An 857,028-nucleotide genomic window follows, 5' to 3' on the forward strand; every position below is an offset into this window, starting at 1 on the left:
CTAACCCAACGCCCCAACAATAGCTGCTGATTATCATCCAATACCGCGACAAATGGACGACCATTCGCATTATTGGTTGCCAAAGCAATTCCTGAAACATTATCTAAACCTAAAGCACCCGTTTCGATTAAACGCAAAAAGGTTTCCAGCTCGTCAAGGCTTTCAATTACATGGTTATCACTAATCATTTTTATCCACTCTAATCTCAATTAATCGCGCAAGGATACCAGTTATCTGCAAGCGGATAAAACCAGACCGCTAATGCAATGGGCAAAGAGCCACATCTGAGTAAGTGCCATCCACTCCAACCGCCCTTTATTCTTATTTCTTACACATTATGACGACCTGTGACTTACATTCCTGAGTATAATTTGCGCCTAATCATTAAGCCTTGCTCTGCAACTTTATAGCATGACTTAACTCACCTCTTATACGGAAATAATATGGATAATCGGCCCAACCATTCAGGCATCTCTTCTACTGAATTTACCATCCTTGTCGCCTTGCTCATGTCGATCGTAGCCATCTCTATCGATGCTTTATTGCCTGCTTTGGGCATTATTGGTAGCGAATTGGGTGCAGTCACCGCCAATCAGCCACAGTTACTCATCAGTATGTTATTTCTTGGAATGGCGATTGGTCAGCTCATTTGCGGACCGCTATCCGACGCCTTAGGCAGACGCCCTATACTATTTTCAGGCTTTGCACTGTATCTGGTGGGCACCATCATGTGTCATCAAGCAGACTCCTTAGAAGCTTTGATGATAGGCCGTTTCATCCAAGGCCTTGGGGTTGCTGGGCCTTATATTTCCGCGATTTCTTTGGTTCGTGATTTATACCACGGAGCACAAATGGCACGGGTTATGTCAGTGGTTATGATGATCTTTGTGCTAGTGCCTGCCATCGCCCCTTCTCTAGGGCAAATCATTTTATTACTGACCGACTGGCGGGGCATTTTCGAAATGTATTTGCTCTATGCCGTGCTTCTCATTGGCTGGGTGGGCTTGCGTTTAAAAGAAACCTTACCTAAAGAAAATCGCATTCCTTTCACTCGAAAAGGTTTTATGGATGGCTTTAAAGAGGTGCTGACCAACCGCATTACCGCCAGCTATACCCTGTGTATGGGGCTGTTTTTTGGCAGCTTTATGGGGTACTTAAATTCCTCCCAGCAGATTTTCCAAGTGCAGTTTGAGACAGGCAACCTATTCTCTGTGTACTTTGGAGTTTTGGCGTTAGTTTTGGGTTTTTCCTCCCTTATTAACTCTCGTATTGTCGAAAAGCATGGCGCTAAGACCATAGCCTTTCGTGCGATTTCTACAGTGGTGGTCTCTTCAGCAATTTTTCTTGGCTTACATGCCTTTATGACCATCAGTTTATGGATGTTCCTCGTTTATGCGGCCATCTTATTTTTCTGCTTCGGTCTATTGTTTGGTAACTTTAATGCCCTAGCCATGGAGCCTATGGGTCATGTGGCGGGTATCGCTTCTGCTGTGATTGGCTCGGTTTCTTCCATCATGTCCATGAGCATTGGCGCGATCATAGGCCAGATGTACGACAACACCCTAGTGCCTTTATCGTCTGGCTTTATGCTGATGGGATTCATCTCAATGATGATTATTTATTGGGCGGAAAAAGGTCGTTCAGAGCCCAATTAGGTTCGTTACTAATCACCTAATAAAAAGCGTAGTTGTTATTAGCCTGCTCAGTCTTTACAATACGCTTTCGAAAATATGAACTTTAATTTTAAAGGAACTAAAATGAAAAAATTGTTAATTGCTTTGGTAGCATTTACTACTCTTATTTTATCTGGTTGTGCAACCGTAATGTCAGGTACGAATCAAACATTAACCTTTAACTCTGATGTTGAAGGCGTAAATGTTTATGTGGATGGTGCATTAATCGGTCAAACACCTGTAAGCGCTTCATTTAAGAAAAATAAAGCTCAAACAGTTATGTTTACCAAAGATGGTTATCAAACTGTTACCAGAGAAATTACAAAGTCGTTCGACCCTGTAGGTGTCCTTAATATCTTCTGGGATTTGTCTACTACTGACTTTATAACCGGCGCTGTTTACGAATATGCTCCTAACGCGATCTATGTAGAAATGCCTCCTAAACAGTAAAAGTAATGAAGCAAGGCTATCATTTCTTAAAAAATATTTTTATATTGGTAGCTTTGCTTTCTCCATATACTGTCTTTGCGAAAACGCCTAACTTTGACGTAAGTCTTTCTGAGTTTTTACTAAAAAACTCTTCAGCAATATTATCTCAAATTCATTCAGAGTCAGGCTTGGCATACGAAAGCTTAAGCTCTCAACTAAAAAATTTAGGCTGCTCCTCAGAGCAACTAACATCTCAAAAATTCAAAAATATCAATACCCCTTTTGAGCTAAGAAACAATATCACCGAGCTATTTACAAACTGTGCAAATGGAGAAATGCCAGCAAAAAATATTTTTGAGTCTCTTAAACACAAGGATGCCTATTTAGTATTAGCGGGTGAAAGCCTTAAGTCTCCCATGTCTTACTTTGGTCATTCGATGATACTCTTCCTAGATCCGAATGACTTTTATTTTTCACCAGTACTCTCTGTTCTAGCCAAAACCGACGAGCTCAGCCCGTTCGAAGAAATCATAAAAGGCGGTTTCTCTGAAATAGAGGCCCAAGTTAATTTCATCCCGTTTCATCAGATAATAGATCATTACAATAACCAAGAGTCTCGTGAACTCAAACTAATAAAACTAGATCCCGATGAATTTGATAAAGAAAGATTAATACAGCATTTTGAGAATTTATCCAACAGAGATATAGAATATAATTTTTTCACTAAAAACTGCTCGACGTATATTTATGAAGCTCTAGAGAACAGCTGCAATTGTCTAGATGAAGCGCCTTACATTATTACCCCTATATCTATTGAAAAGAAAATATACGAGCTTTCGAAAAATCAAAAACAATTTGAGCTGAATTCATTATTTTCTAGGTTTCACAAACACAACAATGAGCTATCAAATAAAGAAAAGACTATTGTTAAAGGCTACTATAGAGGTGATATTCGACCACAAAAATATAATGACAATGTAGAGCAATCAGCTATCTTAGCCTCTAGATTAAGCTTTAATACCTATGGAAAACCCAACAACAGCTATTCAGACATACTAAATACTTTTGGATATGACAGCTTTCTACTGCAATCCCCTCCTAGCCTTAGCAATCCAGTAGATTCAAGCTTAGACAGTACAAATATATCTTCTGCTAAATTGAGCCTGTTAGAGACAGGTGTCAGCCTTAAACTCTCTGCAGTAGACTTTAATCATTTTGAGCAAAGACAGCAGCACAGTATTTCATCAAAGCTCTCTGCGGCATCCATAGAGATTTACCAAGCATCCGATGAAACAAAAATTCACGCTATTGATGTCTTAGATATTAGAGCCATAAACCCAATAGATTTTGTATCTCAAAAAGCATCGTGGCGATTAAGAGTCGGTGCTGAAGAGAACCCTCAGCAGGAATTGAAGGGGTTAATTAGTTTTGCTATTGGCGCGGCAACTCAAATAAATAAAGCAAAACTTTACATTTTACCCAGTGTCGAAATTAGCGAATCCTCAAGCTTTCCAGTCTATGCCGGGATACAATACAAATCCCCTCTATTTTCAATAGACTACTCAAGCAAAGACTTTGAAGATCACTCCCTGTCGATTTACAGGCGTGAAAGCTCATCCATTGGTTACGAACTCAATGCTGCAAAAGAAAAGGGCTCTAGCACTAGCTTCAAAGCAACCTTGGCATTCTACTTTTGATTGAAGAATATTTTTAAACTGCTCTGCAACAAGCTGTTATCCAGTATTTCTTTTTTCAATAATGCGGGGGTTAACATCGCTTCTTTACTAATTGCCGTGAGGGTAAAAAATGCATTTTCTGGACCATGGGCTGTTTTTAACCATGCCTTTAGTTGGCTGTGCAGAACCTCTTCAAACTGAGTAAAAAGCGCCACAGTAGAGCTATGCATCTTATACTGCTCACCAAGCAGGATTCGATAGGTAGCTATCCTTTCTGGTTGAGCACACCATGTACGCCACAAGGATAGCCAACCACTCAATACATCTTGTTCTTTAGCCTGGGTTAGCTGAATTATTTCTGCAGCTAAATCTTGCTCTGCCCGCTGAATAATCTCCTCCAACACAGCTTCCCATAAGGTCAGCTTAGTGGCGAAATTACTGTACACGGTTGGCTTAGAGACCGCCGCGGCGGCAACCACTTGGTCGATACTGGTGCCTTGATAACCCTGTTTAATAAAGAGCTCGCAAGCGGCTTGGATTATCTGTGCTTTTTTACTGGGTCGACCTCTGGCCATAACCGCCTCATTTTAGTTTTTCTAATTACCCAAATTACTGGGTTTATAAAGTCTTTTTAGGGACGCTCCACACAGGGACTCTCCACACAGGGACTCTCCACACAGGCAAACTCCTAACCTTCATAGTTGGCTTTGGCCTTGGTGACTTTTTCTAAATACTTCTGAGATTCCGCTCTTGGGTGATCGTATCTAAGTTTTTGATAAACACTGCTGGCAGAGTTCTGGTTAATCTTATCCATAGCAACAGTTCGATCTGCATCAAAGGTTTTCAGTACATTTCCGGTTCCGCCATTGTAAGCAGAGATCATGGAATATTCTTGACTTAGTTTGTTGGTCACCTTAACTAAGTAGCGAGTCTGCAAAATGTACAAATAGGCACTACCGATATCGATATTATGCTCAGGGGTAAACAAGGTTTCTTTGGTTGGCTCATCCGAGCGTTTTTTGACGAGATTGTAAACATCTTTACCTGCTGTGGCGGGCACAACTTGCATCAAGCCATAAGCATTGGCTGGGCTAACCGCATAAGGGTTAAAAGAGCTTTCTGTTTCGATAATGCCATAAATCAGCGCAGGCTCTAGGTTGTAGCGGTTGGCGGCGGCTAACACATACTCGCTGTATTTTTCTTGGCGTAGGTGTTGGTGTTGCTCAACCAAATTGAACTCAACCCCATAAACCTGCTTGCCATCTTGAGTGTATTGCTGCAGTTTATTTTCCACCAAGTATTTAGCATAACGCTCAGCACGCCAGCGATAACGCACTAGGGTACCATCGTGATCCACCACTTGAGGGTATAAAAAAGGCACCCCTTCCACATTCGGGGCATCACTGGAGAATATATCGGTTTTACTCGGGTCCGATGTGGTGAGTAGTGTCGTGGTAACCGCTTCTTGAAGGCTCACCAAAGGGCTACTGCTTTCCAGGGTTTCAACACGCACTGTGCCTTGTTCAAAATCGACTAATGTACGAGCCTGATAATCATCTGTGTACTTAACGTACTTTTTCTTATCGGGCAATTCCGTATTATTTTCACCCCAGCGTTCATTTACCTTTTCATCCAGCTCAGCATACAAAGCTCTAATGGCTTTAATGTCCGCACGGAGCAATTCGTAACTTTCTTTGCTTTGCTCAGCAATGGCTTTGTAGTCTTCTACACTTTCGGCGGATTTAATCTTCTTAGACAATTCTTGTACTGACTCTGCCGAGTCAAAATTCAGAAATGACTGACAACCTGTCAGCAGCAAAATAACTGGGGAAAAAATCAACCAAATGGCTTTATGAAACGGCTTTTTTAACATTCAGGAAATACCCATCTTCGCGATTTCATGCGCTTAAATCGCCTTATATAACAATAAATTGTCAAGATAACGTATTCTTTGGCCGATGCCAACTGACAAAAGCCAAGCCAAGGCACTCATCAGGGCAATCGAAGTCACTAGAAAAGACTAGATGTCATTAAAACGAAACAGCTTAGCCAAAATAAAGAAATGGATTAAGTGTGATAACAGAGTATTTTCGGCGATGCAGCCACTACTCTACATAAGGGATAAAGCGGCCTAAAATTAGCACTAAACACCACAAAACTAATGATGCACCAGCAGACATTTTTAATGACAAAGGAAATTCCTGAGAAGACAAACCTCGCACCTTGGAAGAAAAATACCAAGCATTTAACAAGGCAAGCCACACACAAAGCATTTTCAAAACAAAGGAAGGATTCGAGAAATAACGGCTAGGGTCACCAAAGATAAAACCAATGCCCGTAATTAGGTTGACCATGAAACCGACAAGCGACACCAAGACAAACTTTTTTAGCGTATTAAAAGAGACTTTACCCGCAAGCCCTAACACAGATAAATCAATCACTAACATGGCGCCAAACAGTAAACTCAGGCCAATAAAGTGCAGGCTTTCTAAAGTAGGCCAAACATAACTATGGCTCACAATGTATTGATTCAGTGCAGATGATCCCAACCACGCGATAAGTGCTTCTAACCCGAACATACCCCAACCTTAAAAAATATAGGCAATTAACCGGCCTGCTATTAACGCCGCGAGCCAACAAACCATAGCGACAATGGCTTGCGCTTTGTGCTTCATAGTGGGTTGGGAGTCTTTGGCCGCAGCCTTTACGAGCCGATGAGTCATCAGCAAGCCAGCGCAAATCAGCAGCAACTTAATTCGTAACGGCCAGCTGTACCAAAAGCTACTAGCATTACCAATAAACAAGGTAGAGCCAGACACTAGGTTCACCACAAACCCTATTAAAGCCCATTTCCAAAATTGATTAATACGCTCTAGCGGAACGCCCTTGCCCATTCCTAAAACTCGTAGCGCAATCATGAGGGACAATCCGACCAAGGTCCCCATACCTAGGGTATGGAGTGTTAAAACGATCGGATAGCCCCACACAGAGGTGGAAACCCAAAGGCCGATAGATGACATTTCTAGCCATTCTAAAACTTCCACCTCCATTCTCCCGTTACTGAACCTTGTTAGTTAGATCTGCGCAATCATAAGGCTCATAAGGACTTTCGGTTAATTTCACCTCATCCTTACCAGAGAATTTCTCTGCCAAGTAAACAGGGTCTTCACCTTCGTATTCACGATAAAGGGTTAGACCATCGTCACTCAGATAAAAACGCTCTACTAGATGCAGCTGGTCGCTGTTCATAGCCGCACCGTTTTTAACTGGCGGCGCATGAATGTAACCGGGCTTAAAGCCCACTGTGTCGACCACTAAGACTTTACCCTGCCAGTGGCCGATAGAATGCCCGCTAATGCTCGGCTCAATATCTTCAGGATGCTCGTCTAGATCCAAATGAATGGTACGCTTGATGTCCATGAAACCATAGTCGATGACAATATCATCCTTGGTCTGCTCAATCTTGTTTACTAGCTGATCGAAGGTCCAATCGTCTATGACATTGGTCGCACTGCAATGCAAACGAGGCGATTCATCAAAGTCATAATCCGCTACGGCGGCTTTACCCGCTGCCGTTAAGACAAATTGATTTGGCCCATCCCCTCGTGGTGGACGGTCACCAGATGGCTTACCACCAGCAAATTGCGGCGCACCTTCCGGTGGTGGCCCAGGTGGTCTTCTCTCTCCTGCTCCACCTTTTGATGGCATACCTTCTGGCGGCATGCCTTCTGGTTTTTGACGTTGAGCCACCCAAGTACCAGATAGGTTTGGTGTTCCGTCTGCAAGAGTGGTTTTACGCGCTTCTTTTACCAGCTCACCGGCTTTATCAAAAATGGAATTACGATCTATGGTGACACCGTTTTCGAAAGTAATGGTATGCACATAACAAGCGTGCTCTTCATTACGAGCAGGAGAACCAATGACTTTTATCTGCTTGCCCTTAGCAAAGGTGCTAGCAGTCCAACCAGCGCGTTTTAGCACACTGCCTGTGCCCAATTCACAGCGCCATTCTTCAGGACTCCCTTGAGCATCTAAAACATTAAAGTAAATATATGCGTGTGGGTTTACCAAGCGGCTTTTTGTCACCACCCCTTCTACTTTAATGGTTTTGGATTCATCAAATTGGCCATTAACTCCATGATGCGCATAGCTTTTTCCCGCTATTAAGGAGGCACCGAATAACAGCACCAAAGAACTTTTGGAAAGCAACTGATTCATACTGATCTCATTTAAAATACATGACTAAGGTGGAAAAAATTTTACCTAAGGGGCTTGTCTTCCAACAAGCGAGGGAAGAGTAAAGCCATGTAAAGAAACCTCCTATAAAACGCACCTTAGGAGTAAATCTCGGCTTAAGAACACGAGTTCATTAAAACTGAGCAATTGCCTGTCAAATTTTGTACAGAGCAACCCCTTGACCTAACTCTTAAAAGCCATTAAATTAACTAAACGATATAGTTAAATTAATAGTAGGAGATCAGCATGAAAAGTAACAATGGTTTCTATGGTCAGTTTGGCGGTAGCTACATTCCCGAGATTCTTTATTCCAGCCAACAGCAAATTTTAAAAGCCTTTGAAGAAGCTAAAAACGACCCAGATTTTCTTGCTGATTTGCATACCCAATGGCAACAATTTTCAGGCCGCCCTACTCCATTAAGCATTTGTGCGAATTTGACGGAACATTTTGGTGGCGCTCAAATTTATCTTAAACGTGAAGATTTGAACCACAGCGGCGCGCACAAAATGAATAACGTTATTGGCCAAGGTTTACTGGTGAAGCGCATGGGTAAAAAGCGTGTCATTGCCGAAACAGGGGCTGGGCAACATGGTATCGCCACCGCGTTGGTAGCCGCTCGGCTTGGTCTGGAATGCACCATTTATATGGGCGCAAAAGACATCGCCAGACAATACCCCAATGTGTTTTGGATGAAACAACTTGGCGCCAAGGTTATTCCCGTAAAAACGGGTGCCCAGACCTTACGAGATGCCCTAGACGAAGCCCTGCGCGATTGGTCTTCTAGCCACGAGGACAGCCATTATTTAATCGGCACCTCTTGTGGCTGTGCGCCCTTCCCTGAAATGGTGGCGTTTTTTCAATCTGTCATTGGTGATGAAGTCCGCCAACAAAGCATGGCGCAATTTGGTCAGCTGCCTGACCGTCTATATGCCTGTGTGGGCGGTGGTTCTAATGCACTGGGTTTATTCCTACCTTTTGTGGAAGACGAAAACGTCTCTATGGTAGGCATTGAAGCGGGAGGCAAAGGCTTAGAACTTGGGGAGCACTCCATTCGGCTTTCCCACAATCTTGGCTCACCGGGCATTGCGCAAGGTTTTGCCACCATGTTTTTACAAGACCAAGCGGGTCAATTACAAGAGACGCACTCTATTGCTGCGGGTTTAGACTATGTTGGTGTCTCGCCTATTATCGCGCACCTAGCCGATACAGGCCGCATTGAGATGAGCTACGCCATGGACGATGAAGTAATAGACGCTTGCACCTTATTGCTCAAAAAAGAAGGCATTATTCCAGCATTGGAATCTTCCCACGCGTTAGCGGGCGCTTTTAAAGATGCGGCCAATTTGCCTAAGACTAGCCGTATCGTTATTAACCTTTCTGGTCGTGGCGATAAGGATATTTTCAACCTAGCCAAAGCCGTACAAGATGAAACCTTTCCAGAATTTTTAGGAGAATACCTAGCAACCTATAAAACCCCAGAGCAAACCACGGAGGAAATCGCATGAGCCGACTAACGCAGTTTATACATCAACAGCGCCAGCAAAAATCCATTTTAGCCATGACTCATGTGGTCTATGGCTACCCAAGCGTTGAAGAAAGTTTACAGTGGATGGCTCGACTCATGGCAGAAGGCGTTGACTTCATTGAAGTGCAATTTCCCTTCTCTGACCCAGTAGCAGACGGCCCAAGTATAGTCGCGGCTTGCCACCAAGCTTTACAACAAGAACTGGATGTCGAAACTTGCTTAGCGCAGCTAGGCGAACTTGCTAAGCAATATCCTCAAAGCCGCATTGTTCTCATGAGCTATCTCAATCCAATGTATCGATACGGCTTAGAGAAACTTGCTAAACGGGCTGCAGAGGAAAATATTCTTGGCATTATTTTACCCGACTTACCGATCGAACAGGCTGGTGTATTTCGAAAGGCTTGCCAGGAAAATAACATCGACCCTATCTGGCTTGTTACCCCAGCCACACCTAGTGACAGGCTCGCTATGTTGGCCAACCAAAGCCAAGGCTTTCTCTACTGTGTGGCACGCTCCGGCGTGACAGGCAACTCCGACTATAAAAGCCATAAAGAAGCCTCTTTAGAAGGTTACTTGGCAAGCATTAAGCAACACACAAACACACCGCTTGGAGTAGGTTTTGGGTTACGAGAGAGACAACACATTGAGCAGCTATCGGGGCAAGCTGACATAGCTATTATAGGCTCAGCCTTGTTGGACGCTTACAATGATGGGGGGCAGGAAAACGCGATTGAATTGATCAAAAAGCTCTTTCAATAACAAGCAAGACAGTGCGGCTAAGCACTTAAATGACAAGGCGTTAGAAGCCTCTTGCTCCTAACGCCTTTATTTTAGCTGTTCTGTCCGTCTTCGTTGTCACGCATTTCATTACGGCGGTCAGTCGACCAATTGTTATCCGTGATTTGGAAGCGATTAATGTTATCCATAATATTGTCTGCCAGCTTGATGACATCTTTACCCACTTTAGAAGAATGGCTCGTTTGCTCATTGATCTTCATAAAGCTTTGACGCATACCTTCGTAATGAGAGGTTACGTCTAGGAAGTTCTTCTGCTGGTTCTCGACTGCAAGATCAATATGGCCGACCTTATCGGAAATGGTTTCCATAGCTGCTTTAATTTTGGCCAACGACTCAGTCGCTTCGGTGGCATAACCAGAAGAGCGAGTCGCATTTTCTTTGCTCTTCTCCATGCGCTGAACCACTTTCTCGGTACCGTTTTGAATCGCTCCCACCATGTCCGCAACTTCATCGGTAGACTGACGAGTTTTCGATGCCAATGTTCGGACTTCATCCGCCACCACGGCAAAACCACGGCCAGCCTCCCCAGCACGGGCTGCCTCAATCGCGGCATTCAAGGCCAACAGATTTGTTTGTTCAGAGATACCATTGATCACATCTATGATGCCTGCAATTCTATCTGTATCGTCCTTCAAGGTAGATAAAGCTTCTACCGCAAGGGTGATTTCTTCGGACAATTCAGCCATCACATCCGCAACTTTAATGACCACCTGACCACTCTTATGAACGGTTTCATTGCCTTCAATCGTCGCCGAACCTATCAGTTTAAGCTCGTCTTCTACCTGCTTAGTTGAGTCATTGGTATCGGCTAAGCAAACATTCACAAGATCCGCCTGCTCTTTTTGTTGCTGAGTGGCGGCGGCTAACTCAAAGTTCACATCGGCCATATCGCCAGAAATAGGTTTAAGCCTTACCACCGAGGCCAAAACTGTAGAGAAGGTCGAATCAATATGATCAGTAAAGCTATTAATGCCCTTGGCAAGTTCGGTTAGCTCATCATTGCCTTTCTCTGGTAAACGCTGCGTCAAATCACCATTACCCTCGGCAATGTTATGCATAAGAGCAACCATGGTATCAATCGGCTTCACAATAACCTTAGCCAATAGCAAACCAAGTAGCGCCCCTATGATCAACGTAATAACAGACACAATCGCGAGATTTGTATGGATGACAGTTTGTAACTGGCTGACCGATTCTAGCGCTTCTTCTTCGTGTATTTCACTGATGATGATCCAATTCATCCCATATACTTTTAGGGGCCTAAAAGCACTTAAGGTTTTTTCACCAAAATAGTTGGAAGAAGCAACAATACCAGACTTACCATTAATTGCCTGTTTTACCGCATCGGTTTCGACTTTCAATAATTCTATGGTCGTGCCACGGGTATTGATTTTTTCTAATACTGAAGCGGAAATGTTTAGCTGTTCGCTCTTAGCATTAAAGGCTTGCTGATCTTCTAGCAAAGTACGGTCATTACTTCGCATCAACAAATCGTGGCCTACTATGTAGGTCTGGCCTGTTTTGCCTAAGCCACTTTCCTGCCATTTTTTATGGTGGGACATGACCCCTTCGATTTTATCGATTGGCATTTGGAAGATAAGTACACCCACCATTTTACCGTTTTCAAAAATACCGGATGAGGTAAAAGAGGCAGCGGAGTTGTAAGAAGGACCATAAGGAGAGAAATCCGTTAGGTAAGACGCGCCTTTTTTATTGTCTTTCACCGCCATATTAAAGGCCTTGGCAATACCAGTATCTTTATAAGGGCCGGTTAATAAAGAAGTACCGAAGTCCAACTCTTTGAACACACTGTAAATAATATGCCCTGTCTGAGCATCGGCAATAAACACATCATAATAGCCAAACTCTTGCTGGAAATTTCGGAAACTTGGATGAAATTTGCCATGCACTTGATCGTACATAGAGCCATTATTGGCAGTAGTTAGGCTATCTTTTTCGCCTAATGGTGCTGGGTTTTCACTGATGTAGGTTTGTTGCAAAGCCTTAGCCACAGGGCTGAGACCTGCGACCAGTTGGTTCGGGTTACTCGACTGACCGCTGTTTAACGCTTTAAACTGCTTATCAAATGCCCCAGTGTAATAGTCTTTGAGTTTTTGCTCTGTGCTAGAAGAAGTGGCTAAAGGGTATTCGCTAAAGGCTTTACGGAAACTTGTCGTTGCTTCAAGAGTGGCCGTATTTTGCGCCAAACTGCTGACCTGGCTTTCAATAAAGGAGAAATAGGTTTCAATAGATTGCGCCGTGAGCTCTCGTGACACGATGAGTTGTTTATTCGCACTGGCTTTAAGGGCGTCGCTGCCTTCTTTTAAAGCGTTCTCACTGAGAATCAAACCAACAATAATGGTTGGTACAAAAGCCAGAAGAGTCCCCATCAAAATCAAACGCGTTTTTATTGATAAAGCCATGATTCATTTCCCTTATAGTTATGCTAGTACGGTTTACAACTCTTAACTATCAACTATTAACTTTTACTAAAGTCACCTTGAAATAAGTATCGCAAGGCTTTTCGAAAAATAGAAGCCTGAGCCTATATTTTTATGCTAAATATTTGACCTAGCTTAATAATATTGAACTTTTTCTAGGATATTCGCGACTTATCGACGCTATAAACTCTGGGTCACAAGCATGAGACCCAGTGGGCTTTTAGTCCAATAGTGATGAAAGCCTCTTGTTTTTCAAACACACCCTTCCAAGCAAATTTCAACTCTTGAGGTCGCTCTTGGATTTTATCTAGACTGGTTACTTCCAGAAATTCTCAACGCTGATAGTTCCCTAGCACCGTCTCTATTCCAGCCAAATCCTTTAAAAAATCTGTGCGAAAAACCCGTTTTAAATACTTCACAGACAGCTTCTACTTAAAGGGAGCAGTAGAATCTATTTGCTTAATATCAAAACCTAACATAAACATTGCTTTATCAATTTTCCTAAAATTTTCTTGAGTGACTTCACCATACTCTAACTTACATAAGTACCTCAGAAACCACGATGCCACTTTATTTGCCTTGAAGTTACGCTCATTATTCTGGGGCTTAATATCAATACCAAGTAATGCCCGATATTCACTGTTCAAACACCGAATACGGGCTGCCACCCCGCGAAATGAAACAAGATATTTTGTTATCTCTGTTAAAGCATCCTTCTGTTCAGATTCTTCAAGCGAAGAATAGAAACAGGCGAAAATATAGTTAATATAAGCAGCAACTCTTGAGTCATAAATAGCAGTTCGATCAAACATAAGTGAGAAGACTTTAGTCCAGCCACTAGACCAGCTTTTACTTTCGATATCGACTGAGAGATCCTGATCATTTTCAAACCATGCTTTACACTCTGCAAGATAGGGTTTCAATTCGCTTTTACGATGAAGAGTGATGGCCTCTATAATATTTGAGGATTGAACTCCTCCCCAGTCAAAGATTTCTATACATTGCAAAATAAGCTCATTCTCTGACACTATTGCGGAGAAATTTATTTGCTGATCAATGTTAACCAAATACTCGCCAGACGGTTTATAGTTGTACGCTTCAGAAGCAGATCGAATGCAATCAAACTTAATATTACCTTTGCGCTCACCAAAGTTTACGACCGACGTAGCGTTACGAATCTTATTTTGATAGAAACGCCCAAAGTTCAATTCATCTAGGATCTGAGCAAGGTCATTATAAGAATTCATAGTTTTACTCTTCAAAGTGAAGGTCAGACTAGCTTAAAAGGAATCAAACATTAATGAGCTGTACCACAGCAACACCGATTTCATCATTTTCACAACTTACATAGGAATCATATGGATCAGGTGATATATCAATTCTGAGGCTTGAACCAGATGGCTCACAGTCAGCATTCAATTCAGCTTCAGTTTGTTTTTTGTGCCAACTCTAAATATTTAATGGTCGTTGCTTCATCTAAAGTGATCACGAGTTTTTGGCTCATAAATAAATCCTTATATTTTTTGTTTTCACCTAACTTATGGCTACCTACTTTAAGTTCATCAAAAATGATCAAAGAGCGCCTATGAACACCTAATATCCAGTTGTACTAGCTCACTAAATCTGATTTTTCACAAGTTGCTTTTGATGTGCCACAGTGAATATTAAAACGATATGTAATGTTATGGGGTGACGTGGCGACCGACTAATAAAGGGATGCCTCTTGACCCCCAAAAGTTAGGGGATATACATCCACTCGACATACCACCATGTCTGAAACGATCAACCATAAAGTATTCTTTATGACTAATACTATACCCTGTAGAAACTTTGTATTGCGCCTCGATTAATTCTTTAAGCGCTATCGGTGTACTGGGCATATCGACACTTTCGAAGCACTCCTTAAGCTCTCGCCATAAAAAACGATCTCCACGCAAGCCCCACTGGCGTGGCTCCTCAATAAATATCTCTGATACTTTCATAACCATCTCAAATTTAAATCCTTCGTATATTACGGAAAACTCATTCCCCACACTCTTTCGAGCACTTTTGCTATCGCTCGACCAAAGCTTCAAAGCGGGAAGAAAAATCCATGCCTTTCACTTGCTACACTTTCTTAAATTCGCCAATCACCTGTTGCAGCATTTGAGGAATTCGAGGTTTCCATGGTTATTTCTTTCTCCATTGGCAAGTAAGCAGTTTACTTGAAATTAATCCGTGTAAATGAATGTAACCATACTACTTGATAATCTTTATCGATGTGAGGCTTAACCTTACATCTTGCCGAGCTTTTTCAGCTTTGTATTAATCCATACTGACAAGGCCCCAAGGGCAACAAATGCCGGTTTATGAGTTGTATTCAGCCCTTGGCCTAGATAGTATATTTTGTATTATAAATACAAGTGTGATCTGTTCGAGAATCTATGAAAAAGCTATTTAAATCCCTGTACGACTCGCTAAATGCCAATCAATCTAAGGCCACCCAATGGAAGGCCTTTGTCACCACAGCCCATGAGTATCTTTCCAAGCGTCAAAAAAGCCTGATCAAAGAATACAAGATTGGTGAATACGAGCGTTTCGATTGGGACCAAGAAAATGGCACCTTGGTGTTTTCTAACAATGATAAGCCTGTGGTGATCGCCAAGGTTCAATTTGTTGGCTCGCTTTCTAACCAAACCAAAACTTGGTTGTGGTCTTGGGCAAATGGGGTGTTTCTTGAGAATGTTAAAAACCGTATGGATCTGGTAAAAGAATACGGTGAAGAGCATCGCTATAAAGAGCTGACCAAGGCAAAATGGTATGCCAACGAAGCCGAAGGCTGGGACATGACGTCCATTACCGCTTATTTGCTAAAAGCCAAAGGCGCCTATCGCACCAGTGCAGAAAACGGCTATACCTATATGGTCATTACCGATATACACTGGGCAAAAGACGGCAAATAACGATTCGCCTTCGCGCTTTTGCCACCAGCATTCAAGGACAGAAGCTATGTATAAATTAAAACACGCCCTATTTTTACCAAGCGTCATTATCAAGAGCACGGTGGTGCTTACCCTCCTGGCGCCCTACGCCCACGCAATGGATTTAGTGGCGTTTGGCAATGCTTGCCTAGCCGAAGAAGCCCAGCTAAAAACCACGAAAGACAAGTTGGATGATTTAAATGCTGGAACACGGCAGCAAGCCACACAAAACACCAGCCAATCCAGCCAGTTGGACAGTGTGGTCACTGAACTGGCTGACTTGCAAGATGTCATGGATGAATGCCAAGAGGTGGACAGAAACAGCAGCTATTGCCATCAAATTCGTATTCGCTATAACCGTTTAGTCGATTTAGAAACCGATTTACGCTTACAGCTTGCCCAGCAAGACAGTGCGGTATTTGATGAAGACTTAGCCACAGAGAAGAAGTTAAATACTGCAAAATACGAGAGCCAGCATGCAAGTTTTATCGCCCGTTGCCGCGATTCAGACACTCACTATCAACTGCTCAATGACCCTAACGCCTACGAAAGTGTTTGCCTCAAGCACAATGCCAAACAGAGCATTACCTGCTCACTCTTTTAAGTATTAAGGCTCGTTTTTCGGTGTGGGTATTTGTCCGTGACTGACCTGCACCAGCTTATCCATCGAAAACCCGAGGGACATGGCTTCTCTTAAGATGCGTTGCTGGTCTCCTGCTGGCATTTGAGGGCGACGAGATAATAGCCAGAAAAACTCTTTGTTGGGGCCGGCAATGGTGGCGTATTGAGGGTTGCGACTGTCGAGCTCAAAGATCACATAGGCGCCATAAAATGGCCCAAAGAAAGACACTTTTAAATGCCCTTCATTGGAAGAAGCAACATAGCTGGCTTCCCCCTGAGCTTCGCGCCAACCACGATCTAAAGCAGAATAACCTTTGTTGAGCACAGCTATGGTGCCGTCTTTTTGTAAGTGATAAGTGGCCGTAACGTTAGTGAGCCCCTCTTCAAAAGCGTGATCTTGGCGCACGATTTCGTACCAAGTTCCTAGAAAGGGTTGTATTTTTTGTTCCTGAATAGGGTCTAACCTATTGGATTGACTGGAGCAGGCGATCAACCCAAACGTCATTACGTACACTAGCCATTTCATGCCCTGCTCCCATCTTATTTTGGTGAGTAGAATGGTTAATGCCTCATGCTTTGGCATCCACTTCACCTTGAATGACTACATCCTAGTACATTTTAGCAAGCTAGGGATAGCCTTGTGGTTTGGGATAAATCAGCAGCACATCATCAATTTGTCATAAACGCCAAGCATCATGGGGGTTATTTCCCTGTGAAAGGTACTGTTTTGCTTATCCGCCAATTTAGACGTGTTGCAACCACTCCTCCAAGGCGACGCCTCACCAGCAAAAATGTCACCATCAATTTAAACAGCAAACAAGCCATTGGCAGTGTACACCCGCAATACTTATCTTTTTCGATTGATATCTCCGTCTTGGCGGGAGGCTTTTGGTGGGAAGGTGGCACTGGCAGTAAACGGGGTTTAGGCACAGAACGAGTACCGCCATTAGATTTAGATCAGGCGCCACTCGATAAGCTTGTCTCTGCTTTAGGCCCCGCCTTTGTTCGGGTTGGCGGCTCGGAAGCCGACAAGGTGGAATACTTTACTTCGGTATCTGAGCAAGACACCAAAGCCGATGCTCTGTATCTCAGCCAAGACATGTGGGACGGCTTACACAACTTCTGCCAACGCAATGCATTAGACCTGATGTTCACCTTTAAATACGGCTTGTTTTCACGCCTCAGCCATGGCCGTTGGCAGGACGATCAAGTTCGTGCTCTTTTAGAATACAGCCAACAACACCAGCAAAACATTGCAGTGTGTGAGCTGGGTAATGAGTTAAATGCCTATTGGGCCTTCCATGGTTTAACCGCCCAACCCAGCGCTTATAAATTGGCACAAGATTACGGCACTTTCATCAAGACGGTACGACAGCATTCACCGAACAGCCTAATTGCTGGGCCGGGTAGCGCCTTTTGGCCAAAAATTGGCGAGACCATTCGCCCCATTAGCAACCTAACCGCTCCCTTTTTGAGTCACTTGCCCGCACCCATCGATATTGTGAGCTGGCATTATTACCCTTTTCAAAGCAGCCGCTCGCCGGTGAAAACCCGAGCCGCCACCTTACGAAATTTGCTCAACCCTAAGTCCTTCTTGGACTATCAAAAATACAGTGGTGAGCTAAGCACCCAACGCAATAAATATTGGCCAAAAGCTCAATTGTGGACAGGTGAAACCGGCTCAGCCCAGTGCGGAGGGCAAGAAAAACTGTCCGACCGTTTTGTGTCGTCTTTCTGGTGGGCCGATCAATTAGGCCGCGGCGCTAAGCTGGGGCAACAGGTGATGGTGAGGCAAAGCCTAATTGGTGGCGACTATGCGCTTATCAACCGCCGTAACCTAAAGCCCAATCCAGATTATTGGGTAAGTTGGTTGTGGAACAAGCTTATGGGACAAGAGGTTTACGATGTGAGCAGCTCTGACCCGCAAGTCTTGGTGTATTGTCATAAGGCGAAGAAACTAGGCAAATGCACCCTGCTGATTATTAATATGTCGGCCAGCCCAAAGATCATTCAGGCTCAACACTTTGGTGCTAAAAAACGCCGCTACGAACTAACCGCAGACAGCTTGACCAGTAAGAAAGTGCGTATCAATGGTATTCGCCCCAAGTTCAAAAATGCCAAGGTAAAGCTTAAAGATTTCCCTAAGCTTTCCAAACTGAACATTGTCAGCCCCTATAGCATTAACTTTTGGTGCTTTGAAATGTGAGCCTTGCTTGGGGCTATCGCAAGCTGGCCCCTACTCGGGTGACAAGGTAAATACCAAAACACACCAGCAATAGAGCAATGAGATTTTTCCATTCTAGGAAAGCTTCTTGCAAAAACAGCCCAGAGAGTAAGGTGCCAAAAATCGGGATCAGGAAGTTAAAAATCGTGATCATGCCCACAGGGTTATATTTAAGCAGCAAGCTCCACACGGCAAAGGCGATCGACGAAAGTAACGCCAAGTACATAAGCAGCAGGGTTGCTGAAAATCCAAAATCGCCAGACTGCCCGCCCAATCCATAGCCGATAACCAAGAGAATCAGACCACCGATTGCAAGTTGCCAAGCCGTCATTTGCATGGCGTCCATATTTTGCGATACCCGCTTTCCATAAATTGAGCCTGCCGCCAGAATAAACGCCGCAAACACCACAGCACCCTCCCCCGCTAAGGTGAAATCTATAGATAACAATGAGTCACTAAAGTTGACCATGAAAACGCCAGCAAAACCCACTAAACAACCGACTAACTTACGCTGGTTGAGCTTATCGTTATGATACAAATAGTGGGCAAGGATAACGCTAAAAAAAGTGCCTGTGGCATTCATGATCGAGGCTTTGACACCCGTGGTGTTCGCCACGCCAATATAGAAGAAAACATATTGTAAACAGGTTTGTGTGGCGCCTAACAGGCTAAGTTGGCGGACGTTCTGCCAGTTCAAAGGTAAGCTGGGACGCTTAAGAAGCTTATTGATAAAAATGAGGAATAGGCCTGCCAACAAAAAGCGCATGCCCGCAAAAACCATTAGCGAAGGTATGTCTCCTCGGGGAATGTTGAGTAGCTCATAGCCTGTTTTAATGGCGGGGTATGAGCTGCCCCAAAGTATGGTGCACAGCACTGCACAGGCGAACACCACATATCGGCGAGTAAAGAATTCACTGTTCCCTTGCATACCTATCCCTATTAACCACAAAGCTATTTGAAGCAGGCATTATACTCAGCAAAGCAAAGGGGTAAAGGCTCTTCTTTTTAGTGCCTAATGCCCCAACCAGAAAGATTAGATAATAGCGATGCCTGGCTCTTCAACCAGACTTTTCGCATCGGTTCTTTCAAGGATTTTTACCAGTGCTGACTGAATAGATTCGTCTTCTTTGACATTCGCTCCGGTAAAGCTTTGCTCTTGAGCTTCTGCGCCTTCCTCTAGGGTAAAAGCAATGGTGACCTTGGTGGCGAATTCTGCCGTTTCACCATAGTAAGACAATGACAGTAACGGGTAGCCTTTAAACCCCATTTTGGCTTTTTTGGCCAAACGTTTTTTCGCTTTATCTAGATTCATAGTGATCCTTATCACTGGATGATGGTGCTAAAAATTGAACAGCTTATCGAAGGGTAAAAAGACAAGATTCGCCAAGGCTAATAAGAGAATATCAAACAAGGTAATCTGCATACCGAGTTTACGGTATTTAAGGGTATCGGAAAGTATGCCCTTGGCGTGAATAAAGCGGCCTAAAATAAGCGTCAAACCAAAGATGTTCAGTAGCCAAATTGGCCCACCGTTAAACTCTAAAGCAAACAATAATATTAGCGCGATAGGTATGGTTTCTGTGGCATTAGAATGGGCAGATCGCGCCAGAACTAATGCATCCACACCTCCATCCCCATGAGCCACTTGATTACGGATTCGGTTCTTAACGACATTAATCACCAACCAGCAAATCCAAATAGCCAGAATGGCTGCATATAAGGCTGTTATCATTTTTATTACCTCTCATCGTTCAATGACGCCGTTAGTCTTGGCATTCTAACCCAATAATACTAAAAGGTATCCAACTATAGACCGTTTGCTCAACTCCCTATTATGAAACTCTAGAATGCAAAAAGCCTTGCCATAAAACTATGGCAAGGCTTTTATTACATGGAAGCTTAGAACAAGAGTTCTAGCGCTTATTTAAGATCGAAACGATCCAGCTCCATGACTTTAGTCCAAGCTTTTACAAAGTCGATCACAAAGCGTTGTTGTGAATCTTGGCAAGCGTACACTTCAGCAAGAGCTCTTAGCTGTGAGTTAGAGCCGAATACTAGATCAGCACGGGTTGCTGTCCATTTCACTTCACCAGTTAGGCGATCACGGCCTTCAAACTCATTTTCTGCAGGAGAAGTCGCCTGCCATTGAGTTGCCATGTCTAGCAAGTTCACGAAGAAGTCATTGCTAAGCGTTTCAGGCTGATCCGTTAGCACACCGTGGTTAGAACCATCTGTGTTCGCGCCTAGTACACGTAAACCTGCGACTAGCACTGTCATTTCTGGTGCAGACAAGGTTAACAATTGCGCACGGTCTAACAACATTTCTTCAGTAGAAGTGGTGTACTGGCCTGCTTGGTAGTTACGGAAACCATCTGCAATAGGCTCAAGTACCGCAAATGACTCTACATCTGTTTGCTCTTGTGTGGCATCGCCACGACCCGGTGTGAAAGGTACTTCAAGCTCAATACCTGCCGCTTTCGCGCCTTTTTCAACACCAACGGAACCGGCAAGAACGATCAAGTCAGCCAAAGAAACCGTTTTGTCACTATCGCGGTTAAATTCCGCTTGAATAGCTTCAAGAGAGCTCAATACACTTGCTAGTTGCTCAGGCTGGTTAACGGCCCAATCTTTCTGTGGCGCAAGGCGAATACGTGCACCGTTGGCACCACCACGCATATCAGAACCACGGTAAGTAGAAGCTGAAGCCCAAGCTGTAGACACCAACTGAGATACAGATAAACCAGATGCCAAAATACGTGCTTTCAGGTCTGTAATTTCTTCCGCACCGATTTGCTCACCTGTTACCGCAGGAATCGGGTCTTGCCAAATTAGCTCTTCTTGTGGAACCAAAGGTCCTAAGTAACGAGCTAGTGGTCCCATGTCACGGTGAGTCAACTTGAACCAAGCGCGAGCAAAGGCATCCGCTAGGGCTTCAGGGTTCTCGTAGAAGTGACGAGAAATTGGTGCGTAAATTGGATCATCACGTAGTGCCAAATCCGATGTAAACATCATAGGTGCATGGCGTTTTGTTGCATCGTGGGCATCTGGCACACTGTTTGAACCTGCTGTACCTTTTGGCGACCACTGCCACGCGCCTGCAGGGCTCTTAGTCAATTCCCAATCGTAGTCGAATAGGTTTTCAAAGAAGCCGTTGTCCCATTTGATTGGATCTTTTGTCCAAGCACCTTCAAGTCCACTACTAATAGTGTCTGCACCATTACCCGTACCTTGTGAGTTGCTCCAACCAAAACCTTGCTCAGTAATACCCGCCGCTTCTGGGTCTGCGCCAACTTGTGCCGCATCGCCTGCACCGTGGGCTTTACCGAAGGTGTGACCACCAGCAATCAAGGCAACGGTTTCTTCGTCGTTCATCCCCATGCGACCAAAGGTATCACGGATATCACGAGCAGAAGCTAGAGTGTCAGGCTTACCATCTGGACCTTCTGGGTTTACGTAGATCAAGCCCATTTGTACTGCGGCTAGAGGATCTTCTAAGTCACGGTCGCCACTGTAACGGCTGTCTTTACCGCCACTTTCTTCTAGCCAAGTGCCTTCTTTACCCCAGTAGATGTCGTTTTCTGGTTCCCAAACGTCCACACGGCCACCAGCGAAACCAAAGGTTTTAAAGCCCATAGATTCCAATGCACAGTTACCCGCAAGAATCATTAAATCTGCCCATGAGATCTTACGGCCGTATTTTTGCTTGATCGGCCAAAGTAGACGACGCGCTTTATCAAGGTTGACGTTATCTGGCCAGCTATTTAATGGAGCAAAACGCTGAGTACCAGACGTCGCGCCACCACGACCATCTGCTGTACGGTAAGTACCAGCACTGTGCCATGCCATGCGAATCATAAATGGACCGTAGTGACCGTAATCGGCAGGCCACCAATCCTGTGAGTCTGTCATCAAGGCATACAGATCCTTACGCAATGCTTCAAGATCTAGGCTCTTGAATTCTTCTGCGTAGTCAAAGTCTTCGCCCATAGGGTTAGAGTTTGCTGAGTGCTGATGCAAAATGCTCACATCTAATTGGTTTGGCCACCAATCTTTGTTGGACATGCCACGACCAGCTGCTTGGTTATTGCCTTTACTGCCGTGGTTAAACGGACATTTACTTTCGCTAGACATTTGTATCTCTCCTGCTTGTGTAACTTTGTTAAGTCTGTAGTGATAGTTATAGCCGATAACATCTGGGTTTTCTAATAAATTTATCCTAATAAGACGATAGTCACTCTGCCCTTCCACAGTGCAAAGCAAAACTATTACTCCTCCAGTTGCTCAGTTATCTTCTTAGCATAGCCATTTCCAAGAACAAACATAGACGAGAGATTCACGGCTATCCACTTAGTGAAGCCATCACTTTGTATAGTTTGCATAAGGTTTTGCTGGAATGTTTGTACATCTGGCTACAAAGACTTTTGTTAGTCCACAAGACAAGGATTTGGTTCATTAGTTGCTAGAGGTTTAGGGTATCTTTTACATAACCTGCGAAGGAAAAAATAATGAAGCCATCAGACTTTCCATTAAGTGAAGTTCCAAAAAGCGAGCGCCAAGGCTTACTGCCTATGGCGGTCATCCTATTAGGTTTTACCTTTTTTACCGCCACCATGTGGGCAGGTGGAACATTGGGCAAAGCCTTTTCGTTTAGCGAATTATTGCTGGTGATCTTAATTGGTAATTTACTATTGGGTGTCTACGCTGCAGCACTGGCCTACATTGCCTTTAAAAGTGGTTTGAATAGTGTTTTGATGGCGCGCTTTAGCTTTGGTGAGTTAGGCAGTAAGTTATCCGATTTTATTTTAGGCTTCACCCAAATTGGCTGGTATGCCTGGGGAACAGCCACTTTAGCCATTGTATTGGTTAAAGTCACAGGGATCAGCGAAGCTTGGCAGACGCCACTCATGATCTTATTTGGTTTCGCTTTTTGTATCAGTGCGGTAATTGGTGTGCGCGGTATCGATATTATTTCCCGAGTGGCCGTACCCAGTATGCTTATTTTCATTTTGATCAGCCTGTTTACAGGCTTAGTAGACATTGGCGGTATTGGAGAGCTACTTAATTTAGAGCCAAGTGAAAGCATGAGCTTTGCCAGTGCCATCACTATTATTATCGGCACCTTTGTTAGTGGTGCGACGCAAGCCACCAACTGGAGCCGTTTCGCTAGCAGTGGCAAGATTGCCGTATGGGCGACTATGGCGGCGTTTTTTATTGGTAACGGTTTAATGGTTCTCACTGGCGCCCTAGGCACTTTAATTTACCAACAAGCGGACATTGTTGATGTTATGCTCGCTCAAGGTTTTATGGTGCTGGCGGTGTTAATGTTGTTCATGAACATCTGGACCACTCAAGACAACACCATTTATAACTTTTCAGCCGCAGGTTGTAACCTACTACGCACCGACAAACGCCGCCTGATCACACTCATCGGCGCGCTGATTGGTACCGTTATGGCGATCTTTGGCATGTATAATTTCTTGATCCCTTTCTTAATTTTGCTGGGCACTTTCATTCCACCTATTGGCGGTGTGATCATGGCAGACTTTTGGGTCAAGCATAAAGGCCAATACCCAAGCTTGAGTACAGCTCAAATTCCAGCCTTTAACTGGCTAGGATTAGCCTCTTATGTTTTAGCATCAGCGGCAGCTTATTTCTCGCCTGTGATGCCTCCTATCGTCGGAGTCCTAGTCGCTTTTGCTTGCTACAGCCTGTTAACATCAAAATTCTCAACCAACACAAAAGCGGTGCTTAATAATTAATGACCATTTGTTGTGCAGATATCCCTCGCCTACCCGGCTTGGAGAACATTACCTTTAGAGCCGGATTACAGGGAGGCCAGCGCATTGTGCGCTGGCCTTATGTGGCAGAAAACGACACCATCCAACCTTGGGTGAGCGGTGGCGAACTGGTGTTTGTCACCGGAATTAACCATAAAAGAAGTGAAGCGAACCTTTGCCAACTGGTCCGAGAAGCCATAGACAGCCATGTTGCTGGTCTGGTTATTCTCACCGGCCCCGAGTTCATTCGTAAGATTCCCAAACAAGTAATCACTCTGGCGAACCAGCACAACTTGCCGATTTTAGAACAACCCTATGATTTGAAAATGGTCTTAGTGACAGAAATCATCAGTAATGCCATTGTGCAGGATAACTTATTGGGTAAATCGGTGCGCTTGTTCTTAACCAAGCTGATTAATGGCCAAGCCCAAGCTCCAGAGCTCATTCATTTACGGGCAGGAGAGCTTGGTATTCATGACTCCCGTGCCTTTTCTACTTTAGCTATTCGTTTACGCGACACACCTACCGCAGACAGTGATCCGCAAGCCCTATTGAAGGCACGACAGGCCCTTGAGCAACAAATCAGTGAGCTGCTGAAACGCCGAGGCATTGATTGGCCCGTATTGAATTATCAGCAGGATTTCCTTGCTATTTGGCCCGTGGATGATGATCAAACCGCCGACCTTTACCATGAAGTTGAACGCATGCTGAGTCTTCTGCAAAAAAGCTTTAGCGATGTGGATGTTTGTATGGGCGTCAGTGATTTACAGCATGATTTACACACCCTATCTGTTGCCACGGACCAAGCTCGGCAGGCTTTACAATTTGCGGTAAAGCATCAACACAAAACCTTGTTTTTCTATGAGCAACTGGGCATTGCTAAACTCTTTGCCGCGGTGCCTCAAAGAAACCTGCTCGCGGATTTTTGTAAGCAATATCTTGGTGAGTTATGTTTTGAAAAAGACCCGGCCACCTTGGAAATGAAAGTCACCCTGAACCATTACTTTAACCATTTTGGTCATCAACAACAGACCGCCGATGCCATGGGCATTCACCGTAATACGTTAAGTTACCGCCTTAATAAAATTGAACAACGGCTTGGTTACTCTCTACAAGACCCTTTTTTACGTCTAAACCTACAGAACGCTCTATTAATGGAACAAGTCCTTTTCCATCACCATAGTATTGATGAGCAGAGCCTAGTTACCGATTATTCTAAGTGAGATTTTTATGCAAATTATTAACGCCCGTTTACGCCACTCTAATGATCTTCACACCCTAACCATTAAAGAGGGCAAATTTCATAGCATTGAGACTCAAGCCGAAGCGCTGCCGGAACAAAACGACCAAATCAATGCCCACGGCAATCTAGTCTGCGCCCCTTTTGTGGAGCCTCATATTCATCTTGATGCGGCACTGACCGCAGGTGAGCCTGAGTGGAACCAGAGCGGTACCTTGTTTGAAGGCATAGAAAGATGGCGCCAACGCAAGCCTATGTTGAACGAAGCGGACATTCGTAAACGCGCCCTTTCCACCATAGAGCTGCTGGTACAAAACGGTGTACAAGCCATTCGAACTCACGCCGACACGACCGATCCTTCGTTGATCGGCATTCGCACCTTATGTGCCCTACGTGACGAGCTTAAAGATAAGATTGACCTGCAAGTGGTGGCGTTCCCTCAAGACGGTATGCTCTCTTACCCAAATGGTTTGGCACTGATGGAAGAGTCCTTACAAATAGGTGCCGATGTGGTGGGTGGTATCCCGCACTTTGAATACACCCGCGAGCTGGGGGAAAAGTCGGTAAAAACATTATTAGAGCTGGCGAGAAAATACGATTGTTTAGTGGATGTGCATTGTGATGAAATCGATGATCCAAATTCGCGTTTCTTAGAATTCCTAGCGTGTGAGGCGCTGTTTCACGACATGGGGCCAAGAGTCACTGCCAGCCATACCACCGCCATGCACTCTTACGACAATGCCTATTGTTCCAAACTGTTCCGCCTGTTGAAGAACTCTAAAATTAACTTTATTTCCTGCCCTACCGAGAGCATTCACTTACAAGGCCGCTTTGATACTTACCCGAAACGCCGTGGTGTCACCCGAGTTAAAGAGCTTCGTGAAGCCAATATTAATGTCTGTTTGGGGCAAGATTCTATCTTTGACCCTTGGTATTCCTTGGGCAACGGCAAGCTGCTACGCACCTTAGATTACGCCATGCATATCTGCCAAATGATGGGTTACCAAGACTATGCTCGTGCGCTGGATATGATCACAGATAACAGCGCCAAGACTATGTGTTTAGAAGGCTATGGTATTGAGGTGGGTAATCCTGCAAACTTTATTATCCTAGAAGGCTTTGATGACTACAGTGTGTTGCGCAAGCAAGGGGAAGTCTTGCTATCGGTTCGCAAGGGGGAAATCATTGTTGAGCGCCAGCCAGCTAAAATTCTTAGCCAACCTTGGGTGAGCAACAGCCTCTAAAACATAACAAAGCTCATAAAAAAAGCCCCATGTTCAACTTCTGTGAACATGGGGCTTTGTTGTTATACAAGCGGGTTATCACTTGCTCGTTAGATGCGCTCAAACACGGTAGCGATACCCTGTCCCATACCAATACACATGGTAGCAAGACCTAGGGTGGCATCTTTCTCACGCATAACGTTTAGCAAGGTGGTAGAAATACGCGTACCAGAGCAGCCTAATGGATGACCAAGGGCAATGGCGCCACCGTTTAGGTTTACCTTTTGATCCACCACATCCAATAAGCCAAGGTCTTTCAGAACCGGAATAGATTGTGCGGCAAAGGCTTCGTTTAGCTCAGCAATTTCAATGTCTGCAATGGTCAAGCCAGCACGTTTCAGTGCTTTTTTCGACGCTGGTACTGGGCCGTACCCCATAATAGCAGGGTCACAACCGGCCACGCCCATACTGCGTACTCGAGCGATTGGCGTTAAGCCAAGGTCCTGAGCTTTTTGTGCCGACATCATCAGCATGGCTGATGCACCGTCAGACAAAGCAGAAGAGGTACCCGCGGTCACTGTGCCCACTTTTGGCATAAATACCGGCTTCAGCCCAGCCAAAGATTCCATAGAAGTCTCTGGGCGAATCACTTCGTCCACTTCAACCAAGATTTTGTTGCCCTCGGCATCATGGCCTTCTAGGGAAACAATCTCATTAGCAAAACGGCCTTCCATTGTGGCTTCATGGGCTAGGCGGTGGGAGCGTACGGCAAACTCGTCTTGCGCACTGCGGCTAACCCCATGCATTTTGCCGAGCATTTCCGCGGTTACGCCCATCATCATGGAAGCTTTCGCCATGTGTTTAGACAATGCTGGATTCACGTCTACCCCGTGCATCATGCTTACATGACCCATGTGCTCCACACCACCGACGACGAATACATCCCCTTGGCCGGTCATAATAGCCTGAGCTGCGGTATGCAAGGCCGACATAGAAGAACCACATAAGCGGTTAACAGTTTGCGCAGCACTGGTGATTGGCAAGCCACCTAACAGTGCCACAGCACGGGCCATGTTAAAGCCCTGCTCTAGGGTTTGGTTGACACAACCCCAGATCAAGTCTTCCACATCATTTGGGTCAACATTTGGGTTACGCTTAAACAAAGCTTTGACCAATTCTGCGGATAAGTTTTCGGCACGTACATGACGGAACACACCGTTTTTGGTTTTACCCATTGGCGAACGTACTGCGTCGATAATAACGACATCATTTGGATTCAATTTCATGAAAATACTCCTCTACCCTATGGGGAAATTATGCGCCGTAGTAAGTTTGTGCGTTTTTCGCCATGTCGCGCATTTTTGCGGTTGGCTCGTACAACTTACCTAGGTGACTGAATTTATCTGCAAGTTCACAAAAAGCTTGCAGCCCCATTTGATCTAGATAGTGCAGCGCACCACCAAGGTAAGGAGGGAAACCGATACCATAGATGAGTCCCATGTCCGCTTCTGATGCCGATGCTACGATGTTTTCTTCTAGGCAACGAACCGTCTCGATGCACAGTGGAATCATCATGCGGGCAATAATGTCTTCTTCACTCAGGTCTGTCTGGCTGGCCACCACTGGGGCTAACAGCTCATTGATTTCCGCGTTGAAGATCTTCTTCGGCTTACCCTTGCGGTCGGCTTCATATTGGTAAAAACCTTTACCGTTTTTCTGTCCAAAACGTTCCAATTCAAACAAGCGATCTACCGCATTAACACCTTCATGTTGCATGCGATCTGGGAAGCCTTCAGCCATCACTTGGTCCGCATGGTAAGCCGTATCAATACCCACCACATCCAGCAAGTAGGCAGGGCCCATTGGCCAGCCAAATTTCTCCATGGCTTTATCCACTTGTTGGAAATCTGCCCCTTCTTGCATCAGCAATGAGAAACCTGCGAAGTATGGGAACAAAACTCGGTTTACCAAGAAGCCCGGACAATCATTCACCACCACTGGGGTTTTGCCCATGGCTTGAGCGTAGGCAACCGTTTTAGCAATGGCCGCGTCACTGGTTTTTTCACCGCGAATAACTTCCACTAGCGGCATACGATGTACTGGGTTGAAGAAGTGCATGCCACAGAAGTTTTCTGGGCGCTTTAAGTCTTTCGCAAGTTCGGTGATGGAGATGGTCGAAGTGTTGGACGTTAAGATGGCATCTTCCGCTAAATGGCCTTCTACTTCCGCCAATACCGCTTTTTTCACCTTAACATTTTCAACTACGGCTTCGACCACGAGATCCACTTGACCAAACTCACCATAGGTCAATACTGGGGTAATACCGTTCATGGCTTTTAGGGCTTTTTCCGCTGTGCTGCGACCACGGCTGATTTGGCCATTGAAAAGCTTGTTGGCTTCATTCAGGCCAAGGTCTAAGGCTTCTTGACGAATGTCTTTCATGATAATCGGCGTTCCCTTGGATACCGATTGGTAGGCAACACCGCCACCCATGATGCCTGCACCCAATACCGCGGCTTGCTTAACCGGCGCTACACCTTTGGTTAACTTACCAGCGCTTTTCTTAATCGCTTGATCACTCAGGAATAGTGTCACTAATGACTTAGCCACAGGGCCTTTGGCAAGTTTAATAAAACCTTTAATCTCAGTTTCTGCGGCTTTCTCCATGGTTTGGCTGATGCCTTTTTCCATGGTCTTAATGGCCGCCATAGGCGCAGGATAATGCTTACCCGCTTTCGCACCTACTACACCTCGTACCGATTCAAACACCATCATTTTTTCAATGGGTGAGAATTGCAAAGGAGCACGATTTTGCTCTCTACGGGCTTGGAAGTCTAACTTGCCATCCAATACTTGCTGAACAAGATGACGGGCTGAATCATTGACTTTTTCAGCAGGAACAACTGCATCGACAGCACCGTCTTTAAGTGCATCTTCACTGCGTTTTTGGGCGCCGCCACAGATCCACTCACAAGCGTTATCTGCACCGATAAGGCGAGGTAAACGCACTGTGCCACCCCAACCTGGATAAATACCTAACTGGGTTTCCGGCAAGCCAATTTTTGCGCTGTCTGCCATCACTCGATAGTCACAGGCTAGACTTAGTTCCATACCACCACCAAGCGCAATACCATTGATCGCCGCCACTGTTGGGTAAGGCAGGTTGGAAATATCATCGAATAGGTCGTGTACAACACGTAATTTGTCGGTCAGTTCTTGGTCTTCCAATTTAAACCAAGAAATAAACTCTGTAATGTCTGCACCCACGACAAAAACGTCTTTGGCACTGCTAAAGATTAGCCCTTTCACATCGTCTGTATGCTTCAAAGCATCAATGGCTTGCCCTAGCTCACCGAGTGTGAGGCTATTAAATTTGTTTACCGACTCTCCGGCAAGATCTAGAGTGACTGTTGCCACTCCAACATCATCGATCGTTACTTTGATGGCTTGTCCTTCAAAGATCATTCTGGCCTCCACTTGTTTTTATTATGATTGCGGTGCTCGGCACCGCTACCAGTTTTCAATAGTTAAAATCTTATTTGGTCTTGTGTTCGTTCGCTGCTGCGCTTGCTTATTACAAGTTACAGACTTTTTTCTAGCTCTGGCACGGCCTCGAACAAATCTGCTACCAAGCCATAGTCTGCCACTTGGAAAATTGGCGCATCTTCGTCTTTGTTGATGGCAACAATAACCTTAGAGTCTTTCATACCTGCCAAGTGTTGAATCGCACCGGAAATACCCACTGCAATGTAGAGCTCAGGTGCCACAGTTTTACCGGTTTGGCCTACTTGAAGATCATTTGGCACAAAGCCCGCATCCACAGCAGCACGAGAAGCACCAATGGCCGCGCCAAGTTTGTCAGCAACCCCTTCCAAAATCTGGAAGTTCTCACCACTGCCCATACCTCGACCACCGGAAACAATTACCTTAGCCGCAGTCAGTTCTGGGCGATCAGATTGAGCCAATTGCTCACCCACAAAACGGCTACGATCCGCGTTAATTACTGTGCTAACCGCTTCAACCTGACCATTGCCACCTTCTGCAACGGCGGCATCAAAACCTGTGGAGCGAACCGTCATCACTTTCGTTGCATCCGTTGATTTCACCGTAGCGATAGCATTACCAGCGTAGATAGGTCGAACAAAGGTGTCCTCAGCTTCAACTTTAATCACATCGGAAAGCTGTGCTACATCTAGCAAAGCGGCGACACGTGGCAGTACGTTTTTGCCAGTAGTAGTCGCTGGCGCCAAGATATGGCTATAAGCTGGGGCTAACTCTACGACAAGCTTGGAAACATTTTCTGCCAGTTGATGCTCATAAGCAGCGTTATCTGCCACTAAGACTTTGCTAACACCTACAACGTTAGCGCCTTGCTCTGCTACTGAGGCACAATTCGCCCCTACAATAAGCAAATGAATATCACCACCTATTTGGCTTGCCGCTGTAATGGTATTTAGGGAAGCACCTTTAAGAGATTGATTGTCGTGTTCAGCAATTACTAAAATACTCATGACACCACCTTCGCTTCATTTTTCAATTTTTCGACAAGTTCGCTAACCGATCCAACTTTAATACCACCCGCTCTTTGTGCTGGAGGCGTTACTGAAACAACACTGACATTTGAGCTCACTTCAACCCCTAAGTCTGCTGCTGTTTTTACTTCTAGTGGCTTACGTTTAGCTTTCATAATGTTTGGCAGGGAAGCAAAACGTGGCTCGTTCAAACGTAAATCCGTTGTTACCACAGCCGGTAGTGTGACCATAAGCGTCTGTAGGCCACCGTCGATTTCGCGAGTGACTTTGCCTTCACCATTTTCAATAATTACTTCCGAAGCAAAGGTGGCTTGCGGGTAATCTAATAGTGCCGCCAGCATTTGGCCGGTTTGGTTGTTATCGGAGTCTATGGCTTGTTTACCCATGATGATCAGCTCTGGTTCTTCTTGTTCAGCGACTTTTGCTAACAGTTTCGCAACCACAAGGGAATCTAGGTGATCTTCTGTTTCCACTTGAATGGCGCGGTCTGCACCCAGGGCTAATGCGGTACGTAGGGTTTCTTGGCAAGCTTTGGAACCGACAGAAACCACCACGACTTCGCTGGCAACGCCTTTTTCTTTAAGGCGAATCGCTTCTTCTACTGCGATTTCGCAAAAAGGGTTCATGGACATTTTGGTGTTGGTTAGATCAACGGCCGTGTTATCGGCATTGACACGCACTTTGACGTTGTAATCAATAACGCGCTTTACGGATACTAAGATTTTCATAAGATCCTCATTATTATTCTTAAACGGGTCTTTAGTGAGTGAAGCACCTAATGCTAAAGACGATGAATGAAAATTTGTATAGGACTTATACTAGTTCTTCACGTTTTTTCATCAATAACAAAAAAACGCCAGTTAACTAACAAAACCAATCAATTGAAAAATCATCACGGCTTATTTTGCTATAAAAACGAAAAAGGCCCTTTCTTCTTAACAAAGAAAGGGCCTCTGGTTTTATTGCTTAGTTAGGCGGATTTACTGCGGGAAAGGAAGCTCATAAAGGACTGTCTGGCTTCGTCGGAACGTAGCCTGTCTTTAAAGATACGCCCTTCTCTCATGAGCGCCATTTGCACATCATCCTGAGCACGATATTTCAGCAAATCTTTACTCAGTGCCACCGCTTCGACTGGTAAAGTAGCGATCTTCTGGGCATAAGAAAAAGCCATTTCATAGGCTTCGCCCGCTTCACACAAGTGGTTCACCAAACGTAATTCATGTGCCTCGGTGGCGCTTATGACTTCACCTAAAGCCAAAATCTCAAACGCTTTTTGATGACCCACTAATTGCGGTAACAAATGGCTGGAGGCCGCTTCAGGCACCAAACCAAGCTGTACAAAAGGAAACTGCAAACGCGCTTCCCGGGAAGATAACACCATATCACAATGTAATAACATGGTGGCCCCAACCCCCACTGCGCGCCCTTCAACACCCGCTATCAATGGTTTTTTGTAAGTCGTTATGGCCTGCAGAAAAGCCATGGTATGTTCCATTTTCTCTGGGGTTTGAGCAATATGAATAAATTCATTGATATCATTGCCCGATGAGAAATCCCCTTCTGCCCCATGAATTAACGTGGCTTTAATTTCACAATTGGATTGTGCCCGATGCAAGGCATCAGCTAAAGCTTGGTACATCTCTAAGGTAATGGCATTTTTCTTAGCGGGTCGATTCAAGCACAATATCTGTACATTGGATTCAATCGTTTCAGTAACAAATTCACTCATGAGGATTATCTCCATCCGGCAAACGAATGACTTGTTCGTCCACCAATTTTTGTACCATTGGGCCGTCTTGCGCCCAACCATGACAAGTATTCACTAACTTATTTAACGCCTTTGGCACTTGGCTTGGGTATTTCTCCCCAAGTGGCGCCCACATGGTTTGAAAAGCCGTGGTTGCCGCAACGGGCAACAGCTCTAAAACATGGGTGCAGCCTTGTTGACCTGCAAAGTTCTCTTTTAACCAGCGATTCCACCCAGAGGTGATTCGCGAGCCAATTAGTTTACGAAAGTTAGGGGCTGCGTTACCGCAATTCGGAAAAGGGTAAGCAGACATAGTGACCGATACATCTTTGATCAAGAATGTATCGTCGAGGGTTAAGGTTAGGTGGATATCGTGAAAAGGGCTACCTTGGGGAAGCAAACGGTCATTAAACTCTCTGCGAACATCATGAGCTTTTAGGTCTTTCATGCTCGCTTCAATGTCCCACAATCCGTCTTCCCTAAGGTAACCTTGGGTTTCTATATTACGCTGGTGCAATAAGGTACGTTGGATCTTTGACACTTTCATCTCCTATGAGGAAAGTTAGGCTTAAGATCTTTCTTCCCGCAAAGCACGGCGTAACACTTTACCAACGTTGGTTTTAGGCAGTTCAGAACGCACTATAATGACTTTAGGAATTTTGTAAGCCGCCAATTTTTCCTTACAGAAACTTCTTACTTCATCTACGTTTATGCCTTCTGCCCCTTCTTTGAGCACCACAAAGGCTTTCACCGCTTCACCGGTTTTATCATCTTCTATGCCAATGGCAGCAGACTCTAAAACACTTGGGTGAGAAGACAAACAGTCCTCGATCTCGGTTGGATAAACGTTGAAGCCAGACACTATGATCATGTCTTTAGCGCGGTCCACTATTTCCAAATAGCCATCCGGATGCTGCATGGCAATATCACCTGTGATCAGGAAACCATCTTCCGTCATCACTTCATTGGTGGCGTCTTCACGCTGCCAGTAGCCTTTCATGACTTGTGGGCCACGAACGCACAACATGCCAGACTCCCCTTGTGGAAGGGTGTTGCCCTCTTGATCCTGAATTTTAATCTCTGTCATATCCACTGGGATACCAATGGTACCTATGCGCTCTTTGCCAATTGGATTAAACGACACCACAGGGGATGTTTCTGTTAATCCATAGCCTTCTACGACTTTGCATCCAGTGATTCTTTCCCACTCGTCGGCAGCAGCATGGGTGAGTGGCATGCCACCCGAACAAGTTAGCTTAAGATGCGAGAAATCTAGAGCACGAAACTCAGGCTTATTACACAAGCCAACGAATAAGGTGTTTAACCCCACAAAGCCGGTGAATTGCCACTTTTTCAACTCTTTAACAAAACCCGGTAAGTCTCTTGGGTTTGGAATAAGAATCGAGTGAGCACCACGCTCCAGCAGGGTTAATCCATGAATCAGGAAGGCATAGATATGATACAAGGGTAACGGCGCAATATAGGTTTCTGTGGCTTCATCAACAATGGATGTCAACCTAGAACCTAACTGATACATATTGGAAATTAAGTTAGCATGGGTAAGCATTGCCCCTTTGGCAACGCCTGTGGTGCCCCCCGTGTATTGCAATACAGCAATGTCGGAAGGTTTATTATCCGCACGCACAACGCTCTTACCTGCCCCTTTCGCCAAGGCATCGTTTAGAGAGATGGCTCTGGGGATATTAAAAGCAGGCACCATTTTCTTAACGTATTTAACAATACTGTTCACCAAAACTCGTTTCACTGGCGAGTGAAAGTCTGCAATTTCAGTGACAATGACATGCTTAATACCCGTTTTAGCAAGAATTTTTTCTACGTTGGCAGCCATGTTGGCAAACACCACGAGGGCCTTTGCGCCAGAATCATTAAACTGGTGTTCAAGCTCTTTAGGGGTATATAGAGGATTGGTGTTTACCACCACCATACCCGCTTTCATAGCACCAAATAGCACCACAGGGTATTGGATAACATTGGGCAGCTGAATGGCGATACGATCCCCAGGCACTAGATCCGTATGGTGCTGTAAATACGCCGCGAACTGGTCAGATTTTTCATTCAACTCGGCATAGGTGATGGTGCGGCCAACACTGGTAAAAGCTGGCAAGCTAGCGAATTTACCCTGAGCGCGATCAAGCACTTGAGTAACGCATTGATAGTTATTTGGATTTAGAGACTCAGGCACAAAACGCCCATGGTCTCGTTCTTTACCATCGGTCGTTGCTGAAATAGTCGTCATGTAAAAACTCCATTTGTTTTTGTTATTTAGGAGAACAAAACAATGATACAAAATGCCCAATAACCTAGGCTATTGGGCGGATAAAGCTTAAAAAATCTCGTTTTCTACAGCGGGAAAATTTGCGTTAACTTTGTTGCCAGCATGATATCGCCATCTGCGCGAATCTTACCTTGCATGAAAGCCGCCATGCCATCTAGGGAGCCATCCATCACAGCATTAAGCGTGTCTAGGTCCATTTCAAGGGTCACAGTTGGGTCATCATGTTCTCCTTCCCCCATTTCACACTTACCCTCGTCAATATTCAAGAAATATGTGCCGTTATCTTCAATTTCAAATTGAAAAACCGCTTCCATATCATCCGCTTCGCTTGCATCAAAACGGCCTAACATTGCTTCAAATACTGATTTTGCATCACTCATACTATTTCTCTCTTTGTTATTTTAGCTGGCACTCTACTGAGTGCCAAAATTGATCGTTAGATTAATAATTAAGCATTTAGGAAAAGAAAGTTATCTTCTTCCATCGCCAGCAGATTATCTGAACCGGATAACATTGCGGCTACATGGGCCTTGGTACGTGGCAACAGACGCTCATAGTAGAAAGTGGCCGTTTGTAACTTAGCGGTATAAAAGCCCACTTCGTCTGTACCTTGGTCGAGTTTTTGTTGTGCCGTAAGCGCCATACGAGCCCAGAAATAAGCCAATACCACATAGCCTGAGAACATCAGGTAATCGACAGAGGCCGCACCCACCTCTTCTTTGTTGCGCATGGCTTTCATACCGATCTTCATGGTGACATCACCCCATTCACCGTTCAGTTTGTCAAGGGCACTTAAATAAGGCTTCATGGCCTTATTACCTTTGTGCTCTTTACAGAACTTATGAATGATCTTGGTGAAACGACGCAAGGTCGCCCCTTGGGTCATCAGCACTTTACGACCTAGTAAGTCCAGGGCTTGGATGCCTGTGGTACCTTCGTACAACATGGAGATACGGCAATCTCGTACGTTTTGCTCCATACCCCACTCAGCGATAAAGCCGTGGCCACCAAACACTTGTAGGCCTTGGTTGGCGGATTCAAAGCCGGTTTCGGTTAAGAAAGCTTTGGCAATTGGCGTTAGTAATGACATGAGTTCATCGGCTTCGGTTTTTTCGTCCGCTGTGCCTTTTTTCATGGTGTCCACCAGCATTGAGCAATAGTGGATTAACGCTCGGCCACCTTCTGCAAAGGCTTTTTGTGTCAGCAGCATGCGACGCACATCTGGATGAACAATAATTGGATCTGCTGCTTTCTCTGGAGCTTTAGGGCCTGACAAAGCACGCATTTGTAAACGATCTTTGGCGTAGGCAACAGAGTTTTGTAACGCCCATTCTGCATGAGCAAGGCCTTGCATTGCGGTACCAATACGAGCCGTGTTCATGAAGGTAAACATGCAGTTTAAGCCACGGTTCGCCTCACCAATCAGATAGCCCTTGGCACCATCAAAGTTCATCACACAAGTAGCATTACCGTGAATACCCATTTTATGCTCGATGGAACCACAAGAAACTTGATTGCGATCTGCCACTTCTCCTGCACCATCCACGTTATGTTTTGGCACAATAAATAGAGAAATACCCTTGGTGCCAGCGGGTGCATCAGGAAGGCGAGCCAATACGATATGAACTATATTGTCAGCCATGTCATGTTCACCGGCTGAAATAAAGATCTTGGTACCAGTGATAGCATAGCTGCCGTCTTCTTGAGGCTCGGCTTTGGTTTTCAACATGCCAAGGTCCGTACCACAATGAGGCTCTGTTAGACACATGGTGCCCGTCCATTCCCCTGATACCAGCTTGGTCAGGTAGGTTTGTTTCTGTTCATCGGTACCATGTAGTTCGATGGTATTCATGGCTCCGTGGCTAAGGCCTGGGTACATGCCCCAAGACCAATTTGAGGTCGCGATCATTTCTGTGACCATCATGCCTAAAGATTCAGGCAAGCCTTGTCCACCAACTTCTTCAGGGTGCGACAAGGAAGGCCAGCCGCCTTCTACATACTGTTGATACGCTTCTTTAAAGCCTTCTGGAGTGGTTACGACGCCATCTTTGAATTGGCAGCCTTGTTCATCACCAACACGGTTTAGGGGGGACAATACTCGCTCTGCAAACTTTGCACCTTCTTCGAGTATGGCAGATACCATATCGGGAGTTGCCTCTTCAGCACCGGGTAGTTTTGCATAATGACCGTAGACATCTAGAACTTCTTCAGTCACAAATTTAATGTCTCGTAAGGGCGCTTTGTATTCAGGCATGACCTTGACCTCTTATTGTTTTTATCTCGACCGGTTTCAGTACAGAAACCCTCTTTGTGCTAGAAAGATTCGGTCAAAAGAGGTTTTTGCTCAATAACAAAACGAAGCAAGATTAGTGACAAAATTCACCAGTGGCGGATTTTGTCACTCCCTAGAGGGGAAATTAAAAGATATTAATAAGGCCAGAATGGCTAGTATTAGAGCGCGTTTATTTTGAGGCTCTGCTCCCATGGAGCCTGAGATAAGCCAATGATTTCAAGTCGACTTTCCATGGACCAAGTACCCACATGGGTTTGCAATTGTTCGTCTGAACCATTAACAAATAAAGCGTCACCGGTTTGCAAACAAAATACACCTTTGAGTCGATAGACGCCTTTTAAAGCCAAACTTTCGGTCAATAATTGGGTAAGAAATTCTTGTTCAAAGCTCGTTTGTGCTGGCCACTGCCAGCCCATTACCGCCATGCTATCCTGTTGTTTACGATAATGACGGACACCCCTATCTAATACAGCAGATTCAGTCCCTTGCTTAGAATGATGCCCATGATCATGATGATGGTGGGCACCATGATTGCCGTGGTCGTGGTCGTGGTCGTGGTCGTGGTCGTGGTCGTGGTCGTGGTCGTGGTCGTGGTCGTGGTCGTGGTCGTGGTCGTGGTCGTGGTCGTGGTCGTGGTCGTGGTCGTGGTTACTATGATTGCCGTGGTCGTTATGACCATCCGCTACAGCTAAACCAGTGGTTGGCGTATCTTCTAGCCCTATATCTAACCATTGATTAGCAGGCAACTGACGATCAACCCACTGGGTGGATTTTTCTGTATTTAAGTCCTCTAACAGTGCTTTAAGAGCTTGCTGATCAGCCGAGTTATAGGCCTCTTCATGACTGGAAATAATACCATCGGCGATGGCCAGTTGATCTCGAAATATTTCATGTTGTAGGTAACGATCGTCGGCTAATTTACGGGCATCCAACACACAAAATACCCCCGTTACCGCCAGCACTTGCTGGTAGTGTGTAGAGCGTAGTTTCGCCAAAATTTGTTTAGGGTGCCCTAGTCCTGAAGGCTCTATCAAAATGCGATCTGGGTTAACCTGACGGATTAACTGGTTCAAACCCTGTTCGAATGCTGCAGAGGTGACACAGCAGACACACCCGCCCGCCACCTCTTTAATGGCGACAGCAGAATTTTCACCTAATGCCGAGCCAAGTAATGCGCTATCCAAGCCAATATCACCAAATTCATTTAACAATACCGCCCATTTTTCATAGGGTGGCGCTTGTTCAATTAACTGGCGAATTAAGGTGGTTTTACCAGCTCCCAAGAAGCCTGTAATGATAGATACTTTGATGCCTTGATAACGCATGATGACCTTCCAAAATTATGACAATAGCCCCCATGAAATCCTAAAAGGAATAAGCCAGCGTTAGGCTGGTAACCGCGTCGGTTCTTTCAAAACCGTCTTCCACTTCACTATTGTGGGTGATGCTGTAGGCTGCTTTCATGGACAAATCGTCGCGTATATTAGCACTTAAAGCGGTTTCGGATTTAGATAATGTATTTTTATCTTTCTCTAATGCCGCGTCACTACTGATCGTTTGCGTAAACTTGGCACGTCGACTGAGTCGGTATTCATATTTGGCTTCCATACGAACAATAGCCGTGCGATCTTTCTCGCCATCATCCGTTCTATTAAAGGAAAAACCAGGACCTACACTGTAGTCTAAGAAAGACTTTTTATTGCCAAAAATACGCCCTGAGTAACCCACAGAAACGGTACTTTGGTAATCATAACCACTTAATCTATCGTCTGTGTAAGAGCCGTATACAAATAGAGAAGTGTGCTCTTCGCTGAGCTTGTAATCACTTTGTGCCGACACAAATAGCTTTTTAGCCGTGTCTTCACTCACACCGTTGTATTCACTTTCACGATAAAGAGTGTCTAGTAGATACTCGTTCTTCCACTCTTCTAGGTCTTGTTTAATGGTGGCTTTGGCTTTTAACGCTGTGCTGTCTGTATTACCAGAGGTGGCGATCACCCCTAACTCTAATTCTGTTCTCATTGGATCGAGCTTTTTATGAGGCTTTGCAAACGCCGCAAGCGGAATGGCGGAAATAAGGCAAACAATAGTAATCGTCTTAAAAAGGTACATTGAAATCGTTCCATTTGTCCGATGTATTTTTAGCTGACAAAAGGAAGACCTTGTTAAAAAAGGCGCCATAAAAAAATGGCATAAGATAGATTGTCTCCCTAAGCTGTCACCAGGCTAAGAAGACATTTTCACATTGTGAGCCGCTTATCACAGTCAACATTCAGTTTATGAACTGCAAACATAGTGATAAAAACGCGCACTCTCTATTAGCGCTTAGGAACCTTAACGTTATTGTTACCGTCTTTACTCTTTATAATCCATTCATCCCCTGCTAGAGCACGGCTAGACTTAGCTAAACGGTCGTAAAGCAACACATTGACCGATGCGGCGAGGTTCATACAGCCTACCGTTGGCACAAACACCACGTGATCGGATTGATTAACAACTTGCTGGGAAATGGTGCCATCTTCAGGGCCGAAGATATAAAGTGCTTTGTCTGGGTGCTCAAAGGCTGGCAAGGGTGTCGCCCCTTGAATAAGGTCCACACAAACAATGGCAACATCCTCTGCTACAGCATCAATAAAGCTTTCAGCGTCTAGACTGTCGATGTGCAACAAAGGGATATTGGTATGAGCCTTCTTGGTATCTGTGGCCATTTTCGCGGCCCTGTCATAGCGAGAGCCTGAATACAGCACTTGGTCAGCCTGATAGCAGCCAGCGGCTCGCATCACGGCCCCAACATTGGTGGTACTTTTGGGGTTGGTTAGGCCGATTATGACCTGCTCATTAGCAGAGGCTTCACTCATTTACTTTTCCAGATTTTTGCCACTGCACGGTCTGACCCTAGCCAACCGACAATCTCACAGACTAGACCTGTCACGAAAAAAACCGCAATAGGAATCAGTCCACCAAGCTCACCTGTGTTTAAGGTAAAGTATGCTGAAACACTGGCAATAAAAATACACAGCAAACCAAGCACTATGAGGATTTTGCGGTGGGATGGGCGATATACATAGTCACCTTGAGCCGATTCAAAAGGTTGTAAAATCGGCGCACATAGCTTTCTTAGTAAGGGTTTCATATAGACCTGCATTATTGATCAAAACGACCCATATAATACGTTATTACGCGCACCTAAAACAGTTCCCTTAAGCTTCTAGGGGCAAGGTCACTTTCACTAACAAGCCACCGAGTTCACTCGGGCTCGCCACTATAGTGCCATTGTGCTGGCGAATAGCACTTTCCGTAATGGCAAGACCTAAGCCTGTGCCACCACTGTTGCGATCACGAGCGGTCGAGACTCGATAGAAGGGTCTAAAAATCGCATCAAGCTCAGACTCAGGCACCCCTTCACCATTGTCTTCTACTAGCACTTCTAGTTTGTTCGCGACCACCTGCATGGTGACTTTAATTTGGTCCTTACCATAATAAATAGCGTTGCGAACTAAGTTGTCTAAAGCACTCATCAAGAGTTGCGGATGACAGGCAATTTTTCGATCCGGAATATCATTGTAGGTGAGGTTTTTACCCATTTGCTCAGCCTCAAACTGTGAGTCTTCCAACAAGGACTCCCAAAGGCTGCTTAGAGGCTGTACTTCATGATGAAGGTGGCTGTCTACCTGCATGCGAGACAGCTCCAAAAGCTTGCCTATCATTTGCTCAAGACGTTGGGCTTCGGTGTCGATGCGAATCAATTCCTGACTTTCACCTTGTTTTCTCGAGGCTAAAGACTGAGCCATTCTTAATCGAGTTAAGGGCGATCTTAGTTCATGGGAAATATCCGATAGCAGCCTTTGTTGGCGGCATATCATTTGATTCACCGCTTCAACCATCTGATTAAAGCTGGCTCCGGCTTGGCGAAATTCCGATGAACCCTTCTCTAGCATGGGGTCCATTTTAAACTCCCCTCGAGACACCCGTTGGGCCGCCAGCTCTAGACGTCGCGCTGGCTGACTAAGCGCCCAAGCCAACCAAAGCAATAAGGGCGTGCTGACCAGCATCACCAGCAACAGTAGCTGGAAGGGTTTTTCAAACAGCTGGATCAAGAAATAAAAAGTGCCGTGGTGCTTACGCCCCGCATAGAATAAGTAATCTTGGCCTGCCAAATGAATCGGCACTGGCCCCGCTAGCATAAACTTGCCATACAGCTTTTGCTGCGGGTGATCATGACTTTCAATGGTGGTGGCAAAGTTACGCATCGCTTTATAAGCCTGATCTTTGTCTCTTGGGGCACCTACAATGTCCCCTTCAAAATTTGTAATGAAAAAGCGGGGACGTTCGCTGTCGTAATTGCGTTTTTCCGAGCCATTGCGTTTCGATGGTTTGTTGAACCAATCGTGAATAGAAGCTAGATTGTTCTCGCCCTCAAAGCGACGCTCAATCTGGCCGCGCATACCTTCCAACTCATGCAGTTGACCTGGGGATATGTCCTTGGCTTTACGCGGGTCTATATGCGCCATAAGCATCACGGCCAATAGCACGAGAAAAATGGTAAACCAGAAGATGGCGAAAATCCGCCCATACAAACTGGTGATTTTAGGAAACCGCATTACTCACCCTCAACAAATAAATAACCACGGCCCCGTAAGGTTTTGATACGTGGTTTGCCATCTGGCCATTCTGGTAGTTTTTTTCTTAAATTTGAAACATGCATATCCACGGCGCGATCAAAGGCCGCTAAGCGTTTGCCCAGCACATCTAAGCTTAAGACTTCTTTTGTTATCACCTGCCCAACGTTTAATAAAAAGTGATGCAACAGCGCGAATTCGGTACTGGTAAGCTCCAATAAGGTGTCATTACAGTAGGCTTCCAATTTCCCTGGGTACAAACGTAGGTCTTGATAGGTTAGGCAATCGCCCTTGTCTGCAGGTTTTTCTTTCATAACTTCTTTTTGCAACTGGGAGCGGCGCAAGATGGCTCGAATTCTGGCAATCAGTTCCCGATCACTAAAGGGTTTCGGCAAATAGTCATCCGCGCCAAGCTCTAAACCAATCACCCTGTCTATCTCTTCACCCTTGGCCGTTAGCATCAGTACTGGTGACGCCCAAGATTCACGCAACTTCTTCAAGGTATCGAAACCATTAAGTTTCGGCATCATGACATCAAGCAAGATCAGATCAACAGTGTCATTCATCATGGCAAGACCCATTTCACCATCGCAAGCGGTAGAAACCTCGAAGCCCTCGAAGTCCAATACTTCCTTAAGCAAATCGGTTAATTCTGTATCGTCATCAATAATTAAAATGTGGGACATCTGCTACCTCGCGAGCTAAAAACCATGGTTTAACGCCATCTTTAGAAACATTTTACTAAGAAAAACTGAAGGCTGTCATAGCTTTACGTTACTTTACTTTGCGCAGACATCATTTTACCTAGCAATCGCTATTCTACTCCCATACCAAGTAAGCACAGATGTTTACTTTCTATCAATGCAACACAAACTCAATAGGAATATCAGTATGAAGATTTCAAAGAAAATTTTACTTGCAGCAGTCGTTCTTCCTTTAACCTTTGGATCCATGAGTGTTTTGGCAGATGGCGGTAAAGGACACAAGGGTCGTGACAACGGTCCAAAAATTGGTCTTGATATGCAACTTATAAAAAAGCTCGATTTGACAGAAGAACAAAAAATCGAGCTAAAAGAGCTTCGCAAAGCATCAGAAGAAGAGCGTAAAGAAGCTCGTGATACTCGTCATCAAGGCCCTAGCGAAGAAATGAAGCAACAGCGTAAAGCGGTTACCGACTTGTTATTAGCCGATACCTTTGACCAAGCGAAAGCTAATACCATCGCTCTAGAAATGGCTACGCATCAAGCGGAGCGCCAAGTTAAAATGTTAGAGAAACAACACCAGATTCTTAGCATCTTGACCCCAGAGCAAAAACAAAAATTGCTTGAGCTACAGCAAGAGCGTGCTGAAAAAAGCGCTGAAAGAATGCAAAAACACATGGAAGAATAAGCTCTTTAGCTTTCTCAATCCGTGTTATCTAGGCACTTCCTTTGGAAGTGCCTTTTTTATGCCAGTTTAAATTCACGGAAAACTTTCGTTATGTTTTAAAAAGTCGTTACAATGCCTGAATTTAGTTTTATTAACTTAGTAAGGTGAACCCTGTGTCTTTTAAAGAAAAACTCCAAGCCGCTCATGCTGAGCTTGAAGAGCGTAAAGTCTGGCGCTCAAACTATTTGCCTCCCATGTTCAGTTTATTGCGTGTCATTGGTATCAAGGTACCGCCACCATATTATTTAAACTTCCACCTCAACGTACTGATCGCTTTTATCTACCTCACCAGTATCATGCTAATCGTGTTCAGTTTAGGGCAGGATGCCACGATTCAAGCCGCGTTTGATAAATCTGTGGTATGGGGATTTGCTTACGGGGTGTTTATGGCGATTTTCTATAAAATCCGTAGCCGTAAGCTACAATTAACCCCTTGGTCTTCCTTGTAATCTTTCCAACAAAAAAAGCTACGCCTAGGCGTAGCTTTTTTAATCGAGCGAACGGACTAATCTAAGTCAGTTAGGCTATTTTCGTTAACCAATTGTGTTTATCTTCTGCTTTGCCCCATTGGATATCATTAAGTGCTTGACGCAACTTATCGGTAATCGGGCCAGGCTTACCACTGCCAACTTGATATTCTTTCCCTTCGTGGATAAAAGTTCCCACAGAAGTTAATACGGCAGCCGTACCGGAAAGGGCTGCTTCAACATTTGGTTTTGCAGCTCGCTCAAGTAACTCTGTTACGGTAAGGTCACGCTCTGTCACTGTCATGCCTAGATCCGCCGCAAGGGTCAAAATAGACGAACGGGTCACGCCGTGTAAGAAGCTAGTATCTAAACCTTTAGTGATAATTTCGTTGCCGTCAATCAACAAGAAGTTAGCCGCGCCAGTTTCTTGAACGTCGCCATTAGGGCAGAACAAAATTTGGTCTGCTTGCACATCTTCTTTCGCTTGAGTAATGGGACCAAGAGCACTGGCATAGTTACCACCACTTTTGATCATACCCATGTGCGGTGCACAGCGCATGCCTGTCTCATCCAATAGGATACGCAAAGCCTTTGCACCACCGGTGAAATAGTCGCCAACTGGTGACAACAAAACATACAACATAGAGCTAACAGAAGGTGTTGCAGCTTTACCAATAGCGGCTTCTGTACCAATGTGGGTAGGACGAATGTACATAGACCCAGGTGGCTCAGGCACATCGCTGGCATATTCAGCAACGGCTTGTTTGATCATTTCTTCCACTTGCTCTTCATCAACAGTTGGCAGTGACAACAAACGGCTACTTTGAGCGAAACGTTTAATGTTCTGATCCATACGGAACACATGGACACTTCCATCTGCGTGGCGAAACGCTTTCAAACCTTCAAAACAAGTGCTTGAGTAATGCAAGACGTGAGCACCAGGGTGCATCTGAATGCTATCAGCCGATACCAGCTCTGCTTTACTCCAAAGATTGTTTTCAAATGTTGCTAATGCCATCTTAGGCATAAACACGCTACCAAAAGCCGCCATTATTGTTCCCTTATCGTAAATTATTTTGAAATTAACCAGACCATTTAGCCCTGCAACGAACAGTGAAACTGTTCCGCACCAGACCATTATTCGACTTAAAAACGATCATTTGCTTGGACAAGCAAATTTGGAGAATTAGATCGAACACTGTCACCCAGATAAAAGGTGATTTAATAACAGATGATATTACCCGCTCCCTCTATTGTGCTCAATAACCTTGAGCTAAAAATCCCTAGAGGAAAACAAAACTACCCTGTCACCGCCGTTATTTTTCGCTAAATACATGGCTTGATCAGAATACTGCACTAGATCTAGCGGGTGATTCCCATGCTCTGGGTAGGAAGCAATGCCGATACTGGCAAACACCTGTAAACTTAGTCCGTCAATGTCGAAAGGCTTAGCAATGATTGTGCGTAGTTTTTCAGCTATGTTCTGCACATTTGTTGCGTTGTGAGTTTTGTTAAAGACCAGCAAAAATTCATCGCCACCTAAGCGCCCTACCGTGTCGGACTTGCGAACACTTTTCTTCAGGCGCTTGGCGATGTTTTGCAATAATTTATCACCAATACCATGACCCTGTTGATCATTGATTTCTTTAAAGCCATCGATATCTATGAACATCACTGCAAGGGAAGATTGCTCCCGCTCTGCAAGGCTCAAAGCAGACTGCAACCTATCTAGAATAAGGGTTCGATTAGGAAGATCCGTGAGGGCATCATGGCCTGCTGCATAAAGGAGTTTTTTCTCCATTTGCTTACGCTCAGTAATATCATGGGCCACCGCAATGCGTACTTGATGTTTCTCTGACCAACGGGCTGACCACAACACATCCACCACCTGTCCATCTTTACGCACCCAGCGATTTTCAAAGCGCGGCATTATCTCCCCATCAATAATAGTGCTGACTTTATTGAGGGTCTTTTCCACGTCTTTTGGATAAACCAGATTTACCATAGGTTTGCCAATAATTTCGTCTGGGCGGTAGCCAAACATTTTCTCAAAGGCAGCACTTACAAATACAAAGCGCCCTTGTCGATCAACGACACAAACCGCATCGAGCATGAGCTCTAACACATCAGCTAAATCAATGGTTACTTGTTTATTATCCATAACGTCCCCTGGCAGTGTTACTTATCAGCAACGGGAGGTACTTGCTGGTGTCTTATTATGAAGGCCCGGTGGTCAGTGAAAACACGGTTTTCAAAAGATAAAAACCACTGGCGCTGAGCAGAAGGTTGATGAAGATCATTAGATGATACAGCCTACGAAAGCGCTTTTTACTGACCTTATGACGAAACAACTTCTGGGAAAGCATAGCCCCCGGCCATCCGCCAAGTAAAGACAAAAGATGCAATTTGAACTCTGAAACCCGCCAACGGCCTCGCTTTGCCGCCATTTTATCTAGTCCATAGCACACCAAAGTATAGCTGTTTAGTAGGATCAAATAAGCGTAGAAATACACCATAGAATGTGGACCAATCCCCTAATGACAAGCCAATCATTGGCTTATTTACAAAGAAAAAGAGGGTGTGGCAATACACCAACACCCTCTTTAAATCAGAGACTTAGCGGCGTTTACTCACCGATGTGCCAGCCATTAGTAATTGGGTAACGGCGATCACGGCCAAAGCCACGGGCACTAATACGAACACCTGTGGGAGCTTGACGACGTTTATATTCGTTCACATCCACAAGGCGCAATACTCGATAAACGGTATCACGGTCGAATTTTTTACTCGCCAAAATTGCTTCCGCACTCATATCTTGCTCAATATACATATGTAATATTTCATCTAGGATATCGTAGCTAGGCAGAGAGTCTTCGTCTTTTTGATCTGGGGCCAATTCCGCTGAAGGCGGTCTAACTATTACGCGCTCAGGAATCACATAACCTAAACTGTTGCGGTAACGGCACAATCTGAAAACCAATGTTTTAAAGACATCTTTTAGTACGGAATAGCCGCCAACCATGTCACCGTATAAAGTGGCATACCCCACTGCCATTTCGCTTTTATTGCCTGTGGTCAGTACCATGTAGCCTTTTTTATTAGAAATGGCCATTAAGGTAACGCCTCGTGTACGGGCTTGTAAGTTTTCTTCCGTCGTGTCTTTAGCAAACCCTTCAAACTCTGGCGCTAACACATTACTAAAGGCAGTCACCATGGATTCAATAGGCAATACACTGTATTTCACCCCAAGCAGGTTGGCTTCTTCTTCCGCGTCTTCCAAGCTCATTGAAGAGGTATAGGTGTAGGGCATCATGACCGCTTGCACGCGATCAGCGCCAATAGCATCAACCGCTACTGCTAACGATAAGGCAGAATCAATACCACCACTTAGTCCTAACACTATGCCTTTGAAACGGTTTTTCTCAATGTAGTCACGAAGTCCTAAAACCATTGCTTGATAGACGCTTGCTTCCACATCAAGGGAAGGTGCAATTTCACCCGCTACGGGCTCTACCTTATTGTTTTGTTCTTCGCTGACTATCATGTCCACGCAATACAAACCGGCTTTAAACCAAGGGGCTTGACGTACTTTATGGCCTTTCGCGTTCACCACAAAGGAGCCGCCTTCATAGACCAATTCATCCTGAGCGCCCATGTAGTTAACATAGACAATAGGCAAATTGATCTCTGTGGCTCTTTTATGCAGCAAGGCTTCTCGCTCACCCATTTTTTCCACATGGAAAGGCGAAGCATTGAGATTAAGAATAAGCTCAGCCCCAGCTTGCTTGGCTTGAGCAGAAGGCTCTGGGTGCCAAATATCTTCACAGATACTTAAACCCACTTTGACCCCTTTTACCTCCACAATACAGGCTTGGTTACCCTCGCTGAAATAACGTTTATCATCAAAAACGAGGAAGTTAGGCAACTTCTGCTTGGCATATTCTCCAAGCATCTTACCTTGATGGATAACGCAGGCGCAGTTGAATAGCTCACCATCAATACGACGAGGGTAGCCCACCACAAGATAGATGTTTTTAACTTCTTCCAGCAAACGCTGTAACGCCGATTCAATTCGCGTGTCCAAACTTGGGCGCAGAAGTAAGTCTTCAGGTGGATAGCCGGTCAGGGTCAGCTCAGGGAAAACAATCACATCCGCGTGTTGCTCATCACGGGCTTTGATGGCCTCATCGATCACCGCTTGTGTGTTTTTGGTAATATCGCCAACTAGCATATCCAGTTGCGCCATAGCTATTCTTAATGTCATACGTTTGCTATCTCATAAACTCTGTTAGAATATGCCTTTATTGTCGTGGAATTACCCAACCAAGGTAAAGTGTATGATCGTACGTTTAATCGTTTTTATTGCTATTTTCTTCATTGGCTGGTGGTTATACCGCCAATTTGTCAACGCAAAAACCCATAACGCACCCTCTACACAGAAAAAATCCTCTGGGAAGGCTAAAAAAGACGATCAAGAAAATATGGTACGCTGCACTCAATGCCAAGCATTCACCCCCATCTCTCATGCTGTCCATGACCAAGACGCCAAGCCTTTTTGTTGTGCTGAGCACTTAAAGGATTACCATAAGCAATAAGTTACTCTTGCAGAGCGACCCAACCATGGCTCTGCAACACCTGCTCTCGCCACCACCAGCAATGAAAGGCTTGTTGGTTTAGACTGGCACATAAACGATGAAACTGCCCTCCTTGGGCATTTTGCCACTGGGACCATTGGTACCAAACTTGAAGCTTGTTGTTAGCCCAGCGTCTCAGATTCCCACTGTCTGCTTCAGTCAGTTCGCAAAAGCCAACACAAGGGCTCGATTGAGCGAGACTAAAATTCGGCTGTTGCACATATTGTACTTTAAAGGCATCGGGGATTTGGGAGGAAACTTGGGCTTGCTGCAAGGTTTTGCGCCATTGCCAATCGGCCAATAAATCCTGCTGAAAATAGACGGAGAAAGTCCCAGCCGCCAAGAGCAGGATTAAAATGGGCAGCGAAATCCAGCCCTGTTGCGCTTTATTTATGTCCCGCTGCATTGTCACCCTCCCTGAATCGGAATGATACGCTTACCCACATTCGTGCAGGGAGGTTGATAAGACCAGACTTCTCCCCTCATGGTTTGATAAGTGGCGTCCAATGGAAAATCATTCACACAATTTGGCAGCCGATACATAAACTCCACCCAAATAGCCTTTACCTGATTAAGAGCATATTCACCGTGACGAGTATCGATACTATCCACCAAACCATCTTGGCTGGTATCTAACAGGGGATATAGGGCCATGCGCTCAAGACCTGCCCATAATTCCAATGAACGCCCACTGATACTTGGAGTTCGCCACAAAGCCAACGCGCCATTTTTGCCATCAGCCAGATACCAGTAAAAAGCTTGCTCACTTTCTAGAATGCCACTTTGCCCAATGCCATCTTGGCTAGCCAAACTCACCACCATGCCTTGGGAATTAACACTGGTAATGCTGGCGGAATAACGCCCTTCACAGCTGGTAAGAGTCACTGGGTCACCAAGCTTCCAATCACAAGCATCAACAAGATGTGTTTGTTGGCCACGGGCAGTCATGGTGAAGCGACACAGGCCATAATCTATCCCCCCGAGCCAATCGGATGCGTTATCAAGAGCGCGACGTTTGAGTTTTAAAGGGATAACTTCGCTGGACTGAATAATGAGCGTTTGTGAAGGTAGCAAGCAGCCCGCAGGCAACAACCTAGACCACTGGGATTTAAGGTGGTCGATCAGAGCATTTTCCACCTCCTGTGCTAACAAATATTGACTGGTGCGCAGCTGCTGCTCATTTAATCGTGACACTGCACCGATCAAAAAAGGCATCACTAGACTGACCACGAAGCAGGCCACCAAAAGCTCCATTAAGATGCTGCCTTTCGATGATAGCCGCTGTTGCATCATGGCTTGTCCTCGATTCCTTTGCCAACACTTGTCGATTTCTGCGCCACGACAAACCAACGCTGAAAATCTGCTCCGCCACAGAGGTCACAATTTGGGTAAGAATTGGTCTTACTGCTAGAAGATGAAGATACACCAGACAGCCAGTTCGGTGAGTTCATCAAGGAATTTAAAAGCTCTATTTGCTCTTGTGCTTGCTCCTGATCATCATTGCTTTGCAGTTGTGCCAGGCTTTGCCATTGTATCTGTTGCTGCTTTTGCAGCATTACCAACACAAAAGATAACAGCGCTAAACAAAGCATGACTTCTAACAGCATCCAGCCCTGTTGATTGTGCTTGCCCCTTTGTAAGCTTGTCATCCGATCACTCCAGCTTTATTAGGAACAAGCCGTCACAGGCAAGGTTTCATCTAGATAAAAACGACCACTCTGATTGATGATAATACGTGCTTGCCACTGCCCTATACAAAGTACAAAACTGCCATTCTGATAAGCAGACAACCCGTTGGTTTTAAACTCTATAAAACTTTTTTGAGCAGGAAAGCCTTGCCAACGAACCAAGAGGTTATCTGGAAACCTGCCTTGCTGGATGGGTGAAGAAGATTGTTGTGTTTCAAAGATTTGATAACCATAGGACCAATCCCCTGAGCAATCTATCCCGCCACAAAGGAAGCTATTTTGCCCATTGGTTATGGCCAATTGGCGGGCTTGTAAAAGCCCTGCAGAAAGGTTTTTTAAGCTGACTTGCAAGGCACGTTTATCAGCCAGACTGGCACTATAGTCCCGCACATGAGCTGTGCCCATATAAGCCAGTATGCTCAAAATGGAGAGCACTACCATCACCTCAAAGAGCGTAAAGCCCCGTTGATACCTCATAAAACCTCCTTGTTTTATTTTGGCTTACTCTATTTTTCTTACCTAAGCTTTCGTATTTTAGAAAAAATAGGTAGCAAAAAGCTACCATCAAGGATAGAAAATCATTTTTCAGAAAACCAATTATTAATATGCTTTGCGATTTGACGCGGCTTTTGAAAAGGCAATGAATGGTCACAGGCACTCATGACCACATGCTGCCAACCCTCTATGGTTTCACTTAATCGATCATAATGTTGTTGCAAATCCTGATGGCTTAGCTGGCCAGAAAACAGCAATACTTGCTCTGCACAGGCAAGCATGTCCGCTCTTAGGGTCGGTTTTTCCTGCATTTTTTCAACATAGTTAGTCACTGCATCCAAAGCATAAGCAAAACCAAAGGCACGGTGGGCCAGTCGCGATTGTGTCGTCGCTTCGGCAACAGGGTGCTTGCGTCGGTTAGGTGACACGCCATCCATGAATTGCGCAACGCCCAATTCAACATCCCCGGTTTCTCGTATTAACTTTGAAGCTTCACGGTATTTTAATCTCACCGTCATCAGGGTTGATAAATCTTCTCTGTCTAATGAAGCTGGCTCTAACAACGCCATTTTTCGAGGCGACCTACCTTGTAATGTGAGGGTTTGATTCAAATGTAGGCCAACTAAGCCCCCAAGGGAATAGCCAACCATATCAAACGCTTGCCAATTCAAATGCTCTAACAAAGCCTTCACTTCGGCACTAAGTTCTTCAATCTGCACGGGCGCTTCTTCCCCATGTTCATGAAAACTCTCCCCCATTCCTTTTAAATCCGGCACCAGCATCCAGCGCCAAGGTGTCAAATAAGGCACCATATCGCCATAGGTGATCTCACCCGCTACGCCCGCACCATGAAGCAGCAAGCAGCAGCCTTCGCTGGTGGCATTAGGGTTTTCATAAAGACGATAAGCTAGACGCGCGCTCGGTAGAGAAAGAAAAAATACATCAGACACTTGTAATTATCCTGTGACAATCCCAATTAAGAGAATACAATCAATAGTTTTATATCGTCCGTAATGTTACTAGGTATTCATTCACAATGTCAGAAATTACCCTGATAAATTTCCCTTATCAGCCTTCACTGTTAAATTTTTTCTCCGCGTTACGGGATTTTCCCTATCCGGCATTACTCGACAGTAATCATCAAGATTTTTCTGATACCCGTTTTGATATCCTCGTAGCAGACCCTATTGCTCGCATTCATCCAGAGGTGTCTGCAAGTGCCATTACTTGGCATAAAGAACCGGCATTTTCGTTAACACCCACAACGAACCCCATGGAGTTGTTGGATGAATTAATGAATGAGCTTTGCCAGCAACATTGGGCATTATCCGCCCCCAAAGAATTACCTTTTTGTGGCGGTTTATTGGGCTACTATGGTTACGAAAGCGGCCATTATGTTGAGCAATTACCCGATACTGTCATTCATGACATTAGCTTGGACACTCTTAGTATGGGCTTATATGGCTGGGCGGTGATTACCGACCATAAGAGTAAAACAACCCAATTAGTTGTCAGCCCGCTGAGTGACGAAGAAGATATTGCGAAGGTGAAACAGCGCCTTGCGCAAGCCGACAACCACAGCAAGCCAAGCCAAGAATTTCGCTTAACCGCGCCTTTTCAGTCCAATATGACTGAAGAGGACTATGCGAAGAAATTCAAGCAAGTACAGGACTACATACATGCGGGTGACTGTTATCAGGTCAATCTAGCCCAGCGTTTTAGTAGCCAGTATCAGGGAGACACCTTCCGTGCTTATCAGGCCCTACGCAAGGTTTGCCCGACGCCTTTCTCGGCCTATTTAGAACTGGATGCTGGACAAAGCATTCTGAGCCATTCCCCTGAGCGCTTTTTATTGTGTGACAGCGGCCGCATTGAATCTAAGCCGATTAAGGGCACCATTGGCCGAGGCAAAACCCTAGAAGAAGACCAACATAACGCCCAAAGCCTGATGAACTCTGCCAAAGATCGTGCAGAAAACCTAATGATAGTGGATTTGTTACGCAATGATTTAGGGCGAACATGTGAAACGGGCAGCATTAAAGTCCCGGCCTTGTTTGCCTTAGAAAGTTACGCCAATGTTCACCACTTGGTGTCCACCGTGGAAGGTCGAATAGACTCACCAGAAAAAGCCTTACAAACCTTCCAGCAAAGCTTCCCCGGTGGCTCCATCACTGGGGCCCCGAAGATTCGCTCCATGGAGATTATTGATGAATTAGAACCTCATCAGCGTTCTGTTTATTGTGGTTCGGTTGTTTACTTTAGTGCTAACGGTCAGATGGACTCTAGCATCACTATTCGAACTCTGGTGGCCGATCGCGGCAAACTTCATTGTTGGGCGGGAGGTGGTCTGGTTGCAGACTCCACTTGTGAAAATGAATACCAAGAAACCTTTACCAAAGTGGGTAAATTAACACATACTCTAGAACAGGAATTTTTGAAGTAGGCTTTTTATATGTCTGACATAGCTCAGTTTTTAAACGCTCCACCAATTATCACAGGTTTAGATGAAATTCGTGACGCATTAGACAAAGCTCCCTATGATCAGCCCATTCACAATCCTGATGAAGACATGTTTCCCGCCGGTTACAACCAAGATTACCGCTCCGCAGCGGTATTAATTCCTATCTGGCAAGACCCTGAAGATCACGAACTTTATGTGCTACTCACCCAAAGAGCGTTGCACATGCGCAACCACCCAGGGCAAATCGCCTTCCCTGGAGGCAAACACGATTCGGATGATACCAGCATACAATACACTGCCCTGCGGGAAACCTTGGAAGAGGTAGGCCTTGCACCAGACTGCTTTGACTTACTAGGGGAGCTAGGAGAATACTGTACTATCTCAGGTTTTTGCATTAAACCTATCGTGGCAGAAATGACCCGCCGCAGCGAATTAAGCCTGTGTGAAGAAGAAGTTAAATCCGTCCATTGGGTGCCATTAAACTATTTATTAAACCCGCAGAATTATCGTTTTCGCACCAAACAATTGGATAAACGCTCACGGGGCTACTTTGAAATAAAGTACCAAGACATTCATATTTGGGGGGTTACCGCAGGGATTTTATTTGGTCTTTATCAAACCTTAGCCAACCACATAAAATCAAAACAATAATCACTCGCATCCATTGATTCTTCTAGCTTAGACAGATATTAGTTGCTTCCCTCCTGTCCCTATTTTCTATTATAAGGTTAGCGTGGATTCGTATTTTATTTCGGTGCCGCAACTTGCTATGGTAGCCATAATTTAATTAAGAATTTGGTTTAGAATCTTATGTCATCATTCGACCTAGCAGCCTTTATCGAAAGCAATAAAGCCGATGAAGCGCAAAAAATCATTCATAACGCCCTAAAACACTTCGATAATATCGCTATCTCTTTTAGTGGTGCTGAAGATGTGGTGCTAATTGATATGGCCATCAAGGCTAAAAAAGACCTAAAAGTCTTCTCTTTGGATACAGGTCGCCTGCACCCAGAAACCTATCAATTCATTGAAAAAGTGCGCAAGCACTACAAGATTGAAATCGATATCTTGTCCCCTGACCGAGAAGCACTAGAAGAGTTTACCCGCAAAAAGGGCTTGTTTAGCTTTTTTGAAGATGGTCACAAAGAATGCTGTGGCATCCGTAAAGTTCAGCCTTTGAAGCGCAAGCTTGCCACTCTGGATGCGTGGATAACAGGCCAGCGAAAAGACCAAAGCCCTGGCACACGAAACGTTCTTGCTTTTGCGGAAGAGGACACGGCATTTAGCCAAGAGGATAGCCCTCTGTTCAAATTTAACCCTCTTGCAGAGTGGTCATCTGAAGATGTTTGGAACTACATCAAGATGTTTGATGTGCCTTACAATGCACTGCATGCAAAAGGCTTTACCAGTATTGGTTGTGAGCCTTGCACACGTGCTGTATTACCGAATCAGCATGAGCGTGAAGGTCGTTGGTGGTGGGAAGAGTCTGAAAACAAAGAATGTGGCCTGCATATTGGCAACCTAATACCGACTGCACAGCAATAATACTGTTTAGTCAGTATCAAATAAGCAGGCTAGAGAGCCTGCCTTTTTTGATATTGACTTTGCTTATAACCGTCTAATGATACTAAAAACTTCGCATGGCAACGCTCAAGATTGACAACATGCTCAAGTAAAATCTGCCCTAACTCTGTAATCTCTACTCGCCGACCATGGCGCTGAAACAAAGTCCCTCCTACCGATTCTTCAAGTTTACGAATGTGCTGACTAATAGCAGGCTGAGTTAAGCCTAATTCCGTAGCCGTTTCTGTAAAGCTATTGGTTCTCACTAAAGCTTTGAAAGTTAACAAGTGTTGTACATTTAGCATAAATTTTTCCTTATCTAACACGCATTCTATCTGCTTAGTGAGTGACAAACATTGACCTATGTCGGCTTTTAATGAAGACTAAAGCTTTATAGGTGAAGCAGATACAACCATGACTAATGCGTATGATGACATGCTTCCTTGGCATGAAAGACAATCCGGAGCCCAGCAAGCTCGTGAGAATGATTACCGCACTCCTTATCAAAGAGATAGAGCGCGTATTATTCACAGCGCGGCCTTTCGCCGCCTCCAGTCAAAAACTCAAATACTTGCCATACGTCAGAATGATTATAGTCGAACACGACTCACCCACTCCCTTGAAGTGGCACAAATCGGCAACGGCATTGTCCACCAGCTAAAACACAGCCAGCCAAGCGATGCACCTTTTCAAAAATGGCTTGCTCAAGAAGCCCTCATCGAAACCGTTTGTTTAAGCCATGACATTGGCCACCCGCCTTTTGGTCATGGTGGTGAAATCGCTTTAAACTTTATGATGCTCGACCATGGTGGTTTTGAAGGTAACGCCCAGTCCTTGCGCATTTTGGGTAAGCGCGGCTCTTATTCCCAAACCTATGGCATGGATGTCACCCGCCGTGCTCTATTAGGGTTACTCAAGTATCCAGTCTTACACGATGATGTGGTCGGCGAGTACCCAAATAAACCCTCAAGCTTTCGCCAGTTCAAAGCCGCTCATTGGTCGCCACCAAAATGCCTGTATCAAGAAGAGTCGGACTTGCTTGACTGGATCACTGAACCATTCAGTGCACAAGACAAGCTTGCCTTACAGCAAACCCACCGCCACCAGCCCCAAGCCCATGCTAAAGCCTGTCATTCCAGCTTTGACACCAGCATCATGGACCTTGCTGACGATATTGCCTACGGCGTCCATGATTTAGAAGACGCTATAGTGCTTGGCATGGTCACCAAAGATATGTGGTTGGAGCATTTAGAACCAAAATTACAAGCGCTAGATTGCCCTTACCTCAGCACTAACTTAGAGAGCATTCGCCATCAGCTTTTTAGTAAACAAAGCCATTTACGTAAGGAGGCCATTGGTAGCTTAGTGAGCTGGTTTATCACCTCTTGTTTCATCTCAGAGAATGAAGCCTTTGAACACCCCTTGTTACGCTACCAAATCGCTTTACCTAGCCCTCAGCGACAAGCCCTTGATTGCTTAAAGCAATTTGAAATGCAGCACATTATCAAGCGCCCAGAAGTGCAAATGCTGGTCTATAAAGGCCAACAAATGCTGTTAGAAATGTTTGAAGCTTACAGTGCTGACCCAGAAAGACTCTTGCCCAGTGAAATTGCCAGAGAATGGCATAAAGCGTCACAAATCAACCCGCAAGCAGGCTTACGCATTATTTGTGACTACATGTCTTCCATGACGGACGATTACGCCAGCCGCATGTACAACAAGCTTTTTGTCCCCAGCCTAGGCTCGGTGTTTGAACCCATGTAACCATCTACTGATCTATTCTAAAAATTAAAAAGGCGATCCTTATGGATCGCCTTTTTAACGCATTCTTTTAAACAAGCAGCTTCATCACTGAATAACCAACAAAAACCTATAACATGATAGAACCGCGACCAATAGATTGAATTGGTCCTGTTGGTTTCCCTGTAGGTGAGCCACCCTCTTGCTCTAAGGTTAATTCAAATAATTGATTTTCGGTCAGCGGCGGTAGTTGATCCAGCGCTATATTTAACGTTTGACCTTTCTCCACCAATCCTAAAGATATTGGTGCCTCCCATCCATCTGCTTTCGTCCAGAACTGCAGTACTTTGCCTTCTGGTATTTCTACTGCGGCCAATGGAACAAGTTGTATTTGTGTCGCTTGGCTAGTTTGAATAACCCAACCTGGCGTTTTATTTTCAGGTGCCACCAATACGGCAATGTAGGTAGGATCACTCATTTTTGGCGTAACGAATTGCAACTGCACCGCAAAGAACACTGCAAAAGCAAAACCTGCCAGCGACAAACCTCGCCATAAAGCCAAACTTTGCCAGAAAGATGTCTGTTTAGTTGGAGCAGATTTGTTTGTTTGTGCAGACGACTCGAGTGCATCCAGACTTCGTTCAATGCGTACTGATAATGGCTGAGGTGCAGGCATTGGCTCTAAGCGATCGGTAATGGATGCAAAGTGCGCTTGCCATTTATTTACTTTGCTTTGTAACTCTGTGCTTCGAGCCAATCTTGTTTCAAAGGCGCTACGTTCATCTGCACTGAGTGTCCCCAGTACATACTGCCCAGCCAAGGTGTTGTCCGTTTCAGGAGTTTCATCTGTATACTGATTCATTGTAAACACTCCTTTAAAACTTTAAGGCTACGTTTAATCCACGACTTCACTGTGCCAAGAGGTTTATCCAATAATTGAGCTATTTCGCCTTGTGTATAGCCATCTACATAGGCGTGCAAAATACAGAGTTTACGATCGGGCTCTAACCTATCTATACAAAGATGAAGCTCATTTTGCGCTAAAGGATCTTTCGCCAGTTCAGATAAAGCATTAGCACTTTGATCCTCCTCAACCAACTTGTTATCACACAGGTCGAGTAGAAACTCAGGTTCAGAAAGCACTTGCCTTTGACTATATTTCAATGCGTTTAAGGCCAAATTTCGAGTCAATGTATAGACCCAGCCCCGAGCTGACCCTAACTCTGGGTGATAGCTCCCTGAATTTTTCCAAATCTTTATAAAAGCATCGTGTACGATATCTTCAGCAAGGGGACGGTTTTGTAGAATACGCATCACAACAGCAAGCAACCTTGGCGCTTCCTGTTCATAAAGCTGCCTTAAGGCTTGTCGATTTCCATCAGCACAGTGTTTCAGCACATTTTCATAATCAAAAGAGGTTGAGGGTGTCACACTGGTCTTCCTAATGAAAAAACCCAGTGTACAAAACTGGGCTTTTTAAGTCATTAAAGATGAGAAACAAGAGGCAAACACACAATATTCACCAAGTCTTATTTACTCAAATACTTACTTTGCTTTCCAGAATAAGTAATCACCAGAATAATTCACAACCACAGAATGGCCTACTTTGTCCGTGCTACAACCTTCCATTGGAGCGGCACCGCCTTGTAAATTAATACGTTGGATATAAGTCACCCCTTCCAGTGCGCCTGGTCGAGTCGACGCATTTGCTTTTACTAATTGCATTGGAATACTGCCTTTTGCAGAAGGCGAAACAGCAAGCTGCTTTCCTGTAATAGAGGAACCATCAAGAGATTCCCAAGTCGCTGGAGGCCCAAAATAAGATACTAAATGATTACCTTTGTTATCACTCAAAATGGCGCGGGGACCAGCAAATGACCAAGCGACCTTCTTGCTGTTTTTCTCATCGGCCTTACATACCCAAGTAATATTACCTTGTGCACTTGTATGCATAGCTAGAGTGTTACCCGCTGGCACTTTTATGGACTTTGGTAGATTATCCTGAGAGAAACTACCTGCATAAGATTGTGACGCTGCCACAACAAGAATTGATGCAACCGTAAGTTGTAGACCATTACGCATATTTAAATTTTTCATTTTTACTCTTCCTATTTTTGAGTGAATACCTGTTTCAAAACAGCCAATGTCTTACTGCTAATAGGTACTACAATCGAAAATGACATTTGGATGCAGGAAAAATAAAAAAATTTATGCCGCCTATGAGTGGCTATATTCTTTCCCTAGAATATATAGGTCTTGTTTAGCTTGCTGTGGGTTTGGTTGAGCGATGTTAGGCAGTTTGCCCCATAGGGTAAATTGGTGTTTTTCAAAGAAGTGACGGCTGTTTAGATTGCTACTGTAAATATGGGCAATCAGATGAGTAAAGCCAAAATGTTTGGCTCTTATTTCAATATGCCTAAGCAGATCATGCCCAAGGCCGCAGCCTTGGTGTTGGTTTTCAACGTATAGGCTTATTTCGAGAGCTTGATCGAATGCTGGTAAGCCATAGAAAGCCTGCAAGCTGCACCAAGCAACGACTTCTTGAAGGCTTTCTGCCACAAGGAAAGGTCGTTGTGGTGAGGTGTTTTCTAGCCACTCACAAATATCGAGTAAACCAAAGCAAGGCGTTTGGCCTTGCTGACTAAAAGCTTGGTTTAGAATGGTTAGAATAACCGGAGCGTCTTCTAACTTCGCTTCACGTATTCGCCATTCTTTGCGCATTTGCATACACCCGCTTACAGGTTATCTAGTCAAGGTTAGCCTTGTTCCAACAGGCGGCGCAAATCAATAATCGCTGCGTTAGCTCGAGAAATGTAGGAAGCCATTACCAAAGAATGGTTCGCCAGCATGCCGAAGCCACTGCCATTAAGTATCATAGGCGACCAGATAGCCGTTTGCGTCGCTTCCAACTCCCGAATAATTTGGCGTAAGCTCACCAGTGCATTTTTATCTTGTAGGGTAAAGACAAAGTCCACTTCTACGGCACGTAAGATATGAATCAAGGCCCAGCTGGTACCACGAGCTTCGTAAAACACATCGTCTATTTTCGACCACGGAGTTTTCACATATTGGTAGTCACCAGAGTTGCTTGACTGACGGGCACTGGTTTCACCTGCTAGATCGGTGTTTTCACGAACATTCGCCACACTTGCCGCCAAACGTTGTGACAAGCTACCTAGGCGAGTATTTACATCCGACAACCAGTCCGACAAGTTATCCGCACGAGCATAGAACTGCGCTTTATCGCTGGCCGTACTGTTTAAGCGGTCAAGGTAGTTCATCAATTCTTGGTTACCACGACGGTACTCACTTTCACTGGAAGGTAAGGCCCAGCTGCGAGTGTCGAAGTTAAACTGTGGCTCCGCAATTTTTAAATTCACATCTTCCGTGGATTGGGACTGTGAACGGCTAAACTCTTTACGCAAAGCGCGGGCTAAATCACGAGACTGTACCAGCACACCAAATTCCCAAGCAGGCATGTTATCCATAAACACTCCAGGTGGTGTCACATCATTGGTGATAAAGCCGCCCGGTTTGTCCAATAAGGTGCCAACCAAGGTATGCAAAGTGCTGGCGGTGGTGTAGCCCACCACAAGTTTCTTGCTGTTGTTTAAGTAGCCTTGCTGTTCAGCTTTTTCTTTCGCGGTGGCGACCACATCAAATTGGTCCGGCTCACTGCTCCAATACATGCCCAGAACAGACAAGAGGATAACCAGTACCGCAATCACCGCCACGATACCCTTCCACAAACCAGACAGGTCAATGCCTTCTTTTATAGAAGCAAATTTATTTGTTAACCACGACATGATGACACCCTCAATCTAGTTGTAATTCGATCGTGTGAGACGTGCGATGGAAAATCATCGCACGGACACGAAATTCTGTGACTCGGCTATTAACAATCTGATAAAGCAATCTGGCTTGTTTATCATTTGGCCAATTAATCTCAATAGCGGCTTGCGTTTCATCAACCTTATCTATGATAGGTTGCATTCTCTCAATTATCTCTTCGTCGCTCAAACTAAAGAGGTTTGCAGGCAAAGAATATTGCCCAACGGGCGGTGGGCTCTGTAGATTAGCAACGGACGGTTTAGTCGTTTTTTGTTGGGCGCGGGTGCGTTTTAAGTCCGCGATACGCCCTTCCACTTCAACAATCAATACATCTTCTGGATTAGCTAGACGAGCCAGCTGTATATAGCGATTGGCCGTCAAGTATTGTCCTCTTTGCGCGGCGGACCAAGCCCATTGAGTGTACTGCTCAACTATTTCTGAAATCCCTTGAATGGCGTCAAAGTTGCCTGGATCACGACCCAAGGCTGCCTGAAAATACAAGTTGGCGTTATCATCCTCTGGCGTCAGTAAGCGCTGCTCAGCCAGTGCAATACGACCATTAACGATCAATTGCTGAGTGATTTTTTCAGCCGCCGTTAATGTTTTTACTGGGGGAGTTTCGACCTGCTTAGGTTCGGTCTCGATTGTCTGCACATTGTTTGGTTCTGGCGCTGAAGTAGGCTCAGCAGCATGCTCTACCGTTTTCTCCAATTCTGTTTGTGCCTCAACCGCAGGCTCAGCCGTGTCAGTAGATCGTACAGTTTGTTGGCAACCTGCCAATATAAGAGCAGAACCTAGCAAAACAATCGTGCTTATCTTCAAATTAATTCCTTATCTTTGGCAACTTTTGAACAGACTGATAGTCTATAGCCCTAACTATATGGATGGAATGGTTAAAAACAAGATTCTTCCTCCATGAACTTATTTGTTTCGTTTAATTGAAGAGATTTATGCGTCTAATCATTCTACTACTAAGTCTGCTTGGCCTTTCTACTGTCCAGGCGTTTACCTTTGCCCCCAGCTCCAATACTCAAAATGCTTTTTTAACCGTCGATCAGGCTTTCCAACTCTCCACCACAGCACCAGAAAATGGCCGCATAAAAGCTAACTGGGTTATCAGCGATGGCTATTACCTGTATCAAAAACAATTCCGTTTAGGGGGAAAAGATGGCCAGCATTTGTACTTTGCGCCTTTCCCTGAAGGGGAGCACAACCATGATGCCTATTATGGTGATGTCACGGTTTATCGTGATCAGTTAGAGCTGGAAATTTATTATGATATTAATCTACCTGCTGGCACCCGCATTCAAGCGACATTGAGCTACCAAGGCTGTGCCGATTTAGGGTTATGCTATCCACCCGAAACGACTCCTATTAGTTTTGTAGTGCCGCAACTAGACACCACTCAACAAGGGGCCTTACCCCAACCGCAAGTCACCCCAGATGCGATTGAAATCGCCCCTTCTGCCGCCAGCAATATTCGTGAACTATTAGATTCTGCTGATCTGTGGCTGACTCTGGCGACAATTTTTGGCTTAGGGCTTTTGCTGTCATTCACCCCTTGCGTGTTGCCTATGGTGCCGATTGTGAGTGCCATTGTGGTGGGTACCAAGTCATCTAAACTTAATGCGTTTCTTTATACCATGATGTACGTGCTGGGCATGGCGTTAACCTATGCTGCCATTGGCTTCTTGGTGGCCGCTTTTGGCGCCTCATTGAATCTACAAGCTCAATTACAGAACCCTATACTATTAGGAGTTAGTGCGGTTATTTTTATCCTGCTGGCTCTGGTTATGCTGGGGGCATTTGAACTCAAGCTGCCCAGCTTCTTATCCAAACAGATCAACTTCAATCCGGCTGGTGGACAGTCCGTCACGAAAGCTAGCCTAGGCAGCTTTTTAGCCGGCATTTTCTCTACATTGGTTGTATCCCCATGCGTTTCAGCACCACTGGCGGGGATTCTGCTCTACATCAGTACCCAAAATGAAGCCTGGTATGGGGCGGCCATGTTATTTGTGATGGCCTTAGGTATGAGTACACCTTTGATTCTTGTGGGCTTGTTCGGCCCTCGTGTACTTCCTAAAAACGGAGAATGGCTAAACGAAGTCAAATCCCTAATGGGCTTTGGACTCTTGGCCGTAGCCATTTGGATGGTTACCTCTTGGTTGCCAGCCCTTTTCACTAACTTGTTGTGGGCGTCCCTTGCTTTGCTGGTCAGCAGTTATTTTTTCCATCGTATAGCCAGTGTTGCTTCCCATGTTATTCGCTGGTTTTTTGCACTGACAACCCTTCTAATTAGTGCTGGACTTATTTACAACGCCTTCATAGGTAACCCAACCACAAACCAATTTGCCAGCACAGCAAGCCATAGCGCCGTGACAGATAAAGGGTTATTTAGCCATCATATTGGCAGCCTTGCAGAGTTAGATGAAATACTGGCGCAATCCGATTCTCGACCGATTGTTTTAGACTTGTACGCGGACTGGTGCATCAGCTGTAAAATAATGGAAGATGAAATTTTCATGGACCCTGAGGTTCACCCATTGCTAGAACAAGTACGCCTTGTCAAGGTGGATGTAACTAAAAACTCAGCAGACAATAAAGCGTTTATGGCGCACTTTAATCTCTTTGGACCGCCCTCTTTGCTGTTTTACCAACAAGGCAATACACCTAACAGCGAGCTCTCTTTAATTGGCGAGCCAAACAAGGAACAAGTACTCACACGTTTACAGTATATTTTGCAATAGTCATACAAATATGACAGGTATACAGATGATCAAAAAATAAACTTAGCTGGCAGTTTAAGGTTTTTTTACGACATAACTGGACAAAATCACGCTTTTTACCGATAATTTCCGCATAGATTGCCTGCTGACTTGATTCTTACCCATAGAATCCTCCAAGACCTTATCTAGAGGTTCAATAATGAGTCAGCAAAGCACAAAGAATGAATAGTATTTAGTGAAGCTACCTTCACTAGTCAATTTACACCGACAGAGAGAGTAAAAATGGATATTCGTAAAATCAAAAAACTAATCGAGCTTTTAGAAGAATCAAACGTCTACGAGATTGAGATTAAAGAAGGCGAAGAAGCCGTTCGAATCAGCCGTGGTGGCGCTCCTGTTGCCGTTGCCCCAGTTGCTGCTGCACCAATAGCGGCCGCACCAGCTGCAGCCCCAGCAGCCCCAGCAGCTTCTACTGCGGCACCAGAAGCTCCTGCTGCGGTAGCGGGACATACTGTTAACTCTCCAATGGTAGGTACTTTCTACCAATCTTCAGCACCAGGTGCTAAAGCATTCGTTGAAGTTGGCCAAAAAGTAAATGCTGGCGACACCATCTGTATCGTTGAAGCGATGAAAATGATGAACCAAATTGAAGCTGACAAGTCTGGTACTATTGGCGCAATTCTTGTTGGTGACGGCGAGCCAGTTGAGTTCGATCAACCACTCGTTACTATCGTTTAATCTAAAACAAAGGCTTCACCATGCTAGATAAGGTATTGATTGCAAACCGAGGCGAAATTGCACTGCGTATTTTACGTGCCTGCAAAGAGCTCGGTATCAAAACCGTTGCGGTTCACTCAAAAATTGACCGTGACCTACTCCATGTACGCTTAGCTGATGAGTCCATTTGTATCGGACCTAACCCTTCGGCGCAAAGCTACCTAAACATTCCTGCCATTATCAGTGCAGCAGAGCTAACCGATACATCAGCCATTCACCCAGGCTATGGTTTCCTTGCTGAAAACGCAGATTTTGCAGAACAAGTTGAAAACTCTGGTTTTGCCTTCATTGGCCCTAAAGCAGAAACCATTCGTCTAATGGGCGATAAAGTCTCTGCAATTAAAGCCATGAAAGAAGCTGGCGTACCGACAGTACCAGGCTCTAACGGTCCTGTACCAACAGACCCGGATGAGTGTTTACGTATCGCTCGTGAAATTGGCTTCCCAGTGATTGTAAAAGCGGCTGCCGGTGGTGGTGGTCGTGGTATGCGCGTTGTTCACAACGAAGGCAGCCTACTAAAATCGATCAGCATTACTCAGTCTGAAGCAGGCTCTTACTTCGGTGACAGCACGGTTTACATGGAAAAATTCCTACAAAACCCACGTCACGTAGAAGTTCAAGTACTGGCGGATGGCCAAGGTAACGCAGTTCACCTATACGATCGTGACTGTTCTTTGCAACGTCGTCACCAGAAAGTATTGGAAGAAGCGCCAGCACCTATGCTAGATGAAGAATCTCGCCAAGCTTGTTTACAAGCCTGTGTTGATGCTTGTCTTAAGATCAACTACCGCGGTGCCGGTACGTTTGAATTCTTGTACGAAGACGGTGGCTTCTACTTCATCGAAATGAACACTCGTGTTCAGGTAGAACACCCAGTGACTGAAATGGTAACTGGCGTTGATATCGTAAAAGAGCAGCTGCGTATTGCCAGCGGCCTTCCTCTGTCCCTTAAGCAAGAAGACATCAAGCTTAACGGTCATGCAGTAGAAGCCCGTATCAATGCGGAAGATCCTAAGACCTTCATGCCTAGCCCAGGTAAAGTGGAATACTTCCACGCGCCAGGTGGCATGGGTGTTCGTGTTGACTCTCACCTATACAGTGGCTACTCAGTACCACCGACGTATGATTCCATGATTGCGAAAATCATTTGTCATGCACCGGATCGTACCGCTGCACTAAAACGCCTATCTGGTGCCCTAGATGAAACCTTCATCGATGGCATTAAGAGCAACATCGCTCTACAGAAAGACCTAGCCAATGACGCTCAGTTCATTGCTGGTGGCGTTAACATCCATTACTTAGAGAAAAAACTAGGTCTTTAAGTAAGCGGATTCGATCCCTAGTGTGTAAAATTCACTAGGGATCGCTATTTTCTACTCGCGTCCCTCTCTTAGCTTCGCTATTCTATTCCTGTTTTCATTTTGTTGGACTTACGTTATGCCTTGGCTTCAAATTTGTATTCATACTACTCCTGAACACGTTCCTACTTTCGAAGACACATTGTTAGAATGCGGTGCCATGGTAGTCACCTTTGAAGACGTATACGACAACCCAGTTTATGAACCCGATCTAAATACCACGCCGCTTTGGCAACACACCAAGGTCACTGGCCTATTTGAAGCGGATGCCGACATCGAAAGCATTCGACCTATCATCGAACACACGGCACAAACTCTGGGTCAACAAGAACTCAGCCTGAAGATCGAAATTCTAGAAGACAAAGATTGGGAAAGAGAATGGATGGACAGTTACCATCCAATTCAATTTGGTGAGCGCCTATGGGTTTGCCCAAGTTGGCGAGAAGTTCCTGATGAAAACGCGGTCACCTTAATGCTAGACCCAGGCCTAGCCTTTGGTACCGGCACTCACCCAACCACAGCTTTATGCCTACAATGGCTCGACAGTATTGATTGCCAAGATAAAAGTATTATCGATTATGGTTGTGGCTCTGGCATATTAGGGATTGCAGGCTTGCTACTAGGCGCTGACAAGATGGTCGGTATCGATATTGACCCACAAGCGGTACAAGCCACGCAAGCCAATGCCGAACGCAACAACATAGACCCAAGCCGTATTGAGGTGAAACTGCCTCCTTATGAATCTGAACTGCAAGCCGACATAGTGGTCGCAAATATTTTGGCCGGCCCACTTGCCCAGCTTGCTCCCACCATCTCAGCATTAGTGAAAACCGGTGGTCAACTTGCACTATCAGGTATTTTGGCGAACCAAGCCAAAGAAGTGGTTGAAGCTTACCAAGAGTGGTTCACCCTAGAATCCATTGTAGAGATTGAAGACTGGGTACGTATTGTTGGTACCAAGCACGCTTAATTTTACTTTATTCCGTTATTAAACAAGGACGACACTTTACCAATGAGTACCAGCTTAATCACCCGTTGCCCAAAATGTTCCACAGCATTTCGCGTCAGCGACGAAGTCTTGAGTATGGCAAAAGGTAAAGTGCGTTGTGGTCAATGTTTTCATATTTTTGATGCACAAAAACATCAGAAAAAAACCACGACTTCGGTATCGCCAAGCACTTCTCTAAGCCCTAAGCCAACATCGGAAACAGAGGTTAAACGCCCTGTTGAGACAACTGCAGAGCAAAGCCAACCGGTAGACAGCTTGGTCGAGAACGACACCTCACCAGAAGCGCCATCATCCACTCCAGCAAAAGCGCTTGAGTCAGAAATAGAGCTAGAAGATTTACCGGTCAACCCAGATTGGCTAAACACCCTGTTCGACGATGAAGATGACAACAAACCTTCTTCAACTGAGGCAGCCTCCCCTGCCCCCAGCAAACCAGCCGCCGCGCAAGTTTCTATTCTAGATAAAGTGCCAGCGGCCAAACAAGCCGCTAAAAGCGACTCTGAGCTTGCTCCATGGGAAGTAGAATTAGCAGAAGTAGAAGCGGCCTTGAGTGCAGCGCCAAAGCCTGTTCCAACGCCTCCTAAAAAGCCTCAACCTAGCCCAGAGGCATTGTTTCAACCTAGTGATTTAGATGTTCCCGTAAAGCAAGCCCAACCAGAGCCAGAGCCAGAACCCGATTACATGCAGGCTTTGCACACCCTTGCCCAAACAGCCTCCACCAAACAGGCAAAACCTGCAGATCAACACACTATTTTAGAGCAGCTTTCAGCACATCAAAACCTTGCGCCTCTGCTGGACGAAGAAGAAAGCGCTCAGAAAAAAAACAAGTCAGCCCTGGCTTGGTTATGGGTCATCGGCGTGTTAGTAGGCGGTTTATTACTGGCCGGGCAAGTGACCATGCATTTTTTTGAAGCAGGCAGTCATTCCACCACCTTCCGCTCTTTCTATCGCACCATTTGTACCTACACTGACTGCACCTTGCCAGCCTTTGAGGACACCAAGGCCATCAGCATTCAGCATGTGCGTATCCAAAGTCATCCGTCACAGGCAAATGTATTATTGGTCAACGCAATTTTGACCAATACCAGTCCATTTTCTCAAGCCATGCCAAAAGTGGCGTTAGAGTTCTTTGACTTAAACGGTGCACCGGTTGCCGCACGATTGTTCGCTCCTAACGACTACCTACACAAAGACTTTCTTGATATCACCTACATGCCACCGAGCACACCAATCCATGTGGTGATCCCGATTCAAGACCCGGGCGCCCGAGCAGTCACTCACCAGCTTAAGGCCTTACCTGCGGGAACTGGTTCTTTCTAGTTTGCCGTTTTTTGCCTGAGACTGAAAAAAAGCACAAAAAATAGTCAATTTTTACGCTGTCAAGACTTCAAAAACATTGATCGCATAGGTATTATTCACGCCCGCTCGACAGTGTCGACGATCTTTAACATTCGCTTCAGTATTCAGGAATATCATGGCATTTGCTATTGGCCCATATTGCGTTGACAACCCAGTTATTCTGGCCCCAATGGCCGGTGTTACTGATTTGCCATTTCGACGCCTTTGCCATGATCAAGGTGCCGGTTTAGTGGTCTCTGAAATGGTGACATCCGATGTACGACTTTGGCAATCCAGTAAAAGCCGTCATCGTTTAGTTCACGATAAAGAGGTTTCCCCTAGATCGATCCAAATTGCTGGAGGCGATGCAGCCATGATGGCGCAAGCAGCTCAACAGAATGTCGAACTTGGTGCTCAGATCATCGACATTAATATGGGTTGCCCTGCCAAAAAAGTGTGTAATAAAGCGGCAGGTTCCGCCCTGCTAAAAGATGAAGCACTGGTTCGTGCGATACTGGAGTCGGTTGTAAATAGTGTCGATGTTCCTGTCACACTGAAAATTCGTACAGGCTGGAGTCGTGACCAAAAAAACGGCTTAACCATTGCGAAGATGGCACAAGACATCGGCGTTCAAGCACTTGCTGTGCACGGAAGAACCCGAGAGTGTAAATTTCAGGGACAAGCGGAATACGATACGATCGCCGAAATCAAGCAACACTTATCAATCCCTGTGTTTGCGAATGGCGATATTAAAGATGCTCAGTCAGCCAAATTTGTTAAAGAATACACTAAAGCTGACGGCATCATGATTGGTCGAGCCGCCCAAGGTAGACCATGGATATTCCGCGAAATAAACCATTATTTACAAACTAATGAATTGTTAGCGCCTCCTTCTATTTCGGAGGTCAGCCAACTTGTCATTCAGCACGTTAAAGCCTTGCACCAATTTTATGGTGATTACCTAGGTGTGCGAATTGCACGTAAGCATGTGGGTTGGTACTTGCAAACGTTAGCGGATAAAACTCAATTTCGCAGCACGTATAATCGCATTGATAATGCGACACAACAGCTGGAAGAATTGGATAATTTTTTCATTAGCCAGACGGCTAGTGAAGCTTGTACATAGTGTTTAAACGCTGATGGAAGCTATTCTACATAGCCTAAGTCAGCTTCCCTAAGCACTTAAATAAATAGTTAGCTTTAAACTAGAAGGTCAATCTGTGGTAGAACAAACTCATACTCAAGCGTTTCAAACTGTTTCTTCAGAGCAGTCTCAAACACTACGTGATAATGTTGAAAAAGCATTGCAAAACTATTTCTCTCATCTAGATGGGCAACCTGTCTCCGACCTATACCAACTTGTTTTGGCAGAGGTTGAAGCACCGTTACTCGAATCGGTCATGAGTTATACCAAAGACAACCAAACTAAGGCGTCGACCATCCTTGGGTTAAACCGAGGCACTCTGCGCAAGAAGTTAAAGCAGTACGGCATGTTATAAAAAAATAAGGGGCGAATTTCGCCCTTTATTCGTTTTTACCCCTTGTTAATTTAGTGTTAAACAATTGCGAGAACCATGATGGCTAATCAAAAAACAGTGACTCCAATCAAACGAGCTCTAATCAGCGTTTCTGATAAAACCGGCATCGTCGACTTTGCCCGCGAATTGACTGCGCAAGGCGTTGAGATTCTTTCGACTGGCGGTACTTATAAATTGCTACTTGAGAATCAAGTCAGCGCAACTGAAGTATCAGACTACACTGGCTTCCCTGAGATGATGGATGGGCGAGTAAAAACCCTTCACCCGAAAGTACACGGAGGCATTCTAGGCCGTCGTGATATCGATGGTGCCATCATGCAAGAGCACGGCATTGACGAAATTGATATGGTCATTGTTAACCTATATCCTTTCGAAGCAACCATTGCCCGCCCAGATTGTGACTTACCAATGGCGATTGAAAACATCGACATCGGTGGACCAACCATGGTTCGTTCCGCAGCCAAAAACCACAAAGACGTAGCTATCGTTGTTTCCCCTAGCGACTATGATGGCATTTTAAGCGCTATCAAAACTGATGGCGGTTTGACCTTTGACGCCCGCTTCGACTTGGCGGTAAAAGCGTTTGAGCACACGTCTCATTACGACGGTGCGATTGCTAACTTCCTAGGCAAAAAAGTACCTGGTGGCAGCGAAGATTTCCCACGCACATTCAACCTGCAATTCGATAAGCAAGAAGAAATGCGCTACGGTGAGAACCCACACCAGAAAGCGGCTTTCTATGTTGAAAGCAACCCTCAAGAAGCTTCTATCAGTACTGCCAAACAGCTTCAAGGCAAGGCTTTGTCTTACAACAACATCGCAGACACAGATGCCGCCCTTGAATGTGTTAAATCTTTCCAAGAGCCTGCTTGTGTAATCGTTAAGCACGCCAACCCTTGTGGTGTGGCAACCGCTAGCAGCCAACTAGCAGCCTACGACCTAGCGTTCCAAACAGATCCTACTTCTGCCTTTGGCGGTATTATCGCCTTTAACCAAGAGTTGAACGCAGAAACAGCTCAAGCCATTGTTGATCGCCAGTTTGTAGAAGTCATCATCGCCCCTAGCGTGAGTGCAAAAGCGGCTGAAATCGTGGCGAGTAAACAAAACGTTCGCTTACTAGAGTGTGGTCAGTGGTCAGCAGACAAGCCTGCCGCACTAGACTACAAACGCGTCAATGGTGGCCTTCTGGTTCAAGACCGTGACGACGGTGCCATTACCCTAGATGACCTGAAAGTTGTGTCAAAACGCCAACCTACTGAGCAAGAACTAAACGATTTGTTGTTTGCTTGGAAGGTCGCAAAATTCGTTAAATCCAACGCCATCGTTTACGCTAAAGCAGGCCAAACTATCGGTGTTGGCGCAGGCCAAATGAGCCGCGTCTACAGTGCAAAAATTGCTGGTATTAAAGCCGCTGACGAAAATCTTGAGGTCATTGGCTCTGTTATGGCATCTGATGCCTTCTTCCCATTCCGTGATGGTATTGATGCTGCAGCCAAAGCCGGCATCTCAGCGGTTATTCAGCCAGGTGGCTCAATGCGTGATGAAGAAGTTATTGCTGCTGCAGACGAAGCTGGCATGGCCATGGTATTTACCGGCATGCGTCATTTCCGTCACTAATACGAATTTAGATTAACCAAAAGGATGAACAGATAATGAAAGTTCTTATTATTGGTAATGGTGGCCGCGAGCATGCCTTAGCATGGAAAACCGCTGAATCCACCGAGGTAGAAATTGTTTATGTTGCGCCAGGTAACGCAGGCTCTGCACTTGAAAACAAGGTAGAAAATGTTGATATCGGTGTGACGGATATTGATAAGCTAGTGGCGTTTGCGCAAGAAAAAGCCATTGATTTAACGATCGTTGGCCCAGAAGCACCTTTGGTTATTGGTGTGGTAGATGCTTTTGAAAAAGCAGGCTTAGCCATCTTTGGCCCAACCGCAGCGGCGGCTCAGCTAGAAGGCTCTAAAGCTTTCACGAAAGACTTTTTGGCTCGCCACAATATCCCAACGGCTTTTTACGGTAACTTCACTGAGATCGCTCCAGCGGTGGCTTACATTAAAGAGCATGGCGCACCTATCGTGGTAAAAGCAGATGGCTTAGCTGCAGGCAAAGGCGTTATCTTGGCGCAAACCGAAGAAGAAGCCATTGCTGCAGTAGAAGACATGCTACAAGGCAATGCCTTCGGCGATGCCGGACACCGTGTAGTGATCGAAGAGTTCTTGTTCGGTGAAGAAGCCAGCTTTATCTGTATGGTAGATGGCGAAAGTGTTTTGCCAATGGCCACCAGCCAAGACCATAAAGCACGTGATAACGGCGACAAGGGCCCTAACACTGGCGGTATGGGCGCTTACTCCCCTGCCCCTGTGGTTACCCCAGAAATTCATGATCGCATCATGAATGAAGTGATTATGCCAACCGTAAAAGGCATGAACGCAGAAGGTAATCGCTACCGTGGTTTCTTGTACGCTGGTGTTATGGTGGCTTCTGACGGCACACCTAAAGTACTTGAGTACAACTGCCGTTTCGGTGATCCAGAAACACAACCTATCATGATGCGCTTACGTTCTGATTTAGCGAAGATGTGTCTTGCAGCCATTCAAGGCGAGCTCGACAGCGTTGAAGCGGATTGGGACCCTCGTGCCAGCTTAGGGGTTGTGTTGGCCGCCGGTGGTTACCCTGCAGATTACGCCAAAGGCGACATCATCACAGGCTACGACGCCCCGCTACCAGCGCACCAAAAAGTCTTCCAAGCGGGTACCGCAGAGAAAGACGGCAATATCGTAACCAACGGTGGTCGTGTACTTTGTGCGGTTTCTTTGGGTGATACGGTTGCCCAAGCGCAAGCTGGCGCTTACAGCGTAGTGGACAAAATCTCTTGGGATAAAGTGTACTTCAGAACCGACATTGGCCACCGAGCCATTGCTCGCGAGAAGTAATCACTCCTAGCTAAGCCGTCTTCATGACACTAAAAAGGCCTCTGATTGAGGCCTTTTTTATGGGCAAATTATTGTTTAAGTTGCTGCTCTTTTTTATCAAGCCAAGCTTTAAATAATCGGCCTAGCTCAAGCACCAGCAAGCCAAAAATCACTCCAGCAACCCAATCTAAAGACAGCAAAAAACCTAACGCGACTACCATGCCATAGCCATAAAAAAGATTCGTTCTTAAGCTCGGTTTGGCCTGACGAGCAAACCAAGTGACACCTAATAACAATAAGCCGAAGTAAACATAGTACTCGACTAAAATTGGATATAGCATTCAATCCCCTATCTAGTTAATAATGGTAGCCATATGATTCGACACTTGGACTAGCAGTTTGTTTTCGCGAATAATTTTACTCTTTTTATTAGCTCTCTCCAACTTCGCATGGGGCACCAATGACCTGGCGATCATTGACGACACCAACAAAGCTTTTAACCTGGGATTAAGTGGTGAATATTTCATTGATGAAACGGCTAACCTAACCATCAAAGAAGTGTCTAATGAGCGTTACGATAATCGCTTCCGACCGCTAAATAAGGAGTTCCTGCAGTTCGGCCAAGTGAAAGGGAATATTTGGATCCGCTCCGATATTGCCATTCGCGCCACCACCAGAACCCCTATTCTTCTTGAAGTAAAATCCCATCGTCTACAATACCTTGATGCTTATTTTCCGCAGATCAATAATCTCGCTCGTTTGTCACGGCTAGGGGAAGTAACATCGCAAAACCAGCGACTTATTCAACGCCCCCACTATCTTTACCCTGTACCGCCTAATCCTCCAGCGGTTTTCACTGTGTATTTCAAGCTTGCCTCTCAACTGCCCATTAACGCTGAAATATCCATTCGAACCATGACCAGCATTGACTCGGAAGAGCACTCTAACTTTTTGATCTCAGGTTTTCTGATTGGCATTCTGGCATTGCTGCTAGTGAATAACATACTTTTCTATCTAAGAAGCCGCCACCCTATGTACCTTTGCTATGGGGTACTGTTAATTTCGGTAGCGTTTTTTCATTTATCACTACACGGTCTATTGGCCGACCTTTCCGACGAACCAGGTTTTCAAGAACGTATCTATAACCTCGCCTCGTTTGTGGGCACCAGCGCCATAGTGTTTTTCTCGCGGCTCTATTTAAACACCAAAAAGCATTTCCCGAATTTGGATAAGCTACTCAAAGTATGGGGAGGCATAACATTAGTTTTAGCGGGAATTTTCACCTTACAACCCAGCTTTTTTGACATTAAAGTGCTCTCTATCGTGGGCTTCACCACACTTATTTCGTTGTCGATTCATGCGGTTGTTGCTGTGGTGAAGGGCATACCTTTTTCCGGCTTTTATCTATTCGCCCGACTCATATTACTGCTCGGACATTTTTCATGGCTCACCACTGTCTATGGAATACTTGATAGTCCCACTATTCTCTACTGGGGACTGACTCTCGCTTGCATCGGCGAAGCGCTCGTTCACTATTTAGGTATGTTGATTCAAAAAGACCCGTTACGCCGCAACGACCATCGAGACAATGACAATTCACGAAGCCATACTTACGAGCTTCTCGCTGATTTATCTAGTCGCTTACGCCGTCAAACCAATATTATTGATGGCACTTTAAGCTGGGCGGGACAAACTTACCCCTCATCGGAAGCTAAGCAAATCATGGCGGATGGTCATGTGGCCAATGCTCATATTAAAGGCTTGATTGGCCGCATTGACCTTATCAACGCCATAAATGAGCAAGAAGCCGAAAAAAACACCCCCAGCGTGCTGTTAGAAACATTGATCAATAATGCCTACAACCAATTCCAAGAAATCGATCAAGACAATGCCAGCATTGAGTTAAATCTGAAAAAGCTTGAGCAGGTTGAAGTACTCCGCCAAGGGCCACTTATTCAACACCTTTTAGAAGTTGCCCTAATGGAGCTCAAGCATTTCACCGACCAAGTGCTCACTGTCGATATTGCTCTACAGGTCCTAGAAAGAAAGGGTCTTACTCATTTGGAAATGTCGTTTTTTCCTATTCCGACCCGAATTCAAAATAAGAGCCGTGGTTCAGACCTAGGGTTAAAATACATGGAACTTATTGCCCTACATTTGCAAGGGGACATGGGAATTACCAGCAAGGGGCAACATCAAGAGTTGAAAATCAGTTTCCCAATACAATTCCATAAGCGTCAAATTAGCCCTAAATCAGCCCCCCTTACCTCTTTCAATATTTTGGTGTTTGGTCAAGATGACAGGGAGCTACAGAAAGCTTTATCCGTATTACAACATCAGCAAAATATTATTGAGCAGCTAACGGCCTTGGACGATTTGCTCAATTATCTGGCCACACCAAAAATGAGAACCCGAGGCACAGTGATCATAGTGTTTGATAACGGCGGTCACATTCCGCATATCAGCCAACAGAAAGTACGTCCGTTAATGCGTTTGGAAGATCAATCAATTTTGATCACAGACAATGCTAAAATATCTCGGGACTATGCGAAAAAGCTCGGCTACGATGACCTATTACTATTCTCCGAGATAGAAGATCAACTGGAACCAAGACTGAATGCATTAATTTCAAAAGGGGATAAATTAAAACGCGCAAACTTGTCTCGGATCAATTCTTTACAGCAGATTGTGCCTTGATAGTAAGATACTTCCCCTGAATAATATAAGACTAAGGAAAAAATCATGGATTGCTTATTTTGTAAGTTAGTTAAGGGCGAGATCCCCGCGACTGTGTTGTACGAAGACGACGATGTGATTGCCTTTGAGGACATCATGCCGCAAGCACCAACACACTTCCTCGTCATTCCTAAGCGCCATATCAGCACCTTAAATGATCTAACCGATGAAGACGCACCAGTGATTGGCAAATTGCCCATCGTTGCCGCCAAAGTTGCTAAACAAAAAGGCATCAGTGAGGCCGGCTATCGGGTTGCCATGAACTGTAATGAAATGGGCGGACAAACGGTTTACCACATTCACATGCATGTGCTTGGTGGTCGAGCAATGACTTGGCCGCCAGGTTAATAAGGAACACTTTTATGTTCTCTCTCGCTGACAAAGCCATATTGCAACTGGATCGAGCATTACAAACCCTAGTGCCAAAAGTTGCCAAAGCCCAACGACCTTCCCCTGCGGGCGATCTGCCAAAGGTGGAATTAACCCACAGCCAGCGTCAACATGCGGCGGGGTTAATGCGCATCAATCATACCGGTGAAGTATGCGCTCAAGCCCTCTATGCAGGGCAAGCTACCACGGCAAAACTCGACAGTGTCCGTGAAGAAATGGAACACGCGGCGCAGGAAGAAGTTGACCATCTAGTGTGGTGCGAACAACGCTTGTATGACTTACAAAGCCGACCAAGTGTGTTGAATCCGCTTTTCTATGCCGCATCTTTTTCTATTGGTGCAGGGGCTGGATTAATCAGCGACAAACTTAGCCTAGGTTTTGTGGCTGCCACAGAAGATCAGGTTTGCTTACATTTGGAAAAACACTTAGACGCTTTACCTGCAGAAGATGAGCAAAGCAAAGCCATCTTGAGACAAATGCACATAGACGAAGCGCTCCATAAAGAAGCTGCGTTACAGTCCGGTGGCCTAGAATTTCCAAAACCTGTCATGGCCATCATGACGCAAGTCTCTAAAGTAATGACGTTAACCACTTATCGGATTTAATTATGAACCGCGATCTGCACTCTATTCGACGTGACTACCAATTCGAAGATTTGTTAGAAGACAATGTCGGTCTAGACCCGTATCTGTTATTTGATGATTGGCTAGAAAAAGCCATAGATAGCTGCCCAGATGACCCCACGGCCATGGTGCTAAGTACGGTAGATGAACAGCAACAACCCCACGCTCGCATCGTGCTATTGAAGCAAAGAGATGAACAAGGCTTTTCCTTTTTTACCAACTATGACAGTGACAAAGGCCAGCAAATCGCCCACAACAACAAGGCCTGCTTAACCTTCTTTTGGCCGGCCTTATCACGCCAAGTTCGCATTGAAGGACAGATCAGCAAGACCTCTCGCGACGTTTCTGAGAAGTACTTTGCTAGCCGTCCAAAAGGCAGCCAGCTAGCCGCCCGCGCTTCCCATCAAAGCCAGGTAGTTGCGGATAGAGATGCCTTGCAAGCCGCCTTTGAACAACAAGAACAGAGCTTACAAGACCTGCCTGTGCCTTGCCCTGAAAACTGGGGGGGTTACCTACTAAAAGCGGAGTTCATTGAATTCTGGCAAGGCCGTCCAAGCCGCCTTCACGACCGTTTATGCTACCAAAAACAAGGTAATTCTTGGGTTCGTAGCCGTAAAGCCCCTTAACCACAGCCTCATAGCAGGAGACGAAAGGTGAGACTTATCCTTTCCTCCTGCACATTCTTACGAACAGGTAATGAGTGCTGCCACAGTACCTGTGTATCCGCCTCCATAATTAGCCAGCTGTCCGTTTCTAACAAAAGTTTATGCTTCACTTTCGGCGCTTGCTTGAGCCGAAAAAGAAAATCTCTCGGTGCTCCCAAACTCAACATGGCCACCACAGGGGCAGGGCCCAATACTGCTTCGTCATCCGCATGCCAGCCCATGTAGTCTTGTCCATCTTGATACCAGTTAAGCAGAACACAGTTAAACGCTTGGCCTGCCAAATGCTCAGCCTCCGCCTTAATGGCTAATAACGCTTCAGGCCAGCCCGTTCCCCAATGGTCTTTACCAGAGTAGCGATAACACAAGCCCTTATCGGCCACAAAAGCCACTTGTCTTGGCACTTTCACTGGGCGACCAAACATCATTAAAGACTCTTGCTGCCATGGCAATAAGGTTTTTAACTTGGCCATTAAAGGGCCACCGCTTGAGCTAAAAAATGAGTATCGGTATGATGGCGCTACGGTCATTTCTTATACCTTGGATTCCTATGCAAACACCCCTTGCTAAGACACCTCGCAGCCTGCTGCTTGATGCCTATCGCGGTAGCGCCGTGCTGTTAATGATTGTGTTTCACTTTTGCTGGGACTTACGCAATTTCGGCTTCATAGAATACCACCTCTTCGACCCTTTCTGGGTTCACTTTCGCAGCCTGATCCTAACCCTATTCTTCACCGCCATTGGCTGGTCTGCCTATGTGAGTCATATGGCCCCTAGCAAAGGGCTTTCACGTACCAAGGCTTTTTGGCATCGAGATGGCAAGCTATTGGTGTGTGCTATAGGCATCTCAGTGGCGACTTATCTCGCGGCCCCTCAACAATGGATCTACTTTGGTATTCTGCATTTTATTTTTCTGGCCTCTATCTTAATTAGACCTTTTCTGAACACCCCAGTGGTCGCAAGCTTTATTGGTACTGGCATTATTATCTGTTATTACTATACCCCTTACTTGCATTTCCCCAATGCCTTTCACACCATCACACAATACATACCCCTACCCAGCAGAACACTGGACATAGTGTTTCCTTTTCCTTGGATTGGTGTGGTGTTACTTGGCCCTTTGCTAGGTTTTGTGAAATTGCACCAATGCACTGTTCCGGCTCATCCCATTATCCGTTTTATGGCGCTATTAGGACGTCACGCCTTACCTATCTATCTGCTACATCAGCTTTTTTTGTTTGCTTTGGTAGCAGGTGCTAAAACAGTGCTCGACTGGCTAATTTGATTAGTTTTCGTGCAGTCAGATTTACCATGTTTTTTTAAATAAAATTTGATAAAAATAGCTTATCTCATATTGCCAAATGAGAACTTTACGCATTTTAAGGCAGGCCAAGTAAGTGACCACTTAGGGTGTCATTTAGATCTTAAAAATCGGCCTTTTTCAAGTCTTGATTTTACATCCAATGACCTCTATTGTTCGTTACATCTTATGAATAATCACTACATCTAGTATGTAAGGAAACAAAAACACACTAGATACGGTAATTACCACATTTTCAACTTGCACTAATGGGAAGTTAAGGCATGAGCACTCTCACAGTTACTAAACGTAACGGGAAGACCGAAAAAATCAATCTCGAAAAGATTCACAAAGTCATCACTTGGGCCGCAGAAGGTTTGGATAACGTTTCCGTTTCCCAGGTAGAGTTAAAAGCTCAAATCCAGTTCTTCGAAGGCATACGTACCACAGACATTCATGAGACATTAATTAAGTCTGCCGCAGACTTAATCTCTGAAAACACTCCAGATTACCAATACCTTGCCGCCCGCCTTGCCATCTTCCATTTGCGCAAAAAAGCATTCGGTGATTTCGAACCACCGCATCTACACAAGCACGTTAGTAACCTAGTTGAACAAGGTCGTTACGATAAACACCTATTAGACGACTACACGGCGGAAGATTTTGACGCCCTAAACAACATGTTAGATCACTCTCGTGACATGAACTTCTCTTACGCTGCGGTAAAACAGCTAGAAGGTAAGTACTTAGTACAGAACCGTGTGACGGGTGATATTTATGAAAGCCCACAGTTTATCTACATTCTTGTAGCTGCTTGTCTATTCGCTGAATACGACAAATCAAGCCGTTTGGATTTGATTAAACGTTTCTACGATGCGGTTTCTCAGTTTAAGATTTCTCTACCTACGCCTATCATGTCGGGCATCCGTACCCCTACTCGTCAATTTAGTAGCTGTGTATTGATCGAATGTGGTGATTCACTAGATTCTATTAACGCGACTTCTAGTGCCATTGTTAAATATGTCAGCCAGCGTGCGGGGATCGGCGTCAATGCCGGTGCCATTCGCGCCCTAGGCAGCCCAATCCGTGGCGGTGAAGCTTTCCATACAGGTTGTATCCCATTCTACAAACACTTCCAAACAGCGGTTAAGAGCTGTTCTCAAGGGGGCGTTCGTGGTGGTGCCGCCACTGTTTTCTACCCAATTTGGCACTTAGAAGTCGAAAGCCTGTTGGTATTGAAAAATAACCGTGGTGTAGAAGAAAACCGTGTACGTCACCTAGACTACGGTGTGCAGTTCAACCGTTTGATGTATCAGCGTTTGATCAAGGGTGGCAACATCACGCTATTCAGCCCTTCAGATGTACCAGGCTTGTACGATGCTTTCTTCGCAGACCAAGAAGAGTTCGATCGTTTGTACACCATGTACGAGCAAGACGACAGTATTCGCAAACAAACCATCAAAGCGTCGGAGCTATTTACCTTGTTCGCCTCTGAGCGTGCGAGTACGGGTCGTATCTATCTTCAAAACGTTGACCACTGTAATACGCACAGCCCATTTGACCCAGCGGTTGCACCGGTTAAACAAAGTAACCTGTGTCTAGAGATTGCCTTGCCGACTAAGCCATTGAATCGTGTTGATGACCCAGAAGGTGAAATCGCCCTTTGTACGCTGTCGGCTTTCAACCTAGGTGCAATTGAAGATCTAAACGAGCTAGAAGAGTTAGCAGAGCTGATTGTTCGCGCTCTAGATGCCCTACTAGATTATCAAAATTACCCAATTCCAGCGGCCCAAAGAGCCACAGAACTTCGCCGCACCTTGGGTGTAGGTGTTATTAACTACGCATACTACCTTGCGAAGAATGGCGTTAAATACTCAGACGGCAGCGCTAACGAGTTAACCCATAAGACATTTGAAGCCATCCAATACTTCTTGTTAAAAGCATCTAACAAGCTGTCTAAAGAATTTGGCCCATGTTTGGCTTTCAACGAAACAACCTATGCCAAAGGTGTTTTGCCTATCGATAGCTACAAGAAAGAACTGGATGCGGTGTGTTCTCCTGAGTTGTACTACGACTGGGAAGCACTACGCAGTGAGATTGTCACTCATGGTCTACGTAACTCAACGCTAACCGCCCTAATGCCTTCTGAAACCTCTTCGCAAATTAGTAATGCGACCAACGGCATTGAGCCACCACGTGGGTTTGTTTCGGTTAAAGCCAGTAAAGACGGCATTCTGAAACAAGTTGTACCAGAGTTTGAACGCCTAAAAGACAACTACGAGTTGTTGTGGAGCATTCCTTCTAACGATGGTTACTTGCAACTAGTTGGCATTATGCAGAAGTTTGTCGACCAAGCTATCTCAGCTAATACCAACTATGACCCACAGAAATTTGAGTCACAAAAAGTGCCAATGAAGGTCATTTTGAAAGACCTACTTACCGCCTACAAACTGGGTGTGAAGACACTTTACTATCACAACACTCGTGATGGTGCAGACGACAAACAAGAAGATATGGACGATTGCGCAGGTGGCGCATGCAAGATCTAATCTTTTCTCACCTGTAATAGCAAAGCCTCATTTCGATGGGGCTTTGCCACGTTTAAACTTTTTTGAACATAACATCGTATTAATACAGCGGCCTTCATTTCAAAGGCCCTGATACTTTGAGGAAATATCTACGCAATGAGCTATTCGACTTTTAACCGTAAGCACTTCGATAGTACAAAAGAGCCCATGTTCTTTGGTGAAAATGTCAATGTTGCGCGTTATGACCAACAAAAGCATCCCATATTCGAAAAACTCATCGAGAAACAATTGTCATTCTTCTGGCGTCCTGAGGAAGTCGATCTTTCTACCGACCGTAAAGATTTCCAACGCCTAGAAGCCCACGAGCAGCATATATTCTTATCCAACCTCAAGTACCAAACCTTGTTGGACAGTGTGCAAGGCCGTTCTCCTAATGTTGCCTTATTACCTATCGTATCCTTGCCTGAACTGGAAACCTGGATCGAAACTTGGTCTTTCAGTGAGACAATTCACAGCCGCTCTTACACCCACATTATTCGTAACATTGTTAATGATCCCACTAAGATCTTTGACGATATCGTTACCAACGAAGAAATCACCAAACGCGCTGACAGTGTTTCCGTGTACTACGACCGTTTGATCGAAATGGTCAACCTGTACAACACCATGGGCCTTGGCACCTTTAACATTCCTGGCAAGGGCGATGTCGAAATCTCCATGCCTGAGCTGAAGAAAGCCCTTTACCTAACAGTCGCGTCTGTCAACGTACTTGAGGCCATTCGTTTCTATGTGAGCTTTGCTTGTAGCTTTGGTTTCGCTGAACGTACCCTAATGGAAGGCAACGCTAAGATCATTAAACTGATCGCCCGTGATGAAGCCCTGCACCTTACCGGTACTCAGCACATGCTAAACCTAATGGCATCGGGTAAAGACGACCCAGAAATGGCCATTATCGCTGCCGAGTGCCAAGATGAAATGCGCAATATTTTCATTGAAGCGGCAGAGCAGGAAAAAGAATGGGCGAGCTACCTGTTTAAAGACGGCTCTATGATTGGCTTAAACGCGCAAATCCTCGGTCAATACGTGGAGTACATCACTAACGTACGCATGCAGGCAGTGGGCCTTGAAGCGCATTTTGAGACCAAGCATAACCCTATCCCTTGGATCAACGCATGGTTGGTCAGCGACAATGTACAGGTTGCACCACAAGAAGCTGAAATCAGCTCCTACCTAGTTGGCCAAATTGACAACGACTTGGATGAATCGGACTTTGACGACTTCGACATTTAATCCAAGTACAGCAACAACAGATAAACCCGTTCATAGGGTTCTTCTTGGCAAGAAACAAATCTTGGTTACCGAGGAAGAGCCCTTACTGGTCCAGCTAGAGCGGGCGGGTATTCATGTAGAATACCAGTGCCGCGAAGGCTACTGCTCCTCTTGCTCCATTAAGCTATTGTGGGGGCAAGTCAGTTACCCTTTCGAGCCCTTAGCTTGGGTGCAAAGTGGCTATCTATTAGCCTGTTGCGCCATCGTAAAAAGCGACATTGAAATCGCCTTTTTCGATTAGACCGCCTTTCCTAAAAATCATTTCAGGGTTTGATAGCCTGCGTAAATACGTGTCACCGTCGTGATCCAACACACGCTGCCAAAGATGTAGGCAAGCAAGGTGAAGTGAGCGGGTAATGCACAGATCAGTAACAAGAAAATAATGGTCTCTGTGCCCTCCGCCAAACCGCCAATAAAGTAGAGCGACTTTTTACCGTACTCTAAACGTTCTATTTTGCGCTTTTCGGCCATAATGGCAAAAGCTAGAAAGCTGCTGCCTGTGCCCATAAAAGAGAAGATAACAAAACTTGCCGCGAGAGCATTCTGTTCTGTGTTGGCCAGAGCGAAGCCAAAAATCACCCCAGAATAGAAGATAAAATCCAGCGTAATGTCTAAGTAGCCACCCAAGTCCGTTGGCCCTTGCACCCTAGCGACCGCGCCATCTAAACCATCCATAAGGCGATTTAGCAAAATAAACACCATGGCTAGACCATACCATTCAAAACTCAGTGCGGGGATGGCTAATAAGCCCAGCAAAAAACCTGCAAAGGTAATCTGATTGGCCTTGATGCCTCTACGGTCAATCTGTTGGGCAAGGTTCGCCAAAGGCTGCTTTAAATGTTTAATAAAAAACTGGTCTAACATAACTGGATACACTCATTCTAAAGAGCCAACATGTAGCGGACTTGCTACAATACTGACTAAATATTCATACATAGGCTTTATATGATACACGCAAAGCAATATGGTTCCCTAGGACCTCACCTTATTGTCATCCATGGTTTATTTGGTAACGCTGATAACTGGCACTCTATCGCACAGAGCCTTTCCGAGCACTTTTGCGTGCATTGCATTGACCTACCTAATCACGGCAAATCCAGCCCTATGACAGAAGCCAGCTACCCAAATATGGCACAAGCTGTATTGGACTGGGCGGAACAACAAGGTTTGGACGGGTTCTATTTATTGGGCCACTCTATGGGCGGTAAGGTCGCCATGCAAATGGCCTCGCAAGCAGCTTACAAAATCCATAAGCTCATCGTGGCTGATATTGCCCCAGTGGATTACCCAGCCAGCCACACGGAAATTTTCAAAGGTCTTGAAGCCGTTGATAACGCAGAGCTAAGCAATCGCAAGCAGGCGGATACACTATTAAGTGAATTTGTTGAAAGCTTGCCAGTTCGTCAGTTCTTGCTAAAAAATCTGGTCAAGACAGAAACGGGCTTACAATTGGAAATGGCTCGGGGGAATATTGCAGACAACTATCCGACTATTCTTAAAAAACCTGAAATCAGTGAACCCATTGAGGTTCCGACCCTTTTTATTAAAGGTGAGAATTCAGATTATATTGTCAGTGCTTATCAAGACGCCATCACCTCTTTATTCAAGCAAGTGAGCTTTAAGATGATTCCGAACACGGGTCATTGGCTACATGCAGAAAAGCCTGTGCCCTTTACCAGTTTGGTGAAACGTTTTTTACAGTAGCGCAGAGGGATGCTAACAGTAGGATTCTGAACACAAATCGAAGTTCAGTTTTATAGAGGCAGGGGTTGGCAACACCATACCGTAAGCTTTGATCAAGTATGGGTTAAAGCTTACGCGTAATTCACTAGGGTAATTGGCTGGCAACATGACTTTTCCTGTTTGCCATGCGATCAACATACGCACCAAGCGCTTAAGTTTTTCATCGGTGCGTGAGTAAACCGCAAATAACGCCCCCGCTCTCACAAAGGGGTACGAGGGGCCAATCATCACATGATGAATATCGAACAGCAGCTTAATGACATCCTTGGCCACATCTTCCCGATATAAATTAGAATCTACTAAAGAAAAAATCACCTTAGAATTTTCCCCAAGATGGTTCACCGTTCTTAGCACAGACACCTTATCTGTGTGGGTTCGTTGAAATTGAAACTCAAAGCCGTATTCTGCCCCTAAACGGCTCATGGCCACTTCATCCACTTTTAGATAGTCACTGTACATTACCGAAATCGGCTTATTATCTAGCCAGATCCGTTGCAACAGCGCTAAGCGCCTTTCTAGGGGCGCCCCACTAAAGACAGCCGAGGTTTCTTTAGTGCAGTGGTCTTTTACATGCTCGTATTCTTCTTTCCCAATAAAACTTGCAAACAAGGGGTTTGGCAGGGGCAATTCGCAGACTTGCTGAAAAGAGTCCACATCGACGGTGATAAACACATCGTCTTCTTTAAAGTAGTCGGTATTGGCTAAAAAAATCGGCAAGCGCACTGGTACCACCGGCGCTTTCACCGGCAGCATATTGGATAAACGATAGGTTAACGATCGTATGGTACTTTCTTCTGTGTTATGTATGACATAGATATCCGCCCAGGCGGACCATGACATAAACACAAATAGTAATGAGCAAAAAATCCTTTTCACTGTCCCATCAACCAAGTTAGAAAGTCATATTGGCAAAAATATAGCCATAACTATCATCTAATAAGACGTTTCGGCCTGAAACTAACCAGTTATTATCAATGCGTTTCTCTGCGCCGATTCCCATATTTACTTTGTAGTAGCCACCTAAAGACAACCTATAAGTCAGCCAAGAGTTGACCAACTCATAATCACTGTCCGATAGTTTTTCAGCAAAAAGATAATAGCCTTGTAGCGACCATTTTTCACCTATTGGTAGGCTACCGAATAACGACACAATGACAGGTGTGGTGGCATTTTGCAAAGAGTGGTTATCCGATAAGGTATTCTGGTGGGCATAAGTGAAACGTGCGATGGCGCCATTACGACCACGCCAGTCAAGCTCTAGCTCAGCACCATTAATGTCCACATCAATGGTTTCCCCCTCTTCAATCACGTGATCTTGTAAGTCAGTCAGGCTAGATGGTGTTATAAATTGTTTGCTGCTGGTGACCAACCCCGTCACCACATCATGATAAAGCTTAACGTCCATGGTTAAGCCCAAGCGTGGCCAACGATGATAATAACCCACTTCATAAGAGGTTACTTTTTCTTCCTCTTCACCATTTAACGCATAGGTTGCGAAAGAGGTATCTCCGGTTTCTAGCGTGTAGGTCCAATGGAAGTTTTGATCAACGATATCAGGAGTACGCACGGCTTTCGAAACATTAAAACGCAAGGCCTCTTGCTCAGAAAGCTTGTAGGTTGCACCCGCTTTTGGGGAAAAATAGGTTTCGTTCATGGTGCTACTTTCTACCATGAAACCCGAGTTAAAAATCCAGCTTGGCGTTAATCGGTACTCTACGTTGCTGGATAAATGAGAGATTTCATCCATGACCTTCCCCGACAAGTACGTATCTGATTCCGCTTGGTCATTTCGATACCCCAAGGCCGTCACAATTCTGAGCTTTTCACTTTGCGTCCAGATACTTTGCACTTCGATATCGTGGCGTTGTTCTGCCATGTCCAGAGTGAAAGCAGACTCAATATTGGGAGAGCCTGACGTTAATGCCGCAATTTGCGCGGCAGTAGATTGATTGAATAAGCCATAGTAAAAGACTGGAGATAAGCTGACCTCATGCCTTTCACGAAATTCAGACTGGTCGTAGTAATACTTAAATTTTACCTCATGCTCTTTATTTAGCTGCTTACTGTAGCCAATTTTGATGTGTTCCCTATCCGCGTAATTCAGCGGTTTATTGGTGTCCATGGAGTCATTACCATAGTCCGCAACATCTATTTTGCTGACGACTTTTGAACCACCTATATCCAGATCAAAAAAGCTGTCTGAGGTTTCTTTTTGAATAAAGACATTTCCTACTTCTCGGCGATGACCGTCATGACGGGCTACCCCAGATGAGTCTTCATCAAACCCGCTCACCTTACTTTTTGATGCAGAAGCACGATAGCTCCAATCGCCGTTTAAACCGCTATGTTGGCCATACAGGCGATAATCACCGCGCTGGCCAGAATACGCTGAAATACTGTTACCTAGGGTTTCTAATGGTGATCGGGTAATGATGTTTACCACGGCAAAAAATGAATTCACGCCATAGGTGGCGGCATTCGGGCCACGGTTTACCTCAACACGGGAGACGTCTTCAATATTGATAGGCAAGGAGGCCCAATCCACTCGAGCAATACCCGTGCTGTAAACAGAGCGACCATTGATCAAGACTTGAATACGACGGTAGCGGTCTAATTGAGTACCATGGTATGAAGCGATAATGCCGCTGGTGTTGTGATAAGGGGCAACAATGAAACCCGGTACGAATTGCAACAAATCTTCCACATATTGCACATTAACCCGACGGATAAATTCTCCATCAAGGACGGATAATGTGGAAGATACATCAACTCTTGGTTGCGGGATTTGTGAAGGGGTTACGACTGAGGGTAAGGGAAATTCAAAGGCGTCATCACCTTGCCATTGATCATCGTCATAAAAAGATAACAAGGCGTTTTCTTCTGCGAGTACAGCTCCACTTACCAAACCTAATAAAACTGAAAATACTCTAACCATCATGAATTTTGCTTCAACCTGTAATCATCTGCCACATAGGTTCCTAATACACGAACCTCTTCGGAAAAAAATCTAAGTTCTTCTAACGCTGACTGTAGATCTGGAGATTGGAAATGCGCCTCCACATCCACATAAAACTGAGTCGCGGTGAAATGCCCATTCACCATATAACTTTCCAGTTTCAGCATATTAATGCCATAGGTGGCGAAACCGCCCATGGCCTTGTAGAGAGCGGCGGGAATGTTTCGCACGCGAAACATAAAGGAGGTGATGTAAACCTGAGCTGGGTCATAACTGGGCATTTTTTGCTGTTTTGAAAACACCAAGAAACGAGTGGTATTGCCTAACCTGTCGTTAAAGTTGGACTGTAGAACCTTTAAACCATACAGATTGGCCGCCAATTCGGAAGAGATAACCCCTAAGCCGGGCTCATCGACTTCCGCCAAATGCTTGGCCGCGCCTGCGGTATCGTACATGGCGACACTGGTGGCACCGATTTTTTTAATATTGCCATCACATTGAGCCAAGGCTTGTGGGTGACTTCCCACCTGCACTATGTCTTCAATGGTGACGCCCTCACGAGCAATCAAACAATGATTCACTGGCTCAAAGTGTTCTTTGACCACATAAAGTTGAGTGCGTCTTAACTCCCGATAAATCTCTTCCACCCGTCCGGCTGTGGAGTTTTCTACAGGAATCATGGCATAGTAAGCGTCGCCTTTTTCGACCATTTGCAAGGCATCTATAAAGCTGGCACAGTTGACGCTTTTCCAATTTGGGAAGGTATGATTACAAGCTAGATGTGAATAGGCACCCGGCTCTCCTTGATAGGCAACCACCTTGGTTGCATCAAGGGTAAGAGATAAATCTGGCATAAAATATGATTTCTTTGTTAGCTTGTCTTTACAATAACAAAAAGGGGGCTTTTTTTACATCGAAATGCCATCCATTCGACTAATAAAGCAGACAACAGAACACCATGTTAAAAAGAGTTTTTATAGCGTTAGTAAAAACCTACCAGTTTTTAATCAGCCCTTTATTGGGCAATAACTGCCGCTTCTACCCTAGCTGCTCCCATTACATGATAGAGGCAATAGAACGCTTTGGCATTTTTAAAGGTGTGTATTTGGGGACAAAGCGCTTGGCGAAATGCCACCCTTGGCATGAAGGAGGAATGGACCCAGTACCTGAGCGCAGTTGCGGTTGCTCATCTTCTAAAAAGAATGACCAAGCCTAAGGCTTAGCGCTGGGAAAGTTGTAGTTTTAAATCGCTGGCAATCAATACCGCTTGAGTACGATTGTTAATCTCCAGCTTACGAAAGATAGCCGTAATATGGGCTTTCACTGTGGCTTCAGAAATATCCAGTTCATAAGCAATCTGCTTATTCAGTAAACCTTCGTGTAAATAGCACAACACTTTAAATTGCTGAGGCGTAAGCTCGGCAACTTTGTGCTGCATATTCAAATCTGGTTTGGGTAATTGTTCAAGCTGTTGGCGAAGGGCATCTGGTAGCCAGATTTCACCCGCTAGAATGGCATCGATGGCGGCGACATAGGTCGCAGGTTCACTGGTTTTGGGAATAAAGCCTAGCGCGCCCGCTTCAATTACTCGGGCAACCACTTCACTGTCTTCACTGCCAGAAATAACCGCTACGGGTACTTCAGGAAAGTCTTTACGAATGCGGATTAAACCATACAGATCACCGCTGCCCGGCATGTTTAAATCCAGTAGAAGTAGGTCAAACTCGGTATCACTGTGCAAAAGATCAAGGGTTGAGTCGAGATCACCCGACTCAGCAATAACCAGATTATTAATTTTTGCCATTAACGCACTGGTTAATGCACTACGAAATAACGGATGATCATCTGCAACAATTAGTGATATCACGAGTTTGCCTTTTACAATGTATAATTAATCATACATTTAAACGGTTCTCGATTAAATCATCAACCACACTTGGATCAGATAAAGTACTCGTATCCCCTAGCTGATCATGTTCATTGGCGGCAATCTTACGCAAGATCCGGCGCATAATCTTACCCGAACGCGTTTTTGGCAGACCTTTGGTTGCCCACTGGATCAAATCTGGCGTCGCAATCGGGCCGATTTCTTGGCGCACAAAGAGCTTCAAATCTTTCATCAGTTCATCGCTTGGCTCCACGCCTGCGATCGTACTGACGTAAACGTAAATACCTTGACCTTTAATGTCATGGGGGTAGCCCACAATCGCCGCTTCAGCGATGGAAGGATGTGCCACCAAAGCACTTTCAATTTCTGCCGTACCCAAACGGTGACCAGAAACATTCAATACATCGTCCATACGACCCGTGATCCAGTAATCACCATCGGCGTCGCGTAATGCCCCATCACCCGTAAAGTACATGCCCTCAAAGGTGCTGAAATAAGTTTGCTCAAAACGTTCATGGTCCCCATAAACGGTTCGCGCTTGGCCTGGCCAAGAGTCTGTAATGACAAGACCACCTTCTACCTGCTCACCTTGGGCATCCTGTATTTCACCTTGAGCGTTAACCAAGGCAGGTTGAATACCAAATAAAGGCCCTGTACAAGCCCCTGGTTTCACCTGAGTTTGCACTACACGTGGTGACATCATCAAACCACCTGTTTCGGTTTGCCACCAAGTATCAACAATAGGACAGTTGCCGTTACCCATTTTCGAGTGGTACCAAGACCAAGCTTCGGGGTTAATCGGCTCACCCACACTGCCCAGCACTCGCAAGCTCTCACGAGAGCTATCACAAATCGCTTCATCACTTTTTGACATCAAGGCACGAATAGCGGTTGGTGCAGTATAAAGAATGGATACCTTGTATTTATCGACCACGCGACCAACTCGGCCGAAATTAGGGAAAGTCGGCACCCCTTCAAACAATACACTGGTGGCGCCATTAGCAAGAGGGCCATAGACCATGTAACTATGGCCTGTAATCCAGCCGACATCTGCTGCACACCAGTAAATATCGTCTTCTTTAAGATCGAAAACCACCTCATGGGTCAGGGCTGCATAGACCAGATAGCCACCAGTGGAATGCACCACACCTTTTGGTTTCCCGGTTGAACCGGAAGTGTAAAGGATAAATAACGGGTCTTCCGCTTGCATGGGCTCTGCAGGACATTCGCTGCTTTGAGTGTCAACGACTTCAGCCCAATCAAGGTCGCGGCCATCTGTCCAAGCCACGTCTTTTTGCGTGTAACGATACACCAATACATTTTGTACGGACGGGCAAGCATTGTTTTCTAAGGCTTTATCGACATTGTTTTTAAGTGGGACCTTGTTACCGGCACGACGGCCTTCGTCTGCGGTAATCACAAGTTTTACATCACAGTTTTGCAGACGATCGGCAATGGCGTTGGCTGAGAAGCCGCCAAAAATCACGGTGTGAATGGCGCCGATACGGGCACAGGCCAGCATACTGTAAACCGCTTGAGGAATCATCGGCATGTAAATGGCCACACGGTCGCCTTTATTGATGCCTTGAGCTTTCAGCGCATTGGCTAAGCGCCCCACTTCATCATGAAGCTGCTGATAGGTGATAGCTTGTTTAGCCTCGGACTCTTCATCACCTTCAAGGTAATAAGCCACTTTATCAGCCTTATCTTTCAGATGACGATCAATACAATTATAAGCCACGTTGAGCACACCATCTTCAAACCAGCGAATGTCCACACTACCGGGCGCAAATGAGGTGTTTTTAACTTTAGTGTAAGGCGTAAACCAGTCTAGTCGCTGGCCCTGCTCTGCCCAAAAAGCTTCAGGGTTATTCACCGACTGAAGGTATTTTTGTTCAAAATCTGCTTGGCTAACGTTTGCATTGTCAGCTGTCTTTTGTAACGCCTTGCTTATATTGGATTCCATGTCACGCTCCATTGTTAAATTTATTGTTAGGATGCTTAATTAAAACCACTATAACGAATCAATCGGGTCAGGCCATTCCACTTTAGTCTTATGGCGAAATTTTATGCAATGGCCAGCCCATAAAAAAAGCACCTCCTTTTTAGGAAGTGCTTTTCAAAGGTCGAAATTGGAGAATAGCTAGATTAATAACTGGAAATTGGCTCTCCATCGTATCGGGTAACCAAACAATCTTTTTGCTGTTGCTTAAGCATATTGCAAAAATCTGTTGCAAAAGGTTTGCTTTCGAACGGCCCAACTTTTAGCTGATTCATAGTACGGCCATTAATACTCTTGGTATTGACTCTTGGAGCAAGGTCTACATAGTTTTCCGGAGACTCTTTACTGAGAATTCGCCAGCCACGAGTAGCCTCTTCTTTGGTGCTGTAAGACGCCAATTGCACTCCATAAAAATTACTAGAGGAAGTGGCGACAACGGGCGCACTAACCACAGGAGCGGCCTTCGCCATCTCAGGGGCTTGCACAACAGGAGCAGTAACAGGTTCAGATGATGTGACAGGGGCCACTTCAGTTACTGAAGTAGGGGCTGCTAAGCTAGTAGACTCAATCGGTTGACTAAAGGATACGCCAGTGGAACTAACAGGGGTCGTATCAGCATCCATTTCAGGCGAAGCAGAGTTTGTCAGTGCCGCATTTTTTTCTTTTAACTCAGCCACTTCTAACTCTAACGCCTCTAAGCGCTCTAACTGTGGCTGAACTTGCTGCCATTTCTCATCATGATCTTTCACCATATCCTGTAGATCTTGATATGCCATAAAGGTGTTTTGACCATCACTAGAACAAGCCACTAAGCTCGCTCCCACCAGCACTACCATGCAACCCTTAAACAAGTTCATTTTATATCCCCAGTCTTCACTGTTATAAATTTATGACTCTGTTAATTCAGAAACAAATTTTGGCCATACAACACTATCGCATAACGTGCGCCTTTCCCTATGCAAACAAGAGGCAAAAAATAACGCATTTTCGTTCCTAACATTCCCGATACTAAGGCAATTCCATCTCCAACAACAGGCAACCAAGTGAATAATAACGACCAAAGCCCATAGCGTTGAAATACGCCCTGTGCTTTCAGTCTATGTGCCTGCTTGATAGGAAACCACCTTCTAGATTCATAGCCTATTAAAAATCGTCCTAAAAACCAATTAGTTAATCCTCCTAATGTGTTTCCAAGGGTTGCCCAAAACCATAAAAACAATAGGTTATTTGGTTCAAGATTTGCATAAAATAAGAGTACGGCTTCGGAGCCAAGAGGCAAAATGGTGGCAGAAAAGAAAGCCGTTATAAAAACTATGAAACTGTTCAATGAGTTCAGCCTGTTGCTTTGACATTATGGGTTGGGAGCAAATGGCCTAAAAATAGTCATTTAAGACAAAATTTTACCAGACAACCAAGAAGATCGAAATTTAATGTAAATGAAGCCGATTTACCCAGCTAAGCGCTTTGTGTGCCTATGATCGATTGGGTATAGTAGTTTTACGTTAACATAGCCTTAGTATCTTAAGTGCAATACTAACCATTGAAGCTATTTGTCTTCATAAGGGATCCTACATGTCGTTTGATACGCAAGAAAAATTAGATTCTCTTTATAAACACATCCAAGCGGTAATACTCTCACGACAACATCCGGTAACCGGATTATTCCCAGCCAGTACCAGCATTAACAATCATGGTAACTACACGGACGCTTGGGTACGAGACAACGTTTACAGTATTCAGGCGGTCTGGGCATTGCACCTCGCCTATAAGCGTGCCTCAAACCCGGACAAACGCACCCATGAATTGGAGTACGCCTGTATCAAAATGATGCGTGGCTTACTCTTCGCTATGATGCGCCAAGCCCATAAGGTCGAAAAGTTCAAATTCAGCCTCGATCCTAAGGACGCCCTGCATGCCAAATACGATACTAAGACAGGTTTAGAAGCGGTGGCCGATGATGCTTGGGGTCACTTACAAATTGACGCCACCAGTTTTTACCTTTTGATGATGGCACAAATGACCAAAGCCGGTTCCAAGGTCATTTTTACCCGCGACGAATACAATTTTATTCAGAACCTGATTTACTATATTTCACGTACTTACCGCACCCCAGATTACGGTATTTGGGAACGAGGCAATAAGGTCAATAATGGTAAAGCGGAAATTAATGCCAGCTCGGTAGGTATGGCAAAAGCCGCCATGGAAGCCCTAGATGGCCTAAATCTATTCGGTGAAGATGGTCCAGAATGGTCAGTTATCCATTCCTTCCCAGATGCGGTTGCCCGGGCAGGTTCCGTACTTGAGTCCCTATTGCCAAAAGAGTCCCGTTCTAAAGAAGTGGATGCTGCGGTATTAAGCATTATAAGTTACCCAGCTTTTGCCGTGAATAACGAGAAACTCACCCACCGTACTCGTAAAGAGATCATCAGCAAATTAGGCGGCGAATACGGCTGCAAACGCTTCTTGTTGGATGGCCACCAATCTGTGCTGGAAGATCAAAGCCGTATTTATTATGAATACGATGAACTCATCAACTTTGAGCACATAGAATCTGAATGGCCGTTATTCTTCACCTACCTCTACATTGACCGTTTATTCGCTCGAGATTGGGAGAACGCAAACTTTTATCGCCATAAATTAGAAACATTAATGGTGGAAAAAGACGGTGAGATGCTGCTACCAGAGCTTTATTATGTGCCTCAAGAAAGCATCTTGGCGGAGAAAGAAAACCCAGGCTCTCAAGCCCGCTTACCTAACGACAACTTGCCCCTTGTTTGGGCGCAAAGCTTGTATCTGGTCGGTAAAATGCTGGATGAAGAACTCATTCGCACGGATGATCTAGACCCTCTTGGTTTGCACAGAAATCAGCATAAAGCCCATAAAGTAACCACATCTATGGTGATCTTAGCGCAAAATGAAAAAGTTAAAGAAAAGCTCCTCGCGGCTGGCTGTCTGTGCCAAACCCTTGATGAAATTGCTCCTATTAAAGCCATCAGTGCTGAGCAACTTATTCATACTTATCGCCAGCTAGGCACCTCTGAGCCACTGGGCTTAACAGGTCGCCCAAATCGCGCCCTAAACAGCTTAGCCACCTGTCAGGCTTTTCGCATCAATGAAGAAAGCTATTTGTGTCTATCTTGGATTCAAAACGAAGACAAAGATTATCGCAAAATTGATCCGGCGTTATTCCAAGCCCATATTCGCAATGAACTTACGGCCATTGCTCAGGGTTGGTATTACCGAGCCAATGCGGTTTTCACCGTGCTAATCGATGAAGCCATTAGTGAAATGCGTGGTAGCGACGAGCTATTCGCCTTTATTCGCCAATTGCAAAAGCGTGAATTAGAAGAGTTCCGCGTTATTCCTCAGTCCGCTAAGAATGCCTTCAAGTCGGGTAACCGTCGTAGCATCAGTAACCCTATGGGGAATCTTACCAGCCAGTTGAGCCTTAACATTCCCCACCATGAAACGCGCTGGCCACTAGACCTTAACAAGCCATCGAGTTTAATCAATGTGGAACAGCTTGATGAAAGTACCCTACTATCACACCTTGCTCAACAACCTTGCCTAGATGATGCCTTAGCCAGCCTAATGGAACTGGGCAACAGAAAAGCCCTGATGAACGCTATTCCGGGCTCTGTACCCGTGATCACAGCCCAAAGGGTGCTCAATTCAGTTTACATACAGGCCCTCTTCCTTGAAGAATGGCGCACCGCTCGTTTGTTGTTTTCGCAAATCATTAGCCCTTCTACTGATCTTGCTACCTACATTGCCGACATTACCGTTCGACAACGCCAATTAGTCATTGGGGAAACGCCAGCAACCGAAGTCACCATTAGCTCCCCATTGCATCAAGATGAAATACTCAGCGTTCTCAAGAAGGCCTCGGGGTCGCCTCTGAGCTTGGTTATAGCCCATGAAGTCATCGCCATTGTTGGTACCTTGATCAAGGTGCAATCAGATTTCTTCTATGGGGTACGTACCATTCGCATACAAAACCTAATTTCTTTGTGTGCCCGTAAATTTGACCCAGAAGAGCATGAGTCCATGTTTGAAGTGCTTGCAAAAGTTTCACCAAGCCAACTTTATGAGACTCTCAAGCAAGTATTAGAAGATAAAAACGATGAGTTCAGCTATGTTACTAACCATGTGCATTACCACGACAGTTTAGACAGCAACAATAAGAGCCTTAAAGACGTGGATTGGTTCGACTGGCGCTCTGAGCAAGGCATGATTACCAAGTTGCCTGATGCTATGCTGGCGCAGTTATGGGAAAGCCTAAGTAACGTGGACACAATCGTATTTGGGGATTTTCAAAGTAATACCACCCTTGATTGTAAGCGGGCGATCAACTCCATGACGCCGGGTGAAGACAGCTTTGCCATTTTGATTGAATCGTTAACCTCTAACATACACCCTAGCTGGTATAAGAGTCTGATTTTTGAGGCTTTATATGCTTTCATTCAGTTCTGCCAACAACATAAGGATTGTCAGTTCCATCAGGAAGTTAACCTACCTGTGTTGGTGTCCAAAGCCGCTATGGATCACAGTGAACAGTATCAAGCCAGCCACCCTGAAGAAGGTTTGGCCGATGGTGCCCTTGATGAGTTTGCCCAGTTGACCCTAAGCAAGGTGAATCGCTATCTCAAATGGGCGGTGAGTAAATTACACAGTCAACAATACACACAAGACAAACAGCCATAATTATTAAAAGCAAGCTGGAGAAGTGAATGGATATACTAAAAAACACGCTGATCAACGACCTTACACAGGCTCGTTGCGCTGACCCCTTTGGCTGCTTAGGATTACGCAAGTCGACCAAAAAAGGGCTTGAGCTAACCGCATGGTACCCAGGCGCATTAACAATAGAAGTATTGGCGATAGACACTGATAGCAGTTTAGGCGTGATGGAAGTGCTGAGCGACCAAGGGATTTTCCATTGCCATTGGCCGACGAAAACCAAGCCCTTTCATTACCGCTTGAAGATTCAGTTTGCCCAACACACCCACACGATTGTTGACCCTTATCAGTTTGCTGACACCACTTTTAACGACCCAGAGCACCATCAGGCTAACCTCTACAAGAGCCAAGGAGCCATCCGAACTGGGGCAAAGATCAACGCAAACTTGACCATTAATGGCACCCGCTTTGCTGTCTATGCTCCCGCTGCCCGCTCCGTGGCGGTTGTTGGCGAGTTTAATGGTTGGGATGGTCGCATTCACTCCATGTCCAGTAACGGTGATGGTATTTGGCGTTTATTTATTCCAGATGTGAATCATGGCGCCCGCTACAAGTTTGAAATTCGCGCGAATAACGGTGACTTACTGCCCCATCGTAGCGACCCCTATGCCCAAAGCATTGAACAGTACCCATCCTTTGCCAGTGTCACCTGTTTTGATAACAAGCATTTATGGCAAGACGATAAATGGACCCAGCGCCCTGTCATAGACCTTTATGAAAACCCCATGAGCATCTACGAATTACATCTAGGTTCTTGGCGTCGTAAGGAAGACAACCAGCCACTAAGTTATGTGGAGCTGATCGATGAGTTAGTGCCCTATGTGAGCCGTATGGGTTACACCCATGTGGAACTTTTACCTGTCACCGAATACCCTTTTGACGGTTCTTGGGGGTATCAACCAGTTGGCCTGTATGCCGTAACGTCCCGCTTTGGAACGCCTGAAGAATTCAAAGCCTTAGTCGATGCCCTGCACCAAGCCAATATTGGCGTCATTATGGATTGGGTACCCGCCCACTTCCCAGCGGACAGCCATGGTTTAGCCAATTTCGATGGTTCAAAACAATACGAATATCCCGACCCCAAAAAAGGCTGGCACCCTGAATGGAACTCACTTATCTATGACTTTGGTAAAGAGCATGTGGTGAATTACCTGATCAGTAACGCTGTGTATTGGCTAGAAGAATTCCACATTGATGGCCTACGAGTCGATGCCGTGGCGTCTATGTTGTACCTAGATTACTCTCGTGAAGAAGGTGAATGGATCCCTAATAAAGATGGTGGCAATCACAATTATGAAGCCATCAGTTTCCTACGTCGCTTGAACGAAACCGTGTATCTAAACCACCCGCGTTGTTTTACCGTAGCAGAGGAGTCCACCGCTTTTCCTGGGGTATCCAAACCCACCTACATGGACGGCCTAGGTTTTGGCTTTAAGTGGAATATGGGCTGGATGAACGACTCTTTGGAATACATGAAAAAAGACCCAGTGCATCGCCAATACCATCAAGGTGAACTGAGCTTTAGTATGGTATATGCCTTTGACGAACAGTTTGTTCTGCCAATTTCCCATGACGAAGTGGTCCACGGTAAAGGCTCCATGATAGAAAAAATGCCCGGGGATGCCTGGCAGAAATTCGCCAACTTACGCGCATTTTCAAGCTACATGTATTTTCATCCGGGGAAAAAGCTGAATTTCATGGGCAATGAGTTTGCCCAAGGCCAAGAATGGAGCCACGAACGCTCGCTGGATTGGCACCTCTTAGAGATTGATTACCATCAAGGCCAGCATCAACTTAGCAAAGATTTAAACCATCTTTATCAAAATGAAGCCTCTTTGCATCTAGACCATTCCGGTCACGGTTTTGAATGGATCAGTTACGATGACAGTGCCAACAGTATTTTGGCCTTTGTACGTAAATCTAAATGCGGTCTTGAACACGCTATTGCTGTGGTGAATTTCACCCCTGTGCCACAGGGCAACTACCGTATTGGAGTGCCTCAAGCGGGACGTTATCAGGTGATTTTCAACTCAGACAGCCCAGAGTACGCAGGCAGTGGCTATGTAAAATCGGATGAATTTATCACCGCTAACATTGCCAGCCACGGCAAAAATCAGAGCATTGAGCTGCAAGTGCCACCTTTGGCAGGCATCTTGTTAAAATGGCTTGGCGACAAATAAACGACCTGAGGGTTTCGAATGAGCGACACTTACACAATTAATCTCGGCCAACCTTTTCCTTTAGGCGCTTCTGTGACCCCTCAAGGGGTTAATTTCGCCGTGGTTTCCGAAGACGCTCAAACCCTCTACCTGTGTTTATTTGATGAAGCGGAAAATGAACTAGAAAGGCTGCCTTTTGTTACTAAACAGAGGGGCATCTGGCACATGGAAGTAGTTGGCCTTAAAACCGGACAAAAATACGGCCTTAGAGCAGAAGGGCCGTTTGCACCTGAGCAAATGCAGGTCTTTAATGTTCATAAATTATTGATCGACCCTTACGCGAAAGTGTTAAGCAGCAAATTAACTTGGCATGAGGATCAAGTCGCGGTATCCGACGAGGGTCAAATCAACACCCAAGATTCCGCCTATTGTGTTCCCAAGTCGATTGTTCAGCCCATTGAGCCAAACAGCGACCGCCCAGAGCGAGTCAAAGTAGCCCCTGCTAGCCGGGTTTTATATGAGTTACACGTTAAAAGTTTTAGCCAACAAATGCCCATTGAGGAACACTTAAAAGGCACCTACCTTGGTGTTATCAGTGATCTAGGCATAGAGCACTTACAAAAACTTGGCGTCACCACCATCCAACTCATGCCCTGCTTTAGCTTTGCCCACGAGCGTCACCTACATGCCCTTGGCCTACATAATCACTGGGGCTACAATCCAATCAGTTTCTTTGCCGTCGAACCTTCCTACGCCTATCAAGACGCCACCTTAGAATTCCAACAAATGATAGATGGCTTACGAGCCGCAGGCTTCGAAGTGATTCTAGATGTGGTTTACAACCATACCGCAGAAAGCGATATGGACCAGTCGAGCGTGTGTTATCGAGGTTTAGACAATCGCCATTATTACCGCCACCAAGAAGGCAAATATTTAAACTACACAGGCTGTGGTAACTGTGTCGACACCTATAGCCCTGCTAGCATACGGCTCATCTGTGACAGTATGCGCTACTGGGTTGAAACCCTCGGGGTAGATGGTTTCCGCTTTGACCTTGGGGTGGACCTTGGCCGTACCGATCATGATTTCTCCCCAAAAGCCCCGCTCCTACAAGCGATTTTACAGGATCCAATACTGAGCAATATCTGCTTGGTCATGGAGCCTTGGGACATTGGCCCCAATGGCTACCAAGTCGGGCAGTTTCCTCGCGGATTTTTCGAATGCAATGATCAGTATCGAGATACCATGCGCCGCTTTTGGCGTGGTGATGAAGGGCTAGTACCACAATTTGCCACGCGCCTCATGGGCTCTCGGGATTACTTCCACAAAGGCCATCGCAGCGCCCTACACTCGGTAAACTACATCACCTATCACGATGGCTACACCATGAATGATCTGGTGTCTTACCACCGCCGTCATAACCTCGCAAACATGGAAAATAACCGTGATGGTCATGGGGACAATATCAGCCAGAACTTTGGAGTCGAAGGGGTTACAGATAACCCTGACATCCTACAAAAGCGCTTGAATCAGCAACTCTGTTTTCTGGCCACTTTACTGCTAAGCCAAGGTACGCCACACATTCTGGGTGGGGATGAGCTTTCCCATACTCAGCAAGGCAACAACAATGCCTATTGCCAAGACAATGAACTCACCTGGTTCAGCTGGCAGGACACACAAGCGCGTAGCGCGTTACAAGACACCATTAGTCAACTGACCCAGCTACGCAAAGAACACCCTATTTTGGCGGAAATTCACCTTGCGGACGATGCCCTATATCAATTTAAAACCGCCGATCAGATCACTTGGTTAAACGAGCAAGGTTTGCCCATGAGTGGCGACGACTGGAATGAAGCCGAGCGGGATTATGTCGCACTGACCCTAACCTCGGCGGATCACACGAGCCGATTGTGGCTAGTGTTTTATCGCGAAGACATTCCTCTTCAAGCCATGCCTCCTTGCCCTGTGCAGCAACTCAAAGTGCTTTATCATACCCCAGGCATGCAATTACACACTGACCATATTGAGTGCCAATATCGAGGCGTTATGCTTGCTCAATTTTAACCTATAAAAACTCTCCCCATTTTACCCGGGTCGACAATAGTGACTGGCTAAGATGGTGGGAGCTATGACCCTTTTCGATTCGATTTCGTTCCACCCTATTTAGAGCTCTTTCATCATGTCTACAGGCAATAACAAACTCACCCAGCCCTCCACCACCGAGCAAGATCACCCTTTTTCCATATTAGTGCCCGATGTGATTTTAGACGCGGTTGAGTCCACGGGATTATGGTGTGATTCGCGCATCTATCCACTCAACAGCTATGAAAACCGTGTCTATCAGGTTGGTGTGGAAGATGGCTCCCCTATTATTGCCAAGTTCTATCGCCCTGAACGCTGGAGTACGGCACAAATTCGAGAAGAACACGACACCTTACTTAAGCTAGAATCCGCTGGCATTCCAGTCGTCGCTCCCATGGTATTCAATGGCAAAAGCCTGCTAAAACACCAAGGACTGTATTTTTGCTTAAGCAAGCGCTTAGTGGGACAACACCCAGAAGCGGATAACCTTGATCAGCTTTTCCAACTGGGCGAGCTTATCGGTCAGGTTCATGAAGGCCTGTCCAGTCGACCGTTCCAGCACCGCATTAGTGTTTCTCCCTTAGAGCAAATACGTGCTGCCGCCACGCTGATTTTAGAAAACAAACACTTGCCCGCGTCCTTAAAAGATCGCTACAAGCAGCAAATCGAGCGACTTTATGAGCGCTGTGAAGCTCGTATCAAAGCCTATTGGCCTGCTCAATTACGTCCGATTCATGGGGACAGTCATCGCAGCAATCTTATGCTCCACGATGGACAGTTCCACTTATTGGATTTTGACGACTGCCAAAACGGCGTCGCAGTACAAGATATCTGGCTACACCTGACTCAAACCGAAAACCCACGTCAGCAGTTAAGTGAAATTATTGAAGGCTACGAAAGCTACTTGCCTTTTGACACTCGCGAGCTGGACCTTATCGATGTATTTAAGTCTGTTCGAGTCATTCATTATGCGGCTTGGCTACAAAGCCGTTGGCACGACCCCGCTTTTGTACGGGCTTTCCCTTGGTTTGGCAGTGAAGACTACTGGCTAAACCATTTGAACGAGCTGGCCAATTGCGAGAAGGAATGGGGGCACATCAGTCGATGATCCCTTTGCAAGAGACACTACAAAAACACTTTGGCTTTAATGAGTTTCGCCAAGGGCAACAGCAAACCATCAGTCAACTGTTAGACGGCCACTCTTCCTTAGCTGTGTTTCCCACGGGGTCGGGTAAGTCCTTATGTTATCAGTTTACGGCCACCCAATTACCCCATCTTACTCTGGTGATCTCCCCGCTTATTGCCCTCATGCACGACCAGCTGGCTTTTTTGCACAGCAAGGGCATTGCCGCGGCGAGTTTAGATTCCAGTCAAGACAAAGCCACCAGCCAAGACGTGATGGCGAGAGTTCAGTCTGGCGAAATAAAAATTTTAATGATTTCCGTGGAGCGTTTTAAAAACGAGCGCTTCCGCCGCTTTATTAACAACATTGCCATTTCAATGCTGGTGGTTGATGAAGCTCACTGTATCTCAGAATGGGGCCATAATTTTCGTCCTGATTACCTTAAATTGCCCCAGTATCAGCAACAACTGGCGATTCCTTTGGTGCTGTTACTGACGGCAACGGCGACCCGCCGTGTGCAAAAAGACATGGCTCAAAAATTTGCGATTCAGCCTCAACACATAGTGCAAACAGGCTTCTATCGAGCCAACCTAGACATTGAGTTAATGCCCACCCAAGTGACACAAAAGTACGCCCTACTCAAGCAAGTACTCAACCAAAGCCCAGGGCCGAGTATTGTTTATGTCACTCAGCAGAAAAATACTGAAGACATTGCTCAGCAACTAAAAGCCGATGGTTATTCTGCTGCTGCTTATCACGCGGGGTTGGGCAATGAGCTGCGCAGCCAAATTCAAGCACAATTCATGGCGGATGAAACTCAAATAATCGTGGCGACCATCGCCTTTGGGATGGGCATAGACAAGTCAGATATTCGTCTTGTGGTGCATTATGATCTTCCCAAATCCATTGAAAACTACAGCCAAGAAATTGGTCGTGCAGGTCGTGACAATCAAGCCAGTCGCTGCGTCTTGCTGGCCAGCTTAGAAGGCCTTAATACTTTGGAAAACTTTGTCTATGGGGATACTCCCGAGGCTCAAGACATAGAACAACTGCTTCACTTAATCGATCAACAGAGCACTCTGAGTCATGGGGGGAGAAGCTGGGAAACACAACTGCATAGTTTGTCGACTCAAACCAATATTCGCAGCCTGCCATTAAAGACCCTACTAGTGCAATTAGAGCTGCTGAACGTCCTAATCCCACAATACAGCTACTATGCCGATGTACGTATCAAGTGGCTTACAGATCTCGACAGCATAAGGAAGCAACTGCCCCAGAGTATGCGAGAGACCTTTATGGCCATCGCTAACGCCACTCATTTTAAGAAAATCTGGGGGACTCCGGACTTTACCCAGCTGTTTGATAAGGCGGGATTATCCCGAAACGATGTGTTGCAAGTTTTAGAATACGCAGCTGACCAAGAAGGATTAATACTAGAAAGCAAAGGACTAACTGAGGTCTATCAGGTTGCTTTAAACATGGAACAAATTGCCCAGCTGACACAGCAATTGCAAGAATATGTCGAAGACAAGCAAACAGCAGAAATTGAACGTATCGCCACCATGATTCGTTTTTTCCAGCTAGAGCGTTGCCTTAACCATAATCTAGCACGCTACTTTGGTGATCAAGACGCTCCATCACACTGTAACCATTGTTCCGTTTGTCGAGGCAAGCCTTTGGTGTTTAGCGCTCAACCCGCCCAGCACACCCTACCAGTGGATGAGATTCAGCCCCTTATGCAAGGACTTCAACGAGCATTAGAAGCTTACCAGCCAAACAAAGCCCCAAGCACCGTGCTCTATACAAGATTTTTAACGGGGTTAACCCAGCCGCTGTTTACGAAAATAAAAGCCCGACAATTGCCAGGCTTTGGAAACTATGAGGAATGGCGCTATCGCCAAGTATTGGAGACTGTGGAGAAGGTGTTACAGAGTCCTTAACCATCAATCATTTGTGTCTTGCGTTGTCGCAACAGGCACTCGAATTTCAATAAGATTGTTATCTGGATCATTTAGATAAACACAAGACATCACTCCGAGGGGGCCTTGTTTTTCCACTGGGCCTTCCAACACCACCACTTGGTGCTTTTGCAGGTGAGAAAGAATATCTTCCATCGGCCAATCTGAAATAAAGCCCACATTACCTGCGCCTTCCATAGCATGATGACGTACTTCATCCCCTAGACGTTGCAAATAGAGAGATTGCTCACCAAAGCGAACCGCACAGTGCTGCTCGCCAAAGGAGATCACTTGCATATTTAATACTTGCTGATAGAAGTTCGATGAACGCTCGATGTCGGAAACTGTAAAAACAATATGGTCTATGTGGCTAATCATAATACCCGTGTCTTTTCCTTTAATAGAGGTTTCATGCTACGAATCAGCACTCTAAAAAACAAGTATTATCCGCGTGAATCAAGTAAAGAATCTAAACTAAGCTGCCCCGCAATAATTTGTAACTTACGTTGCCGACTCAGTTGCTTAATACGGTACTCTAGCTTTAGCGCTCGGCTTTTGTCGCCCACCCTTTCATGCCACTTTAAGGTGAGTGGCCCTTTGCCTTTCAAGTATTTCGCACCAGAGCCAGAACGACCTTGGTGCTCCTTGAAGCGTCGCGTAACATCCGTAGTGATACCTGTGTATAGCGTATTTAAACGGGTCTGAATGATGTACACACTCCAAGTTTTTTCTTCTATCACCTGATCACTCATGACACTTTTTCTAAACCTAAGCCTGCTCGTTTGTCCTTCAACCACAAGTAAACCTGATAAAGAATACACGCCAACACACACACTGCCGCGAGAATGTTAGAACCTTGCCAGCCGATAGAACTCATTAACAAAGCAGGCGACATGGCCCCCAGCATGGCCAAAATTGCCATCCCTGTATCCCCCAAACCTTGCCAACGCTTGGCGTTTTCATTGCCTTCAAGAATCACTGAAATATAAGCGCTGCCGCCAACATAAGTGAAGTTCCAAGCCAAGCCTAGCAAGACTAAAGAAAGCACAATGGAAGGGTAACTGGCCGAAATCACATTCACCACAGAGGTGGCGATAAAGAGTAAGAAACCACAAGCAATTATTTTTTGGTGGCCAAAATAATTGATCAAATAACCAGAGACTAACGAAGGCGCAAACATGGCCACCACATGCCACTGTATGGCCATGGAGGAATGATCAAAATGCACCTGCATGTGATGCATCTGAATCGAAGACTGAATCATCAAAAGATTCATAATGCCAAAACCAACCGCAGCAGATAGCACGGCAAAAAGCAGCTTAGGGGGAATATCTTGTAGCATTTCGCGCACTTTTAGAGGTGCTTTGGCCTGCGTTTGTTTGCTGTTACCTAAAGTCTCTTTAGGTAGCCAGACGATCAATACAAGATTCACCAATGCTAAGACAGACAAGGCCGCGTAGCTTAAAGAAAACAGCGCAAAGCCATCAATATCATGTAACACACTGGTCAGTGTTGGGCCTAGGAAAGCCGCCACCAAGCCCCCTGCAATCACCAAGGACACAGCTCTTGATTTCACCTTGCCAGACAGTTTGTCTACTGCGGCAAAACGATAATAATTGGCACAGGCGGTAAAGCCTCCTAACAAGGCATGAGAAATCATGAGCAACGCAAAGGACTGATAGACCACGGCACAGTATCCCACACCACCGGCTGCGATCAGCAGCATTGCCCCTACCGTAAAACCTACTTTCCGCCCTTGCTTGGCCATCAGCATAGACACAGGGTAAGTGGCAAATAACAAGATGAGAAACTGCATACCGTAGGGCAAGGTCGCCAAACTTTCACTGGGTGCGATGAGGTTACCCACAGTTGCGGCCATAGAAACGGAAATCACTGCCGCGGTTAGATTGATCGACTGACAAAAAAAGTACAAATATAAATAGCCTGGCAAGCGCTCTAAACGCCCATCAGTAAGCTTTGTGTGATCCGTCATAATTTCCCTTAATTTTAAAATTCTTATCCCACTTCATGGTTTAACCGCTAATAACCAAGACAAGTGTGGACGCTGTAGCCGCCCCCATAATACGATTAAACCAACGTTGACGCTGAGCATCGGTTAGCCAGCGTCGAATACTTACCCCAAGCCAAGCCCATAGGGCGATTGTCGGGAAGTTCACACAAGCGAAAACTAGCATAATCCAAAAACCAGATTGTGCAAACAACTCGCCTTGAATCGTGAAGGTACTCACACTGCTGATCGCCATCATCCAAGCTTTAGGATTAACACACTGAAACAGCGCGGCTTGCCACCAGCGCATAGCCGTCTGCTGTTGCCGAGAGTCGTTAAATTCATTGGTGGGAGCCATAGCAATTTTCCAAGCCAACCATAACAAATAAGCCCCACCTAACCATTTGAGCACAACATACAAAGGCGGAAATAAGCTAAACAAGGTGCCAAGGCCAAGCAATGAGGACAATATCAATACCCCCATACCAACCCCTATCCCTATCATGTGAGGCAAGGTTCGACGAAAGCCAAAGCGCGCCCCAGATGCCAACAACATGATGTTATTTGGCCCAGGAGTGCCCGACATAACAAAGGCATATAATGCGAAGGTTAAAATAAAGGATAAATCCATCATAGCTTGTCACTCCTTTGCCTAGGCTGTGAGCACAACTCTCTAACCAAGGTAACAAGGTTAGATTTAGCCGCCTCTTGGCGGTGTTGCTCTGTAGACAAGCCCACATCTTTCACTTGTTGTGGAGACAATTGTTTTAAAGCCGCGCGAGTTTGGTATCGCACCAGGCAGGCTTGCAAATGAGCGAATAAACTAATGATCAACATAACAATTCCCCTTCTCTTACTAAAATGCGTTGTCTCAAACCCAACAACTGTATGAATAAATACTTTAAGAGAAAGTAAAACGACAATACAGATTCAAAAATCAACTTATATTTCCATACAGATAACAAAAACACCTTCTGTATGGATAAATATTCCATAATCTGTATGGTGATAAGTCATACAGACTCTATTTATAATGATCTTCTCCTGAAAACCGAACTAAGGATGACCATGGCCCTCTACATTGAGCTTGCGAACCGTCTACGTGATCACATTGAACACAACTTCTATAAACAAGGGGATAAACTGCCCTCTGTTAGACAGTTAGCCAAAGAGCATAACGTGAGCATTTCAACGGTACAGGAGGCCTATCGCAAATTAGAGCAAGAAGGGTTAGTAGAGGCATTAGCCAAGTCTGGCTACTTTGTGAACAAAGCTCGCCATACCCTAGACAAGCTGCCGCGAATTTCACGCCCACCACAACGACCCTTAGAAGTCTCTCAATGGGAGGAAGTGCTGGGCTTGTTAATGAACAATGGTCAACAAGCGGACATTCAGCTTCAACATGCTATGCCTTACATGAAGCTGGCTACCATGAAACCGCTGCTGAGAAACCTTGCGGACATCATCAAACAACAGCCCGAAGCAGGCTTGGGCTATAACGACATTAGAGGCTCCAATCTATTACGTGAGCAGTTGTGCCGTATTGCGGTGGCATCCGGCTGTCACTTTCATCCAGATGATTTAGTGGTCACCTCAGGCTGTCAGGAAGCTCTCTCCGTTTGTCTTCGAGCCGTCGCTTCACCTGGTGATATTATTGCCGTGGAGTCGCCAGGTTTTTATGGTTCTATGCAGGCGATCAAAACCGCCAACCTAAAAGCTATGGAAATCCCAACACACCCTGAGACGGGTCTTAGTTTAGAAGCCTTGGAACTCGCCCTCGATCAATGGCCGATTAAAGCTATTTTTATTACCCCTACTTGTAATAACCCCATGGGGTTCACCATGCCAGAGGAGAAAAAGCAGCAGCTTTATCGTTTGGCACAGAGCTATGACATCGCCATTATTGAAGACGATATCTACGGCGACATTGCTTACCAATTCCCTCGCCCTAGAAGCGTTAAATCCTACGATGAAGATGGCCGAGTGCTACTCTGCTCGTCTTTCTCTAAAAGCGTGTCACCGGGAATGCGAGTGGGTTGGATTGCACCGGGCAGATACCGAGACAAGGTCACTCACATCAAATATGTTAGCAGTTCTATGTGTCAGCTTTTTCCGCAATTGGCCGTCGCCAAGTTTATTCGTGAAGGAGGCTATGAGAAGCACCTGAGGCGAGTACGTCAAGCTTACGAAAAGCAAAGAGACCATCTACTAAACGCTATAAAAAACTTTTTCCCAAGCCATACTCGGGTGAGTTTTCCTGTGGGGGGTTTTGTTCTCTGGGTGGAGTTAGAGCCTCACATAGACACGATGAAGCTAGAGGTTTTATGCCGTGAAAAAGGTGTTAGCTTTGCACCGGGGTCACTGTTTTCAGCCACCGGAAAATTTCGTCATTGTATGCGAATTGGCTTTAGTGACAGCGATGTGGAGAAAACCAGTAAAGGTGTGGGTTTGATTGCTGAGGCGTATAAAGCAATGCTGATGGAAGAGGAATAGTTCCCTAGGGTTAGACAATAATGGCGATGATGCTGCCGATAGTACCTAGGGTTTTCATCACTTTTCCTGCCGTGTAGGCATCGTCTTTCTTTTCTTCTTCTACCACTTCACCTGGCTTATCTAAGCCAAAGAAACCGTGGGTAAAAGATTTAATACTGTTTTCTTCTGGCACTTCCTTTGCTTGCTCAACAGATTCTTCGGCTACTTGCACGACCATTTCTTCTTTATCCTCAGATGCAGAAGTTTGTTGGTATTGCTTAGTCGCCAATTGCGAAGAATAAAGGTTCGTCGCTGCTGAGTTAATAGGAGGTAATGCCATGAATTTTTCCAGTTACACCTTAGTGACAAATAGTATCGGCCAAAATTGCCATTTGTTGAGCTTTTTTTTTCAGTTTTTCTTTCTTAACAGACCCTTTATTTGACCACAATTTAGAATGTTTTTACAGCATGGGAAAAAATTCCAAATAGCCTTGAGAATCTATCAGAAAAACAATAAGTTGAATTGTAAAGAAACGCAAAGACGCTTAAACCTAGAAAAAAATCCAGTAATAATCGAACGGTATGATTACTGGATTTAGGCTTTTACGTCTGCAATAGACTCGGTATATAGATTCACTCCACCCTTGATAAGACTGGATAGACAAAATGGGATACAGAGCGATTAGCAACATAGGGCTACTCTGTTCATGCCTAATATTGACGGCATGTAGCAGCTCACAAAGTCGGGATAACTTTTCTGAGCTTGCCAACCAGGAATTTGAAAGCACAGTCTCCAATAAACCCTTTATTTGGAGTGAGCTTAACCAAGCAGGCGAAGTCAGCTATCTCAACGATTTGATTGAAGACGAGCAACTGAATCAACTGATTAACCAAGCCCTGAGCGCTAACCCAAGCTTACAAAAAACCATGCTGACCCTACAGGCCAGCTTATGGGAAATTAAAGGCGATCACGCTAATCAGTTACCAAGCGTTGAAGCGGGCTTTTCAGCGGGCAAATCAGAAGGCAGTGATGCCAGTTATAGCGCGGACATTACTGTCAGCTGGGAGCTGGATTTGTGGCGCAAACTGGCCACCTCCGAACAGGCGTCCGAAAAGTCGCTCGCCAGTGACGAAGCCCTTTATCAGGCCAGCCGCGATACCCTAGTGGCAAATGTTATTAAGTCTTGGCTAGCCATTATTGCGAAACAACGAGGCATCCTAATAGAACAAAAGCGTTTGGCATTATTAGAAGCCAACGAAGGGCTTATTTTAAAGAGATTCCGCAATGGTCTTGGGGATTTAGAAGCACTGGATGAAGCACGTACATCTACCTCTCAGTCCCGCAGTGATTTGGCACAATATACGGAAGAATTAGCCATCGCCAAACGTGACTTACAACTTTACCTTGGTAACAGTGAAGCACTTGAGCAAATACCAGAGGCACAATATCCAGCCGTAGACATAGGCTTTTTACAATTACCCAATCAAAGCTTACAACGTAGACCCGACCTAAAAGCCGCCTATTTAGCCATTGAAGCGGCCGATTTAAACACTTCGGTGGCCTACAAAGACATGCTGCCAAGCATCAGTTTAAGCGCCGCTTTAGCAGAAACCGCCAGCTCACCGAGCAAGGCGCTTTTTGGCTCCCCTATTTGGTCTTTGTTGGCACAGCTTACCCAACCTTTGTATCAAGGTGGCCAACTCAAGGCCGCAGCAGAAGTGGCGAAACTTGAAACCGCCCAAGCCTTTCAAGATTACCGAGACACCCTATTCAACGCGGTTTACGAGGTTGAAAACGCTTTAGGCCAAGAGAATGTTTTGGCCATTCAAACCACCTACACCCGAGATGCTTTAACCAGTTCACAAAACAATCTAAAGCAGTATGAGAAAAAATACCGTTCTGGCTTAGTTGAACTAAGCGACCTTATTGATGTGCAAACCACCACCTTTGATCTGGAAGCAGAACTCGACGACATCATTTATCAACACTTATCAAACCGAGTCGACCTAGGGCTCGCTTTAGGGCTTGGAGTAAAGCAGCAATGAAACGATTAGCGCAATGGATCGCTTTAATTCTCGCACTGGCAGTATTAGCTGGCGTATATTTCTACATTAGTGCAGCGGTAACAGAAAAAAATAATCAGGTTCGTAAACAACGACCCGAGGCCCCGGAAGAAGCCATCCAAATCTCAGTCATGGATGTAACTACAGGCACTTATGCGGCTAGCATCAAGGCTTCTGGACTGGTTGAACCACGCTATTCATTAACCCTTACCAGTCAAGTAAGTGGTGAAGTCAGTCAGCTTTCCGCTCAGTTTGAATCTGGCCAAGTGGTGAAAAAAGGGCAAGTATTAGCCAGCCTTAAAAACACTGAACTAGAAAGCGACGTGGCCAGTGCCAAAAATACTCTTGCCAGCGCTGTGTTAGCGCTAAAAGAAGAAGTTCGTCAGGGTGAACAAGCCAAAGCAGAATGGCAAGCTTCGGGCTTTAATACGGAACCGGACTCCGATCTCGTGCTAAGAGAGCCTCAGCTGGCTGCTGCTCAAGCAGAAGTTGATGCCGCCAAAGAAGCTTTGAAAGATGCTCAAGCAAACCTTGCCCACACACAAATTCGCGCGCCCTTTGATGCCCTAGTCATTGAACGTAATGTATCCCCTGGCAGTTACATCAGCTCAGGTGACGAAATCGCAAGTCTGTACAGTATTGATCGAGCAGAAATTCAAATTGACCTGTCCAATAGCGACTGGTTAAAGCTGCCCGATACCCAGACACTCTTAAACACTGACTGGCCTGTGAGCATTCACAGCGTAGACGACAACAGCCAGTGGCAAGGCAAGGTGCTCAGCGTTGGTTTACACATTGATGAAAGCACCCGTATGCGCAGTCTGGTTATCTCCCTAGACCAACCCTTGTCGCAACCATCACCTTTGTTGTTAGGCTCTTTTGTGACCATTAATCTTGCTGGCAAACAATTAGAAAACCTTTGGCGACTCCCCAGCACAGCGCTCAGTCAGAAAAGCGAAATCTGGTATTTGGATGAAGACAGCCGCTTAGCTGCATTTGAAACAACCCCTAGATTTGTCGACAGCCAATATGTCTACATTGATGTACCTGAAGCCATGCGCGAGCAAAGCTATCAAGTGCTTATTAAACCCTATAACAGCTATGTTAAAGGCAGTTTAGTGGCCCCACTTACCCAAGACACTGCACCAAAGAAGGGTAACCAGCCATGAGCCCGATCGATCAGCCAAAGGGTATTATCCCATGGTTTGCTAACAATCCCGTGGCAGCCAACCTATTATTGATCCTTGTTATCACCCTTGGAATAATGAATGTCGGCAGCCTTAACAAAGAGGCGTTTCCTAGCCTTTCTCCTAATAAAGTTGAAGTGTACGTAGGGAATGACAGTGGTTCAGCGAAGGAAAATGAAGAAGGCATTGCCATCCCCATTGAGCAAGCCCTACAAAGCACGCCTGGCATCAAAAATATCACCACCACAGCGACTGCGAGCTCAGGTGCCGCCTCCATTGAAATGATTGATGGCTATGATATCGACACCCTGATGGACGATATTGATGTAGAAATTAACCAGATCACCACCTTTCCAGACGATGCAGACCCAGCCCTTATTTCCAAGGATGTTCGTGAAGAGCACTCTATTTGGATACAGCTGTACGGTGAAGCCGATCGTCGCACCCTACAAAAGCTTACTCTTGAACTAGAGTCAGATTTACTGGCCAGCGAAGACATCAGCGCGACCTCTATCACTGGCTGGTTAGACCCCATGCTTAAGGTGGACGTAGATAAGAATAAGCTGGAATCCTATGAGCTTACCCTTAGCGATTTAGCCGATGCGATCAATGCCGAGTCGTCCACCTCGAAAGTGGCGACCCTGCGTAATGAAGATATCTACATGAGCATCAGTGCGGCAGAGCAGGCTTATTTTAAAAGTCAGTTTTCGAAAATTCCCTTGCTGACCAATGAAAACGGCGGCACCCTATTGCTCAGCGATGTTGCCAGCATTACCGACAGCTATGACAATGACGACTTCGTCCTCTCCCGCTTTAATCGTGAAAACAGTTTAGCCATTCAGGTGTTAACTAAGGGCACCAGTGACATTTCCAACTCAGTGGTCGCCGCAAAAGCCGTATTAGAAGAATGGTACGACAGTGGTCGTTTGCCTCCTAATGTTAAAATTGGCACCTGGTATGACCGCAGTGAATCCATCAACCAGCGCCTTGAGCTGATGGTGGAAAACGCCGTGACAGGGGTGTTTTTGGTGTTTGTACTGTTGGCAGTTTTCCTTAACATCACAGTGGCCTTTTGGGTGGCCATGGGCTTACCTTTTATTTTCTTTGGCACCTTGTTCTTCATGGGCACAGAAAGCATTGGTTTAACCCTTAACTTATTCACCACCTTTGGCTTTATCATGGCCCTTGGCATAGTGGTGGACGATGCTGTGGTGGTGGGTGAAAGTATCTATACAGTGCGCTCCAAAGAAGGAGACACCCTAGGTAGCACCATCAAAGGCACCATGATAGTAGCCGTGCCTACCCTGTTTGGTGTTTTTACCACAGTGGCCGCTTTCTGGGCCCTTTCCAATATCGAGGGGCGCTTGGGTCAACTCTACTCACAATTCGCCATAGTAGTCGCCATTTGTTTGGTGCTTTCGGTGATTGAGTCAAAAGTCATCCTGCCTGCTCATCTTGCCCACATTAACACTCGCAAATCAACGCGCACCAACCCGATTGCCCGCTTCTGGGCGCTCATTCAGCGCGGGGCGGACAATGGTCTAGAATGGTTCAGTGAGCGCCTTTATCGACCAGCCATCGAACTTGCACTCAATTACCGCTATGCGGTACTAACAGTCTTTATGGCGATTTTTATCTTGGTTATGTCCATGCCATTTACGGGCGCTATTCGTACCAGTTTCTTCCCGCAAATTCCGGGTGATACGGTACGCGGCAGTGTCACCATGCAAAATGATGTGAGCTATGGACAGACGCAAAAGGTATTACTGGCTTTGGAAGAAGCCGCCTATCAGGCTGACATTGCCCTACGTAACCCCACAGCTGGTGAACGTAGCGAACGCCGCGGGCCGCCATCAGGTGCACCTGCACAAGACTCGCCTCGACCCGAAAAACCAGCCCTTATCGACAAAGCGCCAACAGAAGTCGCCATAGAAAACATTCAGGTCACCGCCAGTGGTGATCAGTCGGGTAACATCCGTATTGAATTGATCACAGACCGACCTTATACCTCAGCGCAGTTTGCCAGTAAGTGGCAGCAACTAGCAGGCAGTCCAGAAGGCGTGAAAAACCTGCGTATCCGTAGTGCTCGTGAAACAGTCGACGCCCTAAGAGTGGAGTTGCGTGGTAACGACAGCAGTGTCTTAACCGGTGCCATGGCGGAGCTACTAAAACAGCTGGAAACCTTACCTGCCGTGACTGGTATTGAGCAGAACAGTGACCCAACCGAATCTCGCTTGGTATTGGAGCTGACCGATCAAGGACGCTTACTGGGGCTTTCCACCAGTGGTTTAGCATCGCAAATCTCAAACAACTTTGACGGCCAGGAAGTACAAAGCTTTCAACGTGAAAACAACGAAGTGGAAGTGCGCCTAGGTTATCCAGATGACCAACAAGAGTCACCGTCTGAGATCATGCAAACTAAGATCACTCTAGAAGATGGCTCGCGCATTCCACTGTCTGCTGTGGCCAAGTTGTCCTATCAACAAGCGGAAACTCGCATTATTCGCATTGATGGTAAGCGCTCTTTGTATTTGTCCTCAGAAGTCGATAAAGACACCATGTCGGCTACCGAGGTGGTGGAATACTTGCAAAAAGCCGTAGTGCCTCAGTTAGAGCGACAGTTTGTTGGGGTGTCTGTGTATTTTTCTGGTGAAGCGGAACAAAGAGCTGAAACCCAGTCGTCCATGTCCGAAATGTTTATGATCGCCCTATTGATCATTTATGGTTTGCTCGCCATTCCACTAAAATCCTACTCTCAGCCCTTGATCATCATGATGGCGATTCCATTTGGTATCATCGGCGCGCTGCTTGGACACTGGATGAACAGCTTAACCCTAGGCATTTTCTCCTTAAACGGCATCTTGGCGCTCAGTGGTGTAGTGGTCAACGACAGCTTGTTGTTGGTGTCACGCTTTAACGACCTGCGTCACGAAACCAGCCATGTGCGTAAGGCCATTAGCTTGGCTTGTCGTAGCCGATTGCGAGCGGTATTGCTAACATCCTTTACCACCTTTGCAGGACTGATCCCGATTCTTTGGGAAACCTCCCGCCAAGCGCAGATGCTCATTCCGGCTGCTGTATCTTTGGCCTACGGCATCATGTTCGCGACTGTGATAACGCTAATCTTGATCCCAGTACTCTTGATGATCAAGGAAGACGTACACAATATTTTGGCGCGTTTAAAAGCCGCTCCAGAAGAATCTAATAATCCCCCTGTTACAAACTAATGGTACTCAGCCCCTCTAGGAGAATCTTCCTAGAGGGGCTTTTTCACACAAAATTCGCCTTCTTCCTCTACTTTTTAAAGTTTTTTCCTAAAAAATTTCGACAATTTTCAAGCATGCCATTCCCCCTTTCAAAGCATTTTGAGAATAGGGTTGCCCAAAGCTCTTCCCTGACCAATAATGAGAAATAAATTCCTAATAAAACCCTACTAAAGAGTACAAAATGGACTTAGATGACGTTGATTTGCAACTGCTTGCCTTAATTCAAAGCAATGATAGTATCTCTACCGAAGTCATGGCACAGCAGGTAGGACTCTCTAAAACCCCCTGTTGGCGACGCATTCAGAAACTTGAAAAGTCGGGTTATATCAAGCGCAAAGTCGCCTTGTTAGATGCCGACAAATTGGGTTTAGGAGTGTCCGTCTTTGTGCAGGTTAAGACCAACCAACACATGGCGAACTGGGCTGAGGAGTTCACCAAGGTGGCTGCCAGCTTTCCCGAGGTCATGGAGTTTTATCGCATGGCTGGGGATTACGATTATTTATTGAGAGTGCTGGTGAAAGATATCCCAGCCTATGACCGATTTTATAAACGCTTAATCAGCGCGACTTCACTGTCCGATGTCACATCAAACTTCGCCATGGAACAAATTAAATGGACCACGGAGTTACCCTTACCCATTAAGGGCAAAGCAGACTCGAACTAGTTAAGGGGCGCTTTCTAGAGGTAAAGATGCCACAGTTAAAACCCCTTAATGCGCCCACTTCTGAACTGTCGTCAGCCGACATTTGGCTTGATAAAATCCGCCAAGGCTTGATCGGCAAAGAGCAGCAAATCCAGACACCTTTTGGCCTACGCAACTTGTGTTATGCCGATTACACCGCCTCTGGCCGCAGTCTGGACTTTATCGAGTCCAGTTTGCAGAACAGCGTCATGCCTTTCTACGCCAACACTCATACGGAAGCTAATGCCACCGGCCAACAGACCAGCGTTTTTCGTGAACAAGCAAGGCAACAAATACGCCAAGCGGTGAACGCCAATGACGATGACTTGGTGGTGTTTTGTGGTAGTGGTGCCACCAGCGCCATCAACACTCTGATCAGCCAACTGGGGTTACGAAATCTCAGCCCAGAGCAAGCTAAGTCCGTTTGTGTGCTGCTCGGGCCCTATGAGCACCACTCCAATGAACTACCTTGGCGAGAGCTCGGTGTGACAGTGCAACGTATTGCTGAAAGCGAGCAAGGTGGCGTTTGTTTGCAAGCTTTGGAAAAAGCATTACAGGCACACCAAGGTAAACGCATTATCGGCACCTTTAGCGCCGCCTCCAACGTGACGGGCATTTTGGAGAATCAAGAGGCAATCAGCCAACTGCTGCATCGTTATCAGGTCCTATCTTTCTGGGATTTCGCGGCAGCGGCGCCTTATGTCAACATTGATATGAACCCTGCAGGGAATAAAGTACTCAGCAAAGACGCCCTGTTCTTTTCTATGCATAAGTTTGTGGGTGGGCCGGGCACACCGGGTATTTTAGTGGTTAAAAAATCCCTTATTGCCAATGCCCAACCTAGCCATATTGGCGGTGGCACGGTTTCATTTGTTACCCCAGATGATCATCAGTTTTTACCTGTAGGGGAACGTCGTGAAGAAGGCGGCACACCAGCGATTCTAGAGTCCATTCGCGCAGGCTTAGTGATGCACCTTAAGCAACAAGTGGGTGAAGATGCTATTGAACAAAGAGAAAGTGAGCTGGTTGCCAAGATTGATCAACGCTTTGCCAATCACCCCAATATTGAACGTTTAGGGCATGCTCAAGCCAAACGCTTGTCGATTACCGCAGTGCGAATTAAGACACCTTATGGCTACCTTCACCATGGTTTCGTCACGGCCTTATTGAACGATCTATTTGGTTTGCAAGTAAGGGGCGGTTGTTCCTGCGCTGGTCCTTATGGTCACCAGCTGCTGAACATTGATGAAGCCAAATCCCAGCGTATTCAGCAAGCCTTAGCAGACCAAGAAAAACTGGTGAAACCTGGTTGGGTGCGTTTTAACCTTAACTATTTTATCAGTGATCAAGAAGCGGATTTTATCCTGCAAGCCATCGAGTTTGTGGCCAACCATGGGCTGGCATTTTTGCCCTATTATGCCTACGACACCCGTGGCGATGTGTGGCGTTTTCAAAACCACCAACCACAGCCGATGGAATTAGAACACTTGGCAGATCAATGGTTTGAGCCTAAGAGCCATGGAAATAAAGCCACCCCAGCTGCGGATTGTTGGCAAGTGGCTAATCAGCTGATGGCAGATTTTGCTGCGGGTAAGTACCCAGTTCAGTACCAGCCCTTTAATGAGCAATATGCAGACATAAAAGACTTTGTCTTGGTGCAGGACTTACCTGCCTAATACCATATATCCCAAAGGGGTTTGCTAGTTTGCCGCCTCTTTGGGCTCTAGCTCTAAGGTCATTTTGCGATACGCCACATCAGATTTATAAAAACGCTCCCCTTGCACTTGCATACCAAATCTTTGATAAAAGCCCATAGCGGTTTCTCTGGCATCACACCAAAACTGTGTCACCGCTTGCTGACTAAGCTCTGCCAATAGCCGAGTTAACATCATTTGCCCTATGCCTTGGCCTTGATAGGCTGACAAGGTAGCGAATTTTCGCAATCGTGCCTTTTTCTGGTCAATAAACACCGAGGCCACACAGACTAATTCTTGCTGATAATAGCCCCCAAAATGCCAACCGATGTCATCATCCGCTAGCCGACACTCTTCTAATGATGCGGCAGGCCAAAGTACTTGCTGCCGCAGTGGCAGAGTTTGCTCTGGGGTGATTTTTTGAATATTCAGTTGCGATAAACAAATATTGGCCATCTTGCTCATAGGTTTAGCCATTGCAGATCTTTATAGGGACGATGTTTGAGGGACGCTAGGCGAGAAGATAAGTCACCACTATGGAGTTCTAGCTTGTGCCCGTCTGGGTCTAGAATATACAAAGACGCACCCTCACTGGTGTTGCTCTGCCATACAGATACCTGTGAAAACGCTTTTTTTTCACGCACTGCTTGCAAGGCGTTAGCTCCAAAACTCAGGGCAAAGTGGCTGTAGTCTTGACTTGGCTGACTTTCTCCAAGAGCTAAACACAACCAGCAATTACCATAGCTAAGATAAGCCCCTTGCGCCCAGCGCACCTGCCCTGTAAAACCCAATAAACCTTGGTAAAAGGCTAAAGATTGGTCCAAGTCATTGACGCTTAAGGTGAGGTGATTAAAACCTTGCTGGTGAGCTGAACTTAACTCTGCGGATGTATCCATGGCAGCCACCATGGCGTGAATTTTCCGAGCCTTTTCAAAGTGGTTAAATTGGTTTTCTTCAATCCACCAGCGGGCAGCGCTCATCAATAATGCTGGATCATCATTTTTATTGGCAAAAAATGCGTAGAAGGACACCTGCACCGTCTCGCCTTTTTGTTGAATTTTTTGCTCACAAACTCGCAGAATCTTGTTTCTTAAATCTTCATTCATTCAGATTTTTCTCTTTTAAGTCAATTTCTTGCATGAGTCACGCGACCTCTATAGTGAGCTATTTTTCCTCTCTACGACTAAAGTCGGACTTCATCTTTGCTCAGCTACTGATAGATTGATCTAGCTCATAAAAATAATTATAAGGAGACCTATCGTGTCCGATCATAGCAAAAATGCAGAAAAATACTGGCAAGCAAACCTTAGGCTGATTTTAGGCAGCTTAGTGGTTTGGGCACTGGTATCTTATGGCTTTGCCATTCTCTTACGTCCCATGCTTTCAGGTATTCATGTTGGCGGCACAGACCTTGGGTTCTGGTTCGCACAGCAAGGTTCCATCATTGCTTTCATCATTTTGACATTTTTCTACGCATGGAAAATGAACAAATTAGATGAAGAATTTGGCCTACAGGAGTAATAAGCATGGATCAATTTACCATAAACCTACTCTTTGTAGGCGGCTCCTTCGCCCTCTACTTTGGTATCGCTTTTTGGGCACGTGCAGGCTCAACGAAAGAATTCTATGTTGCCGGTGGTGGGGTTCACCCAGTACTGAATGGTATGGCAACGGCAGCAGACTGGATGTCCGCGGCTTCTTTCATCTCTATGGCGGGCTTGATCGCCGCCGGTGGTTATGCAAACTCAACCTTCCTCATGGGTTGGACAGGTGGCTACGTGTTACTGGCCATGCTTCTCGCCCCTTACCTACGTAAATTCGGTAAGTTCACTGTGCCAGACTTTATCGGTGACCGCTTCTACAGCCGCACCGCGCGTTTGGTAGCTGTAGCTTGTTTGATCATCGCGTCGGTAACCTACGTAATCGGTCAAATGACAGGCGCTGGTGTTGCCTTCTCTCGCTTCCTTGAAGTAGATAAGAACACAGGTCTAACCATTGCCGCTGTCGTTGTTTTCTTCTACGCCGTATTAGGTGGTATGAAAGGGATTACCTACACTCAGGTCGCTCAGTATGTGGTGTTGATCATCGCTTACACGATTCCTGCTGTGTTCATCTCTTTGCAACTAACCGATACCTTCCTACCAGCAATTGGCTTGTTCTCTAACCATACAGAGTCTGGCATTCCTTTATTGCAAAAACTGGATGAAGTGGTGCGCGAGCTCGGTTTTAGGGATTACACCGCCGATGTAGACAACAAGCTAAACATGGTTCTGTTTACCTTGTCTCTAATGATTGGTACCGCAGGCTTGCCTCACGTTATCATTCGTTTCTTCACTGTACCTAAAGTAGCTGACGCACGTTGGTCTGCTGGCTGGGCATTGGTATTCATCGCACTATTGTACCTAACAGCACCTGCTGTAGCGTCTATGGCTCGTCTAAATCTATTGACGACTATTTACCCTTCTGGCCCAACTGAGCAACCGATCGAATACGCTGAGCGTCCTGACTGGGTACAAACTTGGGAAACCACAGGTCTTATCAAGTTTGAAGATAAAAACGGTGATGGCCGTGTGCAGTTCTACAACGACACGCCTGCTTTCCAAGAAGAAGCAACCGCTCGTGGCTGGGAAGGCAATGAGTTGGTGGTTAACCGTGACATCCTAGTATTGGCGAACCCAGAGATTGCTAACTTGCCTTCTTGGGTAATTGGTCTGATCGCAGCAGGCGGCTTAGCAGCAGCCTTATCTACGGCGGCAGGCTTACTGTTAGCCATATCCTCAGCCGTGAGCCACGATTTGATCAAGGGTTCTATCAACCCCAATATAAGCGATAAGGGGGAACTGCGAGCCGCACGGATATCCATGTTCTTAGCCATAGTGGTGGCCACCTACTTAGGTATGAATCCACCAGGCTTCGCGGCTCAAGTAGTAGCCTTAGCATTTGGTATCGCCGCAGCGTCTATCTTCCCTGCATTGATGATGGGTATCTTCTCGAAACGCATCAACAGTAAAGGCGCGATTGCCGGTATGTTGGCAGGTCTAGGCTGTACCTTGGTTTACATCTTTATGTTCCTAGGTTGGTTCTTTATCCCTGGCACAGCATCGTTCGCAAATACACCTGATAATTGGTTATTTGGGGTTTCTCCGCTATCATTCGGTGCCATTGGTGCAGTGATTAACTTCGTTGTTGCCTTCACGGTATCTTCAATGACAGAAGAGCCACCAAAAGAGATCCAAGATCTTGTGGAAAGTGTTCGTTACCCTCAAGGTGCAGGCGGTGCAGTAGATCACTAATCGCCAGCCCTAACATCGAGTAGACTTTTAACCTGCTCGAAATAATGATCAGGCCTTCCTAGGAAGGCCTGTTTCATTCACTAAACGATTTTTATAATAAAGAGAATATTTATGATTTGGGAACTCATTGCGACGATTTTCGCCGGTGTCGGTGGCGCGGGTATTGCCCTATTGATCAGAAAAATATCAAAACAACGTGCCCCTAAATGGTTAGTACCTGCCTTTGCTGGTATGGCTATGTTGGGCTTTCAGATTCAAGGTGAATACGACTGGTATCAACACCAAACCAGCCTATTGCCAGAAGGTGTCGTGGTCGTTAAAGCTGTACAAGAGAAAGCTCCTTGGCGTCCTTGGAGCTACCTATACCCTCAAACCCTGCGTTTCATTGCTGCGGATGTTGCCAATTCTGCGCAAAACAAAGTTGATCCAAACCTTATTCTGGTCGACCTATACTTTTTCGAGCGTCGCAGCCTTGCCAAACGTGTACCGCAAATTGTCGACTGTTCTCAAGGTGCCCGAACTGACTTTACACAAAGCTTTAGTACGGCAGATTCGAGCCCACAAAACTGGCATAAATTGGATAAACAAGACCCATTATTAACCTCTGTTTGCAGTTAATTCTTGCTCACTTAAGCCTACTTTTCATACCTTTAAAGGCAGCCATTCGGGTTGCCTTTTTTGCGTTTGAAACGGCCTAAAACCTCACCTTTATTGGCGGTTATTATTTTTTACCAATCGAGGTGAAAAAAATTAAATTGTTACTTACATATCACTCATTTAACCTGACTCTATGAAATTCTGCCCATCACTATGGAGTCTGTTTTTATGCAACACATTAATAATGCCTACATCAATGGCAACTGGCACCCACTGGCAGGGCTTGATCAATTTTCTCTTATCAACCCCGCTACTCAAGACTGTATCGCCAAGGTGACCATGGCCACTGCCGAGGATGTAAACCTCGCCGTAGAAGCCGCCAATAAGGCCCTACTCGACTGGTCAAACACCCCTAACAAGAAGCGTGCAGAGTACTTAAACGCCATTGCTGATGAGATGCAAAATCGCTATCAAGATTTGGTTCAAGCCCATGTACAAAGTATGGGTTGTCCCGTGGGGTTAACTGGTGCGTTTCACATCGATTGTGCCATCGAAGCCATGCGTTATTACGCTGAAATGGCGCCTATGATTGACAAGGTTGAGCAAAGAGAAAATAACCTTATCACCAAGCAACCGATTGGCGTTTGCGCCCTCATCAACCCTTGGAACTACCCGTTACATCAATTGGTTGGCAAGCTTGCACCGGCTTTAGCAACAGGTTGTACCGTGGTGGTTAAGCCTGCGGAGCAAACTCCTCTGGCCGATCACATCATGGCGCAAATCATTGATAAAGTGGGCTTGCCTGCCGGTGTCTTTAATCTAGTATTTGGCCGAGGTCATGAGATTGGTCCGGTGATGGCTGAGCATCCAAAAGTGAATATGATCTCTTTCACAGGCTCTACCCGTGCGGGAATTGAAGTGGCTAAAAATGCCGCCGCCAGCGTCAAACGTGTCTGCCAAGAATTGGGCGGAAAATCTGCCTACATCATTACGGAAGACGCTGACCTTGAAGCGGCAGTTCGTTATGGGGTAGAAGATGTGATGGGTAACACAGGCCAAACCTGTAATGCGCTAACCCGAATGCTGGTGCCGAAAAGCCGTTACCAAGAAATCGTTAAGATCGCAGCACAAGTCGCTAAAGAACAAGTAGTCGGTGACCCCAACCACCCAGACACTACTATGGGGCCCTTGGCTTCCGAACGACAGTTCAACATAGTACAGGACTACATTAAATTAGGTGTCGAAGAAGGCGCAGAACTCCTTATTGGTAGCTCAGATCGCCCAGCACACCTAGACAAGGGTTATTACATTGCGCCGACCATCTTCACTAAGGTGACTCGCCACATGCGCATCGCCCAAGAAGAAATTTTTGGCCCTGTGCTGTGCATCATAGAATACGATGACATAGAGCAAGCCATCGAAATTGCCAATGACAGCCAATACGGTTTGTCGTCTGCGGTATATGCGAAAGACCAAGCTTCGGCCTTGCCTATCGCTGCTCGCTTAGACGCTGGCCAATGTTATATTCAGGGCAGCTACTTTTCTATGTACGCCCCTTTTGGTGGGGTTAAGCAATCTGGTAATGGTCGTGAATGGGGTGAAGAAGCCATGCACGAGTACATTGAAACCAAAGCCATTATTTGCCCATAGTTTTTATGATTTAGTATTCGCAGGTACTTAAAAAGCCCCTTGGTCGACTGACCAAGGGGCTTTTTGTTGTCTTGTCGTGAAGCGACTAGAGTTTAGACATCACTACGAAATGGAATTTTCACTTCGTAACCTGGCTCTTCTGGCTCATCGTCTACCATTTGCGCTGGGAAACCTTTGCCCAATACTTTAACGCCACAGGCTTCTTCCATACGGCGAATAATGTTTGGCGAGAATTCGCGATCACCGTATCTTTGTTGACCATCTTTGAAAATATCAACGATCAGCGGAGCAACTTCTAGCGGCATGCCATGACGTTTCGCGACTTCGTTAAACAAGCCCACGTCCTTACAAACAAGATCCAGTGTAAAGCTGATATCACGACTACCGTTAAGGATAACTTGGGACTCAGTCTCATGAACAAAAGAGTTACCAGAGGAAGCTTTAATGCCCTCGTACGCCACGTTCATATCCAGTCCCATAACTTTTGCCGCCGTTAATGCTTCGGACAAAGCCACTAGGTGTACACTGCATAGGTAGTTGGTGATCAGTTTTAACACTGTCGCACTGCCAAGTGGGCCGGTGTGAATGACGCGACGACCCATTTTCGTCAAAATTGGCAATACGGTTTCAAAGGCTTGACGCTCACAGCCCGCAAAAATGGAAATGTTACCTGTACCCGCACGGTGACAACCACCAGACACAGGACAATCTACTGCCATGGCCTGCTTGCTCTGAACAATGGCAGCGATACGTTTGATTTCGGCTTCATCCGTGGTACTCATTTCCAACCAGATCTTGCCTTCACTCAGACCGGCAATAACGCCGTCTTCGGCTTCCATAACATGAGCACAAACAGCGGGGGATGGTAAACAGGTGATAATCACATCACAGGCTTGCGCTAGGGCTTTAGGGCTTGGTGCTGTGCTCGCGCCCTTTTCCTCAAACTGTGCCATGAGGGAATCATCAAGATCCCTTACCATGACGTCTAGGCCATTTCTTATTAAGCTTCCTGCTAATTGACCGCCGACATTTCCTAATCCAATAAAACCAACCTGCATCACAACACCTCATAAACTTAGTTAAACCTAAGCTAAGATTAACCATCACACTGGGTGTTAAAAATTGATTTTTTTTGAGGGCTTCGGTAAAAAAAACCTTCCAATCATTTAGACTTTGCCTCGTCTCATCCATTAGACTAATGCAGCCCTAGTCAAAAACGCTGGCCATTTACAGACTCATAACAGGTAATCAGATGAAAGACCTAGCTCAACCCCTTGAAGGAGGAGATGCCTCATTCGAGAAGATCGACTTACGCAAACTGCCGCCCCTCAAGTCGTTAAAAGGTTTTGAAGCCACGGCAAGATTGTCCAGCGTTCGAGGCGCAGCAGAAGAACTAAATCTGACTCACCCTGCCATCAGTCACCAAATACAGACTCTAGAAAACAGTTTGGCTTGTAAATTATTTGAACGTGAAGGCCGCCACATTCGACTCACCCCAGCTGGGGAACGTTATTATCAATTTGTGCGTAAAGCCTTAGAGATCTTAATTAATGGCTCCGAAGAAGTAAGGTGCCATACCAGCCAGCCGACCTTGCGAGTGCAAACCTACATCACTACCTCAATTCGTTGGTTAGCCCCGCGCCTGCCGAAATTCAAAAAACGGCACCCAGATGTGAATTTAGAAGTCTGTACCTACAATGCTGACTGGGAGTTTGACGAAAAGCACGCCGATGTAGCCATCATCTACAAAACCCAAGCCCTGCCCGACTATTTACATTGGCAGCCGATTTTTCAGTCCAAGGTTTTTCCGGTTTGTAGCCCAGACTTTTTGGCCAACCTTCCTAGCCCTCCTCAGCCACAGGACTTGCTAGATCAGCCGTTAATCTCAGTGTATACGGAGGAAAAATATTGGAACTGGCAGAACTGGTTTGAATCCGCCCAAGTGCCGTTACAAGATGCGGGGCACAGCCCCAAAGTGATGGATGTGGATACCCTAGCTGCAGCCTTGGAAATGGCCATCATTGGGGAAGGTATTGCATTGGTGAATGGTCCTTTCGCGGATCAAGATCTCGCCACTGGCCGCTTGGTCATTCCTGTGGATCACCATGCGACAGACACAGGTGAATGGGGGGTGGTATGTCATAAAAACATGCTCAACGACAGCCAAGTGAAAACTTTTAGCCAATGGCTATTAGAGCAGTAACGCCCCTCACCTAGGGGCTACACAGAGTCTACTTCCGCTAACAACCAGTTGATCACATTGCCCACGGCAAAGGTGCTGTCATAATTCGAGCAGATTAAATAGCCTCGACTGGTGGACTTTATTCTCGGCCCAAGAGCAATCAACTTACCCTCATCAATAAAGCTGTTTACCAAGCCTTCCCAGCCTAAGCAGACACCTTTACCCTGCACCGCAGCCTCAACCATCAAGGGATAATTGTTATAGCAAAATGTTACTGGGGTATTGGGAGGATTGAGACCTAACTTTGCCGCCCAGTTTTGCCAGTTAAACCATCTATCGTCGCTCTTATCCTTATGCAGTAAGGGTAAGTTATAGAGATTTTCCAGATAGTCCCCGGCCTTTAAATCAAACTTCTGTGCAAACTCAGGGGAACAAACAGGGTAGACTTCTTCTGGGATTAACAGCTTTTCAAAGCTGTATTTGCCATTAGGTGATGAGAAGTGAAAGACAATATCTGCCTGTGAAGCCAATACTTCTTTCAAACTGTTGGTGGGGGTAATTTCAAATAAATAGTCAGGGAAAGCCGCCTGCAATCGCTCCATTCTTGGCATCAGCCAATGGAAAGCAAAACCAAAATACACACTGATGGTAATCTTGGTTCGAGACTCCTGTAGAGCACTTTTAGCCTTAACAGAAGCATGGCGAATTGCCTCAAGGGGTCCTTGCAACTCATGGTAGTACTTCAAGCCTGCTGTCGTTGGCGCTAAAGGCTTGACGCTGCGATCAATGAGCACACCCCCTAAAACCTCTTCCAAACTGCGTATGCGTTGAGAAACTAATGGTTGGGTTATGCCCAACTCTTCTGCGGCAGCGGTCATGGATTGGTTGCGTACACTGGCCTCAAAGGCTTGCAGAGCACTTAACGTGGGGAGCTCAGATTCTTTCATCATTAGTATTTCGCATGCCATCCATAAGTAATTGCCTCTGTCACCATTAGGCTAATTCATCAATACTGCCGAGAAATACAGTAGGAGAGGTGTAAAATGCAACAAGTCGAATTTTCTGTCAATGAAGAACCCCCTTCAATTAGCGCCCACATTGCTGGTGCTCATTACCCTTTGCCGGCCTTGTGGCTAAGAGAACGCTGCCAAGACCCTCAACATTTGGATCAAATCACGCAACAAAGATTATTTGATCCGCACCAATTAGACGAGTCTCTAAGCCTTACCGAAGTGGAGCAACACAGTGCCTCGAAAGTACGTTTAAGCTTTAGCGATGGTTATCAGGGTGACTATGATCTAAGTGCCTTTTTCGCAGATTTTGATCCATGGGATGGTGGGCCAGCACCTCAAGCATGGCAAAGCACGACGGACAAATCTTGCTTTTACTTTTCCTCAGCCGAACTTGAGTCAGAAGCCGGACTGATGAAAGCTTTGCAGGCATTCCTCATTTATGGGGTGATTATTATCACAGATGTGCCCAATGAGGCCGAGGCCATTTTGCAAGTGGCAGAAAAATTTGGCCATGTGCGCAAGACCAATTTCGGTAAATACTTCGAAGTCTACACCCGCCCCAATTCAAATGACTTAGCCTATCGTTCTGTACCCCTTGGTGCCCATACGGATAACCCTTATCGTGACCCCACACCCGGCATTCAGTTGTTGCATTGCCTAGCGAATCAGACCTCAGGCGGTTTTTCTACGTTAGTGGACAGCTTATCTGTGGTCGAAAAACTCAAGCAAGAAGACCCAGAAGGTTATCAGTTACTCTGTGATATTCCCGTGCGTTATCGCTACAAAGATGACACAGTAGAATTAATTGAGCGTCGTCCCATTATCCAAACAGACACCAGTGGACGCGTTGAAGGGGTAAGTTACAGCCCACGTTTGGATTACCTACCTCTACTGAGCGAGCAGCAACTGGTGATTTTTCATCGTGCACGCAAGCGCTTAGGGCAGCTGTTTAGCGACCCGCAATTCGAATGGCGTTTTAAACTGGAACCAGGACAATTACAAATGTTCCATAACGCTCGTGTGTTACACGGCAGAACGGGCTTTGACAGCACAGAAGGCATACGCCATTTACAGGGGGCCTACATTGATTTAGACGAGCCGAAAGGCCGCTACAAAGCCCTCAAGCAAAGCCAAACGATTTAACCAAGGATTCACCATGAAAAATGTACAATTCCGCCAAATGAAAGACGGCACCAAAGAAGAATATTTGTTTTTGACCGAACACGAAGAAGCCTATGCAAGGGGGTTACCTGACCGCCTGCTGGCGACACTAAGAAACCTTGAAAACACCTTATCGGGTTATCAGGTATCTCGCCTTGAGCACTCCTTGCAATCTGCCACCCGAGCCGAAGCGGATGGTGCCGATGAAGAGATGATAGTGGCCGCACTGATCCATGATATTGGCGATGACCTAGCCCCCTATAATCACTCCCAGTATGCGGCGGCTATTCTGCGCCCATATGTGCGACCAGAAGTTACTTGGGTCATTAATCAGCATGGTTTATTCCAGAATTTTTACTATGCGCACCACCTAGGGGGCGATCCAAACGAAAGAGAATATTTAAAGGATCACCCTTGGTATCAGGCCTGCGTTGACTTTTGTGAGCGTTGGGACCAAAGCTCTTTTGACCCAGAATATCCGACCAAACCCTTAGAATACTTTGAGCCTATGCTGCGTAAAATATTTACCCGCCCAGCCTTCGACCCAAAATATGTGGGTGAGCAAACCATGGGCAAAAGCTTCCAAGACATTCCCCAGCCAAGCACAGCAAACTCGCCATAAAAAGGTGCCCACTAAGCATGAAGAGTCGCCTACATATGATCTTATCTAACGATAGCATTAGGCTTATTCATTCGCTTTCTTAGATGGGCCTCGGCATAATGGCCGCTGATTTTAGCACTGGATTTAAGTGGCCATTATGCAAATTACCCAGCAAGAAAGAGACGCTGTTTACAAAACCATCTTTGCCCGTCGTGACGTTCGTCGCGAGTTCATTAGCGATGCTATCCCTGATGAAGTAATAGAACGTATTTTATTAGCCGCTCATCACGCTCCAAGTGTTGGTTTTATGCAGCCTTGGGACTTTATTGTCGTTAAGAATCCAGCCACCAAAACGAAAATCAAACAAGGCTTTTTACAGGCCCATGAAGAAGCGGCAGAACTTTTTACTGGCGAGCGAAAGCGACAATATCAAGGGCTTAAACTCGAAGGTATTGAAGAGTCTCCTGTGGGTATTTGTGTGACCTGTGACCGTAAACGTACAGGCCCTGTGGTGCTTGGTCGAACTGCTAAACCAGAAATGGATCTGTTCAGTTCTGTGTGTGCAGTACAAAATTTGTGGTTGGCCGCACGCGCTGAGAATCTCGGCATGGGCTGGGTAAGCATAGTTCATGATGATGTGATTCGTGACGCCCTTAATATCCCCCAAGACATCGATATCATTGCCTATCTGTGTTTGGGTTATGTGAAGGCGTTTCACACCACCCCAGACTTACAACGAGCGGGCTGGCTACCTCGAAAATCTCTAGAATCGAGTGTGCATTTTGAAAGCTGGCCAGAAGTGGATGATCAAGTAAAATAAGGGCTAGTAAAGCATATAGTTGAGTTTAATTCACCTATCAGGGTATTTTTTATCGTTTGTCTTTGTGCCTCTACGCCCTTACCATTTAATTATTGAAAACACTTATTTCATTCATTAATAACTAGGAGCACAAGATGAAAAACTCAAAATCTTTAGTTGAACTGTTAGATTCAGCAGACATTACTTATATTTCTGAAACTGAAAAATACACTGCCATTGCGAATGCAGAACGCGCAGAATACATTGTTGAAGTTGTCGCATCAGCAACACAGTCTGTTAAAAACTTCTTCGCAAAAATCAAAGCAAACCTAAACCCACGTACTATGAAGCACGCTTAATTCTTAAGCCCTTCTTTATGCTATGAGTCCCCATCATTATGGGATACATGACTCACTGGACTGGTCGCAAGAATAAAAACACTAGCGTACCACCCAATCTTCTCTCTTCGTTATTCTTCTTTATTTTGATTTCTTAGCTGACAAGCTGTCTTAATCTGTTGTTGCCATGACTTCTTAAAGCCAAGCAAGAACAAAGCCTCAACCACTACAAATAATGGCCCAATAATTAAGCCTATAATATCGTCCACGAAGGCTGGTTTCTTTCCTTCAAAGTAATGGCCTACGAACTGAAAAATCCAACCTACCACAAATAGCCCAATACCAGAGGTTAACCAAATAAATGTCGTTTGAGCCGCGATATAGTGTGAGAACCAAACGGATAGCGCCAACAAAACGCTCATCAGCACGCCCATACTTCGATCTAGGCGTAGGTAAAACAATGAAGCCAGCAAGGCAGCTATCATCGCTGGGCTAATGACGACTATGGATAGATCAATTAAGGGCCGTGACAGCAAGATGGTAATCGCGACTAAAATCATCGGAATGCCCACAAAGTGGGTGGCAACATTGCTTGGGTTTTGGTGGTAATAGGCGTATTGGGATAAGTATTCTAATTGGCTTTTCATCGTCATCTCTTTTATTTTATTGTTGTTTTTACGACAAACTAGATATAACAAGTTCACATTAGCATTTCAAATACAAATTCATTATAGACATATCACGTCATGGACCGCCAATAATAAGGCTTTACTTAGCCCTGCCTTTTTGACCAAAATAACTCGCTTTGAAGCACTCGATTTTAGGACAAAAACATGGTCATCTGGCACAACCAAACTTTCAATGAATTAACCGTACATCGTTTATATGACTTACTAAAAATTCGCTGCGATGTATTTGTTGTTGAGCAGAACTGCCCTTACCCAGAATTGGATGGCATCGACACCCTAAAGGATACCCAACACCTCTACGCTCTAGCGGATAAAGACGCCGTTGCCTATGCCAGAATCATGGCACCAGATGTTTGTTATGAAGGTTATGTGGCCATTGGCCGAGTGCTGGTCACAGCAGAATATCGTCAAGCAAAGTTGGGGCATCAGCTTATCGAGCAAGCCATTGCCCAAGCCAATAAACTTTGGCCAAAACAAGCGATCAAAATCAGCGCCCAAGCCCACCTTGCAAACTTTTACCAGCGCCACGGTTTTGAGATTGTCTCTTCACCCTATTTGGAAGATGGTATCGAGCATGTGGCCATGGTTCGCCCTACTCAAGATTAACCTGCTTGGTAAATTTCCAGAGGTAAACCGTCTGGATCACTAAAGAAGGTGAACTTACGTTGGGTGTATTCATCCACACGAATCGGCTCTACTTCCACCCCTTTGCTTTGCAAATAGGCCACTGTGTCTTCCACCGAGTCCACATTGAATGCCAAGTGCCTTAGTCCTTGGGCTTCAGGCCTAGAAGGGCGTGGCGGCGCATCAGGAAAAGAAAATAGCTCGATTTGACCACCATCAGGCAAGGCTAAATCCAACTTGTACGAAGCACGGGCAGCGCGATAATTCTCGGCAATCACTTGCAAACCCAACACTTCCACATAAAACGCCTTGGACACTGCATAATCCGAACAAATAATGGCCACATGGTGAATGGATTTAAACAAAACTAACCCCTTGCTATGAGTGCACTAAAGACGCTGCATTATTTCAATAAAAAACCCCGGAGTATAGACAAGATACGCTGGGGTTTATCTGTAGATGAATCTCAATTCACGGCTTGGCAAGCTTGATCCCAATAGGGTTTATCGCCAAATTGTGCAGAGAAATAATCAATAAACACCCGCACTTTTGGTGCCAGTAAGCGAGAGCTTGGGTATACAGCCCAAATAGCGGTTTGTCGAGATAATGGGAAGTCTTTTAATACTTGAACCAGCTCACCAGACTGTAAATGCTGGTAAGCGCTCCAAGTGGAGTTTATTGCTAAGCCTAACCCAAGAGCACAGGCATCACGCATGGCTTCGCCATTGTCCGTTTGCAGGTTACCTTTGGTTTTAATTGCCAGCTCCCCTTGAGGCTGCTTGAAGCGCCATGTATCGAAATGCATTAAGTTAAGACATTGATGCGAGCTCAACTCTTCAGGGGTTTGCGGCTCGCCATGGGCTTTTAAGTAACTTGGGGCAGCGCAAATAATTCGCTTATCCACCGTTAATTTGCGGGCAATCAGACTGGAGTCTTTCAGCTCCGCATTGCGTATCGCCACATCAAATCCCCCTTCCACCATATCGACAATGGCGTCGGAAAGGCGCAAATCTACGGACAAATCTGGGTATTGTTGTAAAAAACCTTTCAGCGCTGGCACTAGATGCATACGACCAAAGGAAGCCGGTGCCGTGACCCGCAGCTTACCACTTGGCAAGGCGTTACCCGCCCCAACAGAGTTTCGTGCAGCTTCCATGCTCGATAACACATCGTGAGCATAAGGTAGAAAAGCTTCCCCTTCCTCAGTCAGAGAAATTTTCCGTGTGGTACGATGCAACAAGCGCACGCCTAAGCTTTGTTCCAATTTATTAATATGGTTACTGGCCACCGCCGGAGATAGCCCCAATTCACTGCCTGCTTGGCTAATGTTATGAGTCACCGCAAGGCGGATAAATAAACGTAAATGCTCAGCGTTCATTTTCAAATTTCACACTATAATTGCTAAAATTCTTATCAGATTATCAATATTTATTATCTATTTCATCTTCTATTAAGTGCATAAAAACCCCTTTTGAAGACAGCCACCTATCAGATACGCTGTAAATTACTTGGCAAACATGCCTAGAAACACATAGTCTTGATAGCCACCTCCTCTAGTATAGAGATTAAATGAATGTCCAAAGCCTCAAGCCTATTGCCAGAATCGAACTATATAAAGCTGTCTGAGTTAATGCTGTCATTAACGGTGGCGCTAGATATGACCGAGGGCCAACCACCAGAGCATTGCATTCGTTGCTGCTGGATAGGTATGCATATTGGGGAAAAAATTGGCTTGTCTGAGCCCGAGTTATACGACCTATATTTTACTCTGCTATTAAAAGACACTGGCTGCAGTAGTAATGCCGCGCGTATTTGTGAACTTTATCTCACTGATGATCAAGAGTTTAAACGCAGTTTTAAAACCGTAGGTACAAGTCTTTCTAGCGTGATCAATTTTGTGATGAATAACACGGGGAAAGATAAGAATTGGCTTACCCGCATTAGCGCAACCATAGATATTTTAAAAAACGGTTCAGATTATGCCCAAGAACTCATCGAGACTCGCTGCTCACGAGGAGCGGATATAGCTCGTGAATTAAGGTTTAGCGAAGCCGTGGCTCAAGGGGTGCATTCTCTGGATGAACACTGGGATGGTAAGGGTCGACCTGAAAACCTAGAGGGAACCGACATTCCCCTCAATTCTCGTATCGCCCTGCTGGCACAAGTGATCGATGTGTTTCAGATAGAAAATGATCTACCTGGCGCCGTGGCCGAAGCCAATCAACGTAGTGGCGACTGGTTTGACCCAGCCCTTGTGGAAGCCATGAATGAAATTGTGTTAGATAAAAGCTTCTGTGACACACTGGCTTCATCGAGCATTTCTAATGCCGTTATGGAGCTCGCCCCCGCCAAAGCAAATCTCTTGCTGGATGATAGCTATCTCGATTGTATCGTGTCTGCTTTTGGTAAAATCATAGATTCAAAGAGCCCTTACACATCGGGTCATAGTGAACGTGTGGCGCTCTTTACCGACCTCATCGCACAAGAAATGGGGATTGATGATGAGCTCAGAAAATGGCTTAGGCGAGCAGCACTGCTGCATGATGTAGGCAAGCTTGGGGTTAGCAATACCATCTTAGATAAACCCGGTAAGCTGGATCAGGATGAATGGCTAGCGGTGCAGAAACACGCACAATTTACCAAGGACATTCTCTCGAAAATCACCGCCTTTCAAAACTTATCTGAAATGGCTGGCAGCCACCATGAAAAACTGGATGGTACAGGCTATCCCAATAAACTCAATGCAGAACAAATCTCTTTGCCAACCCGAATCATCACCACCGCAGACATCTTTGATGCCATCACAGCTGAGCGTCCTTATCGAGGTGCGATGCCGGTTTCAAAAGCCCTCGACATCATGACTGAGAGCCTCAATACCGCCATAGACTCTACCTGTTTAGAAGCATTAAAACAGGCCTTAGATAAACTGCCGGACGAATTAAAGTTACTCATCAAAGCAGAAGAAACTGAACTCAGCATTTAAAGGCGATTGCCGATAATCTGCCAGTAAAGTTGAGCGTTTTTGCTATTTTTTTCTTACCCTCTGCTACGTATTCTTCTATCTCATTTCAGCGAAAATAAATATTAAAAGGAAGAATATTATGATCAGCAAGGTCAACATTAAAGTTCGTGGTTTCCATCTAGACATCTTTCAGCATGTGAACAATGCCCGTTATCTAGAGTTTTTGGAGGAAGGTCGCTGGGCGTTTTTTGATGACTTTGGCATGGGCACAGAATTAATGGAGCAAGGCATTGCCTGGGCCATTGTGAACATCAATATTAACTTTCGCGCCGAAGCAAGCTTTGGGGAAACTCTAGAGGTTCAAACCGCTTTTTCCAAAATAGGCAACCGCAGCATCAGTATGCAGCAGCGCATTATCAATGCTGAAACTCAAGCCTTAGTCGCCGACGCAGAAGTCACCTATGTTTGCTTCTCGAAAAAGTTAAAAGCTGCCATCGAGCTGCCCCAAGAGTATCGAGACAAGATTGTCAGCGCTATCACTCCTCTTAGCGATTAACAACGACGGACAAGTGTTTCAGCCTAAGTACTCGATAAGCCAATTAGTTTTGCTATTGCGCACCGTTGTCGGGTACTTTTAGGGTTTTACACGAGTTTAGTGACTATGCAGAGTGACGCCAAACTGCCCCGTAAACGCTTTCACGCCAATGCTTTGTATTACTTTGATATGGTTTATCGGCACGGTTCTATCCGAGAAGCCGCTCGGCACTTACATGTTGCCTCATCGGCGGTGAGTCGGCAGATTTTAAAGCTAGAAGACGAATTAGGCGTACCACTCTTTGAGCGCTTAGCCAATGGATTACGACTCACCAGTGCAGGGGAAATCTTTGCTCATCATGTGCGCACTGTGTTGCAAGATGCAGAGCGTATGCACAGTGAGTTAGAGGCTCTGCAAGGCTTGCATCGAGGTCATGTTGAAATCATTAGTGTTGAAGGACCTTCCATTGAATTAATCCCCAATTTATTGGAAAGCTTCAACCTAAAATACCCAAATATTACTGTGGGTTTAAGCCTTGCAGGGTCCGATGCGATAGCCCCTGCGATCATTTCAGGGCAAGCCGACATAGGTTTAGGGTTTGACTTAAGCCGCTCCGAAGAAATACAGCAATTAACATTAGCACGCTTTCCGCTTGGGGCCGTGGTCACCCCAGATCACCCTCTCGCAAAGCAAACCAAAGTGACACTGCAGCAATGCGCCCAGCACCCTCTCATCATGAGTAAACCAGGCACATCTACCTACCTACATATGGCGCCTTTACTGGCCCAACTAGGGGTTCCCCACGCCAGTATTGAATGCAACTCTTTTGAGTTTTCCCGTCGCATGGTGTTGCGTGGTGCAGGCATTGCCTTTCAAACCCGCATTGGTATTGAAGATGATCTTGCCAAGGGCGATCTAGTTCATATTCCTATCGCCCACCAGCAGCCCTTTTATTCCGACTTAGGGGTATATGTGCGGGGCGGACGACACTTGACCACAGCCATGGACTTTTTTGCCCGAGCCCTGTGCGACACTCTGGTCTCTCTAGCGGAAACTACCTAAGGTGATGCCGAAACAGCATCATGGTGAGCTAAAATAGATTCTTGTTAGCAACACATATTCACTCTAGGATGAAGCCTATACACTTTTTCTGGAGATGAAACATGGACAGCAACGCCCCAGCGCTACCCATTATTGACCTAACGAATTTAGCGCTTAATGACCCCACGGAAACCGCTAAAATTACGGAGAGTATTCGTCAGGCTTGCCAAGACAAAGGGTTTTTCTACATTACTGGCCATGGCATAGAAACTAGCTTACAAACCGAGGTATTTGACCAAGCCAAGCATTTTTTTGCCCAACCAGAATCGCAAAAATTAGCCATTAGCACCCAGCAATCTAAAGCCAATCGTGGTTATGAGCCTATTAAACATCAAACCCTTGAAGCCAATGGTTTACCGGATTTAAAAGAAGGCTTTTACATTGGGATTGATCACCCTGAAGACCACCCTATGGTAAAGGCTGGGCGCTTCAACTATGGTCCAAACCAGTGGCCTAAAAACATGCCAGCCTTCCAGCAAGCGTCTCGACAATACTTGCAACAACTCACCGAGTTAGCGACTAAAATAATGAGCCTTTTAGCTTTATCGCTGGAACTGGAAGAAGATTATTTCGCAGACTTCTGCCAAGACCCGCTGGTGACATTACGTTTGTTGCATTACCCACCTCAACCCGCCATGAGCCATCCAGATGAAAAAGGCTGTGGCGCTCATACTGACTTTGGCGGCATTACCCTATTGCTACAAGATGAGAATGGCGGCTTAGAAGTATGGGATCACGACAACCAGCAATGGTTAGCCGCGCCTCCTATCGCTGATAGCTATATCGTTAATCTAGGGGATATGATCGCCCGCTGGACGAATGACACCTATCAATCCACCCGTCATCGAGTGATCAATAAAAGCGGTAAAGAACGTTATTCGATTCCTTTCTTTTTTAGTGGCCACCCAGATCATAACGTCGCTTGTATCGAAAGCTGTTTAACACCCTCTGAGCAAGCTAAGTACCCACCTGTGACGGTGGAAGAACACATGCGTGAGATGTACCGACGCACTTACCTTTAAAGATGGGTACCCCTGTCATAATTTAAGAGTTTTACGATGAAACACATTATTTTAATCCACGGGGCTTGGGCCAGTGGCTGGGCGTGGCAAGATTTACTGCCTTATTTGTCAGGGTATCAACTTCATCCCATTAGCTTGCTAGGTAGTTTAGAAGACGACCCTGAGGACATGGGTGTAAGTCTTGAAGATTACTGCCAACAAGTCGTGAACAAAATTGCAGAGTTAACCGGCGATATTTATCTGGTTGCTCACTCCGGAGGAGGCCTAACGGCGACTGGAGTTGCGGAAGCTATCCCTGCGCGGATCAAGGCTATCGCTTATGTGGCGGGTATGATGCTTCCGAGTGGCCTTAGGTTTGATCAATTGTGCCAACAACTGAGCGCACAAGGCCATGATGTACGTGGTATAGGCCCCTATTTACAAGAAACCCATGGTGGGACACGAGTGCCAGCTGAGGCCGCACTAAAAATCTTCTTGCATGATATTGATCCTGATGATGCCCAGAAGGTGGCTCAGCGTCTGGTGAGCCAACCCAATTCGGCTCGCTACAGTACTAATGAGTGGACAGAACAAGGGGCGGGACAAGTTCCTCGCTTATATGTAGAGGCTAAGCAAGACCGCTCAGTCTTACCTATCGTCCAAACCACCATGCAAGCTTTAGTACCAGCCACAGAAGTCGCGAGTTTAGATTGTGGGCACTTTCCGCAGCTGGCCATGCCGCAAGCATTAGCGGACATTTTGCTGAGTTTTTTCCAGCGACATACTTAAAACTAAAGCGCAAAAAAAAGCGGCGATTGGAAACAATCGCCGCTTTTCGTTTGTCAGTTTTAAGGCCTAGTGGTGGTGGCCACCTTCGCCGTGTACATGACCATGCTCTTGCTCTTCAGCAGACGCTTCACGTACTTCAATGACTTCTACGTCGAAGTTCAACGTCTTACCTGCTAATGGATGGTTACCATCTAGCATGATGCCGTCTTCTTCTACGCCAATAACCGTTACAGGTTGTTGGCCACCTGGAGTTTGCGCCATGAATTGCATACCCACTTGAATTTCATCTACCCCTTGGAAGTTTTCATGAGGTACTTTTTGAATCAATTCTTGGTGTACAGCACCGTAAGCGTCTTCTGGTGCAACTTCAACGACCAGTTTTTCACCAGCGCTTTTGCCTTGAAGGGCTTTATCAAGGCCATCAATGATGTTTTGTGCGCCGCTTAAAAATACTAATGGCTCTTGGCCAACAGAAGAATCCAGCTCTTGTCCTTGGTCATCTGTTAATGTGTAGTGCATGCTTACAACGGTGTTTTCTGCAATTTGCATTGTCTTCTCCAACTTTTGAATGTATGGGGGAACGAGTGCTTGATACAAGCAAACAGTTTTTGCATAACACCGACACATCACGAACCCGAACGTTAGTTTGCGGCACTATGATAACGAGACATAGCACCAATAACTAGCGTATAGCCATGAAGTTTGGGATGATCGACGATTTTTCTAGGCTTGAACTAAAATTTATTTAGATAAATTTATCTGCGCCTTCATCCCTTACTTACTAGCTTCCCAACACTGGGTTAGAGGAAACAGCGGTTTCAAGGCCAAAATACAACTCCACCCCTGTTAGCACTGAGTTAACGGCAACCGCTGCTAAGATAAGCCCCATGACTCGACTGATCACACTGGCTCCAGCCACACCAATGATCTTTTGGATGTGAGTGGCCAGCAACATGAGAATAAAAGTGATCAAAAGAACACTAAGCATAACCCCTGTGGTGATGGCCTGATGCATCACCGAAAAGCGGTTATTATCCGTTAGCAACACAGCGGCCATCATGGCACCTGGTGAGGCAATAGACGGAATCGCTAAAGGATAGACAGCACTGTGTAAGCCTTTTTCTATCATGCCCATTTCTTCATCTGGCTTGCTTTCCCCGAAGATCATGGTCAAAGCAAACAGGAACAGCACCAAACCACCGGCTATTTGGAAGGCTTCTAGAGGTATGCCCATTTCATCAAGTAAGTATTCCCCTGCCACCACGAAGAACAACAAGACAGCAGCAGCAATCAATACCGCCTTTAAAGCCACCTTTCTCGCTAAAGCAGGTTGAGTAAAGCTCGCCGTCGCGGCCAGAAATACAGGGATGGTCCCTATTGGGTCTATCACAGACCATAAAATCACAAATTGCTTAAACCAGTCTTCCATACTATCCCCTTGGGTAAATGCAACCCTCTATATGGTGATAAATCTTGAAATATCAAGATCATAGGACTTTCCTAACCAAGCAATTCCTTGGCTATGATCACGGTAGTCATTCCCTGTAACCGGATGCAAAAACACATCTACGCCATTACGATTTAGCATCAACCAAGGGACGATATGCGCGAAGGTTTCTCTATCAAATGATAGCTGGCAGCTCCAAACCGGATGAGGCCCCACCGCTTTACAATGAAAACGCCCTACTTTAATCGGAAACAGCTGTTCTGCCTGATGAGCAACCTCTTGGGCCAACGCCAAACCCGCCTCATCTTGATAGTATAAATGAGCATGATAGGATTTGATGGTCTCACTGGGTACTAATGGCGACATTTTCTCTCCTTGCTTCACGTAACTGATTGCCGCCATTGTAGCATTTCACCAGAGTAAGTAAGACGGCCTGACATAATAAGCTGAATTTCCAAATTAGAAATAATCCGATCTTTAACCAGCCGCGACTTTAGTCTTAGAGGATTATCAGAGCGCCTGTGTTACATTGTTTGAGTCCCCATGGGGTTGCCTGTGGTAAGACTTTGACTGTTAAGGAAAACTAAGACTTTGGGTAGATGACGAAATGACGTTTTTGTGGATTGTATTAGCCATCTTGTATGTCCTAGGACTGTTTTGGGTTGCGCTTTGGGGTGACAACGACAGCCCAATGGCCAAGCGCCTGACTCGCCACCCTATTGTTTACAGTTTATCCCTTGCCATCTACTGTACCGCTTGGACCTTCTTTGGTTCCATTGGTGAGGCCGCCCGCTCTGGCTGGAGCTATTTGCCGATTTTATTAGGGCCTATTTTACTCTATACCTTCGCCTTCCCATTTTTGCGCAAGCTGATTAACGTCAGCCATAAACAAAACATCACGTCCATCGCTGACTTTATCTCATCTCGCTATGGCAAGCGCCCCATGACGGCCCCTTTGGTGATCCTTATCGCCATGTTGGCGGTGATCCCATATATTGCCTTGCAGTTAAAAGCCATCGCTTTTAACTTTTCCCTGTTTGTCAAACAAGAAGAGTCCTCAGCCAGCTTAGTCGTGCTGTGTGCAACCATATTAGTGGGCGTTTTTGCCATGCTTTTTGGTACGCGAAAAGTTGAAGTGACCGAGTATCGATCAGGCATGATGCTGGCCATAGGCACCGAATCTTTATTTAAACTCATCGCCATTGTCGCGGTTGGCGCAGTCGCGATAATGATGGTGAAAGATCTGGACTTTGACACCATTAGCCGACGCATAGACACCAGTGTTTGGCACGCCGACAGCATAGTATCTTTTGCTTTTATCATGCAGACCTTTATGTCTGCCGCTGCCGTGGTGTGCCTACCTCGCCAATTCCATGTCACCGTGGTGGACCATCAAAACCCCAAACAATCCTCCATGGCTCGCTGGTTATTCCCTGTGTATTTGCTGATCTTTGCGGTGATTATTCCGCCCATAGCCATTGCCGGACAAAGCCTTTTTGCCAATGACGTTAATGCCGACACTTATGTTATTCAGTTCGCCCTAGCGTCCGATAATTTAGCCCTGCAAATGTTGATCTTCCTTGGGGGCATTTCCGCCACCACGGCCATGATCATCATGGCGACCTTTGCCCTAAGCATAATGATCAGTAACGACGTTATCCTGCCTCTCATGTTGGCTCGTGCCAGTGCTCAGCAACAGGTATTACCCGTTTATCAAAGGCGGATTTTGATGATTCGTCGTTTGGCGATGATGGGCATCTTGATGTTGGCCTTCTTGTATTATCAGACCATGGCCAATTCTGAATCGCTGACCGGCACTGGCATCATTGCCTTCTCATTGGTGCTACAACTCATGCCCGCCGTGCTTGGCGGCTTGTACTGGAAGCGCGGCCACGCCTATGGGGTGTACACTGGCCTCACCTTGGGCTTCTTATGCTGGCTACTGTTCACCATGCTGCCCCTGACTGGCAACATGAATTGGGGCCTAGAAAGTGCCCAAAGCCGCAGCGATATGATCAGCTATGGCACCTTTATTAGCTTGGTGGCAAACGTTATTGGTTATGTGATTGGCTCGCTCTTGTCTACCGAACGTCTGATTGACCGTATTCAAGCGACCGCTTTTGTGAGCCCTACCACAGAACTTGAAAACGGCTTTTTCAAGGCCAAGAGTAAAGCCAAAAACAGTGACTTCTTTGTGTTACTAGAAACCTTTCTAGGCAAGCAAAAATGCCAGCAGGTTTTGTCCAGCTTCGAGCAAGACTACAATCAAAGCATTCCAGCAAATGCCACGCCGAACCGCTTATTTATCGACTATTGTGAGCGCATTCTTGGGGGCGTATTGGGGGGATCCTCCGCCCGAACCATCATCAACTCTATTTTGATCGACAAACAGATCAAGGTAGAAGAAATGGTAACCTACCTAGACGAAACCACCCAAGCCATACAGTTCAGCCAAAACCTACTCTTTGTTTCCATGGACAATCTCGACCAAGGCATCAGTGTGGTCGACAAAGACATGTGTATCGTGGCGTGGAATAAAACCTATTTGTCTCTCTACCCCTACCCTGAAGGCATGTTACGAGTTGGCTTACCAGTGGAAGAATTAATTCGCTATAACGCCCAACGCGGCGAATGTGGTGTGGGGCAAATTGAAGAGCTGGTCAGCAAACGACTAGAGCATTTACGCAAGGGTACTGCTCACCGTTTCTTGCGCCGTCGCGCCAGTGGCCGAGTGATTGAAATGGTGGGTAACCCACTTCCTAACGGCGGTTTTGTTACCAGTTACACCGACGTAACCGACCATATTGAAAGCCAACAGGCCTTAAAAGAAGCCAACATTGACCTTGAGAAACGTGTAGAAGCCCGTTCTGAAGAAGTACAAAGCATTAACCATGAACTGCTGCAAGAAATCGACCGCCGCAGCCAGGCAGAGCAAGCGCTAATCAAGGCCAAAGCAGAAGCCGAGCACGCAAATGCCTCGAAAACCGAGTTCTTAGCACTGGCCAGCCACGATATTTTACAACCTTTAAACGCCGCCAAACTTTACATGGGGGTGTTGCAATCGAGCGACATGCCCGCCGCCGCAGGACAAGTGGTGGATAAACTTGCTGACTCCCTTGAGTCCACCGAGATGCTCATTTCCACTCTGCTGGAAATCGCTCGTCTAGACCAAGGAGCGATTCAACCTAAGCTCACCGATTGCGATCTGCAAGATGTCTTGCAGCCTATTATTACCGAGTTTGGGGTTATCGCAGACAACAAAGGCTTACAGTTAAGAACCCACATTAGCCCTTGCCGAGTGCATTCCGATGCCATTTATCTGCGCCGCATCATTCAAAACTTTGTTTCTAACGCGGTGAAATACACCCAAACAGGAAGTGTTTTGCTTAGTACCCGCCGTCGTGAAGGCTATGTTTATTTACAGGTTTGGGACACAGGCGTGGGCATTCCTATGGCAGAGCAACAAAAAATCTTCGACGACTTTTATCGCTGGGAAAACAACCAAGAACCGGGCATGGGTTTAGGGTTAGGCTTGGTGCGACGCATGCAGAAGCAACTGAACCTCACCACAGAAGTCCTCTCTGTGCCAAATAAAGGCAGCCGTTTTGGTATCTATATTCCTCTAGCGAAGCAGTCACAAGCGCCAACCCCAGTGGCCACTGCCAGCCCTGTGGTGAACACCGATAAGAGCGCTCAATGTAAGGTTTGGTGTATCGATGACGACGTCAATAACCTAACGGCCATCAGCACCCTACTCAGCCACTGGCAATGTGAATGCCACACCTTTAATCGTTATGGTGAAGCGCTTGAGGCATCAGGTGAGGCCGAGCTGCTATTGGTCGATTACCACCTTGATAATAGTCAAGACGGCTTAGACTTAATTCAACGCTTAAGAGACAAAGCAGGCAAGACCATTCCTGCAGTATTGATCACCGCCCTTAGGGATGCAGACTTAGTAGAAGCCTGTAAGCAACAGGAAGTCACCTACATGGCGAAACCTGCCAAGCCCGCTAAACTTCGCGCCTTGATACAACACATCCACCAGCAGAAAAGCCGGCGTTAATCCAGCTCTCGAAACAGCGCTTGGCCTAAAGTGTGAAAATAGTTTTTAAACGTTTGGTTGATGCGCTCACGATCCGCCCCTTGGGGGTAAAGACCACTTTTCGCCTCTGGCGAATAACGTGTTCCTCGCACTAAGAAGTGACTGTGGGGAGCACAGTCCTCTACAAAGGCTTCAAATGCCCTAGCAGCTAATTCCTCTGGTTTCGCGTAATAGAGTATTTTATGAGTCCGATCTGCTTGGGTTGAGTGCTGAAATAACTCGCTGGTAGATTGACCATCAGGGCTTAACATAATCGCTTTAAAACAAGCTGCTAGAGAATCATTAAGAGGATGTGGATTCATCACTGCGCTGTTTATCCAACCAAATGAGGCGAACTCATCGCTCGCTAAGGTAGCAAACATTTTTGCCCCCACATAATGATCAAAGGCATGAAACCATTCATGGGCGAGACTTCCTGCACCAGCGTTTTTAGCCAAGGCCAGTTGCCGAGTCGCTGGCATATAATGAGCCGCTACACCACGCTGTCCGCCTTTTCCAAACTGAAGCCCAAGTGTTCCTCGTAGAGAAATAAGATGTTCAGGACCTTGTAAAGCGTCCATCAAGTCGTGCAAAGCTTGGTGGAAATTGACCGCCGCGCGATCTCTTTCTTCAGGCGTCACCCAACGGCCCATCTCGATACCACGAAAGTCGAACTGGCGACGAATCGTAACGAAACTAAAATTGGGTGATTCAGATAACATGTCAAGTCTCGGAGTGAATGACCGTTTCAGCCTCTATTTAAACTCAAGAGACGCTGAATTTTTGGTTAAATTCCGAAATTTTAGCACTTCGCATTTCTTTCAGCACGGCTATTTCTTGTTCTGCCCAATTCTTGGCGCTATGGATACGAGATTCATCGTTAGCCAAAATGGCAGATTCCAACTCGAATTCATAATGATCTAGCAAGGTGTCCAAATCATCTTGGTAAGCTTCTTCAATAAGAGTTAAAGCCAAATGATGCTGATGGCTCAAGGGCTTATCTTGATGTTTTTGAACATAAGCCAGTGTATTTTCAAGATACAAACGCTTTAATGGGTCTTCTTGAAAGTCTTGTTTTAAGGTGTTTCTGCGATCATCTGATAACACCCTTGCTTGAGCCACTTCGGATTCATAGCTAACACTAGCTTGGGCAACTCCAGCAGGCAATGTGTTCAACACTAAAATAGCGGTCAAAGATTGCAGATTTTTAAAGAAAGTTTTCTTCATAAGAATCCGTCTTATAAATTTATGTTTTTACCATTTTGCAGGCAAAACAGTAAAAAACATTCTTCTAGTAAGAACAAGGTTGAAAAGAAAGATCCATATTTAAACCTTATCTTGCTATTTATTTGCTCGTGACGAAATGAATGAGATCAAAGGCCATCTGATAGTTGCTACTCTGCCTTCTAACCATTGAGCTTCGTATAACAATCGCTTCCCTGATAAACTTACTGCCATAATTTTACCGTTATTTATAAGGCTTGATTAGAAATGAATCTAAAACAACTGCGCGCATTCAAAGAAATTATGGTGACAGGATCTGTTTCCAAAGCGGCTAGTAATTTGTTTAGAACTCAGCCAGCGGTAAGCTCACAACTAGCCAGTTTGGAAGAAGAAGTTGGTATGCCACTTTTTGAACGGCGCGAAGGTCGATTGCATCCCGTACCTGAAGCGGAATACATTCTGGCGGAAGCAACTGAGATATTGGAAAAAGTTGAGAACTTGCAAGACAGCTTAACACGTGTAAAGAACTTAAACGTAGGCCGAATAAATATGGTTGCTATGATCAGCCCTTCTATTTTCTTTTTGCCACAATTAATCAGTCGCTTTGTTCAAAACAAAGAGCATGTAGATGTATCTTTGTTTTCCCACAGCTCCTTTCAAGCTCAGCAACTTATGTCAGCACAAAGATACGATGTTGGCCTTGTCGATCACGTGGAAAGTGTAGCGCCCTCACTCATTCATCATGACCCTCTGGATTTTAAATGTGTCTGTGCGGTTCCCGCTTCTGACCCTTTGGCACAAAATACGACTATTTGTGCACAAGACTTAGACAATAAACCTCTGGCTATGTTGGATGGATCACATGCTATTCATGAGCAACTAGAGTCTATTTTTAAAACGAATGATTTAACATTGAATAAACGTTTTGAAACACAATACTTTCTTCCACAACTGTCATTTGTTGAAAATGGTTTGGCTTGTGCCATTGTCGATCCAATTACAGTCGCAAGTTATCAAGCGAATAGTCGTAACCAAGATCAAATTGTTTTTCTGCCTTTCACATCTCACGTCACTTTTTCCATCTCGATTGTCACGCCAGCACATCGACCTTTGTCTACTCTAGCGATGATGTTTGTAAAATATCTAAAAAGCGAATTACAAACACTACAGTGACTACATAAGAAAAATCTATACCTTCCTAAGAATTACTAATTTTCTTTAATGCGCTTCAGATCTTATGATCTAACTGGTTGGCGAGCTTAAAGCCTCACTGATTTAAAATTTTATTGATTTTAATATTAAGTACTCATACTCACCAGAAGAGGCGCACTACTTAACGTAGTTGTGATCATAACGTGTCTAAAGATAACGATTTTGCTCATGAAAACATTGCCGTAATCGGCGCAGGAATCATTGGCTTATCTTCTGCTTTGTGGCTACAAAAAGCAGGTTATAAGGTCACTATTATCGACCGCCAAAGCCCAGGTGAAGGCGCCTCTTTTGGCAATGCTGGCGTCATGGCTAACTTTTCATGCTTGCCATTCACACGCTTCAAAATGTTACCTAAAATTCCGAAACTACTCGCCAATGCAAGCAGCCCTTTATCTATTTCTAAGCATTACATTCCCGAAATGCTGCCTTATGGCTGGCATTACATGAAGTCATGTTTTCGCTATAAGCACTCTCGACAGGCGCTAACAAACTTACAGTCTAAAGCCTTTGAATCTGATCAAGTGCTTTTAAACATGACATCAGGCCAATCCTTGATTCATAAAGGCGGCTGCCTTGCTTTGTTTGCATCACAAGAGAGTATCGAAAAAGCCAAAACAGGTGACATGCTAGAAAGGCAAAATTTAGGAGTTAATTTGTCTTTTGTTGATCATCATCAGGTCAAAGAGTTAGAACCGGCATTACAACCATTTTATGCTGGTGGCGTGTATTACCCAGATACGCGTTTTACAGTGAGCCCTATTCAATTGAGCCGCTGTTATGCTAAGTATTTCGTCGAAAATGGCGGCAAAATTATTAAAGATCAAGTAAACCGCGTCAAATGTGAAAACAACGGAGTATCTGTTCAAACAACGACAGAAACACATTATTTCGATCGACTGGTGATTGCCGCAGGTAGCGCCTCTAAAAAGTTAATCGATCAATTAGGTTGCAAACTGCCTTTGGTCAGCGAAAGGGGTTATCACATTATGATTCGCTCAGACAACCCGACTTGCCTTACCCGCCCAGTCGCGTGGTTAGATAAGTCTGTGTTTTTGTCACCAATTGAAGAGTCAATGCGTTTGGCTGGAATGGCAGAATTTGCCCACATTGATGCACCAGCAACAAAGTTACGTATTGATAATTTAAAAGCACAAGCCAAAGAAATGCTCGGAGATGATATTGAATATTCGTCCGAGTGGTTTGGAAGCCGTCCTGCGACACCCGATACCATCCCTATTATTGGTCATTTACCGAGTAACGATAAAGTGACGCTCGCATTTGGCCATGGTCATATTGGTTTAACGCTCAGCGCGGTAACCGGTCGTTTGGTTAGTGAATTGGTACAAGGAGTCACAGCATGTGTGGATCCAACCCCCTTTTCACCTAAACGTTTTCTTTAAACATAAAAGTACCACTTAAAAAAAACAGTACTATTTCTTTTATTGTTAGGTGAAAACGTACAATTTATTTACCTTTTTCATTATTTATACTCGTCTATTAATGACATTTCATAACTCTAACGTCATGAAATAGACGAATGAATTACAAAACACAGGAGAGAAGATGAATAACAGAATCATAAAAGGTGGATTGAAAATTGATTCAGGTTTACATGACCTTATCGTCGATCACATTTTGCCTGAAACCGGTATTAATCCAGACCAAGTTTGGCTTGGCTTAGAGTCTATTGTTAATGACCTTGGTGGTCGTAACAAGGCGTTATTAGAAAAACGCCTTCAACTGCAAGCAAAATTAGACGAATGGCACCTTAACAACAAAGGAGCTGAAATTGATATGGTCGCTTATCAAGCCTTTTTGCTTGAAATTGGCTACCTTGCTCCTATTGATAACGAAGCATTTTCTATTTCACCAACGAACATCGATGATGAAATTGCCACGATCGCAGGCCCTCAGCTAGTTGTTCCTGTTAACAACGCACGTTTTGCTTTAAATGCGGCGAATGCCCGTTGGGGAAGTTTATACGATGCGCTTTACGGCACAAATGTTATCCCTTATGAAAATGGGAAAAAGCCAAAAGGTTTTGATCCTGTTCGTGCCAATAAAGTGATTCATTGGGTTTCTGAATTTTTGGATCAAGCCATTCCATTAACAACAGGTTCTCATACACAAGCGATTAACTATTCTCAAAAAGATGGGGGTCTTTTTGTTAAGTTGGCCGATGGCACAACAACCACACTCAAAGAACCTGAAAAATTCATTGGTTTTTCTGAGTCTAAAGATCTATTAACTCTGCTTCTTTGCAACAACGGTTTGCATATTGAACTGTTAGTCGACACAGCTAGATCAAGTGATGACGCGGTATTAAAAGACGTTACTATTGAATCTGCCATCAGCACTATTATTGACTGCGAAGATTCGGTAACAGCGGTTGATGCAGAAGACAAAGTCTTGGTTTACCGTAATTGGTTAGGCTTGATGAAAGGCACATTAGAAGAAAGCTTCGATAAAGGTGGTAAAACCGTTACTCGTCGTTTAAACGCTGACCGTATTTATACCAGAGTAAATGGTGAAGCATTAACCTTATCGGGTCGTAGTTTATTGTTGGTTCGCAATGTGGGTCACCTGATGACAACCGATGCGGTATTAGACAAAAATGGAGATGAAATCCCTGAAGGTTTCCTAGACGCGGTTGTAACCACGCTTTGCGCTCTACACGATCTGAAAGGCAACAGTCGCGTTAAAAACAGTCAAAAAGGCAGCATTTACATTGTTAAACCTAAAATGCATGGCCCTGAAGAAGCCGCTTTGACAAACGACCTGTTTGCACAAGTCGAAGACGCCTTGGGATTAGATCGTTACACACTAAAAGTCGGAGTAATGGATGAAGAACGTCGTACATCAGTAAACTTGAAAGCTTGTATTAAAGCAGTTAAAGAGCGCTTATTCTTTATCAATACTGGTTTCTTGGATCGCACTGGTGACGAAATTCATACCAGTATGGAAGCGGGTCCTGTGTTGCCAAAAGAAAGCATCAAAGAGCAACCTTGGATTACCGCTTACGAAGATCGTAACGTCAATATCGGTATTGAATGTGGCCTTCGCGGTTTCGCTCAAATCGGTAAAGGCATGTGGCCTAAACCCGACGAAATGCTAGAAATGATGGACACTAAAATTGCAGCCCCTCTATCTGGTGCAAATTGTGCTTGGGTGCCTTCTCCAACTGCAGCGACGCTTCACGCAACTCATTACCATCAAGTGAATGTATTTGATCAGCAAGCTGTATTAGCTAAACGAGAGCCTACAGAGTTGACTCCATTGTTGAATATTCCGTTATTGGGCGATATGGCTCTGTCAGCTGAACAAATTCAGTTCGAACTAGAAAATAACGCCCAAGGTATTTTGGGTTATGTGGTTCGTTGGGTTGAACAAGGTATTGGCTGTTCCAAAGTGCCTAACATAAATGATGTTGGCTTAATGGAAGATCGCGCAACATTGCGTATTTCAAGTCAGCACCTTGCCAATTGGATACATCATGGTATTTGCACTGAAGAACAAGCACGAGAAGCATTAGAGCGCATGGCGATTGTAGTCGATCAGCAAAACAGTACGGATGCGGATTACAAAAAAATGGCACCAGATTTTGCTTCCAGCATTTCCTTCCAAGCGGCTTGCGATTTGGTATTCAAAGGTTGCGAACAACCGAACGGTTATACCGAACCTTTACTTCATGCACGTCGTCGTGAAGTAAAAGAACAAGCTTAACGTTTCATTTATTATTTAGGAAAATATTATGTTAACGATTACTCGTTTGGATCAAAGTGACGCGCAATTATTAATCAAAGGTGCTCGTGAAAAAGCAATAGAAATTGGCATTCCTATGTGTATCGCAATTACTGATGAGTCAGGTAATTTGATTGCTTTTGAACGCATGGACGGTGGTAAGATCACCAGTATCACTGTTGCGCAAGATAAAGCATTCACTGCATCGGCTGCACGCAAGGCAACTCATGAATACAACCAAGCTTGCGTTCCTGGTAACTTGGTATTCGGTATTCATACCGCATTAGGCGGAAGGTTGTGTGTTGTGGGCGGCGGTTTGCCAATCACTGTAAACGGTGAAGTGGTTGGCGGTATTGGTCTTAGTTCTGGCACACCTCAACAAGACATGGATTGCGCAGCAGCAGGCATCGAATATTTTTTAAATAACCTTTCATAAAAAGGCATTATTTTAAACAATAATGATCACTTCAAAACTCAATGTGTCGCACCAAAACAACACATTGAGTTTTTTTATTTTATGCTTACTTTTTTCTTCTAGTTTCCCGCTTTTAAGACTTTCTATACGTCTGCTCGCTAAGCCCTTAAACGACTAGTCTTTTGTATTTTTTACATATGAACTGCTCATTAAATTTACAGCGAATCAAGATGCATTTTATGCGCACTTTTTTTGTCCACTACGCACTTTATCGTTACACTCTGTAACCATTAATATTTATATTTCTGTATCTTTTTTAGGTTCAGATGCTGCTTTATATTAAACATGCAATATTTACTATATCGAGTTTTTACTGCAATCAATTGAATGGAGAAAACGATGAAATTAGTTAAAACATTAAAAGTTGGAGTGGCAAGCCTAATTACTGCACTTGCACTTAATAGTACAGCTTATGCACAAACGACTTTGGAAGAAGTGATCGCATCAGGAAAATTGAGAATTGGTGGTGTGACAGATGCAGCACCAACTTTTAAGAAGGATCGTCGTTCTGGTGAGTGGGAAGGTATTTTTATCGACATTGCTGAGTCTCTAGCAAACGATTTAGGCGTTGAATTAGAAGTTGTTACAACAACTTGGGGCAATTCTGTTTTGGATTTGCAGGCAGATAAAATCGACATGATGTTTGGCCTGAACCCTACAGAAGCACGTAAAAAAGTCATTAATTTCTCAAGCCCTGTTTTCAATAATGCATTCACATTAGTGGCTCGTAAGAACGCGCAGTTTGAAACATGGGAAGATTACAATAAGCCAGAAATCCGTATCGCGGTTGATGCAGGTTCTGCCCATGATGCAACTGTAACAAGACTATTACCTAACGCCACGATTCTGCGCTTTGATAATGTCAGCGAAGCCTCCATTGCCTTGCAATCTGGCAAAGCAGACGCTCAATGTTTTGTCATGATGCTTAGCCTCCCAATTGTGAAAAAGAACCCTCAGTTAGGTACAGTTATTGCGCCATCTCCAGTGGCTTATACGACGTCTCACGCTGGTTTCCAAAAACGTGGTGATACGAGTCTTGAAGACTATGTAAACGCATGGTTAGCAAAAAACAGTGAAAGCGGTTTTATCGGTGAAGCTGTCATCCGCAATATGTCTTTGGTTGGCGTTACTCCAGCTGATTTCCCATCTAACTTAAAACTATAACTTATAGGATTTCACCATTATGTATGAATGGAATTTTTCATGGCTCGCGGAAAATTATGATTTCTTACTTAGTGGATTGATGGTCACGATTTTACTAGCAGTCGCGGTTGTGGCTGCTGGTTTGATCTTAGGAACTATTAATGCATTAGGTACCTTATCTAGGCACAAAATATTTCGAGTACTTTCAATTTCCTCAATTGAGTTATTTCGATGCACACCCGTTTTGGTGGCGTTAATTTGGTTTTACTACGCCCTTCCTATTTTAATTGGTGTTGAGATTTCAGCATTAACCGCAGCTTTTATAGCCCTAACGCTTTACGGCGGCTCTTTTTATGCAGAAATCATTCGCGGAGGGATTGAAGGAGTCGATCCAGGTCAACGTGAAGCAGGTGAAGCAATTGGTCTAATGCATGGTGACATTTTACGACGAATCATTCTTCCTCAAGCCGTGAGAAAAATGATTCCACCTTTGGTTAATCAGTCGGTTATTAACCTAAAAAATACGTCGCTGGTTTCAGTTTTAGCGATACCTGACTTGCTATATCAAGGGAAATTAATCGCTCTTGAAACCTTTAGACCTCTAGAAGTGTATACCGTTGTCGCATTATTTTATTTTGCACTTCTTTTTCCTTTAACTATGTTGGTACGTCACCTTGAATCCCGTAATGGCGTGAAACACTAAGAGGTTTAATCATGATTAGAATCGATGCAATTGAAAAACGCTTTGGGGATCTGACTGTATTACGCAACATCACATTGAAAATCAATAAAGGTGAAGTGGTTGCATTAATCGGCCCTTCTGGATCAGGTAAATCAACGTTATTACGTTGCTTAAATGTTTTGGTTCCACCTGATGCAGGTCGAATCGAGATAGGCAAAACACGAATGGTTTTTGGAGAAAGTCGCCTTCAATTAAAACCAAAAGAGCTGGCTCAATTCCGTCAACAAACAGGAATGGTGTTTCAACACTTTAACCTTTTCCCTCACATGACAGTGCTTCAAAATGTAATGGAAGGCCCTGTCACAGCCAAAAAAATGGATAAAGAAAAAGCCAAAACGCTTGCCATGGCTCAGCTTGAAAAAGTAGGCATGAGTATAAAAGCAAATGACTACCCTTCTTCTTTATCTGGTGGTCAAAAACAACGCATCGCGATTGCACGTGCTCTTGCCATGGAACCTGATGTCATGCTTTTTGATGAAGCAACCTCAGCGCTCGACCCTGAGCTAGTGGGTGAAGTATTAGGGGTTATGAAGCAATTAGCTTCCGAAGGTATGACTATGATTGTTGTGACTCATGAAATGGCTTTTGCTCGTGAAGTAGCTAATCGAGTGGTGTTTATGAGAGATGGAGTTGTTGTAGAAGATGGTCCTGCAAAACAAGTGATCGACCACCCAGAAGATGAACGTACAAAAGCGTTTTTATCTCATTTCCATGCAGGCACTCATTAAAGTGTTTAAGTCTAATAAAGGCCAAATGACAAGCAAAGCTAGTAGAACAAGGACTTAGAATGAATACAACGTCAACAGCACAATGGGTAGAGGATTTTGAAGGAAACCATGTTCCTGATACGATTATTTCCTCTGGCGTCGGTGGATGGGCCAAAATTGAAGGCAATGATTATGCATACGAAGCGGTTTCTGGGCATAGCTGTTTAAATTTAGGTCACGCTCATCCAGAGCTTATTGAAGCCGCAACTGAGGCGTTTAAAACCTTGTCCTATTGCTCTCCAGAGCATCAAAGCCATGCAAGTATTGAACTTGCAAATACTTTAAGTCGTTTGCTAGGTGACGCTTACAAAATTAAGTATGCTATTAGCGGTTCATCAGCAAATGAAATGGCACTTAATATTGCTCGTAGACGCTGGCAAGCATTAGGTTATTCAAACAAAACGGTTAGCCTGTCTCTTGATCGCAGTTATCACGGTAATCTCGGTTTAGCAAAACAAGTAACCGGGTTTGAACCTTTTAAAGTAGACACTCACATCACGTCTGATGATTTTGTTTATATTTCTAGCGCACGCAATGCGGTAACAGGCGAGATGTATTCCCTGAGCGAAATACAAGCGCAAATTGAAACCACCATTGAAAAGATAGGGCAAGACCGTATCGCTTGCCTATTTGTTGAGCCGGTTAATTTTGCTGGTGGCGTTATTGTTCCACCAAAAGGCTATTTGAAGCTATTAAGGCAACTTTGTGACGAACATCAAATCACCTTAATTGTCGATGAAGTCATTACCGGTTTTGGACGCACAGGCTCTTGGTTTGCTTTCCAACAAGAAGCAATACGACCTGATATGGTAACAATGGGTAAAGGCATCACTGCAGGTTATTTTCCGTTAGCGGCCGTGGCGGTAGAAAAGCACATCTATGAAGACTTAACTCATCTTAAAGTGCCTCTTAAAATGGTGATCACTATGGCCGGACATCCAACTGGATGCAGTATTGCATTAAAAGCCATTGAAATTATCGAGCGTGATAAACTGCGCCAACAATTAGTGAAACAAGCAAGCACAATTCGCGCTCTATTTGATCCGGCCAAACAAAGCCCTATTATTGAAGACATCCGAGGCTTTGGTTATATGTGGGGACTGGAATTCTGTGATTATAATGGTCTCGCTGCGCCAGCTATTGCCAATAAGGTCGCTCATAATTGTGAAAGAAATGGCTGCATTGTTGCCGCTGCAGATGGCATTATTCGCATTAACCCGCCTTTAAACATGAGCGCGGATGAATGCAACAGCATGGGGAAAGCCATTATTAATGCGATCCATCAGGTTACTATAGAATTAACGACATAAAGCACTCACTCTAAGGGGGTAATAATGGTAAGCGTTGAAGTGATAGCTCGCTATATTCAAATTAATCGCTCGTCTTCCACTCCCCTTTTTATACAAACTAAAATTGGTTTAGAAAAAGCCATCAGCGATGGGCATTTTCAAAGTATGAAACTGCCCTCCACTCGACATTTAGCTGATCAATTAAATGTGAGCCTTAATACTGTATTAATGGCCTACGAGGAATTAGAAGCTCAAGGAATGATTTACTCTAAGCCTCGTTCTGGTCGATATATCAATCCTGAAATTTCACTAGAACATTCGTTTAATCAAGTTGCCTTTCAGACCGAACCTCAAGAATGGATGCGTCGTGCAAAAAACACTTCGACGCCTGGCAAACCTATTGAAATAAAGCGCTCCTCAGACGACTCAGAATTCCCTTTCCCTTTCATTACCGCGTCGATCCCTAAAGAAAGTTTTCCTTATGCTTCATGGATAAAAGCCTCCCGTGAAGCTTTTATGGCCAAGAGCAAGCAATTTAGTTTGTATGATAATTTTGGTGTAGACGACCCATCTCTTATTGAAGCGATTTTGAATGAGGTCAATACATCCAGAGGCATAGAAGCGACGCCAGATAACATTATATTAACAGTAGGAACCCAACACGCTCTTTATTTGATATCTGAACTGCTGATACAAAAAGGGACGCCTGTGGTCGTTGAAGACCCTGGATACCCAGATGCGAGGCACACTTTCTTACGAGCTGGAGCAAGCTTAACGGCCGTTCCTATTGATGAAGGTGGCATAACTTTAGAAAAAATCCCGACTGGAACAGAAATCATCTACACCACCCCCAGTCATCAATTACCCAGTAACATAAGTATGTCAACGCCGAGAAAAACAGGGCTGCTACAATTAGCCAAACAACTTGGCAGCTGTATTATTGAAGATGACTATGATACTGAAATGCGCTTCATCGGGCGCTCTTCTCCACCAATCGCTTCTCAGGGACTGGATAACGTCATTTACATTAGTGGTTTTTCAAAACAATTAGGCGCGGTATGTAGGATTGCCTATATCATAGCTCATAAAGAAATTATCTCGTCGTTACGAGATATTCGTCGCTATCAACTCAGAAGTTTGTCTGGACATGAACAACGAACATTGGCTCACTTCATCCAAAATGGCGGCTATGAACAACAAATTCGTAATCTTAGACGAATCGCAAAAAAAAGATGGAAGCTTAGCCAAGAACTAATGAAAGAATTATTACCTGACTGGAAAATTACAACGTCAACAGGCGGTCTAAATCTTTGGGTAGAAGTGCCAACATCGATAAATACTAACTTGTTAGCCAGTGAATTACGTCAGCTAGGCATTGTCATCGAACCCGGCGCCCCTTTCTTTATAGATAATATGAACAAACATAACTTTATTAAACTTGGGTTTGTTTTACTTGATGAAGAAAAGCTTCGCGAAGGGTTTGAATTAATTGCTTCTTTCCTAAAAAAGAAACAATCCATTCAATAGCATGGCACTCTAACCTACCAATAACCCAAAACTTTCCACCAAAGCCCACCGACAACACCCCAAACGAGTAAGTTCACGACACTCATCTTACGCTGAGGCAAAAAACCAGAAGGGAAATTCGATAACCGAGAGGGAAAATTTCGTAATTGAAGCCATTCCGTAAAAAGCCAATGATCAGGGGGTAAATAAAAACAAAAACCAAAGGAGTTCATTATGAGCACGTTTTTTGACACTGTGCCGTTTGTAAAATACGAAGGACCACAGTCCACCAATCCATTTGCCTTTAAACACTATGATGCCAATAAGGTTCTCATGGGTAAAACCATGGCAGAACACTTACGCATGGCGGCTTGCTACTGGCATAACTTCTGCTGGCAAGGCAGTGATGTGTTTGGTGCCAATACTTTTGAACGCCCATGGTATCAAGCCGACAATGAAATGGCCGCCGCGAAATTAAAAGCCGATGCTGCATTTGAGTTTTTCTCTAAACTTGGTATTTCTTATTACAGTTTCCATGATGTGGATGTCAGCCCTGAAGGGAAATCTATCAAGGAATACATCAATAATTTCGCCGCCATGGTTGATGTCTTACAAGCCAAACAAGAAGAGACTGGATTACAGCTGCTTTGGGGCACGGCTAACGCATTTTCTAACCCTCGCTACATGTCTGGGGCAGCGTCTAACCCTAACCCAGAAATTTTCACCTATGCGGCAACACAAGTCTTTCATGCCATGAATGCTACCCACAAATTGGGTGGCCAGAATTATGTACTTTGGGGTGGCCGTGAGGGTTACGAAACACTGCTTAATACCGACCTTAAACGTGAGCGTGCCCAACTCGGCCGCTTTATGCAGATGGTGGTAGAGCACAAGTACAAAATTGGTTTCGAAGGTACTTTGTTGATCGAGCCTAAGCCTGCTGAGCCGACCAAACATCAGTACGATTACGATACCGCTACCGTGTATGGTTTCTTGAAAGAGTTTGGCCTAGAGAAAGAAATCAAGGTAAACATCGAGGCCAACCACGCCACGCTGGCGGGCCATAGTTTCCACCATGAAATCGCCACGGCTTGTTCACTAGGGATTCTAGGATCAGTAGATGCTAACCAAGGGGATCCTCAATTAGGTTGGGATACCGACCAATACCCTACCAGTGTAGAAGAGTACACCTTGGTGACTTATGAGATCCTTAAATCTGGTGGCTTCCAAAATGGTGGCTATATGTTTGATACCAAGCTGCGTCGTCAATCCACCAATTTAGAGGATTTGTTCCACGGCCATATTGGCGCTATGGATACTCTTGCTTTGTCTTTAGAAAAAGCCGTTAAAATGCTAGAAAGCGATATCCTCAACAAGCATCTTGATCAGCGCTACGGCAAATGGAATGAATCCCTAGGCCAAGATATTTTAACTGGCCAACATTCTTTGCAGAGCTTGGCAGACTTTGCTGAACAGCAAAACCTTAACCCTCAGCCAGTTTCGGGCCAGCAGGAAATGTTGGAAAACATCGTGAGCGGATTCATTTACCGCTAGACCTTGGCTAACCTGTGAGCGGAAAAAGCGCGTCATTCCCATGACGCGCTTTTTTATTGCATGAAATAAAGGATTTAAGGGTGTACTAAATTTCAGAGTGTACTAGGAGTCTTTATTTAATCGCGATGCGACACGGTATTCACCCGGAGTCATGCCCAGATTTTTACGGGTCACAGTGTACATATATTGCACGGAGGGATAACCACAGGTGCGAGCAATCTCATCAAAGGATAAGTCCGTAGCACTGATCAATTCACAGGCGCGATAAAACTTAGTCATGTGCAATTGCTCGTGCATAGAACAGCCGATTTCTTCGATAAAACGGGTTTCTAAATTTGTGCGGGAAATACCCACATAATCCACCACTTGCGCGACTTTTACCCCGCGACAAGCATTGTGACGAATGTAGTGCATCGCTTGCATCACATAAGGGTCTTCTAGGGCCCTAAAGTCCGACGACTGGCGAGCCTCAATGCCCACTGGGTCAACCACTACCAGCTTGTTTTCCAAGGGATAACCGAGCAACATACGATGCAGCATTTTGGCCGCTTGATAACCCATTTCCTTACTGCCTTGCTGCACGGAAGAAAGCGCTGTGCGGTTGAGATAACGCGCCATATTCTCGTTATCGATACCCACCACAGCCACCTCTTCGGGCACCAGAATATTAAGATGATCACAGGCTTGTAGAATATGTCGCGCTCGAGAGTCGGTCACGGCAATGAGGCCAATGGGCTTTGGTAGGTTAATCAGCCAAGCTTCTAAATCTTGTTGGGCGCTATCCCATTGCTCGGCACTGGTACTTAGCCCTTGGTAGATATGCGGCACAAAGCCATCGGCTTGCACCTGTTTTTCAAAGGCTTTTTCTCGCTCATAAGACCAACGGGTATAGGCCGTGCTGGGCACACCATAGAAGGAAAATTGACCTAGCCCCTTATTTTTTAAATGCTCGTAGGCTGTCCGTACGAGCGCTGAATTATCGGTCGCTACATAGGGTAAACGGGGATAGTCATCGAGGTGATGATAAGAGCCGCCAACGGCGACAGTAGGAATGCTGGTGTCCCGTAATAGGGATTCCACTTCGGGGTTGTCAAAGTCGGCAATAATGCCGTCCCCTTGCCAACTTTTTAGCCCATCCAGACGATAGCGAAAGTCGTCTTCGAAATACACATCCCAGTCACACTGGGCTGCTTGTAAATATTCGCCAATGCCTTCAATTACTTGTCTGTCATATACCTTGTTGGCATTAAACACTAAATTAAGTCGATAGCGTTTCTCAAACATACATTCTTCGCTGATTTTTATTTTAATAAGGAATGACTATTGTGAGGGCTTTAACCTCCCTGTTACAAGCCCTTGTCAACTTATTGGATGCCTTTCACACCTTGATACAAACTCAGATAACGCTCCCGCTGAGCTAATAAATACGCACTGCGCTGAGGGTTTGGCGCAAAACTTTGTATCAGCCCAGGGCGATAACAAATGCTATCAATTGCGGCCTCTCCTCGAACACCAATCGCCGCTAGACGAGCCGCTCCAAGGGAAGGGCCCACCTCTCCTCCTTCACGGTAATCCATAGTGATCGCAAACACATCGGCCAACAGTTGCAGCCAATAGGAACTGCGTGCACCGCCGCCAATGACATCAATTTGTTCACTGACTTCTTGCACCGAACGCACCGCATCTAAACCATCGAGCAAGGCAAAGCTGACCCCTTCGAGCACAGCCTGTAGTAAATCTAGCCCTGTGGTTTGATGATCCATACCCCAAAAAACACCTTTGGCATTCGGGTTATTATGAGGCGTACGCTCTCCGCTCAAGTAAGGCAGAAACACCAGATTCGTGGTTTCTTTACCACTGGCTTGGAGCGCTTCAAACGCTGCTGACACGCTAGCAAAGCCTGCCAGTTTCACCACCCAATCAATGCAACTGGCGGCGCTTAGAATCACCGACATAGTATGCCAAGTATTCGGCAACGCATGACCAAAGCTGTGCAGCGCAGACGCCGGGTTAGCGCTAAAGCCATCTCCTACTGAGAAAATAACCCCGGAGGTGCCTAACGACATCATGGTTTGGCCTTCTTTTATCACTCCCATTCCGACCGCACCAGCGGCATTATCACCGCCACCCGCGACCACAGGGACACAGCTTAGAGACCAGGATTTCGCAAGCTGCGGGTCTAGATAACCACTCACCTGACAACCTTCCAGCACCTTTGGCATATGTGTTTGGTCTAATCCTGTGGCGGCCAACATACGATCACTCCAACCACGACTTTGCATGTCGAGCCAGAGTGTTCCAGAGGCATCGGACACATCCGTGGCAAATTCTCCCGTCATCCGAAAGCGTAAATAGTCCTTCGGTAATAAGACTTTATCGACTTGTTGATAAACCCTTGGTTCATGCTCTTTTAACCAGAGTAATTTTGGCGCGGTAAAGCCTGGCATCACCAAGTTGCCAGTGATGGACTGCACTTCTGGGCACTGTAATTGCAAAGTTTTGCACGCTTCGAAGGAACGTCCATCGTTCCATAAAATAGCAGGCCTTAGCACTTTATGTTGCTTGTCGAGCAAGGTCGCCCCATGCATTTGACCAGATAAACCAATGGCTTTTACTGGGGTGAGATCCTGCCCTTTGGCCAACAATTTCATCGCCGCATCTGTGGCTTGCCACCAATCTTCTGGTTGCTGCTCCGACCACAAAGGCTGAGGGCGAGAAACTTGCAGCCCAGCAGTTTCACTTGCCACTACGTTGCCAGCTTCGTCCATCAAGATGACTTTCACACCCGAGGTGCCTAAATCAATGCCGATATACATAATCATTCTCCTTAAAGGTGGCGCTTAATGACTCAAGCGCCTTGCCATGATGTTTTATTGGGCTTTCTTGGTTTTTACGTCCAACCAAACCGCCAACAACAAAATGGCTCCCTTAACGATTAACTGCCAAAACGTCGGTACATCCAGCATACTCATGCCATTATCAAGGCTGGCCATGATTAACGCCCCCATGATGGCACCAAATACCGTACCCACACCGCCCGCTAAACTGGTGCCACCAATGACACAGGCCGCAATGGCGTCCAATTCAGCCATGTTACCGGCGGCAGGAGAGCCTGCCCCAAGGCGTGAAGTAAGGATCAAGGCGGCAACCGCTACCATCATGCCGTTAAAGCCAAACACCATCATTTTGGTACGTTCAACATTCACCCCAGACATGCGTGTCGCTTCAATATTGCCGCCAATAGCGTAAACACGACGGCCAAAGGCTGTGCGTTTGGCCACATAGGTTGCCAGTAAAATAAGTATGCCCATGATCAAAATCGGTGTTGGAATACCACGGTAATTGTCCAGCACAAAAAACAGCGTCAACAGGCAGACGACAGCAATGGTTGCCTGACCATATTCAAACTTAGCGGCTTTGTTAACGACTTTATGTTTACTGCGAGCTTGGCGGCGAGAGTACACTTTGGCGACTAGGCCTAGGCACAATAAACCGATGGCGCTCATGCCCCAACCAGAAGGCAGGTAGCTTTGCCCTACTACGGCTAAAGCACTGGAGGTCGGTGCAACAGTGACCCCTTCGGTTAACCCCACCAGGATGCCGCGAAAGGCTAACATGCCCGCTAGAGTAACGATAAAAGATGGCACTCTCTGGTAAGCGACCCACCAACCATTAAATAGACCAAGTACCAAGCCTGTGGCCACTGTGATCAGTATTGTTAGCGCAATGGGCAGATGGAACCAAACATCTAAAATGGCCGCGATGCCCCCCAACAGCCCCATCATAGAGCCTACCGACAAGTCGATTTCGGCACTGATGATGACAAATACCATACCGATAGCGAGCACGCCCACTATGGCGGTTTGACGCAATAGGTTAGAAATATTTCGCGGCGTAATAAATGCGCCTTCGGTAGCGATGGAGAAGAACACCACGATAAACAACATGGCGGCCAACATGGCTAAAAGTTGTAACTGACTGGTTTTTATTTTTTTAAACATTCTATGCGCCCTCTTTAATAGCACAATTCATGATGGTTTCTTGGGTTAAGCCTTGATGATCAAACTCGCCTTTCAGACGCCCTTCATGCATCACTAACACTCGGTCACTAATGCCTATGACTTCCGGTAACTCGGAAGACACCATAATGATGGACACCCCTTCTTTCACCAGCGCGTACATGAGTTTATAAATTTCGTACTTAGCCCCCACATCAATACCGCGGGTTGGTTCGTCGAGGATCAGGATTTTCGGCTTGCTTAGCAGACACTTAGCAATAATGGCTTTTTGCTGATTACCACCACTGAGGTTTTTGATGGCTAATTCTGCCGTGGCGGTTTTGACTTTTAAACGGGCGATGTACTCTTCAATATCTTGGTTTTCCCGCTCTTCGTCTATTTGCCCGAGCATTCCACAGTACTGACCCAACATAGACAGGGTAATATTGCGACCAACCCCCATGATGGGCACAATGCCATGACGCTTCCTATCCTCTGGCACCATAGCAATTCCCGCCTGCAATGCCACGCGCTGGGAGCGAATCAAGATATCCTTTCCTTCAAGTTCTATCTGGGCTTGGTATTGCCCTTCATAGCTTCCGTACAAACATTGCATTAGCTCGGTTCGACCAGAACCAATAAGCCCAGAAATTCCTAAAATCTCACCGCGTTTTAGCTCGAAACTGACATTATCTACCTGGGGACGAGATGCCCCATGCTGGCTGGCGGTGGCTTCTTTGACCCGTAATATCACTTCGCCAATGGGGTGGGATTCACGGGGGAATAATTCATCTAACTCACGCCCAACCATCATGCCAATAATGTCGTTTTGAGTGAGTTGGTCAGCGGCTTTGGTGGCAATATGGTCACCGTCACGGATCACCGCCACCCAGTTAGAAAGCGCTAACACTTCGTCCAACTTATGGGAAATATAGATACAAGCAATGCCCTGAGTTTTTAGCTGCTTAACAATATCCAGCAGTATTTCAATCTCTTTACTGGTTAGAGAAGAAGTTGGCTCATCTAGGATTAATAGCTTCACATCTTTGTTTAATGCTTTAGCAATTTCCACCAGCTGTTGTTGACCAACACCCAGTTCACGCACAGGGGTATCGGGTAGTACATCTAACTTTACTCGGCTTAAAAGCTCAGCCGTGCGCTGGTACATGGCTTCGTCATCCAAACGTGCTTGGGAGCCTAGTTCATTACCCAAAAAGATGTTTTCTAGCACACTAAGCTCTTTCACCAAGGCCAACTCTTGGTGAATAATAACGATACCTAACGCTTCCGTGTCTCGAATGCTACTCGCCTTAACCTGTTGTCCATCAAAGTGAATCTCACCTTCATAAGTACCGTAGGGCCAGACACCACTCAGCACTTTCATTAGGGTAGACTTACCCGATCCATTTTCGCCACACACGGACAATACTTCGCCCTTGTCGAGTTGGATGCTCACGCCATTTAAGGCACGCACACCCGAAAAACTTTTCACAATCCCACGCATATCCAATAAGGGCTGCTTCATAATGACACCTCTATGAAAAAGCAAAGGCACTCTTGCGAGTGCCATGATTCAGCTATCGAACAAACTAAGGGTTGTAAACGTCGTCACGAGAATGGAAGCCGTCGGCAATGACGGTTGCATCTAGGTTATCTTTGGTTACCGCGATAGGAGTAAGTAACACAGCATCAACGTCTTTTTGACCATTATTAACATGGCCATTTACGTCAATGCTTTCGCCACGAGCCAGCTTAACTGCCATTTCAGCACTGGTTTTTGCCAGTTTAGAAATAGGTTTATAAACTGTCATGGTTTGCGTGCCCGCGACAATACGACGCATTGCCGCTAAGTCAGCGTCTTGACCGGAAATCACCACCTTGCCACTTAAACCTTGCGCCGCTAATGCTTGAATCGCACCACCTGCGGTGGAGTCATTAGACGCCACGACGGCATCTACCTTGTTGGCGTTAGCCGTTAAGCCGTTTTCCATGATGTTCAAAGCGGCTTCAGCAGACCAACCCATGGCCCATTGGTCACCTACAACGTTGATTTTCTTGGCATCGATGGCAGGTTGGATAACGTTCATTTGTCCTTGGCGGAACATTTTGGCGTTATTGTCGGTTGGAGAACCGCCCAATAGGAAATAGTTACCGGTTGGTTTACGCTCTAGCAAAGCCTCTGCTTGCATCTCACCCACACGAATATTGTCGAAGGATACATAAAGATCAATGTCAGCAAACTTAATCAAACGGTCGTAGGCTAATACCTTAATACCTTCTGATTTCGCTTCCGCCAGCACATTGCCGAGTACTTCACCGTTTTCAGGTACAATCACCAGCACATCTACACCGCGGGAAATCATATTTTCCACTTGTGAAATTTGTGTATTCACATTGCCGTTGGCGGATTGGGTATAAACTTTAGCACCCATTGCTTCTGCGGCTTCAGTGAATAAGTCACGGTCTTTCTGCCAACGTTCTAGTCGTAAGTCCGACATTAGCAAACCAATTTTTTCACCGGCTGCCATGGCAGGGGCGGATGCTGCTACACACGCAGCGATCAAAGTCATTGATACAATTTTCTTCATCTTCTTTTCCTTTTATTTTATTTTTATTGATTGAAGCGCCTCCTAAAAGGAGTCATTACAATGTAAAGGCAGGCTCAAATTAGGTGTATTATCTTTTTTTGTTTCCCTTTAGCTTTATTTACAACCCCCCGAGAACTCAGTAACAAGCAAAATTGCGGGCACAAAAAAACCAGCCGTAGCTGGTTTATTTGCTTACTTTCAATTCACTGAGATTAAAATACTAACAAGCCAATTGAAATGATCGTGCCTGAGTCTAGATGCGGGGGTTATTTTATTATCCCAACTTCACGGTAATAGCGCTCTGCACCAGGGTGTAAAGGCATATTCAAATCCAATAAGGCCTTGTCTAGGGAAATGTTGCTTAACCAAGGGGCACTATCGTATTGAGCGGTAATTTTCTCCCAGAAGGTTTTTGTCATCTTGTAAATGGTCTCTTCAGGGATGTTTTTATTTGTACTGATACCAACTGTCACGCCTAAAGTGTACACATCATCAGAATTGACTTGGTTCTCTCCATAAGTGTTTTGTTTTAGTTGAGTTATACGAAACCCTGGATTTTTGGTTAATGCTGCCACACCTTCATTTCCTTCCAAGTCATCTTTAGGAATGCCTAGGAAACGAATTTTCTTGGTAAGAGCAATTTGGCTAATCGCAGGGCTAGGTGCGTTGGTTGGGTTAAAGTACACATCTAGATTTCCATCTTGAAAGGATTGAGCTGCAGCATCCCAACCTAATTTTACCGTTTTGTAATCTTCATCAGCTTTATAACCAGTCACGGCTTCTATCATCTGTACAACCGTGCGGCGTGTGGCACTACCTGGAGGGCCGACAAACACACGTTTTCCCTTGATGCCTTGCATGCTTTCAATGCCGGAATCTGCATAGACCACAGAGTGGTAGACTCCCATCGAAAAGTTAAAAATGGTGCGAAGGTCTTTAGACAGCTCTTTCACCCCTTTAATTTTCTTATACATGGCAAGCTGATTGCTCATTAATTGATGAAGTATGGGAGAACTCATGTAAAAGTCAGCTTTGCCTTTGGACACATCAAGTGCGTGCTTTGTGGCGGCCCCAGTAGCGTTAACCACAATGGAATATTCAGGCAAATTTTTGTTCACGGTATTGGCAAAGGTTGTCATCACCATATAAGGGCTTGTTCCTGGCCCTAATGTGGACATTCGGAAAGTCTCTTTGGCAGCAACATGGCCAGAATTTAGTGACAGAACAGCAGTGCTGATTAAGCAAGTAAGAGTGAGTCCGACTTTTTTAGAAAATAAGCATTTCATAATCTAGGTTCTCCATTTTTTATATTTATTTGGATCATTGGTTTAAGTTACGATTTTTTTCTTTTCTCGCTTTTATAAGAAGTACAAGTGCCGTTATTCCGCCCACACTTTGAATCCACCAGAAAGGAAGAATGGTCACAATACCTACTATGACAAGCAGCAAACGTAGCCATCCTTTCGATGCAAACCCAGAAGCAATCAACACAATGGCAGCGGAAGTAGTCAGCAATGCTATTACTAATCCGACGATACTAAAGCTATCAACGATGAGTAATAGAGAGGGTTGGTACACGAAAGCAAACGGAATTAAAAATCCGATTGTTGCCAAGCGAAGCGCTGTAACACTTAGTGCTAGGGGGTTGGCTTTTGCAATAGGCGCTGCCGCAAAGGCAGCTAATGCAACAGGCGGTGTGACGGAGGACAAAACAGCGTAATACACCACAAATAAGTGCGCAGCGATTGTATCCACACCCAGAGCTGTTACCGCCGGCCCCATAACCAATATGATGATCAAATAGGCTGGAACTGTCGGCATACCCATGCCTAACACAAGACAGCCAATGGCCATAAGAACAAGAGATAAGAAAAGGTTACCTTCTCCTACAACTTGAATGGCTTCAGCGAATCTTAAACCCAATCCTGTATTATTCATCACGGCAATAATAATGCCGACAGAAGCGACCGCGATGGTAATGGTTGCGCAGGATTTGGCACCGTTAACTACCATTCCTAATAAGCGCTTAGGCTGACGGAGTAAGTCGGGCTCAATAATAAGCCCTAGTAGTGTTGCACTAATCAATGCCCAGAAACCTGCCATGGCAGGACTACTGCCTTGCACCATTAAAACAATAATAAGTATTAAAGGTATTAAAAAAGGAAGGCACTTAAGCTTGTCTTTTAAGGTTAAAGTAATAACGGCGTCTTCTTTTTGAGGTCGCATGCCCAAGTGTTTTGCTTCCGTAGAAATGAAAGCAAATAAACTCCCATAATAGAAAAGCGCAGGAATCAACGCGGCAAGACAAATATTGAGATAAGAGATACCAGTAACGTCGGCCATGATAAAGGCAACAGCGCCCATAATGGGAGGCATTAGCTGGCCACCGCTGGAAGCCGCAGCTTCTACTGCCCCCGCAAATTTGGCAGAGAATCCACGCTTTTTAATCATGGGAATAGTAATAACGCCAGTCCCCACTACATTGGCAACAGCACTACCAGAAATAGTACCAAATAGACCACTTGCCAGAACGGCAGCGTGAGCATCGCCACCCGCAAAATGTCGTGTCACTTTAAAGGCGAATTTTAGTAAGACATCGCCAACACCCAGTGTTTCGAGCAAAGAGCCAAACAAAATAAAGATAAGAATGGTGGAGGTAACAACCGCAAGAGGACGGCCAAAAACACCATCAAAACTATACCAAACGGTCGTAAGAAGCTCGCTGAGATCAACGCCTGCGTGACCTATTACATCGGGGAAATAGTTTCCATATAAGGCATAAACGATAGAGGTCAAACACACGAGAACAAGAGGAAAGCCAACAACGCGCCTCATCATTTCGGCTAACACCAATAAGCCTGCTATAGCATACAGAATATCAATATTTTCCAGTTCGTATAAACCAGACTCAAGTTCTTCAGACACCCAGTAATAGCGATAAACTGCCGCTGATATGAGGCCTACTAGACATAAATCCACTAATTTACTTATCAGTGAACTTTTGTTTTTAATGAGTTTTGCCGCAATTAGAATGATCACGGACAGGCAAAAAGTGCCCACCCGAACGAGAGTGTCGTCATAAATACCCCAGCCAGCAGTATAAATAACGGAACCAACCATCAATAGAAATAATGGGGCGATGAGATATTGCCCTAGGGTTATTTTAGTTGGAGACGATGTTGATGAATTCATAACCTTTGCCTTTTATATTTATTATGCAAATGCTTAATAACAAAACTGAGAGTGAAGTCGTGTTTACCAATAGCCGAACAAATAGCCCTTTTTATGGGCACTATTGGTGACACTTGCCACAAACTCATTGCTGACAGTCGTACGGCTCTTTCGCTGCCTAAACCATTCGTGGAGTGCCGTTTGCATTTCCTGGCGGATGGTTTCGTACGCTGGATCTGTACCTAAATCTTTTTGTTCTAACGGGTCGTTTAGCAAGTCAAACAGTTGTGGTTTGAAATGTTCATAATGCACATATTTCCAACGCTGACTGGCAACCATGACAGCACGAGTTTGATCAGGTGCCATGTTCAGTGTTAGTCGTGCTTGTCGCCATGCGAAATCGGCTTCACTAAAGGCGTATTGGCGCCAACTATCAGCGGCGGGGTTATCTCCTCGTAGGATTGGGAGAAGAGATCGCCCTTCTAGTGTATGACTGCTTGAATTTGCGTCAATCAGGTCAAGAAAAGTAGGCAGCAGATCAATGGCTTCTACCAATCGCTTATCTTCTAAACCTCGTGTGATGTCGGCGCTTGGGCGAGGGTCATGAATAATCATGGGAATATGAGAGCTGGCTTCATGAAACAAATCTTTTTCACCAAGCCAGTGATCGCCAAGATAATCTCCATGATCAGATGTCAGGACGATTACAGTATTATCGTATTCTCCTGTGCTTTTCAGAAACTCAATAAGGCGCTTTAAATGCGTGTCTAGCTGAGTAATCAAGCCCATATAGGTTGGAACAACGCGCTCGCGGACTTCATCCCGAGAAAAAGCGACGGACTCTTTATGACCCATAAATGCGTCAATAACAGGGTGAAGGTTTTCTTTTTCGGCTTCAGTCGCATTGCGCGGCAGTATATCGCTGATGCTGTACATACTGTTATAAGGGGCAGGCGCGATGTAAGGCCAGTGAGGCTTAATGTAGCTCAGGTGCAAGCACCAAGGAGTGCCTTTTGATTCTTGAATAAAGTCCATGGCTCTATTCGTTGTGAAAGCCGTTTCAGAATGCTCCTCTTTCACCCTAGCGGACAAATGAGCATTGCGCATGTACCAGCCACTTTGTATTTCGCCCTGCTCATCTTCGCCTGAATTAGCGTACTCGTGCCATGGATTATGCCCTTCATAACCAAGCTTTCTAAGAAAATTATTATACCCAAGGTCAGGGGAGACACTTTGATCTGGGTGTAACCCGTCGTCTCTTTCGTAAGGCTCAAAGCCACATTCGCTGACCAACACGCCTCTAGAGGAATCAGGATCAACACCAAGACGCTCCATGCCCTCGACATCTTTTCGCATGTGAGTTTTACCAACCAGACCAACACGGTAGCCATGGGGACGTAAGTAATCGCCGATTGTCTTTTCTGAAATTTTTAATGGCACATTGTTGTAGGTTGCGCCATGTGAGAGTGCGTAACGGCCGGTGTAAAATGACATACGAGAAGGGCCGCAAACAGGCGCTTGGGTGTAGGCCCGTTTAAAATTGACGCTTTCTTTTGCCAAAGCATCAATAGTGGGCGTTTTAATACTAGGGTGTCCATTACAGCCAAGGTAATCGGCTCGTAATTGATCTGCCATGATAAATAGAATGTTCGGTTTTTCAGCCATGATGTTTCAGCCTCTTATTATTTTAATGAGTTTTCTTGTCTTCAGAACACAAGAAACAATGCTGCTGATGAAATCCAATGACTTAGATTGATCAGTAATAAGCTATTAGTGGCCATGGTATGGGTAATTTAGATAAATAAACTATGGGGTTTCACTAGGTGAAACAGAGTAATTTTAGAAGCCTTATGACGGCAAGCAGTCTGATATCTGTTTGGCTGCCAACTGTAAGCGAGGCAGAAAAAGGGAGCGTATCTTGGACGCTTCAACATTTCCTTCTGGCCAAGCAACCGTTAAAGAAGCAATGACTTTATCTTGATGAATAATAGGTACGGCAATCGCTTCTATGCGACGACCATCCGTTGAACCTACGCCCCAATAATTGGCTTCCCGCTCTCCAAAACCTTGCGCTTTGGTTTTTTTTAAAAGTTGCTCAAGCCAAACCGCGTCATGGGCTAGACGCCCTTCTTTGCCGCCAGTGGCTTTGATGCCTTTGATAATCTCGTCTTGCTCTGCTTTCGAGCAAAATGCCAAGTAAGCGCGCCCCAAAGCCGAAAAAAGCATCGCAGGCTTAATGCCTATTTGCTCTCTATTAAGAATAAAAGTGGCTTGTGGCCGGCTAGATTCAACGACTCGCATAGTTAAATTGTCTCGTACGGCAATGTCTGAGGGCCATTGCAGATCGCGCTGCAAGTCTTTGATGATAGGTGAGGCCAGTTCAGCTAACGCGACAGAAGTCTTCTGTATTTCTTTGACATGTTGCAGTGAGTAAGACAAGCGATATTGTGAATCGCCTAAAGACCGATAGACCCAGCCTGCTTCTTGTAGAGTTTTGAGTATACGTAAAAGAGTGGCTTTGCTAATACCCGTTTCGTGATGAAGATTAGCCAATGACATCGGAGACTTGTCTCTAAGCTTGTCTAAAACTTGAATACCTCTTGCTAGAGCTTCGATTGACTTCACCATACTATGTCCTTTTATTTATTTTTATTAGACGTCATTGAGTTTTCTCAACGTACTTTTCAATTTTAATTCATAAGATAACTGAAAGTTTCACCAAGTGAAATGCTAAAAACGTATTCCTATTTTGAGCTATAGAATCTTTCCCATTGTTAGAACGTAACCGTTACGTAAAGGAAAAATAATTATGACTCAACTTAACGAAACGCACGATCCAAGTCTTACGAGTTGGGTGCTCAGCGCCAACAAAGATGCCTGTGATTTCCCAATCCAAAATTTACCTTTTGCAGTATTTCGTCGACAAGAGAGTGACGAAGCCTTCCGCGGTGGCGTCGCCATTGGCGATCAAGTCGTTGACCTATCAGCAGCACTGACAAGCGGTGTCTTTTCTGGCTTGGCAGAGCGTGCGGCAAAAGCCTGCTCTCAGGCAACATTAAATGAGTTTATGGAAATGGGGACAGAAGCTTGGTCGGCTTTACGTCTTGCTCTGTCGAAAGCGTTACGTGAGGGTGCTAAAGCTCAGAAGATCCTCGAAAACTGCCTTATTCCACAGGCAGATGTAGAGTTCACCGTGCCTTGTAAAATCGGTGATTACACGGACTTTTACACTTCGATTCATCATGCCACAACCGTTGGCTCTTTATTTCGCCCCGATAATCCATTATTACCTAATTATAAATGGGTTCCTATTGGCTACCACGGTCGGGCGTCGTCTATTGGTGTGTCGGGGCAGAATTTCCACCGCCCAATGGGGCAAATTAAAGCACCTGATGCGTTAGAGCCCGTTCTCGCGCCTTGTAAACGTTTAGATTACGAGCTGGAAGTGGGGATTTATATTGGTTCTGGTAATGACATGGGAGAGCCTATTTCCATTGATAATGTGGATGAGCATGTTTTTGGATTATGTCTTTTTAATGATTGGTCAGCTCGTGATATTCAAGCCTGGGAATACCAGCCTTTAGGACCATTTCTTTCGAAGAGTTTTGCTTCCACGGTTTCTCCATGGATTATCACAACTGAAGCTCTGGCACCATTTAGAGCCGAGTGGACGCGAGACAATGAAGACCCTCAGCCACTCCCTTATTTGGACTCAGAACAAAACCGTGCGAAAGGTGCATACGATATTCAGCTAGAAGTGTTGCTTAATTCAGAAAAAATGCGATCTGAAAATACACCTGCCGTGAAATTGTCTGAGTCTAGCTTTATTTACTCCTATTGGACAGTTGGGCAAATGCTCGCTCATCACACTATCAATGGTTGTAACTTACAGCCGGGAGACTTCCTTGGTAGTGGAACACAATCTGGGCCGAACCATGAAGAAGCAGGCTCACTGCTTGAACTTTCTATGGGTGGAAAACAGCCCCTAGAGCTGAAAAACGGAGAAACGAGAACCTTCTTGCAAGATGGTGACTCCGTCATTATGCGAGGCCGTTGTGAAAAAGAAGGCGCTAAAGCGATTGGTTTTGGTGAAGTCGTTGCAACCGTTTTACCTGCTAAAGGTTAATTTGTTGTAAGAAGCGTTTATCAACAGATGAGCGCTTTGACTCGAAATGAAGTGTCATGATCAGCGCCTTGGCTGTCATGATTCAATTACAAAAATAAAATGACTGAAATTAAGAGAATATAATCATGATAAATATTAAGCAGATTCACCATGTTGCCTACCGCTGCCATGATGCCAAAGAAACCGTGGAGTTCTATCAAAAATACTTGAATATGGATTTTTTGGTGGCCATTGCTGAAGACCGTGTTCCTTCTACAAAAGCACCTGACCCTTATATGCACCTCTTTTTAGATGCAGGGCAAGGCAACATTCTGGCTTTTTTTGAGCTACCTAATTCCCCCAAAATGGGCCGTGACGAGAATACCCCTGAATGGGTTCAACATATCGCTTTTGAAGTGGCTGACCGTGAAGCACTTATTGCTGCCAAAGAAGAATTAGAAGCCAAAGGGCTTGATGTTCTTGGCGTGACCAATCATGGCATCATTCACTCAATCTACTTCTTTGACCCAAATGGGCACCGTTTAGAGTTAACGTATCGTTCAGGTACCCCAGAGCAAATGAAACAACTAGCAGACGTCGCGCCTCTTATGTTGGAAGAATGGTCGAAAACTAAGAAAGCACCGAAGCATGCAGCCTGGTTACACGAAGAAAATTAAACACCACTACATGCCATTTGGTGTCTTGTTGCGTCTTACCATTCTTGAATACACATTTTAGCCGGGGTTAAGCGGATGATTCTTTATGATTACTGTCGTTCATCGGCAGCTTACAGAGTGAGAATAGCATTAAATCTTAAAGGGTTAGCTTACCACCAGCTTCCCGTTAACTTGCTGAAAAATGAGCAACAAGGTGAGGCGCATTTGGCTCGTAATCCACAAGGGCTTGTCCCTGCGTTTGAAGATCAAGGAATGCTCTTTAATCAATCTCTTGCTATCTGTGAATATTTGGATGAGGCTTACCCAAATACTCACAGATTATTACCAGATAATATTATTGAAAAAGCCCATGTTCGTAGTCTTGCTCAAGTCATTGCGTGCGATATTCATCCGATAAACAATTTACGAATACTTAAGTACCTTGTTGGTGAATTTGGTGTGACGGAGGAGCAAAAAATTGCATGGTATCAACATTGGATTCATGAAGGCTTTCGAGCATTAGAGACTCAGCTTTCTGGGTCTCTAAAAGTAGGCGACTTTTGTTATGGGAACACGCCATCCTTGGCAGACTTATGTTTGGTACCACAGGTGTTTAATGCGATTCGCTTTAAAACAGACTTAAGCGCATACCCAACTATTGTCCGAATTTACGAAGCCTTAGAAGCGCTGCCAGCATTCAAAAATGCTCACCCATCTTGTCAGCCAGACGCTTAAACTTGCCATCGTTTCTGAAAAATAAATTAAGGGGTAGCCGCTCTGGTTAGCAGATGAATATGTAAAAAACAGCTCAGTTTGAGCTTTTACAATTTCTTTTTTTGTCTTTATTTCCCCCACCCCCAAGAACTCTGTAACAAGCGATATTACAGGCACAAAAAAACCAGCCGTAGCTGGTTTATTTGCTCACTCTCAATTTGCTGAGATTAAAATACTAACAAGCCAATTGAAATGATCACGCCTGAGCCTAGCAAGGCAAGAATACAGTAGCCCATGACATCTTTCGCGCCAAGACCTGCGATGGCTAACGCAGGTAATGCCCAGAAAGGTTGGATCATATTGGTCCACGCATCACCCCAAGCAATGGCCATCGCAGTTTTCGCGGCATCCACGCCCAAAGCGGCCCCTGCTGGCATCATAATAGGCGCCTGCACCGCCCATTGACCGCCACCAGATGGTACAAAGAAGTTCACAATACCTGCACTTAGGAAGGTAAATAGTGGGAAGGTCACTTCATTTGATACAGACACAAACGCCTCTGAGATAACCCCAGCTAAGGATGCGCCAGAATCACCGGTGGCTGTCATCATGCCCATAATGCCCGCATAGAAAGGAAACTGCAGTAGGATACCCGCACAGTTTTTTGCCCCTTGAGAAACAGAGTTCAATAAACTTTTTGGTGTGCCATGAAGCACAATTGCGGCAAACAAGAAGGTGAAGTTAACAATGTTTAGATTTAAGGCAAAGCCATTATTCACAAAGTAGTAAATAATGTAGGCGAAGCCCATGGCACCCAGTAGGTAAGATAACAGACGGCTGTTTTCCATACGTTCCGCTGGTGACATATCCGCTTTGGATTTTTGCTCTGGTTCGACTTCTTGCTCGTTTAGCAAATGCGCATCAATAGAAACCGTATCCTGAGGGGCTGGATGCATTAAACGATTCAATAGCGGAATGGTGATAAACATCACCCCAAGAATCGCCAAGTTCATGGTAGAGAAAATGGTCTCAGAGGTTGGGATAGCACCAACCACAGCACCATTAGTGATGACTTCATTATTACTGCCGCTGGCAATCGCTAATGGAATCGAGCCCGACAGACCCGCATGCCAGAATAAGAAACCACTGTAAGCAGAAGCGATGAGCAAACGGTAATCCACACCTTTCACACGAGCAGCGATTTCACGAGCGAAAATCGCCCCAACCACTAGGCCGAAACCCCAGTTAATCCAGCACGCTGCCGCACTAATAAAGGTAACCAAAACAATGGCTTGACCCGGTGTTTTAGCAATGCCCGCTAGCATGGCTAATTTACGTTTAAAGGCTGGCGCACTGGCCATCGCATGACCGGTGACGACCACCATTGCCATTTGCATGGCAAAGGTCAGAAGTTTCCAAAAGCCCCCTGCCCACGCATTCACCACCTGCATAGGCCCTTGTCCGGTACTGGGCATAACCAGTACGAATACCACTAGGGTCAGCACGATGGCAAAGATAAAAGGGTCTGGTAGGTAACGTTGTAACAGGGTAACAAAAAACTTACTTAGCCGTTGTAACAGGGTTAATTGGGCTACATTTGTGCTCATAGTTATCGTCCTAATATTATATTTATTATAGGAGCCTCGGATCGAGGCCTTTTTTATTTATGCTTTTGGCATAGTTTTGTTCGGGACATTACTCGCTGGTGACTAACGTGACACCAGCATAGCGACCCCCATTCCGCCGCCAATACAGAGTGTCGCCAAACCTTTGTTTAGGTCTTGACGCTGCATCTCGTGTATTAGACTGACTAGAATTCGACAGCCCGACGCACCAATAGGATGACCAAGTGCAATGGCGCCACCATTCACATTGACTTTATTGGTGTCTAGGGCAAGTTCTTTATTAACGCATAAGGCTTGTACTGCAAAGGCTTCGTTGGCCTCGATAAGATCAAGCTGTTGGCTGCTCCAACCTGCTTTACTTAGGGCTTTTTGAGTGGCAGAAATCGGCCCAGTTCCCATGATTTCAGGATCAACCCCAGCACTGGCAGAGGCTTCGATCACCGCAAGGATAGGTAAACCTAATTGCTGAGCTTTTTCTTCTGTGGTGACGATTACCATGGCGGCACCGTCGTTTAGTGTGGAAGCGTTACCTGCGGTTACGGTACCTTGTTTGGCAAAGGCAGGACGTAATTTAGCGAGGGTTTCTAAACTAGTATTGGCACGAATCTGTTCGTCTTGTGCGACGATTAAAGGCTCACCTTTACGCTGAGCTATGCTGATTGGCACTATTTCATCTTCAAAACGACCTTGGGCTTGCGCCTCGGCAGCTTTTTGTTGTGAATGTACAGCGAATGCATCTTGCTCTGCTCTTGAAAAGCCCCAACGCTCGGCAATGTTTTCCGCAGTTTGCCCCATGTGATAGTCATGAAAAGCATCCCATAAACCATCACTGATCATGGTGTCGACCATTTTCCAGTCGCCCATTTTTTTACCATTGCGGCTCTGTGGTAATACGTGGGCCGCTTGGCTCATGCTTTCTTGACCACCGGCGACCACCATTTCTGCATCGCCACTTAATACCGCTTGGGCCGCCAACTGCACAGCTTTTAAACCAGAACCACATACTTTATTAATGGTCATGGCACTCACGCTTTGATCCAAACCAGCATGGATAGCCGTTTGGCGCGCTGGATTTTGACCGCAACCTGCAGCCAGCACTTGGCCTAAAATGACTTCATCGATCTGTTCTTTTAAGTGAGGTTGCTTCGCCAACATGGCAGTAAGTAACTGAGTACCAATTTGCACGGCACTAAGAGCTGATAGACCACCATTAAAGGAGCCTATAGGTGTTCTGGCAGCACTGACAATAACAGCTTTCATATTGATCTCTCCGACAAGGTTTAATGTTAATTAAATTGCATCTCAGCAACATGATCCGGAATAATTAACTTGCCTTGAGTTTTCTGCTGAATTTCTTCCACGCTCACCCCAGGGGCGCGTTCTTTTAACACAAACGCACCGTCTTCGATCTCCAGCCAAGCTAAATCGGTCAATACTTTTTTGATACAGCCTTTACCGGTTAATGGCAACGAACAAGCGGATAATAATTTCGACTCACCAGATTTCGATGCATGAGTCATGGTGACAATAATGTTCTCAGCACCTGCAACAAGGTCCATGGCGCCGCCCATGCCTTTTACCAATTTATTGGGGATCATCCAAGATGCGATATTGCCCATCACGTCTACTTCGAAGGCGCCCAATACGGTTAGGTCGACATGGCCACCACGTATCATGGCAAAGGACTCTGCTGAAGAGAAAATCGATGCGCCTTTAACGGCGGTAACGGTTTGCTTGCCAGCGTTGATCATATCGGCGTCCATGGTTTCCTCAGTGGGAAATTCGCCCATGCCCAACAAACCATTTTCTGATTGCAGCATCACTTCCATTCCGTCTGGAACGAAGTTTGCCACGAGAGTTGGAATACCAATTCCCAGGTTTACGTAATAGCCATCACGTAATTCTTGGGCCACACGTTGTGCCATTTGTTCTCGAGAAAGTGCCATCTTTCACCTCTTGTTATTTTCAAATATTTGCTACGACGGACGGGACGCTACTGTGCGGCTTTAACAGTTTTTTGTTCGATGCGTTTTTCAAAACTGCCTTGAATAACACGATCTACATAAATTCCTGGGGTATGGATATGGGCTGGGTCTAGCTCGCCTACTTCCACAATTTCTTCCACCTCTACCACGGTAATCTTGCCTGCCGTGGCGGCGAGTGGATTGAAGTTTTGTGCGGTATGACGGTAAACAACATTGCCATAGCGATCCGCTTTCCAGCCCTTCACAATGGCAAAATCACCAGTAATGGATTCTTCTAGTAGGTATTCGCGGTCATTAAAAACTTTGATTTCCTTACCTTCACCAATGGGCGTACCCACACCTGTTGCGGTGTAGAAAGCAGGAATACCAGCACCGCCAGCGCGCATTTTTTCGGCTAAGGTACCTTGGGGAGTCAATTCCACCTCTAATTCGCCAGCCAATAGCTGTTTTTCAAAAAGTGCGTTCTCACCCACATAGGAAGAGATCATCTTGCGGATCTGCTTGTCCACCAGAAGAATTCCTAACCCAAAATCATCCACGCCGCAGTTATTAGAAACCACGGTTAGGTCTTTGGTGCCTTTAAGCTTGATTTGCTGAATTAGATTTTCTGGAATGCCACACAGGCCAAAGCCCCCGGCGAGGACAGTCATGCCGTCTTCAAGCCCTTCTAGGGCGGCTGCGTAACTGGTTACGACCTTGTCAAAACCCGCCATTGTTATTCTCCCATTATCAGTCGGTGTTTAAGGTATGCTTCTGGGGGAAGCATCGATGAGTCTCAGTTTGACTCAAGGAGATAAATTAATTAAATTTAAATTACCTATTTATTAATAAGTTTTGCAAATGAATATTAAGCAAGTTCGAGCTTTTCTGGCGGTGGCGCAAACCATGAGTTTTGCCAGCGCAGCCAATATGATGCACTTATCTCAGCCCGCTTTGAGCTTGTCGATTAAGAATTTAGAAGACAATCTGGGCGGCAAGCTGCTGACCCGTACCACGCGTACCATAGCCTTGACGCCTGAAGGTGAAGCGCTGGTGCCGATTGCCAAACGCCTGTTAACTCAGTGGGAAAATGCTGAAGAGGAAATGAAACAGCGCTTTGCCTTGCAGCTTGGTAAAATCACCATCGCGGCCATGCCCTCCTTTGCCGCCTCCTTGTTACCGAAAGCGATTCGGAATTACCATGATGTCTACCCAGACATTCAGGTTGCCATTGACGATGTACTTTCTGATACTGTGGTGGAAATGGTCAGTAATAATCAGGTGGAACTGGGCATTTCCTTTGAGCCTTACTACCCCATCGACATGGCTTTCTACCCTTTATACGAAGATAAGTTCATCGCTATTTTACCAGCTGATCATCCCTTAGCAGAAAAGCAGAGCCTGACTTGGCAAGCGATTTTGGCTTATGATTTCATCACCCTTCAGCGCCCCTCCAGTGTGCGAACCATGATAGAAAGGGCCCTTCAAAAGGCTGAAATAGAATTGAGTGTTGCGTTTGATGCCCATCAGCTCACCACGGTTAGCCGTATGGTCAGTGAAGGCATGGGGGTAGCGGTTGTGCCTGCTCTTTGTCAGCAACAGGCAACGGAACAAGGGGCCATTTGCCGCCCAATTGCATCACCTGAAATTGCCCGTCGGGTGGGCGTCATCTGTAAGCCGAGATCCAATCTTTCGATTGCCGCAGCCGCCATGCTCGATGTATTGATAGAGACCTATGCGTAATTTGCAATAGGTCTAACATTTACGAAACGAGTGCTATTAAGCGCCTAAATCAGCACTTAATTGCGTCCATAATTTAGGGCTAGCCGCCCACATAGGATTGCCCTTTAAAAGACCATTATTAGCTAAAAAATCAGGCACTTTCCCACCCGCCTGTTCAATTAATAATAGGCCAGCTAACGCATCCCAGCTGTTTAAATGTGCTTCAAAATAACCATGAACCTGGCCACAAGCCACATGGGCCAGCATCAATGCCCCGGCACCAAAGCGTCGGTATTCCACATCCTGCTCATCGAGGCGAGTTAATACGTTTAGATAATCGCTTAAAGGTCTTCGATTAGAGCGCCCTAGACCGATAATCGCCTGCCCAATCTCCGGCTCACGCATAGAAAGCTTTTCACCATTTAAGAAACTCCCCTGCCCCTTACGGGCAAAGAAAAACTCATTTCTATCGGGTGCGTAAATCAAGCCTAATTGAATTTCACCTTGAACGACATAGGCCACGGACACGCACCAATAGTCCATATTTTGTAGATAGTTACTGGTACCATCGATTGGGTCTATCACCCAAATGCCATGCGCTTTATCAGGTTCTGCCGCTGGGCTAAAACCCCCTTCTTCCCCCAAAAAAGCATCATTGGGATACAGGGCCAAAATCGCTTGTTTAAGCGTTTTCTCTACTTCGAGATCGGCTTGAGATACAAAGTCTTGACGACCCTTGGTTGTTATCGATAAACCTTGCTGGCGTAAAACTTGAGCTTTTTCCCCTGCCAACCTAACCGCTTGCTCTAGGATAAAATCTTGATCGCGCATTTGCATTATATGGTCCTTAAAAAAACAATCATTATGTTAGGGATTAGGATTAAGAGCGGGTGAAGTGGCTCTTACAGTTAATGACACTGGCACTGTGTCAAAGCGCTGCTGTGCAGCTGCATCCTGACCACGAATTTGTAGGTTAGTCATGGCTTGCTTAGCAATAGCGCGAATATCTTGTTTAATAGTGGTCAGCTGATAACTGTATTGGCCCGTTAGCTCGGTATCATCAAAACCGATCAGATGAAAATCTTGCGGAGCATCAAAGCCATGTTCTCGCATACCATCCAAAAAACCACATGCCAGCTGGGCATTAGCGCAAAACACACCATCGATTTGCCTTTCACCTGTCTCACACAAGCGATGAGCGGCTGCTCTACCTCCCTGATAACCATCTTGTTCAGCAAGTAAGTCGGTAACCTGTAATTGGTGTTGATGTATGGCATCTTTAAAACACTCACCACGGTTAAGTCCACCCCATGTGGAGCCTTGATAGTTGAGCCAAGCTAGTTGCTGGCAACCACTGTTAATCAATTGTTGGGCTGCCAATGCCGCGCCAGTTTTGTTGTCTGAGCAGACAAAATCCACATCCTTAATATCCATCTGGCGGTTAATACCCACTACCGGAATATTATGCTGTACGCACTCATTGACCAGCTCACTGGGAGGTTGCCCTGAGGTAACAATAACGCCAGAGACGCGAAATTGCGTAAAGCGGCGAATGGTCTCTTCCAAGCCATCGGCGTTGCGCACTTCGGTGACCATGGCTTGATAACCTTGATTTTGGATTTCAAGCAGTAGTCCTTCTAGCAATCCGCTACGAAAAGGGTCGCTGAGCCTTGCTACAACCACCCCTATCAGCTGACTGCGCTTACGGTTTAAGCCTTGTGCTAAAAAATTCACCTGATAGCCCAACTCGTTGGCTGCCTGTAGCACTTTTTCTCGGGTATGTTTTGCGACACTGCCGTTGTTAGTAAAGGTACGTGACACCGCAGCCCTTGATACACCAGCGCGCAAGGCAACATCCTGAGCCGTAACAGAAGCTTTTTTGCTGGTTTTTGTCAAAATTCTCTCCTTATAATTCTCTAGCGGATGGATGACGGTAATTGAGCCAGATTCAAGCTCAAGCCATCTTGGCTAACAAATAAGTTATCTATACTCTGGGCCGCTTGTTGCAAGTGAACAATCGCTTCATCAAAGCAGTGATAAAGCCCTAAGTGTCCAATACCACCCTGCTTTAGCAAACGTACACAATCTGCGTAATCTCCATGTGAAGAGTCCTTTGCTAGGCTTTTAAACGACGCACACTCTTGAAAAGCCAAATCTGCACCTTGCATAAGCGCTTCGCTAGCGGCTGTGGGGCGACCGTCTCCGCTGTAAAACAACACTTGATCATCTACACTGATACGAATGGCTTTATTGGACATTTCATGTTGTGTGGAAGCAGTTTGCAGATGCCAATTCTGCCATGCAAAAGCCTCTTCAATATCATGCCAAATAATTTCAAAACAGATGCTCGTTTCCGGCCATACGGCCAAGCTAACTAAAGCCTGCAACGGCTCTCTTTGCTCACGTTGGCAATAGATCTGTAGAGCTTTATGGCGTTTAAAACTTTTCCAGTTATTCAGTAAAGCGGTTAGGCCCGTACTATGGTCTGGGTGTATATGGGTGAAGTAAATTACATCGATCGCATTTACATCTATATGACGCTGCCAGAGCGCTCTTGGCACGGTGGGCCCACAATCAATCAACCATTGTTTACCAGCCTCATCGCTAATATGTAGCGCGGAAGTGTTGTTGATTTTAGAAAATGCACTGCCACTACCAATCACATCGATTTTCATTTTCTCTCTCAAAGTTATTTTGCAGCTTTAATTAAAATGTCACAAAAGTACGACAAAGTAGGCACCCATAATGTCGTTTAGACATTACATTTTTTTTACAGCAAAGTGAACACGTGTTCATTTTTGCAAAATAATTTAAAAAAAGCCTAGAACAGCCACTAGGCAAGCTTGGAGTAGCAGATGACACGGTTACACATGGCAAACCTACAAGCAGGTTACGGTAATAAACGCATCTTGAACGATATCAGCTTGTCCGTTGAGGAAGGGGAAATGATTGCCCTGTTAGGTCCATCTGGCTGCGGCAAAACGACTTTGCTGAATGCCCTTTGCGGTTTTGTGCCTATCTCCCAAGGAGAGATTTTTATCGGCCAACGTGACATAAGTAAATTGCCTGCTGAAAAGCGCAATATCACTATGGTATTTCAAAGCTATGCCCTATGGCCCCATATGACAGTAGCGCAAAATATTGCCTATGGCTTAAAGGTACAAAAAGTCAGTAAAGCAGAAATACAGCAAAGAGTTAGCGAATTATTAAGCATTGTAAAATTGGATGGCTTAGAGGATGAAAAGGTTACCGCCCTGTCAGGTGGTCAACGCCAAAGGGTTGCCTTGGCTCGCGCCTTGGCCATACGTCCGGATGTGCTGGTTCTAGATGAACCCTTATCAAACCTTGATGCTAAGGTACGTCTCAATGTGCGCCATGAGATTAAAGCCCTGCAAAAACAACTCGGTTTTACCTCTTTGATTGTCACCCATGATCAAGAAGAAGCCTTAGTGATGGCCGATCGTATTGCCGTCCTTAACCAAGGGCGCATTGAACAAATAGGTACCCCAGAAGAAATTTACCAACAGCCAAAAAGTGCCTTTGTGGCCGATTTTATGGGGGCGGAAAACCACCTCATTTGGCCCTGTGAGGATGCCGCCATCACCCTCAATTTGAACTTGCCCGAACACTCTAACAAGCCTTCCAAGTCAGTATATTTTCGCAGCAAAAGTGTGCAACTAAGTCTCGTCAGTGATGCGCCTCAGGCAGAGTCACAAGACTCTGACCTTAGTATTCAAGGGCACGTCTTAGACACGGCTTTTTTTGGCAATAATTATCGAATTAGTGTGCGCTGCGGGACGCACATTATACAGGTAGATCACAGTGTTGATTTGCCTATGAACACTCCCGTTACCTTACGTGTTCCAAACTCTGGGTTGCATATCTACGACCATACTGTCGAGACTTGTGCACAATCTAATTCTATGTCGTTTACGTCGAATCAATGAGGAATATCATGTTTACTAAAACTAAAATTGCTGTCATCGCCACTCTTGGCCTCGCACAATTTTCAGCCGTTGCTCAAGCCGAAACCGTGTTAAACGTTGCTACTGCCGGTAGCCAAAACATGGTGGATTACGTAAAAACTTATTTAGCACCTAAATTCGAAGCCATGCACCCAGATGTAAAAATCAAGGTGGTCGGTACAGGACCGGGTGATGCAGGCTCTCACAAAATATTCGAAAAACTGTCAGCACAACAAGACAGTAATCAAGCCAACTGGGACGTTGATGTGGCGGTTGTGCATCAAAAAATCGGTGGTGAAATGGTCAAAGAAGGACTTCTGGCTAAGTATCGCGATGATATTGCCACCGGCGCCATGGTTACTCGCGACAGTGCAAACAATGCGTTAGGCACCAATGTGCAAGGCTATGTTATGCCAATGTTCCATAGTCAAACAGCGATTGCTTACAATAGCGCTTTTGTAAAGAACCCACCAAAATCCTACGATGAGTTAGTTACTTGGACGCAAAAGAATCCAAAAGCTTTTGGTTACAACGGCATTAAAAATGGTATGTCTGGGGTGAGCTTTGTCACTGGTTGGATTTATGCCTACGGTAGTGATGCCAACACTTTATCAAGCCAGTCTTACGATAGCCAAAAGAAAAACGACTGGAACCAAGCATTTGCAGAGTTAAAAGCCTTTAATCAAAACGTTACCTTTACCCCAGGTAATGCCGGCACACTTGATATGCTGAATCGTGGTGAAATTTTCATGGGTCCAGTATGGGTCGATATGTTTTATAGCTGGAAAGAGCAAGGCAAGATCCCGCCATCTATGAAGTTAGCCTTGATTGCACCGGGCATGCCGGGTCAGCCTATGTACTATGTAACCCCGAGTAAAGCCACTAACCCGCAATTGGCCCGTGACTTTATTGCCTTGGCCACCAGCCCTGAAGTACAAGCGGAAGGCATAGTGAAACGCTTTAATTGGTACCCAGGTATTGATGCAGAAAACGTCAAAAACAAACTGGATAAAGCCAGCTGGGAGAAATTATTCGCAGAAATCACCCCAAGTGATCTAGCCAAATACGGCAAAAGTTTCCCGATCGCGGAATATTTTGACGACATCAAAGAAGGCTACGAGCGCAAAGTCTCTAATTAATTGATCCACTCTGCGAGAAAACGCGTCATCCACCACTGTGTGAGCAATGTCGTGTTTTCTCGCTTCTCCTAAGAAAGGTTATTCCTATGGGTGTTAAAACATCACATTATTATTGGCTTGTGGCCCCAGCGGCGCTTATGGTCGCCATCTTCTTTTTATACCCACTGGCTTTTTCCCTGTATTCTGCCGTCTCCACTCAAACAGGCCAGTTTACTCTAGCGCACTTAGAAAAAACCTTTGAGCTTTACTCAACGGATATACTCTTTACTCTGATTATTGTCTTAAGCAGTGTGGTCATTTTAGCGATATTATCCATTAGCATCGCCGCCCTGATAACCTTATCGCCATTTCGTTCTGTGGTGACTTTACTAGGTTTTTTATATCGCTTGCCGCTGTTTATTCCTTTTATTGTTACTGCACAAATGATGCGTACTTTTCTCGCCAAAAACGGCCTAATGAATAATGCCTTCATTGCCAGCGGCCTAATGACCCCCATGGATACTGTCTCTTTTCTTGGTTGGAGCGGTATTATCATTACCTTTGTTTGGAAACAATTGGCTTTTACCACCCTACTCATTAGTGGCGCCATGGCCGCTCTTGATGAATCACAAATTCGCGCGGCTCGTAACCTTGGCGCTTCTCGCGTGCGTATTTTAATGAACATCATCCTGCCACAAGTTGCCCCAACGATAGGCGTTTCTTTAGTTCTGTCTACCGTGACCATGATGTCTGTGTTATCTGTGCCATTAATGATTGGGACAGGAACCCCCACCATGATCAGTGCCGACATGGCCTTTAGGGTTAACTCTTATGGGGACTATTCCGTAGCGAATGCCTTAGGGCTGGTGTCTTATGTGCTCTGTGCAGGGTTGGCGTGGTTCTATTTACGTCAGAGTTTAAGAGATAAAGGAGTAAGATCATGAAACAGATAAATAATTTAAAGCCCCTGCAGAGGCTATTATCTGGCGGTCGGTTGCCTTTCCCATTGAGTTTTTGGGGCCAAATGGGCTTTATTCTGATCTTCGCTTTGGTGCTGTTCGGCCCGATTGTGAACCTGATGATTTGGACGGTTACCGAAGTTTGGTATTTCCCTAATGCCCTACCGTCACAATGGGGTTTTAAATATTGGCAACAGGTGTTTAACCCCTATAGTGATGTATCTGGTTCCTTAATCACCAGCTTGATCATTGCCCTTTTAACCGTAGTGGTCTGTTTATTGGTGAGCGTGCCGGCAGGTTATGCGTTATCTAAACACAGTATGCCATGGCGTGTTTTTTGGATGTTGCTATTTTTGATTCCGCAAGCCTTCCCCAACCTAACGGTATACATGAATATTGCTCGCCTGTTTTATGAGTTTAATTTGAATGGCACCTTGTTGGGTGTGGTCATTGTTCACAGTGTTCATGGATTGATGTTTTCCGTTTGGATCAGTGTCGCGGCGTTCTCATCCACTGACCCTATGCTAGAGCGCGCGTCTCGCAATCTAGGCGCAGGGCCGATTTATACGTTTTTCCATATCGTATTACCCCAAGCTGCTCCAGGCTTAATTGCCAGTAGTATTTTTGTATTCCTGGAATCACTGGATGAATTTACTGGCACTTTCTTTGTTGGGGCCCCAGACATCAGTACCTTACCTTTATTGTTGTATACCGCCAGCATGGAGGGTAACTATCAAATAGCGTCCATTACAGCACTCATTTTATTAGTGCCCTCCATCTTCTTTATGTTGGTAATCCATAAATTTATGAGCCCAGAAGTCTTGTCTAAATTAGGAAAATAGCTGCCCATAAAAAACCAAGCTTGGTGAGAGCCAAGCTTGGTTCGCATAAAATAACAACAGTCTATAATTCGCAGCCCTTATGGACTCATTTGCCCGCCGTTCACATCAAGGATTTGTCCAGTGATGTAACCACTGCATTGATGGGAAGCAAAGAATGCAAAAGAGGGAGCGAGCTCTTCTGAACTGCCAAAGCGTCCAAAAGCAATACTGCCGGCAATTTTGTCTTTCAATTCATCGCTTTTATCCGCGTGGAATTGGGTATCTATGGTGCCCGGTGAGACAATATTAAAACGAATATTATCCTTACTGTATTCTTTCACCCAATTGCGGTGAATGTTATGTAACCAAGCTTTCGAGGCGGCATAAATGCCTGCCCCTAAACCGCCACCTTCGCGTCCAGCGATGGAGCCAGTACTAATTACCGAAGAGGTTTTACCTGAGTCCGCGGCGGATTTACGCAGGTGCGGAATGGCGTATTTGGTCATCATGAGGGCAGAACGAGCATTTAAATCCATCACATGATCATAAAACGCGTCGTCAATGAGTTCTAGCCCTGAGCGCCCGCCTAACCCACCGGCGTTATTAATTAACACATCCAGGCCACCAAAGGTCGTTACAAAGTCCGCAACCAGCTGTTCGCATTGGCTAGATTTGCTTAAGTCTGCACCGATAAAAACAACATTATTAGGATCCTCAGCAAGACTTTTTAAGCTGGCCAATGCGGCTTCAGCGGTCTCATTTTGGCTACGTCCGTTGATCGCTACTTTGGCGCCTTGTGCTACAAAAAGCTTGGCAACCGCTAGACCAATGCCCGCTGTGGAACCTGTAATTAACACTTTCTGATCCGATAGATCGTTAAACATTTTTCACTCCTTTTGTTTTTATTGGTACTACAATAATATTAATCTAGACTCCAATCTGGGCAAATTCAAGATTTTTAGTTTGTAACTTTTATGAGATTAGTCAGGATTTTTATAGGCAAAACCTATACTTTTGCTTAATATGTCTCTAAGTGATCGAAAATACTTTCCATGACAAAATCGGCACGAGTCATTAAGTAATACAATTTGAAAGTCACTTAAATTATAAAAATAAATGCGTGAATATGTTAAAATTGCCGTTTGATTCCTGTATCCAAAGTACAAGATCTCTTTAACATTCGATCTCACGCCTAAATGTTAGGAACACCATGACCAATAACTTTTCTACTATCTCTACTTCTTCACGCAGCCTTCATGTGCAGGTGGCACGAAGTATTGCTCGCCGGATTCTAGCGGGTGAACTACCTCAAGGTTCTATCGTCCCTAATGAGATGGCCCTATGTGAACAGTTTGGTGTGAGCCGAACCGCTTTGCGTGAAGCTATTAAATTGCTGACTTCTAAGGGACTATTAGAATCGCGCCCCAAGATTGGTACAAAAGTGGTTCATCGTGCCTACTGGAACTTTCTAGACCCCCAGCTTATTGAATGGATGGATGGGATTAGCGACTCCGAAATTTTCTGCACGCAATTTCTTGGCCTGCGTCGCGCCGTCGAACCAGAAGCTTGTGCCCTAGCAGCCATTCATGCCACCGCCGAACAACGGATAGAACTTTCTGAAATCTTTCAGCGTATGGTGAAGGTCACTGAAAACTTCGATCTGGACACTTGGACAGAAGTTGACCTGAGCTTTCACCGCTTGATCTTCAATGCAACCAACAATGATTTCTATTTGCCGTTCGGTAATATACTGACCACCATGTTCAAAACTTTTATTTTGCATTCATCCAAACATGGGGCCGTCTGCCTTAATGAACACAGACTGATTTATGAAGCAATCATGGCTGGTGATAGCGCCAAAGCAAGAGCCGTCTCTGCCGATCACTTACAATCTTCAAAACACCGATTACCAGAATTAGAGACAGCTTAATAATCACACTATTAAAGTCGCCTTATCGGATGTAAAAATGCTTGCTATCCCTTCGATAAGGCGACTACACTGGGCTCAACACAAGATTTCATCATTGCCTAGCTTTTCCACTCTTCTCACGATTTACAATTTTTTTACATAAATTATAAAATAATACAATAACACTATTGCCATCGATCATTAGATACGGTAAAAATTAGTTTCTCTAATAATAAAAAACCCGCTTTGAAAAAAGCACTCAATCAAAAGAGGAAAAAAACAATGAAAAAAACTCTTATTGCATCTGCCGCTCTAGCTGGACTTGTCTTCTCAGGCTCTGCTCTTTCTGCTTGGACTGGTTGGAACATCCACAACAAAAACTACCCTATCACTGACGCTCTTGAATCCTTCATTCAAAACGCTGAAAAAGTAACAGACGGCCGTGTTGGCGGTACTCTGTACAACGGTGCTGTACTAGGTAGCCAAGGTGATGCTATCCAAATGATGCGAATCGGTTCTATCCAATTTGCTGGCTTTAGTCTTGGGCCAATGGGTACCGATATTCCTGAAGCTAACATCGTATCCCTACCATTCATTTTCAAAAACGTAGACCACATGCACCGTGTTCTAGACGGACCTTTTGGTGATCGTCTAAGCGACGCTATGTCTAAATACGGCATCAAATCACTAGGTTGGTATGACGCTGGTTCACGTTCTTTCTACAACAACACTAAGCCTATTACTAAGCCTAGCGACATGAAAGGCATGAAGTTCCGTGTAATGAACAACGAACTTTATGTTGGCATGATTGCAGCACTTGGCGGTAACGGCACACCAATGGCATTTAACGAGGTTTACCAATCTCTTAAAACGGGTGTTGTAGACGGTGCGGAAAACAACCCACCTTCTTACGAGTCAACTAACCACTACGAAGTGGCTAAGTACTACTCTTTATCTCATCACTTGATCATCCCTGAGTGTCTATGTGTAAGTACTAAGGCATGGGACAAACTTTCAAGCGAAGACCAAGCTGCATTGAAAGTTGAAGCAGCGAAAAGTGTTGCGATGCAACGTGAACTATGGGCAGCTCGTGAAGCGGAAAGCCGTCGTATAGTTGAAAAAGCAGGCGTTACCTTTAACGAAGTAGAAGACAGCACTGCATTCTCTAATGCAATGAAACCTGTCTACGAACAAGCGATTAAAGCAACACCTGTTTTAGCGTCGTACATTGAAGAAATTCAAAGCATCGACTAAGCAACAACTAGCGGGAACATAGCTCTATGTTCCCGCTTTTTATTGAGACAAATCATGAATAGTAACAACATCCTGAACATATACGACACCGCTATCGCTTTAGTTAAACGATTTGTAAACCTTATCTCTGGCATCTGTATGCTAGTGCTAATTTTTTCATTCGCTTGGTTGGTATATGGCCGTTATGTAATGAATGATACCCCTACTTGGGTTGAGCAACTTTCCCTATTACTTGTCATCACTATCAGCTTTCTAACTGCCTCTGTTGGTATACATGAAAGAACTCACCTTAGTGTCGATATTTTAACTCAGTTATTACCAAAATCCGGTCAAGCCGCTGTAGGCTTAGTAGCCGACGCAATCATGGCAACCTTCGGATTCTTGATGGCAACCAGTGCAAGTGATCTTGCCCAGTTCGCCTGGAGTAAAAATATCCCGCTATTAGGTATTAGTGATGGTATCCGTTACTTGCCTGTTATCGTTTCTGGCTCTTTGATCTGCATCTTTTCCATCGACCGAATTGTGAGATCTCTTTACCACATCGCACAGCCTCAATCCGCTCGTCAGGAGAACAACTAACATGGGTTTAGCTATATTATTAGGTGTTTTCGGCATCGTCATGTTAATGGGTGTACCGGTGGCATTTGCCCTAGGTATCGCCGCTATATCAGCTTTTATGTTTGAAGGCTTGCCATTAATGGTTGGTTATCAGCGCATTGTTGCAGGGATGTCAACATTTGCACTACTTGCCGTACCATTCTTCATTTTTGCTGGTGAACTTATGCTACACGGGGGCATAGCTGCCCGCCTTATTCGCCTTGCATCTTCCTCTGTAGGTTGGATGCGTGGTGGCCTTGCACAAGTAAACATTTTTTCTAGTATGTTGTTTGGTGGAATCTCTGGTTCTGCTGTAGCGGACATCTCCGCACTTGGCTCTCTACTTATTCCAGTAATGAAAGAAAAAGGCTATGACGATGACTTCGCAGTAAACGTCACGGTAACCTCTTCTATTGCTGGTATCGTTATACCGCCTAGCCATAACATGATCCTTTATGTTGTTGCCGCTGGTGGTGGTATCTCAATTTCAAGCTTATTCATGGCGGGTATCGTTCCTGGCATCTTGATGTGTTGTTTGCTGGCCTTTGTTGCTCGCATGATTGCCATCAAGAAGAAGTTCCCTACAGAACCATTCGTGGGCATGAAGATTCTTGCTATTTCTTTCCTAGGCTCTGTGCCGGGCTTGATCACAGCAGTAATCGTTGTAGGCGGTACTTTATCCGGTGTCTTCACAGTAACGGAGTCTGGTGCGATCGGTGCAATATACGCCATCTTAGTTGCAGTATTTGTTTACCGTTCACTGACACCAACCGCGTTCATCACAGCTGTTACTAGCTCCATCAAAACGACCGGCATGGTAATGATTTTGATTGGTTGTGCATCCGCGTTTGGTTACATGTTGGCGTTCTACCAGGTACCAGCCGTACTTTCGAACTTCATTACCTCTATTTCTGACAATCCTATTGTCATCTTGATCCTACTTAACTTGTTATTGCTAACATTGGGTATGATCATGGATATGGCGGCATTGATCTTGATCTGTACTCCTATCTTCTTACCAATCGCCGTGGGCTTTGGTATGGATCCTGTACACTTCGGTATCATGATGATGATGAACTTGGGGCTAGGCCTATGTACTCCTCCTGTGGGCGCATGTCTATTCGTAGGCTGTGTTGTGGGTGGCGTTACCATCCAGAAAGCCGTTAAAACGATCTGGCCGTTCTACATTGCCATGTTAGGTGCTTTGATTCTGGTAACCTTTATTCCAGCTATTTCAATGACACTACCAAATTTGCTCGCTAACTAATATTACTGAGCCGTACAACGAACCAGTGAATCGGTAACGATTCACTGGTTTTTTTTATGCCTAACCCCCTCCTCTTTTCTTATTGATTCCCCACCAGCCTGCTATGTTCACCCCCCTAAATGTAGGTTCGCATTTATGCGGAAAATGGTTCCGTAAGAACCACAGTTACCGGCGATGTTGGGTATAACATTGGAGTCACATCATTATCTCAGCGACCATGACCATATGCCCTAAATGTAGGTCCGCATTTATGCGGAAAATGGTTCCGTAGGAACCACAGTTACCGGAGATGTTGGGGCAATCTTAAAAGTATTCTTATATCAGCCACCATAATTTCCGCCTGCGGCTAAAGCCGCACCTACAGAGATCAGCCTGCATTTTCATGCTGAACCGCCACACACAAACGCCCTAAATGTAGGTCCGCATTTATGCGGAAAATGGTTCCGCAGGAACCACAGTTGCCGGCGATGTTGGGGATGACATTGGAGTCACATCATTATCTCCGTGACCATAATTTCCGCCTGCGGCTAAAGCCGCACCTACAGAGATCGGCGCGTATTTTCATGCAGAACAGCCACACACAAACGCCCTAAATGTAGGTCCGCATTTATGCGGAAATGGTTCCGCAGGAACCACAGTTATCGGTGATGCTTAGGATAAAATTTGAATCAGATCATCATCTCAGCAACCATGATTTCCGCTTTCGGCTAAAGCCGAACTTACAAGGGATCTGGTTCCGTAGGAACCACAGTTACCGGCGATGTTGGGGATGACATTGGAGTCACATCATTATCTCAGCGGCCAAGATTAAACGCCCTAAACGTAGGTCCGCATTTATGCGGAAATGGTTCTGCAGGAACCACAGTTGCCGATAATTTTAGGGGAGCCTTAAGAAGGCTCTTACATCAGCTACCATGATTTCCGCTTTCGGCTAAAGCCGAACTTACAAGGGATCTGGTTCCGCAGGAACCACAGTTACCGGAGATGTTGGGGCAATCTTAAAAGTATTCTTATATCAGCCACCATGATTTCCGCCTGCGGCTAAAGCCGCACCTACAGAGATCGGCGTGTACTTTCATTCCGCACCTGCAAGAGGCCTGGTTCCGCAAGAACCACAGTTAGGGGCGATATTGAGAGAGAAGGCATCGATAAGGAGCTGACGCTTTCTTAAGACATAAAAAAAGGCATAACAACTAGGTTGTTATGCCTTTATAAGCCTGTTGCTTAGGTGAAGAAGGATTACGCCTCAGCGCTGTCCTGCTCTACGACATCGTCTACTGCTTTAACCAATAGTAGACCAACGCCTAGAACGATAGCACCACAGAATAGGAACACACAGCGTCCCCAGAATGGGTTAGGTATCAAGAACATACCCATTACACCAACACCTGCGATGGCAATCAAAGTACCCAACATCTTACGCTGTTTGTTATCCAATGCTTTTTGAACGCTACCTTCAGAAACCAAAGGTGTTGCCAAGTTGTTGAAGAACAAGTCTACGTCGCGCTGACGAGTTTCAGAAAGCGGTTTGTAGAACAAAGTAGAGAAGATGAAGAAACCACCAGTGAATACAATATGACCCAGAAGACCAATTGCCACTTTAGAATCTGACCACTCACGACTAGTTAGCTCTTGTAGGCCAAATAGGTTCTGAACCATTTCTGGAGTTACCACAAAACCTACGTAGTAAGAAACAAAACCACCCATGACCAAAGTACCCCAACCTGCCCAATCTGGCGTCTTCTTAATGAAGAAACCTAGGAACGCAGGAATGGTCATTGGGAAACCGATCAAGGCACCAACGTACATCATGGTATCGAACAAGCTCAAACCCTTAAGAGAGTTGATGAACAAGGCGATCAAGATGATAGCGATACCGAAGAAAGTAGAAGTCAGCTTTGAAACAAATACTAATTCTTTTTCAGAAGAGTCTGGACGAAGAATAGTCTGGTAGAAGTTCTTAACGAAAATACCAGAGTTACGGTTCAAACCAGAGTCCATTGAAGACATGGTCGCGGCAAACATTGCAGCGATCAACAAGCCCACCATACCCGCTGGCATGTATTGCTCAACAAAGTATAGGTAAGAGAAATCTGCCGCTTTTTTACCCGCTTCTGGGTAAATCGCCGCTAGATCAACACCTTGACCCGCAACAAACCAGCTTGGCATAAACCAAATTAGAGGACCCATAGTCATTAACACACATGCCAACAATGCTGCTTTCTTAGCGTTGTTAGAGTCTTTCGCAGCAAGGTAGCGATAAGAGTTAAGCATGTTGTTTGTGATACTGAACTGTTTGAAGAAGATAAATACAGCCCAAATACCAAAGATGCTCAAGTAGTTAAGGTTGTTACCTGTTAGGAAGCTACCGCCTTCACCTAGTGGGAAGTTAGAAACGATTTCACCAACACCACCACCTTTAATAATGGCAACAGTTGCACAAGTAACGGTAACCGCCATGATGATAACCATCTGCATGAAGTCCGAGGCAATAACCGCCCAAGAACCACCGGTTACAGACATCACCAATACGACTAGACCAGTAATGATAATGGTAGTGGTCATATCCACACCAAAAATACTGGACGCAATAATCGCCAATGCATTTAGCCACACACCGGCAGACACAATACTGTTAGGCATACTAGACCAGGTAAAGACCTGCTCGTTGGTTGCACCAAAGCGCATGCGAATGGCTTCGATAACCGTGATAACCCTTAGCTGTCTGAACTTAGGCGCGAAGTATAGGTAGTTCATCAAATAACCGAAGGCATTTGCTACGAAAATTACCGCTACTGCGAAACCATCGTTGTAGGCCTTACCCGCCGCCCCAGTAAAGGTCCAAGCACTGAACTGAGTCATGAAGGCTGTTGCACCTACCATCCACCACAACATGTTACCGCCGCCACGGAAGTAATCACTTGTTGTACTTGTGAATGTACGAAACATCCAACCAATTGCCATTAAGAATATGAAATATATTCCAACAATAATTGCATCCATATTATTACCCTTTATTTTTGTAATTAGAGCGTTTAAGCATTCAACTAATAGCTAGTATTAAATACTACAAATATAAAAAAACCATCCTATTCAAAATAGAATGGCCGCAGCCAACAAAGCTATGCCAACACAAGTTTGGTGCTGCTAAAAGTCCACTAGAGTAGACGATAAACTTTCGATGCAGAGCCTAAGCCCTAGATCAATAACCATACTTTCCGCCTCAGACGATCTGCCTAGAGCCTTGAGTATAGCTTCAACTCAAAGATTTTGTGTTAAAATAATACAAATAAAAAACCATTTAGATCAAGTTATTTTGCACACTTTATACGCATTTTGAGTAAGAATATGTTTCAACAACCCAAATTGTTGCATTACTAACTTTCAAAGAGCTAAACAAGGCCACTCAGTTAACAACTAAATGACCTTTAAGTCGCTAAACTTATAGCTTAGCAATCGCTCCAGACCATACAAAACGACCTTGTTCTGTCGTCATCACATGCTCTTCTTTTTGCGCCTCACCTAAGCGATTCGAAACCGCGAAGCGATAGCTGGCGCCGTTAACCGTCTCTATCTGCACCAAGGTGCCATCCGCATTTTCAGCCAGCACTTGAATGCTTGACACTAAACCGCGGGCGTTGTTCGACGCCTCGATGGATTCATTGAAATAACCATGGGTTTCTAGCACAGAAGCAAAAACATGATTAGCACCAGATTGACGCAAGATAAAGGCTGGCTCAGTGCGTAGGTTGAAGTCAGGGTCATTTGCGCCAATACGGCTAAAGATCACTTTACTGCCTTTGGGTGCAGTCGATACTAGGCTGTAATAGCTAGTATCATGAAGCCAGCTCACTAATGCGCTGCCCTCAACTTCCCCTTCCCCTATATGCCATAGGTGTTGGTAGCCTTGGTCATCCCCTAAAGGTTTTAGCGTGCTGGCAAAGTCATAATCAAAGTCGGTGCGGATAACCTGCCCACGGAAATGGAAGGGTAAATCGTATTCATGGGTTTGCTCAGATAGGATGCGATAAATATCGATCACCAGCGGCTTTTCAAACTCTTCGATGTCGGCCACTAATACGCTTCGCTGCATTCGTACACCATCATAATAGCCATCGATTATGCCACTAATGCCCTGCAAGCTTGTGTCAGACACTTCAAAGAAATGCTTTTCGCCAAATTTGGTTTCCGCCAAGGCGGTGTTGAATTTATTCTGAGTTTTTTGATCCACTGTCACCGTGTTATGGGCAACTGTTTGCTTACAATAGGTTTTGTTTTCTGGAATGTAGCGACCGCCGAACTTAGGCTCCACATTCACCCAACGACCAAAACCATAATCCTGTAGCACTTCATGCCCACGGTTAAAGACGCTCAAATGCAAGCCATCATAGTGGCCATGGTCTAAGGCTGAATGATACTTATGATCGGAGCCGTGTTGGCCGAACCACAATAACACCATGGTATCGTCGTCTTGTTTATCACGATGGCGAATGATGCTGACACCCCCTTTTTCCCCTTTAGGGCCATCACTTAAGAAGAGGCTTCCCCAAGTAAAAGGTTTAATCTGCTCAGCATTAGCAACCGCTGTTGAAAGCGCTTCACCAGAGCTGTGAACCCAAACATTTTGTTGATGATTCGCCATGCTAATAAGGGTGTCGCTTTGCTCGTAACGTTGAAAACACACACTAGTGGCAATGATAACGCCTTCATCGTTAATACTAATGGTTTTTGAAGAATCATTGAGAGCCGGCAAACTTCCATCAGGAAATGCCGTCGCCATCACCGCGTAGGAAGTGGTTTTAATAATGGCGTTATTGTATTGATAAATCTCAAGCTCTGGTTGACGGCGCTCGATCGCTTCAGCAAACAGGAAGATCGGGCGCAATGAAAAGCGGTGGTAATAAGGCCCTTCCATATAATAACCGTCTGGTGAAAAGAGGTTATCCAATTGCGCTAGGAAGCCACCACTCACGCGGTCTAGTTTCAATCCGTACAAGGCTTGGTCAACCGCTTGCTGATCGCCAATGGCGTAACCACAAATACCCACTGCGGCCACCGCCCATAAGCCATGGTTATGAACTATGTCGAAGTCATGCCCATAGGTGACGACAAACATATGGATCATAGGTTTAAACAAGTCATTGGTAATGAGCGTTTTTTGTTCTTCAGACAAGGTGTGGTAAACACAACTGTAGGCACAAGAGGCATACAGCATCCACATATTTTCATTTAATGTCTGGTGAAAAAGCTTGCCCGGAGGGTTGGTATCTCGGCTGGTGTTGTCTTCCAAAGTTGGGTAAACACGGGCGTACTCGGTCAACATGGCAACAATAAAGTCACGATACACTGCTTCTTGCGTAATCAAGAACAAACGCGCTGCCGTGTCCATAATGATGTAATTTTGCTTATGGCGATTATGCTCATAACCACCCGCCTCACCATGACCCGGCACTTCAATACCAATGTCATTGATGTAGTCTTTTACCTTGGCAATATCACGGCGTAAGCCTTTGCCAAGCAAGCTATCTTCTTGCAATTGTTTGGCTAAAACCGCCGCTTCGTCAAAACTTAATAATAATGGCTGGTAACTCATATCTATTGCTCTCCTTTCACCAAACACTCTTCAACCGCATAAAACCCTTGCCAGCAATATGTTTTGCCAGCAAACACTAGCTCATGCTGAGTGTTTTGTGTGCACGCTTTTTGGTTGCTCACCATTAGAATCAATGCCTGTTGGCCATGATAAACTTTCACCACAGAGCCCTGCTCATTGTGGCCAATAATTTCGATCGATTTGACCTTTCCTCGGGCTTGAGTCGACTGTTCGAACTCTTCATTAAAATAGCCGTGGGTTTCTAGTGCCGACGCAAATAAGGTCGTACCGCCATGACTGCGCAAACTAAAGCCTGTGTCATTGCGTAGATTGAAGCTCGGATCTTGCGCACCGATTGTAGTAAAAACAATTTCATCTTCTTGGTTAGAACTAGCCCCATGCCAAGAATAGTAATGATTGCCTTGCAACCAGCTAATCAGAGTGCTTTTTGGCGCCTCACCAGATGCTAATTTCCATAAATGCTGATAACCCTGATCTTCACCCCATGGGCTCAATTCAGAATAGGCGGTGTAGCTAAAGTTGGTTTGAACTATTTGACCTTCGTACTGATGGGAATAGTCGTAGCAATGCTCGCCCTCCCCTTCGATACGGTACAAATCGATTAATAAAGGCGAGTCAAATTCTTTGTGATTGATCAGGAACGCACTACGTTGCATGGTGACATCATCATAGTGTTGTTCAGCAAAAGCACTGACGGCTACTTGATCACTTTTTTCTACAAAGAAATGGGGAGTACCATGTACGCTGTCGGCACGGGCCACATCAAAATGGTTTTGACTGCGTTGATCGACGGTAACTATGTTGTGAGCAATGGTCTGGCGTGCATAGGAGACATTTTCTGGTAAGTATCGACCACCAAACTTAGGCTCAACATTCACCCAACGGGCAAAGCCGTATTCTTTTAGAACTTCTTGGCCACCACTGTAAAAAGAAATACCTAGGGTATCAAAATGGCCGTGCCCCATGCCATGCTGACCATAATTCATCGTCAACTGAGCAATGTCTTCGTCTTCACTTTTTAAGCGTAAAAAGGCAATAGCACCACAATCCCCATTCGCGCCTTCATTCAACTCGACACTAGGCCAGTAAGGCTTTTTAACATCGCCCTTTTGTTGGGCTTCTTCATGGGCTTTGGATAAAGACAAGCCGCTCGCATGCAACCAAACTTCACCCTGTAATTCCGCCATACCAATGACATTATCATCACAGCCGTAATGTTCACTCAATACACTTAAGGCCACCTGCACGCCAGCATCGGTGACCCCCATAGTGCGAGAGGCATCGTTGAGGGCAGGAAACACACCATTTGGATATGCCGTTGCCAGCAAGGCATTTACCGTCCGGCCGATTACGCCATCCTTATAACCATAAATGTCCACTTCAGGCATATGGCGATGAATCACTTCTGCAAACAGACAGGTCGGGTAAATGGCATAACGGTGGTAGTAAGGCCCCTCAAGATAGTAGCCTGCAGGGGAAAACAACTGTGACAGCTGGGCTAAAAAGCCACCTGTTGCATTGTTATCTTGGCCATAAATAGATTTTTTCATGTACTCAGGCTTGCCCAATACTAGGCCACAAATGCCTACTGCCGCGACAGCCCAAATACCATGGTTGTGAATGCGATCAAAATCGTGTCCATACTTGACAGTAAACATGTCCAGCATGGGTTCAAATAATTGGCTTTCAATATCAGTTCGCTGTTGCTCTGTCATCATATGAAGCACACTTGAATAGGCCAAACTGCTGAATAATAACCAACAATGCTCATTCAAGATTTGGTGAAAAAGACGACCTGTAGGATTGGTATTTTTTTGAACATGAAAACCAAAAGAAAGGTATTTGTCAGCGTAAAGAGACAAGAGATCCACGACAAAATCAGCGTATTTCTTATCTTGGGTAATTAAGAATAAATCCCCCGCAAGGTGCATGTATTTGTAATTCTGCTTATGGCGATTATGTTCGTAGCCACCCGCTTCACCATGCCCTGGAACCTCTAGAGGCAATTGAATAAAAGCATCTACATCTTGCACATGCCCTGCTATCGTTTTACCCATTAAACTGGACGCACCAACTTGGCTGCGTAACGGTGCCAGTTCATCCATAGAAAACAACACTGAATGCATAGATTTAGCCTCTTTGCTTACACTAACTTATCTTGGTTTATAGTTATTGGAATAGTCTATTCTAATATTTATTCGTGGTATTGTAATACAATTAAAGGTTAATTTACATAAGCTTAGCAGCCCATAAACGCCATTCCAGCCTCTACGTGACTATCTTTAGACAAAAAAAAGCCCAGTAAAAAAACCTCCCTCAATGGGCTTAAGGCTTTCTAACTGGGCAGATTTATTCGCGTTTTTTACACGCTATAAGCAATTACTTTTTCCAAGCGAATGACTCAAATGGCGCATCTACTGGGGTTTGCGCTAGATGATTCGTATAGTTACTCATCACCTTTTGTGAAAGCCCTAAGACAATTTCCAAAATTTGACGCTGACCATAACCCGCTCCATAAAAAGCTGCCAATTCATCGTCTGTCAGTACACCACGGCTGCGTGTCATCGCTAGCGTCGTATCATGCAATACTTGCAATTTTTCTGTTGGCATAGCAGTACCGTTGCGCAGCGCTTCTGTTAAAGCGCCGTCTACGCTCATCATCTGAGCAATGGCGCTATGAGCCGGTACACAGTAATGACACTCATGCTCAACATTGATGGTTTGCCACACAACGGTTAGCTCTTCAGCATTAAAAGAAGATTCCGAAAACAATTTGTGCAGTATTTGATAGCCCTCTAGCAGACCTGGAGCTTCGGCCATCACGCCGTGTAAATTAGGCAGCATGCCGAAGCCTTTTACCGAAGCTTCTAATAACGGCTTACTAGCTTCTGGAGCTGACTCAATAGTGTGGATAGTGAAATCTTTCATGGATACGCCCTTTAAATAATCCTATTTAGAAAGCTGAGCTGGTTAAGCTCAACTAAGATGCCGACAATATAACTAGAAATGAACGATCGTTCAAGATAAAATTGAACGTATGTTCAAAATAACTTTCATGAGATACCTAAGATGGCAAAAAGCACCAAATTTGATCGCGAACAAGTGATAGATAAAGCGACTAATTTATATTGGCAAAAAGGCTTTCACGGAACCTCTATGCGCCATCTACAAGAGGTGATCGACATGCGCCCGGGTAGCATTTATGCGGCTTTTGGCAGTAAAGAAGGATTATTTAAAGAAACTCTGGCCCATTACACCCAGCAAGGACTAATGACACTAGAAGAGTGCTGCAACACAGAACAGACCATTCTTGCAGGGTTAAAAGCTTTTGTTAAAGAGTTGATCATAGTGCAAGCGGAACAAGCACCGAGCAGCATGTGCATGCTGGCAAAAACCATCGGCGAGCTCACCAATGACAATTCAGAACTATTAGAAGAAGCGAAAAACTCCCTCAAGACCATTGAGTCCGCCTTTCAAGCTCAATTAGAAAAGGCTCAGCAGCTAGGCGAAATCGATTTAGATAAAGACTGCGCCCTTATGGCCCGACACTTACAAATTCAAATTGCAGGGCTTCGCACTTATTCAAAGGCCTACGATGGGCAACTTCCCTTGGCCCAAATGATAGATCAAATCTTTGACAGGCCCCCTTTCTAACGACAAAGGGGGTGAGAATAGGCATTTATTGCTCGCCCTGAGCAACAAACTTCATCGAAATAGAGTTCACACAATGACGAACATTCTTTTCTGTTAAACGCTCGCCTTCGAACACATGCCCTAGATGCCCTTCACAGTTGCTGCAAACAATCTCGATGCGACGACCATCGGCATCAGGCACTCGGGAAACCGCCCCATCAATCTCATCATCGAAACTTGGCCAACCACAGTGAGAAAGAAACTTATGCTCTGATCGATATAGAGGAGCATCACATTGACGACAAAGATAAAGTCCCGCTGACATAGTGTCTGTGTATTCACCCGTAAATGGTCGCTCTGTGCCTTTATGTAAGATCACATGGGTTTCCAGATCGTTCAGTGGGTTATAAGGTTTTGTCATAATCCATAATCTCTTTTAGGTTGATACACACATTCGCGTCGCAATAATACCGCGAACCGTTAAATTTGACCTCAAATAGCCCTATTGGTTTCTTGGGGCCATAAAAAAACCGCCCGCTGAATATAGCGATTTTATCCAAGATAAAAAAGCTTTCTTCAACGAGCGGTTCGAGTGTGCTTTAGCCTTTTACAACCATCACAGGCACACTTGCCTGACACACGACTTTATTGGCAACCGAGCCAATCATCATATTACTCATACGAGATTGTTTGTGGCTGGCCATCACAATCGCTTCAACATTTTGCTCTTGAGCCGTTTTCAAAATGCTTTCCGCAGGTTTACCCTCAACCACTTTAATGGTGCAGGTATCCGCATCAATAGGCAGTTCATTGCTGACAAATTCAACCAACTTTTGATGCACGGTGCGAACCGCTTTATCAAAGGTGCCTGGCTGAAAAAAACTACCAACAATAGGCATTTGATAGCCCGCAAGGGCGGTAAGTAAAATCAGATTACCACCTGGCTTTAGAACATGCAGCGCATGTTCTATTACCTTATCCGTATAACCTTGCTCCGCAAGATCTACTGGAACTAATACAGAATTGTACATAGCAACTCCCTAAGCTATTGCGGCGCTGGCCATTCGTTTTTGCTGTAACTTGCGAATCAGCAGTAGCACCAAGATAGCCGGTATAAATACCAATTCTTTCGGCGGACGATCAGATTCCACTTCGATACCCGTGATTTGCCAACCAAAATCAATTCCTGCTTTGGCCGCAGGACTGTCAAAGTCCACGTAATCCACCGTCCAAATATCATCCATGTAGCTCATGTTAAGCCCCAAAGATTGTAGACGTGCATTACCGTCACCGGCAGCATTGGTTAGCTGAATAGGTATCGTTTTGTTCACTTCATCACCCTCAAGGGTAATACCTTCTACCTGCAATTGAATAAAGCCGCCGTTTTCCAGCCCTTCAATTTGCTCTACCAAAGCACTGCTCGGCAGTTGGGTTTTCGGCTCGTAAACCATATCCCACCAGAACCCTGGACGGAATAAAGAGAAGGCGATCAAAACTAATACTAAAGATTCCCACAAACGGCTTTTCACCAACCAGTAGCCTTGTGTACCTGCAGAGAACACAAGAATGGCGACAATCGCACTGACAATTGTAAGTACCAGATCAAAAAAAGAGCCAATACCGATCAAGAGTAACTGAGTGTTATAGATGAACATGAAAGGCAAAATTGCCGTTCGAATGTCATAGATAAAACCTTGAATACCGGTTTTAATCGGATCATCACCACTGATCGCCGCTGCGGCAAAGGCCGCAAGTCCCACTGGAGGCGTGTCATCCGCTAAGATACCAAAGTAGAACACGAATAAGTGCACGGCGATAAGCGGAACGACTAGACCGTTTTCAGCACCTAAAGACACGATAACTGGCGCCATTAAGGTGGATACCACGATATAGTTAGCTGTGGTGGGTAACCCCATGCCAAGGACGATACAAATGATAGCGGTAAACACTAATATCAGTATCAGGTTGCCCCCAGAAATGAACTCCACAAATTCCGTCATCATCTGACCAAGACCTGTGAGGGTTACCGTGCCGACTATGATACCTGCCGCAGCAGTGGCAATACCAATACCCACCATGTTGCGTGAGCTAGTGATCATGCCGTCAACAAATTCGTTCCAACACACCTTGAACTGAGACGCCCAATTCTCTTCTTTTCGGAACCAAGATTTGATTGGTCTGTGGGTCAGTACCACAGCGATCAAGAAGGCAACCGAGTAGAAGGCAGACTGCTGAGGTGAATATTGCTTAACAGCTAACGCCCACAACAAGACCACGATTGGCAAGGCAAAATACAAGCCTGAGTACACAGTAGGACGAGTTTCTGGCAACTTATCCAAAGTGATACTGGCTTCATCATCCGCCAAATCAGGGTAAGCAGCAGACAATTTAACCAAAGCAAAATACGCTGCGATAATCGCCGCCAGCATGACTAACGTTGCTGCCCCACCTAACAGAGATTCAAGTATGGTTGAGCCGTAATATACGACAATACCCAGCACCAATAAGATCACCGAGGTACTCATCCAAGACAACATACGCTGAGCGAACGTAGGCTTATGCAGACGTTCAATACCCTGCATGTTCAACTTAAGCGCTTCTAGATGCACTATGTACACAAGAGCAATATAAGAAATGATAGACGGAAGAATAGCGTGCTTGATGACTTCGATATAAGGAATCCCCACATATTCCACCATCAAGAAGGCCGCAGCCCCCATAATAGGTGGCGTAAGCTGACCGTTCGTCGAAGCCGCTACTTCAATTGCACCGGCTTTGGTACCAGGAAAACCCACCCGTTTCATCAATGGAATGGTGAAAGTACCCGTGGTTACAACGTTAGCAATGGACGATCCAGAAATGATGCCACTTAACCCAGAGGCAACAACCGCTGCTTTCGCAGGGCCGCCACGCATGTGGCCAAGCAGTGAGAAAGATACCTTAATCAGGTAGTTACCCGCACCGGCTTTGTCCAACAAAGAACCGAGTAGAACGAAAAGGAATACAAACGCTGTTGAAACCCCAATCGCCACACCGAACACACCTTCTGTGGTAATCCACTGGTGTGACGCTACTTTATTTAGACTTGCACCTTTATGGGAAATAACCTCTGGCATGTGTTGGCCAGCGAAAGTAAAAGTCAAAAAGACAACAGCAACCACCACCAATGGCGGCCCTAAAGAGCGACGAGTCGCCTCTAATAGAGTGATCACACCAACCACAGCTACTGCGACATCCGCTGTGGTGGGCGCCCCCATACGAGTGGCCAGTTCATTACGAAAGACCAATAGATATAAACAAGTACCGGAGGCGGCTAACGCCAACAGTATGTCTATTATCGAAGCAGAATCCTTGCTAGAGCTTTTAGAGGCAGGAAAAAGGAAAAAGGCCAAAAATGTGGCAAACGCTAAATGTATATATTTCGCCTGATCTTCATTGAAAGCAGCAAAATTGAAAATAAAAGGTAATGGTGAGGCATACCAAAGTTGGAAGGCAGCCCAAGCAATCAAAACAACTGTAACTATGGTCGCCATTTTACCGTGGAATTGGCGACTGCCGGTTTCGGAGCTTAGAAACTCATCGGCTACATTTGTTGCTTGTTCATTATTCGCGTCGGTATCGGATAAATGTTTTGAAGTCATAAAAGCTATCCTAATGCGATTCGGAAACCGCAGGGGCATTTATGCCCCTGCTATTTTAATGTAATGCGCTAAAAGCTGCGGATTACATTAAGCCTGCTTCTTTGTAGTACTTAACAGCACCTGGGTGAAGCGGAGCACTCAAACCATCTTTAACCATTTCTTCTTTCTTAAGATTGGCGAAAGCTGGGTGTAGCTTTTTGAAAGTTTCGAAGTTTTCGAAAACAGCTTTTACAACATTGTAAATAAGCTCGTCAGAAACGTTTGTAGAGCTTACAAATGTCGCACCAACACCGAAGGTTTGTACATCTTCAGGAGAACCTGAGTACATGCCACCTGGTATAGTTGCTGTACGGTAGAAAGAGTTATCAGCCACTAGCTTGTCTACTTCTTTACCGGCAACATTTACGATCACGCTGTCACAAGAAGTGGTTGCTTCTTTAATAGAACCACTTGGATGGCCAACTACGTAAACCATCGCATCAATTTTGTTGTCACAAAGTGCTTTAGACTGCTCAGAAGCTTTTAGCTCAGAAGCAAGTTCAAAGTCACCCATTGTCCAACCGTATTCTTTCATTAGAACTTCGATCGTACCACGCTGACCTGAACCTGGGTTACCCACATTCACACGCTTACCTTTTAAGTCATCAAATGACTTGATGCCGGCATCAGCACGAGCAACAACGGTGAAAGGTTCTGGGTGAATAGAGAAGACAGCACGTAGGTCTTTAAATGCGCCCTTGTCGCTGAATTTGCTTGTGCCATTGTAGGCATGGTACTGCCAGTCTGATTGCGCAACACCCATGTCCAAATCGCCTTCACGAATGGTGTTGATGTTGTAAATGGACCCCCCTGTACTCTCTACACTACAACGGATGCCGTGGTCTTTACGCGATGCGTTAACCAAACGACAGATAGAACCACCTGTTGGATAGTAAACACCGGTAACACCACCTGTACCAATCGTGATGAACTCTTGGGCTTGAACAGGTGCAGCCGCTGTAAATAAGGTAGCAATACCAGCACCTAACAATGCAGATTTAAGCTTTTTCATAGGTTATCCCCTTGGTTTTTTTATTTGAGGCGCTAAACGCCTACTTTTGAATACACTTTTTAACAGTGCTTATGCGGAAAACAAGTTCTTCCTTGCTGTCTCAACATCCATTACAGTGCCACCCTCACGATTAAGAGCAGTCACCAAATCTTTCACTTGTGAAGCGTTAGAGTCCGCAAGAGCCTGTTCTGTGCTGTAAAGATTATTCTCAAACCCTATACGCACATCGCCACCCATTCGAGCGGCTTTTAACAAGCACTCCTGCTCTTTGGATCCGAAAGCACATACAGCCCAACGAACCCCATCTAACTGCTTCACGAGTTCTAAGAACGGGTCTAGATCACTAGGTTCTGACTCTAATTTTTCATTGTAACGACCTAATACAAACAATAAATGATGCTGTTCAGCCGGTAAAATGCCCCGCTCTCTTAGGTCCAAATAATATGATAATTGTTCTGGTGAATATACAATATATTGTGAAGTTATATTGCGCAATGTAAGCCAATGAAAAAACTGCTTTGCAATTTCTTCAGATTCTTGCGTCGGTATTAACTCAACGAGTGCAAACGATGCCGCTTCCGGTTCTATAGCCCTGATTAAGTCCATTTGCTGATCTGGGCGATAAATACCCACCGCTTCAGTTGTCAGCTGAATAATCACCTTATCCCCTAGCCTTTGCTTAACAGCATGATAAACGGCAAGGTTATCTTCCACCTCAAGAGAGTGAGTCCCTTGTGCTGTACGAGCATGCAAATGCACCATTGCAGCACCTTGTGCAACACAATTCTCCACCTCAACCGCCAGCTCTTCTGGGCTTAAAGGTAGATTTGGATGATCCTTCTTTGTTTTACGTGCACCATTTGGGGCGACAATAATAAGGTTTTTATTTTCAATGTCACCTATATCAGGCATAGTTTTTTTCATTTTTATATTCCTGTTGTGTAACAGAATTTATGGTAGCCGCCATTTTTTCCGCTAACACTTCAATTTCATCGTCATTAATAATAAAAGAAGGGGCTAACAAAATGTGATGCCCTTGATCTCCATCCCAAGTACCAGACATGGGGTAACACATTAATCCAAGCTCCATCGCTTTTGCTTTCACTTTTGTGTGTAGTCGGCTGTTAATGGAAAATGGCGTTTTACTGCCCTTATCTTTGACGATTTCAATGCCGCGAAATAACCCTCTCCCGCGAATATCACCGACAAACTCATGCTCACCTAATTTGTTTGTAAGTGATTGTTGCAATAGATCACCTGCTCGCTTAACGCCTTGCAGGATTTTTTGCTGAGCAATGATATCTAACACCGCAAGGGAGCCGGCTGCCGCTACCGCATGGCCCATATAAGTATGACCGTGTTGAAAGAAGCCTGAGCCTTGATCAATGGCATCGTAAATTTTTGAACTGGCAATCATGGCACCAATAGGCTGATAACCTGCCCCCAAGCCTTTTGCAATGGTCACAATATCGGCCACAATGTCTTCTTGCTCTTGTGCGAACAAGCTACCAGTACGTCCCATACCACACATAACCTCATCCAGAATCAGCAAGACTCCGTATTGATCACAGATTTCGCGAATCCGTTTGAAATAACCCAGTTCGGCCGCCACAGCACCAGCTGTAGCGCCAACCACTGGCTCTGCAATAAAGGCGATAACAGTTTCGGGACCGACCGCTAATAATCGCTCCTCCAGTTCATTGGCCATGCGTTGACCGTAGTCAAAACTTGTTTCCTCTGGGCTTTTACCACGATAAGCAAAACAAGGGCTGATATGCTCCACTGGCATGAGTAAGGGGGAAAAAGGTTCTCGGCGTAGGGCGTTGCCACCAACCGCTAATGCTCCAAGCGTATTGCCGTGGTAACTTTGTCGACGTGAAATAAAGCGCTGGCGCTGGGGTTGGCCTACTTCTACGAAATATTGGCGTGCAAGTTTTAGCGCAGACTCAACCGCTTCGGAGCCTCCAGACACCAAGTAAACATGATTTAAATCCCCCGGGGCGAGTTTCGCCAAGCGGTCCGCCAATTGCTCTGAAGCTTCAGTATGAAAAAAGCCACTATGAGCATAGCTTAACTGATCAATTTGTTGGTGTAAGGCCTGTTTAATAGCTGGATGATTGTGACCTAAACAGGAAACAGCCGCGCCACCACTGGCATCTAAATAGGCTTTACCGTGCTGATCAAAGAGATACACCCCTTCGCCTCGAGTAGCGATGGGCAATTGGGCATGACAGTGGCGTTGAAAAATATGGGTCATAGCTGGGCTCATGGGTAATTATTGACCGAAAGAGCCTTTAATCTAAGGGCTCTTTACCCCCAACAACAAACGATATATTCTCTGGCCACATGAAAAAAAGTAATAGGGTTGGTCATGGCGAGCAAACTTCCTCCACTAAACGCGCTCAAAGCGTTCGAAGCATCGGCACGCAGATTGAGTTTTTCTCAAGCCGCAGAAGAATTATGTGTGACCCAAGGGGCGATCAGCAAACAAATAAAACTATTGGAGGCGCACTTACAAACGGCTCTTTTCGATCGTAATGCCAATGGTATTAGTTTAACCAACGCGGGCAAACAATATTTGCCCAGCATCATGAATGCCTTACAAACCATTCATAGCTCCAGCGCCCAATTACAACAGCAAAATCACCACAATCAACAGCTAACACTGAATTTAATTCCCTCTCTAGCCAGTTTATGGCTCATTCCAAGACTCGATAAACTCGCTGCCCAGCTACCGAATTTAACCTTACAAATCGTGCTTGGAGATGGTCAGTTTCAATTTCATCAAAACAGTGCTGACATCGCCATTCGCTGCCTGCCTCTTTCATTGACTCATGAGAACTCATGCTTGCTTAGCAAAGAAATTCTTGTCCCAGTAATCCACCCAAACTTACTGGCTAAAGCCCCTGTTCATAACCCTAGTGATTTACTGCAACACCCTCTGATCACTCATGTTACGAGGCCTCAATTATGGCCTCAGTTTTTAGCTCATCAAATAGAAGGAGACAGTAATCACCTTAACGGTGCCATTTATAGTCATGGTTTTGAGCACTTTTTCCTTTCTCTAGAAGCCGCGAAGCAACAGCAAGGTATCGCCCTAGTGCCCGAATTGTTTGCCCGCCAAGCATTAGAAAACAAAGAGCTTATCAACCCCTTGGATATTCGCTATGAAAGTGGCTTTGGTTTTTATTTCTTAAGCCCCTTTTATCGCCAACAAGCCAGCATTGACCAAGCATTACTAGAATGGTTTATAAAGGAGTTAAACTAAGGTTTTAGACACAAAAAAAGGGCCTTTGAACAAGGCCCTAGTAGCGTAACACTCATATCTTGAGCATTAGTTTTCTATGGTAAATTCAAACATAGTATTGGCTTGATGAACCAAACGATTCACACCGCTCGCGTCATCTAAAGAAATTAAACCGTTCAGACTTCCTGTCATAAAGAAGTATTCTTCTTGGCCATAGCCACGACGCATGCACTCTTCAATACCTTTACGCAGAATGGCTAACTTAGCCTCAAAAAATTCTGCCCCTTCAGTACTGTATTCAAATACCTCACCACTGCCACTTTCAAGGAAAAACTGATCCCCAGCCAAGGGAATGTGGGATACCACAATGCCATAGTTATAATAAAAATCGCAGGATTGGTAACTGTCTGAATTGATCTTAGGGCGCATAATTTCTGCCGCCACTAATGGCTCAGCTTTATCCAACAGTGGCTCTATGCCCATTGGGTTAGTAGGTACATAGCTTTGATAACAGATCTCCACCTCCATCCCCATCAGCTCAGTTTCCGGTAGCTTAGCCCCATGGCTGGCAAAAATCTGAAAATCAAAAATAGGTGAAATGATAAATAACCCATCATCTTCCACCACTTTCCACCCCTTGATGCTTGCCCCTTGCTCGACTAAAGCTTCAATAAGCTTATCTTGGGCTTGGCAAATCGCATCATAACTTGCTTGTATCGACTCAAAACGCCCTTCATTAAAAGTCAGTAACTGCTGCTTATATTGTTCAAAATCCATGATGATTACCCTATCCACTCTTTGCAATTTTAAGATTTTCGAAGAACCTGTAGTTACGAGACTTTATAGCACACCTGTAATAATAGCGTCTCATATTCACGATTTTGATAGGCCTTGCTTGCCATTTTGTAATAATTTTCAGCCTAACTCTCTATAAGAGGTTAATAAAACCTATTTGAATTGCATGCAAAATCACTTTTTTTACAAAAAGCAAAAAATGATAACCCCCTATATTTCTGTAAAAAAAATATCACCTAAAAGTCCAAATAACACAGGCTTTGAAAGCCATAAAACCACCCATTGACCATCACAAAAAAACATAATAGTGCTTCAAAAAACTGTGATTTTTGAGGTTTTTCAAGCGTAAATTAGGGGCTTCCATAGCAAGGCAGGACCGGCCTGCGTTTACATAAAAAGGCTTTTCACTATACTCTGCGATGTAACAAAACTTAAAAATATGTAATCGATTACAGCAAATAATTTTCCGCCCAATAAAAATAAATATGAGGTTAATATTATGCGATCTTTGAAAGGCCCTGCCCTTTTTTTAGCCCAATTTGCAGGCGATGAAGCCCCCTTTAATAGCTTTGAGAATATTGTGAAATGGGCGGCAGATATCGGCTTCAAAGGTGTGCAAATTCCTACATGGGATGAACGCATCTTTGACTTAGATAAAGCCGCAACCGACCTAGAGTATTGCCAGTACCTAAAAGACTTTCTCGCTCAGCATGACATGGTCATTACCGAGCTTTCGACTCACTTGCAAGGACAACTCGTTGCTGTTCATCCTGCCTATGATGATATGTTTGACGGCTTTGCCCCTGACAAAGCCAAAGGCGACCCCAAAGCTCGACAAGAATGGGCTGTTAGCCAATTATTAAAGTCTGCTCAAGCTTCTAAAAATCTTGGTTTAACAAATCATGTAACCTTTTCAGGAGCACTACTTTGGCCCTACTTATATCCTTGGCCTCAGCGTCCAGCAGGCCTAGTTGAAGCAGGCTTTGAAGAGCTCGCCAAACGCTGGCTGCCTATCTTAAATGAGTTTGATCGTTGCGGCGTCAATGTTTGTTATGAGATCCACCCCGGTGAAGATCTTCATGACGGTGTGACCTTTGAAATGTTTCTTGATGCAGTCAAGCAACATCCAAGAGCCAATATTTTATTTGACCCTTCACACTTTGTGCTCCAACAACTCGATTACTTACAGTTCATCGACCTGTATCACGATCGAATCAAAATGTTTCATGTAAAAGACGCCGAATTCAACCCTACAGGTCGTCAAGGAGTATATGGCGGCTATCAAAACTGGATCGATAGAGCTGGCCGCTTCCGTTCACTCGGTGATGGTCAAGTTGACTTCAAAAGCATTTTTTCAAAACTGACCCAATATGATTTTGACGGTTGGGCTGTCATTGAATGGGAGTGTTGTATGAAACACCCTGAAGCAGGTGCTATTGAAGGCGTGAAGTTTGTCAACGATCACCTTATTCGGGTAACAGAACGTGCCTTTGATGACTTTGCCAGCAGTGGGATTGACCAAGCTATGAACCGAAGAATATTAGGTTTAAAGGAGGAGCAATAACATGAGTCATCAACGTATTCGTATTGGTATGGTTGGCGGCGGTGATGGGGCTTTTATAGGCGCTGTACACCGTATTGCTAGTCGCATTGATGATCGCTTTGAATTGGTTGCTGGAGCACTTTCTTCTAACGCTCAAAGGGCACTAAGTTCCGCTTTGAATCTTGGTATTAGTCCAGATCGTAGTTACACGACTTATCAGGAAATGGCAGAACAAGAAGCACTGCGTGAAGACGGTATTCAAGCCGTCATTATCGTTACACCCAACCATATGCACTACCCAGTTGCTGCTTGTTTTTTAACACACAAAATCCATGTGATCTGTGATAAACCCGTCACTAAAGATTTAAAGGAAGCACAAGCGCTTCAAAAACTTGTAGCTGAATCAGGGGTATTTTTCGCCCTTACTCACAACTACACAGCTTACCCTATGGTACGTCAGGCAAAGCACTTTGTTGATACTGGAATACTAGGCGATTTACGTGTCATTCAAGTGGAATATGCTCAAGACTGGTTAACGGATAAAGCAGAAGCAACGGATAATAAACAAGCCCAATGGCGCACGGATCCAGAGAAGTCAGGTAAAGCGGGTTGCCTAGGTGACATAGGTACTCACGCATTCAATCTTGCGTGCTTTATTAGTGGTCAACACGTCATGAGTGTAGCGTCCGATCTTACGGCGTTTGTACCAGGAAGAAGACTGGATGATAACGTACATACCATGCTGCGATTTGGCAATGGTGCCAAGGGTATGTTGTGGGCAAGTCAGGTCGCTCCAGGCAATGAAAATGCGCTAAAAATCCGAGTATATGGCGAGTTAGCAGGCATCGAGTGGTGCCAAGAGTCCCCAAATCAACTCTGGTTAGCCAAGTTTGGCGAACCTAAGCAGCTCATCACCCGAGCGGGCCATGGCTCAAGCCCTCACCTAGCAGCACTGACGCGTGTTCCAGCAGGCCATCCTGAAGGTTACCTCGAAGGGTTTGCCAATCTTTATTTAGAAATTGCCGACGCCATTGAAGCCATCCAAGGTGGTACAAGCATCTATACCGCTCAGGGTCTAATCCCTAGTGTTGACGACGGGGTAGAAGGCATGAAGTTTATATCTGCTGTGTTAGCGTCTTCAGAGAATAACGGCGCTTGGTGCCCTCTCTCACCAACAGAAACTACAAGTGATGAGTGAGGGTAACAAAATGAATGAGCCAATCATGCAAATTCACAACATAGTAAAAGAGTTTTCTGGCGTAAGAGTACTTCATAAAATTACGCTAGATATTTATGGCAGTGAAGTACTAGGAATCTTGGGTGAGAATGGAGCAGGCAAATCCACTCTATTAAAAATCATTAGTGGCATCTATACGAAAACCGCAGGTGACATCAAAATTAATTGCAAAGAAGTCAATATTCAATCAGCGACGGATGCAAAGAAGCTGGGAATAGCGATGATCCCTCAAGAGTTCAACCTTATTAGTACTCTGAATGTGTTTGAGAACATTTTTCTCGGCAATGAGATTAAACGCAGAGGCTGGTTAGATAAAACGGCCATGCGTAATAAAGCAAAATCTTTACTAGAAGAGCTAAAGACTGAACTCAACCCAGAAGCCCTCATTGAAACCTTGAGTGTGGCAGAGAAACAGATGGTTGAAATTGCGAAAGCGCTAGTGAATGACTCGCAAATTCTCATTATGGATGAGCCAACAACGGTTTTAACCGATCACGAAGTGGAGATTTTCTTTGCCTTAGTTGATCGCTTGAAACAAAGAGGCGTGACGATTATTTTTATTTCTCACAAGCTGAAAGAAGTAAAATTTCTATGTGACCGCCTTGCGATCTTACGAGATGGTCACCTTGTCAGCGTAGATGATGTGAAAGATATTGATGAAGAGGATATGGCTCGAAAAATGGTCGGTAGGGAGCTTAATCAAATCTACCCTCCACTATCCGAACATCAACAAACAGATGTCTTAAACGTTCGTAATCTCTCTATTAAAGGTGTGCTTAAAAACATCAACTTTCACCTCAAAAAAGGGGAAGTTTTAGGTTTTGCTGGGCTAATCGGTGCGGGTAGAACAGAAACGGCTGAGGCGATCATGGGCCTCAGAAAAAAAGACAGTGGTGACCTAGAGATTTTTGGTAAACCTGCACAGATTGAGAACATTTCAGATGCGCTGAATTATAAACTAGCGTACCTGTCTGAAGACCGGCAGGGTAAGGGATTAATCATGAACTTTGATATTCCCAAAAACATCACCCTAATTTCACTAAAAGCCTATGTTAAAGGTCTCATTCAGCATAAAAAAGAGCAGTCTGTTGCTCGTGACTATGTTAATCGATTTGACATTAAAGCGGCTTCTATTCACTCCAACCTGATTAACTTAAGTGGTGGTAATCAGCAAAAAGTCTATCTATCAAAGTGGATGGATACCTCACCCAGTATTCTTATCCTCGACGAGCCTACCCGTGGCATAGATGTGAATACCAAAAAAGAAATTTATCACTTTATTCAAAGCCTGACGGAGCAAGGCGTTTCAGTCATTGTCATTTCATCTGAGCTGGAAGAAGTGATGGGCTTATCCCATCGCGTAATTGTTATGCGATCTGGCGAAATCATGGGTGAGCTAACCGGCGACGCCATCAATGAAAAAGAGATCATGCTGTATGCCGCAGGCTTAAAGCAGACCGCCAGCGGCTAATAAGCAGACTTGCCAATACCCATTTTCAAAATAACAACAATATAAAAGAGGTTTACTCATGTCTTTGATTCTTACACGCGTAAGACGGCTGGATTTGGCCACCTATGCGCCATTTATCGCCTTAGTTTTGCTAGTGCTATTTTCATCTATAGCCAGTGAACACTTCCTTATGCCTCGGAATATCACCAATGTCTTAAGACAAGTTTCCTATACTGGCATTATTGCGTTAGGAATGACTTTCGTCATTATCGCCGGGGGGATAGATCTATCAGTAGGATCAATGGTCGCCTTAGTAGGTGTCTTATCCATAATGATCATCAATGGCGTTGGCGATGGCTGGTGGGCAGTAGCCATGGCGGTATCATCGGCGATTGCATTAGGAGCAATGTTCGGAGCCATAAACGGGATCATAATCACCAAGGGTAAGGTCGCTTCCTTTATCGCTACCTTAGCAACCATGTCGATTTTTCGCTCCATGACGCTTTATATTAGTGATGCAGGAGAAATGGTTTCCGAAAACCCTCACTTTTCAGATATCGGTGGTGGCTATCTATGGGCAATCCCCTACCCTGTATGGATCTTTATCCTACTCGCCATCGCTTACCACATCATACTTAAACACAGTGCTTTTGGCCGCCATGTATGCGCTGTCGGCTCAAATGCCAAAGTTGCGTCCTATTCCGCCATAAAAGTACGTTGGGTCTACTTTCTTACCTTCTTAATTGCGGGTCTCTCGGTTGGTATCTCCGCAGTACTACTGGCTTCTCGTCTAAATTCAGTCAGTCCAGGAGACGCGGGACTGTTTTATGAGCTCGACGCCATAGCCGCAGTAGTAATTGGTGGAACTGCCCTAACAGGTGGTAAAGGCACTATTTGGGGCACAGTAATCGGCGCCATCATTCTCGGCATTATCAATAACATGATGAACTTAATGGGCATTTCACCTTACCTACAAGGCATGGTGAAAGGCTTAGTCATTCTTATCGCTGTACTCGTGCAGTTTAAAGGTGACCGTTAACCGCTTAGTTTTTCTTATGACAAGAGAAACAAGTATCCAAGATGCACAAAGCATCTTAATTATCTAAACCTGTAATACGGAGATAGACCATGAAATATAAGAATAAAATCATGAAAGTCGTTGCAGTCTTTACTATGCTATTTGCTTTTGTCAGCGCCAGCTATGCTGCCAAATATAAAGTAGGTGTTAGTGTGCCATCCGCTGACCACGGCTGGACCGCAGGACTGTTATGGTGGGCGAATAAAGCAGTAAAGGACCTAAAGGAACAGGAAAAAGACATAGAATTTTACGTGGTTGCCGCAAGCTCTGGCTCCAAACAAGTAGGTGATGTTGAAGACCTGATGATTCGAGGCATTGACGCCTTGGTTATCCTTCCTCACAACCCCGCGACACTGCAAAAAATCATCGAAGAAGCTTACAGCGAAGGCATATATACCGTTGTGGTTGACCGTGAACTCGCCACTCCCGCTCAAAATGTATTCATTGCTGGTGATAATGTCGGCTTAGGCCGCGTTGGTGCGCAATGGCTGGCGGAAGAAATGGACGGCAAAGGTAATGTTGTTGTGATCGAAGGCTTACAAATCCCGATCAATAAGCAACGCGTTGATGCTTTTAATGATGTTATGGCGGATTACCCAAAAATTAACATTCTTGATTCGCAACCGGGTGATTGGTCGACTCAAAAAGCCCTTTCAGTTATGGAAAACTTCTTACAAAAACACCCAAAAATTGATGCCGTTTGGTGCCAAGATGACGACATGTTAAAAGGTGTTCTAAAAGCCATCGAAGAATCCGGCCGCAAAGACATCAAAACGGTATTAGGTGGTGCAGGATCAAAAGACATTATTGAAATGATCCAAGCTGGCAGCAAAATGGTTCGCGCAACCGTAACATACAGCCCTTCTATGATCGCATCAGGTATTGCTCTTGCTGTACATGGTGTTAAAAACGAGAAATTAGGCTACTTGTACCATGAACCATCTCGAGTAATTCTAGGTGCAGACCTGGTGACCGAAGAGAACGCAGCGGATTATTATTTTAAAGACGCAGCTTATTAATAAAGAGTTACACATTGAAGCGCCAGGCCATTAGGGCTTCAACCTTAATGGCCGTTTTTCTCTAACAGAGCAGTAAAACGACAGTGTAAAAGATCAAAATAGCCTTATAGCACGAAGACAAAGCAGATACTGTCATCACCTAGATAGTGGTATTAAATTTATGGCAACAGTGAAAGACGTCGCCAAGCTCGCTGGGGTATCCACCGCCACAGTATCAAGAGCTCTGGCTAATCCAGAAATTGTTTCAGATGAAACCCGCTTAAAAGTTGAAAAAGCGGCAAAAGAAATGGATTACTTTCCCAATATACTCGCAAGAAACCTGCGTAAAAATGAGTCGCGAACCATTGTTGTTATCTTACCCAATATTGAAAGCCCTTTCTTCTCAGACGTCGTTCATGGTATCGAGGCACTTGCCCATAAACATAACTATAAACTGCTCATTGGTGACATAGGGAATGATGTCACACGTTTACAAAGCTATTTAGATCTTTATGAGACCAAGCAAATTGACGGCATATTATCCCTAACAGCAGATATACCCGAATCCATGATTATTAATCATAAAGGTGAAGTAAAATTACCCATGGTGATTGCGGCAGAGTACTTTTCTAATTTACCTATCCCAACGGTGCATATCGACAATCACTACAGTGCCAAGAAAGGTGTGGAATACCTCATAATGATGGGGCATCACAAAATAGCCTGCATCTCAGGAAAAAGCCAAAGCCCTATTTTTAAAGCTCGCATAATGGGCCATGTGGAAACATTAAAGAAATGGAAATTAGCGAATAATGAAGAGTACCTAATAGAAAGTGAGCTTGCTTTTATCGATGGCTATAATGCAGCCAAACAACTATTGACGTTAAAAAATGCACCTTCTGCAATTGTTTGTCATAGCGATGAGGCCGCTATTGGGGCGTTAAAAGCAGCACGAGACCTTGAGGTGGATGTTCCTCAGCAACTATCCATCATAGGCTTTGATAATCTTGCCCTAAGTGAATATTGTTACCCTGAATTAACAACCATCCACCAGCCACGGCAACTTATCGGTGAAACCTCTATAAAGCTTCTTCTAGACATCTTATCTGGGAAAAAGCCTAATCCAGAAATGACCTTACCTACTCAACTTATTGTTCGGGAAAGCTCCTGCCCTCCATCTATGGACCAGCGTCTGCCAACGGACTTATAGCAAGCATAAAAAAATAAGGGCCTGAGACTAACTTAGAGATTAATATCGCTAAATTATTCCAACACCCTTATCATGCGTGGTATAAAATTCTTATGACTTTTCCCTGCTGGTTAACGCAATAGGCTTGCTTTGCACGAACAACTTTTTCATATACAACTTGATCCAGATAGAACGCTGCAAGATCAAATCCGTGAACACCTAGTCAATCTGATTCTATCGGGGCGACTGCCGGTGGATCACCCGCTACCCTCTTCACGCAGCATGTCGCAAACACTAGGTGTCTCTCGCAATACCATAGTGCTGATTTATGAAAGCTTAGTAGACAGTGGTTACATTGAATCGAGAGCGAGAAAAGGCTTTTTCATAACTGAAGGTTTCCAGCAGCCAGATACGATAAATACCCAAGTAGATCAGGAAAGCAGCGCCCTGCCAGATTGGTCCGCACGTTTTAAGAAGCACCCTGGGGATGAACAAAACATCGTTAAGCCCAACGACTGGCAAGATTTCGAGTACCCCTTTATCTATGGGCAAATCCAGCGCAATTTTTTCCCGCTAGAGCAATGGCGCGACTCTGTGCGCAAAAGTATGAGCAGCAAGTGGAATAAGTATTGGGTCGACGATATGGTGGACCATGATGACCCATTGCTAATTGAGCAAATTCGCACACGCCTCTTGCCTCGTCGAGGCATTTACGTTGAGCCAAATGAAATTCTCATCACCATTGGTACTCAGAACTCATTGTATTTATTGGCAAATTTACTGTGTAATCCCAGTACTACTATGGGTATGGAAAACCCAGGATTCCGTGAAGCCCTTAATATCTTCTCTCTGTTCGATAGCAAGATCCACAATCAACCCGTAGACGAAGACGGCATCGTGCTAGATGAAGGGTTACACGATTGTGATTACCTCTACATCACCCCCAGTAATCAGGTGCCCACCGGTGCAGAGCTCAGCGCATCTAGGCGTCGTGATTTGCTAAAAATGGCGGTGGAAAAAGACTTTGTCATTATTGAAGATGACTACGATGCTGAAATAAACATGAAGGCAAACCCTCAACCCGCTTTGAAAGCGCAAGATAAAGACAATCGGGTTATCTATATTGCCAGTATGTCCAAGTCCATTTCGCCTGGGTTGCGCATGGGATTTATGGTGGCAGATGAAGAGCTAATCGCTGAAATGCGCTCTTTGCGTAGGCTAATGTATCGCCATCCGCCAATGAACAATCAGCGGCACTTAGCCCTATTTTTATCTCTGGGCTATTACGATACCTATTTAAAGAAACTGAGAGTAATTAACGCCTCAAAGCTAAAACGAATGGTAGAGGCGGTGAACATTCACCTGCCAGAAATGAAAACCTACGACAGTATCATTCAAGGAGCCACCTCACTTTGGTTGGCAGCTGACGAACAGGTAAATACTGAAGAAGTGGCGTGGCTGGCAGCCCGCAACAGTATTTTAATTGAGCCAGGGGCCGTCCATTTCACTTCCGAGATTGCCCCGCAAAACTTTTTCCGTTTAGGTTTTTCTGCCATTGAAACCCATAAAATCGAGCCTGGTATCCTAGCACTGAAAAAGGTATTCGAGCAGTTTTAATTCTCTGTGATAAACCTGCTTAGAATACCTATCCAGTCAAAAGGGTTAGCTGCTCACATAAGCCTATATTTGCAACGACCTAAGGCTGGTCATGCTAATCTATAAAAGACAAGTCCTAAACGAATACAAAACACAGCAGACTTAACAACGGACGCTTAACGTAAACTTGTTGTGAGGACTGCCAGATTTGTCGGACATGCTTTTTTAACAGCCCTACCACCTGCTTAATCGGTAGCAACCATTGGCCAAGCCAGCCTTGCTGATCAATCAACAACCCTGTGCCATATTGAATAACTTGGTTATCATCCCCTTTATACCAGCTACCGAACATCCGATCCCAAATGGCCAATATCACACCAAAGTTTTTATCATAATGTTCTCGTGCTAAAGAATGATGAAGCTGATGCTGTGCAGGTGAAATAAGCCATCTTTCAATTTTTTCACCATAACTTAAGGCGACACCAGAGTGGCGCAAATTCGCCCCGAGAACATTGAACACAAAAGAGCTGACGATCACCCCGAAGATTTGCCACAAACCAACCTGCTGAGGGAACAGCAAGAGGAACACACTGATCAACACACTTTGCACAGACAAAGAGCGCAGTAAAAACAACAAACCTTCAACTGGATGCGTCCGAAACACAGTAAAGGGAGTTAATACTTTGGCACTATGATGAACTTGATGAAAAGCCCACAAATAGGCATTTTTATGCAGACACCAATGAATAAAGAAACGCGAAAAGTCGTCCGCAAGAAAATAGCACAGGGTAAACAGTGCCATCACCCAAAGGTCTGGCCAACCTAATGAAAAAGCAGTAATACCCTGCTCTAACCAAAAAAAGTATAACCAGCTCACCCAAACCGCTTGGCTGAGCATTTTAGGAAGGATCAGCGCCAACAATAAACGATTGGCTATCCATAAGAGGTAGTCTGCCCGAGCAGAAGGATGCCACCAAACTCGCCATGATAATAAGGCTGACATACGCCCAAAGCCTTGCTTCCCATAGCGCCAATAAAAAATGGCTGCCGCGGTCAGGAACGCTGAGATCAAATAGACAAAGGAAACTCTTTTTCCCATATCAAAGAAAGAGGAGAAGGCTCTCGCCAACTCCTCTTCCAACCAGCCTAAATAGACTTCAAACATATAATACTAACAACAAATTAATCGTTTTCAGCGCTGTTGCCTGCTGCATTAATTTGCTTCAGTACATCACTCATGCCCGCAGTACGGTCATTAAGCTTCGCTTTTAGATTGAATGCTTGAGCCAACAAGTTCTGAGTTTTAATCATGTTAAGCTTGTATTCTTGCATGGTCACAGCGCTCGCTTGAACAAAGCCACCTTTGCCGTCTTGCGCAACCACTTGCGTGTTACCAAACAAAATTGGGCTAAAGCCAATTAAGCGATCTAAGCCCGCTTGAGCATTACCAAGATCACGACCTGCACCTTCAAGTGCTAAAGCAAAGCCTTTTAGCTCGCCCCAATGTTTTACATAGTTACGGTAAGCTTTTTTCACATCACCGTGAGCTTCTTCAATGATGGCAATTTTTTCAATGTCTGAGTAAACACTACCAGCATATTTGTAAGCCGCTTCCGCAATCACTTGTTGCCAAGCGGTAGCAATAATTTTCGCCTGCTCTTTAATCGCACTACGCTGAGCATCGGTTAATACTTCACCCTTTGCTGAAGTGATAACTTTACGGCCATCGATAAAGGCTTGCATTATGGTATGGAAGTAATTGGTACCAGCGCTCGCATCAACACTTGCCGCATAGTAAGCGTGGGCATAAGCCATTTCAGATTTTAGATCGACAACACCATCACCGTTTGCATCGGCTTTGGAGAACACAGCAGGGTCAAGCTTAGTAATTTGAACCACTTCTTTCGCCGTTAATGACATACCATTTACCGGTGCACCGAAGTAACCAAAAGCTTCATCCCAAACGTGCTCTTTACCTGTGTAAGCTGTGCCTTTTTTGTAAGCTTGATCATTAGGATGCTGATCCGCTTCCAGCTTTTCTTCTAAATAATGGTTAACGGCTTTGTTATAAAACACGGCACCCATAGCGAATTTAGACACCAACTGGGTGTAGTCATAACCGTTAACTGGGTCATAACCGTTTTTCGTTTTGCCCGCTAACGTCACAAGTTGTTGTAGCAACTCTTGACCCGTTGGGTTGCCCGGCCAGCCTGTTACCACACCATCGTAGGCACTTGATAGCAGGTCTTTGCCTTTAGACAATTCATCGATTTGAGTTTGCTTAACCTTGAAACCGTCTTTTGAAACTGGGTCTAGAATCTCTAATCCGCTTGCTTTGCTAGAAAGATATTGCAGCATTGTTGCTTCATCACCTTTGCTAACCACTTTTTTCAAAGAGTTATGCAGGGCATGACGTGCAATTTGGCCACCGTAAGATACAGAAGACGTTGCATCACCTTTATAGCCTTGTAGCGTGATATCAAAAGCATATTGATCTGCTGCAATAGAGTGCGCTGAAAATGCTACACATAGGCCTAAGAGTGTTTTTTTCATGGTTATTTTTCCTATTTTAATGAACAAAACTTGGCAACGCTTAGCAAGCAAGCGTAGTTAATTGGCACACAAAATAGCAGTAGTGAGAATAAGTATCAACATCAATTGTGATCCCGTTACCTTTTTATACAAAAAGTATCATATTGGCGCAGATACAGTGATTATCCCTACAAATTACAGGGATTAGATAAATTACTTACAAAATACTGACAGAGGGCTTTTAGAAAGAAATGCAGAGACAAAAAAGCCCCGACGCTGTGAATAAACACTAACCGTCGAGGCTTTATAATTTGGTAGGGCTAGGCAGATTCGAACTGCCGACCTCATCCATGTCAAGGATGCGCTCTAACCAACTGAGCTATAGTCCTAAAAAGTGTGGGCTATTATACCCAGCGAAGGGCTTTTGACAAGCCTCTTGGCACAATTTTTTAACGAGATCCAAAGATAGATTTAATCAGGTTGGAATCAATAATTCGTGGCCGATCACCTGGTCAATAAGGTGATAAGGCACTTTGTAATTTTTACCTTTAAATTTAACCAAGGCATAGTCGTAGCACATTTCCAGCACGGTACAATTGACGATTACACCGTTATCAATCACCCGAATAATATTGTAATTACGTAATGTAATAGCCATCTTTTTTTCAACCCAAGCCTTTTAGGCTTCACCCACATCTTTTAACTTTCGTTGTAACTGACGAATTTGATCTCGATAGCCCGCCGCTAATTCAAACTTCAACTCTTCTGAAGCCAGAATCATTTCTTTTTGCAGCTGTACTATGGCTTTTCTAACCTGAGCTACATCTTCCATGCTTTCAACTTGGTAGTCTTTAGCTGTTTCCGCTACCTTCTTAACCTTGCTGCCACGCTTACCGGCACCAGGGTTGTAAGCCCCTTCCATAATATCTTCTACTGACTTACTAATGCCCATTGGGGTAATGCCATGAGCTTCATTATGGGCCTGTTGTTTTTCACGACGACGCTCTGTTTCACTTATGGCACGCTCCATAGAGCCCGTAATTCGGTCTGCATATAAGATGGCTTTACCTTTCACGTTACGAGCGGCACGACCTATAGTCTGAATTAACGACTTCTCAGATCGTAAGAAACCTTCTTTATCCGCATCAAGTATGGCCACTAAGCTGACTTCAGGAATGTCCAAGCCCTCTCGTAGCAGGTTAATCCCTACTAGCACGTCGAACTCGCCCAAACGCAAATCGCGGATAATCTCCACTCGCTCAACAGTATCAATATCTGAGTGCAAATAGCGCACACGAATACCATGTTCATGGAGGTAGTCTGTTAAATCTTCTGCCATTCGTTTGGTTAAAGTGGTCACCAGCACCCGCTCACCTAAGGGCAAACGCAGGTTAATTTCGGACAATAAATCGTCCACCTGGGTAGCGACAGGACGTACTTCTAGCTCAGGGTCGATCAAGCCAGTTGGACGGACAATTTGCTCCACCACCCAGTCTTGGTGTTCTTCTTCATATTTACCAGGCGTTGCAGAAACAAAAATGGTTTGAGGTTTAATTTGTTCCCACTCTTCGAAACGCATAGGTCGATTGTCCATGGCTGAAGGCAAACGGAAACCGTACTCCACTAGATTTTCTTTGCGGGAACGATCGCCTTTATACATAGCGCCAATCTGTGACACGGTCACGTGCGATTCATCGATCACCAACAACGCATTGTCAGGTAAGTAATCAAACAAAGTCGGCGGTGGTGACCCTTCTTCACGACCGGATAAATAACGAGAGTAGTTTTCGATACCAGAGCAATACCCCAACTCTTGCATCATTTCTAAATCATATCGAGTGCGTTGCTCTAAACGCTGCATCTCTACCAATTTATTGAGTGATTTAAGTTGCTCTAATCGTTCGTCCAACTCTACTTTGATGCGCTCTATCGCCGCTTGCACGGTCTCTTTTGGTGTGACGTAATGGGTTTTCGGGTAAATAGTAATGCGAGGCACTTTACGCAATGTTTTATTCGTCAATGGATCGATCAGGGATAACTGTTCAACTTCATCATCAAACAACTCGATACGCATCGCTGTGTCTTCGGAATCCGCTGGGAAGACTTCAATCACATCACCACGCACGCGGAAGTTGCCGCGTTCAAGTACCAAATCGTTACGGGTATATTGCAACTCCGCCAAGCGACGCAATACAGCACGCTGATCAATACGATCGCCTCGATCAAGGTGCAACATCATTTTTAAATAAGACTGAGGGTCGCCCAAGCCATAAATGGCAGATACGGTGGCAACAATAATAACATCTTGCCGTTCTAATAAGGCTTTTGTCGCTGACAGACGCATCTGTTCAATGTGCTCATTGACCGAAGCATCTTTTTCTATAAAGGTGTCCGATGCTGCGACATAGGCTTCAGGTTGGTAGTAGTCGTAGTAGGAAACAAAGTATTCCACCGCATTGTTGGGGAAAAACTCTTTAAACTCCCCATACAATTGAGCCGCCAGGGTTTTGTTATGGGCCATGATAATGGTGGGTCGCTTCACTTGGGAAATGACATTGGCTACCGTATAAGTTTTACCAGAACCCGTCACCCCCAACAAAGTTTGGTGAGCCAAGCCCGACTCAACCCCCTTAACAAGTTTTTCAATGGCTTTAGGCTGATCACCTGCTGGCGAATAAGATGAAACGACTTGAAATTCTTCCGACACGACTCTTTCCTAGGCTGTGCAATCAATGACACAGATTAACAAATTTTGTTACTAACGTGTGGTTTTTCCTCGTTTTCATGAGGGTTAAACCGGAGCATTTGCACTTTTTCTGCACAGAGATCTTCTTTACTAAGCTCAGTCATAAATATAACATTAGGAAATAAGCTTATAACGTTTAGGTGAATCATGTTTACATCGAGCCAACTCTCTCCCTCCTCATTACAGGCACACGCTTTTTTCGATCAAGCCAGCTTTACGGTAACGTATATTCTTGAAGATGAAGCCAGCCACCAATGCGCCATTATTGATTCAGTGCTTGATTTTGACCATGGGGCGAGTCAGACCAATACAGAGTCTGCAGACAAAATAATCCACTTCATCCAACAACGACAATTATCACTGCAATGGCTATTAGAGACCCATGTACACGCTGACCACCTGTCGGCGGCTCCTTACATACAAAAGCAACTTGGGGGTAAGATCGTCATTGGTGAACATATTGATACGGTACAACAAACCTTTTCGAAACTACTGAATTTAGATGAAAAGCAGCAGGTCAAAGCAAACGTATTCGATTTATTGGTTAACGAGACAAGCCAATTACCACTCGGCCAGCATAGCATTAAGGTGTTGCACACACCGGGTCACACCCCTGCCTGTGTATGTTATTTAATTGGCGGAGCAGCCTTTGTTGGTGACACTCTATTCATGCCAGATTACGGTACAGCACGTTGTGATTTCCCCGGTGGAAATGCGGCTCAACTTTACCAATCCATTCAAAAAATATTCGCTTTGGGTGACGAGACTCGCCTTTTCATGTGCCACGACTACAAAGCCCCAAACCGTGATTTTTACGCTTGGGAAACCACGGTCGCAGAACAAAAAGCACACAATCTGCATATTCGATCTGGCATTAACCAAGAAGATTTTTGCCACATGCGAAATCAAAAGGACGCCACGTTGAAAATGCCTAAATTGATTTGGCCCAGTGTACAAATCAACATGCGAGCAGGACATTTACCCCCTGCAGAAAGCAACGGCCAACACTATTTAAAAACGCCCATCACTTTGGCTTAATCTATGACCTCTAAACTTGCAAAATACCTACCCGCCAGCGTATGGCTAAAAACCTACAATAAAACATCGTTTAAGAACGATACCGTAGCCAGTTTGATTTTTACCATCATGGTTATCCCGCAAAGTTTGGCTTACGCCATGCTGGCAGGCTTACCTGCGATCACAGGCTTATATGCCAGTATTTTGCCCTCTATTCTGTATTCTTTATTCGGAACTAGTCGTTCATTAGCGGTAGGTCCAGTCGCTCTCACCTCGGTCATGACGGCCTCTGCCATTTTGCCTTTTGCCACCACTGGCAGTGAGCACTACGCCACCATTGCGATTTTGCTGGCTTTTATGTCTGGGGTGTTTTTGATGGTATTAAGCTTATTAAAATTGGGCTTTTTGACTAATCTACTGAGCCACCCTGTTGTTTCTGGCTTTATTAGCGCTTCCGCTCTGCTCATAGTTATCGGCCAAGTAAAATACTTGTTAGGCATTGAATCTTCGGGGAGCACGCTATTCCCCCTAGCTCGTAGCCTCTACGGCCACGCATCAGAGGTCAACCTACCTACCCTAACACTAAGTACCGTCGCCATCATCGCCTTACTTATTATGCGCCGCTACTTTGCCCGCTTTCTAGAAAAGTGCGGTTGTTCCCAGCAATATGTACAGCTGTTTGGCAAGTCAGGTCCAGTATTGGTGGTGGTTTTGACGACTGTGACGGTTGCTTGGTTATCCTTAGATGAAATGGGCGTAAGTATTATTGGCGCTGTACCTAGCACGCCTTTAGGTCTGAACTTCCAACAACTTAGCTGGCAACTGGTGAAAGAGCTGTTACCTAACGCTGTGCTCATTAGCATTGTTGGTTTTATAGGTTCGGTCTCTGTGGCTCAGTCATTTGCCGCCAAACGACGCCAGGACATAGACCCAAACCAAGAGTTAGTCGGCTTGGGTCTTGCCAATATTGGCTCTGCGGCTTGCGGGGCATTTCCAGTGACGGGTGGATTTTCGCGTACCGTGTTAAACGCCGATTGTGGCTCTACTAGCCCAATGACAGGCATCATTTCTGCACTCTTTATTTTGCTCACTCTGCTATTTTTAACACCCTTATTTTATTATCTGCCTAAAGCGATTCTCGCCGCCATTATCTCTCTTTCAATGCTGCAATTAGTCAGTGTCGCCGACCTCAAAGATTTATGGCGATTCTCTAAGAAAGAAGCCAGCTTGCTGATCATCACTTTCACTGTGGTCATGATAGAGGGCATGGAGACAGGGCTGATTGTTGGCGTGGTACTTTCGATCTTGTTTTTCCTATGGCACACCAGCCATCCCCATATTGCGATTGTCGGCCGCTTACCGGGAACTGAGCATTATCGGAATGTTCAGCGCTTTGCGGTAGAAACGCACCCTACTATTTTGACGGTACGTATCGATGAGAATCTATTTTTTGCCAACGCGCGTGTATTCGAGGAAAGGTTGCAGTACTTGGTTTCCCAAAATAGAGAAATAAAACATTTGGTACTCATGTGTACCGCCATCAATATGATCGATGCTAGCGCCTTACAAAGCCTGGAAAAAATAGTCGATAGGCTAAAAGATTCAGGGGTAAAACTACATTTGTCTGAGGTGAAAGGCCCTATTATGGATAGGTTAAAAGACTCTACTTTAATCGAGCATCTTAGTGGAAAAATTTTCATTAGCCAGCATGAAGCCATCAAGGAACTAGAAGATAAATAACCCGATTAAAGGAAATTCACCTTCTAGTTCAGCACCTTCACCCTTAATTTATTCGGCTTCTTGTACCCGAATCAAGGTTTGGTTACGGCTCACTAGGGCCTGGCCAATACCCTTTACTTTCACCAGATCCTCAATGGATTTAAAGGGCCCATGCTGTTCTCGGTATTCGATAATCGCTTGCGCTTTTTTGTCTCCAACGCCCTTCATCACTACTGCCAATTCCTTGGCATTCGCAGTATTAATGTCTAAAGGCGTGGCAGCCCACAAACTTGTTGATATAAAAAGCACACTCATAACAAACACAGCGCGCTTCATTAGAGATCGCATGACATAGATAGAATGTTTCATAAAGAATCCTTCCTTATTAAAGCATTTGATTAGAGGCTTCCAGCCATAAAAAAACCGCTTCTCATTGGAGAAGCGGTTTAAGAATAGAAGTAAGCCTAATTATCTTTCAAAGGCTATTCGCAACGATTTGCGCCAATTTGTAAGCTTATATTGCCACACCTAAATCTTGGTTAGATTGTGTTAATACAGCAATCGGATCGTCTGCTTGCGTGATTGGACGCCCCATTACTAAATAATGACTGCCCGCCGCCATGGCTTGGGCTGGTGTCATAATACGTTTCTGATCCCCTTGAGCAGAGCCCACGGGGCGAATGCCCGGCGTCACTAAGACAAAGTCTTTACCAAGCTCGCTAGATAACATTGCGGATTCTTGGGCCGAACACACGACACCATCCATGCCAGAAGACTTAGCCAAGCTTGCCAAGCGTTTAACGTGCTGTTCTGGAGTTAGGTCAATGCCTACTTCCAATAAGTCGGATTGATCCATACTGGTTAAAACGGTTACCGCTATTAATAGGGTATTTTGATCGGGAAGTTGCTGTAGCGCATTGGCCGAGGCTTCCATCATGCGGCGACCACCACTGGCATGGACATTGACCATCCACACGCCAGCCTTTGCCGCGACAGACACAGCGTTCGCGACTGTGTTTGGGATGTCATGAAATTTTAGATCGAGGAAAATATCAAATCCCAAATTATGCAACTCATCCAAAATTACAGGACCTGCTGTGGTGAAAAGCTCTTTTCCCACCTTCACTCGGCATAGTTTTGGATCCAGTCGTTTCGCCATCTCAATGGATTGCGCCATGGTTGGAAAGTCTAGGGCAACCACTATAGGGGATTGGCAGCTCATTCAATGTCCTCTTATCTAAAGTTCAAATGTCAGGGCAAACTAGTATTGGAAGGAATACCCCTTGGCAGAAAGCTATTCGCCTTCTAAGCCATGAATCGGTTTCACCATGCCCCAGCTTTTACAGCTTGGGCATTGCCAGTGCAGCTGATGACCAGCAAAACCACATTGTCGGCACTGGTATTTGTGCTTCGCTTCAACTAATTGATTGATCAGTTCATACAGCACCACAAGGTGCTGTTGGTCATAATCATCACTATCGGCTAATTGTAGGTTAATCAGTTCTTTAAAGCCTTTAATGGTCGGGTGAGCACGTAACTGCTCCACCAAAAACATCTCAGCATAATCCTTATCGGTTTCACGATAATGGGCCACCAACGCCATAATTAAACTGGCAGAAGGTTTCTTTTGGTTCTGTTCCTGAAGGAATTTGAAATAGCCACTGCTGCCCCAAATACGCTGATAACTGTCTTGGAGCTTAGGCAAAATAATCGAGATAAACTCTGGATCTTGCTCCGCAGCGTGTTTTAACTCTTTTATGGCATCACGATAGCGACGTTGCTGGCTTAGCACATCGGCCGCACCGATACTGGCTCGAACACAACTTGGGTCAACCTCTAAAGCGGATTTGTAGAATTGATAAGCCTGTCGCCACTGCTCTTTTTTCTGAGCTTCACTGGCCATTTCACAATGGAAGTGGGCAATTCGTTTAGTCTCTTTCTTACTCGGTACTTCTTTCAGTAACTCGCCACCAATTTGAATGGCCTTATCCCAGCTCTGCTCAAACTCGTACAAATCTACTAACAGGGTAAGAATTTTCGGCTGGAATTCATTTTTCTTAGCTGACGCCATGTTGAGTAAAAGCCTGCCTGCTCGGTCTAGCAAACCTGCAGACATAAAGTCACTGGCCAACTCGAGTTGCACCATACGCATTTCACGCTGGGAAATTTCTGGACGGGCTAAGAGGCTTTGATGGATATTGATTGCCTTTTGAATTTCACCTTTTTTACGGAACAAGTTGCCCAATGTTAGGTGAATATCAAAGGTTTCGGAATTGACTTCTAGTGAGTCGACGAAAGCATCAATGGCTTCCGAGTGCTGATCATTAAGAAGGTGATTTAGGCCGCGAAAGTAGTTTGCAGGGACTGATTTTTTGTCCTGCTTTGGTTTCTTCGAAGGGCTTTTTTTCCCCATTGCCCAGCCAACAAACAGGGCAATAAAAAGAACCAGAAATAACCCGACTTCGGCCAACTCCATTACTCCTTGCGAACTGAAAGTTCTTTCGTAATAGAGTCTTTTCTTAGGGCATCTAGTTCGTTGAATACCTTGTCATAACGACGTTGTAAAACACGAATCTGACGTTCGGAGCGTAGGTAGGTAATGGAGCTAACCAATAGCGCAACTATGGCACCAAAAGAAAAAGCAATAATAGTATAGAGCGCAACACTCAATTCTGGTGCTTGCCAGAAAACTAAGTCCAGACGAATAAGCTGGGGATTGCGTATCGCAAAAAAGACACCGACGGCTAAAAAGAAAATGATTAGGACGGTTAGGACAACCCTTTTAAACCATTTGAGCATAATTCAACCTACCAATAAGAGAATGGTAACATTATGCCGTGATAGCACTAAAAATTCGAGGCATAAGATGTAAATTAATTAAGTTCGTTCATTTCATCATCTAATGAATTGACCAACTCTCTTAACTCTTTCCCTGGCTTAAAATGCGGTACATATTTCGCGTTTAGCTCTACCGATTCACCTGTTTTAGGGTTTCGACCAATTCTCGGCGCTCGATAATGAAGCGAGAAACTACCAAAACCTCTAATTTCTATGCGCTCTCCATTTGCCAAAGCGTCAGACATATGTTCCAGCATTGCTTTAATTGACTGCTCTACATCTTTGACCGGCAAGTGTGATTGCTGATCGATTAGCAGTTCTATCAGCTCAGATTTCGTCATTTTTTCCTCACGACTATATTTTGATCACTACCTAAGACTAGCTAAATCTAGAAAGAAAGCAATAAGTTATGCGTTTTTAAGCTCGGATTTGACGTTTTTCTTTCGTAAAAATGGTGAATATTGATTATGGATAGGTATGATAACTGGCATAGACACAATCTAGCTTTTATAATAGCCCCATATTTAACACTCTGGAAGACAAGACAATGAGCTATAGCAATATCCCTGCAGGCAAAGATGCGCCAAACGATATCAATGTAATCATCGAAATCCCGGCGGAAGCTAACCCAGTAAAATATGAAGTAGACAAAGACATGGACGCCCTAGTAGTGGACCGTTTCATGACGGCGCCTATGTTCTACCCTGCTAACTACGGCTACGTTAACAACACGCTAGCTGATGATGGCGATCCAGTTGATGTATTGGTTATCACTCCTTACCCAGTGGTTGCTGGTTCCGTTATTCGTTGCCGCCCTGTTGGTGTTTTGAACATGTCTGACGAAGCAGGTATGGATGCAAAATTGGTAGCTGTACCTCATGAAAAATTGAGCAAAGAATACGGCCACATTCAAGATGTGAACGATATTCCACAATTGCTACGTGACCAAATCGAGCACTTCTTCGAAAATTACAAAACCCTTGAAAAAGGCAAGTGGGTAAAAGTAGAAGGCTGGGCAAGCGCTGAAGAAGCGAAAAAAGCCATTGTTGAAGGCGTAGAAGCTTACAACGCTCAATAACACTGAGCTTCTTTCTCGCTTTGCTTTTTTAAGTAAAGCGAAAATAAAAAAATCGATCCGTGGATCGATTTTTTTTGCTCTAAAATAAGTCTAATTCTTATTCTAGTGAATCCAAGTAGCGCTCTGCATCCAATGCCGCCATACAACCCGTGCCCGCCGATGTAATGGCTTGACGATAAATATGGTCACTTACATCACCTGCGGCAAAGACACCTTCAATACTAGTTTGGGTAGCATTACCTTCTGATCCAGTTTGTACTTTCAAGTAGCCATCTTTCATCTCCAGCTGACCTTGGAAGATATCTGTGTTTGGCTTGTGGCCAATGGCAACAAACACACCTGCTACCGCGATGTCTTTCTTTTCACCCGTTTGGTTATTCTTAACACGGATGCCTGTTACACCGCCATCATCACCTAACACTTCATCCAGTTCGGAATGCCACTCGATGTTTACGTTGCCATTCTTAGCTTTTTCTAGGATTTTGTCCGCTAGGATCTTTTCAGAGCGGAATTTATCACGACGGTGAATGACCGTAACGGATTTAGCAATATTTGCTAGGTAAAGCGCTTCTTCCACAGCCGTATTACCACCACCAATCACCGCCACATCTTGGTTACGGTAGAAGAAACCATCACAGGTCGCACAAGCAGAAACCCCTTGTCCCATGAACTTAGTTTCACTCTCAAGACCCAAATATTGAGCACTGGCACCGGTTGAAATAATCAAGGCATCACAAGTGTATACACCGCTGTCACCCTCTAAGCGGAATGGGCGGTTTTCTAGATCAACTTTATTGACGTGATCAAAAATGATTTCTGTTTCAAAACGCTCAGCGTGCTTACGCATACGCTCCATGAGTTCCGGACCTTGCACGCCTTGATCATCACCAGGCCAGTTATCCACTTCTGTCGTTGTGGTTAGCTGTCCGCCCATTTGCATACCTGTAATCATGACAGGGCTAAGATTGGCACGAGCCGCATAAACGGCTGCTGTGTAACCTGCAGGGCCAGATCCTAAAATCATTAATTTAGCGTGCTTTACATCGCTCATAAAATTGCTCCGGTAAATAGGTAAATGCCCAACCAAGTACAGAATAAAGTAGTCGGGCTAAAAGTCTTGAGGTGATTCTAACGAAAAAAGGCTAAAAAACTTAGCGAAAAATCTTAATAACTAAAATAGGGGCACTCTATGAAGTTTCAAGGTTTAGTCTGAGACATTACAGGAGTGACGGCTCCCACAGACCACACATTGGGTATCTTGAGTTAAACGTAGCTCTCGCCAACGGCCAGCGAAGCCATCAAAGAGTTTGAGCAAGCCATGCTCCACTTGCCCACAGCCACTGGCAATTTTTAAGCCTTCTAAAGCTTGCAGTACCCCAAGGCTACCCACCACAGGGCCAATAATACCGCTTTCATTACAGCTTAGTTGGCGATCTGATAACTCAGGGTAGAGACACTCATAGCAAGGGCTTTGTTGCTGATCGAAGCGAAAACTGATTAATTGGCCTTCCCAACGAATCGCAGCAGCGCTCACTAATGGTTTTTTTAGCTTAAAGCAGGCTCGATTGATCTGCTGTCGAGTAGCAAAATTATCGCAGCAGTCCAGCACCACATCGGCATTGGCAACGCAGTTCGCAAGAGCCTCCCCTGCCAAGCGTTCTGTTAAAACAGTCACTTTAGCCGCAGGGTTTTTCTTAACAATTTGTTGAGCAGCGGCTTGCGCTTTATAGTCACCTATCTGGTCTTCATCAAACAGAACTTGGCGGGGAAGATTACTGGCCTCAATTTTATCGTCATCAGCCAGCTGTAAATGCCCAACCCCTGCTGTTGCTAAATAAGTTGCCGCAATATTTCCTAAGCCCCCTAAGCCAACAATCAGAATATTAGCTTCACCTAGAGCAAGCTGTCCTTGCACATCAAAGTTCGCTAGCAACAGCTGGCGGCTATATCGATCCAGTTCTAATTCGTTCATTTTTACCTTACTTATCAGATGAATTGTGCCGAACTTAAAATAATTTGTTAAAATCAGCCATTACTTATCAATGAGCCCAACTATGAAATTTCCAGGCAGACGCAAACTTAAACATTACTTCCCCGTTTCTCAAGCAAAACCCACACTGCCGACTTCGGAAGTACGACCCGATAAAGATTCTTACATTGTTGGGCTGGATGAAACCATCGTCGACGTTGTTGCTAACGTCAGTGATGAGTTTCTGACCCATTATAAAATACAAAAGGGATTATCCAACCTAGTGGATGCCGAAACCGCTTCAGCTATTTATGAACAACTCACCGCTGAGCAATCGATTTCGGATCATTTTGCCGGTGGCACCATAGGCAATACGATTCATAACTATTCGGTCTTGGCAGACGATAAATCTGTATTGCTGGGCGTCATGTCCTCAAACATAGCCCTTGGATCTCCAGCCTATCATTATATTTGCCACACCAGCAGCAAGGTCGATATGAACCACCTGCAAGGGGTAACAGGCGATATTGGCCGCGGCATTACGCTTATCACACCAGATGGCGAACGCACCTTTGCTATCGCACCTGGGGACATGGATGAATTAAACAGCGACCACATTCCTGAAAACATTATTGCTGGCGCCGCGGCACTGGTGACTTGTGCCTACCCTCTGCGTCATCAAGATAAGCCTATTAAGCAAGCCATGCTGAAAGCCTTACAATTGGCGAATCAGCATAATGTGCCCACCATCTTAACACTTGGCACTAAGCATTTGGTGGAAGAAAATCGCGAAGAGTTACTTGAGATCATCAAGCGTGACGTCAATGTACTGGCGATGAATGAGCTAGAAGCAGAAGCCCTAACAGGTTTTGCTGACCCATTACTGGCCGCCGATGCCATCTTAGACCATGTTGATGTGGTGCTACTGACAGCAGGCCCTGAAGGCCTCTACCTATGTGGTCATACGGATGAAACGGTAAAGCGCGAAACCAGCAACCCTATTAAATCCGGTAGCCTTGCTGACTTTAACCGTTGGGAGTTTAGCCGTCCTATGTTGCGTGCTAACTGCAAACAGCCGATTAAAGTCTTCTCCCATATTGATCCCTACATGGGCGGGCCAGAAAAAATCCGCAACACCAATGGCGCTGGTGACGGGGCACTATCAGCCTTGCTGCATGACATTTCAGCGAACCATTTTCATAAGGAAGCCATACCAAACTCAAGCAAGCATGTGGCGCCTTTCTTGGCTTACTCCTCTTTTGCTCAAATCTGCAAATATTCGAATCGCGTGAGCTATGAAATCTTGGCACAAAATGCTTCTCGTCTATCTAGAGGTTTGCCTGAAAAAGAGGACAGCTTGGAAGAGAGCTACTGGGAAAGATAATTCCCAGTAGGGTTTAAAACGCAAAAAGCCATGCAATGCATGGCTTTTTTCTGCAACAACCAAACAGGTTATTACATAGATTCTATACCCAAAGCTTCATTGGCTTCGAACATACGATTAAGCTCTAGCAAAATCACGAGCTCGTCGTCTTTTTGATAAACACCCTGAATAAATTTCAGTGCTTCATCATTACCAACACTTGGGCTTTGCTCGATTTCACCCTGATATAGGTAAAACACTTCTTGTACCGCGTCCACCAGCAAACCAATCTGTTCACCATCATGCTCGATAATAATGATACGAGTGTCGTCTGTAATGCTGCACTCAGGCAAGCTAAAACGCGCTCGAGTATCCACTACCGTAACAACATTACCGCGCAAATTCACAATACCTAGCACGTATGAAGGCGCTCCAGGTACTGGAGCAATTTCACTGTATCGCAAAACTTCTTTGATCTGCATGACATTAATGCCATAGGTTTCATCAATAAGTTTGAACGTTAAATACTGCAGTAATTCGCCTTTTTTGCTTTCAGCAACGGCTTTGTTGGATTCATTAATAGTTGCTAATTCTGACATGGCTCGCATCCATATTCGATTTAATTTAGAGAAGTGTAAAACTCATCTTGATGTTTCTATCTTAGATAAATCAAGATGAGTTTACGAGCAAAACAGCGAATTAATTAACTCTCTTGTTGGATACCAACAATGGTCCAATTAGCATTCGCTTCAGTCATACTTTTCTCTAGATGCCAAATTTCATTGGTATCAGACGTTTGATCGCCTTCTTTAATCCAACCAGAAAATTGCAAAGAGATAGAAGCTGTTGAGCCAACAAACTCACCACGAACCAATTCCACCATTAGGGAAATCACTTCTGTACGAGGCTTGTCGTCACCATAGTTAGCGCGTTCTTTCACCAACATGTTGTATAGCTCTGGGCTTACATAGTCGAGAATTTCATTAAAGTCGTTATCATCCCAAGCTTTCTGCAAGGCGATGTAATGATTTTTAGCTTCTGCGACAAATGCTTGCTCATTAAAGCCCGGTGGAAATTGCATTTCTGGCTGAGCACCAAACCCTGACATACCTGCCATTGGCGAAGGCTGTACGTTATCGCGGGTTGAGTTAGGCATTTCACGGAACATACCATTCGTACCTGCTTGCGCCTCAGCTGCACGGCGTTTTGGTGCGATAAAGAACTTGTAAATTAGGAAGCCAATCAAGGCAAACAGTAGAATGTCACCGAAGGAAATACCTTCAAATGCACCACTACCAAACAAGGTAGCAAACAGACCACCTACCAACAGACCACCTAATAAACCACCGCCTAAGCCGCCCAAAAAGCCGCCTTTTTTAGTGGTAGAATTAGCACCTGTCGTGGTGGCTTTGTTGGTCGTTGACGTCGCACTTTTAGGTTTCGCTATGGAAAAGCTTTTACCAAAGCTCTTGCCACCACCAAACTTTTTGGCTTGCACTTCAGCACTATAACCGCCAGCGCCTATTGCTAAAACAAACGCCATTAACATGGCAAATACACTAGTTTTCACAGGATTACTCCACTTAATTAAAATTCACTAAACCCACCGCATTGCGTAGGTTTGAAATTAGTTCTTGGGTACGAGCACGAGCTTTAGCAGCACCGGCTTGTAACACTTCCTCCACGTGGGCAGGATTGGCTATTAATTCAAAGTACTTTTCACGAGGCTCACTTAATTGACCATTAACCAAGGCGAAGAGTTCCTTCTTGGCTTCACCCCAAGCAATACCATCAGCGAATTTCTGGCGCATTTCCAATACCTGCTCAGGTGTGGCAAAGGCCTTATAAATATCAAATACCACTGAGTCATCTGGGTCTTTAGCTTCACCTGGTTCCAACAAGTTGGTTTTGATCTTATTAATGCCTTTTTGCAGTTTCTTTTCGGTATCAAATAATGGAATTGTATTGTTGTAACTCTTACTCATCTTACGGCCATCTAGACCCTTTAAGATAGAGCCTTCTTCGCCAACAACGGCCTCTGGTAGCACAAAATGCTCACCAAATAAGTGGTTGAAACGGCCCGCTATGTCGCGAGCCATTTCAATGTGTTGAATTTGATCCCGACCTACAGGCACTTTATGGGCATTAAAAGCCAAGATGTCAGCGGCCATAAGCACTGGGTAACAGAACAACCCCATGGTAATGCCAAAATCAGGATCTTGTTGATTCGCGATGTTTTCATCCACCGCACCTTTATAAGCATGGGCGCGATTCATTAGGCCTTTGGCTGTGACACAAGTAAGTAGCCAGTTAAGTTCGGCAATTTCAGGAATGTCGGATTGACGGTAGAAAGTCGCTTTATCAGTATCTAGACCACAAGCAAGCCAAGTCGCCGCAATGGCTAAACGTGACTCTTTAACTCGCTCAGGGTCCTGACATTTGATCAATGCATGGTAATCCGCCAAGAAAAAATACGCTTCTGTTTCTGGATTTTGGCTGGCTTCAATAGCAGGACGAATCGCTCCTGCATAATTACCTAAATGTGGTATACCTGTCGTTGTTACACCTGTTAAAACGATCTCTTTAGCCATTACTACTACTCTTTCCTGCTCTCTAAAATATGTAATTTGCGCTTACCCTACCACAAAGAAACTATGGTTCGTAATGCCTTGATTGTATATTTATTTATCCTCTAGATCACACTATAAGTCATCACTAGGGTTACAAATACTTTTAACTAACTCATGAATTTATAAATGTTTTTTCTCAATACTCACTTTATGGTGATGAAATTTACTTTATCAAGTCGCTTCCCTTGGCCAGAGTATCGGCTTGAGGCCGGAGTAACGCTGGACGCGCCTATCCACCGCTTCATAAATTAACAGCTCTGGCCCCCAAAGGGTGAACGCCTGTTTCGCACGGGTAATCCCTGTGTAAATTAACTCTCGGGTCAACACAGGCGATGAGTTCACCGGCAATAAAAGAATGACTTGATCAAACTCAGAACCTTGGGATTTATGCACTGTCATGGCAAAGACTGTTTCGAATTCGCTTAGTCGGCTGGGCAACAAGCCTTTGAAGCTACCATCGGGCTGCATAAACCAAACCCTCAAACGGTTATCTTCATCTGGCATGCACAGACCGATATCCCCGTTGAACAGGTTGAGTCCTTTATCATTTCGCGTGAGCATGACAGCTTTACCCGGATACCAAGTATGCAGGTCTTTGATCCGCCCTCGCTTGAAAAAATACTCTTCTAGCTGACGGTTAATATGCTCTACGCCCCACTCCCCTTGGCGTACCGCGGTGAGTATTTGAAAAGCAGAAAACTTCTCAAACAAAAGGGCGATGGCAGCATTGTCACGAACGCCTTGCCAATAATCATCGTAGCCATTGGCTAACTCAGCCATATCGCTCTGAATGGGTTTTGTTTGGCTAAGACGCCATTGCACATCCCCTAAACCTGCCTTTAGGCAGGACATAACGGCTTGTTTATCTCCCATATTTACCGCATTTGCCAGGCGCCCGATGCCGCTGTCTTTGGAAAATCGATAACTGGTGCGCAACAAGGTCAAAGCACGGCTAATTTTAGGAGCATGTGGGTTACCAAAAGCTTGTAAAGGTTGCTGGCTGACTCGCGCAAGATAATCGGCCCAGTCTGGCTGGAAGTAGGCATTTTCAATGCCATGGGTCATATCCCCTAAAATACTGCCAGCTTCCACAGAAGCCAGCTGATCTTTGTCCCCTAGCAAAATTAAACGGCAATGCTTAGGCAAGGCTTCAATGAGCTTGGCCATCATAGGAAGATCGACCATGGACACTTCGTCCACCAGCAAGATGTCGAGGTGTAATGGGTTTTGTTCATTGTGCTTAAAACGACTGCGACCAAAGTCACTGCCAAGTAGGCGATGCAAGGTGCTGGCTTGATCAGGTATAGCCGCTGTGATTTCAGCACTTAGTGGCAAGGATTCTTTGGCACGAGTGATAGATTCCGTCAGTCGTGCTGCGGCCTTTCCTGTGGGGGCGGCCAAGGCAATCTTTAATGATTGCCCTTCATTCATGGCTTGACCAACCAGCAAGGCCAACAACTTAGTAACCGTGGTTGTTTTACCTGTCCCCGGCCCGCCACTGATCACCGAAAAGCCCAAGCTCGCGGCATTGGCCACCGCCACCTTCTGCCAATCTGGCTCAGCATTAGATGCTTCAAAAAGCCTTGCCAACAAGTCACTGTCGACAGAAAAGGCCGACCTATTAAGTTGATTGTCCAGATACTGAATAAGGGTTTGCTCATATTGGAAATAGCGGTACAAATACAAACGCTGATTGACCAACACCAAAGGCGTGGCCTGTTCCTCTTTGTCATCCCCCACTAAAGCGCTGCTTTTAAGATTCTCGCACCAGTCTGCAAGACTCTGCACACCAGCCTCACGCAAGATACGACGCAGTGTTCCAACGGATACATTCTCGACGGAAGATTGCCAAATCGCTGATAAATCGATGCAAATATGGCCCGCTCCGAGAAAAGCACTGCATAAGCTACCAGCTACTAATAAGGCTGGATTTTCTTCTCCAACATGTTGGCTTAGTTGCTCTATCCATTGACGATCAATGGCACGCAGCACGCCTTTGGTTTGCCACTCAGCTAACCAATCCTGCTTTAAAGCGGCTGACGGTAAATTTTGTTCTGTCACCTCGAGCTGTTTAAAAAAGTCCAAACTGCACCACCTCATCGCTCTTCACGGCCGCTTTTATTGGCGGCTTTGCTGTGGTTTTACCCTGAAACAACAAGTCCAATGCTTCCACATGGGCCAAGCTTAATCTTGAGGTATAGATACCTGTCTTTTCGCCCACCTGCATGCCTCTTAGGAAAGTATAAACAACACCGCCCACATGCTTGTCATAATCGTAGTCTGGCAATCTCTGCTTGAGCAATCTATGCAGTGCCAGGGTATAAAGCTGATACTGTAAGTCATACCTATGCTCTGCCATGGCATCCTGCAAATGCTGGTCACGGTAGTCGGCAAAGGTATCGCCTAAATAGTTAGATTTATAATCCAAAACGTAATACCGCCCTTGCCATTCAAATAGCAAATCAATGAAGCCTTTTAACATGCCTTTGAGTTGGCGATCCTGAATGCTTGGGGCTTGGCGAGAGACTGGATCATATTGGCGAGCAATGGCATCCAATTGCAAAGCATTCATGCCACCCACCGGGATAAAGAACTCCATCTCTTTACGACACTGCGCTACTGGCAAAGCCCCTAAACTGACCCCTTCGAGCAATTCTGTGTTCACAATATCCACCAACCAGGCATTGAGCACCTCTTGCCATTCTGCATAACCTTGGCGTTGGTAATATTCCCCAAGCGTCGCTTGATGACGCACCTGTAGCAAGTCTTTAAAACTTGGTTGGTTAATTTTAGGCTGCAAGCCTTTACCCTCTAGGGTATCGTGCAAGAAGGTACCGGGCTTAGCCCCTTTCGGAAAAGTAAAACGGCTTTCAACCGGCTCAACCTCAGGCAATATTTCAGCCTCTGGCACAACCTCAAGCTTATCTTCCATGAGCCTCATATTTTCATCTAGGCCAGGTAAGCTTTCGTCTTGATGATTTTTGCTTTCCACCACTAAAGAGGAATAACTGCCAACCCACCAATCTCGCTCTATTCGGCCATTAAAATTTCGAACTTGGGCATTTGTTGGCTCTTGTTCTTGCAAGCTAAATCTAGGCAACTCAGCCGCTTCTTGAGGCATATCCACAAGGGCAATGTGCTCTTTAGGTGAACTCGCTGATAACCTTTGTAAGCTTTTGTATAAATCGCCTGCATCCAATGGCTCACCTTCTGCTACAAGAGCCCCCACACCGCTTAAGTGAATTTCAGACACAGCCCCACGGTTTTTCGTCGCTGCTTTCCCCACCTCCATAGCACCAATAAAACATGCTTCTTTGGCGCGAGTTAAGGCAACATAAGCTAAGCGAATTTCCGCCGCATAGAGCTCTTCTTCATGGGCTGCTTTTTGCCCTTCATCCGGGTCAATAGCAATCCACAACTGCTGGTCTGCATCATGGTATAAAGCGGATTTTTCTCGGCGAGAATAAGGCGTGAAGGCAAAGGGCAAATAGACAAGAGGATATTCCAAGCCTTTGCTCTTGTGTATAGTAACAATACGCACCAATTCCGCATCAGTTTCTAAGCGGATTTTTTGCTCGTCGCTGGCACCATTGGGGGTTTGAATCGCTAACCGTAAATAACGTAGTACTCCTTCCTTCGAGTCCAGCTCTTGGGACTTTTGCTGCAATTTTTCACAAAGGTGCAAGAAGTCGGTTAAACGTCTTTCTCCACCTACTTGGCCAAGCATGTTTTGTGCAAGATCCACATCGGCCATGAAAGTTCGCAACATAGGCAACAAGCCCTGCTCTTCCCATAAGCGTAAATAATTCTGAAACGCCTGCACCCATCTTTCATAGACTAAATCATCATGATTCAAGGTATCTAGATCCGCTAAGCTCCACTGCACGAGTGCCGTGGCAAGAGCCGAGCGTAATTTAAATTCATCCCCATTGGCTAACACAGCGGTCAGTACAATAAGCAGCTCATGGGCTTCAACAGTTTCAAATACCGAGCCTTTGTCACTGAGATAAACACTTGCAATGCCCCGCTCCCTAAGGGCGAACTTTAAATGATTCGCCTGATTAAAATTGGTTACCAACAAGGCAACATCTTTTGGCCGTACCCCTTGGCCAGAAATCAAGGCTTGCCCTTGTTGGCCTTCCAGCAACAACTTATGTAAGTGAGCCGCACACGCCTCAGCCATGGTCTGCATATAGTTTTTACTGCTAACGGAATCTTCCGATGCTTGATACAGAAACTGCAGGGCAGACTGAGTGTCGTGACCACGCACAAAGCCGCCATTTATACCCCTGTCTTGTACCTGAACAAACGGAATGCCCGAAACTCGAAAGGGTTGCTCTTGGGTACTAAACAGCTGATTTACCGACTGAATCATGGCGGCTGAAGAACGGTAATTAGTAGCAAGAGAATAAACACTGTCTACTTGTTTTTTGGCCGCTAGATAAGTGTATATATCAGCCCCACGAAACGCATAAATCGCTTGCTTTGGATCACCTATCATAATCAATCCCAGCTGACTTTGATCACTCTTCGCTGGGGCATAAACATTGGAAAATATCCGGTATTGAACGGCGTCGGTATCCTGAAACTCATCAATCAAAGCAATCGGATAAAGGTGGCGTATCCGTGCGGCCAGTTTACCACTCTCTTCTTGTGCCAACGCCACATCCAAAGACGTCAGCAGATCCGTAAAGGTTAACGATTGAGTGCTGTGCTTCCAGCGCTTCATGCGATCTTGCACTTGCTGCCATAGATGCGCCAACAATACAGCTTTTAAGCGAGCAGGATCCGGAAAGATTTCTCGTAGACTTTGCACTTGTTCAAAAAATGGATGGCTCGGAGGCTGACCCGCTTTTTTAATACGGGACTCGTAATGTTCGCTCGCATCAAACTTTACTAGGCTTCCATCTAGTTCAAATTGTGACGACAGGGCCCAACAATCCATTGCTTGAGCATGCTTGTCTGTGTCTTTCCAAAAAGTACGTTTAATGTCACTTGAATTTAGAGCATCAAGAATGTCCTGTCGCTGGTTCAACCAAGCTTTACGAACTGCCGCTATTTGTTGTTGCGCCTGCTCAATCGCTTGTTGCCAATCATATTTTTCGGTGGCTAATTTGGCATCGGGCTGGTTATTAAGCAGATACAAATCACTTAACAGCGCCTCAGGAGAAGACCAAATAGGCCGAATAACAGAAGCTTGATCTTTGCTTAATGGATATAATTCTTTGCGCCATACATCTTTCACAGCCATCGACAGGGGCACTTGCTCATCCGTTTCAATGCTTTGTTGAAACAACATGCGGCTTTCAAAGGCATTTTGACTGAGCATTCGCTGACAAAAACCATGGATGGTAAAGACCGCCGCCTCGTCCATTTGTTTTTCCGCATACAGCAGTTTTTCAATACCCTCTTTGCGCTGCAGCTCCGTCATTTGTGCCAGCCAGGGCCCAAGGAAAGCATCGTCACTTTGAGCGAGCATAAGGGCTTTTCTAGCCACCCGAATTCTTGAGCGAATCCGCGCTTTCAATTCTGCTGTTGCGGCCTCAGTAAAGGTAACCACTAGAATTTGATCGACCGTTAACGCCTGCTCTAAATCCCCTTGAGCACCTGTTGGCACCAAAAGGCGCAGGTATAGGTTCGCAATAGTATAGGTTTTCCCTGTGCCGGCGCTGGCTTCAATGAGCCGCTTGCCAAATAAGGGAAAGGTTTGCGCATCCAATAAGCTCACGGGTAAATCCTGAGCAGTAGTTGATTCGTCCATTAATCCAATACCTCCAAATGACGATACATGGGCAACCAAATGGTTTCACATAGGTGCTCAAATTCCGCCCTATGGGGCCCTAAATCTGGGTAATAGCGTCGCCAATAGGCATCCTCGCCTTCACCATTATCAAAGGCACTTGATGATTGATAAGTACTCACAGCCGCTTGCCAAGCAAGCTCTGTATCATTCGCCTTTTTAGGGGAACAATAACTTTTACACCAGGCGTCGGCGCTTTTTGCTGGCAGAGGAAGCGGACGACACAGGCCCGTTTTCAACAGGCTTAAAATCTTCGCTAGATGAGGCTGAGCCTCCTTTGGCGGTAGTAAAGTAAACGCCAACTGAGAGAGCTGTCGACTTTTTCTGGATAAGTTAATGAGATGATGCTGCATCGGCGTACCCTGAACACACAAAGCTAGGTGTTCTAGCCACATTTGAATTTTTTGATGGGCTGTCACATCACCAATGCGATAAGACAATCGAGTGGTGCTTGTGGGTCTGTCTAGCCAAGCTTGAATTGTCACCCCAGCTAACTCAAAGTTGATTTCTGCGGCGTCTAAATCTTCTAGGTGATAGGTTTTTAGCAGATCCACAAGCTGTTTACATTCGTTTTTGTTTTGCGCTAGGTTTAACTCCCCAAACGCGCCAAAGGGAAGCACTCCTTGCAGCGCAAGCCTTTGCAAGAAGATTTCTTCTTTGTCTTCTAACATGGCTTGCAAAAGATCTTTGCGTAACTGGTAACCCGCCAAACCGGATAAGGAGAAAGGCTCGTCTTCAAGCTCTTCCTCTTCCTTGAAAGACAAATAAGCTTTCAACCTGCGCTGGGTAAAATAGCGCACAGGATGAGAGATAAAACGGCCAATTTCTTCTAAGGGTAATTCAGGTGAGTCTTGCTCAAAGCTCTGTAAAGGCTCAAAACTGACATCAGCCTCAGGAGTTTTATCCCCATTCACCGCCATCAGCCAATGCTCATTGAAGCTGTATAAGGCATTTTTATCAGCTGAATCATTTTGGTAATAGCGAATATTAAAGGGTTGCAAAGGGTGCTCAACAATTAATCTCTGCAAGCAAGCTGCTTGGGCGTCATCAGGCGCTAAGCTTTCATCACCATGGAACACACAACTTTGACCAATGTATTCCAATAATTCACTGACCAATATAGAAGGGTTTTTCTCGCTGTTGTCTTGGATATTGCGACCAACATAACTGACGTAGAAACAATCTCGTGCCGACATGAGGGCCTCAAGAAACAGATATTTATCGTCTTCTCGGCGGCTACGGTCACCACTTCGATAGTCTCCCACCATGAGATCAAAGCCCATAGGGGCCACACTGCGAGGGTAATCCCCTTCATTCAACCCCAGAACACAAATCACTTTGAAGGGCACGGAACGCATCGGCATAAGCGTACAAAAATTCACCCTACCTGCTAGAAACCTTTGGCTACCTTGTGCTTCTTGTAACATGGGCCCCAGTAATTGTCGCATCACATTGCTTTCTAAAGGTTCATCAAAAAATGCCTGCTGCCATTGCAAGGTTAAGGTTTCAAGTTGCTTGGTTAGCAAAGGCATGAAGCTGTCATCCTCTGCTACCGCAAAAAATTCTTCTGCCAAATTGTATAAACTGGAAACCCATTGGGACGGCCCCATGGTTTGCTGCAATTGTTGTTGTGCTTGGCTAATTTTCGCTAAAAATTCAGCCAGTTTACCCGCCACCGCAGCTTCTAAGCCTTCCACATCGCCATAGCTCAAAGTATCTTGCCAAATGTAATCATGCCCCATGGCATACCCTAGCAACATTCGGCGAATACCGTTCAACCAAGTATGGGAAGATTGGGCAGGCAAATCATGTAAGGCAGCCGTCTTTTCATCTAGCCCCCAACGTACACCAACCTCAACCGACCACTGACGAATACGCTCTAATTCCTCAACGTCTAGCTCAAATCGAGCTAACACCGCAGGCACTTCTAAGACACTGATTAATTCGGACAAGGTGAAACGACTTTCGCCTAATCCTAGTAAATATAGGTAGGCGTCCACCATAGGGTTTTCCAGACTACCCGACTGGTCAATCAGCGCAAAAGGAATGTGTTTGTGACCTTGAGCCTGAGAAAACACCGCCTTAACAAAAGGGCTGTAGGCGTTCACGTCAGGAAGCATGACAATAATGTCTTTTGGCGTCAGTTGAGGGTTCTTTTCAAACATATCGAGCAATTGATCGTGCAGCACCTCTACTTCGCGTAAAGGGCTGTGACACAGGTGCACGCGCACACTTTGATCCTCCACCAAGACCTTATGGCGATAGTTCGCATCCGCATAATCTAGGCTTCGCTCTTGTTTGGCACCGTGGTTTTCAAGCTCAAGCACATCTTGCTGAACATACTGCAATAAACTTGCTTGCGAGGCGTCTGAGTAATCTTCAAACACCTCTATTTCGTTATCGGCCATATCTTGCAACTGGGCAATATAGTCTCGGCCTAAACGCCCCCAACTGGCCAATAAAGGGTTGGCATCAAGGTGTAAGCTATCGGTGCCTAAGCCTGGCTTGAGTGCTTGACGTTTTATGACTCTGCCAAGGTAGTGTTTGTCCACCACATCACCCCAATAATAACGACAAGGGTTTTGCAGAAATAAATGCACCTCTATCCAGCCAGAGCTGGCTAACACTCGCAGTGATTCTAGGGTATTTGGCGGTAGAGAAGAGACGCCAAAAATGAAAATTCTTTCCGGTATACCGACAGGTTTTGTTCGGGACACAGTGGCCTCTTGCAAGGCTTCGATCAGATTGCCCCTATGGTAGAGAGAACTGCCCTGCTGACTAATATCCGTCACTAGGTCGCGCCATAAAATTTGCTGCCAAGGTTGCTCTGCAAACAGCGCTTTTAGAGATTCATCCTCTATATGGCCAGCTTCCCATGCTGCAATCCAATCAGGACGGTACACTAGATATTGATCGTAAATATCAGCCACACTGCTACAAAGCTGATAACGGCGAGCCTGCGTATCATCCTCTTGTAAGTACCAATTCAGCGCAGAGAATTCTTCGTCTTGCAGGCGAGTGTCCAGTAGACGCATTAAGCGCCACACTAGAAACGGCTTATTAAATTCACTTTGTTGGGGAATATCCGTTAAAGCCTGACTAAAAACCTTCCAAACGAAGGTCGATGGCAGTGGAAAAGCAAGCCCTGCGGCGACCGAATGGGAGTCCGCCAGATACATTTTAAGCCATTGAGCCATACCTGGGTTCTGCACCAGAATATGTTCGTCATCAAATGGATTTTGCGGAGGTGAAAGTGCCAGAATTTTAGCAAGTAATGCGGCCAAATCTTCTAAACGGTTGCCAGTATATAGCTGAAACATCAAAACATCCCATGTAAAACACCAGTGTCATCGCATTTTAATTGCGACTTACAAGCCTAACCTTGGGAGATATAAAAAAGAAGGGAGATTTTAAGAAATTAATGGTGGAGCTATGCGGGATCGAACCGCAGACCTCTTGCATGCCATGCAAGCGCTCTCCCAGCTGAGCTATAGCCCCACTAATTAATCGCCGAGCATTTTATGGCCGAGGAAAAAACCTGTCAATAAGTAATTGTAAAAAAGCGTAACAGAACACATTTTTACGTCTCAAAATGCGCTTAATTTTCACACAACTTATTAGAATCTCGTGTTATATTGCGCTATCTGACATGACAATATGATTGAATTATGGATTTTCCTGAAGTATTGAATGACCTAATGATGGCTCAGCAGCCCATACTTTCATTGGACAATGAAATTTTTGGCTATGAGCTACTTTTCCGTGAAAAGGATAGCCCGTCCCACGCCAATGTGTTTGATGGAAACCAGGCCACAAATAGAGTACTGGCAAACTTGTGCATTGGCATCACCATGCTAGAGTCTCAGTTACAAAAGCCTTTTTTTATCAATATGACCACAGGACTGCTACTATCGGATGCTTTCATTCCGATTGATCCTAAGTCCATCTATATCGAGATACTTGAAGACCAGCAACTTACCCCTGAGTTTATTGAAGCGGTAAAAAATTGGCATCATGCTGGTTACCTTTTTGCACTGGATGACTATCAATTTAGTGAGGAATACAAAGCACTATTACCTTGGATCTCTATTGTAAAAATTGATGTTCTCCATACACACCCAGTGCGTTTTGCCAAACAAATCGCTGAACTAAAAGCCATGGGAATTACATTACTGGCAGAAAAAGTCGAAGACCAAGTAATGTTTGATGTGTGCAAAGAGATGGGTTTTGAGCTATTCCAAGGCTATTACTTACAAAGGCCGCAGCTGGTTAAGGGTAAAGTGGTTGATACTGCGACTCACGGCGCCATGTCATTAGTTAACGCTTTACAAGATGTTGATGTATCGATCGAACAAATATCCACTCTTGTCTCTCAAAATCCAACCCTGTCTTTTCAGTTGCTCCGCATACTCAATAATCCCGTCTGTGGATTGAGCAAAAAGGTTGACTCCATTAAAGATGCAGTGGTTCTTATCGGCCTTAGAGAACTTAAGAAATGGGCATTATTGATCACTTTAACCTCTTCTTCTGATCAGCCAAAATCTTTATTTAAAATCCTTTTGGCGCGTGGCAGCTGTTGCCAAAAAATCTGTGCAGATAAATACCCAGAACTTAGTGATGCCGCTTTCACAACAGGCCTTCTATCTGGAATTGACACATTATTCGGTGTAGAAAAGCGTGTCATCTTAAAACAAATCGCATTATCTAATGACATTAGCTCTGCTATCTTATCTGGGTCTGGCAGCCTTGGTGAAATATTAAAACAAACCCTTAGCTGTGAAGAACAAAAATGGTCCAGACTCAATAGCCTAAGTGATAAAGAAAGACAAAAGCTCAACCTTGCCTTTCTTGAGTCTATTGTTTGGGCAAGCAATGTCATCAATTCACTCAAATAACACAATTATTTTTTGCAAATGATTGACAGGGTTATAAAAAACCCTAAAATACGCATCACCTTTTTCAAGGCCAGTGTGGTGGAATTGGTAGACACGACGGATTCAAAATCCGTTGCCGAAAGGCGTGGCGGTTCGAGTCCGCCTACTGGTACCATTTAGATGAAGCCCTAGTTATTTTTTAGCTAGGGCTTTGTTGTTTTTAGCCTTATGAGTTTTCGGGTTTATTAAACTGTACTCTTACTTATTAAACCTACTCAGTATAAGTTATTATCACCACAAACAGCCCTTCAAACTTTTAAATTAAGCAAAACCTTCTAATGCGGAACAGCTCAATCAATTTATCACGTCATATATTTATTGCCCTATATTAGCCCTAAAGATAAGACTGTTTCTTTAACCCTTAAATTTTTTGATAGATTTAGAACAAGAAATCAAGGCATTTTCTACTTCACGTACCGTGCCTAGCGCATAACCATCTTCATCACTTGTATACCTCCGATAGGACTCTGCTAAGACTCCTAGCTCAGGTAATACTCTGTCAAAGTAATCCGGCAAACTCTCTTTGTACTTTAAGGTAATGATACCTTCACACTTTAATGCTGCCTGCTCCACTTTAGAGCCGATATTTCCCCAATGATGGGAGTTTTTTTGCTTTATTTTTGCATCATTAAATTGTTTGCTCAGTATCTCAGTAATTTCTTGCTGCAATATACTTCGTGGTGTTAATGACGCATCCATCTCCGCTTTTTTGTACTTTATGTCGGCTCCAGATATATCATGTGATGCATTCTTCCGTAAGGCTTCTTTTAACCTAATGAGAAAGCGAACAAAATATGCCATGAGATTATCCTTTTATCTCTGATTATGACTTAATCATCAAAGCCATGGTTCACATAGTCAGGTAGGTCTTCTACTTTTGGTATTGGGGTAGATTTCCCCTCTTCATCAATGGCCACAAACTTAAACATGGCCTCAGTAACCTTTTCACGTTGACCAATACGACCTCGTCGCACCCAAGCTTCTACCCTAACATTCATAGAAGTTCGCCCTACTGAATCAACACAGGTGTATACGCCCAATATATCCCCTACTTTAACAGGCTTAATAAAACTCATACTGTCGATTGCCACGGTGACCACACGAGCTTGCGCACGCTGTCCTGCACATATTCCTGCCGCGATATCCATTTGCGATACAACCCAGCCACCAAAAATATCACCGGCTGGGTTGGTATCACTTGGCATAGCCACTGTACGTGTCGTTAGCCTTACCTTAGATTTTTCATTTGACTCAGACATATGCATCCTTTGAAACTTCAGTTGTGCCTTTCATCAAATACTAGCAAGAAAGCTTAAACAAATACCAGACAAGAAAAAGCCGCTATTGAAGCGGCTCTAAGGTATTTTAAGGGGGTTTACACTAATTACTGACTTTTCTGTGTATCCAACTCATATTCATAATCACGAATAGGGTGATTATGTGGAAACTTGTTTAACAAGCCATTGACCCTATCATTCTCTTTAATTCCTGTAGTACATAAAGAAACAGAATCAGATAGTTTCTGTACACTCATTTTGCGACCATGACCATAATGTGTGCAAATATCTCTAGGACTTAAAACTCGTAAAGAAATATGTTTAAAAGCGCTTACACACTGACTGCAGCTGAAGGTTAAATCCACCGTATCAGAAGCAGGAGCAAGGTGATTTTTCTTTTCATCCACAACAAACTCATGTTTATGATTTTCATTGCAAATTAGACAGAAGAAGTTAGGCTGGTGTTTTTCATCTAGAGTTAAACGTCCCTCAGAGCAAAGTGACACATCCACTTTGGCCAATTGAAAAAGCGCGCCTTTTTCTAAAAAATCTTTGAATTTACTTGCTTGCATGTGTGTCTCCAATCTAGCGAACCCATTCAATTCCTAACTAAGCAGCCAGATTTAAACTACCTATTCTTAAAAGACCCCATACCATCAAAAAACATAAGAGCCAAACTTCAATAGGTGTATTAACGCACAGATAACTGGGGCAAACCAAGAGACAGAAACAAAAGCACACAGTTTGTACTATTTCAGTTACAAACAGTCACAGAACGCGTTACAGAACATTAAAAAATAGAGCTGCTAGACTTCGTTAAATCCCGCGATGCCAGCGGTAGGCTTCAAAAAGCCTGCGAAGAGTTCTTTACCGATTACCACGGCCAAGACCCAGAAACCCAACTCAATACAATTCCACGCAGTCATTTAGTTGCCTTATGGCGCTTCTTTGTCGCCTACATTCTCGGCTTGAAACCTTACGGCTTCCAAATGGACGTAGCTTTCACCCATGACTGCCGCACTCCTTGGAACATTCAAGCCCTTAAAGATTTAACCATTAAGCAATACAAGCAAAACGTAAGCAAATTGGCATAGGAGAGAGACATGAACAATACCGCAATCAAGCAAAGCATTTTAGAAGACAAGCTAGAGCAACTTATCCAAACCTTAAGCAAGCCAAAAGTTGCTGACAACAAAACCCTTTGGGGTTCAGAAGAATGCGCCGCTTACCTAGGGTTATCAAAAAAGAAATTCATGGGCGACGTAGCGTGCAAACGCACCTTCCCACAAGCAAGGAACGTCGGTGGATCAGAAAACCGCACTAACTGGCGTTGGGTTGCCAGCGACGTCATGTCATGGGCACTCGCCCAAAAGGTCACACACTAAGTGATTTACATCAGATATAAAAAACCGCCAAATAGGCGGTTTTTTTGTGTCATTTAATTAGCCTTTAGTGAACCCTATTTTTGAGCTTTGATAATTTTCTCCATGGGAAAAAATCACTTCCAAAGAGTAATCTTCATAGATAGCGTTAAAAATACAATCATACAAAGGTGTCAAATCATCATCTTTTACAGTAGCTGTTATATTTCCATCAAAGTATATTTCATCACCTTTCAAGTACGCACTCAGAATAACTTTTGCGTACATACAACCATTATCTTCAATATTATGTATCGTTACTAAAATAGGAATCAAATATCGCCCACGCCTAAGTTCACATACACCACTTCTATGCTTAGATTTTGGACTTACATCTCCATCTAAATTTATAAAATTAACTGATTCCGGGTCTCCAATATACTCACCAAACTCAAGCACAATTTTTTCAGCTAACTTTGGGAAAAAATGGTAATAACGCTCCATCTCTTCGCCAACCTCTCTTACCCTTTTTCTTAGCAAATCTATTTTCTTTTCCATAATAAAATCATTACCATATAAAGAATTCTAAGAAAATTAATGCCTATCGAGAGAAAATATTATATTCCCATGAACATCATTAATTAGATTATTATTATCTTCAAATATCAAAGGAATATATTCTTTAAAATTTGAAACGGTATCAATCCCCATAAGCAATGCTTCCTGAACCAGAAAATGACCTCTTGATGTAGCAAAAACCATGACCTGATTGAATAAACTAAGCTCATCGCTTGTAAAATCTACACTTCTAAATCCTGAATGAACTGAGTCATTCCTAAAGATTCTCATTTTATCAAGTATACGTGTAAGCTCACCACTCCAAAACTGATACCTAGCATGAGAAGCTAATTTAGTGAGAATAGTGCTTGAAACTTGAGCTCTTCTCGCACCATTTGGAAACCCCAAAAACCAACGGACTAATCCACTAATATTATCAGATTCATTTTCTTTAATTAAAGCTTCTAAAGAAAACCAATAAAACAGTGCTTTTAGTTGTTTATTGTTCTCATTTTTTGCATTTCTTACCCAGTGCAAAGATCTTTTATAACGGTTGCTTAATTCGGTATCTAAAGAAAGTATATAATTAGCAGCATCTATTCTTTGGATACTACCCTGAGACACCAAAAATGACATTGAAGGTGTGAAACCTGCAGTCAGTAGGGGCAGCATTTCCCCAGAGTCTAAGTCTTTAGTCAGCCCTATATTCGACGTTTTAACATCTGAAATAGGAAACTCTAACGATTTCAAATCAAGAACTTCTGCAAACAAATTTTCTGCAGCTTCAACCGCATCCTCAATATCAAGATCCTGAACAACTGTAGCGATCCTTGCACAATAAGAATATTTAGAAAAATCAGATCGAAATGATTCTGCTGACTTTTTTAAAACCTCTATTTCAGATTCTGAGTCACAGGATTGAGATCGTATCTCCACTTCACCATAAACTTGTGTAGAGGAAAGTGATACACTTTTCTGCTCTAGGATTTTTAAGACTAAGAAATTAGGCATTTTTAAATCTCACAATTGTATTTAAAAATTTTTTTATCACTATTTTTTTGATTTCTTTTTCAGCCTTTTGATTTAAAATCAACCTATTTCTTTTTACATACTCAGAAATATTTTTTGCAATATCATAGTTTTCTTGTGAAAAACACGCCTCAAAAACTGTACTCAAATATTTATTATCATTTTTATTAGAAAGTAGAACATTACACAAGCGCGCACTTTTCTCAAAATTATTTATTGAAATATAGTATTTTAGTTGAAACCAATGAATTTCGTAATATAACGATTTTCTCTTTAGGCCTATGATCTTCTTATCAAATATTTGGACAAGCTCATTATTAAATATAGCAATTGATAAATCATATCCAATCTTAATTGTTTTAATATGATCTGGCTTTATTGCATACAGGATATCAAAAAAATATTTGGCCTCATGAACTCTCCCTTTTCCAAAAAGGTACTCAATATAATTCGTCAACCTAAGAATATATTTAGGATGCCCATTTTTAACATCTCGAAATTTTTTCTCTACTAATTCCATCTTATTTCCATATTAAAATAGCAATAAATAGGGTCAGATTGAAATAAACTTCTAGTTCTACCCTTTACCCAATCGAATTATGAAAAATTACCTATTATATAAATTTACGTATTTTAAACATTTAATATTTCTTCTGCATTTTACGGAAAACCAACAGCATTAATCTAAAATCCACTTCTCCCCATGTGCATTTTTTACATTCCTTTCAGCTATAACCAACAATGTATTAATGACCGTTAATAAGCTAGCAGCAATTGACCAATGATAATCATGAGGCTCTAATCCTTCATGACCTTCCATATTCTTAATAATTTCTTTTAGTCGTAATAGTGCCACTTCAATTTGAGCTCCAATTCCGCCAGCTTCATTATCACTTTCAGAAAGAGATAGATTTTTAAAACGCTTCTCAATAGCTCCAATCGCAAGCTCTAAAGCTTTTGATATCTCAGATATTCTTCCACCTCTAAAAATATCAGCATCATAAGGATGTCCCCTATCTCCGATTTCGTTACCAGTTATACGAGCAAAGGCATACTCAATATCAACAGCATCTACTTTAACATTAACTTTATTCTTAATATTTTTTGATTGAAGCTCAGACAAATTAGCAGATATTTCTGCATTCGTTCTTTTCATCTCGCTTAATTCTTGTGTAAGTAATTCTAACTCTTCATTTGGCTCAGTTGAATTAAGAGTAGATTGAAGGCTCTTTATACTCTCTTTAAGACTATTAATTTCTTGATCTTGAAAAGATGTAATTTCTTGGCTAGACGTACTGATGTTGATTATTCTTTTTCTTAGGTCATTACTTTGCTCTATAGTAAGACGTGTTTTCGACTCAAATTTATCTCTACGAATTTTACCTTGCATTTTAACAAATTCTGAATAAACAAAGTATAAAACTTGAAAGACTGGAACTAATGCAAGTAAAACAATAGCAATTAATAAAGGCCAAAAAATCAAACTATAATTAAAACTTTCTCCAGTGTATAAGTATGCTTTTATCAATTCAGCTCTATTGTGTGTTGGTGATGATTCAGTCATAAAGATCAATACCACCTCCCAGTTATATAAAAACCATGCAACGAAATACGTCCCCCAAAGTGGGCTGCTGATTCGCTCATAAAGCACACCTTTCAAAGAGTTTAATGTATCTTTAATCATTTATGTAATCACTCAAATTTTAATAATTAGGAACAACGAAGTATAAAAATCTAATCCTTTAGTAGTTTTATTAAAATACTATTTTTCCACTTGATAATGCTCGCGGTGGCACTGGATAAACTCTCGTTCAATCTTGTGCTTTGTTACTGTCTTTATATGCCGATCAGCTTTAGGTCTTCAGTGATGGTAAACCCACCATTATCAAACAATACGTGGTGATTGCCTTTCCTCGCTTACTGGATTGCTAGGAAATAGCTGATTAAGAAAATCTGTACATACACAAATATGATGCAAGCAGTCAGGTACTAATATAGTAGAGCCATGAGCTTTTGAGTTTCGCATCTTGGGGATAATATCAACCATACTTTTACACCATTCGTTACCCAGCTCATCTGTCTCTAGATGCCTAAAACCAGCATCACTAATCCAACGTTGCGCAACAGCATGATTAATCATTTTGGCTAGCGACATTCTACTTTGGGGGTTAATTTTGAGCCTGAGTGCATGTTCGATAACGGTGTATGTTTTAAGGTGTACTTCGGAAGCTAAGGCATAAAAGTAGTATGTGAAGAGAGCCATATTTCTAGCTACATTGAATTGCCCTTTGATTTCGTCCGGCACTTCATCGTTTAGCACTTCTTTTGAGAGGGCTTTATGGAGCCAATTAAGGTTTAGATGCTCCCCATTATGATCAACGAAGTGCAGGTGTTTTCTGTCAATTTTGGTTAATTCATCTAATGTCTTAAACTTTTCCATAAGAAGGCTACCACGCGAATCCATTGCTTAATGTCAGTATTTCTTTACATTAAAACGTTTTGCACGTTTATGCCAGCCGAACCAAACTCCAGGCACAAAAAAACCGCCACTTGGGCGGTTTTATCAAACAAGTACACTATTAGTTATTACGAAATCAGTCTGAATGTCTTCAAACGTATTGTCATTGCAGTTAAAGAAACTTCAAAATAATCTGCAAGTTGAGAAATTTTATTATCTACACTTCCCGTCATTTCTTTAAACTTATCTACAACCTGCTCTTTTGGAAGCAATAAAGATGCAGCAAATCGATTAGCTTCCGCTTCATGTGAAGGTTTAATTTTACTGTTCTTCATATCTCCATCAGTACGATAAGCAACATTATCAGTTATTCCCGTTCCCATTAGGTGGCGGTGCAAAATAAAATGCCCTATTTCATGCGCAATCGTAAAACGCTGACGATATTCACCGTGTTTCTTATTCACAGTTATTTCAAATTTATTATCTTCTTTTCGTTCTATCATGCCTGAAATATTTTCAGCTAATCGTTTTCTAGATAGTTTTATACCTAAATCAGAACACAATTGATCTAAGTCCACAGGTTGGCTAAGCATTGCCTCATTTACGATTTCGAAGCTATTTTTATTCATAATCCCCCCCTACTAATTTCTTCATCTGGAGCAGGTGCAATATCATCAGACATATCTTCATTTTCTGCTTTAATTCCGCTTTGGCTAAGCTCCACATAATCAGAAACCAAGTCTGGCACCACACCTTCCATATATGACACCGCATTTTTTTCCAATGTCGATGTCATTTCTTTTTTATGCTTATCAAAACATTCTTCTGTTGTTTTCTTAGCTATAAATTCGGCTCGATCTTTAAGATGCATAAAGCCGAAAATACCTAACAGTGCAAATACAACACTAATAATGGTCATAGCTAATGCAGCCATATCCATTCTTCCCAACTGAGCGGCGATATTAATCGCATCTGAATGAATACCGGCCACAATTTCAGATGAAGCTAATACTTGAGCACCTTTAGAATTAGTTTCAGCGATTGCGCTACTAACTACAGAAACAGACACTGGAAACCAATTAGTTCCACCATGGTGTATAAACCAAAAACCAGCTATAGATAATGTAACTACAGTCCATACCCAATGGGCAGCTTTTAAACATTTGATTAACACTAATAGCATCCCTACCTACTATATGTAGTATCAATATCTTAAAAAATAACTACATATAGTACATTTAATATATTCCCCAACCAAAACAACCGCTCAAAGGCGGCTGTTTTAATCTTATATATCACTATTTTCATCAATTACATCGGTTAAACCAAGTCAAACCAAGTCAAACCAAGTCAAACCAAGTCAAACCAAGTCAAACCAAGTCAAACCAAGTCAAACCAAGTCAAACCAAGTCAAACCAAGTCAAACCAAGTCAAACCAAGTCAAACCAAAGAGTCATTGAATTTTACCTGTAACGAGCATTTAGGGAAAGAGAAACTACCATTCTAGGGCTCTATTTCATCTATTCTTGGTGCTTATAGGCTCTTAGTCATTGTCTTTATTGCTTTTTATACTCGAAAAATATTTTTGAAAAGACACTAGTCCAGCATCAAAGCTATTTCACCCATATCTGGTGCGTAGTACACTTTTTGTAAGATGCGTAAATCGGTATGGCCAGAAATCTTAGCTAGGTTAAGTACGTCCACTTTGGTGGCTAGTCGCGTGAGTGCCTCCCGTCTCAAGTCGTGAAAGTGCAGATCATCTATCAAACACTTGTTACGAATCTTTCTGAAATTCACATCAAGCGAGTCTGACTTTAAGTTAAAGGCTTTCAACTTGCAGTCATCTAATGTCTTGAGTTTTTCCAATACTTTCACAGCTGTTGTAGATAGCGGCACAGTACGAGGATTACCGTTCTTTGTTTTAGGTAAATGAACGGTGCGTTTTTCTAAATTCACATCACCCCATGTTATACCGCAAATTTCACCGGCACGCATGGCGGTTTCTATGGCAAAGACAATGGCAGCACCTATACGTTCGCTTTTCGATTCTGGCGCTATCTCTATATCGTATTGTGTGGCGATCATGAGTTGTTCAAACTCGCCTGGTAACAACCTTCTTGTTCTGGATTCAGGCTCTGCTGGCCGTTTTACTTTGGACATTGGGTTGTCCTTTAGCCAGCCCCATTCTTTTGAGCAGACACTACAAATTGCTAACAAAACATTCCACTCCCTTAGTACAGTACCTACAGCAACCTGCTGTAGCCGCCTGTCACGCCATTCTGCAAAGTGTTTTGCTTGTAGGCTCTGCAGTGAGATAAAGCATAAAGGGTCTATGTCATCCGATCCATTGCCCAGCCATCGGTCAATTCGACGTATTTCAAACTTTTGACCACGTTTGGTCACACTTACAGTATCACGATAACGCTCTAGAGCTTCACTGAAAGGACGATCAGGGATTTCATCTGACAGTCTCTCTTTGTCTAGCTTTTCAGCCTCTACGCCCCAAGCAAGTGCCTCTCGCTTTGTTTTGAATCCGTCTTTCGTCTTGCGGCCTGTTGAAAGCTCAAACTGTGCTCTCCACTTATTCCCTCGTTTGTAGGCACTAGCCATTATTCGTCCTCAAAAATGGTGCTGGATATGGTGCTCAAATGGTGCTGTATTATAGAAAACATAGCACAGGATAGGAAAAGTAGGCAATTTGAGAAAATCAATAAAACGCCTGAAAGGCTTGATATAGAAGGGATAAGAAGGATTAAGAAAGTTCGGACATAAAAAAAGGCACCATAAATGGTGCCCGGGACCGGAATCGAACCGGTACGATATTTCTATCGCAAGATTTTAAGTCTTGTGTGTCTACCAATTTCACCACCCGGGCATTTCTGATATGGAGGCCGGAGTCGGAATCGAACCGGCGTTCACGGAGTTGCAGTCCGCTGCATGACCACTCTGCCATCCGGCCTAACTATCAGAACTCTTTTAAGATGGAGCGGGAAACGAGGCTCGAACTCGCGACCCCAACCTTGGCAAGGTTGTGCTCTACCACTGAGCTATTCCCGCGTCTCAAAAGATGGTGCATATTCTATGAATTTCTGAGCTTAGGTCAAGGAAAAAAACCAAATAAATAACTAACTTAGCGACTTTTTTTGTATTTGGTTACTTTTCGTTCGACTCTTTAGGCATTAGCTCTGGCCACGCTGCTTTTAAGTAAACATACATGGACCACAAAGTTAGCAAGGCAGCGACCACTAGCACACTTTGGCCAATAAATGCCCAAGTTGAACCTGGTGGTGTGCCTAATAAAATGAAGATTGCGAGCATCTGCATGGCGGTTTTTAGCTTCCCAATATAAGACACAGCCACACTTGCACGTTTACCCATTTCTGCCATCCACTCCCGCAGCGCTGAAATAACAATTTCACGGCCGACAATGACGGCACTCGCTAAGGTTAATAATGGGTGCGCATAACTAGCCACCAGCATGACTAGGGCAACCGATACCATGACCTTATCTGCCACCGGATCAAAGAAAGCTCCGAAGGGGGTTGTCTGGTTCAATTTACGGGCCAAATAACCATCTAGCCAGTCTGTAATGGCCGCTAAAGCAAAGATTACAGCGCAGGCATAGTAGCGCCCTTCCCATGGTAAATAATAAACGGCCACGAGGATCGGGATCATAAAAATCCGTACTGACGTTAAGATGTTAGGTATGTTCATGGTCTTCCTAATGTTGTTCAAGCTAAGCCTAAATACTTGGCTCAGTTTTTGTGAAGGTGATTGTAAATTTCAGCAGCTTTATTCGCACTAATGCCTTTCACTTTGGCAATTTCTTCTTGGCTCGCAGATAAAATTTCTTGATAACCACCAAAAGTCGTTAACAACTCTTTACGACGCCCTGGGCCGATACCTGGAATCTCTTCCAAAGCAGAATGTCGGCGCTTTTTATCTCTTCGACGACGGTGGCTTTTCACTGCAAAGCGGTGCGCCTCGTCACGTATGTGTTGTATAAGGTGTAACGCCACCGAATCCGGAGGCAAAACCACTTCATCTTCTTTAGAACCTATGTAGAGGGTTTCTAATCCCGGTTTTCGAGTATCTCCTTTGGCAACACCTAAAAGAAAAATATTCACCAAACCTAGCTCTTTTAAGACGGTTTCAGCTTGGGTGAGCTGGCCTTTACCACCATCAATCAGTAAAACATCCGGTGCATCAAGCTCACCGCTCTTGACCCGTTTGTAGCGACGAGTCAAAGCTTGCTTCATGGCACCGTAATCATCCCCTGGCTCCACTCCTTCAATATTGAAAGAGCGATAACGCTTTTTATCAGGACCGTTAGGGCCAAATACTACACAAGATGCCACTGTTGCTTCACCACTAGAGTGACTGATGTCAAAACACTCCATATGACTCGGCGGCTCACGAAAACCCAATACTTTCTGCAAAGCAGCCACTCGACTAAAGTGGTTACGTTTATCCGCTAAACGTGATTGCAAACCTTGCTCTGCATTTAATTTGGCAAGATCCAACCATCTGGCTCGCTGACCTCTCACATTATGCAACACTTCGATGCGCTTTTGTGTAGTTTCGTAAATTCCCGCCGTTAAAATTTCTGTGTCTTCTAACTCATGACTGAGAATCAAAGCTTTAGGTAACTCCTGCACACCGCTCAGATAAAACTGCGCGATAAAAGTTGATAGCAACTCGGACTCGCTCACTTCGATTGGCATTTTAGGGTAGTAACTTTTGCTGCCAACCACCTTACCTCGGCGCACCATCATTACATGCACACATAGACCGCCAGGCTGAATGATGCAGGCGAGAACATCGGCTTCGCCAGTTTGTCCGTACACATGCTGCTGCTCTTGGATATGCTGTAATTGTATAATTTGATCTCGCAACTCAGCCGCTCGTTCAAATTCCATGTCAGCCGCTGCGGCCGTCATTTGCTCAGTAATTTCAGCATTTAGCTGCTGATTCTTGCCTTGTAAGAACATATTGGCATGTCGAACGTCTGCTTCGTACTCGCCATCTTCTATAAGCCCTACACAAGGCCCTGAGCACCGCTTGATTTGATACTGTAAGCAAGGACGTGAACGGTTAGCATAAGTTGAGTCTTCACACTGGCGCACCTTAAAAACCTTCTGCATGGTGTTCAGGCTTTCTTTGACGGCTGTACCGCTAGGAAAAGGCCCGAACAAGGTGCCTTTTTCTATTTTTGTGCCACGACGAAATAACAACGCCGGATGACGATGTTCTGAGAGTAAAATATAGGGGTAGGATTTATCGTCTCTAAGCAGGATATTGTAGGGAGGACGATGTTGTTTGATCAGCGTTTGTTCCAACAACAAAGCTTCGGTTTCACTTTTGGTCACCGTGGTTTCTATGTTATCAATCTTACTGACCAAGGCCATGGTTTTGGTGGTTAAACCAGCACCACGAAAATAGCTAGATACACGATTTTTGAGGTTTTTCGCTTTACCAACGTATAACAAGTCCCCTTTCTTATCATACATGCGATACACACCTGGTCGGGTCGTCAGGTGGCTAATAAAGTGTTTCGCATCAAACTCTAATTGACTCAAGCAAACCTCTGGGGTGTGTTAACCCATACCTAATACTTTATAACGCATGGCAAGGTGCATTAGCTCCACATCGCCCTCTATGTTTAGCTTAGAAAAAATTCGGGTACGGTAAGTACTAACGGTTTTTGGGCTGACGACCAGTTGCTCGGCAATCTCATGAGGCTTTTTACAGTCGATGATCATTTGGGCAACTTGTAGCTCTCGATCTGACAACTGCTCGAGTGGAGAGCCTTGACCATTCAACGAGACTTTAGACAACGCCATTTTTTGAGCGATGTCATTTGAAATATAGTGCCCGCCTTGCGCCACAGACTGAATCGCTTCAATAAGACAATCCGAATTCGTCCCTTTGCTAATATAGCCAGAAGCGCCCGCTTCCAACAATTTTACTGGGTACAAGCTGTCATCTAAAGCCGTTAAGGCAATGACTTTAACCTTAGGACAAATGCGTTTAATTTCTTTAGTAGCTCCTAAGCCGCCAATGCCTGGCATATGGACATCCATTAGCACGACATCTGGAGATAAGGCTTTTGACTGCTTAACGGCTTCTTCGCCGCTCTTAACCACATCCACTACCTGTATGCCATCCACGTCTTCTAGTACACGGCGAATACCATCAACGACGATATAATGGTCATCTACCAATAGAACTTTTATCATAACTACCTCGACCTACTTTTGATTGGCCCATTTTTTGACCCGTCAAATTTAACTATATCGACAACGATCCCACTCAGCAGAAACATCAGCGTGAACCAGTTTGTCGTCTTTATTCTGGTAAGATTCCCTTATAGCCCATTTCAGTCAGCTTTTCCTGACTCTTAGCTCGATAAGCTTTTCGAATCCCCGTTCCATAGGTCTTTTGTGTGTAATACAGCAATGGTGCAATGGCTTCTTCTGACAAAGACAGCTCTTCCGCAATCGTTTGTGTTATATCGGTAATGCTTAAGTTGTGTTGATTCTCAATCAGCACAACTTTGGGAACCACTAAACGCTCCCCTGCAATCACTCTATCCACAATTTTTAAATAACTGGCTTCAAACAAGGGCCAAGTAACGCGCTCTTCTTCGCTTTTAAGCTTATACCAACCCACATCGCTGGCCGCAAAGAAAACCGCAGGATGACGCCAATGAAAGGTTAAAGGATCCACTCGGCATGAACAGGCTTCAAGGTAAGCCGCTCTTGGATCCAATAACCCATAAGCTTTGTAGGCGGTATTGATGAGCTTCAAAAATTCGGAAATCGTTGGCGGCCAAGCGTACTCTTCTTTGGTTCGTTCAACCGCGTAGGCCAATAAAGGTTCCTGAAAACCTTTTAGGGCAATGGCCCATTCACGTTTTGCCAGTTTAACTTCGTCGGGGTTGCTGTAAGCCGATGCAAACTTATGGGTATAGATGGCCTTAAAACGCGCGAACAGCATGTTAACCAACACACGAGTCTTTTGCTCAGCTTCGTTGGCTTCGGCTTTTGGCTCGTCTCTATAGTGACTATTACCAGTCTGTGTCGTGGATGTTGGTGAGGGCGTCGCTAACCTGTTCTCTAGAGGTTTTACCAAATTTTGAACTGACTGAGGTTCCTTCATATGAAGACCGATCCGATTGTTTATATTGCCACTGACGTTTTACGTATTTAAAAAACTCGCTGTTCCAAGTTCTTACATTTTTACGTTGTTCTTTAATTCTTAATAAAAACTCTGTTTGCAAAGAAACCGCAAACTCACGAGTGATACCCGCTTGAGTAATTTGTTCTAAAGTCGCTTCCTCAGGCAACCACTGATCCGGTTGTCGTGAGCGTTCTTTTTGTTCCAAATACAAATCAAAGTCTGTCACCCCGCGACGATCATTCACAGTCGGCAAGGCTGGTGCATAATCCTGACGAATTGACTGCCTGGCTTCTGGGGCTCTTTCCGTTACCGGCCTAACGCTTGGGGTCACAGGTGCCGTTTGTGAACGTGACTCTCTTTGCAGTCGATCCACTTTCGCCATGATAGGGTCTTCATCCACTTGAGAGGTGGGTGCTGACCTAGGCGCTTTCACCTCTTCTTTATCTGCAGGCGAAAACTGTATTTGCAATACCTGCCCCTGTCGTTGATAGCTAATAAGTTGGATTATTTGTAAATTATCCAACAGCCTCAATAGTTGAGGGGCTTTCAAGAAGGGTAATTGTCGACTCAGCTGATGGATATCTATCGCTAAGCCGTTGCCACCAACAAGATAAGCTTGCTGCTTTAAGTAGCTTAGCAATACAGTCTCTTCTAAACCAATTTTGGTCGCCATTGATAAGGAAATGGGCAGTGAATAATCGTTGTCTAACATAAAGCTCGCTTCACATAATTAGCATACTAGTCTATCAAAAGCCTTTGCTATTAGCACGATAACCCGAGAGCAAATTACACCGCAATAGCGCTACTATTTTTAGTGACACATCGTAAAACAACAACACATGGCATCTATTGACAGAGCCAAAATGGACTCCTATGCTGAAATAGTCGACATCAGTTTTAAAGGCAATACATCACGTTTTATCTATTTCATTATTGAGGAGAAACGAATGCATACCATTAATATTACTGGCCACCATCTTGATATCACCCCAGCGATTAAGTCACATATTGATGAAAAGCTAGGCCGAGTCGCCAAACTAAGCGACCAAATCACTTCTATTAATATTACCCTTCTTAAAGACAGCAAAACCCAAAAAGCCGAAGCAACACTTCACTTACCCGGCAAGGATATTTTTGCAGCATCTTCCGAAGACAGGCTATTTCACGCCATTGATTCCATGATAGATAAACTGGCTCGACAAATAGGCAAGCACAAAACCAAATTAGCTGCGGGCCAACACAAAACAGCACTCGCCTAAACCATTTTCCAATAGCACTGCGTTATCATCTGACGCAGTGCTTTTTTGTTAAGTTTTTATACAGTCTCCAAATACTACTTGAGTTTTGCATCATTCGACCCCATATTAGCTTTATATAGGTTTTAAACTAATAGGAGTCACTCCAATGCGTTACACAGAAGCTCTTTCGACGACACATACGTCACAAACAGCGAATAAAACGCTGCGAAATACTTATGGTCTATTATCGCTAACCTTGCTATTCAGTGCTTTTACTGCTGGTTTAAGCATGGCCTTTCAGCTACCTCACCCAGGATTGATCATCACTCTTGTGGGTTTTTATGGTTTGTTGTTTGCAACCCACAAATTCAAAAATAGCTCTCTAGGTATTCTGTGTGTTTTCGCTTTAACAGGTTTTATGGGTCTAACTTTGGGTCCTATCCTTAGCGCTTACCTAAGCCTTTCCAACGGTGCCAGCTTGATTATGAGTGCCTTGGGTATTACAGGCCTGTCATTTTTAGGTCTATCTGCTTACGCACTTATTTCTAAAAAGGATTTCAGCTTCCTTAACGGCTTTATTACCGTGGGCTTCTTTGTACTATTGTTTGCCGTGATCGCAGGCTTCTTTGTACAAATGCCAGCTTTGCAGATCTTTATCTCAGCGGGTTTTGCGCTTTTCTCTGCGGCAATCATTTTGCTACAAACCAGCGAAATTATTCGTGGCGGTGAAACTAACTATATTGTTGCAACAGTGAACCTGTATGTATCCCTATACAACATGTTCCTAAGCATCCTTTCTCTATTAGGCATGGCTCGCGACGAGTAATTCCTTATTTGAATCAAAAAGGCCGCAGACTGCGGCCTTTTTGTTGTGTAAAATTTACCTTTACACCAAACACAAGCCCATATCAGGTTATCGCGCCATGCAATACGCTCTTTTAGTGACTGGAGACCCTTATCAAAGCAAGGCCTGCCATAGCGCCTTACGCTTTATAAAAAGTGCCCTTGAGCACCCTACCGCGCAGATTACAGGGGTCTTTTTCTATCAGGATGCGGTGCAGATTGGCAACCTGCTCACTCAGCCACCACGAGATGAGATCAATTTATTAGCTGCGTGGCAAAACCTTAGCGAAGAACATGAAATTCCACTGTATCTGTGTATCGCGGCGGCGGTTCGTCGCGGTATTTTGAGCGAAGGTGAAGCAGCACGGTATGAAGCCGCCCAATTCAATTTAGCGCCACCGTTTCAACTCGAAGGCCTAGGTACTTTGGTTGAACTCATGAACAGCACAAGTAAAGTCATTCAATTTAGGTGATCTATGAAAAACACCCTCATTCACTTAAGTAGTGACCCCTTTAGTAGCTTGGCCTGTAAAGAAGGGCTAGATCTTGCTTTGGTATTAGCCACCTTTGAACAAGCGGTGGATCTTTGCATTTCGGGTCCTGCTTTATCGATTTTGAGTAACAAACAAAATCCAAGCTCGACCCACGGCAAGAACCTCAACAAACTGCTAGATGGCTTAGAGTTCTACGATATTGAAAATATCTTTATTGAACGCCAGCAAACCTTGGCTATGCCTCAACCCAGCTGGCAAGGAATACAAGCACTTGAAACACAAAAGTGGCAACAGCTGTTTGGCCAATATCAACAGGTTTTTAGGTTTTAATTATGACGCTCTTTCAACTCAACAAGTACGCCTACTCTGCCGAATTAGAAGCATTATGGCAGAGCAGCTTACAGCCGGATGATGCCATCATGCTGATTGAAGAGGCTATCATGCGCCTTCAATCCCCTCCTTTTTTAGCGTGGCTTGAGAGCAAAAGTATTCCACTGTATTACCTTCAGTCCGATGCGGAGGCCTACGGCTTAGAACCTCAAGCAGGCACCCCACTGACTGAAATTGAATGGGTAGAGACCACCCTCGCAGCCGATAAACACATTAGCTGGTAACATTATGACGCTAGACAAAACGATCTTAGATGAAGAAGGCTACCTGCTCGATTTAGCAGATTGGTCCACCGAATTGGCTGAGCAATTGGCGACAGAGGAAGGTGTTGCACTCAGTGATGCTCACTGGGAGATAATCCATCTATTACGGAACTTTTATGAGGAATATGGACTTTCTCCTGCAATGCGCCCTTTGGTAAAAGCGGTGAGTAAATCATTGGGAAGCGAAAAAGGCCGTAGCATTTATTTAATGACCCTATTCCCTGGCAGCCCTCCAAAATTGGCGGCAAAAATCGCCGGATTACCGAAACCCGCTAACTGCCTGTAATAAAAAAGGAGTCTCTCGACTCCTTTTTTAACGCTAATTTCTTTTAGTACTTGCCGTACCATTCTAACTTATCTTGCAAAGTAACCACTTCGCCAATAATCAACAAGGCTGGAGATTTTACTTCCTGCTCATTCACCACTGAGCATATATCAGCAATGGTGGAGGTGAAAACACGTTGTTCACTTGTGGTGCCTTTTTCTACGACGGCAACCGGCATAGCGGCAGACATACCAAACTTTAAGAGTGATTGAGCGATATCCGCCAGCCCAGTCAAGCCCATATAAATCACCAGAGTTTGTGCTGGATGGACCAGCTCATCCCAAGGCAGGTCTGTAGTGCCATCTTTTAGATGACCCGTTAAAAACCGTACTGATTGAGCATAATCCCTGTGGGTTAAAGGAATGCCCGCATAGGCAGCACAACCCGCCGCCGCCGTCACTCCAGGAACGACTTCAAAAGGCACTTGCTCTTCCACTAGCTCTTCGAGTTCTTCTCCGCCACGGCCAAAAATAAATGGGTCTCCGCCTTTTAGACGTACCACCATTTTTCCTTCTTGTGCCTTCTTGGCCAGCAAGACATTAATTTCTCCCTGAGGCAAGCTATGCAGCGACTTTGCTTTGCCCACGTACATTTTCTCTGCCGACTCAGGTATCAGATCAATGATGTCTTTTCCCACTAAGCGGTCATACAGCACCACATCAGCGCTGATTAATAAGCGGTGTGCTTTTAATGTCAGTAGTTCAGGATCACCCGGCCCCGCACCAATTAAATAAACCTTACCCGTCATAATGCATCTACTCTATAAAAAACCCCCTTTAAAAGAGGCTTTCAAATCAACTTTTAGGCTTTGTTTAGCTGTGTTTTGCCGCCCATATAAGGCACTAACACCTCAGGAATGGTAATACTGCCATCGGCGTTCTGATAGTTCTCTAAAACGGCCACTAGAGTACGCCCTACAGCCAAACCAGAACCATTCAAGGTATGTGCCAATTCGGGTCGATTTGTTTCTGGGTTACGCCAGCGAGCTTGCATACGACGCGCTTGGAAGTCTCCCATGTTTGAGCAAGAAGAGATCTCACGGTATTTACCTTGGCCTGGAAGCCATACTTCGATGTCGTAAGTTTTATGAGCAGAGAAGCCTAAATCTCCGCCACAAAGAATCACAGTACGATAAGGAAGTTCAAGTTTTTGCAAAATGGTTTCAGCATGCCCCACTAACTCTTCTAACACGGCCTCAGAGCGATCTGGACGGCACACGTGAACCAATTCAACTTTCTCGAATTGATGCTGACGGATCATGCCTCGGGTATCACGTCCGTAACTGCCTGCCTCACTGCGGAAACAAGGTGTATGGGCAACAAATTTCTTGTGTAGATCTGCATCGTTTAGGATTTCGTCACGCACCAAGTTGGTAACAGGTACTTCTGCCGTGGGGATTAAATAAAGATCGTTATTACCACTTTCTTTATCAACCGGCACTTTGAAAAGGTCTTCTTCAAATTTCGGCAACTGGCCTGTTCCTTTTAGTGAATGGGCGTTCACCAAATAAGGCACATAAACTTCTGAATAACCATGGTCATCCGCATGGGTATTGATCATAAACTGGGTCAATGCACGGTGAAGACGCGCGAGATCCGCACGCATAACAGCAAAGCGTGAGCCGGTAATTTTCACGGCCGCTTCGAAGTCTAAAAGTTCCAATGCTTCGCCTAGGTCAACATGGTCTTTCGCATCGAAATCAAATTGCTTAGGCTCGCCCCAACGACGAATCTCAACGTTATCGTCTTCTGTTTGGCCTTCAGGCACAGAGCTATGAGGAATGTTTGGGATACCTTCTAGCAATTCGTCCATCGCTTGCTGTACATCATTTAGCTGTTGCTTAGCCGCAGCTAAATCATCACCTAAAGTCGCTGTTTGGGCTTTTAGCTGTGCCGCTTTATCTTTGTCGCCCGCTTTCATCGCTTGGCCAATTTCTTTCGATACTGAGTTACGAGACTGCTGCAACTGCTCCGTTTCTACCTGAATGCTTTTACGACGCTCTTCTAAGGAAGAAAAAGTAGCCACATCCAGTTCGTATCCTTTTTTCTTAAGTAACTCGGCAATGGCTTCGGGGTCAGCGCGCAGCGCTTTAATGTCTAACATCTTAGCAACAGTATCCTTTAACAATATCAACGAACTCAGTGTTCGCAAAAAATCAAAATTAACGGGTTAAAATAATCGCGCGAGCGCAATTCCAATCGCCAATGCGGCGACACCCAATATACAGCTCAATAATAAATAGCTTATGGCACTTAGCCAAGCCTGCATGTTAATAAGCGAGACAATTTCTAAAGAAAAAGTCGAAAAGGTGGTGAAGGCGCCTAAAAAGCCCACCATGATAAGCGGGCGATAAGCCTCTAAGGAAGGTAACCTTTCATTAATCACCACAAAAGCAATGCCCATCAAGGCGCACCCTAGTACATTAATCACCAATGTAGCGAATGGAAAAGGCAAGCTCCAAAAGCTATTGATCCAGCGCCCCATCTCATAGCGACTTAGAGCGCCAAAAGCTCCGCCTAGGGCAATCATCAAATACATCATTCTTCGCCCTTAAATGCGTCTTGGTAACGTTTCACCGGACTGTTAGTATCTAACTCGGAGAGCCAATTCAGCTTATCGCCAATTTTTTGCTCCAAACCTCGATTCGCTGGCTGATAATATCGAGTTCCTTGCAGCTCTTCAGGAAGATATTGTTCCCCTGCCGCATAGCCATGTTCTTCATTATGAGCATAGCGGTAATCATCACCGTGCCCCATGCTTTTCGCTAAAGAGGTGGGTGCGTTGCGTAAGTGGATAGGCACTTCGTAACTGGGCTGACTTGCCACATCGGCTTTGGCCTGACTAAACGCCATATAAACAGCATTACTTTTGGGGGCGCAGGCCATGTACACAGCCGCTTGAGCAATCGCTCGATTACCCTCTTTTGGTCCAACACGTTCAAAAACATCCCAAGCATTAAGACCAACTTGTAGGGCTCTAGGATCTGCATTGCCTATGTCTTCAGATGCGATCGCTAATAAACGTCGAGCGATATACAAGGGATCACAGCCGCCATCGAGCATTCTTGCCATCCAATACAAGGCGCCATCTGGAGATGAACCTCGTACTGACTTATGAAAAGCCGAAATTTGGTCGTAAAACACATCCCCATTACGATCAAATCGACGCAAGCTGCCACCAAGCACATCTTCAAGTTGCTCTTGGCTTACCGCAACATTTGGCTCAACGAGATCAGAGAGGATTTCTAAAAAGTTTAACCCACGGCGAATATCGCCATCAGCGGCTTGGGCCAATATGTCTAAATGCTCGCGACTAACTAACAGGCCTTTTTGCCCCATGCCTTGAGTTTCATCCTGCAAAGCGCGATTCAGCACTTTGGAGATATCTTCTACTGTGGGAGTCTTCAACCGATAAACTCGAGCTCGGGACAACAGTGCTGAATTGAGTTCAAAGGCTGGATTTTCAGTGGTGGCACCAATGAATAAAAAAGTGCCATCTTCGATATAAGGCAAGAAAGCATCTTGTTGGGATTTATTAAATCTGTGAACCTCATCCACAAACAGTACGGTCTGGGAGCCCTTCATCGCCCGCCATTGCTGTGCTTGCTCAACCGCCGCACGAATTTCCTTCACTCCAGACATAACGGCGGAAATTTCAATGAATTGCGCTGAGAGCGCATGACTGAGCAGCTGTGCGAAGGTGGTTTTTCCTACCCCAGGTGGTCCCCATAGGATAAAAGAGTGGCAATGACCGGTTTCAACCATGCGTCGCAAAGGTTTACCGGGGCCCACCAAATGAGACTGACCTATGTAGTCATCTAATACGGTGGGCCTCATGCGTGCCGCGAGGGGTTGATAAGCCCCCGATGACATGTCAGCAAACAGGTCCTGCATTATTGCCCTTCTACGATAACATCCACGTTAGCGGGTAAATCTAACGAGAAGTTTTCTTTCGCGACCCCGTCATGGGGCTCTACATTTTTAAACTCAATCACCGTCATCTGACCAAGGGAGTCAACAATGCCCATGGCACTGATTACTTCATCACGAAACGACAAAGTAAGATTCTGAAACAAAGTGTCTGATTCCTTTGGCGCCAACCGAAACTTTTCATCCCCTAACTGGCTAATCTGGTAATGAGGCAGTACTTGTGCCGCCGGTTGCCCCAAGAGCGCTGCCGGTGAATTACCGATGGCACCCGCTAGCGGCTTCTTCGTGGCTTGTTCTAAGTCCACATCCCAAACAGTGATGCTTTCACCATCAGACAAAATTCTTTGCGGGTAAGGTGAAACCGTGTCCCAAACAAATTGATTCGGTTTGGCTAACAAGAATATACCCTCACTGGCTTGCAGCTGCTTGCCCGCCTCATCGTAGGTAACCTGGCGAAATTCCCCTTCAATGTTTCGATTCTTTTCCAACACGGATTCTAGAGCAGTACTAGCCGATGTTGCCGCGTAGGTAACGCTTGTCCAACCAACAACTAATACAGCGATAATGTTTTTCAACAAGGTATTCTCCAAAATTAAAACGTTTAGCGATTATTCGGGGATCAAAACTTCCCTTTGCCCATTGGTTCCCATCGGCCCAACAAGGCCCGCGGCTTCCATTGCTTCAACTAGGTTAGCCGCTCGGTTATAGCCTATTTTTAAGCGACGCTGCACGGAAGAGATAGAAGCTTTACGGGTTTCAATCACTATTTTTACAGCTTCATCATACAAGGCATCTTTTTCATCATTGTCATCCCCTGTCATTAGATCTTCAGGATTCACTACCACATCATTGATGTATTCAGGCTCGCCACGCTGTTTCCACTCTTCTACCACACCATGCACCTCATCATCTGAAACAAACGCACCATGCACACGAATGGGCGTCGGCAAGCCTGCCGGTAAATAGAGCATATCCCCCATTCCCAATAATTGATCGGCACCGCCTTGATCCAGAATCGTACGCGAGTCAATTTTTGATGACACTTGAAATGCCATGCGGGTTGGTATGTTCGCTTTGATCAAACCGGTAATTACATCCACCGAAGGACGCTGGGTAGCCAAAATGAGATGTATACCTGCGGCGCGAGCTTTTTGAGCAATACGGGCAATTAGCTCTTCCACCTTTTTGCCCACTATCATCATCATATCGGCAAACTCATCCACGACAATGACAATATAAGGTAGAGGCTCTAAATGTGGTACGGTACGAGCCACTCCATCTTGGGAGAACATGGCCTCTTCTGGCTGCCATAGAGGGTCTTCAATTGGGGAACCGGCTTCAATGGCATCTCTGACCTTCTTATTGTAGCCAGCAATATTTCTCACCCCTAGCTTAGACATCAGCTTATAGCGTCTTTCCATTTCATCCACAGACCAACGTAACCCATTTGCGGCATCTTTCATGTCAGTAATGACGGGCGTTAATAGGTGTGGAATTCCCTCGTAGATGGAAAGCTCGAGCATCTTCGGGTCAACCATGATCATGCGGACTTCATCTGGAGTTGATTTAAGCAGCATACTTAAAATCATGGCATTAACCCCAACCGACTTACCGGAACCTGTGGTACCCGCGACCAGCACATGGGGCATTTTCGCTAAATCCACCACAACAGGTTCCCCAGATATGTCATGACCTAGGGACAAGGTTAAGGGAGAGGATGCCTTGTCGTACATTTCGCAGTTAATCACCTCTGCGAAATAAACCGTATCACGCACCTGATTTGGTATTTCAATACCAATAGTTGATTTGCCTGCGATTACTTCGACCACCCGCACACTTAATACACTCAGTGAACGGGCTAAATCTTTGGCTAAATTAGTGATTCTTGAAACCTTAACACCCGCTGCAGGTTGAATTTCAAAACGTGTAATCACAGGGCCGGGGTTTACTTCAACCACTTCCGCCTTAACACCGAACTCACGTAGACGCTGCTCTAACAAATTAGACAGATCCAATAGCTCTTCTTCTGTGTAACCACCTTGCTTGGGCTTAGGTTTGGTTAACACAGAACGATCGGGCAAAGAATAGGTTTTGGTTTTATTATCCTCAGTGGAATCGTCTGGACCATTATTCAAGTTATCTAATTGTTTGGCCTCTGAAAGCGTTCGCACCGTTGGTTTGTGGGTTGGAATCTCTGCAGGTTTTGGAGGGGTATGAGTGTTTTGTGCCTCCTCAGCTTTTCCAAACAACAATGCATCGGCTTGATCTTCACTGACTGCAGCAAAAGGCTCATCCTCAGCGGGCAATTCTTCTTTCTTCGGCGCACGCGCTTGAGACACTGATTTTGTGGATTCCCATTCTTCATCTATGTATAAGGTATCGGCAATATTGACATCTTGTTCATCGAACAAAATATCATCTAGGCCATTAAACTCAGGCTCGTTATATTCTCTTTGCTCAGCTGAGTCTTGACTTACTTTTTCCTTACGAGAAAACAACGAACGCCATTTTGACTCAGCCTTACCATTCTCTAACTCTGATTCTGCTGACTCTTCAATCCCTTCCTCATTATTAATAGCAAGAGATGAGTTATGTGCTTCAGCCTGATTATCGTGCTCATTAGCGATTTCTTCAGCCTTAGCTTTATTGCCAGCAAACCCTGCTAGTAACGCTCGGCGCTTTTTACGCACAATGGCAGGCTCTTCAGTTTCTAGCTCCACATCCTCTTGATAGGAGTCATCTTGCTCGTTCTGTATATCACGCTTTTCTGCTTTAGAGGCTTGATAACGATTGTTCAGTTTCTCTACTAATCGATAAGTTTTTTCCCCAACTGAATCCATCAAGGCCAGCCAGTGCAATTGTGAGAGCAAGGTAAATGACAATATCACCAGCGCCAAACTCACCAATGTTGCACCGTCGTAACCAATAAAATGAAATAAAATAATACCTAAACCGCGGCCTAAAATGCCGCCAGTACCGTATTGTAAATTGGGATCACCAACCGTATGTAAAAAACACAGTACTGAGCCAAAAGACAAATAAAGAATAATACCTAAAGTACACAACAGGGCATTATTGATAGGTAATAATTGATGAGGGTTACGCCATAGAATAATGGCAACCCAAAGAAATAAAGGGGGAAGAGAATAAAATAGACTGCCAAAAAAACCAGAGGCGAGATCCGCTAAGATGGCACCGATAGGCCCCATTGAGTTTTGTATCACGCCACCATTGCCAGAATAAAACCAACCGGCATCTTGTGGATGATAACTGTAGGTAGCCAAACCTAAAAAAAACAATACCAATAATGCCGCGATAAAAGCAGCCTGCTTGGCAAACATATCCCTAATTGGTGATCTTACCGACTCACTAGTACTTCTCGCCAAAATCGCATTCCCATTTATGTTAATCGCTATACAAGCGCATTAAAGCGCTGAATTTGTTGTCTAGCTTAACATAAAAAAAGCCAGCCCAAAGGGCTGGCTTTCGCTTTTATTCCAAGAAAGGGAAATCTTAGAAAGAAGAGCTAACACCTACGATAGTACGCTCATCAGCATCACCTACTAGGTCGCCTGCGTAGTTTTTCACGTAGTAAGTTAGATCGCCAACAGCGTATTCACCTACAAAGTAAGTACCGCTTGGCTCACTAGCTGTTTCTAGATCTTGAGAGTACTCAACAGTAAGAGTAAGTGCATCAGTTGCTGCAATTGCAACAGAAGCAGTTAGCTGCTCTACGTCAGTAGTAGTACCAGTACCTTTCTCACCTACACCGTAGTTAAGAGAAAGAGTCGCTGGACCAGCAACTGTCTGAAGGCCAAGGTTGATTGCGTTAGAATCACCTACTACACCACCAGAGATACCAGCAGTGAAGCCACCGAAGTCTTGAACGTAAGAGATCGCAACACCTACATCACCGTCAGCAGCTTCTACACCTGCTACTGTTTCATCAGCAACAGTAGCAGGATCATCAGCTACAGCAGTCACTGCTGCTACAGAACGAGTAGCTTCAAGTGCAACAGTCAACTCATCAGATACAGCGTAACGGATACCAGTGTTGTCAGTATCTGAAGTAGTACTAAGATCAACACCACCGTAGATCTCGTCCATACCCATGAAAGAGCCAGTCGCTACAGAGCCGTCAAAACGACCGAAAGAAACTGCACCTTGTTTCACGTACAATTTTTCCATGCCGATAGTTGTACCTTCATCAGCACCTGTAGTCGCGATTTCGATTTCAGCGTAAACAACACCAGTATCAACAGAAAGCTCGATTTCACCGATGTCAGTACCATCAGCTTGGTCGCCGTTACCGCTGTTAGAATAGCTAGTGTATTCAACACCTGCTTCACCTGAGAAAACAGCTTCAGCAGCAAAAGTAGTAGAAGAGACAGCAGCTGCAACAGCAGTTACCGCAAACACAGAAGCAAGTTTAATCGCTTTCATTCAAGATTCCCCTTTAATTATATTATGTGGTCTTTATAGACCTATTAGTCAGTTTCTTCTTTGAACAAGAAACGTTGGTAAATCAACAATTTCAAGTATTCTAAAACCTATCAATTGCACTTTTATTACATATTGTAAATGTAGCGAAATTGTAAGTTGTTCCTAACACTGCAAATCGTTTGGTATTTGAGTCACCGTTTCGGAATACCTCGATTAAAACCAAGTTTTCCATAGCGGGTCAAGCGATCCTTGCACTTTTTTTTCATTTTTTTGCATTTAACTCGTTTTTTTGAGTAAAAAACAAACAACGACCCTAAAAAATCCTCTTGTTTTGAATAATACATGCACATTAGGACATAATGTCAGCGATAATTGTGCAGGCAAATCACAAGCGAAGAGATTTTCTTTGCTTATTTCAGCTATCGACGCAGCAGGGTATAACTTTAGATTTTTTTTCTCAATTCCCTAAAAGAAAGCTTTTGTTAAGATAAATACTTTCTTGTAAAGCAGTGGTTTACAAACTTATGACGCCCGTGTCCCCAGAACCTGAACTAGTTTTATTATCAGAAAGCTCCTTTGATACGCCAGATCCAAACCGTGCATTAAGCGACCCGGAAGGCTTATGCGCCATCGGTGGTGATTTAAGCCCTGAACGCCTCATACACCTATATCAACATGGCTTTTTCCCTTGGTATAGTGAACCAGACCCGATTCTTTGGTGGCATCCAGCCCAACGCTGCACTCTTATTCCAAGTGAATTTCATGTATCACGATCCCTTAACAAGTCGCTTAGAAAGCAGCCTTGGTCCATCACCTGCAACCAGGCTTTTGAGCAAGTTATATGCCATTGCGCACAATTAAGGGAACAAAAAGAAGGCACTTGGATTAGCAGAGACATACAGAACGCTTACACAAAACTACACAGCTTAGGCTATGCCCATTCCATTGAAGTCTGGTTAGACCAGCAGCTCGTTGGCGGCTTTTATGGTGTTGCCATGGGGGAAGTTTTTTTTGGTGAATCCATGTTTTCACTCGCCCCAAACGCTTCAAAAATTGCCCTAAAAACACTTTGTGAATTGGCCAACCAAAGCAACATTAGGCTAATCGACTGCCAAGTAGAGTCTGAACATATGCTCTCTCTTGGCGCAAAACTTATGCCTAGAGCACAATTTATTGACAAATTGGATGCCCATATTCCGACCCCAAGCAAGAATACAAGACTTATGGATATAGCGAAGCAAAATGAAGATCTGAGGATTTTAGTATCGAATTAAGCGCAAAACGGCCAACTAAGTTTGCCTTACGGTGGTTTTTTAGGCAGAATATGCACGATCAAAATTAAGGCGTCCCTCGTTAGCGTTTTCGACTAAACATTTACAGCGCTCAATTGATACGATATTCGTTGCCGTCAGACTCTAGACTTCGAATACCCATTAGGCTGACGCCTACTCACTATTAGTTAAACACCATAGGACACATATTGTGGCAAAAGAAGAAGGCTTAGAAATGGAGGGCACTATCATTGATACGTTGCCTAACACCATGTTCCGTGTCGAATTAGAAAACGGACACGTTGTTATCGCACACATCTCTGGTAAGATGCGCAAAAACTACATTCGTATTTTGACGGGTGACAAGGTAAAAGTGGAATTAACACCATACGATCTTTCTAAAGGCCGTATCGTTTACCGCGCACGTTAAGCATCGTTTCTCTCAAACGATGAGACATAAAAAAACCGGACTCGATGTCCGGTTTTTTTATGTCTTGCGAACCAAGCTAGTGCACAACAGCCTCTTTTTCGACACGAAAAGAGAGCACATCTTGCTTCTCATCTAAAGCCACGACCACTTGACCACCTTCAGTAAGGTCACCAAATAGTATTTGCTCTGCCAAAGGTTTCTTCAAATGCTCTTGGATCACCCGAGCCATTGGTCGAGCCCCCATTTGCCTGTCATAACCCTTGTTAGCCAACCAGCCTCGCGCAGTATCCGTAACGGTCAGTAGCACGCCTTTAGAGTCCAACTGAGCCTGCAACTCCACCAAGAACTTATCCACCACGTTAAAGATAATGCGTTCATCCAATTGATTAAATTGAATGACGGCATCAAGACGGTTCCTAAACTCTGGCGTGAAAGTACGATTAATGACTTCCATACCGTCACTGGAGTTATCTTGGTTAGAAAAGCCGATTGAGCGCTTAGCCAGCTCTTCTGCGCCGGCGTTTGACGTCATCACCAAGATCACATTACGGAAATCCGCCTTGCGGCCATTGTTATCCGTTAGTGTGCCGTGGTCCATTACCTGCAAGAGCAAATTAAAGACTTCAGGGTGGGCCTTCTCTATTTCATCGAGCAAGACCACACTGTGAGGGTTTTTCGTCACAGCTTCGGTTAACAACCCGCCTTGGTCAAAGCCAACATAGCCTGGTGGTGCACCAATCAATCGAGACACAGCATGGCGCTCCATGTATTCCGACATATCGAAGCGTATCAGCTCTAAACCAAGCTGTTGAGCGAGTTGCTTGGTAACCTCAGTTTTACCGACACCTGTAGGCCCAGCCATTAAGAATGAACCAATAGGTTTCTGCTCTGCTTTAAGTCCAGCACGAGAGAGTTTAATCGCCGCTGATAGAGACTCAATGGCGCCATCTTGTCCGAACACCACCATTTTAAGGTTTCGCTCTAAGTTAGACAGCACTTGCCTATCATCTGAATTCACCGCTCTTACAGGTACTCGGGCAATTTTAGAGACAATATCTTCGATATCTGCCACGCTAATTACCTGTTTACGCCTTTCTTCAGGCTGTAAACGCTGGTAAGCACCCGCCTCATCAATAACGTCAATTGCCTTATCTGGCATATGACGATCCGTCACATAGCGCTGAGCAAGCTCTGCAGCCGCCAACAGAGCAGGTTCTTCATATTTAATCTGATGATGCTCTTCAAAAGAGCCAATAATACCCTTCAAGATTTGGTAAGTGTCATCAACGCTCGGCTCATTCACATCAATTTTCTGGAAACGACGCGCTAGTGCATGGTCTTTTTCAAACACACCACGAAACTCTTGGAAAGTCGTTGAACCTATGCAGCGCAAACCACCTGAGCTCAATACCGGTTTTAGAAGGTTTGAAGCATCCATCACCCCACCAGATGCTGCACCTGCACCGATAATGGTGTGAATTTCATCAATAAACAAAATGGCATTAGGGAGTTTTTTCAACTCACCCAAGAGCTGTTTAAGACGTTTTTCAAAATCTCCTCGGTATTTGGTTCCTGCAAGCAAGGCGCCCAAATCTAGAGAATAAACAACGCCATCCGCAATAACTTCTGGCACTTGACCATCCACTATGCGCTTAGCTAAACCTTCTGCGATAGCGGTTTTACCCACCCCAGACTCACCCACTAAGAGAGGGTTGTTTTTACGGCGGCGAGAAAGGGTTTGAATCACCCGTTCCACTTCGTATTCACGGCCAATTAACTTATCGATTTTGCCAGCCTTGGCTTCTTCGTTTAAGTTAGTAGCAAACTTTTGCAATGGCGCGGTTGTGGTATCTTCCGCTTCCGAATCTTCTTCACTATGTGTATCGCCCTGAGTGCCATCGCCCAATTTTGAAATACCATGGGCCACATAGTTGACCACATCAATACGAGCAACATCATGGCGTTTCAACAAATAAACCGCCTGACTCTCTTGCTCACTAAAAATAGCCACCAGCACATTAGCCCCCGTGACTTCACGCTTACCAGATGACTGGACGTGAAACACAGCACGTTGTAGAACGCGTTGGAAGCCCAAGGTTGGCTGCACTTCTCGTTCTTCATCGTCTTCAGGGATAAGTGGGGTGGTACTGTCCACGAACTCTTCAAGTTCTTTGGATAGGATATCTAAACTAACACCGCAAGCCGCCATCACACCACTGGCGGCTTTATTGTCTATGAGAGCCAGTAATAAATGCTCAACTGTCATGAATTCATGGCGCTTATCACGCGCCGCTTTAAAGGCCGTATTCAGGGTTTGCTCTAGTTCTTTATCTAACATTGCTATTCCCTCACTCTGAAATCAGTCGACTTTTTGTAGGTCACACATTAAGGGGTGCTCATTTTGTTCTACGAACTGTTGTACCATTGCTACTTTGGTTTCTGCAATATCAAAAGGGTAGACACCACACACACCTTTACCCTTCTGGTGAACTTCTAACATTACCTGATTGGCTTTCTCTCCATCCATTGAGAAAAAACGCTGAAGCACAAATACGACAAAATCCATTGGCGTATAATCATCATTAAATAACACCACCTGATACATAGAAGGCGGCTTTAACTCTGTTTCTTCCGGTGCCAATAAAACATCATGACGGCCATGTTGCTCGTCATCTGCACCCAACCTAATTTTGTCACTCTTGGTCATTAATAAATCTCTACCAGTAAATAGTTACGCTACTCTAAATCAAACACATAACGCCCTGCTTTTCTAGTAAAGACTGACGCCAGCTGAGTTTGATTTTACAAATTCACAATCCACTTCTACGCTCAATAGTAGAAAACTAAATGTGCAAGCTATGCTTAAAACGCCATTTTAGCATTGAATGCTGTGAAACAATTCACACCTAATTTGCAATTTTTAACATTTATTTTTCGACAACTAGATTATAACTGTGAAGTACCAACCCTTTTAACTAAGCATCCATTCAAAGGGCCTGTATAGGCTAGAGTAACTAAGGAGTAACTCATGCATCGCGGATCAGTCAAATGGTTTAATAACGCCAAAGGTTATGGTTTTATCATTAGTGACGAATTTACAGAGGACCTTTTCATTCATTACTCAGCCATCAATGTTGAAGGGTATAAAACCTTAAAAGCTGGGCAAGACGTTAGTTTCCAAGTTGAACCTGGTAACCGCGGACTCCACGCCATAGACATCACCCCACTTGACTCCTCCAAAGACCCAACCGATCAAGAAATACAACCCGCCCAAGCATAAGACAGCACTTTTACCCATAAGTTGTTATGATGGTTAGGAATAATAAGTCATTATTCTTAACCATTTACTTCTTGTGCCTAGTGATTTAATTAAGCTTATGTCGTCCAACTTAATTCTCTTTAACAAACCTTTTCGCGTGATGAGCCAATTCTCACCAGAAGGGGATAAAACCACCCTTGCTCAATTCATCGACGTCGCTGACTTTTATCCTGCAGGGCGATTAGATTTTGACTCCGAAGGCTTACTTCTACTGACCAATCATGGTCCTTTACAACATATTGTCGCTTCGCCAGATTTCAAGATGGCTAAAACCTATTGGGTGCAAGTAGAGGGAGAAATCACCCAGGAAGCGATTGAACAACTGCAAGAAGGTGTTACGTTAAAAGATGGTTTAACCAAACCTGCCATCGCAGAATGTATCGAAGAGCCCGACTTTGCCCCAAGAGTTCCACCAGTGAGATACCGTGAAAGCATTCCCACCAGCTGGATTTCACTTCAGATAAAAGAAGGTAAAAATCGTCAAGTGAGACGCATGACCGCAGCGGTTGGGTTTCCCACCTTACGCCTCATCCGTTACGCTATAGGCCCATACACACTAGACAATATCCCGGTTGGACAATGGCAATATACTGACCTTTCGCCAACACTTGCCAAAGAGGTCGAACAGTTTGAACAAAGAAGAAATAAGACAACCTCACCTAACGGTCGCGGCCGTTATCAAAAAGGACGACAAGTACCTCATGGTAAAAGAGTGGCAGGACGGGCAGCTGGTGCTAAACCAACCCGCCGGACACATAGAAAACCATGAGAGCGCAATAGAAGCTGTTGTCCGTGAAACATTAGAAGAGTCTGGTTGGCGAGTAGAACCAACTGGCCTGCTGGGTCTTTATAGTTTTACACCGCACCCAAATGCGGACACTTACCACAGGCTTTGCTTTGTTTGTGAGGCGATAGCCTGTGAAAGCAACGAATTAGACAAAGACATAGTTTCAAGCCATTGGCTAAGCCATGCAGAAATCAAGACACACATGCTTCGCAGCCCCTTAGTCATGACCTGCATTGAAGATTCCCAAAACAACCCCATTATCCCCCTAAGCTTTATGTCGGATCAGTTCTTAACCCCTGATTCAGAGCCAATAAAATGATACTATTAGCCCACTTACATTCATTCGAGGCCAAGCCTCAACGTTAAACGAGTAATTTACAGGTCATGAAAGCAAACCAAGCGACGCCCAGCGTAAACAGCACCAAAAAAGTCATTGTCGGCATGTCCGGCGGTGTCGACTCCTCCGTATCCGCACTTATTTTGATGCAGCAGGGTTATCAAGTCGAAGGTCTTTTCATGAAGAACTGGGATGAAGACGACGGCACCGAATATTGCACCGCCAAAGATGACTTAGCCGATGCTCAAGCCGTCAGTAACACATTGGGAATCAAACTCCATACGGCCAACTTTGCAGCCGAGTATTGGGACAATGTCTTCGAACACTTTTTAGAAGAGTATAAAGCTGGCCGCACTCCCAACCCAGATATCCTGTGTAACAAAGAAATCAAATTCAAAGCCTTCTTAGAATACGCCCTTGCCCTTGGTGCAGATTACATTGCGACTGGCCATTACGTGCGCCGTGGTGAAAAAGATGGAGAGCCACTGCTATTAAAAGGTCTTGATGGCAACAAGGACCAAAGCTACTTTTTGTACGCTGTGGGTAAAGACGAAATCGCTAAAACACTCTTCCCTGTTGGAGAGCTTGAAAAGCCAGAAGTAAGACGTTTAGCGGAAGAGTTTCAACTCATTACTCACAACAAAAAAGACAGTACAGGCATTTGTTTTATTGGTGAGCGTCGCTTTAAAGACTTCCTTGAACAATACCTCCCTGCTCAGCCGGGCAATATTGAAACCCTTGAAGGGGATAAAATTGGTCGCCACCACGGCCTCATGTACCACACCATAGGTCAGCGCCAAGGGCTAGGTATTGGCGGCTTAGCGAATTATTCGGATGATCCATGGTATGTGGTGGAAAAGGATTTAGAACGCAATGTATTAGTCGTTACCCAAGGCGGCCAACATGAATCTTTATTCAAGAGCCACTTAATTGCCGACAATTTTGACTGGGTGGCACGCCATAAGCCAGAACTGCCACTAACCTGCAAAGCAAAATGTCGCTACCGTCAGCCGGATCAAGACTGCACGCTTTATGAAATCGAAGACGGGCGCATTGAAGTGGCCTTTAATGAGCCTCAACGAGCCATAACACCGGGTCAGTCTGTGGTTTTTTACGTGGATGACGTGTGCCTTGGTGGCGGCATCATTAACCAAGCATTCAATAAATAATCGAGACAGCAGGCAGTAGATTCGTGAACAGTCAAGAAAAGCAGCAAAGCATTGCATTAAGCGCGATTTTTCAAGCCGCTGAATTGGTCGCCACTCTCGCCAAAACAGGTACAGTGGATAAAGATGCGCTTCGCCCTATGGTGGAAAGCATCTTAATACTTAATCCCCAGACAACCGAAGACATCTACGGCGGTTCTTGGGATCATCAGACCAATCTTGCTTTGGGTCGTCGCATTGCTAAGCAAGCGTTAGGCAAAGACCGAAACAGCGTCAACCCAGACACCCTAAGATACGCGTTAAGCCTGGTACACCTTGAAGGCAAACTGTCGAAAGAGACTGACATGCTGTCGACGATAGGTCAGAAAATCTCCCAAATTGAACAGAAAAAAGCCCATTACGATGACGATGTTTTGCATGAAAATATGCTGGCGTCGATCTCCGGAATGTACCAAGACACTTTAAGTAAGCTAGCCTTTCGTATTCAAGTGCAAGGAGACAGCCGTTTCTTACAACAGGCCCCCATTGCCAATCAAGTGCGCAGTATTTTAATGGCGGGTATTCGCGCCGCTATGCTATGGCGACAACTGGGTGGTAAGCGTTGGCATTTAATTTTCAAACGTAAAGCACTGTTAAACGCATTAGAAGCGCGTCATTAAAAGTACATCTAAAAGGCCGATGATTATTCGGTCTTTTTTTGCTCAGCAATAGATTTAAATTTACGAAAAAATCCTGATCGCAACACTCTTAAATAAGCGCTATTCGTTAAAATCACTGACATCAATCTTGAGTATATCTTGAGCCAATGTATTTTAAGTTTTTTTTTCGGTAGTATGTCGAGCAAATTTTTAATCTGTTCAGTCAGTTTAATTAAGGGAATGGCGGCCAAAAGTCACCTTCGAACCAATGGGCGATAGAGCCTAAAATGTTAGGGGAATTACATGTCGAAACAAACCATCTATTACACTTTGACCGATGAAGCACCTGCGTTAGCAACCTCATCTTTGCTTCCTATCTTTGGCGCTTTTGCGAAAGAAGCCGATATAGAACTAAAACTTACCGATATCTCTCTAGCTGGTCGTATCATTGCAGCATTCTCTGATCGCCTACCAAGCGAGCAACAAGTCGTCGATGGCTTGAAGTTCCTAGGCGACCTTACTGCCGACCCAAAAGCGAACATTGTTAAACTACCTAACATCAGTGCTTCTTTGCCACAGCTAAACGCTGCGATTAAAGAACTACAAGAGCAAGGCTATAACATCCCTGCTTACCCAGAAAATGCGACTACAGATGAAGAGAAAGACGCTCAGTCTCGTTACTCTAAAATCCTAGGTAGTGCGGTAAACCCTGTACTACGTCAAGGTAACTCTGACCGTCGTGCGCCAGCAGCCGTTAAAGGTTTTGCTCGTAAAAACCCACACTCTATGGGGGCTTGGAAAAAGACTTCTACTAGCCATGCTGACTACATGCGCGGCGGTGACTTCTTCTCTTCTGAACAGTCCGTTACCATGGAAAAAGACCAAACTGTTCGCATTGAATTCGTCGCTAAAGACGGTTCTGTAGAATTGAAAAAATCTTTGCCATTGATCGCTGGCGAAGTGCTAGACAGCATGAACATGAGCTGCAAACAGCTACGTGCTTTCTTCGAAGAAACGCTACAAGACGCTAAAGAAAACAACATCATGTGGTCTCTACACGTGAAAGCGACCATGATGAAGGTGTCTCACCCTATCGTATTCGGTCACGCGGTAACGGTTTTCTTCAAAGACGTATGGGAAAAATACGGCGAATTGTTTAACGAAATCGGTGTTAACCCAAATAACGGTCTAGGCAGCGTTTACGACAAAATCAAATCTCTTCCTGAAGCAAAACAAGAAGAGATCAAACAAGCTATTGAAGCCTGTTACGAAACACGTCCTGAGCTGGCTATGGTTGATTCAGACAAAGGTATCACTAACCTACACGTACCAAGTGACGTAATCGTTGATGCTTCTATGCCAGCAATGATCCGTAACTCTGGTCAAATGTGGGGCCGTGACGGCAAGTCTAAAGACACTAAAGCGGTTATGCCAGAAAGTACTTACGCGCGTATTTACCAAGAAACCATCAACTTCTGTAAAACTAATGGTGCGTTCGACCCAGTGACTATGGGTACGGTACCAAACGTAGGTTTGATGGCTCAAAAAGCACAAGAATACGGTTCTCACGACAAAACTTTCGAAATGAAAGCAGACGGTGTGATGCGCATTCTTGATGAAAACGGCCAAGTATTGATGCAACACGACGTTGAAAAAGGCGACATCTGGCGCGCTTGTCAAACTAAAGATGCTCCAATTCGCGACTGGGTAAAACTGGGCGTAACCCGTGCTCGTCAATCTGATACACCAGCCGTGTTCTGGTTAGAAGAAGATCGTGCTCACGACATCCAACTTCGTAAAAAGGTTGAAGTTTACCTACAAGACCACGACACAACAGGTCTAGACATTCGCATCATGCCTTACAACGAAGCAATTCGTTTCTCTATGGAACGCATCATGCGCGGTCAAGACACTATCTCTGTAACAGGTAACGTACTACGTGACTACCTAACAGACTTGTTCCCAATCATGGAACTTGGCACATCTGCGAAAATGCTGTCTATCGTACCTATGCTATTGGGCGGTGGTATGTATGAAACAGGTGCGGGTGGTTCGGCTCCTAAACACGTTCAGCAGCTGATGGAAGAAAACCACCTACGTTGGGATTCTCTTGGTGAGTTCCTTGCGGTAGCGGTATCTTTTGAAGAGCTAGGTATCAAGAACGACAACCCGAAAGCCATTGTTCTAGCGAAAGCCCTAGACAAAGCAACAGGTCGTTTGTTGGATACTAACAAGTCGCCTTCTCGTAAAGCTGGCGAATTGGACAACCGTGGCAGCCACTTCTACCTAGCTATGTACTGGGCGCAAGAACTTGCTGCACAAACTGACGATGCTGAATTGGCAGCTAAATTTGCCCCTCTAGCGAAGCAGTTAACAGAGCAAGAAGCGAAAATTGTCGCAGAACTTGCTGCCGTACAAGGCTCACCAGCGGGTCTTGAAGGCTATTACCATGTTGACCTAAACGAAGTTGAAAAAGTGATGCGCCCAAGCGCAACATTCAACCAAGCGTTGGCGTCTCTATAAGCGTTTAGCAAGCTTCTATAGCAACAATCAAAGCCCAGATTTTTATCTGGGCTTTTTTGTGCTCTAACCTTCCCTGTTACCCTGTATTCCCTAGGCGCTTTTGCCTATAATAGCGACTCCCTGAAAACCTTCTTCGAGGCCCAATCTCAATGGAATTAACTAGCTTAAACGCAATTTCCCCTATCGACGGTCGTTACGGATCGAAAACCAATGTATTACGTCGCTCTGTCAGCGAGTACGGTTTACTTCGTATGCGAGTCATAGTCGAAATTCGTTGGTTGCAAGCCCTTGCGAATCACCCGCAAATTATTGAAGTACCTGCCCTAAGCCCAGCAGCAAGCAGCTTTTTAGATGCCCTTGCTGAAAACTTTAGCGAAGCAGACGCTCAAGCGATCAAAGATATTGAGAAAACAACCAACCACGACGTAAAAGCTGTTGAGTATTTCATTAAGAACAAGATGGCCGATAACGCTGAATTAGCGGCGGTATCTGAGTTTGTACACTTTGCTTGTACCTCTGAAGATATAAACAACCTATCCCATGCCTTGATGTTGCGTGAAGCCCTAGCAGATGGCATCACCCCTGAGCTAAAAAATGTCATTACCGCCATTGAGGATTTAGCCATTGAGCATGCCGAGCAGCCTATGCTGTCTCGTACCCACGGACAAACCGCCTCTCCTTCGACCATTGGTAAAGAAATGGCCAATGTAGCAGCGCGCTTAAGCCGTCAGCTAAAACAAATCGAAAGTGTTGAATTCCTAGGTAAGATCAACGGTGCCGTAGGTAACTACAACGCCCACCTTTCTGCTTACCCAGATGTGGACTGGCAAGCTCACGCGGAGCAATTTGTTACCTCATTGGGCCTAACTTGGAACCCTTACACCACGCAAATTGAGCCACACGATTACATTGCTGAGCTGTACGATGCCATCGCCCGCTTCAACACCATCCTAATCGATTTCGACCGTGACGTTTGGGGCTACATCTCAATGGGCTTCTTCAAGCAGAAAACCATTGCAGGCGAAATCGGCTCCTCTACTATGCCTCATAAAGTTAACCCGATCGATTTTGAAAACTCAGAAGGTAACTTGGGTATCGCCAATGCCATCATGGGTCACTTAAGCGCTAAGTTGCCTATCTCTCGCTGGCAGCGCGACCTAACAGACTCTACCGTATTGCGTAACCTAGGTGTTGGTCTTGCCCACAGCCTTATTGCTTATCAAGCAACTCTAAAAGGCATTAGCAAGCTGGAAATCAATGCTCCTCGCCTAAATGCAGACCTAGACGCTGCTTGGGAAGTCTTGGCTGAGCCAATTCAAACCGTTATGCGTCGTTACGGCATCGAGTCTCCTTATGAGAAGCTAAAAGAGCTGACTCGTGGCCGTGCGATTGATCAAGCGACCATTGAAGCCTTTGTAGAAACCCTAGAGCTACCAGACCACGCGAAAGCGGAGTTAAAAGCACTAACACCTGTTAACTACATTGGTAATGCGGTTGCACAAGCAAAAGCAATTCGCGGCTAATTCGTCACTTTTAGCCTTTCGAAAAGAGCCGATTTATCGGCTCTTTTTCATTCTCTCTAGCCTTTTTTCTCGGTAACAACACATGATGGATTTAGACACGCCTTTAAGCCTACTGGGTGGCATGACAGCAAAAACCTTTTTAGAGGAATATTGGCAAAAAAAGCCACTATTGATCCGTGCCGGTCTGCAAAACTTTGAACTTCCGTTAGACGCTAATGAGCTAGCAGGCATGGCGATGGAAGAAGAGGTTGAGTCCCGAATTGTTATTGAGAAAGGAGCCAAACCTTGGCAATTACTGCAAGGCCCATTTGATGAAGCCACGTTTAGCACCTTGCCTGAACAGGAATGGACACTATTAGTCCAAGCGGTTGATCACTGGATTCCTGAAATTCAAACCTTGAAAGAACAGTTCCAGTTTTTACCAAGCTGGCGCCTCGACGATGTGATGGCAAGTTACGCTACAAAGGGTGGCAGTGTTGGCCCCCACTATGATCAATACGATGTTTTCCTAGTGCAAGTGAGCGGTGCTCGTCGCTGGCAGGTACTAGCCCCAGAGCAATATCAGGACAGTGCTATTCAAGGCATCGATCTGCACATCCTAGATAACTTCAACGTCGATACAAGTATGGATTGGGAGCTAGAAACGGGTGACATCCTCTACTTACCGCCAAACTTTGCTCACAATGGCCGCGCCCTAGATGACGACTGCATGACCTACTCCATTGGTTTTCGCGCACCCAGCATGCAGGATGCCTTAACAGGTTTGCGTGATAAGATTTGTGAAGAAGTTAATGCTAAGCATAGGTTCAGCGCCCCAGAAACCTTTAACCGTGAACACTCGGCTCAAATCCATGCAGACGACATTCAATATCTATCCGATCAGCTGAGTCAATTAATTACTCAACCTGAGCGTCTTGCCCAATGGTTAGGCACCACCATGAGTGAGGTCAAATACCCTGAATACATGGCGGCTCTTAATCAACAAGAAGTGGATCAGGCTTTTGAGCAAGCCGCACAAGGACAAACCTTTATTCGCCCAGGGGATGCCCGTGTTTGTTACTATGACAGCCCTAAAACCCAAAAACTTGCGGTGTTCTGTAATGGTCAGCAGATCGACATTCACTCTGATCTAACTGCCTTTGTGCAAGCAGTTTGCGAACAAACTGAGTTTGATTTCTCTGGCTTGGATTTCAAACTGAATGACGATCTTGAGCCCCTAGTTCGCTTCTTGATTGCGCAGCAGGGTTTAATTGAACTTGTCGCCAACCCAGACGATACCGAAGAATAGAGGAAGCCCATTGAAAGCCTTAACCTCCGATTGGAACAGCAGCCAAGCGCAGATCACCTTTGTGCGCACTCAGGTGTTTATTGTCGAACAAGGTATTGACCCAGCAGATGAGTGGGACGATGAAGATCAACAGGCTGTGCATTTTGTATGTTTTGGCACGACTGCGGTACCCATTGGTACTTGCCGCTTAACGGAAAAAGGGCAAATTGGTCGCTTGGCCGTCCTAGAAAATTATCGTCACCAAGGCTTTGGTAAAATGCTGATCAATAAGGCGGTTTCGGTCGCCCGAGAGATGGGCATTTCCCAAGTGTATTTAAATGCACAGGTAGATGCGCAAGTTTTCTATGAAAAACTTGGCTTTAAAGGCGATGGTAAGATCTTTTTAGAAGCGGGTAAAATGCACACTCGAATGATGAGAGACATTTAATAGACGTTGGTCGGACACAAAAAAGCGAGGCTTTTCCAAGCCTCGCTTTTTTATTGCCAGTCGTTTAATTAAACAACCGCAATTAACTCAACATCAAACTGTAAAACAGAGAAAGGTTGAATCATAGCGCCGGCGCCTTGTGCACCGTAAGCCAATTCAGCAGGAATAGTAAGACGGTATTTCGCGCCTTCTTTCATTAGCTGCAAACCTTCTGTCCAACCAGCGATAACGCCAGTCAGTGGGAATTCGATCGGCTCGCCGCGAGCAATTGAGCTATCGAATACCTGACCGTCGATCAAACGACCTTCGTAATGAACACGAACAGTAGACTCTAGAGCAGGTGTTGCACCCGTACCTTCTTCAAGTACTTCAAATTGCAAACCGCTTTCCGTTACCTGCACGCCTTCTTTTGCTTTGTTTTCAGCAAGGAAAGCTTCGCCAGCTTGTACGTTGCCTTCAGAAGCAGCGCGCGTTTTTTCTTCCATTTTTGCTTGAAGCTCAGCAAAAGCGGCTTCTAGTTCAGCACCAGGAACACGCATTTCAGCTTGGTTCAAAGCATCTTCAATCGCAGCGAAAAGGTGCGTTAAAGACAGTTCGCCAAGATCGCTACCGCGAAGTTGATCACCAATTTGACGGCCGATGCCGTATGCGATTTTAGCTTCATTCGAGTCGAACGACAGTTCTGACATGTTTAAACTCTCTTATTCGTAAATGTAAATTTGAGGGCGCATTATAGCACAGCCAAGCAGGATACGACACGCTGATAGCCTGCACGAAAGTAGGCGGTAGATATTAAAAAAAACCATCGTATTAATAGTATTTGCAAATGATACTGATTATCATTAATATTGCATTACATTCTGAGAACAAGGAATAATTCGATGGAAAGCCAGAGCTTTATAAAAGCCAGCCCTGATCAACAATTTAGCCTAGAGCCCCAGCGTAAAAAAACGGACTATTGGGGAATATTGTTTGTGAGTATTGTTTTATTTTCTTCCGCAAGCTGCTTTATTCTCGACAGCTATCATGACCATAGTGAGAAAACCACCAGCAGTTATTTAAGTACTGAGAACTTTGACCAATCAAACTAACCCTCACTCTGCGATCAGTTAACACTGGCCACATTGCTGCCTGTCCGTTACACTTAACTGTATAAATAACCAGTCAAGTGTAACCATGATTCTTTATATCGCCGAAAAGCCTAGCTTAGCCCGCGCCATTGCCGCTGCATTCCCACCTCCTCAAAAAAAAGCAGACGGTTGTATCTGGCTCGCCAATGGGGATTGCATAAGCTGGTGTATTGGTCACTTACTCGAACAAGCCGAACCTCATATTTACAACAGCGCCTATAAAAGCTGGAATTTTGATCATCTCCCCATCATCCCTGAAGAATGGCAATGGCAGGAAAAAAGCCAAACTAAAAAACAGCTTGGGGTACTGAAGAAACTCATCAAGCAAGCGACAAAACTGGTTCATGCTGGGGACCCAGACCGTGAAGGGCAGCTTCTGGTGGATGAAGTATTACACTACTGTAAAGTCCCCGCGACTAAGCTCAAATCCACAAACAGGCTTTTAGTAAATGACCTCACCCCTAGCGCCATCAAAAAATCTTTGGGGCAGCTAAAAAGTAACAGTGAGTTTTCAGCCTTATCACGATCCGCGTTGGCGCGTGCCAGAGCGGACTGGCTGTATGGCCTTAACCTGACGCGGGCTTACACCATTAAAGGCCGTCAGGCAGGTTATCAAGGGGTATTATCCATTGGGCGCGTGCAAACCCCAGTACTAGGCTTGGTGGTCAATCGAGACAAGCAAAGAGAAAACTTTGTCGCCAAAGATTTTTACCAAGTTTGGGCCCATGTCAGCACAGAGAATAGCGAAGCCTTTCAAGCTAAATGGCGGCCTAGCGAGCATTGCGCCCCTTACATGGACGAGGAAAAGCGGGTATTAAGTTTGCCATTGGCACAAAATGTCGCTAAGCGCATTAGTAACAAGCCGGCCATTGTGACCCAAGCCAGTTACCAACAAAAGAAACAAGCACCACCACTGCCCTACAATTTATCTAGCTTGCAGATCGATGCTGCGAAAGCTTTTTCAATGTCCGCACAACAAGTTCTCGACACTTGCCAAGACCTGTATGAACGACATCAAATCATTACCTACCCTCGCTCCGATTGCCGCTACCTACCCAGTGGCCAGCACCAAGACGCCAAGGCCATTTTGCAAGCCCTTGGTCGCTCTGGCGACGAGTTTCAAGGGGCTATTCAAGGGGCGGATGTTACACGTCGCAGCAAAGCCTGGAATGACAAACAAGTCAGCGCCCATCACGCGATTATCCCCACCACTCAAGCTCACAAAGCAGGTAAATTGAGCAGTACCGAGAAGAAAATTTTTCAGTTAATTACTCGTCAGTACCTGATGCAGTTTTACCCTCCCTACGAATACCTCGCTTCAGCCATAACACTGACGATTGAAGGAGGGCAATTCGAAGCCAAAGGAAACACGCCCACAATATTGGGCTGGAAAACCTTATTACCGAAAAAATCGGTCACAAAAGACAATAATGAAGAACAAGCCATGCTGCCGAAACTTAGCAAAGGTCAGCAACTGTGGTGCAGCCATGGCCAAGTCGAAGAAAAAGTGACCACACCACCCGCAGCTTTTACCGATGCAACCTTGCTGGCCGCCATGACAGGAATAAGCCGCTTTGTCAGCGACCCACAAATTAAGGCCATTCTAAAAGACAGTGATGGATTAGGCACGGAAGCCACACGGGCGAGTATTATAGAGTTGCTTTTTAAACGCGGCTTTCTGATAAGAGAAGGTAAGCAAATTCATGCCAGTAAAACAGGTAGAGGTTTTGCAGACTGCTTGCCTGAGTCTATCGTGACACCTGACATGACGGCCCAATGGGAGTCGAATCTAAACGCTATGAGTCTCAATGAGACAAGCTACGAGTCGTTTATGAGCGGTCTAGAATTAAACCTACACAATTTACTGCAAACGTCGAAAGATATCCCGATTAGTGCGTTACAAAATCTACCGCCAGCAACGAAGAAAAGTTATCGAAAGTCTGCCAGTAGAAAACGCTCAGCTGGCCCTAAAACAGCTCGTAAAAGAACCAGCAAGACTAAAAGTTAGCCAAGAGCTAACCACACGCCTACACCCATCATTAGGGAGCCAGCAATTCGGTTCATAATGCGAACATTACCACTTTTCATCAGCAAGGATTTCAAAGTTTTACCGCCCGTGGCATAAATGAGTAGGCAGCTAAATTCAAGGCTTAAGATAATGGCAATAAGCAGTGTTAACTGGCCTGCTAGTGGCTGAGAGGCATCTAAAAACGGCGGCAGTAAAGCCACAAAAAATGCCCACCCTTTTGGGTTCGCAATCGCGGTAACAAAGCCTTGGGAAACCAAGTCGTAGTAGGATACCTGAGCAGTATTTTCACTGTCTTGCTTAATGGCCATCTTGCCTTTTGACAACCACATCTGCACACCGATATAGGCAAGGTAAATACCACCAAGGTATTTAAATACAGTGAACACGTCTGGATAATTTAACAGCAAAGCCGCCACACCTAATGCCGATAGCGCAGCCACCACACCTACCCCAACAAGCTCCCCTAGCATCATCCATAAAGCGCGCTTCACACCAATGGTCATACCAAGAGTCATGGCAAGTGTCATACACATACCTGGGGTAATGGAGACAAAAAAGAAAGTTGGAATAAATGCTGACAAAAGCGCAAGGTTCACAATTGAACTCCCTGTATCAATTAGCAAAGGAAAATTTAGCGATTGGCGAGTTAATCACGAAAAAAGGGCTCGAACAAGCCTTTATTTTAAAAGCGCTTTTTCTCTGTAAAAGTGGATTCATCAATGAATTGTTCCCACTCTTCATCCAGAGCTTCCGTGTTTTTATTGGGGAGATTATCATCCACTGGCGGTGCAGTTATTTCCGCATTAATATCCGCGATGACAGCATTAAAGTCGTCAATAATGGGGACAACTTGTGGGGTATCTTTGATGGGAGCCAATTGGGAAATGGCTTCTTTATAGATTTGAATGGCATTTTCTTTCTTACCATTTAAATAAGCCTGCTTAGCTTGGAAAGCATAAAAGTCAGCACTCACTTGATATTTATACAACATCAATAAGCTTTCATAGCGCTGTACTACGTCTAAAGACAATTGTTTTTCTTTGTGAGCCAATAATATATAGCTTCTTAAGGATTCAAATAAGCGTTTCAGACCACTGATTAAGAGCTCATCATTAATTGGCTTTGGCTTACGATTGTCCTGATTCCCTTGGAATCGTTTTAACTCTTCTGCAAAGCGAGAACGCTTCTTAGCAATAGCGGTATCCGTTTTAAGGGTTTGAATTTCATCACAGACCGCCACTACACGGCTAAACAACCAAATACGCATGTCTTTGGGTTGATACTGAGAAGGGATATCGTCGATAAAACTGCGCAACAGCCTAAGCTGGTTGTCAAGACGTGTCAGCTTGCGTAATTTTTCCTGGCGCGCTTGTTCCTTAAACTGCAGCACGATGGCCAGTACGATGACGCTTCCTATCAGTAGTAAAAGAATGAATATGGCAATTTCTGTCATGAGTGAAACACGTGTCCTATTCGATCTTTAACCCTAGCCTACTGGCTTATCAAAGATCGATACATTGTCTATTAAAGGTTCTAGCTGAACTCCATCCTTAAAGTAAAAATCCCGAATATCCTGTATTCGAACGCCGACTCATGTTTTTTATATCACACCCAGACGGGCGAATACATATAAAAAAGGCCAGCTAAGCTGGCCCTTTGGGAGTCTATAGGATACTTATGATAATGAGTAACCCAACAACATATAGAAGATTGCTGCCGATAAAATACCTGACGCTGGGACAGTAATAACCCAAGCGGCCGCAATTCGTAATAAAGCAGAACGCTTCACTAGCTCTTTCTTAGTGGCTTTCTTCAGGCCTTTGCGCTCGCGCGAGCTAATAGGTGAAGAAGCTTGCTCTTGCTTTAGCTCACGAAGAATCGCACGCTTCTCTTCTACATCCGCCTGCTTAAAACGTTCCACAAAAGCTTGTGTTTGCTGTCCATCGTGGCCCGCATCCTCAGAGTGAGAAATGATCGCCGCCAATTTTTTATCGTAGGAAACTTTTAGGTATTCACGCAGGAAGCCCACACCAAATACACCACCCACAGCAATATGCGTGGAACTTACCGGTAAGCCCAATTGAGAGGCGATGATTACCGTAATCGCCGCGGCCATTGCCACACAGTAAGCGCGTGTTTTATCCAACTCGGTAATTTCACTGCCCACGGTACGAATCAGTTTCGGCCCAAACAGCGCCAAGCCAATCGCAATACCGATAGCGCCAACCAACATAACCCATAGAGGAATCGCAGCCTTGCTCGATACCGCTCCTGTTGTCAGTGCATCGGTGATCGCCGCTAGAGGCCCGATAGCATTGGCCACATCGTTGGCACCATGAGCAAAACTCAACAAGGCTGCAGACACAATTAATGGAATGGTGAACAAGTTGTTCACATCATCTTTGGTGTTGGACAAAGATGCCGCCGCTTTTTCAACAATAGGACGTACAACAAAATACGTTGTTAAAGCGATGGCAAAACCAATCAGCCCTGCTGACACTATGTCTAGGGACCAAAGCTTTTTCAAACCTTTGAGAATTAAGTAAGTAGAGAAAGCCCAAACCATCAGACTCACCAACAGAGGTACCGTTTTCTTAGCGGCTTCCAGCATGTCGCCTTTGTAGGTGACATTACGCTTAATGTAGATCAAGAAACCTGCAGCAATTAGACCACCTAATACGGGCGAAATGACCCAGCTGGCAGCAATGGCAATCATCTGATTCCAGTTGGCAATATCCCATCCGCCTGCCGCAATACCGGCGCCTAACACGCCACCCACAATTGAGTGTGTGGTTGATACCGGCGCACCTAAATAAGTTGCTAGATTTAGCCAGATCGCGCCCGCTAACAGTGCCGCCATCATCACCCAAATAAAGGTTTCAGCTTCAGCGATTGCATTTGGGTTAATGATACCTTTCTTAATAGTACCAACCACATGACCACCCGCAATAATAGCACCGGCCGCCTCAAAGACTGCAGCAATTAAGATTGCACCTGTCATGGACAAAGCTTTAGCGCCAACGGCAGGACCTACGTTATTCGCCACGTCATTCGCACCAATGTTCAGCGCCATATAAGCACCAATTGCCGAAGCCACAGCTAAAATAGAGACATTAGACACACTAATGCCAATGGTGGAAGCATAAAAACCAGACACTAGGACAAATGCTAGCGCGATTAATACACGAATAAATTCGTTACCCCCTAATAGGGTCGAATTTTGATTAGGGTTCTTTTGTTGATCCATACCGGCTCTTCTACTTAATTAAATTAATGCCAAACTCTTAATGACGAATCCGCAAGTCACTAACAAAGTGTACGTCCTAACACCCGAGATAATTTGACCATACATCTACTTTGTCATAATTCTGTAAGATATATTTCGGGCGCCATTCTACACTGGGATAAATAAGATATATACCCCTAGTTTTAAGGCACAAAAAAGGCACCTGACTTTTTATTCAAAGATCAGGTGCCCTAGTAAATGAAGCGCTCTATTGGGCTCATTTTGATTTTATAAAAACTAGTTTAATATCAGATACTTGAATACTTTATTAAGCAACCAAGAAGACATATTTCAGCGATACAATTATTAACATTCGATCACGTTTACAGCCAAACCACCTCTTGAGGTTTCCTTGTATTTATCATTCATATCTCGTCCTGTATCACGCATGGTTCTAATGACTTTATCCAAGGAGACATAGTGACTGCCATCTCCACGAATCGCCATTGAAGCTGAGTTAATAGCTTTCATGGCCGCCATGGCATTACGTTCAATACAAGGTACTTGAACCAGCCCACCAATCGGGTCGCAGGTCAGCCCCAAATTATGTTCCATACCAATTTCTGCAGCGTTTTCAATTTGTTCCGGTGTGCCTCCTGTAGCAGCTGCAAGACCTGCCGCAGCCATCGCACAGGCGGAGCCCACTTCTCCTTGGCAGCCTACTTCTGCTCCCGAAATGGAGGCATTCTCTTTAAACAATAAGCCAATCGCAGATGCAGTTAGAAAGAAATCAATGATCCCTTGTTCATCCGAGCGCGGACAAAAATCCCAATAATAGTGCAACACAGAAGGAATAATGCCAGCCGCTCCATTTGTGGGGGCAGTCACTACTCGACCTCCTGCAGCATTTTCTTCGTTAACGGCCAATGCGTATAAATTCACCCAGTCCATAGCACCCAACGAAGGGGTAATCATATCCATGCGAGTTTTCTTTGTTAAATCACGATATAGGCTAGGAGCACGACGCTTTACCTTTAGACCACCAGGAAGGATGCCTTCGCGAGCTATGCCATTTTTGACACACTCTTTCATCACCGACCAAATAGCGAGAATGCCATCTTTAATGTCTTGCTCTGATCGCCAGCACTTTTCATTTTCTAGCATGATTTCGGCAATCGTCATGTCATGCTCATGACACAGGCCTATTAATGTATCGGCATTATGAAAGTCATAAGGTAGAACTCTATTATCTTCTACTAATTCGATCTCACCCTGAGCATTTTCTTGGAGAATAAAGCCGCCACCGACTGAATAGAAAGTTGCTTTTTTTACTTCCTGCCCATGAGCATCATAGGCAATAAAGGTCATGCCATTTGCATGAAAATCTAATCGGTCAATACGGTGATAAATCAAATCTGCTTGGCTATCAAAAGTGATGGCATGCTCCTGTAGCAAATGGATACGAGAATTGTCTGTAATCTGAACGACTCTATCCTCCACCGTATTCGGGTCAATTTTGTCTGGGTATTCCCCTTCAAGTCCCATCAACACAGCTTTACCCGTGCCATGACCTTTACCTGTCGCCCCTAACGAACCATACAAGTCTGTCTTTACTCTTGAAACTGACTCAAGCAGTTTGTCTGTCTTTAATTGCTGAGCAAATTCATTCGCTGCCACCATTGGGCCTACGGTATGTGAACTAGAAGGCCCAATACCGACTTTGAAAAGATCAAACAAACTAATGGCCATTTCGACTCCTTTCTATTTAACAGGGATGATTTTTGACAAACAGAGCAGTTTCCATACTAGGACAAATATTTCCAATTGGAAACAAAAATACCATACGAAAAAAACTTGAACAGTATTATATCGGCAGAAAATTCTGCCCAATCGTAAAAATAAAGCGCTCTTTTACTTTGAGTTACAAAAAAAACAGTCATAAACACCTAAACAGGTTAAAAAATTAACATATATCTCTAATTTCCCTGGGGAATTGTGGGATTTTTTATTTTAGATATGCCACTCTATGGTGCAGTGCACAATTCATCATAATTGTGCACACCAATTTGCAAGCTTATTTCCGCATTGAAAATCTATTTTGGAATAAGAATTGCTTAAGCCTAGTCTGAGAGGCTAACGATTATTGTTAGCCTTTATAAGAATTACTAAAGAGGACTTTTTTATGTCAGCAACAATCATAGTAGGCGTAGATGGCAGTGAAGCGAGCAGTCGCGCACTTTCATACGCGAAGCGTCTCGCGAGCCTTATCGGTGAAGAATGTACACTAGAACTTGTATGTGTCGTCGAGTGGTCACCTTATACATTCCAAACCACTGAAGAAAATGCACTGCGTAAAAAACATCGTCAGGAAGAAATCGCGAAGGCTAAAGAGCGTGTGATAGAGCCTGCTCTTAAAGTATTGACAGAAGATGGCATTAAAGCGGAAGGCCGAGTACTACACGGTAAAGTGGCCCATTCCCTAAACACAGTTGCTGTTGAAAAGAATGCAGATCAAATCGTCGTGGCTCGTTCATCTGAACATGGACTAAGTGCACGAGTATTTGGCAGCGTAACCGCAAACTTGGTTATGAGCGCTAGCGTGCCTGTTACTGTTGTGAGCTAAGGATGACTATTATGAAAAAATTTATGACCCCATTTAATGCTCTGTTCGCTTTTTTTGCTTTAGCATTGAGCACTTCAGCTAAAGCAGAAGGTATCGATGCCGCAGTTAACGAAGCCTTTGGTTTTGCGACAGGTTGGTTTGTTAACCTTATTTTTGCACCAATCCCAGGCACTAGCTTCCCTTGGATCGTGTTGTGGTTGGTTGTCGGTGCAAGTGTTTTCACTCTGTACTTCGGCTTCGTACAATTCCGTAACATTGGTCACTCTATTGCCCTTGTTAAAGGTGATTACTCAAACCCTAACGATGCGGGTGAAGTAAGTCACTTCCAAGCCTTAGCCACTGCCCTATCTGGTACAGTTGGTCTTGGTAACATCGCAGGTGTAGCGGTTGCTGTGTCTATTGGTGGTGCCGGTGCAACATTCTGGATGATTCTAGCAGGTCTGCTGGGTATGGCCTCTAAATTTACCGAGTGTACCTTGGGTGTAAAATATCGAAATGAATACAAAGACGGCAGTGTATCTGGTGGTCCAATGTATTACATCTCGAAAGGCTTTGCAGAACGCGGTATCCCTGGCGGTAAAATTCTTGCTGGCTTGTTCGCTGTATTTTGTATCTTGGGTGCTTTTGGTGGCGGAAACATGTTCCAAGCTAACCAAGCCCACGCTCAAATTAGCCAGTTAACAGGCGACTACCCAGGTTGGATTACCGGTATCATCTTTGCGACTCTTGTATTTGCTGTAATTGTTGGTGGTATTAAGTCTATCGCTCGCGTTACCGATAAGATTGTACCGATAATGGGCCTTCTATATGTTGGTGCAGCACTTATTATCCTGATTTTAAATGCGGATAAGATTGGTTGGGCTTTCGGCCAGATCTTTGAAGGTGCATTCACAGGTCTAGGGGTTGCCGGTGGTATTGTTGGTGCCTTGATTCAAGGTTTCAAACGTGCGGCATTCTCTAACGAAGCCGGTGTTGGTTCTGCAGCGATCGCTCACTCAGCGGTACAAACCAATGAGCCAATCACAGAAGGTTTTGTTTCTCTACTAGAGCCTTTCATTGATACCGTTGTTATTTGTACTATGACAGCTTTGGTTATCATCATTACACAGCAACTTGTTATCGACCCTACAACTGGCATGTATGTGCTAACTGAAGGTGGCCGTATCATGACAGCTGACGGTTCTTCTGGTGTTGCTTTAACCTCTGCGGCGTTTGGGTCTAACATTAGCTGGTTCCCATACATTCTTGCTATCGCGGTTGTATTGTTCGCTTTCTCTACCATGATCAGCTGGTCATACTACGGTTTGAAAGCTTGGACTTACCTATTCGGTGAAGGTAAAAATGCTGAACTTACGTTTAAAGTTATTTTCTGCCTATTCATCATTGTCGGTGCAGCAGCAAGCTTAGGCCCAGTTATTGACTTCTCTGATGCCGCGATCTTCGCTATGGCAGTTGCCAACATCATCGGTCTTTACTTCCTAATGCCGATCGTGAAGCAAGAGCTAAACTCTTACATGTCACGTCTTAAATCTGGTGAAATCAAGAAATACAAAGATTAATCCAGTTAGCAATTCTTGAAATAAAAAAGGCCAAAAGACAAATTGTCTTTTGGCCTTTTTAGTCTTTTCTACCCAACTAGGAACTAGAAGAAACCCAGAGGGTTAATATCATAGCTCACCAGCATGTTCTTGGTTTGCTGATAATGGGACAGCGCCAGCTTATGGGTCTCTCGACCCACACCAGATTTCTTGTAGCCACCAAATGCAGAGTGAGCAGGATATTGGTGGTAACAATTCATCCACACTCGACCCGCTTCCAAATTACGCCCCATTCGATAAGCTAAATTCGTATCTCTCGTCCAAACCCCAGCTCCCAAGCCAAATTCACTATCGTTGGCAATAGCAAGCGCTTCCGCTTCATCTTTAAAGGTAGTAATACTAATAACGGGACCAAAAATTTCTTCTTGGAAGACGCGCATGTCATTCGTACCTTTAAACATGGTTGGCTGGACATAGAAGCCCTCGTTAAGGTTATTAACCGCTTGAGTAGCACCACCAATGAGCAATTCCGCCCCTTCTTCTTTACCAATATCGATGTAACTTAGAATCTTATCAAACTGCTGTTTAGAGGCTTGTGCACCCACTTGGGTCTCAGTGTCTAAAGGGTCCCCCTGTTTGATGCTTTTAGTACGCTCAATGGCCAGTGCAATAAACTCCTCATACATGGACTCTTGAATCAAAACCCGCGATGGACAGGTACAGACTTCTCCCTGATTAAAGAAGGCCAGCACCATTCCCTCAACACATTTATCGATGAAGGCCTGCTCTTGTTGCATCACATCAGCAAAGTAGATATTTGGCGACTTGCCGCCTAGTTCAACGGTAGAAGGGATAATATTCTCAGCCGCACATTTTAGAATATGTGAGCCGACTGGAGTGGAGCCTGTGAAGGCAATTTTCGCAATTCGCTTACTGGTCGCCAGCGCTTCACCGGCTTCTTTACCAAAGCCATTAACAATATTCAGCACACCGGCAGGCAGCAGGTCGGCAATAATTTTCACCACTTCGAGAATAGACGCTGGGGTTTGTTCAGCAGGTTTTAGAACCACACAGTTCCCCGCGGCAAGGGCTGGTGCAAGTTTCCAAGCCGCCATGAGAATTGGGAAGTTCCAAGGGATGATTTGACCAACAACCCCTAGAGGTTCATGGAAATGATAGGCTACTGTGTGCTCGTCTAGCTCTGCAGCACTGCCCTCTTGGGAGCGTAAGCAACCCGCAAAATAACGAAAGTGATCAACCGCTAAAGGAATGTCGGCGTTTAGGGTTTCTCGCACGGCTTTACCATTATCCCATGTTTCCGCTACAGCTAAAGCTTCTAAATGCTGTTCAATACGATCTGCAATTTTCAGCAGAATCAAAGAACGTGCCGCCACAGAAGTTTTTCCCCAAGCCGCCCGGGCCTTATGGGCGGCATCCAGTGCGAGATTAATATCTTCTTCTGTGGAACGAGGAATACGACAGAAAACTTGTCCATCGACTGGGCTAATATTATCAAAGTACTGGCCTTTTACTGGCGCCACCCATTCCCCACCAATGAAGTTCCCGTACTCAGATTGAAACGTAATGACACTTCCTTCGCTACCTGGTTTGGCATAAATCATAATAAATCTCCTATTGTTATTTTTTTCGACTTGTCTTGACCTCTTTAACTGTAAATTAAGCCCCTAAGAAAACTTGTCTGTGAGTCTTTATCATTTGTCTATGGATCCATTTTTGTTGACGAACTCGACAACAAGCGTAATGATGAGCTCCTAGCAAAAAATATCGCGCCAATAAAATAAAGATAAAAGAGGTGTGCTAATGAGTGTTCAATATTCCAGTCATCATCTGTTGCACGGCAAACGAAAAGCGCCGACACAGTTGGTGGAAAATCGTATTAGTTTTGCAGGCCCTCACTCGGAGCTGAGTATTTACGATACCTATGAGACGGCAGAGAAGGTTAGCTTGAAATCAGAGGGGCTACTCTATTGCGGCATGGTCACAGGTGCCAAGGTCATGCACACCCAACACAGGGATAATATCCCTTTCATGCCCCATGAATCCTTTATTTTATCTCCCAATGAAGAAGTCTTCATTGACTTCCCGGAAGCAAGAATTGATAAACCAACCACTTGCCTCACCATAGAAATATCCGAAGAAAGAGTCGCACAGCTGTGCGATCGCATGAATGATGTGCTGAACACTTCTCCCTTATCAAGCCAGATAACGGTCAACCCCTACCAGCCCCTGCATACACTTCACAACCAAGCCACCCAGCAGGTGCTAAATCGCTTAACCAGTGAGTATGTACAAAATGACCCAGACAGAGATCTATTAGTGGATTTGGGCGTAAGTGAGCTGATTACTAGAATTTTACGACACCATGGTCGTGAAGCCTTATTGTGTTTTACCCAAGCAGCACCAGATGCCAATGGCTTAACCTGTGTTTTACACTGGATTGAGCAGCACCTTGCCTTACCACTAAATATTGATGAGCTTAGCAAGATGGCCTGCATGAGCCGCAGTCGTTTCTACCAAGAATTTAAGCGTCAGCTTGGTTGCACACCGATGGAATACCAGCACCAGCGCAGGATGAGCCGTGCTTACCAGCGCCTACAGGAAAAGTGCTCAGTTACTGAAGTCAGTTTTGAATTAGGCTATCAGAGTTTAAGCCACTTCAGTCGTCGTTTTCACCAGCATTTTGGTGTCTCTCCCCGTCAGTTTTGCCAAACAAAATTCAACTAAGATGGGGAAAGCAAACGTTTACGACACAACTGAAAAACACTGATGATAAACACCAAGCCAAGTGCTAGAAAAATAAAGGGCACATGAATCCCTACTTGATATAAAGCCGCTAGGGTCACAGGGCCTAATGCGGCACCTAAGCCTTGCATGGAAGCGTTAACACTGGCTAAACGACTTTGCTGATCGTCTTTTACCAATAGAGTTTGGGCGGTGAGGATACCAGGAAACAAGAAACCAAAACCTGCACCAAATAGCCCCATGGCCACCAGAATGCCAGTATAAGAGTTTAAAAATAAAAAAGTGAGTTGTGCGGTTAATCCTAAACTCACCCCAGTTGTAATCAAGAACACCACACCAAACTGGAATCTAGGCACCAAAATCATCTGCACAAAAATGCTTAAGCAAGACATCATCATCATAGCCACACCTACCTGTTTCGTTGTCTCAGATACGTCTAGATGAAATCTGTCTTGAATCAAAAAGCCCATAATTTGCTGTACCCCCGTGACCGACAAAATTGCTAATACGGACATGAGGAGAAACGGCATAACCGGTTGCGTCAGCCAATTGATCCTAGGAGGTTTGCTAAATTGGCGCACATCTTGGTTATCTTGCACGAAAAACACCACCAGCAGACACACCACAGCCGCCACAAAACCAATACTGTAAAAAGGTGCGGTCAAGCCAAAATTACTTAATAACGAAGCACATGCAGGGCCTAGGATCATACCTATGCTAAAAGATGCGCCAATTTTTGCGATGGTACCGCTACGGCGCGACACATCACTGTGGGCCACCAAGTAGGCTTGGATAGAAGGTAAGACGCCAGCAATCCCCAAGGCGAAAATCACCCGTAAGGCAAACACCCAATAATAGGCATGGCCTGCTGAAATATTCTGCGCCAGAGTCTCTTCCAGCACCACGCCCGTTAACACTATGGTTACCGCATAGCAGGCAATGCCAATGATGACAGAGCGGACTCGCCCTAGGCGAATAATAATCCCGCCCCACATAAAGGCCGCTACCACAAAGGCTGCCGCCCCGACCGTAATCAGCGTACTAATGCGAACATCCGTAAGGCCGATTTCACGGCCTATTGGTGGTAGCGAAGCAAAAATAAACGACTGCCCTATGCCCAGCACAACTAGACACAGCAGCAATAAATTCTGAGAGATTATTTCAATATACTTTGGTGGGATCACCTTTCACATCATCCTTAATAAAAATTTCGCCGAACTCGCAGGCTTACAAATCGGTATTTTTGTCTATCTATAGGGGTAAAGAAGCCACTTGCCCCTTGGCAACAGAGTGACGAATTCTATGGAAAACACAGGCAATGATTATTGCATAGATAACAAAGCTTAGGCTCAAATAATTCATGCCAAAATGCTCAGCGATAATGCCACTGGCAAAAGGCAATGTCATGGCTCCCAAGACAGCACTGCTCATCTGCATACCTATGGCGTGGGGTGCATGGGTTTTACCGACACGATTGGCGGTTTGCGAAATCATACAAGGAAAAATCGGTGCCGCACAAAAGCCGATAAGCACTAGACCAATAAAACTAAACATGGGAGATTGCTCCAGACTAAAGGACACAGTACCTGCCACAATGCCTAACAAACAAAGACCTAACAATCGATCCACATCAAAACGCTCAACCAATACTCCAAATAGAATGCGCCCAAAAGCCAATGCGGCCCAAAACAAGGCAACCCAAGTGCCCGCGGCCGCTAAGCTTATTCCACGAGTTTCCGTCATTACAGTAAAGGCCCATTGGCCTACTCCAAACTCAAGTCCGGTATAGAAGAAAAAGAACAACATCTGTAAACGCACGGTCGGATGTTTCAGCAGGCGCCATTGAGAACCCTTTTCCTCAGCAGGAGTTGTTTCTACAGGCTCATGGGAAGGATTCTTACGCCAAATATTTCTCGATAATACAAACACCAGTGCCATGATAAAGATCAAACTGCCAATCAGAGCATAGCCCCAACGCCATTGCTGATCACTGTGCACAAGCACCCAGGTGACCATCACTGGGCCCAGGGTGGCACCGACACCAAAGGCGGCGTGTAGCCAGTTCATATGCTTAGCCGAGAAATTTTCAGCTGCATAAGCATTAAGCCCAGCGTCTATGCCGCCAGACCCTAATCCTATTAAGGTTGCAAAAAGGCAGAAAATATAAAATTGCTGGCTGATAGCAAAACCGAATAAACCAACACTAACCAGTAAACTGCTTAGAATCAGCAACCAAGCAATTCCCCAGCGCTCTAGTAACTGACCAACACAAAAACTCGATAATAAATAACCGACACTGCCAGCCGCGATGACAAAGCCTAACCAACCAATCGGGACAAATAAACTTTGGCGTACAAAAGGCCAGTTCACCCCATGAGCCGCATCGGGTAAACCAAGGCTAATGAAGCCAAGATAAGCAATAAGGAGGAGTAATTTGGACGTTTTCAACCTGTATTCCCTGACGTTTTTAGGTCATTTAATAGCAGGTAGAAGATAAAGAAAATCTTTAGTTTTACTTAAATAGCTTAATTCTTTTGCGTTTGATACGTTTCCAGCGCCAGCTCGGGGCATCACCTTTGACAACATAAAGGAAAATTAAGCATAGGGTTAAAATGGTCACCACAATCGCCCAATTCAATAATTCTACTTTTGGATCAATGAGGTAACTGGTTAAAGCCACCGCAACAAGATAAATAAACTGACTCAGCCAACCTTGCCAAGCATGAGGCTTACCCCACCCCCAGCCGTTTTCTTTTGCTGGAAACCAAGTATTTTTCTTATTCTCACTCATATGCTTCTCCAGCTGTTAGAGCAGGGTATTTCTAGACACAAAAAAGCCTGCAAATGACTCTTTGAAACCAAGCTTCAAGGCTACTTTGCTAAAAACTCACTACGAGTTTTATCACTGCGCTTAAACAAGCCACCCAAGGCCGTGGTTTGAGTGGAAGAACTTGCGTCCATTACCCCACGCGCTTTCACGCAATAATGCACAGCGTTAATGCTGACCGCCACATTGTCTGTTTCCAACAAAGCTTGCAGCGTGACGAGGATCTGCTGCGTTAAGCGCTCTTGCACTTGAGGACGCTGAGCAAAGAAACGTACGATACGGTTAATTTTCGATAAACCAATAATTTTGTTCTTAGGTAAATAAGCCACTTTAGCCAAACCGTCGATGGTGACAAAGTGATGCTCACAAGTGCTGGTAAAGCTAATATCACTCACCTTCACCATTTCATCCACGCGCATCTTGTTATCTATCACGGTGATTTTAGGGAATTGGCTGTAATCTAGCCCTGAAAAGATTTCTTTTACGTACATTTTGGCAATACGGTGAGGCGTTTCAGCTAGGCTATCGTCGTTTAAATCCAGACCAAGTGTACTGACCACATCTTCAAAAGCACTCTTAATACGTTGGTATTTTTCTTCGCTGCTAAGGCCATTATCAATCATTGGGGTTTCAAGACCACTGTCGATTAATGCCTGGCGCACTTGTAAGGCTTCTGCAGAGTAAAGGGATGTATCAATTTGACTCTGTTTTAAAATGGCTGTTTTCATTACCTTGTCCTAGACCTCATAACCTACCTACTGTGCCGCATTACGTTACGCCAGAGCAGTGAAAAACTGACTCGCGTCAGTATTAAAAGGCTATTCTACCGCTAATGTGACCGAGGTTCACCCAGCACAGGGCAAAGAACAATGTTTTTCAGCTTTTTTTCTTTATTTCGCACAAAGACACGCCCTTGAGCCATCAAAAGCTTTCATTGAGAAAGAGAGTTTAAGCCAGGGGACAGAGAGGTTTGGGGAAAGCGCTTGAGATTAAGCACTCCCCCAAGTGATAAGCTATTAAGCGGGTACTGAATATTTTGTTTTGCTGGTGCTTTTCGACGCAGGATAACGAAAGTCCACCGAGTGATTTGTTCGCGTACGCGCCCATAAGCCTTCACACAATGACTCGATACTAGTACGCTCTTTAGACACCAACCAAGCCACCACAGCCTTTGCTACATTAGGATAAGACACTTGAACAGACTGACTGCTTTCCAACCATTCCATTATGCGTTCAGAGCTTAAGTCCTCACAGGTTTGAGCAAGCTTAAGTTTTTCCAGCGCTAACGCATTCGAGTGTTGCTCTATCTGCTTCTTCAATGGCTTCACTAAAATTTTACGACCCAGCTGTAAGGCTTCCGAGTTTAGTTCAAAGCCCGCGTTGCATAATACAGATTCACATTCACCAAGGTTCTTTTGGAAGGATTTGCGAGCAAAAGCAAACACTTCAATATGACCGTATACGCCTGGCTCAATATCCTTACAGTGCATGCGAAACTGGTAATCAGGAATCGCCTCTAACCACTCAAACACGGCTTCACTGTTTTCAAAGGGTAAATAGACCAACACATTACGACTCGTGGGCGTATTACCGTTTTCGTTAACATGTACCAATGGCGGTAAAATAGGTTTATTAAAATGATGCCAGTGGGCACCCAGTTGCGTACTAACCGGTGCAAAGTTTCGCATAATCCATTGAGCAACCCAGTTCCCTTTAAAGCGTGGAATATCATGATGAAAGGCATATTGATGGCCAAAACCTATGCAGGTTACTCCCTGCTGCTTCGCCGCCCATGCGACCACAGGCTCAAAGTCGGTGATAACCAAATCATACTGGCGAGTGTCTAAGGCTTTGCAATCTTTATAAAGCTGAAAAAGATGCGCATGGCGATAAGTTGCAAGCAAATCCAGTTGACCATTGCGGGCCACAAAACTTAAACCTTCAAAGGTTCGGTAGTTGCCAAACACTTCCATGTCAAAATAGTCTTCTGGGTCACGACCACTGAAAACATAGTCCACTTCTACCCCTGCCAAGTTTAGTTCTTCCGCCATCGCTCGAGCACGTGTTATATGGCCATTACCGGTCCCCTGTACGCCATACAATATTTTCATACTAGGACTCCGATCATGAAAATCGCACAACTGGTGCCTAAAATAGCACCTACAACAGTATCGGTTGGAAAATGCACGCCTAGAAAGATTCTTGATAGACCCACATTCATGGCCCAGAAGTACAGCATCATGTTCAAACTTGGGAACCACTCACTCAAGCAGTAAGCAACGAAAAACGCTCCAGAGGTATGGCCTGAAGGAAATGAGAACTGATCGGATGGAATGATGAAACTGCTAAAGTCATCCAGGGCATCTGCTGGGCGGTTACGCTTAAAGCCTTTTTTGAGGACAAAATACAAACATCGCTCTAAAGTAAAACCACAGGCCAGAACCAATGCGAGGGTCTCATAGCCTGCCCACCACAAGAGTAAGCCTGCCATCACATACAAAGGGCCATCAGCACTAAAAGAAACCGCTTTACCCAACTTGGTAAGTGTTGCTCTGTGTTTGCGAGCCATACACCAATAAAAGGTTTGTACATCAAATGCGTGAATATTTTGAAGTATGTTCATAGATACCCCCAGTTCATTTATCTTATCTCTAAAATAAAACCTCAGGGTGTCAGTTTGGCGGCAGTTTGATGACATTTAGATGACAGGCACAAGGCATAAAAAAACGCCTCGATAAACGAAGCGTTCTCAATATTTTGAAGGCTTTAGCTGTCTTAATTAAGACCGTTCATTTGACGGAATGCAGCAATCATTGCCACTGGTTTTACCTTCTTGTTATCGCCGTTTAGAGCGTAAACAACGGTTTCACCTTTTGGACCTGCGCCAATATCTGTATAGCGTAATGGCACTTCACCAACGGTACGGGCGGTGGTCATTTCTTCAAGTGAAGAGAAAACATAAATACGGCCTTCCACACGCATTTCACCGTAGAAAACATCTGCGCCGGCTAGATCGCCATGGTACATGTCCATGCTGGCAATACCGGAAGTTTTCTTTTTGTCTTCATTAGTTAGACCAAAAACAATGGTCTCACCTTTTGGACCTTCGCCGATGAATACTTTACGGAAAGACGTTTCGCCTACTTCAAGAAATTCTTGATAAGTAGCATGATCATCAAACACATAGATACGGCCTTCATGATGAACTTCGTACAAGTCTTGATTGTTCAGTTCAATTGCTGCTTTTGCTTCTTCAACACTGGCTTGAACGTCTTGTTTCTTAACCGTTTCTGTACCGCAGGCAGTAAGAAGAGTTAGTGCAAATAAACCTGTCGCAACAGGTAGGAATTTCAAAGTCATGGTCGTGCTCCTGATGATAGTTGCCATTAACCTTAAAAGCAGAAAATGACAATATCATTACAGAAACCCTACTCTACAACCAATTTGTCAGCATTATGCCAAGGCCAATCGATTGGGTATGATTATTATAATCTAAGAGAGATTGACCATAGCCATTGAAATACTGTAAATAACCACGGCTTTTTCCCCATAAAGGAAAGTTAACGCCAATTTGAAAAGCACCTTTATTATCCGAGAAATCTAAGTTGTTACGCATCAATACATCAATGCTGTAATCTTCAATAACATGCAATAAACGTATTTCACCGTAGCCGTAGTAATCATCGATATCTGGGTTATCGTCATTTTCACTGTTTTCTGGAAAGCGATACCAGGGCTTAATGGATATTGCGGTATTTTCTTTTTCAAATAAGAAATCCACGTAAATACGATTCCAGGACCTAGATAAATCCCCAGACTGACCGTTCGATTCATGTACCACACCATAAGAGACATATTCCGGCTTAATGCCTAAAAACTCACTTTTAGGCTGTGTGGTAATAAAAAGCTCAGGCTCGTAGTTAGTGTCCCGAAAAGGGGCCGAAATCGTGTCATTGTAGGCTTGCCAATAGGAAAGCTGTGTATAGCCCAACCACAAACTGGTATTACGGCCAACCACATCATAAACAATAGGAAATTTTAAGCTCAGCTGATATTTAAATTCAGCATTATCTAAATGCTCATCCTCTTCATTGGTGCCCAGAAAAGCCTCTTCATCCAATCTGGAGCTGTAATAAATAGGCAAAAAATAAGTGGGTTTATGGGGCGTCAATACAAATGGGTTATCAACCGTTGCCGCCTCACGGATTGCCCGCTGACGAAATAAACCTTGAGCATCTCTCGCACGCTTGGTGATAGAGTCCGGCACTTGAGGCTCCACCGGAGTATAGCTCTCTTCACTTTCAACGGACTGAGTTTCCTCAGTCACCAACTCGACACTTTCTTGAGCGGACCAAGCCAAACTCGAAACGACTGCTGTACACCATAGAATGGCTTTCATTCATTTTTACCTTTTTCGGTCTCTTTCACTCTTAAGTCGGGCATATTATTGTGACAACACCACACGCTTACTATAAGTCGATCTGTCCATATCACGCATTTCAACGGATAAACTAATGTCTTTGACAGGTAACGCTAATAACTTGTCTAAAATACGCTTTGATAAACCTTGCTTGTCATCTCCAGTACGCCCAGATAAAAGGCAAACCGTAACATGAACAAAAGCATCTTCTTGGCCTGCCGTGATAAAGTTTTTATAAGGTAAGCTGCGTAACTTAATGTCTTCTATCGAAAACAATTGCGACTCAATACAAGCAGTTTTCACCGCTTCCAACCATTCAATTGGGGCGACTTCTTGTTCTAGATTTTGGCTGTATTCAACGATGCAATGAGGCATAAGTACTTCCTTTTTTAGATTTATTAGTAATTTAAAGAGAAAAAGCTGTGCTATTAATACCCTATTCGCACATTAACTGCATCTGGAATTTCACCGCTTAATCGGTATCGACGCACGTTGTCTGCCACAATTTCACTGGCGCTAATCGGGTAGGTTTGTGCTGAAATATGAGGCAAAACAGTCACCCTAGGATTCTGCCAATAAGCATTCGTTTCAGGCAACGGCTCTTGATTGAAAACATCCAATACTGCATGGCTCATTGCGCCACTGTCTAGGGCGGCTAATAAAGCCAGATCATCCACGATAGGACCACGGGCAAAATTTATCAGGCCGGCATGCTCTGGAAGTTGCGCTAAATTTTCCGCGCCTAGTAGCCCTTTTGTGGCAAGGGTGAGCGGCAGTAAACAAACTAGAATATCACTGTGTTTTAGCACTTGAGCGAGTCCTTCGTCTCCCGTAAAAGACGTCACACCCACTATCTCTTTCGCCTGTCGACTCCAGCCCATGACATTAAAATTATTGGCTTTCAAACGTTCAGCACTTGCTGTACCCAGCGCACCTAAGCCTAGTATTCCAACGGTTCGGTCTTGGGCACGCACAAAGCTTCGAGGCTGCCAGATACTTGCCGCTTGTTGTTGGGCATAACTGGGCATCTCTCTGTGTAAATATAAAGTCCAAGCTAAAACCGCTTCAGACATGGTTTCGGCTAATTGAGGGTCCACCAAACGTACAATATCAAACTTAGGCTCATCTAGCTCAAGCAGCATACGCTCGACCCCAGCCCAAGTACTGTGAACCCATTTTAAGTTGGTGAGCTGTTGCAGTTCTTTAGGATCAGGATTGGCGACAATGGCCAAATCACAGGCTTGTTTTTGTGCCTGAGTAAGTTGCGAAAAAGGAACGATCTGCTCCTCTGGCATCGCGGCGGATAACACCTCTAACCATGCAGACTGCTCACTTTTCGGGCTTCGACTTATGTAAGGCAACATAGAGTTATCTCTTATAAATTAAACTCACCTATGATGACACAATTTGACCCGTAATTGGGGTTGGATGCAGAGGGCAAATAAAGTCATTGACAAAACTTTCAGCCGATAAGGCTTTCGCGAAAAAGTAGCCCTGATAATGCAAACACCCAATATTTTTTAGATAATCAAAATGGGCGAAGGTCTCAACCCCTTCCGCTAATACCTTAATTTTCAAGGCTTTCGACATGGCAATAATGGCGTGAACTATGGCTTCATCGCTCGTGTCTTCTAGCAGGTCACGCACAAAGGATTGATCAATTTTCAATCGATCAATCGGTAATTTTTTCAAATATTTAAGCGATGAATAACCCGTCCCAAAATCATCGATAGATAAGTAAACCCCTAAAGACTTCACTCGGTTCATCTTCTCCAAGCTTGAATCTAGGTCATTCAACAGCATGTTTTCGGTGATTTCTAAATCAATGCATCGGCTTTCGACCTGATATTTATCTAATAGCGCCTCTAGATTTGGCAAGAAGTCGGCTTGCTGAAATTGTATCGGACTGACATTGATCGACATTCTCCAGCCATCTTGCCATTGATCTGCCGCTTGCCAAGCCGACACCTGATAAATAGCTTGTTCCATTACCCATGCACCAATGTCTATAATCAGACCAATCTCTTCTGCCACGGGAATAAATTCAGCTGGGGAAATAAAACCTCGCTCCTCATCCTGCCAACGGATCAGTGCTTCCATACCAATTAATTGGCCGTGATGATCCAATTGTGGTTGGTAATAAAGCTCAAATAGCTCTTGTTCGTAGGCCCTATGGAGAGATTTCTCCATTTCCAAGCGAGCATCCACTTGATGCTGCATTTCATCTTGATAAAGAGCATAGGTATTCCGACCTTGAGCTTTGGCTTGATACAAGGCAGTGTCGGCTTGCTTTAAGATGGTCTGAGTGGATTTATCGGCAAAAAATAGGCTCCCGCCCACACTTCCACTAATGTGCATTTCATGAACACCTACTGTACGCACTCGTTGGCAGGCATCGACAATTTTTTGCATAAACACATTGCAAGCGAACGCTGCTTTTTGAGGGTCTGGGTCAAGCCCCTGTAAAAAGAATGCGAATTCATCCCCACCCACTCGTACTAATGTCGCTTTAGACGAAGCAAAAGGTGTTAGGAACTCGGTGACAGAGCAAAGTAACTGATCTCCCACATTATGCCCTAATGAATCATTAATGGTTTTAAAACGATCAAGATCTAACAGTATTAGAGCACCACGATGATTCGCTTGTTTCAGATAGCCCTCAAGCTTTTCTAGTAGAAACTGACGATTAGGCAGATTTGTTAAGGGGTCGTAATAGGCCAAGCGCTCTATGTGCTCTTGAGATTCCTTGCGCTCAGTAATATCACGAATTAACAACAAGGTTTCGTTGCTTTCCCCCACAGCATATTTCGCCAGATGAATTTCCACCGGAATATCGACAGAAAAAGTAGACAACTGAATTTCCACCGTTTTGTTTTCATTTATCTGAATATTTTTTAGAGCTTCAGAAAAATCTGACCAGTCTGTTGATGTGGATAGGTCTTCAAGGGTTAAGCAGGTTAATGACCCTTGATCTATGCCTAACATTTTGGCGGCCGTTGCGTTGGCCAGTAGAATTCTATGTTGATGATCTAACAGCAAAATCGCGTCTGCCGCATACTCGATCATATTGGCTTGCTGTTGGTGTACCTCTTCCAGCTTGGTATGGGCGTGATTAAATTGCTCCCATAATTGAGAAAAGGTTTTATTCAATACCCCCAGTTCATCGTGTTTATGACGACGAGTAAAAGCGTCAGATAAAGGCCGATGGATATCCCTCCCCATTTCAGAAAGTGATCTTGTTAAATGTCTAAGAGGATGGGTGACAATGATGTAAAACATTAACGAGATAAAGGTGGCCAACAGGATGTCTTTGACCAAACTATTGATAAAGTACTCTGCATGAGTGGCCATCAACTCTGCCATCACTTGGCTTTTATCCGGATAAATCATCACACTTCCAATATCATTGGCAGCGTTTTTTAATGTCAGTGGAGAATGGAAAACACTAAAATTCGGCAAAATGTCGTTAATCGCCGTTTTCAATGGGTTGTCACTGGGCTGGGTATTATACGCCTTAGCTAATAATCCTTGGTCGCCATCAAACACTTCAATATGTGACACCCCAGGGTAGTTCAAAAGTGGGGCTATTTGTTGCTCAATAGATAGTGTATCCCCTTGTTGAATCGCCGTAGATAATGGCTGGTTCAAAACCTTCATCCAATAAGAGAAAGAGTCATGGGTTTTTTCTTGTAACGCTAAGGTTTCTTTAAACAGCTGAATGGAGCTACTAAAAATACTCAAAAGAATGGCAAACAATAATGTTAAAATGGCTTGTTTTACAAACAGAGACTTAAAAAATTGGTTTTTCATTGGGTCTTTCTAGTAGCAGTTACCGCCCAAAGCGGAAGGTTAAACAGATAATAAAGACATCCATTCTGTCTTTCAGAATACTGCATTTAATACTCTTCCCTTGAAGAGTTCATTGATCAGATTGGTTTCTAAACAAGCCTATCCAGTGGCGAAATTATAGCCTTTACAAAACAAAACAAATACAAAGCAATTTGATATAAATCAGCAAATAATAAGTCAATTTGCACAATGCATTTAATACTCAAGGATGAAGAATGAACACAGGCTACCTTTATGCACTATTTGCTTTTGGACTTTGGGGGCTCACACCAATTTATTTCAAATACCTCTCCCATATTCCTCCCGCGGACATGGTTTCAAACCGAGTGCTCTGGTCTGTCCTCCTACTTTTTATTCTTATTAGCGGTATGGCCAAATGGCATAAAGTACGTTTACTGATTAGCCAACCTAAACACCTTTTCACCTTACTCTTAACCACCTTACTGATTGCCACCAACTGGCTGGTGTTTATCTGGGCGATTAATGATGATCGCATGCTGGAGACTTCCCTTGGCTATTATATAAACCCACTCATCACAGTCTTTCTGGGTTATATTTTTCTAAAAGAAAAACACAGCAGGATTAAATGGTTTGCTGTGTTCTTAGCGGCAATAGGTCTTGGCGTGCAGCTTATCATCGTGGGCTATTTACCTTGGGTATCTCTGGTTTTGGCCTTCAGTTTTGGTTTTTATGGGCTGCTGCATAAGCGAACACCGACTGATAGCCTTACTTCGTTATTTCTAGAAACTAGCCTATTACTCCCCTTTGCGATGGGTTATCTTTACTGGCTGGGTTATCAAGGGCAAGGCCCTGCCACACGACCCACCTCAGACTGGCTACTGTTAGTCTTAGCAGGCCCCATTACCACAGCCCCACTGTTGTTTTTCTCGGGAGCCGCGAAACGATTACCCCTCTCGGTTATAGGCTTCTTTCAGTACTTGTCTCCTAGCATGCTGTTTGTGCTGGCCATCTTCGTGTATGGAGAATCATTTAATCCATATAAACTCATCACCTTTATTTTTATCTGGGTGGCTTTGGCCATTTTCAGCTGGGACAGCCTAAGACGACGCTAAAAGTTAATGAGCCAACCAACATGGTTTGAAACTAACGCTGAACGATTTCCAGCTATTGTAAGCAGTCTGTCTACTGCATCCTCATTATTTACATAAACTGATCACTTTTCACTTAATCTGATGTAGTATTTAGTTATGTTTAAGTTGGGGTAAACAATAATGATAAATGCTATGCGCTCACTCTCAATTAAGTCACGCCTCATAGGCTTAGTGGGACTTTTGTCCCTAGGGCTTCTCTTCGTTGTCTATTCCTCTTTGTCCGCGAGTAAAGCCTCTCTGCTCAATGAGAAATACACCAAGACACAACACGTGGTGGAAACCGCTTACGGGGTTATTCAATATTATTATCAACAAGAGCAAGCGGGTAAGCTTGGCTCTAATGAAGCCAAACAACAGGCCATGGCGGCGATTAAAGAAATTCGTTATGGCGGCAATGAGTATTTTTGGATCAATGACTACCAATCCAATATGGTCATGCACTCGGTTTCACCAAAATTAGATGGTAAAAACCTTGCCAGCTTAGAAGACCAGAACGGTAAACGAATTTTTGAAGTTTTTGTCAAGGTGGTAAAGGCCAACAATGGCGCAGGCTTTGTGGATTATTTATGGCCAAAACCTGGCCAAGAGAAGCCGGTGGATAAAATATCGTACGTTAAAGGCTTTGAGCAATGGCAATGGATACTTGGCTCAGGCATTTACCTAGACGATGTAGATGCACAATTTAAAACAGAAGCCACTCGCCTTATTTCCATTAGCGCCGTCATCATAGTGCTGTGTTTGTTACTCTCTTACTTGGTACTTAACTCTATTTTACGCCCTATTAATCAAACCCTAAGTGTGATGCAAAATATTGCTGAAGGGGATGGTGATTTAAGTACTCGTCTGCCTGAATCCGGTAGTGATCACCTTAGCCAAATTGCCAGCGCTTACAACAAGTTTGCAGAGCGTCTCTCAAAAACCCTCTCCAGTGCTATCGACTTAAACAATCAAGTCGGTAATAAGAGTATTGAGTTACAAAAAGTGTCTTCATCGACTCGTGAAATTACTCAAAAGCGTGAAACCATGTTTGCCAAGATGACTGATACTATTATGGAAGTGGACAGCTACAAAGGCGACATTATAGACAGCACTCATTCCACCCTAGAATCAGCCAAAGCCACCGCGGATAAAACGCAGCTTGGCCAAGACTCTATAACCAAAACCGTTGAATCTTTGAATCTTCTATCCAATGAATTAGATATTGGCGTGAAGTCCGTTGTACAGCTGGCGCAAGAATCACAAAATATCGGTACAGTTTTGGATGTGATCAGTGGTATTGCCGAGCAAACAAACTTATTGGCACTAAACGCTGCCATTGAAGCCGCCCGAGCAGGCGAGCAAGGCCGTGGCTTTGCGGTGGTGGCCGACGAAGTGCGTGGGCTGGCGAGCCGTACTCAGTCCTCTACGGACGAAATTCAGACCATGATTAAAAACTTACAAGATGGTGCGAAAGAAGCGGAAGTACGCATTACGTCGAGTTATGAGCAATCTAAGAAAACCACAGATGACATCACTTTAACGGCTTCTTCGCTGCAAGACATCGCCTCATCTGTCACAGCTATCACTCATGCGAGTAACAGTATTACCGACACGGTGACAAGCCAGAGTAAAGCGGTACAAACGTTGAATCAGTTGAATCAAGAGGTAATGGACTTGTCTAAACAAGCCAGTGAGACGATTCAGCGAAACAATCAAACCAGCGAAGAACTTGCGGACACCTCTAAGCAAGCACAAAAGGTTATGTCGACTTTTAAGCTCTAGACTAGCCCTGCAATTGGTTAAGCAGAAACAACGAACAAGGGAGCTTGTTCGTTGTTTTTTTATGGCTAGGACAAGCTTGCCAAGTACTCATCATAAGTACCTTGGAAATCGATCACCTTACGGTCTTTAATTTCTACCACGCGTGTTGCAAGGGAAGAGACAAAGGCTCGGTCATGGCTGACAAAGATCAAAGTGCCATCGAAATCGATCAAGGCATTGTTGAGCGCCTCAATGGCTTCCATATCCATGTGGTTGGTTGGCTCGTCCATTACCAGAACATTCAGATCCATCATCATTAACTTGCCAAATAACAGGCGGTTTTTCTCACCACCCGAGCAAACCCGCACTTTCTTATTAAAGTCATCGGCAGTGAAGAGTAGGCGCCCTAACATGGCTCGAACTTTTAAATCATCATGCTTTGCCGTGCGCCACTGGGACATCCAATCAAACAGAGTCAGATCACAATCAAAATCCGCCGAACTGTCTTGAGGGCAATAACCAATCACAGCATTCTCAGACCACTTGATCACCCCTTGCTGCGCCTCTAGTTCAGCCATCAAGCAGCGTAGGAAGGTGGTTTTACCTGCACCGTTTTCACCAATGATCGCAAGCTTTGAGCCCGCTTCTAGAATCATATCCGCGCCACTGAACAGCAGCTCATCTTCGTAGCCGTGTCCAAATTCTTCTAATACCAGGGCTTGGCGATGAAGTTTTTTATCTTGTTTCAAGCTGATTGAAGGCGTCATTCGGCTCGACTGTTTCACTTCTGCCAATTCTATTTTCTCAAGTTTTTTGGCTCGTGAACTGGCTTGTTTGGCTTTCGAAGCGTTGGCAGAGAAGCGATTTACAAAGGCTTGGAGGTCATCCATCTCCGCGCTCTTTTTGGCATTTTCTGTGAGCAGTTGCTCACGAATCAGCGCAGATGCCTCCATAAAGTACTCATAATTCCCAGGGTAAATACGCAGTTCACCAAAGTCTATGTCGGCCATATGAGTACAAACCGAGTTTAAGAAATGACGGTCGTGGGAGATAATAATCATGGTGCATTTACGCTGATTCAACACCTCAGCCAACCAGTTAATAGTATGAATATCCAGGTTGTTGGTAGGCTCATCCAGCAGCAGGATATCAGGGTTTGCAAACAAGGCTTGCGCTAAGAGCACTCGAAGTTTCCAACCTGGCGCTACCTGGCTCATAAGGCCAAAATGATAGGATTCATCTATGCCTGCTTCCAACAAAATATCACCAGCGCGGCTTTCAGCACTGTAACCATCCATTTCCGCAAATTCCGCTTCCAACTCCCCTGCGCGCATGCCATCGGCTTCACTCATTTCGGCCTTGCTATAGATAGCATCTCGTTCTTGCTTTACTTTCCACAATTCTGTGTCGCCCATGATCACTGCATCGACAACGGAATACTCCTCAAAAGCAAATTGATCCTGACTTAGCGTACCCACTTTTTCACCGGGAGTGATGGACACATTACCCGACGTTGGCACCAGTTCACCGCTTAGAATTTTCATAAAGGTGGACTTGCCACAGCCATTGGCACCAATCAGACCATAGCGATTGCCTTGTCCAAATTTTGCCGAGATGTTTTCAAAAAGTGGCGTAGCGCCGAATTGCATGGTGATGTTCGCAGTGGATATCAAAAGAAAAGCCCTAAAGAAATACGAGAAAGTCCATCCGCCCGATTGGAGCGTACAAAAGATGAACACAAAGGGGTGCGAATATAGAGACTTAGGGAAGTAATGTCGAGCACAAAGCTAAGGAATCGGCGGATACTCACTATATGGAAGGAAAACCCTAGCCTATTCGCCCTCACTTCACAGAAAATCATATTCTTTGCTCACAAGAGCACTTCTAATAAATAGGCAGAGCCGTACAATATTAGCTTTGCTAAGCTCCTCCTTCTGATGCACTAAAGGCCTATTATGACCATTACCCTCACCACACCAGCACTGTTATTTCCCGCCGTATCACTCTTGTTATTGGCCTACACCAATCGTTTTGTGACCTTAGCCTCGATCATTCGTACCTTCGATCCTTCTCAAAGCGATGACAACACGACGGAGCAAATCAGTAATTTACGCAAACGTATTTACCTGATTCGCCGTATGCAAGAAGCCGGTGTAATGAGTTTTTTTCTATGTGTGATGTCGATGATGGCCATGTACTTAGACTACCAGCAGGCTGGCAGCTATATTTTCGCGGCCAGCCTGGTCTTCCTAATGTTTTCTCTCTACCTTTCTGTGAGGGAGATTCATATTTCTTGTGATGCCTTAGACGTGCATCTACAGCACTTCAACCGCAGCTTTAAACTAAGCCGCAATAAAAGCAAACGTACGCCCTAAAAAAACCTTTATTGATGGGAGGGGGTTAAGTTGGCTTGTAAAACATTAAAGCCTTTAATTGATGACCAAGCGAGATACGCAGAAAAGTATTCAGTAAAATCTACATCCACGACTCGACCCGTTTCTTGGCTAGCATGACGCAAAAATAAACGGCCATTTTTACGAATGGCCAAACCTTGGTGGGAAACGTTCATATTGGTCCCAATCCACTTTTTTAAAGCCCAATCCGGCCTGACCACACTGATCACACTCCCAGAAGGAATGCGTCCTAACAACGCCTCGTTCAAACCTGTCCATTGAGCTTCATGCTCAATGGTTAATCCCAAATATAAAGCGCTAATAGGAACATAAGGTGTCACTACTGGCTGAGGGGGAATGTCTTGACCTAACAGGCGTAGTTTTTGGATCAAGGCCTGACACTGAGCCTGATCCAACAACTCACAGTTTAAACTCTTCTCATCTATGTGTTGGTACCAAGCTTTCTTATCGATAACAGTATGGGCGTACGCTAGCGAGTCTTGAGCTACCTGATCCGTAATATCCGTTAAATAGGCCTGATTATTCGGTATCCAGTCAGCGCTCGGAAAATGGTTACGGGTTACAAAAGACACTTGCCCATTCTGGTAACGCAGATGATTTAAATGATGTAAAAAGGCATCGTTGGAGTGGGAGAAAGCACCAGCCAATACGGTTTCAACAAAGGTGGTACAGTCGAAGACATCAAAGCGCACTAAAGGGTCTTGATCAAATTCCCCTGAAGCCCCTTCCCCAAGACCATTCGCTTGATAAGGGATGCCCAGTAAAACACCGCTAAGCTTAGCGATACGCTCGTCTAATGACTCGGATTCAGAAGCTTGATTCATTAGGGTATAAAATTCAGCAGATATTGGCTGAGTGGTTTTTTCCACCGTTGCGCAACCCGTGAGCCATAGTAAAGCGCTGATTAGCCATAAAAACCGCCAACGACCTTTGTTAGGTCTGACGTATTTTAGTAAATGAGTTGCTCGCAAAATTAAATTTACCTAATGATTGCAAATAGTGAGTTAGATTAAATAACATAGCTTGCAGAATAGGTACTGCAAAAGCACTTAAAATTGTTTAATATGTAACCATATTTGTAATAATTTACACAAAGAAGGTTCTATGAAGATTAGCCCTGCTCCCTTTGCTTATGGCCAAGTTGGTTTACAACGCAGCCAAGATAACATGAGCCAAGCCGCCAGTGACATTGCACAAGCTTCGACACAAACAAGCCAGGGTGCCAATCGTTTACAAGATGGTCTCATTGCACTTAAAAGCAGTGAGTTAGAAGCTCAAGCAAACGCTAAAGTTATCGCCGCGTCCGATCGTACCCTAGGTAGCCTAATCGATATCAAAGCCTAATTACTTAGCCGCCAACCAGCTTTGTATCTGAGACAACTCTGTGGGTCTCACCAATCTTGCCAGTTCACGTCCATCTTTCAATAATATCAAAGTCGGCCATAAGGTCACTTTAAAAGCTCGCCCCAAGCGCTTCCCCTTACCATCAAAGACCTTCACATGAGTTAGCTCGTTAAAAGAGTGCAAAGCACTTCGCAACAAAGGCTCCACCCCTTGGCAATGACCACACCAAGGAGCGCCAAACTCTAATAACAGATAGCCTTGGGATTGCTCAATATCTGCCAAACTGGGCGCTTGTTCACTATATTGAGGATTGTAACCCTTGCTACTCGCCAGCATTTTTCCCTCCCCCTATCTTCCGTTACAATGATTTATTAGGCTGGAACTCGTTGACGCACTCGTACGAAGACATTTCAAATTCGCGACAAATCCAAGGCCGATTTTCATAAATAGTACATTGGAAAGTGTCTCTATCTACAGCAGAGCACCATCCATCTTCTAGCCTTAACATAGTCTCTCCTCCCCAACGATCCACCTCAATATGCTCTTCAGGCACCCCCGTGTCGCTGATGATCATCACCTCTAAACGACAACAACTGGCTTGGCATTGGTTACAGGAAACCTGAGTGTCTTCGATATTCTTTAAATTAATCAGCATTCCACATCCGAGTTAGCCTCTTGGCTTGGCAAATAAGCGCGAGCGATAGCACAGGTGGCTTTAGCATTCTTGATTTTATTCAAAACAAGTTCAGCTGGTTGCTGGCTAATTTGGCTGGCCCCGTATAAAGCCGCCGATTCAGCCACCCCATACACGCCAACGGTTTTATATATATAGTCAGAGCGAGTACTCAACAAGGCTTCCATGGTGCTTAGCTCAGGCACGCTGTAAGTGACAAAAGGCCAGTGGTACTTTTCCGCTAACTTGATCAGACTCGTTTCGTCCGCTTTAAGATCAATACTGGTAAGGCTCTCAATATCTTGAGGGGTTAAACCTTTTTGCGCCAGCGCGTCGAGCATCAGCTCTTCAAGGTAGGCTAGATCACAATTTCTTTCGCAGCCCATGCCCAAGGTATAAATAGGATTAACATAGGCCTTGGCCGTGGTCATGACCAATTCAGCCCCCAACATGTGACTAACTTGAGCGGCTAAATCATTCGCCCCCCCTTCATGGCCTGAAAGTAACGGGATAACATATTTTCCCTGCTCATCAAGCACCAGCACAGGTGGGTCCTGATATTTATCTTGTAACACTGGCGCCAGTGTTCGAAAAACAATCCCAGTTGCACAGATAAATATGAGCTTATGCCCTTGTTGAAAAGTCTGCTGTATCTGTTCAGCAAAGGGTTTAGGCTTGTACCATAACTGACACACAAGCCCTTGCCCCTGACACAGTACAAGCAACTTTTCAGCTAAGTTTTTTCCCATGGGGGTAAGAGCAATAATACTGATCAACGACTGCTCCGCTCACTTTTAGTGACCACAAATAGTGAAAAATACGGGCCAGCTTTCTCTTCTAAGGTGGCGACATCCCGCACAATACGCTCATTATCACGGCCTATGTATTCAAGATACTTAGCGTCTCTCATACGATTGGTTTTACGCAACGCCGTGAGGATTCTGGGTCTGGCTCGGCCAGCTTTCATGATGACCACACTGTCATGTTGCAACAATGCTGTATCGATTTGTTCTGCACTGTGGCGACCACTGACCACAGCAAAGGATTCTTTTAAAATAGTAAGCGGGTGATTCAGTGCCGAAGAAGCCGCATTAATAGACGACACCCCAGGAATAACCTGACAAGGATACGCCCCTTCTAGACGTTCCAATAAATAAGCAAAAGAGCCAAAAAACAGCGGATCACCTTCACAAAGAAACACCACGTCTCGGCCTTCATCAAGCTGGCGGGCTATTTCCTCAGCGCCACGATCATAGGCTTGGTTAGCAAGTGTTCTATCGGTAGACATGGGCATAACAATGGCGATTTCATGTTGCGAATCGGCCACGTCTTTAAACGCTTCACAGGCGATATTACGCGCTTGAGAGCTGCCTTCCCCATTAGCAAGATAACTGACGACTTGAGCCGAGCGAATGAGGCGTAAGGCTTTTAAGGTTATTAGCTCGGGGTCACCGGGCCCTACTCCCACACCAATGAAGCGCCCTTTGCCGTTTAATGGTGTTATATCCTCTGGGTTCATCAACTCAAGGTTTCCTTAATACTATTGTGCTCAGGCTCATTATTAAGCGCTTTGTTTTTTATAAATTGATACAAGTTTACTGGCAAACTGGGGCGGAAGACTCTTTGCCCTGCCAAACGCTCACACTTAGAAATTGCTATTTGTAAGGCATCGTCTTCAGCGTCTTGGGCTAGATCACGACTCGTCATAAAGCTCATTACCTGACAACGGCTGGTTTCTGTTACTGCGCTCACCACAAGTCGACCGCCCACAGGTAAAAGACGCCAGACTTGATTCATCATGTCTTCTAAGGTGCCATCACTGCCGCCAATGAAGACCTTGTTAGGAAGAGGCAAATCCACCAATGCTTGCGGGGCACGCCCGGCAATAATATGTAGATTTTGCATAACACCAAAGCGTTGCCGGTTTTCTTCAAGGCAGGCTAATCGTTCTGGGTGATGCTCAATACCATACACTGTTGCTTTTTCTTGCCAGTAGGCCAGCTCAACACTGACGCCACCACAACCTGCACCAATGTCCCAAACCACATCTTTGGCGTCCAGTGCCATGTAAGAAAGTATCGCTAGGCGCACTTCACGTTTGGTGATCATGCCCTTGCCATGGCCCTTGTCGGTAACAAAGCGACTTTCTGCTATGCCCGGAGTACTTGGATAAAGACTGTCTTGATGACTGGTGATGACCACCACAACATTGAGCGGGTTAAATTCATGTGCCAGCTCTGCCAGCTCCTTGGCAGAGTATGCAGTGACTTTTTCTTCATCATAACCTAGGGCTTCACATACCTGAATTTGGCTGTCATCAAGACCTGCTTGTAGGAGCTCTTTTGCAATATGTTGAGGCTGACTGAATTGATCTGTCAGTAAGAGTAAATTGCGGTTTGGCTGCAGGTAACGGCGTAAACTGAATAACGGTCGGCCATGCAAACTCACGACTTGAGCATCCTGCAAAGACAAACCTAAACGGTGGCAGGCCTCTTGAACGCTTGAAACATTGGCATAGTAACGAATGGTATCTAATGCAGGATTTTGGTCTACAAAACGCCCTAACCATGCTCCAATACCATAATGCAGGGCATCTCCCGACGCCAACACCACAAGCTTTTCAACACCCTGTTGTTGCCAATGCTCGATGCAATCCGCCAAGTCTGCAAGTTTAGGCAAGGTGTGGGACTGAGCTTGATACGCTATCTCCCCAAGAGTCTCTAGTTGACGAGCTGAACCCAGTATTTTGTCGTGAGCAGATAATGACGCCAACAAGCGTTGAACGTCTTGGCAGAGCACTGCCTGAGCCTTTACCCCAAGTCCGACTACATGAATTTCCATTAGTAATACTCACCTAGGTTACAACGTAGCAAAGCATTGCAACTTGCCGAGGTAACGGCACTGCCGCCCATTCTACCGAGCAAGGTAACGCATTCAATGCCCAAAGATTGATGTGCATCCCAAAGCGCTTGCTTAGATTCAGCGGCTCCCACAAACCCCACCGGCATGGCGATGATCAAAGCGGGCTTTGGTGCTCCCTGTGCCAGCATTTCTAACAAACGGTATAACGCAGTGGGGGCATTGGCGATCAAAACCACACTGCCAGCAAGCTGTTCTTGCCAAAGCTGCAACGCCGCCATGGAGCGTGTTTCCCCAGACTCTTTGGCAATTTGTGCGGTACGAGGGTCATTCAGAAAGCATAAAGGTTCACCTTCTATCATGCGCTTAGTAACCCCCTGCTTAACCATTTCCACATCACATAGAATAGGGGCTTTGGCCGCCAAGGCTTGACGACCCGCCGCAACAGCTTGGTCACTAAAGCGTACATATTGAGCCACCTCGGGTAGCCCTAAGCTGTGTACCACTCGCATCACCACTTGTTGCTGATCACGATCAAACTGACTTAACTCGGTTAATTCACGAATTTGTCGAAAGCTGTCTTGCTCGATCGCCTGAGGATTTTTTTCAAAAAGGTACATAATCTCTACTTAAATGTTATTGCTCACTAGCACTGGTATTTGTACTAGAGGTATTGCCCCATGCTTCAACACACGCCAAATAACAGGCTTGAGCATCACTAAACTGTCGATCAGCGGGGGGCAAATGGGGACGTTTGTGTAGCAAACAGTGGATATTTTTGGCACGTGCCACGTCAAGCTTGGCATAGGTGGCATCACCGCCACTGTTTTTACTGACAATGACATCAATTTGATGATGCTCTAACAAGCTTTGCTCATCTTGATAAGAAAAAGGCCCAATGGCTTTTTGCCACGCGACGCCTTTAGGTAAATCAAACTTTGGTGGCACAGCCGTGCGCCACAACACCGTTTCTATCTTGTCCAATGCAGCAATTTGCGTTAACAATGCTTGGGACATTTGCCCAGCACTCAATAAAGGTCGGTGATATTGGCTCAGATAGCCAAGTAATTGCTCATCATCCTGATACTCAAACCAGCAATCTTCTGGTTGCACTTGCCACGCAGGGCGATGCAAGCGCCAGCAGGGTATCGCTAACGCCTTTGCCGCTGCCACAGCTGTGGTACTCATGGTCGCCGCATAAGGGTGAGTGATGTCTAGAATGGCATCGATATGCTGCTCTTGCAGATACCTGGCTAGGCCACCAAATTGACTAAAGCCCCCCACCAGCAACTGACAGTCCACTTTTGGCACTCGCACTAATCCTGCGATGCTATAGACCACACTGATGCCTGCTTGATGTAGCTGATCGGCCATACGTCTAGCGTCCGCAGTGCCACCTAACAAGAGTAGCTTCATCTCGCCTCCCCTTTAGACTCAGTCGCCTTAAAAGCCGCCTGACCTACGGTTCGACCTTGACGATCAATAGCAATCACTTCCACGGCCATATGCTCTGGTAAATAGCCTTTAGCAAATGCCAATGCTTGAGCACAAACCGCATCCGCAAGACTTGGCCCCATGAACTCAGCGCTGTACTTTTGATGTATCGACAAGGCTTCTACACTGGTATTTGCCCCTCGCATTTGCCCTTGCACTTGCTCCGGTGCTCCTAACGAAGCGGCCAAATCCCCAAGAGCATCAAGATTAATACTTGATACTCGGCTGTTTAAATCCATGTGACCTTGCGCCAATTTGCTTATCTTGCCAAAGCCGCCACAGAGGGTTAACGCTGTTAATTGTGGACTCGTGTTTTCTACTTTACGTAAATGTTTGAGGACAGCGCCCACAAAATCCCCCATCTCGATGAGGGCCATATCATCGAGCTGATAGCATTGTTTGACAGCAGTCTCACTGGCGTTTCCTGTGGTGGCAGCAATGTGCGTTAAGCCATTGGCTCTGGCCACATCGATTCCCTGATGAATAGAAGCAATGTAAGCAGCGCATGAAAAAGGCCGCACAATACCTGTGGTGCCTAAGATGGACAAACCACCCAAAATCCCTAGGCGTGGGTTCATGGTTTTAAGAGCAATTTTGTCCCCATCCACTACACCCACCGAGACCTCAAAGCCTCCTTGGTATTGATAGGTATCAGCGAAGCCTAATAAATGCTCAGTCATCATTTTGCGTGGGACAGGGTTAATCGCCGGCTCACCCACTGCCAACAACAAACCGGTTTTGGTGACAGTGCCGACACCACTGGCCGCACGAAACACCACGCCCGGTGCGTTAGACAGACGCAATTCAACAAAGATTTTTGCTCCGTGGGTGGCATCTGGGTCATCCCCCGCGTCTTTGATCGTCGCCGTACGATAACCATTTTCGATGGTTTGATAATCAATAATGTCGAGAGAAACGTCTTGGCCTTTAGGCAAGGTTACACTCACACTGGCGGCTTGCTTATGACTAAACAAGGCCTGAGCCGCCGCCACACAGCAAGCTGTCGCACAGGTACCTGTGGTTAAGCCGCTGCGTAATGGTGTGGGTGTTTCTGAGCTTTCAGGCCACATATTTTGCCTCTACCCTGCATCTGCCATGAGGGTTTCTTGTGCCCCTTGAGGCAGAAATACCTGCGCCGTTGCAGCAAGATTCGAAGGGAAGAATAAGTGCAAATAGGTAGCCGTTAGGCCCTTTTCTTGATAAATCGCTTCGCCGGGGGCTGGGTGTCTTTGACGACGGCCAAACGCCACGGGTGTCGGGGTATTATCACTGCGAGACCTATGATGGGCATGGCCACGTATATCCCCTTGTGGCAAAGCTGCGGTTTGCATCCCCTGACAGCCACGCTTACCTCGCATAGCCCCTTGACCTGCCAAGATTCCCGTCATCGGATAACACACTTCTTGTAAGTCCGTTAGGCTTTGCAAACTGTATAAAAGGCCACCGCATTCTGCCAAAATGGCTTTCCCAGTGTGATGAAAATCCATGATGGCTTGGCGCATACTAAGGTTTTCGGACAAGGCCTTAGCATGCAATTCGGGGTAACCACCGGGCAACCACAGAGCGTCGGCATTGGGTAAGCTATTGTCTTTAAGGGGCGAGAAATACACTATGCTGGCCCCTAAACTTTGTAGGGCTTTAATGTTGGCATCATAAATAAAGCTGAACGCAGCATCTTTGGCGACGGCTATGGTTTTATTCGCCAGTAAAGGTTCTATCTCTTCTATTGGTGTCTCGGTATCGCTGGCTGAAAAGGTCACCGCTTTGGGTAAGCTAAGCAGGGCGCAGTCATTGCTTTGTTGTAACCAATCTACCGCGGCGCTAAAACGCTCTTCCAGTTCATCTGCCACTTCATCTGCTTGCACCAAGCCAAGGTGACGCTCAGGTAAAACAATCTGCTCATCCCTTTTTAAGCTGGCTAATAAGGGCAGACTTTCAGGCAAGGCATCTCGTATTAACTCAGCGTGACGTTCGCTTCCACATCGGTTAGCAATTAAGCCTGCTACATCTACGTCCGATCTAAAGCTTGCTAAGCCAGCTGCTAAAGCGGCAGCGGTTTGCGCCATACCTTTCACATCCATGACGATGGCCATGGGAATACCAAAACGCGCGGCTAGGTCTGCACTGGAAGGCTCTCCATCAAACATCCCCATAGCGCCTTCAACCAAGATAAGGTCTGCCTCTTGCGCCGCCAAAAAAAGCCTTTGCTGGCAGTAGTCTTCTCCTGCCATCCAAATATCCAGCTGCTCGACTGGCTGTTTGGAGGCTTGCGCTAGAATCTGTGGGTCAAGATAATCTGGGCCAGTTTTAAAAACACGCACCACATTACCTTGCTCTGTAAAGTAACGCGCCAAAGCTGCAGTGATGGTGGTTTTACCCTGATTTGAGGCCGGAGCGGTTAAAAAAAGCGCCGGGCACTCGACTCTTGTTACTGTCATAAACCTGTCTCTAATATCGAAGTTAGTAAAACGTATTCCGCCCCAAGCTGTTGAGCAATTTCTTCACCACGGCCACGTTTAATCTGGGCATGTTCCGTGTCTATCAGCACTCTATTTCCCAACAAAGAACGTTGCCCAATGGCAAAATCAGACACGTCCGCCTGAGTACGGCCGTCCGTTAAAATGTAGGTATGACTTTGTAAGCCTGGGTTACGTTGGTGTTGCTGTTGCAAATACTGGCTGGCTTTGTCGATGGCCACTCGAAAAGGCGTACCACCGCCCGCTTGTAAATTATCCAACAGTGCAGTGATTTCTTTTGGGGCTCTCACTTGCGGCAGTACAGAAGTGACCCCTTCTTGGCCAAAGCCTAAAATACTAATCTGTTCCCGAGCTAAATACGCGCGTTCGGCTATGTCTAAAATCACCCCTTTCGCATAACCAAAGCTACCTTGGCTCAGGGTGGACGAGGAGGTATCCACTAACACCAGATGCAAACAACTCTGGCCGGTTTTATCTCGTTTATGAACCAGATGCTTTGGTGGCCATTCTTGGGGTTGTTTAATCAAACTACGGAACCAATCAATCCCTTCACCGCTTGATTGTGCGTCAATATTACCGCCCTCATGGGGGCCTTTTGCTTTACCGCCCGCAATGACTTTGGAAAAAGATGATTTTCCTTGAGCTTTCGAGGCATCGGTTTTTACACGAATAGCAGCACTCGTCTCTTGAGCTTGTGGTGGCATGGCTCCCCACTCCCCCGCAGAGGTTTTTTGCTCCGATTCTCCCTGTGTAGTTTGGCTTTCAGCTTGGCCTTCAAGTGGCTTTGATTGAGGAGACGGCGGCCTACGAGACGGTGGGTTAGTTGGAGGAGACGGTGGTGCCTGCTGCTGACGACGGTGAGCCAGTACCAGTTCTTCGACAGCTTGGACGTCTTCTTCTAACACTTGTTTATCACCGCGCCACGCCGCATGAGCCATCGCCGCACGCACCCATACAATATCGCCCCGCACCCCATCCACTCGAGCTTGCTGACAACGCTTGGCAACCTCTAAACGTAAATCATCACTACAGCGAACCTGTAGCAAAACCTCTCTGGCTTGGCGGATACTGGTTTTGAGGTTTTTCTGCTTGTATTTGAAAGCTTCACAGAAAGCTTGTGGGTCTTGATCATACTCGTCTCTTAAACGGACAATCTGCACCCTTTCTTCCAAACTGTATTGATTGTAAAGCTCTACCATCAGGCCAAAACGGTCTTGTAATTGTGGTCTTAATTCCCCTTCATCTGGGTTCATTGTGCCCACTAACAAAAAACGAGCATCATGCTGATGGCTCATCCCATCACGTTCAATACGGTTGACACCACTGGCGGAAACATCCAATAGCTGATCCACCAAATGATCGGTTAAAAGATTCACCTCATCCACATACAGCACGCCCCCGTGAGCCTGACTTAACAAACCTGGCTTAAAAACTACCTGCTTTTCTTGTAAAACCTGTTCTAAATCCAGTGCGCCCAATAAACGATCTTCACTGGCTCCTAAGGGTAAGGTGGCAAAGGGCACATTTTGATCCCCTTGCAAAGCTGGCATCACCCCAGCCAGCCCTCTTGCCAGTGTGGATTTGGCAGAGCCTCTTGGGCCACTGATCAACACACCGCCAATTGTTGGGTTAATGGCACATAGAATTAAAGCCAGTTTTAACGGCTCCTGCCCAGCGACGGCCGTAAATGGAAAATTGCTATGGGCTAAGCTCTGCATTGCTAAACCTTTCTTAAATGGTGGGAGGCGTAAGAGCCTATTCATAACCTGCTATTGTAGAGTTTTTGCCTAGGCTTTGTCTTGTTTGACAGTATCTTTGCCCCCCTTGCAAGTCAAATTGATACGCCACCCGTCATCATGAATAAAATTTAATGGCCTAATTGAGCTTTTCCCAAAGAAAAACCCTTGACCTTGGAGTTATCTCTAAGGTTTATACTTCTTCCATCTTGAAACCAAAACTACGAGGTATGGTATGTACCGTATCGGAGAATTAGCAAAGCACTTTGATATCAATCAGGACACTTTGCGCTTTTACGAAAAAAACCAGCTATTGGTTCCTAGCGAACGCTCTGGGGCTGGCTATCGCTTGTATACCGAGCAAGACAAGCAAACCCTGTCTTTTATCCTAAGGGCCAAAGCGGTTGGCTTCAGCTTAAAAGAAATACAAGAATTGCTGTCGATCGAGATTGATAAAGCCAATAACGCTTGTGCCGATGTGAAAACCCTAGTGGACCATAAACGCCTAGCAGTGGAAGAAAAAATCGCTGAGCTACAAGCCTTTCAACTGTCTCTACAGAGATTATCGGATGCCTGTTGCGGCGGTAATGTAAGCGCGGTTCATTGCACTATTCTAGAAGCCTTGGAAACTGGCGAAACCAAGGTACGTTCAGAAAATCACTCCCATGAAATCAAGGAGCAACAAGATGTCGTTGCTGAATAATTTTCTCGATTTGTTTCTTGAATCCGCGCCCTGGCTCATTGTCGGTCTGGTATTAGCAGGCATGCTTAAAATGTTCATTTCCATGAGTTGGATGAACAAGCAACTTGGTGGTCACGGTTTAACAACAACCATTAAAGCGGCATTACTCGGCGCACCACTGCCCTTATGTTCCTGCGGTGTCATTCCTGCCGCCATAGGTTTACGTCGCTCTGGCGCCTCTCGCTCCGCAACAACCTCTTTTATGGTATCCACCCCAGAAACAGGCATAGATTCGATTTCCGTATCCTATGTCTTACTTGGCCCCTTCATGGCTGTGATTCGTCCCGTAGCGGCAATTTTCAGTGCGATTCTGGCAGGACTGCTAGTGGGCAGGGAGGACAGCAGAAACAGCAAACTCGCCACAGAGAATGCAACCAAAGGATCATCAAGCTGCTGCTCAAAATCCGAACCTAAACCACCAGTCAGTGAAAAAGCTTCTTGCTGCGCAACTCAAGCTCCCGTACAAGTCACTCAGAAATCGGCCTGTTGCTCTACTAAAGCAGCACCTGAGCCACCAGCACCAACCGCTTCCCAAGGCTCATGTTGCTCAAGCACCCAAGGCGATGCAGCAAAACCGGTATCGACTTGTGGGCAGTCTAAAAAAACTGAGGACTCACAAAAGCAATCTGGCTTTTTAGGCAAAATGGTCACTGGGCTTCGCTATAGTGCGACGGAACTTATTGATGATACCGCTGTGTGGCTTTTAATTGGCTTGAGTTTCGCAGCCTTGGTGCAAACCTATGTACCAGATGACTTTCTGGCGTCCTGGGGGAACGGTTTGTTAGCCATGTTGGTCATGGTGATCATTTCGATCCCTATGTACATTTGTGCCACAGCCTCCACCCCAATTGCCGCAGGTTTATTAATTGCCGGGGTTGCACCAGGCGCGGTGTTGGTTTTCATGTTGGCAGGCCCTGCCACTAATATTGCAACACTAGGAGTAGTATCAAAAGAATTGGGCAAACGAGCACTAGGAGGATATTTAGCTGGTGTGCTCGGCGGCGCTTTACTATTTGGATTTTTAACGGACTTTCTGGTGACGACATTTGGTTTTTCCGTCATGCCTCAAATTGGACCCGAGCATGAGCTGCTGCCTCAATGGCTAATCCTGAGTTGCGGCCTAGCGTTAGCCATCCTAATGATGGTGTCTTTAATCAAAAAAGGTCAGTCACGCTTTAACAAATAGTTTTCTGCACTGACCTCGAAGCGAGCCTCAGCTGCTCGCTTCATTGGCTTTAGGTACTTGCGCCCATTTAGGTGGTCGGTGATAACGTCCCACAACAGAGCTCAATAACAAGAAGGCCAATAAGGAATAAAGTAAATGACTCAAGTCCAACACGGTAATAGCCGCCACTAACACACCGAGATCGGCAATTAACGTAGTCTTGCCCGCATGAAATCCAAAACGACGCTCCAAATAAACCGCTAAAATATTAAGCCCCCCTAAAGAAGCGTTGTGGCGGAATAAAATAATCAAGCCAAACCCCACTAACATGCCACCTAAGATACCTGACAAAATTGGGTCTATAGTCAAATGAATGTAGAAGCGCATCAGCTCAGACAAGCCAGATAGCAAGCTAATGCTAACGAAGGTTCGCCAAGCAAAAGATTTCCCTAGAGCACGCCAAGCCAATATGTAAAATGGCATATTAAGAATGAAGAATAATTGACCAAAAGAAAGGTCGGTAAATTTGCCCAGAATCATACCGATTCCAGCAGTACCACTAATCAATAAACCAGCAGCATTTAGAATATGCAGCCCTAAAGCTACAAGCAGACAGCCCTCGACAATCGACAGCCAACGATGGGTAATATTCATAACAAGTCCTTCACATGGCCAACTTAACTCTTGATTAAGGTGGCGGTTTATACGCTAGCTTCTTTTGAAAGCCCGGTGCGCAGAACAAATTTTATGGTCTTTTGTCCACACATACTAAAAATTATTAGCACAATGCGTACCAAAAAAACGAATGGGCATTATGTCTTTAAAAGCCACAAAATACACCTTTTATTTTTTGCAATTTAACGTACTTTCGCACCATTTCAGCACACAGCTATGATCATAGCGCACGTTTTCACTGCAAATATCAAATTCTACTAACCACCCAACAAGTTTTTTAGACTCGTCCTAAGCTTTAAAGTCGACTCACATAATAAAACACAACTTATTGATCTTTAGACTGTTCATAGAAATTAAAAAGCGGCTACAATGACTTCATGAGAATCACACTTAGACAACTACAAATTTTTGAAGCTGTGGTCCACACAGGTTCAGTGACCGCAGCCGCCGATCTGGTGCACATTAGCCAACCAGCGGCCAGTCAGGCGTTGCGGGAGCTTGAAGCACTCCTTGGTCGCCCATTATTTAGACGCCACGGTAAACGCCTCCAAATAACCCCTCAAGCGCGTCACCTACTTCCTCAAGCGAGAGCGGTACTCAGCCAAATAGAACAAATTGAAAGTATGGGTAATGCGGATGAACTAAGCGGTTCTCTGCATTTGGCTGCTAGTGTCAGTATTGGTAACTATTTATTGCCAAAACAAATGTCTGATTTTAAAAAGCAGCACCCAAATATTCGCTTCAATTTGGACATAGGTAATACCCAAAGTGTGATTCAACAACTACTCACAGGTAAAGCGGAAGTCGGTTTTATCGAGGGCTACTGCCAACACGCCGAGCTAATGACGCAAACCTGGTTGAAAGATGAGCTAGTAGTATTTGGCTCGGCAACTGAGAGCCGTGATGAAAAACTGGAATGGCAAGACCTACAAGATGCGGATTGGGTAATGCGAGAAGCAGGCTCCGGAACTCGCAATATTCTTGAGCAAGCCACCGCAGCAAAAATCCCTAACCTTAATGTGGTACTTTCATTAGCCCACATGGAAGCGGTTAAACAAGCGGTCATCCATCAAATGGGCTTGGGCTGTTTATCTCGCATGGCGGTTTCCCAAGAGCTAAACTCTGGTCTAATCAAGCTTTACCAAACGCCCTTAGCCTTACACCGTAATCTACTGATCGTGACACCTAAAAGTACTGCCCTGACACAGAACGCACAATTTTTTGTCAACCAGTGCCAGCAGTTAATCACCCCGCCCTAGCCGCCCAAACTCTGGCAATGAAATAAACTCTTGATAGGCGGTTGACCTTTACCGTCAGCCCCCTACAATTGATTCATCCCAGTTATTTCTTAGCAAAAGAAAATAGGCTTTATGAATATTAATAAGATTGACCTCAATCTACTCATATACTTAGACGTGCTGCTTAGGGAATGTAATGTTACCCGCTCTGCCAATAAGCTAAACATTACCCAACCCGCTATGAGTAATGGCTTAAAGCGCTTACGGGACCTACTCAGTGACCCTCTATTGGTTCGCACCAGTGAAGGCATGAAACCGACCGAGAAAGCCCTACGATTACAGCCCATTGTTCGTAAAGTCTTGCTGGAACTAGAAGAGGCCTTGCAACCCGAAGCCGACTTCAATGAGAAAACCAGTACCCGAGTGTTTCGCATCATGGCGAGCGATTACGCCACTTCCACTGTCATTCCTAGCTTACTAAACCGCTTGCGTGAACACGCCCCGGGGGTAACGCTGGATATTATGACCCCAAGTGATGTGACCTTTCACGATGTGGAAGCGGGGAAAATTGATATGGCCATCAACCGCTTTGAAGAACTCCCCCAGTCTTTTCATCAAAAAAATGTTTGGCTAGACACTTTTGTCTGTGTGATGAGTTCAAAAAACCCTCTTAGAAATAATTTAGACTTAGACGCTTACTTGCGCTCCCAACATATCTGGGTGAGTAAAACAGGCTTTGGTATTGGCGTGGGCATGGACCCCACCGATGTGCAAAAGCTTGGCTGGGTTGATGAGTCCCTACAGGCACTGGGAAAAACTCGCAGCATTCGGGTGTTTACTCGCAGTTATCACACCGCTATGCACTTATCTTTAGAGCAGGATTTGATTGCCACCTTGCCAAGAAAAGTCGCCATGGTGAATCGTAACAATCCAGACCTAGTGATTGTCGAGCCTCCCTTCCATATCCCAGAAATAGAACTCAAAATGATCTGGAGCCCACTCCTGCACCACGATGCCAGCCACATTTGGTTTCGTAAACAGGTCATTCAAGTGGCGAATGAGTTACAGGCAAAAAGCTAAAAAAAACGCGCATCAACCTTGGCTGATGCGCGTTTTAGAAAGCTTAAGCTTGCTTATTCTTCTTCAGAACCTGCCGCTTCTTTAATCAAGGTCTGTAGTTCGCCATTGTTGGCCATTTCAACAATAATGTCACAACCACCTACTAGCTCACCTTTTACCCATAACTGCGGGAAAGTTGGCCAGTTAGCGAATTTTGGCAGCTCAGCACGGATATCTGGATTGTCCAAAATGTTAACAAACGCAAAGCGCTCACCGCATGACATCAAAGCTTGTACCGCTTGAGAAGAGAACCCACACTGAGGTGCGCGAGGGTTGCCTTTCATGTACAACAAAATGTCATTACTGCTGATTTGTTCTTTGATCGTATCGATAGTAGTGCTCATGTAAAATCCTCACTATAGTGGGTGTCTGTTGCCCAAGACTTAAGCCTAGCTGGGCAAGCGATAGAATATTTTGTAAGTTGCATCAGATTATGGGGCTTAGCAATAGATTTACAACCCTGATTTTTCCATATGCGACGAATTTCTTCTTTAATCCCCCCTTTACTCCCTTGGCCTAGTATATTAAATTGGTCGATTCCCTTTTCAAAAGTTAATTTAAGGAGCTATCGGTGTCACCAAGACATTTTCTTACTCTCAAAGATCTTTCCTCAGACGAGTTCAAACAACTTATTTCACGCGCCACTGAGCTGAAGAAAATCCACCGAGAAGGCACCCGATTTGAGCCCTTAAAAAATCGTGTACTCGCTATGATTTTTGAAAAATCCTCGACCCGTACACGAGTATCCTTTGAAGCTGGTATGGCACAATTTGGTGGTCACGCATTGTTTCTTTCCCCACGGGACACCCAACTAGGCCGTGGTGAGCCAATCGAAGACAGTGCACGTGTAATTTCCAGCATGGTGGACGCGGTGATGATTCGTACTTTTGACCACGCGACGGTAGAAACCTTTGCTAAGTATTCTTCCGTGCCTGTGATCAACGCTCTAACCGATGACTTCCACCCTTGCCAGCTGTTAGCAGACATGCAGACTTACCACGAGCACCGTGGCTCAATAGCAGGTAAAAAAGTGGTTTGGGTTGGCGATGGTAACAACATGTGTCATTCCTACATTAACGCTGCGGCATTATTGGACTTCCAACTTGTTGTGGCCTGCCCTGTCGGTTATGAGCCCAATGCAGAATTACTCAAAGCGCACCAAGACCGTGTCACCATGGTACACAGTGCAACCGAAGCCGCAGTTGGCGCAGATTTGATTGTCACAGACGTGTTTGCGTCCATGGGGCAAGAAGATGAGCAAGAACAACGCATGAAAGACTTTGAAGGCTTCCAAGTAAATCGCCAGCTGATGGACAAAGCCAACGACGACGCTTTGTTTATGCACTGTCTACCAGCTCACCGTGGTGAAGAAGTGTCCACTGAAGTGATGGATGATCCAGATTCTGTCGTGTGGGATGAAGCAGAAAACCGTTTGCACGCTCAAAAAGCCTTGCTTGAGTTTTTGCTAACGAAATAAGGTATAATTCAAAAAGCCCGTAAGATGTTCTGTTACGGGCTTTTTTGTTGATTCTATATTGAAGGAAACTCTCGTAAAGTGAATCATTATGAGTATTATTGAAGTTCGCCACCTAAAGACCCTAACCGCCCTAAGAGAGACTGGCAGCTTAGTGGAAGCTGCAGAACGTGTACATCTCACGCAATCTGCCCTTTCCCACCAACTCAAAGATTTAGAAGAGAAACTGGGCTGCCCTTTATTCATCCGTAAAACCAAGCCAGTACGCTTTACCAGTGCAGGGTTACGCTTATTGCAATTAGCTGATGATGTATTATTGTCATTTCGCTCCGCACAGAGAGACATTCAACGCTTTGCCGAAGGCGAAAGTGGCCGCTTACACATCGCCATCGAGTGTCACAGTTGTTATGAGTGGTTGATGCCGACCATAGACCATTTCCGTGAGCACTGGCCAGATGTAGAACTCGACCTATCGACGGCGTTTAACTTCATGCCCCTACCGGCCCTTGCACGGGGTGATTTAGACCTTGTGGTGACTTCCGATCCGCAGGATTTGCCTAACATTGAATACATTCCCCTGTTCCAATACGAGTCTCAAGTGGCTTTGTCTCGCCATCATCCGCTGGCGAAAAAAGAGTTTCTAACACCAGAAGATTTTGCCAATGAAACCTTGATCACCTACCCAGTAGAAACCGAACGCTTGGATATTTTTAAGCACTTTCTGACCCCGGCTGGAGTGTCACCTGCTAAAATACGCCATAGCGAATTAACCTTAATGATGATGCAACTGATTGCCAGTGGTCGAGGGGTAAGCTGTTTGCCAAATTGGGCGCTGACGGAATACACCAATCGCCAATATGTCATCACTAAGTCACTGGGGGAAGAAGGGGTTTGGTGTAAGCTCTACTTAGCCATTCGCAAAGATCAGCGCAATAACGCCTACATGGACGACCTGATTAACACAGCGTCGAAAACCTGCTTTAAGAATCTGAAAGGGATTTTAGCGGCGGATTTATAAACCGCAGCTAAAACCTTATAACAGCATCAAGACACAGAGTTTTGATGCTGCTTACGGGACCAAATCAGACTAAATTTGGCACCGCCAGACTCACTTTCATCAATTAGCACGGCGCCACCATGCCAAAAAGCAATTCGTTGAACAATCGCTAAGCCTAATCCATAACCTCCCGAAGCACGGGTACGACTGTTATCTAAACGATGGAAGGGGATAAATACCTTATCTCTGTCTTCAAACGGAATACCTGGGCCATCATCTTCAATATCCAGTTGCCAGCGCTCTTCATCTAAGGTGAAGCTGATGGAGATTTTGCTGGAAGCGTATTTGGACGCGTTCAAAATAAGATTTTGCAGGGCTCGTCGCAAATGGTGTTCATCGGCATTGACGTTCACATCTTCAGGAACGTTAACTTCCAGTGTAAGGTGTTGGAGCAAGGTTTTATTATGCGCCAGAATCTCTTCCACTATGTGGTAGATACTGACACTGGCAAAATGCAGGGCCAAAGAACCGTCTTCAAGCTTACCGTACGTAAGCACCTCATCCACGAGTGTATTAAGCTCTTCGACGTCACCTTCTAAACCATCTATGGTGGTGACAGCAGCTTCATCTACATCGTCTTTCAACACTTCCAGCCCAAATCTCAGGCGAGCGATGGGTGTGCGCAACTCATGAGAAATGGCGTTTATCATCTCTCGCTGCACTTTCAATAAGCGCTGTATATGGGAGGACATAGAGTCAAACGAATAGGCCAGCTCTTTCAACGTACCACTGCTGTCAGCCACTTCTTCCGTTACCGCACTGCGACCACGGGCAATTTCTCGAGTAATGCTTTCAAAACTTTGGCGTTTTCGATCCAAGACCAAAAGCTCGCGCCAAATCACCAACAACATGGCAAGCAAAGCAATCACTACCACGAACACAACCATGTATTTAAAAGAGATACCGGGGTGATAGATCTCCACAGAAACTAGATGACTTACCCCTTCAGATGACCAAATGAAGGCTCCCTCACCCGCTGATGCTCCGCTGGATAATGTGGCATTCATGACACCATCGGGCGTTTGTGTTTCCAACAAACTCACCGTCACGCAAGGTATCTTACTTAGTAAATCCAGTTTCTGGGCATAGCTCAGCTCGCTAGAGTTAAGTAACTTAAGCAACAGGGACTCAAGATAGAGAATGCTTTTAACACTGTTAAGCTCCCCTTCTACTAGGGGGGCCTCTTTAGGACCAACAATCGAGCGGTAGCTATTTTCTAGATGGGCAATTAGCTGATGCGTGTGGATATTTTGCATGGCCTGAGCCACAGATGGCTCGGAGGTATGAAGAGTCCAACTAAATTGTGATAAATGGGCGTCAAATTCGATACCCGATAACAACATAGTTGAGCTAACGTGTGCATCTACACACAATAACTGTTCGACACGAATGGTATTGATTCGCCGCTCGAACAGCATCATAGCGATGTAACAACAAATTGCTATGATGCCGCCGGTGATTATTAAGTGGCGATACAAGCGCCAAATTTCCACTCGCATAAAGACTATATCTCTTTAACGAATAGGTAACCTTTGCTACGAATCGTTTTTATACGGCGAGGATGAATTGGGTCATCACCGATTTTTGAGCGAATACGAGAAATACGAACATCAACCGAGCGATCTTGACCGTCATATTCAATGCCACGTAACTCACCAAAAATTTCTTCTCGACTCATTGTACGGCCGGCATTGCTAGACAATAACCACAGCAAATCAAATTCAGCACTGGTCAGTTCGACTTCTTCGTCCAATAACCAAGCTTCACGGCGAGAACTGTCGATCGTCAAGTTACCAAAGGTTAGGTTTGGCTCATCTTTACTATTGCCAGCGCTCACTTCTACGTCTTGATTACTGCGGCGCAATAGAGACTGCACACGAGCAAGTAAAACTCTAGGTTTAGCAGGTTTGGCCACATAATCATCCGCACCAATCTCTAGACCTAAAATCTGATCTACATCATCGCTTCTGGCTGTTAACATCAAGATAGGGCCTTGATAGTCATTACGTACATTGCGACATACGGTAAAGCCATCCGCACCTGGCAGCATCAGATCCAGAATAACCAAAGAAGGTTTTTCTGCAATGATGCGGGTAATTGCTTTACGACCATCAGCTTCGATATCCACTGTATAGCCATTTTTTTGTAAATATTCTTGAGTCAATGAAGCAAGACGCTCATCGTCTTCTACGATCAAAATTGACTGTTTTTCATCCAAATTCATTAGACTTCCTTAATCATCTATCTGGGTCTAAAATCATCGCCAGCAGTATTATTGCGTTAGAAAGGCCCTAACCTGCTCTACTCTTTCTCGGTTTACACCTACATCTGAGTAGCCCACCCTAGAAGCTGAACGAACATGAATAACACTGTCTGCTTCAGGTAAATAAAACTCTACATCATCTATGTAACCAATGTATTTACTTTTTATTTCCAGGTGAACATACCCCAAAGTGCTGCTCACAATACGAGCGTTACCTTGGTTTAACAAAAAGGATTCAAGGGATAATTGCACATCTTTACGATTATCTCGATAGATAATCGACTCAACATAGTGCACATCATCACTTCTTTCTGCCTGACTCGACACACAGTTAGGTGAAGTAGGACAAGCTTTTAACAGACCGTCGGTGACGCCTAAATCATTGGGTTGCTCGTTGTAGTAGTGAACATAAACAAAAAAACCCACCACTAAAAGCGCAATGAAAAAGGCTATTCCTCTAACCATGTGAATACTTCTCCTAACTTATCAAATACCTAGACTAACAATTAACGGAACGATCTTTTGCCCGGTTTCTTAGGTTTAAACTCTTGTTTATCATTACTCTGCCAGTCAAACCCTTTAGGGCGACGAGCACCAGCACCACCCGCAGATGTTTTGTTCTTAGAACGCTTCACTTCCAGCTTTTGCTGCTGTGTTTTTGGTTTAATGGCAGCAACTTTCAAATCCACCATGGTACATAGGGAATTTACTTCAGACTCTTCCATTTCTACCCAGCGTCCAACTTTTGCTTTAGACGGTAGGAATACAGGACCAAATCGAACACGTTTCAAGCGGTTTACTTTTACCCCTTGAGATTCCCACAAACGGCGTACTTCACGGTTACGGCCTTCCATTAGACACACATAGAACCAACGGTTAATACCTTCGCCGCCGCCATCAACAATGTCGGTAAACTTGGCAAGGCCGTCATCCATCATGACGCCTTTTTTAAGGGCTGTGGTGTGCTCTTCGGTCACTTCACCCATGACGCGCACAAGATATTCTCTATCAATTTCTGTGGATGGGTGCATTAAGCGATTGGCTAACTCACCGTCTGTTGTGAAAAGTAACAGACCTGAGGTATTAATATCCAATCGGCCTACTGCTATCCAGCGTTCGCCGCGTAACTTAGGCAATCGGTCAAACACAGTAGGACGACCTTCTGGGTCTTTACGAGTACATACCTCGCCCTCTGGTTTGTTATAAATGATCACTCGGCGGCCTTCGCCGGCTTCTGTTACCTTCACAGGGTAACCGTCCAACTGGATTTCATCCGTTAAACTTACGCGATCACCTAGGGTGGCCACCTCACCGTTGACCAATACACGGCCTTCACGGATACGGGTTTCCATTTCACGACGGGAACCTTGACCCGCTCGCGCTAAAACTTTTTGTAACTTCTCGTCCATTACAACCTCTTCGGGGAATGCTTCTCAGCAACCTATTTTAAATATCTATAAAGGGGACATTATATGCGCTCAAGGCCGCCCTTAATACCAGAATATTGCCCATTTCATGTAAATGGTGAGATATCTCCAGCCCCTTCACGCAGCACTTCTATATTATCCGCTTCCATTTTTATCACTGTGGTGGGTTCAATGCCACAGTAGCCACCGTCTATCACTAAATCTAGGGCGTGTTCTAGGGTGTCACGAATATCATAAGGGTCCGTCATGGTGTCGCTTTCCCCTGGAAGAATCAGCGAAACACTCATAATTGGCTCACCCAATTCCTCTAATAACGCCGACACAATGCGATTATTTGGAATACGAATGCCGATGGTTTTCCGCTTCGGGTGCATGAGGCGTCTCGGCACCTCAGAAGTGGCGCTAAAAATAAAGGTGTAAGGCCCTGGTGTATTGTTTTTAAGCAATCGATAAAGGCGGTTATCAAAGCGTGCGTAAGTAGAGATTTCCGACAAATCTCGACACACCAAGGTGAAGTTATGTTTGTCGTCTAAGCGACGAATAGCACGGATGCGTTCTAGGGCACTTTTATCCCCTAAATGACAACCTAATGAATATCCACAATCCGTTGGGTAGGCAATCACACCGCCTTGGCGAATCACCTCAGCGGCCTGTTTAATGAGGCGCGTTTGAGGGTTTTCTGGGTGTATTTGAAAAAACTGGCTCACGAAAGGTCTCTCCTGATAAGCAATCTGCTGATCATAACGTATAAAGCTTTATTAGTACGCAAATTACATGCCGATCTGGGAGAACTAATGCCAATCTTGCCATACCAGTTGCACACTGGTTTCATGAATCTGGGTATATTTCCCCACCTGCATCCAAGGGCCAAAGGGGCCGTGGTAGTCACTTCCTACGGAGGCTTTTAAGCCAAATTCTACGGACAACCGCTCCAACAAGCGCACATGATCAGGTCGCTCATTACCTGAGGCCACTTCCATCCCATTGCCGCCCCATTGCTTGAAATCCGCCAGCAAGCGCTTTAGCTTAGTGACGGTTAATGGATAACGTTTAGGGTGCGCCAACACCAGAGCCATATTTTGATCCGCTAAAGCGGTTAATACCGTCTCAAGCTCAGGCCAAACATCTCGTAGTTTGCCCAGATGTTTATTGCCTAAGTATCGGTCAAAGGCTTTATTAGCATCTTTCACAAAGCCTTTCTCGACCAATAAACTGGCGAAATGGGGGCGACCTATCTGGCTCTTACCAGCGAGCTCAACCGCTTCATCGAATAAATCAGGTAACCCTTTTTTGATGAGTAAATCCGCAATGCTGCGCGCTCTATCCAATCGCACCTGCTGATTGTTGGCCACTAGCTGCTGCAATGCCTGATTATCAAGGTCAAAATCCAGCGCTACCATGTGCAAGGGAATGCCTTTCCACTGGGTGGATAGCTCCACGCCATTAATAAAAGACAAGCCTTTCTGTTGCGCCCTTTGTCTTGCCTCTTCTAACCCAGCAATCGAGTCATGGTCTGTCAGAGAAAAAAGACTAACTTGTTGTTCTACCGCCAAATCTATTAATTCAGTAGGGGTTAAACGGCCATCCGAACAGACGGAATGTGAATGTAAATCGACTTTTCGGTAACGCTCGGTTTCAGGCATAAAGTAGGCTGTTCTTTAAGAGGATTGGTGGTTATCATTATCTCAGCATACATAAATTAGTTTTTATATGAAAATACTATTCGATTTTCTACCCGTGAATAAGGAATAAGCATGCTGTACTCCATTGTTGGACAAGATATCAAAGATAGCCTTAGCGCCCGCCTAGGTGCTCGCCCTGAGCATTTAGCACGATTACAAAGCCTACAAGACCAAGGCCGTTTAGTACTGGCAGGACCAAACCCAGCGATCGATTCGGACAACCCTGGGGAAGCGGGCTTTACTGGCAGCGTAGTGGTCGCAGAGTTTGCCAGCCTAGAAGAAGCACAGGCTTGGGCGGACGCAGACCCTTATGTTAGCGCTGGAGTCTACGCGTCGGTTGAGGTGAAACCTTTTAAACAAGTTTTCCCTAACTAATGAGACTTAATGCCCTCCTCCGCCTTTAGCTTAAGAGGGCTTAATCTTTAAGCTTTTACGTCCGAATGACCAAGATCACGCTCAGGATCAATAACATCTCGCATACGTTGTTTCAAAACTTTCGCCTCGGGAAAACCTTCCTCTTTCTTACGACACCAGATTTCTTCACCATTGACTCGCACCTTAAAAATGCCCCCTTGGGTCGGCAATAGCGTGACACTTTTAATGTCATCATCGAAGGTGGTAAGTAATTCTTGAGACAGCCACGCAGCGCGTAACATCCAACGACATAGGGTACAATATTCGATTTCTACTTGAGCGGTTCGCACTGGGAATTTCTCCGGTAAATATTTAAAACGACTTGGCAGTCCATAAGTCAGCCAATACTATTAGTAAATTGATTTAACTAGGAAGTCTATTATGCGCAAATTTTTAATCACATGCTCTGCTCTCTTGGCACTAAGTGGATTCGCCCAAGCCACAGAGGTCAATATCACCACCAATAAAGGCGACATTCGTGTCGAATTGTATGACGAAGTTGTGCCAAATACCGTTGCTAACTTCTTGCGCTACGTGGACGAAGGTTTTTATGAAGGCACGATTTTCCACCGAGTGATTCGTGGATTCATGATTCAAGGAGGTGGCTTTGATAGCAACCTAGGCCGTAAGGATGTTCATCAGCCTATCGCCTATGAAGGCTACAATAGCCCAGCGAACAATCGCGGTACGCTTGCTATGGCTCGCACCCAGGCCCCAGACAGCGCCACTTCACAATTCTTTATAAACCATGTGGATAATCCTTTCCTTAATCACGGTGCACGTGGCGGCGCAGGTTACACGACCTTTGGACACGTTATCAGCGGTCTAGACGTGGTTGATAGTATTGCAGGAGTGGCCGTAAGTAACGTTGGCCCTTATCAAAATGTCCCTAGTGAACCTGTGGTTATCGAGAGCATTACGCGTGTTAACTAGTTATTCCCTATCAGCCCCAGCATTAAGCTGGGGCGAAGACGGTGCCCCCCATTCCAGTCAATTTGACGATGTGTACTTTGACAAGGAGTCTGGATTAGAAGAAACCCGTTATGTTTTTTTGCAGCACAATCAGCTTTATCAACGCTGGCAGAAACTTACCCAAGCGAACTTTGTGATTGCTGAAACAGGCTTTGGTACCGGGCTTAATTTTCTCTGTGCTTGGCAAGCCTTTGAGGCACAAAGCCCAGGGGATAAAACCCTGCATTTTATCTCTGTGGAAAAATACCCCTTAAGCAAAGCGGCTTTAACTAAAGCCTTGGCCATGTGGCCTTCCCTTCAAGCATACAGTGACGCTTTGATCCAAGCCTACCCAGAAGTTTGTCACGGCTTTCATCGTATTGAACTCGCCGAAGGTCGCATCCAACTGACCCTTTGGTTTGGGGAAGCCGCCACTGGTTTTGAGCAATTAAACGCCAATGTGGATGCGTGGTTTTTAGATGGTTTTGCCCCCAGTAAAAACCCCGAAATGTGGTCGGATTTATTGTTTCAGCACATAAGACGCCTAAGCCATAAGGGAACCAGTTTCGCCACCTTCACCGCTGCCGGCATTGTGCGCAGAGGCTTACAAAGCGTAGGTTTTGATGTTCGCAAAGTAAAAGCCTTTGGTATTAAGCGAGAAATGGCCATAGGTGAGTTAAACCATGACGATCAGCCTACCACCAAACGCATGGCGCAAGGACAAGCTTGGTTTAATGTTCGCCATAACGAGGAACTCACGACCCCAAGAGTACTGGTCGTGGGCTCAGGTTTAGCTGGGGCCAATACGGCCTACGCACTCGCTCAGCGTGGTTTTAAGGTCAGTGTTTGGGAGAAAGCCAGCAGCATAGCAGATGCAGCATCTGGCAACCCTCAGGGGATGCTTTACCCTAAGCTAGCTTCTCAAGACACGCCAATCAATCGCTTTTATCTCAGTGCTTATTTGTACGCCAGCCGCTTGTACAATCAGTTAAGTAAAGAGGATGGGCAAGCATTTTGGCAACAATGTGGTTTAGTACAGATTCCTAAAAACTCGCAAGAAGCCGATAAGTTTGAAAAGCTGATTCAAACCAAGCTCTACCCGGAAAACATACTTAAAAAATACCCTGAGCGTCCGGGCAGTTTATTGTTGCCTTTATCCGGCTGGGTAAAACCTAAGGATTTATGCGAACGATTACTGGCCCACGAAAACATTAGTCTTGTGCTTAACCGTGAGCTAACTGACCTTGAGAAAGTAACGGCTTGCACGGATTTATCCAAGCGTTGGCTGGCTCACTCAACTGAGCAGCAAGAGCACTTTTCTCATGTCATTCTGTGCACGGCTAACGATTCTAACCAGCTGAAATTTAGCCCTAATCTGCCCATCCACCCCATTCGTGGACAAGTTTCTTTCGTTGATTTTAATCGCGCAGACTTAAAAACACAGGCCACCAGTGTGGAAACGGCTCAAACGCTCGATAAGGTATTGTGTGAACTAGGCTATGCTTCACCTCTTCTAGATAACACCCTGCATTTTGGTGCGACCTACGATTTGCATGATCAAGATGAAGCGATACGTGAAGAAGGCCACCAGAGAAATCTGAAAATTTTGACCCGTATGCTACAAGTGGCTGAAGACAGTTTTGCCCTCGAAGATTGCCAAGGTCGAGTCTCGTTCCGTTGCGCTGTGAGTGATTATGCCCCCATAGTGGGCCCTAGCTTTCATCAGCATAAATTGGTGGAGAGCTATAAGCCTTTAACACGAAATGCCAAATGGCAAACGGATGATATATGCGAGCAAGATGAGGGGCTGTATTTAAACCTAGGACATGGCTCGAGAGGCTTAATTTCCACCCCATTGAGTGGGGTCTATCTGGCGGATTTAGTGGCAGGCACGCCATCACCACTAGAGCAAGAGATTACTTATAAATTGCACCCTGCCCGCTTTGTGATAAGACAATTAAAGCAAAACAAGGTGACTTAAATAGTTCATCAAGGACGATTAATGCACACTTTTATCGACAAAATATGAGTGTGCTGATCGTCCCACCAGACCAAGCTATTAAGCATCAAATAGGTCGGTTGTTTTAGGGATAAGCTCTGCCAAACTCTGGAATGATTCTGGGCGATAAACAATACTGTCTAGGTTTTCCAACAAAGATTGCAACCTAATTTTCAGTCTCGGCACACTTGGGTTAATCGCTTCATAGGGGTAGCTATGGTCTTGTAGACTCAGTTTGTGCAACTCATCCAGTTCATCCTGCAACATGGACTTCATGGAAAAGAAGCGATCTTTCTGATTGATATCATTGGTTTCCCAGTAAGCGTTTTCTAGGGCTGCTTTTAGTTCATAAAATACATTTAACGCTTCAGCCACGTTTTTTTGAGTCATAACATCTCCAAATATTGAGCAAAATTAACATTGCCCCTTGTATTGTTTGTTGTGATCCTTATAACCTACATTCTTAGACAAAAATCCACTGAGGTAAATAGTCTCTTGAGTCATCTAAAGAACCCTGTCACAGCCGCTAGTACATTATGGCAAAGTATCCAACAAGAAGCCCAGAAGCTTGCCCTAGATGAGCCTATCTTAGCAAGTTTTTTTAATACCACTATTTTACGCCATGATAGCCTCTGTTCTGCATTAAGTTTTTTACTGGCCAGTAAGCTCGACAGCATTTCCATTCCAGCTATGGTTCTACGCGAAGTTTTTGAAGAAGCCATGGCCGATGAAGCCTCTAATATTGTCAGTTTTATCGAGCAAGACATTGTGGCCATTAAAGATCGTGATGCGGCTTGCGAGACACTCACTACACCGTTACTTTTCTTTAAAGGCTTTCACGCCCTGCAAACTTATCGGGTAGCGAATTGGCTATGGAAAAATAACCGTAAGAGTCTCGCTCTGTACTTGCAAGGCCAGATGTCGATGGCCTTCAGTGTGGACATTCACCCAGCAGCCACCATAGGGGGTGGAGTCATGCTCGACCATGCGACTGGGCTTGTGGTGGGGGAAACCTGCGTTATTGAAGACAATGTTTCTATCCTACAATCCGTCACCCTAGGCGGTACAGGGAAAGAGCATGGAGATCGTCATCCTAAAATTCGCTCTGGCGTACTGATTGGTGCGGGAGCGAAGATCTTGGGCAATATTGAAGTGGGGGTTGGCGCTAAAGTGGGCGCAGGCAGTGTGGTTCTTGAAGCGGTTGAACATCACACGACCGTGGCAGGGGTTCCGGCTAAAGTCGTTGGCCACAACACTGAACAAGAACCTGCTTTGGTGATGGATCATAATATCAATCACTGCTTACGTGAATGCAGCGATACATAACTTTCATTAAAAGCAGAAAGTAGCCTTCATAAAAAAGAGAAAGCCATTAGGCTTTCTCTTTTTTTATCTCAGCTGTCCCTTACTTTATTGCACACTCGCCTTCGCGAGACCACTCAATACTTGTGATACCTTGTCGATCACTGGGTCACAGCCTTTAATATCATGACGCTGTTTTAAATACTGCGGGTCGTTGTAAGATAGCCACACCTGTTGGTTTTCATCTTGGCTAACCAATACTTTTTGCGGTAAATCAATGGCCATACTTTGGGCGCATTGCATTAATGGCGTACCCACTTTTGGGTTACCAAAAATAATCACTTGGGTCGGTCGAAGAGACAAGCCCGCTTGCTCAGCGTTTTTGCCATGATCAATACGGCCAAACACATTAAGGCCTTTAGATTCCGCTAAGCTTACAAACTTATCCGCCGTTTCCTGCACTGAGTATTGGCTTTTAATAGACAAAACACCCTCTGCTGCTTGGCTTGCAAAAGATGCACACAGCATGACACCAACCATACAACTTCTAAACATAATCCACTCCATTGCTCTTAGGTCACTCATGTGACGTTATTTATGATTATTTTGCATACCTTATAAAACATGTCTCAGCCTAAAAAGCTATCATAGGCCGCTAATTCACTTTTCGGGAGCAGTTTAATGGTTTCACTCTCCGTATCAAATAAGAGTACCGCGTCGCCCGCTTTCAAGCTATTTAAAGCTTGTTGGCACTTTTGCTGACTCGACAGTTCATAATCACCATAATCTGTGCCATCTCGCGTTACTATGTCCTCTAAGATGGTCATGAGAGTATCCGGATTAATGCTGTCGTAAGGGATTAGAGTATCCAATTAAATGGCTCCTAGTTCAGTGAGCATTGCAATAACGGCCTCTTCATCCATGATAGGAATATCCAAGCTTTGCGCTTTGGCCAGCTTTGACCCAGCTTTTTCGCCCGCCACCAAACAATCTGTTTTGGCGGACACCGAACCACTGACTTTCGCCCCTAGCTGCTGAAGCTTGTCTTTCACTTGATCACGACTAAAGCGACTGAGTGAACCTGTCACCACATAGGTTTTGCCCAACAAAGGCAGCTCACTTTCGGGTAGCTGTTGTTTTTTCGGCCACTCAACCCCTGCGCTTAACAAGCCTTGAATGGTGTCGATATTTTGAGTTTGTGCAAAGAAGTGACTGACATGTTGCGCCACCACAGGGCCCACATCATCCACTTCTATTAATGCTTCTGGGCTTGCTGTCAGTAACTCATCAAGCGCATCAAAATGCTTGGTTAAGGCTCGGGCAGTAGCCTCTCCTACCTCGCGAATGCCTAGGGCATAAACAAAGCGGTTGTACTGGGTGTGTTTCGCTTTATCGATTGAGGCCAATAACTTTTCAACAGACTTTTGCCCCATGCGCTCCATATTAAGCAAGCTGTCTTTGTTCTCATGCAGAGTGAAGATATCCACCGGGGTTTTCACTAAGCCTTGATCCACCAGTTGCTCAATCAGTTTATCCCCCAAGCCATCAATGTCTAAGGCTTTACGGGACACAAAGTGCTTAAGAGACTCTTTTAGTTGAGCGCCACACACTAGGCCTCCAGTACAACGAATGACGGCCTCCCCTTCCACTTGCTCTAAGTCTGACTGACACACAGGACAGGCATCAGGGAAACTCACCGCTTTGGCTTGCTCTGGGCGACGCTCAGTCAACACCTGAACAATTTGCGGAATCACGTCACCCGCACGACGCACAATAACCCAGTCGCCCACTTGGATACCAAGGCGAGCAATTTCATCTTTATTGTGCAAAGTGGCATTGGAAACCGTAACACCGCCAACAAAAACGGGTTTTAGACGGGCAACTGGAGTAATCGCGCCAGTTCGACCCACTTGGAAATCCACATCTTCTATTTGCGTCATTTCCTCTTGGGCTGGAAATTTTCGTGCAATAGCCCAACGGGGCGCACGAGCAATAAAGCCTAATTGGTTTTGTAGGGCAATTTGATCCACTTTATAGACAATGCCATCAATATCGTACGACAGACTGCCCCTTTGCTCATTGAGTTTGTCGTAATAGTCGATACAAGCTTGCGCTCCTTCCACCTGCATCATCAGATCGTTAATTCGAAACCCCCACTCGCCCAACTGTACCAGACCATCATAATGGCTCGCAGGCTGCTGCCAGCCTTCTGCGTAACCAATGGAGTAGGCACACATAACCAAAGGGCGCGCGGCGGTAATTTTAGGGTCTAGCTGACGCAAGCTACCTGCCGCCGCATTGCGCGGATTAACAAACATTTTTTCACCCTTCTCTAGGGCCAGTTTGTTAAGTTTTTCAAAGCCTTCTTTGGGCATATAAATTTCGCCACGCACCTCTACTACAGCAGGGGGATTTTCAGTGCGTAGTTTTAATGGCACAGAATGAATGGTTTTAATATTGGAGGTAATGTCTTCCCCCGATAAGCCATCGCCTCTCGTCACACCTCGCACCAAAACACCGTCTTCATAGCGCAAGCTAATGGCTGCCCCATCTAATTTCGGCTCACAGCAGTATTGCACTTTATCGGTATTTAAGAGCTTACGAATACGCTGGTCAAAATCTTCTAAAGCTGGGTTATCAAAGGCATTATCTAACGACAGCATGGGCACAGTATGAGCCACATTAGCAAAACCATTATCCGGTTTTTCACCCACCCGCTGAGTTGGAGAGTTAATTTGCAGCCATTCTGGATGCTGCTGTTCTATGGCTTGCAACTCAAGATAACAACGGTCGTACTCGGCATCAGGCACTTTTGGTTGATCTTTTACGTGATAGGCATAACTGTAGTCATTTAGCTGCTCAATTAACGCCAACATTTGCTGATATAACTTGTCTGTCTCTTGACTCATAAAACACTCAAACAGGGGTGGTAATAGTAGGTATAAACAATCAAGGCCCCGTAGGGCCCAGATTTAATAGAATTTTTTTATTTACGGCGGGTTAGCTTGCGGCGTTCAAAATCGCGTATTCTTTGACGACAATGGGCAATGGTTTGATCGCTCATTGGGCTGCGTCTTTCATCTCTTAGCTCGCCACCTAGATTTCTTACGATGGTTTGCGCCGTTTCCAACATGAAGTCAAAAGCCTTCATACTATTTTTCGGACCGGGCAAGCCCATAAAGAAGCTCACCCCAGGGCAGTCTTTTTCACCCATGGTATCCAGATCAAAAGTGCCTGGTTCAATCGCATTAGCCATACTAAACTGGACTCGACCACGGTCGAAGCCATCTTCATGACGATGGAAAATGTCCATGTCGCCATAACGCATGCCGCAGTTCAAGACCAATTGCAGCAGCTCCATGCCAGAAAAAGCCGCACCCTCTGGTGCAAAAATATTGATGACGATGACTTCTTCAATCTCCGCTTCATCCTCTTCTTCACGCTCGTCCTCTTCTTCAAGCAAAACACCTTGAGGTGTTACTTGGTCGATGTCTACCGAGGAATAGCTGCGTTCATAATCCATATCGGAATGAGAGGCTGTTGCAGTATTTTCTGTAGGCTCAACTTCGTCATAGTCATCGCCTAACTCAGCCTCAAAGTCATCAACGCTACTGTAGCCATCGTATTCGGTATCAGAATAGTCTTGGGAAGCCACATCGTTTGAGCCATAGTCACGCTCCGGCACAAGGGAAGCTAACTCATCAAGATGCATTTCTTCACCGCGATCTAGCGTCGGGCCAGCGTCAACCTTGTGAGGCATTTCTGTTAAAGGTGCGTTGGCTGTTTTGCGAGCATTTTCGAAAGCATTATTGGTAGGGCTGGTGGTTTCAGGCTTCGGATGCAGGGGTCTTGCGCCACCATTGGGTAGCTCACGTTTGAGAACCGCCTCTTTAATGAGCTCATCAGGGTCCACAAAATCATCATCAGGTTCTTGTGCTAGAGTCTGGCCTTTTTTATAACGGCGAAATCCATCAACCAAAATGACCAAGATAATGACAACGCCAATTAAGATTAGCCACTCACGCAAACTAAATTCCATTACATTTTCCGACTTACATCAATAAAGTTGCTGTTATTATCAAGCGAAGCGGCTTAGGTTTCAATTATAAGCCGAGCTTGATTACAAAAATCTGCTTACTATTGGGTTTTACATGGCTTTTTATACCAATTATTTGACCCTTTGTGAGATCTTTTTCATTTAAATTCGATAATTTCACCATCAAATCAACATTTTCTACATCCGCTAAAGACACCGTTGGCATTAATGCGTCGAGATTGGTTAATAAAATCGGTTTGTCTGCCTCGGACGCCATTACCCTTTGTATGGCAATGGGCATTTTCTCCCCTTTCGCCAAGGCATAGACCAACAATACATCCTGTTCATGCCACTGAATTTCTTGAGGGTCCCAGTCTAGATTCACCAACAGGCTATCAGTAATAATAGCCGGGGCGGTCTGGTAGCTAATTCCCCCTAACTCCCGAGCGGTTTTAATCCCTGAAAGCAAAGCCAACCTTTCCATAGAGTTAGCGTTATAGCGAATGGCTTCTTGCCAAGCGAGCACCGCCGCTAGGTAATTTTTTTGGTCGAACTCTATAACACCTTTTAGGCCTAGAACCATGGCTTGAGTAGGCTCTTGTTGGAGGATGTCTTCAACAATTTTTTCCAGCTTTGGACTGGTTTGATTTTCTTGTGCGTAAAAGATCGCTTGAGCATATTCGGCCATTAAGGTGATACGACCCTCATCATTGGCAGGCAGTTTCTTTAGAGCTTGCTCAAACGCCGTTACCGCCAATGGGTAGTCTTCCGTGCTCATGAAATCTGTGGCTTCGTAGTACCAATCTGCCGCACGATCATAACGACGACTACGATATTGGATAAAGTCTCGCACCGCTTCAGGGGTTAGACGGTTAGCTTCAAGCTGCTGATGAAAAACAACCTCTTTGCTATAACCTAGATGCTGGTACATGACAGTGCTGCCCAGCACGATAAACACTAATGCCGTTAACCAGATCGCCAGTAAAGTCTTTGGCTTTGCGGCCTTGGGTCGGCTTTTTAACTGAGTTTTTAGACCGTTCTCATATTCAAGGTCTAGCAATAATCGCTCACGCTCTTCTTGACTCAAGCGCCCGCGCTGCTCTTCCTCAAGAATACTGTCTTGAATGGCACGCTCATGCTGTGTCTGTGGATCAATTTGGGCCTCATTGCTGGCTTTGGATAACACCTTCAGCAAATAACCGACACTCACGAAAATCAGTAAGGCCATGAGAACATAAGCAATGATCATGTATCGCTTCTCCCTTGACGACTACGACTGCGTCTTATGACCCAAAAGAACGCAATACCACCGATGAGTAACAAGATAAAAGGGCCGTACCATAAGGCATAGGTGGTTAGGTTATTAACAGGGCGATACAAAACAAACTCCCCATAACGAGCCACCATGTAGTCAACGATTTCCTGATCCGTTTTATCCCCCTCAATCATCTGATAAACCTGATGACGAAGGTCCACCGCAATGCCTGAGGTTGAATCCGCAAGATTTTGATTTAGACATTTAGGACAACGTAACTCTTCAATCAAATGCTGGTAGCGAGTTTCATGCAAACTTGAACGAAAACTAAGCCAATCTTCCGCCTCAGCTTTAAGCTGGGAAGCAAAAAAAGCACAACAGATTAATACCAAACACAGCCCTTTATTCATTTAAGTACCGCTTAATTTCTTGCCAATTTGAAGCGTTAATCACCCCTTGATGACGATAAGTAATCATACCTTGGTCATTGACGATGAAACTTTCTGGGGCACCTGTTACACCAAGATCCAAGCCAAAATTACCCAATTCATCCATTAGCACCCGCTGATAAGGGTTTTGTTTTTCCTCTAGCCATTGCTTAGCGGCAACCGCTTCATCTTTATAATCAATGCCAATAATGGTGACGCCCTGTTTGGCCAATTCCACTAAGAAAGGGTGTTCAATATGACAAGCTGGGCACCATGTACCCCAAAAATTAATAATATAAGATGACTTGGGTAAGTCCGCCTTGTGGATCAATTCATCCGAGTAAAGATCCACTAGAGTGAACTCTGGAACAGTTTTTCCTATTAAGGCTGAAGGTACATACTGACTGTTTTTATCCAACTGAACGTAAAAAACTGAGCCTAGCCCTATAAAGATTAGCAAGGGGATAAAACGTAATACTCTAGCCATGATGATCACCTCCTTTAGCAAGGCGATAGCGCTTATCGATCGCGGCTAAAAAGCCCCCTAGCATCATCATGAGTCCACCCAACCAAATCCAACGTACAAAGGATTTAACATAAATACGCATCCCCCACACATTGTCTTCCAATTTCTCTCCAAGAGACACATAAAGGTCCCGTGTAAAGCCTGGGTCCAAAGCAGCTTCCGTCATGACTTGCTGACGAGTACTAAAAAAACGTTTTTCAGGGTGCATCACAGCAACTTCTTGACCATTTTTATAGACAGAAACTTGTGCTCTTTCCGATAGATAGTTGGCCCCTTGAATTTGCGCTAAGCCATCAAAACGAAACTCGTAACCTGCAAGACTTGTTGTATCTCCCACACTAAAACGCACCACGGATTGTTGGCTGTTAAGGCTGACCATGATGATACCAAACAAGCTTACCGCCATGCCCAAATGAGCAATCAACATAGCGTAATAACTGGCGGGCAAATGCCGAGCACGATAGATAATACCTCTATGACCAGCTGTTACTTTTTGCAACCAGTCTTTAGCACTTAAGAGTGTTACCCAAAACACCACTGAGACACTGATGCCACCTAACCAAGAGAAGTCATAGAAGTAGCTCATCCCTACCGCCAGAATCAGGGAGATAATTCCAGCCACCACCATAGATTTAAGCAGCAATTTCGGCTGAGTCTTATGCCATTTGGATAAAGGGCCGATCGCCATAAATACCATTAGCAACAAGGCAATGGGGGTAAATACAGTATTAAAATACGGCGCTCCAACAGAAATCCGGCCTAGGTCTAAGGCGTCAAACGCTAGCGGATATACGGTGCCTAAAAGCACGGTTAAGGTTAATACCGTTAGCAGGATATTATTCAATAGCAACCAAGCCTCTCGACCGGAGAAACCAAAAGCTACTTGTGAGCGAACTTGACTCGCCCGAGCCGCATAGAGCACCAGACTTGAACCAATAAACAGCACCAGCAAGACGAGAATAAAAGTGCCTCGGCTTGGGTCTGCCGCAAAGGCATGAACTGACGTTAAAATTCCCGATCGGACTAGAAAAGTGCCCAATAGGGATAAGCTAAAGGTAAAAATAGCTAACAGCAGGGTCCAGCTTTTAAAGACGCCGCGCTTTTCTGTCACGGCTAAGGAATGCAACAGTGCCGTACCTGCCAACCAAGGCATGAATGAAGCGTTTTCCACTGGGTCCCAAAACCACCAACCTCCCCAGCCAAGTTCGTAGTATGCCCACCAGCTTCCCAGCACTATACCAAGGGTGAGAAAAGCCCAAGCACTGCTTGTCCAGGGTCGAACCCAGCGAGCCCATTGAGCATGTAAATGCCCCGTGATTAGAGCCCCTATGGCAAACGCAAAGGCAACAGAAAAACCCACATAGCCCATATACAGCATGGGTGGATGAACAATCAGGCCAAAGTCTTGCAATAAAGGGTTTAAATCACTGCCATCCAATGGGCTATCGGGCAAAATTCGCGTAAAGGGAGATGAGGTAAAGATCAAGAAGCATAAAAAACCAGAGCTGATCATGCCCAGCACCGCCAGTACAACGGCGCCCATTTCTGTCGGCAAGGACTTTAACCTTAATGCAACAGCACAACTCCAAGCCGATAACACCATCACCCATAGCAATAAGGAGCCTTCATGGCCACCCCATAAGGCACTGAATTTATAAGCCATTGGCAGCTGACTGTTGGAGTTTAAACTGACGTATAAAACCGAAAAATCATCGGTCAAAAAGGCCCAAGCAAGAATACCAAAGCTTAGCGTCACCAAGCCGCCCACAATGAGGGTTAAAGGACGGGCACTGGCTTGTAATACCTCTTGCTTTAGGTAATAACCTAGCATGGGCAAGATCGCCAAACTCAGGCTAAAAAACAATGCCAGTATTAAAGAGAAAAAACCTATTTCCGGTATCATGAGTTGCCTAATGAATTAAATATGGTCACTTTGAGACCTTTTCAAATATAACAAAATTTTATTGCGCTGCTTGTAAAGCGTCAGTGACTTCTGGGGGCATGTAGTTTTCATCGTGCTTGGCTAATACTTGCTCCGCCTCTAACACCCCCTCTTTTGTTAACACGCCTTGAGCCACAATGCCCTGCCCTTCGCGAAAAAGATCCGGCAGTATACCCTGATAACGAATGCTAAGCTGGTGCTTAAAATCGGTTACCTCAAAGCTGACTTTCAAACTGTGGGGGTCGCGCTGCACACTGCCCTCAACCACCATACCTCCCGCCCGAATATTGGTATTAAGCGGTGCTTCACCTTGATGTATTTGGCTAGGTGAGTAAAACAAATTGATGTTTTGCTGCAAAGCATAAAGCACAGCACTCACCGCCCCAGCCAAAACCAATAACATCAACAATAGGGTTAATAAGCGTTTCTTTCTGGCACCTTGCATGGGCATTTAATCTCTTAGGTATCGTTGGCGGAGTTCGGCTCGAACCTTTCGTCCTTTAAGGACACTACGCAGGGTTATAACAGCAATAGCGACAAAACTGATCCCATAAGCAGACCAGACATAAGCCCCATAGTTCCCCATCGCCAAAAAGGCGGTCAACGAATCAAACGCCATTACTCAACACCTCTTGTTTCACCCAACTGGCCTTGTGTTCATTCAATAACACTTGTGTCTGCATACGCCACAAGGTTAGGCCGGCCACGAATAGATACATACCTAAGATTGAAATCACTAAGGGCAGCCACATTTCCATGGGCATGGTGGGCTTTTCGATAAGCGATAACGACGCAGGTTGATGCAGAGTGTTCCACCATTCAACTGAGTATTTAATGATGGGCAGATTGATCAAACCAACCAGACTTAACACCGCAGCGGCTTTGTTCGCTAACGTCTTTTCTTCAAGGCTGTTTTGCAGCGCAATCACGCCCATATAGAGGATCCACAATAACAGCACAGAGGTTAAGCGTGCATCCCACACCCACCAAGTTCCCCATGTAGGCTTACCCCAAATGGACCCGGTCACCAAGGCAAGCAGCGCCATTAGGGCGCCAATGGGTGCGACGGCTTGAATGAATACCGCGGCCATCTTCATTTGCCAAACAAGAAAAACCAGCCCAGCGATGCCCATGGCAAGATAACAAGACTGTGCCAACATAGCAGCAGGCACATGGATGTACATAATTCGGTAACTGTCGCCCTGCTGATAATCGCTGGGGGCAAAACCTAACCCCCAAGCAAGTGCCAACACACTGCACACTAGACCACTATAGAATACAGGCGTGGCAAATCGCTTACTGAGGGCATAAAAGTATTTGGGTGAGCCTAACTTATGAAACCACAGCCAACTCATGACGCTAAACTCGCTCTAAGGGAAATTGCCGTTAACAAGGGTGAAATCACTAAACTAAAAAGCGATATGGCTAATAAAATGGCCAATGGTGCACTAGGATCTAGACCCGCCTGTTGCGCTTTTATGGCCCCAGTGGCAAACACTAGAACTGGTAAATAAAAGGGCAAGATAAGTAATAACATTAAAAGCGCACTTTGCCGCAAGGTTAGGGTTAAACCTGCGGCGATTGAACCAATTAAAAACAAACTGGGGCTACCAAACAACAAACTCAACAACACAACGACTAAGCTATCCGTCGGTAAAAACAACATATAACCGAGCAAGGGTGTGATCAATAATAAAGGGATGAGAGTCGCCAGCCAATGTATCACCACTTTCAATAACATCAACCAAGCAAAGGACAAACCGCTCACCGCCAACTGCTCTAAGCTACCGTCATGGAAATCGCTTTTAAACAAACCATCCACCACCATCAACACCGCCAGTAAGGTTGCGCACCATACTATGCCTCCTGCAGCGGGCGCTAAAAAGGCTTCCTCAGAACTAACTCCAAGCGGAAACAGCAGGCTGACCATGACAAAAAACAGCAAGGCATTTAATAAGCTTTGCTTGTTACGATACAAGGCCAAGCACTCATACTTTGCAAAACTTAGATACGTCATTATGAAAGCTCCACTTGGCGAGGCGTGAAGCTCACAGGAGCCTGATGGCTGGTCAACAAGAGTATGCCGCCGTTTGCTAGGTGTTGTTGCATCAAGTTTTCTAAGGCGGCAATCGCCTGAACATCGAGAGCGGTATAGGGCTCATCCAGCAACCAGAGTGTTTTTTCGGATAAGACTAACCGGCACAAGGCGACCTTTCTTGCTTGCCCTGCCGATAATTTTTTAATCGGAGAATGCACAAACTCAGCTAACGCAAAAACGTCCAGGGCAGACATAATCTCGGCAGAGCTGGTGTTAGGAGCGTAATAGCGCAGGTTTTCCTCTACCGTTAAAGTGGGTTTAAGCCCTGTGCTGTGGCCAATATAGAGTGTCTGTTCGAGCATTTCCTGCCGAGAAAGCATGACCTTATTTAAGCAATATTCAATGTCACCTTCGACTAAATTGATCAGGCCTAAAATGGCTTTCAGCAGAGAGCTTTTGCCAACACCATTTTCTCCCACCACACGCACGGCTTCGCCCCCTTGAAGGGTTAGGCAAAAATCTTGGCATAGGTATCGCTCTGCACGTTCAAGCCAGACATTTTTTAACGTTAAAGATGCGGGTGATTGCAAAAGGTTTATCCATTAAGGCCGATAACATACCTAACTTAAGCAAGTAGGTGTTTAAACACGCCTATTATATGAGAAACTTTCTTAAATAACGAATCAGCAGGCAGAGCGGAGATGATCTCAAAGATACAGTCAATGTTAGCTCAGGGCAAAGCCACGAATCTGCTCAACAGCGCCGGGGCTACTGCTGGTACCGTTATTGATAAGTTATCTCAAGATACAAAACTGCTATCACCTTCCAGCAAGATTCAGCTGCAAGCTATTGAAACACTCAATTCCCAAGGTAAGAATACGCAACTCATCAGCGCCAGAGATAGTCAAAACAGACCTTTCACCATCATCAATAGCGGCACACCCATTTCATTAGATAAACAAAGCAATGGCCAATTGACTCGTTTGTCGGCGAATCAAGCCAGCTTACAAACACAGGATGGCACGCAGCGACAAAACGTCACCCTTGGCTCGAGAATTACGACTATGACGGTGGTGGATACCCCTAAGCCATCCGCTTCAGGCTATACAGTGCAAGTATCTGATGGTGAGCAAATTTTCACCCTAGAAAGCCAACAAAAACTGACCAAAGGCGATAGTCTGCGCGTCATGGTTGATGGCAACAACCAGCTGCAAGTATTGCCAAACAAACTTACCAACCCACTGCAAGCGGCACAGTTAGAGGCTTTAAAGCTAAGTCTTCCGAAACAGCTGACAGCACAAGGTATGGCGGATTTGATCAGCCAACTGCAAAACCTTAACAATAGTGCAAACCAGCTAACACCAAAAGCCCAGCAGGCCTTGAGTCAATTATTACAACATTTGCCCAGTATCGAGAAGTTAACCGCTTCCCCCGAAGCCATGAAACAAGCGGTGCAAGCCAGCGGTGTTTTTACTGAGTCTCTGTTAAAACAGCAACACCCTCAACTTAATGCTGATTTGAAGCTCAACCTGATGCGCTTAAATCAAGTAGCGACAGAGCAACAAACAACTAACCTAAGGTTGCCAACCGAACAGATTGCCAATGCCATAGAAAGGCTCACCACAGGACAACTCAGACACTTGAGCGATGTAGGTAACAGCCAGAGCCAAGTTTTTCCTTTGCACATAGAGTTGCCCATCAAAGAGCTGGGCAGCCAACATTTGGTTAAGTTAGACATTGATCAAGACTCAGCTGACCAAGAGATTAAACCTCACCTAAGACGTTGGCTGGTTAAGCTGCAGTTTGATTTGGAGCAAACGGGTAGGTTCGATGCCAGAGCGGCCATTCAAGGTAATAAAGTCAGCGTCATGTTTGCCGCGGAAGAAGCCGCCACCCAACGCCTGCTACAAAACAACATGACGGAACTAAAGCAAAAATTGATGGAAAGAGACATAGAAGTCACGCGACTTGAATCTTTTCAAGCCAAGCTAACCGCCCAAGACAAAGCGCCGTCTCAGGGACCCGCGTTAATAGATGTGAGAAGTTGATGAAAAAAGCCGTCGCTTTAAAATATGATTATCAAGCTGCCCCTACGGTAAGCGCAAAAGGCAATGGCCTGCTGGCGGAACGCATTATGGAGATCGCTCAGGATAATGATGTATTGATACATCACAGCCCGGAGCTGGTTGAACTATTAAGCGGTTTAGAGTTGGGAGATGAGATACCCGAAGCACTCTATTTAGCGGTGGCAGAAATTATCGCTTTTGCCCATAAAATCAATGGGCATCAGTGATAATCCGAATTACGGCGAGACTCTTTCTTTAGCAAACTGATCAACTCAGCTTCGGCACGAATAAGGCCACATTTAGACACTAGATCGTCTACCGTCGCCCCCATTTCCAGCAACTCCATGGCACGATTATAGGAAACATTGCCTTCTTTGGATAAAATTTCCGTTTGGCGCTCTACGGCCATATTCAGTTTTTTCTCTATTGCTACTAAACGCCGCCCCATGCCAATGGAACCCGACGCCAAAACCTGCACTTGTTTCTTTTGATTGATGTCTGCTTCTTGATATTTTTTGTCAGCCGCTTTAAGGCGCTTAGACAAGCGCAGCGCCCAAACAGCAAGGGCGATCAACGCCACAAACTGCAAAATCAACAACAAGTTAAATAGCCATTGGGATTCCATTAAACAACACTACCTTGCAACATTATAATGAGCCGACTTCAGACCACTCATCTTCTGACAACAATCTATCGAGATCAACCAGAATAAGCAGTGTATCGTTTTTATGACAAACCCCTTGAATAAACTTAGAAGATTCATCGTTGCCCACACTCGGTGAAATCTCAATTTCAGACTGACGTAGGTAAACCACTTCAGAAACCGCGTCCACCAAGATACCGATCACATGGCCCTCTACTTCTAGAATCATGATGCGTGTGGCATCGGTGATTTCACCAGAAGGTAGATCGAAGCGCTGACAGGTATCAATAACGGTCACCACGGTACCACGTAAATGAATAATACCCAGTACAAACTTTGGTGCTCCCGGTACTGGGGCAATTTCTGAATAACGCAGCACCTCTTTCACCTGCATGACATTAATGCCATAAATTTCATTTTCTAATCGGAAGGTTACCCATTGCAACATAGGGTCTTCGGATTGATTGCCACTTTTCAATGCTACGCTCGTATTCATCATTAGCCTCCAGGATTACCATAGGACTGTATTACTTTTTAGAAAGCGCCTTGAAGCCATTACTTGGGTCTTCTAGCAGCTCAATAAAACCTTGAATATCCAAAATTGCACACATGTGCTCAATTACTGTTCCAGCCAACCAAGGCCTTTTACTTCTGTCTGTTCGCCATTTTACTTGCCCAGGCTCTAAACTAATGGCCTCAGCAACTTTTTCACAAGCGATACCCCAGTCTGTTCTATCTAGCTGAATGACAAACTGGAAATGATCTTTTAATTCCCCTTGGTAATGATCTGGCATTACCCAACGAGCGGTATCCACTGTACGAATATTTTGATCCTGAAGCTTCAACACTCCCATAAACCAATCAGGTTGACCGAAAATAGACGCCAACTTTTCATGATTACCTTGATGGATACCACCAAGCTCAACTAAGGGCACTGCCATTTTCAAGCCACCCACATAGAATAACAAACATTCAAAGCGGCTTTTTGCCCAAGGCAGCGGCTCTGTTTTTGCCAACTTAGGTTGAACAAGCGGTTCTTGGCATGTTTCCAAGGATTGCTGATCATTTATAGCGTCTTCTACCTGAGATGAAGGTTCCGCTAACGCTTCAACAGGTAATGACTCTTCCACCTCTCTAGCCGCTTCAGCAAGTTCTTCAGTATCTGTTGCAACAGCCATCTCTGCATCAGATTCTTCTACTTCAGATTTTTCTACTTCAGGTTCTTCGTTTACTGGCTCTTCGACTTCAACCTCTAGCTCAACGCCTAGATTGGTCGTATCGGTTTCCGTTGATGTAGGCTCTGTCGTAGCGATCGGTTCAGCAGCTTCAGAGATTATTTCATCTGGGCTTTTTACTTGCGAATCGAATGCTATTTCGGACTTAGTTTCAGCAGTATTTAATGCTTCTTGCTCTGCTTGTTGCTCAGAGTCACTCTCTATTGCTTGGTTAGTCGCATCTTGTAATAAATCATCCAAGTATTGCTGCAAAGCTGCCTGAGGGCCAATCAATACGTCATCTTGGTGCTTGGTATCTTTCATAACTGTTTAGGGTCTCACTGGGGTTAGTAAAGACGCCAATAAATCACCGTAGGCTTTTATACCGCGAGCATTTGAATCTAAAGCCGATGGGGCAATGCCTGCGGTACTTGCATCGCGCAATTTGGTGTCTACTGGGATAACGGAATCCCACACTAATTCTTCATACGTATCTTTTAAGCTTCGCAAACTTTTAGTGGACGCTTGTGTTCGTTTATCAAACAGCGTCGGCACAATGGTATAGGGAACAGGGCGTTTGCGCGCACGGTTTATCATGGTTAGGGTGCGCACCATTCGTTCCAAACCTTTAATGGCCAAAAACTCTGTTTGCACAGGAATGACCAATTGCTGACAAGCAGCCAAAGCGTTGATCATCAATACACCGAGCACTGGTGGGCTATCAATTAACACATAGTCATAACTGTCCCACAAAATAGCAAGGCTTTTGGAAATGACCAAACCCATACCACCTTGCGCTTGAGCATGACGTTCAAGGGTAGCAAGAGCGGTTGAAGCGGGTAGTAAAGATAAATTCGGGTGGCCTGTTTCTAGAACTAAGGATGGCGGCAGGTCTGCAGGGATTTTCCCAGCCACCTGAAACAAATCATAAGCACTGTGCTCTATTGAGTCTGGGTCAAATCGAAAGTAGCTGGTGAGCGAGCCATGAGGGTCCAAATCAATCATCAAGACACGATGACCAGCGTCAGCTAATAAGCCAGCTAGGCTAACGACCGTGGTTGTTTTCCCCACGCCACCTTTTTGATTCGCCACTGCCCAAATGTGCACTCAATTTCCCCTGCTCTGTTTTCCGTTATTTTGCCTAAAAATCCTTAACAATCATATACAGTAACCGACTAATTAAACAAGTAATCGTGCAGATTAACCGCTTCTTGCTTACTTATTCTTAAAACAACCCGACGGTTCTGCTGACGAGAGTATTCGTTAGTGTTGCGCACTTTAGGATTGGTACTGGAAAAACCAATAGGAGCGACGGTATTTGGGTCCATTCCTCGATAGACTAACTCTTCTACCACAGAGGCAGAGCGCAAGCTTGATAAATGCCAATTGGAAATCAATCGATCCGAGGAAACAGGCAAATCATCCGTATCCCCTTCTACCAAGACGACCGAGGGGTAACGTTGCAAAATCACCGCAATCTGCATCAATAAAGCCACTGCTTCATTACTTAACTCATACTCGCCACTGCCAAATAACAAGTTGGATTTAAGCTCTAGATTGACCCAGTTAGCGGATTCAGTAATGGCTATTTGACCACTGGCCTGCAAACCCTGATATTGACTTTCAATGACTTGATTAAGCATGGTAAAAACATTAGAAGGCACATCGGCAGCAACAGGTTCTTCTTCTACCAATGGCGCAGCAGGAGGAATAGGGGGAGCTTCTACTGCATCATCCGTCTGAGGCTCGCCAATAACAGGTTCGCCGATATTGATAGGTTTCACCGACAGCTGTACGGCATCAAACACACCGTTCAAAGTCTCGGTGAGCTTTTTACTGTCACCGGCATTTTTCAAAGACAATGAATAGAGAGCAACAAAGAAAGCAAACAAAAGGGTAATAAAATCCGCATAGGAAAGGATCCAACGATCTTTACCCTGCCCTTCAGGAGGCGCGCTGTCTGGTTGCCCTCGACGGCGCCGATTGCCTCTTGAAGCACCGCTACTCATAGGCGTATAGCTCTACTTCTAGGCGCTGAGGGTGTTTACCCGTCGCGATACCATGAATACCATCAATCATTAGCTGGTGGAAAAGCAATTCTTTATCGATATAACCTTTCAGCTTTTTCGCTATCGGAAACATCACCAAGTTGGCAAAGCCCTGACCATAAAGGGTAGATACAAAAGCGACGGCAATACCATGCCCAAGGGCTTCTGGGCTGTCTAGGTTTGCCATGGCTTGGATAAGACCTAATACCGAACCCATAATCCCCAACGTTGGCGCATAGCCACCAATGGCTTCTAAAAATTCAACACTCACCATACGACGATCACGAATACGCATGGCTTCATCATGCAAACGATCAGCAAGAAGTTCTGGGTCAGCCCCATCAATCGCCATGCGCATTGCGCGGGTAGCAAACATATTATCGAGAAGCGCTATATCGTCTTCAAGGGAAAGGATGGAGCTGCGTCGGCCTTTATTGGATAACGCAATAATTGAGTTTCGAGCAGAGTTGAAGTCGTAAATAGGAGGGAACAGACTCCAACGCATCAACCCCAAGGCTTGCATCGAGTCTTTTATGCTACTCTGGATTAATGTGGCACCGAAACTGCCAATGATCACTATGATGGCTGAGGGCAAATTAAGAAGCAGTACAATTTCGCCACCACCGAGCCAATTGGCAAGAAATACTGAGCTAAATGCTATGATAAGTCCCGCTAAGGTCACTAAATCCATTAGTTCACCTCACGGGCAATGCGTTCACCAATATGTTCTAAGGTAATGATCTCATCCGCCAAATTAGCCTTTTCAACCGCCATCGGCATGCCATAAATAACACAGGACTCTTCACTTTGGATCCACACTTTTGATCCAGAGTTTTTCAGCATTCTAGCGCCTTCACGCCCATCAGAACCCATCCCTGTCATGACCACAGACAACACTTTACCAGGGAAACACTTAGAAGCAGACCCAAAGGTGATATCAACAGAAGGTTTATAATTCAAACGTTCATCTCCATCAAGAATGCGTACACAGCCGCCGTTTCTTGGGTCTACCATCATTTGCTTACCACCTGGGGCCAACAAAGCGACACCCGGCTCTAACTTATCGCCGTCTTTCGCTTCTTTCACTGTGATCTGACAAATGTTATTCAAACGCTCAGCAAATGCCCCCGTAAATGCCGCAGGCATGTGTTGGACAAGCACTAGGGGTACGGAGAAGTCTTTAGGCAATTTACTTAATACTGTTTGCAGGGCCATAGGGCCACCCGTAGAAGTTCCGATCGCCACTAGGCTAATACGCTTACGACTACGCGGAATAATCACCCCGCGTTCCGTCACGATTGGTTTGTGAGCCACCTTTGGCGCTAGGGCTTCCACAGGTCCACGGGAAGAAGACAGGCGAGTTCTTGCGACCGTTAACACCCTATCGACAAGAGCGTGCTTAACAACCGCTGAATCACGAGAAATATCCTCGAAATTCTTTGGCATGAAATCGACCGCACCTGCTTCAAGAGCATCTAGGGTTACTTTCGCCCCTTCATGGGTCAAAGAAGAAAACATCAACACTGGGGTCGGCTTAATCTTCATGATGTTAACCACGGCAGAAATACCATCCAATACTGGCATTTCATAATCCATGGTCACAACATCCGGGGAAAGAGACTGTACTTTCTCAACCGCCTCTTTACCGTTATTCGCCGTGCCGATAACCGTTAGGCGTGGATCTGCCTCAAAGATTTCTGCCAAGCGCCGCCTGAAGAAACCAGAATCATCGACAACTAAAACCTTTACAGGCATAACTCAGACTCCCAGACCATATCAAATTCTATCGCGACGCATAACTTTTTATCATACTTGGAACGTCTAGAATTAACGCAATACGGCCATCACCAGTGATTGTTGCGCCAGATATTCCCACAGTTCCCTGCAGCATTTTACCTAACGGTTTAATCACGACTTCTTCTTGACCAACTAACTGATCAACAACAAAGCCTACTTCGTTAATACCTACCTGAACGACAACCACATGAGCTTCTTCAGGTTGTTCATTGCCACTCGCCCCTTTCACCAACCAGTTTTTCAGGTGGAAGATTGGCAAGGTTTTACCACGAATTACCACTACCTGCTGACCATCGACAATATTGGTCTTCTTGAGGTTTAAGTGGAAAATTTCATTCACACTCACAAGTGGGAAAGCAAAAGCTTGGTCCGCCAGAGTGACCATAAGAGTCGGCATAATCGCCAAGGTTAATGGCACCTTGATGATAAACTGTGAACCTTGTCCTAACACAGACTTGATATCTAGTGTGCCGTTAAGCTGGGATATTTTGGTTTTCACCACATCCATGCCCACACCACGACCAGACACATCTGTAATCTCTACTTTTGTAGAAAAACCCGGTGCAAAGATCAAATTAAAGGCTTCATTGTCAGACAAGCGCTCTGCGGCATCGCTGTCCATCAAGCCTTTTTCCACAGCTTTCTTACGCAGAACATCCGCATCCATACCGGCACCATCATCTTCTATGGATAACAGTATATGATCGCCTTCTTGCTCTGCAGATAGTACTACTCGACCAACACGAGGCTTACCTTTAGCTTCACGAACATCTGGTGTTTCAACACCATGGTCAACGGAATTTCGCACCAAGTGAACTAGGGGATCCGCTAAGGCTTCTACTAAGTTTTTATCTAAATCCGTTTCTTCACCGTGCAACACCAAGTTCACTTCTTTCTTCATGTTACGCGCAAGGTCGCGTACCACTCGTGGGAAGCGGCCAAATACTTTTTTAATTGGCTGCATACGGGTTTTCATTACGGCATTTTGAAGATCGCCGGTTACCACATCTAGGTTGGACACCGCCTTGCCCATTGACTCATCTTCACTTTGTAGGCCAAGGCGCACTAAGCGGTTACGAACAAGTACCAGTTCGCCAACCATATTCATGATGTCGTCAAGACGTTTAGTATCCACTCGCACCGTGGTCTCTTGCACCACAGGCGCATTTGAAGCTTTAGCTTTTGGCGCCAAAGGCTCTTTTGCAGGCTCCGCCGCTTTCGCAGCAGGCTGCGCTTTAGGTGCTGATTTTGGCGCAGCTTTCGGTTTAGGTGCTGGTTTTTCAGCTTTCTTAGGTTCTGCTGCCGCTTTCGGCTCTTCGACTTTTGGCGCCTGCCCTTTACCGTGCAAAGTATCGAGCAAAGACTCAAATTCATCGTCGGTAATAAGGTCGGACTCGCCGCCCTCAGCAGGTTTATCAGTAGGCGTAGCATCAGACGCAGCACTGGTGTCTGCTTTTGTCTCTTCCGGTTTTTTATCTACCCCAGGTGCACTGCCACCATGGAGTTGATTAAGCAAGTCTTCAAATTCATCTTCGGTAATATCATCAGATTCAGCTGGCGCTTTGTCCGCTGCAGGCGTATTGCCTTCCTCAGTAACACCAGGTGCTCCGTTACCGTGTAATTGATCCAATAAGGCATCGAATTCATCTTCGGTAATATCGTCACTGTCTGCGGCAGGCTCTTTGGACGTTTCTTCAGGTGTCTCTTTCGAAGCATTCGTTTCCTCACCTAAAGCATCCAGTAAAGATTCGAATTGGTCATCAGAAATATCAAGATTTTCTTCGTCGCTGGACGCTTCAACTTCTGGCTCAGACGCTTCTTCTTGTGACTCTTCATTGGCCGCCAGTTCTTCTTCGCTTGGCGGCTCTGCATAAGCACTCAGTGCTGAAATAAGCTCAGGGTCGGCACGTTCAGGTTCACCACCGGCACGAACTGTTTCAAACATTTCGTTAACAGAGTCTAGGGCACGTAAAACAATATCCATAAGGTCAGAGTCAATTTGGCGCTGACCATTACGTAGAATATCAAATACGTTTTCGGCATAGTGACAGCAATCAACCAAAGCGGTTAATTGTAAAAATCCGGCCCCACCTTTGACTGTGTGAAAGCCTCGGAAGATAGCATTCAGTAAAGGTTTGTCATCTGGGTTTTGCTCTAGATCAACCAGCTGTTCAGATAGCTGCTCTAGTATTTCACCTGCTTCTACTAAAAAATCTTGTAGAATTTCTTCATCGACCTCGAAACTCATCCTCAGCCCCTTTTAGAAACCTAAACTCGATAATAAATCATCGACTTCATCTTGGTTATTAAGTACTTCTGGGTTGTCTGCAATATTGATCGCTGGACCATGTCCACGCGTGTCATCGACTTTTTTCTCTTTTACCGTATGTTCCATACCAGAAATACTGTCTACTCGACCCGCCACAGCGACCAAATGAACCAGTTTTTCTTCCACATCATGGATTAAACCGTTCACCTTGGTAATCACTTGTCCGGTAAGGTCTTGGTAACCTTGCTCAAGTAAAATCGTATTAAGATTGGAGTGCAGTGTGGTAGCACTGTCATCTGTATAAGCTAAGAATGCATCGATACGCTTATATAAATCACGGAATTCTTGGGGAGTTAGATCACGTTGGATTAAGCGTCCCCAGTCTTTGCGCAACTCTTTCGCACGAGTTTGCAATTCACTGGCAACAGGTACGCTATCGTCTACCATATCCATGGTTTTATTGGCCGCCGCACTGGTCATTTCAACGACATAGTTGAGTCGATCCGAGGCATCCGTAATGCGTGTTGCTGAATCATCATCTTTATTTACAAGTTCTGCTGAATCAAATTGAAAATCGCGAATGGCATCATGCAAGCTACGCGTTAAGAATCCAACTTCGTTATAAAAACTTTTATGTCGAGCTTCACTCAGCTCTTGGATGATTTTAATCGCACTACCAAAATCGCCTGCCTCAAGATGATTAACAAGATCTGTGGCACCGTTTTTTACTAGGCTTTCAAATTCGCTTATTTCAGACCCCAATTTACCTGACATTTGCCGCCCCTACTTCGTCGCGTCTATGCGTTCAAAAATCTTCTCAATTTTCTCTTTGAGAGCAACAGCCGTAAATGGTTTAACAACGTAACCGTTCACACCAGCTTGCGCCGCTGCAATGATCTGGTCACGCTTAGCCTCAGCGGTTACCATAAGTACTGGGGTACTTTTCAGTTTTTCGTCTGCTCGAACGGCACGTAGCAATTCGATCCCTGTCATACCAGGCATGTTCCAGTCAGTTACTAGGAAGTCTATGCTTCCAGCCTGAAGGATAGGCAATGCAGTGGTACCATCATCCGCTTCTACCGTGTTGGTAAAGCCTAAATCCCTTAACAGATTCTTGATAATTCGTCTCATCGTAGAGAAGTCATCAACAATCAGGATTTTCATATTCTTATCCAATGCAACCTCCATACCCTAAAGGTAATTTTTCACAACTCATAATTTAATCCTGCCAATCACTTAATCGGCTTCTTAATCGCATAGCCGCCTGGCTATGGATTTGGCTAACTCTTGATTCACTGACGCCTAATACAGCACCAATTTCTTTAAGGTTCAACTCATCATTGTAATAAAGCGAAAGAACCATTTTCTCACGTTCAGGTAAGCCATCAATCTCTTTGGCCAATTGCACCTGAAAACCATCATCTTCCGTTAATGAATAAGGTGTATTTTCATGGCTAGAAACAGGCGTATCTAAATTACTGGCATCTGAATCTAGCATTTCTTCGTAGCTAAACAATTGGCTCGACATGGAAGAATGTAAAATATCATGGTATTCGTCGATACCTATCCCCATGTGAGCAGCCACTTCTAAATCTGTTACATCACGGCCGGTTTTAGCTTCTAACTCTTTAATCGCGTTATTTACCGCTCGACCATTACGTCGCACAGAGCGAGGCGCCCAGTCGGATTTGCGCACTTCATCCATGATAGAACCACGGATACGTATGCCGGCATAAGTTTCGAAACTAGCACCCTTGGTAGACTCAAAACGTTTATAGGCTTCAATAAGTCCCATCATGCCCGCTTGAATCAAATCGTCCACATCCACACTGTCTGGCAATCTGGCCAATAGGTGGAAGGCGATTTTTTTCACCAAAAAAGCGTATTGATCTACGATTGCGTCAACCGAGACGGTAGCTTTTTTGTTATAGGTGTTATATCCGTTTTTACTCTGCATAAATGAGTCTTAACGACCTTTTAGTCACAAATAATTTTCATGGCTTTACACAACCTTACTACATAGTCCGCTACTGTGTGTTCGGTAGTAACATAACTTTACTAACTACCGTACTTTAGCGCCCCATACAATTGGTTATAGTGTTCTGCCGTATAAACTGCTCGGCTAATAATATTATGGGCACGGGCAGGTTCGATGTCATCTGGAATACGTTGTCCATCTGCAATATATACAACAGGCAAACCTTCTTCAACTACCACACTAATCGCCTCACCCAATGAAGCCGATTCATCCAGCTTACTCAGCACACAGCCATCAAGCTGGATCTGTGAGTAAACATCGATAACTGTCTTTAGCACTTGGCGCTGACTTGTACAGGGTAAAACCAAGAGTTTTTTAACATTTGCACGGGCTCGTTTCATCATCAGCAATTGGCGTTCTAAATTGGAATCTCTTGGATTCATACCTGCCGTATCAATCAACACTAAAGAATAATTCGCGTATTTCGCTAACACTTCATTTAGGTCAGAATATTCGCTGACGACTTCCACCGCTACGTTCAAAATACGCCCAAAGGTACGCAATTGTTCATGAGCTGCAATTCTGTAGGTATCTGTTGTCACAAGAACAACGCTGTCTGGCCCATGCTTCAGCACATGCTGAGCGGCAATTTTACCAATAGAGGTTGTTTTACCGACCCCAGTTGGTCCCATAAAAGCGATACAACCTTTTAACTCAGAGGCGCTAGAACGTACAGGAATATAGTCAGCCAAATGGGCTAGCAAACGATTCCAATCATCTTCTCGACCTTTGAGATCAATATCATCAAGCAGACGAGAAATAACAAAGTCTGATAAACCCAAGCGAGTTAATTTATCTCGAGCTTGAGCTTCAATAGGATCCACTTTCGCACCACTACTCGCTTGTACCAAGCTTTGACTTTGCTCTAGCATTTCACGAACGCGTAATAGCTCACGTTCCATGTCTTTAAGCTGTTTTGCGTCTTGCTGGTTACGAAGCGAAAGAGCTTCTTCTACGGAAGGGTCTTGATAATCAGGGGGCAAATCAGGCATATCGAATAAAGGCTTGCTGCTAGAGGTTGCAGGCACGGCTTCTTTATCCATTTTTTGCTGTTTAGCACGCTCTATGCGTTCTAAATAATCATCACTCGGACGCGCTCTCTCTTGACTCGGCACATCTCGATTAAGGGAAGTAGGCTCAGGTTTTGCCGATTTGTTAGACGACATACTAGAAGGCAATGATCCGTCATAGTCTAACGCGGCAACAATTTCAATTTCACCAGTAGGCAATCGCTGATTTGACAAAATGACCGCGTCAGGGCCTACCGCATCGCGTACTTTCCGTATCGCTTGCCGCATGTCAGGTGCTCGAAACCGCCTAATCTGCATGAATACTTCAATCCTTCCAGTTTATTTTTCTTACAAATCCATAGCTTACCCGAAAGGATAGGATAAATATAGAGACTAAATCACTCCATTTTGCAGATACTATTGACCAATTACGCCAACCACAGTAATACGTTTATGGTCTGGTACTTCTTGATAAGAAAGCACAGACATATTCACCATGCCATAACGCATGAATCGTGCAAGCATTGGGCGAATCGGCGCAGAAACAATCAATATTGGCGTATTACCCATTGCTTCTTGCTGTTCCGCAGATTGTTTGAGAGAAGCTTGCAATTGCTCTGCCATCTGCGGCTCCAATATAAGCGCTTCTTCATTTTTAATGCCAGACTGCTGACTTTGCTGAACTGTCTGCATTAACATTTTTTCAAGCTGCGGCTCTAAGGTTAGGACAGGGATTTCTTCAGCCCCTTCCGCTAAGGTTTGTATGATCAAACGCGACAAGGCCGTGCGCACTGCCGCTGTGAGAATCATAGGGTCCTGAGTTTTGGGCTGCACACCCATAATGGCTTCCGCTACCGTACGCATATCACGCAACGGTACACCTTCAATCAATAGATTCTGCAAGACTTTCAATAGCACGTTCAGGGGAACGGTATTTGGAACCAGCTCTTCAGCAAGTTTTGGATTATATTGTTTAAGCAAACCAAGCAACTGCTGCACTTCATCATGACCGATCAGTTCATAAGCATGCTTATGCATGATCTGGTTAATATGGGTCGCCACAACCGTGCTCACATCCACCACAGTGTATCCGTAGGTTTGCGCTTGATCGCGTTTTTTGGGGTCAATCCACACGGCATCTAAACCAAAAGACGGGTCTTTGCCGGCAATACCATCCACTTTACCGAACACCTGCCCTGGGTCTATGGCCAAGTCTTTATCAGGGTGTACTTCTGCCTCGGCTAAGCTAACCCCCATCAGGGTCACCCGATAGGCATTTGGCATCAAGTCAAGGTTGTCACGAATATGCACACTAGGCACCAGAAAGCCTAAGTCCTGAGAAAGCTTGCGTCTCACCCCTTTTATTCGTGCGAGCAGTTCACCACCTTGACCTTTATCCACCAAAGGAATGAGTCGATAACCCACTTCTAGTCCCAGCATGTCTACTGGAGCTACATCGTCCCAACTCAAATCTTTCACTTCTGGGGCTGGAGCATTACTTGAGGAAGACTTAGCACTGGATTTAACCCCCTGCTTAGCTTTCTGTTTTTTACGATACTCAAGGAAGTAAGCTAAACCACCGATACAAGCTGCAAGAGATAGGAATGACAAATGGGGCATACCTGGCACTATCCCCATGATCGCCATAACACCAGCCGCCACATACAAGGCCTTTGGTGAGCCAAACATCTGGCTAACCACTTGTGTGCCCATGTCACCCGTTTCATTTACTCGGGTAACCATTATCGCCGCAGCAGTAGACAGCATGAGAGACGGTAACTGAGCCACAAGACCGTCACCAATGGTTAACAGTGAGTAACGCTCAATCGCCTCAGTAAAGGATAAATCATGTTGCGCCATACCAATGGCTAATCCACCGATAATATTGATCCCTAGAATCAACAACCCCGCAATAGCGTCCCCTTTCACAAATTTAGAGGCACCGTCCATGGACCCATAAAACTCTGCTTCAGATGATATTTCAATACGGCGTTGCTTCGCCTGATCCGCATCTATCATGCCAGCGTTAAGATCTGCGTCGATGGCCATTTGCTTACCGGGCATGGCATCCAAGGTAAAACGAGCACTAACTTCCGAGATACGCCCCGCACCCTTGGTCACCACCGCAAAGTTGATGATCATTAAAATGGCAAACACCACAAAACCAACAACATAGTTACCACCAATTACCACCTCACCAAAGGCTTCGATAACCTTACCCGCCGCATCGCCCCCTTCGTGGCCATTCAGCAAGACCACACGAGTCGAGGCCACATTTAGGGCCAAACGCATTAAGGTTGACACCAGCAATACGGTAGGAAAGACAGCAAAATCTAACGGCCGCATGGAATAAATAGCAACCAAAAGCACAACAATCGCCAAGGCGATATTGAAGGTAAAGAGAACATCCAGCAGAAAAGCCGGAATTGGCAAGATCATCATTGCTAACAATGACAACAGCAAAATAGGAATACCTAGATTGCCACTAAAAATACTTTGAACTTGCCCAGCCACACGATTGCGGTCAAAAATCACAAAAAACCTCTAAAAAAACACTCAGCAAACACACAATTACTGCCCATCCCACTGATACTCTGCAGGAACTTCTAAATCTGGCATACCATTTGGAGCCGTCGCTCCGTAACGAGCATTTCTTAATTGATAAACATACGCTAGTAATTGCGCGACAACTTTAAACAAACCTTCGGGGATTTCATCACCAATTTCAGTGTGATGATAAATCGCACGGGCCAACTCGGGAGATTGTACTACAGGTATATCATAGTGGTTGGCAACTTCCCTTATTTTTAATGCAATAAAGTCGCCACCTTTGGCCAGCATCACCGGAGCAGAGCCACCTTTTTGATCGTATTTTAATGCCACCGAAAAGTGTGTCGGGTTGGTGATGATCACATCGGCGTCTGGCACATCTGCCATCATGCGGTTCATGGCGGCTTGACGCTGTAATTGACGAATACGCCCCCTTACCTGCGGGTCACCTTCTTGCTGCTTGTACTCATCCTTTACTTCTTGCTTGGTCATCTTGAGCTTTTCTTTGTGTGACCAAATTTGGAACGGCACATCAATGGCCGCGATCAACAAGAGTGCCAAGGAAACAAATACAAAGGACCAAATCACCATATCAATACCATGAGCAATAGCCTGCTCAATCGACTGAAAGGTTAACCCTAAAGACTCGGCCAAAAAATAGTTGATAACAATAACCGACACCAAAGCCACCAACAGCACTTTGGCAATCGATTTTAATAACTCAACCAAGGATTGGGCCGAAAACATTCTTTTCAAACCGGCAATGGGGCTCAGCTTGCTCAATTTAGGAAGGAGTGGCTCCCAAGAAAAATTCAGTCCACCGAGAGCAATACTGCCGATAATACCCGCTGCGGCAAGTACCGCCATGAGCAGCACCATGGAATCCATGATCGCCACAATAGATTCATACAGATGGAATACCATACGACTTAGATCGAACAGATCTTCCCGCTCAATCACAAAGTTGAAATCAAACAGTATGGCAAGATCTCTCACCAATAAGGTCCCCGTGCCGTACAAGGTCGCCGCCGCCACTATCAGCAATAAAGCCGAACTTAAATCTTTCGATCTGGGTAAATTACCTTTATTTCGTGCATCTTGTAATTTTTTACTACTGGCACTTTCCGTTTTTTCACTACCGTCTTCGTTTTCAGCCATCCAAACGAATCCCCCATGTAGTTTTTAACCAATCTATTATTTCATCAAAAAATAACAAATAGATATCTAAGAAGTCTTCCAGCATGATCCAGAAAAAGAACAAGGAAAACAACATAATTATAGGGAAACCCAAGGCGAATATGTTGAGTTGCGGAGAAGCTTTGGCCACCACACCAAAGGAGAGGTTAATGACCAGCACAGCTATGGCTAGGGGCAAAACAATCAACAAGGCTTTTTCAAACATCCAGCCACCTAACAGCACCAACTGCCAATAATGCTGGCTGTCGAAGCCCTGACCTATGGGCCAATAGTTAAAGCTTTCAACCAGATATTCCATTACCACAAGGTGGCCGTTCGTGCCTAAAAAGGCCAACGCCACCATGGAAAGGTAATATTGCCCAAGGGTCGCAACAGAGACCCCATTAGCAGGGTCGTTTGACATAGCAAAACCAAGACCGGCCTTCATGGCCGCAAGCTGCCCAGCTAGAGCAAACAACTGAAAAAGAATGGTAATAACGAACCCTAACGCAAAACCTATCACCAGCTGTTCAGCGATTAAGACCACGTAGGCGGGAGAAATAGGGTCGTAAGCAGGCACAGTCACCAGGGGTGTCACTATGACCGAAATCAAAAAAGCATAAGCAATACGAGCTCTGGCGTTAACCAGCTGGCTACCGAACAGCGGTAAAGCCATCAGAAAGGCACCAATGCGAAAAAACGGCAGTAAAAAGCTTATGGTTAAATTAAGGAGTTGATCGGGGTTAAGCTCAAGCATCAGCCAATGATCATCGGAATGTTAATAAACAAAGCCGTTGTGAAGTCTATTAGCTCAGTCAAAATCCAAGGGCCTAATTGCATAATAACCAAAATCGTGACAATCAAACGGGGCAAAAATGAGAGGGTTTGTTCGTTAATTTGCGTGGCCGCTTGAAACACACTCACCACCAAGCCCACTAACAAACTGGGCAGCATAACGGCACCTACGATCAGTACGATCAGGTAAAAACCTTGCCCATATAGGTCTAATACTACTTGTGGATCCATAGCTAAATGCCAAAACTTGCTGCTAAAGTCCCCATTATCATAGACCAGCCGTCCACCATAACAAAGAGCATTATTTTGAAGGGCAAAGAAATGATGACTGGCGATAGCATCATCATACCCATGGCCATTAGGACACTCGCCACCACCATATCGACGATCAGGAAGGGTATAAAGATCATAAAGCCAATTTGAAAGGCGGTTTTCAATTCACTGGTCACAAAAGCAGGCATGAGAATCGTGAAAGGCAAGGTATCCATTGAATCAATCGTGCCTTCTTTTCCTGCCAATTTAACAAATAAAGCCACATCATCTTCACGGGTTTGCGCCAACATAAAGTCACGCATGGGACCAGAAGCCGCCTCAATGGCTTGTACGGACGTTATTTCTTCATTCAAATACGGCTGGAGTGCAACTTCATTCACCTTGTCTAAAGTTGGTGTCATGATAAATAAAGTAAGAAACAACGCCATGCCGATCATAATTTGATTGGAAGGCGTTTGCTGCAAACCTATTGCCTGACGCAGAATAGCTAACACCACCACAATACGGGTAAAGGCTGTCATCATCATTAAGGCCGCTGGTAGCAGCGTCAGCGCCGTCATGATGAACAGAATTTGCAAAGACACTGAGTAGTCTTGGCTTCCATCTGCATTGGTGATGACTTTCACCGCAGGCAAGCCCACTTCCGCCCAAGCAGCACTCGGCAATAACACTAATAGAACTAGCCACAAACGCATCACAGTTTTTTCTCTTCTGTGGAAGATGGTGTCTCAGGGGAACTGGCTTCATCCATCATGGTCGCAAAGGTACGAGCATTGGATGAAAAGCTCTTCAGATGATTAATGGACTGACTTGTCACCCCTAGTAACATCCTTTCACCCTCTACTTCCACCAGCATTAGCTTCTCTTTTGTACCTAGGGATTGCACGCTAACCACTTTAATTTCCGATTGGCTGAGTTTCATTTGTGCCAGCTGAAACTTTTTCACCAGCCACAGGGTAAGCGGGATAAAGGCAATAATAAATAACAGTGACCCAACCACTTTCCAAATGGAATAGGGAGCAGAAATATCCCTGCTTTCTGCGCCATATACATACGCAACAGCCATGCTAAGCATGGCTGTTAGGAAAGTTTTAATAAAAAAAGAAAAAGTCACAGGAATTATTTCAGCCTTTTAATACGCTCACTTGGACTGACCACATCGGTCAAACGGATACCGTATTTATCATTCACCACAACCACCTCACCATGGGCGATCAAGGTACCATTAACCAAGACATCCAGAGGCTCACCAGCGAAGCGATCCAATTCCACCACAGAACCTTGCGTCAATTGCATTAATGTACGAATAGCAATTTCCGTACTTCCAAGCTCCATTGCTAAGGTCACGGGGATGTCCATGATCAAATCCAGATCAGAACCTATGGTTCCTGCTGGTGCTGGGCTGGTAAGATTATCCAGTTGTGCGGGTTTTACTTCTTGCTCTGAAAGCGCTGCAGCCCATTCATCTTCCGCCCCACCTTCTGAACCGCCATCCGTTTCACCCGCTTCAGACATGGCTGCGGCCCACTCATCTGCTAAGCCTTCGTCCATGCCTTCTTGGTCGGGAGATTGTTCTTCAGCCATGTTATTTATTCACCTTGGTAATTTTGATTTTCTCTTCCATTTGAACAGAGTAGTGTTCATTACTGATGCCGAGTTTACCTTTAAAAGTTGGCACTTCGTTAGCACGTACCGTGACATATTCTGGCATCTCGATTGGAATAATATCACCTTCTTTGAATTTTAATACGTCTCGCAAAGAGATTTTACGCTTGGCGACATTGACCTTCAAATTCACCGAAATGTCTTCTATGTCACGCTCTAGGGATTTCCCCCAGCGATCATCTTTCTCATCCACATCACTTTGAACACCGGCATCCAACAGCTCACGTACGGGTTCGATCATAGAATATGGCAAGGTAATATGCAGCTCACCGCCACCGCCATCTAACTCAATGTGAAAAGTGGACACCACCACCACTTCACTTGGGCTAACGATATTGGCCATGGCTGGGTTAACTTCGGAGCTCATGTACTCAAGATCCAGCTTGAGCACAGGCGCCCATGCTTCGGTCAAATCCACGAACACCTGCTCTAACATCAGCTGCACTATGCGAATTTCGGTTGGGGTAAATTCACGCCCCTCGATTTTAGCGTGACGTCCATCACCGCCAAAAAAGTTATCCACTAATTTGAACACCAGCTTTGCATCAAGTATAAAGAGCGCCGTGCTTCGTAAAGGACGAAATTTAACCAAATTCAAACTGGTGGGGACGTATAGAGTATGAACATACTCACCGAATTTCATAATTTGCAAACCGCCAGACGACACATCGGCGGTACGACGCAGCAAGTTAAACAAACTAATCCGAGTATAACGAGCAAAACGCTCATTGATCATTTCCAGCGTAGGCATGCGCCCACGAACGATACGCTCTTGGCTGGTGATATCGTAAGAAGCAACACCATTAGGGTCGCGGTTATCTTCTTCTACCGCCGGTTCGTCCGCCCCATGTAAAAGCGCATCGATCTCATCTTGAGATAATAAGTCTTGAGCTGACATATATGGCTACTGCATCACAAAGTTAGTGAACAAGGCATCATCCATTCCGCCGCGTCCAGTTTCTTGCTCTAGAATACTGTTCACAGACGCCACCGCCGCTTCTTTCAAAGCTTTCTTACCCTCTAAGGTTTGTAACTCATCAAATGATTGGCTGGAGAACAGTAAAACTAAACTATTACGGATCAAAGGCATATGTACCTTAATCGCATCGATTTGCTCAGCGTCACGAGATTTCAGTGTCATATTTAATTGCAAATAACGCTGCTTACCAGACACCATAAAGTCCACCACAAATGGAGAGTCTAGCTCTAGATAAATGGAGGGCCCTTCAATTGGAGCAGACTCTTCTGCAACCGCCCCCTCACCTTGCGCAGCGTCATCTGGGCCACTCAAAAACAAGAAGTACGCCGCCGCACCGCCACCGCCGAGTAGCACCAATACAATAACAAGGATAATTATGAGCTTTTTCTTGCCGCCCTTCTTCTCTTCCTCAGCACCTACATCTAAAGCATCATCTTCAGCCATATCGCAAACCTTAGGTCTATCAAACTCAAAAAAGTAATTTTGTGCAGCGTCTTACTGCTAAACCTCTATTCTACAAAGAATAAAACTTAGCACCATCAATTTCTTAGTTGTTATGCATAGTAATCCACACCTGTGGCCGAAACATAGCTGACATTTTCAGTGGCGAGAGCCATATCCGCATCATCTAGCCCCCCTGAACGACCAGCGCCAGGGTTATTCTGTTGATCTTGCGCATCGGCAAATTGACCACTAGACGCATCATGCTGAGAAACATCTACATTAACCTGATTAAGCTCCATACCTTGTTGTGCCAGCATTTCTCTTAATCGATGCATTTGACCTTCGATCATATCCCGAGCTTGCGGTGTGGCCGCCACAAAGCTCACTTGTGTTGCGGCGTCTTTATCAACCGAAATTTTAACGGTCAAACTACCAAGCTCAGGGGGATCTAAACGGATATGAGCAGTCTGACCACCATCACGGGCCACCCAAGCCACTTTCTGTGTCATTTCCCCTGCCCACCCTGGATGTTGGGGTGGTAAATTCATCGCCAAATTTTGAGCTGTGGTACCTGTAGAATTAACCCCAGCCGCCAAAGCGGTTGGAGCAGCTTTCGCCATTTGCCCTGTCTGCAAAGAGCTACCTAGTCCACCTGCGTCATTCGCTGCACGCTCTACCGTAGAAGACATACGTGTAATTAAGGCATCCTGCTCTTTCTTACGCAGTTCAACGGGCTCTTTGGCTACGAAATCCTCTAACACGCCTTCATTTTCCACTTCAAATTCCGCGGTACCTTCAGACGTCAACTCGGACAAGCCGTCACTTAGCAAACTCCCTCCTGTCGCCAAGGTCGCTTTTGTCGAAGGTGATTCTAACGCTGCTTTTTCTGCTACCCCCGCCGGTAATGGCAACCCATCCCCTTCTGCATTATTTGCCTTACTCACCGAAGGGCGCATCTGTGCAGCCTGCATTTGTGACATAACCCAAGCAACACCATCTTCAGCTAGCGGCTCCACAAGAGTATCTTGAGAGGTAATAACATTTTGATCCGCACTTAATGCTGCCTTCGCCACTTCTGTCTCAGCATCAGCCTTACTAGCTACTTTATTTGCCTTCATAGTGGAAGCCAGTAGTGCCTGAGATAAATCTATCGGGCTTTGCTTTTTATCTCCATCCACTAACTCATTGTCAGGTATTGGCAGGCTAACAGCCGTATCCGCTTGCGTCATGTCAACTTCAACCACTGAGCCTGACGCAGTTAAAGGCACATTTTCACTAGACTTTAGAGTATCTGATGCTTCGAATGAAGCCGCTTCAATGGTTTTCGGCAAAGTTTCTTGAGCGGCTAACAAAGAGTTCGAACTTTCTTTTACTGAGCTTAACCCAGCGGCATTTGTTTCAGGTTCGGGGGATGCCTCCCCCGTTACAACACTTTCGTCAGCTTGTTTCTTCACCACTTCCGTTAAGCCAGCTGATGAAGCCAGTAAGGCCGCTTTAGCTTCATCACCACTAACATCTGTCACTGACTCTGGGGCTTGAAATGACGAGCTTACCCCAGAACGCAATACTGCAGATTCACCTTGGGATAAAGTATTTGCTAGATCTATCTGCTCTGCCAACGGCGTTTGTTGAAAAGTCCCCTGCGCCGCAGTATTTACCTCGAGTGATGGCTGTTTCTGAATAGAATTTGGATTAATTGGTTGAGCTTGAGGTTTTGACACTTGCCCAGCTACAAGAGCACCCTCTTGGCCGACAACTGGCTTAGATACAGAATTGCCCTCTGATACTGGCAGACCATTAGCAAGCTCTTTGGCCGCCCCTGCTTTAGTAATGCTTTGGGTAACACTGATTGCCCCTTCAGAATCGATTGGTGCTTGTTCTAGGGATGATGCCTGTGTCGAGGAAGGTAAAAGCGTTTTGCTAACCAGTTCGCTTCCGTCAGTACTCTCATCAAGAGTAGATAGCAGCCCTGCCTCAGAAGAAACAGCTGCGCTTTCCTCGACTTGAGGAGCCATTGTGCCTACAGACTGCAATTTATTGCCACTCACATTGTCGCTTAGCAATAGATTATTAGCCGGTTTCATTACTTTATTGGAGGATGCAAGAACACCTTCTGAATCACTTAACTGCGCAGACTCATTTGGGGCTAAAGCATTTGATCGTTTGACGGTTAGACTTTCAGAATCCTGACTTGATTGCTCGGTAACGGCATGGGCATTATCAGTCTGGCTGCCATTTAATACTTCTTTGGAGGTGGAAGGTGTAGACGAAAGCTGTGTAGACTCTGGCTTAAGATTCGACGGACGTGTCCCTGATTCTGACGAAGCGGCAGATATTTTAGATTGCTCTTTTAAATCCAGATCAACTTTTGCCTGATGCAAATCATCAGCAAAGGAGCCTTGCCCCTGGCTATCCGCTGAAATAGATTTTGATAGATTTTTAGGTGTCTCTGCAGACACAGGCAACAATAAATTCGACGCTGTACGCATAATTCCTTTCCTCCGTGTAAGGAACTATGCAATAGCAAGGCCAACCTAGCTAAAAGCGCCACGCTGCCAATCATAGTAGGCTGTTGCGACTCGGCCATCGTGGGAGAATTCCAACTTTTCACAAAGCTGATTTACTAGAGCAAAGCCTCGATTATAGAGCATCTCAGTATTATCAACCTGATAATTCAGACGACTAAAATCAAAACCGTCACCACTGTCTTCCACTCGCAAAACCAATAATGCTTTCTGGATATCAGCTTTCACTTTAATATGAATTTTCACAAAGCCGTCATCAAGTCTCTCAAGGGCCGCTTGGCGAGACTCATAATATTTCGCAAAACCATCGGGGCAGTTTTTGGTGGTAGAACTAAGTTTTAAAACGCCATGTTCTAAGGCATTAGAATAAAGTTCAGACAAAATCATAAACACCTGGGCGGAGCTATTATTCAAACCTGGTACCGTGGTGAGGATCTGCAAGATATAAGGTAATGGGTCGGTATTTTTCAGCGTGGTGGCATTTAAAACATAGTCTAGAGAAAAATCCGCTGGTGTGTCTTCTTGCACCACTGCTTTTTTCTCGTAGGCTTTAGGAAGCGCAAAATCTGAATTCAGCGTCATACTAAGACATGAAACATCTTCATGGCTGGCGTCAAGCAAACCTTGCTTATCCAAACTATCTTTTAGCCAATCCAGCTTGTTCTTTGAAGGAATAGCACCCGCTAACATGTTATTTAAGAAAGCCTGATTATCAACACCTTCTGACGCTTCCTGCAATCGGCAAATACCATTGGAGAACATCATCAACTGGTCACCAGATTTATAGGGCACTAAATCAACATGGTAATCTTGAGCCCAGCGAGAGGCCACACCTAAAGGCTGATTTTGCGATGAGCAAACAATTGGCGCTACGGCATCCTGAGAATAAACATAGACATCAGGCGCTTCAGCGTTCCATATTTCAAGACTTCCTTCGTTGACCTTAACATCCACAAAAGCGCCATTAAAAACAATATCTACAGGTAAGATGGAAGATAAACGGCGATTCAGTTCAACCAGTATCTGACGCATTAAGAAACCTTTTTCGGTCAGGCTAAAAAAAATGTCAGCCAAAGGAAAAGCGCTTAATGCGGCTTCTAATCTATGGGTATTAAATTCACCCAATAATAAATGCATCCCCCCATCAGGTTTCTTAGCGGCAAGCATAATACTGCGATTAAAGGGTTGTTTACTTTGACTAAAACTTTGAATCGAAGGAGTATCAAGGCAGTTCAGATAAACAATACTTTGGTCAAACAACTCTCTAATACTGTAATGTTGAGATAATCTTTCACCACAGTTTTTAACGGCTTTACGCTGACTATCAAAACTTTTCTGTTCATCTATGAGTCGAGTTAAAGCGTCAAGTTTGTTGTAAATATAATCGGCGTTATAAGGTTTAACAAAGAAGTCCGCTCCGCCTTGTTTTAGGCAAGGTGCTAAAGAGGCAATGTCACTGTCAGCTAAAAAAACTACGGGGATTCCCATGTCCTTGGCGGCATTGTGTAAAATGGACACCACCCCTTCATCTGCTCTAAACAAGAAAGTGCTTTTTAGCAGCACAAGATGCACAACATGAGTGGTAAAAGTTGCCATGGCGGCTGAAGCGCCATCTACGGCCACTAAATTATGACCAAACGCCGCCAACATACCACTTAGGTCGTTACGATCAACTGGGTCATCATCTATCAATAATATATTCAGTGGCATATCTGGCATATAAATTAGACCATCTTAAATGAGTATTGCAGGTTATTTTTTGTTGTTCCTCAACACCCTCACTGATACCTCATGAACTTACAACCGCCCATTTCTACAGCAAGATCCCTTGGTGATACGGCGTAAAAAGCTTTCATAAGCTCTTAACGCTCGGTTTACAACGACTCCCCTTCGGAAGCTTGCGTTACCTCTAAAGTGACGCCATTCACGTCACTCTCTTCATCCACCCTATTGTTATCAGCCAACAACTTATGCACCAAGGCAAGCAGCTCTTCCACATCCGCTTGCGCTGTATTTAGCCTTTCTCGACTAATTTGTCGATCTGTTGCTAGCAGAGGCAAACTTTCTTGCGACTTGGCTTTCATCAGTAAAATTCGTTCTTGGACCGTATCAATATCATGATTCAAGTCCTTCGAAAAACGCTGGCGAATTAATTCACCCTCATTCTCTGTTGCTTGTAGGCTATGCAATACACCTAGCCTAACTTCACTCAAACAACGTTCAACTTCATCTAATAAATCATGGTGGGCAAGTCTATCTTGTTCTGACAACGCCAACTTCTGCAGAGTCGACTCATACCCTAATAACACAACATCTTTAATTTGCTCAGAAAGTTCAGCCATCTCACTCAAATCACGATGAGATTCACCCGTCTGCTGCAATACCACAGGCATTTTTTCTTGTTGCGAGCTCTCATTGTCAATATTCTGCGCCTGAATGTAAGTAGCTATTTGTTGTAGTTTAGTGAACTCTTCGTAACCTAACTGATTTTCACGGGCAAAATTAACGTCAGCCAAAACGCTCACCCCCTTAATCCGTAAGGCTTCCAAGCCCACTGACAATTCATAATAAACAGAGTCTTTTCTTAGTAATCGGATGGGAGCAGACCAAATATCTTGCGTCATGAGCATGACGCTTTTATGCAGCACTTGCAGTTCCGCAAGCTCATAATGAGGAACAAGCGTTATGCAACACGCTTGAGTTTTCGAGTCCAGTGAAGAGACACTTAGGGTATAACTGCCATCTTTGAGTTTTACCTTCGAGTTCATCCCTAAAAGCTCTTGGCTGATGGACTCTCCCCGTATAGAGTCTAGCCCCGCATCGACCATTAACAGCTCTTCAAGCTCTCTTGTGTTGGTTTGCCACAAGGTCTCGAACCCCGAACTTAGCCACTCCACATCGCCTTTATCATTGGTTACCAACATAGGGAGAGGCATAACTGAAAATGCTTGCTCTATTCTCTCAAGTTGCTCAGCTTGTTGATTCAACTGTATGTCTCGAGAAGTCAGTTCATGGGCAAGGGACAAGCCAAAATCTGAAAACTCATCTTGTATTTTCTGATCCAACTCAAGCCGATACTCTTTATGTTTATGGCGCTCAACAATATAATGCAAGTTTGCAATGCCTTGCGTTAATCTTCCCCGTAGAGAAGACACCACTAAACCTAAAATCACCACCAAAACAGCCCATAAGCCGGCCAACCAGAGCCAACCCTGCTTCATTAACTGTTGACGCTGAAGAACCAATGACTGAGACTCTTGACTCAACCTTAACAGCAAGGTTTTAACATCATGAAAGCGGGCATTTAGCGTCTCTCTTTGAGGAGCACTCAAATCTGAAAAATCGTGATTTTCTTCAGTAAAAGCGGCCAGAAATGCGAACAATTCATCAACATCCGCTATTGGCAGTACATCGTAGACAGTAATTCTATCCTTCACTAAAGATAAGGCCGTTAAAAAACTCGCGTTGGTTTTGGCGGTAAGATCTGCAGACGTTTCAGGTGCAAAAACAATATCCAGCAAGTAGCCTTCAATGCGATTAAGTTGCAAACTCAAATCTGCTATCTGCTTTTGACGAATATCCATTTGATGCAATTGATTATTCGCTTGGTGGTAACTCAACCCCATAACAATGGCAAATAGCACAGCCATCAATAAAGCGGCTTTGTAAAAGGTGTGTACGAGAGGCTTTCTTGGCACATTGTAATTGGTGTTATTTTGATTCATTAAACAAGATCACTTGTAGAATATTAAATGAAGATGAAACGGTGCGATCATGGCATCAGCACCCTTATTATTTCAGGGTAATGTCGGAATTGAACGCCTTCCATTACTGACTGATAAAACGGCGCATAGCAAACTCGTCGCTCTGCTTTTGCTCTTGCTTATCTTCCAGCAGGTTTTCAATCTTGATATTTTTGTCTCTTAAGTAATCCATACTTTGTGTTTTGCTACGTGCCTGTAGCCAGCGCCTTTGGGTCATATCAGCCTGTTGCTGAGCGCGCCCTACGGCCGCTTCTTGCTGTTGCACCGCTTGCTGAACCCGATTAGTGAAATGTTGGTAGTTGGTGGTCAAATACGCACTTAAGCCCAATAGATTACGCTCTGACTCATACTGACCAGCATACTCTTTCAGTTCTTCAAGTTTGCGCTGATCGTCAGCCACTTTAGCCTTATCTCGGGCAAGTTGAGTCGCTACCGCATCTTCTTTGCGCTTAGCCAGATCAACTAAAAGTTGCATTCTTTTGGATTTCTTCATCAATCACCCCAAAACATCTACAACCATATTAGACGTTTTTACCTAAGGCCGTCTACTGGCCTTTTGTCATTGCCATGACAAGGGCCTCTAGACTTTCATCTATAGTGAAGCGCTCTGACAGAGACTGCTGCAAAAAGCCTCGTATTTCTGGCATTTGCACTATGGCATGATCAAGGTCTTCATCACTGCCTTTTACGTAGGCACCTACGGCAATAAGATCCTGATTCTGCTGGAACTTAGAGTAAAGCTGCTTAACTCGCATCGCCCCTTGCAAATGGGCTTCACTAACAATTTGCGGCATAGCACGAGAGATCGATGCTTCAATATCAATAGCAGGATAGTGGCCTTCTTCTGCCAAGCGACGTGATAACACTATATGCCCATCCAAAATAGCTCTGGCAGCATCGGCAATAGGGTCTTGCTGGTCATCCCCTTCTGTCAACACGGTATAAAATGCCGTAATGGAGCCACCACCCGCGCGACCATTACCGGCACGCTCCACAAGCTGTGGCAGCTTGGAAAAAACCGAAGGCGGATATCCTTTTGTAGCAGGCGGCTCACCTACTGATAAGGCAATTTCACGCTGAGCTTGAGCGTAGCGCGTGAGAGAATCCATCAGCAGTAAAACATCTTTACCCTGATCACGATAATATTCAGCAATGCGGGTTGTCAGCATGGCCGCACGCAAACGCATTAAGGCAGAATCATCCGCCGGCGAAGCCACTACTACAGCACGGGCCAAGCCTTCTTCACCAAGAATTTGCTCAATAAACTCTTTTACTTCCCGACCACGTTCACCTATGAGGCCAACCACAATCACATCCGCTTTTGTAAAACGCGTCATCATGCCCAACAACATACTTTTACCGACACCACTGCCTGCAAATAAACCTAAACGCTGGCCTTTACCAACGGTGAGTAAACTATTAATCGCTTTAATGCCGACATCTAATGGTTCATCTATAGGCTTACGCTGCAAGGGGTTGATGATGTCGCCCTGTAGGCTAACCGCGTCTCGCGTTTTAATCTTACCTTTAACATCAAGGGGTTTTCCTAGGCCATTCACAACTCGACCTAACAGCTCATCACCTACTGGCATCAAACTGTCTTCAAGACAGGGCTTAACTCTGGCTCCAGGAGAAATACCATCAATGGCTTCCGTCGGCATTAGATAAGTAAGATTGCCCGTGAAACCCACCACCTCAGATTCCACCCATTTATCTTTGCGAACCTGCACCAAACAACGGTCACCTAGGGCCACAGCACAACCCACAGCTTCCATTGTTAGACCCACCATACGGGTCACCTTACCTTCCAGTTGAGGTGTCAAAGGAGTAGTTGATAGGGAATTGAGTTTTTTGAGACGATCTTCGAGACTGGTCACGGTCGTTAATCTTGCTTGGCTGTTGAGAGTTGGCGTAGTTCATTGCAAACTTCGTCAAGTCTCTGTTCCACACGACCATCCACATGGAAGGCTTTAGAATCAATCACAAAACCACCTTCAAGCATAGTTGCGTCTTCTTCTACCTGTAGCGCTAATCTTTCTTTTATATTCAGCGTCTCAAGAATCTCCACATCATTAGGATGCAGACTCAAACGAACACGCCCTTCATATTCCCCAATCGCAGCGAAGGTTTTGCTCAACTGCTCTTTCAAGGCTGTTTGAGCGGTTTCTTCCAACTGGGTTAAACAAACATTTTCCACCATGCGAGCCATGGTTTGATACAACAAACTCTCTGCTGCGCTGCGGCTGGCTTCAAGAGGTGACACGATTTCTGCAACGACTTCAGATAACAAGGCTTCAATTTTTGCGAGTTTTTCTGCGGCTTGTTGTTGAGCTTCTTCTAACCCCTCTTGCTGGCCAACTTTAAAGCCTTCTTCATGGCCCTTTTCGAAACCATCCACTTCACCTTTGGAATAGCCATCTTGATGGCCTTTCGCATGCCCCTCAGACTCACCTTGAACAAAGCCTTCATCATAAGCCGCTGAACGTATTTCTTCTAATTGTGACGCCGTTAGAGGTTCATAGACCAAGCTATCTTGATCCACCTCTTCCGTTTCAACTTCTTGCTCTTTCTTTAAAAGCAGTGCAGGCCCCGTCTTGAGCCCCGCCTCTTTATTTTCTAAATGAGGTAGTTCCCAACGCTCGTAGGCCGTGAGTTTCTGCGTTGACTTATTGTCTGGATCTGACATGGATTACCTAAAGCATTTGCTCGCCGCCACCGCCAAGAACAATCTCACCACTATCAGCAAGTCGTCTAGCCACAGCCAAAATTTCTTTTTGCGCCACTTCCACTTCACTGAGTCGCACTGGGCCTTTCGCCTCCAAGTCGTCTCTCAGCATATCAGCTGCACGTGAAGACATATTTTTGAAGATTTTTTCCTGCATATCTGGGTCCGCACCTTTCAAGGCAAGGATTAGGGTTTCGGACTCAATCTCACGCAAGATGACCTGAATACCACGGTCATCCACATCGGCCAAGTTGCCAAACACAAACATCAAATCTTGAATGGTGTTAGCCAAGTCTTCATCCACATCTCGGATAGACTCCATTAACTCGGTTTCAACCGAACTATCAATGAAGTTCATGATATCCGCCGCCGTGCGAATACCACCAATAGTGGTGGATTGAGTCGACTGATTACCCGAGAACTGACGTTCAAGTATATTATTCAACTCTTGTAGCGCCGCTGGCTGTACGGTTTCGAGAGAAGCGACACGCAGCACAATATCCAGACGTACCCGCTCATCAAAGTTAGCAAGAATGTCCGCCGCTTGATCCGGGTCTAAGTAAGAGATAACGATAGCTTGAATCTGCGGGTGTTCGTAGCGAATCACATCCGCTACCGCTCTAGGCTCCATCCACTTGAGGGTATCAAGACCTGTAGTATTGCCACCCAAAAGTATACGATCGATTAAACTGCCGGCTTTTTCTTCACCCAGTGCTTCTTTCAGCATATTTCGGATGTAGCCATCAGCCCCCAAACCTAAGCCGGTTTGATCACCAACCAATACTAGAAAGTCATCCAGTACCTTTTCTACCTGATGACGTTGTACATTCGCCAACTGAGCCATCGTTTGTCCAATGCGCTGAACCTCTTTCGGCCCCATATGTTTTAGTATTTGCGCAGCATCGGACTCGCCCAGCGACATAAGTAAAACCGCTGCTTTTTGTACTGAAGTTAAATTTTCACCCTGGCCAGTATCACTCATCTAACCTTCCATAACCCATTGTTTAACCACCTGCGCCACTCGCTCAGGTTCTTCAGCTATCAAACCACGAATGGCATTCAATTGGCGATCAATTTTCTCCGGTGATCCCGGTACCATAATATCTTCTGCACTGACCAAAGATACCTGATCATCTGATATTTCATCTGTCTCGTCAGCAAAAATCGCCGCTTCTGTATCTTCGGCCACCGCAATCTTACTCTGCTCACTAAGGGTTTTGAGGATAGGACGAACCACAACAAGCAAGAGAATCAGAACAAACATTCCCACTAGAGTTGGCTGCAGTAAATTCAAGAACCAAGTTTGTTGGTAGAAAGGAATCTCAGCAATGGGCTCTTCCGGCTCAGGCAAGGCAAACGGGGAGTTAATCACACTCACACTGTCCCCTCTGGACGGGTCATAACCCACCGCATCACGAACCAATAAGGTGAGCCGCCCCAGCTCATCATCACTCCAAGGAGTACGCACCAGAGCTGAGGTTTCAGGGTCTAAGCTCACCAAGTCATCCACCACAACTGCAACCGATAACCGATGAACGGTTCCTTGCTGACGTTTGGTATAGCTAATACTACGATCCAGCTCAAAATTACGGGTGGTTTCTTCTCTCGATTGGCCGGTGGAACTATTGGAACTTCTACCACCAACAGGGGCACCATTTTGGTCAAACGTTTCTGGGGCTGTCACGGCCCCAGGCGGCTGATTACTAAGTGCACCGGGAATTCCCCCAGCACTGCCGCCAGTACCTGACGAATTTTCTTTGAAGGTTTGTTCGCTACGTAGCGCCAGTAAGTCAGGGTTGTATTGCTCAGCGGTTCGCTCTACAGCGGTAAAGTCCACATCAGCCGAGACTTCGGCTTTAAAGCGCCCTTCACCTATTACTGGCCCAAGAATATTATTTACCCGACGCAATAACACATCTTCCACTTTACGAGCGTAATCAAACTGTTTGCCAGCAACAGAAAGTTCGGACTGACTGTCTTTCTCTGTCAATAAAGTGCCGCGCTGGTCTACCACGGTCACATCTTGGTCGCTAAGCTGGGAGATACTTGAAGCCACCAAGTTCACTATCGCATCAACCTGGCTGCTGTCGAGACGTCGGCCTGGGTATAACTCAAGAAAAACGGAGGCGGAAGGTTTACGGGTATCACGCACAAACACGGATTCTTTGGGAATGGCCAAGTGAACTCTGGCCGATTTAATACTTTGTAAACTGGAGATGGTTCGGCTTAACTCGCCTTCAAGACCGCGACGATAACGAGTGGACTCTACGAACTGGGAAGTACCTAACCCCTGCTCTTGGTCCATGATCTCCATACCAACTATTTTGTCGGAAACGATACCTGAGCCCGCTAATTTCAAGCGTGCTTGATGGTAATAGTCCGCTTCGACCAGCAAAGCACCGGTATTTTGGTCAAGTTTGAATGGGATATTATTGGTACTGAGAATTTCAACGATCTGATCAGCGTTATAATCCGTGATACTACTAAGAACAGGTTTGTAATCTGGTCCATTGGTCCATAAAACAGCCGCTAAAGCGATGGCGATGGACGCAGCCAAACCGACCATTAATGCAAGCTGACGAATCACCGTCAGCTTGTTAAAGCCTGTGACTAGCTCAAGGTAGAGCTTTTGTTCCGATTGTTCTGCAGGGACATTATCCATTAAAAAGCGCCAAGCGTTTTATACAACCTAAATAGGCATGTTCATGATTTTTTCATACGCGTCTACCAGTTTATTTCGCACTTGTGTCATCGCTTCAAACGACACACTGGATTTTTGTAGACCGATCATAACTTGAGGTAAATCCACCCCTTCATCCCCTCGCTCGTAGGACTGAGCCAACTGGGATGCTTCTTGTTGCAGGGAATTTACATTATCAACGGCATTCTTCAACATTTCTGCAAAATCTGCTCGCTCAACAACCTGGTTGCCATCACCTTCGCCACCAATCCTATTGATGTTAGGCATAGCCGAACTTGGCGATTGAACCTGCGATCGCATATCTCTCATTTGAGACAATACTTGATTAATGTCTGGTCGATCAGTGACCATGCTACCCACCCAATAAAATTATTCTCACACAGCTTAGCATAAAGCTAATTAAAACAAGATATAAAAATCAATCAACCTCTATTCCACATTCACGCATTTTGGCAATTTTATAGCGCAAAGTACGAGGACTTATGCCTAAAGTCTCGGCCACCACCTTTCTTTTGCCTTTGGCATCGATCAAGGCTTGAGCAATGATACGAAACTCATGCTCTTGCACCCCACGTCCGAGAATCGAGGCAGCATTTTCTTCTTCGGCCTCAACCTCTTCATTAATCACTGGCGAGCTCATCATGTCAAAAGCGATATGTTGTTCAGTAATGTGTGAATTATTACTTAAAATCAACGCTCTTTGAATCACATTATCTAGCTCGCGCACATTACCCGGCCAAGGGTGCGCTTCCAATTTACTTAATGCTGAAGGTGTTAGTATTACACCAGTTAGACGCATTTTTGTAGCATGTTTACTAAGTAAATGGTTCGCAATGGGTAAAATATCACCTTTTCGCTCACGAATAGGCAACCAACGCAGAGGAAATACGTTTAAACGATAATATAAGTCTTCTCTAAATCCCCCTTCGCGCACATATTCAGCCAGATCACGGTTAGTCGTGGCAATGATTCGCACGTCTAGCGGGATAGCCTTCTTACCACCTAAACGCTCTACTTCTTGTTCCTGAAGCACACGCAACAATTTAGCCTGTAAGCCCACATCCATTTCAGTGATCTCATCAAGCAACAAGGTACCACCATTGGCCTGCTCGAATTTACCCGCTTGGGAAGATACCGCGCCTGTGTAAGCGCCTTTTTCATAACCAAACAAAATAGCTTCGAGCATATTTTCTGGAATGGCCGCACAGTTAATGGCTACAAAAGGCGCACTATTACGTGGAGATTGCTGATGAATATAACTGGCCAGCACTTCTTTACCTGTACCACTCTCACCACAAATCAGCACAGTGGAATCGGTTACGGCGACGCGCTTAGCCAGTTCTAACATTGCAATACTGGATGGGTCTTTGGCGATCGGTTGGTCACTATTATCGGCCACCGCTTTTACCGTATGTTTCGCGATGACTTTTAATAGCTCTTCTTCTTGAAATGGCTTAAGTAAATAATCGACAGCGCCATCTCGCATGGCCTCAACCGCATGAGCAATATCCCCATAAGCCGTCATCAGCATTATCGGAAGTTCTGGATAGCTCTCAACAACATGATGAAGCAAGCCATAGCCATCCATACCCGGCAAATTGACATCCGACACCACCATATCAAAGTTGTCTTGCTTTAACGCCAACACGGCATCTTCGGCGCTGTACACCAACTTACACTGATAGTTGGCCAGCATGAGCGTATCTTCTAATGCCTCAGCAAGCCCTTTATCATCTTCTACTACTAACAACTTCACTTCAGACATTTCATACCCTTACTAGAGGCAATGTTAGACTGGCGGTTGTACCAGCCCCCTCTACACTGTCTATTTCGAAAATTCCATGGTGTGCTCTGGCGATGGCTTTTACCACCATCAGACCTAATCCTGTACCGTGTTGCTTAGTGGTGACAAAGCCTTCTTGAACCTTAGTCAACTGCTCGGCAGACATACCTGCCCCTTTATCTTTAAAAGCAATGGTGATTTTATCTTGGCCAACCTGCCATTCGAGCTGTAGGCGTTCTCCAGAAGGCTGCACATCAATGGCATTGTTTAACAAGTTCAGCAAGCCGCCCACCAAAGTCTCTTTATTGCACTGAACCGAACCTGTTAATTCAGCAGATAACTCCGGCAATGCAATTTCCACACCTTTTTGAGCGCAGACATCCTGACAATTAGTGCACAAATCCGCCAAAAAGCTCTTTAAAGGCACGGTTTCGTCTAGCTTGATATCACTACGAGAAAAAATCAACATATCTCGTATTTGACGCTCAATGTTCGCCAGCCTGTCAGACAATTTATTTGCAAAGGTTTGTCGCATAAGCGGTGCAAGGTCTGCTTTTTGCAAATGCCCTGCATACAAAGTGGCGGAAGAAAGAGGCGTGCGTATTTGATGTGCCAAAGCGGCCACCATTTTGCCCATGTTGGACAGGCGTTCGTGATGCGACAGTTGCTTTTGCAACAAGTAGGCTTCGGTTAAATCCACCAAGATAATTAGCTGACCGGGCACATTTCCTAGAGAAGCGGTTTCCACCCTTACTCGACGCCCCGAGGTCATACTGACTTCGTGACCGTCGTCTTTTTGAGGCTTGAAGCTAACGGGGACAATTTCGCCCCAAGCCTTACCGATTAAAGGTAATTGAAATAAGTGCTCGGCAACTGGGTTAGCCATTACGATCTGACCACTCCCACTTAGCAACAAGACACCTACCGGCATAGACTCAAACAGCTGCTGAAATTGCTGCACGAGAATACGGTTTTTATCTTGCTCTTCTCGCTTATCTCGCTCGGATTGCTCCAGTTGACGTGATAATTGCGCCACTTCTTGCTGCAAATCTAGGTAGGACTTAGCCAACATATCCGAAGATTCAGAAAAGGCCTTAAAGGCCGCCTTGAGCTCGGCTATTTCTTCATCTTTAGTCACTAAAACTCCGACTTATCTATATTATAACGACGCATCTTTTCAATCAGAGTAGTACGTTGAATCTGTAAATTTTGAGCCGCCTTCGACACCACCCCTTGCGTTGATAACAAAGCCTGACGAATCAGCAATGCCTCCAAATGGCGAACATGTAAATTGAGGTTAACTCCTGAAAGCATGGGCAAACGGCGGGACTGTTGAATTTCTCTAAAAACACCGAAGAGTCGTTTTGAGCGCCAAGGCAATGGACATTGCCAAACATTATATTCCGCGGACCAATCGAGGTTGGCATTCAATGAGATAACAGGTATCAATTCGTCCATTTCAAGACGTTCAATTGAGGCCCCCACCACCACAAAATCAGGCAGTTCGAAAGCCGTAAAAGAGGTACTGTGATCTATGCCGACAAAGGTAAGAACACTAGCGACTTCAGGCAACTCTTCATCGTCTAGACCACACAACCAAGCTTTCACAACATTTCCTCTCACCATCTCAATTAGGCTAGATGGTTTACGTTATCATTCTTAAAGCTTATATAATGCGTTTTATTCGCCTATTTTCAACCCTTTAGAAAATTATAACGCCTCAAAAAGTGCATCAAAGGCTGCATCTTGTGGATCATTTGGCTGCCAAGACAACTCTGTCAGTAAGGGTGCACTAAGCGCAGCCTGAAGAGAGGCAAGGTTTTCCTGATAATAAGGCATGACTGTTTCTTGAGGGGTATTGGCAACCCAACCCACAAGATTTAAACCGTCTCGATGAATCGCCTCAGCCGTTAGAATCGCGTGGTTCAAACAGCCAAGTTTCATATTGACCACCATAATGACAGGGAACCCTAAAGCACAGGCAAGATCCGACAAGGACTCTCGGTCATTTAATGGAACACGCCAACCACCAGCCCCTTCAACCAAAGCAAAATCATGGGGCATTAGTAAACTGCCCTTAAGAAAACCTTCTAAGCGCGACGCCGTAATTAAACGTCCTGCCAAAGAAGCGGCAATATGGGGAGCAATCGCCTGCTCCAGTACAACAGGGTTAATTTGCTCATAGCTCACTTTGACATTACTTGCTCCATGCAGCAGCAAGGCATCTTCGTTTTTTAAAGAGCCGTCAACCAGCTCAGCTCCCGCCGCAATGGGCTTAAGGCCTAACACTCGCAAGCCTTTACGCGCCGCTGCGTTTAGCAAACCGACCGAGACATAGGTTTTGCCTACGTCTGTATCCGTTCCCGCAATGAAGTATCTTTTTTTCATATTAATTTCCTAACGCTGTCTCTTTTTTTCGAGCCACCACAAAGGCCACCTGATAACTCAATGGCACACCCGATGTAGCTCTTTGCTGCTCATATTGAGCTAGAAACGCTTTCCATTTAGTCGGAGAAATGGCTGATTGATCAGCAGCAATTAAACTTGCGCCCACTTTCGTCAAAGAATGTATGGCACTTTGAGGGGAGTCAAACCACATGGTGATTTTTGATAATTGTTTTGAAACGACAGCCAAACCTGTCTCGGACTCCACGGCTTCTATGAGTTTTTCAAAGCTCATGTAATGATGGATGTGATCATTGTCGTCCAGCCCTTGCCAAGCCTCAGTGACTTCAGGCATAGAACCTTGAGTCAAGGTTGCGAACATTAGCCAACCGTCTTTATCTAGCATTCGAGACAACTCGGCAAACAAAATGGCTGGAGATAAGCACCACTGCAAAGCCAAACTGGAAAACACTAGATCAAAACTGCCGCCAGCAAAGGGCAAGGCCTCGGCATCCGCACAAACAAACTCGGCACTTTTATAAGAACATTGCTCACGCGCCGTACCCAACATACTGCTAGAAAGATCCACCGCCACACACTGGGCGGCTGGAGAATGGGAACACAACGAGGCCAACGCCTGCCCTGTTCCGGCACCGAGATCCATCACCCTAGAAAGCGCTTTGTGGGGTAGTTTTTGTAAAAGCTGCTGAAGCACCTGTTGCTGAAACTTAGCATAAGTATCGTAACTGGGTGCGGCTCGATCAAAACGTCTTGCTACCTGACGCTTATAATCCTCTGGCTCTAATTTAAAGGTGGTTGGCATCAATGAAGTTTTCTATTTCCTGCACACATAACTGTGGGTATTCAATAAAGGGCTGGTGGGCACAATCAGCAAGAATGACATTTTTCTGTATTGGCTGATCCCCGGTGAAATCCTCTAGCGCGGCTTTATTCACCAAGGTGTCATTCGCTCCTAGAATGTGCAGACTCGGAACATTAAGCAAAGACCACTCACGTCGAACATCCAATCCCTTAAGCAAGCGCAAACCACCTACCAAGGCCGTGGGGTTCAAACTCTCCATTGGAATAGCTTGAGCCAAAGACTTCATTAGGTTTTTGGGGTCTTGAGCACCAAGGGTCTGCAAGCCTAAAAAGCGTTTTAAACTTGGCTTAGGTGAGGCCTTAACCGACGCTACGAATTCGTCAAAAGTCTCCTCTGACATACCATATTGCCAGTCTTCTCTCTCAACAAAGCTAGGGGATGAGGCGATAGTAATTAGACCATTTACACAGCTGGAACGACGGGCAGCAACATAGGCTGAAATCATGCCCCCTAAAGACCAACCTAACCACCAGGCTTCATCTGGCGCCGCATCAATTAGCTGCTCTGTTAAAGCGTCGATATCATAATTCATGCCTGTACGGCTGCGGTCTACCCAGCTTTCATCATTGGAAATACCCGGTAAATTTGCCAAAACAACATAATATTTCTCGCTCAGTGCAAGAGCAAAAGGACGCATCACCTCTTTTGGCATAGCCCAACCTGAAACCATAAAAATGGCTGGATTCTGAATATTTCCTAAGGCTTCTGTTTCAATGCGTGAACGCATAGGCTTCCTCTTCTATCTTACTGAAGGTGCAACGGCACAATGTTATTCGCTATCTTACCCTAACACCTGCTCAAGGGCGTCACACAACAAGGTTAAATCCCTATGTGAATGGGCCGCACTTAAGGTGATTCTCAGTCGGGCGCTGCCAATCGGTACAGTTGGCGGTCGAATCGCGGTACACCAAAAACCTAAGGCTTTTAACTTTTCACTTAGCACCATGGCTTCATTGGCATCACCCACTAAGATTGGCTGAATAGCGGTCTCTGAAGCCATAAGCTTAACATCAATATTTGCCATACGTTGACGAAAATATGCAATCTTGTCTTGTAAAGATTCTCGCAGCGCTTGTCCTTGTGCAGAGCGTATTAAGTTAAGAGAAGCCAGCGTCGCCATAGCGATTGCCGGGGACATAGAAGTGGTATAAACATAGGGACGCGCAAATTGAGTCAGGTAATCCGCAAATTCATGACTGGTCGCCACAAATGCTCCGGCTGTACCAAATGCTTTGCCAAAAGTACCCACCAGAATAGGCAGTTGCTCAGCATCCAATCCAGCTAACGCCGCAGAACCTCGTCCATCATCCCCAATACAACCTAAGCCATGAGCATCATCCACCATAAACACATGCTGATAAGAGGCCGCCAAACGAGACAGTTCTGCTAATGGCGCAATATCGCCGTCCATACTAAACACACCATCTGTTACCAAAAGGCCCGATGATGTAGATTTTTTTAAACGTTGCTCAGCGTTTTGTGTATCCCCATGTAAATAGCGTTTTAATGGGGCTTGCGCCAACACAGCACCGTCTATCAATGAGGCGTGATTAAGCTTATCTTGGATGACAGTTCTGTCTTTACTCGCCAATGCAGAGATCACCCCCAAATTGGCCATGTAACCAGTACTGAACAGCATCACCCTTTGGTAGCCCAACCATTCCGCTAGGGCCTCTTCTAAAGCTTGGTGTGGTGTCAAATGACCACAAACCAAGTGGGAAGCCCCGCCACCAACACCGTATTCAGCCGCCCCTTGCTGCATGGCCGCAATAATATCTGGATGATTTGCTAAGCCTAGATAATCATTGGAACAAAAGGCTCGATAGTCCCGACCGTCTATGTTTGTTCTAGGGGTTTGCGGCCCAGCCAAAGTGACTGTGCGGCGCATCAGGCTTTGTGCTTGCCTTTCCTGTAGCGCCGCTAACAGCCAATCTGGGGATTTAGGCGTTGGCATCATAAAACAGCTTGGCTTCTTCTTGCTGGACAACTTGAGCAGTGATGGCTTCTACCATAGCCTCGTCCGAATGCGCTTCACGTTTTTCTGGGTTAATTCCAAGCTTGGCGAACAAAGCCATATCTTTATCCGCTTCAGGGTTACCTGTGGTCAGCAGTTTTTCACCGTAGAAGATAGAGTTTGCTCCAGCCATAAAGCACAAGGCTTGCGTTTGCTCATTCATCCCCTGACGGCCTGCAGATAGGCGAACATGGGATTTAGGCATAATGATTCGAGCGACCGCAATGGTACGAATGAACTCAAAGGTGTCTAGGTCATCCACGTTTTCAAGAGGCGTACCTTCCACTTTAACCAGCATATTGATTGGCACACTTTCAGGGTGCGGTGTCATGGCAGACAGTTGACGTAATAAGCCTACTCGGTCTTTTTGCTCTTCTCCCATACCCATAATGCCGCCACAACATAACTTGATACCGGAATCACGTACTCGGGATAAGGTGTCTAAACGGTCTTGATAGCTACGGGTGGTGATAATGCTGTCATAATACTCTGCCGAGGTATCCAAGTTGTGGTTATAGTAATCCAATCCCACATCCGATAAACGCTTGGCTTGCTCATCATTCAACGTCCCTAAGGTCACGCAAGATTCAAGGCCAAGAGATTTAACTCCCTTGATCATTTCAAGCACGTAGGGAAAGTCTTTTTCAGAAGGGTGTTTCCAAGCCGCGCCCATACAAAAGCGGCTAGCCCCTTTTTCTTTTGCTAATGCAGCTTCTTCCAATACTTTCTGAACTTCCATCAATTTCTCTTTTTCAAGTTCAGTATTGTAATGTCCACTTTGTGGGCAATATTTACAGTCTTCTGGGCAAGCACCTGTCTTGATGGATAAAAGCGTACTAACCTGAACTTCATTGGGTGCGAAATTTTCGCGATGAACCGTTTGGGCTCGAAATAATAGATCCATGAATGGCAGGTCAAAAAGCGCCTTGATTTCAGGCTGAGTCCAATCAAAACGGGGTTCAGAAGCGTGTAGTTGAGACATAAGATCCTCGATGTCATATAGGCAAGGAAGCCATACTAATGAACTGGAACTCACTGTCAACCTTGTTTTTTGGAAGAGTTTACAAAAGATCAATTAGCGATCAATGCGTTTTATGCCAAGCCCCTAGCCGCCAGCACATTTGCAACACTTGCCTACTAGGAGTGCATACAAATCAGGTCCATTGCGCCCTTTGTCGACGACCAACCGAACAAGCACTAAACCTATGCGGTGAGTGTCAGCGACGCCCACCCAGCTACGATTACTGCATCGCCCCTTTGCTTTACGAAGCCACCACCAAAGCCATGATACAGGCCATAAAGTTTCGCCAACAAAAATACTACATGGCCCCTCTTATCCAGTTATTACACAAGGAAATTATTCGACACTACAAGAAACAATGGCCAACTCAACTATGGTATGTGCCAAGCCACCCTTTACGCATCAAGTCGCGGGGCTTTTGCCAAACAAGGGAAATGGCAACGCTTTTGCACCAGTTCCTGTTAGACAGCCACCCACGGCAAGCCATTGAACTCCCCTCCGCAAACTTGTTAACCAAACAACACAACACTCAAGCCCAACACTCTTTGCCTAAAAGAGAACGCATCAAGGCCACTAAAAACCTCTACCACTGCGCTATTAAACCAGCCCCTCATATCGCTTTATTCGATGACGTCATGACCACAGGTAGCACCATCGAAAGCTGCTGCAAAGCGCTCAAACAAGCAGGGGCAGAAAAAGTAGATATCTGGGTTGTTGCCCGAACAGCCGATAAAAACCATTAACCAGTACAACAAAAAACAGCTTTTTTATAGCCAGCCGAAAAGCCTTTGTTTAGTATGCTCAGGCTTAAATTGATAGATGGTCCAATACCGATGCCTGCGTTAGACACCACCAAAAAGCTCCAAGACTACATTGAGCTCGACAAACAATTGCTCTGGCACCCTTACACATCCATGAGCCACCCGACACCACATTTTCTAGTAAAAAAAGCCCAAGGCTGTGTCATTGAGTTAGAAGATGGTCGCCAACTCATCGATGGCATGTCCTCTTGGTGGAGTGTCATACACGGTTATAGCCACCCTTATATGAACGAGAAAATCCAACATCAACTGAGTCAGTTTGCCCATGTCATGTTCGGTGGCTTTACTCACAAACCGGCCATTGAGTTAGCTCAGAAGTTGGTCGCCATGACCCCCGCCCCCCTACAGCGAGTATTTTTCTCGGATTCTGGCTCAGTATCGGTTGAGGTAGCGCTCAAAATGGCCATTCAGTATTGGCATAGCCAAGGCAAGCCAAAAAAACAGTTTTTCGCCACCCCCAAAAGCGGCTATCACGGGGACACCTTTGCTGCCATGTCGGTGTGCGACCCAGAGAATGGCATGCATAATCTATTTACCGGCGCACTGACTCAGCAGTTTTTTGTTCCTCCGCCACCTACCGGCATTGAACAGAGCGTTAGCCAAGCCTACCTTCAGGAAATACGCGAGTTATTTAACGAGCACCATCACACAATAGCGGCTTTTATCATTGAACCCGTGGTGCAAAATGCCGGGGGCATGCGCTTTTACAACCCAGAATACTTGAATCATTTACGCGCATTGTGCGATGAATTCGACATCCTGCTTATTTTCGATGAGATCGCCACAGGGTTTGGTCGTACTGGAAAAACCTTTGCAACAGAACACAGCCAAATCAGCCCAGACATTATGTGTGTGGGCAAAGCGCTAACAGGTGGCTATATGACCCTAGCCGCCACCATCACCAATGACAAAGTTGCCCTTGGCATCAGTGATAAGGGAGGGGTCTTTATGCACGGCCCCACTTTCATGGCCAACCCTATGGCGTGTGCTGCAGCCAACGCCAGTCTAGAACTACTACAAGGGTATGATATCGAAGGGAAAATTGGACAACTTGAAGGCTGGATGCGCACAGCTCTAAGTCCTTGCCAAGCATTAGACAGCGTTAAAGAAGTGCGCTGCTTTGGCGGCATTGGTGTGGTGGAGCTGCACGAACCCGTCAACCAACACCTCATTCAACCTAAGTTTGTTGAGCTAGGTGTGTGGGTACGACCGTTCGGCAAACTTATCTACCTAATGCCTCCTTATATTATCGAGCAGCAGCAAATAGACACGTTAGGAAAGGCTATCTATCAAATCGCCAGCGAACTATAGCTCACAAAAAAAGCCCTTTGCGTTGATACACAAAGGGCCTTTCTTAAACGGGCTGAGTTTACTGCTTCATGCGTTCCGCAAGGTTACCTTGCTCATAAGCCTCTTCTTCAATATGAGCAATATTCGCCACGATACCTTTCGCTTTCTCAATACTGTTCACACTTAGGTCATCCACCTCTTGCATTTTTTCATTGAGATTGCGGGCAACGCTGGCCTGCTCTTCCGTTGAAACATTAATTTGCGCCGTCATATCGACAATGCGCTTAATGGCCGTTTCTATATCACTCATTTTTTCCGCCACCATAGAAACGCGCTCGACACCTTGTTGAGCAACCTCTGCGCCTTTATCTATGGTCTTGCTGACATCAGCTGTATTCTTCTTCAGCTCTTCTGTCATGTTGTTAATATCTTGTGTGGCATTCTGAGTACGAATCGCCAGGGCACGTACTTCATCAGCGACCACGGCAAAGCCTCGACCAGCTTCACCAGCACGAGCCGACTCTATCGCTGCGTTTAACGCCAATAAGTTGGTTTGCTCTGCGATATCGCTAATAGAGTTCACCATCACATTAATACTATCGCTGTGCTCAGCCAAAACCATGACCACATCTTTAGCCTGAGCAACCTCGGCGTACACTTGGCGCATGGTATCCCCTGTTTGCTGAGCCAATAAACGGCTCTCACGGGACACAACTCCTACAGACTCCGTTGCATCCGCAGCCTCTTGCACATGTTCAGACACACTCTGGGCGCTCACTAAAAGCTGCGAACTGGCCGCCACCACGTCCTGAAAAGTATTACGTTGTTTATTAAAGTTATCCAAGTTGGTCAGTACATGGCTTTTCGCTTCCGTGGCTTTTTCTCTAAGCTGTCCCGCCCCTTCTTTCAAGCGATAGCGGAAAGTATTACTGGCAGCTTCCTGATGAGCTTGAGCGAACTTAACTGCCGCACTATCACCCACCGCCTTACAATATAAATACTGTCCTATAGGATTATGAGCCTCTACTGGTAAAGACTTAACAACCTGTTGCATCGAGTGTTTTTGATGAAAGCTCAGCCATATTCCTAACAAGGCCACGCAAGGTCCTGCAATTTGTAGAGCAAGATGACCACTTAACAGTGAAACCAGCGCCAAAATGGCCAAACAAGACATGATAACCCAAGCGGCATTAGATAAATGTTTCGCGACAGTTGCGGAAAAAGGCAGCAGTGATTTACCTGAATTTAGGCGATCATAAACAGTTTGGGCATGGGTTATTTCATCTTTAGTCGCTTTACGTCTTACCGACTCATAACCAATAACCTTGCCATTATCTAAAAGCGGGCTGACATGGGCACTTACCCAATAGTGATCGCCGTTTTCACAGCGGTTCTTCACCAAGCCCATCCAGCTGTTACCTTGCTTTAAGTTTGCCCACATGTCCGCAAACACGCCAGCCGGCACATCAGGGTGACGAATAATATTATGAGGAGAGCCAATCAAGGCTTCTCGTGGATAACCTGCCACCTCGCAAAACACATCATTTACAAATGTAATTTTTCCCTTTGTGTCCGTGCTTGAGACAAGAACATAGTCCTTCGGAAAATCATTTTCCTTGTTTGTAACGGGCATCTTTCGCATACGGTGCTCTCTTCTCGACAAATTATTCTGTTATGGTCAGCTAAGAAACTTATGAATACACATTTAACAACATAATATTACAATTTATTTGATTATTCCTTAATCGTCGTCAAAGTCTCGGTACGCATCTGGTGCTAAATCTTCAAAACGAGTGTATTTACCCACAAATGAAAGTCGACAAGTACCTATCGGACCATTACGCTGCTTACCAATTATGATCTCAGCAATGCCTTTATAAGGGGTATCTTCGTGATATACCTCATCACGGTAGACAAAGGAAATAACGTCCGCATCCTGCTCGATGGCTCCCGATTCACGCAAATCCGAGTTTACAGGACGTTTGTTCGGGCGGTTCTCCAAGCTTCGATTCAGCTGAGACAAAGCCACCATAGGACATTCCATTTCTTTGGCAATGGCTTTCAAAGAACGGGAAATTTCAGAAATCTCATTGGTTCGACCTTCAGTAAAACCAGGAATTTGCATAAGTTGCAGGTAATCCACCATCACCAAGGCCACACCACCGTGCTCACGTGCAATTCTTCGTACCCGAGATCGCATTTCTGTGGGGCTAATACCACCGGTATCATCGATGAAGAGCTTTCTGTCTTTTAGCATTTTAACTGCCGACATCAGCTTATCCCAATCTTCCTGTATAAGTTGACCGGAGCGCATACGGGTCTGGTCTATCTTGCCAAGAGAGGAAAGCATACGCATCATCAACTGTTCCGCCGGCATCTCCAAACTAAAGACGATGACAGGCTTATCGCTAATCATGGTGGCATTTTCTACCAAGTTCATGGCGAAAGTGGTTTTACCCATGGAAGGACGCCCGGCCACAATCACCAAATCGGAGGGCTGTAAGCCTGCTGTCATCGCATCCAAGTCAGTAAAACCTGTACTCAAGCCAGTTATCGCCCCTTCTTGGTGGTACAGCTCATCAATTTTATCGACAGTGGCACTTAAAATGTCCGAGGCAATTCTTGGCCCGCCTTTTTTCTCACCACCTTCCGCGATTTGAAAAATTTTACGCTCTGCTTCGTCGAGTACTTCCGCTGCAGTCATACCTTCAGGATGAAATGCTCGAGCGGATATTTCATTAGTGGTGGAGATAAGGTTACGCAGCAAAGCACGCTCTCGCACTATGTCTGCATAGGAGGCAATGTTGGCGGTACTCGGTGTGGCCTCAGCGATCTCAATAAGATATGCCATGCCGCCGATGGATTCTAAATCACCGCGTTTATCGAGACGCTCCCCTATGGTAACCACATCAATGGGTTCGGATTCATCTGCAAGTCGTGCGATGACGCCAAAAATCAGCTTATGTTCCGGGCGATAAAAATCATCCGCCAAGACTAATTCAGACACTTTTTCCCAAGCATTCGGGTCAAGCATCAAGCCACCCACTACAGAACGCTCAGCCTCTATGGAGTAAGGCGGCAACTTAATCGAAGCGACACTAGAATCATTTAACTGCACAAATAACACCCGCGAATAAACAGAATAAAACTGGTAAAAGAGCTTATCATGCCCATAAAAAAAGGGCATCTTGCAATCTGCAAGATACCCTTTTTTACAGGATAATTTAGAAAACTAAATTACTCTGCAACAACCGCTAAAGTAACAGTTACAACTACTTCAGAGTGTAGCTGAACATCAACTTCGAAAGAACCAGTGTGACGGATTGCGCCTTCAGGAAGACGAATCTCAGCTTTAGATACTTCTACTTCAGTAGAGATAGCATCAGCGATGTCACGAGTACCGATAGAACCGAAAAGCTTACCTTCGTCACCAGCGTTAGCCGTGATAGTGAAAGTTTTACCTTCTAGGCTTTCTGCACGTACTGTAGCAGCAGCTTTACGCTCGTTTGCTTGAGCTTCAAGCTCTGCACGACGCTCTTCAAAGCTAGCCAAGTTCAATTTCGTAGCCATTACAGCTTTTTTGTTTGGAATCAAAAAGTTACGAGCAAAGCCTGGTTTAACGACAACAACGTCACCAATTCCGCCTAGCTTGTTTACTTTGTCGAGTAGAATAACTTCCATCTCGATCACCTCTAATAATTAACCATTACTTGAATTGGACGGCTTATCTTGGATCCGTTTACGTATATCCACGAAGCTGTCCACCACACAAAGGACAATCAACAGCTTGGTAAAATACACATTTAGAACGAAAAATCCCACAAGATAAAACGTAATAAGTCCAACAACCCCAATATTTCTTTTTGCTAGAATACCGTGTACTAAAGCCAATCCAGGTAAAACCAACGCTGGCACAGCCGCTTGAGAGAGTATCGAGAAACCACCTGCTAGGCTTTCACCTACTAGCAGCATCCCACCCAACACAAGCACAAATACAACAGGCAATCGCAACTGATGAAACTCGGTACGTAATCCACCTGGATTATAGAGTCCTGCCTGCCACTTACGCGCTAAAAATAGCGACGCAACGGCAACCACCACTTGAATGATGGAAAGTGCCATAACCGCCTGACTATAAATCAAGGCTTTCTCTGGCACATCACCACCTTCTGTTGTCAACATTTGCTGAATCAGTGTGACCACTAAGTTCAACATGTCCGACATCAATAGAGGTTGCAGTAAGGTACTAACAACGGCAAAGAAACTGCCCGCCAATAACACCCAACTCCATGACATGGTTGATCTAAGCAAATAGCTCAACAAGGCCACATCTAATAACACCATTAACGCTGTTGCATCCCCTTGAAGCGTCCACACGATCAATGCCGGCAGACAACCCCAAGCTAATACAGGTATTCCTTCGCTAACACCTTTTCGAAGTACAACTAGGCCCAATATGGCCGCCGCTAGCCAAAATAACATTGGGATAGCACTGAACAAGGCAACACCAATAATGGCATTGCGACGACGTTGCATAACCCAGTTCGCTAACGTACTCATTTTTGCACTTCGATCCGCAACTTAGTTAAAGTGGCTGTCAGTGTAAGGAAGCAAAGCAATGTAGCGAGCGCGTTTGATTGCAGTCGCTAGCTGACGCTGGTAACGAGCCTTAGTGCCAGTAATACGGCTAGGTACGATTTTACCAGTTTCAGTGATGTAACCTTTAAGTGTTTCTAGATCTTTGTAATCGATCTCTTTAACGCCTTCTGCAGTAAAACGGCAGAACTTACGACGACGGAAAAAACGAGCCATGAGTATCTCCTAATTCAAATAGATTAATCTTCAGATTCTTCAGCAACTTCATCAGCTGCATTATCGCTGTTGCGCTCTTCGCGTTGCGGAGCAGAACGACGATCTTCACGACCTTCAGAAGCCTTGATAGGAGAAACGTCAGTAACCGCTTCTTTACGACGAACCACCAAGTTACGGATGATCGCATCGTTGTAGCGGAAAGTGTCGTTTAGTTCAGACAAAACACTTTCAGAACACTCAACGTTCATAAGAACATAGTGTGCTTTGTGAATTTTGTTAATTGGGTAAGCTAGTTGACGACGGCCCCAATCTTCTAGACGGTGAACTTGACCACCATCTTCAGTAATTAGGTTAGTGTAACGCTCTACCATTGCTGGTACTTGTTCGCTTTGATCTGGGTGAACCAGAAAGACGATTTCATAATGACGCATTTAAGCTCTCCTTATGGGTTCTTAGTCTCCACGCTTCCCCTGTTATAAAGCTGTGAGACAAGGAGTATTGATTTACAGGGACGCGCATTATATAGCACTAATGGTCAAGATGTAAACGAATTGTACGCCCCTAGAAACAAAAGCTCCCTAGAGAATTTTTTTGTGTAAAGAACCGCTTAATTCGAGGAATGCTTTTGCAGCCAAAGGGTAAGCGCTATAGAATCTAGATTACCTAGGAATAAGCGTATTAATGGATGTATCGACAATGAAAAAAGTCCTTCTAACATGTTTCACTTTACTGCCGTTACTCGCAAAAGCGGATGGTAGTATTGGTATTGTTGGCGACTATTCACAAAGCCTATACAAAGACACAGACAATCAAGCAAAAGTTTTACCGGCGTTCTCCTATGAAGGCGAACGTGCCTATGTAAAACTGCCTGAAATCGGCTACCACCTAATCCCTAAAGCCTCATACCAAAGCCTTTCGGCAGGATTGAGATATCAGCCATCTGCATTCGATCCTGACGACAGTAATGACAGCCATATTCAATTAATGGATGACAGAGATGACAGCACCATGGCGGTTGTTAATTATCGCTGGGGGCCGATCAGTTTGAAAATGGCACAAGACATAAGTGGCGTACATGATGGTTACTTTGGACAAGTGTCCTTAGGCTACCCAGTTCAGACATCCATTTGGCAACTGATACCCTCTATAAGCTACCGCTATTTAAGCGATAAAATGAGCGACTATTTATTTGGCGTCTCTTCCAGTGATGCCAGTCGTACCGGTGGCAGCATTAGTGCCTATGATGCACCTTCCACCACAGAGCTATCTGTGGGTATCCGTGCCATTTATCCAATCTCATCCAACACTAGCTTTATGTTAAATCTAAAGCACACAGAGTATGATGATGAAATTAAACAAAGCCCTATTGTGACGGAAAACAAGATCAATTCTATTACCGCGGCTTTCCTTTATAACTTTTAACATCATGGCTTATGGCAGATTGTCATCATATTTTAGACAAAGGATTCGTCATTATTTATGAGTAAACTTTCTAATAACGCTAAAGCCATGATATTTGGCTTAGGGGCGGTACTATTATGGTCAACCGTCGCCACGGCTTTTAGCATTTCGTTACAGCATTTGTCGCCCGCCCAACTACTGGTGATCGCCAGCGCCGTATCACTTATTTTTTTACTCGCACTAGTCACCTTACAAGGTGATTTTGCCAGTTTAAGAGAAGAAGCAAAAAAAACTTGGAGATCCTCTCTGTTTTTTGGGGCAATAAACCCATTCCTCTACTATCTAGTACTATTACAGGCCTATGACATGCTGCCTGCTCAAGAAGCCCAGGCCATCAATTACACTTGGGCGATTGTACTCAGCTTCATGGCCGTCCCAATTTTAAAGCAACGACTCAAAGGCACTGACTATATTGCGGCTTTCGCATGTTACTTTGGGGTGCTTTATATTGCGACTCGAGGCGCAATATCTGACTTAGAGTTCTCAAATTTACCTGGGGTTGCCTTTGCTTTATTCAGCACTCTTATTTGGGCAAGCTATTGGTTATTCAACACCAAAGACACACGCCCAAGCCTGATCGGAATCACCCTAAACTTCGCCTTTGCATTACCTCTAATTCTCATTTACGCCGCTTTCACTGGAGAGTTCAGCCACTGGAATACACAAGGTCTATGGAGTGCCGTATACATTGGGCTATTTGAAATGGGACTAAGTTTTGTGCTTTGGAATCAAGCCCTAAAACTCACTGATAAAGCGAGCCGGGTGGCCAACTTAATTTTTCTATCGCCACTACTTTCCATTGTATGGCTTTCTCAAATTGCTGATGAACCCATACTAGCTTCCACCTTAATCGGCTTAGGATGTATTTTAATTGGCCTCTTTATTCAGAACAGCGCCAAATCAAAATAACAATAGAATATAGCGCCAATTCATAAGGACTCATAATGCCCGCTTTTGTCTACCTACTACTCCCCATCCTATTTTGGTCTGGTAACTATATTTTAGGACGGGTTTCCGTTTCTACGGGCATAGACCCTTACACCATCTCTTTTTTACGCTGGAGCCTGGCCTGCGCAATCATTCTGCCATTCGCCTATAAGAAGCTTTGGCAAGAACGCCACATTATCCGAGAAAACCTACCATTATTAATCCTATTTGGCTGGCTAGGAATCTGTAATTACAATCTTTTCTTATACATAGGACTCAGCTCCACCAGCGTCACGAATGCCGTCCTACTCAATTCGGTGATGCCCGTCATCATACTGATTACAGCACGCATTGTGCTTGGCCAAAAAACCACCTGGTTACAGAATGTGGGTATTATTATTTCCTCTATTGGTGCCATAGAAATTGTCAGTCGTGGTAGCTTAGACACCCTGCTGCATCTCACCATGTCACGAGGAGACTTATGGATCATAACCGCAGCACTAAGCTGGGCCGTTTATTCTGTACTGATTGCGAAACGCCCTAAAGGCATGAGTCTTATCGGCTTTTTTGCCTGCACAGCCCTCATTGGAACAGGCTTTCAAGCACCACTATTTTTACTGTTTGGACACACCCCCATAGCAGAACTTAACAGCACCCATTGGGGTAGCATTGTTTACATGGGGATATTTGCGTCCATTGGTGCATTTTTATGTTGGAATACAGGTGTTCAAAAATTAGGTGCCGCCACCGCTGGACACTTTATACATCTCATGCCCGTGTTCAGCATTGCCTTATCGGTAATATTTCTAGGGGAAAGCCTCTACAGTTTTCACTACATTGGTATTGTGTTAATTTTCTCAGGCATTTTCGTCGCTACTCTACTGAACCAGAAACTACAGAAAAAAGCGCTTTAGTATTAAGCGTTTTTTGCCATTCGAGCACTGATCAGAATACTAATAAAAATCAGCACCATACCGGATAGCGCATAAATATCCGGTAGGTGTTGCCACACCAGCAAGCCCCACAAACCACTGAATACCACACCAATATAGCTAATGGGAGAGATAACACTGGCCGGCGCATAGCTATAAGCCTTGTTGTATAAAAACATCCCAACGTACAAGGTTAGCCCGACCACAAGCATTTGCGGCCATAAATCCATTGGAATGAATAAGCTTTGAGGCATTAAGCCCGCAAGTAATGCAGACAATAGACTGGATATAAAAAAGTAAACGAATAAGGTCTCTTGACCTGTTACATGTCGGGACAGCATACGAGTGGTCACCATTGAAAGCGCCAAACCTAAAGCCGACAGAAAACCCACCAAATGCCAAGGATTAAAGTGACTGGGCGTAGGATGAATGATGAGGGCAACACCGACAAAGCCAACAATCATCGGCCACCAACGCTTTCTCGGCATGCCCATTCTGTGAATCAACAGCACCACTAAGGGCACGCACAGGGGCGCACAACTTCTTAGCAACGAAGCTTCCACCAGCGGAATATGATTCAAGGACCAGTAATAAAACAGGAATCCAGCGAAGCCCCCTACACTTCTCACCAAATGAATTTTCCAAACCTCAAATGAGCGGACTTTAATATGCCCCTTCATCTGCGGTAAGAGAATAATCAAACAAATCACACTTTGCCAAAACACCACGGCAAACACAGCCACCTGTGTTTGCAGCTGCTTCGCCACCAGCGCGGTAATGGACATAATAAAGGCATAAATTATTGTCAGCAGAATACCTTTTTTTATCAGCGCTTTGTGATCCACTATACATCCACCTTAGGGAAAGCTATAAGCCTCTATTGTGACCAAAGTATTCGGCAAAAGCCGCTATTTTTTGCGGTTGCTGCAAAACGTCCACTGATTCATGGGCCGCTACCTTACCTTTTTCAATCAGCACCACACGTCCGCCCACCAATAGCGCCTCTTGTGGCAAATGAGAAACCAGTAAGGTGGTTAAATCATATTCTTCAGTGACCTTTGCCACTAATTGCAACATCTCTTCCCGTAACGCTGGGTCCAAGGCACTAAAAGGCTCATCCAATAACAGAATAGGTTTTTTGCGCACCAAGGCTCTGGCGATAGCCACCCGTTGGGCCTGCCCGCCAGATAGAGCCTGAGGAAAGCGCTCGGCTTTATCTTGTAACTGAGTTTTCTCTAAAGCCCAGATTACTCGCTGCTTTTGCTCTGCACTCAACGCCAAACTGGCATTTAAACCAATGGCGACATTCTGCCAAACGGTTAATTGTGGAAATAAGTTATCGGACTGAAACAAGGTGGTAATGGGTCGCTGGTAAGCAGGTAACGCCAGTAATGACTGGCCTTGAAAGCTCAGTTCCCCCTGACCACTCAAGAAACCACCAAGTAAATGCAAGAGTGTACTCTTACCCTCACCACTGGCACCTAATAAGGTGGTCATACCCGGCGCAATAGCTAACTGATAATCTGCCGAAAAGCGCTCCCAGCTGTATTCTATATTAATGGACAGCATGGGACTTTCCTCCGATCAAACGTAATGAAGAATAAAACAGCAAGATACATAAACTTATCAACACAACCGCGACACAAGCACCTTCTTCTAGACGATAAGAGCCAATCAGCTGGAATAAATAAAGCGGCAAAGACAACAAGCCCTGGCTGCCAAAAATCGCGATCACCCCCATATCCCCAAGAGATAACAGCAAAGCGTAGGCAAAGGCTTGCGCCAAACTTAAGCGTATTAAAGGCCATTCTAAACGCCAACGAGAAAGCCCCCAGATACCTAGACTTGCATACAAGTGTCGAAACCTTTTTTCCTGTTGGTATAAGGTGGGCATTAGGGCACGCATCACAAAAGGCAAAGCCATGACAGCATTCACCCACACCACCACCCAATAGCCAGACGATAGCCCCCAGCCGAAATCTCGGAGCCATAGAAATAATCCAGTGGCGATTACCAAGCCCGGCACCATTAAAATTAAATTACTTAGATGCTCCAATTTATCTGGCAACCAGTGTACGCCTACACGCCCCAAGCAATGGCGAGCCAATACACCAAAGCACAAAGCCAACAACAGGCTCAATAACGCAGCAGGCAACGCAATCTTTAAGGAAACACCTACCGCGCGCCACAGACCAGCCGATTGCAGCGTTTGCCAGAAGGTGGCTGAAAACAATGGATCAAAAATGGCCACAAAAGGTGGCAACACCAGCAAGAGCATGATGGTAAAAAACACGCCATCACTCACTTTGGCGCACCAAGAGTCACGCAGCAAATAACGGTTACTTGCTAACAGACTCATATCCTGACGATTAGTTGGTGTGAGTCGATAAACAAGCATGGCGAATAGAGTGCAAATGCATACTTGCAGAAGAGCCAGAAAGCTCGCTTTGTTTAAATCAAAATCAAAGCGCAACGCCTGATAAATAGCGACTTCTAGGGTACTAGACTTAGGCCCTCCCCCTAAGCTCAGCACAACAGCAAAGCTTGAAAAGCACAACATGAAAGTGAGTACAAAAGCACCCGGCAAAACCTTCTTCAGATAATGCCATTCGATTAGGCGAAATGCCTGCCAGCGCCCCAGCCCTAATTGACTGGATTGTCGCCATTGCCCAGCGGGTATCAAACCGTATCCTTGCAATAACAAACGCGTAGCAAGGGGCATATTCAAAAACACATGCGCAATAAGAATACCGAATAGCCCATACAGGGGGACCTGCACACCAAACAGCTGAAATAACCAGCCAGAACGGCCATACACCACAACAATCCCTAGGATCGCTACTATGGTTGGCACCACCATGGACACAGCAAACAGCTGCAATAACAAGCCACGACCTGGAAAACTTCGATGCATCAAGCAAGACGCCACAGGGATAGCAACCAAGATACTCAAGCCACTGCTTAATAAAGCCTGCCACAAGGAAAAACGTATCACTCGCCATAAATAGGCTTCACTGAGATACTGAGGCCATAAGCTTAGGTCGCTATAACGCAAAAGAGCCGCCAAACTGACCGCTCCTATGAAAATGAATATCATCACTCCTAGCAAGGCTGGGCTCAAACGCGCCAGCCAAGGTAAGGAGTTTGCTAAAGACTTAGCGCGTTGTGGCATCTAACCACTCATTCACCCAAGCTTTACGTTGTTTAGCCACTTGTTCCGCTGATAGCAACAATGTGTTGTTAACCGCTAAAGGCGCATCAAAGGCAGTTGGCAGGGGTTCCGCCTGATCCACCACTGGCAACATCCAGTTTCCAGTCGCAATGGTGGACTGGAAGCCTGGTTGCAAAACGAACTGCATAAAACGTTTAGCCAACTCTGGGTTCTGGCTATTCTTTAGCATCGCCGCCACTTCAATCTGTGGGTAATAACCTTCACTGGCCAACGCCGCTTTGTACTTGTGCTCACCTTCCGCAACTATGTGATAGGCCGGTGAGGTTGTGTAACTTAACACCACATCCGCTTCACCTTTCAAAAATAGGCTATAACCGTCGTACCAGCCTTTGGTCACAGTCACCGTATGGGACGCTAATTTCTCCCAAGCCTCTGGTGCTTGCTCTCCATATACGGCTTTCATCCATAGCAACAAGCCAAGTCCCGGCGTACTGGTACGAGGGTCCTGATAAATAACTCGCAGGTCCGGATTTTCTACCACTTCTTTTAGTGAAGCGGGGGGTGTCGATAAGGTTTCTGTGTTGTAGATAAAAGCAAAATGCCCTTTATCGAAAGGTACAAAATGTGTGTCACTCCAGCCATCGGCAAGATTTACAGGGCTGGTATCCACACCATGAGCCGCCAATAAACCACTGTTTTTTGCCGCTTGCATTAGGTTTAAATCGAGACCCAACAAAACATCCGCTTCGCTTGCACTACCTTCTAGTTGCACTCGAGATAAGATACCCACAGAAGAATCCATGGCAACAAAATTCAGTTCACACTGACACTCGGCTTCAAAGTTCTGTTTGATCTTGGGGCCTGGGCCCCACTCCGCAGCAAAAGAGTCATAGGTGTAAACATTCAAGGTATCTTTTGCTGTCGCCAATAGCGAAAAACTTGCGGCAATGGACAAAGTCGCAACTTTGAGAAGTAAGGATTTTTTCAACGTGACGCTCCTATAAAAAACATGAGCGGCGTACAGGGAAATGGCAAGGCTTAATAGAGCTCCTGCTATCTCGATTCCTACGCCAGCATAATCTGGATCAGGTTCGGTGGGTTAGCGGGCAAATCCGCTTCTCAGCTTTGTTAAACACAAAGCACCCCATGAGATATTTTGAGAGGCTATTGTAAAGAGTCGTTCAGGCGATGTCTATTTGAGAAAGAATACGCTCTACAGCGCCCTGATTCTGTTGAGCAAAGGCCAAGGCTTTTTGCCCTTGTAAAACCCCATTAGTAGGATTTGCAGCTAAAGCGTTTAGATCCTCTTGTAACTCAGCGACATTAGCGCAACGCAGCGCACCACCAACTGTTACTAATTGCTCAGTGATGTCTTTAAAATTAAAAGTATGTGGGCCAACCAACACAGGCTTTGCCAATAATGCCGCTTCAATCGGGTTATGACCCCCACGTTCAATCATGCTGCCAGCCACAAACGCCACATCGGAGGCTTGGTAATACTGCAACAATTCCCCCATGGAGTCCCCAACCACAACGGCATGATCAGACCATGCTGTTAGAGAATCTACACTACGGCGCGCCACCTTAGTAAAACATTGACGGGCTTGTTGGAAGACCTGCTCAAAACGTTCAGGGTGTCGAGGCACGATCAGCAACAAGGCATCAGGGCATTGTTTTAGCAGTTGTGCATGAGCTTCTAGAAATAGGCCATCTTCCCCTTCATGGGTACTGGCAGCAATCCACACAAAAGAAGAAGAGATTTGCTCCCGCCAAGCACAGTGAATGACTTCATAAGGTAGGGTTAGATCAAACTTCACATTGCCCGTTACCAACACCTGCTTGGCACCAAGCTGCTTTAAACGTTGAGCATCGTCTTCAGCATGGGAAAAAAATCGGTCAGGCAGAGACATTAAAGGTTTCGAGACCAGCGAAAAACGTTGGTACTGGCGAAATGAGCGCTCACTTAAGCGAGCATTGATTACGTCTACCGTGAGGTTTTGTCGTTTAGCTTGTCGCAATAAGTTTGGCCAAAGCTCTGTCTCAACTATCCACAAATGCGGACACTGAATACGTGATAAACCTAGCATTACTGCGAAACGCCAATCCACTGGCAAATATTTATGCTGCGCCTGAGGAAAGCTTTTCGCCACCTGTTCTGCCCCAGTTGGGGTGACGGTAGTGATTAACAGTCGCCCTGTCGGCTGTTTCTTCTGCCAAGCCAGCACCAAGGGTCTAACGGCTAACACCTCTCCTACCGAGGCGCAATGTATCCACAAATCAGCTTCAACCTTTGACCCAAGACCAAAAGCTTGAGCCAGTCGATAATTCGGATAACGTCGCTTAAAGCCGATAATTTTCCACAAGATCAACGGCGATAACAGCAGCAAGAGGAGGCTATAAAACCACATACTTAGTCTTTAGTTTCACTAAACTGTTGGCTATGCAGCTGGGCATAGGCGCCTTTGAGAGCTAGCAACTCAGCATGGGTTCCTTGCTCAATGATCTGCCCATCATCCACAACCGCGATAATATCGGCTTTTTCTATGGTAGATAGACGGTGAGCAATAGCGATGGTGGTACGATTTTGCATCAAGTTTTCCAACGCCAGTTGAATCGCACGCTCAGACTCGGTATCCAAAGCCGAGGTCGCTTCATCCAGAATGAGAATCGGCGCATTTTTCAAAATGGCTCGAGCAATCGCAATACGCTGGCGCTGACCACCAGAAAGCAGTACACCGTTTTCCCCCACCATGGTATTAAGGCCAGATTCTAGCTGCTGTATAAAGCCCCAAGCGTTAGCCGCCTTGGCTGCCTCAATAACCACGTCATCACTGGCATCACGCAAGCTGCCATAGGCAATATTTTCTCGAATAGTGCCGTTAAACAAGACCACTTGCTGATTAACCAAAGCGATGTTGGCGCGTAAATCTTTCAGCTGGTAACTATTAATGGAATGACCATCGATTTGAATCTGATCTTCTGCTACATCATAAAAACGTGGAACCAGGTTCGCCATGGTCGACTTTCCGCTACCAGAGCGGCCTACCAAAGCGAGGGTTTTACCCGCTGGCAATGACAGATTAATGTTTTTCAACGCCTGTTTTTCTGCTCCAGGATATTGAAAGGTCAAACCCTTCCAGTCCAAGGCCCCAGTGAAACGACCTACGGATTTTTTGCCGGAATCGTTTTCTTCCGCCATGTCTAGAAAAGCAAAAATACTGTACGCCGCCGCAATACCTTTTTGCAGAATACTGTTCACCTCGGTCAGCTGGCGCATAGGTTTGCTCAACATACCCGCCGCACCAATGAAAGCGACAAAATCCCCAGCCGACATGGACGCACTAATCGTAGGATCAAGAGCCAACCAAATTAAACTCGCCAACGCCACGGCCACTATGAACTGGACGATTGGCACATTCAGCGCCCGAGTCATCTCCATTTTTAGTTGCGAGCGACGGTTCTCTTCAGCAGCTTCACGAAAGCGCTGTTTCTCGTACTGGTTGCCGCCGAAAATTTTGACGACCTCATGCCCTTTAATTGCTTCAGATGCCACATCGGTGACACCACCCATGGCATCCTGAATGCGTGTACTCAGTTTCAAGAAGCGTTTAGACGCATAAGAAACCACGACACCGATTAAAGGAATGATAAGTAAAAACAACAAAGACAAGCGCCAGTTGGTGTAAAGCATATAGCCCATCAAGCCGATTACAGTAAAGCCTTCTCGCAGCAAGACTCGAACCGCCTGCGTGACAGAACCAATAACCTGCTCAGTATCGTAAGTGAGCTTGGCTAACAAGCGACCCGTAGGGGTTGAGTGATAATAACTCGAAGGCAAAGAAACCAGCTTATCGAACATCTTGGTACGCAGATCAAAAACCACCTGATTGGCGACTTTCGCCATGAAGTAGGACCCCAAAAACGTACCGATACCACGAACAATAAAAACTCCCAAAATCGCCGCGGGAATCACCAACCGACTTTCTGAGACCTTATTATTTGAGACCACATCCACAATATGCTTAAGCAGAGCCGCCAAGGCAGGCTCCATCACCGAATACATAAGGTAACCAGCAATACTCAGTAGCACATAAAACCAGGACGAGCGCAGATACCCTAATAGGCGAAAGTAGACTTTTGCACTGGATACTTTTTTAGCAGGTTGTTCAAGCTCAAGCGGCTCTTGATTTTGCATTTACAAATTCGCCTTTTCGATGATTGCGGTGGTTGAATAACCATCGACAAAAGTCAGTACCTTTACTTCGCCCCCATGGTCGAGCACATGCTGGGCACCGACAATGGTATCAATCGTGTAATCCCCGCCTTTCACCAAAACATCTGGTGATAAAGCTTCGATAATTTCTTTTGGTGTGTCTTCATCAAACCAGGTAACCCAGTCGATGGCGCCAACACCTTCCAATACCGCCATACGATGGGCAAGGTTATTGATAGGACGCTTTTCACCTTTAAGGCGCCTTACGGATTCATCGGTATTCACAGCAACGATTAGTCGATCACCCAAGGCTTTGGCTTGTTTCATATAAGCCACATGACCCGGGTGTAGGATATCGAAGCAACCATTGGTAAAGACCACTTTTTTACCATCCATTTGCGCCAGTTTAATCTGCTCCAAAATATCGGTAGGTGATAAAACGCCAAAGTTAGTCGTGCGATTACGCTGAAACATAATGGCTTCTAAGCGCTCGGAACTGATGGACGCGGTACCTAATTTCCCCACCACATAGCCAGCAGCCTGATTGGCATATTCCACCGCATCGGTGAAACGTTTACTGGTCACATAGACAGCCGTTAATACGGCAACGACAGTGTCCCCTGCCCCAGTCACATCAAATACTTCTTGCGCTGCAGTAGCCAAAGAGAAAGGCGCTTTACCACTCTCTAGTAACACTAGACCATCTTCACCACGGGTCACTAACAATGCTTGCCACGAGTATTTATCCCGCAAGGCTTTGGCTTTTTCTTCTAGCTCTTTTGTGGAGTTACAAGGACCAACAATGTTTTCAAACTCTAATAGATTAGGTTTGACTAGCGTTGCTCCTCGATAAATGGAGAAGTCATCCCCTTTCGGGTCAATAAAGCTTGGCACTTTGGCGGCGTTTGAAAGTTGAATCAAGGTTTGCACATCGGCCAAACAGCCTTTAGCGTAATCCGAATAAATCACCGCATCTGAATACTCAAGACAGGCTTTCACTTTCTCGGCCACAGCGCTGTTCTGGGACAAGCTGTCTGCTCGCTCTTCAAAATCTAAACGAATCAACTGCTGATGACGGCTCATCACTCGTAATTTGGTAATAGTCGGTAAATCAGGTGAATGTACAAATTGACAATTAACACCTTCAGCTTCCAAGCAGCGCTTTAAGACTTGCGCGTTATCGTCTTCCCCAACCACCCCAACTAAGGTGACGGCAACGCCTAATTTAGCGAGCCCTAAAGCAACGTTCGCTGCGCCGCCTGGGCGGTCTTCTATGTCAGATACTTTCACAACTTGCACCGGTGCTTCTGGTGAAATACGAGATGTGCCACCATACCAGTAGCGATCCAACATAACATCACCCACAACGAGGATGTGTTTGTCCTTAAAATTCAAATAGGAAGAGTTCATATCAACAACATAATAATCGATTTTTGAGAGCGACCATCTTATCATACTCATAATGTAAGTTGGACATACCAAGATCATACGAAATAAGGCTATTTACATAATGCTTAATGCAACCCTTTCTACCTGTGAAAAGTTCCTCTTTGATCATCTATTACCAAATTGGTCGGAACACGGTATCGATGCAGAACACGGATACAGTTATGAAAGTTTAAACCACGACTGGAGCAGAAATAGTGTAGGTCGCCTACGCTTACTCACTCAATGTCGACAGTTATACACCTTTAGCCATGCTTGCAAGTTAAAAGAAGACAGCCCTTGGCGTGATAAGCTAACGCCACTGTTCGAGTTTATTAATAGTCATTATTACCTAGATGATCGTTGGATATTTTCATTGAATGACGACTTAACGGTTAAAGACGAACAATCTGATGCCTATGCTCTGGCTTTTGTGTTGCTATCGTTTAGCCATTATTACCAAGTCAGTGGTGACCAGCGCGCCCTCTCTTATATGAAGCAAACCCACCAATTCTTAATGGCCAACATGCAAGCCAAAACGGGCGGTTTTTATGAGGCCTATCCAGTGGACCTCACTCAGGTTCGTCGCCAAAATCCACACATGCACTTACTGGAAGGCTATATTGCTGCGTATCAAGCCAGCCAAGATGCCCAATACAAACAAAGTATTGAGTTTTTACTCAGTCTTGCTCATGAACATTTCTACGACAAAAACTCCCGAACGCTTAGAGAGTTTTTTACTAATGATTGGCAAATACACCCAGAAATTGGTCATCAGGTAGAGCCTGGTCACCACTTTGAGTGGGTGTGGCTTTTATATCAGGCTTATCAGATCTGCCCCGACCCAATTCACCTAGAACTCGCGCAACAGCTATTTTCCACGGGTACACGTCATGGTATGAGTGAAGATGGCGGCATCTACAACCAAATTGATGCCAATACTTATGTTCCCCTTGATGAAGAAAAGCGCATTTGGCCGATAACTGAATACCTTAAAGCCATTACCGTGATGCCAATCGGTAAAGAAGAAAAGCAACTAAGGTTAGCAAATGCCCTTGAGTTCATGCAGCAACATTATTTGTTGGAAGATGGTCGCTGGAATGAATATCTGGATAAAGAAAATAATGCGAAAGATTTCCCATTGCCCGGAACCAGTAGCTATCACATTTTTCTCGGCCTAGTGGAAGTGCTAACATGGCAGCAATCAAACTAGGGATCTAGAGTTTAGACTTCTATTCACACTAAATTCAGGGGTTGGCTCAATAAGCGCCAACTTCCACTGACTCATTTAGGACACAATATTATGTATATCGTCACAGGCGGCGCCGGATTTATCGGCAGCAACATCATTAAAGCCTTAAACAACAAGGGCATCACCAACATTTTATTGGTCGACGATCTAACCGACGGCAAAAAGTGCCTAAACCTTTCCGATCTCGACATCGCCGACTACATGGATATGTATGATTTTCTAGACGCGATTAAGAACGACACACTAGACATTGTACCTACCGCTGTTTTCCATGAGGGCGCTTGCTCTGCGACCACTGAATGGAACGGCAAATATGTTATGGATGTTAACTACCAATACTCCAAAGCGGTATTAGATTTTTGTTTAGCGCATAAGGCGCCTTTCTCTTACGCCTCATCAGCCTCTGTCTATGGTTCTGGTCCGGTATTTGAAGAGTCCCGTCAAAATGAAAAGCCTCTTAACATGTATGCTTATTCTAAATTTCAATTTGACCAGTACATTCGTAACATTTTACCAACGGCTAGCAGCCAGATTGTTGGCTTCCGTTACTTCAATGTATACGGACCTCGTGAGCAACATAAAGGCAGCATGGCAAGTGTCGCTTTCCACCTAAGAAATCAGGTGCTTGCTGACGAAAATCCAAAACTATTTGGTGCTTACGATGGTTATGAGGCAGGCGGTCAAAGTCGCGACTTCATTTATGTAGAAGACTTGGTGAATACCAAACTTTGGTTCCTTGAAAACACTGAAAAAAGCGGTATTTTCAACTTAGGTACTGGCAACGCAGAACCTTTCAGAACCATAGCTGAAACCGTCATCAGCCATTACGGTAAAGGGGAAATCGAGTACATTCCCTTCCCAGAACACTTAAAAGGTGCTTACCAAAGCTTTACTCAAGCAGACATCAGTAAATTGCGTGAAGCTGGCTATCAAGGCAACTTCCGCGGTTTGGCACAAGGGGTACAAGACTACCTAAACTGGCTAGACACTAATGGCTAAATACCTAATTGTTGGACCTTCTTGGGTTGGCGACATGGTGATGGCACAAAGCCTTTTCATCTCCCTTAAACAAACAGATGAAAAGGCCATTATTGATGTTATTGGCCCCAATTGGTCACTACCAGTTCTGGCCCGCATGCCTCAAGTCAGAAACGCCATTGCCCTACCTACCGGCCATGGGGAATGGGGTATTAGCACCCGCCGAAAATTGGGTCATAGCTTACGTCATGAGCAGTATGATGAAGCCATTGTGATGCCTCGTTCTTGGAAGTCGGCTTTGGTTCCCTTCTTTGCTAAAGCCAAACATAGAGTTGGCTTTCATGGTGAACAGAGATATATATTGCTAAACGAGCGTCGTAAGCTTGATAAAAGTATCTTAAACCAAACGGTAAAGCGCTTTGTCTCCCTCGGTTTACCTAAGCAACAGGCTTACCCTCCGCTTGAGCTTCCGCAACCAAAACTTGAACTTGATGCAAATAATCAACAAGCCTTGTACGACAGTCTAAAGCTTTCACAGCGACCTGCCCTAGCCTTAATGGCAGGGGCCGAGTTTGGCCCTTCTAAACAATGGCCTATTGCTTACTTTCATCAAGTTGCCCAGCACGCGATTGCCTCCGGCTATCAAGTTTGGGTATTAGGTGGACCAAAAGATCAAGCTGATGGGGATAAAATCGTCGCTGGCCTTGGTGAATATGCCATCAACTTGTGTGGACGCACCTCTTTAGTTGACGCCATTGATTTATTAGGGGCTGCAGAGCAGGCCATTAGTAATGACTCTGGATTAATGCATGTGGCGGCCGCAGTAGGTACTCATGTGCACGGCATTTATGGCTCCACCAGCGAACTCTTTACGCCACCCCTTACTGAAAAAGCCGATATTCACAACCTGCATCTTGATTGCTCTCCTTGCTTCAAACGCCAGTGCCCGCTTGGTCATACTGACTGTCAAAACAAGCTCTACCCAGAAAGCATTATTAATGCATTAAACCTACCCAATCCGGAAACCCTGCATGACTTCACCTAAGACGACACCCACCTTAAGCGCGGCGTTAATTGTAAAAAATGAGTCTAAAAACCTAGAGGTCTGCTTAAAAAGTCTAGCGGGGTGGGTTGATGAAATTGTCATTCTTGACTCAGGTAGTAACGATGATACTCAGCAAATCGCAGAAAAATACACCTCTAACTTTCACCTCAAAGCAGACTGGCAAGGCTTTGGCCTACAACGACAAGCGGCCCAGAAATTTGTAACTACCGATTATGTACTATGGGTTGACGCTGACGAAGTCGTCACAGATGAGCTGAAACAGAGTATTTTACAAGCCGTGTCGAATGATAAACCGCAAACAGCCTATCAAATAAACCGTAAAAGCTGGGTATTTGGGCGCTTTATTGAACACTCAGGCTGGTATCCTGATTACGTCACAAGGCTCTATAAAATCGATGAGGGGCGTTATTCAGATGATCTTGTGCATGAGAAGGTGATCTTAGAGCAAGACATCAAAATCGACAGCCTAGTAGGTGATCTTACCCATTACACCTATGATGACTTACAGCATTATCTGGTTAAATCCGCGTCATACGCCAAGCTGTCAGCCGATCAAAAACAAGCCCGTGGTAAGACCACCTCATTAAGCAACGCCAGCCTGCATGCCTTCGCCTGCTTCGTAAAAATGTATTTGATCAAACGCGGTTTTTTAGATGGTAAGCAAGGTTTTTTACTTGCGGTGTTATCGGCACATTCTACGTTTGTAAAATATGCCGACCTATGGATTCGCTCCCAACCTAAGCGACCAGACTAAGCTGTCGCTTCTTGATATAAAGCTAACAACGCCTGTACATGTTTGGGTTGATCAAAATGCTCTTGGGCACGCTGCTTAGACAACACAGATAGGCGTTCACGCTCGCTCACATCATCACATAGCAGCGCCAATGCTTTAGCAAACTCGGAGCTATCCGCTGGATCAACAAGTACCCCTGTGTCAGCTATGATTTCTGGTATAGCACCGTGGCATGAGCCAACAATAGCTTTCCCAACCGCCATAGCCTCGATTACCGTCAAACCAAAGGCTTCTAATTGAGAAGGGATAACCACCAGATCCATGTCCATAAGCAAGGCTTGTGTCCGCTCGCTGAAACCATAGAAGGTCACCTTAGATTCAAGCCCATTCGCTTCGACATAGTCTTTTAAAAGCTGAGCATATTCACTAGAGCCACCTGTTTCTGGGCTTAGGCCACCAACAATCACTAGATGAGTATCTTCCCGGGCCAGTAAAGAAAAGGCTTTTAGCAATTCTTCATGGCCTTTGCCATGGGATACCCTCCCCACAACGCCAATTATTTTGCATGTTTCAGACAAACCTAGTTCTTGCTTCAAGCCCAAACCTTGCAACCCTTGATCAGCCATCTCGGTTCCCAGCCATAGGGTTTTATTCCGCTCAGGAGGGACCGGCAAAGCCTTTACATTAAAAGATCGGGTAAAGTGGCTGATGGATAGCAGTAGATCGAGATTACGATAGATAAATCTATGATAGAAATCTTGTTTAGGGCGCTTAACCCCCATGTGGTCAGTATAGATAAGAGTATAACCACAGAGTTTTTTTAACAATACCGCCAGCATTAGATCACTGGATTTATGACAGTGCACATGGCTAATTTCATGCTGTTTTATCCATTTAGCCATTTTGAAAAGCTGGCGATAACCTGCACCACGACTAGAAAGCGTAAAGGTGTCCTTGAATGCTGATGCCATGCTTTGGTGAATTGGAGTGTCCGATTGAGCAACACCATACACATTCTGACCTTGTTGCAGCATCGTTTTACCGACACGAATTGGGTACATTTCTAGTCCGCCGTAGCCTTTGGAAAGACATATGTGCAATACATTCATAAGCTAAACGCTCCTTTTTAATTGAGTATACCAAGCTTCGATTTCAGCGAACCTTGACCTTACCTTCATATCCATTAACTGATCTTCTACTTCATTAGGGGACATAGGTAACCAACGTCCGGAAGTATTTAACGTTTGCCAGCGTAACTGGGTGGAAGAACGTTTCTTGGGATAGAAACCAATGGTTGGCACATCTAGCGCTCCTGCAATATGCAAAGGCCCTGTGGAACCTGCCAGAAATAAACTGCCAGTGGCAATAGAACACATAAAGTCTGCAAGGCCATCATTCTTGTCGTATAAGATGGCTTTCACCTTGCCATCTAGGCTATCCACCAAACCCTGTGAGACTTGAGACTCTCCAGGTCCTGCAGTAATCACAAACTGGAAGTCGTCTAACGAGTCGAGAAAGCAAATAAGCTCCCTCCATTGATCATTACTTAATGTGTTCGAGGAACCACCGGTCACTGGATGCACAAAACAAAGTTTCTTGTTTGCCGGTACGCCAATACTCTCCAGCTTTGTTCGCTGCTGAGCCAAAGCCTCATCAGAATAGGTAAAGATGTCCGAGACATCAGAGCTGACCTTGCCACCTAAAACTTCAATAAAGTAATGGGCTAAATCCAGATTGTAGCGAAACTCTGGTTTTAACGATTGCGAACGGCGCTGTTTCAGCCTGTGCGTGTATAAAAACTGCACCCATTTTGTCGCGGGAGCAAGACGCACAGGAATCTTCGCCTGTCTCACTAAGGTCGCATTATAACGATCAGAAAACAGACAGATTGCGGCATCAAAACCTTGCTCTTGTAACTGCTTCGCCAGTAGGGCTTTTTGCTCTGGATCTTTAGAGTCAATGATGACGTCATCAATCCATGCAAAGGATTCGGCAATGGCTTGAGTATATTTGGGAACTAAGGCCGTAACGGTTGCGTTAGGGAAGGCTTTTTTGATTGCCTGAATGGCCGGCAAAGCTAATACAAAGTCTCCAATTTTATCATTGCGGACCACAAGTATTTTGGTTATTTCGGGCATTCAATCTTTCCTTAAGATTCACTTAGCATGCATGAAGGCGAGTGTTTTCAACCCTGTCACTGCACCTGAAGCGCCTATTATAGCGACAGAAGCCTTCAGACAGTAGCTAATATCCATGTCATTCTAAGAAGGTTTTTCTAGGCTTTCAACGAAAAGAGTAGGCAAACAGACCAATTCACACTAGTCTAAAAGAAAAACAAAAAAGGAGCGTTGCATGAAATTCGAACTGGTTGATCGACAAGGTTATATCCCAGATCTGAACTATGGGGAAAGCGGCCAAGAGCTGGCCTGTTTTGTTCCCAGCGCCTACACATTTCAGCAGACTAACTATCAAAACGGCGAAGGAGAAGTCCTTATTGACGGCCATAGCTGGCAATTCTTCTTTACCCAAGAAGGCATAGGCATCAAGCTCCTTGATGGCATAGTCACTCTCAAAGAAGCCGAAGCTTTCTTACAAGCTATCAAGTCACATATTTGGGGGGACGCTCATCAACAAGTACAAATATTCATGGCAGGCGTGACACCAAAGTAATTCGCCTACTCGCTAGTCAGAGGGCAAATCATTTGCCCTCTGACCACTCACAAATTCATTTAACTAACTCACTACATTAACTCACTTCACTAGAAAGCGAATATCTCCCTGTATTGTTTCGTTCGGCGACAAAATTTGCATGCCACCTTGAGCATCACTCCATTCAGGGTGATTAAACGCATTGGTCACATGGGAGACAGGCTCTAAGCAAAAATGATCTTCGCCTTCTGGGCTATACACCACTAAATGTCGGAACATATCGGAAGCCTTAATCGTCATACAGGCTTTGCTGTCTGGCCACTCAATGCGAGCCAGTCCGTCCCACTGGGTAAAGTTATTATCCAAGCCCTTGAGTAGCTCACCTTGAGCGAGCGCCGCGATCGCCTGATGAGAAAAATCTTCTTGTTCTGGAATGTTTTTCTCTGAGCCTAACCACATTCCCTGACATTTAGCCGTGACTTGCATACCATCTAACCAATTAAAATAAGGATGTAAGCCCATACCTGCAGGCATGGTTTGGGTCGAGGTATTGGTTAATTTAAGGGTGACTTTTAAGCCCTGCTCGGACAGTTCAAACCTCTGCTCAGCAAGATAAGAAAATGGCCAGCCGTGGGATGCAACGTCTTGATGTGGCATATCAAAAACGATACTCAGGCTAGAGGCACTTTGTTCTGTTACTCGCCAAGCTCCCATCCAACTATGGCCATGAATCATAAAGCTACCAGGCAAATTGCTTAACAGTGGGTATTCCTGTTGTTCAAAGAGCAAACGGTCATCTGCAATACGATTAGAAAAAGGAAACAATGGAAAACAACCGGTCTGAAACGCTTTTGGCTCTCTTTGCTCGTTCGCTTGAGCGGCTCTTAGCCAATCGATTCTCTCACCATTTTGATCAAGGCTTTGAAAGGATAAAATTGTGCCCCCTAATTTGGGAGAAATCACCACGGACATAGCCTCATGGGTTAAGCACACATTTTCATTTAACGTATTTTCCATACACACCTCTAACATCTTATTCTTCATTTACTTGTGTCATTCTGAGCATTCGTTTCGCCCACTGGCTCCAAGAGCCCACATACACTCGCTTAGCCTCGATCCCGGCATGGTTAAGTGCTAACACATTATGACAGGCGGTAATTCCGGAACCACAGTAATACACATAATCGCCGCTGTTCAGTAGCCAATCCTGCCACTCTACATGCAGCTGCTCTGCAGGCTTAAATAAGCCCTCAGGGTCTAAATTAGCTGAAAATGGGCGATTAATGGCTCCGGGAATATGTCCAGCGACAGGGTCTATGGTTTCATTTTCCCCATAAAACCTGTCCTCACTTCTCGCATCCACTAATTGAAAACGATCACTTTCTATATTCTCAATCACTTCTTGTTCGCTAACGGCCCAGGGGAAGCTCACCTTGATAGACCCTGTGCTGGCTCTGCCATTCGCTGGTGTTGTCGTCACAGCAAAACCCGCTTTACACCAAGCAGGAAAGCCACCATCCAATACATAAACTTCAATCCCTAACTGCGCCAGCATCCACCAAGCACGAGCCGCGATTGCGCCACTCATGTCATCATAAACCAACACCTTACTTTGTGAAGTTATACCCCAAGCTTGTAAGGAGCGACTAAAATCTTCTTCGCTCGGTAAAGGGTGACGCCCTGTTAGCTCTGTAATTGTGCCAGCTAACTGATCATGGACATCCACAAAGATGGCATTAGGTATGCGGCCTTTTTCATACTCTTGTTTACCTTTATGGTGATCGGTTAGATAAAATCGACAATCAAGTATGACCCAATCATTTTGGTTCATACTATTTTGCGCTTGCTCTGCACTCATTAGAGTATGTGTAATCACTGATATTCCTCTTTCGTCCGATCCCAATAAAGGCTTATTCTCAAGCTTAAATCTACTTTGATTCGCTGCAATTTGCTAATATATGCCCATGTTTATTTCACCCTTTCATTGAGTAATCCATGGTACGAATCGACCTTCTCCTTGCGGAACGTGGCCTAGCTAAGTCCCGATCACAGGCCCAAACCTTCATAAATGAAGGTCGGGTAAGCTATCAACAAGATGAAAAATGGCTGACCGCTACCAAGACTAGCCTCAAGTTAGCCCCCGAATGCGAGCTAAAAGTAACACCTCACGAAGCGGACAAATATGTCTCACGAGGGGCGCTGAAACTTGAAGGTGCACTAAAGCACACCAAACTAGACATTACAGGCTTTCAGGTACTTGATGTCGGGCAATCTACTGGTGGTTTTTCTGACTGTGCTATTCAACATGGTGCTGAGCATGTTGTCGGGGTGGAAGTTGGGCACGACCAACTCGATAAAAGACTACGAAATGATAACCGTATCACCTGTCTAGAAGGTATCAATGCTCGCCATCTTAGTCAGGCGGATTTGGGTGAACACTGCCCGCCTGCAGGTTTTGACCTAGTGGTTATGGATGTGTCTTTTATATCCCAAAGCAAAATTTTACCTCAGCTGCCTGCGCTATTAAAAAGCCAAGGCCATCTGATCACCTTGGTGAAGCCACAGTTTGAAGTAGGCAAAGAGTTTATCGGTAAAGGTGGCCTAGTGAAGGGCAAAGCGCCTGTCGCACAACTCGCCAAAGACATGCAAGAATTAGTGAAAGCTTTAGGCTTTCAAGTTAAATGTTATATTGATAGCCCTATTAAGGGCGGAGATGGTAACCAAGAGTATTTGATGTGGGCACAATATAAGCCAGCATAAAAGGACTAAATCACCTCTTCATATTGGCTGCTGTTAGTGACCACAATGCTTTCAGCATCCTTTTCTTCAAGCTCACTAATATAGTTGCGCGCCATAACAAAGCCTAAACACCCAAAAATAATAGAACCCACTGCTTGACCAAAAAATACGGCTTCCGCGTCCATAAAGAAAGCAAAGAAAGCAATCAATGGCCAAGTGCCAAGAGTCGCTCGGCCGAAGTTAAGCATGGTGCTATTGAAGGGGCGTCCTAGGTTATTAAAGACCGCAATAGAGATAAACAGCATACTCTGGAAGAAAAAGCTAAACGATACAAAGGTGGCAAAGAAACGAATCAACTTAGCGGTTTCGGGCGTGGCATTAAACACCTGAACCAGCCAACCCTGTATCTGATATAAAGAAAAACACAATACTAAACAATAGAGAAAGGCATACACCACGGCACTAGTGATGGCACTGTGCATACGATCAAACCGCCTCGCCCCATAGTTTTGTCCTAAAATAGGACCGACAGCACCGGAAAGCGCAAACAAGCCTCCAAACACCACAGGAATCACTCGCCCTATTATCGCAACAGCCGCCACAGTATCAACACCAAAGTCCGCCGCTTGTGCCATAACAATCGCATTTGCCAAAGGTGAGGACATATTAGTGAGCATGGCGGGTATGGCGATTTTACAAATCGCACGCGAGTCTTTCAGCAAATCCATTAGGTCAAACTCACCCAATATTTTATGCACATGCACCACGCAATAATAAGATACCGCTACCATAGACAAACGAGCCATCAAGGAGGCAATAGCCGCTCCTTGGACCCCTAGACCAAACCCAAAGATTAAAAACGGATCCAAAATGGCATTCACAAGTCCACCAAATAATGTGGCATACATGGCTCGGCGGGCATCCCCTAGGGCACGCATAATGCCCGAACATATCATGCCTATCATCACTGCAGGCATAGCAGGAACCAATATTTGCAAATACTCAGTGGACAGGTCCAAGGTGCGACCGGTCGCACCTATATAAAACAGCAAATGGGGGATTTTCGGCCATAATAGCCAAACAACTACAGAGGAAAAGAGAATACCGAAAGCCAGCACGTTAACGGCTCGGCGCTTGGCTAACGCTAGATCGCCCTCACCTATGGCCTTGGAGACCAATGCGGTTGCAGATATGGACACAGCTACACTGATGGAAACAGTGAAAAATACCAGTGTACTGGCAAAGCCCACTGCCGCCACCGCTTCTTTCTCATCCAACATGGACAAGAACAACATGTCCACTAAGTCCACCAAAAACATGCACATGAGGCCTAAAGCCCCAGTTACCGACATGGTAACTACATGTTTAAAGGTCGAGCCTTGTGTCAACTTTGCCTGTACCGGCATTCAGTTCCCCTGATCAATATCTGCATCTTTGGCGTAGGACCAAATAAAAAGAGCCAGACAAGGTCTGGCTCTTTTTATTTTCTCATGTATGGCGGCACGATAGAATGCTTAACGATACAATCTATTAGTGAATATCGTTATTTACACGATTAAATACCACTTTTTCCACATCCGTAAAACGCTCGGCAAAGTGGACCGTAATACCTTCTTTCACCGAGTCTGGTAATCCCTCAAAATCCCGTCGGTTCGGCTCCGGCAATATTACTTCACTGATTTTACTGCGCTTCGCTGCAATGATTTTCTCGCGAATGCCACCCACGGCCAGCACCTGGCCTGTCAATGTCAGCTCCCCAGTCATCGCCAAACCTTTGCGTACTGGCTCACCTTTAGCAAGGGACATTAAGGCAGTGGCCATGGAAATCCCAGCACTAGGGCCATCTTTCGGGGTAGCGCCTTCTGGCACATGCAAATGCACTAGACACTTGTCGAAAAACTCCGGATGGCGTTGGTAGCTCTTGGTATGGGAAAAAACATAGGAATACGCAATTTCAGCGGACTCCTTCATTACATCACCCAGCTTACCTGTGAGCTTTAAACCACGGGTTAGCTCATGGACTTTATTGGCTTCAATCGGCAAGGTTGCCCCACCCATAGATGTCCAAGCAAGACCTGTCACCACACCGACACCATGCAAGGTTTTTTCAGGTCGGAAATAAGGCATACCCAACAAGGTCTCAACATCCTTCACGCCCACATTGATATGGTCAGTTTCTTGCGAAAGGAGCGTCACCACAGACTTGCGCAACACTTTTTGCAACAACTTATCCAAACCACGAACGCCTGCCTCACGGGCGTAATGCTCGATAATATGACGCAACGCCGCATCTGTAATATTAAGCTGACGTTTCAGTAGCTTGTTTTTCTTCAGTAATTTAGGCCATAAATGCTGTTTTGCGATCGCCAGCTTTTCATCACTGATGTAGCCAGAAAGACGAATCACATCCATTCTGTCCAGCAAAGGCGAAGGTATGGTATCCAACTGATTAGCAGTACAGACGAACAAGGCCTTAGAAAGATCGATGCGCATATCTAAATAGTGGTCTAAAAATTCACTGTTTTGCTCTGGGTCCAATGCCTCCAACAGCGCAGACGCTGGGTCCCCTTGGAAAGATGAGCCAATTTTATCCACTTCATCGAGCATGATGACTGGGTTCTCAACTTCCACATCTTTTAAGGCTTGAACAAATTTACCCGGTAGCGCGCCAATATAGGTACGACGATGACCTTTAATTTCAGCCTCATCCCGCATTCCCCCAAGGCTGAATCGATAAAACTTACGGTTCAAAGACTCAGCAATCGACTTACCTATGGAGGTTTTACCCACCCCTGGCGGTCCCACTAACAACATAATGCTACCGCCCATTTCACCCCGCTGAGCCCCTAATGCTAAGAACTCAATAATACGATCTTTAATGTCGCTCAAACCTGAGTGATGGGCGTCTAGTACTTTGCGCGCGGATTGAATATCCAAGTTGTCTTCGGAATGAACTCCCCAAGGCAGTGCAGTGGCCCAATCAAGATAATTGCGTGTTACACCGTATTCAGGTGAACCGGTTTCCAGAATGCTTAACTTGTGCAATTCATCCTGTATCTTTTTCAACGCCGTTTCTGGGACCTGCTTCCCCTCTAGACGCTGCTCAAAGGTTTCAATATCCGCCGTACGGTCATCTTTGGAAAGACCCAGCTCTTTTTGAATCACTTTTAGCTGCTCTTTTAAAAAGAACTCCCGCTGATGCTCGCTAATTTTTTCATTAACCTCAGCGCTGATCTCATTCTGCAAACGGGCGATTTCCAGCTCTTTCTTAAGCAGGGTAAGCGCTAGATTCATACGCGGATGAACCTCTAACGTCGACAGAATCTCATACAATTCATTTGCTTCTGCAGAGGTAATTGAGGCTGCGAAATCTGCCAACAAACCCGACTCCGAGAAGGAAAAGCGACCAAGATATTGGCGCAAATCCTCACTGAACAAAGGGTTCAAACGGATCAGTTCTTTAATCGCATCCAAAATAGCAATGGAATAAGCTTTGGATTCATCATCCTTAGTTTTAGCATCATGTAGATAACGAACCTTTGCCAAGAAAGGACTGGTTTCGCTCAACCATTCAACCACTTCAAAACGCTTCACCCCTTGCGCTAGAAAGGTTACTTTGTCATTTTGCTTTTCCGCTTTATGGATACGAGCGACACAACCGATATCCCGAAAGTTTTCCACCGAAGGCGCCGCTTTGCCCACTTTATCCGCATACACTAGCCCCACCGCCGCTTGTGGCTGCTCAGCTAAACGCTCTAAAGTGTCTTCCCAAGGGTCTGCATCAACCATGACGGGTTGCACTTGCGCCGGGAAAAATGGACGACTTGAAATTGGCAGTATGTATAAGGTATCTGGTAAGACATCGTCAGGAAGTGCTAACGCTCTTGGGTCACTGATAACAACCTCAGTTTCTTCTTCTATAAAATCATCATTTTCTTTATCTAAATACGTATCATCATTTTTCATATGCTTTCTCTATTTCTTCACTCGGTGACATTCAGATTTGGCCAAACGGTCACCCAGTGTTCAACTAATGGTGAATTCGATATTCATTTATGTAATGTCAATTTGCTTGAAAACAATCCCCAGCAAGGATTTGAGTATTTTTTCCGTTATTTGCTAAGCTGCTGACTGTAAAGACAAGATTAGCCTCTGGACTAGATGAATTTATGGTATGATCCCTGCAACAAAACCAGTGACTATGCCTTCCATCAATTTTAAGGACGCCCCAATGACTCGCGAAGACATTCTTAGCAAATACCCTGACATCACTCTTACCGATCACCCTTTCATCCAGCATAAATTAACCAGCTTACGCGACAAAACAACCAGCACCCGTGAATTTCGCATGTTGGTGGAAGAGCTTGGCACGTTGATTGGCTACGAAGCGACTCGCGACTTAGATACAGTAGAAGTTGAAATTGAGACGCCGCTTGAAAAGGCTATGTGTCCTGTTTTAAAAGGCAAAAAGTTGTGTGTTGTGACCATCATGCGTGCCGGTAATGGCTTGGCAGAAGGCGTGCTAAAACTGTCTCCATCCGCTCGTGTGGGCCATGTTGGCTTGTACCGCGACCCAGAAACAAAGCAGCCAGTGGAATACTACTTAAAAATGCCACATTCTGTGAATGAGCGTACCATTATTGTTGTAGACCCTATGCTCGCAACAGGCAACTCAGCGATCATGGCCATTGATAAAATGAAGGAAATGGGCGCTACCGACATACGCTTTATCTGTCTTTTTGCTGCACCAGAGGGCATCGAAGCCTTTAAAGAAGCGCATCCTGATACAGCTATGTACATAGGGGCAATTGACCGTGGTTTGGATGAAAAAGCTTACATCCGTCCAGGTGTGGGTGATGCAGGGGATCGTATTTACGGTACTCAGTAGCCTTAATGTCATCTAAAACGATGTTTCAAACGAAAGCCTCTTCATCATGAAGAGGCTTTTTTGTATTAGCTCTTAAGCGCTAAAAACGCACCAGCACCAGCCATAATGCCGCCAGCACTACGGTTTAGCGTCACCATGGATTTTTCCGATTTCATCAAGCGTCTCGCCTGCGCTGCACTAATAGCGATTAACGTAAGACCGAGCAATAAAGCTGTAAAAGCGAGCACAGAGGCCAGTACTATATCGCCACCATCGAGCACGGTAAGGTCCATAAAAGTGGGTAAGAACGCCACATAAAACAAGATCACCTTGGGGTTTGATGCAGAAATCATAAAGCCTTGCATGAAGCTAGCAAAACCATTTTTATTGCTCACAGGCTCATTGCCCTCAGCAGAAGACACGGGTTTTGCTGTCCACATTTTCCAACCCAAATACATGAGGTAAGCCGCCCCTAGGTAACGAATAACCAAAAAGACCTCTTCCCATGTTGTTGCTATGGCCGCCAAACCAAAGCATGCCATCACTAAATACACAATATCACTTAATGCCATGCCCACACATAAGCCAACACAGGCTTTGGCTCCCATTGTCATACTGCGTGCCAGAATTGCGAATACGCCAGGTCCTGGTGTGATGCTAAAAATAAAAATGGCAACAAAAAAAGTCAGTGCACTTTCTAATGTCATGTTCTAATCCTCTTTAATACCGCAGCCAGCCAATACCATACTGGTAATAAAGCTTTTCGCTGCATCGTAATCCTTATCTTCTAGTTCGTCTTTATTCAAAACAATTTTTATTTGCGCATCAAAGTCCGCATAGGTTTGAGTCATCGCCCACATACTGATAAAAAGATGTTCGCTGTCCACAGAATGCATCAAGCCAAGATCAATCCACTTTTCTATAGTGGCTTTTTCGCGACTCAGTTCCGTAACAAAATAGTCTCGTAAATATTGCAGTACAAACTCCTCTTCACCAATTAACGCCATAGCAAAGACTTTAGAGGCATTCGGTCGTGATCTAGACTGGTCTATTTTCTCACTGATATAACGGGTCAAGTTTGCCTTAGGCCCTTCTTCGAAGTTGAATAAACTTACCGAATGCAGCCACATGGTTAAAATTCGCTCCAAAACCGCATCCAGTAAATCTTGCTTAGAGCGATAATAGTAATGGACATTGGCTTTGGGTAAACCCGCTTCATCCGCGATCATTTGTGTCGTCGTTTTCGCCAAGCCTTGACGAGCAAACACACGCTCTGCCGTATCCAAAATCAGCTCTTGGTTTTGAGCTCGAATATGTGTCTTAAGCTGATTCTTAGCGCGTTTTTGTGGTTCCAAAAATATACCCCTTAGAAAGTAATTTAAGATGTCGTAAACTAAGCCTTACTGGGAACATCTCTTTGATCCTTGTTAAGACTTAACAGCTCCGACACTAATACGGTTGCGGCCTTTCTTCTTAGATTGATATAAGGCTTCATCAGCACGCTTAAGTACTTGTGTGGCTTTCTCTCCCGCCTCAGCGATGGCCAAACCAATACTCACTGTAACACTTACTTCTATTTCCTGTTGTGTCTTGGGCTCAATCACATAAATTTCTGTCGCTGCGATCTCTTCCCTCAAACCTTCTAGAATATCTTTCACATCCTCTAAGCGCTTATGAGTGAAAACAAGCGTAAATTCCTCACCACCAAAACGGTAGCCGCGCCCCTTAGCCGTCTGTTTAATTTTTTTCGCCACCTGCCTAAGAACTTTATCGCCCATATCATGACCATAGGTGTCATTAAACTTCTTAAAATGGTCCACATCTATCATGGCTAGAGCATAGTTTTTCGGCAAACTCACCAGCTTTTCGTTTAATGCACGTCGCCCTGGCAAGAGGGTTAAATCATCCACATAAGCCATGCGATGACTTTCTTGTAATGAAAACCACACCCAAACCAATAAACTTGCGGACAGCAACACAGTAAACTGCATTGGTGTTACTGGTGCCTTCGCCATCACAAACATTACCAATAGGCTAATTAAACTACAGGCTCGATACATATCTCCATGGCGCCACCACCCGCACCCAATCGTTAGGAAAGAGACAGAGAAGGTCATCCAATACAGCAGAGTCGATAGACTTAAATCTCCATAGAGCTTGGTATTGGATAGAAAACCAAACACGAACCATTGCTGGTCCAGTGCATAGCTCCAAGCCATAAGGACACCAATCAATAACAAGCGATTGATGGCAAATCGGTTAAAAAAGCCTCGTTCCTGTAGCAAGGTCATCATGGTAAAGCCCACACAAGAAGCCAGCCAATAGCCAGAAAGAAATGCTAACTGATTAAGATTTGATAAAACAATCGGGGCAAGCAGTAGCAGAATGGCGATCAGTGCTCGCCCTTTATTAAAGTGCCAGGCTAAAAAGCCTCCCATCAGCGCACAAATAATCGGCGAAAAAGCCAATAACTGTGCCCACAGTGGCGTTAACTCCTTTATTTGTAAACACACATAGGCGCTTGCCAAAAAAATGACAAAAGGCACCAACAAAGACCTTAAACGCTCTAACATAAATAAAATATAACCATCTTTTTCAATAACAGAGAGGCTCTTGTGCTGGCTATCCATTCCAACAACCCGGTGCCGTTTACAAAGAATAACAGATTGTTCCACCACTATGACGTGCTGGATTGAACAAAAAGTAAAGTCTCATACTTGCCTACAACACCCGTTTGACTAAGCACATATAGGAAATGCAAACTAGTTTGAAAAGCAATTAGGTCTATTAAATCCTTTATTTTTTCGCGATAATAGCGCTACTAAACAACTTTTTTAATACTTTTTCTTCCGTTGGTTTACCACTGCTGAAGAAATCACTGAGACTTGTGATCATTTATGGAACGAAAAATCTTATGGCTCATCTCTTTTATTTTGATCTGTATTGTATGGATTAAAGTAGAACATTCTGAGCCAAACCAAACTTCTGATACACAAGTTAACAAAACAACCACGCCAGTTGTTAAAGAAGATGAAGCCTCTCCGGTCAAAAAACCGCTTGCTGAAGAAGTGACGGAAGTTGATGACAACGATGCCTCAGAAGAAGAAAAAAAATACTATAAGTCTCATCCGATTTCAGGAGAAGCACCTAATTTTGCAGAGATTGTCGACGTAAAAGAGCGAAAAAAGGCTTTTTTCAACTTTTTAAAACCCTATGTGGATGAGAAAAACCAACTTATTCTGCAGGACCGCAAGCTTTTAAAAACCTTTCTTAATAACAAACGTAAGCTAACCGCCAATGAAGTCAAATGGATTTCAGCCTTACGCAAAAGTCTTAAGCTGGAAGTTAAGGAAAGTTATTCCAAAGCGGATTTAAATGCTCTGTTAAATCGATTAGATATTATCCCTGTTTCCTTAGTATTGGCCCAAGCGGCGAATGAGTCTGCCTGGGGCACCTCGCGTTTTGCCACTATGGGTAATAATTACTTTGGCCAATGGTGTTTCCGTAAAGGTTGTGGTCTAGTGCCAGAATCTCGTGACGACGATGCGGATCACGAAGTCCGCAAATTTCACGACGCCCGTGAGTCGGTATTCGCTTATATCGATAACCTTAACCGTAACGCCGCCTATAAATCTTTACGCGCGACTCGCAAAACGCTTCGTGATAACCAAGAAAGTATTTCTGGCCTAGCCTTGGCTGAAGGCCTGCTTAGTTACTCACAACGTGGCGAGGACTATGTCGATGAAATTAAAGGCTTAATTGAATACAACAAGTTATGGCGCTTTAATCACCCTAGCAATCCAGTCACCCCCTAGTGTAATCGGATATATAATCATCCTTGCGGATAAATTACATTAGCTTGGGGTGGCTAACTGCACCCCCCTTCCTTTACAATAACCGAATATTTTACCCACTCATAAAACGAGGAAATTCAATTGGCCCGTTTACCTGTTATCGTTGGCTTTGGCGGAATCAATTCGGCTGGTCGTTCATCTTCACATCAAGCTTATCGCCGAATTGTTTTAGACCTTCTTCCAGCGTCAATCCAGCAGGACGTATTACTTGATCTTGCCACTATTACCAATGCCGCTGAATATAAAAATGGTCTTTGGCACACAGATAGCGGCGAAGCACTGGATGCTGGCGCGCTGATCGACAGTATCGGTGAATCTCTTTTAGCCCGTACTCTAATTCGTCGAATACACCCAAGCTTATTTGATGTTGATCAGGTCGTTGTTCACAAAACTTCTACTCTCAGTGCCGGTCATGACAGCGAAAAACTTAGCTTCACTATCAAAACTCGCTCACTGCCGAACAACCGTCCAACCAACTGGCAGGTTTCTGAAATATCCGACTCGTTAAGTGAAGTCGTGGTTGATGGCAACTTAGAGACCTTCATCAAGGACACTCGCGCCCTTTCCGTTAAGGCGGCAGGCCAGCTTCCGACCGGGTTTGACCCCTCTAAACTGTACCAAAGCCGTAACCACCCTCGCGGCCTGCAAATGACGGTGTATGGTGCCTCCGATGCTATCCGTAGCAGTGGTATTGATTGGGAAATTATCCGCAGCCATGTTGCTCCAGACCAAATGGCCGTCTATGCAGCCAACTCTATCGGCCAAATGGACGATCTTGGCTTTGGCGGCATGCTAAAGTCTGCTCTAATGGGCAAGCGTACCACCTCTAAGCACTTGCCTTTAGGCTATGCGCAAATGCCAGCTGATTTTGTTAATGCCTACATTCTGGGTAGTGTTGGTAACATAGGCACCGCCATTGGCGCTTGCGCAACCTACTTTTTCAACCTTGAGAAAGCGGTTGATGGTATTAAATCTGGTAAATTCCGTGTTGCCATGGTGGGTGGTAGTGATGCACCGATTACTCCAGAAATTATTGAAGGCTTCCGTACCATGGGTGCACTGGCAGAAGATACCGCCCTGTTAGCATTGGATCAGCTTGAAAACCAGGCCGAGCCAGACCACAGACGCAGCTGTCGTCCCTTTGCCCAAAACTGTGGCTTCACCATAGGTGAATCGAGTCAGTGGACATTGCTCATGGATGATGAACTTGCCATAGAACTGGGTGCACAAATATTTGGGGCTGTACCTGCAGTGTTCTCTTATGCTGACGGCCACAAGAAATCCATCTCAGCGCCGGGTATTGGTAATTACCTAACGATGAGCAAAGCCATGGCTTATCTGCAAAACATTATCGGTAACGATGGTCTAACCCAGCGTACCTTTATCCAAGCCCATGGTACCAGCACGCCACAAAACAGAGTCACTGAATCCCATGTGCTGAGCAAAGCCGCGGCCAGCTTTGGCGCAACAGCGATGCCAGTTACCGCTATGAAAGCGTTTTTAGGTCATTCCCAAGGCACAGCTGGCGGGGATCAATTACACCTATCTCTGGGTGTTTGGAAAGATGGTATTCTACCTGGCATCACCACCTCTCAAGAGTTGGCTGACGATGTCTATCAAGAAGGTTTAAGCTTCCAATTGAAGCATCAGATGTATGGTAAAGAGTATTTCGACGCTGCCCTACTTAACTCCAAAGGTTTTGGAGGTAACAATGCAACCGCTGTCCTACTCTCTCCTCAGCAAGTCATGACTATGCTATCCAAACGTTACAGCCAAGCACAAATGGACAGTTACCAAGAGAAAAACCTTCTGGTTACCGCCGAAGCAGAAAGCTACAACCAAGCTATGATTCGCGGTGAAAGTCTGCCGATCTATAAATTTGGTTTCAATGTACTGGGCGGAGAAGAGCTTGAGATCACGGATAAGCGCATCAGCTTACCAGGCTATGATCTAAGTGTTGATCTTGAACTAGAAAATGAATTCGCTGATCTAAAATAAATATCTCTCACCAGAGAGTAAAAAGCCTTGATTCACTGGGTGAATCAAGGCTTTTTTGTGCTTAATAAAAACTCATTAACAATGGTAAAAGCCCACAGGCTTATCATTAATCGAGTGAATCGACATATCAATATCGTACAAGTCTCGCATGATTTCCTGGGTCATCAATTTTTCAGGAGGATGGTCATAAGCAATCGCCCCATCTTTCATGGCGATAATGCGATCAGCATAGCAAGAGGCAAAATTGATATCGTGAAGCACCACCACCACTTGCTTTTGCAGCTCATCCGCCGCACAACGAATAAGGCGCATAATATCTACCGCATGTTTCATATCTAAGTTATTTAGCGGCTCATCAAGCAATAAGTACTTGGTGTTTTGACACAACACCATGGCGATACAAGCACGCTGACGCTGCCCGCCGGATAACTCATCAATATAGCGATCTTTCAGATCGGTTAAATTCAGATAGTTAAGCGCTTGATCTATATGAGTTAAATCTTCTGTGGTTAGTCGCCCTTGACTGTGAGGGTAACGACCAAAGGCAACAAAATCGTACACACTCAATCGCATGTTAATAGTGTTATCTTGGCGTAAGATGGCCATTTTTTTAGCCAATTGAGCATTATCAGCTTTATGCACATCCACGCCATCGAGCATCACCACACCTGAATCCGCTTCTTGCAGGCGGCTCATAATGGTTAGCAAAGTGGATTTACCCGCACCATTTGGGCCAATAAGGGCCGTCACACCTTGCTCAGCTAGACTAAAGTTAATGTCTTTAAGCACCGCATGGCTACCGTAATGTTTATTTACCGCTTGTACTGCAATCATCTTCGACCTTGTCGTATCACTAACCAAAGAAAGAACATACCGCCAAGGAACTCGATGACGATACTCAGGCTTGTGCCGAATTTAAGCACATATTCCAATAAGGCTTGGCCGCCTACTAACGCCACAATGGCCAATAGCGCGGCCATTGGGATGACATATCTATGTTGGTAACTGCCACAAATAGCGTAAGCAATGTTGGCCACTAGGATACCAAAGAAGGTCACTGGCCCCACTAACGCAGTAGAAACAGACACCAACAAAGCAATCGCGACAATCAGCTTTAAGGTTACCGCTCGACGATTCACACCCAAATTAACCGCCACGGCATCCCCTAACTGCAAAATATCCAACACAAAACGTTGCCGCCATAACCAAACAAACACCAGCGTCATGGCGCTACCAGCAATGGTTAATAAGGTACCATCAATGCGATTAAAACTGGCAAACATGAGGTCTTGTAATACATCAAAATCCACAGGGTCTATCATACGACCGATTAGGCTGTTTAAACTTCGGAACAGCACCCCAAGCACGATTCCCACCAGCACTAAGACAGCAATATCCCGTTTTTGGCGTAGAAACAGCCAATAATATAGGCCACACAGGGCGCCCGACATCATCACCACTTCGAAGAGCCATTTAACTTGTGGACTAAATTGCACAAAAGCGATCCGCCCAAGGCCAAGTAACATAATGGACTGCAACAACATAAAGAAGGCGTCGAAGCCCATAATGCCCGGGGTTAAAATGCGATTTTGCGTAAGCGTTTGAAATAACACTGTCGAGGTGGCGATAGCGATTCCAACAAACACGATAGCGACTACCTTTTCAGCTCGAAATGGCAAAGTGAAGGCCCAGCTGGCTCGTACATTTAGGGTTAAGAATGCCACAATGGATAGCAGAGCGATAAGCCCCATAATCAGCAAGCGTGCGTTTGGGCTTTGCTTCGCAACGGTTTGTGCTTTACCCACGCTATTAGCCATGATGATTCTTTGTCCGTTTCAATAATAGATAAATAAACAAAGCGCTCCCCAATACCCCCATCACGGTACCGATTGGAATCTCATAAGGGTAGCGCAATAGACGCCCAAGAAGATCACAAAACAGCACCAGAATAGCTCCCAACCAAGCAACCCAAGGTAAGCTTTTCTTCAGGTTATCCCCTAAAAAAATGCTGATTACATTAGGAACAATAAGCCCGAGAAAAGGAATAACACCGGCAGTTACAACTGTCACCGAGGACATTAACGAGACGATTAATAGGCCCAGAAACATGACAGTACGGTAATTAAGACCAAGATTAACGGCATGATGCCGCCCTAGCCCCAACAGGGTAAAACGGTTGGCCGCAAAATAACCCACCACCGTCAGTGCAGCCCCCGCCCAGAGTAGCTCATAACGACCACGTAAAATGGCGGAAAAGTCTCCGTTCATCCAATTAGAAAGGGATTGTAATAGATTAAAGCGATAAGCAAAAAACAAAGTAATAGAGCTGATCACCCCACCGAACATGATGCCAACTAAAGGCACCATAACAGGAGAGCGTAATGGGATTGTGCGCAGAAGCCCCATAAAGACAAAACTGCCCAGCATGGCAAAAACGGAGCACACCAGCATTTTGTTCAAAACACTGAGATCTGGTGCGAGCATTGCCACCAGCAACAACCCCAACATAGCCGATTCTATGGTACCGGTAGTACCCGGATCGACAAAACGATTACGCACCAGCATCTGCATCAATAGACCGGCAACCGCTAAAGACATGCCCATCAAGACAAGAGCGAGAGTACGAGGGATACGACTAATAAATAGAATTTGCTGATCATGGACTGTGCTAACAGTCCATGAAAAGTCGGCGACCCCTACCAGCAAACTCACGACCATCAAACACACTAGAGACACTAATGCTAATGGCCAAGCATACCAAGGGGCTATCATAAAGCGCGTTTTACCTGCATTACTACGGTCACTTAGCGAGAAACACCCTGAGTAATTTCATCAATCATTAGCTCAACTGTGTTTAACCCCGCCATCACTATGTACCAGTTAGATGAGTTCAAGTACACGATACGATTGTTTTGGAAGGCTTTTGTGCGCTTAACTAGATCGTTATCCAAAGTGGTACGAGCAGCACCTTTGCTCGCGTTTACCGCTGCGTCGCGATCAACAACAAACAATACATCTGGATTCACATCTAGTAAGTATTCAAAAGAAATCGGGTCACCGTGGGGGCCTTTCTTGAAATCAGCAATTGCAGGTTCAAAACCTAACTCGGTATGGATCCAACCAAAACGTGAATCTTCACCGTAAGCCGATAGCTTGCCACCGTTAGTCATGATGATAAGACTCTTACCGGCAGATTTCGCAAGTTTTTTGGCCGCTGTGGCTTTCTCATCAATACGAGCTAGGTGGGCATCAACTTGCTCAGTTTTGTGGAACAGGGTACCAATATCACGGCTGACAGACTTAAAACTGTCCATAAAGCCTTGCGCTGAGATCGTTAGATCCACCGTTGGCGCTAAAGCAGATAAATCTTTATAAGACTTAGATGAACGGTTAGCAACAACGATTAAATCCGCCTGCATTGACGCAACAAGCTCAAAATCTGGCTCAAATAAAGAACCAATATTCACGTAGTCGCCCGTTGTGTATTTTTGCAAACGCTCAGGCATAATCGCTTGAGGTAGGCCAGCAACAGGAATATCTAATGCATCCAGCGTATCCAATGTCGCTAAATCAAAGGTTAACACCTTAGCAGGAGGCGTCGCCACCTTGGTCTCACCTTGAGCGTGAGACAGTGTTACATCGGCATAACTTGCCGTCGCCAAAGAAAATAAAATACCGAGCTGAGCACAACGCAACGCAATTGAAGCTAACATTTTTAACCACCACCATGTGAATGAAAATAATTATCAACGGCATTCTATATATCACATTCACTAAGGTCAATATTCATATACGCTCTTGCTATCCACATTCGTTTAAATCGTAAATGAAAAAGGTTATCATCTATGAGAGATGATCGAAAAAATCCTATTCATAGCATCAACTACCTTTATTTGAGCCCTACTTCATGACAGAAAACGTTCTAATTATTGAAGACGATTTGCAGTTAAGCGATCAAATAGCCCAAATAATGCAAGCTCAAGGATTCAAAACGAAGCAAGAGCATAATGGCAAACAAGGACTTACCGCGGCATTACGCAGCTCATTTGATCTAATTCTTTTGGATGTGCAGCTTCCACACCTAGATGGTTTCGCTTTTTTAGAGAAATTTAGACGCAAGCATCAAACGCCTGTCATCATGATCACGGGTCGTAACTCCCAACAAGAGAGAATCCTAGGGTATGGTAATGGCGCTGATGATTATATCGCCAAGCCCTTTAACACCACTGAATTGGTGCTCAGAATCAATGCCTTATTGAAAAGGACACGATCTTCACAAACAGATCACAGTCTGCGCAAAGAACAAATCAAGGAAGATCAATTACTACTTTGTAGAGAAAAGCGCGATGCCCTAGTTATGGATAAACCTCTAGAGTTAACGGATAGTCAATTCCGCCTACTCTGGGAATTAATGGAAAATAAAGGTGAGGTGCTCAGCAAACTGTATCTCTACAAGGCGGTTCTTAATCGTGATTACAGTCGCTTTGATCGCAGTTTAGATATGCATATGAGTCGCATTAGGCAAAAACTTTTAGACGCGGGCATAGGTGCTGAACGACTCACGACGGTTCACGGCAAAGGCTATTTATTCCGATGAAGAATAAATTTTTACTGCGTCTCTTTGCAATCATTGCCCTAGGCTCTGTCACACTTTTCTGGGTTATCGATCTGGTTTCTCGCCACACCGAGACCCAAATGAGTTTTATCAGCCAAGCAAATCAAGAGACTCTCACACAGTATGGCCGACACGCTGAGAAGCTTTTTTTAGCTGGAGATAAACAAGAATTAGATGCTTGGCTCACGGATTTGCAAACGAAAGAGAACACTTGGGCGGCAATAGTAGAAGGCCAAGTGTTACCTTACGCTAATAGCCAACTCAATGAGCGCTTTTGGCGTGGTTACGGTTTAGGTCGACGCGTAGAGTGGAAGGTTCATCTGGATTTCCCAGAAAACCCCATTATGGAAATCCCCTTTGAACAACAACACATGTTCTTTCTTATTCAGTTGCCCCAGCACATGCGACCCGGCGCCTATCAATCTCAAGCCTATGTTGTGCTACAACTGGCTCTCCCTTTGTTAATCCTTTGTCTGATGTCATGGCTGATCTACCAGCATGCCATGAGGCCATTGCGCAAATTAGCCAGTGCTACTCACGCCTTTAGCCAAGGTAATCTTGACGCTCGCGCCACCCCATTGCTAGCCAATCGAAATGATGAGTTTTCTCGCTTAGCCGAAACTTTCGACAATATGGCCATGAGAACCAGCCGACTGATAAAACAGCAACGAGAACTGCTGGAAAACTTATCTCATGAATTGCGCACTCCTCTATCAAGACTAGAGTTAACCCTAGATAACATAGATACCGCACAAGGTAATGAGCAAGCACTGGTCAGATTGCGCAACGAATCAAGCATTATGAGAGAGCTGGTGGAAGATACCCTGATGCTGGTTTGGTTGAATCAAGAGCATGATGTGGAAAACAAAGAAAATGTTGATATTGTGTGTTTACTGGAAGTGATATGTGAAGACGCTCGTTTTGAATACCCAAACCATCAACTGGAACTCACTCACAATCAACAAACAATAGAGTACTTTACTAACCAAAGAGCCCTCGCACAGGCACTCGAGAACATTATTCGCAACGCTCACCAACACACGCCGCCACAGCATAAAATTCGAGTTCATGCAGAAAAAAATGGAGAGAAAGTGTGTATTCAAATACTCGATCAAGGTACGGGAGTACCAGAGACCTTCCTAAGGGAAATGTTCACCCCTTTCTTTCAAATTGATCCTCAGCAGGGAGAGCAACGTAAGCACCTGCCTTTACTGGATGGCGAACGTAAACAAGGTTTTGGGTTAGGGCTTGCTCTTGCAAAGCGTCAAATCCACCTTATCGGCGGTGGTATCTATGCCCTCAACCGCCACCAAACCGACTCCCAAGATGTTACTGGCTTAGCCATCACCATCAATTTACCCTCTCTTAAAGAGGATTAAAAACTCTACGAGCCGACATCGAGATAAACATCTCTAAAAATCTTGTCGCTCTTCATCTCACTGCCATAAATCAATTTGAAAATGTAACAAATGTAAATAAGCTACCCTCCGTCATGGAAATGTAAATAATAAACCTCAATTGTTAACAATTATCATTTAGAGGTAAATATGCAGTCCATACCGCCAGTTTTTCACCGATCCATTATTGCCAGTGCCATCAGCGCGGCCCTGTTTAGCCCTGTCGCTTTTGCCGAAACACTCACCAGCGAAAACACCACACAACTAGACACTTTATTTGTCGTCGGCGAAGCCACCAGTGGCGTGGATAATCTAGTCAGCGCTGATGATATTGAAAAAACTCAAGCAAATACCTTAAGTGAGGTGTTTAAACACGACCCTAACGTCAGTGCTGGCGGCACAGTCTCTATGGGGCAAAAGCTTTACGTTCGTAACATAGGTGAAGACTTGCTCAATATTTCGGTCGATGGCGCTGAGCAAGCTGGCCCAATTTTCCACCACGCAGGTCGTGTTACCTTAGAGCCAGAACTACTAAAACAAGTTGAAGTTGAATCCGGTGCAGGCAGTGCAACCGCTGGGTTTGGTGCCCTTGGTGGTTCTATCCGATTTGTCACGAAAGACCCTGAAGATCTTTTAAAAGAAGGCCAAAACCTTGGTGCTCTGATCAAATCTACCTACTCCTCTAACGGAGACGGACTTAAAAATAGCGTTACTGTCTACGGTCAAGACGAAAGCAAGAAATTCAGTGGCATGGTAAGTCTGCTGAACGCAGACCAAGACAATATCGAAGATGGTGATGGCACGGAAGTCGATGGTACCGAGTCTGAAAAACAACTAGGTTATGCGAAGTTTATTGTTAACCTAGATGACGAGCAAAGTCTCTCTATCAGCCATGAGAACCTAACGGAAGAAGGCGATATTCCTTACCGCCCAGAATGGCGACAATCAACGAGTGCCAGCCCTATTTCTGCGGCTTCTGCCCATAGGGAAACGACTATTCTAAACTACAATTTCTCACCAAAACAAAATGACTGGGTCAATTTATCGGTTAACTTGTATCAAACTGATAACGAACAAGAGCGTTATTCCTCTCGATTTGATTCAAACTTTGTCGGCGGTGTAGAGTCCACTGGACTGACCATCAAAAATACCAATTTCACGGACCGTAATGAGATTATTTATGGCGTTGATTACCGTAAAGATGAATCTATCTTAGAAGCATCACCTTCTCCTCATACAGAAGAAGGCCAAGCAATAGGCTTGTTCATCCAAGACATCTATAGCGTTAATGAAGCCTTAACACTTACCGCTGGTGCACGTTTCGATCGCTATGAAATTGACGATATCAATGGTCAGAATCTAACGGATAGTGGTGTTTCCCCCAACATTAGTGGTAACTATCAAATCACTCCAGAAGTTTCATTAAGCGCCAGTTACGCTCAAGCCTTGCGTGGTGTTACTGTGCATGATGCCTTTGACCTAGACGACTACGATAACGCGAGCGATCTAACCGCTGAGAAAGCCCATAATACTGAGGTCGCTTTAAACTATCAAAAAGATGCCCTTAGCTTCGTGGCAGGTGTGTATCAAACTCGAATTGAAGATCTCATTGCGCCAGAACTTCCTTGGACAGACACCTACATGAACTTAGAGGATGACGTTAAGTCCAATGGTCAATACCTGCGTATTCAATACCAATTGGATAAACTATTGCTAGGCGCAAGCTACCTAACATCAGAAGTGACAGTTGATGGCACTGATGCGACTCGCTACGTATACGGCTCATCCGCTGTGTCTGTGGGTGACACCATCACCCTTGAAGCCAACTACCAGTTTACAACTGGCTTTGAAGCGGGTTGGAACATGGTTCATGTGAAAGACATCAATGACATTAACTTCAACCTAGGCGGCCAGGATTTATCACTTGATAAAGCGGGTTATACAGTACACGACATCTATGCCCGTTGGACACCAGAGAGCATAGAAGATCTTACAATTAACCTGACAGTAAACAATCTGTTTGACCGTCAGTATCTTGATCATGCAAGTGTTGAAGACTTCACTAGCAACTCAGGGTATAGCGGTGTTATTGGCACCCCAGAGGCAGGACGAAACATTAAACTGAGTGCGGCTTATCAATTCTGATAACCCGAATATTTGATTCCCTTTGCCCAGTCGCGTAATAGCTACTGGGCTTTCTTTTGGGCTTTAGAAATGGGCGAGTTCAGCGACTTTAAGTACTAAATTAGCCTTTAAAGATAGATCGAGATGATCGCCACAGAGGTAAAATGAAAGCGGCTATCAGGCAGTTGATAGCGCCATAAGATAATAAGTAAAATGCATCGGAAGAGGACAAACCAAGATGGACACTGACAAATATAAAATTAGGTAAAACAACGAATAGCCAAATGCCGATCACCAAAAACATCATGCTAAAGCTTGAAGCCCACTTTAATCGAACCAGTAGCCAAGCAGTAAAGTACAAATACACTAAAGTCGCAAAAGCAAAAAAGAGCTTTAGGCCAATAGACGCTGTACTACCATCCTCAGCCAGTAGCGACATAGGAGCAGCGGCATACCACACAGCCCCCACCAATAACTGCAGGATGAAAATCAAAATAACGGCTTTATGATTAATTTTGTACACAGCGTCCCTCTAAAAATAATCTCTATCGTTTATCGTGCGATATGCCAGATACGTACAATTCTTTCACCAAGTTACGTAATTTTGAACGCCAAGGGCGCTGCTTAATACCAAAGTGATTAAAGATACGACGACAGGACAAAGACTGTCGTTTTATCTGCAAAGTTTCTTCAATACCTTCAAACGCATCACCAATCGTTTCTACTTCTACTTGTGCTTTTGGGTCAAATTGACCAGATGTAGCAACGATCGCTTCCACCAACTTAATCCAGCTAATTTCTTCCGCGCAGCAATAATGGTAAACCCCATGATTCTTGGCACCATAATGGGTTTGGCTCACCATGGACAAAATTACTCGGGACAAATCGGATACAGGCGTTGGACTGCCTACTAAATCATTTTTATAAGCAAGGTTAACGCCATCTTGAATCAGCCCCAAAGTACGACAGACAAAATCATCTCCCTGCCCACTAAACAACCAACCTGTTCTAAGAACAAAGTTACGCTCGCTTTGTAGCACAATTTTTTCAGATTCAATCAGTGCCTGAGCAAACGGTTCAAGACAATCCGGCGCATCATTTTCTGAATAAGGCACTAGCTTATCCCCAGAAAACACGCGAGCACTGCTTAGCATGATAAGTGGCGCGCTATCTGCCCGACTTAAATGGGACAAGGTGCTCTGGTAACGGCTGTAATCATCTTGTAAGGCATAACGTAAACTCAAGGCATCAACCACTATGTCATGTTCCATAGCAGACAAGGCGTCGATACTTTGGGGGCCAAGCAAATCCGACTCACTTGGACACAGCCATTCAAACTCACTACGGTCTTTGGAATATTGTAGTAATGCTGCACCAACTTCAGTATCCGCACCCAACAATAGGACCTTTATCGGGGCGTTAATTTCTATCATGTTACTCAATGTGAATCCTTATGCCACTGAGGAAAGACCCTCAATAGATTATTATAGGTATAGTGTGCCACTGACTCTTTCGTCTGCCCGCGAACTTGAGCAACCTGTTCTGCGATTAAAGGGATAGCTAAAGGGGTATTATTCTGCCCCTGAAAACCATGTAAAGGCATATCAGGTGAGTCCGTTTCTAACACAAAGTCATTGTCCTTTAAGGATGCCAATACCCGAATTGCTTTTTGAGCTCGTGGATAGGTAATCGTTCCACCCATTCCCAATACAAAACCAAAATCAATAAATCGCTTCGCTTGAACAAGGCTGCCGTTAAAGGCATGAACTATGCCCCCATGCTCAAAAGCCGTTTCTCGAAGACTTTTTAGCACTAAATCATAACTTTTGCGCGCATGCAAAATTACTGGCCGTTTAATGGCTTTAGCGACATTTAACTGAGCTTTAAAAAAATCAATTTGCACGGCCATATCCACAGATCCGGGCCAATTATCTAAGCCTATTTCGCCAACCGCTAAACTCTCATGTTTCTCACACCATTCGCCTAATTGCGCCACTTCTGACTTTTTAGCGGCTGCCAAGAAGTAAGGGTGTAACCCGTAAGCGGTGCGCCATTGAGGGAATTCTTGCGCTAATTGAGCCAATGGTTTCCAACTCGCATGCGTAGTTGCAGGCACCAAAAAACCCGTTATGTGCTGATCTTGGCACTGCTGCATCAGCACCTGTCTTTGCGAATCAAATACTGAAAAATCAAGATGACAATGGCTGTCTATATACATGCCTATAGATTACCCCAAGCCTAGGATAACGACCAGCTTGTAAACTCCCAGACACAAAAAAGCCGTGCAATTTTACACGGCTTTTACAACTCAAAAGTAACGTTTTATTAAAGGCTTGGGCCAGCCTTTACAATTGTGTCAGCAACTGTATCAAACTTTTTAAAGTTCTCTACAAATTGTGAAATAAGGTTACTAGCTTGTGTTTTGTAAGCATCTTGATCAGCCCAAGTGTTACGAGGGTTCAATAAAATGCTCTCCACTCCTGGCACATGGGTTGGTACATCCAAATTCACATCATCCAAATGTTCCGTAGCAACATCTATAAGTGCTCCGGATTGAATAGCTGCAATAACCGCTCGCGTTGTTGGAATACTGAAGCGTTTACCGCCTTGCCCATGAGCACCACCCGTCCAACCTGTGTTAACAAGGTAAACACGGCTACCAAACTCTTCAATTCGCTTAATTAAGAGGTCAGCGTATACATCTGCGGCGCGGGGGAAGAAAGGCGCACCAAAACACGTAGAGAAAGTCGACTTAATGCCACTGCCCGCTCCCATCTCAGTTGAGCCTACTAATGCCGTGTAGCCACTTAAGAAGTGGTAAGCCGCAGCTTCTTTACTCAAGATAGAGACAGGTGGTAACACCCCTGTTAAATCACAAGTCAAAAAGATAATGGCATTGGGCTCACCCGCGCGGTTTTGCGCCGCACGCTTTTCAATATGTTCTCTCGGGTAACCTGCTCGACCATTTTGAGTCAGAGAAGTATCACTATAGTCCGCAACACGCGTCTCACTATCTAACACAACGTTTTCGACTATGGTGCCAAACTTGATGGCATCCCAAATAATCGGTTCGTTCTTCTGAGACAAATCGATAGTCTTGGCGTAGCAACCACCTTCGATATTAAAGACGGTTCCTTTACCCCAACCATGTTCATCGTCACCAATCAAAAAGCGCTCAGGATCTGCAGACAAGGTGGTTTTACCGGTACCGGAAAGACCAAAGAACAAGGTAACATCATTATTCACACCTACATTTGCCGCACAATGCATGGGCAACACATCGTATTCAGGCAATAAGTAATTTTGCACAGAGAACATGGCTTTCTTCATTTCGCCAGCGTAACGCATACCAGCAATCAGAACTTTGCGCTCAGCAAAATTAAGAATGACACAACCTTCTGAGTTGGTGCCATCGCGCTCAGGATCACATTCGAAGCCAGCAGCATTAACGATTTGCCACTCAGCCTTGGCATTTGGGTTATACACTTCTGGGCGAATAAATAGGTTACGACCAAACAATTGTTGCCAAGCAGTTTCTGTACGCATTTTAACAGGCAGATAATATTCTTCACCGGCACCAACATGCACCTCAGATTGGAACGACTCTTTAGCGTCTAAATACGCCACCACCCGGTCCCATAAAGGCCCGAACTTTTCTTCTGGAAATGGACGGTTAACCGCGCCCCAGTGGATACTATCTTTACTGCTCGCTTCTTCAACGATAAAGCGGTCCATTGGTGAACGACCTGTACGCTCGCCAGTTTCCACAACTAAAGCGCCATTATCCGCTAACACACCCTCACCATTTCGCAGCGCTTTTTCCACTAATTGGGGGGTGGTTAGATTTGAAAAAATTGCCGCGTCGCCTGATGCCAAACTCATTGTATCTGCCCTCTGAACTCATAAGTAATATCTGATCACCCAGTCCACTTTTGGATGATTCTGCCGATAAAATCGATAGTAACAAAACAATCTAAAAAAACATATCCTTATAACAATATGTTATTTTATTACTATTTTGTAACAATATTAACGAGTTTAACGCTTTGATTTGTATGACAAAAATAGGTCAAAAAGAGGATTTTTCACTATCTAGAGGAATCTAAGGAAAAAACGTATCATTTTGAAAACGAGAGCCTGTAATAAAATTACTTTTTGGTAGGATAAGAACAAAACCGAGCACTTAATGAGAACGGCTCACAACTACACAAAGTACTCAAAAACAGCGAGTTAGGCGTACATCCCCTCATAAAGTATGCGGTTTTTGCTTAAAAAAAGAGATTTTTTTGCGTTTTTTTGCATTTTTATTGCGCTAATTTATCCAGAAACTCCAACCTTCATGGTAAGATTCGAGAACGAATTTCAACTATTTCAAAAGGTTGCTCGATACTTATGTTAAAAACAAATCATAACTGCAATATAGGGTTTGTCGGCCTCGGCGTGATGGGTAAAAATTTGGCCTTAAATCTTGCGGACCATGGTTACCGAGTTGCAGGTTTTGATCTTGATGCAGCAAAAGTAAAAGATGTATTGGATACGGAAGCAAAAGAACGTCCTGCTGATGTCTCTGAAGCACGCATCATTGGCTGCTCAAGCATGGAAGACATGTTAGCTAACTTGGTAAAACCTCGCGTTATTGTCGTACTTGTTCCTGCTGGCGCGCCTGTGGATGCGGTTTGCAACAATCTGATCCAAGCGGGTCTTGAGAGCGACGATATTGTCGTAGATTGCGGTAACAGCCAATGGACAGATACCATTCGTCGTGAATCCGAATACAAAGAGAAGTTTAAATTCTTCGGTACCGCTGTATCAGGTGGCGAAGTTGGCGCACGCTTTGGTCCTTCTCTAATGCCTGGTGGCGACGCAGACTCTTGGAAATACCTACAACCTATGTGGGAAGCGGTTGCGGCGAAAGTGGACGAAAACGGCAAGCCTATTGTTAGCAACACACCTGGTAAACCTGTTACACAAGGTGAACCATGTACAGCCTACCTTGGGCCAAATGGCGCAGGACATTATGTAAAAATGGTCCACAATGGCATTGAATATGCCGACATGCAGCTAATTTGTGAAGCCTATCATTTACTGCGCTCTTTATTAGGCTACGAGCCAGAAGAAATTGGTAAGCTGTTTGAAAAGTGGAACCAAGGCATTCTAAACAGCTACCTAGTTGAAATTACCGCTGACATTTTGCAGCAGTACGATGAAAAAACCGGCGCGCCATTAGTAGACATGATTCTCGACAGTGCTGGGCAAAAAGGTACTGGCCGTTGGACTTCTATCAGTGCAACTCAAATGGGTGTGCCAGCTGGCATCATCAGTGAATCTGTCTATGCCCGCGCATTGAGCACCCTAACTGCAGAGCGTGAACACGCAGCAAGCAAACTGGTTGCCGATGTACAAAGCGGCGAAGTAGATGCTAAAGATGTGGAAAAAGCCATTGAAGAAGCGCTCTACTGTGCAAAAATCTGTGCTTATGCACAAGGTTTCCAGCTAATGCGTGCAGCGCAAAAAGAATACAACTGGACGTTGAACTTTAGTGACATCGCTAAAATTTGGCGTGGCGGCTGTATTATTCGCGCGTCATTCCTACAAAAAATCGCCGATGCTTTCACTGCTAACCCAGAGCTTGAAAGTCTATTGTTGAGTGATTACTTTGCAGACGCTATGGCAGACAAGCAAGCTGGACTACGCCAAACCGTTGTCTTAGCCGCTCAGTCTGGTATTCCTGCCCCTTCAATTTTTTCAGCACTTGCTTACTTCGACGGTTACCGCTCTGAAGTATTGCCAGCCAACCTACTACAAGCTCAGCGCGACTACTTTGGCGCTCACACTTATGAGCGTGTAGATGCTGAAGCGGGTCAGAAATTCCACACTCATTGGCAAGAAGAAGGTCGTCCTGAGCGCAAAGCTTAAGACCATCTGCCCTTGCAAAAAAGCCGCTGATTTTTTCAGCGGCTTTTTTTATGAAAACCTAGGGGCTAGGCTTACTTTATTTGCTTCTCAACCGAGGTCAACATACCTCTTAGCATGCCCATTTCTTGCTGGTCCAACTGGGCACGTTGGTATAAGCGTCGAAAGCGAGTCATCACTTTTCTAGGAACTTTCGGGTCTAAAAACTCGGTTTTGGTGAGCACTTCTTCCAAATGGGCTAACAAGTGATCCATTTGCTCTGAAGTCGCGGCTGGCACATCCCATTTAGGACTAACCACAGGGGCATCTTTCATCAGCAACGACTTCATGCGTAATTCATAAGCGATAACCTGCACAGCTGCTGCAAGATTAAGTGAGCTAAAGGTTTCAACAGATGGAATGTGTACGTGATAGTGACAGCGTTGTAGCTCTTCGTTCGTTAAGCCACGATCTTCTCGACCAAACACAAAAGCAGTCTCTAAACTTTCTTCATATACCATATCGGCCGCTTGTCTTGGGTCAACCAAGGGCCAAGGAATATGGCGCTCTCGGGCGCTGGTGCCAATCACTAACTGACAATCGGCAATGGCTTCTTCAAGCGTCTCCACCACGACAGCTTGATCTAAAATATCCGTCGCGCCAGAAGCACGGCTAACGGCTTCCTCGCTTGGGTAAACTTTTGGAGCGACCAAGTATAAGTCCGCCAGTCCCATGTTCTTCATGGCTCTAGCAGCACCACCAATATTGCCTGGATGAGAGGTATTCACCAGTACAATTCTTACTTTATTTTGCATGCGTTAAAACATCCACTCTGACTATCTGTTGTTGGTGGGCATGGTAACAGATTTTATCGCCAAATCCTTGTTACGATCATTTTTTAACCAAAACTTCACTAGCCAAAACCGCCCCATTAAGCTAGAATCCGCCCTCAGATTTATACACAGCAATACCGATTAGAAATCGCCAAACAATATGCCTTTGGTGGAAAACGCTCGGTATTGTCGTCGCTCTTTAACACTTTGATGGCAACCTACTGTTTTATTCACAGTAAATGCACCTTAACCACAGATTATTTAATGGTAAATTATGCAACCTAGAATCAGTATCGCACTTAAAGCTGCCCGTGCTGCAGCAGAATACATTGTTCACTCTCAAGAAAAATTGCTTTTCGATAAAGAGCAAGGCCAATCCGCCGAGCAAGTTTATCAAGCAGTTTGCTCTGGCGCTGAACGCAGCATTGTTTACCACCTAGAAAAAGCCTACCCTGCCGATACCATTACCACTCGTTTGCAAGGCTCTGTTCAACAGGGTGAAGAAGGCGAATGGATCATTGATGCGATCCAAGGTCAGCATTTATTTTCTCGTGGTCTAACGGGTCATGTTATTACCATGAGCTACAAGGTTGCCGGCAAAGTGGAGCACGCTATCGTGCTGAACCCTCATAGCAAAGACGAATTTTACGCAAGTAAAGGTCGCGGCGCTTACCTAAACAATTCTCGTATCCGCACAGGCAATGCTCGTGGTCTAGAAAACACCACTTTAGCCGCACAATTCCCTGCTACAGATCGCACTCGTCCTTACTTAGAAGGCCAACTTGCTGTTTTAGCAAGCGTTGCTGAACATGGCGCTCGCGCCGTTATGCAAGATGCACCAGCCTTAATGCTTGCCAATGTGGCGGCTGGTCGTTTGGACGCTGCTTGGGGCATCAAGTTACAAGAATGGGAAATGCAAGCACCTTTATTTATTGCTCAAGAAGCGGGCTGTTTGTTTGGCGCTTTTGACGGCGCAACCAGTGTGGAAGGCGGTGATGTATTATGCGCCAACCCACGCCTATTCAAGACTTTGCTGCCTTTACTAAGAAAGCATCTAGCACTCGCTTAATGCTTTAGCGCTAACGCTCAAGCATAAAAAGCCCCCTTAATAGATCGCTAAAATTTGATCGATCCGTTAAGGGGGCTTTTTTATGTCTCAATATGGAATAGATCAGTGCTTATGGTGGTGATGTTCGTGGTGATGATGCTCTAATTCTTCGGCATCTATCTCACTCTCACCAGGGTAATTTAGACCTATATCTTGGCGAACCTCGTCAAGCGTTGCCATGAGCTCTAGGCTGTCCTGCCAGCTGTAATTAGGGCTTTGAATCAAGCCTTCTTGTAGGCAACGGTTCACTTCCTCGGCTTCAAATTGATAACCTAACCCCGGAAAATCAAACTCCACCGCACGCTCTTGGTGATCCTCTCCTGTTACGATGCGACACGATTTCGCCATGTGCCACTGAGAGCCTATTTCGATATAACCCTTCGACCCAGAAAGCACTGCTCGATTAGGGTTGTGAGAAATTAATGACGATTCCAGCGACGCCAATTTACCACTTTCCCAACCAAGTAGAATCTGTTCGAAAACATCCACATCGGTATCACCAATAACCGCCTGATTCTGAATAAAATCTGGTTTACCAAAGAACAATTGCGCTAAAAAGACGGGGTAAATACCAATGTCTAATAACGCGCCACCGCCCATCTCAAGATTCATCAAGCGATGGTTAGGATCGGTAGGTGCAACAAAATTGAAGTTGGCTTGAATGCTATGCACATCGCCGATTTCACCTTCTTCTACCCACTCAATAACTTGCTCTATCACAGGATTAAAGCGAGTCCACATGGCTTCCATAACAAACACTTGATGCTGTTCGGCCAGATCATAAAGCTCTTTCGATTGACGCTCATTCAGTGTGAAGGGTTTTTCACACAGTACGGCTTTGCCAGCCAAGATACAGGCTTTTACTAGGTCGTAGTGATAAACATGTGGCGTCGCAATGTAAATGACGTCCACTTGCTGGCTATTGATCAGCGAAAAGTAGTCATTAAAGGCTAATTCGATATCGAATTGGTTGGCAAACTGGTCCGCCGTCTCTTTCTTGCGAGATGCAACCGCACTGAGGACACCTGATTTCACATAACGAAAGTCACTGGCAAAAGCGTGTGCGATGCCTCCGGTACCAATAATACCCCAACGATATTTTGACATGGATTACTCCTAATTAAATCCATCGCTATGAGCGATGTAGAACAGCTTGAGGATACACAGTTTCATGCTTAGGGATATTATAGTCCACGTTCTTCTTCTAATTCACTAATACGCTGAGTTAGTTTCTCTACTTGTCGCTCCAATTCCGCCACACGGCTTTCAACATTGCTCGGCGCCGCAGGGGTATTAACAACTGTCGATAGATTGGCGACCATGTCCGCTTGCTCTTGCGCATCCATAAAACACGCTAAATAACGAGATTCTCGCTTACCGGCTTCTCTCGGCAACTGTTGCACGAATGGCCCACCAGTCATAGCCTGCAGCGCAGATAGCGCTTCTTCGACCTCTTCCCGACTCGCAAAAGCATGCAAACGGCCACTACGAGAACGTAATTCCCCCGGCGTTTGCGGCCCTCTTAAAAACAGTAAGCACACAATGGCAGTTTGACCAGATGAGAACTGTAAATCAGAGAATTCGGTGTTACAAAAACGGTGTTGGTATTTGTTAACTCGACTGTTAAAACTGCTGATTTCTGTCACTAGGCTACGAGCTGCCAAAGTATCCAGAGCATCCTGTACTTCAAGCTCAGAGCACATCATCACAGGTTCACGATTCGATTTTTGATTGCAGGCATTTACGAGGGCATTAAGGCTTAACGGGTATTGATCGGGTGTGGTGACCTCCTTTTCCATCAAACAACCGATGACGCGCATCTCAATTGGGTTAAGTTCATGGTAGCTCATGCATTCCCCTTATTTTTTATAGATCCATTAGATAATCAAGTTATATAGAAAATTTTCTTTATAAACAATCAATTAATCTTTTTTAAAGTTCTTTAGCGGCATGAAAAGTAGCGCCTTAAATGAGCTAACTTCATACGTTTTAGTATCGGGTAAACCAATATTAATCGCTCCATCGCCCCCTTTGGCTTGCTGGGTATAGCTGGCGAATAGACGATCCCAAATGCTTAAACAAAAGCCATAATTACTATTCGCTTCTTGGGATATACGGGAGTGATGAATACGGTGCATATCCGGTGTCACGAAAAGCTTTTTAACAGCAACTTCCAGAGAGTTTGGAAGCCGCACATTGGTATGGTTAAACATGGCGGAAGCATTCAATAGAATATCGAATAAAAGTACTACTTCCAGAGGAATGCCCAACAGCCAAATGACACTTGCTTTGATGATCAGAGAAAGACCAATTTCGACCGGATGAAAACGCACCGCAGAGCTGGTATCCAGCTCCGTATCCGTATGATGCACCCTATGCAGTCGCCACAATATCGGCACTTGATGAAACAGTCTGTGCTGCCAATAAATCAGACAATCCAGCACCAACACACCTATCATCAATGTTGTCCAAAAAGGCCAATCGAGGAAATCAAGAAAGAAGTTTTGTGGGCTGAGAGAAGCGATAACAGCAAATAGTACTGGTTGGAAGAGACGAACACATAAGGCTCCCAAAACCAGTAATAAACCATTATGCCACCAGCGTTGACGCCATTTCGGCAAAGGGCTTCGTAAGGCCAAGGCTTGCCAAATTAGCAAAAGGATTAAAACTGCAAAAAACACTCCCATGCGTAGGGAAAAATCAATCATCTAGAGAACCACCCTGTCATTCAAAGGCATCAGAGCCCCTAGCAAAATGCTGACTGTGCACCTTGATAAAATAGACGCTATTGTCGGGAATTAGTTCCGTCCATAAGGAAGGATGATAACAACAAAATGATGGCAATAGGCTTAAAACACTTTAAATAGAATCCATAGGCCCTTTGTTTAAAAGAGCCTATGGATCATCCAGACACTTCAAGCTTAGCTATAGCCCGCTGCTTTTAGTGCTTGTTTAATGCGCTTAACCGCTTCTTCTAGGCGAGAGATTGGGCAACCAAAATTCAAACGTACAAATTGCGAGTTACCAAAGTCTTTACCATCCGATACACCAACCCCAGCCTTTAGGAAAAACTCATAGGGGCTTTCAAGTTGCAGTGCCGAGGCATCGATCCACGCCAAGTAAGTGGCTTGGGTAGCATTTAGTTTCAGCGGCGTGTCTTCTAGAGCTTGCTGCAAATAAAAACTGTTTTTACGCAGATATTCTAATAACGCCTCATGCCAAGACTGGCCTTCTGCATAAGCTGTGGCTGCGGCGGTGAAGCCTAACATATTGGGGGAAGGTACTACCCCAGCTTTGGTTTGATTAAATACAGTGCGCAGCTGACTGTTTGCAATCACGGCAAAAGCATAACCAAGGCCAGCTAGGTTAAAAGTCTTGCTTGGCGCCATAAGAGTAATACAGCGATTGGCAGCATCTTCATTTAGGCTGGCGAAAGGCACATGAGCCACTTGATCGAGAATTAAGTCACAGTGAATCTCATCACTCACCACCAATAAATCGTATTTTTCCGCTAACTCATGAATTTTTGATAGTTCTTCTCTAGTGTAAACCGTGCCACCAGGATTATGAGGGTTACACAGCAGAATCATCTTGTTATGGCTTTGCTGACAAGCTTGTTCAAATTGCGGCATATCGATCACCCAGCGATCATTTTCTAGATGCATATCAATACGAGTCAAATCTCGATCCGCAAGCTCCGGAGCTTTGGTTAGATGGTAATACACAGGGCCAGGCACAATAATGCCCTCTCCTTTTTGAGTGTAAGCACGCACACTAAGGTGTAAGGCACACACCAATCCAGGTAAATGCAGAATATGAGCGGCAGAAATCGACCACTGATAACGCGTTTGTAAGTGCGCGATAATACTCTTCGTTAATTGCTTAGGTGCGTGGGTGTAACCAAACACGCCGTCACTGACTCGCTGGGCTAATGCCTTTTTCACCACCTCTGGCGCATCGAAATCCATATCGGCTACCCACATAGGTAATATTTCAGATGGGTATTTAGACCACTTATCACTATCCATTTGGGTACGATCTATTTCTTGATCAAAAATTGACTCAGCTGTCATCTCTAGCATTTCCTCTAATTTAAGCGCGTTTTCATTTTCCTAAAAAATTGCCTTATTTTAATAAAAACTGCTGGGTAAAATACGCGTTTTTGTTATCTGAAACCGACAAAAGCATATCAAAAAAAGACTCCTAAAGAGCGCTTTTTTACGGCTTTTATATAAAAATCAGACAGTTAATTTTATTAGAACACTAATCTTTTTAAGCGATATAAGTTGACCTAATTCAGTAAAACAGCCTACCATAGGTTTTATTGAACAGGCGTTTAATAAAAAAGGAATCCCCATGCCGAAAGTTGGAATGCAAAAAATTCGTAAACCTCAACTCATTGAAGCCACTATTTCGGCCATCAATGAATATGGTTTTTCTGGCGCTACCGTTAGTATCATAGGCAAAAAAGCCAATGTCTCCCCCGCCATCATTAATCACTATTTTGGTGGTAAAAGCGGCTTGTTTGACGAAACCATGAAAAGCCTGATCGCAGAATTTTTCCAAGTCCTTAAACACGAACTCAACAAGTCTGAAAATACCACTGCCCACGCCAGAGTCATGGCCATCGTCAAAGCCAGTTTTAGCCAATCACAAACGCACCCTCAAGTGGTCAAAGCTTGGATTGGTTTTTGGGCCTCCTCCATGCACACAGAGTCTCTATTCCGCCTGCAAAGAGTGTATTCCAAACGTCTACAAACCACCTTGGTGGTTGAGTTGAAAAAAGAACTGGAAATTGATCACGCCCGCAACGTGGCGTCCACTGTGTGTGCCTTAATTGATGGCATGTGGTTAAGAGGGTCTTTGGATGGCGGAATTAATAAAGCCGTTACCATGCAACAAATACAGTATTACCTAGATCTCGTGATGAGACACAACCATACACTGCACCTGCAGTAGCACTTGGTTTAAAACTCATAAGCAATCTCGAGCGTATTTTTACGTTCAATAAGGCGTCATAGCAAACGTTCATCTCAACAGTATTCATAAAATTGAAAGGAGAAATTATGTTTAGCAAGACCAAAAAAACTGCCCTCGTCCTATCTATGGCCAGCATCTCAGGCTTAACCCTCGCGGCGGAATGTTCAACCGTGCGATTTTCAGACGTAGGTTGGACAGACATCACCGCAACTACGGCTGTTGCTAGTGAGCTAGTAGAAGGTCTTGGTTATGAAGCCAAAACCCAACTTCTATCTGTGCCTGTCACTTACACCTCTCTTGCCAATGGCGATATCGATGTTTTCCTAGGAAACTGGATGCCGACCATGCAAGCAGACATCGAGCCTTACCTACAAGCCGGTACGGTGGAAGATCTTGGGCCGAATTTAATGGGTGCAAAATACACCTTAGCCGTCAGCAAAGCGGCCTATGATGCGGGTGTAAAAAGTTTTGCGGATCTGGCGAAATACCGTAAAGAATTCTCTGGTCGTATCTATGGCATTGAACCTGGTAACGACGGTAACCGCATCATTCAAGACATGATTGATAATAATGCTTTCGAACTGGCCGATTTCCAATTGGTTGAATCCAGCGAAGCAGGCATGCTCTCACAAGTAAGCCGCAATTTACGTCGTGATAAGTGGATCGCGTTTTTAGGCTGGGCGCCACACCCAATGAACGCCAACTTTGAGATGGAATACTTAGATGGTGGCGATGACTTCTTCGGGCCTAATTTTGGTGGTGCCAATGTTCACACCAATGTCCGTAAAGGCTACTTACAAGAATGTGGCAACGTAGGCAAATTGGTCAGCAACCTACAATTCTCATTAGCCATGGAAAACGAAATCATGGGCGCCATTCTAGATGACGGCCAACAACCAGCGGCAGCAGCCAAAGCTTGGCTAAAAGCTAACCCTAGCGCTATCGAGCCTTGGTTAGAAGGTGTTACCACTCAATCTGGTGGCAACGGCCTGCAAGCTGTCCAGTCTCACTTGGGCCTATAAGCCTCCTGCCATGACTCAGCACAACTTTCTCAGCCTAAAAGCATTAGGCTGAGAAAGACTTTTACACCTTGGAGACACAATTATGAACTGGCTGACGGATAACAAAATCCCGCTTGGCGCTTGGATGGAAAATTTTGTGGATTGGCTGGTTGATGCCGCTGCTGCTTTTTTCGACCTTATTTCAATCACCCTAGAGACAATGATTGTCTCCATGGTCGACGCTATAGAATGGATGCATCCGCTGGCCGTCATTGGCGTTATTTTAGGGCTAGTTTGGTTTTTACATCGCAGCCTCGGCTTAACCATTTTCATAGCTGCTGCCCTTTTACTCATTATTAATATGGGTTATTGGGTCGAAACGTTACAGACCCTTGTGTTAGTCATCACAGCAACGACCATCAGTGTTTTAATTGGTGTGCCAATAGGCATAGCCGCTGCTCATCGTCCTTGGCTGTACACGATTCTGCGCCCGATACTGGACTTAATGCAGACCATCCCAACTTTTGTATACCTTATCCCTACCCTTATTTTATTTGGCTTAGGCTATGTGCCCGGATTGATTTCCACCATTATATTCGCCATCGCCGCGCCAATTCGCCTAACTTATCTAGGCATCAGCGAAGTGCCCAATGAGCTGCGAGAAGCCGGTTTAGCCTTCGGTTGCACCAAGTCCAAACTACTCTATAAAGTAGAGTTACCTTCTGCCATGCCTAACATCATGGCCGGTATTACCCAATGTATCATGCTGTCTTTATCCATGGTGGTCATCGCCGCACTGGTAGGGGCCGACGGTTTAGGCAAACCAGTGGTTCGTGCCCTAAACACGGTGAACATTTCCCAAGGCTTTGAAGCGGGTATCGCTATCGTTCTGGTGGCCATTATGCTCGATCGCATTTGTAAATCCCCAACCGCCAGAAAAGAGAGCTAAGCCATGCCTGTAGTAAGTATTGAAAATGTTGATATTGTGTTTGGTGAGCAACAGGCAAAGACTTTACCTCTAATGGATAAAGGACACAGCCGCGCTGACATTCTTGGTCTTACGGGGGATGTGGTCGGGGTACAAAACGCTTGTCTAGAAATCAATGAAGGTGAAATCTGTGTACTCATGGGATTATCTGGCTCAGGTAAATCCACACTTTTAAGAGCCATTAATGGACTGAACAAGATTGCTCGCGGTCGCTGTCTGGTTCGTGATGGTGACACCATGGTCAACATGGCAGATTGTGACGAAACCAAGCTGCGTCACATGCGCACCCATCGTGTCTCCATGGTTTTCCAGAGTTTCGCTCTTATGCCTTGGCTGACTGTACTTGAAAACGTGGCTTTTGGTTTAGAAATGCAAGGCATGGGCAAAACGGAACGACTTATTAAAGCTCGTGAACAACTGACCATGGTTGGCCTAGACCAATGGGCAGACAAGAAGCCAGATGAGCTCTCCGGAGGCATGCGCCAACGGGTCGGCTTAGCCAGAGCTTTCGCAATGGATACAGATGTATTGTTAATGGATGAACCCTTTTCAGCGTTAGACCCATTAATTCGCTCCCAGCTGCAAGACGAGCTTATTGAGCTACAACAGCAACTCAATAAAACCATCGTTTTTGTTAGTCACGATCTGGATGAAGCGTTAAAAATTGGCTCCAAAATTGCCATTATGGAGTCTGCACAAATTATCCAAGAAGACACCCCAGAACAAATCGTTCTTAATCCAGCGACACCTTATGTTGAGAAGTTCGTTGCTCACACCAACCCCCTCAATGTTCTTTGCGGTAACTCATTGATGACCCCAATAGATGAACTCAAGCAAGAAGACGGTAAAACCTGGGTGGATGATAATGTCTGGTTAGAAATCGTCGAGGGTAAATTTGTCGCCGCCCACAATCATAAAGGTAAGATTGATAGCGCGCTTTTCAAAGAGGGTGATGAGATCAGCAACTTGCCCAGCAACGCAGTGGTAAGCGCCCCTGAAACCATTGCCATGCGTGATGCAGTGGAGATTCGCTACCAGTGCAATCAATTCTTAGTGCTTGAGAAAGATGGTTTATGCACCGGTATTTTGACCGATAGCCGCTTTTACCATGCTCTCTTGGGAAAGCACTTTAGCATTGACCCAAGTATTCTTTAAAGCCGTTAGAGAGAACTTAGCAGCTAATCAAGGTTGGTTGCTAAGTTCGTTCCCATGCCATGGCAGCAGAATTAGTCTGCTGTAACTCGATTAATGCTCGGCTCTAAAATCCATTCTGCGCTGTCATTTAGCACATCCATTTTGGTAATCAAGCCGTCCCTTACTTCGAATCTATCCGTGTAACGGTTACCGTGAAAATCCCTTCCATCTGGCCATTGACCATATAAATAGCCAATCGAATACACTACACAATGGTCCTCTTTCTGAACCGCGTCATACTGCTTGATCTGCTTCTTTACCCAAGCATATCGAGATTTATTGAAAGCTGTAATGGCCGTTGCATCTTCCATGACCCGTCGACCTGTAAAGGTAATTTCTACCTCTTTACTCATAAAAGTTGCCGCCTTAATTGGATCAGGGGCCATTGAGGCCGCCAAAAAATTGCTAACAATTTCTACTGCCTTATCTAAATCATTCATAAAATATCTCCATAAATTAAATATTTGTTTATTAATAGTGCGTATATTTCAAAAACTGATACATAAAAGTGCAAAAAATCTTCTATTTGACCAATATTCTTTGGCATCGTAATTGCTAGCAATAATTAAACAATAGCTAGCAATTAATTAAAAGAGGGTATTTTATGAAGTTTAACAAAGTCACTAGAACCATGAAGAAAACCTTTTCCCTAGCCAGCGCCATACTGCTAGCAGGATCTCTTAACGTGCACGCTGCAGAGCCAATTAAAATCGGCCTAGTTGCTGCCCTATCGGGCCAATCAGCGAAATCTGGTGAAGCCATCACCCGTGGTCTTGCCATCGCTATTGACGAAATCAATGCTGATGGCGGCGTATTGGGTCGACCTCTTGAACTTATTCGACGAGATGATGAGAGTAATCCATCTAAAGGATTATTGGCGGCCAGAGAGCTGGTTCAAAAAGAAGACGTGGCAGTATTATTTGGTGGTCTAGATACGCCTGTATCTATGGCTATTGTGCCTTTAGCAAACCAAATGAAATTCCCATTCATGGGGGTTTGGGCTGCAGGTACTCCTATCACTCAAAATGGTGCGAAAGAGAACTATGTTTTCCGTGTCTCTGCCGTGGATGAAATTGTTGATGAAGCCTTGGTGCAATACGGCATCGACAAATACGCCATGAAAAAACCAGGCATGATTCTGATCAACAACCCATGGGGTGAATCAAACGAAGTGGGCTTTAAAGCCGCTTTAGAGAAACGCGGCATCGCTTACACAGGTATTGAGCGTATCGAATCAAGTGACCTTGACGTGGTACCACAACTGAGCCGTTTAAAAGAAAAAGGTACAGATACCCTATTAATGGTTGCCAACGTAGCACCTTCCGCACAAGTGGTTAAATCTCTTGAAAAAATGAACTGGGATGTACCTGTTGTTTCTCACTGGGGGCCTGCAGGAGGCCGATTTGGCGAGCTTGCTGGACCAACGGCTGATCGAGTGCACTTTATCCAAACCTTCGTGTTTACCGATATTACCTCAGGTAAAGGCGGCGAAGTGTTCTCCGCACTGCAAGCAAAATACCCTGAAATTAAAACCACAGCGGATGTTACCCCAGCCGTTGGTATTGCCAATGCTTACGATGCCATGCACCTAACGGCTATGGCCATAGAGAAAGCTGGTTCAACCAAGGGTAAAGATATTCGTGATGGTTTCTACAAAATTGACAGCTACGAAGGCTTAATTAAAAGCTTTAGCCAGCCGTTTAGTAAAGACCAGCACGATGCTATCGGGCCAAATGATTACGTCTTCACGCAATTTGTAGGCGATCAAATTTCTCCAGTTAAATAAACACGTATACGGGGCAAGGATGCCCCAGCTATTTGAGGTTCTAATATGTTAACCACTGCCATACTGACAGGTTTAGGCCTAGGGAGCATGTACGCCCTTCTCGCGCTTGGCTTCCACATCACCTATATCGTCAACAACACTGTGAACTTTGCCCAGGGCAGTGCCATGATGGTCGGTGCTGTCTGGGCTTACACCCTATGTATTACTTGGGGGCTACCTTATTCAGTAGCGTTTTTCTTAACCCTGCTCATTTGTGCCATATACGGTTTAGCCATAGAGCGTTTTTTGGTAAGACCTTTTGCGAGCAAAGGGTCAGAAGCTTGGCTGATGGCCACAGTTGCTGGCGGTATTCTCGTGGATAACATCACTCTATTTACCTTTGGTAAAGAACCACGTCAGTTTACCAGTGAGTTTGCCAGCTTAAATTTGCAGATTCTCGACACCAACATCAATATTTTACAGTTACTCATCCCCTTAGTGGGTTTGGCAATTGCCATTGGGCTCGTGCTGATTCGCCAGTACTCAAAGCTCGGTAAGGTCTTACAATCCTGTGTACAGAACCCTAAATCTGCTCAGCTTATGGGCATCAATGTCACCAAAGTAATTTCTATCAGCTTCGCCATTTCCACCTTATTCGCAGCCATTGCGGGGATCTTGATTGCGCCATTATTTGCAGTGCATTCAGACATGGGCACCCTATTCGGACTTAAAGCATTTGCCGTGGCGATTCTGGGTGGTATTGCCAGCGCCCATGGAGTGTTCGCTGCCGGACTCATTTTTGGTTTAACAGAAGCCATAGTCACCATTTACTTTGGTTCAGCGTTTACTCAAATCATTACCTTCTCTTTAGTCATTGTCGCTTTGGCGCTTAAGCCAAATGGTTTATTCGGTCGCGGGCAGGTTATAAAAGTATGATCAACAATCGCATGAAACAGTTTTTCTTTATCGGGCTATTTACTGTCTTTAGTTTCGCCCTGTGTTTTTTATTAGGCAGCTACTACCTACTGGTTTTTACCTTGTGCTTATTAACCGCTTTGGTGGGCATTGGCTTGAATGTCTTAATGGGTATGAGTGGACAAATTAGTTTTGGACACATTGCCTTTTACGCCATCGGTGCATACATCAGTGCATTATTGCTAATGAACGGTGTGCCTTTCCCTCTATCACTCTTGTTGGCAGCCGTCTTTAGTGGCGTCATTGGCGCGTTACTGGCCATACCGGCTTTACGTGTCAGTGGCCCCTATTTAGCCATGATTACCATTGCCTTCGCTTTTGTCATTCATCACAGTTTAATTGAATGGCGTAGTCTTACAGGGGGCGCTAATGGCCTAATGGGCATTCCTATGCCTGAGCTTGCTAATACCGATGCTAACCTGCTGCTAGCCTTAACAGCCTCATTCTTGGTTAGCATTGCACTAGTCGCTTACGCCTGCTTTTACAATAGTGGCTGGGGGAAAGCGATGCGTGCGGTGAAAGCCAGTCCAATCGCAGCGCGCTCCCTTGGCTTTAATCCCATTCAAACCAAGACTCTAGCGTTTGCTATTTCATCCGCCATCACGGGTTTAGCTGGGGCGATTGTACCGCCGTTGATGATGTTCATAAGCCCAAGTACTTTTCCGTTTTCCCAGTCCATTCTATTTGTATTGGTGGTCATCCTAGGTGGGACAGGCACCTTATGGGGGCCGGTTCTAGGCGCGCTGATTGTTGTCGTCTTGCCGGAAATGCTTTCTCCTTTAGCAGAGTATCGCTTACTTATTTTCGCGGCATTATTACTGATCGTTCTTTGGGGAGCCCCTCGAGGTATTTTAGGAGAACTGCAAAAACGCTTCGTTAAATTGCCTGTGGAGTTACCACCGAAACAAACCAATAAAGATTTAATCAACGCTTTCTATAACCGCTCTGACAATCAGATCACAGGTCTCGAAGTCAACGGAATTGGTATTCAATTTGGTGGGGTAAAAGCAGCCCAGAACGTTAGTTTTCATGCTAAGTTGGGCAAGGTAACCAGTATTATCGGGCCAAACGGTGCGGGCAAAACCACCGTATTAAACATGATCAGTGGTTTTTATCAGCCAGACCAAGGCTCTATCAACCTTGGGGAACAATTAGCTGGCCAAGGGGCCTATAAAATTGCCCGCTGTGGTATTTCAAGAACCTATCAAACCAGTCAGCTTTTTGACGATATGTCAGTAATAGAAAATCTGTTGTCTGCCATGCAAAAAGGTCAGTTAGGCCAACTTTTTCAGTCTGAGCAAAAAGGACAGAAAGAGCTTGCCCTGAATTTACTGTCTTTCGTCGGTTATCAAGGATCTATTCATACACCCACTCAAGATCTGCCTCATGTGGACAGACGGCTCGTTGAAATTGCTCGCAGTTTGGCCAGCCAACCAAGAGTACTTCTATTAGATGAACCTGCTGCAGGTCTTAGCCGTGAAGATACTGACAAGCTTGCGAAGCTACTATCTGCTATCGCTGAGTTTGGTATTGCCGTGATTTTAGTGGAGCACGACATGCCATTGGTGATGAGCGTGAGCGACCATATTTTAGTACTCGACGCTGGACAGCCAATTGCCAGCGGAGCACCAGAAGAAATTAAACACAATCAACGTGTTATTGCTGCTTACCTTGGTGGCACTGAATATCAGGCACAACCTAGAAAAACTCCTTGGCAAGGGGCAAAAGATGCGGTGCTATTCTGCAAAAAATTGAGTGTCGATTATGGCGCAGCCCCTGTTGTTAAAGAGGTAGATTTGGTTATTTACCCTGGAGAATTGGTCGCCATTCTTGGTGCCAATGGCGCAGGGAAAAGCAGTATTCTGCAAGCCTTAGCAGGATTGAAACGCCCTATCAGTGGACAGATTGGTTTGCATGACCAGTACATCCACCAGCTTCCAGCCAATGCTATTGCTCATTTAGGACTGGCACTGGTACCAGAAGGACGCCAATTGTTTGGCCAACTCTCGGTAAAAGATAACTTGATTATGGGGGCCCATTCTCGAATCGATACAGTAGATTATGAACAGGAAATTGCCGATATTCTCGAGCGTTTCCCAAGACTTAAAGATCGTATCCATTCTGAGGCTGGGCTTTTATCTGGTGGTGAGCAACAAATGGTTGCAGTGGGCCGTGCCCTCATGGCGAAGCCAAGTATACTCTTGCTAGATGAGCCATCTTTAGGGCTTGCTCCTGCCATGATAGGTGAGCTTTACGATGCGTTAGCGACATTACGAGATGACGGTGTCACCATACTACTGGTGGATCAAATGGCAAACCTTGCATTACAGATTGCCGACCGAGCCTACGTGCTTGAGACAGGCAATATCGTCAAAGCCGCCACCTCCAGAGAGTTGCTTGAAGATGCCAACCTTGCCCAAGCTTACATGGGGGGCGCTTAATGCTTTTAAAAGCAGAGACCATTATTTATAACGCCCGCCTAAAAGACAGTGACCAGTCTCATATGCTGATCATTAATGAGGGAAAGTTCACAGCGATTGAACGCCAAAGTGAGCCTCATCTGAGCGTAAAGAAATTACCTTATGAGGCGCACCATTATCTCGATGCTAAGGGGCAGTTAGTGCTACCCGGCTTAGTGGAAACTCATATCCATCTTGATAAAGCCTGCATTTCCTCACGTTGCTCTTTGCATAAAGGGACCCTAGAAGAAGCCATTCAGGAAACCACCCGAGCTAAGCAGTCTTTTGATTACCAAGATGTGTATAACCGAGGAAAGCAAGTCATCGAGAAAGCGATTCTACAGGGAACCAGCTATATGCGAACCCACGTAGAAATCGATCCAAATATCGGTTTAATCGGTTTCGAAGCCATCAAACAATTAAAACAAGATTTTAATTGGGCCATGGATATCGAGCTTTGCGTCTTCCCTCAAGAAGGTTTGCACAACAACCCAGGCACACTGGAACTATTGGAAGAAGCCCTTAAATCTGGCGCAGATTTGCTCGGTGGTTGTCCTTACACGGACAGCCATCCTCGTCAGCAAATTGAGACCCTATTTGAGCTAGCCAGCAAGTATGATGTGGATCTAGATTTCCACTTGGATTTCGATTTAGACCCTTCCGTCATGAGTCTGCCGGATATTGTCACCATGACCCAGCAGTTTCATTATCAACACAGGGTGACCGTCGGTCACGTTACTAAACTCTCTGCTCTACCCAAAGAAAGACTCCAGCAGATAGCGGAGGATATGGCCAATGCCGGCGTTCAGCTCACCTCTTTACCCAGTACCGATCTGTTTTTGACCGGTAGAGGGAGCGATTATAATATTCCTCGTGGCGTCGCACCGCTTCATAAAATAAGTCGATTCGGTGTCGTTTGCTCAATTTCCAGCAATAATATTGAGAACCCATTTACGCCCTTTGGGGATGCATCACAAGTTCGCCAAGCCAACCTATTTGCCAATATTGCTCAACTAGGAACGCCAGAGGATTTATCTCAATGCATGGCATGGGTAAGTGATGAGGCGGCGAAAATACTCAAGCTAAGCAAGTATGGTATTAAGCTTGGCAGCGCCGCCGACATTAACTTCTATCCAGCACAATCTATCATGGATGTTATTGCCGCCATCATTCCACCCAGCATGGGTATGAAGCGAGGCAAAATCACCTTTAATCGCCCTAGTCCGCAACTTATGACGCCATAAGGCACTAAGCCTCATAGAGACTATGAGGCTTAGTATTTTGTTCAAGAACCCTAGTAAGGCCTCTACAAGCTTTGCAGTGCCTTGGAGAGATCCACGTCGGAGCTCCCTTCTTCATCCAGCACTAACTCAGATTCTAGGTGGTAAAGGTGCTCCATCATGATCTCGACGGCTTTCTCTTGTTCACCTAGACGTAAAGCATCAATCACTCCTTGGTGCTCACCATGCTGGCAAGATGGCACATCATTACGCTGATAAAGTGCCACGATCAAAGAGCTTCTCACAATCAAATTATCAAAAATTTCTTTTAACACCTGATTCCCAGATATTTCCGCCAGTAGACTATGGTAGTCACTTAACTTTGCCACAATGGCTCGACGGTCATGGCCTTCAGTGGCCGCTTGCTCTGCTTGCATATGGGCTTCAATTTTTGGCCAGTTCTTTTCGATCTTATCCACTGAGATACTTTCAATAATACCCCGCTCGATAGCACGGCGTGCAGCAAAAATCTCTTTCGCTTCTTGAGCACTGGGCTGAGCTACAAAGGCCCCTCGGTTCGGTTCTATGGTTACAATGCGCATAAGTGACAAGCGTTGTAATGCCGCTTGAACATGGTTTCGGTTGACGCCTAATGCTTCGACTATTTGCGCTTCAACAAGGCGTTGCCCTGGCTTTAATTTATGCTGAGCAACAGCTTTGGATAACTTATCCATTATCTGCTGAACCGCTAATTTTTTATTAACACCTGTCTTTGTCTTGCTTTGCACCATGGAGTGAAACTGCCTTAATGTTACCTAACGAGTAAGATTACTGAATACCTATATGATCGAGCTACTAGTCGAAAGCCTTATTATATAAAGGATTAGCAGGCCATAGCTAGCGATACGCTAGCAATCTTTGAAAAGCAATTATGTATAAACTCAACCAATACGAACTTATGAATAAACTCGGACTTATAAAGTTGCCTTATGATTAATGGCTTATTCATAAAATCCCAGCAAAAACATTGCATTTAAGAGTTTGAAAGGTATAGTCTGCAAAAATTGCAACCTGCGAATTTCAATCAGAAAAAAGCCACCACCCCCAAGGAAACAGTATGCTTAAGCAAACCCTAGTGCCTATCTGGAGCCTACTCTTTGGTATTGCAATTTTAACCATGGCCAGTGCCCTGCAAAGCTCTTTGATTGGTATTCGTGCCTCTATCGAATCCTTCAATACCACGGCAACGGGTTTGATCATGTCCGCTTACTATTTGGGCTTTATTGCGGGTTCTTTATTGGTACCAGGTTGGGTGAAGAACGTCGGCCACATTCGAGTGTTTGCCGCTGTGGCTTCTTTAGCGTCCATCACGATTTTGATGCAATCCGTGATTGTCGATCCTTGGTTCTGGATGCTTATGCGTATGGGCACAGGCCTATGTTACGCCGGGTTATTCATTGTGACAGAAAGCTGGTTAAACGACATAGCCACTAACAAGACCCGTGGGCGCTTGTTTTCTATCTATATTATTGAGATTTGGGCCAGCCAAACTCTTGGACAGTTCTTGCTAAACACCGCCTCCCCTGGTGGTTTTGGACTATTCATTTTAACCTCTGTGCTTATCTCTTTAGCCTTGGTGCCCTTGTTGTTAGTTCGCACGCCATCGCCAACCATCAGTATCCCGGAAAAATTAAACATTATGGGGCTGATCAAAACTGCCCCCCTTGGCGCCACAGGGGTCTCCATTGCTGGCATTACCTCTGGTGCCTTGCTTGGTCTTGGCGCTCTGTATGCAAAAAGCATTGGCATGGGCATTGGCGAAATCTCATTATTCATTGGTGCCAGCTACATTGGCGGTATGATATTGCAGTGGCCGATTGGCCTATTATCGGATCGCCAAGACAGACGTGTCACCATTCTGTGGGTCGGTATTGTTGGTGCACTCACGGCCATGATTGTTCCTCTTGGAGCAGGTATGGATAACCGCATTGTGATGATGATAGGTATGTTTACAGTTGGGGCCTTTACCTTCCCTATGTATTCCTTGGCTTCCTCTCACATGAACGACCAGTTGCGCCCGGAGCAAATACTATCGGCCAGTAGCGGCATGATCTTATTGAATGGCTTAGGCGGTATGATGGGGCCTTTGGTGGCGGCATCGCTAATGGATATTTTTAGCATTCAAGCGCTGTTTTTATTCATTGCCAGCATGAACCTAGTAGTGGCCTTGATGGCCGCCTATCGAATTAACGTTCAGCCGCCTATGGTTATCGAAGATCAGGGTGATCAGATCCAAGTGGCCTTGGCGGTCAGCCCTGTAGCTACCGCAGAGATGTTGGTCGAAGCCGACTCTTCTACCCCAGTGGAAGAGGAAGTTCACGAAGTGGAAATTAAACTTTAAGCCCACCCCGCGACTCAGTCTTTCTTATTTATAGGGATTGAGTCGCGATCTTGGCAGCAATGCCCCAAATCAGTAAGGCATTGAGTCGATTAAACCACCGCCAAAACGCTGCCTTCTCAAGCCACCTTGCACACAGTTTCCCCACCATTGCCAACCCTAAAAACCAGACCAACGAGGCGCTGATACCGCCAAAAACAAACTCCCACTTGGTGTCTTGCCATTGGTTCGCCAAGCTGCCCATAAGTATCATGGTATCCAAATAAAAGTGCGGGTTAAGCCAAGTGACCGCAAGGCTCATTAGCAACAAGGGGCCCAATGGAAGACGCTTAGCCGACTGCTGTAATATTAGCTGTTCATCCAGAAACGAAGCGCGCCACTTGGTATAGGCAAACCAAGCCAGAAATAAGACACCTCCCCAGCGAGAGACGTCAAGAAGCCATGGGTTAGATTCAATCAGCAAGCCGACACCAAATGCCCCCATCATGATGGACAAAGCATCACTGAGCACAAACAGCAAAGCTAAAGGAAACGCATAGTGTCGTTTTAAGGACTGCTCTAATAAAAAGCTATTTTGAGCGCCCACAGCAACAATCAAGCCACCTCCCGTTATCGCGCCACTCATAAATGCCAACATACTCACCTCACTCAAAAATTAGAGCTTGATAATAAAGCAGTCGATCGATAAATTATAATTAATCAAAATTAATATGGATTAATTAATCTAATGATGGATTACAAAGCACTTAGTTGCTTAAAAGCGGTATTACAGTTTCAAAGTTTTGAGAAAGCCGCTCAACATTTACACCTCACCCAATCCGCTATCTCTCAATCCATAAAGAAACTCGAACTCAAGTATGCCAGTCCAGTATTAGTTCGTTCTCGACCTGTTGTCGCGACACCTTTAGGAGAGCGATTGCTCGCCCATATCAATAAGGTGGCTTTGTTAGAGGACGATCTTACCCTCACTTGGCAGCAAGCCAGTCAAAGCCAGCCTATTAATTTAGCGGTTAGCAATGATGTACTCGCAACTTGGTTCCCTCAGGTAGTGACTGAATTTGCACAGCAAGACAGGGTCAAATTACATATTCAAGCCATTGACCAAGGGCTAACACGTGACTTGCTAAAAACAGGAGAAGTCATTGCTTGCTTGAGTGATATTGGTACGCCGGTATCTGGGGGAAAATCCACTTTTGTGGGAAATATGGTTTATGAGTTGGTGGCAGCCCCAGCGTTTATCCAACACTATTTAAAAAATGATATTCGTCCCCAAAACATACTTAAGGTGCCTTCGTTAATATATGACCAGCACGATCAACTTTGGAGCCGATACCAAAGCGAGTGCTTGAATGTCAGCGTCAATAATGACAACAGCCATTGGTATCCATCTTCCCATGGCTTTGTTGAACTGGTTTTGGGTGGCACAGTCTGTGCTTTAGTCCCTAGGGTTCAAGTGCAAAAAGAGTTAAAACACGGTGAGCTAGTGTCACTTTTTCCACAGCAAACAATCTCTGTTCCTGTATATTGGCACTGGTATGAATTAAATTCGGCAGTATTGCATAGATTAAGTAAAGTGATATTAAACGTCACAAAGAATGTTTTATACTAATGCCCAATTACCGTGCGTTGACTCTAAATGACACGACAAAACGATGGCGGTTTTTTCATTGTTGAATGCCATTTTTCGCTCAAATTAAGGATGTTATATGATTCGTAAATGTTTATTCCCTGTCGCAGGCTACGGTACTCGTTTTTTACCAGCCACTAAATCCATGCCAAAAGAGATGCTGCCCATTGTAAACAAACCCTTGGTACAATACGGCGTTGAAGAGGCTGAAGCGGCTGGTCTTAACAACGTTACCTTTGTAACAGGCCGAGGCAAACGCGCTATTGCTGACCATTTTGATATTAGTTACGAGCTAGAGCACCAAATTTCAGGTACTTCAAAAGAAAAGTATCTCGACGGTATTCGCCACCTAATGGACAACATTAACTTTTCTTACACTCGTCAAAACAACATGCTGGGCTTAGGTCACGCGATTTTGACTGGTGAGCCATTAATTGGTGACGAAGCATTCGGCGTGGTACTTGCCGATGACCTTTGCTTTGGGGAAGACGATGGCGTCATGGCGCAAATGGTTAAACTTTACAACCAGTTCCGCTGCACCATTGTGGCTATCGAAGAAGTTCCTGAAGACGAAGTGCACAAATATGGTGTGATTAGCGGTGAATCCATGATGGAAGGTTTGTACCGAGTCACGGACATGGTAGAGAAACCAAGCAAGGAAGAAGCGCCTTCTAATCTTGCAATTATTGGTCGTTACATTCTCACGCCAGATATTTTCGATAAAATCCGCAACACTGAGCCTGGCCGTAATGGCGAAGTACAGATTACCGATGCGATCTTGCAACAAGCCAAAGAAGGCTGTGTACTGGCGTACAAATTTAAAGGCAAGCGTTTCGACTGTGGTAGCGTTGATGGTTTCGTCGAAGCCACCAACTACTGCTATGAGAACATTTACAAAAACAGCTAATCTCTAAGATTACCCTGTTTCAATAAGCCACTGAGTGTTTCACTGCAGTGGCTTTTTTTATGGTGACTAGGCAAATATTAACTGGCTGAGCCAAACGCTTAAAGGAACAATAAATATGGATAAAATCGTTTGTAGTGTAATGTAAGCTGCCATTTTTTCTGCATTACCACCTAACTGACGTGCCAAGGCATAAGCCGACGTCGCGGTGGGCACAATACCAAACAATACCGCAATCAATGCTGGTAATCCGCTAATGCCAAGCAGCCAACATAGCAAGCCAATGGTGATGGGAAACACCATAAAGCGAGCTATTGCCGATAAACAGAATGATACCCCCACAGAGCGAATGGCATCTAACTGGACACTGGCACCAACCGCCAGCAGCACCATAGGCAAGGCCGCTTGAGATAACATGGCAATCACATCAGACACTAATAAAATAGGAGTTAGGCCCAACAAGTTGCTACCACTGCCTAACAAAATGGCAATCACCAATGGATTACGAATCAACGCACTTGTCACCAAATGACCTAAACTCGTATTCTTGCCCTCATTCCCTTGTGGGCCATGCATAAGTACCATACTTACAACTAGGAACACATTCACCGCAGGTATCAATACCGAAGCCCCTAATGCCGCTAATACCAAGCCCTCATCCCCATAGACACTGCCCGCGAGGGCTAACACGATAAAGGTGTTAAAACGTACCCCAGCTTGTAACATCGAAGATGCCGTAGTTGCTGGTTCTTTGGCAAGCCACGCCATAACAAGAACCACCACAGCTGTTACCAGTAAGGACAAAATAAGTACCAATGCATAGTTGGAAAGCAAGGGATTACTAAAATCAATTTGCGAGGTTTTGTGGAAAAGTAATGCCGGGAATAACAACCAATAACTTAATTTATCCACACTGGGCCAGAAAGCGGGCGATGGAAAACGTAAACGCTGACAAACAGCCCCTGCTAATAACAATAAAAATACCGGTAATATGGTAAGAGAAAGTGCGAACACGCGTCATCCTTAAACACAAGCTAAGCAGTCGAAACCAGAGTTTTGGCTAGGGTAAATTGATTAGTATGAGTGTCTAGGCAGGACGCCTAGAACGACTCAACATGAGGATAAACTAACATATAATTGCGATAAGGCCGATATGACAAAAGTTAATATTCTATCTCTACCCCATTCCAACCCAGTTTCTCAACCAGCTTAACCAACTGCTGAGGACGGTATTTCGGATCAGCAAGGTAACGGGCCTTAACGGTATGATGTATTTTTGTCGGGTTATTCTTAAAGATCAAAGGTCGGTTATAAGCTTTTTTGTAGCGATAAGGGATAGTGCGGGATTCATGTTTTTTGGCAAGACTGCCATCCGTTAAATCATTCTCTATATGACTTTCTAACCCAAGACCCGACGCTTTAGCTTGGTTAAGCATCCAGGCTAATGAAGTATCGGCAATGCAATTATTAGTGCCTTTATCTGGCGCATAAGAGCCGCCTATATCCGCATGCACACCAGCAAACCAAACCTGCTGTAAGTCTACGCCTGCTCTTGGTGTCCAAATGGTTGGCGCAAAATCATCACGTCTCTCATCAATTGCCAAAGCATGCCTTGCTATGGATACATTCGGTCCCATTTTAGTGTCATAAAACTCATCGTCAGCGGTAAATAATCCCATTAAACTAAATGGAATTCCTAACGCTCCCACCGTATCCCAAACGCCTATAAAGTGTATGTTGCAGCTGTCATGACTGTGATCATGTTTGAACACTGTGGCTGCAGCCCCATTAGGTTTATTCCGCGACAAAGGGCTTTTATAGATTTTCCAAGCTTCAGCAACTTTATTTGCATTGGGCCTTTTTAAAATACCACAATTATTAATCAACCCACTTAATGCTCGCACCGTATAAGCCCCTCGGCTAAAGCCAAACAAGTAAATATTATCGCCCGCCTGATAGTTCTGAATAATATAGCGGTAGCCGTCCAAAATGTTTTTATGAATGCCACAACCAAAAGCACCTCCGCTGATTGCACCATAGTAAGAGCCTACCCCCCAATCATAAAAAACATGTTGGGCAAGCTGGTCTTTTGTTGGAGCAATAGCTCTAGCTAACTTAAGAACGTTGGTAGGAAAGTCTTTTACTGTGTCTTCTTCTGGTCTATTCCATGTTCCATCCGCACAAATGACGATATTTGCCATGCTAATCTCCTTGTCAGCCTTGAACGAGTTCTTCTTTATGGCTGTAAAAACTAGTCTTGCGGCGGCTCAACTACAAAGGCAGTTTTGTTATTTTTCTCTCTATATCGGTGGTATTCATTGAACCCAGTAGTTTTTTTGTATCCTTTAATTACCAAAGGTAAATCAATACCTTCCTCTGTTACAAAGATTTAGCACCCAAGCCTTTATACCAAGCGGTTACATAAAAAATGCTAGATTCACCAATTCTGAGAAGTGTCATGTTTTATTGACAGTTAATGTATTTTTTCACACCTTTGTCCGTTGTATTCTGACGTAAATACGGCAAAATAAATGGCTGAGCAGATGTGCTAATTTGTTTGCAAATTTGCCTCACTATGAAGTTTTGCAATCTGACTATGACCTATCAAAAGGATTCTTTTCCATTATGTTTAAACATCTTAATGCTGTTGCCGGCGACCCTCTTCTAGCGCTTATTGTTGCCCATATGAAAGACACCAACCCAAATAAGATCGACTTGGGTGTTGGGGTTTATAAAGATGATAATGGACACACGCCAATTCTAAATAGTGTTAAAAAAGCCGAAGCAATTCTTCTGGAAAAAGAAAGCTCTAAAAGCTACTTAGGCATTTACGGAGCAAGTGAGTTCGAAAGTACTATCCAAGATTTGTTATTGGGGGAAGATAGTCCTATCAAACAAGCTGGACGCATCCGCTCTTCGCAAACACCGGGTGGCACAGGCGCTTTAAAAGTCGCTGCTGACTTTATTAGCGCAAATCTTAAAGGTGCGCGTCTTTGGGTGAGTGATCCGACTTGGGGTAACCACAAGTCCATTTTTAACTCTGCAGGCATTGAGTCTTGCGATTACCCTTATTATGACCCAGCCACTAACGGTCTTCGTTTTGACGACATGATGGCAACACTTCGCGCCGAAGCGAAAGCGGGTGATGTGTTACTAGTACACGCTTGCTGTCACAACCCAACGGGTATCGATCTGCAAGCTGAGCATTGGGAAGTGATTACAGACTTTGTTAACGAACGCGGCTTGTTGCCACTTGTGGATGCAGCTTATCAAGGTTTCGGGGATGGCTTAGACGAGGACTTAGCAGGTTTACGCCATATGGCCTCTAAAGTGCCTAGCATGTTAATCGCCAACTCTTTCTCGAAAAACTTTGGTATCTACCGCGACCGTTGCGGTGGCTTGAGCATCATTGCTGAAACAGCAGAAGAAGCGAATACTGCCTTCTCTATTGTTGGCCAAGCTATCCGTGCCAACTACTCTATGCCTCCTGCTCATGGTGCTGCAGTAGTACACACCATTATTACTAACCCTGAGTTAAAAGCAGAATGGCAAGAAGAAGTCACGGCAATGCGTAATCGTATTAACGGCTTGCGTGAAAAGTTGGTGTCTAAGCTTAAAGACTGTGGTGTAAGCAAGGATTTCAGCTTCATTAAAGATCAGCGCGGTATGTTCTCTTACTCTGGCTTAACACTTGAGCAAGTACGTACATTGCGTAGTCAGTACTCGATTTATATTGCCGATACAGGCCGTATGAGTATTGCAGGTGTAAGCGACAGCAACATCGATTACCTATGTGAAAGCATTAAGAAAGTAGTGGGTTAAATTTCTTAGCCCTCATAACGAAAATACCGCTAGGCTTATTTAGCTCTAGCGGTATTTTTTTGCCTTTTTGCCATAACGATTAGTGCAGAACTTGAGTTTTAGGCTTGGGCATCGCCCCTTGGGTTTCTGGGAAATTACAACGCGCTAAGCGTAAGATGGAAGGCTCTATATTCTCTTCCCAAAACTGTATCTCTTCTTCCACCATGGACTCTTGGCGTTTCCAACCCGCTTCCGTACCAAACAAGCGTACTGGCGCTAACACTTCATCCATAAACTCTTTGTTTTCACCCAAACCAAGGCCAGTTAGCTTAGCGCCTCGCATGAAGCCGACACACCATTCTTCCACAATAATGACGGATTTATCATCCACATCTTGCTCTAGATAAACAGGGTAAAACTCCCCATGCACTAGGTTATTCATGGCTTCCATGTACATGATGAGCACCAGACTTAAAAATTCATCTTCATGTTGAGAAGATTCCCAAACTGGCTGGTCTTCATCCGCTCCCCAGATCGCATCAAGCCACTGATCTGGTTGTAATTCTTTTGCCGAGCAACCAAGTGCCGTAATGAACCCATCCAACTCTGAAACGCATAAAAGGGAACGATCACTGCCATACGCCATAAGGTAGTAATCCAACCTTTCGTACAGTTTTTCTTCCGTCATTACATTTGCATCATCTATATCTGGCATGAGAACTGTCCATATCATTTGGCGTTACATTATTATATGTGAAGTTTTTACTGTGAGAAACTGTCTTAATTGGCTTCCCCTAAAAACCTTTCATGGGTTTCAGGCCATCTTGAGCAAGGTTTTGGCGCATTTGTGCTGGCCCAATAAACTCTAATAGTTATAAACATAGCCTCTTAGACCAAAAAAGCCCCTTGAGAATTTCGTGCTCAAGGGGCTCAGGACTTTCTAAAAAGACGTTAATCCACTATGGCCAAGTTGCCATACGTTTCTAGCCAATTTTTCCTGTCACCTGCACGTTTTTTCGACAGCAGTTTATCCATTAACTCATCGGTATCTGGTTTGTCTTCCATAGTGAGCTGAATAAGGCGACGAGTGTCTGGTGCCATGGTCGTTTCGCGCAGCTGGGCTGGATTCATCTCACCCAAGCCTTTGAAGCGCTGTACGTTCGGCGTACCACGCTTTTTCTCAGACTCAATTTTATGCAAGGTGATGTCTTTTTCTTCATCATCCAATGCATAGTAAACCTCTTTACCAATATCAATACGATACAGGGGTGGCATGGCAACAAAGACATGACCATTGTTTACCAGAGCGGGGAAGTGCTTTACGAACAAGGCACAGATAAGGGTCGCGATGTGCAGACCGTCGGAGTCGGCATCAGCCAAAATACAGACTTTGCCATAACGTAGACCGCTTAAGTCTTCATCCCCTGGGTCGACCCCAAGTGCCACGGAAATGTCATGTATTTCTTGGGACGCCAACACTTGACCAGAATCGACTTCCCAAGAGTTAAGTATCTTACCGCGCAAGGGCAAAATAGCCTGAAAATCTTTCTCACGAGCCTGTTTAGCCGAACCGCCCGCTGAGTCCCCTTCCACCAAAAAAAGCTCACTACGGCTAGAGTCTTGACCCGAACAGTCCGCTAATTTACCCGGTAATGCTGGACCTTGAGTGATCTTCTTACGCACGACCTTTTTGCTGGCACGCAGACGTTTTTGCGCACTACTAATAACGATTTCCGCGATCTTTTGGCCGTCTTCCACATGCTTATTCAACCAAAGGCTGAAGGCATCTTTTACCGTTGCAGAAATAAAAGCAACGATCTGACGAGAAGATAAGCGCTCTTTGGTTTGTCCAGAGAACTGCGGCTCTTGCAGCTTTGCCGAGAGCACATAACTACAGCGATCCCAAACGTCTTCGGCGGTTAATTTCACACCGCGTGGTAGTAAGTTATGGAAGTCACAGAACTCACGAATCGCTTCTAATAAACCGGTACGCAAGCCGTTAACATGGGTTCCCCCTTGTGCCGTCGGGATCAGGTTCACATAACTTTCGGTGATCAGTTCACCACCCTCTGGTAACCACTGAACCGCCCAATCAACCCCTTGACTAATTTCCGTTAAACCACCGATGAAAGGCGCTTCTGGTAATAGGACAAAACCTTCATTGGCTTGAGCAAGGTAATCCTTCAAACCATCTTGGTAGAACCATTCTTCTTTGACTTCTTCCGCACCACTTTGATCGATGAATACCACATGTAGACCAGAGCACAACACGGCTTTGGCTTTTAATAAGTGTTTTAAACGAGATAAGGAGAATTTCGGGCTATCGAAGTATTTGCTGTCTGCGGTGAACTTCACCTTAGTACCAGTGTTTTTCTTGCCCACTGTGCCGACTTCTTGTAGATCGGAAACTTTAAAGCCGTCAGCGAAAGCAATATGGTACTGAATACCGTTACGCTTCACCCAGACTTCCAGCGAGGTCGACAAGGCGTTTACCACAGAAACCCCAACCCCGTGCAAACCACCAGAGAATTGATAATTGTCCCCAGAGAATTTACCACCCGCATGAAGCTTGGTTAAGATCAGCTCCACCCCAGAAACACCTTCTTCTGGGTGAATATCCACAGGCATACCACGGCCATTATCTTCCACGCTCAATGAGCCATCCTTGTATAAGATGACTTCAATACGATCCGCATGACCAGCTAATGCTTCATCCACAGAGTTATCAATCACTTCCTGACCCAAATGGTTAGGGCGAGCAGTGTCTGTGTACATTCCAGGGCGTTTTTGTACAGGTTCTAGGCCACTAAGAACCTCGATCGAACCAGCGTTATATTCTTTTGCAGACATGGGTAGTTGTTTCCAAGTTAACATTAGCGCTGATGAATTAGTGCTAATAGGTGTAAATTTTATGGCAATGAGTCTATCACTGGATCAATGTCCTGTGAAATAGTCTCAGGCGCTGTTGTGTGTTATCAGCCGGCGGTCTTAAGAATGTGCTGCTAGTAGTAAATTAGCATACTCAAAAATATCTTTGGCGTGATTTTCAAAATCCACAAATCTATGATTGCCGCCCTTTTCATGGGTCAAACGAGCGACATTTTGAAACTGTTCCAAAGCCGCTCGATAATCTAACGTTTCATCCCCTTCTTGCACCATAAGCCAATACAAGGACGCACTAGGTTGAGCAACCACCAGTGCTTGGAGCTCCGCCATCTGCTCTTGCGCCAGAACATATTCTTCCCCCGTGTAAGGGTTATATTGTTGACCAAGATGGGCAGTAAGTAATTGTGGCGCTTGCACAGCCGGGTTCACCAATATCGCTTTAATCCCGTATTTCTCCGCCAAATAGCTGGCGTAGAAGCCCCCTAATGAACTGCCTATCAGGGTAATGCCCTCTTCACGGTGTGTCTCAATCAAGTTTTCTAACTGGGCTATGGCCTTTTTCGGTTGCCAAGATAAACATGGGGACAATATAGAAGACGCTAGACCAAGGGGCTCGGCATAAGATTTGAGAACATTGGCTTTTTCGGATTTATCAGAACTGTTAAAACCATGAATGTAGAGTAAATACGGCAAGATCCATCCTTAAAATTCAACACTATTACTAAGCAAACTGGAAATCGTGATTTCCCAACCTGTGACCATGCTTCAGGCACAGCTCTAAAAGGTCTGCCAACTGCTGGTTGAGACGAAACTTTTCATCCCGATGAAACATGTCGTCATTTGGGTAAGGGTAAGTACCACGGTACTGGCGGTGTCCATCGGTAATTTCCGCTATCCCTACATCATGATACAAACGAATGGTCATGCTTAACTGAGTCGTAAACAAAAGCGGTGTTTGTAATTCAGGGCCAAATTCTAAAACAACCTGAGTGGTAAAACGGCTTTGGGGGCCTAACGTTAAACGCAAGCGACTTTCTTGATCCCCCACACTGTGAATGGAAAAATGCCATGCGTCTTGATCTTCTTGGCCGCGCATTAGCCGACCGATGCGGCGGTAATTTAACTCACCGAGCATCTGTAAACTGGCTAAATCTGGCACATAGTGACCCGTGGCTTTATTCATTATCTCACTCATTCGTTTATTCGTTGCTTGCCCTGCTGTTAACCCTCAGCTTTCCTGCCGAATCGTTTTTGTTAATCCTCTAACCATTTTGCTAACAACTTGCCTTTATTCAAGGCAAACCACTGTAATCCCATAATGGTACTGGCGTTTTCCACATCTTCATCTAGAAGCGCAATGGCCTCTTCAGAAGACATAAGGTGTAATTTAATATCTTCGTTTTCGTCATCTAAGCCGTGCACCTGTGACACATCCACTAGGTTGGCATCAAACTCCCCAGCATACATGCGTAAATATTCCACTAAACCGCCGGGAGATGGCACAAACTTAAACATATACTCTAAGCGTTGAATCGTCACGCCAGCTTCTTCGAATGCTTCACGACGAGCGACGTCTTCATCGCTTTCATCTGATTCTACCATACCCGCAACTAACTCAAGCAACCAAGGGGATTCGCTCTGTAGCACAGCTGGGCGGAACTGCTCTATCAGTAATAATTGGTCAGTGCGAGGATCAAACAACAGTACACAAACGGCATCTTTGCGTACCATCATTTCCCGAGTCATCGTCTGACTCCACTCACCATTAAATTTTTTATGCTTCAAGGTGAGCTTGCGTAGTTGAAAAAAACCTTGGTAAATACATTCGTCTTTCTCAACGATGACATCATTTCTTTTATAAGTCGGTATAAAGGGCATTTCCCGCTCCATATTGAATTACATTAATTGTCATGACCGAATCCGGTTTGGTGATGAAATTTAGATGACGCCCAATCAACAAGACGCTATGCTGATTAGCTCGTATAGGAGAATCTTTTATGACAAGCGTTCGCTGTCCTTGGTGTTTAAGCACACCTGAGTATATCGATTACCATGACAAAGAATGGGGCAAGGTCGTTAAAGACGATCAAACCCTGTTTGAATGCATTGTACTAGAAAGCGCCCAAGCAGGTCTAAGCTGGATTACGATTTTACGTAAAAGAGAAGGTTATCGTCGTCTTTTTCATCAGTTTGATCCAGAAAAAGTCGCACTCATGAATGAGCAAGATGTCGAGCGCTTACTAGAAGATGCCAGCATAGTTCGTCACCGTGGCAAGATAGAAGCCACCATCAACAATGCCAAAATATTTTTAAAGATCGCCGAAGAATTTGGCTCTTTCAGCGACTATTACTGGGCTTTTAGTGACCATAAGGTGTTGGCTAACCCTGTTACCAGCATGGCCGATGTACCCGCCAAAACTGAGCTATCTGAGCGCATTGCGAAAGACATGAAAAAACGCGGCTTTCGTTTTTTTGGCGCCACCACCTGCTATGCATTCATGCAAGCAACTGGCATGGTAAATGATCACTTATTGGACTGTATTGCACGGTCGGACTAAGAATAAGCATATTGATTTTATTAATGTTTTCCACGGTTAGGCCGATAGGCTTAGCAACTCTAGCTAATTTTTTGGTATTGATTTCATGTTCAACAACAAAAGCATTCTAATTACTGGCGGTACCGGCTCTTTTGGTCGCCAATATGTCAAAACTCTGTTGGCACAATATCAGCCAAAGCGTCTCATCATCTATTCACGTGATGAGCTTAAACAATACGAAATGCAACAAGATTTCGATGCCGCCTGCATGCGTTATTTCATTGGTGATGTGCGCGACAAAACCCGCCTTACTCAAGCCATGCGCGATGTGGATTATGTGATTCATGCTGCGGCACTAAAGCAGGTACCTGCAGCAGAATACAACCCGATGGAGTGCATCAAAACCAACATTCATGGGGCAGAAAATGTTATCGCGGCCGCCATCGCTAATGATGTGGATAAAGTCATTGCCCTATCCACAGATAAAGCGGCCGCACCCATAAACCTTTACGGTGCGACTAAGCTTGCCTCGGACAAACTCTTTGTCGCCGCGAACAATATGGTTGGTCAAGGCCGCACTCGCTTTTCTGTCGTGCGATATGGCAATGTGGTCGGATCACGAGGATCTGTCGTGCCATTTTTCCAGAAATTAGTGGCGGAAGGGGCGGATGCGATTCCCATTACCCATCCAGATATGACACGTTTTTGGATCACCCTACCCATGGGGGTCGATTTTGTATTAAAGAACTTCCAGCGCATGCAAGGGGGAGAAATCTTTATTCCGAAAATTCCATCGGTACGAATATTAGATCTGGCCGCGGCCTATGCCCCCCATTTGCCAACCAAAAATATTGGCATTCGCCCAGGGGAGAAACTCCACGAAGTCATGTGCCCAAGTGATGACTCTTTTCACACCTATGAGTACCAAGACCATTATGTGATTGCTCCTAGCATCAAGTTTTACCAACAAGACATGGACTTTACTCAGAATAAACTGGCTGAAAAAGGTCAGTTGGTCGAGGCGGGATACGAATATCAGTCGGGTTCTAATCCGCATTTTCTAAGTGTTGAAGAGATTTTAGCGTTCGATGACAGTCACTAAGTTTATCCCTTATGGGCGCCAATCCGTTAATGAGGATGATATCGCCGCTGTGGTGGAGTCTCTAAATTCAGACTACCTCACTCAAGGCCCTAAAGTTCATGAGTTCGAGCGCCAGCTAGCCGATAAAGTTGGAGCTGACTACGCCCTTGCCTGTAACAGTGCCACCTCGGCTTTGCATCTGGCATGTTTAGCTCTAGGTGTTAGCGAAGGCGATAGCGTTTGGACATCTCCAAATACCTTCATTGCCTCGGCAAATTGTGCCCGCTACTGTGGCGCAGAAGTGGATTTTGTGGAGATTGACCAACACAGTTACAACCTTTGTCCGGAACAATTGGCCAAAAAGCTGGCACTGGCCGCCCGTGAGGATAAGTTGCCCAAGGTGGTGATCCCTGTACATTTTGCTGGACAACCCTGTGATATGGCAGCCATTCATCAGCTCTCTCAACAATATGGCTTTGCCATCATTGAAGATGCCTCCCATGCCATTGGCGCCTATTATCAAGATCAACCTGTGGGCAATTGCCAGTACAGTGATATTTGTGTGTTTAGCTTCCATCCGGTGAAAATCATTACCTCAGCAGAAGGCGGCATGGCAGTGACGAATGACCCGGAACTGGCTCAGCACATGCGTACTCACGGTCATCAAGGGACAACGAAAAAACCTCAAGAATTAACCCAGATACCTGGAGATTGGTACTACGAACAACAGACCTTAGGTTACAACTATCGGATGACTGAGCTACAGGCTGCCCTTGGACTTTCTCAGCTTAAGCGTTTGGACGAATTTATTGCACGTCGCCACCAGCAATTTGACCACTATCAACAACTGCTAAAGGGTTTACCCATTACATTACCCAAGCAAAAAGGCGATGCTAAGTCATCTTTGCACCTTTACCCAATTCTGCTTCCAGCTCAACATGCCACAAAACGCAAAGGGGTGTTTGATGCCTTGCGCCAAGCAGGTATTGGCACGCAAGTGCATTATATTCCTGTTCATAGTCAACCTTACTACCAAGCGCTGGGCTTTAAATTAGGTGACTATCCTATCGCTGAAGACTACTATGCGCGCACCCTTAGCTTGCCCTTGTTTGCCGATCTTAGCTATGAAGAGCAAGTATATACGGCGCAGGCTTTGTCCAAAGCTCTGGCGGATAACGGAGTAACACTATGACCCAGTCTTCCCATCAAAAACGTGTTGCTGTGATCCCAGCCCGTGGTGGCTCCCAACGCATACCAAGAAAAAACATTCGTTTGCTGAATGGTAAGCCATTAATCGCCTATTCGATTGAAACTGCTTTATCGTCTCAGTTGTTTGATCAAGTGATTGTGTCGACAGACGATGAGGAAATCGCAGACATTGCTCGTCAGTACGGCGCGCAAACGCCTTTTATGCGCCCTGCTCAGTTGGCCGACCACATGACGGGAACCACCCCTGTCATGCAACATGCACTTAGCTATCTTTGTGATGAAGCTAACAGAAAAAATCAGCCAGCCCCCACACATGCCTGCCTGATCTATGCCACCTGCCCATTGCTCAGTGTTGCCGATTTACAACAAGGTTTAAATTACCTCCCCCCTAAGGGGTTCAGCTTTTCCGCCACAACCTTTGCCTTTCCGATACAACGCGCCTTGCACACCAACGCTCAGGGCGAGTTAGCCCCCATGTTTTCTGAACACATCAATAAACGTTCACAAGATTTGGTCGAAGCCATACATGATGCGGGTCAATTCTATTGGGCCAGTACTGAAGAGTGGTTAACGGGAGGAGAAATTTTTGCACCGACCTCTAAACCTGTCATGCTGCCAAGGCACAGAATTCAGGATTTAGACACAGAAGAGGATTGGTTGCGCCTAACGCAGCTTATGCTACTTAAACAGGCTTCTGAACTTCAGCTAAAAGCTGTTGATCAATCAAACTAGCGACCCGTTGCGCACCATGTCCATCCACTAACTGCTGGGCACAAGCTTTAGCAGTTTGCTGCCAACTTGGACAAGACCAGTAATTCAGCACTTTATCCACCAATAGCTGCAACGCCTGAGGCACCTCTTGAGAGTCAAGATTATCAAAACGTACCGTATCACACCAAGCCAAGGGAACATGCTGTTCTAAAGAACGAGTTTGATTATCCGCGACCTGTGCGAATACGGTGGGTACTCCCAAACAAGCAAGCTCAAATAAGGTGCCACCCGCCGCCGAAATCGCCATACTAGCGCCCAGCATTAATGGAGTTACATCTTTTAAGCCTTGAGCAAAAGCAATCTTCTGCTGCTGACAAAAACGGATAACAGCCTCAGCGTTATTAGCATTTTCACCCAATAATACCTGTACTTTTTCAGGTTCGAAGCCCTGCGCCAATAAGCAAGAAACAATGGGTAAGGTGAGCGCTGAAGGGTCTGTTCCCCCTAGAGTAATCAGTAATTTACCCGTTTGTGAGGATGTTGCTTTGGCTTGAAGATGGGCTTGGGCAAAGCTTGGTCTTAATAACGCATACTGACTGCCCAATAAGGCTTGCTTTACCTTAGCAGAATAGGTTTCATGCAAAGGGTTGAGGAGCCATTGGCATGGAAACTCCCCTCTATCATTCATGTCATCCAAAACTAAAAGCTGAGCTTGCTGACGATACACCTGCTCTATCATGTCAGGGAGATACTGATAATGGTCAATGACCACTAGATCAACATTCGCCGCCAAGCCTAGAAACTCGGATTCTTCTTTGATAATTAAATCGTCAGAAGCTGAAAAAGCTTGGCAATCTTGATGAACAACAAACTGGCACTGCCAACCAAGAGATTCGAACGCTTGCTTTAATGCCTCACATCGTACTCTATGCCCCATGCCAATTTGCACTGAGGCATCAGCACGAATCAGTGCTTTCATGCAAGCATATCCCACGCCAAAGGTTGGCCTTTACTGGCGTCTTGCAACAGTGTCTTGCCTAACACTTGCGTCCAGTATTTTGGTTCAAGACCCATGGCTGGACGAATAATTTGAAGATGCTCGGAGGTTAACACTGTGCCTGCTGGCACATCTTGACGAACATAGATAGAGCGGCGGTATTTCTTCGAGGCCTGCTCAGCTTCAGAGCCCCCATACTGAATACCACCTAGGGCAGATTTGGCTTCTCGGCAAGCTTTCACTAAAGCAGTGAGTTCATCTGGCTCCATAGAAAATGCGGCATCAACACCACCCGCACTGCGATCCAACACAAAATGTTTTTCAATCACAGTAGCACCCAATGCGGTGGCAGCAACCGCCGCAGCCAAACCTTGGGTATGGTCAGATAGTCCAACAGAACAGCCTGTTTTTTGAGCCAAATCGGCCATGGTCTTCAGGTTGGAGTCGGCAATATTAGCAGGATAGGTACTGGTGCACTTTAATAAGGTAAGCGGATTGTCGCCTATCTCACGGATGGCCGCCACGGCTTCTTCAATTTCACTAAAGCTTGCCATACCGGTCGACATAATGATCGGTTTACCCGTTTTAGCGACGGCCTGAATGAGGGGAATGTCCGTCATTTCAAAAGAAGCTATTTTATAAAGCGGCACGTCTAAGGACTCTAAAAAGTCTACCGCACTGGCATCAAAAGGTGAGCTGAATGCCACTAACCCTAACGAATTCGCTAATTCAAACAAGGGCTTATGCCATTCCCAAGGGGTGTAAGCCTTGCCATAAAGATCGTATAGGTTATCCCCTTGCCACAAGCCACCAAGGTCCGATACAACGAATTCTCCATGACGGATATCTAGGGTCATGGTGTCTGGAGTATAAGTCTGTAACTTAATGGCATCAACACCCGCGTCTGCTGCGGCCTGTATCATCTGTTTGGCTAGGGCAAAGTCTTGCCCATGATTACCCGATAATTCCGCAATAATAAAAGGCGTTTGCTCAAACATAATTAACCATTGTAATAAGTAATAAGGTGATCGTTACCTTGATCGACAAAATCTGATGCTTGCTGCATTAATGCCGGCATTTCTTGTAAAAACTCATGCCACACTGCAAACAAGTTACGGGCTCTTGCAACCGCTTGAGCCTCATCATCATGGGCAAAAATAAACTGCACTATGAGGAAAGCAGAATAGGTAAAAGAGCCAATCAATAAGTCTTGAATGTGTCTATGGATACTGCCTTTAAGGAAGAAAATTTTCCGATGATGAGACCACAGCAAGTCACATACTTGTTCACGAGTAGTAATGGAATCATCCCATCCCTGTTGTAGCATCTGGCTGATTTTTTCGAAGTCTGTCACGGAAATAATATCGGTTGGTGCTTGGGACAACACTTGCTCAGGTGGCGAAGTAAAGAAGGTCTGCTCCAAAATATCGATCACTTTTTGGTGATTAATTTTCGGGTCCATAATCAGGACATCTTCTGTTCTTAAAGGTGTGACACCTTCAATTTTAGCGCCATCCGACAAGTTGAAGCTGTTATAGTTTCGACGCTTGTTTAATAAACGAGTTAAGGCTTCTAACTGAATCCGTGAGGTTTCCATAATGCCTGTGGCATAAATGCTACCACCAAAATTACCCTCTCGTTCAACTAGGCTGGCGCTTTCAAAGGTTTGAAAACCCGACTCTTTGCCGTCTTTGTAGTAGCCACTGTGAATGGAATGGTGGCTGGTTTTATCTTTAAAACCATTATCCACACCTAAAAAGTAGACATTATTAAACCCAAACATGTGCACATAAGAGAGGGCTAAATTGGCCACAACCGGATTACAGTAATTAAGCTGTACGTATTCCGTCATATCACCATGGTGGCGAGCTTGGGACAGGATTAATGAAGTAATCGCTTCCCCAGGTTTCATGCCAATGCCCGTGCGCTTGAAGAGATCAAAATAGCCTGGGTGCATAACATTTACCGATAAGCCCCAAATGTCTTCTAGATACTCTTTGTCCAGAAACAAAAACTTATCGACGGTTTGCTTCATGCGCTCAATATCTACATGAATGTCCGGCTTAATACCCAATTTTTTCAGCGTATTAATGGTTGAACCACAGCTGATCAACAAGACTTGGTCTCGTACTTCTTTTACCAGCTCAATACCCGAATCTAGGGATGGGCCATTCCCCAAAATGAACACAGGGATTTCTTTCACCCATTTGGGTAATACATTGTCACCCGGGTAATGGGCTAACTTGGTTTTGGGCAAAGACCTCAGACCTTGGGCAACTCCCATTAGGGCATCATCAAAAAAGCCCCAACCCATCACTTGGCGGGCATAGTGTTTTTTAAAGTATTCAATTGCTTGGTCATTTTCGGGGCTGGTATAAGCCACATGAAGGTAGGTTTCCGGCGCCATAAAGTAGCCATTTTCTTCAAGCTGCAAAACGTAGCGTTCAGTGAACTCCTGCGCTTCTATGCCTAAGAAAAAATGAATCGTACGGCCATCGCGATTAAATGTTTGTAGTATGTTTTGCCACTCGATTGCGAATAATGAGTAGTAGAAAAAGTCTAAGTCGGTTTCGTATAAATACAGGTGCTTGATGGATCTCTGGCTAAGCAGATATTCAAGTTGATAGCCAAATTCCAAACCAAATAAAACACAGCCCCCGACAAAATCAGGCCATACTTTTAAGGGCGCCATGGCGTGTTGTTGGGTTTCGATTTCATCCAGCATTTTATTGCTGTAAAAGACGTGTCGACTGGGATGATTTTCAGTACGACCCAGATTAAGTAAGGTTTTATTGGGGGTCTGTAAGGCTCGATCAATTTTCCCCCTTGCTTGCTCTCGCGGTGTGGTGGAAAACAGGGGCGCACTAACATCTTCACGATAAAGGTTTAATTCACCACTGGCCTCTAAATAGATGTGGCGTTTTGTTGGCTGATAGTTTTTAAACTCTTCAAAAATGTGCGGCATGACTTGTTCGAAGACAGCCATATTACGAACATACCGATCGGTAAATTGCTGATCATTTTCCCTCAGTCTTACCAAGCCCTCTTGAAAGAGTTTGGCAAAGGCTTCTGCTTCTTCAAGTAAAGTGTTGCTAGCATCATCATTCTGCATGTTTCACGCCTTTGTAATGACTGACACCCTTACGGGTTTTGGTAGATTGGAAAAGTTGTTTTTGCATTTCTTGGTGAAGATCGCGGATCAGTTGTGTCGCGGACTGATGAACCAGAATAAATTCTTTGATCACTTGATTGATTTCAGGGTCTTTTGAAGACGGCTTGAGGGAATATATAAAGCCGTCATTCTCTGCGCAGAGTCTTAGTATTTCATCTATATCTTTGTTCTGGGTACTAACTTGTAGTGCGGCACTCAACTCCGTTAAGTGTTTGATATCGAGCATTAAATTGCTCCTGCACGAGCATCTTCTTTGTCCGAGTAAGCGTCTTGCTTATCCATTTCTGAAATCTGGTCCCAAGCACTTTTAATCTGCAAGATTAAGCCCATAACTTGATCAACAATTGCTGAGTCCTTGTTTACGCTGGCCTCATTAATACGCAGAACCATGTAATCGTATAGCGACTCTAGGTTATCCACTAATTCAGGGTTAGCATCTCTATCCAATGCATCTCTTAGGGCGTTGATGATTTCGATCGCTCGGGTTAAGGCTTTCGCTTTGCCTTCCCAATCTCCTCGATCAATGCAACCTTTACCAAGAGCCAGTTTTTCAAGCGCCCCTTGCATTAAGAGTTGGATAATTCGATGAGGGTCAGCAGAGGCCAAATCAGACTTAATAGAGTCCTTCTGATACGCTTGAATCCCTTTTTTGTTATACATAAACAGCCCCAAATATCACTTTCATTTCAATCTCATCAATGATTACAATTTTTCTAGCATAGAGTTTAGATAGTTACCTTGGGCATTCATACCCGCTAATTGAGAGTCTAAACCGGTAAACTTATCGCGTAATGTGGATTCGTAGCGTTCCATGCGTTTTTCATAATCATTGAGTGACTCTTCCGTGTCATCAATAGAGCGTCGAACTGACTCTTTAAGAGTATTGTTCATACCTTGTGAGCCAGTATAGTTATCCAGCAAGTTATCGAGTGACTCAGCTAACCCTGTATCGCCTGTAAATAAAGGGGATACTTCGGTGTAGCCTTTTTTCATCGCACTATCAAATTTCGCATTGTCAAAACTCAACACGGCATTATTCTGCATTTCGATGCCAATATCAAAAATAGATGAAAATACACCTGTATTGGTGGAGCTAGACATCAGTTCACTAGACAGAGAATTTTGTAAATTACGTATCATGCTGTTGCCACTCAGCACAGCCCCTTTGGCTGAGCTTTGCTTTAACACGCTGACCATTTCATTGTAGGAAGATATGAAGGTCTCTACCGCTTCTTTTACCGTTTGTTGATCATAACTAATATCAACATTAGCTGGCTTATCAGAAATTGCCAACGCTTCGATGGTTAATCCTGATACCGCATCTTCAAAGGTGTTTGTATCATTACGTATAGAAATACCATCAACGGTAATGATGGCATCTTTAGCTTCATCACCAAGCGGAGTATACAAACCTGCCGATAGCCCTTCGGTCGAGACACTGTCTAAACCGAACCCGGTTTCAATTAACGCAGGCGACTCTAGATCATCATCCACATCACTGACTAACTCACTCCCCTCGGGAACAGGCGTAGGTTCGTTGGTAATTCGTAAGGTATTTTCTGCGCCTTGCTTAGAAGACGTCATGGTAAGAAAAAGATTGCCGTTGCCATCATCTACAAGGTTCGCAGAAACACCAAAGTTTTCAGCAGAATTGTTTATTTGGCTACGTAATTGGGAAAGGGTTGTGCCAGGCTCAACAGTAAGTGTGAAACTATCATCGCCTGCCGATAAATTTAAGTTACCACCAACCGTGGTGATTATGTCATCACCGGAGCTGAACAAGCCATCTGCCGACACAATACGACTACCAGAAGCTGTTTGATTAACACTGATAGCATAAGAACCGTTAGAGGCTGTATTGTCAGTAGAGATGGCAATGCTTTCATTGCCTTCTTCTTGGTCAATGATGGCATTGCGCCCGGTAAACAGAGTTTCATCGTTCAATGTTTTGACGGAAGATTTAAAGCTGTCGATTGCTGCGCCAACACTCCCCAAAGCAGACAGTTTTGTCTCAAAACCTTCTAACTTATCGTTATAAAGCTTCACTTTGGTGTCTCGTTGGGCACTCACCATATTTTTAACAAGGCTCTCTAGATCGAGTCCAGAACCTGCCCCTAATGAGCCTACCGACATAACCTATCTCCGGATGCCTAAGCATCGTTTATCAAACTCAAGCCTGACTGTTTACCAAGCTGCCTTTTACCTCGCTAAGTTGACTCATGATAGCATCGATTCGCTCAGACATTTTAAGAAATTCTTCCGTCGGAATTTGACGTACAACATCCCCAGTCGTCTGATCCATTACTTTCACGACATTTTGATCACCGCCTTCGTTTACTTCGAAAGACAAATGAACACTCAGCTGAGCCATTTTCTGGTTTACTTTCTCGACCTGTTGCGGCTCAATTTTTTGACTTGATTGGGACGCCTGACCGTTATTTCCAGAATTTGCTCTATTACTATCGGCCGTGTTCTGAACAACTTTAGCGCTTGCTTGGCGCATTGCTCGAAAGTCATCAGCCACTCGCTGTTCTGGACGATTAGGAATGCCACCAAGTGCTTGCTTTGAAAAATCACTAGAACTAATAGACATTTCAGTATTCCTTCACAAAAGCAAAAGCTGAGGCCGCGCCCCAGCTTTTCGTAATCGCAATATTATCCCAATAGAGACAATGCTGTTTGCGGTCTTTGATTTGCTTGAGCCAAGATAGAAGAACTGGCCTGTTGCAAAATTTGTGCACTGGTAAGTTGAGCGGTTTCTTCAGCGAAGTCAGCATCACGTACACGAGATCGTGCAGCCGCTACGTTTTCACTGATGTTACTCAAGTTACTGATACTAGAGCTGAAACGGTTTTGTACAGCACCTAGGTTTGCTCGCTTAGAGTCTACCGCTGCAATCATGCTATCTAGGATAGAGATCATGCTTTGCGCGTTGGCAACACTGGATACGGAAGCTGTATCAGCCGTCACCTGAGTCGTCGCACCTGCAGACAAACCAGTCATAGTGAAACCACCAGAAGCCGCTAAGTCGATAGAGTCGTTGATACCACCCTTAGTCATACTGAAGCTGATTGTTTGGTTAGCATCAGCACCTACCTGGAAGATACCTTCAAACGTACCGTCAAGTAAGTTTGCGCCACCAAAAGTGGTATCAGAAGCAATACGGTTAATCTCAGTAGACAACTGACTAACTTCTTGCTGAAGCGCTACACGATCTTCATCAGAGTTAGAGCCGTTAGCAGACTGGATAGAAAGTGTACGCATACGTTGCAACATTTCAGTTGTTTCGTTAAGTGCACCCTCAGCCGTTTGCGCTAAAGAAATACCATCGTTGGCGTTACGAACAGACTGGTTCAAGCCATTGATTTGAGAAGTAAGACGGTTGGAGATTTGCAAACCTGCCGCATCATCCGCCGCACTGTTAATACGTAAGCCAGAAGACAAACGTTGGAAAGATGTATCCAGCGTTTTACCAGAGCTCATCAACTGACGCTGCGCATTTGTAGACGAAGTATTCGTATTTACATAAAGAGCCATTATAGCCTCCTAGTTTTTCAATTTTCTGCGATTAGTTTGCAGATCGTAATTTAGTTATCGGTCGACTTTTTGAGACCTTTAACACTTTGCAGAAAATATTTTCCCATTAACGGCAGAAACACACCGCACAACTGGCAAAAAATTTCCCTAACTCATTGATTTAAGTATTTTTTAAGAGAAAAAATAAAAATTACTTCTTCATTAAAAAAACTTAAAAAATCTTTAAAAACACCCTAAAAAAGGCGTTTATTGAACGTAGAATCCCTTCAACATGCCTGCGCCTATACACAAGCATGAAAACCCCACCAATCAATAAAACGAGAACCTATGAAGCCCTCGTCCTCAACTGGGAATAAGTGCAACACCGGAAGCTCCTGCCTGAGCCAACCTAGCTGGAGAGACTTGTATCTCAGGACACGTACCCCAGGCTTGCCGACAAATTTTTGCCAAACCAATAAGGGAAAGCTCCCTAGCCTAAAACCAGCCACCAGCGCACATTAACTAAAACTGCTTCACATTGGCTTCGGGCAGGCGTCATCACACGAAACCTGTCTCACCGAGTCTCATTCAACTTACCCAGCACTGTGAAAGAGCGCATGCAGAGCACACCACGAGCAATATGCTCGGCCTACCTACACATCAACAAATCCATGGATATTCAAATACTTAGTCACAAGCCAACAGCCCCAAAAAGCCCTCTTCAGCCACCAGTGATCCTCATAGTTAGACCCTTCTGCGTATCACACAGTAGACCTATAAAGGAGAAGTTTTCGTTCTCGCTCGCTTATTGAACATGGCCGTAAGCCGCTAAAGACCAAGCCAATCTCAAGGCTTTATCCATAACAATACACAAGCAGCTGTCTCGCAAAGCGACAGAGCTGTCCACTATGAACACTTGGACAAAAGCGTGAACGCTTGCCAACCTAGTTTTTTCGATTCAAATACCACATCCTTTTTCTATGACGCCGTCCGCCACTTAATTCGTATACGCTGGCTGAACAAATCTCACCGGCAAGTAAATACTGCTCATAAAAACACCAACAGCTTCTACAAAAACGAAAAAAGCCGGATGATTTCTCATCCGGCTAAAAGCCACCTCTAGGAGAGAGAAGTGACTTAAATTCGAGAACACACTCGAAAAAACAGTTATCTATTAGGCAAAGAATTGCCTCTTATCAATAGCTCATAAGCCGATAAATTAGTTCCCTAGTAATGACAAGGCCGCTTGTGGACGCTGGTTCGCTTGAGCCAAAATCGTACTACTTGCTTGCTGTAGGATCTGCGCACTGGTTAAGGCTGCTGTTTCTTCCGCGAAATCAGCGTCTCGAATACGTGCTCGAGCTGCAGCAACGTTTTCAGAAATATTACTTAAGTTACTAATGGTCGAACTGAAACGGTTTTGTACCGCACCAAGCTCGGCTCGCTTAGAGTCAATGCCTGAAATCATGGTATCAATGATGGAAATCATACTTTGCGCATTGGCTGCTGTAGAAACAGAAGCTGTAGACGCATTAACTGGCGTAGACGCCTGATTAGACAAACCAGACATGGTAAAACCATTGTTTGTTTGGTAGTCAATAGAGTTAGCACCACCACCAAAACGCATAGAGAAACTAATGGTTTGGTTAGCATCCGCACCAACCTGGAATACACCGTCGTATGTACCATCTAGTAGGTTACGTCCACCAAAAGTGGTTGTTTCCGCAATTCGGTTAATTTCTTCAGCTAGCTGAGCCATTTCTTCTTGCAAGGCCAAGCGGTCTTTGTCCGTGTTAGAGGAGTTTGCTGCTTGAATCGATAATGTACGCATACGCTGTAACATATCAGTTGATTCGTCTAACGCTCCCTCTGCGGTTTGGGCTAGTGAAATACCATCGTTGGCATTTCGAACTGCTTGGTTTAGACCGTTGATCTGTGACGTTAATCGGTCAGAAATTTGTAAGCCTGCAGCATCGTCTGCAGCACTGTTAATTCGTTGACCAGAAGACAAGCGTTGGAACGCTGTGTCTAGTGAGTTTGCTGAGTGCATTAACTGCCTTTGGGCATTTAATGAGGATGTATTTGTGTTTACGTATAAAGCCATTTCTTCTCTCCTAAGAAAATAATTTAAGAGCCACAACCTTTTGATTTAATTAGTTATTTGGCTGTTTGTCTCTTAAAACTGTTATCGACATCTTGGTATCGATCTTTAATTTTTTTTTCGTTTTTTTTAGATCTCGAATTTTTTCGAGCCTAAAAAAACGCTTCAATTAGGTATCGAGCCAAGTAGAAAAAACTTTAGGAAAGAAAGATAAAATCTTTTAGAAAATGAGCGGTTGTTGAGAAACAATATCGTATTGGGGAGAGACAAAGGTGTGACAACAGGCTCACCAGTTACCCTAGTGAGCTACAGAGTTTGGAATAAAAATGTTTATAGACAATTACTTAGCTTCAGCCCGTATTTTTGCGGAGTAACTTCTCGAATAATACTGATATCTGAATCTTGACTTAAGGACTTACTCAGCTCTAGATCCACCGATGGAATAAATGACTTATTTCTTAAACTATACACTTGGCGAACCAAAGCAGGCTGTAGTTTTTTGTCTAGGGTAAGCACAAATCCAAGCCGACCATTCGACAGCTCTACACAGGTACCCACTGGACATGAACCAATACTATTCAAGAAAACGGCTAAAAAATTGGGCTCAAAAGCACGCCCAGAATCTTCCAGCATACGTTTACGAGCAGTTATAGGACCACTGGCGCTTCGATGAGGCTGTACCGAAGTTATCGAATCAAAGGCATCGATAATTGCCGCCATTTTCCCATAATTCGAGATTTCTTGAGCACTTTTCCCTTGCGGATAACCGCTTGCATCCACTCTTTCATGATGATCAGTGAGCATTTGATAGACACTATTGGGCAAATCCGGACACTTTTTCAACACCTGTTCACCAAAGCGGATATGATTTTGAAAAAGCTCCACCTCACTCGAATTCAACGCCTCGGGTTTGCTAACTACCGCTTGAGGTAAACGAAAGCGACCTAGATCAAACACTAGGCAACCTAAAACAATATTTTCAATTTTATCCGTGGTGAGTTTTAGTCCCAGGGCAAAAGGTACTGACAAAGTCGCCATTCCTAGAATGTGCCGAGGTAAATAATCTTTAATATCATTCGCTTGGCGCATGAGCATGAGAGCAAAGTTATTACGCTGGTATGAGTCAATTAAATGCCGTGCAAAACCTTTAAGCGCCTCTAAATCAATGGCCTCCCCCCGCTTGAACTTACTCACCTGCTCGGCCAGCAAACCGCCACCTGTTGCAAACAGTTTTTGCGCTGTTACCAATTCTTCTTCTAACGTAGTTTTCCGATGCTTATCGGTCGTTGGCAATTTTCGCGCTAGGCTCTCTTGGGGTTCCGCTTTCTTCTCCACCGGTTGAGTAACAGGCTCACTTACAGGCGCTTTTTTCTCAACGGGTTGTTCGCCACTGGCTCTCGCCTTGTAGCTAAGAATATATTCTCGGGTATGGTCGTTTAATTCCTGGCGGAAGTATTTGTATAGACTGACGTTGCGCTGATGCTTTTCCCGCCACTCTTTACTGCTTAAACCTTTATGCAGTTTTTTCAAACTACGGACAGGCTTACCATTCGCAATGGAATAACAAAGTAGTAAAAAGCGTTCTTGCGCATCGTACAAACGCTCACGCTTACTGCTTAGTAACAAATCATCGTTAAAATGCACATCATAAGGTAGAAACTTAGCCTCCAAATCAGGCTTTAAGTAATCAAGTGCCACTTGTCGCATAACAATGGTCACAATCCGATCTTTTCTGCCATGTTGCTTAATTAGGCTTTTTAGTCGAGTGCTTTTAAATACTTCTGTTTTGATGCCAAAAACATCTAGAATTTCTTCAATATCAAAATAGCCAACAGTAATATCTGCACCAAAACAAGATTCTATGTTAAATGCCGACATTAAAAGCTACCTGCACTATTAAATTTGATTGAATAAAGAAAGGTTATTAATGCGAGAAAATAACTTTTGGGATGCAGTTAGAGCCGACTCTGCCATGGCTAAATCAGTTGCCGCAGCCCCCACATCAAGACCACCCACTTTATCTTGAGCAATCGCATTCGATAACTGACTCGCAGAGTTCACGTTACCCTTGTCGCTGAGGGTGTTCATTCTGGCACCAATAGATGAGCGACCTTTACCAATGGAGCTCTGAGTATTGGTAATACTGGTGGTCGCATCAAAGAAAGCTTTCTCTCGCTCATCAAGCGTCGAACTTTTATCGGTAATAACCGCTAAGGTTTTCTTAATTTCGTTCAGGACATTATCCCTGCGCGGCGCATTCAATTCGAAATCCACAACCGCTCCCGGCGCACTGTTAAGGGAGAATGACATTCCTTCAAATACAATGGGCTTGCTTGGGTGATATTCACCTGAGGCAATTTCTTCGCCTAAACTATTAGTAAGCACATACTGACCTGGTGGGCCAAAATAAGGGCGGCGATCATATTCTTCTTCCTCAAGCACATCGCCAAGCTGGTCTGCCAACTCTTGTTCTGCCGCCTCTTCAATAGTGTCGCTATTTGAGTCCAAAGCGGATTCAACCTGAGACACAAGAGTCGGCTCTTCTCCTAGAGCGAAAGTCGTCAATCGGTAGTGGTTATTTAATGGATTAATCGGATCATAATGCTCATCCATAAAAGCATCAAAGTCCCCTTGGTGACGAATTTCAGTAGCTAGATTAGCTTCGCCACTTTCAACATGAGCGCTAAAATTGTTTCGCGTCCAAACGTCCTCAAACAGTTTTTTACCAGAGTCCGTAACCGCAATTTTCATACCTTCTGAAATTTGTGCGAACTTTTGCCCTTCATTTCCCGACCACTTATAACGTCCATCATTACCCAATACAAAGGCAGGACTTGAGGTGTCTGTGCCGGCAAAGATGTAATCACCCTCTGAACTTTTGGAGTTCATAAGATCCGCCATAGACTCCACCATGATCGCAAGTTCTTGAGAAATGGCATCTACATCGGCTTGGGTGTTTATTTCATTTTGCCCTTGAATTAAAAGACTTCTGGCGTCATCCAACAAGCTATTCAAACTGTCTAATGCCACTTCTTGATACTCTAAGTGACTGGCAGCCATACTCATGGCGTCATCATACTGCCTAAGCTTTTGATTGCTGGATTCATATTGTAAGACTTGGCTCGCCCCGACAGGGTCATCACTGGCTTTAATAATATTCGTTTGCGCGGCAATTTTTTCCTGCACATCCATATAACGCTCATTCGCTTTCGAAATAGCGTTACTTGATTGACCGTATATGAGGTTGTTTGTTACTCGCATAAGCTTATCTCACCGCCCCTAATAAGGTTTCAAAGGCTGTACGGGCTGCGGTAATTACTTGTGCAGAAGCTGAGTAAGATTGCTGATACTTTAACAAATTCACCGCTTCTTCATCCAAGCTCACCGCTGAAATACTGTCACGACGCGCCATACTTTGATTCATGATTATTTCGCTGGATTTCGCATTACTTTCCAATTCAGCAGACTTACTGCCAACTTGCGCCACCAAATCTGAGAAGGCTTCAGAAATGGATTGGCGACCAGCGACTAAATTTTCATTCTGCAACTCGCCTAACAGTAATCCATTAAAGTTATTCGAAACGCCAATATTTTCCATATCCATAGAAAAAACATCTCCTGCCATCGGCATAGAAGATAAGGATACGTCAAAGCCAGCTTTCTCTGCTAACCCCGCTTGTTCAAGTAAGTTTTGATAATCTTGTACATTATCAATAGACGCCAAAACACCACCGTTTGCATCACGCACCTGAAACTCATTGTTCGACATAAAATGTATACTATGGGGTGCATTTGGGTACAAGCCACGACTGGACGCAAACGCTGAGCTATCTGGGTCTGTATTAGTCACTGAACTCAGAGAAATTTTCGCCTCTGATAAATTGCCAGAATCCGTATAAACATTCATTGGGCCGCTTAGCGCTATGTCATCGCCATTTTTTGCTGCCAATTGAAAGCTAGATGCCATACCTTGAGTTGGCGAGAATTGGAAAGTATCACCAATCTCATAATCGCTTAAATCACCAAAGTTCACATCAACACCCAAATCTGCAACTTGGTAGAAGCCATTTTTATCCGGTGCAGCACTCACATCGAGATTCACCGAACGCCTTGAAGGCTCACCATTCAAGTCATAGGTTTGTACCAAGAAACTGTTGTCACCGGTTTTGATCAATTCATATGTATCTTTAAGGATGTTGGCAGAATTACCTGGCGATACGCGCACTTCAAGATCGGCTGTTTTTCCTGTGTTGGCCTTATCCGCTTGAATTTTAATATCGGCGAAAGAGAAAAGATCACGGCCAAACAAACCATTGGCATCAAGTCCCAGAGCATTTTGCTGATTCATAGCATCGGCTATCGAAATGGCACTTTGGCCTAATGTGCGGTCTGTATCAATAGAGAAGTCACGTCGATAATCCACTAGGGCACCGATGGACCCGCCTAAGTCTTCCGATTTAATCCCCACCTCGTGGCGGCCTAAATCGACTGTTAACTTAATTCTTTTTGGGTCTAGTGGGTCTGGCGCCATTTCTAATTCAGGGGCAAGACGATCCAGAACAAGGGGTTGACCATTCGCCAAAGAAATACTCATTACGCCTTCATCATTGAACTGGGTTTCAGTATCAATGTACTCAGCTATTTTCACCGCCAATAATTCCTGCTGGTCTCTCAGCTCGTTTGCAGGCGAGTATGAATTACTCTCTTGACGCAAGATTTGGTCATTTAAATGGGCAACCTGCTTGGTAAGGGAGTTTAGATCTTTCAATGATGCTTCTAACTGATTGTCTACGGCGCGACTCTGGTCTGCGGTCATGCTAGATAAGACTTTGTATTGCTCGACTAAGCTTCCCAAACTAGAGTGAGCAAGATTACGTAGACCAGGCGATGCGGGGTCATTATTAACCGCTTGCAGAGCTTTAAAAGCATCGTTTAGGTAATTATTCAACGAAACACTGTCTTCAGCTAACAAGCCATCAGAAAGTGACATCATATTATTGTAGGTATCATAGTAAGAGTGGTTCGAAGTATCAGCTCTTACTTGGCTATTAATCATGTTATCAACAAGGCGAGTCGTATCACGGACTTCCACACCACCCAAGTGAGAGCTGGAAGTGTTCGTCTTTTGACGACTGTACCCTTCCGTGTCTACATTGGCCGTGTTTTGGCCTGTGGTGTTGATACGGGCATTGCTCGACTGCAAACCAGACAGACCAATACCATATAAATTTGAGCCCATTGCTCACCTCATTGCGAATATTTAGATAGGATAATTACTTATTTCCTACTATCGGCCAAAAGCCAGAAAACTTTACTTTATATGTAAGAGAGCCTGCAGGTTACAAACGCTTAAACCACTCACTCGACATGATATTATTAATTTTTTGCGCATACTGAGGGTCAGTAGCATAGCCCCCATGCTGCAAAGATTGAGTGAATGCTGTGGCATTCTCTCCTACCCTCAAAGCCTCTTGATAACGCTCACTTGTTTGTAGAAAGCGGGCATAGTCGTCAAAACTCTCAGAAAAAGACTGATAAGCTCGGAACGCTGCTTTTTCGCGCTTAGCGACCCCGTCACGATATTCCAAGGTATTTACAACCGCCCTATCCCCTTGCCAACGGTTATCTGCCTTAATGCCAAAGAGATTAAAACTGGCAGCACCATCTTCCTTGGCAATCGGGTATTTCCCCCAGCCAGTTTCTAATGCTGCCTGGGCTAAAACCGCTTTAGGGTCAACGCCTATTTTCTGGGCGGCCGCTTGGGCATGGGGCCACAAGGAATCAACAAACTCATCAGGTGAATCAAACACCACAGACAACGCCGATGGTGCACTAGCAGCCTCAGTCTGAGCAGTAATATTATTGTCCTCTTGAACTGAACTTATAAAGTCCATTGAGGCTTGTTTTGCTAACACCTGAATACGAGCTAAATCTTGCTTGGCAACTTGATTAAGAAAATCCGTGTCGTCTTGTCGACTTTGGCTTGTCGAACTCTCTGGTGAAGTTTGTTGGTATTGTCGAATCAGCGCCTCAGATAAACCAATCCCTCCCGATTTAGCCAAACTTTGAGCCATCTGAGAATCCATCATCTCTTGATACTGTTTGGTCTGAGCGCTGGAAAACAAACCGCCACCAATGGCTTCATTGGTGCTACGCATATTTTTAAGCAGCATGTTGATGAAAATAGATTCAAACTGCTGGGTGACTTCCCTAAGGGCGCTATCAGGATCCTTTTGTGCTTTCGTTTTCAACGCTGATAACGAAGAAAAGTCCGCATAAAATTCATTGGAAGGTACTGTATTCATGGCTAACCCTATATCACCACAAGATCCGCGTTAATAGCCCCAGCTTGCTTCAATCCTTCAAGAATGGCCATCACATCACCAGGCGCAGCGCCCACTTGATTGACCGCTCGAACAATATCATTCAATGAAGCACCTGGATCAAACACAAACATATGACCACTGGTTTCATCAATTTCGAGCCCAGCTCTTGGTGCCAGAATGGTTTGTCCACCTGTTACCGTTCCATCTTGGCCAACAACGGGAGGAATTTCATTGATGGTTACCGTTAAACTACCATGAGTCACCGCTGCAGGGGAAACCTTCACATGCTGACCTATGATGATGGTTCCTGTTCTTGAATTAATAACAATGCGAGCGCGCTCTTCACCGAGCTCAACTTCCAGGTTTTCAAGAATGGATAAGAAGGTCACCCTTTGGCTCGGATCACGAGGAGCCGTCACTCGAATGGACGTAGCATCAAGTGTTTTTGCCACACCCGGCCCTAGTAAACCGTTAATTTTTTCAGAAACCTGCCTTGCCGTTGTAAAATCAGGACGATTGAGGTTAAAAGTTAGGGTATCGCCTGCATTGAAACTGCTCGGTACCGCACGCTCAACACTCGCACCATTGGGGATACGGCCTACCGTTGGTATGTTCAACGATGAACGGGAGCCGTCCGCACCATTGGTCCCTAAACCGCCAACCACCAAATTACCCTGAGCAATAGCATAAACGGCACCGTCAGCCCCTTTTAAAGTTGAAAGCAGTAGCGTTCCGCCTCGAAGACCACTTGAGTTACCTACTGAAGAAACGGTGACATCAATCTTTTGACCGGGCTTTGAAAATGGTGGCAAGGTGGCAGTAAGGGATACCGCCGCGACATTTTTTGAGGTGGCATTAACCCCTTCAGGTAAAGTAACACCGAATTTTGACAGCATGCTGGCAAAGCTCTGATCTGTAAAGGCCGTACTATCGCCCGTTCCGTTTAGGCCAATGACCAAGCCGTAGCCAAATAATTGGTTGTCACGCACCCCTTGTACACTCGCAATATCTTTCAAGCGTTCCGCTTGAACGGATAAAGAAAGAAGGACGAAAAAAAACGCGACTATATGTTTCATTTGTTCACCTTTGCTCGGGCTAAGCCCTGCTTGTCATTAATAGGGCATATCACTGGAGTTTAAAAGACGGCTTACCCAGCCTTGTTCACTACCAGCCGCCACATCACCCGTACCTGAATAAGTAATTCGTGCATCCGCTACCCGTTCAGATTCTACGGTATTATTAGGGGAAATATCTTGTTTTCGAACTACCCCAGAAAATCGTATGTACTCATCGCCCTGATTTAAGCGCAACCATTTCTCGCCACGTACAGCGAGTAAGCCATTTGGATAGACCTTAAATACTGTGACGGAAATAGTACCGTTCAAACTATTGTTTTGGTTGGCCGACGCATTACCCGAAAAGTCCGTTCCTTGCTGAGGCAATTCCGTATCCAAACGAAGCGTCTCCCCTAATACTGTCGGGTTCTCTAAGGTCGCAGAAGACGACTTAGAAACAGTGGCCGCATTAGCTTTTGTTGACGTGGTGGTTTCATTCAAATTTATGGTGAGTATATCCCCTACTCGACTGGCTTTTTGATCCCCAAAAAACACATCCCCCATATCCGCGCGATAAATCCCCCCCGTGGGGGCTTGGAATGGCTCTAGGCCATTTGGGTACACTGGCGCATAATATGGATCATCAGAACGAATTGCCTGCTGAATTTGTGGTCCGTTCAATGGATCATTCGGGTCCGGCACATAACCTTCTCGAGGTTCTTCCTCTTCATCTTCTGCTGCGTCTTCGACCTCTTCGACACCATCAGCATCACCATCTTCTGTGACCGCATCAACCACAGCATCCGCTACAGCGGCACCTGCCCCTGCGGCGGCAGCGCTTGCTAACGCTTGTTCGTTCACATCCCATGATAAACAACCGGACAAACAAACGCTCATTAAGGCCAGTAGAACCAATTTAATTTTCATTATTTTCCACGTTTCACTTAAACCAAAAAATTTCAATTTACGTTAAAGCTGCTGTATCGCAAAACTCATCATACCATCCGCGGAGGCAATCACTTTAGAATTCATTTCATAAGCTCGCTGGGTAGTAATCATATTGACCAATTCCTCAATAGAATTCACATTGGATGCCTCAAGCATTCCTTGGCCTAGGGTGCCAAGGGAGTCAGTGCCAGGTGCACCGACAATTGGCGGACCACTCGCATTGGTTTCGGCGAACACATTCTGCCCTAATGAATCTAATCCAGTTGGGTTGATAAAACCTGCGATGTTAATCACCCCTACTTCTTGCTGCTCCGCTTGACCGCTTTTTGCCACGGAAACCACACCATCTTCCGATACAAATATTTCGACAGAGTCATTATCAATCGTAATACCGGGCTGAACCAATAATCCATTAGCGGTCACAAGTTGGCCTTGGCTATTCAGCTGAAAGCTGCCATCTCGGGTATACGCCATTGAGCCATCCGCTTGCACAACCTGAAAGAAGCCCTTGCCTTGAATCGAAATGTCCAGCTGGCGGTCGGTGACATTGTAATCACCTTCTGAAAAATCTTTTTGGGTCGCGCCAACGCGCACACCTGTGCCTAATTGCAAACCAGAAGGTAGCTCCGCATTTTGAGCACTCAAACCACCTGGCGCACGAACGGTTTTGTACATGAGATCCTCAAAAACCGCTCGGTCTTTTTTAAAGCCATTGGTCGATACATTCGCCAAGTTGTTGGCCACCACGTTAAGCTGCTTGTCCATGGCACTTAAGCCAGTTTTACTTACCCATAATGCTGAATTCATATTCGCCTCTTAAAGCCATTTTTATTCGTTGTTACGATGCGTTCACTTAACTACGCTGTAAAATTCTTGCCGATGAATTAGCATTTTCTCGAATGCTATCCATCATTTTCACGTTCATTTCAAACCGTCTAGCAAGGTTCATAATGTGCGTCATTTCTTCTACTGCATTCACATTACTGCCTTCTAGAAACCCTGAAGCCACTTTTACATTTAAATCCGCTTCAAAAGGCTGGCCGTCTTTAGCATGGATTAAACCATCTTCTTTTTTACGAATGTCTTGAGGGTCTGGGTTAACCAGTTTTATTTGATTTAATACTGCCACCTCATTGGCGGCTCCGCCTTGCGGTACGATTGAAATAGAGCCATCAGGGGTGATGGTAATTCGATCCACAGGCGGCAAGAAAATAGGCCCTTCAACCCCTGCTACTGGCAAACCTGTTCCTGTCACCAACTGCCCAGCGGCATTGATTTGCAAATCGCCCGCTCGGGTATAGGCTTCTTGTCCAAGTTCATCATAGACGGTAATAAAGCCTTCACCAGCGACCGCAATATCGAGATTTCTATCGGTCTGTATCATGTCCCCAGTGGTATAGCGGGTAGCAGGGTTTTCCGTCATAGCGTAGACGCGGCTTGGCATAGACTCACCGTACACCTGCATGGAGCGGGCTTGTTCAAAGTCCGCTCTAAAACCTGTAGTACTGACATTTGCTAAATTATTGGCATGAATAGTTTGTGCATTCATCGTTTGCACCCCACCACTCATGGCCAAATACAGCGCTTTATCCATGGCAAACCCCTTCACATAAATCGTCTAATTACAGACTATCTATCAAGAATCGTACCAACTTAAAAAAACACGAAAAAAGGCCGAAGCAGACAAGCTGCTTCGGCCTCTAAAAAGACGTTAATTAAAATTTATTAACGGAGATTAATAATAGTTTGCGTCACTGTATTCTCGGTCTCAAGAGCCTTACTGTTGGCTTGGTAGTTACGTTGCGCCTCAATCAAAGCCACCAATTCCGTGGTCAAATCAACGTTCGCTTCTTCTAAAGCACCACCTTGAATCTTACCAAGAGTACCACTATTAGGTCGGCCGATATTGGCAGGTCCAGAGTTCTTGCCAGCTAACCAAGAGGTATGCCCTGTCGGCATCAAACCGTCGTTACTATCAAAGGTTGCTAGCGCCAACTGGCCAAGTGTTGCCGTTTGCTGGTTAGTATAAGTGGCAACCAAGAAACCATCTTCATCAAAAGACACACCTTGCAGTTCACCAGCAGCAAAACCATCCTGTTCAAAATGGTCCGTATTGTCTAAAGCAAACTGAGTTGAGCCAGTAAAGTCCAGCGGAGCAATCGCTGAACGGTTACTCGGGTCTAAACCCGTTAGTTCGATGGTAACCGGCTCCGCAATACCAAAAGGAGGGATCCCACGATACGCACCCGTAAAATTACCTGCGGCATCAAACGCAATATTAGTACCTGCCGCCAAGAATGGCGTTTCTTGACCATCTAAGGGATTCAAATAAGTTTCTTCTCCATCCATGGTTACACGAAGCTCGTAAGTATTATTCTCACCCTGCTTAATGAAGTAGTAACCAACGGTATGGGATTCACCCAAGGAGTCATAAATGGTCTTAGTATTGCCGTAGTTGTAGGTGGCTGGATCTAATGGGTCAAAGGCTTCACGAGCAACCGTACTAGAATCACGAACCGCAGTTGGATCTAAAGCACTCGTAATGGCAACCCCATTAAGGGTACCCGTTACCGCCAAAGGCGTTTTCGTGGCCGCTGCAATATCATCAATAGTCGGTTCAGCAGCACCCAGATATAAAAGTTCGAATGGCGCTTCAGTCACACCGTCATTGTTATAGTCTGTGCCACCTTCTGCATTATTATAGGTTGCGTACATTTCTGGCATGAAAGGCACACCCGTATCGTCTGTCATGTTGCCATCCACAGCAGCATAGACTCGGTAGGTATTTGGCAACTCACTTTTCGCGTAATAGTAAGTGATGATGTGGTTCTGACCATTGGCATCGGCCACACTTTCCGTTTGAGTATAATTAAACGTATCCGGGTCAGTCGGGTCAAAATCATCTTTAATGTAAGGCGGTACGTCATCCCCTTGGGAGTCAAGGTTCACTTTCAAATCAATTTGCGATGTTGCTTCAGGTAAAATTCGATCCGTAGGCACTACCAGATTTTCAAGATTACCTCCCACTAAACCGTCAACTGCATTATAACCTTGTACATTAAGGCCATTGTTTGTCACCAAGTTACCATCAGCATCCAACTTGAAGTTACCAGCTCGGGTATAAGATTGAGCAACATTACCACCCAATACAAAGAAACCACTACCATCAACGGCTAAGTCTAAGTTGTTATCGGTATAAGATAGGTTACCGGAAGAAAATTCTTGCGCCACCTTACTCACACTAACACCAGAACCAATACTGTTGTTACTGCCGGCACCAAGAACACTGGTATTGTAGAGATCGTCAAATTCGATACGTGACTTTTTGAAACCTGTAGTATCGGCGTTGGCAATGTTATTACCTGTCACACTTAAATAGTCTGCTGAGGCCTTAATGCCTGAAAGCGCTGTATTGAAACCCATAATACCCTCCGATTACCCTAAAATTTCCAATTCATTTGTAAGATTGATCTTGCCGTGATTTTCCACGTTTAAAACCGTGCCATTTTCACCATTAATGGTGACGCCTTGAATGCGAGTAGGTAGCTGCGTCGTCATTGCCGACACTTCACCTTTCTCATTCATTGATGAAGCGGCAAAACGGTATTCACCAGACGGCAAAATATTTCCCTCATCATCTTGTCTGTTCCATTTATACTCCGCCCCAGTGAGTTCGGCGGTTCTTACCAACTGATTGTCAGCATCATAAATCTTCAATGTCGCGGACCGTGAGCCTTCAGGAATAACGGTTTTTAATAACACCTCATCCTGAGCATCAGTCACAGCAGTCTTGCTGCCATCCATCATGACTGACTTACCTACTAATGTTGAAGCGCTTAACGCTTGATTAGAGGTGAGTGCCGAGGCCATATTTTCTAACTGATCAGAAATGCTGGTGAGTTTCTCTAATGAGCTAAACTGAGACATTTGCGCCACCATATCATTGGTGTCTTGAGGCGCAGTCGGATCCTGCCCTTTAAGCTGTTCAATATAGAGCTTTAGGAACACATTCTGATCAGCAAGGCCTGCTTCAGTGACCGCTTCCGCTGGTTTTTCGATACCAGCCTTAGCCTTAGCACCTTCTGTGCCGTACTGAGCGATTAAGCCATTTAAAGGATTACTATCGGATATATTTGCCATACATCACCTATACCTGACCAAGCGTTAACATTTTTTGCATCATGCTTTTGGCCGAGTTCATAATTTCCACGTTAGTTTGGAAGGATCTTGAAGCAGACATCATGTCAGCCATCTCTTCCATTGGGTTTACATTTGGGTAAAACACATAACCTTCTTCGTTTGCCATAGGGTGATCTGGTTCATATCTAGGTTGTAACGGCGCATCGGACTCCACAATGGCATCCACTTTCACCCCAACCCCAGCACCACTCTCGTCTATGGTGGCATTCGACCAACCATAATTTTTCATATTGTCATTCATCATCTGTGAAAACACAGGCTTACGTGCTCGATAGGTTTGATCTGCAGAGCTTGCCACGCTGTCCACGTTTGCCATATTACTCGCCACAGTATTCAGTCGGACTGTCTGGGCGCTCATAGCTGAGCCTGAAATAGCAAAAATATTACTTAAAGACATAAAAATTAATTCCCTGTCAGCGCTTTTTTCATGCCGCTAATTTTGCGATCGAGAAACATAAAGCTGGTATCAAACTGTAACGAGTTTTCTGCAAATTCAGCTTGTTCGCGCTGCATATCCACAGTGTTACCATCCAAAGATGGCTGATTAGGATTACGATAAAAAAGCCCGCTTTCTGTTGCGCTAGAGCCGCCAGACAAATGGTTCTGACTGGTTGCCGACAACTTCAATTTCGCTTGCTCATTCGCCAACATGCCGTCAAAAGAGATATCTCTTGCCTTGTAATTAGGCGTATCGGCATTGGCGATATTATTTGCAAGTATGGCAGCACGAGCACTTCTAAAACCCAACATTTTATCGTGTCCTGCAAATGCCTTATCGAACGAAATTGCCATCCTAACCTCATGTATTAATTCACTTCACATACATAAAGCAATAATGATGCCAAATAAAAAACACAACGAAATCAACACCTTAATGTTTCACTTTTTCCTGATCGGCAAAAAGCGGCAATAGCGAATAGCTTAAAGTGGGGATTTTTTAGACAAAAAAAGCCCGCTTATTTGCATAAGCGGGCCTACAAACAAGAGTTCTAATTACAAAGCTTTCGCTTTATAAACAATTCCAGGGTGACACTGGACAATTTCAAAGTAAACTGACAGACCACTCAAAGCCTCCGCGCCACCAAGAAACAAATATCCTCCGGGCTTTAAGCAAGCGTGCATGCGTTTAATAATATCCATTTTCAAATCAGCTGAGAAATAGATCAGCACATTACGACAAAAGATAATATCAAATTTACCCAAGGCACTAAAAGAGTCGATTAAGTTTAAGTGTTTAAAGCTCACACGCTTACTGATCTGAGGGCGAATTTTCCAAGTTTTATCATCAATTTTATCGAAGTATTTATTTTGAAGATCTAACCCCAACCCCCGAGCAATGGCTAAACTATCGTATTCCCCTTGCTTAGCGTGAGCTAAGATATTGGTGCATATATCCGTTGCAACAATTTCACAGCGACTGCTATGAGTTTTGGACTCCTCGACCACCATACTAATGGAGTATGGTTCTTGACCCGTCGAAGAAGCAGCCGACCAGATTCTTAAAGGGACGTTAGCGTGCTCAGGCAGCAACTTATTTTTGAGTATTTCAAAAGGGTGGGAGTCCCTAAACCACAAAGTTTCGTTAGTCGTCATGGCGTTTATGACTTCTTCTTTGAGCTTAGGGTTACGGCCCGCTTCAAGCACTTCAACTAAGCGCTCAATTTTATCAAACTTCTCTCGCTCTAAAATGCGGCCTAGTCGGCTTGCCACTAAGTATTGTTTGTTATCACTTAGCGAAATGCCACATACTTTTTGCAAGTAATCTCGAAATTTAACATAACCATTAGGTGTAATAGCATTGGCACTACTGAGCATTAACACTCCATATTTCAGGCTCAATTTTCAGCATTGAGCTCTAACAGTTATTCAACAAAGTCGAATCAATTACTCACTTTGCACTTGAACAGTTTCGATCGCCAGTCTTGCCAGTTCATCTGGCTGAAACTTAGCAAGGAAACCATCCGCTCCTACCTTTTTAACCATCGCTTCATTGAAGACACCACTTAGAGAGGTATGCAACAAGATAAATAGATCTTGTAAGCGACTATCATTACGAATCGCTGTGGTTAGTGTATAACCATCCATTTCTGGCATTTCGATATCAGAAATGACCATAGAAAACTCTTTAGTAACATCTGCGCCATCAGCAACCATACCTTGCAGGAACTCAAGAGCCTCTCGACCGTCACACAGCACTGTCGTAGCAAAGCCAACTTGCTCCATACAGCGTTTAATCTGTTTCCGCGCCACGGAAGAGTCATCTACGATTAGGATATGATGTTGCTTGGCATTTTCCTGCACATCATCGGTGACAATACCATCTGAAATAGCCTGACGAGTCGGAGCCACTTCGGAAAGAATCTGCTCCACATCGATAATTTCGACCATTTCTTTGTCAACCTGACAAACCGCTGTTAAGTAGTTGTCATTGGACAAGCCTTTTGGCGGTGGCTGAATATCACTCCAGTTCATGTTTACAATACGCTCAACTCCGCGTACTAAGAAACCCTGTATACGACGGTTATACTCAGTAATAATAACGAAGCATTGGCTAATATTTTCAATTGGGCTAGCACCCGTAGCAAGACCAAGATCAAGAATCGGAATCGTACCACCACGGATATGAGCAACCCCTCGAACGACAGGGCTACTGTGAGGCATGGTGGTCAATTTAGGACATTGGAGAACTTCTTTCACTTTAAAAACGTTAATGCCGTAGATTTGCTTACCGTTTAAACGAAACAGCAACAATTCCAGGCGATTTTCTCCAACCAGCTGAGTGCGTTGATTTACACTATCTAAAACGCCAGCCATACATGCCTCCAACAAATCTTAAGTAAACAGCAAAAAGGGGAACTACCCAGTGTTAAAAGATAATGCCCAATGATAGAGTGATTTTTATAAATTTACTAATATCTTATCCCCTATCTGATATTAAATACACAACTAGAGATAAAGAGTATTCATTATGGGAGTAGCAAGGCTAACAATAGCCTTCATTTGTTTACAAATCGGTGGACTTTTTGCCGCTTCAATTGAAGAACAGTTAAACCGCTTCATTAATGAAGTCGAAATTCCACGCTTGGCCGAAATTTACCCCAATGCCAGCATCAAAATTGCGCTCAACAATTTAGCTTCCCTTAACTACCTTCCAACCTGTCAAGATGAAACAGTGAGCATCAGCAACCAAAGAGAAGGTGCAGCGAAACGTACTAACTATGTCATAAGTTGTTCAAACCCAGTTTGGAAGTCCTATGTTCCTGCCACCCAATCAATCCTAGTGTCCGCAATAAGAACCAGTGCACCAATTAAGCGAGGGGACACCATCAACCAGTCCAACACCAGTATTGGCGAAGTGGATCTGGTTGACCTTCGTGGACAATACTTTACCGCTGAGCGCCCACCTTATGGTTTAGTTGCGTCTCGAAACATACGAACGAACACTTTTATTACGAGCACCAATACGAAACAACCCTTATTGATCAAAAAAGGCGATCAAGTGTTAATCGTCGCAAGAAGCGGCAGCATTCAAGTCAAAATGAATGGTATAGCGTTAGAAAGTGGCGTCGTAGAACAACAAATCCGTGTCAAAAATGCCAGTTCAGGGCGAATTATTTACGGTAAAGTTGTATCTAGTGGCGAGGTTCTTGTAAACTATTAAGCAGCTTTACATCATCTAGATTGGCAAAATTATTTTTAGCTAAATATTTCTAAAGTTTTAATTAACTTAGCCGATAGTGTTGTTAGATAAAACAAATTAAGGCGGAAACATAATGGCAATACACTTAACAGGGTTATCTACCCAAAATAGTGTCGGCAAGAATGAGCGCACTTCGAAAGAAGGTGCGTCAGGCACGTCTGTAGAAAGTAATGTCCGCAGCAATGAGAAAATGGCGGAAGATACAGTACGCCTAAGCGGTGCTGCGCAAACACTACAAAGCCAAGAAGCAAAGATCAGTAGCCTTCCAGATGTTGATATGGAAAAAGTTGAGCAAATTAAGCGTGCTATCGCGGCAGGTGAATATCGTATAGATTCGCAAAAATTAGCCAACAACATGGCCTCAATGGATTCTTTGTTTTAGGTCGATGTACTCACAACACGACCTTTAAGCACCTAATCTTATGCTGCCACTTGCCCCTATTTTCATCAGAAGTAAAGAGATACTACTAGAGCTATCTAATCTTCTTGATGAAGAAAGGGTTGCTTTCGGTGGCTTAAACAGTGACATCATCTTATCCCTAGCCGAACAAAAAAAGCTCCTACTTGAAGAAATGAATGCGTTAAACGAAAAACGCATCAAGGTGCTGATCAAGTTTGATATTGTTGATCGCAAAAACCCTACTGAACAAGAATTTAAATCCTGGCTTGCCAAGCAAGACAACTCACTGGATGACATTCGACAGCTTATGCAAGAATGTGAAAGCGCACTGCAGGAATGCAAAACCAAAAACCATAGCAATGCCCGCATTCTTAACACTCTGCAAAAACGCAACAAGAGTCTATTTGAGTTACTGCAAGGTCATAACAACAAAAACAAGGTCTATACCGCCAGAGGCGCTACTCATCCTGTCAGCAGCAAGCACACCTTAGGCAGAGCTTAATTCCCCCTGCACTCACACACCAAAATTCAAAAAAGTCTTTTTTTTCATATAGATGGACAGCAAATAGCGCTGCAAGACTTCAACAAAACACTCAAATCGTTATATACTATTGCCTCTTCGCGTCCCCGTAGTTAAATGGATATAACATGGCCCTCCTAAGGCTAGGTTGCAGGTTCGATTCCTGCCGGGGACGCCATTTCAAAATGCTTCTTTAGTCTATTCCTACCAACATAAAAAAAGGCCTCCTAAGTACCTTAGAAAGCCTTCTTCAGAAACTGGTGTAGGTTATTCCACTTCAACAATCTCATAACTGTGAATAATTTTAACGCCACCCTTTTCTAGCATCAAAGAAGCAGAGCAATACTCTTCCGCAGAAAGCTTAACCGCTCGGGCGACGACACTCTCTTTCAGCTTGCGGCCAGTTACGACAAATTTCACACGAATTTCAGTGAAAACCGCAGGGACGGCATCCGCACGGTCAGCTTGAATTTCAGCCACACAGGACACTACATCTTGGCGAGATTTTTTTAAAATTCCCACAACATCATAAGAAGTACAACCACCTAGACCCGCTAGAATCAACTCCATAGGGCGAGGTCCTGCAAGTTGCTGACCATCAATCTCTACTTTAAAGCCAGAGCCAGTTTCAGCCGTAAAATGAACGTCTTCTTGCCAACTTACTTTTGTTTCCATCAATTTTATTTCACCTAATCTGTTTACTTAAATAACTCAGCCAATTTTTGGCCCGGGTTATCCGCACGCATAAATGCCTCACCCACCAAGAAAGTGTGGATGTCTTTTTCCCTCATAACCGCCACATCGTCACGAGTATGGATACCACTTTCGGTAACAATCAAGCGATCTTCTGGGATACTGTCCAACAACTCAAAAGTGTGATTTAGGCTCAGTTCAAAGCTATGCAAATCTCGGTTGTTAATACCTAACAACTCAGTTTGGGTATATTCTAAGGCCAACTCTAGCTCTGGGCGGTTATGCACTTCCACCAGCACATCCATCCCCAAATCTCTCGCCATGATATCTAATGCTTGAAGCTTTTCACCGCTTAGACACGCAGCAATCAGCAAAATGCAGTCCGCACCGATAGAGCGGGCTTCTAACACCTGATATTCATCGACAATAAAGTCTTTACGTATCACGGGTAACTGACATGCCGCGCGAGCTTCCACGAGATAATCTTCATGACCTTGGAAAAAGTCACGATCGGTCAAAACAGACAAACACGCCGCCCCAGCCGCCTCATAAGATTTAGCAATATCCGCCGGAAAGAAAGCGTCGCGTAGCACTCCTTTACTAGGAGAAGCTTTTTTTATTTCTGCAATCACAGCCGCTTCTTGCTGAGCGATCTTAGCTCTTAAGGCTTTAGCAAAACCACGAGGCGCATTATGTACATTCGCCACAGAAGCTGCCAACTCAAGGCTTTCATTAGGGGAATGCCCTTTGCGCTCAGCAATTTCTTCGTATTTTCGAGCAACAATTTTCTTTAAAATTGTAGGTGTTTCAACTTGCATTAAGCTATTGCTCCTATCCGCTACAAGGATTCGTTATCCATAAAACAACGAGTAAAACTCGCCAATTCGGACATCTTAATTTTTGCCATGCCACTACCGATCACATCTTCAGCAATGGTCACACCTTCCGCCAAACTATCCGCGACACCACACACATAAATCGCAGCCCCTGCATTAAGAGCAACAATATCGCGAGCAGGGTTAACTTCCCCTTTGCCTTCTAAGGCACTCTTGATCAAGGCTAAACTCTGCTCAGCATCTTGGGCTTGAAGTGGCGCTACACTTTGAGTTGGTATACCAAAGTCTTCAGGAGATATTTGATATTCACGAATCTCGCCATTTTTTAACTCGGCCACATCCGTAGCAGCGGCCAGACTGATCTCGTCTAAACCGTCTTGAGAATGAACCACCATCACATGCTCACTGCCTAAAGCTTTTAATACTTCAGCAATTGGGCGTAACCATTTTTTATCGAATACTCCCATAACCTGACTTTTGGCATTAGCAGGATTTGTTAGCGGCCCTAACAAATTGAATAGGGTTCGCGTAGCCATCTCTTTTCTTGGGCCTACCGCGTACTTCATGGCGGAGTGATGATTTGGTGCAAACATAAAGCCCAAACCAATTTCATCCACACAACGGCTTACTTGTTCAGCCTCTAGACCAAGATAGATACCAGCTTGCTCAAGCACATCCGCACTACCCGATTTAGAAGAGACAGAGCGACCACCGTGCTTGGCAACCTTACCGCCCGCTGCGGCAACAACAAACGCAGACGCTGTTGAAACATTAAATAGGTTGCCGCCATCACCACCGGTACCACAGGTGTCGACAACATGCTCAAAAGGCACCTCAACTTTACTAGAAAGTTCTCGCATTACCTGAGCTGCGGCAATAATTTCATCGACACTTTCGCCTTTCATTCTAAGGCCAATCAAAAAACCACCAATCTGAGCGGGCGTGGTCTTTCCTGTCATTATATCGTTCATCACGACACGCATTTCAGCGCTGCTTAAATCCTTGCCCTCTACAACGCTGGCAATTGCTTTTTGGATATCCACCCACATCTCCTACCGTGTCAAAAAATTCGCTAATAAGGCATGGCCTGCCTCAGTTAAAATCGATTCTGGATGAAACTGCACACCTTCAACAGACAAGGTTTTGTGTCGCAACCCCATAATTTCATCCTTTTCCCCAGCTTCATTGTAAGTCCATGCTGTGACTTCTAAGCAATCGGGTAAATTTTCTTGGGAAACCACTAACGAATGATAACGCGTCGCGGTTTGCGGGTTAACAATCCCCGTAAAAACCCCTGTTTCTTTATGATGGATCAAAGAGGTTTTCCCATGCATGACATTTTTAGCACGAATCACCTCGCCACCAAAGACTTGAGCAAGACTTTGATGACCTAAGCAAATACCTAAAATAGGAATACGTCCTGCAAAAGCCTTGATCGCCGCCATAGAGATGCCCGCTTCATTAGGAGTACAAGGCCCGGGGGAGATCACTAAATGACTGGGTGCAAGATGCTCTATATCCGCAAGACTAATCTCGTCGTTGCGGTACACTTCTACTTCGGCACCTAGTTCACGAAAATACTGCACTAGGTTATAAGTAAAAGAGTCATAATTATCGATCAGTAACAACATGTTAAACGCTAGACCTAAACTGTTTGAAGCTGGCTGTTAAGGCATTAAACTCACCCATCAAACAACCTTTTTAATGACCAGAGATTCTACACTTTAGCGCTGCGACTGTCTTCTACTTGGCTGGATTAGAATAATTCAAGAGCACCCACTAGGGTTTTCATTATCTTCCTACATTTACTGACAAAACAAGACCTTAATTTCACCACAATAGCTATACAGCGAAAGGGGTTTCCATGGTATCTTGCATTTTCAACATAGTGTTTTAAGGACTTCCTGTGCAAAGCCAAATCGCGGACTTAATCGAAACGTTAATTCAAGAAGAACACTCTACCGAAGCGGTTAGACAGGCTATGTCTGATCTGAGTCCAGACGATGTTGCCTTAGCACTTGAATCCCTCCCTCTTGCCCAGCGTAAACAGGCTTGGGAAAGCATTAAAACCGCCAATCGTTTAGACATATTAGTCGAAATGCGCGGGGAATCTCGTCAGCTACTTTTAAAAGAGCTAGATGATGTTGAGATCGAAGCCCTGTTTTCGGATGTGGACGCAGAAGACCTATTGGAAATGGCAGATTCTTTGCCAGATAGGTTAGTGGATATTGCTCTCAACCAGATGGATAACAAGCAGCGTGAATACTACCAACAAGGTGTGGTTTACGATGACGACATTGTCGGTCGCTGGATCGATCACGACCTGTTGATTGCCTCCCAATCTATTCGCGCCTCCGAAGCATTAAGACTATTGAAAAAGCACACACCTAGCTACACGGATATGATTTATTTGGTCAATCGCACTGGCCGTTGGGTAGGCTGCGTTAAGTTCGACCAGCTTTTTAAAGCCCAAGGACACGATCCGGTTTCCAGTTTAATTGACGAAGAATGCCCCTTTATTTTAGCCAGTGCAGAACTTACTAAGGCTTCTGAACAACTGGAGCGCTCTAGCTTATGTGCAATTCCAGTCGTGGACGACAACCATATTTTATTGGGCCGATTTCATGCGGGCCTTGCCATGGAAACCTGGCGTTTAGAAAATGAAGCCCAGCAAATGTCTACCGCCGGTTTGAATGAAGAATCGGACCTTTTTGCTCCAGTACCTCGAAGTGCCGCTACTCGCGGTATTTGGCTGGGTATCAACCTGTTAACGGCATTCCTTGCCTCCGCTTTTATTGGTATTTTTGAGGCTACCTTACAGCAGGTGGTAGCCCTCGCGGTACTTATGCCTGTTGTTGCCTCCATGGGTGGCATAGCGGGTAGCCAAACCCTCACACTTATTGTGCGAGGCTTAGCATTAGGCCAAATTACCCGCAGTAACTTAAAATCCTTGCTCTCTAAAGAATTAAAAGTCGGCGTATTAAACGGTGTGCTTTGGGCACTGGTGATTGGCGCCATCACCCTATGGTGGTTCCAAAACCCAATGCTAGGAGTGGTGATCGCCTGCGCCATTATCCTCAACATTTTAATGGCGGCGTTATCGGGGGTTCTAATCCCGGTATTGTTGGACAAACTAAAAATCGACCCTGCCCTTTCAGGCTCCGTGATTCTTACCACAGTGACAGATATTGCAGGTTTCGTGGCCTTCCTCGGGCTAGGCACTTTATTTTTGCTATAACATCCCAACAGATAGAGGCAAGTATTTTTCTTGCACTAAAATAGAGACAGTTTGATGAATTGGGAAACCGTAGAATATTACATAGGCTTGGGCGATACCGAAATGCACTGGATAGTGCGCGTATTTTTAGTGGTATCCATCACCCTAGTCGTAAACTTTATCGCCACTCATATGCTTGCTCGCCTAGACAAACAACTTGAGCGCACTAAGACCCCTTGGGATAACGTACTTATTTATGCTGCTAAAAAGCCACTGGGGGCCTTCATTTGGTTGGTGGGTTTAAGTGTTGCGGCTGAAATTTCCGAATCTGAGCTGGACCCAGGGTTTTCGACACTGATTAGTAATGCCCGAGAAATCGGTGTCATCATCATTCTCACTTGGTTTGTATTACGCTGTATCTCTGGGGCCGAAAAAGCGTTAACCAGTTCTGAAAAGGTAGCGAATAAGGTGGACTACACCACCGCCAGCGCGATCAGCAAATTGCTAAGAGCCTCTATTATCATCACTTCTGCTTTAGTGATTTTACAGAGCCTAGGCTACAGCATATCTGGGGTACTGGCTTTTGGTGGTATCGGGGGCATCGCTGTCGGCTTCGCCGCTAAAGACTTGCTGGCTAACTTTTTTGGCGGCTTGATGATTTATCTAGACAGACCTTTTGCTATCGGTGATTGGGTACGCTCTCCAGATCAAGACATTGAAGGGACGGTTGAGCACATTGGTTGGCGCCAAACTCGCTTACGTACTTTCAACAAACGCCCCCTATACATTCCGAACTCCACCTTTTCTCTGATATCGGTCGAAAACCCTTCTCGTATGTCTCATCGACGCATCAAAGAAACCATAGGTGTGCGTTACGATGACTTTAAAAAATTGCCAGAGATCATTGCTGATGTGAAGTCCATGATAGCCAATCACCCAGATCTAGATACGGAACAGATCTACATGGTGAACTTCGATCAGTTTGGCCCCTCTTCCTTGGACTTCTTTATTTATACCTTTACCAAGACGACGGACTGGCGAACCTTTCATAACATTAAACAAGACGTTCTCTTTAAGATCATGGAAATTATTGCTTCCCATGGTGCTGAAGTGGCCTTCCCAACGCAAACCATTCATTTAGCGGATGCCATGCCAGAAGGCCCCAATAAGGCTTCATAAGTAAGCGGCATAAAAAATGCCAAGCGGTCACTTATAACGAGTGACAAACGCTTGGCATTTTTACTTAACAAACAACCTAGAGTAACAGTTCAGCCAAATCATCTACCAAAAGGTCTGCACCTAAGCTGGCGAGATCAACACCCTGATGATAACCATAGGTGACTAGAGCACATTTAAAGCCGGCTTGATTGGCCGCTCTAAAGTCTGTAATCGAATCACCAATCATCAGACACTTTTCTGGCTCCGCCTCAATTGTCTCACTGCAATGCAACAAAGGCAGAGCAGAAGGTTTTTTCTCTTCCAAGGTGTCACCACCCAGTAACCAAGCAAAGCTCTCTGTTAGCCCAAAGTGATCCAACATGGGCTTTACAAACACGCTCGGCTTATTGGTAATCAATGCCATGGGCACATTATGGTGCTTACAGGCTTTTAGAATCGCTTTAACATTTGGGTACAAGCGTGTGTTATCCGTAAGGTGCTGATGGTAATGTATAAGGAATACACGATAAGCTTCTTCGTGATGCTTAGGGTCTAAATCAGCCCATTGCATCGCTTGCTCAATCAGTTTGGCTGATCCAAATCCAACCCAGCCTCGCACTCGTTGCTCACCCGCAAGAGGGGCATCAAAATGCTCTAAGAAGGCATCAACAGCCCCTGCAATATCTGGCACGCTATCCATCAAGGTGCCATCCAGATCAAAACACACCAACTCAGGCCAACCGTCAAACCATTCTAAAAAGTACTTGGGGGTCTTCATGGTCGCACACTCGCCAACTCTTTACGCATGCTATCAATCACGGCCTTGTAATCTTCTTTACCAAAAATGGCAGAGCCCGCAACAAAAGTATCTGCTCCGGCCGCGGCAATTTCAGCAATGTTTTTCTCGCTCACGCCACCGTCAACTTCCAAACGAATGTTGTAACCGCTGGCATCTATCATAGTCCGGGCTTCACGCAGTTTATCGAGTGTACTTGGAATAAAGCTCTGGCCACCAAAGCCTGGGTTAACCGACATTAATAGCACCATGTCCACTTTATCCATAACATGTTTTAAATGATGTAGTGGTGTTGCTGGGTTAAAAACCAAGCCTGCTTTACAGCCCCCATCACGGATCATTTGTAGAGAGCGATCAATATGCTCGCTGGCTTCAGGGTGGAAGCTTATGTACGAAGCACCCGCCTCAATAAAGTCGCTAATCATACGATCAACCGGCTTCACCATTAGGTGCACATCAATTTCAGCCGTCACACCGTGTTTACGCAAAGCCTTACATACCATAGGCCCAATGGTTAGGTTGGGCACATAGTGGTTATCCATCACGTCAAAGTGAATAATATCGGCTCCATCTGCTAATACCTGATCAACTTCCGCACCTAAACGAGCAAAGTCAGCGGAAAGGATCGAAGGGGCAATGAAAAAATCATTCATATCTGGCTCCAGCAGTGACACAATAAAAAATTCGGTATAAAACAAAGATTAATTTTAACAAGCGATGCATCAGAAGTATTGAACTCTATGAACAAAAATATGCTCAATCACTATTTAATTAGCCTGATTTTACTGTTCGGTGTAAATGCCAGCATTGGGGCAGACGACGACAGTACACAAGGGGCAGAAGAGTATAGTCAGCCCATGCCGCAAGCCGCGCGGATTGATGCATTAGTTCAGCAACTCACCAACAAGCAACAGAGCCATCAAATACAGACCTTAGAAGCCGGCGATGACAGCTTCCTGGCGCTTTACAATAAAGCCATTACTCGTGACACCATAGGCTGTGTTATCTTGCTACCCGCGGATAATGAACACCCAGATTGGCCCCATACCATCAGCCCCATACGTAACCAACTTCCTAACTATAGCTGGTGTACTCTATCCATAGAATTACCCGACATCACCAATAGAGCTCAGGCGGTGACGAGTGAAGCGCCCTCCGATGACAATGAAGACGCAGCTGAACTCATCCTAAAGGATCAGGATATTATTAATGCTCGAATTCAAGCCAGCATTGATTTTGCTAAATCAAATAATGCACAGAGTATCGTTTTATTAGGGGAAAAAACTGGAGCAAGTTACGCGTTAAATTTTCTAGCTGACAATCCTAACGCTGCACAAGCACTGGTTATGATAGATATTAAGGCCCCTGAAGAAGCCTCGGAATACCTGATAGCTCAGCGACTCATAAACCTAAATAGCCCTGTCCTAGACTATTACTCACCCTTAAACATGGGAAGCTTTAACCTGTGGCGCAAGCAGGCCATGAATCAAAACACCAACAATAGTCGTTATTTTCCCATAGAGTCCAACAACGACACACTTAATGAATCCAACCAACAACAGCTGGTTCAAAGGGTGAGAGGCTTTCTTAAACAAAACACCGCACAAATAAACCAGCGTAAAACACTCAGTGCGTTTTCTAAAGGGCTCTTTTATTAAGCCCTTTCAGCTTTTATTTACGAGACTTTTTAATCAGCTCATAAGCGGATTGAATCTCTTGGGTACGCTCTTTCGCCAATTCAATCATTTCGTCTGGCAAGCCTTTCGCACTTAGTTTATCCGGATGATTTTGGCTCATTAACTTGCGATAAGCTTTCTTGATCTCGGCATCGCTCATTTCTGGCTTCACAGCCAAAGCATCGTAGGCAGATTTCAACAAGTCGGTAGAATTGCTGGCATCACCAGATGACTGGTAGCCTTGTCGAAAGTGAGCCTGTTGCTTAACTTGCAAATGCAAGGCTTCAAATTCAGCAACCGTCACCCCAAGATGAGCGCACACCTGAGAAACCAAGGACTTTTCTTCGACACTAAAGTGACCATCCGCATAAGCGGACACCAAAAGAATTTCGAGTAAGGTTCGCGTTAAGTCACCCGGCCCCACCACTTCTTTAAAATGATTCAGTACGGGCACATAGTCAAAATTGTCCGCTTTACCCTCATTAAACAATTTTTTGGCTTGTTCTTGAGCCGCTGGGGAAAGACGCAAACGCTGCATGACAGCTTGAGCCAATTGAATTTCTGCTTGAGAGACCTGACCGTCGGACTTGGCCAAACGACCCATTAATAAGAATAAAGTGCGAAAGAAAGCTTCCTGTTGAGCACGAACATTGCCACGGTTGCGAGCACCGATGAAGCCACCATCAGACTGAGATCGGTCAATAAAACTGCCGATAAAGAACCCGAGCACGCCACCCACAAACCCCATTAGGATATAACCCAAAATGGCACAGACAATTTTCCACATAAAGATATTTCTCCAGAATCGGTAGCCCCTATGGGCCTGCTTAGATTATCATTTAGCTTTAACGTGGACCCATTCATGGGACAAGTCCAGTTTGGACAATCATTTATTGTTAACAAGTATACCCTGTATGGCCAAGTATTTACGCCCCTGCACAATATTTTTGCATAGTCTTTTCTTCATTCCCCTTGCCCAAGCTAACCAATGGGGCTGGGTGCCTCGCGAAGCGCTTTCCACTGAACAACAAGCAAGTTTAAATCGCTACTGCCGAGGATCTTACATTAACAACTGGCAGGCGACAGACACATCAGACACAACTTTAGTGGCCGACATGATGCAAAGAAACGATAAAGGCGTTGTGCATCTAGAAGGAAACGCTGAGATTCAGCAGCCCGAATCAACCCTTTCTGCACAAACCATAGACGGCATTCCAGATCAATATTATCAAGCCGAAGGTGATGTGCGTGTACAAAATTCGAATCAGCTTATTCTCAGTGACAGCAGCTATATCTCAAGCAATGGCGTAGAAGATACGCGATTTAATAATGCTCAGTTTTTAAGTTATCAATCTGGCATACGTGGCGCCTCCCAATCCTTATCTCGTAACGAGCAAGGGGTTGTGTTTATCGAAGAGGGCTTTTACACCAGCTGTGAACCCACTCAAGAGAGTTGGAAGCTGTACGGCAGCGCTATCGAACTTGATCCGAATACCGGCTTTGGTACGGCAAAACATGTGCGTATACACATCGCTAACATCCCTGTTTTTTATGTACCTTGGTTACGCTTTCCAATAGATGATCAACGACATACTGGCTTTTTATTTCCAAGCTTCAGTTACTCAGGTAATGATGGTCTCAGTGTTTCCGCCCCCGTTTATTGGAACATTGCCCCCAATTACGACGCCACCTTCACCCCCAACTTTGTGCAACATAAAGGGGAAGGTTTTGATATTGAGTTACGTCATCTGGGCGAATACGATGTCACCACCTACGAGCAGTCTAGCTTCTATGACGACGACGATGGTGAGCAAACCCTACAAAAATTCACCTCACAACTCACGTTCACTGACAATATAACCGCTGGTGTGACGCTAGAAGACAACCCAACCACGGACCTTTATCCGGAAGTAAATTCCACCTCTATCGGTGAAAAGGACGACTATGAACGCAGTGCTTACGTAGCCTACTCAAAAGATAACTTCAGCAGTAAAATCACCCAGCGTCGTTACTTTACTCCCGATTCATCCAATAACGAACCTTTCGATTGGCTACCCCGTGTTGAGAGCTCTTACCGAGTGGCAGGAGAACTGATCGATTACTCTTTAGCGGCCCAATACACAGACTTTTATGATCCAGCCGAAGATGACTTTGACGGTCAACGTAGTGTTATTAACCAAGACCTTTCGTTTGATTTTAGCAATGCTTGGGGCAGCTTCAGCCCAGGTGTGTTAGTTCAATACCGAGATTACAATATCAACAGTTACACTGACTCGGACAGCACCTCCTCAATCACTCATGCCAGTGGTTACTTCGATTCCAGCATCGCGTTTGAGAGAGCCGTTAATGTAAATAACGGCATTTGGCGACAAACGCTGGTGCCGCGCTTAAGTTACTTAAACGCACCTTATGTGGATCAAGACGACATCCCTGATTTTGATGCCAGTGAGCCGACTTTGACCTACTCCCAAGCTTTCAGTCACGAAAGATTTTCCGGTGATGACCGCATTGGCGACACCGAGCAACTAGCCCTAGGCATCGAATCGAGCTTGTACGATAGTAACAATATAAAAAGATGGTCATTTAAAGTTGGACAAGTTTTCTATCTAGCTGACAGGTATGTTGATATCAGTGGTGACACAGATGAAAGCACTGCTACTGACAGTGACTCTTATAGCGATATACTCACTTCAACCAGCTACAATGGGGATAAATATAGTCTGACTGCGAACTTGAATTATGATTTAGAAAATCAAGACTCTGGTTACGCTCAGGTTGTCGTAAAGCTAGAGCCTACAGAGGATATCGACATAAGCCTCAGCTATTTATATACCATCGACAATACCGACTCAGATGATGATGCTCATCAAGCGAACATTAGCACCATCTTTCCTCTGACCAGAAATTGGTCTGTATTTACTCAACATACCTATGACTTTGTTGCAGGAGATACTACCAAAGAAGTAGGAGGATTAGGATACGAGAACTGTTGTGTTAAAGTATCTCTAAGTTATCAAGATTGGCTTGATGACGATGACGAATATGATAGAGGTATATTTTTACAATTTATATTACGCAGTTTAAGCACAGTCGGCAGTCAAAATACCGAAGCCAGCATTGCTGATGACTACTGGAACGAAGGACAAGTTGGATACTAACCATGAAGTTGTTTTCTTTTTATACCGCCATTTTACTTATGTGCGTACCGTTTTACGCCGCTCACGCTGAACAAACTAAAATTGATGGCATTGTTGCCATCATTGATTCAAAAGCAATTTTAGACAGCGACATTAACACACGTTTTCAAGTGATTAAGGAGCGTATTCCCGGTGGGCAAATGACGGACAACATTCGCCGTCAAATCCTTAATCAAATGATAGATGAAGCTTTGCAAGCCAATTATGCTAAAAAAATTGGCATGCGCCCTTCTAGCTCAGAAGTAGACAAAGCCATTCTTGGGGTCGCACAAAACCTAAAAATGGATCTACAAGGTTTAAGACAAGTGCTTAGTCAGCAAGGCATTAATTACAGCCGCTATCGAGATCAAATTGAACAGGAAATCCTGATCAATAGTATCAAAAAAGAAATAATCAAAAGACGTATCGTGATCTCTGAGCAGGAAATTGATGACTACTTGAGCTCAACCACCAGCATCAGTAAAGAAAAAGATCAGGTTCGTTTACGCCACATTATTATTCGTGCCACAGACCCGGTGAAAGCCGAGCTAAAAATTAAAGAAATTGCTCAGAAAATCACCACCGAGAGTGATTTCATTGATCAAGCAATCGCATCTTCTGAAGGCCAGTTTGCCATTCAAGGAGGGGATCTTGGCTGGCGTCCATTGAGCCAATTACCACCTCTGTTTGTACGTGCTCTTGAGCAAGAAAGCGGTCAACTTATTGGGCCATTGCGCAGTAATGCAGGCTTCCATTTACTTTGGGTAATGGAAAAGCGCTCGCCGAACACTACCTTGCAAAAGCAAACCAAAACCCGCCATATTTTGGTTCGTCCAAATGAAATTCGCAATGACACTCAAACCAAAGCCTTAGCCGATAAGCTTTACGCCGACTTAAAAGAAGGCGCGGACTTTGCGACCTTGGCAAAAGAATACAGTGAAGACCAAGGCTCAACCCTACAAGGTGGTGATCTAGGCTGGGTAACACCAGGCACCATGATTCCGACCTTTGAAAACGTGATGAACGAGACTGCCATTGGCAGCGTCAGTCAGCCTTTCAAAACCCAGTTTGGCTGGCACATTCTAGAAGTAGATGGCCGTCGCGACGAAGACGTAAGTGATCAAGTTAAACGTGCCAATGCAAGACAAGCATTAACAGCGCAAAAACAAGACATAGTGCTAAGTAACTGGTTAGAAGAGTTACGTGCCGATGCCTTTATCGACTTGAAGGAATAGCTTTAAAGATGACACCGGACCACTCTTCTAGCCTGCCTCTAGTGGCCATTACCTCAGGTGAACCTGCGGGTATTGGTCCGGATATTATTCTCAGTGCACTAAGCGAGCAAAACTTTCCTGCTCGCTTAGTAGTATTAGCCGATCCAAATTTACTGGCACAACGCGCCGATTGCTTGGGCTATTCAGTACAGATCAGTGAAGTCGACAATGCACAACAGGTAAGCCCTCATAAACAAGGGGAAATCCAAGTATTACCCATAGCACTCTCCCAATCATGTCAACCGGGAGTACTGGATGTTCGTAATGCTGGCTATGTTTTGGAAACCCTAAAGCAAGCAGGCGAAGGCTGCATTAGTAAAGACTTTGACGCCATAGTGACACCGCCTGTACACAAAGGCATTCTTTGTGAAACTGGCGTTCATTTCTCTGGGCACACGGAGTTTTTTCAGGCATTGAGCCGATCTCCACACGTGGTCATGATGCTGGCCACTGAAGCCATGAAAGTAGCCTTAGTAACCACTCACCTACCACTAAAAGACATTTCTGCTGCGATTACCCCAGACACTATCAGCCGCGTAGTAAGAGCCCTTAATCAAGATTTAATCAATAAATTTGCCATCGCTCAGCCTAGAATTTTGGTGTGCGGACTCAACCCCCACGCCGGCGAAGACGGCCACCTAGGGAAAGAAGAGATTGAAGTCATCACGCCAACCTTGGAAGCATTACGCCAAGAAGGCATTAACCTTATCGGCCCGCTCCCTGCTGACACCCTGTTCACTCCAAAATATTTAGATAATGCAGACTGCGCCTTGGCGATGTATCACGATCAAGGCTTACCTGTGTTAAAATACTCTGGATTTGGTAACGCGGTGAATATCACCCTTGGTTTACCTATGATTCGAACATCCGTCGACCACGGCACTGCTATGGATTTAGCAGGCACAGGCAAAGCAAATAACGGCAGCCTAAAAGTGGCTATCCAACACGCCATCAATATGGCCAATAACGCGAAAAAACATCTTTAATGAGTAGACCACAAGCACACAAGGCCCGTAAAAGATTCGGCCAAAACTTCCTCCATGACCATGGCATCATTCGACGTATTGTTGCCTGCATCGGCCCCAAAAAAGGCCAGCGCATCGTTGAAATCGGCCCAGGTAAAGGGGCTTTAACAGAAGGCATCATTAGCGTCACAGAACGTATGGATGTGGTCGAGCTTGATCGCGACCTAATCCCTATTCTCAAGGTAAACCTATTCCGCTATCCAGACCTCACCGTTCACGAAGCGGATGCCATGAAGTTTGATTTCGCCTCACTAGCCACTGATGATCAAGCTATTCGTGTGGTCGGCAACCTGCCTTACAATATTTCTACGCCGCTTATTTTTCACTTACTCAGCCAAGCAGAAGTCATTGAAGACATGCACTTTATGCTGCAAAAAGAAGTAGTGGATCGTCTTGCTGCACGCCCAGGGGACAGCCTATATGGTCGTCTTAGTGTGATGGCACAATACTATTGTTCAGTAGAATCTCTCTTTATCGTGGGCCCTGAGTCGTTTGACCCAGCGCCAAAAGTTGATTCCGCCATCGTGCGTATGACCCCTCACAGAACCATGCCCTATCAGGTTGCGGACATTAAGAAGCTAGAAGATATGGTTCGAATTGGCTTCCACCAGCGCCGCAAAACCTTGCGTAATAACTACAAAGGGGTGCTGGACAATGACGACTTTGAAAACCTCAATATTGACCCAAGCTTGCGCCCTGAAAGACTGGATGTTGAAGACTTTGTTAACATTACAAACTATGTAATACAGAAGGAAAGTTAGATGCAAAAATACGACATAGTTGTGTCGGTTAGGACAGAATATCTTGCCCATCAGTCAACACCGGAAGAATCACGTTATGTTTTTGCTTACCATATTTCCATCACCAATTGTGGGACTGAAACCGCACAATTAAAAACCCGTCATTGGATCATTACCAATGGCGACCAACGGGTCCAAGAAGTCAAAGGCGACGGTGTGGTGGGCGAATTTCCACATCTGGAGTCTGGGGCTTCCTTCCACTATACCAGTGGTACGGTTCTTGAAACCGCGGTTGGGGTCATGCAGGGCAGTTATCAATTCCAAGCCGATGATGGCACGTTATTTGAAGCGCCTATAGAACCTTTTACACTTTGCGCACCTAACCAAATACACTGAGGATTAAATGGCTACCTATGTTATAGGCGACCTACAAGGATGCTTAACCCCTCTGTTCGAGTTATTAGAGAGCATTCAATACAAGGCCGAGTCCGACACACTTTGGTTCGCGGGAGACCTCATTAACCGCGGGCCAGAATCCTTAGAGACCCTACGTTTTATCAAGTCCTTAGGGGACGGCGCAGTGGCGATCTTGGGTAACCATGATCTACACCTATTGGCCGTCGCTTATGGTCATAGTAATTTAAAGCGTAATGACACCTTATCCGAAATACTCACGGCCAGCGACAGAGACGATCTAATCGAATGGTTAAGGCAGCGACCTCTTTGTCATTATGATGCGTCTTTCAACACCATCATGACCCACGCAGGCGTCCCTCCGTGCTGGACACTTGAACAGACCCTTGGTTTCGCTCAAGAAGTGGAAGAACAATTGCGTGGCGAAGACTTTCACAGCTACTTTGCTACCATGTATGGCAACAAGCCAGCTAAGTGGAATGACAAACTGGTGGGCATGGACCGCTTACGATGCATTACCAACTATTTAACACGCATGCGTTTTTGCGATGCAGACAGCGTTCTAGACCTCAAATCCAAGGAGTCACCGACCAGCGCCAAACAGAATTACGCCCCTTGGTTTGACTACCCGCTGCAGCTGCCTCAAAATTGCCAGGTGGTTTTTGGTCATTGGGCCGCACTGGAAGGTATGGCCAATAAAGAAAACATTCACGCCCTAGACACAGGTTGCGTCTGGGGAGGCAGCTTGACCGCTTTACGCCTAGAAGACCAACAAAAATTTAGTACACCTTGTTCAACAAACTGGAAGAATTCATGACTTATACCTGTATCGATATTGCCGATGCCCTCCCAATCATTGAAAACGATGCCACGATTGTCGACATACGTGACCAAACGAGCTTTCAAACCAGCCATATGGCAAATGCTATTAACCTGAACAATGACAATGTGCCGGCTTTTATTGAACAAACAGACAAATCCAAGCCTGTGATTGTATGCTGCTACCACGGCAACAGCAGTAAAGGTGCAGCTGAGTATCTTGCCGCTCAAGGCTTTCAAGAAGTCTACTCACTCAATGGTGGCTTTAGTCAGTGGAGCGCCATGTTCCCAGAACAGTGTGACATGAGCATTTAAGCCAAAATGACGAGTTATCAGACCTATCTTGTTGGTGGTGCAGTACGGGATGAATTGCTCGGGCTACAGGTCATCGACAGAGATTGGGTGGTGACAGGCGCCACCCCCGAACAACTCGAACAACAAGGCTATCAACAAGTAGGCAAACAATTCCCGGTTTTTTTACACCCTCAAAGCAAAGAAGAGTACGCTTTGGCTCGCAAAGAGAAAAAGCAAGGGGTGGGTTATACAGGCTTTATCTGTGATTTTTCACCGGATATTAGCCTTGAAGAGGACTTAGAGCGAAGGGACCTGACCATCAATGCTATCGCTCAGAGTGAGAATGGCGAATTAATTGACCCCTTCAATGGCCAACAAGACCTCAATGATCGAATCTTGCGACACGTCTCGCAGGCTTTTACAGAAGACCCTCTTAGAGTGTTACGAGCGGCACGCTTTGCGGCACGTTTCCATGATTTTGGTTTTACAGTAGCCCCAGACACATTAAAGCTCATGCGCACCATTAGCCAATCAGGCGAATTGAAAACATTAAGTGCAGAACGTGTTTGGAAAGAAACAGAAAAAGCCCTGTGCACCTCGCATAGCGGCCAATATTTTTCTGTCTTAGAAGAAGCTGGCGCACTAGAAAGTATCTTCTCGGAATTGGTATGGTGCGAGCAAAGCTACACGACATTATTAAGCCAAGGCGATTTAACTCCCCAACAACGCTGGGCCATCACTTGCCACCGCACCCCAGTTCTTGAGCTACAAGCTTTACAGCAATCCTTGCGGGTGCCTAATCAGTTTAAATTACTCGCTGAGCAAGTCAGTCAATTCATGCATCAATGCAGTACCCAGATGACTGCACAGCAATGGGAAAGTTGGATTATGTCGGTCAGCGCCGTTAAGAAACCGCAACCGTACGAACGACTCATCCAAGTACTCAGCGCCCTAACCCAAACAGAGCCACAAGATTGGCTTGCCCTGAGACAGCAGGCGGCCAGTGTTTCACCTGCTAATCTAATCAAACAAGGTTTTAGTGGTGCCGAACTTGGTCAAGCCCTAAAAGAAGCTAGAGTCCAAGCCCTCAGTAAGATGGACAGTGCCTTTATTGTTCCGCAAAGCGACGAATCTTAACGCCAACCGCCTGTGCAGCGGGAACAGCGCCAGGCTTACGCAAGGTTAGGGTCACCTCGGTTAACGAAAAGGCCGCGATTAACTTAGCTACCAAGACTTCCGCTAGGGTTTCAATCAGCTCAAATTGCTCTGTGGCACAAAAGTTTAAGATGTAATTTGAAATGGCTTCATAATCCAACGTAAGAGACAAATCATCCGTCCCCGCCGGCAAACGATTGTCATGGCTCATTTCTAGGTCAAACACCAACTCTTGTTGGATCTCTTTTTCCCAGTCATATACACCAATCACAGCTTGGGCCGTCAGCCCTTCTATAAATACGATATCTTGCATTAGGCTTCCTTGATGGCAGGCAAATCCGCTAAAGGCCAACGGGCCTTAATGGTTAAACTCAAATCCGAAGACTGCCCATTTACCAGACGTTGCGCCCCGGCATAAGCGATCATGGCACCATTGTCAGTGCAAAACTCCGGCCTCGCATAAAAGACGCTGGCTTTGATTTTCTTCAACTGGCTTTCCAGTTGCTCACGCAAATGCTGGTTGGCGCTTACCCCACCGGCAATGATCAACTGCTTCAAGCCTTCACTTTCTAACGCTCGGCGGCATTTAATCACTAGGGTATCCACCACAGCAGATTGAAACGCCAGCGCCGCATCCGCTTTAAACTGCTCATCACAACGCTCTTCATCTAACGCTTCATGAACGGCTGTTAGAAAAGCTGTTTTTAAACCACTAAAACTAAAATCGAGCCCGGGTCTGTCGGTCATAGGACGAGGGAATTTCAATCCAGACTTGGGGTTCCCTGATTTCGCCAAGGCTGCAATTTGCGGCCCGCCAGGATAGGGTAAGCCAATCATTTTGGCAGCTTTATCAAACGCCTCCCCTGCGGCATCGTCAAGAGACTGGCCCAATAAACGGTATTCACCAATACCATCTACACGTACCAATTGTGTGTGACCACCTGATACCAACAGTGCTACAAACGGCATTTCAGGTTGGGTTTCTTCCAACATTGGTGCCAACAAGTGCCCTTCCATGTGGTGCACACCTAAGGCAGGAATATCCAATGCATGAGCCAATGAACGACCAATCGTCGCACCTGCCATGAGGGCCCCTACCAAACCTGGACCACTTGTGTAAGCGATGGCATCCAATTCTTGTTTGCCAATGCCTGCTTGCGCTAGAACTTCATCGATTAATGGCAAGGTTTTTCGCACATGGTCACGGGAGGCCAATTCTGGAACCACACCACCATACTCTGCATGCTGGGCGATTTGAGAATAAATTGTGTGTGCTAATAAGCCATTTTCGGTATCGTAAATAGCAATCCCCGTCTCATCACAAGACGTTTCTAACCCCAAGACTTTCATAGCATTCATCTCTTAACGTAATTTGTCGGCATTGTACCCCATTCAGATCCAGCATTGCAGACTTGCTTTGGTATAAAGTTAGACAGCTGAATGAAAACACTTTATAATGCGCGCGTTTTCAATGTTTAAATTAAAAGGCAGGTGATTTTTCGAGTTTGCACCAAGTTGCAAGAAAGCAATTAGGAAGGCAGACACCCTTTAAAAAAGAGTAAACCATTACAGACGCGATCTAGTCTGTTCAGGGTAAGAAAAATGATCCGATGGATCTCATCCTGTTCAACCAAAGCGCGCTTTGAAAGCCCTGTAAATACGGGTATGATTCACGCCGTTTTGTGAACACTTAAATTTAAAACATTATTTGAAAGGTAATTTACATGCCAGCAGTTAAAGTAAAAGATAACGAACCATTTGACATCGCTCTACGTCGCTTCAAGCGCTCTTGTGAAAAAGCAGGCGTTTTGGCTGAAGTTCGTCGTCGTGAATGCTACGAAAAACCAACAACTCTTCGCAAACGTGCTGCAGCCGCTGCTGTTAAACGTCACGCTAAGAAAGTTTCTCGTGAGCAGAAAAAATTCCAACGTTTGTACTAGGCCAATCTGCCGTTTGGCATTTTACTAGAAAACAAATGTTAGCCTAGACGTACAACACTTTTAGGCTTATAAAAACGGCTAGTTAATGAAACTAGCCGTTTTTTTTGCTTTTAATTTTAGAGAGGATCCCATGTCAGCACTTAAAAAGCACATTTCCGATACCCTTAAAGTCGCTATGCGCGCGAAAGAAAAACAACGTGTTACCGTCATTCGTACCATCTTATCCGAATGTAAAAAAGTTGAAGTCGACGAGCGCATTGAATTAGACGATGCTCGCGTATTGGCCATCCTAGACAAAATGAACAAGCAGCGTAAAGACTCCAACCAGCAATTCCTAGACGGTGGTCGTGAAGATCTTGCCAAAGTAGAGCAAGAAGAAATGGCCATTATCAGTGAATTCCTACCAACCCCCTTAACGGATGATGAAGTTGCTGCTATCGTCAAAGCCGCTATCGCAGAAACTGGCGCTAGCTCTATGCAACAAATGGGCGCTGTAATGGCCATTGTTAAGCCTCAAGTACAAGGCCGTGCCGACATGGCGCAAATCAGTAAGCAAGTTAAAGCACAATTAGGCTAAGACTATGGCAGGACGCATACCCGATCAATTTATCGATGAGCTATTAGCTCGCACAGATATCACCGACGTGGTTGCGTCCCGCATCAGCTTAAAAAAAACCGGCCAAAACTACAGTGCTCTATGCCCATTTCACAATGAAAAAAGCCCATCGTTCAGCCTTAATCCTAACAAGCAGTTTTACTACTGCTTTGGTTGCGGAGCCGGTGGTAATGCCATTTCCTTTGTCATGGAGCACGACCATTTAGACTTTGTCGACGCGATCGAAACCCTCGCCAAAGATGCCGGCATGGAGGTTCCTAAAGAACAAGGCGCCCCAGACCGTTATGAACAAAATGCCGAGTTACTGAAAAGACTTTCCGAAAGCGCACAGTTTTACCAACAACAACTCACCCAAAGCCCTCACAAAATCAAAGCGACAGATTACCTTTCAAAAGACAGGGGACTTTCTGGACAAATTGCGAAAGTATTTGGGTTAGGGTTTGCGCCTCCGGGCTGGGACAACCTGCTCAAAAAAGTCGGCACCCGCGCCGAAAGCCAAGAGCAACTGCTACGTGGCGGCATGTTGATTGAAAAGAAAGATCAACCGGGACATTACTACGACCGCTTTCGAGACCGAATCATCTTCCCGATCCGCGACAGTCGAGGCCGAGTGATAGCCTTTGGCGGTCGAGCCTTCGGAGATGAAAAACCCAAATACCTGAACTCCCCAGAAACCCCTGTGTTTCAGAAAAGTCAGGAGCTATACGGGTTATTTGAAGCTAAACAAAATACTAAGGTGCTCGATCAAATTCTTGTAGTAGAAGGCTACATGGATGTGATTGTGCTCGCTCAACACGGCATCACCAATGCCGTGGCCACCCTTGGCACCTCAGTGAACAGCCAACACATTCGCAAACTCTTCAAGTTGGTAAGCAAGGTAGTCTTGTGTTTCGACGGAGATAAAGCAGGTCGTGCTGCCGCTATTCGTGGTTTGGAAGCGGCCTTGCCGGTCATGCAAGATGAAAAACAAATTCGTTTTTTATTCCTCCCCGATGGAGAAGACCCGGACTCCTTAGTACGCAGTGAAGGCGAAGACGCCTTTAATCATCGCCTTGAAGATGCCCATTCACTCTCCCATGTGCTGTTTGACCACGCGCGCAGCCAAGTCACTCTTGGCGACGAAGAAGGCGAAGCACAATTTGCCCGCAACGCTATGGCGATGATTCAGCAGATGCCGAAAGAACTGACATTTCGCTCTGTGCTCATTCGCCAACTCAGCGAACAATCTGGTATCGACAGCGACACCCTTGGCAACACCAGCATCAAAACGGTTCGTCAAAGCAACTACGAGCCTCAAGCGAATGCTCATGGTCAGGATTCGACCCCACAAGGAGGCTATGATGATCACTTGCCGCCTAGTATGGGTTATGAAGAGTATGACGATTCATACCAACCGCTAGATATCCCACAGGATGCCTATAGCGGTCAGCAGCAAGCGCCCAACTCAGGTAAAAAAGGCTCAAAATTTGGCAATAAGGGGCGCTTTAAAAACAACCAAGATTCACCTGCCAACTTTCCACCCGCGCCATCAAGTTTGAGCCGCATTAAACAAGCCAGCCTTTGCTTATTGCTGCACCCTCACATTGCAACACAAGTGGATGTACCAGACCCGCTGATCAATCGAAGCGAGGAAGATTTACAAATATTCTGCAAAATCTGGCGCTTTTTCCATAAATATCCTAAAAAAAATGTGGGCCATTTATTAACTGAACTACAGGACAGCATGACCCTAGCGGCAATATTTAGTCTTTTAAATCATCAAGATGCAGCGACAAAGCAAAAAATCAGCAACGCTCAACAAGAAGTGGCTGACATGATATCGGCCCTGGAAAAAAATCTTGGCTTAAATACTAGTATTGAGCGCTTGAAAAACAAGGGTAACGAATCCATAAAGGATAATAGTAGTAAGCAAGAGTTACGTGATTTGATGGATATACTCCGTCGAAAAAAATCTTAATTTTTCTTTAAAATTGCCCTTAGAAACGACGATTTTCTAGATAAAAGTGATTGATTTTGGTATAATCCGCTGCTTGCAAAATCCCAAACAAATTTCTAACGATAGGTTGTCGAATGCCAGACACTCAACAGTCACGTCTCAAAGAGCTGATCGCCAAAGGTAAAGAACAAGGTTACCTAACTTTTGCCGAAGTCAATGACCACCTCCCTGATGACCTTTCTGACCCAGAGCAAGTAGAAGAAATCATTGCCATGATCAACGACATGGGCATCACGGTTTCTGAGATTGCTCCTGATAAAGATAGCCTTCTTATGGAAGAAGGCGATTCTACTGACGAAGCTGCCGCCGAAGAAGCGGCCGCAGCCCTAGCCGCGGTAGAAGGCGATGTTACTCGCACCACTGACCCTGTTCGCATGTACATGCGTGAAATGGGTACTGTAGAGCTGCTAACTCGTGCTGGCGAAATCGCCATTGCTAAACGTATCGAAGAAGGTACGCGAGAAGTTATGGCCGCTGTTTCTTACTTCCCTGGTGCGGTCGATGTGCTACTCGACACCTACGCAAAAGTCATTGAAGAAGAAGGCCGTTTGAGCGATATCTTCAGCGGCTTTATTGATGGCGACGGTGAAGAACCTGTTTTTGAAGACTCTGCTCCTGAAGAAATTATCGAAGACGACACGCCAAACGATGACGACGACGATGATTCCGATTCGGACGAAGAGGAAGAAACGGATAACGGTCCAGACCCAGAAGAGACAGCTTTACGTTTCAACGACATCTCACGCATCTACGAAGAACTGAAAGTGCTTCTAGAAACACGTGATCGTCAAGATCCTGAAGTTCAAGCGAAACAAGAAGAGTTGAGCATTAGCTTTGCTCCGATCAAGCTTGTTCCTAAACTGTTTGACGAGTTGATCAATCGTGTTCGTTCGCGCATGACCAAAGTACGCGACCAAGAGCGCCTCATCATGCAAGTTTGTGTACGCAAAGCCGGCATGCCTCGTACTGAGTTCCTAAAACGCTTCCCAAGCAACGAAACGAACCCAGATTGGTTGCAAGAGCAAATTGCTTCGGGTGCAGACTACGCAGCAGGACTTGAAGAGAACGAAGCGGAATTCATGCGCAGCCAGCGTAAACTTCGCGCCGTTGCCAAAGATTCTGGCTTAACGATCGCAGAGCTGAAAGAAATTAACCGCCGCATCTCTATCGGTGAAACTCGCTCTCGTCGTGCCAAGAAAGAAATGGTAGAAGCCAACTTACGTTTGGTTATCTCCATTGCGAAAAAGTACACCAACCGTGGTCTACAGTTCTTGGATCTAATCCAAGAAGGTAACATCGGTTTGATGAAAGCGGTTGATAAGTTTGAATACCGTCGTGGTTATAAGTTCTCGACTTATGCTACTTGGTGGATCAGACAGGCGATCACACGCTCCATTGCCGACCAAGCACGCACTATCCGTATTCCAGTACACATGATTGAGACGATCAACAAACTGAATCGTATTTCTCGTCAAATGCTACAGGAAATGGGTCGTGAAGCAACGCCAGAAGAATTGGCAGCGCGCATGGACATGCCTGAAGACAAGATTCGTAAAGTCTTGAAGATCGCTAAAGAGCCTATATCTATGGAAACCCCTATCGGTGATGATGAAGATTCGCACCTAGGTGATTTCATTGAAGACGATGGTGCTGAATCACCGATTGATACAGCCACTATTGAGGGTCTTCGTGAATCGACCACGACTGTCCTAGCTGGCTTAACCGCCCGTGAAGCGAAAGTACTGCGCATGCGTTTCGGTATCGATATGAACACTGACCACACTCTTGAAGAAGTCGGTAAGCAGTTCGACGTAACACGTGAGCGTATTCGTCAGATCGAGGCTAAAGCGTTGCGTAAACTACGCCACCCAAGCCGCTCAGAACACTTGAGAAGCTTTCTAGACGAATAATATTCGTAAGCAAGCCTCTACTAAAACCGCCTAATTTAGGCGGTTTTTTTTCGCCTCTTTTTTGCATCCTATTAACCTGCAATGTAAAAAATTAAAAAATCAGCAGATTCGTCCACAAATTTGTCATACACTCTAGTTAGAGTATGAATACAGATTGTGAGGTCCAGCTTGCTGAAAAGACACGAACATCATTCTCTTACCCCCCCATGCCAATCTAGCTTGTTTGGCAAGCAGACTCTCAAGCCTACTCGCAGCTCCATCGCTACTTTTACCAAAACACTTTTAACGCTCAGTAACATCCGATCAATTCGTCAAATAACCCTTATTGGAACTTGTCCTACTTATGACAGGAGATTTGTCTATGGAAAAAATTTACGTTCTTGATACCAATGTACTACTGCATGACCCGCTAGCCATTTATGCGTTTGCCGAGCACAAGGTGGTTATTCCCATGACAGTGCTTGAAGAGTTAGATGTCATTAAAGACAGGCGAGACAAAGATGTTAGCCGTGAAGCTCGGCTGGCCATCAACACCATAGATAAAATCGTTGGCAACGCCTCACCTAAAGCTTTGCAAAGCGGTGTTCCTATTCGAGTGATGGGGGAAGAGCTAGACCCAGAGGACAGCGCACAAAACACAGAAGGGTCTTTGGCTATCTTCCCAGACCAAATGATCACCAACACAGACAACATCCCGTTTTTAAATGGCAACCATGATCACGCCAACGATAACCGCATTATTAATGTTGGCCTTAGCCTACAAGCCACCAATCCAAGATCTTCTATTTGCCTAGTCACCAAAGACATCAACATGCGCATTAAGGCTAAGGGTTCTGGCCTTGAGCGGGTTGAAGACTACAAGAAAGACCGAGTGCTGGATGATTTAGACTTAATGAGCAAAGGCTACATTCAGTATGACGGCAGTTTTTGGTCTACCGTGGACAGTGTTAAGAGTGAAGCCCATGGCCGCCACACGGTGCATGTGATCGCCAGAAGCAATCTACCAACACTTTACCTAAATATGTTCATCATTGATGAAGAAGAGTTTGTCGGCTTTGTGGTCAATCTAGACAAGGAATTTGTCTACCTATTGGATATAAGCAAACAGAACCTAATGAACCAAAGCTTTTGGGGAATCCACCCTCGCAATCTAGAACAAGCCATGGCTTTCTATTTGTTGCGCCATGACAATTCCGACCTAATGATCATGACAGGCCCAGCGGGTTCAGGTAAAACCCTACTCGCCCTTGCTTATGGCCTACAAGTCACCATGGAAGAGAAACGCTTTAACAAAATCATTGTGGCACGCTCTACCCCACCGATGGCGGAGGATATTGGTTTCCTACCTGGCACAGAAGAGGAAAAAATGGCCCCTTGGTTGGCCGCATTTGATGACAACCTAGAAATTTTACATGGTGCAGACGAGCATGCTTTCAGCAGTATCGACTATGTCAAACAAAAGGCCAACATACAGTTTAAATCACTTAACTTTATGCGCGGCCGATCTTTCAACAACGCTCTAATCATTATTGATGAAGCCCAAGGCTTAACTCAGTTCCAACTTAAATCCATCGTTACACGGATCGGTAGCAATTCAAAGATCATTGTCTTGGGTAACCTTGCGCAAATCGATAACAAGTACATCACCCCACTCACTTCTGGTTTAACCTACCTAGTAGAAAAATGTAAGTCCTTTAAATACGCCAGCATCATGCATGTAAATGGTATTGAACGGAGTCGTTTAGCAGAGTTTGCCGAAGAGAACCTCTAGCACTTTTCGAGCAATAAAAAAGGGAAAGGCGATCGCCTTTCCCTTTTTTGAGAAGCACTAAAACCTTATTGAGAAACAGATTTTGCCAATGCTGTGATCTCATCCCACTTGCCTGCTTTCACAAGGTCTGTAGGAACAATCCAAGAACCGCCAACACATAATACGTTTGGTAATGCTAGGTACTCACGGAAGTTATTCGCACCAATACCACCCGTTGGGCAGAAACGGATTTGAGACAATGGGCCGCCAAAGGCTTTAAGCGCTTTAACGCCGCCATTTACTTCTGCAGGGAAGAATTTGAAGTGATCATAACCGTATTCCATACCCAATAGAATGTCTGAAATCGTTGCCACGGCAGGCAAATAAGGAATATCGTACTCTTTACCAACTGCTAACAGGTCTGCCGTCATTCCTGGGCTAATGATAAATTGTGAACCCGCTTCAACAGCTTGCACATATTGAGCACGAGTACAGACAGTACCTGCTCCAACAATGGCTTCTGGTACTTCTTTGCGAAGCGCTGTAATGGCTTCAAGAGCAGCAGGAGTACGCATAGTAACTTCTAGTACAGGTACACCACCTGCCACTAGAGCTTTACCTAAAGAAACCGCTTGTTCCGCATTATCAACAACAATAACAGGGACAACAGGTGTTGCCGTCATTACTTGTTCAGCAGTGTAAGAAGAACTCATCCTCATTTCCTTTTTTTATTAAAACTTAATAATCGTGCCAGTTACGACCGTCTTTGATTGGAAGCGCCATGGATGCCGCTGGCCCCCATGAACCTGACGCGTATTCTTTTGGACGCTCACTGGTTTGATTCCAAGCGTCCATAATACCATCAACCCACTTCCAAGCGGCCTCTACTTCGTCATAACGCATAAATAAAGTGGCGTCATTACGCATCACATCTAATAATAAGCGCTCGTAAGCTTCTGGGCTACGTTTATCATTAAACGCTTCGGTCAAACTTAGGTTCAAATCTACCGGCTGCAGGTTCATACCTTCGCTGGCACCTGGTACCTTGTTCATCACAGTCAGAGAGATTTTCTCTTCTGGCTGCAGGCGAATAATCAACTGATTACGCTGTAACTGACGGTTACTTTCATCACTGAAAATACTGTGCGGAACCGCTTTGTATTGGATAACGATTTCAGAGTAACGCTGACCTAAACGCTTACCTGTTCTTAGATAGAAAGGTACGCCAGCCCAACGCCAGTTGTCGATGTCAGCACGAAGCGCCACAAAGGTTTCTGTTTTAGAAGTCGGGTTACTGCCCTCTTCATCAAAATACCCTTGTACACTCTTACCTTTAATTTGCCCTTGAGCATACTGGCCGCGTACAGTTTTGGTGTATGCATTAGCACCAACAATAGGACGCAAGGCTTTTAGGACTTTGATCTTTTCATCTCGAACTGAGTCAGCGTCCATACGACCCGGAGGCTCCATCGCCACCAGACACAACAACTGCACAAGATGGTTCTGAACCATGTCTCGCATGGCACCAGCGTTATCGTAATAACCCCAACGCCCTTCAACACCTACGGTTTCCGCCACTGTGATTTGTACGTTATCAATGTGGGCACTCGACCAAAGCGGCTCAAACAAAGTATTACCAAAGCGAATCGCTAATAGGTTTTGTACCGTTTCTTTACCTAGGTAATGGTCGATACGGAAGACTTGTTTCTCACCAAAGTTTTTCATTACTTCGTTGTTAATCGCACGAGAAGATGCCAAATCACGACCTAATGGTTTTTCCAGTACCACACGCATGCGCTTATCGTTTAAGCCATGACTTGCAAGAGAGGAGCAAATAGAACCGAAAAGGTCAGGAGAAGTTGCCAAGTAAAAAACAACATCACGGTTATCTTCACCAATTTTGTGGTCATTTAGACGCTTAAAATCGGCCTCTTCTTGTGCGTTAACAGAAACATAGCTCAAGCGCTCTTTGAATCTTGGCCAAGTTTTCTCATCACCAATACTAGAAGGCACAAACTCATCCAATGCCGTACGTATCTTGGCTTGGTAATCTTCTGCGCTCACTTCACGGCGGGACGCACCGATAATGCGAGTACTAGGCGCTAGCAATCCATCCATGTCCAAATGGTACAAAGCGGGCAATAGTTTGCGCATCGCAAGATCGCCACCACCACCGAAAATTACAACATCACAGGCTTTCAAACTGGCCTTCATTCTTCATTCTCCAACTAAATCTAGGCTTTCGATACTAGATAGGATGCATAACATGCACATCCCATCAGCCCTGGGTATTCAGACATCACAACAAAAGTCGGAATAGGGGTAACATAGGCTTTCATGCGACCTTTTTCTTGCATTGCATCGCGAAAACCACTCTCAAGAATACTTTCTAAATAACGAGGAACAATTCCACCGGCAATATAGACACCACCGCGGGATTCCACCGTTAACACTAAATCACCGATTACTCGGCCTAAAAATACAAAGAACTGCTCTAAAGCAGCCTTAGCAATAGGGTCCTTCCCGCCTTTAAGTGCTTCACCAATTTCTGGAGCACTTAAACGCTTATTCACACCTTCGCGCCAAGCCAAGGCTTCATAAATATTTTCTAAGCCCATACCGGACAAGACTCGTTCCGCCGACACCCTTTCATGGCGAGTACGGACAAAACGCACGATATCGTCTTCTAGCTCGTTACAGGCACTTAAATCCACATGACCACCTTCACCAGGTAGAATTAAGTTAGGACCATTGTCTTGGGGAACTACACATGACACCCCTAGACCGGTACCCGCACCAATCACCCAAGCTGGGGCTTTTTTATCAATATCCGTGACTTCACCCACCGCCACCAACTCGTCTTCAGGCAAGACTTCCAGAGAATGGCCAATGGCATCAAAATCGTTTAATAAGGCAATTTTTGGCCCATCGCCAAAGTAAGCTTGTATCTCTTCTCGGGTGAACTCCCAAGGGTTGTTAGAAAAGCGAATAACTGGCTTGTTGACAGGGCCGGCAATAGCAAGCACCACCGCATCAATCTGACTCATATCAACACTGCAAGTGGCAATATAATCGGCTGCCGCATCAAAGAAAGTACGGTAATTTTTACAAGGCAGCACCCTCACTTCCTGAGGGATATACTCATGAATAGGCACCAAAGCAAAACGTGCGTTCGTTCCGCCTAAGTCAGCAATCAATGCATGGGACATAAAAGAACCCTAATAGAATTTTTTGAAATTTTACAACAAAATAAGCCTGAAAAACACTTTCAGGCAAAATATTATCTCTAAAAATGTAATTTAATTACATTTATCTCAGCCGATTTAAGAACTTGAATACCTTAGTCGGCACCAGTCTCTTGCGGTTATTTTTATAGTCGTAAAGACGCTCATCGGCGATTTTTAGCAGTTGTTTGTAATTTGATGGCGCATCAGTTGTGACACTCGCGCCACCGTAGCTGATCGTGATAGGAACCAAGTTAGACTTATAGCGCAATGGATTCGATTGCAAGTATTCTTGAATAGACTCGGCAATCAAGATGGCTTGGTCATAACTCTTACCCGGCATCACAAAGACAAACTCATCCCCAGCAAAACGAAACGCTAAACCTTGGCGATGAACATATTTTAATAGCCGCTTGGCAATATATTCCAACACTTCATCACCACAGTTATGCCCTAGAGTATCATTGATGGATTTAAATGCATCACAATCAATAAAAACCACCGTCAGATCTCTGCCTTGACGCTTAGAACGGCTAAATTCACGATCTAACATCAGTTCTAACTGTCGACGGTTTAGCAAACCGGTTAACGGATCCCGCGTCGCTAAATACTCAAGCTTTTCTCGTGCCGATACATTACTCAAACAAATGGATATCTTGATCGCTAATTGATCTAGCAAGAAAGTGTCTTTCGTTTCGGCATCATAACGAGTACTGTCAGCATCCGCCTGACAAAACAAGCCTACCAGCTCACCGTCTATGGTCAAAGGTGAGATCGCCACAGAGGCAATGATGTTTTGGTAAACTTCAGGAATAATTTCTCGGCAACGCTGCAAATCAGAGTTCACCAGTACGGTTTTATTACTCGACTTAATGATGTCCAACATGAAGCGACGCTTAGTGAATAGCACCCTGTCTCTTAGATCGGGCATTTTTTCTAAGTTTTCGATTAGGTGCGATAACGGCGCTTCATTGATTAAATTCACCCACACATAAGGGACATTGAATTGCTTCTGAACTTCTTTGGTTAACGTGGAAACAAACTGATCACAACGACCAATTGACAGAATGCAGCGCTCAATTTCGAAAAATTTCAAAGCGATCTGTTCATTACGTCTAACGTTATCTATCAGTTCATCAATGTCATGCATGCATTATGCCTTAACCCTATTGGTGACAGCTCGGCTTTTGAACACTTTGTAGGAAAAATAAGAAGCAGTTGATCTATAATGCATTATAGTACGAAGCATAATCAACATGCCTACCCTTTCATGGCAAATTACTTATTATTTAGCCATTAAATCTTACCAATAAATCCCTTTCGGCACACTTTCAGAAGTCGCGAATATAAAACAAGTATCAAAAAAGAAAAACCGCTCCCTACGATTAAGATTTCCTTTTCCATGCCGATAGCTAGATACACTTAAATAAGCAGGTCCCAAAATGAACATTAGAGGCATAGTTGAAACTCAGCTCACCCAAGAAAGCCGCGCAGGTAAAGCGGTTTCGGGCGACGCTCAATTTGCCTTATTTATGAGTTTGTTTACCCAACCTGGCCCTACTGTCATGGAAACTAATGACGAGCTGAATCAGCATCAACCCCATGCCATTACCCGCCCTGCTTATTTTTCACAGGGTATTGCTAACAACCCGGAAGCCAACATCGCTTTACTTAAAGCGCTATCCGCAGAACCACTAGCCGAAGGAAGTGCTTATCAATACGACGCCATTGCTAATTTAGAAAACCAAATCAGCATGCGAGTATAAGCCCTCTAACCCTTTTGCTCTCTGCCAATGGGTGTCCCGCAAGATGCCAGCAATTGACTCCATGACTTAGCATGTTGAGCAGAAGCCTGCTGATACTTAGCCCACACCCCTGTCTCAGCGCTAAGAGAAATCTGTTGCATATAATCACTCAAGGTATTCGTAAGCGGCTCAGCCAACTCACTCAGCCTCATAAGTGGTGGCAATATTTGGTAAGCAGAGCGATTAATGCGAGCCATATAGGGCTGTAGTTTTTGCACATAATTCTCTTCAAACTGTGTTGCCAAATAATGAATTGGGGAACCACATTGGCCTTTTTCTATGTTATTCACCTCTTTGGTGACAGCGCTTAAATATTCGCTTATCTGCACCAAACTAAACATTAAACGGCCAATGTACTCACTGTCAGTTAAAGTTTTTAGATCTTGCTCAAATTCTGCCCCATCGATAACAGGAAGGCTTTGTAGGTTTTCTGCGACACCAAGCAGACGATTTAAAGCACTAAGCAGAGCTTGATGATGGGCAGTAGAATAATCAAGCGGCAAATAACCATTCGACAAGCTGAAAAAGCCCTCTCTGCCTGTGTCATTAAATACAGCATTTCCGAAGGCGACAGGAAGCTCTTGCCGTTTGTGCTTTGCCACATTTTCTAAAGCGTTAAGCAGTCCCTCATCTTCAATCTGGCAAGTTTCAATCGCACGAATTATGTCCAGTTCGTATAAAAACCGCTGGCTGGGAGGCATTACCTTACCCAGAATACTGTTTCGTTGCCCCGCCACAGCACCTACATCGCACTGTTGTAGGGACAAGAAATCCAAAAGACCAATATCAAATTCTGAAAGCGACTGGAGGCGGTCACGAAGCGGGGGGTAAGCTAAAGGATATACCGTATCAGGTGAATCAATTTGCATCAGTTGGGAGCGATTTAAATCGGCAATATAGTCCTCAAACTGATCTTTTGTTTGAAAACGACTATCACACCCTACCACTGCAAAGAGTATAATAAATGACAAATTTATCAGATGACGAAAAGGCTTTGCTCTCATGAAACAGCAACTCATTGAAAAACGTAAGGAACTATCCGAAACTCGCGTCGCAAAAATGGTATTTCCTTCGACCACCAACCATTACGACACACTCTTCGGAGGCATAGCCCTACAGTGGATGGATGAAGTTGCTTATATCGCTGCGACTCGCTTCACCAGAAAGTCCATGGTGACTATTTCTACCGAGCAGGTGGACTTCACGCAACCGATTCCTTCTGGCATTTTGGTAGAACTGGTCGCCAATGTTGTGCACGTTGGACGCACTTCTTTAAAAGTAGAAGTGACTATTTACCTAGAACAACTCGATAGTGACGTTCGCACCAAAGCCATCACAGGGCATTTTAACTTTGTTGCGGTGGATGAAAACAAAAAGCCTACCCCTATCTTTGAAGATGTAGAGTAAGCACGCGCTAAATCAATTGGCTAAGCACGATGCCGTAGCACCGTGCTTAGCCAGCCCTTTACTGGGCGCGACTCAACGCAATCTCTTCGGCTAGCTCGTCAAAGCTTTTTTCTGCTTGTAGCTTCTGGAAAACCGCCGCTTCGTTCTTCATTGAAGTGCGAAGAATATCCTGTGCCACATCCCCAGCTTGCTCTGGGTCTAAACCAACCAGTACCACTAAACCACCGCTTGGTGTTGGAATTTGACGAATAACTTTCGAGCCAATTAAGGTCTGGTCTGTAATTTGTTTGGTCACCACACTGTTCACACGGTCTACTGTTTCAGCGTCGCCAGCGCCTGTGGTTTCAACATACTGCTTCACCATGTTTTGTAGATCTAAACTTAGCACCTGAGCCAGCTCTACACGCGCTGCGGTCGCCGCCATTTGCTTCATGTAGTTAGGGCCCGCTGCAGATTTTTCACTGTAACCTACCGCAGATAATTCAACACCTTCAACCGGTGCGCCACAAACCCAAAGTGGCGCCGCTTGATTAGAGCCATCGGCAAATACACACTCAGGAACCGCCGCAACGGGTGTATCTATCACTTCTTTACTACAGGCTGCCAATGTCATAGCTGCAACCATCGCACCTACAATTTTAAACTTCATATCCTTTTCCCTCTGGTTGATCAGTTTTGCTCAGTATAGCTATTAAACTAAGTTCTTATGTTTATTAAACAAAAAAAAGGGGACTATAAATAGCCCCCTTTTCACAATCTATAGAAAAACCTTTCAGCTTACTCAGCGAAAGAGGCTTTCTCTTCTTCCGTTACGTCTTTCATAGAAAGCTTGATGCGACCACGAGCGTCTACATCCAATACTTTAACGATAACGTCTTGGCCTTCAGATAGGAAATCGGACACTGCACGAATACGCTCTTCAGCGATTTGTGAAATGTGAACCAAACCATCTTTACCCGGTAAGATATTAACGAAAGCTCCGAATTCAGCTAGGCGAACAACTTTACCTTGGTAAAGTTTGTCTACTTCTGCTTCAGCAGTGATTTCATGGATTTTCAACAATGCAGCATCAGACGCAGCTTTATCAGCAGCGTAGATACGAACTGTACCATCGTCGTCAAGATCGATAGATGCACCCGTTTGCTCAGTAATAGAACGGATAGTTGCACCGCCTTTACCAATAACGTCACGGATTTTCTCTGGATCAATCTTAATTGTCGCCATAGAAGGTGCGTTTGGAGATACTTCAGGACGCGCGTAACCGATAACCTCAGCCATTTCGCGTAGGATGTGCTTACGAGCATCCATTGCTTGGCTTAGGGCGATATCCATGATTTCTTCATTGATACCTTCGATCTTGATGTCCATTTGAAGTGCTGTGATACCTTCTTCAGTACCCGCTACTTTAAAGTCCATGTCACCTAGGTGATCTTCGTCACCCAAGATATCTGTCAATACCGCAAAGCCGTCGTCTTCTTTGATAAGACCCATGGCGATACCGGCAACGGGTGCTTTCAATGGTACACCAGCATCCATCATAGATAGAGACGCGCCACAAACAGAAGCCATAGAGCTTGAACCGTTAGATTCAGTGATCTCAGATACCACACGAATGGTGTATGGGAATTCTTCTTCAGAAGGTAATACCGCCTGAACACCACGACGTGCAAGACGACCGTGACCGATTTCACGACGACCAACACCACCCATACGACCACATTCACCTACAGAGTATGGAGGGAAGTTGTAGTGCAACATGAAGCTGTCTTTGCTTTCGCCGGTTAGACCATCTGTCATTTGTGCATCACGGCTTGTACCTAGTGTACAAGTAGCGATGGCTTGAGTTTCACCACGGGTAAACAATGCAGAACCGTGAGTTTTACTCAGTAGACCCACTTCAACATTGATTGGGCGAACAGTTTTGTTGTCACGACCATCGATACGCGGCTGACCTTCGATAACACGGCGGCGTACAGTGCGTTTTTCAAGCTTAGCAAAGGCTGCTGTAACGTCTGCTTCGCTAAATTCGCCTTCTTCAGTAACCAAAGCGGCTACCGCTGCATCGCGAACTTCGCCTAATTTAGCGTAGCGTGCCATTTTTTCACTGATACCGTAAGCTTCTTCGATTTGAGCTGCATAGCCAGAAGACAATGCTTCAGTCAAAGTAACGTTAGCGGCTTCGGCTTCCCACTCCCAACGAGGCTTGCCAGCTTCTGCTGCAAACTCATTGATCGCAGTAATCGCTGCTTGCATTTCTTTATGAGCGAACAAAACCGCACCTAACATTTCGTCTTCTGTTAGCTCTTGTGCTTCAGATTCCACCATAAGAACGGCATCTTTTGTGCCCGCAACAACCATGTCTAGAAGAGAAGAATCTAGCTCAGAGTAGCTTGGGTTCAACACGTAACCAGACTCATCGTTGAAACCAACACGAGCGGCACCGATAGGACCGTTAAATGGGATACCAGAAATCGTTAGTGCTGCAGAAGTCGCGATCATAGCAGCGATGTCTGCATCCAAATCAGTGTTTGTAGACATAACAGTACAAACAACCTGAACTTCGTTCATGAAACCTTTAGGGAACAATGGACGAATAGGACGGTCGATTAGACGAGAAGTCAGTGTTTCTTTCTCTGAAGGACGACCTTCACGCTTTAGGAAGCCACCTGGGATTTTACCAACCGCGTAGGCACGCTCTTGGTAATGAACAGAAAGTGGGAAAAAGTCTTGACCAGGTTTAGCTGATTTAGCGCCAACAACTGTCGCCAATACTTGCGCATCACCAATGGTACATAGCACAGCGCCCGTCGCTTGACGAGCAATGCGGCCAGTTTCGATAGTAACTGTGTCGTTACCAAACTGGAAAGTTTTAGTCGTAATACTCACACGTATTCCTTTTTATAAAGTTTTTCTTTTTCCCAAAGGCCATCTTTTTAAGCCAGTACTCATATAAATTCTTAGTTTAAAAACTCATATGAAGTACAGGCTGCTCCTTGGGAAACCAATAAAAAAGGGCCATAGAAAACTATGGCCCTTATTCAGTCTTAGCGACGCAGACCTAGCTTTTTGATCAAGCTAGTGTAACGCGCTGCGTCTTTACGCTTAAGGTAGTCCAACAACTTACGACGTTGGTTTACCATGCGAATTAGACCGCGACGAGAATGGTGGTCATGGATATGAGCTTTAAAGTGACCTTGTAGACCTTCGATGTTCTTAGTCAACAATGCTACTTGAACTTCAGGAGAACCAGTGTCGCCTTCCGCTACTTGAAACTCTTTAACCAACGCTGCTTTTGATTCTGCAGACAATGCCATAATCTATATCTCCAAATTAATATGCTATTAAAAGTAAAGGATAGCCGAGCATATTTTCAGTTACCCTAGAACCATAAGTTTACCACTATTTTTTACAGAACTCACTGCTATTTACAGGGTCAACTCACTGGTATTTACCAATCGTTGAGGCTTAATAAAAGCCCCTTTTACCTGCCCTAATCCAAGAAAGCGCGAGCTCTCTTGGTCGTACAAGCGGATTAATGCGCCATCGGCTAATGTCGTTGGGTTTTGTACCGTGCGACCAAACAGCATATCTTTGCTGGCCGCTGCCGATAACATTACCTTATCAAGATGCTCAACTGCCGTATCCATGGTCATTAGACGCTCATCTAGCACCTCTTCGCCCTGCTCCGCCAACGCCTCAAATTCTTCCAGAGTTAGCATGTTTTCAGGTTGATAACCGGCTGTAGAAACACGGTGTAAGGTTTTTAAATGACCACCGCAACCCAAGGTCTCACCAATATCCTCGCCAATAGTGCGAATATAGGTACCTTTCGAGCAGCTAATATCCAAGGTTAGGGTATCAGAGGTTCTCGAAATAAGGGTTAAATTGGAGATGGTAACCTGACGGCGTTTCCGTTCTATGACAATGCCTTGACGGGCATATTCATAAAGCGGTTTACCTTCATGCTTGAGAGCAGAGTACATAGGTGGAATTTGCTCAATGTCACCACGGAACTTATCTAACACCGCCTCTAGCTCTGTATCGGACAACTCAGGAATGGCTTCCTGTGTTAATACCTCACCCTCTCCGTCCCCCGTCGTGGTTCGAGTCCCTAACTGGATGCAGGTAATATAACGCTTGTCTGCATCCAATAAGAACTGAGAAAACTTGGTCGCTTCACCCAAACACAAAGGCAACATTCCTGTTGCTAAAGGGTCCAAGGCGCCCGTATGACCTGCTTTCGCAGCTCGATACAAACGACGGACTCTTTGCAGAGCTTGATTGGAACTTAAACCGATGGGCTTGTTCAGTAAGACAATTCCGTCAACTGAACGCCATTTCGTTTTCACCATGTAAATTACTTACTCGTCTTCGTTGCCATGCTTGGTCTGATCATCGCGAATTGCTTCGTCGATAAGCGCAGACATACGCGTACCATTGACCACACTCTGGTCATAATGAAAGCGCAACAAGGGCATCACACGAAGCTTCACTTCTTGTGATAAACGACGACGCAAAAAGCCTTTCGAACTTTCTAGCGCTTCTTGATTCTCTGCCAATACTTCTGGCTGATCATCCTTTCCAAGCACTGTGTAATACACGTCCGCATAACCTAAATCTTTTGCAACACGCACTTCATTGACAGTCACCAGACCCAAACGCGGGTCTTTGACTTCAAATTGAATCAGCTTAGCCAGCTCCTTTTGGAGCTGGTCACCAATTCGACTAGTACGACTAAATTCGCCTGCCATTATATTTTCCTATTAAAGTGTACGAGCTACTTCGATGGTTTCAAAAACCTCGATCTTGTCGCCAACTTTAACGTCATTGTAGTTTTTCACACCGATACCACATTCCATGCCTTTGCTGACTTCATTAACGGCGTCTTTAAAGCGACGTAATGATTCCAACTCGCCTTCATAGATAACTACGTCATCACGAAGTACACGGATTTGTTTGTTACGGTAAACCGTACCGTCAATTACCATACAACCGGCAATCAAACCAAACTTAGGTGAACGGAATACGTCACGCACTTCAGCAGTACCTTGAATGTCTTCACGTAGATCCGGAGACAACATGCCAGACAAGGCAGATTTCACATCATCGATAATGTTGTAGATGACGCTGTAGTAACGTAGGTCAATGCTTTCACGTTCGATGAACTGTTTAGCAGAGCTATCAGCACGTACGTTGAAACCAAAGATAACCGCTTCAGAAGCCAAGGCCAGAGTTGCATCCGTTTCCGTGATACCACCCACACCGCTAGACACGATATTCACTTGTACTTCTTCTGTGTTTAGATCCGTTAGGGACTTGATCAAAGCCTCAAGAGAACCACGTACGTCGGCTTTCAGTACCACATTCAGAGTGCGAACTTCATCTTTGCCCATTTCAGAGAATAGGTTTTCAAGCTTCGCAGAATGCTGACGCGCAAAGCGTACTTCACGGTATTTACCTTGACGGAAGTTAGCCACTTCACGAGCTTTACGCTCATCCGCAACCACGATAAATTCTTCACCGGCTTCAGGTGTACCATCAAGACCAAGGATCTCAACAGGAATAGACGGACCCGCTTCAGTAATGGCTTTACCATTTTCATCCAACAAGGCACGTACACGACCCATTTGCAGACCAGCAAGTACGATATCGCCTTTACGCAATGTACCGTTTTGCACAAGCAAAGTAGCAACAGAACCGCGACCACGATCAAGACGTGATTCAACCACCACACCTTTACCAGGTGAGCTAGGCACAGCAGTCAATTCCAATACTTCGGACTGCAGCAAGATGGCTTCTAGAAGCTCTTCAATACCTTCACCAGACTTCGCAGACACACCAACAAACTGAACATCACCACCCCATTCTTCAGGAACAACTTCCTGAGCAACAAGTTCGTTCTTAACGCGGTCAATGTCGGCGCCTTCTTTATCTACCTTAGTGATAGCAACAACCATTGGCACTTCTGCTGCGCGAGCATGCTGAATTGCTTCAATAGTTTGTGGCATAACACCATCGTCTGCAGCACAAACAAGGATAACGATATCGGTTGCTTTAGCACCACGAGCACGCATAGATGTAAAGGCGGCGTGTCCAGGTGTATCAAGGAAACTCACCATGCCGTGCGGTGTTTCTACGTGGTAAGCACCGATGTGCTGTGTAATACCACCAGATTCGCCCGCAGCAACGCGTGTTGTACGGATGTAATCAAGTAGCGAGGTTTTACCATGGTCAACGTGACCCATTACCGTTACAACAGGCGCGCGTTTGATCGCTTCACCTTCGTAATCAATGGCTTCGATCATGTCATTTTCCACCGCATTTTCATCGATGTACTTAACAGTGTGACCCATTTCTTCAACCACTAGCGTCGCTGTATCACGGTCAATGGTTTGGTTAATGGTTGCCATTGCGCCCATTTTGAACATCACCTTGATGACCTCAGCGCCTTTGACTGTCATTTTCTCAGCCAAGTCTGCTACGGTAATACTTTCTGGCAACGCCACTTCATGGATAATCTTAGCGGTCGGTTTTTGGAAGCCATGCTCTTGCTGCTTGTTTGGCTTCTTGTTCTTACGCCCTAGCTTACCGCGACGAGCAAATTCATCATCACCGTTAACATTTACACGGCTACGCTTGTTATCCGTGTTGGAGCGACCACGAGGCTTAGCATCACCATCTTGTCTAGATGGCGCGCCTTTTTTACCTTTAGGTGCATGGGCCGATTTACCTTCTGCCGGAGAGGAGAAAGTTTTCTTGGTCGGCTTGGCCTGCTTAGGAGATTCCACTGGATTTTTCGCTCCTGTATCGGAAACATTTTGCTCAGAATTATCAACGACAACAGGATCCGCTGCAACCGTGCTGGCAGCCGCCTCTTGGCGTTTTTTCTCTTGTGCTTGCGCTTCAGCTTTAGCCGCTTTTTCAGCTTCTAATTTGCGTTCAGCTTCCACTCTTGCTTGTTCTTCAGCGGCCAAGCGAGCTTGCTCTTCCGCCTGACGCTTAGCAGCTAGCTCTTCTTGCTGAGCCGCATCATCTGTCTCATCACGTTTAACATAGGTGCGTTTTTTCTTCACCGCAACGTTAACCGCTTTACCACCATCTCCGCGAGATAATGTACTGGTTTTTTTGCGCTGTAAAGTAATACGCTGAGAAGCATTGCCTTCTTCACCGTGAGAGCGCTTCAAGTAGTTCAACAAAACTTGCTTTTCTACATCAGAGACTTCTTGGTTTTCGCTCTTCTGAGGAAGACCAGCTTCTTTCATCTGAGTCAGTAGCTTCTCTACTGGTGTATTTACTAATTCGGATAGTATCTTTACGGTTTGAACTGTCATTAAGTTCCCCCTTGTGTACTCAGATTTTATTCAGATTCAGCGAACCAAGGAGCACGTGCGGTCAAAATTAGACTCGCGGCACGCTCTTCAGTCATTCCTTCAACTTCTAACAATTCGTCAACAGACTGCTCAGCCAAATCTTCCATTGTGATCACGCCGATCGACGCTAGAACAAGAGCAAGGTGGTTATCCATGCCTTCCATTTCTAACAAATCAGCTGCGGGTTTGGCGCCATCTAGTTGCTCTTCAGCTTGAAGGGCTTTGTTCAACAGAGCATCTTTTGCTCGTGAACGTAGCTCATTAACTAAATCTTCATCAAATCCATCAATATCTAACATTTCTTCCATTGGTACGTAGGCAATCTCTTCTAAAGAAGCAAAGCCTTCATCCACCAACTGAATCGCCAAATCATCGTCAATTTCTAAACTATCAACGAATAAATCGATTAGTTTTTGCGACTCTTCTTGCTGTTTCGCTTCCGCATCTTCACTGGTCATAACATTCAATGCCCAACCAGTAAGAGCAGATGCCAAGCGAACGTTCTGACCATTACGGCCAATGGCTTGCGCCAAGTTATCACTCTTAACCGCCACATCCATCGAATGAGCATCTTCATCAATTACGATGGAATCTACTTCGGCTGGCGCCATTGCGTTGATAACCAATTGTGCTGGGTTATCATCCCAAAGGACGATATCAACACGTTCACCATTCATCTCATTGGACACAGCCTGTACACGCGCGCCACGCATACCCACACAAGCACCGATTGGATCAATACGGCGATCGTTGGTTTTAACGGCGATTTTCGCGCGTAGACCTGGGTCACGTGAAGCACCACGAATTTCAATCATTTCTTCTGAAATTTCAGGCACTTCCAAACGGAACAGCTCAACCATGAAGTCAGGGCTGTTACGAGACAAGATAAGTTGTGAACCACGATTATCATCACGAATTTCCAACAACAACGCACGAATGCGGTCGTTCATACGGAAAGATTCGCGAGCAATCAATTGGTCTTTAGGCAAGCTTGCTTCTGCGTTTTCGCCCAAATCAATAATCAAACTGTCACGGGTCACTTTCTTCACTTGACCGTGAACTAACTTGCCCACTTTTTCCATGTAGCGCGCTACGACTTTGGCTTTTTCTGCTTCACGAACTTTTTGTACAATCACTTGTTTTGCTGTTTGCGCAGCAATACGGCCAAAAGCCTCAGACTCTACTTCTTCTTCGTAAATCTCACCGATTGCTACACCGAGATTTTGTTCAATTGAATCATCTATAGTGAGCTCTGTTGCTGGTGAAGAGTAATCTTCGTCCGCAACAATGTTCCATTGACGGTAAGTTGCATAATCACCAGTACGTTGATCAATAGACACTCGGATCAATGCATCTTCTTCAAAACGGCGCTTTGCTGCACTTGCTAAAGCAATTTCAACGGCTTCGAAAATAATCTGCTTCGGCACTTCTTTTTCGTTAGAAACAGCTTCGACTACCAAAAGAATCTCTTTACTCATCCCTTTAGCCTCTCTTCAAGGTTAATTTTTAAAATTGTGGAACCACATTTGCCTTCTCGATTAACTCGACAGGCAACAAATATTCTTCTTGATCAACGCGGATAACGATATCTTCGTTTTCGATACCCACAAGTTGACCCTTAAATTTACGGCGCCCATCAAAAGGCACACGTAAACGTAGAGAAACGATTGTCCCTACATAAGCCTGGTATTGCGCCAATTCAAACAAAGGGCGATCCAAACCTGGAGAGGAAACTTCCAAGTTATATTCACCTGTAATTGGGTCTTCTACATCCAGAATCGAGCTCACCTGACGGCTAACTTGCGCACAATCTTCAACATCAATGCCTTTTTCAGCATCCGTTTCGATAAAAATACGCAATACAGAGTCTTTACCTTGAGATAAATACTCCATGCCCCAGAACTGAAACCCTAACCCTTCAACCACAGGTCGAATAAGCTCATCTAAAATCGTATATTTCGCTGACAATCGTTTTCTCCGAAAATCATTTTTTAAAACGCAGAAACAAAAAACGGGCTCAAGGCCCATTTCAAACTGCATAGATAACAAAAAACCCCATATAGGGGCTTCTTAGAATGCGATTTGGCGGTCAATATAAGCAGATCTTTCATTAAAAACATCTAACTTACACCTTAACCTACGAATAACTTTATTCTTTTAACCTTACAGATTAAAACAACCAAAATTATTGCTAATCAATACGCGGACATTATACACAATAATAATGTCATTTCAAGATTGGTGCCGATGGCCGGACTCGAACCGGCACAGCCTAAGCCACCACCCCCTCAAGATGGCGTGTCTACCAATTCCACCACATCGGCAAAACCTTCGACATCGAATTAAAGGGTTACTTATTCAGTAACCGGCAAATCCGATGAAGTTGTATCATCACCTAATTCAGGCAATGAAATCGTTTCTTCTACATGCGAAGCAGAAGGAACAAAATCTAAACCAGTTGATACACTTTTCGCTTGCTCGCTGGCAAAGAATGCCAAACCAAAGCTTGTCAAAAAGAATACCAAGGCAAAAAATGCTGTCAGCTTAACAAAGAAGCTACCGCCACCCTGACTGCCAAAAACCGTCTGAGAAGCACCACCAAAAGCGGCACCTGCATCTGCGCCTTTGCCTTGCTGCAACAATACAAGCGCGATAATCGCGATTGCTGCCAAGACGTGAAAAACCAAAATAAGTGCTTCCATCAATTAACCTGCTGCTTTAACTATCGCTATAAACTCTTCTGCATCTAATGATGCACCACCAACCAAAGCACCATCCACGTCCGGCATTTCAAACAAAGCCGAGCTGGTTGATGCTTTTACACTGCCGCCATACAAAATCTGTACTTTTTCAGCGACCGTTTGAGATAACTCTGCTAGGAACTGTCGAATAGCACTGTGCACTTCTTGCGCTTGCTCTGCACTGGCTGACAACCCTGTGCCTATTGCCCATACAGGCTCATAAGCAATAACTATGTTTTCAAAAGCTTCAATACCAACTAGATCGATCACCGCCTGAACTTGACGCTGACAAACTACCAAGGTTTGCTCCGCTTCACGCTCCGCCAATGTCTCACCAATACACAACATTGGGGACAGACCTTCTTCTAGAAGAAGTTTTACTTTTGAAGCGATGAAGGCGTCCGATTCAGCATATAAAGAGCGTCGCTCAGAATGGCCAACCAACACATACTTCACCGCAAATTCTTTTAACATTGAAGCGGAAACTTCGCCAGTAAATGCCCCTTTTGCCTGATCACTAACATTCTGCGCAGCCACTTGGATAGCGCTAGCAGACAAAGCATCAGACACTTGAGACAAATAAGGAAATGAAGGAGAAACCACCACTTCAGAGTTAGACGTATCCATCTTCAGCAAACCTTCAACCAAAGAAGAAACAGTCTCTTTTGAGCCGTTCATTTTCCAGTTTCCAGCTACGATCTTTTGACGAATCATATTCTAACTCCTAAATTTGAGGCGCTTATTCTATGGAAAGGCACCTTGGGTTTCAAGCATTTATTTATAAGACAACCAAAAAGCACCCTCTATGAGAAGGCTTATTTTGGAATTGCCGCCTTCACTTCTTCAGACAAGTATTTCACCAGCTCATTCACCGTATCATCATCTCGCCCTTCTACCATGACGCGGATTAAAGGCTCGGTTCCAGACGCTCTTAACAACACACGACCAAGACCGTTTAAACGTTCATTCGCCACCGCTATCGCTTTCTGCAAAGCCGGCACTTCATTTGGCACAAAACGTTTTTCAACACGGATATTTTGTAACTTTTGCGGAAACTTAACCAGACCTACCAATAATTCATCAAGGGTTTTACCCTCTTCCACCATTGCACGCAGCACTTGCAAGGCCGCCACGATACCATCACCTGTAGTGGTGATAGAACGACAAACAATGTGCCCAGATGGCTCACCACCTAATACCCAGCCATGCTGTTTGAGTTTTTCATTGACGTAACGGTCACCCACTGCGGCACGGCTAAAACCAATGCCGGTTTCAGAAAAAGCCAACTCCAGACCGAAGTTGCTCATCAAGGTACCCACAACACCACCACTAAAGCGGCCTGTTTGCATCAAATGATTGGCAATAATGTACAAGATGTCATCACCATCTCGAACCACGCCGTGACGATCCACGAGAATCAGTCGATCACCATCACCATCCAGCGCAATACCTATGTCAGCCTCTTCCGCTAAGACATTTTTACGCAGCAGTTCAGGCTTAGTCGCACCACTAAATTCATTAATATTCAAACCATCTGGGTTGGCACCTATGGCAATAACTTCAGCGCCCAACTCACTAAATACACGAGGGGCTACGTGGTAGGTTGCCCCATCCGCACAATCCACCACAATTTTTAGCCCCGTCAGCTGCAAGCCAATCGGGAAAGTCCCTTTACAGTATTCAATGTAACGCCCTGCAGCATCATCTATGCGACGTGCTCGGCCAATTAGGTGAGATTCAACAACCCCCATAGGCTGATCAAGATAGTGCTCGATACGTTCTTCAATCTCATCCGAGATTTTGCCACCTTCCGCGGAAAAGAACTTAATACCATTATCTGTGTAAGGGTTGTGGGAGGCACTGATCACAATACCGGCACTGGCACGGAAAGTTCGTGTTAGGTAGGCAATCGCAGGTGTTGGCATAGGGCCCACTAGGCGAACATCTACGCCTGCCGCCACAATCCCTGACTCTAAAGCTGACTCGAACATGTAGCCAGAAATGCGGGTATCCTTACCAATCAAAATCTTCTTATCTTGCTCTTTAAATACTTGCCCAGCAGCCCAACCTAGTTTCAACATAAACTCAGGTGTAATTGGCCCTTTACCCACTGTGCCACGAATTCCATCCGTACCAAAATATTTACGCATTAGCTTTCTCTCTCAATTCGATACATTAGCTCTAGCATTTGCACATGCGCTTTCACATCATGCACTCTAAAAATACGTGCGCCTTTCCCGTAGCAAGCAGCATTTGCCCCCATAGTACCGTAAAGACGTTCATCCACCGGCAGATCCAACACATCACCTATCATGGTTTTGCGCGATACACCTATTAACACTTCAAATCCTAACTCACGAAAGTGTTGAGTATGTTTCAACAAACTTAAATTATGCTCTAAGGATTTGCCAAAACCTATGCCTGGATCAAGCAACAACTGAGTCCGAGCAATACCTACTGCTTCACAAGCTTCCACTCTAGACATTAGGTAGCGGGTCACCTCATCCGCCACAGACACATAATTAGGTTGATCCTGCATTGTCTGCGGCCCACCTTTCATATGCATCAAACAAACAGGTAATTGAGTTTGAGCAGCAACTTCTAAGGCACCTTCACGCTCCAAGGCTCGCACATCATTGATTAAACCAACGCCAAGAGCAGCCCCTTGACGCATCACTTCTGCGCTACTTGTGTCCACAGAAACCACAATATCAAAACGTTGTTTAATGGCTTCAATAACCGGCACAACCCGATCTAACTCTTGCTGAAGACTTACTGGAGCAGCACCCGGACGCGTTGATTCGCCACCCACATCGATAATGCTGGCACCTTCAAGAATCATCTTTTCAGTTTGTTTTAGGGAGGCGTCTAGAGACGAAAAAGACCCGCCATCTGAGAACGAGTCTGGAGTGACATTTAAAATGCCCATAACTTGAGGACGGGACAAGTCGAGTGACTTGCCCCCAAATGACATCAAAGACATATACCTACATCTATACCTAATTATTCACTAACAGGTTTAGACGTTGGCACTTCGTCATCGCTATCCTGATCTACAACGGGTTCAACCGTTTCTTCAGGCTCAACACTATCTGCCTTTGGACCATTACCTTTAGGATCAGTCCAGCCTTCAGGAGCGGAAGGTTTTTTACCATCCATAATCTCCTTAATTTGCTTGGCATCAATTGTTTCGTACTGCATCAAGGCTTCAGCCATCACATCCAACTTGGAGCGGTTCTCTTCTAGGATGCGCGTCGCTGTTGCATAACAACGAGTGATAATATCCTGCACCTCAGCGTCAATTACCTTACCTGTCTCAGGTGAGAAGTAATTCGACTTGCTGCCTGTTGGGCCAGAAATGTAGCTACCGCTATTGTCATCTTCTTCGTAAGCAAATGGCCCTAGTTTTTCAGACAAGCCCCACTTGGTTACCATGTTACGAGCAATACTGGTTGCGCGTTCAATATCATTGGACGCACCGGTCGAAACACCATCAAAACCGTGGATCATTTCTTCGGCAATACGACCACCATATAAGCTACAAACCTGACTTTCTAGACCACGTTTACTGACACTGTATTTGTCTTCTTCTGGCAAATACATGGTGACACCTAAGGCACGACCACGAGGAATAATGGACACCTTGTAAACCGGATCATGTTCAGGCATTAAGTAACCGATAATAGTGTGACCCGCTTCATGGAAAGCAGTATTAAGTTTCTCTTTCTCACTCATCACCATGGTTTTGCGTTCAGCACCCATGAGGATTTTATCTTTAGCTAACTCAAGTAACTCCATGTTCACCAAGCGACGATTTGAACGCGCAGCAAACAGTGCCGCTTCGTTGATCAAGTTCGCAAGATCCGCACCAGAAAAACCTGGAGTACCACGAGCAATGTTCTTTGGCTCAACATCGTCATCACAAGGCACTTTGCGCAAATGCACTTTAAGAATCTGTTCACGACCACGAATGTCTGGCAAACCAACTTGCACTTGGCGGTCGAAACGGCCAGGACGCAAGAGCGCTGGGTCCAACACGTCTGGACGGTTGGTTGCGGCGATAACGATAATACCTTCGTTACCTTCAAAACCATCCATCTCAACCAACAACTGGTTCAAGGTTTGCTCACGTTCGTCATTACCGCCGCCCATACCTGAGCCACGATTACGACCGACTGCATCAATTTCATCAATAAAAATGATACATGGAGCATGTTTTTTCGCTTGCTCAAACATGTCACGGACACGAGACGCACCCACACCCACAAACATTTCAACAAAGTCAGAACCAGAGATGGTAAAGAAAGGCACCTTTGCCTCACCCGCAATGGCTTTAGCCAGCAAGGTTTTACCTGTACCTGGAGGTCCACACATCAAGATACCACGAGGGATCTTACCGCCTAAACGCTGAAACTTGCTTGGTTCACGAAGGAAGTCCACCAATTCTTCGGTATCTTCTTTGGCTTCGTCACAACCTGCCACATCGGCAAAGGTTGTTTTGATTTGATCTTCTGGCAGCAAACGCGCTTTGGATTTACCAAAGGACATTGGGCCGCCCTTACCACCGCCACCGCCTTGCATTTGGCGCATGAAGAACATAAAAATGGCAAGAATAAGTAAAATAGGAAAACTGGCAACCAGCAATTGCGTCCAAATACTTTGTTGTTCAGGCATACGACCTTCAACAACAACGTTATTATTCAGCAAGTCATCCATAATTTTAGGATCGGCTGCAGCAGGTCGAACCGTATCAAAGGTGTCTCCGCTCGTACGACTACCGCTAATGGTATAGCCATCAACGACTACTTTCGCGATTCGTCCATCTTGTACTTCTTTGACAAATTCAGAATAAGAAATCCGATTCGTTTCAGTCGTTGTATTAAAATTGTTAAACACAGTTAGTAGCACAGCCGCAATAACTAGCCACAACAGTATATTTTTCAGCATATCGTTCAAGAGCACACCTCTTAACGGTTGTATTTAATGTTGCTGGCATTATACCAGAACACCGATCGTTAACCTTTAAATTGTCTTCCTAATAAGTAAACTTCGCGACTACGCGCGCGTGACGCATCTGGTTTTCGTGTCACAACAGAAGCGAATTGTGCTCGCATGGTTTTAAGATATTCATCAAAACCTTCCCCTTGAAACACTTTAACCAAAAAATTACCCCCTGGACGTAACACTTGAGCCGCCATATCCAGAGCAAGTTCCACCAAATACATGGCCTGTGGCTGATCCGAAGAACTATTACCACTCATATTGGGGGCCATATCTGAAATTACAAGATCTGCTTTTTCATTCCCTATTTCCGCTAGGATAGCTTCGTATACTTCTTGCTCAGTAAAGTCCCCTTGTACGAAGCGAACCCCAGGCAATGGTGCCATTTCAAGAATATCTGACGCAACCACTGTGCCTTTATCACCAACCAGTTTGCCAGCGACTTGCGACCAACCACCCGGCGCGGCGCCTAAGTCTACCACCCGCATGGTTGGACGGAACAATTTATCCTTCTCATTGATTTCCAGTAATTTATAACTGGCTCGAGAACGATAGCCATCCTGCTGGGAGCGTTTGACATATTGATCGTCAAAATGTTCCTTCATCCAATTATTACTACTTTTTGATCTTGCCACGTTTTCATCATACCTAAATCAGTCAATATTCCGCTATAATATCGCTTAACCTCTAAAGCCTCCAATAAAGAGGGTTAACTAATATGAGAAAATTTTACTATGAGCATTACAAACGCCCAAAAAAAGCAATATCGCCTTATTGGCCATGCACTTAATCCAGTGGTAATGGTTGCGGGCAATGGCCTAACAGAATCTGTGTTAACTGAAATTGATCGCGCTCTTGAAGATCACGAACTTATTAAAGTCCGTATCAGTATTGCTGATCGCGATACTCGTAGTGCCTTGATTGCAGAAATTAGCAAAATCATGAAATGCGAAGTGGTACAAACCATAGGTAAAGTGGCGCTTTTCTACCGAGCAGCACTAGAAGCCAACCCAAAATTGTCTAACCTACTGCGTTAACACCTCTCAGGAATAGCTTTTTATCGTCATATAAAAGCTATTCCTAAATTTCTGCTTCATGGTGCCGATATAAATTCCACTTATTGTAGGAATGGTCTCATGTTATTCATTGAAGCACTTAACAAGCTCAACACACCGCCCCACGACACTCGGTTCAATAATAGCCAGAGAAAGCGTGCTGTTGTCCGCAATAAAGACTCCGTTGATTTAAGCCAAGACGCCACTCAGGTTAAAGAAATCTACCTCGACAGTGAGGAAGGCCAACCACTCAGCGCATCACAAAGTATTGTCGCAAATCTTATCGAACATATCCTTAGCTACTTGTTCGATACTAAAATCAATATTTCCTCACCTCAGGAACTGGGTGTTGAAGAAAAATCTTGGCAAGTATTTCTACAAATCCCGCCGTATCACAACTTGCCCCAGAAACCTGCCAGCAACTATCAAGTGCCGCACATACAAAAAAGGCCACAAGCCAAGTCGTTGATTTTTCACATCCCAGTGAAACCCGCTTATGGCAATACCATTGAAATGACAGTATTGATGTCGACGCCACTAGGCTCCCCTGAGAAGCCCGCGCTTTTTCATCAACACTCAAAAGAAAATAATCTAAGCCCATTAAAAACCCCTTATACACCGGAGTTTTTGAATGCGCAGAATCGACACTTCCATGTTTTGCTCGACCAAGACGGCGAACCAGACCAATTAGCGAATTTACACGCCTACGCGAATCAAAGCCGCCTATCTGATAGCAACTCCGCCAGCAGTGACAATCATGGGTTACGCATCTGGCGCTATAAAGACCAGGCCTTAACCCCTCTCATACTCGGTGACAATCGACTTGGTTTGCTCTATATGGGAAATTACTTCCCCCTAGACAGCAGTATGATGAGTCCTGAAGAAAAAAACCGCCAAGCCAGCCGACTGTATGAAAAAGCTTGAGGCAATAAAAAACCCTTTATGCCAAGCATAAAGGGTTTTAAAGGAAAGCCTGTTAGTACTAAATACTAAAGCTCGCCCCACAACCACAAGTTGAGGTGGCGTTAGGGTTTTGCACCGTAAAGCGCGAACCTTCCAAGTTTTCTTTATAATCGACTTCTGAGCCAACTAAATACTGAAAGCTTAATGGGTCAACCACCAAGGTCACCCCATCGCGCTTTACTTCCGTATCATCTTCTTGATGCTCTTCATCAAACGTAAAGCCGTATTGAAAACCAGAGCAACCACCACCTGTCACATAAACACGCAGCATGAGACGATCGTTTTCTTCTTCCTCAATTAGAGACTGCAACTTAGCCGCAGCCGCTGCTGTAAACTCAATAGGATCTGCTGATTCAACCATGCTCATATCATTACCATTACAAGTGTATTCGAATAAGTGAATTATCCTCTTAACCGAGTATTTTAGTCAAGTATTGATCAGTGCTCACGGGTAGAACGGAAACGCACATCAGGCCACTTCTCTTCTGCCATCATCAAGTTAACTCGCGTTGGGGCAAGGTAAGTTAAATGACCGCCGCCATCAATCGCAAGGTTATCACGACACTTATTCTTAAACTCTTCAAATTTCTTCGGATCATCACACTCAACCCAACGGGCTGTATTCACATTCACCGCTTCGTAAATACATTCAACCTTGTATTCGTCTTTTAGTCGGTACGCGACGACTTCGTACTGAAGCTGACCCACGGCACCAACGATCAGCTCGTTATTGCGCTGAGGCATAAACAACTGAGTCGAACCTTCTTCGGAGAGCTGCTGCAAACCTTTCTGCAAGGCTTTCATTTTCATCGGATCTTTCAAGCGCACACGACGGAACAATTCTGGCGCAAAGTGAGGAATCCCCGTAAATTTCAGGTCTTCACCTTCCGTAAAGGTATCACCAATTTGAATCGTGCCATGGTTGTGTAAACCAATAATATCGCCAGAGAAAGCTTCCTCGACCCCTTCACGGTCACCAGCGGTAAAAGATACCGCATCAGTCACTTTAATATCTTTACCTAAACGACAATGGCGCATCTTCATGCCACGACTGTAAGTACCAGAACAGACCCGCATAAAGGCGATACGGTCACGGTGTTTCGGGTCCATGTTGGCTTGAATCTTAAACACAAAACCAGAGAATTTTTCTTCTTCCGCTTCAACGGTACGTGTATGAGTACCACGGCCAATCGGTGCTGGCGCCCACTCAACAAAACCATCGAGCATTTCACGAATACCGAAGTTCGAAAGAGCCGTACCAAAGAACACAGGTGTTAACTCACCCGCCAAATAAGCCTCTAGTTCGAACTCATGGCTCGCGCCACGCACCAATTCAATTTCTTCCGCGTAAGCTTCCCAGTCATCACCTAAAAGCTCTTTCGCCTCATCGGACTCTAAGCCTTCAATGCGAATATCATCCATTAAGGTGTGACCACGACCACGTACAAACACATGGATGGTATCTGTATATAGGTTGTATACCCCTTTGAAGAAGTCACTCATGCCGATCGGCCAAGTAATCGGCGCGGCAGCGATTTTCAAGACATCTTCCACTTCATCCAACAACTCAATTGGATCACGAATGTCCCTATCCATCTTGTTAATAAAGGTCAGAATAGGTGTATCACGTAGGCGACAAACATCCATCAACTTAATGGTACGATCCTCGACACCTTTCGCTCCATCGATCACCATTAATACCGAGTCAACCGCTGTCAAAGTACGGTAAGTATCTTCCGAGAAGTCTTCGTGCCCTGGGGTATCCAGTAGATTGACCGTACGATCACGGTAAGGGAACTGCATCACCGAAGAGGTAATCGAGATACCACGTTGTTTCTCCATCGCCATCCAGTCCGAAGTGGCATGCTTATCGCCTTTACGGCCTTTTACCGAACCGGCGGTTTGAATAAGCTGACCCAGTAGCAAAAGCTTCTCGGTAATGGTGGTTTTACCCGCATCCGGGTGGGAGATAATCGCGAAGGTTCTTCGCTTGTCGACTTCGTTGATAAATTCTTGGCTTGGCATGTATAAGGTCTTTTCGTTTGTCTGCAGGTTCTTCTTATTCGCACAGCACTGTACCGCGCCCAAGAAGCGAACCATTCATGATAAAAGTATTTGGGCGCTATTTTCGCTGATCTGGACACTTTTAACAATCAATGCTTTGCCATTCCTAAGCTTTTGCCGCCAACGCCTTCTTTTCAGCATTCCCTGCAGACTCTTCAGAAGGTGGCGCCAGTCGATCCAACCAATAAATCACACTTAGGCGATAAACAACTCAACTGCGCGAAGTGCAATGGAACTTAAGCCAAAGTCATCACAGGAACTGACCACATACAGTTGATAAGGAATCAGAAATCCCCTCTCCTTTTGGGGTTTGTGAAATTCAATATTATTTGATTTGGCTTCCTAACGCGTTGCGTCAAGCTCGGGTCGCTCATGCTCGACAAGTATTGCTATCTTCCCTAGCAGATAAAGGAATTTAAATGATTTACTCCCGTTAAGGTAAATCTAGGTAAATTCCCCCATGATAACTTGAACAAATAACAACCAAAGGTAAGGTGTTATTTATTTGCTTGCTATAAGGAAGAACCTGCTATGACAAAAACAAACTTAACCAAGCTATCCTGCCTGCTGTTCTCACTCCATATCCCATCTATTTTTGCTCAACAGGTTGAAGTGACTTTGGTTGATCATCTGGACGGTAATCTGAATGGCTATTGCATTGATATTGCCGGAGGTAACAAAAACATTGATATTAACAAGGGCCTGCAAACGCACACCTGTTATAGCTACAGAGGCGACTTAGGAAAAGATCAAGTTTTTGATAGCGAACAGTTTGCTAAGCACGCATTGTATATGCCTAATTACAATGTTTGCGCCAGTCTTACTAGCTTAGAGGTGGGATCAAAAGTTAACTTAGCGGAATGCAACGGCAGTCGCCTACAAAGCATTACCTTCACCAAAGCAGGCAAACTCAGACCAACTGGCCTGCCTGAATTATGCTTAACCGCTGGCAAAGAAACTCGCTTTGGTCGAGGTGGAAGCTCTCCTCACCAAATCAAAGACCTAACCCTAGAAAAATGCTCTACTGAAAACGCGGCCTACCAAACTTGGCGCTATCGTACTTATGACGATGACCCAGCATAAACAGCTAATAAAAAAAGAGGCTGTAGCAAATTTGCCCAGCCTCTTTTTAAACGGAAAAAGCAATCGATTTAAACTCGCTCACCTTGAGCGTCGATAATGAGCTCACCATCTTCTTTAGCAAACGGTCCTGCTGGCCACTGATCCAAAAGGTCAAGCACCGCTTCACTAGGTCGGCAAAGCTTAACGCCTTTGGGTGTACAAACAATCGGACGATTTACTAACACTGGGTGTTCTAGCATGGCGGCTAACAAACGCTCATCCGACACACTTTCATCCAATAAACCCAACTCTTTCGCCGGAGATTTTGTCGTGCGCAAAGCACTGCGTGGCGTTAAATCTGCCGCTGCAAACAAGGCCAACAACTGAGCTTTCGTCCAACCTTCCTGCAAGTATTCAATCACCTCAGGCTGATAACCCGCAGCACGAATAATCTCTAATACATTGCGGGATGTTCCACATTCAGGATTATGATGTATAACAACCATAACAACTCCTATTTCAATAAGGGCTTAGCATTAACGAGCAGCAAACCAATGGGGGGTTTTATTGGCAAACCACACCAACGACAACATCACAGGCACTTCCACTAAAACACCAACAACTGTGGCTAACGCTGCGCCGGAATGTAAACCAAACAAAGAGATGGCTACTGCCACAGCAAGCTCAAAAAAGTTCGATGAACCAATCATGCTGGCAGGCGCGGCCACGTTATGAGGCAACTTAAACCTTTTAGCCAAGTAATAAGTAATCGCAAAAATACCATAGGTTTGAATAAGCAAAGGGATGGCGATCAACACAATGGCTTCTGGCTGAGCCAAAATGGTTTGCGATTGGAAGCCAAATAGTAAAACAACGGTACTTAATAGGCCGATGATGGACCATGGTTTCATCGCCGCTAGGAAGGCATTCAATTTTGAATGGTCATTGTTTTTATCAAGCTTGCTACGGGTAATCGCGCCTGCAACTAGAGGAATCAGCACATAAAGCACTACGGATAACAACAAGGTATCCCAAGGCACAGTAATATCGGAAACACCTAGCAAAAGACCGGCAATAGGCGCAAATGCGAAGATCATCACTATGTCATTAATAGACACCTGTACCAAGGTATAGTTAGCATCCCCTTTGGTAAGCTGACTCCATACAAAAACCATGGCAGTACAAGGGGCCACACCCAATAAAATCATACCCGCTATATATTCTGTGGCGGTTTCTGGGTCCACCCAATCAGCAAAGATGCCCTTAAAGAACAACCAGCCTAACAATGCCATGGTAAAAGGCTTAATCAACCAATTGACCACCAGAGTTAACGCAAGCCCCTTGGGCTTGCTGCTCACATCTTTAATCGATGAAAAGTCGATTTGCACCATCATGGGATAAATCATCAACCAAATCAGCACAGCAATCACTAAATTCACATGGGCGTATTCCAAACCCGCGACCAATGCGAAGACATCTGGCACAAGGCTTCCTGCCAAAATTCCCAGAATAATGGCCGCACCCACCCAAACTGATAAATAACGCTCAAATAAACCCACTTATTTTCTCCTAGATGGAACGTAAATTAACTCGTTCACTCAATTGCTCTGCGGACTCTACTCGCTCAGAATACCGATCAACTAAGTAATTTTTGTTACCACGGAACATTAAAGTGAACTTCACCAGCTCTTCCATGACATCGACGATTCGATTGTAGTAAGACGAAGGCTTCATTCGGTTATTTTCATCAAATTCTAGGTGTGCTCTCGCCACTGAGGACTGATTCGGAATAGTCACCATACGCATCCAGCGCCCTAAAACTCGTAATTGATTCACCACATTGAAAGACTGGGAACCACCACACACCTGCATGACCGCTAGAGTTTTACCTTGTGTTGGTCGCACACTGCCAATACTTAACGGCACCCAATCAATTTGGCTCTTAAAGATACTGGTCATGGAACCGTGACGCTCAGGAGAACACCAAACCTGCCCTTCTGACCACATCATTAACTCACGAAGCTCTTTTACTTTTGGATGAGATTCGTCAGCGGTATCCGTTTGCGGCAAACCCTCTGGATTAAAAATTCGCACCTCTGCACCAAAGGCTTTTAGCAATCGCGCGCTTTCTTCTACCACCATACGGCTGAATGAACGCTCTCTTAAGGATCCGTACAAAAGCAAAATACGTGGGGGATGAGCAAGCTCTTGGCTGACCACTTGTTGGTAGCTGGGAATTTGAAACTGACCCTCTTCAATGTTTGGCAAACTCGGTTCGGCGTCTATATCAAATTGACTCATGATGATTCCTCTTCTTATCTAAACACTCTCTTCTCAGCAAGCTATGACTTAGCTTGGACAATCAAGTATCAATCTTTAAACATGCAAAACTCAATATATGCGAATAATCATATATATTGACCTGCTCTGCAAGTCTTTTCTAACTTCACAACGGCATTAACTCCTAACGTCCAATACCAAGAACTAATGCTTTTAAGCCTCCCCTATAAGCTCAAAGAAACTCTCAGCCCATGCAGGAATAATTTAGCCATGGTAGGCTATTTCGGAAATAATGAAGTTCACTGGGACTTAAACAACAAGAGGCTCCTTTATGTCCTTTACTGATAGCCAGCCGGTGTTAGCAGGCCCTATTTTACGTAAGACCACACCGAATGAAGTGACCCTATGGCTAGCAACAAGGGAGCCGCTCGAGATTAAAACCCGTCTGTTAGACGATAACGACCAGCTCATCAACAGCCAGCAAGCTCACAGGTGTATTGCTGCTGGTGAACATCTATTTATACATTTTATTCAACTAAGCCCTGATGATATTTTCCCCAGTGATTCTTGGATTGGTTATCACATTGATTTGATTGATGAAGACCAACAAGTCACTAATATGCAACAGTGGGGAGCTAAACTGTGTTATCCGGGCAAGCAGACCCCAGGATTTGTTATTCAAAGCAAGGTAAGTCAACTACTCCATGGTTCCTGTCGAAAACCTCACTTTGCCAGCTCTAACAATACCGATGGCCTCGCCTTGGTGGACTCACTACTGGCCACAACCAGCCCCTTGGATTGGCCAGCCCTGCTCATTCTTAGCGGTGATCAGATCTACGCAGATGATGTAGCAGGCCCAATGCTGCACGCCATTCATCAGCTTATTCAAGAGTTAGGTTTGCCCAGTGAAGCACTGGAAGAAACCAGTTTAACCAAAGAGCAAGATTTACATTCCAACGCACCTTTTTACTACCAAAGGGACAAACTACTGCCACAAACAGAAGAGACGGCAGCACTGCAAAAGCAATTTTTTGGTGGTGTCAAAAAGCCTATTTTCACTACAACCACAGCACAAAACCACCTCATGACGCTCAGCGAGGTGTTGGCTATGTACTTGCTAGTCTGGTCTCCCACCAGTTGGCAAAACATAACGTTAAGCTGCCCAGAAAGCCTCTCGGAAGACGAGCATAAAGATAGATACAACAAAGAAAAGGCCACCATTATTGCATTCCAGCAACAGTTGGGCGCAGTACAAAGAGCCATGGCTCACCTGCCGACCGCGATGATATTTGATGACCATGATGTCACTGATGACTGGAACTTAACGGCAGCTTGGGAAAAGAGCGCCTACCAACACCCTATGTCACGGCGCATCATAGGTAATGCTTTGATGGGCTATTTTCTATGCCAAGGATGGGGAAATGCGCCAGAAAAGTTCGATTCGTCCTTCATTGATCAAATTGAGAAGAGTCTGCACAACACGGGGAGCAGCCATCATGATGCTTGCATTGATCAGCTGCTTAAATTCGAAAACTGGCATTATCAATGGCCAACACAACCGCCGTTAATCGTCTTAGACACCCGAACCCGACGTTGGCGCTCGGAGAAAAACATTAAGCGCCCTTCTGGCCTTATGGATTGGGAAGCTCTGATAGACCTGCAATCCAGCCTAATGGATAAGTCTTCGGTGATCTTGATTTCCCCCGCCCCTATTTTTGGGGTAAAGCTCATTGAGAGCATCCAAAAACTCTTCACCTTGGTTGGAAAACCCTTAATGGTGGACGCTGAAAACTGGATGGCACACCCAGGGTCCGCGCATACGCTGATGAATTTATTTAAACACCCGAAAACGCCCCAAAACTTTGTCATCCTCTCTGGGGATGTGCACTACTCCTTCACCTACGACATCGAAATTAAAGGACGCAAAAACAGCCCCAATATCTGGCAAATCACCAGCAGTGGCCTGCGCAATGAATTTCCCGCCAAACTATTAGATTGGTTTGACCGCCTTAATCGCTGGCTATATGCACCTTGGTCACCCTTAAACCTATTTACCAAACGTCGAGGCATGTGGGTGTCCCCTCGTAAACCCCATAACGCAGATCGCGGAGAGCGACTTTTGAATCACTCTGGGATTGGCTTAGTAACCCTTGATAACGAAGGCAAGCCATCCTCCATCCAGCAACTCATCGATGTCGATCAGGTCATTTCCTTCAACAAACTCGATCACGCCAAACAATTCGAATAACGACTGCAAATAAAAAAGGGGCTCACAGATGTGAACCCCTTTGATGTGCGTTTAAAATCTTTATACCGCTTCAGAAGGTCGTTTTGAGAAAATACGACGAATCACCACGAAGAACAAAGGCACGAAGAAAATCGCTAATATGGTTGCCGTTAGCGTACCACCCACAATACCTGAACCGATGGAGATACGGCTGTTCGCCCCGGCACCTGATGAAAGGGCTAATGGCAACGTACCCACTATAAACGCCATAGACGTCATAATGATGGGGCGCAGACGCAAGCGTGCAGCTTCTACCGCCGAATCCCAAGCGTTTTCACCTCGTCGATAGGCTGTCTCGGCAAATTCCACGATCAAGATAGCATTCTTGGACGACAGACCTATGGTAGTCAACAAGGCCACTTGGAAGTAGATATCATTTTCCAAACCGCGAATATGAGCCGCCGCCGCTGCACCAATAACACCAAGTGGAATTACCAACATGACGGAGAATGGTACAGTCCAACTTTCATACAAGGCCGCTAGACACAGGAACACCACCAAAATGGAAATGCCATACAACAACTGAGTTTGGCCACCCGATAAACGTTCTTGATAAGACAAACCACTCCACGCACCAGAGCTTCCCGCAGGCAACTCATCCGCCAAACGTTGTAATTCATCCATGGCATCACCGGAACTGATGCCATCAGCACCCGCCCCTTGAAGCTGATAAGAGGCTTGCCCGTTGAAACGGTTCAAGCTTTTCGGCCCATAGCTCCATTCAGATGAAGCAAAGGCTGAAAACGGTGTCATGGTGTTATCATTTGAGCGCACATACCAATGCTGCAAATCTTGTGGCGAGCCACGGTAAGCCGCATCACCTTGCATGTAGACAGTTTTCACTCGACCACGATCAATGAAATCATTCACATAGCTACCCGCCCAAGCACTGCTCAACGTCGCACTAATGTCTGACAAAGATAGCCCCAAAGCCGAGGCTTTTTCTTGGTCAATATCAATATGCAGTTGTGGTGCTTCCGACTCGCTACCTAAACGTACCCCCGCCAATAACGAGCTAGTACGGCTATCGTTCAGTAACTGATCGCGTAATTCAACCAAGGTATCTCGGCTAGTATTACCTGACGCCAACAACTGGAAAGTAAAACCATTGGTTTGACCCAAACCACGGATGGAAGGCGGAATCAAAGAGAAGATTTGCGCATCACGGATGCCAGCAAAGGCTCCGTAAGATCTTGCAACGATAGCACCAGCACTGCTTTGAGGGTCTTCACGCAAGGACCAGTCTTTTAGTGCCGCAAACGCCAAACCGGCATTTTGCCCGCTGCCCATAAAGTTAAAACCAGATACCGTAAACAATGCTTCGACATTGTCTTTTTCATTGTTCAAAAAGTGGTCTTCAACTTGGCGCATCACCGCATCGGTGCGTGACATAGACGCCCCTTCCGGTAAAGACACCATAACAATGATTCGACCTTGGTCTTCCGTTGGTAAGAAGCCTGTTGGTAGGTTGGTCATCATGTAACTTAGGCCTGCGATTATAACGCCATAGCCAAGGAACCAACGAATAGGTTGTTTCACTAAACGCGCCACACGGCCAGAATAGGCACCTGTTGCACGATCAAAATTGCGGTTAAACCAACCACCTAAGCCTTTTTTCGACTCACCGTGATTTGGTTTCAACAAGGTTGCACACAAAGCAGGCGTTAAGGTCAGCGCAACGATTACCGAGAGAATCATAGCGGCAACAATAGTGATAGAGAACTGACGGTAAATTACCCCAGCAGAACCACTAAAGAAGGCCATAGGCAGGAACACGGCTGAAAGTACCACGGCAATACCAATCAAGGCACTGGTGATTTCTTTCATGGATTTAAGCGTGGCTTCTTTAGGTGGCAGCTTTTCTTCTTCCATCACCCGCTCAACGTTCTCCACCACTACGATGGCATCGTCCACCAAGAGACCGATGGAAAGTACGATACCAAACATGGTCAAGGTGTTAATCGAGTAACCAAACACTTCCAAGATACCAAATACACCGAGCAATACCACTGGTACGGCAATGGCTGGAATCAAGGTAGCGCGCCAGTTCTGCAAGAAGATGAACATGACGATGATAACCAAGGCGATGGCTTCAAATAGTGTTTTCACCACCTCTTCAATAGAAATTCGAATAAAGCTGGTGTTATCTACTGGGAAGGCAAGCTGATAACCGTCTGGAAAATCATTCTTCATGCCATTTAATACCGCTTTAACCCCTTCCGAGGTCGTCAAGGCATTCGCCCCTGGGGACAGCATAACCGCAATACCCGCAGCAGGGTGACCGTTTAGTCGCCCAATAGTGCTATAAGACTTACTGCCCAACTCCACTCTGGCCACATCACTCAAACGAACGGTTGCACCATTGTCGTTGTAAGCCAATATAATTTTCTCAAACTCTTCAACGGTTTGTAGCTTAGACTGAGCGGTCACTGTGACATTCAGTTCTTGCCCTTCAATGACAGGATAAGCCCCTAAACTACCCGCTGCGGTTTGCGTATTCTGAGCACGAATAGCGCTAGAAATATCCGAAGGCATGAGTTTGAAAGATGCTAGTTTTAACGGGTCTAACCAGACGCGCATAGCATATTCAGCACCAAAAACGCGAAGACTACCCACACCATCCACTCGGGCAACAGGGTCCTCAACACTGGATACCAAAAAGTCCGAAATGTCTTGGCCAGTATCAGTATCTGTTTCGTCAAAAATGGATGCAACCATCAGGAAGTCTGAATTGGATTTGGTAACGGTCACACCGTTATCCTGTACCGCTTCAGGCAAACTAGAAGTCACCTGCTGTACTTTGTTTTGCACCTGCACCTGAGCAATATCGGCGTCGGTGCCTTGCTCAAAGGTCACAGTAATACTGGAACTACCGCTTGAAGTACTGGAAGAAGAGAAATACAGCAGACCATCAAGCCCCGTTAACTGCTGTTCAAGCACTTGGGTGACACTGTTTTCTACGGTTTCAGCAGATGCCCCGGTGTAAGTGGCAGAGATACTGATAGAAGGTGGCGCGACATCTGGATATTGGGAAATCGGCAGGGTAGTAATCGCACCCAATCCGGCCAACATAATGGCGATAGAAATAACCCAAGCGAATACCGGTCGGTTGATAAAAAAGCGAGCAAACATATTCTGACTCCCTTAATTAGAGGCGCTAGTCGTAGCAGCGTTTTGCGATACCATGGCACCGGTTTGGCTATCAAATTTCAAATCAACCGTTGTCACCGCACTGCCGGTTCTCACTTTGGATGTACCTTCGACCACGACTCGATCACCCGCGTCAATGCCGGAGGCAACCAACCAATAGTTTTTAATTGCACGATCAACCACCAGCTGACGAGTCTCAATGGTGTCGTCACTTTTCACAACCAGTGCAATAGGGTTACCTTTCACGTCACGAGAAACGCCCTGTTGAGGCACTAGGATCGCAGCAGTGTGTGTCGCTTCATGAATCACACCACGGACAAACATACCTGGCAGTAATAAGTTATCTGGGTTCGGGAATTCTGCACGCAAGGTAACACTACCCGTAGACTCATCCACACTTACTTCACGAGCTTTCAAAACACCTTCGTATTGGTAGGTTGAGCCATCTTCTAAGGTTAGAGAAACCTTATTACTGCCTAACTCAACACCATCTTGGCTTAACAAAGTACGCTGATTCAGCTGATCCAAACTGGTTTGAGACAAATCCACATAAATAGGGTCAAGCGCACGAACAGTCGTCATGGCGGTGGTTTGGCTTCCTGTCACCAAGGCCCCTACTGTTACCGCAGAGATACCGATACGACCGTTAATGGGGGAAGTGATTTTCGTATATTCTAGATTAATCTTGGCACTTTCAAGTGCGGCTTCAGCTTTCTTCTGGCTCGCAACGGCTTCAAGATACGCTACATGAGCGTCATCACTATCTGACTGGGAAACATTGTTCTGTTTACGAAGCTCAGTAAAACGCTTATCTGTCTGCAGCGCAGAAGCTAGAATTGCGTTAGCCGACTCAAGGTCTGCTTGCGCTTGCTTATAGGAGGAGACATAAGTGGAATCATTTAGGGTGTACAACAGGTCACCGCTCTCAACAACTTGTCCTTCCTCGAACAATCGCTGTTTTACCAAACCGCCTACTTGAGGTCGAATTTCCGCGACCAAACTAGCAGCCGTACGGCCGGGTAATTCTGCAACTAAATCTGCTTTTTGAGGTTCAATGACTACTACGCCAACTTGTACTTTTGGTGCGGCCTTAGGGGCAGCGGCTTGACTACTTGTCTCTTCTTGGCACCCAGCCAGCAGCATGAGTAATGCCACACCGGACGCATATTTCATTTTCGTAAGCATTTAGCAGAATTCCTTGTAAGTTTTATGTGCGCAGTAGGTTACAAAACAGCGATCAATCTGTTTCATAAAGCCAGGGGTACATCCATCATTCTGAACCTCTCACCACCAGCTAAAATAACAACATGCATTATTAACACCAAATAAAGTAGGTAAAATGACTAACGAAAAACATTCACTTTCTTTACTTATTTCAGAGGCAATTCATGGCTTTTTGAGTAAAACATGCCTTTTATCTGTGGCCAGCGGCTCACTAGCATTGCAATAAAAATGAGCACACAGCCTGCCACCTGCCCCACCTCCATCACTTCACCAAACCAAACGACGGCTAACAAGGCTGCCCATACGGGCTCTAAATTCATAATGACAGCAGCATGACTCACCTGAGTTAAACTCATACCGTAGGTTTGCAGCAGAAAGCGCAAACTGGTTGCGATTAAAGTGCTTGCAAGAAACCATTCGGCAACACTGATACTAATGCTGTGCGGAAGTGATTCCGTTAAGAGGGACAAGAGTAATAGAAAGATACCCGCAACAATAAGCTGAACAGCCGTTAGCACTAAAGGATGCATTCTCATGGAAAATCGAGATAAAAAATTTAATTGAAAGGCGGAGCCAATCGCGGCCCCCAAGAAATAAAATTGCGCGAACTCAAAATCCAAGCCATTGTTCAAAGCCAATAAAGCAAGACCCAATATCGCAATGGGTAAGGCAAACCAAATATTCATCGGTGGTCGCTGGCCGAACATAAAGCGAGCAACCAGTGGCACCATGACCACACCCAAGCTCGTAATAAAGGCTCCTACACCTAGGTTACTTCCTTGATCCAGCCCAGTTACCCAAAACATCATGGTTATGCCCATGATCACACCAACAAAAAAAGCTTGTTTGATAAGTGCCCAATCAAGTCCCTTAAAGTACTTCTGTCCCACTAAAAAAAGCACAAAACCAGCAATCAAAAAGCGCATGGCCATAAAAAATAGCGGGGGTAGACCTACCAGAGTTTCTTTCGCGAATATCCAACCAAAGCCTGCTAGCACAGTTACCAAGAGCAAAATTAACTCGGCTTTAAAACCTTCACCCTGTTTTAACATCTTCCCTCGTCTGCCATCCCTAAATTGGTGCGTTAAAAAGTGGGCGAGAGTGTAACAAGAAGCGATAGGAAAAAATGCATTAAATGAAGGGTAGACTACAACTTGCACAAAAAAGCCCATTTTACGTCCCCTTGGGTTAGCAAAATGGGCTTAGCAGAACACTGATGCGTTATTTAGCCGTCTTAGGCCATGCAAAAGCGATGGATAACAATGCAACAAGAGCAAGGACCCAGCTGTATTGCACATACGCAACAAGATCTAATGGTGATAACCCTGCCAAAGAAGAAGCCAATAGGATTTGCGCACCATAGGGTAAAATCCCCTGCACAACACAGGAGAAAATATCGAGCAAGCTTGCACTACGCTTAGGATCAACGTTATAGCGTTCAGCCAGATTTTTCGCCACTGAACCATTAATCAAAATAGACACAGTGTTGTTTGCTGTACAAAGATTCGTTAGGGCAACGCTTAAACTGATACTCAGCTCGCCTGTACGAGTTGACCCAGCTTTACCACCAAATACACGGCTAACTTTTTCAACCATACCCACTAGCCAATCCAAACCACCTTGGGACTTCATGACCGCCGCTAGACCACCGATCAACAGAGATAGGATTAGGATTTCCTGCATGCCACTGTAGCCTGCGTAAATATCAGCAGACCAGTTTGCCACACTGTATTCTGGCAAGCTGGTTAAGCCCACTATGCCTGCAAACACAATACCGCTAAACAATACCAACATAACATTCACCCCTGCCACCGCAAGACCTAACACCATCACGTAGGGCAAAACCTTGATTAGATCATAGTCTTGCAAGTCAGTAATTTGTGCACCACTACTCTGGAAATAGAGCCATACCAGTGTCACTAACGCCGCTGGCAGAGCGATCTTAAAGTTCATTCGGAATTTATCTCGCATATCACAACCTTGCGTACGAGTGGCGGCAATAGTGGTGTCCGAAATAATCGACAAGTTATCACCAAACATGGCGCCCCCAATCACTGTGCCTACAGTCAGCAACAATGGCAGGTCTGCCGCTTCGGCGACACCAATCGCAATCGGAGCAATGGCCGCAATGGTTCCCATGGATGTACCCATAGAGGTTGCCACAAAGGCGGTAATCACAAACAAGCCCGGCAGCAGCAAAGATGCCGGAACAATGCTTAAACCAAAGTTCACCGTGGCATCCACACCACCGACCGCTTTTGCCACACTAGCGAACGCACCTGCCAAAAGGTAAATCAGTACCATGGTGGTGATGGTGCTGTCCCCTACCCCCTTAACAAAGGTTTCGATACGTTGATTAAGCGACCCTTTAGCGAACAAGATAGCTAAAGCAATGGCCGGTAATATCGCGACCGGCGCAGAGATTTGATAGAAGGCAAAATCAACCCCTTGAGATTGATACCAAAGGCCACTTCCGACAAAAAGCACCAAGAAAAGAACCAGCGGTAAAAGCGCCAGTGGAGATTTAGAAGTCATACAGTCTGTTGTTTCCAGAGTTTAGTTAAAGGAAGGTGCGATTAAGTCTTCTGAGCTACAGTCTTATCAGAGAAACGGTCTATCAAGGCAAGAGTGAGCAGGAATGTTAATACCTTTCAATCACTCTTAACACAGAGAGGCCGTTTCTCTGAAAGACCCGAAGGGCGTGGGCTAAACACTTTTTATTCTTTGTTAATCTTCTTGCCAATATGTTCAATATTGGACTTCGAAGCTTGCCTCGAATAATAAAGGTTTATCCACACGCTGAAGCCAGTGGACTTGTTCGTACCTTCCTTAAAGGAAGTAACTCACTTTTGATGAGTCACTTAAAAGTAGAGGCGCGATGATAGAGAATTGGAAGCCAAGGTGCTAATAATCAATTGTCATGATTATTTTACCTTTTGGTATAACAAAAAACTTTCTATGAAGCGATCTATAGAGCATTTAGCTATAAGTCTTGCTGGATCGCATTGTAGCCATAAACAAAGTCTAATTTATTCTCCACCACAGAAGGCACAAAGTGAGAAACTTGTTTAAGCGCTTTGAGCTTACATAGCCCTAATACGCCTCCATGCATATGAAACAATCCTGCATTGGCTTTCGACATAGCCTGCACCTTGCTCGTTCTTGGTTTGCGGTGTTGCTCATAAGCCTGTAATGCTTGCTCAAGGCTCTCAGCTGAGGTTGCACCGCTAACGTACTCGGCCAATATATAGGCATCCTCTATGGCCATAGCGGCTCCTTGCGCCATAAAAGGCAACATAGGATGACAAGCATCACCAAGCAATACCACCGGCCCTTTATGCCAAAAAGGCAATTCACTGCGGCCATTTAACGACCACAAAAAGGTGCTTTTCACACACTTAAGTAACTCTGTCACTTCAGGATGCCAGCCAGCAAAGGCTTGTCGTAACACATTAACGTCCCCCTCTTCCCGCCAAGATTCAGAGTGCCAAGCATTTCGTTCTTCTACTGCGACAAAGTTAATGTATTGGCCGCCACGCACATAGTAGCTAACAAAGTGCCTTCCTGGCCCTGCCCACACACTGGCATCCGCTTGGATTTTAATGGAAGGCAGGCTTTCTACTGGAATCAAACCACGCCAAGCGACCTGCCCCATAAAGGTGGATTTATCCATACCCAACATTTGTTGTCTGATCGAAGATTTCACCCCATCGGAGGCAACCACTAGGTCCGCAGCTATCTCCCAACCATTTTCTAAATACAGCATAACGCCCTGACCACCAGCATCTTCTTGGTAGCTTTTAACTTGAGCATTTAAGAGGATTTCGACACCCGCCGCTTCACAGGCTTGCACCAAAATGGCGTGCAGGTCCGCCCGATGTAAGTGCCAATATGGTGCGCCATACTTTTTCTCAATGGCGCAACCCAAAGGGGTTTTCAAATAATACTCACCGGTTTTGTAATGACGAATGCTGGCAAAGTTAGGGGTATAAGCTAGGGGTTTTAAATCTTCTTCGAGCCCTAACGCTCGTAGTACATGCATGGCATTCGGACCAATCTGCAAACCCGCCCCAACCTCACTAAAACAGGCGGCTTGTTCACAAACTGTCACTAACATGCCCCGTTTAGCCAAGGCTAAAGCACATGTCAAGCCACCAATACCGGCACCTACCACTAAAGTTTTATGTATTTTTGTCAACCAGCCACTCCGTTTTTCACCAAGTCTCTACATTTGCACACACAAGCAAACGCTAATAGTAAAGACTATATCGTAGAATGACACCCATCTAGATCAAGGTTTAGAGCATTTAATTTTTTACCGCAAACCACTGAAAATAATACTCTGGCTTGATACTTGCTATCTTCACAAAGCAGATAAAAGCGATTAGTGTGGAGGGACGAGAAAACAAAATTACCAATCTTAACAAATGGAGTAATGATCTCCCTTCTATGGGGCAAGAACACAAGACAATTTAGCAAACCTGCTCACTATGATGGTATGCAGCCCCAGTTTGATAACGCAGAACGAGGTTTAAATGGATAATTTACACAACCAGTATCAGTCAAACGGTTTTTTTGATGAACTCATCGACGGCAAAAGTAAGCCAAGAGCACCCGCAAAACAGCTATTTAGTTATTTAAACAGTCTTTCGGAAGACGAATTGGAAAAGCGCCGATTGACGGCAGAAGCCACTATCCAAGAAATGGGTATTAGCTTCACTGTCTACACAGAAGAAGGCAATATTGATAGAGCATGGCCTTTTGATATTATCCCTCGAACCATAGAAGCATCCGCTTGGCGAGTAGCCGAAGAAGGCCTTAAACAACGCCTAAAAGCACTTAACCTCTTCATCGACGACCTTTACCACGATCAAAATGTCATTAAAGATGGCATCATCCCAGAACACATCATCAAAGAATCTAAAAACTTTCGCCCTGAATGTGTCGGCGTGTCGCCAGCTTATGGTGTTTGGGCCCATATTTGTGGCACAGATTTGGTCCGCGATGACAAAGGGGATTTCTACGTCCTTGAAGATAATTTACGCGTCCCCTCTGGTGTCTCCTATATGCTTGAAAACCGCGCGATTACCAAGCGTGTCTTGCCAGAACTGTTTGAAAACGATCAGATACTGCCCGTCAATGATTACACCTCGCAGTTATTTGATACTTTAGCCGCCTTGTCTCCTCGTGATATCGACAGCCCAGAAATTGTGGTTCTGACCCCCGGCATCTATAACTCAGCCTATTTTGAACATGCCTTCCTTGCCCAAGAAATGGGGGCTGAATTAGTTGAAGGCAGTGATTTATTTGTCGACTCTGACGACTGCGTATACATGAAGACCATTGATGGTCCAGAACGTGTGGACGTAATTTATCGTCGTATTGATGACTTATTCCTTGACCCAGAAGCCTTTGACCCAGATTCCGTATTGGGCGTGCCCGGACTTATGCGTGCATGGCGTAACGGTAATGTGGCCCTCGCCAATGCGCCGGGTGCTGGAGTAGCTGATGACAAGGTTGTGTACGCCTACGTACCAGAAATCATCCGTTATTACCTAAAAGAAGAGCCTATCCTTAAAAATGTGGAAACCTTCCTATGTGATGACCCAGAACAGCAAGCCTATGTGCTGGAAAACCTCGACAAATTGGTGGTTAAACCTGCCAATGAGTCTGGCGGTTATGGCATGTTGGTTGGGCCTCACTCAACCAAGAAAGAGCAAGCTATCTTTGCCGATTTAATAAAGAAACACCCGAGAAACTATATTGCCCAACCCACCCTAAAATTGTCGACGGCCCCTACCCTTATTTCAAAAGGGAATTTGGAGCCTCGCCACTTAGACCTTCGCCCGTTTATTTTGCAGGGTAAAGATACCTATGTGACCACTGGCGGGCTTACCCGAGTCGCGATGAAAAAAGGCTCACTGGTGGTTAATTCGTCACAAGGTGGTGGTAGTAAAGATACTTGGATCGTTGAAACGAAGGGGCAATAATTATGTTATCTAGAGTCGCAGAACGCTTATTTTGGAGTGCACGCTACTTAGAGCGTGTTGAAAACACTGCTCGTTTGGTTAGTGTCTATGATGACCTACTGTTTGATTTGCCTCGCAACGTTCAAGTGTCATGGTACAACCTAATTGAAATTAACAGTGGCGTAGAGTTATTTGAGCAACGTTACAAGGTAAAAGATGAGCGCAACGTCGTAAAATTCTTGTTAGCGGATGACAGCAACCCAAGCTCTATGTTGTCTTCTATCAAAATGGTTCGAGAAAATATTCGTACTTCACGAGATGTGGTACCCAAAGAGATTTGGGAGCTGATCAACGAGCTGGACATCTATGCTCGCCATAATATTAAACAAGGCATCAACCGTTCAGAGCGCCATGATTTCCTGACCACGGTAATCAGCGGTTGTCAGACCATCATTGGTTTATTAGCAGGCGCTATGAGCCGTGATGCTGGCTGGCAGTTCCTGATTATGGGGCGTTACATAGAACGTGCGGACATGAACACTCGTATTCTGGATGCGGCACTTTCCTTGATGCTACAAGCAGAAAATGAAGAGAGCGTACAGCTCGGGCAAGTAGTTTGGTCTAAGGTATTAAAATCTCAAAGTGCTTACTTGGATTATCGCCGTACGGTCAGAACCTCAATTAATGGTGCGAAAACGGTGAGCTTCTTATTAAGAGATCCTTACTTCCCCCGTAGCTTAAAATATTGTCTAGAGCAGATTCGTGAAGCGGCCAATAAACTACCACGAGCAGGCATTATTGCGGCCAATATAGACAAGCTCAACGCCCGTTATTATGAGATCACGTCATCGGAAGATTTAGACCAAGAATTCCATGAGTACCTCAATGATATACAGCTGGACATCATAGATATTAGCTTTAAGATTACCGAAAATTGGTTTCAATTTCGTCAAGGAGACGCGACATGACCATCAGAGTAGCGATACAGCATAAAACTACTTACGAGTTTGATCGTTTTATCAATGTCGCACCGCACATTTTAAGACTTCGTCCTGCGGCCCACTCGCGCACTAAAATCCATGGTTACTCGCTTAAAGTGACGCCGGAAGATCACTTTGTGAATCTACAGCAAGACCCGTTTGGAAACTTTCAGACCCGTTTGGTATTCCCTGAGAAAACAAACAAACTGGAGTTCATGGTAGAAGTTATTGCGGACATGACCGTTATTAACCCTTTCGACTTCTTTGTAGAAAGTTATGCGGAAGACTACCCATTCTCCTATGACAAAGCCCTGAAAAAAGAGCTAGAGCCTTACCTTGCGGTCACGGAATCTTGCCCGCTACTAGACAAATGGCTATCCAGTGTTGATCGTAAGAAAACCCCTATTAATGATTTCTTGGTGAACATCAACGCCCGCTTAGCCAGTGAAATCGGCTACGGCATTCGCCTCGAACCAGGTGTGCAAACTTGTGAAGAAACCCTAACCTTATCTAAGGGTTCTTGTCGTGATACCTCTTGGTTATTGGTGCAAATCCTCCGTAGCTTAGGCCTTGCAGCGCGCTTTGCTTCTGGCTACTTGGTGCAATTAACCGCCGATGTCAAAGCATTAGACGGCCCTTCCGGCCCGGAAGAAGATTTCACCGACTTACACGCATGGTGTGAAGTTTACCTACCTGGTGCAGGTTGGGTTGGCCTAGACCCAACCTCAGGCCTATTTGCGGGTGAAGGCCACATTCCATTAGCGTGTACGCCAGAGCCTGCTTCTGCCGCGCCTATTACCGGTATGATCGACGAGTGTGAGTGTGAGTTCAGCTACACCAACATAGTGACTCGTATTCATGAAGATCCCCGTGTTACCAAACCCTACGCGGAAGGCGAGTGGGAAACCATTAAAGCCCTTGGTTATGCTGTTGATAAAGAGCTCGACGAAGGGGACGTCCGCCTTACCATGGGTGGCGAACCAACGTTTGTGTCCATTGATGACATGGACTCAGAGCAATGGAACACAGGTGCTCTAGGAGCTGAGAAGCTTAAGCTGGCAAAAGACTTATTGCTCAAAATGAAGAATGAGTTTGGTGCTAACGGCTTGCTACATTACGGCCAAGGTAAATGGTACCCGGGTGAAGAAGTCCCTCGTTGGGCACTTGGCTGTTTCTGGCGCACCGATGGTGAAGCTTTGTGGCAAGATCCAAAATACCTTGCCCGTGTTGATAAAGACTACAAGCACACTATCAAGGACGCAGAAGCACTAGGCAAAACCTTATGTGAAGAGCTTAAGCTTGAGCCTAAGTATCTGCAAAGCACCTACGAAGACACACTTTACTATTTATGGTTAGAGCAGTCGCTACCAGCGGATGCCGACCCAACCAAGGCAGATTTGAAGGACGACTTGGAACGACGTCGCCTAGCGAAACTACTGAATCGTGGCCTAAGCACCACCACAGGTTATTTACTGCCGTTGGAATTTAATACCATCACTCAGCAATGGCAAAGTTCGCTTTGGCCAATGCGTAGCGATGTCATTACTCTGATTCCTGGTGATAGCCCTATGGGTTACCGTTTACCGCTTAACTCTTTGCCTGCTGTGGTTGAAGAAGAGCAGCCTCAAGAACGCGACCCATTTGACCCTCGCCAACCTTTGGCCAATATGACGCAACCACAAGAAGCATCTGCGGTGACGCCGAGCACAGATAAGCGTACCGCTAAGCCTAAAGCCAAAAGTGGTAAAGAAAGTCTCTACAAAAACGTTGTTCGTACCTCTTTGTGTATTGAGCCGAGAGAAGGCCGTTTGCATGTCTTCATGCCACCACTCACCCACCTAGAACACTTCGTTGCATTGCTGACCAGCATTGAAAATGCCGCGAAAGCCCTAGACCTACCTGTGGTGATTGAGGGTTATGAGCCACCTAAAGACTCTCGTTTGCAGAAATTCCTTATTACCCCAGACCCAGGTGTCATCGAGGTAAATATCCACCCTGCAGCCAACTGGAAAGAGCTGGTTCACAATACAGAAACCCTCTACCACCAGGCTTATTTATCCCGCCTTGGTGCTGAGAAATTTATGTTGGATGGCCGCCACACAGGCACAGGGGGTGGTAACCATGTGACCCTAGGCGGTAGCACACCTAATGACAGCCCATTATTGCGCCGTCCAGAGTTGCTTCAAAGCTTAGTCACTTATTGGCAGCACCATCCAGGCTTGTCTTACCTATTCTCAGGCATGTTTATTGGCCCAACCAGCCAAGCACCACGCCCAGATGAAGGCCGCGACGAAGCTCTGTATGAAATGGAAATCGCCTTCCAAAACATGCCAGAAGGCTTTGTGGATCAACCTTGGTTGGTGGACCGCCTAATGCGCAACCTGTTGGTGGACATTACCGGTAACACTCACCGTTCCGAATTCTGTATCGATAAACTTTATGCAGCGGGCACTTCCAGCGGTCGCCAAGGTATCTTGGAGTTTCGTGGTTTTGAAATGCCACCTCATCCGCATATGTCATTGGTACAAATGCTGTTATTGCGTTGTTTGGTGGCAAGATTCTGGAAAGAACCTTATAAGAAACCTCTGGTTCGTTGGGGCACTAGCCTGCACGATAAATTCATGTTGCCTCACTTTGTCTGGCAAGATGTTAAAGAAGTGGTCGAAGACCTACAAAGACACGGCTTCCCTTTCAAACTCGAATGGCTTACGCCGTTTGAAGAGTTCCGTTTCCCACATTATGGTCGCCAAGAAATTGACGACATGGAAATTGAACTACGTTGGGCAATCGAACCTTGGCATGTACTAGGTGAAGAGATCACCGGCTCGGGTACGGCGCGCTATGTAGACTCTTCTGTCGAGCGTTTGCAGGTGAAACTGTCTGGTTTAACAGAAGGTCGCTATGTATTGAGCTGTAACGGTCGTCGTGTGCCAATTCGTTCTACAGGCCGTAAAGGTGAGTTCGTCGGAGCGGTACGTTACAAGGCTTGGGCGCCGCCATCTGCGTTGCACCCAACCCTAGGTATGGATACGCCTCTGGTATTTGACTTGATCGATACTTGGAATGGCCTTTCAGTGGGCGGCTGTACTTATCATGTCTCTCACCCAGGTGGTCGAACTTATGAGACATTGCCAGTGAACAGTAACGAAGCTGAGGCGCGTCGCGTCAATCGTTTCTGGGATCACGGCTTTACCCAAGGCCAGTTGTCTCCACCGCCAGCCTTTAGTGCTTTGCGTTCATTCCATCCTAATGGCGTGGTGCCAAGACCTATGTCTGTGCCAGCGGAAGAGCCAATGAATGAATATCCTCATACATTAGATCTACGTAAGAGGTATACTGTGCTTTAATTATCTCTATTTATATTAAAGTTCAGGCAATTTATGCAACAGCAATCTAGTCAAACCATGATGGCCACGGAAGAAATCCCTTCCGTGGCCTCAACTTTCACCTATGCGCAACCGCTTCACGCTTTTGATGAAGCCTTTGCCGAGAGTCGCTTACCAAGACCTCATTGGCAGCATTTACTCAATAAAATAGGTGAGCTAGGTCACAGTGGCATTCATGAGCGTCAGCGTCGTGCCCAGCGTATTTTACGTGAAGACGGGGCGACTTATAATTTATCCAGCGACCCACTAACGCCTAGCGTCTGGGCGCTAGATCTTATTCCTCACATTATTGATACCGCCAAATGGCAGGCCATCGAAACGGGCTTAAAGCAACGTTCAAACTTGTTTGACCTCATGCTGAAAGACCTTTACGGCCCTCAAAACCTTATCAAGAGCGGTATTGTTCCAGCAGAAATCATCTACAGTCACCCAGGCTTTTTACGCCCATGCCATGGCATAAGCGTACCGGGAGACCACCAGCTACTGCTGCACGCGGTGGATTTGGTGAATGATAAAAACGGTCAATATCATGTCATCGGTGACCGTACTCAAGCGCCAAGTGGCGCAGGCTATGCCTTAGAAAACCGTACCGTAATTTCACGAGTTATTCCCAGTGTTTTCAGAGAAAGCCAAGTACATCAGTTATCTGTGTATTTTCAATCACTGAAAAGCATGCTATCGAAACTGGCCAGCTCTTGGACAGATACCCCACGTATCGTGCTACTCACACCGGGCGCCTACAGCAATACCTACTTCGAGCAAGCTTACCTGTCCAATTACTTAGGTTTCCCCCTAGTACAGGGCAGTGATTTAACCGTGCGTAATGGCGCGGTTTGGATGAAGTCGCTAAATGGCTTGGCCAGAGTAGATGTCATTCTGCGCCATGTGGATGACGAATTCTGTGATCAGGCCGAGCTTAAAGCAGACTCTTTCTTGGGCGTACCAGGATTACTTGAAGCCGCCCGCGCAGGTAATGTGGTGCTTGCAAACCCTCTTGGCAGCGGTATTTTAGAAGCACCTGCACTACTTAAATTTTTACCCGCTATCAGTCAGTTCTTATTAGGCGAGCCATTGAGTTTGCCATCGGTGACAACTTGGTGGTGTGGCGACTCGCAAGACCTAGAATACATTTGCGCCAATATCTCCAAGCTAATCATTAAACCTGCCATGCGCAGCCGTATTAGTGGCAGCATTTATGGTCACACCCTGAGCCCAGAGAAAATCCAAGAAACCATCACGATGATTCGCAAGACGCCTCATTTATATGTGGCGCAAAGCTATATTCCAGGCTCCATATCGCCGACATGGGAAAGTGACAAACTCAACCCTCGCCCAAGTCTGTTACGTACCTTCTCCGTAGCCGATGAAGACAGCTACAGCATCATGAAAGGTGGCTTGTCCCGTGTGGGTTCCCAAGGGGAAGACACCATAGTCTCCAACTTGTCCCAATCGAAAAGTAAAGACACTTGGGTGTTAGCAAAAGAAGCCGAACAAAAAGTTTCTGTACTCAGCGACCAAGTCTTGCTGCAAGACGAAGCCTTGCAAACTAACCTGCCAAGCCGAGTAGTAGAAAACCTCTTCTGGATGGGACGCTATGCAGAACGTGCAGAAATCAGCATGCGTTTGTTACGAACCGTCTTTAAACAGATGAACGGGGTTGACCCTCTGCCCATGGAAAGTCAAAAAATTCTATTGGAAATGACTTCCGAGCAAACAGGCTGTTTACCGGGCTTTATCGAGGCAGAACAAGAACTCCTTGATAACCCTGAAGAAGAGTTGGTATCCATTATTACCGATGGCACTCGCCCAGGCTCGATCAAATCCAACCTACAAGCCATGCTTGGCTGTAGTGAGCAAGTAAAAGAAATGCTTTCTGCAGATACGCGCATCATCATCAATGAGTTACGGGATCATATCCAAGCCCTCGATGCAGCCTATCAAGACGGCCTGCCAGATGCCCCTGAGGAATCGTTAGACAGCTTAGTTACCTCTTTGCTGGCCCTATCCGGGTTAAACCATGAAAGCATGTTACGCGGCTTAGACTGGACCTTCCAAGAAATTGGTCGTCGTACCGAGCGTGCCTTGCAAACCGCTAAATTGCTCAAGTCTGCACTGACTCAACCCTTGAGCGATGTTCCGCAACAGCAGATATTAGAGTCGGTACTGTTAAGCGTGGAAGCCTTGATCTCATTCCGTCGCCGTTATCGTAACCGTGCTCGTATTGCCTACGGCCTAGACCTGTTAATGATCGACGACACCAACCCAAGATCACTGCTTTATCAAGTACAACAGCTTAACAAGTACATTAAACAGCTCCCTAGAAATGAAATGCCAACCGCAGGGTTAAGCCCTGAAAGCCGTTTGATCATTAAGTCTTTGAATGACATTCAGTTGGCCGACCTTGAAGTACTGGCAAAAGTCGATGACGAAAGCCAAACACGCTTACAGTTAGCGACCATGATGACCCAGCTATTGGATCAACTGGAACAATTTACCGTGTTGATTAGCGACAAATATTTCGACCACACCACAGGTCCACAACCCCTTATGAAAAGCACCATGGAGATCAATGTATGAGGTATCGCGTTCGCCATATAACGGAATATACTTACGGCGCACCGGTGAGCTTATGTTACAACATGGCTCACCTATTACCTCGTGATACTCACAACCAGCTTTGCTTGAATCAGAAAGTACAAATCAATCCGCCACCTGTTTATCAGAGCGAAAGTCAGGATTATTTTGGTAACCAGACCTTTTACTTTTCCATTCAAGAAGCCCATAAAAAGCTGGTAATCGATGTCACTACCGACTTTGAAGTCAGCCCATTGGATCATAAAAAGACCTTGGCAGATCACCCGATCACCTGTGGTGAGTTGCGTGCTCTTTTTGCCAACCCGAACACGCCAGAACTGCGCGTGGCAAAAGAGTTTGTCTTGGATTCCCCACAGATCAAATGCTCGGCAGAGCTCAAAGCCTATGCGGCCAAAGTATTCAGCGACGATCAACCCGTGCTGACTGCCGCCTTGGCCTTTACCAATAAGATATTCACCGAATTCACCTTCGACCCGAATGCCACCACGGTAGCAACACCATTAGAGCAAGTGCTCGAACAGCGCAGCGGGGTCTGCCAAGACTTTGCCCAACTGGCCATAGGTTGCCTTCGTTCCGTAGGCTTACCGGCTCGCTACATGAGCGGCTACCTAGAAACGCTACCACCGCCAGGACAAGAAAAATTAGTGGGCGCAGACGCTTCCCACGCTTGGTTTGCGGTGTTCATTCCATCACTAGGCTGGGTAGAATTTGACCCGACCAATAACATCATGCCAAGCGATCAGCACATAGTAACGGCCTGGGGGCGTGACTATTCCGATGTAACGCCACTGCAAGGGGTTATTTTTGAAGGCGGTAGTAGTCAACAACTGGCGGTATCGGTAGACGTAAGGCGCAGTTAAGCTTTATCTGCCCCGCCGGTAGATGATCTTCATAGCATGTAAAGGGGATATAGGGTAAGCTCCACCCCAATATAGTCACGGGTGTTGAACCATCAGCAACGTGCCCCTCCTAAAGATGCAATAAACAATGAGTACCACGTATGAGTTTCAACACCCTTGGGCTGTCTGCCCCGATTCTTAAAGCCATTGCGGATCAAGGCTACACCGAACCTTCTGCCATTCAGGCACAAGCGATTCCCGCGGTTTTAGAAGGCCAAGACGTTATGGCTGCGGCGCAAACCGGCACCGGCAAAACCGCAGGTTTTACCCTTCCTTTACTGGAACGTCTTAGTCAGGGTCAAAATGCCCAAGCCAACCAAGTTCGCGCACTCGTCCTTACCCCGACCCGCGAACTCGCCGCACAAGTTGCCGAAAGCGTAAAAAACTACGGCCAACACCTTGGGCTAAAATCCACCGTGGTCTTTGGTGGCGTAAAAATTAACCCGCAAATGATGGCACTACGCCGAGGCGCAGATATTCTTATAGCGACCCCTGGCCGTTTAATGGATTTATACAATCAAAAAGCCATCAAGTTTGATCAACTTGAAATCCTTGTTTTGGATGAAGCCGACCGCATGCTCGACATGGGCTTTATTCACGATATTAAAAAAATATTGGCCATCTTGCCGAAAAAACGCCAAAACCTACTATTTTCAGCGACCTTTTCCCCAGAAATTCGCCAACTTGCTAAAGGTTTGGTGAATAACCCTGTGGAAATTTCCGTGACGCCAAGAAACGCAACAGCGGTTTCCGTTGAGCAATGGCTGCACCCAGTGGATAAAAAGCGTAAAACCGACTTACTTATCCAACTGATCAGTGAAGGGGATTGGGATCAAGCTTTGGTTTTCTCTCGCACTAAACATGGCGCCAACAAGATCACCAAACAGCTAGAAGACGCTGGAATTCGTGCCAGCGCGATTCACGGCAACAAGAGTCAAGGCGCCCGCACCCGAGCTTTGGCCGACTTCAAAGAAGGTCGTATTCGCATTCTTGTGGCCACCGACATCGCGGCACGTGGACTGGATATCGAACAATTACCTCACGTGGTTAACTTTGACCTACCAGATGTCGCAGAAGACTATGTTCACCGTATTGGTCGTACTGGCCGTGCAGGCGCAACTGGGCAAGCGATTTCATTAGTCAGCGCCGATGAATTAGATCAGCTAAAAGCCATCGAGCGCCTAACGCAAAAACTGATTGAGCGTCGTTATGAAGATGACTTTATGCCCAATCATATGCTGCCTGACACTCAGCTAGATACTCGCCCTATCAAGCCGAAAAAACCAAAGAAACCAAAATCTGTGGCAACGAATAAGCCTGGCAACGCTCAAGCACGACGCAGCAAGCCAGCGGCACCTAAAGCCGATATGACACCAGGCCAAGGTCTACGCTCTAAGCCTTTAGCCCCTGCTCGTCGTAATCGTAAGCCTCGTCCAAGCCAAGACTAAACCTAGTTTCATGCCACTACGCCCTGTAGTGGCATGAAGTCTGCAACACCTCAATTATTTTTTTTACATCACTTTATAATTTTAACGCGTTTGCTCTCCTGTCGCTTTCTTGAGCTTGGTTCTTGCACCAGTTTTTCCCGCGTTATTTTTTATTGTATTCTAGTGGTGCACCTGTGACTGAATTGTCACCTTAATTGAGATAACTATGTCTGCCTCACAAAAGATTTTTAAGGTACGTCGTCATTACAATAAATGGGTCGCTGACCAAACATTAGAAGACTACGCTCTTCGCTATACCTCTAAGCAAGGTAGCAACATGAGCATAGAGCGAGTGGCTCACACAGCCCTTGGCGCGACGGCTTTCTTAGCCCTTGAAGGTCTGGCTGCTGCCATTACATTAAACTATGGCTTTAGCAATGCAGTTGCCGCCATATTGACGGTACTTTTCGTGTTCTTCATCACGGGTTTCCCCATTGCGTATTACTCGGCAAAACACGGTTTAGACATTGACCTTCTTACTCGTGGCGCGGGCTTTGGTTACCTAGGTTCCACCATTACCTCGCTCATTTATGCCACCTTTACCTTTATATTTTTTGCCATCGAGGCGGCGATTCTGGCCTCGGCCATGCAGGTGTTGTTTCATATTCCCTTAGCCATAGGCTATGCCCTATCCGCCATATTTGTGATTCCCATCGTAACTCACGGGATTCGTGCCATTAGCCGCTTTCAAGGGGCGACCCAATACCTATGGCTGGTGCTGCAATTTACAGCGCTGATTGTGGTGGTTTTTAACGAATACGAAAGCTTCACAGCCTGGACGGAATTCTCCATTCCTCATATTCCAACCAGCGACAGCTTCGACATTATTCTCTTCGGTACAGCAGCCTCCGTGCTCTTTGCCCTGATGGCTCAAATCGGCGAACAGGTGGATTACCTGAGGTTTATGCCAGAAAAGACCCCCGAGAACAAAAAACGCTGGTGGTTCTGGCTGACCCTCGCTGGTCCCGGTTGGGTGTTCATGGGGGCATTGAAAATGCTGTTAGGGTCTTTCCTAGCGTTTCAGGCTTACCAAAGTGGCTTGCAGTTTGATCAAGCCACCGACCCAACCCACATGTACCAAAAGGTTTTTCAGTTTTTAACCAACTCCCCTGCCTTGGCCCTCATTATGGCAGCGGTGATGGTGTTTATCTGTCAGATGAAAATCAACCTCACCAACGCTTACGCAGGCTCTATTGCTTGGTCTAACTTCTTCTCGCGGCTTACCCACAGCCACCCGGGCCGAGTCGTTTGGTTGGTCTTTAATGTGGTCATTGCTTTATTGCTGATGGAACTGGGCATTTACCAAGCTCTCGAAGCCATACTAGGTGTTTTTGCTATTGCGGCGGTTAGCTGGTTAGGGTGTTTATCCGCGGACCTTTTGATCAATAAACCCCTTGGCCTCAGCCCAGATTATGTGGAGTTCAAACGCTCTCACCTATACGATATCAACCCTGTTGGCACAGGCTCCATGCTAATCGCCACCATCTTAGGACTGATCAGTTACCTAGAAGTATTTGGTGAAGTCGCCAAAGCCTTGTGTCATTTTGTCAGCCTTGCCAGTTGCTTTATCTTTGTGCCGCTCATTGCTTGGCTTACCAAGGGCAAATATTACCTTGCCCGCCAGTCTCCTGAGTTATTACCCTATATAGAAATTGAAGCCCAGCAGAAACCCAATGCCACCACTCGTACCCTCACTTGCGGGATTTGTGAAAATGCTTTCGAAGTGGCCGACATGAGCTATTGCTCCGCCTATATGCAGCCCATTTGTTCTCTATGCTGTTCCTTAGACGTGCGCTGCCTTGACAGCTGTAAACCCCATGCTCGCATTACTCAGCAGAGTGTCGCCTTTCAGCGTTTATTTCTGCCTAAGAAAATTGTGCGCCTTATTAATTCGCGCCTTGGTCAGTTCGCCTCTTTATTGGCGCTGATCAACCTCATCAATGCGGCCTTAATGGCGCTTATCTATCGGCAAATGGCGCCGCAGACGCGAGCCGAAGAAATCTTACTCGGCCAAACCATGTGGACTCTATTCTTTACCCTATTAATCGTATCTGGGGTGTTATCTTGGCTGTTCTTACTCGCCCATGAAAGCCGGGTAGTGGCACAAAAAGAATCCAATCGACAAACCCGTAAGCTCACCAAAGAAATCGACGCTCACCAAGAAACCGACAAAGCCTTACAACTCGCAAAGGAATTAGCCGAGCGCGCTAATGCCGCGAAAAGTCGTTACCTCACAGGCATTAGCCATGAATTAAGAACGCCGTTGCAGTCTATTATTGGCTATGCCCAATTGCTCTCGGAGAAGAATGAAACACCACCTCAACACCAACATGGCTTAGACATTATCCAGCGCAGCGGGCAATACCTTGCTGATCTAATTGAAGGCTTATTGGATATATCCAAAATTGAAGCAGGACGGCTGGATTTGTATCGCGATACGGTGGATCTGCCTGCTCTTATTGATCAGTTATGCAATATGTTTTCCATGCAAGCCACCAGCAAGGGCATCCAGTTTCATAGCCATATTCGCGACCCTTTGCCAAACTCTGTCATCACAGATGAAAAACGCTTGCGCCAAATCCTGATAAACCTCCTATCCAACGCGGTCAAGTACACTCCTCAAGGGAAGGTAGAATTTCATATTCACTATCGCAATCAAGTGGCGGAATTCATCATCAAAGACACTGGGCCTGGTATACAGCAAGATCACCTGTCCCGTATCTTTGACCCGTTTGAACGAGTGCGGAATACTGATACGGCCAACTTGCCGGGCACAGGCTTGGGTCTCACCATAGTTAAACTGCTTACTGAAATTATGGGGGGCGATTTACAAGCAGACAGCAAGCTTGGTCAAGGCAGTGAATTTAAAGTCAGCCTAATGCTGCCTTGGGTGAATGATCAAATCGTGAGAGAGAGTCCGAAGCAGCGTATTATTGGCTATCAGGGTTACCAAAAGAAACTCTTAATCGTTGACGACGATCCGATTGTACGAGGCTTGTTGTCTGATCTATTAGTACCCTTGTCATTTATTGTCTACGAAGCACACAATGCTCAACATGCTCTTGAGCAAATCGACATGATTCACGCGGACTTAATTCTGCTGGATGTCTCAATGCCTGGCATGGATGGTTTAACGCTCGCGAAAACCCTACGCCAGCAAGACATCAGCGCCCCCATCATTATGTTGTCCGCTGATGCTCAGGAACACCACCGCCTTCCCGATGAGAAAGCCGCTTTTAATGATTATTTAGTCAAACCGGTGAACAACCTCACTTTACTAACCAAAATAGCGGAACATCTTTCATTGGATTGGGTATTTCAAGGCACAGAACAACCCGCTAAAATCTTACCCAATGCGACACCTAGCCCCCAACCAATCAGTGCCTCAAGCACAGAAATCAAACTACCAGATCATGAAATATTTCGGGAACTGAGTGCTTTTGCCGACATGGGGTATCGCAAAGGTATAGGAAACTGTTTAGAGAAAATTACTAAGCAAAACCTTGTACCCGAAGACGTTCAACAACAATTAGAGCGCTACTATCAAGCGTTTCAATTTGATCTTTTATCTAAGTTCATTATTGAGCATAGTGAGCCACCCAAAGGCACTGGAGAGACACAATCATGATGACAACGAAAAACGACATAGTTTTAGTGGTCGATGATTCGGCCGATGCATTGAGTCTAATTAACGACACTCTAGAAAGTGCCAACATGGATGTATTAGTTGCGCTTGAGGGTAAGCAAGCACTCACTATTGCAAAACGCATACGCCCAGACATTATCTTGCTGGACGCCATCATGCCCAATATGGATGGCTTTGAAACCTGTAGAGCCCTTAAAGCCGACGCTAATCTGGCTGCGATCCCGGTTATTTTCATGACCGGACTGTCCGATACGGACGATATTGTAAGAGGCTTAGAAGCGGGCGGCGTGGACTATTTAACCAAGCCCATTAAGCCAAATGAGCTGATCGCCAGAATGAAAGTTCATCTAAATAACGCAAGATTAACCAACAGTGCACAGTTGGCTCTAGACAGCACCGGACAACACTTAATGACAGTTTCAGATGCTGGTCATATAGAATGGGCCACCCCACAAACTTACGCACTATTTGCCAAAGCCCGCGCCACAGATGACTGGCAACAAACTGACATGGCGATGCAACTGCGCCTTTGGCTTAGCCAAAACCCCGCCATTGATAGCCGAATTGAGCTACACAATTTGGATTACCCTTTATCCGTCAAGATGATTAATAACCAAACCGGACAGGAAAGATTACTGAAACTGGAAGATGGCAAGCGCCCTACTGGCCCTCACCTATTGAAGCAAAAACTGGATTTAACGGAACGTGAATCGGAAGTTTTACACTGGTTAGCAAACGGCAAAACGAACCGAGACATCGCCCAAATTTTAGATATGAGCCCTCGCACGGTTAATAAACACCTAGAACAGATATTCCCTAAACTAGGGGTCGAAAACCGTACTGCCGCCGCAGGTATTGCGCTTAAAGTATTGGCGAATGATTAACGTAACCTACCTAACCGAACAAAAATTTATACTTTACCAAGCTTTGACTCTATTAAACTAGTTCTCAAAACAATATGGAACAGCGGAATTTTTTACTCAATCAAAAAAACTGAACTGTATAAAAGCACCAACAAAAAAGCCCTAGCAAGTACTAACCTGCTAGGGCTTATTTTATATGGTGGGCCTGCCCCGACTTGAACGGGGGACCTGCCGATTATGAGTCGGATGCTCTAACCAACTGAGCTACAGGCCCTAAAAGCGACACGAATTATATAGGTAAGAGGTTGCATTGCCAAGATATGCTTGCAGTTTTCTCCGCGAATTTGAAAAATTCCCTGTTATATCAAGCCGCCACGGATTTCACTAAGCCTCCTGGTGTTGTACCAATCACCTTTTTAAAGGTTCGACGGAAGGCCGCTTCACTTTGATAGCCTAATTCTTGGCTTAATAAGGCTAGATTTCGCTCACCATTAATCAGCCGCTGGCTGGCCAAACGCATGCGCCATAAGGCCAGATAATGCATGGGGGTCATGAGCATTGCTTGTTTAAAGTGGGCACTGAAGACTGAGCGAGACATGCCAGCTTCTGCCGCTAAGCTGGCCACTTGCCAAGGGTGTGCTGGGTCGTCATGAATGGCAACTAGAGCACGGGCCAGTTTGCGGTCACTCAAGCCCGCCATGAGGCCAACTTCAATGCGCTGGAACTGCAAAAAGGCACGTAGCAATTGCACTAGGTAAGCTTCGGCCAAACGTTCCACCACCACTTTAGACCCACATCGTGGATCCATACTTTCCTGTAGTAATAGCTGTGTCATAGGCGCAAGCTGTTTGGCAATATCATCGTTTTTAGCCACTTTTATCCAGCTTTGCTGGCGCTCTAATAAAGGGTTTAAACGATTATTGGCCAATACGCTACCAAAGGAAAAGTCGCACTCCAATAGTCGGGCAGACTCCCCAATTACTTGTAAAGATAAGGGCTGACCAACAGCCAGCCACAAGCCGTCTCCCCGCTCTAAACGTAAGGTTTGACCGCTATTGCTGGTAAGTTTCACCTCACCTTCCACGAGATAAAACCAGTAACAAGCATGCGGTAACAATGCTAATTTTTTTAGGCCCTGATGTTGCTCGCAGGCAACACCAGAGGCAGTAGCACGGAAGTTATGCAACACAGATGAAAGACGGTCCATTTTAACCTCTCGATTCAATCTATAATACGATCTGCAATATAAATAAGATTATTTGACACTAATCGTAGCATTATTTGCTCTATGATGACGACTTATCTTACAAAGGAGCGGAACATGATCGTTTTAAAACCTCGTCAACAAACCCCTGAATTACAGGTAAACACCCTATCTGGCCCTTGGTCTCTTGCTGAGCAGACACCAGAAAATTTCACTATGGTGGTGGTTTATCGCGGTTTGCATTGCCCGTTATGTCGCACTTATTTACAAGAGCTGAGCCGTTTGACGGAAGATTTTAAAGCCCTAGGTGTTACGGCACTTGCTGTGAGCAGCGATACAGAAGAACGCGCTAAGCAAGCCTTTGAAGAATGGAATATTGATAACCTAACCCTAGGTTATGGGTTGACGGTTGAGCAGTCACAGGCTTGGGGTCTACACCGCAGTGCTGGCCGTGGCAAAACAAGTATCGGCATCGAAGAGCCAGCTGAGTTCACAGAACCAGGCTTATTCTTCATTAAACCAGACGGTACGCTTTACTGGAGCAACATCAGCACAATGCCATTTGTACGCCCAAGCTTTAAAGAGTTATTAGGCGCCATCGGTAAAGTGTTAGAAATGAATTACCCTGCACGCGGTGAGCTTGTTTAACACGAGCCAGACTAGGTTAAGCAAAACCCTAGAGGTTTTGCTTAACTTTGCAGTGTTAATCAAGGATAAATAAAGTCGCCCCTTCAGAGCTTGAAGAGCGGTGAGGTTCGGCATCATCTGCCACTTGATAACTCATGCCAGCAGACAAATTAAAAGTACGTCCGTCTTTCAAAACCGTATTTAATTCACCACTAACGCAGAAAAGAATGTGCCCTTTCGTACACCAATGATCGGCCAAATACCCTGCCGAGTAGGTCACCATACGCACACGAATATCGCCAAACTGTCGGGTGCGCCAATAAGCGAAACCTGTTTCCCCTTTATGAGTGGTTTTTTCCACCCCTTGCCAATCTGTCACGCTAAAGGGTAAGTCTTGTATTTGCATCTTGTTACCTTAGATTTATTGTTCTTTTCCATCCGCTAAACGGTCCATCCGCTAGCCTATAAAATTCATCGCAGTTATATCACTCAGTAACCCTCTAGTATAGCGATGGAATAAGTCAGCTTTATGAAATATTGAGAAATATCTAAGGCTAAGATTTTAAGGCACTCGGAGCACTATTTTTCCAGTATGCAGCTTTTCCAAGAAGGTAATTTGCGCCTGATGAATATCTTGCAAATCAAACACTTTCGCGACGACAGGGCGTATCGCTCGGGCTTCAATAAGCGACACTAAACGAGCGAAAACACCTTCGTCCAGATGCGTACAACCGAAGAAGCTCAAATCCTTTAAATATAAAGTTCGCACATCAAGCTCCACCAAGGCACCACCAATAGCGCCAGAAACACCGTAGCGTCCTTTTGGTTTAAGAAGTTGCAGTAATGTTGGCCATTGTTCTCCCGCCACCAAATCAATCACCGCATCTACGCTGTTTTCCCCTAACTCAGCGAGTAAGTCCATATTACGATTCAGCACAAGATCAGCGCCTAAACTAAGCAAGGTTTGCTGTTTAGAAGGACTACTCACCACGATTACCTTTGCTCCTCGGGCTTTCGCTAACTGAATGGCAGCGGAGCCAACCCCACCGGATGCCCCGGTAATTAACACAGTATCGGATTGAGCGACTTGAGTACGGCTGAGTAGGTTTTCAGCGGTGGAATAGGAGCAAGGGAATGAAGCCAGTTCCACATCGGACATATCACTGTTTACTTTAAAGGCATGCACACTATCAACAACGGTATATTGAGCAAAGCCGCCATCACACTCTGACCCTAGGTACCAAAAACTAGCCACTTTTTTGCCTTGAACTTGTGTCATGCAAGGCTCAATCATCACCCTTTCCCCAATACGATCGGCACTGACATTTTCACCTACGGCTTCAATATAGCCACAGACATCGGCCCCTTGGATAAAAGGAAAAGACAGCGGCTCTCCAGACCAACTCGCATCGTCATGGTCGCTCTCGCCTTTTGAATACCAAGCAAGACGAGTATTAATATCGGTATTATTAACCCCTGCGGCCGCCACTTTGACTAACACTTGGTCCGCTTGCACGCTGGGTTTCGCTACATCCTCTTTGTATACAAGTTTATCTAGGCCTCCATGGCCCATAAGCTGTACAGCTTTCATCGTTTGCGTTACCTGTGTCATACGGCATTTTCCTTAAATAATGAAATCAATGTTTGTTTAACGGAAGCCATCGCCACCGAGCCAAGTATTGGCCAAGCACTGGCAACGCCTTCGTGTAGAATGAATAATGGCGTGGCCAAATCGGGCCGTGCGGATAACTTGCCTAAGAAGTCTCGCACTTCTCGTTTATGCTGTTTTACAGCCTCTTGAATCATGCAGTTCTCTGGATACGCTGCCATAGCGTTCATCGATAAACAGCCGTATGGGGCATAATCTTTCATCCAGATTTCCAGCTTATCGAACACCTGCCCAATGGCTGCGCCACCCAATTCATTCACATCCGCTGAAAGAAAATCCAAATAACGTTCATGCCGATAGCTCAAAGCCGCCACAATCATTTCATCTTTTGAGGGATAGTATTTATACAAAGTGCGCAGGCTCACCTGACACTCAGTTTTAAGCTGAGCCACGCTAGGCTGCACAAAACCATATTGGCTAAAGGCTATTTCAAGTTTTGCTGCGATGTCTTTATCTAACATAAACCACCAAGTAGAGTGTTTGTTCTACCCACATAGTAGAACAAACACTCTACTTGGTCAAATCACTTATTTTGGGCAAAAAAAAGTGGTATTCCGAAGAACACCACTAATAAAGGGGAGGAATTGAGAATGAATCTTTAAACTTGCTGGTAAAAGAAACATGATACCTATGAAAGGTAATTTATCCGCTCAATACAGATAAATAGGGTTACGCTGCCTTGCCAAGAGAAAACTTAGTATCGTACTCACGTAACAAATACAAAGTAATCGTTGCTGCTAGCATTGGCCAAGCGGCGAAAAATAATAAATTTGATGGGCCCCAAGGGTCCATATAGCGTCCAAAAGACACTAGAGTTGAGCTCAAATGCATGATCAAAATGATCAGTGTTGCCCAACGCTTCTGAAAACCAATTAGAAAACTAATCACCAAGGCCAATTGCGCGGCCCCTAATAAGTAGGCAATGTTTTCACTTAAATTTGGTACCGAGTAAAACACCTTCATAACGACGGCGGCATGACCTGGATTAACAAATTTATCCAAAGTCCACATTAAAAAAACAATGAACACACCTAATCGTAAGCCGAACAAACTCCATTCAAGTTTGCTTCGTGAAATAGAAACTGTAGACATAGCACCTAACCTTGAAATCTAAATAATCATTTTCTGTATTACGACCTGAATCAATATTAGATTCATCCATAAAATTATCTTGTTTCAAGATCGACAGAAGCCTCAATAACGGAGCCTATTTTAAAACAAAGCAGGGGGATGACAACCGACTACAGGCCAGATGCACATTGTTATCTCGATCATCAATTTGTGGACAAAATAATGAAGCACAAGGATTTTTACGCACGAGGGGAACTATTTAATTTGCTTGCGAAGCATTCAAGGGATCAAGCACTGATGTTCGCCAGAAGCAGGCTAATCTGTCGGCTTATAACGGCTCAAAACTAACTGTACAGTTTCTTCGATGACCTGTTCTTTTTGGGCACTTGTCACCGTCTCAAAACCGTATAGCAGAGGGTAAAAAACAAATGACTTTAGCTGATAAACAAATTGCTTGCTGGCAAAGTCACAATCTTCTATAACCAAACGACCGTCATCACAGGCGGCGGTCAAAAAATCTGCTAAATACCCTAAACAGCCTATTTTGATTTGCGTTAAATGTTTAGCCAGATCCGAGTCTTTCAGCAGTTGCATAAAACCAATTTTTGCAACACGAAGAAATTCTGGTGACGTCAGCAGCTGAACTTCATTTTCTGCGATTTTAGTTAGCTGTGCCTCTAAGGGCTGATTGCTGTGATATAACACCGGGTCGGCAGAGCTTAAACTACTTAACATACGCTCAATAATCGCAGCAAATAAAGCATCTTTATTTTCAAAATGATTGTAAACCGTTCTTTTTGACACCCTTGCCTGCGCAGCAAGCTGATCCATAGTGGTATGCTCTACTCCCACTTCGTAAAACATTTTCTCAGCCGTATCTAATATCTGTAAGCGCTTCTTTTCAGTTAACTTCATAGCTTTCCATCCCAGCAGAAGCCTCTATTAAAACACGGCAAAACAAATTAAACCAAGCAGTTTACTTTTTAATAAATAAAGGTAAACTCAGCAGTGTAATTTTACCTTTGGAGCTCCGAGATGCTTTTTCTGAAATGGCTTTTAATCATTCTAGCTGTGCTATTTTTAGCCGTTTATTTGATCAATGCACGTATTAGTGCAACAACACCGGCTACCTCTTCTTCGTCTGAACATTATCAGCAAGGTAAATACCATAACCCTGTACCGCAGCCTTCGCTGGGATTTCAAAAGACCCTAGAGCTATGGTTACGCTTCTTTTTTGAGAAAAAGGTAAACACAGTACCCAACAGAGAAATTCCTGTGCAGGCGTTGACCTCAGAACAACTCAGAGCCCTGACCAAACAGGATATTCAGATTACTAAGCTTGGGCACTCAACTGTGCTCTTAAAAGTGATGGATGAGTTTTGGTTACTAGACCCTGTCTTTGGCGAGCGCGCCTCTCCTTTCTCTTTTATGGGCCCCAAACGCTTCCACCAGCCACCTATCAGTTTAGAAGCATTACCGCCTATTGATAGAGTTTTGATCTCTCATAACCATTACGATCATCTAGACAAAGCCAGCATTAAAAAGCTGGCCGCAAAAACTAAAAACTTTTACGTGCCGCTAGGCGTCGAAGCCGATCTCGAAGCTTGGGGAATTGAGAAAAGTAAGATCACCAGTTTTGATTGGTGGGATGAAACCAAGACAAGCAACAGCCTTGTAGCTTTCACTCCCACCCAGCACTTTTCTGGCCGCGGTTTAGCAGATGGTAACCAAACCCTTTGGGGGTCATGGGTAATTCAAGCAGGAGACAGCCGCATTTATTTCAGTGGTGACTCTGGGTATTTTTCAGGTTTCAAAGAGATAGGGCAAAAGTACGGCCCTTTCGATTTAACCCTGATTGAAACCGGCGCTTATGACAAAGACTGGGCCCATATACACATGACACCCGAACAAAGTGTCCAAGCGCATTTAGATTTACAAGGAAAAACCATGGTTCCGATTCACAACGGTACCTTTGATCTGGCTTTTCATAGCTGGACCGACCCATTTGAGCGAGTCAAAGCAGCCGCTAAAGAAGCATCCGTAGACTTAAGTACACCGGAATTTGGGGAGGTCTTTAGCAGTAAAGGCCCAGCCATAAAAACAGATTGGTGGCATGATCCGCAGGGCCAAGGTTAAGGCAATTCACACCAACTAAGCTTCTTGTCAGTCCAGACATGTTCAGTAGGCGCGAAGACTTTATCATCTTCAAGATTAACGGGTTTGAGCTTAAGTTTTATTAGGCTCATATCATCCGGGTTATAATGATAAATACGATTGCCACAGCCACCACAAAATTTCGCATTATTGGAATTGCCACTGTCAGCAACCCTGCTCCACTCTCGCATTTCTCCTTTAAATACTATGTCAGAAGTATTAACAACCGCAGTTACGCTATAGGGGCCAGTAGCCAGTTTCTGGCATTCAGTGCAATGACAAGCAAAGACCCTTTTTGGTTTATTTAACAACTCATAACTGACCTGCCCACACTGGCAAGCCCCATATATCGGGTAATTCATCCTGCTACTCCTCCATTGATTAAACCAAAGAAGCCTTTATAAAGGCTTAATTTGGCGCACCTTCAAACATTCTATTCCTAGCACTGATCAAGTGTTTCTTCATTGCGTCACGTGCCCCTTCCGCATCGCCATCCTTGATCGCTTGCACGATCAAGAAGTGTTCCTTTTGGACCAACTGCAGACGCGATTCAGGATGTAGCAAGGATAAATTTCGAGTGATGTTAATACCTTCTTTGATGCTTTTGCGAAGTAAGCTAAGTACTGTGCTATAAAAGTGATTATTAGCGGCATTAGTGATAGCAAAATGAAAGTCAAAATCTTCATCAGTGGCCAGTTTATTAGAGGCATTAGCAACGTTCATTTTTTCATACGCGGCCACAATGATATCTAGTTGGGCACTGGTACGTCTTTGCGCGGCCAGCGCAGCAGCATCAGCTTCTAAATTACAACGAAACTCGAAACAACGCTGAATATCGGCAATACTCGATAAAGGAGAGAATTGCAGCACTAAATTATCTGGTTTTTTTATCACAAAACTTCCCGACCCTCGCCGGGATGCAATCAATTCATCCTCTCGCAAACGGGCAAGCGCTTCTCTTAAAACCGGCCGAGAAACGTTAAATTCCTTACATAATTGAGCTTCAGGAGGCAGCTTGGTATTTAACCCATAGCTACCATCCATAATAAGAGCCAGTATTTGCTCATACACTATCGCACCTAGCGACTGTTGTGATGACTTTTTTTGAGTAGGAGCCTTACTCATAGTGTGTTTACCCACTTTATAATTTTTCGAGTTGCAGTACTTAGGCTGATGGAGGGGCAATTCCCTCTCACATGGCTTTATCTCTCATTCTAACGATCAGATCAGCAGATATAAATATCCTAGCTATTGCTTAAAAGTAAGGTTTTGTACTTCCGACTAATAGGATGGACAAAAAACTAAGCAATAGATCCGACCCACTCCTTTAAAGACAAAACTAATTATTACAAATTAGCACTAAAACCCAAAAAAAACGATATAAATATCAATCAAGTATCTTTAAACCTCAAAAAAATAAGTAAAAAGTTGTAAAAATTAGTTTGATTTATTCATTTTCTGGGCGTATTGTTTTTCCTGTAACCTCAAACCTACAAAGGTCAAACAATGAATAAATATAAAAAACTCGAGGATGCAGTGAAGCAACAACTTCAACAGGTTTCAACTGCAACTCTACATACGGCTTTGTTTAAGAAAGGACTGCGTAACACATACATTCAAGGTGTTTCGCGTGTTAATCACTCCCAGGTAAAAATGGTCGGTCAGGCATTCACGCTGCGCTATATCCCTGCTCGAGAAGACCTCGATACGGTAGCGGCATTTAAAGACCCAGAACACCCTCAACGCTTAGCGGTAGAAACCGTCCCTGAAGGTATGATAATGGTGTCCGATTGCCGACAAGATGCCTCTGCTGCAAGCGCAGGGAGCATACTGCTCACCCGTCTAGAATATCGTAAATGCGCAGGCTTTGTATCCGATGCAGGTATTCGCGACTTTGACGTTGCCGCCTCAATGGATATGCCAATTTTCTGCGCCAAACCCAGCGCACCTACCAACCTGACTAAACACCATGGCGTTGATTTAGAAGTACCTATTGGCTGCGGTGGTGTTCCTGTATATCCAGGTGATGTCTTAGTCGGTGATGGTGACGGGATAATTGTCATTCCGTTAGAGATCGTTGCAGAGATCGCTACAGAAGCGGTACGCATGGAAAAATTTGAAGATTATGTAATCAATCAGGTACGTGCAGGCAGTGGCGTTATTGGCTTGTATCCACCTAATGATCAGGCGCAACAAGCCTATGATGAGTTTTGTAAAAGCTAGAAAGGAGGTGTAACACCTTATAACTTAAAGGTTTTTATTAGAAACAAGAACACTAAAACATAACTATCACTAATAATAAAAAGAGAAACCGCTATGTTAACTAAAAAAATAAAACACACTCTACTCGGTGCTGTCAGTGCCTGCATTCTTAGCACTTCATTGATCGCAGCTGATTTCCCTACCAAAGATATTCGTTTAATTGTGCCTTGGCCTGCTGGTGGTGGCGCTGATGCTATCTCCCGTAAAATTAGTAATATTGCTGAACAGCAACTGCCTAAATCCATTTATGTTGAAAACATTGGTGGTGCGGTGACGGCGACAGGTCTAATGCAAATGACACGGGCGCGCCCAGACGGCCATACTGTAGGCGTACTAACCTACGACAGTGTCATTACCCTTCCTCGAGGCAAAATGGTTCCTGGCTATTCATTAGAAAAAATGACGCCTATTGCTCGAATCACTCGTGAAGCGGATGCAATCGTCGTTTCTAAACACGCAGGTTATAACTCTTTCGAAGAGCTAATTAACGCAGCTAAAGCGAAGCCTAATACAGTACGAGTAGGTGTAGCACCAAAAGGGTCTGGTCCTTACTTAGCCGTACGTCGTTTGGAAAAACAGACTGGCGTTTCCTTTAACGTTATCACTTACCCAGGTTCCTCCAGTGCAGAAGCCGAAGCACTGCTTTCTGGTGAATTGGATGCGGCAATCTCTAGCTTAGGTGACTTCAACGGCATCATCACTTCTGGTGATGCGAAAGGTGTTGTTGAACTGTCTTCCCAGCAGAACCCATCATTTCCTGATGTACCACCTATTAGTACTTATGGTTATGACTTAGAAACAGGTAGCTTCATCCTGCTTGCAGCGCCTAAAAACACCCCGAAAGATTCCATTGCCACACTAGAGTCCGCTTTTAAAACGGCCTTTGACAGCAAGGAATTTCAATCTTGGGTAACCACTATTGGTGTCACACCTAGTTGGTTAGGTTCCAATGACGTTCAAAACTGGATTGATGATTTACAGTCCAGCACGTTCAAAGTGATGGACGATCTGAACCTTTAAGTAAGGTACGAACAAGTCTACTGGCTTCAGCGTGTGGATAAACCTTTATTATTCGAGGCAAGCTTTGAAGACCAATATTGAACATATTGGCAAGAAGATTAACAAAGAATAAAAAGTGTTTAGCCCACGCCCTTCGGGTCTTTCAGACAAACGGCCTCTCTGTGTTAAGAGTGATTGAAAGGTATTAACATTCCTGCTCACTCTTGCCTTGATAGACCATTTCTCTGATAAGACTGAAGTTCAGAAGACTTAACCGCACCTTCCTTAAGCCAACAACTATATTTCGTCCCGGTTCTGCGGGGCGTTTATAAGGTAAATGATGATGCTTTTTAATAAGAATTTAGTGTTTTATTATTTTATTCTGGTGTTCTCTTTGGGCTACTTAGTAACCGCCATCAGTTTAGGCAAGCCTATTGTAGAAAGCCGCTTAGAACCTTCTTTTTTCCCTATAGTAATAGGAAGCTTTGCCGTTTTTTTTAGCTTAATTCTGTTGTCACGACAATTTGCTAAAAACAAAGCTGAGCCAGAAACCAACAAGACTGATATGAAAGCGTCAGATAACGCTAGGTTTGCACCAGCTTTAATCATGCTCGCAATCTTCATATACATACTAGCCTTTTCCTATATTGGTTATTTCATATCATCTTACCTGTTTGTTTTATCGGTGATTTTAATCTTTTCAAGTTTTGAAAAGTTTCTCCAGAAAGCCGCCATTTCTTTCATTATAGCCTTGGTTGGATACCTTCTTTTTGAACAGGTATTCGGTGTTAGGCTGCCGGCATTATGGGAGTAATAAAGTATGGAATTTATTAGTCTAGTTGCCCAAAGCTTTAGCATGCTGCTTGAGCCTGTAATTCTTGTCTATGTGATAGCTGGTTTTTTAATTGGTACTATTTTCGCTGCTATCCCTGGCTTAACAGCGACGCTAGCCTTAGCGCTCTTACTACCACTAACTTACAGTCTTGATGTCACTACAGCTTTGATGGCCTGTGCCAGCATTTATATGGCTGGTATGTGCGGTGGTAGTATCACCGCCACCACCATTAATATTCCCGGTGCACCATCATCCATGATGACTGCATTAGACGGTTACCCACTACAGCAACAAGGTAAAGGAGCATTAGCTCTAGGCCATGCTGCAGTTGGCTCTATGGTAGGCGGCGCCGTCGGAGCACTGCTACTTATTGCTGTTGCACCCTTTGTGGCTGAGGCATCATTATTGGTAAAAACGACCGGTAAGTTCTCCTTACTGGCATTTGCTGTCATCGTCATAATTATTGCCCAGCGCGGTAATATGATTAAAGCCGCTATGGCTTCCTGCATGGGCATTATGTTATCCACGGTGGGCCTTGATGCCATGGAGCCTGTCACCCGCTTTACTTTTGAGTTGAGTGAATTGACCGCCGGCATTGATTTAATGCCCGTCATCATAGGTACTTTCGCCATCAGTGAAATTCTCATCCAAGCCAATGGTTCAGGTTATACAAAACAAGCAGTAGAAGCTTTCAATAAAGTAAAGATAAAACGTAGAGACTTTCTACCGCCTTTCGCTGAGATCCGCAAAATAGGTGTTATTTGCTACCTAAAATCCAGTTTCATCGGTTATTTTGTCGGCACTCTTCCTGGAGCTGGCGGTTCGATGGGGAGCTTTCTTGCCTATGCAGAGACAGTACGTACTTCTAAAGAGCCTGAAACCTTCGGTAAAGGTAATCCTAAAGGTATCGCTGCTTCTGAAAGCGCCAATAACGCTGTTTGTGGTGGCGCACTCGTACCCATGCTCACCTTTGGAATTCCCGGCGATCCAATCACAGCCATTATGTTAGGAGTATTGGTGATCAATGGTATTCAGCCAGGGCCTCAACTGATGTCAGGGCAAGCGGAACTCATTGCTCCTATGTTGGCTGCATTGCTCTTTAGTGCTGTTATCTTGATCCCTTTAACATTGTTTTTATTGGGCCCTTACTTCATCAAGATTGTCGCCATACGTAAGGACATTTTATATGGTGTAATCGCACTATTAGCCGTTGTTGGCAGCTATGTTGCTACCTACTCGTTCTTCCAGATGATGATGGCACTAGCAATGGGTATCTTGGCTTATTATTTAAGAAAAAATGGATTTCCATTAATCACTCTATTACTGGGCTTTATTCTTGGACCAAATCTTGAGGAGTTTTTGCGCAGAGCCCTTGCTCTATCAAACGGCAATCCTCTTACTTTTATTACCAACTTAGACAGCCTATTTTTCATCATCCTAACATTGGTTTTCGTTTACTTTTTGGCCATCAAAAAGCCGCTTAAAACCCCTGTATAAACACCTTAATCAATAGCATGGTAGGTCGAAAACAGACTTGCCATGCCAAATAACATCTTAAATTTAGGAGCATACAATGCAATTAACAGGTCAACAATTGATCGGGCAAAGCTGTTACTCGGCATCCGGCACCCCTATTTGGGCAATCAACCCTGCCACTGGTAAGCAATTACAGCCGGGGTATTTAAGCGGTGGCAAAGAAGAGGTTGATCATGCCTGCGAACTTGCTAATTCTGCAAAAATAGATTTTCGTAATACTAGTACCGAAGAGCGAGCGGTTTTCCTAGAAACCATTGCCGAAGAAATTATGAATCTTGGGGAAACTTTGGTGACACGGTGCATGCAAGAAACAGGATTGCCTCAAGGACGTATAGAAGGAGAAAGAGGCAGAACTTGTGGTCAATTAAAGCTGTTTGCCCAATTACTGCGTTCTGGAGAATGGTTTGATGCTCGCATAGATCCTAGCCTACCAGAAAGACAGCCCTTACCAAGAGCAGATCTACGCTATCACAAAATTGCCCTAGGGCCAGTTGCCGTGTTTGGCGCAAGTAACTTTCCATTAGCATTTAGCGTTGCTGGCGGAGATACTGCAGCGGCTTTTGCGGCAGGCTGTCCTGTCATTGTAAAAGCCCATTCAGCACACCCTGGCACGGCAGAATTAGTCGGTAAAGCTATTCAAAATGCAGTCTCTAGCTGCCAACTACCGGAAGGCGTTTTTTCACTACTATATGGATCGGGTAATAACCTTGGTCAGGCACTTGTCACTGACCCTCGAATTAAAGCAGTGGGTTTCACCGGGTCACGCTCTGGCGGCACCGCCCTGATGCGTCTAGCCCAAGCCCGACCAGAGCCTATTCCTGTCTATGCAGAGATGAGCAGTATCAATCCTGTAGTACTCTTACCTCAAGCCCTTAAAAATCAAGCGATTAAACTGGGTGAAGAGTTTATAGGGTCTTTAACCATGGGAGCAGGTCAGTTTTGCACAAATCCAGGCCTTATTTTAGCCATCAAGAGTAAAGCGCTAGACAACTTCATTGCCGCGGCTCACCAGGCTATCGAACAAGTTCCAGCACAAACCATGCTGACCCCAGGCATATACCAAGCATACACCAATGGCTTAACCTCACTAAATAACAATGGCAGCATAAGCAGCAGCTCTAAAGGCCTTTCATCAGACCAACCGAATACCTGCCAAGCGGCTTTTTTTGTGACACAGGCATCGAATTTTTTAAATGACGAAAGACTTGCAAACGAAGTCTTTGGTGCCAGCTCTGTTTTGGTAGAGTGTGATGATTTTGAGCAATTAAAAAACCTTACTCAGCAACTTGAGGGTCAATTAACCGCCTGCCTTCACATGGAGAAAGCGGACCTCACTATGGCTCAAAGCTTATTACCAACACTTGAGGAGAAAGCTGGCCGGGTGATGGTGAATAGCTGGCCGACAGGCGTTGAAGTTTGTCATGCCATGGTGCATGGCGGGCCATACCCAGCAACCTCAGACGCACGCAGCACATCGGTTGGTAGCGCCGCTATAGATCGCTTCCTCCGTCCAGTTTGTTACCAGAACCTTCCTCAAGAACTCTTACCAACAGACCTTCGCGATGGGAACCCTCTGGGCATTTCAATACTTGTTGATGGTAAAAGAAGCCTTTAAAAAAATAAGCCCGTAGTTTTTCTACGGGCTTATCCCTATATTTTATTCACTATTACTGCTTAACAAGCTAGATGACATTAGCGCTTCGCCAGGACAAAATGGCTCATAGTGTCGCGCATGGCATCCCCTTGACCGCTCAACTCTTCAGCAGCGGCGGCGCCTTCTACGGAGCCTGCAGCATTTTGTTCAACCACATCCCCTACAGACGAAATAGAGCGAGTCACTTCATCTACCGCTAACGCTTGCTCACCGCTGGCAGTACTTATGGCAGAGACCCGAGAGGTGACTTCTTTAATGGACTCAAATACTTCATTTAGGGCTTTATCGGTTTCTTCCGCTATGGTTACGCCATGCTGTGTCTTGGCTTCCGACAACTGAATTAATTTCGAGGTTTCTAAAGCCGCATCTGTGCTTCTAGACGCCAGTCCACGAACTTCATCTGCCACCACAGCAAAGCCTCGGCCTTGCTCGCCAGCACGAGCCGCCTCGATAGCCGCATTAAGAGCAAGTAGGTTCGTTTGTTCAGCAATCTCATCAATGGTTTTTATAAAGCTCGCAATAGTTTCCCCTGCGTCTTTAATATCAGCCATGGCCACCACCATGTCTTTCATGTGAGTTTGACCTTGAGTTACCGCTTGTTGAGCTGAGGCTGCTAAGGCATTAGCCTCTCTCGCACTCTGGGCATTTTCATTGGTTTGTACAGAAAGTTGTTCTAAGGCGGCTGAGATGGTCTGCAAATGATCTTTCTGCTCTGTTGCCCCCTCGGCCAAAGCATGGCTAAAGCCAGACACTTGAGAACTGCCCACAGCAATTTGATCCACGGCGCCTTGTATTTCAGTCAGGATATCGTTGAGATTTTTCACCATGTCTTGCAATGCAAGGCCAAGGCTATCCTGTTCTGATGCCAGCACCACATTGGCTGACAAATCCCCATCGGCAATTTTACGTGCAAGAGCCGCTTTGTTTTGCAGACTTTCCACCATATTACGTACCGCTCGGTATAAGCTATCTTCTGCCTCATTACGATCACTAAGATCCAAGGCCAGATCCCCTTTCGCCACCTGCCTTACAATGTCAGTCACCATCTGAGGATCACCACCAAGACTACGTGTTGTGCTGCGAGTAATCAGTAATGCTATACCCAACGCTAATAACACAGCCAATACCACTAAACCGCCAATCACTATCACTGCAGTGTCTTCACTTTTCTGCAGTCGATCACCAATTTCATCCTGTGTTTGTTTTAAAGAAATCTTTAGATCTTCGGTAAGTTTCGCTACATGTGGGCCAATACGGTTCAAAGTATCTTCAATTAGAGCATTACGCTCAGCGACTTCAATGATAATGTCATCAAATGCCGTCTCATATAGAATGACTTCTTCTGCGACTTCAGCCAATAGCTCCAAACGCTTGGGGTTCTGCAGCTCAATTTCTAGCACTTGAAGTAACACATTTAAGTCCTTGAACTCTTTATAAACGACTTCTGCATCTACCTGAGTATTGGTTTCAAGGAACTTAACAGCATACAAACGCGTTAGTAACAGGCTTCTTGTCGCCAATGAAGCGTTATAAGCAGCAACCATGTCTCCATCATCTTTGGCTGAGATCAGAATATTCGTTAAGGCCTTTTCCATGAGCGGGCCATTTACATTCAAGACAGTTTCAACCAAGGCGTTCTCTTGCGTTTTAAGCTCGACGACTTTCTCAAAAGTCGCCCCATACTCTGTTAACAAACCTTCCATTTGCAGGATAGATTGCTTTCTATCTGGGTCTGAAACGACAGTAGAAGCCTCTGCTAACGCTTGGATAGTTTTCTCCCAATAGGCATCAAACTCTTGCTTATCTTTATCACTTGAAGTGATCAAATAATCTTTTACATTCATCCGAACCATCAACATGTTCGACTGAACATTACCGATGGCGTTATTGGCTGCAGTGAGACTTCGGTATTGAGATAACCCTTCGGAAGAATGATTAATGGCAACAAAGGCCGTAATACCAACAAGAAGAAGTAGAACCAGAACGATTGAGAAGCTGAGATAAAGTTTTTTGGAGAAGCTAAGCATATCCTTTGCCTTATACAAAGATCGCTGATTCGCGATGGAGTTTATTATGTAAGTTTTAAGTAAACCAAATACATAATAATCATAAAAAGTGCAAAAGACACCATATCTGACCATTTAGATGGCTATTTTTTATTCACCTTTTTCAATTGTGCTCTCAACCTAACTTAATATCTCTTCCTTTAGATACAAAAAAAGCCACCAAATCATCGACTTAGTGGCTTCTTAAAGCTGCTATTTCTCAATTATTAAGGCATAAACCCTTAATCTTGATTAATAAAGTAATTTACAACATAAGCAGGCAATTCCGCTGCTGGAACAACGATTTGCTCCATAGTGTCACGGTCACGAACTGTTACCGGCGCACCTTCTTTTTCAATTGAGTCAAAGTCAACCGTTACACAAATCGGCGTACCCACTTCGTCATGACGACGGTAGCCTTTACCTACGTTACCAGTGTTTTCATAAAGAATACGACCTAGACCTAGCTTCTGTAGTTTGTTTTTCAGTTCTTTTGCTAAAGCAACGATCTCTGGCTTATTCTTCTTAAGCGGCATAATCGCTACTTTAATCGGCGCAAGATGAGGCTTAAATTTCAGTACCGTACGAGTAGAACCATTTGCGAGTTCTTCTTCTGTGTATGCTTCAGTCATCACAGCTAACAAGCCACGATCAAGACCCGCAGAAGGCTCGATACAGAAAGGCACTTCCCATTTGTTCGCTTCTAAATCACGAACCGCCAACTTGGAAGTAGAATGCTCGTTCTTCTTCACTTTTGCAGACAGACCGAATTCTTCCTGAGCCTTAGTGTGAGAACCCAAATCGTAGTCTGTACGGTTAGCAACACCTTCTAGTTCTTCAAAACCATGTGGAAACTTGTACAAGATATCCACAGTCGATTTTGAATAGTGGGCAAGGTCATCCCCTGTTACGTATTCAAACTCAATGTTTTCTGCTGATAGACCTTGATCCAACCACCATTGCTTACGTGCATTGACCCAGAATTCATGCCATTTTTCGTCTTCACCTGGCTTACAGAAGAATTCCAGTTCCATTTGTTCGAATTCACGAACACGGAAAATGAAGTTACGTGGCGTGATTTCGTTACGGAACGATTTACCAATTTGCGCAATACCAAACGGCAAAGAACGAGACGTAGAATCGACAACATTTTTGAAGTTAGTGAAGATACCTTGGGCCGTTTCAGGGCGAAGATAAGTGTAAGACTCTTCATTCACCATTGGGCCAACGTTGGTTTTAAACATTAGGTTAAAATCACGAGGCTCTGTCACTTTATCCGAACCACAGTTGTCACAGATTTTAATGTCCTTCATGTGGTCGGCACGCATGCGTGATTTACACTCGTGACAGTCCACCATAGGATCAGTGAAGGTATCTTCGTGACCTGAGTATTTATAAACGTTTTTGTTTTGGATGATCGCCGCATCCAAACCTTCTACATCGTCACGCTCATAAACCATTGAACGCCACCAAGCAGCCTTAAGGTTGTTCTTTAACTCAATACCGAGCGGACCGTAATCGTAAGCACCTTGCATACCACCGTAGATTTCACTGCCTTGGAAAATAAATCCGCGACGTTTACACAGGGAGACGAGTTCATCCATTGTTTTAGCTGGCATTTCTAAACACACCTTTAAGCAAAATTTCGTTAATAAGCGCAGGTCCAAAACATACTGGCCCGCATCATGTAATTTATATAGCCGGACATTGTACTCTTTGAGCGTATTCCCCTCAATGGAGATTACGAGAAGAAATGCCCTATCTCATCGGCAGATAAAGATTTCCGTCAAATTCCTATGTTTTTTCACTTAAAAAGATCCATTTCGCCCCTACCTGCGTATGCACTGTATTAGCCGATTGTGGATTATTGAGGAACGAAACCATGCTCACCATTTTTTATGACGGACAATGCCCATTATGCAGTGCCGAGATGAGTCAGCTGAAACGTTACGATCACCAGCATCAGCTGTGCTTAGAAGATTTGCATCAACATGACTTTGCAGAGCGCTACCCTCATATAGACCCAATTGCGGCGAACAAAGTACTGCACGGACAGCTGTCTGATGGGCAACTTGTTACCGGCCTAGATGTCACCTGTTTAGCATGGAAAACCGTCGGTAAACATGCTTGGTTACAAGCCCTACGCTGGCCTTTAGTGCGCCCCTTAAGTGATGCTGCCTATCGATTTTTTGCTCGACACCGCCAAACCATTAGCCAATATTTCAAGCCCGCTAAAGTTTGCAAGGTATGTCACAGCAAACACTGTGATTGGTAATCATCCCCATGGCGAACGCCTTTAACCCAATCACTTGTTTGGTACTCCTATGTCAGCTTATTCATTAGTAATCGGTGCCAGCAGCGCAATTGCTCAGGCCATTATTCAACAAGAACATAAACTTCACCCAGAGCAGCAACTCATTTGTGTCAGCCGTAGTGAGGGTCACTACTCCCAACAAGCTGGGATAATGAATGTCGTCTGCGATTATCGAGAAGGCAGTATTACTCAGTTGTGTGAGCAGCTAAAACCCTATGCAGGTCAATTCGACCGGGTATATATCTGCAATGGCGTGCTGCACGACGAAAAAATGACGCCTGAAAAGAAACTTGAAGAAGTCAATGCAGACCAATTGATGCAGAGTTTTCAGACCAACAGCATTATTCCAATGTTATGGTTAAGCAAATTAATCAAGTTATTAGGCGGTACTAAACCTACTCAAGTAGCGGTATTCAGTGCCAGAGTGGGTAGCATTAGTGATAATCGTATGGGAGGTTGGTACAGCTATCGGGCCTCGAAAGCGGCATTGAATATGCTGATTAAAAATTGCGCCATTGAATACGCCAGAAGAGCCAAAAATGTCAAACTCATCGCTTTCCACCCAGGCACAACTGCAAGCCCTCTTTCGAAGCCATTTCAAACATCTGTACCGGAAAATAAGCTATTTAGTGCAGAGTTTGTCGCTCAACGCCTGCTGATGATTCTGCAACAAGTCCCCATGGACAATCAGGTCAGTTATTTAGATTGGGACTCACAACCCATTGATTGGTAAGCACAAAAAAGGCGCTTTTCAGCGCCTTTCAAACGTTCACCTAGAGCTTAAGGTCTAAGGGCCGTTTTAGGGGATTCCAGCTTAAGCTTTTGGTATTCGGCGATCGTCAACTGCTCTAGCGCAACCGCGACCCAGCCAGCCACCAGCATATCAAACCAAGGCTCAACGCCACTGCATGCGACCACTATGTTGCCATACACAAAAGAGCCATAAAACAACACATCCCCTTCACGTAAGGAAGATGGGTGTAGGGTTTGGTGATTGATGTTTGCCACTGAATCACGCCAAGCTTGTGCGGCCTTGTTTCGTGCTAGGTCATCAAAGGCTACATGCCAGCCGTCTGGGTTACCAAAAGTACACTCGTGAAGAATGGCATCTTCAAAAGAAGATTCCCAAGGCTTCACCTGTGGATTCATAATGACTATGTGCAATTCTGGGCGACAAGTCTTGGTAAAAAGCTGATCAATTGACGGCTTTACCAGATTCACAGCTTCAATTGCTAGAGCTTTGTTGTCCATGTATTTTCCTCTTTGTTATGGTGGTTTTTATTAGGCTAATAAAGGGTCATCTTTGGGTAGCAGTTTCTGAATCCAAATCGCCAACTTATGTTTCATTCCGGGTAAGTCTTCTTTGTCGGCCGGTAAGGCCACAATCAACTTATCCAATACCAAAAGTCGGTAAATGGCTTCCGTCTTTTCATTGGCAGACATAGTGGTTGAAAATCCAGCGTAGCCACGTTTCAGGGCGTAATTTTCTCCAACTTGTATGGCTTTTTTGCTTAGAGCTGCTTCGTTTTTAATTTTTTTCATGTTTCTACCTTCAACAGTCTTTAGCGTTAAGCTAATGATTTAAGACAACATCTTCCCATGACTCTAGCATTTTCACGGCTTTTATTGCTATTAAACATACAAATACTTTCAATCTTTTAGAGGGTGTATAAATTTGGCCCAAACCTAAAGGCCAAGTATGATAGATGGGCTACTAAGGAGAACCCATGTCCAGCGCTTTTCAGCATCGTCACTGTTTCTTACTACAAGGTGATCGTCGACAAATTTTGTCGGATTTTCAAAAACTTAGCCAACACCTTAAACAGCCTTTGATTTGCGCCCATGACGACAGTGATTGGCGAGCCTTAAGTCATGAGGAGCAAGCTGATCCCGCCTATCAATTTAACACCTGCAGCTTCAAGCAAGCCAAACAACAGCTTGGCCTAAGTCATGAAGCAATTTTACTCGACTTAACCTCAGGTCTCTCCATAGAAGCCATCGCTATTTTAGCCGGCACTGTGCGTGCCGGTGGTCTATTTGCTTTAGCGCTCCCAGAGCTGGATTGGTTAGCCACACCCGACCAAGAACTCGCAAGGTACTTACCTTGGCCGCTGGAGCCCGACCAAGTTCACTCTTACTTTAAGGCTTATTTCTGGCAACAGCTCGAAGCCACCGACAGTCCATTTATCCGCTTTGACGACCAGCAACACTCAGCCATAGCGCCCTTACCCGAACTTTTAGAAGATGTTGAACTCACCCAAGCTCAGCAACAGGCACAACAGATTTTTCGGGCGAACCCACAGGGCAATAATATTTTGCTTGCTCCAAGAGGCCGCGGAAAATCCACTTTGTTGGGAGACTGCTTAGCTCAGTTAGTCAATAAAGGTTATAAGGTGGCGTTAACTGCTGCGCATCAACAAGCCATTTTGACCCTTAAACAGCATTACGAGCACCTAAAACCTAACAAGGATTTACCCTTTTATGCGGCTGATGCTTTATTAAGTCAGTCAGAACAATGGGATTATTTGTTCATTGATGAAGCCGCCATGATTCCTGTGCCTATGTTGAAAGCTTTAGCGAATAAAGCTCAGTGCACTCTTTTTAGTACCACGGATTATGGCTATGAAGGCGCAGGCAAAGGCTTTGGCTTGCGTTTTTGTGAGTATTTAGAGGCTCAAGACAAACCCTTAAAGCGTCTGACTTTAACCACTCCAATTCGATGGGGGGAAAATGACCCACTGGAGAACTGGCTAAATCAGCGCCTGTTACTAAGCCCTGATCCGCAAGTTGAAAACACCCTAAACCCTGAGCCCCCCCTTTGTACCGATACTCCTTTACAGACAAGCTTTACCCAGCTTAGAAATCAACAATGGTTGGCTCAAGGTAGTGACTTAAAAGACAGCTTTCAGCTATTGCTCAACGCCCATTACCAAACCTCTCCCGAAAACTTACGCTGGATGCTGGATGATCCCTCTGTACAGGGTTTCACTTTGGCGAAGACTTCTCCCCAGCAGAACACCAGCAAACTTGTTAGCGTTGCGATTCTCACAGAAGAAGGGCCGTTACCAGAACAACTCAGCCAAGCGGTATTAGAAGGCCACAGACGCCCCCGTGGCCACTTACTTCCACAGTCGTTATTGGCACACGAGGGGCATAACACTGCTGCGAATTATCGCTATTGGCGTATCAGTCGTATTGCCACCAATCCGGCCGACCAGCAACAGGGCTATGCTAGCCAGTTGTTAGAGCACATGGAGACGGTAGCCAAACAAGAAGGCATAGATTTCTTAGCCACCAGCTTTGCCGCGACTTTAGATACCGTGAAGTTTTGGCTAAAAAATGGCTTTCAAGCGGTTCGATTGGGCACCACCAAAGATCAGGCCAGCGGCTGTTACTCACTAATGATGGTGAAGCCTCTGAATGCCAGCGTCCAATCACAAGCACAGGTATGGCAGCAAAACTACCTTGCGAACTTAATGATTAACCTCCCCAGAGACTATGAAGGTTTAGAGCCAAGCTTAGCTGCTAGGTTAGGGCTAGAAACACTCACACCACTCCAAAGGGCGAAACTTAGTGGATTTACTAACAAAGATAAGCAAGATTTAGAGCTGTTTGCTTATCATTATCGCCCTTACCTCACGATTCGGGCACAACTGGCCCGCTGCGTTCAGCATGCTATCAGTCAAGGCGCTATAAAGCCTTCTGATCAAGACTGCTTATTGTTGGCATCTGCCCTAAAAAGCCCAGCGAGCAAAACAGACTTTAGTGATTTTAGCCTACATTCAAGAAAACAATTTGAGCAAAGACTGAAAAAAATCGTACAGTATTTAATCACTTGTTAAGTCATTTAAATCACGTCATACCCACCTTAAAAAAATGGGCGGATATCCACCCATCCAGCCTAACTTATTGTGTGTAATCCCCCCATTATCTATCCAAATAAAACACTTAAAGAAACTAAAATCACTCAAAAAAATCAATTAAAACAAATAAAATCAATAGGTTATTAGGATTTACATTTTCTTGGCACAAAATGTGTAAAGAAAGTGTCCAGCTACCCTAAATAGCTTAGCCGTCATGACACATGACTCGGCTGAAAATTAGGCAAACAATAATAATTACTCAGTATTGGAGTTTTATAACAATGAAAAAAATCAGCTTAGCCCTAACATCTCTTGCCCTAGCACTTTCTGCGGGCACCGCCGCTGCCAACTGTGACTCTGGTGAGCGCGTCGTTAAATTCAGCCACGTAACAGGTGGTACAACTCACCCTAAAGTGGTTGCTGCCAATAACTTTGCAGACCGCGTAAACAAAGAGATGAATGGCAAACTTTGTGTTGAAGTTTTCCCTAACTCCACATTGTTTGGTGATTCCAAAGAGCTTGAAGCCTTGCTACTAGGCGATGTTCAACTGCTTGCCCCTTCTTTGTCTAAATTTGGTTCTTACACCGACAAGTACGGCGTCTTTGACCTACCTTTCATCTTTAAAGACATGGACCATGCCATTCGCTTTACCAACACTAAAGAAGGTAAGGCATTATTAACTGAAATGGACGAATACGCAGGTTTCGTTGGTCTAGGTTATTGGATGTCTGGTATGAAGTACTTCTCTGCCAACAAGCCTCTTATGGTTCCTAGCGACGCTGAAGGCCTAAAATTCCGCGTACAAACCTCTGACGTTGCGAAGCAAATGATCTCTGCAATGGGCGCATCACCACAGGCGATGGCGTTCTCTGAAGTATACGGTGCTTTGCAAACAGGCGTTGTAGACGGTCAAGAAAACACTTGGTCTAACATCTACACGAAAAAATTCTACGAAGTTCAAGACAGCGTAACGGAAACCAACCACCAGTTGTTGGCTTACTTGTTCATGACGTCTTCTGAGTTCTTGAGCAGCCTATCTGCAGAAGACCGCGCTCAGTTCGTACAAATTGCCGATGATGTAACGCAACAAGCAAACGAATCTGTCAAAGCAAAAGAAGCTGCGAACCGCGCCAACATTCTGAAAGCCGGTGGCAAGATCAACTCTTTGACTCCAGAACAACGCCAGCAGTGGGTTGATACCATGGCGCCTGTTTGGACTCAGTTCGAAAGCTACATAGGTAAAGACTTAATTAAAGCTGCTGCTGGCGCTTAATTAACTCACTACCCAGCAGCTGGTTGGCCTTTTAGGTCAACCTCTGCGGCCTTTCCTCTCGCACTCACCAAGTAAGTACTTGAAAACGTTAGGTAACGCCGCAGGGCTGCTCTTTATATTGTTAGGTCCATTTGTTTAGGAGACCCCCATGGCATATTGGCCACACTTGTATTTACTATTTTTTATTCTGGTGCTTTGGCTACTAGAAAAACGCTTCCCTAAAGTCATGGAAAGGGCGGAAGAAAACCTCTTAATCATTGTGATTTCCTCCATTATGGCGGTGTCATTTGGACAAGTTATTGCCCGCTATGGTTTCAACACCGGCTGGGACGCTGCTTTAGAATTCAACACTGTGGCATTCTCTTGGTTGATCCTTCTCGGCATGAGCTACGGCATCAAAACCGGCTTACACCTAGGGGTCGATATTGTTCTGAATGCTGTGCCTGCGCGAATCACCAAAGCTCTATCATTGTTTGGCGCCGCGGCAGCCATGCTGTACGGCCTAATTTTGCTCGACTCGACCTGGTTAGCTATGTTGGGCGTAGACGTGCGCGGTGGTGCTATTGAGTATTGGTCGAAAATGTTCAAAATCGGTATTGGCTCCGAAGAGCTTCGCTACCCTGAATTTGTGCAAGAACTGTTTGGTTTACGTCCACGCGTTCACCGCTGGTTAGTCTTGGTGATTCTACCCATCAGTCTAGCTATGTTGTCTTATCGCTCTCTACAAGCCTTTATTGATATTGCTCGCAACAAGCGCGACATGTTGATCAGTGGCCACGAAGCGCAAGACTTGGTTGAAGAAAACAAAAACGCCTTAAAAGACTAACAGCGGAGCTTTATTGTGGAATCTCTTATTTTATTTTCTCTGGTACTCGTGCTGCTGTTTATCGGCTTGCCAGTGGGTATCTGCTTGGGCTTATCGTCCATTCTATTCATCACCTTTTTCTCTCACGACTCTTTGTCGTCGGTGGCGATTTCGCTATTTGGCGCAGGGCAACATTACACCCTGCTAGCAATCCCCTTCTTCATCCTTGCCTCGGCCTATATGTCCACCGGCGGTGTGGCAAAACGTTTAATTAACTTTGCCATTGCCAGTGTTGGACACTTCCGTGGTGGTTTAGCCATGGCGTCGGTTTTGGCATGTATGATGTTTGCCGCCTTATCGGGCTCTTCCCCTGCAACCGTGGTCGCCATTGGTACTATCGCCATTGCCGGTATGCGCCAAGTGGGTTACTCGAAAGAGTTCGCTGCGGGCATCATTGCCAACGCAGGTACATTAGGCATCCTGATTCCGCCTTCTATCGTAATGGTGGTATATGCCGCGTCAGTGGATGTATCGGTAGGACGCATGTTCTTAGCCGGTGTGATCCCAGGTTTGATGGCCGGTGGTATGTTGATGCTTGCCATCTACGTAGTTGCTCGCATTAAGAACCTACCTTCCGAAGAATGGAAAGGTTTTGGCCACCTAGTCCGTGGTGGTAAAGATGCCGGCTGGGGCTTGTTCCTTGTTGTCATCATCATGGGCGGTATTTACGGTGGTGTGTTCACACCAACGGAAGCGGCGGTTGTCGCGGCTGTGTATTCTATTTTCATTGCCCTGTTTATCTACCGTGACATGGGCCCGTTACAAGGTAAAACTTGGACCAATGAGACCGATGCAGACCACGCTCGTATTGGTTTCAACGGTACTGTGTACGGGGTTTCCTTCTTCCTAGTGTGGGAGATCATGTCCTTCTTCGTGTTTGCTGACAGTGAAACCGTTACTGGTGGCGATCGTGCGATTTGGGGCTTGATCATGTCCGTATTGATTGCCCTATTTTATGTTCATAAACGTGCCTCCCACCTAGAACAATCCATGGTCAGTTGTCTTGTTGCAGGCATGCCTATTTGGGGCCGTAACTTGTCATTGATGACACGTAGCTTTTTCCCTGCCTTGTTTGGTGAAGAGTCTCGCAAGGTAATGTTGGACGGTACCAAAACTACCATTATGTTGATGTTCATCATCGCCAACGCTCTGCTTTTCGCTCACACCTTGTCAGCGGAACGTATTCCACAAATGATTACTGAGTGGATGCTGGGCGTTGGCTTTAACTGGTTCACCTTCTTGATTGCGGTAAACATCTTACTGCTCATTGGTGGTCAGTTTATGGAGCCTTCTGGCTTACTGGTTATTGTTGCCCCTGTAGTGTTCCCTATCGCAATGGAATTGGGAGTTGACCCAATCCACCTAGGTATCATCATGGTGGTAAACATGGAAATCGGTATGATCACGCCACCAATTGGTCTCAACTTGTTCGTGACTTCGGGTATTACCGGCATGAGTTTGGCAAAAGTTGTGAAAGCAGCCATGCCATTCGTATTGGTATTAATGGTATTCCTAGTCTTGGTAACCTACATTCCAGCCCTATCTACCGCCTTGCCTTACAGCATTATGGGCCCAGAAATCGTCCAATAAGGACTTTCCCCTAGAGCTAAAGCTAGGTACAAAAAAAGCGCTAATCACTGATTAGCGCTTTTTTTATTGCAAGATAATAGCCGGTTAGCGTGCGAGCCAGCCACCATCGACTGCAATGGTATAACCGTGAATATAGCGCGCCGCTTCCGAAGCTAGGAAAACCACAGGGCCTGCCATATCGTCAGGTGTTCCCCAGCGTCCTGCGGGAATACGTCCAAGTATCTCTGCAGAGCGTTTTTCATCGCTTTGCAAAGCTTTGGTATTGTCTGTGGCCATATAACCCGGGGCAATAGCATTCACATTAATGCCATGTTGCGCCCATTCATTGGCCAGTAAACGTGTCACCCCCATCACTCCGCTCTTAGATGCTGTATAAGATGGCACGCGAATGCCCCCTTGGTAAGACAACATGGAGGCAATATTGATGATGTTGGCAGGTGTGCCTTGCTTAAGCACCTGTTTGGCAAAGCCTTGCGCTAAAAAGAACAAGGACTTGATATTCACATCCATGACATCGTCCCAATCTTGTTCAGTGAAATCGATGGCATCGTTGCGGCGAATAATGCCTGCATTGTTCACCAAGATATCCAATTTACCAAACGCGGCCACCGCAGATTCTATAATCACAGGCACATTGGAAACCTTGCCCATATCGGCAATCACACTATGAAATTGACGACCAGCTTGTTCTACCAACTGCTGGGTTTCTACCGGCTCTCTGCGGTTTACCCCAACAATATCAGCACCAGCATTTGCCAAAGCAAGCGCCATACCTTGACCCAGACCAGTGTTGCAGCCGGTCACTATGGCAACCTTGCCAGTTAAATCAAACATTTGTTGCATCTCTACCCTCTCAAATCACTTGATATGGCGACTACTTGGATAGCACCATGACGCCGTCTAACAATTGCGGACAAGACCACGGATTATCATCTTTAACACTGGTGGGTAATAACTCAGCAGGGAAGTCTTGATAACACACAGGGCGCACAAAGCGATCAATTGCGGCGCTGCCAACTGAAGTTGAACGGCTGTCCGATGTCGCTGGGAAAGGCCCCCCATGTACCATGGCCTGACAAACCTCAACACCAGTAGGGTAACCATTACACAGTAAACGCCCAGCTTTACGTTCAAATACTGGTAGCAAGCTTTGAACCGCAGCAATATCGCCATCATCCATCTGGATAGTAATGGTTAGTTGTCCTTCAATATGCTCGGCAATGGCTCGGTATTCCGCAAGCGTTGCACAGCGAATTACTAAAGAAGTTGAGCCAAAAATTTCATTTTCTAAACGGCTGTCTGCAAGGAAAGTTTTGGCATCGGTGACAAACACATGGGCCTGACATTGATTTTCATGCTCGGTTTTCTGCCCCTTAGCTAATAGACTGACCTTAGGATTTGCTACGAGTGCTTCCACCCCGTGACAATAGGCTTGATAAATGCCAGATGTCAGCATGGTTTGGCTAGTTAATGCCTGTGTGTCTTCGGCTATTTGTGTCAAGAATGACTCAATACCTTCCGCTTCCAAAACCACCACTAAACCTGGATTGGTACAAAACTGCCCTGCTCCCATAGCTAGGGAAGCAACAAAGCCAGATGCCACCTGATTGGCTTGTTTGGCAAGCTTATTTGGCATCACAAACACAGGGTTAATACTGCTCATTTCCGCATAAACAGGAATAGGCTCAGGACGATTTGCCGCAATATTCATTAACGCCACACCGCCGCTACGAGACCCAGTAAAGCCCACCGCTTTAATCGCTGGGTGAGTCACTAAGGCGGTTCCGACACTAATACCAGCATCAAACAGTAGCGAGAAAACGCCTTCTGGCATGGCACACTTCTTCACGGCTTGCTGAATCGCACAACCTACTAACTCAGAAGTACCAGGATGTGCTGCATGGGCTTTTACCACCACAGGACAACCCGCCGCCAACGCCGAGGCCGTATCGCCACCCGCCACGGAAAATGCTAGAGGAAAATTACTCGCGCCAAATACCGCCACAGGCCCTAGTGGGATTTTCTGCATACGCAGGTCTGCCCGTGGCAATGGCGCACGATCAGCCATAGCAGGATCAATGCGCGCATCTAAATAATGTCCTGACCTTAGTACGGAGGCAAACAGTTTAAGCTGACCTACAGTGCGACCACGCTCCCCTTCTATGCGAGCTTGGGGTAAACCTGTTTCCAGCATGGCACGCTGTACTAGAGTATCTCCTAGGGCAAGAATCTCATCGCCAATGCATTCTAAGAACTTAGCTCTTTGTTCATTGGAGCAAGCTCGGTAATCATCAAATGCCTGCCATGCTAGATCAACAACTTGAGCCACTTGTTCTGTATTTGCCCCTAAATATTCAGGTTCCAGTGATTCCGCTGTAAGAGGATTTACCCCTCTGACACCCTGCTGATCACCCGATAAAGAGGATTGACCGATCAGCATTTTTCCTAAAATTTCCATCTTGTGCTCCATTCGCTAGATTCGTTCACTATTACTGAGTTCAAGCATTGGCTTTTATCAGGCTTTGTAATCGTGCTTTTTGTTCTGCGGTTGGCATTGTCAAAGGTGCGCGGACATCTCCCGCTGAGCGTTCAATAAGCTGTGCCCCAGCTTTAATAAGACTCACCGCATAGCCTTTTTTCTCATCACGTAAGCGACAAAAAGGAATAAAGAAATTCTGGATAATGCTGGTAACAGTCTCCCTATCGCCTGCTCGCAAAGCTTTATAAAAGCGATTCGCCATCTCCGGCATAAAATTGAAGACCGCAGAAGAGTAAGTGTTCACTCCGATAGATAAATAAGCCTCGGCAAAAATTTCAGCAGTGGGTACACCACCAATATAAACCAGACGATCACCCACTGTTTTTATCGTATCGTTCAGAGCCGCTATGTTACCCACACCATCTTTTAAAGCGATCAAATTAGGGTTGCGCTCTGCCAATGTTTTAACATTTTCTGCCCCCAAGATGCCATTACCACGGTTATAGTAGATAAACTGAATCGGGCTGCTTTGCATAATTTGCGAGGCGTATTCTAGGATGCCATCTTCTGGACATTCCGTAAGAAATGGCGGCATTAATAACACCCCATCACAACCCGCTTCCTCTGCGGCTTTTACAAACACTTTTGCTTCGCTAACACTGCGCCCTGCGCTGGCAATAACCGGCACTCTGCCAGCCACGGTTTCCACCGCAATTTGGACGATCTGTTTGTATTCTTCCAACCCCAAAGAGAAAAATTCCCCTGTGCCACCCGCTACGAAAACGGCAGAGACATCGTGTTCAATAAACCATTCGATTCTCTGACGATAGGTTTCAGGGCTAAACGCTCCTGTTTCGTCAAAGTCAGAAATAGGAAAAGAAAGTAAGCCATCACTTAGAGAAGCTCGGATTTGCTGTGTTGAGAGAGTCATATAATTGTCCTTATTTTTATTAATACAACGATGAGCGAAGCCTTCAGTAAATGACTGTATGGCTTCGAACTGAGTGCTAGAAACGCCTTATTTTTTACTTGTCTTCAAAGTGTCCTGCGGTGGCAAAAACACCCCCTTGATAGAGTAAAAACGGATCATCGGCATCCCGTGGCGGATCATTTGCCAACACTTCTTCGGCAAAGTCTTCTGCGTGACCGCTCGGCAACCAGCCGATAAATTTAGCATGGCGGTTGTCCCACCAAGAATGCGCGTTATCCGAAGCACCATAGATGACAGTGCAGCCTAAACGGTTGATGACAAATACTTTTTTGATAAGGTCCGCAAAGTCCCCTTCGCTTAACCAAGTAGATAACATACGACGGTCTAAAGGTTTGGGTAAGCAGCTACCAATGCGCACGAGTGCCGATTCGATGCCAAATTTATCCCAGTAATAACTGGCCATAAGTTCACCATAGCCCTTGGAAACACCATACAAGCTGTCTGGTCGCATTGGGCTATTGGCATCAAGATGCGTTTCTCTGGAATGAAAGCCCACCACATGGTTTGAGCTAGCAAACAGAATGCGTTTTACGCCATGTTGGCGAGCCGCCTCGTAAATGTGGTAAACGCCTTTTAAATTGCCATTCATAATATTTTCGAAGGTGTCTTCGACTGACACACCGCCAAGATGGATGATGCCATCGCAACCCTTTACTAGAGACAGAACGGATTCTAAGTCTGCTAGATCGCATTGTTGAAAAGACTCACCTTCAGCCAAGTCATCAATCGTCACAATATCGGATAGCAGCAACTCGTCTGCCCAACCGGCAAGCGCCTTGCGCATTGCCTTACCTAGGTTGCCCGCAGCACCTGTTAACAAAATACGTTTCATTAAATTTCCCCTATCGCAAAAAGTCTGCTTATTTTTTGACACTGTTTTTATCATACTAAAACTGACCTTAGCAACAGTCATACTATGAATAATTTGTTTTAAACCATTAAATAGCTATAATACACGCAAGTCATACTATGTTTGATAGTGTGGTTGAATGTTTCCTCTATACTGTATTTTTTGACTAATTCATGAGCAATATCAATGGCATCGAACAACAAGACCAAAGTTAGCTTACCGCAACAAACCGTGATCAAAGTAAAACAATACATTCAAGATCACGAGTTGACTCCAGGTGATAAGCTGCCCACCGAACCTAACCTAATGAAGGTCCTAGGGGTGAGTCGTACCGTGTTACGTGAAGCCATTACCATTCTCAAAACCGAGGGCTTAGTTGAAGCCAAGCAAGGCGTGGGCGTTTTTGTCAGCCAGCCTGCGCAAGCACTGCCTGAGTTATTGATCAACAATCCCAAAACCCTTACCGACACCATAGATTCTCTTGAGCTAAGAGCCGCCGTCGAAGTACAAGCGGTCGCTTTGGCGATTCAGCGTGGTAGCACAGCGCAACAAGCGGAAATATACCGTTGTTATGATGCGTATGAGAAAAAGTGCCAACAGGGTGAAAATGCCGAGCAGGAGGATTTTGACTTTCACCTTGCGATCGCCAAGGCCACTAACAATCAACACTTTGTGAATTTCTTAACGGTACTGGGCAAACAGACCATCCCTAGAGCAAGATTGCGCGAACAAGCAGGCCTTGCCAGAGACCCCGACATGGAAAAAAGCCTGAGTAATGAACACCGAGCCATTTTGCAAGCCATTGAAGAGCAAGACGTACAAGGGGCTCAGCAGGCCATGGCGACCCACCTATCCAATGGTTGCCAAAGGTATCGTCGCTTAATGCGAGACATTGAAAGAAGTAAACCGCAAACAGAGTAACCTTGCTTGCGGCACTAACATTTTATGTAGCAAATAATAATAAGGACTTACATGAAAATCACCCATATCAAAAGCCATCACTTAAGCCACTCTTTGGAAAAGCCCTTTGAGTCCGCTTCCATGACCTTCACCTCCAGAGAGCATTTATTGCTAGAGATTCTTTGCGATAATGGCTTGATAGGCTGGGGAGAATGTTTGGGCAACCCGATTGTGAATGCCGCCTATATCAAGGCCATGACACCATTGTTGATCGGCAAGAATGCCCTAGACATCGAACCTATCTGGTTACATTTGTATCACACCTTCCGCGACCAAGGGCAGCGTGGCGCCACACTCAATGCCATTAGCGGCATCGATATTGCCCTTTGGGATCTGGCTGGTAAATTCCACCAATGCCCAATCCAACAATTAATGGGCGGGGCGTTTCGTCAACGTATTCCCGCTTATGCCACTGGTGGCTTTCGAATGATTGGGGAAGATCGCATCACTAGCTTACTGACGGAAATTGCCGAATATAAACAAGCTGGCTTTGAGGCGGTGAAAATCAAAATAGGTTTTGGGGTGGCTCTAGATGTGGCCTCTATTCGTGCTGTTCGAGAATTTCTAGGGGACGACATTGAACTCATGATAGATGCCAATCACGGTTACGATCATATTGATGCCGCGCGGGTGGCGAATCAGGTAGCGGATTGTGACATAGCCTGGTTCGAAGAGCCCGTTGTCCCCGAGGCTTTGTCCAGCTATCACAAGCTCAGAACTAGCCAAAGCATTCCTCTGGCTGGAGGAGAAACTTGGCACTCACGCTGGGGCATAAACGAAGCCCTCAAACAAAACACAGTGGATATCTTACAACCAGACGTCTGTGGTGTGGGTGGTCTGAGCGAAGCAAGAAAAATCCTCACCTTATGTGATGTTCATGGGGTTCGCTGCGTCCCTCATGTTTGGGGCACCAGCGTTGCATTGGCCGCATCCTTGCATTTTCATGCCATCATTCCTCCTAGCCCAACTTCCCCTGGCAGTGCTTCCCCGCGATTTGAGTTTGACCAAACTCACAATCCTTTTAGAGCAAGTATCGTCAAACAGCCTTTTACTCTGGATAATGGCTGCTTAAACGTACCCACAGGGCATGGCTTGGGGATAGAAATCGTTCGTGATGAACTTGAAAAATACGCAGCAAAAACACCATCCTAGGAGATGACATGAGCCGTATCTTATCTGGCAAAGCGCCCAACATAGCGTTTCCTAAAGGCAGTATTGATAGCCATTGCCACGTATACCATAAAGATTACCCAGCACAGCCCGGCGGCCCAGATGTGCCGACTGATGCCCCAAGCCTCAATGAGTATCGTCAGCTGCAAGCTTGGCTTGGGCTAGAAAAAGTCGTCTTCACTCAGCCAAATGCTTACCAAGCCGACAACACTTGCTTGTTAGAGGCTTTGAAAACTGTGGGCGACAATGCCCGTGGCGTGGTGGTCGTGACGCCAGAAACCACAGAAGCACAACTGCAAGCATGGCATGAATTAGGCGTTCGCGGTGCGCGGATAATGCAACTCCCTATGGGGGCGGTAAAACTTGCGGCGTTAAAAACCATTGCTGACAAAATTAAAGCATTTGGTTGGAGCTGTATCGTGCAGTTTAATGGCCAAGAAATTCTTGAGCATGCGCCTATATTAAACAACATAAATAATAATTATGTTATTGATCATCACGGAAAGTTTTTACCTCCCGTAAAAATAAGCTCACCTCAGTTTCAGCAGCTACTTAAATTAATAGATAAAGGAAATTGTTATTATAAAATCGCGGCCTGTTATGAGAGCTCTCAATCGGGTCATCCTTATTATGAGGATATAGCCATCATGACGAAGCATATTATCCAATATGCACCTGAACGAATAATTTGGGGAAGTAACTGGCCTCACGTCTCGACCACAGCTGAGCTTGCCCCTAACGACGCAAGTTTATTGGATACTGTGATGAGCTGGATACCAGATGAGAAGACTCGACAGCGTATATTTGTCGATAACCCTTTGGACTTGTACTGGGGAAAATGACTAAAAAATCAGCGAGTTAGAACATAGGTACGACATTTGAATCGTTTGACAAACCGAATACCATGTACCTATCTCGGCCTTTATCTTTTGCTTGATACATGGCCATATCCGCTTCTTTAAAAGCGCCATCAATAGTGGTTGATGCGCTTTTTACATCAAGGGAAATACCTATGCTGACGGTAAAGAAGATTTTCTGATTGTTATAATCCACGCCATGCATTCGAGTCTTGGCGCATATCTTTTCAGCCAACTCTTCTGCTTCCACATAACGGGCATTAGGCATGAGAACGGCAAATTCTTCGCCTCCCAATCGCCCCACCATATTCGGGCTTTTGGCGGACTCAAGTAAGATACGGCCAAATTCGGCTAAGACTTTGTCCCCGCAGTCATGGCCATATTGGTCATTAATCTGTTTAAAATTATCCAAATCCATCACCAGCAGAGCAAAGCTTGAAATATCTGGCACAAGCAGTTCATCTTCTTGGGAAAGAATTCGTTCGCTTTCTTTGTAAAAGTAGCCGCGGTTAAAGGTCTTGGTCAGATCATCTATCTTGGCAATCTTAGCCATTTCTAGCTCAAGTTGATCAACTTTGAAAAAAAGCCCAATCAAATACCAGGACAGCATGGGGGTAACAAGAAAGGTAATAATGACAGCAAGGGAGACGATCAGCCAAACGTCTTCAATAAAGGGGTGATAGACCTCGAAGCTATAAATCAGAATAAAATCTAAACTACAGGCCAATAAGGTAGCGCAAAGAGTGAGAATCATCACGAAGGGTACTCTACCGAACCCTCTTAATTTCTCTCTAATTACAGATACCATTTATTCCCCAACTCGGCATTTAAGTATAAAAGCCATTCAATTTTATTAAAACGTTTGTCGATTAAACCTTTATTGCCTGTGCAATATTAATTCTTATATATGATAAATCATATTAAACCTTTTGTGCTATAAGAATTAATACTATTTGTAACTTACTTTTATTTATAAAAGTCTTTATCCAAGTCGTATTTGCGCATTTTATCGTACAAAGTTTTTCTCGGCAGACCGAGGGATTCCATGGTGCTTTTAATCGAGCCTTTTTGCCTTAACAATTCCTGCTCTATTAAGGTTTTTTCAAAACGCTCCACCTGCTCTGGTAAGGTCATTACGCCTGGGTTGTTTTCATTGATAATAATCTGGTCAAACTCAAACGAGCCAGCCTCTCCCATTAATACATAACGCTCCGCGAGGTTTCTTAGCTCGCGCACGTTTCCAGGCCATTCATAACTTAATAGACTGGACATTCTCGCAGCGGATAATGGTTCGGATTCACGCTTGTATTGAGCGGTCGCCACCAAACAAAAATGTTGCCATAACAATGGAATATCTTCCGTACGCTCCCGTAAAGAAGGAATATCCACTCGCACCACATTTAGCCGATAGTACAAATCTTCTCGGAAGGTACCGCTTTCACTCAGCTGTTTTAAATCCACCTTGGTGGCTGCCAAGATACGCAGGTCTAAATCGATCGCCTTGTTTGAACCGAGTCGCTCAACCCTGCGCTCTTCCAACACTCGTAATAAACGTATCTGCATGGACATGGGCATACTCTCGATCTCATCGAGAAATAAGGTGCCCCCATTAGCATGTTCGAGCTTGCCGATTCGCTGGGATTTAGCATCCGTGAAGGCACCTTTTTCATGACCAAATAACTCGGATTCCATAATAGAATCGGGCACTGCTCCACAGTTGATCGCCACAAAGCTATTGCCACGACGGGAGCTGTGCTCATGAATATAACGAGCCACCAGTTCCTTGCCTGTGCCGGTTTCCCCCTGTACGAGAATGTCCGCGCCAGTGTCAGCCACATGCAACAGTGCTTGTCGCAAACGATGAATACCGGGGGTGTTACCAATAATTCGTGGGCCCGGAGCATTTTGCGCAGCTAGCTCTAAGCGTAGGTTGCGGTTTTCTAAGGTCAGTTTACGCTTTTCACTAGCACGACGAACCACATCTAAAAAGTCCTCATTAGAAAAAGGCTTTTCAATAAAATCATAGGCCCCTTCTCGGATGGAGCTTACCGCCATGCCAATATCACCGTGGCCGGTGATCAGAATAAACGGGATTTCTGGATCAATTTTTTTCACTTCATCAAACAGCACCAAACCACTTTTGCCGGGCAAGTTGATGTCACTGACTATGATGCCCGACCAGTCGATGGATATCTGCTCTATCACTCCCTGTGCATTGGAAAACTCATTTACCTCAAAGTCTTCCAATTGCAAAGTTTGTGATATGGCCATGCGTACCGACGGCTCATCATCGATCAAAATCACTTGATCCAACTGTGGCATTACAACTCCTCTTTATTGGCAATTAATGGCTCGAACCGCGGTAGGGTAACACAAAATTCCGCCCCGCCCTGCTCAAGGTTATGGGCGCTGATTTGTCCGCCCATCACCTCAACAATACGCTGACTAATGGACAAACCTAAACCCAACCCTGCACCAGAAGATTTAGACGTAAAGAAGGGCTCAAACAGATGCTGCTGGGCTTGTTCACTTAAACCATTCCCCGAATCTCGAACGCAAATGGCGACCTTACCTTCTTCAACTCGCTGTACAAGCTTCACACATTTCCTATTTTGCCCGTCTGCTTGAGACACCTCTTCCACCGCATCAGCAGCATTGGCCAAGAGGTTGACCAAGACTTGTTCTAAAAACACCATGTCGCCATTAACAAACAATTCTTTGTCTTGACCTATGTCCAGCTCAATATCCACTTCTTTATAACGGGGAGCCATGATACGAAAAGCCCCTAAAATCGCACTGTGTACGGCAATAGCCCCTTGCTGCACATCCCCTTTGCGAGCAAACACTTTGAAACGTGCGATGATGTCCCCCATGTGATGACCAAGCTGTTTGATGTGTTCAAGATTGGCTTGGGCTTGGCTGTAGTTCTCACGGGCCAAGAACTTCAAGCCGTTATCCGCAAACGCTCGTATGGCCGTTAGGGGTTGGTTTAACTCATGGTTTAACCCGGCACTCAATTGGCCTAACACCGCCAGTTTCGCCGTTTGGATCAACTCCCGCTGAGTATCGCTGTGCTGTTCGATTTCTTGGCGCAGAAGTTTGTTGGTTTGCTCTAGCTCGAAGGTTCGCTCCAACACACGGTTTTCTAGTTCGTTACGAGCCGCAGTAATGTCCTGCTCATAGCGTTTACGCTCAGTCATATCATGGACGGTCACCAAATAACTGCGTCGATTCGGCAAGCGCATTTGGCTCAAGGTGATTTCCACAGGAATAGCTTGTTGCTGAAGATTCTGTAATTGCCCCTCTAAGGTGAGTGCGGAGGAATCCAGTAACAAACTTTGTAAACGATCCGCCGAGGCTGGGGACGCTGCATCCACAAGTAAATCTGTGGGTTTAAACAAGGAATATAAGGGCTGGCCAACTAAGGGTGACAAAGGCTGACCTAATAATTTTTCTACCGCAGGGTTAAATGATTCGATATTGAAATTTTCATCTAGGGTGACCAGACCCGCTTGAGTATTTTGAATGACTTCACGAATATAGGCCTGATTATGGCGAGTCATTTCATTAGCATCATCTCGCTCACGCAACATTCTTGAGCGCAGTAACGCAAGGCCAACCAACAAGCCCGTTATGGTAACACCACCGGCAAATACCGCTCGGCGCAAGGCGATTTCTTCGTTAATAGCGTTTAAAGGGGATAAGGTTGAGATTTTAAAACCCAGTAATCGAATCGGACGGCTCATTTGCAAATAGGATCGACGTTTGGTGATGCCATTAGTGTCTTTTTCTAGTACATCAATCACATCAGCATCTTCATCAAACACACGTTTATCGACCACAGCCAGTTGCTCTATGGTTCGATCTCGGTAACGTTTACTGTCGATGATACGTTGCAGTTCCCCGTCAGTTAGCTCCCCTTGCACCTGATACAGCCAATCTTTGTTGGAACTACTAAAGACAATGCCATCTGGGTCTAGTAACAAAAATTCGTAATGCTGATTGGTAAAACGCTTCTCGAACTGGGTCAAATCTACCTTTACGACCGCGACCCCAATAATCGAATCCCCTTCATAAACTGGGTAGGAAAAATAATAGCCTCGACGATTCGACATGGTCCCTAGGGCATAATAACGTCCGGACTTACCCGCTGCGGCATCTTGAAAATAGGGACGAAAAGAAAAGTTTTGCCCGACAAAACTGGTAGTTTGACGGTAATTAGAGGCCGCAATAGTGAGGCCATCGGGATTAATAATATAACTATCAAGCGCTTCTGTAATGCGGTTGATCTGCTCTAGCTCGCGATTTAATTGATTAATATCGGATTCCAGCCCATCTCGAAGTGCTTTTCTAACTCTGTCATTAGCGGCCAACAAGGTAGGCATGTGTTGATACTTGGCTATTGCACTTTCCAGTACATTGGCCAATTGATCAAGCTGTTCCGTCGAGTCTGTTTTTAAATCTCGAATTTGTTGGGTACGAAGGGCCTCTCCCCCTTGCCAAATAGCCACCAAAGCACTTGCCACGACCACAAAGTACAAGAAAAACAAACGGCTTTTCGTCATCGTCAAAGATAACCAAATTTTGTTTAAACTGAATATATCCTTCAATGGGGTAACCTTATTGTTATTAAAATTGATTCAACATAGACGATTGCATTCATATACATATTAAGGCATGTTTTACAGTAAGTGTTTTAAATCATCAGTTATGGAACTTTTTTTGGTTGTAGGGCGCAAATGCATTCAATCGGTATTCATTGCACAACGATAGACAGCCTCCTCGAGGAAATAAAGCACCACGCGCCACCAGCGCTTATACAAATGTACGGCACATTAACCATTGCTCAAGCGAAGCTTTGGGCCGATCAGCTAAAGCGATACTATCCAGACGCTTGCCGTATTGGCATGGCCAGCGAACGCCATATTTGTAACGGTCTGATCAAAGAGTCTGGTGTGACCTTGATCCTTTCTTATTTTGACAGCTGTCAGTTTGTTCATAATATTCATCCTTACCAGCCTGAGCAGCCAAGCCAGTCCGGCGAAGCCCTGTTTTCGCCTTTCTTGAGTCTTGATGGTCCTCACCATAGCACGGGGTTTTTAGTCCTAATGGACTCTCAGTATGATGTCAAAGATGACTTTTTTGATGTTACGCGAGAGTACCATATCAGCCTGAGCGGTGGCCGAGCGGGCTATGGCGACCATAAAAACAGCTGGTTATTATACCAAGATAATTTATACCAAGATCATGCTCTGTGTGTGGGCTTTATAAACCCTACCATGGCAATGCAGCGCAACGCTTTTGTGGATAACATTGCGATAGGGCGTCACATGCTGGTGACATCCAGCGAAGGCCACACCTTAAAACAGATTGACCATCTACCGGCACAACAAATTTACCAACGCTATTTATCTAATGGCGAACACATTACCCTGCCGCTGATAAACCGTTTCGCTTTAAGAAGTGTTAATGACGGCATTGAGATTAATGCCGTCCCCCTAGATTGGGCCGATGAGGGTGGACTCGTAATGAGTGAACCTCTTCCAGAAGGCGCTCACGTTCAGTTTATCTACTTCCACCCAGAGCAAGCCTTACACTCAGCTGTGCCAGAAATCCAACGCCTGAACGATAATGATCCAGAAAGCATTATGGTATTTAACTGTATGGGTCGAAACGACTTCCAAGGGGAAGTGGCCAGCAATAAATTGGCTCTGCTCAATCAAGTACAACCAGTACATGGCGTCTACTGTTATGGTGAGTTCTTCTCGTCTCAGTTTGGTGCCAGAGGTTTGCAACATGCATTAACCTACGTTGCTTTTAAGGAATCTAATGGCGCTAAATCTACCCTTAGAAAAGTCATTCGTGCTCCTGACAGCAGTGACTCTTTAGTTCCTATGTTCAATCTGATCAACAATACATTTCAGGACATCAGCCAAGAACGAAAATCCATTGGCGTTGAGCCACCAGATCACTTCCAACAAGACTGGCTATATGATCTACAAACCGGCCTGTTAAACCGCTTTTCTTTAATCCGTAACCTCACCAATCATGAGGACACTGAGCATCTAGCGGTTATTCGCATACGAAACTTCCGCCTTATTAACCAACAATATGGCTACAGTGCTGCGGACAATGTATTGGCGCAACTGGCGCAATATTTAAAATTCTTTTTAGGGGTGAACTCGGTGGGCATTGAGTTCACCTGTTATCGCCTTTCAGCCAATGAAGTGGCAGTAGCCATTGATAGCTCTATTTCCTCAAGAAGAGTCATTCGACTATTTCGTGGCATAGCAGAAGATATCGAAAGCCAAGAGTTTTTAACCTCGGAAAAAGTCGAAAACTTGTTGAGTTTAAGCCTTTCTGTGGGCCTTGCGTCGAGAAATGATTTCAACGGTGAGTCTATTTGCCCGACTTGCCATCTATTGATTAAAGCCAGTGAAGCCAGACGCTTTGCCCAAATTAATAGCCAGCCAATTTTTTGGAGCGGAGATCTACCGACTTCCGTTAGCCATGACGAAAATCTCGATTGGATTCAAAAAATCCGTAAAGCCTTAGAAAGCAACGATGTCATGGCGTATTTCCAACCTTATTACGACAGTAAAACAGGCCAAGAAATCGGTGCTGAAGCGCTCTTGAGAGCGAGAATAGATGACGCCATAGTGAGCCCTTTTATGTTCTTAGAGCTCATTAAACAGACCCAGCTTTACCCTAAAATCACCCGTACCATGCTGAGTCAATGTGAGCGAATTCTTCATCAACACCCACATACTCATATAGCCCTTAATCTATCGGTACTGGATTTTAAACATCAAGATACCCTAAAAGCTTTGCGTCACTTTTTTAGGGATGAACAATTTAAAGGCCGAGTGACTTTAGAAATTACCGAATCTGAGTCTATTCAAGACTACGACTGGATTAGCCCATTAATTACGGAATTCCGCCAAGCTGGGGCGTTATTGGCAATCGACGATTTTGGTGCTGGTTATTCGAACTTAGAGAAGCTCATCGCTCTGGATCCAGATATTCTCAAGCTCGATGGTTGTATCATTAAAACCATCGATACAGATGAAAAGTTGCAGAAGTTGGTTAAGCACATTAATAATCTGGCCCATTCTTTGGGCATAAAAACCCAAGCCGAATTTGTTCACAATGAAGCGGTATACACTAGATTAGTGGAAATGGGAGTCGATTATTTACAGGGCTATCACTTATCCAAGCCAGTTAGCGAAGCCACCTGGCTAAATAAATAGCTGAACAAGTAGCTAAATAAATAGCACCAAATAACGAGAGCAATAGCTCTCGTTATTTTCTTTATGCTCTATCATGGGCGAAGGGTAAAACCTTCTTAATGTGATCTTTTTTACCCAATAGCATAATCAGCCTGTCCACCCCAAGAGCAACCCCTGCACATTCTGGTAGCCCTGCTTGCAAGGCACTAATTAAGCGTTCATCAAATTGACGCTCAGCCAAGCCCATTTGCTGACGTTGTACTTGGTCCTCTTTAAAACGCTGTTGCTGCTCTTTGGCATCGGTTAATTCATAGTAGCCGTTGGCCAGCTCCATACCTTGCCAATACAGCTCAAAGCGCGCAGCGACCATTTGCCCACTCTCTTCCTCTTGATGCCTAGCCAGTGCCGCTTGGGAAGGAGGATAACTGTGAATAAAACACGGGTTCTGCTGACCTATGCGCGTTTCAATTACCGAAGAGAACAAAAGCTCTAGCAGGGTATCTCTATCTTGTTCCTGCAAACCGTATTCCGTATGTTGATGGGCCAGTTGCTGTAGTTCACCCAAAGGGGCAGTAAATGGGTCGACTGCAAGATGATCAATAAAGGCCTGGCGATAACTGAGTCGTTCACAGATCAAGGCATCATCCGCACTTAACAAACGCAGCAACTGCTCCATTTCTGCCATCAATTGCCAGTGATCAAAACCAACTCGATACCACTCTAACATGGTGAACTCAATGCTGTGACGACGGCCAATTTCTTCGGCGCGAAACACCTTACCCAGCTGATAAATAGAACCACTGCCAGCACTTAACAAACGTTTCATGGCAAACTCAGGAGAGGTTTGCAGGTAGTAGGTAAGGTCTTGCCCCACACTACGAGTATGACAAGTTAGCACCTCAATATGTGGGTCAGTAATGCTCGCCAAAGATAAACACTGGGTATCCACTTCCATGACATCTAGCTGATCAAAAAAAGCACGAATTTTTTTTAAGACCGCAGCACGAAACTGCAGAGTTGTCAGGTCAGCACTGGGTTGCCAAAGGGAAGTTTGATACATAAGGCGAGCTCAAAAAATAAAACCCATGATAGCAAATTGGCTTTTAGATATTTAGCTTAGAAAATATTAATTTGATCGCTGCCAAGGTAAAAAAGGCGGCAAAGATACCATCAAACCAAGCCTTTAATCGAAAGTAGCCGTTGCGCATCACCCCATGGGAAAAGAGCCAAGCATAACCTAGGTTAATCACGGCACTTTGTAGGAACAAGAATCCAATAATCATCATCAGCTCTTGAGTATTTATCGTGCTGGGGACACCTAAAGAAAACAAAGCCCCTAGAAACAAGATGGCTTTCGGATTAGTCAAATGTAGGCCAAGCCCTTTAGCGTATAACTTAGCAAAACTCCCTGCTGAAACCTTCTCTAGGGTAATTTTACCCTTAGCAGACATTGCACCACGACAAGATTTATAAGCTAACCATATAAGGTACGCAGCCCCTAAATAACGTAGCGTTTCAAAGAGCCAAACATTGGCCGCCAATACAGCACCTAAGCCAAAGCCTGCACATAGAGTCCAAAACAAAGAGCCTGTTAATACACCTAAGGCTATGGCTACACTGGCGATACGGCCTTGCAACATGGCCGCACTGGCAATGGTTAATGTGGCAGGCCCGGGGCTTGCTTGAGCAACAAAAGCCCCCAACAAAATCAGTCCATATTGCATACTATCCATTGCCTTGCTCCTTATCTATGCTTAGCTCGTAGCCATGTTTTTAATGACCTTAGGCAAGGTCATCTGGCTTACAAAAAGCCCCATCAAGATTAATATGGCAGCCACTATTTCCAGCAGACTAATGCTTTCATCGTAAAACCAATAGCCACCCAAAATACCAAAAACCGGTACCAATAAAGTCATGGGGGCAACACTGGACAATGAATACTTCATAATCATTTTATTCCACAGCCAGTAACCAAACAAAGTAGTGGGATACGCTTGGAATAACACAGAGAATAGCGTCCAGCCACTAAATTGTTGAGGCAAGTTGGTAATGGCGTCTGAGCCATGGAAGGTCAATGCTATAAGTAACAGCGGCAACGGGGCAAACGCCATGCCCCAAATATTAAAGGCGAACACTGAGCGAGTATTGGCCTTTTTTAAAATCAGCCCATTCACACTCCAGAAGGCTGATGCCGCCAGCACCAGTATTAACCCTTGCACACTGATAGCCCCATCTGTGTCCCACACGATGAGTAACAAGCCGATGATAGCCAGTGCAGCTCCCAGTAGCTTATTTTTGGTAATGGTTTCATCCAACAACCACCAGCCGATTAACAAGCCACTCACCACACTCATATCCAGTAGCAGGGAAGCCATTCCCACTGACATGCCTACATCTAGGGAAAGCGTGGTTAATCCCCACACTCCCACCCCAAAACTTAACCCATAGGCGATAAGATAGCGCCAAGCGACATTTGGTCGCTTGATAAAAAATATTAACGGCAGCACAGCGCAACTAAAGCGCAATGCGGTCAGTACCAGCGGGTCGATATCATTCACCCCTAGCTTAATGACACTAAAATTAAATCCCCATAGGGCCATCAAGGCGAATAGTAACCAAAAGTCTCGTTGTTTCATGTCTTGCTCTCAGGGTTAGTGGATAACCCGGTTAGTATGCTAAAAACAACAAAAGGTGTGCAGATGCAATTTTTTATAAAAATTAGAGTACAATTAATACATACCTAACTTAGTGGTGGATAAATGACCCTCTACGAAAACCTTGCTCAGCGCTTTATCAGTGATATCAAAGCACAAAAGTTGCCGACCGGCAGTCGCCTACCAGCCCTGCGTGTCATCTGCCAGCAACATAAGGTCAGCATGACCACAGCCACCAGAGCCTATGACTATCTACAACAAGCAGGCTGGATTTATGCTCAGCCTCAATCAGGCTATTTTGTCTCGCCGCAAGCGGATGCGTACCAACAAGACCACGCGCCAGCCGCCCACGTGTCCCTCGATAAAATGGAGCCTAGAGACCCAAAGGATTTTGCGCCTCTCAATGGCTATAACCCAACCTCGGCTTTGTTTACTCCTCTTGGCACCTCAATGATAGCCCCGCAGCTGCAACCCGCAGAAGCCTTACAGCGCTGTATCAAGCGCGTTACGCGTCGAGCAGGTCAGCAGCTCTTTGAATACCCTGACCCTCAAGGAGAAATAGCCCTAAGAAGCGCACTAGCGCAGCATTTCCAAAAAGAGCATTTTGCGTTTCTGCCACAAGATTTGGTGATTACCAACGGTTGTATTGATTCCGTCCGCATTGCCATCGAAACCCTCACTCAAGTTGGCGACACCATTGCCATTGGCTCCCCATGTTTTAGTGGCTTGCTGGATCTGTTGGTAGGGCTATCACGCAATGTCATCGAAATTCCCCTTGGTTCAGACGGACTGGACCTTGAGTATTTTGAAAGCGTGTTACAGCAAGGTTTGGTCAAAGCTTCTTTGTTTAGCACCTCTAATATCAACCCCACAGGGCAGACTTTGAGTGTGAAACAGAAACAGGCTCTTGCTCAGCTTGCCGCTCGCTATCAGATTCCCATGATAGAGGACGACATTTATTTCGAGCTGAGTCATCAAAATCTCAGCCCCTTGCCAAGTAAGCATTGGGACAATCAAGGCTATGTGGTGTGGTGTGGCTCTGTGTCTAAAAGCCTCGCGGCGGGAATGCGGCTTGGCTGGTGCTTGCCCGGGCAATACCTTGAGTCTTATCGTAAAAAACAAGTAGCCACAGGCTTTGGCGTAAACGGCTTAATGCAGTCTGCCTTGGCAGAGTTTATCAACACTGGGGAATATCAAAGTCATGTGAATAAAGTCCGCCGCCTACTCGGGGCACAAATCCACGATTATCGACAATTCTTAAGTTTGAACCTGCCTCAAGAAACAAAAATCAGCCTACCTCAAGGAGGTATAGTGCTCTGGCTACAGATCCCTAATCTCAATACGCTTGAACTAGAACGACAAGCGAATCAAGCGGGCATCGATATGCGTTCTGGGGCCTGCTTTAGTACCCATGATGTTTATCATGACTGTTTGCGGATTAACTGTGGCTGGCCCTTGCAAAACACTGTTGATAAACACAGTAGTTATCAACAATTGCAAAAGTTATGTGAATTGATTAACACCTTGGTTTAGCACCACTTCCTTGCTGCAAAGGCCAATAATGGCCTCTGCAGCCTAGGTTTAGCTAGCCACTTGGCGTATGCCTTCAAGCTTGGGCATAAAGGATAACAACTCTTGGGTATAGTGGTGCTGGGGCTGAGTGAAAAGCATTTCTGTTGCTTGTTGCTCAACCATCACCCCAGATTTCATCACCCCTACACGGTCACACATCTGTCGTATCACCGGCAAATCATGGCTGATAAACAGCATGGTAAGATTTAAATGCTCCTGCAAATCTTTCAAAATATTCAGAATTTGCGCTTGAATCGACACATCCAATGCAGAAGTCGGCTCATCACAAATTAAAAATCTTGGCTGAGTAGCTAACGCACGGGCAATGGAAATACGCTGACGTTGACCACCCGAGAACTCATGTGGATACTTTTTACCCGCCTCGGCGCTTAGACCCACTTGATCCAACAATTCATCCACACGCATTTGCAGTGCCTTACCGCTTAATAACTTATGGTGACGCGCTGGCTCCCCAACAATGGCATCCACCCGCATGCGCGGGTTCAAAGAGGAAAATGGGTCTTGGAAGATCATTTGTATTTGACGACGATAATCACTTAAATCTTTCGACTTAGTTATGTCTGTCCCATCAAAAACAATGCGCCCTCCATCGGCTTGATACAAGCCTGCGATCATACGAGCTAAGGTCGACTTGCCCGAACCACTCTCCCCTACAACACCAAATACTTCCCCTTGGCGGATATCAAAACTCACCTGATCCACCGCTGTGGCGTACTCTTGCTGAGAAGGCAGTAAAGCAGGCTTGGTGATAAAACGTTTGGTTAAGGAATCCACCTCGAACAAAGGCTTTGTTTGATCTATGGTTTGTTTTTTCCAACTGCGCGCCAGATCGTCAATATCGAATGCTTGGGTTTTCCCTCCATAGGAAACCAGAGGAAAGCGTCGCACCTTTTCGTGTGGTCTAGGCACAGCCGCAATCAAACTTTGGGTATAAGCATGGGTTGGCTGGCCTAAGATTTGTGCCGTCAGACCGCTCTCAACCACCTTGCCTTGATACATCACAGTCACCACATCTGTAGTATCCGCAATGACGCCCATATCGTGGGTAATCAAGATCACTCCAACTTGTTTTTCCCGCGCCAGCTCCTTAATCAGCGACAGAATCTGAGCTTGTACAGAAACATCTAACGCCGTGGTCGGCTCATCGGCAATGATCACATCAGGCTCAGAACACAGAGCCAACGCAATGACGATACGCTGGCGCATGCCGCCAGAAAACTGATGAGGGTATTGGTTAATTCGTACTTCAGGGTCAGGAATTCTCACTAACGCCAGTAACTCTAATGCTTTTTGGTAGGCATCCTTATCATTCAATTTAAGATGAAATTGAATGGTTTCAACCAGTTGATCCCCTACTGTCAGCAAGGGGTTAAGGGAGGTGAGAGGGTCTTGAAAGATCATGCTTACCCGCTTGCCTCGCAGTGCTTGCATGGCCTCTCTATCTAGACCGCTAATAGGCTGTCCATTAAGAGAAATCTCTCCTTGGCTAATTCGCCCCGGCTTTTCAAGCAGCCCCATTACCGCTGCTCCTATAGTGGACTTACCTGCCCCAGACTCCCCGACCAATCCATGGATTTGGCCTGCTTCTACTGAGATGTCGGCGTTATCCACCGCCACAAACACACCGCGACGAGTGGCAAATTCCACCGTCAATGCTTTAATGTCGAGTAATGCCATGTCTACCTCAGCTTAGGGTTCAAGGTGTCACGTAGCCAATCGCCAAGCAAATTGACCGAAAGCGCTAACACTAACAAAGTACAAGCAGGAAACAGCAGGATCCACCACTCCCCAGAAAACATAAAACCTTGGCCGATGCGGATTAACGTACCAAGACTTGGCTGAGTCGGTGGCGCGCCTACCCCTAAAAAGCTCAAAGTGGCTTCCGCGATAATTGCCAAGGCCAAAGAAATCGTGGCGATCACCAACACTGGGCTCAGCACATTGGGCAAAATATGACGCATCATTATGGTGAGTTTTGGCTGGCCAATTAGTTGTGCGGCCATCACGTATTCACGATTTTTTTCTACCAAGGTCGCGCCTCGCACAACCCTTGCAAACTGCACCCAGTCCGATAAACCTATGGCTATGATCAATACCCAAATGGCCATTTGGTCACGATATTCCACAGGGGTGATGCCCTTTGCTATACCAAAAATAAGCATGGCGACAAGGATAGAAGGAAAAGTTAATTGAATGTCGGCAATACGCATTATCAAGGTATCTACCCAGCCTCCAAGATAGCCGGCCAGTAAGCCTAAAGAAATGCCCAATACCATGGCAAATGCCACCGCTGCCACGCCCACAAACAAAGAGACGCGCATACCATGCAAGATGGTCGATAAGACATCGCGACCTTGATCGTCACTGCCAAACAAAAAGCTTTGGCCGGTAAAATCATTCGCGGTTAACGGAGGCGTAAAGCCATTCATCAAATCCAGAGTAGCCGGATCATATGGGTCGTAGGGAGCCAACCAAGGGGCAAAAATAGCCCCTAATACCAAGAGTAAAACCACCAACAAAGAAATGATTGCCACAGGAGAGCGGGACAAACGCCACATAAAGTCACTGTCTAGCCATGAGCGTAATCTGTTCTGCAACATGCTATTTGCCTCCTTCACGTAAGCGTGGATCAATGAAGACGTAGAGTAAATCCACCAGCAAGTTGATGGTGACGAAAATCACGGAAATCAGCATTAAATACGCCGCCATAACAGGGATATCAACAAATTGAATCGCATTAATAAACAACAGACCCAACCCCGGCCACTGGAATACTGACTCGGTAATAATGGCAAAGGCGATGATGGAACCAAGCTGCAAGCCAGTTACTGTGATCACAGGCACTAGGGTGTTTTTCAGGGCATGACGAAAGTTCACAATGCGCTCACTCAAACCTCTAGCACGAGCAAAACGAATGTAGTCTTGACGTAACACTTCGAGCATTTCCGAGCGTACCAAACGCATAATCAAGGTCATTTGGTAAAGACCTAAGGTAATCGCCGGCAAGATAAGCGCTTGCCAGCCACTCACGGTCAATAAGCCCGTGCTCCAAAAACCAATTTGCACTACTTCTCCACGACCAAAGCTTGGTAACCAGCCAAGGTTCACACTGAAAACATAGATAAGCAGAATACCAATCAGAAAGGTGGGTAAACTAACACCAATTAAGGAACTGGTCATGATCAGGTTCGCCAACCACCCTTGTCGTCGGATGGCCGTAAACACCCCCAGCACTATACCCAGAGAAATCGCTAAAGTAGCGCTGACTGCCGCCAGCTCCAAAGTCGCCGGCAAACGCTCCACGATGATTTCCGAGACAGGTCGACCTTGGCGATAACTGACACCAAAATCTCCTTGCACTGCATCGCTCAAGAAGCGTCCGTACTGTACAAGGAATGGTAAATCCAGACCTAACTCACCTCGTAAGCGCTGTACGTCTGCTTCGGTACGCTCTTGGCCAAGCATATTGTCTATGGGATCACCCATAAAACGGAACATTGAAAAAGCCACGAAGCCAACCACCAGCAATACTAAGGCAGATTGAGCAACACGCTTAAATATGTAGTTAATCACCGTCATTCCTCGCACGGTTTGGGTAGATAAAAAGCGACCCTAGGCAGATGAAAAGCTTACCACCTGCCTAGGTGATGAGGGTTTACGAAAGGCGATGGTAAATTAATTCACCGATGCCCAACGCAAAATAAAGAAGTTATCAGGACGTTGCGTCAAGCTAACATTGTTACCTGTACCCCACACTAGTGGTTGAATGTAGAGAGGTACATAAGCGAATTCACTTTGGTAAAGACCCACTACTTCATCAATCATAGCCTGACGTTTGGTGTCGTCTATCTCGGATTGAATTTGCGGTAGCAACACATCAATGCGGCTATTTGAATAATCCCCAAAGTTCCAAGAACCTAGGCTCTTTTCTGTGTTTGGAGTAGACGCAAGGAAACGAATTGGGTGCTCATGGTCAAAAGTACCTGGTGACCAACCTACTAGATACATGTCAAAGTTATCTGCGCGTAGCTCTGGCCAGTAGTTACGAACAGGCATGGCATCTAGGTCGGCTTTAATACCTACTTTTGCCAACATGGCGGTGACCGCCTGACAAACTGCCTCATCGTTCAAGTAGCGGTCATTAGGACACTTAAGACCGAATGAAAAACCTTCTGGGTAACCCGCTTCAGCTAACAAGGACTTAGCTTGCTTCACATCAAACTCAGGGCGGGCATCATGAAGTTTTGAGTAGCCACGCATATCAGGGCTCACCAACTGACTCGCAGGCTGGGCATTACCCCGCATGATGGTGCGCAAAATAGCAGGAACACTGATGGACTTCGCTACCGCTTCACGTACTTTTGGGTCTAGGAATGGGTTCGCTTTGCCTTGATCAGCACCGTATTTAAGGGTTTCAGCTTGTTGCGCAAAACCCAGCATGATGACACGAGCTTCAATGCCCTTAATCACTTTAACTTGGCCATTAGTCTCCAATCGTTGAGCGTCTTGAATCGGCACAGGGTTAATCATGTCAACATTGCCCGCCAACAAAGCAGCTACCGCCGTGGCAGGGTTTTGAATAGGAGTGAAAACGGCTTCGGTGATATTACCGATATCTTCTCCCCACCAGTCGTTATATTTTTTCAAACGGGTTTCTAAGCCAGGTTGGCGCTTATTCAGCTCATAAGCCCCTGTACCATTTGCCTGTAATGTGGCCGCATTGCCCGCTTCTTTGTTCGGAGACTCAGCGCCAATGGACTTCGCCCAGTCCGCATCCATAATCATCCAGTTAGCAATACTGTCTGGGAAGATAGGGTTTGGCGCTTTCGTTATGAAGTCCACCGTATAGTCATCAACCTTTTTAACCATAGAGATGGGGGCAAACCAGCCTTTGGTATCCGCCGCAGGGGATGATGCACGCTCATAAGAGAAGACCACATCATCCGCATTAAAGGTCGCACCATTATGGAAAGTCACGTCTTGGCGCAAATGAAAACGCCAACCTTCCCCTTCACCTATGGGTTCCCATGAGGTCGCCAAAGCAGGTTCGATGGACATGTCTTTGCCACGACGCACCAAGCCTTCATAAACATTATTTAAAAAGCCTAAAACTGGGGTGGAAATGACCGCATGAGGGTCCATAGTTTGAGGGTCTGTGGTGCCCGCCCACTTAAGAGTGGTGGCGTGGGCAGAGGATGACAGGGCAATAGCTAAGGCGGTACAGGTAAGACGGTTCAACATTCTATCTCCTAAAAATAAACAATATAGGCATACCATGACAAAGAACTAAGCGTCCTGCCAATGTGTCTCATTTACCTATTGATGCTCTAACTAATAACCTACTTTCGTAAGGCTGTAAATTTTTAGTCGATATTTTGTCAAAAAAAGCCCTTCACTCCCAATCTTAGGGTTAAAAAACAAGTATTTACCGAAATAAAGCCTAAGACATGCCTAATAGGCTTCGGATATGACAACAGGCGGCGCGCCCTAAAGCGTCCAACTGATAGCCCCCTTCCAGAACAGACACAATACGCTCTTGGCTGTGCTTTTTCGCCTGAGCCATCAAGCCATCTGTGATCCAGGCAAAGTCGGCATCGGTGAGTCTTAGTTGGCCCATTTCATCCGCTTGGTGGGCGTCAAAACCTGCAGAAATTAAAATCAACTCCGGTTGAAATTGCTCTAAGGTAGGCCATAGTTTGTCATTGATGGTTTGTCGAAACAGCTCACTGCCTGTACCAGCCTCTAATGGCATGTGCAGTATGTTGTCATGGCTTTCCCCTGGATCGTTATAGGGGTAGAAAGGATGCTGATAACTTGAGGCATAGAGAATCCCCTTGTCCGCTGCCACGATATGCTCAGTACCGTTACCATGGTGTACATCAAAATCCACTATGGCGATACGTTTGAGTTGGTATTTCTGTTGGGCATATTTTGCCGCCACAGCAATGTTATTGAAAAAGCAAAAGCCCATCGCTTGATTCGCTAAGGCATGATGGCCGGGAGGGCGCACGGAACAAAAAGCATTATGGCAAGCACCTGTCATTACCAGATCGACCGCTTGCACCGCAGCGCCTGCGCCATACAAGGCGGCATCTAGAGAATGGGCCATTAGCACGGTTTCAGGCTCGATATTAAAAGTATCCGGACCATGGGGCGCTTGAAGCTCTGCCACCTTGGCAAAAATTTCCTCGACATAGCTTTGCTCATGGGCGGCCAATAAATCAGCCATTTGTACCTTTTCTGCTTCGTGCCAGCGTAAAAAGTCCAACATTTGTCCCGCGATCAAACGATCATGGATCGCCCCAATGCGTGCAGGAGATTCTGGATGGTCGTCTCCCATTTGGTGTTTTTCACAAGCATCATGGGTGATGTAAGCAGTGGTCATCTTGACTCCGATATTATTTTTGTTGTCCAAGGCGAAAATTAAGCAAAGCGAATCCTTGCTGTGTATCTAAGCATAAAGTCGATAAGACAGACTATCCTACAATAGTCTACAATCGCTAAAAGCCTTTATTCTGGGGAGAGTTATTTGAGCCAACATGCACTAAACGCACTGCTCGCACCTAAGTCGATTGTGGTGCTCACAGGAGAAGACGCCCATGACCCTATCATGCTGGCTTTGTTGCGTGCGTTGCTCAATGGCAATCTCGCCAATACCTTGCACGTGGTGGGGGTCGAACCGGATTGGCCAGCGGCTAAACGTCCAGAGATAAACCCTCAACAAACACCCAATCGGGTACGCCATTTTACCAGCCTAGATCAGCTCACCCAGCCTTTTGACTTGGCGATTCTCGCCGGCACCAGCAGTGAGTCCATGGAAGAAATTATCGCCGCCTGTGGACGTGCACACATTCCTTCCCTGCTGATGCTCACTTGGACAGAAGATAAAGCCGAACAACTTGTGCCGCTATTACGAGAACACAATGTACGCCTGTTGGGGCCGAACAGTTTTGGCATTTGTCGGCCAAAACAAGGGATTTTTGCTTGGTTGGGTTTAACCCCTCCCTTGGCTGGCCGTCTTGCCTTAGTTTCTCAGTCCGGCACCATTGCAAGCGCCTTGGTGGATTGGGCGAATTGGCAAGGCATTGGATTCTCTCAGGTGGTGGCCATGGGCTCCCCTGTAGATGTGATGCCTTCGCAAGTCCTCGACTATTTATCCAATGATTTTGAAAGCCAAGCCATCTTGATGTACCTACAAAAAGTCGGTAACCCTACTCGCTTCTTGAGCAGTTTACGGGCCACCAGTCGCACCAAACCCGTTGCCGTGGTGGCGGAACACAGCGTTGGGGCTGATGAAAGAGTGCTCGATGCCGCTCTACGCAGAACGGGAGCGGTCCGAGGCCGACGCCTAAATGATTTGGTAGCCGCCGCTTCCGTGATGACCAACGCCAGACGTATCCAAGAAGGCTCTTTGATCATCATAGGTAACGGTGCAGGCCCAGGTGAATTGGCCGCCCAGCGAGCCGCTGAGATTGATGTTTCCTTGCTAACCCCAGATCAAGCGTTACACCAAAAACTCGCCCATATTGTGGATGATAGAGGACAAATCGGCCCTGTCACCACTGTGTGGGCTAACTGCGAAAGTGATGTCTTTGTGAACCTTGCGGACACTGCCCTCAATGATGAGCAATGTAACGCTGTGCTACTGATGCTCAGCCCTACCGCACTGCTGGACATGTCATCTTTTTATCAGCAAATCATAGATTTACATGCCAAACAGAAAAAGCTGTTGATGGTGTGTCTACTGGGTGGCGGTGAAATGATCGCCATTCGTACTCGTATAAATGAAGCGGGCATTCCAACTTTTCGCACCCCAGAATCGGCCATGGAAGGTTTCCAGTTTTTACAACAATTCCAACGTAACCAACGACTGGCTAAGCAATCTCCTGACAGCCACGCGATTCGTAAAAGAATCGCCGTTGACCAAGCCAGAACCCAATTACAAGCTTTACTCAAAGAAGGTCACTTAAACCCTGACAAAGACTTATTAAAAGCCACCTTTGAGCTATTTAATATCCGTCTCGCCGCACGCCGACAAGGCAATAATTTACTCAAGCAAAGCCTGCATCTAAGACTGCTTCAAGACCCGGTATTTGGTCCTGCCATTGGCTTAAGTTCCGGTAGTAACCACAACATATGGCAACACGAAGTGATTGGCTTACCACCCCTCAACACACTATTAAGTAAAGACTTACTATCACCTTTAGGCCTTTCAGAAGGACACCCAGAGCTGGAAAGATTACTTTTAGATCTCTCTACGCTCATTTGTGAATTGCCAGAACTACAGCAATTAGAAATGGCAAACATTCGCCTCCATGAAAATGGCAGTGTTTACGCGGACTTAACTGCCCAACTGGGGGATTGCCAACACTTACGTCGTTATGAACATTTGGCGATTCAGCCTTATCCAAGACAATGGGTCAGTCACTATCCATTGCGCAATGGATTGGACTGTACCGTGCGCCCAGTGCGTCCAGAAGATGCCCCCATGATGGCGAATTTTGTGCGCAGCATGTCGAAAGAAACCCGCTATTTCCGCTTTATATCCAACCTTTCTGAACTTACCCCGCGCATGCTCGCCAACATGTCACATATTGATTACGACCGTGAAATGGCTTTCATGGCAGTCACTGAAATCGACGATCAAGAAGTGCTCATTGGCACAGCACGATACAGCGACAATTTTGATGATAAAAGTTGTGAATTTGCCGTGGTGCTCGGGGATGAATATCAAGGCATGGGGCTGGCCTCTTATTTAATGCGTCAGCTCTTCCTCTCTGCAGCGGCAAAGGACATTCAGGTGATGAAAGGCATAGTCTTGTCAGAAAACAAACACATGATTCAGTTTTGTCGCAAACTTGGCTTTAAAGTGATCCGCGATCTCGACGACTTAAGTCAGGTGGTGGTCACCATCAACCTCAGCGCAAGCTTTATTGCAGAGGTACAAGCCTCTTTGCAAGCATCAGCATAACCCGCCCAGTTACGCCTCTGAGTTATAGCTAATATTACCCCGCTTAGGCGCCCAGCATCATTATGGACAAGGCTACAATATCTTCCTTAAAAGCTACACGCTAAACGCCTTTTAGATAAGGTAAACTAGCGGCACATTCTTTAAAGGAGTAACCATCATGACTTACCGTACTATTAAATTAGTCAAACGTCCTGAGACCAAAATCACTGAAGATATTTTTGATATTGTCAGCCAAGACATCCCACAGCCAAAGGCTGACCAAGTACTCATCAAAATGACTCATTTGTCTCTAGACCCTGCCATGCGCGGCTGGGTAAGTGCTGACGAAGACAGCTACATTCCACCGGTTGTCCTAGGGGACACCATGCGTGCCAGTGGTTTGGGAGAAGTGGTCGCTTCCAATAATAGCCAATTCCCTGTGGGCACCCGTGTGATGGGCTTATTAGGCCTGACTGAATACGCCATCAGTGACGGTAGCAACATCAACCCTATCCCTAAAGAAATTCCAGCGGAGGCCATTTTATCCGTAATTGCTCTACCAGGTATTACGTCATACCACGGTTTATTTGAAGTGCTAAAACTTTCCTCCAGCGATGCGGGAAAAACCCTCGCCGTCACCGCTGCAGCGGGTTCTGTCGGCTCTTTGGTCGGCCAGATGGCGAAGAATCTAGGTCTTAAAGTGGTGGGTGTGGCAGGTTCTACCGAGAAATGCCAATGGCTCACCGACACCCTTGGCTTCGATGCTACGCTAAATTACAAAGACGCAGACTTTGCTGAGCAGCTTGCATCGGCTACCCCAGAGGGAATTGATTTCTTTTTCGAGAACACTGGCGGTGCCGCCCAAGGGCCAATTTTCAACCGCATGAATGCCCATGGTCGTATCGCTGTTTGTGGTTTGATCGCAGAATACCAAAAAGAGCAACCAGATCCTGGCCCTAGCTGGCTTAATATCATTAAAAAACGTCTTATGATTCAAGGCTTTACTATGCCTGATCATTTCCATCGTATCGGTGAATACAGCCAAGCCTTAGGGGGCATGCTGGGCAAAGGGGAATTGCAATATCGTGCCCATGTTATCGAGGGTATTGAAAGTGCTACGACTGGCATTAACTTGCTGTTTGACGGTAACAACCAGGGCAAATTGATCGTTAAATTATAATCAGGATTTAGCGACAAAAAAACTCGCAAGGCGCCCCTTGCGAGTTTTTTTGTATTCGAATCAATGTGCTGGATTATTTACCCGTAGCACGAGATACGTATTCGCCAGTACGAGTATCAACACGCAAAACTTCACCAATGTTAATAAACAAAGGAACGCGAACCATAGCGCCAGTGGTTAGGTAAGCAGGTTTAGAGCCACCGTTTGCCGTGTCGCCTTTCAGGCCTGGATCTGTTTCTGTTACTTCTAGTTCAATGAAGTTTGGTGGCGTAACCGCCAGCGGTGTACCGTTGTATAGAGTAACAACGTACTTTTCTTGCTCTTTAAGCCAGTTTTTCGTGTCCGCAATAGCGTTCTCATCCGCAGCGTGCTGCTCAAACGTGCCATCTACCGCCATGAAGTGCCAGAACTCGCCATCTGTGTACAAGTACTCCATATCCGTATCCATTACATCCGCTTGCTCTAGCGTATCGCCAGATTTAAACGTACGTTCCCAAACACGGCCGGTTTTTAGGTTACGTAATTTCAAACGGTTAAAGGCCTGACCTTTACCGGGTTTAACGTGTTCGTTGTCCAGCACCGCACAAGGGTCACCATCGACCATTACTTTGGAACCGCCGCGCATTTCGCTGGTAGAGATATTAGCCATACATCCTCACAGTATAAATTTAGAGAAAAAGCTCTGACTGACGTATCATGTCAGCCCCAAGACCTCTGCAAACCGCTTTTTGTTACCAAATATGCGAATACTAAAAGGGTTTGCAAAGATCTCTGAGAGCCAAAGGCCTAACTGGCCAAAAATAAGTTGGCGCAATCATAACCTAATTTAACTTAATTTTGCAGATATTTGACGTGATCCCAATTCAAACCAAGAACGATTTAAGCTGGTCCGAGCATCTTGCCCAAGCAATTACCAACCTAGCTGAACTGATTTCCCTGCTCGGCCTACCCAGTGACTTGGCAGAACAAGGGCTAGAGGCTCATCAGGCCTTTAAATTACTGGTACCACGCCCTTATCTCTCACGCATCGAATATGGCAACCCAGAAGACCCGCTCCTGCAACAAATACTGCCCCATGGGCATGAAATGTTGCCTCAAGCGGGCTACAACAAAGACCCCCTAGAGGAAGCTGATCACAACCCTCAAAAAGCGATTGTTCATAAATATACTCGTCGTTTATTAGTCATTGCCTCCGGTGGGTGCGCAGTCAATTGTCGCTATTGCTTTCGTCGTCACTTCCCCTATGGAGATAACCAGCTGGCACAGGCGGAATGGCATTCGGTGATTGATTACCTTATAGCTCATCCGCAAATCAACGAAGTCATCTTGAGCGGCGGCGACCCCTTAATGATGAAAGACAGCTTGCTTGCCGACAAGGTTCGTCAAATAGAAGCCTTACCGCAGATTAAGCGCTTACGCATACACTCCCGCTTACCTGTGGTCATCCCTGCCCGAGTGTGTGATGCCATGATCTCGTGGATCACCAACTCTCGCTTAGACATTATCATGGTGTGGCACATTAACCATGCCAATGAAATCGACGCTGAGGTAAAACAAGCGGCCATCCGACTTAAACAAGCTGGGGTTACCCTTTTAAATCAAGGGGTCATACTGAAAGGGGTAAACGATAATGTGGACGCACAGGTGACCCTAAGTGAAACCTTGTTTGATACGGGTATTTTGCCCTATTACATGTTTACCCTAGACCCTGTAGAAGGGGCGGCGCACTTTGATATTTCCGTCAACGAGGCCCAACAACTAATGGGGCAAGTGGCCGCAGAGCTGCCCGGTTATTTGGTGCCTAAATTGGCAAAAGAGATTCCGGGGAAAAGTGCCAAAACCGTGTTTGCTCCCCAGCTAATGGACAGAGAGTAACTTGAATTAATGGCGTTCTAATGCCAGCCGCCCTGCTTTTACTGCTTGGCGGTAAACTCGCACACTTGGGCTAAGCTGGTACAGATCACCATTTCTTCCCACCAGTTGTGCGGGCACATAACTTTGTTTTGCTACCTGAGCATTGGCATCAAGATGTTCTGGCTCGCCATGCACAGGAATCGCAATTTCAGGCTGTATCCATTGATACATATCACTCAGCTCGCCCCGACAAGGGTGGCCACTCACATGAATAGTCTCTTCAGTTTCATGGGCTTGTAAGGTGCGAATTTTGCGAGCTTGAAACTGGCGAATAAGACCATCAATAGCGGTTTCATTACCCGGTATGCGCATGGCGCTAAAAATCACCAAATCGTCCGCTTCGACACTTAAATCAAAACCATTATCGGCGGCCAAGCGCGACAAGGTAGCGCGAGGCTCACCTTGGCTGCCCGTCACTACCGCCAACACCTCTTCACGGGGCAAGTAACCTAAATGTGCCGCATCAATCAAAGGTAAGTCTTCGGGCCAATGGCCTGTCACTCGGGCCGCACTGACCATGTTCGTCAAGGAGCGGCCGATCAACGCCAAATAACGGCCGGTGGCTTTAGCCACTCGACCTAGCGCGATAAGACGGGCCACATTACTGCTAAAACAGCCCACCACAACGCGGTTTTTCTCCCGCTCAATTCGGGCTAATAATCCGCTATAACAATCCGTTTCCGAAGCCGAATACCCTTCTCGTAAGGCGTTGGTTGAGTCACATACCATGGCGAGAATATTTTCTTTCGCTAAGGCTTTAAAAGGTCCCGAGGCAAAGCCTTCCCCTGTAATGGGTTTATGATCGATTTTCCAATCACCAGTGTGGAAGATGCGTCCGACAGGAGTCGTAACCGTCATGGCAAAAGGCTCAGGGACAGAATGGGTTAACGCCAGCCACTTAACCTGAAACACACCTATGTTTACGGATTCGTGTTGAGCGACTTCGATGATGGGAACTTTGCCACTTAAGCCGACTTGTGCCAGCTTGCGACGGAGAATTTCAGCTGTAAAAGCCGTGGTGTAAACCGGACATTTAAAACGTCGCCATAAAAATGGCAAAGCCCCCACATGATCTTCATGGGCATGGGTGATCACAATACCGGCGAGGCGCTCTTTTTGCTGACTGATAAAGCTTGGGTCTGCACATACTATTTCTGCCTTATGCACATCAGTCTGTTGTACAGGCTCATTAAAAGACACACCACAATCTATCATTAACCACTGGCCATCATGGCCATAGAGGTTCATGTTCATACCAATCTCGCCCGTGCCTCCTAAAGGCAAGAACCACAAGTCTTCTTTTGTCGGTATGAATGATGAAATAAGCTGCTCCTGTCTTTTAATGTGGGTATCTTGTTAGTAGACGATTTTATCTCGGCCGCTATGTTTGGCTTCGTACAGACGGCTATCGGCTTGTTCTATCAGCTTCTCGATATCTATCATGTCACCAGAACTCATACTGGAAACACCAAAACTCATGGTGACATGTTCGTTATCTCCAACCAAGGTGTTCGCAAAGGCGTCTCGTATCATGTTTAATCGACTGACCACTTGCTCTAGATTGGTGTTTACAAACACTAGGACAAATTCTTCACCACCGTATCGAGCAACGATATCAATCCCTGAGCGGATGTGGCTAGACAAGTGTTCAGCCACCTGTACCAATACTTGATCCCCAACCCCATGACCATATTTGTCATTAAAGTCTTTAAAATAATCAATATCACAAAGTACCAACATGAGCGACTGCCCCTGACGCTGGGCTCGTTCAGACACAAAACTGAACTCTTGCTTAAGGCCGCGACGGTTGTATAGATTCGTCAACTCATCTTTCACCGAAGACTCTAGCAAGGTTTCGTTTTCATCTTTTAGATAAGAAGTTCGCTCTGCCACTTTCTGCTCAAGATTTTGCAGCACATCATCCAGCGCAGAGGCCATGCCCTTGAGGCCTTGGTTTAACGAATTAATTTCACGTACGCCACTAATGGAATCCGGCAGATGCTTAATACTTTTAACATTGTTGTCATGGGCTACATTATCGAGCAAACGAATCGGCTTGCCGATATACCACGCTAAGAGCGAGCCCACCAAAGCGATACAAATAAAAAGTATTAGGGTGATCATGATCGTAATATAGGTGTAATCGCTGAGCACATTCCTATGATAAGTGCTGGGAATGAGCACTCCTAGCAACCAAGTTTTACCATAATCAAATTCGATCGGATGAACATAGTAAATATATTCTTCGCCCTGCTGATCCAGTTGATAAGCGCCTTCTTCGAGATGCTCACTTGCCATACGGAACAAAGCATTTGGGTGATCCGCTAAACTTACTCGCTGGGTAACACCTGAATCAAACGAAAATAAAGGGCTGTCCGCTGAGGATGCCACCAAGTCGCCATTTTGCTCGGCAAGGAAGAGGTAGCCTTGCTCGATCATATCCAAGGATTTTAGATAGTTATCAAATTCACTCAGTGCAACGCTCGTTGCCGTCACACCAAGCAATTCTTGTTGATCGTTATAAATAGCAGCCGATAGCGTCACCCCTAGGGTATCAAAACCATAGTAACGCTCGATTTCCCCCCACACAGGTGTGGTTTTCCCTAGTGCATCTTGATAAAAAGGACGCTTACGTGGGTCATAACTAAAGACGATATCTTGCTGGCGCTTTTCTCCAACCCCTTGTTGAGGATCGTACTCATAGCCTTCCATGGTTAGAGGTTGATTCACAAAATTCGCTGAGACATGGTGACTGTAATCTTCTTTGAAAGGAGATTGAACAGAATTGATATAACGACCATCTGTCGTGGCCATGGAAATAAACGTCATTTGAGGGTGTTGCAGAGCCTGCTCATGAAAACGTATCGCAGCACGCTGTAAATCATTAATATCATGAGGTCTATCGGTATAAGCAAGCTGGTTGATTTCAACGATACGTTGTAACGGTGCCATAAAGTGATGCAGTCTTTCCTGCACTCGATTTTCGACTTCATGGATATATTGCAAACCCACTTTATTGGCAATACTGGCAAAGCTTACCGTCGCCACATAATACATGATCGCCCCAGACAATAACGCTAGGACGACAAAGGGCAGGATGATTAACCTACGTAAAGGAATTGACCTCACAACCATGCTCCACTCACAATTCTATGTGATAAAAAAAATACAATTCAGACAGCCTGTCTATTGGAATAAGGTGAACTCTTATCAAAACTGACAATACAACGGGCGGATCGATATTAAAAAAGCAATCCATAATACGATAAGGAAACGGCTGAACCAAGAAATGACTTTGTCTAATTCCCTGCATTTCCGTTACCATCCACCCAAGTACCTCAAAAATTATACTACGAGCCCCAGCAAACACTATGAACGAAGCATTGAAAATTCGCCTAATGACCCTTTTATTGAAACTTCTAGGCGCCTTGTGTGTTGTTGTGGTACTTATTTATGCGATTAAGCATTTTGGTACTCAATATGCCCAAGAGCAGATCGATGCTAGGCTCAAGGAAAGTAGCCTCAATGAGTTTGTACATTATGAAGAAATTCATTTTAACCCCTTAACCCTCACTCCCTCTTTAGAGCAAGTCACTCTTGGCGCAAAATCTGCTCCTTGGCTGCGTTTAGCTCGGGTATCATTCAACCATTACCCTCTTTTCCAGCCGGATCTAGACATTGATTTTTGGATCGCTGAAAGCCCAGTCGCAGAGCTTTCACGAGATTCGGCACGCATCATGAGAACGCTAGGGTTGGAGACTCTGTTGGGTAAAGGACACTTCTCCTCAACGAAAAATGAAGACCACTTAGCCTCTTATCTGGCACTGGACATTAAAGACTTGGGACGGATCGTGTGGGACAGCCAAACTCAGCTGACTAAGCCAAATGAGTCCATCAGCACTATGCGTACCGACCTACTGGCCTCATTGGCACTAGGCCAACCAGAAGCCATGCTGATACTGTATGGAGAGCATGTTGCTTTTGAAGAGGTACGCATTCGTTATCAAGAAAACGGCATGATAGAGCACTTATTACTCGCCTCCGATATGGCAAACTACAGTGATAATGATCTCAACTATTTAATTCAAGCCGCGAGTGAAACGTTGGGATTAGCGCCTCTTGGTAGCCCAGAAGCACAGCAAATTGCCGAGACTTTCCTAGCTTTCATTAAGCAGCCCGAAAGCCTAACCCTCACTATGAAACCAGATCAAGCGCTTGATTTAAAAAACATTACGCTATTATTAGGTGATAAAAACCTATATCAGCAAGCCAATATGCAATTGTCACTGGATTAAGCACTATAGCCGTCCCGTTAGCTCACGGGGCGGCTATTAATATAAGATAGGGTTACTGATAGGCCTGATTAGAAGTGGCCTTGGCGACGCCTTTCACCATGCGTACAATGCTCCAGATCCACACCCCGAGCAGTACTAGGTAGCCGACAAAAAATAGCGTTAATATCAAGCCAACAAGGCTCCACAAGATTCCCCACCAAAAGGTGCTGATAATATTGCGATAGTGCCCCTCAAAAAAAGTGCCTCTGGCATCACTCACCTTCACCATGGCCCAAATGGCGCCAATCAGCCAAAACACCCCAGTAAAGATTCCCAGCAGCATAAAAATATAGGCAATCACGACATGACTTTTCGCCTCTTCTTCCCGGCGGGTTAAAGACCGAGGGGGCTTATTAGGGTCAAACTCTTGATCGGGTTCAAAATCCGATAAATCCATTTCCACTTCCTCTTGATGACTTATTAACTGTATCTTGGTGCGTTTATTTTCTTTTCAATAATGCTATGGTCTCAAGCAGGCTATTTCAGGCAAATTAAAGGAGACGTATGACAGACGTAACCATCTTGGTAGACGTGCAAAATATTTACTACACCACCCGCCAAACTTTCGGCCGTCCTTTTGATTACAATGCGTTTTGGCGACAAGCGACAGAAGGCCGTAATGTAGTAAAAGCTATCGCCTATGCCATCGACCGTGGAGACGAAAAGCAACGTCAATTTCAAAATATTTTGCGTGCCATTGGCTTTGAGGTAAAGCTCAAGCCTTTTATCCAGCGTGCAGATGGTTCCGCCAAGGGCGATTGGGATGTGGGCATTGCATTAGATGGAATAGAGTATGGCCAACAAGCAGATATTGTCGTACTGGCCTCGGGTGACGGCGACTTTGATTTGCTGGTCAAAAAACTCCGCGACAAGCACCAAACACAAGTCGAGGTTTATGGCGCAGAACCGTTAACCGCCCAATCTCTCGCCCAAGCAGCCAATCGCTTTATTCCCATAGACGATAGCTTATTATTAAAATAAGCCTTAAAAGAAAGTTTCCACAAACAAGGCTTCTACCTTGTCACGAGCCCAAGGTGTTTTACGCAAAAACTTCAGGCTCGATTTCACAGATGGGTCACTTTTAAAGCAATTAATGTTGATCCGAAAAGACAACTCTTCCCAACCATAGTGCTCGACTAAATCCGTCACCACTTTTTCCAATTTCACACCGTGCAAAGGGTTATTAGGTTGTTCAGTTGTCATAGTATTCCAGATTCCAAAGAAGATAAGATAGACAACTAGTATACCTGAATCCCCACCCCTTAATGCTCTCTACCAGAGCTTTTCGACAGCTTTGCAAAATACCACGACAATATTTGACTAATAAGGCAAAAGCCCGAAAAATAGAGGCAACTAAAGGAGACAACAAAATGGGTATTTTATCCGGCCTTAAAGGCCTATTCAGCGGTGGCGAAAGCGCCCCTGCTAAAACTGAAGAAGCTGTTGAATACAAAGGCTTTCAAATCATTCCCGCGCCGATCAATGAAGGCGGACAATATCGCGTTGCCGCCAGCATCACCAAGGGTGAAGGCGAGGAGCAACAAGTTCATCAGTTTATTCGCTCGGACATTATTCCAAGCCGTGATGAATGCATCGAGATCACCATGCGCAAAACTAAAATGACCATAGACCAGCTGGGTGATCGTATCTTCGGCTAGCCAGTAACAACAAGGGGATGGTGATGAGCGACCTAGGTAAAACTTGGCAACAAGTCAGCGATAAGCAAGACTTCTTAGGCCCTAATTATCGCGCTCGCACCTTCACCTTTGCTGGCGCGTCACAACCTATAGTACACACCACTCTTGTTCAACACTTGGGTGAAATCACCAGCCCCAAAGCCATCCTGTATATCCATGGCTACACGGACTACTTTTTCCAAACTGGCCTAGCCGATTTCTTTGTACAACTAGGCTATCGTTTCTACGCCCTAGATTTACAAGGTTATGGTCGTTCACTGCGCCCCTACCTGCCACCCAACTGGTGCAGTAGCATAGAACAATACAGCCAAGATATAGATATCGCCCTAGCCACCCTATACCAAGATGGCGTTCGCGACGTTAGCCTGTTGGCGCACTCCACCGGTGGATTAGTGGCTGCCAGCTACCTTTCCCAGACAATAAGCAAGGCCGAGCGTGAGCAGCATTATGGCTTACCTTTGGCAGACATTAAGCACCTTATTCTCAATAGTCCATTCTTGGCGATGCCCTTTGCACCCAAGACTCTAAAACTCTTGAGCAAACCTTTACCTTGGTTACTAACGGCTTTATCGCGCTTCTCCATTCAAGCCAAAAGCCCCACCATGTACGCTCAAACCCTACACACAAAATTTGCCGGGCAATGGGACTATCGACTCGACTGGAAGCCCGCAGAAGGTTACCCGCTGTCTTTTCACTGGTTAAAACAGATCAACATCGCCCAGCGAAAACTCAGCCAGAGCAAGATCTTACTACCGACGCTGTTATGCCACTCACAAACCAGCACCATAGGTAAAAACAGCGTAGAAGCAATGCAACAGGGAGATGGCGTATTAGATGTTCACAGCATGCAAGAGGCCGCTGAGCAAGTCTTTACCCAGCTAACCAAAGCCAGTATCCCTAAGGGCTACCATGACTTGTACTTGTCACAAGAAGAGGCACAGCAGGCATTTCTACTCGCCATGCAAAACTGGTTGCAAGGCTTAGAGTCACAAACGCCCTCCGCAAACCTTTAAAACTTATGCCCCTTGCTTCGCCATTACCCAATCTAGCAAACAAGTGGGCAATAAACGACGCATCATACCCGCACCATAAGTAGGTAATGTCACATAATAGCGAGCTCTAGGACGCGGCGACTCTAAAGCATGAATGAGCTTTTTCACCACAGCGCTGGCTGGCAAAGTTTGAGACGACACAGGGCCTTCTTTACTCAAACGCTCAATCGCTTCTTCATATCCCGCTTGGTGACGACTGTTCTTAACATCGATATTCTTCTTTAAAGCGGCCAAAGCATTGGGGCGAAACTTACTCTCAATTGGACCCGGCTCAATTAAACTCACCTTAATCGGTGAATCCATCAGCTCCAACCGCATGGTATCCGTCAGCCCTTCTAAAGCAAACTTACTGGCGTTATAGGCTCCTCGAAACGGCGCTGCCACCAGCCCTAGTACCGAACTGTTATTCACAACTCGACCGTAGCCTTGTTCATGCATCAGCTTCAATACCAAACAGGTTAACTCGTGCGAGCCAAAGAAATTGCTTTCAAACTGCTCCTTTAACACCGCTACAGGCAAATCTTCCACCGCACCGGGTTGTCCATAAGCTCCATTATTAAACAGCGCATACAAACTTCCTTGAGTAATCTCTAACGTGTCTTTAAGGCCTTGTGCGATAGAAGCCGAATCCGCCAAATCCAATTGCACCACATGCTCAATACCCTCAGCCTTCAGACGCTCCACATCCTCCTGCTTGCGACAACTGGCCACCACTAGAAAGTTCCGCTCTTGCAGCATCTTCGCTGCTTCCAACCCAATACCACTAGAACACCCTGTGATTAACACCGAATAACGCATACCAACCTCAACCCTTAAACCAAACTAGAATGACTCAAAACTACGGCAAAACGACCCATCGATAAACCCCTTTTTCCATCCCCCAACTAAATTGACGAATAGCCTGTTGGCACTTTCTCCATCTCCCCCTACGGCTTTGACGAATGACCTGTTGGCGTTTTTATGAGGTAGGCGCTAGTTTCGAAATAAAACGTCAACACGGGCATGCAGTCACATCACCTTCTTGAAAGCCACATTTCCAGCGTAATTAAGAAACAAAAAAACCGACTACTCATTACTGAATAGTCGGTTTTGCAAAGACAAACTTAGGGTTATCCCAAAGCTTGAGAATGATGCTCTAAGTGATCTTCAATAAAACTAGCAATGAAGAAATAACTGTGATCATAACCCGGCTGACGACGCAAAATCAGCGGGTGTTTGACCTTCTCACAAGCGGCTTCTAGTGCTTCAGGCTTAAGCTGCTCCACCAAGAAATTATCCGCTTCACCTTGATCCACCAACAAAGGCAAACGTTCCTCTGCATTAGCGATTAAGCAGCTAGCATCCCACTCTTGCCAAACCTCTTTATTGTCACCTAAATATCCCGTAAAAGCCTTCTCACCCCAAGGGCAAGCCACCGGATTTGTAATCGGCGCAAAAGCAGAAACCGACTGATAACGCCCCGGATTCTTCAAAGCACAAATAAGCGCCCCATGCCCCCCCATAGAATGACCAGAAATAGAACGCTTATCCGTGACTGGGAAATTCGCTTCAATCAATGAAGGTAACTCATCCACCACATAATCGTACATGCGGTAAGTGTCCGAATAAGGGGCTACCGTAGCATTCACGTAAAACCCAGCTCCAGAGCCGAAGTCATAACTTTCATGCTCATTAGGGTAATCCGAACCTCGGGGGCTAGTGTCTGGACAGACAATGGCCAAACCTAACTCAGCGGCTTTACGAAACGCCCCTGCTTTTTGAATGAAGTTCTCATCCGTACAAGTTAAACCCGACAACCAGTAAAGCACAGGAACCGATTGCAACTCAGTTTGCGGCGGCAAAAAAATAGCAAACGTCATGTCTCCCGATACACTGCTACTTTCATGACGGTAGCGTTTTAGCCAACCATCAAAGCACTTGGTGCTGGATAATAATTCCATACTGCATTCCTTCTAAAATATTGAGCCTAACCCATGGTTAGGCTCAAACAGTCGCTTACTGATCGAACAAAATAACCGTACGAATACTCTTACCTTCATGCATCAAATCAAAGGCTTTGTTGATGTCTTCAAGACCCATAGTGTGTGTCACAAATGGATCGATTTCGATCTTACCTTGCATGTAATCTTCTACATATCCTGGTAACTGACTACGACCTTTAACACCACCAAATGCCGAGCCTTTCCAAACACGACCTGTTACCAACTGGAATGGACGAGTTGAGATTTCTTGACCCGCGCCAGCGACACCAATGATGATGGATTCGCCCCAGCCTTTATGACAACACTCAAGGGCTTGGCGCATGATTTGAACATTACCAATACACTCAAAAGAGTAGTCCACACCGCCATCAGTCATATCCACAATCACTTGCTGAATTGGCGCTTCAAACTCTTTCGGGTTAACGCAATCGGTCGCACCAAATTGTTTCGCCATTTCGAATTTAGATTCATTAATATCAATGGCAATAATGCGTGATGCACCCGCCATGCGAGCACCCTGAATCACAGATAAGCCAATGCCACCTAGACCAAATACCGCTACCGTCGCACCTTCTTCAACTTTCGCTGTATTCAACACAGCACCGATACCCGTGGTGATACCACAACCTAGCAAACAAACTTTCTCTAGTGGGGCATCCACATGGATTTTCGCTAAAGAAATCTCTGGCACAACACTGTATTCAGAGAAAGTAGAGGTGCCCATGTAGTGGAAAATTGGCTCACCATTAATGCTGAAACGACTAGTACCGTCTGGCATTAAGCCTTTACCCTGGGTTTCACGGACCGCCTGACACAAGTTGGTTTTACCAGACGTACAGAACTTACACTCACCACATTCCGCCGTGTAAAGAGGAATAACATGATCGCCAGGTTGTAGCGTAGTGACGCCTTCCCCTACCGCTTCAACAACACCCGCCCCTTCGTGACCTAAGATCGCTGGGAAAATACCTTCTGGATCTTCACCCGATAAAGTAAACGCATCGGTGTGACAGACACCCGTCGCCACCATGCGTACTAGGACTTCTCCAGCTTGTGGGTCTTGAACATCGACTTCTTCAATTTTAAGAGGTTGGCCCGGGCCCCATGCGACAGCAGCTTTACATTTCATTGTTTTCTCCAAAGGTGTGTTTAACAGTGTTTCGTTAGTTGGCATAAACGCCATTCATTGCAGTCTACTCTCATCTGATTAAAGCGATAATCCTTAGTTTAGAAAATGATTATTGCCATACAGCAACAATCAACTGACAATTCTCCCATAAATGCGATAATCTACTTTTTTAACTAAGAGAGACTGTAGGATGAAAAACTGGGAAGCCATGGAAGCCTTTATTGAAGTGGTGCGCCAAGGCAGCTTTTCAGCGGCGGCGTCGCAGCTCAATGTGTCCCCTTCCCACATTAGTCGGCTGATTACCCAGCTTGAATCCGAACTCAGCTGCACCCTACTCTTTCGCACCACACGACGCATTCGCCTTAGTGAAGCCGGAGAGCTTTACTACCAACATTGCCGAGGTCTACCAGAAACCCTAAGCAGTGCCGAAGAAGTGGTCTCTACCTTGAACCAAGCCCCTGTTGGGGCCTTCAAGATGACCTGTGCTACCACCTTTGGGGAACGATTTATAGCCCCCTTGATGAATGACTTTTTGATCAGCCATCCGAAGATAGAGCTCGACCTTCATCTCACTAACCGAGAAGTGGATATTATCGAAGAAGGTTACGATCTGGCCATTCGAATGGGGTCGCTAAAAGACTCCAGCCATTTGTCCCGTCGCTTATGTGAACGTGAAGAATTTCTCTGCGCTTCGAAGGAATACGTTGCCCAACACGGCATGCCCCATACACTTGCAGAGCTCAGCAAACACCACTGTTTAAGTGGCTCTAAGAATTACTGGCTGTTTCAACAAAACGGCCAGCGTAAAGAAGTAAAAACCCAAAGTTCTTGGCGCAGTAATTCCGGGCCTGCGCTGCTTGATGCGGTTCGTAAGGGATTAGGTATTGCACAGTTACCGGATTATTATGTACAGGAAGACTTGGCCCGTGGCCAACTCATTGCGCTGCTCCCTCAATACCAATACCCCTACAGTGGCGTGTGGCTGGTGTACCCAAAAGTTCGACATTCCTCACCTAAGTTGCAACGTATTTGTGATTATCTAATACAACACGTTCAAACCCATAAATAGGCAAAATTACGGCTATCTTCCAGAAAATTCCTAGATAACCTAAGAACTAACCCTAAACTAGGCAATAAAGATTAGCTTGTTATTTGAAGCAACCACTGTTAGATTTCGCTCGCCTCGTTTACTAATAAGTTTATGAAACAACGCTATTTACCCATACTCTTCCTTTGCTGGTTGGCTTATTTCACCGTACCACTGATCAATAACATCGGTGTCTTTAACGGTGTTTACGTCATGCTCTGTGCCACCAAAGGGGTAATGATTCACCAAGCGCCAACAACGCTAACCGACGTACATGCACATCATCACAACCACCATGACCATCAGCAAATGCTGCAATCTGTTGCAGATTCTGGGGCTGATCAGCTAGATCAAACGGCTGATGATCACGAGGCCCTAGGCTGCCCATGTATTCACTTTTTTTGTAACATCAAGTTCCATTTAGAGACCCAAACGGCACTATTAAAAGCCGCGTCACCAGTTCTTCTGCATATTCAGGCTCAGCCTACCTCAAAAATCTACCGTTTACAGGCTCGTGGCCCACCGCCCTATCAGCACGCTTTAATCCCATTATTGAACATCACCTAGCGCCCTCATAAATTTTGGGTGCTTAGGTCTATTTAGCCCCAAAATTTGGAAGGATCTTAACCATGTTTGGTTCCAAATCTTTTTATATGTCAGTCTGGCGCTGGCACTTTTTCGCAGGCCTATACGTTGTGCCTTTTTTAATCATGCTATCAGTCACTGGCTTGATAATGCTCTACGCACCATTGCTAGAACGCGCTTTAAACACTCATCTTTTTCATGTGGATGCAGTGACAGATCAAGCCATTACCTATCAGCAACAGTACGAATTGGTACAAGCTCATTATCCTGATAGCACTGTGTCACAATTCTTTTTACCTGCCACAGAAAATGAAAGCACCCGCTTTCAGGTCAAGGCATCCGGTGACACGCTATCAGTATTTGTCGACCCTTATAAAGGCGAAGTGCTGGGTGACCTAAGCATTAGCCAATCCCTGCTGGCTTGGGGAGAAAATACCCATAGCAGTTTTATGGTGGGCGCGACGGGCGAGCGGATGATCGAAGTGGCAGCCAGCCTAACCATCTTACTTATCCTGACAGGGGTGTTTTTATGGTGGCCTGCCAAAGGTGAGTCCAAGGTCAAAGCGGCGACCACCATAAGTAAGCAAGGCGGGCGCGTTTTCTGGCGCGACCTACACAGCGTCGTCGGTGTATGGGCGGCGCTGATTCTATTGTTTTACTGTGTTTCAGGACTTTCTTGGGCCTCTCTTTGGGGTGGTCAAATGACTCAGGCTTGGAGCACATTTCCTATGGAGAAAAGAGCCTCCAGCGTGTCGTCGACTCTTACCCATGAAGACTTAAATGTGAAAGGTCTCAAACAAATGCCTTGGGGACTAGAGCAAGCGCCATTGCCAGAATCCACCAGCACTGGCCCTACCAGCCTTACCCTAGACCAAGTGGTTGCGGATGCCAAAGCGCTAGGCTTCACCCAGTTCCAAGTGCATTTCCCTAAAAATGAGGTGGGTGTTTATACTGCTACCGCCAGCACCATGGGCAAGGACATAACCAATGCTTGGGATGATAGAACAGTGCATTTTGACCAATACTCGGGAGAACTGCTTGTCGATGTGGGCTTTGCGGATTACAACGCTTTTGCAAAATCCATGGCCGCAGGGGTCGCCCTACACATGGGGCAATTTGGCCTATGGAACCTTATCGCCTCCACCTTATTTGCTCTCTCAGTGATTGTGCTGTGTATTTCCGGTGTGATTATGTGGTGGAAGCGTCGTCCTAGTGCTCAATTTGCTCTGTCACCACCGCCAGTACCGAAAAACTTTGCTCGTTGGAAACATGCGGTATGGTTGTTACTGCCAATTTCCTTACTCTTTCCCATGGCGGCAGTGGCCATTGCTGCGGCGGTCGTTTTTGATATTTTGGCGCAAATGATAGTTCCGAAAGTGCGTAATATCTGGGCTTAAACTTAGCTAATAACTCAGCAAATAACCCAGACCATAAACTGTCAGCAAAGTCTTGCTGACAGTTTGCCTTGGTGGCGACCATGGCATCTCTGTGATTAAATAGTCGCTTCATTTGTAAAGAAGAAAAGCTCATGTTTTCCCAGCAAGACCTAGTGCAAGTCGCTCGTCAAACCATGCCTTTTGGTAAATACCAAGGCCGTGTGTTGATTGATTTACCAGAAGCCTATTTGTTGTGGTTTTCTCATGAAGGTTGGCCGAGTGGCAATCTTGGTCAATGGCTGCAATTAGCGCTAGAGATCAAAATCAATGGCTTAGAAAAAATCGTCGACCCATTGCGCGCCCCCGTCACAAAGCAAGCAGATGAGCCCAAAGTGCGGATTCGCTTTGATGAAGAATAAAGCCTAGCTGGCTTTATTGCGTTCAAATTGCAAAACACCGTCAATATCTCCTACACACTGAAAGCCTGAGCGCTCAGCGACTTTAATCGAAGCGACATTGTCTGTTTTGACTTGAGCAGTAAAGGGCTGATCAAACACCACAAAGAGTGCTTGTAGCATGGCCTGCGCTACCCCTCTCCCTCTAGCGGTTGGGGCAACCGTCCAAGATAATTCCCAACTGTCAGCTTCTTTGTCCGCCCGACAACTGCCCACGGCTTCACCCGATAACTCGGCGATCCATATGCGACGCTGCTCTGGCATGGTCAAAGAGGCTTTCAGCCAGGTTAAATGAGACGCCAAGTCGATTTCTGCTGTGGTCAATGAGGCTTGTCGAGTAGAGATATGGTTTCGCCAGCTTAATAACAGCTCAGCGTCGCTAAACTCGGCATCACGCAATTGAATGTCGACTGTATTCACCTAAATCACCTCTATCTCATGCATTTATTTTTGGCTAAAAAAACCTAAAATTAAGTATACACCTGTGAGGATTCCAACTTCACCTAATATGCCAGAGGGATCATTTTAATGGACATTCGCATCGACGATTTAAGCCGCCCAAAAGTTACTGGCGTAAAAAAGCCGACTTGCGTCGGCTTAGGTAAAGCTCAAAGCTAAGATTCGATAAAGCTACAAACCTCCATGGGTAAGCTTGGCAGGATCGAGTAACTTAAGAAGCTCCTCGCGGCTAAGCTCGGTGGCTTCTTCTGCCACATCGACAATAGGTCGACCATCTTTATAAGCTTTTTTAGCAATTTCCGCGGCCTTGGCATAACCAATAATAGGGTTAAGTGCTGTCACCAAAATTGGGTTTCTATGCAAAGCTTCGTTTAGCTTGTCTTCATTGACCGTTAGTGTCGCAATGGCGCTGTCTGCCAATAACTGACCACTGTTTGCCAACAATTTGATACTGCTGAGCAGATTTTTTGCGATCACAGGTAGCATGACATTCAACTCAAAGTTACCTGACTGACCACCGATAGTGATGGCCGCATCGTTACCAATAACTTGTGCCGCCACCATGGCCGTTGCCTCTGGAATCACTGGATTGACCTTGCCCGGCATAATAGAAGAGCCCGGTTGTAAGGCTTGCAGAGTAATTTCACCAAGGCCTGCCAATGGGCCAGAGTTCATCCAACGTAAGTCATTGGCGATTTTCATATAGGTCACCGCCAGCGCTTTAAGCTGGCCCGATAAGGCCACTGCCGTATCTTGTGAGCCGATTAAAGCAAAGAAGTTATCACCAGGGGAAAAGGTCACTTGTGTTAAATCTGATAACTCTTGTGCAAACAAGGCTGCAAACTCAGGGTGAGCATTTATGCCAGTACCTACCGCTGTACCGCCTTGTGCTAAACGGCTAGTTTTCTGAGTCAGCGCACTTAGATTATCAATATTATCTTGCAATTGAGCCGCCCAAGCATCAAAGGTTTGATCCAAGCGTACCGGCATAGCATCCATCAAATGGGTGCGTCCCGTTTTGGTGTAACCCTTTAGGGTCTGGCCTTTTTCAACGATGGTTTGTTTTAAATGCTGCAGTGCAGGCAATAAATGCCCAACCAATTCTAGGGTGGCGCTTACGTGAATAGCACTGGGGATAACATCATTACTACTTTGACCAAAATTCACATGGTCATTGGCGCCAACCGCTTTGTCATAGAAACGGCTCGCCAAGGTGGCAATCACTTCATTGGCATTCATATTAGAACTGGTGCCAGAACCGGTTTGGAACACATCGACCGGAAAGTGTGTCATCAATTGCTCATCATTTAATAGCTCATCACAAGCATTCTGAATGGCTTGGGACAACTCAGGACTAAGGCACTCTAGCTTTTCATTCGCTCGTGCCGCGGCGGCTTTAATCATGATTAAGGAGCGAATAAAGGCTTCCGGCATGGGCTCGTCACTGATCGGGAAATTATTGATCGCTCGCTGGGTTTGGGCACCATATAGGGCCTCAGCAGGAACGTTTAACTCACCCATACTGTCTTTTTCAATGCGCATTTTCATTCTTTAATAGTTTCCTTCTTGCTCAAACGACGACATAAAATAGTGACTCAGCACTCGTAAACTATGCTCCATCTTGAAGTAGCATTTCGCGTCTTGGTAAGTCACGATCAGGTGCTTGATATTCGACAGTGGCACATACACCTTGTCTAAACAAGTTTGACGCCAATGCCTCGATACACTGCTATCACACACAGTATCTAGCAATACGTAAAATACCCGCTGGTGTAACTTAGCCGCTTCGACCACATCCAGTCGTTCAGCGTACTCTTCGGTAAGATTGAGATAGTGATAGAGCACTTCAGGAGAGTCGGCACACTGGCCACCTTGAATGGTTTGCTCAAGAACGGAGAACGGAATGAAATAATGGCTCATAGACTTTACCTGCTGAAGACATTAATGATAACTATTATCAATAATGGACACCCACCCAGAGACTGTCAAGCCGTTGATAACGATTCTTATTAAAATTAATGTAAAGTCCGTTCCAGAAATGTAAAAGCCCCCTAACACTATTACGCATTAGAGGGCTTAAAATTACTTCAAAAGCAATAACTTAGTGGTGGTGACCACCTACGCCATGGGCATGACCATGGGCAATTTCGTCATTCGTTGCTTCACGAGCACTCACAATCTCAACATTGAAAGTAAGGTCTTTGCCAGACAATGGATGGTTTAAATCTACCATGGCATGTTTCAAACCGGCTTTAATCACGGTCACTTGGCGCATGCCTTTGTCGGTTTGCACCATAGCAACCATGCCCGCTTTCCAGCGTTTCGCGCCTTGCAAGTGTTTGACCGGCACTTGTTGAGTACGGTCTTCATGGCGCTCGCCATAAGCGTCAGCACAAGCGACAGTCACTTCAAATTCGTCACCTACTTCACGCCCTTCCATGGCTTTTTCAAGACCAGGAATCACATTGCCATGGCCGTGAAGGTAAGCGGCTGGGTCTTTACCTGCAGATGTTTCTAATAAGTTCTCACCATCACGCAAGGTGTAGTGAAACTGCACAACTTGATTGTCAGCTATGGACATATCATTTCCTCTTAAATATTTCTTAGCCCACTCGTTAAAGAGTATGAGCGGTTATTGATCGCGCCATTATAGAAGTATGTTAGATACTTCACTAGAACAGCGAAAATTCTAAAGAATCTTCGGTCACTATGATGTCTTTGACCATGCTTGCCGCCGTTTTTTCAAATGGCGAATGATCCAGCACATAAACCGGGTGCTGATCGAAATACTGGGCAAGGGCTTTTTCAAAGTCACCGTGTAACGAGCCCAGAACCGAGCGCAACATGTTCTCGCTGAAGCTCGCCCCTTGCACCTGAATATTGGTCACTTTCGGAGCGACTAAATACAAGCGGTCTTCTTCGATACGAACCCCAGATTCAAACGATGGTAACAACTGAGTGGTAATTTCAAACTCTTGTCCGAAAGCCTTTAAGCGCCCCTTCATATCAGACACCATGTCCACCATGACTAAGCCACCATCGCGATCCGTAAGATCAATGCTGGCAGACTTTACCAAGAGCTCAAGGTTTAGCGTGTGGCCATCCAGCAAGACTTCAATCTGATTGGTCTGCGGGTTAGCCAATTGCTTAGCCACCTCTTCATTTAATTCCGTTTCACTGATGCGAAAACTGTTGCAGCCTGAAATCGCCAAAGATGACACCAATACGGCTAACAAAAACCCAAAGCGGGGAAAACTCATAACCTTCTCCTTAAGATCAGCCTAAGACTGACCACGCATTTCATACCAAAAACGCATAAAGTCTTCCGTCACTTTTTGCTCGATATCCACCACTTCATTGGTTGGACAAAACAAAGATACGGTAAATACATTGTAACCTTCTGGGGTGGTGGTGATTCGTACCCTTGGCTCAGGGCCAGAAATATTAATGTCCAAACGCTTTTCGATTAGGCTGTTATAACGAATGGCCACTTCATGAAAGTGTTCGCTGTATTCACGAATTTTGCCCAGGATTTGATCCTTAATCATAAACAAATTCACTTCATCCGACAGTCTAGAAATCGAAAAGGTATGGGTCACATAACGGCGCATATAATTTAAGTTTTGTACCGTATGGGTCAATAGCAAGCTGTTTGGCACCACAGTGGTACGCCCCGTATAACCATAACTGCCGCCTTTCAAATCTACTTCAAAAAGTGTCGTAGAAAGCCAATCGCTGTCGGTCACTTCCCCTTCATAGTTGGCGATGCGCACCCAGTCCCCCACTTGATACGGACGCGTGCTAGCACGATAAAACGCTCCGACGATACAAGCGAGAAACTCTTTCGTGGCAATCACTAACGCCACCATGAAGGCGGCAATAGAAATGGCAATATTTTGTAATTCTGAGGCCCAGATTAAAACAAAACCGACCACCAACAATAGATTAAACAGGTTATCCACGGCATTGATGCGCTGGCGTTTTTTGTCGTGCTCAAATTTAGGATGCTGACGAATGACCCGCTTCGTATAACGACGAATAATATAGGACAAGACAATCCAACTCAGAGTAAGAGTGATTTCAATATTGTCCGTTAAAATGGAGAAATCGATTTGGGACAGATCAATAACCATGCAAAACTTTTCCATGAATAAGCTACGAATTTAGCCCGCCACTTTACCAATCATTGAGGCAATCAACAAATAAAAGCACTAGACAAGGCAAAAAATAATACTGTATATTTGTACAGTATTATTTTTCCACGAGGTGGACCATGCCAGTCGTTATTAAATACGTTGTAGAACGTGATGGAATCGAAAAAATGACCTTTACGTCGAAAGCTGAAGCCGATGCCTATGACAAACTCTTAGACACGGCAGATGCCCTGTATGACCTGTTAGAAGGTAGCGAACTCATTACTGAACCTAAGCAGACGGAAGCCCTTGCTATGTTCCTAGCCGAACAGAAAGAGCCATTACTGGAAGCACTAGGCAGTAAGAAGAAATCCTCTACCAAAACCAAAAAAGCTGCACCGAAAAAATCGCCGCAGCTTGAGTTAGCCGATGAATCACAACGCAAAACCTTGGAAGACATTGTGATTGAGCCAGATGAAGATGCTCTCTACGAAGAGGACAGCAGCACAGGCTTTAGCGATGATACATCATTCGACACAGAGGATGCCGCCTAGCGCTGAACGAGTTTTAGTCTTGTGGCGCTTCAGACTCTGAAGCGTCATCTTCTTCACTCGCAGGACGAGGCTGACGCTGGGCAGGTGTGGCAATGATTTCCACATAAAAGCTTGCCCATTGCTGGCTTTCAGCAAAGCTGATTTTGTCATTAATTTGCGCCACATGAAGTACTTCTGCGCCTTCTTCACGCTCACCAAACTTGCAATCAAAACCCCAATAATCGGCATATTCAGGCAGACGCTTGTTGCGTTCGCGCTTTAGGTACTTGCGGATATCAGCTTTCGCGGCTTCGATCAAACGTGGGTAGGCAATTTTTGGGTGAGACAGTGTGAATGTTTTTTTCATTGGTATCCTAGAGGGTAGGTGGCAAGCTGGATAATTCCTCTTGCTAAGGGAGGCATGATAACGGATTCGCTCTAGAACAGCCATGTATCTGCGGGGCCGAGACCCCACAAATCTACATCACCTAGATGATTAAGCCGCTTTTTTAAGGGCTTTTTTCAACTTAGCGATTTTAGCTTTTTGCTTAACAACTTTTTCTTTACGTGCTGCGATTTCTTTTTTTAGCTCTTTCTTAACTGCTTTAAGATCTTTCTTAGCCACGTTGGACTCCTTATTGTTATAAAAATGTATGACCTCGCAAAAGCGAGACAACCACCATAAATCATCTTGCAGCAGGGGGAAACAGATTAGGTAAAATTGTCATTAAAACTTAATATTGTCGAAATAGCATAGTAACAAACACACAATTTTCACCCTAAGTTATTTATTTCCATCACATTTTTGTATTTTATTCCGCGCTCTAAAAGTAAGCTTTCTTCTCTTGGTAGCTATTTTTTATATGATCAATTAATAAACGCAGCTTTTCAGGAAGGTACTTGGTGTAAGGGTAAAGAGCATAGACCCCTAAACGTCTTGGCTGATAGTCAGGCAATAAACTGATCAAAGTGCCCTGCTGTAAATCCTCATACACGCAACATTTCGGTACGTAAACAATACCGAAACCAGCCAAAGCCGCCTTACGTAACGCTTGGGCATTATTGGTGGCAAAGTTGCCATCGATACGAACACTTTTTTCTTCCCCTTGATGATGAAAGCGCCAATCGAATGAGCCTTTGGCTTGGTAGGTATAAGCCAGACAGTTGTGCTGTTTTAGCGCTTCTAGGTTTTCTGGCGAGCCGTGCTGGTTAAGATATTGTGGCGAGCAACATACCACCCAGCTGGATTCGATCAAGGGCTGGGCAATTAAACTGGAGTCTTCCAAAATACCAGTTCGAATGGCTAAGTCTAGACCCTCACCCACCAGATCGACAAAGTCATTTTCCAAGCGCATGTCCACTTTGATATTAGGGTGCCGCTGACAAAACTCTGCTATTGCTTCGGCCAGCAACAACTCACCCGAAATCGTCGGTACCGACATTTTTATGGTGCCGCTTAAGCCATACCGAAACGCCGATACATTGGCAATGGCATCACTGACTTGGCCATCAATGTTTTTACCTGACACATAAAGACTTTCCCCCGCTTCTGTTAAATTTAGGCGCCGGGTGGTGCGGTGAATAAGTTGCACCCCTAAGTCTTGCTCTAGCTTACTGATACGTTTACTTAGAGCGGGGGTCGATAAACCCACCAGCTTAGCCGCCTTATTAAAAGAGCCTTGCTCCGCTACTCGGACAAACAATGACAAATCACTGGCATTCATATTATTACGTCGCTTTGGGAAATAGTTTATTAGTTTATGTCGTATTTATTATAAATCAACTTGTCGCTATAGTGTGCTTAGGATTAGTAAAAGGAGTCTGTTGATGCGTCTTAAAGATTGTCATAATTTTCATGATTTTCGCACCCTTGCCAAGAAACGCTTGCCAAGCCCCATCTTCAATTACATAGATGGTGGCTCTGATGATGAAAGCACCTATCGCCGTAATACACAGGCTTTTGAGAGCTGTGATCTGGTGCCCAGTGTATTAACAGGCGTACAAGACGTGGATTTGTCTGTGACCGTCATGGGACAAAAGCTGGATCTGCCAATATATTGCTCGCCAACGGCACTACAACGCTTATTTCACCATGAAGGTGAAAGAGCCGTGGCAGGTGCGGCGGAAAAATACGGCACCATGTTTGGCGTCTCCTCCCTTGGTACCGTCAGCATGGAAGAGATCGCCAAGCAGACCAATACCCCACAGGTTTACCAGTTTTACTTTCACAAAGATCGTGACCTAAACCGTGCCATGATGCAGCGCGCCAAAGATGCTGGTGTACAGGTTATGATGCTCACGGTGGACTCCATTACCGGTGGTAACCGTGAACGTGATCTGCGCACAGGTTTTTCCATCCCCTTTCGCCTAACGCTTGGGGGCATGCTGCAATTTGTACTGAAACCCATGTGGGGCATCAACTATGTGACTCACGAGAAATTCCGCCTCCCCCAGCTTGATGAACACATCAATATGGGCAGTGGCGCCACCTCGATAGGTGACTACTTTACCAACATGCTCGACCCTTCCATGAACTGGGATGATGTCGCTGAAATGGTGAAATTCTGGGATGGTCAGTTTTGTCTAAAAGGCGTTATGAGCCGTGAAGATGCGCGCCGCGCCGTCGAAATCGGCTGTACCGGCATTATCATTTCCAATCATGGCGGCCGCCAGCTCGATGGCTCGCGTAGCTCTTTTGATCAACTGGCGGAAATCGTTGATGAGGTGGGCGATGAAATAGACGTTATTTTTGACAGTGGCGTACAGCGTGGCACCCATGTCCTAAAAGCTTTATCTCTCGGCGCGAAAGCGGTCGGCATTGGTCGTATGTACCTTTACCCACTGGCAGCCGCCGGACAACCCGGTGTAGAGCGAGCGTTAGGTCTAATGAAAGCAGAGCTAGAGCGTGACATGAAGCTGATGGGCAAAACCTCCATTGACCAGCTCAGCCCAGAGAATCTACGTTTTAGAAATTAGTCATACTGTCGTCCTTTATGGCGTAACCAACCATGGGGGTGCTTGCCTCTTGGATCTTTATGGGTCCAGTGCAGCACACCGCCATGTTTGTTCCATTCATACTCTCCATAAAAAGCCACCTTGTCTCCCACCCCTAAGCGATTGATACGTGGCGCCAAGTCAATATTGTGGGCCACTAATAAGGTTTGTTTGCTATCCAACTGAAGAATAAATCTTTGATGTTGTGAGCCTTTGGTGTCGTCGGATAACAGTCGAATCACCACACCTTCACCCTGTACCTGTAAATCACTTATTTTATGGTCGAACGCCTGTTTTAGTTGGGCATCATTTGCCCAAACCATTGGACTAAAAAGTGTTAAGCAAAGCATAAAACGCAAAATAAACTTCAACATTACAAGCTTTCTCCTTTATGCTGTTGTGCTCAATATCATTGTTGAGTTGCCCTTAAGCATGCCCTAACGGACCACTCAGCTCCAATAAGAATTATCAGATAGGCTAAGTTTGCAGCACTCTAAGACAAAAAATTTCACCACCATTTCCGATGTCGCCAAATACGCTAAAGTTGGAAAAACCAGCGTTTCTCGCTACCTCAATGGTGAACAGGAAAAAATGTCCAAGGCCCTGCGTGAACGAATTGCCCAAGCGATAGAACAGCTTGATTATCGCCCTAACCATTCCGCAAGAATGCTGCGGGCAGGACAGTCTAAGCTCATCGGCTTGCTACTTGCTGACGTGACCAATCCCTACTCCATTGAAGTCTTGCAAGGCATAGAGCAAGTATGTCGCCGCCAAGGTTACATGCTGATGGTGTGTAACACAGACCATGAGAGCTCTTTGCAAGACCAATATCTAAGCCTACTGGATGCCCACCGCGTTGATGGCATTATTATCAACACCGCCAGCATTAGCTCAGCCCAGATGGACAGTTTCAGCAAGATAGCCTGTCCTATGGTGCTGGTTGATAGAGTGAACACCACCCTAGAAGTAGACTCCGTTGGTTTAAATAATAGAGAAGCGGCCCAGCAAGGCATTGCCCATTTAAAAGCTCAATCTTACCAAGCGGTTTTAGTGGTGAGCGAAACACTGGCCATTGCCCCACGCCAAGAAAGAGCACAAGCCCTTGCCGACTTTGCCAGCGCCAACCCAGACATTCATTACCAGCTCACTGAAGTGGATAAACAAGATGAGGCGTTACTCGTCACCAGCATTGAGCGTTTTCTGGCTGAAAATCCAACCAAGAAATGTGCCATTTTTACCACCAATGGCGTAGCAACCATGTGGGTCGCAAAAGCCCTCAAAAAGCTCAACCTAAAAGTGGGGCAAGACATTGGCCTAAGCGGCATTGATGACCCAGAATGGGCGGAGTTATTTGAAGGCGGTATTACCGTCATGCGCCAGCCCACTCGCCTCATAGGGGAAACCGCCTGCGAGCGTTTACTTAGCCGCATTCAAGGCAATAACGAAGCCCCACAGCACATTGAGCTTAGTGCAGAACTTATCATTCGTCAGTCCACCTAACAGCCACTTTTGCGACTCTTAACCATGCATACAGAGCCTCTAAAAGGCTATTAAATTTGTTTTTGGAACCGATTCCATGATATTGTCCTGCGACTAAAAATTGCTCAATATTATGTAATCTGCGATAAATAGCCCAAGTAACCTCAGGTTACTCAGGATGCAGAGACTAAAACGATAATTACAAATAGGAATCTCATTATGCAAAGCAGCCAAACTAAATCTTTTGTCACCCTAGGTGAAGCAATGGCTTTGTTTGTTGCCAAAACGCCCGGCAAACTTTCTGATGTTGAAGAATTCAGCCGCTCTTTAGCCGGCGCAGAAGTCAACGTTGCGATTGGTATGGCCCGTCTTGGCTTTGAGTCAACGTATCTGAGTAAAGTGGGCGATGACTGCTTTGGTGAGTATGTGCGTAATGCGATCAGCAAAGAAGGCATCAGCACAGATAATATTTCCCTAAGCCCAGAGCAAGCGACTGGCTTTATGTTGAAATCCAACGTTACCGATGGCAGTGATCCGATCACTCAGTATTTCCGTCGTAACTCTGCGGCCAGTACGTTAAGCGCTAGCGACATTAAAGCAGACCTATTCAAGCCCGGTGCTCACCTGCACATTACAGGTGTTGCTGCTGCCATTTCTGAAACCGTACGTGATGCTATCAAGCAGGCGATCAGTTTTGCAAAAGAGCAAGGTTGCAGCATTTCTTTCGATACTAACTTGCGCCCTGCACTTTGGTCCGACAGCCAGGTAATGGTCGATACCATCAATGAATTTGCCTTCAACAGCGATATCATCTTGCCGGGTATCGAAGAAGGCCTGATCCTTATGGGCAGTGAAGAGCCTGAAGAAATTGCGGACTTTTACCTAAACAATGGTGCCAAAGCTGTTGTGGTGAAACTTGGCAGTAAAGGCGCTTACTACAAAACTCGCAGCGGTGATTCCGGCGTTGTTGCAGGCTTCCCAGTTGCTCAAGTGGTAGACACTGTTGGCGCAGGAGACAGTTTTGCGGCCGGCGTGATCTCTGCTCTACTTGATGGCAAAGACATGGAACAAGCGGCACGTCGCGGTAACCTACTAGGTTCCATGACAGTACAAGTGAGCGGTGACAGTGAAGCCTTGCCGACTCGCGCACAGCTGCAACTACTAGAAGGCTAAGTCCTATGAAAAAGAAAGTGCTGCTTTATAAAACGCTTCCCGCCGAGGCCATGGCTCGCTTAGCGCAACATGCTGAGATTAGCCAGTTCACCGGTCTGGATGACAATAATAAAGCCGCTTTCTTTGACGCCCTTGCTACTACAGACGGTATCATCGGCTCTAGTATAATGATGGGGCCTGACATACTTGATCAGGCACCTCAATTGAAAGCCGTATCGACTATTTCCGTTGGTACGGATCAATTTGATCATGATTACCTTGCCAAACGTGGCATTCCCTTAATGCACACCCCAGGGGTTCTTGACGAAACCACGGCCGATACTCTGTTTACACTCATTATGTGCACCGCCCGCCGAGCCGTAGAGTTGGCCAATATGGTTCGCGAAGGTCGCTGGACAAAAAACATAACGTCTGAGCATTTTGGTACGGACATACACGGTAAAACCCTTGGTATTATTGGCATGGGACGCATTGGCTATGCGATCGCCAAACGCGCTCACCTAGGCTTTGATATGCCAATTCAATACTGCAATCGTAGCCGTAAAGTCGAAGCGGAAGAAAACCTCAATGCTGTCTACACAGACATGGCAACGCTACTGAAGACGTCCGACTTTGTCTGTGTGATGACACCTCTCACCCAAGAAACCCAAGGTTTAATTGGCGCCAAAGAATTTGCCATGATGAAACCCAGCGCTATTTTCATTAACGGCTCTCGCGGTAAAGTCATCGATGAAGCAGCTCTGGTTGAGGCGCTAAAAGAAGGCAGCATACGTGCCGCAGGCTTAGATGTTTTTGAGGTGGAACCTCTACCCGCCAGTTCACCACTGTGTGAATTAGACAATGCCGTCCTCTTTCCACACATTGGCTCCGCCACCCAAGAAACCCGAGACAGCATGGCGGCTTGCGCTGTGGACAATCTTATTAATGCCCTCAACGGTGACATCAGCGCTAATTGCGCCAATGGCCACCTGCTGAAACCTTAACCCTACTAAGGGTTACCACTCTTGCGCTAAAAGCTCGTGAATAAAGCTCAATTTTTCGCGTACCGCGGGCACCAAAACGAATGGGTATAAGTCTGGCTGTCCCATACTGCGGTTAAGCGTGTTCACCGCAAAGGTTAAGGGTAGATACTGGGCCAACATATCCTCAAAATTGCTATGTCGATATGGGTTAATATTAACCATTACGGCCAATTGGCTTTGTTGCGGGTCAAGGGGCGACAAGCTAAAGCCAAACTGACTAGCTGTCTCCAAGGTGTCGACAATATGCAGATAGTGCGCCCAAGTTTCCGCCCAATCTTCCCACGGATGTGAAGAGGCATAAACACTAACAAAAGCGTCCTGCCAGTTTTCTAAAGGGGTCTCATAGTGCTTTTCAAGGGACTCACCGTAATCGGCCCTTTCATCACCAAACAATGCTCGAAAGCTTGCCAGAGTTGCCTCATCGGTGGCCACCAGCTGGTCCCAGTAATAATGCCCAACCTCATGACGAAAATGGCCAATCAGTGTGCGATAAGACTCTTTCATGTTCTCACGCATTTCTTCTCGGTCGGACGCTTTCGCCTCGGCAGCATTAATCGTCACCTGACCAAGGGCATGACCTGTTGTCGCTTGGGCATCCTCAGGGATGACGTTTTCTTCCGAAATAAAATCGAACGACAAGCCGTCTTCAGGGTCTTCTTGCTTACTAATAATAGGCAAATCAAGCTGCAATAATGAATACACCAACTGGTGCTTGGCAAACTCTAATTGTTGCCAGGCTTGGCGTTGTTCAATGCGACCTAAATTCGGAATATGGCGGTTTAATTCACAAGCCATACAAAGGTCACCAGCTTCACCTTCTAGTAACCAGTTGCACACATTATGTTGGTGGTTATCACAGTAACGCCATAGTCGTTTCGGCTCGACGTTATCCGCTAAGGCATGAAAACCGTCCGCGACAGGCTCTAGGGCGCTCAATGTCATTAAGTCAGCAATAAAGCCGAGCGGTGAGTTACATTGCTCACAAAGGGTGTTTTCAAACAGCAAGGTTTGCTGACATTTTTGACAACTGAAAATCTTCATAGGGCCCCTTCTTACTAAGCTCAATTAGCCTAATAAGTGATAAATGATTAATGGGCATAGGGAATTAGAAATCCCCTATGCCACGGCTCATCTTTAACACTTCCCTAGAAGACACGCAATGGAAACCGTAGCCGCCACAGAGATAATTTTCTTACCCCTGTCGCGCCAATGCTGTGCGCACATTTTGCCAGAATTTAAGCAAGTGTGGATTGCTATTATCCCGCGAACGGTACAGGCGAATGTCCAGTGGCACATGCCACATAGCCTCGCCAGCAACGGCAATTTTGTTGAAGGTGATGGACTCTTTCACCAGACGTTCCGGCAACCAGCCAATACCATAACCTTCTTTCACCATGGCTTTGATGCTGGCGGAATGCAGGTTACTGGTTAATACCTGCAAATGCGCAGACTCTGGCTGACGCTGTAAATGATGCTGAATGGCCGGCGCCATAAAAGCGGTTTCATCGTAGCTAATGTAAGGCAAAGGCTGCTTACGGTTGCCTGGTAAAGTATGTATCGGCTGGCCAAAGTTGTTCACCCCAGAGCAAGGAATCAACACTTCTCGTGAAAGCGTGATGAACTCAAATTGGCTATCGTCTAAATCGTTCAAAAAGTGCATAGCCGGATGCCAGAAACACATCATCAGGTCACTTTCATTAGACGTCATGGCATTAATAAAGTCACCGCCAGACCAAGCGCTGGATTTCATGTTCGTATCCAGCTCGACCCCAAGCTCATCACACAAAGGTGCTATCACATCTCGGTAATAGCCCAAGAACAAACTCTGGGTAGTAACAAAGCGAATCTGTGATTGCTCATCTTCCTTAATTTGCAAACAGCGGGCTTTGGTTTCTCGCAATTGGCGGGCAATTAATTCGGCACTTTGCAGGAATATTTCCCCTGCTGGCGTAAGCGACAAAGGCAAGGTGTTACGATCCACTAAGGTCACCTTCATTTCTTCTTCTAACAGCTTAATCCTGCGGCTAAAAGTCGGCTGGGTAACGTTCTGCTCATCCGCCGCCCGAGAGAAATGACGAGTGCGGGCTAGGGCAATAAAATCTTCTAACCATCTTATTTCCATATGCGACCCTCCTCTATGGCGTGGCAAGCCACTTGGCTGCCATCTTCGAGGTTTAAGGCCACGGGAATCTGCTCAAAACAGCGCTGAGTCGCATGGGGGCAACGACGACAAAAGCTACAGCCTTCAATGTCTTCATAGACAGTGGGCACTTCCCCCTGCAGAGGAATCGGCGCTTCATCAAGATTATCCAACCTTGGCATAGAAGCTAACAAGGCTTGGGTATATGGGTGTTTAGGGGCTGAAAATAAGGTAGCACGATCGGCAATTTCACAAATCCGCCCTAGGTACATCACCGCCACGCGGCTGGCAAAATGCTCCACCACAGAAAGGTCGTGGGTAATAAACAGATAAGTAAGATTATGCTCTGCTTGTTTATCCATCATTAGGTTTAAAACCTGCGCCTGCACCGATACATCCAGTGCCGCCAAAGGTTCATCCGCTATGATCAATTCCGGCCCCACAGACAAGGCCCGGGCTAATGAAATACGCTGGCGCTGACCTCCCGAAAACTCATGAGGGAAGCGGTCTTCTGCACTTTGGTCCAAGCCTACTGACTCTAGTTGCTGGCGAATGTGTTGATCTTGCCCTTCACGGTTAAGTTCTGGATGATGCAAAGCCACCGCTTCTTGCAAAATTTGATACACAGTCATTCTAGGGTTCAGCGAAGCATAAGGGTTTTGAAACACCATCTGCATTCGTTTGCGAAACTTCATGCGCTGACGATCATTCAAACGACTTATCTCTTCCCCACCGTACCAAACTTCCCCCATGTCAGGCTTTTCTAAGCCCACCAGCACTCGTGCCAAGGTAGACTTACCACAGCCCGTTTCACCGACGATACACAGGGTTTCCCCTTTTTTCAGGCTAATATCAATGCCATTCAGCGCATGCACGCCTTGTTTCAATTGCTGTTTTTTCGAGCGCCAAGGTTTGAACCAATCCCCTCGTACCGGAAAAGCTTTACTCAGACTTTTAATACGAATTAACTCAGACATCAGGTTCTTCCTCATGGCTGACCAACTCTTCTAGCAAGATACAAGCGGCAATGGACACATCGGTGTTAATAAAACTGGGGATTTCTTGGGAACAACGCTCGGTGGCATAACGACATCTAGGGTGAAAAGCACAGCCGCTAGGTCGCTCACTGGGGCTCGGCATATTGCCAGTAATTTGATTCAGCCTTTGTCCGGGCAGTGCCATTTGTGGCAAGGCATTAAGCAAACCTTGGGTATAAGGGTGTTGTGGGTCATTAATGATTTCTAGAGTAGCGCCCTGTTCGACTATCTTGCCTGCGTACATAACCAAGGTACGTTCACTGATCCGAGCCACCACGCCAAAGTCATGGCTGATGAAAATTAAGGCAACACCGTGACTTTCACACACTTCTTTTAGCAGCTGAAGTATCTCCGCTTGAATGGTCACATCCAGCGCTGTGGTCGGCTCGTCGGCAATGATCAGCTCTGGTCGCAGTAACAACACAATAGCGATGATCACTCGCTGGCGCATACCACCAGACAATTCATGGGGATATTGCTCAAACCTTTGGCTAGGGGAAGCTATGCGCACTTGGGCAAGCTTCTCAATGGCCATTTTGCGGGCATCTTTATAGCCAATACGAGTATGGCTACGAATCGCCTCCACCATTTGTGCGCCAATGCTCAGCACAGGGTTCAACGTCATCATGAGGTCTTGAAAGATCATGGCAATGCGCTGACCACGCACTTCCTGCCATTGTTTAGGGGAAAGTTGTGTTAACTCCTTCCCTCTTAAAGTGACGGACCCAGAGGCAATGTAACCCGGTTTCGGTAGCAGCTGAGTGATGGCGGCCCCCAACAAAGACTTACCAGCACCAGACTCCCCCACAATCGCCAAGCGCTCACCGGGTTCAATGGAAAAATTAATGTCCAACAAAGCCTCGATGGGCTGCTGACGCTGGGCAAAATTCACGTTTAAATTGCGTACCGTTAGCAGGCTCATTAGCGACCTCCTAACTGAGGGTTCAAATGGTCTCTTAACCAATCTCCCAACAGGTTCATCACGAAAATCAGTACGATCAAGGTGACACTTGGAAACACACAAATCCACCAGCTACCGGCAAACAAATAGCTAAAACCAGAGGAGATTAAAGCTCCTAACGATGGTTGAGTTGGCGGCATACCCAAGCCTAAGAAAGATAACGCGGCTTCGGCGACAATGGCGTTGGCAATTTGTACGGAGAGAATGACCAGTACTGGAGACACAGTGTTGGGGAATATGTGGCGAAACATGATGCGAGTTTTGCTAACACCAATAATACGCGCCGCATCGACGTATTCTTTCTCCCGCTCGGCCAGCACGCTGGCGCGAATGGTACGGGCAAAGATTGGCCATTCTGCTAAACCTATTACCAAGATCAGCATGAGCATGGCCAGCTCTTGATAGGCTACATGACCGAACATGGCCTGAAACACAGCAAGGGCAATGATAGCCACCATCATGGTAGAAAAAGACAGCTGTATATCGGCACAACGCATTAAGAAGTTATCCACGCGGCCACCCAAATACCCTGCTAACAAGCCCACGCAGACGCCGATGACCACCTGCAGCAATACCGCCATGACACCTATGGTGAGAGACAATCGGGTGCCATGCAAAATGACGGTTAATAGGTCACGACCTTGGGCATCTGTGCCTAGCCAGAAACGACTATCGCCATCTACCCAGTAAGGAGCGATTTCCGCATTCAGCAAATCCAAGAAGGCCGCATCGTTAATATCATAGGGGGACAACAAAGGTGCTAACACTGAGATCAGGCAATAGAAGGCCAAAATCAGCAAAGCAAACAGGGCAAATTTATCCCCTAATAACGCATAACCGATATGGCGTAAACGGCTGGTTGGCAAAGAGGGTGTGGGTCTTGGCGTCATAGGCTATACCCCGAAATTCGAACTCTTGGATTAATCAATCCGTAGACTAAATCGACCAAGGTATTGGTGATCACAAAAATAGCCCCGACTACCATGAGGTAAGCAGAGATCAGCGGCGCATCCACCCGCGTCACCGCATCCATAAACATATAGCCCATGCCTGGCCACTGGAAAATGGTTTCTGTGATCATGGTGTAGGCCACCAAGGTGCCCGCCTGTATACCCCCGACTGTGATTACCGGCAGCATGGTGTTTTTTAAGGCATGAACAAAATAAATACGCGGTGCAGAAATGCCCTTCGCCCAGGCAAAACGCACATAATCACTTTGCAGCACATCAATCATTTCCGCGCGTATCAAGCGCACAAATACAGGGGTCAATACAAAGGCTAGAGAAACACTGGGCAGCAGTAAATGAGCCAAACCGTCTTGGGTAACCAGCCCAGAGTGCCAAAAACCAAACACCTGCTGGGTTTCACCTCGGCCAAAGCTTGGCAACCACTGCCATTCTACGGATATGAAATACACCAAGAAGATGGCGACAATAAAGATAGGCACAGAGAGTCCAAGGGTACTGACAAATAAAATCACCTTACTAAAAGGGTGCTTAGGGTGTATTGCCGCGAACATTCCCGATGGGATCGAGATCAGCAACACTAATAGCAATGCGCAAAAGGCCAACTCAATGGTGGCAGGCATTTTATCTAAAATCACCGTAAGGGTTGGTTGCTTATAATAGTAAGACTCACCAAAATCTCCGTGTAGGGCGTTTTTCACAAAGCGTCCATATTGGGCCAACAAAGGGTCATCAAGCCCAAGGTTTTGTCTTAGCTCCGCCCGTTCCGTTGGGGTAACACTCTGTCCAGCCAATTGCTGCGTCGGGTCACCAAGCTTGCCCTGCACCACAAAACTCACCAAGCTGATGGTTAACAGCACCAAGATGGCTTGAACTAAACGGCGGGCCAAAAAGCTCAGCATCGTTATTGAGTCCCCGCTTCTGAGTGACGCACCAGATCACCAACATATGGGAAATTCTGGAAATTTAGCACTGGATCTATGTCCACATGAGTGTCCGAAGCCCACACAATTGCCTGCCAATGTAGTGGTACGATGACCGCATCTTGCTTAATTTTGCGCTCAATACGCTGCAAAATTCGAATACGACGTTCTGGATTCATTTCACGATTAGCTGAGTCTATGTCGTCATCCACCTGCTTGTTGCAATAGCCATTGGCATTGTACACACCACGTCCAGTACTGGGGTTTTGGCAAGCAAAAAGAAATTCAAAAATATTGTTAGAGTCCAAGGTATCCGACTGCCAGCCCAGCATCATGATGTCGGCAGCACGCTCATCAAACTGTTGAAAATATTGGGCTTTTGGCAGGGTTTTGAGAGCCACTTTAATGTTAATTTTGTCCAACATGCCCACCACAGCTTGCGCGATCTGCTCATCACTCATGTAACGATTGTTCGGTGCCATAAAGCTTAAGCTGAAGCCTTGCTCATAACCCGCCTCCTTCATTAAACGTTTCGCTTCGGCTAAATCATATTCCGGTACTAGGGCATCCACATGCCCTAAAAACTGGCTGGCACTGACTTGTCCAGCAGCTTCCCCATAACCTCGCAAAATTTTCTTCACAATCAACTCTTGGTTGATGGCAAGGTTAATGGCTCGTCTAACCCGCCAGTCTTGAAGCTCTTTACGGCGGGACTGATTGAGCTGCAACATGATAATGCGGCTGCTAATCAAAGACGCTAGGTGAATATTAGGTTTACGCTGTAGGCGCTGAATATCAATCGGTGATAGGGACGCGATGACATCCACATCTCCCGTCATCAAGGCAGCAAGACGGGTGGAGTCGGAACGAATTGGTATCCATTCTAGCTGGTCAATGTTACCGGGGGAGTATTGGTCCCAATAATCAGCATTGCGTGTCAGGGTCAATTTTTGCCCAGGCAAGCGTTCTGTGACCATAAAAGGCCCAGTGCCGGAAGCATTGGCCGAGGCGAACGAGCGGCCAAATTTAGTGATTTCATCCCGTCCTTGGTAATACTCACTGTCGATAGGAAACACAAAGGCCAAGATATTCAGCATTAATGGGTAAGAATGGCGGGTATGAATGGTCACACTATAAGGGTTTTCCACGGTGACATGATCAATCACCCCAAACAGTGCTTTAAAGTCTGTAGATTCTTGCAAGCGTGCAATGGTATAGGCCACATCGTTAGCTGTGAAGTCGTTACCTGAGTGAAACTTTACCCCTTCACGTAGCTGTAAGCGCCAAGTTCGTGAGTCTAGAATTTGCCAACTTTGCACCAAACGTGGTTCGATCTGCCCTGCTGTGTTCCAGCGGACTAAAGGATCAAACACCATGTGGGAGTATTGCAGCGCGCCTTCGGAAAGCTGCTCGTGGGGGTCTAACGACACTGGGTCGGCATCCAGCGCAAGACGCAAGGTTTGCCCTGTGGCCGCCTGAACAGGCACCAACCAGCACAAACACACTAATAAGGTGAAATAACGCAACATAATGAACTGCCCTTTCTACACAACTGCGATTTCCTGCAAAAGATCCACTCTTTTCAATCGCCCTTTTTATCTAGCTCTCACTCAAAATCTTTACCAATGAGTCAAATAGATAAATTCATCTTAACAGCCTCTAGCAAAAAACACACCGAACGAAAAAGGCGTCCGCGAGGGACGCCTTGTCTTTCTGTCGAAAGCAGGCCATGGAAAATCTATGCAGCTCCCGCCACTAAGGCTTCCACACGCCCTTCCTCTACCCCATGACAAGCAATCAGCTGGCCACTTTCTTCTCGTCTTAATACTGGGGTTTCTTGTTTACAGCGCTCATTGGCGAACTGACAACGACCATGGAAAGCACAACCGGATGGCGGATTGAGCGGCGAAGGCAATTCACCTTCGAGCTTAATACGCTTGCGGCGCTTTTCTGGCGACAATTGCGGCGTGCTCGACAACAAGGCTTGGGTGTAGGGGTGGCGGGGGGTTTCAAACAGTTGCTTGGCACTGCCTTGCTCCACTACCTTGCCCAAATACATCACCATCACATCGTCAGCAATGTGCTCGACCACAGACAAATCATGGGAGATAAACACATAGCTAAGGCCAAACTCGTTTTGCAGATCCATCATCAGGTTTAATACCTGAGCTTGCACCGATACGTCCAAGGCGGAAACGGGTTCATCTGCCACTATGACTTGAGGGTCCAACATCAAGCCACGAGCAATGGCAATACGCTGGCGCTGACCACCGGAGAACATGTGCGGGTAGCGATCATAATGTTCGGTTTTTAAGCCGACTTTTTCCATCATCGCCAAGGCTTTGCGCTTACGCTCCGCTTTATTAAGTGGCGTGTTAATCACCAAAGGTTCTTCGAGAATATCGCCGATTTTCTTTCGCGGATTCAAGGAGCCATAAGGGTTCTGAAAGATAATCTGGATCTTTTGACGCAGAGTCTGCTGAGCCGCCTTGGTCAAAGTTAGTAAGTCTTCACCCTCACAGGCGAGTCGACCTTCTGTGGGTGTTTCTATCATGGTAAGCATACGACCTAGGGTCGATTTACCACAACCAGACTCCCCGACTACCGCAAGGGTTTTACCTTTCTCTAGGGTGAAGCTCACCCCATCTACGGCTTTCACTACCGCATCGGGTTTAAATAAGCCCTGCTTCACTTGGTAGTGTTGTTTTAGATTTTCCGCTTTTAATATTAGATTTGACTGACTCATGCGGCTGGTCTCCCCATTTCATCCAAGGGCGTGTGACATTTTACCTGACGGCCAATGGGGCCCTGATTTTCTGGTGCCACGTTATGGCAATGATCGGTGGCATAAGGGCAACGCGGGCTCAACAAACAGCCCTGTGGGCGGTCGTACATGCCAGGTACCACGCCAGACAAGGCATCCAGTCGGGATTTCCCCGCCGCTGACTCTGGCAAGGAAGCCAACAAGGCTTGGGTGTATGGGTGTTTTGGTTGACTAAAAACTTCGCTGGCTGGGCCAGACTCAACGATCTGCCCTGCGTACATCACGATCACCCGTTGTGCCACTTCCGCCACCAGCGCCAAATCATGGGTGATTAATACCAAGCCCATTTTTTTGGTGCGCTGTAGATCGATTAGCAAATCAATGATCTGGGCTTGAATCGTCACATCCAATGCCGTGGTTGGCTCGTCAGCAATCAGCAAACGAGGGTTACAAGCAATGGCAATGGCGATCATCACCCTTTGGCTCATACCGCCAGATAACTGGTGCGGGTACGCCGATAAACGAGTTTCTGGCGCCGGAATGCCCACTTGCGTGAGCAGATCAATAGCGCGCTTACGCAGCTCTTTTTTGCTGCCACCTTGGTGGGTTTTAAGCGCTTCCATGATCTGATAACCCACAGTAAAACAAGGGTTTAAGCTTGTCATTGGGTCCTGAAAGATCATCGCAATTTCAGAGCCGGTGAGTTTACGGCGCTGTGCCTCTGGCATGGACAATAAATCTTGGTCGTCAAAAGACAGCTTATCTGCGCTCACTTTACCCGGATAATCAATCAGCCCCATTACGGACAAAGAGCTGACACTTTTGCCTGAGCCGGATTCTCCAACAATACCTAATACTTCCCCTTCTTCCACCTGATAGCTGATGTTGTCTACCGCACGGAAGTTGCCAAAACTGACGGAAAGGTTCTCCAACTTTAATAATGACATGTTCGCTCCTAGTGCTTCAGCTTAGGGTCAAGGGCATCGCGTAAGCCATCGCCCATGAGGTTAAAGGCCAGTACTGTGATCAAGATCATCAGTCCTGGGAAGGTCACAACCCACCAAGCACGCTGCACAAATTGCAAAGCATCGGCTAGCATACTACCCCACTCTGGCGTGGGTGGTTGTGCACCTAGGCCTAAGAAGCCCAGTGCCGCCATGTCTAAAATAGCGCTGGAAAAACCTAATGTCGCCTGCACAATCAAAGGTGCAAGACAGTTAGGCAGGATACAAATGAACATTAAGCGTAAAGGGCCTGCGCCGATCACTCGCGAAGAAGTCACATAGTCTCGTGACATTTCCGCCATAGTGGCAGCACGGGTCAAACGCACATAATGAGGCAAAGAAACAATGGAAATCGCCAAGGCCGCATTGACAATGCTGGGGCCTAGAACCGCGACGATAGCGATGGCCAACAACAAGCTTGGCATGGCCAACATGATGTCGACAATACGCATGATGATGGTGTCTACCACGCCCTTACAAAAGCCTGCTAACAGACCCAATAAGATGCCCATGCCTAAAGATGCCGTGACGGCAACCAAGCCTACGGACAGGGACAAACGCGCCCCGTGGATAAGGCGCGATAAAATATCACGACCCACATCATCTGTGCCTAGAACATAGGCCCAATTGCCGCCTTCCAACCAAGCCGGTGGTAGCAACAAGGCATCACGCACTTGATCGGACGGTGAATGAGGAGCAACCCAATCGGCAAACAGGGCCATAAAACAAATGATACAAATAAAGATAAGACCCGCGACTGCGCCCTTATTACTACTAAAATAGTGCCAAAATTCTTGCAACGGCGTTCTTGGCGCTGGCGCCGTCAGTGTTTGAGTGGTCATACCGTCTCCTTAGCGACTGTGGCGAATACGAGGGTTTACAACACCGTAAGCGATGTCGACGAGCAGGTTCACGACTATGATAATGGTCGCTACTATCAAGATACCCCCTTGCACAACCGGGTAATCCCGACGGCCAATGGATTCGATTAGCCACTTACCAATGCCCGGCCAAGCGAACACGGTTTCGGTAAGAATCGCGCCAGACAATAAGATACCCACTTGCAAGCCAATCACAGTGATCACTGGAATCAAGGCATTACGTAGGGCATGGATAACAATGACTCGCCAAGGGGCAATGCCCTTCGAGCGCGCGGTACGTATGTAATCTTCACTCAGCACTTCAAGCATGGAAGAGCGTGTCATACGGGCGATTACCGCCATAGGAATGGTACCTAATACGATACTTGGCAGGATAAGATGAGCAACCGCAGAACTGAAAGCGCCCTCTTCATCGGATAACAGAGAATCGACCAACATAAAGCCAGTCACATCATCGATCCAAAACACCACGTCAATTCGCCCAGATACAGGCGTCCAACCTAGCGTCACAGAAAATACCAACATGAGCAGCAAAGCCCACCAGAAAATAGGCATGGAGTAACCGGTTAATGAGAAGGTCATCACCGAATGGTCGAGAATAGTGCCGCGCTTAACGGCGGCAAAAATACCCGCGGGTAGGCCAATCAGAATGGCAAAAATCGCTGCACACACAGCCAATTCAATCGTGGCAGGAAAGAGGGTTAAAAACTCGCTTAGCACCGGCTCTTTGGTAATCAAGGAATTGCCTAGATCTCCCTGTAGCACGCCACCAACATAGCGAAAATATTGAACATATAAAGGTTGATCAAACCCCAGTTGCGCACTCAGCTCGGCATGACGCTCGGCACTGACGCCGCGCTCCCCTGCCATCACTTCAATTGGGTCGCCGGGAATTAATCGAATAAGGGTAAAAGTCAGTAGTGTAATACCGATGAATGTAGGTATTACCAGACTCAGTCTTCGGAAGATAAATTGGAACATAACGCAGTGGCTCTCTTGCTTTAAGAATGATCGGAGCACCCACGCGGTGAGCGCTCCGGTCTACACCACAAACCTATTCCACATAGACTTGGGTGTCATAGCCCAATAAATGGCTTAGTTGCTTAGGCTAACATTGTAGAAATAATGTCCGCCTAGTGGGTCGATCTTGTAACCTTGTACTTCTTTACGAATTGGCTCGTAAACCACCGAGTGAGCTACGGTGATCCAAGGCGCTTCACGCTTGAAGACTACCTGAGACTCTTCGTACAACTTAGTACGCTCAGCTTTATCTGAAGTACGTTTTGCACTCATCAATAAGCTGTTGAACTCGTCGTCACACCACTGGGCACGGTTTGATCCGCCAACCGCATCACAACCTAGCAAGACATGTAGGAAGTTATCTGGGTCACCGTTATCACCTGTCCAACCTAGCAAGACAGTCTCGTGCTCGCCTTTCTTAGAACGGTTTAGGTATTCACCCCATTCGTAAGAAACGATCTCAGCGTTAACACCGACTTTTTTCCAGTCTTCTTGCATGATCTCAGCCATACGACGGGCATTCGGGTTGTAAGGACGCTGTACAGGCATAGCCCAGATATTGGTATCAAAACCATTCTCGTAGCCTGCCTCTTTCAACAACTGCTTCGCTTTCACAGGATCGTAAGAGTAATCCTTCACAGAATTGTTGTAAGACCACATGGTTGGTGGAATTGGGTTCTTAGCGACTTTACCAGCGCCTTGGAAGACAGCATCAATGATGGCAGATTTATCCGTTGCTAGGCTTAGAGCCTGACGAACACGTACATCATCAAACGGTTTTTTCTGTGTGTTGAAGGCTAGGTAACCTACGTTCAAGCCTTCTTGGCTCATTAGGTTGATGTCGCCATCTTTTTCCATTTGCGCCAAATCAGCAGGGTTTGGATAAGGCATCACATGACACTCACCCGCTTTTAGCTTGGCATAACGTACTGAGGCATCTGGAGTGATGGCAAAGACTAGACGGTCAATTTGTGCTTTACCTTTCCAGTAATCTTTAAACGCTGTGTAGCGGATCAAAGAGTCTTTTTGGTACTGCACTTTTTGGAAAGGGCCTGTACCCACTGGGTTGATGTCTAGCTGCTCTGGCGTGCCTTTCTTCATTAGGTAGTCAGCTTGTTCCGCTGAGAAGATAGACGCGAAGTCCATTGCCAAGTTGGCAACGAATGGTGCTTCTGGAGCATTAAGAATAAATTTCACTGTGTAGTCGTCGACTTTCACAATGTCTTTGATCAAGCTTTCCATGCCCATACCGCTGAAGTACTCGTAAGAGCCACCGGATACAGAATGGTAAGGATGATTTTTATCCCACTGACGACCAAAAGTGAAAAGCACATCGTCGGCATTAAAATCACGAGTAGGCTTGAAGTCTTTCGTAGAATGGAACTTAACACCCTTACGTAGGTTGAAAGTGTACTCAAGTCCATCTGGCGTAACGCTGTAGCTTTCCGCCAAGCCTGCTTCAGTTTCTGTCGTACCTAGTTTGAATTCCATCAAACGGTTGAACATGTTCTTGGAGGATGCGTCAAACGTTGTACCGGAAGTGTAAAAAGCCGGGTTGAAACCCTCTGGGCTGCCTTCAGAACAATATACTAACGTTGAGGCGGCATTTGCGGAAGTTGACATGGCACCCGCAGCGACAAGCGCTAAGGATAACGCGGTTAACCCTTTTTTCATGCTAGTTCTCCAATTTCGTATCGATTTAATAGTGGTAGAAAGATTAATTTCTTCTTCATTTTTAGGTGCTTTACACCCGCTATGGGACTGGCCACCTGGGGTAAAAACAGCTCAAACTCGGTAACACTTTGCAAAGAATGCGTAAAAACAGTGTTTTTGAAGAGTACTCAACAGCATCAAAATCACCAATCGAAATAACGAGACAGGCTATGCAAAAGACGCATAGAGAATTTGAATGATGAGAAATAACCTTTCTTATCATAGGGTTAAATAATTTACTAAGGAGCTAACTTTCATCAAGTTGGCATAGAGATACTTAAGGTAGGCATCAAAATATGGGGGTTAGGAGCAGAGCTCAGCTCTCCCTATGAGCACGGTTGCCCTAATCACTACTCAAAGCTTTCTATGATCGCCAAAACAAAAAAGTGACCTAACAAACGCTGTCATTTGCTAGGCCACTTTCTGCATTCTTATGGGTGTATATTAACTAAGAGAAGCACTAATCCTTTTCTACTTCTTTCACCTCTGCTTCAGCAGGTTCGTCGATCCTTTTAATCGTCCAACCCATTACCCCAAATAGGATGGTCACTAATGGCGATAGCCAGCAGAAAAATGCAAAAGGTAGGTAAGCGATGGTTGCCACACCCAAGGTTGCGGCTTGATAAGCACCACCTGAGTTCCAAGGTACTAGATTGGCTGTCACCGTCGCGGAGTCTTCCACCGCCCTTGAAAGGTTCTCTGGGGCCAAGCCTCGATCACGATAAGCTTGGGCATAAGTTCGAGCCCCCATCACAATCGACATATATTGGTCACATAAAATCATGTTTGAACCGATACATGTCAGCACGGTCGATACGATTAGTGAACCATTTGATTTCGCTAACGTCAGCACCTTATCAGCAATCGCTTTTAGCTGGCCTGTGCGTTCCATAATGCCGCCAAACATCATTGCCGTAAAAACTAGGCTTATGGTGTACATCATGGAGTCCATACCACCACGAGTGAGCAAGGCATCTACATCTTCATTGCCTGTTGCCCCTTCAAAACCTGCAAAAGCTGCATTAATTAGCGTCTCATAACCCGCACCCTGTAAGCCTACAGCAATAATAACAGCCGTAAGAATACCAATGGTGATGCCAGGGATAGCGGGCATTTGGCGATAAGAAACAAACATTACCAATAATGGTGGCAGCAGCATCACAATATTAATTGTGAAATGCTCATCCAATAAAGTACGAATAGTTTCAATACGTTCAATATTTCCTGCTGTTCCGGCGTATTGTAGGCTCAGAACCGTTTCAATAATGAGGGTCAAAATAAACGACACACCCGTGGTGTAAGACATATGTTTAATATGGGTAAAAAGATCCGTACCGGCCAAGGCTGGTGCCATATTAGTGGTATCTGAAAGCGGTGACATCTTATCGCCAAAATACGCCCCAGACAGTACGGCACCTGCGACCAAAGGCAGAGGAAAGCCTAAACCCGAACCTATCCCCATTAATGCCACACCAATGGTTCCTGTTGTCCCCCAACTTGTACCGGTCGCTAAAGAAGTAATGGCACAAATGATCACGGTTGCAGGTAAGAAGAAGCTAGGGGAAAGTACGTTTAGACCGTAATAAATTAACGTGGGCACAACACCCGCTAATATCCACACACCAATAAGAATCCCCACCAGAATCAGGATGATCGTCGCCGGAAGCGCGTTGGTAATACCGCTCACCATACCATTCTGTATCACGCTCCAGCTAAACTTACAGCGCATAGCCACAAGTGAGGCAACCACAACCCCCATTAGCATGGGAATCTGAGGGTCAAGTCCATAAACAACAATGGAAACACTGATTCCTATGACAAGTGACACCAAGGAAATTATAGATTCCCAGAAGTAGGGCATACGAGCCCCAGCAGGAATATCTGCATTCATTCTTTCTCTCCTTTAAAAGATAATTTTTATTCGGGTTCTTATCTAAACCTTAACCTTCTATCGCAATTTGAATGCCAAAAAACTTACAGACAAGGCGAATTCGAAAATTAAATAAAATTAGGGAAACACGAAAATCCCTGTAGATAATTCTTTTTTCTTTCATTAAACCAAAAGTAATTAGTTAGGTTAAAAACTGTATTTTTAATACCAAAAACAACGACCCTTTTTAGATCAAAGAAAAGCCATATTGGGTTTTATTAGTGCGTTTTCGTTGAAGCCTGTAACACCACTCTGCTAGATCAAAAAACTAAGTCAGAGTATTCAGTTCGACGTTTGTAAAAGGCTTATTTTCATCCATTACCACATAGCTATTAATGGTAGCTAAGTAATCAGGGCTGCTAATCAACTTGTCATTAATCGCCAAGTAGGCAGGCATATCGCGACAGATAATTTTAAGGATGAAATCGCATTCACCACTGACGGTATAATATTCAACAATTTCGGGGATAGAGGCGACAGCCTCTTTAAACGCTAGGAACTCTTGGTGGGTATGATTCTTTAAGTGCACTCCAGCAATACAAGTAACGAACCGGCAAACCTTATGTAAATCTACTCTTGCATGATAATTACTGATAATGCCCTCATCTTGAAGGTGGCGTAATCGGGACAGGCAAGAGCTCGGCGCTAAATCCACTTGGCGAGCCAATTCTTGATTCGTCACCCTGCCATCTTTCTGCAAAATATCTAAAATTTTATAATCTATATGGTCAAGTTTCTTCACGCCTAGAAAACCCCTATCTTACATTCACTGGAGGTTATTAAACTAAGCGAATTAAGAAACTGGAGCAAAGCCCTTTACCTAAAAGGTCGCATTCAATAAAGAAATCAAACAAAATACTAAAATTTCACACAACAACCCTAACAAAATAAGACAGGCATATTTAATCCCCAGTAAAACCAATAACTTGACTGATCATTCAGACATTAACTACTTTAAGAAAATAGCCTCCAAGTAGGACAGGCATGTTTTCAAATATAAATATTGGTCCTAAAGGACAATTTTTAAATTACGAAAACGACTTGATGGACTTTTGAAGGATAAATAAGTGTGCTTTCTCAAAGCTTCATCCATAAATCTGTCAATATGGCGAGGAGGTGACGCATATAACTCTTGCGGTGATCACAATATAATAGATTCTGCTCTTAGTTTGATTAAGCGAGAAGTTTGGTACTGTTTCTGCTGGGCCTTCGATGCATATGATGAGATTCACAGTAGCTATGAATAGACATTTCTTTGCCCACTACCCTTCCTGTTTTCCCTTCAAACTCTTTTGCGATAGCCAACCAGTTATCCGTGGAGATATTGAGCCTTTGCAATATGGGCAATAGTGAGACATCTATCGAGCCAGATTTATCTGTTCTGATAATGCGTCCGGTAGCATCTACAAGCTCTAAATAGTCCTGCAACCTAAAAGGCAGACCTTTTGACATGTCCTTCTTAGGGTTACCAACAAAAGGATGTAGCATTTTAGACTGATACCCTTCTCTGGCAAAGACTACCCTTTTCTTAATACTGGTATGGTCTGATGTTTCTGGAGTCTTACATATGTTTGATCTTATTGGGTTTAAGTCTACATAGGCCATACACGCCAGCAAGGCAGCTTCATCCAATAAGGCTTGCGTTTTGAAACGCCCTTCCCAAAAGTGACCAGTACATTTCTCTTCGGCATTAGCTTTTCGAGCAATAGGCTCATTAAGCTCTTTCATAAACCAGCTGATGCTTGTTAGTCGCTCCCGATATGTTTTTGCAACTTTTTCAACTATCGATACAACATACTTTGGAAGCTGTTCTCCAGTTACGTATTGTTGTGTAAAAGTCGTCCCTTTATGAAGTTTATGCCAACGTTTCAACACGTCCATCGTTGACCAGTTGCCAGCGTCCTCTAAATCTACATGTACAACCACATGCAGGTGATTACTCATCACTGCATATGCGCAGATATCGATTGAAAATATACTGGCTAGAAACAATAAGCGATTTTCAACCCAAGCTCGGCGATGTTCGTAACTGACGCCTGTTATTGGATTCTCTCCGCATAAAAAGGCATGGCGCACACAGCGTGAGACGCAATGGTAGTAAGGGGTATCTTCCAAGCAGATTTGTTGATTCCTTGGCATTGGCATAATCAGTCTCCTCCATGAGATAACTGATTAAGTATAGAGAGGCTTGGAGAAAAGGCTAAAAATAATTACACCTCCTGAAATTAAAGGCCTCAAGAGGTGCCTGTCTTATTTGATTGGGTTAGAGACTAGCCAACAGCTAATTGGTTTCTGCCTGCGTTTTTTGCCTGATAAAGCAAGGTATCAGCACGTTTTACGATAGCGCTTAGTTCATCTCCGTCTTGGTATTCCGTCACCCCAATACTGACTGTGATATTGGGCAACTCTTCGTGGCGCATATCTTGTAATAACAGCCTTAATCGCTCGGCAGCATGCTCCGCATCATGAACCCTAGTGTCTTTGAATAAGACCACAAATTCTTCGCCCCCTAGGCGAAATAACATGTCTGTCTCGCTAATGGATTGTTCTATTTGTGTCGCTAACTGCTGTAAGACCAGGTCGCCAATATCATGACCGAGCGTGTCATTAATTTGCTTAAAATGATCCACGTCGATCAATGCGATGCTAAAAGGATGGCCAAGCTTCACGAAGTTCATGGATTGTCGTGCTTGCTCATCCCATTTATGTCGATTGAAAACACCCGTTAACTTGTCTTTAGTGGCCAATTCAATCAGCTCTTTTTCTAACTCATACTGGTCACGCATTTTTTTAGAATGTTTTACTACTAGGCTTTTCAACCCTTCTTCGAGATCGGTAAAACTTTCACCAAAACGCTTTTCTTTGGGGTTGGATCTGCTCCCTCCATCCTCAATGGAGCGTTTTAGTAGATCCACATGGTTGCGTACTCGAGCCATTTTTTGGCGGAACATGCGTAGAATATCGTAGGCAAGGTAGAGCCCAATGAATAAAGCGGCGACTACTAAAACCATATTGACGATTAAGAACTCTCGACCTTGCGAAATCACCTCAGAAGACACCTTGGATGTGAGCCTATTTACATCTTTGAGTAATTGATAAGCCTGTTCATCTAACTCTTGGTCTTTACGCTCTAGCTCCTGCCAATGACTAATAAAGGTCTTATGACCCTGTTCAAAAAAGTGATTGGCCAGCTCATTAAAGTGGTTGCGATCGTGATGTAAATTTTGAATCAGCGCCAATAGCTCTTTATGATCAGCCTCGCTGATCTCGGAGCGTCTCATGGTAAGACCTTTTTGTACTGTGCCTTTGGCTTTCTCAAGTAGGAGGGAGAAATGCTCGTTGTATTCGTTCAAGCCATCTAGCGACTCTTTTCTCAAGGCATCGTTTTCAAAAAACTCGACACCTTCGCTGCGGATCACTTCCATTAATAAATGCTGTTTCAGCTGAAGCATTTCTGCATCGGCAATCACTTCCGATAGCGGCAGATCCACCTCCACCACTTCATGTAGGTGACGACCTATTTCATTTATTGTGTAAGCGGAGTACACAATCACGATAAATAACATCAGTAGAAAAAAGAACGAAAAGCTATTTATAGAGCGAGACATAGATTTATCTAACAACTGCTTCATACAACCTTCCTTCTAAAGACAAAACTCGTTAAGAGAAACTTACCCGATTAAGTTCCAAAAAGCTTCTACCATGGGGTTTTTTAAATTTCTTTGGAGGGCAAACAAGCCGATATCGTACGGTTCCAATTCTGGCTGTACCGCAAGGACTTTAATCCGATCCACCAGCGGGCTGTTATCCAAAACGATTTTCGGCACCACTCCAATACCAAAACCCAAGCTCACCATACTCACAATGGCTTCGTTGCCTGTGACTTGGGCATAAATACGTGGCGTAATATTTTGCTGGCGAAACCATTCATCCACATGATCCCGAGAAACGCCACTTTCTGAAAGAATCATAGGGATTTTTGCCCAGTCATCCGGGTTAGTTGGAGCTTCACTTGGCACATTCGGCAACTGCTGCTCTAGCGGTCCGATAAATAGCAAGGGCGAAATAGCGATGGGCTTAAACGCCAAGTTGCGGTTCATTTTGGCAGGCTTGGCAGCAATGGTGATATCTTCTTTGCCATCCAAAATATGTGCGACTGCATGCTCTGGGTCACCCGTGCGCAGCTTGATTTCGATGCCTGGATGAGCATTACGAAACTGACTGAGTAAGTCGTACAAAAAACTGTAGCTTGCGGTCACCGAGCCATACAGACTAATTTCACCCTTCAGCATTTTCGAGTGATCCGTCAATTCATGGCGAATGAGGTTCCACTGGGTGCTGGTGTCTCGGGCGTATTCTACGAATCGCCTGCCCTCTTGAGTCAAGCTCACTGTACGATTGTCTCGGTGAAAAAGTGTTACTCCCAGCTCTTCTTCTAACTGACGAATGTTACGGGATAAGGCAGAAATACTAATATGACATTCTTCACTGGCACGGCCAAAATGCAGGCTTTCCGCCAAGGCCAAAAAGTGTTTTAACATCTTAATATTCATAATTTTCTAACCAGTGCCTTCGTTGCATAATTTGGGATATTATATTGCAAATATATCAATTTACGAAAGGAATACATTTGCTTATAGTGGCATCATTCTTAGCAAGACGGCTTTATTAAGCTAACCGCTAAGTAACCAAATTAACCTATCAAGCCTCATAATGACTTGATAACGAACTCAAAAATAGGTGCAACAATGTCTAATAACTATTTCAATACTTTGCCGCTACGTGAGCAATTGGCTCAACTAGCAAAATGTCGTTTCATGGATAGCTCTGAATTTTCTGATGGCGTAGATGCGCTTAAAGGCAAAAAAATTGTAGTTATTGGTTGTGGTGCTCAAGGTCTTAACCAAGGTTTGAACCTACGCGACAGCGGCCTAGACGTTTCTTACACTTTGCGTGCTGCGGCCATCGCTGAAAAACGCCAATCTTGGAAAAACGCGACTGAAAACGGTTTCGTTGTTGGTACATACGAAGAGCTTATCCCAACGGCTGACGTTGTATTGAACCTAACACCTGATAAGCAACACACTCCTGTTGTTAACGAAATCATGCCGCTTATGAAGCAAGGCGCTTGCCTATCTTACTCTCACGGTTTCAACATCGTTGAAGAAGGCATGAAAATCCGCGAAGACTTAACCGTAATCATGGTTGCACCTAAGTGCCCAGGTTCTGAAGTACGTGCTGAATACGTTCGTGGTTTCGGTGTTCCAACACTGATCGCAGTTCACGAAGACAACGACCCTAAAGGCGAAGGTCTTGCTCTAGCGAAAGCTTACGCAGTAGGTACTGGCGGTCACAAAGCAGGCGTTCTAATGTCTTCTTTCATTGCCGAAGTTAAATCTGACCTTATGGGTGAGCAAACTATCCTTTGTGGTATGTTGCAAACTGGCTCTATCCTTTGCTTCGACAAAATGGTTGAAGAGGGTATTGATGCAGGTTACGCGTCTAAGCTTATCCAATACGGTTGGGAAACTATCACTGAAGCATTGAAATACGGCGGCGTGACCAACATGCTAGATCGTCTTTCTAACCCAGCTAAGATCAAAGCATTTGATCTTGCAGAAGAGCTTAAAGTGATTATGCGTCCTTTGTACAACAAGCACCAAGATGACATCATCAACGGTACTTTCTCTCGCGTTATGATGGAAGACTGGGCGAACGATGACAAAAACCTTCTTGGCTGGCGTGCAGAAACAGCTGAAACTAACTTTGAAAAAACGCCTGCTGGCGATGTAGAAATCTCTGAACAAGAATTCTTCGATAACGGTATCTTGATGGTTGCTATGGTTAAAGCCGGTGTTGAGCTTGCTTTCGAAACTATGACAGCTGCGGGCATCATTGCTGAGTCTGCTTACTACGAGTCTCTACACGAAACGCCACTAATCGCTAACACCATCGCTCGTAAGAAACTTTACGAAATGAACGCGACTATCTCTGATACAGCGGAATACGGTTGTTACCTATACAACCACGCTTGTCTTCCATTGCTAGGCGACTTCATGAAAGGCATTAAAACTGACGTGATCGGTAAAGGCCTAGAGCTAGACGACACAGGTGTTGATAACGCTCGTCTAATCGAAGTAAACGCAGCACTACGTTCTCACCCAGTTGAAGCAATCGGTGCCGTACTTCGTGGCCACATGGCTGACATGAAGAAAATCGTTTAATCTTTAATTAAAAGATAAAACTTCAAAAGCCAAGGCTCTATGCCTTGGCTTTTTTGTTTGTGCCGATCGGATATTAGAAGATTTTTTTGCAGCTAATTTAACAGGACAGGCACCTTTGTAAGCCCCATAGTTACTGGACTTTAGGGAATTTTCTATGGGTAAGGGCAAGTCTGAGGGACAGTATAGCTACTGAACAATGAGGCACACTTTTCCGCAATGAGGATACTTTCTCTCACTCAAACGTCAGCTAGGATTACGAGGAATTTGTAAAGCTGATTTAACAGGACAGGCACCTTTTAAAATTTAACAGGACAGGCACCTCTAGAGAAGCCCTTTCACCGCCCCTCGTAGGTGCGGCTTCAGTCGCAGGCGGAAATGATGTGACCAATCGGTTTTTCATCATTGCCTAGGGCTTTAATTCTGGTACTTTCCCCCTAAAGGGGGACCTACATGCGGGCCGGAAATCATTCTGCCAAGCAGGGTGACATCATTTCCTAGGGCTTTAATTCATGCACCTTTCCTCCTAAAGGGGGACCTACATGTGGCGCGTAAATGATGTTACCAAAAAGTGCTTAACAAGACAGGCATGTTTAAAAGCTATATAACCATTGGCTTTTGGGTGTCTAGTTGGCAAAATGAATTCAGCATAAGGTCGTTTTTCATACAGGCAATGTCATCGTTCATTGGGAGAAAGAAATGAAGTATCTAAGCGCTTCGTTGTTAAGCTGTGTTTTATCGTTCAGTCTGAGTACGGCTCAGGCAGAGACACCTTTGATAGATACCCACATTCATTACAGCCATGATGCTTGGCAGGTTACGCCTCCCGAAAAAGCTATTGGCATTCTTCGTGAAGCGGGCTTGAGCAAAGCTTTTGTTTCCAGTTCCAGTGATGAAGGCACCCAGTTACTTTATAAGGAAGCACCAGATTTGATTGTGCCTGTGTTGCGCCCTTACCGTAAGCGCGGCGAGACGGCCAGTTGGCTGCACGATGAGACTGTGATTCCTATGCTGGAAAATCTGCTGGCCAAAAATACGTACGCAGGCATTGGGGAGTTTCATGTATATGGTGATGATGCCAAGCTGCCAGTGCTTCGCCGAGTGGTAGAGCTGGCCAAGGAATACCATATCTTTTTGCATTTACATGGCGATGCCGAAGCGGTAGAGGAAGTTTTTGTTCAACACCCCAAAGCGCGAATTTTATGGGCGCACTCTGGCTTTGATGACCCAGAAACCATTGCGGCCTTGCTAGATAAATACCCCACTCTCAGTGCGGATCTCGCCTTTCGTAGCGAGCACGCTTTTAACGACAAGGTAGATGAGCGCTGGCGCACGTTATTTTTAGCGCACCCTGACCGAATTATGGTGGGCACAGACACCTTCACTCCCGAACGCTGGTATTACATTATTGACCACGCCCAATGGAACCGATCTTGGTTGGCGGACCTCCCTCAAGACGTTGCAGAGCAAATCGCCTACAAAAATGCCATGGCGTTAGCTGAGTGGGCGATGCCGTGAAAGCCATAGGCTGGTTAGGCTTGCTTTGCTGTACTGGACTTAATGCTGCGGAAGGTTCTATATGCTCAGCCGCTAGCGACACAGCAATGGTGCAAGAAAACAATGGCTATAGTATGGCCGTGCAATTTCAACCAGAAGCCGTACAGGTGGGGCAATTGCACAGTCTAGTCGTTCATGTATGCGATGATGCACAACAGCCTTATGTAGGAAGCATTGATGCCACCGCCATTATGCCGGCTCACAATCATGGCATGAATTATCGACCACGTTTCAGCATGTCGGCACCGGGGCAATATTTGGGCACTGGTTTTCTGTTTCACATGCCGGGGGATTGGCAATTAAAAGTCTCAATCAACCCCACGGGTGAGCGACAACATTTTGCCTATGATTTGTCTTTATGAAAGCTTGGATCATGATACTGGCGATGATGACCAGTCAGTTCTTTGCCATGAATAGCTTCGCTGACACGTCCCAGCAAGATGAAGTGACCTACAGCCTCCAAGAAATCACCACTATCCGTTCTTTTGGCCCTTGGCCTATCGAACCACAAGCCGAACCAAGCAATCGATTTTCACAACAAGCTCAAGCTATCGAATTAGGGCGACAGCTATTTTTTGATCGTCGTTTGTCTCGTGAAGGCGAGTTGTCTTGTGCCGACTGCCACCAGCCAACGCAAGCTTTTCAAGACGGCATCGCCCTAAATAAAGGGTTAAATCCGTTACATAGAAATACCAGCAGCTTGCTAAACCTCGCTCATCGACCTTGGTATGGCTGGGGCGGCGAACATGATAGTTTGTGGTCACAAAGCATTCGCCCTATGCTGTCTGCCAGCGAGATGCACACAGACTTGGCTCGGCTAAAAAGCCAGTTGCAGCAAGACAAGTACTTCCAATGTGCTTTTGAACAAACCACAGGGCAAACCATAGACTCGTTAGATCAAGAAGCTTGGCTGGTTAGCGTAGGAAAACTACTGGCCAGTTATCAGGAAACCATTCGCAGTGGCTCCAGCCCGTTCGATCATTTTCGGGAACAATTGTTAGCATCATCCGCTAATGACAAGCCAATTGTGCCAGCGCAAAGCGCGCTTTCGATCCAGCAACAACAGGGATTAAAGATTTTTATTGGCGAGGGTCGCTGCCAGCTGTGCCATTCAGGACCACAATTTAGCAGCGGTGAATTTGGTGATATTGGCGTGCGCTTCTTTACGGCAGAGGGTGTCGATAAAGGCCGCTATCAAGGTATACAATCATTAAAGGACGATCCTTTCAGTTTGCTTGGCCAATACAATGACGATGAAACGAAAAACAACAGCCTACGCACCAGTCATTTGCAGTTATTACACCGAAATTGGGGAGAATTTAAAATTCCATCCCTACGTAATGTGGCACAAACCGCTCCTTATATGCACAATGGTAGCTTGAATAATTTAGCTCAGGTTATCGACTTTTATTCTGAGCTAGACGAAGAAAGGCTCCATGCAGACGGAGAAAAAATTCTACGCCCGCTGCATTTAAGCGCGACAAAAAAACAAGCTTTAGAGGCCTTTCTAACATCATTAACTGGCCCAGTTATGGCCGCCACTGACAATTCGGCAATTTTCCAGCACTGTCAGATACATTCACCCTAACAATGAGACCCCGTTATGCTTGCTAAGGCAATTTCCTTTCACGACGCCACTGTTCATTTTGATGAAAAATTTACTCTCAACAAAATTAATTGGGCCATTACTGCCGGCCAGCATTGGGTGATTACGGGAGCCAATGGCTCGGGAAAATCTGCACTGGCCGCTGTGTTAGCGAGCATTGGTGAGCTAAGCGAAGGTCAGGTTGAACATCGCCCTACTAAGGTTGAATTAGTCTCTTTTGAAGCCCAAGCTCAGTTGATTGCCGCGGAATTGAAAAAAGACGACGCCGACATTATGGATGTGATCGCCATTGGCACACCTGTCAGTGAGATGATTTTCGATTATTGTTGCGATAAAGAGCTAGCAGCCAGCTTGGTGGAAAAGTTTGGTTTAACCGCCTTATTGGATCGAGCCTTTCGTAAGCTTTCTACCGGCGAAACCCGCAAGGTTATGCTCATTCGAGCCCTCGCGAATCAACCAGATTTGTTGGTACTCGATGAGCCCTTCGATGGCTTAGATGCGGACACACTGGCCATGCTACAAGAGCATTTGGCGTCCATTGTGGATACTACGCCTATGGTGTTGGTATTGAACCGCTTTGATGAAATGCCAAGCTTTATCAGCCATGTAGCCTTTATGAACAAGCTCGCGGATGATCAAGCGGAACTGGCCTTTACTGTCGATAAACAAGATGAAGCCGCCTTTAATGAGCTTTATCAATTGCTGCACTTGAAAACCACAGATTTAGAAGTGCCACCAGCAGATGTCCATGCCAAGCTTCCTGCCCTCGCCCCTAACCAGCCTTTGGTGAAATTAACAAAAGCGACCATTAAATACGGCGATACTGTCATTGTCGATAAGCTCAATTGGACCATCCAACCCGGCCAACACTGGCAGTTGAGTGGCCCGAATGGCTCCGGTAAAACGGGTGTCTTGTCATTGATTACCGGCGACCACCCGCAATGTTATGTGAACGACATTTTTGTGTTTGGTTTTCAGCGTGGCAAGGGCGAAAGCATTTGGCAGATTAAGCAGTTTATTGGTTATGTTTCCACCGCCTTACAGTGGGAATATCGTGTCAGCACCAGCTGCAAGAACGTCATTATTTCGGGATTTTACGACAGCATTGGCATGTATTCTAAATCCACCGATAGCCAGAAGAAGATCGCCGATCAATGGCTGACATTATTGGGCATGTCGGACCGTGCCGATCAGCCATTTAATAAACTGTCCTATGGTGACCAACGCTTATTACTGATCGCCAGAGCCATGGTGAAGCACCCTTCGCTGCTGATTCTTGATGAACCTTGCCTTGGCCTAGACGATATGAACCGCCAATTAGTATTAGCGCTTATCGAGAAGATTTGCGCGGCATCACAAACGACTGTGCTGTATGTGAACCACCATGCAGAAGACAAGATTCAAGGCATAGAGCATCACCTTGCCTTAGAGAAACCCAAAACATAGACCAGCCTCAGGCTGAGTAGGCACAGCCTACTTCCCAATCCCCATAAACAACGGAATCAAAATCGGCGCTAGGATACTCATGATAAAACCGCTGGCGATGCACACAGGGATGATCTGCGCCCCATGGAACTTACCTAAGATAGGCAGGGTAAAATCCATGGCGGTTGCGCCAGAATAGCCTACGGACATGTGGCTATTAATACGCGCCAACAGTGGAATAAGGCTTAAAGCGATGATCTCACGACCAAGGTCGAGCAAAAACGCGGTGGTGCCGAGCACAGGGTCGCCAAGCCCTGTGATTAAAATGCCAGACAAGCTATACCAACCAAAGCCTGACACCACGGCTAATCCGTGATACCAGTCTAAACCCAATATTAGACTCCCCAACCAACCGCCTAATAAGGTGGTGAATATAGTCACCCCAGCAATAATCACCCCTTGGGCGTTGAGGAAGAGTTTACGCAGTCGATAATTACCTTGGCGCAGCTGACACCCTACCAAAAACAAGAGCACATATAAGAGGCCCGTGACGAGCTCATCCACATGACTAGCCCAGTCTTTTCCTAGATAGCCGCAAGCGATGCCACCAAATACCCAAGCGAGGGTTTTCAGGGCATCCATTAAGGCTCTTACGCCACTGTCTTTGGGTTGCTGAGCGTCTTCGCCAGCATGGTGTCCACCAAGGCATCTGCCACTAAAATACAAGGCGATTAGGCTAATACTGCTGATAAGAAGCAATAGAATAAAGGCTTGATAACCAGCGATAAGCAGTTTATCGAGAAGGCTGTCTAATGCGCCAAGGCTGAAACCGATCAGTCCAAGAATGACATACACCAAGCCTTCCAAACCACTGGCGACTCGGCTAGGAGTTAGTGGCTTTAGGTTGATCCAATAACCCAATAAAAGTGCGAGCAGCAAGGGCCCAAGTGTCGCAATAATTGTCATGTATGAAAGTCATCCTAGACTGGTAAAAAATGAAAGGCGGCATTTTGTCGTGAATCGGTCACAAGCGCAAGTTAACAGGCGCATTCTAAGGTGAGCGACCGCCCTAAAATCCAGTCTATGGCTTGCATGGCAAAATGGCCAAGGTGTGGTGCATTATGCAGGCGGTAGTGATAAATTACCGCCTTGTTTTTTCTCTAGGTCGTTATTTACAAAAATCACGTCGAGTAGTGAAATCTAAAGATTGGAATGGACTGTTCAAGGTCTCATGGATTGTTGGTGGTACGGTGTGGTTAAGCGTTTTGATGCGTTAAAAGAAATTCTTCATTTATTATTCCCTATGGTCTTAACCATCACACTGGAGCTGTCGATCAGCGTGGTGGATACCATAATGTTGGGGCATTACAGCGCCCAGCATTTGGCGGCGGTTGGCTTAGCATCGAGCCTATGGATGCCGATTGGTTGCTTCCTGATCGGTGTCACCTTTGGTTTAACGCCTTTGGTTACCCGCCACCTACATGGCCGTCAGGCAAAACTGGTCAACCTTTATATGTCTCAAGCGGTGGGGCTTTCTGTCATCTTAGGCTTAGTCGCATCGGCCCTGACCGTGACTATTTTGCCCTACTTCGCAGAACTGATGGCCGAAGAAGCCGAAACCCGAGCGGTGACAGTCAATTACTTGTACTTATTCGCCCCTGCCCTGCCTATGCTGGCGCTAATGACTTCCTATAAAAACCTGTTCGAAGCGGCTGGTCGCCCTGGCCTACCTTTATTGGTAGCAAGCATTGGTTTGGTGCTGAACATCATTTTTAACTACGTGCTGATTTACGGCAAGCTTGGCTTCCCTGCTATGGGGGCGCAAGGGGCGGCGATTGCTTCCTGTTTGTCTTTGTACTTGGCTGTGCTGTTCTTTTTCGTTTACGACCGATTCTTCAACAAACGCCCTTTATTCACCCGACTAGTACTGAAATACACACATAAATTCGGCATTCTATTGGGCGTTGGCGCACCAGCAGGTTTTGCTTTTGCCTTTGAAATTGGCTTGTTCTCCTCCATGACGTGGCTGATCTCGTCCTTTGGGGACGTGGCGTTAGGCGCAGGGCAAATTGTTATGTCTTATGTATCCTTCCTCTTTACTCCTCTCATGGCCATGAGTGCGGTGGCGGCTATCGTAGTGGCGAAAAGTATGTCAAAAGAAGGTCCTGAAGGGGCGAAACAACGCATTGGCATCATCGCCAAACTTGGCCTTGGTTATGTTTTCGTTTGCTTCATCGTCACCCAAAGCTTTCATGATGTGATCCCATTGATCTACAGCAGCGATCAAGAAGTTGTTGCCCTAGCGGCCAGCATATTAGTGATCTCCGCCAGCTACCAGCTACCAGACATGTTGCAAACTATCTACACCGGAGCCCTGCGCGGTGTGCGCGATACCCGAGCGACCATGTTTGCCTTTGGTATTTCGTTATTTGGCTTAAGTATGCCCCTTGGCTTCTGGCTATCTCACTACAGCCCTTGGGCAGAAACCCTTTCACTGCGCGGCTTCTACCTTGGCCTCGGGGCAGGACTCAGCCTACTGGCGATGATACTCATCACCCGATTCTATCGTGTGATTAATCGCGACATGTAGATTAGCGGAAATGATGTGACCAATCGGGTTTTCATCATTGCCTAGGGCTTAATTCAGGCACCTTTCCCCCTAAAGGGGGACCTACAAAAGCAGGCGGAAATGATGCAACCAATCAAATTTTCATCATTGCCTAGGGCTTTAATTCAGGCACCTTTTCCCCTAAAGGGGGGATCTACAAATGCGGGAGGAAATAATTAATCAGTTATTTTATTATAACCATTATTACAAATTATCTTTCCCTCCTTAACTTTTTGATCATAAAGCTCTCCGCTAATCTCCCAAGCTCTACTTCTATCTTTCAGCGGATGATGCAAATGATACTGAATTGTATGAAATTTCGTGCATTTAAGCTTAATATTATTTAAACGTAGCCGCCTTTCTATATCCGTATCCTCACCGAATAAAGGGGTCTCAAAGTCTTCATCAAATCCATTAATATCAATAAGATTTTTTCGTAAAACACTAAAATTACATCCAAGCATACCTGTTTTCCTATGAGATATAAGGAATGGCAGGTGCACAGCACACTCAAGGTGCCTAGTTTTTGCCAATATAAGTCTATATAGCGAAAGCAGCTTGAAGTCGTTAGTTTCGATTAAACTTTCTGTTGTTTTTTGTGTAAGCATCACTCTTCGACCAAAGTTACAAACACTCGGGGAAGAAAGTTTCACATGATCCTTGATAAAATCCTTATGAAGAATACAATCACCATCAATAAAAACAGTGTATTCGCCACTGGACACCCTCAACGCTTCGTTCAATATTTTATTTTTCCTAAAACCATCATCATCTTGATTTATATGTTTGATAGATAAAGAAGTTTTAGTTTTCCAGTCAAGAACAAAATCATTAACCTCTGGCGACCTATCATCCTCAGCAATGATAATCTCAAAATTTCTAAAAGTTTGCATTTCAATAGATTTAGATACAAGCGTTAGAAAATCAACTCTTTTATATACCGCGACAATTAAAGAAACCTTAAAATCTTTTTTCACTGTTCAACCTTTTTTATTAGGACTAGATGATACGAGGGGTTGATTAATAATAAAACAAGCACTAAATAGAGCCAAGTAAAATACAGTGCTACCATACGAGTAAAGATCATTGTGAAAAAATTGAGCAACCATAAATGCAATCGAAGACACCATTGCAGAAACCAAATATTTCTTGCTTCCTTCATCTGACAATCTAATACGTTTAAATGAGAAAAATATTACTAAAAAAACACCAATCATAAACATAATGAGAAATAATGCGCCAGCTTCAATTAAAATTTGAAGGTAGCTATTATGAAATTCGTTTGGATATCTAATCGCATAACTATATTTATCTTGATAGTCGATTTCTTTACTGTAAAAAAATTTCTTAAATGGCTCTTCAGCTCGCTTTGCACCAACACCAAAAAGGAACTGCTCCTTAGAAAACTCGAAACCTGATTTCCAAAGCTGAATCCTAGTTTCATTAGATTCATTATTCTCAGTGGCTGATATTGACTTTATTTGTTCACCAATCCTCCCGATATTATCTTTCATTCCTCCAGCATTTGAAATATAAATTAAAAGCATTACTGAAAAAGAAAGGATCAATATTTTAATGGCGAGAAGTTTTTCTTTTGAGAACAGCAAAAAAAACCACATAATTAAAAAACCTACAAACAGCCCTAACCAAGTACCTCTTATTTCACTCATTAATATTGCCCAACCAAATATCCCAACAAGCAAGAATAAAGAGACTTTAATTAAAATATTTTTTTTATCATAAACAAAAAAAGTTAAACTAGATAAACATGCGATCAGCATCATATCAGCTGTTCGACCAATCTTATGAAAACCATGAAAACCTCCATAGGTTTGCTTATCCAATACACCATAAAGAATGCTAAACATTGCAGACAAAAAAAACATCGCGTAAACGATCTTTAATTGTTTTTTGCTTTTTACAAAGGCTGCCAAAGGGACTACGAGCAGCATAAACTTAAACCGGTTTAAAAACTCTAGCGCACTCTCTGCTCCTGACGTCGATAAAAATGAAAACAAAAAACCTAACACGTATGGAATCAAAAAAAGTAGAACATATTTATTTTTTTTAAAAAAACCCCTATCACAAGCAACCACATAAAAAATCGACAGAGAAATCAAAATAAACCCTGTCATATTTATCAATGGCTTAGATATAAAAGAAAAAATAAAAAAAGAGCACAATAAAAAAAAACCAGTTTTTTCTACCCTCCCTCTGCCCTGGCCCTCAATATTAAAAAGCAAATTCATTCTATCTAAAACCTTCAAACCTAATTACATTTAAAAATAACATTGACCACTTTTATTATTCAGTCAAATGCTTCAAAAAAAAAACAATAAACTCTATATTATATATTAACTCCTGAAAGCGTAACTAGGTACCGAAAAGAACTCCACTCACACTATCACAACACACTCATTTAAACTAAAGCATTATAAAATGCTAGCAATATCACTCAATAAACGCCCCAAACACCAAAAAAGGTGAAGAACAAATAGCCTCTGATTACACCTTTAACGCTTCATCTAAGCCTGAGGTTTAAGATCACTTAAAGATGAACAACATAATACTACATAGTTAGTAACAAAGGCACAGCAATCTTTGTAGGCATGCAGATAAAATTCATAATTATAGGTGTCAATGGTAGAGATAAGCACCAATTAAAGACAACTTACCTCCATGGTCTGTATGCGATTTTCATGATTATTAAACCATAACCATTCAACTACATAGCCTTAAGTCTTTAAGCATATCAAACAAGTACTTACTTATGACCCAGTTCACAAAATCATATTGGTTACACCTCCCATCACCCTAGCAGTTGACCTAGGGCGCGAATGACTCCGTATGTCAGTAAGGAAAAGCTGACTTTTACCGCCTTTCTCACTTTTAAATTATCAATTTCATTATGCAATCGGTATTCACGCAAATCTGCCGTTTGGACTTACATTAACGACATTGATCAAATTGGATTTGGTCTTACGGGCTCCTTCAACGATTCCGACAGCTGTTTCACTGACCGAAAACACTGAACAAACCAAATGAAAACACACTTTTTATTCACAGTAGCATCCCGCACCTCCATATTCGCCACACCATCTATCAAATGATACCCCTCTCATACCTTGTTTACTCCTAAGCTCTGAAACAGAGGCCCAGGTTTCGGCCTACTTTAAAATTGTGATAATCTAGCTATTGGTATAGCGTACCCTTTTAATGCTGAACTTCCTGAATTTGGATTACGAGAACTCTTAGTTGTTACAACCCTGAAAGCATTACTGATAGAGTCATCTCCCAACCGTCATGTTTTTGTAAATCCCAACGGTAAAAGAATGTCCTTTGATAAACACCGTAATCATTGTGTAAAAGCCTTTGCTGAGCGCTAAATACTGGGTCTATGATGACGTCACGTTTTGTACTTTGTTGAACTTTTCAATCTATTGGAACTCAAACAAAGTGTGCAGGTGAAGGGGTCGCTTTGATAAGCTTTTAACATAAAGTTGGCATAAACAACCCGCAATATGTTAGAACAGTATCAACGGATCTGAATTGAGCAAAGTACAAAACGTATATCCTTGTTTCTACTTTGTTTTCATCCTAATTAATGCTTACTAAAGCATCGTGAAATCAAACCTTATCTCGAGCGCTTTTTTAAAGCCAAAATGATAAATCAATAAACGAATGGAACGCTTTTTATGAAAAAAACTCTTATTGCGGCGCTAGTAATGTCTTCAGTTTCTTTAGCGCACGCGGACGATTCATCAGTAACGCTAGACAGCAAAGAACAGAAACTTGGCTACAGTATCGGCACCATGTTTGGTTCTCGCATGGCGCAAGATTTTTCTGACCTAGACATGGAAACCTTCGTTGCAGGCTTCAAAGATTCTTTCTCTGGTGAAGAAGGTCAAATGACCCTAGAAGAAGTTTCAAGCACCATTCAAGCTTACCAACAAGAGCAAGCCGCAGCGGCACAAGCTGAGCAAGAAAAACTTGCTAAAGAACAAGCTGAAAAGGCCAACGCCTGGTTGAGCGAAAAAGAAGCCGAAGACGGCGTGATGAAAACTGAATCTGGCCTAATGTATAAAGTCATCACCGAAGGTTCTGGTGACAAGCCCAGCGCTACCGATACCGTAAAAGTGGATTACGAAGGCTCCCTTGTTGACGGCACAGTGTTTGACAGCTCTTACCAACGCGGTGAGTCTATTACCTTCCCACTAAACCAAGTGATTCCTGGTTGGACTGAAGGCCTACAACTGATGTCTGTTGGCTCTAAATACGAGCTATACATCCCGTCTGATCTTGCCTACGGCCCTGGCGGCACAGGCCCTATCCCGCCAAACTCACCATTGAAGTTTGTGGTAGAACTGCATGAGATCGAAAAAGCAGAGGCAGCTGAATAAGCTTAGCTAATCGCATAAACAAAAACGGCCGATATGAAAATATCGGCCGTTTTTTTATGTTTTAATCTTTATGATTCAAAACTAATTTCACACACAATCTAGCGATGTTAGGGAACTAGCGTAGAAAAGTAATCAGAATATTACTAATCAACTCACCTTGACGCTTAAAGCCTGTTTTTTGATAAATCTGTTTAAGATAAGTTCTCAGGGTAAGTTCACTTTTATTGGTTTTATTCGCAATACATTTTAATGAGAGCCCTTCCAGCAAATGAACACATAGCTTTGCTTCCGCTGAAGATATATTGTAGAACTCCATGATCATTTTTTCGGAGGGTATTTTATTTTGAACATAATTCAAAACCTCCAATAAAGATAACTCACCATCCTCATGACTCTGAGATAAGGGTGAAACATGACATACCCACGCAGGGCCGCCATCTTTCCTTTTGATTAGGATTTCTTTGCTTTGCTTTAAAGCGATAGTAGCTTCGAGCGAAACTATGTCTTCAGATGAATGTAAAACTAATGAATTATTGTCAATTAGGAGGTCTGATTGTTCGGCTAAAAACGTCTTAGCTAAATTATTGCTGTAAATAACATGGAATGAATCCGATAAAATGATCGCTGGTAAAGGCAAGGTTTCTACAATCGCTTCAGCCTTTAATGCATCACCCTGTTCGAATTGAGCCACCACAGCACTACATCCTTATTAGTGTTTCTATGAATATTATTGTGAGAACCCATATAAGATATATAAGTCACCATTCTCAGCATGATATTCATCAATTACTTTAGCATCGGAGAAATTTGTGATTAATAACGACTTGTGCACACCACGATCTGAGATATAACTTGAGTGTATATTTGACCCATTTCTACTCGAGACCGTTTCAAGCTCGTTACTCACTTGCACTGAACGATTCTTAGCTAGCTGAGCTTTGGCTTCAAGAATAGCAACCCTCAACTGCTGTTCAGGATCAGACTGTTTCGGAACGATCGCTACTGCCAACTCTCCCGTATTAGGTGGGGAAGTTACCCAGTCAGGAAGAGTTGGTTTTACGACCTCATTGTCTTTTGTTGGCTGGCTATTACAGGCAACCAACAAAAGTGCGAAGAAACAAATACAATATCTGATCATAGGAACACGTAAGTTAAACTAGCACTCAAACGAGAACGTTCATCTTCTAATTCGACGGCATCATTATCGTAAATAGCATCAAAATTAATTTTCTGAACTTCATACTTAACTGAATAAGCCAAGCCAGATGTACCTAGAGGACCAGCAAGACCAAAGCCATAAAAATAACCAAACGTGCTATCGTAGTCTACATCATAGGTGTACGTACTATTGATATAAGCCTGTGACAATTCCGCATCAGCCATCAATCCACCAAAACCGTACTGGAAGACATGGCCTTGTGTACCCAGAGGTGTCTGGAATTTTAGACCAGCTGTGAACCCTTGCAAGTCATAGGTTACAGAGCCTGCACCAGAAGTTCGGGTGTCAGGAGCCAAGATGTCTGTACTGTATTGTAAGTAGCCAACATAAAAGTTTTCCCCACCAACAGATATTCCTAACCTAGTATCATCTAAATCAGAAGGCGCTTTTTCACCTAAATCATCGGTGAAAGTTGTATGCTCTGCGCTCTGCGCTACTCGATAGTCAGCACTAAAAAAAATACCGTCGTCACTAACACCGACAAAAGTTAGACTCAAATCAGTCCAGTCACTAGACGTGAAATTAGAGTTTGTACGTGTTGGTATATTCAATTCGAAATTTGTTTTACCTAAACCCACAGTGAGGGAACTGGTCCCTGCATAAGACATTACAGGAAAACAAGCACTTATCAGAAGTAAGCTTTTAAGTTTCGTATTCATAAACATTCCTTATATTAATTAATACTTAGAAAACAATTGCTGGAGCTCGAATTTTTTTCTTTAACAGTCGCTCTTGTTGCTCTTTATAGCGCAAGGCCTGCGCAGCCCTTTCTTCAGCTTGCCGTTTTTCTAGCTCAGCTAACCTTCTTTCTTCTTCCGCTTTAGCTCTTGCTTCAGCTTCCAAGCGTTTAGCCTCAGCTTCCAAACGTTTAGCCTCTGCTAATCTAGCTTGGTGTTCACGCTCAATTTCAGCTAAATAATCATTATCAGAGGAGACGCCTTCACTTGAATCTTGTCGTGAAAAGTAATTGATATGTCTTCCATAAACCTCAAGCGCTATTTCACTTCGGAAACCTTGTAACATTGAGTCTGGCAGATATGCTTGAACCGTTGCGCGCATTTCATAATGTATACCACCATACTCACCGCCCATAACAGGGGACATCAATACATTTTGTCTATCAATAATCTTGCCATTCACTTCACTTGTCGTACTGTCAGATGAAATTTGAAAATTACGTATTTCTGTGGTGGAGCTAATTGTTACTACCGCACCTTTTTCGATGGCTTCTCTATCTGCTTTTTGAATAGCCGCTTGTCGGCAAGTTTTGAAGGTTTCATTTTCGGTACAAAAATAATCTAAGCTAACTTCAACAACCTGACGCCTTTCAAAAGCATCTTTTTGTTGACTTACCCTACGCTCCACTTCTTCGATTCCAGCACTCTTCAATGCTGAGATAGCAGTGTTAAGGTCAATCTCAGATTGTCTTAACGCTCGAGCAGATTCTGCTAGCTGAGCCTCAGCCCGTGTAACCTCTCCAAGTGACTCTTGATAAGCAAGATATGCACGACTATTCTCTGCTCGCTTTGCAGAAAGCTGCTCAAAACTTACCGAGCCTGGATTTTCCGCATCAAAGCTAATAAGTCGTTGATACTCGCTCTTTGCATCGTCATATTCTCTACTGAGGTTCTCACTTATACTCTTAACACGACTTAAAGCGTTGGACTCGTCAATAACGCTTTGCTTGGCCCCCTCCACTCGACTGTCAGCAATATCCACAGCTTGCTTGTAAGTCGCCAAAGTATCCGCTGCAGAAACAGAGCTTTGAAAAGTTAAAAAAACAATAAAACTAAAGAGCAACCGGCATATTGTTATCATGCGTTAAAATCATCCATTAAAACGAGCACCTGCAGCATCAAGTCGCTCTCTAGCTTGCTGAGCTTTAAATTGTTGGTACAAAACTGCTTCATCATCAGCAGATAGTTTTCTATCGCTCGCTTTAACAATGGCATCAAATAGCTCTTTGGTTCTTCCTTCTTCTATACCGACCATCACACAAAGATTGTTTTGACCATCAATATCAATAATGTCGGTTTTTAAGGTACGGCTGCCATTCAAAGTTTGATTAACATATTGTCGTGAAACACTTGAGAAAGATGTTCCAGAAGTTGACTCGTTATCGATCTGGTTTTTGTCCGTATAAGTTTCATCTAAGCTTTCAACCTTAGATTCAATTTCTGCGGCTAACAATACTCGCGCATTGGCAATCGCTTGCTTGCGGTCAATAGACAGATTACCGGAATAAATAGTGCAATCACTGACTGCTATTCCATTTTCAATACTTGGGCTCATAACCCACTCAGGAATATCACCAATTGAAGTTTCCTGGACGTCATTGGAAGAACAAGCAAACAAAAACAGCGAAGCAACAGGATAGAAAGCCAACTTTTTCATTTTATTTCCTTAAAACTGCATAATATTTACCTATTATTCGAAGATTTAAGAATTTTTAATACCCTCAAATGAGGGTAATTTGATGGTGTTTTTATGACCATCTGAGTTATAAGTCAAACTCATCAGCGATTTTATATTTTGGAATACAGTTCTACGGCTTTAAGCGGAAGCAGCGGCTGTTGTTTTGATGGGTTCTTACTTTTCAGAAGTAACAAATGATAAATTTGTTACTTCATTGCTTAGCGACTAGAAGCATTCGACACCATAGTACTGGTATCCACTTGGTAATATGACACCTAAAAAAAGCGCACCACCCAAACAGTTCGTTCTATGATTAATCTGAGACCAAAACTATAACCATAAGCTACCAGCGACAATTCTTACTTACGGGAAAACTTACATAAGTGATTAGCAGGAAGCTCTCTTAGAGCTGAGGAATTAACACAGACTTAAAATACGTTTACACTGATAGATCTGCAACCTTTTTAGAGTATCATTTTTCATTTTAAAACGTCTGGTCTGCATCTCTAAATCACAAACTCGACACTACTAAACTGGCTTAAAAAGTGATTTGCTTTCCAGCTGGACTAACTACTCATCAGCAATAAGATATGATCAAAACTGCTAACTGGATGTTTCAACTCTCTAATAGCAATCAATAGATCGCAATCAACGTAATTCAACCTAATTTATTACTAGCCCATTTATTATCAGGATCTAGGTCTAAAATTTTATCAACACACTTCCTAAACCTACCGCCATCGTCTCCATGCTTTTCATAAAATTTGGCAAGAAAAATAAACGAGCGTTCTTGGTGTGGGGCTAACTGGCACAATTTAAGAAGTTCTTTCTCTGCCGCTACTAGATCTCCATTGGACTCATAAATCCGAGATTTGTTAATAGCAACAAGAGGGTGCCTAGAACAAACATCCAGCCAGGCGTCCGACTCAACATCCAAAAAACTCTTAGCAGACTCGGATTTAGAGGCATCAAGCACTATCTGAGACAATGGACTAATAGCTATTTTTGACTTAATTTTATCAAACGGAATAAATTTATAGATATCAAATATATTCATAGAATCACACTCTTCAAGATCATCAATACACTCCAAGAATTCAAAAGCAAAGAAACTGTGATCGTCTTTTAAAATGGAGGTCAGAATTTTACTTTGCTTAGTAGATGATTTGAGACTTTCCAACCTTTCATAAGCAATTACTTTATCAGATTCGGATGTATTCTTATTATTATATATAGCGACATTTGCATTAGATTTATTTAAAATCGACAAATACCATTTGTGGTAGGAGTAGACTTCATCTGGAATTATCCTTTTTACATTAGAATTATTATAAAAATGATCATAGAGAATAAAATCATTTTTTAAAAATTTTTTATAACATGAATTTTTTTCACTAGTAGTGTTTTTAGGGTATGATATTCCCGATCGATTTTTAGACAAAGAAGAGTCAAAACTTCCACCAATTAGAGCCATAAACCTTTCATAATCAACATCAATTTTCTCTTGGAAATAGACATCTGAAAAGTGTTCCAAAATATTAATTGCCTGATCAACACATGGATCAAAGGGATCTGAAATAAAAGAAGGAAAAAGAGCACAATACCATTTACAAATGTACGAGTGCCTTTTTTTAACATAATTTTCCAGCTCAATATGGCTACCCAGCTCTGGAAAAGCATTAACCTTCATATTATAACTAGAAATAACCCTATCTAATGGCGACCTCAAGGAGGTAAACAATGAAACATCTGGATCAGAAATCTTTAAAAGCAACCCCTCATCAACGTTATGCCCAAAAAGGATAAGATCATTGTACGAATCCTTGAACTCTAGCTGCATTTTTAATGCATCAAGGGCCCTTCCATTTGGAGCGAGGTGATAAAACTCATCACCAACCCCCTTGCAGGATTTTATATTTTCTACAAGAGTTTGTCCTGCTGTTTTAGGCAAATGCGGAAACAAAATTGTCATAAATACACCCAAGATAATATAAAAATTAAAAATAGCTAAAACTTAATTTTTATGAAATGAAACATTAAGGAAACACACAAAAGTAGTAAAAACGTCTAGTTGCAAGATAACACTCCATGCAACGATATAACGACTAGCAATCAGAAAAATCACCTAATATTATTATTAGCCCATTTGTTGTCAGGATCTAGATCTAAAATTTTATCAACACATTTCCTAAAGCTATCCTCATTGTCTCCATGCTTTTTATAAAACTTAGCAAGAGAAATAAAAGACCGTTCTTGGTGTGGAGCTAACTTACACAATTTGAGAAGTTGCTTTTCGGCCTCTATAAAGTCTCCATTTTTCTCATAAATACGGGACTTCTTTAAAGCAACAAGCGGATGCCTAGAGCATACATCCAGCCAGGCATCCGATTCGACATCCAGAAAACTCTTAGCACTCTCAGATTTAGAGGCATCAAGAACAATTTGAGATAACGGATTTTTAACTACAGTTGACTTGATTTTATCGAATGGAATATATTTAAAAATATCAAGTATATTAATAGAATCAATGGGGTCAATAGATTCAAGCTCATCAAGATACTGCAAAAAACTAAACTCAAAAAAAACCTCATCTTCATTCATAATGGAATGCAGTATTAGATTATCTTTTACTGACTCCTTAATCACCCCTAACCGGCTATAAATCGTACCCTCCTTCGCCAAGTTATTCAGCTCACCACTTACGACCCTTTTAGATTGCTGATCGATATTCAATATTGAGTCATACCATTTATGATAAGATAATATTTCAGGAACTCTATTGCGCTTCACACTATTTTTATTCTTAAAATACTCATATAAAGCATAGTCATCATTTAAAAACCGCTTGAACTCAGAAAAATCAGCACTCCGAACAACCTCTTTATAATTTTCCCCTACACGATTTTTGGACAAAGAAGCATCAAATTTTCCACCAATTAGATTCATAAACCTTTCATAATCAAGATCAATGTTTTCTTGAAAATAGATATCTGAAAAGTGTTCCAAAATATAAATCGCCTGCTCAACACATGAATCAAAAGGATCAGAAATAAAAGAAGGAAAAAGAGCACAATACCATTTACAAATATACGAATTCCTTTTACTTACATATTTTTCTAGTTCATTATGATGACCTAATTCAGGAAAAGCTTTAACCTTCATGTTATAACTAGAAATAACTCGATCTAAGGGGGATCTCAAAGAAGTGTAAAGAGACACATTTGGATCAGAAACCTTTAAAAGCAGTCCCTCATCAACATTATGACCAAAAATTAAAAAGCTATCGTATGAGTCATTAAACTCTAATTGCTTTTGTAAATTATCACGAAGTCGACCATTCGGGGCCAGATGATAAAAGTCAACACCAACATTCTTGAAAACCTTTATATTTTCAACAAGCGCTTGACCTGCTGTCTTAGGTAAATGAGGAAACAAAATAGTCATAAATAAACCCGGGGAATTATAAAAAACAAGAAAACAAACAAAAGTAGTTAATAAACATCTAGTTTCAAATTAACTCACAATGCAACGATATAACGACTGACAATCAGAAAAAATCACCTAATATTTTTATTAGCCCATTTGTTGTCAGGATCTAGATCTAAAATTTTATCAACACATTTCCTAAAGCTATCCTCATTGTCTCCATGCTTTTTATAAAACTTAGCAAGAGAAATAAAAGACCGTTCTTGGTGTGGAGCTAACTTACACAATTTGAGAAGTTGCTTTTCGGCCTCTATAAAGTCTCCACTTTTCTCATAAATACGGGACTTCTTTAAAGCAACAAGCGGATGCCTAGAGCATACATCCAGCCAGGCATCCGACTCCACATCTAAAAAACTCTCATTAGACTCAGACTTTGAGGCATCAAGCACAATTTTAGACAATGGGCTTTTAGCTATAGTTGACTTAATTTTATTGAATGGAATATATTTAAAAATATCAAAAATATTCATTGAATCGATAGAATCAAGATCATCAATAGACAGCAAAAACTCATTTTTAAAGAAAGGTTCGTCCTCACTTATAATAGAGCTCAATATTAAATCGTCCTGTGTTGATTCTTTAATTGTCCCTATAAATCTATCAATATCAATTTTCTTATATGGATTTAAAGCTTCCTTATTTAAAACCCCTTTGACCTGTTGAAGCACATTAAATATTGAGTCATACCACTTGTGATAAGACAATATTTCAGGGAACTCATTACGCTTCGCATGTTTTTCACCTTTGAAATAATCATATAAAATATAGTCATTATTTAAAAGGGGTTTAAAACTAGAAAATTCCTCACTATGAGCAACTTGCTTATAGCTTGAGCCAGCACGATTTCTAGACACAGAAGCATCAAAGCTTCCGCCAATTTGATTCATAAACCTCTCGTAATCAATATCAATATTTTCTTGAAAATAAATATCAGAAAAGTGTTCCAAAATATATATTGCTTGATCAACACAAGAGTCAAAAGGGTTAGAAATAAAAGAAGGAAAAAGAGCACAATACCACTTACAAATAAATGAATGCCTTTTACTTACATACTTTTCTAACTTACTATCATCACCTAATTCAGGAAAGGCTTTGACCTTCATGTTATAACTAGAAATCACTCGATCTAAGGGCGATCTCAAAGAAGTATGAAGAGACACATTTGGATCAGAAACCTTTAAAAGCAGCCCCTCGTCAACATTATGACCGAAAATCACAAAACCATTGTATGAACTATTTAACTCCAACTGTTTATTTAAATTATCACGAATACGTCCATTTGGTGCTAAATGATAGAAATCATCACCAACACTTTTATACATCTTTATATTTTTAACAAGAGTTTGACCTGCAGTCTTAGGTAAGTGAGGAAATAATATTGTCATAAAAATCCTTAGATAGTCGTTCCATTTATTTTATACGCTTAGAAGAGGGCATAGTAAAGACAGATAGTTTAGCCATTATTGATCATTTTTTCATATAGCCGGTCATACGAACCAACCATTCGATCAAGAGTAAAGAGTGACATCAAACGATTGTATCCGTTATTACCATAACTCTTACATAACCCGACATCCCTTTCTAGTAAATTAATAGCATCACTTAACTGTGCAGAATTTCCAGGTTCAACTGAAATACCTGTAACACCGTGAACATTAACATAATTAGCCCCCGTGGATATATCACAACAAATGATTGCTTTACTAAAAACCTGAGCCTCAAGTAAGGATACGCCAAACGCTTCAGATCTTAAATGGGAAGGAAATACAAAGGCCTTACAGTTCTTCAACAACTTTAGCTTTGTTTTTTCATCAACAAAACCAGTAAGAATAACATTTTTTATTTCCTCAACTTCAATTTTATTTTTTATTTTTTCATACATTGGGCCATCCCCAGCTATTACAACTCTGGCGCCAGTCTCTTTAGCCGCTTCAATTAAAAACATCAACCCTTTGTAATACCGAAGAACACCTAAAAAAAGAAAATAGCCCTGCCCCAAAAAATTAAATTCATCATCTAATTCCCACTCATTATTTTTTGAAAGGTAACACTCATGATCTATGCCTAATGGAATTATCTCTACTTTATCTGAAAATTTTAATAAGTTTTTACTGGTTTTTGCATAATTAGGTGACGTGGAAACTATCAGGTCGACTTTATTTAAGAAAATATATTCCAATGGTTGATAAAAAAACTTTAGAATTTTTTGCTTAACTATATCTGAGTGATAAGTGACTAGCATTTTCTTATTCGAAACAAGCGACAGTAAATCACCTGTTGGCCATGGGTAGTGAAAATGAATGACGTCAGCCCAATTTGAAAGTTCTTTAAACTTTATAAAAAGTTCAAAAGAAAAGGTATTAGATGCGACTTCTACTTGAGATGAGCATAGGTGATGCTCAACCCCTTCACAAACAAAAACTCTAGATCTCCCTGATGTTGTGGCCAAAACTCGACTTTCTCCACCTTTAGCCCTTATTCCCGTAGAAATAGCCTTAATAACCTGCTCTACTCCGCCAAATGTTTCTGGATAGAAAGTTTTATACACATGTAAAATTTTCATTTGTTCGGCATATAAACAGTTGGTGTTTTTTTCAAAAGAGTCAAAATTTCTTCTACCATACCTTCATCACAATATAAGATTAATTCATCCAACAAAACTTTCATTTCCTCCCAGGCCAAAGAGTACTCTTTAGCCGTCATTATTTTTTTGTGGGAAGTGCCCTCTACAACACCACCAATTAACAACTCCTCATAGAGCTTCTCACCCTGCCTCAATCCAGTGTAATGAATCTCAATATCACCATTCATTGAGTCATCTTTTTCTCTCAAGCCAGATAGGTGAATCATACGCTTTGCTAAGTCTAATATTTTGATTGGTTCTCCCATATCCAACACATAAACTTGACCACTACCACCTAACGCTCCGGCTTGTATTACAAGTTGGGCAGCCTCTGGAATGAGCATAAAATAGCGAGTTATATCCTTATGAGTAACCGTTACAGGTCCTCCCACTCTTATCTGCTTCTTAAATAAAGGAACCACAGACCCAGATGAGCCCAAAACATTTCCAAATCTAACTATTGTGAATTTGGTATTATGATCTTGGGTGGACAATGACTGAAGAACAAGCTCAGCCATCCTTTTTGTGGCCCCCATTATATTCGTGGGCCGAACCGCCTTGTCTGTTGAAATAAGGGTAAAATGCTCAACACCAGCAGATATAGCAGCCTCAGCAGAAGCTAATGTTCCAAAAACATTATTTCGAATTCCTCCAACAACGTTACTTTCAACTAAAGGGACATGCTTGTAAGCTGCTGCGTGGTACACAGTTTGTACCTTAAAGCTCGACATGATTTTTGCAAGTTCACTTTTCCTTTGAACCGATCCGAGCATAGCAACTATTATTGTATCAAGCCCTTGTTTTAATTTAGTATTTTGAAGCTCTTGCTCTACTTGGTATAAATTAAACTCATTTAATTCAAATAAAATAAGCATATGTGGCTTTTGAAGTACGATTTGACGACATAGTTCAGACCCTATCGAACCGCCAGCACCAGTTACCAGTACAACTTTCCCAACAATATTTTTCTTTAACAATTCCAGGTCGGGATCAACTGGTGCTCGACCTAACAGGTCAGAAACATCAAGATCTTTAATTTTGTTTGCATCAGCCCTTCCTGCTGCGATATCTTCCACTGATGGTACGGATTGAACTTCTATAGGCCAATGTGAAACTTTATCAAGAAGCCTTAGACGCTCTCCTTTGTTGATATTATTAATTGCCAAAAGTAGTTTAACTGGCTGATATAGTTTTTGGAGCTGGGCAAAATCACAAGAATTATAAACCCTAACACCCGCTAGAATTTGACCACTCTTCGGCGCATAATCATCAATAAAAGCCGCTGGGTGATACTCGTTCCCATGAAGCAAAGAATGGGCTAAATCCCTGCCTGTCGCACCAGCACCATAAATAATCACGTTTGGCTTCTGTCTTTTATAGTGGTTGTAATAAATTATCCGAAAGAAAACCCTAGGAGCACCCAGTGTAATTAGAGCCAAACCTGAGTATATGAATGGCACACTACGGGGGACAAATGATTGAAAGAAAAAACCAGAAAGACTTAAGGCTAACGATGACAACATGACACTGATGAACATATGGCCAATGGCAGGAAAAACCATATATCTGATTACAGCTCTATACATGCCCAACTTAATAAAGCAACAAATTGTCACTAAAAGTGTAACCAACCAACTGAAAAGTTCGTCAACACCAACAGTAAATTCTGTAGTGCCCAGTCGAAAAAAAACTGCTAAGTATAAAGAGACAGTTATTGCAAATATGTCATATACTATACTAATTATACGTTTGTTTTGTCTTTTGGTATTCAGTAGATTTTTAACTAATACGTACATCAAGCAACACACAGCCCGTTAAATGAAGATATAGTAACTATATCTGATTCCAACCCTCAAGGGAAAAATATGTATCTATTTCAAGACAATATCAAGGATTTCTTAGTGTGAAAATCTTGCTAACAGGCGGCACTGGCTATGTAGGCTCTAGAGTTGAAAGCCATTTCGAACAGAAAGGAGTAAAAGTACGGACAGTAAAGAGGTTTAGTAACAATGCAGAAGACTTTATTGCCCCTAACATAGACTCTGAAACTGACTGGACTGGTGCTTTCTCTGGAGTAGAGTGCGTTATACATTGTGCAGCCAAAACGTCAACAACTGATGATGACAAACAAGAAATGCATAACACTTTTAACAATACTAATTTTCTCGGCACCTTAAATCTCGCACAACAAGCATCTTTAGCAGGGGTGAAGAAATTTATTTTTCTCAGTTCTGTAAAAGCTCAATTAATAAGCTCCACTGCCTCTACTGAGGCAAAGCAAAACAGTTATGATTACAGCAAATATCTAGCAGAAAAATCCCTACAAAAAATGTCAACCGATATGGAAATAATCATTATTAGATCGCCGCTGGTATATGGGCCAGGCGTAAAAGGGAACTTTTTTACTTTACTTAAAATTGCAAGTTGGCCAATTCCACTCCCCTTAGGGTCGATAAACAACCAGAGAAGCCTCGTATATATAGGTAACTTAATAGATTTTATCTTTTTTGTTGCTAGCCAACCATCTAAAAAATCAAAATTACTTAATATTTCCGATGATCATAATGTATCCACTTCTAATTTATTACAAATGATAGCTGAGAAAATGAATAAGAGCATATGTCTAATACCAGCCCCTCGTAGAATAATATTTTTTATACTTTCCCTTTGCAAAAAATTAGGCATATACAATCGTCTTTTTGAAGACTTAACAGTAGACATTTCAGAAGCAAAAAATATGGGATGGAACCCGCCAGTTACCTTTGAAGAAGCTATCGAAGTTACAGTCCAAGATTACTTACAGCAGAACAAATAATTTAGAGCGTAAAAATGATTAGAGTATTTGATGTTTTTTTTTCGATCCTAGGAATAATTCTTCTTTCTCCGATATTCTTAATATTGATACTGGTTTGTTTTCATGAGAATCGCTCCCCTATTTTTCAGCAAGAACGTCTTGGTAAAGACATGAAGGTTTTCATTCTATATAAGTTCCGAAGCATGCCTATTAGCACCCCATCAATAGCCACTCACTTAATCGAGAGTCGAAGCATAACAAAACTAGGTCATTTCTTAAGAGCTTCTAAATTAGACGAACTACCACAATTAATTAACGTCCTAAAAGGAGATATGAGCCTAGTAGGACCTAGGCCATGTCTTCCCAACCAAATAGAGCTAATAGAAGAACGCTGTAAAAGTAGTATTTTTAGGGTTCGACCTGGAATAACAGGCTTAGCACAAATTAACAATGTAGATATGTCCACCCCTCATTGTTTAACTGAGCTAGACTTAGCCCTAGTTAACAACTTAAATTTATTTATGTATTTTAAATACATATATTCAACCCTTCTTGGCAAGGGTAAAGGAGATGCGCTGAAATAAACTAGCGCTATACGAACTCTAATATTCCTTATTTTTCTATAAATTTTAAAGTCAATTACTGATTTTTCATATCCTTGAGTTTAAACAAAAAGGTGCATAAAATCGAAAGTTGAATAAGAGTCCTATTTGATCTGATTAAGGAATTTTCTGGCGACATCATCCCAGCTTGCAGGGGAGATATTTTTTCTTGAATCAAAAGGCTTACTTAGCGCCTCATTAATAGACTCAAGTAGTGAGTGTGAATCCGTGTTAGTTACTGTTACATTAGCATTATAATGAGACATTTCAGCAATAGCACATTTTTCACTCACCACCACTTTTTTACCTAACATCAAGGCTTCGAGAGCAGGAAAGCCAAAACCCTCATATAGGGAAGGCATTAGAAGCAACTCACAACCTAAATACAGCATGTTAAGCTCATCATCTTCTACAAAACCTTTAACAATCACATCATTTTTTCCTAGTGAATTTTTAACAAGAAGTTTATTTAAATCAATATTCCATCCTTCTTTCCCTACAATTATTAACTTCATATTTTTGTTACGAACTCTAAACAGTGAAAAGGCCTCAAGTATATTGCCAATATTTTTTCTAGGTTCAATCGTTCCTACAAACAAAAGGTAAGGGTCTGATTCCCCATAGTGTTTTTTGGGGTTTAAGTTAAATGTAATCGCCCCATAACCAGAATTAACAACTTTCTCAGGCGCTACATCAGTGCAAGTCAAAAGCTCACTCTCAGTAAATTTAGAGAGCACAAAAACCTTATGAGCTAGTTGTAAACTGGGTTTAAATAGTAGCTGCTCAAGCAGCAACCCCAATTTACTCATTGTTTCTGGACAACGTATCCAGACTACATCATGTACAGTAACAAATTTTTTTAACTTTTTATTAAGAATAAAGAGTAGAGGCAAATGGTGGCGAGGTGACCAGAACAGATCGATTGAATATTTAATTGCCCAGCATGGAAAAAACACTTGAGCGAAAAGAGTACCTGAAAGGCGTCCTTTTGAACCACCTACAACTACCACAACATTATTAAATTCGGCGTAGTCAATAACTAGCTCTCTATCTGAAAATAAATAATAAGTATTTACTGTATCTAATTTTAGTAAAGATTTTAGTAAACAGTCTAAATAACGCCCTATACCTGTCAAACTAACTGACAGGGGGCGTGCATCAATAGCTATATTCATAGAGCTCCAATAGACTTAAAAACTATAGTTAAAAAATTCAATTTATTCTTTGAAATTTTTAATTACTAAAGCGATAATCTCATCATAATAGTCTCGATAACTTCGCATCCCTGATTTAACACAGGGAGTTAGGATTTAGATTTAACTTTTTCTCTCCTCGTCAAACCCTTCATTCATAGACGCAAATCTGATGATTAAATCCATATTCTCATCCAACTTTTCATCCCCTAAGTAAATAAAACCTCTGAGTTTTTGCTTGATTATGATCTTTATATACTCTTCTCTTATAAACTCATCACTTCCTTTATTTAAAATTTGATGAGGCGAAAAGTATGCAGAAACTAACCGACTAAAAGGGTTTCTAATTACAGCAAACTTTTAGAATGACCTTAGCTCAATTTTAGGGTCATTTCCTAGGTATGTAGCCCCCCCTGATGCCTCCTAACATCAAGCAAATCACTTACAGGCTCAAATCTATTTACTCAATCTTGATGGCCAGGCTTTTTATTATTGACAAACCCTTACACTCTTCGACCAAAACCGTTAAAATGCAGTTTCCTCAAGATTTCTCGATGTATAAAAATAATTTTTCCTCATCCAAAATCAAATCATATTGCTTAATCAAGCTTCAATTAGTTTGCCTTTAGAAAAAGTTATTATTCTGTCACAGTTTCGTTCAATTAATTTCATATTATGTGAAGCGAGAACAACTGTACCAGCCTCTTCAACAAAGTTTTTCATTCTTTCCCTGGCCTTCTCTTGGAAACTTGCATCCCCTACACCAAGCCACTCATCCAGTAAAAGAATATCTGGTTTAAAAGATGTCGATATCGCAAAACCTAACCTTGCTTTCATTCCAGGGGAGTAATATTTAATCGGCATATTTATATGCTCTGCCAAACCAGTGAAGTTTACTATTTCTTCGTAAATATTTTGAATTTCTCTTTTGGTTTGACCTAAAAACACCCCACGCCCAAATATATTTTCTTTACCTGAAAGCTCCTGATCCATACCCATCATTTTATCAAAAACAGCACTTACAATACCTTTTCTATAAACCTTTCCTTCCTGAGGTTGATAAATACCAGCCATTGTTCGTAACAATGTACTTTTTCCAGCGCCATTATGTCCAAGGATACCGACCCTTTCACCTTTTCTAACGGTAAAAGAGACGTTATCTAACGCTTTAATAACGACCTTATTCTTTCTTTTCTGAAAGTGCCCTCCAAGTTCGGAGGTCATTTTTTTCTCATTGTAATCAATTTTTTCAAAGATACGGTAATACAATGAAACATTTTCTAACGAAATCGAAATATCATCACACATAAAAAGCTATATCTCTTTTATTAATTTGGTAAAGAGAGTAACTAATAATACTTAAAAAAATCAGCATAGAAGCCACGACTATATATGAATCAAAAGGCACAACCCCATCCAGCAATGGAGCCCTTATTAACTCAAGAACATGAAATATTGGGTTGTATTCCGCAACCCACCGATTATCTCCCAGTTTATCAACGTGCCACAATATAGGAGTTGATAGATATGTCAGTAGCAATACATTAGGCATAAAACGAGAAAAGTCCCTTACTTTCAAATTTAGAAAACTTAAAACAACTGAGAGTAAGAAACCAAAAAATAAAAACAAGATAACACCCAAAACGGAATAAACTACATTTAAAAAAGCAATATCTCCATAATAATAATTCAAAACAATTGGAAAAGGTAAGTTTAAACACAAAATAAATATAAAACGAGCAACATGTGCATACAAAAAAACATATAAATTAACAACAGAGTTTTTTATGTACTTTTCATTTGAGGGCCAGATCATACAGGACTCTGATACCATAGAAGAAAACACATACCAAACTGTGTAGCTGATGCTAAAATATTTCAAATGTCCAATTATATTATCTGGGCTAAATATGTATCCAAAAACCACACCAATGATAACTATATGCAAGAAGCAATTAATAAATAACCAAGAAAATCCTAATTTCGTACGGGTAAATTGACTTCTTAACTTAGCAAAGACTAAGAACTTAATTATCTCTCTCTCATTTACCACAGCTTACATACCTCATTGTAAAGAATAACATCTTTTTTATTAAATTCTTCTATTTCCTCACGAACTTCTTGATTTAGAAGATATGAGTAATTCCCTGTATTTAATGCTGAGTTATTTAGCTGATAATTTAAATTAAATCTATCAGCTAAAGCCGTATAAAAAGCGTCAATCTTTTCAAGGACACCAATCATATTAAAGCTGGCTATAATCTCATCTATACTTTTATCTTTTTCACCACTAGATAACATTTTGAATTGATGATCTTTAAAGTTAAAATCTATATTTTCATCGCTTAACTTAAGCACATCCTTCAAATCATTTGATCTGACGATATCTATCATTTTTTTTTGCGCTTCTGATGATCGAATATAATCTTGTTCCGGGGTGGATTTCAAGTGATTATATCTAGAAATAACTCTTTTAACAGGATCTCGTAACAAGCTTATTTTATAATAGTCATTCTTCTCGAATACAGACCACCCTTTAAGATGCCCCATTATCAATTTGTATTTTTCCATAACATAAGCTCTCTCGTTCAGCAATTCTTCCTGTCCTAGATATTCAAATGTATGGTTAAAATAGTCCTGCGGGAGTATATCTTCAAAATCAAAATTATTAGAAATAAACGACATAAGCGAAGTCCCTCCAACTTTGAAGGGATGAATAAAAATTATCTTATCATTCATATTTCGCTTCAATTTTATTAATTGCGATCGATTTTTTTCTCTTATCTGGACAATTTGGATCTAGGTCATTATGACTGATTAGCAGTGGTGAATAAATTGTAAACTCCCCTACCCCATAGTTATCTGGAATATTTTTAAACCGCACTCTAAAAACATCTAAGCCATCTTTAGAGCCTATAAATTTAACTGAATCGGAGTAGGTCCCATTCATTAAAAACCTACATACGTCAAACATTTTTTCTTGCATTCTACTTATCGAATACACTTCAACAACAAAATCCCCCTTACCTCTTTTTTTAGGTAACGGAAAGAAGACTTTGCTTTCATCACATTGCCCAGCCCATCGATAAATTTTTCGTAGATCAATCCCTTCTCGCTCATGAAAGCCTATTGCTTTGTGACCTTTCTCAAAATCAACTATGCTAACTATATGATCTCTATCACCATATTTAAATGTTAGACTTTTATTCATTAGGTATTTTGAGCTTGCCCATTGTTTTTGTCTTGACTCAAATTCACCGTAGAATTTTTCAAATTTCATCATTGCATATTCATATATTTTTATATCTACATTTAAATAAGATTCCATCTGAGACTCCATATCTTTATCAATTTTGAGTCTAGACGAATCTCGTCTATTCGAGTGTATTAAATTGTTAGGTGGACACCAAGAAAATAAATCACATATACAATCTATTGATTTCGGAAGTTCTTCTATTACACCAACAAAATCAAGTCTATCCAATGTACATTTAGCTTTTTCCAATAATTCATCATCACTTAGGTCATTTAACCCATTGACGCCCTTTACGGTAGACGAATCGATTAACATTTTCGTCATTCCATTTTTAAAGAGTTTCAGAATTCTTGGATCACTTGATTGCAAAAAACCTGACACACCTCTCTCTTGCATTTCAAATTTAATTGCAACATTTTCTTTAGGGCCGGAGTGAATTTCGTTCTCTGTAAAATCTAACCAATGATTTATTTGCGATATCAAGCGCGTCTTTGGATCCCTAAGAATAGTGAACGTTTTAAACTCTTCACCAATACGATCTATCACATTAGTATGACCATGGTAGACCTTAAATCCATCAATATCGATATTTTTTTCTTGTTTAGATAGTACCCCCAGCCCCTTAGTATAAACATCTTTTTGATCGTAATTATTGTCTATCAAGTGATGAATTGAGGTTCCACCACACTTCGGAACATGCATGAAATAAACTTTTTCACTCACTGACCATCTCCCAATAAAACCTTTTTATAAAAAAGAACATTTGTTTTTAAACTGTGATTTTTATTAAAAGTATTATCTTTTAAATCATCTTCTAACATTAGCCTTTCAATTAGGCCAGATAGCTCAACATAATTACCAATATCGCACATAACCATTTCATTACCACAGAACTTATTTAATTCTGAAAAGACATGTGCATTTGAATATATAGCCCTTCCGCCAAACTCTAACTGCATGCTCGCTGGCCCAGAAGCTGATTGACCAACTTCTAAGTAAGGAAAAATTGAGACATCAGATAGTTTCATTATATCCTTGAGTCTTTCATCAGTGACATTACCAGCAAAGACCACCCGATCTACCAATTCATTTGTCTTTATAAGTTTGATCACCGATTCGATATATCCATCAATTTCCTTCATTTTTTTTACTGATGCAGGGTGCTGACTCCCTACGATCAAAATTTTATAATTATCCGGCAATAAAGAAAGCGCCTTTAATGCTGTTAAATGCCCTTTATATTTTGATATAAAACCAAAAATTGATATGCATACATCATCATCACTTATCCCATACCCTTTTAGAACATGATCCCTTAATGGCAACGACTCACGCTCTTCTTTATCTGTAAAGGCTAGAGGATGAACATAAACCTGGTTAAAGTCATAATAACTTGAAAGGTTTTTTTGCTCCCTCTTCGTATGCACTATTAACTTCACACCACTAGTTTTTTTTATCAACTTCATAAATTGATCTAAGAAGCCAGACCTTAATACTCTATATACACCACCAAATGCGGCCTTAAACTTGAACTTTAGTGCCAGTTTGATTATATCAACAGAATTAATATCATTTTCACTTCCATAATCAACAGTATGCATTGTGATTGTTACATTATCCGTACTTGAAACAAGTATGTTGATATGCCTTAGCACTTCCAAGTTATTTGAACCAAAAATACCATTTTCAAACTGAATATTTACAGCGTCATATTGCTTTAGTTTCGCCGCAATTTCTTTAATATGATCAACTTTCCGTTTGCGATGTATTTTCCTCTTACTTTTCATTAGGTGTGAGTCTATTTGTAATACATCTACAGCTATTGATGGATCATGTCTATTAAACCCATTTAGTAAATTTTCAGTATACTGGGCTATCCCACATTTTTCGGAATAATTAGAAACAACCGCTATTTTCTTTGCATCCATTTAAAATTCTCCTTTTTACTAAAGCACAATATACTTATTATCAGTTAAATAACGGACAACTTGATCTGCACACTCTTCTGCAGTCTTGTCATGTGTCATTAACTTACATTCCGGTTCATTTGGCTCTTCATAAGGAGAGTCAATACCTGTAAAGTTTTTCAGCTCCCCTTTTCTTGCTTTATTATAAAGGCCTTTAACATCCCTTTTTTCAGCTATTTCTAAAGAAGTATGCACATACACTTCAACAAACTCATTGCTTTCAAACAAGTCTCTTGCCATGTCTCGTTCTGCCCTAAATGGCGAAATAAATGCAGATATAACAATAAGCCCTGCATCAACCATCAACCTGGCAACCTCAGCTACACGACGGATGTTTTCCACACGATCTTCATCTTTGAAACCAAGATCTTTATTCAAGCCGTGACGCACATTATCGCCATCCAGTAGATAAGTATGCTGACCCATTGAGAAAAGCTTCTTCTCAACAAGGTTTGCAATAGTTGATTTACCTGCGCCTGATAATCCTGTCAACCAAATAACACATGGCTTTTGTGCTTTCTGCTGAGATCGCGCTTCTTTTGACACATCTACATGCTGCATTATGATGTTTTGGCTACGGCGCAACGCAAAGCTAATCATACCCGCACCAACTGTATTATTAGACAAGCGGTCAATCAGAATAAAGCCACCAGTATCAGAGTTATCTAAATACTTATCAAATGCGATTGACTGATCCAAGCTCACAGTACACACACCGATGCCATTCAACTCAAGATGCTTTGCCGCCAAATGCTCCATAGTATTGATATTTACCTGATGTTTAATTTCAGTGATTGTTGCTGAAACAGTCTTGGCACCAACTTTCATCAAGTAGGTACGACCTGGCATCAAAGCATCTTCATGCATCCAAACAATCGTGGTCTCAAATTGCTTCGCCACTTCGGCTGGCTGCTTACTCTCAACTAGAATATCACCACGAGAAACATCTATTTCATCCGCGAGTGTAATGGTAACAGACTGGCCCGCTACAGCCTGCTTTAAATCACCATCCAAGGTTACGATTCTAGCAACACTACTTTCTTTGCCTGATGGTAAAACACGCATTTTATCACCAGGACAAACAACACCACTTGCGATTTGCCCAGAGAAACCACGAAAATCTAAATTCGGACGGTTTACCCATTGAACTGGCATACGAAAAGCTTGTTTTTGCAGACGCTGTTCATCAATCTCAACCGTTTCCAAGAAACCCATTAAAGTTGTACCACGATACCAAGCCATGGCTTCGCTTTGTGATGTAATATTGTCACCTTTGAATGCCGACATCGGAATAAAGGTAACATTCTCAACTCCAATTTGCTTAGCGAATGCAGCGTATTCTTCAACAATCTCGGAATAGACTCTCTCTGAATAATCCATTAAATCCATCTTGTTGATGGCAACAACAATATGACGAATTCCAATCAAAGAAACTAAATAACTATGACGACGAGTTTGTGGCAAAATACCTTTACGAGCATCCACCATTAAAATTGCCACATCAGCAGTGGAAGCTCCTGTCACCATATTGCGGGTATATTGCTCGTGCCCAGGAGTGTCAGCCACGATAAATTTGCGACGATCCGTAGAGAAAAAGCGATATGCCACATCAATAGTGATACCCTGTTCTCGCTCAGCCGCTAAACCATCTACCAATAAAGCAAAGTCAATATTTTCACCTTGAGTACCAAACTTACGAGAGTCCGACTCTACAGCTGAAAGCTGATCTTCAAACAGCATTTTTGAATCGTATAGCAAGCGTCCAATCAACGTACTTTTACCATCATCCACGCTGCCGCATGTAATAAACCGTAATAAGCTTTTATGCTGATGATGCTCCAAATATTGGTTAATGTCCGTTTCGATCAAATCAGATACATGAGCCATTAGAAGTACCCCTCTTGCTTTTTCTTCTCCATAGATGCAGCAGAATCGTGGTCGATCATACGGCCTTGGCGTTCAGATGTTTTGGTCAATAGCATTTCTTGAATAATGGATGGCAAAGTGTCCGCATCTGATTCCACAGCACCAGTTAGTGGATAACAGCCTAACGTTCTGAAACGGACATTTTTCATCATCGGCACCTCACCTTCTTTTAGCGGCATACGCTCATCATCCACCATAATCAAAGTTCCGTCACGCTCCACCACAGGGCGCTCTTTTGAGTAATACAGGGGTACAATTGGGATGTTTTCCAGGTGAATATATTGCCAGATATCCAGCTCAGTCCAATTTGAAATAGGAAAAACACGAATAGATTCACCCGGGTTCTTACGAGTATTATATTGCTTCCAAATTTCAGGGCGCTGATTTTTCGGATCCCAACGATGGTCAGATGTACGAAAAGAGAAAATACGCTCTTTTGCACGGGACTTTTCTTCATCTCGACGAGCACCACCAAATGCCACGTCGAACTTATACTTGTTCAACGCCTGCTTAAGGCCTTCTGTTTTCATAATATCTGTATGAGTTGCAGAACCATGAGTGAAAGGGTTAATGTCCTTTTCAATACCATCTGGATTGATATGAGTAATCAATTCTAAACCTAAATCTTTCACCATTTTATCGCGGAATTGATACATCTCCTGGAACTTCCAACGAGTATCAACATGCAATAAAGGAAAAGGCGGTAAAGAAGGATAGAAAGCCTTCATAGCAATGTGCAGCATAACCGCGCTATCTTTACCGATAGAATACAACATAACGGGATTTTCCGTTTCAGCAACAACCTCTCGCATAATCTGGATACTTTCCGCTTCAAGACGCTGTAAGTGTGTTAACAACATATACGTACCTTCTTCCATTATTTTTCATATTTTAATGCTTTCTGAATTATACATTAAATTTTTGATTTAAATCCCACTGAGCAAACAACTCACACTCAGCTTCATGCTGCTTTCTCCAAGACTGCAACTGGAGGTATCTGGATAAACAGTCGGTTTTTATTACAATAGCCAATTGAGAACCTATATAATCAGAAAGTATCAACCGATCTAGCTGCTGAATTAGAGTTCTTTCAGACAGCTGTTCTTCAGCCCAAAAAAAACGTCGCTCCCCCCTTTTATCTTGGACATAAAACACACAACCCTCATTCTGAGGGTAAAAACCAAGCACCAGACACTTTATATTTACTTTTTTACGCCCACTAGCAGGACAGCTTTCATTGAGGACCTGGTCAAGCTGCTCAAACAAAACTCGATTGTTTTGCTCAACAAATGTCTTTTTAAGCCTCCGTAACAAGGTTTTTTTGCTCAACTGAACATTATTCTTCAAATACCCCCTCAGCAAATCGTCTGTTCTGCAAAACCCGAATAAGGTCTTCGAGCTGTTCATTAAGATTTTTTTTAAGAGCTTTTGGTTACAGTTAGCCCTTAACTCTGAGGATTTGCGACCGCGAACTTCATAACCTACACCATTCCACCCATGCAGCCGAAACGACTCATAGGCTTTAACAATTGTTGGCACTGACAACCCCGTCGCACCTCGAATCTCAGCCAAACTTAAGCCTCTCAAACGATAACGAATTGCCTCGCGCTTCTTAATCGCCAATTCATTGACCGATAGCACTTTAATTGCTCCAACGATTATTTAGCACTCTAAAGATTGAGATGTTAAAGGTTATTACGTAGTATCTCAACTCAACTATAAAAGTTATTTTGTCTCGAATTAAAACTTAGTGAAAACAAGTACAATAGAGCCAGACCAACATACTCATAGAAATCATGCACAGAAGTATAAGTCGAAGATCAATATGGAAATTTTGTTTACACTAGCACTAGTATTTAGCGTTTTCATTGCCCTTGCCACCACAAAAATAGCTGCAGACCTCATACTAACAGGCGCCATGGGCGTTTTGATGATTAGCGGAATACTTACCGTTAACGAAGCCTTAGCTGGCTTTGCTAACCCGGGAGTTATTACTATCGCAACCTTATACATAGTTTCTGCTGGTTTACAAGAAACCGGAGCTATTCAATGGCTGAGCAAATATTTATTTGGAACCCCTAAAGGGCTTAAAGGGGCCCTATTAAGACTTGCAATACCAAGCTCTCTTCTTAGTGCATTTATGAACAATACTGCTATCGTCGCAATGCTCATCCCATCCATACAAGACTGGTCTAAAAGAATAAAGCAACCGGCATCCAAACTTCTGATCCCCTTGAGCTATTCAGCTATTTTAGGCGGGACTTGCACACTCATAGGCACAAGTACAAACTTGATTGTTGACGGGCTCCTCCAGGAACAGCTTAACATCCACTTGAACATTTTCTCATTACTGTGGATAGGACTACCCATTACCATTATAGGAGGAGGTTTATTAATCCTTTTTTCAGAGATTCTACTTCCAAATAGAAAAAGCTCACTTGAAAAATTAGACAACGTTCGCCAATACGGCGTGGAAATGCTCATTAGAGATAAAAGCGATTTAATTGGAAAATCAATAGAGCAAGCAGGACTACGAGCCTTACAACACGGCTATTTATTTGAAATACGTCGAGACAACATACTTTTATCCGCCGTAGGATCTGAAACCCAACTTTATGCTGGTGACACCCTTGTATTCATTGGCTCCCCCGAATGCGCGCGTGAACTTCAAAAAATACACGGACTCAAACCCGCCGAGGGTGGAGCCGATACACTCGAGATTGATCATAATCAGCGCTGCCTAGTAGAAGCAGTCATAGGGCCCGACTTCATAGGCCTTGGGCTAACCATTAAAGAAGCCAGATTCCGCAGTAGATTCCAAGCCGCCGTATTATCTGTATCTCGCAAAGGGCATCGCATAAACAGTAAAATAGGAAATATAAAAATTCAAATTGGTGACACCCTTTTGCTTGAAACAAGTGAAGGCTTTGTTGACCAATATCGCTCTCGCCGAGACTTTCTCCTAGTCAGTGCAATTAACAACTCTACCCCTCCAAACTTTAAGAAAGCCCCAATTGCATTAGCACTATTACTATGTCTAATTCTATTCAGTGCTACGGGTATAATAAGTATCCTAGAAGCTGCCATGCTATGCGCTGCCGCAATGATCATTACCAGATGTATAACTGCGACCAAAGCTCGCCGTAGTATCAATTTAAACGTAATCACAGTAATCGCCACATCTTTCTCTTTAGGCGTCGCAATGACAAAAACTGGAGCAGCACAACTAATCGCGGAGAACATTGTATCGCTAACACCTTACACACCCTGGCTAACACTCGCCCTTATATACTTTATTACAACAATATTTACAGAATTGATCACCAACAATGCAGCCGCCGTATTAATGTTCCCTATATCTATTGCGACCGCACAACAATTAAACACGGACCCCCTACCATTCGTAATCACTATCATGATAGCCGCCTCGGCCAGTTTTATAACACCAATAGGATACCAAACGAATCTAATGATTATGGGACCAGGAGGTTATAAAACTCTAGACTTCATTAAAGCTGGCCTTCCAATCAGCTTAGCGATAGGGGTTACCAGTGTAATATTAATCCCGTTCATTTGGCCATTTTAAAGAACACATAAAAAAAATCACAACCCACAAAAGGAACTCAGATGAGAAATACCAACAAGCAAGACATCATCGACCTAGCTCGTCGCGCGGGCAACGCTATAATGGAGATCTACCAAAAAGATTTCGCAGTTTATGACAAAACTGATGCCAGCCCATTAACAGAAGCAGATCTCGCTGCACATCATATTTTAGTTGAAGGGTTAAAACGCCTAACTGACTACCCAGTGCTTTCGGAAGAATCATCTGAAGAAGATAAGAAAGATCGCCTGAACTGGGATCAATACTGGCTAATTGATCCACTTGATGGCACTAAAGAGTTTATTAAAAAGAATGGCGAATTCACTGTCAATGTAGCCTTTATCGACAACGGCAAACCAACTTTTGGTGTAGTGTACGCGCCCGCACTAGACGTTCTTTATCTAGGCGAAGTGGGCTTTCAAGCACAGAAACAAACTGGAACAGCCCCCCTAGAACGCATCAGCGTACGAGAAAAGCCCGCTAGAGCTAGCGATTACGTAATCGTCGGAAGCCGCTCCCATCAAAGCGACGAATTCAAAACCTTTATATCAGACTACCCAGATGCTGATATTATCAGCATGGGAAGCTCTCTTAAACTATGCTTAGTCGCAGAAGGAAAAGCGGACATTTACCCTCGACTTGGTCTCACTTGCGAATGGGACACCGCTGCAGCACATGCTATTGTTGAAGCCGCTGGAGGTGTTGTACTTCAAGCTCTCACAAATCAAAATTTAGAATACAACAAAGAGAACTTATTAAATCCATATTTTATAGTGAAAGCTAAATAGTCACCTCACTTAACATACTGCTGGATTGAAGTATCAAAATTAAACTAAAAAGCAATATATAACACTTCACCCCAGCAGAACCCAAATTTAAGCGGCGACCTGATCGCGTCAGCAACTACAACAAGCCACTCTCCTTTAAAGCACGAACCTTGCCAAGAACGCTTTCAACCTGCTTCGCCGCCTTAACAGGACAGTTTGACTCAACGTAACACCTAAGCTCTGGGGCATTCCCCGAAGGCCTTAAGTGCACTATATCCTTATCAAGAAATTCAATTCTCAACCCATCAGTCTCATCCATGACCAACACATTACGTCTCTCCGCCCCTTCACTAACGCTTTCCATTAGCTCAGCTATCTTTGGTTCACTATCTTTAAGCATCTGAATAAGCTCAAAACTGCACTCTTGTGATATATTTCGAACACGATCACTTGCAGTAAACCTCGGAGGGTAATCAGCTAACAGATCGCTTACTCTTTTATTCTCCAAGGCAGCCTTCGCCAACACAATCATGATTGGCAATATTGAATCCCTTGTAGGCAGCGGCTTTATCGACTTACCATTTTCAATTAAAAGTTCACTTCCAACTAAAAAGCCACCATTTGCCTCATAACCAACAACCTTAGCCAAGTAATTATCACTTGCTAATTGAGACATACCCTTAATGACATAAGGAGAACCTATCTTGGTTCGTATACAAATTCGCTTAGCATCCGACAACTCTAAAACAGTATTAACATTCACTGGGGCTGCGACATGCGTAGCCTTTAAAAAATCAGCACAGAGCACACCAACCACATCCCCACGAAGCCATTTACCATTTTCATCGGATATAAGTGGTCGATCACCATCTCCATCAGTCGAAACTATGGCATCTAGCTTAAATTCCCTGGCCCAAGAAATACCTTTAGCAGCATCTTCTTTCGACACTGCCTCTGTATCAATCGGAACAAAGCTATCCTTTCTCTCCAGTGAAACGACCTCTGCACCAAAATACCTAAGCAGTTTTTTAATAATATCTCTAGCAACGCTTGAATGCTCATAAACACCAATACGCTTACCGAGCAAGACACCAGCAGGAAAAAGATTAGTGTATCTTTCCTCAAATAATCTAATTGCGTCCAAACTAGGGTCAACCAAATCAGCAAGCACCAAATGAGCCAAATTATTAGGTATCAAGACTTCACCTGACATAATTATAGATTCATCAGACTTACTAATCTCTCCGTCAGGGCGATAAAATTTGATCCCATTACGATCGAATGGGATGTGACTCCCAGTAATCATCACCGCAGGAATTGAATTTTGCATAGCATAGAAAGCCAAGGCAGGAGTGGGAAGATCTCCACAATAAATCGCCTTTGCTCCATGCGCCTCCACAGCTGCGACAACCGCTTTTGCTATTGCAGGGCTGCTTGGTCTAAGATCAACACCAATAGCAACCTCTTTCACCTCAAAACATACACCCTGAAGAAAGGATTTTGTAAAAGCAAAACATAACTCTGGCGTTAAACCTTCAACTAAACCACGAACCCCACTAGTACCAAAGGCTACACCATGATTATCACTTAAGCTTTTAACCTTTATTTTTTGAGAGTCTGACATTATTTTGATCGCCCATATCTATCACTGAAACGGACAATATCGTCTTCACCAAGATAACTTCCCGATTGAACCTCCACCAATTCCAACGGAATTTTTCCAGGGTTCTCTAAAGCATGAATAACACCCACTGGAATATACGTCGATTCATTTTCGGTCAATAAAATCTCTTCATCGCCATTTTGCACTTTGGCAGTACCAGATACAACAACCCAATGCTCGGCCCTATGATGATGCATTTGCACACTTAATTTTTCACCCGGCTTTACCATAATGCGCTTAACTTGATGACGACCGCCCAAGTCAACAGTTTGATAACTACCCCAGGGGCGATGAACTGTTGTGTGGAACATATGCTCCTCGCGCCCCTCCGCATGTATGCGCTTAACAATATTTTTTACATCTTGGGCACGATCTTTACTCATAACCAATACAGCATCTGCTGTTTCAACAACTACAAGGTTATCAACCCCCACTGTTGCAACCAAACGAGATTCAGATCGAACAAACGAGTTCGTGGTACTTTCAGACATTACGTCTCCAAACAATACGTTTGCACTCTCATCCTTTTCCGAATAATCGTATAGGGAGTCCCAAGCACCAATATCACTCCAATCCCCTGAGTAAGGCACCACCTTTGCCTTCTTAGTAGATTCCATTACAGCAAAATCAATGGATTCCTCAGGACAGTTGCTGAAAGCATTTTCATCGACACGAACAAAGTCTAAATCTTGACTTCTCTGCTCAAACGCTAAATTAACAGCTTGAAAAATATCTGATCTATAGTAGGATAACTCTTCAAGGTACGCTTTTGCGCTGAATAAGAACATGCCACTATTCCAAAGATAATCACCTGAGGCTACATAAGCTTTTGCAGTTTCTACATCAGGCTTTTCAACAAACTCCACCACATCATTATTTTCACCTGAACGAATATAACCATAACCAGTCTCAGGACGAGTTGGTTTAACACCAAAAGTTACAAGAGTGTTTTCTTTAGCTAGCTCAATTGCTCGCTGAATAGCAAGTTCAAATTCATCGATATCTCGAATAACATGATCTGCAGGCAGCACTAAAAGTAGCGAGTCATCTTGCTTTCTATTTTGAGCTTCAAGTGCAGCTAGTGCGATGGCTGGAGCTGTATTTTTCCCTACGGGCTCCAAAACAATACTAGATTTAGCAACGCCTAATTTTTTCAATTGTTGCGCGATCAAAAAACGATGATCTTCATTACACACAACAATCGGAGACAAAACTTCTAAAGCATTAGTTCTTTTGACTGTATTCTGTAACAGACTAAATTCTTTATCAGTCAAAGCTAAGCATTGTTTAGGGAAGTGCTCTCGAGATAAGGGCCATAAGCGACTCCCAACACCACCAGACAAAATAACAGGTATAATTTTCACGTAACAAAATCCTTTATTAAACAGCTTGTAACCACTACATGACATAATAAGACATACAGTTAATTAGCCTATGAAAGTTGCAGAATAATAAACTAGCGGCCAATTTTATGCAAAGGACAAGAAAATAGAAATTCACTCCTTTGCCATATTCATGAAAAACTTTCATTAGACTTTATAGAGTTAAAATATTTCAGCCTTTTTATAAAAAATAATCGTCAACCATTGATAAATTATCAATTTGATTGCTTATATTCCAATCAATGGGTACTTTCTATTACGAAAATCATTTAAAGATACGGGGCATCAAGAAAACATACGCCTAGCTCATCTTTTAAAGATAAGTGAGGCCCCTCCCCTTCTACTAAAGGCCAGCTTACCCCGATAAACTCATCATCCCATTTTATTGATACTTCAGAATCAGGGTCGTAGTAATTCGTACACTTGTAAACAAACTCTGCTTCTTCACTCGTCACATAAAACCCATGAGCAAACCCTTCTGGTACCCACAGCTGTTTTTTGTTTTTAGCAGAGAGATAAACCCCGACCCAATGCCCAAATGTGGGGGAGTTTTTACGAACATCTACGGCCACATCAAACACTTCACCCGATATTACTCGTACAAGCTTACCTTGAGTATTTTTAACTTGGAAGTGAAGCCCACGCAAAATACCACTCTTTGATTTTGAATGATTATCTTGCACAAACCTCGTTGGCTGACCCGTTACCATCTCTTCAAACTTCTCCTGCTGCCAGGTCTCCATAAAAAAGCCTCGCTCATCTCCAAAAACAGCAGGCTCGATAACTTTCACGTCTGGGATTTTTGTTTCAATTATCTTCATCGATATCACTTATATGCTTCAATATTATCTAAAGACGCCTGCCAATCACTTGGCTTCACACCAAACTGCTGCTCAATTTTCCTACAGTCTAGTCGTGAATTAGCAGGGCGCTTCGCAGGAGTTGGGTAGGTAGAAGTTGGAACTGAATAAAGACTCGGCAGGTTGTCCAACAAAGACTTTTTCTTGGCAGCTGCAAAAATATAATCAGCAAATTCAAACCAACTCACATAGGGCATACCTGAGAAGTGGTAAACCCCCCATTCTGGTTCATTTCCATTCTCTATAAATTCAACCATCGAAATTAGGGCTTTGGCAATATCGCCAGCATATGTCGGCCCACCTATTTGATCATCCACAATACTCAACTCGTCTCGAGTCTGCGCTAGTTTTAACATAGTTTTTACAAAATTATTGCCATGCTCACAAAACACCCAAGCAGTTCTAACGATCAAATATTTTGTACACACCTCGGCCACAGCGAGTTCCCCGGCCAATTTACTTTCTCCGTAAACACTTTGAGGAGCAGTCAAATCATTTTCTACATATTCATCCTCACCATTACCATCAAACACATAATCTGTTGATATATGTAAAAAAACTGCACCACAATCTTCAGCAGCTCTAGCAAGATATTTAGGGCCATCACAGTTAATTGCAAAAGAGTTCTCAATATCATCTTCCGCTTGATCTACGGAAGTATATGCAGCTGCATTAATAATAAAGTCTGGGGAAAAACCTAAAACCGTTTTCATAACGTCTACTTGATTTGAAATATCCAAACTCTTTTTATCAACAGCAAGAACTAGAATCTTCTTTTTCTTCAACAATTTGACAAGGCAGGAGCCAACCTGGCCATTCACCCCTGTAACAAGAACTTTCATCCCCCCCCCTACTTTCGAATTAAAGAATAAAGATAACGGCCATATTCATTTTTAATCATTGCTTTCGACAAATTTTCAACCTCACGATCTGAAAGCCAACCGTTGCGCCACGCAATTTCTTCTAAACAAGCGATTTTAAGTCCTTGAACATTCTCTATCGTTTGCACAAATGAAGAGGCTTCATGCAGACTTTCATGAGTTCCAGTATCCAGCCACGCGAAGCCTCGCCCCAGCAACTCAACATTTAACAAACCTTCATTTAAATACATTTCATTAATCGAGGTAATCTCCAACTCTCCACGAGATGACGGGGTCACTTTTTTTGCAAAATCTACAACACGACTATCATAAAAATATAGACCAGTCACAGCATAGTTTGATTTCGGCTTCTTTGGTTTCTCTTCAATCGAAATTGCCTTCCTATTCTCATCAAACTCAACCACTCCAAATCTCTCAGGATCTCTAACTTGATAACCAAACACAGTCGCACCGCTCTGTTTTGCAGCAGCTTTTTTCAAACTCTCACTGAAGTGCTGCCCATAGAAAACATTGTCACCCAAGACCAAACAAACTGAATCCCCCCCAATAAACTCTTCACCAATTAAAAAGGCCTGCGCTAGACCATCAGGGCTTGATTGAATAGCGTAATCGAGGTTTATGCCAAAGCCGCTACCATCTCCCAGTAATCGCTTAAAACTCTCACTGTCCTCCGGTGTCGTAATGATTAAAATATCTCGAACACCAGCAAGCATTAATGTTGAAATAGGGTAAAACACCATTGGTTTATCGTAGATAGGCAGGAGCTGCTTTGATACACCTCGGGTTAATGGATACAACCTTGTCCCAGAGCCACCAGCTAAAACAATACCCTTCATGCGCTATTCCCCTGAACCTAAACGTTCCATACTATACGAACCACTTAGCACGCGGCTCCACCATGTTTTATTATTCAAATACCACTCAACGGTCTTACGAATACCAGATTCAAACGTCTCTTCAGGCTTCCATCCAAGCTCACGCTCGATTTTGCTTGCATCAATTGCATACCGCACATCATGCCCTGGACGGTCTTTTACATAAGTAACGAGATCTATATACTGCTTAACACCTTCAGCTTTTTCAGGGGCCAACTCTTCAAGTAAACTACAAATAGCCTTCACAACTTCTATATTCGCTTTCTCATTATGTCCTCCGATATTATAGGTTTCGCCAACCTCACCTTCAGTCACAACTTTGTATAGTGCACGTGCATGATCTTCGACAAATAGCCAATCACGTACTTGCATTCCATCACCATATATAGGCAATGCTTTACCCTCTAACGCATTAAGAATCATGAGAGGGATAAGTTTTTCTGGAAAGTGAAATGGGCCATAATTATTTGAGCAATTAGTAACCAGAGTAGGAAAACCATAAGTACGTTGCCAAGCTCTAACCAAATGATCTGATGAGGCTTTTGAGGCCGAATAAGGACTAGAAGGTTCATAAGAGGTATCTTCGGTGAACAAATCATCAATTCCTTCTAAATCTCCATACACCTCATCAGTAGAAATATGATGAAATCTGAAGGTAGATTTTTTTTCAGTATCTAGACTATTCCAATACTGGCGCGCAGCCTCCAGTAACGTGTAAGTCCCTACGATATTTGTTTCGATAAATGCAGCAGGGCCATCTATAGAGCGATCAACATGAGATTCTGCAGCCAAGTGCATAACAGCATCAGGTTTATGCTGAGAAAATATACGATCAAGTGCCGCGCGATTACAAATATCAGCGTGTTCAAAAATATACCTGCTGCTACCTTCAATTGATAAGAGGGATTCAAGGTTTCCAGCATACGTTAACTTATCTAAGTTAATAACAGTATCTTGTGTTCTGCCAATAATATGTCTTACTACAGCAGAGCCGATGAAACCAGCCCCTCCAGTAACCAGAAGTCTCATACATCACTCCGATCTAATGTGTTCATTTTTGAAATCAAAACCCTACTATAACACTAACACTAGACATCTAACCCCTTTATCAGAAGTGATTATACATTGCGTCTCGTATCAGAGAAGAAATATCAAAGTCGCAGGGTAGGATAAAAAACAAAATCATCTTGAATAAGTAAAAAGCATTAATCACATTACCTTATGTTCAACAAAGCTGCTTACCCCTATGAGTCACTACCAAACAAATCTCTTGTATATACTTTTTCAGCAACATCCCTCAGACCATCTGCCATACGATTAGCAATGATGACATGAGCTGCAACCTTAAAGGCGTCTAAATCACGATAATTTTTCGAGTTAAAGAAGCGGTCTTCTTCAAGTTCAGGCTCGAACAACACAACCTCAACACCTTTAGCTTTGATACGTTTCATCACTCCTTGAATAGCCGAGGCTCGAAAATTATCTGAGCCAGATTTCATCACTAAGCGATAAATACCTACAACTTTAGGGTTTTGTTTTAATACACTTTCTGCGATGAAGTCCTTACGAGTCGTATTAGAATCCACAATGGCACGAATCAGGTTATTTGGGACATTTTCATAGTTTGCTAACAGTTGCTTGGTATCTTTCGGCAAACAATAGCCACCATAACCAAAAGAGGGGTTGTTGTAGTGATTACCGATTCTAGGGTCTAATCCGACGCCTTCTATCACTTGCTTTGTGCTTAATCCATGAGACTCACAATAAGAGTCCAGCTCGTTAAAGTACGCAACTCTCATGGCAAGATAAGTATTGGAAAACAGCTTCACAGCTTCGGCTTCAGTTGAATCAGTAAACAACAGCTCAACATCTTGTTTAATGGCTCCTTGTTGCAATAAACCTGCAAAAACTTTCGCTCGCTCAGACACTTCACCCACAATGATACGAGAAGGGTATAAATTATCGTAAAGGGCTTTACCTTCGCGTAGAAATTCAGGAGAGAAAAGGATGTTATTGGTATCAAACTGCTTGTTGATACTCTTTGTGTAGCCTACTGGCACAGTCGACTTAATGACCATCACGGCACTAGGGTTAATTGCTAGTACATCAGTAATGACGCTTTCCACAGAGGATGTATTAAAGTAATTGGTTTCAGGGTCATAGTCTGTTGGCGTTGCAATAACAACAAAGTCAGCACCGATATATGCCAGCTCTATATCTGTTGTCGCAGTAAAATCCAACTCCTTTGAAACTAGAAAATCCTGTATTTCTTCATCCTGTATAGGGGAAACTCTTTCATTTAACAGGTCAATTTTCTTAGCATCAATATCCATGGCGACCACAGAATGATTCTGTGATAACAACATAGACATCGATAGACCAACATAGCCTGTACCAGCCACTGCAATTTTGTACTTTCTCATCTAGCTTCACCCAAATTTAGAACATGTAACTGCCATACGGCACCTGCTCACAGGGTAAAGCTCTTCTATTAAGGAAATAATACAGCCAAATTTGAAAAAACTAGCCAACCAACTCTTAACTTCCCTCTTCGAAATTCATCTACACTTGATTTAAAAAGCAACTGTATAAAGAAGTATGCATGCTAACCATAAAACACCAAGGAGCGGTGCAAGGCGTAACGGGCTCATGTCATGAGCTGTTTATTGATGATAACCATTCCATCTTAATAGACTGCGGGCTTTTTCAAGGGGCCGAAATTTCAGGTAAAAGAGCGAGTAGTAAGTACTTAGCGATTGAGTTTGATATCCACTGTGTACAAGCTCTGTTCATCACTCATGTGCACATTGATCATGTTGGTCGAGTGCCCTATTTATTAGCCGCAGGCTTTAAAGGGCCGATTTACTGCTCTATGCCCAGTGCGGAGCTACTGCCTTTAGTGATAGAAGATGCGTTAAAAGTCGGTGTGACGCGCAATGCCAGCATTATAAAAGCCTGCTTACAGCGCTTAGCCTCACAGCTGCACCCGATTGAATATGGTGAATGGCAGAGCATCCCGCTACCGAGCCAAGCCACCAGCACCGTCAAACTGAAATTAGGCCAAGCAGGTCATATTCTAGGCTCTGCCTATGGCGTATTTCGTGTTAGCAATGACAAGCTCAAAGCTCAAGGTAAACGCTATCATGATGTGCTGTTTTCAGGGGATTTAGGCGCGCCCTACTCACCTTTGCTCTGTTCACCAAAGCCGCCTTATCGGGCCGATCAGCTAGTAATAGAGAGCACTTATGGAGATAAAAATCATGAAAACCGTGCTAGCAGGCGTCACAAGTTACAACAAGCCATAGAGCATGCCCTGCAGGACTCTGGATGCGTATTAATTCCTGCCTTTAGCATTGGCCGTACTCAAGAGCTACTTTATGAGCTTGAGCACATCATCCACCTTAATCAGAACAAAGCTGTGAGCCGCACTCGCTCTGGAAAACGCCTCAATTGGCAAGACATCGACATCATCATTGATTCGCCTCTGGCCAGTCGCTTTACTAGCGTTTACCAGTCTTTAGCACAATATTGGGATAAAGAAGCCAATCGTCGTGTTCGTTCAGGGCGACATCCGCTAGATTTTGAGCAAGTAACAACCATCAATAGCCATCAAGAACATTTGCAAACCGTGGCTTACCTTCAGCGCCAAACCCGCCCAGCCATTGTTATTGCCGCCTCCGGAATGTGCGCCGGTGGGGGTATCGTTAATTATCTAAAAGCTTTACTCACAGATAAACGCAATGATCTATTGTTTGTGGGATATCAAGCCGCAGGCACACCGGGTCGAGATATATTGCGTTATCACAACAAGCCCAATGGTTATGTCATGCTAGATAGCCAAGCTTATGCAATAAACGCCAAGGTTCAGCAGATCAGTGGTTATTCAGCCCATGCGGGGCAAAAAGATTTATTAAATTTCATAAAACGCATGAGGGTAAAGCCACAAAGGGTTCATATCGTCCATGGGGATGAGCAGGCCAAGCGGGCGTTACAGGCATTAATTCATCAAACGTTTGAAGGTGTTGAAGCCGTGATCCCCACCGAATAAACCCCTGAATAAGAGTACAGAAGGCAAGCTTACATTTAGGTTGGCTGTTTTAGGTGAATCCGCTATATTGTATTACAAATAAAAATACTAACGTTGCGAATACATCATTACTCTTTAGGGACGCCCAATGGTTCAGTCATTATTGCCGAATATCCTCGAATTCATCTCTCATATTGACCCTTTTGATAAGCTCCCACCAGAATTACAACGCCAGCTAGCAGGCTGTGTGAGCATTACCTATTTGAGCCGTGGTGAGCAAATTGATTTTCACCCTGATGATACTCGCCGCTTTCTTTACATTATTCGTACTGGGGTAATGGAGCAGCGCAAAGCCAATGGCGTGTTACGTGCCAAACTTGGCCCCCAAGACTTGTTTGGATTTACCTTTTTGGAAAACAACGCCGGTGGTGAAGACGAGTACAGTGTCGCCATTGCCGCTGAATCCACTCTGCTGTATTTAATACCCCATACAGATCTACATACATTATTAGAAGAACACCCTCAATACGCCGAGCACTTTGCATCTCAAGCACAAATTCGCTTACAGAATGCCCTCAATGTCGTCTGGTCCGATAATGACAAAGGCATCTTTGTGAAAAAAGTCTCCGAAGTGGCCACCAGCTTTCCCGCGGTTGTCACTTCAGATATGACGATAAAACAAGTCGCCCATGAAATGCGCAATGTGCTGCGCATCTCGACCGCCGTCGTCAAAAACAAAGGCCGTATTGTTGGGGTGATTACCGACCGAGACATGACCAAGCGAGTCATTGCCGATGGCGTCAGCACCGATCGCCCAATCAGCGAAGTGATGACCAAGTCTCCTCTGACGATTGGACCAAATGATTTGGTGCTCACCGCCGCCGCACTGATGATGCAAAACAACATTCGTAGCTTGCCTGTAGTCAGTGGCCATAAGGTGCATGGTTTACTCACCACCACCCACATGGTGCAAAAGAACCGCATTCAAGCGATATTCTTAATCGATACTATAAAGCACACCAACACCATTAAAGGCTTGTCTGATCTTACCCAAGAGCGCCAAGCCATTTTCGAAGCTATGGTGGAGGGCAAGGTTAGCTCCGAAATCATCGGGCAAGTGATGGGGATGATCTATGATGCGTACAATCGCCGCCTTATCCAAATCGCTGAAGAGAAGTTCGGCAAAGCCCCTTGTAAATTTGCTTGGATAGTGGCCGGTTCCCATGCCCGAAATGAAGTGCATATCTCTTCCGACCAAGACAGCGCCTTAATCGTCGAAGACAATGCCAGTGAAGAAGATATGAAGTACTTTAAACGCATGGCAAATTATGTATGTGGTTCACTCGGCCAATGCGGCTTCCAACTCTGCCCCGGCAACTTCATGGCTGCCAATCCAAAATGGTTACAAAAACTCAGTACTTGGAAGCATTACTACACAAAATGGGTCACAGTACCGGACCACGAGACATTGCTAAATACCAGTGTGTTTTTAGAAACTCGCAGCATCTACGGGGAAGCCGACTTCAACGACAAGCTTCAGCAACATTTATATAAGCTGATCAGCCAAAACCGTAATTTCCTAGCAACCCTGATTAGCGATGCGGTATCCGTCAACCCACCTCTGGGCATCTTTAATAGCTTGGTACTGGAAAAAAGCGGTGAGAATTCTAACACCCTAAACATCAAACGTTACGCCATTACCCTAGTGGTAGATCTGGCTCGTATCTATGGACTATCCGTTGGCTGTACTTCCACTAATACCGCAGAGCGTTTCAAATTCGCCCATAAAAAAGGCGTGCTCAGTGAAGATGCCTTTAAAAACATCACTGGGGCTTACCGCTTTATTAACCAATTACGCTATCTGCATCAACTAGAAGCACTAAAGAAAGGGGAAAGCCCGGGGAACAACATCGACCCGAACTTCTTTGGCAGTTTCGAACGCACCCACCTGAAAGACGCCTTTAGGATTATCTCGAATCTGCAAGATGCAGCGAAATTGAAGTTTAGCGGGGTATAAAGCGATGAAAAGCCTACTCAACCGCTTTCACCCTATTTCTCTGCTAGAAAAAAAGCGCTTAGCTCGATTAAATGAAGGTAACTTGCCTGAACACATAGTCGACCTACTCAGTGAGCCTTACCCGTCACCTGAAGCTAAGTTAAAAGACCTAGAGTTCTTGGTGTTTGACTTAGAAACCACAGGACTAGACCCAAAGACAGATAGAATATTGAGCATTGGTTACCTGTCTATCAAAGAAATGCGGGTGGACATAAGCACGTCGGTGCACACCTACGTTCAGGCGGAGAAATATGTCAAAGCGGAAGCAGCGGTTATTAACCACATAGTACCAGAGATGCTCTCCTCAGGTCAGCCCTTTGATGACGCCATGGAAGATTTGTTTCGTGCCATGAAAGGCAAAATACTCATAGCCCACGGCACAGTGGTTGAGAAACACTTTATCGATGCTTACCTGAAACACCGCTATGGTTTGCCACCCTTGCCGCTGATTTGGCTAGACACACTAGTGATCGAGAAATCCTTGCTGCGTAATAAAAACGATGCCGCCAGCGGCGACTTTCAGCTCGCCTCAGTACGAGAACGACACAAACTTCCCCCCTACTTGGCCCACAATGCCCTATCAGACTCCATTGCCACAGGTGAATTGTTTCTCGTGCTGACCAAAATCATCTACGGTAAAACACCTCCTTTATTAAGCGGCGTGTATAAACCGATTCATTAAAGCGATGAGTATCATTACGATACGCTTGCTCGGTCTCCCGTAGGTGCGGCTTTAGCCGCAGGCGGAAATGATGTTGCCAAACAAGGTAGCATTATTTCCTAGGGTTTTAATTTAGGCACCTTTCCCCCTAAAGGGGGACCTACAAAGGGATGTAAAAATAATGCGACCAATCTGGTTTTCATTATTGTCTGTGGGATGATTTTTGGCATCTTTCCCCCTAAAGGGGGACCTACAAAGGGATGTGAAAATAATGTGGCCTATCGGTTTTTCATCATTGCCTGTGTGATGATTTTTGCACCCTTCCCCCTAAAGGGGGACCTACAAAGGGATGTGAAAATAATGCGGCCAATCGGGTTTTCATCATTGTCTGTGGGATGGTTTTTGGCACCTTTCCCCCTAAAGGGGGACCTACAGACGGTGGGTTATTCGACCGTTACGGACTTTGCTAGGTTCCTCGGCTGATCAACATCGGTGCCTTTCACCACGGCTACATGGTATGACAATAGCTGTAGTGGAATGGTATGCACTATAGGTTCTAGTATGCTTTCAACCTTAGGCACTTCAGTGAAGGTAATGTTCTCTTCATTATCGAGCTCCGTGTCTTTGTCAGCGAAGACATAAAGTTCCCCACCACGGGCAGCGACTTCCTGTAAATTGGACTTTAATTTATCCAACATGTCGTTATGAGGCACCATGGTGATGATTGGCATGTTTTCGTCCACCAGCGCTAATGGACCATGTTTAAGTTCCCCTGCTGGGTAAGCTTCAGCGTGAATGTAAGAAATTTCTTTAAGTTTCAATGAGCCTTCTAGGGCAATCGGGAACATAGCGCCACGACCAAGGAAAAGAGCATTATGTTTATTCGCAAAACGGTCAGCCAATCGCTTAATATTGGCATCTTGTTTTAGCGCAGCATCCACATGAGCCGGTAGCGAACGCATGGCTTGCACTAGCTCTTTTTCTCGCTCTGCTGATAAGCCGTTTTCAACTGCTATCGCCACGCTAGTAATCAACAATGCCGTCAACTGGGTGGTAAAGGCTTTGGTCGATGCCACACCTATTTCAGCGCCCGCATTGGTTAGCAGAGTAAGTGCTGACTCGCGCACTAGCGTACTGGATGGGACATTACAGATGGCCAAGGTGGTTAAATAGCCAAGCTGTTTGGCCATGCGCAACGCCGCTAGGGTGTCCGCTGTTTCCCCAGATTGAGACAAGGTTAGGAACAAGGTATTTTTCGGTACCGCCACTTTACGATAGCGATATTCACTGGCAACCTCGACGCTACAAGGTAGTCCCGCTAAGTCTTCGAGCCAATATTTCGCCACCATGCCTGCGTGGTAACTGGTACCACAGGCAACAATGTGTATGTTTTCCACGTCTTTGAGGAACTGCGAATCGGCCCCAAAGCAGCTGGTCAGCACTTTTGTCTCGCTAATACGACCTTCAAGACAGGCACTGATCACACTTGGCTGCTCGTAGATCTCTTTAATCATGTAGTGACGGTATTCGCCTTTATCTGTCGCATCTACGTTGTGATTAAACACACTGATTGGGCGCTCTTGCACTTCGCCATTGATGTCATAAATCACCACAGCATCACGGCTAACGTCGACCACATCCCCTTCTTCTAGGAAGATAAACTGGTCAGTGACATGTAATAGTGCTAACTGGTCAGAGGCCACGAAGTTTTCTTCGATACCAACACCTACGACAAGAGGACTACCTTTACGAGCGGCAATAAACCGCTCGTTATCATCTTTTTGCACCACACCAATGGCAAATGCACCTTCTAATTTCAGTAAGCTAGCTTGCACGGCTTTTAATAGATCTGGCTCGCTTTGCAGCGCATCGTGAATAAGGTGAACAATCACTTCAGTGTCGGTTTCTGACTTGAATTCATAACCCTTGGCTTGTAATTCACGGCGTAATGGCTCGTGATTTTCAATAATACCATTATGTACCAAGGCTAGGTCGTCGCCAGAAAAGTGCGGGTGGGCATTGGCTTCGGTTGGTTTTCCATGTGTGGCCCAGCGAGTGTGAGCAATACCAATTTTTCCATCCAGCGGTTGTTCGGCAAACTTATCTTTAAGCGCTTGCACCTTGCCCACAGCGCGGTGTGCGAATACGCCAGTTTCATTGTTAATCGCTACGCCAGCAGAGTCATAACCACGATATTCTAAGCGACTCAGGCCTTCTACTAATATTTTTGCTACGTTACGACGCGCGATGGCACCAACTATTCCACACATATCTCTTCCCTCTGCCTGCGTCGACGCTTTCGCCCCACAGCCTTTTATCTTTAAGTTTAAATTGCTTTATTTGTTTAAGGAGTCTCGTTTAAGGTTAGAGACCCTTTTGAATTATTTTTTAGTTGGCCGCGGCCAATTGTCTTTATTGGCTTGGTGCGCGCGCGCAAAAGCTAATTTTTTCTCACCCACGGCTTTAGTAATGGTCGAACCTGCGGCAATTGTCGCCCCTTCGGCCACTTGCACCGGTGCCACCAAAGAGGTGTTCGAACCAATAAAAACGTTATCGGCCACCTGGGTAAGATGTTTATTTACCCCATCGTAATTACAGGTAATGGTGCCAGCACCCACATTCACATGAGCACCCATTTCCGTATCACCAATGTAACTTAAGTGGTTTACCTTGCTGCCCTCGCCAATAATGGCTTTTTTCGTCTCAACAAAATTACCAATTTTGGCTTTATTCGCCAGCTCAGTACCGGGGCGTAAACGGGCAAATGGCCCAATATCACAACTCTCCCCCACACGGCTATCATCGATTAGGCTATTGCTCTTAATAATTGTGTTATCACCAACGGTACAATCTTTTAGGTGGCAGTTAGCGCCGATTTGTACGCCATCACCCAACACTACCTTGCCTTCAAAAATACAGTTCACATCGATCACTACATCTTGTCCGGTAGTCAACTCACCACGTACATCTATACGTGCTGGATCTAACAAAGTGGCACCATTTTGCATTAGAGTAATGGCTTGCTGAGTTTGTAGTTCACGTTCTAAAGCAGCCAGTTGCACGCGATCATTCACCCCAGCTACTTCTGCTTCACTTTCTGGCTGCACAGTCACAATTTCTACACCCGCTTGGGCCGCCATAGCAATAATGTCCGTCAGGTAATATTCCCCTTGGGCATTATCATTGGTTAGAGATGCTAACCAACCTTGAAGGTGTTCATTTGGCGCTAGCAAAATCCCGGTATTTACTTCTTGGATGGCTAGTTGTTCTGGCGTGGCATCTTTTTGCTCGACAATGGCTTCAACTTGGCCCTGTGCATTACGTACGATACGACCATAGCCAGTTGGATTAACAAGCGAAATAGTGAGTAACACCAAGGTGTTTGGGGTGGATAAAGCCATCATCTTTTCAAGTGTGGCCTGACGTATAAGCGGCACATCACCATAAAGCGTCAGTGTTGCGCCTGTCGATTGCAAACTAGGGGCCACACGACGCAGGGCATCACCTGTACCTTGCGGGTCATTTTGCCAAACTACATTGGCAGAAAAATCTTGACAAGCTGCAGCGACTTGCTCGCCTTGATGCCCGACCACTAGGTGTAAATTAGCACCAGATAACGCACTAGCGGTTTTCAACACTCGGCACACCATGGCCTCGCCCGCGATTTTATGCAGTACTTTTGAAAAAGCCGATTTCATGCGGCTGCCTTTACCTGCCGCCAGAATTACAATATCTTGGTTCATTCGCCATCCTTGAGAGTGGAATTTTAGGTAATAAATTGATTGTGTTAATTAGACCGCGTTAACGAAAATCGAACAAGCGAAATTGTCACAAAAAAAATGACAAAATTTAATATAAGGGAGTAGAGTTTCCTAGGTCGGCATTTATGCTGACAATTGATTCGCATGAATTGGCGAACAATTTTACGTTTATGAGATTCTACTTCAGCCTGAAGGCTGACCTACGGGGTTTAGTTATTGGTTTTATATCTATTAAATTGATGCTTTGTATAGATTTTTTGCGCTTTTACATCTTCTTTATAGATATTAATATGCTGCCATTGCATCATTAATTTAAAAAGGAATGACACATGACAACATTACTTCGAATCGACTCAAGCGCCGCTGGCGAGCAATCTAAATCTCGTCAATTGGCAGATATTTTTATCAACAAATGGTTAGCAGATAATCCAAATGGTGAGGTGTTAGAACGCGATGTAAACGCTCAGCCGCTACCTCATTTCACTAGCCAGACATTAGCAGCTTTATTTACCCCTGAAGAGCAACGTACAGCTGAGCAACAAGCGATTGTCGCGATCAGTGACGAGCTGATTGAAGAGTTAGAAAAAGTAGATGTGCTGGTCATCTCAGCGCCGATTTATAACTTCAGCATCCCCTCGACCTTGAAAACTTACTTCGATCATATCGCTCGTGCTGGGCGCACCTTTAAATACACAGAAACAGGTCCAGTGGGTTTACTAGACAAAGATGCCTACGTGTTCACCGCTAGTGGTAGCTTTTTGGAAGGCACACCTGTTGATCATCAATTACCTTACATCAAAACTTTTTTGAATTTCTTGGGTATTCAGGTGAAAAACGTCGCCACAGCGGGTGGCCAAGCTATGGGAGAGCCTGGCGCAGAAGCCTTTAATAAAGCGAAAGATCAAATCGTCGCTTGGTAACTATTTCCCCTTCAAGCGATAAAGGTTGCATTAACCCTGCAACCTTTATCGCCCCTAGTAAGTCACCAAGCCAAGGCCAGCAATTAGTTGCGACCTTGACTTGGACACTTACGACATTCAGCTTGTAACAATTCCACTAATAGTCGTGCGGCGGGGCCGGTTCTTTCCCCTTTGCCCAATATGGCATAAACCTGAATGCGCTTTTCCGCTCCTGAAACAAGCGGCAAAGGTTTCAACAGCCCTTTTTCTAAAGCTTCGCCAATATCCGCTTTTGGCAACCAAGCAAAACCTATCCCACTTTCGACTATTTCTAGAGCTGACTGCACGCTGGAAACCGTCCAACGGCGATTGCTCCCCAACCAACCAGCATCCATAGAGGTTTCAACAGCCGAATCTCGTATAACTAACTGCAGCTCTCGACTAAGTCGTTCATTATCAATAGGAAGACTTTCTTGAAATAGATCATGTCCAGTGCCCGCCACCGCCACCAGCTCGACCGCAACAATAGGGTCTGCCAAATAGCCTTTTGGGACAACCGAACATAACACGATATCTGGATGGCCATTTTTTAACGCTTCAACACCACCACTTAATACCATTTCTTTAAGTTGCACCAAGGTTCCTTGGCTCTGGGGCTCGAACATTTTTAAGGCTCGCAATAGTGCCGGAGTTGGAAAAATCTGGTCGACCACCACCTCAAGCTCTGGCTCCCAGCCCTTACCTAACGTATGGGCTAACTCTTCCAGCTCAATAGCCTCTTTTATTAAATGACGAGAACGCCTTAACAACACTTCACCACGCTCGGTAAGTTGGGCTTTACGCCCCTCGATGGATAACAAGGGATAACCTAACTGCTCCTGCAACTTAGACACGGTATAGCTAACGGACGATTGACTCTTATGCAGAGCGTCGGCCGCTTGGGCAAAACCACCTCGGTCGATAACCGCTTGCAGCACACGCCATTGATCTAAAGTGACTCTTGGGGCTTTCACTAGGGATTCCTTAGAAAATTAACATTTCATAGACATATCGTATTTTTAGATTATTTGAGAGAAAAAGCCACCATTCATATCAAATTAATGGTTGTTTTTATAGATATTATCGCGGGAACGGAAGCCATACTATCAAGCAGAATTACATCATTGACTGGGGTTTGAATTCAGGCACTTTCCCCCTAAAGGGGGACCTACAAAATCTGCCTCATTTATATTGATGCCCATTGTAGGTACCGCTTTAGCGGGACACGGAAATCATGCTACCAAGCAGGATCATATTATTACCTAGAGTTTGAATTCAGGCACTTTCCCCCTAAAGGGGGACCTACATTTGGATACAGAAATCATGTAGCCAGGCAGAATTACATTATTACCTAGAGTTTGAATTCAGGCACTTTCCCCTAAAGGGGGACCTACGCTTGGAACGTCTGGAATAATCTAAGTTATTTTATACTTATAAATACACCGAGTCCCAAAACGGATATTGTTTTACACTTGCCACCAAACCTTTTCGAACTGGGTTGGCCACGATATATCTTGCGACCTTTATTCTATCGTCCTCCACTCTTAACGCCCTATCGTAGAATGATTTTTGCCAAAACTTTCCACCTTTATTTAGTTTTCTATTAAGAGCTAATGCACTATTTCCTTTTAATATAGCAATCACTTTCGCAAGCTCTATTGAGGAAGAGTTTAGCCTTAATAATCCATGAAAATGATCCGGCATAAGTACCCAAGTTAACCACTCGCAATTGCATGTCTTTTCATGACCCGCAAGCTGACGACAAAACAACATTGCTAGTTCATAGTCATCAAAATAGTTAATACGGGATTGAGTGTTGAAGGTAATGAAATATTCGCCATGATGGGTCGTATGACGACCAATCCTATGGTTCGTCCAAGGCATAAAGGCCTCGCTGTACAAGAAAGATTAGGTATTCTAGAAAGGAAAAGAAGCGACAGAGCCCCCATCCTGGAGGCTAAGGCATCCGTGCCCTCTGTCTGATTTAAATTTACTCTAAGATTGCCCGATTGAATGTAAGGAATGGTAAAACCTTCGGTGTATATTTGCTGCTGAGTTTTCATTTGATCACACGTTCACGGGTGTCACTTACAGAAACATCCATTTTATTTAATGAGATAGTTCTTCCGTAACTTATTGTGATAATTCTCTGTTGTTTTTATGAGAACCATCTTTTGTAGAAACCGTTTCAGCGGAAAGCCGAGATCATGCAGCTTAACTGAGTCACAGTTAAGCCTATGGTTTAAATTCAGGCACTTTCCCCCCTAACGGGGGACCTACATTTGGACACGGAGATCATGCTATCAAGCAGGATTACATCATTGCCTAGGGGTTGAATTCAGGTACTTTCCCCCCTAAAGGGGGACCTACAAAATCCGCCTCATTTATATTGATGCTCCATTGCAGGTACCGCTTTAGCGGGACACGGAAATTATGTGGCCAATCGGAATTTCATCATTTTCTATGGTTTGAATTCTGGCACTTTCCCCCTAAAGAGGGACCTACAAAATTTGCCTCATTTATATTGATGCTCCATTGTAGGTACCGCTTTAGCGGGACACGGAAATTATGTGGCCAATCGGAATTTCATCATTTTCTATGGTTTGAATTCTGGCACTTTCCCCCTAAAGGGGGACCTACAAAATCTGCCTCATTTATATTGATGCCCCATTGTAGGTACCGCTTTAGCGGGACACGGAAATTATGTGACCAATCGGAATTTCATCATTTTCTATGGTTTTAATTCAGGTACTTTTCCCCCTAAAGGGGGATCTACGCTTGGAAGCTGAGATCATGAATTCAAAAATAACCATTATCGTCCGACGCTTCCATAGGACACTTACATCTATAGACCATTAGCTTTTAGGGCTATGCGTTTACGCTGAACATCGATCTCTAGTACAGTGACTTTTACAACCTGCCCCACTCGCACTAGGTCTCTAGGGTCTTTTACAAAGCGATTTGCCAGTTGAGATATGTGGATCAACCCATCTTGATGAACACCTAGGTCAACAAAGGCACCGAAAGCGGCGACGTTCGTGACGACGCCTTCCAACTCCATATCTGGCTGTAAGTCCTCGATAGACTGAACTTGCTGGTCAAAGGAAGCATAGTGAAACTCAGGACGAGGGTCTCGCCCTGGCTTAGCTAGCTCACTTAAGATATCCTGATAGGTGAAGCTTCCCTCATTAGCAAACTCTGGCATTTGCTGTTTAATTTGAGCAATGGCTACCGTGTTCGCCAGGAGTTGTCTACTTTGCATTCCTAAGCGCGCCGCCATCGATTCCACTACAATATAAGATTCTGGGTGAACCCCAGATTGATCCAAAACCTCTTTACCATTTAAAATTCTTAAAAAGCCGGCACATTGTTCGAAGCATTTCTCGCCGATGCCTTTTACTTTTAATAGCTCACGACGAGATTCAATACGGCCTTTTTGTTGTCGATAATCCAATATATTCTTCGCTAGCCGCTCACTTAGCCCGGAAACATAAGAAAGTAACGAAGCCGAGGCGAGGTTTAAGTCTACCCCCACACTATTAACACAATCTTCTACCACATTGCTAAGGGCTTGACTTAAGTTCGACGCTTTTACATCGTGTTGATATTGCCCGACACCTATCGCCTGCGGATCGATTTTAACCAGCTCTGCTAACGGGTCCTGAAAACGGCGCGCAATGGAAATCGCCCCCCGTATGGTGACATCAAGGTCAGGGAATTCTTCGATCGCGACAGGTGACGCTGAGTATACAGAAGCGCCAGCTTCACTGACCACGACAGCCTGACAATTTAATTCAAACTGGCTTATAACCTTCCGCAAAAGTGTTTCAGTTTCTCTTGAAGCTGTGCCATTTCCGATAGCAGCCCAATTGACTTGATGATGTTGAATTAAGTGCCTAAGGGTCTCACTGGCTTCAGTTAAGCGATTTTGAGGCGGGTGAGGGTAAATAACCTGATGATCTAGAACATCACCCTGTTCATTAATCACCGCAAGTTTAACACCATTTCGGAAGCCTGGGTCCACACCGATTACTCGATGCCCTCCAGCAGGTGCAGCCATTAGAAGGTCTTTTAAATTATCACTAAAGACTTTAATCGCGCCCTCTTCTGCTTTCTCCTTTAATGTACCAAGAACATCGCTTTCTAATTTACTATGTAATTTATTCTTCCAAACTATATCTAAATAATTTCTTTGCAATGGGCTAAGAGGCTGATTCTTCTGTTCTGAGTGAAATAAAGTATTTAAATTAGACAAATAAAGTTCATTTGGAAAGCCATCATCATTTCGTAAAGAAATAGTAATTTTTAATAAACCTTCTTTTTTCCCTCGAAACAATGCCAGCAATCTATGAGGAGGGGTTTTACTTACTCTTTCATCGTATTGAAAGTAGTCGCGGAATTTCTCGGCCGCACTCGCCTTTCCCCTTAATACTCGGCTCGCTATGTAGCCTTGCTTTAGCAGTAACTCCCTACCCCGCTTTAATATTTCACTGTCATCTAGCATAGCTTGCGTATAGATAGATTCTATGCCGTCTAATGCAGCGTCTGCCTTCATCTTGATATTGTTTTGTTGGCACCATTGAGCAACAGATACAGGATGAGGGGAAGTTTCACCAGACCAGATAGCTGCGGCCAAAGACTTTAAACCCCTTTGAATCGCTTCATCGGCTTTATTTTTTCGAGTCTTTTTGTAGGGTGAATAAAGGTCTTCCAGCTCTACTTTTGAACTTGCGCTTTGCACCTTCTTTTTAAGAATCTCAGGCACTTCATCTATTGCATCTAATAGATTCAGTATTGCGGCTTTTCGCTTTTCTAAATCTGTTAGGTATTGCCAGCGCTCGTGAAATAATCGTAAATCTAAATCACTCATTCCTCCGCTGCTTTCTTTTCGGTAACGAGCGATGAAAGGTACTGTGGCACCCTCGTCAAACAAAGAAATAATGTTATCGCTATATTTCTTTAATATCCCAAACTCTTCACTAAGTGCTTTTGATATTGAATACATAAATTACTTATTCCTTACACTTTCAGTCTGCATTTTCACGGTTATTTTATTAGCATGTTGTTAATTTTTTTATTAGAATCCTACTCGAAGACAATAAGTGTTTTTTCTATTTTCCAATTATCTATGGTTTTTATTTGGTCAAAGGCAAGCAAACAGCTTATCTTAGCCTACACTAATGCTTACAGATAATGATAGAAACAACCGTCATACGCTTTTTTATTGGTAGACACGTTCATCCATAAATTAGTTTTAAGCACTTTTCACTGAGTGTACAGGATGGATCTCGTTTTTCAGTGCAAGATAATATTTTAACAGCTCTTAACCGATCAATAGGGGATATCCATGAGTTTATTACTAGAATTAGCAGGCAACAAAGCAAAAGCTCGCGCTGCAGCCAAAGAACTAACCGTAGCACAACTTGAAAACCTTATCGCAGGCTTCACTAAAGCCCTAGAGAAAGCGAAAGAAGAAGAGCAAGCTCAACAAGAAGAGCAACGTATCAAGTCTGCTCGTGCTGAAGAGATATCACGCCTAATCGCAGAAAGCGGCCTTACATTAGACGAACTTAGCGCTTTAACAGCACCTAAAGTTGGCGCAACGAAAGGTAAAACCGTTGATCCTAAATACCGTCTAGAAAAAGACGGCGAAGTCTATGAGTGGACAGGCCGTGGCCGCACACCTAAAGTATTCCAAGAATACTTCGATGCTGGTAACAGCCGTGATAGCGTAGAAATTAAATAAGAATCTTTCTTATTTAAATAAACTAATGCTCGATTAGTTCCGTAAATAAAAAAGCGACTTTATGTCGCTTTTTTATTTAATCATACAAATACAATTTGGTATTTATTTAACACTGTATATTAAATCCCAAACACCGTGCCCAAGCTTTTCGCCACGTTGCTCAAACTTAGTAAATGGACGCCACTCCGGACGCGGATGATATTGCCCAAGGCCCGCCGCATTGGCATATTCACCCTGCTCTTCCATAACTTCAAGCATATGCTCTGCATAGGGCTCCCAGTCGGTTGCCATATGAAAATAGCCACCAGCCTTTAAAACACTGGCCACTTGTTGCGCAAATAATGGCTGCACAATACGGCGTTTATTGTGTTTCTTCTTATGCCAAGGATCTGGAAAGAATAATTGAAAAGCGGAAGCGGCTTTTTGTGGCAGGCATTTGTCCATGACTTCAATAGCGTCGTCACAGTAAACACGAAGGTTCGTCACTCCTTGTTCTTGTGCCAGCATCATAAGTTTTGCCACACCTGGCGGGTGAACTTCAATACCGATGAAATCTTTTTCTGGCGCTAAGCGGGCCATTTCAACTAGAGACGCCCCCATACCAAAGCCCACTTCAAGCACCACGTCTGACTCACGGCCAAAGACTTCTGTATAATCGATACGCCCTGCGGCTAATTCAAGACCATATACGGCCCAGTTTGCATCATAAGTTTTTTGCTGCCCTTCGGTCATACGACCACCACGAACCACAAAACTGCGTATAGTACGTTTTTTTACCGGTTCTTTATTTTCTGTATTTTGATCTTGCATGGTCTTGTCGTGTTCACACTTTCGTAGAATAAAATAGGGGTCAGAATGAAGGTTGGCGATTAACGCTCAGCTCTATCATTTGAATGGCGCTAATGCTAACCGAAATAAAAGTTTTTGTCCTGCTCAAAGCGCAGGTAGAAGTATTCAGAATGGTTATATTTAGTTGCTAGAACTGCGAACAAAGCGCCATACGAATAACCCCCAGCCAATTAGATAGGCTAAACCACCTAATGGGGTAATCATGCCAAGCCATGTGAAACCTGTAAGCGTCATTATATAAAGGCTTCCAGCGAAAAGAAAATTACCGAGGAAAAACCAACGCAATATTCCCACGGGATGATGTATGTGAGAAATTAAAGCAATGACGAGTAAGCCTGCCAAGCTGTGATACATGAGATATTCACTGCCCGTTTGCCACCAAACTAATGCTTGAGGGTTCACTTTATGAGCCAAACCATGGGCACCAAAAGCGCCCATGACCACAGACAATGCTGCTTGAAGGGCGAATATCGCGCCCCAAACAGGTAATCGTGTCATTGAATTTTTGTTCATGAAGACTTATTGCAGCTCGTTCAGATAACCATTACTGCCAATGGCAAAATATTTACCGCCGGTACCAAACGCAAGGGCGAGAACTCTCGCGCCAGTTGGTCGAGTGGTGTCCTTAAGATGCAAATCCCAAGTTTTTTCGACTTCTCCAGTGCTAATACTCAGCAAACTGACACGTCGGTTAACCGTGCCCATCAGTAAGCGTCGGCGATCTTGAGAAAAGACTGCCTGACTAATGGTGACATTACGAGACTCTAGCGCACCGGTATCAATATCCAACACTTCACGGCCCGTCACGGTAGACCAAATTTTTGCATTACCTAACTGAGCAGCACCAAAGGCATATTGCCCATCGGCAGACAAAGCGACACTGGCAATACGGTTATTTAATGTCCATTCATGTTTTTTCTCGCCGGTTTGCATGTCCCATAAGATAACCTTGTAGTTATCATCGCCAGTTAAGCCCAACCTACTATCAGGTGACACATCAACGGCTCGAACCACAGCACCGGTTCTCAGTGTTTGTTTGATGCCACCATTTTTCACATCAAAGAAACGTGCGGTCTGATCATCCAAACCCACCAAGGCTAGATCACCATTTTGAGTCAGCTTAAGGGAACGAACATCCCCCGGAGTATTCCAAAAACCTGCTGATTGACCATTGCTTGTATTCCATAACACCAAGGTGCGTGCCCCACCCGTTAAAGCAAAACTACCACTCGGGTCGATATCCACACTGATTAGCGGAGTGTACTCTCCTTGCTGATGATTCCAGTTATAAAGACGCTCACCTCTTGGGTTGTCCCAATAACTGCCTCCATGCTGAATCGAAGCCACGACTGAACTGCGGCCATCATCACTCAAGACCGCCGAATATAAGCCTTGTACCGCATACTCTGCGGTTCTGCTTGGTGCTTCCGCCGAGCAAGACCAGAGCACAGTGGCACTCAAGGTAACCAGCGACATTTTAGTTAGAGATTTAGTGAGCGTTTTCACTGTGGGCTTCATGCAATTCCTTGATCAACTTATCTTCAAATTGAAACCGTTCGGTCATTACTAGGCTTAGCGCTTGAATGGAAATCGGAAAATCCGTTAGCTGTTGGTCGCAATGGTCAGCATTATCAAATTTATCGTTAAACTCTATCGCCAACTGAGTGCTGCTTTCGATTTCTGGCAATAGGCTTTTAAGCATTTGTAAGGCGCTGTTATCACCAAAATCTTGTGCTTCTAACGCCAACTGCTCATAAAGGGTGAAATGCCCTGCCGACACATAATCCATTAGCAACTCACACAAAGACTGAATGTCTGGCGTATCTTTGGGTGTTAAATGTTTTTTCTCTTTCAGTGGCTGACATGCTTCGACCAAGGCACGACGCCCTGCCAATAAGCGATCAATGATATCATGCACACCACCCCATCGTTCTTGCGCTGTCTTGCAACCTTCTAACATATCGAATCTCCACCAAAAAATGTGAGGGCATGACCAAGCTTAAGGAAAACATCCATCGTTTGGTCCATGTCTTCAAGCATATTCCGATCTATTTATCCCTGCAAGGCAACAATAAGTAGCAATAAGTAACCTTAAGTAATCACCCCTTTGTGCGAGACGATTGAATAGCGATCCATATATTTACAATGGCCATGCCTGCAAACGCCACTAGGGTCCAAGCCGGAATACTCAAACCTAAGAAGGTCCACACCACATCACCACACTCCCCTGTTCCCATAATCATGGACTCCATGATTTCCTGCCAAGGGAAGACTTCAAACATATAACTCAAGCCTGGCAGACACGCTGGTAGTTCATCTGCAGGTAAGCTTTGTAAATACAAATGACGCATCGCCAAGGCCGCCCCTAAACTGGAAAAGAGCACGACAGCCCATGCTGAAAAACGACGAACCTTTTGATTCTGAGTCAACGCAGACCCTAACGACATAATACCCACAGCAAAAAAGGCAATTCGCTGCATCATACAGAGTGGGCAAGGTTCTAAACCCATTTGATATTCCATATAAAAAGCCACGGCTAACAAAGCAAATGCTGCAAAAGCAACCAAACCATGGAAGCGACGTGCTGTTACAAATTCGAACATTAGGTATCCTTAACAAGAAGAAGCGATAGATGAAGGGGATTATTACAGACATTCTCTACTAGAAGAAGTTCCTCAACCACAAAATACTGCTGACATGAGCCTTAAAGGGCGGTTAGTATACGAACTAACATAACGAACACGAGACTTACCCATGTCATTAGGCTTTACCTCATACAACAAATACCTTTTATTGACGCTTTTTGTATTAGCAGCATCGTTACTAAGTACCAACATTAAAGCGGAAGACGAGCCAGCTCCAACACCTGTCTACGTTGAATTACTACCCGATTTTATTGTGAACTATGGTGAACCTGCCGCACGTTTAAAATACATTAAAACAAAAATAAACCTGAGAACTGATAGCAACCATGAAGGTTTGATTATCCTAAACATGCCATTAGTTAGAGACACCCTAGTCATGTTTTTGAGCACTCGTACACCAGAGCAAGTGTCAGGTGCGATTGCTCGTGAACAAACCCGAAAAGATGCTGCTGTGGCAATCAATGAGGTATTAAAAGAAGAGACAGGTCAAGAGCCTGTTATTGATGTGTTATTCGCAAGTTTTGTCACTCAGTAAGAAACAAAATGAGCAAGCTTTGGTTACCAGTTTTTTATTTTATAAAGCTGGCAGTCAAAGCTTAATAGATTTAAAGCTCAACAATATCATTCGGATCAACATAGCCGCTTAACTTATCTGTCGGCTCGTTATTAAAGAACTTATCCATTTGCTCCATCACGTACTTGCGCGATTCTGGTAGCATGAGATTCAATTGCTTCTCGTTAATCATCATAGTTTGTAAAAGCTGCCACTCTTGCCAAGCTTGTTTAGAAACCGTTTGCAGCACTTCCTGCCCTTTCGCCCCAGGCAATGGCGCTCGATCTAGCGCTTCCAACTCTTTATTGAACTTCTTACAAAATACGGTATTCGCCATAACAACAACTCATAAAATAAAAGATTAATTCCATAATGGTGTCACCGCCATCAAAAAACAAGGCGGGCTTTTTCTTTTATGGGTTCCCCATGAGTAGGAATGATCTTGCCTATAACCATAATTGAGAGACCCTTCCCCCTAAAGGGGGACCTACAAAAGCAGGCGGAAATCATGTTGCCAAACAGGGTGGCATCATTGCCTAGGGTTTTAATTGAGGCATCTTTCCCTCTAAAGGGGGACCTACAAAAGCAGGCGGAATTGATGTTGCCAAACAGGGTAACATCATTGCCTAGAGTCTTAATTGAGGCACTCTTCCCCCTGAAGGGGGACCTACATTTGGGGCAGAGATCAAGCGACACGTTTCCCCGTCCCTCGTAGGTGCGGCTTTAGCCGCAGGCGGAAATGATGTTGCCTAGGAACATCATTGAGGCACCTTTCCCCCTAAAGGGGGACCTTGTGGGGGGTGGAAATCATGCATGTCGTTAAGTTGTGTTTACCGTGTCGATGCCACTTCCAATAATATGCTGCGCACTGGTGCGGGGATCCCCATTTCTAATGCGCCTTCAAGGCTAAACCATTGATATTTATTGCTTTCCATCACGCCCTCTATTTTTCCGATGTCGACTCGGCTAGGGCTAATGTCTAAATGGTAATGGCTGAATGTATGTCGAAAGGAGCTTAAAGCCGTCACATTTTGCACTTGCGTCAAAAACCTTTGTTCCGCATGCATCACGATAGACTCGTCTTCGGCAAGCTCAGGAAGGCTCCATAAGCCGCCCCAAATTCCTGTTTGCGGGCGCTTTTCCAACAGTAACTGCTGCGCTTGATTACACACCACCAGCAGTTGAATGGATTTTTCTGGCTTAGCGGCCTTTTTTGGCTTACGCACAGGAAAAGCCGTTGGATCTGGGCTCATTCTCGCCAAGCAATCATCTTGCAAAGGACACAACAAGCATTGAGGTTTAGAACGAGTACACAAGGTAGCACCAAGATCCATCATGGCTTGAGTGTAATCCCCACATCGACTTGCAGGCATATAAGCTTCCGCTAAATCCCACATAGCCGCTTCTGTTTTGCGCTCTCCTGGCCAAACTGCTACCGCATGAAATCGCGCTAAAACTCGTTTCACATTGCCATCAAGAATAGCCGTCTGCGCCCCACGTGAAATGGACAGAATCGCCGCCCCAGTCGAGCGTCCAATACCCGGCAATTCACAGATTCCTTCGAGGGTTTGTGGGAATTCTCCATCAAACTCCGCGACCAGTTTTTGCGCCGCTTTATGCATATTCCTCGCTCGAGCGTAATAGCCTAACCCACTCCAATGGGCCAGAACCTCATCTTGGGGTGCTGCCGCTAAGTCTTCTACAGAAGGAAATGAGTTCATAAACTTATGGTAATAAGGAATCACAGTCGTCACTTGGGTCTGCTGCAACATGATTTCAGAGATCCAAACACGATAAGGGGTTTTGTTCTGTTGCCAAGGGAGGTTTTTACGGCCATGCTCGTCAAACCATGCCAGCACTCGGTGAGCAAATTGCTCAACCGGTGCAATATAAGTCGCATTATCCATGAAGTATTAAAATAGACTCTTAAGTTTGTTTTTCAGCTTATCTTTTAACGCATCCTGCTCAGCTTCTAACTTAGCTTTTAAAGCTTCCCGCTCGGCTTCAAGTTCTGCTTCAAGCTTAGCCTCTAACGCTTTCTGCTCTGCTTCGAGCTTTGCTTTTAATCGCGCTTTTTCAGCTTCCGCTTTTTCCGCCAATTCAGCCTTGATTTCTTCCTTGGCCAAATCCGTGAACAACTTGCCAAAACCAGCTAGGTCAGGACCACATAAGCTCGCAGGGTCATCGCTAAAGTTGCCACGGCAAATTAGAGGAAACGTTAATTTCTGTACTTTCTCATTCACCACACAGGCGTCATCTAATTGACTGCCAGACACACCCACATTTGTTTGATAATCCAGTGATGAGTTAGGCAATGAAATCTCACCATTACCTGTCACAGACAAACCCACTGACTGAATTTTTAAGCCGGGAGTAGAAACAACGCCATTTACGATATGCGCAGGGAAGGTCATGGTTTCAAACGGTGTATTCTCGCCAAAGGCATTACTGTTAAGGGTTTTATTACGCACTTTAGCGATCCCTTCACAAACGCTCTTGGTCAGGTTCATTCCCACCAATGCCCCTTCATGAATGTCGACCAATAAGTCACCATTAAGTGAGTTCATCAGGGTATCGATTTGATTCCCTTGAGTGTGCAAATCCCCCGTTAGATATGTCGCTCCGGATACTTTATCCATCTCCATAAAGTCTATTAACAAAGGCTGGATTTGTATTCCTTTCACTGCGGGCAAAATGTCTATCTTGGGGACATTCCCTCGAGCATCTAGTGTCACATCAGCCGAAACTGAGCCATCGTATAAAGTAGCATTGAGGGGAGCGACAGTGACCAAACCTTTATTTTGGGTAGAATCCAGCTCTAGCTCATCGATTTGCAGGTTCTTTATCTTAATGTCCTTAAACAAGACACCAATATGACCGTTTAATGAGCGTACTAGCTCCATTGGGATCAAACCTTCAGCTGTGTCTGCGACTTTTTTATCCGCCGAGACTACATTTGCAGTTTGCCCGCTTGATGCCTGCTGTGCCTTTGATTGCTGACTTGGCCGTGGCACATCATTAGCTTCTTCCTCTACAGGCTCAGGTAAATAGCGGTCTAAATCTAGCCCCGCACCTGCTAAACGCACATCCCAATTAAGTGGCGACAAGCCAATCACAGCATTGGCTTCCATGGTCGTATCATCTAATACAATCGAAATAGGCTGTGCTGTTATGGTTCGACTGTCTCCCTCTAGACTCATATCTAAAGAGATGTTTTTTAGGGTTTCTGGGTCAGCCATTTCAGGCAGCTCAATGTTGAGTTTTTGCAGCAGTTCGCGGCCATTAAATGCTCCCAAAGACATGGTCGCCGTGAACTCAGGGTTACTCAAAACTTGGTAAGCTTCCACGCTGGCATCAAGATTTAAATCCAGCGCACTAATCGCCAGCCCCTCAATCAGTAAATTTTCTTGAGGCAAGTCTGCCGCGATATTTAAAACATTCAACTTGGCGGTTAAAGGGCTCACCGGTAAAGCGTCTGACGTCACTTCTGTCGTTAACACCACAGAGTCTAATGACAAGGCTTCACGGCTTGGGAAAAGCGTTAAGTTTGCGTTTAAATCCAAGGTGCCTTCTAAAGCATTCTGCCCTTGTAGGTCACTCTGTTTAAAAGCCATGTCCATGACCATGGGCCAAGCTTTATCCCACTGCACATTCGCCAATTCCACATTGGCGGTAGCCGTGATCAGTTGCTGGCTCATTTCATCACGGTAGCTTAACTTCGCGTTCTCTATTTGAAGGGATTCCAGGTGAATTTCTGGCAATGTAAAGGGCGCAGTGTCATCAGAACTAGGCGTTACTGGAACCTGACTTGATCCAGTACCAGAAGCCACCGCAGGCTGGGCTGATGGGGGCGTCACTGGGCTCTCGGCTGACCCTTGATATTGCCAATTGGCTTTACCTTGGGCGTCCACCACTAGATTCGCTTGAAGATTTACCAAACGGACTTTATCTACTTGAATGCTTTGTTTCAGCAAAGGCATAACCGCTAAGCCAAATTCCGCTCGATCAAACTGCATGACTTCAGTTTCACCAGCAAAGGCAACGCCGACGTTTTCCAGCTCTAGTCCTAACCAAGGATAAAACGACCAGCCTATGTCACCATCTAAGCGCAAGGCGATATTGGCTTTGTCTAAGGCTACGCTCTGTAGCTCATCTTTGAAGCTGTTTGGGTTCACAAACAACATGATGTAGGCCACCAGCAATAAGACTACAGCCAGTAACCCTGTCATTAACCACAACAATCGCTTTATCCACAGCATGTAACACTCCTAAAAGTTATCGCCTGCTTTGATTCAAATGCCGATAAGCAGGACAATTCAACATAATTGCCCATCATCATACCATTCGTAGCTGGGCTTTATCGACGTAATAGCTAAGCATCATTAAAAACAAGTGCACAAAGCGTAGATGCTAAACCGCCCACGTTCTATAATAGCGCTTTAATGTCATATCTAGCGGCTCTTGTCATGAAAGGGACAAGACCACTACCAACGTGGAGAAAGCAATCAATGTCCGATCGCATTGCCAGTGTCGAGCGCAATACGCTTGAAACTCAGATCAAGGTGTCGATAAACCTAGACGGTACCGGTAAATTTAACTGTGTCACAGGTGTTCCCTTCCTTGACCACATGCTTGATCAAGTGGCACGCCACGGTTTGATTGATTTAGACATACACGCTGTTGGCGATTTGCACATTGACGCTCACCACACGGTTGAAGACCTTGGCATCACCCTAGGCCAAGCGTTCGACAAAGCGGTTGGCGATAAGAAAGGTATTAAACGCTACGGCCATGCTTATGTGCCACTGGACGAAGCGCTTTCTCGCGTTGTTATCGACTTTTCAGGCCGCCCTGGCTTAGAAATGCACGTGCCATTTACTCGTGGTTCCGTTGGCGGCTTCGACGTTGATCTATTCTCCGAGTTTTTCCACGGCTTCATCAACCACGCAAAAGTTACTCTGCATTTGGACAACTTACGCGGTAAAAACACTCACCACCAAGCCGAAACCATCTTTAAAGCCTTCGGCCGTGCTTTGCGCATGGCGCTAGAAGTCGATGAGCGTATGGCTGGGCAAATGCCGTCTACCAAAGGCTGCTTGTAATCCAGTACCCATGACATTGTAATAGATGTGGAAAACAGTATGAGCGAAGTAAAAAAATCCACGGTTGCCGTGATTGATTATGGCATGGGCAACCTTCACTCTGTCGCGAAAGCGCTAGAGCACGTAGCAGACGAAAACACCCAAGTGGTGGTCACCAGCGACCCTGCCGTGATTGATGCCGCCGACCGAGTATTATTACCCGGTGTTGGCGCCATTCGTGACTGTATCGGTGAAATGCACAACACAGGCTTAGTGCCGAGCATTCGCAAAGCCATGGCGGAAAAACCTTTTCTGGCGATCTGTGTCGGCATTCAGTCCCTTATGTCACACAGTGAAGAGAACGGCGGCGTTGACTGCCTGAATCACTTCCAAGGTAACGCCTTGTTTTTTGGCGAAAACCACACTGATCACGATGGCAGCAAATTAAAAGTCCCTCACATGGGTTGGAATCAGGTAAAACAAACCATCCAGCACCCTCTATGGCAAGGCATCCCAGACCAAGCTCGCTTCTATTTTGTACACAGTTTTTACGTGGTACCAGAAGAGCAAACAGAAGTCGCTGGTACTTGTGACTACGGATTAGAATTCTGTGTGGCCTTAGCACGCAACAACGTGTTTGCCGTGCAATTTCACCCAGAAAAGAGCCATAAAGATGGTCTGCAGCTGTATAAAAACTTCATCCATTGGGATGGCAAACCCTAAACGCCAATTACTCCCCGAACAACTTAGGAGCCAGTCATGGGCTTAGCTAAACGAATTATTCCTTGCCTAGACGTGGACAATGGCCGCGTTGTGAAAGGCGTACAATTTGTCGACATTCGCGATGCGGGTGACCCAGTGGAAGTCGCCAAACGTTATGACGAACAAGGGGCGGATGAAATCACCTTCTTGGACATCACGGCCAGTTCCGACGACCGAGCCACCACAGTCCACATGGTGGAAGCCATTGCCAGTCAGGTGTTTATCCCGCTGACCGTTGGCGGTGGTATTCGTACCTGTGACGATATCCGCCGCATGCTCAATGCGGGGGCTGACAAAGTAGGTATTAATACTGCTGCAGTGTTTAACCCTGAATTTGTCCGCGAAGCCGCACAACGCTTCGGTTCTCAATGTATCGTAGTGGCCATTGACGCGAAAAAAGTAAGCGCTGAAGGCGAGACGGATAAATGGGAAATCTTCACACACGGCGGACGTAAGCCGACCGGTCTCGATGCCGTCGAATGGGCGAAGAAAATGGTGGACTACGGTGCGGGCGAGATTCTGCTTACCAGCATGGACCGTGACGGCACCAAAAATGGCTTCGATCTGGGCGTGACCCGTGCCATCAGTGAAGCCGTACACGTACCCGTGATTGCTTCTGGTGGCGTGGGCAACCTTGACCACCTTGTGGATGGGGTTACCCAAGGCAAAGCGGACGCTGTATTAGCGGCCAGCATTTTCCACTTTGGTGAATACAGCGTCCAACAAGCGAAACAACGCATGGCCGATGCCGGCATAGAAATGCGCCTGTAATCCCGCACCACATGTAGGTCCCCCTTTAGGGGGAAAAGTGCCTGAATCAAGACCCTAGGCAACATCATTTCTGCCTGCGGCTAAAGCCGCACCTACGAGGGATGGGGAAATAAATTACATAATTTCCACTTCCCGCTGAATCCGCATCAACAAACCCCTGATTCCTCTGACTTATTAATTCTGCAATTAATGTGTACTAGGCAAGTGTTACTTGCCGATGCCAAGCCTAGACTAGTACAATCTTGGAAATTTTATTCTTGGCTTACATTTCTCAGAAGGAACTCTTCTTGACCACTTTAACTGATGCTTTACGCGCACTTGCGCTTCATTGCCAGCAAGAAAATGGCTCATCGGCACTGACTTTTCACCGCGGTGTAGAACGAGAAGCATTACGTGTGAATCGCAAAGATGGTCGCATCTCCCATTTGCCTCACCCTAAGCGTTTAGGCTCTGCCCTTACCCATGGCTCCATCACCACGGACTACTCTGAATCCTTGATGGAATTCATTACCGGCGTACACCCAAATGTGGAAGGCGTGATCACTGAGCTAGAGAATATTCATAATGTGGTCAACCATGAGCTGACCGCACAAGACGAGTGTTTATGGCCTGCCAGTATGCCTTGCTTTCTGGAAGATAACGCCGATGTGCCTATCGCTTACTATGGCGAATCCAATACCGGCAAACTCAAGCGTGTTTATCGTGAAGGCCTGTCCAATCGCTATGGTCGCATCATGCAATGCATTGCAGGCATGCATTACAACTTTTCCTTCGATGAAAGTTTCTGGTCTTTCTTAGCCAATCACAAAGGTCAAAATCTGCAAAACGCAGCAGAGAAGCAAGCTTTTCAGTCAGAAAATTACTTCACCCTAATTCGTAATTTCCGCCGTAAATCATGGATGCTGTCACTATTATTTGGCGCCTCCCCTGCCGTTGACGAAAGCTTCTTGAAAGAAAAGCCAAGCAGCCTAACCACTTTAAAAGAAAATACTTGGCTTGGGTCTCAAGCAACGTCTTTACGCATGAGTGATCTGGGCTATCAGAACAAAGCTCAGGCGGGGCTATACGTTTGTTATAACGAAGTGGATACCTATATCCAAACCGTGAAGCAGGCGCTTCGCACTCCTTATCCGGATTATCAAAAGATTGGCGTGAAAGTAAACGGTGAATACCGCCAACTTAACGACAACTTGCTACAAATCGAAAATGAGTACTACAGCGACATTCGTCCAAAACGTGTAACTCAACCGGGCGAGCACCCTAGCGCCGCTTTGCAAGCGCGAGGGGTGGAATACATTGAAGTGCGCATTATGGATCTTGACCCTGAATCGCCTATTGGTATGACACCGGAGACGTTATATTTCATCGATGTCTTCCTGCTTTACTGCATGTTACGCAGTGATGCACCGCTGACAGCCGATGAGTGCAAAAAGCTACGTAACACCCAGCAAGAAATCGCTCTCTATGGCCGAGACCTAAGCCGAACCTTTGAATTTGGCGAAGGCCCAGTGGAATTGCGCGATAAAGCCAACCAGGTTTTAGATGATCTCGCCGTGGTGGCCGACTTCTTAGTTGAACAGACAGGGAATGCTTTGTACCGTCAGGCTATTTTGCAACAGCGAGCAAAACTAGAAAACGAAGCGACGTTACCAGCGGCTCGTATGCTAGAACGCTGCCAGCAAGCTCAAGGCTTTCAAACAGCCATGTTAGCTTTAGCAAAAGAGCAGCAGAGCCAATGGCTGGCCGCCCCATTAAACGATGAGCTGACAACAAGCTTTAATCGACAAGCCGAGGAATCCCTTGAGCAACAGGCTAACATTGAAGCTGCAGACGAAGTGGACTTCGACCAATTCCTAACAGCTTACCTACAGCCTCAGTAAGCCAAAGTTTGTTGCATAAAAAAGCCTCTCCCGAGGCTTTTTTCGTTTATATACAAGGCTTAGGCATTGGGCGAAACGGGGATTTCATCTAGATTATCAAACACCAGCCATTCTGCTAATTTGATGCGTAGGGCATCTACCCCATCGCCATTTAGTGCGGAGAAGGTTTGTACAGACCCATCCACACCCAACTCTTTCAAAGCTTTTTGAACAGAAAATTTCGACGCTTGGGCAGGCCCACGCTTTAGCTTGTCTGACTTGGTTAATAGAACATGCACCTTCATATTATTGGCACAGGCCCAATCTAGCATCATGGCATCAAATTCTTTTAAAGGATGGCGAATGTCCATCACCAAAACGACCCCAGCCAAAGAACGGCGGTTCATTAGGTAATCTTGCATGTGGGCTTGCCAGACTTTTTTCATCTCGATCGGCACTTTTGCGAAGCCATAACCCGGCAAATCGATTAAACGACGATCGTCCACATTTAAGCCAAAGCAGTTAATCAGCTGAGTACGACCTGGTGTTTTTGACGTACGCGCCAGCTTCTTTTGATTGGTCAGCGTATTAAGCGCGGTAGATTTGCCCGCATTCGAGCGGCCAGCAAACGCCACTTCAATACCTTGGTCTAGTGGGCATTGGGACAGTTTCTCGGCACTCTTGATAAAGTGGGCAGATTGGAATATTGAGTCAAAAGGGGTCATATATTGGATTAATCGTCTGTCGATAAGGGTGAACAAAAAAGTCTTTCTAATAACTGCGTATGATGCCAGCAATTGCTATTTTTTGCCATTAAAACCCCAATTAAGAGCACAAATACTGAACACAGTGCTCTTGCTACCATCATGCTACCTAAGTCCTTAATTCGGCACCTGTACCCATATAGGGAAATCTACATGATTGTCATAATAAAATGCCACCCTAAAGATATAAGGTGAATAGCGGCTTCTATATTGGCGTAAGAAAATTAACGGCTTGTAAGTTTCTTGTAAACTTGTTGAAATAGCTGAACTTTATTTAATAGAAAGAATCGTAATTTGATGTATTAGTATGCATGATAACATTCATTACTTTCTTTATTCGACTCTAGGAGTTCTTTCATGAGCAAATTGCTTTCTGCTTTCATTGTTTCCTTACTGTTACCTTTGGCTGCAATGGCTGCCGACTACAGTGATGGCAATGGCTACACAACAATCAAAAATCCAGTGCGCACCGCTAACCCAGATAAAATCGAAGTAACAGAGATTTTTTGGTACGGCTGTCCACATTGTTACAGCTTAGAGCCTATCACTCACGCTTGGGCTGCCAATGCACCGAGCGATGTTGAATTTAACTTCTTACCAGCCGTTTTTGGCCGTGGTTGGTTAGACCACGCAAAAGCTTTCTACGTTGCTGACTTATTAGGTATTGAGTCTGATATTCGTGACGATTTATTTAATGCCATTCATGTTGAAAAGAAACGTCTAAACTCTGAAGATGCTTTGGCTGAATTCTTTGTTGCCCATGGTGTAAACGAAGATGAATTTCACAAACTTTATAACTCTTTCGCAGTTAACAGCCGTTTGAGCCAAGCGGACGCTAAAATTCGTGCCTACGGCGCTCGTGGCGTACCAGGTCTTGTCGTAAATGGTAAATACCTAGTTACAGCACAAACCGCAAATGGTAATAATAACATCTACAAGGTTGTCGACTTTTTGATTGAGAAAGAGCGCAACCAATAAATCAACAAAGAGAGGCAATATGGCGGAGTCCCCAAATGGAAAGCTGGTCGAAGCACTGCGTAAAGCCGTGTCGAGAACCAGCATGTTGGCCGAAGGACATGACCCAGAACTGGACTCCGTTGTTCGACAAGTTCGTCAGAAAATCACCACAGGTGATGACGCCAAAGAGATACAAAAAGCGCTGACGAGTGTCGAGCCTCTCATTCTTAAAATAGACGAATCTCGGATTCATCGAGCCAAGCAAGTCCGCGACACCTTACACGATCTGTTGGATATGCTGGAGCAACTTGATAATCCAGTTCCTCAAAAAGGTAAGCGTCAACTTGAAGGTGCGATTCGCACCCACTGGAACACCCCTTCTAAATGGCCTGAATTATTTCAGCTTTATCTGGAATTGGCGCAAAGCACTCTGGATAACAATGTTGACCAGCAAGAATCGAGCTTTTCTTTTAAACGCTTGTTTCGACGCCCAGAAAAAATTGCCGAACAAAAAACACCTCAAGAAATTAGCGCACAAATTGCCCATAGTTTTACCGCACTGCTCAGTAACTTATCCTTACCTAGCCATTATGACGATGATATTAGTCAGCTAAAACGCGCACTGAGCAGCAACCAAGATTTTAATCAACTACCTCAACTGCTTGATGATGCGATTAACCTCATCAGTCTTGCTATTACGGGCTCCCAAACAGGGCTAACCAATTATTTAACTCAGCTAAATAAACAACTCGCCAGCATCAATAACAGCATAGTTACCAGTTATAAAAAGCAGCGTAATCTGTCTAGCAGCCGAGAAAATTTTGATCAACAGCTAAAAACACAAATGGCTGGCACGAAAAAAGAAGTGCACGAAGCCACAAACTTGGAGGCTCTAAAAGGGTTAATTGATGAGCGAATGACGACCATCACCCAAACCATGTCTCAGTATCGAACCGAAATGATCGAGCAAGAAAAGCAGGCCAATCAATCAATTTCCTTACTGAAGAACAAAGTAAATCATATGGAAAAAGATGCCGAATCCTTACGTGGCTTGTTGCAGCAACGCCTTGCCCAAGCCATGACGGACTCTTTAACCAACTTGCCAAATCGCGCTGCTTATCAAGAAGCCATTACCACACTCTTTGATTTAATGAACAAGCAAGGCCAACCCCTCTGCTTAGCTGTGTGTGATATTGACCACTTTAAAAAGATAAATGATTCGTGGGGACATTTGGCTGGCGACAAGGTGTTGCGCCTAGTTCCGCGCCAAGTACGCAACATTCTCGCCAAAGATGACCTAATGTTCCGCTACGGTGGCGAAGAATTTGTCATTGTCTTGCCGAACACCAGCTTAGAGCAAGCCGTAGCGAGAGCCGAACAAGTGCGCTTAGAAGTCGAAAAGACCCCTTTCAATATGGAAGGCGAGCCCGTTTCTGTCTCTATTTCCATTGGTGTCGCTCAGGCTCAACCGAATGAAGAACCCAATAACTTATTTGCTAGAGCCGACAAACAGCTCTACCAAGCGAAAAACTCAGGACGAAATCGAGTCAGCGCAGATAAATAGATGATACAAAGCAGTACCAGAGGCAAGCTGACACAGTTACAATAGAGCACCTATTTACAACCAAGTTAACTATCTCTGATAAAGAATTCGGCGAATATAACGCCCGTAGGATGACCTAGTTTATGCAAGATGATCAGAACAAAACCACCCACTTCGGCTTTAAAGAAGTTCCTACCGATGAGAAAGTGGCCGCTGTTGCGCAAGTTTTTCACTCAGTAGCCGCCAAATACGACATCATGAACGATCTTATGTCCGGTGGGGTTCATCGTCTTTGGAAGCGTCATACTATTAGTCAGTCCGGCGTACGCGCAGGCAACCAAGTGTTGGATATTGCTGGCGGCACAGGGGACCTTACCCTTCAGTTCTCACGACTAGTAGGCAGTACTGGTCAAGTTATCTTGGCGGACATCAACGACTCCATGCTCAAAGTTGGCCGCGACAAACTGGCCAACAAAGGTGTCGTAGGCAATGTTAAATTTGTACAAGCTAACGCCGAAGCTCTTCCTTTCCCTGACGACTCGTTTGATTGCATCACCATTGCATTTGGCTTGCGTAATGTAACCGATAAGTCCAAGGCGTTGGCCTCCATGTACCGAGTTCTGAAGCCCGGCGGCCGCCTATTGGTACTAGAGTTTTCCAAACCTGAATCCGAAATGCTTTCTACGGTTTATGATCAATACTCTTTCCGTTTATTACCTATGATGGGCAAACTGATTGCCAACGATGCTGACAGTTACCGTTACTTGGCCGAATCGATCCGTATGCACCCTGACCAAGAAACGCTAAAAGGCATGATGGACGAAGTAGGTTTTGAGCGCACCAGTTTCCAAAACCTCACCGGCGGTATTGTGGCACTGCACAAAGGGTTCAAATTCTAATTATGTTCACCAGTGCTTTTCGCTTATTACGTATTGTCTACACCATTATTCGCTATCGCTTAGACGCTTTTATCCCTCTGCATCTTTTGCCATGGCACCTTAGATACACCCTAGGCCTTTTATGTTTAATTGGCCGTAACAGAGCGTCCAAAAACAAGGCAGAGCGTTTGCGCCTCGCCTTAGAATCTCTTGGTCCTATCTTTGTAAAATTCGGTCAAATTCTTTCGACTCGACGTGACCTTTTGGATGATGACCTTGCAGATGAACTCGCTAAGCTGCAAGACAAAGTCCCTGCCTTTTCCGGGGAAGTGGCTCAAGCCATCATAGAAAGAGACCTTAAATCCCCTGTCAGTGAACTGTTTGCCCAATTCGACAGTACGCCACTGGCTTCTGCCTCCATCGCGCAAGTACACACTGCGACCTTACACTCGGGTGAAGAGGTCGTGGTTAAGGTTATTCGACCGAATATTGAAAAAACCATCCGCCAAGATATAGGCTTGCTATACAGTTTGGCAAATTTGGTCGCGAAAACCAGTGAAGATGGCCGACGTTTACGCCCTGTCGAAGTGGTCACAGACTATGAATACACCATTTTAGATGAGCTAGACCTAGCCAAAGAAGCAGCCAACACAGGTTTATTACAGCGTAACTTCACAAACTCTGACTTACTCTATGTTCCACAAGTTTATTGGGACTATTGCCACCGTAACGTCATGGTAATGGAACGTATTTCTGGCATTCCCGTGGCGAATATCGACGCTCTAAACCAAGCCAACACGGACATGAAGTGTCTTGCAGAGCGTGGTGTGGAGATCTTCTTCACCCAGGTGTTCTCGCACAGTTTTTTCCATGCAGACATGCACCCTGGCAATATTTTTGTTGATGTTAGTAACCCGCAGAAGCCTAAGTACATCGCTATTGACTGCGCCATCATGGGCAGCTTGGACGATGCAGATAAAAGCTACCTTGCCCGCAACCTACTAGCCTTCTTTAAGCGTGACTATCGCTTAGTAGCTGAGCTGCATGTAGAAAGTGGCTGGGTACCCAAAGGCACACCTGTACACGCTTTTGAGTCGGCTATTCGCAGTGTTTGTGAGCCGATGTTCGCCAAGCCGTTAAAAGACATCTCGTTTGGACAAGTTCTTATTGGTCTATTCCAAACGGCACGTCGCTTTAATATGGAAGTGCAGCCTCAGTTAGTGTTGCTCGAAAAAACCCTTCTAAACATTGAAGGTTTAGGACGACAACTCTATCCAGACCTCGACCTTTGGGTAACGGCTAAACCTTTCCTAGAGCGTTGGATGAAGGAACAAATGGGGCCAAAGCGCGTCATGGAAGAAGTTTCCAAACAAGCGCCAGAATGGGCGGGACAACTGCCACAAATTCCAAACTTGGTCTTCTCTGCCCTGCAACAAATTTCCTTACAACAGGAGCAAACCAAGGCTCAAACAGAAGCCATCACCAAGCTTGGCAAATACATCAAAAAAGACCGTCAAGGCATCCCCTTTAGATTGCTAGGTTTAATCAGTCTAGGGGCGGCTTGGGTGACCACAGATCCTTCTTCCTTAGAGCACTTGAAGAATGTCGACATCATGAGTGGCGGGCTATTTCTACTCGGTTTATACCTTATTGTATTAAAACCGTAACATCTTGGAGATTATAATGAACACTGATATATTGGCTGAACTTGCCGTAACACTTGAACAACGTAAAAGCGCTGCAGCCGACTCTTCATATGTTGCTAGCCTCCATGCAAAGGGCTTAAACAAAATCCTTGAAAAGGTAGGCGAAGAAAGCATAGAAACCATTCTTGCTGCGAAAGATGCGGCCACGTCCGAAGACAAAACAGACCTCGTTTATGAAACCGCTGACTTATGGTTCCATACACTCGTAATGTTATCGCATTTAGATTTGGGGCCTGAAGACGTTATCAACGAACTGGCGCGACGCTTTAACTTGTCTGGCTTAGAAGAAAAAGCCAATCGAACGAAATAACCAGGAGAAAGATTATGTTAGGTGGTATTAGTATTTGGCAACTATTGATCGTATTGGCGATTTTGGTTCTTATTTTCGGCACTAAGAAATTAAAGAACCTAGGTTCGGATCTTGGTGGCGCTGTGAAGGGTTTTAAAGAAGCCGTAAACAAGGAAGAAGATGAAAACGCCCCACAGCAAACAGCACAAGCGAAAGTCATTGATGTGGAAGCTAAAAAAGACGATAAGAGCGCTTAATCTGTGTTTGATATCGGTATTTCAGAGCTACTCGTTGTCTTTGTTGTTGGTCTCCTAATTTTAGGACCAGAGCGTTTGCCTCATGCGGCCAAAACCGCAGGCTTATGGATACGCAAAATTCGTCGCAGCATCAACTCGGTGCAAAGAGAGATTAATGCTCAACTAGATGACGAAGAAATGCAGCGCAAAATCCTTGAGACCAACAAGAAAGAACTGGCGGAGCAACCCGCTAAGCCTGCCGACGAAAGTAATGGTGAGCGCGTCATTCAAAATACCATCACTCCGTTACCCGAAAAAGTCCCGGAGCCTGTTGAGCCAGCTCAAGCAGAAGATGATGCCAACAAAATTGCACCAGAACCTTTAAACGCGGAACATATCGACACCAGCAAGAACGCTAGTTAACAACCGCCTTAAACAACTACTTGTGGACTATTGACGCTTTATGGATTCTCCTTCTTCAACTCCAGCACCTCTTGTTACCCATTTAATCGAATTAAGAAATAGATTGCTGAAAGCTGTTTTGGTGATCTTGGTGTTGTTTGTTGGGCTGTATACGTTTGCTAACGATTTGTACCTGATAGTTTCTGAGCCGTTAAGACTCCTGCTACCGAGCGGTAGTTCACTTATCGCCACAGAAGTGGCTTCGCCTTTTCTCGCGCCGCTAAAACTGACCTTTGCTATCGCTATCCTTATCTCTGTTCCCTACACCTTGTTTCAAGCTTGGTCTTTTATTGCCCCTGCCTTATACAAAAATGAAAAGCAGATCGCGATCCCATTGCTGATCTCCAGCATCTTCCTTTTCTACGCAGGGGTACTGTTTGCTTACTTCGTGGTTTTGCCCTTAATTTTCAGCTTCTTCACCACGGTTGGTCCTGGTGAAGTGACCGTGATGACAGACATCAACAACTACTTAAACTTTGTGTTAAAGCTATTCTTTGCCTTTGGCGTGACCTTTGAGATCCCTGTGGCCACGTATCTACTGATTAAAGCTGGTGTTACCAATGTTGCCGCTTTATCAAAGAAACGCCCTTACATCTTCTTAGGCTGCTTTGTCATTGGCATGCTGATCACGCCTCCAGACATCTTCTCTCAGACGTTACTGGCTATTCCTATGTTCCTATTGTTCGAACTAGGACTCATCGCCGGCAGAACCGTAAAAGTCGAGCCAGAAGAAACGGACGAAGCTGATCAAGCGGCATAAAACCCTGATAAGCAAAATCCCTCCCTGTTTTCCAAATATAATTCCCTCTTTTTGGGGGAATTGAGCCTTAATTAACGCCCAGCATCTCCGCAACCCAGTCAAATGGGATCTGCAAACTGCCCCACAATAGGAAATGTCGCTTAAACGCTATAACTGGTCGATTCGATTTAACGCTCCGGACTTAGCTGTAAATGAGAGGCTCACAGCATTAGCTCACCAATATATCCAGTTGTGATCGAACATAATCACAGATTTTTGAATAGAGAATTCCACCTTCTTCTGTGACATTAAAGCCATGTAAACCACCATGAACTAAACCGCGAATAATACACAACTGGACAGAAACGTTTGCCGCCTGCAGTGCTTGCTGATAATTACGAGCATCGTCTACTAGTGGGTCGAACTCGGCGGCAAACAGCATGGTATTGGGTAAAAGTTCATGACTTTGCGCTTCAAGAGGCATCAACTCTTCCACTTCCAAAGCAGATACATTGGGTGTTTGAATGTATTGCTCCCAGCAAAAATTCAAACTATCCAAATCCAATAAGGGAGCATCAGACATAGCCCCGTGGGAGACTAACGTGCCAATTTTTGATAAGGCAGGATAAATAAAACATTGCCCATAAGCCCCAGCCTGCCCTTTACGTCGAAGACGCAGGGATAAAGCCGCCATTAAATTTGCTCCTGCACTGTCCCCCATCAACATGATCGCTGGCGAGCTATTTATCGCTAGGGATTGATAAACGCACTCAATGTCATCAAGGCCTGCAGGAAATGGCGACTCTGGTGCCAGCGAATAATCAATGGCAATCACTTCTACACCACAGTCATTGGCTAAATGGGCACAGAAGCTATCATGGCTATCCAAGTTGCCCAAATACCAACCACCACCATGAGCAAAGAGTATTCGAAGGTTATTTGAAGAGTTTTCAGTTATGTAACGCCTAACCGGAACACTTCCAATATCACTGTCTTCAACCGCCAAACTCGAAGGTGGAGAACAGGCAAAATGGGAGGTCATTGCCTGATAAGCGAGCCTTTGAGCATCAATTCCTTGTGTCACAACGTCTGTAGGAAAAAATGACAAACTTTGATTCACAAAGTTTGTCATTGATACACTTAATGGGTATTTTTTAACCATTTATTGGTTCAACCCCTTATTAAATTCCAAACTTAAGGTAACCAGGTTTCGACGATTTTCGAATTGTTTTTCACCCACTCTTCCGCCATATCGATAGGGTCTTCATTTTCACTGGCAATTTTATATACCCACTCACTTACGTAACCAGCATCTAGAGAAACCTTGCTCAAGAATTCTGCCACTTTAGGAGCTCTTTCCTCAAGGGAGACAGAGTACCCAATGAAAATCTCAGTTTCTGGAATATTACAGGTAATATCGCTGTCTTCTAGCCAGTTTTCTGTGTCATTAAATTTGTAGCAACCTTCTGGATTGTAGTCTTCATGTTGCTTTTTGCTGTCACCGGCATAGCCTGTAAACTTAGGTTCTTCGAGCTTTCTAAGGTCATACGCGTAGTGAAGCCACTCTGGCGTCCAGTAGTAAAACAAGATCCCTTCTTTCTTACGATACGCCGTTTTCAACTGTGCTTTGATAATGGAGTCTGAAACCACAACAGGCTCAAAGTATTCATCAAAGCCATAACTTTTTGCTTTTACTTGGTTGATCTTCACCCCTGTCCAACCCGGTGCACCAGGCCAGTATTCACCTAAACCATCACCGTCAGAATCAAACAGTTTTGCAATTTCAGGCTTTTTCAAATCATAAACAGATTTCACGTTGTATTCGTCTTGAATATAACCCGGTATATAAAAACCATCTGTTCCCAAATAAGGGTGTTGATTGACCTTCACACTTTCTCTACTTCCTTTCGCAACAAATTTAGCTAAAGGCTCTGTTTGTGAAGAGCTCCAGATATCAGGGTGAATATCCACGCTTCCTTTACCTTTATCCATTGCTGACCAAATTGCGGCTTGATCGGCGGCGATGATTTCCACATCCACATCGAAGTTTTCTTCCATGATTACTTTCAATATATTCTCAATCGCAATCGAAGCATCCCAGCTCACTTCACCAATTACTATGGTCTCTTTCGCCACAGCGACCTGAGGTAAAATTAAGCCTACTGCAGCGGTTAATCCTAATGTTGATAGTACTTTTTTCATCGATTTTTCCTCTTTAATGTTCCATTAACAGTTCAGGGAGAAACTAACTTTCTAATACTTATTCACACACTTAACTCAACTCATGCTTTGGAATGATGACCTTGGATAATCTTGTCGAGGATCATGGCACATAGCACAATCGCCAAACCTGCCAGCAGACCTTTGCCCGCATCAAGATGCTGCAAGGACGTCAAAACATCATAACCAAGCCCACCCGCACCGATTAATGCGGCGACCACCACCATTGATAGACTCATCATGATGCTCTGATTGATCCCCGCCATAATCGATGGCATTGCCAAGGGCAGCTGCGCCTTAAATAGAATCTGTCGAGGGCTTGCGCCAAAGGCCAACATAGCTTCAATTACGGAGGGGTTAACTTGCTGTATACCTAACGCCGTTAAGCGAATCATTGGTGGCATGGCGAATACCACCGTCGCTAACACTGCTGGCGGCTTACCAATCGAAAAGAAAGCAATGGCTGGTATGAGATAGACAAAACTCGGCATGGTTTGCATGACGTCTAAAATTGGATTCAGAAAACGGTTAAAAGCGGGTTTCTTAGCAGCCAACACGCCTAGCGGTGCACCTATAATTAGACAGATAAATACCGAAGCCCCAACCAATGCCATGGTACTCATGGATTTATCCCAAAAACCAAACGCGCCAAGGTAAGTTAGCGCCGCGGCCGTAAACATTACCACTCTCCAGCCCGCCATCTTCCACGAAAGCAGCAGTAGTAGCAGCGCCATAACAGGCCAAGGTGTGCCGATAAACAACAACTCTAAAAAATCCAACATGCCACGAATGGCCCAAGTAATAGAGTCAAAAATGTCTTCAAATGAAATGGTCAGCCATTCAACAAATGCGTCGATACTTCTCGCCGTTGAGGAGGCAATTTTACGACTGGTTGGGAAGGTATCTAAGATTTCAACAACCTGTGAGGCACTAAATTTGTATACGGTCACAGGAAGAATGGCCGCTATTAGCGCTGCGCCTTTGAGGACTCTATTATTGCTTGTACCGCTTAACAGACCTTTATTCACTCGCCACTTACAGTAAAGCTTGTAGTACATACTGTTCGCAACACAACCAGCTATTAGATGACTGACAATGAGCACACCTAACCCAACGGCAGCGCTTGCTTCTGGGTAGGTTTCTGCACTCCAAAAACTCCTCGCCATGGAAATACAAGCTAGAGTATCCGTTACCAATAACAGCCAGAATAAAACCCATACATTTCGGCTTGCTGCCCATAAGGGGCCATAAAGCGCAACCGCTAAGTTGAGTTTATATTTTTCTCCACCGATGATTTCCTTAAATGACTGAGAGTAGTACTCGGTCGAACTTCCTAGAAACTGCTTTAAGTCTTCGATCTCCTTCTTATTCAGAGACTTATCTTGGTTATCCGTTGCGTTGACGCTTGCACCTTGCTTCGTAGCATTACTCATTAACATCTCTCCCCTGTATTCCGCGCAATAACTGTCGCTTAGTAATCACCCCAATTTCTATGTCCTGTTTGACGACTAGAATTGGGCTTTCATGATCAATCGCTAAGTTAATGAGCTCATCTAGGTCTGCGTCATGAGCGGCTATTGGACATAGACCTTTATCTAACACGTTATCTTTCAAATATTCGTCAATGGGACGCATGATGGACTGGGCGGAAACCAGTTTTAAACGTGAGATGTCTTTCACAAAGTCGGCGACATATTCGTTCGCAGGCTCAGTGACAATTTGCTCAGGAGTACCGATTTGAACAATCTCGCCGTCTTTCATGATTGCGATGCGGTTACCAATACGGATGGCCTCATCCAAGTCATGGGTGATAAAGATGGTGGTTTTCTTCATTTCTCGAGACAGCTCTAGGAACTGATCCTGTAACTGTCGGCGAATTAGAGGGTCTAGGGCACTGAACGGCTCATCCATCAACAAAATGGAAGGATCAGCCGCCATCGCCCGTGCTAGGCCTACCCTTTGCTGCATGCCGCCAGAAAGCTCTGAAGGCAAACGATCTTCCCAGCCATCAAGTTGCACTAACTCAAGTTTTTGTTGGGCGACTCGCAAGCGCTTAGACTCTTCCACGTGTCGCAATTCAAGCCCTAGCGCCACATTATCTCGAACCGTACGATGGGGGAGTAAGGCGGTATGCTGGAAGACCATACCTATCTTTTCTGCACGAACTCTTCGAAGCTCATTCGCGTCTAGGGCATTGATATCTTCACTTTCTATGAAGATATCCCCTGAGGTGGGCTCAATTAAGCGATTGATGTGACGTACTAAGGTTGACTTGCCGCTTCCAGAAAGCCCCATAATACAAAATATCTCTCCCGGTAATGCCTGAAAGCTTGCGTTGGCGACTCCCACCACGCAGCCGTATTCTTCCCGCACCTGATCTTTTGTTAGCCCTTGGCTTTTGACGGCCTGCAAGGCTTCAAGGGATCGCTCGCCAAATATTTTCCAGACATTCCTACACTCTATTGCAGGTTGTTCAGTATTGGTCTCTGACATCTAACTTAGCCCACCTATTTTGATTGGATGATATCCACAAACATCGTATTTTTATCGTGAGGTTTTTTGTTAGCCTTCCCTCGCTCATCATCTGATAGCAACTAGCTTATCTCTCCATAAACTGGCCACACGATTAACGCTTAATGCCTTTCTCTTTACGGTATTCATCTAAGGTTTGCATGATGCGAATCAAGCAATCATCGCGCTCTTCAATCAGTTCATTGATTGAAGCACCGTTCGCTTGAGTCAAACAGCCTGCCACCATGTCGTCTTTCAGCTCTTGTGTTAATTTCGGCGCTTTCAAGCGTGTCCAAGGCGCTTCCAAAGACTCTTCAAAATGATCGAGCAAATGCGCCATACCACCTTGCCCACCCCCTAGGTGATAAGTCAGACAGTGACCCATGATCGCCCAGCGTAAGCCCGGACCATAAGCAATGGCCTTATCGATATCCTCAACTGAACACTCTTTGTTTTTCACCATATGTAAGGCTTCTCGCCATAAGGCTTCTTGTAAGCGGTTACCAATAAAGCCTGGCAACTCCTTATCCATTTTTGCGACTTGTTTTTCTATGGCTTCATAGAAATCCGCCGTCCAATCCACCACCTCTTGACTGGTTCTTTCGCCACCACAAACTTCACAGAAAGGCATGAGATAAGGAGGGTTAAATGGGTGTCCGACAACGAACCTGCCAGGATTGTCTTGTAATTCCGACGCCATATCCGTCATTGGAAAACCTGATGTGCTGGAAATAATCACCACTTCAGGTGGCGCTATAGCATCCAGTTTTGCAAACAATACCTGCTTTGCATCTAACCTCTCTGGAGTGCTTTCTTGGATCACTTCAACGCAGTCAACCATGTCTTCTAAAGAATCAACGAAGCGTAATTTTTGTTTACCTGCCCCCTCTCTGAGCCCAAGCTTTTCTATGGTTGGCCAAACATGATCAACCATAGCCAGTAGCTTTTCTTTTGAGTTAGGGCCTGGGTCATAGGCAACCACTTCCATGCCCATGCGCAAGAAATGCAGCGCCCAAGCGCCACCAATAACACCTGTACCAATGACACCAATTTTCGTTACTTCATTTGGGTTTGGACGAGTCATACCTACCTCCAAGGATTATTGAGTGCCACGTAAGCGTAATTTTTCACGAGCTTCTGTCGGAGTAAGGATGCGCGACCCCATGCCCTCAATAATGCCCACTGAACGCTCAACAAGTTGACCATTGGTCGCCAATACGCCTTTGCCCAAGTACAAGTTATCCTCTAAACCTACTCGTACATGGCCCCCTAATAACGCTGATTGAGCCGCCCATGGGAGTTGATTACGGCCTAGAGCAAATGCTGTCCAATTGGTCTTCGCAGGTAGCATATCGACCATACCTTTTAAAATGCCGATATTTGGTGGCGCGCCCCATGGAATCCCTTGGCACAGCTGAAACATGGCATTGTCGTCTAACAAGCCTTCTTTCATCATTTGTAATGAGAACCATAAGTTACCGGTATCGAAAATCTCTAGCTCGACAGTCACACCAAGTTCTTTGATGCGAGCAGCACCAATTCTCAGCATGTCAGGTGTGGAGATATAAACCAGATTGTTATCACCAAAATTTAATGAGCCACAATCCAGTGTACAAATCTCAGGCTTAAGCAGCTCTATGTGCTTCAAGCGCTCTAGTGCACCCACCAAATCAGTTTCTGGACCAAATTCTGCAGGGTTTTCTTCTGGGCCAATATAAAGGTCGCCCCCCATCCCTGCGGTTAAATTGAGAATGATGTCGCAACTTGATGAGCGCACACGCTCACAAACTTCAGCGTATAAATCGACTCTTCTTGAGCCTTGGGTGGTCTCAGGGTCTCGAACATGAATATGGGCAATGGCTGCGCCCGCATTCCATGCTTCTATGACCGAGTTCGCGATTTGTTCAGGAGTAACAGGAACGTTGGGGTTACGACTAGCGGTATCTGCCGCACCATTTATTGCACAGGTAATAATGACGTCTTGGTTCATGTTTTCAATCTTCAGGTAAAGTAAATACACAACGGGAACCTAGTAAAATACGCTCCCCCTCAACTCACCTAATAAAATCTACGCTTAAAAATCCTTTTGAATTATCCAAATACGATCATTATTAACCTAAATCAGACAAAAATTGACACATGTCGTAATTGGATAACTTGTCGCAAGTTGTCACTAAAATTGCGTTTCAATGAATATTTCTAAAAAATCATAGGAAGACCCTAACGCTCTTGGCTGGGCTTTTTCGAGAATAACTGCTGATAACTACGGGTGAAGTGAGAAAGTGAAGCAAAACCACATGCCGTAGAAATAGCGGTGATACTGTCATGGGTTTGCTGTAGCATCCAGCGTGCTTTTTCTAAACGAAGCTGGCGGTAGAAAGCTTTTGGGGTCTGCTGAAGGTGCTGCTTAAACAATCGTTCTAACTCACGACTCGAGATGCCAAGGTGTTCGACCAAATCACTGATGAGTAAAGGCTCTTCTATATTCCTTTCCATTAACTGTACCGCTTCGATTAAGTTGGCATTACGACTATTCAATCTAATCTGTAGAGATCGCCTTTGAGGGTCCGTATGAGAGCGCTGCTGGGTGTACACCAATTCATCAGCAACACTGGTGGCAAGTTCATTGTTATGTTGAGAGCTAATCAGGTGCAGCATCATATCCAAACCAGACAGTGCCCCGGGGCACGAGAACCGCTTTCTATCGATAACAAGGAGCTCTTGGACAAAATCCACTTTTGGGTAGTTTTCAACGGTACTCGCATAGTTTTCCCAGTGGGTCGTAACACGATAACCGTCGAGAATACCCGCTGCGGCAGCGATATAAGCACCGGTATCCTGACATCCAATATCCGCGCCGTATTGGCTCTGCTTACGAATAAAAGCCAGAATCCCTGGTGTTAAAACCGTATGAGGTTGTGTACCAGAACAAATCACCAACATATTGCATTTATCAACAGCACTAATACTTGAGTTGCAATGTATCTCTATTTCATCGCTGCTTGAGATCATCCCACCGTGCTCAGAAAGCAAATACCACTCATAAAGCGTCTCATTACTGGTGCGATTAGCATGCCGAAGCGGTGCTAGCATGGAAGTTAGACCAAACAGAGAAAAGCCCGGCACTAATAGGAAATAAATCTTCTGAGGGCCGCTTTTTAAAGAGTCACCAAACATTAACATCACCCCTCATTGATTAGAAAAACATCATACATCATGCGAATTTGATCAAGTACTGTCCTTTTTTACCACTAATATAATCAAAATACTGCCTATTACGCATCAAACCTAAAAGGTCACACTAATGATTACATTATTTGAAAGTAAAGTTTTACCCGAGTGGATTGATTACAACGGCCACATGAATGACGCTTATTATGTGGTGGCTTTTAGCCAAGGCATTGAAGGCTTCATGGCCTGCATTGACCTTCATGACTCTTTTCGCGAAGAGTATGAGGTATCAATTTATACCTTACAGACTATGGTGACCTACCTAAAAGAAGTGTCAGAGGGAGAAGACATCGTTATAAAGGGACAACTGCTTGAAAGCGATGCTAAAAAATTGCGTTTGTTTTTAACCATGTACCATGCCACCACTCAGGATGAGTTGGCGACGATGGAAACCTTGCTGCTGCACATGGACATGAAAAACCACCGACCAGCGCCTTTTTTACCCCATACACTCTCTTTAGTGGAGAGAATACAAACTGCCCACAATACGCTAGAAATGCCAGCGAGCGCCGGTCAACCCATCCAAATGAGAAGACCTAAGCCTCAGAGCTAAGCTACTCCAGCATAAAGGTAACAGGGCCATCGTTGGTGAAGGACACTTTCATGTCAGCACCAAATTGCCCTGTTGCAACCTTATCGTATTGTTGGCGCACCTTATTCACAAAGTCGTTAAATAAACGTTCTGCTTCGCTTGGCTCTGCGGCACTGGAAAACCCTGGGCGCAGGCCTTTTTTGGTCTCAGCCGCTAGGGTGAATTGCGACACTAAGAGCACGCCGCCACCCACTTGCTGAACATTCAGGTTCATCTTGCCTGCATCGTCCGAGAACATCCGGTATTTCAATAACTTATCCGCAAGGCGCTGGGTATCTGCTTCGCTGTCGCCCTTTTCGATGCCCACTAAGACCATTTGTCCATGATCTATCGCACCTATAGTTTCACCCTCAACAACCACGCTGGCGTTCAATGCTCTTTGTACCAGTACTTTCACGAATCTCTCCTTATGGAAGCAAAGCCCAGAAAAAACAAAAGCGCCCGAAGGCGCTTCTGTCGCTCACAAACCCGCATGACGCAGGTCTATTTGCTGCTGCTCTGTTTACAGATTAGCTTACTTACGACCAGCGCGTTTACGCTCGTTTTCAGTCAATAGTTTCTTACGAATACGGATGCTTTCTGGTGTTACTTCAACCAACTCATCGTCTTCGATAAACTCAAGCGCTTGCTCAAGAGTGTGACGAATTGGTGGCGTCAAAGTCAACGCTTCGTCTGTACCAGAAGCACGTACGTTAGTCAGCTGCTTACCTTTAACAGGGTTAACCGCTAGATCGTTATCACGTGAGTGAATACCGATGATCTGACCTTCGTAAATGTCTACCGCATGGCCTAGGAACATACGACCACGGCTTTGTAGGTTGTACAAAGCGTAAGCGGCTGTTTTACCTGTTAGCATACTTACCAATACACCGTTCTGACGGCTACTTACTTCACCATCTTTCACAGGGCCGTAGTGGTCGAATACGCTGGTCATGATGCCTGAACCAGACGTCAATGTTAGGAACAAGCCACGGAAACCGATCAAGCCACGAGAAGGTACAACGAACTCAAGGCGTACACGGCCTTTACCATCTGGCTCCATGTTAGTAAGTTCAGCTTTACGCAAGCCAAGCTCTTCCATGATAGAACCTTGGTGCTGTTCTTCTACGTCGATAACCACTTGTTCGAATGGTTCTTGTACTTTGCCGTCAACAATTTTTTGTACTACTTCAGGACGAGATACACCCATCTCGAAGCCTTCGCGACGCATGGTTTCGATCAATACAGAAAGGTGCAATTCACCACGACCAGATACGATGAACTTGTCTGGTGTGTCACCTTGCTTAACACGCAATGCTACGTTGTGGATAAGCTCTTGGTCTAGACGGTCTTTGATGTTACGAGTAGTTACGTACTTACCTTCTTTACCTGCGAACGGAGAATCGTTAACAATGAAAGTCATGCTTACCGTTGGCTCATCTACTGTTAGAACAGGCAATGATTCAACGCAAGTTGGGTCACACAAAGTATCAGAGATACTTAGACCGTCGATACCGTTAATACATACGATATCACCCGCTGTTGCTTTGTTTGTGTCAACACGTTGTAGACCATGGTAGCCCTTAACGTTTAGCACTTTACCTTTACGCTCTTTACCATCTGCAGATTTTACAACTACTTGTTGGTTAGGCGACAAAGTACCACGAGTGATACGGCCAACACCGATTACACCTACGTAGCTATCGTAATCCAATGCAGAAACCTGCATTTGGAAGGTACCTTCTGGGTCAACGTCTGGCACAGGTACACTGTCAACGATCATTTGGTAAAGCGGCGTCATGTCTTCTGCCATTTCTTCTGGGTCGTTACCCGAAATACCATTGATCGCAGAGGCGTAAATAACAGGGAAGTCTAATTGCTCTTCGTTTGCGCCTAGGCTATCGAACAAGTCAAATACTTGGTCCATTACCCAATCAGGACGTGCGCCTGGGCGGTCAATTTTGTTGATAACAACAATTGGACGCAAGCCACGTTCGAAGGCTTTAGAGGTTACGAAACGAGTTTGAGGCATTGGGCCATCAACCGCATCAACCAACAACAATACAGAGTCAACCATAGACAATACACGCTCAACCTCACCACCGAAGTCGGCGTGTCCAGGTGTGTCTACGATGTTGATACGGTAATCATTCCATTTAATGGCGGTGTTTTTCGCCAAAATGGTGATGCCGCGCTCTTTTTCTTGATCGTTAGAGTCCATGATGCGTTCTGCACCCTCATCTTTACGGTCAAGTGTTCCTGACTGGCTTAATAGCTGGTCAACCAAAGTAGTTTTACCATGGTCAACGTGAGCAATAATCGCTACGTTACGTAACTTACTGATATCATTAGACATTTATAGTTCTCTGCATAGGCGTGAGCAAAAAGATATACCGCCGCTTGCCTTGGGCGGTTATGCCTTCAAGCGCGTCAAAATCTTGCTGCGGGGTAAAATTCGCGCAATTGTACCCTTATATTGATGAATATCCCATTAAAGTGATCAAAAAAATCACACAAATAATATTCAGCTCAGGGTAATTGCGACATTTTTAGAAAGGGTAGCACGACAATAAGACAGTCCTGCTACCCGTTAAAATTATTTTCTAAGGGAGGTAGATGCCCACATTTGTGTGCCCTTTACCTAATAAGTAGGAGGCATGAATTCGGCTCATGACGCCTTTGCCACAGTACAAAAGGTGCGGCACGTTCGGATCGAGATCTTGCCAATTCGATGATAAAGCAAAAAACGGAATCACTTTGACTGGACGACCACTTACTTTAAGTGGGCGATTAGCCGCTTCATCTGGGTGACGAATATCGATAATGATCTCTTCGCCCACTGGCATGCGCACAACCGGCACTTCCCCTTGGTATTGCTTTTCCACATCGTCCATCACGTTCTGGATAGACATGACCTTTGCTTCTGCTACAGCTTTGTCCAACACAGCAAAGTCAAAATTGGCTTCTTGCTTATCGACACGGTGCATTTTCGCACGAGTGGTTGGCTTAACCGAAATCACCCCACAAAACTCTGGCATGCTGGCCGCAAACGGCGCCGTACCAATTTTTACCGCAGTATCGATAATATCTTGTTTGTTGGTGGTAATAAGAGGACGAATGACCAATTCTTCAGTGACCTGATCAATCACCTTTAGGTTGATCAGGGTTTGGCTCGATACCTGAGCGACACTTTCACCGGTGACCAGTGCTTTCGCCCCCACACCTTCCATCACTTGCGAAGCCGCACGTAGCATCATGCGCTTTAAGATCACGCCCATTTCCGCGTTATCGACCTTGGTCAGGATTTCACCCACGACTTCTTCAAAAGGCACAGTAATGAATTTTACATTGATGGCCGAGCCGTACTTTTCCCAAATATAGTTAGAGACCTGCTTCACACCAATTTCGTGGGCATCGCCACCAAGGTTGAAAAAGCAAAAATGGGTTTTCAAACCACGGCTCATGGTTAGATAGGAGCTCACGGTAGAATCATAACCACCAGACATCAAGGACAATACTGAGTCTTGTGAGCCAATCGGGTAGCCACCTAAGCCTTCTATGCGTTGTTCAATCATCCATACGCGGTCATCACGAATATCGATCGGCACCAAGACTTCAGGGTCTTTTAAGCGCACAGCAAGTGCTTCACAGCGGGCCTTCAAGCAACCGCCAACGTAACGCTCGGCCTCCACTGAACTAAAGTTATGTTGGCCGACACGTTTCACTCGTACCGCAAACACGGCGCCCTTAATTTGCTCACCGTAAGACACCACGGCTTGGTCAACAATATCGTCTAGGCTGACAAAGGGGAATTCACGCACGTATTGAAAATGAGCAATACCCGCAATGTTTGAAATGGCTTCAATAAACTCATCACGCAATTCATCTCGCTCTGAATGTATTTCAATGAAGTCCCAGTTCCCTGTGACCTTTACATCGTCATCATACTTTCGCAACACCAAGCGAATATTGTGACGTAGCTGTTTCACGAACGCTTTACGTACAGGGCGACTTTTAATAGTGATTTCAGAGAAGAATTTAACAATAAATTTCATAGCGGATTTGCGTGGCAACCAGTTGGGGATTAAGGAGGCGCAAGTATAAAGAAAAGTCCGCCTAGGCGAAAACAATAATTAACGCACCACAAAAGAACAAAACAACATTATACGCACCAAAAAGATTCACTTTATGTGATATTGGATTGAGTTATGCTCTTTAAAAAAGCAAAGCCTTTTGCGAAAAGCTTTTATCTTGTTGTTATTTAAAAGAATATTTGTCCGCACAGATTTCTGGCACAGGAAATGCTTTATAAAACCCAAATTGCGCTTCTTAGTGAAGCACTCTATTTAACGAAAGTAATTTTACTTATTTCATTGGAGAACAATTATGTCAAACATGACCCTTGCCTTGATTGCTGAGCACGAAGCGAAGTGGGTAGACCTTCGTTTTACCGATTTTAAAGGTAAAGAACAGCATGTAACTATCCCAGCAGCTTCTGTAGATGAAGAATTTTTTGAAACTGGTCAAATGTTTGACGGTTCTTCTATCGCTGGTTGGAAAGGCATTAACGAATCTGACATGATCATGATGCCTCAGCCTGAAACGGCTCTATTAGATCCTTTCACTGAAGAAGTGACTGTTATTGTTCGTTGTAACATCATCGAACCTGCAACTATGCAAGGCTACGACCGTGACCCACGCTCTGTTGCATTGCGCGCAGAAGAGTTCTTGAAGTCTACAGGTCTAGGTGACACAGCATTCTTCGGCCCAGAGCCAGAATTCTTCATCTTTGACGATGTTAAATGGAAAGCAGACATGTCTGGTTGTTCTGTAGAGATCAACTCTGAAGAAGCAGCATGGTCTTCTAACAAGTCTATCGAAGGCGGTAACATGGGTCACCGTCCATTCGTTAAAGGCGGTTACTTCCCAGTACCACCAGTTGATTCTCACCATGACCTACGTGGCGCTATGTGTAACGCTATCGAAGCAATGGGCCAAACAATCGAGGTTCATCACCACGAAGTAGCAACAGCTGGTCAGAACGAAATCGGTGTTAAATTCAACACTCTAGTTAAGAAAGCCGACGAAGTACAAGTAATGAAGTACTGTGTACACAACGTTGCTCACGCTTACGGCAAAACAGCGACTTTCATGCCGAAACCAATCGTTGGCGATAACGGTTCTGGTATGCACGTTCACCAATCTTTCTGGAAAGACGGCGTTAACCAATTTGCTGGTGACCAATACGCAGGCCTTTCTGAAACAGCGCTTTACTACATCGGTGGTATCATCAAGCACGCTAAAGCATTGAACGCGTTCACTAACGCTTCAACTAACTCTTACAAGCGTCTTGTTCCAGGTTTCGAAGCACCAGTTATGTTGGCATACTCTGCTCGTAACCGTTCTGCTTCTATCCGTATTCCTTACGTTGCGAGCCCTAAAGGCAAGCGTATCGAAGCACGTTTCCCTGATCCAACCGCTAACCCATACCTAGCTTTCGCATCTATGTTGATGGCTGGTCTTGACGGTATCAAGAACAAGATCCACCCTGGCGATGCTGCAGACAAAGATTTGTACGATCTTCCAGCAGAAGAAGCGTTGGCAATCCCAACAGTTGCTTCAAGCCTAGAAGAAGCTCTGAAATCTCTAAGCGAAGACCGCGCATTCCTAACAGAAGGCGGTGTATTCACTGACGAAATGATCGATGCTTACATCGACCTTAAGTCTGGCGATGCTCAGCGCGTTTCTATGACAACTCACCCTGTAGAATTCGAACTTTACTACAGCGTATAAGTTTTCATAGCACTAAAAACTCTAAAAGGCCTCGATTCATATCGGGGCTTTTTTTTGCCCTAAAATAAACAACACTAGACAGTCGCACCAAAATAGAGCAATCATTCCTGACCCAATCCTGATCTACCTAGACAAATAGGCGCTTTCAAATTGCCCAATGTTGGTTCGTTTTTTGCAGTTAGATAGGATCACTAGAGAGGCTCACCGTGCATAGTTTATTAATTGACCATTTGTCGACTGCTGTTATTCAGATCAATCAGCAACTCGAAATTGTATACCTTAATCCGGCCGCAGAGATTTTATTGGCGATTAGCCGTCGCCGCATATACGGACAAAGTGTCAGTAGCGCTTTCAGCGATGACGACAGTAGTCTTGATGCTCTGCGTAATGCCTTGGAAACAGGCTACCCCTTCACCAAGCGTGAAGCGGAAGTGGTGCGCATTAATGGCAAAAAACTGTTTTGTGATTACACGGTGACCCCTGTTTTAGGCAGCGCCCACCTAGCCGAAAGCTTATTGATTGAGTTCTACCCTAGAGACAGAATGAAGCGCATCTTCCAAGAAGGTGAACTCATTGCCAATCACCAAAGCAGTAAAGAACTGGTTCGCGGCCTTGCCCATGAAATCAAAAACCCACTAGGCGGTATTCGTGGTGCCGCCCAGTTGATCAGCCGCGCCTTTACCGACGAAGCGCTTAACGATTACACCCAAGTAATTATTGAAGAATCCGATCGCCTGCGGGATCTAGTGGATCGTCTATTAGGACCGCGACAGTTACCGAAAAACAAACCGCTCAATATCCACAAGGTGATTGAACGGGTTCGCCAACTAATCTTGGTGGAGTCGGACGGTAAAATCGAAATTATCCGTGACTATGACCCAAGTATTCCAGACATTGTGGGAGACGAGTCTCAGCTCATCCAAGCTCTTCTTAATGTTACACGCAATGCTATGCAAGCCTTGCTTGAAGGAAATCCGAACGACTACAAAGAAATACGCATTGTTACCCGTGCCTTGCGCCAATTTACCATAGGGGCTAGCCGCCATCGTCTAGTGTGCAAGATCAGCATTATCGACAACGGCCCGGGCATTCCACCCCATATTTTGAAAACCTTATTTTACCCAATGGTTAGCGGACGTGCCGACGGTACAGGACTGGGATTGTCCATTTCTCAATCTGTTGTCCACCAACATGAAGGCATCATCGAATGCAACAGCAACGCTAAATCCACCGAATTTAACATCTTAATACCTATTGAGACGAAAGCCACCGCTCAGGAGACAAACCCATGACACCAGAAGACACTGTATGGATCGTAGATGACGATCGCTCTATCCGTTGGGTGCTAGAGAAAACCCTAGAACAAGAAGGCATTCAGTGTAAGCTGTTCGATTCTGCCGAAAACCTCGTTAGCATGTTAGCCAAGGACCAACCTAGCGCCATCATTAGTGATATTCGCATGCCGGGCATGGATGGTTTAACACTGCTGAATAAACTCCAAAAAGATCACCCTTATTTACCGGTGATTATCATGACGGCGCACTCCGACCTAGAAAGTGCAGTGGCCTCTTATCAAGGTGGCGCATTTGAATATCTACCAAAGCCATTTGATGTAGAAGATGCTGTCAGCCTAGTGAAGCGTGCCATGTTGCATCACCGCAACTCGCGTCCAGATCCAGAAGCGGCCGCCATCGAACTTGAAGTGGAAGCCGACAAAGAGATCATAGGTGAAGCACCAGCCATGCAAGAGGTGTTTCGCGCCATCGGCCGCTTAGCCAACTCCAACATTACAGTACTGATTAACGGTGAATCAGGTACCGGTAAAGAATTGGTTGCCCAAGCTCTGCATACCCATAGTCCACGAGCGGCCAACCCATTTATCGCCCTGAATATGGCGGCGATTCCACACGATTTGATCGAGTCGGAATTATTCGGCCATGAGAAAGGCGCTTTTACTGGCGCCAACACCCAACGCCGCGGGCGCTTTGAACAGGCCAACGGCGGTACACTATTTTTAGATGAAATTGGTGATATGCCAGCGGAAACTCAAACACGTTTGTTACGTGTTTTAGCGGACGGTGAATTTTATCGCGTGGGCGGTCACACCCCTGTCAAAGTGGATGTACGCATTATTGCTGCAACCCACCAAAACCTTGAAGGCTTGGTGCAAAACGGCTCGTTCCGTGAGGATTTATTCCATCGTTTGAATGTTATCCGCATTCACTTACCGAAACTTGCGGAACGTCGTGAAGACATCGCCAAGTTGGCGCGTCACTTCCTCAGCCGTGCGGCAGAAGAATTAGCGGTTGAGCCTAAAGTGTTAACCAAAGAAACAGAGGCCTACCTAACTCAACTGGATTGGCCGGGTAACGTAAGACAACTAGAAAACACCTGTCGCTGGTTAATCGTCATGGCATCTGGTCGTGAAGTACTGGTGGAAGATTTACCACCTGAACTCTTGTCGACACCACCAAGTGAGCAGCCGTTTAACTCTTGGGAAGAAGCCCTGAAAAACTGGGTAGACAGCAGTTTGGCATCGGGTCAAAAAGGCATTTTGGAACAAGCTGTGCCTAAGTTTGAACGCATCATGATTGAAACGGCTCTAGCTCATACTGGCGGACGCCGTCGCGATGCTTCGTTATTGCTTGGTTGGGGGCGCAACACCCTCACACGCAAAATCAAAGAGCTCAACATAGATCACTCAGAGCAAGACGACGAGTAATACGCCTAGCCTAGGCCAATAAGCCGAAACCCTATACTCACTCATTTATTGTGAGATATATTCGCAGCTTGTTGGCCTTTGGGGCTTGCATTTAGCCAAACAATCCCCTACTAATAAATGTCTATCAACTCATCAACATAAAGTAGGGAATTATTATGTATCCAACGCTCGAATCCATGGGCATCACTAGTATCCAAGACATTGAAAAATTCACCTTGCGCTACGAAGGTGGTCACGATGTATTAAAAGTTTATTACCGTCGTGAAAAAGGCTCTCTATTACCAAAAAGCAAAAAATTCAAATTCGGTCGTTCCACTAAAACTGTTTTAGCGGATGGTGGTCAACAGACTTACCGTCAAGTGCAAGAGCCTTCTTTGATCGTGCTACGCGCAACAGAAGAGCTAAGCAAAATCGTCGGTAAACAAGCTGAAGATAAAGTCTCTAAAGAAGAGTTGATTGTTGAGCTGGAACACCTAGAAAAAGTCATGAGCAGCAAGATCAAAGAGATCAAAGAAAAAATCAACGCAATTTCTTAAGCTGTGTTGTGATGGGTGCATTTTAGGAATTCCTTCCGGTTGGCCGAGATATTTTCGGTCAACTTGCACCACACTTAGCCAACCTATTTATTACCCTGATATTTCCCTATGCAACTTATTCGCTGTGAATTCGAACTCGCTAAACTCCTTAAGCAAGGAGCGGTTATCGCCTATCCAACTGAAGCCGTATGGGGCTTAGGCTGCGATCCTTTTAATGAAAGTGCAGTACGTCGGATACTGACGTTAAAATCTCGTCCAGAAGCCAAAGGACTGATCCTCATTGGCGGCCACCCAAGCCATCTACAGCCATGGGTAGACACCTTAGATAGCGAGGCTGCGACACGCTTGTTAAGCCAAACCGAACGCCCTACCTCTTGGATAGTGCCAGATACCAAGATCACCCCAAGCTGGGTGCGCGGCGAGCACCAAAGTGTTGCCATTCGCCTTTCTCAGCACACGGGTGTACAACGTATCTGCCAAGCCTTTAATGGTGTCATTGTCTCGACTTCCGCCAACCCAGCAGGCCTAGATCCCGCCTTGACCCAACAGCAGCTCACAGAGTATTTCGGCGACCAAATTGACGCTATTTTTGATGCACCGTTGGGCGATGCTGGTCAACCTTCGCAAATACTCGACCTTCTTAACGGCAAGCTGTTCCGCGATTAAGCCATCAAAAGCTGTGCAGAACTGAGCAGGTTATGCACATTGCAAAAAAAACGCGACCCTGTGAATAAACACAAGGTCGCGTTTTTGATCATAAAACAGCTCTAAAAAACTTAGTGGCCTCCTAAATATGCCTCACGCACTTCAGGGTTAAGCAATAGTTCATCACCACTGACCGACATACGAATTTCACCATCCACCATAACCACATGTCGACAAGTTCAGCAGCTTTAATCAAATCACCAACAAATTTTAAACTTATCAATATTAATTATAAGTGGTTAGATATTGTCTGATCACTACTTGAAATTTTATCATAATCAGAAAAAACACGATCTAAAACCTTATGAGCACCATGATTACTCAAATGTGAACCCTGATTATACAAACCACCATTAGGATCTACTACTTTACATCCGAGCTTATTTTCACAAAAAACTTTATGGGGATATATATTAATCAATCTTTCATCACTAGGTAATAAATCTTCCAACTTCTTGGATAACACTTTAACTTTATTATAGTTCACATAATCAGAGTAAAAAGTTTTATAATCAAATTCTGATCGGTAAATTTTTCTAAGCATTAATTTTTTAACATCAACATCTGAAGCAGGTACCGGGTGTATTAAATATACTGTATGACCCATATCAAGTAGTACTTTTATATTTTCAATATAACTACTCCACGCGACCTCTTTGGGTAATTTCTTTCCCCCTGAATAATTCCCCATATTTTCCCCCACTAACTCTGGGATATTTTTCTTTGATTTCGATAACAATCTGTAATTTGCAGCTAAAATAAAATTCTTCGGCGATTTGAAATTAGATATTAAATCCATCCGATCTTTATTTATTATTGAACAACCAGGAAATCTACGAAACCACATTTCCGGTGAGACAAAAGGGCAAGCTGAAGCTGTTAAGGTCAGCATTCCATCATCACGACTGTCCAATTTTTCTTTTAAGGCATAACCCAATTGACCAGCGTGGCTATCCCCAATTAGAACCCATTTCGAGTTACCAAACTTACAGCTAGTATCTACAGTTCTATTATTACACTTAGCAATAAATTCTTCTTTTCGCGCGCTCCTTCCTAAATAATGAGGGTTCTCCAATCGACCATACTCTACACTATGATAGTCTTGGTATACCTCATTTTGTTTTTCTGTAAGCCTATACTTTAAACCTTCACCTCTTACTATCACTTCCGAATAAATAAATAACATTACAACACAGACTGTAAGAGTTATTAAAAAAATTTTCGGCTTCAATTTTTTTCTAAAATAAACTTCAACATAGTGATAAGACCCTATTGATACACCTAAGGTCAATACCAACAGGCTAGATAACTGTACTATATTGAACTTTTCATTCTCAAGAAACCGGAAAAATACAAATATCGGATTGTGCCATAGGTAAAGAGAATATGATATTAACCCTATATAAACGATCGGCTTTAATGATAGTAACTTACCAATAAACTCATTATGATGAGAGTAAGCTATAATCAAAAGTGTACCTAAAATTGGTATTAACGTAATGAATGAGGGGTGAGGAGCCTGGTGATCGATGAAAAATATACTTAGAAATATTAATGACAAACCGAATTTTGGAGCAAAACGGTAAATGGCATTTGATCCTAAAATATTCTTCCTGTCTATAAAAGTAATAATACCCCCAACCGTAAACTCCCACGATCGGGCTGGCAACAAATAGAATGCCAAGTCTGGATATGACCTTACAATAATATTGGAATATAAAAAAGAAAACATAGATAAAAACACTAAAAAAGGAAGCAAAAAACTATCTATTTTTTTTCTTATAAAAAACACAATCACAGGAAAAAGCAAATAAAACTGCCATTCCAAAGATAAACTCCAAGTATGTAGCAATACCTTATACATACTTAAATCAGATGTATAACTATCCTCACCAAAAAAATAAAAATTAGAACCAAAATATAATGAAGACTTAAGCTGTCCTGAATACTTAACATAATCACTTGGTAACAGAAAGAAATATGCAAACACAGAAACCAATAAAAGCATCACTATCATTGCAGGTATGATTCGCTTCACTCTTCTCCAGTAGAAGCTAGTAAACGAAAAAGATTTTTTTCTAAAACTTTCTCGAATAATACCAGTAATAAGGTATCCTGATAAAACAAAAAAAATATCAACCCCAAAGAAACCTCCCTTAAATAAAACCCTCCCAAACACTTCCATATTAGCGTGATATATAATAACTGAAATAACTGCGATAGCCCTTAAACCATCAATCTCTTTCCTGTAATTCAAATTTTAACCTTAAATAATAAAATTATCCCAATCTCTAGTTTTGTCTTAATCACATATTTTAAAAAAAACAGATCATAGTCGGCATAAAAAATTCAGGACACATGGAACTTTTACAAGCATAAATTTTGATTTCGCCTAATGAACGTGAATTAAGATAACAATTATACTACTTATGGTTGAGTCAATGGCAAGAAATTAACTGCTCATAATTGGTATCCTAACGTCGACAGACAATTAGAACATTACCATGAGCTATAAGCAGTGGATCGAAGGACAATGAAGCGAAATTCAGGCGTATCTGAGCCAACATTTAAGTTACAGGAAGATTAACAGGCAACTCAATATCAGTCATTCGTTAAAGCCTCTTGTCACTAATCGAGCTTATGAACACAAGGCCACGCAGCATCAAAGACACTATGCTGTGAAAAGCCAGATATCACAAAATACCATCGATTATGTTGAGTTTGGTATAGTGCTAAAGTGGAACCCAGAACGAATATCAAGCGCAAGCCACTTAATAGGCTTACCTGTCAGGCAAAACAGATTTATGACTATGTGCAAAGAGACAAGTGTCAAGGTAAAAAGCTATACAAGCATATACGACATAACGATAACCGATACCATTTTAGGTAAAAAAGATACTGGAGTGATTCTTAGCTTAGTTAAGCGGAATTGTAATATGTACTTAATCTCGTAAAGCACCCAAGAAAAGTGCTAAAGAGATATAACGAGCTGTTGGTGCTATGCTGTAGAACTATCGTCATCATGTGCCTATGATTACCGTAGACAACAGCGTAGAGTTTTAGCCCTTGAAAGCATCACTCAAAAACTAAAGGCCGATACGTATTTTGAAAACCCTTATGCTTCTTGGGAGCGAAGCATAGATAAACGATTTAAAGGTCTGCTAAGGTAATATATCCCTAAGGTGACTGATCTTACTGCGCGAAATAATGAAGTGATTGCAAGGGTTAAAAGGTCACGAAACCTACAGACCAAGAAAGTGCCTCGCTATAAATAACTGCGACTGTGTTCAATGAAGTACAAATCGTAGCATAATTTAGGTTGTAGCGAACTTTGAAGTTGAATTCGATTTTTACTATATCCACTTCAAATAATTACTTAACCCCTACATCAAAAGCTGTGTAGAACTGAGCAGGTTATGCACATTGCAAAAAAACGCGACCCTGTGAATAAACACAAGGTCGCGTTTTCAAGTTATAAAACAGCTCTAAAAAACTTAGTGGCCTCCTAAATATGCCTCACGCACTTCAGGGTTAAGCAATAGTTCATCACCACTGACCGACATACGAATTTCACCATTCACCATAACCACATGTCGACAAGTTCAGCGGCTTTCATCAAATCACCAACAAATTTTAAACTTATCAATATTAATTATAAGTGGTTAGATATTGTCTGATCACTACTTGAAATTTTATCATAATCAGAAAAAACACGATCTAAAACCTTATGAGCACCATGATTACTCAAATGTGAACCCTGATTATACAAACCACCATTAGGATCTACTACTTTACATCCGAGCTTATTTTCACAAAAAACTTTATGGGGATATATATTAATCAATCTTTTATTACTAGGTAATAAATTTTCCAACTTCTTAGATAACACTTTAACTTTATTATAGTTCATATAATCAGAGTAAAGAGTTTTATAATCAAATTCTGATCGGTAAATTTTTCTAAGCATTAATTTTTTAACATCAACATCTGAAGCAGGTACCGGGTGTATTAAATATACTGTATGACCCATATCAAGCAGTGATTTTATATTTTTAACATAACTACTCCAAGCAACCTCCTTAGGTAATTTTTTACCTCCTGAATATCTACTTAAACTTTCACCTACTAAGCCTGGGATATTTTTCTTTGGATTCGATAACAATCTGTAATTTGCAGCTAAAATAAAATTCTTCGGTGATTTGAAATTAGATATTAAATCCATCCGATCTTTATTTATTATTGAACATCCAGGAAATCTACCAAACCACATTTCCGGTGAGACAAAAGGACAAGTTGAAGCAGTTAAGGTCAGCATTCCATCATCACGACTGTCCAATTTTTCTTTTAAGGCATAACCCAATTGACCTGCGTGGCTATCCCCAATTAGAACCCATTTCGAATTACCAAACTTACAGCTAGTATCTACAGTTCTATTATTACACATAGCAATAAACTCTTCTTCTCGCGCGCTCCTTCCTAAATAATGGGGGTTCTCCAATCGACCATACTCTACACTATGATAGTCTTGGTATACCTCATTTTGTTTTTCTGTAAGCCTATACTTTAAACCTTCACCTCTTACTATCACTTCCGAATAAATAAATGACATTACAACACAGACTGTAAGAGTTATTAAAACAATTTTCGGCTTCAATTTTTTTCTAAAATAAACTTCAACATAGTGATAAGACCCTATTGATACACCTAAGGTCAATACCAACAGGCTAGATAACTGTACTATATTGAACTTTTCATTCTCAAGAAACCGGAAAAATACAAATATCGGATTGTGCCATAGGTAAAGAGAATATGATATTAACCCTATATAAACGATCGGCTTTAATGATAGTAACTTACCAATAAACTCATTATGATGAGAGTAAGCTATAATCAAAAGTGTACCTAAAATTGGTATTAACGTAATGAATGAGGGGTGAGGAGCCTGGTGATCGATGAAAAATATACTTAGAAATATTAATGACAAACCGACTTTTGGAGCAAAACGGTAAATGGCATTTGATCCTAAAATATTCTTCCTGTCTATAAAAGTAATAATACCCCCAACCGTAAACTCCCACGATCGGGCTGGCAACAAATAGAATGCCAAGTCTGGATATGACCTTACAATAATATTGGAATATAAAAAAGAAAACATAGATAAAAACACTAAAAAAGGAAGCAAAAAACTATCTATTTTTTTTCTTATAAAAAACACAATCACAGGAAAAAGCAAATAAAACTGCCATTCCAAAGATAAACTCCAAGTATGTAGCAATACCTTATACATACTTAAATCAGATGTATAACTATCCTCACCAAAAAAATAAAAATTAGAACCAAAATATAATGAAGACTTAAGCTGTTCTGAATACTTAACATAATCACTTGGTAACAGAAAGAAATATGCAAACACAGAAACCACTAAAAGCATCACTATCATTGCAGGTATGATTCGCTTCACTCTTCTCCAGTAGAAGCTAGTAAACGAAAAAGATTTTTTTCTAAAACTTTCTCGAATAATACCAGTAATAAGGTATCCTGATAAAACAAAAAAAATATCAACCCCAAAGAAACCTCCCTTAAATAAAACCCTCCCAAACACTTCCATATTAGCGTGATATATAATAACTGAAATAACTGCGATAGCCCTTAAACCATCAATCTCTTTCCTGTAATTCAAATTTTAACCTTAAATAATAAAATTATCCCAATCTCTAGTTTTGTCTTAATCACATATTTTAATAAAAACAGATCATAGTCGGCATAAAAAATTCAGGACACATGGAACTTTTACAAGCATAAATTTTGATTTCGCCTAATGAACGTGAATTAAGATAACAATTATACTACTTATGGTTGAGTCAATGGCAAGAAATTAACTGCTCATAATTGGTATCCTAACGTCGACAGACAATTAGAACATTACCATGAGCTATAAGCAGTGGATCGAAGGACAATGAAGCGAAATTCAGGCGTATCTGAGCCAACATTTAAGTTACAGGAAGATTAACAGGCAACTCAATATCAGTCATTCGTTAAAGCCTCTTGTCACTAATCGAGCTTATGAACACAAGGCCACGCAGCATCAAAGACACTATGCTGTGAAAAGCCAGATATCACAAAATACCATCGATTATGTTGAGTTTGGTATAGTGCTAAAGTGGAGCCCAGAACGAATATCAAGCGCAAGCCACTTAATAGGCTTACCTGTCAGGCAAAACAGATTTATGACTATGTGCAAAGAGACAAGTGTCAAGGTAAAAAGCTATACAAGCATATACGACATAACGATAACCGATACCATTTTAGGTAAAAAAGATACTGGAGTGATTCTTAGCTTAGTTAAGCGGAATTGTAATATGTACTTAATCCCGTAAAGCACCCAAGAAAAGTGCTAAAGAGATATAACGAGCTGTTGGTGCTATGCTGTAGAACTATCGTCATCATGTGCCTATGATTACCGTAGACAACAGCGTAGAGTTTTAGCCCTTGAAAGCATCACTCAAAAACTAAAGGCCGATACGTATTTGAAAACCCCTATGCTTCTTTGGAGCGAAGCCTAGATAAACGATTTAAAGGTCTGCTAAGGTAATATATCCCTAAGGTGACTGATCTTACTGCGCGAAATAATGAAGTGATTGCAAGGGTTAAAAGGTCACTAAACCTACAGACCAAGAAAGTGCCTCGCTATAAATAACTGCGACTGTGTTCAATGAACCACAAATCGTAGCATAATTTAGGTTCTAGCGAACTTTGAAGTTGAATTCGATTCTTACTATATCTACTTCAAATAATTACTTAACCCCTACATCAAAAGCTGTGCAGAACTGAGCAGGTAATGCACATCGTAAAAAAAACGCGACCCTGTGCATAACACCAGGTCGCGTTGTTTTATCTTAGATCAGCACAACTAGGCTTAATGTCCGCCTAAATACGCTTCACGCACTTCAGGGTTAACCAACAGCTCATCGCCACTGCCCGACATACGAATTTCACCATTCACCATCACATAGCCACGGTCGGCAAGTTTTAAGGCGTGGTTGGCATTTTGCTCCACCAAGAAGATCGTCATGCCGGTACTGGCCACGTCTTCAAGGATTTTAAAGATTTGCTTCACTATGATCGGCGCTAATCCCAAGCTGGGTTCGTCCAACAACAGTAATTTAGGACGGCTCATTAACGCTCGGGCAATGGCCAGCATTTGCTGCTCACCACCCGACATAGTGGACGCCCTTTGATTACGACGCTCTAATAGGCGCGGAAACAATTCAAACATCTTTTGCATGTCTTCTTCCGCATGATCCATACCAATCGGAATCGTGCCCATCAAGAGGTTTTCTTCTACCGACATGCCAGGGAAAATACGTCGCCCTTCTGGTGATTGTGCCAAGCCATTCGAGGCTACATAGTGGGCAGATTTCTGGGAAATATCTTCTCCACGATAAATGATCTCACCCGCCGAAATGCGCGGCTGACCAAAGATCGACATTAACAGAGTGGATTTACCAGCACCATTGGCACCGATAAGTGTCGCTATTTCCCCTTCGTTAACGCTTAACGATACCTTCTTCAACGCCTGAATCGGCCCGTAATGGACATCGACGTTTTTAAATTCCATTAACGCGCTCATAGGGACACCTCTTCACCTTCTTCTGCGCCAAGATACGCGGCAATTACTTTGCTGTTGTTCTTAATGTCGTCTGGGCCACCTTTGGCGATCACTTCCCCATGGTCTAACACCACTATGTAGTCCGAGATATCCATCACCATGCCCATATCATGCTCGATCAATAGCACGGTAGTATTGTGCTCATCGCGCAACACTCGGATCATCTTGGTTAAGGCTTCAGTTTCCGAAGGGTTAAGACCCGCAGCAGGCTCATCCAAACAGACAATTTCTGGGTTGGTACACATGGCCCGAGCAATTTCCAAACGTCTTTGCTGACCATAGGAAAGCTCACCCGCCAGGCGATTAGCAAAGTCCGCCAGATCCACAACCCCTAACCAGTAAAACGCTCTTTCCAGCGCTTCTTCTTCCGCTTGTTGATAAGCCTTGGTGTTTAAAATACCTGCCATCATGCTGCGATTAGCCTGCATATGCTGGGCAACCAGCAGGTTTTCCACCACGGACATTTCTTTAAACAAGCGAATATTTTGGAAAGTTCGAGATAAACCAGCACGGTTTACCAAGTGAGATCCCCCAAACATCTTATATTTAAGACGCCCGAAAAACGCCACCGGAGAAAAGTAATCACTGGTTTTAAAGGGCTCACCAAGCACTTTAATAATACTGGTTTCACGACCACAGGCCGACAAATTAATGTCACCTCCGGTGGCCTTATAAAAACCTGTTAGGCAGTTAAAAACAGTTGTTTTACCCGCACCGTTAGGGCCAATTAGCGCTGAGACTGAGCCACGTTTAATATCAAAAGTGACATCGTTAAGGGCTTTAATGCCGCCAAAATGCATCACTAAATTTTTTACGGCTAAGATATTTTCTTGGCTCATTTGATGACTCCTTTTCTTGCGGCAAAACCAGTTCGTGTTACGCGCACTATGCCTCTAGGTTTCCAAATCATCATGACAACCATCAAGATACCAAACATCAGCACTCGATATTCCGCAAACTCCCGCAGTAACTCTGGCAATACGGTCAAACAAAAAGCCGCGATTACCACACCTAAAGTAGAGCCCATGCCGCCCAATACCACGATGGCAAGAATCAAAGCCGACTCAAAAAAGGTGAAGGAAGATGGGTTAACAAAGCCTTGGTAAGTCGCAAAGAAAACCCCTGCAAGACCTGCTGTAGAAGCCCCCAACATAAAGGCAGACAACTTCACCAACACATGGTTTAGCCCAAGGGAACGACATGCAATTTCGTCTTCACGAAGAGCTTCCCACGCACGTCCAATCGGCATTTTTACCAGTCGATGCTTCACAAACAATACCGCCCACACCACGATGAATAGAATCAAGTAGACGAACATGTATTTGTAAGCGGAGTCATAAGGGATATTAAAAAATTCATGGAAGGTCTCCCCATCGCGGGAGCGCCGTTTAAATTCCAATCCAAAGAAAGTCGGTAGCGGCGCTGAAACACCATTCGGCCCATGAGTAAAAGATGCCCAGTTGGTTAGCACAAGACGGATAATCTCACCAAAACCTAGGGTTACGATGGCCAGATAGTCCCCGTGCATTCGCAATACCGGAAAGCCCAGAATGGCCCCAGCAATAGCGGCCAGTATCGCAGCGATAGGCAGCATGGACCAGAAGCCCAAACCAAGGTTTTCATACCCTAACGCCAAGCCATAAGCACCTATGGCATAAAAGCCCACAAAGCCTAGGTCTAGCAAACCTGCCAAGCCCACCACTATGTTTAGCCCCAAGCCTAACAGCACATAAATCAGCCCGAGGATAATGACCGTCAATACATACTTAGAGGCGACAAAGGGCACCAATAAGCCAATGGCGATCACCACAGGAATCACCCAGACAAGCTTCGACTTGTGATCTGGCGAACGAACCACCACACCGTCGTCATTATTCGCATACTGAAACGCTAACGCTTGGCCTTTGGCGGTTTGGAAAAAACATGACACCACAAAGCGGCCAATGGCGACGATACCCACCATCCAAGCCACACGATCAAACTGGGCGTTAAACTCATAGCCGTCTAACACTACACCGACAATCGGGCCAAAGACGATTAAAGCCAATAAACCAGCTAATAGGCCATCAATCAGGCTTTTATTAAAGTTAATTGAACTGGATGCACTCATCTATACTTTCTCCACTTCAGGTTTACCCAGTAGACCACTCGGACGAATGATTAGAATAAGTACCAACAAGGAGAAGGAGAAAACATCCTTATAATCCGAGCTAATTAAGCCTGCAAACAAAGCTTCTGATAGACCAAGAATCAGTCCACCCAACATAGCGCCCGGTAACGAGCCGATGCCACCCAATACCGCTGCGGTAAAGGCTTTGATACCGATAATAAAGCCCACATAGAAGTCGAAAGCACCGTAATCTAACGTGATCAAAACACCAGCAAGGGCTGCCATGGTGGCACCAATCACGAAAACGATGGAGATAATGCGGTCTGTGTTAATGCCCAAAATAGACGCCATCTTACGGTCTTGCTGAGTCGCACGACACATACGGCCTAATTTGGTTTTTTGAATAATATAGGTAAGTACTCCCATGCCTAAGAAAGAGGCAATCAGGATAAAGACCTTCATGTAAGTGATTTGCACAAAACCATCACCCACATCAAAGCGCAGAGCACCAGTCAGTAAGGTTGGTACACCCTGCTGGTTCGCCCCCTGACTTAATTGAACATAGTTCTGTAAGATCAATGACATACCAATCGCAGAGATTAATACCGATAGACGACTCGAATTACGCAATGGGCGATAAGCAACCCGCTCAATAACCCAACCGTAGGTTCCCGTCACAACAATGGTGATGAACAGCGTCCCGAGGATAATAATAGGGAAAGATTCCAGACCAAAAAAAGTCAGTAACGCAATGGCAATAGCCGTGATGTAAGAAGACACCATATAAACATCACCATGGGCAAAGTTAATCATGCCAATGATGCCGTATACCATGGTATACCCGATCGCAATAAGTCCATAAACCGAGCCAAGAGTCAGGCCGTTTACCAGCTGCTGGAGAACGATATCCATCGTAAGACCTCGTGAGAGTGGTAGAAAATAGAAAGGAGGCTTATCAACCGCGTGAGTTGATAAGCCTAGATCGACTAAATATTAGTTGAGTTGAGTGTAAGCGCCTGTGCCGTCCCATTCGTACATTACGTAGTCGGACACAGTTAAGTCACCTTTGGAATCGAAGGTCTTAGTACCCATTACCGTATCAACGGAATGAGATTTCAACCAATCAGCACCCTTGATCGGGTCAAGGTCGTTATTTGAAAGTGCAGCAGCCACCACTTGCATGGCAGTGTATGAGTAAAGTGTGTAACCTTCTGGCTCATAGCCGGAATCACGGAATTCTTTAATGACTTTTTTACCTGTTGGGTAAGAGGTTGGATCCGCACCAAATGTCATTAGTACGCCATCTACGTATTGTGGGGAGCCCGCAACGGATACAAACTCATCCGATACGATACCGTCACCCGACATAAAGATGGCTTTTGATCCTTGCTCACGCAACTGGCGAACCAATGGGCCAGCTTCTGAATGCAGACCACCGAAGTAAACCACGTCAGCATCAACCGAACGTATCTTAGTGATCAGGGCGTTAAAGTCTTTTTCACCACGAGTTAGACCTTCGTACATCACTTCGTTTACACCAAGTGAGTTCAAAGTAGATTTGGTCGCATCCGCAAGACCTTTACCGTAAGTGTCTTTATCGTGAATAATCGCTACGCGTTTAGCGCCCAATGTGTCAACAATGTAGCTTGCTGCCACATCACCTTGCTGGTCATCACGACCACACACACGGAAAACGTTATCTAAACCACGCTCTGTAATTTGAGGGTTAGTAGAGGCTGGCGTAACCACCATCACACCGGCTTCTTCATAAATATTAGAAGCAGGCAAAGTAGAAGATGAACAGAAGTGACCAACTACAGCCACAGCTTCGTCAGAGTCAACTAAGCGGTTAGCAACCGATACCGCTTGCTTAGGCTCACAAGCATCGTCCGCTTTGATTAGCTTGATCATTTCGCCATTTAGACCACCAGCAGCGTTAATGTCCGCTGCGGCTTTCTCAGCCCCTTTCCACAGTTGTTCACCGAAAGCAGCGTAAGCGCCTGTGTGCGGTCCCGCAACACCAATGACGACATCGGCTTGGGCCAATGTAACAGTACCCGCAACAGCAATTGATAGCAGTGTTCTTTTAACAAGCATATTTGACATAAGAAGAGCCTCTATTCATTTTGGGTTTTATCGTTATTATTCAAAAGCAAGAAGCGTTCCAAAAAAACAAACCAGTGAATCGTCTATCTTCCGGAACTGTGATGGCCGCAGTCGTTCATAATTTGCGCACCATAACGTCGCTAGAGATTAAGCTTTGGCCTATCACCGGTCAATAGATGAGCACTCAAATGGGGCACGACCTGCTACATTTTTTTACCAAAAGTACAAATTTTGCGATGTAATCAACCACAGAAGAAAATAAAAAGCGCGGTTCTCTGCATGAAAGACAGACTGCACGCTTAAACCATGCAATCTGTCTTTTTAACATTAGAACAATGAGTTAATTAGATAGGAAAAGACCCGAAATACGCCTTAATGCTGGGCTTGAGCCAGCTTTTTGGACGGCACTATTAAGATATCCGTTAAAGGCGCAAGTTGAACGCCATCACCGTCGATTTGCTGAAGGCGCTTATGCAAATAGGCCATGGTTTCAGGATATGGATGACCAATGGCTAAGGCGACACCCTGTGATCGAGCCGTTTTTAGTAAACGATTGAACTGTTTATCTATGGCTTTTTCATTGCGTATGTTATCCAAGAAAACATCACGGCTCACAGTTCTTAAGCCATAGTCTTGGGCTGTTTGCTGAGCAACACTCTTTGGACTCGTCAAACTATCAATGAAGAACAAAGAACGTTCTTGCAACGTTTCCATCACCCAATTCATAGAAGTTTGCTTGGTCGTCAGTAAACTACCCATGTGATTATTGACACCAACAATCCCCGGCAAGCTGTCGATGTCTTTGATTAGAGAGTTTTTTAGCTCTTGCTCCGTCATATTGGCGTACAAGCCACCAGGCCCTAATTTCAGCTCGCGCTGATTCTCCATGGGCGCATGCAATAAGGTGATACGCTTTTGTTGCTGAGAAACCTCTGCAGTCTTCAACGCGAAAGGCGTGCTTGGCAAAATAGCCAAGGCGACCTCTGGAGGTAAATCTAATGCTGCTTCCATGCCTTTACGGTTATAGCCTAGATCATCTATCAGGATAACTATCTTAGGTAATTGAGGCGCTTCTTTTTCTGCAGGCTTAACCGCTAAAGAGGTCGACTTCTCCTCTAGCTCATCCGTAGCCTGCTCAGCCACCTCACTTTGATCCTTTGTCGGTTCTTGTTTTGAAGCGTTAGCAGTAGCTTCTGGTGTGAGATCGCTCAAGCTTTCTAATAGAGGTGAAACAACGGGAGTCCATGGCGTCACCGGCCCAAGCACTCTGGGCGAGGTCTTCTCAGGATCACTAGCATAGCTGCCATCAAGAACGATAGGCCCAAGCCAATGGAGTAAGTCAGCAGTCGTTTTAGCAGAAGTCGCCTTATCTCTTGCCTTTTGTAACACAACAGGACCTGCCGTGTTCGTTTCGATTCTAGGCTCTGCTTGGTCCTGTGCGCCACTTGTCATCGCCACAAATACTAGGGGGATTAACAGCACCTTTCTTAGTAAATTCAGGCCTTTCTCTTTTCGTGTTAACGCATTTTTCAAAAAAAACATCACTGGGTTTTATACAACTTGGGTAAGGACTGCAGAATTAAGGTAGCTTGATAAAGCTGATAGTCGGTTTGCGACAACTCGTTAATACCGGTTGCCACATGAGAACTTTTATACTCTTCACCGCCTGTGCCATTGCTAAGGTGGCCTTTCAGTTCAGACTCTTTTACGAAAAAGTGATTGGTGTCCACCGTCAGCTTAGCTTGAGGCACAGTTAGATCAGGCACAATGCCTTGCGCCTGAATCGAGCGGCGGTTGGGGGTGTAATACAAAGCAGTGGTGATTTTAACCGCATCACCATTGGATAAGGGCACTATGGTTTGCACCGAGCCTTTACCGAAGGTTTCAACCCCTATAATGATAGCCCGGCCGTGATCCTGCAAAGCCCCTGCAACAATTTCCGAAGCGGACGCCGAACCTTCATTCACCAAAACCACCATGGGTGCTTTCAATAATCGAGTGTTAGCAAGGGAAGCCAGATATTGGTTTTTAGATATTTCATGACGACCATCTGTATAGACAATCAAGCCTTTATCGATAAAAGCATCCACCACCCCAACGGCACTTTGCAAAATACCCCCAGGGTTATTACGAAGGTCCAGCACTAGGCTTTCTATTTCCCCTTCGCTTTGTAAATCCTCAATAGCTTGGTAAAGGTCTTCATCACTATTGCTCTGGAACTGGCTAATTCGGAAGTAAGCTAATCCAGGTTTTAGCCATTTCGAGGTCACGCTGTTTTCTTGTACCAAGCGACGCTCAACGTCGAACTCTAAGCTTTCGTCACCACGTTCGATATCCAGATGTACTGTAGAGCCAATTTCACCACGCATTAAGTTGACGATATCTTGCATGGTTAAATCTGTGATCAGTGTGTGGTCGATTTTAACGATCACATCACCAGGTAATATGCCTGCATGAGCTGCAGAAGAATTATCAATCGGTGTAATGATGGTTAATCGCTTATCTTTAAACTCAACCTCAATACCGATACCCGCGTATTTACCTGAAGTCAGTTCGTTAAATTCGGCTAGTTCTTCTTCAGTGAAGTATTCTGAGTGTGGGTCGAGGGCGGAAACCATACCCTTCAAAGCTTTTTGCATGACTTCTTCGTCGCTTAGCACTTCCACATAACCTTCACGAATGGTTTCAAAGGCTTCTACAAACGATTGGATTTTTATGATGGGGGATTGCCCTTCTGCCGCCGTTGCAGACACAGACAGCAATAGAGCGAAAGACAAGCTGGCAAAAGCACGAATACATGTCGATTTAATACTCATTAGCAATTTTTCTCCGTATGCTTTACGCCTTGTAATCGCTTAGGAACGAACCCAAGCGAGGGGTTTGAGCGGTGTACCATTATGTCGAATGGCGAAAAATAAACCGGCATCCGCACGACCACCTGAGCGACCGACTGTTGCCACTCTATCATTTGCGCCGACCCACTCACCAACCTCTTTCAATAAACTTTGGTTATAGCCATACAAGGACATATAACCGTCACCATGGTCCAATATTAACAGAAAACCGAAGCCACGCATCCAATCAGAAAAAACGACTCGTCCTTGATAGATAGCATGAACGTATTCGCCCTCTTCAGCCCTTAAGGTAACACCACCTAGATTAACTCGACCATCGGTGGGTAGAGCCGCAAGTTTTGGTAAAGGTTTAATAAGTTTTCCGCGTTGGGAAGAAAAAGGGACATCCTGATCAGGTATTTGGATTTCGGCCAGGGCCAAAGCTTCTTCAAGCTGCTGTAATAGGGACTGTACATTCTTTTGGTCTTGGGCAATTTGTGCGGTGCGCTGCCCACCGGTCTGCAAGTCTTTATCGATTTTCGCCAATATTTGACGACGCTCTTGTTGTTGCGCCTTCAGTCTTTGGCGCTCCTCCACCAGCACGGCTTTTTCTCTTACTTGCTGGGCACTGTGGCTACGAATGCTTTTTTCGACCAGTTCTAAATCCCCCACCTCGTTAATAAAACCATTTATCAAGGAGGCACGAGCATTGGAAAAGTAACGGTTATATTGCACCAAGCGCTGCGCTTGTTCGGCACTGGTGCCATTTAGCAATAGTTTGACACCTTCTTCATCACCAGAACGATAAACCGCCCTCAATTGGGCGGCTATTTGTTCATTCTGTTGTTGGATGCTCCTCTGCAGCGACTTTTGCTGCAGGCGGAGGTCACCAAGCTGTTGCTCACTTTTCTGTATGTTCTGCTCTATCTGTTGCAGCTTCTTAATCAAGTCTTGAATAGCCTGCTCTTTCTCTTCCAGCTGGCTTTCTACTCCCGATCGTTCCGACTTCAGCTCTTTCATCCAACTATTGAGCTTTTTCAGATCTTTCTGCAAAGCTTCAATTTGCTGTTTGGCTTCTTCTGGCGTTTGCGGCTCCCCTGCCGCCCAGCTCACACTGGGCAGTAGGGTGATTAGCAAACCACAGATGATGGCACGAAAAGCTAACAACATTGAGTTTCTCACTGGCGAGTCAACAAGCTTACGCCTGTCATTTCTTCAGGTTTTTCCATGCCCATCATATCCAACAAAGTTGGCGCGATATCACATAGAGCACCAGTTTGAATGCCTAGACCCGCAGTTGGCGTAACCAAAACTAATGGCACAGGCTCGATCGTGTGAGACGTTAATGGCTGAGTACCATCATCACTTAGCATCTGCTCAACGTTACCGTGGTCGGCTGTGATAAGACACTGGCCACCATTCACTTCTAGCGCTTTTAGGATACGACCAATACAAGCATCTACCGCTTCTACCGCTGCAACCGCTGCTTCAAAGATACCACTGTGTCCAACCATGTCGCCGTTGGCAAAGTTACAGATAATCGTATCGTATTTACCCGCTTCAATGACTTCGACTAGTTTGTCGGTCACTTCTGGCGCGCTCATTTCAGGTTGTAAGTCGTAAGTGGCAACGTTTGGTGAAGGAATCAGCTCGCGCTCTTCTCCATCAAACAAAGCTTCTTCGCCGCCATTAAAGAAGAAAGTAACGTGAGCGTACTTTTCAGTTTCAGCAATACGAAGCTGTTTTTTGCCCGCTTTCGCTAACACTTCACCCAAGGTGTTGCTTAGCGCCACAGGCGGGAAGGCAACGTCCGCTTTGATGTCAGAGGCAAATTCAGTGAAAGTAATGAAAGCAGATAGCTCAGGTGTGGCTGCACGTTCAAAACCAGCAAAATCGGCATCAGTGAAAGCACGAGTCAACTGACGAGCGCGGTCAGGGCGGAAGTTAGCAAACACAATTGTATCGCCATCTTCTACGCTTACAGCATCACCAATAACGGTTGCTGTCACGAACTCATCGTTTTCATCCCGAGCATAAGCTTCTTGTACCGCTTCTTTAGCACTTGCTGCTTGATGAACACCTTTACCCAGTACAATGGCATCGTAGGCGGCCTGAACACGGTCCCAACGGTTATCACGGTCTAGGGCGAAGTAACGGCCAGTCAAGGTAGCAATTTTACCTGTACCTAACTCAGCTAATTTCGCTTCAAGGTCGGCAATAGGATCTTGTGCAGAACGTGGCGGCGTATCACGACCGTCGGTGAAACCGTGAACATAAACGGCTTTCGCGCCACGCTTCACGGCCATTTCACACATTGCCATGATTTGCTCGTGATGGCTGTGTACACCACCCGCAGAGAGCAAACCTAGAATGTGTACCGCTTTACCAGCCTGTACGGCTTTATCAATCCCAGCAACCAAAGCTGGGTTTTCAAAGAAGCTACCATCTTCTATGGCTTTGCCAATGCGAGTGAAGTTTTGGTAAACCACTCGACCTGCGCCCAAATTCATATGACCCACTTCGGAGTTACCCATTTGACCTTCTGGCAAACCTACGGCTAAACCAGAGGTTTTAATCAGGGCATGAGGCTTGTTTGCCCAAAGCGCATCCCAGTTCGGCGTATTGGCAGCGGCAATGGCATTAGACTTAGAGGTTTCGCTATAGCCCCAACCATCTAGAATAAAGAGTGCTGTTGTCTGCTTTTTCATATGAACTTAATCCCATAGATTGATGATGACAATGGCTTGATACTAACAAGATTTGTAATTTTATTACATATCCGTTTAACTATTCGGACCATTAATTCTCTTTATGGTTCGCGGCATTTTGCCAATAGCCAATCCCTAAATGTCACCACTTGCTCTAGGTCTGCCTTATCGGCTGGGTAGGACAAAAGGTACTCATGTGTGGTGGGTACAGGCTCTCCAAAAGGTGCAACCAGCTCACCGCTGGCTAAGCTTCGCTCTGCGATTATGGTCGGTATCACCGCGATGCCCATGGTGTTTTTCGCCGCTTCCAACAACATATGAAAATGCGCGAATGAAGTACCTACGTAGGAACCACTTTCTAAGCCTTGTGAGACCATCCAGTCTGGCCAAGCATTAATACGGGATGACAAATGTAATAATTGAAATTGAGTGACATCTTCTGCCCGCCAACCGCCCTGCGGCCCAGAACCTTTAGCCGTTGTCAGCAGTTGCGGGGAACATACGGCCACCACCTGTTCCCGCAACAATTGATGAGACACAGCCCTAGGCCAATGGTCGCCACCATAATGCAAAATAATATCAATGTTTTCAGGGTCAATCTTTGCGGCGTCGTCTAATGACCGAACCTTGATCTGAAATTGCGGATGGGACGCCTGAAATTCCGCAAGCCGAGGCATCAACCAATGGGAAGCAAAGGTTGGCAAGGTTGAAATCGTTAATGTGGTTTTTTCGTCTTCTCTATGGAGCATACGCAAACAGGCGTTCTCCATGCCATCTAAGAGGGGTACAACTTCTTTATAATAAGCCGCCCCAGTTCCAGTGAGCACTAAACGTTTATTAAGACGAATAAACAAGTCTCTGGCTAGAAACTCTTCGAGATTACGGATTTGACGACTCACAGCACTTTGAGTCAGATGCAGTTCCTCTGCAGCACGGGTAAAACTTAAATGTCGAACCGACGCTTCAAAACACTTGAGCGCTGTGGAGGACGGGATATAACGCCGCATGTAGTTTCCATCTTTTGCTGAGTATGAGAGAAATATTAACTGTACCGTATAACCCACATATCCCCAAACAGAAAACCGAGGATATTCTGAAAAGCTTATTATTTTACCCGCTGATGACAAAGACATTGCCATTTAGGGAATGAATAATTACAGGTTATAGGCAAAGCCTGAAACAAAAAAAGTGCGACCTAAAAAGGACGCACTTTTAAAACGCTAACTTTTAGCCAGCTTAAGCTGCAGCATCTTCAATGAGCGCACAACCTTGTAGGTTAGCTTGAGCAAGTTTTTCCATTAAGCGTACAACCTGGCAGCTGTAGCCGTATTCGTTATCGTACCAAACGTACAGGATAGCTTGGTTGTCACGAACTTTCGTTGACAAGGAATCCACCACCCCAGCCTGCTGAGAACCAATGAAATCAGAACTTACCGCATCGGCACCATCACTGTAGCCAATTTGTCCTGTCAGCTCAGCACTTTGAGAAGCCGCTTTAAGCAACTGATTAATCTCGTCAACGCTTGCCGCAGCTTTAAGGTTCAAGCTTAGTACGGCAATGGATACGTTAATTACTGGAACGCGAATGGCACTTCCGCTCAGCTTGCCTTCTAAGGAAGGAATGGCTTTGGAAACCGCTTTCGCAGCGCCCGTTTCTGTCATCACCATATTCATGCCCGCAGCGCGGCCACGACGATCGCCTTTATGGATATTATCAATCAGGTTTTGGTCATTGGTGTAAGCGTGTACGGTTTCCACATGACCGGACTCGATACCGTATTTGTCTTCCAACACAGACAAGATTGGCGTAATCGCATTAGTGGTACAAGACGCCGCAGAGACAATACGATCGTCATCTGTTAGGTCTTGATCATTGACACCGAAGACAATGTTTTTCATTTCCTTACCCGGTGCGGTTAAGACAACTCGCTCAATACCTGGACGATTCAAGTGAACACTCAAACCATCATGGTCACGCCAGCGGCCTGTGTTATCCACCAATAACGCTTGGTCAATGCCATGAGACTGGTAGTCCACCTGAGCAGGATCGCTTGCGTAAATGATTTTTACGCTTTGACCATTGATGATCAAGGCTTGATTCGCTTCATCGACCTTTACTACTCCGTCGTAGGTACCGTGTACTGAGTCGTATTTCAGTAAGCTGGCACGTTTCGCTAAGTCGTTATCACAGGCTTTGCGAACCACAATTGCCGCCAACGCCATGCCTGGCGTGGTATGACCTAATGTACACATACGACGCGCTAATAAACGACCAATTCGGCCGAAACCATACAATACAACCGGTGTAGTATCTGTGTTGGTCAAAGACTGAGCATTGATCAAGGTTTTCACATCTTGCTCAGCAATAAGACTTTCAAGCTCAACAGAAGTGTGCTGCACATCGCTGGCAAGCAACTGCTCCAACACTTGATAGACTTGCACAAGATCTAGTTCTGGATATTGTTCAAAAGTCGCCATCAGTGCGGTCACTGAATCAGCCATTAGGGTATTCCCCGCAAGCTGAACTTTAACCGCTTTTTCACGACCAAGTTTACCCAACAGTGGAATCATAGATTCCGCTTGTGAAAGTGCTTGTAACCAAGTGTTTGTCATTTTCTGCCCCCGAAAAAAGACGCTGTGTGATCAAGATGAGCGCAGTCTAACGTCTGTTTTTGGCAAAAACAAATTGTAATAAGGCAACAAAAAATCCTTATTAATCCGTAATTTAGAAGTTATTTTATATTAATAACGAAATACTCTGACAGGTTTAGAAACTTTACTACATTCGTAAGATTGATAAGCCTAGAAGGAAGGGTTTAGTTGCTCAATTTCGTAATTCGGCAACAAAAAATGTGAGGAACTTTCATGAAATATTTTTTATAAATAGCGTTTTCTTTCTGCCAGCACCCCTAGCAGACAGAAACTGGCGAAAATAGCTAACGGACGATATACCAGATCCACCTGGGTGATCGCCCAATAAATAACCGGCTGCCCCCACAGAGTAAGTAACCCATAGCCGAAGGTGCACATCAAGATAAACGCCATAATGCGGGCAATGAAAACCCAAGCAGATACCTGACGCTTAACAAAGCCATTTACTTTATCCCCATAAATCACCAAACAGGTCGCCATCAAGGCCAAGGAAATATCATCAAGATAAGGCTGTAAGAAGTACGCTAGGCGTAAGTTAAGGTCGAGCAGCAACATAACAGGCGTCGTCTAGCAAAAGATGGATATTAACGGGATTGTCTTGATAAGGCGTGAACGTCGATAGAGCCGGAACGGGATTCAATTTTCGGGCGCTCATCAACATAACTTACTGACACATCGAACGTTGTGTTATGCAGTTCAATATAGTTACCTTCATCAAACAACCATTTGGCTCGGCCGTAGCCATCGTTTACGTAGCCAACATCTGGCTCACCGTATTTTTTCACCAATAGAGTGCCTAGTAAGCGGCGTTTTTCATTGTCTTCTACTATGCCTGCCATAATGGCTTGGCGGAAGTAATCCGATTGATTGAAATACACGGACAATATCTTGATGCCTAAAATACCTTCGGTACCTAAGCTATAGCTCACCACGTCGTTTTTGTAAGAAGGGAAAGATTGCAGACCCATGGCAGAAAGCTGGGCTTCAAGTTGCTCTTTGCTCAAGTCATTAATTCGTAGGCCGAATAGCTCAGCACTGTTCGAAACACTCTCTACATTGGCTTCATCAGCTGATAATTCACCGCTTTGCGCCCATGAGACAGTGGCAAAGAGCAAGCTATAAAGGTAGATAAAACACAGAGTCAATCGCTGAAAGTGCATTGCATTCCTCGCAATAGTAACAACTAGAAAGCTGGTAAACAGACCAAAATTCACACTTATCTTTAGCATAGCAAAGTTAAATAACTTCCATAAGGTGCGTTAACGCAATGAAACAATCCTTTTTTAATACTTTCTTTGCCAGCCACAAAAAGCACTGGCAATAACTGGTTGCTACTCTGTGATATCTGCTAATATTGCGCCATCACCCTCTCCGTTAAGGACAGGTACTCTCTCACTCTATTTTTTGAGGTAAAACATGGCGCTTATTATTGGCGTTACTGGCGTATCCGGCAGTGGCAAAAGCCGACTTTGCTCCCTTCTTGCTGAAGGCCAAGGTGACAAAATAACCCTTCTATGTCAGGACGACTTTTATAATGGCTGCGGTAGCATCGACCCAGACGTATACAACTTTGATGATCTAAGTTCGTTAGACATAGAAAGTTTGACCCTCGCCATTCACAATTGTAAGAACCGTCAACAACCTAATGAAATTCCAGTTTATGACCACTCTCAACACAAACGTGTCGGTTACCGTAATCTTGATTCTACCCATGTAGTGTTGGTGGAAGGTCACATGATGTTCCAAGACTCTGGGGTACGTGATGCCGTGGATTATCTGCTGTACGTGGATACGGATATGGACATTGCAGTCGTGCGTCGTTTGAAACGTGATATTGCAGAACGTGGTCGTAATGTGAACGAAGTGACCAGCCGCTACATGCGTCATGTCCGTCAAGCCGCACTGAAAACCATCGACATTCGTAGCAAAGCCGATTTTATTATCCCAAATAATAAAAGCTTCACGAATGCCGCGAACCTATTAAGAAGTCACATCGATTTCTTACTCAAAGAAAAAGGCGCCAAATAGGCGCCTTTTTCTTATATCTGGACAAGTCCTAATTGACTCGTCCCATAATGGCTTGAACCGTTATTTTTTGATGTCGTCAAAGAAACGTTTTACGCCATCAAACCAGCTTTTTTGCTTAGGAGAATGGTTTGTGCCTTCTCCCATGCTGCCAGCTAACTCTTCAAACAATTCTTTCTGACGCGCCGTCAGGTTGACCGGTGTTTCCACCACAACCTTACAGATCAAGTCACCCACTGGGCCACCGCGTACCGGCTTAACACCTTTGTTACGCAGACGGAACAACTTACCTGTCTGACACTCAGCCGTGACTTTCAAACGTACTCGACCATCTAGGGTTGGTACATCAATTTCACCACCTAGCGCCGCGGTAGTGAAGCTAATTGGCACTTCACAGTACAGGTTCGCACCGTCACGTTCGAAGATGTTGTGCTCTTTTACCGAGACTTGCACGAACAAGTCACCAGAAGGGCCACCATGTGGTCCAGCTTCGCCTTCACCTGATAGACGAATACGGTCACCCGTATCCACGCCTGCAGGAATTTTCACAGACAAAGTTTTGTATTCTTGCTTACGGCCTTGGCCATGACAGTCATTACATGGGTCACTGATAATCTGACCTTGACCATGACACTGTGGACAGGTTTGCTGTACGGAGAAAAAGCCCTGTGAAACACGAACTTGCCCTTGACCCTGACAGGTAGGACAGGTCACTGGCTTAGTGCCTTTTTTCGCACCAGTACCATCACATGTCTTACAGTTTACCGCCGTTGGAATGCGAATTTTTTCATCACAACCCCATACCGCTTGTTCTAGGTCTAGCTCTAGGGTGTAACGTAGATCGGAGCCACGACGAGTACGGCTTTGTTGACCGCCACCACCGCCAAAGATATCTCCAAATACATCACCGAAGATGTCACTAAAGCCGCCTGCACCCGCGCCACCGCCATAGCCACCTTGACCATTTACGCCTTCATGACCGAAACGGTCATAAGCTTCACGCTTTTCTTCAGAAGACAAAATTTCGTAGGCTTCCGCCAACTCTTTGAATTTCTCAAGGGCTTCTGCGTTGTCTGGGTTTTTATCAGGGTGGTATTTATTGGCTAACGAGCGATACGCTTTCTTGATTGCTTTTTTATCCGCGTCTTTGGCAACGCCAAGAACCTCGTAATAGTCTCTTTTGCTCATCGCAGGTATTCCTGAATCATTAGTCTGGGTCGTAAAAAATGTTAGCTTTACAATGTCTTGTTATAGAGATTGTAAATAGCAAAACACGGTCCTAAAACCGTGTTCGCTATAACTGGCCCTATTAAAAGGGCGACAAGAATAAGCGTTTAAGGCTTATTTTTTCTCGTCTTTTACTTCTTCAAATTCAGCGTCTACTGCATCATCTTGTGGCTTAGCTTCGCCTTCTGGCGCTTGTTCAGCCGCTTCTGCTTCTGCGTACATCTTCTGAGCCAAAGTGCCAGATGCTTGAGTCAACGCATTGGTTTTCTCTTCGATCTTCTCTTTGTCGTTAGACGTTAGCGCTTCTTCCAATTCAGTGATTGCTGTTTCAATCGCTGTTTTCTCTTCTTCTGTCGCTTTATCGCCAGCGTCAGTCAAAGTTTTGCGAGTTGCGTGGATCATGCCGTCAGCTGTGTTGCGAACCTGTACAAGTTCTTCGAACTTGCGGTCTTCTTCCGCATTCGCTTCAGCGTCCTGAACCATTTTTTCGACTTCTTCATCACTCAAACCAGAAGAGGCTTTGATGACGATAGATTGCTCTTTGCCTGTCGCTTTATCTTTCGCAGAAACACTCAAGATACCGTTCGCATCAATGTCGAAGCTTACTTCGATTTGTGGCACACCACGTGGTGCTGGTGGGATATCTGCCAAGTCGAAACGACCTAGAGATTTGTTTTGTGCCGCTTGCTTACGCTCACCCTGCAATGCGTGGATAGTTACCGCATTCTGGTTGTCTTCTGCTGTTGAGAAAGTTTGTGATTTCTTCGTTGGGATCGTAGTGTTTTTCTCGATCAAGGCTGTCATCACGCCACCCATAGTCTCGATACCTAGAGACAGTGGTGTAACGTCTAGAAGAAGAACGTCTTTTACATCACCTGCTAGTACCGCACCTTGGATAGAAGCACCAATCGCTACCGCTTCATCTGGGTTAACGTCTTTACGTGGCTCTTTGCCGAAGAATTCAGACACTTTAGCTTGTACTAGTGGCATACGAGTCTGACCACCAACCAAGATAACTTCATCGATTTCAGAAGCAGAAAGCTCTGCATCTTTAAGTGCTTGGCGGCAAGGCTCAAGAGACTTAACAACCAATTCTTCAACCAAAGATTCCAACTTAGAACGAGTCAATTTCACGTTCAAGTGCTTAGGACCAGTCGCATCCGCAGTGATGTAAGGCAAGTTAACTTCTGTTTGAGAAGAAGAAGACAACTCAACTTTCGCTTTCTCACCAGCTTCTTTAAGACGCTGAAGCGCTAATGGATCACTGTGTAGATCGATACCAGACTGTTTCTTGAATTCGTCTGCTAGGTATTCGATAACGCGCATGTCGAAATCTTCACCACCTAGGAAAGTATCACCGTTTGTCGACAATACTTCGAATTGCTTCTCGCCATCTACGTCAGCGATTTCGATGATAGAGATATCGAATGTACCACCACCAAGGTCATATACCGCAATGGTAGAATCGCCAGCGTTTTTGTCTAGGCCGTAAGCCAAGGCAGCTGCTGTTGGCTCGTTGATAATACGTTTAACTTCTAAACCAGCGATTTTACCCGCATCTTTTGTTGCTTGACGCTGAGAGTCGTTAAAGTAAGCAGGCACAGTGATAACTGCTTCTGTTACTTTTTCGCCTAGGAAGTCTTCCGCTGTTTTCTTCATTTTCTTAAGAATTTCAGCAGATACTTGTGGTGGCGCTTTCTTGTCGCCTTTTACTTCTACCCAAGCATCACCGTTTTCAGCACCAATGATTTTGTATGGCACCATAGAGATGTCTTTCTGTACAACATCATCTTTAAAGCGACGACCGATAAGGCGCTTAACCGCGAAGATAGTGTTGTTTGGGTTGGTAACCGCTTGACGCTTAGCAGACTGACCCACCAATGTTTCGCCATCGTCTGTGTAAGCTACGATGGATGGAGTGGTGCGATCGCCTTCAGCGTTTTCGATTACGCGTGCTTTTTCGCCGTCTAAGACAGCAACACAAGAGTTAGTTGTACCTAAGTCAATACCAATGATTTTACCCATGGTGTGTATCTCCGTTAAATTCGTTTGTTTCGTTGATAATCTGTATTTGGGTACGCTTTTGAGCTTTTCAAGCGACCAGTGTCAAAAAAATGACAGTATTTTATGCTGCGCTTGAAACCACGACCATTGCTGGGCGCAACAAGCGTCCATGAAGCGTGTAACCCTTCTGGATAACATCCATAACAGTGTTAGGCTCCATTTCTGGGTTCGGTACCATAGTCATCGCCTGATGCAGATCAGGGTTGAAAGGTTCACCGTGTGGATCGACAACCTTCACTTCAAAACGAGCAAGGGTTTCAATCAAATCTTTCAGCGTTAACTCTACACCTTCACGAACAGGGTCAGCTTCACCTGTACTCGGAGCAGATGCCAAAGCACGCTCAAGATTGTCCGCCACGTTTACAACAGACTTGGCAAACTTCTCTAGGCCGAATTTGTGGGCTTTTTCAACATCCAGTTCAGCACGACGACGAACGTTTTGCGCATCGGCTTGAGCACGAAGGGCCGCTTCTTTATATTGAGCTGCTTCTTCTAACGCTTTTGCCAGCTCTTCGTTCTCTGGTGCGTCTTCAAATATTTCCGCTTCTGGCTCTAGGATGCCTTCCGCTGCTTGACCTTCTGTTTCGCTATTCAAAACTTGCTCCGCTTCTACCGTGGTTTTTTCTTGCTGATCACTCATTTTTTACTCCAAATAACAGAAATAGTTCACTCTGTCAGGGCTATATGGGGTCTGCTTTTTACCTTTCAACACTAAATCCGCATTAATTTTAAGGGATTCCTCCCTTTAATAATGACATGACGGAAATTCGCCAATGCATCATATGGTTAAAGGTGTTTTTTAAAGCGCTACAAGCAAAAGAGCGGGGCAACACCACCTATTTCCCTCCCAATAAAAAACCTAAAAAACAAAACTGGCACAATTATAGCTTATGATTGTATACAAAAAGGAGGCTCCATGAACAACAAAACTTATTCAATTGATTTCTCTTCCATCACAGCACAAGAGCGATACAAAATTTTATCAGCCAGCGTTGTACCAAGGCCAATAGCGTTAGTCACAAGCATTAATCTCAAAGGGGTGTTGAATGCAGCCCCCTTCAGCTTTTTTAATGCCCTTTCCGTCAACCCCCCATTAGTCGGTTTCGGAATACAACGCATGCCAGACGGCCAACTAAAAGATACCTATAAGAATATTATCGAGAGCGAAGAATTCACGGTAAACATAGTGTCTGATGCACTGGTAGAGGCAATGAATATCTGTGCAGTTCAATTTGAAAGCAGTGTCGATGAAGCCTGTATGGCTGGCCTTTCAGTCCACCCAGGGACTTTAATTAATACACCAAGAATAAAGGAATCAATGGTATCTCTCGAATGCAGGCTGTTTAGCAACATATCAACAGGTGAGTATGGGGACTTATTATTAGGTGAAGTAGTTATGGTCCATGTCAATGAATCAATCATAGATAAAGACAATCTTTATATTAATCAAATTGGTCTTGATGCCGTGGGCCGTATGGGCGGACAGGGATATGTCAGAACAAGAGAATACTTTGATTTAAAGACAATAAAAAAAGAAGAATTTGGCAAGGTTAATCAATTACGCGTTTGGGCAGAAAAAGCCAGCAATGGCGACTAATCATGGTGCAAAATACAATTGTATGCACCTTTATAGATCTTTTGCATACAAAAAAACCTAAAAATTCAAGATAAAAACAGACAGAAAAATCATATCTATTTGTTTGTAAAAGATTTTTTAAAATTGGCACATATCATGCCTTAAATTAAACGTCTTAAATTGTATACAATGGTGTCCACAATGAATAAATCAAAGATGAATGGTTGGTCCCGTAGGGACTTCATAAAAGCCGGTGCAGCAATGGGAGCAACAGCAGCTGTTGCGCCTTATTCTAACTTTGCTTACTCCGATTCACCTAGAGTTCTAAACTATTTAGCTTGGCCAGGTAATGCAGACCCCTACCTAATAGCTGAGTTTGAAAAAGCCCACAATGTGAAGGTGAGAATAAAAGAGTACGTTGGTGGTGATCAGATGCTGGCGCTATTGCATCAAGCACCGCCAGGTTCTTTCGATGTCGTTATGGCAGATGCAGAATATATGCACCTATTGAAAGAAGCCGATTTCCTTCAAAAGCTTAACCCTGACGACTATCCACTCGACGACTACTGGCCAGAATTCCAAGAGTTTCCATTACATTGGTTTGATGGTGACCTGTACTCTGTTATGACGGATTTTGGCTACCTAGGGCTTTCTTATAACACCGAGATATTCCGCCCTGAAGAAGTTGAGTCCTATGATGTTATGTGGAGCGACAAAGCAAAAGACAAAGTTGGTTTCTTCGACTTTTACTTACCTTCAATGGGTTGTGTCAGCCTAGCAGCAGGGAACAAAACACCATTCGATTTATCTGGTGCAGAATTTGACCTAATGTCAAACAAGTTAATGTCTCTAAGAGGGCAAGCTTCAGGCTTTTATACCATTGCAGACATTTTCTCTTCCTTCTCTAACCGCCAAGCAACTTTAATCCCTGGTATTGGGGAATGGATTACTCTTGGCCTAAGAGAAAGTGGAGTACCTGTAGACACTATTATTCCAAATGAAGGTGGCCTACAGTGGACTGAGTCCATGTCCATTTTAAAGTCCTCCCCCAAACAAGATCTTGCTCGTAAATTCATTCAGTGGACGACATCACCTAAAGGGCAAGCTTTGATGGCAACTAAGCCTGACAACAAGAAAAGCATACCGAGCAAAGCCGGCTGGGAGCTGCTGAATAAGACCATGCCAGCCGAAGCAGAACTACTACGAATGCAGCTTAATGCACCGAATGTGATGGATGAATTTAGAACGAAAAAAATTGCATATCGTCAGCTACCTTCTAATCAGTCTATAGAAACATGGAATGATTTATGGACAGACTTTAAAAGCGCGTGACAAATGAGGGGATTATGGATAATTGTTCAGATAACTTAACCCTATCAAAAGACATATCAATAAAACCCTCAATTAAAGTTAGGAAGGGCCGCTGGTTTCCAGCTGCCTTAGCCCTTCCCCCTTTATTGTGGCAATTTATGTTTTTTGTATTACCTATGTTTTTCCTGTTGGCTTTAACCTTTTGGGAGGTAAAGTTCTACAAGCCCGTTCCAGCTTTTGTGATGGATAACTGGATTAGAATTTTAGGATCTAATTCTTTTCAGAAAGCATTAGCTTATACAGTTCAGATGTCTGCTCTCAGCTCAATTATTGCAATAATTATTGCATTGCCGGCGGCGTGCATCTTGGCATTTAGAATCAATAAGAAATACCAACCCATTTTAATCGCTTTATTAGTAGTACCTGTTTTTACCAGCTATGTGCTTCGTGCATACGCTTGGCAAGTCGTATTGAGCCCACAAGGGTTGATTAATTGGGCGTTTAGCCATTTAGGTTTTGCTTCAATAGACATGCTAGGAGGTACTTTTGCATTACAAATAGGCTATTTAACCTTATGTCTACCTGTCGTCGTATTAATTCTGACTTTTTCATTACTCGGAGTTGACCGAAGCCAACTAGAGGCGGCCTCAAATTTAGGCTGTCGTTCATATCAAGTATTTTGGCATGTATTACTACCCTCTATCCGAAATGGCATTTTATTGGCTATTACAACTGTATTCATGCTGACTTTCTCGGACTACATTGCCCCTTTATTACTGTCGGGAAGCAACCCTCCGACTTTGAGTATTTTGATCGTTGATACGATTAAGTCTGGTGCTCAATGGCCAAGAGCAGCCGTTATTGGCATTGTAATGATGCTTTTTATTGGCCTCGTATTACTGCTATCTCAACTTTTATCAAGCAAGGAGAAAAGATAATGCAGGCACGCTGTATCTATTTTTTGGAGCGATTATATCTACTTTTAATATTTGGGTTTATCGCCACTCCAATCACGATGATTGTTATATTTTCCTTTAACGAAGATCGCTTTCCCGGCTTCCCTTGGTCAGGCTTTAGCCTTCGTTGGTACGAAGCAATTTTAAACGAGCCTATGGTGATAGAAAGTGCAATAAACAGTATATCTGTTGGGCTTTCAACCGCTCTTGGAGCCACTATTATCGGCTTTTTAGCCGCATATGTTGACTATAGATATAAGTTTCGTGGCAAGACTACACTTAATTTAATCGTTGCCATACCGCCAGCCATACCACCAACAGTTATGGGGATAGCTCTGCTTGCATTTTTTGCTCGTTTTGGTCTGTTCGGTGAATTAAAAGCCATTGCCATTGCACACATTGCTATAGCTTCATCCTTTTCCATGGCTTTAATCAGCTTACGCTTAAAGGAGTTAGATGCCTCAATAGAGTCTGCTGCTTGGAATTTAGGCGCTAGCCGAATACAAGGCATCATTTTCGTTATTCTACCTCACTGTCGTACTGCAATTTTTGCGGCATTCTTTTTGTCTTTTGCCATTTCCTTTGACGAATTCATGATCGCATGGTTTGTCGGTGGGTTGAATGAAACACTGCCCGTACGAATTTTGAACCTATTGCAAGGTCAAGTCAGTCCTAGGATTAATGCGATTGGAACACTAGTATTCGCACTTACTTTTAGCCTGGTAGCTAGCACACTCTGGCTGATGAGAAAGAAACAGCCAACAACTTAAACTCATTCTACATTGGAGCCAGACATGACTGCTGCATTATTAAGTTTGAAAAACATTTCTATGGAATATTCTAATTTTATCGCTGTAGACGACTTAAACTTAGATATTAAAAAGGGAGAGTTCATTTCTTTAATGGGACCAAGTGGATGCGGTAAATCGACCACTCTAAGAATGATGGCCGGGCTAGATAACCCAACTTCTGGAGCACTTTATTTGGATGGAGAGTCCCAGTTAGAAGTCCCTACTGAAAAGCGAGGGATGCCTATGGTCTGGCAAAATTTTGCTTTATTTCCATTTCTCAATGTACAAGAAAACATCGAATTCCCACTGCGAATGAAAGGCGTTCCAAGCGAAGTGCGCACAAAAAAAGCAGCTGAGTGGATTAAACGAATGGGCTTAACCGAATTCTCTAAGCGCAACATTTCACAACTATCTGGGGGCCAGAGACAACGCGTTGCCCTTGCACGAGCACTGGTCACAGAGCCAAGGATATTATTACTAGATGAACCGTTAAGCGCCCTAGATTCACACCTTAGAATCAAAATGCAAACTGAGCTAGTGCGCTTACATAAGGAATTAGGCATTACTTTTATATATGTCACTCACTCACAATCGGAAGCCTTCACTATGTCTGATCGTGTTGTAATTATGAATCAGGGTAAAGTGCAACAGATAGGGACGCCCAAGCAAATTTATCGAGCCCCCAATAACTCCTTTGTTGCTGAATTCATAGGCATGAACAACTTAATTTCTGGAACGATTTTTCAGACCAAAAATCAAACATCTGAAATTCAAACAGACTTGGGGGTATTTAATGCTAAGTCTTTTATCGGAGCTCAAAAAGGCACTCCATCTAAGCTTGTTATTGCAGCTGACTGTATTTACCTAGATGACAGTGGGGATCAAAAAGTCAAAGGTAAGATTAGTGGTGAAGAGTTTGTTGGCTCAGTGATCACTCTTTTTATTGAGCTCGAAAATGGTCAAGAATTTAAAGTACAAAAACAGCAACATGAAGTTGAGTCGTTAAACTTAAGATATGGTGCAGATCTTACATTATCATGGAATGCAGAAAACGCATTTCTTTTAGCTTCTTAAGCCTAATAGGAGACCCTTAACTATGTATAAACAAGAGTTCATGCTTAAAGCATTAGAGCTATCCAAGAAGAGTGTATGCCATAAACACGGTCAACCTTTTGGCGCCGTGGTAGTAAAAGAAGGAGAGATCGTAGGATTAGGTTACAATCAAGTCCTTAGTAAACTGGACCCTACTGCTCACGGCGAAGTTGAGGCAATAAGAGACGCTTGCCAAAAGCTTGATACTGTTAATTTGTCTGGGTGTCAGCTTTACACCTCATGCGAACCCTGCTCTATCTGTGTCGCCACAATGTATGTAGTAGGTATTGAAGCTATTTATTATGCATCCAATCTTACTTCTTGCACTGAGCACTTTAAGCCTCTTGAGAATACAATTTATAAGAACGTTGATACTGATGATTTAAGAGAACAAGTCGGTATGCGGATAGAAGAAAGGCGTATTACCTCTTCACAGCATGAATCAGAGGAAGCCCTCGCCATTATCAAGCATTGGGCAAAGGAAGCAGCTTCAGAAGAAGCAAATTGAGTAGCACACCCACTAAAAATAACAACACGGTACTAAGCATTTGTGTACGTACCTTAATAGAAACACAAGTAATGGAAAACAAATGTCTAGCGATGTAGAAATCTACCAAAAAATTCTAAATGCAATTGTCGAGCATCAACTTCCACCTGGTGTTCGATTACCTGAAGACAAATTATCTGAAGCGTTTGGAGTTAGTCGCACAGGTATTCGTAAGGTTCTTCAGCGTTTAGCTTTAGAGCGTTTTGTGACGATACAAGCCAATAAAGGTGCTCATGTAAGCAAACCCAGTGAAAAAGAGGCAAAAGAAGTATTTGCGAGTCGCATTCTATTAGAGCCTCAGCTTATCCAAGATGTCATTTCAAATTGGGATAAGAACTTATCTTCTCAATTTAGGGAGCAAGTGAAACAAGAAAAAGTCGCAGATAGAGATAAAGATCTCGCACGAGGAATACAGCTCACAGCACAATTTCATTACGAGCTAGCTAAGTTAGCAAATAACACAGTGTTGGCCGAATTTATTGAGCAACTCTGCTATCGTTCTTCTCTCGTTGTCGCCGCATATGGCTCCAAAAACAGTATCAGTTGTGAATGTGGTGACCATGAGGAGCTATTAGACCTACTCGATAAAGGGCAAGCTAAAGAGGCTAAAGTATGGATGAAACATCATCTAGAACATATTAGAGACTCACTTAACTTAAATGTTGCTACAGAAGCCTCTATTAATTTTAAAACACTATTTTCAAAATAGGATTTTTAAATGGAATTGCATCTAATAAACCCCAATACCAGTCAACTGATGACGCAAAAAATATCAGAGTCAGCTCAATCGGTGGCACTCCCTAATACCAATGTTATCGCGGTGTCAGCCACTCATGGTCCAGCTAGTATTGAGAGCGCTTTTGATGATGTCATCGCTGGTGCAGCTTTATTAGATGCAATTAGGCTAGGAGAACAGCAAGGTGTGGATGCTCATATTATAGCGTGCTTCGGTGACCCAGCTCTGGATGCTGCGAGAGAGTTAGCATCTGTACCTGTTATTGGTATTGCTGAGGCTGCATTTCAACTTGCTAGCTTGGTGTCATACCGATTCGGTATAGTAACTACTATGCAAAAAACGTTACCAGCAAGCGAGCACTTGTTAAAACGATATGGATACGAACATTTATGTAGCGGAGTAAGAGCAACGAATATTGCGGTACTGAATTTTGAAGATTTGCAAGAAGACGTATATATACGCTTAAAATCTGAGTGCGAAAAAGCCATTCTTTTAGATGGCGCTGAAGCCATAGTGCTAGGGTGCGCAGGGATGTCTAAATTAGCGCACCAACTAACCCTAGAATTAGATGTCCCTGTTGTCGACGGTGTCACCGCTGCCGTAAAATTAGCAGAGTCCCTTTATCAGCTAAATCTAAATACATCTAAGAAAGGTTTGTACTCCTCTCCTCTTCCTAAATATTTTCGCGGCCGTTACGAGCATTGGAGTGCTTAGTCAACAGACAATCTAGCCGAATGACCCAGCAAGAATTTATATAACAACCTGGTTTCTGCCATTTTTCTTGGCTTGATATAACTTACCATCTGCTTCGATGATCATTTTGTCTGGTGTTTCGCCAGTGCGACAGCTAATACCGCCACTAATTGTAATGGCTCGATCAATGCCTGTTATGGTCAGATTTTCGACTGTTTGGCGAATGCGTTCAGCCAAAGCGAGTGCTTCATCATTAGAAATGTCCGGCAGAATAACGAGTATTTCTTCTCCACCAAAGCGCCCAACAAAATCCTGTTTGCGGGTTTGAGACTGGATACATTTTGCGATTTCACATAAGGCAACATCCCCAACCACGTGACCATACTCATCGTTAACTCTTTTAAAGTGGTCAATATCAAAGAGGATCAATACCAACGATTGTTGATCAGATATGGGAGCGCTCAATAAGACTTGCAGCTTAGCGTCAACAAAGCGGCGGTTAAACAAGCCCGTTAAATCATCTTGATGCAGTAGCCTATTTATTTTTCCTGTCTTTTCATTAAAGACTTTCGCAAGCCCATCAAACTCTTGATACGTCACATCATCATGATTAATGAGATTCATACGTTCAGAGCTTTGTTGGATATGCTCCGCAAAAAACTCAATTCCTCGCCGAATCCGCTTCGTCGTAAAATGAGCCACTATGACTCCGAGCACACCCAATGCGCACATCAGCAGTAGGATATTTAAAACACTCGACTGCAATCGGTCTGTCAGCTCTTGTTGGTTGGTTTCTATTGCGGCTTGCAAGGCAGTCATATCCACATTGGAACCAACCACCCAATCCCACTCGGGTATCGAAGCGACGTAGGTTAGGGAGTTATAGTACCCCTGAGGGTCAGACATGGTGTTTTTTGGCCACAAATGGGAGAAGAAACCATAGAAAGGGGCTTTTTCTGTGAGCGCCAGTTGCTGTTGAATAATTTTTACGCCGTTGCCATCGGTCAGGTCGAGGTTCGCTTTGCCTATTAACTCAGGGTAAACCCCATTGGCAATCTGTACGCCATCTCGATCATGGATAAAAGCATACTCTTCATTGCTATCACCGAATCTTAGCTGATCAACATAGTGCAGTATTTCTTCTTGCACCGACTCTCTAACCACATCAACGTACTCGCCCGTTCCAAAGTACCAATCATAGGGGGCAAACTTTTGTACATAGACAATTTTTTTGAAGCTATTAACAGTGTCGCCAGGCTTTTTCCAATAACCTTCTGTAAAGCCATGGCCGTAGCGTTTTACGATATCTATCTCATCGCGCAGAGGGTAATTGCCCATATCATCCTGAAGGTCATATAAATTGGTGCCTTCTGATTTAGGATAAACAGGGTACAAAATTACATCCCCCTGTAACGTATCGATAAAGTAATAGCCCCGCCCTTGGTTATACCTAAGACCCCGCACAGTTTCTCGAATCAGCTGCTTGATCTCGTCATCCGACTTAATACCTTGATTAGTGGTATAGATGTCCATCATCAGACTGTTGAGCTCGTAGACACGATTCTTTAAATCATTTTTGAGGTCTTGTTCTATTTTATCGTTACGATAGTGGGCGAGGTTTACCAAGGTGTCTACGCGGTTTTTCAGCTGTGAGCGAACTTGACTGATATGGGCTCGCTCTAAGCGTATGGAGTCCAGCTCGTATTTTTCATAGATACTCTCTATCCATAAAGCAGAGGTGATCAGTAGGGCAATAGCGCCTAGGGAAAGTGCATTGGTAAACACTAACAAGGTCAGTCTTTTTTTCTTCGCTTGCAAGCTCATCCTTAGCCCTATTCCCTAAATATGTTAACGAGATACCTAATACTACCCTGTTTCCCTAAGCATCTGCTAGCGCTATAAAGTACTTTTAAAAAATGCAAAACAAGAGAAATAAATCACTCTGCTACTTGTCAAAAAACAACCAAATACTGTATAAATAACCATATAAATAGTTACTCTCTTTTGGAGCTTATTATGCTGTCCAGCATCGCTATATCCAACTTCGCTATTGTGGAATCCTTAGACTTGGAATTTAAAACCGGTATGACGGTTATTTCTGGGGAAACAGGAGCCGGTAAGTCCATCATGGTGGACGCCCTATCCCTATGTTTAGGCGGGCGAACGGATGCAGGCGTAGTGCGCCACGGAGAGAAGCGTGCCGATATTAGTGCCACTTTTGATATCCAAGCCTACCCACATGTGCACGACTGGCTAGAAGAAAGAGAGCTCGACCAAGATCAGCACTGTATTTTACGTCGCGTTATTAGCAAAGAGGGTCGATCTAAGGCTTATATCAATGGCCGTCCTTGCACCTTAGGCGATTTAAAAGAAGTGGGCAGCCACCTAGTAGACATACATGGCCAGCACGAGCATCAATCTTTATTGAAAAAAAGTGCCCAGCGCCAGCAATTGGACGAGTTTGGTCAATTGACCGAACTAAGCAAACAAGTCGCCCAGCAATATGGCACCTGGAAACAACTAAAAGAAGAACTGAGCGCACAACAAAACCGTTCGAGTGAACAGGAAGCCAAAATACAGCTATTGGCCTATCAATCTCAGGAATTAGAACAACTCGACCTAAAAGAAGGCGAAATCGAATCGCTAGAAAAAGAACAAGCCTTCCTGTCTAACATTGCAGACTCCCAATTTAAGGCCTATCAAGCGAGCGGAATATTAGCGGACAACGACGAGGGCAATATCTGCTCTTTGCTCAATCAAGCTCTTCAGAGCGCATCACAAATCACCCCAGCCACCAAAGAGCTGGAAAACGCCCTGGAAATGATGAACGCTGCCCTAATTCAAGCCCAAGAAGCCGCCGATAGTCTGCATCATTATCAGGACACCTTAGAGCAAGACCCAGCTCGCCTTGCGCAAGTTGAAGAACGTTTGAGTCATATTTACGACACGGCCCGCAAACACAAACAATTGCCAGAAGCATTGCTTATCTTGCGTGAAAGCGTCGATGCTGAACTCGCAGAGCTGCAAGGCAGCGAAGAAAGCATCGATGTTTTAAAAGAAAAAGAAGAGCAAGCCTACGAAAAACTTACCGCTCTCGCCACGAATCTGACCGAGCAACGCATTGCAACAAAAGACAAACTGGCCAAACAAGTGGAAGAACAGCTACATGGATTAGGCATGCCTCATGCGCGCTTCTTCATTCAATGTCAGCCATTGAACCAAGTCAGCGCCAATGGTTTTGAAGAAGTCGAATACCTTATTGCTTCTAACCCAGGGCAGCCAGCCCAGGCCATTAGAAAGGTGGCTTCTGGAGGGGAGTTATCACGTATTAGTCTTGGTATTCAGGTAGTTACAGCTAATACCTCTGTTATCCCAACCCTAGTGTTTGATGAGGTCGATGTGGGCATTAGCGGTGGTGTAGCAGAAGTGGTTGGCCGCATGCTGCGATCTGTCGGTGCTCGTGGACAAGTCTTCTGTGTGACGCACTTGGCGCAAGTAGCGGCTCAAGGTAACCAGCATTTACGAGTGAGCAAACAAGTCGCCAATGAAGCGACTTCTTCACAAGTGGAACAACTCAAAGACACCCAGCGCACTCATGAGATCGCCCGCTTACTCGGCGGCATAGAGTTAACAGAACAAACTCTTGCCCATGCCCGAGAGATGCTGGGTAATGTACAACTCCAGTAACCCTAGCCCATCACTATTCGTTCAAAACAAAAAAAGTGGAGCTCTCGGTAAAGAGAAACTCCACTTTTCAAACTCTTTACACCCTTAGCTTTTTTTAGGGCGCACGTACATGATTAGGCTGTGATCTTCGATTTCGAAGCCATATTCTTCAGCAATTTCGTGTTGGCGTTTTTCAATAACAGGGTCAACAAACTCAATCACACGGCCACTTTCTAGGCAGATCATGTGGTCGTGGTGATCACCTTTAGCCAACTCAAACACAGCAGTACCAGCTTCAAAGTGGTGGCGCATCACCAAACCAGCGGTTTCAAATTGAGTAAGCACTCGGTAAACTGTTGCCAAACCAACATCTTCACCTTGATCTAGCAAAGTACGATACACATCGTCCGCACTCAAATGATGCTCGCCAGCATTCTCAAGAATTTGTAAAATTTTCACTCGTGGAAGAGTTACCTTGAGTCCGGCTTTCTTTAGTTCTTGATTTTCACTGCTCATGAGTCATTCTCTATTCGATCTTGTTGATATTTACTTTATCATTAGCACACCCGTTTTAGGATATTACCGATGAAAAAATCAATTTTTGTACTATGCGCCGCATTAACACTAAGCGCATGCAGTTTATTTCCATCACCTTACAAGGTCCCTGTAGAGCAAGGCAATCTTATAACAGAGGAGCAGCTATCCCAACTTAAAGTAGGAATGTCTGAATCCCAAGTCACTTACCTACTAGGTAACCCTATGGTAAAAGACTTATTTAAGCCAAACGAATGGCATTATTTGTACACCAGTCTTTACCCTACTCCAGAAACACCTACCAGCGCAGCAGATGATTTGATTCTGACCTTCGATAACGGTGTCTTGGTAAAAATAGAAAACGACTAACCTTTGGTCGCTTTCGCAGCTCGGTTGGCTCTAGCTTGTTTAGGGTCAACCAACAGCTCGCGATAAATCTCTACTCGCTCACCTTCTTTTAATGCCTGACTTTCAGGGTTACGAACGGCTTTGCCAAAAATACCCAGCTTTGCGTTCTCAACATCCACTTCAGGAAAAAATGCATTAATGTTCGAGCGACGTACAGCCTCTCTTACAGAGCAACCTTCTTCTACGTCTAGGGCAATAATTTTTTGTTTATTCAGTAAAGCGTAAGCCACTTCTACGTTCATTCTACTCACCATAAACCACTTTTGCACGTTGGCAGAAAGCCTCAACCATAGAGTTAGCGATCTGGCTAAACACTCCACCAAAGGCAAATTTTAACATACCGCTTAATTCAAATTCGATACTTAACGAAATTTTACAACTGCTTGGAGACAGTTCTGTGAAAGTCCAAACACCGTGTAGCTTTTTAAACGGACCTTCCAGTAATGTCATCTCAACTTGTTGATTTGTCTTTAAAAAATTCTTGGTAGTGAAGGACTGACGGACTGGCCCTTTGCCCACATCCAAAGAAGCAACAATTTCACTTGGGGATTCGGAGATTAACTTAGAACCTAAACATCCAGGCAAAAACTCAGGGTAACCTTTCACATCATTCACCAGCTGAAACATCTGTGCACAGCTGTAATTCACATGAGCAAAACGCTCTATACGACTCAAATCAAACTCCTATCCAGCCGGCCACAGTGATCAACACCATGACAGGGATACTTATATACTTCAATACGTTATGCCACCACTGGAAGTGATTCACTTGCTGGGTGATTAACTCTTTCTGCAACATATCCCGCGGCAAGGCCCAAGCCACTAATACAGATAATAAAATAGCCACCACAGGAAGCATAATTAGGGTTGTAAATTTATCTAATAGCTCAAATCCATTAAGGCCAAAAATCAGCTTACTGTCCCAGTCAGCAAACGACATCAACACCGCAATGCCGATAAACCAAACCGCGCCACCCAACATAGTGGCGGCTTGCAATCGGCCGATATAATATTTTTCATGCATCCAAGCGACAAATAACTCCAACATGGAAATTGCCGAAGTAAGCGCCGCAATCACCAACAATAAGAAAAAGATCGCGCCAACAAAGGGTCCTGCTGGCAAAGCCCCTAAAATAATCGGTAAAGACACAAAGGTTAAGCTTGGCCCTGCTTCCACATCAATTTGGAAGGCAAATACCAAGGGGAAAATCACCAAGCCTGCCAACAGCGCCACCAAGAGATCCACACCCACCACAATGGCACATGCTCTGGCGATGGACATACGCTTACTCATGTAAGCACCGTAGGCAAACATTGCCCCCATCCCCACACTCAAGCTAAATAACGCGTGGCCGACCGCGGCCAACACCACATCGAAGGTAAGATCTTGCCAAGACCAGCGAAACAGAAAATCAATCGCTTCAGCGGCATTACCCACCAGCATGGAGTAACTGGCTAAAAACAATAAAATGATAATAAGCGCAGGCAGTAGAATACGCACAAGGGTCGATAAGCCACGGGTGACTGATTGACCTACGGTTAAAATCACTAAGAACATAAACAAGGAATGCCAGAACAGCATTTCCCCTGGAGAGCTAAGCAAGGTATCAAACATGCTTTGGGCACTACTTTGATCCAAACCAGCAAATTGTCCTGCCACTGCGCGCTCTAAATACGCCATGGACCAGCCAGAAATCACACTGTAGAAAGTCAAAATTAAAAAGCCAGTAATCCCAGCCAACCAAGGCACAATGACCCATCGAGAATGCAAAAGGTTGCGTTCACTTAAATCATTAACCGTATCTATGGGGTTGGAACGGACAGTGCGCCCTAAGGATACCTCGGCAATCAACACAGGAAGACCCACTGCCAATAAGCATAGGCAGTACACCATCAAAAAAGCGCCGCCGCCATTCTCGCCTAATACATAGGGAAATTTCCAAATATTCCCCAAACCAACCGCCGAACCGCCGGCTGCAAAAATAAAGATCCAAGGACTTGACCAAATCCCTTGTAAACAACGATTTTCAGGCATAAATTACGGCTCTAAATAAACGAATAATGTGTCGTCAGTGAAACAAAAATACGCAAAGCAAAAAACCTAGCTTTGTCCGCCGACACAATTTAATTAATAAGATTGAATTTTCTAACATTCAGCCGCATACCTCAAGAAAAGCATAGGTTTTTGCGTGTATCGACCGTATAATTTGGCACTATGAGTAAAGTAAAGAAGAAATCTAACAGCACAGGCACCATCGCGCTCAACAAACGCGCTAAACATGACTACTTTGTTGACCAAAAATTTGAAGCCGGTTTGGTTTTATCTGGTTGGGAAGTAAAAAGTTTACGCGAAGGCAAAGCACAACTGGTTGACTCCTTTGTCATCATCCACCAAAACGAAGCTTGGCTAGTCGGCGCACGTATTACGCCCCTACTAAGTGCTTCCACACATGTGGTGTGCGAACCCTTGCGACAACGCAAATTGCTGCTCAATCGCAAAGAGCTTGATCGGATCATTCAAGTAACGGAACAAAAAGGTAAAACCTGTGCCGCCATGGCACTCTACTGGAAAGGCAACAAAATCAAATGTGAAGTCGCCTTGGTAACAGGTAAAAAAGATCACGATAAGCGCGACACCGCCAAAGAGCGAGACTGGGCCCGTGATAAAGAACGATTAATGAAACACAAAGCATAAAGAGTGCATTTGTGGGTTATTGCTAGCGAAATCAAAGTGTTTCCGCTAGAATAGCAACCACTTTGGGGGCGACATGGTTTCGACGTCGGTTACAAACCCTGAGGTGCATGTCGAGAGTGATGCGTGATCTCGTAAATCCCCCGCATCAATTTAATAGTCGCAAACGACGAAAACTACGCTTTAGCAGCCTAAACCGCTGCTAGTGTGCTGCACTCAGGTTGCTCGTAGCCAGGGACTCTGCAGTATCATAAATTACGAGATGCTAACTGATGCCCCGCCTAGGGATAAGGTTCTAAGACTAAGTAGGCTCGCCATTAACACCCTGTCCTTCGGGCGGTTCGTGGTCAAATAATTGAAGTGACTAAGCATGTAGAGCCGATGGCAGAGGACTGACGGACGGGGGTTCGATCCCCCCCGCCTCCACCAAATCATAAAAGCGAGCAATTTCTTTGTTTTACAACAACTTAGAAACTGCTCGCTTTTTTATTTCCCCCTCGTGTTACCCCCACACTTTCCCCCACGTAAGTAGCTAAGTACTTTGTGGCGACATTCCCTCATTCAGATTTCAATGAGCCATTTCTCAATTTCTTGCGTATGTATCTATACTGACTAATAGCCACAACAGTTCGGGCGTGGCTGAGTTAGGTTTTTTCCATACTTTTACGCTTCAGTTATGAAGCAAGGGGGAATCTATGATCAATCATGTTTGGGGACTTCTTCATCATCCTGATAAAGAGTGGCGCGAGATCAATAAAGAACACGAGTCAGTCAGTCATTTGTACATGCATCATGTGCTGTGGATGGCGGCGATTCCTGTGGTGAGCACCTTCATTGGCACAACCCAGTTTGGCTGGACCTTTGGCGGTGAAGAAGCCATAAAAGTGAGCCTGTTTGACGGTGTTGGTTTGGGTATTATGTTTTACGCTCTCATCCTTTTCGCTGTGTTTGTGGTTGGCAATATAATCCACTGGATGGCAAGAAGTTACCCACAAAGACCAAGCCGACAAGAGTGTGTGGTGTTCGCAGGTTATATAGCGACTCCCATGTTCTTAGCTGGGCTGTTTGCAATTTACCCAGTTATTTGGCTATGTTTATTGGCGGCAATTGTAGGTGTGGTCTACACTGGCTATTTACTCTACCGAGGCACTCCAAGCTTCTTAGGGATCAGTAACAAGCAGGGCTTTATTATCTCCAGCACCACACTCACAATTGGAGTGTTGGTTCTAGAAGCGTTACTGTTTGCTGTAGTTCTACTATGGCACCTAGGGTCTGAAGATAGCATTGTGTGGACGTTTTTCTAGCCTAGGCTAAATCGAAGGTTTAAAGCGCCTTTTCTATTACCCCTCTCTTTTCGTCAGCGGTGTTTTCTTCATCGCTGGCGCTTTTTTATACCTATTTCATTGAATATCCTCGAAAAAAGCTAGGCGTACCTAGTGTGGTTTTGTTAATGTTTAGTCTGTAATCAAACCCCTAATGTTGATGTTATTAATTTAACTTGTGAGGATGAGAGTACCCGTGTTTCAGACTTCTGAAGAATGCCTATTTACACATGAGGAGTACGCCGTTTGAATGCTTTAATCTGGCTTCCTTTCCTGCCGCTTTTAGGCTCACTAGTCCCGTTATTCGCTGCTCGTTTTAGCCGCACAACTTGTGCATTCATGACGACTGTTTTACCTGCCATCACTTTGCTACTGGTGCTAAGTCATGCTGGCGATATTTTTAACGGCTCTCTCTTTCAAGCGTCTATTCCTTGGATCCCAAGCATGGGACTAGAGCTAGCTTTCCGCTTAGACGGGTTAGCACTGCTCTTCTCTATCTTGATTCTTGGCATCGGTTTATTGGTTATTCTCTATGCCCGCTATTATTTGTCGGCGACAGACTCAATGGGAAAATTTTACGCCTATTTGATTCTGTTTATGTTTGCCATGCTGGGTGTAGTGCTTTCCGACAACCTAATACAAATCTGGTTTTTCTGGGAATTAACCAGTATTAGCTCCTTCTTGTTAATCAGCTTTTGGGGACACAAAACAGAAGCCCGCAAAGGCGCTCGCATGGCACTCACCGTTACCGGTGCTGGCGGTCTGGCATTACTTGCAGGTTTATTAATTCTTGGGGATACAGTAGGCAGTTACAGTCTACAAATCGTTCTTTACAGTGGCGACCTAATTAAAAGCAGCGCTACTTACCCTGTGATTGTGGTGCTAATTCTATTGGGCGCCTTTACAAAATCGGCACAGTTTCCGTTCCATTTCTGGCTACCAAATGCCATGGCAGCACCAACACCGGTAAGTGCTTACTTACACTCAGCTACAATGGTAAAAGCCGGCATATTCTTAATGGCACGTTTTTATCCAGCGTTGGCCAACACAGACTTATGGTTCCTAATCGTGAGTTTAACCGGTTTGGCGACTTTCTTGGTCGGGGCCTACATTGCCCTATTCCAACATGACCTCAAAGGGTTACTGGCCAACTCGACGATCAGTCATTTGGGGCTTATAACCCTACTGCTCGGCATGGGCACAGACCTTGCCGCCGTCGCGGCGATTTTCCATATTATTAACCACGCAATATTCAAAGCCTCGCTCTTTATGGCGGCAGGCATCATTGACCATGAGTCCGGCTCACGGGATATGCGCCAACTTAATGGTTTGTGGAAGTACATGCCTTATACCGCCACTCTGGCTATGGTGGCCTCCGCTTCCATGGCGGGTGTACCGCTGATGAACGGCTTTTTATCGAAAGAGATGTTCTTCACCGAAACCCTGCACCAAGCGTCACTTGGTTCGCTTTCTTGGTTTATCCCTGTATTAGCAACCCTAGGCGGCGTACTGGCTGTGGCATACTCCACACGCTTTATTCACGATGTGTTCTTTAATGGTGAGCCAATTAACTTACCTAAAACCCCTCATGAGCCACCGCGTTACATGCGTGTACCGGTTGAGATACTTGTAGCGCTTTGTTTGATTGTGGGTATTTTCCCGAGCATGGTTGTCGGTGATTTACTCTTTGCAGCGGCCAGCGCAACGCTCAATGGCTTGGTGCCTGTTTACAGTTTGGCTATTTGGCATGGCTTCACCTTCCCATTATTAATGAGTGTGATTGCATTGATCGGCGGCTTGTTGGTCTACAAAAACCGTTCGCATCTGTTTAAGTTCCAATCACAGTTCCCTGCCAGCGACCCTAAACTGGTATTTGAAGGCATAGTGCAAAGCATAACCGCGAAAGCGAATCGTTTTATCAGCCTGACCGAAAACGGCTCTCTGCAGCGTTATATATTCTTCACTCTGGTTTTGGCTGTGATCATGACAGCCAGCAGCTTGATGAAGCTAAACACCACGGCAGGGCAAAGAACTGAGATCCCATTGGATGCACTTTCTATTACTTGTGCAGCGCTGTTATGTCTAGCCGCGTTAGCAACGGTAGTGTGTCACCGTAGCCGTATGATGGCATTGATCACCCTTTCAGTTGTGGGCTTAATTGTCTCCTTAGCCTTTGCTAAGTTCTCCGCCCCGGATTTGGCGTTGACACAACTGTCTGTGGAAGTTGTCACAATCATCCTTTTGATTTTGGCCTTATTCTTCTTACCGCAAAAAACGCCGAAAGAGTCTTCTCCTCGTCGTGTCGTTCGTGACTTAGGCTTAGCATCTTTTGCCGGGGGAATTGTCGGCACCATCTGTTATGCCTTGATGACTCGCCCTCTCGATACCATTTCCACCTTCTTTACGGCCAACAGTAAAACAGGCGGTGGTGGTACAAACATTGTTAACGTCATCTTGGTGGACTTCCGTGGTTTTGATACCTTGGGGGAAATCACTGTACTGGGCATCGCGGCCTTAGGTATTTATAAGCTTATCGCTCGTATGCGTTTGTACATGCCGTCCACCGATGATCATGGTCGTCCTTGGTCAAAAGACAAACACCCAATTTTGTTATCCGTGATTTCACAGAGTTTATTGCCTCTAGCCTTGCTGGTTTCCGCTTATATTTTCTTGCGCGGTCACAACATGCCTGGGGGTGGCTTTATTGCTGGCCTAATCACTTCGGTTGCAATCATTCAGCAATACGTTGCCCACGGGGTGGAATGGATTAAGACTCGTATCAAGCTGGATTACCAAGTGATGATAGGCATGGGTATCGGCATTTCCACTTTGAGTGGTTTAGGCAGTTGGGCTTTTGGTCAGCCGTTCCTAAAAACTTGGTTCGACTATTTCTACTTACCCGTGATTGGCAAATTCGAATTGGCGAGCGCCATGATTTTCGATCTCGGGGTGTTTCTCACCGTGGTTGGAGCGACCATGTTAATTTTGGCCAACCTTGGCCAGCTCACCACCAGTGAACGTCTTACTCAACAGGAGCAAGAATAATTATGGAAGGTATGTATGCGTTTTGTGTCGGTCTTTTGACCGCCTGTGGCATCTTTCTTATTTTACGAGGTCGCAGCTTTTCAGTGGTTGTCGGGCTCACACTGTTATCTTACGCCGTTAACTTGTTCCTATTCGCCAGTGGTCGTCTGAAGCTTAACGCCGCCGCCGTGCTAGGTGAGTCCGAGCAATACAGTGACCCTTTGCCGCAAGCCTTGGTGTTAACCGCCATCGTTATCGGTTTTGCGATGACAGCCTTTGCCGTCATCCTGGCCATGCGCGCCCGCGCCGATTTAGGCAGCGACCACGTAGATGGCGCTCTTGCTCCACCAAGTCGCGACGCGGCCCCGAAAAACGGAGGGAGCCGTTAAATGCAACATTTGAGTATTCTGCCCATTCTGATTCCATTAATTTTTGGCGTCATTATGTTGCTACCACCGGTTTCTCGCCAGTTAAAAGCCCAGCGTATCTGCTCGGTCATTGCGGGCTTCTGTTTGTTCGTTGCAGCCATTCTATTGTTCGCCCAAGTATCGAGCCAAGGTGTCATTGTGTACGCTTTGGGGGGCTGGCAACCACCTTTCGGTATTGCTTTAGTCGCTGATCCTCTATCGGTATTAATGGTATCGGTCACGGCATTTTTAGCCTTTGCCGTGATCCTTTACTCTGTCGCAGGGCAAGACAAGGGCGGCGCTTATTTTCACCCACTACTTATGTTTCAAGTAATGGGCATCAATGGCGCGTTCATGACAGGGGATATTTTCAACCTGTTTGTATTTTTTGAAATCTTACTGATCGCCTCTTATGCCCTACTTATCCATGCAGGTGGTAAGCAAAAAACCCAAGCGGCGATGCACTACGTGATTCTAAACCTAGTCGGCTCTAGCTTGTTTCTGTTCGGTTTAGGCATTCTATACGGCACCTTAGGCACGCTGAACATGGCGGATATGGCCATTAAAGTAGGCAGCTTACAGGGCGAAACAGCCACGCTTGCGAAAACTGGTGCCTTGTTACTGTTGGTTGTGTTTGGCCTCAAAGCCGCGATGCTTCCCATGCATTTCTGGTTACCAAAAACCTACGCCAGTGCAACGGCTCCTGTGGCCGCCTTGTTTGCCATCATGACCAAAGTGGGCATTTACAGTATTTTCCGTGTTTACACTGTCATCTTTGGTGAGCAAGCGGGTGAGCTTGCCAATATCGCGACCCCTTGGCTGTGGCCAATGGCGCTGTTGACCATTGCTATTGGTAGCATTGGTGTTATTGCCAGCCCGAGCATTCGTATTCTAAGCGCCAATTTGGTAATCGTTTCCAGTGGTAGTTTATTGGTGTGTGCTGCGATTAATTCGATCGAAAGTACTGCTGCGGCCCTGTACTACCTTGTGCACAGTACGCTCGCTTCCGCTGGGTTATTCCTATTGGCAGATCTAATTAGCCGACAAAGAGGTAAAGCAGAGGACAGATTCGTTCACTCCCGCCTTATGAAACAACCTAAGCTATTGGGCTTTGGCTTTGCCATCAGTGCTTTGGCGCTTATCGGCATGCCTCCTTTGTCTGGTTTCGTTGGCAAGATCATGATTCTTCAGGCCACCCAATCTATTGCTGAAACCCTATGGATTTGGCCATTACTGCTAATCGGCAGCTTAGTCACCTTGGTGGCTTTTTCCCGAGCAGGCACCACGCTTTTCTGGCGCCATAATGGTAACGAGGTCGATGAAGCTGAAATAGCCAAACCCGCTGAAATTCTAGCGGTTGGTCTGCTACTGCTGGCTTCTCCCTTGCTCGTGATCTTTGGCGGTAGCATGGCAGAATTCACACTGCATGCCGCAAACTACCTACATGACATTCAGCGTTCAGCTTATGACTTATTACCAGGAGTGACGCGATGAAGCTTTTGCCTATGCCATTCCATAGCTTATTGCTGTTTAGCGTTTGGCTACTTTTGAACAACTCCATCAGTGCGGGTCACATTGTTTTAGCGTTGTTTTTTGCGCTGACTATTCCATGGCTCATTGCCGATATGCACGAAAAACACCCACGCATTAAAAAGCCTTGGTTGGCCGTGCGATACAGTTTTATGGTGATTAAAGACATTATTACTGCCAACCTTGAAGTGGCGCTACTTATCATCGGCCCAGTGAAGAAGCTTACCCCTGGCTTTGTCGCTATTCCGATCAATCTAGATTCGGACTTGGGTATCACAGTACTGGCCAGTACCGTATCTTTAACACCGGGTACAGTGAGTGCAGAAGTGTCGGAAGACAAAGCTTGGCTTTATATTCATACGTTACATTTAGAGGACGAAGCGGCGCTCATCGATTTGATCAAGCAGCGTTACGAAGCCCCCATTAAGGAGATTTTTCAATGCTAATCCTGACGATTACCGCGGTAGCAGTCTGCATTTGCATCGCCTTAATTTTAAACCTTTGGCGACTCTTTAAAGGACCAAGTTTGCCAGACCGCATTTTGGCGTTAGACACCATGTACATAAACGCCATTGCCCTTATCTTGCTGTACGGTATGTACATGGGCAGTGCTTTGTATTTTGAAGCAGCACTCTTAATTGCCATGCTTGGGTTTGTCAGCACGGCGGCCATTTGTAAGTACTTACTTCGCGGCGACATTATAGAATAGGATACGTTATGCCTTTGTTTCTTGAGATTATCATTTGTGTGTTGTTGGTGATTGGTGGCGGCTTTCTATTGCTAGGCTCGTTTGGTCTTGCTCGTTTGCCAGACATCTATACTCGTTTACACAGCCCAACCAAAGCCTCAACGCTGGGGATTACAGGGGTGCTGTTGGCGTCTATGTTGCTACAAAGTCACCTACAGGGCTTTTTATCTATTAAAGAGTTCTTGATCACTTTGTTCCTGTTGATCACTGCGCCTGTGGCAGCCAACATGCTTGCCAAGACTGCACTGCACTATCGCATTAAGCCTTTGGAAAAGACCCAGAACACTCACCTGATGAAACCGATGCGTAGTCGGAGTCAACCCGTTAAACCAAGCGATGACAACGCCCCTAAGGTTTGATCTTCAAAAGCTTGGTGGTTTCAACGCAGTTTAACGGTGGGTAGTAGTGATAACCTTGAAAGATGTGACAGCCAAAGGTTTTTAGCATGTTTGCTTGGGATTCACTTTCTACCCCTTCTGCAACCGTCGTCAGTTCTAAATTATGAGCCAGCTGGGTAATGGTTTCACACAGCTGAGCATCTTCCGTGCGGCGATCACATTCGCGTACAAAAGATTTATCAATTTTTAGCACATCAATTGGTAGGCGTTTTAAGTAACTCAGGGATGAATAGCCAGTCCCGAAATCGTCTACTGAGATTTTGATACCCAGATTTTTCAGGGCCGCCATCACTTCGATACACAGTTCTACGTCTTGCAATAAGACACCTTCGGTAATCTCGATTTCCAGCAACTCTCCCGCGACGTTATGAGTCTTAAGCAGATCGGTCACATAGTCTACCAAGCCATCCGTGACCAAGTGCGTGCTACATAGGTTAATGGCAACTGGAAGACAGTCTTGCCCCTGCTCACACCATGTTTTCAACTGCAAAATGGCCTGTTTTATCACCCAGCGATCAATATAAATGATCTGGCGACTTTCCTCTGCTAATGGAATGAAGTCCTCAGGCATAATCATGCCTTTGGTAGGATGATTCCAGCGAATCAGTGCTTCAAAGCCCAGCAAATTTTCCTTTTGTAAATAAACTTTCGGCTGGTAATAAAGCTCGAAGTGGCCATCACTCAAGGCTTGTTTTAAATCTTGTTCAAAATCAAAACGGCTCGCCGCCGCTTTGGCCATGTGGGAATTATAGAACTGGGCATTATCGCGGCCCTTTTCTTTCGCCCAATACATAGCGATATCGGCTTCTTGGATAAGCAACTCAGCTTCCAAGTTATTTTCTTGGCTAATTGCCACACCAATACTGGTTGGAACCGAGATGGTTTTACCCACCAGCAGAAAAGTACCGCGCATGATATTCAAAATTTTCTGAGCTTGTTTCTCTAAACTGGCTTTGGAGACACCGTCTTTCAACATAACGATAAACTCATCACCACCCCAACGAGCAATGACATCAGACTCCTTCGAGACTTCCCGTAAGCGCGCTGCTACCTCACATAGCAGTTCATCCCCTGCCTTGTGCCCTAGGGTGTCGTTAATTACCTTAAATTTATCCAGATCAAGGAACAACACCCCTACAGGTGCATGTTGTTTAGCGGCGTTTTCTAAAGATGACTCTAGGCGCTCCAAGAAATACGTGCGGTTAAATAGCCCTGTCAACGGGTCACTGTAGGCTAGGAATTTGAGCCTCTCTTGCAGTTTACGTTGTCGGGTCACATCACGAATATGTAGGGTAAATTCGCTCTGTTTTTCAGCCACCGCGGTGGATTTTGTAATGGTGATTTCCGCTGGGAACGGATGGTTCGGGGAGCGCTGCAATGGGTAAGTATTACGACGATTCAATATCAAGCCAGATGAAGACATAAAGCCCGCAGCCAAACTACTGGTAATGCTGTCTCGATCTGCTTCGGCGATGAACAATTCAATAAAATACTCACCTTTCACCTGTTTTTTTAAACAACCAAAGGTGCGCTCAGCCGCTGGGTTAAACTCCATAATGCGCCCAAGCTGATCAATACTGACAATACAGTCCATAGACGAATTCAAGATAGCCGACTTTCTCATCTCACTTTCTTGAAAGCGGGTAAGGGCATTATCTCGATGGGTAATCTCGCTGTTCACTCGCTCGATTACTTGATTATACTTTCGGGCAATTTGGCCAACTTCTGTAAAAGGCTCTTCCGGTACTGGAGATGAAAAATCCGCGTTATTTTGTTGATATTGCATGGAATTTAACAGATCCAGCATTTCCGTGGTGGCTCTGTGCTCGGATACATTAAGCCCTTGTTCCTCGTGCTTTTTACTGACTCTAAGAGGAATGATGCGGTTCAACAAACTGATACCCACATAAGCCACAGTAAAGCAGTACACACCAATCACTGCAATTCCTAGCCCTTGTACTCCGAGCTGTTGCCAAAAGCTAAGGCCTGTGGTGATTTTATCGGCCTGACCAAATAACGCGACACATAGGGTCCCCCAAATACCTGCAAACAAGTGAGCGGGGACAATCTCTAAAGCATCATCAAGGCGCGCTCTTTCCATGAGGTGAGCACCGTAATAGCCAATCCAACCTGCGATAGCACCAATGATCACAGAAGCTCCGGGCGTCACCAAATGACAACAAGCCGTAATCGCGACCAAGCCAGCAATGACGCCATTAAGCACACTGCTCACTTCAATATATTTATCTTTGTAATAGTTAAGTGCTGCGGCACAAATACCACCCCAAGCGGCTGCAATAAAGGTATTGAGTATAATCAAAGGCACATCGGCAGTGAGCGCTAAGGTACTGCCGCCATTAAAGCCTATCCAACCAAACCAGATCAGCAGGACGCCTAATGCGGATAAGGGTAAGTTATTACCCGGTGGTAAACGTATGCCTTGCTCAAAGCGTCCGAGTCGCGGCCCAACAATCATGATAGCCGCCAATGCCACCCAGCCCCCAACGGAATGCACAACCGTAGCACCAGCAAAGTCGATAAAGCCCATAGACTCTAGCCAGCCTTGGGGGCCATTACCGCTAAAAGCACCGCCCCAAGCCCAATGGCCAACCACAGGGTAAATTATTGCACTGAGTAATACGGTAATAGCCAAATAGCCAAGAAAGCTCATCCGCTCGGCCACTGCGCCAGAGGTCAGTGTGGCGGCTGTACCACAAAACATCATTTGGAAAATAAAGAAGCTAATTTGAAAAGGCGTATGGGATTCATCGAAGAGGAATTCACTGGAGCCAAACCATCCTGAGACACTTTGACCAAACATAATGCCAAAGCCAAATAACCAGAAAATCGCTGTGGACACCACAAAGTCTGAAATGTTTTTAGCGGCAACGTTGATGCTATTCTTACTTCGGATGCGACCACTTTCTAAACATAGAAAGCCTGCTTGCATAATAAATACCAGCGCTGAAGCGCTTATTATCCAATACCAGTTCGCCATAGATTCCCTCTTAATCCCGCACTAAATCAGACCTGTTGCTCGCAAACGCCCTAAATATGCCCATGCCAATGGGCAACAATCCGCTACAGGCCTACATTTACATTTACTGAAAATATCTTGGAGTGTCTGCATTCAATAGTTACGCCAACTATCGAAAAGCCCTTAAGCTATTCTTTAGCTTAAGATTTCTAGGTCTATCTGAGGCAAAAACAGCCCTCTAAAACACACTAACTGAGCATAATTTGAGAAAGGTACATCACCATTAGGTAACCCACACTGTAGACAAAAAGTAGCACTAGGCTATAGCGAGCATAAGAACCAAAGGTTAAGCCCTGTACTTTACTCATGGCGACAATACCCGCAGCGGAGCCAATCACTAACAAGGAGCCACCTACTCCAACTGCGTAGGTTAAACCTAACCATTCTGCAGGTGACATCACAATGCCAGCTTTTAGCAATGCGGCTGTTAACGGCACGTTATCAATTGCAGAAGACAACACACCCATAATGAAATTAGCGATGTAAGGCGGCAGAATTTGATACATCTGCACCAGAGAATCCAATACGCTAATCTCTTTAAGCATGCCAACAAGCAGCAAAATACCTAAGAAAAACAACAAAGTTTCGAACTCTATATTTCGAATATACTCCAGTATTGGATCTTCTTCTATATCTTCGTTAAAGAAACGTGCCACCAGAAACATGATGGACATCCCCATCAAGAAGGTAAGTACTGGCGGAATCGCGAACAACACGTTACCTACAATCGTCAGTAAAATTGTTAATAAGAAAATAATGCCTATCGCGATATCTACACCACGAACCTCTGCTCTTTGATTATTGATCTCTACACTATTCCCCATGCCGCGACACAAGAGCGTTGCGAGCAAAATCACTGTGGTGAAGGCTGGCAACGACAACATAAGCAAGTCGATAATACCCACTTTTCCGGCCAGAAAAATCATCAATGTGGTGACATCACCGGTGATCAGAGCGACCCCGCCTGAATTCACAGCAAACACCACGAGTGTGGCAAATCGTATGGTTTTTTTAGTATCTAAGCGCAGGGATAGAATGAGCGTCACAGAGACGAGCGTTGCGGTGATATTGTCCGCCAGAGATGAAAAGACAAAACAAAAAATAGCGGTTAGGAAAAGTAATCGGCGCTCAGTGATTTTTTGTGGCAGCAGTAAATAAATAACATTTTCAATCAAACCTTTCTTATTCAAATAGGCCACAAAGGTCATGGCCGAGACTAAGAAGAGCCAGAGACTGGCAATTTCTGCAATATTTTCAGCAAAACCTAATGTCACTAAGTCTGAATGTTCTGCACTGCCTTGGCTGTGATAAATAAAGAGAATAACCCAAGATAAAGTTCCTAAAAATAAGGTCACCTTGGCTTTATTAACATGAATGATATCTTCCAGAATAACCCCAAGTAGGGCAAGAACAGCAAGAGCGATCAATGTAAATTGCAAAATAGCTGGCATTATAAGTCTCGTATCTATGAATTATTATTAGAATAAAGGCTAACTAGTTTACAAAGCTTGAGCTTTAACGCCTACTGACAAAAGTCAATTTAGTAAAAAATAATAACGGTTAGATCTCAGCTGGTAAAAAGACGAATAGCAGCTATAAATTGAAGGTTGTTTTTTATTGGCTATTGGCTAATAATTAAACGACTTCAGACTTTTGGGGACTGTTGTGGCTATTTCAAATGTAACGAATCATTCTTGGCACCAAATGCTGCCCACACCTTCCGTAGCAGTAGAGAATAACTCGGCCCAAAATCAGCAAGCCTATAAAGAGAGCGATTCGATTCAGCTTTCCGACTATGCTAAATCTCTTCTAGATAAAGCCAATAGCCAATCATCCTCCTCTCAACAAGATGAGCAAGAAGCTCCTCAAAACGAATCCATTCAAGTGTCTTCGAGTATTGGTCGATCTTCACGTATCAATGGTTTAAGCCGCGAAGAAGCGGTTGATTTGTATCGCTCAATCGAGCGGTTATCCTAATAGATTCCGCTCGATCAAACCTTTCTAATACTAACTAAAAGTAAGAGTATAACCACTACCACTGAGTAACTCGGCTTCTCGTTGCAAGTTTGCCAAGGTAAGTGGACGACTGTCTAACCACTCCGACAAAAACTCAATGTGTAAGTTTTTATCATCGGCTTTTAAAGAGAAAATTGGCATATCCCCTTCTTTACGATCATGGTGCAGTAAGATAGATAAACGCAATAAAATCGACAATCTGTCTAGGTCTTGCTGATCACTTTTAGCGAAACGGAAGTCCAGAGATTGAGTGAACTTACGACGGTGGCGCAGAATCAAGTTGGCGAGAGCCTGTTGCTCCTGTTGAGAGAAACCGGGCATATCCGATTCACTGATAATATAGGCCCCATGCTTATGGTATCGGCTGTGGGAAATGCCAAGCCCAACTTCATGCATTAGCCCAGCCCAGCGCAATAAATCTTCACTCGATATATTATCCAGCTGCCACTTTTCTTTCACTTGAGCCAAAGCAGACAACGCCGTGTGAGTCACTAACTTTGCTTGCTCTGTATCGATATGATACTGATTTAGAACATAATTAACGGTGCGTTCACGGATATCGGTTTCGGCATAACGGCCCATTATGTCGTACAGAACCCCTTCTCGAAGGGCCCCAACAGAAAAGTCCATTTGCTTAATGTCGAAACATTCAAACACAGCGATTAAGATGGCAATACCCGCTGCGATTGTGTTTTTGCGCTCTGGCTTCAAGCCAGGGAAATCCACTTTATCTGGGTGACCTGCCGCTAATAATAGTTTCTGGATCTGCTTCAAAGACTTAAGAGTAACGCCTTTTTTGCTCCAGTTATTTTCACGGATAATATTGAAAGCCGCTTTAATCGTACCTGATGAGCCAATGGCTATATCCCATTGTTCGTCGAGGTAATCATCTTGAATGCTTAGTAATTCTAGGCGGGCTGCGGTAATGGCTTTTTGGAAATTAGACTTGGTGATTTCACCTTCGGGGAAGAAGCGTTTGGTGTAGCTCACACACCCCATGTGCAAACTTTCGGTGAGGATAGGCTCAAGCTGCTGACCGATTATGAACTCTGTACTACCACCACCAATATCAACCACCAGCTTTTTCGCATCCCCATGGTCCATGGTGCGGGACACCCCTACGAAGATAAGGCGGGCTTCTTCACGGCCAGCAATGATCTCAACTGGGTGAGTCATGATATCCATAGCTTTGCCGATGAAATCATATTTATTCTTCGCCACACGCAAAGCGTTTGTACCGACGACACGTACTGAGCCAGGTGGCAAGTCTTCTATGGCTTGGGCAAACTGAGATAAACAGTCCAAGCCTCTTTGTTGTGATTCATCATCAAGGTGACCATTCACTAGCCCAGCGGCTAATTGCACCTTTTCGCCGTATTCGGCAATAATTCGCAATTGACCATGGGTTACTTGCGCAATGACCATGTGAAAACTGTTTGACCCAAGATCAATGGCCGCGATTTTTTCGAAAGGAAAGTCATGAGATTGTTGCAAAAAGAGTGATTGCATCCGTTAGCCTTCTTTGCCGTGGTCTTATTTAAAACCCGAGTATATCAGTTACTCGACTAAAATCATTAGCTGCAAACAAGGTGCCTTTTTAGGAGATATTAGGCTTTTTATAAGGTTAGACCGTACATATAAGTACAATTAGAGTCATTTCAAACAAATTACGTTAAAAATTGATCAAAAAAATGCCAAAAATCAATTTTTCCGAGGTTTCACTATAGACCTCGCCTTTAAGTCGCACTATAGTAAGTGTGTTCTTGATGCTTTTTGAAACTATTTCAATTTGCCTCAAGATTCCAATCAAACGTTTTTTGCTATACAGATTTGTCCTTTGGGATCCTTCAATTCAGAACAAACGACACAATCATTTGTTCAACATTTGAAAGCTTTATAGCTGATATTTAAATCATACTTCCAAACACAAATTAGCGTTTCAACATTTTTCACTAACACTAATTCCGTCAATTTTCCTCACATGAGCCAGCGCAAACATCCGTATATGAACCTTACCGAATTAAAACAGAAATCAGTACATGAACTATTAGATATCGCAGCAGAAGTCGGCATAGACAATATGGCCCGCTCTCGCAAACAAGACGTTATCTTTTCCATTCTTAAGCGACATGCGAAAGGCGGGGAAGACATATACGGCGATGGTATCTTGGAAATCTTGCAAGACGGCTTTGGCTTTTTGCGATCCCCTGACAGCTCTTACTTAGCTGGACCGGACGACATTTACGTTTCTCCAAGTCAGATCCGCCGCTTTAACTTACGCACAGGTGATACGATCGCCGGAAAAATCCGTCCACCAAAAGACGGTGAGCGTTACTTCGCACTGCTAAAAGTTAACGAAATTAACTATGATAAACCGGAAAGCGTGCGTAACAAAATCCTATTTGAAAACCTTACCCCTTTGTTCCCAGATGAACGCCTTATTATGGAAGCGGGTAACGGCTCTACAGAAGATGTCACTTCTCGAATTATTGATCTTGTTGCCCCAATGGGTAAAGGTCAGCGTGCTTTGGTGGTTTCACCACCTAAAGCCGGTAAAACCTTCATGTTGCAAAACATCGCTAACGCCATCACACGCAATACACCTGATTGTGATCTGATTGTTTTGCTAATCGACGAACGTCCTGAAGAAGTAACCGAAATGACCCGTACCGTTCGCGGTGAAGTGGTCGCTTCCACCTTTGATGAGCCACCAACCCGTCATGTACAGGTTGCTGAAATGGTTATCGAAAAAGCAAAACGCCTAGTAGAGCATAAACGCGACGTAGTGATCTTACTTGACTCGATTACCCGTCTTGCCCGTGCTTACAACACCGTTATCCCATCCTCTGGTAAAGTTTTAACAGGTGGTGTGGATGCCAACGCTCTAGAGCGTCCTAAGCGTTTCTTTGGTGCCGCTCGTAACATCGAAGAAGGCGGCAGCTTAACCATTATCGCGACAGCACTTGTTGATACTGGTTCGAAAATGGACGAGGTTATCTTCGAGGAGTTTAAAGGTACAGGTAACTCTGAACTGCACCTTGATCGTAAGATTGCTGAAAAACGTACCTTTCCTGCGATCAACATTCGTCGCTCTGGTACACGTCGTGAAGACTTACTTACCTCAGAAGATGAACTACAACGCATGTGGATCCTTCGTAAACTACTGAACCCTATGGAAGATGTTGCTGCGACTGAGTTCTTGATTGACCGTTTACGTGTCACTAAGACCAATGATGAGTTCTTCGAATCTATGAAAGGCAAAAACAAGTAAGCTTGCTTGTTAAGTGTCCATAAAGCCACTTATTGAAAGTGGCTTTTTTTTAGCTAAGTTATCAAACTAATCGTCCCAGTGATTTATGATGGTTACCTAACCCAACTTCGACTGGTATTGGAGTAGTCTAGTGAAAGACGTCATTGCACAAGTACAAGGTGTTGAACTGATCAATCAGAATGTTTATCAGGTCAACCTAGAGATTGCCGATACACAATTTATTGCCGGTCAATATTTGATGATCGTGTTACCTACAGGTGAGCAAGTGCCTTACTCTATCGGCAGTTCCCCTAACGAATTACCTAATCTCACGCTTTATATTCTTGTCTCGGATCCTGAGTCCTTGGCCCATAAAGTCGTTGAGCACATTCAAAACAACTCTTCTATCACAGTGAAAATGCCTGGCGGTGACTGCCACCTTGAAAATGGCATGTTAAATTCACCAGCCGAACACATTCTTTTGATTGCTGGCGGCACAGGGTTTTCTCAAATTAAAAGCTTACATGACACCTTAGTGGCCAACCAGTTTGCGGGCAAAATTTCCGTTTACTGGGGACTTCGTACGATTGCCGATGTATTTGCCAAGCCATGGCTTGAAGCGATTGCTGAACAGCCAAATGTGTCACTTAACGTGATCGTCAATGACCCAAGCCCTGAGTGGCAAGGTCGTACTGGTTGGCTATATGAGTCAGTACTCGCCGACCATGGTGATTTGAGCCAATATAAGGCTGTGATCAGCGGTTCCGTTGGCATGGTCTACGGCACGTTAGACCAGCTTGAGCTAAAGGGTTTGAGCAAGGATAACTGCTATTCAGATGTGTTCGCCTACGCGCCACACCCTGACAAACCACAGCTTTAAGAAGCAACTAAAGTTGAGACATAAAAAAACCGAAGCTAAGCTTCGGTTTTATTGCCCCAAATAGGTTAAATGGCGCTTATACCCTTTCGCAAGTTTGCTGCCACAGGGCAAGAATCTGTTGCTGATCCTCTGCCGTGACACCTTCAGACTCTAGAGTGTCTTTCAGGGTATTTTCAAAAGCGCTATCAAAAGCTTGTTGACCTTCCCCTTCAGCATTGCCATGCAAGCCTAACAATCCAAGTAGATAAGCGCAGTAAAACAACTGATCACCCTCTTCTGCTTGATGTTCAAATTCTCTTAATGTGTCGCATAGCTGATCTGCGCGCTCAGCAAAAGTCATGGTCATAAATTTCTCTGTCGTATATAGAAAGCTAATGTAAAAATAAAAAAAGCTGAGCAAAGGCTCAGCTTTTTGATCGTAAAAGACGTTTACGGCTTAAGGTTCAATGTACTTAGCGTACGCTCACGGATCGACAATAGAAGATCTGTGTTTTCCACAAGAGACTGACCGTAAGAAGGGACCATCTCTTTCAGTTTTGCTTGCCAAGACTCTGAAGCAATCTTTTCTGGGAAGCTACGCTCCAAAATACCTATCATGGTATTCACAGTCGTAGAAGCACCCGGTGAAGCCCCTAATAGAGCAGCTAAAGAGCCGTCTTCTGTAACAATGGCTTCCGTGCCGAATTCTAACTTGCCTACACCTTGAGCGTCTTTCTTGATGATTTGTACCCTTTGACCAGCGTAAGCTAGAGACCAATCCTCATCTTTCGCTTCTGGGTAGAAATTACGTAGTGAATTACAACGATCTTTATGGGATTGCATTACTTCACTAATCAAATAGCGAGTAAGGTCCATGTTGTTCTTACCTACGCTCAACATCGGCTTCAAGTTATCCAGCTGGATACTCTTTGGCAGGTCAAAGAAAGAGCCTGTTTTCAAGAACTTAGTCGTGAAGCCAGCGAAAGGACCAAACAATATGGCTTTCTTACCATCAATGATACGAGTATCAAGGTGAGGTACAGACATTGGCGGCGCACCAATTGGCGCTGCACCGTAAACTTTAGCGTGATGCTGTTCAACCAATTCAGGGTTTTCACAGACCAACCATTGGCCACTTACCGGGAAACCACCATAGCCTTTGCTTTCTTTCACGCCGGCTTTTTGTAGCAATGGTAACGCTCCGCCACCCGCACCTAAGAATACAAATTTCGCATTGATCGTTTTGCACTTACCGTTTTGATCAATAACCACATCCCAGCTGCCATCAGCTTGTTGGCTTAGCTTTTCAACTTGGCTATTTAGGCTCAATTCAAAGCCTTCAGATTGCTCTAGGTATTTACCCATGTGACGAGCAATCGCGCCAAAGTTAACGTCTGTGCCGTGCTCAACACGAGTCGCTGCTAAAGGCTCTTTCGTGTCGCGGTTTTGCATTACCAAAGGCATCCATTTGCTCAGCTCTTCTTTGTCCTCGCTGTACTGCATGCCTTGAAATGCTGGGTGTGCACTCATCGCTTCATAACGTGCTTTTAGTTTCGCAACGTTACTCTCTCCCCAGACAAAACTTTGATGAGGAACGCGCTGAATAAATTCTTGTGGGGTAGGCATCTTGCCTTGCTCAACAAGGTAAGACCAGAATTGTAAGCTCACTTCAAAAGCGGCGTTAATATTGACAGCTTTATCAATATTCACCGTGCCATCGGCATTTTCAGATGTGTAGTTCAGTTCACAATAAGCGGCATGGCCAGTACCAGCATTATTCCAGCCATCCGTACTTTCTTTGGCAATACTACCTAAGCGCTCAACCATAGTGAGTGTCATACTTGGGTCTAATTGCTTAAGTAACATCCCTAGGGTTGTGCTCATAGCACCGCCCCCGACTAATAAAACGTCTACAGAGTTTGAGGTCATATGATTTCGCCGTGTAGTAGCTAATTATGAATTTGAAAGTGATAGAAAAAAGAGGCTTTTGGCCGGCACTATTGAATATTTCTAAATAAACCTAGTGTTTTTTCTATCACTCTCCTCTGAACGCCTTTGCTTGCTAACGGGCATCAACAAGTCAAAAAACGAACAACCTAACAAGGATTCTGAGCAGGTCAGCTCGATTATACGGATTTTAGAGGCAATGTCTTGGGGCGAAAATGGAAGAATACCGATAGCAAGGCAATATCATCGCCGAATCAGCTTAAATACCATAACAGATGTTTGTAACACTCTGAATATAAATGAATTTTTGTGTTTTTTATGAGTTTCGAAAAGGATTTCAAAGAAATGAAAATAGTCGGAATAAATATAAAAAATTTTACTACTCTATTGCCTCAGTATTGCACTGAGAAAGACATTTAAAACAGGCTATTTAAGTGCAAGCCCTAAGATAGAACCTGCACTTAAACATAAAACAGCCGCTAGTGTGTTTGCGCTTGATCTCCTAGCAGGCCTTCAAAATCCGCTTCGCTAAACGCGTAATGTTCGGCACAGAATTGGCAGTCCACTTGTATTCCATCCTGCTCGATCAAGAGCTCACGAATCTCTTCAGCTCCAATGGACAAAACAGCTTCAAGGGTACGCTGACGAGAACAAGAACAGCCAAATTGCATCGTCTTTGTGTCGTACAAACGCACTTCTTCTTCATGGTACAAACGGTGTAGCAGCTCTTCGGTTTCTAGGCCTACAAGCTCTTCTTCACTTACGGTGGAAGCCAAATGCGTTAAACGTGTCCAAGCGTCTTCATCTCCTTCCTTCGCTTGCTCTTCTGGTAAGCGCTGCAAGAACAAGCCACCACACTGAACCCCATTAGCAGCCAGCCAGATACGGCTAGGCAACTGTTCAGACTGGAAGAAGTACTGCTCAAGGCTTTCCGCCAACGTGTCGCCAGTCACTTCCACAATGCCTTGGTAGGTTTGGCCATTGCGAGGGGCGATGGTAATCACCAAGTAACCGCCTTCTAGTTGATCTTTTAATGAAATCGTCTCTGGTACAGGCTGGTCCTCTTGCCACTGCACAATACCGCGAAGGTTTTGCTTTTCATCACATTCCGTCATCAAGGTAGACAAAAAGCCGTTACCCTTGGCTTGCAATGATAAGACGCCATCGATCTTGATGATGTCACGCAACAGCGCAATCGCTGCGACAAATTCACCCAGCAGTTTTTCCAACACCAGTGGATATTCTTTGCGTTTAATGATGTCTTGATAAGCACTGTTTAATAACACCCTTTCGCCACGAACATTGGTGTGGTCAAAAGAAAAGCGTTGGATTTCGTTTACCGTTAGATTGTTCAAAAAATTCACCCTGCACTGTATTTCAGCGCGTTCAAAATGTTTTACGTTATTACCGGCTATTTTACCCCTGAGTCTTCTATTCATCCACTTTAAAGCAAGGATAAACTGGGAATATTCTTGCCTATGCTATTTCGTTTCCCTGTGCAGCACTCTAAAATGCCAAACCATATATTCAAAGCATTGGCAGCTTTTATTCCTTTCCTGCCCGTAATCGACGTAAGAGACACGCTGTTTTTATGATTCAATTTACTGAAGTAAGTTTGCAACGAGGCACCCAGTTTTTACTAGAAGATGCCAACATGACCATTTTTGAAGGTCAAAAAGTCGGCCTTATTGGTGCCAACGGGGCAGGTAAATCTTCCTTGTTTGCCATGGTCCGTGGCGATCTAAGCGCCGACACCGGCGAAGTTATTTTACCGGGGCAACGTCGTATCGCCTTTATGGCCCAAGAAGTTCATGAAAGTCAGCGTAGCGCGCTCGATTACTGCTTGGATGGTGACGAGAACTTGCGCAACATTGAAGCCAAAATTGCCAAAGCCCAAGCCGACAACGATGACAATGCCCACGCCACTTGGTTAGGGGAATTCGAAAGCGCTCAAGGCTATACGGCTCAGTCTCGTGGCGAAACCCTGCTGCAGGGCCTAGGTTTCAAAATGTCCGACATGCAACGCCCTGTTGCGGACTTTTCTGGTGGCTGGCGTATCCGTCTTAACTTGGCTAAGGCATTAATGTGTCCTTCGGATGTTTTGTTACTCGACGAGCCAACCAACCACTTGGATCTTGATGCTGTCATGTGGCTGGAAAATTGGTTACGCCAATACCCAGGCACTTTGTTACTTATTTCTCATGATAGGGACTTCCTTGATGGCATATGTAGTCACATTGTTCACCTGTATCAAAAGCGCTTAACCCTCTATAAGGGTAATTATTCTGATTACGAGCGTCAGCGAGCCGAGCACCTTGCACAGCAGCAGGCCAACTTTGAGAAACAGCAAACCAAGCGTGCTCATTTACAGCAGTACGTGGATCGTTTTCGCTACAAGGCGGACAAGGCAAAACAGGCTCAAAGCCGCTTACGTATGCTGGAAAAAATGGAGATTATTGGCCCGGCTCACATTGATTCTCAGTTTGAATTCAGCATTCCATTTGCCGACAAAACCTCTCAGCAACTGGTGGATCTCTCTCAGGCCGATCTAGGCTATCTATCCGCCAGTCAGCAACCGATAGTCCAGTTAGGCGGCACAAATTTCACCTTACGTGACGGTCAACGCATTGGCCTGCTCGGCCCTAATGGCGCAGGTAAATCCACACTGATTAAATCCATTGTCGGTGAGATCGAGCTGTTATCCGGCAATCGTGTCTGTGGTGAAAACCTAAAAGTGGGCTATTTTTCTCAGCATCAGCTCAGTGCCCTGGATCTTGAAGCCTCCCCCTTATTGCATATACAAAGATTGACTCCCAAGGTGCTGGAAAATGAAATACGTCGCTACCTAGGTGGTTTTGGGTTTATTGGTGATGATGCTCTACGCCCTGTTAAAGGGTTTTCTGGAGGAGAGAAAGCACGCTTGGCTCTTTCGTTAATTACTTGGACTAAACCAAACCTATTGGTACTCGATGAGCCGACGAACCACTTGGATTTGGAAATGCGCCAAGCCCTAACCGAAGCGTTGCAAGCTTTCCCCGGTGCCATTTTATTGGTCTCCCACGATCGTCACTTATTAAACAGTACGGTTGATGAGTTTTATCTGGTGGCCGATAACAAGGTGCAAGCATTCGACGGGGACCTCGCCGCTTATCACCAATGGCTACAAGCACGCCAACTTGCCGCGACACAAGGTGACGAGCCCGTCAGCAGCCATGAAAAAGTCGACCGCAAGGAAGAGCGCCGTAAAGCCGCAGAATTAAGGGAAAAACTGCGTCCTTTGCGTAAGCAAATCGAAAAGCATGAAAAGGCAATGCAGACCGCCCAGCAACATCTCGATAAAATTGCCGATGAAATGGGAGATTCTGCACTCTATGAAGCGGAACAGAAAGATAAGCTGCAAAGCCTATTAGCGGATGAAGCCAAATGGAAAAAAGCCTTAGACGAAAGCGAAGAAGCTTGGTTTGAAGCCCAAGAGACCCTAGAAGAGGCCGAAAGTCAGTTAACTTAGCCGCCAAAAAAGTAGAATATAACCATTGACTTAAAACTGTCACATACACAAAGTACATTAACACACACTTAAATAGGAGATAATGGATGACCTTTCCATTTACCCGCATGCGCCGTATGCGAAAAGATGATTTTTCTCGTCGCTTAATGCGTGAGAATCGTCTCAGCTGTGATGACTTAATCTATCCGATGTTTGTCATTGAAGGTGAAAATACGCGCCAAGCCATTCCTTCCATGCCGGGTATTGAACGTGTCAGCATAGATCTATTACTCAAAGAAGCCGCAGAGCTAGTAGAGCTAGGCATCCCTATGGTGGCCTTATTTCCTGTGGTGGATGAGCCTCAAAAATCCTTGCTTGCCGAAGAGTCCTATAACCCTGATGGCCTTGCCCAGCGCGCTGTACGAGCACTTAAAGAAGCCTTTCCTGAGTTAGGTGTGATGACAGATGTGGCCCTTGACCCATTCACTACCCATGGTCAAGACGGCATTATCGATGACAGCGGCTACGTGCTTAATGAAACCACTGTTGAAGTGCTGGTCAAACAGGCGCTTTCCCATGCCGAAGCAGGTGCCGATGTGGTCGCGCCTTCTGACATGATGGATGGCCGTATTGGCGCAGTTCGTGAAGCGCTTGAAACATCTGGCTTTATTTACACCCGCATCATGGCTTACGCCGCCAAATACGCTTCCGCTTACTATGGACCATTTAGAGATGCCGTTGGCTCCAGTGGCAACCTTGGTAAAGGCAATAAATTTACTTACCAAATGGACCCAGCCAATTCAGACGAAGCACTGCGTGAAGTCATGCTGGATCTTGATGAAGGTGCGGACATGGTCATGGTGAAACCTGGCATGCCGTATCTAGATGTTGTGCGCCGAGTAAAAACAGAATTACAAGTACCCACCTTTGCTTATCAAGTAAGTGGTGAGTATGCGATGCAAATGGCCGCCTTTGAAAATGGCTGGCTCGATAAAAACAGCGTCATGATGGAATCATTGCTAGCGTTCAAACGCGCTGGTGCCGATGGCATCCTGACATATTTTGCAAAAGATGCAGCCCGCCTGTTAAAAGGCCAATAAGCGTTCGATAGGCTAACAGGCTGTGCTATTGTTATAGGTTAGTTAATACTTACTCTAGCGTAAGGTTAACGACGGTAATACCATAATTATTGAGACGGTATTTGGGAGCTAATAAAACACATGTCTGACCAGTCTGAAGTAGAAAATATAGAGATTCATCCTGCTGTCATCGCCGAAGTTGACGCGGAAGAATTAGTACTTGAACCCATTCCGGAACAGCCTCAAGATGCCAGCAAAATTGCCATCGAAGAGCGCCTACCAGAAGAGATTGATTTGGCCGATCCTGAGTTGTATTTCAACCGCGAATTGAGCCACCTACAATTTAACGCTCGAGTACTAGAACAGGCGATGGATGAAAACCATCCAATCTTAAATCGTCTAATGTTCCTATGTATTTTCAGTTCTAACATGGACGAGTTTTTTGAGATTCGTGTGGCGGGTTTAAAAAGCCAAGTGGAATACAGCCGTGAAGAAAACGGTCCAGATGGCATGCACCCAAAGCAAGTTTTAAAGCTCATTAGTGAACGTGCCCACAGACTGGTTCGCCGTCAGTACAAAATCCTGAACGACATTATTTTCCCTAAATTAGCAGAAGAAAACATTCGCTTTATCCGTCGCTCTTTGTGGACAGAGAAGCAATCTGCTTGGGTTAAAAAATACTTTAATGACAATGTGTTGCCTGTCATCAGTCCAATCGGATTAGACCCAACTCACCCCTTCCCTCGCCTTGCCAACAAGACCTTTAACTTTGTTGTGGAGCTAGAAGGACGTGATGCTTTTGGTCGTGAAAATGGTTTAGCCATTGTTCCTGCGCCGAGCTCATTACCACGTTTGGTAAAACTGCCAGATGAAGTGTGCGAAGGGGGCGACAACATGGTCTTCCTTTCTTCTATTATTCACGCCCATGCGGATCAGCTTTTCCCTGGCATGACAGTAAAAGGTTGTTTCCAGTTCCGTCTAACACGTAACGCTGACCTTGAAGTGGATTCCGATGATATTGGTGTCGATTTAGCAGGCGCCCTACGTACAGAATTGCAAAGCCGCCACTATGGTAGCTCGGTACGTTTGGAGATCGCGGACAACTGCCCTGAGCACATCGTTGACTCCTTGCTTAAACAGTTCGACTTAGAGCAAGCAGACTTATACCGCACTGATGGCCCAGTTAACCTTAGCCGTTTGATGGCGGTACTCGATTTAGTGGATCGTGGCGATCTAATGTACTCACCTTTCTCGCCAGGCTTACCAAGAAAGCTCGCTAACGCGGGCACTATCTTTGAAGCCATTAGACAGCGCGACTACTTGTTGATGCATCCGTTTGAAAGCTTTGCTCCGGTTATCGACCTGCTTAGCGAAGCCGCTAAAGACCCTCATGTGGTGGCGATTCGTCAAACGCTGTACCGTACTGGTTCTCGCTCACCTATCGCTAACGCACTGGTAGAAGCGGCTCGAAATGGTAAAGAAGTTACCGTAGTCATCGAACTACGTGCACGTTTTGATGAGGCAGAAAACTTAGCCCTTGCCAGCCGCCTACAGGACGCTGGTGCCATTGTTGTTTACGGTGTGGTTCGACATAAAACACACGCGAAAATGATCGTAATCGTACGTCGTGAAGGCTCAGAGCTAAATCGTTACGTACACCTAGGCACAGGTAACTACCACGCAGGTAATGCTCGTCTTTATACCGATTACAGCTTCCTAACTTGCGATAAAGAAATTGGTGACGATGTACACCGCGTGTTCCAGCAACTAACGGGGATGAGTAAAGAGCTTAAAGTTAAGAAACTGCTCCATGCGCCTTTCACCTTACGTGACCGCTTGCTAGAAATGGTAGCCCGCGAAGCGGAAAATGCTCGCAACGGCGAACCGGCTCGCATCATTATTAAAGTCAACTCACTGACCGAGCAACGCCTAGTACAAGCCTTGTATAAAGCGTCTCAGGCTGGGGTGAAGATTGACCTTATCGTGCGTGGTATTTGTACCCTACGCCCGGGTGTAAAAGGCGTGTCTTCGAACATACGTGTACGCAGTATCATTGGTCGCTTCCTTGAGCACACCCGTGTTTACTACTTCTACAACAACCGCAACCCGCAAGTTTACCTTTCCAGCGCCGATGGTATGGAGCGAAACTTGAATAACCGAGTGGAAGTCGCCTTCCCAATTCAAGACTTCAAACTAGCACGACGAGTGAAGAAAGAGCTGGAGTTTTATCTATCCGATAACACTCAGAGCTGGTTGCTGCAAAGCGATGGCTCTTATCAACTTTCGAAGCCTAGAAAAGATGAGTACCGCAGCGCTCAGCGCACCTTACTCAGCGATCTCGCTAACAGCGTACGCTAGCATCGCTTTCGGTTCATAAAATCAGCCTTCGGGCTGATTTTTTATTTTGGGGTACAAATAACTTTCAATTTATGCGAAAAGCCTTCATAAAGCTTAATAAGCATTAACCAATAAAGATGATAGGCTTTACGAACTCTTCGCTTAATTCGTTGTCCAATTTATCATCAAGGCTAAAAGCACATACTATTAAAACGGATGAGAATATATGCGTTTCGTCAAACACTACAAAAACAGTGATACTCAATGGGGCTGGACAAGCATCCTGTTACATTGGTTGCTGGCCGTTGCCATCATTGGTCTATTCGCCCTAGGCTTATACATGACCGACCTGAGTTACTATGACTCGTTTTATACCCTAGGTCCGCAAATTCATGAAGCCATCGGCATATTGGTTTTAGTCTTCATGGTGTATCGCCTGATTTGGAGACTACTCAACAAAACCCCTAAACCACCTGAGAAAAACAGCCCTTTTATCAATACCGCCAGCCAAATCGCCCACAAAGCCCTTTATCTTATCTGCTTCGTAATCCTATTGTCGGGGCTGCTCATCAGCTACGCTGGCGGCCAAGGCATACAGATATTTGAGTGGTTTCGTATACCTGGCCCACAAGACCTATTTGAAAACCAAGCAAGCTATGCGGGTGAAGTTCACTACTACTCAGCCTTTGCACTGATTGGCTTAGTGATCTTGCATACCCTTGCGGCACTGAAACACCATTTCGTTGATAAAGATAACACTTTAAAAAACATGTTAGGACTCAAGGAGAAACCATGAAAAACTTACTAAAGCACAGCCTATTAGGACTATGTATTGCCACAGCGAGCCTTGCTAATGCAGCAACTTACGTGATTGATGACTCCAAGTCAGGCGCTCACTCACAAATCGACGTAAAAGTTAAACATATCGGTATCAGCTGGGTAAAAGGCCGCTTTAACGACTTCTCAGGCAGCTTTGAATACGACAAAGACAACATCAACGCTTCCAGTGTTGACGTGACTATCCAAACCCAAAGCTTTGACTCAAACCACGCCAAGCGTGACAAACACATCACTGGCTCTGACTACCTAAATGCTTCTAAATACCCAACCGCCACATTCAAAAGTACCAGCATTAGCGACCTAGGTGACGGTAAAGTAAAAGTAGATGGCGACCTTAATCTACACGGTGTGACCAAAGCTATTACATTTGATGCCAACCTAATCGGCGAAGGCGCTTCACCTTGGGGCGACTACCGTGCAGGATTTGAAGGTTCTGTCGACCTTAAATTCTCAGACTTCGGCATGGACCAAAAACGCATTGGTACTGACGACTTCACGGTAAACATGTTTTTCGAAGGCAAAACTAAAAAGTAACACCCTTCAGCACCTTCAGGGCTTATCGAACTCGCATCCCTAACGCGACATTAGATAAGCCCTTTTCTTCCCTTTTAAACACCTATAAAGGCAAATTAGCCTACACTCCTTCGATCACATACATTGTCTTCAAGAGGTGTCTCACTTAAATTTTTGTAGATGCGCTTCAGCCGCAGGCGGAATTGACGGCAATCAAACGCAATCATCTATTCCAGAGATTAATCCAAACATCATCGGTAACCGTGGTTCCTGCGGAACCATTTCCGCATAAAGGCTGATTTTGTAGGTGCGGCTTCAGCCGCAGGCGGAATTGATGACAATCAAGCGCAATCATGTAATTCAAAGATTAGCCAAACATCATCGGTAACCGTGTTTCCTGCGGAACCATTTCCGCATGAATGCGTACCTACAGTTTTGTAGGTGCGGCTTTAGTTGAAGACTGAATTGATGGCAATCAAGCGCAAACATGTAATCCAGAGATTAACCCAAACATCCTCAGTAACCGTGGTTCCTACGGAACCATTTCCGCATAAATGCGTACCTACAGTTTTGTAGGTGCGGCTTTAGCCGCAGGCGGAATTGATGGTAATCAAACGCAAACATGTAATCCAAAGATTAGCCCAAACATCATCGGTAACCGTGGTTCCTGCGGAACCATTTCCGAATAAACGGGCTAATTCTGTAGGTGCGGCTTTAGCCGCAGGCGGAATTGATGATAATTAAGCGCAAACATGTAATCCAGGGATTAACTCAAACATCATCGGTAAGCGTGGTTCCTGCGGAACCATTTCCGCATAAATGCTAATTTTGTAGGTGCGGCTTTAGCCGCAAGCGGAATTGACGGCAATCAAACGCAATCATGTAATTCAAAGATTAACCCAAACATCATCGGGAACCGTGGTTCCTGCGGAACCATTTCCGCATAAATGCGTACCTACAGTTGGTCATCAGCATAAAATGCGCTAATTCTGTAGGTTCGGCTTTAGCTGCAGGCGGACTTGATGGCAATCAAGCGCAATCATGTAATTTAAAGATTAACTCTGACATCATCGGTAACCGTGGTTCCTGCGGAACCATTTCCGCATAAATGCGTACCTACAATTGGTCATTGGGATTTATTGGATCTGTTGTTTGGAATTAGGGAAGGTTGTGGATTTGCATTTACGCTGACGCGTCGAGGTACGAGACAGGCGCAAGTAAATGGAAAACCATAACCTGCGTTGACTACGGATCGAAACGAAAACGTACTTTATCTTCAAGAGAATTTCCGCGTCCCGCTAAAGCGGTACCTACTTATGGCATATCTGAAACGAAAAAACCCCACACAGCGTTGGCTATGTGGGGCTTCTTGGATTATAAAGCTTGACGACGACCTACTCTCACATGGGATCTCCCACACTACCATCGGCGATGGCGCTTTTCACTTCTGAGTTCGGGATGGGATCAGGTGGTTCAACGCCTCTATGATCGTCAAGCAATTCTGTTGCGTTGGTTCTGGTGGCTTTCGCTTACCAAAACACGCGAATACGTTGCTTGGATCTTTAACAATTCATTTTGAAATAACGTGTATCAAGGTTAAACCAGCTTTATCATAATGTGTCTCTGTAATCTTTGATGAGCTTTCTCATCCAAAAACCACTTTGGTGTTATATGGTCAAGCCTCACGAGCAATTAGTATTGGTTAGCTCAATGCCTCACAGCACTTACACACCCAACCTATCAACGTCCTAGTCTCGAACGGCTCTTTAGGGGA

The 857,028-nt window shown here is 44.8% G+C and carries 788 protein-coding genes, 9 tRNA genes, 2 rRNA genes, 1 other RNA gene, 1 pseudogene and 1 riboswitch (1 of these 802 cut by a window edge); of the genes and pseudogenes, 307 read left to right on the forward strand and 494 right to left on the reverse strand.

The window, feature by feature from the left end; genetic code table 11:
• Positions 1 to 188: the 5' portion of a hypothetical protein gene (locus tag ACUM5Y_RS00515; RefSeq protein ID WP_445974892.1), read on the reverse strand. 61 nt of this gene lie to the left of the window's left edge; 188 of the gene's 249 nt are visible here — the first part of the coding sequence; it begins with the start codon at positions 186 to 188; its stop codon lies off the left edge, out of view.
• A gap of 255 nt (positions 189 to 443) precedes the next feature.
• On the opposite strand from ACUM5Y_RS00515, the gene ACUM5Y_RS00520 reads away from it, so the two are divergent.
• The 3 genes from ACUM5Y_RS00520 (at position 444) to ACUM5Y_RS00530 (ending at position 3,799) form a co-directional block, all read left to right on the forward strand.
• Positions 444 to 1,655: a multidrug effflux MFS transporter gene (locus ACUM5Y_RS00520; protein WP_445974893.1), complete on the forward strand. Its 1,212-nt coding sequence runs from the start codon at positions 444 to 446 to the stop codon at positions 1,653 to 1,655.
• A 102-nt stretch (positions 1,656 to 1,757) separates the two neighbouring features.
• Positions 1,758 to 2,123, forward strand: coding sequence for a PEGA domain-containing protein (locus ACUM5Y_RS00525; RefSeq protein ID WP_445974894.1), 366 nt, complete (start codon positions 1,758 to 1,760; stop codon positions 2,121 to 2,123).
• Between the two features lie 5 nt (positions 2,124 to 2,128).
• A complete protein-coding gene (locus tag ACUM5Y_RS00530) occupies positions 2,129 to 3,799 on the forward strand; it encodes a lipoprotein N-acyltransferase Lnb domain-containing protein (protein ID WP_445974895.1) in 1,671 nt (556 codons plus the stop codon).
• Here ACUM5Y_RS00530 and ACUM5Y_RS00535 read toward each other — a convergent pair.
• The 5 genes from ACUM5Y_RS00535 to ACUM5Y_RS00555 all read right to left on the reverse strand — a co-directional run bounded on the left by ACUM5Y_RS00535 (position 3,790) and on the right by ACUM5Y_RS00555 (position 7,996).
• Positions 3,790 to 4,353: a TetR/AcrR family transcriptional regulator gene (locus tag ACUM5Y_RS00535; protein ID WP_445974896.1), complete on the reverse strand. Its 564-nt coding sequence runs from the start codon at positions 4,351 to 4,353 to the stop codon at positions 3,790 to 3,792. The two genes, ACUM5Y_RS00530 and ACUM5Y_RS00535, sit on opposite strands and share 10 nt — an antisense overlap.
• Positions 4,354 to 4,466: 113 nt before the next feature.
• Positions 4,467 to 5,651, reverse strand: coding sequence for a murein transglycosylase domain-containing protein (locus ACUM5Y_RS00540; protein WP_445974897.1), 1,185 nt, complete (start codon positions 5,649 to 5,651; stop codon positions 4,467 to 4,469).
• Positions 5,652 to 5,883: 232 nt separating this feature from the next.
• Positions 5,884 to 6,357 (reverse strand): hypothetical protein, encoded by a 474-nt coding sequence (locus ACUM5Y_RS00545; RefSeq protein ID WP_445974898.1) that lies wholly within the window; start codon positions 6,355 to 6,357, stop codon positions 5,884 to 5,886.
• A gap of 9 nt (positions 6,358 to 6,366) precedes the next feature.
• Positions 6,367 to 6,822 (reverse strand): hypothetical protein, encoded by a 456-nt coding sequence (locus ACUM5Y_RS00550; RefSeq protein WP_445974899.1) that lies wholly within the window; start codon positions 6,820 to 6,822, stop codon positions 6,367 to 6,369.
• 13 nt (positions 6,823 to 6,835) lie between these two features.
• Positions 6,836 to 7,996, reverse strand: a complete 1,161-nt coding sequence (locus tag ACUM5Y_RS00555) for a DUF6152 family protein (RefSeq protein ID WP_445974900.1) — start codon at positions 7,994 to 7,996, stop codon at positions 6,836 to 6,838.
• A 264-nt stretch (positions 7,997 to 8,260) separates the two neighbouring features.
• On the opposite strand from ACUM5Y_RS00555, the gene trpB reads away from it, so the two are divergent.
• Positions 8,261 to 9,520, forward strand: a complete 1,260-nt coding sequence (gene trpB / locus ACUM5Y_RS00560) for a tryptophan synthase subunit beta (RefSeq protein ID WP_445974901.1) — start codon at positions 8,261 to 8,263, stop codon at positions 9,518 to 9,520.
• A complete protein-coding gene (gene trpA, locus ACUM5Y_RS00565) occupies positions 9,517 to 10,299 on the forward strand; it encodes a tryptophan synthase subunit alpha (protein ID WP_445974902.1) in 783 nt (260 codons plus the stop codon). Before trpB ends, trpA begins: the two co-directional genes overlap by 4 nt.
• 71 nt (positions 10,300 to 10,370) lie before the next feature.
• Here trpA and ACUM5Y_RS00570 read toward each other — a convergent pair whose 3' ends face one another.
• The 3 genes from ACUM5Y_RS00570 to ACUM5Y_RS00580 all read right to left on the reverse strand — a co-directional run bounded on the left by ACUM5Y_RS00570 (position 10,371) and on the right by ACUM5Y_RS00580 (position 14,761).
• Positions 10,371 to 12,761 (reverse strand): methyl-accepting chemotaxis protein, encoded by a 2,391-nt coding sequence (locus ACUM5Y_RS00570; protein ID WP_445974903.1) that lies wholly within the window; start codon positions 12,759 to 12,761, stop codon positions 10,371 to 10,373.
• Positions 12,762 to 13,207: 446 nt separating this feature from the next.
• A complete protein-coding gene (locus tag ACUM5Y_RS00575; protein ID WP_445974904.1) occupies positions 13,208 to 14,026 on the reverse strand; it encodes a hypothetical protein in 819 nt (272 codons plus the stop codon).
• A gap of 435 nt (positions 14,027 to 14,461) precedes the next feature.
• Positions 14,462 to 14,761 carry a hypothetical protein gene (locus tag ACUM5Y_RS00580; protein ID WP_445974905.1) on the reverse strand — a complete coding sequence of 100 codons (300 nt, stop codon included), beginning with the start codon at positions 14,759 to 14,761 and terminating at the stop codon, positions 14,462 to 14,464.
• 441 nt (positions 14,762 to 15,202) lie between these two features.
• On the opposite strand from ACUM5Y_RS00580, the gene ACUM5Y_RS00585 reads away from it, so the two are divergent.
• Together ACUM5Y_RS00585 and ACUM5Y_RS00590 are read left to right on the forward strand one after the other, a co-directional pair.
• Positions 15,203 to 15,721 (forward strand): DUF6882 domain-containing protein, encoded by a 519-nt coding sequence (locus ACUM5Y_RS00585; RefSeq protein ID WP_445974906.1) that lies wholly within the window; start codon positions 15,203 to 15,205, stop codon positions 15,719 to 15,721.
• Between the two features lie 46 nt (positions 15,722 to 15,767).
• Entirely contained in the window at positions 15,768 to 16,343 is a 576-nt protein-coding gene (locus tag ACUM5Y_RS00590; RefSeq protein ID WP_445974907.1) for a hypothetical protein, read from the forward strand.
• Between the two features lie 3 nt (positions 16,344 to 16,346).
• On the opposite strand, the gene ACUM5Y_RS00595 is transcribed toward ACUM5Y_RS00590, so the two are convergent.
• A complete protein-coding gene (locus tag ACUM5Y_RS00595) occupies positions 16,347 to 16,943 on the reverse strand; it encodes a lipocalin family protein (RefSeq protein WP_445974908.1) in 597 nt (198 codons plus the stop codon).
• A gap of 57 nt (positions 16,944 to 17,000) precedes the next feature.
• On the opposite strand from ACUM5Y_RS00595, the gene ACUM5Y_RS00600 reads away from it, so the two are divergent.
• Positions 17,001 to 18,566, forward strand: a complete 1,566-nt coding sequence (locus ACUM5Y_RS00600) for a glycosyl hydrolase family 79 N-terminal domain-containing protein (protein ID WP_445974909.1) — start codon at positions 17,001 to 17,003, stop codon at positions 18,564 to 18,566.
• Positions 18,567 to 18,579: 13 nt separating this feature from the next.
• Here the strand turns inward: ACUM5Y_RS00600 and ACUM5Y_RS00605 are convergent, their stop codons facing one another.
• From ACUM5Y_RS00605 to katG, 4 genes are all read right to left on the reverse strand, one after another.
• Positions 18,580 to 19,512 (reverse strand): DMT family transporter, encoded by a 933-nt coding sequence (locus tag ACUM5Y_RS00605; RefSeq protein WP_445974910.1) that lies wholly within the window; start codon positions 19,510 to 19,512, stop codon positions 18,580 to 18,582.
• A 105-nt stretch (positions 19,513 to 19,617) separates the two neighbouring features.
• On the reverse strand, positions 19,618 to 19,896 hold the full coding sequence (locus ACUM5Y_RS00610) for a hypothetical protein (RefSeq protein WP_445974911.1): 279 nt from the start codon (positions 19,894 to 19,896) through the stop codon (positions 19,618 to 19,620).
• Positions 19,897 to 19,923: 27 nt separating this feature from the next.
• Positions 19,924 to 20,316 carry an MAPEG family protein gene (locus ACUM5Y_RS00615; RefSeq protein ID WP_445974912.1) on the reverse strand — a complete coding sequence of 131 codons (393 nt, stop codon included), beginning with the start codon at positions 20,314 to 20,316 and terminating at the stop codon, positions 19,924 to 19,926.
• Positions 20,317 to 20,504: 188 nt separating this feature from the next.
• A complete protein-coding gene (gene katG, locus ACUM5Y_RS00620) occupies positions 20,505 to 22,715 on the reverse strand; it encodes a catalase/peroxidase HPI (protein ID WP_445974913.1) in 2,211 nt (736 codons plus the stop codon).
• A 374-nt stretch (positions 22,716 to 23,089) separates the two neighbouring features.
• On the opposite strand from katG, the gene codB reads away from it, so the two are divergent.
• Genes codB through codA form a run of 3 tightly spaced genes read left to right on the forward strand, consistent with a single transcriptional unit; the run spans position 23,090 to position 26,845 of the window.
• Positions 23,090 to 24,343 (forward strand): cytosine permease, encoded by a 1,254-nt coding sequence (codB, locus tag ACUM5Y_RS00625; RefSeq protein ID WP_445974914.1) that lies wholly within the window; start codon positions 23,090 to 23,092, stop codon positions 24,341 to 24,343.
• Positions 24,343 to 25,584 carry a PucR family transcriptional regulator gene (locus ACUM5Y_RS00630; RefSeq protein ID WP_445974915.1) on the forward strand — a complete coding sequence of 414 codons (1,242 nt, stop codon included), beginning with the start codon at positions 24,343 to 24,345 and terminating at the stop codon, positions 25,582 to 25,584. The genes codB and ACUM5Y_RS00630 overlap by 1 nt, the downstream gene beginning before the upstream one ends.
• A gap of 7 nt (positions 25,585 to 25,591) precedes the next feature.
• Entirely contained in the window at positions 25,592 to 26,845 is a 1,254-nt protein-coding gene (gene codA / locus ACUM5Y_RS00635; RefSeq protein ID WP_445974916.1) for a cytosine deaminase, read from the forward strand.
• 89 nt (positions 26,846 to 26,934) lie between these two features.
• On the opposite strand, the gene fadA is transcribed toward codA, so the two are convergent.
• The 15 genes from fadA to ACUM5Y_RS00710 all read right to left on the reverse strand — a co-directional run bounded on the left by fadA (position 26,935) and on the right by ACUM5Y_RS00710 (position 42,997).
• Positions 26,935 to 28,110 (reverse strand): acetyl-CoA C-acyltransferase FadA, encoded by a 1,176-nt coding sequence (gene fadA, locus ACUM5Y_RS00640; RefSeq protein WP_445974917.1) that lies wholly within the window; start codon positions 28,108 to 28,110, stop codon positions 26,935 to 26,937.
• Between the two features lie 28 nt (positions 28,111 to 28,138).
• A complete protein-coding gene (gene fadB / locus ACUM5Y_RS00645) occupies positions 28,139 to 30,289 on the reverse strand; it encodes a fatty acid oxidation complex subunit alpha FadB (protein ID WP_445974918.1) in 2,151 nt (716 codons plus the stop codon).
• Positions 30,290 to 30,405: 116 nt separating this feature from the next.
• The gene (locus ACUM5Y_RS00650; protein WP_445974919.1) at positions 30,406 to 31,335 is read right to left on the reverse strand and encodes an electron transfer flavoprotein subunit alpha/FixB family protein; all 930 of its coding nucleotides are present in this window, start codon (positions 31,333 to 31,335) and stop codon (positions 30,406 to 30,408) included.
• Positions 31,332 to 32,084: an electron transfer flavoprotein subunit beta/FixA family protein gene (locus ACUM5Y_RS00655; protein WP_445974920.1), complete on the reverse strand. Its 753-nt coding sequence runs from the start codon at positions 32,082 to 32,084 to the stop codon at positions 31,332 to 31,334. The genes ACUM5Y_RS00650 and ACUM5Y_RS00655 overlap by 4 nt, the downstream gene beginning before the upstream one ends.
• 242 nt (positions 32,085 to 32,326) lie before the next feature.
• Complete coding sequence (locus ACUM5Y_RS00660; protein WP_445974921.1) at positions 32,327 to 33,085, reverse strand: enoyl-CoA hydratase-related protein; 759 nt, start codon at positions 33,083 to 33,085, stop codon at positions 32,327 to 32,329.
• Positions 33,078 to 33,644, reverse strand: coding sequence for a DUF2889 domain-containing protein (locus ACUM5Y_RS00665; RefSeq protein WP_445974922.1), 567 nt, complete (start codon positions 33,642 to 33,644; stop codon positions 33,078 to 33,080). The genes ACUM5Y_RS00660 and ACUM5Y_RS00665 overlap by 8 nt, the downstream gene beginning before the upstream one ends.
• A gap of 27 nt (positions 33,645 to 33,671) precedes the next feature.
• A complete protein-coding gene (locus ACUM5Y_RS00670; RefSeq protein ID WP_445974923.1) occupies positions 33,672 to 35,360 on the reverse strand; it encodes an AMP-binding protein in 1,689 nt (562 codons plus the stop codon).
• A 104-nt stretch (positions 35,361 to 35,464) separates the two neighbouring features.
• Entirely contained in the window at positions 35,465 to 35,779 is a 315-nt protein-coding gene (locus ACUM5Y_RS00675; protein WP_445974924.1) for an SCP2 sterol-binding domain-containing protein, read from the reverse strand.
• A gap of 68 nt (positions 35,780 to 35,847) precedes the next feature.
• Positions 35,848 to 37,653 (reverse strand): acyl-CoA dehydrogenase C-terminal domain-containing protein, encoded by a 1,806-nt coding sequence (locus tag ACUM5Y_RS00680; protein WP_445974925.1) that lies wholly within the window; start codon positions 37,651 to 37,653, stop codon positions 35,848 to 35,850.
• A 197-nt stretch (positions 37,654 to 37,850) separates the two neighbouring features.
• Positions 37,851 to 39,017, reverse strand: coding sequence for a CobW family GTP-binding protein (locus ACUM5Y_RS00685; RefSeq protein ID WP_445974926.1), 1,167 nt, complete (start codon positions 39,015 to 39,017; stop codon positions 37,851 to 37,853).
• Positions 39,018 to 39,057: 40 nt separating this feature from the next.
• Positions 39,058 to 39,804 (reverse strand): DUF481 domain-containing protein, encoded by a 747-nt coding sequence (locus ACUM5Y_RS00690; RefSeq protein WP_445974927.1) that lies wholly within the window; start codon positions 39,802 to 39,804, stop codon positions 39,058 to 39,060.
• Between the two features lie 206 nt (positions 39,805 to 40,010).
• Positions 40,011 to 40,550: an RNA methyltransferase gene (locus ACUM5Y_RS00695; RefSeq protein WP_445974928.1), complete on the reverse strand. Its 540-nt coding sequence runs from the start codon at positions 40,548 to 40,550 to the stop codon at positions 40,011 to 40,013.
• Complete coding sequence (locus tag ACUM5Y_RS00700) at positions 40,547 to 40,825, reverse strand: hypothetical protein (RefSeq protein ID WP_445974929.1); 279 nt, start codon at positions 40,823 to 40,825, stop codon at positions 40,547 to 40,549. The genes ACUM5Y_RS00695 and ACUM5Y_RS00700 overlap by 4 nt, the downstream gene beginning before the upstream one ends.
• 67 nt (positions 40,826 to 40,892) lie before the next feature.
• Positions 40,893 to 42,293, reverse strand: a complete 1,401-nt coding sequence (gene cpxA, locus ACUM5Y_RS00705; RefSeq protein ID WP_445974930.1) for an envelope stress sensor histidine kinase CpxA — start codon at positions 42,291 to 42,293, stop codon at positions 40,893 to 40,895.
• The gene (locus tag ACUM5Y_RS00710; RefSeq protein ID WP_445974931.1) at positions 42,293 to 42,997 is read right to left on the reverse strand and encodes a response regulator; all 705 of its coding nucleotides are present in this window, start codon (positions 42,995 to 42,997) and stop codon (positions 42,293 to 42,295) included. The genes cpxA and ACUM5Y_RS00710 overlap by 1 nt, the downstream gene beginning before the upstream one ends.
• Positions 42,998 to 43,202: 205 nt before the next feature.
• On the opposite strand from ACUM5Y_RS00710, the gene ACUM5Y_RS00715 reads away from it, so the two are divergent.
• On the forward strand, positions 43,203 to 43,700 hold the full coding sequence (locus tag ACUM5Y_RS00715) for a CpxP family protein (protein WP_445974932.1): 498 nt from the start codon (positions 43,203 to 43,205) through the stop codon (positions 43,698 to 43,700).
• Positions 43,701 to 43,852: 152 nt separating this feature from the next.
• Positions 43,853 to 44,188: a DUF6404 family protein gene (locus ACUM5Y_RS00720; RefSeq protein ID WP_445974933.1), complete on the forward strand. Its 336-nt coding sequence runs from the start codon at positions 43,853 to 43,855 to the stop codon at positions 44,186 to 44,188.
• A gap of 70 nt (positions 44,189 to 44,258) precedes the next feature.
• Here the strand turns inward: ACUM5Y_RS00720 and ACUM5Y_RS00725 are convergent, their stop codons facing one another.
• The 4 genes from ACUM5Y_RS00725 to ACUM5Y_RS00740 all read right to left on the reverse strand — a co-directional run bounded on the left by ACUM5Y_RS00725 (position 44,259) and on the right by ACUM5Y_RS00740 (position 48,470).
• On the reverse strand, positions 44,259 to 45,257 hold the full coding sequence (locus tag ACUM5Y_RS00725) for a branched-chain amino acid aminotransferase (protein ID WP_445974934.1): 999 nt from the start codon (positions 45,255 to 45,257) through the stop codon (positions 44,259 to 44,261).
• 222 nt (positions 45,258 to 45,479) lie between these two features.
• On the reverse strand, positions 45,480 to 46,367 hold the full coding sequence (locus ACUM5Y_RS00730; protein WP_445974935.1) for a PAS domain S-box protein: 888 nt from the start codon (positions 46,365 to 46,367) through the stop codon (positions 45,480 to 45,482).
• 55 nt (positions 46,368 to 46,422) lie between these two features.
• A complete protein-coding gene (locus tag ACUM5Y_RS00735) occupies positions 46,423 to 46,722 on the reverse strand; it encodes a DUF1294 domain-containing protein (protein ID WP_445974936.1) in 300 nt (99 codons plus the stop codon).
• Positions 46,723 to 46,832: 110 nt separating this feature from the next.
• Complete coding sequence (locus ACUM5Y_RS00740; RefSeq protein WP_445974937.1) at positions 46,833 to 48,470, reverse strand: NAD+ synthase; 1,638 nt, start codon at positions 48,468 to 48,470, stop codon at positions 46,833 to 46,835.
• 73 nt (positions 48,471 to 48,543) lie between these two features.
• On the opposite strand from ACUM5Y_RS00740, the gene ACUM5Y_RS00745 reads away from it, so the two are divergent.
• A complete protein-coding gene (locus ACUM5Y_RS00745) occupies positions 48,544 to 48,801 on the forward strand; it encodes a PP0621 family protein (protein WP_445974938.1) in 258 nt (85 codons plus the stop codon).
• A gap of 1 nt (position 48,802) precedes the next feature.
• Here ACUM5Y_RS00745 and ACUM5Y_RS00750 read toward each other — a convergent pair whose 3' ends face one another.
• The 5 genes from ACUM5Y_RS00750 to ACUM5Y_RS00770 all read right to left on the reverse strand — a co-directional run bounded on the left by ACUM5Y_RS00750 (position 48,803) and on the right by ACUM5Y_RS00770 (position 51,973).
• Positions 48,803 to 49,246: a hypothetical protein gene (locus tag ACUM5Y_RS00750; RefSeq protein ID WP_445974939.1), complete on the reverse strand. Its 444-nt coding sequence runs from the start codon at positions 49,244 to 49,246 to the stop codon at positions 48,803 to 48,805.
• Positions 49,247 to 49,248: 2 nt separating this feature from the next.
• Entirely contained in the window at positions 49,249 to 50,133 is an 885-nt protein-coding gene (locus ACUM5Y_RS00755) for a hypothetical protein (protein WP_445974940.1), read from the reverse strand.
• Positions 50,130 to 50,489: a type IV pilus modification PilV family protein gene (locus ACUM5Y_RS00760; protein WP_445974941.1), complete on the reverse strand. Its 360-nt coding sequence runs from the start codon at positions 50,487 to 50,489 to the stop codon at positions 50,130 to 50,132. Before ACUM5Y_RS00760 ends, ACUM5Y_RS00755 begins: the two co-directional genes overlap by 4 nt.
• Positions 50,490 to 50,507: 18 nt before the next feature.
• Complete coding sequence (locus ACUM5Y_RS00765; RefSeq protein ID WP_445974942.1) at positions 50,508 to 51,005, reverse strand: GspH/FimT family pseudopilin; 498 nt, start codon at positions 51,003 to 51,005, stop codon at positions 50,508 to 50,510.
• Between the two features lie 101 nt (positions 51,006 to 51,106).
• Positions 51,107 to 51,973, reverse strand: coding sequence for an alpha/beta fold hydrolase (locus tag ACUM5Y_RS00770; RefSeq protein WP_445974943.1), 867 nt, complete (start codon positions 51,971 to 51,973; stop codon positions 51,107 to 51,109).
• Between the two features lie 86 nt (positions 51,974 to 52,059).
• Between ACUM5Y_RS00770 and pabB the strand changes: the two genes are divergently transcribed.
• From pabB to ACUM5Y_RS00785, 3 genes are all read left to right on the forward strand, one after another.
• Positions 52,060 to 53,466: an aminodeoxychorismate synthase component I gene (gene pabB / locus ACUM5Y_RS00775; protein WP_445974944.1), complete on the forward strand. Its 1,407-nt coding sequence runs from the start codon at positions 52,060 to 52,062 to the stop codon at positions 53,464 to 53,466.
• A 9-nt stretch (positions 53,467 to 53,475) separates the two neighbouring features.
• Positions 53,476 to 54,135, forward strand: a complete 660-nt coding sequence (locus tag ACUM5Y_RS00780) for an NUDIX hydrolase (RefSeq protein WP_445974945.1) — start codon at positions 53,476 to 53,478, stop codon at positions 54,133 to 54,135.
• A gap of 159 nt (positions 54,136 to 54,294) precedes the next feature.
• Positions 54,295 to 55,029, forward strand: coding sequence for a phosphoadenylyl-sulfate reductase (locus ACUM5Y_RS00785; protein ID WP_445974946.1), 735 nt, complete (start codon positions 54,295 to 54,297; stop codon positions 55,027 to 55,029).
• Positions 55,030 to 55,058: 29 nt separating this feature from the next.
• Here the strand turns inward: ACUM5Y_RS00785 and ACUM5Y_RS00790 are convergent, their stop codons facing one another.
• Entirely contained in the window at positions 55,059 to 55,352 is a 294-nt protein-coding gene (locus tag ACUM5Y_RS00790) for a LysR family transcriptional regulator (protein WP_445974947.1), read from the reverse strand.
• 109 nt (positions 55,353 to 55,461) lie between these two features.
• On the opposite strand from ACUM5Y_RS00790, the gene ACUM5Y_RS00795 reads away from it, so the two are divergent.
• Positions 55,462 to 56,811 (forward strand): anti-phage deoxyguanosine triphosphatase, encoded by a 1,350-nt coding sequence (locus ACUM5Y_RS00795; protein ID WP_445974948.1) that lies wholly within the window; start codon positions 55,462 to 55,464, stop codon positions 56,809 to 56,811.
• Between the two features lie 106 nt (positions 56,812 to 56,917).
• Here the strand turns inward: ACUM5Y_RS00795 and ACUM5Y_RS00800 are convergent, their stop codons facing one another.
• The 6 genes from ACUM5Y_RS00800 to ACUM5Y_RS00825 all read right to left on the reverse strand — a co-directional run bounded on the left by ACUM5Y_RS00800 (position 56,918) and on the right by ACUM5Y_RS00825 (position 61,440).
• Positions 56,918 to 57,649, reverse strand: a complete 732-nt coding sequence (locus ACUM5Y_RS00800; protein WP_445974949.1) for an anti-sigma factor — start codon at positions 57,647 to 57,649, stop codon at positions 56,918 to 56,920.
• A complete protein-coding gene (locus tag ACUM5Y_RS00805) occupies positions 57,646 to 58,218 on the reverse strand; it encodes a sigma-70 family RNA polymerase sigma factor (RefSeq protein WP_445974950.1) in 573 nt (190 codons plus the stop codon). The genes ACUM5Y_RS00800 and ACUM5Y_RS00805 overlap by 4 nt, the downstream gene beginning before the upstream one ends.
• Positions 58,219 to 58,332: 114 nt before the next feature.
• Entirely contained in the window at positions 58,333 to 58,884 is a 552-nt protein-coding gene (locus ACUM5Y_RS00810; protein ID WP_445974951.1) for a DUF3455 domain-containing protein, read from the reverse strand.
• Between the two features lie 120 nt (positions 58,885 to 59,004).
• Positions 59,005 to 59,514, reverse strand: a complete 510-nt coding sequence (locus ACUM5Y_RS00815) for a GNAT family N-acetyltransferase (protein WP_445974952.1) — start codon at positions 59,512 to 59,514, stop codon at positions 59,005 to 59,007.
• A gap of 29 nt (positions 59,515 to 59,543) precedes the next feature.
• Entirely contained in the window at positions 59,544 to 60,593 is a 1,050-nt protein-coding gene (locus ACUM5Y_RS00820; RefSeq protein ID WP_445974953.1) for a DUF2333 family protein, read from the reverse strand.
• Positions 60,594 to 60,603: 10 nt separating this feature from the next.
• Positions 60,604 to 61,440 carry a tetratricopeptide repeat protein gene (locus ACUM5Y_RS00825; RefSeq protein ID WP_445974954.1) on the reverse strand — a complete coding sequence of 279 codons (837 nt, stop codon included), beginning with the start codon at positions 61,438 to 61,440 and terminating at the stop codon, positions 60,604 to 60,606.
• A 128-nt stretch (positions 61,441 to 61,568) separates the two neighbouring features.
• Here ACUM5Y_RS00825 and dsbD point away from each other — a divergent pair, with 128 nt between their 5' ends.
• From dsbD to purD, 9 genes are all read left to right on the forward strand, one after another.
• On the forward strand, positions 61,569 to 63,365 hold the full coding sequence (gene dsbD, locus ACUM5Y_RS00830) for a protein-disulfide reductase DsbD (protein ID WP_445974955.1): 1,797 nt from the start codon (positions 61,569 to 61,571) through the stop codon (positions 63,363 to 63,365).
• A gap of 261 nt (positions 63,366 to 63,626) precedes the next feature.
• Entirely contained in the window at positions 63,627 to 64,082 is a 456-nt protein-coding gene (gene accB / locus ACUM5Y_RS00835) for an acetyl-CoA carboxylase biotin carboxyl carrier protein (RefSeq protein ID WP_445974956.1), read from the forward strand.
• Between the two features lie 20 nt (positions 64,083 to 64,102).
• Entirely contained in the window at positions 64,103 to 65,443 is a 1,341-nt protein-coding gene (gene accC, locus ACUM5Y_RS00840) for an acetyl-CoA carboxylase biotin carboxylase subunit (protein WP_445974957.1), read from the forward strand.
• A gap of 115 nt (positions 65,444 to 65,558) precedes the next feature.
• Positions 65,559 to 66,449 carry a 50S ribosomal protein L11 methyltransferase gene (gene prmA / locus ACUM5Y_RS00845; RefSeq protein WP_445974958.1) on the forward strand — a complete coding sequence of 297 codons (891 nt, stop codon included), beginning with the start codon at positions 65,559 to 65,561 and terminating at the stop codon, positions 66,447 to 66,449.
• 42 nt (positions 66,450 to 66,491) lie between these two features.
• On the forward strand, positions 66,492 to 67,808 hold the full coding sequence (locus tag ACUM5Y_RS00850) for a DUF3426 domain-containing protein (RefSeq protein ID WP_445974959.1): 1,317 nt from the start codon (positions 66,492 to 66,494) through the stop codon (positions 67,806 to 67,808).
• 154 nt (positions 67,809 to 67,962) lie between these two features.
• Entirely contained in the window at positions 67,963 to 68,952 is a 990-nt protein-coding gene (gene dusB, locus ACUM5Y_RS00855) for a tRNA dihydrouridine synthase DusB (protein WP_445974960.1), read from the forward strand.
• A gap of 94 nt (positions 68,953 to 69,046) precedes the next feature.
• Positions 69,047 to 69,325, forward strand: coding sequence for a DNA-binding transcriptional regulator Fis (gene fis / locus ACUM5Y_RS00860; RefSeq protein ID WP_445974961.1), 279 nt, complete (start codon positions 69,047 to 69,049; stop codon positions 69,323 to 69,325).
• 78 nt (positions 69,326 to 69,403) lie between these two features.
• Positions 69,404 to 70,981, forward strand: coding sequence for a bifunctional phosphoribosylaminoimidazolecarboxamide formyltransferase/IMP cyclohydrolase (gene purH, locus ACUM5Y_RS00865; protein ID WP_445975661.1), 1,578 nt, complete (start codon positions 69,404 to 69,406; stop codon positions 70,979 to 70,981).
• 35 nt (positions 70,982 to 71,016) lie between these two features.
• Positions 71,017 to 72,300: a phosphoribosylamine--glycine ligase gene (gene purD, locus ACUM5Y_RS00870; RefSeq protein ID WP_445974962.1), complete on the forward strand. Its 1,284-nt coding sequence runs from the start codon at positions 71,017 to 71,019 to the stop codon at positions 72,298 to 72,300.
• Positions 72,301 to 72,368: 68 nt separating this feature from the next.
• Here purD and ACUM5Y_RS00875 read toward each other — a convergent pair whose 3' ends face one another.
• Complete coding sequence (locus tag ACUM5Y_RS00875) at positions 72,369 to 72,620, reverse strand: hypothetical protein (protein ID WP_445974963.1); 252 nt, start codon at positions 72,618 to 72,620, stop codon at positions 72,369 to 72,371.
• 58 nt (positions 72,621 to 72,678) lie between these two features.
• Here ACUM5Y_RS00875 and ACUM5Y_RS00880 point away from each other — a divergent pair, with 58 nt between their 5' ends.
• Genes ACUM5Y_RS00880 through pdxH form a run of 4 tightly spaced genes read left to right on the forward strand, consistent with a single transcriptional unit; the run spans position 72,679 to position 76,654 of the window.
• A complete protein-coding gene (locus tag ACUM5Y_RS00880) occupies positions 72,679 to 74,976 on the forward strand; it encodes a 7TMR-DISM family protein (RefSeq protein ID WP_445974964.1) in 2,298 nt (765 codons plus the stop codon).
• Positions 74,977 to 75,021: 45 nt separating this feature from the next.
• Entirely contained in the window at positions 75,022 to 75,363 is a 342-nt protein-coding gene (locus ACUM5Y_RS00885; RefSeq protein WP_445974965.1) for a histidine triad nucleotide-binding protein, read from the forward strand.
• Positions 75,364 to 75,377: 14 nt separating this feature from the next.
• On the forward strand, positions 75,378 to 76,010 hold the full coding sequence (gene coq7 / locus ACUM5Y_RS00890) for a 2-polyprenyl-3-methyl-6-methoxy-1,4-benzoquinone monooxygenase (protein WP_445974966.1): 633 nt from the start codon (positions 75,378 to 75,380) through the stop codon (positions 76,008 to 76,010).
• A 2-nt stretch (positions 76,011 to 76,012) separates the two neighbouring features.
• The gene (gene pdxH, locus ACUM5Y_RS00895) at positions 76,013 to 76,654 is read left to right on the forward strand and encodes a pyridoxamine 5'-phosphate oxidase (protein ID WP_445974967.1); all 642 of its coding nucleotides are present in this window, start codon (positions 76,013 to 76,015) and stop codon (positions 76,652 to 76,654) included.
• Positions 76,655 to 76,662: 8 nt separating this feature from the next.
• Here the strand turns inward: pdxH and ACUM5Y_RS00900 are convergent, their stop codons facing one another.
• Positions 76,663 to 77,163 (reverse strand): alpha-ketoglutarate-dependent dioxygenase AlkB family protein, encoded by a 501-nt coding sequence (locus tag ACUM5Y_RS00900; protein WP_445974968.1) that lies wholly within the window; start codon positions 77,161 to 77,163, stop codon positions 76,663 to 76,665.
• A 77-nt stretch (positions 77,164 to 77,240) separates the two neighbouring features.
• Between ACUM5Y_RS00900 and ACUM5Y_RS00905 the strand changes: the two genes are divergently transcribed.
• The 4 genes from ACUM5Y_RS00905 (at position 77,241) to yfaE (ending at position 82,088) form a co-directional block, all read left to right on the forward strand.
• Complete coding sequence (locus tag ACUM5Y_RS00905) at positions 77,241 to 77,975, forward strand: heparan-alpha-glucosaminide N-acetyltransferase (RefSeq protein ID WP_445974969.1); 735 nt, start codon at positions 77,241 to 77,243, stop codon at positions 77,973 to 77,975.
• A gap of 299 nt (positions 77,976 to 78,274) precedes the next feature.
• Positions 78,275 to 80,539: a class 1a ribonucleoside-diphosphate reductase subunit alpha gene (gene nrdA / locus ACUM5Y_RS00910; protein WP_445974970.1), complete on the forward strand. Its 2,265-nt coding sequence runs from the start codon at positions 78,275 to 78,277 to the stop codon at positions 80,537 to 80,539.
• Positions 80,540 to 80,674: 135 nt separating this feature from the next.
• A complete protein-coding gene (gene nrdB, locus ACUM5Y_RS00915) occupies positions 80,675 to 81,808 on the forward strand; it encodes a class Ia ribonucleoside-diphosphate reductase subunit beta (protein ID WP_445974971.1) in 1,134 nt (377 codons plus the stop codon).
• Positions 81,789 to 82,088, forward strand: coding sequence for a class I ribonucleotide reductase maintenance protein YfaE (gene yfaE / locus ACUM5Y_RS00920; protein WP_445974972.1), 300 nt, complete (start codon positions 81,789 to 81,791; stop codon positions 82,086 to 82,088). Before nrdB ends, yfaE begins: the two co-directional genes overlap by 20 nt.
• 17 nt (positions 82,089 to 82,105) lie before the next feature.
• Here yfaE and ACUM5Y_RS00925 read toward each other — a convergent pair whose 3' ends face one another.
• The gene (locus ACUM5Y_RS00925; RefSeq protein WP_445974973.1) at positions 82,106 to 82,711 is read right to left on the reverse strand and encodes a CDP-alcohol phosphatidyltransferase family protein; all 606 of its coding nucleotides are present in this window, start codon (positions 82,709 to 82,711) and stop codon (positions 82,106 to 82,108) included.
• An 81-nt stretch (positions 82,712 to 82,792) separates the two neighbouring features.
• Here ACUM5Y_RS00925 and ACUM5Y_RS00930 point away from each other — a divergent pair, with 81 nt between their 5' ends.
• Complete coding sequence (locus ACUM5Y_RS00930) at positions 82,793 to 83,551, forward strand: alpha/beta fold hydrolase (RefSeq protein WP_445974974.1); 759 nt, start codon at positions 82,793 to 82,795, stop codon at positions 83,549 to 83,551.
• 12 nt (positions 83,552 to 83,563) lie between these two features.
• Here ACUM5Y_RS00930 and ACUM5Y_RS00935 read toward each other — a convergent pair whose 3' ends face one another.
• Genes ACUM5Y_RS00935 through ACUM5Y_RS00945 form a run of 3 tightly spaced genes read right to left on the reverse strand, consistent with a single transcriptional unit; the run spans position 83,564 to position 87,400 of the window.
• On the reverse strand, positions 83,564 to 84,430 hold the full coding sequence (locus tag ACUM5Y_RS00935) for a hypothetical protein (protein ID WP_445974975.1): 867 nt from the start codon (positions 84,428 to 84,430) through the stop codon (positions 83,564 to 83,566).
• A gap of 52 nt (positions 84,431 to 84,482) precedes the next feature.
• Positions 84,483 to 86,528, reverse strand: coding sequence for a TonB-dependent receptor plug domain-containing protein (locus tag ACUM5Y_RS00940; RefSeq protein ID WP_445974976.1), 2,046 nt, complete (start codon positions 86,526 to 86,528; stop codon positions 84,483 to 84,485).
• The gene (locus ACUM5Y_RS00945) at positions 86,525 to 87,400 is read right to left on the reverse strand and encodes a prephenate dehydratase (RefSeq protein ID WP_445974977.1); all 876 of its coding nucleotides are present in this window, start codon (positions 87,398 to 87,400) and stop codon (positions 86,525 to 86,527) included. Before ACUM5Y_RS00945 ends, ACUM5Y_RS00940 begins: the two co-directional genes overlap by 4 nt.
• A gap of 104 nt (positions 87,401 to 87,504) precedes the next feature.
• Between ACUM5Y_RS00945 and yidD the strand changes: the two genes are divergently transcribed.
• The gene (gene yidD, locus ACUM5Y_RS00950) at positions 87,505 to 87,762 is read left to right on the forward strand and encodes a membrane protein insertion efficiency factor YidD (protein WP_445974978.1); all 258 of its coding nucleotides are present in this window, start codon (positions 87,505 to 87,507) and stop codon (positions 87,760 to 87,762) included.
• A 3-nt stretch (positions 87,763 to 87,765) separates the two neighbouring features.
• Here yidD and ACUM5Y_RS00955 read toward each other — a convergent pair whose 3' ends face one another.
• The 4 genes from ACUM5Y_RS00955 to ACUM5Y_RS00970 form a co-directional block, all read right to left on the reverse strand.
• Entirely contained in the window at positions 87,766 to 88,413 is a 648-nt protein-coding gene (locus tag ACUM5Y_RS00955; protein ID WP_445974979.1) for a LuxR C-terminal-related transcriptional regulator, read from the reverse strand.
• Between the two features lie 28 nt (positions 88,414 to 88,441).
• The gene (acs, locus tag ACUM5Y_RS00960) at positions 88,442 to 90,400 is read right to left on the reverse strand and encodes an acetate--CoA ligase (RefSeq protein ID WP_445974980.1); all 1,959 of its coding nucleotides are present in this window, start codon (positions 90,398 to 90,400) and stop codon (positions 88,442 to 88,444) included.
• Positions 90,401 to 90,582: 182 nt separating this feature from the next.
• A complete protein-coding gene (locus tag ACUM5Y_RS00965) occupies positions 90,583 to 91,293 on the reverse strand; it encodes an SPOR domain-containing protein (protein ID WP_445974981.1) in 711 nt (236 codons plus the stop codon).
• A gap of 41 nt (positions 91,294 to 91,334) precedes the next feature.
• Positions 91,335 to 91,763, reverse strand: a complete 429-nt coding sequence (locus ACUM5Y_RS00970; protein WP_445974982.1) for a YqaA family protein — start codon at positions 91,761 to 91,763, stop codon at positions 91,335 to 91,337.
• 245 nt (positions 91,764 to 92,008) lie between these two features.
• Here ACUM5Y_RS00970 and ACUM5Y_RS00975 point away from each other — a divergent pair, with 245 nt between their 5' ends.
• The 5 genes from ACUM5Y_RS00975 (at position 92,009) to ACUM5Y_RS00995 (ending at position 102,480) form a co-directional block, all read left to right on the forward strand.
• Positions 92,009 to 95,140, forward strand: a complete 3,132-nt coding sequence (locus tag ACUM5Y_RS00975; RefSeq protein ID WP_445974983.1) for a phosphorylase b kinase regulatory subunit alpha/beta — start codon at positions 92,009 to 92,011, stop codon at positions 95,138 to 95,140.
• A gap of 26 nt (positions 95,141 to 95,166) precedes the next feature.
• Entirely contained in the window at positions 95,167 to 97,356 is a 2,190-nt protein-coding gene (gene glgB / locus ACUM5Y_RS00980) for a 1,4-alpha-glucan branching protein GlgB (protein WP_445974984.1), read from the forward strand.
• 18 nt (positions 97,357 to 97,374) lie between these two features.
• Positions 97,375 to 99,399 carry a glycogen debranching protein GlgX gene (glgX, locus tag ACUM5Y_RS00985; protein WP_445974985.1) on the forward strand — a complete coding sequence of 675 codons (2,025 nt, stop codon included), beginning with the start codon at positions 97,375 to 97,377 and terminating at the stop codon, positions 99,397 to 99,399.
• Positions 99,400 to 99,514: 115 nt separating this feature from the next.
• Positions 99,515 to 100,525 (forward strand): serine/threonine protein kinase, encoded by a 1,011-nt coding sequence (locus ACUM5Y_RS00990; RefSeq protein WP_445974986.1) that lies wholly within the window; start codon positions 99,515 to 99,517, stop codon positions 100,523 to 100,525.
• Complete coding sequence (locus ACUM5Y_RS00995; RefSeq protein WP_445974987.1) at positions 100,522 to 102,480, forward strand: RecQ family ATP-dependent DNA helicase; 1,959 nt, start codon at positions 100,522 to 100,524, stop codon at positions 102,478 to 102,480. Before ACUM5Y_RS00990 ends, ACUM5Y_RS00995 begins: the two co-directional genes overlap by 4 nt.
• Before the next feature lie 3 nt (positions 102,481 to 102,483).
• On the opposite strand, the gene ACUM5Y_RS01000 is transcribed toward ACUM5Y_RS00995, so the two are convergent.
• The 5 genes from ACUM5Y_RS01000 to ACUM5Y_RS01020 all read right to left on the reverse strand — a co-directional run bounded on the left by ACUM5Y_RS01000 (position 102,484) and on the right by ACUM5Y_RS01020 (position 105,343).
• Positions 102,484 to 102,876, reverse strand: coding sequence for a VOC family protein (locus tag ACUM5Y_RS01000; protein ID WP_445974988.1), 393 nt, complete (start codon positions 102,874 to 102,876; stop codon positions 102,484 to 102,486).
• A gap of 65 nt (positions 102,877 to 102,941) precedes the next feature.
• Entirely contained in the window at positions 102,942 to 103,250 is a 309-nt protein-coding gene (locus ACUM5Y_RS01005; RefSeq protein WP_445974989.1) for a GIY-YIG nuclease family protein, read from the reverse strand.
• Positions 103,247 to 104,491, reverse strand: coding sequence for an MFS transporter (locus ACUM5Y_RS01010; RefSeq protein WP_445974990.1), 1,245 nt, complete (start codon positions 104,489 to 104,491; stop codon positions 103,247 to 103,249). The genes ACUM5Y_RS01005 and ACUM5Y_RS01010 overlap by 4 nt, the downstream gene beginning before the upstream one ends.
• Before the next feature lie 40 nt (positions 104,492 to 104,531).
• Positions 104,532 to 105,140, reverse strand: coding sequence for a LysE family translocator (locus ACUM5Y_RS01015; RefSeq protein WP_445974991.1), 609 nt, complete (start codon positions 105,138 to 105,140; stop codon positions 104,532 to 104,534).
• Entirely contained in the window at positions 105,137 to 105,343 is a 207-nt protein-coding gene (locus tag ACUM5Y_RS01020) for a DUF1127 domain-containing protein (protein WP_445974992.1), read from the reverse strand. The genes ACUM5Y_RS01015 and ACUM5Y_RS01020 overlap by 4 nt, the downstream gene beginning before the upstream one ends.
• 231 nt (positions 105,344 to 105,574) lie before the next feature.
• Between ACUM5Y_RS01020 and ACUM5Y_RS01025 the strand changes: the two genes are divergently transcribed.
• A complete protein-coding gene (locus tag ACUM5Y_RS01025) occupies positions 105,575 to 106,999 on the forward strand; it encodes an aminotransferase-like domain-containing protein (protein ID WP_445974993.1) in 1,425 nt (474 codons plus the stop codon).
• Between the two features lie 10 nt (positions 107,000 to 107,009).
• Here the strand turns inward: ACUM5Y_RS01025 and ACUM5Y_RS01030 are convergent, their stop codons facing one another.
• Entirely contained in the window at positions 107,010 to 107,318 is a 309-nt protein-coding gene (locus ACUM5Y_RS01030) for a hypothetical protein (protein ID WP_445974994.1), read from the reverse strand.
• A gap of 326 nt (positions 107,319 to 107,644) precedes the next feature.
• Here ACUM5Y_RS01030 and ACUM5Y_RS01035 point away from each other — a divergent pair, with 326 nt between their 5' ends.
• The 5 genes from ACUM5Y_RS01035 (at position 107,645) to ACUM5Y_RS01055 (ending at position 115,853) form a co-directional block, all read left to right on the forward strand.
• Positions 107,645 to 109,024, forward strand: coding sequence for a TolC family protein (locus ACUM5Y_RS01035; protein WP_445974995.1), 1,380 nt, complete (start codon positions 107,645 to 107,647; stop codon positions 109,022 to 109,024).
• Positions 109,021 to 110,211 carry an efflux RND transporter periplasmic adaptor subunit gene (locus ACUM5Y_RS01040; RefSeq protein ID WP_445974996.1) on the forward strand — a complete coding sequence of 397 codons (1,191 nt, stop codon included), beginning with the start codon at positions 109,021 to 109,023 and terminating at the stop codon, positions 110,209 to 110,211. The genes ACUM5Y_RS01035 and ACUM5Y_RS01040 overlap by 4 nt, the downstream gene beginning before the upstream one ends.
• A complete protein-coding gene (locus ACUM5Y_RS01045; protein WP_445974997.1) occupies positions 110,208 to 113,456 on the forward strand; it encodes an efflux RND transporter permease subunit in 3,249 nt (1,082 codons plus the stop codon). Before ACUM5Y_RS01040 ends, ACUM5Y_RS01045 begins: the two co-directional genes overlap by 4 nt.
• A 220-nt stretch (positions 113,457 to 113,676) precedes the next feature.
• Complete coding sequence (locus ACUM5Y_RS01050) at positions 113,677 to 114,159, forward strand: Lrp/AsnC family transcriptional regulator (protein ID WP_445974998.1); 483 nt, start codon at positions 113,677 to 113,679, stop codon at positions 114,157 to 114,159.
• 26 nt (positions 114,160 to 114,185) lie between these two features.
• On the forward strand, positions 114,186 to 115,853 hold the full coding sequence (locus ACUM5Y_RS01055) for an aminotransferase class V-fold PLP-dependent enzyme (protein ID WP_445974999.1): 1,668 nt from the start codon (positions 114,186 to 114,188) through the stop codon (positions 115,851 to 115,853).
• 24 nt (positions 115,854 to 115,877) lie between these two features.
• Here ACUM5Y_RS01055 and ACUM5Y_RS01060 read toward each other — a convergent pair whose 3' ends face one another.
• From ACUM5Y_RS01060 to ACUM5Y_RS01070, 3 genes and pseudogenes are all read right to left on the reverse strand, one after another.
• Entirely contained in the window at positions 115,878 to 116,348 is a 471-nt protein-coding gene (locus tag ACUM5Y_RS01060; RefSeq protein ID WP_445975000.1) for a GNAT family N-acetyltransferase, read from the reverse strand.
• Complete coding sequence (locus ACUM5Y_RS01065; RefSeq protein WP_445975662.1) at positions 116,333 to 116,767, reverse strand: VOC family protein; 435 nt, start codon at positions 116,765 to 116,767, stop codon at positions 116,333 to 116,335. Before ACUM5Y_RS01065 ends, ACUM5Y_RS01060 begins: the two co-directional genes overlap by 16 nt.
• Before the next feature lie 18 nt (positions 116,768 to 116,785).
• A pseudogene (locus ACUM5Y_RS01070) lies at positions 116,786 to 116,977 on the reverse strand (DUF6500 family protein); the annotation flags it as partial.
• Positions 116,978 to 117,131: 154 nt separating this feature from the next.
• Between ACUM5Y_RS01070 and ACUM5Y_RS01075 the strand changes: the two are divergent.
• The 4 genes from ACUM5Y_RS01075 (at position 117,132) to ACUM5Y_RS01090 (ending at position 121,411) form a co-directional block, all read left to right on the forward strand.
• Entirely contained in the window at positions 117,132 to 117,392 is a 261-nt protein-coding gene (locus ACUM5Y_RS01075) for a DUF4212 domain-containing protein (protein WP_445975001.1), read from the forward strand.
• A gap of 5 nt (positions 117,393 to 117,397) precedes the next feature.
• Positions 117,398 to 119,164, forward strand: coding sequence for a sodium:solute symporter family protein (locus ACUM5Y_RS01080; RefSeq protein ID WP_445975002.1), 1,767 nt, complete (start codon positions 117,398 to 117,400; stop codon positions 119,162 to 119,164).
• Between the two features lie 111 nt (positions 119,165 to 119,275).
• Positions 119,276 to 119,782: a hypothetical protein gene (locus ACUM5Y_RS01085; RefSeq protein WP_445975003.1), complete on the forward strand. Its 507-nt coding sequence runs from the start codon at positions 119,276 to 119,278 to the stop codon at positions 119,780 to 119,782.
• A gap of 207 nt (positions 119,783 to 119,989) precedes the next feature.
• Positions 119,990 to 121,411: an aldehyde dehydrogenase family protein gene (locus tag ACUM5Y_RS01090; RefSeq protein ID WP_445975004.1), complete on the forward strand. Its 1,422-nt coding sequence runs from the start codon at positions 119,990 to 119,992 to the stop codon at positions 121,409 to 121,411.
• A 92-nt stretch (positions 121,412 to 121,503) separates the two neighbouring features.
• Here the strand turns inward: ACUM5Y_RS01090 and ACUM5Y_RS01095 are convergent, their stop codons facing one another.
• Complete coding sequence (locus ACUM5Y_RS01095; RefSeq protein WP_445975005.1) at positions 121,504 to 122,469, reverse strand: NAD(P)-dependent oxidoreductase; 966 nt, start codon at positions 122,467 to 122,469, stop codon at positions 121,504 to 121,506.
• A gap of 194 nt (positions 122,470 to 122,663) precedes the next feature.
• On the opposite strand from ACUM5Y_RS01095, the gene ACUM5Y_RS01100 reads away from it, so the two are divergent.
• Positions 122,664 to 123,614, forward strand: coding sequence for a LysR substrate-binding domain-containing protein (locus ACUM5Y_RS01100; RefSeq protein WP_445975006.1), 951 nt, complete (start codon positions 122,664 to 122,666; stop codon positions 123,612 to 123,614).
• A gap of 17 nt (positions 123,615 to 123,631) precedes the next feature.
• Here ACUM5Y_RS01100 and ACUM5Y_RS01105 read toward each other — a convergent pair whose 3' ends face one another.
• The gene (locus ACUM5Y_RS01105) at positions 123,632 to 124,543 is read right to left on the reverse strand and encodes a LysR family transcriptional regulator (RefSeq protein ID WP_445975007.1); all 912 of its coding nucleotides are present in this window, start codon (positions 124,541 to 124,543) and stop codon (positions 123,632 to 123,634) included.
• A 93-nt stretch (positions 124,544 to 124,636) separates the two neighbouring features.
• Here ACUM5Y_RS01105 and ACUM5Y_RS01110 point away from each other — a divergent pair, with 93 nt between their 5' ends.
• From ACUM5Y_RS01110 to ACUM5Y_RS01125, 4 genes are all read left to right on the forward strand, one after another.
• Positions 124,637 to 125,749: a TauD/TfdA family dioxygenase gene (locus ACUM5Y_RS01110; protein ID WP_445975008.1), complete on the forward strand. Its 1,113-nt coding sequence runs from the start codon at positions 124,637 to 124,639 to the stop codon at positions 125,747 to 125,749.
• Positions 125,750 to 125,762: 13 nt separating this feature from the next.
• Entirely contained in the window at positions 125,763 to 126,389 is a 627-nt protein-coding gene (locus ACUM5Y_RS01115) for an HD domain-containing protein (RefSeq protein WP_445975009.1), read from the forward strand.
• A 136-nt stretch (positions 126,390 to 126,525) separates the two neighbouring features.
• Entirely contained in the window at positions 126,526 to 127,188 is a 663-nt protein-coding gene (bluB, locus tag ACUM5Y_RS01120; RefSeq protein WP_445975010.1) for a 5,6-dimethylbenzimidazole synthase, read from the forward strand.
• Positions 127,189 to 127,322: 134 nt separating this feature from the next.
• Positions 127,323 to 127,526, forward strand: a complete 204-nt coding sequence (locus ACUM5Y_RS01125) for a hypothetical protein (RefSeq protein ID WP_445975011.1) — start codon at positions 127,323 to 127,325, stop codon at positions 127,524 to 127,526.
• A gap of 110 nt (positions 127,527 to 127,636) precedes the next feature.
• On the opposite strand, the gene ACUM5Y_RS01130 is transcribed toward ACUM5Y_RS01125, so the two are convergent.
• Positions 127,637 to 128,152: an Mpo1 family 2-hydroxy fatty acid dioxygenase gene (locus ACUM5Y_RS01130; RefSeq protein ID WP_445975012.1), complete on the reverse strand. Its 516-nt coding sequence runs from the start codon at positions 128,150 to 128,152 to the stop codon at positions 127,637 to 127,639.
• A 186-nt stretch (positions 128,153 to 128,338) separates the two neighbouring features.
• Between ACUM5Y_RS01130 and ACUM5Y_RS01135 the strand changes: the two genes are divergently transcribed.
• On the forward strand, positions 128,339 to 128,800 hold the full coding sequence (locus tag ACUM5Y_RS01135) for a GNAT family N-acetyltransferase (protein WP_445975013.1): 462 nt from the start codon (positions 128,339 to 128,341) through the stop codon (positions 128,798 to 128,800).
• On the opposite strand, the gene gloA2 is transcribed toward ACUM5Y_RS01135, so the two are convergent.
• Complete coding sequence (gene gloA2 / locus ACUM5Y_RS01140; RefSeq protein WP_445975014.1) at positions 128,797 to 129,183, reverse strand: SMU1112c/YaeR family gloxylase I-like metalloprotein; 387 nt, start codon at positions 129,181 to 129,183, stop codon at positions 128,797 to 128,799. The genes ACUM5Y_RS01135 and gloA2 overlap by 4 nt on opposite strands.
• Before the next feature lie 101 nt (positions 129,184 to 129,284).
• Positions 129,285 to 130,196 carry a LysR family transcriptional regulator gene (locus ACUM5Y_RS01145; RefSeq protein WP_445975015.1) on the reverse strand — a complete coding sequence of 304 codons (912 nt, stop codon included), beginning with the start codon at positions 130,194 to 130,196 and terminating at the stop codon, positions 129,285 to 129,287.
• A 195-nt stretch (positions 130,197 to 130,391) separates the two neighbouring features.
• Here ACUM5Y_RS01145 and ACUM5Y_RS01150 point away from each other — a divergent pair, with 195 nt between their 5' ends.
• The 5 genes from ACUM5Y_RS01150 to ACUM5Y_RS01170 all read left to right on the forward strand — a co-directional run bounded on the left by ACUM5Y_RS01150 (position 130,392) and on the right by ACUM5Y_RS01170 (position 135,206).
• The gene (locus ACUM5Y_RS01150; RefSeq protein WP_445975016.1) at positions 130,392 to 131,801 is read left to right on the forward strand and encodes an HD-GYP domain-containing protein; all 1,410 of its coding nucleotides are present in this window, start codon (positions 130,392 to 130,394) and stop codon (positions 131,799 to 131,801) included.
• Positions 131,802 to 131,919: 118 nt separating this feature from the next.
• Complete coding sequence (locus tag ACUM5Y_RS01155) at positions 131,920 to 132,336, forward strand: acyl-CoA thioesterase (RefSeq protein WP_445975017.1); 417 nt, start codon at positions 131,920 to 131,922, stop codon at positions 132,334 to 132,336.
• Positions 132,337 to 132,441: 105 nt separating this feature from the next.
• Complete coding sequence (locus ACUM5Y_RS01160; RefSeq protein ID WP_445975663.1) at positions 132,442 to 133,377, forward strand: LysR family transcriptional regulator; 936 nt, start codon at positions 132,442 to 132,444, stop codon at positions 133,375 to 133,377.
• Between the two features lie 101 nt (positions 133,378 to 133,478).
• Complete coding sequence (locus tag ACUM5Y_RS01165) at positions 133,479 to 134,438, forward strand: isopenicillin N synthase family dioxygenase (RefSeq protein ID WP_445975018.1); 960 nt, start codon at positions 133,479 to 133,481, stop codon at positions 134,436 to 134,438.
• Positions 134,439 to 134,474: 36 nt separating this feature from the next.
• Positions 134,475 to 135,206 carry an alpha/beta fold hydrolase gene (locus ACUM5Y_RS01170; RefSeq protein ID WP_445975019.1) on the forward strand — a complete coding sequence of 244 codons (732 nt, stop codon included), beginning with the start codon at positions 134,475 to 134,477 and terminating at the stop codon, positions 135,204 to 135,206.
• A 66-nt stretch (positions 135,207 to 135,272) separates the two neighbouring features.
• Here ACUM5Y_RS01170 and ACUM5Y_RS01175 read toward each other — a convergent pair whose 3' ends face one another.
• The 3 genes from ACUM5Y_RS01175 to ACUM5Y_RS01185 form a co-directional block, all read right to left on the reverse strand.
• Complete coding sequence (locus tag ACUM5Y_RS01175; RefSeq protein WP_445975020.1) at positions 135,273 to 135,755, reverse strand: FKBP-type peptidyl-prolyl cis-trans isomerase; 483 nt, start codon at positions 135,753 to 135,755, stop codon at positions 135,273 to 135,275.
• A 232-nt stretch (positions 135,756 to 135,987) separates the two neighbouring features.
• A complete protein-coding gene (locus tag ACUM5Y_RS01180; RefSeq protein WP_445975021.1) occupies positions 135,988 to 136,635 on the reverse strand; it encodes a MarC family protein in 648 nt (215 codons plus the stop codon).
• A 27-nt stretch (positions 136,636 to 136,662) separates the two neighbouring features.
• Entirely contained in the window at positions 136,663 to 137,019 is a 357-nt protein-coding gene (locus ACUM5Y_RS01185; protein ID WP_445975022.1) for a DOPA 4,5-dioxygenase family protein, read from the reverse strand.
• Positions 137,020 to 137,260: 241 nt separating this feature from the next.
• On the opposite strand from ACUM5Y_RS01185, the gene ACUM5Y_RS01190 reads away from it, so the two are divergent.
• A complete protein-coding gene (locus ACUM5Y_RS01190) occupies positions 137,261 to 140,716 on the forward strand; it encodes a hybrid sensor histidine kinase/response regulator (RefSeq protein WP_445975023.1) in 3,456 nt (1,151 codons plus the stop codon).
• Here ACUM5Y_RS01190 and ACUM5Y_RS01195 read toward each other — a convergent pair.
• Together ACUM5Y_RS01195 and ACUM5Y_RS01200 are read right to left on the reverse strand one after the other, a co-directional pair.
• Positions 140,713 to 141,456, reverse strand: a complete 744-nt coding sequence (locus ACUM5Y_RS01195) for a CLCA_X family protein (protein ID WP_445975024.1) — start codon at positions 141,454 to 141,456, stop codon at positions 140,713 to 140,715. The two genes, ACUM5Y_RS01190 and ACUM5Y_RS01195, sit on opposite strands and share 4 nt — an antisense overlap.
• A 43-nt stretch (positions 141,457 to 141,499) precedes the next feature.
• Positions 141,500 to 141,961 carry a hypothetical protein gene (locus ACUM5Y_RS01200; protein WP_445975025.1) on the reverse strand — a complete coding sequence of 154 codons (462 nt, stop codon included), beginning with the start codon at positions 141,959 to 141,961 and terminating at the stop codon, positions 141,500 to 141,502.
• Positions 141,962 to 142,225: 264 nt separating this feature from the next.
• Here ACUM5Y_RS01200 and ACUM5Y_RS01205 point away from each other — a divergent pair, with 264 nt between their 5' ends.
• From ACUM5Y_RS01205 to xylA, 10 genes are all read left to right on the forward strand, one after another.
• Complete coding sequence (locus ACUM5Y_RS01205) at positions 142,226 to 143,131, forward strand: LysR family transcriptional regulator (RefSeq protein ID WP_445975026.1); 906 nt, start codon at positions 142,226 to 142,228, stop codon at positions 143,129 to 143,131.
• A gap of 182 nt (positions 143,132 to 143,313) precedes the next feature.
• Positions 143,314 to 144,570, forward strand: coding sequence for an NAD(P)/FAD-dependent oxidoreductase (locus ACUM5Y_RS01210; RefSeq protein ID WP_445975027.1), 1,257 nt, complete (start codon positions 143,314 to 143,316; stop codon positions 144,568 to 144,570).
• A 163-nt stretch (positions 144,571 to 144,733) separates the two neighbouring features.
• Positions 144,734 to 146,893 (forward strand): malate synthase G, encoded by a 2,160-nt coding sequence (locus ACUM5Y_RS01215; protein ID WP_445975028.1) that lies wholly within the window; start codon positions 144,734 to 144,736, stop codon positions 146,891 to 146,893.
• A gap of 28 nt (positions 146,894 to 146,921) precedes the next feature.
• Positions 146,922 to 147,347, forward strand: coding sequence for a GlcG/HbpS family heme-binding protein (locus ACUM5Y_RS01220; RefSeq protein ID WP_317004053.1), 426 nt, complete (start codon positions 146,922 to 146,924; stop codon positions 147,345 to 147,347).
• Positions 147,348 to 147,725: 378 nt separating this feature from the next.
• Positions 147,726 to 148,550: a transporter substrate-binding domain-containing protein gene (locus ACUM5Y_RS01225; protein ID WP_317004054.1), complete on the forward strand. Its 825-nt coding sequence runs from the start codon at positions 147,726 to 147,728 to the stop codon at positions 148,548 to 148,550.
• A gap of 19 nt (positions 148,551 to 148,569) precedes the next feature.
• Positions 148,570 to 149,232: an amino acid ABC transporter permease gene (locus ACUM5Y_RS01230; RefSeq protein ID WP_317004055.1), complete on the forward strand. Its 663-nt coding sequence runs from the start codon at positions 148,570 to 148,572 to the stop codon at positions 149,230 to 149,232.
• A gap of 11 nt (positions 149,233 to 149,243) precedes the next feature.
• A complete protein-coding gene (locus ACUM5Y_RS01235) occupies positions 149,244 to 149,999 on the forward strand; it encodes an amino acid ABC transporter ATP-binding protein (protein WP_445975029.1) in 756 nt (251 codons plus the stop codon).
• 59 nt (positions 150,000 to 150,058) lie between these two features.
• Positions 150,059 to 151,348 carry an aminotransferase family protein gene (locus ACUM5Y_RS01240; RefSeq protein ID WP_445975030.1) on the forward strand — a complete coding sequence of 430 codons (1,290 nt, stop codon included), beginning with the start codon at positions 150,059 to 150,061 and terminating at the stop codon, positions 151,346 to 151,348.
• Between the two features lie 24 nt (positions 151,349 to 151,372).
• Entirely contained in the window at positions 151,373 to 152,854 is a 1,482-nt protein-coding gene (gene pdxR, locus ACUM5Y_RS01245) for a MocR-like pyridoxine biosynthesis transcription factor PdxR (protein WP_317004057.1), read from the forward strand.
• A 213-nt stretch (positions 152,855 to 153,067) separates the two neighbouring features.
• Entirely contained in the window at positions 153,068 to 154,387 is a 1,320-nt protein-coding gene (gene xylA / locus ACUM5Y_RS01250) for a xylose isomerase (protein ID WP_445975031.1), read from the forward strand.
• A 102-nt stretch (positions 154,388 to 154,489) separates the two neighbouring features.
• Here the strand turns inward: xylA and ACUM5Y_RS01255 are convergent, their stop codons facing one another.
• The 9 genes from ACUM5Y_RS01255 to ACUM5Y_RS01295 form a co-directional block, all read right to left on the reverse strand.
• Positions 154,490 to 155,671: a XylR family transcriptional regulator gene (locus ACUM5Y_RS01255; protein WP_445975032.1), complete on the reverse strand. Its 1,182-nt coding sequence runs from the start codon at positions 155,669 to 155,671 to the stop codon at positions 154,490 to 154,492.
• 80 nt (positions 155,672 to 155,751) lie between these two features.
• Positions 155,752 to 157,203: a xylulokinase gene (gene xylB, locus ACUM5Y_RS01260; RefSeq protein WP_445975033.1), complete on the reverse strand. Its 1,452-nt coding sequence runs from the start codon at positions 157,201 to 157,203 to the stop codon at positions 155,752 to 155,754.
• 54 nt (positions 157,204 to 157,257) lie between these two features.
• Positions 157,258 to 158,388, reverse strand: a complete 1,131-nt coding sequence (locus tag ACUM5Y_RS01265) for a sugar ABC transporter permease (RefSeq protein WP_445975034.1) — start codon at positions 158,386 to 158,388, stop codon at positions 157,258 to 157,260.
• Position 158,389: 1 nt separating this feature from the next.
• Positions 158,390 to 159,955 (reverse strand): xylose ABC transporter ATP-binding protein, encoded by a 1,566-nt coding sequence (locus ACUM5Y_RS01270; protein WP_445975035.1) that lies wholly within the window; start codon positions 159,953 to 159,955, stop codon positions 158,390 to 158,392.
• 19 nt (positions 159,956 to 159,974) lie between these two features.
• Positions 159,975 to 160,973 carry a D-xylose ABC transporter substrate-binding protein gene (gene xylF, locus ACUM5Y_RS01275; protein WP_445975036.1) on the reverse strand — a complete coding sequence of 333 codons (999 nt, stop codon included), beginning with the start codon at positions 160,971 to 160,973 and terminating at the stop codon, positions 159,975 to 159,977.
• Between the two features lie 266 nt (positions 160,974 to 161,239).
• Complete coding sequence (locus ACUM5Y_RS01280) at positions 161,240 to 162,259, reverse strand: TAXI family TRAP transporter solute-binding subunit (RefSeq protein ID WP_445975037.1); 1,020 nt, start codon at positions 162,257 to 162,259, stop codon at positions 161,240 to 161,242.
• Positions 162,260 to 162,293: 34 nt separating this feature from the next.
• Positions 162,294 to 164,165 carry a TRAP transporter permease gene (locus tag ACUM5Y_RS01285; protein WP_445975038.1) on the reverse strand — a complete coding sequence of 624 codons (1,872 nt, stop codon included), beginning with the start codon at positions 164,163 to 164,165 and terminating at the stop codon, positions 162,294 to 162,296.
• A 63-nt stretch (positions 164,166 to 164,228) separates the two neighbouring features.
• A complete protein-coding gene (locus ACUM5Y_RS01290) occupies positions 164,229 to 165,809 on the reverse strand; it encodes an alkaline phosphatase family protein (protein ID WP_445975039.1) in 1,581 nt (526 codons plus the stop codon).
• A 183-nt stretch (positions 165,810 to 165,992) separates the two neighbouring features.
• The gene (locus tag ACUM5Y_RS01295) at positions 165,993 to 166,772 is read right to left on the reverse strand and encodes an IclR family transcriptional regulator domain-containing protein (RefSeq protein ID WP_445975040.1); all 780 of its coding nucleotides are present in this window, start codon (positions 166,770 to 166,772) and stop codon (positions 165,993 to 165,995) included.
• A gap of 181 nt (positions 166,773 to 166,953) precedes the next feature.
• Between ACUM5Y_RS01295 and fahA the strand changes: the two genes are divergently transcribed.
• The 3 genes from fahA (at position 166,954) to maiA (ending at position 169,640) form a co-directional block, all read left to right on the forward strand.
• Positions 166,954 to 168,270 carry a fumarylacetoacetase gene (fahA, locus tag ACUM5Y_RS01300; RefSeq protein ID WP_445975041.1) on the forward strand — a complete coding sequence of 439 codons (1,317 nt, stop codon included), beginning with the start codon at positions 166,954 to 166,956 and terminating at the stop codon, positions 168,268 to 168,270.
• A 125-nt stretch (positions 168,271 to 168,395) separates the two neighbouring features.
• Complete coding sequence (locus ACUM5Y_RS01305; RefSeq protein ID WP_414682152.1) at positions 168,396 to 168,926, forward strand: VOC family protein; 531 nt, start codon at positions 168,396 to 168,398, stop codon at positions 168,924 to 168,926.
• Positions 168,927 to 169,001: 75 nt separating this feature from the next.
• Positions 169,002 to 169,640, forward strand: coding sequence for a maleylacetoacetate isomerase (maiA, locus tag ACUM5Y_RS01310; RefSeq protein ID WP_445975042.1), 639 nt, complete (start codon positions 169,002 to 169,004; stop codon positions 169,638 to 169,640).
• Between the two features lie 206 nt (positions 169,641 to 169,846).
• Here maiA and ACUM5Y_RS01315 read toward each other — a convergent pair whose 3' ends face one another.
• The 4 genes from ACUM5Y_RS01315 to ACUM5Y_RS01330 form a co-directional block, all read right to left on the reverse strand.
• Positions 169,847 to 171,226: a TIGR00366 family protein gene (locus tag ACUM5Y_RS01315; protein ID WP_445975043.1), complete on the reverse strand. Its 1,380-nt coding sequence runs from the start codon at positions 171,224 to 171,226 to the stop codon at positions 169,847 to 169,849.
• A gap of 102 nt (positions 171,227 to 171,328) precedes the next feature.
• Positions 171,329 to 172,504, reverse strand: coding sequence for an acetyl-CoA C-acetyltransferase (locus ACUM5Y_RS01320; RefSeq protein ID WP_445975044.1), 1,176 nt, complete (start codon positions 172,502 to 172,504; stop codon positions 171,329 to 171,331).
• A 26-nt stretch (positions 172,505 to 172,530) separates the two neighbouring features.
• Positions 172,531 to 173,190 (reverse strand): CoA transferase subunit B, encoded by a 660-nt coding sequence (locus ACUM5Y_RS01325; RefSeq protein WP_445975045.1) that lies wholly within the window; start codon positions 173,188 to 173,190, stop codon positions 172,531 to 172,533.
• A 47-nt stretch (positions 173,191 to 173,237) separates the two neighbouring features.
• Positions 173,238 to 173,942: a CoA transferase subunit A gene (locus ACUM5Y_RS01330; protein WP_445975046.1), complete on the reverse strand. Its 705-nt coding sequence runs from the start codon at positions 173,940 to 173,942 to the stop codon at positions 173,238 to 173,240.
• Positions 173,943 to 174,069: 127 nt separating this feature from the next.
• Between ACUM5Y_RS01330 and ACUM5Y_RS01335 the strand changes: the two genes are divergently transcribed.
• Entirely contained in the window at positions 174,070 to 174,951 is an 882-nt protein-coding gene (locus ACUM5Y_RS01335; RefSeq protein ID WP_445975047.1) for a LysR family transcriptional regulator, read from the forward strand.
• A 36-nt stretch (positions 174,952 to 174,987) separates the two neighbouring features.
• Here the strand turns inward: ACUM5Y_RS01335 and ACUM5Y_RS01340 are convergent, their stop codons facing one another.
• Genes ACUM5Y_RS01340 through ACUM5Y_RS01350 form a run of 3 tightly spaced genes read right to left on the reverse strand, consistent with a single transcriptional unit; the run spans position 174,988 to position 177,605 of the window.
• Positions 174,988 to 175,767: an inositol monophosphatase family protein gene (locus tag ACUM5Y_RS01340; protein ID WP_445975048.1), complete on the reverse strand. Its 780-nt coding sequence runs from the start codon at positions 175,765 to 175,767 to the stop codon at positions 174,988 to 174,990.
• Positions 175,768 to 175,797: 30 nt separating this feature from the next.
• Entirely contained in the window at positions 175,798 to 176,826 is a 1,029-nt protein-coding gene (locus ACUM5Y_RS01345) for a LacI family DNA-binding transcriptional regulator (protein ID WP_445975049.1), read from the reverse strand.
• Positions 176,827 to 176,846: 20 nt separating this feature from the next.
• Positions 176,847 to 177,605 carry an MBL fold metallo-hydrolase gene (locus ACUM5Y_RS01350; RefSeq protein WP_445975050.1) on the reverse strand — a complete coding sequence of 253 codons (759 nt, stop codon included), beginning with the start codon at positions 177,603 to 177,605 and terminating at the stop codon, positions 176,847 to 176,849.
• Positions 177,606 to 177,785: 180 nt separating this feature from the next.
• On the opposite strand from ACUM5Y_RS01350, the gene ACUM5Y_RS01355 reads away from it, so the two are divergent.
• The 4 genes from ACUM5Y_RS01355 (at position 177,786) to ACUM5Y_RS01370 (ending at position 181,814) form a co-directional block, all read left to right on the forward strand.
• Positions 177,786 to 178,877: an ABC transporter ATP-binding protein gene (locus ACUM5Y_RS01355; RefSeq protein ID WP_445975051.1), complete on the forward strand. Its 1,092-nt coding sequence runs from the start codon at positions 177,786 to 177,788 to the stop codon at positions 178,875 to 178,877.
• An 8-nt stretch (positions 178,878 to 178,885) separates the two neighbouring features.
• A complete protein-coding gene (locus tag ACUM5Y_RS01360) occupies positions 178,886 to 180,034 on the forward strand; it encodes an extracellular solute-binding protein (protein ID WP_445975052.1) in 1,149 nt (382 codons plus the stop codon).
• 86 nt (positions 180,035 to 180,120) lie between these two features.
• Positions 180,121 to 180,957: an ABC transporter permease gene (locus ACUM5Y_RS01365; protein WP_445975053.1), complete on the forward strand. Its 837-nt coding sequence runs from the start codon at positions 180,121 to 180,123 to the stop codon at positions 180,955 to 180,957.
• Positions 180,954 to 181,814, forward strand: coding sequence for an ABC transporter permease (locus tag ACUM5Y_RS01370; RefSeq protein WP_445975054.1), 861 nt, complete (start codon positions 180,954 to 180,956; stop codon positions 181,812 to 181,814). The genes ACUM5Y_RS01365 and ACUM5Y_RS01370 overlap by 4 nt, the downstream gene beginning before the upstream one ends.
• A 77-nt stretch (positions 181,815 to 181,891) precedes the next feature.
• On the opposite strand, the gene ACUM5Y_RS01375 is transcribed toward ACUM5Y_RS01370, so the two are convergent.
• Complete coding sequence (locus tag ACUM5Y_RS01375) at positions 181,892 to 182,677, reverse strand: SDR family NAD(P)-dependent oxidoreductase (protein WP_445975055.1); 786 nt, start codon at positions 182,675 to 182,677, stop codon at positions 181,892 to 181,894.
• Positions 182,678 to 183,003: 326 nt separating this feature from the next.
• Between ACUM5Y_RS01375 and ACUM5Y_RS01380 the strand changes: the two genes are divergently transcribed.
• From ACUM5Y_RS01380 to ACUM5Y_RS01395, 4 genes are all read left to right on the forward strand, one after another.
• Complete coding sequence (locus tag ACUM5Y_RS01380; RefSeq protein ID WP_445975056.1) at positions 183,004 to 183,723, forward strand: FadR/GntR family transcriptional regulator; 720 nt, start codon at positions 183,004 to 183,006, stop codon at positions 183,721 to 183,723.
• Between the two features lie 261 nt (positions 183,724 to 183,984).
• Positions 183,985 to 184,956, forward strand: coding sequence for a TRAP transporter substrate-binding protein (locus ACUM5Y_RS01385; protein ID WP_445975057.1), 972 nt, complete (start codon positions 183,985 to 183,987; stop codon positions 184,954 to 184,956).
• 54 nt (positions 184,957 to 185,010) lie between these two features.
• Positions 185,011 to 185,535: a TRAP transporter small permease gene (locus ACUM5Y_RS01390; RefSeq protein ID WP_445975058.1), complete on the forward strand. Its 525-nt coding sequence runs from the start codon at positions 185,011 to 185,013 to the stop codon at positions 185,533 to 185,535.
• A 1-nt stretch (position 185,536) separates the two neighbouring features.
• Positions 185,537 to 186,820, forward strand: coding sequence for a TRAP transporter large permease (locus ACUM5Y_RS01395; protein ID WP_445975059.1), 1,284 nt, complete (start codon positions 185,537 to 185,539; stop codon positions 186,818 to 186,820).
• Positions 186,821 to 188,059: 1,239 nt separating this feature from the next.
• On the opposite strand, the gene ACUM5Y_RS01400 is transcribed toward ACUM5Y_RS01395, so the two are convergent.
• From ACUM5Y_RS01400 to ACUM5Y_RS01415, 4 genes are all read right to left on the reverse strand, one after another.
• On the reverse strand, positions 188,060 to 189,823 hold the full coding sequence (locus ACUM5Y_RS01400) for a sodium:solute symporter family transporter (protein WP_445975060.1): 1,764 nt from the start codon (positions 189,821 to 189,823) through the stop codon (positions 188,060 to 188,062).
• A 439-nt stretch (positions 189,824 to 190,262) separates the two neighbouring features.
• Positions 190,263 to 192,413, reverse strand: a complete 2,151-nt coding sequence (locus ACUM5Y_RS01405) for a heparinase II/III domain-containing protein (RefSeq protein WP_445975061.1) — start codon at positions 192,411 to 192,413, stop codon at positions 190,263 to 190,265.
• A gap of 2 nt (positions 192,414 to 192,415) precedes the next feature.
• On the reverse strand, positions 192,416 to 194,560 hold the full coding sequence (locus tag ACUM5Y_RS01410) for a heparinase II/III domain-containing protein (RefSeq protein WP_445975062.1): 2,145 nt from the start codon (positions 194,558 to 194,560) through the stop codon (positions 192,416 to 192,418).
• Between the two features lie 253 nt (positions 194,561 to 194,813).
• Positions 194,814 to 195,362, reverse strand: a complete 549-nt coding sequence (locus ACUM5Y_RS01415) for a carboxymuconolactone decarboxylase family protein (RefSeq protein WP_445975063.1) — start codon at positions 195,360 to 195,362, stop codon at positions 194,814 to 194,816.
• A 141-nt stretch (positions 195,363 to 195,503) separates the two neighbouring features.
• On the opposite strand from ACUM5Y_RS01415, the gene ACUM5Y_RS01420 reads away from it, so the two are divergent.
• Positions 195,504 to 196,088, forward strand: coding sequence for a TetR/AcrR family transcriptional regulator (locus ACUM5Y_RS01420; RefSeq protein WP_445975064.1), 585 nt, complete (start codon positions 195,504 to 195,506; stop codon positions 196,086 to 196,088).
• 25 nt (positions 196,089 to 196,113) lie between these two features.
• Here the strand turns inward: ACUM5Y_RS01420 and ACUM5Y_RS01425 are convergent, their stop codons facing one another.
• From ACUM5Y_RS01425 to ACUM5Y_RS01450, 6 genes are all read right to left on the reverse strand, one after another.
• Positions 196,114 to 196,488: a methionine-R-sulfoxide reductase gene (locus tag ACUM5Y_RS01425; RefSeq protein ID WP_445975065.1), complete on the reverse strand. Its 375-nt coding sequence runs from the start codon at positions 196,486 to 196,488 to the stop codon at positions 196,114 to 196,116.
• Between the two features lie 178 nt (positions 196,489 to 196,666).
• Positions 196,667 to 197,098: a universal stress protein gene (locus tag ACUM5Y_RS01430; protein ID WP_445975066.1), complete on the reverse strand. Its 432-nt coding sequence runs from the start codon at positions 197,096 to 197,098 to the stop codon at positions 196,667 to 196,669.
• 9 nt (positions 197,099 to 197,107) lie between these two features.
• On the reverse strand, positions 197,108 to 199,708 hold the full coding sequence (locus ACUM5Y_RS01435; protein WP_445975067.1) for a TRAP transporter permease: 2,601 nt from the start codon (positions 199,706 to 199,708) through the stop codon (positions 197,108 to 197,110).
• 82 nt (positions 199,709 to 199,790) lie between these two features.
• Positions 199,791 to 200,759 (reverse strand): TAXI family TRAP transporter solute-binding subunit, encoded by a 969-nt coding sequence (locus tag ACUM5Y_RS01440; RefSeq protein WP_445975068.1) that lies wholly within the window; start codon positions 200,757 to 200,759, stop codon positions 199,791 to 199,793.
• Positions 200,760 to 200,828: 69 nt separating this feature from the next.
• Positions 200,829 to 201,683 carry a beta-keto acid cleavage family enzyme gene (locus ACUM5Y_RS01445; RefSeq protein WP_445975069.1) on the reverse strand — a complete coding sequence of 285 codons (855 nt, stop codon included), beginning with the start codon at positions 201,681 to 201,683 and terminating at the stop codon, positions 200,829 to 200,831.
• Positions 201,664 to 203,016: an aspartate aminotransferase family protein gene (locus ACUM5Y_RS01450; RefSeq protein WP_445975070.1), complete on the reverse strand. Its 1,353-nt coding sequence runs from the start codon at positions 203,014 to 203,016 to the stop codon at positions 201,664 to 201,666. Before ACUM5Y_RS01450 ends, ACUM5Y_RS01445 begins: the two co-directional genes overlap by 20 nt.
• A gap of 114 nt (positions 203,017 to 203,130) precedes the next feature.
• Here ACUM5Y_RS01450 and ACUM5Y_RS01455 point away from each other — a divergent pair, with 114 nt between their 5' ends.
• A complete protein-coding gene (locus ACUM5Y_RS01455) occupies positions 203,131 to 204,027 on the forward strand; it encodes a LysR substrate-binding domain-containing protein (protein ID WP_445975071.1) in 897 nt (298 codons plus the stop codon).
• Between the two features lie 66 nt (positions 204,028 to 204,093).
• On the opposite strand, the gene ACUM5Y_RS01460 is transcribed toward ACUM5Y_RS01455, so the two are convergent.
• Positions 204,094 to 204,783 (reverse strand): hypothetical protein, encoded by a 690-nt coding sequence (locus ACUM5Y_RS01460; RefSeq protein WP_445975072.1) that lies wholly within the window; start codon positions 204,781 to 204,783, stop codon positions 204,094 to 204,096.
• A 517-nt stretch (positions 204,784 to 205,300) separates the two neighbouring features.
• On the opposite strand from ACUM5Y_RS01460, the gene ACUM5Y_RS01465 reads away from it, so the two are divergent.
• From ACUM5Y_RS01465 to pdxR (ACUM5Y_RS01495), 7 genes are all read left to right on the forward strand, one after another.
• The gene (locus tag ACUM5Y_RS01465) at positions 205,301 to 206,365 is read left to right on the forward strand and encodes a sugar phosphate isomerase/epimerase family protein (RefSeq protein WP_445975073.1); all 1,065 of its coding nucleotides are present in this window, start codon (positions 205,301 to 205,303) and stop codon (positions 206,363 to 206,365) included.
• A gap of 1 nt (position 206,366) precedes the next feature.
• On the forward strand, positions 206,367 to 207,542 hold the full coding sequence (locus tag ACUM5Y_RS01470) for a Gfo/Idh/MocA family protein (protein ID WP_445975074.1): 1,176 nt from the start codon (positions 206,367 to 206,369) through the stop codon (positions 207,540 to 207,542).
• 10 nt (positions 207,543 to 207,552) lie between these two features.
• The gene (locus ACUM5Y_RS01475) at positions 207,553 to 209,052 is read left to right on the forward strand and encodes a sugar ABC transporter ATP-binding protein (protein ID WP_445975075.1); all 1,500 of its coding nucleotides are present in this window, start codon (positions 207,553 to 207,555) and stop codon (positions 209,050 to 209,052) included.
• Between the two features lie 58 nt (positions 209,053 to 209,110).
• The gene (locus tag ACUM5Y_RS01480) at positions 209,111 to 210,070 is read left to right on the forward strand and encodes an ABC transporter permease (RefSeq protein WP_445975076.1); all 960 of its coding nucleotides are present in this window, start codon (positions 209,111 to 209,113) and stop codon (positions 210,068 to 210,070) included.
• Between the two features lie 89 nt (positions 210,071 to 210,159).
• Complete coding sequence (locus ACUM5Y_RS01485) at positions 210,160 to 211,128, forward strand: substrate-binding domain-containing protein (protein ID WP_445975077.1); 969 nt, start codon at positions 210,160 to 210,162, stop codon at positions 211,126 to 211,128.
• Between the two features lie 160 nt (positions 211,129 to 211,288).
• Positions 211,289 to 212,317 carry a LacI family DNA-binding transcriptional regulator gene (locus ACUM5Y_RS01490; RefSeq protein WP_445975078.1) on the forward strand — a complete coding sequence of 343 codons (1,029 nt, stop codon included), beginning with the start codon at positions 211,289 to 211,291 and terminating at the stop codon, positions 212,315 to 212,317.
• Positions 212,318 to 212,446: 129 nt separating this feature from the next.
• Positions 212,447 to 213,913 carry a MocR-like pyridoxine biosynthesis transcription factor PdxR gene (pdxR, locus tag ACUM5Y_RS01495; protein WP_445975079.1) on the forward strand — a complete coding sequence of 489 codons (1,467 nt, stop codon included), beginning with the start codon at positions 212,447 to 212,449 and terminating at the stop codon, positions 213,911 to 213,913.
• Positions 213,914 to 214,028: 115 nt separating this feature from the next.
• Here the strand turns inward: pdxR (ACUM5Y_RS01495) and ACUM5Y_RS01500 are convergent, their stop codons facing one another.
• The 5 genes from ACUM5Y_RS01500 to uvrB form a co-directional block, all read right to left on the reverse strand.
• Positions 214,029 to 215,057 (reverse strand): sterol desaturase family protein, encoded by a 1,029-nt coding sequence (locus ACUM5Y_RS01500; protein ID WP_445975080.1) that lies wholly within the window; start codon positions 215,055 to 215,057, stop codon positions 214,029 to 214,031.
• Between the two features lie 17 nt (positions 215,058 to 215,074).
• Positions 215,075 to 216,445, reverse strand: a complete 1,371-nt coding sequence (locus ACUM5Y_RS01505; RefSeq protein ID WP_445975081.1) for a DUF4856 domain-containing protein — start codon at positions 216,443 to 216,445, stop codon at positions 215,075 to 215,077.
• Positions 216,446 to 216,736: 291 nt separating this feature from the next.
• Positions 216,737 to 216,813: transfer RNA gene (locus ACUM5Y_RS01510), tRNA-Val, on the reverse strand.
• A gap of 86 nt (positions 216,814 to 216,899) precedes the next feature.
• Positions 216,900 to 217,082, reverse strand: coding sequence for a hypothetical protein (locus tag ACUM5Y_RS01515; RefSeq protein ID WP_445975082.1), 183 nt, complete (start codon positions 217,080 to 217,082; stop codon positions 216,900 to 216,902).
• Between the two features lie 21 nt (positions 217,083 to 217,103).
• The gene (gene uvrB / locus ACUM5Y_RS01520; protein WP_445975083.1) at positions 217,104 to 219,131 is read right to left on the reverse strand and encodes an excinuclease ABC subunit UvrB; all 2,028 of its coding nucleotides are present in this window, start codon (positions 219,129 to 219,131) and stop codon (positions 217,104 to 217,106) included.
• A 186-nt stretch (positions 219,132 to 219,317) separates the two neighbouring features.
• On the opposite strand from uvrB, the gene ACUM5Y_RS01525 reads away from it, so the two are divergent.
• On the forward strand, positions 219,318 to 220,208 hold the full coding sequence (locus ACUM5Y_RS01525) for an MBL fold metallo-hydrolase (RefSeq protein WP_445975084.1): 891 nt from the start codon (positions 219,318 to 219,320) through the stop codon (positions 220,206 to 220,208).
• A gap of 3 nt (positions 220,209 to 220,211) precedes the next feature.
• Positions 220,212 to 221,927: a SulP family inorganic anion transporter gene (locus ACUM5Y_RS01530; RefSeq protein WP_445975085.1), complete on the forward strand. Its 1,716-nt coding sequence runs from the start codon at positions 220,212 to 220,214 to the stop codon at positions 221,925 to 221,927.
• A gap of 48 nt (positions 221,928 to 221,975) precedes the next feature.
• Here the strand turns inward: ACUM5Y_RS01530 and ACUM5Y_RS01535 are convergent, their stop codons facing one another.
• The 5 genes from ACUM5Y_RS01535 to ihfB form a co-directional block, all read right to left on the reverse strand.
• Complete coding sequence (locus ACUM5Y_RS01535) at positions 221,976 to 222,275, reverse strand: ComEA family DNA-binding protein (protein WP_445975086.1); 300 nt, start codon at positions 222,273 to 222,275, stop codon at positions 221,976 to 221,978.
• A gap of 145 nt (positions 222,276 to 222,420) precedes the next feature.
• Positions 222,421 to 223,128: an orotidine-5'-phosphate decarboxylase gene (gene pyrF, locus ACUM5Y_RS01540; protein WP_445975087.1), complete on the reverse strand. Its 708-nt coding sequence runs from the start codon at positions 223,126 to 223,128 to the stop codon at positions 222,421 to 222,423.
• A 72-nt stretch (positions 223,129 to 223,200) separates the two neighbouring features.
• Positions 223,201 to 224,376, reverse strand: a complete 1,176-nt coding sequence (gene lapB, locus ACUM5Y_RS01545) for a lipopolysaccharide assembly protein LapB (protein ID WP_445975088.1) — start codon at positions 224,374 to 224,376, stop codon at positions 223,201 to 223,203.
• Positions 224,377 to 224,381: 5 nt separating this feature from the next.
• Positions 224,382 to 224,705 (reverse strand): lipopolysaccharide assembly protein LapA domain-containing protein, encoded by a 324-nt coding sequence (locus ACUM5Y_RS01550; protein ID WP_445975089.1) that lies wholly within the window; start codon positions 224,703 to 224,705, stop codon positions 224,382 to 224,384.
• Between the two features lie 74 nt (positions 224,706 to 224,779).
• Positions 224,780 to 225,085, reverse strand: coding sequence for an integration host factor subunit beta (ihfB, locus tag ACUM5Y_RS01555; RefSeq protein ID WP_445975090.1), 306 nt, complete (start codon positions 225,083 to 225,085; stop codon positions 224,780 to 224,782).
• A gap of 206 nt (positions 225,086 to 225,291) precedes the next feature.
• Between ihfB and ppa the strand changes: the two genes are divergently transcribed.
• On the forward strand, positions 225,292 to 225,822 hold the full coding sequence (gene ppa / locus ACUM5Y_RS01560; RefSeq protein ID WP_445975091.1) for an inorganic diphosphatase: 531 nt from the start codon (positions 225,292 to 225,294) through the stop codon (positions 225,820 to 225,822).
• Between the two features lie 97 nt (positions 225,823 to 225,919).
• Here the strand turns inward: ppa and trxB are convergent, their stop codons facing one another.
• Positions 225,920 to 226,873, reverse strand: a complete 954-nt coding sequence (gene trxB / locus ACUM5Y_RS01565; RefSeq protein ID WP_445975092.1) for a thioredoxin-disulfide reductase — start codon at positions 226,871 to 226,873, stop codon at positions 225,920 to 225,922.
• 153 nt (positions 226,874 to 227,026) lie between these two features.
• On the reverse strand, positions 227,027 to 227,794 hold the full coding sequence (locus ACUM5Y_RS01570) for a HesA/MoeB/ThiF family protein (RefSeq protein WP_445975093.1): 768 nt from the start codon (positions 227,792 to 227,794) through the stop codon (positions 227,027 to 227,029).
• Between the two features lie 82 nt (positions 227,795 to 227,876).
• Here ACUM5Y_RS01570 and ACUM5Y_RS01575 point away from each other — a divergent pair, with 82 nt between their 5' ends.
• Positions 227,877 to 229,175, forward strand: a complete 1,299-nt coding sequence (locus tag ACUM5Y_RS01575; RefSeq protein WP_445975094.1) for an inosine/guanosine kinase — start codon at positions 227,877 to 227,879, stop codon at positions 229,173 to 229,175.
• Between the two features lie 71 nt (positions 229,176 to 229,246).
• On the opposite strand, the gene ACUM5Y_RS01580 is transcribed toward ACUM5Y_RS01575, so the two are convergent.
• The 7 genes from ACUM5Y_RS01580 to ACUM5Y_RS01610 all read right to left on the reverse strand — a co-directional run bounded on the left by ACUM5Y_RS01580 (position 229,247) and on the right by ACUM5Y_RS01610 (position 241,082).
• On the reverse strand, positions 229,247 to 229,753 hold the full coding sequence (locus ACUM5Y_RS01580) for a chemotaxis protein CheW (RefSeq protein ID WP_445975095.1): 507 nt from the start codon (positions 229,751 to 229,753) through the stop codon (positions 229,247 to 229,249).
• A 104-nt stretch (positions 229,754 to 229,857) separates the two neighbouring features.
• Positions 229,858 to 230,724, reverse strand: a complete 867-nt coding sequence (locus tag ACUM5Y_RS01585; RefSeq protein ID WP_445975096.1) for a Tim44 domain-containing protein — start codon at positions 230,722 to 230,724, stop codon at positions 229,858 to 229,860.
• A gap of 13 nt (positions 230,725 to 230,737) precedes the next feature.
• Positions 230,738 to 231,745: a tryptophan--tRNA ligase gene (gene trpS / locus ACUM5Y_RS01590; RefSeq protein ID WP_445975097.1), complete on the reverse strand. Its 1,008-nt coding sequence runs from the start codon at positions 231,743 to 231,745 to the stop codon at positions 230,738 to 230,740.
• Between the two features lie 210 nt (positions 231,746 to 231,955).
• Positions 231,956 to 233,869, reverse strand: coding sequence for an exodeoxyribonuclease V subunit alpha (gene recD / locus ACUM5Y_RS01595; protein ID WP_445975098.1), 1,914 nt, complete (start codon positions 233,867 to 233,869; stop codon positions 231,956 to 231,958).
• The gene (gene recB, locus ACUM5Y_RS01600) at positions 233,856 to 237,545 is read right to left on the reverse strand and encodes an exodeoxyribonuclease V subunit beta (protein ID WP_445975099.1); all 3,690 of its coding nucleotides are present in this window, start codon (positions 237,543 to 237,545) and stop codon (positions 233,856 to 233,858) included. The genes recD and recB overlap by 14 nt, the downstream gene beginning before the upstream one ends.
• A complete protein-coding gene (gene recC / locus ACUM5Y_RS01605) occupies positions 237,545 to 240,904 on the reverse strand; it encodes an exodeoxyribonuclease V subunit gamma (protein WP_445975100.1) in 3,360 nt (1,119 codons plus the stop codon). Before recC ends, recB begins: the two co-directional genes overlap by 1 nt.
• A gap of 102 nt (positions 240,905 to 241,006) precedes the next feature.
• Positions 241,007 to 241,082 (reverse strand) — tRNA-Ala (locus ACUM5Y_RS01610).
• A 170-nt stretch (positions 241,083 to 241,252) separates the two neighbouring features.
• Between ACUM5Y_RS01610 and ACUM5Y_RS01615 the strand changes: the two genes are divergently transcribed.
• Together ACUM5Y_RS01615 and ACUM5Y_RS01620 are read left to right on the forward strand one after the other, a co-directional pair.
• Positions 241,253 to 242,479: an EAL and HDOD domain-containing protein gene (locus ACUM5Y_RS01615; protein WP_445975101.1), complete on the forward strand. Its 1,227-nt coding sequence runs from the start codon at positions 241,253 to 241,255 to the stop codon at positions 242,477 to 242,479.
• A gap of 69 nt (positions 242,480 to 242,548) precedes the next feature.
• Positions 242,549 to 242,633 (forward strand) — tRNA-Leu (locus ACUM5Y_RS01620).
• Between the two features lie 239 nt (positions 242,634 to 242,872).
• Here ACUM5Y_RS01620 and ACUM5Y_RS01625 read toward each other — a convergent pair.
• From ACUM5Y_RS01625 to ACUM5Y_RS01635, 3 genes are all read right to left on the reverse strand, one after another.
• Positions 242,873 to 243,319, reverse strand: a complete 447-nt coding sequence (locus ACUM5Y_RS01625; protein ID WP_445975102.1) for a hypothetical protein — start codon at positions 243,317 to 243,319, stop codon at positions 242,873 to 242,875.
• A 29-nt stretch (positions 243,320 to 243,348) separates the two neighbouring features.
• Positions 243,349 to 243,777, reverse strand: a complete 429-nt coding sequence (locus ACUM5Y_RS01630; RefSeq protein ID WP_445975103.1) for an acyl-CoA thioesterase — start codon at positions 243,775 to 243,777, stop codon at positions 243,349 to 243,351.
• Positions 243,778 to 243,902: 125 nt separating this feature from the next.
• Complete coding sequence (locus tag ACUM5Y_RS01635; protein ID WP_445975104.1) at positions 243,903 to 244,367, reverse strand: hypothetical protein; 465 nt, start codon at positions 244,365 to 244,367, stop codon at positions 243,903 to 243,905.
• A gap of 531 nt (positions 244,368 to 244,898) precedes the next feature.
• Between ACUM5Y_RS01635 and ACUM5Y_RS01640 the strand changes: the two genes are divergently transcribed.
• Positions 244,899 to 245,180 carry a helix-turn-helix transcriptional regulator gene (locus tag ACUM5Y_RS01640; protein WP_445975105.1) on the forward strand — a complete coding sequence of 94 codons (282 nt, stop codon included), beginning with the start codon at positions 244,899 to 244,901 and terminating at the stop codon, positions 245,178 to 245,180.
• Between the two features lie 57 nt (positions 245,181 to 245,237).
• On the opposite strand, the gene ACUM5Y_RS01645 is transcribed toward ACUM5Y_RS01640, so the two are convergent.
• The 16 genes from ACUM5Y_RS01645 to ACUM5Y_RS01720 all read right to left on the reverse strand — a co-directional run bounded on the left by ACUM5Y_RS01645 (position 245,238) and on the right by ACUM5Y_RS01720 (position 257,095).
• Positions 245,238 to 245,714: a hypothetical protein gene (locus ACUM5Y_RS01645; protein WP_445975106.1), complete on the reverse strand. Its 477-nt coding sequence runs from the start codon at positions 245,712 to 245,714 to the stop codon at positions 245,238 to 245,240.
• 36 nt (positions 245,715 to 245,750) lie between these two features.
• Positions 245,751 to 246,725 carry a hypothetical protein gene (locus ACUM5Y_RS01650; protein WP_445975107.1) on the reverse strand — a complete coding sequence of 325 codons (975 nt, stop codon included), beginning with the start codon at positions 246,723 to 246,725 and terminating at the stop codon, positions 245,751 to 245,753.
• A complete protein-coding gene (locus ACUM5Y_RS01655) occupies positions 246,718 to 247,263 on the reverse strand; it encodes a hypothetical protein (RefSeq protein WP_445975108.1) in 546 nt (181 codons plus the stop codon). The genes ACUM5Y_RS01650 and ACUM5Y_RS01655 overlap by 8 nt, the downstream gene beginning before the upstream one ends.
• A gap of 159 nt (positions 247,264 to 247,422) precedes the next feature.
• Entirely contained in the window at positions 247,423 to 248,427 is a 1,005-nt protein-coding gene (locus ACUM5Y_RS01660) for a hypothetical protein (protein ID WP_445975109.1), read from the reverse strand.
• Between the two features lie 201 nt (positions 248,428 to 248,628).
• Positions 248,629 to 249,183 carry a hypothetical protein gene (locus tag ACUM5Y_RS01665; RefSeq protein WP_445975110.1) on the reverse strand — a complete coding sequence of 185 codons (555 nt, stop codon included), beginning with the start codon at positions 249,181 to 249,183 and terminating at the stop codon, positions 248,629 to 248,631.
• Positions 249,184 to 249,329: 146 nt separating this feature from the next.
• The gene (locus ACUM5Y_RS01670; RefSeq protein WP_445975111.1) at positions 249,330 to 249,830 is read right to left on the reverse strand and encodes an ImmA/IrrE family metallo-endopeptidase; all 501 of its coding nucleotides are present in this window, start codon (positions 249,828 to 249,830) and stop codon (positions 249,330 to 249,332) included.
• Entirely contained in the window at positions 249,827 to 250,384 is a 558-nt protein-coding gene (locus ACUM5Y_RS01675; RefSeq protein WP_445975112.1) for a hypothetical protein, read from the reverse strand. The genes ACUM5Y_RS01670 and ACUM5Y_RS01675 overlap by 4 nt, the downstream gene beginning before the upstream one ends.
• Positions 250,385 to 250,797: 413 nt before the next feature.
• Positions 250,798 to 251,811, reverse strand: a complete 1,014-nt coding sequence (locus tag ACUM5Y_RS01680) for a site-specific integrase (protein WP_445975113.1) — start codon at positions 251,809 to 251,811, stop codon at positions 250,798 to 250,800.
• A 178-nt stretch (positions 251,812 to 251,989) separates the two neighbouring features.
• Positions 251,990 to 252,076, reverse strand: a tRNA-Leu gene (locus tag ACUM5Y_RS01685).
• A gap of 10 nt (positions 252,077 to 252,086) precedes the next feature.
• Positions 252,087 to 252,160 (reverse strand) — tRNA-Cys (locus tag ACUM5Y_RS01690).
• A 23-nt stretch (positions 252,161 to 252,183) separates the two neighbouring features.
• Positions 252,184 to 252,258, reverse strand: a tRNA-Gly gene (locus tag ACUM5Y_RS01695).
• A gap of 96 nt (positions 252,259 to 252,354) precedes the next feature.
• On the reverse strand, positions 252,355 to 252,915 hold the full coding sequence (gene pgsA, locus ACUM5Y_RS01700) for a CDP-diacylglycerol--glycerol-3-phosphate 3-phosphatidyltransferase (protein WP_445975114.1): 561 nt from the start codon (positions 252,913 to 252,915) through the stop codon (positions 252,355 to 252,357).
• Between the two features lie 41 nt (positions 252,916 to 252,956).
• On the reverse strand, positions 252,957 to 254,780 hold the full coding sequence (gene uvrC, locus ACUM5Y_RS01705; RefSeq protein ID WP_445975115.1) for an excinuclease ABC subunit UvrC: 1,824 nt from the start codon (positions 254,778 to 254,780) through the stop codon (positions 252,957 to 252,959).
• A gap of 18 nt (positions 254,781 to 254,798) precedes the next feature.
• Positions 254,799 to 255,440: a response regulator gene (locus tag ACUM5Y_RS01710; protein ID WP_445975116.1), complete on the reverse strand. Its 642-nt coding sequence runs from the start codon at positions 255,438 to 255,440 to the stop codon at positions 254,799 to 254,801.
• Between the two features lie 109 nt (positions 255,441 to 255,549).
• On the reverse strand, positions 255,550 to 256,362 hold the full coding sequence (locus ACUM5Y_RS01715) for a replication protein P (protein WP_445975117.1): 813 nt from the start codon (positions 256,360 to 256,362) through the stop codon (positions 255,550 to 255,552).
• Positions 256,271 to 257,095, reverse strand: coding sequence for a DnaT-like ssDNA-binding domain-containing protein (locus ACUM5Y_RS01720; protein ID WP_445975118.1), 825 nt, complete (start codon positions 257,093 to 257,095; stop codon positions 256,271 to 256,273). Before ACUM5Y_RS01720 ends, ACUM5Y_RS01715 begins: the two co-directional genes overlap by 92 nt.
• 235 nt (positions 257,096 to 257,330) lie before the next feature.
• Between ACUM5Y_RS01720 and hpf the strand changes: the two genes are divergently transcribed.
• The 6 genes from hpf (at position 257,331) to ACUM5Y_RS01750 (ending at position 259,897) form a co-directional block, all read left to right on the forward strand.
• Positions 257,331 to 257,642, forward strand: a complete 312-nt coding sequence (gene hpf / locus ACUM5Y_RS01725) for a ribosome hibernation-promoting factor, HPF/YfiA family (RefSeq protein WP_445975119.1) — start codon at positions 257,331 to 257,333, stop codon at positions 257,640 to 257,642.
• A gap of 145 nt (positions 257,643 to 257,787) precedes the next feature.
• Positions 257,788 to 258,447 carry a Bax inhibitor-1/YccA family protein gene (locus tag ACUM5Y_RS01730; protein ID WP_445975120.1) on the forward strand — a complete coding sequence of 220 codons (660 nt, stop codon included), beginning with the start codon at positions 257,788 to 257,790 and terminating at the stop codon, positions 258,445 to 258,447.
• Between the two features lie 97 nt (positions 258,448 to 258,544).
• Complete coding sequence (gene tusD / locus ACUM5Y_RS01735) at positions 258,545 to 258,937, forward strand: sulfurtransferase complex subunit TusD (protein WP_445975121.1); 393 nt, start codon at positions 258,545 to 258,547, stop codon at positions 258,935 to 258,937.
• Between the two features lie 3 nt (positions 258,938 to 258,940).
• On the forward strand, positions 258,941 to 259,288 hold the full coding sequence (locus tag ACUM5Y_RS01740; protein ID WP_445975122.1) for a DsrE family protein: 348 nt from the start codon (positions 258,941 to 258,943) through the stop codon (positions 259,286 to 259,288).
• A gap of 2 nt (positions 259,289 to 259,290) precedes the next feature.
• A complete protein-coding gene (locus tag ACUM5Y_RS01745; protein WP_445975123.1) occupies positions 259,291 to 259,572 on the forward strand; it encodes a DsrH/TusB family sulfur metabolism protein in 282 nt (93 codons plus the stop codon).
• Between the two features lie 4 nt (positions 259,573 to 259,576).
• On the forward strand, positions 259,577 to 259,897 hold the full coding sequence (locus tag ACUM5Y_RS01750) for a TusE/DsrC/DsvC family sulfur relay protein (RefSeq protein WP_445975124.1): 321 nt from the start codon (positions 259,577 to 259,579) through the stop codon (positions 259,895 to 259,897).
• Between the two features lie 43 nt (positions 259,898 to 259,940).
• Here the strand turns inward: ACUM5Y_RS01750 and cobA are convergent, their stop codons facing one another.
• From cobA to ACUM5Y_RS01785, 7 genes are all read right to left on the reverse strand, one after another.
• Positions 259,941 to 260,684, reverse strand: a complete 744-nt coding sequence (gene cobA, locus ACUM5Y_RS01755; protein ID WP_445975125.1) for a uroporphyrinogen-III C-methyltransferase — start codon at positions 260,682 to 260,684, stop codon at positions 259,941 to 259,943.
• A 53-nt stretch (positions 260,685 to 260,737) separates the two neighbouring features.
• Positions 260,738 to 262,039 (reverse strand): serine--tRNA ligase, encoded by a 1,302-nt coding sequence (gene serS / locus ACUM5Y_RS01760; protein ID WP_445975126.1) that lies wholly within the window; start codon positions 262,037 to 262,039, stop codon positions 260,738 to 260,740.
• A gap of 66 nt (positions 262,040 to 262,105) precedes the next feature.
• Positions 262,106 to 262,477, reverse strand: a complete 372-nt coding sequence (crcB, locus tag ACUM5Y_RS01765; protein ID WP_445975127.1) for a fluoride efflux transporter CrcB — start codon at positions 262,475 to 262,477, stop codon at positions 262,106 to 262,108.
• A complete protein-coding gene (locus tag ACUM5Y_RS01770; RefSeq protein ID WP_445975128.1) occupies positions 262,474 to 263,829 on the reverse strand; it encodes a replication-associated recombination protein A in 1,356 nt (451 codons plus the stop codon). The genes crcB and ACUM5Y_RS01770 overlap by 4 nt, the downstream gene beginning before the upstream one ends.
• Complete coding sequence (gene lolA, locus ACUM5Y_RS01775) at positions 263,829 to 264,443, reverse strand: outer membrane lipoprotein periplasmic chaperone LolA (RefSeq protein ID WP_445975129.1); 615 nt, start codon at positions 264,441 to 264,443, stop codon at positions 263,829 to 263,831. Before lolA ends, ACUM5Y_RS01770 begins: the two co-directional genes overlap by 1 nt.
• 30 nt (positions 264,444 to 264,473) lie before the next feature.
• Complete coding sequence (locus ACUM5Y_RS01780) at positions 264,474 to 267,251, reverse strand: DNA translocase FtsK (RefSeq protein ID WP_445975130.1); 2,778 nt, start codon at positions 267,249 to 267,251, stop codon at positions 264,474 to 264,476.
• 127 nt (positions 267,252 to 267,378) lie between these two features.
• On the reverse strand, positions 267,379 to 268,308 hold the full coding sequence (locus tag ACUM5Y_RS01785) for a hypothetical protein (protein WP_445975131.1): 930 nt from the start codon (positions 268,306 to 268,308) through the stop codon (positions 267,379 to 267,381).
• Between the two features lie 524 nt (positions 268,309 to 268,832).
• Here ACUM5Y_RS01785 and aat point away from each other — a divergent pair.
• Together aat and infA are read left to right on the forward strand one after the other, a co-directional pair.
• Positions 268,833 to 269,582 carry a leucyl/phenylalanyl-tRNA--protein transferase gene (gene aat, locus ACUM5Y_RS01790; protein WP_445975132.1) on the forward strand — a complete coding sequence of 250 codons (750 nt, stop codon included), beginning with the start codon at positions 268,833 to 268,835 and terminating at the stop codon, positions 269,580 to 269,582.
• A gap of 208 nt (positions 269,583 to 269,790) precedes the next feature.
• Positions 269,791 to 270,009, forward strand: a complete 219-nt coding sequence (infA, locus tag ACUM5Y_RS01795) for a translation initiation factor IF-1 (RefSeq protein ID WP_012070936.1) — start codon at positions 269,791 to 269,793, stop codon at positions 270,007 to 270,009.
• 76 nt (positions 270,010 to 270,085) lie between these two features.
• On the opposite strand, the gene clpA is transcribed toward infA, so the two are convergent.
• Positions 270,086 to 272,347 carry an ATP-dependent Clp protease ATP-binding subunit ClpA gene (gene clpA / locus ACUM5Y_RS01800; protein ID WP_445975133.1) on the reverse strand — a complete coding sequence of 754 codons (2,262 nt, stop codon included), beginning with the start codon at positions 272,345 to 272,347 and terminating at the stop codon, positions 270,086 to 270,088.
• Positions 272,348 to 272,368: 21 nt separating this feature from the next.
• Positions 272,369 to 272,716 carry an ATP-dependent Clp protease adapter ClpS gene (gene clpS, locus ACUM5Y_RS01805; protein ID WP_445975134.1) on the reverse strand — a complete coding sequence of 116 codons (348 nt, stop codon included), beginning with the start codon at positions 272,714 to 272,716 and terminating at the stop codon, positions 272,369 to 272,371.
• 321 nt (positions 272,717 to 273,037) lie between these two features.
• On the opposite strand from clpS, the gene ACUM5Y_RS01810 reads away from it, so the two are divergent.
• The 9 genes from ACUM5Y_RS01810 (at position 273,038) to ACUM5Y_RS01850 (ending at position 282,017) form a co-directional block, all read left to right on the forward strand.
• Positions 273,038 to 273,289: a cold shock domain-containing protein gene (locus ACUM5Y_RS01810; RefSeq protein ID WP_445975135.1), complete on the forward strand. Its 252-nt coding sequence runs from the start codon at positions 273,038 to 273,040 to the stop codon at positions 273,287 to 273,289.
• Positions 273,290 to 273,386: 97 nt separating this feature from the next.
• A complete protein-coding gene (locus tag ACUM5Y_RS01815; RefSeq protein WP_445975136.1) occupies positions 273,387 to 274,097 on the forward strand; it encodes a pseudouridine synthase in 711 nt (236 codons plus the stop codon).
• The gene (locus tag ACUM5Y_RS01820) at positions 274,030 to 274,434 is read left to right on the forward strand and encodes an NUDIX domain-containing protein (protein WP_445975137.1); all 405 of its coding nucleotides are present in this window, start codon (positions 274,030 to 274,032) and stop codon (positions 274,432 to 274,434) included. The genes ACUM5Y_RS01815 and ACUM5Y_RS01820 overlap by 68 nt, the downstream gene beginning before the upstream one ends.
• Positions 274,435 to 274,499: 65 nt before the next feature.
• Positions 274,500 to 275,621 carry a tRNA 2-thiouridine(34) synthase MnmA gene (gene mnmA, locus ACUM5Y_RS01825; protein WP_445975138.1) on the forward strand — a complete coding sequence of 374 codons (1,122 nt, stop codon included), beginning with the start codon at positions 274,500 to 274,502 and terminating at the stop codon, positions 275,619 to 275,621.
• A 23-nt stretch (positions 275,622 to 275,644) separates the two neighbouring features.
• Positions 275,645 to 276,277, forward strand: a complete 633-nt coding sequence (hflD, locus tag ACUM5Y_RS01830) for a high frequency lysogenization protein HflD (RefSeq protein ID WP_445975139.1) — start codon at positions 275,645 to 275,647, stop codon at positions 276,275 to 276,277.
• 282 nt (positions 276,278 to 276,559) lie between these two features.
• Positions 276,560 to 278,779, forward strand: a complete 2,220-nt coding sequence (locus ACUM5Y_RS01835; RefSeq protein ID WP_445975140.1) for an NADP-dependent isocitrate dehydrogenase — start codon at positions 276,560 to 276,562, stop codon at positions 278,777 to 278,779.
• A 149-nt stretch (positions 278,780 to 278,928) separates the two neighbouring features.
• A complete protein-coding gene (purB, locus tag ACUM5Y_RS01840) occupies positions 278,929 to 280,302 on the forward strand; it encodes an adenylosuccinate lyase (RefSeq protein ID WP_445975141.1) in 1,374 nt (457 codons plus the stop codon).
• Between the two features lie 82 nt (positions 280,303 to 280,384).
• Positions 280,385 to 281,590 (forward strand): JmjC domain-containing protein, encoded by a 1,206-nt coding sequence (locus ACUM5Y_RS01845; protein WP_445975142.1) that lies wholly within the window; start codon positions 280,385 to 280,387, stop codon positions 281,588 to 281,590.
• Between the two features lie 10 nt (positions 281,591 to 281,600).
• Positions 281,601 to 282,017, forward strand: a complete 417-nt coding sequence (locus tag ACUM5Y_RS01850; protein ID WP_445975143.1) for a GNAT family N-acetyltransferase — start codon at positions 281,601 to 281,603, stop codon at positions 282,015 to 282,017.
• A 68-nt stretch (positions 282,018 to 282,085) separates the two neighbouring features.
• Here ACUM5Y_RS01850 and bamJ (ACUM5Y_RS01855) read toward each other — a convergent pair whose 3' ends face one another.
• Positions 282,086 to 282,706, reverse strand: a complete 621-nt coding sequence (gene bamJ, locus ACUM5Y_RS01855) for a BamJ family beta-barrel-assembly machinery protein (RefSeq protein ID WP_445975144.1) — start codon at positions 282,704 to 282,706, stop codon at positions 282,086 to 282,088.
• Between the two features lie 192 nt (positions 282,707 to 282,898).
• Between bamJ (ACUM5Y_RS01855) and ACUM5Y_RS01860 the strand changes: the two genes are divergently transcribed.
• Both ACUM5Y_RS01860 and ACUM5Y_RS01865 read left to right on the forward strand, forming a co-directional pair.
• Positions 282,899 to 283,108, forward strand: coding sequence for a hypothetical protein (locus ACUM5Y_RS01860; protein ID WP_445975145.1), 210 nt, complete (start codon positions 282,899 to 282,901; stop codon positions 283,106 to 283,108).
• A gap of 85 nt (positions 283,109 to 283,193) precedes the next feature.
• Positions 283,194 to 285,155 (forward strand): DNA topoisomerase III, encoded by a 1,962-nt coding sequence (locus tag ACUM5Y_RS01865; protein WP_445975146.1) that lies wholly within the window; start codon positions 283,194 to 283,196, stop codon positions 285,153 to 285,155.
• Here ACUM5Y_RS01865 and ACUM5Y_RS01870 read toward each other — a convergent pair.
• The 4 genes from ACUM5Y_RS01870 to ACUM5Y_RS01885 all read right to left on the reverse strand — a co-directional run bounded on the left by ACUM5Y_RS01870 (position 285,152) and on the right by ACUM5Y_RS01885 (position 290,151).
• A complete protein-coding gene (locus ACUM5Y_RS01870) occupies positions 285,152 to 285,775 on the reverse strand; it encodes a LysE family translocator (RefSeq protein WP_445975664.1) in 624 nt (207 codons plus the stop codon). The two genes, ACUM5Y_RS01865 and ACUM5Y_RS01870, sit on opposite strands and share 4 nt — an antisense overlap.
• 83 nt (positions 285,776 to 285,858) lie before the next feature.
• Positions 285,859 to 286,629 (reverse strand): hypothetical protein, encoded by a 771-nt coding sequence (locus tag ACUM5Y_RS01875; RefSeq protein WP_445975147.1) that lies wholly within the window; start codon positions 286,627 to 286,629, stop codon positions 285,859 to 285,861.
• A gap of 222 nt (positions 286,630 to 286,851) precedes the next feature.
• Complete coding sequence (locus tag ACUM5Y_RS01880; protein WP_445975148.1) at positions 286,852 to 288,423, reverse strand: inorganic phosphate transporter; 1,572 nt, start codon at positions 288,421 to 288,423, stop codon at positions 286,852 to 286,854.
• A 345-nt stretch (positions 288,424 to 288,768) separates the two neighbouring features.
• On the reverse strand, positions 288,769 to 290,151 hold the full coding sequence (locus tag ACUM5Y_RS01885) for an L-serine ammonia-lyase (protein WP_445975149.1): 1,383 nt from the start codon (positions 290,149 to 290,151) through the stop codon (positions 288,769 to 288,771).
• A 433-nt stretch (positions 290,152 to 290,584) separates the two neighbouring features.
• On the opposite strand from ACUM5Y_RS01885, the gene ACUM5Y_RS01890 reads away from it, so the two are divergent.
• Complete coding sequence (locus ACUM5Y_RS01890) at positions 290,585 to 291,025, forward strand: universal stress protein (RefSeq protein WP_445975150.1); 441 nt, start codon at positions 290,585 to 290,587, stop codon at positions 291,023 to 291,025.
• 11 nt (positions 291,026 to 291,036) lie between these two features.
• Complete coding sequence (locus ACUM5Y_RS01895; RefSeq protein WP_445975151.1) at positions 291,037 to 292,584, forward strand: alanine/glycine:cation symporter family protein; 1,548 nt, start codon at positions 291,037 to 291,039, stop codon at positions 292,582 to 292,584.
• An 83-nt stretch (positions 292,585 to 292,667) separates the two neighbouring features.
• Here ACUM5Y_RS01895 and exaC read toward each other — a convergent pair whose 3' ends face one another.
• The gene (gene exaC / locus ACUM5Y_RS01900; RefSeq protein ID WP_445975152.1) at positions 292,668 to 294,185 is read right to left on the reverse strand and encodes an acetaldehyde dehydrogenase ExaC; all 1,518 of its coding nucleotides are present in this window, start codon (positions 294,183 to 294,185) and stop codon (positions 292,668 to 292,670) included.
• A 199-nt stretch (positions 294,186 to 294,384) separates the two neighbouring features.
• Between exaC and ACUM5Y_RS01905 the strand changes: the two genes are divergently transcribed.
• Positions 294,385 to 295,308, forward strand: a complete 924-nt coding sequence (locus tag ACUM5Y_RS01905; RefSeq protein WP_445975153.1) for an AraC family transcriptional regulator — start codon at positions 294,385 to 294,387, stop codon at positions 295,306 to 295,308.
• Here ACUM5Y_RS01905 and ACUM5Y_RS01910 read toward each other — a convergent pair.
• The 11 genes from ACUM5Y_RS01910 to ACUM5Y_RS01960 form a co-directional block, all read right to left on the reverse strand.
• Positions 295,305 to 296,510: an MFS transporter gene (locus ACUM5Y_RS01910; protein WP_445975154.1), complete on the reverse strand. Its 1,206-nt coding sequence runs from the start codon at positions 296,508 to 296,510 to the stop codon at positions 295,305 to 295,307. The genes ACUM5Y_RS01905 and ACUM5Y_RS01910 overlap by 4 nt on opposite strands.
• Positions 296,511 to 296,577: 67 nt before the next feature.
• Positions 296,578 to 297,774 carry an MFS transporter gene (locus tag ACUM5Y_RS01915; protein WP_445975155.1) on the reverse strand — a complete coding sequence of 399 codons (1,197 nt, stop codon included), beginning with the start codon at positions 297,772 to 297,774 and terminating at the stop codon, positions 296,578 to 296,580.
• Between the two features lie 64 nt (positions 297,775 to 297,838).
• Positions 297,839 to 298,117 carry a hypothetical protein gene (locus ACUM5Y_RS01920; protein WP_445975156.1) on the reverse strand — a complete coding sequence of 93 codons (279 nt, stop codon included), beginning with the start codon at positions 298,115 to 298,117 and terminating at the stop codon, positions 297,839 to 297,841.
• A gap of 80 nt (positions 298,118 to 298,197) precedes the next feature.
• Positions 298,198 to 298,881 (reverse strand): GTP cyclohydrolase I FolE, encoded by a 684-nt coding sequence (gene folE / locus ACUM5Y_RS01925; RefSeq protein WP_445975157.1) that lies wholly within the window; start codon positions 298,879 to 298,881, stop codon positions 298,198 to 298,200.
• 288 nt (positions 298,882 to 299,169) lie between these two features.
• Positions 299,170 to 300,264, reverse strand: coding sequence for an MJ1255/VC2487 family glycosyltransferase (locus tag ACUM5Y_RS01930; RefSeq protein WP_445975158.1), 1,095 nt, complete (start codon positions 300,262 to 300,264; stop codon positions 299,170 to 299,172).
• Positions 300,261 to 300,776 (reverse strand): phosphatase PAP2 family protein, encoded by a 516-nt coding sequence (locus ACUM5Y_RS01935; protein WP_445975159.1) that lies wholly within the window; start codon positions 300,774 to 300,776, stop codon positions 300,261 to 300,263. Before ACUM5Y_RS01935 ends, ACUM5Y_RS01930 begins: the two co-directional genes overlap by 4 nt.
• 152 nt (positions 300,777 to 300,928) lie before the next feature.
• Positions 300,929 to 301,513 carry a hypothetical protein gene (locus ACUM5Y_RS01940; protein ID WP_445975160.1) on the reverse strand — a complete coding sequence of 195 codons (585 nt, stop codon included), beginning with the start codon at positions 301,511 to 301,513 and terminating at the stop codon, positions 300,929 to 300,931.
• Positions 301,514 to 301,586: 73 nt separating this feature from the next.
• Positions 301,587 to 302,552: a phospholipase A gene (locus ACUM5Y_RS01945; protein ID WP_445975161.1), complete on the reverse strand. Its 966-nt coding sequence runs from the start codon at positions 302,550 to 302,552 to the stop codon at positions 301,587 to 301,589.
• A 45-nt stretch (positions 302,553 to 302,597) separates the two neighbouring features.
• Positions 302,598 to 302,948, reverse strand: a complete 351-nt coding sequence (locus ACUM5Y_RS01950) for a 5-carboxymethyl-2-hydroxymuconate Delta-isomerase (protein WP_445975162.1) — start codon at positions 302,946 to 302,948, stop codon at positions 302,598 to 302,600.
• 53 nt (positions 302,949 to 303,001) lie between these two features.
• Positions 303,002 to 303,937, reverse strand: a complete 936-nt coding sequence (locus ACUM5Y_RS01955; protein ID WP_445975163.1) for a 2-hydroxyacid dehydrogenase — start codon at positions 303,935 to 303,937, stop codon at positions 303,002 to 303,004.
• A gap of 28 nt (positions 303,938 to 303,965) precedes the next feature.
• The gene (locus ACUM5Y_RS01960) at positions 303,966 to 306,383 is read right to left on the reverse strand and encodes a putative bifunctional diguanylate cyclase/phosphodiesterase (protein WP_445975164.1); all 2,418 of its coding nucleotides are present in this window, start codon (positions 306,381 to 306,383) and stop codon (positions 303,966 to 303,968) included.
• Positions 306,384 to 306,637: 254 nt separating this feature from the next.
• On the opposite strand from ACUM5Y_RS01960, the gene rarD reads away from it, so the two are divergent.
• Positions 306,638 to 307,495, forward strand: a complete 858-nt coding sequence (gene rarD, locus ACUM5Y_RS01965; protein WP_445975165.1) for an EamA family transporter RarD — start codon at positions 306,638 to 306,640, stop codon at positions 307,493 to 307,495.
• A gap of 171 nt (positions 307,496 to 307,666) precedes the next feature.
• A complete protein-coding gene (locus ACUM5Y_RS01970; RefSeq protein ID WP_445975166.1) occupies positions 307,667 to 309,295 on the forward strand; it encodes a methyl-accepting chemotaxis protein in 1,629 nt (542 codons plus the stop codon).
• A 65-nt stretch (positions 309,296 to 309,360) separates the two neighbouring features.
• Here the strand turns inward: ACUM5Y_RS01970 and ACUM5Y_RS01975 are convergent, their stop codons facing one another.
• On the reverse strand, positions 309,361 to 310,947 hold the full coding sequence (locus ACUM5Y_RS01975; RefSeq protein ID WP_445975167.1) for an ABC-F family ATPase: 1,587 nt from the start codon (positions 310,945 to 310,947) through the stop codon (positions 309,361 to 309,363).
• Between the two features lie 282 nt (positions 310,948 to 311,229).
• Between ACUM5Y_RS01975 and ACUM5Y_RS01980 the strand changes: the two genes are divergently transcribed.
• Positions 311,230 to 311,649, forward strand: a complete 420-nt coding sequence (locus ACUM5Y_RS01980) for a DUF2721 domain-containing protein (protein WP_445975168.1) — start codon at positions 311,230 to 311,232, stop codon at positions 311,647 to 311,649.
• A gap of 8 nt (positions 311,650 to 311,657) precedes the next feature.
• On the opposite strand, the gene ACUM5Y_RS01985 is transcribed toward ACUM5Y_RS01980, so the two are convergent.
• Complete coding sequence (locus ACUM5Y_RS01985) at positions 311,658 to 312,557, reverse strand: N-acetylmuramoyl-L-alanine amidase-like domain-containing protein (protein ID WP_445975169.1); 900 nt, start codon at positions 312,555 to 312,557, stop codon at positions 311,658 to 311,660.
• Between the two features lie 235 nt (positions 312,558 to 312,792).
• On the opposite strand from ACUM5Y_RS01985, the gene ACUM5Y_RS01990 reads away from it, so the two are divergent.
• Entirely contained in the window at positions 312,793 to 313,032 is a 240-nt protein-coding gene (locus ACUM5Y_RS01990) for a hypothetical protein (protein WP_445975170.1), read from the forward strand.
• Here ACUM5Y_RS01990 and ACUM5Y_RS01995 read toward each other — a convergent pair whose 3' ends face one another.
• From ACUM5Y_RS01995 to ACUM5Y_RS02040, 10 genes are read right to left on the reverse strand one after another with little or no spacing between them, the layout of a single operon-like run.
• The gene (locus tag ACUM5Y_RS01995) at positions 313,033 to 313,368 is read right to left on the reverse strand and encodes a thioredoxin family protein (protein WP_445975171.1); all 336 of its coding nucleotides are present in this window, start codon (positions 313,366 to 313,368) and stop codon (positions 313,033 to 313,035) included.
• 22 nt (positions 313,369 to 313,390) lie between these two features.
• Positions 313,391 to 313,687 (reverse strand): YkgJ family cysteine cluster protein, encoded by a 297-nt coding sequence (locus tag ACUM5Y_RS02000; protein ID WP_445975172.1) that lies wholly within the window; start codon positions 313,685 to 313,687, stop codon positions 313,391 to 313,393.
• Positions 313,681 to 314,481 carry a cobalamin biosynthesis protein gene (locus tag ACUM5Y_RS02005; protein WP_445975173.1) on the reverse strand — a complete coding sequence of 267 codons (801 nt, stop codon included), beginning with the start codon at positions 314,479 to 314,481 and terminating at the stop codon, positions 313,681 to 313,683. The genes ACUM5Y_RS02000 and ACUM5Y_RS02005 overlap by 7 nt, the downstream gene beginning before the upstream one ends.
• Positions 314,478 to 315,224, reverse strand: coding sequence for a precorrin-2 C(20)-methyltransferase (gene cobI / locus ACUM5Y_RS02010; RefSeq protein WP_445975665.1), 747 nt, complete (start codon positions 315,222 to 315,224; stop codon positions 314,478 to 314,480). Before cobI ends, ACUM5Y_RS02005 begins: the two co-directional genes overlap by 4 nt.
• Positions 315,224 to 316,546, reverse strand: a complete 1,323-nt coding sequence (gene cbiE, locus ACUM5Y_RS02015) for a precorrin-6y C5,15-methyltransferase (decarboxylating) subunit CbiE (protein ID WP_445975174.1) — start codon at positions 316,544 to 316,546, stop codon at positions 315,224 to 315,226. Before cbiE ends, cobI begins: the two co-directional genes overlap by 1 nt.
• A complete protein-coding gene (locus tag ACUM5Y_RS02020; RefSeq protein ID WP_445975175.1) occupies positions 316,546 to 317,184 on the reverse strand; it encodes a precorrin-8X methylmutase in 639 nt (212 codons plus the stop codon). The genes cbiE and ACUM5Y_RS02020 overlap by 1 nt, the downstream gene beginning before the upstream one ends.
• 16 nt (positions 317,185 to 317,200) lie before the next feature.
• Entirely contained in the window at positions 317,201 to 317,980 is a 780-nt protein-coding gene (locus ACUM5Y_RS02025; RefSeq protein WP_445975176.1) for a precorrin-6A/cobalt-precorrin-6A reductase, read from the reverse strand.
• Complete coding sequence (locus tag ACUM5Y_RS02030) at positions 317,977 to 319,128, reverse strand: cobalt-precorrin-5B (C(1))-methyltransferase (protein ID WP_445975177.1); 1,152 nt, start codon at positions 319,126 to 319,128, stop codon at positions 317,977 to 317,979. The genes ACUM5Y_RS02025 and ACUM5Y_RS02030 overlap by 4 nt, the downstream gene beginning before the upstream one ends.
• A 9-nt stretch (positions 319,129 to 319,137) precedes the next feature.
• Positions 319,138 to 320,496, reverse strand: coding sequence for a cobyrinic acid a,c-diamide synthase CobB (locus ACUM5Y_RS02035; RefSeq protein ID WP_445975178.1), 1,359 nt, complete (start codon positions 320,494 to 320,496; stop codon positions 319,138 to 319,140).
• Positions 320,493 to 322,253 carry an ATP-binding protein gene (locus tag ACUM5Y_RS02040; protein WP_445975179.1) on the reverse strand — a complete coding sequence of 587 codons (1,761 nt, stop codon included), beginning with the start codon at positions 322,251 to 322,253 and terminating at the stop codon, positions 320,493 to 320,495. Before ACUM5Y_RS02040 ends, ACUM5Y_RS02035 begins: the two co-directional genes overlap by 4 nt.
• A gap of 253 nt (positions 322,254 to 322,506) precedes the next feature.
• On the opposite strand from ACUM5Y_RS02040, the gene zntR reads away from it, so the two are divergent.
• Positions 322,507 to 322,974 (forward strand): Zn(2+)-responsive transcriptional regulator, encoded by a 468-nt coding sequence (gene zntR, locus ACUM5Y_RS02045; RefSeq protein WP_445975180.1) that lies wholly within the window; start codon positions 322,507 to 322,509, stop codon positions 322,972 to 322,974.
• A complete protein-coding gene (locus tag ACUM5Y_RS02050) occupies positions 322,958 to 324,199 on the forward strand; it encodes an SO_0444 family Cu/Zn efflux transporter (RefSeq protein ID WP_445975181.1) in 1,242 nt (413 codons plus the stop codon). Before zntR ends, ACUM5Y_RS02050 begins: the two co-directional genes overlap by 17 nt.
• Before the next feature lie 27 nt (positions 324,200 to 324,226).
• Here ACUM5Y_RS02050 and ACUM5Y_RS02055 read toward each other — a convergent pair whose 3' ends face one another.
• Positions 324,227 to 324,832, reverse strand: coding sequence for a YitT family protein (locus tag ACUM5Y_RS02055; protein ID WP_445975182.1), 606 nt, complete (start codon positions 324,830 to 324,832; stop codon positions 324,227 to 324,229).
• Positions 324,833 to 325,230: 398 nt separating this feature from the next.
• On the opposite strand from ACUM5Y_RS02055, the gene ACUM5Y_RS02060 reads away from it, so the two are divergent.
• Together ACUM5Y_RS02060 and ACUM5Y_RS02065 are read left to right on the forward strand one after the other, a co-directional pair.
• Positions 325,231 to 326,112: a LysR substrate-binding domain-containing protein gene (locus tag ACUM5Y_RS02060; RefSeq protein ID WP_445975183.1), complete on the forward strand. Its 882-nt coding sequence runs from the start codon at positions 325,231 to 325,233 to the stop codon at positions 326,110 to 326,112.
• A 111-nt stretch (positions 326,113 to 326,223) separates the two neighbouring features.
• Positions 326,224 to 327,171: a LysR family transcriptional regulator gene (locus ACUM5Y_RS02065; RefSeq protein ID WP_445975184.1), complete on the forward strand. Its 948-nt coding sequence runs from the start codon at positions 326,224 to 326,226 to the stop codon at positions 327,169 to 327,171.
• Between the two features lie 53 nt (positions 327,172 to 327,224).
• Here the strand turns inward: ACUM5Y_RS02065 and grxD are convergent, their stop codons facing one another.
• On the reverse strand, positions 327,225 to 327,554 hold the full coding sequence (gene grxD, locus ACUM5Y_RS02070) for a Grx4 family monothiol glutaredoxin (protein WP_445975185.1): 330 nt from the start codon (positions 327,552 to 327,554) through the stop codon (positions 327,225 to 327,227).
• Between the two features lie 227 nt (positions 327,555 to 327,781).
• Here grxD and argF point away from each other — a divergent pair, with 227 nt between their 5' ends.
• Together argF and ACUM5Y_RS02080 are read left to right on the forward strand one after the other, a co-directional pair.
• On the forward strand, positions 327,782 to 328,687 hold the full coding sequence (gene argF / locus ACUM5Y_RS02075; RefSeq protein ID WP_445975186.1) for an ornithine carbamoyltransferase: 906 nt from the start codon (positions 327,782 to 327,784) through the stop codon (positions 328,685 to 328,687).
• Positions 328,688 to 328,775: 88 nt separating this feature from the next.
• The gene (locus tag ACUM5Y_RS02080) at positions 328,776 to 329,702 is read left to right on the forward strand and encodes a LysR family transcriptional regulator (protein WP_445975187.1); all 927 of its coding nucleotides are present in this window, start codon (positions 328,776 to 328,778) and stop codon (positions 329,700 to 329,702) included.
• A 26-nt stretch (positions 329,703 to 329,728) separates the two neighbouring features.
• Here ACUM5Y_RS02080 and ACUM5Y_RS02085 read toward each other — a convergent pair whose 3' ends face one another.
• The 6 genes from ACUM5Y_RS02085 to ACUM5Y_RS02110 all read right to left on the reverse strand — a co-directional run bounded on the left by ACUM5Y_RS02085 (position 329,729) and on the right by ACUM5Y_RS02110 (position 335,074).
• Complete coding sequence (locus ACUM5Y_RS02085; RefSeq protein WP_445975188.1) at positions 329,729 to 331,240, reverse strand: ATP-binding protein; 1,512 nt, start codon at positions 331,238 to 331,240, stop codon at positions 329,729 to 329,731.
• 5 nt (positions 331,241 to 331,245) lie between these two features.
• A complete protein-coding gene (locus tag ACUM5Y_RS02090) occupies positions 331,246 to 331,965 on the reverse strand; it encodes a response regulator (RefSeq protein ID WP_445975189.1) in 720 nt (239 codons plus the stop codon).
• A gap of 48 nt (positions 331,966 to 332,013) precedes the next feature.
• Entirely contained in the window at positions 332,014 to 332,469 is a 456-nt protein-coding gene (locus tag ACUM5Y_RS02095; protein ID WP_445975190.1) for a DUF1499 domain-containing protein, read from the reverse strand.
• Between the two features lie 41 nt (positions 332,470 to 332,510).
• Complete coding sequence (gene rluB / locus ACUM5Y_RS02100; protein ID WP_445975191.1) at positions 332,511 to 333,413, reverse strand: 23S rRNA pseudouridine(2605) synthase RluB; 903 nt, start codon at positions 333,411 to 333,413, stop codon at positions 332,511 to 332,513.
• 104 nt (positions 333,414 to 333,517) lie between these two features.
• The gene (locus tag ACUM5Y_RS02105) at positions 333,518 to 334,138 is read right to left on the reverse strand and encodes an L-threonylcarbamoyladenylate synthase (RefSeq protein ID WP_445975192.1); all 621 of its coding nucleotides are present in this window, start codon (positions 334,136 to 334,138) and stop codon (positions 333,518 to 333,520) included.
• An 84-nt stretch (positions 334,139 to 334,222) separates the two neighbouring features.
• Positions 334,223 to 335,074, reverse strand: coding sequence for a PHP domain-containing protein (locus ACUM5Y_RS02110; protein ID WP_445975193.1), 852 nt, complete (start codon positions 335,072 to 335,074; stop codon positions 334,223 to 334,225).
• A gap of 111 nt (positions 335,075 to 335,185) precedes the next feature.
• Here ACUM5Y_RS02110 and ACUM5Y_RS02115 point away from each other — a divergent pair, with 111 nt between their 5' ends.
• Positions 335,186 to 335,488, forward strand: coding sequence for a YciI family protein (locus tag ACUM5Y_RS02115; RefSeq protein ID WP_445975194.1), 303 nt, complete (start codon positions 335,186 to 335,188; stop codon positions 335,486 to 335,488).
• 47 nt (positions 335,489 to 335,535) lie between these two features.
• Here the strand turns inward: ACUM5Y_RS02115 and ACUM5Y_RS02120 are convergent, their stop codons facing one another.
• Complete coding sequence (locus ACUM5Y_RS02120; RefSeq protein ID WP_445975195.1) at positions 335,536 to 335,817, reverse strand: Rdx family protein; 282 nt, start codon at positions 335,815 to 335,817, stop codon at positions 335,536 to 335,538.
• A gap of 91 nt (positions 335,818 to 335,908) precedes the next feature.
• Between ACUM5Y_RS02120 and ACUM5Y_RS02125 the strand changes: the two genes are divergently transcribed.
• Both ACUM5Y_RS02125 and mnmC read left to right on the forward strand, forming a co-directional pair.
• Positions 335,909 to 336,460 carry a peptidylprolyl isomerase gene (locus tag ACUM5Y_RS02125; RefSeq protein ID WP_445975196.1) on the forward strand — a complete coding sequence of 184 codons (552 nt, stop codon included), beginning with the start codon at positions 335,909 to 335,911 and terminating at the stop codon, positions 336,458 to 336,460.
• Positions 336,450 to 338,459, forward strand: a complete 2,010-nt coding sequence (gene mnmC, locus ACUM5Y_RS02130; RefSeq protein WP_445975197.1) for a bifunctional tRNA (5-methylaminomethyl-2-thiouridine)(34)-methyltransferase MnmC2/FAD-dependent 5-carboxymethylaminomethyl-2-thiouridine(34) oxidoreductase MnmC1 — start codon at positions 336,450 to 336,452, stop codon at positions 338,457 to 338,459. The genes ACUM5Y_RS02125 and mnmC overlap by 11 nt, the downstream gene beginning before the upstream one ends.
• 78 nt (positions 338,460 to 338,537) lie before the next feature.
• Here mnmC and ACUM5Y_RS02135 read toward each other — a convergent pair whose 3' ends face one another.
• On the reverse strand, positions 338,538 to 338,867 hold the full coding sequence (locus ACUM5Y_RS02135) for a hypothetical protein (protein WP_445975198.1): 330 nt from the start codon (positions 338,865 to 338,867) through the stop codon (positions 338,538 to 338,540).
• Between the two features lie 105 nt (positions 338,868 to 338,972).
• On the opposite strand from ACUM5Y_RS02135, the gene cysE reads away from it, so the two are divergent.
• Positions 338,973 to 339,803: a serine O-acetyltransferase gene (gene cysE, locus ACUM5Y_RS02140; RefSeq protein WP_445975199.1), complete on the forward strand. Its 831-nt coding sequence runs from the start codon at positions 338,973 to 338,975 to the stop codon at positions 339,801 to 339,803.
• Between the two features lie 84 nt (positions 339,804 to 339,887).
• Here cysE and ACUM5Y_RS02145 read toward each other — a convergent pair whose 3' ends face one another.
• The 13 genes from ACUM5Y_RS02145 to ccmA all read right to left on the reverse strand — a co-directional run bounded on the left by ACUM5Y_RS02145 (position 339,888) and on the right by ccmA (position 350,594).
• A complete protein-coding gene (locus ACUM5Y_RS02145; RefSeq protein WP_445975200.1) occupies positions 339,888 to 340,334 on the reverse strand; it encodes a DUF302 domain-containing protein in 447 nt (148 codons plus the stop codon).
• Positions 340,335 to 340,408: 74 nt separating this feature from the next.
• Positions 340,409 to 340,651: a YheU family protein gene (locus ACUM5Y_RS02150; protein WP_445975201.1), complete on the reverse strand. Its 243-nt coding sequence runs from the start codon at positions 340,649 to 340,651 to the stop codon at positions 340,409 to 340,411.
• The gene (gene ligA, locus ACUM5Y_RS02155; protein WP_445975202.1) at positions 340,652 to 342,688 is read right to left on the reverse strand and encodes an NAD-dependent DNA ligase LigA; all 2,037 of its coding nucleotides are present in this window, start codon (positions 342,686 to 342,688) and stop codon (positions 340,652 to 340,654) included.
• Positions 342,689 to 342,765: 77 nt separating this feature from the next.
• On the reverse strand, positions 342,766 to 343,818 hold the full coding sequence (zipA, locus tag ACUM5Y_RS02160) for a cell division protein ZipA (protein WP_445975203.1): 1,053 nt from the start codon (positions 343,816 to 343,818) through the stop codon (positions 342,766 to 342,768).
• A gap of 64 nt (positions 343,819 to 343,882) precedes the next feature.
• Positions 343,883 to 345,064, reverse strand: coding sequence for a tetratricopeptide repeat protein (locus ACUM5Y_RS02165; RefSeq protein WP_445975204.1), 1,182 nt, complete (start codon positions 345,062 to 345,064; stop codon positions 343,883 to 343,885).
• Positions 345,061 to 345,480, reverse strand: coding sequence for a cytochrome c-type biogenesis protein (locus ACUM5Y_RS02170; RefSeq protein ID WP_445975205.1), 420 nt, complete (start codon positions 345,478 to 345,480; stop codon positions 345,061 to 345,063). Before ACUM5Y_RS02170 ends, ACUM5Y_RS02165 begins: the two co-directional genes overlap by 4 nt.
• Positions 345,473 to 345,985, reverse strand: a complete 513-nt coding sequence (locus ACUM5Y_RS02175) for a DsbE family thiol:disulfide interchange protein (protein WP_445975206.1) — start codon at positions 345,983 to 345,985, stop codon at positions 345,473 to 345,475. The genes ACUM5Y_RS02170 and ACUM5Y_RS02175 overlap by 8 nt, the downstream gene beginning before the upstream one ends.
• Positions 345,978 to 347,927 carry a heme lyase CcmF/NrfE family subunit gene (locus ACUM5Y_RS02180; RefSeq protein ID WP_445975207.1) on the reverse strand — a complete coding sequence of 650 codons (1,950 nt, stop codon included), beginning with the start codon at positions 347,925 to 347,927 and terminating at the stop codon, positions 345,978 to 345,980. The genes ACUM5Y_RS02175 and ACUM5Y_RS02180 overlap by 8 nt, the downstream gene beginning before the upstream one ends.
• Before the next feature lie 58 nt (positions 347,928 to 347,985).
• Entirely contained in the window at positions 347,986 to 348,411 is a 426-nt protein-coding gene (gene ccmE, locus ACUM5Y_RS02185) for a cytochrome c maturation protein CcmE (protein WP_445975666.1), read from the reverse strand.
• 6 nt (positions 348,412 to 348,417) lie between these two features.
• Positions 348,418 to 348,585, reverse strand: coding sequence for a heme exporter protein CcmD (ccmD, locus tag ACUM5Y_RS02190; protein ID WP_445975208.1), 168 nt, complete (start codon positions 348,583 to 348,585; stop codon positions 348,418 to 348,420).
• Positions 348,575 to 349,321, reverse strand: a complete 747-nt coding sequence (locus ACUM5Y_RS02195) for a heme ABC transporter permease (protein WP_445975209.1) — start codon at positions 349,319 to 349,321, stop codon at positions 348,575 to 348,577. Before ACUM5Y_RS02195 ends, ccmD begins: the two co-directional genes overlap by 11 nt.
• Positions 349,318 to 349,983: a heme exporter protein CcmB gene (ccmB, locus tag ACUM5Y_RS02200; RefSeq protein ID WP_445975210.1), complete on the reverse strand. Its 666-nt coding sequence runs from the start codon at positions 349,981 to 349,983 to the stop codon at positions 349,318 to 349,320. Before ccmB ends, ACUM5Y_RS02195 begins: the two co-directional genes overlap by 4 nt.
• The gene (gene ccmA / locus ACUM5Y_RS02205; RefSeq protein ID WP_445975211.1) at positions 349,983 to 350,594 is read right to left on the reverse strand and encodes a cytochrome c biogenesis heme-transporting ATPase CcmA; all 612 of its coding nucleotides are present in this window, start codon (positions 350,592 to 350,594) and stop codon (positions 349,983 to 349,985) included. The genes ccmB and ccmA overlap by 1 nt, the downstream gene beginning before the upstream one ends.
• 111 nt (positions 350,595 to 350,705) lie before the next feature.
• Here ccmA and fliK point away from each other — a divergent pair, with 111 nt between their 5' ends.
• Together fliK and ACUM5Y_RS02215 are read left to right on the forward strand one after the other, a co-directional pair.
• Entirely contained in the window at positions 350,706 to 352,052 is a 1,347-nt protein-coding gene (gene fliK / locus ACUM5Y_RS02210; RefSeq protein ID WP_445975212.1) for a flagellar hook-length control protein FliK, read from the forward strand.
• Entirely contained in the window at positions 352,052 to 352,297 is a 246-nt protein-coding gene (locus ACUM5Y_RS02215; protein WP_445975213.1) for an EscU/YscU/HrcU family type III secretion system export apparatus switch protein, read from the forward strand. The genes fliK and ACUM5Y_RS02215 overlap by 1 nt, the downstream gene beginning before the upstream one ends.
• Here the strand turns inward: ACUM5Y_RS02215 and ACUM5Y_RS02220 are convergent.
• The 38 genes from ACUM5Y_RS02220 to bioB all read right to left on the reverse strand — a co-directional run bounded on the left by ACUM5Y_RS02220 (position 352,291) and on the right by bioB (position 390,733).
• Entirely contained in the window at positions 352,291 to 352,695 is a 405-nt protein-coding gene (locus ACUM5Y_RS02220; RefSeq protein ID WP_445975214.1) for a DUF2802 domain-containing protein, read from the reverse strand. The genes ACUM5Y_RS02215 and ACUM5Y_RS02220 overlap by 7 nt on opposite strands.
• A 22-nt stretch (positions 352,696 to 352,717) precedes the next feature.
• The gene (locus ACUM5Y_RS02225) at positions 352,718 to 353,209 is read right to left on the reverse strand and encodes a chemotaxis protein CheW (protein ID WP_445975667.1); all 492 of its coding nucleotides are present in this window, start codon (positions 353,207 to 353,209) and stop codon (positions 352,718 to 352,720) included.
• Between the two features lie 31 nt (positions 353,210 to 353,240).
• Positions 353,241 to 354,251, reverse strand: coding sequence for a chemotaxis protein CheW (locus tag ACUM5Y_RS02230; protein ID WP_445975215.1), 1,011 nt, complete (start codon positions 354,249 to 354,251; stop codon positions 353,241 to 353,243).
• A 6-nt stretch (positions 354,252 to 354,257) separates the two neighbouring features.
• Positions 354,258 to 355,034 carry a ParA family protein gene (locus tag ACUM5Y_RS02235; RefSeq protein ID WP_445975216.1) on the reverse strand — a complete coding sequence of 259 codons (777 nt, stop codon included), beginning with the start codon at positions 355,032 to 355,034 and terminating at the stop codon, positions 354,258 to 354,260.
• A gap of 68 nt (positions 355,035 to 355,102) precedes the next feature.
• A complete protein-coding gene (locus ACUM5Y_RS02240; protein WP_445975217.1) occupies positions 355,103 to 355,936 on the reverse strand; it encodes a flagellar motor protein MotB in 834 nt (277 codons plus the stop codon).
• Complete coding sequence (locus tag ACUM5Y_RS02245) at positions 355,929 to 356,666, reverse strand: flagellar motor protein (RefSeq protein WP_445975218.1); 738 nt, start codon at positions 356,664 to 356,666, stop codon at positions 355,929 to 355,931. Before ACUM5Y_RS02245 ends, ACUM5Y_RS02240 begins: the two co-directional genes overlap by 8 nt.
• Positions 356,666 to 357,730, reverse strand: a complete 1,065-nt coding sequence (locus tag ACUM5Y_RS02250) for a protein-glutamate methylesterase/protein-glutamine glutaminase (protein WP_445975219.1) — start codon at positions 357,728 to 357,730, stop codon at positions 356,666 to 356,668. Before ACUM5Y_RS02250 ends, ACUM5Y_RS02245 begins: the two co-directional genes overlap by 1 nt.
• 28 nt (positions 357,731 to 357,758) lie before the next feature.
• Complete coding sequence (locus tag ACUM5Y_RS02255; protein WP_445975220.1) at positions 357,759 to 360,020, reverse strand: chemotaxis protein CheA; 2,262 nt, start codon at positions 360,018 to 360,020, stop codon at positions 357,759 to 357,761.
• A 12-nt stretch (positions 360,021 to 360,032) separates the two neighbouring features.
• Positions 360,033 to 360,815 carry a protein phosphatase CheZ gene (locus ACUM5Y_RS02260; RefSeq protein ID WP_445975221.1) on the reverse strand — a complete coding sequence of 261 codons (783 nt, stop codon included), beginning with the start codon at positions 360,813 to 360,815 and terminating at the stop codon, positions 360,033 to 360,035.
• Positions 360,816 to 360,824: 9 nt separating this feature from the next.
• Complete coding sequence (locus ACUM5Y_RS02265; protein ID WP_445975222.1) at positions 360,825 to 361,205, reverse strand: chemotaxis response regulator CheY; 381 nt, start codon at positions 361,203 to 361,205, stop codon at positions 360,825 to 360,827.
• A 55-nt stretch (positions 361,206 to 361,260) separates the two neighbouring features.
• On the reverse strand, positions 361,261 to 361,998 hold the full coding sequence (locus ACUM5Y_RS02270; RefSeq protein ID WP_445975223.1) for an RNA polymerase sigma factor FliA: 738 nt from the start codon (positions 361,996 to 361,998) through the stop codon (positions 361,261 to 361,263).
• A 101-nt stretch (positions 361,999 to 362,099) separates the two neighbouring features.
• Positions 362,100 to 363,407 carry a flagellar biosynthesis GTPase FlhF gene (gene flhF / locus ACUM5Y_RS02275; RefSeq protein ID WP_445975224.1) on the reverse strand — a complete coding sequence of 436 codons (1,308 nt, stop codon included), beginning with the start codon at positions 363,405 to 363,407 and terminating at the stop codon, positions 362,100 to 362,102.
• Positions 363,408 to 363,506: 99 nt separating this feature from the next.
• Positions 363,507 to 365,624 (reverse strand): flagellar biosynthesis protein FlhA, encoded by a 2,118-nt coding sequence (flhA, locus tag ACUM5Y_RS02280; protein WP_445975225.1) that lies wholly within the window; start codon positions 365,622 to 365,624, stop codon positions 363,507 to 363,509.
• Between the two features lie 36 nt (positions 365,625 to 365,660).
• Entirely contained in the window at positions 365,661 to 366,797 is a 1,137-nt protein-coding gene (flhB, locus tag ACUM5Y_RS02285) for a flagellar biosynthesis protein FlhB (protein WP_445975226.1), read from the reverse strand.
• Complete coding sequence (gene fliR / locus ACUM5Y_RS02290; RefSeq protein ID WP_445975227.1) at positions 366,790 to 367,572, reverse strand: flagellar biosynthetic protein FliR; 783 nt, start codon at positions 367,570 to 367,572, stop codon at positions 366,790 to 366,792. Before fliR ends, flhB begins: the two co-directional genes overlap by 8 nt.
• Entirely contained in the window at positions 367,572 to 367,841 is a 270-nt protein-coding gene (gene fliQ, locus ACUM5Y_RS02295; RefSeq protein ID WP_445975228.1) for a flagellar biosynthesis protein FliQ, read from the reverse strand. Before fliQ ends, fliR begins: the two co-directional genes overlap by 1 nt.
• 2 nt (positions 367,842 to 367,843) lie before the next feature.
• On the reverse strand, positions 367,844 to 368,578 hold the full coding sequence (fliP, locus tag ACUM5Y_RS02300) for a flagellar type III secretion system pore protein FliP (protein WP_445975229.1): 735 nt from the start codon (positions 368,576 to 368,578) through the stop codon (positions 367,844 to 367,846).
• Entirely contained in the window at positions 368,578 to 368,949 is a 372-nt protein-coding gene (gene fliO / locus ACUM5Y_RS02305) for a flagellar biosynthetic protein FliO (RefSeq protein WP_445975230.1), read from the reverse strand. The genes fliP and fliO overlap by 1 nt, the downstream gene beginning before the upstream one ends.
• 53 nt (positions 368,950 to 369,002) lie before the next feature.
• Positions 369,003 to 369,467 (reverse strand): flagellar motor switch protein FliN, encoded by a 465-nt coding sequence (gene fliN, locus ACUM5Y_RS02310; RefSeq protein WP_445975231.1) that lies wholly within the window; start codon positions 369,465 to 369,467, stop codon positions 369,003 to 369,005.
• 1 nt (position 369,468) lies between these two features.
• Positions 369,469 to 370,446: a flagellar motor switch protein FliM gene (gene fliM, locus ACUM5Y_RS02315; RefSeq protein ID WP_445975232.1), complete on the reverse strand. Its 978-nt coding sequence runs from the start codon at positions 370,444 to 370,446 to the stop codon at positions 369,469 to 369,471.
• A gap of 6 nt (positions 370,447 to 370,452) precedes the next feature.
• Positions 370,453 to 370,971: a flagellar basal body-associated FliL family protein gene (locus ACUM5Y_RS02320; protein WP_445975233.1), complete on the reverse strand. Its 519-nt coding sequence runs from the start codon at positions 370,969 to 370,971 to the stop codon at positions 370,453 to 370,455.
• A 110-nt stretch (positions 370,972 to 371,081) separates the two neighbouring features.
• Positions 371,082 to 373,460 carry a flagellar hook-length control protein FliK gene (locus ACUM5Y_RS02325; protein WP_445975234.1) on the reverse strand — a complete coding sequence of 793 codons (2,379 nt, stop codon included), beginning with the start codon at positions 373,458 to 373,460 and terminating at the stop codon, positions 371,082 to 371,084.
• 45 nt (positions 373,461 to 373,505) lie between these two features.
• Positions 373,506 to 375,215, reverse strand: a complete 1,710-nt coding sequence (locus tag ACUM5Y_RS02330) for a SpoIIE family protein phosphatase (RefSeq protein WP_445975235.1) — start codon at positions 375,213 to 375,215, stop codon at positions 373,506 to 373,508.
• A 155-nt stretch (positions 375,216 to 375,370) separates the two neighbouring features.
• The gene (locus ACUM5Y_RS02335; protein ID WP_445975236.1) at positions 375,371 to 377,221 is read right to left on the reverse strand and encodes a hypothetical protein; all 1,851 of its coding nucleotides are present in this window, start codon (positions 377,219 to 377,221) and stop codon (positions 375,371 to 375,373) included.
• A 103-nt stretch (positions 377,222 to 377,324) separates the two neighbouring features.
• The gene (fliJ, locus tag ACUM5Y_RS02340) at positions 377,325 to 377,753 is read right to left on the reverse strand and encodes a flagellar export protein FliJ (protein WP_445975237.1); all 429 of its coding nucleotides are present in this window, start codon (positions 377,751 to 377,753) and stop codon (positions 377,325 to 377,327) included.
• A gap of 52 nt (positions 377,754 to 377,805) precedes the next feature.
• Positions 377,806 to 379,137 (reverse strand): flagellar protein export ATPase FliI, encoded by a 1,332-nt coding sequence (gene fliI, locus ACUM5Y_RS02345; RefSeq protein ID WP_445975238.1) that lies wholly within the window; start codon positions 379,135 to 379,137, stop codon positions 377,806 to 377,808.
• Positions 379,138 to 379,142: 5 nt separating this feature from the next.
• Positions 379,143 to 379,946 (reverse strand): FliH/SctL family protein, encoded by an 804-nt coding sequence (locus ACUM5Y_RS02350; protein ID WP_445975239.1) that lies wholly within the window; start codon positions 379,944 to 379,946, stop codon positions 379,143 to 379,145.
• A 7-nt stretch (positions 379,947 to 379,953) separates the two neighbouring features.
• Positions 379,954 to 380,967 carry a flagellar motor switch protein FliG gene (gene fliG / locus ACUM5Y_RS02355; protein WP_445975240.1) on the reverse strand — a complete coding sequence of 338 codons (1,014 nt, stop codon included), beginning with the start codon at positions 380,965 to 380,967 and terminating at the stop codon, positions 379,954 to 379,956.
• Positions 380,968 to 382,647, reverse strand: a complete 1,680-nt coding sequence (fliF, locus tag ACUM5Y_RS02360; RefSeq protein ID WP_445975241.1) for a flagellar basal-body MS-ring/collar protein FliF — start codon at positions 382,645 to 382,647, stop codon at positions 380,968 to 380,970.
• A 27-nt stretch (positions 382,648 to 382,674) separates the two neighbouring features.
• On the reverse strand, positions 382,675 to 383,037 hold the full coding sequence (gene fliE / locus ACUM5Y_RS02365; RefSeq protein ID WP_445975242.1) for a flagellar hook-basal body complex protein FliE: 363 nt from the start codon (positions 383,035 to 383,037) through the stop codon (positions 382,675 to 382,677).
• A gap of 67 nt (positions 383,038 to 383,104) precedes the next feature.
• Positions 383,105 to 384,451 carry a sigma-54-dependent transcriptional regulator gene (locus ACUM5Y_RS02370; protein ID WP_445975243.1) on the reverse strand — a complete coding sequence of 449 codons (1,347 nt, stop codon included), beginning with the start codon at positions 384,449 to 384,451 and terminating at the stop codon, positions 383,105 to 383,107.
• A gap of 1 nt (position 384,452) precedes the next feature.
• Positions 384,453 to 385,607 carry a sensor histidine kinase gene (locus ACUM5Y_RS02375; RefSeq protein ID WP_445975244.1) on the reverse strand — a complete coding sequence of 385 codons (1,155 nt, stop codon included), beginning with the start codon at positions 385,605 to 385,607 and terminating at the stop codon, positions 384,453 to 384,455.
• Positions 385,607 to 386,077: a helix-turn-helix domain-containing protein gene (locus ACUM5Y_RS02380; RefSeq protein WP_445975245.1), complete on the reverse strand. Its 471-nt coding sequence runs from the start codon at positions 386,075 to 386,077 to the stop codon at positions 385,607 to 385,609. Before ACUM5Y_RS02380 ends, ACUM5Y_RS02375 begins: the two co-directional genes overlap by 1 nt.
• A gap of 102 nt (positions 386,078 to 386,179) precedes the next feature.
• Positions 386,180 to 386,857 (reverse strand): dethiobiotin synthase, encoded by a 678-nt coding sequence (bioD, locus tag ACUM5Y_RS02385; RefSeq protein ID WP_445975246.1) that lies wholly within the window; start codon positions 386,855 to 386,857, stop codon positions 386,180 to 386,182.
• Between the two features lies 1 nt (position 386,858).
• On the reverse strand, positions 386,859 to 387,677 hold the full coding sequence (bioC, locus tag ACUM5Y_RS02390) for a malonyl-ACP O-methyltransferase BioC (protein WP_445975247.1): 819 nt from the start codon (positions 387,675 to 387,677) through the stop codon (positions 386,859 to 386,861).
• Positions 387,661 to 388,464 carry an alpha/beta fold hydrolase gene (locus ACUM5Y_RS02395; protein ID WP_445975248.1) on the reverse strand — a complete coding sequence of 268 codons (804 nt, stop codon included), beginning with the start codon at positions 388,462 to 388,464 and terminating at the stop codon, positions 387,661 to 387,663. Before ACUM5Y_RS02395 ends, bioC begins: the two co-directional genes overlap by 17 nt.
• A 54-nt stretch (positions 388,465 to 388,518) precedes the next feature.
• The gene (gene bioF, locus ACUM5Y_RS02400) at positions 388,519 to 389,694 is read right to left on the reverse strand and encodes an 8-amino-7-oxononanoate synthase (RefSeq protein WP_445975249.1); all 1,176 of its coding nucleotides are present in this window, start codon (positions 389,692 to 389,694) and stop codon (positions 388,519 to 388,521) included.
• Entirely contained in the window at positions 389,678 to 390,733 is a 1,056-nt protein-coding gene (gene bioB, locus ACUM5Y_RS02405) for a biotin synthase BioB (protein WP_445975250.1), read from the reverse strand. The genes bioF and bioB overlap by 17 nt, the downstream gene beginning before the upstream one ends.
• 38 nt (positions 390,734 to 390,771) lie before the next feature.
• On the opposite strand from bioB, the gene ACUM5Y_RS02410 reads away from it, so the two are divergent.
• Positions 390,772 to 391,515, forward strand: a complete 744-nt coding sequence (locus ACUM5Y_RS02410; protein WP_445975251.1) for a ComF family protein — start codon at positions 390,772 to 390,774, stop codon at positions 391,513 to 391,515.
• A 90-nt stretch (positions 391,516 to 391,605) separates the two neighbouring features.
• Entirely contained in the window at positions 391,606 to 392,904 is a 1,299-nt protein-coding gene (bioA, locus tag ACUM5Y_RS02415; RefSeq protein WP_445975252.1) for an adenosylmethionine--8-amino-7-oxononanoate transaminase, read from the forward strand.
• A gap of 58 nt (positions 392,905 to 392,962) precedes the next feature.
• Here the strand turns inward: bioA and ACUM5Y_RS02420 are convergent, their stop codons facing one another.
• The 6 genes from ACUM5Y_RS02420 to rpsF form a co-directional block, all read right to left on the reverse strand.
• Entirely contained in the window at positions 392,963 to 394,525 is a 1,563-nt protein-coding gene (locus tag ACUM5Y_RS02420) for a methyl-accepting chemotaxis protein (RefSeq protein WP_445975253.1), read from the reverse strand.
• 99 nt (positions 394,526 to 394,624) lie between these two features.
• Positions 394,625 to 396,001: a replicative DNA helicase gene (gene dnaB / locus ACUM5Y_RS02425; protein WP_445975254.1), complete on the reverse strand. Its 1,377-nt coding sequence runs from the start codon at positions 395,999 to 396,001 to the stop codon at positions 394,625 to 394,627.
• A 119-nt stretch (positions 396,002 to 396,120) separates the two neighbouring features.
• Positions 396,121 to 396,564 carry a 50S ribosomal protein L9 gene (gene rplI / locus ACUM5Y_RS02430; protein WP_445975255.1) on the reverse strand — a complete coding sequence of 148 codons (444 nt, stop codon included), beginning with the start codon at positions 396,562 to 396,564 and terminating at the stop codon, positions 396,121 to 396,123.
• 18 nt (positions 396,565 to 396,582) lie between these two features.
• Complete coding sequence (locus tag ACUM5Y_RS02435; protein ID WP_445975256.1) at positions 396,583 to 397,443, reverse strand: hypothetical protein; 861 nt, start codon at positions 397,441 to 397,443, stop codon at positions 396,583 to 396,585.
• A 21-nt stretch (positions 397,444 to 397,464) separates the two neighbouring features.
• Entirely contained in the window at positions 397,465 to 397,695 is a 231-nt protein-coding gene (gene rpsR, locus ACUM5Y_RS02440) for a 30S ribosomal protein S18 (protein WP_067013623.1), read from the reverse strand.
• A gap of 23 nt (positions 397,696 to 397,718) precedes the next feature.
• Complete coding sequence (gene rpsF, locus ACUM5Y_RS02445; protein ID WP_445975257.1) at positions 397,719 to 398,126, reverse strand: 30S ribosomal protein S6; 408 nt, start codon at positions 398,124 to 398,126, stop codon at positions 397,719 to 397,721.
• A gap of 265 nt (positions 398,127 to 398,391) precedes the next feature.
• Here rpsF and ACUM5Y_RS02450 point away from each other — a divergent pair, with 265 nt between their 5' ends.
• Genes ACUM5Y_RS02450 through ACUM5Y_RS02460 form a run of 3 tightly spaced genes read left to right on the forward strand, consistent with a single transcriptional unit; the run spans position 398,392 to position 400,997 of the window.
• A complete protein-coding gene (locus tag ACUM5Y_RS02450) occupies positions 398,392 to 399,117 on the forward strand; it encodes a MipA/OmpV family protein (protein WP_445975258.1) in 726 nt (241 codons plus the stop codon).
• Positions 399,118 to 399,174: 57 nt separating this feature from the next.
• Positions 399,175 to 400,065 carry a DMT family transporter gene (locus ACUM5Y_RS02455; protein WP_445975259.1) on the forward strand — a complete coding sequence of 297 codons (891 nt, stop codon included), beginning with the start codon at positions 399,175 to 399,177 and terminating at the stop codon, positions 400,063 to 400,065.
• Between the two features lie 35 nt (positions 400,066 to 400,100).
• On the forward strand, positions 400,101 to 400,997 hold the full coding sequence (locus tag ACUM5Y_RS02460; RefSeq protein ID WP_445975260.1) for a DMT family transporter: 897 nt from the start codon (positions 400,101 to 400,103) through the stop codon (positions 400,995 to 400,997).
• Positions 400,998 to 400,999: 2 nt separating this feature from the next.
• Here ACUM5Y_RS02460 and ACUM5Y_RS02465 read toward each other — a convergent pair whose 3' ends face one another.
• The 7 genes from ACUM5Y_RS02465 to hldE all read right to left on the reverse strand — a co-directional run bounded on the left by ACUM5Y_RS02465 (position 401,000) and on the right by hldE (position 409,810).
• Positions 401,000 to 401,860, reverse strand: coding sequence for a DMT family transporter (locus tag ACUM5Y_RS02465; RefSeq protein ID WP_445975261.1), 861 nt, complete (start codon positions 401,858 to 401,860; stop codon positions 401,000 to 401,002).
• A gap of 22 nt (positions 401,861 to 401,882) precedes the next feature.
• Entirely contained in the window at positions 401,883 to 402,584 is a 702-nt protein-coding gene (locus tag ACUM5Y_RS02470) for a thiamine ABC transporter ATP-binding protein (protein WP_445975262.1), read from the reverse strand.
• Complete coding sequence (gene thiP / locus ACUM5Y_RS02475) at positions 402,571 to 404,187, reverse strand: thiamine/thiamine pyrophosphate ABC transporter permease (protein ID WP_445975263.1); 1,617 nt, start codon at positions 404,185 to 404,187, stop codon at positions 402,571 to 402,573. The genes ACUM5Y_RS02470 and thiP overlap by 14 nt, the downstream gene beginning before the upstream one ends.
• On the reverse strand, positions 404,171 to 405,175 hold the full coding sequence (gene thiB, locus ACUM5Y_RS02480; protein WP_445975264.1) for a thiamine ABC transporter substrate binding subunit: 1,005 nt from the start codon (positions 405,173 to 405,175) through the stop codon (positions 404,171 to 404,173). The genes thiP and thiB overlap by 17 nt, the downstream gene beginning before the upstream one ends.
• Before the next feature lie 56 nt (positions 405,176 to 405,231).
• Positions 405,232 to 405,344, reverse strand: a riboswitch (TPP riboswitch).
• Between the two features lie 24 nt (positions 405,345 to 405,368).
• Positions 405,369 to 406,595 (reverse strand): 3-deoxy-D-manno-octulosonic acid transferase, encoded by a 1,227-nt coding sequence (locus ACUM5Y_RS02485; protein WP_445975265.1) that lies wholly within the window; start codon positions 406,593 to 406,595, stop codon positions 405,369 to 405,371.
• 2 nt (positions 406,596 to 406,597) lie between these two features.
• Positions 406,598 to 408,382: a lipid A export permease/ATP-binding protein MsbA gene (gene msbA, locus ACUM5Y_RS02490; RefSeq protein ID WP_445975266.1), complete on the reverse strand. Its 1,785-nt coding sequence runs from the start codon at positions 408,380 to 408,382 to the stop codon at positions 406,598 to 406,600.
• Positions 408,383 to 409,810, reverse strand: coding sequence for a bifunctional D-glycero-beta-D-manno-heptose-7-phosphate kinase/D-glycero-beta-D-manno-heptose 1-phosphate adenylyltransferase HldE (gene hldE / locus ACUM5Y_RS02495; protein ID WP_445975267.1), 1,428 nt, complete (start codon positions 409,808 to 409,810; stop codon positions 408,383 to 408,385).
• Between the two features lie 100 nt (positions 409,811 to 409,910).
• Here hldE and ACUM5Y_RS02500 point away from each other — a divergent pair, with 100 nt between their 5' ends.
• The 4 genes from ACUM5Y_RS02500 (at position 409,911) to ACUM5Y_RS02515 (ending at position 413,875) form a co-directional block, all read left to right on the forward strand.
• Positions 409,911 to 411,038, forward strand: coding sequence for an AGE family epimerase/isomerase (locus ACUM5Y_RS02500; protein ID WP_445975268.1), 1,128 nt, complete (start codon positions 409,911 to 409,913; stop codon positions 411,036 to 411,038).
• 90 nt (positions 411,039 to 411,128) lie between these two features.
• Entirely contained in the window at positions 411,129 to 412,076 is a 948-nt protein-coding gene (gene rfaD / locus ACUM5Y_RS02505; protein WP_445975269.1) for an ADP-glyceromanno-heptose 6-epimerase, read from the forward strand.
• On the forward strand, positions 412,069 to 413,100 hold the full coding sequence (gene waaF / locus ACUM5Y_RS02510) for a lipopolysaccharide heptosyltransferase II (protein ID WP_445975270.1): 1,032 nt from the start codon (positions 412,069 to 412,071) through the stop codon (positions 413,098 to 413,100). Before rfaD ends, waaF begins: the two co-directional genes overlap by 8 nt.
• On the forward strand, positions 413,087 to 413,875 hold the full coding sequence (locus tag ACUM5Y_RS02515) for a glycosyltransferase family 2 protein (protein ID WP_445975271.1): 789 nt from the start codon (positions 413,087 to 413,089) through the stop codon (positions 413,873 to 413,875). Before waaF ends, ACUM5Y_RS02515 begins: the two co-directional genes overlap by 14 nt.
• On the opposite strand, the gene ACUM5Y_RS02520 is transcribed toward ACUM5Y_RS02515, so the two are convergent.
• On the reverse strand, positions 413,872 to 414,963 hold the full coding sequence (locus ACUM5Y_RS02520; RefSeq protein ID WP_445975272.1) for a glycosyltransferase family 4 protein: 1,092 nt from the start codon (positions 414,961 to 414,963) through the stop codon (positions 413,872 to 413,874). The genes ACUM5Y_RS02515 and ACUM5Y_RS02520 overlap by 4 nt on opposite strands.
• Positions 414,964 to 414,966: 3 nt before the next feature.
• Positions 414,967 to 415,992 (reverse strand): glycosyltransferase family 9 protein, encoded by a 1,026-nt coding sequence (locus ACUM5Y_RS02525; protein WP_445975273.1) that lies wholly within the window; start codon positions 415,990 to 415,992, stop codon positions 414,967 to 414,969.
• Positions 415,993 to 416,206: 214 nt separating this feature from the next.
• Between ACUM5Y_RS02525 and ACUM5Y_RS02530 the strand changes: the two genes are divergently transcribed.
• Positions 416,207 to 416,524, forward strand: a complete 318-nt coding sequence (locus ACUM5Y_RS02530; protein WP_445975274.1) for a hypothetical protein — start codon at positions 416,207 to 416,209, stop codon at positions 416,522 to 416,524.
• A gap of 81 nt (positions 416,525 to 416,605) precedes the next feature.
• On the opposite strand, the gene ACUM5Y_RS02535 is transcribed toward ACUM5Y_RS02530, so the two are convergent.
• Positions 416,606 to 417,520 carry an aldose 1-epimerase gene (locus ACUM5Y_RS02535; RefSeq protein WP_445975275.1) on the reverse strand — a complete coding sequence of 305 codons (915 nt, stop codon included), beginning with the start codon at positions 417,518 to 417,520 and terminating at the stop codon, positions 416,606 to 416,608.
• A gap of 16 nt (positions 417,521 to 417,536) precedes the next feature.
• The gene (locus tag ACUM5Y_RS02540; protein ID WP_445975276.1) at positions 417,537 to 418,379 is read right to left on the reverse strand and encodes a sulfurtransferase; all 843 of its coding nucleotides are present in this window, start codon (positions 418,377 to 418,379) and stop codon (positions 417,537 to 417,539) included.
• Between the two features lie 119 nt (positions 418,380 to 418,498).
• On the opposite strand from ACUM5Y_RS02540, the gene ACUM5Y_RS02545 reads away from it, so the two are divergent.
• On the forward strand, positions 418,499 to 419,263 hold the full coding sequence (locus ACUM5Y_RS02545; protein ID WP_445975277.1) for a TlyA family RNA methyltransferase: 765 nt from the start codon (positions 418,499 to 418,501) through the stop codon (positions 419,261 to 419,263).
• A gap of 5 nt (positions 419,264 to 419,268) precedes the next feature.
• Here the strand turns inward: ACUM5Y_RS02545 and ACUM5Y_RS02550 are convergent, their stop codons facing one another.
• Together ACUM5Y_RS02550 and lon are read right to left on the reverse strand one after the other, a co-directional pair.
• Complete coding sequence (locus ACUM5Y_RS02550; RefSeq protein ID WP_445975278.1) at positions 419,269 to 420,648, reverse strand: MATE family efflux transporter; 1,380 nt, start codon at positions 420,646 to 420,648, stop codon at positions 419,269 to 419,271.
• Between the two features lie 124 nt (positions 420,649 to 420,772).
• On the reverse strand, positions 420,773 to 423,208 hold the full coding sequence (gene lon, locus ACUM5Y_RS02555) for an endopeptidase La (protein ID WP_445975279.1): 2,436 nt from the start codon (positions 423,206 to 423,208) through the stop codon (positions 420,773 to 420,775).
• 265 nt (positions 423,209 to 423,473) lie between these two features.
• Between lon and upp the strand changes: the two genes are divergently transcribed.
• Entirely contained in the window at positions 423,474 to 424,130 is a 657-nt protein-coding gene (gene upp / locus ACUM5Y_RS02560; protein WP_445975280.1) for a uracil phosphoribosyltransferase, read from the forward strand.
• 65 nt (positions 424,131 to 424,195) lie between these two features.
• Here the strand turns inward: upp and ACUM5Y_RS02565 are convergent, their stop codons facing one another.
• From ACUM5Y_RS02565 to ACUM5Y_RS02575, 3 genes are all read right to left on the reverse strand, one after another.
• The gene (locus tag ACUM5Y_RS02565; RefSeq protein ID WP_445975281.1) at positions 424,196 to 424,816 is read right to left on the reverse strand and encodes a LysE family translocator; all 621 of its coding nucleotides are present in this window, start codon (positions 424,814 to 424,816) and stop codon (positions 424,196 to 424,198) included.
• A gap of 3 nt (positions 424,817 to 424,819) precedes the next feature.
• Positions 424,820 to 425,464, reverse strand: a complete 645-nt coding sequence (locus ACUM5Y_RS02570; protein WP_445975282.1) for a TetR/AcrR family transcriptional regulator — start codon at positions 425,462 to 425,464, stop codon at positions 424,820 to 424,822.
• Positions 425,465 to 425,536: 72 nt separating this feature from the next.
• Positions 425,537 to 426,739, reverse strand: a complete 1,203-nt coding sequence (locus ACUM5Y_RS02575) for a GGDEF domain-containing protein (RefSeq protein WP_445975283.1) — start codon at positions 426,737 to 426,739, stop codon at positions 425,537 to 425,539.
• A 267-nt stretch (positions 426,740 to 427,006) separates the two neighbouring features.
• Here ACUM5Y_RS02575 and ACUM5Y_RS02580 point away from each other — a divergent pair, with 267 nt between their 5' ends.
• Both ACUM5Y_RS02580 and ACUM5Y_RS02585 read left to right on the forward strand, forming a co-directional pair.
• On the forward strand, positions 427,007 to 427,924 hold the full coding sequence (locus ACUM5Y_RS02580) for a glucosaminidase domain-containing protein (protein ID WP_445975284.1): 918 nt from the start codon (positions 427,007 to 427,009) through the stop codon (positions 427,922 to 427,924).
• Positions 427,925 to 428,044: 120 nt separating this feature from the next.
• Positions 428,045 to 429,961, forward strand: coding sequence for a beta-ketoacyl synthase (locus tag ACUM5Y_RS02585; RefSeq protein ID WP_445975285.1), 1,917 nt, complete (start codon positions 428,045 to 428,047; stop codon positions 429,959 to 429,961).
• 75 nt (positions 429,962 to 430,036) lie between these two features.
• On the opposite strand, the gene ACUM5Y_RS02590 is transcribed toward ACUM5Y_RS02585, so the two are convergent.
• Genes ACUM5Y_RS02590 through ACUM5Y_RS02605 form a run of 4 tightly spaced genes read right to left on the reverse strand, consistent with a single transcriptional unit; the run spans position 430,037 to position 433,674 of the window.
• Complete coding sequence (locus ACUM5Y_RS02590; protein ID WP_445975286.1) at positions 430,037 to 430,795, reverse strand: iron ABC transporter ATP-binding protein; 759 nt, start codon at positions 430,793 to 430,795, stop codon at positions 430,037 to 430,039.
• Positions 430,792 to 431,778 (reverse strand): iron chelate uptake ABC transporter family permease subunit, encoded by a 987-nt coding sequence (locus tag ACUM5Y_RS02595; RefSeq protein WP_445975287.1) that lies wholly within the window; start codon positions 431,776 to 431,778, stop codon positions 430,792 to 430,794. The genes ACUM5Y_RS02590 and ACUM5Y_RS02595 overlap by 4 nt, the downstream gene beginning before the upstream one ends.
• A complete protein-coding gene (locus ACUM5Y_RS02600; RefSeq protein WP_445975288.1) occupies positions 431,771 to 432,733 on the reverse strand; it encodes an ABC transporter permease in 963 nt (320 codons plus the stop codon). Before ACUM5Y_RS02600 ends, ACUM5Y_RS02595 begins: the two co-directional genes overlap by 8 nt.
• A 32-nt stretch (positions 432,734 to 432,765) precedes the next feature.
• Positions 432,766 to 433,674 (reverse strand): siderophore ABC transporter substrate-binding protein, encoded by a 909-nt coding sequence (locus tag ACUM5Y_RS02605; RefSeq protein WP_445975289.1) that lies wholly within the window; start codon positions 433,672 to 433,674, stop codon positions 432,766 to 432,768.
• A gap of 194 nt (positions 433,675 to 433,868) precedes the next feature.
• Between ACUM5Y_RS02605 and ACUM5Y_RS02610 the strand changes: the two genes are divergently transcribed.
• The 3 genes from ACUM5Y_RS02610 (at position 433,869) to ACUM5Y_RS02620 (ending at position 438,118) form a co-directional block, all read left to right on the forward strand.
• Positions 433,869 to 434,558 carry a response regulator transcription factor gene (locus tag ACUM5Y_RS02610; protein ID WP_445975290.1) on the forward strand — a complete coding sequence of 230 codons (690 nt, stop codon included), beginning with the start codon at positions 433,869 to 433,871 and terminating at the stop codon, positions 434,556 to 434,558.
• Positions 434,555 to 435,955, forward strand: coding sequence for a sensor histidine kinase (locus ACUM5Y_RS02615; RefSeq protein ID WP_445975291.1), 1,401 nt, complete (start codon positions 434,555 to 434,557; stop codon positions 435,953 to 435,955). Before ACUM5Y_RS02610 ends, ACUM5Y_RS02615 begins: the two co-directional genes overlap by 4 nt.
• 168 nt (positions 435,956 to 436,123) lie before the next feature.
• A complete protein-coding gene (locus tag ACUM5Y_RS02620; RefSeq protein WP_445975292.1) occupies positions 436,124 to 438,118 on the forward strand; it encodes a TonB-dependent receptor domain-containing protein in 1,995 nt (664 codons plus the stop codon).
• 100 nt (positions 438,119 to 438,218) lie between these two features.
• On the opposite strand, the gene ACUM5Y_RS02625 is transcribed toward ACUM5Y_RS02620, so the two are convergent.
• The 4 genes from ACUM5Y_RS02625 to ACUM5Y_RS02640 form a co-directional block, all read right to left on the reverse strand.
• Positions 438,219 to 438,620 carry a hypothetical protein gene (locus ACUM5Y_RS02625; RefSeq protein WP_445975293.1) on the reverse strand — a complete coding sequence of 134 codons (402 nt, stop codon included), beginning with the start codon at positions 438,618 to 438,620 and terminating at the stop codon, positions 438,219 to 438,221.
• Between the two features lie 22 nt (positions 438,621 to 438,642).
• Positions 438,643 to 439,530 (reverse strand): sugar nucleotide-binding protein, encoded by an 888-nt coding sequence (locus tag ACUM5Y_RS02630; RefSeq protein WP_445975668.1) that lies wholly within the window; start codon positions 439,528 to 439,530, stop codon positions 438,643 to 438,645.
• 5 nt (positions 439,531 to 439,535) lie between these two features.
• A complete protein-coding gene (locus ACUM5Y_RS02635) occupies positions 439,536 to 440,315 on the reverse strand; it encodes a TatD family hydrolase (RefSeq protein ID WP_445975294.1) in 780 nt (259 codons plus the stop codon).
• A gap of 107 nt (positions 440,316 to 440,422) precedes the next feature.
• Positions 440,423 to 441,979: a phosphoenolpyruvate carboxykinase gene (locus ACUM5Y_RS02640; RefSeq protein WP_445975295.1), complete on the reverse strand. Its 1,557-nt coding sequence runs from the start codon at positions 441,977 to 441,979 to the stop codon at positions 440,423 to 440,425.
• Positions 441,980 to 442,489: 510 nt separating this feature from the next.
• Between ACUM5Y_RS02640 and gnd the strand changes: the two genes are divergently transcribed.
• A complete protein-coding gene (gene gnd, locus ACUM5Y_RS02645) occupies positions 442,490 to 444,013 on the forward strand; it encodes an NADP-dependent phosphogluconate dehydrogenase (RefSeq protein WP_445975296.1) in 1,524 nt (507 codons plus the stop codon).
• Between the two features lie 71 nt (positions 444,014 to 444,084).
• Here gnd and ACUM5Y_RS02650 read toward each other — a convergent pair whose 3' ends face one another.
• Positions 444,085 to 444,804: an RNA methyltransferase gene (locus ACUM5Y_RS02650; RefSeq protein WP_445975297.1), complete on the reverse strand. Its 720-nt coding sequence runs from the start codon at positions 444,802 to 444,804 to the stop codon at positions 444,085 to 444,087.
• A gap of 292 nt (positions 444,805 to 445,096) precedes the next feature.
• On the opposite strand from ACUM5Y_RS02650, the gene ACUM5Y_RS02655 reads away from it, so the two are divergent.
• Positions 445,097 to 445,891, forward strand: coding sequence for an inositol monophosphatase family protein (locus ACUM5Y_RS02655; RefSeq protein ID WP_445975298.1), 795 nt, complete (start codon positions 445,097 to 445,099; stop codon positions 445,889 to 445,891).
• Positions 445,892 to 445,993: 102 nt separating this feature from the next.
• Here ACUM5Y_RS02655 and ACUM5Y_RS02660 read toward each other — a convergent pair whose 3' ends face one another.
• The 4 genes from ACUM5Y_RS02660 to ACUM5Y_RS02675 all read right to left on the reverse strand — a co-directional run bounded on the left by ACUM5Y_RS02660 (position 445,994) and on the right by ACUM5Y_RS02675 (position 450,003).
• Positions 445,994 to 447,037: a Gfo/Idh/MocA family protein gene (locus ACUM5Y_RS02660; RefSeq protein ID WP_445975299.1), complete on the reverse strand. Its 1,044-nt coding sequence runs from the start codon at positions 447,035 to 447,037 to the stop codon at positions 445,994 to 445,996.
• Between the two features lie 77 nt (positions 447,038 to 447,114).
• Positions 447,115 to 447,780: a YceH family protein gene (locus tag ACUM5Y_RS02665; RefSeq protein WP_445975300.1), complete on the reverse strand. Its 666-nt coding sequence runs from the start codon at positions 447,778 to 447,780 to the stop codon at positions 447,115 to 447,117.
• 72 nt (positions 447,781 to 447,852) lie between these two features.
• On the reverse strand, positions 447,853 to 448,638 hold the full coding sequence (locus ACUM5Y_RS02670; RefSeq protein ID WP_445975301.1) for a sterol desaturase family protein: 786 nt from the start codon (positions 448,636 to 448,638) through the stop codon (positions 447,853 to 447,855).
• Between the two features lie 213 nt (positions 448,639 to 448,851).
• Positions 448,852 to 450,003 carry a MalY/PatB family protein gene (locus ACUM5Y_RS02675; protein ID WP_445975302.1) on the reverse strand — a complete coding sequence of 384 codons (1,152 nt, stop codon included), beginning with the start codon at positions 450,001 to 450,003 and terminating at the stop codon, positions 448,852 to 448,854.
• 283 nt (positions 450,004 to 450,286) lie between these two features.
• Here ACUM5Y_RS02675 and betI point away from each other — a divergent pair, with 283 nt between their 5' ends.
• From betI to choV, 4 genes are all read left to right on the forward strand, one after another.
• Positions 450,287 to 450,889, forward strand: a complete 603-nt coding sequence (betI, locus tag ACUM5Y_RS02680) for a transcriptional regulator BetI (protein ID WP_445975303.1) — start codon at positions 450,287 to 450,289, stop codon at positions 450,887 to 450,889.
• A gap of 107 nt (positions 450,890 to 450,996) precedes the next feature.
• On the forward strand, positions 450,997 to 451,932 hold the full coding sequence (locus ACUM5Y_RS02685) for a choline ABC transporter substrate-binding protein (protein ID WP_445975304.1): 936 nt from the start codon (positions 450,997 to 450,999) through the stop codon (positions 451,930 to 451,932).
• Between the two features lie 82 nt (positions 451,933 to 452,014).
• The gene (gene choW / locus ACUM5Y_RS02690; protein WP_445975305.1) at positions 452,015 to 452,860 is read left to right on the forward strand and encodes a choline ABC transporter permease subunit; all 846 of its coding nucleotides are present in this window, start codon (positions 452,015 to 452,017) and stop codon (positions 452,858 to 452,860) included.
• Between the two features lie 3 nt (positions 452,861 to 452,863).
• Complete coding sequence (gene choV, locus ACUM5Y_RS02695; RefSeq protein WP_445975306.1) at positions 452,864 to 454,054, forward strand: choline ABC transporter ATP-binding protein; 1,191 nt, start codon at positions 452,864 to 452,866, stop codon at positions 454,052 to 454,054.
• Between the two features lie 71 nt (positions 454,055 to 454,125).
• Here the strand turns inward: choV and ACUM5Y_RS02700 are convergent, their stop codons facing one another.
• On the reverse strand, positions 454,126 to 454,533 hold the full coding sequence (locus tag ACUM5Y_RS02700; RefSeq protein ID WP_445975307.1) for a nuclear transport factor 2-like protein: 408 nt from the start codon (positions 454,531 to 454,533) through the stop codon (positions 454,126 to 454,128).
• A gap of 164 nt (positions 454,534 to 454,697) precedes the next feature.
• On the opposite strand from ACUM5Y_RS02700, the gene ACUM5Y_RS02705 reads away from it, so the two are divergent.
• From ACUM5Y_RS02705 to ACUM5Y_RS02720, 4 genes are read left to right on the forward strand one after another with little or no spacing between them, the layout of a single operon-like run.
• Positions 454,698 to 455,879 (forward strand): ABC transporter substrate-binding protein, encoded by a 1,182-nt coding sequence (locus tag ACUM5Y_RS02705; protein ID WP_445975308.1) that lies wholly within the window; start codon positions 454,698 to 454,700, stop codon positions 455,877 to 455,879.
• A 45-nt stretch (positions 455,880 to 455,924) separates the two neighbouring features.
• Positions 455,925 to 456,794, forward strand: coding sequence for a branched-chain amino acid ABC transporter permease (locus ACUM5Y_RS02710; RefSeq protein WP_445975309.1), 870 nt, complete (start codon positions 455,925 to 455,927; stop codon positions 456,792 to 456,794).
• Entirely contained in the window at positions 456,791 to 459,274 is a 2,484-nt protein-coding gene (locus tag ACUM5Y_RS02715) for a branched-chain amino acid ABC transporter ATP-binding protein/permease (protein WP_445975310.1), read from the forward strand. The genes ACUM5Y_RS02710 and ACUM5Y_RS02715 overlap by 4 nt, the downstream gene beginning before the upstream one ends.
• A complete protein-coding gene (locus tag ACUM5Y_RS02720; RefSeq protein ID WP_445975311.1) occupies positions 459,274 to 460,536 on the forward strand; it encodes an amidohydrolase family protein in 1,263 nt (420 codons plus the stop codon). The genes ACUM5Y_RS02715 and ACUM5Y_RS02720 overlap by 1 nt, the downstream gene beginning before the upstream one ends.
• A 62-nt stretch (positions 460,537 to 460,598) precedes the next feature.
• Here ACUM5Y_RS02720 and ACUM5Y_RS02725 read toward each other — a convergent pair whose 3' ends face one another.
• Positions 460,599 to 461,303: a GntR family transcriptional regulator gene (locus tag ACUM5Y_RS02725; protein WP_445975312.1), complete on the reverse strand. Its 705-nt coding sequence runs from the start codon at positions 461,301 to 461,303 to the stop codon at positions 460,599 to 460,601.
• 326 nt (positions 461,304 to 461,629) lie between these two features.
• Between ACUM5Y_RS02725 and ACUM5Y_RS02730 the strand changes: the two genes are divergently transcribed.
• Positions 461,630 to 462,913 carry an MFS transporter gene (locus tag ACUM5Y_RS02730; RefSeq protein WP_445975313.1) on the forward strand — a complete coding sequence of 428 codons (1,284 nt, stop codon included), beginning with the start codon at positions 461,630 to 461,632 and terminating at the stop codon, positions 462,911 to 462,913.
• Positions 462,914 to 462,941: 28 nt separating this feature from the next.
• Here the strand turns inward: ACUM5Y_RS02730 and ACUM5Y_RS02735 are convergent, their stop codons facing one another.
• The gene (locus tag ACUM5Y_RS02735; RefSeq protein ID WP_445975314.1) at positions 462,942 to 463,547 is read right to left on the reverse strand and encodes a LysE/ArgO family amino acid transporter; all 606 of its coding nucleotides are present in this window, start codon (positions 463,545 to 463,547) and stop codon (positions 462,942 to 462,944) included.
• Positions 463,548 to 463,637: 90 nt separating this feature from the next.
• On the opposite strand from ACUM5Y_RS02735, the gene ACUM5Y_RS02740 reads away from it, so the two are divergent.
• Both ACUM5Y_RS02740 and galU read left to right on the forward strand, forming a co-directional pair.
• A complete protein-coding gene (locus tag ACUM5Y_RS02740) occupies positions 463,638 to 464,519 on the forward strand; it encodes an ArgP/LysG family DNA-binding transcriptional regulator (RefSeq protein WP_445975315.1) in 882 nt (293 codons plus the stop codon).
• 97 nt (positions 464,520 to 464,616) lie between these two features.
• Complete coding sequence (gene galU, locus ACUM5Y_RS02745) at positions 464,617 to 465,444, forward strand: UTP--glucose-1-phosphate uridylyltransferase GalU (protein ID WP_445975316.1); 828 nt, start codon at positions 464,617 to 464,619, stop codon at positions 465,442 to 465,444.
• A gap of 66 nt (positions 465,445 to 465,510) precedes the next feature.
• Here galU and ACUM5Y_RS02750 read toward each other — a convergent pair whose 3' ends face one another.
• Together ACUM5Y_RS02750 and ACUM5Y_RS02755 are read right to left on the reverse strand one after the other, a co-directional pair.
• Complete coding sequence (locus tag ACUM5Y_RS02750; protein WP_445975317.1) at positions 465,511 to 466,455, reverse strand: AEC family transporter; 945 nt, start codon at positions 466,453 to 466,455, stop codon at positions 465,511 to 465,513.
• Positions 466,456 to 466,604: 149 nt separating this feature from the next.
• On the reverse strand, positions 466,605 to 467,642 hold the full coding sequence (locus ACUM5Y_RS02755; protein WP_445975318.1) for a T6SS phospholipase effector Tle1-like catalytic domain-containing protein: 1,038 nt from the start codon (positions 467,640 to 467,642) through the stop codon (positions 466,605 to 466,607).
• 424 nt (positions 467,643 to 468,066) lie between these two features.
• On the opposite strand from ACUM5Y_RS02755, the gene ACUM5Y_RS02760 reads away from it, so the two are divergent.
• On the forward strand, positions 468,067 to 469,263 hold the full coding sequence (locus ACUM5Y_RS02760) for an amino acid aminotransferase (RefSeq protein ID WP_445975319.1): 1,197 nt from the start codon (positions 468,067 to 468,069) through the stop codon (positions 469,261 to 469,263).
• A 79-nt stretch (positions 469,264 to 469,342) separates the two neighbouring features.
• Here ACUM5Y_RS02760 and ACUM5Y_RS02765 read toward each other — a convergent pair whose 3' ends face one another.
• The 5 genes from ACUM5Y_RS02765 to ACUM5Y_RS02785 form a co-directional block, all read right to left on the reverse strand.
• Complete coding sequence (locus ACUM5Y_RS02765; RefSeq protein WP_445975320.1) at positions 469,343 to 469,957, reverse strand: UPF0149 family protein; 615 nt, start codon at positions 469,955 to 469,957, stop codon at positions 469,343 to 469,345.
• Positions 469,958 to 470,193: 236 nt separating this feature from the next.
• A complete protein-coding gene (gene parE / locus ACUM5Y_RS02770) occupies positions 470,194 to 472,092 on the reverse strand; it encodes a DNA topoisomerase IV subunit B (RefSeq protein WP_445975321.1) in 1,899 nt (632 codons plus the stop codon).
• Positions 472,093 to 472,230: 138 nt separating this feature from the next.
• Positions 472,231 to 472,821: a YqiA/YcfP family alpha/beta fold hydrolase gene (locus ACUM5Y_RS02775; protein WP_445975322.1), complete on the reverse strand. Its 591-nt coding sequence runs from the start codon at positions 472,819 to 472,821 to the stop codon at positions 472,231 to 472,233.
• A 28-nt stretch (positions 472,822 to 472,849) separates the two neighbouring features.
• Positions 472,850 to 473,311, reverse strand: coding sequence for a DUF1249 domain-containing protein (locus ACUM5Y_RS02780; protein ID WP_445975323.1), 462 nt, complete (start codon positions 473,309 to 473,311; stop codon positions 472,850 to 472,852).
• A 71-nt stretch (positions 473,312 to 473,382) separates the two neighbouring features.
• Positions 473,383 to 474,006 carry an NUDIX domain-containing protein gene (locus tag ACUM5Y_RS02785; protein ID WP_445975324.1) on the reverse strand — a complete coding sequence of 208 codons (624 nt, stop codon included), beginning with the start codon at positions 474,004 to 474,006 and terminating at the stop codon, positions 473,383 to 473,385.
• Positions 474,007 to 474,125: 119 nt separating this feature from the next.
• On the opposite strand from ACUM5Y_RS02785, the gene ACUM5Y_RS02790 reads away from it, so the two are divergent.
• The 4 genes from ACUM5Y_RS02790 to pseF all read left to right on the forward strand — a co-directional run bounded on the left by ACUM5Y_RS02790 (position 474,126) and on the right by pseF (position 477,687).
• Positions 474,126 to 474,686 (forward strand): DNA-3-methyladenine glycosylase I, encoded by a 561-nt coding sequence (locus tag ACUM5Y_RS02790; protein ID WP_445975325.1) that lies wholly within the window; start codon positions 474,126 to 474,128, stop codon positions 474,684 to 474,686.
• Between the two features lie 85 nt (positions 474,687 to 474,771).
• The gene (gene pseB, locus ACUM5Y_RS02795) at positions 474,772 to 475,767 is read left to right on the forward strand and encodes a UDP-N-acetylglucosamine 4,6-dehydratase (inverting) (protein ID WP_445975326.1); all 996 of its coding nucleotides are present in this window, start codon (positions 474,772 to 474,774) and stop codon (positions 475,765 to 475,767) included.
• Positions 475,754 to 476,938 carry a UDP-4-amino-4,6-dideoxy-N-acetyl-beta-L-altrosamine transaminase gene (pseC, locus tag ACUM5Y_RS02800; RefSeq protein WP_445975327.1) on the forward strand — a complete coding sequence of 395 codons (1,185 nt, stop codon included), beginning with the start codon at positions 475,754 to 475,756 and terminating at the stop codon, positions 476,936 to 476,938. Before pseB ends, pseC begins: the two co-directional genes overlap by 14 nt.
• A complete protein-coding gene (gene pseF, locus ACUM5Y_RS02805; protein WP_445975328.1) occupies positions 476,935 to 477,687 on the forward strand; it encodes a pseudaminic acid cytidylyltransferase in 753 nt (250 codons plus the stop codon). The genes pseC and pseF overlap by 4 nt, the downstream gene beginning before the upstream one ends.
• On the opposite strand, the gene pseG is transcribed toward pseF, so the two are convergent.
• The 23 genes from pseG to ACUM5Y_RS02920 all read right to left on the reverse strand — a co-directional run bounded on the left by pseG (position 477,638) and on the right by ACUM5Y_RS02920 (position 502,795).
• Positions 477,638 to 478,645, reverse strand: coding sequence for a UDP-2,4-diacetamido-2,4,6-trideoxy-beta-L-altropyranose hydrolase (gene pseG, locus ACUM5Y_RS02810; protein WP_445975329.1), 1,008 nt, complete (start codon positions 478,643 to 478,645; stop codon positions 477,638 to 477,640). The two genes, pseF and pseG, sit on opposite strands and share 50 nt — an antisense overlap.
• A complete protein-coding gene (gene pseI / locus ACUM5Y_RS02815) occupies positions 478,642 to 479,661 on the reverse strand; it encodes a pseudaminic acid synthase (RefSeq protein ID WP_445975330.1) in 1,020 nt (339 codons plus the stop codon). The genes pseG and pseI overlap by 4 nt, the downstream gene beginning before the upstream one ends.
• Positions 479,662 to 479,663: 2 nt before the next feature.
• Positions 479,664 to 481,775 (reverse strand): motility associated factor glycosyltransferase family protein, encoded by a 2,112-nt coding sequence (locus ACUM5Y_RS02820; protein WP_445975331.1) that lies wholly within the window; start codon positions 481,773 to 481,775, stop codon positions 479,664 to 479,666.
• Complete coding sequence (locus tag ACUM5Y_RS02825) at positions 481,765 to 482,061, reverse strand: hypothetical protein (RefSeq protein ID WP_445975332.1); 297 nt, start codon at positions 482,059 to 482,061, stop codon at positions 481,765 to 481,767. The genes ACUM5Y_RS02820 and ACUM5Y_RS02825 overlap by 11 nt, the downstream gene beginning before the upstream one ends.
• Positions 482,061 to 482,495, reverse strand: coding sequence for a flagellar export chaperone FliS (gene fliS, locus ACUM5Y_RS02830; protein ID WP_445975333.1), 435 nt, complete (start codon positions 482,493 to 482,495; stop codon positions 482,061 to 482,063). The genes ACUM5Y_RS02825 and fliS overlap by 1 nt, the downstream gene beginning before the upstream one ends.
• Before the next feature lie 42 nt (positions 482,496 to 482,537).
• The gene (fliD, locus tag ACUM5Y_RS02835) at positions 482,538 to 483,968 is read right to left on the reverse strand and encodes a flagellar filament capping protein FliD (protein ID WP_445975334.1); all 1,431 of its coding nucleotides are present in this window, start codon (positions 483,966 to 483,968) and stop codon (positions 482,538 to 482,540) included.
• A 37-nt stretch (positions 483,969 to 484,005) separates the two neighbouring features.
• The gene (locus tag ACUM5Y_RS02840; protein ID WP_445975335.1) at positions 484,006 to 484,428 is read right to left on the reverse strand and encodes a flagellar protein FlaG; all 423 of its coding nucleotides are present in this window, start codon (positions 484,426 to 484,428) and stop codon (positions 484,006 to 484,008) included.
• Between the two features lie 62 nt (positions 484,429 to 484,490).
• Positions 484,491 to 485,372, reverse strand: a complete 882-nt coding sequence (locus ACUM5Y_RS02845; RefSeq protein ID WP_445975336.1) for a flagellin N-terminal helical domain-containing protein — start codon at positions 485,370 to 485,372, stop codon at positions 484,491 to 484,493.
• Positions 485,373 to 486,570: 1,198 nt separating this feature from the next.
• The gene (locus ACUM5Y_RS02850; RefSeq protein ID WP_445975337.1) at positions 486,571 to 487,455 is read right to left on the reverse strand and encodes a flagellin N-terminal helical domain-containing protein; all 885 of its coding nucleotides are present in this window, start codon (positions 487,453 to 487,455) and stop codon (positions 486,571 to 486,573) included.
• Between the two features lie 327 nt (positions 487,456 to 487,782).
• On the reverse strand, positions 487,783 to 489,330 hold the full coding sequence (locus ACUM5Y_RS02855; RefSeq protein ID WP_445975338.1) for an HD-GYP domain-containing protein: 1,548 nt from the start codon (positions 489,328 to 489,330) through the stop codon (positions 487,783 to 487,785).
• A gap of 18 nt (positions 489,331 to 489,348) precedes the next feature.
• Positions 489,349 to 490,713 carry a flagellar hook-associated protein FlgL gene (flgL, locus tag ACUM5Y_RS02860; RefSeq protein ID WP_445975339.1) on the reverse strand — a complete coding sequence of 455 codons (1,365 nt, stop codon included), beginning with the start codon at positions 490,711 to 490,713 and terminating at the stop codon, positions 489,349 to 489,351.
• A 4-nt stretch (positions 490,714 to 490,717) separates the two neighbouring features.
• Positions 490,718 to 492,691 (reverse strand): flagellar hook-associated protein FlgK, encoded by a 1,974-nt coding sequence (gene flgK, locus ACUM5Y_RS02865; RefSeq protein ID WP_445975340.1) that lies wholly within the window; start codon positions 492,689 to 492,691, stop codon positions 490,718 to 490,720.
• A 100-nt stretch (positions 492,692 to 492,791) separates the two neighbouring features.
• Positions 492,792 to 493,757 carry a flagellar assembly peptidoglycan hydrolase FlgJ gene (flgJ, locus tag ACUM5Y_RS02870; RefSeq protein WP_445975341.1) on the reverse strand — a complete coding sequence of 322 codons (966 nt, stop codon included), beginning with the start codon at positions 493,755 to 493,757 and terminating at the stop codon, positions 492,792 to 492,794.
• Positions 493,758 to 493,765: 8 nt separating this feature from the next.
• Entirely contained in the window at positions 493,766 to 494,854 is a 1,089-nt protein-coding gene (locus tag ACUM5Y_RS02875) for a flagellar basal body P-ring protein FlgI (RefSeq protein WP_445975342.1), read from the reverse strand.
• Positions 494,855 to 494,890: 36 nt separating this feature from the next.
• Positions 494,891 to 495,760 (reverse strand): flagellar basal body L-ring protein FlgH, encoded by an 870-nt coding sequence (locus ACUM5Y_RS02880; RefSeq protein ID WP_445975343.1) that lies wholly within the window; start codon positions 495,758 to 495,760, stop codon positions 494,891 to 494,893.
• Positions 495,761 to 495,802: 42 nt separating this feature from the next.
• Positions 495,803 to 496,588, reverse strand: coding sequence for a flagellar basal-body rod protein FlgG (flgG, locus tag ACUM5Y_RS02885; protein ID WP_445975344.1), 786 nt, complete (start codon positions 496,586 to 496,588; stop codon positions 495,803 to 495,805).
• Positions 496,589 to 496,634: 46 nt separating this feature from the next.
• Positions 496,635 to 497,375, reverse strand: coding sequence for a flagellar basal-body rod protein FlgF (flgF, locus tag ACUM5Y_RS02890; RefSeq protein ID WP_445975345.1), 741 nt, complete (start codon positions 497,373 to 497,375; stop codon positions 496,635 to 496,637).
• Positions 497,376 to 497,506: 131 nt separating this feature from the next.
• On the reverse strand, positions 497,507 to 499,204 hold the full coding sequence (locus ACUM5Y_RS02895; protein WP_445975346.1) for a flagellar hook-basal body complex protein: 1,698 nt from the start codon (positions 499,202 to 499,204) through the stop codon (positions 497,507 to 497,509).
• 12 nt (positions 499,205 to 499,216) lie between these two features.
• Positions 499,217 to 499,921 carry a flagellar hook assembly protein FlgD gene (locus ACUM5Y_RS02900; protein WP_445975347.1) on the reverse strand — a complete coding sequence of 235 codons (705 nt, stop codon included), beginning with the start codon at positions 499,919 to 499,921 and terminating at the stop codon, positions 499,217 to 499,219.
• A 7-nt stretch (positions 499,922 to 499,928) separates the two neighbouring features.
• On the reverse strand, positions 499,929 to 500,378 hold the full coding sequence (flgC, locus tag ACUM5Y_RS02905; protein ID WP_445975348.1) for a flagellar basal body rod protein FlgC: 450 nt from the start codon (positions 500,376 to 500,378) through the stop codon (positions 499,929 to 499,931).
• A 5-nt stretch (positions 500,379 to 500,383) separates the two neighbouring features.
• Complete coding sequence (gene flgB / locus ACUM5Y_RS02910; RefSeq protein ID WP_445975349.1) at positions 500,384 to 500,773, reverse strand: flagellar basal body rod protein FlgB; 390 nt, start codon at positions 500,771 to 500,773, stop codon at positions 500,384 to 500,386.
• Between the two features lie 201 nt (positions 500,774 to 500,974).
• Positions 500,975 to 501,796, reverse strand: a complete 822-nt coding sequence (locus tag ACUM5Y_RS02915) for a CheR family methyltransferase (protein WP_445975350.1) — start codon at positions 501,794 to 501,796, stop codon at positions 500,975 to 500,977.
• Between the two features lie 69 nt (positions 501,797 to 501,865).
• Positions 501,866 to 502,795: a chemotaxis protein CheV gene (locus tag ACUM5Y_RS02920; protein WP_445975351.1), complete on the reverse strand. Its 930-nt coding sequence runs from the start codon at positions 502,793 to 502,795 to the stop codon at positions 501,866 to 501,868.
• Between the two features lie 154 nt (positions 502,796 to 502,949).
• Here ACUM5Y_RS02920 and flgA point away from each other — a divergent pair, with 154 nt between their 5' ends.
• From flgA to ACUM5Y_RS02940, 4 genes are all read left to right on the forward strand, one after another.
• Positions 502,950 to 503,642, forward strand: a complete 693-nt coding sequence (gene flgA / locus ACUM5Y_RS02925) for a flagellar basal body P-ring formation chaperone FlgA (protein ID WP_445975352.1) — start codon at positions 502,950 to 502,952, stop codon at positions 503,640 to 503,642.
• Positions 503,643 to 503,754: 112 nt separating this feature from the next.
• A complete protein-coding gene (gene flgM, locus ACUM5Y_RS02930; RefSeq protein WP_445975353.1) occupies positions 503,755 to 504,063 on the forward strand; it encodes a flagellar biosynthesis anti-sigma factor FlgM in 309 nt (102 codons plus the stop codon).
• A 40-nt stretch (positions 504,064 to 504,103) separates the two neighbouring features.
• The gene (locus ACUM5Y_RS02935; RefSeq protein ID WP_445975354.1) at positions 504,104 to 504,583 is read left to right on the forward strand and encodes a flagellar protein FlgN; all 480 of its coding nucleotides are present in this window, start codon (positions 504,104 to 504,106) and stop codon (positions 504,581 to 504,583) included.
• Positions 504,584 to 504,704: 121 nt separating this feature from the next.
• A tRNA-Arg gene (locus ACUM5Y_RS02940) sits at positions 504,705 to 504,779 on the forward strand.
• An 89-nt stretch (positions 504,780 to 504,868) separates the two neighbouring features.
• Here ACUM5Y_RS02940 and ACUM5Y_RS02945 read toward each other — a convergent pair.
• Genes ACUM5Y_RS02945 through ACUM5Y_RS02960 form a run of 4 tightly spaced genes read right to left on the reverse strand, consistent with a single transcriptional unit; the run spans position 504,869 to position 507,761 of the window.
• Entirely contained in the window at positions 504,869 to 505,276 is a 408-nt protein-coding gene (locus tag ACUM5Y_RS02945; protein ID WP_445975355.1) for an OsmC family protein, read from the reverse strand.
• Positions 505,277 to 505,299: 23 nt separating this feature from the next.
• Positions 505,300 to 506,112: an indole-3-glycerol phosphate synthase TrpC gene (gene trpC / locus ACUM5Y_RS02950; protein WP_445975356.1), complete on the reverse strand. Its 813-nt coding sequence runs from the start codon at positions 506,110 to 506,112 to the stop codon at positions 505,300 to 505,302.
• 20 nt (positions 506,113 to 506,132) lie between these two features.
• Entirely contained in the window at positions 506,133 to 507,173 is a 1,041-nt protein-coding gene (gene trpD, locus ACUM5Y_RS02955; RefSeq protein WP_445975357.1) for an anthranilate phosphoribosyltransferase, read from the reverse strand.
• Between the two features lie 9 nt (positions 507,174 to 507,182).
• Positions 507,183 to 507,761 (reverse strand): anthranilate synthase component II, encoded by a 579-nt coding sequence (locus ACUM5Y_RS02960; RefSeq protein WP_445975358.1) that lies wholly within the window; start codon positions 507,759 to 507,761, stop codon positions 507,183 to 507,185.
• Positions 507,762 to 508,036: 275 nt separating this feature from the next.
• Here ACUM5Y_RS02960 and ACUM5Y_RS02965 point away from each other — a divergent pair, with 275 nt between their 5' ends.
• Complete coding sequence (locus ACUM5Y_RS02965; protein ID WP_445975359.1) at positions 508,037 to 509,368, forward strand: magnesium transporter; 1,332 nt, start codon at positions 508,037 to 508,039, stop codon at positions 509,366 to 509,368.
• A 54-nt stretch (positions 509,369 to 509,422) separates the two neighbouring features.
• Positions 509,423 to 510,526 carry a mechanosensitive ion channel family protein gene (locus tag ACUM5Y_RS02970; protein WP_445975360.1) on the forward strand — a complete coding sequence of 368 codons (1,104 nt, stop codon included), beginning with the start codon at positions 509,423 to 509,425 and terminating at the stop codon, positions 510,524 to 510,526.
• 76 nt (positions 510,527 to 510,602) lie between these two features.
• Here ACUM5Y_RS02970 and ACUM5Y_RS02975 read toward each other — a convergent pair whose 3' ends face one another.
• Complete coding sequence (locus tag ACUM5Y_RS02975; protein ID WP_445975361.1) at positions 510,603 to 511,283, reverse strand: phosphoglycolate phosphatase; 681 nt, start codon at positions 511,281 to 511,283, stop codon at positions 510,603 to 510,605.
• Positions 511,280 to 511,954: a ribulose-phosphate 3-epimerase gene (rpe, locus tag ACUM5Y_RS02980; RefSeq protein WP_445975362.1), complete on the reverse strand. Its 675-nt coding sequence runs from the start codon at positions 511,952 to 511,954 to the stop codon at positions 511,280 to 511,282. Before rpe ends, ACUM5Y_RS02975 begins: the two co-directional genes overlap by 4 nt.
• A gap of 87 nt (positions 511,955 to 512,041) precedes the next feature.
• Between rpe and ACUM5Y_RS02985 the strand changes: the two genes are divergently transcribed.
• The gene (locus ACUM5Y_RS02985) at positions 512,042 to 512,959 is read left to right on the forward strand and encodes a DUF3530 family protein (protein WP_445975363.1); all 918 of its coding nucleotides are present in this window, start codon (positions 512,042 to 512,044) and stop codon (positions 512,957 to 512,959) included.
• A gap of 13 nt (positions 512,960 to 512,972) precedes the next feature.
• Here the strand turns inward: ACUM5Y_RS02985 and djlA are convergent, their stop codons facing one another.
• Positions 512,973 to 513,764 carry a co-chaperone DjlA gene (djlA, locus tag ACUM5Y_RS02990; RefSeq protein ID WP_445975364.1) on the reverse strand — a complete coding sequence of 264 codons (792 nt, stop codon included), beginning with the start codon at positions 513,762 to 513,764 and terminating at the stop codon, positions 512,973 to 512,975.
• A 127-nt stretch (positions 513,765 to 513,891) separates the two neighbouring features.
• On the opposite strand from djlA, the gene ACUM5Y_RS02995 reads away from it, so the two are divergent.
• Genes ACUM5Y_RS02995 through ACUM5Y_RS03030 form a run of 8 tightly spaced genes read left to right on the forward strand, consistent with a single transcriptional unit; the run spans position 513,892 to position 521,856 of the window.
• A complete protein-coding gene (locus ACUM5Y_RS02995) occupies positions 513,892 to 516,135 on the forward strand; it encodes an LPS-assembly protein LptD (protein WP_445975365.1) in 2,244 nt (747 codons plus the stop codon).
• Positions 516,136 to 516,137: 2 nt separating this feature from the next.
• A complete protein-coding gene (locus tag ACUM5Y_RS03000; RefSeq protein ID WP_445975366.1) occupies positions 516,138 to 517,388 on the forward strand; it encodes a peptidylprolyl isomerase in 1,251 nt (416 codons plus the stop codon).
• Positions 517,389 to 517,396: 8 nt separating this feature from the next.
• Positions 517,397 to 518,413: a 4-hydroxythreonine-4-phosphate dehydrogenase PdxA gene (pdxA, locus tag ACUM5Y_RS03005; protein WP_445975367.1), complete on the forward strand. Its 1,017-nt coding sequence runs from the start codon at positions 517,397 to 517,399 to the stop codon at positions 518,411 to 518,413.
• Positions 518,413 to 519,213 carry a 16S rRNA (adenine(1518)-N(6)/adenine(1519)-N(6))-dimethyltransferase RsmA gene (gene rsmA, locus ACUM5Y_RS03010; RefSeq protein ID WP_445975368.1) on the forward strand — a complete coding sequence of 267 codons (801 nt, stop codon included), beginning with the start codon at positions 518,413 to 518,415 and terminating at the stop codon, positions 519,211 to 519,213. The genes pdxA and rsmA overlap by 1 nt, the downstream gene beginning before the upstream one ends.
• Positions 519,214 to 519,588: a Co2+/Mg2+ efflux facilitator ApaG/CorD gene (apaG, locus tag ACUM5Y_RS03015; protein WP_445975369.1), complete on the forward strand. Its 375-nt coding sequence runs from the start codon at positions 519,214 to 519,216 to the stop codon at positions 519,586 to 519,588.
• 7 nt (positions 519,589 to 519,595) lie between these two features.
• On the forward strand, positions 519,596 to 520,423 hold the full coding sequence (locus ACUM5Y_RS03020; RefSeq protein ID WP_445975370.1) for a symmetrical bis(5'-nucleosyl)-tetraphosphatase: 828 nt from the start codon (positions 519,596 to 519,598) through the stop codon (positions 520,421 to 520,423).
• Positions 520,420 to 520,740: a thiosulfate sulfurtransferase GlpE gene (glpE, locus tag ACUM5Y_RS03025; protein WP_445975371.1), complete on the forward strand. Its 321-nt coding sequence runs from the start codon at positions 520,420 to 520,422 to the stop codon at positions 520,738 to 520,740. The genes ACUM5Y_RS03020 and glpE overlap by 4 nt, the downstream gene beginning before the upstream one ends.
• A gap of 6 nt (positions 520,741 to 520,746) precedes the next feature.
• Positions 520,747 to 521,856 carry a tRNA nucleotidyltransferase/poly(A) polymerase-related protein gene (locus ACUM5Y_RS03030; protein ID WP_445975372.1) on the forward strand — a complete coding sequence of 370 codons (1,110 nt, stop codon included), beginning with the start codon at positions 520,747 to 520,749 and terminating at the stop codon, positions 521,854 to 521,856.
• On the opposite strand, the gene folB is transcribed toward ACUM5Y_RS03030, so the two are convergent.
• Both folB and tsaD read right to left on the reverse strand, forming a co-directional pair.
• A complete protein-coding gene (gene folB / locus ACUM5Y_RS03035) occupies positions 521,828 to 522,187 on the reverse strand; it encodes a dihydroneopterin aldolase (protein WP_445975373.1) in 360 nt (119 codons plus the stop codon). The genes ACUM5Y_RS03030 and folB overlap by 29 nt on opposite strands.
• Positions 522,187 to 523,224, reverse strand: coding sequence for a tRNA (adenosine(37)-N6)-threonylcarbamoyltransferase complex transferase subunit TsaD (tsaD, locus tag ACUM5Y_RS03040; protein WP_445975374.1), 1,038 nt, complete (start codon positions 523,222 to 523,224; stop codon positions 522,187 to 522,189). Before tsaD ends, folB begins: the two co-directional genes overlap by 1 nt.
• Positions 523,225 to 523,598: 374 nt before the next feature.
• Here tsaD and rpsU point away from each other — a divergent pair, with 374 nt between their 5' ends.
• The 5 genes from rpsU (at position 523,599) to ACUM5Y_RS03065 (ending at position 530,107) form a co-directional block, all read left to right on the forward strand.
• Positions 523,599 to 523,814: a 30S ribosomal protein S21 gene (gene rpsU, locus ACUM5Y_RS03045; RefSeq protein WP_009835737.1), complete on the forward strand. Its 216-nt coding sequence runs from the start codon at positions 523,599 to 523,601 to the stop codon at positions 523,812 to 523,814.
• A 130-nt stretch (positions 523,815 to 523,944) separates the two neighbouring features.
• Complete coding sequence (locus tag ACUM5Y_RS03050; RefSeq protein WP_445975375.1) at positions 523,945 to 524,391, forward strand: GatB/YqeY domain-containing protein; 447 nt, start codon at positions 523,945 to 523,947, stop codon at positions 524,389 to 524,391.
• Between the two features lie 4 nt (positions 524,392 to 524,395).
• The gene (gene dnaG / locus ACUM5Y_RS03055) at positions 524,396 to 526,387 is read left to right on the forward strand and encodes a DNA primase (protein ID WP_445975376.1); all 1,992 of its coding nucleotides are present in this window, start codon (positions 524,396 to 524,398) and stop codon (positions 526,385 to 526,387) included.
• A gap of 113 nt (positions 526,388 to 526,500) precedes the next feature.
• Entirely contained in the window at positions 526,501 to 528,336 is a 1,836-nt protein-coding gene (gene rpoD / locus ACUM5Y_RS03060; RefSeq protein WP_445975377.1) for an RNA polymerase sigma factor RpoD, read from the forward strand.
• 361 nt (positions 528,337 to 528,697) lie between these two features.
• Entirely contained in the window at positions 528,698 to 530,107 is a 1,410-nt protein-coding gene (locus ACUM5Y_RS03065) for a PhoH family protein (RefSeq protein WP_445975378.1), read from the forward strand.
• Between the two features lie 65 nt (positions 530,108 to 530,172).
• On the opposite strand, the gene ACUM5Y_RS03070 is transcribed toward ACUM5Y_RS03065, so the two are convergent.
• From ACUM5Y_RS03070 to ACUM5Y_RS03085, 4 genes are all read right to left on the reverse strand, one after another.
• The gene (locus ACUM5Y_RS03070) at positions 530,173 to 530,799 is read right to left on the reverse strand and encodes a bifunctional 4-hydroxy-2-oxoglutarate aldolase/2-dehydro-3-deoxy-phosphogluconate aldolase (RefSeq protein ID WP_445975379.1); all 627 of its coding nucleotides are present in this window, start codon (positions 530,797 to 530,799) and stop codon (positions 530,173 to 530,175) included.
• 25 nt (positions 530,800 to 530,824) lie between these two features.
• Positions 530,825 to 532,300, reverse strand: coding sequence for a glucose-6-phosphate dehydrogenase (zwf, locus tag ACUM5Y_RS03075; protein ID WP_445975380.1), 1,476 nt, complete (start codon positions 532,298 to 532,300; stop codon positions 530,825 to 530,827).
• A 20-nt stretch (positions 532,301 to 532,320) separates the two neighbouring features.
• Complete coding sequence (gene glk, locus ACUM5Y_RS03080) at positions 532,321 to 533,295, reverse strand: glucokinase (RefSeq protein ID WP_445975381.1); 975 nt, start codon at positions 533,293 to 533,295, stop codon at positions 532,321 to 532,323.
• 100 nt (positions 533,296 to 533,395) lie between these two features.
• Entirely contained in the window at positions 533,396 to 534,460 is a 1,065-nt protein-coding gene (locus ACUM5Y_RS03085) for a GGDEF domain-containing protein (RefSeq protein WP_445975382.1), read from the reverse strand.
• A 292-nt stretch (positions 534,461 to 534,752) separates the two neighbouring features.
• Between ACUM5Y_RS03085 and ACUM5Y_RS03090 the strand changes: the two genes are divergently transcribed.
• The gene (locus ACUM5Y_RS03090; RefSeq protein ID WP_445975383.1) at positions 534,753 to 535,076 is read left to right on the forward strand and encodes a hypothetical protein; all 324 of its coding nucleotides are present in this window, start codon (positions 534,753 to 534,755) and stop codon (positions 535,074 to 535,076) included.
• Positions 535,077 to 535,081: 5 nt separating this feature from the next.
• Here ACUM5Y_RS03090 and ACUM5Y_RS03095 read toward each other — a convergent pair whose 3' ends face one another.
• The gene (locus ACUM5Y_RS03095; protein WP_445975384.1) at positions 535,082 to 536,086 is read right to left on the reverse strand and encodes a DUF3080 family protein; all 1,005 of its coding nucleotides are present in this window, start codon (positions 536,084 to 536,086) and stop codon (positions 535,082 to 535,084) included.
• Between the two features lie 31 nt (positions 536,087 to 536,117).
• Between ACUM5Y_RS03095 and ACUM5Y_RS03100 the strand changes: the two genes are divergently transcribed.
• Entirely contained in the window at positions 536,118 to 536,522 is a 405-nt protein-coding gene (locus ACUM5Y_RS03100) for an acyl-CoA thioesterase (RefSeq protein ID WP_445975385.1), read from the forward strand.
• Between the two features lie 58 nt (positions 536,523 to 536,580).
• Here the strand turns inward: ACUM5Y_RS03100 and ACUM5Y_RS03105 are convergent, their stop codons facing one another.
• The 15 genes from ACUM5Y_RS03105 to rlmE form a co-directional block, all read right to left on the reverse strand.
• Positions 536,581 to 537,171 carry an LPP20 family lipoprotein gene (locus ACUM5Y_RS03105; protein ID WP_445975386.1) on the reverse strand — a complete coding sequence of 197 codons (591 nt, stop codon included), beginning with the start codon at positions 537,169 to 537,171 and terminating at the stop codon, positions 536,581 to 536,583.
• Positions 537,172 to 537,299: 128 nt separating this feature from the next.
• Entirely contained in the window at positions 537,300 to 539,408 is a 2,109-nt protein-coding gene (pnp, locus tag ACUM5Y_RS03110) for a polyribonucleotide nucleotidyltransferase (RefSeq protein WP_445975387.1), read from the reverse strand.
• Positions 539,409 to 539,566: 158 nt separating this feature from the next.
• The gene (gene rpsO / locus ACUM5Y_RS03115; protein WP_012068748.1) at positions 539,567 to 539,836 is read right to left on the reverse strand and encodes a 30S ribosomal protein S15; all 270 of its coding nucleotides are present in this window, start codon (positions 539,834 to 539,836) and stop codon (positions 539,567 to 539,569) included.
• A gap of 111 nt (positions 539,837 to 539,947) precedes the next feature.
• On the reverse strand, positions 539,948 to 540,874 hold the full coding sequence (gene truB, locus ACUM5Y_RS03120) for a tRNA pseudouridine(55) synthase TruB (RefSeq protein ID WP_445975388.1): 927 nt from the start codon (positions 540,872 to 540,874) through the stop codon (positions 539,948 to 539,950).
• 9 nt (positions 540,875 to 540,883) lie between these two features.
• Complete coding sequence (gene rbfA / locus ACUM5Y_RS03125; protein ID WP_445975389.1) at positions 540,884 to 541,273, reverse strand: 30S ribosome-binding factor RbfA; 390 nt, start codon at positions 541,271 to 541,273, stop codon at positions 540,884 to 540,886.
• 12 nt (positions 541,274 to 541,285) lie between these two features.
• Positions 541,286 to 543,853: a translation initiation factor IF-2 gene (gene infB, locus ACUM5Y_RS03130; RefSeq protein WP_445975390.1), complete on the reverse strand. Its 2,568-nt coding sequence runs from the start codon at positions 543,851 to 543,853 to the stop codon at positions 541,286 to 541,288.
• Between the two features lie 26 nt (positions 543,854 to 543,879).
• Entirely contained in the window at positions 543,880 to 545,370 is a 1,491-nt protein-coding gene (gene nusA / locus ACUM5Y_RS03135) for a transcription termination factor NusA (protein WP_445975391.1), read from the reverse strand.
• A 28-nt stretch (positions 545,371 to 545,398) separates the two neighbouring features.
• Complete coding sequence (rimP, locus tag ACUM5Y_RS03140; protein ID WP_445975392.1) at positions 545,399 to 545,860, reverse strand: ribosome maturation factor RimP; 462 nt, start codon at positions 545,858 to 545,860, stop codon at positions 545,399 to 545,401.
• Positions 545,861 to 546,131: 271 nt separating this feature from the next.
• Positions 546,132 to 546,216: transfer RNA gene (locus ACUM5Y_RS03145), tRNA-Leu, on the reverse strand.
• Positions 546,217 to 546,246: 30 nt separating this feature from the next.
• Positions 546,247 to 546,594: a preprotein translocase subunit SecG gene (gene secG, locus ACUM5Y_RS03150; RefSeq protein ID WP_445975393.1), complete on the reverse strand. Its 348-nt coding sequence runs from the start codon at positions 546,592 to 546,594 to the stop codon at positions 546,247 to 546,249.
• Between the two features lie 3 nt (positions 546,595 to 546,597).
• The gene (gene tpiA, locus ACUM5Y_RS03155; protein WP_445975394.1) at positions 546,598 to 547,347 is read right to left on the reverse strand and encodes a triose-phosphate isomerase; all 750 of its coding nucleotides are present in this window, start codon (positions 547,345 to 547,347) and stop codon (positions 546,598 to 546,600) included.
• 101 nt (positions 547,348 to 547,448) lie between these two features.
• Positions 547,449 to 548,783, reverse strand: coding sequence for a phosphoglucosamine mutase (glmM, locus tag ACUM5Y_RS03160; RefSeq protein WP_445975395.1), 1,335 nt, complete (start codon positions 548,781 to 548,783; stop codon positions 547,449 to 547,451).
• Complete coding sequence (gene folP, locus ACUM5Y_RS03165; RefSeq protein ID WP_445975396.1) at positions 548,783 to 549,616, reverse strand: dihydropteroate synthase; 834 nt, start codon at positions 549,614 to 549,616, stop codon at positions 548,783 to 548,785. The genes glmM and folP overlap by 1 nt, the downstream gene beginning before the upstream one ends.
• A 20-nt stretch (positions 549,617 to 549,636) precedes the next feature.
• Positions 549,637 to 551,580, reverse strand: coding sequence for an ATP-dependent zinc metalloprotease FtsH (ftsH, locus tag ACUM5Y_RS03170; RefSeq protein ID WP_445975397.1), 1,944 nt, complete (start codon positions 551,578 to 551,580; stop codon positions 549,637 to 549,639).
• 68 nt (positions 551,581 to 551,648) lie between these two features.
• Complete coding sequence (gene rlmE, locus ACUM5Y_RS03175) at positions 551,649 to 552,269, reverse strand: 23S rRNA (uridine(2552)-2'-O)-methyltransferase RlmE (protein WP_445975398.1); 621 nt, start codon at positions 552,267 to 552,269, stop codon at positions 551,649 to 551,651.
• A gap of 99 nt (positions 552,270 to 552,368) precedes the next feature.
• Between rlmE and ACUM5Y_RS03180 the strand changes: the two genes are divergently transcribed.
• Both ACUM5Y_RS03180 and ACUM5Y_RS03185 read left to right on the forward strand, forming a co-directional pair.
• Positions 552,369 to 552,671 carry a YhbY family RNA-binding protein gene (locus ACUM5Y_RS03180; protein ID WP_445975399.1) on the forward strand — a complete coding sequence of 101 codons (303 nt, stop codon included), beginning with the start codon at positions 552,369 to 552,371 and terminating at the stop codon, positions 552,669 to 552,671.
• Between the two features lie 99 nt (positions 552,672 to 552,770).
• Positions 552,771 to 553,613, forward strand: a complete 843-nt coding sequence (locus ACUM5Y_RS03185) for a hypothetical protein (RefSeq protein ID WP_445975400.1) — start codon at positions 552,771 to 552,773, stop codon at positions 553,611 to 553,613.
• A 58-nt stretch (positions 553,614 to 553,671) separates the two neighbouring features.
• Here the strand turns inward: ACUM5Y_RS03185 and erpA are convergent, their stop codons facing one another.
• Both erpA and ACUM5Y_RS03195 read right to left on the reverse strand, forming a co-directional pair.
• A complete protein-coding gene (gene erpA, locus ACUM5Y_RS03190) occupies positions 553,672 to 554,019 on the reverse strand; it encodes an iron-sulfur cluster insertion protein ErpA (RefSeq protein WP_445975401.1) in 348 nt (115 codons plus the stop codon).
• 71 nt (positions 554,020 to 554,090) lie between these two features.
• Positions 554,091 to 555,677 (reverse strand): peptide chain release factor 3, encoded by a 1,587-nt coding sequence (locus ACUM5Y_RS03195; RefSeq protein WP_445975402.1) that lies wholly within the window; start codon positions 555,675 to 555,677, stop codon positions 554,091 to 554,093.
• Positions 555,678 to 556,247: 570 nt separating this feature from the next.
• Between ACUM5Y_RS03195 and ACUM5Y_RS03200 the strand changes: the two genes are divergently transcribed.
• Positions 556,248 to 556,799, forward strand: coding sequence for a ricin-type beta-trefoil lectin domain protein (locus ACUM5Y_RS03200; protein ID WP_445975403.1), 552 nt, complete (start codon positions 556,248 to 556,250; stop codon positions 556,797 to 556,799).
• A gap of 68 nt (positions 556,800 to 556,867) precedes the next feature.
• On the opposite strand, the gene arsC is transcribed toward ACUM5Y_RS03200, so the two are convergent.
• Genes arsC through arsH form a run of 3 tightly spaced genes read right to left on the reverse strand, consistent with a single transcriptional unit; the run spans position 556,868 to position 559,079 of the window.
• Entirely contained in the window at positions 556,868 to 557,284 is a 417-nt protein-coding gene (gene arsC, locus ACUM5Y_RS03205) for an arsenate reductase (glutaredoxin) (protein WP_445975404.1), read from the reverse strand.
• Between the two features lie 30 nt (positions 557,285 to 557,314).
• Positions 557,315 to 558,337 (reverse strand): ACR3 family arsenite efflux transporter, encoded by a 1,023-nt coding sequence (gene arsB / locus ACUM5Y_RS03210; RefSeq protein ID WP_445975405.1) that lies wholly within the window; start codon positions 558,335 to 558,337, stop codon positions 557,315 to 557,317.
• A gap of 10 nt (positions 558,338 to 558,347) precedes the next feature.
• On the reverse strand, positions 558,348 to 559,079 hold the full coding sequence (gene arsH / locus ACUM5Y_RS03215; protein ID WP_445975406.1) for an arsenical resistance protein ArsH: 732 nt from the start codon (positions 559,077 to 559,079) through the stop codon (positions 558,348 to 558,350).
• 310 nt (positions 559,080 to 559,389) lie between these two features.
• Between arsH and ACUM5Y_RS03220 the strand changes: the two genes are divergently transcribed.
• A complete protein-coding gene (locus ACUM5Y_RS03220) occupies positions 559,390 to 561,306 on the forward strand; it encodes an alkaline phosphatase D family protein (RefSeq protein ID WP_445975407.1) in 1,917 nt (638 codons plus the stop codon).
• 60 nt (positions 561,307 to 561,366) lie between these two features.
• On the opposite strand, the gene ACUM5Y_RS03225 is transcribed toward ACUM5Y_RS03220, so the two are convergent.
• The 5 genes from ACUM5Y_RS03225 to ACUM5Y_RS03245 form a co-directional block, all read right to left on the reverse strand.
• Entirely contained in the window at positions 561,367 to 564,477 is a 3,111-nt protein-coding gene (locus ACUM5Y_RS03225) for an efflux RND transporter permease subunit (protein WP_445975408.1), read from the reverse strand.
• A 12-nt stretch (positions 564,478 to 564,489) separates the two neighbouring features.
• On the reverse strand, positions 564,490 to 565,680 hold the full coding sequence (locus ACUM5Y_RS03230) for an efflux RND transporter periplasmic adaptor subunit (RefSeq protein WP_445975409.1): 1,191 nt from the start codon (positions 565,678 to 565,680) through the stop codon (positions 564,490 to 564,492).
• 185 nt (positions 565,681 to 565,865) lie between these two features.
• A complete protein-coding gene (locus ACUM5Y_RS03235) occupies positions 565,866 to 566,771 on the reverse strand; it encodes a DMT family transporter (RefSeq protein WP_445975410.1) in 906 nt (301 codons plus the stop codon).
• A 169-nt stretch (positions 566,772 to 566,940) separates the two neighbouring features.
• On the reverse strand, positions 566,941 to 568,254 hold the full coding sequence (locus ACUM5Y_RS03240) for a Na+/H+ antiporter NhaC family protein (RefSeq protein ID WP_445975411.1): 1,314 nt from the start codon (positions 568,252 to 568,254) through the stop codon (positions 566,941 to 566,943).
• A gap of 448 nt (positions 568,255 to 568,702) precedes the next feature.
• A complete protein-coding gene (locus tag ACUM5Y_RS03245) occupies positions 568,703 to 569,917 on the reverse strand; it encodes an FAD-dependent monooxygenase (RefSeq protein WP_445975412.1) in 1,215 nt (404 codons plus the stop codon).
• A gap of 337 nt (positions 569,918 to 570,254) precedes the next feature.
• Between ACUM5Y_RS03245 and ACUM5Y_RS03250 the strand changes: the two genes are divergently transcribed.
• The 8 genes from ACUM5Y_RS03250 (at position 570,255) to ACUM5Y_RS03285 (ending at position 585,565) form a co-directional block, all read left to right on the forward strand.
• Entirely contained in the window at positions 570,255 to 571,709 is a 1,455-nt protein-coding gene (locus tag ACUM5Y_RS03250; RefSeq protein ID WP_445975413.1) for a circularly permuted type 2 ATP-grasp protein, read from the forward strand.
• Positions 571,710 to 571,711: 2 nt separating this feature from the next.
• Complete coding sequence (locus tag ACUM5Y_RS03255; protein ID WP_445975414.1) at positions 571,712 to 572,656, forward strand: alpha-E domain-containing protein; 945 nt, start codon at positions 571,712 to 571,714, stop codon at positions 572,654 to 572,656.
• Entirely contained in the window at positions 572,653 to 576,015 is a 3,363-nt protein-coding gene (locus ACUM5Y_RS03260) for a transglutaminase family protein (RefSeq protein WP_445975415.1), read from the forward strand. Before ACUM5Y_RS03255 ends, ACUM5Y_RS03260 begins: the two co-directional genes overlap by 4 nt.
• Before the next feature lie 33 nt (positions 576,016 to 576,048).
• The gene (locus tag ACUM5Y_RS03265) at positions 576,049 to 578,631 is read left to right on the forward strand and encodes a circularly permuted type 2 ATP-grasp protein (protein ID WP_445975416.1); all 2,583 of its coding nucleotides are present in this window, start codon (positions 576,049 to 576,051) and stop codon (positions 578,629 to 578,631) included.
• A complete protein-coding gene (locus ACUM5Y_RS03270; RefSeq protein WP_445975417.1) occupies positions 578,628 to 579,509 on the forward strand; it encodes a transglutaminase family protein in 882 nt (293 codons plus the stop codon). The genes ACUM5Y_RS03265 and ACUM5Y_RS03270 overlap by 4 nt, the downstream gene beginning before the upstream one ends.
• Before the next feature lie 140 nt (positions 579,510 to 579,649).
• Positions 579,650 to 580,996, forward strand: a complete 1,347-nt coding sequence (locus ACUM5Y_RS03275; protein WP_445975418.1) for a DEAD/DEAH box helicase — start codon at positions 579,650 to 579,652, stop codon at positions 580,994 to 580,996.
• Between the two features lie 205 nt (positions 580,997 to 581,201).
• A complete protein-coding gene (locus ACUM5Y_RS03280; protein WP_445975419.1) occupies positions 581,202 to 584,663 on the forward strand; it encodes an ATP-binding protein in 3,462 nt (1,153 codons plus the stop codon).
• Positions 584,660 to 585,565, forward strand: coding sequence for a response regulator (locus ACUM5Y_RS03285; protein ID WP_445975420.1), 906 nt, complete (start codon positions 584,660 to 584,662; stop codon positions 585,563 to 585,565). Before ACUM5Y_RS03280 ends, ACUM5Y_RS03285 begins: the two co-directional genes overlap by 4 nt.
• Positions 585,566 to 585,741: 176 nt before the next feature.
• On the opposite strand, the gene ACUM5Y_RS03290 is transcribed toward ACUM5Y_RS03285, so the two are convergent.
• Together ACUM5Y_RS03290 and ACUM5Y_RS03295 are read right to left on the reverse strand one after the other, a co-directional pair.
• A tRNA-Ile gene (locus ACUM5Y_RS03290) sits at positions 585,742 to 585,818 on the reverse strand.
• A gap of 90 nt (positions 585,819 to 585,908) precedes the next feature.
• Positions 585,909 to 586,751 (reverse strand): helix-turn-helix domain-containing protein, encoded by an 843-nt coding sequence (locus ACUM5Y_RS03295; RefSeq protein WP_445975421.1) that lies wholly within the window; start codon positions 586,749 to 586,751, stop codon positions 585,909 to 585,911.
• Between the two features lie 114 nt (positions 586,752 to 586,865).
• On the opposite strand from ACUM5Y_RS03295, the gene ACUM5Y_RS03300 reads away from it, so the two are divergent.
• Positions 586,866 to 587,396, forward strand: coding sequence for a peroxiredoxin-like family protein (locus tag ACUM5Y_RS03300; RefSeq protein ID WP_445975422.1), 531 nt, complete (start codon positions 586,866 to 586,868; stop codon positions 587,394 to 587,396).
• 55 nt (positions 587,397 to 587,451) lie between these two features.
• Here ACUM5Y_RS03300 and ACUM5Y_RS03305 read toward each other — a convergent pair whose 3' ends face one another.
• The 5 genes from ACUM5Y_RS03305 to ACUM5Y_RS03325 form a co-directional block, all read right to left on the reverse strand.
• Entirely contained in the window at positions 587,452 to 587,781 is a 330-nt protein-coding gene (locus tag ACUM5Y_RS03305) for a DHCW motif cupin fold protein (RefSeq protein WP_445975423.1), read from the reverse strand.
• A gap of 156 nt (positions 587,782 to 587,937) precedes the next feature.
• Complete coding sequence (locus ACUM5Y_RS03310) at positions 587,938 to 588,987, reverse strand: alcohol dehydrogenase family protein (RefSeq protein WP_445975424.1); 1,050 nt, start codon at positions 588,985 to 588,987, stop codon at positions 587,938 to 587,940.
• The gene (locus ACUM5Y_RS03315; protein ID WP_445975425.1) at positions 588,984 to 589,505 is read right to left on the reverse strand and encodes a TetR/AcrR family transcriptional regulator; all 522 of its coding nucleotides are present in this window, start codon (positions 589,503 to 589,505) and stop codon (positions 588,984 to 588,986) included. Before ACUM5Y_RS03315 ends, ACUM5Y_RS03310 begins: the two co-directional genes overlap by 4 nt.
• Before the next feature lie 208 nt (positions 589,506 to 589,713).
• A complete protein-coding gene (locus ACUM5Y_RS03320) occupies positions 589,714 to 590,136 on the reverse strand; it encodes a MauE/DoxX family redox-associated membrane protein (protein WP_445975426.1) in 423 nt (140 codons plus the stop codon).
• A gap of 294 nt (positions 590,137 to 590,430) precedes the next feature.
• Positions 590,431 to 591,030, reverse strand: a complete 600-nt coding sequence (locus ACUM5Y_RS03325; protein WP_445975427.1) for a TetR/AcrR family transcriptional regulator — start codon at positions 591,028 to 591,030, stop codon at positions 590,431 to 590,433.
• A 120-nt stretch (positions 591,031 to 591,150) separates the two neighbouring features.
• Here ACUM5Y_RS03325 and ACUM5Y_RS03330 point away from each other — a divergent pair, with 120 nt between their 5' ends.
• Positions 591,151 to 592,251, forward strand: coding sequence for an MBL fold metallo-hydrolase (locus tag ACUM5Y_RS03330; RefSeq protein ID WP_445975428.1), 1,101 nt, complete (start codon positions 591,151 to 591,153; stop codon positions 592,249 to 592,251).
• On the opposite strand, the gene ACUM5Y_RS03335 is transcribed toward ACUM5Y_RS03330, so the two are convergent.
• Together ACUM5Y_RS03335 and ACUM5Y_RS03340 are read right to left on the reverse strand one after the other, a co-directional pair.
• The gene (locus ACUM5Y_RS03335; RefSeq protein WP_445975429.1) at positions 592,248 to 592,631 is read right to left on the reverse strand and encodes a GFA family protein; all 384 of its coding nucleotides are present in this window, start codon (positions 592,629 to 592,631) and stop codon (positions 592,248 to 592,250) included. The genes ACUM5Y_RS03330 and ACUM5Y_RS03335 overlap by 4 nt on opposite strands.
• Before the next feature lie 46 nt (positions 592,632 to 592,677).
• Positions 592,678 to 593,394 carry a FadR/GntR family transcriptional regulator gene (locus ACUM5Y_RS03340; protein WP_445975430.1) on the reverse strand — a complete coding sequence of 239 codons (717 nt, stop codon included), beginning with the start codon at positions 593,392 to 593,394 and terminating at the stop codon, positions 592,678 to 592,680.
• A 381-nt stretch (positions 593,395 to 593,775) separates the two neighbouring features.
• Between ACUM5Y_RS03340 and ACUM5Y_RS03345 the strand changes: the two genes are divergently transcribed.
• The 5 genes from ACUM5Y_RS03345 to ACUM5Y_RS03365 all read left to right on the forward strand — a co-directional run bounded on the left by ACUM5Y_RS03345 (position 593,776) and on the right by ACUM5Y_RS03365 (position 599,516).
• Positions 593,776 to 594,492: a ribonuclease activity regulator RraA gene (locus tag ACUM5Y_RS03345; protein WP_445975431.1), complete on the forward strand. Its 717-nt coding sequence runs from the start codon at positions 593,776 to 593,778 to the stop codon at positions 594,490 to 594,492.
• 93 nt (positions 594,493 to 594,585) lie between these two features.
• Entirely contained in the window at positions 594,586 to 595,551 is a 966-nt protein-coding gene (locus ACUM5Y_RS03350; RefSeq protein ID WP_445975432.1) for a Bug family tripartite tricarboxylate transporter substrate binding protein, read from the forward strand.
• 316 nt (positions 595,552 to 595,867) lie between these two features.
• A complete protein-coding gene (locus ACUM5Y_RS03355; RefSeq protein WP_445975433.1) occupies positions 595,868 to 596,344 on the forward strand; it encodes a tripartite tricarboxylate transporter TctB family protein in 477 nt (158 codons plus the stop codon).
• A gap of 6 nt (positions 596,345 to 596,350) precedes the next feature.
• Positions 596,351 to 597,862 (forward strand): tripartite tricarboxylate transporter permease, encoded by a 1,512-nt coding sequence (locus ACUM5Y_RS03360; protein ID WP_445975434.1) that lies wholly within the window; start codon positions 596,351 to 596,353, stop codon positions 597,860 to 597,862.
• A 76-nt stretch (positions 597,863 to 597,938) separates the two neighbouring features.
• The gene (locus ACUM5Y_RS03365) at positions 597,939 to 599,516 is read left to right on the forward strand and encodes an aldehyde dehydrogenase (NADP(+)) (protein WP_445975435.1); all 1,578 of its coding nucleotides are present in this window, start codon (positions 597,939 to 597,941) and stop codon (positions 599,514 to 599,516) included.
• A 77-nt stretch (positions 599,517 to 599,593) separates the two neighbouring features.
• On the opposite strand, the gene ACUM5Y_RS03370 is transcribed toward ACUM5Y_RS03365, so the two are convergent.
• Positions 599,594 to 601,582, reverse strand: coding sequence for a methyl-accepting chemotaxis protein (locus ACUM5Y_RS03370; protein ID WP_445975436.1), 1,989 nt, complete (start codon positions 601,580 to 601,582; stop codon positions 599,594 to 599,596).
• A gap of 260 nt (positions 601,583 to 601,842) precedes the next feature.
• On the reverse strand, positions 601,843 to 603,219 hold the full coding sequence (locus ACUM5Y_RS03375) for a glycine--tRNA ligase (RefSeq protein WP_445975437.1): 1,377 nt from the start codon (positions 603,217 to 603,219) through the stop codon (positions 601,843 to 601,845).
• A 263-nt stretch (positions 603,220 to 603,482) separates the two neighbouring features.
• Between ACUM5Y_RS03375 and ACUM5Y_RS03380 the strand changes: the two genes are divergently transcribed.
• Together ACUM5Y_RS03380 and ACUM5Y_RS03385 are read left to right on the forward strand one after the other, a co-directional pair.
• Positions 603,483 to 603,875, forward strand: a complete 393-nt coding sequence (locus ACUM5Y_RS03380) for a thiol-disulfide oxidoreductase DCC family protein (RefSeq protein ID WP_445975438.1) — start codon at positions 603,483 to 603,485, stop codon at positions 603,873 to 603,875.
• 49 nt (positions 603,876 to 603,924) lie between these two features.
• A complete protein-coding gene (locus tag ACUM5Y_RS03385) occupies positions 603,925 to 604,647 on the forward strand; it encodes an SDR family NAD(P)-dependent oxidoreductase (RefSeq protein ID WP_445975439.1) in 723 nt (240 codons plus the stop codon).
• 47 nt (positions 604,648 to 604,694) lie between these two features.
• Here ACUM5Y_RS03385 and ACUM5Y_RS03390 read toward each other — a convergent pair whose 3' ends face one another.
• Both ACUM5Y_RS03390 and ACUM5Y_RS03395 read right to left on the reverse strand, forming a co-directional pair.
• A complete protein-coding gene (locus ACUM5Y_RS03390) occupies positions 604,695 to 605,165 on the reverse strand; it encodes a hypothetical protein (protein ID WP_445975440.1) in 471 nt (156 codons plus the stop codon).
• Positions 605,166 to 605,195: 30 nt separating this feature from the next.
• On the reverse strand, positions 605,196 to 605,456 hold the full coding sequence (locus tag ACUM5Y_RS03395; RefSeq protein WP_445975441.1) for a DUF5062 family protein: 261 nt from the start codon (positions 605,454 to 605,456) through the stop codon (positions 605,196 to 605,198).
• A 185-nt stretch (positions 605,457 to 605,641) separates the two neighbouring features.
• Here ACUM5Y_RS03395 and ACUM5Y_RS03400 point away from each other — a divergent pair, with 185 nt between their 5' ends.
• From ACUM5Y_RS03400 to ACUM5Y_RS03415, 4 genes are all read left to right on the forward strand, one after another.
• Positions 605,642 to 607,756: a GNAT family N-acetyltransferase gene (locus ACUM5Y_RS03400; protein ID WP_445975442.1), complete on the forward strand. Its 2,115-nt coding sequence runs from the start codon at positions 605,642 to 605,644 to the stop codon at positions 607,754 to 607,756.
• Positions 607,757 to 608,058: 302 nt separating this feature from the next.
• Complete coding sequence (locus ACUM5Y_RS03405; protein ID WP_445975443.1) at positions 608,059 to 609,051, forward strand: TRAP transporter substrate-binding protein; 993 nt, start codon at positions 608,059 to 608,061, stop codon at positions 609,049 to 609,051.
• Positions 609,052 to 609,199: 148 nt separating this feature from the next.
• Positions 609,200 to 609,877, forward strand: a complete 678-nt coding sequence (locus tag ACUM5Y_RS03410; protein WP_445975444.1) for a TRAP transporter small permease — start codon at positions 609,200 to 609,202, stop codon at positions 609,875 to 609,877.
• A 15-nt stretch (positions 609,878 to 609,892) separates the two neighbouring features.
• A complete protein-coding gene (locus ACUM5Y_RS03415; RefSeq protein ID WP_445975445.1) occupies positions 609,893 to 611,506 on the forward strand; it encodes a TRAP transporter large permease in 1,614 nt (537 codons plus the stop codon).
• Positions 611,507 to 611,590: 84 nt separating this feature from the next.
• Here the strand turns inward: ACUM5Y_RS03415 and kduD are convergent, their stop codons facing one another.
• The 4 genes from kduD to ACUM5Y_RS03435 form a co-directional block, all read right to left on the reverse strand.
• On the reverse strand, positions 611,591 to 612,349 hold the full coding sequence (gene kduD, locus ACUM5Y_RS03420) for a 2-dehydro-3-deoxy-D-gluconate 5-dehydrogenase KduD (protein WP_445975446.1): 759 nt from the start codon (positions 612,347 to 612,349) through the stop codon (positions 611,591 to 611,593).
• Between the two features lie 31 nt (positions 612,350 to 612,380).
• Positions 612,381 to 613,964 (reverse strand): aldehyde dehydrogenase (NADP(+)), encoded by a 1,584-nt coding sequence (locus tag ACUM5Y_RS03425; protein ID WP_445975447.1) that lies wholly within the window; start codon positions 613,962 to 613,964, stop codon positions 612,381 to 612,383.
• 40 nt (positions 613,965 to 614,004) lie between these two features.
• On the reverse strand, positions 614,005 to 614,916 hold the full coding sequence (locus tag ACUM5Y_RS03430; protein WP_445975448.1) for a 5-dehydro-4-deoxyglucarate dehydratase: 912 nt from the start codon (positions 614,914 to 614,916) through the stop codon (positions 614,005 to 614,007).
• Positions 614,917 to 615,010: 94 nt separating this feature from the next.
• Entirely contained in the window at positions 615,011 to 615,808 is a 798-nt protein-coding gene (locus ACUM5Y_RS03435; protein ID WP_445975449.1) for an NAD-dependent epimerase/dehydratase family protein, read from the reverse strand.
• Positions 615,809 to 616,012: 204 nt separating this feature from the next.
• Between ACUM5Y_RS03435 and ACUM5Y_RS03440 the strand changes: the two genes are divergently transcribed.
• From ACUM5Y_RS03440 to ACUM5Y_RS03450, 3 genes are read left to right on the forward strand one after another with little or no spacing between them, the layout of a single operon-like run.
• Positions 616,013 to 616,747: a FadR/GntR family transcriptional regulator gene (locus tag ACUM5Y_RS03440; RefSeq protein WP_445975450.1), complete on the forward strand. Its 735-nt coding sequence runs from the start codon at positions 616,013 to 616,015 to the stop codon at positions 616,745 to 616,747.
• Between the two features lie 51 nt (positions 616,748 to 616,798).
• Complete coding sequence (locus ACUM5Y_RS03445; RefSeq protein ID WP_445975451.1) at positions 616,799 to 617,938, forward strand: mandelate racemase/muconate lactonizing enzyme family protein; 1,140 nt, start codon at positions 616,799 to 616,801, stop codon at positions 617,936 to 617,938.
• A gap of 8 nt (positions 617,939 to 617,946) precedes the next feature.
• Complete coding sequence (locus ACUM5Y_RS03450; RefSeq protein WP_445975452.1) at positions 617,947 to 618,798, forward strand: amidohydrolase family protein; 852 nt, start codon at positions 617,947 to 617,949, stop codon at positions 618,796 to 618,798.
• A 16-nt stretch (positions 618,799 to 618,814) separates the two neighbouring features.
• Here the strand turns inward: ACUM5Y_RS03450 and ACUM5Y_RS03455 are convergent, their stop codons facing one another.
• The 3 genes from ACUM5Y_RS03455 to ACUM5Y_RS03465 all read right to left on the reverse strand — a co-directional run bounded on the left by ACUM5Y_RS03455 (position 618,815) and on the right by ACUM5Y_RS03465 (position 623,378).
• Complete coding sequence (locus tag ACUM5Y_RS03455; RefSeq protein WP_445975669.1) at positions 618,815 to 619,567, reverse strand: GGDEF domain-containing protein; 753 nt, start codon at positions 619,565 to 619,567, stop codon at positions 618,815 to 618,817.
• 212 nt (positions 619,568 to 619,779) lie between these two features.
• The gene (locus ACUM5Y_RS03460; protein ID WP_445975453.1) at positions 619,780 to 621,135 is read right to left on the reverse strand and encodes a sigma-54-dependent transcriptional regulator; all 1,356 of its coding nucleotides are present in this window, start codon (positions 621,133 to 621,135) and stop codon (positions 619,780 to 619,782) included.
• Positions 621,135 to 623,378, reverse strand: a complete 2,244-nt coding sequence (locus ACUM5Y_RS03465) for an ATP-binding protein (protein WP_445975454.1) — start codon at positions 623,376 to 623,378, stop codon at positions 621,135 to 621,137. The genes ACUM5Y_RS03460 and ACUM5Y_RS03465 overlap by 1 nt, the downstream gene beginning before the upstream one ends.
• Before the next feature lie 174 nt (positions 623,379 to 623,552).
• On the opposite strand from ACUM5Y_RS03465, the gene ACUM5Y_RS03470 reads away from it, so the two are divergent.
• A complete protein-coding gene (locus tag ACUM5Y_RS03470; protein ID WP_445975455.1) occupies positions 623,553 to 626,063 on the forward strand; it encodes a bifunctional diguanylate cyclase/phosphodiesterase in 2,511 nt (836 codons plus the stop codon).
• A gap of 61 nt (positions 626,064 to 626,124) precedes the next feature.
• On the opposite strand, the gene epmA is transcribed toward ACUM5Y_RS03470, so the two are convergent.
• From epmA to ACUM5Y_RS03485, 3 genes are read right to left on the reverse strand one after another with little or no spacing between them, the layout of a single operon-like run.
• Positions 626,125 to 627,102, reverse strand: coding sequence for an EF-P lysine aminoacylase EpmA (gene epmA / locus ACUM5Y_RS03475; protein WP_445975456.1), 978 nt, complete (start codon positions 627,100 to 627,102; stop codon positions 626,125 to 626,127).
• A gap of 43 nt (positions 627,103 to 627,145) precedes the next feature.
• Positions 627,146 to 627,775, reverse strand: a complete 630-nt coding sequence (locus ACUM5Y_RS03480) for a LysE family translocator (protein WP_445975457.1) — start codon at positions 627,773 to 627,775, stop codon at positions 627,146 to 627,148.
• Positions 627,776 to 627,796: 21 nt separating this feature from the next.
• Positions 627,797 to 628,678, reverse strand: coding sequence for an EamA family transporter (locus tag ACUM5Y_RS03485; RefSeq protein WP_445975458.1), 882 nt, complete (start codon positions 628,676 to 628,678; stop codon positions 627,797 to 627,799).
• 123 nt (positions 628,679 to 628,801) lie between these two features.
• Here ACUM5Y_RS03485 and ACUM5Y_RS03490 point away from each other — a divergent pair, with 123 nt between their 5' ends.
• Positions 628,802 to 630,229, forward strand: coding sequence for an aminotransferase-like domain-containing protein (locus ACUM5Y_RS03490; protein ID WP_445975459.1), 1,428 nt, complete (start codon positions 628,802 to 628,804; stop codon positions 630,227 to 630,229).
• Between the two features lie 48 nt (positions 630,230 to 630,277).
• Here the strand turns inward: ACUM5Y_RS03490 and ACUM5Y_RS03495 are convergent, their stop codons facing one another.
• From ACUM5Y_RS03495 to ACUM5Y_RS03515, 5 genes are all read right to left on the reverse strand, one after another.
• Complete coding sequence (locus ACUM5Y_RS03495; protein ID WP_445975460.1) at positions 630,278 to 631,966, reverse strand: dipeptide ABC transporter ATP-binding protein; 1,689 nt, start codon at positions 631,964 to 631,966, stop codon at positions 630,278 to 630,280.
• Between the two features lie 2 nt (positions 631,967 to 631,968).
• Positions 631,969 to 632,889 carry an ABC transporter permease gene (locus ACUM5Y_RS03500; RefSeq protein WP_445975461.1) on the reverse strand — a complete coding sequence of 307 codons (921 nt, stop codon included), beginning with the start codon at positions 632,887 to 632,889 and terminating at the stop codon, positions 631,969 to 631,971.
• Between the two features lies 1 nt (position 632,890).
• Positions 632,891 to 633,862, reverse strand: coding sequence for an ABC transporter permease (locus tag ACUM5Y_RS03505; protein WP_445975462.1), 972 nt, complete (start codon positions 633,860 to 633,862; stop codon positions 632,891 to 632,893).
• Positions 633,863 to 633,964: 102 nt separating this feature from the next.
• Positions 633,965 to 635,530, reverse strand: coding sequence for an ABC transporter substrate-binding protein (locus ACUM5Y_RS03510; RefSeq protein ID WP_445975463.1), 1,566 nt, complete (start codon positions 635,528 to 635,530; stop codon positions 633,965 to 633,967).
• Between the two features lie 199 nt (positions 635,531 to 635,729).
• Positions 635,730 to 636,674 (reverse strand): histone deacetylase family protein, encoded by a 945-nt coding sequence (locus ACUM5Y_RS03515; RefSeq protein ID WP_445975464.1) that lies wholly within the window; start codon positions 636,672 to 636,674, stop codon positions 635,730 to 635,732.
• A gap of 144 nt (positions 636,675 to 636,818) precedes the next feature.
• On the opposite strand from ACUM5Y_RS03515, the gene ACUM5Y_RS03520 reads away from it, so the two are divergent.
• On the forward strand, positions 636,819 to 639,260 hold the full coding sequence (locus ACUM5Y_RS03520; RefSeq protein ID WP_445975465.1) for a bifunctional acetate--CoA ligase family protein/GNAT family N-acetyltransferase: 2,442 nt from the start codon (positions 636,819 to 636,821) through the stop codon (positions 639,258 to 639,260).
• A gap of 157 nt (positions 639,261 to 639,417) precedes the next feature.
• The gene (locus ACUM5Y_RS03525; RefSeq protein WP_445975466.1) at positions 639,418 to 640,419 is read left to right on the forward strand and encodes an NADP-dependent oxidoreductase; all 1,002 of its coding nucleotides are present in this window, start codon (positions 639,418 to 639,420) and stop codon (positions 640,417 to 640,419) included.
• Positions 640,420 to 640,492: 73 nt separating this feature from the next.
• Here the strand turns inward: ACUM5Y_RS03525 and efp are convergent, their stop codons facing one another.
• Positions 640,493 to 641,068, reverse strand: coding sequence for an elongation factor P (gene efp / locus ACUM5Y_RS03530; protein ID WP_445975467.1), 576 nt, complete (start codon positions 641,066 to 641,068; stop codon positions 640,493 to 640,495).
• A 203-nt stretch (positions 641,069 to 641,271) separates the two neighbouring features.
• Here efp and epmB point away from each other — a divergent pair, with 203 nt between their 5' ends.
• On the forward strand, positions 641,272 to 642,294 hold the full coding sequence (epmB, locus tag ACUM5Y_RS03535) for an EF-P beta-lysylation protein EpmB (RefSeq protein WP_445975468.1): 1,023 nt from the start codon (positions 641,272 to 641,274) through the stop codon (positions 642,292 to 642,294).
• A 6-nt stretch (positions 642,295 to 642,300) separates the two neighbouring features.
• On the opposite strand, the gene ACUM5Y_RS03540 is transcribed toward epmB, so the two are convergent.
• Together ACUM5Y_RS03540 and ACUM5Y_RS03545 are read right to left on the reverse strand one after the other, a co-directional pair.
• Complete coding sequence (locus ACUM5Y_RS03540; protein ID WP_445975469.1) at positions 642,301 to 643,587, reverse strand: ribonuclease J; 1,287 nt, start codon at positions 643,585 to 643,587, stop codon at positions 642,301 to 642,303.
• Between the two features lie 102 nt (positions 643,588 to 643,689).
• Entirely contained in the window at positions 643,690 to 645,462 is a 1,773-nt protein-coding gene (locus ACUM5Y_RS03545; protein ID WP_445975470.1) for a sensor domain-containing diguanylate cyclase, read from the reverse strand.
• 242 nt (positions 645,463 to 645,704) lie between these two features.
• On the opposite strand from ACUM5Y_RS03545, the gene ACUM5Y_RS03550 reads away from it, so the two are divergent.
• Positions 645,705 to 646,628, forward strand: coding sequence for an aq_1923 C-terminal domain (locus ACUM5Y_RS03550; protein WP_445975471.1), 924 nt, complete (start codon positions 645,705 to 645,707; stop codon positions 646,626 to 646,628).
• A gap of 52 nt (positions 646,629 to 646,680) precedes the next feature.
• Here ACUM5Y_RS03550 and ACUM5Y_RS03555 read toward each other — a convergent pair whose 3' ends face one another.
• Positions 646,681 to 647,064, reverse strand: coding sequence for a DUF4870 family protein (locus tag ACUM5Y_RS03555; RefSeq protein WP_445975472.1), 384 nt, complete (start codon positions 647,062 to 647,064; stop codon positions 646,681 to 646,683).
• Between the two features lie 107 nt (positions 647,065 to 647,171).
• On the opposite strand from ACUM5Y_RS03555, the gene ACUM5Y_RS03560 reads away from it, so the two are divergent.
• On the forward strand, positions 647,172 to 647,648 hold the full coding sequence (locus ACUM5Y_RS03560) for a LabA-like NYN domain-containing protein (protein ID WP_445975473.1): 477 nt from the start codon (positions 647,172 to 647,174) through the stop codon (positions 647,646 to 647,648).
• Positions 647,649 to 647,651: 3 nt separating this feature from the next.
• Here ACUM5Y_RS03560 and ACUM5Y_RS03565 read toward each other — a convergent pair whose 3' ends face one another.
• Positions 647,652 to 647,870 carry a VF530 family protein gene (locus tag ACUM5Y_RS03565; RefSeq protein WP_445975474.1) on the reverse strand — a complete coding sequence of 73 codons (219 nt, stop codon included), beginning with the start codon at positions 647,868 to 647,870 and terminating at the stop codon, positions 647,652 to 647,654.
• 167 nt (positions 647,871 to 648,037) lie between these two features.
• Between ACUM5Y_RS03565 and ACUM5Y_RS03570 the strand changes: the two genes are divergently transcribed.
• Entirely contained in the window at positions 648,038 to 648,325 is a 288-nt protein-coding gene (locus ACUM5Y_RS03570) for an HlyU family transcriptional regulator (RefSeq protein WP_445975475.1), read from the forward strand.
• 23 nt (positions 648,326 to 648,348) lie between these two features.
• Positions 648,349 to 649,377 carry an alpha/beta hydrolase gene (locus ACUM5Y_RS03575; protein ID WP_445975476.1) on the forward strand — a complete coding sequence of 343 codons (1,029 nt, stop codon included), beginning with the start codon at positions 648,349 to 648,351 and terminating at the stop codon, positions 649,375 to 649,377.
• 3 nt (positions 649,378 to 649,380) lie between these two features.
• On the opposite strand, the gene ACUM5Y_RS03580 is transcribed toward ACUM5Y_RS03575, so the two are convergent.
• The 3 genes from ACUM5Y_RS03580 to ACUM5Y_RS03590 form a co-directional block, all read right to left on the reverse strand.
• The gene (locus tag ACUM5Y_RS03580) at positions 649,381 to 650,214 is read right to left on the reverse strand and encodes an SDR family NAD(P)-dependent oxidoreductase (RefSeq protein WP_445975477.1); all 834 of its coding nucleotides are present in this window, start codon (positions 650,212 to 650,214) and stop codon (positions 649,381 to 649,383) included.
• Positions 650,215 to 650,525: 311 nt separating this feature from the next.
• A complete protein-coding gene (gene fghA, locus ACUM5Y_RS03585) occupies positions 650,526 to 651,356 on the reverse strand; it encodes an S-formylglutathione hydrolase (RefSeq protein ID WP_445975478.1) in 831 nt (276 codons plus the stop codon).
• A gap of 55 nt (positions 651,357 to 651,411) precedes the next feature.
• Positions 651,412 to 652,527 (reverse strand): S-(hydroxymethyl)glutathione dehydrogenase/class III alcohol dehydrogenase, encoded by a 1,116-nt coding sequence (locus ACUM5Y_RS03590; RefSeq protein WP_445975479.1) that lies wholly within the window; start codon positions 652,525 to 652,527, stop codon positions 651,412 to 651,414.
• A gap of 190 nt (positions 652,528 to 652,717) precedes the next feature.
• On the opposite strand from ACUM5Y_RS03590, the gene ACUM5Y_RS03595 reads away from it, so the two are divergent.
• From ACUM5Y_RS03595 to ACUM5Y_RS03610, 4 genes are all read left to right on the forward strand, one after another.
• Positions 652,718 to 653,596, forward strand: coding sequence for a LysR family transcriptional regulator (locus tag ACUM5Y_RS03595; protein ID WP_445975480.1), 879 nt, complete (start codon positions 652,718 to 652,720; stop codon positions 653,594 to 653,596).
• 132 nt (positions 653,597 to 653,728) lie between these two features.
• Positions 653,729 to 654,181 (forward strand): hypothetical protein, encoded by a 453-nt coding sequence (locus ACUM5Y_RS03600; RefSeq protein WP_445975481.1) that lies wholly within the window; start codon positions 653,729 to 653,731, stop codon positions 654,179 to 654,181.
• Between the two features lie 62 nt (positions 654,182 to 654,243).
• On the forward strand, positions 654,244 to 655,596 hold the full coding sequence (locus tag ACUM5Y_RS03605; RefSeq protein ID WP_445975482.1) for a PepSY-associated TM helix domain-containing protein: 1,353 nt from the start codon (positions 654,244 to 654,246) through the stop codon (positions 655,594 to 655,596).
• A 131-nt stretch (positions 655,597 to 655,727) separates the two neighbouring features.
• Complete coding sequence (locus ACUM5Y_RS03610; RefSeq protein ID WP_445975483.1) at positions 655,728 to 655,994, forward strand: DUF3820 family protein; 267 nt, start codon at positions 655,728 to 655,730, stop codon at positions 655,992 to 655,994.
• Between the two features lie 3 nt (positions 655,995 to 655,997).
• Here ACUM5Y_RS03610 and ACUM5Y_RS03615 read toward each other — a convergent pair whose 3' ends face one another.
• The 6 genes from ACUM5Y_RS03615 to ACUM5Y_RS03640 form a co-directional block, all read right to left on the reverse strand.
• Positions 655,998 to 656,450 carry a GNAT family N-acetyltransferase gene (locus ACUM5Y_RS03615; protein WP_445975484.1) on the reverse strand — a complete coding sequence of 151 codons (453 nt, stop codon included), beginning with the start codon at positions 656,448 to 656,450 and terminating at the stop codon, positions 655,998 to 656,000.
• 210 nt (positions 656,451 to 656,660) lie between these two features.
• Positions 656,661 to 658,037: a class II fumarate hydratase gene (locus ACUM5Y_RS03620; protein ID WP_445975485.1), complete on the reverse strand. Its 1,377-nt coding sequence runs from the start codon at positions 658,035 to 658,037 to the stop codon at positions 656,661 to 656,663.
• A gap of 3 nt (positions 658,038 to 658,040) precedes the next feature.
• On the reverse strand, positions 658,041 to 658,409 hold the full coding sequence (locus ACUM5Y_RS03625) for a hypothetical protein (RefSeq protein ID WP_445975486.1): 369 nt from the start codon (positions 658,407 to 658,409) through the stop codon (positions 658,041 to 658,043).
• Positions 658,410 to 658,590: 181 nt separating this feature from the next.
• Complete coding sequence (locus ACUM5Y_RS03630; RefSeq protein WP_445975487.1) at positions 658,591 to 659,070, reverse strand: FKBP-type peptidyl-prolyl cis-trans isomerase; 480 nt, start codon at positions 659,068 to 659,070, stop codon at positions 658,591 to 658,593.
• Positions 659,071 to 659,161: 91 nt separating this feature from the next.
• Positions 659,162 to 659,749 carry a DUF1439 domain-containing protein gene (locus ACUM5Y_RS03635; protein ID WP_445975488.1) on the reverse strand — a complete coding sequence of 196 codons (588 nt, stop codon included), beginning with the start codon at positions 659,747 to 659,749 and terminating at the stop codon, positions 659,162 to 659,164.
• 21 nt (positions 659,750 to 659,770) lie between these two features.
• On the reverse strand, positions 659,771 to 660,622 hold the full coding sequence (locus ACUM5Y_RS03640; protein WP_445975489.1) for a mechanosensitive ion channel family protein: 852 nt from the start codon (positions 660,620 to 660,622) through the stop codon (positions 659,771 to 659,773).
• A gap of 140 nt (positions 660,623 to 660,762) precedes the next feature.
• Between ACUM5Y_RS03640 and ACUM5Y_RS03645 the strand changes: the two genes are divergently transcribed.
• Positions 660,763 to 661,176 (forward strand): YebG family protein, encoded by a 414-nt coding sequence (locus tag ACUM5Y_RS03645; protein ID WP_445975490.1) that lies wholly within the window; start codon positions 660,763 to 660,765, stop codon positions 661,174 to 661,176.
• A gap of 13 nt (positions 661,177 to 661,189) precedes the next feature.
• On the opposite strand, the gene ACUM5Y_RS03650 is transcribed toward ACUM5Y_RS03645, so the two are convergent.
• From ACUM5Y_RS03650 to ACUM5Y_RS03660, 3 genes are all read right to left on the reverse strand, one after another.
• The gene (locus ACUM5Y_RS03650; protein ID WP_445975491.1) at positions 661,190 to 661,522 is read right to left on the reverse strand and encodes a DUF6172 family protein; all 333 of its coding nucleotides are present in this window, start codon (positions 661,520 to 661,522) and stop codon (positions 661,190 to 661,192) included.
• A gap of 129 nt (positions 661,523 to 661,651) precedes the next feature.
• Positions 661,652 to 661,780, reverse strand: coding sequence for a hypothetical protein (locus tag ACUM5Y_RS03655; RefSeq protein ID WP_445975492.1), 129 nt, complete (start codon positions 661,778 to 661,780; stop codon positions 661,652 to 661,654).
• A gap of 199 nt (positions 661,781 to 661,979) precedes the next feature.
• The gene (locus tag ACUM5Y_RS03660; RefSeq protein WP_445975493.1) at positions 661,980 to 662,879 is read right to left on the reverse strand and encodes a LysR family transcriptional regulator; all 900 of its coding nucleotides are present in this window, start codon (positions 662,877 to 662,879) and stop codon (positions 661,980 to 661,982) included.
• A gap of 103 nt (positions 662,880 to 662,982) precedes the next feature.
• Between ACUM5Y_RS03660 and ACUM5Y_RS03665 the strand changes: the two genes are divergently transcribed.
• The gene (locus ACUM5Y_RS03665; protein WP_445975494.1) at positions 662,983 to 664,131 is read left to right on the forward strand and encodes an alpha-hydroxy acid oxidase; all 1,149 of its coding nucleotides are present in this window, start codon (positions 662,983 to 662,985) and stop codon (positions 664,129 to 664,131) included.
• Here the strand turns inward: ACUM5Y_RS03665 and ACUM5Y_RS03670 are convergent.
• Positions 664,128 to 664,523 (reverse strand): DUF3465 domain-containing protein, encoded by a 396-nt coding sequence (locus tag ACUM5Y_RS03670; RefSeq protein ID WP_445975495.1) that lies wholly within the window; start codon positions 664,521 to 664,523, stop codon positions 664,128 to 664,130. The two genes, ACUM5Y_RS03665 and ACUM5Y_RS03670, sit on opposite strands and share 4 nt — an antisense overlap.
• Before the next feature lie 109 nt (positions 664,524 to 664,632).
• Here ACUM5Y_RS03670 and ACUM5Y_RS03675 point away from each other — a divergent pair, with 109 nt between their 5' ends.
• The 3 genes from ACUM5Y_RS03675 to ACUM5Y_RS03685 all read left to right on the forward strand — a co-directional run bounded on the left by ACUM5Y_RS03675 (position 664,633) and on the right by ACUM5Y_RS03685 (position 667,784).
• A complete protein-coding gene (locus tag ACUM5Y_RS03675) occupies positions 664,633 to 665,649 on the forward strand; it encodes a LacI family DNA-binding transcriptional regulator (protein WP_445975496.1) in 1,017 nt (338 codons plus the stop codon).
• Positions 665,650 to 665,847: 198 nt separating this feature from the next.
• Positions 665,848 to 666,801: a sugar kinase gene (locus ACUM5Y_RS03680; protein WP_445975497.1), complete on the forward strand. Its 954-nt coding sequence runs from the start codon at positions 665,848 to 665,850 to the stop codon at positions 666,799 to 666,801.
• A gap of 5 nt (positions 666,802 to 666,806) precedes the next feature.
• The gene (locus tag ACUM5Y_RS03685; RefSeq protein WP_445975498.1) at positions 666,807 to 667,784 is read left to right on the forward strand and encodes a 2-hydroxyacid dehydrogenase; all 978 of its coding nucleotides are present in this window, start codon (positions 666,807 to 666,809) and stop codon (positions 667,782 to 667,784) included.
• A 12-nt stretch (positions 667,785 to 667,796) separates the two neighbouring features.
• Here ACUM5Y_RS03685 and ACUM5Y_RS03690 read toward each other — a convergent pair whose 3' ends face one another.
• From ACUM5Y_RS03690 to ilvY, 17 genes are all read right to left on the reverse strand, one after another.
• A complete protein-coding gene (locus ACUM5Y_RS03690; RefSeq protein ID WP_445975499.1) occupies positions 667,797 to 668,864 on the reverse strand; it encodes a zinc-binding metallopeptidase family protein in 1,068 nt (355 codons plus the stop codon).
• Between the two features lie 151 nt (positions 668,865 to 669,015).
• Positions 669,016 to 669,945, reverse strand: a complete 930-nt coding sequence (locus tag ACUM5Y_RS03695) for a LysR family transcriptional regulator (RefSeq protein WP_445975500.1) — start codon at positions 669,943 to 669,945, stop codon at positions 669,016 to 669,018.
• Positions 669,936 to 670,940, reverse strand: coding sequence for an ABC transporter ATP-binding protein (locus ACUM5Y_RS03700; RefSeq protein WP_445975501.1), 1,005 nt, complete (start codon positions 670,938 to 670,940; stop codon positions 669,936 to 669,938). Before ACUM5Y_RS03700 ends, ACUM5Y_RS03695 begins: the two co-directional genes overlap by 10 nt.
• Positions 670,933 to 671,922, reverse strand: a complete 990-nt coding sequence (locus ACUM5Y_RS03705) for an ABC transporter ATP-binding protein (protein ID WP_445975502.1) — start codon at positions 671,920 to 671,922, stop codon at positions 670,933 to 670,935. Before ACUM5Y_RS03705 ends, ACUM5Y_RS03700 begins: the two co-directional genes overlap by 8 nt.
• The gene (locus tag ACUM5Y_RS03710) at positions 671,922 to 672,851 is read right to left on the reverse strand and encodes an ABC transporter permease (RefSeq protein ID WP_445975503.1); all 930 of its coding nucleotides are present in this window, start codon (positions 672,849 to 672,851) and stop codon (positions 671,922 to 671,924) included. The genes ACUM5Y_RS03705 and ACUM5Y_RS03710 overlap by 1 nt, the downstream gene beginning before the upstream one ends.
• Positions 672,848 to 673,828, reverse strand: a complete 981-nt coding sequence (locus tag ACUM5Y_RS03715; RefSeq protein ID WP_445975504.1) for an ABC transporter permease — start codon at positions 673,826 to 673,828, stop codon at positions 672,848 to 672,850. The genes ACUM5Y_RS03710 and ACUM5Y_RS03715 overlap by 4 nt, the downstream gene beginning before the upstream one ends.
• A gap of 2 nt (positions 673,829 to 673,830) precedes the next feature.
• The gene (locus ACUM5Y_RS03720; RefSeq protein WP_445975505.1) at positions 673,831 to 675,378 is read right to left on the reverse strand and encodes an ABC transporter substrate-binding protein; all 1,548 of its coding nucleotides are present in this window, start codon (positions 675,376 to 675,378) and stop codon (positions 673,831 to 673,833) included.
• Positions 675,379 to 675,587: 209 nt separating this feature from the next.
• Positions 675,588 to 676,595: a peptide ABC transporter ATP-binding protein gene (locus ACUM5Y_RS03725; protein ID WP_445975506.1), complete on the reverse strand. Its 1,008-nt coding sequence runs from the start codon at positions 676,593 to 676,595 to the stop codon at positions 675,588 to 675,590.
• Entirely contained in the window at positions 676,592 to 677,560 is a 969-nt protein-coding gene (dppD, locus tag ACUM5Y_RS03730; protein ID WP_445975507.1) for a dipeptide ABC transporter ATP-binding protein, read from the reverse strand. Before dppD ends, ACUM5Y_RS03725 begins: the two co-directional genes overlap by 4 nt.
• Before the next feature lie 8 nt (positions 677,561 to 677,568).
• Positions 677,569 to 678,459, reverse strand: coding sequence for a dipeptide ABC transporter permease DppC (gene dppC / locus ACUM5Y_RS03735; protein WP_445975508.1), 891 nt, complete (start codon positions 678,457 to 678,459; stop codon positions 677,569 to 677,571).
• Positions 678,460 to 678,468: 9 nt separating this feature from the next.
• Complete coding sequence (locus ACUM5Y_RS03740; RefSeq protein WP_445975509.1) at positions 678,469 to 679,479, reverse strand: ABC transporter permease subunit; 1,011 nt, start codon at positions 679,477 to 679,479, stop codon at positions 678,469 to 678,471.
• Between the two features lie 114 nt (positions 679,480 to 679,593).
• Positions 679,594 to 681,192, reverse strand: a complete 1,599-nt coding sequence (locus tag ACUM5Y_RS03745; RefSeq protein WP_445975510.1) for an ABC transporter substrate-binding protein — start codon at positions 681,190 to 681,192, stop codon at positions 679,594 to 679,596.
• Positions 681,193 to 681,691: 499 nt separating this feature from the next.
• A complete protein-coding gene (nhaC, locus tag ACUM5Y_RS03750; protein WP_445975511.1) occupies positions 681,692 to 683,122 on the reverse strand; it encodes a Na+/H+ antiporter NhaC in 1,431 nt (476 codons plus the stop codon).
• 307 nt (positions 683,123 to 683,429) lie between these two features.
• On the reverse strand, positions 683,430 to 683,903 hold the full coding sequence (locus tag ACUM5Y_RS03755; RefSeq protein ID WP_445975512.1) for an Lrp/AsnC family transcriptional regulator: 474 nt from the start codon (positions 683,901 to 683,903) through the stop codon (positions 683,430 to 683,432).
• A gap of 431 nt (positions 683,904 to 684,334) precedes the next feature.
• On the reverse strand, positions 684,335 to 685,306 hold the full coding sequence (locus ACUM5Y_RS03760; RefSeq protein ID WP_445975513.1) for a transposase: 972 nt from the start codon (positions 685,304 to 685,306) through the stop codon (positions 684,335 to 684,337).
• Between the two features lie 125 nt (positions 685,307 to 685,431).
• Entirely contained in the window at positions 685,432 to 686,793 is a 1,362-nt protein-coding gene (locus ACUM5Y_RS03765) for a GGDEF domain-containing protein (RefSeq protein ID WP_445975514.1), read from the reverse strand.
• Between the two features lie 39 nt (positions 686,794 to 686,832).
• Entirely contained in the window at positions 686,833 to 687,714 is an 882-nt protein-coding gene (gene ilvY / locus ACUM5Y_RS03770; RefSeq protein ID WP_445975515.1) for an HTH-type transcriptional activator IlvY, read from the reverse strand.
• A 195-nt stretch (positions 687,715 to 687,909) separates the two neighbouring features.
• On the opposite strand from ilvY, the gene ilvC reads away from it, so the two are divergent.
• The 5 genes from ilvC (at position 687,910) to modF (ending at position 693,991) form a co-directional block, all read left to right on the forward strand.
• Positions 687,910 to 689,385: a ketol-acid reductoisomerase gene (gene ilvC, locus ACUM5Y_RS03775; protein ID WP_445975516.1), complete on the forward strand. Its 1,476-nt coding sequence runs from the start codon at positions 687,910 to 687,912 to the stop codon at positions 689,383 to 689,385.
• A 696-nt stretch (positions 689,386 to 690,081) separates the two neighbouring features.
• Entirely contained in the window at positions 690,082 to 690,900 is an 819-nt protein-coding gene (locus ACUM5Y_RS03780) for an amidohydrolase family protein (protein ID WP_445975517.1), read from the forward strand.
• On the forward strand, positions 690,885 to 691,301 hold the full coding sequence (locus ACUM5Y_RS03785) for a FixH family protein (protein ID WP_445975518.1): 417 nt from the start codon (positions 690,885 to 690,887) through the stop codon (positions 691,299 to 691,301). Before ACUM5Y_RS03780 ends, ACUM5Y_RS03785 begins: the two co-directional genes overlap by 16 nt.
• Entirely contained in the window at positions 691,298 to 692,527 is a 1,230-nt protein-coding gene (locus ACUM5Y_RS03790) for a cytochrome-c peroxidase (RefSeq protein ID WP_445975519.1), read from the forward strand. The genes ACUM5Y_RS03785 and ACUM5Y_RS03790 overlap by 4 nt, the downstream gene beginning before the upstream one ends.
• Positions 692,528 to 692,542: 15 nt before the next feature.
• Positions 692,543 to 693,991, forward strand: coding sequence for a molybdate ABC transporter ATP-binding protein ModF (gene modF / locus ACUM5Y_RS03795; protein ID WP_445975520.1), 1,449 nt, complete (start codon positions 692,543 to 692,545; stop codon positions 693,989 to 693,991).
• A 27-nt stretch (positions 693,992 to 694,018) separates the two neighbouring features.
• On the opposite strand, the gene ACUM5Y_RS03800 is transcribed toward modF, so the two are convergent.
• Entirely contained in the window at positions 694,019 to 694,936 is a 918-nt protein-coding gene (locus ACUM5Y_RS03800; RefSeq protein WP_445975521.1) for a LysO family transporter, read from the reverse strand.
• Between the two features lie 265 nt (positions 694,937 to 695,201).
• On the opposite strand from ACUM5Y_RS03800, the gene ACUM5Y_RS03805 reads away from it, so the two are divergent.
• Positions 695,202 to 696,560, forward strand: a complete 1,359-nt coding sequence (locus ACUM5Y_RS03805) for an MATE family efflux transporter (RefSeq protein WP_445975522.1) — start codon at positions 695,202 to 695,204, stop codon at positions 696,558 to 696,560.
• Positions 696,561 to 696,754: 194 nt separating this feature from the next.
• On the opposite strand, the gene ACUM5Y_RS03810 is transcribed toward ACUM5Y_RS03805, so the two are convergent.
• A complete protein-coding gene (locus ACUM5Y_RS03810; RefSeq protein ID WP_445975523.1) occupies positions 696,755 to 697,555 on the reverse strand; it encodes a glycosyltransferase in 801 nt (266 codons plus the stop codon).
• Between the two features lie 3 nt (positions 697,556 to 697,558).
• Positions 697,559 to 698,827 carry an O-antigen ligase family protein gene (locus ACUM5Y_RS03815; protein ID WP_445975524.1) on the reverse strand — a complete coding sequence of 423 codons (1,269 nt, stop codon included), beginning with the start codon at positions 698,825 to 698,827 and terminating at the stop codon, positions 697,559 to 697,561.
• Between the two features lie 1,446 nt (positions 698,828 to 700,273).
• Between ACUM5Y_RS03815 and bamJ (ACUM5Y_RS03820) the strand changes: the two genes are divergently transcribed.
• Entirely contained in the window at positions 700,274 to 700,978 is a 705-nt protein-coding gene (bamJ, locus tag ACUM5Y_RS03820) for a BamJ family beta-barrel-assembly machinery protein (RefSeq protein ID WP_445975525.1), read from the forward strand.
• A gap of 115 nt (positions 700,979 to 701,093) precedes the next feature.
• On the opposite strand, the gene ACUM5Y_RS03825 is transcribed toward bamJ (ACUM5Y_RS03820), so the two are convergent.
• The 10 genes from ACUM5Y_RS03825 to ACUM5Y_RS03870 all read right to left on the reverse strand — a co-directional run bounded on the left by ACUM5Y_RS03825 (position 701,094) and on the right by ACUM5Y_RS03870 (position 712,079).
• A complete protein-coding gene (locus ACUM5Y_RS03825; protein WP_445975526.1) occupies positions 701,094 to 701,669 on the reverse strand; it encodes a helix-turn-helix transcriptional regulator in 576 nt (191 codons plus the stop codon).
• A gap of 36 nt (positions 701,670 to 701,705) precedes the next feature.
• Complete coding sequence (locus tag ACUM5Y_RS03830; protein ID WP_445975527.1) at positions 701,706 to 702,116, reverse strand: hypothetical protein; 411 nt, start codon at positions 702,114 to 702,116, stop codon at positions 701,706 to 701,708.
• Entirely contained in the window at positions 702,113 to 702,856 is a 744-nt protein-coding gene (locus ACUM5Y_RS03835; RefSeq protein WP_445975528.1) for a hypothetical protein, read from the reverse strand. The genes ACUM5Y_RS03830 and ACUM5Y_RS03835 overlap by 4 nt, the downstream gene beginning before the upstream one ends.
• Before the next feature lie 25 nt (positions 702,857 to 702,881).
• The gene (locus tag ACUM5Y_RS03840; protein WP_445975529.1) at positions 702,882 to 704,015 is read right to left on the reverse strand and encodes a hypothetical protein; all 1,134 of its coding nucleotides are present in this window, start codon (positions 704,013 to 704,015) and stop codon (positions 702,882 to 702,884) included.
• Positions 704,016 to 704,024: 9 nt separating this feature from the next.
• Positions 704,025 to 704,591, reverse strand: coding sequence for a hypothetical protein (locus tag ACUM5Y_RS03845; RefSeq protein ID WP_445975530.1), 567 nt, complete (start codon positions 704,589 to 704,591; stop codon positions 704,025 to 704,027).
• 679 nt (positions 704,592 to 705,270) lie between these two features.
• Entirely contained in the window at positions 705,271 to 706,584 is a 1,314-nt protein-coding gene (locus tag ACUM5Y_RS03850; protein WP_445975531.1) for a tetratricopeptide repeat protein, read from the reverse strand.
• 149 nt (positions 706,585 to 706,733) lie between these two features.
• On the reverse strand, positions 706,734 to 708,056 hold the full coding sequence (locus tag ACUM5Y_RS03855; protein WP_445975532.1) for a tetratricopeptide repeat protein: 1,323 nt from the start codon (positions 708,054 to 708,056) through the stop codon (positions 706,734 to 706,736).
• Positions 708,057 to 708,169: 113 nt separating this feature from the next.
• Positions 708,170 to 709,483: a tetratricopeptide repeat protein gene (locus tag ACUM5Y_RS03860; RefSeq protein WP_445975533.1), complete on the reverse strand. Its 1,314-nt coding sequence runs from the start codon at positions 709,481 to 709,483 to the stop codon at positions 708,170 to 708,172.
• A 68-nt stretch (positions 709,484 to 709,551) separates the two neighbouring features.
• Complete coding sequence (locus tag ACUM5Y_RS03865; RefSeq protein WP_445975534.1) at positions 709,552 to 710,661, reverse strand: glycosyltransferase; 1,110 nt, start codon at positions 710,659 to 710,661, stop codon at positions 709,552 to 709,554.
• Positions 710,658 to 712,079 (reverse strand): polysaccharide biosynthesis protein, encoded by a 1,422-nt coding sequence (locus ACUM5Y_RS03870; protein WP_445975535.1) that lies wholly within the window; start codon positions 712,077 to 712,079, stop codon positions 710,658 to 710,660. Before ACUM5Y_RS03870 ends, ACUM5Y_RS03865 begins: the two co-directional genes overlap by 4 nt.
• Before the next feature lie 545 nt (positions 712,080 to 712,624).
• On the opposite strand from ACUM5Y_RS03870, the gene ACUM5Y_RS03875 reads away from it, so the two are divergent.
• A complete protein-coding gene (locus tag ACUM5Y_RS03875; protein ID WP_445975536.1) occupies positions 712,625 to 713,536 on the forward strand; it encodes an NAD-dependent epimerase/dehydratase family protein in 912 nt (303 codons plus the stop codon).
• A gap of 14 nt (positions 713,537 to 713,550) precedes the next feature.
• The gene (locus ACUM5Y_RS03880) at positions 713,551 to 714,099 is read left to right on the forward strand and encodes a sugar transferase (RefSeq protein WP_445975537.1); all 549 of its coding nucleotides are present in this window, start codon (positions 713,551 to 713,553) and stop codon (positions 714,097 to 714,099) included.
• 122 nt (positions 714,100 to 714,221) lie between these two features.
• On the opposite strand, the gene ACUM5Y_RS03885 is transcribed toward ACUM5Y_RS03880, so the two are convergent.
• From ACUM5Y_RS03885 to ACUM5Y_RS03930, 10 genes are all read right to left on the reverse strand, one after another.
• Positions 714,222 to 715,292: a glycosyltransferase family 4 protein gene (locus tag ACUM5Y_RS03885; RefSeq protein ID WP_445975538.1), complete on the reverse strand. Its 1,071-nt coding sequence runs from the start codon at positions 715,290 to 715,292 to the stop codon at positions 714,222 to 714,224.
• A 141-nt stretch (positions 715,293 to 715,433) separates the two neighbouring features.
• Positions 715,434 to 715,658 carry a hypothetical protein gene (locus ACUM5Y_RS03890; protein ID WP_445975670.1) on the reverse strand — a complete coding sequence of 75 codons (225 nt, stop codon included), beginning with the start codon at positions 715,656 to 715,658 and terminating at the stop codon, positions 715,434 to 715,436.
• 255 nt (positions 715,659 to 715,913) lie between these two features.
• Complete coding sequence (locus tag ACUM5Y_RS03895; RefSeq protein ID WP_445975539.1) at positions 715,914 to 716,618, reverse strand: ABC transporter ATP-binding protein; 705 nt, start codon at positions 716,616 to 716,618, stop codon at positions 715,914 to 715,916.
• Positions 716,611 to 717,363, reverse strand: a complete 753-nt coding sequence (locus ACUM5Y_RS03900) for an ABC transporter permease (RefSeq protein ID WP_445975540.1) — start codon at positions 717,361 to 717,363, stop codon at positions 716,611 to 716,613. Before ACUM5Y_RS03900 ends, ACUM5Y_RS03895 begins: the two co-directional genes overlap by 8 nt.
• Positions 717,357 to 718,049, reverse strand: a complete 693-nt coding sequence (locus ACUM5Y_RS03905) for a sulfotransferase family 2 domain-containing protein (RefSeq protein WP_445975541.1) — start codon at positions 718,047 to 718,049, stop codon at positions 717,357 to 717,359. Before ACUM5Y_RS03905 ends, ACUM5Y_RS03900 begins: the two co-directional genes overlap by 7 nt.
• A complete protein-coding gene (locus tag ACUM5Y_RS03910) occupies positions 718,042 to 719,289 on the reverse strand; it encodes a sulfotransferase family 2 domain-containing protein (protein WP_445975542.1) in 1,248 nt (415 codons plus the stop codon). The genes ACUM5Y_RS03905 and ACUM5Y_RS03910 overlap by 8 nt, the downstream gene beginning before the upstream one ends.
• Positions 719,286 to 720,494: a glycosyltransferase gene (locus tag ACUM5Y_RS03915; protein ID WP_445975543.1), complete on the reverse strand. Its 1,209-nt coding sequence runs from the start codon at positions 720,492 to 720,494 to the stop codon at positions 719,286 to 719,288. The genes ACUM5Y_RS03910 and ACUM5Y_RS03915 overlap by 4 nt, the downstream gene beginning before the upstream one ends.
• An 18-nt stretch (positions 720,495 to 720,512) precedes the next feature.
• Positions 720,513 to 722,420 (reverse strand): sulfate adenylyltransferase subunit CysN, encoded by a 1,908-nt coding sequence (cysN, locus tag ACUM5Y_RS03920; protein WP_445975544.1) that lies wholly within the window; start codon positions 722,418 to 722,420, stop codon positions 720,513 to 720,515.
• Entirely contained in the window at positions 722,420 to 723,337 is a 918-nt protein-coding gene (gene cysD / locus ACUM5Y_RS03925; RefSeq protein ID WP_445975545.1) for a sulfate adenylyltransferase subunit CysD, read from the reverse strand. The genes cysN and cysD overlap by 1 nt, the downstream gene beginning before the upstream one ends.
• Positions 723,338 to 723,365: 28 nt before the next feature.
• Positions 723,366 to 724,100, reverse strand: a complete 735-nt coding sequence (locus ACUM5Y_RS03930; RefSeq protein WP_445975546.1) for a hypothetical protein — start codon at positions 724,098 to 724,100, stop codon at positions 723,366 to 723,368.
• Between the two features lie 184 nt (positions 724,101 to 724,284).
• Here ACUM5Y_RS03930 and ACUM5Y_RS03935 point away from each other — a divergent pair, with 184 nt between their 5' ends.
• Positions 724,285 to 726,045: an SLC13 family permease gene (locus tag ACUM5Y_RS03935; protein WP_445975547.1), complete on the forward strand. Its 1,761-nt coding sequence runs from the start codon at positions 724,285 to 724,287 to the stop codon at positions 726,043 to 726,045.
• A gap of 41 nt (positions 726,046 to 726,086) precedes the next feature.
• Positions 726,087 to 726,851, forward strand: a complete 765-nt coding sequence (gene cysQ / locus ACUM5Y_RS03940; protein ID WP_445975548.1) for a 3'(2'),5'-bisphosphate nucleotidase CysQ — start codon at positions 726,087 to 726,089, stop codon at positions 726,849 to 726,851.
• Positions 726,852 to 726,966: 115 nt separating this feature from the next.
• On the opposite strand, the gene ACUM5Y_RS03945 is transcribed toward cysQ, so the two are convergent.
• The 7 genes from ACUM5Y_RS03945 to ACUM5Y_RS03975 all read right to left on the reverse strand — a co-directional run bounded on the left by ACUM5Y_RS03945 (position 726,967) and on the right by ACUM5Y_RS03975 (position 734,914).
• Positions 726,967 to 728,454, reverse strand: a complete 1,488-nt coding sequence (locus tag ACUM5Y_RS03945) for a phosphomannomutase (protein ID WP_445975549.1) — start codon at positions 728,452 to 728,454, stop codon at positions 726,967 to 726,969.
• Complete coding sequence (locus tag ACUM5Y_RS03950) at positions 728,454 to 729,857, reverse strand: mannose-1-phosphate guanylyltransferase/mannose-6-phosphate isomerase (protein WP_445975550.1); 1,404 nt, start codon at positions 729,855 to 729,857, stop codon at positions 728,454 to 728,456. Before ACUM5Y_RS03950 ends, ACUM5Y_RS03945 begins: the two co-directional genes overlap by 1 nt.
• 287 nt (positions 729,858 to 730,144) lie before the next feature.
• On the reverse strand, positions 730,145 to 730,696 hold the full coding sequence (rfbC, locus tag ACUM5Y_RS03955) for a dTDP-4-dehydrorhamnose 3,5-epimerase (RefSeq protein ID WP_445975551.1): 552 nt from the start codon (positions 730,694 to 730,696) through the stop codon (positions 730,145 to 730,147).
• A gap of 5 nt (positions 730,697 to 730,701) precedes the next feature.
• The gene (gene rfbD / locus ACUM5Y_RS03960; RefSeq protein WP_445975552.1) at positions 730,702 to 731,577 is read right to left on the reverse strand and encodes a dTDP-4-dehydrorhamnose reductase; all 876 of its coding nucleotides are present in this window, start codon (positions 731,575 to 731,577) and stop codon (positions 730,702 to 730,704) included.
• Positions 731,578 to 731,585: 8 nt separating this feature from the next.
• A complete protein-coding gene (gene rfbA, locus ACUM5Y_RS03965; RefSeq protein ID WP_445975553.1) occupies positions 731,586 to 732,452 on the reverse strand; it encodes a glucose-1-phosphate thymidylyltransferase RfbA in 867 nt (288 codons plus the stop codon).
• 3 nt (positions 732,453 to 732,455) lie between these two features.
• A complete protein-coding gene (rfbB, locus tag ACUM5Y_RS03970) occupies positions 732,456 to 733,520 on the reverse strand; it encodes a dTDP-glucose 4,6-dehydratase (protein ID WP_445975554.1) in 1,065 nt (354 codons plus the stop codon).
• Between the two features lie 215 nt (positions 733,521 to 733,735).
• Positions 733,736 to 734,914 carry a nucleotide sugar dehydrogenase gene (locus ACUM5Y_RS03975; RefSeq protein ID WP_445975555.1) on the reverse strand — a complete coding sequence of 393 codons (1,179 nt, stop codon included), beginning with the start codon at positions 734,912 to 734,914 and terminating at the stop codon, positions 733,736 to 733,738.
• A 179-nt stretch (positions 734,915 to 735,093) separates the two neighbouring features.
• On the opposite strand from ACUM5Y_RS03975, the gene ACUM5Y_RS03980 reads away from it, so the two are divergent.
• From ACUM5Y_RS03980 to ACUM5Y_RS03990, 3 genes are all read left to right on the forward strand, one after another.
• Positions 735,094 to 736,539: an MBL fold metallo-hydrolase RNA specificity domain-containing protein gene (locus ACUM5Y_RS03980; RefSeq protein ID WP_445975556.1), complete on the forward strand. Its 1,446-nt coding sequence runs from the start codon at positions 735,094 to 735,096 to the stop codon at positions 736,537 to 736,539.
• 127 nt (positions 736,540 to 736,666) lie between these two features.
• Positions 736,667 to 738,535 (forward strand): putative nucleotidyltransferase substrate binding domain-containing protein, encoded by a 1,869-nt coding sequence (locus ACUM5Y_RS03985; protein WP_445975557.1) that lies wholly within the window; start codon positions 736,667 to 736,669, stop codon positions 738,533 to 738,535.
• A 4-nt stretch (positions 738,536 to 738,539) separates the two neighbouring features.
• Positions 738,540 to 739,256, forward strand: a complete 717-nt coding sequence (locus ACUM5Y_RS03990; protein ID WP_445975558.1) for a 3'-5' exonuclease — start codon at positions 738,540 to 738,542, stop codon at positions 739,254 to 739,256.
• Positions 739,257 to 739,678: 422 nt separating this feature from the next.
• Here the strand turns inward: ACUM5Y_RS03990 and glmS are convergent, their stop codons facing one another.
• A complete protein-coding gene (gene glmS, locus ACUM5Y_RS03995; RefSeq protein ID WP_445975559.1) occupies positions 739,679 to 741,505 on the reverse strand; it encodes a glutamine--fructose-6-phosphate transaminase (isomerizing) in 1,827 nt (608 codons plus the stop codon).
• 111 nt (positions 741,506 to 741,616) lie between these two features.
• Positions 741,617 to 742,978 (reverse strand): bifunctional UDP-N-acetylglucosamine diphosphorylase/glucosamine-1-phosphate N-acetyltransferase GlmU, encoded by a 1,362-nt coding sequence (glmU, locus tag ACUM5Y_RS04000; protein WP_445975560.1) that lies wholly within the window; start codon positions 742,976 to 742,978, stop codon positions 741,617 to 741,619.
• Between the two features lie 347 nt (positions 742,979 to 743,325).
• Here glmU and ACUM5Y_RS04005 point away from each other — a divergent pair, with 347 nt between their 5' ends.
• On the forward strand, positions 743,326 to 743,916 hold the full coding sequence (locus tag ACUM5Y_RS04005) for an FMN-dependent NADH-azoreductase (protein ID WP_445975561.1): 591 nt from the start codon (positions 743,326 to 743,328) through the stop codon (positions 743,914 to 743,916).
• An 83-nt stretch (positions 743,917 to 743,999) separates the two neighbouring features.
• Here the strand turns inward: ACUM5Y_RS04005 and ACUM5Y_RS04010 are convergent, their stop codons facing one another.
• From ACUM5Y_RS04010 to ACUM5Y_RS04020, 3 genes are all read right to left on the reverse strand, one after another.
• On the reverse strand, positions 744,000 to 744,908 hold the full coding sequence (locus ACUM5Y_RS04010; RefSeq protein ID WP_445975562.1) for a LysR family transcriptional regulator: 909 nt from the start codon (positions 744,906 to 744,908) through the stop codon (positions 744,000 to 744,002).
• 457 nt (positions 744,909 to 745,365) lie between these two features.
• A complete protein-coding gene (locus ACUM5Y_RS04015) occupies positions 745,366 to 745,818 on the reverse strand; it encodes an REP-associated tyrosine transposase (protein ID WP_445975563.1) in 453 nt (150 codons plus the stop codon).
• A 961-nt stretch (positions 745,819 to 746,779) separates the two neighbouring features.
• A complete protein-coding gene (locus ACUM5Y_RS04020) occupies positions 746,780 to 748,939 on the reverse strand; it encodes a Tex family protein (protein WP_445975564.1) in 2,160 nt (719 codons plus the stop codon).
• Between the two features lie 342 nt (positions 748,940 to 749,281).
• Here ACUM5Y_RS04020 and ACUM5Y_RS04025 point away from each other — a divergent pair, with 342 nt between their 5' ends.
• A complete protein-coding gene (locus tag ACUM5Y_RS04025) occupies positions 749,282 to 749,680 on the forward strand; it encodes an H-NS histone family protein (RefSeq protein ID WP_445975565.1) in 399 nt (132 codons plus the stop codon).
• Positions 749,681 to 749,782: 102 nt separating this feature from the next.
• Here the strand turns inward: ACUM5Y_RS04025 and trmB are convergent, their stop codons facing one another.
• From trmB to ACUM5Y_RS04050, 5 genes are all read right to left on the reverse strand, one after another.
• Positions 749,783 to 750,490 (reverse strand): tRNA (guanosine(46)-N7)-methyltransferase TrmB, encoded by a 708-nt coding sequence (gene trmB, locus ACUM5Y_RS04030; protein ID WP_445975566.1) that lies wholly within the window; start codon positions 750,488 to 750,490, stop codon positions 749,783 to 749,785.
• A gap of 159 nt (positions 750,491 to 750,649) precedes the next feature.
• On the reverse strand, positions 750,650 to 751,042 hold the full coding sequence (locus tag ACUM5Y_RS04035; RefSeq protein ID WP_445975567.1) for a DUF423 domain-containing protein: 393 nt from the start codon (positions 751,040 to 751,042) through the stop codon (positions 750,650 to 750,652).
• A gap of 6 nt (positions 751,043 to 751,048) precedes the next feature.
• On the reverse strand, positions 751,049 to 752,047 hold the full coding sequence (locus tag ACUM5Y_RS04040; RefSeq protein WP_445975568.1) for a WD40 repeat domain-containing protein: 999 nt from the start codon (positions 752,045 to 752,047) through the stop codon (positions 751,049 to 751,051).
• Positions 752,019 to 752,489: a sigma D regulator gene (gene rsd, locus ACUM5Y_RS04045; RefSeq protein WP_445975569.1), complete on the reverse strand. Its 471-nt coding sequence runs from the start codon at positions 752,487 to 752,489 to the stop codon at positions 752,019 to 752,021. Before rsd ends, ACUM5Y_RS04040 begins: the two co-directional genes overlap by 29 nt.
• Before the next feature lie 139 nt (positions 752,490 to 752,628).
• Entirely contained in the window at positions 752,629 to 753,132 is a 504-nt protein-coding gene (locus ACUM5Y_RS04050; RefSeq protein WP_445975570.1) for a disulfide bond formation protein B, read from the reverse strand.
• A gap of 151 nt (positions 753,133 to 753,283) precedes the next feature.
• Between ACUM5Y_RS04050 and ACUM5Y_RS04055 the strand changes: the two genes are divergently transcribed.
• Positions 753,284 to 753,709, forward strand: a complete 426-nt coding sequence (locus ACUM5Y_RS04055) for a flagellar basal body-associated FliL family protein (protein ID WP_445975571.1) — start codon at positions 753,284 to 753,286, stop codon at positions 753,707 to 753,709.
• A gap of 70 nt (positions 753,710 to 753,779) precedes the next feature.
• Here the strand turns inward: ACUM5Y_RS04055 and ACUM5Y_RS04060 are convergent, their stop codons facing one another.
• The 3 genes from ACUM5Y_RS04060 to ACUM5Y_RS04070 form a co-directional block, all read right to left on the reverse strand.
• Entirely contained in the window at positions 753,780 to 754,064 is a 285-nt protein-coding gene (locus tag ACUM5Y_RS04060; protein WP_445975572.1) for an oxidative damage protection protein, read from the reverse strand.
• A gap of 493 nt (positions 754,065 to 754,557) precedes the next feature.
• On the reverse strand, positions 754,558 to 755,634 hold the full coding sequence (gene mutY, locus ACUM5Y_RS04065) for an A/G-specific adenine glycosylase (protein WP_445975573.1): 1,077 nt from the start codon (positions 755,632 to 755,634) through the stop codon (positions 754,558 to 754,560).
• A gap of 6 nt (positions 755,635 to 755,640) precedes the next feature.
• Complete coding sequence (locus ACUM5Y_RS04070; protein ID WP_445975574.1) at positions 755,641 to 757,986, reverse strand: AsmA family protein; 2,346 nt, start codon at positions 757,984 to 757,986, stop codon at positions 755,641 to 755,643.
• A gap of 249 nt (positions 757,987 to 758,235) precedes the next feature.
• Here ACUM5Y_RS04070 and hisB point away from each other — a divergent pair, with 249 nt between their 5' ends.
• From hisB to gshA, 4 genes are all read left to right on the forward strand, one after another.
• The gene (gene hisB / locus ACUM5Y_RS04075; protein ID WP_445975575.1) at positions 758,236 to 758,829 is read left to right on the forward strand and encodes an imidazoleglycerol-phosphate dehydratase HisB; all 594 of its coding nucleotides are present in this window, start codon (positions 758,236 to 758,238) and stop codon (positions 758,827 to 758,829) included.
• Positions 758,830 to 758,868: 39 nt separating this feature from the next.
• Positions 758,869 to 759,531, forward strand: coding sequence for an imidazole glycerol phosphate synthase subunit HisH (gene hisH, locus ACUM5Y_RS04080; RefSeq protein WP_445975576.1), 663 nt, complete (start codon positions 758,869 to 758,871; stop codon positions 759,529 to 759,531).
• Between the two features lie 36 nt (positions 759,532 to 759,567).
• A complete protein-coding gene (gene hisF, locus ACUM5Y_RS04085; RefSeq protein WP_445975577.1) occupies positions 759,568 to 760,341 on the forward strand; it encodes an imidazole glycerol phosphate synthase subunit HisF in 774 nt (257 codons plus the stop codon).
• Between the two features lie 287 nt (positions 760,342 to 760,628).
• The gene (gene gshA / locus ACUM5Y_RS04090; protein ID WP_445975578.1) at positions 760,629 to 762,221 is read left to right on the forward strand and encodes a glutamate--cysteine ligase; all 1,593 of its coding nucleotides are present in this window, start codon (positions 760,629 to 760,631) and stop codon (positions 762,219 to 762,221) included.
• Between the two features lie 59 nt (positions 762,222 to 762,280).
• Here the strand turns inward: gshA and yihA are convergent, their stop codons facing one another.
• On the reverse strand, positions 762,281 to 762,925 hold the full coding sequence (gene yihA, locus ACUM5Y_RS04095; protein WP_445975579.1) for a ribosome biogenesis GTP-binding protein YihA/YsxC: 645 nt from the start codon (positions 762,923 to 762,925) through the stop codon (positions 762,281 to 762,283).
• A 396-nt stretch (positions 762,926 to 763,321) separates the two neighbouring features.
• Between yihA and ACUM5Y_RS04100 the strand changes: the two genes are divergently transcribed.
• The 8 genes from ACUM5Y_RS04100 (at position 763,322) to tatC (ending at position 769,795) form a co-directional block, all read left to right on the forward strand.
• A complete protein-coding gene (locus tag ACUM5Y_RS04100) occupies positions 763,322 to 763,942 on the forward strand; it encodes a thiol:disulfide interchange protein DsbA/DsbL (protein ID WP_445975580.1) in 621 nt (206 codons plus the stop codon).
• A 19-nt stretch (positions 763,943 to 763,961) separates the two neighbouring features.
• Complete coding sequence (locus ACUM5Y_RS04105; RefSeq protein ID WP_445975581.1) at positions 763,962 to 765,485, forward strand: GGDEF domain-containing protein; 1,524 nt, start codon at positions 763,962 to 763,964, stop codon at positions 765,483 to 765,485.
• A 122-nt stretch (positions 765,486 to 765,607) separates the two neighbouring features.
• Positions 765,608 to 766,363: a bifunctional demethylmenaquinone methyltransferase/2-methoxy-6-polyprenyl-1,4-benzoquinol methylase UbiE gene (gene ubiE, locus ACUM5Y_RS04110; RefSeq protein WP_445975582.1), complete on the forward strand. Its 756-nt coding sequence runs from the start codon at positions 765,608 to 765,610 to the stop codon at positions 766,361 to 766,363.
• 2 nt (positions 766,364 to 766,365) lie between these two features.
• On the forward strand, positions 766,366 to 768,009 hold the full coding sequence (gene ubiB / locus ACUM5Y_RS04115; RefSeq protein WP_445975583.1) for a ubiquinone biosynthesis regulatory protein kinase UbiB: 1,644 nt from the start codon (positions 766,366 to 766,368) through the stop codon (positions 768,007 to 768,009).
• A 16-nt stretch (positions 768,010 to 768,025) separates the two neighbouring features.
• Complete coding sequence (locus ACUM5Y_RS04120) at positions 768,026 to 768,358, forward strand: phosphoribosyl-ATP diphosphatase (protein ID WP_445975584.1); 333 nt, start codon at positions 768,026 to 768,028, stop codon at positions 768,356 to 768,358.
• Positions 768,359 to 768,372: 14 nt separating this feature from the next.
• Entirely contained in the window at positions 768,373 to 768,594 is a 222-nt protein-coding gene (tatA, locus tag ACUM5Y_RS04125; RefSeq protein ID WP_445975585.1) for a Sec-independent protein translocase subunit TatA, read from the forward strand.
• Between the two features lie 3 nt (positions 768,595 to 768,597).
• The gene (gene tatB / locus ACUM5Y_RS04130; protein WP_445975586.1) at positions 768,598 to 768,996 is read left to right on the forward strand and encodes a Sec-independent protein translocase protein TatB; all 399 of its coding nucleotides are present in this window, start codon (positions 768,598 to 768,600) and stop codon (positions 768,994 to 768,996) included.
• Between the two features lie 40 nt (positions 768,997 to 769,036).
• Entirely contained in the window at positions 769,037 to 769,795 is a 759-nt protein-coding gene (gene tatC / locus ACUM5Y_RS04135) for a twin-arginine translocase subunit TatC (protein ID WP_445975587.1), read from the forward strand.
• Positions 769,796 to 770,003: 208 nt separating this feature from the next.
• On the opposite strand, the gene ACUM5Y_RS04140 is transcribed toward tatC, so the two are convergent.
• The 7 genes from ACUM5Y_RS04140 to ACUM5Y_RS04170 form a co-directional block, all read right to left on the reverse strand.
• Positions 770,004 to 770,906 carry an alpha/beta hydrolase gene (locus tag ACUM5Y_RS04140; protein ID WP_445975588.1) on the reverse strand — a complete coding sequence of 301 codons (903 nt, stop codon included), beginning with the start codon at positions 770,904 to 770,906 and terminating at the stop codon, positions 770,004 to 770,006.
• A 62-nt stretch (positions 770,907 to 770,968) separates the two neighbouring features.
• A complete protein-coding gene (locus ACUM5Y_RS04145; RefSeq protein ID WP_445975589.1) occupies positions 770,969 to 771,976 on the reverse strand; it encodes an ABC transporter substrate-binding protein in 1,008 nt (335 codons plus the stop codon).
• An 80-nt stretch (positions 771,977 to 772,056) separates the two neighbouring features.
• Positions 772,057 to 773,427 (reverse strand): ABC transporter permease, encoded by a 1,371-nt coding sequence (locus ACUM5Y_RS04150; RefSeq protein WP_445975590.1) that lies wholly within the window; start codon positions 773,425 to 773,427, stop codon positions 772,057 to 772,059.
• Positions 773,420 to 774,487, reverse strand: coding sequence for a quaternary amine ABC transporter ATP-binding protein (locus ACUM5Y_RS04155; protein ID WP_445975591.1), 1,068 nt, complete (start codon positions 774,485 to 774,487; stop codon positions 773,420 to 773,422). The genes ACUM5Y_RS04150 and ACUM5Y_RS04155 overlap by 8 nt, the downstream gene beginning before the upstream one ends.
• A 133-nt stretch (positions 774,488 to 774,620) precedes the next feature.
• Positions 774,621 to 775,589 (reverse strand): 3-hydroxyacyl-CoA dehydrogenase NAD-binding domain-containing protein, encoded by a 969-nt coding sequence (locus ACUM5Y_RS04160; protein ID WP_445975592.1) that lies wholly within the window; start codon positions 775,587 to 775,589, stop codon positions 774,621 to 774,623.
• Positions 775,590 to 775,604: 15 nt separating this feature from the next.
• The gene (locus ACUM5Y_RS04165) at positions 775,605 to 776,495 is read right to left on the reverse strand and encodes a beta-keto acid cleavage family enzyme (protein ID WP_445975593.1); all 891 of its coding nucleotides are present in this window, start codon (positions 776,493 to 776,495) and stop codon (positions 775,605 to 775,607) included.
• A 230-nt stretch (positions 776,496 to 776,725) separates the two neighbouring features.
• Entirely contained in the window at positions 776,726 to 777,682 is a 957-nt protein-coding gene (locus ACUM5Y_RS04170) for a GlxA family transcriptional regulator (protein ID WP_445975594.1), read from the reverse strand.
• 127 nt (positions 777,683 to 777,809) lie between these two features.
• Here ACUM5Y_RS04170 and ACUM5Y_RS04175 point away from each other — a divergent pair, with 127 nt between their 5' ends.
• Complete coding sequence (locus ACUM5Y_RS04175) at positions 777,810 to 778,289, forward strand: thioesterase family protein (RefSeq protein ID WP_445975595.1); 480 nt, start codon at positions 777,810 to 777,812, stop codon at positions 778,287 to 778,289.
• Position 778,290: 1 nt separating this feature from the next.
• Here the strand turns inward: ACUM5Y_RS04175 and dtd are convergent, their stop codons facing one another.
• The 3 genes from dtd to thiI form a co-directional block, all read right to left on the reverse strand.
• The gene (gene dtd, locus ACUM5Y_RS04180; RefSeq protein ID WP_445975596.1) at positions 778,291 to 778,725 is read right to left on the reverse strand and encodes a D-aminoacyl-tRNA deacylase; all 435 of its coding nucleotides are present in this window, start codon (positions 778,723 to 778,725) and stop codon (positions 778,291 to 778,293) included.
• A gap of 117 nt (positions 778,726 to 778,842) precedes the next feature.
• Positions 778,843 to 780,663 (reverse strand): translational GTPase TypA, encoded by a 1,821-nt coding sequence (gene typA, locus ACUM5Y_RS04185; RefSeq protein WP_445975597.1) that lies wholly within the window; start codon positions 780,661 to 780,663, stop codon positions 778,843 to 778,845.
• A gap of 247 nt (positions 780,664 to 780,910) precedes the next feature.
• Entirely contained in the window at positions 780,911 to 782,362 is a 1,452-nt protein-coding gene (thiI, locus tag ACUM5Y_RS04190; RefSeq protein WP_445975598.1) for a tRNA uracil 4-sulfurtransferase ThiI, read from the reverse strand.
• A 331-nt stretch (positions 782,363 to 782,693) separates the two neighbouring features.
• On the opposite strand from thiI, the gene glnA reads away from it, so the two are divergent.
• From glnA to tsaC, 5 genes are all read left to right on the forward strand, one after another.
• Positions 782,694 to 784,100 carry a glutamate--ammonia ligase gene (glnA, locus tag ACUM5Y_RS04195; protein WP_445975599.1) on the forward strand — a complete coding sequence of 469 codons (1,407 nt, stop codon included), beginning with the start codon at positions 782,694 to 782,696 and terminating at the stop codon, positions 784,098 to 784,100.
• A gap of 206 nt (positions 784,101 to 784,306) precedes the next feature.
• Positions 784,307 to 785,392, forward strand: a complete 1,086-nt coding sequence (gene glnL, locus ACUM5Y_RS04200; protein WP_445975600.1) for a nitrogen regulation protein NR(II) — start codon at positions 784,307 to 784,309, stop codon at positions 785,390 to 785,392.
• Positions 785,389 to 786,822 carry a nitrogen regulation protein NR(I) gene (gene ntrC, locus ACUM5Y_RS04205; RefSeq protein ID WP_445975601.1) on the forward strand — a complete coding sequence of 478 codons (1,434 nt, stop codon included), beginning with the start codon at positions 785,389 to 785,391 and terminating at the stop codon, positions 786,820 to 786,822. Before glnL ends, ntrC begins: the two co-directional genes overlap by 4 nt.
• Positions 786,823 to 786,977: 155 nt before the next feature.
• Positions 786,978 to 787,358: a DUF3461 family protein gene (locus ACUM5Y_RS04210; RefSeq protein WP_445975602.1), complete on the forward strand. Its 381-nt coding sequence runs from the start codon at positions 786,978 to 786,980 to the stop codon at positions 787,356 to 787,358.
• 108 nt (positions 787,359 to 787,466) lie between these two features.
• Complete coding sequence (tsaC, locus tag ACUM5Y_RS04215; RefSeq protein WP_445975603.1) at positions 787,467 to 788,024, forward strand: L-threonylcarbamoyladenylate synthase type 1 TsaC; 558 nt, start codon at positions 787,467 to 787,469, stop codon at positions 788,022 to 788,024.
• 268 nt (positions 788,025 to 788,292) lie between these two features.
• Here tsaC and ACUM5Y_RS04220 read toward each other — a convergent pair whose 3' ends face one another.
• The 15 genes from ACUM5Y_RS04220 to ACUM5Y_RS04290 form a co-directional block, all read right to left on the reverse strand.
• Positions 788,293 to 790,320, reverse strand: a complete 2,028-nt coding sequence (locus tag ACUM5Y_RS04220; RefSeq protein ID WP_445975604.1) for an acyltransferase family protein — start codon at positions 790,318 to 790,320, stop codon at positions 788,293 to 788,295.
• A gap of 1,395 nt (positions 790,321 to 791,715) precedes the next feature.
• Complete coding sequence (locus tag ACUM5Y_RS04225; RefSeq protein WP_445975605.1) at positions 791,716 to 793,743, reverse strand: acyltransferase family protein; 2,028 nt, start codon at positions 793,741 to 793,743, stop codon at positions 791,716 to 791,718.
• A gap of 1,236 nt (positions 793,744 to 794,979) precedes the next feature.
• Positions 794,980 to 795,693, reverse strand: a complete 714-nt coding sequence (locus tag ACUM5Y_RS04230) for an ABC transporter ATP-binding protein (RefSeq protein WP_445975606.1) — start codon at positions 795,691 to 795,693, stop codon at positions 794,980 to 794,982.
• Positions 795,690 to 796,571 carry an ABC transporter ATP-binding protein gene (locus ACUM5Y_RS04235; RefSeq protein ID WP_445975607.1) on the reverse strand — a complete coding sequence of 294 codons (882 nt, stop codon included), beginning with the start codon at positions 796,569 to 796,571 and terminating at the stop codon, positions 795,690 to 795,692. The genes ACUM5Y_RS04230 and ACUM5Y_RS04235 overlap by 4 nt, the downstream gene beginning before the upstream one ends.
• On the reverse strand, positions 796,568 to 797,842 hold the full coding sequence (livM, locus tag ACUM5Y_RS04240) for a high-affinity branched-chain amino acid ABC transporter permease LivM (protein WP_445975608.1): 1,275 nt from the start codon (positions 797,840 to 797,842) through the stop codon (positions 796,568 to 796,570). Before livM ends, ACUM5Y_RS04235 begins: the two co-directional genes overlap by 4 nt.
• The gene (locus tag ACUM5Y_RS04245; RefSeq protein WP_445975609.1) at positions 797,843 to 798,754 is read right to left on the reverse strand and encodes an ABC transporter permease subunit; all 912 of its coding nucleotides are present in this window, start codon (positions 798,752 to 798,754) and stop codon (positions 797,843 to 797,845) included.
• 81 nt (positions 798,755 to 798,835) lie between these two features.
• Positions 798,836 to 799,948 (reverse strand): branched-chain amino acid ABC transporter substrate-binding protein, encoded by a 1,113-nt coding sequence (locus ACUM5Y_RS04250; RefSeq protein ID WP_445975610.1) that lies wholly within the window; start codon positions 799,946 to 799,948, stop codon positions 798,836 to 798,838.
• A 372-nt stretch (positions 799,949 to 800,320) separates the two neighbouring features.
• Positions 800,321 to 801,481 (reverse strand): divergent polysaccharide deacetylase family protein, encoded by a 1,161-nt coding sequence (locus tag ACUM5Y_RS04255; protein ID WP_445975611.1) that lies wholly within the window; start codon positions 801,479 to 801,481, stop codon positions 800,321 to 800,323.
• Between the two features lie 8 nt (positions 801,482 to 801,489).
• Positions 801,490 to 802,764, reverse strand: a complete 1,275-nt coding sequence (locus tag ACUM5Y_RS04260; RefSeq protein WP_445975612.1) for a S41 family peptidase — start codon at positions 802,762 to 802,764, stop codon at positions 801,490 to 801,492.
• 39 nt (positions 802,765 to 802,803) lie between these two features.
• On the reverse strand, positions 802,804 to 803,952 hold the full coding sequence (locus ACUM5Y_RS04265) for a murein hydrolase activator EnvC family protein (RefSeq protein ID WP_445975613.1): 1,149 nt from the start codon (positions 803,950 to 803,952) through the stop codon (positions 802,804 to 802,806).
• 8 nt (positions 803,953 to 803,960) lie between these two features.
• On the reverse strand, positions 803,961 to 805,490 hold the full coding sequence (gene gpmI, locus ACUM5Y_RS04270; protein ID WP_445975614.1) for a 2,3-bisphosphoglycerate-independent phosphoglycerate mutase: 1,530 nt from the start codon (positions 805,488 to 805,490) through the stop codon (positions 803,961 to 803,963).
• A gap of 101 nt (positions 805,491 to 805,591) precedes the next feature.
• Complete coding sequence (locus ACUM5Y_RS04275) at positions 805,592 to 806,497, reverse strand: LysR substrate-binding domain-containing protein (RefSeq protein ID WP_445975615.1); 906 nt, start codon at positions 806,495 to 806,497, stop codon at positions 805,592 to 805,594.
• Positions 806,498 to 806,726: 229 nt separating this feature from the next.
• On the reverse strand, positions 806,727 to 808,103 hold the full coding sequence (locus ACUM5Y_RS04280) for a glyceraldehyde-3-phosphate dehydrogenase (RefSeq protein ID WP_445975616.1): 1,377 nt from the start codon (positions 808,101 to 808,103) through the stop codon (positions 806,727 to 806,729).
• 264 nt (positions 808,104 to 808,367) lie between these two features.
• Entirely contained in the window at positions 808,368 to 808,697 is a 330-nt protein-coding gene (locus ACUM5Y_RS04285; protein WP_445975617.1) for a DUF3392 family protein, read from the reverse strand.
• A gap of 29 nt (positions 808,698 to 808,726) precedes the next feature.
• Positions 808,727 to 809,302: a uridine kinase gene (locus tag ACUM5Y_RS04290; protein WP_445975618.1), complete on the reverse strand. Its 576-nt coding sequence runs from the start codon at positions 809,300 to 809,302 to the stop codon at positions 808,727 to 808,729.
• Positions 809,303 to 809,558: 256 nt separating this feature from the next.
• Between ACUM5Y_RS04290 and ACUM5Y_RS04295 the strand changes: the two genes are divergently transcribed.
• On the forward strand, positions 809,559 to 810,170 hold the full coding sequence (locus tag ACUM5Y_RS04295; RefSeq protein WP_445975619.1) for a uridine kinase family protein: 612 nt from the start codon (positions 809,559 to 809,561) through the stop codon (positions 810,168 to 810,170).
• 60 nt (positions 810,171 to 810,230) lie between these two features.
• Here ACUM5Y_RS04295 and dnaJ read toward each other — a convergent pair whose 3' ends face one another.
• From dnaJ to grpE, 3 genes are all read right to left on the reverse strand, one after another.
• A complete protein-coding gene (dnaJ, locus tag ACUM5Y_RS04300) occupies positions 810,231 to 811,355 on the reverse strand; it encodes a molecular chaperone DnaJ (RefSeq protein ID WP_445975620.1) in 1,125 nt (374 codons plus the stop codon).
• Positions 811,356 to 811,508: 153 nt separating this feature from the next.
• On the reverse strand, positions 811,509 to 813,419 hold the full coding sequence (gene dnaK / locus ACUM5Y_RS04305; protein WP_445975621.1) for a molecular chaperone DnaK: 1,911 nt from the start codon (positions 813,417 to 813,419) through the stop codon (positions 811,509 to 811,511).
• Between the two features lie 100 nt (positions 813,420 to 813,519).
• Positions 813,520 to 814,098, reverse strand: coding sequence for a nucleotide exchange factor GrpE (gene grpE / locus ACUM5Y_RS04310; RefSeq protein WP_445975622.1), 579 nt, complete (start codon positions 814,096 to 814,098; stop codon positions 813,520 to 813,522).
• A gap of 276 nt (positions 814,099 to 814,374) precedes the next feature.
• Between grpE and ACUM5Y_RS04315 the strand changes: the two genes are divergently transcribed.
• From ACUM5Y_RS04315 to ACUM5Y_RS04350, 8 genes are all read left to right on the forward strand, one after another.
• Positions 814,375 to 815,055, forward strand: coding sequence for a flavin reductase family protein (locus ACUM5Y_RS04315; protein WP_445975623.1), 681 nt, complete (start codon positions 814,375 to 814,377; stop codon positions 815,053 to 815,055).
• Positions 815,056 to 815,235: 180 nt separating this feature from the next.
• A complete protein-coding gene (locus ACUM5Y_RS04320) occupies positions 815,236 to 816,366 on the forward strand; it encodes an ABC transporter substrate-binding protein (RefSeq protein ID WP_445975624.1) in 1,131 nt (376 codons plus the stop codon).
• A 14-nt stretch (positions 816,367 to 816,380) separates the two neighbouring features.
• Positions 816,381 to 817,283 (forward strand): ABC transporter permease, encoded by a 903-nt coding sequence (locus tag ACUM5Y_RS04325; RefSeq protein ID WP_445975625.1) that lies wholly within the window; start codon positions 816,381 to 816,383, stop codon positions 817,281 to 817,283.
• Positions 817,283 to 818,071, forward strand: coding sequence for an ABC transporter permease (locus ACUM5Y_RS04330; RefSeq protein ID WP_445975626.1), 789 nt, complete (start codon positions 817,283 to 817,285; stop codon positions 818,069 to 818,071). The genes ACUM5Y_RS04325 and ACUM5Y_RS04330 overlap by 1 nt, the downstream gene beginning before the upstream one ends.
• A gap of 24 nt (positions 818,072 to 818,095) precedes the next feature.
• Positions 818,096 to 819,166, forward strand: a complete 1,071-nt coding sequence (locus ACUM5Y_RS04335; RefSeq protein ID WP_445975627.1) for an ABC transporter ATP-binding protein — start codon at positions 818,096 to 818,098, stop codon at positions 819,164 to 819,166.
• Between the two features lie 22 nt (positions 819,167 to 819,188).
• Complete coding sequence (locus ACUM5Y_RS04340; RefSeq protein ID WP_445975628.1) at positions 819,189 to 819,692, forward strand: nucleoside deaminase; 504 nt, start codon at positions 819,189 to 819,191, stop codon at positions 819,690 to 819,692.
• An 82-nt stretch (positions 819,693 to 819,774) separates the two neighbouring features.
• The gene (locus ACUM5Y_RS04345; protein WP_445975629.1) at positions 819,775 to 820,440 is read left to right on the forward strand and encodes a GntR family transcriptional regulator; all 666 of its coding nucleotides are present in this window, start codon (positions 819,775 to 819,777) and stop codon (positions 820,438 to 820,440) included.
• Between the two features lie 9 nt (positions 820,441 to 820,449).
• Positions 820,450 to 821,181: an aspartate/glutamate racemase family protein gene (locus ACUM5Y_RS04350; protein ID WP_445975630.1), complete on the forward strand. Its 732-nt coding sequence runs from the start codon at positions 820,450 to 820,452 to the stop codon at positions 821,179 to 821,181.
• Positions 821,182 to 821,217: 36 nt separating this feature from the next.
• Here ACUM5Y_RS04350 and ACUM5Y_RS04355 read toward each other — a convergent pair whose 3' ends face one another.
• On the reverse strand, positions 821,218 to 822,984 hold the full coding sequence (locus ACUM5Y_RS04355) for a sensor domain-containing diguanylate cyclase (RefSeq protein WP_445975631.1): 1,767 nt from the start codon (positions 822,982 to 822,984) through the stop codon (positions 821,218 to 821,220).
• A 192-nt stretch (positions 822,985 to 823,176) separates the two neighbouring features.
• On the opposite strand from ACUM5Y_RS04355, the gene recN reads away from it, so the two are divergent.
• Entirely contained in the window at positions 823,177 to 824,847 is a 1,671-nt protein-coding gene (gene recN, locus ACUM5Y_RS04360) for a DNA repair protein RecN (protein WP_445975632.1), read from the forward strand.
• 84 nt (positions 824,848 to 824,931) lie between these two features.
• Here recN and fur read toward each other — a convergent pair whose 3' ends face one another.
• Entirely contained in the window at positions 824,932 to 825,342 is a 411-nt protein-coding gene (gene fur, locus ACUM5Y_RS04365) for a ferric iron uptake transcriptional regulator (RefSeq protein ID WP_445975633.1), read from the reverse strand.
• 69 nt (positions 825,343 to 825,411) lie between these two features.
• On the opposite strand from fur, the gene ACUM5Y_RS04370 reads away from it, so the two are divergent.
• Positions 825,412 to 825,729 carry an outer membrane protein assembly factor BamE gene (locus tag ACUM5Y_RS04370; protein ID WP_445975634.1) on the forward strand — a complete coding sequence of 106 codons (318 nt, stop codon included), beginning with the start codon at positions 825,412 to 825,414 and terminating at the stop codon, positions 825,727 to 825,729.
• Here ACUM5Y_RS04370 and ACUM5Y_RS04375 read toward each other — a convergent pair.
• Genes ACUM5Y_RS04375 through ACUM5Y_RS04385 form a run of 3 tightly spaced genes read right to left on the reverse strand, consistent with a single transcriptional unit; the run spans position 825,726 to position 827,803 of the window.
• A complete protein-coding gene (locus ACUM5Y_RS04375; RefSeq protein ID WP_445975635.1) occupies positions 825,726 to 826,010 on the reverse strand; it encodes an RnfH family protein in 285 nt (94 codons plus the stop codon). The genes ACUM5Y_RS04370 and ACUM5Y_RS04375 overlap by 4 nt on opposite strands.
• 1 nt (position 826,011) lies before the next feature.
• The gene (locus ACUM5Y_RS04380; protein ID WP_445975636.1) at positions 826,012 to 826,443 is read right to left on the reverse strand and encodes a type II toxin-antitoxin system RatA family toxin; all 432 of its coding nucleotides are present in this window, start codon (positions 826,441 to 826,443) and stop codon (positions 826,012 to 826,014) included.
• 1 nt (position 826,444) lies between these two features.
• Positions 826,445 to 827,803, reverse strand: a complete 1,359-nt coding sequence (locus ACUM5Y_RS04385; protein WP_445975637.1) for a sodium-dependent transporter — start codon at positions 827,801 to 827,803, stop codon at positions 826,445 to 826,447.
• Positions 827,804 to 827,983: 180 nt separating this feature from the next.
• On the opposite strand from ACUM5Y_RS04385, the gene smpB reads away from it, so the two are divergent.
• From smpB to ACUM5Y_RS04430, 9 genes are all read left to right on the forward strand, one after another.
• Positions 827,984 to 828,463 carry an SsrA-binding protein SmpB gene (smpB, locus tag ACUM5Y_RS04390; protein WP_445975638.1) on the forward strand — a complete coding sequence of 160 codons (480 nt, stop codon included), beginning with the start codon at positions 827,984 to 827,986 and terminating at the stop codon, positions 828,461 to 828,463.
• A gap of 64 nt (positions 828,464 to 828,527) precedes the next feature.
• Positions 828,528 to 828,889, forward strand: a transfer-messenger RNA (tmRNA) gene (gene ssrA / locus ACUM5Y_RS04395).
• Positions 828,890 to 829,155: 266 nt separating this feature from the next.
• Positions 829,156 to 829,764, forward strand: coding sequence for a Yip1 family protein (locus ACUM5Y_RS04400; protein ID WP_445975639.1), 609 nt, complete (start codon positions 829,156 to 829,158; stop codon positions 829,762 to 829,764).
• 264 nt (positions 829,765 to 830,028) lie between these two features.
• A complete protein-coding gene (locus tag ACUM5Y_RS04405) occupies positions 830,029 to 832,827 on the forward strand; it encodes a monovalent cation/H+ antiporter subunit A (protein ID WP_445975640.1) in 2,799 nt (932 codons plus the stop codon).
• A 2-nt stretch (positions 832,828 to 832,829) separates the two neighbouring features.
• On the forward strand, positions 832,830 to 833,195 hold the full coding sequence (locus ACUM5Y_RS04410) for a Na+/H+ antiporter subunit C (protein ID WP_445975641.1): 366 nt from the start codon (positions 832,830 to 832,832) through the stop codon (positions 833,193 to 833,195).
• Positions 833,196 to 834,707 carry a monovalent cation/H+ antiporter subunit D gene (locus ACUM5Y_RS04415; protein ID WP_445975642.1) on the forward strand — a complete coding sequence of 504 codons (1,512 nt, stop codon included), beginning with the start codon at positions 833,196 to 833,198 and terminating at the stop codon, positions 834,705 to 834,707.
• The gene (locus ACUM5Y_RS04420; protein ID WP_445975643.1) at positions 834,704 to 835,189 is read left to right on the forward strand and encodes a Na+/H+ antiporter subunit E; all 486 of its coding nucleotides are present in this window, start codon (positions 834,704 to 834,706) and stop codon (positions 835,187 to 835,189) included. Before ACUM5Y_RS04415 ends, ACUM5Y_RS04420 begins: the two co-directional genes overlap by 4 nt.
• Positions 835,183 to 835,452 (forward strand): K+/H+ antiporter subunit F, encoded by a 270-nt coding sequence (locus tag ACUM5Y_RS04425; RefSeq protein WP_445975644.1) that lies wholly within the window; start codon positions 835,183 to 835,185, stop codon positions 835,450 to 835,452. Before ACUM5Y_RS04420 ends, ACUM5Y_RS04425 begins: the two co-directional genes overlap by 7 nt.
• 8 nt (positions 835,453 to 835,460) lie before the next feature.
• Positions 835,461 to 835,850, forward strand: a complete 390-nt coding sequence (locus ACUM5Y_RS04430) for a Na+/H+ antiporter subunit G (protein WP_445975645.1) — start codon at positions 835,461 to 835,463, stop codon at positions 835,848 to 835,850.
• On the opposite strand, the gene amt is transcribed toward ACUM5Y_RS04430, so the two are convergent.
• Entirely contained in the window at positions 835,840 to 838,887 is a 3,048-nt protein-coding gene (gene amt / locus ACUM5Y_RS04435; RefSeq protein ID WP_445975646.1) for an ammonium transporter, read from the reverse strand. The genes ACUM5Y_RS04430 and amt overlap by 11 nt on opposite strands.
• A gap of 227 nt (positions 838,888 to 839,114) precedes the next feature.
• Entirely contained in the window at positions 839,115 to 840,377 is a 1,263-nt protein-coding gene (gene nhaD, locus ACUM5Y_RS04440; protein ID WP_445975647.1) for a sodium:proton antiporter NhaD, read from the reverse strand.
• Between the two features lie 214 nt (positions 840,378 to 840,591).
• Here nhaD and ACUM5Y_RS04445 point away from each other — a divergent pair, with 214 nt between their 5' ends.
• Complete coding sequence (locus tag ACUM5Y_RS04445; RefSeq protein WP_445975648.1) at positions 840,592 to 840,903, forward strand: hypothetical protein; 312 nt, start codon at positions 840,592 to 840,594, stop codon at positions 840,901 to 840,903.
• A gap of 30 nt (positions 840,904 to 840,933) precedes the next feature.
• On the opposite strand, the gene ACUM5Y_RS04450 is transcribed toward ACUM5Y_RS04445, so the two are convergent.
• Entirely contained in the window at positions 840,934 to 842,451 is a 1,518-nt protein-coding gene (locus ACUM5Y_RS04450) for a Ppx/GppA phosphatase family protein (protein ID WP_445975649.1), read from the reverse strand.
• Between the two features lie 496 nt (positions 842,452 to 842,947).
• Between ACUM5Y_RS04450 and rho the strand changes: the two genes are divergently transcribed.
• Both rho and ACUM5Y_RS04460 read left to right on the forward strand, forming a co-directional pair.
• The gene (gene rho, locus ACUM5Y_RS04455; RefSeq protein ID WP_445975671.1) at positions 842,948 to 844,213 is read left to right on the forward strand and encodes a transcription termination factor Rho; all 1,266 of its coding nucleotides are present in this window, start codon (positions 842,948 to 842,950) and stop codon (positions 844,211 to 844,213) included.
• Between the two features lie 130 nt (positions 844,214 to 844,343).
• Positions 844,344 to 845,072, forward strand: a complete 729-nt coding sequence (locus ACUM5Y_RS04460; RefSeq protein ID WP_445975650.1) for an NAD(P)H-flavin reductase — start codon at positions 844,344 to 844,346, stop codon at positions 845,070 to 845,072.
• A 76-nt stretch (positions 845,073 to 845,148) separates the two neighbouring features.
• Here ACUM5Y_RS04460 and ACUM5Y_RS04465 read toward each other — a convergent pair whose 3' ends face one another.
• The 3 genes from ACUM5Y_RS04465 to hslO all read right to left on the reverse strand — a co-directional run bounded on the left by ACUM5Y_RS04465 (position 845,149) and on the right by hslO (position 848,362).
• Positions 845,149 to 845,418, reverse strand: coding sequence for a YfcL family protein (locus ACUM5Y_RS04465; RefSeq protein ID WP_445975651.1), 270 nt, complete (start codon positions 845,416 to 845,418; stop codon positions 845,149 to 845,151).
• Positions 845,419 to 845,501: 83 nt separating this feature from the next.
• On the reverse strand, positions 845,502 to 846,980 hold the full coding sequence (gene mqo / locus ACUM5Y_RS04470; protein ID WP_445975652.1) for a malate dehydrogenase (quinone): 1,479 nt from the start codon (positions 846,978 to 846,980) through the stop codon (positions 845,502 to 845,504).
• A gap of 497 nt (positions 846,981 to 847,477) precedes the next feature.
• A complete protein-coding gene (gene hslO / locus ACUM5Y_RS04475; protein ID WP_445975653.1) occupies positions 847,478 to 848,362 on the reverse strand; it encodes an Hsp33 family molecular chaperone HslO in 885 nt (294 codons plus the stop codon).
• A gap of 227 nt (positions 848,363 to 848,589) precedes the next feature.
• Here hslO and ACUM5Y_RS04480 point away from each other — a divergent pair, with 227 nt between their 5' ends.
• The 6 genes from ACUM5Y_RS04480 to ACUM5Y_RS04505 all read left to right on the forward strand — a co-directional run bounded on the left by ACUM5Y_RS04480 (position 848,590) and on the right by ACUM5Y_RS04505 (position 855,943).
• Complete coding sequence (locus ACUM5Y_RS04480) at positions 848,590 to 850,506, forward strand: ATP-binding cassette domain-containing protein (protein WP_445975654.1); 1,917 nt, start codon at positions 848,590 to 848,592, stop codon at positions 850,504 to 850,506.
• A gap of 86 nt (positions 850,507 to 850,592) precedes the next feature.
• Positions 850,593 to 851,585 carry a porphobilinogen synthase gene (gene hemB / locus ACUM5Y_RS04485; RefSeq protein WP_445975655.1) on the forward strand — a complete coding sequence of 331 codons (993 nt, stop codon included), beginning with the start codon at positions 850,593 to 850,595 and terminating at the stop codon, positions 851,583 to 851,585.
• Between the two features lie 120 nt (positions 851,586 to 851,705).
• Positions 851,706 to 853,922: a polyphosphate kinase 1 gene (gene ppk1 / locus ACUM5Y_RS04490; protein ID WP_445975656.1), complete on the forward strand. Its 2,217-nt coding sequence runs from the start codon at positions 851,706 to 851,708 to the stop codon at positions 853,920 to 853,922.
• Positions 853,923 to 854,127: 205 nt separating this feature from the next.
• A complete protein-coding gene (locus ACUM5Y_RS04495; protein WP_445975657.1) occupies positions 854,128 to 854,697 on the forward strand; it encodes a cytochrome b in 570 nt (189 codons plus the stop codon).
• Positions 854,694 to 855,275, forward strand: a complete 582-nt coding sequence (locus ACUM5Y_RS04500; protein WP_445975658.1) for a YceI family protein — start codon at positions 854,694 to 854,696, stop codon at positions 855,273 to 855,275. Before ACUM5Y_RS04495 ends, ACUM5Y_RS04500 begins: the two co-directional genes overlap by 4 nt.
• A gap of 533 nt (positions 855,276 to 855,808) precedes the next feature.
• On the forward strand, positions 855,809 to 855,943 hold the full coding sequence (locus ACUM5Y_RS04505) for a hypothetical protein (protein ID WP_445975659.1): 135 nt from the start codon (positions 855,809 to 855,811) through the stop codon (positions 855,941 to 855,943).
• Between the two features lie 692 nt (positions 855,944 to 856,635).
• On the opposite strand, the gene rrf is transcribed toward ACUM5Y_RS04505, so the two are convergent.
• Positions 856,636 to 856,750 (reverse strand): 5S ribosomal RNA (gene rrf, locus ACUM5Y_RS04510).
• Between the two features lie 175 nt (positions 856,751 to 856,925).
• Positions 856,926 to 857,028: ribosomal RNA gene (locus ACUM5Y_RS04515) — 23S ribosomal RNA — on the reverse strand; the annotation flags it as partial.

Source organism: Marinomonas dokdonensis, assembly GCF_052747885.1.

What these genes read in the sequence shown, in the direction of transcription:
- ACUM5Y_RS02615 (WP_445975291.1), top strand. Translation starts at nt 434,555, where the DNA reads ATGAAGAATAAATTTTTACTGCGTCTCTTTGCAATCATTGCCCTAGGC.
- ACUM5Y_RS02935 (WP_445975354.1), top strand. Translation starts at nt 504,104, where the DNA reads ATGCTGCCACTTGCCCCTATTTTCATCAGAAGTAAAGAGATACTACTA.
- ACUM5Y_RS00555 (WP_445974900.1), bottom strand. Translation starts at nt 7,996, where the DNA reads ATGAATCAGTTGCTTTCCAAAAGTTCTTTGGTGCTGTTATTCGGTGCC.
- ACUM5Y_RS01435 (WP_445975067.1), bottom strand. Translation starts at nt 199,708, where the DNA reads ATGACTTCAAAACATTTATCCGATACCGACGCGAATAATGAACAAGCA.
- modF (WP_445975520.1), top strand. Translation starts at nt 692,543, where the DNA reads ATGCTTGCTAAGGCAATTTCCTTTCACGACGCCACTGTTCATTTTGAT.
- ACUM5Y_RS00695 (WP_445974928.1), bottom strand. Translation starts at nt 40,550, where the DNA reads ATGAGTGAAGCCTCTGCTAATGAGCAGGTCATAATCGGCCTAACCAAC.
- ilvY (WP_445975515.1), bottom strand. Translation starts at nt 687,714, where the DNA reads ATGAATATTAAGATGTTAAAACACTTTTTGGCCTTGGCGGAAAGCCTG.
- ACUM5Y_RS02195 (WP_445975209.1), bottom strand. Translation starts at nt 349,321, where the DNA reads ATGAGTTGGCTGTGGTTTCATAAGTTAGGCTCACCCAAATACTTTTAT.
- ACUM5Y_RS03835 (WP_445975528.1), bottom strand. Translation starts at nt 702,856, where the DNA reads ATGAATACGAAACTTAAAAGCTTACTTCTGATAAGTGCTTGTTTTCCT.
- ACUM5Y_RS01940 (WP_445975160.1), bottom strand. Translation starts at nt 301,513, where the DNA reads ATGACTTTGAAATTCCTACCTGTTGCGACAGGTTTATTTGCACTAACT.
- ACUM5Y_RS03300 (WP_445975422.1), top strand. Translation starts at nt 586,866, where the DNA reads ATGATCGTTTTAAAACCTCGTCAACAAACCCCTGAATTACAGGTAAAC.
- ACUM5Y_RS03335 (WP_445975429.1), bottom strand. Translation starts at nt 592,631, where the DNA reads ATGAATTACCCGATATATGGGGCTTGCCAGTGTGGGCAGGTCAGTTAT.
- glnA (WP_445975599.1), top strand. Translation starts at nt 782,694, where the DNA reads ATGTCAAACATGACCCTTGCCTTGATTGCTGAGCACGAAGCGAAGTGG.
- ACUM5Y_RS03395 (WP_445975441.1), bottom strand. Translation starts at nt 605,456, where the DNA reads ATGAAAAAAATTAAAAACGAAGCAGCTCTAAGCAAAAAAGCCATACAA.
- ACUM5Y_RS01200 (WP_445975025.1), bottom strand. Translation starts at nt 141,961, where the DNA reads ATGAAGAAAACTTTCTTTAAAAATCTGCAATCTTTGACCGCTATTTTA.
- ACUM5Y_RS04105 (WP_445975581.1), top strand. Translation starts at nt 763,962, where the DNA reads ATGGCGGAGTCCCCAAATGGAAAGCTGGTCGAAGCACTGCGTAAAGCC.
- ACUM5Y_RS03235 (WP_445975410.1), bottom strand. Translation starts at nt 566,771, where the DNA reads ATGTTAAAACAGGGTGAAGGTTTTAAAGCCGAGTTAATTTTGCTCTTG.
- ACUM5Y_RS02595 (WP_445975287.1), bottom strand. Translation starts at nt 431,778, where the DNA reads ATGGCTAATAGCGTGGGTAAAGCACAAACCGTTGCGAAGCAAAGCCCA.
- ACUM5Y_RS00530 (WP_445974895.1), top strand. Translation starts at nt 2,129, where the DNA reads ATGAAGCAAGGCTATCATTTCTTAAAAAATATTTTTATATTGGTAGCT.
- ACUM5Y_RS01220 (WP_317004053.1), top strand. Translation starts at nt 146,922, where the DNA reads ATGTTAACGATTACTCGTTTGGATCAAAGTGACGCGCAATTATTAATC.
- ACUM5Y_RS03500 (WP_445975461.1), bottom strand. Translation starts at nt 632,889, where the DNA reads ATGTTGCAGAACAGATTACGCTCATGGCTAGACAGTGACTTTATGTGG.
- ACUM5Y_RS02845 (WP_445975336.1), bottom strand. Translation starts at nt 485,372, where the DNA reads ATGGCTCTTTATGTAAATACGAATACTTCGTCTACAAATGCGCAGCGT.
- ACUM5Y_RS03985 (WP_445975557.1), top strand. Translation starts at nt 736,667, where the DNA reads ATGGTTCAGTCATTATTGCCGAATATCCTCGAATTCATCTCTCATATT.
- pdxA (WP_445975367.1), top strand. Translation starts at nt 517,397, where the DNA reads ATGACACCGGACCACTCTTCTAGCCTGCCTCTAGTGGCCATTACCTCA.
- rsmA (WP_445975368.1), top strand. Translation starts at nt 518,413, where the DNA reads ATGAGTAGACCACAAGCACACAAGGCCCGTAAAAGATTCGGCCAAAAC.
- ACUM5Y_RS00605 (WP_445974910.1), bottom strand. Translation starts at nt 19,512, where the DNA reads ATGCAAGGGAACAGTGAATTCTTTACTCGCCGATATGTGGTGTTCGCC.
- tusD (WP_445975121.1), top strand. Translation starts at nt 258,545, where the DNA reads ATGCAATACGCTCTTTTAGTGACTGGAGACCCTTATCAAAGCAAGGCC.
- pyrF (WP_445975087.1), bottom strand. Translation starts at nt 223,128, where the DNA reads ATGAGCTGCCAATCCCCTATAGTGGTTGCCCTAGACTTTCCAACCATG.
- ACUM5Y_RS03745 (WP_445975510.1), bottom strand. Translation starts at nt 681,192, where the DNA reads ATGAAAAAAGGGTTAACCGCGTTATCCTTAGCGCTTGTCGCTGCGGGT.
- ACUM5Y_RS01655 (WP_445975108.1), bottom strand. Translation starts at nt 247,263, where the DNA reads ATGGAATTAGTAGAGAAAAAATTTCGAGATGTTAAAAATGGGCATCCT.
- ACUM5Y_RS04175 (WP_445975595.1), top strand. Translation starts at nt 777,810, where the DNA reads ATGATTACATTATTTGAAAGTAAAGTTTTACCCGAGTGGATTGATTAC.
- ACUM5Y_RS01660 (WP_445975109.1), bottom strand. Translation starts at nt 248,427, where the DNA reads ATGATTAAAGATACATTAAACTCTTTGAAAGGTGTGCTTTATGAGCGA.
- betI (WP_445975303.1), top strand. Translation starts at nt 450,287, where the DNA reads ATGCCGAAAGTTGGAATGCAAAAAATTCGTAAACCTCAACTCATTGAA.
- ACUM5Y_RS01750 (WP_445975124.1), top strand. Translation starts at nt 259,577, where the DNA reads ATGACGCTAGACAAAACGATCTTAGATGAAGAAGGCTACCTGCTCGAT.
- ACUM5Y_RS03560 (WP_445975473.1), top strand. Translation starts at nt 647,172, where the DNA reads ATGACAGACGTAACCATCTTGGTAGACGTGCAAAATATTTACTACACC.
- ACUM5Y_RS03440 (WP_445975450.1), top strand. Translation starts at nt 616,013, where the DNA reads ATGGCATCGAACAACAAGACCAAAGTTAGCTTACCGCAACAAACCGTG.
- ACUM5Y_RS01095 (WP_445975005.1), bottom strand. Translation starts at nt 122,469, where the DNA reads ATGCAGGTTGGTTTTATTGGATTAGGAAATGTCGGCGGTCAATTAGCA.
- ACUM5Y_RS03515 (WP_445975464.1), bottom strand. Translation starts at nt 636,674, where the DNA reads ATGACCACTGCTTACATCACCCATGATGCTTGTGAAAAACACCAAATG.
- ACUM5Y_RS01770 (WP_445975128.1), bottom strand. Translation starts at nt 263,829, where the DNA reads ATGCAGGACCTGTTTGCTGACATGTCATCGGGGGCTTATCAACCCCTC.
- ACUM5Y_RS02450 (WP_445975258.1), top strand. Translation starts at nt 398,392, where the DNA reads ATGAAAAAAGTCCTTCTAACATGTTTCACTTTACTGCCGTTACTCGCA.
- ACUM5Y_RS01010 (WP_445974990.1), bottom strand. Translation starts at nt 104,491, where the DNA reads ATGACGGATCACACAAAGCTTACTGATGGGCGTTTAGAGCGCTTGCCA.
- cobA (WP_445975125.1), bottom strand. Translation starts at nt 260,684, where the DNA reads ATGACGGGTAAGGTTTATTTAATTGGTGCGGGGCCGGGTGATCCTGAA.
- ACUM5Y_RS02920 (WP_445975351.1), bottom strand. Translation starts at nt 502,795, where the DNA reads ATGGCTGGCGTTTTAGATAGTGTAAATCAACGCACTCAGCTGGTTGGA.
- ACUM5Y_RS00945 (WP_445974977.1), bottom strand. Translation starts at nt 87,400, where the DNA reads ATGCCAGATTTATCTCTTACCCTTGATGCAACCAAGGTGGTTGCCTAT.
- ACUM5Y_RS02165 (WP_445975204.1), bottom strand. Translation starts at nt 345,064, where the DNA reads ATGATCATTGCTTATGTTCTCATGGCCTTACTGATTTTCGTGAGTGTC.
- ACUM5Y_RS03180 (WP_445975399.1), top strand. Translation starts at nt 552,369, where the DNA reads ATGAGCATTACAAACGCCCAAAAAAAGCAATATCGCCTTATTGGCCAT.
- ACUM5Y_RS04055 (WP_445975571.1), top strand. Translation starts at nt 753,284, where the DNA reads ATGTCATTAGGCTTTACCTCATACAACAAATACCTTTTATTGACGCTT.
- ACUM5Y_RS02025 (WP_445975176.1), bottom strand. Translation starts at nt 317,980, where the DNA reads ATGAAGCTACTCTTGTTAGGTGGCACTGCGGACGCTAGACGTATGGCC.
- arsH (WP_445975406.1), bottom strand. Translation starts at nt 559,079, where the DNA reads ATGAGTCAATTTGATATAGACGCCGAACCGAGTTTGCCAAACATTGAA.
- fliJ (WP_445975237.1), bottom strand. Translation starts at nt 377,753, where the DNA reads ATGAAGAAATCCAAAAGAATGCAACTTTTAGTTGATCTGGCTAAGCGC.
- ACUM5Y_RS01955 (WP_445975163.1), bottom strand. Translation starts at nt 303,937, where the DNA reads ATGTTGCCTTACATAAGTCGAAGCCCGAAAAGTGAGCAGTCTGCATGG.
- ACUM5Y_RS01000 (WP_445974988.1), bottom strand. Translation starts at nt 102,876, where the DNA reads ATGATTAGCCACATAGACCATATTGTTTTTACAGTTTCCGACATCGAG.
- zwf (WP_445975380.1), bottom strand. Translation starts at nt 532,300, where the DNA reads ATGAAGGCCAGTTTGAAAGCCTGTGATGTTGTAATTTTCGGTGGTGGT.
- ACUM5Y_RS03050 (WP_445975375.1), top strand. Translation starts at nt 523,945, where the DNA reads ATGTCAGCACTTAAAAAGCACATTTCCGATACCCTTAAAGTCGCTATG.
- ACUM5Y_RS00660 (WP_445974921.1), bottom strand. Translation starts at nt 33,085, where the DNA reads ATGAGTGAATTTGTTACTGAAACGATTGAATCCAATGTACAGATATTG.
- bioF (WP_445975249.1), bottom strand. Translation starts at nt 389,694, where the DNA reads ATGATGCCAACGCCTAAATCCCCAGATTGGCTGTTAGCGGCGCTACAG.
- ACUM5Y_RS01530 (WP_445975085.1), top strand. Translation starts at nt 220,212, where the DNA reads ATGACCTCTAAACTTGCAAAATACCTACCCGCCAGCGTATGGCTAAAA.
- ACUM5Y_RS01625 (WP_445975102.1), bottom strand. Translation starts at nt 243,319, where the DNA reads ATGGCATATTTTGTTCGCTTTCTCATTAGGTTAAAAGAAGCCTTACGG.
- dnaK (WP_445975621.1), bottom strand. Translation starts at nt 813,419, where the DNA reads ATGGGTAAAATCATTGGTATTGACTTAGGTACAACTAACTCTTGTGTT.
- ACUM5Y_RS01170 (WP_445975019.1), top strand. Translation starts at nt 134,475, where the DNA reads ATGAAACACATTATTTTAATCCACGGGGCTTGGGCCAGTGGCTGGGCG.
- ACUM5Y_RS02175 (WP_445975206.1), bottom strand. Translation starts at nt 345,985, where the DNA reads ATGGCTAGAGTATTACGTTTTATCCCCTTGCTAATCTTTATAGGGCTA.
- ACUM5Y_RS03565 (WP_445975474.1), bottom strand. Translation starts at nt 647,870, where the DNA reads ATGACAACTGAACAACCTAATAACCCTTTGCACGGTGTGAAATTGGAA.
- ACUM5Y_RS04275 (WP_445975615.1), bottom strand. Translation starts at nt 806,497, where the DNA reads ATGCGGCGTTATATCCCGTCCTCCACAGCGCTCAAGTGTTTTGAAGCG.
- bioC (WP_445975247.1), bottom strand. Translation starts at nt 387,677, where the DNA reads ATGCCAACCACCTTTAAATTAGAGCCAGAGGATTATAAGCGTCAGGTA.
- tatC (WP_445975587.1), top strand. Translation starts at nt 769,037, where the DNA reads ATGGATTCTCCTTCTTCAACTCCAGCACCTCTTGTTACCCATTTAATC.
- ACUM5Y_RS03315 (WP_445975425.1), bottom strand. Translation starts at nt 589,505, where the DNA reads ATGTTAGATAAAGACATCGCAGCAAAACTTGAAATAGCCTTTAGCCAA.
- ACUM5Y_RS03345 (WP_445975431.1), top strand. Translation starts at nt 593,776, where the DNA reads ATGAATAAATATAAAAAACTCGAGGATGCAGTGAAGCAACAACTTCAA.
- ACUM5Y_RS01060 (WP_445975000.1), bottom strand. Translation starts at nt 116,348, where the DNA reads ATGGCTAAACCTATGAGCAAGATGGCCAATATTTGTTTATCGCAACTG.
- clpS (WP_445975134.1), bottom strand. Translation starts at nt 272,716, where the DNA reads ATGACCAAGAGTGACAAAATTAGGTTGGGTGCAGATGACGAGCAACAT.
- ACUM5Y_RS03575 (WP_445975476.1), top strand. Translation starts at nt 648,349, where the DNA reads ATGAGCGACCTAGGTAAAACTTGGCAACAAGTCAGCGATAAGCAAGAC.
- ACUM5Y_RS01420 (WP_445975064.1), top strand. Translation starts at nt 195,504, where the DNA reads ATGGCAAAAAGCACCAAATTTGATCGCGAACAAGTGATAGATAAAGCG.
- ACUM5Y_RS03260 (WP_445975415.1), top strand. Translation starts at nt 572,653, where the DNA reads ATGACCATCAGAGTAGCGATACAGCATAAAACTACTTACGAGTTTGAT.
- ACUM5Y_RS04170 (WP_445975594.1), bottom strand. Translation starts at nt 777,682, where the DNA reads ATGTTTGGTGACTCTTTAAAAAGCGGCCCTCAGAAGATTTATTTCCTA.
- ACUM5Y_RS01255 (WP_445975032.1), bottom strand. Translation starts at nt 155,671, where the DNA reads ATGTTTGAGAAACGCTATCGACTTAATTTAGTGTTTAATGCCAACAAG.
- ACUM5Y_RS03600 (WP_445975481.1), top strand. Translation starts at nt 653,729, where the DNA reads ATGAAACAACGCTATTTACCCATACTCTTCCTTTGCTGGTTGGCTTAT.
- ACUM5Y_RS04265 (WP_445975613.1), bottom strand. Translation starts at nt 803,952, where the DNA reads ATGTTGTTAGCTTTTCGTGCCATCATCTGTGGTTTGCTAATCACCCTA.
- ACUM5Y_RS04430 (WP_445975645.1), top strand. Translation starts at nt 835,461, where the DNA reads ATGCCTTTGTTTCTTGAGATTATCATTTGTGTGTTGTTGGTGATTGGT.
- ACUM5Y_RS04050 (WP_445975570.1), bottom strand. Translation starts at nt 753,132, where the DNA reads ATGTTCGAATTTGTAACAGCACGTCGCTTCCATGGTTTGGTTGCTTTT.
- flgA (WP_445975352.1), top strand. Translation starts at nt 502,950, where the DNA reads ATGGGAGTAGCAAGGCTAACAATAGCCTTCATTTGTTTACAAATCGGT.
- ACUM5Y_RS02530 (WP_445975274.1), top strand. Translation starts at nt 416,207, where the DNA reads ATGAAATTCGAACTGGTTGATCGACAAGGTTATATCCCAGATCTGAAC.
- ACUM5Y_RS04355 (WP_445975631.1), bottom strand. Translation starts at nt 822,984, where the DNA reads ATGAGCTTGCAAGCGAAGAAAAAAAGACTGACCTTGTTAGTGTTTACC.
- ACUM5Y_RS01325 (WP_445975045.1), bottom strand. Translation starts at nt 173,190, where the DNA reads ATGGCACTTTCTCGAGAACAAATGGCACAACGTGTGGCCCAAGAATTA.
- ACUM5Y_RS03375 (WP_445975437.1), bottom strand. Translation starts at nt 603,219, where the DNA reads ATGCCAGCTAAAACAATGGATGAACTCGTCTCCCTGTGTAAACGTCGC.
- folE (WP_445975157.1), bottom strand. Translation starts at nt 298,881, where the DNA reads ATGAAAACAGCCATTTTAAAACAGAGTCAAATTGATACATCCCTTTAC.
- ACUM5Y_RS01715 (WP_445975117.1), bottom strand. Translation starts at nt 256,362, where the DNA reads ATGAAGGAACCTCAGTCAGTTCAAAATTTGGTAAAACCTCTAGAGAAC.
- ACUM5Y_RS03430 (WP_445975448.1), bottom strand. Translation starts at nt 614,916, where the DNA reads ATGACTCTCTCAACACAGCAAATCCGAGCTTCTCTAAGTGATGGCTTA.
- ACUM5Y_RS02435 (WP_445975256.1), bottom strand. Translation starts at nt 397,443, where the DNA reads ATGAGTACGTTAGCGAACTGGGTTATGCAACGTCGTCGCAATGCCATT.
- ACUM5Y_RS01835 (WP_445975140.1), top strand. Translation starts at nt 276,560, where the DNA reads ATGTCGAAACAAACCATCTATTACACTTTGACCGATGAAGCACCTGCG.
- fliR (WP_445975227.1), bottom strand. Translation starts at nt 367,572, where the DNA reads ATGCTTGAGCTTAACCCCGATCAACTCCTTAATTTAACCATAAGCTTT.
- ACUM5Y_RS01085 (WP_445975003.1), top strand. Translation starts at nt 119,276, where the DNA reads ATGATTTGGGAACTCATTGCGACGATTTTCGCCGGTGTCGGTGGCGCG.
- ACUM5Y_RS01490 (WP_445975078.1), top strand. Translation starts at nt 211,289, where the DNA reads ATGGCAACAGTGAAAGACGTCGCCAAGCTCGCTGGGGTATCCACCGCC.
- glmU (WP_445975560.1), bottom strand. Translation starts at nt 742,978, where the DNA reads ATGAACCAAGATATTGTAATTCTGGCGGCAGGTAAAGGCAGCCGCATG.
- ACUM5Y_RS02995 (WP_445975365.1), top strand. Translation starts at nt 513,892, where the DNA reads ATGGCCAAGTATTTACGCCCCTGCACAATATTTTTGCATAGTCTTTTC.
- ACUM5Y_RS00975 (WP_445974983.1), top strand. Translation starts at nt 92,009, where the DNA reads ATGTCGTTTGATACGCAAGAAAAATTAGATTCTCTTTATAAACACATC.
- ACUM5Y_RS02550 (WP_445975278.1), bottom strand. Translation starts at nt 420,648, where the DNA reads ATGCCGGTACAGGCAAAGTTGACACAAGGCTCGACCTTTAAACATGTA.
- ACUM5Y_RS04285 (WP_445975617.1), bottom strand. Translation starts at nt 808,697, where the DNA reads ATGTTGCTGCTCGACCTTAACTTACGCCTAGCGTACTTCTTACAGCCT.
- secG (WP_445975393.1), bottom strand. Translation starts at nt 546,594, where the DNA reads ATGGAAGCACTTATTTTGGTTTTTCACGTCTTGGCAGCAATCGCGATT.
- ACUM5Y_RS04150 (WP_445975590.1), bottom strand. Translation starts at nt 773,427, where the DNA reads ATGAGTAATGCTACGAAGCAAGGTGCAAGCGTCAACGCAACGGATAAC.
- ACUM5Y_RS02580 (WP_445975284.1), top strand. Translation starts at nt 427,007, where the DNA reads ATGGAACGAAAAATCTTATGGCTCATCTCTTTTATTTTGATCTGTATT.
- ACUM5Y_RS01885 (WP_445975149.1), bottom strand. Translation starts at nt 290,151, where the DNA reads ATGGCCATTAGTTTGTTTGATCTTTTCAAAGTCGGTATTGGGCCTTCT.
- ACUM5Y_RS02790 (WP_445975325.1), top strand. Translation starts at nt 474,126, where the DNA reads ATGACAAGCGTTCGCTGTCCTTGGTGTTTAAGCACACCTGAGTATATC.
- fadB (WP_445974918.1), bottom strand. Translation starts at nt 30,289, where the DNA reads ATGATCTTTGAAGGACAAGCCATCAAAGTAACGATCGATGATGTTGGA.
- ACUM5Y_RS01430 (WP_445975066.1), bottom strand. Translation starts at nt 197,098, where the DNA reads ATGTACAATTCTGTATTAGTTCCAGTAGATCTTGCGGAGCAAGGTTAT.
- cobI (WP_445975665.1), bottom strand. Translation starts at nt 315,224, where the DNA reads ATGAACCCAGAGGATATAACACCATTAAACGGCAAAGGGCGCTTCATT.
- ACUM5Y_RS03185 (WP_445975400.1), top strand. Translation starts at nt 552,771, where the DNA reads ATGTTATTCATTGAAGCACTTAACAAGCTCAACACACCGCCCCACGAC.
- ACUM5Y_RS02265 (WP_445975222.1), bottom strand. Translation starts at nt 361,205, where the DNA reads ATGAAAATCCTGATTGTTGATGACTTCTCTACGATGAGACGAATTATC.
- ACUM5Y_RS02255 (WP_445975220.1), bottom strand. Translation starts at nt 360,020, where the DNA reads ATGAGTTTCGAGGTCGATGAAGAAATTCTACAAGATTTTTTAGTAGAA.
- ACUM5Y_RS03405 (WP_445975443.1), top strand. Translation starts at nt 608,059, where the DNA reads ATGAAAAAAATCAGCTTAGCCCTAACATCTCTTGCCCTAGCACTTTCT.
- ACUM5Y_RS01785 (WP_445975131.1), bottom strand. Translation starts at nt 268,308, where the DNA reads ATGAAAGCGATTAAACTTGCTTCTGTGTTTGCGGTAACTGCTGTTGCA.
- ACUM5Y_RS01155 (WP_445975017.1), top strand. Translation starts at nt 131,920, where the DNA reads ATGATCAGCAAGGTCAACATTAAAGTTCGTGGTTTCCATCTAGACATC.
- ACUM5Y_RS03790 (WP_445975519.1), top strand. Translation starts at nt 691,298, where the DNA reads ATGAAAGCTTGGATCATGATACTGGCGATGATGACCAGTCAGTTCTTT.
- ACUM5Y_RS02635 (WP_445975294.1), bottom strand. Translation starts at nt 440,315, where the DNA reads ATGTATATAGACAGCCATTGTCATCTTGATTTTTCAGTATTTGATTCG.
- ACUM5Y_RS04340 (WP_445975628.1), top strand. Translation starts at nt 819,189, where the DNA reads ATGTATAAACAAGAGTTCATGCTTAAAGCATTAGAGCTATCCAAGAAG.
- ACUM5Y_RS02705 (WP_445975308.1), top strand. Translation starts at nt 454,698, where the DNA reads ATGAAGTTTAACAAAGTCACTAGAACCATGAAGAAAACCTTTTCCCTA.
- tsaC (WP_445975603.1), top strand. Translation starts at nt 787,467, where the DNA reads ATGCAACTTATTCGCTGTGAATTCGAACTCGCTAAACTCCTTAAGCAA.
- hisB (WP_445975575.1), top strand. Translation starts at nt 758,236, where the DNA reads ATGTCCGATCGCATTGCCAGTGTCGAGCGCAATACGCTTGAAACTCAG.
- ACUM5Y_RS02225 (WP_445975667.1), bottom strand. Translation starts at nt 353,209, where the DNA reads ATGAATACGAGCGTAGCATTGAAAAGTGGCAATCAATCCGAAGACCCT.
- ACUM5Y_RS02485 (WP_445975265.1), bottom strand. Translation starts at nt 406,595, where the DNA reads ATGTGGTTTTATAGCCTCCTCTTGCTGCTGTTATCGCCGTTGATCTTG.
- ACUM5Y_RS01365 (WP_445975053.1), top strand. Translation starts at nt 180,121, where the DNA reads ATGGGTGTTAAAACATCACATTATTATTGGCTTGTGGCCCCAGCGGCG.
- trxB (WP_445975092.1), bottom strand. Translation starts at nt 226,873, where the DNA reads ATGAGCGATGTAAAGCACGCTAAATTAATGATTTTAGGATCTGGCCCT.
- ACUM5Y_RS01100 (WP_445975006.1), top strand. Translation starts at nt 122,664, where the DNA reads ATGAAAGACCTAGCTCAACCCCTTGAAGGAGGAGATGCCTCATTCGAG.
- ACUM5Y_RS01350 (WP_445975050.1), bottom strand. Translation starts at nt 177,605, where the DNA reads ATGAAAATCGATGTGATTGGTAGTGGCAGTGCATTTTCTAAAATCAAC.
- ACUM5Y_RS00780 (WP_445974945.1), top strand. Translation starts at nt 53,476, where the DNA reads ATGTCTGACATAGCTCAGTTTTTAAACGCTCCACCAATTATCACAGGT.
- ACUM5Y_RS00525 (WP_445974894.1), top strand. Translation starts at nt 1,758, where the DNA reads ATGAAAAAATTGTTAATTGCTTTGGTAGCATTTACTACTCTTATTTTA.
- ACUM5Y_RS04280 (WP_445975616.1), bottom strand. Translation starts at nt 808,103, where the DNA reads ATGACAAACACTTGGTTACAAGCACTTTCACAAGCGGAATCTATGATT.
- ACUM5Y_RS02725 (WP_445975312.1), bottom strand. Translation starts at nt 461,303, where the DNA reads ATGGTGCAAAGCAAGACAAAGACAGGTGTTAATAAAAAATTAGCGGTT.
- ACUM5Y_RS02575 (WP_445975283.1), bottom strand. Translation starts at nt 426,739, where the DNA reads ATGGATAGCCAGCACAAGAGCCTCTCTGTTATTGAAAAAGATGGTTAT.
- ACUM5Y_RS03780 (WP_445975517.1), top strand. Translation starts at nt 690,082, where the DNA reads ATGAAGTATCTAAGCGCTTCGTTGTTAAGCTGTGTTTTATCGTTCAGT.
- ACUM5Y_RS01400 (WP_445975060.1), bottom strand. Translation starts at nt 189,823, where the DNA reads ATGGATGCAATTATTGTTGGAATATATTTCATATTCTTAATGGCAATT.
- rpoD (WP_445975377.1), top strand. Translation starts at nt 526,501, where the DNA reads ATGCCAGACACTCAACAGTCACGTCTCAAAGAGCTGATCGCCAAAGGT.
- ACUM5Y_RS02640 (WP_445975295.1), bottom strand. Translation starts at nt 441,979, where the DNA reads ATGAGTTTGGCATCAGGCGACGCGGCAATTTTTTCAAATCTAACCACC.
- ACUM5Y_RS03265 (WP_445975416.1), top strand. Translation starts at nt 576,049, where the DNA reads ATGCAACAGCAATCTAGTCAAACCATGATGGCCACGGAAGAAATCCCT.
- rpsF (WP_445975257.1), bottom strand. Translation starts at nt 398,126, where the DNA reads ATGCGTCATTATGAAATCGTCTTTCTGGTTCACCCAGATCAAAGCGAA.
- ACUM5Y_RS01105 (WP_445975007.1), bottom strand. Translation starts at nt 124,543, where the DNA reads ATGATGAAAGAATCTGAGCTCCCCACGTTAAGTGCTCTGCAAGCCTTT.
- ACUM5Y_RS04260 (WP_445975612.1), bottom strand. Translation starts at nt 802,764, where the DNA reads ATGAGTATTAAATCGACATGTATTCGTGCTTTTGCCAGCTTGTCTTTC.
- flgF (WP_445975345.1), bottom strand. Translation starts at nt 497,375, where the DNA reads ATGGATAAAGCGCTGTATTTGGCCATGAGTGGTGGGGTGCAAACGATG.
- pabB (WP_445974944.1), top strand. Translation starts at nt 52,060, where the DNA reads ATGTCAGAAATTACCCTGATAAATTTCCCTTATCAGCCTTCACTGTTA.
- ACUM5Y_RS01500 (WP_445975080.1), bottom strand. Translation starts at nt 215,057, where the DNA reads ATGTTTGAAGTCTATTTAGGCTGGTTGGAAGAGGAGTTGGCGAGAGCC.
- flgC (WP_445975348.1), bottom strand. Translation starts at nt 500,378, where the DNA reads ATGTCTTTAAGTAATATTTTTGCTATTTCAGGCTCAGCTATGAGCGCC.
- bioB (WP_445975250.1), bottom strand. Translation starts at nt 390,733, where the DNA reads ATGTCTCAACTACACGCTTCTGAACCCCGTTTTGATTGGACTCAGCCT.
- ACUM5Y_RS02875 (WP_445975342.1), bottom strand. Translation starts at nt 494,854, where the DNA reads ATGAAACATATAGTCGCGTTTTTTTTCGTCCTTCTTTCTTTATCCGTT.
- ACUM5Y_RS03485 (WP_445975458.1), bottom strand. Translation starts at nt 628,678, where the DNA reads ATGAAACAACGAGACTTTTGGTTACTATTCGCCTTGATGGCCCTATGG.
- ACUM5Y_RS03765 (WP_445975514.1), bottom strand. Translation starts at nt 686,793, where the DNA reads ATGAAGCAGTTGTTAGATAAATCTATGTCTCGCTCTATAAATAGCTTT.
- rfbD (WP_445975552.1), bottom strand. Translation starts at nt 731,577, where the DNA reads ATGAAAGTTCTTGTTACAGGGGTGAATGGCCAGGTTGGCTCCTGCCTT.
- ACUM5Y_RS01240 (WP_445975030.1), top strand. Translation starts at nt 150,059, where the DNA reads ATGAATACAACGTCAACAGCACAATGGGTAGAGGATTTTGAAGGAAAC.
- ACUM5Y_RS03450 (WP_445975452.1), top strand. Translation starts at nt 617,947, where the DNA reads ATGAGCCGTATCTTATCTGGCAAAGCGCCCAACATAGCGTTTCCTAAA.
- trmB (WP_445975566.1), bottom strand. Translation starts at nt 750,490, where the DNA reads ATGCAAGATCAAAATACAGAAAATAAAGAACCGGTAAAAAAACGTACT.
- ACUM5Y_RS00540 (WP_445974897.1), bottom strand. Translation starts at nt 5,651, where the DNA reads ATGTTAAAAAAGCCGTTTCATAAAGCCATTTGGTTGATTTTTTCCCCA.
- ACUM5Y_RS03330 (WP_445975428.1), top strand. Translation starts at nt 591,151, where the DNA reads ATGCTTTTTCTGAAATGGCTTTTAATCATTCTAGCTGTGCTATTTTTA.
- serS (WP_445975126.1), bottom strand. Translation starts at nt 262,039, where the DNA reads ATGTTAGACATTAAAGCGCTGCGCGCTGACCCCGAAGCCATTGCCGAG.
- rfbA (WP_445975553.1), bottom strand. Translation starts at nt 732,452, where the DNA reads ATGAAGGGTATTGTTTTAGCTGGTGGCTCTGGGACAAGGTTGTATCCA.
- hisH (WP_445975576.1), top strand. Translation starts at nt 758,869, where the DNA reads ATGAGCGAAGTAAAAAAATCCACGGTTGCCGTGATTGATTATGGCATG.
- ACUM5Y_RS02630 (WP_445975668.1), bottom strand. Translation starts at nt 439,530, where the DNA reads ATGATAGAAATTAACGCCCCGATAAAGGTCCTATTGTTGGGTGCGGAT.
- fghA (WP_445975478.1), bottom strand. Translation starts at nt 651,356, where the DNA reads ATGGAATTATTATCCAGCACCAAGTGCTTTGATGGTTGGCTAAAACGC.
- ACUM5Y_RS04375 (WP_445975635.1), bottom strand. Translation starts at nt 826,010, where the DNA reads ATGAACGTAGAAGTGGCTTACGCTTTACTGAATAAACAAAAAATTATT.
- dusB (WP_445974960.1), top strand. Translation starts at nt 67,963, where the DNA reads ATGGCATTTGCTATTGGCCCATATTGCGTTGACAACCCAGTTATTCTG.
- ACUM5Y_RS01890 (WP_445975150.1), top strand. Translation starts at nt 290,585, where the DNA reads ATGTCAGCAACAATCATAGTAGGCGTAGATGGCAGTGAAGCGAGCAGT.
- ACUM5Y_RS01290 (WP_445975039.1), bottom strand. Translation starts at nt 165,809, where the DNA reads ATGGCTGAAAAACCGAACATTCTATTTATCATGGCAGATCAATTACGA.
- ACUM5Y_RS02135 (WP_445975198.1), bottom strand. Translation starts at nt 338,867, where the DNA reads ATGACTCAAAAAAACGTGGCTGAAGCGTTAAATGTATTTTATGAACTA.
- ACUM5Y_RS01815 (WP_445975136.1), top strand. Translation starts at nt 273,387, where the DNA reads ATGTCGTCCAACTTAATTCTCTTTAACAAACCTTTTCGCGTGATGAGC.
- ACUM5Y_RS02700 (WP_445975307.1), bottom strand. Translation starts at nt 454,533, where the DNA reads ATGAATGATTTAGATAAGGCAGTAGAAATTGTTAGCAATTTTTTGGCG.
- ACUM5Y_RS02050 (WP_445975181.1), top strand. Translation starts at nt 322,958, where the DNA reads ATGTCGTTGCTGAATAATTTTCTCGATTTGTTTCTTGAATCCGCGCCC.
- ACUM5Y_RS03240 (WP_445975411.1), bottom strand. Translation starts at nt 568,254, where the DNA reads ATGACTTCTAAATCTCCACTGGCGCTTTTACCGCTGGTTCTTTTCTTG.
- ACUM5Y_RS03865 (WP_445975534.1), bottom strand. Translation starts at nt 710,661, where the DNA reads ATGAAAATTTTACATGTGTATAAAACTTTCTATCCAGAAACATTTGGC.
- rfbB (WP_445975554.1), bottom strand. Translation starts at nt 733,520, where the DNA reads ATGAGACTTCTGGTTACTGGAGGGGCTGGTTTCATCGGCTCTGCTGTA.
- ACUM5Y_RS03090 (WP_445975383.1), top strand. Translation starts at nt 534,753, where the DNA reads ATGAACATTAGAGGCATAGTTGAAACTCAGCTCACCCAAGAAAGCCGC.
- pseB (WP_445975326.1), top strand. Translation starts at nt 474,772, where the DNA reads ATGTTCAACAACAAAAGCATTCTAATTACTGGCGGTACCGGCTCTTTT.
- grxD (WP_445975185.1), bottom strand. Translation starts at nt 327,554, where the DNA reads ATGAGCACTACTATCGATACGATCAAAGAACAAATCAGCAGTAATGAC.
- ACUM5Y_RS03410 (WP_445975444.1), top strand. Translation starts at nt 609,200, where the DNA reads ATGGCATATTGGCCACACTTGTATTTACTATTTTTTATTCTGGTGCTT.
- ACUM5Y_RS01285 (WP_445975038.1), bottom strand. Translation starts at nt 164,165, where the DNA reads ATGAATTCATCAACATCGTCTCCAACTAAAATAACCCTAGGGCAATAT.
- ACUM5Y_RS03275 (WP_445975418.1), top strand. Translation starts at nt 579,650, where the DNA reads ATGAGTTTCAACACCCTTGGGCTGTCTGCCCCGATTCTTAAAGCCATT.
- ACUM5Y_RS00815 (WP_445974952.1), bottom strand. Translation starts at nt 59,514, where the DNA reads ATGCAAATGCGCAAAGAATGGCGAATACGTGAAGCGAAGTTAGAAGAC.
- ACUM5Y_RS03220 (WP_445975407.1), top strand. Translation starts at nt 559,390, where the DNA reads ATGTCCTTTACTGATAGCCAGCCGGTGTTAGCAGGCCCTATTTTACGT.
- ACUM5Y_RS02755 (WP_445975318.1), bottom strand. Translation starts at nt 467,642, where the DNA reads ATGGCAAATATCGTCATTTGTGCGGATGGAACATGGAATAGACCAGAA.
- ACUM5Y_RS03680 (WP_445975497.1), top strand. Translation starts at nt 665,848, where the DNA reads ATGCAAAGCAGCCAAACTAAATCTTTTGTCACCCTAGGTGAAGCAATG.
- rbfA (WP_445975389.1), bottom strand. Translation starts at nt 541,273, where the DNA reads ATGGCAGGCGAATTTAGTCGTACTAGTCGAATTGGTGACCAGCTCCAA.
- ACUM5Y_RS00905 (WP_445974969.1), top strand. Translation starts at nt 77,241, where the DNA reads ATGCAAACACCCCTTGCTAAGACACCTCGCAGCCTGCTGCTTGATGCC.
- ACUM5Y_RS03105 (WP_445975386.1), bottom strand. Translation starts at nt 537,171, where the DNA reads ATGAAGTTTAAAATTGTAGGTGCGATGGTTGCAGCTATGACATTGGCA.
- rfaD (WP_445975269.1), top strand. Translation starts at nt 411,129, where the DNA reads ATGTATATCGTCACAGGCGGCGCCGGATTTATCGGCAGCAACATCATT.
- ACUM5Y_RS03650 (WP_445975491.1), bottom strand. Translation starts at nt 661,522, where the DNA reads ATGAAAAAAACATTCACACTGTCTCACCCAAAAATTGCCTACCCACGT.
- ACUM5Y_RS01525 (WP_445975084.1), top strand. Translation starts at nt 219,318, where the DNA reads ATGTTTACATCGAGCCAACTCTCTCCCTCCTCATTACAGGCACACGCT.
- ACUM5Y_RS03880 (WP_445975537.1), top strand. Translation starts at nt 713,551, where the DNA reads ATGATTAGAGTATTTGATGTTTTTTTTTCGATCCTAGGAATAATTCTT.
- fahA (WP_445975041.1), top strand. Translation starts at nt 166,954, where the DNA reads ATGACTCAACTTAACGAAACGCACGATCCAAGTCTTACGAGTTGGGTG.
- ACUM5Y_RS03570 (WP_445975475.1), top strand. Translation starts at nt 648,038, where the DNA reads ATGGGTATTTTATCCGGCCTTAAAGGCCTATTCAGCGGTGGCGAAAGC.
- katG (WP_445974913.1), bottom strand. Translation starts at nt 22,715, where the DNA reads ATGTCTAGCGAAAGTAAATGTCCGTTTAACCACGGCAGTAAAGGCAAT.
- cysN (WP_445975544.1), bottom strand. Translation starts at nt 722,420, where the DNA reads ATGGCTCATGTATCTGATTTGATCGAAACGGACATTAACCAATATTTG.
- fliO (WP_445975230.1), bottom strand. Translation starts at nt 368,949, where the DNA reads ATGGCTGTTGCGTATGTATATGGCGCAGAAAGCAGGGATATTTCTGCT.
- ACUM5Y_RS02230 (WP_445975215.1), bottom strand. Translation starts at nt 354,251, where the DNA reads ATGAAAGATACCAAGCACCAAGATGACGTATTGATTGGCCCTCAGGCA.
- ACUM5Y_RS00690 (WP_445974927.1), bottom strand. Translation starts at nt 39,804, where the DNA reads ATGTACCTTTTTAAGACGATTACTATTGTTTGCCTTATTTCCGCCATT.
- pseF (WP_445975328.1), top strand. Translation starts at nt 476,935, where the DNA reads ATGACCCAGTCTTCCCATCAAAAACGTGTTGCTGTGATCCCAGCCCGT.
- nrdB (WP_445974971.1), top strand. Translation starts at nt 80,675, where the DNA reads ATGAGCTATTCGACTTTTAACCGTAAGCACTTCGATAGTACAAAAGAG.
- ACUM5Y_RS02470 (WP_445975262.1), bottom strand. Translation starts at nt 402,584, where the DNA reads ATGCTGTCCATTAATATAGAATACAGCTGGGAGCGCTTTTCGGCAGAT.
- ACUM5Y_RS03895 (WP_445975539.1), bottom strand. Translation starts at nt 716,618, where the DNA reads ATGTGTGATGATATTTCGATTTCGTTAGAAAATGTTTCATTGTATTAC.
- ihfB (WP_445975090.1), bottom strand. Translation starts at nt 225,085, where the DNA reads ATGACGAAATCTGAGCTGATAGAACTGCTAATCGATCAGCAATCACAC.
- ACUM5Y_RS00875 (WP_445974963.1), bottom strand. Translation starts at nt 72,620, where the DNA reads ATGCTATATCCAATTTTAGTCGAGTACTATGTTTACTTCGGCTTATTG.
- ACUM5Y_RS03085 (WP_445975382.1), bottom strand. Translation starts at nt 534,460, where the DNA reads ATGCATGACATTGATGAACTGATAGATAACGTTAGACGTAATGAACAG.
- ACUM5Y_RS02945 (WP_445975355.1), bottom strand. Translation starts at nt 505,276, where the DNA reads ATGGAAACAAAAGTAAGTTGGCAAGAAGACGTTCATTTTACGGCTGAA.
- ACUM5Y_RS02455 (WP_445975259.1), top strand. Translation starts at nt 399,175, where the DNA reads ATGAGTAAACTTTCTAATAACGCTAAAGCCATGATATTTGGCTTAGGG.
- ACUM5Y_RS03660 (WP_445975493.1), bottom strand. Translation starts at nt 662,879, where the DNA reads ATGAATGCCAGTGATTTGTCATTGTTTGTCCGAGTAGCGGAGCAAGGC.
- ACUM5Y_RS03550 (WP_445975471.1), top strand. Translation starts at nt 645,705, where the DNA reads ATGAACGAAGCATTGAAAATTCGCCTAATGACCCTTTTATTGAAACTT.
- yihA (WP_445975579.1), bottom strand. Translation starts at nt 762,925, where the DNA reads ATGACCCCTTTTGACTCAATATTCCAATCTGCCCACTTTATCAAGAGT.
- rpsO (WP_012068748.1), bottom strand. Translation starts at nt 539,836, where the DNA reads ATGGCATTGTCTGCAGAATCAAAAGCAGCGTTGGTTAAAGAGTTTCAA.
- ACUM5Y_RS02735 (WP_445975314.1), bottom strand. Translation starts at nt 463,547, where the DNA reads ATGTTGGCATTTATGAGTGGCGCGATAACGGGAGGTGGCTTGATTGTT.
- ACUM5Y_RS00965 (WP_445974981.1), bottom strand. Translation starts at nt 91,293, where the DNA reads ATGAACTTGTTTAAGGGTTGCATGGTAGTGCTGGTGGGAGCGAGCTTA.
- ACUM5Y_RS04315 (WP_445975623.1), top strand. Translation starts at nt 814,375, where the DNA reads ATGAACAACAAAACTTATTCAATTGATTTCTCTTCCATCACAGCACAA.
- dnaJ (WP_445975620.1), bottom strand. Translation starts at nt 811,355, where the DNA reads ATGAGCAAAAGAGACTATTACGAGGTTCTTGGCGTTGCCAAAGACGCG.
- ACUM5Y_RS01165 (WP_445975018.1), top strand. Translation starts at nt 133,479, where the DNA reads ATGGACAGCAACGCCCCAGCGCTACCCATTATTGACCTAACGAATTTA.
- ACUM5Y_RS02730 (WP_445975313.1), top strand. Translation starts at nt 461,630, where the DNA reads ATGCTTAAGCAAACCCTAGTGCCTATCTGGAGCCTACTCTTTGGTATT.
- ACUM5Y_RS01370 (WP_445975054.1), top strand. Translation starts at nt 180,954, where the DNA reads ATGAAACAGATAAATAATTTAAAGCCCCTGCAGAGGCTATTATCTGGC.
- ppk1 (WP_445975656.1), top strand. Translation starts at nt 851,706, where the DNA reads ATGTCTGACCAGTCTGAAGTAGAAAATATAGAGATTCATCCTGCTGTC.
- recB (WP_445975099.1), bottom strand. Translation starts at nt 237,545, where the DNA reads ATGGACGAATCAACTACTGCTCAGGATTTACCCGTGAGCTTATTGGAT.
- ACUM5Y_RS01990 (WP_445975170.1), top strand. Translation starts at nt 312,793, where the DNA reads ATGAAGATTAGCCCTGCTCCCTTTGCTTATGGCCAAGTTGGTTTACAA.
- ACUM5Y_RS04120 (WP_445975584.1), top strand. Translation starts at nt 768,026, where the DNA reads ATGAACACTGATATATTGGCTGAACTTGCCGTAACACTTGAACAACGT.
- ACUM5Y_RS03590 (WP_445975479.1), bottom strand. Translation starts at nt 652,527, where the DNA reads ATGAAATGTAAAGCTGCTGTCGCATGGGGCCCGGGCCAACCTCTTAAA.
- acs (WP_445974980.1), bottom strand. Translation starts at nt 90,400, where the DNA reads ATGGAATCCAATATAAGCAAGGCGTTACAAAAGACAGCTGACAATGCA.
- ACUM5Y_RS02420 (WP_445975253.1), bottom strand. Translation starts at nt 394,525, where the DNA reads ATGCGAAAGATGCCCGTTACAAACAAGGAAAATGATTTTCCGAAGGAC.
- ACUM5Y_RS04100 (WP_445975580.1), top strand. Translation starts at nt 763,322, where the DNA reads ATGAGCAAATTGCTTTCTGCTTTCATTGTTTCCTTACTGTTACCTTTG.
- dppD (WP_445975507.1), bottom strand. Translation starts at nt 677,560, where the DNA reads ATGTCATTATTAAAGTTGGAGAACCTTTCCGTCAGTTTTGGCAACTTC.
- ACUM5Y_RS02410 (WP_445975251.1), top strand. Translation starts at nt 390,772, where the DNA reads ATGAACTGGAACTCACTGTCAACCTTGTTTTTTGGAAGAGTTTACAAA.
- ACUM5Y_RS03645 (WP_445975490.1), top strand. Translation starts at nt 660,763, where the DNA reads ATGCCAGTCGTTATTAAATACGTTGTAGAACGTGATGGAATCGAAAAA.
- ACUM5Y_RS00925 (WP_445974973.1), bottom strand. Translation starts at nt 82,711, where the DNA reads ATGTTAGACCAGTTTTTTATTAAACATTTAAAGCAGCCTTTGGCGAAC.
- ACUM5Y_RS00670 (WP_445974923.1), bottom strand. Translation starts at nt 35,360, where the DNA reads ATGACGACTATTTCAGCAACGACCGATGGTAAAGAACGAGACCATGGG.
- ACUM5Y_RS00545 (WP_445974898.1), bottom strand. Translation starts at nt 6,357, where the DNA reads ATGTTCGGGTTAGAAGCACTTATCGCGTGGTTGGGATCATCTGCACTG.
- ACUM5Y_RS03445 (WP_445975451.1), top strand. Translation starts at nt 616,799, where the DNA reads ATGAAAATCACCCATATCAAAAGCCATCACTTAAGCCACTCTTTGGAA.
- ACUM5Y_RS02040 (WP_445975179.1), bottom strand. Translation starts at nt 322,253, where the DNA reads ATGCAGAGCTTAGCCCATAGCAATTTTCCATTTACGGCCGTCGCTGGG.
- ACUM5Y_RS01865 (WP_445975146.1), top strand. Translation starts at nt 283,194, where the DNA reads ATGATTCTTTATATCGCCGAAAAGCCTAGCTTAGCCCGCGCCATTGCC.
- zntR (WP_445975180.1), top strand. Translation starts at nt 322,507, where the DNA reads ATGTACCGTATCGGAGAATTAGCAAAGCACTTTGATATCAATCAGGAC.
- ACUM5Y_RS01650 (WP_445975107.1), bottom strand. Translation starts at nt 246,725, where the DNA reads ATGCCTAATTTCTTAGTCTTAAAAATCCTAGAGCAGAAAAGTGTATCA.
- ACUM5Y_RS01055 (WP_445974999.1), top strand. Translation starts at nt 114,186, where the DNA reads ATGCCACAGTTAAAACCCCTTAATGCGCCCACTTCTGAACTGTCGTCA.
- ACUM5Y_RS00750 (WP_445974939.1), bottom strand. Translation starts at nt 49,246, where the DNA reads ATGCAGCGGGACATAAATAAAGCGCAACAGGGCTGGATTTCGCTGCCC.
- ACUM5Y_RS01930 (WP_445975158.1), bottom strand. Translation starts at nt 300,264, where the DNA reads ATGAAAATATTGTATGGCGTACAGGGGACCGGTAATGGCCATATAACA.
- ACUM5Y_RS03285 (WP_445975420.1), top strand. Translation starts at nt 584,660, where the DNA reads ATGATGACAACGAAAAACGACATAGTTTTAGTGGTCGATGATTCGGCC.
- ACUM5Y_RS00535 (WP_445974896.1), bottom strand. Translation starts at nt 4,353, where the DNA reads ATGGCCAGAGGTCGACCCAGTAAAAAAGCACAGATAATCCAAGCCGCT.
- fliN (WP_445975231.1), bottom strand. Translation starts at nt 369,467, where the DNA reads ATGGCTGAAGAACAATCTCCCGACCAAGAAGGCATGGACGAAGGCTTA.
- ACUM5Y_RS00580 (WP_445974905.1), bottom strand. Translation starts at nt 14,761, where the DNA reads ATGAAAGTATCAGAGATATTTATTGAGGAGCCACGCCAGTGGGGCTTG.
- flgB (WP_445975349.1), bottom strand. Translation starts at nt 500,773, where the DNA reads ATGGCAATTTCGTTCGATAAGGCATTTGCAGGACACGATAAAATGTTG.
- ACUM5Y_RS00940 (WP_445974976.1), bottom strand. Translation starts at nt 86,528, where the DNA reads ATGATGGTTAGAGTATTTTCAGTTTTATTAGGTTTGGTAAGTGGAGCT.
- ACUM5Y_RS01395 (WP_445975059.1), top strand. Translation starts at nt 185,537, where the DNA reads ATGGGTTTAGCTATATTATTAGGTGTTTTCGGCATCGTCATGTTAATG.
- ACUM5Y_RS02655 (WP_445975298.1), top strand. Translation starts at nt 445,097, where the DNA reads ATGCAACCTAGAATCAGTATCGCACTTAAAGCTGCCCGTGCTGCAGCA.
- ACUM5Y_RS02665 (WP_445975300.1), bottom strand. Translation starts at nt 447,780, where the DNA reads ATGAGCTACCATGAACTTAACCCAATTGAGATGCGCGTCATCGGTTGT.
- ACUM5Y_RS01115 (WP_445975009.1), top strand. Translation starts at nt 125,763, where the DNA reads ATGAAAAATGTACAATTCCGCCAAATGAAAGACGGCACCAAAGAAGAA.
- dppC (WP_445975508.1), bottom strand. Translation starts at nt 678,459, where the DNA reads ATGACCACTCAAACACTGACGGCGCCAGCGCCAAGAACGCCGTTGCAA.
- ACUM5Y_RS00810 (WP_445974951.1), bottom strand. Translation starts at nt 58,884, where the DNA reads ATGAAAAATTTAAATATGCGTAATGGTCTACAACTTACGGTTGCATCA.
- nhaD (WP_445975647.1), bottom strand. Translation starts at nt 840,377, where the DNA reads ATGCCAGCTATTTTGCAATTTACATTGATCGCTCTTGCTGTTCTTGCC.
- ACUM5Y_RS02970 (WP_445975360.1), top strand. Translation starts at nt 509,423, where the DNA reads ATGAATTGGGAAACCGTAGAATATTACATAGGCTTGGGCGATACCGAA.
- ACUM5Y_RS01295 (WP_445975040.1), bottom strand. Translation starts at nt 166,772, where the DNA reads ATGGTGAAGTCAATCGAAGCTCTAGCAAGAGGTATTCAAGTTTTAGAC.
- ACUM5Y_RS03685 (WP_445975498.1), top strand. Translation starts at nt 666,807, where the DNA reads ATGAAAAAGAAAGTGCTGCTTTATAAAACGCTTCCCGCCGAGGCCATG.
- ACUM5Y_RS01265 (WP_445975034.1), bottom strand. Translation starts at nt 158,388, where the DNA reads ATGTTTAAAAAAATAAAAACCAGTCAGTTACAACTTTTAGCCATGTTG.
- ACUM5Y_RS03460 (WP_445975453.1), bottom strand. Translation starts at nt 621,135, where the DNA reads ATGCCACAGTTGGATCAAGTGATTTTGATCGATGATGAGCCGTCGGTA.
- ACUM5Y_RS02650 (WP_445975297.1), bottom strand. Translation starts at nt 444,804, where the DNA reads ATGCAAAATAAAGTAAGAATTGTACTGGTGAATACCTCTCATCCAGGC.
- ACUM5Y_RS02975 (WP_445975361.1), bottom strand. Translation starts at nt 511,283, where the DNA reads ATGAAGACCCCCAAGTACTTTTTAGAATGGTTTGACGGTTGGCCTGAG.
- ACUM5Y_RS04330 (WP_445975626.1), top strand. Translation starts at nt 817,283, where the DNA reads ATGCAGGCACGCTGTATCTATTTTTTGGAGCGATTATATCTACTTTTA.
- ACUM5Y_RS00990 (WP_445974986.1), top strand. Translation starts at nt 99,515, where the DNA reads ATGTCTACAGGCAATAACAAACTCACCCAGCCCTCCACCACCGAGCAA.
- ACUM5Y_RS00680 (WP_445974925.1), bottom strand. Translation starts at nt 37,653, where the DNA reads ATGCCTGAATACAAAGCGCCCTTACGAGACATTAAATTTGTGACTGAA.
- ACUM5Y_RS01090 (WP_445975004.1), top strand. Translation starts at nt 119,990, where the DNA reads ATGCAACACATTAATAATGCCTACATCAATGGCAACTGGCACCCACTG.
- ACUM5Y_RS03020 (WP_445975370.1), top strand. Translation starts at nt 519,596, where the DNA reads ATGGCTACCTATGTTATAGGCGACCTACAAGGATGCTTAACCCCTCTG.
- ACUM5Y_RS00935 (WP_445974975.1), bottom strand. Translation starts at nt 84,430, where the DNA reads ATGTCATGGTCCGCCTGGGCGGATATCTATGTCATACATAACACAGAA.
- ccmD (WP_445975208.1), bottom strand. Translation starts at nt 348,585, where the DNA reads ATGGCGTTTGATTCGTTGACCGCCTTTTTGGCGATGGGGAACTATGGG.
- flgL (WP_445975339.1), bottom strand. Translation starts at nt 490,713, where the DNA reads ATGCGAGTAACAAACAACCTCATATACGGTCAATCAAGTAACGCTATT.
- arsC (WP_445975404.1), bottom strand. Translation starts at nt 557,284, where the DNA reads ATGGTTGTTATACATCATAATCCTGAATGTGGAACATCCCGCAATGTA.
- thiI (WP_445975598.1), bottom strand. Translation starts at nt 782,362, where the DNA reads ATGAAATTTATTGTTAAATTCTTCTCTGAAATCACTATTAAAAGTCGC.
- ACUM5Y_RS03350 (WP_445975432.1), top strand. Translation starts at nt 594,586, where the DNA reads ATGTTAACTAAAAAAATAAAACACACTCTACTCGGTGCTGTCAGTGCC.
- ACUM5Y_RS04040 (WP_445975568.1), bottom strand. Translation starts at nt 752,047, where the DNA reads ATGAAGCCCACAGTGAAAACGCTCACTAAATCTCTAACTAAAATGTCG.
- nhaC (WP_445975511.1), bottom strand. Translation starts at nt 683,122, where the DNA reads ATGAATGCAGATATTCCTGCTGGGGCTCGTATGCCCTACTTCTGGGAA.
- ACUM5Y_RS02670 (WP_445975301.1), bottom strand. Translation starts at nt 448,638, where the DNA reads ATGATTGATTTTTCCCTACGCATGGGAGTGTTTTTTGCAGTTTTAATC.
- ACUM5Y_RS01185 (WP_445975022.1), bottom strand. Translation starts at nt 137,019, where the DNA reads ATGTCGCCATTAGTACCCAGTGAGACCATCAAATCCTATCATGCTCAT.
- grpE (WP_445975622.1), bottom strand. Translation starts at nt 814,098, where the DNA reads ATGAGTGATCAGCAAGAAAAAACCACGGTAGAAGCGGAGCAAGTTTTG.
- ACUM5Y_RS02855 (WP_445975338.1), bottom strand. Translation starts at nt 489,330, where the DNA reads ATGTCGGCATTTAACATAGAATCTTGTTTTGGTGCAGATATTACTGTT.
- ACUM5Y_RS03320 (WP_445975426.1), bottom strand. Translation starts at nt 590,136, where the DNA reads ATGTCTACAGTTTCTATTTCACGAAGCAAACTTGAATGGAGTTTGTTC.
- ACUM5Y_RS03555 (WP_445975472.1), bottom strand. Translation starts at nt 647,064, where the DNA reads ATGGATTTATCGGATTTTGAACCCGATCAAGAGTTTGACCCTAATAAG.
- ACUM5Y_RS01355 (WP_445975051.1), top strand. Translation starts at nt 177,786, where the DNA reads ATGACACGGTTACACATGGCAAACCTACAAGCAGGTTACGGTAATAAA.
- ACUM5Y_RS03385 (WP_445975439.1), top strand. Translation starts at nt 603,925, where the DNA reads ATGTCAGCTTATTCATTAGTAATCGGTGCCAGCAGCGCAATTGCTCAG.
- ACUM5Y_RS03070 (WP_445975379.1), bottom strand. Translation starts at nt 530,799, where the DNA reads ATGAGTTCTTCTTACACTGCTGAACAAGTAATGACGGCAACACCTGTT.
- ppa (WP_445975091.1), top strand. Translation starts at nt 225,292, where the DNA reads ATGAGCTATAGCAATATCCCTGCAGGCAAAGATGCGCCAAACGATATC.
- ACUM5Y_RS01410 (WP_445975062.1), bottom strand. Translation starts at nt 194,560, where the DNA reads ATGCATTCAGTGTTGTTTTCTATGGATGAACTGGCACCGTTACGCAGC.
- ACUM5Y_RS01015 (WP_445974991.1), bottom strand. Translation starts at nt 105,140, where the DNA reads ATGATGGATTTATCCTTTATTTTAACCTTCGCATTATATGCCTTTGTT.
- ACUM5Y_RS00520 (WP_445974893.1), top strand. Translation starts at nt 444, where the DNA reads ATGGATAATCGGCCCAACCATTCAGGCATCTCTTCTACTGAATTTACC.
- ACUM5Y_RS01305 (WP_414682152.1), top strand. Translation starts at nt 168,396, where the DNA reads ATGATAAATATTAAGCAGATTCACCATGTTGCCTACCGCTGCCATGAT.
- clpA (WP_445975133.1), bottom strand. Translation starts at nt 272,347, where the DNA reads ATGTTAGATAAAGAACTAGAGCAAACCCTGAATACGGCCTTTAAAGCG.
- ACUM5Y_RS04210 (WP_445975602.1), top strand. Translation starts at nt 786,978, where the DNA reads ATGTATCCAACGCTCGAATCCATGGGCATCACTAGTATCCAAGACATT.
- ACUM5Y_RS03630 (WP_445975487.1), bottom strand. Translation starts at nt 659,070, where the DNA reads ATGTCCATAGCTGACAATCAAGTTGTGCAGTTTCACTACACCTTGCGT.
- ACUM5Y_RS01145 (WP_445975015.1), bottom strand. Translation starts at nt 130,196, where the DNA reads ATGAACGCTGAGCATTTACGTTTATTTATCCGCCTTGCGGTGACTCAT.
- ACUM5Y_RS01375 (WP_445975055.1), bottom strand. Translation starts at nt 182,677, where the DNA reads ATGTTTAACGATCTATCGGATCAGAAAGTGTTAATTACAGGTTCCACA.
- ACUM5Y_RS01670 (WP_445975111.1), bottom strand. Translation starts at nt 249,830, where the DNA reads ATGAATAAAAATAGCTTCGAAATCGTAAATGAGGCAATGCTTAGCCAA.
- ACUM5Y_RS01320 (WP_445975044.1), bottom strand. Translation starts at nt 172,504, where the DNA reads ATGAAAGCTGTTATTGTCAGTGCTGCCAGAACACCTATAGGCTCCTTT.
- ACUM5Y_RS01150 (WP_445975016.1), top strand. Translation starts at nt 130,392, where the DNA reads ATGTCCAAAGCCTCAAGCCTATTGCCAGAATCGAACTATATAAAGCTG.
- ACUM5Y_RS02330 (WP_445975235.1), bottom strand. Translation starts at nt 375,215, where the DNA reads ATGCCAGATATGCCACTGAATATATTATTGATAGATGATGACCCAGTT.
- ACUM5Y_RS02030 (WP_445975177.1), bottom strand. Translation starts at nt 319,128, where the DNA reads ATGTGGCCTGAAAGCTCAGAAACACCCACACCATTACGCAGCGGCTTA.
- ACUM5Y_RS02260 (WP_445975221.1), bottom strand. Translation starts at nt 360,815, where the DNA reads ATGTCAGGTAAATTGGGGTCTGAAATAAGCGAATTTGAAAGCCTAGTA.
- ACUM5Y_RS03390 (WP_445975440.1), bottom strand. Translation starts at nt 605,165, where the DNA reads ATGGACAACAAAGCTCTAGCAATTGAAGCTGTGAATCTGGTAAAGCCG.
- rluB (WP_445975191.1), bottom strand. Translation starts at nt 333,413, where the DNA reads ATGGACGAGAAGTTACAAAAAGTTTTAGCGCGAGCGGGTCAAGGTTCC.
- ACUM5Y_RS01745 (WP_445975123.1), top strand. Translation starts at nt 259,291, where the DNA reads ATGACGCTCTTTCAACTCAACAAGTACGCCTACTCTGCCGAATTAGAA.
- fur (WP_445975633.1), bottom strand. Translation starts at nt 825,342, where the DNA reads ATGAGCAGTGAAAATCAAGAACTAAAGAAAGCCGGACTCAAGGTAACT.
- ACUM5Y_RS03030 (WP_445975372.1), top strand. Translation starts at nt 520,747, where the DNA reads ATGACGAGTTATCAGACCTATCTTGTTGGTGGTGCAGTACGGGATGAA.
- ACUM5Y_RS01025 (WP_445974993.1), top strand. Translation starts at nt 105,575, where the DNA reads ATGGCCCTCTACATTGAGCTTGCGAACCGTCTACGTGATCACATTGAA.
- lon (WP_445975279.1), bottom strand. Translation starts at nt 423,208, where the DNA reads ATGAAAAATGATGATACGTATTTAGATAAAGAAAATGATGATTTTATA.
- ACUM5Y_RS01235 (WP_445975029.1), top strand. Translation starts at nt 149,244, where the DNA reads ATGATTAGAATCGATGCAATTGAAAAACGCTTTGGGGATCTGACTGTA.
- infB (WP_445975390.1), bottom strand. Translation starts at nt 543,853, where the DNA reads ATGACAGTTCAAACCGTAAAGATACTATCCGAATTAGTAAATACACCA.
- nrdA (WP_445974970.1), top strand. Translation starts at nt 78,275, where the DNA reads ATGAGCACTCTCACAGTTACTAAACGTAACGGGAAGACCGAAAAAATC.
- ccmE (WP_445975666.1), bottom strand. Translation starts at nt 348,411, where the DNA reads ATGCAAGGTGCCAGAAAGAAACGCTTATTAACCCTATTGTTGATGTTA.
- ACUM5Y_RS02125 (WP_445975196.1), top strand. Translation starts at nt 335,909, where the DNA reads ATGCGCAAATTTTTAATCACATGCTCTGCTCTCTTGGCACTAAGTGGA.
- ACUM5Y_RS03380 (WP_445975438.1), top strand. Translation starts at nt 603,483, where the DNA reads ATGCTCACCATTTTTTATGACGGACAATGCCCATTATGCAGTGCCGAG.
- ACUM5Y_RS02895 (WP_445975346.1), bottom strand. Translation starts at nt 499,204, where the DNA reads ATGGGTTTCAATACAGCGCTTTCAGGCATTAAGGCCTCAGCAGACTAT.
- ACUM5Y_RS00725 (WP_445974934.1), bottom strand. Translation starts at nt 45,257, where the DNA reads ATGGCGGCTTTTGGTAGCGTGTTTATGCCTAAGATGGCATTAGCAACA.
- ACUM5Y_RS01710 (WP_445975116.1), bottom strand. Translation starts at nt 255,440, where the DNA reads ATGATAAAAGTTCTATTGGTAGATGACCATTATATCGTCGTTGATGGT.
- ACUM5Y_RS03490 (WP_445975459.1), top strand. Translation starts at nt 628,802, where the DNA reads ATGACCCTCTACGAAAACCTTGCTCAGCGCTTTATCAGTGATATCAAA.
- purD (WP_445974962.1), top strand. Translation starts at nt 71,017, where the DNA reads ATGAAAGTTCTTATTATTGGTAATGGTGGCCGCGAGCATGCCTTAGCA.
- ACUM5Y_RS04450 (WP_445975649.1), bottom strand. Translation starts at nt 842,451, where the DNA reads ATGCAATCACTCTTTTTGCAACAATCTCATGACTTTCCTTTCGAAAAA.
- ACUM5Y_RS03100 (WP_445975385.1), top strand. Translation starts at nt 536,118, where the DNA reads ATGAAACAGCAACTCATTGAAAAACGTAAGGAACTATCCGAAACTCGC.
- ACUM5Y_RS04345 (WP_445975629.1), top strand. Translation starts at nt 819,775, where the DNA reads ATGTCTAGCGATGTAGAAATCTACCAAAAAATTCTAAATGCAATTGTC.
- typA (WP_445975597.1), bottom strand. Translation starts at nt 780,663, where the DNA reads ATGTCTAATGATATCAGTAAGTTACGTAACGTAGCGATTATTGCTCAC.
- fliQ (WP_445975228.1), bottom strand. Translation starts at nt 367,841, where the DNA reads ATGGATCCACAAGTAGTATTAGACCTATATGGGCAAGGTTTTTACCTG.
- bamJ (WP_445975144.1), bottom strand. Translation starts at nt 282,706, where the DNA reads ATGTCAGAACTGTCGTTCGACTCGAATGAAGCTAAAATCGCATACGGC.
- maiA (WP_445975042.1), top strand. Translation starts at nt 169,002, where the DNA reads ATGATTCTTTATGATTACTGTCGTTCATCGGCAGCTTACAGAGTGAGA.
- ACUM5Y_RS02085 (WP_445975188.1), bottom strand. Translation starts at nt 331,240, where the DNA reads ATGCGAGTGGAAATTTGGCGCTTGTATCGCCACTTAATAATCACCGGC.
- ACUM5Y_RS00615 (WP_445974912.1), bottom strand. Translation starts at nt 20,316, where the DNA reads ATGATAACAGCCTTATATGCAGCCATTCTGGCTATTTGGATTTGCTGG.
- ACUM5Y_RS01130 (WP_445975012.1), bottom strand. Translation starts at nt 128,152, where the DNA reads ATGAAAAGCCAATTAGAATACTTATCCCAATACGCCTATTACCACCAA.
- ACUM5Y_RS02080 (WP_445975187.1), top strand. Translation starts at nt 328,776, where the DNA reads ATGAGTATTATTGAAGTTCGCCACCTAAAGACCCTAACCGCCCTAAGA.
- ACUM5Y_RS02565 (WP_445975281.1), bottom strand. Translation starts at nt 424,816, where the DNA reads ATGACATTAGAAAGTGCACTGACTTTTTTTGTTGCCATTTTTATTTTT.
- ACUM5Y_RS02740 (WP_445975315.1), top strand. Translation starts at nt 463,638, where the DNA reads ATGATGGATTACAAAGCACTTAGTTGCTTAAAAGCGGTATTACAGTTT.
- ACUM5Y_RS02525 (WP_445975273.1), bottom strand. Translation starts at nt 415,992, where the DNA reads ATGCCCGAAATAACCAAAATACTTGTGGTCCGCAATGATAAAATTGGA.
- ACUM5Y_RS02915 (WP_445975350.1), bottom strand. Translation starts at nt 501,796, where the DNA reads ATGCTCAGTAGTGCCAATGCTATTACACCTAATGGTTATGTTAAATTT.
- ACUM5Y_RS01455 (WP_445975071.1), top strand. Translation starts at nt 203,131, where the DNA reads ATGGCGAGCAAACTTCCTCCACTAAACGCGCTCAAAGCGTTCGAAGCA.
- ACUM5Y_RS03695 (WP_445975500.1), bottom strand. Translation starts at nt 669,945, where the DNA reads ATGGAAATAAGATGGTTAGAAGATTTTATTGCCCTAGCCCGCACTCGT.
- ACUM5Y_RS01065 (WP_445975662.1), bottom strand. Translation starts at nt 116,767, where the DNA reads ATGGATACATCCGCAGAGTTAAGTTCAGCTCACCAGCAAGGTTTTAAT.
- ACUM5Y_RS03980 (WP_445975556.1), top strand. Translation starts at nt 735,094, where the DNA reads ATGCTAACCATAAAACACCAAGGAGCGGTGCAAGGCGTAACGGGCTCA.
- ACUM5Y_RS02760 (WP_445975319.1), top strand. Translation starts at nt 468,067, where the DNA reads ATGTTTAAACATCTTAATGCTGTTGCCGGCGACCCTCTTCTAGCGCTT.
- flgM (WP_445975353.1), top strand. Translation starts at nt 503,755, where the DNA reads ATGGCAATACACTTAACAGGGTTATCTACCCAAAATAGTGTCGGCAAG.
- pdxR (WP_317004057.1), top strand. Translation starts at nt 151,373, where the DNA reads ATGGTAAGCGTTGAAGTGATAGCTCGCTATATTCAAATTAATCGCTCG.
- ACUM5Y_RS01020 (WP_445974992.1), bottom strand. Translation starts at nt 105,343, where the DNA reads ATGTTGATCATTAGTTTATTCGCTCATTTGCAAGCCTGCCTGGTGCGA.
- ACUM5Y_RS01450 (WP_445975070.1), bottom strand. Translation starts at nt 203,016, where the DNA reads ATGACCCATATTTTTCAACGCCACTGTCATGCCCAATTGCCCATCGCT.
- upp (WP_445975280.1), top strand. Translation starts at nt 423,474, where the DNA reads ATGACTCGCGAAGACATTCTTAGCAAATACCCTGACATCACTCTTACC.
- ACUM5Y_RS02660 (WP_445975299.1), bottom strand. Translation starts at nt 447,037, where the DNA reads ATGTCAAAATATCGTTGGGGTATTATTGGTACCGGAGGCATCGCACAC.
- ACUM5Y_RS01225 (WP_317004054.1), top strand. Translation starts at nt 147,726, where the DNA reads ATGAAATTAGTTAAAACATTAAAAGTTGGAGTGGCAAGCCTAATTACT.
- cysD (WP_445975545.1), bottom strand. Translation starts at nt 723,337, where the DNA reads ATGGAAGAAGGTACGTATATGTTGTTAACACACTTACAGCGTCTTGAA.
- ACUM5Y_RS03625 (WP_445975486.1), bottom strand. Translation starts at nt 658,409, where the DNA reads ATGAGCCATTATTTCATTCCGTTCTCCGTTCTTGAGCAAACCATTCAA.
- ACUM5Y_RS02780 (WP_445975323.1), bottom strand. Translation starts at nt 473,311, where the DNA reads ATGAATAAAGCCACGGGTCACTATGTGCCAGATTTAGCCAGTTTACAG.
- msbA (WP_445975266.1), bottom strand. Translation starts at nt 408,382, where the DNA reads ATGCAAAATCAAGAGCCGCTTGAGCTTGAACAACCTGCTAAAAAAGTA.
- ACUM5Y_RS00735 (WP_445974936.1), bottom strand. Translation starts at nt 46,722, where the DNA reads ATGGTGTATTTCTACGCTTATTTGATCCTACTAAACAGCTATACTTTG.
- ACUM5Y_RS03700 (WP_445975501.1), bottom strand. Translation starts at nt 670,940, where the DNA reads ATGTCTGAGTTAATTCGTATTAAAAGTCTGAGTAAAGCTTTTCCGGTA.
- ACUM5Y_RS01895 (WP_445975151.1), top strand. Translation starts at nt 291,037, where the DNA reads ATGAAAAAATTTATGACCCCATTTAATGCTCTGTTCGCTTTTTTTGCT.
- ACUM5Y_RS02515 (WP_445975271.1), top strand. Translation starts at nt 413,087, where the DNA reads ATGACTTCACCTAAGACGACACCCACCTTAAGCGCGGCGTTAATTGTA.
- ACUM5Y_RS03365 (WP_445975435.1), top strand. Translation starts at nt 597,939, where the DNA reads ATGCAATTAACAGGTCAACAATTGATCGGGCAAAGCTGTTACTCGGCA.
- ACUM5Y_RS03400 (WP_445975442.1), top strand. Translation starts at nt 605,642, where the DNA reads ATGTCCAGCGCTTTTCAGCATCGTCACTGTTTCTTACTACAAGGTGAT.
- ACUM5Y_RS01405 (WP_445975061.1), bottom strand. Translation starts at nt 192,413, where the DNA reads ATGAGTTACCAGCCATTATTATTAAGTTTTGACGAAGCGGCGGTTTTA.
- parE (WP_445975321.1), bottom strand. Translation starts at nt 472,092, where the DNA reads ATGTCTGCAAAAGAATATAACGCTGGTTCGATCGAGGTTCTTAGTGGC.
- ACUM5Y_RS03800 (WP_445975521.1), bottom strand. Translation starts at nt 694,936, where the DNA reads ATGACAATTATTGCGACACTTGGGCCCTTGCTGCTCGCACTTTTATTG.
- ACUM5Y_RS02335 (WP_445975236.1), bottom strand. Translation starts at nt 377,221, where the DNA reads ATGAATCAAAATAACACCAATTACAATGTGCCAAGAAAGCCTCTCGTA.
- ACUM5Y_RS01445 (WP_445975069.1), bottom strand. Translation starts at nt 201,683, where the DNA reads ATGAAAAAAACTATGCCTGATATAGGTGACATTGAAAATAAAAACCTT.
- ACUM5Y_RS04480 (WP_445975654.1), top strand. Translation starts at nt 848,590, where the DNA reads ATGATTCAATTTACTGAAGTAAGTTTGCAACGAGGCACCCAGTTTTTA.
- ACUM5Y_RS02065 (WP_445975184.1), top strand. Translation starts at nt 326,224, where the DNA reads ATGAATATTAATAAGATTGACCTCAATCTACTCATATACTTAGACGTG.
- ACUM5Y_RS00575 (WP_445974904.1), bottom strand. Translation starts at nt 14,026, where the DNA reads ATGAATTCTTATAATGACCTTGCTCAGATCCTAGATGAATTGAACTTT.
- ACUM5Y_RS04250 (WP_445975610.1), bottom strand. Translation starts at nt 799,948, where the DNA reads ATGTCAAATATGCTTGTTAAAAGAACACTGCTATCAATTGCTGTTGCG.
- ACUM5Y_RS01440 (WP_445975068.1), bottom strand. Translation starts at nt 200,759, where the DNA reads ATGAAAAAGCTTAAATCTGCATTGTTAGGTGCTGGTATTGCTACCTTA.
- ACUM5Y_RS02320 (WP_445975233.1), bottom strand. Translation starts at nt 370,971, where the DNA reads ATGGCTGAAGATGATGCTTTAGATGTAGGTGCTGAGGAAGAGAAGAAG.
- fliM (WP_445975232.1), bottom strand. Translation starts at nt 370,446, where the DNA reads ATGTCAGCTCAAGACTTATTATCTCAAGATGAGATCGATGCGCTTTTA.
- flhF (WP_445975224.1), bottom strand. Translation starts at nt 363,407, where the DNA reads ATGCAGATTAGGCGGTTTCGAGCACCTGACATGCGGCAAGCGATACGG.
- ACUM5Y_RS02245 (WP_445975218.1), bottom strand. Translation starts at nt 356,666, where the DNA reads ATGGATTTAGTGACCTTAGCGGGACTTATCATAGCATTTAGCTCAGTA.
- ACUM5Y_RS02060 (WP_445975183.1), top strand. Translation starts at nt 325,231, where the DNA reads ATGAGAATCACACTTAGACAACTACAAATTTTTGAAGCTGTGGTCCAC.
- ACUM5Y_RS01550 (WP_445975089.1), bottom strand. Translation starts at nt 224,705, where the DNA reads ATGCTCAAATGGTTTAAAAGGGTTGTCCTAACCGTCCTAATCATTTTC.
- efp (WP_445975467.1), bottom strand. Translation starts at nt 641,068, where the DNA reads ATGGCTAATATCTCTACCAGCGAAATGCGCGGCGGTTCCAAAGTAATG.
- ACUM5Y_RS02720 (WP_445975311.1), top strand. Translation starts at nt 459,274, where the DNA reads ATGCTTTTAAAAGCAGAGACCATTATTTATAACGCCCGCCTAAAAGAC.
- ACUM5Y_RS04505 (WP_445975659.1), top strand. Translation starts at nt 855,809, where the DNA reads ATGCGTACCTACAGTTTTGTAGGTGCGGCTTTAGCCGCAGGCGGAATT.
- ilvC (WP_445975516.1), top strand. Translation starts at nt 687,910, where the DNA reads ATGTCTAATAACTATTTCAATACTTTGCCGCTACGTGAGCAATTGGCT.
- ACUM5Y_RS02395 (WP_445975248.1), bottom strand. Translation starts at nt 388,464, where the DNA reads ATGCGTTCACGCATTGAAACAGAAGCCTTAGGAAATATTCAGAATCCA.
- rarD (WP_445975165.1), top strand. Translation starts at nt 306,638, where the DNA reads ATGAACACAGGCTACCTTTATGCACTATTTGCTTTTGGACTTTGGGGG.
- ACUM5Y_RS02840 (WP_445975335.1), bottom strand. Translation starts at nt 484,428, where the DNA reads ATGTCTATTAGTTCTAGTGATTTTTCAAAGCAAGCACTTGGTGGCATT.
- ACUM5Y_RS01730 (WP_445975120.1), top strand. Translation starts at nt 257,788, where the DNA reads ATGCGTTACACAGAAGCTCTTTCGACGACACATACGTCACAAACAGCG.
- ACUM5Y_RS00795 (WP_445974948.1), top strand. Translation starts at nt 55,462, where the DNA reads ATGACTAATGCGTATGATGACATGCTTCCTTGGCATGAAAGACAATCC.
- gpmI (WP_445975614.1), bottom strand. Translation starts at nt 805,490, where the DNA reads ATGAAAAAGCAGACAACAGCACTCTTTATTCTAGATGGTTGGGGCTAT.
- ACUM5Y_RS03850 (WP_445975531.1), bottom strand. Translation starts at nt 706,584, where the DNA reads ATGACAATTTTGTTTCCGCATTTGCCTAAAACAGCAGGACAAACTCTT.
- ACUM5Y_RS02605 (WP_445975289.1), bottom strand. Translation starts at nt 433,674, where the DNA reads ATGTTAGCTTCAATTGCGTTGCGTTGTGCTCAGCTCGGTATTTTATTT.
- ACUM5Y_RS03355 (WP_445975433.1), top strand. Translation starts at nt 595,868, where the DNA reads ATGATGATGCTTTTTAATAAGAATTTAGTGTTTTATTATTTTATTCTG.
- ACUM5Y_RS01845 (WP_445975142.1), top strand. Translation starts at nt 280,385, where the DNA reads ATGATGGATTTAGACACGCCTTTAAGCCTACTGGGTGGCATGACAGCA.
- livM (WP_445975608.1), bottom strand. Translation starts at nt 797,842, where the DNA reads ATGAGTGCATCCAGTTCAATTAACTTTAATAAAAGCCTGATTGATGGC.
- galU (WP_445975316.1), top strand. Translation starts at nt 464,617, where the DNA reads ATGATTCGTAAATGTTTATTCCCTGTCGCAGGCTACGGTACTCGTTTT.
- ACUM5Y_RS02110 (WP_445975193.1), bottom strand. Translation starts at nt 335,074, where the DNA reads ATGCCTGAAACCGAGCGTTACCGAAAAGTCGATTTACATTCACATTCC.
- ACUM5Y_RS01810 (WP_445975135.1), top strand. Translation starts at nt 273,038, where the DNA reads ATGCATCGCGGATCAGTCAAATGGTTTAATAACGCCAAAGGTTATGGT.
- ACUM5Y_RS03840 (WP_445975529.1), bottom strand. Translation starts at nt 704,015, where the DNA reads ATGATAACAATATGCCGGTTGCTCTTTAGTTTTATTGTTTTTTTAACT.
- ACUM5Y_RS00610 (WP_445974911.1), bottom strand. Translation starts at nt 19,896, where the DNA reads ATGAATCTAGATAAAGCGAAAAAACGTTTGGCCAAAAAAGCCAAAATG.
- ACUM5Y_RS02535 (WP_445975275.1), bottom strand. Translation starts at nt 417,520, where the DNA reads ATGGAAAATACGTTAAATGAAAATGTGTGCTTAACCCATGAGGCTATG.
- ACUM5Y_RS02270 (WP_445975223.1), bottom strand. Translation starts at nt 361,998, where the DNA reads ATGCAGAGTAAAAACGGATATAACACCTATAACAAAAAAGCTACCGTC.
- ACUM5Y_RS03525 (WP_445975466.1), top strand. Translation starts at nt 639,418, where the DNA reads ATGACTTACCGTACTATTAAATTAGTCAAACGTCCTGAGACCAAAATC.
- ACUM5Y_RS03360 (WP_445975434.1), top strand. Translation starts at nt 596,351, where the DNA reads ATGGAATTTATTAGTCTAGTTGCCCAAAGCTTTAGCATGCTGCTTGAG.
- ACUM5Y_RS01215 (WP_445975028.1), top strand. Translation starts at nt 144,734, where the DNA reads ATGAATAACAGAATCATAAAAGGTGGATTGAAAATTGATTCAGGTTTA.
- ACUM5Y_RS01360 (WP_445975052.1), top strand. Translation starts at nt 178,886, where the DNA reads ATGTTTACTAAAACTAAAATTGCTGTCATCGCCACTCTTGGCCTCGCA.
- ACUM5Y_RS00655 (WP_445974920.1), bottom strand. Translation starts at nt 32,084, where the DNA reads ATGAAAATCTTAGTATCCGTAAAGCGCGTTATTGATTACAACGTCAAA.
- ACUM5Y_RS02370 (WP_445975243.1), bottom strand. Translation starts at nt 384,451, where the DNA reads ATGTCTGAAGTGAAGTTGTTAGTAGTAGAAGATGATAAAGGGCTTGCT.
- ACUM5Y_RS02900 (WP_445975347.1), bottom strand. Translation starts at nt 499,921, where the DNA reads ATGGCAAATATATCCGATAGTAATCCTTTAAATGGCTTAATCGCTCAG.
- ACUM5Y_RS03470 (WP_445975455.1), top strand. Translation starts at nt 623,553, where the DNA reads ATGCATTCAATCGGTATTCATTGCACAACGATAGACAGCCTCCTCGAG.
- flgG (WP_445975344.1), bottom strand. Translation starts at nt 496,588, where the DNA reads ATGAATTCAGCATTATGGGTAAGTAAAACTGGCTTAAGTGCCATGGAC.
- bioA (WP_445975252.1), top strand. Translation starts at nt 391,606, where the DNA reads ATGCCTGCGTTAGACACCACCAAAAAGCTCCAAGACTACATTGAGCTC.
- ACUM5Y_RS01380 (WP_445975056.1), top strand. Translation starts at nt 183,004, where the DNA reads ATGACCAATAACTTTTCTACTATCTCTACTTCTTCACGCAGCCTTCAT.
- ACUM5Y_RS01875 (WP_445975147.1), bottom strand. Translation starts at nt 286,629, where the DNA reads ATGACAGAAATTGCCATATTCATTCTTTTACTACTGATAGGAAGCGTC.
- ACUM5Y_RS02590 (WP_445975286.1), bottom strand. Translation starts at nt 430,795, where the DNA reads ATGATTGCAGTACAAGCGGTAAATAAACATTACGGTAGCCATGCGGTG.
- ACUM5Y_RS02850 (WP_445975337.1), bottom strand. Translation starts at nt 487,455, where the DNA reads ATGGCTTTATACGTAAACACAAATACATCCTCATTAAATGCCCAAAGG.
- ACUM5Y_RS00850 (WP_445974959.1), top strand. Translation starts at nt 66,492, where the DNA reads ATGAGTACCAGCTTAATCACCCGTTGCCCAAAATGTTCCACAGCATTT.
- purB (WP_445975141.1), top strand. Translation starts at nt 278,929, where the DNA reads ATGGAATTAACTAGCTTAAACGCAATTTCCCCTATCGACGGTCGTTAC.
- ACUM5Y_RS01570 (WP_445975093.1), bottom strand. Translation starts at nt 227,794, where the DNA reads ATGAACGAATTAGAACTGGATCGATATAGCCGCCAGCTGTTGCTAGCG.
- ACUM5Y_RS02460 (WP_445975260.1), top strand. Translation starts at nt 400,101, where the DNA reads ATGCCCGCTTTTGTCTACCTACTACTCCCCATCCTATTTTGGTCTGGT.
- ACUM5Y_RS04025 (WP_445975565.1), top strand. Translation starts at nt 749,282, where the DNA reads ATGAGTTTATTACTAGAATTAGCAGGCAACAAAGCAAAAGCTCGCGCT.
- ACUM5Y_RS03815 (WP_445975524.1), bottom strand. Translation starts at nt 698,827, where the DNA reads ATGAATTTGCTTTTTAATATTGAGGGCCAGGGCAGAGGGAGGGTAGAA.
- djlA (WP_445975364.1), bottom strand. Translation starts at nt 513,764, where the DNA reads ATGTGGAAAATTGTCTGTGCCATTTTGGGTTATATCCTAATGGGGTTT.
- ligA (WP_445975202.1), bottom strand. Translation starts at nt 342,688, where the DNA reads ATGAGTCAAGAGACAGACAAGTTATATCAGCAAATGTTGGCGTTAATT.
- thiP (WP_445975263.1), bottom strand. Translation starts at nt 404,187, where the DNA reads ATGCCACAACGCGCTAAGTCTTTAGCAAACTCCTTACCTTGGCTGGCG.
- ccmB (WP_445975210.1), bottom strand. Translation starts at nt 349,983, where the DNA reads ATGACGTATCTAAGTTTTGCAAAGTATGAGTGCTTGGCCTTGTATCGT.
- ACUM5Y_RS02520 (WP_445975272.1), bottom strand. Translation starts at nt 414,963, where the DNA reads ATGAATGTATTGCACATATGTCTTTCCAAAGGCTACGGCGGACTAGAA.
- aat (WP_445975132.1), top strand. Translation starts at nt 268,833, where the DNA reads ATGACGCCCGTGTCCCCAGAACCTGAACTAGTTTTATTATCAGAAAGC.
- choW (WP_445975305.1), top strand. Translation starts at nt 452,015, where the DNA reads ATGAACTGGCTGACGGATAACAAAATCCCGCTTGGCGCTTGGATGGAA.
- rplI (WP_445975255.1), bottom strand. Translation starts at nt 396,564, where the DNA reads ATGGAAGTTATTCTACTCGACAAAGTAAACAAGCTAGGCGGAATTGGT.
- pdxH (WP_445974967.1), top strand. Translation starts at nt 76,013, where the DNA reads ATGAACCGCGATCTGCACTCTATTCGACGTGACTACCAATTCGAAGAT.
- ACUM5Y_RS01615 (WP_445975101.1), top strand. Translation starts at nt 241,253, where the DNA reads ATGGATTTTCCTGAAGTATTGAATGACCTAATGATGGCTCAGCAGCCC.
- ubiE (WP_445975582.1), top strand. Translation starts at nt 765,608, where the DNA reads ATGCAAGATGATCAGAACAAAACCACCCACTTCGGCTTTAAAGAAGTT.
- ACUM5Y_RS00790 (WP_445974947.1), bottom strand. Translation starts at nt 55,352, where the DNA reads ATGCTAAATGTACAACACTTGTTAACTTTCAAAGCTTTAGTGAGAACC.
- fliS (WP_445975333.1), bottom strand. Translation starts at nt 482,495, where the DNA reads ATGTATAACAAAAAAGGGATTCAAGCGTATCAGAAGGACTCTATTAAG.
- ACUM5Y_RS04035 (WP_445975567.1), bottom strand. Translation starts at nt 751,042, where the DNA reads ATGAACAAAAATTCAATGACACGATTACCTGTTTGGGGCGCGATATTC.
- ACUM5Y_RS03610 (WP_445975483.1), top strand. Translation starts at nt 655,728, where the DNA reads ATGTTTTCCCAGCAAGACCTAGTGCAAGTCGCTCGTCAAACCATGCCT.
- purH (WP_445975661.1), top strand. Translation starts at nt 69,404, where the DNA reads ATGGCTAATCAAAAAACAGTGACTCCAATCAAACGAGCTCTAATCAGC.
- ACUM5Y_RS02765 (WP_445975320.1), bottom strand. Translation starts at nt 469,957, where the DNA reads ATGCCAGATATAGATGATGCAAATGTAATGACGGAAGAAAAACTGTAC.
- ACUM5Y_RS03860 (WP_445975533.1), bottom strand. Translation starts at nt 709,483, where the DNA reads ATGACAATATTATTTCCTCACTTACCTAAGACTGCAGGTCAAACTCTT.
- xylB (WP_445975033.1), bottom strand. Translation starts at nt 157,203, where the DNA reads ATGTATATCGGCATTGATTTAGGCACCTCGGGTGTGAAAGTCATCTTG.
- ACUM5Y_RS01665 (WP_445975110.1), bottom strand. Translation starts at nt 249,183, where the DNA reads ATGGAAAAGTTTAAGACATTAGATGAATTAACCAAAATTGACAGAAAA.
- ACUM5Y_RS03480 (WP_445975457.1), bottom strand. Translation starts at nt 627,775, where the DNA reads ATGGATAGTATGCAATATGGACTGATTTTGTTGGGGGCTTTTGTTGCT.
- smpB (WP_445975638.1), top strand. Translation starts at nt 827,984, where the DNA reads ATGAGTAAAGTAAAGAAGAAATCTAACAGCACAGGCACCATCGCGCTC.
- rpe (WP_445975362.1), bottom strand. Translation starts at nt 511,954, where the DNA reads ATGAATGATTTTTTCATTGCCCCTTCGATCCTTTCCGCTGACTTTGCT.
- ACUM5Y_RS01340 (WP_445975048.1), bottom strand. Translation starts at nt 175,767, where the DNA reads ATGCAAATGCGCGATCAAGATTTTATCCTAGAGCAAGCGGTTAGGTTG.
- fadA (WP_445974917.1), bottom strand. Translation starts at nt 28,110, where the DNA reads ATGAAATTGAATCCAAATGATGTCGTTATTATCGACGCAGTACGTTCG.
- ACUM5Y_RS04320 (WP_445975624.1), top strand. Translation starts at nt 815,236, where the DNA reads ATGAATAAATCAAAGATGAATGGTTGGTCCCGTAGGGACTTCATAAAA.
- ACUM5Y_RS01190 (WP_445975023.1), top strand. Translation starts at nt 137,261, where the DNA reads ATGACGTTTTTGTGGATTGTATTAGCCATCTTGTATGTCCTAGGACTG.
- gnd (WP_445975296.1), top strand. Translation starts at nt 442,490, where the DNA reads ATGTTAAAAACAAATCATAACTGCAATATAGGGTTTGTCGGCCTCGGC.
- ACUM5Y_RS03605 (WP_445975482.1), top strand. Translation starts at nt 654,244, where the DNA reads ATGTTTGGTTCCAAATCTTTTTATATGTCAGTCTGGCGCTGGCACTTT.
- ACUM5Y_RS01635 (WP_445975104.1), bottom strand. Translation starts at nt 244,367, where the DNA reads ATGCAAGCAAGTAAATTCAAAGATTTTTTAGAAAAAGGCGCGCTTTTT.
- ACUM5Y_RS01045 (WP_445974997.1), top strand. Translation starts at nt 110,208, where the DNA reads ATGAGCCCGATCGATCAGCCAAAGGGTATTATCCCATGGTTTGCTAAC.
- fliD (WP_445975334.1), bottom strand. Translation starts at nt 483,968, where the DNA reads ATGTCGGTAGGCTCATTAGGGGCAGGTTCTGGACTCGATCTAGAGAGC.
- ACUM5Y_RS02220 (WP_445975214.1), bottom strand. Translation starts at nt 352,695, where the DNA reads ATGGAATCCCAATGGCTATTTAACTTGTTGTTGATTTTGCAGTTTGTG.
- kduD (WP_445975446.1), bottom strand. Translation starts at nt 612,349, where the DNA reads ATGCAACAAATGTTTGATTTAACTGGCAAGGTTGCCATAGTGACCGGC.
- ACUM5Y_RS00755 (WP_445974940.1), bottom strand. Translation starts at nt 50,133, where the DNA reads ATGATGCAACAGCGGCTATCATCGAAAGGCAGCATCTTAATGGAGCTT.
- ACUM5Y_RS02685 (WP_445975304.1), top strand. Translation starts at nt 450,997, where the DNA reads ATGTTTAGCAAGACCAAAAAAACTGCCCTCGTCCTATCTATGGCCAGC.
- ACUM5Y_RS01080 (WP_445975002.1), top strand. Translation starts at nt 117,398, where the DNA reads ATGGATCAATTTACCATAAACCTACTCTTTGTAGGCGGCTCCTTCGCC.
- ACUM5Y_RS02170 (WP_445975205.1), bottom strand. Translation starts at nt 345,480, where the DNA reads ATGAATAAAGGGCTGTGTTTGGTATTAATCTGTTGTGCTTTTTTTGCT.
- bluB (WP_445975010.1), top strand. Translation starts at nt 126,526, where the DNA reads ATGCAAATTACCCAGCAAGAAAGAGACGCTGTTTACAAAACCATCTTT.
- ACUM5Y_RS03855 (WP_445975532.1), bottom strand. Translation starts at nt 708,056, where the DNA reads ATGACTATTTTGTTTCCTCATTTACCTAAGACAGCAGGTCAAGCGCTT.
- ACUM5Y_RS03945 (WP_445975549.1), bottom strand. Translation starts at nt 728,454, where the DNA reads ATGTCAGACTCTCAAAAAATAAAGGTTAAAAGCTTAAGTGATAATCAT.
- ACUM5Y_RS01465 (WP_445975073.1), top strand. Translation starts at nt 205,301, where the DNA reads ATGCGATCTTTGAAAGGCCCTGCCCTTTTTTTAGCCCAATTTGCAGGC.
- ACUM5Y_RS03805 (WP_445975522.1), top strand. Translation starts at nt 695,202, where the DNA reads ATGGATTGTTGGTGGTACGGTGTGGTTAAGCGTTTTGATGCGTTAAAA.
- ACUM5Y_RS03340 (WP_445975430.1), bottom strand. Translation starts at nt 593,394, where the DNA reads ATGAGTAAGGCTCCTACTCAAAAAAAGTCATCACAACAGTCGCTAGGT.
- ACUM5Y_RS02600 (WP_445975288.1), bottom strand. Translation starts at nt 432,733, where the DNA reads ATGATAGCCCCTTGGTATGCTTGGCCATTAGCATTAGTGTCTCTAGTG.
- apaG (WP_445975369.1), top strand. Translation starts at nt 519,214, where the DNA reads ATGCAAAAATACGACATAGTTGTGTCGGTTAGGACAGAATATCTTGCC.
- ACUM5Y_RS01485 (WP_445975077.1), top strand. Translation starts at nt 210,160, where the DNA reads ATGAAATATAAGAATAAAATCATGAAAGTCGTTGCAGTCTTTACTATG.
- ACUM5Y_RS02325 (WP_445975234.1), bottom strand. Translation starts at nt 373,460, where the DNA reads ATGCGTACAGCGTCGAATTTATTGTTGCCTGTGTCTGCAGAGACACCT.
- ACUM5Y_RS01580 (WP_445975095.1), bottom strand. Translation starts at nt 229,753, where the DNA reads ATGTCAGAATTAGCAACTATTAATGAATCCAACAAAGCCGTTGCTGAA.
- tsaD (WP_445975374.1), bottom strand. Translation starts at nt 523,224, where the DNA reads ATGAAAGTCTTGGGGTTAGAAACGTCTTGTGATGAGACGGGGATTGCT.
- glmM (WP_445975395.1), bottom strand. Translation starts at nt 548,783, where the DNA reads ATGCGTAAATATTTTGGTACGGATGGAATTCGTGGCACAGTGGGTAAA.
- ACUM5Y_RS02620 (WP_445975292.1), top strand. Translation starts at nt 436,124, where the DNA reads ATGCAGTCCATACCGCCAGTTTTTCACCGATCCATTATTGCCAGTGCC.
- ACUM5Y_RS00590 (WP_445974907.1), top strand. Translation starts at nt 15,768, where the DNA reads ATGTATAAATTAAAACACGCCCTATTTTTACCAAGCGTCATTATCAAG.
- ACUM5Y_RS01860 (WP_445975145.1), top strand. Translation starts at nt 282,899, where the DNA reads ATGGAAAGCCAGAGCTTTATAAAAGCCAGCCCTGATCAACAATTTAGC.
- ACUM5Y_RS03725 (WP_445975506.1), bottom strand. Translation starts at nt 676,595, where the DNA reads ATGAGTCAGTCAAATCTAATATTAAAAGCGGAAAATCTAAAACAACAC.
- ACUM5Y_RS03990 (WP_445975558.1), top strand. Translation starts at nt 738,540, where the DNA reads ATGAAAAGCCTACTCAACCGCTTTCACCCTATTTCTCTGCTAGAAAAA.
- mqo (WP_445975652.1), bottom strand. Translation starts at nt 846,980, where the DNA reads ATGACCTCAAACTCTGTAGACGTTTTATTAGTCGGGGGCGGTGCTATG.
- fliK (WP_445975212.1), top strand. Translation starts at nt 350,706, where the DNA reads ATGATCTCAAAGATACAGTCAATGTTAGCTCAGGGCAAAGCCACGAAT.
- epmA (WP_445975456.1), bottom strand. Translation starts at nt 627,102, where the DNA reads ATGTATCAAACTTCCCTTTGGCAACCCAGTGCTGACCTGACAACTCTG.
- ACUM5Y_RS01425 (WP_445975065.1), bottom strand. Translation starts at nt 196,488, where the DNA reads ATGACAAAACCTTATAACCCACTGAACGATCTGGAAACCCATGTGATC.
- flgJ (WP_445975341.1), bottom strand. Translation starts at nt 493,757, where the DNA reads ATGAATACAGTACCTTCCAATGAATTTTATGCGGACTTTTCTTCGTTA.
- ACUM5Y_RS01040 (WP_445974996.1), top strand. Translation starts at nt 109,021, where the DNA reads ATGAAACGATTAGCGCAATGGATCGCTTTAATTCTCGCACTGGCAGTA.
- ACUM5Y_RS03310 (WP_445975424.1), bottom strand. Translation starts at nt 588,987, where the DNA reads ATGACACAGGTAACGCAAACGATGAAAGCTGTACAGCTTATGGGCCAT.
- ACUM5Y_RS01110 (WP_445975008.1), top strand. Translation starts at nt 124,637, where the DNA reads ATGCAACAAGTCGAATTTTCTGTCAATGAAGAACCCCCTTCAATTAGC.
- ACUM5Y_RS01175 (WP_445975020.1), bottom strand. Translation starts at nt 135,755, where the DNA reads ATGCAAATTGCAGAAAACACCGTTGTAAGCATGCACTACACATTAACA.
- dsbD (WP_445974955.1), top strand. Translation starts at nt 61,569, where the DNA reads ATGCGTCTAATCATTCTACTACTAAGTCTGCTTGGCCTTTCTACTGTC.
- ACUM5Y_RS03000 (WP_445975366.1), top strand. Translation starts at nt 516,138, where the DNA reads ATGAAGTTGTTTTCTTTTTATACCGCCATTTTACTTATGTGCGTACCG.
- ACUM5Y_RS04335 (WP_445975627.1), top strand. Translation starts at nt 818,096, where the DNA reads ATGACTGCTGCATTATTAAGTTTGAAAAACATTTCTATGGAATATTCT.
- ACUM5Y_RS00900 (WP_445974968.1), bottom strand. Translation starts at nt 77,163, where the DNA reads ATGGCCAAGTTAAAAACCTTATTGCCATGGCAGCAAGAGTCTTTAATG.
- ACUM5Y_RS03845 (WP_445975530.1), bottom strand. Translation starts at nt 704,591, where the DNA reads ATGAAAAAGTTGGCTTTCTATCCTGTTGCTTCGCTGTTTTTGTTTGCT.
- ACUM5Y_RS04070 (WP_445975574.1), bottom strand. Translation starts at nt 757,986, where the DNA reads ATGCTGTGGATAAAGCGATTGTTGTGGTTAATGACAGGGTTACTGGCT.
- ACUM5Y_RS04370 (WP_445975634.1), top strand. Translation starts at nt 825,412, where the DNA reads ATGAAAAAATCAATTTTTGTACTATGCGCCGCATTAACACTAAGCGCA.
- ACUM5Y_RS03435 (WP_445975449.1), bottom strand. Translation starts at nt 615,808, where the DNA reads ATGAAACGTATTTTGTTAACAGGTGCTGCGGGCAACCTAGGTAAGGCA.
- ACUM5Y_RS03915 (WP_445975543.1), bottom strand. Translation starts at nt 720,494, where the DNA reads ATGGATGCAAAGAAAATAGCGGTTGTTTCTAATTATTCCGAAAAATGT.
- ACUM5Y_RS01950 (WP_445975162.1), bottom strand. Translation starts at nt 302,948, where the DNA reads ATGCCTCATTGCATCGTTGAATACAGCCAAAATCTAGAACAAGAAGTC.
- folB (WP_445975373.1), bottom strand. Translation starts at nt 522,187, where the DNA reads ATGCAAGATATCGTATTTATAGAAGGGCTGACGGCCCAAGCTGTGATT.
- ACUM5Y_RS03710 (WP_445975503.1), bottom strand. Translation starts at nt 672,851, where the DNA reads ATGACGCCAAGACCCACACCCTCTTTGCCAACCAGCCGTTTACGCCAT.
- ACUM5Y_RS02055 (WP_445975182.1), bottom strand. Translation starts at nt 324,832, where the DNA reads ATGAATATTACCCATCGTTGGCTGTCGATTGTCGAGGGCTGTCTGCTT.
- ACUM5Y_RS02020 (WP_445975175.1), bottom strand. Translation starts at nt 317,184, where the DNA reads ATGTACCTTTTTGAAAAAAATCCTCAGGCGATCGAGCAAGACAGCTTT.
- ACUM5Y_RS02500 (WP_445975268.1), top strand. Translation starts at nt 409,911, where the DNA reads ATGCTTAATGCAACCCTTTCTACCTGTGAAAAGTTCCTCTTTGATCAT.
- ACUM5Y_RS04415 (WP_445975642.1), top strand. Translation starts at nt 833,196, where the DNA reads ATGCAACATTTGAGTATTCTGCCCATTCTGATTCCATTAATTTTTGGC.
- ACUM5Y_RS04420 (WP_445975643.1), top strand. Translation starts at nt 834,704, where the DNA reads ATGAAGCTTTTGCCTATGCCATTCCATAGCTTATTGCTGTTTAGCGTT.
- ACUM5Y_RS02820 (WP_445975331.1), bottom strand. Translation starts at nt 481,775, where the DNA reads ATGCAGAATGATGATGCTAGCAACACTTTACTTGAAGAAGCAGAAGCC.
- ACUM5Y_RS02035 (WP_445975178.1), bottom strand. Translation starts at nt 320,496, where the DNA reads ATGACAGTAACAAGAGTCGAGTGCCCGGCGCTTTTTTTAACCGCTCCG.
- ACUM5Y_RS03465 (WP_445975454.1), bottom strand. Translation starts at nt 623,378, where the DNA reads ATGACGAAAAGCCGTTTGTTTTTCTTGTACTTTGTGGTCGTGGCAAGT.
- ACUM5Y_RS02825 (WP_445975332.1), bottom strand. Translation starts at nt 482,061, where the DNA reads ATGCTCGATATCAAACACTTAACGGAGTTGAGTGCCGCACTACAAGTT.
- ACUM5Y_RS01035 (WP_445974995.1), top strand. Translation starts at nt 107,645, where the DNA reads ATGGGATACAGAGCGATTAGCAACATAGGGCTACTCTGTTCATGCCTA.
- ACUM5Y_RS01180 (WP_445975021.1), bottom strand. Translation starts at nt 136,635, where the DNA reads ATGGAAGACTGGTTTAAGCAATTTGTGATTTTATGGTCTGTGATAGAC.
- trpB (WP_445974901.1), top strand. Translation starts at nt 8,261, where the DNA reads ATGAAAAGTAACAATGGTTTCTATGGTCAGTTTGGCGGTAGCTACATT.
- pseI (WP_445975330.1), bottom strand. Translation starts at nt 479,661, where the DNA reads ATGTTTGAGCAAACGCCTTTTATTATTGCGGAATTATCGGGTAATCAT.
- ACUM5Y_RS03885 (WP_445975538.1), bottom strand. Translation starts at nt 715,292, where the DNA reads ATGAATATAGCTATTGATGCACGCCCCCTGTCAGTTAGTTTGACAGGT.
- ACUM5Y_RS01335 (WP_445975047.1), top strand. Translation starts at nt 174,070, where the DNA reads ATGAATATTAAGCAAGTTCGAGCTTTTCTGGCGGTGGCGCAAACCATG.
- glmS (WP_445975559.1), bottom strand. Translation starts at nt 741,505, where the DNA reads ATGTGTGGAATAGTTGGTGCCATCGCGCGTCGTAACGTAGCAAAAATA.
- ACUM5Y_RS01575 (WP_445975094.1), top strand. Translation starts at nt 227,877, where the DNA reads ATGAAATTTCCAGGCAGACGCAAACTTAAACATTACTTCCCCGTTTCT.
- ACUM5Y_RS01315 (WP_445975043.1), bottom strand. Translation starts at nt 171,226, where the DNA reads ATGAGCACAAATGTAGCCCAATTAACCCTGTTACAACGGCTAAGTAAG.
- ACUM5Y_RS01205 (WP_445975026.1), top strand. Translation starts at nt 142,226, where the DNA reads ATGAATCTAAAACAACTGCGCGCATTCAAAGAAATTATGGTGACAGGA.
- ACUM5Y_RS00785 (WP_445974946.1), top strand. Translation starts at nt 54,295, where the DNA reads ATGTCATCATTCGACCTAGCAGCCTTTATCGAAAGCAATAAAGCCGAT.
- ACUM5Y_RS01330 (WP_445975046.1), bottom strand. Translation starts at nt 173,942, where the DNA reads ATGGCGGGTTTTGACAAGGTCGTAACCAGTTACGCAGCCGCCCTAGAA.
- mnmA (WP_445975138.1), top strand. Translation starts at nt 274,500, where the DNA reads ATGAAAGCAAACCAAGCGACGCCCAGCGTAAACAGCACCAAAAAAGTC.
- ACUM5Y_RS03635 (WP_445975488.1), bottom strand. Translation starts at nt 659,749, where the DNA reads ATGAGTTTTCCCCGCTTTGGGTTTTTGTTAGCCGTATTGGTGTCATCT.
- ACUM5Y_RS04325 (WP_445975625.1), top strand. Translation starts at nt 816,381, where the DNA reads ATGGATAATTGTTCAGATAACTTAACCCTATCAAAAGACATATCAATA.
- ACUM5Y_RS02215 (WP_445975213.1), top strand. Translation starts at nt 352,052, where the DNA reads ATGAAAAAAGCCGTCGCTTTAAAATATGATTATCAAGCTGCCCCTACG.
- ACUM5Y_RS04290 (WP_445975618.1), bottom strand. Translation starts at nt 809,302, where the DNA reads ATGCACTTTCAGCGATTGACTCTGTGTTTTATCTACCTTTATAGCTTG.
- ACUM5Y_RS00685 (WP_445974926.1), bottom strand. Translation starts at nt 39,017, where the DNA reads ATGCGTTATCAAGGCATCAAAGTATCTATCATTACAGGCTTCTTGGGA.
- glpE (WP_445975371.1), top strand. Translation starts at nt 520,420, where the DNA reads ATGACTTATACCTGTATCGATATTGCCGATGCCCTCCCAATCATTGAA.
- pseG (WP_445975329.1), bottom strand. Translation starts at nt 478,645, where the DNA reads ATGAAAGCACTGATTCGTGCTGATGCCTCAGTGCAAATTGGCATGGGG.
- ACUM5Y_RS01050 (WP_445974998.1), top strand. Translation starts at nt 113,677, where the DNA reads ATGGACTTAGATGACGTTGATTTGCAACTGCTTGCCTTAATTCAAAGC.
- ACUM5Y_RS04495 (WP_445975657.1), top strand. Translation starts at nt 854,128, where the DNA reads ATGCGTTTCGTCAAACACTACAAAAACAGTGATACTCAATGGGGCTGG.
- rpsU (WP_009835737.1), top strand. Translation starts at nt 523,599, where the DNA reads ATGCCAGCAGTTAAAGTAAAAGATAACGAACCATTTGACATCGCTCTA.
- ACUM5Y_RS03230 (WP_445975409.1), bottom strand. Translation starts at nt 565,680, where the DNA reads ATGCTTACGAAAATGAAATATGCGTCCGGTGTGGCATTACTCATGCTG.
- fliP (WP_445975229.1), bottom strand. Translation starts at nt 368,578, where the DNA reads ATGCGTTTGTGGCTAGTTCTATTAGTGTTATTGCCGAGTGCTGCTTGG.
- glgB (WP_445974984.1), top strand. Translation starts at nt 95,167, where the DNA reads ATGGATATACTAAAAAACACGCTGATCAACGACCTTACACAGGCTCGT.
- ACUM5Y_RS01385 (WP_445975057.1), top strand. Translation starts at nt 183,985, where the DNA reads ATGAAAAAAACTCTTATTGCATCTGCCGCTCTAGCTGGACTTGTCTTC.
- ACUM5Y_RS00715 (WP_445974932.1), top strand. Translation starts at nt 43,203, where the DNA reads ATGAAGATTTCAAAGAAAATTTTACTTGCAGCAGTCGTTCTTCCTTTA.
- ACUM5Y_RS01390 (WP_445975058.1), top strand. Translation starts at nt 185,011, where the DNA reads ATGAATAGTAACAACATCCTGAACATATACGACACCGCTATCGCTTTA.
- hldE (WP_445975267.1), bottom strand. Translation starts at nt 409,810, where the DNA reads ATGAACTCTTCCTATTTGAATTTTAAGGACAAACACATCCTCGTTGTG.
- codB (WP_445974914.1), top strand. Translation starts at nt 23,090, where the DNA reads ATGAAGCCATCAGACTTTCCATTAAGTGAAGTTCCAAAAAGCGAGCGC.
- ACUM5Y_RS03325 (WP_445975427.1), bottom strand. Translation starts at nt 591,030, where the DNA reads ATGAAGTTAACTGAAAAGAAGCGCTTACAGATATTAGATACGGCTGAG.
- rpsR (WP_067013623.1), bottom strand. Translation starts at nt 397,695, where the DNA reads ATGGCTCGTTTTTTCCGTCGTCGTAAGTTCTGCCGTTTTACTGCAGAA.
- ACUM5Y_RS03975 (WP_445975555.1), bottom strand. Translation starts at nt 734,914, where the DNA reads ATGAGAAAGTACAAAATTGCAGTGGCTGGTACAGGCTATGTTGGTCTA.
- tatA (WP_445975585.1), top strand. Translation starts at nt 768,373, where the DNA reads ATGTTAGGTGGTATTAGTATTTGGCAACTATTGATCGTATTGGCGATT.
- ACUM5Y_RS01720 (WP_445975118.1), bottom strand. Translation starts at nt 257,095, where the DNA reads ATGTTAGACAACGATTATTCACTGCCCATTTCCTTATCAATGGCGACC.
- ACUM5Y_RS01480 (WP_445975076.1), top strand. Translation starts at nt 209,111, where the DNA reads ATGTCTTTGATTCTTACACGCGTAAGACGGCTGGATTTGGCCACCTAT.
- ACUM5Y_RS01920 (WP_445975156.1), bottom strand. Translation starts at nt 298,117, where the DNA reads ATGAGTGAGAATAAGAAAAATACTTGGTTTCCAGCAAAAGAAAACGGC.
- ACUM5Y_RS02675 (WP_445975302.1), bottom strand. Translation starts at nt 450,003, where the DNA reads ATGACAGCTGAGTCAATTTTTGATCAAGAAATAGATCGTACCCAAATG.
- ACUM5Y_RS01820 (WP_445975137.1), top strand. Translation starts at nt 274,030, where the DNA reads ATGGTAAAAGAGTGGCAGGACGGGCAGCTGGTGCTAAACCAACCCGCC.
- ACUM5Y_RS01270 (WP_445975035.1), bottom strand. Translation starts at nt 159,955, where the DNA reads ATGGCACTCGCAAGAGTGCCTTTGCTTTTTCATAGAGGTGTCATTATG.
- pseC (WP_445975327.1), top strand. Translation starts at nt 475,754, where the DNA reads ATGACAGTCACTAAGTTTATCCCTTATGGGCGCCAATCCGTTAATGAG.
- ACUM5Y_RS01505 (WP_445975081.1), bottom strand. Translation starts at nt 216,445, where the DNA reads ATGAAAAAAACACTCTTAGGCCTATGTGTAGCATTTTCAGCGCACTCT.
- ACUM5Y_RS03425 (WP_445975447.1), bottom strand. Translation starts at nt 613,964, where the DNA reads ATGGAAATTTTAGGAAAAATGCTGATCGGTCAATCCTCTTTATCGGGT.
- ACUM5Y_RS04005 (WP_445975561.1), top strand. Translation starts at nt 743,326, where the DNA reads ATGACAACATTACTTCGAATCGACTCAAGCGCCGCTGGCGAGCAATCT.
- ACUM5Y_RS02250 (WP_445975219.1), bottom strand. Translation starts at nt 357,730, where the DNA reads ATGCCTGTAAAGGTTTTAGTTGTCGATGATTCTGGTTTCTTCAGGCGG.
- ACUM5Y_RS03280 (WP_445975419.1), top strand. Translation starts at nt 581,202, where the DNA reads ATGTCTGCCTCACAAAAGATTTTTAAGGTACGTCGTCATTACAATAAA.
- xylF (WP_445975036.1), bottom strand. Translation starts at nt 160,973, where the DNA reads ATGAAGAAAATTGTATCAATGACTTTGATCGCTGCGTGTGTAGCAGCA.
- ACUM5Y_RS03225 (WP_445975408.1), bottom strand. Translation starts at nt 564,477, where the DNA reads ATGTTTGCTCGCTTTTTTATCAACCGACCGGTATTCGCTTGGGTTATT.
- glk (WP_445975381.1), bottom strand. Translation starts at nt 533,295, where the DNA reads ATGTCCCATGCATTGATTGCTGACTTAGGCGGAACGAACGCACGTTTT.
- ACUM5Y_RS02710 (WP_445975309.1), top strand. Translation starts at nt 455,925, where the DNA reads ATGTTAACCACTGCCATACTGACAGGTTTAGGCCTAGGGAGCATGTAC.
- ACUM5Y_RS00765 (WP_445974942.1), bottom strand. Translation starts at nt 51,005, where the DNA reads ATGAGGTATCAACGGGGCTTTACGCTCTTTGAGGTGATGGTAGTGCTC.
- ACUM5Y_RS03305 (WP_445975423.1), bottom strand. Translation starts at nt 587,781, where the DNA reads ATGCAAATACAAGACTTACCCTTTAGCGTGACAGATTGGCAAGGGGTG.
- ACUM5Y_RS03195 (WP_445975402.1), bottom strand. Translation starts at nt 555,677, where the DNA reads ATGCCAAGCCAAGAATTTATCAACGAAGTCGACAAGCGAAGAACCTTC.
- rho (WP_445975671.1), top strand. Translation starts at nt 842,948, where the DNA reads ATGAACCTTACCGAATTAAAACAGAAATCAGTACATGAACTATTAGAT.
- pgsA (WP_445975114.1), bottom strand. Translation starts at nt 252,915, where the DNA reads ATGAACATACCTAACATCTTAACGTCAGTACGGATTTTTATGATCCCG.
- ACUM5Y_RS03580 (WP_445975477.1), bottom strand. Translation starts at nt 650,214, where the DNA reads ATGCGTTATTCGGTGTTAATCACAGGGTGTTCTAGTGGTATTGGGTTG.
- ACUM5Y_RS04060 (WP_445975572.1), bottom strand. Translation starts at nt 754,064, where the DNA reads ATGGCGAATACCGTATTTTGTAAGAAGTTCAATAAAGAGTTGGAAGCG.
- ACUM5Y_RS01645 (WP_445975106.1), bottom strand. Translation starts at nt 245,714, where the DNA reads ATGGAAAAGAAAATAGATTTGCTAAGAAAAAGGGTAAGAGAGGTTGGC.
- ACUM5Y_RS00630 (WP_445974915.1), top strand. Translation starts at nt 24,343, where the DNA reads ATGACCATTTGTTGTGCAGATATCCCTCGCCTACCCGGCTTGGAGAAC.
- ACUM5Y_RS01415 (WP_445975063.1), bottom strand. Translation starts at nt 195,362, where the DNA reads ATGAAAGATTTCACTATCCACACTATTGAGTCAGCTCCAGAAGCTAGT.
- ACUM5Y_RS03760 (WP_445975513.1), bottom strand. Translation starts at nt 685,306, where the DNA reads ATGCCAATGCCAAGGAATCAACAAATCTGCTTGGAAGATACCCCTTAC.
- glgX (WP_445974985.1), top strand. Translation starts at nt 97,375, where the DNA reads ATGAGCGACACTTACACAATTAATCTCGGCCAACCTTTTCCTTTAGGC.
- ACUM5Y_RS02090 (WP_445975189.1), bottom strand. Translation starts at nt 331,965, where the DNA reads ATGAATTTGGATGAAAAACAGTCAATTTTGATCGTAGAAGACGATGAG.
- fliE (WP_445975242.1), bottom strand. Translation starts at nt 383,037, where the DNA reads ATGGTCACTGATCGACCAGACATTAATCAAGTATTGTCTCAAATGAGA.
- ACUM5Y_RS04410 (WP_445975641.1), top strand. Translation starts at nt 832,830, where the DNA reads ATGGAAGGTATGTATGCGTTTTGTGTCGGTCTTTTGACCGCCTGTGGC.
- ACUM5Y_RS01995 (WP_445975171.1), bottom strand. Translation starts at nt 313,368, where the DNA reads ATGCTGGCGAGTAGCAAGGGTTACAATCCTCAATATAGTGAACAAGCG.
- ACUM5Y_RS01135 (WP_445975013.1), top strand. Translation starts at nt 128,339, where the DNA reads ATGGTCATCTGGCACAACCAAACTTTCAATGAATTAACCGTACATCGT.
- ACUM5Y_RS00740 (WP_445974937.1), bottom strand. Translation starts at nt 48,470, where the DNA reads ATGACATTAAGAATAGCTATGGCGCAACTGGATATGCTAGTTGGCGAT.
- ACUM5Y_RS01630 (WP_445975103.1), bottom strand. Translation starts at nt 243,777, where the DNA reads ATGTCTGAGTCAAATGAAAAATCTAAGGTAAGGCTAACGACACGTACA.
- ACUM5Y_RS02240 (WP_445975217.1), bottom strand. Translation starts at nt 355,936, where the DNA reads ATGAGTAGCGGTGCTTCAAGAGGCAATCGGCGCCGTCGAGGGCAACCA.
- ACUM5Y_RS04020 (WP_445975564.1), bottom strand. Translation starts at nt 748,939, where the DNA reads ATGTATTCAATATCAAAAGCACTTAGTGAAGAGTTTGGGATATTAAAG.
- bioD (WP_445975246.1), bottom strand. Translation starts at nt 386,857, where the DNA reads ATGAAAAAAAGATACTTCATTGCGGGAACGGATACAGACGTAGGCAAA.
- ACUM5Y_RS04230 (WP_445975606.1), bottom strand. Translation starts at nt 795,693, where the DNA reads ATGAGCGCGTTAATGGAATTTAAAAACGTCGATGTCCATTACGGGCCG.
- ACUM5Y_RS02145 (WP_445975200.1), bottom strand. Translation starts at nt 340,334, where the DNA reads ATGTTTAGAAGTTGTATGGTTGGTGTCATGCTGTGTGCATCTTTTGCA.
- exaC (WP_445975152.1), bottom strand. Translation starts at nt 294,185, where the DNA reads ATGATTTATGCCAAACCAGGTAGCGAAGGAAGTGTCATTACGTTTCAA.
- ACUM5Y_RS03935 (WP_445975547.1), top strand. Translation starts at nt 724,285, where the DNA reads ATGGAAATTTTGTTTACACTAGCACTAGTATTTAGCGTTTTCATTGCC.
- ACUM5Y_RS04295 (WP_445975619.1), top strand. Translation starts at nt 809,559, where the DNA reads ATGGCGCTTATTATTGGCGTTACTGGCGTATCCGGCAGTGGCAAAAGC.
- ACUM5Y_RS01960 (WP_445975164.1), bottom strand. Translation starts at nt 306,383, where the DNA reads ATGAAAAACCAATTTTTTAAGTCTCTGTTTGTAAAACAAGCCATTTTA.
- ACUM5Y_RS00745 (WP_445974938.1), top strand. Translation starts at nt 48,544, where the DNA reads ATGATCGTACGTTTAATCGTTTTTATTGCTATTTTCTTCATTGGCTGG.
- ACUM5Y_RS01680 (WP_445975113.1), bottom strand. Translation starts at nt 251,811, where the DNA reads ATGGCTAGTGCCTACAAACGAGGGAATAAGTGGAGAGCACAGTTTGAG.
- ACUM5Y_RS00930 (WP_445974974.1), top strand. Translation starts at nt 82,793, where the DNA reads ATGATACACGCAAAGCAATATGGTTCCCTAGGACCTCACCTTATTGTC.
- ACUM5Y_RS03620 (WP_445975485.1), bottom strand. Translation starts at nt 658,037, where the DNA reads ATGAAAATGCGCATTGAAAAAGACAGTATGGGTGAGTTAAACGTTCCT.
- ntrC (WP_445975601.1), top strand. Translation starts at nt 785,389, where the DNA reads ATGACACCAGAAGACACTGTATGGATCGTAGATGACGATCGCTCTATC.
- rsd (WP_445975569.1), bottom strand. Translation starts at nt 752,489, where the DNA reads ATGTTAGAAGGTTGCAAGACAGCGCAAGAACGATGGGGTGGTGTGCAT.
- ACUM5Y_RS03705 (WP_445975502.1), bottom strand. Translation starts at nt 671,922, where the DNA reads ATGAGCCTGCTAACGGTACGCAATTTAAACGTGAATTTTGCCCAGCGT.
- ACUM5Y_RS00595 (WP_445974908.1), bottom strand. Translation starts at nt 16,943, where the DNA reads ATGCCAAAGCATGAGGCATTAACCATTCTACTCACCAAAATAAGATGG.
- ACUM5Y_RS02545 (WP_445975277.1), top strand. Translation starts at nt 418,499, where the DNA reads ATGGTACGAATCGACCTTCTCCTTGCGGAACGTGGCCTAGCTAAGTCC.
- ACUM5Y_RS04500 (WP_445975658.1), top strand. Translation starts at nt 854,694, where the DNA reads ATGAAAAACTTACTAAAGCACAGCCTATTAGGACTATGTATTGCCACA.
- ACUM5Y_RS00995 (WP_445974987.1), top strand. Translation starts at nt 100,522, where the DNA reads ATGATCCCTTTGCAAGAGACACTACAAAAACACTTTGGCTTTAATGAG.
- mutY (WP_445975573.1), bottom strand. Translation starts at nt 755,634, where the DNA reads ATGGATAATGCGACTTATATTGCACCGGTTGAGCAATTTGCTCACCGA.
- flhB (WP_445975226.1), bottom strand. Translation starts at nt 366,797, where the DNA reads ATGGCTGAAAACGAAGACGGTAGTGAAAAAACGGAAAGTGCCAGTAGT.
- ACUM5Y_RS03200 (WP_445975403.1), top strand. Translation starts at nt 556,248, where the DNA reads ATGACAAAAACAAACTTAACCAAGCTATCCTGCCTGCTGTTCTCACTC.
- ACUM5Y_RS03740 (WP_445975509.1), bottom strand. Translation starts at nt 679,479, where the DNA reads ATGTTCCAATTTATCTTCCGAAGACTGAGTCTGGTAATACCTACATTC.
- ACUM5Y_RS03250 (WP_445975413.1), top strand. Translation starts at nt 570,255, where the DNA reads ATGGATAATTTACACAACCAGTATCAGTCAAACGGTTTTTTTGATGAA.
- ACUM5Y_RS03370 (WP_445975436.1), bottom strand. Translation starts at nt 601,582, where the DNA reads ATGCTTAGCTTCTCCAAAAAACTTTATCTCAGCTTCTCAATCGTTCTG.
- waaF (WP_445975270.1), top strand. Translation starts at nt 412,069, where the DNA reads ATGGCTAAATACCTAATTGTTGGACCTTCTTGGGTTGGCGACATGGTG.
- ACUM5Y_RS02715 (WP_445975310.1), top strand. Translation starts at nt 456,791, where the DNA reads ATGATCAACAATCGCATGAAACAGTTTTTCTTTATCGGGCTATTTACT.
- folP (WP_445975396.1), bottom strand. Translation starts at nt 549,616, where the DNA reads ATGTCTTTGATGTCATTTGGGGGCAAGTCACTCGACTTGTCCCGTCCT.
- ACUM5Y_RS01535 (WP_445975086.1), bottom strand. Translation starts at nt 222,275, where the DNA reads ATGAAACATTCTATCTATGTCATGCGATCTCTAATGAAGCGCGCTGTG.
- ACUM5Y_RS00800 (WP_445974949.1), bottom strand. Translation starts at nt 57,649, where the DNA reads ATGAATCAGTATACAGATGAAACTCCTGAAACGGACAACACCTTGGCT.
- ACUM5Y_RS04400 (WP_445975639.1), top strand. Translation starts at nt 829,156, where the DNA reads ATGATCAATCATGTTTGGGGACTTCTTCATCATCCTGATAAAGAGTGG.
- ACUM5Y_RS02960 (WP_445975358.1), bottom strand. Translation starts at nt 507,761, where the DNA reads ATGTTGTTACTGATCGATAATTATGACTCTTTTACTTATAACCTAGTG.
- truB (WP_445975388.1), bottom strand. Translation starts at nt 540,874, where the DNA reads ATGGTGAAAACGAAATGGCGTTCAGTTGACGGAATTGTCTTACTGAAC.
- choV (WP_445975306.1), top strand. Translation starts at nt 452,864, where the DNA reads ATGCCTGTAGTAAGTATTGAAAATGTTGATATTGTGTTTGGTGAGCAA.
- ACUM5Y_RS02180 (WP_445975207.1), bottom strand. Translation starts at nt 347,927, where the DNA reads ATGATACCGGAAATAGGTTTTTTCTCTTTAATACTGGCATTGTTTTTT.
- prmA (WP_445974958.1), top strand. Translation starts at nt 65,559, where the DNA reads ATGCCTTGGCTTCAAATTTGTATTCATACTACTCCTGAACACGTTCCT.
- ACUM5Y_RS01640 (WP_445975105.1), top strand. Translation starts at nt 244,899, where the DNA reads ATGAACAATACCGCAATCAAGCAAAGCATTTTAGAAGACAAGCTAGAG.
- hpf (WP_445975119.1), top strand. Translation starts at nt 257,331, where the DNA reads ATGCATACCATTAATATTACTGGCCACCATCTTGATATCACCCCAGCG.
- accC (WP_445974957.1), top strand. Translation starts at nt 64,103, where the DNA reads ATGCTAGATAAGGTATTGATTGCAAACCGAGGCGAAATTGCACTGCGT.
- ACUM5Y_RS01460 (WP_445975072.1), bottom strand. Translation starts at nt 204,783, where the DNA reads ATGGATTTTGAACAATATAAGCAGCAGTTACTGACTTTTAATGAAGGG.
- ACUM5Y_RS03905 (WP_445975541.1), bottom strand. Translation starts at nt 718,049, where the DNA reads ATGAATGATAAGATAATTTTTATTCATCCCTTCAAAGTTGGAGGGACT.
- crcB (WP_445975127.1), bottom strand. Translation starts at nt 262,477, where the DNA reads ATGATGTATTTGATGATTGCCCTAGGCGGAGCTTTTGGCGCTCTAAGT.
- ACUM5Y_RS00730 (WP_445974935.1), bottom strand. Translation starts at nt 46,367, where the DNA reads ATGGATAATAAACAAGTAACCATTGATTTAGCTGATGTGTTAGAGCTC.
- ACUM5Y_RS01195 (WP_445975024.1), bottom strand. Translation starts at nt 141,456, where the DNA reads ATGTTATCTGAATCACCCAATTTTAGTTTCGTTACGATTCGTCGCCAG.
- ACUM5Y_RS04350 (WP_445975630.1), top strand. Translation starts at nt 820,450, where the DNA reads ATGGAATTGCATCTAATAAACCCCAATACCAGTCAACTGATGACGCAA.
- trpC (WP_445975356.1), bottom strand. Translation starts at nt 506,112, where the DNA reads ATGCAAGTTGAAACACCTACAATTTTAAAGAAAATTGTTGCTCGAAAA.
- yidD (WP_445974978.1), top strand. Translation starts at nt 87,505, where the DNA reads ATGTTAAAAAGAGTTTTTATAGCGTTAGTAAAAACCTACCAGTTTTTA.
- ubiB (WP_445975583.1), top strand. Translation starts at nt 766,366, where the DNA reads ATGTTCACCAGTGCTTTTCGCTTATTACGTATTGTCTACACCATTATT.
- flgK (WP_445975340.1), bottom strand. Translation starts at nt 492,691, where the DNA reads ATGGGCTCAAATTTATATGGTATTGGTCTGTCTGGTTTGCAGTCGAGC.
- xylA (WP_445975031.1), top strand. Translation starts at nt 153,068, where the DNA reads ATGAGCACGTTTTTTGACACTGTGCCGTTTGTAAAATACGAAGGACCA.
- ACUM5Y_RS01675 (WP_445975112.1), bottom strand. Translation starts at nt 250,384, where the DNA reads ATGCTATTAGTGTTAATCAAATGTTTAAAAGCTGCCCATTGGGTATGG.
- ACUM5Y_RS02095 (WP_445975190.1), bottom strand. Translation starts at nt 332,469, where the DNA reads ATGGTTAGAGGAATAGCCTTTTTCATTGCGCTTTTAGTGGTGGGTTTT.
- ACUM5Y_RS04235 (WP_445975607.1), bottom strand. Translation starts at nt 796,571, where the DNA reads ATGAGCCAAGAAAATATCTTAGCCGTAAAAAATTTAGTGATGCATTTT.
- recN (WP_445975632.1), top strand. Translation starts at nt 823,177, where the DNA reads ATGCTGTCCAGCATCGCTATATCCAACTTCGCTATTGTGGAATCCTTA.
- ACUM5Y_RS00820 (WP_445974953.1), bottom strand. Translation starts at nt 60,593, where the DNA reads ATGTCGTGGTTAACAAATAAATTTGCTTCTATAAAAGAAGGCATTGAC.
- ACUM5Y_RS04160 (WP_445975592.1), bottom strand. Translation starts at nt 775,589, where the DNA reads ATGACTCGTCCAAACCCAAATGAAGTAACGAAAATTGGTGTCATTGGT.
- ACUM5Y_RS01230 (WP_317004055.1), top strand. Translation starts at nt 148,570, where the DNA reads ATGTATGAATGGAATTTTTCATGGCTCGCGGAAAATTATGATTTCTTA.
- ACUM5Y_RS03670 (WP_445975495.1), bottom strand. Translation starts at nt 664,523, where the DNA reads ATGTTGAAGTTTATTTTGCGTTTTATGCTTTGCTTAACACTTTTTAGT.
- nusA (WP_445975391.1), bottom strand. Translation starts at nt 545,370, where the DNA reads ATGAGTAAAGAGATTCTTTTGGTAGTCGAAGCTGTTTCTAACGAAAAA.
- ACUM5Y_RS02115 (WP_445975194.1), top strand. Translation starts at nt 335,186, where the DNA reads ATGCTGTACTCCATTGTTGGACAAGATATCAAAGATAGCCTTAGCGCC.
- ftsH (WP_445975397.1), bottom strand. Translation starts at nt 551,580, where the DNA reads ATGCTGAAAAATATACTGTTGTGGCTAGTTATTGCGGCTGTGCTACTA.
- ACUM5Y_RS00760 (WP_445974941.1), bottom strand. Translation starts at nt 50,489, where the DNA reads ATGACAAGCTTACAAAGGGGCAAGCACAATCAACAGGGCTGGATGCTG.
- recC (WP_445975100.1), bottom strand. Translation starts at nt 240,904, where the DNA reads ATGTTTCAGCTATATACTGGCAACCGTTTAGAAGATTTGGCCGCATTA.
- ACUM5Y_RS01160 (WP_445975663.1), top strand. Translation starts at nt 132,442, where the DNA reads ATGCAGAGTGACGCCAAACTGCCCCGTAAACGCTTTCACGCCAATGCT.
- ACUM5Y_RS04145 (WP_445975589.1), bottom strand. Translation starts at nt 771,976, where the DNA reads ATGAAAAAAGTACTATCAACATTAGGATTAACCGCTGCAGTAGGCTTA.
- dnaG (WP_445975376.1), top strand. Translation starts at nt 524,396, where the DNA reads ATGGCAGGACGCATACCCGATCAATTTATCGATGAGCTATTAGCTCGC.
- ACUM5Y_RS00675 (WP_445974924.1), bottom strand. Translation starts at nt 35,779, where the DNA reads ATGAGTGATGCAAAATCAGTATTTGAAGCAATGTTAGGCCGTTTTGAT.
- ACUM5Y_RS01515 (WP_445975082.1), bottom strand. Translation starts at nt 217,082, where the DNA reads ATGGCTATTACATTACGTAATTACAATATTATTCGGGTGATTGATAAC.
- ACUM5Y_RS00570 (WP_445974903.1), bottom strand. Translation starts at nt 12,761, where the DNA reads ATGGCTTTATCAATAAAAACGCGTTTGATTTTGATGGGGACTCTTCTG.
- ACUM5Y_RS00700 (WP_445974929.1), bottom strand. Translation starts at nt 40,825, where the DNA reads ATGAAACCCTTACTAAGAAAGCTATGTGCGCCGATTTTACAACCTTTT.
- ACUM5Y_RS03640 (WP_445975489.1), bottom strand. Translation starts at nt 660,622, where the DNA reads ATGGTTATTGATCTGTCCCAAATCGATTTCTCCATTTTAACGGACAAT.
- ACUM5Y_RS04245 (WP_445975609.1), bottom strand. Translation starts at nt 798,754, where the DNA reads ATGGATATCGTTCTCCAGCAGCTGGTAAACGGCCTGACTCTTGGCTCG.
- ACUM5Y_RS03690 (WP_445975499.1), bottom strand. Translation starts at nt 668,864, where the DNA reads ATGAAGATTTTCAGTTGTCAAAAATGTCAGCAAACCTTGCTGTTTGAA.
- ACUM5Y_RS02985 (WP_445975363.1), top strand. Translation starts at nt 512,042, where the DNA reads ATGAACAAAAATATGCTCAATCACTATTTAATTAGCCTGATTTTACTG.
- ACUM5Y_RS04140 (WP_445975588.1), bottom strand. Translation starts at nt 770,906, where the DNA reads ATGACAAACTTTGTGAATCAAAGTTTGTCATTTTTTCCTACAGACGTT.
- ACUM5Y_RS04385 (WP_445975637.1), bottom strand. Translation starts at nt 827,803, where the DNA reads ATGCCTGAAAATCGTTGTTTACAAGGGATTTGGTCAAGTCCTTGGATC.
- ACUM5Y_RS03720 (WP_445975505.1), bottom strand. Translation starts at nt 675,378, where the DNA reads ATGTTGCGTTATTTCACCTTATTAGTGTGTTTGTGCTGGTTGGTGCCT.
- hisF (WP_445975577.1), top strand. Translation starts at nt 759,568, where the DNA reads ATGGGCTTAGCTAAACGAATTATTCCTTGCCTAGACGTGGACAATGGC.
- trpA (WP_445974902.1), top strand. Translation starts at nt 9,517, where the DNA reads ATGAGCCGACTAACGCAGTTTATACATCAACAGCGCCAGCAAAAATCC.
- ACUM5Y_RS03595 (WP_445975480.1), top strand. Translation starts at nt 652,718, where the DNA reads ATGAAAAACTGGGAAGCCATGGAAGCCTTTATTGAAGTGGTGCGCCAA.
- ACUM5Y_RS03495 (WP_445975460.1), bottom strand. Translation starts at nt 631,966, where the DNA reads ATGGCATTACTCGACATTAAAGCATTGACGGTGGAATTTGCCACTCGT.
- ACUM5Y_RS01980 (WP_445975168.1), top strand. Translation starts at nt 311,230, where the DNA reads ATGACCATTACCCTCACCACACCAGCACTGTTATTTCCCGCCGTATCA.
- ACUM5Y_RS01970 (WP_445975166.1), top strand. Translation starts at nt 307,667, where the DNA reads ATGCGCTCACTCTCAATTAAGTCACGCCTCATAGGCTTAGTGGGACTT.
- ACUM5Y_RS01880 (WP_445975148.1), bottom strand. Translation starts at nt 288,423, where the DNA reads ATGGATCAACAAAAGAACCCTAATCAAAATTCGACCCTATTAGGGGGT.
- ACUM5Y_RS03455 (WP_445975669.1), bottom strand. Translation starts at nt 619,567, where the DNA reads ATGATTCTCACTCTTTGCGCTACCTTATTGGCCTGTAGTTTAGATTTT.
- ACUM5Y_RS03270 (WP_445975417.1), top strand. Translation starts at nt 578,628, where the DNA reads ATGAGGTATCGCGTTCGCCATATAACGGAATATACTTACGGCGCACCG.
- ACUM5Y_RS00650 (WP_445974919.1), bottom strand. Translation starts at nt 31,335, where the DNA reads ATGAGTATTTTAGTAATTGCTGAACACGACAATCAATCTCTTAAAGGT.
- ACUM5Y_RS04165 (WP_445975593.1), bottom strand. Translation starts at nt 776,495, where the DNA reads ATGAACCAAGACGTCATTATTACCTGTGCAATAAATGGTGCGGCAGAT.
- ACUM5Y_RS01945 (WP_445975161.1), bottom strand. Translation starts at nt 302,552, where the DNA reads ATGAAAGCCATTCTATGGTGTACAGCAGTCGTTTCGAGTTTGGCTTGG.
- zipA (WP_445975203.1), bottom strand. Translation starts at nt 343,818, where the DNA reads ATGGAATTTAGTTTGCGTGAGTGGCTAATCTTAATTGGCGTTGTCATT.
- ACUM5Y_RS02785 (WP_445975324.1), bottom strand. Translation starts at nt 474,006, where the DNA reads ATGCCCTTTATACCGACTTATAAAAGAAATGATGTCATCGTTGAGAAA.
- ACUM5Y_RS03540 (WP_445975469.1), bottom strand. Translation starts at nt 643,587, where the DNA reads ATGAACATGAACCTCTATGGCCATGATGGCCAGTGGTTAATGATAGAT.
- ACUM5Y_RS04015 (WP_445975563.1), bottom strand. Translation starts at nt 745,818, where the DNA reads ATGCCTTGGACGAACCATAGGATTGGTCGTCATACGACCCATCATGGC.
- ACUM5Y_RS03295 (WP_445975421.1), bottom strand. Translation starts at nt 586,751, where the DNA reads ATGGACCGTCTTTCATCTGTGTTGCATAACTTCCGTGCTACTGCCTCT.
- rfbC (WP_445975551.1), bottom strand. Translation starts at nt 730,696, where the DNA reads ATGAAGATAATTGAAACAAAAATCCCAGACGTGAAAGTTATCGAGCCT.
- ACUM5Y_RS01125 (WP_445975011.1), top strand. Translation starts at nt 127,323, where the DNA reads ATGAAAAACTCAAAATCTTTAGTTGAACTGTTAGATTCAGCAGACATT.
- cpxA (WP_445974930.1), bottom strand. Translation starts at nt 42,293, where the DNA reads ATGCGGTTTCCTAAAATCACCAGTTTGTATGGGCGGATTTTCGCCATC.
- ACUM5Y_RS03665 (WP_445975494.1), top strand. Translation starts at nt 662,983, where the DNA reads ATGCGTCTTAAAGATTGTCATAATTTTCATGATTTTCGCACCCTTGCC.
- accB (WP_445974956.1), top strand. Translation starts at nt 63,627, where the DNA reads ATGGATATTCGTAAAATCAAAAAACTAATCGAGCTTTTAGAAGAATCA.
- fliF (WP_445975241.1), bottom strand. Translation starts at nt 382,647, where the DNA reads ATGGATAATGTCCCTGCAGAACAATCGGAACAAAAGCTCTACCTTGAG.
- ACUM5Y_RS01475 (WP_445975075.1), top strand. Translation starts at nt 207,553, where the DNA reads ATGAATGAGCCAATCATGCAAATTCACAACATAGTAAAAGAGTTTTCT.
- ACUM5Y_RS03830 (WP_445975527.1), bottom strand. Translation starts at nt 702,116, where the DNA reads ATGATCAGATATTGTATTTGTTTCTTCGCACTTTTGTTGGTTGCCTGT.
- amt (WP_445975646.1), bottom strand. Translation starts at nt 838,887, where the DNA reads ATGGCGAACTGGTATTGGATAATAAGCGCTTCAGCGCTGGTATTTATT.
- ACUM5Y_RS01905 (WP_445975153.1), top strand. Translation starts at nt 294,385, where the DNA reads ATGAGTGTTCAATATTCCAGTCATCATCTGTTGCACGGCAAACGAAAA.
- ACUM5Y_RS04425 (WP_445975644.1), top strand. Translation starts at nt 835,183, where the DNA reads ATGCTAATCCTGACGATTACCGCGGTAGCAGTCTGCATTTGCATCGCC.
- tpiA (WP_445975394.1), bottom strand. Translation starts at nt 547,347, where the DNA reads ATGATTCGTCAAAAGATCGTAGCTGGAAACTGGAAAATGAACGGCTCA.
- ACUM5Y_RS01470 (WP_445975074.1), top strand. Translation starts at nt 206,367, where the DNA reads ATGAGTCATCAACGTATTCGTATTGGTATGGTTGGCGGCGGTGATGGG.
- codA (WP_445974916.1), top strand. Translation starts at nt 25,592, where the DNA reads ATGCAAATTATTAACGCCCGTTTACGCCACTCTAATGATCTTCACACC.
- cbiE (WP_445975174.1), bottom strand. Translation starts at nt 316,546, where the DNA reads ATGGAAATTCATGTAGTCGGACTTGGGGTAAAGGCTCAGGCAGTGCTC.
- erpA (WP_445975401.1), bottom strand. Translation starts at nt 554,019, where the DNA reads ATGAGCATGGTTGAATCAGCAGATCCTATTGAGTTTACAGCAGCGGCT.
- ACUM5Y_RS02610 (WP_445975290.1), top strand. Translation starts at nt 433,869, where the DNA reads ATGACAGAAAACGTTCTAATTATTGAAGACGATTTGCAGTTAAGCGAT.
- ACUM5Y_RS01740 (WP_445975122.1), top strand. Translation starts at nt 258,941, where the DNA reads ATGAAAAACACCCTCATTCACTTAAGTAGTGACCCCTTTAGTAGCTTG.
- ACUM5Y_RS03065 (WP_445975378.1), top strand. Translation starts at nt 528,698, where the DNA reads ATGGAAAAAATTTACGTTCTTGATACCAATGTACTACTGCATGACCCG.
- bamJ (WP_445975525.1), top strand. Translation starts at nt 700,274, where the DNA reads ATGAAAAAAACTCTTATTGCGGCGCTAGTAATGTCTTCAGTTTCTTTA.
- ACUM5Y_RS02000 (WP_445975172.1), bottom strand. Translation starts at nt 313,687, where the DNA reads ATGCTGATTAATTTAAAGAATATCGAAGACACTCAGGTTTCCTGTAAC.
- hemB (WP_445975655.1), top strand. Translation starts at nt 850,593, where the DNA reads ATGACCTTTCCATTTACCCGCATGCGCCGTATGCGAAAAGATGATTTT.
- ACUM5Y_RS00885 (WP_445974965.1), top strand. Translation starts at nt 75,022, where the DNA reads ATGGATTGCTTATTTTGTAAGTTAGTTAAGGGCGAGATCCCCGCGACT.
- trpS (WP_445975097.1), bottom strand. Translation starts at nt 231,745, where the DNA reads ATGGCTAAAGAGATCGTTTTAACAGGTGTAACAACGACAGGTATACCA.
- ACUM5Y_RS01005 (WP_445974989.1), bottom strand. Translation starts at nt 103,250, where the DNA reads ATGAGTGATCAGGTGATAGAAGAAAAAACTTGGAGTGTGTACATCATT.
- ACUM5Y_RS00710 (WP_445974931.1), bottom strand. Translation starts at nt 42,997, where the DNA reads ATGTCCCACATTTTAATTATTGATGACGATACAGAATTAACCGATTTG.
- ACUM5Y_RS01935 (WP_445975159.1), bottom strand. Translation starts at nt 300,776, where the DNA reads ATGAACATACTTCAAAATATTCACGCATTTGATGTACAAACCTTTTAT.
- ACUM5Y_RS01030 (WP_445974994.1), bottom strand. Translation starts at nt 107,318, where the DNA reads ATGGCATTACCTCCTATTAACTCAGCAGCGACGAACCTTTATTCTTCG.
- ACUM5Y_RS01280 (WP_445975037.1), bottom strand. Translation starts at nt 162,259, where the DNA reads ATGAAATGCTTATTTTCTAAAAAAGTCGGACTCACTCTTACTTGCTTA.
- ACUM5Y_RS00585 (WP_445974906.1), top strand. Translation starts at nt 15,203, where the DNA reads ATGAAAAAGCTATTTAAATCCCTGTACGACTCGCTAAATGCCAATCAA.
- fliG (WP_445975240.1), bottom strand. Translation starts at nt 380,967, where the DNA reads ATGAGTGATACTGGCCAGGGTGAAAATTTAACTTCAGTACAAAAAGCA.
- coq7 (WP_445974966.1), top strand. Translation starts at nt 75,378, where the DNA reads ATGTTCTCTCTCGCTGACAAAGCCATATTGCAACTGGATCGAGCATTA.
- ACUM5Y_RS02880 (WP_445975343.1), bottom strand. Translation starts at nt 495,760, where the DNA reads ATGAAAATTAAATTGGTTCTACTGGCCTTAATGAGCGTTTGTTTGTCC.
- ACUM5Y_RS04465 (WP_445975651.1), bottom strand. Translation starts at nt 845,418, where the DNA reads ATGACCATGACTTTTGCTGAGCGCGCAGATCAGCTATGCGACACATTA.
- ACUM5Y_RS02350 (WP_445975239.1), bottom strand. Translation starts at nt 379,946, where the DNA reads ATGTCAGATCCAGACAATAAGTCAACGCAGAAACTCACGGCCTACGAG.
- cysQ (WP_445975548.1), top strand. Translation starts at nt 726,087, where the DNA reads ATGAGAAATACCAACAAGCAAGACATCATCGACCTAGCTCGTCGCGCG.
- ACUM5Y_RS04155 (WP_445975591.1), bottom strand. Translation starts at nt 774,487, where the DNA reads ATGTCAGAGACCAATACTGAACAACCTGCAATAGAGTGTAGGAATGTC.
- ACUM5Y_RS03510 (WP_445975463.1), bottom strand. Translation starts at nt 635,530, where the DNA reads ATGTTGAACCGTCTTACCTGTACCGCCTTAGCTATTGCCCTGTCATCC.
- ACUM5Y_RS03255 (WP_445975414.1), top strand. Translation starts at nt 571,712, where the DNA reads ATGTTATCTAGAGTCGCAGAACGCTTATTTTGGAGTGCACGCTACTTA.
- ACUM5Y_RS03715 (WP_445975504.1), bottom strand. Translation starts at nt 673,828, where the DNA reads ATGCTGAGCTTTTTGGCCCGCCGTTTAGTTCAAGCCATCTTGGTGCTG.